The following is a 790,336-nucleotide window of genomic DNA, read 5'->3' as shown; positions in this document are numbered from 1 at the left end:
TCAAATTAATCAAAGTTAATAATTAAGTTTAAAAGAAAAAATAAGAGACGTATCGATGAGATTCACCGTTTCCAGAGAGACAATTTTAAAACCTTTACAGTTAGTAGCCGGTGTCGTTGAAAGGCGTCAGACACTACCTGTGTTGGCGAATGTACTTTTGGTGTTAGAGAAAAATCAGCTATCTCTTACTGGTACAGATTTGGAGGTAGAAATTGTTGGCCGAATAAATCTGGAAGGGGACAATATCAGCGAGGGAGAGATTACTGTCCCTGCGAAAAAATTCCTCGATATATGTAAAGCTCTACCCGAAGGCTCAACTATAGATTTTAACCTTGATGATCAGAAGGTTTTAGTCAAAAGTGGGCGTAGTCGTTTTAGCTTATCGACTTTACCTGCTAATGATTTTCCTGCGGTGGAAGAAGGTGCTCGAGATCTCGGATTTGCTTGTGCGCAGAAGGAACTTAAAGAGCTAATCGAAAAAACTAGCTTTGCGATGGCGCAGCAGGATGTTCGTTATTATCTCAACGGTATGTTGTGGGAACTAAGATCTGATGCTATGCGAGTTGTAGCGACGGATGGTCACCGTCTAGCGATGTGCACTAAGAAGGTATCTGTCGATGTGGGCGAAGTTAAACAAGCTATTTTACCTAGAAAAGGCGTAATAGAGCTGTCTCGCCTGTTAGATGAGCGAGATGATCAGGTGGAAATAGTTATGGGCTCTAACCACATCCGAGCAATTACAGAAGAGTTTACATTCACCTCTAAATTGGTAGATGGCAAGTTCCCTGATTACGAAAGGGTACTTCCAAAAGGTGGCGATAAGGTGGTTATAGGTAATCGCTCAGAGCTTAAAAACGCGTTTGCTCGGACTTCTATTTTATCTAATGAGAAATACAGAGGCGTCCGCTTATTGTTAGAGTCAGGCCAACTTAAAGTGATAGCCAATAACCCGGAGCAGGAAGAGGCCGAGGACGAAGTAGGTGTAGGCTATGAAGGGGATTCTTTAGAAGTAGGCTTTAATGTGAGTTATTTGCAAGATGTCACTAATGTACTGAATACTGAGGACATTGAGATCATTTTATCAGATTCCAATAGTAGTGCTCTTATTAAGGCACCTGATAATGATGATGCGGTTTACGTTGTCATGCCGATGAGATTGTAGATTCCCCGATGTTTCTTCATCACTCCCTTCGGAGTTTTAGTGTCGTGCTTTTTTAATGCCGTTTCTCTCTAAGCTTGTATTGCAAAACTTTAGGAATATCAGCTCGGCTTCGGTTGAGCTTGATCCGCACCTCAACTTAATCATAGGACCTAACGGGTCCGGTAAATCCAGCTTTCTAGAGAGTCTTAGTGTCCTTGCCCATGGTAGGTCTTATCGTACCCATAAATTTAGGAACATGATCAGAGACACACAAAAAGAGTTTGTGCTTTTTTCTCATGTTATCGATGAGCAGGGTGGAACAGTTCCTATAGGTATTCAGCGTAATCGTGGAGGCGAATTTAAGATAAAGTTAGGCGAAAGGAGTGTTAATAGCTCTGCTGCTCTAGCCGAAAAACTTCCTCTTATATTGATAGATGCTAATTCGTTTAAATTGTTGGAGGGAGGTCCAAAGGAAAGGCGTCGCTATTTTGATTGGCTAGTGTTTCACGTGAAACATGAGTTCTCGGATTTGTGGAAGCAAGTCTCACGCTGCATTAAGCAACGGAATAGTTTGCTCCGTCATGGTAAAATAAGCTATTCAGAGGTAGAACCCTGGGACATGGAAATATCTCGAATCAGCGAGAGTATAGAGGCTCTAAGGATAGAATGTTTTGAAGCTCTTACAGTGTCGTTCTCTCAAGTCTTGGCGAATCTTGGATCAGCTAGGGATGCTGCGGAAATCATTGAGAGTAAGAACATAAGTATGGAATATTTTAGTGGCTGGAAGGAAGAGGATTTAAACTATGAAGAGCAGCTTAGATTAAGTTATCAAAAAGATCTCCAATATGGTTACACCACTTTAGGACCTCATAAGGCTGATTTAAGAATTAAAAGCGGAAAGCAAGTCGCAACAGAAATATTGTCTAGAGGTCAGCAAAAGTTGCTGATTTCGGCGTTATTTATCGCGGAGGCTAAAGTATTTAAGAACGAGACTAATCGTAATCCGATATTTGCTATTGATGATTTACCCTCTGAGCTTGATGAGGATAATCAAAAAATCTTGGGTACTTGGTTAGAGGAGTTCGACTCCCAATTATTTATAACTGGGATCAATAATGATTTTGTCGAGAGAATTTGGGCAGATTCAAAAAGAGAAGAAAAACCAAAGATGTTTCACGTGAAACATGGAACACTGAGTTAAAAAATAGAATATAAAAGAGAAACTTTCGTATGTCAGATGATGAAAATAACAACTACGATGGATCTAGTATTAAGGTGTTAAAAGGCCTAGACGCTGTAAGAAAGCGTCCGGGTATGTACATCGGAGATACTGATGATGGATCAGGCCTTCACCATATGGTTTTCGAGATAGTAGATAACTCAATTGATGAAGCTCTGGCAGGCCACTGTAGTGAGATAAAAGTTGTTATCCATCCGGATGAATCTGTGAGTGTTATGGATAACGGCAGAGGTATTCCGACAGAAATGCATGATGAAGGTGTTTCCGCTGCTGAAGTAATCATGACAGTACTCCATGCAGGAGGAAAATTTGATGATAATACCTATAAAGTTTCTGGCGGGTTGCATGGCGTTGGTGTATCCGTTGTTAATGCCTTGTCATCTACATTAAAGCTTACTATTCGAAGAAAAGGGCAAGTTTTCGAGCAAGTTTATAATCACGGTGTTCCAGCTTCGCCGTTAAATGTCATTGGCGAGACCGAAGAGCAAGGAACAGAAATTCATTTCGTGCCTTCCCCAGATACATTTAGCAATATCGAATTCCACTTCGAAATGCTCTCCAAACGTTTGAGAGAACTTTCCTTCCTAAACTCTGGTGTGCGTATTGTTTTAAAAGATGAGCGCACTGGTAAAGAAGAGATATACGAATATGAAGGTGGCTTGAGAGCTTTTGTCGAATATCTGAATCAGAATAAGAATCCCATCAACAAAGTCATGCACTTCACTACCCAACGAGATGACGGCGTTGGTGTAGAAGTAGCTCTGCAATGGAATGATGGCTTTCAGGAAAATATTTACTGCTATACCAATAATATTCCTCAAAGGGATGGAGGAACTCACTTAGCGGGATTCCGCGGTGCACTGACACGTGGTCTGAATACTTATATCGACAAAGAAGGCCTGGCTAAGAAAGAAAAAGTAAATACCACTGGTGATGATGCCAGAGAAGGCTTAGTTGCTATTGTTTCCGTTAAGGTTCCAGATCCGAAATTTTCTTCACAAACAAAAGACAAGCTGGTTTCTTCTGAAGTTAAATCTGCGGTAGAACAAGAGATGGGAGCAGCTTTTTCTGAATTTCTACTTGAGAATCCTCAAGATGCTAAGTCTGTGGTCATGAAAATGATTGAAGCTGCAAAAGCCAGGGAAGCAGCTCGAAAAGCAAGAGAAATGACTCGACGCAAAGGTGCTCTAGATATTGCAGGCTTACCCGGAAAGCTTGCTGATTGTCAGGAAAAAGATCCAGCACTTTCTGAAATTTATCTAGTGGAGGGTGATTCTGCGGGAGGTTCCGCCAAGCAGGGCAGGGATCGTCGTACTCAGGCGATTCTTCCTTTGAAAGGTAAGATCTTGAATGTCGAGAAAGCTCGCTTTGATAAGATGCTTTCTAGTGCTGAAGTGGGTACGCTGATTACTGCTTTAGGTTGTGGCATTGGGACTTCAGAATTCGATCCAGACAAATTGCGTTATCACAGTATCGTTATCATGACCGATGCCGACGTAGATGGATCTCATATCCGTACACTATTACTTACTTTCTTCTTTCGCCAAATGAGAGAGCTAGTAGAAAGAGGGCATGTATTTATTGCTCAACCTCCTCTATATAAGATATCCAAAGGCAAGCAAGAGCAATATCTAAAAGATGATGACGAGTTAAATGAGTTTCTTACTAATGCTGCCATTGAGTCATCGCGGCTGCATATCTCTGAAGATGCACCTGCTCTGCCCGGCACTCAGCTCGAGACTTTGGTGAATAACTACAGAAATATCATGGCAACAATTAATAAGCTTTCCAGGCTTTATCCGCAGGAGCTTCTGGAACAGCTTATATATTTGCCCACGCTAACCGCAGAAGATTTCTCTGATAAAGAGAAAATGGAAGCATGGATAGTACCCCTTCAGGATGTTATTAATAGTCTGAATGAAGCATCGAAAACACATCAGTACACATCTACCTTGTTCGAAAACAAAGAGCGCCATCAGTTTGTGCCTCAGTTGAATGTTACTGCGCACGGTGTTGAAGACTATATACGTCTAAGCCCGGAATTATTCGAGTCAGAAGACTACAGGCGTATGCGTCAACTAGGAGAAGAGCTAGAAGGCTTCATAGAAGAGGGGGCTTATGTGGCAAAAGGAGAGCGACGTTACGAGGTAAGCAGCTTTAAAGAAGCATTCGAATGGATTGTTGCTGAATCGAAAAAAGGCTACAACATCCAGCGCTACAAAGGTCTAGGAGAGATGAACCCTGAGCAGCTATGGGAAACCACCATGGATGCCAATAACCGTCGTATGTTAAAAGTTACCGTTGAAGATGCTATTGCAGCCGATCAGATCTTCACATGTTTGATGGGTGATAATGTAGAGCCTCGTCGAGACTTTATTGAGACCAATGCTCTGTCTGTTGCCAATTTGGATGTGTAGATAAAATTGCTAAAAAGGGATAGCAGACATATAGCTATCCCTATTTCTTGCCTTACTAATTTAGTTTGCTTATTAACAACCTTCTTGTCCTTTTCTTTCTATCATCCAGTCGTAGGTATTCTTTAGAATTTTTTGTAAAGCTTCACTAGAGTACACCGAATGTAAGTGGCCTATAGAAGTATACAAAGCTCGACCTTTTTTAATACAGGTAGACCAAATCACTGGGTGATTAATAGCTCCTTCCCCCATACGTAAATCTGATACAGGACCCCAGACATAATTAAAAGGCTTATAAGTACTTTCGTCGATACCGGCAAGAGGAGTTAGACCATGATCCTGTGGCGTACTATCGAAACTATACCACTCATCTGTGATGAAAAACTCCGAAGGTATGTCTCTCATAACCGGATGATCTGTATTTAGTACTTCAACTCGAGCCTCCTGAAACTGCGGATCCTCGATGTGGCCGATGAATCGCGGGCCTATAATTTTATTACGAAACCAAGGCCAATTAGTTAGTGTAGATACGCTATCGCCGGATGAATGAACGCTAATTAGATTGCCGCCATTCTCAAACCAATTTTGAAAAGTATCCTGTTGTAGCTTTGATAACACATTGCCAGAAACATTATTAAATACTACCAGTTTAAAACGACGAAGATCTTTATCATTAAAAATAGCGGGATTTTGAGTAGTAAATACATTTAAACCCAGCGAATCCGCCAAGCTAACAAAAAAATAATCCGCCCCGGCAATACCTCGGTTATGCCGCCAAGAGGTAGTTTTAGAAAAAATTAAAATGGATGGTGACGGCATACGACCATCTATTATTGGCGGACCTCCATTTGAACCGTTAGAAACCTTGGTATTGCAGGCCAATAAAATGAGACAGGTAAATATTAAAAGTAATTTCATTAAAATTCCCGATGTGAAACTTTTAACTCTAGCCACAGTAATAAACACGCATTAATCTCTATTAGACATGTATCATATAACTGCGTCGAGTATTATCCCACCACCTAATAAATAAGAAGTGATTAAGTGCCTGTCTCATAAATGCGGAGAATGGCCAAGATCTTACACAGCCAAACCAATCTTTACACCTTGTTTAGCAATACCAAGGCCATACTTTTTAATTAACTGAAGACTATATTCGCCCATTGGTGTTGCATGTGAAGCATCATCGTTTAGATGATCTAATCCCGGTGTTCCCAGCATTGCACAGGCGGCATAAAAATTAGCATCACTATCTGGAATACCCTTCTTCTGTTTAATATGATTTGCTTCATGGCGTAAATCTTTTAAATGATTGAAACCCTGTATACGCGAATCCGCTTTAATCATTTTTTTTGCATGCCCACCTTTACGGTGAGAACTGTCTTTACCTGCATGATAATTAATAACAAAAGAGTCTTGAGCATGGTGAGTAAAGTTATTAACTAGTTTTAGCAGCTCCCCGGTTTTGTTTTTGTCCTGGCCATTCTGCGCCACGACAAGTAAATTCCTTCCTTGGGTCAAACCAGATGAGGCTATGCTGAAATCATTATTTAAACTACCACTACGTTGCATACTAACTTTGCTTTTAGGATGACCCTGTCCCACTGCTTGCAATGCTTTGTTTAAGAACTCTTCGTACATACGTGCCTCATCCATACCTGTAACACATTTACCGCCTCTAATAATATCTGTGGTCTGTTCCTTTGAGCTAAGTGGTCTATTCATTTCTCTATCATCTTCAACCAACATGTTCACTTTGTCTAAAGTCAGCAAATGTAATGACAAAGTAAATAACACAAAATTAGCTTGGTGATTTTGTGGTACCGATATGCCTCCACCAATTATGCCTGTTTGTGCCTGCAACTGACCAAACATAATGCCCAGCTGCCGTGCAATTACAGATTGTTCCCTCCAATTTTGTAGGGCCTGCATAGTGGCGGCGTTATTTCCCGTTGGATCTTTCTCCAAATGACTTTGCACATCACTTATAAGGCTGCTTTCGGCAGGTGCTAGTATCTGAGGGTTAATTTTTCCCGCTGAATACGGTTGGAGATGGTTGTAATTGCCGTGATGTTGATGGCCGTATGAGGGCATTGTTGTCGGTGGCTTCGTTGCAACTTGATATTCAGGAAATAGCTCTGCTGGCGGAGCAGAAGGTTGTGGAAACGTCGTATGATAGGAATGCTGTGCTGCAAATTGCGGTTGCGGTGGTGGAGGCGGCGTTATAGCAGGCCAAGGTGCTGCTGCCTGCTGAGCCTGATACGTTGGAAATTGAGATTGTGCTGGTAGAGCAGCCGCAGTGGGTGGGGTTAACGCTGTCTGATAAGTTTGATGTGCTGAGTATTGCCATTGTGACGATGGTTGTGGCGGCAAACCAGGCCGAGTCAATGCCGGCTGATAGCCTTGATGTGGAGACAATCGCTCTATAGGTGAAAGATTATGATGTGAAGGCTGCCATCCTGGGCGAGCAGAATAATGTACTGCTGGAGTAGGTTCAGGAGAAAAATATTGATTGTATTGCTGAGGTAAAGAGTTTTGCTGATGAGGTTGATAAACACCTTGTACTGAGCTTGTTAAAACAGCGGGCTGCGCCACAGATGAGTGACTAATACGAGAATGTAGTGGTGCGTAGTTATCTTCCGTTCTCTGTGACGGAGCAGAATATTGATATGTATTTTGATTATTAGAAACTCTAGGAAACATGCAGATTCTCAAATTAGGAACAGTTAATGGTAATAATCTGTATTGGTTCCATCCAAAATGTTCGCATTAATTAAACACCTTTTAAAAACTCTACCAAATATAGGGAAATAGCATTATCTGCCCTCAACTATCTTTACCTTTCCATCTTATTTAACAACTTCCCAACTCTATGCGCTATTAAATAGCAATATCAGAAATTACTAAAATATCAGAAATTACTGACACTAAAAAATATTCCGCCTAAGAACCTTTTCTCCTGTGGGTATTTCAGCACTAAATTTAACTGTCGAAGCGATGTTCGATTTGAAGATAAATTGGCCGCTACATCAGCATATAAACTCTTAAGAAAGCTGAAGGTGTGGCTGCTTATAACAAAAAAACGCTGGCATTTTTCTAGTATTCTGATAAATTGTTTTTACAAAATCATTTTTTAAAAATAAAAATACCGATGAAACATTCAATAATCATGGCTTTCATGGGCGGTCAGAAAGATCGCTTTTGCACATATTTTCCTCATGCAGAGCCAGAGGAAAAAATGGCAAACATTCACCAAGTTGAGGGAATCGATGGTGTCGAGATTGTCTATCCCTTTGAAATACAAAATCCAACAGAAACCGCCAAACAACTTAGCAAGTATGGTTTAGGTGTTGCTGCGGTAAATGCCAACATTAAAGCAGGTCCTGAACAACAAGCAGGATCATCCAGTGTGCCACAAAAACACATAAGAGATGATGCTATTCGTATTCTTAAAGAAGCGATGGATGTGGCAGCTGAATTAGGGGCAGACAAGGTAACCACCTGTCCGCTAACTGATGGCTACGATTATTTGATGACAACCAACTACCAAGAAGCTTGGCTAAATATGGTGGATACTTTCCGTCAAGCAGCGAGTCATCGGAGTGATGTGAAGCTATTTCTTGAGTATAAAAACCAAGAGACACGTGCACACTGTTATCTTGATAACTGTGCGAAAACCATCTGTATGATACGCGATATTGGTTTGAAAAATTTGGGCGTCACCTTGGATATAGGTCATTCATTAATGGCAGGTGAAACACCAGGGGAAGCTATCACCCTATGCCATAATAGTGGAATCGAGTATTACATTCATACCAATGATAATAATGGCCGTTGGGATTGGGATTTAATTCCAGCAACACGAAACTTATGGGATTACCTAGAAGCTTTTGTTTATCTTAAGCGCTATAACTATGATGGCTGGTTAACCTCAGATATGAGCCCAATTCGTCTAGATCGTGTCGACGCTTTTGATCAAAACTTAAAGGCGACTCAAAAGATCATCGAGATTGTAGATTCGATGAACTTAGATGAACTGTTTGGCATGATGCAACGCTGTGAAACTGTTGAAATTCTCCAGTTTTTGCGAGACCACACTCTAAAATAGACGGTAGCGATGAATCCATTTATTTCGATCAGTTCGGGTGCCTATAATGGACACCCTTTGCATGTTGCATTTGAGGAAGTGGCAAAAATAGGCGGCACACACCTAGAGCTTATCTTCATTCATGGCTTTTCCAATCCATTTGAAGAAAGCTATTTCTGCGAAGCCAACGCTGCAGAAGTACGCCAACTTTACAAAAGCAGCGGTTTGCAATGTGGAGCATTCGCGGCTCACATGGATTTGTCCACCGCGCAATCGGTATCACAATTTATCGCACGAATGGATTTTGCAAAATCCATTGGTGCACATTTTATGATTACCTACGCAGCGCCGATGGACAAAGAAGTGGAGTTTTATAAAAATATGGAAGTATTTGTTCGTCATGCAGAAGAAATTAACTTAATAATTGCGTTTGAAAATCCAGGAGATGGTAAGCGCAATATTATTGACGCTGCGCGATCCGGTGCAGAAGTAATAAAGCGCCTAGGCTCCGATTACGTAAAATTTAATTATGACTTTGGCAACCTAATGTCGCATTTTCGTGAAGATATCTTGCCCGAGGAAGATTTTTTACATGTAATTAATGATACTGTACACCTACATGTAAAAGATTCTAGAAAGATTAAAAGTGGTTGGGAGTTTCCGGCTATAGGCAAAGGTGATATAGACTTTAGATATATCTTTAGGGAGTTAAAAGATAGGGCGATAGATTTACCCTTATGCCTTGAAGTACCGGTAACAATGACACGAGATGTTTACGGTATTCCTAAAATGGCTGAAGTTCCCCCTACACTAGATGAGATCGCTAAAACATTAAAAGACTCTCTCGATTACACAAGAGATATTACAGGTAGAAGCTAACTAGTATGAGCTCCTCTTATGAGAATAAAAAACTGTATTCTTAGCAAAGCACTTAGTGCTAAAGCTTTATATATTTTATTATCTGTTTTCTTATTAAGCGCCTGTAAAGATAATAATGGAGCTAATAATAATGATTGGCCAAATCGCTCAACCAACATTGTAGTGTATTCATCGGCAGGAGGTTCTACAGATCTTGCCAACCGTGCCATCGCTAAATCAATGAAAGAGTCCTTAGGTGTGGATGTTATTGCATCCAACATGCCTGGTGCTCTTGGTGCTACAGCGATCAACTATGTTTGGAATCAGCGTCATGACGGATATCGCATGGTGGGTATTTCCGAAGGTGTATTAAGTCATAGTGTTTTGGGTTTACATACTTCCACCGCCAAAGATTGGGAATATTTCATGATTGGCGGTACACCAGGAATTATCTCCGTGAGTAATGATTCGCCATATAAAAACTTTGAGGATTTATATCAAGCGATAAAAAACAACCCGGGCCAAATAAAAATTGCTACATCTGTACCTGGCTGTATATGGAATGTGCAATGGCTACTTGCAAAAAATATAGCAGGTTTTGATACGCGCTTTGTTCCATACCCCGGTAGCTTCCCATCTCAAACCGCTGCTTTATCTGGAGAAGTTGATATTGTTTGGACTGGCCTTGGTGAGCAAAGTGAATTTATCAAAGGTAAAAAGTTGAGAGCTTTAGCTTCCTTTTCCCAGAAAGATATTAAATTTAATGGTGAGACAATACCTTCTATTACAAACTTTATTCCTGACCTAAAAACCTCAATGCCAGTTAATCAATTTGTTGGTTTCGCTCTACCCAGTGACACACCAAAAAACATTTTAGATACAGTAACAGAATCGTTTAAAGTGGCTATGCAAGGGGAGAGCGTTAAGCAATTTGGTGAAGCAAAGTACTCAGAGCTCTATGGTTTCTATGGTCATGAAGCGAAGCAGATTGCCCTAGATCAAGAAAAAGTATTTGCATGGACTTTGTGGGATGCAGGCTTAGGCAAGAAAAACCCAGAAGAATTAGGAATAGCAAGGCCTTGAATACCCAAACTGAAGATCGTCCAAAAGAAGAGCTCAGGAGGCACGATCTAATTGTTGCAGTCATTGTGTGGTGTTTAGCTCTTATAACCCTTATAGAAAGTTGGCGCCTGACATTTCACATAGATTTACCCAGTATTGATAGCAATAAAGCTTGGCTCGTTGCACCGGGAATATTCCCCCTAGTTTTGTCTGGATGTTTACTATTGATGTTCTCTGTCGTTATTTGGACATCTTTTAAAGAAGGTCGTCTCGATAATCTAGTCTCCAAGAGTAGTATTATTTCCCTATTCAATAAGAAAGAAAATAAAAATCAAATAATACAAGTATCTCTTCTGTGTCTATATGTCTTTGGCTTTATTGGAAATTTCCACTTTGGTATTTCTACAGCAATATATTTGTTTGCATCAATGTATGCAGCGAAGGCGGGACGTTGGTATATGATTCTTATTATTTCAGTAGTATTTTCTGTCGTCGTAACTTATGTATTCGGATCAGTAATGAAAATTCCTTTGCCCTAAATATAGGCTAATTTTAACTATCTAATAATAAAAATAATTATTTATGATTAATGTTTTCAACAATATTATTCAGCTATTAAATAACCCGTCGTTATTATTGTGGATGTTTGTAAGTGTTACCGTTGGTATTATTGTAGGAGCTCTACCGGGGTTAACAGCTACAATGTCTATTGCTATATTAGTTGGGCTTACCTACGGCCTGAGTTCAGAGTTAACCTTCGCAATAATATTATCTGTATATGTCGGTGCTATATATGGTGGCTCGATCACAGCGATCCTACTTAATATTCCTGGGACCGCATCAGCAGCGGCCACCGCATTAGATGGTCATCCACTAGCACAGCAAGGTAAAGCGAACTATGCTATCGGCATTACGCGAATGGCTTCTTTTCTAGGCACATTGTTTGGTCTTATTCTATTACTCAGCATTGCTCCCTTGCTCGCAGAGTTTGCAATAAAATTTACTTCCATAGAAATGGCATTGCTAGCTTTATTAGGCGTTCTTGTTTCGGGTTTTATTGCTTCGCCTGATTTAAAAATAAAGGGATGGATTTCGGCTTTTATTGGAATGCTAATTTCTGCTGTCGGCATAGATTTATTACATGGCCATCCTCGCTTCACTTTTGATCAACCCATGCTAACAACCGGCTTTGCCTTCGTGCCTATAATGATTGGCGTGTTTGGTATCTCGCAGGTATTAGATAATTTAAGTAAGCTGACAGCAAAGAGGATAGAGCAAACAGGAAGCATCTTCCCACCGATTAAAGATACGCTGAAGCATCTACCTTTAACCTTACGTTCCGGAATCATTGGTACTAGTGTAGGGATAATGCCAGGTGCTGGTGAAGATATGGGAGGCTGGCTTTCTTATTTTGCAGCCAAATTTACTAGCAAGAAAAAAGATTTGTTTGGTAAGGGATCTACGGAAGGTATTATTGCTGCAGAAACAGGAAATAATGCTTCTATTGGAGGTGCTTTGATTCCACTGCTTACATTATCAATTCCAGGTAGTGCTCCGGCAGCCGTTTTACTAGGTGCCTTATTATTGCATGGAATTCGCCCAGGTCCCATGCTAATGACGGAACAGCCAGATTTTCTGCCATTACTTGGAGCCATTCTTTTTATTGCCAGTTGTCTTCTGTTAATTGCGGGAATTATTGTAGCTAAATTTTTTATTAGAGCACTGGATATCCCTGCAAATATTCTTATGCCTATGGTTGCCGTTATGTCGGTGATTGGTGCTTACACAATCAATATTCGCATAGGTGACGTTTATGTAATGCTCGGCTTTGGTTTAATATTTTATATTTTTCATAAGCAAAAATATCCAATGGCACCCTTAGTATTGGGAGTAATTCTCGGGCCTATGATAGATGAAAACTTGCGGCGTGCCTTTTGGGTTCATGGTGATATTGGCACAGCTTTTAGTCGTCCCATAGCTATGGGTTTAATATTTCTTATTGTTATCTTGCTGCTTAGCCAAATAAGCTGGTTGAGAGAACGCATTATTCCTGTATTCAAAAAATAAACTGGGAAGAGGGCTGCAATGTCTGGTGTTAAAACTACTTTGGGAATTGATCTTGGTACACAATCGATTAAAGTTTTATTTTATGATTTTCAGAATCGTAAAACTCTTATTACAGCCTCATCGCATTTAGATTTAGAGCAAGACAGCAACGGCAAAGCGGAACAGCAAGCACACTGGTGGGTTTCAGCACTTTGTCAATCTTTGGAGAAAATCCCACCAGATATTAAACAATCTGTTGTTGCTATATCGGTATCTGGGCAACAACATGGTTTTGTAGCATTAGATAAAGAGGGTAAAGTGCTAGCACCGGTCAAGCTATGGTGCGACACTTCAACAGAAAAAGAATGTCGGCAAATAATGCAAGAGCTTGGTGGTGAAGAGGCCTGCATTGATATTAGTGGAAATAAAATCTTACCTGGTTTTACTGCATCTAAAATTCTTCATTTAAAAAATAATTATCCCGAAATTTACGCTCAACTAGCCTCTATATTGTTGCCCCATGACTATCTGAATTTTTGGCTAACGGGAGAAAGGTGCATGGAAATGGGGGATGCATCAGGAACGGGTTTTCTTAATATTAAACAAAGACAATGGTCATCAGAAGTTCTCAATAGTATCGATGGCGAGAGAAATCTACTTGAATGTTTGCCTCCTCTTAGAAAATCCAACGACATTATAGGAGGGCTTACATCTGAAGTATCTCAAACTACCGGATTACCAGTAGGAACGCCTGTTGCTATAGGCGGTGGTGATAATATGATGGGCGCAATCGGCACTGGTAACTTATCCCCAGGCAGGACATCGGTAAGTTTGGGGACATCAGGTACGGTTTATGCCTATTCTGATAAGCCTGTTATCGATCATAGTGGCAATATTTCCGCTTTTTGTTCATCCAATGGTGGTTGGCTACCATTACTGTGTACCATGAATTGCACTGTCAGCAGCGAAATCATGCGCTCCCTTATAAATGTTAAGCTGGAGGACTTTGATATGTCTATAGCCATTGCCCCCATTGGCTCTGCGGGAATTATCACGCTACCATTTTTTAACGGTGAACGAACGCCTAATCTTCCCAAAGCGAAAGGCTGCGTGTTTGGTATTGATAGTCAAAATGCGACACCCTCTAATTTACTCAGATCGGCTGTAGAAGGTGCGAGCTTCGCTCTACGCTTTGGTATAGAAGAGATGAATCGCTTAGGGGTTAAAACTGATGAAATTGTACTCACCGGTGGTGGAGCAAATAGTCATGTTTGGCGGCAGATGATCGCAGATATCATGGCTGTCAAAGTGGTGGTTATGGCAAATAATGAGGGAGCAGCATTTGGTGCCGCCTTACAAGCCTATGCCACATATATAAATGGTGAATGTGTACCTTCTTTGCTAGAAACTCACTATGAAATAGATCAAGAATTAAGCTGCCTACCCAATGAAGAAGCAGTATCTCAATACAATAGAGTTTACCAAGAATATCAGCAGATGGTGGCGAATGTGTCTGAGTTTTATTCATCTTCTTTTTAGTGGCGCCTGAGTCTTTAAATGGACAAAAAATAGAGAGTATTGGCCACCGCTGTCGTCAATTAATATAAAAGGTGATCTTTCAAGGAGGTAAGGAAGTATTTAGAATTGTCGGGTAGCGACAATAACCCTATAGGCGAACTATTAACACAGTTATCTAAATTATGCTCAATACTCCAATACAGCCTCAACAAGCCAGAGCGGAAAAGACCAGACAAAAACTAATAGATGCTGCAATAGAATGTTTGGCGAAATATGGTTATGCCGGTACTGAGTTAGGCCAAATATGCGATGTTGCAAAAGTAAGTCGTAGATCAAGGCAATATTACTTCCCGAGCAGGGTGGATTTAATGATGTCTGTTTGGCAAGAAATTCGCCGCCGTGATGATGTGATATTTAAAACTTTCCAAGAATCGAAAAAATTAGGCTTACACGCTACAGTAGAATTAATTTTAGAATCGGGTTTTAAGAAGTATAAAACAACACAGTACTTGGCTGATCTGGAGTTAAAACTAGCACTGCGTAGTGATAAAGAGCTAGAAAAAGTATTAAAGCCACAAATGGAACAACGGGAAGTAGATACAGATGAACTATGGATAACTCTGTTTGAAGATTTGGGTAAAACCAGGTCGGAAATTATTACTATCCGGCACCTACATGTGGGGTTATTGCGAGGAATAATTTACGAATATTTAACCCGTGTCGATCGCTCATTACTACCGGATCTTGAGCAACAAATAAAGACAATCATTCATTCCCTATTAATTTAACGAAAGCAATTAAAATATATACTTCCATTTTGTCGTATGAAATTATGACAACAAGACACAAAGGTGCGCTTATGTAGATTAAAGTAACACCTTAAGGTTTAACTCTTGAAAAGAATAAAAATTATTCCCCGTAATTTAAGTGAATGAGTAATAATTTTACGTTATTACCAATTGTTTTATTCCTCTATTTTCATTTTTTCTTTAGATCTATTAGCTTAATTAAAGTACCTTAAACTGCCCCTTTTTGGAGCTTATCTGATTTTGATTTGAATCATCAAACAATGATTTTTTTTGCTGACAGGATAGTCAGAATGTCTTCTTAATTATCATAAAACTTCCGATTTTCGACTTTTTTCATTTTTACGTTTAAGAAGAAATGTTCAATAGAATCATATAGATAGGTTTAAAAAATAAACAAATAAAAGCGCTGTTATGTACAATTAAATAATATAAATAGACAGATTTAAGTCCATCATTTATTTACCATTTGAATAACCTTACTATACTTCCCCAATGAAAAATTACATCGCAAAACATGAATATTCATCAAAGGTATTACCTCTGAAAGTCGAGAACAATAAGTAATAATTTCTCAAACTTTTAGAATGTAATGCTTTACAGCTTACAAATGGGGGAAGCGAGTTATTGACAGCGCAAGTCATTTACCACTACCCTTGTCACCACAATAATTAATTAAAGCTCAACGGAAGACTGTAAGAGGTTTCTGATCGAGTTGAAATGGGGGTAGATAATGATAAAAAGCCAACGCTTTCCACAAAATGCTAATTCCGGGGTTCGTCTCAGCAGAACTGCACTCTCAGTCGCTGTAGCTACCGTTTTGTCTGGCGCAGTACACGCTCAAAGCGGAGATCAACTTGAGGAAGAAGTCATCGTTACAGGTATTCGTGCTTCGCTGCAAAGCTCCATGAATACAAAAAGAGATGCTCAAGGTGTTGTAGACGCTATTAACGCTGAAGACATCGGTAAGTTTCCAACGTCAAACCTAGCAGAATCATTGCAACGTATTCCGGGTGTGTCTATTAACCGTGTTAACAACGAAGGTTCTCAGATCACTGTGCGTGGTTTTGGACCTGGGTTTAACCAAGTCACATTAAACGGGCGTACACTGCCAACAGCAGATGTCCCTCTCGTTGGTGGCGACGGTCGTAATACAGGCGGTGACAGCCGCGCATTTGACTTCTCCAACCTATCTTCTGATGGCGTTAAGACTTTGGAAGTATATAAGAGTGGTGCTGCTCATATTGCATCAGGTGGTATTGGTGCTACGGTCAATATCGTGACCCGCCGTCCTCTAGAAAATCCTGGCTTCCAGGCAACCATTAGCGGTAAAGGAATTATTGACACTTCTGTTGATAGAGGTGATTCCGTTACCCCTGATTTGTCTGGCGCCATAAGTTGGACCAATGAAGATGACAACTTTGGTGTAGCTTTGAACATCAGTCATACAGAACGTGATAGTGCTGCACCAAGTGCCAACTCAGCAAGTTGGAATGTGGTGACATACAGAGAATTCCTAGGCTTTACCAACGCGGATACACAGATTACAAATGCACCTACAGACCTTGATCAGTTGGTAACTTTGCCGCGCGATAGCCGCTATCAGTTTTCAGAGTTTACTAGTGAAAGAACCAATGGCCAGTTAGTACTTCAGTACGAGCCTACCGATAATGTGCGTTTAACCACGGATTACACTTTCTCTGTCAATGAAAACCAAGAAACTAATAGTCAGGTATCTAACTGGTTTAATCGGCCTTTCAGTGAAGTTGTATTTGATAACAGCCCAGTACCCACAACAGTTTTCTTGAGGGAAGTATCAACTAACCAAGACGCTGCTATGCAGCAATCGTTTATCTCAACGAAAGATGAGCTTCAATCTCTCGGCTTCAACGCTGAAATTGATCTTTCAGATAGCTTCGTATTGACCTTTGATGCGCATTCTTCTTCTGCGGAAGTATCACCAAACGGACCGTTAGGGTATTCAAGCATAAATGTTGGTATTGGTAGCCGATATGGTGGCGCAGTAGGAGAAGGATCGACAGTATCTCAGGCAGTAGACTACAGTGGCGATATACCGATTCAAATTATCGAGACAGTTAGCGGTACTGCCGACGTGAATCCAGCGTTAGCTGCAAGTCAGGTGTCGAACAATAACCGTATTATCACGCAGGAAAACGACGTAGACCAGTTTGATATTCGCGGTGATTGGCAAATCGACGATAGCTCAAAATTAAGTTTTGGTATGAACTATCGCTCTCAAACTAACCTCACTGATAGTGTCTCTCAGCAACAAATCCTTGGTAACTGGGGCGGAGAAAACAGAGGTGATATTGAACAGCTTATACCTGGAGCTTTAGAAACTTACTGCTTATCTTGCCGATTCAACGATCATAGTATTGGTGGTGCCACCTTACCGGGCGCTGGGCCAAGCGGCTTTGTTGAAGGTTTACGGGGTAATGCTGCTCAAATTTTTGAAGTTTTATCGCCTTTCTATGCTGCTGGTTTCACAGGTGTGCCAGGTACTGTATTTGAAAATGATCTGGCTGCAGGTGACCGTACGCTAAATACTACTAGCGACGACGTAAATGAGATTGAAGAAGACGTACTTGCGCTGTTTGCTCAATTTACGAGGGAGTTCCAAATTGCTGGAAATGATGCCAGTTTAACTTTTGGCCTTCGTTATGAAGATACAGAAGTGACGTCCACGACAAGCTCTTTGCCTACCGCAAGTGTTATTTGGCAAGGGAACAACGACTTCACCACGGTGGCTTCCACGACTGCTAACGGTATTACTACAGAAGCTTCATACGACCATCTGCTACCTAATGTGGACTTTGCTGTTGATTTAACTGATGAAATAAAATTCCGTTCTTCTTACAGTAAGACCATCGCTCGTCCCGCTTATAGCAACTTATTTGCGAGTGTTGATGTACAAACGCCTTCAGGTCCACTAGCGCTTAATGATAGTAATAGACCTATCGCCAATAGTGGTAACCCAGAGCTGGTGCCTCTGGAATCGGATAATGTGGATGTATCTTTAGAATGGTACTTCAACGATTCCAGCTACGTCTCTATCGGCGGATTTGATAAGCGCGTTAGAAACTTCGTAGGTCGTGAAACCATTAGGGAAACCGTTTTTGGTTTACGTGATGCATCATCTGGTGATGCAGGTACTCGTTCTGGTGATGCAGTAGCTATCCTAGAAAACCTAGGTGTTGAGCTCAACGAAGATAATCTTTTTGCTGCCACAGTATATGTTGATCAAGAAGGTTCTGTTGCTGCTGCCCAAGCACGCTTTGTAGCGAATCAGGGAGCAGACGGTAATATCGATGGCGATGAATACAACCGACTCGAAACCAACGAAGATGTTGCGCCTAACGCTGATGATCCAGAGTTTGAGTTCGCTGTTAACAGACCAGTTAACAACCGTGAAGCTAAGATCAACGGTATAGAAATTCAAGGCCAACACTTTTTCGGTGAAACTGGCTTTGGTGTAGCAGGTAGTTATACCTTTGTTGATGGCGATGTTGGTATTGATGTAACTGGTGCACCTGATGTTACTCAGTTTGCTCTAGAAGGCTTAAGTGATACTGCTAACTTAACCTTAATCTATGAGAAATTTGGTATATCAGCACGCTTGGCCTACAACTGGAGGGATGAATTCCTAGCTGCAGCTAACGATGGAAGTGGCTTTAACAACCCAGTATTTGTTGAAGAGTATGGTCAACTTGACTTAAGTCTTGGCTACGACATCACCGATAATCTATCGGTATCTCTTGATGCTATTAACTTAAATGAAGAGACCACAAGAACATTTACACGTGCTAAAGAGAACCTGCTTTTCCTTAGAGAAAATGCTGCACGTTACTTTGTAGGTGTACGTTATAAGTTCTAAGTATAGTTTTAATACTACAGAATGAGCACTAGGGCCTGTCAGTAGGCCCTAATTTTGGAGCCACATTTTATTGTGGCTCTTTTTTTAGCGTAAGAAAAATCTGGTTTATGTTCATTATTCTGGCGGCGATGGCTGAAAAAAAATGGGAAGTCTTTTTGCTGTGAAGGTTAAATGTGCCAGAATGCATCCTACTCGATGCCCATAACATTCAATATTTAGAAGGAGGAGGTGCGTTCTATGCCGACCTTTGCTGCACTTGATCATATTGATCACGCCAACTTAAAAGTTAAAGTTCAATATGGCCAAGAATATGGAGACAACATAAACCAAGCACTTGTATTTCCTACCGAATTTCAAGCATTACAGCGCGAATACCCCATCTTTTTCCGTCAGTCAGATGATAAAAAATTTTATGCTGTTGTGATCCTAGGGCTTGATAAAGACGAAAACCTGTTTTTACAAGACGATCAATGGAGCGCTCGCTATGTACCAGCTGTACAGATGCGTGGCCCATTTGCTCTGGAAATCAAAGATAGCCAAGAAGGCAACCTAGAACAAGCAGATCCATTGATTAGAATTAATATGGACGATGCTCGTGTTAGCAATGAGCAAGGGGAAAGTATATTCCTTCCTCATGGTGGCTACTCGCCTTATTTTGAAGATATGCTGCAGGCACTTAGACGAATCCATGTGGGTGCTAGCGTTGTGGACGATTTCTTTTCTCAATTAACATCATTTAATTTGATTGAGCCCGTAACAGTGCAGGCTAATATCAGCGAAACTGTGCAATATACGGTTCCTGATGTATTTACTATTAGCCGATCTCGGATGGAGTCGTTAAGTGGTGATGAATTGCATAAGCTCAATCAGTTGGGCTTGCTAGAGCATTGTTTTGCTGTTTTATCATCTTCTGGGAATGTGTCGCGAATAATCGATATGAAATTACGCAAAGCAAATGTGCTTGGCTAATCAAAATGATGTGATGATAAGTTTATGGGTGTAGAAAGAAAAACCAAGGCACTCCAAGGAAAGCAGTTTAACGACATTGATTTTAACGAGCTTATTCAATCAGGTGAACCCTGTATTTTAAAGGGTGCTCTTCATAAGGCACCTCTTGTGCAGGCGGCGCTACAATCTGATGAACAGGCCATGTCTTATCTTTTGTCCCATGTCAGTGAACGTCCATTACTCAATTACACAGCAGGTCCGGAAGCAAAAACGCGGTTCTTCTATAATGCCGAGATGAACGGGCTTAACTTCAGTACAGAGTACATATCATTAGCCGATTTTTTCCAAAGATTAAAACAAGAAAAAGTTGCTGGCACAGGTGCTTGTTTTTATGTTGGCTCCGCTGAAGTTGCCAATCATTTCCCTAGCTTGATTGAAAGTGATGATTTACTTCTGAAGGGGGATACATTTCAAAAATATCCACCGCGTGCCGGTATTTGGCTTGGCAATCGCACCACCGCAGCTATTCATTATGACGTCTCTAATAATGTTGCTGCTTGCTTGGCTGGTCGTCGTCGGTTCACCTTATTTCCTCCAGATCAAATTGCTAATCTCTACCCAGGTCCCCTAGAGCCCACGCCCGGTGGGCAAGTGGTCAGTATGTTTGACCTAAACGCCCCGGATTTTGAACGTTTTCCAAAAGCTAAAGCTGCACTTGAATGCGCTCAGGTAGCGGATCTAGAGGCGGGGGATGTGTTGGTCTATCCCGCTATGTGGTGGCATCAGGTGGAGGCGCTAGATGATTTTAATATTATGATCAACTACTGGTGGAATACCGTAGATAGTCATGTAGATGATCCAATGAGCACACTTTTACATGGGTTGCTAAGTTTGCGTGATCGACCAGACAATGAGAAACAGGCATGGCGCAGCCTGTTTGACTACTATGTTTTTGGTGAGCCGGAAACCCCGCGTGAGCATTTGCCCGAACATATTTGGGGAGAGCTCTCTCCTATGGATGCTATGACGGCTAGGCGTCTGCGAGCAAAATTGATTAAAAGGTTTAATAGATAAAAAGAGGTAGATGTCATGGTTCAATCTGTTTGCAAAGAATCCGTTCGCAAAGTAGTGATTGCAGGTGGAGGCACTGCCGGATGGATTGCTGCAGCAAGCTTGTCGAGCCAACTGGGAAGTCTTCTGGATATCACCCTTATTGAATCTGATGATATTGGTACGGTAGGGGTTGGTGAAGCTACTATTCCTACACATAAAACATTCCATCGTCTCATAGGTATCGACGAAAGAGAATTTATGCGCGCCACCAGAGCTAGCTTTAAGCTGGGTATTGCCTTTGAAAACTGGGGGCAAGTAGGTGATCGCTATATCCATTCCTTCGGTAAGGTGGGGCGCTCCACCTGGATGGGTGATTTCCAGCACATGTGGCACTACGCCAACTCCAAAGGGTGGTGCAGCGATATGGATGATTACTGCCTTGAGCTGCAAGCTGCTGAAGCGGGCAAGTTTGCGACTTCAGAACAAAATCAGCCCAACCATACCCAGCTTAATTATGCCTATCACCTTGATGCTGGCCTCTATGCGAAGTTTTTAAGAAACTTCAGTGAACAGCGCGGTGCAAAACGTATAGAGGGAAAGATAAAGGATGTACGCCTTCATCCTGATACTGGCTATATCGACAGATTGGATTTAGAAGATGGCCAATCAATATCAGGGGATCTATTTATTGATTGCACAGGATTTCGAGGTCTACTAATTAATGGCGCTCTCGGTGTTGGTTACGAAGATTGGAGCCACTGGCTTCCCATGAACAGAGCTCTTGCGGTACAGACCAGGGTGAGCGAAGAGATCCTACCTTATACGCGTTCGATCGCTCATAAAGCAGGCTGGCAGTGGCGAATTCCGCTGCAACATCGCGTGGGTAATGGCCTGGTTTATTGTAGTGACTATATGTCAGATGATGAAGCCCATGAAACCTTAATGGCCAATATTCAAGGGGAGCGAGTCTCGGATCCTAGGCCGATAAAATTCCTCACCGGTAAGCGTCACGAAGTATGGTCCAAAAACTGTGTGGCCTTGGGCTTATCCAGTGGTTTTTTGGAGCCTTTAGAATCTACCAGTATTCACCTGATTCAGATAGGTGCTACTCGACTGATTCAAATGTTCCCCTTCGACGGAGTTAATGATGCCTTGAGAAATCGTTACAACACCCTTAGCAATGCTGAGCTAGAAAGTATTCGCGATTTTCTTATTGCCCATTACAAACTCAACCAGCGTCAAGACGCTGAGTTTTGGCAACAGCGGGCGGCATTAGAAGTTCCAGATTCCCTACAACACAGAATTGACTTATATAAAAACTCAGCCATCGCTTATCAAGATGGCTCCGACCTTTTCCGTGTGGATTCGTGGAATCAAGTCATGCGTGGTCAGGGGCTTGAGAGTCGAGGTTATCATCATATGGGGCATTTGCTGGCGGACGGCCAATTAAAAACTGCCTTGGCAGATTTGAAAGCACAGATAGATAAGATGGTGGCTAGTATGCCGAAACATGCCGACTTTTTACGTCAATATCAGGTATTTTCAGAACAATAAATGGAGTTTTCTCTATGTCTAAGCCAGTAAACTCTATTCTTATTGTCGGTGGCGGTACCGCCGGTTGGCTGACAGCGGCAATTCTTGCTGCCAAGCACGCTGGGCACAATTTTGGCGAGAACAATTCTCAGAAGAATAACTCAGGTATGCACATTAGCCTGATCGAAGCACCCGATATTCCTATTATTGGCGTAGGTGAGGGTACATGGCCTACGATGCGTGGGACTCTACATAGTGTAGGGATAAAAGAGGAAGATTTTCTAAAAGCCTGCCATGCTTCCTTTAAGCAAGGTTCTAAGTTTGTGGGTTGGAAAGATGGAAGTGCTGATGATTACTACTACCATCCATTCGATCTACCCCAAGGTTTTTTGGAAGGCAATCTTGCTCAGTATTGGGTAAACACAGCAGGGCTGGATAATAAAGCAGCCACTTCTTTTTCCAAAATGGCCTGTCCACAGGAGCATCTTTGTGAGAAAGACCTCTCACCCAAACTGCGCAGCTCTGGCAATTACTCCGGCGTTGCCAATTATGGCTACCATCTGGATGCGGGCACTTTCTCGGAATTCTTAAAAGCGCACTGTGTTGAAAAATTAGGTGTTCATCTTATTAAAGATAAGGTGATTGGTGTTGTATCACAAGACAATGGCGATATCGCCCATGTACAAACCGAGCATAGCGGGGATATTGCCGCCGACTTATTTATTGATTGCAGCGGCTTTCGCTCATTATTGTTAGGCCAGCACTTTGGCATTCCATTTTTGGATAAAAGCGCAGAGTTGCCCATTAACTCGGCACTTGCGGTGCAAGTACCCTATGGCGAAGATCGCTCCATTAAATCTGCCACCATATCCACTGCACAGGAAGCCGGGTGGATTTGGGATATTGGTTTATCCACTCGACGCGGGGTAGGGCATGTCTACTGCGACCGTTATGTTTCCCAGCAACAAGCTGCTGTGCAATTGCGAAACTACCTGGGCATGAACGAGCAAGCCTTTGAGCAACTCACACCGAGAAGTATTGATATAAAACCCGGCTATAGGGAAACCTTCTGGCATAAAAACTGTGCTGCTATCGGTTTGGCCGCGGGCTTTTTAGAACCGTTGGAAGCTTCTGCTATGATGCTGATTGAAGCTTCTGCCAATATGATTGCCGATCAAATGCCTGTTACTCGCACCTCTATGGATGTGCTCTCGAAACGTTTTAATAAACGCTGCCACTATCGTTGGCAACGAATTATCGACTTCCTAAAACTCCACTACGCATTGTCACACCGACAAGAACCTTTTTGGCGTGAAGCCTCCGCTGAATCATCCCTATCCGAGCGACTAAAAGAAGATCTGCAGCTCTGGCAACAACAAGCACCATGGAAAACTGACTTTGATAGTATCGATGAAGCCTTTCCTGCTGCAAGCTACCAATACGTGCTCTATGGCATGGGGTTTAAAACCCAAAGTCACGCTAAATTCAACTCGCCCATACTGGAAAACTTCTCTCGCAAAGCCATCAATAATATGGCTCGTAACCTCAGTCTTATTACACCTAAAGTTGAGAGTAATCGAACACTTTTGGATATGATTAACGCTAATTCTTAGCATTTTGTATTCAAAAATTTGTAGTGGCCTAAAAAGTTCGTACGAAAAGTTACGTGTTAAAGTACCGTAAAAATGAGAATACGACTTATGAAAAAAAGACTAAGGCGCTCTTAATGTCCGACTCGATCAAGTCTTCCTCTTAACAAACGACTTAAGAGCATCATATAAGTTATACGATGTTAACTATTCATGTATAGCGAATGGCTTATGAAGCAAGAGGATGTCCGACAGACGTATTGTTTCACTCTTACTAAGGTTGCCAATACAGCAATCACACATTCGTTCAGCCATTACATGGCAGTCATGTGTTAAACATGTTAAGTAATTGACAAAGACCAACCTCAATATACTGTTAGTGTTGTGATCGTGAGCTTTATAAGTGGTCTATCACTTGTCTAGTCTCCGCAACGTTAGGATCTTCTAGATCATACCGTTATAAAATTTCTCAGTTGAACACAAAGAAATATAAGACAAGAAGATTCTTATTGGTACTAAGAATATATGCAAAGTTTAAACATGAATAAACTAAAGAGAGATATATGCAACTAGCACATTAAACACATCCCAGCGCCTACAGATTGAATGGATATATAAAACTTGGAAACTCAGCGCAAGATAGAAAAACGGCAACGGCTGTCGCAACAAGATGCTTAATATGTGGAACTACTAGTGTCGTACAATCGTTATATCATCCTAGTGGCATTAAAAAAACAAGTAAATATAGAAGAGAAGCATTGAATCAACCTACTGCTAGCATGGGTCTCCACATCAGAAATGTTCATAAGCAAAAAGCTAAAGTTAACGCAAACTATGAGCGATTTTTATTAGTTGATCAACCTAGGCTAAGGAAAGTTGGAAGATCATCACGATCTTAAATCATCGGGCTTGCAGTGAAGAATATGCGAGCCCTAGTTAGAATAACGAATAGGGTCAGACTCTATTTTAATAAATATGCTAAGTATCTTTAACAATTCTAAATGTTTTTCGTAGTAAATAATTTTTAGAAGAAATAGACTTTTTATCTGGCATGGCTTAGCCGCCTAGCTTGTCTTTCAATTCGAAGTCTCTCGTAGTGTGATCGTTGTTCTTGAGATAGCTCTATATTGAATGGCTCGGGTCTTAAACGTATATCTCGCCTAGCCGATTGTCTTGCTTGTCGGTTTGCTTGCAATGTATCCCAGTGCTTTCTTGGCATACTCCTTAGATCTACCGAGTCATAAGGACATCTGGGGTAATCTGATTTGAGTAATGATTTTTTGCAGGTTCTATGCAGAGCATGTGAGTTTTTACACTTTAATATGGTGACTTTGTCTGTGTTTTTAAAATCATTTAGGCAAATAGGGCAGTTGGGGTTTTGTATAGATGAATGAAGCTTACGGTACTTACCTGTATGGTTACAGAACATGGCTTTTATCCGATGAATTAGTTTGTACTTTGTAGAATAAGTTACGCATGCAGTTCGGTTAATAATAACAACTAGAATATGAAGTGCCACGTACTAAATATTACAAGTGCCACATCAACTGTTATTGTCTCCACCAAGGTAAACTTCCTTTAATACAGTAATAAAATTACATAAAGACTAGTTGGATCACATGTTTCTTGCTTCAAGATGTATATTGAGAGTTGATAATAAATTATCTTCGTTAGATGTTATCTCTAGGTCTCAGGTCTCTCGTTCATCATTTTTTTTGCTGCTTCATTTAGATCCTCTGCTTGAGTTGGCGGTATTGGAATACGCACATGGCCTGGTAAACTAACACCTAGACTGCCGCCATCGCTTGCACTAGGGAGTGTGCTAGGTGAGACCATTTCAGCGGCAGCAATAACTGTTGTTATAGCATTGACAATACCGCGAGCACCTTGCCATTCCTCTTTAGATATTTGACGTTGAAGGCTATTATCGCCAGGGGCTATGCCTTCTCCTTTTGCTTGTAGGTGAGCATCAATAATTTGTCTTTGTAGATCGTGTTTCGGCAGTGGGTGCAATCCTTGCGCTTGTCTATTAGCGATATCACCTTGCAATGTATCTCGTGTTAGGGAAGTAAGCATACTGTTTTGAGAGGAGTTGCTACCAATCATAACAGGCGTTTTAGATTGTGTGCGTCTAACCTCTCCGCTTGTAGGTGCTAGATTAGCCGTGTTGGTGTACGCTGTTGCACGTGTTCCAGAAACAGGTGGTTGGTTACTTGTTTTCAACATGATAAAAATCCATTCACTTTATTTGTACACATAGGTGTCAATGGCGTAAATAATGTTCATAACACAAAAAGAGGAGTGAGACGCAATTAGTGTTTTTAGTTTGCGTATAATATTTCTCTAGGGTATCGAGTCTTTTTATATTTGCTTATCTATGGATATTTAGAGAGGGTTCTTAAGTATGAATAAGGCGACGACAGTATTTTTAGAAAGTAACTTTAATAATAGAGTTTTGATTGTTTTAGGAATGTTTTAATATGTAACAAGGTTACGAATAAATATATTTTTTTGACATTTTTAATTCCATTTCCTATTTTTTTGTTTTTCTTGTACTGAGGTCTGAAATAATTGGTAAAAAAAAGAAAATTGGTGTGGTGCAAGTTTTTAATTATTATGGTAAAAATATTAGTGAGAATAATCGTAAGCTGTACATATCTTATGAGGCATATAAAGATTTGCACTTATTAGTTAAGCATATCTGTAAGTCTTTCGATAATGAGAGTTTAAAAAGTCATAAATTTAAATAAATAATTACACCGAAAGGATAGGTGCTGTAGTAAATTATTTTGTATAGCTTATTCTTTTATTCCAAGAAGCATACTGAGAAGCTATGAAAGCAAACTCATATTGCTTTTTATACCGTTCAAATTCTAATGTATCGTTTAAAAGTTTTTCTGATTTTTCTATATCCATCCTATAAATATCAATAACACGAAACTGAAATCCTGAATCCTTATATTTGCTATTTAATTTCTGCGTTTGCTGACGGGCGTAGGCCAACAAATGACGAGAGGAAATAAGAACAGAAGGAAAGTTATTTAACTGCATACACATATTTACCGTTTAGGGTTTGTCATAAATATAACGAATGATTTAAATATTTATGAGTAGAGTATCGATTTAAGGCAATAGGTTCATTTTTTTAACTCAAAATATTTATTGCGACTTCTACTTTCGTTGAATGGCGTTGTAATGGGATTTCTATATTGTAATACTCTTGTGCATATTGTTTAGGGAAATAGAGATACCTTTACATGGTGGCATAAAAATCATCAAAAAAGATCGTTTCGTTTCTGTCTATCAATCAACCATGATCGAATTAAATTTTAATATTGAGTTGTCACTGTTGATGATAAAAAGCAAATATTGCACATAATATTATAAGCCGGAGTTATAGAGCTAAATAAAGTCTTTTTAGAAATGATAGCTATGATAGCAGAGTGCTAAAAAAGCGAGCTTAAGATTAATAACTTTGATAAATAATGAATGACAACCTATAGGCCAAGCTTTTCCATAGAGCGCTAGATAAGGCGAAAACGTTTTCAAGTTTTTGATAAAGGTTAAGGAGATGTACTAGAACGACTTTTGGTATTACTATGCGTCAAATTTAATTGACATTACTTGCTTATGGTGACGTTGATCCATATAAATATGCGAAGATACTATTATCATCTGAGGTAATTCTCACGATGAACATATTAATAGGCTCCAGCTTCTTGATGTTTACTAATAACTAATAATAGTCCAAGCTTCATTAGAAGCTCTTGATGACAACAATCTAAACCAAAGCTTGGAAAATGAAATACGCTTTATTGCTCTTTGTTTCGCTCGGAACTTTTCTTAATAGTTATGCTTATGCTCGCGAATTTGCACTTATATCTAGTTACCATGCAGAGAATCACTGGACTCAGGACTGTATCGCAGGTCTGCGGTCTGGGCTTGAAGCCGATGATAAACTCACCATATTTTATTTAGATGCAAAGCGAACCTCTTCAACTGAACATGTTCTGGCAAGTGAGTATGCTTGGAGAAAGGTGAAAGAAATAAATCCGGCGCTTCTTTTTGTGGCAGATGATGTAGCACTAGAACGCCTTGGTCCTTATCTTGCTCAAGCTAAATTCCCAACAGTTTTTTATGGTATAGACAATAATCCTAGGAACTATTTTAGCGGCAACAAGATTCCTAATAATGTGTATGGCATACTCGAAAGGCGACTTTCAGTATCTTTGGTGCGAACCATTAGAAAGATTTTACCACCTGAAAAAAAAGATGTTTTAATTTTATTTGACGACAGTTCATCCGCTAAAGCAATCATAGCAATGAACTTTGAAGGTCAGGAAAAAGTGATTCTTGATCACGGTAAAATTGACCGAAAAAGCATAGGTTATTTTGATACCTGGAAAAAAGCTGTGACATCCGCACATGAAAATTACGATGCGATTTTGTTAAAAAACTGGTACACGATCAAAGATAGAAGTAATGATGCAGTAATTGATGCCAATGCCGTCATAGAGTGGACAAGTAGAAACTCAAAAATCCCGATCTTTACCATAATGAAGAATGTTGTGGGAGAGGGGCTGATAGAGGAAAATCAAATAGTAGGAGCAATCGTGCTTGAGGGGGCAAGCCACGGGTACAATGCTGCTATTATGGCAAAGAATATACTTGGCAAAAAAGATACTGTCAGGATTAAATCTTCCAGAGCTAAAAATTATTACTTTAACAAGAAAAGCCTTAGTAAATTCGGTTTGACATTACCGAAATCTATCGAAGACGGGGCAACCTTCAAATAAAGCTAATGAGTGGCCAAATAAAGCTAATGAGTGGCGGTTTTTGCTTTAATCGACCCTAAAAATAATGTGCCATATCAAGATAACGTTGGCGGATATGTTCTACCAACAGTCTTATTTTTTTCGGTGCTTGCTTCGTAAAGGGATAAACTGCGTATATACCGACTTTTTTGGCTACAAGCGTTGGGAACAAATCCACCAAACTATTATTTTGCAAGTCAGTATAAACTAAGCAACGTGGTACATAAGCAATGCCGTAGCCTGCCAAGGTGGTTTTACGCAGTGCTGCTGCGTTGTCGGTAAAAAACGATCCTGCAACTTTGACCATGTAGTTGCCCGTCTCAGATTTAAACTCCCATTCACTGGCGCCACTCGTATGATATGTGTATTGCAGACAATTGTGCTGCTGCAGATCGATAGGGTTTGTTGGCGAACCGTATTGTTTAAGGTATTTAGGTGAGGCACACACAATCCAGTTAGACTCAAGAAAGCGGCGTGCAATTAAGCTTGAGTCTTCTAAATAGCCTGTGCGGATTACTAGGTCATAGCCTCCTTCAATGAGATCTACAAAACGATTTTCCAGTGACATATCAACAGTTAAGCCGGGATGCTGTTGGCAGAATTCCGCTACTGCTTCGGCTATTAATAGATCACCTGAGATGGTGGGCACTGACATCTTGATATGGCCTGTCATTGTTTCGCCCAAACCTGAAATTGAGTCCATGGCTTCGGCTGCGGCAATTTCAATGTTTTTTGCCCGCTGTCTTAGCGTCATTCCAGCTTCGGTCAAAGTGAGTTTTCGGGTAGTACGATAAAAAAGCTGAACGCCAAGGTGGGCTTCTAGACGAGAAATACGTTTGCTCACGACTGAATTGGCGAGGTCACTTTTTTCTGCTGCACGAACGAAGCTACCGAGCTCAGCTACGTGAGAAAACAGGATTAAGTCGTCTAAATGCATTTTATTATGTCCTAAATAGAAATAGTCTGATCCATAATGCCTATTTTATGATTTATCGGGAAGCGCTAAGTTGATGTAAACAGACCCAAGATATGGATTAACTTCGATGATTATCTCTTCTCCCACAGACTTTCGTGTTGCGGCTAAAGATAAATTGCCACCATTTCTATTTCATTATATTGACGGTGGTTCCTATGCTGAGAAAACGCTTCACAACAACAGTCAAGATCTGGCCAACATCGCTCTAAAACAGCGAGTATTGCGTAATATGGCAGATCTTGATCTGAGTACTCAGATTTGGGATGAGTCTTTTGCTTTACCCATCGCATTATCGCCTGTAGGTCTTACAGGTATGTACGCTAAACGAGGTGAAGTACAGGCCGCGAAAGCGGCGCAAAACAAGGGTATTCCTTTTACCATGTCCACTGTATCGGTATGTGCTATCGAAGAAGTTGCCCCGGTAATTGAGCGTCCAATGTGGTTTCAATTGTATGTACTGAAAGATCGTGGCTTTATGAAAAATGTGCTCGATCGGGCTCAACACGCTGGTGTAAAAACACTTGTGTTTACTGTAGATATGCCAGTGCCCGGTGCGCGCTACCGTGATATGCATTCGGGGATGAGTGGCCAATATGCGAATATGCGTCGGATATTTCAAGCCATGTGCCATCCGAGTTGGGCCTTGAATGTCGGTTTACTAGGTAAGCCCCATGATTTGGGTAATATCTCCACTTATCGTGGTTCCCCCACTAAATTGGAAGATTACATCGGATGGTTGGGAGCCAATTTTGATCCATCAATATCATGGCAAGACTTAGAATGGATTCGTGATACCTGGGATGGCAAGATGATTGTTAAGGGAATTTTAGATGAGGGGGATGCAAAAGATGCTGTAGCATTTGGTGCCGATGGTATTGTTGTATCGAATCATGGTGGACGCCAACTTGACGGAGCTCTCTCTACTGCGCAAGCATTGCCAATGATCGCAAGTAAAGTAAAAGGGGATCTTAAAATCTTCGTTGATTCGGGCATTCGTAATGGTTTGGATGTGGTGCGCATGCTTGCGCTCGGCGCAGATTGCACTATGCTAGGACGATCTTATATTTACGCTTTAGCTGCCCAAGGGCAAGCTGGTGTGGAGCACCTACTTGATTTATATCGCAAAGAGATGGAGGTCGCCATGACACTCACAGGGGCGAAGACCATTGCCCAAATCACTGAAGATATATTGGTTCATTGTTGAGACTTAGCAGTTAAATCTGGATTAAATTAGCCATGACGAAAGAAAAAAAGCGTGATCCGCTAAGCCCCTTTGATGCCACCGATCGGGAGCTGATCGCCTTGCTTAAGCGCGATGCGAGAGCGCCCATATCTGTCTTGGCAGAAGTTTTGAAGCTGTCGCGTGGAACAGTGCAGAATCGTTTGGATAAGCTCTTTGCATCAGGTGCTCTTTTGGGCTTTTCTGTGCGGGTGCGCGATGACTTTGACCCAAACAGTGTGCGTGCGGTAATGATGATTGAGGTTGCAGGTAAGTCCACCTCTCAAGTTATTCTTCGTTTAAGGCGGATTCCCGAGCTTGAGAAAATACACACCACCAATGGTGGCTGGGATCTCGTGGCGGAAATTTGCGCAGCAAACTTGCAAGAGTTTGACCGTGTCTTGCGCGATGTTCGTGAAATCGAAGGGGTACTCAATAGCGAAACCAGTATTCTTCTCAGCACGGTTTAGCTGTAGAAGTCTAGCGTTTTTAATCGCAAGTAAATGGAATGCTAAGCACGCAATTTTTCAAAATTTATACTGAAAAGTAGCAAATTGCGAAAAAACGGGCTTGTTTCTAGCAAAGTTGCTTATAGCGATTGCAGATTTCTCAATTTAATATTTCTTCTCGATAAATTGTTTCATCTGTAGATCCGTCGTGAATAAAAAATCCCATAATGCACAAGCACCTTCATCGGTGGTGATGATTAGGCCGCATAATTTTAGGCCGAACCCGGAAACCGAAGCCGATAATACTTTCCAGTATCAAGCTGCATCGGTAGATGCGCAGGATACAGCTCGCAGTGCTTATATTGAATTTAATAATGCTGTGTCAGAGTTGAGAAAATGTGGTATCAATGTCCATGTTTTTGATGATACATCCACAGAAACACCGGATTCTGTTTTTCCAAACAACTGGTTCTCCACCCACCCAAATGGGCAGGTGGTTGTTTATCCCATGTATGCACCTAACCGACGTAAGGAACGTCGGCAAGATGTAATCGAGATGCTTGAACGTGAGTACTGTGTCAGTCAGGTGATTGACTATGCACAATTTGAACATGAGAACCTCTATCTTGAAGGTACCGGTGCGATGGTGATCGATCACTTAGAGAAGGTTGTTTACATGGTTCCTTCTAATCGTGCCAACCCCGCACTACTCAATGTTTTTTGCAAACAACTGGGGTACAACTCCTTTTCTTTCCATGCTCAAGACGCTAATGGTGTGCCGATTTATCACAGCAACGTATTTATGTCGATCACCAATGAATTTGCCGTGTTGGCGTTGGATATGATTCCGTCACTGGTTGAAAGAGATGAACTTGTCAAACGAATGACCGATTCCGGTCGCGAAATTATCCACGTATCTGGTGAACAAATAGCGCAATTTGCAGGAAACTGTATCGAATTGACAGGAAGTGAAGGTCGCATTCTTGCCCTTTCTCAAACGGCTTATAACACCCTGACTCCCGCTCAAAAATCTGAGATGGAAAAAAGTGTTCGTTTACTACCAATTAAGGTAAACACCATAGAAATGGCAGGTGGATCAGTACGTTGCATGATTGCGGGTATTCACTTACTACCCAAGTAAGCGTATGCAATTTAAGCCCGAAACATCACACTGGACCAATAATAAGAGTAATTCCTATGACTGATAAATCCTATTCTATATTGCACCCCGCCACCAATGCTGACGAACTTGCTAAAAATGGTCCCAGAATTATGTCTTCTGGCAAAGGCATATATTTGCAAGATAGCAAAGGGCAGGAGCTAATCGACGCAGTAGCGGGACTATGGTGCGTCAATGTGGGTTATGGCCGTAAAGAGTTGGCGGATGCCATGCAAGAATCGGCCTTGAATATGGGTTTCTATCATACGTTTTCAGGTATGTCGAACCACCCTCAAATGGCATTAGCGGAACGGTTAATGGAGAAGGTGCCAACCTCTTTGTCCAAGGTGTTTTTTGGTAGCGGCGGGTCCGATGGCAACGATAGCTTGATTAAGCTTATTTGGTATATCAACAATGTACGTGGTAAACCTAAAAAGAAGAAAATCATATCTCGCTGGCAGGCCTACCACGGAACCTCGGTAGCTACTGCTAGCCTTACTGGCTTGCCTTCCTTTCACCAAGCTTTCGACTTACCTATTAATCACATATTGCATACAGGGTCCCCCGATTACTTTCGCCATGCACAGGAAGGTGAGAGCGAACGGGGTTTTTCTAACAGGAGGGCTGCCGAGTTGGAAAGCCTAATTGAACAAGAGGGGCCTGAGTCGATCGCGGCCTTTATTGCTGAGCCAGTGCTAGGTGCAGGGGGAGTGGTAACACCACCTGAAGGTTACTTTGAAGCGATACAAAGTATTACCAAAAAATACGATATCTTATTTGTTGCCGATGAAGTGGTGAGTGGTTATGGACGTTTAGGTCGTTGGTTTGGTTCTGAGGTCTATGGTATCGAGCCGGATATGATGACAACGGCTAAAGGTTTAACCAGCGGTTATTTTCCCATGTCCGCAGCGTTTATGTCTGATGAAATCTGGCAATTAGTGCGTGAAGGTTCGAAGAAGTACGGTAACTTTGCTCATGGTTATACCTATTCTGGTCATCCTGTTGGTGCTGCGGTGGCGCTTGCGAATCTCGATATCATTGAGAACGAGAATCTGGTGGAGCAGGCTGGGCGAATAGGCAATTACTTTAAGCAACAACTTACTAGGCGCTTTGAAGGGGATGACTTTGTGGCTGAGGTGCGTGGTAAAGGACTTATTGCTGCGGTGCAACTGGTACAGGATAAAACGAGCAAAACTTTTTTTGATAAGTCTACCAAGATTGCCCAGGCGGTAGCTCAGGAATGCTACAAAAATGGTCTGATCGCAAGGCCGCTGCCTTCTGTTGATAGCATCGCATTTTCCCCGCCGTTGATTTGCATGGAAGAAGATATTGACAAAATAATCGATCGCTTCGAATTGTCACTACGCCCAGTGATGGCTAAGTATAAGCAAGCTTTGTAGGAGATAATGCCAATGATTGTCGTTCGACCTATACAAACTCATGATCTTGATAACCTAATGGATCTAGCGCACGCCGCCTCTCCTGGTATGACGACTCTGCCGCCGGACAGAGATACGCTGTCTCGCAAGATTGCTCGCTCAACACAAAGTATTGAATCGGCAATAAGCGAAGCAGGCAATGAGTCTTACTTATTTGTCATGGAAGATACTGCTACAGGGAAACTTGTCGGCACTGCTGGTGTTATTGCCAAGCTTGGCGAGGATGACCAGTTCTATTCCTACAAGTTAAACAGGCAAACCCAATATAACCGCCAGAGCAACAAAAAGGTGGCGATCGAAACTCTTCACCTGACCAATCACTTCGAGGGTTTTGCCGAAGTGGCGACTTTATTCCTGATGCCAGAATATCGTAAAAACAACAATGGCAAACTGTTGGCGCGCAGCCGTTATTTGTTTATGAGAGAATTCAGAGAACGCTTTCCCGACCAAGTGATGGCGGATTTACGTGGATACTTTGATGAAGATGGGCGCTCACCTTTTTGGGAGGCACTGGGCAAACACTTTTTTGATATGAGCTACGCCGAAGCTGACTTGTTCGGTGCTCTTAATGGCAATCAAATTATCGCTGATCTTATGCCCAAACATCCTATTTATATCAATCTACTGCCAAAAGAAGCGCAGGAAGTGATTGGCCGGCCCAATGACGATGGCAGGGCAGCATTGGCGATGTTGGAAAAAGAAGGCTTTAAGTGTAACGGCCAGTATGACATTTTTGATGGAGCGCCGAGTGTTGACGCTTATATCGACCAGCTAGTTACTGTAAACAACAGCAAGCAGGCCGTTGTGTCAGGCAACTTATCCCAGGCGACTTTTGATATGACTTCCGAAACAAGCTCCAACACATATTTAATTTGTGCTGGAGACATTAGTGCATTTCGTGTGTGTATATCGTCACTTGAGATTAATGAAGATGGCGAGGTTGTATTGCCTCCGGACACTGTGGAAGCCCTGCAAGTAAAGGCAGGGGCGAAGGTACGGTATTCATTACTATAGGCGCTTAATAATCAGTCCGGCATTGGGGTTCATACCAAAAGATAAGACGTAATTGGTTACTTACTTCTTGCTGCCCGCAGAGTCTTCAGCTATGTTTTGCAGGCCCCGTGGATTGACGAAACACCAGCTCCGCATTAACAACAATACGCAAGTCTTTTGGCTTTTCATCGCGCACCATGCGGATAAGTTGTTTGGTGGCGATCTCGGCCATTTCAATTAGTGGTTGTTTGACGGTGGTAAGATGGGGCCATACCTGAGAGGCCAAAGGTTCATCGTCGAATCCAGCAATAGAGATATCCCCAGGAATATCTAACTTACGTTCGTGGGCAACCTTCATAACCCCTGCTGCCATATGGTCGTTGGCGCAGAAAATTGCAGTAGGCATAGGCTGTAAGCGTAAAAGTTGAATGCCGCAATCGATACCTGACTCGAAAGTATTCTCACCTTGAACAATCAGCCTTTCATCAATATCTAAATTGGCTTCGGCCATGCCGTCGAGATAGCCAAGGTAACGATTGGCCATTGCTGTGTGATCAGGATGGCTACGCACAAAGGCAATACGCTGGTGACCAAGGCGGGATAAATGCCGCACCATTTGTTTACAAATTTCGCGATCGTTCGTACAGACAGTCCAGTCTGTATCGTCTACAGGCTCCCTTGAGATAGCGATATTGGCTATCCCTTGCTGACTGATAAATTCGTGGATACCAGCGACATCGGACAATGGTGGGACAAGTACCAGTCCGTCTACCCTTTTACTGGAAATAAACTCGCGAATGTCATTGAGCACCGAGGGGTTTGTGTAGCTACAGGGGTGGATGAGTAAGTCATAGTGCTCAGGCAAACAGGCACTTAGGACACCATTTTGGATGTTGGTAATATAATTCGAGTCGGTGTTGTTATATATCAGACCAATCAAGTATGTGCGATTACTCGCGAGCATGCGAGCCGGAGAGTTCGGGCGATAAGCGAGCACTTGCATCGCTTGTTCCACACGATCTCGGGTGGTCGATTTTACATTGGGAGCTCGATTTAAGACTCGTGAAACTGTCTTGGTCGAGACTCCGGCGTTCTTGGCGACATCATCAATTGTCGCAGGGCGGCCAAACTGGTTTTGATCTGCGGCAGTGGTCATGAAAATATATTCATCATTGCGTGTTGATATAAAATATGCAGCGAACAATGGATAAGATTGTCCTGCGCTGTCTTCTTTTACAATAACACAAGTCGAGCCTATCGCTAAGATGTATTAGCCTGTTTGATATACAAAAAAGTAGTGAATTTACATAACCGTAAAGATCAACTGTAATAGATATCACTTTTTAATGATTTTAATGCCAAAAGCTGATAAGAGGAATATCCTTTACATTATTTTTATCTGAGTGTGCACAGAATTAGCGATGAAACAGGCATGATGGGATTGCTCGTGGAGATTCGCGACTTTGTCTTTGCTGGGTTGTTGATCTTCAAATACAATTTTCGGCTTTAAAATTACTTCTGTCATAGCCAGCTTTCCATCGGCATTTTTTGCCAAAGTACCTGAAGCTTGGTCGATGTAAGTATTCACTGTTAAGCCTGCTCTTGCAGCATAGTCCAAAAAGAACAGCATATGACAGCTAGATAAGGAGGCAATAAAGGCTTCCTCTGGATCGACATTAGCTTCGCTGGACATGGGTACGGGGACAATGTGGGGGGAAGAAGACGCTGGTACCACAACGCCACCATCGAAATGCCATTCGTGAGCTCGGCTGTATTTCCGGTCTAGAAAACCTTGCTCACCCCGTTCCCATTTGACCGTAGCATAATATTCAGACATTAGATCGCTCCTCGCAGGTAGTCGTCGGTTGAATATAGACGAATTCCTAATTAAATAGAAAAACTAGTACTTATGCCACCGCTGGTTTTCCCGACACTATCAGTGTTTTTTGTTGTTGGGCTTGGCCCTGAAGCGAATTCAATTCCTCATCAGCAATTAATGCGTGGTACTTCTAGTTTGTTTTCTGGAAGGTGGTCTAAAGTGGTTTTCATTCAGTTAGGTGCATTGTTTCTTGTCGTCTCAGTTTTACGCGATTGCACATGTATTGCCACTAATCTCATCTTATTTTACTAAGTCTTAATGGCTAACTCAGGCTCTATGTTTTTAGTCGCGCTTACTCGCCTTGTTAAGGTATTCATTTAATAGTTTCTCTTGGTTTTGTGATTGTTGTGATTTCATATTAAATAAGCGACTTAGACATATAACGTCCTATACGCTTACCTCCAAATCTAAGTTGATAGCCTAATTCTGAGAGCAGAAGAATGTTGACGACAAGAATGTATATTAAAGTGCTTGGTGGCTCATACTGGGCAAAACGACTTCAGGTGTAAAATGCTTTTTGTGTCTGGCCCATATTTGCCAAACACAAAAAAGCCTGCATCTAAGCAGGCTTTTAACTTGTTGATCTACAATCAAGGATTGGTAGGGGCCTAGTGAGATAGAGCCGCTGACCTTTGCACTGCTAGTGTGGTTGTCCAGCAATAATATGCAGCACGCCGTTGCCTGTCAGCATTAGATCAACCAAGCCATCGCCATTAATATCGCCGCTACCTAAAGCATCGACACCTAAGAAAGCGCTAGCTACTGTGCCTGTCATGCTGCGAAGTAGTTCTTTATTAGCCCCTGAGTATAGATAGCCTTTACCTGCTGCACTGCCTCCGGTGAAGGTGTACGCGGCGATAAATAAGTCGTTAAAGCCATCATTATCCACATCACCCACTCCACGTGCTGGCCCTAAGCCATCTCCCAGATTTTCCGGCCGAAAGATATGCACGGTCTTGCCTGTAGCACCTGAATATAGATAGCCGCGGCCACTGCCATCCACTTCATCTTGGCGGGCATTGTAGTCGCCAACGTAGATATCGGGGATATTATCCCCTGTCACATCGCCTACGCCGAAGGCATGAAATTGTCCGAAGGTGCCGGCGGTAACTCCTGCTCCATCTGTGGTTAAGCCGGGTTCACCCACAGGCTTTAGCAGATGTATTAGGCGACCATTCTTACCGGACAATACGTAAGCCCGACCTTCATCATTTCTACCCGCACCTCTTGCGCCAACTACAAGGTCGGGGATGCCATCATAATTGATATCGCCAATACGGCCGGTGGCTGTGCCTAGTTCGTCGCCAGCTCTGCGGCCATTGCGCTTCCATAGAAGCTTGCCCGTTTTTCCTGAATACGCATACAACCTTCCTGCATTAGCTGCTCTTTGGCTGGCGTAGCTGGCGCCGACCACTACATCATCAAAGCCGTCTTTATTTAGATCTCCGACCCCTCCCACAGAAGCGCCAAAGAATTCACCAGGTCTAAACCACTGATGTAATACAGCATGATTTGCGCCAGAAAACACCATAGCACTTGAGAAAGAACCAACAATATAGTCGTTAACCCCGTCGGCATTAACATCACCCGCGTCCTTTGCGCTATAACCAAACACGGGAATTCCTGGGCTCGTGACACTGTTTAACAGTGCACCATCGCCACCGGAATAGACATAAAATTTACCAGCAGGGAAGGGAACATTGGTCGTGAAAAAGGGAGCTGTGACAATAAAGTCATTGGCACCATCACCGTTGATATCACCAAGATCCTCCGCTACCCAGCCAAAACCATCCCCCTGTTGCTCACCGTTAAGTGTAAGCAATACTTCTACATCTTCCTCCGCAAAAAAGTCGCTACTTGCTTTTGCGGTAAATAATGAGGGTTCAACACTGGGCGCTTTAGGGATTGCATTCAGGCGATATCTATCACTTTGTTCAATGGCACTACTTGCGGGGGTGGCATGGCTAGATTGAGCCGCTATTGAGGTAATTAGGATCATCGATAGGAGTACTTTTGTATTCATTTACGCTCTCACTATTATTGAAATAACCGTTATTGAAACAGTGGAGGGGCTTTGTCTTTTCTTATAGTAAGCCCCTGGTTGATCGGGTCTTTAGAGCTAACGTACTAAAGGCTCTTGCCAAAGCTTAAGTAGAGGGTTTAATTCAAACTATGAAAATCTTGCTCGTTTTGGCACTTGTGCATAGCTGTGTTTTCTAACGCACGAGCCCCTAGGGCATTTTGCAAAAAGCAGAGCTGCGACGATAAGCAGAGGGTGTTTGTCCAAAGTGTTTTTTAAAATAATGGGAAAAGTGGCTATGATCACAAAAGCCCAAATTTAAGCCTAGTGTTGATAAATCTTCCTTGGTTTCAGCAACTCTGTATAAAGATGATCGAAGACGCAGTTGACACAAATATTGATGGATGGTGAGCCCAATGATACTACTAAAAACTCGACTTAAATGATAAGGACTTGTGTTTAGCTCTTTAGCCAATGCATTAAGCGATAGGTTTTCTGTGTAGTGGCTGTTTAATATTTCTAAGCAGTTACTGGCCAGCCTTCTATGTTTATTGCCTGTCCGAATTTTTCCTGCTGAAGTTGCCTTACTATGCCTTCCATAAATCTCTGCCAAAGTTCTTCTACTAAAGTTTAGTGCCCACTCTTCTGATAGCAAAATATCTTCATCGGAGCTTGCTTGCAGTTTATTGATAAATATACAGAATTCACTATAGATTTTGGCTGAAATAATACTGTGAGATAATTGAAAAATTTGCTCGGGTTCCTCTTTTAAGTTGACTCCTAGATCTGCCAATATTTCGCAAATAATAGTTGGGTCAAGTGCAATCCAGTCACAGCGATCACCGTAGTCGGAAATAGGATAGCGTTCGTATTGCTGGCCCTTGTTGTAGACAGTAATAGTGTTGGGGTCGGCAATGAACGCCTCTTTCATATTCTCATGGCGTATTTTTACAGCTGTTCGAGGAAATACTAAAATATAAGCCTCAATTGCGCCTGTATTGGTAAAATCCGGTGCACTTACCGGGCAATCAAAGGTACCGATATTTAACAGTGCACTCTCGTGCAGTATATTGTCGTGTACGGTTGCCACTTCTGGTGAAGCCTCTTAAATTAGTTTGTATGTAAAAATATACTTCTAAGAATTATTATTAATTTATATTACTAGTTTCTAGGTTAATAAGATAAACGAGTAAAGACAAAAATCTATCATAAAAATTTCATTAAATTTGCTTGAAACTAAAGCTTATCTACTTTATAGTCCGCGACCACACATCGAGGTAGCGATTACCTCTTATATTTTCAGTCAATAGTTCGGTAGATGTTAAGGAGGCACAAATGATATTACGTAATTCTAAAATTGAAATGTTGGGCTTCGCTGCCGGAAATTTCTTTAGTTAAAATTTAAATTCTAAAAAATTTTCTGATATGTAGCTTTTATCTACATCGCTTGCGCTCGTCCAATATTTTCTTAACGAAATTTTATAGCTCCGCTTTAGTCAAAATTTTAAACTTTAATATTTGTTAATGAGATGTAGCTTTTAACAAGGTGTTTTTATGCCTTCAAGAAATAGAGCGGCAAATAAAAACGGATTTTGTAAATTATTATCTGAATAGATATACATTATAGAACTTGGAAAAAATAAAAATGGAAGAGAGAAAAAATAAAAAAGATATTGCATGGATACAGATTACTGCAGGGCAGGGGCCAAAAGAATGTGGCTGGGTTGTGGCTCAGACTGCGAAAGTTCTTTTAAGTGAATGTGAATCTAAATCTATAAAGTGTGAATGCGTTGAGTATATTGCCTTTGATAAAATGCTTAGAAAACAAGACTTAATTTATCCGGATACATTTCTATCTATGATATTTAGGCTAGAGGGATATAACCTTGATAAGTTTTTAAAAAACTGGCATGGATCTATTAAATGGCATGGCGAGAGTCCTTATCGACCAGGCCATAAAAGAATAAATTGGTTTGTGGGCGTAATGCCTATTGTTTTATCTCAGTCGAAAAAGATAGATATCAATAAGCTTTTGTCTCAATCACAAATTGAGTTTATTCGTTCAAAAGGCCCAGGTGGTCAGCACGTAAATAAAACTAATAGTGCTGTTCGCTTAACTCATCGTGAAACGGGAATACAGATACGGGTCGATACGGATAGATCTCAACATCGCAATAAGCAACTAGCGCTAGAGCGCTTACATATCTTGTTAAGTAGTGCCAAGGATGAGGATGATAAAAAAAGAGAGCAGCAACGTTGGCTCAATCACTACGGTGTGCAACGAGGTAAAGCAATAAGAACATTCAAAGGCCCAGGCTTTCAAGAGATATAAGATATCGGAGGTTATCCACAAAAGGGTCGTCATAAACATTTTGCTTAACATAATAAGGAAATATCACTGTAGGTGTTTTTGGCGACATATCTGTGAGCTAACAATAAATATTAACTAGTTATCCAATTATAATATTATTTTTTGATTTTCTTTTAAAAAGATAAAGAGTAGCATCAGGTAATACAAATCACTCTTATTTTTGAAATCAATAATAGCTACTATTATGAAGACACAAATTCTTGTCAGTATCAAAACTTTGATTTTTCTCACTTCTCCTATTCTCTTTAACGCTTATGCCTATGGCCAAGATCTAGCTCAAGCCGTTATCAAAAAAAGAGAAATGGTGGTAACCGCTAACCCTTTAGCAACTGCAGCTGGTGAACGCGTGCTGAGACAAGGAGGCACTGCAGCCGATGCTATGATAGCGGCACAAACAGTCCTTAGCCTAGTTGAACCTCAAGCCAGTGGTATCGGTGGAGGCGCCTTTGTGGTCTATTATGATGCGCGATCCGGTAAAACTATTACTGTTGATGCACGAGAAAAAGCACCTTCAGCCGCAACTCAAGATCGTTTTCAAGATTTAAGTTTTTTTCAAGCCTGGCAGAGCGGTTTGTCTGTTGGAGTACCGGGTGTACCAAGGATGATGGAGTTTATGCACAAAAAGTATGGACGCCTCCCGATGAGAAGGTTATTTCGTCCTGCTGTAAAATTGGCTGAAAATGGCTATCCCCTGACGCAGCGCACCAGTGATCAAGTGGCCCGTTTGTTATCTTTTAATCCTTCTTGTGAAGAGCGTTTATTTTTGCGGGATGAAAACGCATTTGAATATTTTGCAAACCCTGACTGTAGCGCAAAACCCGCAGGCACAGTAGTAACTAATCCTGCCTATGCTGACACTTTAAAACAACTCCAACGCTATGGCTCTTATGCGTTTTACAATGGCCCCATTGCAGCAGATATTGTTGCTGCGGTACAAGGTGACCCTTCCATCCCTGGGGATATGACTGAGCAAGACTTGGCGAATTATGATGTAGTTGTGCGCCGTCCGGTGTGCTCTACTTATCGAGGTCGTAAGGTTTGTGGTATGGGGCCTCCCTCTTCAGGTGGCTTAGCCGTTGGCCAGATTCTCGGTATTCTTGAAAACTTTGATTTTGCTGATAAAGATCCTCTTGATGTAGATGTTGTGCATTTATTTACACAAGCAGGTCGGCTTGCTTTTGCAGATCGCAATCGTTATGTGGGTGACCCTGATTTTGTTACCGTTCCGTCGGCAGGAATGCTCAATAAAGAGTATCTCAGTTCGCGTGCGGCTTTAATTGGTGAAAATGATATGGGCACCGCTGAAGCAGGAGTGCCCCCTGGTATTTTCGATACTTTTGCGCCAGATATGTCGACCATTGAATCCGGTACTAGCCATGTTTCAATTATCGATCGTTACGGCAACGCTCTATCCATGACTACTACTGTGGAAGCTTCTTTGGGTAATGGTGTTATGGTACGTGGGTTTATGCTCAATAATCAGTTGACAGATTTTTCTTTTGCGGCAACGGATGCAGAGGGTTTACCCGTCGCCAACCGTGTGGAGGGCGATAAACGACCCCGCAGTTCCATGTCGCCAACCATTATTTATGATAAGCGTGGTAGGGTCGAGTTCTTGACCGGTTCTCCTGGGGGTTCAAGAATTATCGGCTACACAGCGCAATCAATTGTCAACCTCATTGATTTTGAACTGGATCCACAAGAAACCATTAATGTTCCTCACTACATGAATCGCAATGGTCGAACTGACATAGAGCAGCCTATTACGGGTATTACTTGGGATTACGATGCGCAGAGCTTGGCCGACGAACTGAAATTGCGAGGCCATAGTGATCCGAACCTCCCCTTAGATGAACGCTCTGTAGGAATTATTTCTCAAACAAGTGGTTTGTCTATTATTCAGGTAGCGAAGAGAAAGCGCCCGCGTCATTTCTTCGATTTTTATTGGCGCCCGAAAAAAGTATTGATTGGTGGTGCAGATAAGCGTCGAGATGGGACTGTTGGCGGTCGCTAGCAACTATAGATGTCATCTTACTGGCTATAAACAGTGAATATGAATTTCACTGTTTATACTATCCATTCTATTCTTCTGTGAACCTCACTTTTCTTTATCATCATTTCGTCGACAATAATTTGCTAGATTGATAGCTCCTTTTTACCAAAATGTTCCCACGCTTAGAGAATCTTTGGGGGAAGAGTGGTAAATTTCGTTAGTATTACCACGCGTTGTGAACTATTAAAAATTTATATAAAAATAAAGGCGACTCAAATGAATTATGCATCCTCCCGGCTTGCTCCTGTTCAACCATCCGCATCGGCTGCGGTCAGCCAGAAAGCAAAGGCTTTGAAAGCTGCAGGCCATGATGTGATTGATTTGGGCTTAGGAGAACCTGATTTCGATACCCCGACCCATATTATCGAAGCTGCCTATGCTGCGGCAAAAGCTGGGCAAACTCGTTATCCGCCAACAGATGGAACCGCTGAACTTAAAGCTGCAATAAGTGAAAAGTTTAGAAGAGACAATCAGCTAGATTATTCTGCCAGTGAAATTATTGTTTCCAATGGTGCCAAACAAATTATTTTTGATGCATTGATGGCGACATTAGAAGAGAAGCAAGAAGTACTTCTCTGTGCGCCTTACTTTGGCCAATACAAAGATATGACTCTCATTTTAGGGGGAGTGCCTAAAGTGCTACCCAGCACCGCCGAAAATCAATTTCGCTTAACGCCAGAAATCTTAAAAAACGCCATTACAGCCAACACCCGATGGCTTATTTTAAACCTTCCTTCTAATCCCGCTGGTGCTGTATATACGCGGGAAGAACTAGCAGAATTGGGGCAGATACTAGAGCAGCATCCGCAGGTACTAATTATGTCGGATGAGATTTATGAGCACATCGTGTTTGACGGTCGAGAATTTGTGTCTTTTGCCACCGCATGTCCACATTTAAAAGAGCGAGTACTGACTGTCAATGGTGTATCAAAAGCCTATGCTATGACAGGCTGGAGGATTGGTTACGCCGGTGCAGCACAGGGCTTAATTGCTGCCATGACAAAAGTACAATCGCAGATATCTTCCGGTGCTTGCTCCGTTGCTCAAGCTGCGGCAGTAGCCGCTTTAAATGGTTCGCAGGATGAAGTTGCACGTTTTTGTAAGGCCTTCGAAAGTCGCCGCAATTTGGTGGTCGAGCGAATTACTAAAATACCTGAACTTACTCTCGATGCTCCCGGAGGTGCTTTTTACGCTTTTATTGGCTGTGAATCAATTATAGGGGCGACCACTCCAGATGGAACCGTGATTAATAGTGACATTGATTTTGCTCAATATTTGTTAGATCACGCAAAAGTGGCCGCAGTACCAGGAAGTGCCTATGGGCTCTCACCTTTCTTTCGGATTTCAACCGCCACTAGCGAAGAAATCTTATCGGCGGCTATGAATAGAATATGTGAATGTATTTCCAATTTAAAAATACCTATGGTTAATACCTGATATTAATATCCCTTATAAAGCTTAAAAACTTCTAAGGTAAAAATTTTAATGTTGTCTTCTAGAAGAAGATGCACTGTTGTATCCCCGGATAGCTGAATTTGTAACTTCATCTATTAGATCTTTGACGCTTTTACCAAACGCAGTACCAGCAGCTAGTTGCGTTGCGCCCATTATTATCTTTGCCAATTGACTGGGTTCAGATATTCGTCCTTGTGCTGCTGCGTACGTCGCCACTCCAGATAATATAGTGTACACGGTGCTCATGCTTAAATTTGAATCGAGTTGAGATAGTTGTTGTTTTAGATCTTTTGCGATAGCAGTAATTAATGCTCTGTTTGAGGGGCCTGCATGTGTTGATGAGGTTTGAGTTCTGCCCATTGCATTACGTACCGGCCTAGCTCTATGGGTTCTATGTGCAGTGGCACGGTGAGAACCCGTGGCATGTGTTGAACTATGATGCGTTTGCGTAACTCTCGGCATATTTTTCCCCGTGGTGGTAAATTATTTCTATCTAGTTTGTAAGTGGCTTAAAGTAGGCCTTTTGTTAGATTTTTATTTTTAATTAAATTTATTGCGGGGAGGGGTACTAGATATATTTCTGATTCTAAATTGTTCGGCAAAGAACAGTAATGGTTTTAGTTGCCAGCCAACAATAAAGTGGGCACATATATGAGGTAAATAATCTGAACAGAATACGATAGAAATCTACCCATAGGTAAAATTTATAGTAAATTGTTAACATTATGCATCAAAATTACAGACGACTACATAATGTAAGGCCCAGTACTCAAGTAAGCCCTACTGGCGAGAAGAAAATTAACGATAGTAAACGTCCGAACTTTGTCAAAAGTATAGCTTCCAGCCCATATTTTCCCGAAAGCACAAAAAGTTTGTATACACCGGTGACGTATCCTAAGTCGGGGTCAAAATGAGATCGTCAAGGCTTTTTAATCGATGAAGTGACAGCACAAGCTGCACATAGAAATGCACCTAATGGATCTTCTGCAAAAAGCCGAGGACGGCGTATGATGGATCAATCAAGGATACGAGGACGCAGAAATTATTCTCACGTCTCAGAGAAAAATTTATATCAACCACATAATATTATCGGCCAAACAAATACTAAGACAGGTTATCCAACGACCTATTATCACAATAGCTATACACGTGGCCGAGTAACGACACGCCATGAAAACCCGGACAATGTGGGAAGAGAAAGTCCAAGAACAGACAAAAATTACTATATGTTGCATCGCCCTCATAGAAAAGACGCGAGCCGTCCACAAATGATAGAGACTATACTAGATTCAGATGGTGTGGCGGAGCCAATACACCACTCGAGAACTGGGCTTGTACAAGCAAAATCTACTAAAGAACAAGACCTAATGCATAAGACCACGGAGTATTATCAATACCCTAAAAAAAATAGAGGCGAAGAATAAAGTTAAAGAAGTTAAGTAACATTCTTTAAAAAATGCCCGGTAATTAAAATAGTTTAAGCAGAGAGTAATTTAATTACCGGGACTTTGGGGGAAGCTGTGGGTTTTTAAATTTTTAAAATACGGCTTTTATTTATTAAATTTAGTTTAAGCCACTATTTTTAAATGTTCTTCTTTTCTCATTTTCGATAACATCAATTTTAAAAAGGTCGTTATCAAGTTTGGTTATCATACATTTATAACCTAAATTCATTGCTTTGGTTGCAATAACTTCTAAATCTAACCAATTAACCGACTCGTATTCACTAACAATATTTGAACTCATAGAGTAATGCCTATTCCACATAAATTTATAAAAACAATTTTTTATTTAGACTTACTTATTTATTGCTATAACTCTTGCGAGAATTGAGCAATAAGATTAGGAATGTCAATAAGGTGGCATTTCCCGTTTTTTTTAATTGTCGGTAAATTTCCTCTATCTACCCAAGCCTGAACAGTACTAGCATTAACACCTACATGGCATGCATATTCTTCTACTGTCATAGCCGGAACAACAATTGCGATTGTTTTTTCAGTCATTACTTTTTCTCCTTGTTAAATATTAGAGGTGAACCAAAATAAAAGTAAATAAACTGTTGCACGTTTTTACCGCTTAAACGGAAAGTAAACACTTAATACTTCATGCAATACAGTATTAAAAATTATAAAAAATGCCTATATTTTTAGAATATATATTCCTCTTCTCTAAATAAAAAAATAGCTACAGAGTAGTTTTAAGGCTGGATCAAACTGGCTTCTTAACATGAAGTTATTATACATCAAAAACTAAAAATTGTATATATATACAGTATTTTTTGTTAAATAAAATTGAATGAAAAACCGCTAATTACGACACTATAGTTATAATTATTTTTGTGAAAACCGAAGGGTATAGAATCTGCTTGAAGATTTTGACGCCATAAAATTTAATATCTTCTATGACGAAAAATACCCTGTTACACAGGGCTATTTGAAAGGCGAAGCCTAGCAAGCAGATAGGCTTCAAATATGTAGGAAACTGTTAAGAAAATAAAAAATTAAAGATTCCCCAACCACGAAATAATATGCTGAGCCAGTTTTTCTGGTACGGCTTTACCACCTTTATAATTGTAGGCATCTTCAGTAGAAGCGTATTGGTAGTTTGAATGTCCAATGCCCTTTTGCTCAATAAAACTGCCACTGCCTGGACGCCAACGGTTAACCATGTCAACGATAATACGGTGCCCATGTCTCTGCTCGTATTGATCGAACTCGTTGAATATAACAAGCACAGGAACAGGGCTATTCTTCCAAGCGAGTAAAAAATTATGTTGAGCAGCTTGCTGGTGCCATGAAAAAGGGCGTCCATAATGTTCGTATTTATTTAGGCCTAAGATATTCCCCCTAACCTTAGCCATGATTTTGGAGTCTTTAGCTATCTTATCGGGGTGACGGCCGTGTATAAGGTATTCGGTATAAAAGAGGCTCCTCTGTATAAATTCATCTTGTATATCAGCTGCGGAGACAAATAGATTTTCACTATTTAGTTTTCGCTCCAGATAGTTTCGCTCAAAATTTAGCATCCTTTCAAAGTAGCTGACAGCACCGCCACCCTGTACCGCGATGCCGGCTACCTTGTGGCCGTTTTTTAATAGTCTTTCTGCCAGAAGAGGTGCCACGGTTGACCCTAGACTTGAGCCATAGATGACGATTTTATTAGGGTCGACAAGAGGGTGGTTTTTGAGTTTAAGAAAGGCTTTATAGTAGTGTTCGATCTCAGTGTTGTAGTCCAGTTGATGGCACAAGGGCCCCTGGCTATCGCCACTGGTGGTGCGATCAACTCGGATAAATGTGCGTTTAGTTTGTTTGATAATATCTGACATCACACGTCCGTGATTACTGCGCGGATTAAACTCCAACGAACCACAGGACACCCACTGCACGAAGAATATGGCGGGTAAAGGTTTGTCGTTTCCACTTGGCGCGGAAACAATACTTCGTAGTCGTGTTGATTTCGATATGTCCACCACACCGTAGTAGCTATCGATTCCCGGTATTTGTTCGAGAGATTTTGCTTCAGGTGTAAAGCTAAGTTTGAGAGTTTTGTCCCCTCGCTTTATCTTAAGTGCTAACGTCTCACCTCCAAGTACTCGCCTAAGTTTGCCAGAAGCTTCTAAAATATCCTTAATCGGGTGTTGATTAATGCTTGTGATAATGTCATTTTCCCGCAGGTCTGCCGCAGCGGCTGGACTACCTTTAGTAAGTCTTGAGACGACGATGTGCCCGTCGCTAGAAAAACGGAAGCCCAGATCAGCTCGGCGCGGCAAATCCCCTTCAATTTTCGATAATGCATAGACTTTGAGCTGGGCGAAGGTCACTATCAGAACAATAAAGATGTGTAAGCGGTATTTTTGAGGTATTGAAAGCATGAGCATGACTCTCTCGTTGTTAGGTAGATGCTCAACATAGGAAAACGGCGCTAAAACGTACCGATGAAAAGCCGATTTTTAGCTGATGACGAAAGATATTGAGGTATAAAGTGGGACAAAAAGCCTTAAAAGCAGATACAGCCCCAAAGCAGGAAGACGATCGTCATATTATGATTGGGCCATGCGAGCTGCGTGCGGCTGAGAACACTATTATTTACAGGAAGCATCAAATACGACTTGAACCGAGGGTAATTCAAGTGCTGTATTTGCTATCTCAATACGCTAATGAGGTAGTTACTCGTGAACAGCTTATCGATACTGTTTGGCTGGGACGGCCTGTTACTGATGATGCCATTACCCGCTGCATATCGCGTTTACGAAAAGCCTTTGCCGATGAGTTGGTTGCGCCAATAAAGATCGAAACTGTAGCTAAAAGCGGCTATCGTCTTATAATTGACAGAGAAAATAAAGAATATACTGAAACTCGTTCTAAAATCTTTCAAAGCATATTGGTGGTGTTAGTTATCGGCTTGGGAGTATTCGCGTTCTCCTCAATATGGCCAACTGATGAGCCGTCCTACCGCCGAGAAGTATTGGTGGTAAGTGAGCAATGGCAGCGCTATCCAGAGTTTAGTCCTGATGGTTCCCTATTGGTGTATAGCGAAGGTAATGAAGACAAAGGAATGGCGGTTATGGTGAGGCAGGTTGATGGTGATGGCATACGACAGCTTAGCCAACAGCAATCCTATGATCATCAGCCAACCTTTTCCCCCGATGGCAAAAATATCGCCTTTGCCAGCCTCAATTCTGAAGGCTGTGAAATTCATTTAGTGCCTACCATTGGCGGCCTCGCTATCGGCGAAGGCCAAACAAGCGTTGGCCAATGCGGAAGAGCGGGTGTTTATGACTTGCAATGGCTACCCGATGGTAAAAACCTGCTCATGGTGACTAAAGATAAGCCGTCAGAAACTGCTCGATTGGTTTCATTATCCTTGGAGAGCGAAATGCGCAAAGATGTTACCCCAGAGGCCTTTGCGGGTATTGACGATCTAGCCGTATCGCCTGGTGGAAAAATCGCCATCAGCGTTCATTATGAACTGGGCGTCGAAGATGTTTTTGTCAGCGATGGGAAAGTGCCCTACCAATGGCGTCGAATTACTCAAGATAAAGTTAAGATTCATGGTCTAGCTTGGCGACAGGACGAGGACCATTTGTTGTTCACATCAAATAGGATGGGTGCTTTCCAGCTTTGGGAATTCGATCTTGATACAGAAAATTTGAAGCTCATCCCCGAGGGGTTAAATGGGGCAAGTGCCATAGCAAGTCGAGTTAATGATGATATTGCACTTGAACGTTGGCGCGAGGAGTCTGCAGTCAAACAAGTCGACTTGACTAGCAACGACGAAAAGGAGTTAGTTGCCGCAAAGGGAGTAAATTGGGATGCGAGTTTCAATCAATATAAGCAACTGATATACGTTTCTGATCGCACAGATAGTGCTGAACTCTGGCTGCGTAAAAACGGGCAGGACTATAAGTTAAGTGAATACAATGGCCCATGGGTTATGGCCCCACGCTGGTCGCCCAATGGTCGATATGTAGCCTATATGGTACCCCTCAGGGGAAGTTTTAGCGTGCAAGTATTCGACACTAAACGCAATAAAAATATTACAAACTTTCATGTCTCTGATGCTTTTGCACCCCGGTGGTCTGGCGACGGTGAAGGCTTATATTTTGGATCCAAACGTTCGGGAGAATGGCAAATTTGGTACAGAAAAATCGATGAGCCAGATGCTAAGCAGATAACAACTTTGGGAGGAAAAACCGCACAAATGTCGAAAGATGGCTCTTATTTACTGGTTAGTAAAGGAAACACCCCAGGGATTTGGAAAGTGGCGCTTTCAGCGCCAGAGCAAGAACAGCAAATTATTCATAACCTTGCGCCTGTCGATTGGAACAACTGGCAATTCTTAGGGGAAAATGTTTTCTATGTTCAGCGCCCATCGCACGGTGTCGCTGTGCTTAATAAGTTCAATTTAACAGATGAAAACGACACTAAAATTTACAATCTGACGAACTTTCTTTATTTTTCCGGGATACATGTGGATAGTAAATCTAATACCTTTACATATGCTAGAACAAGTTATGCGGATGCCGACATAGATATGCTGCGACGCTCACATTAGAAGCTACTTCTCAAGTGCTTTTATTTATAAGAAACTCAATAGTTAAATGTATAGATTAAATATCAAAAAAGGCTTCCATCCGGTAATCACTGAGCAGTATCTACGTAGATACCTTAAAAAGTATTTACGCTATGCCTTTGTCTCCTTGGTCATTTTACTTACAGCTTGTACTACTAATAAAAGCACACTCACTATTGCGACATTTTCAGACAACAATTTATCCGAGTGGCAAGAGCGTGTTTTTAATAATAAAACACACTACACACTAGTTGATGATAACGGTATCAGGGTTTTAAGGGCCGACAGTAAGCACAGTGCCTCCGCTTTATATCAACAAATAGACGTAGACTTAACAAAAACACCTTTCTTGAATTGGCGATGGAAAATTACCGACACCTTTGATGGTAATGATGAAAAAACAAAAACGGGAGATGATTATCCGGTAAGACTGTATGTAGTTTTCCCTGGCTCAGGGTTTTCCTTTACGCCTCGTTCGCTTACTTATGTTTGGTCTAATACCGCTGATTTCAACAGCCATTGGTACAACCCATATTCTGATGATGTGATTATGCTAGCACTGGAAAACGGATCACAGAAAGCCGGGCAGTGGGTAGTGGAAAAGCGTAATGTGATGGCTGATTTAGAGGAACGTTTTGGCGAGCTTATAAAAAGTATTATCGGTCTGGCCATTATGACCGATACCGATAATACTAAAGTAGAGACCACCAGCTATTACGGTGATATCTACTTCTCTGCAAAGTAATCAGTGATAATTTTAAAATGCGTATTGGTAACCGAGAGTCCACATAGATTGCATTTCCATCTGTACGCCATTTAAATCTTGTTGGATTGGTACTTCATATTCAAATCCGACGCGGTGCCCAGATTGAGCGGCTAGGTTAAAGCCAATGCCCAAGTCGATACGTTCACCACCATAATTATCGGGATTTGCTGTTTGCACAGGTGCGGCAATTGTAATGTCACGGCCATCGATACTATCTTGATCGCGATAAGTAAGTCTTAGCGAGCCACTTATCCATTCAGCAAAGCGATAACTACCCCAACCACTTAACTTGTGAATATCACCCAAGGTGTAATCTTCATCGTTCTCGCCGAGACGAATTGTGGCACGGTATTGTGCTCCCCAAGCTACTTTTCCAGAGTCATTGCCAGTATACGTGATGCCAGGTTCAAAATCGTAAGTGCCGGATCCTAATTGCATAGCATAGGGTGTACGCAATGTCGGACGTGTATTCATCGGCGTTAATACGTCGTCACTCTCGTCGATAGAGCCTGTGGGCAGACTCATGCCTATATTGAGATGCCACTTATAATCATGATGATTAACTAAGCTCCACAAGGCAGCGATTTTAGTGTCCCCTATGCCGGAGGTTTGGGTAGTGAATATGCCAAGCCGATCTGTGCCTGATGGCCCTCTAAAGGTTAGGTGATCCATTTCCTTGTCGATGTAATTTAACATCGCCATCAGTGTTAACTTGTCGCTTGGTGCATACATCATCCCCAACATATGCATCTGGGTTGTCATTTGCAGCGGCACAACGCGAAGGTTGGGCGGGCCGGCAAAAGGGTTGGCGGTTGTGCTGACAATTTCTTCTGGTGAAACAGAGTCATCTCCTCGCAGATTATCTTCCATATCCATCGACATGAAACGATAAGAAATCATCCACTCACCTTTACTATGTGTATGATCCCCCATAACGCCAATAGGTGCGTGGCTATCGGGTACAATAGCATTACCAGCAAGCTTTGCTCCGTCAGCACAGACCAGTGGTGATAAAGCAAAGAGCATATACATGCCAATATGTTTACGAACTAAGTTCACGGTATGATCCTAAATAAATATAATAATTAAAAAATAGGTTTTTATTTATGCCAGCCGGACTATACCTGATTCTTTGCCAATAAAAGTGTGACACAATGTCGCAGCTAAATAGATTAAAGGATGGTGGGGTAGACGAGCCGAAATGCTCAAAATATATTAACCAAATAATCTTGGTACAAGTATTTAATTAAATATATGAAGGTGAGAAATATTTAACATGAAATATCTGAATGTAATGTCGGTTGCAATTTTTTTATGTGTCAGTGCATTAGTGCATGGTCATAATTATTCTGCGGGTAAAATTGATATTGATCATCCATGGGCTTCACCAACAGCAATAGCATCGGTGCCAGCAGCAGTGTATTTAATTATTGACAACAAAGGAAAAAAAGATGACAAGCTTGTGTCCTTATCTGTTGAAAAAGACATTGCTAAAGTGGCAGAAATCCACGAAACGACTAATAAAAATGGCCTTCTTGGGATGCGCAAAATCTCAGAAGGGCTCGTTATACCCGCTGGAGGAAAAATCGTATTTGCTCCGGGGGAAAAGCATATTATGTTAAAAGGTTTACCAAAGCGTTTAGAAAACGGCGATAAATTCTCGATTGTTTTAAATTTCGAGAAGGCAGGACCTGTCGATGTTTCTGTTTATGTAGAAGATAATACCAAATAATATTTAGCAATTAATATTAATTACTAAATATTAATAGGGGCATTACTCACTGCCCCTAAACCTAACACCTCTGAGTTAGATGTGCAGTATTAGGCGTAACGCTATCAATCCAAAGTTGAATTAATTCATCTGCCTGATTTTTAATATCGATCTTTTCGCTGCTCATTTCTAAATGAGTATCCACCATACCTATAATGTAAGACCATAAGCTCGCTGCTAATAGATCGGTGCTGTGTTTAGTTGTAATAGCTTGATATTCTTGAAGCAAGGCTACTGCTTTTTTCATGGCATCATAAAGCTCGTTTTTCCTCTGCATCAAGAAAAGTTGTAGCTCTGATGCTTCCTCAGTAAATTCAATAGAACTGGTAACGATCTTCAATGCCTGAGTTAACTTTAAATCATCGGTGGCTTTTTTAAGCATATCTTTGACAAGAGTCTCGAAGTCTTTGAGAGCGCTATCAGGCTTTAAGTGAGTGAACGTCGCCGTAACTTCGTCGTGAACAGAACCCGCATCACGCTTCCACAAGGCCATGATAACGGCATCTTTATTCGGGAAATGCCAGTAAACCGCACCACGAGTCATACCTGCACTTTTTGCAATTTCATTAAGCGTTGTCTTTGCTACGCCTTGCCTGGCAAATAATGTAGTGGCTGCATCTAAAAGTGAATGATAAGTCTTTTCTGACTCTTCTTTAGTTTTTCGTGCCATAGGATGATTACCCAACACTTCGATGGTTATTTGTTAGTTTTTTAATATAATGCTTGTAATTATACATACACGAATGTATGTTATCAATATGGATATGAAGTATAGGGCCTATAATAAAGTCACATATAAGTCCCCAAATGAAGGCCAACAAGCTTTAAACTCCTCCTCAACAAATATTTAGAGAATTAATAGGTTTACAAGATATGAAAAAGGGAGCAATTACCCTCGTCTTGATGGCAATTATGCTGGTCAATGGCTGCTCAAAAGATACTTCGGAAGCTATAGCAGCTCGCGATATTATTCGACCGGCAAAAATATTGATGGCAGAAAGTTTCAATAAATCAGGCAAACGTGTTTACCCAGGTAGAGTCGAGGCTTCGAGTAAGTCCGACCTAGCTTTTCGTGTTGGTGGTCAGTTAAAAGAGCTACATGCTGTGGCAGGTAAGCGTTTTAAAAAAGGTGAAATCCTCGCGGCGTTGGACGAATCTGATTATCGCAATACACTTGATGACAGAGAAGCGAAATACAAGTTTGCGCGTTCTCAATTTGAAAAAATCTCCGAGTTAAGAAAGGAAAATTACACCAGCCCCACCAATGTGGATGAAGCTGAAGCAAATTTAAAAGAAGCCGAAGCTGCTTTGGCTATCGCACGAGATAACTTGGCATACACGCAGCTTGTTGCGCCTTTCAACGGAATCGTGGCGCAGGTGAATATTGAAAATTATCAAGTGGTCAATGCTAACCAAACTGTTCTACAGCTTAACGGTGACGATAGTTTAGATATCCGTTTTAGTGTGCCGGAGAGTCTATTTGGTCAGGTGAGAAAGATAGAGCCTAATGAGGGCGAAAGTATTTGTGCTGTGGTTCGCTTTAATGCCTATCCGGAAAAAAGCTATAAAGCCTGCTTCAAAGAGTTCGAATCTATTCCCGATCGGCTCACAAGCTCCTATAGCGTAGTACATAGCATGCCGCAGATCGAAGACTTTCGTGTACTACCTGGTATGGCTGTATCGGTCGAATTGGATCTCAGCTTTATATTGAAAAATGACGAGCGTGGAGGTGTATTAGTTCCTCTAGAAGCGGTATTTGAAGAAGGCGAGACAACTTGGATATGGACAATCGATAGTGATATGCGTGTGCATAAGACCAGGGTCGCAGTCAGCAAAATTGAAGGTGCCAAATTACTTGTTACCGAAGGTTTAACCGCTGGCGACAGTTTCGTGGCTGCAGGGGTTAGTTTCCTACAAGAAGATATGCAGGTGAAGCCACTTGCCAAAGAGCGTGGACTGTAGGAAGTAAATCATGAGCATCGCAGAATACGCAATTACCAAGAAGACGATCTCTTGGATGATAACCCTCTTGTTGTTGATCGGCGGAATTGTCTCGTTCAATGATTTGGGACGTTTGGAAGATCCCGCTTTTACCATCAAGCAAGCGGTGGTTATTACTCAGTACCCTGGCGCTTCTGCGCTAGAAATAGAGGAAGAAGTTACCCTTCCTATAGAGAATGCAATCCAGCAACTGCCCTACGTAGATAAAGTGATTTCCACTTCTACACCCGGCTTATCCCAAGTCGAAGTAGAAATGAAAAGTATTTATCGCAAGGACGACCTTGCGCAAATTTGGGATGAAATGCGCCGAAAAATCAACGATATGCAGGGTCAGCTGCCGCCCGGCGCCAGGATGCCCATTGTCAATGATGACTTTGGTGACGTTTATGGTGTTTTCTTTGCCATCACCGGAGAAGGCTATAGCTATCATGAGTTATCTGATTACACAGATTTTCTCAGTCGTGAACTAGTGTTGGTGGAAGGTGTTGGTAAAGTTAGTATTGGTGGTCGTTTGGATGAGCAGGTCTTTATTGAAATCGACCGCGCTAAATTGAGTGCATCTGGCTTTTCGGCAGACAGCATTCGTCAGCTGTTAACAGGCCAAAACCTAGTTAATGATGCTGGGCATATTGAAGTGGGTAGCGAGTATCTACGTATTAAAACTAAATCCCTCAGCGGTGATGGGCTTGCTGCTTTAAATAGCTTGTTACTTGGCAGTAGCAATGGTCGTTTAGTCTACTTATCGGACGTGGCCAATCTATCGCGAGGTTACAAAGATCCGGCACGTCATTTATACCGCTTCAATGGTAAGCAAGCACTTACACTGGGTGTCTCTTTCGCAAGTGGCGTCAACGTTGTTGAAGTGGGCAAAAACATTACCGAGCGTTTAAGTGAGTTGGAATATGCGCGCCCAATAGGTATGCAGTTGCAAGCGATCTATGATCAGCCTGCACAAGTGGAAAGCTCTGTTGATAACTTTATTATCGGCCTAGGCCAAGCGGTTGTAATTGTGATAGTCGTGCTCATGTTTACCATGGGTTGGCGGCCAGGGGTGATCATGAGCCTGGTTCTTTTATTAACCATAGCCGGCACATTCATTGTCATGGGGATGTTCGATATCAACCTGCATCGTATTTCCCTGGGGGCACTTATTATTGCCTTGGGTATGCTGGTGGATAACGCCATTGTCATCACCGAAGGGATACTCATAAGTGTTCAAAGAGGGGAGTCGCGATTACAGTCGGCTATCCGTATCGTATCCCACACTCGATTACCCTTGCTAGGTGCGACGATTATTGCGATCACCGCATTTGCACCCATTGGCCTTTCTCCTGATGCCAGTGGAGAATTTACAGGTAGTCTGTTTTGGGTGTTATTTATCTCACTGCTTTTTAGCTGGGTTCTAGCTGTCTCGCTAACGCCGTTCTTTTGTTATTTACTGTTTCAAGAAAACGCCCAGCAACAAGAAGAGCAAAATGATCCGTATGCCGCTGGTATTTACTTGTCTTACCGCAAGCTATTAGATCTGACGCTGAAATTTCGTAAAACCACCATGATGGTGATGTTCGGTTTACTTGTCAGCGCCCTTATTGCTTTTACTAACGTCAAACAGGCATTTTTTCCTGACAGTTCGCTACCTATGTTTTTAGTGGATTACTGGTTACCCGAAGGTTCGAGTATTCAGAGCACTGAAGCCGATATTAAAAGTCTAGAAAAAGCTTTACTCAACATTCCAGAAATTAAGCAAGTAACGGCCACTATTGGTCAGGGTGCTCAGCGCTTTATGCTGACTTATACCCCGGAAAAGACCTATCCCAGTTATGCTCAATTAATGATACAAACCCATAGCTATGACCAATTGGAAGGGGTTAGAGAGAAGGTTGATGAGATTTTATTTACTTCTTACCCGCAGGCCTTCACTCGTTTTAACCGGATCTCCATAGGTCCCGCTACAGCGGCTAAAATTGAAGCTCGTTTGATAGGGCCTGATCCTAAAGTATTACGCTCTTTAGGGCAGGAAATTATCGCTTTACTAAATAGCGAGCCTGATGCCATTAATATTCGTCAGGATTGGCGAGAGAGAACTAAAGTTGTTCAACCTGTTTTTGATGACGCCGCAGCACGTCGTTTGGGAATAAGTCAGGCGGATTTGGATGTAGCATTAAATACAAATGTTTCTGGTCAACAAGTAGGGACCTATCGCCACGGTTCTGAAATTCTGCCCATTATCATAAGGCCGCCGGAAAAAGAGCGCCGTGGTATTGATCAATTGGAGCAAGTACAGGTGTATAGCCCGGTCACTCAAAGCTATATCAACATTGGCCAGTTTGTCCGCGGAATAGACTTGAACTGGGAAGACCCGATCATCAAACGGCGTGATCGTAAACGCACGCTTGCTGTGCTAGCTGATCCTGGACCAAACAGTAATGCCTTCGCTTTGCACCAAAAAATACGAGGATCAATTGAAGCCATTGAATTACCTGTAGGTTATAGCTTGCAATGGGGAGGTGAGTTCGAGGCGCAAGAGCAAGCTAATGAAGCTGTGTTTGCATTTTTACCCTTGGGCTTGCTAGTGATGATCGTGATCACGGTATTTATGTTTAACTCAGTCAAGCAAACTCTAGTTATATGGATCACAATACCTCTGGCTATTATTGGTGTCGCTTACGGCCTATTGCTCACCAGCTCAGCTTTTAGTTTTACCGCCTTGCTTGCGGTATTGAGTTTAATTGGTATGCAGATCAAAAATGGAATTGTGCTTGTCGAGGAGATTAAACGCCTCAAAGAGGAAGAAAACTTCGATTGGTATCAAGCGATTTGTGATGCTGCCGTAAGCCGTTTACGCCCTGTATCCATGGCGGCGCTCACTACGATATTGGGTATGATACCCTTACTGACCGATGTTTTCTTTCAGCCAATGGCTGTGACCATCATGTTTGGTTTGGGGTTTGCGACGATACTGACACTCATTGTTGTACCAGTATTATTTGCATTGTTTTACAGTGTGAAAAACACACAGTAGTAATTTAACACCTTCTATAAAAGCCTGGAATTTATCAACTTCTCTGGTTGTTAGGTTTCAGGCTTTCTTTTTCATCATTTATAAATGTGATATCGATTTGATAAGTTTAAGTGAACTTATAATTAATTATAGATACTTAGTTTAGTAAATGTTATCAATATCTAGAATATTTTAAGCATGAAAGTAAATTCAAATTCGTTATCCAATTATGCTCAAGCCTTAAGTCGTAGCAAACACGCTTTTATTGAGCCGACAAATGATCTTAAAAAAGCACTTCGCAATACTAAGTCCAGTAAAAGTATTCTTGCACAAGTAAAGAATATATCTATTTTCCACGAAGCTAAGGCCGCAAAGAAATCAAGAAAAGAAGCAAAGGAGCTAGTTAAGACAGCCGAGAATGCTATGCTCGATAGGCATCTTAAATTGAATCAAATATCTAACAATTATGAACCTGAAAGCATAACGCTGAGTCGCGAATTTCATGGTCTCAATGCGGAGCAAATGGCGATTGAGCACCTTAACATGTCGACTAAAAGCCTAGTCTCAGCGTTGAAGCAAAAAGCAGAACAATTGCGAAATTCAGAATAATTCAGATCTGTTCACAATAATAAAAAAGATTCTAATAAAGTTGCGTTCATATTTAGCTCGAAATTTTGCCGTCTTCTCCTTTGCAAGCTGTTTTAATAATTTTGGCCATTTGGTTTTCTAATGCACGGTAAAAGCCGGAGATTTACTATCTTGGCTTTCTTGTTTTAAATGAATCTATATATAGGTAATTATTTATTTTCAACTTAACATGTAGGATATTGCATATATGCTAGTAAGCCCATCATTAACTAATTATGCTCAAGCTCTAAATCGTAGTGAGCAGGCTTTGATTAAACCAACAAATGATCTTAAAAATGTACTTCAATCTACTAGATCGAGTAAAAATATTTTTGTACAGGTAAAAAAATTACCTCTTTCAAGCGAAGCCAGAGCTGCAAATAGTGAAACTAAAGCACTAAGACAGGATGCGAAAAAGCTAATTGAAACAGCCCAAGAGCTTATGGAAAACAGTAAAAAAGAATTAGTCGATATCTACAGTGGCGGTGAGCCTTATGATAACGATGGGAAACTTAAAAGAACTAAAGTCGATAGAGAATATTTTTCAGCTCCTTATACTCACATGACCAATGAGCTTGATATAAAAACTCAAAACCTAATCTCGAACTTGAGGGACAAGGCGCAGCAATTAAAAAATTTAAAATGAATGAGTTCCTATTCGCACTATTAAAACAGGTTCTAGTAATGGTGCAAGAGCAGTCGATGTGTTCCTAAATTTCCATTTGTTCTACCTGCTCAGAAGAAAATAAATCCTGTTGTTGTTCGAGCAAGAGTAATCTTTTTTTAGCATCGAGGCCGCCAGCGTAGCCGGTAAGAGAACCATTGCTGCCGATAATGCGATGGCAGGGCACTATAATGGATATGGCATTGGCGCCGTTGGCACTGGCTACGGCGCGAATGGCTTTTTCATTATTAATACTTTGTGCCAATTCAAGGTAACTTGAAGTACTGCCAAAAGGTACTTTGATTAATGCTTGCCATACCTGTTTTTGAAAGTCTGTGCCTACCAGCGCCAGAGGAATATCGAACTTTTCTCTTGTTCTATTAAAGTATTCATCTAGTTGGCATCGTGTTTGTTTCAAAACCTCGCAGTCTTCTTCTTTGAAAGCGGCTTTAAGGCCTCTGGCCAACCGGCTGTCTACGGCGCTTCTCATCTTGCGGTACTGCCAGTCGCACATACAAAGCTGGTTTTCAAAAGCACCGAGTTTTAGTAAGCCGTAGGGGGTGTCGTGATATTGAATTTGGATGGTTTGCATATAAATAGTCCCTTTTTGTATGCCTCTTTAGAAGAGCACATTGTGCGATAGTTGCAGGCTTAGTGGAGCCTGCTAATGCTTAAAATACCCTTTGGCCATTTATGTGTTACATAAACGACCATAGTATTTTAGTGTTTAAACTGACAAATAACTATGTAAATTTGCGCCTATTCGATGATTTCGACACCGCGCCAAAAAGCCACATGATCTTTTATCTGGATAGCAGCTTTTTTAGGCGACAAATAGTACCAAGCGGCGTCTGCGTTAGTTTCTCCATCGACATTGATAGAGTAGTAACTCGCTTCACCTTTCCAAAAACATGTAGACTTTTTATCACTTTCTGCAAAGTAATCCATATTTAACGACGATACGGGAAAGTAGTGATTGTTCTCGACAACTACAGTATTGTTACTCTCGGCTAAAACTTGTCCATTCCAAACGGCCTTCATGTTTTCCTCCACGTCATAATAATATTTAATATGAAAGGGGCTATAGACTAGAAATCTAGAGTTACCCTGATGTTATTTTCTCAGACTTTTTCTACGTAATTAAGTTCTTTATAAGGTTCTACAAATAAGTGCATGAAAAATATTTTTTTGGGTGGCCGCCATGTTATGGTTACTGTGAAGTACTGTTTTCGAGACGATTATTTCGGGATGACTAATTCGAGGTGATTATGAAAAAACTTAAAAATGAAAAGGAATTGGTTAAAAAAGCGATTGCCTTAGGGGTGAAATATGGTGAAGAGCGGGGGGTTGTGGAATTTGAGCCAACAGATTCTGCCAATGAAAAAATAGAATATATCTATCGGCTCTTAGTTCATGATAAAGTGATACAGCCGATCCCCGAAGACCAAGTGTCACAAAAATCCCTCAGACACAAATTGGCGATTTGGGCGTCGAAACACAGTTAGGCCCTAGCTCAAGCATGCGCTTTAACAAGCTGCTCTACATGAGCTAAAGCGCTTTTACCTAGTGCGCTCAAGTTGTAGCCACCTTCTAAAGAAGATACTACTCTGCCCTGACAGTATTGCTGGGCAAGGTTCAACAGTATTTTCGTTACCCAAGCGTAATCATCTTCATGGAGTTTGCATTGTGCTAGAGGGTCATCTTCATGTGCATCGAAGCCAGCAGAAATAAATAGCATTTCAGGTTTGAATTGATGTAGCTGCGGCAACCAAAGCTCTTCGATGGACATACGAAACAATTCGCTGTCCATCCCAGCTGGCAAAGCTGCGTTGATAATATGGCCATCTATTGAATCACAGCCTGTATAGGGATAAAACGGCGATTGATAGGTCTGGCATAAAAGTACCTTATCATTATCTTCGAAAATATCTTCTGTGCCATTGCCGTGGTGGACATCAAAGTCTAATACTGCCACACGGCTTAAATTGTGGTGCTTTATTGCATGAGCTGCACCGACTGCGATGCTGTTAAAGATACAAAATCCCATAGCTCTATTGTGCTCTGCGTGATGGCCCGGAGGTCTAACATTGCAAAAAGCGTTATCTGCTTTGCCTTCCATCACCATGTCACAGGCTTGCACAACTGCTCCGGCTGCAAGTTGTGCAGCACGTAGAGAAAATGGGTTCATCGAAGTGTCTGGGTCCAGGGCAACACGGCCTTCTTTGGGTGAAGTAGCGAAGATCTTATCCACATAGCGTTGATCGTGCACTCTGCCTAGCTGTTCTTGCGTCACAAGGTTTGCTTGGTAACTGTCCAGTTTTTCTATGAGTCCGCTTGACGTTAAGGCTTCATGTACGGCCGTTACTCGTTGTGGCGATTCGGCATGGCCTTCACCCATGTCATGTTTAATACAGTCCGGATGGCTGATATATGCGGTAGTCATGATGCTAAACGCCTCTTATTTTTCTCTGGGCAACGTATTGTTTTTTGCCGCTTGATCGCAGGTGTTAATAACAAATGGCAAACGGATCAATGTAATATTTAAACAATATGATAATTTATATTAGATCAGCGCTAAAGCATGAGGCAGGTAAACGAATAAACGTTATTCTCCATAACCATAGAAGAAGATCAAAAGGGTGAGCGAATGAAACTGAACGGGGTGATAAAGAGCTGGGCATTGGTAGCTGTTACAGCTTCGATAATAGGCTGCGGTAAGGCAAATGTGCGCGAGGATGTTGCTGTACAAGATACCTCTCCTTCGCAACAGTTACAGCAGGTTATCGATGATCACTGGGCCGACAACCTTGCTCGCAATCCCGTATTTGCGACTACCCTTGGGGTGAGAGACTATGATCAAAGTCTTGGACGGCAGTCGGTTGCAGCCATGGATGATGAAGTAGCTGCTGCAAAAGAGTTTTTGGCTCGCCTAGAAAAGATCGATATTGCCAGCTTATCTGCAGATGAACGTCTCAATGCCGAGTTACTCACTTTATCTTTAAAGAACGTTATCGAAGCGGCAAACTTTAACGGTCGCTTGATGCTTATCACCAACCGTGGTGGCTGGCATACTTTCTTTGCACGCTTACCTGAGCAGTTATCGTTTTTCAGCAAATCTGATTACAGCAGTTACATCGACCGCCTCAATGACTTCCCGCGCTACAATGATGAAGGTATTGCTACGCTAAGCGCTGCGATTGAAACTGGCTATACTCAGTCCTGCGAAGCGATGGAAGGCTATGAAGAATCTATAGCTGCTCATATCGTTGCCAAGACTGCCGACAGTATCTTTATGAAGCCCTTTACGAAAATGCCAGCTTCTATCGGCGAAGATGAGCAAAGTGCATTAAAGGCTGCTGCTGAGGAAGCTATTGAAAACAAGGTAATCCCCGCTTACAAGCGTTTCTATGATTTCTACTTAACCCAATATAATCCCAAATGTCGTAAAGCTTCAGGCCTTTATGGGCTTGCCGGTGCAGACGATTATTATGCTCACCGTGCGAGAATGTTCACCACCACTGACATGACGCCGGAGCAAATTCATCAGTTAGGTTTGGCTGAAGTGAAGCGGATTATTAGTGAGATGGAAGAAGTGATTAAATCTGTGGATTTCAAAGGAGATCGCGCCGAATTCGTTGAATTTCTACGCAAAGACCCACAGTTTTACCCAAAAACAGGCGAAGAACTTTTACGCTATGCCGCTTACATTTCAAAGAAAGCTGACGGTGCTTTGCCAAAAATGTTCTCGGTTATTCCGCGTATGCCTTATAGCGTGCAGGCAATCCCTGCTGATATTGCCGAAAAAACCACCACTGCTTATTATGAGCCACCAGCGGGGGACGGCACCAGAGCTGGGGTTTATCGTGTAAATTTATCTAAGTTGGATACTCGCCCACTGTTTGAAATGGAAGCCTTGAGCCTGCATGAAGCTGTGCCAGGTCATCACTTCCAGATTGCCTTGGCACAGGAATTAGGTGAACTACCCGCTTTTCGTCGCTTTGGTGGAATGACAGCATTTATTGAGGGCTGGGGACTTTACTCTGAACGTTTAGGTTTAGAGATGGGTTTTTATAAAGATCCTTACTCTAATTTTGGCCGATTATCTTATGAAATGTGGCGAGCTTGCCGCCTCGTGGTGGATACCGGCCTACACGCTAAAGGTTGGAGTCGACAACAAGCGATAGATTTTATGGCTGAAAACACTGCCTTGTCTTTGCACAATATTGAATCTGAAGTTGACCGTTATATTACTTGGCCGGGACAAGCTCTGGCTTATAAAATTGGCGAACTAAAAATTCGCGAGCTGCGAGCGATGGCGGAAGAAAGTCTGGGTGATAAGTTTAATGTACGTTACTTTCACGATGCTGTTTTAAGAAATGGTGCTGTACCTTTAACTGTCTTAGAAAACTTGATTACTGACTGGGTTGCTGAAGAAAAGAAACGTGTTAACTAATCCCAGCGGGTATAGATCGATATTGATTGTAGAAAGGTAGTCTGTAGTTAATTAAGGAAAATTCGTATGTCTGATATTAAGCAGCTTGGTAGTAAAGTCGTCTATGAAAATAAATGGATGACCGTGCGTGAAGATCGTATTGTTAGGCAAAGTGGTGCTGAGGGAATTTTCGGTGTTGTCGACAAACCTGACTTTGTCGTAATCGCTCCCATTGAAGGTGATTATATTCACCTGGTAGAACAATATCGCTATCCTGTGGGGCAGCGTTTTATGGAATTGCCACAAGGCTCTTGGGAAGAAAACCCTGAAGTTGATCATCTACAAGTTGCCATGGGAGAACTGCGTGAAGAAACAGGTCTTATTGCACAAGATCTGATCTATGTTGGCCATCAATATCTTGCCTATGGGTACTCGAATCAAGGCTATCACATTTATTTAGCAAAAAATTTGCAACAGCATGAACGCCAATGTGATTTGGAAGAAGAGGATCTCATTACTAAAAAAGTTACGCTCGATAGCTTTGAAGAGATGATTCGCAGCGGAATAATCAAGGATGCTACAACAATTACTGCATACAGCTTTATTAAGCTAAAAGGCTTACTTTAAAAGTAAGCCTTTTAATTAAGAGACAATAAAAATGAGTATATGGAAAAAAGATATTTCGCTTGAGATACTAAATCAACAATCTGCTAATACACTTGTTGAACATGTTGGTATTGAGATTACTGAAGTGGGCGACGACTACATTAAGGGAACAATGCCTGTGGATCATAGAACCCATCAGCCTATGGGAATCTTACACGGTGGAGCGTCAGTAGTATTGGCGGAAACACTAGGTAGTATTGCAGGTAACTGTGCTGTGAGTGATAAGCGTGCTTGTGTTGGTTTGGATATCAATGCCAATCATATTTCAAAAGTACAAAGTGGCCATGTCACAGGTATTGCTAAAGCGCTGCATATCGGGCGAGCAACTCAAGTGTGGGAGATTAAGCTTTATTCTGACAGTGGCAAGCTTACATGTGTTTCACGACTAACACTGGCGGTGATTGATATTGCCTGATTGACTAAACCTTATTTGCTGGCCGCTCAACCAATTTGATTTTGTATTATTCAATATTTTTATTTTTACACTAGCAAGCTCCGATTAAGTTAGAGCTTGCTTTACATAAAACCTATAGCTTTGTATGGTGCGTCTTTTAATTTGCGTGTTGTATGATATGAGTACTGGTTTTGCCCGCCGCTTCATTAGCCTGATTGATCAATTCGCCCAGGGAAATAAAAAACAATTTGCCGAATTAACTGGCAAATCTCCTTCACATGTTTACCGTATTTGTCGCGGAACAAGTCGCCCCTCTATGGCGTACTTAGAGCATTTATATTCGTTGTTTTCACTAGATTTAAATTGGCTTTTAACCGGTGAAAAACCTATTGAGCAAGATAGCTTTAGTTCCACCCAAGATTTATTGTTAGTTCCCAAGCTTGATGTAGAAGTGAGTGCGGGCTTTGGTTCTGAGGTAGGCTACGAAGAAATTGATGAGCAATTTGCTTTGAATAAACGTTGGCTTAGTTCCCAACTCAGTGTTCATAGTGATCAACTAGCATTTGTATCTGTACGCGGCGATAGTATGTTACCTACTTTATATCACGGTGACATGGTACTGATGGATTTAAGCCAAAAGCAACCTAGTGGTGAAGGCATTTTTGTTTTACAAACGCAAGACGGATTAATGGCCAAACGTTTGCAACAGAAGTCAGATCATGTGGCGGTAATAAGCGATAATTCAGATTATCCCAGTTGGCGCATCGATGAAAAAAATGCCGAGCACAATAACATCATTGGAAAAATTGTTTGGTGTGGACGCAGCCTTTAATGATTGGTTTACTGATCAACATCGTCCACGTCAACTTGCCCCGACATACGCCTTCTTATATGTGACCAGGACATGCCCATTGCCAAAATAAATGACAGGGCCACAAGGATAATCCAGGTAAGTAACGAAATATTAGCAATATCCATAATTTCACGATCAACTAATAGCCAAATAATACAAGCAAACAAAGCCGAAGATAGGGATACGCCAATAATACCGAGGGAGCGCATAGTTGCGCGTAAATAAATCGCCCAACCAATAGCCAAGCCCACACCAGATAAAGCCATCACCGGACCGATGTTAGGAAACACCGAAAGTACCCAACTCACATAGGAATAGGGCGTTGGGTTGTATGTGGCCATTACTAATAAAATAGCAAAAATAAAGCGAATGCTAATGCCCATGGTATTTATATTTGTCATGATAAAACCTCTAATGTTTAGCGTATTTACTGGGCATCTATATTTTGCATTTCATTTTCAATCCATGTTTCCACTTCTTCCATAATCTGTTTGTTGGTTTTTTCCTTGGTTTCAATTTTGGGGCCTATGCTAACGGTCACCATACCAGGGTATTTCATAAAGCTGTTGGATGGCCAGCAACGTCCTGAGTTAACAGCTACCGGTAAAATATCCACATCTGCTGAGCTGGCAATATCAGCACCACTGCGGGCATAGGTGCCTTTTTCTCCAGGAGCTGTGCGGGTGCCTTCAGGAAATAATATGATATTAAAATTATTTTCGATACGGGCTATGCCTTTGCTCTTTACTTGTCGCAAGGCTTCCCGTGGGTTGCTGCGATTAATGGCAATGGGGTTCATTGCTATAAGGCCCCAACCAAAAAATGGTATGCGCAGCAGTTCTTTTTTTAACACTGTTGAGGCAGGCCAAAATAGGCTTTGTAAAAATAAGGTTTCCCAGGCACTTTGATGTTTTGCTAGCACGACGGCTGGTTGAATATCCTCGGTTAGGTGTTCTCGGCCAAGTACTTGGTAGCGAATATTGCAAGATATTTTCAGCCAAACAATGACGACAGTAGTCCAAGTTGAAATAATTTTATGACGCACAAGAGGTGGCGATAACCACAGAAACAACGACAGAGTTCCATAGGAAACTGTGAGAACAAAGTAGCCTATAGCAAAGATGGATGAGCGTATAAATAACAAAGGTTATGTTTCCTTATACAAAGTAAGTCAATGTCCAAGTAGCTCGTCAACATATGATGCGAGATCATCATAAATAGCTACGGATTGATAATCGGGATTTGCACTAAGTGTCTGAGCTGTTTTTATACCATTGCCTGTACGCACAAGAATGGGGGTGCAGCCTTTAGCATTAGCCGCGTCAATGTCTCGCTTGGAATCACCGACAAAGGGCACCTTATCAAGGCTAATGGCAAATTGCTGTTCTATTTCATCGAGCATCCCGATCTTGGGTTTGCGGCAGAGGCAATTATCTTCGGGTAGGTGAGGGCAATAAAAAATTCCTGCAATAATGCCCCCCTGTTGGTCCACTAGTTCACCGAGTCGATGATGAATTGCCTCCATATTTTCCAGCGTGTATAAACCGCGGCCAATACCCGATTGGTTAGTGGCGATAGCGACGTTAAAACCCGCTGCACACAGGCGCCCAATAGCTTCTATGCTGCCGGGTATGGGATGCCACTCTGCAAGACTTTTTATATAGTCTGGGGAGTCATAATTAATGACACCATCGCGATCCAAGATAACCCAAGCAGTCATAAACTAAGCCTTCATATCCTTAAGCCTTGACCACCAGGTAAGAGATATCGGCAACTTCTAGGAATACATTGCGCAATTGGTTGAGCAGCGCTAGGCGATTATCTCGCACAGCGCTATCGTCGGTCATGACCATGACGTTATCGAAAAAAGCATCAACTGGATCTTTTAAGGCGGCAAGAGCACTAAGGGCTTGGGTATATTGTGATTGCTTAACCAACGGTGCTGCTTGTTCGTAACTATCGGCCAGGGCCTGATTCAAGGCTTTCTCCGCATCTTCTTTAAGTAAGGCAATATCCACAGAAGCGGGGATAACACCATCTTGTTTGTTGAGGATATTCGATACACGCTTATTGGCGGCTGCTAAGGATTGAGCTTGTGGTAGCTGAGTAAATGCCGCCACAGCATGTACCCTGTGATTAATATCCAAAGGGGTACTCAACTGTTTTGCGTGCACAGCTTGGAATATCTCTGGAGCGATATTCTCTTCTTCATACCAGGCTTTAAAGCGCTCTAAGCAGTAGGAAAGTACATCGCTAACCACCGTTTCTTTAGCTGGCAGTTCGCTAAAATTAGATGCTGCAAAGCTCACCAGTTCTTTTAAATCTAGAGCGTAAGACTTCTCTACCAAGATACGCAAAATACCTAAGCTAGCCCGTCTTAAAGCAAAGGGGTCTTTAGAACCTGTTGGCTTTAAGCCTATGCCAAAAATTCCGGTGATGGTATCGATACGATCTGCTAGGGCGATAATGGCACCTACGTCTGATACTGGCACAGCATCGCCAGCAAACTTAGGCATATATTGCTCTTCGATTGCTTGCGCCACCGCTTCCGGTTCACCGTCGTTAAGGGCGTAGTGAAAGCCGGCGATACCTTGCATATCGGGAAATTCGTAAACCATTGACGAGACCAGATCCGATTTACACAGTTGGGCTGCTCGCTCGACCAAGTTCTTATCGACATTACTTATGGCTTCGCTGATAAAGCCGGCCAACTGTTTGATACGCTCCGTCTTATCGAAAATGCTACCAAGCTTGGCTTGGAAAAGTACGGTCTTCAATTTTTCCCGACGATCTTCAAGGGAGGTATTTTTATCCGTATTATAGAAAAATGCTGCATCTGCTAAACGAGGGCGAATGACTCGCTCATTCCCATCCACTACTTTCTCAGGGGCCTTACTCTCAATGTTAGATACAGTAATAAAATAAGGCATAAGCTTATTTTTCTTATCCACCACATGGAAATATTTTTGGTGTTCCTTCATGGAGGAGATCAATGCTTGTGCCGGAACGCTCAAAAAATCCTCATCAAAGCGACCTGCAAGGGCAACTGGCCATTCAACGAGCCCCGTTACCTCATCCAATAAATCTTCGCTAATTACCGCTGTACCATTGATCTTGTCAGCTGCTGATTCTACTTGGCGCTTGATTTCAGCCTTTCTTTTATCGAAATCAGCGATTATTTTGCCTTTGTTATAAAGTAACATATCGTATTGATCGACATTTGATATGCTCAGAAACTCATTAGCGTGAAAACGGTGACCTCGCGTAGCTTGTCCTGCCTCGGTTCCGAGTATGGATTCTTTGATAAGCTCTTCATCGAGCATCAATACTATCCACTGCACTGGACGGACAAACTCGGTGCGGCTAGCCCCCCAACGCATGCGCTTCTTGATGGGCAAATTGGTTAGCGCATTACGGACGATATCAGCCAATAGTTGCTTGCTTTCTTCGCCGCCACTTGTGCTAGTGCACACAAGCTTGTCTTGCTTGCCATCTGACTCTGTCATCAGGCTTTCAACAGCAATATTATTCTTTTTGGCGAAGGCTTGGGCCGCCTTTGTGGGATTACCATCACTATCAAAAGCGATTTTTGCAGGTGGGCCCCAAACTTTGTTTTCTTCTATTGGGGTTTTCTCTGCCAGGCCCTCAACAATAACGGCAAGTCTGCGAGGTGTTGCGAAAGCGCGGCTGTTGTCAAAGCCAATTTTCTGCGCGGATAAACCCTTTTCGATTCCAGAAGTGAAGGCGTCACTAAGCTCTTTTAGTGAGGTGGGTGGCAGTTCTTCGGTGCCGATTTCAACTAAGAATGTCTGTGTCATGATGTTTTCTCCTCGGCAGCTTGAACACGTTTTTTCACTTCTTCTTTTAAATCATCAGGAGCCAGAGGGAAGTCAAGTTTGAGGCGCGAGTCAAAGTAGGCCTGGGCTACAGCACGAGCCAGGTTGCGAACGCGCAAAATATAACGTTGTCTCTCGGTAACCGATATGGCCTGCCTAGCATCGAGTAAATTGAAAGCATGAGAAGCCTTCATAACCATTTCATAGGCAGGTAAGGGCAAGCCTTGCTCAATTAATAATTCCGATTCCTTCTCACAGACATCGAAGGTGTTAAAGAGAAAGTCGACATTAGCGTGGCTAAAGTTAAAGTGTGACATTTCCACTTCATTTTGATGGAAAACATCACCATAGGTCACTTCTTCTCCGCTTGGCCCTCGTGTCCAAACAAGATCAAAAATAGAGCTTTTGTCTTGTAGATACATAGCCAAACGTTCAAGACCATAGGTGATTTCACCAGTGACAGGAAAGCATTCGAGGCCACCTACCTGCTGAAAGTAGGTAAATTGTGTCACTTCCATACCATTGAGCCAGACTTCCCAGCCCAAGCCCCACGCTCCAAGGGTAGGGGATTCCCAGTTATCTTCTACAAAGCGAACGTCGTGAGTTTGGGTATCAAAGCCAAGATACTCCAAAGATCCAAGATACAACTCTTGGATATTGGAAGGTGATGGTTTTAGCACTACCTGAAATTGGTAATAATGCTGTAAACGATTAGGGTTTTCACCATAACGACCATCAGTAGGCCTGCGGCATGGTTGCACATAAGCACTGTTCCAGGTTTCTGGACCAATGGCACGCAGAAAGGTTGCTGGATGGAATGTTCCTGCACCGACTTCCATATCAAGCGGTTGCAAAATCACGCAGCCTTGATTTGCCCAGTAATGTTGTAGGGCATGAATGAGGCCTTGAAAAGTCGAAACATCAGGTTGTGACACGTAAGTATTCTCTTTTAATCGTACAAGTCATTGGGACGCCACATATACAATATTTGGGGAGGCGTTTTTTTGGAGGACGCAATTATAGCGAGCAGTCAATGATTCCACCATTGCTGGTGTGTGATAGAGCTAATTAAATACACATTGAAGTAATAAAAGGGGCTATTTTGCCGTCTGTTGTCGTTGCTTCACTTGCTCATAGCGCTACTATTATTGGCGGCAAGTGACTAAAAAGTCAGCAATATAAGACGCATTGGCTTATGAGAGCCCAAACTAGACAGCATAAAACCACTCTGGGTACGTGATTTTCTGTACGGGAGGAGTGGAATCATTGCGTCTTTCAATTTCATTTTGAGCTTGATCAACCAAGTATTGTTGTTGGTCAATGGACATGTTGTCGAAGCCTTTAGGCTCAGCAATAAGTTGTGGTAAGGCTAAGGTTGCATAATCAACGTGACTATCTAAAAACCAAACTGGCTGAAACGGAGGATGATCTTCGTTGCTACGCCGGGCGATTTCGTCAGAAATAAGCGTGATAATACGGTTCTTACTCTCTCCATCTAGCCGATCGAAGCCGTCGGGCTTGCTGGTTAAATCTTCGTTACTTATTTGCTGATACAGTGTTGTTGTATCCACGCTGGAGGTATCGATACTCGCCAGACGACTATCCAGCACCTCTATTTTGCGTGTGTAAGTGGCCAAAAGCTTGTTAGCATCTGTTTTTTGTTGATTCAGTGCATCGGCTCTAGACATGAGGTCATTATAGTGTGCCACATGCTGATCAAGTTGCCCTTTGATTTCTATATGCTCACTACGTTCGGCTAGATATTTTTGAGTGAGATCGCTTAGCTGTTGCTCTAAATGATTAAGGGTTTTTTCTTGTTCTTTACCAATATTATCTCTGTCTTGTAGCAGAGACCTTGTATGTCCCAGAGCCATAGCATAGCCGGATGTTGCTTCCCTAAAGCTGCTATATCCCGCCTCTAATTCTCGGCGAAAAGTATCATAGGCTAGTGCCTGTGAGTTAGCTTCTACTTGAAGGCGACTGATATCTGCTCTGTTTTTATCCAGGTCAGATTTTATATTGATGATTTCTTTATCTAATGAAGCAATCCCATGATCGAGCTGTGCCATATCGTTTTCCAATTCATCCTTTCTACGGCTAGCTTGAACATAACTTTGATTATGCTGTTGTGCTTGTTTTATGAGTTCCGATTCTTCTTTGCCAAGAGATTGGATTAGGGATTGTTGCTGACTTTTTAAATCTTGATAAATGTCTTTTTGTACAAGGTTTTGAGCGGCCCTTTGTTGTTCAACTGGAATATTATTAGAGTTTATTTCAGCTTCGCCAGATTCTTGGTTAGCAGGTATATATGTTAAATCCATATTCTCCGCAGAGGTTTGTGCAAGCGGGCGAGGGATTTCCTTTTCCCCGTGTAAAGTATCATTAAACTTGTATTTTGGCCCATAGTCTACAAGCAACTGTTCCCCGGCTTTAATATCGCGCTTGGCATAGTAAACCCAAATGGGAGGGGCTGGATTGTCGTCTTCATCTAAAGTAGCAATATTGATAACGCCCATATTGTGTTCTTTTTCATCGTGATTAATCATGGCTGCCATATTCCCGGCACCATAAGCGGATAGATTTAGTTTGCGAGAAACGCCCTGACTATCGGGAAACTGAACACTCTCCCAAGAGTAACTAACTAGGCGATTCTGCGCATCTTTCTGTGCTTCGTTCGCCGTAACATTCAAACTCGCTGTAAGTTCTTCGGCTATTTTGTTTTTCAACTTTCGCCATTGATGATGATTAACATATTGAGCACCATATATAATTGGTGTTCCGGCAGGAATATCTTCCTTAGCCACAACACCTCTTATACCTAGGGTTCCATGACCCTTTTGGGCTCCTGCCGAAAGTGTAGATAGGTGTTTTTCTTCTATAGTAGCTAACTCAAAGTACTTTAATTCATGAATACGGCGTGTTTCATCATTATCAAGAATTTTATTGAGATTTTCAGCAAGAGTATCTCTTAACTCTTCATTGGGTATTTTCTTTTTTAATACTGATATATTTATTTTTCTTGGTTGCGGTAAAGTCGGATGTTTTTCTTTGGGGTTGTACTGAGACTGCACAATTGGCCGCTGAGCCATAACCTCTGGGTCAGCATTGGGTACAACAGAGACTTTGAGCTTTATATTCTCGCTTGGTGTAATAGTGCCTTGTTCGATCTCTTTTCTAATTCTCGTTTCTAGTAACTTAAGATCTAAACTATAAGACGCAATCGATGTGGGACTAGCCGGAGGTGGTGCATTTCTTTTTTTTGTCGGCCTACCGTGATCATAGGTTCGATTCTCCGCACCGGCATTTTTCAAACGGGTGCTCCGCCTTTTCTTGGTGTTTCCTACCTCTCTTTCATTATGATCGGAATTGGAATTAACTCCCGGTGGATTATTTATAGGTGCTATTGGTCTGGGAGTAAAGTGTGTTTTCATAACCGTTTCTAGGCGCTTAAAGTGTCATATATGGTTTGTGAGTCAACGCCGAAAAGGTTCAAAGATACACGCAATTATTTTTATAACTCCATCTCCACACCTTACTTATGTATTTTTTACTTAAAGAAATACATAAGTAAGCCGAATATAAAAAGTAACTTACAAACAAATATTGGTAATAGCTCACTATCCTATGTACAAGCCAAATTTTTTATATCTTTTTAAAGTAAAAATTCGGTTCAAATATACTTTTAGTATGTTTTGCGGCACCTCTTGCATGTAATATTCTGTGAAATTCATGTGGACTTACCAGTTTTCATACGGCGCCATTTTGTTGGATAAGTTAGATTTTATAAACTATATATTACTGAGTGTTTCTCCTTACCTACGAGTAATGTGAGTGCTCTATAGCTATATGCGCAAACTAGATATAAATGATTAAGATGTAACGATATGACAGTAAAGACAAAAATTTTAACGTGTATGACGGCTTTATTTTCCATCATCGTCTTTACAACTTCACTTGTTGGATTCTTTAATTTCAGATCTGCTTCGACAGAAAATTACGTCACTCAATTAAATAGCAGTGCTTTTCTTATCTCAAAAGCTGTAGAACAAAATATGGGAAGCTATTTTACTACGCTAAACATGTTGGCATCACAGTTACCTATTGAACCTGATGGTTCGATTGTAATTGAGGAATCAGTAGCTGAATTACACAGAGTCCAAAAACAATTAAAAACCTTGAACGCATATGTCGGCTTGGAAAGTGGCGTCGCTTATTCAGCGGCGAAAAATGGCGTTATTCCAAATTTTAATGCTAGAGAATTAAACAGGGAATGGTATACACGTATTTTTAATGGAGAGACGGCCATTATCACAACGCCTTATACAAGCGCTGCCAATAATCTTATTATGGCGATAGGCGTACCGGTGATTCGCGATGGCAGGCCAATTGCTGCACTTTGTGTAAATATTGCTTTAGATACGTTAACAAACTTTATTGCCGGACTATCAGAAGATAATCAAGTGTATGCTACAAGGCAAGACGGTTATATATTAGCGTCGAAAGAACCCAATGACATAGGCAAAAACATTTTCGAATTAATTCCTTCTTATAGTAAGTATAAAAATTCTGTTAAAAGTGAACATAACTATGTTTTTAAAGGTGTAGATTATTTTAGTGTCTCGACTAAGATTGATTCTCTGTCATGGAAAATATGGGCTTGGGATACAGAAGAAAAAATAAATTCTTCTTCGAAAGAAAATTTAGTTGTCACATCTATTATTGCGATAAGTTTGATCGCCGCCTCTTTACTGGTTATTTATTTCATTGTTGTAAAACTGATGTATGTTCCTATTGGTGGAGAACCCGTAGAAATTGGAAAAATGGTAAAAACTATTGCTGAAGGAGATTTATCCACTCGAGAACAAACGGCGCAAGATAAGGGCATTTATTCCGAAGTACTTAAAATGACTACAAGTTTAAGATCCATTGTTTCATCTATTAATAGTTCTGCAGAAGATATTAATAATTCTAGCGGCGATATGATGAACTCTACATCAAGTGTCGCTGATGGTGCATCAGATCAGATGCATCAACTTGAGCAAACAGCCACAGCTATGGAAGAAATGACAATCACTGTTAATGAGGTGGCAAAAAATGCCAGTGAGGCCTCCCAAGTGGCTAACCAAACATCTGATCATGCTTCTAATGGTACAGAGGTTGTCCATAAAATGGATAAGAGTTTAGAAGTACTCATTGAAAGTATTAATAAATTTGCCGATGTCACCAAGCGTTTAGAAAGAGAAACAGAGGGTATAGGAAGTATTCTAGATGTTATAGATAGCATATCTGAACAGACCAACTTACTTGCGTTAAATGCTGCTATTGAAGCTGCGAGGGCAGGTGAACACGGTAGAGGCTTTGCTGTAGTTGCCGACGAGGTTCGAAATCTCGCAACCAAAACTAAAGAAAGTACCAGCGAAATTCAATCACTTATTTCTCAATTACAAGTTGAATCAAAAAATTCATCATCGTTAATGAATGTTATTGTTTCCGATGTCGCCAATACAAAAAAACAGTCGGCTATTGCCAATGAGGCTTTAACTTCAATCCAAGACTCTATTACTACGATTCAAGGCATGAATATGCAAATTGCTACTGCTGCTGAACAGCAGTCTCAAGTGGCGGCTGAAATTAATATGAGTATTGTTGCTATCAATGAATTAGCTAAATCTACTCACAAAGTTTCTTCAGAAACAAAAGATACCGCCGTACATTTAAGTGATGTCGCAAATCGCCTAAAAGAATCTGTTGTCATTTTCAAAATTTAATTTTTCCAGTATTAATTCGAAAAAGCCTCGATATTAATAGTAAAGAAAAAGTTAATTGTTTTTTGTATAACATTAAACATTATTGTTTATAAAATTTTGTAAAATTAAAGATTGTATCATGAAAACGCTATTAGAATTTTTTACTCTTTTTAAATTGTTATTCCTATTGGTCTTTTTTGTTTCCAACATCACAAGTGCACAGGAAACCCTCGATTTAGAAAAAAGGGTGGAGATGCTTGAGAAGAAACTTGAAGAACATACCGATAAAAAAAACGGTCTTCATATTCTTAACAACCTAAGGTTTGCCGGTTTAGTACAAATGGATGCTAATATTTATGACGGAGCATTTAATGCTTCTGCTGAAGGCAGAACCGGCTCAGATGTTTTTGTTCGACGTGTGCATATACGGATGTTTCATAAACTTAGCAACTACTGGGACTACGTACTTTTGTTACTTGCTGGTGACGATACAACAAGGTTTTTAGTTGGCTTCGGGCGTTACCAACCAGATAATAAAACAGAATTTAGATTAGGTAAAATAAAAGAAGATAGAAGTTTTTCGGTGCAATATATCGGTGAGGAGCTAACTGGCGAAAGACCGATGGTAGTCAATGCGTTCGCTACAGCTTTCCAATGGGGAGCGCAAGCTCACCGGCTTTTTGACCCTGGTTTTCGTATTTCAGCAGGCGTGTTTAAAGATCGCAAATTTGGTTCTGAAAGAGATGGCCAAGATGAAAATAATGCGCTTTTGTTGGGCTACAATACTCGTCTGACTTGGTCTCATATTAATGACGATATGCTTTTACATTTAGGTGGCTCCTATGGTTTAAGGGAAATATCGGGTGATAGATTTATTATTAGCACACCCGCCGATGTGTTTGTGGCGAGACCTAACTTAGATATATCTCCAGAGCTAGAATCTGCCGATAAAGCTGATATTTATATGACAGAAGTAGTTGCACAAAAAGGTGCATTGAGATTTGAAAGTGAATATGGTTTTATGAACGTCGACTCTCTTTCAGCAACTCAAGAAGACCTTTCCCTGAGTGGATATTATCTTGGGCTACACTACTTCCTCGATGGCAAAACCCAGCAAAGTTATAACCGTAAGTACGCTAAGTTTGGCAGACCAACAAATGAGAATAATGTATGGGAAGTGTACACAAGACTCAGTGTTTTGGATCTTGTAGATAATAATGAAGGTACAAAAGCTGAGGTTGCAATGATAGGAGCAACCTACTTCTTAAATCCACATATACATTTTCAACTTCAATTTTACGATGCTGAAGTATCCGGCCCCGGTGTTAACCTAGCTCCGTTTGCCCAGCCAGATGGTAGTATTTTATCTGATGGTCGCGCGATTACGGCAAGATTTTCTTATCGTTTTTAACTGACGATAGCTCTAAAAATAACAGTCCACCTCACCTATGAGTTCGCTAAAGACATTCAAAATGGCAGTTTTAGGTTCACCATAATCTGTAACATACATCCAGCTGTCTTCGATGTTTTGAAAAAACCAGCGTTGGCCCGAGTTGGTTGTTAAGTGCAGACAGTAAGGGCCTATGGATACAGGCTCACCACTATAATCTTTTATACTTACTTTCCCATCCCAGCTACTTTTGTAAATGGTGACATGGTAAGGTCTGGCACCGCCGTCAGAATACTCAATAACAAGTGAAGCTTCATAACCACCACCGACAGGATGATAAGTAATTATTACATCGTTTTCTAATTCGGCCCTATTACCAGGCAGTTTATCCAGTTTTAAGCTTTGGACGATCTGATCAAATGTGTTCATACGTTTAGTTTCCTGTTCCAGCTATATGATTACTTGCGATTGGCTAAATAATTGAACAGCGATTAATCTAAACTTTTTCAGCAGCTAAAACTCCGTTTTTAGTGCGCGATGATCGGAGGATTCTCGTATTTAACGTGGATAAAAGAGATTTGAGCTTGGCGTTAAAGTCTTCTATCAATCGACAGTTTTGTCCTGCTTGTAGACCCGTGGGCGGTTATTTGGCAGAATTCAGCAAAATTTACTCGGTTGCTCTATGTCTTCTACACCTGATAAAAAAACGCCTATCGGTATTAAGGGCTTTTTAACCCTCACCTTAATCAATATGGTGGGCAGCTTGCCTCTGGGTGTCGCCCGTGGTCTAGGTGCATTTATTGGCTGGGCGTGTTGGCAAGTGAAGGATAAGGGCAGTAAAGTCACATTGGAAAATATTCGTCTGTGTTATCCCGATAAAACAGATGAGGAGCGCTATCAGCTATCCCGTGCCAGCGTTATTGAAACGGGCAGGCTAGCAGCTGAAATTTGTGTGATTCAAAAGCACAGTTTTGAATGGCTAAAGCCTAAGCTTTTAAAGGTTGTGGGTGAAGATCTTATCAAGGAAGAAATTGCCAAGGGCAAGGGCCTTATACTATTGGCCCCCCATATTGGTAATTGGGAGGTACTCAGTTTAACGCTGCCTACCTATGGCGAGTTAACAGCTTTATACCAGCCACCCAAGCAAGCTTATTTAGAAGGTTTAATAAAACGCGCACGTGAAAAAACAGGGGCGACTCTAGTACCTACTAATCGACGTGGCATCGTCAAGTTACTTTCTTCCCTAAAAAATGGCGGCATCACTGCTGTATTGCCTGATCAAAACCCTGGCAAAGGACACGGTGAGTTTAGCCCTTTCTTTGGTCATCCTGCTTATACAATGACTACTGTGCATGGTTTTGCCCAACGTTCAAAGTGTTCCATTATCATGGGTTTAGTAAAACGTGTGCCTGGGGGATTTGAAACACATTTTTTCAAAGCCCCTGACGGTATTGATTCGCCAGAGTTGGACGTTAGTTTAGCGGCGCTTAATAAAGGTGTGGAAGAATGTATTGCTCATTGCCCGGAGCAATATCAGTGGGAGTATAAGCGCTTTAAGAATATTCCTCCTGGTGGCGAGCCTCGTTATCTTTTTTAATCTCTCATAAGGTTTATTTCTATTACCTCGGCGGCAGTATATGTTGGGTTAATAGCGTTGCATGGATGTTGCGCCGCGTGTCGCAGACACATGTAAGAACCTTAACATCAAGCCACTAGGTTAGTAGACAGGTGGCTAACGTCGCCAAAATACCGGTGTGAATAATATTAATAAAGTAAATACTTCCAGGCGCCCCAACAGCATGGCGAAGGATAAAATCCACTTAGCATTGGTGCTTATATCGCCATAATGAGCCGCAACAGCGCCCAGCCCTGGTCCAAGATTATTGAGGCAAGCCCCCACTGCCGTATAGGCGCTAAGAAAATCTAGCCCTGTTGCCATTAGCATAACTACCATCACCAGAAACGAGGCTAGGTATACAGCAAAAAATCCCCAGACTGCTTCAATCACACGATCGGAAACCATCTTATTGCCAATTTTTACCGGAATTACGGCATTGGGGTGAACTAAGCGGTGCAACTCGCGAATGCCTTGCTTAATCATCAACAACACACGGATGACTTTCATACCTCCGCCTGTGGAGCCAGCGCAGCCTCCCATAAAGGCCGTCATAAATATCAGCACAGGTAGAAAGGTTGGCCAAATAGAAAAATCGGCAACACCGAAGCCTGTGGTAGTTAAAATTGAGATAAGTTCAAAGCTACCTTTTAAAATACTGTCGCTGACATCATAGGTATTAGAGTACGCCAGATAGCTTGAGGTAATGATTGTAGACAAAATAATGATAGCGGCATAAAACTGAAATTCTGGATCTCTAATATAGTGTGAAACGCCTTTTTCTCGCCATGCGAAAAAGTGCAGGGCAAAATTAATTCCTGATAACACCATGAAAATCATACAGATAATCATGATCGGCGCACTATTGAAATGGCCGATGCTGGCATCGTAAGTAGAGAAGCCACCGATCGCTACCGTAGAAAAAGCATGGCTAACAGCATCAAAAATACCCATGCCGACGATCCAGTAAGCCAGGGCGCAACAAATAGTTAAACTGAGGTAAATAAAAAACAGGGCTTTTGCCGTTTCAGTAATCCGTGGTGTTAATTTACTGTCTTTTACAGGCCCTGGTGTTTCAGCTTTATACAGCTGCATGCCGCCAATGCCTAGCATTGGCAAGACGGCAACCGCGATAACGATAATGCCTATTCCTCCGAGCCATTGCAGTTGCTGGCGATAAAATAAAATAGATTTAGGCAGATGTTCTAAACCTGTGATGACGGTTGCGCCTGTGGTAGTAAGCCCTGACAGAGATTCAAAGACTGCATCGGCAAAGGATAAATGAGTAGCGTCGGCAATTAAAAATGGTAGCGACCCAAACAGAGCAAGTACGATCCAGAACAGTGATGTAATTAGAAATCCGTCTTTGGTTCTCATGTCCTGCTTGATTTTATGCACTGGAAACCAAGCGGTGAGGCCGGTAATAAAAGTAATCGCAAAAGCTAAGAAAAACGCTGCAGATGTGCCGTCGTGATAGATAAACGAGACAAAAATTGGTGGTGCCATTGTTAAGCTAAAGAGCATTAACAATAGGCCGAGCACTTTGAAAATAATGGAATAGTGCATACTTTGCGCTTAGAAAAAAGTGAATCCAACCTGGAATAATCTTTCCACGTCACTGGTGTAACGTTTATCTATCAAAAATAAAATCACATGATCGCCAGACTCAATAATTAAGTCATCGCTGGCAATAATCACTTCATGTTTGCTGTCCACAACGGCGCTATTAGCGAGAGCGAGGCCCATCGAAATTTCCGGTGAGCGGGTTAGGTCCTTTTCTTCTTCTTGACGTTCTCTCACGACTGCACCGATAGTTGCGCCTTCTGGCAGATCGATATCTTCAATGGCCTTACCCACAACTTTGGAGTTCTTTTCGTCTCCATGAGCAATGACTTCAATTGCTTCGGCTGCGCCTCTGCGAAGAGAGTGAACATTAACTATATCACCTCGCCTTACATGGGCTAACAAACTGCCAATAGTTGTCTGCTGTGGTGATATGGCGATATCGATTTCGCCACCCTGAACCAAATCTACATAAGCCGGGTTATTAATTAAGGTGAGAACTTTTTTTGCTCCCATACGCTTGGCTAACAAAGACGACATAATATTCGCTTCATCAGAGTTGGTAACCGCTAAAAAGACATCTGTGTCTTCAATATTTTCTTCTTGTAGGAGATCCTGATCGGAAGAGCTTCCCTGCAATACAATGGCGTGATTGAGGTGCTCTGATAAAAAGCTAGCGCGCTTAGTATTGTATTCGATAACTTTGACAGAATATTGTTTTTCCAGCTTAAGTGCCAAGCGCAGGCCGATGTTACCGCCGCCGGCGATAATAATACGCTTATAGGCTCTATCGAGGCGACGTAATTCACTCATTACCGCGCGGATATCTTCTCGGGCGGCGATAAAGAACACCTCGTCATCGGCTTCTATTACAGTAGAACCTGTGGGCATCAGTGGTCTATTGCGTCGATAAACAGCGGCAACACGAGTTTCCACATTGGGCATATGCTTGCGAATAAAGCGCAATTCTTGACCCACTAACGGCCCACCATAATAAGCTTTTACCGCTACTAATTGTGCCAGGCCATCAGCAAAATCCAGCACTTGTAGTGCGCCAGGTTGTTCTACCAGACGATAAATATAATCCGATACCACTTGCTCTGGACTGATGATGACATCGATGGGTATGGCTTCATTGCGAAAGAGACCATCGTGAGATGCATATTCCTGGGAGCGAATGCGAGCAATCTTGGTGGGAGTACGGAACAGACTGTAGGCAATTTGACAGGCCACCATGTTGATCTCATCAATACCTGTAACAGCGATGAGCATATCGGCATCTTCAATCCCGGCCTGGAGCAAAATCTCTGGATAAGAAGCATGGCCGGCTACCACGCCAATATCGAGACGGTCCTGTAACTCACGTAAATTATCCACATCTGAATCAACAACTGTGATGTCATTGGCTTCGCTGGACAAATTAGATGCGAGTGTGCCGCCGACTCGGCCAGCACCCAAAATAATTATTTTCATACCTTGGATTCGTGCAAGTGCACGCTGCTCTTAGTTCATGATCGCTCTTTTTTAATAAGAGCATAGTAGAAGCCATCATGACCGCCTACCTGTGGGAAAAGTTGTCTTCCCATTGGCCGCTCGATCCCCCAGCTAATGTCGTTATATACTTCCGTAAGCGGCAAGTGTATAGCGTCAGCCTGTTGCTCTACAAATGCCTTGATCAAATTTTCGTTCTCTTCAGGTAATACTGAACATGTTGCGTAAACAAGTAAACCACCCGGTGCCAGTGTCTGCCAAAGCTGTTTAAGCAAACGTGCTTGTAAATTAGCCAACTGCGCTATATCACTGTTTCGACGTAGTAACTTAATATCTGGATGGCGACGTATGACACCGGTAGCTGAGCAGGGAGCATCCAATAGTATGCGATCAAAAAGTGCACCGTCCCACCAACGAGATATATCTTGTGCATCGCAGGTAATTAATGTGGCATCCAGCTCTAAGCGTGCAAGGTTTTCTTTAACCCTTTGCATACGAGAAGCCTCTAGGTCTAATGCAACGACCTCTTTAAGCTCCGCTTCTTGCTCGGCAATATGGCAGGTTTTGCCGCCGGGAGCGCAACACGCATCGAGAACACGTTGGCCTGGCGCTAAATCTAATAGTGTGGCGGCAAGCTGGGCGGCTTCGTCTTGCACACTGCAACTTCCATTTTCAAAGCCAGGTAATTGGGTTACATCTACAGGCTTGGATAGGGTTAAACCAACCGGAGAAAATTGACAAAGTGAAAATTCGTAATCATTTTCTTTAAGTTGATCGACAAATTGCTGGCGAGAATTTCGGCGCAGGTTAGTGCGCAAAGTCAAAGGGGCCTGCACATTATTGGCGGCGATAATCTCTTGCCAGTTATTAGGCCACGCATTTTTTAGTCGTTCGATAAGCCATTGCGGGTGGTTGAATAATGCCGTAGCGTCAGTACTAGTGTTGTCATTGCCTGTTGTTAGTTCATCCTGTTGGCGGATGAAATTGCGCAGTAATCCATTCAGTAAACCCGCTGCCCATGATTTTTTGAGTTTTTTTGCTGCGTTGACCGTCTCATTAATAGCTGCATGATCCGGAGTACGCATATACCAAATTTGATAAAGGCCAATTAAAGCCAGTGCGTGAATATCTTTATCTTTTGCTTTAAGCGACTTACTCAATAGTTGAGCGAGTACTGACTCTAGCGAAAAAAAATGCCGCACTACCCCAAAGCAAAGCTCTTTTAGAAGAGGTAAGTCTTTACTTTTTAGTGATGGCTCACAATTTTGTATGGCACTATCAAGAGAGCTTTTTTGTGTGATAACCGGTACTAGTGCATGTGCTGCAACGGCGCGGACATTCATGTGTTTGCTTGCTGTCCTAACTGAATATTCCCGGATTCGGTAAGTGATTTGCCTACGCCATTAATAAATTCTATGGCGCTCATGGCCTTCTTCCCTGGCAACTGGAGCTGCTCCAGTTGCAGCTGACCTTCACCACACTGCACAACAATCTGGTTATTAGTAATACTCATACGTCCTGGTGTTGACGCAGAATTATCATCTGCTAGTACTGTAGCCTTGTGAATTCTCAGACGTTCGTTGTTGAGTAAAGTAAAACAAATGGGGAATGGATTAAAGGCGCGCACTTTGCGAGATATTTCCTCTGCACTCAAAGTCCAGTCAATTTCAGCTTCTGCTTTTTCAATTTTACGGGCGTAATTGCTTAAGGCGTCGTCTTGTTTTTCTGCTTTGACACTGCCCTGCGCAATTTGAGCCAAAGCCTCTACCAAAGCTGGAGCCCCAATCTCGCACAATCTATCGTGCAAGTCTGTTGTACTGTCATCTGGGAGAATTGGACATTCCGCTTTGAGCAACATATCGCCGGTATCTAGACCCACATCCATTTGCATAATGGTGACACCTGAAACCTTGTCGCCAGCTTCTACTGCACGCTGAATCGGAGCGGCGCCTCGCCAACGAGGAAGGATCGATCCGTGGACATTGATACACCCTAGCGGCGGGATATCCAGCACTGCTTTGGGCAATAGCAAACCATAAGCGACCACCACCATAATATCGCAGCCTAATTCAGCCAATTCTTTTTGACTATCTGGATCTTTTAGAGAAATTGGTTGCTTGACTTCGATACTATATTCTTGCGCCAGTTTTTTCACCGGGCTAGGGGTAAGCTTTTTACCTCGGCCAGAAGGACGATCCGGCTGTGTATAAACAGCGCATATTTGATGCTCTGTAGACAATAGCGCGCGCAAATGATGGGCGGCAAAGTCAGGCGTGCCTGCAAAAATGATTTTTAAAGGTGAATTGGACACTAAGCTTTTGCCTTGTGTTGTTTTTCAAGTTTTTTACGAATGCGTTGGCGTTTCATATTCGATATATAATCGACGAAGAGCTTGCCTTGCAAATGATCCATCTCGTGCTGGATACATACCGCAAGTAGGCCTTCAGGCTCAATGGTGAACTCAGTGCCATCGCGGTTTAGGGCAGTGACTCGAACATGTTCAGGCCGACTGACAGATTCGTAAAATCCCGGTATGGAGAGACAACCTTCCTCATAATCGAAAAGATTGGCGTCGAGAACTTCGATTTTAGGGTTGATAAACACTAAGGGCTCGTTGCGTTCCTCACTCACATCAATGACAATCACTTGCTTGTGGACATTGACTTGTGAGGCAGCAAGCCCGATACCAGGGGCTTCGTACATGGTTTCAAACATGTCATCGACGAGCTTTCGTATGTCGTCGTCGACGTTTGCGACGGGTTTGGCCACGGTTCTAAGCCGTGGATCAGGGAACTCAAGTATAGGTAATAAGGCCATTACGTGACAAACTTCTAGTAATTAGCTAACTATCGTTGCTAACATTATGATCAATAAGGGTTTATACTATTTCGAGCTGCTGGGCGAGATGACCAACAACACATAGATTGGGCTATTATAACTGCTAAATGCTCTCGCGCCGAATTCAACAGGATTATAGTAATGAAAAAAATTCTTCTGAGTATCTTCGCTATCGTACTAACTTCGCTTCCAACGATAGCATTTGTTAATGCTGAGGAACCGATATTGCAAGATAACGTACCCGATACTCACACTGTAGTAAAGGGCGATACCTTGTGGGATATTTCAGGTCGTTTCTTAAAAAACCCTTGGATGTGGCCTGAAATTTGGCATGTTAATGCGCAAATTGAAAACCCACATCTTATCTATCCTGGCGATGTGATTCGCTTGGTTTACCTCTCCGGTCAGCCTCGTTTGACGGTAGATCGTTCAGGTCGCGTTTTCAAGCTTTCTCCCAAGGCTCGTATTCTCACGGCTGAAGAAGCTATTGATACAATTCCTCTGGATAAAATTAATAGTTTCTTATCACGCAGCCGTATCGTTGGTGAGGAAGAACTGAAAACTGCTCCCTACGTAGTGGCAGGTAAAGATGAGAATTTGATTGCAGGTGCTGGAGACGAAATTTACATTCGCGGCGATCTAAAAGAGAAGTTTGCTGTTTATGGCATATACCGCCCCGGTGAAATGTTCATCGATCCAGAAACGAGAGAAAAGCTTGGTATGCAAGCCCTAGATATCGGTAGTGGTGAGGTAAGCGCGCTAAATGGTGAAATATCTACACTCGAAGTTTCACGTACCACTGAAGAAATTCGCATAGGTGATCGATTACTAGAGCAAGAAGAACGCTCTATTGACTCGACTTTCTTCCCGTCAGCACCAGTAGGGCCAGTTGAAGGCGTTATTTTAGCCGTTGAAGGTGGTGTGAGATTAGTAGGTAAAATGGATGTAGTTGTGATCAATCGCGGTGAAAGAGAAGGTATACAGGCTGGTAATGTGATGGCTGTTTACAAACGTGGTAACCGCATTCGCGACCGCATTTCTCAGCAAAATGTTACCCTGCCAGATGAGCGTGCGGGTTTGGTGATGGTCTTTAGAGTTTTCGAAAAACTCAGTTTTGCACTGGTATTGGAAGCTGAAAAAGGCATCAAAGTTAACGATAAGGTTAAAAACCCATAACTTCTGCATGATGGGCATTTATAGTTATTTTTCAGTGCTCACTATATAACCAGTTATTCTTCAGAAGTGGCGGGATGCCACTTCTATGATCTGCAAAAGGCAAAATTAGTTTGGGCAGTTTTTTATCTTTATCAAGCGTATTTTAAATTGAGTCAGTAACGTCTTCCCATTGTTGTTCATAACCTGTGCGCTCAAGATAACCGGAGAAAGACTGTAATAATTTCTCATTCCAAAATTCAGCGCCATCATCCCATTCTAGCTTTAGGCCATTGTTTTCATCTTTTATAGATGCTTTAACCATATCCCAGAAGAATTGGGCAAGGATAGTTGCTTCGGTGGCATTTGAAACGTTTAACTTAGTCAAAATCGTCTTTGCTTCATTATTTTCTAGTTTATCAGCATAGTATTTTGCATATTGAAGTTCTTCTTCAAACTGAAATGTGATCATGGCTGATATCCCGTTATTTTTGACATTTGGCGTGCCACGACTCTAAGCTTGTCTATGAGTGTTTCTAATAGCATTGGTTCGGTGACGGTTAAAAAGTAATGCCCTTTTGTTTTTTGGTCTGCAACAAACTTAAATCCTGACGGTAGATCAGGGCGTTCCAGTGTCCAATATACGTCTACTCTTGCTCCGTTACTATGCATTTCCTTCAGTTTATAGACGCTTTTTAAGTTCTTGTATGTAGAAGAAAACGATAGCCCCATTTGGTTGTGGGGCAATACCCATTCTTTATTCTCTGAAAAAAACCAGTCCTTTACTCTTACTCCCATAATAAGCTTTTCACTATTCGGAACGTCTCTGTTTCTGTATAGCGTTGGGTGGCTATATTTTCGAGTTGGGCGTAAGCGAAGCATCCCTTCATATTCTTTTATAACGGCACTTATATCGTTAATGGTTTTAAACTGCTCTATCATGCTTATCCCACCGTCCTTTTATCGATTGATATTTACTTGCAGTAAGCCCAAAGTGAGCTTTTTGGTCTTTTCGTATTTTGACTCGCTTGTTATGCCTCTAAGTTCGGTCTCCTATGAATATCTAGAACTTTATCAACTGTGGGAAATCTAAAATACAAAATTATTAGTGCTTTCCGCAGGTTGTCGCAGACTTTCTTGATTTGACTTTTCTTTCATTAGTTTAAGAATGGAATGCTTTTAAGTGATATAGCCTCATAGTTATTTTTCAGTGTTCACTATATAATCAGTGATTCTTCAGAAGTGGCGGGATGCCACTTCTATAATCTGCAAAAGGCTAGAATTTACCAAAGACTAGTCTCTAACAAACAAGGATGGTTTATGTCTTCTTCTCTTCATCGCATATTGCAATTGCTCAACATTCCCGGTGTGGGAGTCTCAACCTATTGGAAGCTTATTGACGCTTTCGGCGACATCGATGGTGTTTTTGCGGCACCTTATGAACAGTTGCGCAGGGGGTTGTCCGATCAGATCGCCAGACAAATCATTGATATCGCTGCTGGTAAAGCGAGTGACGCTAAAATTGATAACATTATTGAGCGTTGCCAAAAAAACTGCATCCACCTTATTGACCATTACCATCATCATTACCCTGATCAGTTAAGAGAAATACCTAAAGGGCCGCCGCTACTCTATGTAAGAGGTTCTCTTGCAGCGCTCAACACCACGCAGCTTGCTGTCATTGGTAGCCGTTCTTGTTCCCAGGCAGGTAGAAATAATGCTTTTAATATAGCCTCGTCATTAGTTCATGCAGGTTTGGCGATTACAAGTGGCTTGGCTCTTGGTATTGATACTCAAGCACACAAAGGTGCATTGGCCGCAAAGGGGGCAACTATTGCGGTAATGGGCAGTGGTATTGATCAAATATATCCCCACCGTAATTGGCAACTGGCAGAGGATATCATCGCCAACGGCGGCGCATTAGTCAGTGAGTTTCCCCTTAACACAGCCCCAATTCCTCAGAACTTTCCTCGCCGTAATCGTATCATCAGTGGTCTCAGTGTTGGCACCTTAGTTGTAGAAGCTGCAATCAAAAGCGGCTCTTTAACTACGGCAAAATATGCTCTTGAGCAAAACCGTGAAGTTTTTGCTATCCCTGGCTCAATTTCCAGCCCACAAAGTAAGGGCTGTCATGCTTTGATAAAGCAAGGTGCGGTGTTAGTTGAAACAGCAGACGATATTGTCCGTGAGCTAGAGGGTTTTGTAATCCCCTCTATTGATATCAGCCACCACAAAAAAGCTAAACCTGAACTTACCGAAATAGAAAATAAAGTACTAGACAACGTCGAATACGATACATGCAGTATTGATGAGCTAGCACAGCGTTCACAACTGAGCATCGGAGAATTACTAGCCACACTTATGTCCCTTGAGCTAAAAGGAATGGTTGGCCAAGAACCTTCAGGCTACACAAAGTTAGTATGAGTATACCTAGGGTCTAATTAAAGTTGTCCGAAAACTGGCCTTAGACAAAGCTTAGATAATTGTTCTTAAAGATAATCTGTGCTTTCAAACTTGTATGGAAAAGCTTTGAATTCGAATAAGATTAAAGAGGCTATCTTGCCTCTGGTATATAAATAGCGTAACGTCTTGCCGGTTTTTGATTGACGACTTTTTTATGTATTTATCCAACCCTCGAATTAATATTTGCGTAAATGCACTCAGATGTGGCGATGTGATAGCCTATCCCACAGAAGCTGTATGGGGACTTGGCTGCGATCCTTTTAACTCTCATGCTGTTGAAAAGGTGCTTGCGCTGAAAAATCGCCATTGGAGCAAAGGGCTTATTCTAGTTGCAGGTGATATATCCCAATTGGATTTTCTACTGGGTGAGCTCAGTGGTGAGCAAAAACAAAAGTTGAACGAAACTTGGCCGGGTCATGTCACTTGGTTGGTTCCTCACCACGGCAAAGTCTCGCCGTTAGTATGCGGTGAACACGACACTATAGCTTTGCGCGTCAGTGCGCACCCCTTAATTAAAAGCCTCTGCCATAAATTTGCCGGCCCCATCGTATCTACATCGGCAAATCCGCAAGGCTTGCCGCCTGCCAGAACATCTTTTGATGCAAATCGATATTTCAAAAAAAGGGGCGTGTTATTCTCACCGGGGGTAGTGGGCAAGTCACAAGCCCCATCAAAAATTATAGACCTGCGCTCAGGTAACATTATCCGATAAACGGGACAGCTATGAACGACAATGTAGATAAAGCTTCGGTTTTAAGCTATTTAAAAGATTTACAAGACAATATCTGTAACACCTTAAGTGAACTTGATCAAGAAAAAAACTTTGTCGAGGATTCCTGGGTAAGAGAAGAAGGTGGTGGTGGTCGTTCGCGCGTATTGACTGAGGGCAAAGTCATTGAAAAGGGTGGGGTGAATTTCTCTCATGTAAAAGGGGCCCAAATGCCTGCGTCCGCGACAGCTCATCGCCCAGAGTTAGCTGGTAGACGATTCGAAGCAATGGGGGTGTCGTTAGTGATACATCCTGATAATCCTTATGTTCCCACCAGTCATGCTAATGTACGATTTTTTATCGCTGAAAAAGATGGCGAGCCGCCAGTGTGGTGGTTTGGTGGCGGCTACGATTTAACTCCCTACTATGGTAATGATGACGATTGTGTTCATTGGCACACCACGGCAAGGGAAGCTTGTGAGCCTTTTGGTGACCAGGTTTATCCCAAGTATAAAAAATGGTGTGATGAGTATTTTCATTTAAAACATCGCAATGAACCACGCGGTGTTGGTGGTTTGTTTTTTGATGACCTCAATAGTTGGGGCTTCGAAAAATCCTTCGATTTCATGCGAGCGGTTGGCGATAGCTATACAAAAGCTTACGCTCCCATTGTTGAACGACGCATGGATACTCCCTTCTCTGAAAGGGAAAAACAATTTCAGTTATATCGACGTGGTCGTTACGTTGAATTTAATTTAGTTTACGATCGTGGGACATTATTTGGCTTGCAAACCGGCGGCCGTACAGAATCTATTTTAATGTCCTTACCACCACTAGTGCGCTGGGAATATGATTGGCACCCTGAAGCTAATAGCCCCGAAGAAGAACTTTATACACGCTATTTAAAAACGCGCGAATGGGTTTAATGGTCAGAAAATTTATAACTAACAATGGGGAGTAAGTTAATGTCTGTATCTGAAACTGATCGCTATGCAGTATTTGGCAATCCCATTGCACAGTCGAAGTCGCCACTGATACATAAAAGTTTCGCGCAGCAAACGAAACAATTATTAACTTACGATAAATATTGTGTGGATGTAGATGGTTTCAATAAAGCAGCAGATGAGTTTTTTGCTAACGATGGTAAGGGACTTAATATTACTGCTCCATTTAAGCTAGATGCATTTAATTATGCTCATAAACTGACTGAGCGAGCCGAAGTTGCTGGCGCAGTAAATACCTTAGCCCTACAAGCAGATGGTGAGATTATTGGTGATAACACTGATGGCGTGGGTTTGGTTTCTGATATCAGTCAGCGTCTAGGTTGGGCTATTGAGAATAAACGAGTGTTAATTCTCGGTGCAGGTGGTGCAGTAAGAGGAATCTTATTGCCCATGTTAAATAAAAAACCGCAAGCTTTAACTATTGCGAATAGAACAAAGTCTAAAGCTGAAGAATTAGCTAATGATTTTTCTTCATTTGGCGATTTAAATGCACATGGCTATGATGATATAGAGTTTTTAAATATTAGTTTTGATCTTATTATTAACTGTACTTCAGCCAGTATTAGTGGTGCAGTTCCCCCCTTGTCACAAAAAAACTTTGCTGATAAATGCAGTGTTTATGACATGGTCTACGGCAAAGAGGAAACGGCTTTTCTAGTTTTTTGTCGTGACTGCGGTATCGATCAGCGTGCAGATGGATTAGGCATGTTAGTTGGTCAAGCTGCAGAAAGTTTTTATATTTGGCGCAATGTTTATCCCGATGTGGATAGTGTATTAAAGCAATTACGTGAAGATATTTAAAATACACGAAATTAAATTATTCCTTGCTTTTCTATATTCTATACTACTGGCTGTTAGTAAATAGTTTTCCATTTCAATTAGATAGTTTATTACTAATTAGTTTTAGAAAATGGTAACAATAATTTAAGAATAAATTCTTTTCCAAACCAGATTATTCGAGGCTTACTTCAATTAAAAGTATTGTGGTATGTCTTTCAATTTCCTATCCACGGCAATCTCTCATCTATATAGAAGTTTCTTAGTGTTATAACAAAGCACGCATAAATCTTCCATTACCTGGCGCGCAACTGGTTCATTAATGATCATTTTGACGAAAAAGCCTTCCTTATGACGGAAATACAGGATTGATAGCTTTCTTATAATTATTTTATCGAATAAAGAACTTATTTTCATATAACCATACAAACGTGTGAATTCAAAATTAATTAAAGAAACTTAATTTAGTTGATGAGATAAATATGGATTATTTATATTTTTATACTAATGAATGGAATTTAAGTACCTTTTCATAAAATGTTTTTAAGATTAATTTGAATGAACTAAGAATTATTAACAATAAAAAAGAATTTAAAGATGAATATATATTGATAAAAAGCAATTATTTAAGAACTTGGGAGAAGAGTTAGGAGTGAGCCTTACGCTCGATGAGGGTGAAGCAATAATAAAGGAAAAATCGGGTCGTAAAATCCATATTGAATCACCGAAAGAAGCTGACTTTTTTTTGTTTTATACGACTTTATATAATAAACCATTAGAAGACATTTCGGATTTAGAAAGGAAAATATGGCTATCCACTAATGGAGAATTCTCTGGGCCTGGTTGGGTAGGGTACAACCAAGAAGATCAATCTTTACAATTTTTTTCACCTTGCGCTATTCACAACCAAGATCCTACTCCATTAGTAGACACCTTTAAATATGTAGTTCGTTCGGCAAACAGCTTGACTAGTGAAGTTGAAGGTTTCTTAAAAGAAGTAGATAAAAAAGGGGCGGATAAAAATGAAAAAATTAAATCTATTCCATCTTCTTATTCCAATATGCCTAATCAGCAATTAAGCCAACTTTTAAACCAATTTAAAAAAAGTGCTAACTAAATATTAATTATAGAGCAAAGAAAAGAATGATAACACCAGCATCAATCAATTTAAATACAATACAATCAGCACAACAAACCGCACCTACTAACACAACTGAATTGAAGAGTAGTGACAATGAAATTATCGGACAACATGCTAGATGTAGACGTTGTCGAGCATCAAATGTCGAGCTACATAATTGCGGTGAGTGTAACACGCGTAGATTGTGTAGTAGTTGCTTGCAGAGTCATGTAATACGTGCACACAGCAGCCCTGCACGATAAATATATTACCATTACAGTCAATTAGAAAAATTTTTTAACAAAAGTACTAACTCAGTATTAATTATAGAGCAAAGAAAAAAATGATAACACCAGCATCAATCAATTTAAATACAATACAATCAGCACAACAAACCGCACCTACTAATACAACTCAATTGAAGAGTAGTGATAATGAGATTATCGGACAACATGCTAGATGTAGACGTTGTCGAGCGTCAAATGTCGAGCTACATAATTGCGGTGAGTGTAACACGCGTAGGTTGTGTAGTAGTTGCTTGCAGAGTCATGTAAATACGTGCACACAGCAGCCCTGCACGATAAATATATTACCATTACAGTCAATTAGAAAAATTTTTTAACAAAAGTACTAACTCAGTATTAATTATAGAGCAAAGAAAAAAATGATAACACCAGCATCAATCAATTTAAATACAATACAATCAGCACAACAAACCGCACCTACTAATACAACTCAATTGAAGAGTAGTGATAATGAGATTATCGGACAACATGCTAGATGTAGACGTTGTCGAGCGTCAAATGTCGAGCTACATAATTGCGGTGAGTGTAACACGCGTAGGTTGTGTAGTAGTTGCTTGCAGAGTCATGTAATACGTGCACACAGCAGCCCTGCACGATAAATGTAATGCCCCTGAAAAACCGGGGGCGTTCATGTTATGTTTCTCTATTTCAAACATCACCGATAACTAAAGCGATAGAGATTTTTTGTCGCATGGATAAATTTTGAAAAAATGATTGCAGCACAAAGAAATAGTCTGAATATATCAAGCGCCTTACAATATACTAAATCAGTTTTAGATAAAAGCATCCATGATATAGATAGCGGTAAAAACGAAGTAATTTCACAGCGAAATAACTGTAGTAAGTGTAAAGTATCTAACTTAAAACTTTTTCATATTTACAAGCATTCTAGTTTAGGATGTTCAGTTAGTTTATATGATGAAGGCCATTGTGCTAAGCCAGCATCACCTCAACTAGCACATGGAAAATCTATAAAGGAAATAGAAAGCACTCAATACCAGATAGATTATCAAGGACTAGGTAATAGGTTTAAGTTAGCAGGCAGAACTAATAATACAGATAAAAATGATAGTTCTTATGATAAGAAACAGGTTCAAAACAACAGCCCTAATATTATGTTTCAAAGACATAATAACGTTTTCATGTATGGTGACCTTAATGATTCAGTTTTACAAATGGATTATCAGGTAGCTCAGAAGGAATTATTCCCCAAACTACCCATTGTAATTTCACATTCGCTTGAAGATCTTGTCTGGGTTGGTAGAGACGATAATACTCTCTCACCTAATGACTTTGCGCTGGATTTAAAGCAACGCTTTGAGCAAGCTGAGCTTCCTAAACATATGCCTGTAATGTCAGTGCTTTGTTATAGTGGAGAATCTTATGATGGCCGCCTTTCTATTTGCCAGGAAATATCTAATGAAACTGGAAAGCTTGTAGTAGGTGGGTCGGAAGGAGCTATTACAACAACAACGTCAGGTAAAATCCTATTAGAAAAAAATGCAGACTGGAAAGTATTTGCGCCTGATAAGAAAGACTATTTTATTGAGTACCCATCAAAGCGCTAGTATTTAATTACATATAGGTTGGATTTTGTAAAGGTAATTTTCAAATTACCTCCACTCAATATTAACATCCATGTTTAGTCTCTGCCTTATGTTCTATCGGCAGAGACAGTTTAATTCCATTTATTGATTACGTAACTATATTTTATCGGCAAATGCTACCACTCACTGCTGTAGAAGCGCCTGATCCGTTACCAGTAAAGCCAAACTCAACTGTTTGTCCTGGCTGTATAGTTCCATTCCAAGAAAGGTTCGTAGCGGTATAAGGACCGGTACCAGAGAAGTTGGCATTCCAAAGGCTCGATATAGTTGAGTTATCTGAGAAGTTCCATGTCACATCCCATCCGTTGATATCACTGTTACTTACATTGGTAATACTGATTTTACCTTGGAAACCTGTAGGCCATGAATTTACTAGTTCATAACTACACTGAGCCAAGTCCCCAGTTGGGTTAGGAGTAGGGGTAGGAGTCGGTGTAGGCGTTGGCGTTGGTACAGGTGTTGCGGTTGGTGTTGGCGTAGGAGTCGCAGTAGGCGTTGGAGTAGGGATTGGTGTTGGAGCAGGACCTGAATATACAGATGCTCTTACAGATGTAGATCGAATACCGTTAACACCATTAATTAAACGCTCTCCCCAAGAAGTTAAATTGGTAGGATCAAAGTTGATAATCATATCTAGGTTTGTACAGCAACTACCATTGCCGGACCAAGACCAACCTAAGTAACCAATATCAAAATCTTCTGCTACGGCAAGGATCGAATCTTCGTCGACTGGCTGACCATTGTGGTCTCCACCAAACTCACCAACAATTAATGGTAAGTTATGAGTACTTAAAAATGTAGAGACATAATTTTCGATTCTAGAACGATCTTGGTAAACCTCATACATGTGTACACTAAAAAAGGTATTACTTAAAGTGTCTGCCTGGGCAACAGTAGATGCATTTTGCAACATAATCTCTTGCCAATCTTGACCCCAGTTTGCAGCATCTACTAATAGTGTATGAGTAAGCCCTGCATTACGAAGAGTTTCGATCGCATCGACGTGGCCATCAACCCAAGCGCTTACAGGTTGGCCGTTACCAAAAGGCTCGTTAGCAATATTGATGATAACGTAATCTTCTTGACCTACAAGAGCTCCTGCAATATCAACCCAATATTGCACAGCGTTTGCTAATGTTCCGGCTGTTTGTTGCTCTCCTGATCCGGTAACGTCATGAACTTCTAATACACAAATTAGCTGGTTAGCTTTACATAAATTGATAACGTTAACTACATCGGCTTCGTCATTGCGTGTCCATTGTTGGCCATCACTTAATACAACTCTTACGGTATTTGCACCGGTTGCAGCGATATCAGCAAATGAAGCTGTTCTATCTCTATACCATGTATGAGGGTGGTTCACTCCTCTCATAATAAATGGTTGGCCATTAGCGTCTAGCAGCTGCGTGCCTGAAACACTAAAGCCTGCGAAAGCATTTAGTGAAAAAGTGCTTAACATAATACATAAAGAAAAAAAGATTGAAGAGATGCTACTCCTCTTATTCTCCTTAGAGAAACTTTTGTTTTTCTTCGTAATCATAGTTTTTACCTCTTAGTTAGTGTTTTTAGTGCTGTTATATTTCTAGTATTTCTAGCTTTTTTAGGGCGATAGAAGACCTTTAGGTGCTAAATGGAACCTATTAAAAATTAGAATATTCACTTAAAAAATTTATTTTTATTTGTTCTATAAAAATTTACATCGTATTGATTCTCATAAAATTGTTAGCAAAAAATTACGGGCGCAAAAAGCCTGCAGAAGCCAATGAAAGCCTCTACTTAGTATTCAAACCATATAAGTTAAAAAAATAATCAGGAACGTGATTAATATTTACATTATTTTGAACTCATAATCTTGTATTTATTTATCTTTAAATAAGAAACACAAATATTTTAAATAATTAATCTATTAATTATAAAAAAATCAAATTCTATTAATTATCATTAATTTTAGAGATCAATAAAAGTTTATTAAGCGACAATAACTAAATGTGTTAAACTTAATCAAAACTAGTTCTTATATTTTAAATTGAGATTACTTATTGGTAAGCATTTTTGTGATGGAGATCTATATACGAATAATTTGTAAGATATTTACTTGTTTGGAATCTTATACGTGGAGACAGTTATTATTTTTTGTAATTAGCTATTTCGTGTACGTATATGACTTACCAATATTAATGCCTCATATAACACACTAGCTTATGTCGATTTTATTGTTTTTAATATTGGCTTGACAATATGCTTTCTTAACGTTTTCTCAAATTAGGTACTGCAAGCTATTTCAAAAAATAATTTCTATTCTCTCTTGATATTAATATTCTCTTTATTAATGATTTTTAATAAATCATATTATTTATGATGTATGGACTAGTTGCATATACTGCTTTTGAATCGTTTATTCTAATAGCGTTATGTCTTAAATATGTAAAAATAACGCTTATGAAGTCACATAAATATTCACTTTTATTTTGTTAAGTTAAATCTTTATTAAAGTTCTAGCTTGCTAGATGCCATTATTAGTTGCGTTATATAAAAATTATTTAAACCAATTAACTTTCACCAAGGTTAACTATCCTTCTAGTTTTAGTCGTTAGAAAATATAACAAAGCGATTTTATTTCTTCGCTGGCATCTCACAATTGTGATTGCTACTTTTAATAAGTTTTAATTAATTTTAAAATTTTTTTGTGCCAACTAATTCTATTGGTTTATAAGTAACAATTTGTTGTCAATTAAGGCATTTTTTTGGCGTATATTAGTTTGGCTTTTTATATATAAAAGTTTGAGATAGTCATTCTTATGAAAGTAATTGTTAGTCGTTACAGATAACAATTATCTTGATAATTTAAATGATATTTAGTGAATTTCTATATAATATAATTTTGAAAGGATATTAATATTTGATTTTTTTTTAAATGCTATCTGTCATTGTATTTCTTATTAATGTGGATATTAATAAGAAATAATAAAGCTATAAATGTATTTATTGGTGATGTTTTTAAAAAATACTTGTATTGTTAATTTAAATTTTGTTGATACTGTTTGATTTACTGTGTCGCGATTTAGATGGCGGTGTCACATTAATTTATTTTCTATTTGTGGTTATAAAATTAAACATTTAGAGTGTTCGGTGCTATAATAAAATACAATAGATTTTCTAAAAAAAGAAAATAAATCTTTTGGCATTGTAAATTCCATTTAGTGCAATGAATCACTTTTTTTGTGATCACTAGTGTGCCAAATGCTTTTATCCTTACTTAAAACTGTTATTAAGAAAACGTTCAACTTTCTCTCCTGCTGTGTATTAGTTTCCGTTTATCAGAAAAGCTTACTTTTTTTCTTGTATAAGAACGAAGAGGTTATTTGCTTTTATTAAAGTGTCCGCGCGTTTTAGGGTTGCTCATAACTAAAGTTTTAATGATTGCATATAAGAGGCAAAAATTTAAAGCGAATTAAATAAGGCGACTTTAAAACTACCGACTTAATAAAAACTCTAGCGGTAGAATATGACTTCCGTCGTTCAAATAGTTTTTAGCTTAAGTATTAATATCACTTAAACTATAGATACCGAGGAAAACACATGCAAAAGTTGAAGACAGTTTTGCCTAAGTGGTTGATACCATTTAGTGCTGGCATTATTGGTTTTGGTTCAATGTCGAGCCACGCTGCCATCTGTGAATATTCAATAGACAACGAATGGCCCAACGGTTTTGTAGCTACAATTCGTATTACCAACGATACAAGCACCACCATTAATAATTGGAATGTCAACTGGAGCTATAGTGGTAGCGATCGAGTCGCAAGCGGTTGGAACGCTACTGTTTCTGGTAGTAATCCGTATAGTGCTGTCGGCGTAAGTTGGAATTCATCAATTCAACCTGGTCAATTTGCAGAATTTGGTGTGCAAGGTAGCAAAAGCGTTGGAGCTGCTGCCGAAGTTGTGACTGTTGGTGGTAATGTGTGTTCATCTAGTGGGCCGACTCCTACTCCTGTGCCAACAATAACTCCGGTACCCACCACTACGCCTGTACCAACAGTTACACCAACACCCACGCCTCCTTCTTCTGGTGTATTCAGAGTGGATAATAACGGTAAAGTGACTAAAGATGGCAACGTTGTACCACTTCAATGCGGAAGTTGGTTTGGTTTAGAAGGGCGACATGAACCTTCCGATGACCCGACCAATCCAAGCGGCGCGCCGATGGAGTTATACATTGGTAATACTTTCTGGGCTAATGGTAATCAAGGCACCGGAAGAACTATGCAGCAAACTTTTGACGAAATTACTTCTATGGGAATCAATGTTATTCGTTTCCCAATCGTACCTCAGACACTAGACCCTAACGATCCTCAGGGCAAAGATCCATTCTTGAAGAACCACCAATCTGTGCGTGGTGTTAATGCACGTCAATCGATGGAAGAGTTTATTAAACTTGCTGATGCAAACGATGTTGAAATTATTTTGGACATCCATTCATGCTCCAATTATCTTGGCTGGCGCGCTGGTCGACTGGATGCTGTACCACCATATGCTGACGCCAACCGTGAAGACTATGATTTCCCTCGCGAAGACTATGCATGTGCACCTGCAGGCCCCGGTGTGACCGTGCATGAATATAATGAACAGATGTGGTTAGATGATTTACGTGAACTCGCTGGTCTATCCGCTGCTCTGGGCGTTGATAATATTTTAGGTATCGATATCTTTAACGAGCCTCACGACTATACTTGGCAGCAATGGAAAACCATGGCTGAAAAAGCGTATAAAGCGATAGATGAAGTTAACCCTAACTTGTTAGTTGTTGTGGAAGGTACCTCTGCTTCAACCAAGGCTGAAGGCCCCCAACCTCATGGTGATCTTGCAAGTAATCCAAACTGGGGTGAAAATTTCTTCGAACAAGGCACCAACCCCTTAGATATTCCTAAGGAACGCTTGGTTCTCTCTCCTCATACTTATGGTCCATCAGTATTTGTACAGTCTCAGTTCCTAGATCCCGCGCAACCCCAATGTGCTGGTCTTGAAGGTGATGCAGCTGGTGACGCTGATTGTAATATTGTTATTGACCCACCTAAACTCGTCGCTGGTTGGGAAGAGCACTTCGGTTATTTAAGAGACCAAGGTTTCGCTATATTAGTGGGTGAATTTGGCGGCCACTTCAACTGGCCAGAAGGTTCTAGTACTCGTGATATAAATCGCTGGGGCCATATTACCACTAATGTTGATGAGCAATGGCAAAACGCTTTTGTTGATTACATGATTGATCAAAATATAGAAGGTTGTTACTGGTCAATCAACCCAGAATCTGGTGACACAGGGGGATTATTTGAACATGCCTATGATCCAATCTCAAATACTGCTGGTTGGGGCGAGTGGGTAGGCTTTGACACTAAAAAATGGAACTTACTTAACCGCCTTTGGAGCAATAACTAATCGCTTTGATCATGTAAAGGCGAATGGTTATTCGCCTTTATAATGATAAGAGTATTCTTAATTCTGATAGCCAAGCTTTATATCTACAATGAAGCTTGGTTTTGTATTCTATTAGGCTTCACCCATATATGAGCAAGATTTCTAGTATCTTTGTTTTATATAAAGTAGTTACAGCATTTGTATAGAAGAGAGATACGGCACTGTTATTAAATATTAAAAACTAAGATGCATATCACAGACGTAACTTGACATGCATATTTAATTATCAGTCATTTATTACATTGGTATCGTAATGCTGTCAAAATAAACAAAGCTATATGTCGACTTAATCAAATAGATTAAGCGCTAACAGCAAAAATAAAAATTAGTGTTAACAAGTTCTCATACTAATTAATAATTTTTAACCTAATTAAAACGTAATAATTTCTTAAGAAACTATTTTTAAATACAAAAGTAATGTGTGCTTTATTCACTTAGAGTTTTGTTTTACCTCTTCTATTAATAGATACATCTTATAGTCTATTTAAATGTACAGAGGATAGAGGCTTAAGCGACTTTGTATCGTTTATTAACTATAAGTTTTTTATCGATTCATCTATCAGCTAAATTAATTATTTTTTTCAGATGTATGTAGATGATAATTTGCACAGGAGTATCAGAAATGTTTTATTTCTAATTAGAATATATTTGGTACTTGTTAATTTTAATTTCTTGTGAGTTTCTAACCATAGAACCCTTGTAAAGGTAAAGATTAAAACAAAAAATTTCTATTTCATTGATAGTTTTATGTCAAGAATTTAGAATCAATAATGTGTACTAATTCCTATTGGAAAATTATCAGCTAATGAAATAAAAAAAGTGTGGTTTTCATATAAGAAACCGGCTAGATAAATGAAAATAGAAAAAAATATAAATAGCCAATTTATTTTTAAAAGCTAAAAATTGGGAAAATATAATATAAATAATATTTGACCTTTGGGTTTAACGTTATTAGTGCCAAATATCAAAAGAAAAAAATAAATAAGAACTTTTTCGAATGCTTTGTGCGCCAATTGTTTTTAGTTGTACTTTTAATTGCTAAAAAAAGAACGTTTAAACTTCTTACACCACATGTATCAACTTCTTCTTGTACTAAAAAAATACTTTTTTTTCCTCTAATCGAACGAAGTGTCATTGCATTTACCTTAAGGTACGCACTGCTCAAGGTAGCTTTCATTCTTAACCGAGCCGGTAACATGACTGGCCAATAGTGGAAGTAGCTATCGAATAACGGTGACTAGATTTTTTAAAAACGATTTTTTACTCCAAGTACCAATATTAAGTACCAACACAACTACTCTAAATGAGGAAACACAATGCGAAAATCTAAAATGGCTTTGCCGAAGTGGTTAGTACCACTTGGCGCGAGTTTTATGAGCTTAACGGCAATGTCCACTAATGCGGCAGTATGTGAGTATGTGATAGACAATCAATGGAACAGTGGTTTCGTTGCTAAGATTCGTATTACCAACGATACGAATGCTGCCATCAATGGATGGGATGTCAACTGGAGCTATAGCGGTGACAATCGCGTCTCAAATAGCTGGAATGCTACTGTATCTGGCAGCAACCCTTATACGGCAACTGCTTTAAGCTGGAATGGCACAATTCAGCCTGGTCAATCTGCTGAATTTGGCTTTCAAGGTTCAAAAGGTGCCGGCGCTGCTGAGGTAGCAACTGTTAGCGGTGCAGTATGTTCTTCTGGCGGATCGAATCCTACACCAACGCCTACCGCAACACCTACACCGACTGCGACCCCAACGCCTACTGCGACCCCAACACCAACGCCAACCATGACACCAACGCCAACCATGACACCAACGCCAACTCCAGTTCCTGGCGGCGGCGTATTTAGGGTTGATGATACTGGTAACGTTACTAAAGATGGCACCGTAATGCCTCTGCAATGTGGTAACTGGTTTGGTTTAGAAGGGCGTCATGAGCCTTCAGATGATCAAACTAACCCAAGTGGCGCACCTATGGAGCTATACATGGGTAATACCTTCTGGGTGAACAACAACCAAGGTAGCGGAAGAACGATACAGCAAACCTTTGAAGAAATTACAGCCATGGGAATCAATGTTATTCGTTTCCCAATCGTACCTCAGACTCTTGATCCTAATGATCCTCAAGGTAAAGCACCTTTCTTGAAAAACCATCCTGATGTTCGCGGCAATAATGCACGTGAGTCAATGGAAGAATTCATCAAGATAGCTGCTGCTAACAATGTTGGCGTTATTATCGATATCCACTCGTGTTCAAACTACCTAGGATGGCGTGCAGGCCGTCTTGATGCTGTACCTCCATATGCTGATGCAGATCGTGAAGATTACGATTTCCCACGTGAAGATTATGCTTGTGGCACTAATGTAGGGCCAGGAGTAACTGTTCAAGAGTATAACGAAGAAATGTGGTTAGATGACTTGCGCGAAATCGCTGGTTTACCTGCATTGTTAGGTGTAGACAACATTGTTGGTATCGACATCTTCAACGAGCCCTACGATTACACATGGGAGCAATGGAAAACCCTTTCTGAGAAAGCCTTTACTGCTATTGATGAAGTTAACTCTAATCTTCTAGTTTTTGTTGAAGGAACTTCTGGCTCAACGAACGCTGAAGGACCACAACCTCACGGTAACCCAGATATCAATCCTAACTGGGGTGAAAACATGTTCGAACAGGCTAGTAACCCGTTGAACATTCCTAAAGATCGTTTGGTTCTTTCTCCTCACACCTACGGTCCATCTGTATTTGTTCAGCCTCAATTCATGGATCCTGCACAGCCACAATGTGACGGTCTTGAAGGCGATGCAGCAGGTGATGCTGACTGTAACATCGTGATCAATCCAACAGTATTAAGAGAAGGTTGGGAAGAGCACTTCGGTTACCTAAGAGACCAAGGTTTCGCCATGATGTTAGGCGAATTCGGTGGTCACTTAAATTGGCCACAAGGTTCTAGTACCCGTGACATTAACCGTTGGAGCCACATCACAACTAATGTTGATGAGCAATGGCAAAACGCTTTGGTTGACTACTTAATCGACGAAAACATCCAAGGGTGCTACTGGTCAATCAACCCAGAGTCTGGTGATACTGGCGGTTTATATCAACACGCTTATGATCCAATCTCAAACACCGCTGGTTGGGGTGAGTGGCAAGGTTTCGATACTGCTAAGTGGAACCTCGTTCAACGTCTTTGGGCTGGTCAATAAGTAAGTTTCATGCTTGATTAGTAACTCTCCCCTGACAAGAGTGAGAGTTACTCCCATCTTTATTGCCAAGTTTTGGATTTTTCACCGAGACTTGGCATCTCCTGTTCTATTCTCTAAAGGTTTTATTTCTTGCCTTCAAATCAATGCATTCTTGAGCTTTAGCTACCATAGCGACCATCTAACCCATGTCTTCTTGATGAACTACTTGGGCGACCATCTAACCCATGTCTCCTTGATGAACTAGAACTACCATCTAACCCATGTCTTCTTGATGAACCTGCGCCATGATGGTTACTAGTTCTAGGCTGTGAAGTTCTGGGCTGTGAAGTTCTAGGCCGTGAAGTGCTTGCTCTAGGAGTGGTGCTAGTGCTGCTACCTAAAGCTGTTCTGTCCCAAGGGCATGTAGCGCTTCTGCTAACCCAGCTCTGAGCGCAGCTCCCGCATATTGGCCTTGCGCCATGACAGCTGGAGCATTTTAACTTTGCCTTGTTGGTCTTTGTTTCGTGACAGAGATTGCAAGTAAATGGTGCTGAGACAGATGTAGTGTAATACGTTGCCATAAATTCTTATACTCCTATTTTTTTATTTGTCATAATTGTCAACTCGCTATTTATGTGTAATAGAACTTAAAAAAGTTTTTTCATATTCTTTTGGGCAATATTTCGGCTGGGTGCGAATGAAATAGCCGCCATGGTAAAATTTTGAACGCTAATGAAAACAAGAGTTAGACACTTTAGGTGTAAATGAACGATATTGAATGAAAAAAAGCCTAATGATATAGGCACTCCATAAGAAAAATATCTGCAGGTATGACGAAAAGTTCTAACAGAAATGAGTGGTAGCTTAATTTTTCAGTGGTTTTTGACTAGTTACAAATGAAGCTCTCTACTCCGACGATGAAAAATTACGTACAAATACCACTTGCTAAATTATTAAATCACAAAAATTGAAACTCTAAAGTTACCTGTAAATGGACTCTTAGCTTCATCGAATAAACCGAGATATAATATTTTCTCTTTTGTAATGTCCATCATATTTGAACATTTGTTCTGTTTTTACTAACTTTTTGGAAAGATTATTTAAAGCTGCTGTCAGAGTGCTTACGTATATAAGAAAGAAAAATTATATGTGTGATAATAGACAGTGATCTATTGGACAAGTGTCTAATTTTTATTCGCTGTCAGATAAAATACTATTAGGAAACAAATATGATTTCACAACTTATTACGAAAATAAGCTCAATTGTGCTCCTATTTGCAGCTAGTGTAGCTCTCGCTTCGACGCCACAGCAAAACTCCAAATATAAAACGGTATTTGGTAAATCTAGTCAAAAAGTGAACAATGAATATCAAGCCTCTGTAAATTCTACTCCTCAGCACAGCCGAAAATATAAAGTCGTATTCGATAAATCAGGCCGAGAGTTGGACGGACAAGCTGGCAAACATGACAGCGAATATCACGCTGTAGTTAACGCCTTGCAGCCCTATATCCAGGGTGCTCGCAGCGGTAATGGTGAACATATGGATAAGGCGTTTTATGACCACGCTAAGATAACCGGCTCTATCGATGGAGAATTCTCAAGTCTCGATACTACGACTTTTAAGAATAGAATTAATGAGCAAGGCGAAGCGCCAGATGCTGACCACCGCATTGCCTGGATCGATATATCTGGACCTGCAGCGGCTGCTAAAATTGAATTTACTAACTGGAGAGGCCGAAAATCCACCGACTTTTTTGTTCTATATAAACATCAGGGTGAATGGAAAATTAGTGGCAAAGTATACGACGCTGAGTCGTAACGTTTAAATGGTTTATCCCGGTAAGCCATTAGAATAAGTTCACTCGAATTTTTAGCGTTTTGACTACGCGGCTAGAGTAAGAAGATTAACTAACATAGTATTGGATTAGCAAGTATATTTAGTATCTTCTTACTCGGTAATATAAAAGAATAAACCTTAAGTGACTCATCATGTAGTGTTTGGTACTGCAACTCAATTTATAGCCTCTTGTTAAATCATTTAATACAAATTTGACCAATCAACAAATACACTTATGTGTATCTGATACAAAAACAGGTATTGAAATAAATTATTTTTACTGGTTATTTTCAGTTCCTTTTATTTTAGAATTTTATTAGTGATCAGATTTGAATTTTATGTTGTCAAAATAATTACTTTGACAACAGTTGTAAATTATTGCTTTTATTATATATGTTCTTCCATCTTATCCTCATCCCCACTACTACGGGGTAGTGCTTAGTAGTGCTGCGTATTAATCTCTCCTCACTGTTTCAATTACTTAGTTAATTGGATTTTTTATTGGAATATAAAGTAGGAGCAAGCTAATGAAAAAATTATTAATCATAGAAAAATATATATTTGGAACTGATTCTTACGAGAAGTATTTAAATAGTTAACGATCCTTCGGTGGAATATCTTTTATTTTATCTACAAAATTTTGTATTTCTACACGTGTATATTTAGTAATAATTCTTTTTTGTGACGCTGGTTGATTTAATAAGCTAGTACCTTCTCTGTATGGTGATTTAGGACGGATAGGTCTTGGAACAAACCCACCGCCACAATTAGGGCAAACATTTTTCAATACTTGCTCAACGCAATCTGCACAAAATGTGCACTCATATGTGCAAATGCGTGCATTGACTGAATCAGGTGGTAGGTCTATATCACAGCATTCACAGTTGGGTCGAAGTTCGAGCATAATATATTCCATGCCTTATTAATTTGGACTTGGTGCTACTCAATATACACCAGACAAGTTTTATCAAAAAAGTAGAGCATATAATCAAAAAGGTTGGCGCATGTCCACTTTTGATTAAATCTTATACTTTAACGCCATATAATTATGTCGACCTGTGTCTTATATCGCTGTAATCAGAGCTATGAGATAATCCCACCCAATGAGTCTTATAATCTTGTAAAGCATACTCGCTTGAAAAGACGACGCCTTTAGTGGATGCAGATTAAGATACGATACGCGGAGTATTAGAATGTGAGGTTTTCTCATCCGTGCTTGATCCCTGCGACTCTTATGGAATAACGTAAGCTTTTTAAACAACAGGACGATGTTTCCTACTTTAGTTGCGTTACAGTCGGTACTAGGTGTGGGGCTCTTCCTTTTTAAAAAATCGTCTAGGAGATATCGATTTTATGAGGCATATAAAAATTTTAGGGACTGGAGTCGCATCGCCTCAGAAGCGTGTTGAGTCCATAGAAATTGACCGTTACCACGGCGTACCTGCTGGTCGTACAGAAGCTATATGTGGAGTCAAAAATAGAGCTTATGCTACTGATGAGTCCGCTAGCAGTTTAGCGATCGAAGCCATAAAAAATGCGATTTCTTGCGCCAATATAAGTATTGATGATATTGATTGTATTATTTGTGCTTCCGGAACTATGGAACAAGCAATACCTTATAATGCTGCGAAGGTACATGCACTTCTCAAGTTAAACAAACCTATTCCTTCTTTCGATATCAATATGACATGCCTAAGTGCTCTAATGGCAATGGATGTGGCATCTTCATTTATTGAAATAGGCCGCTACAAAAATATCCTAATTTGCTCCAGTGATTTAGCCTCTGTCGGGCTTGACTGGAATAATATTGAGGTGGGTGGTTTATTCGGTGATGGCGCAGCAGCCATGATTCTGTGTAACACACAAGAAAACATCGGCATAAAAGCTATCAACTTCGAAACTTACAGCGAGGGCGTCGATTATTGCCAGATTAAAGGTGGAGGCAGTTTGCATCATCCTTCAAAAATTCACGGAGATTATCGTTCCTATGGGCAATTTAATATGAAGGGAAAAGACCTTTATAGATTAACACTCAAAGTTATAGGGAAATTTTGTAAAGATTTATTAAAGATAGCAGATTACACTCTCGATGATATTGATTGGATCGTACCTCATCAAGCAAGTAAATTAGCGATAGAACATTTGCAAAAGAAACTATCTCTCAACCCTGATAAAGTCATTAATATTTTGTCTACACATGGCAATCAAATTGCTGCATCCTTACCGACGGCGCTTCATTATTTACTAACAAGTGATAGGTGCAAAAGAGGTGATAAAATTTTATTAATTGGTACCTCCGCAGGACTAAGCCTCGGCGGTATGATTTTGGAAATATAGCTATGGACTTTCAACTGCTGAAAGTAGGGCACTGTTTTCACCCCGAAGCGATGGTAATGAAAGGCCACTCGTGGAAAAAGATGGCGTTTCCTGCGATTGTAGCATTACTTAAGCATCCAAAATTTGGCAACATCCTATTTGATACGGGTTACGCTAAACGTTTTCTTGAAGAAACAAATAGCTTCCCTAACATTTTATATCGTATGTTAACACCGATGCATTTATGTGATAAAGAAGGGCTCATAACACAGCTAAACAATCAAAATATCGGGGCAGATGATGTTGATTATATTTTTATATCGCATTTTCATGCCGACCATATCGCTGGCTTATTGGATTATCCAAAAGCGACATTTATATGCTCTAGAATTGCACTTGAATCATTCGAAAAACGTTCGGGGTTTTCCGCTCTTATAAAAGGTTATCTAAAAGGACTTTTACCCAATAGCTTTCTTTCCAGGGCTTTATTCATTGAAGATACTAAAGCAATTAAGTTAAACAGTGTAATTTATCCATTTGATACGGGTCATGATATCTTCAGTGATGGTTCGATGTTTGCTATATCATTGCCCGGTCATGCTTGGGGGCACTATGGCTTATTATCTTTCAGTAACAACCAAGTCAATTTTTTAGTTGGCGATGCTTGTTGGACGCAAGAAGCATATAAATTTGGTGCGCGACCTAATAGACTAACGCGCCTGATTATGAGCAATGAAGAAGAATACCTGGAGACTTTAACAAAATTGACTAAGCTTTATGACAATAACAAGAGTATTAATATAATACCCTCTCATTGCCAAAAAACCTTTGAGGCATTTAACTCGTGTTGGCAAAAATAAAGAGAATTGCTGGCTTCGTTAAAGGCTATCTGATTGCAAAATATGGGCCCTATCGGTCACGTAACAGTATATTAAAAAGACAGAAAAAATTATTCAATCGACTTAAAGAGAGGACATTAAGAAAATCCTTGTTTTACAAGGTCTATCTTGAAAAAGGTATTGAGAACTTCCCCGTTATTAACAAAGAAATATTTGTTGATAATTTTAATACTATAAATACAGAACAACTAGATAGGGATGAGTGTTTAAATCTTGCATACCAATCTGAAAAAACTCGCAATTTTAATTTAAAAATTAAAAATTTCTCCGTAGGCCTTTCCTCGGGTACTAGTGGTAATAGAGGAATGTTTGTAACATCAGATTATGAACAAGCTTTATGGGCCGGCTATATTATAGGGAAATTACTTCCCTTTTCATTTAAAAAGCGAAAAGTTGCATTTTTATTACGCTCTAACAACAACTTATACGAGTCTTCTCAAGGCAAGCTAATTAGTTTCAAGTTTTTTGATTTATTTAAATCAATAGAAGAAATAGTATATGAGCTAGATAATTTTTCGCCAGATATTTTGATCGCCCCCGCCAAAATATTAAGAATTATTGCAGATAGTACTACGAATATTAAACCTTGGAAAATTATTTCCGTAGCAGAAGTATTAGAGCAAGATGATAAAACCTATATAGAAAATTTTTTCTCCAGAGAAGTAGATCAAGTATATCAATGCACAGAAGGTTTTTTGGCCACAACATGTAGCAAAGGCAATTTACATCTAAACGAAGATATTGTACTTATTGAAAAGGATTGGATTGATAAAGCATCTGGACGTTTCTCACCAATTATTACCGATTTACAAAGAAGCACACAGCCTGTTGTTAGGTACCGTTTAGATGATGTTTTAATCGAAAACAAAACGGCCTGTGCCTGTGGCTCGTCATTTTTACGCATCGATGCTATTGAGGGGCGTCATGATGATATTTTATGGTACCCAAGAAAAGAAGGTAAAGATTTAATAGCTATTTTCCCTGACTTAATCCGTCGATCAATGCTACTTGTACAAGAGTACTATGATGATTATAAAATTATTCAAGAAAAATATAGTATTAATATTTACATTAAGACACAGCATCCTCATGAGGCCAAGTCTTCTATCGAAAAAGAGCTAAGTAATTTGTTTAGTAGCGTCGGAGCCCAAATCCCGGAAACTATATTTAGAGCATGGTCTGATGAAAACCTTATGTTAAAAAGAAGGAGAATAAAATGCATAGAAAAGCCACAAATAAAAACTGGCTTATGATATTGCAAATATTGAAGAGGCAAGGTGAGTACAGGAGTTATACACTAGTTTCTAATCTCACTATCAAAGAATAGCGATAGTTCTATGTTGTCATCTTAAAAAGTGTTATGGAGTAACTATGAAGATATTAATTACAGGGGCGTCAGGTTTTGTCGGTGGCTCATTTATGCGTCAGTTCTGCGACCGGAGCGATCTTGATATATTTGGTGTAGCACGTTCTAAAAAAAATATTACTAACTATATGAGCGTGGATCTTGCAAAAGAATTTGATATCCCTTTTAAACCAGATGTCGTCATTCATGCAGCAGCCTTAGCATCACCTTGGGGGGCTAAAAAAGATTTCATAACACAGAATATTGATGTTACTAATAACGTTATAAAGTTCTGTGAGGGTAATGGTTATCCTAAGTTAATCTATATTTCTTCAAGTTCTGTCTTCTATCGTGAAGGTTCACAGTTTAATATTAAAGAAGACAGTCCCATTGGGCCAACGTTTGTTAATGAATATGCCGCGACTAAATATGCTGGGGAATTGTTAGTAAGAGAGTATCGAGGAAAATTCGCTATTTTACGTCCCAGAGCTATTTTTGGCCCCTACGATACAGTACTTTTTCCAAGAGTGCTTAGAGCTGCGAAAAAAGGCGCTTTACCGTTATTTAAAACGGAAGGAGAAGCTGCTATTGGTGATCTTATTTATATAGATGTATTGTGTGATTACATCCTAAAAGCGGCACTTAATGATGAAATCATCGGTACTTACAATTTGACTAATGCTCAGCCTGTTGAGATACAGAGCTTTTTATTAGACGTGCTAAAACGTTTAGATATCCCTAAACCAAAAAAAGTTATTAAAGCTTCTACTGCGATGAAAATGGCTACAATAGTAGAGGCAATATTTCGGTTGTTGCATTTAAAGAGCGAACCGCCGGTAACAAAATTTGGAGTAAGTGTACTCGCTAACTCTAAAACATTTGACGTTTCAAAAATGCTCCGAGACTTAGGGCCACCGATAGTGAGTGTGGATGAAGGCCTAGATAGATTTATAAGCTGGCAGAAGAATAGAGGGTAAAGTAACTATGTTTATATTAGTATTCATTTACCTGTCCCTACTTCTTTTTAAAGTGTTATCTGCAAAAAAGTACATTAGAAATTTTAATGTGCCTATAAAAAATGTTGATCAAAAAAAAATATCAATATTGCAACCAATATTAAGTGGTGATCCGCAATTAGCTAAAACATTAGAAGGCAACATTGTTAACTTTCCACAGTGTGAATTTATTTGGTTAGTGGATAAGAAAGACAAGGTAGCACAACAAATAGTATCAGAAATTAAAGCTCAATATCCTGAAGTACTAGTAGATCGACAGTTATATGATGAAGCGCCAGATGGTGTCAATCCTAAAATATTTAAATTAGAGCAAGCAAGAAAACTATGTCGTAGAGATATATGTGTGGTGCTAGATGATGATACTGTGTTATCAAAAAAAGGCTTAGCAGCGCTTGTTGAAGCTTTGGGTACCCATCAACTATCAACAGGTTTGCCTGTTTATCGAGAAGGTAATAATTTGCCATCGAAACTGCTAGCACAATTTGTTAATAATAATTCCGCACTTACATATTTATCTGTTCTACCTTATATGGAGCCTCTTTCTATTAACGGTATGTGTTACGCTATAAATCGTCAGGTACTTGATAGTTACGGCGGATTTGAACCTATCATGTATTATTTAACAGATGATTTAGCTTTCGCTAATCATGTCCAAAAAAATGGTGGGAAAATATGTCAGACTCCTTTTGTTCAAGAAGTGGAAACTAATATTTCTCGAATAAGTGTTTATATGCAGCAAATGCATCGATGGTATTTATTTGCAACATTGTTAATGCAGAGGCAGACTATAGTAACCAATCTTATTATTACTTTACTACATGGTAGCCCGTCATTATTAATGTGGTCAATCGCAATTGATTTTTTAACTTACCCCTCTGTTTTTGGAGTATTAATTTTTCTTTTTATGCTGACTGCGAGGTGGTATTTATTACTGAGTATACAAAAAAATATAAATCAAAGAAGCGGTAATTATTTCGTAATTTCGGTAATATCAGAGCTTTTACAACCATTACATCTTGTTCATGCATGTTTAGTAAGAAAAATTAAATGGAGAACAAGATATTACCGTGTATACGATAATAATAATTTTGTTAAAGTATAATGTTGAGCGATACGGAAATGAAATTTAAGCCATTGCTTCAAGTAGCTTTTATTACAGGAAAAAGTAATCCTAAAAGTTGGTGCTTAAGTCCACCACAGAAAAAATTTATTAATAGCTTGGGGTTAAAAAAAGAGGAAATAAGTCTATTAAATTTTCCTTACTGTAAGAGCTCTGAGACATTTAAACCTGTTAATATTGTTCAAGCTAGCTACGAAAATATAAAAATCTTTTGTTTTTCACAAACAAAGGTTTATAGGCAAAAGTACCTGTCTTCTGTCAGAGAGTTTTTGGATAACACATCATATACTCTATTAATATCGGGGAGTTGTGGCTTAGAATTACTTTCTAATTTAAGGTTGCCAAAAAGTTACCAGAATAAAATACACATATTTGCTTATGGGCCGGTATCTATAAAAATGCCGCCAGCTAACAGTATTTTGGTGCAAGGGGAAAAGGATTGGATTTCTCGTATATTTTTTAAGGAAGTTGATTTCCTAGTGCCCGGTGGTCATATGTCATATATGGATCAAGAAGAGGTTATCGATATTTGCAGACAATACATCCTTAAAACAAAAAGCGAATTAGGTATAACTTAGTGCGTAAGCGTATAGATTTATTAGCTCCACCATTTAGCGGCCACCTTCATCCGATACTTGCTATGGGTAGATTTTTGAATAAAGCTTATCAAGTTAGAGTTGTTAGCTCTAAGGGTGCACAAAAAGCTATCGAAGCCGCCGGCCTATGTGGTGTAGTTATAAATAATATTGATGATAGAGAACTAATTAATATTGTAAACCCTCCTTATGCAGTAGGTAGTAACCCAATCAAGCTTCATCAGCAATTCAAACATGTACTGTATATTTTAACTACGGTGTACAATGAACTCGAATCCCTTTATCAAAAAGATAGACCAGATTTACTTATTGTCGATTTTACTTTACCTGTAGGTGGAACAATTGCTTCTAGAATGAATATTAAATGGTGGACGAGCCTGCCATCTCCGTGTGTTTTAGAGTCAGCTGAAGGGCCCCCTGCCTATTTGGGTGGGCTAGGAAATGCAACAAATACCTATCAAAAAATAAGAAATGCCATCGGCCGAAAATTAATTCGATTATTTAAGATAATAGTTTTTAATTTATATCGCAAAGAAATAAATAATTTAGGTTTGAATAACCTTTATCGATCAGACGGTAGTGAGGCTATCTATTCTGAAGATAAAATACTATGCTTAGGTTTGAGTCAACTAGAATTTCATAAGAGATGGCCTCTGTCAGTAGAATTTATGGGCCCGATGTTGTATACGCCTCCCACTCAAAATCATGAAATCAAATTTTTAAAGAATAAAAAATATATTCTCGTTACTCTTGGAACACATTTACAGTGGCGTAAAGATGAAGTTTCTAAGAAAATTGCTTCCTTGGCAAAAAAATTCCCCGATATTATATTTCATTTTAGTAATGGTCATAGCCATAGTAAGCCTCATCGAAGTAAGGAGGCCGTTAACTTTGAACGCTTCGATTACATAGATTATGATAAATATCTATGTCGATATGACTATGTTATTCATCATGGTGGAGCGGGAATTATGTACCAATGTTTGCGTCATGGTATTGCTTCGGTTGTTTATCCAGTGGATTATGATCAGTTCGACCACGCCGCGCGTTTGAGCCACGCTGGTCTTGCAATCTGGGTTAAAAACCTATGTGATTTTGATAACGCATTACAAGAGCTAATCGAATCTGAGACGTTAGAATCTAACTGTTACCAGTATCAGATAAAGCTTACTGAAAAAGAATCACAGCGAGATCTAGTTCACCTAATAGATAACTATTTTAGCGCCTAATCGACGTGTTTTTTGATTAGCTCTGTGCTTATGAGATATCGTCGATGTACAGTCTCGTTTAACTTTTACTTAATCAGTTTTCTTCAGAAGTAGAATTTTCCTTCATAAAGTCTTTAAGTAGTGAGAGTAGCCTTTCTCCCTCAACTAGCACTAACTCCAAATCGTATTCGCTTTCTTTACGTGCTGCGTTTTCCAGATTTGCTACCACATGCATTAACGCATTTGCCCCCATATTGGCTGCCACACCTTTGATGCTGTGTGCAGTATCCGACAGCAGCTTATAGTCATGTCTTTGGTCTGCATCTTTTAGTTCAAGCAACTTTTCCGGTAGGGTGTCGAGTACTATCGATACTAGGCGTAAAAGTCGCGGCATTTTGTCTCGCACTCGCTTAAGAGCCGCCGCTCTATCCCAAATCTCCTGATTAGCACTTTCTTGTTGTTGCGAATATGTGTTGTTGATGTATTTTTCACTAGTCTCTGATGACTCTATTAGTATTGAGCCGAGCGTTGTTCGTAAGGTTTCAGGATCAATAGGCTTGCTAATAAAGTCATTCATGCCCGCTTGTCGACATTTTTCACGATCTTCCGGTTGAGTATTCGCAGTGAGAGCAATTATAGGAGTAGCACTATTTGTCGCTTTACACTCGCCTGCGCGAATATGCCGTGTTGTTTCAAAACCATCCATTACCGGCATTTGACAATCCATAAGAATTACATCAAAGGTGGTTTGTCTTTTATTTAAGGTATCCATTGCTTCAACGCCATTATTTGCCAAAGAACATTCAAGCCCAAGGTCTGATAATAGTCCTTGGATTACTTCTTGGTTGACTAGATTATCTTCGACTACCAATATACTTCCTTGTAGCTTCGGCATATTGCCTTCAGTTATTGAATCACTTTCTTGGTTATTTGTGTTCAGCGCATGCTTTAATGTTTGTGGGCTTACGGGCTTGAATAGATGTAGGTTCCTGCTAGCAGGAGGGGTAGCACTTACAGGCTTGCCTAACGTATCATCCATGGCAGAGCCGAGGGTAATAACTTTAAAGGGGGGTGCTTTAAAATATTTAATAAGTTGATCGCAATGATAGTCGCTCCATTCTGAACTTGTCACAATAAGAAGCCAAGGAAAAGCAAAAGTGATTTCGCGTATTTTAATCTCAGCTTCGTTTAAATCTCTAGTAGCAATACAGTGGTTATCGAGTTCCCAAATGTCTAATTGTTTTTTTATCAATAGTCCATGCAAATCATCGGGTTTACTCAACACTAGCACGGAAATGTCCTGGAAGTTATGAGTCTGTTCTACCGCAGATTCAACACGTAATTTTACTTTAAAACAACTTCCTGAACCGGGTTCGCTAGTAACGCTGATCTGTCCTCCCATTAATTCACATAAGCGCTTAGTTATTGTCAAACCAAGACCTGTGCCGCCAAAATGTCGTGTTGAAGAATCATCTACTTGAGTGAAAGCATCAAACAATGCCTTTTGATGTTCATTGGCTATCCCCATACCTGTATCTTCTACTTCAAGTATTAAGAAGCAAATATCACCTTGAGTTTCACTCCAGGCCCGAACTATCACGTGCCCTTTGTCTGTAAACTTAATAGCATTGCCTATGAGGTTTGTTAGTACCTGACGCACTCGTAAAGCGTCTCCTTCAACCTGACAGAGTTTGAGCCGCGCCATGTCCAGGTATAATTCTATGCCTTTTTCTTCCGCGGCTAGACTCATAGAATCGGCGATGTCTCCGATAAGGTTAATGGGGTTAAACGGTTCATGGATGATCGTAAATTTGTTTGCTTCAATCTTCGAAAAATCTAAAATATCATTAATTATCGCTACCAGAGAATCCCCGCTGGATTTCGCCAACTTAAGTTTTCTTTCCTGTTCCTCGGATAAAGGTGAATTTAAAACTGTCCGGAGTAAGCCCAGTATGCCGTTAAGTGGTGTCCGCATTTCATGGCTCATATTTGCTAAAAATGCATCTTTGGCGCCTAAAGCTTGTTTTAGCTCTTCATTACGCTCTTTTAGGCGTCGCTGTAATCTAGCGTAGGAATAGGCCAACGAAACCAGAATTAGTGCACTGAACACAAAGGTTACCCAAGCGAATATTGCGTCAGCGATGTTATGAGAGGGGGCGAAGAATATGTGCCCAAGTAGTTGTTGTATTCCGGCTGCGACTGTTGAAAATAATGCAAAGTAATAGTACTGACGAATAGGTAAGCGGAAAATCCCGAAGATCATGACGATAAAAATCAGGAAATAAAAGGGTACGCGAGGAGTTGATGTCAGGCTCATGGCAACAAGTGTAGTGATTGTGGCCCAGGTCATTTGTTGATAGGTCAGTGAGCCGTCAGCCCAATGTCTTGAGATTCCACTGGAAATTATTCCTACGAACACACCGCATCCACTCCAAAAGACAAGCAATATAAGAGTTAGTGCAGGCACTTTGACAAATGAACGATCCGTTATATGAGCATGGATAACAAGCGCTGTAAGGATAAGTGCACCCGTGAGCGCAAGTCCCGTATTTTGCAACCAAATTTTTTGTTTTCTATCCATATCACTTTCCATCACTATGGTGCATTAAGTATAGGGCCTTATGCAGAATAAATATGCAATGGCCTAAAGTTATATAGTCGGCCTTTAATATCTATGAACTGGGTATAAATACACAACAGGTCAATAATATTAAGGAATACAAGAGATAGGGGAGTACAAACAAACCTTTGTGACTAAGTTCATGTTTTAAATTGTTATTAAAATGGTGATGATTGGGGAGTAATAGTCCTGTTAAGCTTTGTGAATCGCATCATTTATTTGAGATTTTCTATGAAACTATTAACCCTTGCAAACCCTGGTCTATTGCGACGAATATGTTCTAAAGCTGTTATGCCAATTTTATTCATATGTATGAATGAAGCGCTTGCAAGCAACGAAAGTGAAAAATTTAAATCCTATTGGTACTCAGGTGAAGCAGAAATTACATCATACAAACTCAAGCAAGCACGTTATGGTGAACTTCGTGAAGGCTCAGCTGTATTGGTGTATGTAACCGAGCCCTTTCTAGCCGATAAACAAGTTAAAGCAGATTACGATAGACCTGATAATGTCTCGGTACTCAAGCTCAATACGACAAAAAAATTCCTTACTGGCCTTTATCCCTATTCCATCATGGCGAGTACTTTCCACCCAGTGGCCAATAAGCAGCATGCTATTAAAGTCTCGACTAGTACTCAGGAATGGTGTGGTAATTCATTCAGTCAATTGAATAATCGTGAGCTATTTGACATAGCATCCTACTCGTATTTTGAGCAAGACTACGACCGTCAAATTAAGCTTGAAAAAACACACCTTGAAAACGAGTTATGGACTAAGCTACGTATCGATCCAGGTAGCTTACCTGAAGGTGACTTTAAAATAATACCCTCATTAGAGTATCTTCGTTTGCGCCACAGAAAAATACAAGCTTACGATGCCACTGCATCTTTTAGTGAGAATAATGGTATTCGTACATATACTCTTCGTTATAGAGATATTGAAAGGCAGCTTGAAATATACTATGAACCGGCTTTCCCCTATCAAATTCTTGGCTGGGAAGAAACTTATATTAGTGGTTTTGGTAAAGAAGCCAAAACGATGACTTCAAGTGCAAAGAAAATAAATACTATCAAATCAGATTATTGGAAAAAGCATGGTAATAAAGACTTACCATTACGTAAGGAATTAGGGTTGCCAATAAACTAGGTTTTGTTATTAACCTGCCAGGTTAACAGTGGTAATTCATTTGCGTTATTGTAATCATGACCAGGCTCAAATAAATATGGATGGCACTGAATTTCATAAAGCATTGTATGCTTATGCAATGTCTGTTAAAGCCAGAAGTAAAATCCTGAGTTATGTAGCAGGTAGTGATCATACTACTTGCGTTATTTCAGGATTGGTGGAAGTTGATTAATTTCTAATATAATAAGTATAGTTTGCTAGCAGTGTTAAACTATTATATGAAATAACCTACGGAAGTAGGAGAAATAGCCAGACAAGTAATGTTTCTAGTATTGTCTGTAGAGGTTACATTCACCACTGAAGTATTAATATCTATGGCGCTGCACGATGATGAAAAAGCCTTTCTCGCACTGAAGGACTCCCTAGACTCATATTCGGTTATCAGTGATGAGACGTGGCGCGATTTTAAAAGGATATCGACATTTCGATCACTAGCAAAGAATTCTTATCTTTATAGAGCCGGTGAAGTTCCTAAGTCTTTCGCTTATATCTATCGAGGCTTGATCCGTGGTTTTGTTTGCGATGAAAAAGGTAATGAGTACAACAAAAATTTTTTCCAGGAGGGGCAGTTTCCTGGAGCTATGTCGGCGCTACTATCTTCTATGCCATCTGCCCTCGCTTTTGAGGCGATTGAAGATGCCCTCATTGTCGAAATAGATTTTTTAGCCTATAGGAAGTTGATGATTGAAAAAGAAGATCTAAAGCTATTTCAAATCTACTATTTGGAAAAAAATTGGTTATTGGAAAAGGATGCCCGTGAAATTCAAATCGTTCAGGAAGACGCAACTGCACGTTATTTACGCTTTATTGATCAGCATCCTAACCTTGTGGAACGCCTGGCCCAATATCATATTGCCTCTCATCTTGGTGTTACGCCAACCCAATTAAGTCGTATTAGAAAAAGCCTTTAATCAACCTATGTAAATGCCTTCGTCTCGGCATCTCCCTATTCTATTGCATGCCTTGCAATCAGGCAGCATTGCTAGCTAAACACATGAAGAATTGAGAGAAATGGTATGAATGTATTAGATGCACTAAATTGGCGTTATTCCGTAAAAAAATTTTCGGACGAGAAAATCTCCGCTGTAGAATTGAAAGGCCTACTCCATGCAGCGTGTCTAAGTGCCTCGTCCTATGGCCTGCAGCCTTATAATATTATTGTGGTGGAGGCTATGCCTATTCGAGAGCGTTTACTGCCATTTTCTTATGGACAGGACAAAGTCGCTCACAGCTCACATTTACTCGTATTTGCTGCACATACTCATATAGGTGATGCTACGGTAGATCGTTACATCGATAAGTATGCGAGAGTTTTAAATAAATCTCCTGACGAGCTTATAAAATTTTCGAACCATATGAAGTCAGCGTTGGCGGCGAAAACACCGGAGCAACGACAAGAGTGGGCACACCAACAAGCATATATTGCCCTCGGTAACTTGTTGACTTGCGCCGCTATTATGAAAATCGATAGCTGCCCTATGACAGGTATTGATAGTACCGGCTACGATGCCGTATTAGGCTTGAGTGAAAAAGGGCTCACTACCTCGGTGATATGTCCCATTGGCCGTCGCCACCATGAGGATGTTCAGGCATCTCACCCTAAAGTCCGATTTGATTATAATGAAATAGTAATGGAGATCTAAGGTGAGTTATTTATCCCTACTGGCGCTGGGAGCGGGTGCTGCTATTGCTATTCAAGCTGCTATAAATTCACAATTAGGCGTATTGCTGAAAAGCTCTATGCTTGGTACTAGTATCGCCTTTTTAGTCAGTTGCATATTTACAGTATTGGCTATGGTAATATCAATAAAACAGTACCCGCAAATGAGCGACATTAAATCTGTCCCACTATATTTATGGTTTTCTGGAGGGGCTTTAAGCGCTTTCGGAGTTGGCATGTTTTATTACTTGATTCCCAAAATGGGCGTAGGTTCGATGATGTCTTATGCTCTCTCGGGGCAAATTATGATTGCCGTTATTGTTAGTCACTTTGGTTGGCTTGGGTTACCGATGAAGCAGATAGATGGGCTGAAAGTGTTTGGTGTTATTTCTCTTATCACTGGCGTCATATTACTTAATTGGGAGCCTACTTATGGACATGGATAAAACTAATCTCGCAAATCTAACCGGCCTATGGAAAAAGTATGGTGCGCAGCCTATTAGTAATGACGCTGTGCCATTGCAATACACTAATTTAGCTTGGCCTCATCGCTGCTGGTTTGATGTGGGTATAGATAATCTGAACCATGCAAACTATAGTACATGGTTGGATAGAGTCCCCCAATCGGCAATTATACCCTTATGGCCGATGATAGATGCGAGCATACATTTACAGAACGAGTCATTAGAGAAGCAGTTGTTGGAACAAAAATGGAGATGTACCTTTGAACAAAAAGCTATGTACATGGAGCTGCAAGACGCCGACACCTATTCACCTCCAATACGCGTCGGATTTAGTGTAAGTCTTGTACGCACCTGTGAAGATCTTAAAAAATGGGTAAATATTGGCAGTGAAGCCTTTGCTTATTCTATTGACTATTCCGTGGTCGAAAATCTAATTGATGATGGAGATATAAAAATAGTATTGGGGTGGCAGGGTAAGCAGGCTGTCGCAGCTGCACTGTTATATAAAACATACGATATTATCGGCATACATCAAGTGGGTGTTAAAAAGGCTTTTCAAGGCCAGGGCATTGCTAGGTATCTGATGCGATATATTATGGAAATGTGTGTTCTGTGGCAGGGTAAATATGTGGTTTTGCAGGCATCTCAATCGGGTCAACCATTGTACGAAAGCTTAGGCTTTAACTCACAATTCACTATTAAAAATTATCAGAGAGTATGAGCATCTTCATCTGAAGGCCTGTCACCAGGCCTTTAAAAGATGTCGGTTACTCTCCTTGTTCAACAGTCGACGAACCTTCACCGCGAGTTTTGAATTCCATGCGCATCGGTAACAGTTCTATAAAATTCTTTAAATAGTATTGTGCTTCTTGTTTTTGTCCCATGTGCTTTAGCATTGCCCCTTTATGAAAACTAAGACCAGCTTTCACAAAGTTACGTGCGGCTGGGTCAAGCCGACTGAGATAAGGGTCAACGTCTGGAGGTGTAGCTGACTGCAATTGGTCGAGAAAGTCGATGAGTTGCCGGTCGATAAACCATTCAGTTTTGCCCGCGCGAGCATTACGGTGACTAATTGGTGCTTGATAATCAATAACAGGGTCGTTATCAGTATGGATCGGTCCTTTGGGAATGATTTCTAAGCTTTCACTGAGGTTGCCTGCATAGAACGGCAGTGTTACAGCTAGAAAGGTGGTTTGATTTAGATTGGGACGATTGCTCAAGTACCTGCCATTACGCATAATTACACCGGTGTTCATCGGGTCTGCATCCACCGAACCAACTAATGCTAAAATAGGTTTATCTACAAAGAAATCGCCACGCCATACACGAACCTGTGGAAAGACATCAACAAATGTACGAGTGATAGTCCAAAATTCTGCACTGGTCACTTGGTATAGAGGAATCCACTGTACATAAATACCCCCAGGCTGAAGACGATCCCGCGCTGTGGCGTAATGATCTCGGCTGTAGACATTGCCGACTCCAGCTCGCCAAGGGATAAATAAATCTGCAAGGATGGCATCATATCGCTTACTGCTGCCACGAAGCTCGTTGCGTCCGTCTCGGGCTATAACTTGTGCTCGTTCATTGGTAAACAAGCCTAATGCGTATTCATTAAAATACTGTGCTCCGGCAGTGATCACCTCAGGTATTAGTTCCGCCACAGTGATTTCTTGGCTAGGTAATCGCAATCCTGCTCCTGCTGTAATTCCCGTTCCCATACCCAAGTAAAACAAGCGTTTTGGCGAAGGGTGAGGCATTAATGGGATAAAAGTTTGATTCTGCTCGTGTTCAATCGCCGCTGAGCTGCCTAATGCATAGTAGTTGTTAACCTTAATACGCCGAGAGCCCTTAAGATCTATTACAGAAACAGAACCGTGAGACCCCTCCCAAGATGCTAAGAGTTTTTCTGAGCCTTTCAAGCGGACACCAGGGAAAGTAGAAGGATCGGCAATTGTTACGGCAAGAATAAAACTCAGTATTGGAACGGCTATGAGCCGACGAGAATTCCCCAGTGCCACCCAGGCCGCAAGCAGAAAGTAGCTAAGAGCAATCAACTGAATACTGCGCCATAAGCCAAATGCACTTAGCAACACAAAGCCGGTTAGTAGCGAACCGACTATAGCCCCAGCAGTATTAATGGCGGAAAGTCGTCCCAGAACTTTCCCTGGTTCGCCGCTACTTTGAGCAACACGCAGAAGATAAGGAAACACACTGCCGACTGCAACCCCGGGGAGAAATAGTACTAATGCAGCACCACTGAATACTGAGAATAAATAAAGCGACCATTGTTCGCCCGTGCCTAGATAGCGCATACCGTTGGTAAACTCGTTGAACAAGAACGGGGTCGCCAATGCACCGATACCTGCTAGGGTTGCCAAAAACGACAGCACGCTCCAAGACGAAATATTTGTACGTGTAAACAAGCGTGCGATAAATGCACCTACTGATAAAGCAGCCAAAAAGATGACTAGAATAATTGAAAAGGTGTAAACCGAATTTTGCAAAACTTGTTGAAACATCCGTGTCCACAGTACTTCAAGAGCTAGTGCCAACATACCAGAAACGGCTGCGGCAACGATCAGTTTTGGTGTAATTAGCGACACAGATTTAACTGAAGTAGGTGATGACTTGCCCTTCGTCATTTGTTCAGAGGAAGCAGGTGGATACTTTGTCGAGTAAGGAGTGCGTCTTGCCAGAATCCAAGCGATAGCGCCAATAAATAAAGAAGCTAATACCGCAACAATATAGGCGCCATTAAAGCCGAGCCAAGCTGGTAGCCAGAATCCGGCAGCTAGTGCGCCTGTGGCAGCGCCAAGTGTATTTATTCCATACATGACCGTGCCCACTCGGCCAAGAGATTCTCTGGTTCCGACAATATATTGCGACATCAAAGGCAGTGTGCCACCCATCAAAATTGCAGGAGGTAAAAGTACGCTAGCTGCCAGCAGCATTTTAGCCAGAAGCAATAAGTTTGGTATATCGCCGAGCGCTTCGTGAAGTGGTGTATAGATACCGGCGTACACAAACATTAGGCTGAAATACAAAATACCAGACAGACCAACCCCTAGTTCAAGGATTGCATATTCCTTTAGTGGTTGTGCAACACGCGGAGCACGGTAACTCCATACGGCACCACCAATGGCTAGACCGCCAAAAAATACTGCGAGAGTCCCAGCAGTTGCATAGGATGTAGCGCCAAAGAGTAAGGTAAGCTCACGCATCCACAATACTTGATATACCAAGCTGGAAAATCCAGAAACAAACAGCAACCCAAGTAAGATGAACAAGTCGCGGGAGCTTTGTTGTACTTTAATGCCCGTCTTCAATGTTAAACCTCAAGCAAATGAGCCGATTCTACGGCTTTTTTCATTGCAACACCATTAACCGGATGTAGAGGCTCGCGAATTTAGCTGAGTATAAAAGCTTGGGATCTATCAAATTAGAGTAGCTGGCGCTGACTTGGTAACGAAAGTTAGATACCAAGTTTCTACTATATTCTAGGTTAGCGCATCCCTTGAAATGTATGTGTATTATGAGACAGTAATGTTAACCTAAGAGTTGGTTAAGTAGAGCAGTGGTTTATAAAAATATCCGTAGTTTAGTTGGCGCACTATCTCATCACCAGGCAGTGAAAAAAATATCTGCAAATTATATATATTATTTTTAAACGTTTTCCATTGGCAGTTATTCGTTTGGCGTTTTTAACTTCTTTTCATAATCATAAAATAAAAAATCGTATTCTTGTAGACTAGTGATGCGGACTATCGGCCTAAGTAAATAAATGGTAATAAAGATAGCAATATTGTTAACATATTAATTTTTATTGAAAATAAATTTTTCTTTATAATAGTCGCTTCCTCTAAATTCAACATATAAAAGACTTTTGCTAAAGGAATAACTATGCCTTTATATTGCTGAGTCGAGAGTGTCACTTTAATTGTTGTTTTCTCCTGCCTATATTTTAGTGCCGTTAATATCCTACTCCCTTAGGAGTTTAGGTGGGAGTTAATAATCTCCAACATTTAATATTATTTATTAAGGGTCGCAAATGCTTCAAAATTTTATTAAAGTCATGCTCCTATTTTTCTCTGCTTTGTCATTAAACGTCACAGCACTAGAAAATTTTTCTTCTTCAGACTACAGTGTAGAGTCTGGTGATTCTGTTACATTAACTTTTTATGATTTTTCACCGAGTCGCTATTGGCCTCAAGCCTTTAATATATATGTAACCAAGCCTGGCAGCTCTAGTCGAGTCGCTGTTCAAACCGGAGTGACAGGTAACACTATAACAACTACCTTATTTGGTGCCGGTACACATTATTTTGAGGCAGAAGTTTGTGATACTGATACAGGTGACTGTGGGTCTGAATCATCGCTACAAATTAATGTTACTCCCTCATCATTGCCAAAGCCTGTTATTAATATCGACTATCCTTCGGGGATTTACGCCAGAGATACATTTACACTCGAAGTTACGACAATGTATGCTGTTGATTGCACGATTAAGTATGCTGCTAATGGCACACCACAACCATTCGGTAATTATCTGAAAGTTGAAAGGCTTACATACGGTAGTCCAGGTACTTATGTACAGACGGTTGCCTGTGATGGCCCTGGCGGCAGCAGTACTGAAAATCATACCGTCAGAGTCTTTTCACAAAACCCACCAGCCGGCCCACAGATCAGAAGTTTTCTTAATGGAGATGTTATCAACGGGCAATCCACATTGTTTTGGAGTTCAATCAATACTGATCGATGTACTTTAAACAACGGTCGCACGACAGCTACAGTTGGCACATCAGGTATTAATTATCCGGTTTCTATACCCTTTGGCGGCTTGACCTTTACGCTTTCGTGTTTCCAAGGTAGTGCAAGTGTCAGTAGGGAGCTATACGTCCCAAGACCGCCTATCAGACGGCTTTCATGTGATAAACACTGTGACTTATCTATAAATGTTACTAGCGCTGATGCAATCACTGAAAATAGCTTGATCGAACAAGATACAATTGCTGACAATAGAAAAATATTTGTAGGTGAGCATTATAATGAGCTAAATCGTTTAGGTATCGATTTGTCAGCGCCAGAAGTTACTTTTAACTCTCCAGACTTAAATGATGACGGTTATGTTGACTTAGTAGTTTATATGGCGACTCAGCAGCGAGCTTATGTATTAATTAGCAAAAATGGAATATTCGACAGCATTGATGCTACTGCCAAAGGAGTTAGCGACCGACTATTAATTAATAGTATACATGTGGATGGCCAAGGCAAAGTCATATTAGAGATTGCGCCGAATATAGTTATCGATCAATAATAAATGTCGAGTAATAAAAAAGCCCGGTGATAACCGGGTTTTTTATTATTAGTTTTAACTCGTCCTTCTATTAAATTAGGCCGCTATCTTATTATTTCTAATAACCTTCAACTTATCTCACAAAAAATAAATAAGAAAACAATTTTTCCAAGCCAGGTTGGCGCTTATAATGATTGAGGCTGCTATTAAGTCCAAGAAGAGGTTAGTGTTACCTTTTAACTCGCAGGCCACCAGTAAAGTTAAGATAGAGTTTCTATGTCACTAGTATGCTATAACAAAGCAATTAAAAGAGATTAAAATTTTGTGGAACTATTAAAATATCTAAATGAACATTTTTTTACAAAGAATGAATTGCTCAATGTATCTAAAGTTACGGAACAGGAATTAAGTGGTTATCAAACGCAAGGAGTGATGCCAAGATATTCTTACAAGCTAAATCTTAGTCTGCAAAGTGACTCTTTTTTTGGTGTACATAATGAAGTGGATGAAGTCGAGTACTACGCAAAGGGTTATTCATCTTGGTTAGCTCTGGTTCAATCTTTGACGAGTGAAAATGCGATTTACGCAATATTTGCTCAGCGCTATCAAACGGCTATTGATAATTTAAAAAAAGAAGGTCATAGCTCAAGTGATCCAAAGGTTAATGAAGGTATCGAGCTTCATATTCAGGAAGAGTGGCAGCATTTTTTAAATGGTACATATGGTTTGTGCACCAAATCCGGCTTACCAGAAGATATTGCGGCTAAAGAGCTGGCAATACTTGAAATAAATGAATTGACAGCAGCTGATAAGTTAACGGAAAAACAACTTAATAAACTAACCGCAGCGGTTAATCTTTTAGATTCAGCAAGTGCTTTATTTGCGCCACACGAAAGGCCTAAAAGCTCACGGCATCGTATGATCAATGAAGTAAGACGTATCTACCAATTACAAAGTTAACAAAGAATTTTACTAGCTTATCTGAATATTACGCCGTAAACGCAAAGAGATTTTTGAATGGGAGTAAAAACTACGATGTTTTGCTCGTATGTTTTTCTCGGTTTACGCGTGTAGCTTTAAAGCGAGGGCTTGAATTGTAGGCGACATACCCATGCCCTCTGCGCTTAACTACCCGATATACCGAGTGCGTAGATTATCATTTATCTTTGCGACTAAAACGCTTATTAAATTTGGCAATTCTACCATCGTTTTTAGCGACACTTTGTTTCCCTGTATAAAAAGGGTGTGATGCGCTGGACACATCTAAAGTCATGTAAGGGTATGTTTTTCCTTCGAAATCAGCCGTTTGTGTAGTTTTTAACGTCGAGCCAATGACAAAATAGGTATCTGATGCTGTGTCGTGGAACAACACGTCGCGATATTCAGGATGAATACCTTGTTTCATGAAACTTTCTCCAGGCAATATTTTGGGCGCTATAGTATAGCATATTGTATTTTTTAACAATGATTCTCATTTTCACTCTAACTACATAGCTAGCGGCTATTTGAGACATCATAAAAAGTAAATCAGAGTATACCACAAGAGCCTCTAAGACGGATTAATTAGTGTCAACAGACTCTAAGATCTGCCTCGCTCAAGCAAAAAAAAGCCAGTCACAAGGACTGGCTATAGTGGTCGTAATTTTTTATACGGTTTATGACAATCGTCTAAGCCTAATGAACACTAAACCTCCAAGGGCTAGCAGCATTAGCCAGTCGATACTGCCGCCACCGCCAGATGTACCAGGTAACAAACCTCCTCCTGTGGACTCAGAACCTGGAAGTGGTTGCACTGTAGGTTCTGGGATAGGCGCTGGTGTCGCAGTAGCGACAGGTGTTGCCGTTGGCTGAGGTGCCGCCCCGGGCGTTGGCGTAGGGATAGGCGTCGGAATAATATCAGGGCGTTCACCTAATACTACTTGTTCGCTATCTTCAGGGGCGCTGTTTTGGTCTATTTGCTTCAAGAATGAAACCAGATTGATGAAATCTGTTTGTGGTAGGTCGAGCACACGAGTGTGGGCTGAAGCATTGGCGATATGATCTGCGTTACTGATAGTAATATCGTCAACGATCATATCCGCTGCCCCTGAAGCTAGACGCACCACAACTGTATTGTTGCTTCCTGCGTTGAGGTTAATAGGAATAGCTTTGGTTTCAGCCATAGCTGACTGTTCTCCACCAACCATGTCGAGTGAAATCACATTAAGTGATTCTGATACTTCTTGGCCATTAACTTCCACAACCAGTGAAGCGATGCCACTAGCGTTAGATCCTCCAGCACGAACCCTAATGAGTGCTTCACCACCCGAGCCACCGTCGACATCATTGATGGTTACTCCTGTAGATGAGCCTTCATACAACATAGCTCCTGAGCTTTTCCTTAAGTTGGAGAATATAGGTTGGTTATGAGCCATAGGAGAATGGGCTTCTGCTTGATAGACGTTACCACCTACTGTTGAAAAGATATCTTCAATTGTTGCCGCGCTACCATCATGCAGATATGGGGCAGAGTCGAAAACAGCGAGTAATGAAGGTGTGCGGATTTCACTTAACGTGCCGTTTAGGCGCTGGCCGGAATATTCACGCAAAGTGCCTACGTCATGAGCGATACCATCTGTAAATGCCTTGTCAGCATGGCAGCGAGCACAGCCTTGCAAACGGAACACTTCAGCGCCTGCTTGCCCTGCTGAAGTTAGGCTACCATCAGCATTTCTAAATGGACTCTTAGGAAGTGAGGCTTTGCCCAGCGATGATACGTAAGCAGCAAGGTTGTCCAGATCTTGATTCATACCTGCTTTTTCTACACCTAGGGTATCACTTGCTTGATCGAACTGACTGTCAGATAAGAAGCCAAGACCGAGGAATGCACCGCGCATATCGTGCTCAAAATCTTGTACTTCATCGAAGTTTCCGGACCAATGCAAGCGGCCAAAACGTGTACCACTGCGGCCAATCAAGGAAGTGGTATTGCGCAATCCTTCTCCTCGACCAGTAAAGTCCCAAGTGCGGCCATCGTGACCTCCATCCATATGACAGGTGGCACAACTCATATAGCCCTCGGCACTCATACGCTCATCGCTACCATGGTAGAAGAACTGTTTTCCGGCGAGCACTTCAGGAGAAAGTATTTCATTACTCACAGTAGAAAATACCTGAGTGGGTGGATTTAAACTGCGGCCACCATCGGCAAGGAAATCACCTATATCAAACTGGCTGATACTTCTACTAAGGAAGTTTTTCGCATAAAGGTGCTCATTCTGGGTATCCATACACAAACCTTGTGGAGCAAAGCCCGCTTTAAAGAAGCCATTGAGCGAAGAAAGCGCGCCTTGAGCACCTATATTGAGAGAAACAACTTCGTTGTTGCCTTGCAAACTAATGAACAAGAAATCGGCATTAGGTGAGAAAGCCAAAGCAGAAGGAGACTCTCGATTATCAAGATCGAAGCGTCGATCGTAATCTTCTGTGGAGCTCGCCAAGTCAATCTTGCCTATGATGGGGCGCACGGTGTTGTCGTCGTCCAAATCTAGGAAGCGAATGCCGTTGTTGTTGATTAGTCCTTTATCAGTATTATCTTTTTTAGCCGTATAGTAGGCGTAGTCACCAGAAGGGGAGATGACAATTGAGCTGATGTAGTTAGGCACTCCTTTACCGCTGTCGATGGTGTCTAACTGGTTACTTTTATAAAGCTCGATAGTATTGCTCACACTCATTGTCGAGGTGTTGATACGCCATATTTCACCCCAGTTTTCAGGTGAAATAAAACGTGTTACCAGCAAGCTTGCATCATCATGGGTAATCGCCAACGCACTTGGAGTGGGGCCAACTTTGAGGCGAGCTATTACGCGCAGGCTATTTACATCGATGCGAATAACTTCACCACTGTTGTATAGCGATGCATAAATCGCATTGCCATCATGACTCGATACGATGCCATAGGGAGCGGTACCATAGCCAGTAGCGATCTGTTGAATCAAGCGGCCACCTGCGCTGTACACATCAATACTGTCTGTGTCTTTAGATGCGACCCAAATTTCACCGTTATTATTAACCAGCACGCTGCGAGGATCGCGACTTGAGGTCAGCTCGGTGACAACATCCCCGGAGCTGATTGAGGTAGCTGTTACCGTATTATTATCAGGGTTAACAGCCCAAACCACACTGTTATCTATATCGCAATGCAATTGGCTACTATGGTTGGCAAAGTCGACAATAGTGCCTCCTGGAGGAGGTGGTGGTGGAGCGACAGATGTCACTGTGATTTGGCGTGAAGCAACTGCTACACCCGAAATATTATCTGAAGCGGTCACGCGAGCTGTATAAGTGCCGGGCTGTGAATAGGTTGCCGAGTAGGTATTAGATGTTGTTTGAGTTGCGCCGCCAAACCCAGGGGCATAACTATAAAATATGCGATCACCGTCAGGATCACTAGCATCTACTGTAAAATCTACCGTAGTTCCCGCCACTACATTTGTTGCCGATACTGAAAGGTTGGCAATGCGTGGTGGTAAGTTAGGTGTAGGCGTAGGTGCTGCCGTAGGTGTTGGCGCCGGTGTTGCCGTAGGTGTTGGTGTTGGCGCTGCAGTTGCGGTGGGTGTTGGTGTAGGAGCTGGTGTTGCAGTAGGGGTTGGGGGTGGTACTGCATTTGATCCAGTGCTAAACCTGAAGGTATAGGTATCCATAACGTTGCCCATATAATCGCTAACGCCTACCAATGACACTTCATAATCTGTATCTGTTTTGAAGTCTTGATCTGGATCTATCGTGATCATACCGGACTGAGATAAACGGTAATCCAAACCTAGAGGTTGGCCGCCTACCTCTCGCAATATGATGTTTTGCCCTGGTACTAATGTTCTGCCGCGTAAGGTCTCAGGAATAGAGATTGAAATGGGGGCGATGGTTGGGTAGTTAGTTTGACCTGCCCTAGGAATATGATAAGCAACGTAGGGCGCGCGAGTATCTGGTTCGCTTTGATGTACCCACACTGAGATGCCTTGCTCATTAATGGTGGGGGTAGCTAGATTGTCGATGCCACCACCGATAATGATATTACCTAGAGGTAAGGAAAACTGGCTTAATTCAGCACCGTGTGCACCTTCGTCGAATTCAGTAGCAACTGAACAGTCCTCGATATTTACTTTGTAGCGGTCAACAAAGGCAAACTCGTCTTGAAAGTTGACATACATAGGGTCGTTATCAAGTTCGATATAGCAGCTGACTTCTAAGTTGGTAGGATCTTCAAAGTCGACAACTATAATGCCGCCGCGCATTACAGTTACATCGTTGGGGCGGCTGGCAATAACAATATAGTGACCGTGGATAGCTGAACCATAACCACCGATAGGACGAGAGCGAGTTAGGCTTGAGGCGTTTGCCGCAGTTTCAGCAACACCAATGTTAATTGCTCCTGTGGAATTATCTGGATTAATGACCCCAACATTATCTGTCAGCAAATCCAATAGAACAGGTTCCCGTGTAGGATCAGATATATCATAGATGGCCACACCGCGGTTGGCTTGGTCACTAGCATAAATCATTAAGTTACCGACAAAAGCGGGTGGCCCAATAACTCCTGTAGTGCCTAAGTGATCCCACTCAGTCATAAACTGGTTATTGAGATACAAACGAGCGCGGCTTGAGACAAATTCATAAAAACCCCATGAGCTTGCTCCCCATGGATAATTGAGACCGCCGAGGTTGAAAAATATGGAATCGTTTGGCCCTGACCAGCTGTCTAATTCTATTGATCCATTGGCTCTAAGTATGGCGGCTTCTTCGCTACCTAGATCAATGTTCACATCGCCATTAGCATAACGCTTCACTGTGCCGTGAGCTTGGTAGGGCATTTTTGTCCTGCCCAAATTAACACTTTCAAGTGTCGGGTTAGCCGGGTCAGAAAAATTCCAAACTTGGTTGAGGAAATTACTTCCTCCGGAACTTCCTGGGCCTTCCGGAATAGTGACGACATAGTCTCCCAAGCTCTCCATAATAGCCAATCTCCCCATTTGTGCGAGATCAGGATTTACTGAAGGGCCTGTGATAAATGTTCCTGGAGCTCCCCTTTGAACATTGGGAACCTGTTGCGCTTGAATATATGACGATGCAAGGATAACAACAGCAGCGCTTGCATTCTTCATGAATAACTTCACCAGCTTATTCATAACGGGTACCACGATTTAGTTGATAGTTAGGTTGATTAAAATAGTATTAGATTCGATTAATTCAGTAGTGTGTGAAAAAGCCGAATTAATACTTAAGTATTAGTGTGTCACTAATATTTTAGTTTGAGTCGGAAAAACATACAGGTTTATGTTTAGTAATTGTGAATCGGTTCTCCATGGGAGTAGAGTGATTGGCGCTATAAAGTTCGTAACTGGCACAAATTTATGCAAATGTGCATTTTTTTAGTTATTTTTATGACAAAAAAAAGTTTTAGATAAAAAATAAAACTAATGTTGGTGGAAAAACCATAGCGGTAAAGTGATTAAAAAACAGCTAAAAAATTAATTAATCTGCACAAAAAAGTACTAGTAAAGTACTAGTTTTTTTAATTCATTATGGCTTTGTATTTTTTAGATATATGCTTGTTTTTTGTTCTTTGTTGGTGTTTTCTGAATAATAAAAATGAAGTAACAGCAAACTGGGATTAACCAAGTTCGCAAATGATGCATAAATGGAATGTCGTATTCACGTAATATTCTTTGTGGGAAAAAGAATCCTGCAAGTAAAATTCCCGCTATTAAAATATTTTGTAAAGAAGCAGATTGCAGAGCTAAGAAGAGAATGAAGCTGCAAATCATAATAATTGCAGCATAATCTGTATCGTGACCGTAGATAAATGTCAGTGCGAAAACTAAGAATAAATTGACCGTAAGAATTGGATCTACACATTTACGATAGCGAAACAATATAAGTGTGGCCAATAAGCTTAATGGTTTTACAAATATTCCTGTTCCTTGTATACCCATAGCAACAAAAAAACTTTCGATTCCAACAACATGTACTGAACCCGGTTGATTCACCGAAACACTTGAATAGCCTGATAGTGATGTTAGCCAATTAGCAAAAGCTTCTATTGGTCCAAAAGCTACAAAAGCTGGGATAAGTAATAAGAGTGCAGTTGCTGCGCCTATAAATAAAACAGCAAAGTTCGCACTTAATAAAAGCCAGACGATATAAAGTAAAGACACTTGTGGTTTGATGGTTGCTATACCTAAAAAAATACCTGAAAAAAGTAGGTGTTTTTTTTCTGATCCACTGTTCAAAAAATACCAAGACAACATCGTGGCAGCGGCAGTCGGAAGAACAAGTTGTCCCTCGAAGACGCTGTGAGCCATAAAAGGATTGCCAATAATAACCGCAAAGCCTACGCCTTGGGCAAGGTTCATAGAGCGTAAATCAGTAATTTTTAGGTACCATTTATTGGCGAGAAAAGCCATCGCAGCAATAGATGAAATATTTATAGCCGTGTGTATTCCCAGTGCTATAGGTTTGGATAAGTAGCCATAAACAGCGAGCACAGACGCCGTGTGGGGCGGATAAGAAAATGGCTCGCCACTATTCATTAATTCTAACCAAGGGTTGCCACCGTTTAAAAACAGAACTGCGGCTTTATGAAAAACCCCAAAGTCGAGGCCGAATGGTGCTGATCTCAAAAAGCCATGGATACCAAAAAGGTAGAGAAAAATAACGGCAGCAGCAACACCAAGTAACGATAAATATGCATCGACTTTTTTAGAAAATAAAATCATAAGTTAACAGGCCCTAAGATTTTGCGTACTGTAAACCTTCTTTTATTTTCCCAGCGCTAACACCGGAGTGAAATTTATTTAAGACTTTCATACGTCCTTGTTGCGCTATTTCCAAAGCTTTATCGGGTGACTCAGATAATTTAATAATGGCTTCTACAAATTGTTCAGGTTGCCGTGGTTCTACAAGAATACCGTCTACGCCGCTATCGACCATCTCCGTAACTCCTGGGCTACGTGTGACGATTGCCGGTATTTCCATTGCCATGGCTTCCATGGTGGCTACCCCTAGCGGTTCCTTTAAGCTAGCCAAACAGAAAAAATGTGCAGATTCTAGTTCTTCTTTAACTCGACTCTCTGAGACCGAACCCAAAAAATTAACGCTGTCCACCACGTCTAATTCTTCGCGTAATGCTTTTAGCTCATCGTAATAGCTTCCTGTATCGGAAATAGAATCTGTAGCACCACAGATATTAAGAGTAGCATCTATATTTTGTTGTTTTAAAAGTGCCACTACTCTAATTAAATCGTCATGAGCCTTGACAAAATTCAGTCGACCACATGAAACAAGTTTTATCTCCTGACCAGATTTAACTGGGGAGTAGATCGTTGTTCTTTTAAAATCTTCAATATTAACACCCATCGGTGCTAAAAATATGGGAGGCAAAGTTATATCACTTAGTAGCGTTTTTACTTCTTCTAATAATTCTTTCGTAATAATGATGCAATAAGCCGCATTGGCCCATTTATGTGCTTGGTTGGTGCCATAATCTTGCATTGGCCCGTGTAAAGTTAAACTATAGCTAGGGCCATTGAGAAGACGCGAAAAGAGACCGACATTTGCCGAGTTAGCACAACTATGGATATGTATGTGTGAGATATTTTTTTTACGACAAAGGCGTTTTACAAAAGCACCAGCCACTATCATCGCGAGAAGCTTCGGGCGCTCTTTTGCTGACACATCTGACTTGCTAAAAATAACTTTGAAGCAGCGCAGCCAAGCAAGCGGCCCGGCCAAAATAATGGTCAGAGCACATTTTAATAGCTCCATTTTACTTAAAGGAAATAGATACGTTGTCTCCTTTGCTGCACTTTCCGCCCAAGTATGGTTAGCCGCACCTGCGCCTGCGATCGGTGCACGAGTGGATATAAGCTCTGTTTCTACACCTAGCTTTTTTAACTCCTGTCTCTCTCTAATAAAAAAAGCATGGGTTTGGCCTGGAAATTCCGGAATAAGAAATCCGATTTTGGTCATGTTATACCTTGTCTATGTTGGTTAATACGGCTAATAGAATAATTAAACAAAGGGCTTTTGGTAATCGGGCTTTTCCCCTTTACCAAGCAACCAAGAATAAATATTCATCATCTGCTCGGCTTTTTTATCCCAACTGTAATAAGTGTTAATTCTTTCTATTGCTGCTGAGCGTTTATTGATTAAGTCTTCGGGGTGCTTACAAATTTCTTCTAATTGTTTTCGAAAACCATTAATTAATTTGTCTCGTGATCCCATTGGAACAACATAACCTGATTCTTCTGTTACCAATTCGGCAGGGCCTGCATAATCTGCTATCACTGGTACAACACCTAAAGCCATCGACTCCAAAACTACGCCACCACCAAATTCGCGAATACTAGGAAAAACAAAAATATCCGCATTAACAAGTTTTGCTTGTAACTCGTTATTGGGTACAAAACCGTGCACAATGATTTTATTGTCGAGCCCTTTGGCTTTCACCAATTGCTTTAAGTGTTCTTCTTCTGGTCCATTACCATATATATCGAAAGTCATTTTTCCTTCGTGAGCCAGTTCTTCCATTGCTTCTATAGCCATATCTGCCCCTTTATATGGGACAAGGCGTCCAACGAATGCTGCTTTGATGGGTAGCTCATAATTTGAAGTGTTTTGCAGGGAAAAACGTTTACGGTCAATGGCATTTTCAGGAAGGTATAACGTTTTACTGGCAATATTTTCAGGTAATTGCTCTTTAGTCGCCATTGAGCCTGCAATAACACAAGCACTATCCTGTCTTAAGGATCGATAGCCCGGTAATAGCTTATATGCATTGCGAGCATGGCTTAGCCACTCTTTTTCCTTATGTTGTAAATCGCGAAACTCAGCAGGCCAAGCAACGCCTCCATTGAGAGGGCCTACCACTAAAGGCACCCCTATTTTTTTTAATTTTTTTGCCAAATAACTAGGGGCAGTTGGACTCACAGGTGTAATGCGATGCACGATATCGTATTTTCCTTCGAGCAATTCACTCTTGAAGTTTTTCCAACACAAATATTCAAAATAGGGATAAGTCAAACTGCCAACTGCGGTAGCTATTGTCCAGCCAAGATTATTGCCACCGCGAATTTTTAATGCAAGATTATTAAAAGGAGCTGCGAGTTTTTCTGAGTTAATAGCGGTAAATTGTTTACCATCCTGCCAGCCGAACCTCTCAATTGCTTCTTTATTACGAATTTGAGTGACTAGATGAACATTACATATCTTAGATAATGCATGGGTGTGGGACCAGCCCAATAGTGGAACACTTGTCCATTCAGGATTTGCTGCCTCGGCTACTACTAGGACATTTAATTTTTGTTGTTGACGCATTAAACTGCTTTCCCTATGTTTATGACATAAACGAACTATATTCTCGCATACTGCTGAATACTTGGCATTAGTGTAATGAAGTTTTTACCCAAGCCAATGTAAGTGAACAAGAATTAGCCGGTTTTAATGACAACTACCTGTTAATAAATGCACAACGTCTCCCCGTTCCGCCTCAAAGTTTAGAAGATAAATCTCTCCATCATTACCTTCTGCAAAGCTGACAGATTTTCGCCCCGTGGTTAACAAAGTATTTGGTTTCGTTACGCTTTTCGCGTCAGCTTTTACGGAATATAAAATTGTACCGAAAGTATCGGTAAAAATATAATGCCCTTTTAGGGCCGGAAATTTCTCACCACGGTATACATAACCACCAACAATAGATTGAGGGCCTTCATAATCATATTGAGTTACTGGCAGTGCAAGGTTTTCTTTTTTACAAGGTTTATTATCAAAACAAATATCTCCTTCCATCGATGGCCAGCCATAGTTTTTGCCCGCTTCAACGCGATTTATTTCTTCATAGGTATCTTCACCTACATCGGCTACCCAGAGCTCGCCAGTTTGTTTGTCGAAGCTAAAACGCCAGGGGTTGCGTAAGCCATAGGCAAATACTTCAGGGCATTTTTGCAATGATGTTCCTGCGTCACATTTATCTTGTCCTTTGTTAAAAGGATTATCTTTAGGGATTGCATAGGGGCTTGTGTTGACATCAATACGAAGGATACTGCCATATAAATTGTTGAGGCTTTGTGATGATGCCATATCATAACCACCGTCACCAAAGCCTACATAAAGCATATTGTCTGGCCCGAAGCTGAGATTGCCACCATTGTGATTCGGTTGCTGTTGTGGCAACGTCAACAAGACCTTTTCAGTTTTAATTTCAGCCTTCAATGTTTTTGGGTTAATCTCAATACTACTTAGCGTCGAGCGCCCTTTGTGGGTTTTATCGTTGTATACAAAAAATAGACGGTTATCTTGTGGATAGTTTGGGTGGAATGTGGCTCCGGTCAAACCCATTTCCAAACGTATATCCACTTTACTGCGAATATCTAATACCTTGCTGAAGCTTTTGCTACTTTCTTTATTCTCGAACGAGAGAATTTCGCCCTCCCGAGTGAGCATAAACCAAAAGCTAGAGTCTTTTTTCGGCTGTGTCATGGCAATAGGTGAAGCAACACTCGGCAGTGTAGGAAAAGCATTGCTTAGACTCACTTTCAGTGTTGATTTCGGCTCGTTACATTCTGTGGCGAAAAGGTTAGAACTAATAGCAATGCATAACAGGAGAAGGGTCTTTCTGGCAAAAAAGAGAAGCAAATTTAACATGTGTAAGTTTTCCTAACGGCAATGTTCTTTCGCTGCAATTTTATAAATACCATCGCCCTTTGAATTGCCCGAAAAGTTTAATAAGTATATTTCTCCGTCGTTACCCTGGGCCATACTCGCCACTAGAAAGTCACTATTAAAAATACGAGCAGCTGGAGTATTTGCTGGAGCGGCGGCATCGAGGGCAAAAAAGTCTTCCGATAGCATATCACCATAAATATAGTGGCCTTCGAGTTGCTTTACGTGTTTTCCCCGATACACGTAACCACCAGCGATAGACTGAGGAGTAGGCAAATCATAGCCATTGTAGGGATCGATTAACCCCCAACTAATACAGAAGAAAGAATCAAAACATTCACTACCTTCCATTGTCGGCCAGCCATAATTCTGGCCTGGAGTTACAATATTAATCTCCTCAAACTCTGCTTCGCCAACGTCGCTTAGCCACAGTCTATTTGTTCTATTATCGAAACTGAAACGCCAGGGGTTACGAAATCCATAAGCGTAGATTTCAGGGCATACCGTTTTATTAACACCTTCTTTGCAGCGAGACTGCCCTTCATTAAACGGATTATCGTCAGGTACTTTATAGGGTTGGTGGTTGATATCGATGCGTATCAGCGTCCCGTAGAGATTTTTTTTACTCTGCGCATGAGAAGGTTTGGCTCCGCCATCACCGAAGCCCACATAAAGCATGTTATCTGGGCCAAATACAACATTGCCACCATTGTGGAATAACTCATCTTGAGGCAACGTTAGAATAACCTCTTCACTCGTAGGGTCTAGTATCCCTGTTTGTGCATCAACTAAAAAAGATGCAAGGGTAGACTGATTTTTCTTAGATGAATCGTTATAGGTAATAAATAGGCGTTTGTCTTTTGGGTAGTCCGGGTGAAACGCCATACCCGTCAGCCCCATTTCAACGTGATTAATTACTTTATGACGAATATCTAATACTACGCTAAGTTGATCCGTCATCGGGTCATTTTCAAACCTAAAAATTTGTCCATCTCTTGATGCGACGAGCCAAAAACTACTGTCACTGGACGGTTGAATCATATCTAAGGGAGAGGGCAAAGGCGGCAAATGTGAATATGCCTGGACTAGTTCCACATTTTCAATAGGGTTAGCCGAACAGGCAGTGCTGTCCTTACTTTTAGAAAGAGCTACTGCTGAGTTACTTATTGCCAATACACTCATTGAAACAAGTAATAAATTAATAGCACGCAACATATAAATCCCTAAATGTTTTTTATAGTCTATTTTGCAGGATATCTAGAGAATTTCAACTGAAGTAAGAAAAAGGCAAGAGTTATAGCTTTACTCTGCAAAAGTAGAGTATCTTCCCAGCGCTTGCCGATAGTGTTTCAAACAAGCGCTGAGAGAGATCGTCAATTACAATCCGATGGCGATAGGGTCGCAATCCAGTTGCGAATTAATTGTGTTGCTTCGTTATCGACTACCAGACTAGCCAGCGGTGGCATACGTGTACCGTCAAGTGTTTCCATTCTCAAAAGTATGACGGATGCATCTGGATTACCCGGCATAATACGCTCTGCTCCGCTAACGCCTAAATCGTCAATAGAAGCCGCTATACCACAAGTGTTAGTGTTCGCCAGCGGTGTTGAAAAACGTAAGTCCATAAAGTCTGACGCCGCGCCAGGGCGATGACAGCCAGAGCAGTTGCTATGTAGATAACTGCGTGCTCGTTGCTCTAATGTCGCGGAATTATCATCTAGAGCAAAGAACTGAGGAGCAACTGTACTACTTACTTGTGATGCTGGTGTGATATAGCCTGCGGCGTTTAAGTAGTCAACAATGTTAGCGCCGAGGTCTGAGTCAACCCGGTTTAACTGGCCAAGTTCTAGACCTAAACTGTTATTCGCTGCATTTGTATGGCAGGTATTACATTGACCTTGGCTAGGGAACGTGTGGATAAATGGCCCTACGTTTTCTTCCTTACCTGTACTTAGTAATGTTGCGTCTGTTTGTGCGTTATTCCATTCATAGCTGTAACCTTGCCAGCCAGTACTATGATTGACTAAAAGCCGTGTCTCAATAAAGCTGTTGCCGTTGAGGAAGTGCTTAATCAGAATCGAGTCTGTCGGAAATATGAAATCGCCATCACTCTGAAGGTCAATATTCGTGCCGTCGGGAATGGCAAAGGAACGCCTTTTGGCTGCGCCATCAGACCATAAAATGGAATTGGCAGAATAATCAAAAACGCCACTTGGTGATTCTTTATTTAAAACGTCGAAACAGCCCGTATTGCTGAGGAGCGAAGGCATAGTAAAAGTTGTGGTGCCGGTATCTACAATACGATAGACGTTAGTTCCTGGGTTGTCTGGCTCAGCATTTAGTAGGTAAATTTCACCATCATTACCCTGCGCGAACCCAAATGGTCGTAGACCACTTGAGAACAAGCTCGTAAGGTTTGTGCCTGCAGAGGCATTAAAGGGCACACTCAATACACCGCTATCAAACACATCTGAGAATATATATTGACCCACTAAACTAGGTGAGCGAGTTCCCCGATAAACATACCCGCCTACAACAGAAATCCCCTGAGAGCGAGGATATTGTGTAATGGGCAGTGTTAAACCGGCAGTATTACATGGTGCACCGTTAAGGCATTGGTTTGCTTCCATAATGGGCCAGCCATAGTTTGCGCCACTAACTACGCGATCTACTTCTTCCCAGGCGTCTTCACCCACATCACCTACCCATATATCGCCGTTGCTCTGGTCGACGCTAAAACGCCAGGGGTTACGGAAACCATAGGCATATATCTCAGGACATGTTTGTCCTACAGATGCTGCCGAACTATTACAGATTGCACCACCAACAAAAGGATTGTCACTGGGAATAGAATATGGAGAACCACTAACATCTATACGAATCATGGTACCAAGAAGGTTGCTTAGGTCTTGTGAAAAAGCAGGGTTGCCACTAGCCCCATCTCCACCATCTCCAAAGGCGCTATAAAGCATACCATCGTTGCCAAAAGCAAGGTCGCCGCCGTTGTGGTTATTGCCGGGCTGATCCAGAGTTAAAAGTACATTCTCGTTGCTAATTTGCTTAGTTGTAGTATCGACCGTGAATGAAGATAGCGTGGAACGACCACCATTATTAATGTCGTTATACATAATGAATACACGATTATCTGACGGATAATCTGGGTGAAATGCAATGCCTGTAGCCCCCATTTCTAGGACGGTTGAGACTTGAGAACTTATATTCAGAACAACACTGCGTGTATTAGTCGTCTCATTATTTTCGAAGTGATATACAACTCCGCTACGGGCAAGCATAAACCAGAAACTACTATCATTAACCGGTTGCACCATCGCAACAGGTGCATTAACGGCTGGCAAATTAGGGAATGCCTGCTGAGTGCCAACACCACCTCCTGATGTAGAAGGAGTAGGCGCTATACATGAGGTATTCAATTCTCTAACTGGCGTCGGTGTAATTGTTGGTGTTGGCGTTACAGTCGCTGTAGGAGTTGCGGTTGGTGTTGGCGTTACAGTCGCCGTAGGAGTCGCGGTTGGTGTTGGCGTTACAGTCGCCGTAGGAGTTGCGGTTGGTGTTGGCGTCACAGTCGCTGTAGGAGTTGCGGTTGGTGTTGGCGTTACAGTCGCTGTGGGAGTCGCGGTTGGTGTCGGCGTTACAGTCGCTGTGGGAGTCGCGGTTGGTATTGGCGTTACAGTCGCTGTAGGAGTTGCGGTTGGTGTCGGTGTTACGGTCGCCGTTGGCGTTATTATTGGTGTCGGTGTTACAGTCACAATTGGCGTGACAAAGGGTGTTGGCGTTCCTGTAGGTGTGGCAGTAGGGGTTGGGGAACCGCTGGGCATTGGTGCAGTTGTTGGCGCTGGATTAGTAATTGCTGTGGGTGTCGTTGTAGGTGTTGGTATGTTGCCAGACTGAGGCGAAAATAAACCCTGCTCTCCTGCGCCTCCACCACATGCACTTAATACAATTATCGTGCTTAGCAATATGCTTTTTAATAAACGGTCAAATCTCATAAAGCGGTCCATCTGAAATATATTTATCGAAAATGTCGATATGACTGAATTGTGCAATTGTAAATGCGTCAACTTTTTTTGGTTTGAGCACCATCACAAAAGCTGCAGACTCTCTGTCCAAATTATCTGGCGCGAATTAAAACTAATTTAAATCAGACTCTCTTTACGTGTCTATTACAGGTGCCAGATGAATTATTAATAAAATATAGTAATCGTTAGATACGATAGATACAGCGGTTAGCAATAACCAAAAATTTGCAGCAGTGTAAAGCACGGACTTCAAAATTTTAAGAGGAACTTTGTAACATGTTGTCAAATTTACAAAAATATCTTTTGTGTCGGCTTGGGGAGGTTATACTCGCCCACATTCATTTTCTTGGGGAAAATAATGATTAAAGACAAGGTTATTGTAATAACAGGTGCTGGCAGTGGTTTGGGACGAGAACTTGCGAAAGCGTTTTGTCAGCAGGGTAGCCAAGTTATCGGCTTAGGGCGATCGCTAGAAAAACTTGAAGAAACCAAGCGCAATATTGAGCAAGAAAACTATGCATGCTATGCAATGGATGTTGCTGATTATGCACAAGTGAGCGATGTATTTGAGCAAATTATTAGTGCTTATGGACGTATAGATATTTTATTTAATAATGCTGCTGTCTATCCAAAAATAAATTTTCTCGAAGAATCAGCAGAGCAATGGGCCGCCGCTATTGCCATTAATCTAGGGGGTGTTGCCAACTGCGTTAAGGCTGTGCTGCCGTCTATGATTGACAAGAAATATGGCCGTATCTTTAACTTGGGAAGCTGGGCTGATTTGGGGCCTATTGAAAAAAGTGCTGCATACTCTTGCACAAAAGGTGGATTGCATGCACTGACAAAAGCAATTGCAGTAGACATCGCTCACTACAATTTGGATATAGAAGTTCACGAATGGATACCCGGACATTTAAATACGCAGATGAGTGAATACACCGGTATGGATCCTGCCGTTGCAGCTTCTTGGGCAGTGGACATTGCCAGCCAGCCTCACGCCTCGAAAAAGAATTGTATTTACGAGCAAAACCACGAATGGCAACCGCCAAAATCTCTAAAACAGAAAATTAAAGCAAAGTTAATGTTCTGGAAGTAAGTCTGTTAGTGCTAACAGGCTTGAGGCCATCTCTATTTATTATTTTGCAAAGCCTGATCAATGGCGTCGGCAACTCTCAATGCATTAGCTGCGATTGTCAGGCTTGGATTCGAGCCGCCGCTGGTGGGCATAAATGAGCTGTCGACAAAATAAAGATTTTCTAAATCATGGGCTTTGCAATTTTTATCCACAACACTAGTGGCGGGATCATTGCCCGCCTTGCAGGTACCGCAAGGGTGACCGTAGTTGAGGCTAACTCCTAAATTCATGGGAATAGAATAGAGTTTGGATAAGCGCTGGCGAATGCTATTTTTCATAGTACTCACGCGCTGTCTTAATTCGTCGTGTAATGTATATTGAAAACGCATTCCCGAGGGGTGAGTGTGATCGAGCAAGACCTGATTTGTCTGGTAGGGATAGTCTTCCACAATAGTTGTAAATACAGTGGCTTCACCGTAGAGCTTGGACGCTATGTAAGCCGGAATTCTTAGTAATTCGCGTAAAAAGCTAAGCTTTTTTAACCTGCTTTGATCAAACAATAAGCGCAATGCATAAATAACCACACCATAATCAGCTGCTATTCCTGTGGACTGAAACTCGCCTAATTTCTTTCCTTCACTTATGTAAAGATCTCGCACCGCGATAGTTTTATTGGGGCCTGTGCGGGAGCACTTTCGTTTTGGCCAAAAGGCAATGAAATCACTTGCATGAAACATGAGGTTTTTGCCTACCAAACCACTTGAGTTTGCGAGGCCTTGAGGCCATAGCTCGCTGGTTGATTTTTGCAAAAGAACGGGGGTGAAGTAAGCGCCCGCTGCTAATACAACTATCTTTGCTTCTATACGGAAGATTTCTCCTTGATGTTCGACATCAATTCCTGTAATTCTTTTACTATCTGCGTCCAGGTAGGTGACTTCCGCTTTTTCAATGATGCATAATTTGCCCGTTTGAATGGCAGGCATAATACAGGCATTCAGTGAATCCTGTTTACATTGACGTTTACATATGTGGCCACCACATTCGCCGCAGCCCTTTTGATACTCCATTGCTACGTGAAGTCGATAAGGGTGCAAACCTGCTTCCTGAAATAGCTGGAAATAATGCTGATCTCTTTCGCACATAGCGGGTGGCGGGCCTAGATCATAAGTAGCATTGGCTTCAAGAGGGTCGGCAGTGCCTAGAACCTTGAATATTTTTTCTGCCTTTTGATAATAGGGTTCAAGTTCCGGATAGCTGAAGGGCCAGCTAATAGTGCTCCCATCGGGGAGAACTTGTTCAGCAAAATCCTCTGCACGTAAACGCTGTAGGGCAGCAGCATAAAGTAACGATGAGCCACCCAAACCACAGCCCAAAGGTGCCCAAATATCAGCTACAGAACCGTCGACCTCTGCCTTCAGCTTATTTGGCCAGCGACCATTGTTTAAATACTCTTCTGGCTTCAGTTGCTCGGTTTCAACGCCTCCTCCTTCGCCACTAAAACGCGCTTGTCCCTTTTCAACAAGCAATACATTGTGACCTTGCTGGGTCAGAGCATAGGCGGCACTGCCTCCCCCCATGCCGCCGCCAACAATAATGACATCCCATTTTTGTTGACTAGCCTGTTCTGGGCTTAAGAGAACATCCGCATGTATATCAGGACTTATGTATTGAATCATAACTGACGGTTTTCCTCTGCTTCTAAAAACTCAACCACAGGAGAAAACATGGTTTTGATTTGCACCGCTCCTAGAGAGGAAACATGATTGTTATCAAAGTATGTAGGGGCATCGTTAATCATGAGAGAACATGTGCTCTCAGAACAAAAGTACTTATGCGTTCTTAGTATGGTCGCTAAACCTCTCTGCTCCACAGCGTCGAGGGCTGTTTGCATTTTTCCCTGCCGTGCAAGTACTGATGGGTAGTCTTGGGTAGCCAGCTCGGCTAAGTTTTTCTCGAAGTCAGCGCTGCCATTCATTAAGTTAATTGCCAGTGTTCGAGCGAGATAGCGGGTAAATTCAGGAGGCTGCTCGACTACAAAAACTTTGTGTTTATCTTTTGTCAGAACCTCTAATGTCTTGGTGAATGCATCGACAAAATAGGCTGCTTCATCATCCACTGAGCCGGGCTCGGCGCCATCTGGCCAGATAGTAATTTTGTTTTCAGCGTCTATACCTACACCACCACCATTAATGTAATAAGACCAACGACCGACCATGACAATAGCATTGATGCGAGAGTCTCTTTCAATTAAACGGCGGACTGCTTGGTTTCGTTTGCTACATTGCTCGTCAACTACCGTGGAGGAAACGGACTCATCTTTATTAAAATTGTATATAGGAGGGCAGCCACCATCCCAAGCCACTAAAACATTATGATCCTTTCCCTCAACTAAACTCTTATAGCCACGTTTGTATGCACCGCCATGAGAATCACCCCAGACCAGCGTATAAGAAGTGGATGTAAAAGGACTGCCAATAGCGCAAAAACCTATGTTAGGTAAGGTCTTGTTGGTATTTTCTTCGCAGTTTTCAAAGTCACCGAATAGATCACTGGCGGCTACAGCAAAAGCTGCGGTTTTGGAATCGAGTCTATTGGGCATCCCCAAGGTGGAGTGAATATAAAAGCCCACTGCCATAAAGAGCACAGACACAAGAGCAGTGCTAGTAAATACATTGACCTTATTATTGAATAAAACTACTTGCCCTTTGCGTATGGGGGTCTCTACAAACTTCCAGGAAAGTAGAGAGGCTATAAATGTACAGGCGGACATAATGCAAATATCAATTGTGTCGGCACCCTCTGGTTTGCCGTATGTATAAAGCACGTAGACTGGCCAGTGCCACAAATAGAGGGAATAAGATAGCTTGCCAATAAATACCGGTGGTGATGACGATAAAATGCGTTGTACCCAACCAGAATGAGAGACGCCTGTATAGAGCAATAGTACTGTCCCTAAACAGGGAGCCAGTGCTGATACACCGGGAAATAATGTGGAGCTATCGTAAAAAAAGTTAGGAATGATGATCAACAGTAAGCCACATACCGCAGCAATATCATTCGATAGTTTGGACTTTAGCTGAGGGATAAATTGAGTCGCGAGTAAAGTCCCTAGAAACATTTCCCAAGCCCTAAAAGGATAGAGGTAGAAAACTGCACTATTATCGCGATGAATATAATAGGCTGCTGCCGCGAAGGAGGCCAAAGTAAGTGTGGCAAATAAAATAAAGAGAGACTTGCGTGAAAATTTCGCTGTTACCCAAGCGACAAAAGGAAAAATGAGATAAAACTGCTCTTCAACAGACAGCGACCAAGTGTGTAAAAGTGGCTTGAGATGAGAAGAAGTATCGAAATAACCCGCCTGCAAGTAGAATAAGATATTAGACACATACACTGTTGAGGCTAATAGGCTTTGCCCAAACTCGCGAAATTCCTTGGGTAGCATTAATGCGTAAGCAACAGCAAATGTTGCTAACATCACCACAATATATACTGGAAATAGGCGTCTTATCCTTCGAAAATAAAAATTACCAAATTCAAATTTGCCTTTCTCAAGCTGAGAAAAAATAATTGAGCTTATTAAATATCCAGATAAAACAAAAAATACATCAACGCCAATAAAGCCTCCGCTAAAGCCTGGGACGCTGAAATGAAACAGAATGACGATGGAAACGGCAATCGCTCTGATACCATCAATATCCGCACGGTAATTCACAGATAAAATCCTACAATTAAATTCATAATGGAATACTTTGTCTAATTTCTATAGCACAAGCCGCTTGGTGAGCTAAGAGCATAAGTGCTGATCCTTGAAGTATACTATTGACCGGTGTTAGCTTGCTGTCACCAATTTTGAGGTAATTAGCTCAGTGGCTTTTTGACCCCAAGCATCCCAGTGCAGGTGTTCTTCGTAGTAGCGCCTGGTGCTAGTACGCAGATTTTTGTACTTATCTGCTGAGTCCATGTAGTCCATAATTTTTTCTACGAAGTCAGAGGGTTGAGCGCCATCGGCAAGTGCGTGGCCATTAACGCCATCGGTGACAGGCACGCCACCTACCTGCAGGCATAGTGCCGGCAAACCATAGGCGCCAGCCTCACAGAATGCGAAGCCATATGCTTCGTACGACGGCATTACAAAGAAGTGAGAGGTTTTATACAAGGATGTAAAGGTTTTGTATTGCTCTGGGTCATTTTTATCGAGTTGGGGGTGTATGGTCATTTTTTCATGGGTATGAAAGTCGGGAGGCACACATCCGACAACTGTAAGGTGAGCATTTACTCCTCGCTTGATCAGTTCTTTCAGTACTTCATAAACCACCGGGCCACCCTTAGGAAACCAGTCGCGGCCGACCAGTAACAGGCGAACCTCATCCCCGATAGGATTGTCGAGCATTAATTCTTCTGGCTTGGGAGGGTTAATATTGGCTCCCCAATGAACAAGCCGCGATTGCTCATCGTTGAGGCTGTACAATTTATCTGCACTATCTTTGATCCATTTAGATGGCCAGAGCATTAGGTCTGTTGCTCCGTAGACCTTTTTCTCCGCCTTTAAGATGATAGGGTCGAGTAATCGTGAGAGAGAAAAGTACGATCCGAAGGCCTGCCCGACCTTGGAGTTTTTATATGCTGTATAAGTTGCGTCCGATGTAAAAACAGTGAGTAGAGGATAGGGCAGCTTAAGGTTTGCTAGACAGAAAAAACTGTATGAGCAAAACAAAACATCGTATTTTTCCTTTTTCAGCTGCTTGCTGACATGGCGAGAAATAAAGCGTGACAAAAAAAGGTGCAAACGAAAACGCAGGCGCATTTTTATACTCAAAGGCAGACATTCGACGGCTTTACGAAGAAAGTCCAACCCGCCCCAACCACTATCTATGATGGTAACATCACCAGCGTGTTGTTTCAGTGTGTTGTATATCCTGGTATTTCCACCTGAGTGTGCCCAAGTGACAAGTGGGCTAGTCTCACATAAATACGCAATTTTTAATTGGCGTTCATTTGGCATACTTTAAATATCCTGTTGACCCTAGATTTGTACTATTGAGCATGCTTTTAATCAAATCCTTAAAATTGTCGAGAAGTATACGGATTTGCAATAGGTGAGCCAAGTCGTATGAAAAGATAGTTTTAAAATATTTTCTTTGTGTTGAATAGGACTTAATATAGTAATACCTGCACTCATATATACTGGTTGTCGTGTGCTAATGTGTGTTTAATATCTCTCAAACAGAGGAACTTATGGATAAAAAAATCTCAGTTGCCCTTGCAACCTACAACGGAGCCAAATATTTGGGAGAGCTACTAGATAGTATTGCTAAGCAAAGCTACTTACCTTACGAGTTAGTTGTCAGTGACGATAACTCTACTGACGAGACACTTAATATTATTGAAACATTTTCTCGTAATGCACCTTTTAAAGTAAGGATTATTCGTAATACCAATCAGTTAGGTATTATCGATAATTTTGCGAAGGCATTCGAAAATACCTCTGGTGAATTAATTGCTTATTGTGATCAAGATGATATCTGGGCGGCAGATAAACTAGAAAAGTGTGTTAAGCATTTCGACAGCTCAGATGTGAAATTGGTGATGCATCGCAGTGAAGTTGTCAATGGAAAACTAGAAGCACTCGGGTATCATATTCCAGAAGTACATGAAATTGAAATTGGTAAAACTATTTTTCCTTCAAGTGCTGAAATGACCTACGGCTTAGGTCATCAGATGTTATTTGATGCAAAAATATATCATGATTTTGCGTGGATTTTTCGTCAAGGCTTTTTGCCTCTACAGCATATTGCGGAAAATTATGATACACAATTTCGATTTTTGGCAGGTTTTAATGGCAGCATTGTTAGCTTAGACGATGCACTTGTTAAATTTAGACGCCACGAGTCGGCAACAAGTGACGCTGGTCTGGTTGACAGTAAAACAGCGACTACTTCAGGTTTTCTTGGCAAATCACCACGTATTTATATCGATCAGGCTAAAGAGCTATTCGATATTGCACAAACGTTTAAAAATAATATTGTCGGCAAAATGAGTGAGCATTCTGACCGTCTAAACCAATACATACAATTTACCGAGCAGCGTTCAGCCATGTATCGTCTGCGTGGCGATGTATATGATGATAATCCTATTTGGACGCGTTTGAGCCGTTATATCTCTCTAATTTTTAAAGGGGCTTACAGAAAAAAAAGTAATAAAGGCTTTGGTCATAAAGCTTTTTTAGTTGACCTCTTTGTTTCAGTTTGCGGTTTGCATTTGGCGCAAAAAGTTATTGCGCTTAAATCGAGATAATAAGGACAGTTTAAGACTTAGAGCTTGTTGAAGCTAAGGCGTGTTTTAACATATCTCGAATAAAGCGACTTGGCTCTGTATTCTCTTTTTTCTCTATCACACACCTTAAATTATAGAGTGTGCTTCCAATAGTTCGTAGGAATGTCGCTAGTGCAAATTGGAGGCTGCCATGATTTTTTTTGAAATAGTGGCGCCTGGAATCCAGCCAATAAGCGGGAATGCGATCCCATTTTTTCATGCCGGTTGACGCCGAACCTATATGTGCGACCTTACTTTCCAGAATATAACGTACCGGCCAACCTTTGCGTTGAGCACGCAAGCATAGATCTGTCTCTTCAAAGTAAAGAAAAAAAGTTTCATCAAAAACACCAACTTCTTCTAGTGTTTTGATCCGCATTAACATACTGGCTCCCGCAAGCCAGTCAACGTCACAGCTTGTACTGAGCAAGCCTAGAGGAACTTGGTATTTTTTTAATAACTTACTTATCGGCCCAAAACGAACAGCGCCTTCGAACTCACCTAAAGGGCTTGGAAAACGGAAGGCTGTTTCATGTGGTGTCCCGTCTGTGCCATAGATATAGCTACCTGCAAAACCATAGTGAGTGTTCTGATCTAGAAAGTCGATTAGCACTTTAATTGCATCTTGGTCAGGAAAGGCATCAGAGTTGAGTACATAGACATATTCTAATTGTGCAAATTTTTCCCTTGCGTATTGTATTGCATAATTATTCCCAGCACCGAAACCGCCATTGTGACCTGTTTGCAAAACTTCGATATTTTGCCATCCTGCTGTATTTTTATTTTCTTCGACAACCTTTTGTAATTGCTCTTCACTACCGTCTTGAGAGTCGTTGTCTACCACCAAAATTCGCCAGTCATTTTTTTCTCTGTATTCTAGTGCAGTAATAGTAGCTTTTATAGCATCTATTGTAAGCTCTGGTGTTCTGTAATTTAATATTGAAACTGCAATTTTCACGCGATCCTCCTTAAGGCATGCTCATATTAGTTTCTGTCTGTTCTTATCCACTTCGTTTGCTTGCGCACAATATAGCCAATATAAATAGCTATTTTGGAAAAAATATAAATAGGTATATGAAGCATTTCCTTAGCGCTCAAAATTGATCTGCCATATAGCAACCATGTTAAAAAGACAGTTACCAAGAGCGACATTAAATAAATATTTATTGTACTGAAGTAAATCCAGTTGTTAGACATTAGGCTAAATACAGAAATTAATAACCAAGCTGCAGCAATTATCATCACCAATAAAGATAAGGGAGGAATGATTAAATCCATCATCATGCCTAATGCTTCAATACTAGGCTTGGTAATAGCGCGCTTAAAGAGACGAGGGGCAAATTGTTTGAGTGTGCTTAAATGGCCATGCTCCCAGCGCTCTCGTTGAGTCTGTTCTGCTTTTTCACTGCTTGGAAAGTAGCTGTATACCAGTGCCTCATCACAATAGGTAGCACCCATACCATTTTCTGCTAGCTCTACACCAAGGCGCATATCTTCTACTATATCTCCAGTAGCAAGCTTTGCACTGGCTATTGCATCCCAGGGAAAGGCCATTCCTGTTCCAGTGAGTGGAACAGGCATACCCAAACGGGATAAACCTCGTAAGCGGATTTTGTTTTTCACCATAAAGGCAAATTCTGATACTTTAACCGCAATACGGTTAACACTGCCGCTTTTCATTAAATAGCATGCTTGCACGGGACGGCCACGCTGGTGAACGTTCTGTTTGAGTAAATGCAAAGCGTTTGCATCCAAAAGACAGTCAGCATCAACAATTGTCACGATATCTGGCTGTTGATCTTGTTGGTGCAAATAGTCCATGCCATAGGCGAGTGCATAGCCTTTTCCACGTTCTGTTTCATGATGACGTTCGAGAGCGATAAAACCATGTTGGCGTACGATATCGGCGGTATTATCCTGACAGTTGTCAGCAATGACGACTAATGTATCATTAATGCCAATGTGCTTTTTTAAATTCTCTAAAGTATGGGCGATAATTTCTGCCTCATTATGAGCAGGCATTAAGAGTGTGTTTTTTAAATTATCGGGTAACTGCACTTCTTTGGCTGCGGGTGTATTAAACAAACCTAGTAAACACTCGAGTACAAACATACTCACAGGCAATGCTAATATGATCAGTGCGATGGTAATAATAGTATCAAGCATAGAGCGAATAAGTCCGTTGATAAGCTTTGGTGCTATTGTAATTGATTAATATCTATTAGTGGTCGCTTTTGCCAAAGTAATTTTCTTGCGTTATGAAAAATTAATCCTAAGCCTGACAACTCAAGTATCCAGTTCATGTGAATACCCATAAACTGCATACCTAATATAATATCGACATGGTGAAAGGAAGTAGCTCTAGAAAGAATAAAAACTATCAATATGCATACACCAACAATAGCAAAAATATGCACACGAATGACTTTGATGTATAGAACAATGAGTGCCAACATCATAATAAAGCCGGTAATGGCAACAACTGATATAAACAGCTCCTGCATGGCTCGTCTATTCTCGTACCAACCTTGTTCAAAGGCCATATAACGCGCAGTTGCTGTAAAAAAAGACTGTAGGTCTAATTGCTTATTTATTCCCAACGCTACCATTACGCACGTAATAACCAACCATAAGCGTTGTTGACGTACCATCGGCGGATGAAATATGCGATCACTAAATTTAACAACAGAAAAACTTTTATAGGCGCAAACAAAATAAGCAAGTACTGTAAACCACCCCATGAAAGTGGGATCGCCTATACCTGGTGACCATTCTATTTTTTCGAAAAAGTCCTGCATATGTTAAGTGTAGCCTTGATATCGATATCCATATTTTCAGAAATGGGATAGTAGCGGGGGTGACAATGGTGGTCAATTGTATCTGCAATTTTGTATATAGCGATTTTGCATAGCCATGTAGGAGATTTATTTACATCTGGGCATTCAATCACATCGATATAATCTTGTGTCGGAATGCTTTACGTTAAAACTAAAATAATAAAAAGAGAGGTCTCGTTAGAACCTTTTTGGCGTCTATTTTTGCGGCTATCCACATGGATAATTTTGACGACACATCGTTTTAATCGATAATATTGATGAAATATGCACCATTTAAATAAATTAGCTGTAGAAAGAAGCTTATAATCAAATTATTGGAATGCATGTTGCTCTCTAACTTTTAGGTTTTATATAAAAATAAAATCATCTATAAAAGAACAGGTAGTGGGGAATGGGCAATATGGCTGCTAAATTGACGCTAGTAGGGACGGATCATAGATTTACTGATAAACAAGGTGTTGTAGCACAAGGTATCGCTATACCGGGTGCTGTGACTCGTTCAGATGGTGAGAATATTCGCTATGTCGAAGATAAACAAGTCGATATGAGCATAGTCGCATCTTTCCTTGAAGAAAGCCAAAAAGCAAATCATTGGACTAATTTCGGCCCACTCTCCAGACGTCTTGAAAATGAAATAGCTGAAAGGTTATTGCTCGATGACGACTTGCGAGTTGTCATGTGCGCCAGCGGTTCTGCTGCTATGCATGCACTTATTAATATGCACGAGACACTTGCTGGTAAGAAATTACGCTGGGTCACATCTTCATTTGGTTTTTACAGTTCGATCCAAGGCTCTTTGCAGGATGCAGAGATAATAGACTGTGATAAAAATGCACTGTTAGATTTGAAAAAACTCGATCCCAAAAATTTTGATGGTCTTGTTGTTACCAATACTTTTGGCCAAGAAGCGGATCTGACAGAGTACTACCGCTATGCAGCCACTCATGGAAAAATTGTTTGTGTCGATTCTGCATTGGCATTCGGTTCTCATCTTCATGGAGCGAATGAATGTATTAGCTTTCACCATACCAAACCTTGGGGGTTTGGCGAAGGTGGCTGTGCAATCGTTGCTGCTGAACACGAAGAGTTATTCCGCAGTCTTATTAATTTTGGTCACACTATGGGGCATGAGATAAACCGAAGAGCTATCAATGGTAAAATTTCAGATGTCGCTTGTGCTTTTAGTCTTGCTCGCATGCAGCAAATGCAAAAACTAGATCACGATTACTTAGAACAATACAATCGCATTGTAGATATTGGTGATAATGTTGGTTTAGATATTCTGGCTAACGCTGTTGAGCACCCTGGTGTACCAGCGAGTGTTCCATTTTTAGCTCCACTACCGTTGCAAGATTTTAAACACTCGGTTTTGCCAACGGGACGCTACTATCGACCCCTAGCTGATACTCCGATAGCTAAAGATATTTATAGTCGAATTATTAATGTCCCTTGTCATGGAGATATGGCTAAATTATCTGACAAAGATATAAGGAATGCTTTGGAATCTCTTATTAATCGCTGCTTCTATTAGAGCTGCGATTAAACTCAAGTAAGCTCTATTGCATACAGACCTTTGTTTGCAATAATATCTGCATACAATGGATGTACTCTTTAGCGCCTAGTAAGCACTTAGTGTTAACAGGCTCTAATCTCTTTGATAAGCTTTAGGTAATATTAGAGGCGCCCTCTATATATTGCTTATCTAATTTTTTATATAATCAACCCCCACTATTGGATGTAATTGAGTAAAGCATTATTCGAGAGAAATATTGCTCAATGAGAAGAATTATGGAAAATACACCTAAAGTATTATTTCTGGCGACAGATTGTAATCCTCAATGGCATTCTTTACCCGCTCTAGTTGCTGAATATTATACAGCTTTACGGGAACATGCCGACATTACCCTTGCGACTCACATCAGGAATAAACCCAATCTCCAATCCTACTTGCCAGACGGAGCTGATGTTGTTTATTTTGATACTGAAACTATTGCTAGGCCTTTATATAAGCTTACTCAATTTTTAACAGGTGACCCTAACAAAGCAATGACCTTACAGGTGGCTTTGAGTTATCCAGGTAATGTATATTTTGAATATTGTGTGTGGAAGTACTTCAAGAACGATCTAAAAGCCGGGCGTTTCGATTTGGTGCACCGAGCAAGTCCAATGTCGCCAACAATTCCTAGCCCAATGGCCAAGTGGAGTCCTGTTCCTTTTGTTATTGGGCCTGTGCTAGGCGGTTTACCATGGCCTGAACAATTTAAGGGGGAAATGAAGCGAGAAGGAGAGTGGATGAATTATCTCCGTAAACTTCATACGTTTTTACCTTATTATAAAGCGACCTACCGGTATGCATCAGCAATTCTTGCTGGATATACTCATACAGTTAGTGATATACCTGTTGAAAACAGCGAACGTATTATTGAATTCTCTGAAGGTGGGATTCATTTAAAAGATTTTCCCGATAGGCCCAAAAATACAGATAAAAAATCTACAGTATTGTTTGTTGGTCGCCTAGTGCCATTTAAGCAACCTGAAGTATTAATCCGCTGCTTCGAAAGAAGTGAAATATTAAGGCAGCATAAATTAACTATTGTTGGTGACGGGCCGGAATATGAGCGGCTTAAAGTATTAGTTAAAGAACTAGGGCTGGAAGATGTTGTAGAATTAACTGGTACTTTACCTGTCGATCAAGTAAGGGAGCATATGTACAATGCTGACATTTTTGCTTTTCCTTCCATCCGTGAGCAGGGTGGTGGCGTATTGACTATGGCCTCTATGTCTGCGACCCCTTGCGTTGTTGTTGACTACGGTGGCCCTTCTTTTCGAGTACCTGATGATTGTGGTATTAAAGTTCCGATGGGAGATTTTGATGAAATTGTTTCATCTTTTATTGCAGCACTTGAGTCTTTAGTTAATGATAAGGATAAGACTAGGCAATTAGGTTTTGCTGCAAAGAAATTTACATCGAAATACTACAATTGGGAATGGAAGGCTAGTAAAACCAAAGATATATATGAATGGGTACTTGGCCAAAGACAACAAAAGCCAGACTTCTGGCAAGACGATGTCTCTCTCTCTTAAACTTATTTAAACACTAGGACTCATGAAGAATGTCATCCATTGACGTCTCCCAAGATTTTTCTGGAATACCAGTATTCGTAGATATGGACGGTACACTAGTTAAGAGTGATATCGCACAAGAATTGCTGTTGCAGAGCTTTAAAAATATCAACCAACTAAAACATATTTTTACTTTATGTTTTTCTGGCCGCTCTCATATTAAGCGCTTTCTTGCAGAAAATAATGAATTTTCCGCAAGTCTTCTTCCCTATAATCAAGAAATTATTGACTACTTGCAGCAGCAAAAAGCCGCAGGTAGAAAAATTATCTTGGCGACTGCATCGGATGAAATTATTGCTCATAAAGTAGCTGAACATACCGGGTTATTTGATGATGTCATTGCATCAACTCCAGGTAGTAACCTTAAGGGTGAAAATAAACTTAAAGCAATAAAAGCTTATAGCTCCGATAAAGGGTTTGAGTATATAGGTGATTCAACAGCAGATTTTCCTATTTGGAAGGATGCTGATAAATCAGGTTTTGTAAATCCACCAAAGCCTGCAAATAAAATAGAAAAAAACACTGAAAACATTTCTATAGAGGTAAATAATAAAATTTCAACATCCAAAGCGTTGATAAAGGCAATGCGTCCTCATCAGTGGGCAAAAAACGCTTTGGTGTTTGTCCCTCTTATTTTTTCACATTCCTATACAGATGCTTCGCTCTTATTACTTGCTTTAATCACCTTTTTTGTTTTTTCTTTCTGTGCATCTGGCATATACATTATTAATGACCTACTCGACATTGAAGCAGATCGCATGCACACCAGTAAGAAAAAGCGTCCTTTTGCCGCAGGTGACTTATTGCCAGTGAAGGGTGTTTTTGTCAGTTTTTTTCTTATAGCAATACCTCTATTAATAAGTGCAATTTTCTTAGGTTTTTTTAGTACTTTAGTTTTTGTTACTTATATTATTCTAACTAATTTGTATTCTTTTTATCTAAAGCATAAATCAACAATTGACGTTGTTACCTTGACTTGTTTATATACCATTAGAATTATTGCTGGTGGCGTTGCTATTGGTGCAAGTCTATCTCCCTGGTTGCTGAATTTCTCATTATTCTTCTTTCTAAGCCTAGCTTATATGAAACGCTATATCGAATTGTCGGGCATCAAACGTAATGGGAAACTAAATGGGCGTAACTATGATGTTAGCGAGATGGACGTTATCCTCACAACAGGTATTGTGAATGGTGGTTTAGCAGTACTGACATTATCCATGTATCTAAATAGTGATTTTGTGACTTCCAGTTATGCTTCTCCACAAGTGCTTTGGTTAATATGTCCTCTTCTTATGTTTTGGGTATATCGTGCTTGGATGTGGGCAAAGAGAGAAAAGATCGATGATGACCCAGTTGTTTTTGCTCTTAAAGATAGGATAAGTTTGGTGACAGTCGCCCTTACAGGAGCCCTCGTTATTATTTCTAAATTTATTCACATAAATACATTTATCTGAAAAAATAGTATTATTATGACTTTAAATAGTTTTTTAATCGTATTTATTAGTGTAACGCTGTCAGCTTTTGCTCAGTTATCTTTTAAATATGGTGTCTCAAGTGTTGTTGTCCCTACAGAAAGCTCATTAATACTAAAAGCTTGGATTCTTTTTACCACTCCCTTTGTCTTTTTAGGGCTATTCTTATATGGTGTTGGTACGGTACTTTGGCTATTTGCTTTAAAACAAATTGACTTGTCTCTAGCCTATCCATTTGTTGGTATGAGTTTTATTATGGTTTTTTTAATGGGTGTGTTCTTTCTCAACGAACCCTTTAATATTAACCGGCTCATTGGGACGCTAGTTATTATTGTTGGTGTAGTGTTATTGGCGCGATCTTAGTAGTTATTAAGTAAGAGTTTTAGGTGTTGGCGATAGCATAAACAAATAGGAGGGAAGTATGCTAGATAAATATTATCAGTTAATTACAAATGTACGGGAAACTCGCCTATTACTCTGGCTATTTATCATAGCAATAGTTGTACGCGCCATTGGTATGCATTACGGATATTGGCATGGAGATGAGCGTATCAATGATGCAGCTAAAGTATTAACTGGACAGTTAGTTCCAGGACAACACTTTTATCCTCCACTACTAAATTATATAAACGCTGTTTTCTTCGGAATTCTATTTGTAATTGGTCGATTAATTCCCATATGGTACAGCGCTGCCGAATTTCGAGCACAATATTTTTCAGATCCCACAGTATTCTATTTAACTGCTCGCTTAGTAGTTGTGTTCATGAGTGCTGCAGTTGCCCCATTATTTTATCTGATAGCAAAGAGTTTAAAATTTTCTCGTAGCTCATGCATTATTGCGGGGGCTTTTGGTGTATTTATTCCCGTAATGCTTCTCTTATCTCACTTATCTAAAAGTGACATCCCATTGGCTACATCTGCAGTGCTGGTAGTCTACGTAATGCTTGAAAAGTATAAAAACTTAGAAAAGATAAAATATGATATTTTTCTGGGTTTAGCTATTGCTTTGACATTAAGTTTTAAACATTCCTATGTGTTTATTTTGGCACCTCTCATGCTTGGGCATGCGTATCTGCACTGGCGCTTAACTGATATAAATAGTACATTTAAGTCGCTATTTATTACCGGTATCGTCATGTTTATTGCGTGGTGTATTCTTAACATCGGTATTTTATTAGACTTTAAGAATTTTCTTGATTTTCAAAAAATCCAAGCGCAAATGTCGATTCGTGAAGGCGAGTCATTTGTTGATGCGTTATCTACTTGGTTCATGCTGGCTGTTCATACTTCTTATGGTGTGAACATCGTTGTAACACTATTATTTATAGTTTTCCCATTCTACATTAACTCCAAGTATTCCCGCTTTAGCGAAAAGGCTTTGTTAAATATTTGTTGGTTATCTGTAGCATTTGGTACTCTTATATTAGTTATTATGTCCGGTACGCGACAACATTCGGGCCTCTGGGTGCCATACTTCACTTTAATGCAACTATTTGCAGCTTTACTGTTACTTGACTGTTCTCGCGCAGGTTTAAGTTCAATTCGCTTGGCTTCTGTTAGCTTATCAGTGATAGCCTTAATTTTATCTTTTTATGGGTCTTCGATCATATGGAAACAAACTCTGGCCAAACCTATTGCAGATGAAGTTGCTCAGTTTGTAGAAGAAAAATACAGCGATAGGAAAATTATTGCTTCTTTTGAATTGCGACTACCTAAAAAGAAAGAAGCACAAGAAGCTGAGTTTGCTCGTCACGATCGTATAGCAGCAAAATATAACGTTACTCTTCCCGAGCGCTCACAAGAACGCTACATCAAAAAATCCGCTCCCGATGCTATTTATTATTTTGGCATGCCAGGTGTTATGTTTGGGTTAGAGAATACAGATGACGACTCTCTTGGTGATGCTATTAAACCGTATACATGGCCTTTGCAAAAAGAAGAATGGGTATTAGATTATTGGATCGACAAAGGTTTCGATGTATTTGTTTTAGCGGATCATCACTATTACCTTAACGAGACACCGGTTCAAGTATTTAGGAATTTCTATGGAGAAATTGAAAATAGATGTAATAAAACGTCTGTCTTTAATCCAGTGAAATCATTCTTCTTAGAAGCAACAGTAACTGTTTTTGATTGTAGAGTATCTTCCAGCTAGTTCTTATGCATTAAGGATTTTTTAAGAGGAAACAATGGCCTATTTGAGAGCAAAAAGAAGTGATCAAACTAGTGCTAACAGGCCCTAAATAGTTTCCTCCAAAGAAGAATCAAATCCTATAGTCTTATCCACTACATACAGTGGACGGTTCTTAACTTCCATATATATTCTTCCGATGTACTCACCCAATAAGCCAATACACATAAGCTGAACACCCCCGAGAAACAATACAATAACAGCTAGAGATGCATAACCAGGGGTATCGATACCTGTATAGAGAGTTTTGACAATAATAAAAATTCCGAAGATAAAAGAAAAACCTGCAATGATAGAACCTAAATACGTTCCAACTCTAATTGGGGCTGTACTAAATGATGTAATCCCACTAAGAGCAAAATTCCACAGTTTCCAATAGTTAAATTTTGATGTGCCACTTTCGCGGCTCTGGCGAATAAACTCTATAGTTGTTGTTTTAAAGCCAGGCCAAGAAAATAAACCCTTCATAAAGCGGTCTTTTTCGGGTAATGATTTTATAACATCAACAACACGCCTATCCATTAGGCGAAAATCACCAACGTTCTCAGGAATTGGAATGTCACTTACTTTATTAAATAATGAGTAAAACCAGTGTGCAGTATTACGCTTAATAACACTGTCAGTATCTCGCGAGGCTCTTTTAGCATAAACAACGTCGTATCCTTCATGCCACTTAGCGATCATTTCTCCTATAATCTCAGGCGGATCTTGTAAGTCCGCATCGATAGGTATAACGGCATCACCGCTCGCGTAATCGAGAGCAGCTGTCATCGCGGGTTCTTTACCGAAATTACGTGAAAATGATACAAGTTTAATGCGAGGTTCAGATGCACATACGCTTTCTAGCATGGGCAGAGTTAGATCTGAAGATCCATCGTTGACACAGATAATCTCCCAGTTAATGTCGAGCGTCTCAAGCACTTTTTGGATACTTTCAAAAAATACAGGGATAACCTCAGCCTCGTTGTACATCGGCACCAGAATAGACAGTGTTTTGTTATTCATACTTATATCTACTTATTAGTGTCTTTTGATAGCCACCCATAATGATTAAAATTTCAGCTATAGCTCTTATGGCTCTTGCGTTTTTATAGCTTCAGCAATATGAGTGTCCAAACAATTTATCTTCAACGCAATGGTAATGTAATTGGTGTATACATGCGACGGTTTACATGTGTTGTTCACTATAAGGTGTCACGCAGAGACTTATTTGTGATCTAGAGCTTATTTGCGCCATTAAAACCATAATCTTTACACGTCTTTAAGGCCTATTATTAGCTATCTCTAACAGTTTGCTATGCTTGTCGGTAAAGACTGAGTTATGGTTTAGGATAGAGCTAATTAAATACAAATTGGCATAATAAAGCGGTTATTTCGCCGTCTGTTGTCGTTGCTTGCCTTGCTCATAGGCCCATGCCTACATGGATTGTAGGGAAGGGGCGTGAGCCGGGAGCGGAAGCTTTGAGCGGTGGCAAACGCCTAAACAGACGGCAAAATTCCTCTCTTTTCTTTATGACAATCCATAGTTAATTAGCTCTATAAGAATGTTAAAATGTAAGTCGACAAAATTAATCGTTAAGCCGTATCGCATATCCTAAGTGTTGTTAGTGCTTGCTTACGTTTGCCTGGAGTCTATCTACATTAATTTTGTTATAGGATTGATCAAAGATTGGCCCTTTTTAGTAGTGAAAGGCTAATTCATCATGCCTAAACGAAATACTGGATTTAACTAATGGGAATGCAAATAAAGATATTTTTAGTGTGTGTGGCAGCACACTACGGATCGTACTTTTTACTTTCAAGATTAACGCCGTTTGATAAAGAACTTAAGAAGTACTTTATTGCTTCCGTGGTTATTACCGTTTCATCCTGCCTGCTTAAGATGCTGCTGCTCTCCTACATTGCCGCGTTCATTATGTGTCTCCGCTTTACCAGAGGAGAAGATGCTTCATACAAAATATGCCTGCTATTAGGTATTGCTTTTGTCATGCCTAACGATGCAGGTTTTTTTGTCAATCCAGGTATTAACCTTGGTGAGTTAAATTATTTTAAAGTTCTCGTGTTTGGTTTGATTATTCCCATATTATTTAAGGAGAAAAAAGATCCTTCTACACGAAAATTTAACTTGATCGATTATGCCGCTATATTTTTTATTATTTGGCAATTCTTTTTAAATTTTGGATTTGGTAATTTCACCGGAACCCTACGCGCAAACCTCTGGCTTGTGGTTGAATACCTACTGCCTTATCTCGTTATAAGGTTTTATTTACGCAACTATTTACTTGCTTTTGCCGCCATAAGCTTTGCTTTAATCGCTCAAATGTTTGTTTCAATTGCAGAAGGGCTTCTAAGTTGGAAGCTCTACGAATCGTTCAAACAGGTAGCAGGCTTTGAGAACTTTATTTATTCGATGTATAAATATCGCCATGGCTTCTTACGGGCGGAAGCGGTGTATGGTAACCCTTTAGTACTATCTTTATTTGGTAACTTTGCCTTTCTATGTGCATATCTAGTTTTCAAGAAAAGTGGATTCGAAGCTCCTAAGAGCTATAGCAAGCTTCTCGCCTGGGGGCTTCTATTTGTTGCTATAGGTGGAACATTCTTTACAGGATCGAGAGCCGGGATGGCAGGTATCGGTATGATGTGGTTTCTCTATTTTGCCTTCGGTAAGGGAATAGAAATGAAGCGAGATCCAAAAAATAAATTTCTTATTGCTGTTGTTGTGGGTTTGGGCATATTTCTCGCGACTGGGCAGGACTTCATTAAAAGCAATTTCGGTTATCGCTATAAACTTATCGAAGTATCGCAAGGGGTTATTGCAGATAATTTCATTGCCGGTAATTTTAATGCACTTGATGACCCTCGAATGGAAGTGTTAAGGCAAGGGGAGGGTATAATCGATGTGGTAAATTCCTATGTTTACTTCGCTCTCCACTACGGTATGTTCGCTATGATTGCACTTATGATAGCATTTATCGGCGGTATGATTAAAACCTATACTGCACTAAGATCTGCCTCAGGAGAAAAATATACATTGGGCATGTTTATGCTGTGCTCGTTGGCAGTATTGAGTTTTAATTTAGCCACTACCAGCCCACTTGGATGGAGCTATCAATGGATTTGGGTAATTTTATCTATTTGCTCTAACATTGTAGCTAAAGTGGATGCTGAAAAAAGAGAAGCTAATAAGGTTAGCCTTTTTTAAAAATTGCACCTTAATTTTTTTAAAAACGGCTCTTCGTAATATAAGTGCTACTCTGAGTACCTGCATACTGTAGAGCCAACGCAACTTCATTCACATGTAATGAAAAATCTGCACTTAATTGGTTTCGTTTTCCTGTATTTATTGCGGTTGCTAAGTCTTGCACGCCTAGCAAAAAATCCATTTTGGTGTTTCCGCGATCTACCTTATTGACTTTAACTTCATTTGGTAGCTTCACTTTCTTTTTAATAGGAGATAAAAATGTCTTACGACGAATTCTCACCATTTTTTTAAGATATACCTCATCGTCGTTATCCCAGCATTCGTCCATGTAAATAACACCATTGTCACAAAAAATTCGGATAGAATGGTCATGAGGAGCAACAATAGTCGTACTTAGACGAGCGACAACACCACTCTCAAATTTTAATAAACCAAAGGAAATGTCTGCGGTATCAAAAGGTTGCAGTGGCTCTTCATCACCTATTTTTTCAGGTACAACACAGTCAGAAAACGCAGTGACACTTCTTACCGGTCCGAACATTACCATTAGCCAAGCTAAATAGTAGCCCGCGTGCTCAAGTGTACAGCCTACTTCAAATTCATCTCTATAAGGCCAGGGCGCACCAGATTCGCTAAACCACTTTTTGTAGGCCATTTTGTGAACCATACCGTCGTCAAGCTCTGCATAGACAAGCTTGATGTCTCCACACATCTTGTTCCTCACTGCATGAGCCAGCGTTTTTGCTGATTTTCCAAGCACGCTACACGGAGCTGAGGATATATGTAAGTTTGTTTCTTTGGCTAATTTTACAAGATCTTCTGCGTCTTCAAAATTCATCGCCAGAGGCTTTTCGCTATAGACATGTTTGCCTGCTTGTAAACACTGTTTAGAAATAGTGTAGTGAGAACGAGGGTCAGTTAAATTAAGAACGATGGAGATTTTTTTATCTGACAGTAAATCTTCAATTGAAGAGTAGGTATTGAGTTTATAGTATTCACTAAACGCTTTGAGACGCTTTGGGTTTTTATCGTATACACCGCTAATTTCCAATTCTGGATAAGCATCGATAGTTGCCATGTAATAGTCGGCAACAAAGCCGCAGCCAATAAGTGCAATATATGTTGTTGTCATTGCAATGCCTTAATTTTTTTCAGTAGAAAATAATTGTGCCAATTTATCTACCTGATCTTCAATATTAAATTCAGTAGCAACCTTTTCTCTAGCATTTTTTGATATAGTTTTACACCATTCGGGTTGATCTATATATCGCGCTATTGCTTGCGCCAGACCTTCAGAGTCAGAGGCTGATACAACTTGGCCGGTATTTTGATCAATCACTAATTCTGTAACTCCACCAACATAGGTTGCTATCACTGGAATTCCGATAGCCATCGCCTCCATCAGTGCAACAGGAATACCTTCTGCAAAACTTGGTAAAACAAAAATATCACTTTCTCTCAAAGTAGTGGCGATAGTTTTTTGATCAACGAAGCCGCCAAAAATAACATGATCATTTATATTCATATCATGTGCAAGTTTCTCGAGAAAATCTCTATCTTCACCATCACCGAGCAATGTTAATTGCACATCGTAATTCTGCTCTTTTAACTTAGCGATACTATCAAATAAAATAGGAACGCCTTTTTCAGCGGATAGCCTACCGACATACACCATTTTTTTGGCTATGCCTTTAGGTTCTTGATAATCAAATCGATTTAAATCCACACCGCATCGAATAATTTTAAATTTGGACCAATACTCTTTATCTGAATACAGCATCATTTGACTTGTGCAAAAATGCCCGATACATGAAATAAACTTAGCATGTTCTGTTTTTTTATCTAAGGCCCAGTGTAGACCATCGAAAAAGATATGTGGTCCATGAATGCTGATACTGTATGGAATATCGGCTAACTTAGCTGCTAGCAGAGTGACTGTTCCACTGTTGTCTCCCAGATGATTGTGTAGATGTTCAACTCTATCCTCGATCAATAACTTCGATAATGACACAGCTTCAAGAAAATATACCAGCTGCAAGAAGTGGCCTTTGATCCCCGGGCGAACAGTTTTATATGCGAGAATAAATGTACGTAAATAATTTTTAGGGTCTGCAATTAACGTTTTAAAATTAAGAATCAAAAGAGCTAAAATATTGAATGGAAGAATATATTTTGTGTTTCTTTTTTCAGTAATAACTTCCTCATCTACATCGTGATCACTGCCCGTCTTTCGCACAGAATAGGTCACAACATCGAACCCGCGTTTGCGTAGGCCGATAACTTCTCTGCGGATAAATGTATCGGTTGCTCGTGGGTAGGTATTAGTGAAATAAGCGATACGCACGAATAATTTCCTTTTAATTAGTTAGCGATTTTTTAGGTTGCCAATTAAGTAATTGTTTCGCCTTATCATTGCTAAATTGAAATGGCTTTTGGCGAGCGGCAATACTGTTTAAACGAAAGCTATCAGGTATTTTATTGATGAGCTTAAGTGGCAAACGAATAAGTGCCATAAGGTTGGAAAATACTTTCCAAGGTAATGGTATTGTATTACTAACCACACCTTTTCTTTTTAATAAGTCAATATACTGTTTTTGATTTGGTAAATCATCATCAACCAGATGAATAACTTCATTGCTAACTTCATATTCTGCTGATGTAATTAGTGCTTTTGCTACTGTATTGACATGTACAATAGGCACGAAACCTTCATGTATAGCCGCAATACCCCGTTTGCTTTTTATAAACCCAACATGTGCGTTGGATAGCTGCTGATCATCATAAACAATGCCTGGCCTAACTATGACAGTTTTAGAGTCTTCCGCTTTCCACGCTTTATACAAATCTTCTTGATCACGCTTCATTAAAGCGTAAGGGCCAAGTTGCTCGTTAACTTGGTTAATCGATACGTCTTCGTCGATAATTGCCATCGCCTGTTGTTTGGTATAGTCGAGTATTGAAATACTACTTAAGCCTACAAGCTTTTTGACACCAGCTTGCTCCATGCAAGAAATCACATTGCGGGTAATTTTCAACGTTTGACTATGCTGGTCATTGCCATGCATTACAGCAGCAAGATCTATCAGGGCGTCACACCCACTTAAGGAACTGGCTAGGCTCGTTGCATCAAGTAAATCACAATGAAGGACTTGTAGTTTATCTATTTTGTGCCATTCACTGGGCGTGTTTTTACGGACGACAGCAAGTATATGGTGGCCAGCGGCAATTCCATTTTCTACCACTTTGCGTCCGATAAAACCATTTGCGCCGGTCACTGCAATTTTCATAATCGATAAACCGTAGAGGAAGTATTAGCTAGTTGGTGCTCGAATTGGTGTTTGGGTTATAGCTTCGATATTTTTATTTTGATATTCACAAACATCTAGAGTACATGTTTGTGAATCAAAATAAATCTATAAACATCAACCTTGTAGAAATAAGCGAGTTGGTTCGCGCACGCCCTTTTCTATGATAGTTTCACGGTCGTTGGTCGGTTGCCAATTAAGGTCTTGTTCTGCTCTAGAGGTATCAAAAGATGCCTGCTGCTCCCGGCATTTCCAGTCTTGAACTGACGGTATACGTGCCGCATCGGGATGACGAGCCAGTACTTTGATCAACCACTTGAACATATCACCAATATAGTGGCTCACCGCATTTGAAGATGACGTAATAATTTTACTACCTAGAACTTTCTCTACTTCAGCCACGTAATCGCGTGCGCTTATACATGATTTGGCAGATAGATTGTATGTTTTACCTTCGATGCCTTCCGCTTCAGTTGTGGCGATCAGGCCACTAACAATATCTTCAACTAACACAGCGGGAATGTAATTTGTACCATTACCCCAATAAGTGCAACGTCCCAAGCCAAACCAGTTGGCAACCCCAACATGGTTAACAGGCCCGCCAGCGCCAAGAACAATGGCAGGTCTTACAATCACCAATGGAAATTCCTCTTCCCTATGCATTCTATTGAGTTTGGATTCTGTTATCGCTTTGCTGTGTGCATAATTATTGCGACGATCAATTTGACTATCGACACCATCTATCTCTCTTATGTCGCCAGGCTGAGCGAGGTTTAACGAATCAATAGTACCGGTATATACAAAGCGCTTAATATTTTTTGATTGGCATAGACGCGCAAACTTTAGTGTTGGCTCGGAGTCCGCATTCAAATAGCCTTCAAGGCTATTTGAATGCGCAACAGCTAAGTGAAATACTACTTCAATGCCATGCAATGCTTTTTCAATAACGCTGTCATTGCGGAAGTCGCCCACCATCACTTCACTATTATCGCTGAGCTCGATCCCCACTAATGATGAGGCATTTCTTACTAGCGCGCGGACACTTTTGCCCTGATTTTGTAGCTCTAGCAGCAAACGTTTACCAATAAAGCCTGAGGCACCGACAATAAGTATTTTTGCATCGACTGTCGGTTCTTTAACTGTGTCTGGAATCTGTGGCAGTTGCTCAGGGCTTAAGGCTGGAGTCTGTGGCATCAAATCTTGAATTGCATGTGCCGTTTTAGCAACTGCAATTGCGTATTCGATGCTAGATTCTTTGCGTTTGGTATTATTGACGAGTTGATCGTAGCAGTTGGCTATACCATTTAGCATACTTGTTTCATAAGGGGCACCAGTGGCGCTACTTAGGAATTTAGAAGCTGCATAACTGCCATAGGTCCTAAAGGCCTGTTTTACACGTGAATATCCTGCTTTAAAGTTAACGCAAAAACGCTCCAAATCATAGGCGCGGCCAGTCGGCTGATCGATAGTGAATACATCATTCTCCATATCGGCCTTAGCAACACCAAACATGCCTTCAACTTCGACAAAATGCTGCTCGTAACCTTGATCAAAGGCGGTATCTATTTGTATAGATATTGGGCCGGAAGATGCTGTGATATTCCAACGGCGATAAAAAATTGAACCTGATGGCAAGGCTTTAGGTAATTGAGCATCGACACTTTTTATCTCGGCATTATCAACAACGGCTAATAGCTCAGATAACGAATGGGAGCCTGTCTCAAATAATATATTGCCAGGATCACGTAACATCCATAAATTCCACGGGCCAAAGTTCATTTGAGCCAACGCTTTTTTCCAGACAACACGAATGGATTTGATAGGACCAAGTTCGCCACTATCAAGAATGTTTTTCAGCTGATTAAATGGTCTAGAAAAGACAAAATTATGATTGATCGCGATAGATAGATCTTTTTCTCTTGCTAGTTCTGCTAACTTTTCTGCTTCTTCAGCATTTACTGTAACGGGTTTCTCTAAAATAGTGTGGCAGCCCGCCTCTAACACCATCTTTGCCAGAACAAAGTGACTGTCCGGTTGTGTGAGTATATGTACAACGTCCAGGTTTGCTTGATCGAGCATTTGCGATAAATCAGTATAGACTTTTGCACCAGGAGATTGCGCTGCAAGCTTATTTGCTGCTTGCTCGTTCATATCACATATGGCGACAAGTTCAGCATTCTTCTGTTTGCCAATCGCTTTTAGATGGAAATCTGAAATGTAACCTGCACCGAGAATTCCGGCTCTCAATATTGATTCACTCATAATATAGTATCGTGCTTAGTTTATTTATATTCGATTAACTGATGCTTGCGAGAGAGTAAGCGATTTTTCCAATACTCAAATACCCCCATAAGCTCGGGGATTTTGCCTGTAAATATAAGTACACCATAGGCGAGTGCTACTTTGAATGAATCGCCTAGTTTTAGTCTGCGCATAACAGTCTTTGTTATAAACATTGTGTAGAGAACGAGAATAGCGAGTGCAAGCTTTGGTTGAATAGGCAAAAATAGCAAAAATGCCAAGGGCACACAGCCTCCCCAAACCATCACGCTCATAAGTTCGCGGCGAAAATATTTATCAGGGCCATTGCCGTGAATATGGTTAATATTGGCGTAACCGTGTCCACCACGCTTTGAACGCCTATACCATTGGGACAAGTGCATAATATTTGCGTCATGGCGGCTCATTTCTACATCTAGTCGAAAAATTTTATAGCCATCCCGGCGGATTCTTAAACATACATCGTCATCTTCTGCGGCAATAATGTTTTCAGAAAAGCCTCCAACTTCTTTGAAAACTTTGGCTTTAACGCACATGTCTCCTAGTACTGCTAATGTTTCCCCTACAGGAGTATTCCATTCTATGTCCATTAAAGTGTTGTAAATAGAAGCGTCGGGAAATTTTTCAACACGTCTACCGCTAACAACAGCGATATCTTTATTTTCTGAAAGGGTTTGTGTTGCGTTTTTTATCCAGCCTGGAAGTAACTCGCAGTCGCCGTCCATAAATTGTACATATTGTACTTCCGGATTTATTGAATAAAGTCGGTTGAACCCAGCATTACGCGCGCGCGCAGCGGTAAATGGTATGCTTAGGTCTAGCTCTACTACCTCAATACCGATAGATCTTGCAAAAGCAACACTGTCGTCACTTGAGCCGGAATCAACATATACAATAGCGGATGACGCGCATAATTTTTGTATGGCATTTAATCCTGATTTTAAGCGCTCCCCTTCGTTGCGCCCAATAACGACAAAACCTGTGTTGTTCGATGATTCTGATTGTTGATCCATAACGACTCGTTTACCAATTCAAGATTTTTTACAATATACAACGCTTTAGTTCTTCCGGCGGACTTGAAAGCGAATTTCGTGCCGGAAGTTAATATATGTTGGCATGTTGTGACTGTATTCGCCAGTGAAATCTATCCTAAATAATTTTTACGATATTCTGTTGTCATTATTCAAACTCCCACTCTTTTTGATACACAAGAGATGTATTTCTGTTATATTTGCGCGCTAATCTTAAGCGATAGACTTTATTGCTTCCTTGCGATTGCAGGTAAAAGGGATTATCAAGCCGGTGAAATACGGATAATTTCACATTATCACATACGTATTTCATCCTGACTCTTAACAACTAAATTGCAGTAGTGTTAGTAATCGTCTTGTTAGCGTTGTAGATAATAAGACATTTTATTCAGGTGTAATTTTATTTAAGGTGACGACTTTGAGAAAAGGTATTATTTTAGCCGGTGGCAGTGGCACTAGACTCTATCCTCTTACAATGGTTGTTAGTAAGCAACTCATGCCCGTTTACGATAAACCTATGATTTACTACCCTCTTGCTACTCTGATGCAAGCGGGTATTAGTGAGATATTAATTATTAGTACGCCGGAAGAATTGCCCCGTTTTGAAAAGCTCTTGGGCGATGGCAGCCATTGGGGGATTAATCTGTCCTACGCGATACAGCCCAAACCAGAAGGTCTAGCCCAAGCTTTTATTATTGGTAAAGAGTTTATTGGCCAAGATTCCGTTGCCCTTGTACTGGGTGACAACTTATTTTATGGTCATGATTTAGTCAAGTCCTTGCGTCAAGCCAATGATCAGGAAATAGGTGGCACGGTATTTGGTTATCATGTTGCTAACCCTCGTGCTTACGGTGTTGTTGAGTTCGATGATTCAGGGAAAGCGGTTTCAATTGAAGAAAAGCCTGAGCAGCCAAAATCAAATTATGCTGTTCCGGGTCTCTATTTTTTCGACCAAGAAGTAGTAAAAATCGCAGAACAAGTGAAGCCATCGCCAAGGGGAGAACTTGAGATTACAGATGTGATCGATGCCTATTTGCAAAAAGGACAATTGCAAGTAGAAGTAATGGGGCGAGGCACAGCTTGGCTCGATACAGGCACACATGACAGTCTTCTCGATGCTGCGCAATTTATTTCTACTATAGAAAAGAGGCAGGGCTTGAAGGTAAATTGCCCAGAAGAAGTGGCTTACCGTGCAGGTTTTATCGACGGTACAAAGCTTAAAGATTTAGCTGAACCTCTGCGTAAGAGTGGTTATGGCGAGTATTTATTAAGGTTATTAGATAATAAGGTATTTTGATGCAGTATATCGATACAAACATTGCGGATGTAAAGATACTAGAGCCCCAGGTATTTGGGGATGAGCGGGGTTTCTTTATGGAAACTTTTCGTGTCAGCGAATTTAACAAGCACTGTGGCGAACGAGTCTTTGTGCAGGAAAATCATAGTAAATCTACGCAAGGTATTTTGCGTGGCTTACACTATCAGATACAAAATACCCAGGGTAAGTTAGTTCGGGTTGTGAGTGGAACAGTATTCGATGTAGCGGTAGATTTACGAAAATCATCCCCGAGTTTTGGTCAATGGGTTGGAGTAGAATTATCTGCTGAAAATAAACGTTCACTCTGGGTGCCAGAAGGCTTTGCTCATGGTTTCTATGTAATGAGTGAGGCTGCCGAATTTGTTTACAAGTGCACGGATTATTATGCGCCCGAGCATGAAAGGTGCTTACTGTGGAATGACCCTACACTGGCGATCGATTGGCCTTTGGTTAATAGTGAACCGCCACAATTGTCAGCTAAAGATCAGAATGGTGTCACTTGGGACAAAGTGGAGTTTTTTAAATAATGACTAAAGTTGTTGTTACTGGTGCTGGCCAACTGGCCTGGGAATTACAGCGCACAGTGCCGTCGGGTATTGAGTTTATTAGCTTGCCGCGGTGTGAGCTTGATATTACGCAAGGCGAGAAGGTAAAAAAGTGCATTGAAGAAATTCAACCAGCAGCAGTGATAAATGCGGCTGCATATACGGCAGTAGATAAAGCAGAGAGTGAAAAGGAACAAGCGTTTGCTGTTAATCGTTACGGCCCTGAAAATCTCGCTAAAGTATGCCAGGGCGTTGGTGCATACTTTTTGCATATTTCAACAGACTTCGTTTTTGATGGCCAGTCTAGCAAACCATATACTCCAGAAGAGAACAAAAAACCCCTTGGAATATATGGTGAAAGCAAAGCCGCTGGTGAAGATGCTTTAGCAAAGAGTATGGTGAGTAACTGGGCGATAATTCGAACTGCTTGGGTTTACTCCAGTCACGGCAACAACTTTGTAAAAACAATGTTGCGCTTAATGAATGATAAGCCTCAATTAGGTGTTGTTGGAGATCAAATTGGCACACCTACTTGGGCGAAAGGTTTAGCCAAAGTATGTTGGGCGGCAGTAGAAAACAAAATTGAAGGTGTGTATCACTGGACGGATGCCGGTGTTGCTAGCTGGTATGATTTTGCTGTTGCAATCCAGCGCTTAGGTCTTGAAAAGGGTAAGCTTACGTCACCAATTCCGGTAAGCAGTATTGCCACAGAGGATTATCCAACACCTGCTGCCCGACCTGCATACAGCGTATTGGATAAGAATAAAATATTGAAAGCTCTTCCTGAAATTAGCATTGAGCATTGGCAAGATCAGCTGGCGGATATGATAGGCGAATTGACTAGCGATTAGTTTTGTTTGGCCCTTTGCCTTAGGTATTAAATATGGCCGCAGATGCCAAGTATTAAATTATATATATGACGCTGTAAGCACCTTTGATTGCAGCCATTACTAGATAAGATAACAGAAGTAGTTAGGACAGATTATGAGCAAGATCTTACTTGTTACAGGGGGAGCCGGTTTTATTGGCGCCAATTTTATTCATTACTGGATGAAAAAGTATCCAAACGATCGAATTATTGCTCTCGATGCTCTAACCTATGCTGGTAATTACGCAAACCTAGAACCAGTTGCAAAAAACGATAATTTTAGCTTTGTTCATTGCAATATTTTGGAGCAGGAGAAAGTTGAGCAGATATTACGTGAAGAAAAAGTCGATACTCTTGTTCACTTTGCTGCAGAATCTCATGTAGATCGCTCAATTTTAGGCCCAGATGCTTTTCTCGAAACTAATATTATGGGCACGCATAGCTTACTTAAAGCTGCTAAAAAAGTTTGGCTGGATGAAGGCTTACTGCCTGAAAACCATCGTTTCCATCATGTTTCAACGGATGAGGTATATGGTACCCTTGAGCCTGAAGATCCACCCTTCAGAGAGGATACACCCTATGCTCCTAACTCTCCTTATTCTGCAAGTAAGGCGGCTTCTGATCATTTAGTACGCTCCTACCATCATACTTATGGATTACAAGTGAGCACTTCTAACTGTTCAAACAACTATGGTCCATATCACTTTCCTGAAAAGCTTATTCCACTTGTTATTACCAATATCTTGTTTGATAAGCCTTTGCCTATTTATGGCGACGGCCAACAAATTCGCGATTGGTTATATGTCGAAGATCATGCGCGAGGTATTGATCTTGTTATACATAAAGGTGAGGTAGGCGATACTTATAATATTGGTGGCATTAATGAATGGGCTAATATTGATATTGTAAAACTAATATGTGCACTTATGGACGAGCAGTTTAAGGATAATAGTGAATTAAAAGACAGATTTCCTGAGGCCAAATCTGCTCATGCGCAAGCATCCGAATCACTGATTACTTACGTTAAGGATCGACCAGGACACGATCGGCGTTATGCGATAGATCCAAATAAGGCCAATAGTGTATTAAACTATCAACCACAGGAATCGTTTGAAACGGGCATCCGTTTAACTATTGAATGGTATCTTGCAAATCAACAGTGGTGGGCTTCCGTTATGGATGGCTCGTATAAAGAGTGGGTTGATAAGCAGTACAATTGATTCGGCTATACTTTCGCTGGTAACAAAAATAAAAAGGGGATATGTATGACTAAATGTTTATTGGGACTAATAGCTATTTTTGTTTTGAGCGGGTGTAGTAGTTCTAGCTTAATTCTAGAAAGGCCTGACTTATCAACCGTTGATACTCTCGGTGAGTATCGAATTGGTGTTGGCGATGAGCTACGTATCAATGTCTGGAAAAATGCTGAACTTTCAATGAGCGTGCCTGTTCGTCCTGATGGTAAAATATCACTGCCTTTAATCGGTGATATAGAAGCTCGCGGTTTATCTGCTAACGAGCTATCAAGGAATATTACTAAAAGCTTGGAAACATACTTGCGTAGTCCACAAGTGGGTGTGATTGTTACTAATGCGGGCAGCGTTGACTATCTACTTAGAGTAAGAGTGACGGGTGCTGTGGATAGTCCGTTATCTTTGCCTCACAAAGATGGAATGACAGTATTGGATTTAGTGCTGGAGGCCGGCGGTCCAACGCAGTATGCATCGAGTAATAGAGCCAAGCTCTATCGCAAGGTTGATGGCCAGGTAAAAATTTACCCCATCAAATTGCACGATATTCTCAATAAGGGGAAACTGGATACCAATTATCTTCTTGCTCCCTCAGATATTGTTACCGTTCCGGAAAGACTTTTCTAGACTGAAAAGTGGGCACTGAAACATGGATAGCCAAAATACATTAAAGCAGTTTTTTCGAGCTGTCTTTCATGAGCTTTTTAGGTCAAAAAATAAATATAACTTATTGGCTTCGATTGTTCTTTTATCGCTGGTAGCAGTGGGATATTTTTGGAAGGAATCCTACACTTCCTACGCTACAATTACTGTTAGTGCGCGGTTGTTAAACAATATTAATAGTGGCTCAAAAACAGACTCTGAACACGTACAACATGTACTTGATATTGCTGATTCGCATATGTTTGCTGAGCGCATGGCGTCTCACTTTTTATCCTCTTCTGATACACAAAATTATCTATCAAAAGAAGAGCTTATCAATAGTTTTATTGATCGAAGTAATTTTTCCCATGAAGGCAGCAATATTGTTGTATTGTCATACAGCGCAGATAATCCTGATGAAGCTTTACGAACATTGCAACTTACTTTGCAAAAGCTTATTGATATATCTGTACCGCTGGATAAACTGAATGCGCTAAAACAAAAATACCAAGTTATCAAAGAAAGCCAAGCGAATGCTAAGCAGGAGCTTAAAAATAAGAAAGAGCAAATTCGCGGCTTAGCTCGTGCAGTTAATGGTTCTAGTAGTCGAAGCGTTGAACGAATACGATCTATTCGTGAGTCTTTACAAGACGTCGATGTTAATATTAGCGCTGTAAACGCTAAAATTGATCGAATTCGCGATAAGTTAAAACTAGAGGAAGAGCTACAACATTCAAAGCAACAGTTGAATGAGTTGCTTAAGCAACAACAAAAAATAATCTCTAACCTTGAAAGAAACGAAGAAATATATTCTCCAACATCCTCAGAAATAGTATCTCTGCAGCAAGAGTTGGACAGTGTTAATATTAAAATCGCAAGTCTTAAAGCAAACTCTAAGCTTTATATTGACGGTTCCAAAACTCTATACGAGCAGCTACGAGCCCAGGAAACTCTAGCTCAGGTAGAAATAGTATCTCTGCAGAGCCGCAAAGAATCTCTTACTCAACTAATCGCTAACGAGGAAGAGAAAGTGGCAGCTGAGCTGGCGCAAAATAGCGAAGTAGCGCAATACCAGCAAGAGTATGAATTGATTACCGCTGAGTATGACGGACTTAAAGCCGCACGTGCGAAAAATCTGGGTATGCAGCAGCAAATAGAGAAAAACCTCCCTAATATTGTTGTACTTGAAGAGCCTAGTTTGCCAGAAGAATATATAGGTTTAGGTTTTATCGAATTTCTAATAATGGGCCCTATTGTCGCTTTCCTTCTCCCTTTAAGTATCGCCGCTGCATTAGTATTAACCGATTCGAGAATACGTACCTGCAACCAACTAAAGAGTACACTCCCTTCAAGCGTTAAGCTTCTAGGGGTTATTCCTCACCACGATTCACCAGAAACTCTGCGTGTTTTCCGTGAAGCTGTAATTGGCTTATTTGCATGGGGTGTTTTTGTATTTAGTGTCTACGCCACCATCGGTGTTATTGGGTTGAAAGGTTAGCCATATGGATATAGTAAAGTTACTACGCCCTTTCAAACTAACATTACTGTCGTTATTGCCATTGCTCACAATAAATGAAGTGGTGTTTGCTCAAACGGCTGAGAGAACAAATAATCGTCTTAATGGAAGTTTATTTGTGCGTTCGATTCGAGTTGATAATGGCGCGGGAGCAGATGGAGCAAATGAACAAACCAGCGAAACTCAAACCCAATATGGTGGAACACTTGCCGGTGGTTGGGTTTCAGAGTTAAGCGCTCTGTCTTTAAATTATCAGCTTACCGAGACACACTTCGGTGAAGATACTCAACCCGACGACTCTTTACTTAGTGGCGCTTCTAATTTCTCTTTGGGCAATGAATCTACCTTTTATGGTTTTTCTGCCGAACACTCTATTCGGCGAGTGTTGAGGAATCCAGGGACCTCTCCAATTTTGGTTAGCAACACAGACGATAGGGAAATCTATGTTTTATCCCCTTTATTGAGAACGCATGTGTTCGATACCTTTAGTGCCGAGTTGATATTTAACCACTCTCAGGTGGATTTTAGCTCAAGTGATACTAATGACTCTGAAGTTAAAGGTGCCGATTTGCGTTTAATTCGCTATGTATCACCTATTCGTGAATTATCCTTTACCCTAGGGCAGAGAGAGATTGAATATAAAGTTATTGATGTGGCCAACTATGAAACCCAGACGCTTGCTGCACGCCTAGATACGGAACATCGACGTTTTGATTACTATATTGAGCTTGGTATAACGAAAATTGAACCAGCTGTAGGGGAGAGTGTTTCTAAGCCTGTTGTAGACTTTGCTTTAAATTCAAATCTTGTGGGTAATCGTTTGTCGATATTTTTCAATCGCACTGTTAGTGATTCTTCACAAGGAAACGGTAACGATAGTTTTTTCTCTACTGAGGTGTCTTTTGATAGCTCTTTGACTCAAAGTGATCAGATAGTGAGATCTTCAGGTGGTGTAGGCTGGGCCTATGAGTTACTTTGCGCTCGTTGTGGTGTTGGCCTCAGCTCTGGTTTTGAGAAGGCAGAGTATTTGAATTTTGATGAGAATGATACAAGGCAGGTGTTTGGCGATATAAATTTCGGTTACCAATTCTCGCCTGCTCTTTCAAGCCAGATGAGTGTGCGTGCGAGTAAAACGAAATTTACCAGTGTTTCATCATTGCGGGCTGATACTGACAGCCTAGTTGGACGTCTAACATTGTCTTATCGAGTAAATCGATCTCTCAACCTTGAATTTCAGTACGAGAGAGATAAGAGAGACTCGGATGATAATATCAATAGTACCGTCGTAAACTCTCTAAGTCTGCTTGCTACCTTGCGTATACAGTAAGTGATTATTTAATCCTGCTCTTTTGCCTCTTTTTTGTGCATAAAACGTCTAAGTGTGCAGCGCAGAATATTCATTGATTTGTTGATTAGTTTTACATGTTCTTAGAATGTGACGCATATCATATTAAATTCTAATTCGATTAAATCGCAAGCTAAAATATAACAGAAAAATATATATATGGTTATTTTTATTTTGAAACTGGCATAAGTTTAACTTTTTGTCACTTTTTAGTGCATTTTAATGAACATTAATATTCGAAATAAAAATTAAAAAATATCTATTTATTCGTTTTTTAATTCTGCAATGCAAAATAATGTGGCAGTTTATCTTTTTCCTGCTGTTTCTGACCGAGTGTGTCAGGTATTTATACAGTAGTAAAAATGAAGAAAAAGAGGTGGCGCAAAAAACATCAACGAAAAACACTTTTTATACTAAAAATAACTAAGGCCAAAAAAAAACCACTTGTAAGTCTTTGTTTTTTAAAGAAAAAATATTTTAGTCGCAATTCGGCTGGAGAATGTGATTATGTGGCACAGCCTATGCATATAAGAAGTCAACAAACGTTAGTGTACCGAGCAGTAATAAGGTACTTAATCTGACAAGGACTTAAATATCAGGTATTCACATGAAATCTAAAATTATATTTTTTATAAACTTTTTAATCGTCGCAAGTTTGTTTTCTCAAGCCGCTTCTGCAGATGGAGCAGAATGGTTTGTTCCTGCAATTGATGAACCTATCTACCTCACAATCTGTGGTCTAGCTCTGTTGTTTTTAGGAACATTCAAAGGGCGCCGTGCTAACTAATTTATGTGAATCAATTCAGGCTATCTCAGTTACTACAGTTAAATTTTAGTATAGCCTGAATGTGCTTCTATTGTAGAAATAGATATTTGCAACCTTACCCCAATTCATTGCGCTCCTTTTTTCATAATTTTCAGCTTTAATAGTTTTTGCTTTAAGAGTAGATTTGTATAGCAATATGCCTTTCCTAGAGCCATGCTACTAGGCTTATGGCTTTGCTATTTTTCTATTATCCTTATTAGCAAGCGAGAAAGTGAGAGTTATTGCGCTAGTAGATGAGTTTATTTAATGTCAAATACCGATTTTCATAAAACACATAATTTTCGACGCAAAAGACTACTTCAAAACCACGATACCTTAGTGCAATGGATACAACAAATCCTTAACATCATGGTCGTGGTGGTATCATTAGTTGGGCTGACTTATTGGCGAGATGGCTTCATCGGTGCCCATTACCGAGCGATGCTCGCCTTTGCTGTTCTAGTAATGATTATTACTTATCACATGTTTGGTGTACTGCGCCGCTTTGACAGTGTGTTGGGTGGTATTCAACATTTAGCCAGAGCTTGGGGCGTAGTTATTATTGTTCTCGCTTGGGTCGCTTTTCTTACCAAGACATCTGAAGAATATTCGCGCCAGGTAATTGTTTATTGGGCATTTTTGTCATTTGTACTGCAGTCTCTCGTATTTCTGCTGACATATGAAGGCTACAAAATATATCGAATAAAATATCGAGAACGCATTCCTGCTCTTATTATTGGAACTGGCACTGTTGCTAAGCATTTAGCATCCAGTATCTCTAATAATATTTGGCTCAACGATAAAATTGTTGGTGTTATCAACTATGGTGATGACCAGGATAATAAATGGCAATTAGATTATCCCCCTTTACTTGGAACAGAAGCTGATCTAGACGAAATTGTAGAAAAATATGGTATTCGACGTGTATATGTCGCATTACCTTTTCACTTGATTCGTCATATCAAGGATGTGCAAGATTTATTGATAGATTCTAATTTGGATTTGGTATGGGCGCCGGATATTTTTGAATTCCGTTTGCTCAATCACAGTGTACGCGAAGTGGCTGGCGTTCCTCTGCTCAATTTAAATGAGACGCCATTGATGGCTGGTGGCCCGGCATTCATGAAATCTGTAATGGATAAAACAGTTGCGCTATTGGCGATATTAACTCTGAGTCCTATTTTAATCGTGTTCTCACTTTTGGTTAAATGCACGTCATCTGGACCTATCATTTTTAAGCAGGTACGTGATGGCTGGGATGGCAAAAAATTCTACGTCTACAAATTCCGTAGTATGTTTGTGCATACTCCCGATACGGTAGTTAAGCAGGCGACAAAGGGAGATGCACGGATCACAAGAGTGGGTGCATTTATGCGTAAGACTAGTATTGATGAACTTCCACAATTATTTAATGTACTAGAAGGTAGTATGTCATTAGTGGGGCCGAGGCCTCATGCTGTATCTCATAATGAGTACTATTCTGACAAGGTTCGCGCTTATTTAGCTAGACACCGTATCAAGCCCGGTATGACAGGGTTAGCACAGATCAATGGCTTACGTGGAGAAACAGAAACCCTCGATCTGATGAGTCGACGTGTAGAGTTGGATTTAGAATATATCAGTAACTGGTCACCACTACTGGATCTTAAAATTCTATTCCTTACGCCCTTTGCTTTGTTTTCTAAAAAGGCCTACTAATCTTCCAGGCAATTATAGAATAGAGGCTATTGGCTATGCGCCCTTATACCGAGGAAGTGGATAAGCGCGCATAACCAATAGCCTCTTTCAAATATGCTGTTATGGTGTTTTTTCCCAAGGGTTTTTATAAAAGCCTAATTTTTGCTTTACAATAAGCCACAGAAACGGTAAATCATCGACCAAGTAACGTTTGGCCAGACGCCCTGGCTCTTGGAGTAATCGATACAGCCATTCCAAACCGGCCTTTACCATCCAACGGGGGGCGCGTTTGACTGCCCCAGCTTGAAAATCAATTGTTGCGCCGATAGCAAAGAAAAGTTTTATATTGCTAAGTTTATCTTTGTATTGATAAATCCATTTTTCTTGTTTTGGCGCACCGACTCCTACAGCAAGAACTGTAGCGCCAGATTGTTCAATCATGGCAACGATTTTGTCGCATTCTTGTTTGTCTTTTTCAAATCCAAATGGAGGTGAGTAACCGTTTATAACAATATTGGTACCCGCTTTTTTGTTGAGTGTTTCTTGCGCAATTTTTACAGACTCTTCTGTGCCACCGAGTAAGAAAATTTTTACCTTATCGGTGTTGTTTTTATTGTGTTCACAGTAGGCTGGAAATAAATCTGAGCCAGCTATTTGTTCTATAACTCCCTTGCCTGGGTATAAAAGCTTTGATAAAAGCTGAATAACACGGCTGTCACAAACAATGTGTTCAGAACGCACATAACACTCGTAAAAATCTCGATCTTTTTGTAGTTTAACAAAGTGGTCAATATTAGGAGTGACCACAATACCTTCTTCCAGCTGTTCCAAAAAGTCCTTGAACGTCCAGTTGTGAACATCTAGATTTAAAATTTTTAAGGTTTCCATTTAATCTCTATTTCCTGTGAGATAATAAGTTGTTTGTGATAGTTATTTATTAAATTTTAAACACTTACTCAGCCATATAATCATCTTTGAGTTTGACGTAGTTTTGTGCAGAATATGTGAAAAATGATTTCTCAGACTCTTTAAGTTCTCTAGCCTGCTTGCATGGGCTACCAACATAGAGATAGCCGCTTTCTAATTTTTTCCCTGGCGGTACTAGAGTGCCAGCAGCCACAACAACATCATCCTCGATTTCTGCTCCGTCTAATACTGTCGCACCGATACCGATTAATACACGGCTACCTACTGTACAGCCATGAAGGCAGGCATTATGACCAATCGTTACATCTTCACCAATGGTTAGTGGCCAGCCGCCTTTGTTGTAATCACTGGCATGAGTAATGTGCAATACTGCGCCATCTTGCACACTGGTTCGTGCGCCTATGCGAATACTGTGCATATCACCACGAATTACTGCGCAGGGCCAAACGGAAACGTCATCTCCTAAGTCGACATCGCCGATTACCACTGCTGAGTCATCGACAAAAACCCTATCGCCTAAGTTGGGTAAGGTATCTTTATAGGGTCTAATAGACTTGCAATTAGGCACATTGAGCTCCAAATAGATTAAAAATAAAAGCAAAGATGTGAAATATTTGCCTGGAGTTTATTTATCCGTAAAAAAACACTCGGGTATATTATCTACGTATACATATGAATCATATGAGTGTGAATAGGCTCTAAGATTATATTAAGTCTTGCTACAGCGCAAAAAGCAGATTTTCTTAACCATATATGAGGTGTTAAAGAATGACCAACCCACTTATCGAGACACATATATTGCCGCCATTTAATAGTATTCAAGCCGCGGATGTTGTGCCGGCAATTGAAGGCTTAATTAAAATGGCAGAAAGTGGGTTAGAACGCCAGCTAAAAGATAATAAGGAGCCTTCTTGGGAGAATTTGATGGCACCCATAGAGGCACGAGATGACCTTATTAGCCAGGCCTGGTCGCCTATTAGTCATTTAAATGCGGTAAAGAACTCTGAGGAGTTACGTACAGCCTATGAGCAGGCTGATCAGTTATTGACATCTTATTACACAGGCTTTGGTCAAAATGAGGATCTGTTTAAAGCCTACAGTGCATTGTTGGACTCAGAGAGCTTTGAACAGCTTGATCAACCCAAAAAGCAAGCATTGCTGCATGCAGTTAGAGATTTTAAACTATCAGGCGTGGCCTTAGCTGGAGAGGCAAAAGAAGAATTTAAATCCATTAAAGCTCAACTCTCGGCCTTAACAACAGCATTTTCAAATAATGTTCTAGATGCGAGTAATGGCTGGTTTTATCATTTGGAAGACGCCGATAGATTGGCCGGCTTACCTGAGTTTCTTGTCCAGGCTGCACAAAGTGCTGCTAAAGAAAAAGAATTGAGTGGTTATGTTTTTACTCTAGATCTGCCAGTGTATTTTACGTTAATTTCTCAAGCTGAAGATCAAGAATTGCGCAGAGTCATGTACGAGGCCTACTCTACGCGAGCATCACAAGAAGGTCCTACGGCTGGGCAGTGGGATAATACTGAAATCATCGACAAAATTATGAACCTGCGCCAGAAACTTGCGGAACTTCTTGGCTATAACAATTATGCTGAAGTTTCGCTGGCTTCTAAAATGGCGGAATCTCCCGCGCAAGTCATTGAGTTTCTTGAAGACCTAGCTAATAAAACACGTCCTTTTGCTCTGCAGGAATTAGATGAACTTCAGGCTTTTGCCAAGCAGCAAGGGTTAGAAGAGTTAAACGCGTGGGATATTCCCTACTACTCAGAGCAACTTAAATTAAAAAAATACAATGTCTCGCAAGAAGTGTTGCGTCCTTATTTTCCCCTCGATGTGGTTCAAGAAGGTTTATTTAAAGTCGTAAAATCTTTGTACGGTATAGATGTTAAGCCAGCTTCCGCACAGGTGTGGCACGATGATGTTAAATATTATGAGATAAGCAAAGATAATAAAAAAATTGCGGGTTTTTATTTTGATCTTTATGCGCGCGCAAAAAAACGTGGCGGTGCGTGGATGGCAGATTGTCGTGTGCGCAGAGTAAATGATGGCCAGCTGCAGTTACCTGTCGCCTTTCTTGTGTGTAATTTCAATGCGCCTGTAGATGATAAGCCTTGTTTACTTACCCATAGCGAAGTTACCACTTTGTTCCATGAATTTGGTCATGGCTTACATCATATGCTAACTAAAATGGAGGTATCTGCGGTTAGTGGCATTAATGGTGTGGAATGGGATGCGGTAGAATTACCGAGCCAATTTATGGAGAATTTTTGTTGGCAACCAGAGGTACTTGATTTCCTCTCAAAACACTACCAGACGGATCAAGCACTACCAAAGGAAATGCTAGCTAATATGCTAGCGGCAAAGAATTTTCAGTCCGCCTTACAAATGTTACGTCAGCTTGAATTTGCTATATTCGATTTGCGCCTACATATGGAGTATGGGGATAAGGCCTTTGTTGGTGTGCAGCAATTATTAGATGATGTGAGAGAAAAAGTGGCGGTTATAATCCCGCCAAGGTTTAATAAGTTCCAAAATGGTTTTTCCCATATTTTTGCTGGTGGATACGCAGCAGGATACTATAGCTATAAATGGGCGGAAGTATTATCTGCTGACATTTTTGCCGCGTTTGAAGAAGAAGGTGTTTTTAATCCTGAAACTGGGCAGCGGTTTTTGCAGGAAGTATTAGAAAAGGGCGGCTCGCAAAATGCTATCGAGCTATTTAAAAATTTCCGCGGGCGGGAGCCGAATGCAGAAGCTTTGCTCAAGCATTCGGGTTTAGTTTTATGAATAAAAAATTACAGAAGCGTTTCATAGCGGGTGCTGTTTGTCCACAATGTGCTGCAATGGACACATTAATCATGTTCAAAGAAAACGATGAAGAGTATCGAGAATGCGTTGATTGCGGATTTAAAGATAAACTGATCTTTAAATCCCAAATGGGCGAATTGACAACTCGTGTTAACAAAACAGAAGAAGATATTAAAAACGAAACGCAAGTTGTGAAGTTGGTTGATATTAACAGCAAGAAGTAAGGTGAGTATCCACTAAATAAATGAGAGCTTTGATGACAAGTTTTGTTAGTGTAATCCCAAGATAAATTTTTTTAACGAAATATTACGCTTTAATGTATTAGTGTACTACTTTGATATCATTAAGGCATTTTCTATCCAAAGAAAAGAAAGAATCTCCAGCTAGACATGGCCATTGCTGGAGATCTTGTTTCCAGCCTTCTAAACGCCTTTTATTAACGTAGTTAACAAATTTTTCATTTTTCTCGAAGCTTTCAGGCTTAAATAGTGTCTCGATACTATAATGCACCGCAAGATCTAATTCGTTAGCAAAACCCTCTCCTAGTATTTCGTGAATCAGCACATTGGACATGGTCATATCCATCGGTGCCAATGGAATACCGGCAACCATCATAAGCCTATCACTGAGCTCCTCTATTAAACGGTGAGCAAGATAGGCATCATCAATCAAGGCTTGTAATCCTTTATAATCTTCTTCAGTTTGTTCAGAAGAAACTAGAAAATAGTCCTCAGCAATATTAATAAATTGTTTAGTGAAATCATAAATACCCGCTTCATAAGTAAGCTCTTTTATAGCTTTTATAAAGTCAGGAACATGTTCTATATAACAGGTTACAAAGTTAATTAGAGCTTCGACGGTGTTGTTTTCGGGGAGAGAGATGCTTTTATGAAGTGAGGGAAGTTTTAATGTGATATGTTTTTGCAGTGAGCGCTCATTCTCTTCTTGCAACCTCGCTGCAGCAATGGATCGCCTAATCTGTAAAATTCTTTGCTCGTTCATAACTCGATTTCCAAAGCGCTAACAGGCCCAATTAAGATTCGCGCGGGAGACCTATTAAACACCTTATTTTACAGCATTAATTTGCTGTGTATTCCAAAAATCGATTAAATATCGACAAAAACTCGATTTATCGTAAAATTATGTAAATGGAGGCCGAAAACTTCATTTTTTATAGGGGTTATTAAGCCAGTAGTTTTTCTGAGTAAGTGATATGTAAGCGAGGGCTAAGCTCGCGCCTCTTGACAAGTTAAAAATTGTAAAAGCCAACCATAAACCATGATTTCCCATAAACTGGAAGAACCACCAAACCAGTAAGAAACCAAATAAAACGGAAAACAACATAGCGTTACGCATAATGCGTGTCTGACCTGCCCCTACGAATATCCCGTCAAATGCGTAAGCCCATATATTGCTTAGAGGAACAATAAACAACCACGCTACATGTTTTTTTGCGCTATCAGCGACGCTTTGGATATCTGTCAGTAGATCAATAATATTGGAGCCTAACAGTATAAAAAACAGGCTTAACAAAATAGAGATAAGAAATGCGGTAAGTGTTGAAACAATACTCGCCTGATGAAATGCATGGATATTCTTTGCTCCTATCGCTTGTGCCGTCAAAGTTTCTGCCGCTAGAGCGTATCCGTCGAGGAAAAATGCCACGAATAATACACATTGAAAAAGTATGGCATTAGCTGCCAGTACATCATTGCCAAAATGGGCGCTCTGAGAATTAAAAAAATTGATTACAAATAATAGTGAAAGTGTCCTGATCATTAGATCCAGGCCCAACTTAAGGTTTTCACTTAACCCCTTCCATGTTATCCATCTGCTTGGCTGCCACTGCTTGCTATTGAGGAAATGCCATATGTACAGTAGGGCAAACACACATGAAGCACATTCGGCAATTAATGTCGCCAGTGCTGCACCTTTTGCATCTAAACCTAAGTGAATGATAAAGATGTAATCTAACACTACATTAATGATGTTAGCCGAAATAGTAATAACAAGCGGGACTTTGGTATTTTTTAGACCAATTAGCCACCCCATAGCGACATAACTAATGAGTACTGCGGGAGCTGAATATATCCTTATGGAGCAATATTGTATTGCTGTGTCGATTAAATCTTGATCGGATGCAATTACCCACAAAGTGAATGGGACTAATAAGGATTGCAAAACAATCAGCCCGCACCCTATCAACAGAGCTAGGCTGGTGTTTTGAGTTAAACATAATATTGCTTTCTCTGGTGCTTTAGCGCCAATTGCTTGTGCGGTGATACTGGTTGTCCCCATACGTAAAAATGCGAACATCCAATAAAATAGTGCGATAACGTTACTACCAATAGCAACTGCGCCGAGAAAAAGTGGATCTTCCAGGTGTCCAAGCATCGCTGTATCTGCCAAGCCCATAAGCGGCACTGACATATTGCTCAAAATCATCGGCCAGGCTAGAGACCACGCTTGTTTGTGAGGGAGGGCTCGCAGCCCAGATAAGGAAAAATACTGTCTTGTCATCTAGTATATGAACATGTGAATAGAGTGTCTTTTTACAAAAAAGCACGTCTATGTGTCTAAAGGCCTTACTTTTCGGTCACTTGTGCCGTTATAATCCCGGCCTGCGACAAATTGCCACGGAAAGTATCCAGATAACAAGGCATACATTAAAAATAATAAGGGTGCAGTAACGAAAGCTGCTTTTTTGAGCAAAATTAATGTAAAGACAATAAGAGCTTAAATGAGAATGATTTTATTTTTTAATAAAAGCCTTCACATAGAAGTTCTTCAAAATCATCAACGACTAATTATAACGGAGAAGGGGTGGTGTTAAGTACTTCCAAGCGTTCGCTCGCTCTGCTATTTGCCACTATTCTTGCGCTACTTCCAGCGTTAAGTTTTGGCGGTGACCTGCAGTTTAATATGACCGAAGGCGTAACTGAGGTGAGCAGAGAGGTTTACGGCCTCCATATGCTGATTTTTTACGTCTGTTGTGCCATTGGTGTTGTAGTTTTTGGCGCAATGTTTATCAGCATGTATTTGCACCGTAAGTCTCGAGGTGCGAAAGCGTCAAATTTTCATGAAAGTGTGACTCTTGAATTGGTGTGGACGATTATTCCCGCACTTATCTTGATTGCAATGGCATATCCAGCAACACTTACATTGAAGAAAATTTATAACTCTGACAATGCTGAAGTGGATATCCTAGTAACAGCTTATCAGTGGAAATGGCGCTATGAGTATTTGGGTGATGAAGTTAGCTTCTTCTCAAACTTGTCGACACCGCGATCTCAGATTCGCAATGAAGAGGAAAAAGGCGAGAACTACCTCTTGGAAGTTGATGAACCGCTTATCGTTCCTGTTAACAAGAAAGTACGCTTCCTAGTCACGGCGGCAGATGTAATCCACAGCTGGTGGATTCCTGAACTAGCTGTTAAGCGTGATGCCATTCCAGGCTACACTAATGCTGCATGGACTTTCATCGAGGATGAAGGTGTCTACCGCGGGCAGTGTGCTGAGCTATGTGGTAAAGACCATGGCTTTATGCCAATTGAAGTGCATGCTGTGTCTGAAGAAAAGTACGCTGCATGGTTAGCTGATAAAAAGGCTAAAGTTGCCGAAATTAAAGCGGCTTCTGAGAAAACATTCACCTTCGAAGAGCTTTATGCCCAGGGTGAAAAAGCTTACGCCACCAGCTGTGCTGCTTGTCATGGTACCCAAGGTGAAGGTCTTGTTGGCCCGGCAATCAAAGGCAGTGCTATTGCCACAGGTCCTGTTGCTAATCATTTAGACATTGTCATCAACGGTAGTGCTAATAACCCAATGATGGCCGCCTATGGCCCTCAATTAGATCCAGTGACACTGGCTTCTATCATCACTTTTCAACGTAATGCGTTTGGTAACAATATGGGCGACTCCGTTCAGCCAGTCGATATTGTGACATTCAAGCAAGGCCAATAGGAGACTTAAAAGATGGCACATGGTCCTGCGAAAGGCTTATCTCGTTGGTTGTTCACAACCAACCATAAAGACATAGGTAGTATGTACCTATGGTTTAGTTTTATGATGTTTTTTCTCGGCGGTATTTTTGCTTTAGTGATCCGCGCCGAGTTGTTCCAGCCAGGTTTACAAATTGTTGAGCCTGACTTCTTTAACCAGATGACCACCATGCATGGTTTGGTGATGGTATTTGGTGCGGTGATGCCAGCTTTTACAGGCTTAGCTAACTGGATGATCCCGATGATGATCGGTGCACCTGATATGGCGCTGCCTCGTATGAACAACTGGAGTTTCTGGATTCTTCCTTTTGCTTTTGCCTTACTAGCATCTACGCTGTTTATGGAAGGCGGTGCTCCTAATTTTGGTTGGACATTCTACGCTCCACTATCCACAACTTATGCTAATGACACTGTAACATTCTTTATTTTCGGTGTTCATATCATGGGTGCAAGCTCGATCATGGGTGCGATCAATATTGTCGCTACCATTTTGAATATGCGTGCTCCTGGCATGACGCTAATGAAAATGCCTCTGTTTGTATGGACGTGGCTGATCACTGCTTACTTGCTGATTGCGGTAATGCCGGTTCTTGCAGGTGTAGTAACTATGATGCTTATGGATATCCATTTCGGTACCAGCTTCTTCGATGCTGCCGGTGGTGGTGACCCAGTATTGTTCCAGCATGTCTTCTGGTTCTTTGGGCATCCAGAAGTATATATTATGATCTTGCCTGCTTTCGGTATCGTCAGTGCGATTATCCCAACTTTTGCTCGCAAGCCTTTGTTTGGTTATTCCTCAATGGTATACGCAACGGCTTCTATTGCTTTCCTCAGCTTCATTGTTTGGGCTCACCACATGTTTACTGTTGGTCTGCCACTATTTGGCGAACTTGTCTTCATGTATGCCACCATGCTGATTGCGGTTCCCACCGGTGTGAAGGTATTTAACTGGGTAACTACTATGTGGAAAGGTTCAATGACCTTTGAGACCCCTATGTTGTTCTCTATCGCCTTCGTTATCTTATTCACTATCGGTGGTTTTTCCGGTTTGATGTTGTCTATCGCTCCGGTGGATTTCCAATACCACGATACCTACTTTGTGGTTGCTCACTTCCACTATGTATTAGTTCCAGGTGCGATCTTCTCCATTACGGCAGCTGTCTACTACTGGTTGCCTAAGTGGAGTGGTAATATGTATAACGAGACTTTGGGCAAGGCGCATTTTTGGTTGGCCTTTGTGGGTCTAAATGTGACTTTCTTCCCTATGCACTTTTCTGGTCTAGCAGGTATGCCTCGTCGTATTCCTGACTACAACCCACTATGGGCAGATTGGAACATGATTTCTTCCATCGGTGCATTCTTGTTTGGTGCGGCACAAGTATTATTCTTATACATTGTGATACGTACAATCGTTAGTGGTAAGAAAGCAACTCAAGAAGTGTGGGAAGGTTCCCACGGTTTGGAATGGTCCGTGCCATCTCCAGCGCCCTACCACACATTTAGTACTCCTCCAGAAGTGAAATAAGTAGAGGATTGATATGGCGGCAAAAGACGATAAGCAAAATGTTCAAATGACCATGGCAAAGCTGTTTGGCTTTTCCGTTGTAATGTTTGCATTTGCGATTTGGGTGATGCCGCCATTGTATGATTTGTTTTGTGAAGTGACGGGGCTTAACGGTAAAACCAAAGGTAAGTATGAGGCTGTTGCTGCTGAGGTTGACACTAGCCGCACGGTCACTGTTCAATTTGTTACCATTAACAATGACAGTATGCCTTGGGGATTTAAGCCGAAAGAATTCTCTGTAGATGTTCACCCGGGGGAGGCGGTAAATACATATTTTATCGCTCGTAATCCCACCAAAAATGTAATGATTGCGCAGGCTATTCCTAGTTTAGCGCCAAAGAATGCAACAGATTACTTTCATAAAACCGAATGTTTTTGTTTTAACAGCCAGACCTTAGAGCCTGGTGAAGAAGCAGAGCTGGGACTGCAATTCATTGTCGATCAAGATCTACCTCGCGGGGTAAAGACGATCACTTTATCGTACAGCCTGTTTGACATAACCGATATGATGCCTGCAGGTGAGAAAGCAAAAGCAGATACGTCACAGGCGGCAAATCACATAAACGAACCTTTAATAATAACCGCAAAAAATCTATAGAATTCAGCGGGGCAATAGACGACTATGGATCACAAACACGAAAATTATTACGTACCAGAACAGAGTAAATTACCTCTGTTCGCCTCAATCGGTCTGTTTTTGACCGTATTTGGTTTAGGTGGATGGCTCAATGACGTCAAGGCCGGTGTAGATGGCAGTGGCGTTACTGTTTTTGTTTTGGGGCTGGCATTCTTTTGCTATGTCTTATACCAGTGGTTTGCAGCTGTTATCGACGAAAATATTCGCGGACTCAACAGTATGCAATTAAAGCGCTCATATGTTTGGGGTATGGGCTGGTTTATTTTCTCTGAAGTGATGTTTTTCGCTGCCTTCTTTGGCGGTCTTTACTATTTACGTATGCATTCGTTGCCAAACCTATCTTCTGGTGCTACGTCAGAATTATTGTGGAATAACTTCCAGGCAGAATGGCCGCTGATGACTACACCAGATCAGGCTTTAAATGGTGATAAAGCTACTGTAACTGGCCCAGGTGAAAATATGAGTAACCCAGGTTTAACTAATTGGTTTGGTTGGTTACCCTTCTGGAACACTTTGGTTCTGATCACTTCAAGTTTCACTGTTCATTTTGCGCATACAGCACTTAAGAATGATAATAAAAAGGGCTTTAATCTTTGGTTAGGTATTACCGTTGCCCTCGGTATCATTTTCTTGTTCTTGCAGGCCGAAGAGTATATTCATGCTTATCATGTGGGTTTAACCATTGACTCTGGTGCTTACGGAACAACCTTTTTCCTACTGACGGGTTTCCATGGTTTGCACGTAACCTTAGGTACTTTTATGCTGCTGGTGCAGTGGCTGCGTTCTATGTTTAAAAACCATTTCAATCATCACGACTGCTTTGGCTTCGAAGCTTCTAGCTGGTACTGGCACTTTGTTGATGTTGTATGGGTTGGTTTATTTCTTTTTGTATATATTTTAGGCTAGTTAGTTTGCTCTGGGGCCGCCATTTTATGGCGGTCCCAGGGAGCCGTATTCTTCAGTTTACCCGTTTGAATTCCATAGCCAATCGTTAGCATAAGTAAAGCTGCTACTACTATCCTGGTACCCAGTATATAAAGCGTTCGTTTTGAATCGGGAACGCTGATATCCTTCATAAGAAATACGAAGCCGCCGCTGAGGCAAGCTAACAACAATATAAACTCTATAACAATTAAAACCTTTAAGCCCATGTGTATCTCTCGATTAACCGTGTTTAATAAACCTGTGTGAGTTGTGAACTATAAAAGTGCCAACTCATAGATAGCAAAGATATAAATATCAACAAGAAGCCATATGACCGCAAATCAGAAGCTAACTTTCGATTTTAACTGGAAGCTCACCTTAAGTGTGGTTTTTCTTTTCCCAATTCTACTGCGTTTGTGTTTTTGGCAAATTGAGCGAGCAGAAGAAAAGAAAGTACTGGCTCAGCAATGGAAGTCACAACAAACTGCGCAAGCGATTCCACTGAACGAGGATGTAAATTTTAAAAATCGGCGCTTCGTCAGGGTTTACGCTTCTGGTAAATTCTTAATAAAAAAGTATTGGTTAAAAGAAAACCAAATTTATAATGGCCAACTAGGTTATAACGTCATCATGCCTTTTGCCAGCGAAGATGGGGAAATAGTGAGTGTTGACCGTGGCTGGGTGTTAGGTTCCCCTAGGCGTGATTACGTTCCCACATTTGAAACTCCCGCTAATAATGTTAGGATCACCGGCGTTCTAGTGGTGCCGAGTGATTCTAAATTAATTCGTGAAGCTGAGACCCGCGCGAAGAGCTGGCCACACAAAATTCTCGAAGTTGATATACCCATACTTAGCCGCCAAAGTGAGTTAGAACTCTATCCTAAGTTATTGCGTATAGATCCTGATAGTCCAGGTGCTCTTGATGTTATTTGGCGGCCTATCAATGCTTCCTCGGCAAAGCATTATGGCTATGCCTTTCAATGGGGTTTAATGGCCGTGGTATTAATTATTATGTACTTATTTGCAAGTACGAACCTTATGCAATTATTGAAAGGAGGACGTGAGTCCTGATGACAGCCGCAATATCGGATGAGCAAGCCCAGAAAAAAGGTCGCCGCACATTATTATTGGTGCTGGCAGTATCAGTTATGCCTGTTGCTGCCGCTTATATTATGTTCTTCACAGGTATCGGAGTACCCAGTAACACAGTTAATAATGGCGTGCTAATGGAGAAACCCCTGTCAATAAAAGAGATTATGCCCGCAGAGCAATGGGAGTCGGTTACAAGCGATAAGAAATGGCGTCTTCTGCTACCTTTGGGTGAAACGTGTGACGCAGCTTGTGAAAAAAACCTATATACAACGCGGCAGGTACACATCCGCTTAGCTGATAAAAGTGGACGACTAGAACGGTATTTGGTGAGTTACGGCGGCACTAAGAGTGATGCTTACGCTGAAAAAATCAAGCCCGAGCACCCTTTGCTAAAGCATGTCAGTGTCTCGAAAAGAGACTGGCTGCACTGGATCGAGCAGTCTCCCATCATTCAGCAAACCTTGAGTCAGCCTTACTATCTTCTAGTGGATCAAGAGGGTGTGGCGATGATGATATACACGGAGAAACAACACGGTAATGAGCTGTTAAAAGATATCAAGCGTGCTCTCAAATACTCTATTGACTATCAGTAATTATTGAATTGACGATGAATAAAACCTTATCCCGGCTAAGCATTATTTCCGTATTGTTAGCATTAACTGTCGTTGTATTAGGTGCTTTTACTCGCCTTGCGGATGCAGGACTTGGTTGCCCCGATTGGCCTACTTGTTATGGTCATTTGTGGGTGCCAACCAGTGATAGTGATGTTGCCATTGCCAATGAAAAGTTTGTTGATACACCTGTTGAGCATCACAAAACGTGGCCTGAGCAGCTGCATAGAATTATTGCGTCAAGTTTAGGGTTATTAATACTAGCGATATTTTTCTATGCCTATCGTGGTGCCGAAGAGAAGCAGCCTAAAGGTAGCGTGCTGATATTACTGATTGTGCTTGTTGCTGGAACTATCGCAAGGATTGCGATTGGCGACGATATGGATTTTTATTTATGGCTGTTAGTAGGTGCATACTTTCTAAATTTGGCCCGATTAGCCGCCAGAGCTAAGATTGGCTCTGCATCTTTTAAATTACCCGCGTTAATTGCTGGTCTGGTGATTTTACAGGGCTTTTTCGGTATGTGGACTGTTACGTTAAACCTCTGGCCTCAGGTGGTAACACTGCATTTATTAGGAGGATTTAGCACCTTAAGCTTATTATGGCTGCTATTTCAGCGGGTTGCAGGTTTGCACTGGTATGCAGATGCGAATGCGGTTATCTCGTTTATGCGTTTACGGCCAATTGCATGGTTAGCGCTGGTGGCTGTTATAATCCAGATCGCACTGGGTGGTTGGGTATCATCCAATTATGCGGCACTTGCCTGTCCGGATTTTCCTTTGTGCCAAAATTCCTTGTGGCCAGAGGCATCATTTGCCGATGGCTTCAATTTCCTGCAAGATATCGGCCCTAACTATCTTGGGGGGCAGCTAGATAATATAGCGCGTGTTGCTATCCACCTCAGCCATCGCATTGGTGCTATTTTTGTGCTGTGTATTATTGGCTTATTCGCATATCGGCTGTGGTGTTCAGGCTATCCGCAAGCTAGAAACTTTACTGTTGTTCTGCTTGCTGTTCTCGCTCTTCAGATAACATTGGGAATTCTCAATGTCGTAATGAGCTTGCCCTTATTTATCGCGGTTGTGCATAATGCTGTCGGCGCAATTTTGCTAATGACGGTGATCACTATCAACCATCGTATTCACACGGTTAAGACAATATAAAATGACAGAATCGAGTACAAGAGTAGAGCAAGCCAATGTAAGTCAGTCCACTACTTGGCGGGATTATTTGGAGCTTTGTAAACCCAGTGTTGTTGCGCTTATGTTGCTGACTTCCTTCATTGGCATGCTGCTCTCTGTTCCGGGTATGGTTCCTCTGGATATTGTGATTCTTGGCAATCTTGGTATTGCTTTGTGTGCAGGCTCTGCTGCCGCTGTTAACCACCTTGTCGACCGCCATATCGACCTAAAAATGGCTCGAACTTTTAATCGACCTGTAGCGAAAGGCCGTGTTGCACCACGAGATGCCATAATCTTTGCGTTTGTAATGGGGGTGCTTGGTTTATTTGTGCTTTTGGTTTGGGTGAACGCCCTAACAGCTTGGCTGACGCTTGCATCTCTGGTTGGATATGCCTTGGTTTATACCATGTTTCTAAAGAGAACAACGCCCCAAAACATTGTTATTGGTGGACTAGCAGGAGCTGCGCCTCCTCTTTTAGGATGGACTGCCGTTACTGGTGAAGTTCACGGCCATGCTTTGCTACTTGTACTTATAATTTTTGCTTGGACACCACCACATTTTTGGGCATTAGCGGTGCATCGTAAAGCGGAATATGCAAACGCTGAAATACCAATGCTGCCAGTCACTCACGGCGAGAGCTATACCAAGTTTCATATTGTTCTTTACACTCTGATATTACTAGCTGTGTCTTTGTTGCCCTTCGTTACGGGTATGCTCAATGTTTTCTACCTAGTTGGCGCTGTTATTTTGGGGCTGGGCTTCTTGTATTATTCTATTGTGCTTATGGTTGGTAGCGCACCTAATGCAGGTATGGATGCATTCCGCTACTCCATTATTTACTTAATGGCCCTGTTTATCATTATGCTCATTGATCATTATGCATTTCCGGTGAACCTATGATGGACGTGACAAACATCGACAATAATTCCAGCGGAAATGTTGACGGCCCCTCAGATAATCCTATTTTGAAAAAGCAAAAGAGAGGCATATGGATCACTATTGTATCCATACTGGTTGTTGTTTCGATGTTTATGGGAATGTTTTTGCACAAGATAACATCACCTCGAGTGATGTCGGCAGAGGAATTGAGGATAAATGGTGCCATTGTCTTTGAATCCCCGCGAATAATTAAAGAATTCAGTTTAGTTGATCACAACAACCAAGAATTTAATTTGGCAAATATACAAGGACGCTGGTCATTGGTATTTTTTGGATTTACTCATTGTCCGGATATATGCCCCACAACTCTGGCTAAGCTTGCGCAGGTTGTAAAACAATTGGATACGGATATTGCAAAGCAAACCCAAATCCTGATGGTAAGTGTTGATCCCGCTCGTGACACACCCGAAAAGTTGGCAGAGTATGTCACCTACTTCAACCCCGATTTCACCGGTGTTACAGGGGAGTTTCTCGACATTATGAGCCTCACGCGCAATGTTAATGTTGCTTTTCAAAAAGTGGTGCTAGATGAAGACTACACCATCGATCATACGGGTAATCTGATTTTGATAAACCCTAAAGGCCATTATCATGGCTTTTTTAAACCTCCTTTTGAATTGGCTAAGCTCAAAACAACTTTTCAATCCATAGTGACTCAATTTTAGGTGTTCCAAAAGAGTGGCTGGTTGTTGCTGCTTCTTATTTGGATAATCTCACCTGGCATCTAAATTGCTGTAAGCGTAAGCTAGGTATGCTTACGACAGATAACCTGTACTTGAGATCGTTTTCTATCGCTAATATCGTATCTATATGTGAACTTAATATATCTATGAGTAAGCTTCGTTTAATACACAAGCGATAATACTTGTAAATTGGTATGATCAATGGCGGATATATTGCTGTAAGCATTTGAATTATCGAGAACTTTTACACTCAATGTGTGGTGTAAATGGCATTTTAAAAGTTTTATGCCAGCCGGCTTGTATTCTCTTTGTAGCATCTTTTATCTGTCGCGAGGATTATGCAATTAGTAACAACAGGCTCTAGGGGGGATAGCACGAGCGCGCTATAATGTTATTAAAGAAGTGGTAACCACAGTTTCAACAGGTGCTGGTACTGTAACACCACAAGCGGTAATTAAAGTAAGTAAAGAGTTACATCCGTATTGACAATGCACTTTGTTGATAAATGTTCTCTAAATTGAAACTATCCTGGATTTTCACAGGTTTTTCTGGAAATCATTGCTCTAATGTATGAATCTTTTTACGGTTTTAACAAAAAACCATTTTCTCTAACCTTTGACCCAGAGCTACTCTACATGGGGCAAACCCACTCGACAGCACTATCCATGCTGGAATATGGTGTGCTCAGCCAGTCAGGGTTTACAGTGATTACTGGCGAAGTGGGTAGTGGCAAAACAACAATTGTCCGTCATATGCTCGAACAACTGCATGACGGTGTTAGGATAGGCTTAATTACAAATACTCATGCCAATATGGGGCAATTACTACCTTGGGTAATGCATGCATTTGGGCAAGAATACCGCGATGAAAACCCTGTTGCACAATATGAAGGGTTTACTCAGTTTCTGCAGAAGCAGTTTGACAGTAAAGAGCGAACGGTTCTCATTGTCGATGAAGCACAAAACCTAGGCTTAGGTTTACTGGAAGAATTGCGCATGCTCTCTAATCTCAATACGATTACTGAGCAATGCCTACAAATAATCTTAGTAGGACAACCTCAGCTGCGTGATTTGTTGATGAAGCCAGAGCTTATGCAGTTTTCTCAGCGGGTAGTGGCGGATTATCATATTGCGGCACTGTCGCCCAAAGAAACGGTTGCTTATATTAAGCATCGCTTGGTGATGGCTGGTGCAACGGAAGATGTTTTTACTCCTCATGCTTACATGCTGATACATGCCGCTAGCAGAGGTGTCCCTCGTCTGATTAACGTGTTATGCGATACTGCATTATCATTTTCCTTTGCCGATGAGTTGCGTATAGTGAATGAGGATTATCTGCGAGGTGTATTGAAAGAGCGTGCAGAAGGAGGCTTACTAGCATTAGGCCAAACGCCCCTGCGCCAATTTGGAGAAAACGCATACGACGCACCGGATCTAGATAATTTACTAGGTTCGGTTCTCAATTCGGACGAATCACCAGACTCAAAGCAATAAGTATCATTTATTTAAAGAACTAAAAAGCAAGTTATTATGGAAGAAACTGGCCCATCGATAGAAGATTACATCGATATTCTACGACGTAGAAAAATGTTATTTATATTCACGGTACCTGTACTGCTATTCATTAGCGTAGCCGTGACCATGACGCTGCCACCAATCTTTAGATCCGAAGGTGTGATTCTTATCCAAGGTCAGGAAATTCCTGAAGACCTTGTGAAATCCACTGTAAAGGGCTTGGTTGAACAGCAGATAGAAACTACTCGTCAAAGGATTATGACCAGCGCCAAGATTATGGATCTTATAGAAGATCACAACCTTTACCTGGATATGCGCGATAAAGTTTCAATGTCTCAGCTGGCAGAAGATTTTCGCAACAGCATGGGAGTGCAAATGATCGAGGCAGAAGTGCCTGGGCAATGGGGACAATCCAGTCGTGCTAATGTTGCATTTATCGTATCTTTTATGGATCGCGACCCACAAATAGCGCAGCGCGTTACGAACGAGCTAACGACACTTTTTCTTGAAGAAAATATTAAAGCACGTACCAGTAAGGCAGACGATACAGCTCAGTTTCTAAAAGAAGAAGCGGATCGGATGCAAAGCCGTGTGCAGGAAATTGAAAATAAAATTGCGGAATTTAAAGTAGAGTATGGGGATAGTCTACCCGAGCTTTTACAGTTTAATCTCACGACTATTGAGCGTCTTGAAACCCAAATTATCACTACTCAAGATGAGGGGGTGCGTCTTACTGACCGTGTTCACTCGCTCAATATAGAGCTTTCTAATATATCACCCTACGTTCAGTATTCTTCTGATACATCGGGACGAACTATTACACCTCGTCAACGCCTAGTAGAGTTAAAGGATCAATATTCCAAGCTTATTATCGGCTATTCTGAGTCACACCCTGATATCGTGCGCTTGAAAAAGGAGATAGCGATCGCCGAAAAAGAGGTTGTTGCAACTAAGGCTAATGGTGATGTTAGCGACGATGATGCGATTAATCCGTTATATCGTCAAATTAGAACGCGTATTGTTGCTACGGAAAAAGAATTGGAGCGCAATTCTAATCGCAGAGTTAGGCTTGAGAAAGATTTGGCTGACTACAATCAGCGAGTGATGAGGACTCATCAGGTTAAGCGTAACTACGATGAGATGACGAGGGATTACAATAACAAACTGGAAAAATATCAAGAGTTACGTTCCAAACAACTGGAAGCTAATATTGCGCAAAACATGGAAGCAGAGAATAAGGCTGGGAGCTTTAAGCTGATAGAGCCGCCTTCCGTTCCAGATAAACCCGTAAAGCCAGATCGCAAGAAATTATTGGCGATGGGCTTTATTCTATCATTTGGTGTTGGCGCAGGTTTAATGTTGGCAGCAGAGTTTTTAGACTCGGGTGTAAGAGGTGTATCCAGTATTACAAATGTACTCGGTCAACAACCATTAGCAGTTGTTGGTCATATCTATACTACAGATGATATCCAATACCGCAATAGTAACCGCCGTAAATTACTCTGGATGTCGCTAGGCTTTTGTTTAACCGGTGTTATGGTTTTTCACTTCTTTATTATTAGTCTAGATGTGTTGTGGCTGAAAGTTATGGCCAAAATAAATGTGATTTAACTGTCAGGCGAAGATTGGGAAAATGTATAGAATTCAAAAAGCTGTTTTAAAAGCAAAAGAAGCAGAAGACAATAAGCCGACAACCCATAAACCCAAAAAGGCGGTAGGCTCACCACTGGAAGACCTTAAGTATTCCAGAACACGTGTGATGACTAGTCATCCTGATCATATGGAAGATAGCCGGATAATCGCGGGCTTTAATAATAATGCAAATAGTCAGACTTTCCGCACATTAAGAACTCAAGTTATTCAAAAGATGCGAGAAAATAATTGGCGTAGTCTTGCGGTAACATCTCCTTCTGCCGGAGAAGGAAAATCCATTATTACTGCCAATCTTGCAGTTGCCATTGCGATGGAAGTTAACCAAACAGTATTGCTGGTAGATTTGGATTTAAAAAAGCCATCACTTGGTGAAATGTTTGGTGTCGATCAAGAATATGGTTTGCTCGACTACCTCAAAGGTCGTACAGAATTAGAAAACATCATGGTAAACCCAGGAGTTGAACGTTTAGTACTAGTGCCTGGTAAAGGAAGTATTGAGCGTTCGTCCGAAGTTATATCTACTCCTAAAATGGTGTCGTTCTTTAATGAAACGAAGGCTCGTTATAAATCACGCATTGTTATCTACGATATGCCCCCTGTGCTACCAACAGATGATGTTTTGAGTTCTGTTAAAAACGTCGATTGTGCTTTGCTTGTATTAGAAGATGGTAAAAATCCGGAAAAAGATATTGTTAGGGCGGTTAGGCAGTTACAAAAAACTTCACTTATAGGCACCGTATTAAATAAGTACCATAGCGGTGGTTGGTTGTTGTAAATCAATTCACGCATAACTAAGAACAGGAGGTGGCTGTGGATAGTAACAAACGTCACTTCAGTACGCCTCATGTTAGTACACAGCACTGGACAACAATCTTCTTTCTCTTCTTTTTAGGTGCTCTTGGAGTCGTTCTATTTTGGAGTGGCTTAGCCACCATATTTTCCCGTTGGGCGGCTCAGCCAGAGTATAGTCATGGCTATCTTATCCCTATTGTATCCATCTACATTGTCTGGGAACGTAGAGAAGAAGTAATACCCTATCTAAACTCTGGCTCATGGTGGGGAATTCCGATTTGTGTATTATCAATAATTATATTGACTGTCGGAGAAATAAGCGCACTTTTTTTAATTATTCATTATGCATTTTTAATTTTCTTACTAGGTTTGTCAGTTGTTTTAATTGGCCGTGGCACTCACTTAACTTTGGTGCCAATTAGCATATTGATTTTTGCAATACCTTTACCTTATATCATAGAAGTACTCTTAACTTCGAAGATGCAGCTTTTATCATCTTCAGTTGGAGTAGCGATTATTCGTTTTTTTGACATCCCCGTATATCTTAGTGGCAATATTATTGATATGGGAGAATTTAAACTTCATGTGGTAGAAGCCTGCAGTGGTTTGCGTTATCTATTTCCGTTAACGTGTATTGGTTTTCTAGCCGCATATTTTTATTCTGCTCCTTGGTGGAAAAAGACCATTATTTTTGTTTCTACAATTCCTATTACTATCATCATGAATAGTGTGCGTATCGCACTAACGGGTGTCCTAGTGGAAAATTATGGCGCAGAAATAGCGCAAGGATTTTTACATGATTTTGAAGGCTGGGTAGTTTTTATAATATGCATGACGATTTTGTTAGTAGAGATCGTAGTGCTTGAACAACTCGGTAATAAGCGCAAGCTTGCTATGGTGTTTTCTCTACAACAAGAGGGGCAAGGAGAAAAAAACCAAACTCATATCACCATACTAAGTAAAAAAAATAGCTTAGTGCAAAAAAGCTTCTTCGCGATGCTACTTGTTTGTGCCACTATCATGCTTACATTTATTGATAAGAGGGAAGAGCATAAGATTAACAATACAAGCTTTGCCTCTTTTCCTTTACAGCTAGAACAGTGGCAAGGCCGTCGTCAGCCATTAAGCAAAGATATTGTTGACGAGTTACAGATAACGGACTATCTGATGGTGAATTATAAAGAGAGCCATGCTAATCATACTGATAAAGGAGAGCAGGTTAACTTTTATGTTGCTTACTATGATAGTCAACGTAAAGGTGTATCACCTCATTCGCCAAAAGTTTGCATTCCTGGTGGTGGGTGGGAAATTGCTGAATTTAATCGAACGGTAGTCAATAATATGCCGGTTAACCGCGCATTAATTCGTAAAGGTAATGAATCCCAACTGGTGTACTACTGGTTTGTTGAGCGAGGTGAGGTGGTTGCCAATGAGTATTTAAAAAAATGGATGCTGCTACGAGATGCCTTTAAGAAAAACCGAACGGATGGTTCATTAGTTCGTGTGGTAACACCGGTATTGAAGCATGAAAATATCGCTGAAAGCGAAGCTCGCGTGGCAGCTTTTATTGCCATCGCTCAGCCACAGTTAATACGCTATTTGCCGGGTAAAACTATTTAGGGTCAGCAATCGCTGACCCAAATTTACTCTAGTTGGATACCTCTATACTCACGTCTATATTATTTCTAGTAGCATTAGAATAAGGGCATATTTGATGTGCTTGCTTTACCAGCTCATTGGCATTCTCTAGCCCAGGTAGACTAACTTTTAGCAGCACTTGTAAACCGAAGCCACCGTTTGAAGGCCCAATGCCGACTTCAGCATCAACTGTGGTATCGGCAGGTAAAGTCACCTTTTGTATGCCGGCTGCAACACCCATAGCACCAATAAAACATGCCGAGTATCCTGCTGCGAAAAGTTGTTCAGGGTTAGTGCCTGCTTCTCCAGAACCACCTAATTCTTTAGGCATCGTTAGGCGTACATCTAGATTTCCATCCGATGATTTGGCTGTTCCTTCACGGCCACCTGTAGTTTTAGTGATAGCAGTATAAAGAATCTTTTCTGGCTTACTCATACTTTGGGTCTCCAATAGTAAATTTATTTTGTATGCAAAGTAATTTACCAGAGAAGTTAAATATTGCAAGAACTTTGTGTGCAAACTATCATATGAGTATGAAAAAACATGAATTAAATCTAAAAAGTCAGCTTTGCCACCGTCTTTATATTGCCTCCAATGCTATGACTCGTAGTTACAAGCCTCTGCTGGATGAAATAGGGCTGAGCTACCCTCAGTATCTCGTTATGATGGCATTATGGGAGGAAGATAAAATCTCTATGTCGGAACTTGCTACCGTTACCTACATTGATACTGGTTCGCTTACGCTGGTAGTGAAAAAGATGGCCGACAAAGGTTTGCTTAAAATTGTAAATGGTGAAGAGGATAAAAGAAAAAAGTTTATCCACTTGACGAGTCAGGGGGCTAATTTACAAAAGCGGGCAATAGACATACCTGAAAAAATGAAGTGCAAACTGGTGAGCTTGGATTCTGCTGAAATTGAGGGAGCTTTTAGTTTATTAGACAAGTTAAACCATGATCTTACGAATAGTTAATGGTAAAAGGTCTTAAAGTGATAACTTTTTATGGCGTTGGTCGTCGAGTAACTGTTATTTTATTTGTACTATTGAATTTGTATTTGTTGCAGGCATGCACGAGCAAAGAGGAAGCGGCTGAAAAATTTTATAATCGCGGCCAAGCTTTTTATGAGAAAGGGGAACTAGAAAAAGCGCGTATTGAATTTCTAAATGCTATCCAACGTCGTCCCCAATATGCACAAGCTTATTATGCACTTGGGCTTCTAGCCAAAGATAGCAACAATGTCCCTTTAATTTTCGAAAATATGTCTATCGCTATGAAGCTTGACGATAGTAACATCGAGGCTCGGATCGATGTGGCTCAACTGCTGGTGTATAGCCAGCGCTTCGAAGAAGCAATAGAAATTACAGAAGAAATATTGGTACTGGATAGTAATAATATCGATGGTATACGGATAAAAGCTGCAGCTCTTATTGGGCAAAAATCTTATCAACAAGCAGAAGCCCTCATTGATCGTGTATTAAAAGTGAACCCGCAAGATGATGCGGTTTTTGCGTTAAAGGCAGTTATTGCTAAGGACCAAGGTAAGACTACAGAGGCCCTATCTTATCTTAATAAAGCATTGAACATTGCTTCGAGCAATACGCAATACTTACTACTAAGGGCCGGCTTAAATCGGGAATTAAAAGATAAGCCGGCTCTAGAGAAAGATTATCGAACTCTGATTCAGTTGTCGCCAGAGCAAGCACAATACGATTATGATCTCGCCCAATTTCTGATCACCCAGAAACGTTATGATGAGGCTGAAGAGGTCTTACGAGAGTTGATCACTAGACAGCCTAAAAATATTGAGGCTAAACAACGTTTAGTTGAAACCATTTTTCTTTTTGATCTTGTGAGAGGCAAAGGTGTGCTCGATAATTTTATTGACCAAAACCCTGATGCTACCTCTCTAAACTTCTTAAAGGTACAGCTTTTCTTAAAAGACAAAGATTTTGATAAAGCTTTTGCCCTACTTAATACATTATCATCTGAGCAATATGATGTAGCGACAAGTTTAAAGGCACGAGCACTTGCGGCAAAAGTATATTTATTTAAAGGTGAGGCCAATAAAGCCCTAGAAATATTGAATAATAACTTAGCTATTGATAATCAGCACGAAGACTCCTTATTACTAATGGCAAATTACGCCTTAAATAAACAAGACTTCGATACAGCCGTGGCTCACCTCAGTACTTTGTTAAGAAACAATCCTACTTCCGAAGAAGGCCTAGTATTGTTGGGGCATGTTTATTTACAAAGTGGCTCTAATTTACTTGCCGATGACTCATTCCGGCAGGCTCTGGATGTTAATCCAGGAAATATGGATGCGGCTATGCCTGTGGTAAGAGAGTTAATAGCCAACCAGGATCTTGAGCGCTCGGATAAAATTATTACCACCACATTATCTCGTAACCCAGATGAAGTACGCCTAATAGCGTTACTTGCCCAAATAAAACTATTAAAAAAAGAATGGTCGAGTGTTTTATTATTAGCTGATCGTCTACAAAACGTTGCAACTGAGAATATTGTCAATAGCAAAGCCTATGTGCATTTTTTGCGTGGTCGCGTATATCAAGGACAAGAAAATTTCGCCCCGGCTATTACTGAGTTTCAGCAGGCTCTTGCACTACAGCCTGAGTTAACCCTAGCTCTTCAAGGAGTAGCATACTCTTATATAGCCTTAGATGATGAAAAATCCCTGATAGCATATCTTGAGGATTTTCAAAATCAGCATGTTGACTTGGTATCGGCTTATTTGATGGCGGCTCAAGTGCTTGAAAAGCAAGGGCACTTAACAAAAGCAGAAGAAACAATAACCCGAGCCCTGGCAAATAAGTCTGACTGGATAAAAGGTTATCCAATTCTTGTCAGTTACAAAAAGAGATTGAATAAAGGACAAGAGATAGCGGGTATTTATAAAAAGGGAATTGAAACAAACACTAATAGTATTTATTTGCAAGTTCGTCTGGCCAGTCATTATGAGTCTGTAGGTGATTATGATTTGGCCAGCGAAGTATTTGAAAGCATCCTGCAAGACTCGCCACAAAATTTATTAGCAATAAATAATTATGCCGCTTTATTGTTGGATAAAATTGCAACTAAGGAAAGTCTGCAACGTGCCTTGGCGTTGTCCAAGATATTTAAAAATTCTAGTCAACCTCTGTTCATAGATACGTATGGGTGGGCGCTTGCTAAAAACGGTAATTTTGTAGAGGCGGAAAAATATCTTCGTAGGGCGTCAGAGCAGTTAAACTCGGTACCTGATATTTATTATCATTTAGGATTTACTTTGAAGCATCTAGGGCGTACACAAGAAGCCAGGGGAATTTTCAAAAAAGCCCTTAAATATGTTGGAAGTCGACAAGACCTGGAAGCTCTGATTGAACGTGAGATGATTAAACAATAAATGTAATTTGAATGGATCCAGAGGCCATCTAAACCAGAAAATATGTCGATATTTTTTACCTTGATGAAAGAATAACCACTAAAATAAACAAATACAGACAATGATTTTCGGTTTAAAATAGCTTTGCACGCCATTGTCGGTTGAGCATGCGCAGGTAACATACTACGTGGCAAAATAGTTTGTCATATTATAGTGCGTTAGTAAGTGTTAAGTAATTCTAGGCACATAATTTGCCTTTTATGTTCGTCAGAAAAGATTCAGCCAACAATATTTAATAATGCAAAATGGAAAGTAAGCATGATCGTAGCCTTAGACCATATCGCGATTGCGGTGCCAGACCTGGAAAAAGCAATATCTCGTTTCGCTGAAGATTTCGGTTTGGAATATCATGGTCGTGAAGATGTTGAGTCAGCGAAAACATCCACTGCCTTTTTTCCTTTGCCAGCCACCAGTATTGAGTTAGTTCACCCCCTTAAAGGCGAGGGACCGATTGCTAAGTACTTGGAGAAAAAACCTGGTGGCTTGCACCATTTGTGTTTTCGCTCTGATAACCTTGAAGCTGATGTTGTACGCTTACAAAAAAAAGGTTATCAGTTTTTAAGTGATACCCCTCAACCAGGAGCCCATGGTTGTAAAGTTATATTTATTCACCCGAAATGCTGTGACGGAGTTTTAATTGAACTGAACCAGCCATCTGCTAACGCCCATTTATAGATAGCCAATGGCAGAAGCGATGAAGAAACATCAAAAGACCGCAGACACAACAGTCACCTAACGAGGTATAAATGAGCGATAATAGGACGAGCGCTGATGTATACACCCCCAACTCCTCTAGCATGGAAGATTGGATTGCCCTTGCCACTAAACAAACACGAGGTAAGGGGCCAGATTCATTAATTAAGAACACCCAAGAAGGAATAGATATAAAGCCACTGTATACCAAGGATGATATTGCGAGTCTGCCTTACATAAACACCTTTCCCGGATGTGCCCCCTATATCCGTGGTCCTCAGGCGACCATGTATGCTGGTCGCCCATGGACAATACGGCAATATGCAGGCTTTTCCACCGCTCAAGAATCTAATGCTTTTTACCGCAAAGCGCTCGCTGCCGGAGGGCAGGGTGTTTCTGTCGCATTCGATTTAGCCACCCATCGTGGTTATGATTCAGATCACCCTCGGGTCAGTGGCGATGTTGGTAAAGCCGGAGTAGCGGTGGATTCTGTGGAAGATATGAAAGTCTTATTCGATGGCATTCCACTGGATAAAGTTTCTGTTTCTATGACCATGAACGGTGCAGTGCTACCGGTGCTTGCGGGTTATATTGTTGCTGCGGAGGAACAAGGCGTGCCTCAAGATCAACTTTCAGGCACCATCCAAAATGATATTTTAAAAGAGTTCATGGTACGCAATACCTATATCTACCCTCCGGCACCTTCAATGAAAATTGTTGGCGATGTTATTTCCTATTGTTCCCGCCATATGCCTAAATTCAATACCATTTCTATTTCTGGCTATCATATGCAAGAAGCAGGAGCCGACGCGGCTTTGGAAATGGCTTATACCCTTGCAGATGGCAAAGAGTATATTAAAACAGCGATTGCTGCCGGTTTGGACATCGACCAATTTGCACCGCGTTTATCTTTTTTTTGGGGCATCGGTATGAACTTCTATATGGAGATTGCAAAGCTTCGTGCGGCCCGCCTTTTGTGGGCCAAAATTGTTGCCCAATTTAACCCCAAGAACCCTAAGTCCAGCATGCTGCGCACCCATTCGCAAACTTCTGGTTGGTCGCTGACAGAGCAAGATCCTTATAACAATATTGTACGCACGACGATTGAAGCAATGGCCGCTGTTTTTGGTGGTACCCAATCACTGCATACTAATTCTTTCGACGAAGCTATCGCTCTTCCTACCGAGTTTTCTTCCCGTATTGCCCGCAATACACAATTGATTATCCAAGAAGAAACAGGTATCACAAATGTAGTCGACCCTTGGGGCGGTTCTTATATGATGGAGAGTTTAACCCAACAATTGGCGGACAAAGCTTGGAATTTAATTGAGGAAATTGACCAGCAGGGAGGTATGGCCAAAGCCATAGAGTCAGGCTTACCAAAATTGCGTATTGAAGAAGCTGCTGCTCGTAAGCAAGCCGCAATAGATCGTGGCGAAGATGTTATCGTTGGTGTTAATAAATATAAGTTGGATAAAGAGCAAGAAGTCGATACCTTAGAAATAGATAACGACGCCGTTCGTCAGTCACAGCTAGACCTGCTTAAAAAGATACGTGGCAAGCGTGACGATAGTGTTGTGCAATCTGCTTTAGAAGCCATTACTAAATGCGCTCAATCAGGACAAGGAAATTTATTAGAATTATCTATTATAGCTGCGCGAGCACGAGCAACCGTTGGAGAAATTTCCGATGCTATGGAGAAAGTTTTTGGCCGTTTCAATGCCCAAGCGCAGACAGTAAGTGGTGTTTATGGCAGTGCTTATGAAGAAGATGAAAACTGGATGAATATTAGCAAAGATATTGATAACTTTGTTGACTTACATGGCCGCCGTCCACGTATGTTGGTGTGTAAAATGGGACAAGATGGGCACGATCGTGGCGCTAAGGTAATTGCTACCGCTTTTGCAGATGTTGGTTTTGATATCGATCTTTCGCCCATGTTTTCTACGCCTGAAGAGGTAGCACGCCAAGCTGTTGAAAATGACGTACATGTGGTCGGAGTTTCCTCGCAAGCTGCTGGCCATAAAACTTTAGTGCCTGAGCTTATCGCCCAACTAAAACGGCAGGAGGCAGAAGATATTATTGTCGTGGTGGGTGGCGTTATCCCAAAAACAGACTATGAGTTTTTAGAAAACTGCGGTGTAAAAGGGATTTTTGGTCCAGGCACACATATTCCTGACGCTGCCAAAGAAGTGTTGGCGCAAATTAATAACAGCCTTCAAGAGTAATGACTCAGCAACTTGTTGAAAAATTAAGGCAAGGTAACCGACGGGCTTTGGCAAAAGCTATTACTTTAGTGGAAAGTAAACTGGCACAGCATCGTATCGCTGCCCAGGAAATGTTGGAAATATTGTTGCCTGATGCCGGCAACAGTATTCGAATCGGTATATCTGGCACGCCAGGAGTTGGCAAATCGACTTTTATCGAAGCGTTTGGCAAGCATATTATTGGTTGCGGAAAAAAAGTGGCGGTGTTAGCCGTTGATCCTAGTTCGCCGATAGCTGGAGGTAGTATTTTAGGAGATAAAACACGCATGGAAGAATTATCGCGTGACACCAATGCTTATATTCGCCCTTCCCCTGCAGGAGGGCAACTCGGTGGTGTTGCACAAAAAACGCGTGAGTCCATGTTACTTTGCGAAGCAGCCGGCTTTGACGTGGTATTAGTAGAAACAGTCGGCGTTGGTCAATCTGAGTTTGAGGTCGCAGGCATGGTGGATTTTTTTGCCGTACTTATGCAACCCAATGCGGGCGATGATTTACAAGGGATAAAAAAAGGGATTATGGAATTAGCAGATGCTTTAATTATTAATAAGGCAGATGGCAAGGGTGAAATTTTTGCTAAGCAAGCAAAGCAGCACTATCAGAATGCTATGAATTTGTTAGCGCATACAGGCTTTTGGCGACCTAAAGTCATGACCTGTTCGGCTCGTGAAAATAAAAATATTGAGTGTGTCTGGCAGATGGTCAACGAGTACTGTGAGCAAGCGCAGGGTGAATTTGCGAACAAACGTGCGCGGCAAAATAAAGAGTGGATGAATAAATTATTTGTCGATCTTTTAGAGCTGAAAATGCAGGCTCATGCGAGTTATAAAAGTCTCAGAGAAGAATTAGAAAAACAGGTGATTGCGGGGCAGATAACACCGCTGAATGCCGCCAAAAAAATAGCCGATATATTTTAAAATTTAGTTAAATTTAACAACCTTTAAGGCACTTCTAAAAATTAGGATTTTTGTACAACATCAAGGAAGCACTGCGTTGCGCAGAACTTGCACAAAAAGACAGCTTTTAGATGAGCACTTTATATGGAACGAAACATCATACGGTATACAGGAGCTTCTTAGGAATGAGTATGAATGCGAATTTTAGCTGTTATTTAATAGGGGAAGATACGCTGCTAATAGAGTGCGGCGAGGTCTTGTTAGCTAAAAATCATGAAGTTTTAGGCATTATTACTGCCGCACCAAGGATCAGCCAATGGGCGCATAGCAAATCTATTCCTGTGATTCCCTATCAAGAGGGATATGCTCAATACCTACAAGATAAAGAATTTGACTACCTTTTCAGTATTACCCATCTCGCCATTATTAAAGATGAAGTGCTAGCGCTTGCTAAGAAAGGCGCGGTTAATTTTCATGATGGCCCTTTGCCTAGATACGCAGGCCTCAATACGCCTGCTTGGGCACTTATGAATGGCGAAGAGCGCTATGGCATTACCTGGCATCAAATTACACCGGGTGTTGATGAGGGAGATATTTTAAAGCAAACGCTTTTTGATATTGTTCCTGATGAAACGTCACTTTCTATTAATACTAAGTGTTTCGCAGCAGCCTTAGAGAGCTTCCCTGTTTTAGTTGATGAACTGGCTGCAGGCACAACATCGCCAATAGCACAGGATTTAAGTCAACGTAGCTATTTTGGCAAATTTGATCGTCCCATAGCTGATGGCATGGTGCAATGGGACAAAACCGCATCTCAAATAGAAGCGTTGGTACGAGCCTTAGACTTTGGTGATTATCCTAATTTATTAGCCATGCCGAAGGTTCGTATCAACGATAATATCTTTGCCATCGAGTCTGCTGTAGCAAGGGAAATGGATGTGGATGCTGCAATAGGCAGTATCGTAGCGATGGACGAGGGACAGATTGATGTCGCCACCGGCGAAGGCGTTATCTCCCTTAAAAAGTTCAAGGATTTGAATGGCAAATCCATCGCCCCTGGTGAATTGCAAAATCAGTGGCAGTTAAGTGTGTGCGATAGCTTCGATACTATTACTCAAGCAGAAATTGATGCCTTAACGCCTATCAGTAAGCAGTTGGCAAGAGCCGATCAATATTGGGCCAAGCGCTTAGCTTATCTCGATCCAGTCGAGCTGCCTTATAGCCAAAACGAGAGCTCTGCTCTCACAGATGCAAGTGAATACGCCAAGTTTGAGGTAGCTCTTGAGTCGAATGCGGCAGCTACTGGAGGGATTTCAGCTGAAATCATCATTGGTGCTTGCAGCCTATTATTGGGACGTTTGAGCCGCAAGCATGAATTTGATTTAGCCTTTGCCAGCGACGAAATCGCTCAGGCTGCAAAGGCTTGTCCCGGTGTATACAACCAATACGCTGTCCTCCATTTAGCCTTTGATCTCAAAGATAGTATTGCACAAGTTATTGATCAGACAGCAGCCGAGATTGCTCAACTTAATCGGCGGGGAGGTTGGGCAAAAGATCTTATCGGCCGTTCACCAGTGCTAAGCGCTATTCCAGAACTACTTGATTCAACAGCGTTACCGCTGGGTGTAAGTTTAGGTATCGATGCCCCCATTGTAGGTACCACTTTAACTTTAAGCACTACTTTTGGTGACTCTGGCGTTGATAGCTCAGGCATGGCCATCTACTTCGATAAAGCACGTATCAGTGAAGACCGCCTGCAGAAATTTGCTCAGCAATTACAAGCGATAATTCGTAATATCAGTGAAGATAATAGTCGCCCAGTCGCAGCGCTTGAATTACTAACACAGGATGAGAAAAAACAAATACTCGAACAATGGAATGCTACTGACGTCAGCTATGACGATAGTGAATGTATACATCATTTATTTGAAAAGCGCGTAAGCCAGCATCCAAATGCAACAGCATTGGTGTTTGAAGATGAGCCAATTACCTATTTAGCTCTCAATAATAAAGCCAATCAGCTAGCGAATTTACTTATTGAAAAAGGTGTGGGCCCTGATGCTTTAGTGGGTGTCAATGTCAATCGATCCATCGACTTGATGGTGGCAACTCTCGGTGTCCATAAAGCAGGTGCAGCCTATGTGCCTTTAGACCCTGCTTTTCCTGCAGAGCGTATTGCCTACATGGTCAATGACGCCAATATGAAGCTCGTTATTACCCAACAGGAAATAAAAGCCGATTTACCTCACTGTGAGGCCGAGGTTATATGTGTCGATGATCTTAGCGATGCGGCAGACGAAGTAGCTGATCCTAATGTCAGTATGAATTCTAGCAATCTGGCTTATGTTATATATACCTCTGGATCTACCGGCAATCCTAAAGGTGTTATGGTGGAGCATCGTAACGCCACTAACTTTTTTGTCGGTATGGATCAGCGTATTGAGCGTGATACTGTGGGCACTTGGTTGGCCGTCACTAGCTTGTCGTTCGATATTTCTGTATTGGAATTATTCTGGACCTTAACCCGTGGTTTTAAAGTGATCATCTATCGAGAGGATCGCAGTGGTAATACTGATGGTGTATCTAAGAAAGTACAACGTCGGCCAATGGAATTTGGCATGTTTATGTGGGGCAATGACGATGCTCCCGGCAGCCAAAAATATAAGCTTCTGATGGATGGTGCCAAGTACTTTGACGAAAATGGCTTCGATTCAGTATGGACTCCAGAGCGTCATTTCAGTGCTTTTGGCGGCCCATATCCCAACCCTTCGGTTACCAGTGCGGCATTGGCAGCCATTACCAAGAATATATCCATTCGCTCAGGCTCCATTGTGTCACCTCTGCATCATCCCGTGCGTATTGCTGAGGACTGGTCAGTTGTCGATAACTTAAGTGACGGTAGGGTGGGCTTATCTTTTGCTGCAGGCTGGCAGCCTAATGATTTTGTGATCATGCCGCAAAATCATAAAGATAATAAGAAGGTAATGCTCGAGCAGATCGAGACAGTTAAAAAACTGTGGCGTGGTGAGAAAGTTGCTTTTGAAAACCCTCTGGGCAATATGGTGGAAATAGAAACCTTGCCAAGACCTGTGCAAAAAGAGCTGCCAGTTTGGTTGACCACGGCGGGTAACCCTGAGTCATACCGGCAGGCGGGGGCTTTAGGTGTAAATGTCCTGACCCACCTGTTAGGCCAAAGTGTTGAAGAAGTAACAGAAAAAATTCGCATTTACCGTCAAGCTCGTGCCGACGCAGGGCTCGATCCAAAAGCCGGCAAAGTCACCTTAATGTTGCATACCTTTGTCGGTGAAAATAACGACGAAGTGCGCGAATTAGTGCGCGAACCGATGAAGGATTATCTTCGCAGTGCGATGAAATTAGTACTGGATTTCGCCTGGGCATTTCCTGCTTTTAAGCGCCCTGGAGGCGCAGATTCAAAGCCTGAAGATATTGATATTAAAAGTTTGACTGAAGAAGAAACTGATACCATCCTGGATTTCGCGTTTGAACGTTATTTTGAAACCAGCGGCCTTTTTGGTACCCCAGAAACCTGTTCTAAAATGATCGACCGTTGCAAAGCTGCGGACGTCGATGAAATCGCTTGTCTACTCGATTTTGGTGTTGAAACTGCCAAGGTGATGGAATCTTTGCCAATGCTAAAAGAGGTTCGCGATATGGCGAACCATTACGCCAATGCTGGACAGAATGAAGAACAGGAATTGGATCAAACCATCGCCGCACAATTGGAGCGTCATGAAGTAACGCATTTTCAATGTACGCCATCAATGGCACGCATGCTATGTTTCGACGACGATGCTAAGCAGCAAATGGGTAAACTCAAACATATGATGGTTGGCGGTGAAGCCCTGCCTACCACGTTAGCCCAAGACCTTAAAGCTATGCTCAATGGTCGTTTAACCAACATGTATGGGCCGACCGAAACAACCATTTGGTCCACCACTCATGATGTGGTGGATACTTCTAATATCCCCATTGGCTTGCCGATTGCTAACACGGATATTTATATTCTTGATGAAAGCCGCCAGCCAGTTCCCACTGGGGTTCCGGGGGATCTCTTTATCGGTGGCCGAGGCGTTGTGAGGGGTTACCTTAACCGTCCAGAACTAACCGATGAGCGCTTTATTGATAACCCATTTAAAGCGGATGAGCGCATTTATTGGACAGGTGATCTTGCCAAATACCGGGATGATGGTGTGATAGAGTTTTTAGGCCGAGCGGATCATCAAGTTAAAATCCGTGGTTATCGCATTGAACTTGGGGAAATAGAATCGAAACTAAGTCAGCATACACAGGTGAATGAATGTGTTTTGTTACTGCGCGAGGATAGTCCCGGCGACCAGCGCTTGGTGGCTTATGTAGTGCCTAAAGTTGGCGCTCTTCCTGACGCTAATGATATCCGCGAGCACTTGCGCAAAGATTTACCTGAATACATGGTGCCTAACGATGTCGTAATTTTGGATGCGATGCCGCTAACGCCCAACGGTAAAATCGATCGTAAACAATTGCCAGAACCCCATGCTGCAAGCAAGGCATCTTCTGCCATTTATGAAGCACCGCGCGACGAATTACAGCAAACAATCGTCAATGTTTGGCAAGATACCTTGAAGCTCGATAAGGTAGGGGTCAACGATAATTTCTTCGATTTAGGTGGCCATTCTTTGCTTATTGTGCGTGTGCACCAATTACTCAAAGGAAAGGTGGATAAGCCTATATCACTAACTGATTTGTATCGTTTCCCGACCATTTCATCCTTAACAGAATTTCTCAATTCGGATCAAAAAAATGAATCCCTGAAGAAAAGTAGCGACAGAGCATCCCGCAGACGAGAGCGCATGGGCTTGCGCAAAAGAGGCCGCAAGTAGCGCTTTTTTAGAGGTTTAATAATAGATTTACAGGTGGTCTTGAATAGTTATTAGGGCCACTGAATTTTTACTAACTTGAAAAAAATAGATAAAAAAATGGACAATTCAGAAGCTGAAGATTTTGGTGGTTATGGTATTGCAATTGTTGGAATGGCGAACCGAGTCCCCGGTGCAAAGACGCCTGATGAATTTTGGAATAATATTGAAAAGGGTATCGAGTCGGTAAAATTCTACAACGATGAAGAAATGGCGCAGGCAGGTGTCACACCTGACCTTTTGAAGAATCCGCACTACGTTAAAGCTGGAGCACACCTTGATAATTTCGATCACTTTGATCCTGATTTTTTCGGCTTTAGCCCAAAAGAGGCGGGTATCTTAGATCCTCAGCACCGACAATTTTACGAGTGTTGCTGGGAAGCTCTCGAAAGAGCAGGCCATCCGCCTTCCAAGTTTGATGGTGCAATAGGTGTATTTGGTGGTTCAGGTATGGCCGCTTACCTAGCGCAAAATATCATGACTAATCCAGAGCTGGTGGATTCTGTAGGTATGTTTCTCCTACGTCATACCGGCAACGATAAAGACTTTCTCACCACTCGTGTGTCATACAGCTTTAATCTAAAAGGTCCCGCTGTGAATGTGCAAACCGCATGTTCAACCTCTTCAGTGGCTACCCATTTAGCATGCCAATCCCTACTCAGTGAAGAGTGTGATATGGCCTTGGCTGGTGGTGTTACCATAGATCTGCCTCACAATCGCGGTTATTTGTATAAGGAAAATGAAATACTTTCACCGGACGGTCATTGTCGCGCCTTTGATCATCGCTCGAAAGGCACTATCTTCGGCAGTGGCACCGGTGTTATTGTACTGCGCCGTTTAGAAGATGCGATTGCCGATGGCGATCATATACATGCTGTCATTATTGGCTCGGCCGTGAATAATGATGGCTCCAGTAAAGTTGGCTACTTAGCTCCCTCCGTGGAAGGGCAGGCAGAAGCGATAACAGAAGCAATGGAGATTGCAGACATAGATTCTGATTCTATTGGTTATGTTGAATGCCATGGAACCGGCACGCCAGTAGGTGATCCTATTGAGGTGGCTGCTCTTACCGCAGCATTTAATGAAACCACTGAGAGAAAAGGTTTTTGTGGCTTAGGTTCAGTAAAAACTAACATTGGACATTTGGATACGGCAGCTGGTGTGGCTGGCATTATTAAAGCCACCTTATCTTTGGAAAATAAAAAAATCCCGCCGAGTCTTAATTACGAAGCACCTAATCCAACTATTGATTTCGCTCGCTCACCTTTTTATGTCAATCATAAACTTAAGGATTGGAAGCAAGGAGAGGAGCCTCGCAGAGCGGCAGTCAATTCCCTAGGTGTCGGTGGTACTAATGCCTTTGTAATTTTAGAAGAGGCTCCGGCACTTTCTGAATCTGATACCTATGATAAGAGCAATCACCTACTTACTTTTTCTGCCAAGAGTCGGAAGTCTTTAGATAGCTATGCTGAAAAGTTTGCTCAGTTTTTAAGGGACAATCCCCATGTCAATATGGCTGATGTTGCCTATACCTTATTTGAAGGTCGAGAAGACTTCGAAAACCGTCGTGTTCTAGCCGTGCGGGATCGCGAAGAGGCTATCGCATTACTTGAGAATAATGATCAGCGACGTCTTTTTACCCACTCTGCAGATGGCAGCGATAAATCACTTGTGTTTATGTTCCCGGGTGGGGGTGCTCAATATGCGGATATGAGTCTTGACCTCTACCGTACTGAAGCAGTGTTTAAACAACACATGGATGAAGGTTTCGCTATTCTCAAAGCAAAAACAGATCTCGACTATAAACGATTCCTGTTTGTGGACGACCAGGATCTGGATACAGTTAAATCAGAGTTACAAAAACCTTCCGTGCAATTGCCCCTTATTTTCATGGTTGAATATGCATTGGCGAAGTTGTGGATGTCCATGGGAATTGAGCCTAAAGCGTTAATCGGCCACAGCATGGGTGAAAATACCGCAGCTTGTTTGGCGGGAGTGTTTAGTTTTGCCGACGCTTTAGGCCTGGTGTTATTGCGTGGCCAACTTATGGATGATGTGCCCGAAGGTGGTATGTTAAGTGTGCAACTTCCAGCTGATGAATTGGAGAAGCATCTACACGATAAACTAGCTATGGCGGCAGTTAACAGCCCAATGCTGTCAGTTGCCTCAGGCACTAAGCAAGATTTAGCCGATTTATCTGAGAAGCTCACCGCCCTTGAGATAGACAATAAAGCCGTTCGTATTAATATTGCTGCTCACTCGTGGTTACTCGATGATATATTGCAGCCCTTCGGCGATTACCTGAGAAGCATCACCCTTAACCGACCAAAAATGGATTTTATTTCCAACTATACCGGCACATGGATTACTGCCGAGCAAGCTTGTGACCCTGAGTATTGGGTTAAGCACTTGCGTAATACAGTGCGCTTCGCAGATGGAATTAATACGTTGCTAGAAAGTGATGATTTAATTTTTCTTGAAGTAGGGCCGGGTAACACCCTAGGTTCTCTGACGAGACAAAATCAAGATGCTCCTGCTCAGCGAGTGTTTTCTACCTTACGTCATCCAAAGGAAGAAACTGCAGACGATAGTTATTTTTATACGGTACTTGGCCGTTTATGGGGCGTTGGCTTAAAAGTGACAGCATCGCAGCTGTGGGGAGATCAGAAGCGCCATCGTATTCCTTTGCCTACCTACGCCTTTAATCACAGCCAATACTTTATTGAGCCAGGTAAACCTAGTAAAGAAAATGGTCAGATTTTTTCAGCCATTCAAAAAATAGAAAAACTCGAAGATTGGTACCGCAAGCCTGTATGGCTGCAACAAGGAGTTTTGACAAAACCTGTTGCCAAGCAAAACTGGTTGGTTTTTATGGATGAAAGTGGGCTTGGTGAAAAACTTGTTCACACACTCCGTGCCGATGGTCATACCGTTGTTACAGTAGAAGAAGGTGATGCTTACTACCAAGTGAGTCAAGAAAGCTACAAGTTATCTCCAGAGCTGGGGTTAGATGCCTACACTCCATTGATCAAAGACTTGGTGGCCAGTGGTTGTTTCCCCGATCGTATTTTGCACCTGTGGTTACTGACTCAAGATGAAAGCTTCCGTCCTGGATCTAGCTTTTTACATCGCAATCAAGAACACGGTTTTTATAGTTTATTTTTCCTAGCTAGAGCCATTGCTGATGAAGGGCAGGTAGATCGCAAAGTAGAAATGTTGGTCTATGCCAATGGCATGATGCAGGTTGCCGATGAAGCTGTCCCTTATGCAGAAAAAGCCACGGCACTAGGCCCTTGTAAAATTATTCCTCGGGAGTTTCCACAAGTAAGTGTTGCTTGTTTTGATATCAATTTACCCATAAAGCCAGAGCGCGCTGGCTTGTTTGGCAATAAAACACAAACGCCTGAGATCCCTGGGGACCTGTTAGATTTAATGACCAACGAACTTTATGCGCCGCTTGCTAATGGTCTTTATGCCTATCGCGATAATGTCCGTTGGCAGCGACAGTATGATCGTATTGACGTTAATACTGACAAACCAAAAAATGAGGTCAACAAACGCATCCGCGAAGGGGGTGTATATCTTATTACCGGTGGTCTCGGTGGTATTGGTTATGTTATGGCTCAACAATTAGCCGAGAACTATAACGCCAAGCTTATCCTTGTCAATCGCACGCCTTTACCGAGTCGCTCCGAGTGGGCAAATTGGTTAATCAAACATGGTCACGATGACAAAATCAGTATTGGCATTGGCAAGGTGCGTAGACTGGAAGAACTGGGGGCGGATGTCTTGGTATTGTCTGGTGACGTGACAGACGCGGATCGCATGCAAGAAATTGTCAACCAAGGGAATGATCATTATGGTGAAATAAATGGTGTTATCCACGGTGCTGGTACTATTAACGACAACCTGATTCAAATGAAAAGCCAAGGTGAAGTGGAGGAAGTATTCGCCCCTAAAGTCTACGGCACATTGGTATTAGGGGATATCTTTGCTGGTAAACAGTTAGACTTTTTCGTGCTTTTCTCATCGACTTCAACGGTCATTGCTCCTGTGGGACAGATTGATTATGTCGCAGCCAATGCCTTTCTAAATGCCTATGCTCAGCAGCGTAATAATAAAGAAGCTGGCTATACTGTCGCGGTGAATTGGGGCGTGTGGAATGAAGTGGGTATGGCTGCAAACAGCGCGGCAAATATGGGTTATGACACTGCTAAACAAGCCAATAAAGATGTCTCCGATGCCCACTACCCATTGTTTGAAAAACATATTCAAACGTCGAAAAATGGACGCGATGTTCATTATTTAACTTCCCACTATAACACCAAGCAGCATTGGATTTTAGATGAACACCGAACCAAGAAAGGCCAAGCGTTATTGCCTGGTACGGGGTATATCGAGCTTATACGAGCGGCTTTGAATGAATGTGGCGAAAGTAGTGGCTTTGAGATCAAAGAGCTGATTTTCTTAAAAGCCCTATATGTACCTGAAAATATTACCTTAGCGGCGCGAGTGAAGCTTGAACAAACTATTGAAGGCTATAGTGTCGCAATTCAAAGCGAAGTCAACGATGGCGACGCAGGTAGTGGTTGGCAGACCCATGCCGAAGCGCGAATTATTATCGGGGTTGAAGAGCCACAAGACAGACAAGATGTTTATCAGGTGATGTCTCGTATTGGCTTGCAGCGTATATCCGATTCAGACACAGCGCCCGCGCAACGCACCTTGCAAGAAGAACATCTTAATTTTGGGCCTCGCTGGCGAGTGCTGCGTGATGCAAAATATGCCGAGAATGAATCGGCTGCGGTGCTTTCTTTAGATGATAAATTTGAAGGGGATTTAGAGCACTTCAAAATTCACCCCGCACTACTTGATATTGCTACCGGCTATGCAATGGAGCTGATTACTGGCTACTTGAATAATGGTACATCGGACAACCTCTGGGTTCCCGTGTCTTATGGCAGCTTTAAATATTACAAACCACTGACCCAACGCATTTACAGTTGGGTACGCAACAGTCGAGCTAACAAAGTCGATGATGATTTTGCTAGCTTTGACATAAGTATGTTTGATTGGAAAGGGAATTTGTTAGCGCAAGTTGAAAAGCTAACGATTCGCAAAATGGTAGGTGAGGTAGATTTCTCGATAGCAGATAATACTCCTGCCCGCCTGGAAAAGGATGAGTTAGATCGGGCTTCTGGTGATGCTGAGTTTCGCTCCCTTTCACCTTCAGAAATGGCTTTCCAGCATAATCTCTCACAAGGTATTTTGCCCGAGGAAGGAAGTGCTGCGCTCTTTAATGTACTTGATGTTTGTGATGAACCTGAAGTTATCATCTCTTCGTTGGAATTAGAGTCGTTAATAGAAGAAGTGGATGCTACGGCAGCATCGCTGCATAAAGAAGATGATGACACCAAATTTGCACGTCCAGAATTAGATAATGACTATGTTGAGCCTAAGGATGATATTGAGCGCAACTTGGTCAGTTTTTGGGAAGAGCTTCTTGGTGTGGACCAAGTTGGAGTGGAAGATAGCTTTTTTGACCTAGGTGGACACTCATTGGTTGCAGTGCGTTTGTTTGCCAAAATTCAACAAACCTATGATGTTGATTATCCCATCTCTGTACTGTTCGAGGCGCCGACTATTGCAGCCTGTGCCGATATGATCCGCGACGTCGTTGGTGATACCGGCCTGAGTGATTCCTCAAGCGAAACAAAAGATAAAACCCATCAAGCCCGTTATACCCATCTCGTGCCAATGCACAGTAGCAAGTCGACACAAGTGACGCCGTTTTTCTTGGTGGCTGGTATGTTTGGGAATGTACTGAACCTTCGTCATCTCGCCCAGCTGATCGGCAACGACCGTCCTTTCTATGGCTTACAGGCAAGAGGCTTATATGGTGATCATGAACCCCATGAAACTTTTGAAGAAATGGCCAGGGATTACATCAAAGAGATACAAACGGTGCAGCCTGAAGGCCCCTATATTCTTGGTGGCTTCTCTGGCGGCGGTATAACTGCTTATGAGATCGCGCGTCAGTTGAAACAAGCTGGACAAGAAGTGGCGGAGCTTATCTTGCTGGATACACCTCTACCTTACAATGAACCATTAAGTTCAGTAGATAGAATGTCTATTCACTGGCAAAGAATTCAAAATAAAGGTTTTGCCTATTTTTCCGAATGGGCTAAAAATCGCTATCACTGGGAGCTCAATAAATTCCGCAACCGTTTTGGCGAAGTGGAACAGGCCAGCCAAAGCCCTGCTCAGTTTAAATCTGGTGTAATGGAAGTTGCGTTTTATAGGGCTTTATCTCATTATGATATAAAGCCTATGAATATTGATGCAAAGCTCTTTCGCCCTAAATTGCCTATTAAATATCGGCTCAGTGGCGGACGGGTCGCGAATAAGGATCGGCAGGTTATTTATGAGGATAATGGCTGGCCAAGATATGTCGATAATTTGCAGGTCTTTGAAGTTCCCGGCAATCACGACTCCATGGTGCTAGAACCCAATGTAAGAGTTTTGGCGACTAAACTACGTGAATGTATAGAAAAGGCAGACCCCAAAACTAAGTGATCAAAAGGCAATAGCTACTCTAACTAGAATAGGCGCTGACTTTATCGTGCTATGCTAGGGTCAACAGGCCCTAGATTATAACTAGCGTTAGGCTGCGGGCCGGTGTCTAGTTGGGTTATGTTAGTTTGTTTATCTGTTTTTTTGCGTTTTTTGTTTAGTTTAATAGAAGCCTTGTGTTTTATTTTTAAGATTTGGAATCGATGAATGAGTAATGAACAAGAATTATCAGTTGCACTTAAACAAGGAATGCGGAATCTTGCCTCTGGTGTTTGTGTGATCAGTGCTCTGACAGAAGATGGAGAACGAGTTGCAATGACGGCCTCCTCTGTCACTTCTGTGTCTGACGCCCCTCCTTCGTTACTCGTATGTGTCAACAAAGCGGCAAAAATGGATTCAGCCTTAGCTAAGACATCGGACTTTACCGTCAATATTTTGAGTAAAGATCAACAAGAGGTGTCTAATACCTGTGCAAAACCCGCGGAAGGGGAGAGCCGCTTTAATGTGGGCAATTGGTCTGTGGATAAAACTACAGGTCTATCGTATTTAGAAGATGCTCTGTCTGTATTTATTTGTGAGAAAAGTCAGGTAGTACCTTACGGCACTCATAATATTTATATCGGTAATATTCGCAAAGTACATTTTGGCAGTGGCGAACCCGATATTTTAGTATATGCCAAAGGTGCTTATTATAATATCTAGCGGCTATTCGCACTAAGCGAAGCACTTTTCTGATAAGTAGATACACCTCTCTTGTCTATCATGCTCACAGGTGAGCAATTTGATATTTACTTTCTTTTTGCGGTTTCATTAAAAATTGTTCATGCTTATACATGCTGATCAATAAGAATTGGATTGCCATCTGAATCAATAACAAGACAACTGGCCGGGCCCTAGCTGTTTTTGAATCTCTCTAACATCTGTAAAGTCATCTAAGTGAATCGCCTTGCTGTTCCAACCAGGGTCAAAGTCAGTATGTTTTTCAAAAATACCCTGGAAAAGACCAATCACATGTTCTTCATTTTTGAATATCCTTAACTTTTAAGCTAACTGAAAATGCACCGAGTTTCATAAGTAACCTCTTTATAATTTTAGTCACATAGCTAAGGAAAAATCGTATAGATAATTATTATGATATGGTCTGTTAACTAAATTCTAATAATTTTCATTAATTAGTTAACGATATTATTATGTATGGGTAATCAGTTAAAGTGAAAGGTAAGTATTAAATTCCATTATTGTTTTGTATTAGATAGTAATACATAGTAAATAGAACAGTTATAAGAGTATTTTATTTGTGTCACTTGAGATATTATTTTAGCCCATAAGTAAGCGATAACTTTATAGTTGATATGGCTGACAATACTCAATTTTCATAAAAAAAATATCTTATATTTCTCATTCTTAAACTGTACTATTGTTCGGCTGCGGTATGGATATCAATTTACAGGTGTATAAAAACTGCAATTATTATAGCCGCCTATATTATTTTTATAAAAAGACTTAAGTATGTGCTAATTGAAATATGATTAGACGGGCTATATCTAGATATTTACAACATTATCAACGTTTATAAATACGAGTAGTGATGTGTGCTGGATCGTATTCGTTTTTTATTTAAGACGATAATATAACTTAATGATGCAAAGCATTGTTGCTTTTGCTGCCGTCATTCTTAAAAAGGTGATCCGCTATATTGTAAAGGTTCTGCTGTTATGCGGAATAAAGTAACTATAGAGATTAAAAGTCAGTTTTATAAAGTGCGGGTTAGAAGAAGTTTATTAGGTAAGGAGTTTTTATGAGTATTATCAATACAGCCCTTAAGATTAAGGATCATATTCCGTGCACAAAGCAACTTATAAATAGAATCGCTACCAATAGTGTTTGTAACTCAATAAAACCTAGGCCAAATGCATTTAGTTTATGGTCGCATGTTGCTAAACCAGAAGAAAAGGATGAGCAGGGCCCCGTAGGTGAGTATACCACTTGGCCTATGTTGACAGATAAGCGTTATTCCGCAAGACATTTACCTCCAGCTGATCAGGAATACATAGATCGTTTACCTAAAGATGTAGCCTATAACCCTGAAAATAATACTGTTGGCGATATTACCGCACTGTTTGCTCGAGAAGGAGAGATGAAAACAGGACGTTCGTCTATGCTGTTTATGTTTTTTGCACAGTGGTTTACAGATAGTGTTTTGAGAGTTGACTCCTCAGATAGAAGGAAAAACACTTCCAACCATAATGTTGATTTGTGCCAAATATATGGGCTTACTGAAGAGTCAGCCAACATTTTAAGAAGCAAAGAGAAGGGCAAATTAAAAAGCCAAAAAATTAATGGAGAAGAGTATCTGGATTATCTTGGCGAAGTTGGTGGCGATGGAAAATGGAAAGTTAAAGATTGCTATAAAGGCCTACCTTATACCTCCGAAAAAATTTTAAATGAAATCGTAAGAGGATGGGATGATTCAAGAAAGCATAAACTTTATGCCACAGGCTTGGAGCGAGGGAACTCTTCCATTGGTTATGTGGCAATTAGTACTATTTTTATGAGAGAACACAATCGACTGTGCGATGAATTATCAGGAGCTTATCCCTCTTGGGATGATGAACGCCTATTTCAGACCGCAAGAATGATTAACACGGTAATTTTATTAAAGTTGGTTATCCAAGATTATATTAATCATATTACTGGTGGGGAATTATTTTATCTTGATCATACTTTTGCTGAAGAGCAAAACTGGTATAGAACGCCTTGGATTAGTATTGAATTTGATTTGTTATATCGTTGGCACGGCTTGATACCTGATGTTATAAAATTTGGCGATCAAGAATATGGTCACACACAATATAGAATGAATAATGGAGCGCTTGAAGATATAGGCTTAGTCCAGCTAATCGATGCGGTATCTAAACAAAATGCAGGGACAATAAGTCTTAAAAACGTTCCTACTTTTATGCTTGGTGCTGAATATGCAACATTAAAGATGGGCAGAGATTTTAGACTTTGCTCCTATAATAAATACCGGGAGTTGTATGGACTCGATAAACTATCATCCTTTGATGAGCTAACTCATGACTCCAGTCTTGCCGCTAAGTTAAAAGAGTTATATAAAGATATTGATAATGTTGAGTTCGTCATAGGTATTTTTGCGCAAAGTGGTGAAGGTGATGCCCTATTCGGTGATTTACTGAATACTATGGTTGCTTACGATGCTTTTACACAAATATATACCAATCCATTACTTTCCAAGAACATTTACACTACAGATACTTTGTCTGAAGTTGGAATGGAAATTATAAAACAGACCAATAGCTTTCAAAGCGTGTTAGACAGGAATAATACAAGTAGCTTTAACGCTAAGGCTATTTTTAGTTTGTAACTAATATTATCTTATTTAAATAGAATAGAGTTTTATAAATCAGGCTTTGCTTAGATTTTAAAATAAATCAAATCGATATTTTTGGGCGCCGTTTAAATAACCCTTACTTCTCATAATGAATACTGAGCCTAATAATAGGCTCATTTCCATCTAAACTTGACTTTTATGTCAACAGTTTCACAAAAGCATTATTGGCGTTCTATTAAACTTTATTATCAAAAAATTAGCTAAGCATAAAAGCAATTTTTTTATATAGAGAATCAATTTAAAAAATATATTTTTGTAATTTTTTATTAGAGTGTTTATTTTCGTCGAATTAAATTATTTTTCATTTCTCTGACGACATTAATTTAAATATATAAATTACATCGGCTTCCTTCATAAAATTTTTTTTTAAACTAATCGTATTATGGCGCACATATTGGCTTTGGTTACCTTGTGAAATGTAAATCTTTGAATTAAGCTAGGTGCGACACTTTGACGCAGGTCAAATGATGTTAATTTGCTCCAACAAAAAATATTTTCATCATTTCTATTTTTAATATTTCATGCCAAATAACGGTTTTTCGAAGAGATTGTAATTATTTAAACAAGTGGTTTGACAGCTGAACGAACTATTTAAGTTGTTGGTATTAATGATGTTTCGCTTAAATCATCTTTTTTGCTAATAGTTGTTCGTATGGCGCATATGTTTGTTTTTATATGTTTTCCAGTTCTCAAATAATTGAGGTGCAATGAAAAGTATTTGAGTGCTTGTTAATAATACCCGTTAAGTTATTAGCTGCTTTGGTATGCAATATCTAGAAAGCAATAAGGTAAATAAAAATGAAGAACACGCAACTTAGATATATTGCATCGTTTTGTATGTTGTTGTCTTCTGTGGCTTTTGGCCATAGTGCCATGTTTCCGGATTCCTTTAAGTTTGATGACTCAAACGAAGGTACTCCCACAACATTACTAAAGTCTCTACAAGAAGGCAGTTCGGCTGTAGCAGCTTCTACATGTGTAGGTGGCTCTGCTAATGGTTTCCCCTGTGATAAGGTTGATTTTCAATCTTTTCTTGCAAAAGCAAATATGGGTGGCGGCTCCGGAAATTTGAATGATATTTGGGGATGGACAGACCCTCTTACTGGTAATGAAATAGCAATTGTAGGAAGAGTTGCTGGAACTTCTTTTGTTGATATTACCAATCCTGCAAGCCCTGTTTTTCTAGGATATCTGCCATCTCATAATGGTGGAAGGGATTCTTGGCGGGATATAAAAGTATATAACGACCATGCTTTCATCGTTGCTGATGGTGGTGGTAACCCTACTCATGGTTTGCAAGTATTTGACTTGAATACCCTGAGAAACCTTAGTAACCCCGGTGGGACTTTAAGTGAAACAGCACATCTAGGTGGTTTTGGTCCTGCACATAATATTGCGATTAATGAAGATACGGGTTATGCCTATATTGTTGGTAGCAACCAGTGTAGCGGTGGGTTATATATGGTTGATATTACCAACCCAACATCGCCTTCTTTCGCGGGATGTTTTTCTGCTGATGGTTATACCCATGATACTCAGTGTGTAGTCTATGCCGGCCCAGATACCACTTATCGTGGACGTGAAATATGTGCCGCTTATAACGAAGACACGATTACTTTTGTTGACGTTACTAATAAGTCTAACCCTGTTCAAATTTCACGTGAAGGTTACAGTGGCTCTCGCTATACGCACCAAGGCTGGTTTTTAAATGATAGTCATGAAATTCTCATTATGAATGATGAATTGGATGAGACGCGACGTGGGATTAATACAACATCTTATATTTGGGATGTGAGTGACCTCGATAATCCTCGTGAAATTGGTCGCTATGTAGGGCCAACTGCTGCAACTGATCATAACTTGTATACCAAAGATAACTTTATTTTTGAAGCCAACTACCGAGCAGGACTACGTATTTTATCGACAGACAATATTACTAATGGTCAATTAGAAGAAGTTGCTGTTTTTGATACCATTCCAGGGTCTAACAGTGCACAGATGTCTGGTGCATGGAGTAGTTATCCTTACTTCGAAAGTGGCAATGTAATCCTAAGTGATATCGGTACAGGTTTATTTGTGGTTGCGCCCGATTGGGATGCGATTAACGGCAACCCGCCAACCCCGACACCGACGCCAACACCATTGCCCAATGGGTGTTTCTATGCAGCAACATTTGAAAGCGCTTCCGAAGGATGGACCAATACCGGCAGTAGCTGCAGCACTGGCTCATTCGTTCGTGGAACACCAACAGAAACCACAACAGGCGGTGCGATTTTGCAAGTTGGCGGAGCTGCCGTAGGTTCGGGTGCTTGGTTTACTGCACCTAATACTGCGATCGGTACTGATGATGTGGACGGTGGAACTTGTCAGACCACGTCGCCTGCCATCGATGCCTCTAGTGCAAGTAGTGTTGATGTGTCGCTTGCTTATTTCCATGGGCAACGAGATCCTGGTGATGACGCTAGTGATGGCTTTGTTATCGAGATATTAAATAACGGTAACGTAGTTAACACATTGGTTAATATTGGTGATGTTGCTAGCGCTGCAGCATGGGCCAACGCGGCAGCAACAGTGGCTAATCCTGGGTCTATCCAAATCCGCGTGCGTGCAACAGATGGTGCATCTGGTGGTGATATTATCGAAGGCGGCATCGACCAAGTGTTAGTTTGTCCAACAGCACCAGGTGGTCCAACGCCTACACCAACTCCCACGCCAACGCCTACTCCAGCACCTACATGTACAGTTGAGCAAGGATTTGAATCCGGCAGCGGTGGTTGGACAAACTCAACAGCATCAAGCTGTAGCACAGGTGACTTTGTCACTGGCACTCCATCAGAGCAAAATAATGGTGGTGTGACAACTCAGGTTGGCGGTGCCAATACAGGTAGTAATGCTTATTTCACAGCTACTAACACAACTGCAGGCTCTAACGATGTGGATGGTGGTACCTGTATCGCTACATCGCCAAGCTATAGCGTTGGCTCGGCGTCCACATTATCTCTTGCTTACTTCCACGGTCAGCGTGATGGTGGTGATGATGCTGGAGATGGCTTTAGTATTGAGTTCTCTACCGATGGTGGTAATAGCTTTAATTCGCTAGTGTCTGTTGGCGATGTTATTTCCAATGCGTCGTGGACAAATGCTAGTGCGCAAATCCCTGCAGGCTCAAACGTTGTTCTTAGAGTGCAATGTTCTGATGCAGCCGCTGGGGGTGACTTAGTAGAGTGTGGTATCGACGACGTTAATATATGCTCTAACTAATTCGTGCTATGAGTTGCCGTCAAAGTGCTTTTATGTGCGCTTTGACGGCTTTCAGTGTTTCTTAATTTATTTCGAATACATGTATAAATCAAAAATATAGCTATTATGATTTTCAAAGTTAACTATAACGTTTTAGCTTTATGTCTTTCCTTAACGTTCTTTAGCACAGTTGTTTCTGCTGTTCCCTCAAAGCAGAGCAATAACTTATTTAATCATGCTAACAATCTTTTAGACAAGGCCAACCTCGCTGAGAAAAAATCCAGTGAAGAAATTGTTAGTGCAAATAAAATTCGCAAAGAGCTCAATAAGCTACGCTCAAAAGTAAGAAAAGCGAAAGATAGTAGTGAAAGAAATAATTTAACAAAGCAAGCCGATAACCTTGCATCACAGCTAAAAAATCTTCAGGACAGCGGTAGCAAGTTACGTGAAGAAAATAAGCATCTATTTAAGCAATCCTTAGAAGTATTTGAAGAAGCTATTGTTGAACGCTGGGGGAAAAAAATTCGTAACCGTAAGCCTGTATCTATGGATAGTGAGACCACTTCGTTTATTTCTCATAATACACGCTTTCGCAGTGTTCATCCCAATATGTTAAATAAAATGGGTACGCCAACGGATAATATTAACCCTGAGAATGTTAATAAAGAAATGTCACTGTTAGTTCCTGCATTAGCTGGGCAAAATGCACCACCAGACTTAGATATTAGCTCTTTTCAAATCTCACGAAAACAACAATACTTCGCCCATATTGAGGTGGTATCGACTACTCAACAAGGTGAAGTTTTAGCGCCATTAAATGAGATACATAAATGGCATTTGATATTGAGCAATTTGTCTGGAGAGCCTATCGAGAATGCCAATGTGGAAATTATAGGCCATATGCCAGGGCATGTTCATGGCCTTCCCACAGAACCAAGAGTGACCGAGGAAGTAGAACCGGGAGTTTATAAGGTTGAAGGTGTAAAATTTCAAATGAAAGGCTGGTGGGTAATGCAGTTCAACGTTACTGATGAAAAAGCAAGTAGTAAAGATGATTCTGTTGTTTTTAATTTAGTATTTTAAATCTCTCCTTCTATTTGTTATGTGTTATGGCGTTATGATATGACTGCAATTAAGTATCCTATTTTTTTGTTTTTATTTTTGTCGTCTTGTGTTTTTTCGCAGGATAGAGAAGACCAGCAAGATGTATATGCATTTACTTCTGCTGATATTAATTTCCTCAAGAATTTTTCGTTAAGTAATTTATCTCCTATACCGCAAGCTCCTAGTAATAATATCGCAGATAGTATCGAGGCGGCCCGCCTTGGGCGTGCGCTATTTTTTGATTCGCGTCTAAGTAAAAATGGAAAAGTTGCTTGCGCTAGTTGTCATGCTCCTAAAAAATATTTTACCGATGGCCTTGCTTTATCTGAAGGCCTTGGTAAAACACAGCGCAGTGCTCCGAGCTTGCTAGGTGTTGCTTGGAGTCCATGGCAGTATTGGGATGGGCGCAAAGATAGTCTTTGGTCACAAGCGTTAGGCCCGATAGAGCATCCTAACGAAATGGCGATGGATCGATCCGGTTTTGTACGTAAAGTCTTGAGTCTCTACAGGCAGGAGTATGAATACGTTTTTGGTAAGATTGAAGATTATCGCACTATTAAAAAGTTGCCTAAGAAGGCAAGCCCTATTGGTGATAAGCGATCGCAGAAACGTTGGCACAAACTATCTTCTTATCAGCAGGATCAAGTGAATCGCGCTTTTAGTAATATTGGCAAAGTGCTGATGTCCTATCAGCGTCAGCTTAAGCTGCCTGCCTCTCGTTTTGATGACTTTATCGATGCAATGCAAGAAAAAAATGATCAGGGCTATCGTTCCATACTAAGTGAGAGTGAAGTACATGGCTTACGCTTATTTATGGGCAAAGCTAATTGTTTTAGTTGCCACAATGGCCCACTATTTACCAATTTTGAATTTCATAATATTGGCGCGCCAGAAAGTGACGAAGCCAAAGTAGATCTGGGTCGTTACCAAGGTGTATTAGATTTAGTCAAAGATGAATTTACTTGCCTTTCTAAATGGAGTGATGCCAAAGAAAGCGAATGTGAAGAGATGACATATCTTAAAAAGAGTGGGCCTGAACTTGTTGGCGCTTTTAAAACACCGACTCTACGTAATATTGCAGCGACAGCGCCTTATATGCAAAGTGGTCAGTTTAAAGATTTAAAGGAAGTGCTGGCACATTACAATCTGCCGAAGCCACCTTTTTATGATCGAGAACAACACCCTAATCGTCCACACTTTGATATTTTACCTCTGAAATTAAACGATAAGGAATTAGAAAATATTATTGCTTTTCTATCGACGCTCACGTCACCATTTCCGCAGGACGATTATTGGTGGAATCCAGAAATTAGCGACTCGCAAATTCTAAGTGGTAATTGATGATCGCGCATCCTTGCGCTGCGATTGTTAACCCGTCGCTTTTTACTGCCGGGTTAACTACCATTTAAGTTTAGAATCGAACGTTGAATTCAACACCTACGATTCTAGGCTGGTTTACAAAGCCAGTGTTGTTATTAAAGTCGATGATACCTTTAACATTTTCTTCATCCGTAATATTACGTCCGAATAGTGCTATTTGGTAATTATCTTCGAAGTTTTCGTAGCCTAAACGTAAACCGCCTTCAAATTGGTCGTCGGTAATAAACTCTGCTGCTTCATATAATGCGATACTGGTTTCGCCTTGGAATGCCCAATCGGTGAAAGCGAAGAACTGACCGCTGTCGCCGGCAGGAATTTGGTAGCGAAGTGTGAAGTTAAATATTGTCTCTGGAGCAGATTGGAAAGGGTTGCCATCAATCAGGGCGAGATCTGTTCCACCTTGTGTCACAATAGGATCGAGCACGGTACATGCACCTGAACCACATGGCGCAGTCAACAAGTCAGAATCTTGAATTTCTGTATCGTTATAGCTGAAACCTGCGGTAATTCTCAAGTTGCTAGTTGGTACATACTCCATATCAACTTCAAAACCTTGGCCCACACCTTTGTCTGCGTTTAATAAGCTATTGCCATTGTTGGCACCACCGATAGCTGATAATTGGATATCGTCGATCTCATAGTAAAACAGTGCCGCATTTAAACGTAAGCTTTCTGAAAATAGGTCAGATTTAAAACCAAGTTCATAAGAGGTAATAGTTTCTGAATCTGCAACTGATGGATTGCCCTCAAAGGCAACGTCACGAGCTTGAATACTCTGTGCTCTAAAGCCACTAGAAACACGAGTGTAGAGACTTGTAGTATCACTCAGTCGATAGTTCACGCTAATATCACCGCTTAGTTGATCATCGGCGACGTTGACTGGCTCATAGGTTTGAATGCTTGCCTGGCCTATGGATAACGCAAAGCTGTCAACGTTCTGCTCAAGTACAACCAAGTCTTTTTCATCATCGGTGTAGCGTAAACCACCTGACAAAGTTAAGCTCTCAGAAAGGTCGTAAGAAACCTGTCCAAAGAAAGCCCAAGTAGTATTTTCGTGAGATACAGTGGTTCTACCAAAAAAACCGTCCGTTGTACTGACATCCAAAGTTGAGTCAAAAAAGAAAGCACCTGCTTGCCAATTAAAACGACCATCGTAGTTACTGGCGATACGTATTTCTTGGGTTAATTGTTCCACATCTGCATTATCTTGTGTAACTGCATCAAATGGAATAAATCCTGGGCCAGCATTAGGATTATTCTGAGCTGTACCACCATCAATATCACCGAGACTGAAGCCTTCAGATTCTTCATAGCCTGTGATCGATGTTAGGGTATGGGCATCGAACTCCCAATCTAATTTTAATGATCCGCCAGAAGCTTCATATTCCTGTGGATTATTATCTCCTTGGTTATGATTTACTACGTCGCGGTCAAAGTTTTCGTTAAGGTCGTTACTACCGGTAGTGAAAATATTTGCACGGAAGACCGAAGCCGTGCCATCGAGATCGCGTATATGGTAGTTAAATAGGGCTGAAAATGAATCTGTTGGTGTATACAAAAATTGTATGCGAGCAGCATTTTCTTTATGGCCGCCTAAAGCATCAGCTTGGCCGGTAAAACTGTTGTCGATCCAGTCTTCACGAGTCTGAGAAAGTACAGAAACACGAGTTGATAGAACATCATCAACCAAAGCACCACCAACTGCTGCTTCTATATTAACTGTATCAAAAGTTCCGTAGCTTGCGTTTAAATAACCTTCTGCTTCTTGTGTTGGTTTACGAGTATCAAATTTAATAATACCTGCTGTGGTGTTACGACCGAACAGTGTTCCCTGTGGTCCACGAATAACTTCTACTTGCTCAACATCGAATATTGGAAAGCTTTTAAGAACAACATTTTCTTGAACAACATTGTCGAAAACGATAGAAACTGGCTGCGATGCTGCTAAATCAAAGTCAATATTTCCTAAGCCGCGAATATAAAAACGAGGTGCTACCCGTCCATTAGATGATTCTGCGTATAAGCCGGGTACTCTTGATGATAGTGCCAAAATATCTTCACCACCGCTGAAGATAGTATCAAACTGCTCACCCGAAAGAGATGCGATAGAGATTGGAACTTCCTGCGCGCTCTCTTGCCGTTTTTGTGCCGATACTATTATTTCCTCAAGTGTCAGATCCGCATTTGCCTGCGTTGTTTGTGCGTTTACATTACTTACTAAAACTAGTGAGATCGCACTCGCTAATGCAGTTACGTGGTATTTAGATAATTTATTCATGTCTTCCCCAAAAACATATTTCAATGGTCGTATCTTTTGGCTTCTTAGTGAATACAACATTAAGATGCCGTCAGATTACTACTTTAGTACATGATCTTGACTGTATTTTACGCTTCGCACTCTGGCAGTGCGCTTCGCCCCAATACAATGCGCACAAAATGGCGCGCAATGTCATAAATCAGTAAAATTAGACTATAACAAAGATTTATTGCGATATTTATTCCAGATACATCATCGAGTAGAAATTAAAAACAGCTTAAATAGCTGAAATATTGACCGATAATCATCGGTTTTATCGACCAGCATCATGCCACATTTTTAAACAGTAGAGAACAAAATCTTTGCCTAAGCCCAGGATTAGCGTTTATTTACACTCGGTAATAAATATTTCAATGATATTCCCTACACTCACACAAAGTGTAAAGCAAACATGTTAAATGATATAAAAATAGGCATATGCAAGCTCTGAATTTAGCAAAAATATTCGTCAAAAAATAAGTTTTGACACTTATGGTAATTAAAGCTTATTTCTTTCGATGATTTAATTCAACAATTTGGCATGTATTTTTCTATTAATACGTTTCCTGTAAGATAATTAAAAGTCTGCCTATATTTTTTTATGGTTTTATGTGACTATCGAATACCTTTTCGTTTAATAAAAATGTTCAATATGTGAGGCACCCCTAATGTTTGCTCTGCTGCGAAGAGACTTTATTGTTATATGTTTTTTGTTTGGGCTATTGGCAGGGAATAAAGTGTTTGCTGAGCTATCGGCAACTGGTTATGCAAAATACGCAGAACTTTCGGACGACGTTTTTGTTACTGCATTGTTTACTGATTCAGGAAGTATGGAGAGTCCCATTGATGTTAAACGTTTGGACTTTAAAATTGTGTCGAAAAAGCTTGGTGCTAGGCGCTTAGTTCGCTTATTTTCCAATAGTGCTGCAATAAATAACTCCGCTGAGGTAATGACCAGAAATAGAGAAAGCTTTAAGGAGTTTACGAGTCTGATTCCAACTAATTTGCACAGAGGCGATCATCTGAGTTTTGCTATTAGTGGCGATAATCTCTCTATGATTCTCAATGATGTTGAGCTAGGCAGTGTGCAATCAAAAGAGTTGTTTTTCATTTTCCTCAACATATATATTGGTGATAAGCCGCCTTCGCGTGAGTTTAAAGACGGTCTAATCGGTAGCACTGATAGCTCGGACGCGAGGCAATTGTTTGATTCGCTTCAATATAGCCAAACGAGAAAAAGCGAAATAACCGCCTTTCTTGCTCAGAAAGCGGCTGCAGTCGCTAGCGAAACAGGAGCTGCTGTAGTGGCCGAAGCCGAGGAGACAGAAGCTGAGAAAAAAGCCAAAGAGGAAGAGGCAGCAAGAAAGAGGGCTGCGGCAATAAAAGCAGAAAAATTACGTCAACAGAGGCTAGCAGAGCAGAAAAAACAAGAAGAATTGGCGAGGCAAGAAGAGCTGGCAAGACTAGAGCTTCTCAAAGCCGAAGAAAACAAGCTGCGTGAAATTTACATGGCTGACTTAACAAGGCTTGCGCGTAAAAACATAGAATATCCTCGCCGCGCTCAAAAGTTTAAGCAGACCGGCAATGTCGTCGCTTTAGTGACTATCGCTCGGGATGGTGAAATGATTGGTTTTGAATTTGAAAATCAATCGAAATATAGTTTGTTAAATAATGCGGTCAAAAAAGGTGTTGAAGGTGCGTTGCCTTTTCCCAAAATGCCCGATGGAATTACAGGTGAATCATTAACGTTTCGAGTGCCTGTATCTTTTGCTCTTTAAGACTGAAACAAGAGCTTATACTCTGCTCTCTTCAAAAAGTATTTAAGCTAATTAAAGCTAGATACTCTTGAAGAGAGTGTACAAAACACCTCAAAATACATTAATACTTTTTCCACTGTCGATAAAAGTTAAGGTACTAAGATCTTTTAGATTACATTCGTATTTGCCTCTTTCCACCTCCATTGTGAAGTACTCTCTGCCATCTTTACTCTGCAAATCTATGGCACGCCCCGATATTGTTTCTCCATTTTTGAATTGAACTTCGACTAAGGCACGTCGCATACATGCAATCTCGAAATGATCATGCACCTCGCAGTTAATGATCTCAGTCATAGTATATCTCCAATTATTACAGCGTTATTTAATTAATAGTATCGAATCAAAACTATCTTGACAAGACATTGCCTTCTCTATAAAGTTAATATGGTTTCGACTAAAAACCATTTTGAGTCGAGAGCAAATGTAAGTAAGTGCAAATAAATCATGAGTAGAAATAAATAGGAGCAAAAATGAAGATAGATGTGTACGACACTTATGGAGAATCTAAGCAAGGAGAGCTTATCCATTTTGATGTGTTTATTGAAAGCGGCGTTGCAGCGGATAAAGCTTATCAGTATGCCATGAGGTATAAGGGCTTGTCTGCACTAATTTAACCTCTCCTGTTTGCACTCAAAGGCACTAATCAAGGCGCGAAGAGCGTAGTTTAGTATTCTAAATGAGTGATGAGTAACGCAGAGTAGCGCCTTTGAGTGCAAACCCGAAGGGCTGGATGTATTTTTCCGCCTAGCGTTGTTAACACTCTCTCATTTAGAATAACTAAATCTCGTTCGTGTTGCCTAGCTAGGCAAAAAAATGCTTCCAGCAGGTGTGATTAAATTAGTGCAGACAAGCCCTGGCATTGGTGAAGACGGCAGCCAATTAAAACAAGAAAGGTGTAATTTTTGTCATTCTCAGTCGGCAAACCCAAAGGTCATCGAATCAATTAAGAAGTATGGTTATTGTATTTTACCGATGGAAGGTTGCCCTCGTTAACAAGTTCTATGCCTTCTGAGGCAAGGCACCGCTGACAATAAATATTCCAAGGGCGGCTAGAACTACAGCAGGGCCTGCCGGAAGATCCCACTGGAAGGAACTGTACAAGCCAAAGGTGACCGATACCATGCCGATTAAAGAGGCGAGGCCAGCCATAACTTCAGGGGAACTGGAGAAACGTCGAGCGCTTGCGGCGGGAATAATTAACAGTGCTGTAATTAGCATTACCCCAACAATTTTCATTGCTAAAGCGATAATTGAGGCGATCATTAGCATGAGGACGAGCTTTAAGGCTGCGACGTTGCGCCCTTCAACATGGGCAAGATCTTCATCCACCGCGAGCAGTAATAAAGGCTTCCAGAGTATAACAAGTGGAATAGCAATCGCTGCAACCGCCATATAAATATACAACACTTCGTTACTTGTGACTGTTAAAAAGTCACCAAATAAATAGCCGTAAAGGTTGATCCTGGTCTGCGAATAAAAGCTTACACAAACTAAGCCGATAGCGAGCGAACCATGGGATAACACACCCAAAAGGGTATCTGTAGAGAGTGTATTTTTTCTTTCCAAAAACACTAATGCCAATGCGATCATGCCACAGGCAAGCACAATAGCAAGGGTAATATTGATATCTAAAAATAAGCCAAAGGCCACGCCAATAAGAGCTGAATGCGCCAGAGTGTCGCCGAAGTAAGACATACGTCGCCACACAGCAAAGGCACCCAGTGGGCCTGCAATAAGCGCAATTCCAGTACCTGCGGCAAAGGCGTAGAGTAAAAAGTCAGGCATGATTGCACCCTTCATCGCAGTCTACAGCGTCACCATGAAGATCGTGATGATGATCGTGATGGTGCTGGTATACAGCTATCCCATCAATCGCTCTTTGGCCAAACAGTTTAAGATATTCTGGATGTTGGCTAACGCTCTCCGGCTTACCATGGCAACAGATGTGATGGTTTAAGCATATGACGGAATCTGTTTGCGCCATTACCAAATGCAGGTCATGGGAGATCATTAGAATCGCACAATTTAAACTTTCACGAAGAGATGCGATAAGTTGATAGAGTTCAATCTGGCCCGTTACATCAACTCCTTGTAAAGGCTCGTCAAGCATTAAAATATCAGGCTGGCGTGATATAGCCCTGGCTAATAAAACTCTTTGCAGTTCGCCACCAGATAACTTATGCATTTGGCGGCTAGATAAATGGGTAATATTGAGGCGTTCAAGTGCTTCTTGACGAGCCTCCTTGGCAACCTGAGCCAAACTCAGAAAGCGGCTGACTTTCATTGGCATGGTGCTCTCTAAAGATAGTTTCTGAGGTACATAGCCGGTAATGATATTAGGTTCGCGCCATATTTCACCGGCAGAGATAGAAACTAAGCCCAAAATAACTTTCATTAAAGTGCTTTTGCCTGCTCCGTTTGGGCCAATTATCGTGAGAATTTCGCGACGGGATAAGTCAAAACTTACCTTATCAAGAATACTTCTGCCCTGACTATGAAAACTGATATCTTGCAATCTTAGGAGGATAGGGTTATCCATTTATATTCCATTTTGCTTACATGAGCTGCACTGCCCAGTAATCTCAATAACTTGTTTGCGTACGGAAAAGCGATGCTGTGAGGCGCTTAAATTGATGGCCTGTTGGATGGTGTTGTTTGGCACTTCCTGAGCGTTACCGCAATCTGAACAAATGAGAATAACCGAACTTTCTTCACGCCTAGGGTTGCTGTTACTGACATAAGCATTGAGCGAATGAATCTTATGTATAAGGCGATATTCTAAAAGAAAATCCAATGTTCGATAAATGGTTGGCGGGGCAACTCGTTCACGATCGGAAGTCTCTTCCAACATATCCATCAGAGAGTAAGCACCTAGGGGCTTACCGTGTCTTAAGATTAAAACTAAAACTTGCTCGCGCAACTGTGTCAATCGGACATCATTAATCTGACATATCTCCTTTGCACGTTTAATGGCACTGGCGATAGCTGCGTTGTCATATAATTGTGATTGAGTATTGTTAACAAATTCTGCAGAGGAAGACATTTTTTCAATACTTTCCTAATGATACGTTATGTTATCATATAACAACATTGAAATTATTTTAATTATTGTAGGTAAAAAGCTTGTTTACAAGATGTACATCGTGCGGAAGGGTTTCCCAACTGTTTTATATTTTTTTATCCATATGCTTGCTCTTAATAGGTAACACTGTTCGTGCTGAAAAACCTTTAGTCGTAGCAAGTATTCGTCCTCTTGCCTTGGTGATAAATGACTTGGCTGGAGATCTCGTCAGTACTGAGATTCTAGTTGAAAACTCCGCTTCTCCTCATGACTTCTCTATGACCATTTCTCAGGCAATGCGTTTAAGTGATGCTGATTTACTGGTATGGGTTGGGGCTGATTTTGAAACGTTTTTAGCTAATGGCTTTAAAGCCAAAAAAGCAGTAGCGATGCTCAAAACATCAGCTGTCAGTAACCATCATCATGATAAACATGAGCAAAGAGACTTTCACGCTTGGCTGAGTTACCAAAATATCATGGTATTTTCTGAAGAATTGGCGCTACAGCTAAAAGCGTTGTTGCCAGATAAAAAGTCGCTTATAGATGATCGTTTGCAGGTATTTAAGCAAGAGTTGAGTAGCCGAAATAGCGCGTTAAATGTATTGCTTGAACCTTATAGAGAAATACCATTTGCTGTTCATCACGATGGTTACAGTGCATTTGTTGAAGCTTACAAGCTTAATCAGTTGATTACTCTAACAAAAGTACCGCAAGAACGTATTAGCGCCAAGCGTTTGAATCAGATAGGAAATAGTATAGAGCCTGTGAGTTGTTTATTAACTGAAAAAGCTGACTTGCGCGAGGCGAAAAGGTATGCAGATTTGTTTGAGAAGCCGCTGGTGGGTATCGACTTACTGGCATCAGATCTTTCGATCTCTTCTTATAGCAGCTATTTAGCCTCTATTGCTCAGTCTTTTGTTGAATGTTTGAGCACTGAAAAATAACTGGGTGGCAATATATAAGAAATCCATATAAAAAAACCGGGTAACAACATGTGCTGTTACCCGGCAGAAACAAAATTAGATAACTTGAATATTAAAGACTGTTCATAGCCTAGGCCTCTAGAAGTCAAGCTCTGGCAGGCACGGTGCTATGAGTATGAACAGATCTTAGCAATTAGTCCTTAGCTAATAGTGAATCGAGCTTGTGTGAAATCATTTTATCTAGCTCCTGATTCAGCTTAACGTCGAACCCTTCGACGCGCATTTCAAATTCTTTCGCTTCAATTTTCTTAGACGTTTCAACCGTTGGTTGTGCTGCCCAGCTTTTGCTGGCGCCTGTCTCCGCAACTGCAGCTACCGCTAAACCTGAGTGGGCGGAAGTCGCTAATTGAGGATAAGGGGCACCAACTTCTTCACTTGCAACACCATTCAACGATACTGCGAGTAACAATAGCAGTACTTTATTCATGATGATGGTTCTCCAATTACAAATATATAAGTTTAAAGTTGATACCGAATGACCTGTGTCTAGGTCTTCAGTGCGAAGTAACACTTCACGTTACATAAGGTAACAAACAATTCCGGATTATGCAAATATTTTTTTCATTTTTTTATTAAAAATTATTGACAATTAAAAAGTAAAGACGCCGATTGCAACATTTTTCAATTTTTTTTGCTTTTTTTCCTATTTACTAATCAATTTATAATTTTGTAGGAGGAGGAATCACATCAATTAAATTCTTCTAAAGGCATTGTTCACCCACTTTTATTGTTTTACGTGATAAAAGGTAACAAAAATGCAATAACAGAGGCCTATCCATATTAAATATTCACCTATACGAGTATCCTTCTACACCTGAAACGATCATCATGGTGATCGCGACCTTTACCAATCCTTTATCACCAATAAATAACAACTAAGCAAAACCCAATGACAAGCACATCTGTACCTCTCGTATTCGTTGATGGATCTTCTTATCTTTATCGTGCATTCCATGCACTTCCACCTTTATCTAACTCAAAAGGGCAGCCGACAGGAGCTATAAAAGGCGTCATTAATATGCTTAAGCGCCTGACCAAAGATTATCCCCAAAGCCCCATCGTGGTGGTATTTGACGCAAAAGGTAAAACTTTTCGCGATGAAATATTTGATCAATACAAAGCTAATCGACCGCCTATGCCAGATGATTTGCGTTCACAAATAGAGCCCTTGCACAAGATCATCGAGGCCATGGGTCTGCCGATGTTGGTTATTAGTGGTGTTGAAGCGGATGATGTCATTGGAACTTTGTCCCAAGAGGCTGCGAGCAAAAATTTCGATGTCATTATCTCTACTGGCGATAAAGATATGGCGCAGCTTGTCAACGATAAGGTAACACTTGTTAATACCATGACAGAAACTGTGATGGATATTGCAGGCGTAGAGAGTAAGTTTGGTATTCCACCTTGCTACATTATCGATTATCTAGCTTTGATGGGTGATAAAGTCGATAACATACCTGGTGTGCCCGGCGTAGGTGAGAAAACCGCACTTGCTCTCATTCAAAATCTAGGCGGCATTAAAGATATTTACGATAATATCGATAAGGTCAGTGGTTTAAGTTTTCGCGGTGCCAAAACTATGGGGGCGAAGCTCGAAACAAATCGTGAAAAAGCCGAGTTATCCTATGAACTTGCCACTATCAAGACAGACGTTGAGTTGCCGCAAAAAGTGGAAGAGTTGAAGCATAGTGATCCTGATAATACAGCTCTTCGAGAGCTATTTTCCGAATTAGAATTCAAGTCGTGGCTTGTGGAACTCGATAACGAGAGCGACAGTGCCGGCGCTACAAGTGACAACCAAACCCCTAAGGTTGAAGTGGAATACGATTGCGTGCTCACCGAGAAAGCTCTCGATGGGTGGATTGACGTACTCAGCAATGCAGAGCTATTCGCTTTCGATACCGAAACTACTAGTTTGGATTATATGAATGCTCGCGTAGTTGGTGTTTCATTTTCTGCTGAGGTGGGTAAAGCGGCCTATGTCCCTTTTGGTCATGACTATATTGATGCTCCTGAACAACTGAGCGAAGCTACCGTACTGGCAAAATTAAAGCCCCTGCTAGAAAGTCAGGATCATAAAAAAGTCGGGCAGAACCTAAAGTATGACGCTAATGTACTGAAAAATCATGGGATCGATTTACAAGGTATTGCCTACGATACCATGCTTGAGTCTTATGTTTTTAACTCCGTCGGTTCACGTCACGATATGGATACTTTGGCTCTGAATCATTTAGGCCTTAAGACTATTCATTTTGAAGACATTGCGGGTAAAGGTGCAAAACAACTTACCTTCAACCAAATCCCTTTAGAGGAGGCGAGTAAGTACGCTGCTGAAGATGCGGATATAACGCTGCGGTTACATAAAAAACTCTGGCCTGAAGTCAGCGCAGAAGAGGGCCTACGCAAAGTATTTGAGGAAGTGGAGTTACCTCTAGTGCCAGTCTTATCGCGTATAGAGCGCAATGGGGCTTTGCTAGATACCAAGCTTTTGGCCCAACAGAGTGCTGAGCATAGTCAACGTATAAGCGAACTTGAGCGACAAGTATATGACATGGCTGGAGAAGAATTTAATCTCGCTTCGCCGAAACAGCTGGGCACCATATTGTTTGAAAAGCTCGGTTTACCTGTCATCAAAAAAACGAAATCTAAAACACCTTCAACGGCAGAAGAAGTGTTACAAGAGTTGGCACTTGACTATCCTCTACCAAAACTGATTCTTGAATACCGTGGTTTGGCAAAGCTTAAATCTACTTACACAGATAAGCTGCCAACGATGGTTAATTCGCAGAGTGGGCGTCTTCATACTTCTTATCACCAAGCCGTTGCCGCTACAGGTCGTCTTTCTTCAACTGATCCAAACTTACAAAATATTCCCATAAAAACAGAAGCGGGAAGACGTGTTAGGCAAGCCTTTGTTGCATCGCCTGGGCATAAAATCTTAGCGGCAGACTATTCGCAAATCGAACTGAGAATTATGGCGCATTTATCACATGATAAAAGTTTATGTGATGCGTTTTCCAAGGGCGTCGATATTCACCGTGCTACTGCGGCAGAAGTATTCGGTGAGGAACTAGATAGTGTTACCAGTGAACAGCGCCGCAGTGCTAAAGCCATTAATTTTGGTTTGATTTACGGCATGTCAGCCTTTGGTTTAGCCAAACAATTGCATATTGGCCGTAATGACGCTCAACGTTACATCGATACTTATTTTGAACGCTATCCAGGTGTTGCCCAGTACATGACTGACATCCGTGAAAAAGCGGCAGAGCAAGGCTATGTAGAGACAATACTAGGTAGACGTTTATATCTACCTGAAATTCGCTCTAATAATTTTATGAGACGTCAAGCAGCGGAGAGAACGGCAATTAATGCGCCAATGCAAGGAAGTGCAGCAGACATAATAAAACGCGCGATGATTGATGTAGATGAATGGTTAGACAAAGATAAAGAAGTAGAAGCCAAAATAATTATGCAGGTGCATGATGAGCTTGTATTAGAAGTTCCAGAAAAAATGATAGATAACGTTTCTAGCCATTTATCAACGCTCATGTCTGGCGCGATAAAGCTTTCAATTCCTTTAGTAGTCGATGTGGGTGTAGGGAATAACTGGGATGAGGCGCATTAAAGATAGACTTGGCGACAAGTTTGCATTTTTTTTCAAAAATGATTGAACCCTTTCAGCTTTTAGCCGTCATATAATGCATGAACAAATGATGTGGTAATAAATTTTTCACCGTATCTTTCTTCTTAGTTTTACATGTAGTTGATGTTGCTTTCCCCCAAAGTAGATAAATTTACCCTGGCAGTGTTTAGCTGACCAGGGTTTTTTTTGCATTGATATTTCATATTTATTTCGATGCAGAAGTTAATGATATTTAAATTCCGTTATTTATTTCGTAATCATTTTTCAAACTCCATAACTTCTTCATCAGCACCGGAACCAATCTCTCAATTGCGAGTCTCAATATATGCCCTTTGATGCTCATTGAAAGAATTTTATAGTAGAGCATCTAATTTCAAGCCCGTTAATTGTCCCCAAGGTTAACGGGCTTTTTTTATGGCTCTTCAGGTGTGAGCCAAGTGTTAAGTTTGTCACGTAAATTATCAACGCCATCCTTTTTTAAGGCTGAAAATAATTGTGCGGATACTAAGTCGTCTACCCGCGCTTTTTTCATATGCTGGTTAAATTGCAGTAGTGTAGATTTTGCTGCACCACGTTTCAATTTATCACTCTTGGTTAATAGTGCGTGAACCGGCATGTTGGCATCTACTGCCCAGTTAATCATCATGCTGTCGAACTCCTGCATTGGATGACGTATATCCATAACAAGCACCAAACCGCGTAAACTTTCCCTTTCATAAAGGTACTCTGATAGATTCGCTTGCCATTGTTTTTTTACTTCTTGTGGCACTTTGGCGTAACCATAACCTGGCAGGTCAACAAGGCGTAATTCTGATCCACCATTGAGGCCAAAAAAGTTTATTAGCTGGGTTCTACCCGGCGTTTTACTAGTACGTGCTAATTTGCCATTACCCGTAAGGGTATTGATTGAACTAGACTTACCGGCATTAGAACGACCTGCAAAAGCAACCTCGCTCCCAGATTCTTCTGGACATTGACGGATGGAGGGGGCGCTGGTTAAAAAACGAGCGCTTTGATATTTGATTTCTGACATGTTGGCCTGTCGCTGGTATAGATAGCTGATATAGGTAGTAATGCGGCGATACTAAATGTTACTTGCCTCGTATACAACAGATTTGAGGGTGAGCAAATTCAGAGCTTTGTGCTCGTTTTAGGTTTACTCTTAACTGTTTTGAGTGTTTTTTGAACATGGCACAATAGGCTTAAGCGAAAACACTATAACCGTCTACATTTAATATGAGACAGTGCCTCAGCTTGTGGTTATAATGCCGGCTATTTTGGGGGGTGGCATATCCTCGAATATAATAAAATCGTAAGCCAAAGCGAATTAACAAAAGTAAGCTGCTAGCCGGTAATCCTTAGTGATGACCGATATCCAGTAGAAAACAGTACGGAAAATTTAATGAAGAACCTAGTTTGTAAATCTTTCTTAGCCATGGGGTTACTCAGCACTTCATTTGGTGTATTTGCCGCTGGCGATGTAGATAACGGTGAAAAAATTGCTAACGCTGAGTGCGTTGCATGTCACGGACAAGGCGGAAACAGTAGTACGCCAGCATTTCCCAAGATAGCAGGGTTGGGAGATAAGTACTTACTCAAGCAATTGCTTGACATCAAGAACGCTTCTGCAAACGGTGATCCTAAGAAGCCTAAGCGCCAAGTTAATGAAATGGCCGGCTTGCTAGACAATAAGACGGATAAGGATCTTGAAGATATCGCGGCCTACTATGCAGCGCAAAGTATGCAGCTTTCAGGCGCTCAAGATGTGCAAGTGCAAGTAAATTCTGGTGCCAAGGTTGATGGTTTAAAACTCGGTGCGAGAGTATATCGTGCAGGAAATCTAGAGACCGGTGTTCCAGCATGTACAGGCTGTCACTCTCCAACAGGTATGGGAAATGCTCCAGCCGTTTTCCCTAGACTTAGTGGCCAACATGCAGACTACATTGAAAAACAGTTAAAGGCATTTCGCGCGGGTGATCGCACCAATGATGGTGAAACCCAAGTAATGCGTGAGGTTGCTGCTAAAATGAGCGATGCAGAAATTAAAGCTGTAGCTAACTTTATTTCTGGACTCAACTAAGCCTTAGGGCCTGTCTGCACTTATTTAGTCAAACTTGCTGGCGAGTATCTTCTCGATGAGCGAGGCAACACAGATAAACAGTATTGTTTATCTGTGTTGTTTGTTTCCTTTACTTTTTTCGCCTTTTTTCTCATTTCTAATTCTAATAACAGCTTTCATCGGATATAGAGAATAATATTATCCTCCTTTGGTCTAGTTGTAGCTCGATAATGGTGCATTTATAGTCTTTCGACCTATATCTATGTCGGAGGTTTGCTATGAAATGTTGTATTCAATCCCTTCTAGTATTCTTGGCTTTTACCTGTTCTGTCGCTCTGCGCGCAGCTTGTATCGATAACGTTGTGCTTGTCCACGGTAATACTGGAAACCCAGACGACTGGGAAAATACGGTGGAGCGTCTCCTGAATGAAGGCTACTCTCAAAATCAAATATTTCTGCCTGACTGGGGATCTAAATCCTGCCCATCCTGTAATGATCATAACGGATCGGAAGAAACGCCTGTGCGCAATGCCATCAGTAGTGCGCTCGCTCAGTCATGTACTGGCGAGATCGATATTATTGCCCACTCCATGGGGGTTACGCTTTCGGCTCAGCAGATAATTAAGCTAAATGCCGCCAACAAGGTTGATACTTTTGTCGGTATCGCTGGTGCATATCGGGGGTTGCTCAGTTGTGGTGTTTATCCTTTTAATGTTTCCAATGCTACCTGTGGCGCCGATGGTTTATCTGTATCCAGCCCGTTTTTAGATGATCTATACGATAAGAAAATCGCCGATCGAGTTTTTTCCATTAAAAGTTGGATTGATCAAATTGTGTGTGGTACCGGTGTCTGCTTAGTCTATGGCGTGCATTCCAGCCGAATCAAAAACGAAAATAGAAGTTACACCTACAGTTACGGACACTTTGGTTTGCAAAGATATACCTCATCAAGGCAAGTACAACTAATTCAATGATCGAGAATGATTAGTTTCCGCTCATAAGTGTGAATTGTATTGTGGGCCTTGTTTACAACACTCTTCTTTCAATGCAAATAGTGCCTGTTTATGGATAGGCACTATTTAAGAATTTTTCTTAAGATGTTTTGCGCGCCTCGTCGATCGTTTACACACCCTTCAATTGTAAGTTGGCAATCTATCCGTTCTATGTAACTGCAAAAAGAATTTATGTATACTTGCCTCAAACATAAGTAGATTTGCTATAAGTTCAATAATCTGCAACAAAACCTTTTCATTAAGCCGGGATTCATGAAACTCTTTTTATTCTGAGCCTTCTAACCAAGCACTTATAAATAATATTAGTGGGAGCCTTCAATGCGTATTTTGACAATGCTACTCGGGTGTGTTTTTTCTTTTGCCGTATGGGCTCAAGGACCTAGTGTAGAGAGATATACACAGGGAGTTCATTACGAACTCCTAGATAAGCCTGTAAAGACTATTACTCCAGGCAAAATCGAAGTTACAGAGGCGTTTGCCTATAGCTGCGGTCACTGTTACAACTTCGAACCACTTATTTTAAGCTGGGAAAAGAAATTAGCCGACGACGTAGAACTTGTTAAGTTACCTGTTATTTGGCGCAATTCCATGCAGCCGCTTGCTCGTATTATGTACACCGGTAAGGCACTTAATAAATATAAGGAAGTGAATGCTCGCGTTTTTACGGCCCTTCATAAGGAGCGTAAGAGACTAGGTACTGAAGATGAAATTGCTAAGATTTTTGAAGATGTAGGCGTTTCAAAGGAAGATTTCAAAAAAACCTACAACTCCTTTAGTGTCAATACTCAAGTCAAGCAAGCTCAAGCGCGTACGCATAGCATGAAAATTACTGGCACCCCACAAATGATCGTCGATGGTCGCTACTCTGTAGCTGCCACCCGTGAAATGGGACATGAAGGTATGCTAGAAGTTGTCGACTTCTTAGTTGAAAAAATCCGCGCTGAAAAAGCTTCTGGAAAATCCTAAGCGCTATTTCCCATATAAACATAGAAAGCGGCATTTGCCGCTTTTTTTGTGTCTGCTCATTGCTGATGGCGGCATTATCTGCCACCACAAATGAAGATGTTAGCGACTATACTTTGGTGAGTGTATAGGCAATAGATCTTTGCAAGGTGTGGGAGTTTATATGGTTGAAAGTGCTGGGGGAGGTTATCGGGAAAAGTATCGCCAAGCGATCGCTGAACAAGAGCGTATGGAGAAGCAATTCAAGTTTCAGCTTGACGCCTTGCGTAAAACCTTAAATCACGTAAGTGCCGCAGCTAAAGGCTTAGACAAACATTTAGACGCGTCCCTTATTCTGCTGAAGGAAAAAATGCGGGGGGCAACAGGTAGCCAAGTGCTTGAACAGATGGAGCGCGTGCAAGCTGCCGCCGCTGACTACGAACATTCCCGCCAAGCAAGTAATATAAAATCAGCAAAGCAAATAAGTAGCATCACAGACCAATTGTTAGAGTTGAAGCTCCCTTCGGAAGTTAAAGACAGTCTACAGTCTTATAGTGCTGGTTTAAAAAAGCGCCTGACCGCCTATCGCAATTATCCCGATGTACTTGAAGAACTAAGCAAAATGCAGAGTATTGCGATAGAAGCTGCAAGCAACCCTTCGATGAGCTTTTGGCAACGTCTAAAAGGTGGTAATACTCTTAAAACTGTTGATGATGGTGAAGCTAGTACCGCCAGCGATGTTGTTGAACAAGGTGCGAATTCGTTTGAAGAAGTGCTGGAGGATATGGAGGTTGACCTGGCACCAAAGGAAGGTGAATTAATTAAAGCTTATGAAGATGTGGGTGCGTTTGATGCGGGTGATGAAGATAGTTACCAAAAAGTTGCCCAGCGTATTGCTAGGACACTAGAGAACCTTGTATCTCGTATTGAACCAAATGATGTGGTAAGACACAAAATTGATATTGTTCGTCTACGTATACAACGTGGCATGGATTGGTATGTTCTGGCGATAACTCTAGAAGATATACGAGATATTTTGTTACTGCGTTATTTGCAAAATGACCAAGAATTCAGTAATTATTTAAAACGCGTAAACGAAGAGTTACGTACAATCAGCGAGTCTCTCGGCTTGGTTTCTGATCAGGATGAGCGCCAACGGCAAGCATCGGATAAGTTCTCCTCCACTGTCTCAGGACAGGTAAAAAAGATGCGCACAAATATGGAAAATTCTAACAATGTAGATGAGTTAAAATTGGCTGTTAGTGATCATTTAGGCGTTATCCAAGATGCTTTGGGAGATTACGATGCAAATAAAAAAAATTCTGATTCGATTACGGATCAACTCAAGTCGTTAATTAATCAAGTGCAAAGTATCGAAAGTGAATCTAAGAAAACAAAAGCACTTTTAGAAGAGGAACGCCATCGTGCAACTCATGATGCACTCACTGGTTTACCGAATAGGGAAGCTTATAATGAGCGTTCCTTTCAAGAACTACAGCGTTTTAATCGTTATAAAAGGTCGTTAACATTAGCGGTTTGCGATATTGATCATTTTAAAAAAATAAATGATACCTATGGGCATCAAGCAGGTGACAAAGTCTTAAAACTTATTGCACAATTAATTTCCACAAGGCTGAGAAAAGTAGACTTTGTTGCTCGTTATGGTGGCGAAGAATTTGTTACCTTAATGCCAGAAACTGAACCAGAACAAGCGGTAAGCGTACTTGATAAGATTCGAGCCGTTATTGGTAAAACACCTTTTAAATTTAAAGGTAATCCTGTCAAAATTACGATATCATTTGGATTAGCGAGCTTTAATGAAGATGACTCTGTCGAGTCCGTCTTTGAGCGTGCAGATAAAGCACTTTATCGCGCTAAAAATCAGGGCCGTAATCAGTGTGTTATTGCCGGAGATGCTGAAGAAAAAACTGAAAATTAATTCTTTATCGTCAGTTGCTACGCCTAAATACAATACTAAAAGTTATTTATAGTTTGTTTAGAGATTTTTATCATTTGTAAGTACCTTGCTTGTAAAAAAACAAGCTTATCCGAGTATAATATTATAGATGCCGTCGGAAATGCCCATCAGGCTATCTCTAACAATAGATATGCCCATTATTTTAAACGATAGTAATTTACTGGGGGAATTGTGTCGTCAGTCGTAGAGCTGTATTATTTGCCCATTGATTCCGATGGTTTCGACATTGATCTAGATGATGCTTTGCCTTTTTTGGATGAACAAGAAAGCGATCATTATTTTTCCTATAAAAGTGAACGCCCACAAGCGGTTTACTTGCAAACTAGACGCATATTAAAAACAGTCTTAGCAAGAAAAGTTGGATGTTGGCCTGGAGATATTAAATTTTCTTCTTCTAAGAACAACAAACTCTCCTTAAAGAATACGCCACATTATTCTTTTGATATCTCCCATAACAATTCATCTATTGTTATTGCTCTTGCCCGAACATCCGGTGAAATTCCGATTAGTATCGATGTGAAAGATATTGCCATGTGTAAAAAGAACTGGCCTAAAGCAGAAATTTTTTTAAGTGGTTATACAAAAAAATTTATCGATCGATGTAGCAGTGATCAACAACGCGCCGAGTTTTTTGCTGAACATTGGAGCTGTATTGAAAGTTATATTAAGTTGAAAAACAGCACCATGTATAGTGAAAAAAACCGAGTTAAGATCAAATTTTACTCTGATTTTTCTTTAGGTAAACGCTATCTTTTTGAAGATGTCTGCTTCACAGTGTTTCACTTTTCTGACCAAGTGTGCATAAGTTTGGCAAGTGCCAAAGTATTTCCGAATATAAATGTCATTCACTGGCGTAGCGGTGAGGAAAAAATATATTATTCACACGCTGAACCATCATCTGTGAATAGTATTATTTCATCAGCGTCGACATAGTAGCCAATAAATCTTCTTCTTCAACAGGTTTATTGAGTAGAGCATCTACACCGCTTGCCATGATGTTCTGTTTTTCTTCAGCCACTATATGTGCAGTTAGAGCGATAATTGGCGTGTCTCCATACGTTTGGTTTTGTCTAATAATACGTGTCGCTTCTTTGCCGTCTATTCCCGGCAAAGTAATGTCCATTAAAATAAGCGCATAGCGGTTGTCTTCTAACATCGCCAAGCCTTGCTCGGCGTTTTCTGCTTCGGCTACTTGAAAGTCAGCGTCTTCTAAAATCCATGTAACAAGTTGGCGATTATCGGCATTATCTTCGACAAGCAATATAGGGAGGGTACTGTTAGACATGACGGTAAAATATAGTTAAAGGTGTACTGCTAAGAATAAACCACACTTACCTATCTTGCCATAAAACGGCCACTATGGCGTTTGTAATGTACCAGCATCTTAGCCTTGAGTTATTCTATATATGCCATTTGTTCTTACGTAAAAAATAGTCTCTTCCGGGGAGGTTATTTGGTGGCTAAAGTTACCTCTTGAATCGAAGTAACTTCCAGTCAATAGGGTTTCAGGCTTACGGATTTCCGAATTATTGTAAAGAATTTGCCCCTTAACAACGACAACTCGAAATTCCTTTGCATCTACTAGCATTTTCCCTTTAAAGCCCGCAGGAAGTTTCACTAGTGAACCACCTAATTCGCCACGTTTTGTACTTCCCCACAAATTGGCTGTCTCAGGCTCCCTGCTATTTACAAACACAGGATCATTTTGGCTTTGCCAAACAATATTAGATTTGTGTATGTTAATTGGTGCTTCGCCATTATTAAACTCATCAGCAGAGGGCTTTACTAAATAAGGTCCGCTATCAATTTCTAAATAGATGAGGTTCTTTGCGGCTTTTGCGGCAGTAACGTGACTTTCCCCTGCTGGCTGAGTCCAAAAAGACCCCGCCGGCATCCACATTTTTTTTGCCTTTGGATCGTCGTTATGAATCATGCCTTCTATAACGACACCTCTATATGAAATATTGTGTATATGAGGAGGAGAAGAAAAGTCTGGTTTAAACCTAACTAACATGCCTGTTGCTGAATCTCTCGTTCGATCTCCCCAAATATTAGCTGCCCCTGGGCTTTTGTCGCCGCGCAGAGGGTTTAAATATCCCCATTGAAGTTCATCAGACTTAACAATATTCCACTGCGATGCTGTTGTTTTGGCTGTTGTATGATGAGCTAGTATGGCGCAAAAAATAGCTATGGATGCGAGGCTTTTAAATGTCATGATCTTTTTCTGGTGTCAATTATATATCTTTAATTAAAAGCACAAGCTACTTTATTTAAGTTCTATTGAAAACCTGGATATTAAAAGAAATACATTCAATAAAAAGTTGATAATAGTAACTATTTTTCATCTTTATCGTGTAAACGAGCCTCAGTTTTGTTCACATTCATTATCGAAGTCTAAGTCTAGTGCGTCTAATTTTGTCAGTACTTTAGTCAATAGTTCTTGTTCGCCGTCACTTAGTTGATCGAGAATCATTTTTTCATATTTCAGGGCAATAGGCGCTATTTTCTGATAAACAGCGATACCAGAGGAGGACAAGCTTAACTCTGATCGACGTTTATCTTGTTCAGAAAAGTTACGCTGCAATAACTCTGCTCCCAACAACTTACTTACAGCTCTTGATATCGCAACTTTATCCATTGCAGTTCGGTCGGCCACCTGGGCTGCAGACAAATGAGGGGTTTCTCCTAAAACTGCAATAACGCGCCATTCGGGCCTGGAAATATTGAATCGCTCTTCATAGTGTTTTGCCAAAGACTGGCTTATTCGACTTGCCAAAACGAATAAGCGATAAGGCAGGAATTCATGTAAATGTAAGGTGGTTCCGTCGTTTTGACTCATAATGTCTATTTCCGAGTAGAAGCTCTTGTAATTGGTTACACATGAAACTATTATTGGGCAAAAATTGAAAGCAATTTTGCCTTTATTTTCAAAAAAAATGGCGATAAAGACAATCAGGTCATCAAAATTAGCATGAAAATGTAGCTATCTGTCGATAATTTGGTTTATTTGCAGTGAGTTTTACATTTCCATATACAAACGAGTGAAGGTGTAACATGGCAGATCTATATGACAACCCAATGGGATTAGAAGGTTTTGAATTTGTAGAATTCTCAGCGCCTAAGAAAGGCATGCTTGAAGGGGTCTTTGCAAGTTTAGGGTTTACCCAAGTAGCGACACACCGTTCCAAAGATGTGAGCCTATGGCGCCAGGGTGATATCAATTTCATCACTAACTATGAACCCAAAACGCCTGCGTATTACTTTGCGGAAGAGCATGGCCCTTGTGCTAGTGGTATGGCATTCAGAGTTCGCGATTCCCAAAAAGCATATAAGCGTGCATTAGAACTGGGTGCTCAGCCTATAGAGATGCCTACTGGGCCCATGGAGCTAAATTTGCCCGCTATTAAAGGTATTGGTGGTGCACCACTCTACTTAATCGATCGCTACAAGGGCACGAATACTATTTACGACATTGATTTTGAATGGATAGAAGGTGTTGATCGTAACCCTATTGGTTGTGGCTTCAATGTTATCGACCATCTTACACACAATGTCTATCGTGGCCGAATGGATTACTGGGCGGGGTTTTACGAAAAATTATTTAACTTCCGTGAAATTCGTTACTTTGATATCAAGGGCGAATATACGGGACTAGTTTCTCGCGCAATGACCGCACCTGATGGTTTGATTCGTATTCCTCTAAACGAAGAGTCTGCAGGTGGCACTGGCCAGATAGAAGAGTATTTAATGCAGTATAACGGTGAAGGTATCCAGCATATTGCCTTCTCATGTGATGACCTCATCTCTTGCCTCGATAAACTCAAAGCCCTCGATGTACCTTTTATGACTGCTCCACCTGATACTTATTACGCAATGTTGGATGAGCGTTTGCCAGGTCACGGTGAACCAGTAGAAGAATTAAAAATGCGTGGTATCTTGCTCGACGGTTCTACAGAAAAAGGTGACCCACGTTTATTGCTGCAAATATTCTCGCAAACACTCGTTGGACCTATTTTCTTTGAGTTTATCCAGCGTAAGAAAGACGAGGGATTTGGCGAGGGTAATTTTAAGGCATTATTTGAATCTATCGAGCGAGATCAACTGGCACGTGGTGTGATTGGTGAGGAGAAATAAGTATGCAAGCAGCCACCCAAGGGTTACAGCTTCAGCGTATTCATCATGTGGCCTATCGCTGTAACGATGCTAAAGAAACCGTTGAGTTTTATCAGCAGCACCTCAACATGGAGTTCCTGCTGGCTATTGCCGAAGACCAAGTGCCTTCAACAAAAGCCCCCGACCCTTATATGCATGTTTTTCTCGATGCGGGTAACGGTAATGTTTTAGCTTTTTTTGAATTACCTAACTCGCCGCAAATGGGACGCGATGAAAATACACCGCAATGGGTACAGCATATTGCCTTTGAGGTAGATAGCGTGGAAACTCTAGTAGCAACTAAAGAAAAACTAGTGGCACGAGGTATCGATGTTCTCGGCCCGACAGAGCATACTATTTTCAAATCGATTTATTTTTTTGATCCTAATGGTCATCGTGTCGAGTTAGCAGCGAATACCGATCAGCCTGGTATGCTCACTGAACTTAAACGCGTTGCTCCTGCAATGTTAGAAGAATGGTCAAAAACAAAAAAAGCACCTAACCATGCAGATTGGTTACACAGTGGCAAACCGTTTAATTTAGAAGAGTTAAAAAATAGGGGGAACGATCTATGAAACTCGCTTCGTTAAAGCATGGGCGCGACGGACGCTTGGTTGTTGTTGCCCGGGATTTAAAACAGATGGTGGATGCTGCCAAGATTGCTCCCACTATGCAATATGCGCTAGATAATTGGGCAGATGTTAAAGATGATTTGCAGCAATTATCCGACGACCTGAATAATAATTCCGTAGATAATATGGAAGTATTTGATGAAGCTAAATGTAGCTCACCGCTACCGCGCGCTTATCAGTGGGCTGATGGTTCAGCCTATGTCAATCATGTAGAACTTGTACGCAAGGCTCGCGGAGCTGAAATCCCAGAATCATTTTGGACCGATCCGCTTATGTACCAGGGCGGTTCCGACAGTTTCCTAGGACCAAAAGACGATATCCTTATGCCTCAGGCTGACGGTTGGGGCATAGACTTTGAAGCGGAAATTGCAGTAATTACCGATGACGTTTCGATGGGGGTGAACTCACAGGATGCTGACTCCCATATTAAATTGCTAATGTTAGTCAATGATGTTTCTCTGCGTGGTTTAATTCCAGGAGAGTTAGCAAAAGGCTTTGGCTTTTTTCAGTCAAAACCCTCTAGCGCCTTTAGCCCAGTATGTGTCACACCAGATGAACTGGCCGATACTTGGCGCGATTCTAAACTTCATTTGCCTTTGCGTTCAACACTAAATAACGAAGCCTTTGGTGAACCTGATGCTGGCGTTGACATGACCTTTAATTTTTCGCAGCTTGTTTCCCATGCTGCTAAATCAAGGCCTTTGTGTGCAGGTACTATTATTGGATCAGGAACAGTGTCTAATAAACTTGATGGTGAACCGGGGAAACCGATAAAAGACGGTGGTGTTGGATATAGTTGTATTGCTGAAATTCGTATGATTGAAACAATTATGCAAGGTGCAGCGAAAACTCCTTTTATGCAGTTTGGAGATACGATAAAAATAGAAATGCTCGATACACAAGGTCATTCAATTTTTGGCTCTATTGAACAAAAATTGACTAAGTCTTAGAAGTCTTTATTGCGAGTGTCCATAATTAAAATAAATGTGCAGTAACTATTTTTAATAGTTTCAAAGGCTCTTAGCTTAAAGGAATAAGCGCAAGCCCTTAAAACTATAATACCTGATACGGGGATTTATATATCTATGCCAACTTTATACACATACTTTCGATCATCATCTTCCTACCGGATCAGAATAGCGCTTCATTTAAAAAATATTGCTTGTGATTACTGCTTTGTCAATATTCATCCTGACACCAATGAACAAAAAAATGATGATTATTTAGCCATTAACCCGCAAGGTAGAGTTCCATTTTTTATTGATGGTGATCTTAGAATTGCTCAATCAACCGCGATACTTGAGTATCTAGAGGAGGCTTATACAGATAAACCCCTGCTCCCGAAAGCAGCAGATGAAAGAGCATGGATTCGTCAACTGATTAATGTCATCGCTTGTGATATTCAGCCACTTAACAATATCGCAGTATTAGGAAAGCTTAAAAAACAATTTAGCGCCGAACAAGCCGATGTTCAAATTTGGTACGAACATTGGGTGACAGAAGGTTTTAGTTCGCTTGAGTCTATGTTACAAAAAAGTCCATATTTTAAAGGAGATTTTTGTCATGGAGTACAAGCAACGCTAGCGGATGTTTATCTTATCCCTCAAATATGGAACGCGAGGCGTTTTAATGTTCCCCTTGATAAATTCCCCACATTATTGCGCATAGAAGGCCACTGTAACTCATTGGATGCATTTTTTAATGCAGCGCCGGCGCAACAAGAAGATTGCAATGTTTAAGATAAAGGTATTCTAACCTCAAAATTTCATTGCTTATCATGTCCCAAATGTCGACAATAGCCGTCGGCTGAAACAACGTACTATTGAATGTCGAGTGGCCAAATATATTTGAACTACATTCAATAGAAAGATACATATACATTTAAAAAGTAACCATATTCTAGGGACTCTTTTAGCAGTGTTAAAAAGTTCTATATTGTGGAGGTTCTATGTCTTTATTAATAGCTGATAACTTTGTTGTCAGTATGCACTACAAACTTACTGATGATGAAGGTGAGTTAATCGATACATCGGAAGGTGATTCTCCTCTTTTATACCTGCATGGTGCTGGAAATATTGTTCCCGGCCTCGAAAAAGCCATGTCAGGTAAAGCTGCTGGAGATAAATTAGAAGTCCGTTTGGAGCCGGAAGAAGGTTACGGTGAAATTCTCCCTGAAATGATAACTACCATGGGAAAAGAAGTTTTTCATGGCGTCGAAAATATTGAAGTGGGTATGGCGTTTGAAGCCCAGGATGCAGATGGTTCTGTACAGAGTGTGGTAGTAAAAGATATTGATGGTGACGATATAACTATCGATGCAAATCACCCTCTGGCAGGTGTTCCATTAAATTTTCAAGTAGAAGTTGTGGCAGTAAGAGAAGCTACGGAAGAAGAAATTGCAAGTGGACATGCGCATTAAATAGTTTTTGAATCAGGCGGGAAACTCTATTTTCCCGCCTGATAAAAACTATTGCCTATCTATGTCATAGATTCTGATACTTCTTCTAGTGGTAACTGTTCATTCACAATCCGCAAAATTCGTTCATTTAAAGTGCCGATCGATGGTGCTGTGGTAAGTTCCATCATTGGAATTTTAATTCCTGTTTTTTGTCGAAACTCTTGTGTGGTTTCTGTCGCCATCAGTGAATCTAACCCTAAATCCCTCAAATTATGAGATGGCAAAATTTCGTTTGCTTCAATTCTCATGACTTTTGCTAAAGTTTCAGACAGCGCTGATGCGATAAGTTGTTGCCTATTTTGTCCGTCAAGATTTTGAAATGTTGCCTGTAAAACAGGATCTAAGGTAGAAGAAAGTGATGTTTTTGATTGCTCAATAAGTGATTCATAGCGTGGATTAGGAATGTCATCACCAGACATTTCTGAGAAAGATCGCCAATCTATATCCATAATACCTATTTGCGATTTTGTGCCTTTTAAAGCTTCAGCCAATGCTAGTTTAGCTTCCTGACTGGAAAAACCGCGTATACCTATCGCATTTAAATGACCTGCTAATTGACCATTTCGAGCAACGACACCAGTATCTTGGAAGACCCCCCAATTAATACTCAAGGCCGGTAGACCTTGGCTCTTCCTATAAATAGCCAGCTGATCAAGGAAGTAATTGGCTGCCACATAATTAGTTTGTCCAGCATTACCTACTAATGACGATATAGAAGAAAATAGTACAAAGAAATCCAGATTTAAATTTTTACTATATTCATGTAGCAACCAAGCTCCTTTTCCTTTAGGGTTAAACACTTTTCTCATAGATGTGCTATCTACTTCCTGTAGAGGGCGATCATCAAGTACCATAGCTGCATGAATAATACCCTTAACCGGTTTATCTAAAGTATTATACTTTTGTATAATTTCTTTTACTTGTTCCTCATCGGCTACGTCAATACAAGGTGCGTATACGCTAGCACCTGATTTTTCCATAAGAGAAATGGCATTTTTCGCTTCTGTAGTCCTAGCTCCACTCCTACTTAACAAAATTATGTTACCGGCGCTATTCTCTGCCATCCACTGTGCTACATCTAACCCAAAACCACTTGTGCCACCCGTAATAATATAGCTTGCCTTATCAGAAAAAAGAGCGCCATCTTCTGCAGCTTGTATTTTAAGGTCGCTATCATTTAAATCAATTGTAATTTTGCCTATATGTTGCGCCCTTGCCATATAGCTAAATGCATCAATTGTCTGTGATGCTTTAAAGACTTTGCACGGCGCTGGCGATATAAGGCCCTCAGAAAGCCACTGTAATATTAACTGCGCAATTTCTTTTACATAAAGCGGCTGGGTATTAATAACTCGATCAAAATCGACCGATGCAAATATCAAATTTTCGTTAAAAGGTTTAAGTTGTAGAGCCTCATTTCTATCGGCACTTATTTTCCCGAGCTCGATAAAACGCCCAAATGGAGCTAGACAATCAACACTTTTTTTCATTATCTCGCCGGGAGTGAAATTAATAACTACATCTACGCCGCGGCCTTGTGTCCAACTATGTACTTTATTAACAAACTCTAAGCTTCGCGAATCGCATACCTTCTCAATGCCAATTTCATTGAGGTAGCTACGTTTAGCTTCGCTACCAGCTGTAGCGATAATATTCATCCCTAGCTTTTTCGCCAGTGAAATCGCCGCTAGGCCAACGCCACCAGCGGCACTGTGAATAAGTAAAGTTTCTCCTGCTTTTACCCTGGCAATCGTAACGAGGCTATGGTAAACCGTCATGTAGGTAACCATGTGTGAGCCATCTATTAAACTTATGTTATCAGGAAGCTTCAATACTCGTGATGCATCGGTAATAATATGAGATCGCAAAAAAGAGCCTCTTGAATAAACCCTATCTCCAGGTTTTAGATCACGAACATTGCTACCGACAGATACAACGGTACCAGACCCTTCCATGCCCAATATGCCCTCGAAATAGGTGTTGGACTCAGCATCGTGCGAAAGTATTCCCATGGCCTTCATTAAATCCTTAAAATGCAGAGAACTATATGCTACAGCTATTTCCACTTCATTATTGTTAATTTTTGGCTTTTCACACTGTTGATATTCCAGAGTATCAATACGCGCATTTTGCCGCTGTATAATTTCGAAAGATTCTACTTTGCAAGATGCAATCTTAGGTATCTCTTCAGATACCTCTTCAAATTCACTTCTTTCTAGACGGCAAATAAATACATTATTTCCTCTAATAGCTAATTCATGCTCATTTTCAAACTGAGCTAGTGTATTCATTACATCTATTATTTTTTTGTCAGGGTCACAATCACATAGAGTAATATTTAGTTGAGGAAATTCAGACATCGCTGTCTTGGCAACACCTGTCAAGGCTGAAAACCTAAGTTCAAGTATATCTGATGCGAGTATTTTTTCCCCGCTTCGAGTCATAATACAATAACGTTTAACTCCCTGTCGAAGATGCTTTATAGTACCTAAAAGCTTATTTGCTAGCGCTAGGTTATCATCTGTAACTGGAATATCTTCTTTTTTTGAGTCTATAAATCGAGCATCAATAATATTTAAATCTTTCCTCTGGGAATGCTCGATATATTTATTTAAGTCATCTACCGACCAATTATCGGGTATTTGGAAAGTATTCTTAGGTATTTCGCCTTGAATATTTCCTAGTAACAGCCAAAAGTTATCTTGGCTAACAGGCACTGATTTAGGCTTGGTCTGCTTCCAATTCTTTTCATAAATCCAACTCTCCATTTTTGTAAGATGTTTTCGAGGGTCAGATGAAATAACTTGACAACGAATACCTGCAAGGTCTGCCACTAAATTGTCGTCGTTATTATATATTCTCAAATCACCGACAATTAAATTTCGTTGGCGGGAGTGAATGCGGCCATAAGCTACTAAATTATCTGATGCATTACCAAACCATTGCACTTTATCTATAGCTACTGGCAATAGTTCACTGGTATCGTCGCCTCGAACAAAGTCAATAGCAATTAAACTATGCATCGCTGCATCTAGCATAACGGGGTGTAGTAGATAACCATTGCTGCTTAGAGCTTCTGGTAAAGACAAATGAGCAAACACCTCATTTTCATTTATTCTAATTCGCTTAACTGCACGGAAATATTTACCATATTCTAAGCCGCGAGTTTTAAGTTTTGCGTAAAGAATTTCAGGTTCCCAGGATGTGTGGAAACGGTCGTCTCCATCAATAGAAGGTATGCTTTCTACTTCTGAAGCTTTACAGCTGCCAGAAAAAAATTGACCTTTTGCACTTGTGAATGCTTGTTGATCATCAGTTTGGCTACTAATAGAGAAAGTTTGATGGTCGCCATCAGCGACAATATAAAGTGATGAATATTGATCCTCTAGTAGTGAGGTCGGTGCGATAAATTTGACGTTTTCTAAGGTGACCCCTCGATCTATTTTATCAGTGTTAGACGACAATAACTGTCTGGCCATGGCAAGACCTAATTCGACATAGCCTGCTCCTGGAAAAAGAACACTCCCCGCAACTTTATGATCGATTAAATAAGGTAGTGCTGAAAGATTAAGTTCACAAGTCCAAGTGAGATTAGGTATTTCTGCTTCCAAGGAAACCAATGGGTGACCATTATGAGGTAGTCTGTGCTGTTGGGATATTGCTGTTTCAGACCAAAATATTTTCCGATTCCATGGGTAGCGAGGCAATTTACAATTTGCAGGTGTTGCAAAATAACTTTTCCATTTGGGAGTATAACCAGAAATGAAAAGTTGCCCCATAGTTTTACATAAGCTTAATTGTTCGGATTGATTTCTTACTAAAGTAGAAACTACGTTTACATTTTTACCATGGTGCTCAGCTGTTTCTAATATAGAATTTTTTAATACCGGATGAGGGCCTATTTCAACAAAGGTATTGAATCCTTGCTCTAGAGCAGTTTCTATTCCTTTAGTAAATAACACTGACTGCCTAACATTTTGCCACCAATAATTAGCGTCGTGCTTTGATTTTAGAATTTGCCCGGTAACTGTCGAAATTATTGGTAAATTAAAATGCGTTGTTGTTAGCTCAGCTAAATTATTGAAGAGTGTGCTCTTAATGCTTTCCATAACTGGGCTGTGGTAGGGCACTTCAACTTTTAAGAACTTGTTAAAAATAGAATTTTTCTCTAATTTTTCCGCGATAATTTTAAGTGTTACTTGATCTCCAGCAAGAGTTACACTATTTGGACTATTTTCTGCAGCGATAGATACTTTATCGTTGAGATCATCAATATAATCACTGCACTCCTTGGCTGAGATTCCAACGGCCAGCATGCCTCCTTTACCAGCAAGCTTGGCCTGTAGCTGACTTCGATGGAAGGCTACTTTTAAGGCTTCTTCTAAAGTTAAGCCGCCACCAGCCCATGCAGCACCCACTTCTCCAATACTGTGTCCGAGTACACCGTCCGCATTTACACCCCAAGAATCCAGTAGGCGCGTTAATGCAACTTGTATAACAACATTAGCAGGTTGGGCCACTTCGGTCCGTGTTATTTGGGATGTTTCTTCATCAGCTAATAATGCATCTAGGATAGACCAGCCGGAATGCTCTTTGAAGATAGAATCACATTCTCTGATTGTCTGACGAAAAACTTTTTCTGAATGAAAAAGTTCTCTTCCCATTTTCCACCATTGAGGGCCCATACCGGTGTATATAAAGAGTATTTTTGTTTCTTGTATATTCCCCTTTAATAATTCGCCACCGACTTCATTTAAATTACCTGCCATAATTTCATCGATCGCAACAGAATTTTCTCCGTAAATCCACGCCCGATAGGTAAGGGGGGAGCGCTTCATGGCGAATGCTGCGCCGATTCTCTTATAGTCCTGCTCGTCATTTGTATTATTGACTAACGTTAAACGCGCTTTGGCTATTAAGTCCTGCAAAGATTTTTCACTAGCTGCGGATAAGGGGATCGCGATCGGGCGTGATTCATGCAAGTTATGCTGGTCTGTTTTTCCTGGAACTTTGTATTGCTCGGCTTCTTCCGGTGGTGAAGATAATGTTACATGTGCATTTGTACCGCCGTAACCAAAGGAATTTACTCCAGCATAGAGAGTTCCGCTTTGATTTAGTGTTTGTACCTTAGTTGGAATATGGAGTTTTAGCTCTTTTAAATCGATATTAGGATTAAGCTTAGTTAGATGTAAATGTGGAACAAGTGTACGGTTTTTCAATACCAGTGCTGCTTTGATCATACCGGCGACACCGGCGGCGGCTTCCATGTGGCCCACATTGGTTTTTAATGAACCAATTGGGCAGGGTGTATCATCTCGTCGTCCTTCTCTCAGCACTGTACCTAACGCCTTGGCTTCTATTGGATCACCAACTGGAGTACCTGTGCCATGGGCTTCAATATAATTAATTTGCGATGGAGATATTCCTGCTTTGGCATAGGATTCACGCATAGCACGCATCTGGGAATCCCCGTTAGGAACAGTAATACCGTTAGTTTTTCCATCTTGATTTACAGCACTGCCACGGATGACTGAATATATCTGATCGCCATCTTGTAATGCTTTTTCTAGTGGCTTGAGCACCACTATCCCCGCGCCTTCACCGCGGACATAACCATCTGCACCTTCATCAAATGTATTACAACGACCTCTGCCAGAAAGAAATTGACCCTTAGACATGGTAATTTGTGTCTCTGGAGCCAGCATTATATTAACACCACCTACAACGGCTGCTTCGATTTCACCGCTCCAAAGGCTCCGACATGCTTGATGCGTTGCTACTAAAGATGAAGAACATGCCGTATCTAATGAAAAACTTGGCCCTCGAAAATCATAAAAGTAAGAAAGTCTATTTGAGAGCATTGTTAAGGTACTGGCTAATGCTGACTGAGCCGATAGTTTACGTCTATTTAAAGTGCCGGATTGAATGAGCATATTATCTGTCATAAAACCACCGATAAATACGCCTACTGATTTCCCCTGTAATTCCTTAACATTAATTCCAGCATCTTCAAATGCTTCCCAAGAAACTTCCAGCAATAATCGTTGCATTGGGTCGAGTACTTCGGCCTCGCGAGGGGTGATACCGAAAAATGCTGGATCAAATAAGCGAATATCTTGCTGAAGTATACCTCCACGATGCACGTGAGAACGACCAGGGGATTTGCCACTGGCATCAAAAAATTTGTTTGGATCCCAACGATCGCTGGGTATATCCACGATACAATCTTTACCTTGAAGCAATACCTGCCAAAAATCTTCCGGGGATTCTATTCCACCTGGAAAGCGACAACCTATGCCAACAATTGCTATCGCTTGATCTTTTTCCTTCCTCCGCACACTCTGTTCTTTTTCTTGTTTGGATTCCTTCGCATCGTGTGTATGAGCGCCATGTTGTAAATGATCCAATAAGCCAAATTTGCGAGCTTGTTCATGAGTGAGTTTGGGTTTGTTTAAGGGGGATTTAAGAAAATTCATAACCTCAGATGTAGATAACACACCATGAGGTGTTTGGATCAGTGCTTTGACATAGCCACTCGCTACGATTCCATGGGGAGCATGAGCGCGACGAAAATCCTGTTGAATATAGAACCACTTTTCATCCCAGTGAACAAGTTGAGTATCCACTCTATATTGTTCCAATGGTTTTAATGCAGTTAAATACTCAAGTTTGATATCTCCAACTGGCATTTTCCAACGATTCTTATATGCTAGTGAAAATAATCCTGCGCGAATTAAAAAATTGATACGAGCTAAATCCATAATCATTGGATAGCGTGCATTGTTCATGTGACCGAAGAGATCGGTATCTGTAGGAAGTACTCGCCAATGGCTTTGATATTTATCTAGGAGAGAATGCTTACTTTGAAAAAAGCTTTTTATAAGAGTAATTAATAGTCGAAAGTAAAGCTTCATAAATACGCCTTTTTTTCCTGCTTAATTAGTTGTGGAATTAAACTCATTACGTTCTTTTTCAATATAAGTGAGCATGCAAGTAAAGCTGATATGGTGGATGCACCAACCCCGCCTGTAATCACATCTTGCCCAACAAAGAATAATCCCTTAATTGGTGATGCTGGTCGTAGCCAACGTTTTTTAAAACGCTCAGGAGAATGCTCATAGCCATACATACCACCAAAAGGTTGTTGACAGAAATGCTTTGTAGAAAGAGGTGTTGAAAGCTCGTGAAAGCTTACTTTGCCTTTCAGCTGTGGGTAATAGCTATAGAGAGTATGTAAGATTCTTTGACTAAATTTATCTTTTAATTGAAGGTATTCCTGGCCTCGTTTTTTCCAAGGTTGGTGCTGCCATTGTTCAAACCATCGAAAATTGGCAGGAACGATAATAGAAAGTGTTGATATGTCAGGCTTTTCTCTTTGCCAGCGACTATTTTTTGCCGATGGGGAATCAACAAAAAAAAATGGAAAAGGAGAGTCCGGCTGTGAAAGATAGTTATCTAAGTTTTCATCCAAATCCCCCTCACATAAATGCCAGTGATTGGCAGTTTCTAATTGTAGCTCTTGGCAATTACCCTTGAGGCCGACATAAAGCGCCATGTGTGAGACGGAACTATTAAGTTCTTGTTTTTCTCGTTTGGCCGATTCTGGTAGTGACAACAATTTGTTATATGAGGTATGAAAATTAACGTTACTAATAATATAATTAGCTTTTATAATTGCTCCGTCTTCTAGTTCAACACCGGTAGCTTTGTTTGCTGTATGGATAATTTTTTTTACAGAAGCTTTGGTTCGTAGAGTGCATCCAAATTCTTCTGCAGTTTTAGCAATAAGACGAGGTATCTCGCCACCGCCACCTGCGGGATAATTTGCCCCATCCAAGTATGAGAAAACAGCGAGTGCATGCATCGCAAAACTGCTTTTTCCTGGTGGTAAACCATAATTTCCATAACGTGCACAAAGTACTCTAACTAGTTCTTTATTTGTTGTTAGAGTTTCTAACACCTCTTTCGTTGTTTTGTCAGAATATTTACGAAATCGCCCAACCAAAAATGGATAAAGTAGATACCCTAGCCAGTTGGGTAGTAATTTTTCTGCAAAGTAATAGTACGATAAATCGCTAACTCTTTTAATAAGCTTTAGGTATTGGTCAATCGCCGAGCTTTCTTCTGGAAACTCAATTTTCAGAGATTCAACGAAACCTTCTACTTTTGCCGCTAAGGAAATCTGACGGTTTGATATAAATATACGATCGTAAGCGCCATCTATTTTTGTCCATTGAAGTCTACCTAATGTAATGTAATCAAAAGTTTGACGTAGAATATGCGTCTTGTTGTGTGTATTGCCGATGTAATGAAATCCAGAATCCCATTCATAACGTTTTCTATTAAATGAATGAGTTAAACCACCAATAACATGATTTTTTTCTAGCACGATAACTTTTTTACCCTGTCTCGATAACAAAGCTGCCGTGACTAAACCTCCTATCCCGGAACCGATTACTATTGCATCATAATGTGTGTCATTTAGCTGGTTTTTTTTGTAGGCACTAACCAAGAGCTATCACCTTTTATTTGCATATTGGTTTTGACTAGCTTGATAAATAGCTTAGGAAAACCTATAAATGGAGTTAAAAAAAATACTTTTTTTTGTTCTGGTGTTAGGGTTTTTTTCAGGTAAAAATGCAAACGAATTTGCAAGTACCAAGGTAAACCTGGTGCCAAATGATGGCTCATATGGCACGGCTGACCCCACGGGCCGCCACCAAGTAGTAAGCCCCAGAAACCTAGGCCTAGTTGGCGTGTACCATTGTGTTTATCCATTGGCATCATGAAATGTTCAGTTGACTCTCTTAACCGATCAAAAATATAAGACATCCATGAGCCGGCCATAATTAATACAATAATGCTGTAAACAATTCCAAACTTTGGAATCATAATAACTGCATAAAAGCCAACGTAAACTTTACCCAAAATCGATGATAGTCTTCTACTTGGTGTCTTTTCTTGAGGTCGCCAAGGAAAAAAATCAGAAAAACTCATTAAAGGGGCCGCTGGAATAAGACTCAGTAACAATCTTCTTAAATCGACAAAATTTGAAAATGATCCATCTTTTTCTGTGGTAAAATATTGATGATGTTTGCGGTGTCCTTGAGAATAATAATGAGGATCAGCGAAAGAAAGCCGACATATATTTTTCCCAATATTGTTGAGCCATTTGACAAATGATGACTTTCCACGAAAAAACATATTGTGTGCAGAGACCTCATGTACAAAATATGTTGCTAATCCACACATTAACCAGCCATGCAAAATACCTATGACAATTGCCTGCCAAGGAATAGCACTCGATTTTGGGTCAAATGTAAATAACTCAGGAAACTTTACCAACACAATAAAATCAGAAAAAAATATTATTGTCGTGACAAATATGCAAATAATATTATGAATTTTTGTATGGCAATTAAACCATTCCTGGTAAGAAGCTGATTTTTTGTCAATGTCATGGCATTGATTATCAGTTAAAAATGGGAAGTCGTTACTTTGTTCTTCGCTAATTTTTCTTGCTATATCATAATCTTTCTGATGTATTTTCATAAAATAAAAAGATACGAAGCTAGTTTAAAGTTGTTAATTTTTTTGAGAGATGGTGTAAGGAATAATTTTTATTATGCTCTAATCGGTAGAAACTCTTTAAATATTTTAAGCTATTATCGTCTAAGTTTTAGATTATTTATTGTCTTTAAAAATTTTACCATGAGTAAAATATTTTTTGTTTGAACCGCTTGTTACATTAATGATATTGTCACTTTATTCTTTTGTATTTCGCCGAAAACAATAAAATATTTTTACTATTTATATTTAAATTTCGATATTTCTTTGACGTTCACTTTTAATCTATGTGGTTGCTAGATAATTAAATTTAATAAGCACAAAATTTTCAATACTAGTAGAAGAACACTTAACTAAGGTTTTATTTAAAATGTCAATTGCGAAAAATTAATTAAAATTGCCTAAATTATATTTTTGTTAGGTGTGTATGCACTCACCTTATCTTAGGTAAAGAGTATGGGTAAATATAAATATCCGAATTTGTATTGTGAGAGAAATTTCTACGTCTATATTCTTAATTATTGTTGACATAATTTAAAACAAAGAAATCTAGAATTTCATTAATGTGACATCTTTTTCTAGGTGGTGCTAATATTTGAAATTTTATACTTTTCGTTTTAGTATAGGCAGGCTATTTTTGCATGAAGGAAACCTTTTACTCGGTATAGATGAGGGTTCCTTAGTTATTCTTATTAATACCATATCTGATGTTTATACAGTAAACGAGTTGAATTGAAATTATGGAAATTGTCTTTTGCCTATTCCATTCCATTTTTTTCTTGCATATATCTAAAATAAAAACGTATTTAAATTACAAAGTAATAGTAAGAAATTTGACTCTATATTAGTTTAATTATTATTAACTTTTCTTTGGGAAAAATAAAATTTTAGCGTTAATGCCGATAATTATTTTAATTTTTTACCTTTCTTATACATTAAAATTTATGAGCAGTGACGGAATCGAGGCAAAAGAGCAAGATATAACACCACCCATTTTCCATTGGACGTTAATGGTCTGAATCAAATCAAAAATCAAATTCTTTCCAAAAAAATATACTAAGTAGTTCATCAACTCCATAGTATCTGACTTTATTGTTTTGAAAGTCGACTATTGCGCTGCATGCAATTTCCTTATTATTTAGTGCTCCAGCATTAATAACTGTAAGATGAGAAAAAGTGTGAACATTTGGTCGATGGGAGTGACCATTGAACACAAACTTTAACTCCGAGTTTCTATGAAGAGCCCAAAGTTCCAAATTATTAAAGATAGAATCCACAGAATCCCAATCCTTTACTGAGGCCATATTACTTTCACCTAAACCATGGCATAGCATGGCCTTCCCTCGTACAGTATCGACTATCTGAGTTTTAGGCAGTGAGGAAAGAAAGCTATGAGTTGATAATTCCAGGTGAGATTTTTTAGAAGCATTATCGACATGTCTATTAACTTCTTCTAAGCACCATTGATCATGATTACCTAAGACTGATATCACACTGTATATTTTTAATAATTCACAACAACGATCAACAGAACCATTTCCGTCAACGATATCACCTGTTGCATAGATACCGTCAAGTTCTTCTGAAGCAAGATAGTTTAGAATTATTTCCAAGCGTATGTCTTCAACGTGAATATCTCCGATAACGCCTACTTTACTTTTCATTAATATTAAATCTATTGTTGTTAATTAACTTAATAAGAGTGTAATATTCTAAAACTTTCTAGATAAATATTTATTAATATTTGTATTTCTCATTTAAAGACTGGAGGTTCGCCAATATACTATTAGTATAGTGATATTTAGGTGCAAGTTGAGCGAAGATTATAAATAAATAATAGCTTCTGATCTTTCCCAGGGCGCATATTTCTTCATAATAGAATTAAATAGTTCTGATTCGACAAGGTTGCTGAGCCATTTCTGTAATTGATAATAATTTGTTGAATAAAACCATTCTTTGTCTGTATTGGCAAACTGTCTAATAAATGGAAAAATTGCAACATCGGAAAATCCGATGTTTTCATTCGTTAAATACTGAGTACTGTGAAGCCTTAGTTCGAGTTTTTCTAAGAATGCCTCTCCCTTAGTTCGATAATACGCTTGAGGATATTCAGGATAACGATCATAGTATTTATACTTATCAAGCCATTTTTTAAAAACGTAATCATTTTCATGTATTAGAGCGCACGTAGCTTCAGCAACAGGGTTTCCAGCTAACCAGTTGTTTGGATCATTTTGCTCGAGAGCCCACAGCATAATATCTAAACTCTCATCAATAACTTTATTATCAGGCATTGTTAGTACTGGAACAGTGCCTTTGGGAGAAACTGCCAACATTTCGCTGGGCTTATTACGAAGTACTATTTCTCTTAATTGAACACGAATACCGCTTGATTTGATTGCTAGCCTTGCACGCATAGCATAAGGGCAACGCCTAAATGAGTAGAGAATGGGACTCATAAGTAAAAATACATGTTAAAAAGTCTATAGATTATAATCTGTATTAATAATTATTCAACACCTAGTTAAGTAGATAGAGTACTTTGCATCTATCCACTCTGATTTATGGTTTTTAATTTACTACTTTATTTTCTTCAATTCTCTATAAGAATTTATCTCATTCATTACACTTCATAAATTTTATCGAAAGAAATTTTATAAAATACAGAATTTTATTCTTATCGAATACTTCGTTTTTATTGTAAATTTTTAAGCGAGTACATGACAACAAGAATTTTAAAAAATAAGAAAATACATAGATCAATAACGAAATTAATTATTTTAAATGACGATTTTTAGTGCAAACTATTTGCATGTCTATGCTTTGTCGAATTTTTTAATAATTTGTTTTAGAAAAAATGATTTGTCTGCATGATGAATTCATTTGATGAAATGCCGAAATAAATAGTAATTTTTCGTAAAAAAAACTCACGAGTTTTACTAGGATGAAAAATATGGCGCCTAAATACTAACTGTGAGTATAAATTTTATAGCAAGCTGATATTTCCTTGTTCGCAATACAACACAGATTAAAAAAATCAAAGTATTAATTAATTAAATTAGCGAAAGTTTTTTGAAAATTATATTTTTCGTTAAAACAGTTATTCACAAAATTAATTCTAATAATACGTTATAACATATCTTTTAATACGTTATAACATATCTTTTTTAAGAAGTGTTAATGCCCAATTAAATAATACCCATTTCAACTAGAGAAATTATTATAAGAGGTAAGAAAATGAAGAAAAAATTATTATTCGCAACTGCCATAGCAAGTTATTTATTTTCAGCACAACCTGCCTTAGCACAGATAGAAAATTTAGATAAGGGTGCATTTAATAAAGCCGCTAAGTCCGCTCAATTATTTGAAATTGTTGAAAAAAATGCATTGCAAGCCTCAACTTTCGATGCATCTATGTCTGTGTTGAGTAGTGACGCAAGTACTTTATCTGCAGATCAGATTCGTTTAAATGCTGATATGCTTGATGGTTCGATAAATGAAATGTACTTACCATTCGGGCCGGGAATGGTGTTTCCTATAAAACTTTCTAAAAGCTATTGGCTAAACTCAGGCTATCAAGCGTGGGCTGGCGAAGTAAATATGAAAAACGCTAGAAAATTTAAAGGTAAAAATACCAATCGTGCCGTATTTGTCAGAAATAAGAATCGTGTTTTCGGGCAAATTAATGTTGATGGTCGTATTTTCGAAATTATGACTATGGAAAACGGTAAACATATGATGGTCGAACGTGATTTTAGTCAATTAGGTGTAGGTGATGATACACCAGATACTGAACTACCCGTTGAAACTTCATTTACGGCTTCTAACTCTTTAACAAGTGCTGCTCTAGCTCCGACAACAATACGTGTACTACAAGTTGCATCTACTACAGCTTTAAATCGCTTCGGTACTAATAACGTCGTAGATAGAATGAACTTTTTCATTGCACAAGCAAACGATGTATATGCAAACAATAACATTGATATCGTTTTACAAGATGCAGGAAAATTCAGTTCTGGCCGAAGTGAGCTATCAAGTGTCTCTGCCAATATTCGAGGTCTACAATCGCCCAACGATGGTTACTTAGATAATTTCGCCGGCAGTGTTAGAGATGATCGTTCGGCGGATATCGTTGCTTTGATTACAGATAATCAGGGGGATCGCACCTGTGGGCAAGTAAATGCGATTGGTGGGGGACAAAGTAATGGTTTCTTTGTTTCACGTTATACTTGTACAGGATTTACTTTTGTTCACGAGCTTGGACATTTATTTGGTGCTCGTCACGACAATGATCCAACCAGAACTCCTTTCGCTTTCGGTCATGGATTTGTGAATGCTGGAAGAAACTTCCGAACTGTTATGGCTGTCAACAGTAACCCTCAACCACGCATAGGTTTCTTCTCGACAGATGATCAAACATTTAATGGTGGTGCGCTAGGTAATTCCACTGTTGCGGATAACGAGCGTGTTCACGAAACTCGTAGAGCTACTATAGGAAGCTTCCGCTAATTAATTGATTTTTAAAAGTATGGAGTCTTTCACTTATCTCTATGTGAGTGGGCTCCAATACTAGCGATATATGAATATGATGGAAGTGTTCTTATCTTGAAGAGTGATTTTCTAAGGTTTCTTTTAGAAGTTCATATTGCTTTATAAATTCAGGTAATAGTTCTTTCATTTTATTCTCGTCGTTTTTTGCTAGCTCAATTTCTTGTGATATTTCCTGTAACTTTATAGCGCCTAAATTAGAGACGGAACCTTTGATAGAATGAGCAATAGCGCTTGCTTCTTCTGTGCTGCCTTGGGCAATATTTTCTTTAAGACTATCTATTTTATCTGGTATATTATCGAGAAACATGTTAACTAAGGTGTTTAGACGTTCTTCTTTTCCTCTTACTCGCTTCAACGCAGATTCTTTGTCCCATATGCTCTCTGTTAGAGATACAACATTTGATATTTTTTTATCTCCTAGGTCTTTGACCTCAGTAATTAATTCGCTGTTAAGCCACTTTTTCAGTTTTTTTGTAAGTTCGTCGGGGTCTATAGGTTTTGTGAGATAATCGTCCATACCAGATGCAAGGCATTTTTCTTTGTCGCCTTTCATAGCATTAGCAGTCATTGCAATTATTGGAATAGTTGGGTTAGGTATATTGTTTCCGCCTTTTCGGATTTGCTTTGTTGTTTGGTAACCATCCATCTCTGGCATTTGGCAATCCATAAGTATTAATTTGTGGCGTGTTTGTTCATTTGATTTTTCTAAAGCGTCTAATGCTTCTAGGCCATTATTAGCAATATCAGTATGAACATATAAATCTTCTAGTATTCCTAAAGCAACTTCTTGGTTAATTGGGTTATCCTCTACCAGTAGGAGCCTTATTCTATGGGGGTTTGTGGATATCGTACTTTGGTCGGGTGTTATAATTATGGAACTGTCAGAGGAAGTATTTTGTTTTAAATTGTGTCGATTAAGTAACGGCATAGCTTGACTTAGAGCTTCGCCGTTTTCCATGATGATAGCCAGAGCATCATGCAGCTCCGACTCAGTTGATGGCTTTGGGAAGTAGGCTGCAAAACCTAAGTCAGCAAAATAACGGGCGTCGCCTCTTTCTCCCATTGATGTCATCATTATCATTTTCATGCTATCGAAAGCTTGATTTTTACGGATTTTTTTTCCTAAAGATGCGCCATTCATACCAGGCATTTGCATATCTAGAATAGCCACAGAAAAGAATTCATCCGTATTATTTTTTACACGATCTTCCAATATTTCTAGCGCTGCTTGAGCATCTATTGCTTCTATGACTTTTGCTCCCCACTTCTCTAGTTGAGCCCGCAGAATTTCACGATTTGTCGTATTATCGTCTACCACAAGTATGTATTTGTCGTGAATGTTAAGTGCTGGTATCTTATGTACTTTTTGTTCACTTATCCCTAATGTCACATTGAATATGAATTCGCTGCCGATACCTTCTTCACTAATTACGGAAATAGAACCATCCATCAATTCACATAGTTGCTTGACTATTGCGAGCCCCAAGCCTGTACCACCATATTTACGTGTTGTGGAAGCATCCACTTGACTGAAGGATTTAAATAATTTATTTATTTTATTTTTGGGTATCCCAATACCTGAATCTTTTACTGAACATATAAATTTTGCTTTACCATTATCTTCTAATATAAGTTCAGTTCGGATAACTATTTCGCCTTTTTGAGTGAACTTTATTGCATTTCCTACTAGGTTTGTGAGTATCTGTCTAAGCCTACCTGGATCACCTTTTACCATTGAATGTGTTATCTTTCTGCTATCTAAAAGTAACTCATTTTTCTTCTCTTGAGCACGATAGCCCATCGCGTTAGCAAATTCTTCGAGATGAGTGCTTAAATTAAAGTCAATAATTTCTAAGTCTAACTTGCCTGCCTCTATTTTCGAGAAATCTAGTATGTCATTTATTAAGGTCAGCAATGATTCGGCACTTGTTTTAGCCAGCTTTGCATAGTGTCTTTGTTGATCCTTCAAGTCTCCTCTCATTAGTAGGCTGAGCATTCCCAATACGCCATTAAGTGGTGTACGAATTTCATGACTCATACTTGCAAGGAATTCGCCCTTAACACGAACTGATTCTTCTGCTGCTATCCTCGCTTGGTTTCGCTCCTCAGTTATTTCCTGTAATCGCTTATAGGGAGCAATAATGGTTATGTTGCCTGAAACTAGTATGACGAGGAAAGTTAATCCCATCGTTAAAGCAATACTACCCATAATTCTCCACAAAAACGCATCTTTTTGCGCGGCCATATTTTGCGTGTCGATTTTGTATTGCATTTCGATACTAAGCGAAGGTATGGTATGTGTTAAAGTCAAGGTTTGTTTTGGGGCTCCACTCGAAGCCGAATCTAGTGTTACTCCATTCTTACTAAGTGTTAAAGATCTTTCACCAGAAGAGAAGAATAAGGAAATCATAGCTAGTAGATCTATTTCAATCTCGCTCACTAAGATGCCTTCTACTGAATTCCTTAAGTCCACTGGAACTGCTAATTGGAAGTAGTTTATATTTTCTTGGTGTACAAGATTGACTTCAAAAGGACTTTCGCCCTCGATTAGTCTATTAAACCATGGGCTTTCCATATCATATTCAAATTGCATACTTACGGTGCGAGAATAGACGGACTCGGCGGCTATATTGAGTAGTGTCATATTCTCATGTTTTCCTAGAATGGTGATATCATCCAGAAAATCACTTAAGTCTGCTTGAGAAATACCAGAACCCATAACGGCATTTTTAACTATGGGATAACGCGAAATATCTTGTAATACAGAAACTCTATCCAAAACAAAACGCTCTAGATATTCGCTGGTCAATTTTTTTTCAGTTTGGCTTGCTGTTTCTTGTATTTCTAGTATAGATTTTTCAATATAAGGAACTGTTATAAAAAGACCGATTACTATGGCTAGCGAAAAAGACAAACATATCGTGATTAGAAAACCGCGAGAGTAGGATACAGTACTGAATAATGAATCTTTGTTTATGGAGAACATTTTTTTACTGAGTATCTAAAAAAATAAATCTGGTGCTATTTGCTTTAGATATTTTACGTATTAGTATTTATTTCATGACGATAATCTCATTCTCTTCTCCGTAGCGGGCCATACAAAAGTTTGATATATCTAAAGCTTCGTGGGCCGTATCATTCTCTTCAGTAAAAACGGAAAAGGGTTTTGAGTAATTTTTAACGAGACCTTGCACGGGTGATTCGAGATTTTCTAATGCTAGCTTTAATTTCTCTCGATTAATATCCATGTCCTCTACAAGAGAGAATTCTTGTAATGCTTGGATTAAAATTTTTCCCAAGTCGTATGCATGAATGAAACCAACAGGTGCCTGTAAGTCTTTTTCAACTCTAAGTTCGGGAAATAATTTCTGAGCTCTTTTGAAAACAGATTGTGAAAAGGGAGTTTCTTTAGAAGAAACGAAAGAAAAACATGTTTGTATAAAAGTCAGGTCGAGCTTTTCACGCATGCTAGCATCGACAACATTATGGAATTCCCCACCTGTGATACCCCAGTGACTCAATATTGGAAGTATCGTTTTATTTTCCATAGAAAGCATGGCATGCATAAGTGTTTTTCCATCATTGGCGTTGCCAACAAATAAAATACAATCTGTTTTATCTTCAATTATACTTCGAAGTTTTATCCTTAAGCTTGCTTCAGACACACTCCAGTTATACCAAGTTAATGAGGGCTCTTTGTTTAAGAGTTTTTTTACAGCATGAGTCATTGTTTTTCGGTTAGATTCGCCCCAAGGGGTCTGCTCGAGTAATAGGTGAGGTGTTTTACATGCACGTTCATTGATAGCATATTCGGCGATCTTTAATCCTGCTCTGGTATCGTCGATTGATAACCGAAATACCCAATTATTTTCAGATGGATAGCGTGTTATGGGGCCTCCCGCTGCCCATGGAACCAGAGTCAACATCTTTTGCTCATTGATCAGAGTGCGGTTTTTTATCAAAGGTGGCGAATGCATACCGGCCATCACTAGCAAGGTGTCTGGATCGGCAAATGCTTTTTTCATATTGAGCTTACTACGTGTGACATTGCCTCGGTGGTCCATAGGCACAAACTCAATACTATAGTTTTGTACTATATTGTCGATCTCATCAAATGCGGTTCTTATCCCCATCTCTATTGAATTTGCGGATGCTTGATGATGCTTCCAATCAGCGTCAAGCGCTATTTTTATCGTAAGGTTATTCACCGTTGAAGCAAACGCACAGGTCTTGATAGACAAGATAAAAATTAAGATAACTAATAAACTCAAGTTACAATGGTACGACCTTCTAGGCATTCTTATATCGCTTATTAAGTGGTAGTTTTCAATGTGCAATAACGAACTTGGCGGTCAGTTCTATGGCATTAGTTTCATTTTTTGTTATTACAAATATATGAGCTAATGCTTGAGAAGCGCTCAGCTATATGGCATCTTTCTTTGCTCTACTTCTTTCATTGTAGACTACATAAAGAGCATGCCCACGCATTCTGTGGTTTATATTTGAGCTATATGAAATGAACTTTTGGTAGTGCTTTTCATCTGCTTTGTCGCAAAAATCTACGCTTTCAGATCGTGTCTTCTCGCTTGTCACATAAATCGTTATTTTCTACTTTTGGTATAAATACATCGCTCTTTTATTTATAAAAATGGCACGACAAATATATGCGATTTTGGCATAGTGAATTTGGATAATGTTCGTATAAACAAAGTATTTCACGCTCCTACCGCACGCCTCACCTTTTTGGATGTACCGTAGTAGATTTATTTAAATATGATCTAATAATAAATAATAATGAGAATAGTTTGTTATGAAGAAGAAAATAATAATGTATTTAACAAGTATTATATGGTTAGTTTTGATGTCCTCACCGTCATTTGCAGAAACTGCTAGTAATAGGTCTGCCATAGATGGTTTGCAATCCTGGGGCCTCGTTCGTCGCGATAGCGCAGGTATTGCACATGTGTCTGCATTAAAAAGGCGTGATATGTTCTTTCTACAGGGATATGTGCATGCACAAGATCGTCTATTCCAGATGGATCTCGGTCGCCGGCAAGCTAGTGGAACACTTGCAGAACTACTTGGTGCCGAGCTGCTACCTTCAGATATTGAACTGCGTACCATCGGCGTTCGGCGGGCTGCGGAAAGATCTTTTGATGCACTCTCTGAGCAAACAAGGCGAGATCTTGTAGCTTACTGTGATGGCGTTAATGCTTACGTGCAGAAGCATGGCCTGCCCCTAGAATATGCTGCAATCGAAATCACAAACTTTGAACCATGGGTTCCGATTGACAGTATTGTTATCGCTAAAGCTTTGTCCTTAAGTCTATCTTTTGATACAGAAGATATTCTACGTACTGTGACTCTGTCTCAATTTCAAGCCAGTGGCGTAGCCAATAGTTTCGATGGCGCGGCTTTATTTTTCCAAGATTTATACCGTACGGCACCTTTTGACTCCGCTTCAACTATTCCTGATACATCTTCAGCTTCCAATGTTGCTTCAGTACCAAGGCTATCTACAATGGCATCTTTATCTACTACTGTTGAAGAAGAAAAAGTAACTGAACGAATTGATCTAAATGTAGCAAGGCTTGCTGGTAATTATTTAGAGCGCCTACAAAAAGTCAGTTTTTTTAGCGAATTAATGGCCGATGATGTGGCGCGAGGTTCCAACGAATGGGCGATAAGTGGCAGATTAACAAAGAAAGGACATCCTCTTTTAGCTAATGATCCACACCTTGGGCTTACTACCCCTTCAATTTTTTACCCTATGCAAATTCGCTCTCTTTTTGGTATTAATGCAGTGGGCAATACCATTCCTGGTACACCTTCTATTGTGCTTGGTCATAATCGCTATATTACATGGGGATCTACCACAAACCCTATGGATGTTACTGATGTTTATCAAGAAACTGTCGTGCCTGATCTTTCTTCACCCAGTGGCTTGAGCACTATTTTTCAAGGACAGCGTGAGCACATTCAGGCGATTTCGCAGCAATATAGAGTGAATCAGATTGGCAATGGTAAGAATGACGATGTGGTAGTTGTCTCTGGCGATAATATACCAGCGGTCACTTTGATTGTTCCTCGTCGCAATCAGGGTCCTATTGTTGAATTTGATCAGGCGACAGGCGTTGCTCTAAGCATTCAATATACAGGCTTTAGTGCAACCCGCGAATTAGATGCATTTATTGGGTTTAATGAGGCTCGCAATTTGGAAGATTTTAAGCATGCTGTAAGTTTCTTTGATGTCGGCTCGCAAAACTTTGTGTATTCTGATCGCCGTGGAAATATCGCTTATTTTACTAGTGCTGAAATGCCTCTACGTGAAGATTTAGAAGCGGGTTTTATCAATGGTTTACCTCCCTCATTTATTCGCAATGGCTCAGGTGGAAACGAATGGTTGCCTGCAACCGAACCCGAGAAAAATCAAACATTGCCCTATGCTATTTTGCCTGCTGCAGAAATGCCACAAGTCATCAATCCTAAAAATGGATGGTTCGTGAATGCCAACAATGATCCCGCTGGTACCACTCTGGATAACAATGCTTTTAATCAATTGCGTCCAACAGGGGGAATTTATTATTTAAATTCAGACTATGCGAAAGGCTTTCGAGCTGGCCGTATTACTCAACTTATTCGTCAATATTTAAACACAGGCGATAATAAAATATCATTTGAAGAAATGGAGGCGATACAAAATGATGTTGCATTGCTCGATGCACAATTTTTTGTTCCGCATATTTTAAATGCAATGGATAGAGCTTCTAAAAATGGTGTTGCTACTGAGTTGGCTGCCTTGGCGCAAGATAATGTACTACTATCTGCAGTCGAGCGATTACGACACTGGAATTTTAATACTCCCACAGGAATTGTAGAAGGTTATGATGCCACAGATTCAAATGGTGAACTTAGCGAACCTACACAAAGAGAGATAGATGAGAGTGTAGCTGCAACTATTTATAGTGTTTGGCGTGGTCAAGTTATCCAGCATATTTTTGGCCAAACACTTGAACCACTAGAGTTGGCGCGCCCTGATGCTTCCCTTGAAGTGGTGGCTTTGCGCAACCTTTTGGAGAATTTTTCAGTAAACAATGGTGTTGGTGCTTCTGGTCTGAATTTTTTTAGCGTGCCAAGTAACGCTTCAGCGCAAGATCGTAGAGATATTGCTTTACTGCAAAGTCTTACTAAAGCTCTCGAACTGTTGCGAGGCGATGAGTTTGCTACCGCGTTTAATTATTCCACAAACCTTGATGATTATCGCTGGGGGAAATTACACCGTATTGTTTTTAGTAGTGCGTTAGGTGAACCGTTTAGCGTTCCATCGAATGGAACAAATTTTCCTCCACCACTCGAGGGTTTAGCGGGTATTCCTACTGATGGAGGTTTCGGTGTTGTTGATGCATCATCTCATTCGGCAGCGGCACAATCAGAAAATGATTTTATGTATGTTAACGGGCCTGCCAATCGTTTCGTATCTGAACAAAACTATTGGCGAGGAATTCGTGCTAAATCCACATGGCCAGGTGGAACGAGTGGTGAATTTGGCAACCCAAATTATTTTAACTTATTACCAAACTACTTGACCAATGATCGTATACCTTTACTCTACCGTTACCGAGACGTACGCAAGGATACGCAGTCGATGACATTTTTTTATCCTAAATATAAATAAGTCTCGCTTTGTAGATGAGCTTATCGAATTTACTTTCGGTAAGCTCTCACTGCTATATGGAAAGTATATAAAGCGATATTTACGCTGTACGTTTAAAAGTGTTTATATCAGTGTATCGTAGTTTTCGGTGGCGCTAGTATATAGTGCTAGTCGGTGTTCAGTTCCCACTTTTTCATGGAAGAGTATATCTTATGTCCCACTAATTACACTTATGTCATATAAACTGGAAAATTATTTGATATAATGTGTACAGTCTTAAATGTAATGAGGTTTTTTTATTTTATTATCTATTTTTAAAATAGATAATAAGCGTGCCATTTTATCCACTCTTATTTTTATATTTGCTAACTGTGTCGCAGTGAATTAATTTCTTCTTATTTTTATTCTTTTTTAAGCTAAAAAATAAACTATGTGAAATTCTACTAAGTTTGTATTAACGCAAAAACTTAAATCTAAAAGTTTCGATAAAAGAAAGTGTTTGTGAACGCATCGTTATGAACGCTAATGTCTTCCATCTTGGATTTAATGTGTGGCCTCCAACCCCATAACATTAATTCAAGGTGTCACATAAAATGATACACAAATTTAAGAAAAAAGCGGGTAGTTTAATCGCTGCTACATTACTACTGCCTTTAAGTTCTGCATCTGTTTGGTCTGCAGTTGATACTCGTGATGTTCGTGTTAATCAGATTGGCTATTTGCCTTTAGCAAATAAAGTGGCGACGGTTATTACTTCAGCTTCACAATCGGTTTCTTGGGAGTTACGTCAAGGTTCTACCGTTGTTTTATCTGGCAATACGAGCGTTTATGGTTTAGACAGAGCTTCTCAGGATAATGTGCATAAAGTAGATTTTTCCTCTTATAGTGTTCCTGGTAGCTATCGTTTATGGGTGCAAGGTGAAGGGGAGAGTGTTGCATTTGATATTAGTGATAGTCTCTATCCTGATTTACCAGCAGAAGCTATGGAATACTTTTATTTGCATCGTATGGGTGAGCCTATTTTAGAACAGCATGTGAGCGAGCCTGCATGGGCGCGTGCGGCATTACATCCAGGTGATGATGCTTTACCTTGCTACCAAGATTGGTGTGCTGGAGAAGTATTTGATGTGAAGGATTCCTGGGCTGATGCGGGCGATTTTGGAATATATGCTGTTAACCATGCCATTTCTGCTTGGACTTTACTTAACTTGTATGAAGCGGATAAAAGCCGCTTTGCAGATAATAGCTTGAATATTCCTGAAAGTGGTAATGGTATACCAGATATTCTCGATGAAGTTGTATTTGGCTCTACTTTTATGCCAGGTATGTTACCAAAAAATACTAATCTTCTTGCTTCTCACAAGGCACATAACACCACTTGGAGTGGCTTCCCTTTAACAGAGGCGAGCATCCCATCAGAAAATACGACGCCGCGTCATGTGCGTCCGCCTTCTACCAACGCGACATATGCCGTGGCCAGAACAAGTGCTCATATTGCACGCCTTATTCAACCCTACAATGCTGCAAAAGCGAATGAACTTTGGCGTGCTGCAAAGGATGCTTTTGACCGAGCAAGTAATCTGCCTTTAACACTGTGGACCATTGTTGGTGAACAAGGTGGCGGGCCATATGCGGATAGAAGTTATCTAGATGATCGCTATGCAGCAGCAGTGGAAATGTATTTGACTGCTAGAGCTTTATCAGACAACGCTGAAGCTAGCTATAAATCTACAGTAACAAGCAGTGAGCATTTTGGTGAGATCGCCGATTTCGGTTGGATACAAGTTGATGGTTCTGCGACTTTATCGCTAATTGCAGCTGAAGATAGTGGTTTATCAGCGGCACAGGTAAACATGTTAAGAAGTAATATAATTACTGCGGCAGATAATTTCTTAGATATTTTAAATAATAATGGTTATCCAACGCCTTATGACCCTGTTAGTTATGATTGGGGATCGAATTCGACCGTATTAAACCGCATGATTGTTATGGCTTACGCTCATCAAATTAGCGGAGATAACAAATATCTAAATGGGCTGTTACAGTCGATGGATTATTTGATGGGTAATAACTCCATGAAACTCTCTTATATTACCGGTTACGGAGAATTCAACGAATCCGATACTCATGATCGTCTTGCCTGGGGATATTATATTAATAATGGTATCAGTTATCCGAAAGGTTGGGTAAGTGGTGGCCCCATGACTAATAGCAATAGTTGTGTCGGTGAGAGTTCTACCCCACTTAATGTCGCTACAGCCAAAGGTTATGCCGCACCTGATACAGCGCCTAGTGCATGGTGTTCTAAGGAAAATACGATTAACTGGAATGCACCTCTGGTATGGGTAGCCACTTATATTCAAGAAAATTCATCAAAACTGGGTTCTTGTTCAAATAGCTGTGCACCAACAGCCGCAGATGTATCCATACAAACCTTGGCGGGATCAAGTTCGCAAGTTACCTTAAGTGCTAGTGATGCAGATGGCTCTATCGCATCCTACACTATTGTCGACGCGCCTCAGCAAGGTAGTGCAACAGTGATGGGTAATACAGCCACTTATATTGCTGATGCAACGGCTAATGGTTTGGATAGTTTCACTTACACTGCTACTGATGATGATGGTTTAGTGTCTAATGTCGCTACCGTCTCAGTTAATATTTCTGCTGAAACAGTGAGCATTGGCCAACCACAAAATAATCAGCAATTCTTCAGTAATGAAGTGATAACGGTCAGTTTTTCTAGTAACACGCAGAAAGATATTTCTTTGTATGTAGATGGAGTAAGCCAAGGTGTTGTCAGCGGCAGTTCGGTTGAAGTAGGGCCACTTGCTGCGGGAGCTCACACTATAGAGCTACGCATCAACAACACAACAATTACTGATTCTATCAGCGTATCAGTAGTAGATCCCGCACCCGCAGGCGTGAGCTGCGAATTGGGTGGCACCAATATTTGGAATAGTGGTTTTGTGTTGAATAATATCGAAGTAACCAATACCGGTACTGACACAATAAATAACTGGTCGGTAAGAATTCCAGTAAATACCGCTATTTCCATTGTTAATGCATGGAATGCCACTGTGACTGTATCGGGCAATACTATTATTGCTAATAGCATCTATCCGTTAAGACCAGGCGCCTCCATAGCATTCGGTATGCAAGGTGCTCACAGTGGTAACTTTAATGCTCCTAGTAGTTGTGTAGAGAATTAATCTTCTTATTGCCTATTCACAGGGTGAAATAAGAATGCTCGACAAATGTTAGAGCGCTGATTTTTTCTTGAGCAATGTGTTTACTTGGTACAAAAGGGTCGACATTTTCGGCCCTTTTCTTCATACGATTCGTTATACATTTGTAATAATCTGATATTTAAAGTTGTCTAGAAAAAACGTAATATATCAAACATAGTATTTATCCTGAGCAGGCTTTCTGAAGGTAAAATTTGAATATTAGAAAGCAGCTGAAACTACTTTTCTACTCAAGGGTCTATTGCTGGGTATACTAGTGCTGATTATCTATAAAATACTGAATCCACATTGTAAGTGTGGCCATTAGTATTTTTTTAACATTTTATAGAGATGTGATTATTGTGTTGTTAAAAATTGTTAGGAAAGGTTTGGGGGCTGTCATTGTCGGAATTGATAAAATGACGCGGCCAAAACCTATTGAACGTAGCCCTGAGGAACAGGCTCATGCACAGGGGTTAATGGAAGGATTGTCTTTGTATCAACTTCACGGCTGCCCTTTCTGTATTAAAACCCGTCGTGCAATATTTAAACTCAATGTTAATATGGATATTCGTGATATTGGTGATAATGTAGAATATCGTAATGAGCTGGCAAGTAACGGTGGGCGGGTTATGGTACCTTGTTTACGAATTGAAGAAGGTAATCATGTTCGTTGGATGTACGAATCCAATGATATTATCGATTATCTTGAAACGCGCGTTGCTTAAACTAATACATACATTAGTTTAAAGGCTTATTTACTTTTTGTATTTAGCTTCACAAGTATTAACCCAGTGTAGTTATCTACTGGGTTAATAGAAATGAAGAAACAGTGTCCTATTTTATCTGTCTACTCTATAAGTTGCTTTGTATTTTTTATAAGATTAAAGCGATAGGATGGGTATCTCAAACTACCATCGTTATACTTACCACCGATATTCAATACGCCTAAATCAAAGCTAGACCTATGAATGTTAGCGGTTGCATCAATTACTGAAAAGCTGATGGCCGTTGCGTGAAATCCCGAAACATCTTTATTAATAAGTATATGATTGAGGTCTATTACTTTCATCATTTTCGCATCTAAAACAAAAGGTTGAATAATATCGAGTTCAGAGTTTACTATTTGTCCATTGGGTTTTTTTATGTCGACACTGACGCTCTCGATAGCGATGGATCTATTTCCCGAGTTAATAAAAGTAAGACGATGTTCTACTTTTTCACTTAGTGTAGTTGTAGAGTTAAAGTTTGATATTACATCTAATTCTATTTCAATATCATATTGTAAATAAATACTCACAGCAGACATAATAAAAGTAATAAGTATCCCTGTAATATTGATTTTATTGTCTCGTGTATATTCAGTTAATGCAGTACTTATAGTCATAGTTATATTATTAGTATTGTTGGAGTAAATGTTAAGATAAATGCTTGAGATGAAACTTTAAGGTAAATCTTTTAAAGTAAAGTGTTGAGATAACTGCTTGAGTTTTATTTCTTAAATCCCCAGAAAAGTTGTCGCCAGAATGATGTAGGGATATTGTCATCGCCGTTAAATCCGAGCACAACTCGGCCTGAAGATTCAGGAATATAAGCTGTTTTAAAAATGTAATCCCAAATACTTAAACTGATACCAAAGTTAATACCATGGTGGTGTTGTTGAGGAAGATGGTATGCATGGTGATAAAGGTGCATAACAGGATTGTTAAATATATATTTAAATGGCCCATAACTTAAGCGTAAATTCGCATGGTTTAAGTGGCCAATAACAATTGATGCAAAGTGTATAATATAAGCATGCTCTGGTTCAAAACCGCCCAATACCATAACACCTAATGTCTTCATTGGTTTGTATAAAATGTTTTCCATCCAGTGATAACGTAAATGAGCAGCAAAACCCATCTGTTTTGTGTCATGGTGCAGCTGATGAAAACGCCATAGTATTTGGAAGCGGTGTAAGCAAACATGTGTGCACCACTGTAGAAGATCTAGCAGAATAAAAAATACTAGCAGTTGTAAGATTAATGGTAGCGAAGATAAATCGATTATTGTTAGTGAATCTGTCTCTATGCCAAGCCTATTAAACATATGGCTCAATACTTGATAGATACCACTTATCATGATGCTAAAAATAAAAAAATTGAAATACATATACCAAGCATCTTGCCAAAAGTTATGACGCATAAGCTTTTGGTCGCTACGCCATGGAAATAATATTTCAGCACTCCATACAGCTAAAGAAATAATAGTTAGGCCCCAAAAATAGTTTTCAACAATAGGGACTTCAAAAATAATATTTCGCCATACCCATGCAGCTGTTCCAGTAAGAGTATCGACAAAAATCAATAGATAATCCATATCTGTATTTTTTATGCCTTAGCTTTACATGCGGCTGCGGTAAATATAACGTCAGTTGAGCTATTTAAGGCTGTTTCTGCTGAATCCTGTAAAACGCCGATAATAAATCCAACTGCCACTACTTGCATTGCCACATCATTGGAAATTCCAAACAGTCCGCAGGCTAAAGGGATCAGTAAAAGGGAACCGCCAGCAACGCCTGAGGCTCCACAAGCAGATACTGCCGCCACAAGGCTTAAAAGTAATGCCGTGGCAAAGTCAGTTTCTATCCCCAGAGTGTGCACTGCCGCCAGTGTTAAAACTGTAATGGTAATAGCCGCACCTGCCATGTTGACTGTTGCTCCCAGAGGTATGGAGACCGAATATGTGTCTTCATGCAATTCTAGTTTTTCTGCCAAAGCCATATTGACGGGTATATTGGCCGCAGAGCTGCGTGTAAAAAAGGCGGTGATGCCACTTTCACGCAGACAGCGCAATACTAAAGGGTAGGGGTTAATTCTAATCTTCCAAAACACAATGAGCGGATTAATAATTAAAGCAATAAAGAGCATACAGCCTAGTAATACAGTTAGTAACTGAGCATATCCCCATAACGCCTTAAAGCCCGTGCTTGCAACAACTGATGCTACTAAACCAAAAATCCCGATGGGGGCCAGACGGATAATAAATTTCACAATTGTTGTTACAGCATGAGATAAATCGCTTAGGTTTTGCTTGGTGGACTCATTGGCGTGTCGTAGCGTAATGCCTAGGCCTATAGCCCAAGCAAGAATACCAATATAATTACCACTGCTTAGGGCGTTGATTGGGTTATCGACAATTTTGAACAACAATGTATGCAGCACCTGGCCAACACCCTGAGGAGGGTTAGCATCGCTTTGTGATACAGCTAAAACCAGTTCTGTAGGAAATAAAAAACTTGCCACTACGGCGGTAAACGAAGCTAAAAACGTACCGATAAAATAGAGCAGTATGATGGGGCGCATGTGAGTATCGTTGCCCGGCTTGTGGTTGGTGATCGAAGCTGTTACCAGTATGAATACCAAGATGGGAGCCACAGCTTTGAGGCCACCGACAAAGAGCTGGCCTAACAATCCTACGGCTATTCCCGCAGACGGCGATACTGACGCGAGGCATAGGCCAGCAATGATACCAATGAGTATTAACTTTACTAAGCTTGTCGTTTTCGCGATTTTTATTATAGTTGTCAGAATGTTGTCCACTTTTCCGCCTTGCTGTTTATTTGTTCGAAGAGATTGCTCTATACCGAAATTAGGCTTTAAGGTTATTAACGGATAAGAGCGATCTTGCCTCTACTATTAATCTCTCTGTCATTACTTCGATGTATTTTTACATCATTTGTCGTTGTATGCATTTTATTAATTGATGATTTTCTTGCTGGAGCGATAACCCTGGGTTTGTCCTTAATTGTCTAGAAGCTTGTTTTTTACGAGACTCATGTCACGAAACTGTATTAAAGCTCTAAAAAATTGACTGTATAACATACTGAGCCAAGGAAATATGGTAAAAATATAAATAGGGTAGAGAGTTTTTGTCTTGATTTTGTAAAAGTTATATCTAGTACCATCTCTTATATTCTAATAACTGCTTTAGTCTAATCTAGGGTGTGAGATGGTGAGGGTTTCAAGGGGGCTACACATGGCTGTATCGGCGATACCTGAGGGTTTTGGTTCGGTGACACCTTATTTACTTATTCGCAATGCGTGGGCAGCAATTGCCTTTTACCGCGAAGCGTTTGGTGCTGAAGAACTGCAACATATGCCTACCCCTGATGGCAAAATTGGTCATGCTGCAATCAAGATAGAAAATACTCAAGTGATGTTGGCTGAAGAGTGTCCGGATATTGGTTTCTTTGGCCCTCAAGCGTTGGGTGGCTCTAGTGTGAGCCTAATTATATATACCGATGATGTTGATACCATGTTTGCTCGTGCACTGGCCGCTGGTGCTGAAGAGCTAAGGCCCGTTGAGAACCATTTTTATGGTGACCGAGCTGGCACATTGAGAGACCCCTTCGGCCATATCTGGACATTGGCAACTCATATTGAAGATGTCAGTAATGAAGAACTTGAGCATCGTTCAGAGGCTTTCTTTAAAGAGCAGCAAATAGCACAGCTGTAGGCTTTTAATCTGGCTTCATAGGGCTGCGTCCCTTTCTTATTGTAATCGATTGGCTAAAATATCTACTATTTTTTCAAGATATTGTTGGTCTTGCTGATCAAAAGAAGCCAGTTGATCTGAGTCGATATCCAGGATGTAGGCCACTTCTCCATTACTGTTACGCACTGGTACTACAATTTCTGAGCGACTCAGAGAAGAGCAGGCTATATGTCCGGGAAATGCATCTACATCTTCGACAATGACTGTAGTATTGTCTTGCCAGGACTTACCGCATACACCTTTGCCAAAAGCGATACGTGTACAGGCGACAGGCCCCTGGAATGGGCCGAGCACAAGTTCGTCACCATCCACGCGATAGAAACCAATCCAAAAGAAGCCAAAAGTTTGCCAAAGGGCAGCAGCGGTATTGGCAAGATTAGCGGTAATATCTTTCTCGTCGCTAATAAGTGCTTCGATTTGGGGAATGACATCGTCGTATTTTTGAGCTTTGCTGCCATCATTAATCGTTAAATCGTGTGCCACTACTTTCCTCACATATTGTCTTTGGTTTCGAATCTTTTGGTTTCGTAGTTTTTAAATACGTTGTCGACATCAAACCTACGGCCATTCATTGCGATATATACACCCGGTTCAGAGCTACTGAGTACGCCAAGTGCAGTGCCAATATTAAAAATACCATCTGTTTCTTTAAAGATTGCAGGTTGCATTGCCCCTGTAAAAACAATAACTTTCTGTGTTTGCTTCGGCAGATAATTAGCCGTATCGCTCATGGTATCGGTGCCGTGGGTAATAAGAATATGGCTGGCATTGCTATTGCTGATTTTTTCAGCAATCTGTGCTCGGTCGCTATCGTCTAGTTCTAGACTGTCTTTCTTACAAATAGCTTCGACCTCAAAATCGAATGATACGTTCATTGCCTTGAGTACAGAGGAGACAACTGGTTCACCTACTTCATACTGGCTTTTTGCATCAAAATATACTTTATCGATGGTGCCGCCTGTTGTCAGAATTAAAAGTTTCTTCATATTTTTTGCCCCATAATTTGGCGGAGTATAGCGGTATCAAGACGAAATTGTCTTTCATTATCGTATCTTTTTTGTGTTTTCGCCGAATTAGATTTCGCATAAGGCGGAGGTTGCTGGCAGCATATTCGTTTTAACTTCGATATACTTAAACGCTAGAAACCTATAACCAATAAGGCGCTATACATGCAAGATATTGTCAACTTTCTCAACGGGATTATATGGAGTCCTGCACTCATTTATTTGTGCCTTGGCGCAGGCCTGTTTTTCTCGGTACTGACACGCTTTGCTCAGGTTCGTCATTTTAAAGAGATGTGTCGTTTACTGTTCTCAGGAGAGAGTTCGAAAGAAGGGGTATCGCCCTTCCAGGCGCTTACCATGTCTCTGTCTGGGCGAGTAGGTACTGGCAATATTGCTGGTGTTGCAGCCGCCATTGGCTTTGGTGGGCCAGGAGCTATTTTTTGGATGTGGGTAGTGGCGTTTCTTGGTGCTGCAACTTCTTATGTTGAGTGTACGCTAGGGCAAATATACAAAGAAGAATATGAAGGACAATATCGCGGTGGCCCGGCATATTTTATGGAAAAGGCAATGGGCCAAAAATGGTACGCATGGATTTTCGCCATTGCGACGATTATCGCAACAGGACTATTGTTGCCGGGTATTCAATCAAACAGTATCGGCAATGGTATTGCGCAAGCTATAGGTGAAGGCGAGATAATCGAAACATCTATGGGGGCGATCAGCTTTACTAAATTGGTTGTAGGTAGCTTCGTTGTGATTGTGCTCGGCTTTATTATCTTCGGAGGTGTTAAGCGGATCGCGAAGTTTACCGAAATTGTTGTGCCGTTTATGGCCATGGCTTACATCATTATTGCATTAATCATCATTATGCTGAATTTTGACAAGTTGCCCGGTGTTATCATGATGATTCTTGGAGATGCTTTTTCCCCTATGGCGGGTGTTGGAGCCGCTATAGGTTGGGGCGTGAAGCGTGGTGTTTATTCCAATGAGGCAGGCCAAGGCACAGCACCTCACGCTAGTGCCGCTGCCGAAGTAGCGCATCCCTCTCAGCAAGGTTTAGTACAGGCTTTCTCTGTATATGTCGATACCCTATTTGTATGTTCTGCGACAGCCTTTATGATTTTGATTACCGGAGCATATAATGTACACGGTAGCGCGGAAGGTACTTTACTTGTGCAAAACGTTGCGGCGGAGGTTGCGGCGAATAGCCCTGCATATACTCAACTCGCTATTGAAAGTGTGTTTCCCGGAATTGGCAATATTTTTGTGGCCTTTGCCCTTACATTTTTTGCTTTTACGACAATCTTGGCTTACTACTATATTGCCGAAACAAACGTAGCGTATTTACGTCGATCTGCCAATATTCCAGGCTTAGCAGCGTTCTTAAAAGTAGGTTTAATGGCCTCAACTTTTTATGGTGCTGTAAAAACCGCTGATTTAGCTTGGGGCTTGGGTGATATTGGTGTCGGTCTTATGGCTTGGCTCAATATTATAGGTATTCTGATTATTTTCTTTGTTGGCCGTCCTGCGATAAAAGCCTTAAAAGATTATGAGCAGCAGAAAAAAGCAGGGGTATCCAATTTCACTTTTGACCCTCAAAAGTTAGAAATTAAGAATGCAAAATTTTGGGAAGATCGACTCAAAAAATAATCGTAATAACAGGCCCTAACCATGATAGCAGTAGAAGTTTTATTAGGTTTTATAACAGCATCTTTCTTACTTGCTTTGGTACCAGGGCCAGATAACATTTTTGTACTGACTCAAGCTGCTGTCAATGGGCGTGTTGCTGGTGTATTTATTACGCTTGGCCTGTGTTCTGGGCTTGTTTTACATACAGCAGCTGTTGCCTTGGGGGTTGTCGCTATATTTCAATCTTCACCACTTGCCTTCAGCATTTTAAAAGTCTTAGGTGCCGCCTATTTACTCTATCTTGCATGGTTATCATTTAAAGCAGGTAAAGAAGAAATCGACCTGAAGAATTCTGCTTCCCTAGGCTTAGCGAGACTTTATTTGCGTGGCTTTATCATGAATATTACAAACCCTAAAGTAGCAGTTTTTTTTCTCGCATTTCTGCCTCAGTTTACTAATGTGAATGCAGGCCCATTGATGCCTCAAATTATTTTCCTCGGTGTTATATTTATGGTGGTAGCACTGTTTACTTTCAGTTCTATTGCTGTAGTGGCGGGTTCTCTAGGAGGATGGCTGCGCCGTTCTGAAAGGGCGCAGCAAATTCTTAATCGTGTGGCAGGAGTGGTATTTGTAGGCTTAGCACTCAAACTTGTTACGGCAGAGCGCTGAGTATTCTTTTTAGTATCTTTTTTGTTAATCGCTTTCGTAAATAATAGTCGCTGTTTCTCTATCATCTTATAGGTATATATTTTGGCCTCTCCCGAATCTGATGCTCTCTCACCCAGAAAACATAGTGTTTATTGGCAAAGACCTGATATTATGCTTTTGGCGATGGTCTTCATTATGTCTTTTTGTTTCGCCACGTGGCAGGTTTTGCTAAACAATTTTGTTGTCGAGCGGGCAAGCTTTACTGGTGTCGAAATTGGCATTCTGCAAAGTGTTCGAGAAATTCCTGGCTTTCTAGCATTTACCGCAGTATTTGTATTGCTAATACTTAAAGAACAGGTGTTTGCAGTGTTGTCACTGGGAGTCATGTGCCTAGGCGTCGCTATGACAGGTTTCTTACCTTTTGAATATGGCCTGTATTTTACTACGGTTATTATGTCGATAGGCTTTCATTACTTTGAGACCATGAATAAGTCATTGACACTCCAATGGTTGAGTAAAGAGGAGGCTCCCTATTTTTTAGGTAAATCCTTATCGGTAAAAGCTGTCGCTTCATTAGCCGCTTATGCAAGCATATTTGTATGTATGGAGCTATTAGGTGTGGATTACGTTTGGGTGTACTTTGTCATCGGCACCATTGGTGTCATTGCTTCTTTGCTTATCTTTCAAAAATTCCCTCTTTTTCAAATAGGTGTTGGTCAAAAAAAACAGTTACTACTTAAACGACGCTATTGGTTGTATTACACCTTGGTTTTTTTGAGTGGTGCTCGTCGCCAAATATTTGTGGTTTTTGCCGGCTTTATGATGGTTGAGAAATTTGGCTACTCGGTTGCCGACATTAGCACACTCTTTATTGTGAACTATTTATTCAATTTTTTCTTTGCTAGCCGCATCGGTAAATTAATAGGTGTTATAGGTGAGAGGAGAGCACTTATTTTCGAATATACAGGTTTGATATGTGTATTTTTAGGTTATGCATTTGTTGAAAATGCAACCTTTGCTGCTTCACTTTATGTTATTGACCATATGTTTTTTGCGTTAGCTATTGCTGTTTCTACTTATTTTCAAAAGGTTGCTAATCAAGAAGACATCGCTTCAACCGCAAGTGTGAGTTTTACCATTAATCATATCGCGGCGGTTGTTATCCCCGCTCTATTAGGAATGGTATGGGTGGTGTCAACAAAAGCTGTTTTTTTAGTCGGTGTTGGTTTTGCTATCGCTTCACTAATCTGCTCATGTAACATTCCTCTTAAGCCTTCAAAATCTAATGCAGTTCTATGGGGCAAACGGTTTGCTGGTCTGTAATTTCTAATATCTCCATTCATAAAAAAGCCCTATAAGCAACAAGGCTTATAGGGCTGACTATAAAGTCTAGAGAGTATAAATATTACTGTGTATCGCAGCGAGATGTGCCACACATACACACGCTCCTGTCACTCCAACTGTTTTTGCAGTCAGTGGCTCGATTGCCGAATATGTTTTTACACTGCTGTGTTGTATTACATTGATCTAGACCGAGACCACTACCAGTACGTACCAGCTCTATCCAATTAAGATTGAAGTTGCCGGCTTGCATTTGCACACGTAGTGTATGATTTCCAGCACTTAGCTGACCTAAGGAGGTCGATAATGTTGTCCATGATTGCCATCCACCTGTGCTAGCAACGCTTAGGGCATTACCCTTGGCTACACCATCGATTTCAATAGTGAACATACCGTTACCAGGAGCTGAGGCAACACGTAGATCTGCTCGATAGACACCGGACTGCGAAACATTGATAGGAAATTCTAGCCACTCATTAGCAGCTGTCCAACCAACGTTGTAGCCACCGCCGTTATCTGTTGTTGTTTGGATATCGACGTTATCGTTACGATATTGTCCGCCTGCATTACCGTTAGTCGTATCATAGTAATTACTGTAATTCTCGGCTTGAATTTTTCCTGGGATAGACGTTCTTGTGCCGCCGTTGTTACCACCACCATTACTGCCGCCTGAACAGCTTTCCCCTGGTAAGTTATAGCAACGTCCTGCTGCGCCTTTCTTTGGATCCCAGTTAATCCCGGCTACCCAATTATTGCCACCATACTCATAGGCTCCAGCATCGGGTCTTGAACCGGAATGGCCATTTGTTATCCCTGAAATTGTACGTCCATAGTCAATGGGTCGTGAATTCGCCTTCAGACGAAAATTCCCTGCCGCTTTATTAACAAAAGGATTAGTACTGTATGTTAAATTATTTTGTTTGTTAGACTGAGGTTCCCATTTATTATTGTCAGACAAATTATTCCATACTTTTACATTAGTAAATGATGTTCCCGCTTTATGCCAAGCTCCCATTGCCTGTGAGCCATCTACCAAAGTATTGTTAAAGATATCAATGTCTTTGCCATCCCAGTTAATTTGGATATTACTCCATTCGGTATTCCAAACAACATTATGGTGTACCTTAAAGGCTTCGGCATCGTTATCGAGATAGATTCCGGCTGCTTTTGTTTTACTGCCACTTGAGTATGCATCATGGAACCAGTTGTGGTGGATCTCAATATTATGTGGGCCACCTACTGTATAAAATAATGCGCAATCATCAACAATTAAGTTACTAAAGGATACATCGTTGTATGAAAATTCACTGCCGTTGTTAAATGCTTGAATAGTATCTCGCCCTGCGCGGGAAATATTATTGCCTTTTACTAGTGTATTCTTTCCACCCCGAACCATGAGCGCAGCATCATAACTGCCGATAAAATTAAAGTCATGAATGTAAGAATTCAATATTTTATTTCCATTACCACTATCGAAAACGCCGCTGCCAGAGCCAAAGGCTATTTCGGATTTTTCAATAGTATTATTAGAGCCTTCCATTTTAACGCTTTGACTACCGGCCAAAAATCCAGAAACGACACCTAAAGAATAGCTACCATAAAAACTGGAGACGCCACTTAGTAAATTATTTGATGCTGATCCAGTAACATTTATTGCTCCGCCGAAAACCGCAAGGTTTTTGATTTGTATGTGATTGCGATTATGCAAGTCTATGGTTACATTGCGTCGTCGCATTTTTACCTGACCATTTTTAGGCGCGGCACCATTGGGTAATTGAACATAGAGAGTTTTTGTCGATCTATCAAAATACCATTCATTTTGATAGTCCAGAGCACCCTTGACACCTTGTAAGAAAAAATCACCTCTATCGGCAGGCGCATGGAATGTACGTATCCAATCGGGGTTTTTATTCAAATGAAAACTCAAACGGTTTCTATTGTTCCAATTAATAAACGAACGCCAAGCAATCCAGCCTGATCCTGGTTTATCACCATAAAAATGTATTGAGCCTCCCTTTGACCAATCAATGTTAGGGATACCTGGGCCGTAATCTAAATATGCATTGTTAGAAACAGACGAACCGCTACCACCAGTATTACGTACAGTATTTTGTGTAAAGGGATCGCCATCGGTATTGTTTGGCCAACGTGCGAGATCCATTGCAACATTGTTTTGCATCACAAAGTTATCTTGTCCCATGTCCCAATCTACTTGAGTCATGTAAATAGAGCCTGAGTCTATTGTCCAATTGCTAAGCGCCTGCATTGCACTGACAACGACTTTTTCATTTCTGTAGGACTGAAAAATAATTGGTCTACCACTTGCCCCTGAATTAGTAGGTTTAAGAATTTCCTCATATGTTCCTGCGCGAATATTTACCACATCGCCAGCTCTAGCTACTGCAGCAGCTTTCTTCAAAGTTAAATAGGGGCTGTTCAATGTACCAGAAGAATTATCGTTACCATTTTTAGCTACATAAATATCCCGAGCTAGGGATGTGTTAGATAGCATCACTAGCGTGCATAATGCAGCTAACTTTTTAATAGGCATTATTCATCTCCTACAATTGTGAGTATGTGTGAAGGTCTGTTTAAAGTATGTTTTGTGTGTTTTTATTTTTGCACTTCATGTGCAGAAAAAGACTGCTTGTGTTGATTACCCAAAGCAGGCTCATTTAATTCTAATTAATCAGTTGTTTCATTGATGAAATTCACATATGCAAGTTTAGAACTTACTAACTTAACCGAATATTGTTTATAACGATTAGCGCTTAATTTCTAAAAAGTATGAAAATATCGTTTCAATTGTTTTTAGTTTTAAATGTTTTTATACAAATATTTAAGCTCGTTAATTTAAATTACTATTTTTTTTGTTGTTCAAAAAGGTTTTTAAATGACATTCAAAAATAATCATGAGATGTTTCTAATATATTGTGAGATTATCATTAAAAATACTTTCCCTAACAAAAAATAATTTTATTTATATGATTTTTTTACCGAAGAGAAATTTATTTGTTAGTGGCTAGTAACAGCAAATTTAGTCGTTATTTACTTAATTTAAAAAATACCGTCATACGCTATATACAAAGCTAACGGTAATACCGATATCAAACTTGATTAGTCTGGCTAATAACCCATGGAAATTAAAGAATTATGTAAACCGGGCTTATTCCAGATCATTACTACTATAGTGGTTAGAAGTGGTAGTCACAGGCAAATACTCAATGGTGAGGTATAAGATGTGGTATTGAGGAAAATTCTATGCTCTGACAGTGCAATCCTGCCTAAATAGACAGGACGCTAGTAATTATTTATGAGAGGGGTTAATCCTTAGATAAAATCAGTTTTTTTCGAATATTTACTGGGTTCCATACATTCTATCACCAGCGTCTCCTAACCCTGGGATAATATATTTTCGTTCATTAAGGCACTCGTCTACTGCTGCTGTGTATATTGGTATATCTGGATGATGTTCATGAAAATAGTCGATACCCTCCGGCGCTGCTAGTAGGCAAACGAACTTTAATGATTTTGGGTTAATGGATTTTATACGATCCATAGCAGCAACTGCACTGTGGCCTGTAGCGAGCATAGGATCTACTACAATCGTATCGCATTCCTCTATTTGTGGAGGCATTTTAAAGTAGTATTCCACAGCTTCGTGTGTTGTGGGGTCTCGGTATAAGCCGACATGGCCAACCCTGGCTTCTGGAATTAATTCAAGCATTCCAGACAGTAGGCCATTACCCGCGCGTAATATAGATACTAAACAAATTTCTTGGCATTCAAGATACGGTGCTGAAGTGCTGGTAAGAGGGGTTTCTATTTCCTTATGAGTAAGTGGCATATTATGAGTGACTTCATAGGCGAGCAACTTACTTACGTCATTTAATAATGACCTAAACAATGGTGATTTGGTTTGTTTTTCTCTCATGATGGAGAGCTTATGTTGTACTAAAGGGTGTTTAACCACATTTACGAGCTTTGTCATTTTTACTCCAGCTTTTCAAGGGCTGTAAACAGACCCTAAAATATAGTTCCGTCACTTTGAATCGATAGTGGAGGGCCACCATCAGCGCGTTTTAGCTTTGCAAGGTTACGGCCAGCTAACCAAGTGCCACTTTGTAAAATTTTAGCTAATGGTAGTTGTTCTGCTCTTATATTTAAACTTTTTCGCGTCATCATCACATAATACCATTGTATGAGCTTTCTATTCGGCTAAAAAATAATCAAGTGGGCGCTATGTGTTCAATTAATCGCTGGTTTTTGTCTTTATTCTCATATCGATAAGTAAGCCATCGTTGCGATACTCTGGTAGCCTGCAATGGTAAACCATCTAAACTCAAACACTTCAAGCAAAGAGTAGGTGCAACAGGAGCAATTAAATAAGTGTTAACAGGTCGTAGTCCCTCGGTTTTGAAGACATCCATCATGATTTCATGTGTCGCCTAAATTAGTGTGAACAGGCCCTAGATTACTCCTTAGTTGATTGGCAATTGTCAGAGAATGTTTTTCGAAAGAATACAATTGTTGTGTACATTACTTGACCTAGAAATTATAAGAGCGTTACTCACAATTTATGTCAACTAATGGGCTTCTTGTGACTTGGAAAGCCTTCTTGGTCTTTGTTCTGTAATCTGTTGCAGGTATTGTGCAGAAATTTTTTCGAGGACATATTAAAAGTAGGATAAACCTTCTCTTGGCTTCTGAAAATATCTCACCGTCAGAACTAATACGGTCATTTTTAATTCCTATGGTAATTTCCGCAACATCAATATCAACATGAGCATTTGTTACAGCTATAGTTGGGCGAGTGTCATGGCCTTTAATTATAAGGTCTTAGTAGCCGCTACTAACTTGATATCTAAAAGAGTCGAAAGATAGAGTTTTAGTTTTCTATATATTGGTTTTTTTAAATATAACAATGTTTTTCTATTTACATATATATAAAACAATAGGTAATAGCAAAGTATTACTCACTCGAAAACCATTTTAGTATGCTGCCTATAACTTTCTGAAAAGTACTTAATGGTGCGATAATAAAATTGTCCAATATTATTTTTTTGGGTTTATTAGCTTCTTGTAAAGCAGTATTTAGTACAGTTAAGCTATAAGGGGGCAATGCTAGTGGAGCCTCGTCAGGCTGAAAAGTAGTGCCTATTGGATAATATTCGCCAGCTTTTGTCTTCATTTCTATGTGGGATCCTAAGATATAACTCACTTCGTGTGTTTTTGAAAACTCAGATAAACGATTAATACTTGCGCGATAATCTTTCCAGTTTTTTATATAGATATAGCCTGGATATAAAGTATCACCAGTAAGCAGCCATTTGGTATGTTCATCGTAAAGGCTAATAGCTTCTTCTTGGTGCCCTGGTGTCGGAATAACAGTTATCTTTCGGTTGCCTAAATCAATATAAGATTGACCTTGAGGCCATTTCTCGAAACCGAAATAATTAACCACAGCTTGGTTATTAGCCGCAACTAAAGTAACATGCTCTCGCTTTGAAAATTGAACATCACCAGCCTTATGATCATTGTGGCTGTGAGAGTGAATGACCAATATTTCATTACTTGTTAATTTACCATTGTTAACTAATTCCTCGACCAGGGATGTAACTAATGAGAACAAAGGAGCTTTTGTTTCATCTTTAATTGCCCCAGTATCAAGTAGGAGCGTTTTATCAGCCCCGAATAAAAGGTATATGAATGGAGCTTCGAAGGTGAGACACTTATTTTGTCGTAATATATAACTGATATCATCATAGCGGAAAATTTCAAAGGCAGGATTAGTATCATTAGAACAATCGGCCGCGCCATGATTCCACTTCTTAGTATTTAAGACAGTATTTAGCGTTGCACTAGGGAGGCTAGATTTGACAACGTTATTAGATTCCGCGTGGTAGCAACCTCCGAAGGTAAGTACTAATATAAATAAGTAGTATTTATTCATATAATCCTTTTTTATGTATGTAAGCTTCTTTCATGGAATTCATAAAGGTTTCTTTTTATGTGAGTTCCGAGTGTTATTCTAGTTCTATTAAGACAGTGGAGAGTAGCATCTAATAAATAGAGGTAACTTTAGGCTTTATGATATGGCCTTACTTTTTTATTTTTCTATAAAAAGTTCAATATACTCCTGATTTGATTACCGCGAAAACAGATTTTATAAACTAACAGTTGATCGGTGTTTTTATGTTGTTTTTTGCGACATTTGCGTTTATTAGTGTTCCGTTTTCTCTACCATTTTAGTAAGAGATGCTGAATATAGATTCTTCACGGCATTTTAACCTATAGCTTGCTAAAATAAATCATATTTAGTAGTGGATATATAAAGGTAATGAACAAGATAAGTTTCCTTCAATTTGGGATGTTAACACTATCAACGCTATTTTTAGTGGCCTGCCATAACTATCCCGTGGTAGATGATAGTCAGGAAAGCTCAGTAAATACTAGTACAGGGGTGCCGGCTCGTAAAGCTAAACCTAACCAACCTCTAGTTGAGCAAAAGGACTTAGATAAAAAACCTGTGGTGAAGGGTTTGCCAGGTATAGAAAAAGCCGAAGAAAATAAAAATTTACAAGTGCCTTTAGTGGATAAAAAGCAAGGCGGAGCAGGCCAAGCTAATCTTGCAATAACAAAAAAATCAGTTACTAAGACTGACACAGTTATTCAAGAACGTGAGAGAGAAAAAGGAAAAGTTACAAAGAAGACTATCAAAGTTAATCCTGCTGCATCTTCTGCTAAACAAACGCTCATTGATAAGAAAAGAGAAACTTTAGACTTTTCAAAAGATGATGTACAACCTGCTAAGCCTAAAGTTTCTTACGAAAACCAAAAGCCCAAATTGTACTTACGTGGTGGTTTTAATGGTTGGGGTGTAGATAATCCATTTGTTCATAAAAATGGCGATATATACCAAGTCACAGCCCTTATTGCGCCAGGAAATCATGAATTTAAGCTAGCTTCTAATGATTGGAAAAAACAGTGGTTGGTGTCGAATAGTAATGGCTCATCTATTGTACTCAATCGCCAATACTCACTCCTTAATAGCAATGGAGATGGAAGCTTCTTATTTGTACGTGAAGGTGGTCGTTACTTATTTACTGTTGATTTTTCTTCAGCCGATAAAGCAGGTCTATTAATATCTAAAATAGCAGACCTTGAAAAAGAAGTTGTTCAGCCGCACAAAGATAAGACTTTTGTTGAAACTAAAGAAATTACTACTTGGGATAATAAAGTACAACAGGTTATTTTTTCCGTTGATAATATCAATGAGAAATTTCGACACTACAGCCATAGTACGTCACAAATTTTACGAGACCCTATTGTTCAACATACTAATTATAGTGAGTTAAAAGGCTATCCTCGTGTACGTTCTGGTAGCCTTCAGTTTGATGCGCTCTTTGCTCTTGCTATGAATGAGATGCGCTTAAATAGCGTATCTGATATTCGCGATAGTAATTACAATAGTGGTAAAGATATACCATGTGAGTGTTTTGAAACAGGAGAAAAATGGAATTACGTTTGGACGAGAGATGTATCTTATGCGTCTCATTTAAGTTTAGCTATGCTTGACCCTGGGCGTGCACGTAATTCGCTAGAATTTAAATTGTCAAAGTATCGCGATGGTGTAAAAAAAGCGAATCATATACCTGGTTCAAAAGAGGGCTTGCAAATTGTGCAAGATACGGGTTCTGGAGGGAGCTGGCCGATAAGCACGGATCGTGTTAGCTGGGCTTTTGGTGCTAATGCATTATTGAAGTATCTACCGCCAGAGGAACGAGACTATTTCAGTCATAAGGCTTATCAAGCGCTTCTCAATACCATAGAGATTGATCGTATTGCTGCATTTGACGGGCGCGATGGATTATATAAAGGTGAACAGTCATTTTTAGATTGGCGTGAACAGAGCTACCCTATGTGGATTACTGATGATATTGCGAGCATTGGTTCCTCGAAATCATTATCGACCAACGTAGGTCATTATTCGGCGTTGATGCTAGCGTCAAGACTAGCCTCTGAACAGAATGATCATGTTAGTAGTATAAAATATAATGATTGGGCTCTGGACTTAAAGAGTAATATCAATAAGTATTTTTGGCTTGCAGAGCAGGGTATTTACAGTAGTATGATAACGGGTCATTTTGATGGTACGGCGCTATATAAATATGATTGGTTGAGTATCTCTCTTGCGATTATTTCTGGTATTGCGAATAATGATCGTGCCCGTAAATCCTTAGAAAATTATCCTCATGGCCCTATGGGGGCTCCAGTTATTTTTCCACAGCAACCAGACATACCAATTTATCACAATCGAGCTATATGGCCTTTTGTTACTGCTTATGGTTTGCAAGCTGCTACCTTAGTAAAAAACAGTCGTGTTGCTGACCAAGCATATAATACGCTTATTCGAAGTGCAGCATTAAACCTTTCGAATATGGAAAATTTTGAATGGTTATCAGGCTTGCCACTATTATTAGATGAAGTTAATCCAGGATTATCAGGCCCAGTTATTAATTCAAAACGCCAGCTATGGTCTGTAGCAGGTTATTTAAATATGGTGATAAACTCATTATTTGGCGTTAGAACAACAAATATGGGTATTAGTTTTCAACCATTTATTACTACGTTTATGCGAAAAGAATATTTTTCTGAAAGCGATACTATTAAATTACATGATTTAATCTTAAATAATAAGAATATTAATATAGAAATAAAACTTCCAGCTATTTCAAATAACCAAGGCTATTATCCCATTGAACACATATTGTTAAATGGCAAGACAATTAATGGTGAGGTATTGTGGCAGGAATTGCGAAAATCTAATAAAGTAATTGTACAATTAGGTGCATGGATTGACGATGGGCAAAAAATAACTCATGTGACTGGAAGCCCTTACGAGACCGAAAATTCCAGATTGTTTGCACCAAGGGAAGTAACTATAAATGCAGAAACTATAAATAAACAAATTACAAATAAAAAAACATCGGCTGATCATCGTGTAAATTTTTCCATCATAGATAACAAAAATAAAGAACTTGTCAATTATCATATGTATCGTAATGGTGAGAAAATCGGTGTCGTTGAACAAAATAATCGGTTAGAAGCTGATGATCTATTGCATTATGATGGTTCTGCTTGTTATAGCGTTAGTACACGTTTTCTCGCGTCTGGAACAAGCTCACATCACAGTATTCCGGTTTGTTTGGGTTATTCAGAGCAGATAGCTATTAATGACCCACGGGTTAGCTTAACACAAGATAAGTCATCCAAGATCAATATTGATAGTTCTGAGAAAAGCATAATAAATGACTGGGGAGGTGCAAATGATACTATGGAAGTTAGCGAAATAAATATTAACTCTGGCGGTGAATATGGCTTTCAAATTAAATATCGCAATCATTCCAACGCAATAAACCTAGGCATTACTAATGGTGTTAAGTCAATCAGATTGTTGGATCAGAGCAATACAGTAATTGCTTCAGGGGTTGTGCAAATGCCACATAGTAAAGTATCCGATCATGCACAGTTTTGGGCATATTCAACACCTTTTATCGTGACTATTCCTGAAGGTAAATACCAATTACAATTAGCCGATTTCATAAATATGAGTTATCTAGAATCTAATATTGCGTATACTGACAACGGTGGTAAGAACGGGCCTATTAATCGCTTTGATCTAGGCGCTGTGAAAGTGACAAAAATATCCGATAGACATTGAGGAATAGGGCTATGCCAAAACGACATAAATTAACTTTTGAAGGGCAGCTGGGCGATGAGTTGGCCGGTTTGTTGGAAATACCCGACAATGAGGCAAATGCCTTTGTGTTAATGGCTCACTGTTTTACTTGTGGCAAGGATATTCCCGCAGCTTCACGGATTGCACGTTCCTTGGTGGCTAGTGATTATGCAGTTCTACGTTTTGATTTCACAGGTTTAGGAGGCAGTGATGGTGATTTCTCCAATACTAATTTTTCTTCAAATGTGGGTGACCTCATTGCTGCCGCAAACTTTTTGCGTGCTAATTATAAAGCGCCTAGTCTGTTAGTTGGTCACAGTTTAGGGGGCACAGCAGTGCTAGCTGCAGCCCATCATATAGCTGAAACAAAAGGTGTAGTAACAATAGGTTCTCCGGCAGATCCTGAGCATGTTGCGGCACAATTTATGTGCGATATTAATTTAATAGAAGAGCAGGGTGAAGCTGATGTCACCTTAGCTGGCAGAACTTTTACTATAAAAAAACAGTTTCTCGATGATATTCGAACTTCTGTTGATGCTGAACATATCGCTAGTTTGAAACGCGCATTATTAGTTTTTCACTCGCCTTCTGATAAAACTGTATCCATAAAAGAGGCGGAGAAAATCTATACAGCTGCAAGGCACCCTAAGAGCTTTGTTAGTCTCAGCGGTGCGGACCATCTATTAACGAGCAAGCAGGATGCGGCTTATGTTGCTAATGTTATTGCTGCTTGGGCAACACGTTACTTAGGAGATATTTCTTGATAGTCATATACGGAATCAAAGAAAAGCTCGATCCAATTAAAGCTGCTCTTTCAGATACGATACATGCTTGTATGATGTCTGTACTCGGTATGCCAGAAAGTAAGCGGGCCCATCGTTTCATTGGTGTTGAGAAGGATAATTTTTATTATCCCAGCGACCGCAGCGATGCTTATACCGTAATCGAGATTAATATGATGATGGGACGGGAAAAGGATACGCAGAAAAAATTAATTAAAACCCTTTTTACTCGTATTGAAAGTGATGTCGGCATTTCTCCTGTAGATATCGAAATTACTATTAAGGAGCAGCCTGCACACTGTTGGGGTTTTCGTGGTATTACCGGAGATGAAGCTAAACTTAACTACGAGGTAAAAGTGTAAGGGCTACTTTATCTAACAATAAGTGCTTCCAGTTTCGGAGCGGCTGCTTGAATTGCTTTATCCCCAAGTTCTAAAATGTGACGGATTTTATGAAAGTTAAATACATCTATCTCACTTGTATTGGGCTGGAAAATAAAATCAGGTGGGGCGATTGAAAACTTATTCCCTGTCGCAGCTCGTAACATAATTGCCATTGCGCCAGACATAACCTGTGTTGAGCTGGGGTTTTGGTTTTGAGATAAACTTATGACATCGCTGGCTATAACTTGTCTGCCTTCCTGTGTAACTCTATCACATGGCACATTATTGATGACGCCTCCATCTACTAGTAGTTTGCCGTTGATTTCTACTGGCGCGAAGACACCAGGCACGGCCATACTTGCTCTAACACAATTTAGTACAGAGCCAGAAGAAAGTACTACTTCTTGACCACTGTGAAAATCACATGCAATGGCAGAAAACGGAATTTTTAAGTCAGAGAAATCAAGGTCTAGAATTTCAGTGAACAGATGTTCAAACAAACCCTCTGCCGTAAATAAACCGCCTCGCGATTTTTCCAATGCAAATACCTTCACCCATTTCACAAGTTGCTTGCGCTTGGCATACGCCTTTTTAAAACCATCTTTAGACGATATGATATGAGAGCGCACTCGCTCCTCAATTTCTAAGCCAGATAATCCTGCTGCATACAGTGCACCTAATATAGCTCCCATACTTGTACCAGCAATATGCACAGGTTTTATATTGAGGTCATCCAGTTTTTTGAGTAGGGCTATATGAGCTAGGCCTTTTACTCCGCCCCCTCCTAGTGCTAAACCAATGGGTTTGTGAACTGTTTTTGTCAATAGTATTTACCTCGGTACTTAAACGCTCTCTCATTTTAATTCATATACAAACACTTTTCTTGACATCTCGATGAAATGGGTCGTTTTTTCGATAGTTTTTGAAATTTAGTTGATTTTCTCGTAAAAGAGCTCGCGTATGTTTATCATTTTACGACACTTATTTACGGATTGATTATATGACATTAAATGTAGTAATTACTGGAGCTAATCGAGGCATAGGCTTGGCTTTGACAGAACTCTATTGTGCTCGAGGCTATCATGTATTCGCCATATGCAGAAAAACATCATATGCATTAAATCAGACGCCAGCTGAAGTGATTGAAAATATTGATGTACAAGAAGAAGCCTGCCTCACATTGTTGACTGAAAAGCTACAAGATATACAGGTTGACCTATTGATCAATAATGCGGGCATTTTCACTTATGACAGTTTAGACAGCTTAAGCTTTGATGATGTGGAGCAGCAACTAAGTGTGAATACGATTGGGCCTTTGAGGGTAACTCTGGCTTTGTTAAAGAATCTTCGTGATGGAGCTAAAGTTGGGTTAATTACCAGCCGTATGGGATCGATTAGCGATAACAACTCTGGAGGTTATTATGGTTATCGGATGTCGAAAGCAGCGTTAAACGCAATGGGCAAGTCATTAGCCGTTGATCTAAAAATACGTAAAATTGCTGTGGCCATTTTACACCCGGGGTTTGTGCAAACAGAAATGGTGAGTCATCAAGGTGATATATCTGCCAACACTGCGGCGCAGAGACTGAGTCGACGTATTGATGAATTAACTTTGCACAATAGTGGCAGCTTTTGGCATTCAAATGGTGATCTTTTAACATGGTAAACAATTATCTATGCAAAAGTTCGTTTCTTCATTAATGTCATTGAAGCTAATAACAATTTAAAATAATATGATGTAATATGTGCCGAATTTTATTCTTTTCGGCCTATCTTTATATTCCTATACTTATGTTTTTTTCTTAAATCATCGTTTTTTTAAGTCTAAATTACTCGAGAAAAAAATTAAGTACTGTTTTATTCAGCTAATTCGGTATTTGTTAAGAATATTATTCTCTACGATCACCTGTTATAAATAGACGGTAAGCTGATTGCTTTTGTGTGATTTTTAATCTGATTTGTGTTTTATTAAGTTTTTATAAAGTGCCAAATAAACATAATTTTACAATTTTTTTATATATAAATAATTTTCTTCTCCTATCGTTTAAGTAATTTTTTCTTCGATTTATTTGTGGATTATGACGCAACTAAAAGTTGAGGAGTGAGATATCTATTTCGTCATAATAAAACCTCGAAAGAATAACTTCCTCTTTCTTTCTCCATCACTTTTATTAACTAATAGTTCAATTTAATAGAGAGTAGAAGCATGAATCAAATAAGAAAATTACTTCTGTTCGTCACCTTTTTTTCGCTATGTTTTTCAAGTAATGTTTTTGCACAAGAACTTGCGAAACTCCAAGATGTAAGGGATGAAATTGTTTTTCCTGAACTTACTGATGACGAAAAACGTATCATGGTCGAGCAGGCGCAAATATTTTTAAGGGATCTCTATGTACACCGTTTCGATAAACTCGACTTTTATCCAGGCTTAGAAGATCCGGTAGGCTTAGTTGCTGATGTTGTTGATAATATAGATTCACTCAGCTCAGCTGAAATGGAAGAAGCACTTTATGATATTTTTGTATCACAAAGAGATTTGCATCTGAATTATATTTTCCCTTCACCTCATGCAGACTATCGTAGCTTTTTACCTTTGACATTAACACGCACCGCTAGTCGCCGTAACTTTTTTGAAGTGCGAGTGAACTCTGTTAATCAAGAGCAGTTTGAACGTTTTGCGCCGGGCCAAAGAGTTCCAGCAATAGGTGACCGTGTTGTACGTTATGATAATCTACCTATTCGTCGCGCTGTTAACAGACAACTCGCTACGGCACAGGGCGCCAACCGTTTCGGTGGTTTTACTCGTGCTCTTGGACAAATGACTTTTGTTTCTCATCTACTTCATCTTGTTCCAGAAAATGATGACGTAACTATAACGTTTGAAACAGAAACCGGTAGAGGTTACTGGAAAAAGCGTGAGCGTTACACCATCACACTTCCATGGATTACTCAGTTACCAGCGCGAGCCGCAGCTGCTAATTTCTCTACTTCGCGAGCGCTTCCTGCTGCACCGGCAAAGCGTAAATTCAATCCCGAAGATTGGAATAACGGCGTAGATATGTGGCAAGAAGAATTCAATAACTTCATTAGTGAGAATGGACTTGCTCCTATAAGTGATTACCCTAGCAACCCAAGTAATGAACCTAATCTTACGTGGGGTATTATTGACAACCAATTCGGTAGCTTTGGTTACTTCAATCTGACGACCTTTTCTCCAACTAATGGTGGTGATTTCACTATTGCCGAAATTAGACGAATTATTTTCGAAGAATTCGGCGATACAGACGGTTTGATTTTCGACGTGAGAAATAATGGCGGTGGCTCTATTATTCTTGCAGATACTCTGTCACAGTTATTCTCTCGCAATGAAGTCAGAGCAATTAATGCCCGCCTATTAAATACAGACTTAAACCGCACTATATTTAACGAGTCAATTTTTGGAGCTTTCTCTAACCCAGAGTGGACAGAGGTGATTAATGCCGCTGAAGGTACTGGAGCGATATATTCTGATTTAGCACCATTTACTCGTGACCCAGATGCTAACTTACTCGGCCAGGCATACTACAAACCAGTAGCTGTGCTTGCTAATGCCCGCAGTTACTCTGCAACGGATCTCTTCACTTGTACTATGCGCGATAATGTTGCTGCCTTGGTTTACGGGGAAGACCCAAGAACAGGTGCTGGTGGTGCAAACGTCATTACACATGCTCTCTTTAATCAAGTACTTCCTTCTGTGTTTGAGCCTCTCCCTGGTGACCATAGAATGCGTGTTTCTTGGAGGCAGTCAGTACGTTTTGGTCGCAGTGAAGGCCGTATCATCGAAGACTTTGGCTGTGAAGCTGACATCGATGCTAGCCAGACTAAAAACGATTTACTGACCGGCGGCGACACACAGATTAAGAGAATTACACGAAGCTTGGCTTGGCGAGCAAATTCAGGGCGCTATGATGCTACTGTAAGACCTTTGCAGAATGCCACCACTGTATTTTTAGGCGCATCGGATACAACTTATGATGTTTTCGTTAGTAATACTAAAAAGATTAACGTCTTGTTAAACGGTGAGCGTATTAATCAAGTAGCGGTATATGCAGGTATGCAAGAAGAGCTTGTGTCCCTTCCTTTACCCGAAAACCTAACAGTTGGTGAACCAGCTTTCGTAACCTTTGAAGGTGTTGATTATTATGGTCAGCGTCTTTGGAACTTGAAGCGTAACTTCGTTGTTTTAGGTGAGAAACTTGTGGTCGATGAAGAAGGTGTAGAAGTTGATTTTGCACAAGCTACTTCAGCTGCGCCTTTTGTTGTTATTAACCGCAATCCTCCAGAAGATGGCTGGAATCTTGTTTCTCCTAACTTAGAGATAGGTTTCAACCCTGAGTATGCAGATAACTTGAATACTGATGCAGTATTATTGATGGATATGAGCGGTTTAACTAGTGCGCAGCTAGTTTTTGATATTGAATACGATACTGAACCAGGTTTTGACTTCCTTGAAGTGTTTATGGAAGATGGAAGTGGCAATACCACCAGCCTTTTACGAGTAAGTGGCAGCCAACCAATGACAACTTTTGACTTCGATGTATCTCAATTTGCTGGACAAGATACCGTCTTGCTACATTATCGCTTCACATCTGACACCAATACAGTTGCTCCTGGTGTGAGATTAGGACGCGTATCCATTAGATAAAGGTCTATGGAAACCTCTTCACCTTAGTCAAGTGAAGAGGTTTTTTTGAATTCTATTTAATAAAACTGCCGACAGAATATAATTGGCGCAAATAGAGCGGCTTATAACGCTTGAAAAGGTTGGTCGACTTTCTCTTCTTTCCCTTAGTCCTTATTTTTTTTCAGAAAGTGTTGCAATTTCAGAGTGATTATCTGCGTTACTATTTTCTGTGCTAGTCTTTTGCCCTTTCGATATAAATGTAACAAGGGCTAATAAAGCCAAGAAAAAAAATGTTGATCGAAAAGATTTCATCGTTTACTCCATAGTTTGATGAGAAATAATACAAAAAGTTTGTGGCACACTCTGCCTGATAAATATTTCTACGTTTTTACACGTGCCATTATTTGTTGTATCAATTGTATTAATTTTAAGAGAGCTCAATCCCTTGAATACGTATAGCAGCGATTAAAAAAGTAATAATTGCGAGGGTATATAAATGTGCGCACACTACTTTTGACTTTAGTCAAAAGCCCATTGAGTTAAGAGTATTATAACAAAATACTGTATTTAAATACAGTATTTTGTTGGCGTAAATTACTTCTAGTAAGATCTTAATTCTTTATCTGCTAAAAGATTGAGCTGAAGCGTACTATGGCTTTTTTCCTTCTCTTCGTGCTGCGATTAGTGATGCGATGACTTCATCAATTTCTATTTCGCTTAGGCTATAATCATCCTTATCACTTTGCTTAGATATATAGCCAGGAGCGAAGTCTCTACGAACTAGGTACGGTGTCTTCGTTCCCTAGATGAGCTTGTAATCTGCACCCTGCACCGTCTGGAAATTTAAGTTGCACACGGCTGCCTTTGTGACCACGAGAAGGGCATTGGTCGCGGTCGAATATTGTTGAAAATTCATACTTATGGCTAGGTTATGCCCCTTCTTCCATATATTGGCCTAAATCGCCGTGGTATTTACTGGCGCCACCTGAGTTAAAGGTTAACGTTTCAGCGAGCCCCTTATCGTGAGATAAAGCGCCACTATCGACAAGTTTTCCCAACGTCGCATATAACCTTGGCCGCTATAACGCATAAATGCCTAAACTTGCACAAAATATCTACATCCCTATATGTTAATCCTTTAATTAATCTTATAGGGCTCTTGTCTCGGTAATATGGGCTACGATAGGTTTAAGTTAAGATCATATTGTTAGTGGCGAGACTCTGTGGTTATCTCAATAACATCGCGAAACGCTAAGTTGTTTTTATGTTGATTTTTGCGCCGTTTTCACTATTAGATCATTGCCGCTAAGGTCTTACCAGCTGTAATCTGCTCAATTTGCACAACTTCAATTTATGCATAACTGCATACTTTTTTCATGGACTGAATAATTGCATATAGAAGCTTTAAGAGAAATAAAGTTTGTCTCTCGCTCCCTATATGAGAAGTCTAATCTGTGACCAGCTTAAGATTATCTCTATATCCTTATGCCATACTCAAAATGGCAGTAACAGATGGAGTATGTAGCCCCTTTTCTGATTCACTATAAGATATTTATTCTTTAAACTTTGCTAGGGCCTGCTAACAGGTTCCAAGCACAGAGCTGTCGTTCATTGTCTGAGGGCTCGATTTGTTCAACTACTAGTTAAGGTGATTGGGTGGGAATAGTAACAGGTGAAGAATCGTTCGAGCAGGTAGATGCAGTGTTACCTGGGCCAATGCCATTTAAATGGACACGTATATATCGCAGTTCTAGTAAGAATGATGACGGCTTGGGAGTTGCGTGGTTTCACAGTTGCAGTGAAATCTTAGAGGTTGATGTGGCCCAAGTTATCTATAAGGATAACCGAGGTCGCGTGATTCCATTTGAGCTGCCAAGTGTTGGTGAACGCAGTACAAATTTGTCGGAAGGCCTGACTATCGATCGTCTCTCGAAGAATAGCTTTTTGCTCAAGCAGGATGGTCAGTGGGATAAGGTGTTTACGCGTTCCACGGATATTGCTCACTACTGTCCACTTATCCAATTGCGTCATAGCGCTTATACTCCTGAGTCTGCTATCAAGGATGGCTCTGGAGAGAGAGGCTTTTGCATAAGTGTTCACTATAATGAGCAGCAAAAAATTAGTCGCATACAGGGTAATTGGGGTAAGTCCCTACGTTTTAAGCACAATGCTCAGGGCCGAGTGCAAACTGTACTACTCCATAATGAAGCTCTCAATCAAGAAAAAATCGTCGCTGAGTATGATTACAATAATAAAGGTGATCTGATTGCCCACCGCAATGCTAAAAGTATTGGTGAAAAGTATGCTTATTCAAATCACTTGTTGGTTCAGCGTACTTTAAAAACAGGTTTTAATCTTTATTTTGATTGGGATGGCGAAGATCATACCGCCACTTGCACTCACAGCTGGGGAGAGCGAGGCATCTATGAACATTACTTTGACTGGGATAAAACAAAAAAATGCGGTAAAACGACAGATAGCCGAGGCTTTCAATGTGAGTACTATTACAACGGTGAAGGACAAATTGTTGAAAAAATAGATAATGAAGGAAATATTCATAAATTTCATTATCAGGATGGGCGAAAGTCATCTGATGAAGACCCGGAAGGCAACGTTACTCAGTATTTTTACGACCAACATCATTACGCAGGATCGAGGGATGCATTAGGTAATCGCTTTACCATCGATTACTTTAAAGATAAGCCAACAGCAATTATTGATAAAGATAAAACTGTCCAGAGATTTGAGTACAACACTCATGGTCAACTGGTTGCACTAATAGACCCTTATCAACAGCGCATTATGTATGGCCATAACAAGCATGGTCTAATCACTTCTATAACTGATCCTATGAAGCGGGTTTCCCGCTTTCGATGGAATGCTCAAGGGGAGCTGGTTCAGCATGTAGACACTTTAGGTCATATAAAACAATTTAGCTACGATGCTTGGGGGCAAGTTGTTAATGTCTCCTACATGGATAAAGAAAAAACTCCAATAAATACTGTCGAGTATCGCTATGGTGTTACAGGTCTTGTGGAAAAAATTATCGCAGACAAGGGGGATACCACTCACTACTCTTATGATGATAAAGACCAGCTTATCCGCTATAGTGATCCTCAAGGTCGAACTACCGAATATTACTACGATGACCTAGGGCAGGTTATTGAGCGTATCGATGCTGAAGGTTATAAATTAAAATACGAATACGATACAGAATGTAATTTGATTGCCTTAATTAATCAAAATGAAGAGCGTTACCAGTTTTTTTATGATGGCAATCAACGCTTAATTAAAGAAATTGGCTTTGATGGACGTATTCAGCACTATAAATATAATAAAGCCGGTCACCTAATAAAACACATGGATGCGGGTGAAGTGATGACAGAGTATAAGCGCGATGCTCTGGGGCAAGTTTTAAGTAAAACATATAAGTCTATTAAACATCCTGATCAACAAGAAGAATTCATTCGCTATCAATATGACCCTAAAGGTCGTTTGCGAGAAACTTATAATGCTAATCAATATCTTGCATTTGAATACACCCTCTATGGCCAATTGAAAAAAGAACACCATAGTGATCTAGATTCTAGCGGCAAAAACCGCCTCAAAAACACAATGGTTGATATTGGCTTTTCTCATATATGGCCAGGTATTTGTAGTGGTATTCAATTACCTGACGGGAAAAATATCCAATATCAATTCGATGACAATAATCAATTGAGTGATGTAATCTTTAACAGTAACACTATTACTCAAATTTTGCGTGACGATTTTGGTCGTGAAACACATCGTCACCAGGGGGTGTTAGAAGTTCAGAGTAGTTATGATGATTTAGGACGATTACTTAAACAAAGCAGTATTAATCATCGAAATAAAGCCCCTGGCGTCGTTCAGCGTGAATACAGTTACGATAAGTTTGGCAATATTAGTAGTATTAATGATGCTGGGAATGAAACGCGATTTTCCTATGATTTACTTAATCGTATTGAAAAAGTTGAAGGCAGTCATGCTGAAAATTTTAGTTTTGATCCTGCAAGTAATATCACCAGCGTCAATGGCTACGCAATCAATTACAGTGAAGGCAGTCGTATCATTACTTATGGTAGTACTACATTTACATATGATGAACGAGGTAATCTAGTTAAAGAAAAACGTGGTAAAGGTAGCCAATCTGAAACTGAGTTTGTTTATAATTTACAAAACCAACTAGTTTGCACAAAAAAAGATGGAGAGGCTACTTATTATAAATATGATCCTTTGGGACGTCGAATAAGAAAACAAAGTTCCTCAATTAATATAAAATATTTATGGCTTGGTGATCAACTGGTTCAAGAAAAAGGTGGTCAAGTTAATAAGACTTATATCTATGAGCCTGAAAGCTTTAGACCCATAGCTATGATCGAAGATAATACCATTTATCACTTTTATCTTGACCATCTTGGTACACCTAAAGAAATAAGTGATCAAGGAGGAAATCTTGTTTGGCAAGCCTACTATAAAAACTATGGTAATGTTGCCTTAAAAGAAATTAATAAGGTTGAAAATAATCTGAGATTTCAAGGACAGTATTTTGATGAAGAGAGTGGGTTGCTTTACAACCGCATTCGTTACTTTAATCCCAGTATCGGGCAGTTTACTCAGCCTAATACAATAGGCCTCTTAGGTGGGGTAAATCAATATCAATATGCTACTAACTCAGTTAATGCTTTTAATCTTATGGGGGTTTACGAGATTGGCAACAGCTTAGATGAGCGTAACCCTATTGATACTGACCCACTTACTGAAATTGATTTCATTGTGCCATGTATGTTCCATGAAAATATAAACTATCTTGAGCAAATAAATAATAGGAGCCAAAGACTTTTTTCGATGGAATTTAGTTCTAATGATGTTTTATTTCCGCTTGCCAAGGCTTATGAGATTAAATGGTCTTATGTAGATATGACTTATTTTTACCAGAGAAATACAATCTCAATTGATAGGTATGTTAGAAAAAATTTGAATCTAAGCGGTCTGTCTAATTTTTCTTAAAATTTTGTAGAGAACTTTTTTTATCAAATTGCACTAAATACAGCGAGGCCACTATACTTAAGTTGACACCGATGAAATACGACAGATTTACTAGTAGCACTTTTCTAAATAATTTTATAAGGGATGTTGATACTAAAGCTAAACTGATGCAGCCTTCAGAGGCTAGTCAACTCAGGGAGCATGCCGCGCAGACCGCTGATAATATAAATCAGAAATACTTTCGTAAAATGGATTCTCATTTAGAGAAAAGAGAAAAAGTTTATTTTTCAAAGCGACGTATGGAAAAAGCAGAGCGGGCAAAACAACAGTTCTTTTCTTCTGTCGATCAAATAGTCACTCAAAGCACAATTAGTAATTTACGAGAAAAGCTACAGGGAGCGGAGAAAGTCGAGTGGATGAAACCACAGATTTTTCCGCGTATGAATGGTGATGGTTTCAACGTAATTGTTAGCCCTGAAAAGTTGCAAAACTTAGCGTTTAGCGGTGGTGGTATGATGCTGCTAGCCTATACCTCAGCACTATCTGAGTTAGATAAGTTAGGTGAGTTTGATCATGTCAAAAAGGTAGCCGGTTCTTCAGCTGGTGGGTTGGTCTCAGCTGCAATTTCAGTTTCATTGCCATTTGAAGATTTAGATAAGCTTATCACTAGTATGATGAAAGAAGGCGCGCTGAAAACAGATGAGGAAGTTGGAAAATTGTACCCGCAGGTTTCATTCTCTAAATCCCCAGTCCAATTTGTTGGTAAAATGAAAGGTTATGGTGGCAATGGCGAGCCTCTAATTAAACAAGCTGATACTGTCATTGCGACACGTGTTGCCAATTATATTAACCAAGCGAAAGCTGATAATGATGAAGACTTTAACCAAGCTATTGTGCGGTATGCAGCGAAAAGCAATCGATCTGTGAATGATATTAACGAACGCTTAGAGATACTTCGTTCTCCCAACTTCCGTGTCGATAGATCAAATAAAATGGTCACATTTTCTGATATGGATATGATGCATGGGCTCGCCCCCAAGCAATTTAAGCAAATCGAGCTGACAGCTTATAATGCTGAAACTGCAAATGGTATGTTACTTAATAGTCGAAGCACTCCAGATTTGCCTATTGCCTTTGCTGCCAGAGCTTCCATGGCTCATCCGGCTCTGACCTCAGGTGTTACTTTCGATTCAAGTTTAAATATTGGTAACAGTAAATTTACTGATGGTGGTATTTATTCCAATTTACCTGTAGAAGCTGCATTTGATGATATTAAACAAGCAATCTCTGAACCTAAGGGTGGCACAGGCGAAGATATAGAACTAGGGAAAAGAAGGGCACAAACCATGTTGTTTGCTTTTGATGAGAAAGGGAAATCATATGCTAATTCATTTTTGCCGCCATCTGCCAAGGCAAATAATGTCAAGGTGTCCAGGCTGTATCAAGCATTTGGTGTAACCCCGGAAAATAGGCGGCATGACGTTCTAAAGAGCCATTACAGTAATAAAACCACAGTTTTCCATGGTGGCCTTTCGGTTCTTGGGGGTGGCTCGGATAAAAAAATAGTAGATCACGCAAAAAAAGATGCCACATTTAATACATTAATACAGGCTAACAATCGCACTAATGAACCTGCTTTATACCAGGTCGATAGTATCGAGCAAGCTTACGGACTGCTATCTGGTGAAGAGAAAGAGTTATTACTGAAAGATGGCCCTCCCAAGCGAGAGGACTACTCTTCATTACCTTGGGAAGGGGAAGGCAAGAACGCTTCCTATGATGCTATGACCAATCTTTATAATATTGCTCTAGCCCGGCGAACTGAAAAGGAAGATCAATAACCTGTTTGCAACTGAAATTCGAATTTCGTACCTTTGTTGATTTGGCTGGTCACACTAATTGATGATTGGTGCAAATCTAATAGCCGTTTAGTAATGGCTAAACCAAGGCCGCCGTGGGCAGTATTGCCTCTGACACTATTACCTGCTTTGTAGTGCGCATCGAATATATGAGGAATATCTTCATCGGGTATGCCAATACCAGTGTCTATTACTTCAATGGCAACAAGCTGTCCGGTGTTGTTTAGTCTAACTGTGATTGACCCACCCTCACTTGTATGGCGAAGAGCATTTTCCACCAGGTTTGTAAAAACTCGCTCAAGTTTTTCAATATCGCCTATGACTGTGATGCTGCTGTCTTGTGGCGTAACTGCTAGAGAAATATTTTTTTGTTGCGCCAAAATTTGGAATTTTTGCAGGACATCTTGAACCAGTTCTGCAATTGAAAAGGGCTCTCTATTAACTTGCACGTTGCCGCTATCAAGATGAGCTAATTCAAATAATTGTTCGACCAAGGAAGAAATTCGTTGCGCGCTTTTTTTAGCGGTAGCGATATATTGACGACTTTCTTCGGCAGACATTTTGTCTTGGCTAAGCTCCCAGGTTTCTAAATACCCTAACAGAGACGCTAGAGGTGTGCGAAGATCATGTGACACATGGGAAAGTAATTCTTTACGTAATTCATCTATGGTGACAATATTTTGATATTGCTCACGAATCTTTTCCAAGGCTTCTTTAAATGCGCCACCTAAAGTGTGTATCTCATCGGTATTTTCGCTGGCCCATTTCTGTAACTGACCGATAAGTTCGCCATCTTTTAATGGGTCTTTACTAAAGCCAGTGGATTGGATCATACAAACATGATCAGTCAGTTTGGTAAGTGGTCGTATAATTAAGCCAGTTAACCAAAGTGTGGCAAACAAGCTAAAAGCAAGGCCGATTAAAAATACCCAAAGACCCCATTGAATAATTTTACTTTCTAGGACTAAGTCTGAAACCCGGTCATAGATCTCACTACCGAGAATAACGTATAGATAACCTTGTAGTTCTCCGTCGCGCACAATTGGCGCAACGCTAAATATCTTCTCTCGGTCGATACCACGCGGGTCGTCACCGAAGATAGGTTCTTGTATAACTGGGCTTTGAAGATAGGAGCCAATAGGCTTGGTATCAACAAAATCCAAATGCAGGCTACTTGGGTCGGCAGAGCAAGCAACAATTTTCCCCGCTTTATCTAGCAAGTAAAATTCAAAGTTTGGCCCCAATATCATCAAGTCATGGAAGGTTTTTTCAGCCTCTTCTAAATTCGGCTCATCATTTTCAAATAATAAGTAGTGATCAACTACATGTGCTGCAAGGTCTCGGTGCATAACCTGGGTTATTTCTTGCTGATAAGCACGCGATGAATGCACCATCAAAATTGCAGCGAATACACCTACCACTATAAAGCTAAGAAGCAGAGCGGCAGTGAGACGACCATACAAGGTCGAGGTGAGCTTATTGATCATTGAACTTGTATCCTATTCCCCAAACGGTGAGCACATATTCAGGGTTACTGGGGTCTTCTTCCAATTTTGCCCGCAGGCGATTGATATGTGAATTTACTGTATGCTCATAACCACTATGATGATAGCCCCAAACAGCATTAAGTAATTGTTCCCGGCTGAACACTTGACCTGGAAAATTAGCCATATAGAGGAGAAGGTCAAATTCTTTGGCTGTCAAACTTATTGACTTACCGTTCATGACAATATCGCGTTTTTGTTTGCGAATAACCAGTTTGCCATATTGCAATTCGTCGTGATCACTCTCTTCTTCTTGAGTTTCTTGCTTGTGAAAAGCAACTCTGCGCAGCAATGCTTTGACTCTTGCCTGTAGTTCTAAAACACTAAAAGGTTTAGTTAGATAATCGTCAGCGCCAACTTCGAGCCCAATGACACGATCAGCTTCAGTTTTTTTAGCTGTCAGCATTAGGATGGGGGTGTAGTTACCTTTCGATCGCAGGCTTTGGCATATTTGCAAACCGTCTAGCCCCGGTAACATGATATCTAAAACAATAAGGTCGAAAGCTTCTTCAGTGGCCGTTTTCAATCCATCATTGCCATTGTCACAGCGTGTCACGCTATAGTTGAGGGTTTCCAAATTCAATGCGATTAATGCATTAATATCTTCTTGATCTTCAACAACCAATATTCGTTTATGCATGTCTATTTTTGGCTCATTTGGTGTATCTGTTGTAAAAGCTGCGTCGATAGCGCTGATTCTATTCGCATTATATATATGATCGTAATACATACGTCTTTATCTCTGGATAATACCATTGAATTGTCAAAAGAGGTCCAGTTTCAGGCCACTGTTTTGCAAAACAATTGCAGGTTTAAAGGTACGCATGAATAATCTCCGAGCTAATATGCTCTGTAATAGCCATCAATGCATTACTGTTAGCAATGCGCATTGGACATATATTTAAGTTTGTATGGCTATTTGTTTTTATACTTTTGATCATAATTCATGCCTGAACATTGGTAAGCGACCCAAATAGTGCAAAAAAGAGTTGTAGGCATAGAAAACAACTTTTTTCGCCACTCTCAATTGGGAGACTTTTATTTCATTAACTTAGAGTGAAGGATACGGAGACCGTTTCAAATCTGGGTCACACACAGGTAAATTGTTTATCACAAATTAGGGGGGTGATGTGATATTTAGTAGTTACCCAAGGCCTAGGGAGCGGTTTTTGACGGGGTGTTGTAAGCAGCTTGCTTACAACACTTAAAGCTGAATAAGTAGGTAAAAGTACGCTAAGTTGCTGTTATAAGTGATTAAATTACCATGATTCCGTCAGCTTCAACGAGTGAGCCCTTCGGTAATTCGCTGACGCCTATTGCCGCTCTAGCTGGGTAGGGCTCTTTAATAAATTCCCCCATCACTTCATTTACTATGGCAAAGTTATTGAGATCTGTCAGGTAAATATTGAGCTTTACTAGGTCATTTAGGGTTCCGTTTGCTGCTTTACATACGGCTTCTAGATTTTTGAAAACCTGCACCGCCTGCGCGCGGAAATCCCCTTCTACTAATGTCATGGTGGAAGGGTCTAAAGGAATTTGTCCAGACAAATAAACTGTATCACTAGCTTTCACAGCTTGAGAATATGTGCCAATGGCTTGTGGCGCATCTTCTGTATGTATAACCGCTTTATTTGGCATAAGGATTCTGCTCGTTTTTAGTTGTTAATTGTAGTTAGTTCTTAGCTCTAACAACGCGCTCTACAGAGCGTATTGTCCGCACTTTGCGCATAACGTTGGCAAGATGAATACGATTGGTAACGGCTATGATCAAATTAATAACGCTGTGCTCAGCATCTCTTTCGTCAACCTGAATACCTTCAATACTGGTGCCTGTAGCTGCAATACGCGTTGCCATTGAAGCGATGATGCCTCGTTCGGTAAGAACCTCGACTCTTATTTCTGTTAAGTATTCGCCAGAGATGTTTGCCGACCAGTTGGTGGCAATAATATTCTCTTTTCTGTTGCGTAAGTCTCTCAGATTTTTGCACGTATCACGGTGCACAACAATACCTTTACCTGTGCTTGTGTGGCCTACAATAGGATCGCCAGGGATCGGGCGACAACAGCGCGCAAAACTGATGAGTAGTCCGTCAGGAGAATCAATGGTGATCGGAGTTGGAGATAGTTGATCTTTGGTGTCGGCATTTGGCTGCAGAGTTTTTGCGACCGAGAGAGCAGGTTGTTCGCCTAGCCCGATACTCTCATATAGCTCATCTGTGGTTTCAGCGTTACCACTGTTGCGCAATAACGTTAGCTGTTCCTCGTTCAATTGATCGAGATCGATATCGAGCTGTATCAGCGCTCGAGCTAGCATACGTTTACCTAGTTCCACCGATTCCATATGCCGTTGATGTTTGAGGTAGTGTCTAATGGCACTGCGGGCCTTAGCTGTTACGGCAAAATTTAACCAGTTGGGATTCGGCTGAGTACTTTCCGAGGTAATAATTTTTATCTTTTGGCCACTTTCAACGACCTGTGATAATGGTGCAGGTCGATCATTAATACGACATGCTACGGTGGTATTGCCTACCTGAGTGTGCACTGCATAAGCAAAATCTACTGGGGTTGCGCCTGCTGGTAACTCTACGATCTCGCCCTGAGGAGTAAAAACGTAGACCTCATCCCTGAATAGATCAATCTTGACGTTTTCCACGAATTCCACAGAGCTATTAGCAAATTGCTGTATTTCTAAAAGGCGTTTTGTCCAGCGATTAGCTCTGTCGAAATTACCTTGAGAAGGGTTATCCTCTTCCGTTTTATATAGCCAATGTGCCGCAATACCTGTGCTCGATAGTTCGTCCATTTCTTTAGTTCGGATCTGCACTTCAATTGGGACGCCCTGTGTACCAATAACGATGGTATGCAGTGACTGGTAACCATTTTCCTTAGGGATTGCGATGTAATCTTTGAACTCGTTTGGTTTGGGCTTGTAGAGGTTATGAATCATTCCAAGCGCGCGATAGCAGGTATCAATTTCGTCCACAATAATGCGGAATGCATAGACATCCATGATCTCTTTAAATGATTTATGCTTACTGCGCATCTTGTTGTAAATACTGTAAAGATGCTTCTCTCGGCCAATCACCAAGGCATTGATTTGTTCCCGTTGCAGGCGAGATTCAATAGACTCTTTAATCTTCTCCACTAGAGTCTTACGGTTGCCACGCACTGTTTGCAGGGAAGCCTGCAAACGTGTTGCCCGCAGAGGGTACATAGCAGCAAAACAGCGATCTTCAAATTCAATACGCCAATCGTTGATGCCCAAGCGATGGGCAATAGGGGCATAGATTTCCAGTGTTTCCTTGGCGATACGGCGTTTTTTTTCTGGAGGCAGGGCACCTAAAGTGCGCATATTATGAAGTCTGTCTGACAGCTTAACAATAATGACGCGCAAATCTTGCGCCATCGCTAAAGCCATTTTCTGGAAGTTCTTGGCTTGTTTTTCTGCTTGGGTTTCGTATTCGATTTTAGCGAGCTTACTTACCCCATCAACAATGTCGGCAACTGTTTCGCCGAATTGTTCAACAATAGCTTCTTTACTAATACCTGTGTCTTCGATGACATCGTGGAGCATGGCTACCATTAGGCTTTGGTAGTCCATACGTATGGACGCAAGAATATTCGCAACCGCTAAAGGGTGCGTAATATAGGGTTCTCCACTACGGCGAAATTGGCCGGTATGTGCTTGCTCGGCATAGTAGTAAGCACGTTTTACCTGGTTGACCTGAGGTGGATCTAGGTAAGAGGAAAGTCTGTGACTTAGTGTATCTATCGTAAGCAAAACATTCCTCTTCTATTAGATATTAAATAATACTAGGTGGGGTAATATCGCTTGCGCCTGCAGATTCAGGTGACATCATCATGTCATCCATCATCTCATCATCTTCTTCGTTGAGAATGCTAGCGTCGACCAAACCTTCTTCGATTTCACGCAGTGCAATCACTGTTGGTTTGTCGTTTTCTGTCGCGACCATAGGATCTTTACCTTGAACAGCTATTTGGCGAGCGCGCTTGCTGCCAACCATTACTAGCTCAAAGCGGTTATCAACGTGATCAAGACAATCTTCAACTGTAATACGTGCCATGTGTTGTTCCGTAATGTGAATAATTCAATGTTCGCCCAAAAGGGCAGAGCAGTGTACGCAAATCGCCCAATCACGACAATAGGTTTGCAAGCAAACTGTGATGATTTTTCTGCTGTTTTGCTTGCTTCAGACGCTCTGCAATGATTATCGCCCGCAATTGGGTGAATGCCAAATCAAAATGGTCATTAATCACCAAGTAGTCTGCTTCGCCGTAGTGAGACATCTCACTCTTTGCTTCTGCCATCCTTGCACTAATGACAGCTTCGTCATCTTGCCCTCTATTTGTCAATCGCTCTCTTAGACTTTCCTTGGACGGAGGCAGAATAAAGATGCTTATGGCATCCGACATTTGTTGACGAACCTGGTTGGCCCCTTGCCAGTCAATCTCCAAAATAACATCTACTCCCTGGGCTAAAATGTTTTGTACCCACTCACGGGACGTGCCATAGGAGTTGGTGAATACCTGGGCATGTTCTAAAAAAGCCCCTTTATTGATCATCTCTTCAAAACGCGCGTTATCAATAAAATGGTAGTCAATATTATCAGTTTCGCCTGGGCGCTTGGCGCGAGTGGTATGTGATACTGAAACCTTAACATCCGTTGTCGATTCAACTAAGGCCTTAACTAAGCTCGTTTTTCCCGCACCTGACGGTGCTGAAACTGTGTATAAAGTGCCCTGTTTTCTCATGTTGTGTACCACGTGTATTTGTTCGATGTTTTAGATTTCCTGGCGGCGCATGGGTAGGTATCTTGTGCACGCCATTGATTGATATGATTTTATCAACTCTGTGCAAAAAAGTATTGAATTCAATGAATCACTGATATGGCTGTGCTGCTAACAAACACAGTGTTTATGCAACAGTGTAGGTTATAGCTGTTGGTTTCACTTTTCTTAACTCATATTATTGCTTGGAGCACTTGGGCCTACGCCTTTAAACCTCGCAGTTGGTTGTGAAAATGTAGCCCATTCTCAGTGCACTTCTTATTTAGATTTTGCGAAAAAATATGTTGGAATAAAAGGGATAATTCGAGCCAAAAATGCCCAGGGCCAGATGGGAATATAACTACGTTTTACTTTATTCTCTATGTTGTCTGTTAGAATCTTTCCCGCTTTTTCAGCGCTGATCACAAAGGGTCTTTTATCCATATCTTCTCCAATGGGGGTGTTAATATACCCGGGACATAGGGTTGTTACATGAATATTTTCTCTGTAAGTTTCTGCTCTTAGGGCTTCTGCAAAAGTGCTAATGCCAGCTTTGGAAGCACTATAGGCAGCCATTCCTGGCATCCCTCTTAGGCCAGCAAGCGACGAAATAAAAACTATATGGCCTTCACCTTGACGACGAAATTGTTTGAGTCCATGGTGAGCCGTCAGCATTGCGGCAGACAAATTCAAGTCGATCATTGCTCGCATGTCAGAAAATGATTGCTCGCTTATAGAGCCAGATTTAGCCATACCGGCATTGACCACAACGGTATCGATACGGCCGAAGTGTGCAATAGCTTGTTGATACATCTGCTTTACATCTACTTCATCTGTCACATCGACCTGCTGACATTGAATATCTACATCGAGGTGGTTGAGCTGTTGTTTCAGGTCGGTAAGCAATTCGATTCTGCGTGCAGCAAGTGCCAAGTTATAACCGCGCTTTGCAAATTCTTTCGCCATTTGTAATCCGATCCCTGAGGAAGCGCCAGTAATAAGTACTGTTTTATGCGTCATTGGATGCAACTCCGCTAATAATATTAGCCGAAGCTTTGAACTTTTTATCGTTAAGCTTTAAGGAGATACCTTGTATTTTTAGAATCCAATCTGTGCCTAGCTGGCTAGGGGCGAGAAAACCAGAAAGACTCTTGGATGCGACAAGTGAACTTAACAGCTCAGTAATCGATGCAACAGTAAACAAATAAGCATCTGGCCCTATTAATTCAGCGATAGATTTTTCACCTTTTGAGTTGGTGGCAATTGCTTTTGCGTATATTTTGCCTTGCTGCTGTTGTTTCTCCGATGGGCCCTCTGGAAGAATTGGAATAAGATAGCGTTCCATAAGCGTTTTAAGCCAGCGCAGTTTGCCTTTCATCATTTTAATCATAAAGGCAGGAAAGCTTGAGTAGGTTTCAATGTTTTGTACGCCGGTAGATATTTTTGCCAGCAGCAGATCTGCCCGCCAAGGGTGTGTGGCCATTGGAATCGTGTTATTGAAAATGTCCATCTCGCATTCTGTTTGTGCTGGCTGAGCTTCTTCATATTTCCCGTTTACTAATTGCAGCCCTGGTGTTTGAATTTTTGATATTGCCGTGTTCATAGATCCGCGTGATAGTTTGCCTTCAGATGCAAAGCCAATTTTTAAGCTCGTCGCGTTATCAATTTCACTGGCAGCAAGATGTGAAACGATGTCCATGGGAGCCGAGAAAATCCCTACAGCAGGAATTAGTGCGATACCTTGCTTTTGCGCTTGTGAATGATATTCATAGGCTCGATACGCATCCTTATATTCCCCTGCTACGTCCATATAGTGCGTATGAGTGTCTAAACAAGCTTCTATAAGCGGCTTTTGGGTGAGAGCAAAAGGGCCGGCAAGATTAATAAGCACATCAATATCATCAAGATACTTTGCTGAGTCTTCAGCTTTAAATATTCGAACATCACAAGCTAGAGATTTACCCAGCTCGCGAATTTTCTTGCTGCGTCCTAGGGCCTGTTGACACTAATTTAACCGCTCCTGTTTGTACTCAAAGTCGCTAATCAAGGCGAGAAGAGCGTAGTTTAGTTGCTCTAAATGAGCGATGAGTAACGCAGAGTAGCGACTTTGAGTGCAAACCCGAAGGGCTGGTAGCATTTTTTCGCCCAGCGTCGTTAACACGCACTTATTTAGAATAACTAAACGGCGTTTGTGTTGCCTAGCTAGTCGAAAAAATGCTTACCAGCAGGTGCGATTCCATTTGTATCAACAGGCCCGAACACAGGTCGTATACCTCGGTTAATCAAATAGCTGGCCAATTGTCTGCCGGTATAGCCGTTGGCACCGTAAATTAGAATGGATTGCTTAAACATTAGGAACACCTTATTTTTGGTCTTTCTAAGAGACTAAAATATTTGGTTGCCTAATGCAACCTTTTTGGTTATATTATTTCTTATGACACGAGTTAGTTTTTCCCATCACCAATGTTCCGTTGCCCAATGCCTCTCTTCTGTGGGAGATATTTGGTCTTTTTTAATCATTAGAGATGCCATGGCGGGTATTAGTCGCTATTCCGACTTCGAGAAAAGCCTCGGTATCGCAAAAAATATTCTTAAGAACCGCCTCAACCAATTAGTGGAAAATGAACTGATGAATAAGGTTGAGGTAGGACAAACAGGTAGCCGTTTTGAATATCACCTCACACAAAAAGGTCAGGATCTATTTCCTGTATTAGTGGCTATCTATCAGTGGTCAGAAAAGTGGGTTGATGAAGATAAACGAAGCCCCTTCTCTTTGTGTGATAGTGAAGGTGTACCCATCGGCAAGATGCTTGTCGCTGACGCCAGCGGCAAGGAACTGAAGCAGGAAGATATCTTGCGGCTTCAGTCAAAGGGTTAGTTCTAGTAATTACTCTATATTCTGCACCTGCTCGCGCATCTGCTCGATAAAGACTTTGATATCCACAGAGGATTGAGTGGTGTCAGTGGCGATAGATTTAGACGAGAGGGTATTGGCTTCGCGATTGAGTTCTTGCATTAAAAAGTCGAGGCGACGTCCAATGGGGCCATTTTGCTTTAGGGTATGGCGGACTTCACTTAGGTGAGCTTCCAAGCGATCCACTTCTTCGGCGATGTCTACTTTTTGGGCGATGTAAACGGCTTCCTGGCTGAATCTTTCTTCATCCACATCGACTTTTAAGGTTTCCAGTTTAGCGCGCAATTTTTGTTGATGCGCCTCTAGCAGCTGAGGCATTTTTTCTCGTACAAATTCGACCTGTTCACCTATGTTGACTAGGCGTTTTTCAATCATTTGTGCCAATTCACTGCCTTCGCGAACACGGTTGGCGATAAGTTCTTCCAGAGTTTTCTCAAATAAATCGGTGCCCGCTTGGGTTAATACATCGGCTTCAATTTCGGCAGTCTTAATAACCGCAGGCCAGCGCAGTATATCAATGGGATTAAGTTTGGCAGGATCTGTCAATTTATCTTGTACTAATTGCGCCAGCTCGACAATCTGATCTGCCAGCTTTTCGTTTAAACCTAGGCGAGCATCTTCGGCTAAATCTGTTTTTAACGAGAAAGCCACCTCGACCTTACCGCGGCTTAAATTCTTGCGTAAAAGATCTCGTAATATTGGCTCTAGGCTGCGCAGAGTTTCTGGTAAGCGAAAAGATGGTTCTAAATAGCGATGATTGACACTTCGAATTTCGCAAGAGAGCACTCCCCATGGATGCTGAAATTCTTGGCGGGCAAACCCCGTCATACTGCGTGGCATAGGAAACCCCTCTAGGCAGATTAAAAGTAGACATACTAACACACAAGCGCAAAAGACGTTGTGGCGTTATAATGGCGGCAAGTTAAAACCAATGATTAGAGGCAAATATGCAAAGACCGAGTGGGCGCAGTGTTGATCAATTACGCGAAGTTAGTATAACACGACAATTTACCTGTCATGCCGAGGGATCGGTCTTAGTGGTATTTGGCAATACCAAAGTTATTTGTAATGCAACGGTAGAGGCTGGCGTTCCTCGTTTTATGAAAGGTGAGGGGAGAGGTTGGATTACTGCTGAATATGGCATGTTACCTCGTTCTACTGGAACGCGCATGAACCGTGAAGCTGCGCGAGGAAAACAAACCGGACGTACGGTGGAAATCCAGCGTTTAATCGGTCGTTCATTACGAGCAGCATTAGATCTTGAAGCTTTAGGAGAAAATACCATAACCCTCGACTGCGATGTTATCCAAGCAGATGGTGGCACCAGAACAGCTTCTATAACCGGTTGCTGTGTCGCTTTAATGGATGCTTTAAATGCCATGGTTGAAAAATCGATGATTAAAACTAATCCTATGAATAATTTGGTAGCGGCTGTTTCGGTAGGTATTTATGAGGGAGAAGCGGTACTAGATCTCGATTATCCTGAAGACTCAAGTGCTCACACCGACATGAATATTGTAATGACAGAAAATGGTGGCATGATTGAAATTCAAGGTACAGCTGAAAAAGAGCCATTTACTCAAGAGGAATTTGAGCAAATGTTTGGCTTAGCTAAGAAGGGGATTAGCGACCTTGTAGCTATTCAGAAAGCTGCTTTAGCAAATTAAGCCTTTAAACGGCGAGCCAAGGATGGCTCATGTGTTATTTTTGGCAGTGGGTGCAATAAACTGTCGAGCGCTGTCCTAAACGTTTTTCTGTGAGAGGCTTTTTACACGTGACACAAGGCTCTCCCCCTCGCCCATATACATTTAGTTCCTGAGCGAAATATCCAGGCTTGCCATCTCCGCCAACGAAGTCTCTTAAGGTGGTTCCTCCTCGTTGAATGGCATAATGCAGAATGCTTTTGATCTCTTCTGTAAGACGTTTATATTTTGGGCGAGAAATTTTACTGGCAGATTTCAGTGGGTGTATTCCCGCCTTGAATAGTGCTTCATTGGCGTAGATATTACCTACTCCCACCACCACTTTGCTGTCCATAATCCATGTTTTGACGGCCTGTTGTATTTTTCGCGATCTTTCATATAGGTAATCATCGTGAAAATTATCACTTAGCGGTTCAGGCCCTAGGTGATGAAGTAATTTGTGTTCCTCAAGAGACTCTTCGGTCCAGATTACTGAACCAAAACGTCGCGGATCATGAAAGCGCAGGATATTACCATTGTTAAATTGCACATCGACATGGTCGTGAAGTTTTGGTTTTTCGTTCTCTTTTATAATACGTAAGCTTCCCGACATACCTAAGTGCCAGAGTACAGCACCGTGGTCGAAATGTAGTAGTAGATATTTACCCCTACGGCTAATATGATTTAAGGTTTTATTGCGGAGAATCTTGGGTAACTTTTCATCTACCGGCCAACGCAGGCTAGCATTGCGAATGGTAACTTTCTTGACACTTTGCTGTTCAATATGTGGCGCAATTCCACGGCAGGTTGTTTCTACTTCGGGTAACTCTGGCATAAAAAAGTGTAGATAGTTAGTTATATTAGGGCTGGATGATGGTCTAATGGCCGCTAACAAGGCCTTAGAATATGTACATTGAAAAGGAGTTTACTCCAATAGTAGAGGCTTGTTAACAGGCTGAAATAAGTCTTGGTGGGTGTCATAATGAAAATTATTGCGACACCTTATAATTGCTCCCATTTAAAACGACACCAAGAGAAAGGCGTATACATTCAATAATATCGCACTCACTGCCCACGTGAACAAAACTTTCCTCCATACTACGGAGTACTTGTTCGGTCAGCTCTGTAAAAAAATCTTCTTGTTTTTCCGTTAACTCTAATACATGAAAGCTAGAGTTTATTTCAGAGATAACATGATTCATCGCACTGCTGATATATTTTTCATGATCTTTCATAACCTTTGTCAAACGCTGGCTTGATAAAGCAAGTTCACTTGAGGTTTGACGCAATAAACTGAGGCGTTGTAAATCGAGGAGTTTTGCGTCTATTCCATCGATTAGTGTGGCAAGAATATCCCGCAGGCGTCCATTCTCTGTTTCATTATCAATAGGCATATTTTTGACAATAATAGAGGCAAAGCCGCCATTTACCATCATCCTGTTAGAAAACGAAATCAAGCGATCACCTTTACTAAAGTTTTCGAAGATTTGTGCTTCTATAGGACTGCATTCATCATCATCATGGTTAAATGTATAAATATCAACGGTACGAAACTGTATAGCACAGCGTAAGCCAAAATTACCCATGAGCCCAAAAAAAGCGGTTTTGATTTTGTCGATGTCGTCTGCTTGATACATGCTGTTGTAAAAACGCAGCACTTCACCATATTGGGATGCCTCGGCCATTGCATGCATGGCCGTTTTAGAGGCGAATTCACTGGTTTCAGCCAGTTCAATACTGCGCTTGTAAAACTGTTCTAAAGCTTCTACTTTCACCCTTAATTCAGGGAGCTTAAATGGTTTGGGTAAAAAGTCTTTACATCCGTACTTATAAGATTCAAGTTTTTGTTCTAATGAATCATTTTGTGACATTGTCAGAATAAAAGGGGCTGGATCGCCTATTTTACTCAGCTGCTTACACAATTCGAGTCCATCGCATTGAGACAAGTTGGTATCAAGCAATATTATTGGCGAATTCTTCTCTTCCTGAGTTGCTAGCGCTTCTGCAGCAGTGCTTCGTATATGGATATCATAGGTGTCTGATAAACTTTTCTGTATTTGCGCGCATAAAGCAGTGTCTTCATCAATTAAGAGTATTTGAGTTTTCGCCATAAATCATTACCCAAAAGCTAGTCTGTTTTTTCTCTTACCTTGAGATTTTTATTAATCATGTCGATTAGTTCTGAACGGGTAAATGGCTTTGCTAACACATCAGCTTTACCTTCTATTTGACCTAAATCAAGGTTATAGCCTGACATAATAATACAGCGTATTTTTTTGCTGCTGTGGATAGCAGTTTTCACCAAGGTGTGGCCTTTTACTACACCAGGCATAACTTCATCGGTAAGTAAAAGATCTATATCTTTATCTTCCAAAAGTACCCGTTGTGCTTCCACTGGGTTGGAGGTTGTCACTACTTCACAGCCCAGTGGACTTAAATATTCACTAACAATTTCTAATATGTCTGCTTCATCGTCCACCACAAAAATTTTATGGGGCCTATCAATTTTAGTGTCTACTTGTAGTTTTGATGTTGAGTTTTGCGTCTTTTCAATATTTGAGCGCGGTAGCCAAATACAAATCTCTGTTCCAAATGTGTCGCCACTATCAACAAGTATGTAGCCGTTAGCTCGTTGCACAAAACCATAAACCATACTGAGACCCAAACCACTTCCTTGTTCTTTGGTAGTAAAAAAAGGCTCAAAAACTCTATTTTGCACCTCTTCTGGAATACCTGGCCCCGTATCTTTCACCATCAATTTCACGTAATCTCCAGGTGTTACAGCAACACTGTGAGATTTAAAACGTAATTTTTCTCCCAAGCTGACATTTTCAGTATAGATGGTAACTTTGCCATTTCCTTCCATTGCATCCCTTGCGTTGATAACAAGGTTTAATAAAGAGTCTTCAAGATCGCCACTGCTACCCCACACCGGATAAATATCCGACTGCAAATGTAGTTCTAATTTGACGTTTTGAGTAAGCGACTTAGTTAATAAATCTGCCAAATTATTAATGATGGTATTGGGATTAATCTGTTTTGATTCAGTAACTTTAAAACGTGAGAATTGAAGTAGTTTTTTAGTTAAGCTGGTAGCTCGATTAGATGCGTGGAAGGCTTTAGCGAGATATTTATTGTCTGGCTGTTTAAGCTTCAGTTCTAGTAGTTCTAAGTTACCACGCAAAATGCCCAGAATATTGTTAAAATCATGTGCGACCCCCCCTACTAACTGACCTATCGCCTCCATGCGTTGTGCTTGGGCAAGATATGAATCTGCTTTTTTTCTATCGCTTATATTGGTTTGAATGCCAATGAAGCCTTCTTGTTCACCGTGTTGCACAATGGGTGTTACAACTAGGTTAACCCAGTAATTGTCACCGTTTCTGTGGTAATTAATGACATCGCAGTTAATTGGCTGCAAGGCATTAGCATTAGAAATAATATGTTTGACGGTTGTTTTATCTGTTAGTGGGCCGGCGAGAATTTTATCAGGTCTTTTACCTAATACCTCTATTAATGAATATCCCGTTAAATCTTCAAAGCCTTTATTTACCCATTCTATTCTGCCTTTTTTATCGCAAATTATGACTGCATTTGTGGTTCTACTTGCAACTAGGGATAGGCGCTCTAACTGTTCTTTATTTTTAAACTCCTCAGTTAAGTCTTGAGTGATACCAAAAATTGAAATGACTTTACCGTTACCATCGATCTCGACATTTGCTCGACTCCTCAGCCAGCGAATATTATTATCACGACGTCTTATGCGAAAAGTAAATTGAAAGCCCTTACTTGTTTTTACTGCATCCTCGAAATACTGTTTTACTTTGTCCTTATTGTTGTCGATATAATAATTGAAAAATGCTTCCATGTTAGGTGTATAGCTTGTTAGGTTTTCACCATAGATAGCATAAACTTCATCTGACCAAAAGAGCTTATTGGTGTCAGTGCTAACATGCCAAAAGCCTGTTTTAGTAAGTTTTTCAGTCATTTTAAGTAAACTTGCCTGTCTACCGTAGCCTGCGGATGGCGCAGGAATAGAGGTTGGCTTAAGAGTTTTTTCAGCATCTAACTCACATAAGAGCAATATTTTTTTATCATTATTATTCGCCAAATTAATAACATGGAATCGGCTATTTTGAAAAATGAGTTCAGCTTCTATTTTAGTGTTAGCTAGTGCACTGCTATTTTGATTCTGACTTAGGCGAAGCAGTTTGGGTAATTGTGAGAGGGAATTTCCAAAGCGAGTTATGGCTTGTGTATTTTGATTTTCGATTTCATCGTTATGATTCAGAATTACAACTGGAACATTGTAGTTTTCAATATTTAACACGCAAGATTATCCTATTTTTAATTTAGCTCAATATATAGATTGATATCATATGGCCGATAGTTATTGTTAGTTAGGTCGGACTCAATGTTTATTGTTAAATGTCTTAAAATCAGATTATCATTCAAGTCTAAATAACATGCGAGTTGGCTAACTGTTGAACTTTTTTAAATATAATTGGCGTTATAGTTCAAATAATAATGATTTTAATATTTGCTTATATGTTAATAAGTTTATGATGTCTTAAACATGGTATCCTTTCATGTGTAAACGGTTTCATCAATATATTTATTAGAGCCTGTTAGCACTTAGGTTTGGCCAATATCTCGATTGTGCACTCTAATGTTGCTTGATCGCAGTAATGGCAATAGAGTTTAAGCACTATGTTTTACCACGTGAATTGAGTTGTCTATGGAATTAGAGCAGAGCGAAAAGAGTCACGAAGCGTTAATCGAGGAATTAAGGAGAGAGAATCTGTCCTTAAAACAACTACTTATTTCTTTTTTGAATAATAATAATGAAGAGGAATTAGGTAGGGTATTCCACGATTTTAATAATATATTGTCGTCTTCCATGGGGTACTCTTCGCTTGCTTTGGATAGAGCCAAATCTTCTGAGGATGAAAAACTTTCGCGTTATTTGGAAAATATTGAACGTGCGGGGCTCCGCGCCAGGGACTTGGTTAGAGACCAGCTTCAATATAGGCAAGGAAAGCGTCTTGCACATACACTAGAACTCAATAATGTGTTGTTAATGTTGTGCCCAAAAATAAATATTCAAAATGATGACAAGATAAACGTATTCAGTACCGAAAGTGTGTTCTTATACGCCTTGTCTAATCTTTTTGAATTATATGGAATTGAAAAGACGTGTACGCAAATTGATGTGTTGCAAAGTGATAGTGAAATATGTGAGGCATGTGGATCAGAGCTTCGAGGTTCACAAGTGCGTGTGTGCTTCATATTGGATCACGGTAAATTAGTACCTAGTGCCCACCAGCAACTCGGCTTTAATTTAGCAAAAGGTTTAATTAATAGCTACGGTGGTCACTTATGTGATTCGTTATTACAAGATGGGCAGTATGCTGTATATTTAAGGCGCCTATAACACAATATCAATTTTAGTATAAAAAACTAACACAACTGATAAAAAAATAATGAGCAGAGAACTAAAAGATTATCTTACACCAAAAGAAACGGCCGATGTGCTTCGTGTCTCTCCTATCACTGTGAGAGTTTGGGCACAAAAAGGTTTACTAAAAGCCAGTACAACTGCAGGTGGGCATCGCCGTTTTGAGCGAGAAGAGGTTGAACGGTTTGCGCGTGAAAAAGGTATCGAGCTGTCTGAAGATACCGAAATGAGAGCACTAATCGTTGATGACGACCTGGATCATCTTGAATTGCTAGCCGATGTATTTAAAGAACATTTGCCTGATGTGGTTATTGAAACTGCTCGAGATGGTTTTGAGGCTGGACAAAAAGTAGCCTCTTTTAAGCCTAAGGTTGTATTGCTAGATTTGCTCATGCCAGGAGTTGACGGTTTTAAAGCCTGCCGAAGCATTAAGGAAAATGCGAGCTCCAAAGATGTAAGAGTGATTGCGATGACGGGATATATGAGTGATGAAAATGTACGTAAAATTAAGCATTCTGGCGCAGAGGTGTGTTTAGAAAAGCCTCTAGATATTCCAAGATTAATTGCGTTGCTGCAGGAAGCTTAGCATTTCAGTTAAGCTAGCTTCTATGATCAGCTATAACGAAAAAGCCGGCTTTACGCCGGCTTTTTTAGTTTTTACTCTTTAATAAGTAAATTACTTAATTTTGCCTTCTTTATAAAGTACGTGTTTACGAACAACAGGGTCGTACTTCATGATTTCCATTTTGCCAGGCATATTGCGCTTATTCTTAGTTGTGGTATAGAAATGCCCAGTGCCAGCAGAGGAATTTAAACGAATCTTTTCACGCATGATTGAATCTCCAAATATGTAGGGGCGAAACTAAACTTTTTCGCCACGCGCACGGATATCAGCCAGTACTGCCTCGATACCGTTTTTATCGATAATACGCAGACCTTTTGTTGAAACGCGAAGTTTAACAAAACGTTTCTCAGCCTCTACCCAGAAACGGTGCGTATGTAAATTAGGCAAAAAACGACGCTTAGTGTGGTTCTTTGCATGTGAAACATTATTACCAGTCATCGGACGTTTGCCGGTAACCTGACATACCTTAGCCATGGTTGTGCCTCTTCAATTTTGTGCATTCAGCTAACGCAAAACCTAAAGCCAGCGAGTGTCTGCAAATTAAACAATAGAATTTTGTAGTTCGTAGCCAAAACAAAAATACAACGATTTTTATTTGTGTAACCCAGGCTTTCGTATTGTTTAGCGACTGGGACGGCCCAAAAAAGAGGCGCGATTTATACCAAAAAGAGCGAACAATGGCAATCTAAATTTTACTAATTTTCCGTCTTAGTGAAAAGTTACAGTAAAATACGCGAAATTAGCGTCAATAATGGCGGAATTAATAACGCTATTACCATAAGTACACCCTTTCTAAAATAGAGTAACCTCGAACGCTATCTACAGTTTTCCATGTTCTGCGAATGAATACACATGACCTTCACCAATCACCATGTGATCTAAGGTGTTTATGTCGATGGCTTTTAGCACCTTCATGAGCTGCTCAGTAAGTTCAAAGTCACTTTGACTCGGTAAAGTACTCCCTGATGGGTGGTTATGAGCAAATATGACGGATGCGGCATTGTGGTTCAGCGCGTGAATTATGATCTCGCGAGGATATACCGCAGCAGTATTTATCGTGCCTGAGAATAGCTCTTCAAATGCGATAAGCCTATGCTTTGTATCGAGAAATAAGGCTGCAAAAATTTCTTGGCGTCGATGACGGAGCTTGGCGATAAGGTAGCGTTTTACATTAGCGCTGCTATTGAGTGTAACATCTCGGTTAAGGGATTCAGCTAAATGGCGGCGGGCTATTTCTAACACTGCTTGTAGCTGTGCGTACTTAGCAGGGCCTAAGCCCGGGGTGGAAGAGAACTCATTGAGGTTTGCCTCTAACAAGGGGCGTAGACTGCCGAATTTAGCGATTAGCTCTCGAGCGATGTCGACTGCTGACTTTCCAGCGCACCCTGTTCTTAAGAAAATTGCTAGTAATTCAGTGTCAGAGAGTGTTTGTGCCCCTTTAGAGAGCAGTTTTTCACGGGGCCTATCTTCCTCAGGCCAATTCTTGATGGTCATAAATAACGTCCTGTATTTGTATTGTATCCTTGTACGCATCCGCGATAATGGTATCTTAACTGCCATTTTCCTAAACACCAACAGCATAAGCAGTTTTATCATGCATTTAATCAATAAAAGAGTTTTATTAGGCGTTACCGGTGGTATCGCTGCCTACAAGAGTGCCGAGATTGTCAGACGTTTACAGGACGCTGGCGCAGACGTCCGAGTTGTTATGACCAAGGGTGCCCAAGAGTTTATCACTGCGCTAACTATGCAAGCCTTATCTGGCAATCCTGTGCACACCGATTTACTGGATCCTCAGGCGGAAGCGGCCATGGGGCATATTGAATTATCTCGCTGGGCCGATGTCGTTCTCGTTGCGCCTGCATCTGCTAACTTTATGTCGAAATTGGCGACGGGTGATGGCTCAGACTTGTTGTCAACGGTGTGTTTAGCGACCCAATCTAAGATAGTGCTGGCGCCGGCTATGAACCAAGGTATGTGGCGCAATGCTTCGACTCAAGAAAACTTGAAAACATTATTAGAGCGGGATATTAAAATACTTGGGCCTGCCTCAGGTGGACAGGCATGTGGTGATGTCGGCCCAGGTCGAATGCTCGAACCCGATGATATCGCTACACAAGTAGCTTCCCTCTTTGAGCAAGATGCTTTTGCTGGTTTAAAAGTGGTGATTACTGCAGGCCCCACACGAGAAGCTATTGATCCTGTGCGCTATATCAGTAATCACAGCTCGGGTAAAATGGGTTACGCGATTGCTGAAGCGGCAGCTGAGGCTGGTGCAAAAACAGTTTTAGTAAGTGGGCCTGTACAGCTAAGTTGTCCCGCGAGAGTGGATCGTCAAGATGTTGTAAGTGCCTTACAAATGTATGAAGCTGTCAGTAAAGAAATCTCTGACGCCGACATTTTTATTGGTGCGGCAGCTGTTGCTGATTTTCGTCCAGTCGAAGAGGCTAGTGAAAAAATAAAGAAAGGGGCTAGCGATACAATGACGCTTAATATGACGAAAAACCCAGATATTATTGCTATGGTCGCGCAGCGAGAAGATAAGCCTTTTACTGTGGGTTTTGCTGCTGAGACTCAAAATGTCCTTGAGTATGGCCGCAAAAAACTGGAAGCAAAAAAACTGGACATGGTTATCGCAAATGATGTCTCTGACCAAAGTATTGGATTTAATAGCGACGACAATGCCGTTACCTTAATTGATAAAGAGGCCAATGAGAATTTGTCTGTGCGCAGTAAATCCCAGCTTGCTCGTGACATTATTCAAGTGATTGCTAAAAAATATAAGTCTAAATATCACGCCTAAGGGGCGGAACGTGAAAAATAGTTTAGAAAAAACGTTTGCAAAATTTGAAAAGAAAAAACAGGCTAAGCCGGAAAAAACTCCCTTTAACGTTATTCGTTTGTGCGCTATTTTGGGCGTCGGACTTGGTCTCATTGCGAGTTTAAATCTCGGTGTTTATATACATAAAACCCAAATAACAGAAAAGCGTCTCGAACGTCTCGATACTCTGTCTCAGCAGAGGGCAGGTATTGTTGCCGAGATAGTGCAAAAATATATCACCTCGATTCAAGAAAGCATCACTGCGATGGTAAGTAAGCCGGCAATGATCAGTGCCGTTGAGACTAACAATCAAGCAGCGCTAAAATCCATACAGGATGCATTTATCGCACAGAGAAATGACGTTATTGCAACAAGAATTTTCTCTAAAGGCGAATCAAGATTAGACGCTGATGATGGTTTGCCTATCCGCTTTACCGAATTAGAAATGATTCGTCAGGCGGAAAAAGCCAAGAATGTCTTGCCTGAAGCTGTAAAAATTGAAAATGATTGGCGTGTCAATCTTGTGGCTCCTATATACAGCGAAGGCCAAAATGTAAGCGCTGTCATGCTGATCTCTTTGAGTTTAGATGAGTTAAAAAAACGTGTGCTGCAGGATAAGGCCAGCCTGGGCAAAGTATCATTATTTCAAAAATTTAAATCATCAAATCCTCTGCAAATTTTTTCTGTCGGCCAGGGGAACGCGGGTAAAACAGCTTCAGAACCTATTAAAAACACCTATTGGAAAGTTAATTTTCAGCCGTCATATGCTCTTCTGGAAAACACCAAGGCCAGTGCATTAACTATCTACGTTATTATTGCTTTAACCTCAATATTTTTAGTTGCTATCTTTATGTATGCTGGGTTGCGTGTAGGGCGTTATGTTTCCCATCGCTTAAATATTGAGAAAAATACTGGTAGTGGTGTAAAAGCCGCTACCAAGGTGGCAGTAGAGAAAAAATCTACAAATGTGCCGTTGGATACCGATATACTTGATGTTGATATTGCAGATGGCGATGAAGAGTTGCTGGGGCTGGATGAAGTTGTTGCTGAAAAAGCAGGCAAAGTGGACGAACAGGAAGATATTCTTGAACTTGAAGATCTTAAGTCTGTTCCCGATGTTGTTTTCAGGGCTTACGATATTCGCGGTATTGCAAAAGAGCAGATTACTACTCATCTAGCTCAGCTAATAGGGCAAGCTTTAGGCAGTGAAGCTATTGATATTGGTCAGGATACACTCATTGTTGCGCGTGATGCTCGGTTAAGTTCTCCAGAGCTTACAGAGTTTTTAATTCGCGGTATTTTGTCCTCAGGTTGTAATGTGCTCAATATAGGTACTGTGCCCACTCCTCTTATGTATTTTGCCACAGCGACATTAAAAGAAAGCCAAAGTGGTGTCATGGTAACTGCCAGCCATAACGCAGGAGAGTACAACGGCTTTAAAATTGTTATGAACGGCAAGACTCGTTCTGATGAAGATATCAAGTCAATACGTAAGAGAATTATTAAAAAGGATTTATACGAAGGCAATGGTGAAGAAAGTCGCCATGAAATAATTCCTGATTATATTGATACCATTTTCTCTGATGTAGCTTTAGCGGGAGATATTTCAATTGTCATCGATGCCGGTAATGGTGTCACCGGTGTTGTTGCTCCTAAATTATTTGAAGAGTTAGGCTGCGAAGTAACACCGCTATTTTGCGATCTTGATGGCAGTTTCCCCAATCATTCACCAGACCCCTCTATTGAGTCGAATCTACAGCCCTTGATTGACAAGGTCAAAGAAACTCAGTCTGACCTGGGGGTGGCATTTGATGGCGATGGTGATCGTGTGATCATCGTAACTTCCTCAGGTAGAATCATCTGGCCCGATCAGTTGCTTATGCTGTTTGCTAAAGATATTGTTTCCCGCAACCCAGGTGCTGGCGTTGTGTTTGACGTGAAAAGCACACGCCATTTAGTTAGCTGTATTACGAGTTATGGCGGTCGCCCAATTATGTGGAAAACCGGCCATGCTCCGATGAAGAATAAGATGTTGGAAACTGGTGCACTATTGGGAGGTGAATACTCCGGTCATATTTTTATTAAAGATCGTTGGTTTGGTTTTGACGATGGCATGTATGCAGCAGCACGGCTTATTGAAGTACTCAGTTTACAGGGTGAGAGCCTTGATATGATGTTTGATGAGTTTCCCACATCACCTTCTACTCCTGAAATCCGATTGCCCATCGCAGATGAGAAAAAATTTGACGTTATAGAAAAATTAGCATCTTCTGGTAATTTTGGTGATGGCCGTGTGACTAAAATAGACGGTGTGCGTGTTGATTTTTCATATGGCTGGGGACTGGTTCGAGCTTCTAACACTTCTGCTAACCTGACGTTAAGGTTTGAAGCCGATGATGACGCAGGGCTGCACAAAGTAAAATCTATTATTGCTAAAGAGCTTAAAAACGTAGATAGCAACATACAGATAGACTGGAATACATAATTTATGCAATCTAAAGAAAAAGCGCTGAATGTCGCACAAGTATTAACCGAAGCTTTACCTTATATTCGGCATTTCCAAGAAAAGACTGTAGTTGTCAAATTTGGTGGTAATGCTATGACCGATGAAGCATTACAAAATGACTTTGCTCGCGATATTGTTCTTATGAAACTCGTTGGTATGAACCCTATAGTTGTTCATGGTGGCGGCCCTCAAATCGGAGGCCTATTAAGCAAGTTAAATATTGAGTCTCATTTTGTTGACGGCATGCGTGTCACCGATAGCGCCACTATGGACGTTGTTGAGATGGTACTTGGAGCAACAGTCAACAAGCAAATCGTTGGCTTGATTAATAGCAATGGCGGGCAAGCTATTGGCATTACGGGCAAGGACGGCAACCTTATCCAAGCGAAGAAATTAGAGGTGTCGCGTAAATCCCCAGAAATGACAGCTACGGAAATTATTGACATCGGCCACGTGGGGGAAGTCGAGCGTATTAATCGTTCTGTTATCGATGTTTTAGTGGCGAGTGATTTTATTCCAGTGATAGCTCCTATAGGCGTGGGAGAGGATGGATCATCCTATAATATAAATGCGGACCTTGTAGCGGGAAAAGTGGCTGAAGTTTTGCAGGCAGAAAAACTCATCCTATTAACTAACGTCAACGGCTTACAAAATAAACAGGGTGAAGTGTTGACTGGCCTAAGTACCGAGTTAGTGGATGAGTTAATTGCAAATGGAACAATTTACGGCGGAATGTTACCCAAGATTACCTGTGCATTAGATGCAGTAAAGGCAGGAGTTAGCACTGCGCATATTATTGATGGCCGTGTTCCACATGCAGTATTACTGGAAATATTTACTGATCAAGGTGTGGGAACCTTAATTACGAATACGCCCAGTAAAAACTAAACAGCGCGCGCACTTGCCTAATTTTGTCACTTTGAAAGTAGGTATCGTGTAGACTGCCATTAGGGTAACGACCGAACACAACAATAAAATAGGCCGAACTTAAGGGTTAAGTGAACAATTATGGCAATGCAGAATAAAAAATCACGTCGCCAACAAATTCTTGAATCTCTAGCATCAATGTTAGAGGCAAGTCCTGGCGCGCGTATAACAACTGCTGCTTTGGCAAAGCAGGTCGGTGTGTCTGAAGCTGCTCTTTATCGACATTTTCCAAGTAAATCGAAAATGTTTGAAGGTTTGATAGAGTTTATTGAGGAAACAATTTTTTCCCGCATTACAATAATTTTGTCTGAAGAAGATGATGTATTTGGTCGCTGTGAAAAGATTCTTTACTTGATGTTAGCCTTCTCAGAGAAGAATCCGGGGATGACAAGAATTTTAACTGGTGACGCATTAGCGGGTGAAACTGACCGATTACGTCAGCGTGTAGCCCAATTGTTTGATCGTGTGGAAACACAATTGAAGCAGATCTTACGCGAAGCTGAGCTGCGAGAGAACTTGCATTTTGGTTTATCCATTGCGGCAACCGTCAATATGATGATGGCAATGGTGGATGGTAAGGTCGCGCAGTTTGTAAGAAGTGAGTTCCGAATTCAGCCTACAACGGCTTGGAAAGAACAGTGGCCGTATTTCATCAAAGGCTTTTTAGTTGAGACCGCCTAAAAGAAGCCCAATATCGCTGTATGGATGCTAGATATACAACGCTATATATGGGCACTTTTTAATGAGCATTCCTTATTAAGTATTAAGTTATTTGGCTACTAGTATGCTTTTTCGCAAGCCTATGGACTGCAGTTATCGAGTATGATGAACGTCGATAGAAAACAATCTGTATTAGTTTAATTGAGTATTGGACTGCAACAACTTACTGCCCTTAGTAAAAGTGACAGCATCCTGTTCGTAGCGACTTGATACTTCTTCGTGCTCTCGCAATCGCGTATCTAATCTTCCCTGAGCAACAGAGAGCTCAGCTCTAATATCTGATAACTGTACTAAAAGCTGAGCCGGAACTTCGCGCCCTGAGCGCTCGATTTTAGCGGCTTTTGTCATCAGCTCATCAATACGAAGATTGATACTGGTGATATTACCTCTGAGAATTAAGATATTCGTGCTGATATCTTCTAATCGACGCATCTTAGCTCTTTCTATGTCGCCAATCGTACTGTAGCGTCTTAGCAAGATCGCATATCTTTCTAATAAGGCTTTTTCAGACTTCTCTTTATCTAGCTCACTACCGGTTGGAGCTGCAGGGACTTTTTTGATCAGCTGACCACTTGCACTCAAAACCTCATACCCTTTTTGTGCATACTCAGGTGGGATGCTGTGATCGAGAACTTTGACCCCATCCTTATTTACATAACGATATAAATAATTTTCCTGAGCCAAAAGTTTAGGAGACACCAAACACAGTGTTAAGGTGCTATAACTAAACATCTTGGTTAGTGCTTTTTGCACAAGCCCTCCTAAGTGCTGCCGTATTTCTGACGATATTCAGCCACGCGTTGCAAAGTGGCTTCGTCGCCTTTATTCTCTAGGAATTTCATAATATGCGACAATTCGATAATGCTAATAACTGGCACTCCCGTTTCATCTTGCAGCTCATCGATTGCAGATTTGTTGCTTTTGCCACGTTCTTGGCGGTTTAGACCAATTATAATAGCTGCAGGTTCAGCATTATTTTGTGCAATAGTTGTCAACACTTCTCTAACTGCTGTGCCGGCTGTAATAACATCATCAACAATAACAACTTTACCTGCAAGCGATGCGCCCACAAGTTGACCGCCTTCACCGTGATCCTTTATTTCTTTGCGATTATAGCAATAGGGAAGATCCAAACCATGTCTATCAGCCAAGGCAGCGACTGTCAGTGCTGCTAGGGGAATGCCCTTGTAAGCCGGGCCAAATAGCATATCAAATTTTACTCCGGATTCCACGAGTGCTTGTGCATAAAATTGCCCTAGTTTTGATACGCATGCCCCAGTTTGGAATTTCCCTGCGTTGAAAAAGTATGGACTGACGCGGCCGGACTTGAGAGTAAATTCGCCAAACGATAAAGCTTTAGCCTCAATCGCCATTTGAATAAACTCTGACTGATAAGAATGCATATAAAAACCTTGAAATTGGAATGAATACAAAAAGATGAGTGCACTTGGGTTGTAAAAAACGTCTATTATAAAAAAATCTCCATTATTCGTCACATACAAAGAATAATAGCTCCATATACTTTCTCGCGGCACGGAGTGTGCTAACAATATGGCGCAATAATGGGTATCATAGCTAAATGCTATAACAAGGGGTTAATATGAGAATAATAAGTCTGTGCGTCGATGGTATTCATCAAGCTGCGCAGCGGGGGTTGTATGATTGGTTGGCAGAACAAGATGCTGACATCATATGCTTGCAAGATCTGCGGGCGCTTGAATATGAATTAGACCATGAGATATTTCATCCAAAAGATTACTTTGCGTATTTTTTTGATTCTGGGGTGAAGCACTATAATGGTGTAGCGATATACACACGTCATCAACCTAAAGCGCTTATATATGGTCTCGGCTTTTCCAGTGGTGTCGATATGGAAGGTCGCTATCTGCAAATTGATTTTGAGCGCTATTCTATAGGCTCTTTTTTGGCCCCGAGCGCATTTGCACCGAATGAATCGCAGGAAGTCAAAATTAAGTTTTTTGATGACTTTCAAGCGCTGCTACACAAAATTACACGTAAGCGCCGCAGTTTTATTTTCTGCGGGAACTGGGCAATGGCTCACACCAAACGAGATGTTGAAAACTGGCAAGACAATCATAATCAGTCTGGATTTCTTGGCCATGAGCAACAGTGGATGAATCAATTGTTCAACCAACTTGGCTATTCAGACGCTTTTCGTCTAGCCGTTTCTGATGCCGGCGAATATTCGTGGTGGCCCTCTGGAACCGTTGGCGAAGGTGATGGTATTCGTATCGATTATCAGATTGTCTCTGAGTCCTTAAAGCGCAGAGTTGAAAACGCAGCCATGTACAAAACTAAGACTTTTTCCAGCCACCTTCCCGTTATCGTTGATTACGATATTGATGACCTCTAACCCATATTGTATAGATATTCGATCCATTTGACCGGGAGTGCAATTGCTCCCGGTTTATATAACAAGTTAACGAATCTGCTTAGGCCTCAAGTGCTTCTCTTGCTCTAGCCACTGCTGCTTTTACTTGTACCGGCGCTGTTCCACCAAGATGATTTCTAGCGCTTACAGACCCTTCCAGAGTGAGCACATCAAATACGTCTTGTTCGATACTATCGCTAAATTGTTTTAGCTCATCGAGGCTCATTTCCGATAAATCTTTATTGTTATCGATTCCATAAGCGACAGATAGACCGACAATTTCATGAGAATCACGAAAAGGAATGCCTTTGCGAACTAGATAATCTGCAAGATCCGTTGCGGTAGAAAAACCTCTTTTGGCCGCTTCGTACATTTGTTCTTTATTCGCTTTAATCGCTGGCACCATATCAGCGAAAGCGCGCAAACAGTCTTTTACCGTATCGATGGAATCGAATAACGGCTCTTTATCTTCCTGATTATCTTTGTTGTAAGCGAGGGGTTGAGATTTCATCAGTGTTAGTAGAGAAATCAAATGGCCGTTAACGCGTCCGGTTTTTCCCCTAACTAACTCTGGAACATCGGGGTTTTTCTTTTGCGGCATAATCGAAGAGCCTGTGCAAAAACGATCTGGCAATTGCACAAAGTTAAATTGGGCAGAAGTCCACAGTACTAGCTCCTCACTGGCTCGAGACAAGTGAGTCATTAATAAAGAGGCAAAAGCGCTAAACTCAATAGCAAAATCGCGATCGCTAACTGAGTCAAGGGAATTCTGTGTCGGTGCATCGAAACCGAGTAATTCTGCAGTTTGCTCACGATTGATAGGGTAGGTGGTTCCCGCCAAGGCTGCAGCGCCAAGTGGGCACAGATTTAAGCGCTTTCGGCAATCTTGTAAGCGGCCATAGTCGCGATTTAGCATTTCAAACCAAGCCAGTAAATGATGACCAAAAGTAATCGGTTGCGCTGTTTGTAGATGAGTGAAACCAGGCATAATAGTATCGGCATTGGTTTCGGCCAGGGTCAATAACCCCTCTTGTAGGCGTTTCAGTTCGGCACTTATAAGGTCTATTTCATCGCGCAAATAGAGCCGGATATCGGTCGCTACTTGGTCATTGCGAGATCGTCCTGTATGAAGTTTTTTACCTGTGATACCAATGCGCTCAGTCAGTTTAGCCTCGATGTTCATATGTACATCTTCAAGTGTTACTGACCAATTAAAATTGCCGCTTTCAATATCTCTTTGGATGCTTTGCAAGCCGTCTATAATGCTGTCTCGCTCTTTGGCATTTAGCACGCCAACATCGGCAAGCATGGTGGCATGGGCAATAGAACCGGTGATATCTTGGCGATACATGCGCTGATCGAAAGATATAGATGCGGTGAAACGTTCGACAAATGCATCTGTGGCTTCGCTAAAACGGCCACCCCAAGGTTTAGAAGGAATTTCTTTCTGACTCATAGTATCTGCTACTTTGTATGTTAAATGGGCGTATTGCTAATTAAGAGATTGAATTATCCTAAAAACTGTAGGTTTGTGAAGACTTAGGGGAAAGATTATTTTAAAGCTAGTCAAAAATACATCTGCTGAAGGTGATTTTCTGCCGGATCTATGTACTGTTCAAGCGGTCTTTGCTTTGATTTTAGTCGGTGAACTGCTGTCTTTTGCCTTTGTCGTGATTAAACATGGCATCTTTAGTTTTAACTGGGTGTATTTTGGCTCGGTCTCGTTTCTCGTGCAGTGGATTATTCTTTCTAGTGCCGCCTGCTTATGTCCTCTAAGATCATGGCTGGGCAAGCAAAATGGTATAGTCGCAGGTAGCATCAGCTACGGTCTTGTACTGTTGATGACACTGATTTTTACAAGTGCCGGGTTGTGGTTAATGCACGGCCAGCAAATACGAGACAACAGCGCTATTGCTGAGAACCTAATCATCGCTGCAATTTTTGCCGGTGTTGTTCTACGCTATTTTTATCTGCAACAGCAGTTACAGAATAGAGAGCAAGTTGAACTGCGTTCTCGTATTCAAGCATTACAATCGCGTATAAGGCCGCATTTCTTATTCAACAGCATGAATAGTATTGCCAGCCTCATCGACATTGATCCGAAAGCGGCAGAGAAAATGGTTATTGACCTTTCTCAGTTATTCCGAGCTAGTCTAAATGAACCCACCATTGTCCCGTTAGAAGAAGAAATAAAGCTATGCCAACAATTTGTTTCGATAGAGCAAACTCGTTTAGGTAAGCGCCTAGTGGTTGATTGGGAAATAGATATACAAGAGATTCAAGCATCTATTCCCAGTTTGCTACTACAGCCACTGATTGAAAATGCGATCTATCACGGTATTCAACCACTACCGAATGGAGGGGTTGTCAGTGTAAAAATTGTCGCGACAGCAAGCGAAGTAAGAGTCGGTATTCTCAACCCCTCTCCTGTAGCAAACCACACAACGGGAAAAAATAGTAATGGTATGGCTTTGGAAAATATTCGTCACCGTTTGGACGCGCACTTTGGTGATCAGGCGACACTAGAATTGAACCAAGAGAATGAAAAATTTTCTGTGCAGCTTGCTTACCCTGTAAAAGATTTAACTTAGATAAAAGAACGTATAACTTATGCATATATTAATTGTTGATGATGAGGTTCTTGCAAGGCAACGTTTGATAAAATTACTAGCAAAACTAGGATACGATGTTGTCAGTGAAGCTGAAAATGGTGAGCAAGCCTTGTCCGCGGTGGAAAGTCTTGATCCCGATATTGTTTTTATGGACGTGAAAATGCCTGGAGTTGATGGGGTCGAAGCAGCACGATCCATTGCTGAGCTCGACGAACCTCCTGCTATTATTTTTTGTACAGCATATGACGAATATGCATTGCAAGCCATTGATGCTCAGGCGGTAGGCTACATTGTTAAACCTGTCCATGAAGAGCAATTAAGTGAAATTTTACAAAAAGCACAGCGTGTAAATAAATTACAGCGAGCCGTATTAAGTGGCTCAATTGATACAACAATTAAGCGTAAGCATATTTCAGCAAAGACTCGCAAAGGTATTGAGTTAATTGCTATTGAAGATATTTACTGTTTTATTGCCGATCAGAAATATGTCACAGTGATGCATTGCAATGGAGAGACATTAATTGATGATACGTTAAAAGAGCTAGAGAATGAGTTGGCCTCGGGTTTCTTACGTGTTCATCGTAATGCTTTAATTTCCATTGATTGTATTGTAGGACTTGAGCGCACTAATGCAGGGCACTTTGAAGTTGTTCTGAAGAATACAGATTTTCGTCCTATGGTGAGTCGTCGCCATTTAAGTACAGTTAAGTCAGTGGTGAGCTCTTTGTAAAGAACGTCTTAAGGAGTTTTGTTATGGATAAAGAAACGGTAAATCAAAGAGATTTAACATTAGCTGAACGCTGCAAAAAATATTTGCAAGATGGCCCGCCTCCACATATGGAAGATTACGTTCCAGAATCTCTGACAGAGATTATCATTGCTCATGGCGCACAATCTGAGCCTCTCAATGATGAGTTAAAAGAAATCGGAAGTATTATTCAAATGGAAGCAGATGACACTAATGACATCGAAGATGAAGAGATTAGAGGCTACATGCGTGAGGGCTTTGATCTATTGGCAGAGGTTTTAAATAATGCCGACGCATCTTAGGTCAAAGTAAGTTCGATAATGAATACTGAGCCGCTAAAAGCAGAGCATCTAAAAAAAATAGAATCGGATTTTTCCAGACCTGACTGCGATACCGCTATTAGCTTACTATCAACTATTAAGCTTGATCACGTTATGGCGTATTCTCAACATAACTTAGATAATACCAGGTCTGCCATCTTACAGCTAAGCGGGGGTGACTTAGCACAGCTTGAAAGTCTTGTTACCGCCGCTAAAAAAGACTTCAGGGATGTCATATATTGGGCTTCATTGGAACGAAATACCTAACATCTAGCTAAAGAATCTCCGTGGCTGGCAACGCCTGTTTGAAATGAGCTTTGTTATACATAATTCTTATTGACCACGGATAAAATTCGAGAAAATCTTGCCCAATCCATTCGGCAGTCGAGCACAAATGTAGACAAACATCAGTGGCATGGCTAATTTACAACCATTGATTTAAGTGTATTACATCATGCTCTGCTGAAAAATTGGTCTTTATGGCATCTACTGAACAAGTCTTAACGATTTCAATTTCTCATTAGTAGATGTCTGGTATCATCACCATATGACGTTGGGGGAAAAATGAATAAACTTCGAATAGCAACAAGAAAAAGCGCACTTGCTTTGTGGCAGGCCGAATTCGTTAAAGCTGAGCTTGAGAAGGCTCATGAAGGGCTGGTTGTTGAGCTAGTCCCAATGACTTCACGCGGAGACAAGATTCTTGATGTGCCGCTAGCGAAAGTAGGTGGTAAAGGTTTGTTTGTGAAAGAACTTGAGCATGCCCTGCTAAACGATGATGCTGATATCGCAGTACATTCAATGAAAGACGTGCCTATGGAATTTCCAGAGGGGTTAGGGTTGGTAACTATTTGCCAACGTGAAGACCCAAGAGACGCCTGGGTTTCAAGTCAATATTTGACGCTCGATAGCTTGCCCAAGGGAGGGGTTGTTGGCACATCAAGTCTGCGCCGCCAAAGTCAGCTGTTCGCATTGAGGCCCGACATTGAAGTGACTTTCCTAAGAGGCAATGTCAATACACGCTTGGCCAAGCTTGATGCTGGGGAATATGACGCCATTGTCTTGGCTTCCGCTGGCTTAAAACGTTTGGAAATGCGCGATCGTATCAGTAGTTTTTTTAGTCCAGAACAAATACTGCCAGCCGGTGGCCAAGGTGCAGTTGGTATCGAGTGCCGTGTCGATGATACACGCACCCGTGAGCTGCTAGCGCCCCTGCATCATCAGACTACCGCAGAATGTGTTTTGGCTGAGCGAGCTATGAACCGAGCACTAGAAGGGGGATGTCAGGTGCCTATCGGTAGCTACGCTATCCATAAAGACGATAAACTATGGCTGCGCGGCTTAGTTGCAGACCCTGAAGGAGATAAGATCATTTTTAATGAGCTTACTGATGATCCTAGTAATGGCGAAGAAATGGGCGCTTCACTAGCTAAGCTGTTACTCGACGCCGGAGCTGGAGAAATATTGGCGAAAGTTTATGGTAATGCATCCTGATACACGCATTGTCGTAACCCGTCCACAACAACAATCTCAAAGTTGGATAAATAAAATACAGGCTGCAGGAATGCAGCATTTGTACATACCCATGCTTACTATTAGCCCAGTAGGCAATGATAAGACGCAAGCGATAAAAGATATTGTCATGGCTCTGGATGAGTATTCATTTGCCATATTTGTTAGCCAAAATGCGGTTGCTTATGGCTTTGATTGGATAGAGGAATATTGGCCTCAGTTTCCTCAAGATGTTATCTGTTTGTCCGTCGGTAAGAAAACTCATGATGCAGTTAATGCGCGTTTAGATGCTTATTCTTGCGCTGCGGTAGATTATGGTGACACAAGGATGAACAGTGAAGAACTATTAGAGATGGATGCTCTGCAGAATGTTCGAGATAAAAAAATAGTCATTTTTCGCGGCTGTGGTGGCCGCACTAAATTGTTCGATATGTTACAGGCGCGAGGTGCCGAAGTTCAGCACTGTGAACTTTACGAACGCCGTTTGCCAAAAAATGCGCTTGCAGAACTTAGCCGTAATAAATTAAATGCAGAACGAGATATCCTGACAATTTTCAGCGGCGAAACTCTTATTAATATTCAAAAATTACTGCTTACGGCAAAAGTCCCTAATTGGCAGTTAATAACTATTGTAGTGCCCAGTGAACGCGTCAAAATACTTGCTGGTGAATTAGGTTTTAAACGAGTCGAAACCGCCATTAATGCAACAGAAGATTCAATGTGGCAAGCTTTAGATAAATGCTTGTCAGTAACCAAGTGAGACTTTCATGACAGATGACAATGATGACAGCAAAATAGAGCAAGGCAATATGGATGCTCAGGAACAAAGTCTACCTAAGATTGCGGATAAACCTGACGATGAGATAGTCGATAAGAGTTCAGGAACTGCCGCTATTAAAGACAGCATAGAGCCCAATCAAGAAAAAAATACCGCACACAAACCTAAAACCCGTTCTTGGGGTTTAATCAGCTTATTTATCCTTTGCTTGTTTATTACCGGTGTTATGCTGGCCGGAGGATATTATGGTTGGCAGCTTATCGAACAACAACAGAGAGAACTGTCCGCTCTTGAAAATGGATTGGCGAGTGAGTCTGAAGCTGCCAGTAAAAAACTTGAACGACTAAGCCGTGCTCATCAAGGTGAAAGCAAAGCTTTACAAGACTTGTTAGCACAAGGTCAGCAACGTATTAAAGAATTAGAACAACGGGTGAATGCTCAGGCAAAGCGCCTCAGTGCTATGTCTGATACCTCGCGTGATGATTGGTTACTCGCAGAGGCTCAGTATTTGTTAAAACTCGCTAATCAGCGTGTTCGTATTGAACGCAGCGCAGATGGTGCAGACGCACTATTAAGCGAAGCCGATGCAATTTTAAGAGATATGGATAATCCAGATCTATTTAGTTTACGCCGCGCAATAGCAAAAGACCTTGCTAGTTTACGTTTACATAAAAAAATTGACACAGAAGGTATTTACCTATCTTTAGTTGCTCTTTCTGAGCAAATAGAAAAGTTATCTATTCGTGCGCAGTGGCAAGAAAATAAAGAGCAAATAACGCAGGCATTGCCAACAGAAAGTGATGAAAAACTTTCTATTGGACAGAAACTTAAAAGAAGTTGGAATAATCTTGTTAAGCAGTTTAATCGCTACTATCGAATAACTAATCATGATGAGAGCAGTAAACCAAAGCCCATGCTAGCTCCTAGTGATGTTCATTACCTAAAGCAAAATTTACGATTAATGCTTGAGCGAGCACAGTTGGCATTATTGCGTGAGCAACAGGACATCTATCGCCAAAGTTTGCAGCAAGCTGATAATCTAATACAACAGTATTTTAATTTGACGCCTCAGGTTTTAAGTTTCCGAGAGGAAATCAACAAGCTCGAAGATAAAGAGGTTGTGGCTGAGCTACCCAATATCCAAGGCTCCTTAGAACTTCTTCATGAATATATTGAAAACCTACATAACCTTAAAGGTCTTGATGTTTCTGATAAACAGCCATCATCATCCCCCGTGAATACGGAGGATAGCTAATGTTACTCTTATTTGTTAGCTTGTTGGTTATTTTTATTGGCTCTACGCTAATGTATGTCTTTAGCGAATACCCGAGCTATGTGTTAATTAGCTTAGGGAATTGGACGCTGGAGTTTAGATTATGGTTTGGCTTAACAGCATTAGTTATTTTTCTTTTTATATTTACTTTAATCTATAAAAGAGTACGAAAAATTATAGGTTCTCTTGCTGGAAGCGTATCGTGGATAAAAGAGAGCCGTGGTAAGCGAGCAGAGCGCCGTACTTATGCAGGGCTAATACATTTTGTCGAAGGTAATTGGCAAGCGGCTAAAAAAGAACTAGTCAGTGCCGCCAAAGATACAGACAAACCTCTAGTGCACTATCTCGCAGCGGCAAAAAGTGCCTACCAACTTGGTTTAAGTGAAGAAACCAATTTTTTATTGCAGGAGGCAAAAAAAAATGCTCCTGACAATGAATTCGCGGTAGCGCTAAGCCAGGCAAATATATATTTTTCGGATAAAGAATATGAAAAATCCTTGGCAACAATAAATAGTGTGCGCGAGCAGGCACTGCGCCATCCAGTTGCTTTAGACCTGTTACGCGATCTTTACATTCAGCTTAAAGACTGGCCTGCATTAATAACTATATTGCCGGAGATAAAAAAACATTCTTCTCTGAAGCTGGAAGAGTTTGATATTTTAGAAGAAAATGTCTACATGTCTTTATTAGATGCAAGTGCCCATAAAGAAAGTAACCAGTCTGATAGCGATAAAGATGGTAATAAAGAAAGTAATAAGAATAGCGAAGCGCTTGATACTACTTGGCAAGAGTTGCCAAAGCCTATCAAAAAGAAAATAAAGCTAATTGGTCTATACGCTAACTTATTACATCGTTGTAAAAAAGATGATGAAGCAGGCCAACTCATCAGTAAGACATTAAAAAGTCAGTGGCATAGTGGTTTGGTTGAGCTCTATGGCAAATTAAATATGACGGATAGGAAAGCGCAATTAACTAGTGCTGAGGGGTGGTTAAAAAAACATGGAGAAGATGCAAGTCTTTATTTTTCGTTGGGAAAGCTTTGTATAAAAAATTCTTTATGGGGAAAAGCCAAGAGTTACTTTGAACAAAGTTTGAAAATTAAAGAGCGCCCAACGGTATACGCAGAGCTGGGAGCATTGTTTGGCCAGTTGGGCGAACATCAGAAAAGTGCGTCGATGTATCAGAAAGGTTTGCTGCTTAAGACGTTATCATAGCATTTATATTTATGGCTTGGTTTGTTTATATTGTCGAGTGTGTCGATACCAGTTTTTATGCTGGTATTACTACAGATATCGATCGCCGTTTACATGAGCACAATGAAAAAAAAAGTGGTGCTCGTTATACTCGAGCCAAGCGGCCTGTCAAACTTGTTTACTCTGAGGCTATGGAAAATAGATCAGAGGCATCTAAACGGGAATATGCAATCAAACAAATGACCCGCAAACAAAAAGAGCAAATAATTGCTCAGTATAGTCGATTAAAAACTAGGTAGTGGTTTTGGCTGGAAAAGAAAGCGAGAAAGCCGGAGAGATCTTTGAGGCGATAGTGAAAGATTTGGCCAGCGACGGACGCGGTATTGTTAAGCATCCGCATGGGAGAACATATTTTGTTCCCGGTGTATGGCTAAATGAAAAAGTCGTTGTAAAAATTAAAGGGATTAAAGGTAAAACAGGTTTCGCTGAGTGTACTGAAATATTGTTAGCCAGCCCTTCGAGAATAAATGCAAAATGCCAGCATCATGGCGTTAGCCTTGGTAAATGTGGTGCTTGTCCGTGGCAGTTTATAGATTATACAGCGCAACTAGATGCAAAACAAAAACGCGTTGAGAAAGTTTTCTCACGTTTAAATCTGCAGGATAAAGTAAAAACTATTGCCGGCTCTTCAAATATTTTTTCCTATCGTAACCGTGCTCAATTTAAAACAGATGGCATACACATTGGTTATGTGTCTTCACAGAGTAATACCTTGGTACCTATTCAACATTGTGAAGTGCTGAGCGACTATAATAAGCATACCCTTCAAGAGCTGATAGAACAATTACCCAATAAAAATTGGCAGCCTCGTGGAAAGCAACCCTGGATAACTTTGGATATCGATCATGATGTCAGCGCACAAAATATAAGTGTTAATAAGCGCCTGCCTTTTAAACAGGCAAACGATGGACAAAATCAATATATGCGTAACTGGTTGGCCAATAAACTATCGGTTCTGGATAAAGGTTGTCATGTTTTGGAATTATTTTGTGGCTCGGGCAATTTTACTGAAGTTATTTCTGAACAAAACTTTGAATGCATTTATGCTGCAGACGCTGCTGGTCAAGCTATAGAATCTTTGTTTTTAAGAGAACTCAGAGGGGTACGCACTATGACCGCTGATTTATTTAAAGAGTCTGAATTTGCAAAGATACTTAATAAAGCTAAACAATCAGAAGTATTAGTATTAGATCCACCTCGTGATGGCTTGAAAGTCAAAGGTGATATCTTTGCAAAAAAATCAAAGCTCAAGCATATCTTTTATATCTCTTGCGACCTTGCAACTCTGAGTCGTGATATTGAGGCTTTCGTCTCCCATCGTTACAAGGTCTTAGAAATTCAGCCTTTAGATCAATTCCCTCATACTCCACATATTGAATGTTTAGTGCATTTAAGGAAAAAAGATAACCACTAAGTTATCTTCAACTAGTGCCAACAGGCACTAATTTATAAATTGGCAATAAATGTATCGATGACACTGCGCAAAATTGCATCACTGGTTAGGCTTTTTGCCCTTAGCGCCATGTTGGTCGCTGTTTTAATATCATTATTTAATTTACTCATCTTAGCGATTTCGAACCATAATAGAGGATTCTTGGGTTCTAGCCTCAGAGCCCTTTCAAGCGATGCTGTTGCATTCACATATTGTTGACGGTCGCGATAATCATTTGCTTCTTGTATTAGATTCACCACAGCTTGGTTGTTAGAAGCTGGGCTTTCGTCTACCACTGGCATAACAACCGAACATGCGGCTAACAAGAGGATACTTGAGCTTAAAAAAATACGAGAAAATATAGTCATTGTTTTTTATCTTTTACCAAAAATGCGCTTAAACCAGGATTTAATTTTACCTGATGTTTTCGCGCTACAATAATTGCCATCGCTCGGAAGCGAAGATTCGTTAAATGGTAGTTCAAAAGTATTGGAGCAATTTCGAACGGCCAAAAATCCAGTGTCGTTATCTACCGCCGCGTATTTTACACTGTTAGGCTGAGGAATGCTTAGCGCTTGAGATGATAAATTTTGAATTATTTTCCCCCAAATTGTCATCGCGCCACTGGCACCTGTTAGCTGTATGCTTTTATTATCATCATTACCTAACCATACCACAGCGACTTTATCTCCGGTAAATCCAGCAAACCAACTATCTCTTAAATTGTCTGTTGTTCCTGTCTTGCCAGCAGCGTTTAAAGAATCACCAATATAATTTTTAACACTACTGCCTGTACCCCTATTTACTACCTCCTGCAATGCCCGAATAAGAAGATAATTTGCCTCGTTTGATACCGCAGGCTCGGTCTGAATTTGGTAACGGCTTAGAGGTTCACCTTCGATTGTTGTTACTTCTCTTATTGCGCGCAAGGGTGTACGGAAGCCGCCGTTGGCAATGGTATGATAGAGCTGAGTTACTTCATATGGAGTAAGTTCCATAGTACCCAATAAGCTTGATGCATAAGGGGACAACTCTTTATGAACACCGAGCCGGTGTGCCATTTTGATGATTTTTTTGACGCCGAGTTGGGTACCAAGGCGAGCTGCAGCAACATTATAAGATTTTGCTAATGCCAGCCAAAGAGGTACTTCTCCGTGGAATTTTTTATCATAATTTTGTGGCTGCCAATCTTCGATACCATTTTCGCTCCAAGTGAATGGGCTATCATCTATTGGCGTGGCAAGATTATATTCGTCCTCTTGATTCAGAGCAGTAAGGTATATAACAGGCTTAATCAGCGAACCAATTTGACGAGAAGCATCTAAAGCGCGATTGAAGCCCTGAAAATTTGTATCTCTTCCACCTACTACTGCTTTGATTTCGCCGTCTAAAATATTGGCAACAATGGTTGCCGCTTGTAAATGTCCACTTGGCAAGTTGCGATCTTTTTCTAGCTGATTCAAACGTAAAACTATGGCTTCTTCACTGATCTTTTGTTGGTAAGGATCGAGCGTTGTAAAAATACGTAAACCTTCAGAACGTAAATCTGACTCCCGGTAATCTCTTTTTAATTGCTTAATAACAAGTTCTAAAAATGCAGGGTAAAGTGATTGTCCTGTGTCTGGCAATTTACTCACAGCGATATTTTGCTTTTTCTCATAAATCGCTTGTTGTTTAGAAATATAGTCTTGGTCTGCCAGAGCATTAATTACGAGGTTACGACGTTTTTTCGCTCGCTCAGGGTGACGCCTTGGATTATAGTAGGCTGGGCCTTTAAGTAGACCAATCAAGAGTGCCGATTGATGTATTTCAAGGTGTTCAATAGGGCGGGAAAAGTAGAATTGACTGGCCAGGCCAAAACCATGAATTGCCCGATTCTTGTCTTGCCCGAAATATACTTCGTTCAAATAGGTTTCTAAAATATCATTCTTTTCATAGTGTAGCTCAAGCAATAATGCCATAACCATTTCTTTAAGCTTACGGCTTATGGTTCTTTCCTGAGTCAAAAAGAAATTCTTAACCAACTGTTGAGTAATGGTACTACCCCCTTGAATTCGCTTGCCTGAAAAAAGGGTAGTAATTGCACGTAAAACCGCTTTTGGATCTACGCCATGGTGTTGATAGAAACGTTTGTCTTCTACGGCTATAAGAGCATTAATTAAATGATCGGGCACTTGGTCGAGCCTGACGAGTTCTCTATCTTCTCCTTTATTTGGATAAATTCCTCCAATCTTAATTGGATCGAGACGTACCAGCGATAGCTCCGCGTTTGTGTTTTCGTCTCTTAACTGCGTAATTTTATTATTACTAATTCGAAAAGTGATATTTTTAGTGGCTTGTTCACCATCCCAGAAAATAAATGGTCGTGTGTACAGTGAAAACTGATTCCCAGATTGAGAATAGGAGCCTTCATTATTTGCTTGTGCTAATTTATCGTAATTAAGTAGATTTAGTTCGAACTTTAACTGGTTTGTAGTTAGGTACTTTCCTTCGTACAACTCAAGAGGACGGGCATAAACACGAGCAGGCAAAGAAAAACGCTTACCTTCGAATTGCTCTACTACATGACGATCAACGTAGAAGATATAAAGTGTAAAAGGTAGACAAAAGCCGATAATTAAGAGAATAAGTTCTCTGTAACTAAACCGTGAAAAGCGTCGTTTAGCCTTCTTTTTATTTCTCGGCTTTTTCGCTTTAGCTTTAGATGTTCTAGGCAAAAGAAAGTCCTTGTCAACAAAATAAGTAAACTTGGAGCGAACTTATGCAAACGCTCCCAATAACTGCTTTGTTACCCATTAAGATTTATCGGGTACGGAATCGCTATTATCGCAAATAATAAAGCTCAGCGTATACTGTAACTGCCAATCTGCTTCTATGCCTGTGTAATTAATGTGATCAAGCCGAGGTTATTCAAGCTTATAACAGAGTTTATGTTTTCTGATTATGAGGATGATGCATAGCAGCTTCAGCTCTTGCTGGAATATCATCCTGCTGATGAGGTTCCCATCCCTGCAGGTGTTTTTGAGCAAGGGCTTGAAGGGCGTTGATATGGTGCTTACTATCGTTTAGTGCGGGAATATAAGCGAATTGCTCGCCGCCAGCTTCCATGAAAATATCGCGATTTTCCATCCCAATCTCTTCGATCGTCTCTAAGCAATCAGCCGAAAAGCCTGGGCATACGACCTGAATAGATTTGATGCCTTTGCCTGGTAAGGACTCTAGTGTGTGATCGGTATAAGGCTGTAACCATGGCTCGCGACCAAAGCGTGATTGAAAAGTCGTTAAATACTCATCTTTCGTGATTTCTAGGGCATCAGCGAGTAGCCGGGATGTCTTGTGGCATTGACAATGATATGGATCACCATTGTGCAGATAGCGCAGTGGCACCCCATGGTAAGAAAAAATAATTTTTTGGGGACGCCCATGCTCGTTCCAGTATTCCTTGATACTATTAGCAAGAGCATCAATATAGGGAGGGAAATCATGATAATGGGTAATAAAGCGCAACTCAGGTATCCAGCGGCGCGTGGTGAAATCAGATGCCAAAGCATCGAAAGTCGAACCAACGGTACTTCCTGAGTATTGAGGGTATAGAGGCATCACCAACAATTTGCGCACACCACGCTCCATCATTTTTTGTATACATTGCTCGACAGAAGGTTCGCCATAGCGCATAGCCCAGTCAACGACTAGCGTGTCACCCCATTCTTTCTTTAAAGCCTGTTCTAAAGCCTTTGCTTGCTTTTCTGTATAGATAGCAAGAGGTGAACCCTGTTCTGTCCAAACACTTTGATAAGCCTTCGCAGAGCGGCTGGGGCGAATACGAAGAATAATAAGATTGAGTATAAGCCACCATAATAGACGGGGAAACTCAACTACTCTCGGATCTGATAAAAACTGGCGTAAATAAGTTCTTAATTCGGTTGTCTTAGGCGCTTTAGGCGTGCCTAAGTTGGTGATGATTAGACCAACCTTGTCGGCTTGATCATGACTAAAATGTGATGAGTTTTTATATCCCACTATTGTTACGCCTGTCTAAATGATTGCCATGCTGGATACGAATATTGCTTCAAAGCGGATGAAAGTCTAGTGGAATCGAGGTTTATATACCAGCATATCGATAATATGTATTAATTGCCTTTATTTTTGATAGCGTAAACTATAGTGTGGATTGACGGTTTTTTGTTCGTTTTTCTGAAGTGGAAATTTACCTATCAACGGACGACATACTAGTGCGAGTATACTTAGTTAAAAAATAAAAGCATTTAATTTGCTTTGAAAAAATATTGACTGCTATTTTTTATTTCTATTAATTATGATATTGAAATATGTTAAATGATTTTTTAAAACGCTTTTATTTTTAATTTAAAGCTCAACTTAATTTCGAAAATAAAAATCACTAAATACTAAATAAGAAAAATAAGTAACAATAATAAAGTAAAATATTTTTACAAAATTTTATCTAGATTAAAAAAATATTTTATAACAACGAGAGTGACAGTCTATTTAATATGAGTGAAGGCTCACAGTTTTAAGTTTTCTTAAATGTCAGTATTTTGCCGCACTATCACTTCTATTTTCGCTTCACTTCATATTCTAGGAAAAAAAATGTTTAATGTATTGAACACTCGTAATTTTTCATTATCGTCAATTCTTAGTTTCTGTTCGCTAGCAGCTCTATCGCTTAGTGCATCTGCACAAACCGATTTAGCAGCAGGTGTTCCGGCAAATGATTTATCCGGTGCTAGAAATTCTAGTCAAATTTTCAAAATTGATATTCCTTCAGGAGCAACAAATTTTGTTGTGAAAACTTCTGGGGGTGTCGGTGATGCCGACCTTTATGTTCGTTTTAATCGCGAACCGACTCGACGCAGATTTGATTGTCGTCCTTTTATTGGTGGCAATGAAGAGACCTGCTCTTTTGGCTCTCCTCAGGCTGGTACATATTTTATTAATATTATTGGGTACAGTGCGTTTTCTGGTATGAGTTTAGAGGCAAGTTATGATAATGGTGGCAATCCAACTCCGACTCCAATTCCTACTCCAACTACAACCCCTGTTCCCACCACGACACCAACTCCTGGCCCTGGAGGCTGTCAGCCCACAGCTGAAGAGGCAGAGCTAGTTGCTGCTCATAATGCTGCGCGTGCCCAAGGTCGTAATTGTGGAAGCACTTTCTACCCAGCTGCGCCACCAGTGCAATGGAGTTGTAAACTTGGAGAAGCGGCACGAAATCATAATCAAGACATGGTGACGAATAACTTCTTTAGCCACACAGGTTCGGATGGCCTGTCCCCCTTCGATCGAATTACCAATCTCGGTTATAACTTTTCTAATGCTGGAGAAAATATTGCTGCAGGACAAACTAGTGTTGATTCCGTTATGTCTACATGGCTGAACAGCCCTGGGCACTGTGGCAACATTATGGGCGCTTCATTCACTGAGATTGGTGCCTCAGGACTCGATGGCGCTGGCGCCCAATATTCTAAATATTGGACTACCGTAATGGCCAGGCCACAATAAGCATGGCGGCAAATGATTAATCCGCTGAGTACTTATTCGAAATTAATCGTGTACTAAAAGCACTCAATATATCCCGATAACATGAGCCTCACCCTATAGTGAGGTTCATTCCTGCCATACTCTTTAATCCACTTACACCTATATATGTTAATAGATGACGAGCCATAGCGCTTAATTTTGTCATCTAGAACACCTATCATGTTTGAGATTAGCCTTGTTTGTTTGTATTAACTACTCTATAGAGCCTTCAGAAATAAGGCTGCGCAATGTTACATGTAATGTAAATTTTAATTACATGTAATAGTGTTTGACATGTTACATGTAAGTGAGTAAAGTAAGCGCCATGAAAGAGAAATCATCAGCACATTACCAGAGAGAATACCGGCGCCGGCTCAGAGAGCTGGGGCTGGTGAAGAAAGAAGTTTGGATATTGCCTACGAACTCGAAGTGGTTGAGCAAGTTTGAAAAGCTTTTGCGCAGTCATTTCGATGAATCTAAGTTAGATGAAGGAGTTTTAAATATGACGCAAATGAAACGATGGACAACCTCCAGTTTGTTCGATGTTATGGCAGTAGAACCTTTGTTTGATGGTGAATGTGCAACAATAGAATTAATCGATGGTGCTGAACCTACGATTCACATTGTTATGCATGACTACGGTGATTTGGCTATTTTTCTTACGGTCGCTGGAGAGCAGATCATAGTTGAAGCGGTGTTGTGGTCTGTTGATGAAGTAAAAGATTTAGCTGCATTTAATGATGCAGTTTTGCGAACCCACAAATACTTCCCTCTGTCGACAATTAGTTTGGATACATTGGCTAACGGTAAAGAATATTATCAAATGTTTGGTGCGTTAAGTGCGTCTTCAATTTTACCTAGCGTAATTTTTGAAATAGAAGCCTTGGCATCGAATGTTATTCAAGCGACGGAAGCCTACGGCGATTATTTATTAACTTCACACGAAGCAGAGGTGAGATAAAGGACATGAATATTTGGGCAAAATTGGCAACAGCATTGCGCGGAGGCCTGAATGAAGCAGGTGAAGTTCTGGTGGATTCACAAGCATTGCGTATTCTTGATCAAGAAGTGCGAGAAGCCACAGAAGAACTTAAGCAATCTAAGGATGGCCTGGCTGCAATTATGGCCCGTCAAAAATTAGCCGAAGAAAAGAGTTTACAGCTACAAGCGAGTATCGAGCAGTATGAAGGATATGCCGCCCAAGCTTTAGAAAAAGGAGACGAAGCTCTTGCTTTAGAAGTGGCACAGAAAGTTGCTGAGTTGGAGAATCAACATGCAACAGAAAAAGATGCAGCAAAGGGATTTGCCAAAAATGCTGAAAGCTTGAGAAGTTCAGTTAAAACGGCGGAACAAAATATACTGAGATTAAAACAGCAGATAGACACAGTTAAAGCGACAGAAAATGTTTTACGCGCTCAATCAGCCGTTGCGGAGCGTCATAGTGGAACAAATTCAAAACTTCGCACAGCAATGGATTCGTTGGAGCGAATAAAAGAAAAACAAGCATTAAAACAAGCCCAAATGGAAGCGGCCGAGGAGATATCGAAAGATAATGTGAGTGACTCATTGGATGAAAAACTCAAAGCTGCAGGGATAGCACCAGGGCCTTCAAGCGCAGAAAAGGTACTTGAACGTTTGAAAAAGAAGTAGTGGGTGTTAAGGAACAAGGAATCTTTGCATAAGGACATGAGCATGTTTGCTAGGAGGCATCATGAGAGCCGAAAGTAAAAGGATAAACTTGCGGTTAATAAGTGATAGGGATTTTTAAGGAAAGTCCTTTTAATGGAGAAATGTAGTAAGGAGAGCTAATGCAGGATGCTGCCAGGTTCAAGGATGAATCATTTCAGGCTGCCAAGCTAGGGTGAGAATACCTACCTCAGCGTGTGGTCTTAAGCGTAGAGGAGAATTTTATGGATAGATATGAAAAAATTGGGTACTCTTTTCTTGCTGTTATCGCGCTTATCTATTTGATAGTTATGTTGACAGCTTCCATTATTGCGTTTCCCCACGGATTAATTGGCTTCTTTCTCATCATCGGAATTGGTACATTATTTATCAAAGTAGTTAAGGAACGGCTAGAAAATAAGGAAGATGATTTTTATTCAAAAGGAGTAAAAAAATAATGTTAATAACAACGCAAGATAATTTTACTGAATACGATATCGTTGAAACCCTAGGTATGGTAAAAGGTAATACTATTCGCGCACGGCATGTAGGTAAAGATATTTTAGCTAGTCTACGCACGTTAGTGGGTGGAGAAGTTTTAGAATATACTAAGATGATTGCCGAGTCACGAGAGCAGGCTACCGATAGAATGATTGCTGATGCGCGCAGTATAGGAGCCGACGCAATTGTTTGTGCTCGCTTTACTACATCGCCCATGATGCAAAACGCAGCAGAGCTTCTAGCCTATGGAACTGCTGTAAAAATTAAACGTAGGGTATCAACTAGTTTTTAAGAGTCGGGTGAATATAATAAAGGGAAGAGCTAAGTAATAGGACTTAACTTAATACGCTATGCTTATCATTGTTGTTCTATTCTTCTTCACTGTAAACTCTTCTCTAAGAATAAGTGGATGGTATCTGTCTTAGGTGAACTTATTTATTATTACTGTATTTTAGTAAAATGATTATAGCTTAGGTAATGAAAAGCATTTTACTTTAAGAAATTATGGAGGAAAGCAATGTTTGCAATACTTTACAGCAAAAATATGGACCCTTTTTATAATATATTCCTCTCATTTCCCACTGTTATATTCTCTTTACTAATTGTTCTTTGTATTTTGTTTTGTTTGGTAGCAGTTTTGGGAGTAGTCGATTTTGATATACTAAATTTCGATCTTCCCGAGGCCGATAATCTTAATGTGGACAATTTAACCAATGCAAATGTGCTAGCAAGCCTTATGATGAGGCTTGGTCTAGTAGGTATTCCTGCTCCTATTATCCTTTTTTCGATGTCACTAATTGGATGGCTGACCAGTTTTATTCTTTGTTATTATACATTCAAAATTTTCCCAGAAGGGATTTTAAGATTTGTTTGTGGAGTAGTTATATTATTTTCTGTTTCGTTTTTCTCTGCTTATATTACAGGTCTTATATTAAGGCCTTTCAAAAAGTTTTTCGAAACTGCGAATCAAGAAGTTCAAAAAGAAATTATTGGTCATTTAGGAGTTGTTAGAACCTCCAAGGTAAACGATAAGTTTGGTGAAGCCACAGTAGAGGATGGCGGTGCAGGACTAATCGTTAAGGTGCGTTCTTATAAACACGAAGAGTTTTCACGTGGTGATAGAATTATTTTGCTAGACTATTTGCCACAAGAGAATGTTTATCGTGTCATATCAGAAAAAGATTTTAATAAGTAATTTAGATTTTTACAAAGGAGAGGAAAATGTTTACTTCGGAACATTCATTGGCAGTTTCTATTTTTATAGCTTTAGTAGTTGTTATATTCTTAGGTCTTCTAGCCGTAGCTGCACTCTATAAAGCTTTCTATGTGAAAGTAGAACAAGGCGTTGCTTTAATCAAAAACGATACTACACCAAAGCCGAAAGTATTCTTTACAGGTGCTTGGATATTGCCTGTTGTTCATAAACGAGAGTTGATGCGTATATCTCTCATTACCATGGAAGTTGATCGGCGAGGTAAAGATGGATTAATTTGTCGGGATAATATGCGTGCAGATATAACGGTAGCATTTTATCTACGAGTAAATGAAACGCCGGAAGATGTATTGAAAGTTGCTAAATCTCTTGGCGCTGCAAGAGCTTCAGATAAAAAAGCAGTTAATGACTTATTTAATGCTAAATTCTCAGAAGCTCTAAAAACTGTTGGTAAGCAAATTGACTTTGTAAATCTATTTGAAGATAGACAAAACTTTCGAGATAAAATCATCGAAGTTATAGGAGATGATCTTAATGGCTATGTTTTGGAAGATGTCGCTATCGACTATCTCGAACAAACTCCAAAAGCTCATTTAGATGCTTCCAATATACTTGATGCCGAAGGTATAAGGAAAATAACTGAACTTACGGCTCAACAGAATGTGAAGACAAACATCTTTGAACGTGATGAAGAGCTTGCAATAAAAAAGAAAAATGTTGAGACGGTTGAAGCTATGCTAGAGCTTGAGCGACAACAAGCAGATGCCGAAGCAAAACAGGCCAGAGAAGTAGCTACTATAAAAGCTAGAGAAGAAGCTGAAACAATACGTGTTCAAGAAGAGGAAAGGCTTAAGGCTGAAGGAGCAAAAATTCAATCAGACCAAGAGCTTGCTATACAAACTGAGAATCAGCAACGTGAAGTTGAAGTAGCTGAGCAAAATCGCCAACGCGCTGTTGTTATCGAGGTAGAAAAAGTAACTCGTGCCAAAGACCTTGAGATCGTTGCAAGGGAGAGGGAAGTTGAATTGCAGCGCATAGATGCGGAAAAAGCGGTAGAAATCGAGAAGAAAGAAATCGCCAATGTGATTCGTGAACGAGTTTCTGTAGATAAAACAGTTGCTGTTGAAGAAGAGAAGATTAAAGAAGTTCGCGAAGTTTCTGAAGCCGATAGGTTAAAGCAAACACTTGTATTAGATGCAGAAGCAAAAGCGGAAGAAGAAAAAGTTAAAGAAGTGAAACGAGCAGAAGCACAAGAAATCTCCGCGAAACATAAGGCTGCGGAAATTACAGTTCTGGCTCAAGCAAATTTAGAAGCCAGTGCAAAAGAAGCAGATGCGAAGAAGAAACTAGCTGAAGGTGTGCAAGCAGAGGAGGCTGCTAGAGGCTTAGCTGAAGCCAAAGTGCAAGAAGCAAAAGCCGATGCGCTAGAGAAGGAAGGTTTGGCTGAAGCTCATGTGATTTCTGCCAAAGGGCAGTCAGAAGCTACTGTTGTGGCAGCTAAAGGGGAGTCCGAAGCCAAAGCGACTCGTGAAACAGGTTTGGCAGAAGCCGAAGTAACACGTGAGAAATTTAAAGCTGAAGCAGAAGGCCTTGTTGATAAATTTGAAGCAATGAATAGCATGAGCTCCGACGCTCGTGAGCACGAAGAGTTTAGAATGGGATTAGAAACAGCGCTTAAAGAAGCGATTGCTTCAATAGAAGCAGGTAAAGATATCGCTCGAGAGAATGCAGAAGTCTTAGCTGTTGCTCTTGAAAAGGCGAAGATCGATATTGTTGGTGGTGAAGACCATTTCTTTAATAACTTCGCTAAATCGCTATCTATAGGAAAGGCTATTGACGGACTAGCAGAGAAAAGTGGCACGATTCAAACTATGCTAGCGAAAGTGTTAGAAGCTAATAAAGAAAAAGATGTACATTAAAATCAGTTTTTTAAATTTCATTTTTAATGAACATATTTAATAAAATCAGTGGGTGACCATCTATGAACAATATTAATGACATTTTGCTGCAAATATCAAAAGATGAGATTAAAAAAAATGTAAGTATTGGGGCGGGTGTTGGTGCTGCGCTAGGCCTTGCTAAAGGCAATGTTGTAACTAATACTCTAGTGGGGGCAGGAATCGGTGCTGGGCTCGGATGGTTATTGAGTGAATTTACAGAAAATAACTCAGAAGAGAAAACCTCCATCGAATCTGAAAAATAAGTTGTAATAGAGTGATTAGGGAAAGCTAAAATGTCTAATACTGTAGAAAACGTGGTTGATACGGCTGTTGCTGAAGGTGGTGCGTACGAAGTTATTAAAAAGCGCCTTGTCGAACAAGGGCGCTTATTGGAGCAACACGTTAAATCTCTAAACGATAGCCGAATCCAAGAGTTCGGTAGTAAAGACATGGCAGTGGATGCACGTGTACGTGTACGTACAGCTAACAACTGCATTGCGCGAGATATTGTGCAGGTTGGTCGATACATGCTATTTGGCTACAACGTATTCATAGGCTTAAAAAAAGAAACTCGTGTTGAGGATGTTTTTGCACTTTTTGAACTTACTAAAAGTGAGCAATCTACCGATATTCAAGAAGTAGAAATCGAAAATACATTTCTTACTGACCCTAAATTTATTAAAGAGTTTAAAGAGCTCTATCGGTACTATAAAAATGCTAAACTCTTACAACTCATTGTAAAAGATAGTAAATTACTAATGGGTTTTCAGATTGGTGAGCGAATTGAAGATATCCGTGTCTTTCGCTGGTCTCTATCTGCAGATGGAGAAGAAGTCGAGTATATTGATAATCGTGGTGAAAGGGATATTCAATTGCCACCAAAATATGACTTCGAATGGTCGCAATGTAGTCGAGATGATATTGTTCATGGGCGCCATCCTCATCTCAATATTTTAGATACTGTTTTTGTTGAATGTATTAACGGTAATTTGACAATTAAAGTTGAAAATAATACTCAAGATGGTTTAGGTATTTATCGAGAAGACATAGATAATTCAACGCAATCTATTGATGATGGTCAATACTTCTATGCCAAACTTGGCGATTTAGTTTTACTTAAGATTCTTCCTTACCAGGAAGAAAGATGGCGCTATTTTATCTACAATACACTCACACAATCTGTTGCACGTATTGATGCTATTGGATCATCTTGTGTTCAGCTGCCGGAAGATCATGGTGTGGTTTTTCCTGGGGGCTATTATCTGCAATCTGGAGAATATAAAACTTATGATACAGATTATCCCAATTTAAGCTTTAAGCGCTCGATTCGCTCACCAAATGGCGAAGATGTGATTTTTATTTTTTATGAGCAGGTAGATGGTGTTGTTGCATTATTTGCCTACAACATGATTAATAAAACATTACAAAATCCTATTTATGGTCATGGCTATGCCTTATCTGAAGACGGTACTTTAGTCATTTTTTCTGCGGATAATGAGGCGACGAGAGTTCACCCTATGCAAATATGGCATACGCCTTATGTTAGTGATGAGTTTGCCAGTCAACAGCCAGACAGCCAAACCTTTTATGGCCGTATCGGCAACCCTGGCCTCGTGCGTGGCATCTCTGATCTTTATAGCGTTTGTCGTTTAATTGAAAAGCAGTCGGTTTCTGTACGTTTATATGAAGATTTATCTAAAGCAGCACTAAAAACTTTTGATGATCATTATTGGTTAACAGATGAATCCTTGATTGAAACTAACGAAGTACTTAAAGAAATTGCTGCAACATCTGAGCTCGCAATTGATGAGTTTGAAAAAGTTCAAAGTATTCAGCAACAGTCGCGTAAAGCTTTACAAGATGCGCAGGTGCAACAAGCCACATTGATTAGCGAATCACGTACGGCAACCTGGGAATCTGTTGAAGAGTATGTCGACTGTTTAAATAAAATGCGACATCAGCGCGGATTACTGGCAACAATAAAAGATTATCGTTATATCGATACTAATGAAATAGAAAAAATGGATGAGGCGCTACTAGAAGCGCAACAAATTATTAGTGAGAAGACCACTAACTTTCTAGCAAATGAAAATTCGCTAACGCCTTATCATGATAAAATTAAAACGATTAATGAAGATCTCGAAAAAGCAGATACAGTTGCCGAATTAAAACCGATTGTTGATATTGTTGATGAAACAGCAACAGGATTAGATTTATTATCAGAACTTCTCTCGACTCTTAAAGTTAACGATGCCACCATTAGAACACGTATCGTTGACTCAATCTCAGAAATATACTCTAAATTAAATCAAACTAAAGCTAACGCTAAACATAAACAAAAAAATGTTGGCAGCGAGGAAGCGACGGCTGAATTTTCGGCACAATTTAAGTTATTTTCTCAGAGCATAACTAATGCTCTAAGTATGTCAGATACACCTGATAACTGTGATGAACAGATGTCCCGTCTGTTAGTACAGCTTGAAGAACTGGAAAGTCAGTTCAGTGAGTTTGAAGAGTTTCTCACGTTTATTATAAATAAACGTGAAGAAATTTATGAAGCTTTTGAGTCTCATAAACAACGTTTACTTGATGAGCAACAGAGAAAAGCTCAGTCAGTAGTTGGAGCTGCTGATAGAGCGATTAAGAGTATTGAAAGGCGTTCTTCTAAGTTTAGTGAGATTGATCAGCTTAACACTTACTTCGCATCTGATCCTTTAGTATTAAAGATTCAAGAGTTTGTCATTAGCTTAAATAACTTGAATGCGTCGGTTCAAGCAGATGATATTGATGCACGTTTCAAAGCAGTAAAAGAGCAGGCCGTTAGGATGCTCAGAGATAAGTCTGATATTTATGAAGAGGGTGGAAATGTAATTAAATTGGGTCCGCGACATAAATTTAGTGTTAATCAGCAGGATCTTGACCTCACTATAATTCCAAGAGAAGAGTCTTTATATTTACACCTCAGTGGAACAGATTATTTTGAGCTTATTGACGACCAACAATTACTTTCACTAAAACCATATTGGAATATTAGTCTTACCTCGGAAAGCCCTGAAGTATATCGAGGCGAATATTTAGCATATAGCATACTAAAATCAGCTGAGCATGAAAAAAACAATGTTACGCTCGATGCCTTATATCGTGCGATTAATGATGAGCAGGCAATAACAAAAATTGTTAGAGACTTTGCCGCTCCCAGGTATAAAGAAGGCTATGAAAAAGGTATCCATGATCACGATGCTATTATAATTCTCAAAAAACTTCTTCCTGTGATTCAAAACGCAGATCTCTTGCGTTTTGACCCTATAAGTCGCGGTTTTGCACAAGTTTTTTGGGCTAATATAAAGCGTATCAACGATCAGCTTGAAAATAAACGTTTGACCTACGAAACATGGACTAAGCGCGCTCAGTCTGCCACACACATGCTGCAAGTATTCTCAAGTAGTGAAGCTCAGCGTCTTTTAGCTGAAGAAGTTCGCAGTGCTATGAAAGAGTTTATAGTTACCCATCCCATGGATATTTCCGCGATGGATATTGCTCGCGCTGCAGATTATTTGGTACTAGAACTAGGCCGCGACCGTACAGAGTTTATTGGGAGTAAATACGCACACCAATTAGCAGATGAGCTCAAACGCTCAATGGATGATGATTCCTGGCGACGCTTTCAAATGGCTTTGGAAAAAATGATGGGATGGCCTGCTGAAAGATGGAATTTGTCTTGTGCATGGCTATCGGCATTAGTGAGCGAAAAAAATATACTGCATTTGCAACGTTATATCCCAGAAGCTGCGGGATTGATCAATGCTGATGAACGCATAAGCCGACGCACAACACAAACGGATTTAGAAATAACTGTAGACGGTTTAATGGGTGAGCATCCTAATATAGAGAAGCGAACATTGCACTTCTCTTTAGATGAATTCTTAATGCGTTTAAATAATCACGTTGTCCAACACATCCCTAATTATGAAAACTACTTGCTTACGCGTCAGCATATTATTTCCCAGCAAAGAGAAGAGCTTAGGTTAGAGGAGTTTAAACCTCGCCCGCTTAGTTCTTTTGTTCGCAACCGCCTCATTAACGAGGCGTACCTTCCTATTATAGGAGATAACCTGGCCAAACAAATGGGAACAGTGGGGGATAATAAACGTACCGATTTGATGGGTTTGTTAATGATGATTTCTCCACCGGGATATGGCAAAACTACGCTTATGGAGTATGTTGCTAGTCGACTCGGTTTGATTTTTATGAAAATTAACTGTCCATCAGTAGGGCATGATGTTATCTCTTTAGATCCCAAGCAAGCTCCTAATGCGACGGCGGAGCAAGAACTAAAAAAGTTAAATTTAGCATTAGAAATGGGGAATAACGTTATGCTGTATCTCGACGATATTCAGCATACTAATCCTGAGTTTTTGCAAAAGTTTATTTCTTTATGTGATGGCACTCGTCGTATCGAAGGTGTCTGGCAAGGTAAGACCAAAACCTACGACATGCGTGGCAAGAAGTTTTGTGTTGTTATGGCTGGTAACCCCTATACCGAGTCAGGTGAAGTCTTTAAGATACCCGATATGCTGGCAAACCGAGCAGATATCTATAATCTTGGCGATGTACTTGGTGGTATGGATGATCAATTTGCCTTAAGCTATATTGAAAATAGCCTTACATCGAACAGTGTATTAGCGCCGCTCGCAACACGGGATCTAAATGATGTCTATTTATTTGTTGATATGGCGCGAGGAAAAGATATTGCAACAACTGATTTGAGCCATCAGTACAGTGGTGCGGAGATCAATGAAATTGTTGACGTTTTGAAAAAATTGTTTGTTATTCGTGATGTTGTGCTAAAAGTTAACCAGCAATATATAGCTTCTGCGGCGCAAGCAGATAAATATCGAGTTGAGCCTCAATTTAAATTGCAAGGAAGTTATCGGAATATGAATAAAATGGCGGAAAAAATATCTTCTGTCATGAATTATGACGAACTTATGCAGCTTATTGAAGACCATTATATGGGAGAGGCACAACTTTTAACCGCTGGAGCAGAAGAGAACTTGCTTAAACTTGCTGCACTGCGAGGTAATATGAAAGTAGAGCAAGAGCAGCGCTGGCAGGTGATTAAGGAAGATTTTCTTCGCAACAAAGCTCTGGGTGGAGATGATGCAGACAGTGGTCAAAAGATAGTAAGCCAAATGCTCGATTTAACAAGCGAAATGAAAAATATCGCCCATGCTGCAGCTTCTATTTCTGATCAGGCTAAAACACAAGATAGATTAAAAGAGAAAATTGTTAAGCTTGAACGTAACAATGAAGATATAAACAGTAATAAAAAACTAGAAAATCAAGCTGTATTAATCAATACTTTAAATGAAATTAAGCAGGCAATAGTAGCTAATGAGACGAGTGTTGAGGTAGTTAATCAGCCTGTTCCCGGTATGGATCAGCTATTAAGAGTTTTAGCAACCACAATTGAAAGTAGTATTTATCCTCTAGTAAGGAGTATGGATAAAAAACTAGACATTGATTTGCGAACACATGAGAAAATGAATGAAGTTTCTCAAAGTCTACGTGACTTAGAACAACAACTAAAATTACAAAAAACAAAAAAGATAGATAAGAACTTATCAGGCAGTTAGCTTATGGCTGGTGTTAAAGACCAATTTAAATTAATTCTAAATATATGCCTAGTAATGGTCGCGATACACTCAGCTAATATTTTCTTGAATGGCAATCTTAACCAGTTTGGTATTCTTCCTGGAAATGTAAATTCATTACCGTATATTCTTACTGCCCCATGGCTTCATGGAAGCTGGGGCCACTTAATTAATAATTTAATTGGTATGGCCGTATTTAGTTCACTCTGCTTAATCAGAGGCATCCCCTTCTTTGTAAGAAGCAGCACAATAATTGTTGTACTTACTGGTTTGTTGGTGTGGTTTTTCGGTCGCTCTAACGCTGTTCATATTGGTGCTAGTGGTTGGATATTTGGTTTATGGAGTCTATCCATTGCCATCGCTTGGTTTCAAAGGAGCTTTCTCAATATTGTTATAGCGATATTTGTTGCTTTCTTCTATGGCGGTATGATTTGGGGAGTAATGCCAACTGACCCTTATATTTCTTTTGAGTCTCATTTTTTTGGCGCCTTCTCTGGAATTGTAGCTGCCTATATGATGACTCGTGGCAATAAGAGTTTAAGTAAACGAAGTAACTAGTTGGATTTGGATGTGCTTTATAAGGAGTCCCTATGAAATGCCCTAATTGTAAACAAAATGATCTGGCCCCTAAAGAATTAGAAAAAGGCCTCGTTGGTGCGGGTTGCACAACCTGCGGTGGTGTGCTTTTACCATTGATGAATTACCGCTATTGGCAAGATATTCACAGCTCATCTATAGAGCCTTGGGATGAAACAGTTGAAGTAAAAACTGAAGATAGTTCAGGCGATGGTGCTAAGTTTTGTCCAAAATGTAATCGCTTCATGAGCAAATATCGTATCGGCCTTGAGAGAGATAATCGCGTTGAATTATGTGCAAATTGTGATGAAGCATGGCTTGATACTGGTGAATGGCAGTTGTTAAAGTGCCTAGACCTACATAATCATTTACCTGATATATTTACCGATGCATACCAACGGGAATTACGTAAAAAACAACAACGCGAAAAATGGGATATGCACTTTGAAAAAGAGATCGGCGCTGAAGACTTTGAACGGGTCAGACAGTTTAAAATATGGTTGGACGACCATGACTCATTTACTGAAATCAAACACTATCTCAATATTAATTTTGATTAGGGTTTGTTAACGGAGCTTGATTAGTAGCTCCCCAATCGCTCAATAGTATAAGTCACATAGATTACGGTACCGACAATCGGTGATAGGTATCACCGATTGTCCACCATATATTGTAGGTGCTCGTTATTAGTGCCACAGCAGCCCCCCATAATTTTAATACCTGATTGCTGATTTAATTCTAACATTAGCTCTCCCCACTCACTGAGGCTGTCAGCATGCAATTCGCTTGCTCCGTCCAGATCACAATGATCCAAAGAGGAAGCATTAGCTTGCAAACCTATCAATCTTTTTAATTCGGCGCTTCCTATATTTTCAGGGTTGAGAAAAGAGGGGTAAGAGCAATTAACAAAATAACCTAAAGGTGGGACTTCAGTCTTGGTATCAATTAACTCAATGGCTTTTTCCAAACTTGATCCATCGAGTACCTTCCCATCTCTCCCAATCACGAAACTTATAATATAGGGTAACTCACTTGATTGCATCGCTTTAGCTATGCCTAAGGCTTCGTCAACATTAGGTAGAGTGGCAGCGAAAAGAAAATCTGGGGAGGTTGTAGAAAGTTGTTCTATTTGCCAACTGTGAAACTCTTCAGCCTCTGCTGTAGATAGGCCTTCTTCAGGTAAATAGCAATCATTCTTACAACCAATTAAGCCGCCAATTTTAATTAAATGTTTGGCGTTATGAAATTCATTGCGAACCTCTTGCATGAATCTAATCGCATCAATATTGACAGAGCTATTAATTGTTGAGTTTTGTACTCGATCCCGATTTGCTCGCCATGTAGGAGTGCATATGAGAATGGGAATATTAGATGCTTTAGCTATACTAATATAGTCTTTATAAACTTGTTTTAAGCTAGTACTTGCTAACGCATCATAAATCAGAGGTGCATGTACAAGGCTATCATGAAGCTTAATCTTACTATCCCGCCGTAAGCGTTCGACAATAGCTGCTTCTGCCAATATAAAGTCACTATCTTCTAGTAATTGCTTCATCTTTTTTCTCAGCATTTTTTTCATTTCACGAAAACCTACTTCATCATATGAAGTAGCGACAGAGCTTGCTTGTATTACTTCAACGAGTTCCGTTTCAATTACGGCTAAGAGTTCCCAAACAATACCGTGTAGATATTACGCGTAGCCTCATAATTAGAATAATGCCTGCCATAAGCAAGCCGATAACCAAGCCAAACCAAAACCCCTGTGCATACATTGGTTCTACAATAAGACTTGTTAAACCTAAGATATATCCAAGAGGCAGACCAAAAAACCAAAAAGTAACAAACATAATATACATGGTAATTTTAGTATCTTTATAGCCGCGCAGTGCTCCAGCAGCAGTGACTTGAAATGCGTCGCCTAATTGGAATGCTGCAGCATACAACAGTAATGTACTTGATAGTGCGATAACCTCTGGTTGACTGTTATAAAGCTCAGCAATTTGAAAACGAAAGTTATATAACATGATGCCACTGAATACGGCATAGGCAAGTGCTAAAAATATACCATAGTAAGCTGTGAAGCGAGCATCGAATACTTGATCGGAACCTATAAAAAAACCAATGCGAATAGTCAAGGCCATACTTAGGCTCAAAGGGATCATAAATAACAGAGCGGAGCAATTGAGCGCAATTTGATGTGCAGCGACAACAGTTGGATTCAAAGGTGCCAAGAATAATGCGATAACAGCAAACATACTGGACTCAATAAAATGAGATGAGCCAATAGGTATACCTAGGCGCAATAGAGAACGTAGACTAGGCCAATCCCATATTTTATCCACTTTAGATAATTTAAATGGCAGATAGGCTTTTTTCGTTAATACTACAACTGCCATGTAAAAGAACATAATATAAAATGAAATGGCACTAGCCCAGCCACACCCTATACCACCCATTTCAGGTAGGCCAAATTTGCCATAAATGAGGCCATAATTTAAAAACGCATTGCATACCAAGCCAATAACACTGGCCATAACGGCAGGCTTGGTCAAAGAAACTCCATCACTGTAAAAGCGTAAAACATTATATAAAAGGACAGGGAGTAGACCCCAAATCATCGCATTCAAATAGCCGTTGGCAATCGGACGTATAGCGTCATCTGCTCCAATTAACACTAGCACCGGCGATAAGGACATAAGCAGCAACATCGTAAAAGGTGTCACAAAAAGTACTATCCAAGCAGACTGAAAAACCTGTTTGGGTATTTCCTCATAACGTTTTGCTCCGTGTAATTGTGCGACGGTTGGAGTAAGTGCCGATAGCAAACCGGTGAGGAAAAGAAATATCGGAAACCACATGCTGCCACCAATGGCAACGCCAGAGAGGTCGCGAGCATCATAACGACCCGCCATAACAGTATCCATGGTGACAACAGCCACCTGAAGTAACTGCACCATAAGTATTGGTCCACCTAGTGAAAACAAGGAGCGGCTTTCATTTCTAACTCGTGTTTTTAAAGAGGTAGGTTGTGTTTTTAATGTACCTGTCACCACAATGTCAGATCCCTGAGTAATAATAATGGGCAAAAATGCCTTGAGTGCCATTTGGCGGGCATGATAATACCAGTTTGAAACTATCAGTAGTTCAAAATATTGTTCAGTCTTTGTATCATTTACCCCTGAGAGAAACCTTACATATTCTTTGCCGTATGTATGTTTCGTGTCATTTTTATACTGGTACTCGAATGATCGAGAAAATGTCCAGACGCACACTAAAGCGGCGTCTAGGTAACCACTTTTAGTCGAAAAGTAGGACAACACTATGAAATTATTTCGTCAGCTATTTGGTAAAACACCAGCTCCAGCCCCCGTACCTGAAACATTAGAAAGCAAATTAAAAAAGCTTGAGGCGTACAGTGTCGAACAACTAGAAGCTTTGGCAAAAGACAACGATGTTAGCTCAGACGAAATCAGCTTAAGAGTTACTGCAGTTGAACGCTTGGCCGTAAGTCACACCTTATATGAATTGGCATCCAAAGGGGATGTGTCATCAGTGGTTGAAAAAGCAGCACGCCAAAGATTAGCTTATTTTATCGATAATAACGAAATTTCACTCGAGTCACTTCTAAAATATGTGAGTGATACTGAAAAGCTGTTGGCTATTGCCTCATTTTGCCGACAAGTGGATCTAGAGGCACAAGTGCTTGCTCAGGTAGATGATCAGGAAATGCTAGCAAAATTATGTCAGTCCGCTACTTCTGCCTCGGTTAGACAGTCATTGGCTGAAAGAATCGAATCGCCCGAACTTTTGAAAGAGCTGTCTAAGTCTCTTAAAAGCAAAGACAAAAAAGCCTACAAAATAATCAAGTCCAAATTAGATGTTATTCGTGAGCAAGAACACAAAGCTGCTGAATTAAAAAGCAAGTTAGAAAGTGTGTGTGAAGAGGCCGAGCAGCAAGCTAAACGCAATGTAGATAAAGACTATATATCGCGCCACAACCGTATAAAAAGACATTGGCAGGATGTGAGCAGTGAAGCAGATGAGGCGGTACAACAGCGCTTTAATTCGGCTATGGAAAGCTGTGAAAAATCCATTACGCAGTACCATAAAGATTTGGATGCTGCGCGAGAACTGGAAGCTAAAGTATCAAGTCTAGATCAAGATCGTCATGAGCTATTAGGTAAGCTTTGGACAACTGTAAATAGTTTATACGATCTCGAATCTGCTGATGATGAAGCGCTGGGAGCTATCCAGAAGCTATTCGAAGAACATAAAAATCGATGGAATGAACTAAAGAGTTATGGCAAACCTAATACAACATGGGTGAAAACATACACCCAGATGTGTGACGCTATTGACACCATTTCCCATGCATACAAAGACAAAGGCTCTTTGATTCAGCACAGCGCCTTGATTATAAGTGATGATCAAACTGAGGAAGACAAACAAGCAAGTATTAAATATTTACGAAATCTCTTGCGACCCATTCGCTCTTTTGAACGCATGGAAAATAATTATCCAAGTAATGAAAATGTCAATAAGACAACTGCACTTCTTAAACGTCTAGAGGCTGATTCGGCGGCACAAGAAGAAAGTTATCAAAAGCAAATTCGATTACTTGGTGGTTTAATTCGTAAGGCCAATCAAGCCACAGAGCAAGGGCGTTTAAAGCAAGCGATCGGTATGCGCCATTCTATCGATGAAAAAACAGAAGCTATTGGTGAGTTACCTAGTAATATACAGCGTAATTTAGAGAGCCTAGATGAAGCTATCCAAAAGTTGGTGGATTGGCAAGCATACGCGGTTGTGCCCAAGAAAAATGACCTAATTGAAGCTATGGAGAAACTAGTAGGGGCTGACCTTGCTCCTGAAGCTCTGGCGACAAAGATCAAAAAATTGCAAAGTGAATGGAAAGAACTAAATCAAAGCGGTAAAGACAGAAATGAAGAGCTATGGCAGCGCTTTAGTGAATTAGCTGATAAAGCGTACGAGCCTTGTAAAGTATACTATCAAGAACTCGCTGATACGCGCTCTGCTAACCTTGAGAAACGCCAAAAATTAGTCTCACAATTAGAAACATTCTACCAAGAATATAATTGGGATAAAGCGGATTGGAAACATGTAGAAAAAATTATACGCACGGCGAGATCAGAGTTACATAGTTACTCCCCTGTTGAACGGGCGGCGAATAAAAGTGTATCGCAATCTTTTGATGCAGCAATGACAAATATACAAACAAAGTTAAATGATGAATTTGCTAAAAATAAGGCATCTAAAGAGCAGCTAATTACCCAAGCTGAAAATATCACTAAAATGGATGACCTACAGCAAGCTACCGATGCAGTAAAACGTTTGCAAGCACAATGGAAAACTATCGGTCGTTGCCATTATCGCGATAGTGATCAGCTTTGGAAAGATTTCCGCGCACATTGTGATGCGATATTTGATAAAAAGAATGCTCAGTACGAACAGCGTAAAGCCGAAATAGACAAACATATCGAACAAACTAGGAGTATTGTCGATAAAGTTGTTGCACTTAGCACTTTAGAGGGAGACGAGTTATTAGCTGCTAGATCCCAGCGCGATCAGTTACAACAAGAATTTTCAGAAGTTGAAAACTTGCCGGAGAAAGTAATGCATGCATTACAACGGGATCTTGGTAAAGCGGTAGAAAAGTTTGAAAATAAAATAGAACAATTACAAAAAGGTAGTGAAACACAAGCTTGGAAAGTATTCTTTGACGCTTGTAAAAAGGTTAATAATTACTGCTATACATATAACGAAAACCAAGGTATTGACGATACAACTCGTGATGAATTAACAAGCTTTATCGCATCTATTGAACAATGGCCGGAAGGTGGCCAGTCTGTAATTAGTGAAAAAATCGCAAGTGTTGAGAAATCACAGGAAAATCTCAATACAGATAACCTTAAAGCACTGAAGATGTTATGTATTAGAGCTGAGATTCTTGCAGATAGATCATCACCGGAAGATGACAAAGATTTGAGAATGGAATATCAAGTTAATTTATTGCAAAAAGGCATGGGTAGAATCAATGAAGAAAAAAGCGGAGCTAAAATCGCTAAAGAATGGGTGAAAGTTGGGCCAGTAGAAGACGATGTTTATCAAACTCTATTTGATCGTTTCTATAATAGCTGGTCAGTGCTGCCTGTCTGATCGTGCCATTAATCTAAGGTCTGTTAACAGACCTTAGATTATTGATATGCTGGTAATAAAAGTAGCCAATAGATCTACGACCTCGCCTTGTTGTTCTCGGTGGGGTACATGCCCACAATTTGCAACCATCTTAATTGTCGATGGCCCCCCAGATAAACGACTGATAGCCTGCGGTTGTTTTAGAGAACCGTACTCATCATCTTCTCCATAAATAATCAATACCGGACATTTAACTGAGGCCAACTCGGTATCTTGATTCCAATTCGTAAATTCATCAGATAACCATGTATTCAGCCACGAATTTAATACCCAACGAGCTTTGCTACTATGGTACTTTTCCAGTTTGGCGATTTGATTGGGATTCTTAAAATGTAATTTAGCCGCCTTTAAACCAGTGATAGTCTTTTTCTCAACAAATGCCACTGACGATTCTATAATAAGTGCAAGACAGCGTGTCGGATATGTAGCAGCTACTACCACACCCATACTACCTCCTACACTATGTCCGAAACAAATAAAATGGTTGACTTCGAGATGTTGGCAAACATCCTTAAATATACTGCCAGCTTCTTTATTGATAAAATTAAGCTCGATATCGCCAGCATGAGAGTCCGATCGGCCAAACCCAATACGATCATAGGCGATGACTTCGTGCCCAGTAGCTAATGCTAATAATTGTGGAAATTTATGCCACAAATCTACACAGCCAAGGGAATCGTGTAGTAAAAAGATAGGTATATTTAGTTTTGCCTCACACCCTTTTGGTAACCATCTTTTTATAAAAATCCGACCATACGATGTTTGTAAGTACTGCTCGATAACCGTTATTTGGCTCATATATATGTTTTAAATTTTTGAAAAATCAATAGATATTATTGTGTTTAATAACGGCTTGATAAACAATTACCGATTGGGTTAATTTATAGTCCGATCAGGCCATTAATGTTTTAATCATTGTTATGGGTGTTGGCAGTCTATGGGGGGAGTGGAATGAGAGGGGATAAAAATAGAGCGAGAACGAAAAGCTATGACAAAAATGCTGTAAAGAAAATTGCGATTATTGCTTATGACAATTGCTGGGCAATGAGTGTATTTTCCGTAAAAGACTTTTTTAGGATTGTAGCCCTGTTAGAGAAGCAGCTTGGTTTAAATAATGCATTTGATGTTAATATCATTACATTCGATGGACAAGAAGTGATAGCAGCCGGAGGCAATTGTATTACCCCCTGCGCGGCACTTAGCAAGCGTGCTGTTTACGATTTTATTATTGTTCCACCAATGGAAGGCCCTGCACTTATTGCAAATCAATGGCGCTCATCCAATATGACTCATTGCTTAATAAACAATACTCATGAGAATAGTTTAATTCTGGGATTAACAACAGGTGTAGGTCTTCTTGCGGATGCAGGTATTGTCGATGGAAAACTATTAGCGACTCACTGGGCATTCCTCGGCTATTTCAGAAAAGAATTCCCCAAATGCCAATTTATTGCACATAATTCTTATTTGCAAAGTAATAATTATTTCACAACAGGCTCAATGAATGGTTGTTTCGATGCTTTGCTGGCCTTTGTCTGTAAGGTAAGGGGGGATGCCTTTATGCAATTGTGTGCAACTCACCTTTTAATTGATGACCCCCATCGCGTAAATCCATTATTACCCGGTCATAGAAATCATCATGATAATATTGTATTAAGAACCCAAGACTGGCTTGAGAATAATTTTGCCAGCGAATTCACCATTAGCGATTTGGCAATAAAGTTTGGTGCTAGTGAGCGCAATTTGAAGCGTCGTTTTCAAAAAGCAACCGATATTTCAATTATCCATTATTTACAAAAAGTCAGAGTTGACAAAGCAAAGAAGCTGCTTATTTCGACTCGCTCAAGTATCAAAGAAATTGCCTATGAAGTAGGCTATGAAAATGTTAGTTTTTTTATAAGGTTGTTTAAACGCAGTACTGGACTCACCCCATCTCAGTGGCGTGATGACGATGCTTGGAGGCCTTAAGTATTCAATAGGCTTTGACCATCTTTTGTCATAGATTTTATGTATAAAATCTATGAATCTAGTGTTAAAAGCGTTTAGTTGAGTTACACTTTATCGTATTTAGCATACGCCTTACCGCATTTTTTCTTTGCTATTCAACGTCATATTTATAATAAACTATTTGCTATTTCCCTAGTCAATATGACCGACTTTCCCAAAGGGAAAACTTGCATATAACTTAAGTACTTTGGAATCTCTATGAAACGATTACTCCTACCACTAACCGCACTTGTCTTGCTAGAAGCCTGCGCGCCGCAACAGCATAGCCAAAACAATGCTGTTAAAGCTAAGCCTCTATCATCAGGTGTTACTTTAAATAATTTCGATACAACCGTTAAACCGCAAGACGATTTATTTCGCTATGTGAATGGTACTTGGCTTAAAAATACAGAGATCCCAGCAGATAAATCTAACTACGGCTCATTTACAGTTTTGGCTGATAATGCGCGCGAAGATATGCGTACAATTATCGAGAGTTCTGCTAAACAAAAAGATGCCACAGAAGGTAGTGATGCCCAGAAAGTTGGTGATTTATATAACAGCTATATGAATGTTGCCTTACTAGAGAGTTTGGGTATGAAGCCCTTAGCTGAGCCACTCGCCGTGATCGATAGCATTAATGATAAGGCTTCTTTAGCATCCTATTTTGCAAAGGCGCAAATGATAGGCTCTGATTCGCCTTTTGGTTTTTTTGTAAATAATGATTCAAAGCAACCTGATCGTTATATTACCTTTTTTGTTCACAGTGGTTTAGGGCTTCCAGACCGTGATTTTTACTTCAAAGAAGATGATAACTCGGTAAAAATTCGAAAAGATTATGTACAACATATTGAAAAAATGTTCACTCTTGCAGGCTTCGCTTCGCCAGCTAAATCGGCTAAAACGGTTATGGCTTTGGAAACTCGCATTGCTGAAGCCCACTGGAAACGGGTAGACAGAAGGAACCGCGATCTAACTTATAATAAATATAAAGTTGAAGAATTAAATAAACTTATGCCCGATTTTAATTGGGATGGTTATTTAACAACTTCCGGAATTGCTAGCGAAAAAGAAACTATTATTCGTACACCGAGCTTCTATGAGAAATTTAATACTATTTTCAAAGAAACTTCCTTAGAAGACTGGAAGACCTATCAGCGTTGGCATTTGCTGACTTCCTATTCCTCATTGTTGACCAAAGCTCTCGATCAAGAAAACTTTGCTTTTTATGGCACTAAACTGCAAGGTACGGAGCAACAAGAAGTGCGCTGGAAACGCGCCGTTTCTGCTGTGAACAGCCTATTGGGTGAAATGGTGGGTAAGGTTTACGTTGAAAAGCACTTTAAGCCAGAAGCAAAAAAACGTATGACAGCCATGGTAGAGAACTTACGTGAGGCCTATCGTTTAAGTATTCTTGATTTAGAGTGGATGGGTGAAGAAACTAAACAGGAAGCGCTTGTAAAATTAGAAAAGTTTAATCCTAAAATTGGCTACCCGAACAAGTGGCGTGACTATTCGAAGTTAACAATTGATAGCCAAGATTTGGTGGGCAACTTTATGCGTGCTCGTCTTTTCAACAATCAATTACAAATTGATAAGCTAGGTAAGCCTATTGATAAAGATGAGTGGTTCATGACACCGCAGACAGTTAATGCTTATTACAATCCTAGCTTGAATGAGATCGTTTTCCCTGCCGCTATTTTGCAACCTCCTTTCTTTAATATGGAAGCAGAAGACGCCGTTAACTACGGTGGTATCGGAGCTGTAATTGGCCATGAAATGGGACACGGCTTTGATGACCAAGGTGCAAAATCTGACGGCGATGGTGCTCTACGAAACTGGTGGACTGAAACAGATCTTAAAGAATTCCAAGAGCGTACAAGCAAACTGGCTACCCAATTCGATGGCTTTGAAGCTCTACCTGGTGAATTCGTTAACGGTAAATTTACCTTAGGCGAGAATATCGGTGATCTTGGTGGTTTAACCATTGCTTATAAGGCTTATCAACTTTCTTTAAAAGGCAAAGAAGCCCCTGTTATGGATGGTTTTACCGGTGACCAACGCTTCTTTATTGGCTGGGCACAGGTATGGGCGAGAAAATACCGCGAGGAAAACCTTCGTCAGCGTATTACCACTGATCCTCACTCCCCAAGTGAATTCCGCACCAATGGTGTAGTAAGAAATATGCCAGAATTTATTGAAGCGTTTGATGTAAGCGAAAAAGATAAACTCTTTTTACCTGAAGATGAAAGGGTAAAAATTTGGTAAATTATTGCTAAAATTTTGTTGAGGTAGAGCAATATAACAATTCTCTACCTCAATAATTCCCTCTTTCAGTTCTTCGTTACATTCTCTTCTTTCGATTACTATCCATAATTTAAACGTCAATAAAGAATGCCTTTATTAGGTAGCGTTGCTATATCGCATTATTATATCTATGCAAAGATAAATATAGAACTTTTGCTTTATGCTAAGGGAGTTGAAATATAAAGTGGAGGAAACAAAAGGGTGAAGGAAAAATAAAAAAGCCAGCACAGTATGACGCCGTGCTGGCAATAGATGGGGGAAAACCTAAAAATAATTAGAATATAACGTTAACACCAGCAAATGCGCGACGACCGATCAAGTCATACAAAGCATTTGTTGTATAACCTGGAGGCGTTTTATCAAACAGGTTACGTACACCAATATTAAATGTTACGTTGTCGTTAAACTCATATCTTGCAGATAAATCATGAGTGATAATAGATGGAACAAATGCTGGTGATAAATCTTCAGGGCTGTCTGCGCCTGGAGATACATCAAATAATGCTGATCTGTCGATATAACGAAGTGTCCAGTTAACACCTACACTATTAACTAGGTAATCAGCAGAGAAGCTTGCTTGCCATTCGGGATCACCAACTTCGCCTTCCTCAACGTTAGTTTCTTCAGGACGATCTTGGAATTCAAAACGCTCAAGCTCTAGCAAGTGATTTACATATAAACCCATCGCTAAGCTACCCGGCAAGTTTACAGTTTCCATTGGAAGTGTATATCTTGCTTGTAATTCAATACCTTGGGTTGTTAACGCTGCAGTGTTTAAGAATATTGAAGTAACAGTATCCACATTGCCTGTAGCATCTCGTTCTACAAGTGAACAGAAAGCATCATCAGGTGAGCCTGCCGCATCCACACAGTTGTCGATAATATTTTGAGCTGTTACAGCGTCAATGGCGTCTTCTATTTCAATATCATAGAAGTCTACAGTTAAAGAAAGGTCATGTGAAAAATTAGGTGTCCAAACAAAACCTACTGTAGATGATGTTGACTCTTCCGGGGTTAATTCTGTATTGCCACCGCTTAGAACATTAACAGACACCGCATCGCTAGCGTCGAAGCCTGGTGCAATTCCTATAGCCGCACAGTTAGCAGCACGATCTGGATCATCATTAATATTGTCTGCATCACAAGGGTCTGCAATATTAGCAAAGCCAGGAGATAGCGGGCTGAAAGCTTCATTAATATTTGGCGCTCTTACTGCCTCACCATAGGTACCGCGTATTCTGAAGGTTTCAAAAGGTGCGTAAATAACACCAACTTTAGAAGCATCTACACTACCAAAAGGCTCGTAATCTGCATTACGGTATGCCAAGTCAACAGTAAACTCGTTAACAAATGGTAAATCCGCTAAGATTGGCAAGCTTAATTCTATAAAGCCTTCCGAAACATCAAATTCACCTACTACATCTGGAGTTGCTGCAGTAGTAAGGAATCCTCTTTGAGCAAATTCGTCAGTGGTTGATTCTGATCTTTCTTCACGGTATTCGAAACCTAGTGCAACGCCAATTGGGCCACCGGGTAAATTCAAAAATTGCTCAGTATCAAACACTAAGCTACCACCAATAACTTCTTGATCAATCTGATCTGATCGCACCACATTGGCTGATACAAAGTCTCTAGCAGCAGCTGATACTTGACCATTACCAAAGGCATTATATGGAACACATTGGTCACCATTAACTAGTGCAGGGTCTTGATAATTTGCACCTTGCAGACTTGCCACTTGGCTACGGCAAGCTGCTTGTCCAGTAGCAGGGTCTATAACTGCATCAAGTGCTGCTACAAAATTACTTGGAATCAAATCATTAAGAGTTGTGCGAGAGTTATTTGTACGACCATTGACATAAAATAACTCGTAGTTAAAGTCCGTAGCGCTAATAGTGAAGTCACCGTCGAAGCCACCAACGAATCTGAATGTTTCACGTCGGTTATCCGCCGCACGAGGCCCTAGTTCATCAAAGAGCTTTGAAAAGCTTACTTCGGTAAGACCTGCATTAGTGTAGGTCTGTCTTAAGTCTGCAGGTAAAAAGGCATTATCTGCAACATTGATATTGACATTGCCAAAACGGAAAGAGGGGAGGAATGTTTGCTCAATATCGGAGCGAACGTATTTAATGTCACCAAACACATTAATGCTATCTGTTAGCTCATAATTAAATGTTGAGCCAACATTAATTTTTTTAATACCTGGTAAGATATCTTCGTAATCTTCCGAGCCAAAACAGAAGTCGCAGCCATCGGGGAAGTTACCAAACGCAGCGTTGTTAGACTGGTCTCTAAGCGTTTGCAGTACTGGATTACCAGCATTGTCAAAAGTGTATAGTGGTACGCCAGAAGCGGCAGGGGCGTTTAGCACACCGTTAGCATTAAGGAATTCTGATAATACTCTGGGAACAAAAAGTCTATCAGGAATACCATCATTTTCCCCTGTGTCGTTAGGGTTAACAATCGAGCCAAAATTATCCAACTGATTTAAGTCATTTGAAACCGTTTGCTGAATGCGCTCGCGGCTAGCATAGAATGTAACATTACCACGATCATCCGGAAGGTTAGCACCGGCAACTAAACTAAATGAAAAATTCTGAGCGCCAACATCTTCAGTGGATTCAGAACCTGAAGCATTAAATTCAAAGCCTTCAAAATTCTTCTTTAATAAAACGTTAACAACACCAGATACAGCGTCAGAACCATAAACCGCCGATGCGCCACCCGTGATAATTTCTACACGTTCTACAAGCGCTGAAGGGATAGATCCCAAATCTACTTGAGCCGACCCTGCAGCCGCAGCTACATGGCGTTTACCGTCAACTAGTACAAGTGTACGTTCAGTACCTAAGCGCCTTAAGTCAGCAGAACTAATACCTGCAAAAGCATTATTGTCATTATTACCAACAATAGTATTTGTTGCACCAATTGCAGCGTTTTCTGCAAGTATAGATGCAAGATCTGGTGTTGCAGCTCTGGAAATAGATGTGGAGTCTATCGAAATAATTGGTGCTGGTTGCGACACTTCTGGTCGTGCGATACGAGAGCCTGTCACCACAACAATTTCTTCTACTAACTCGTCGCTAGTGTTTTTTTCTTGAGCGAACGCTGCTTGAGTAAGCAATGTTGGAACCGCTATCAAAGCGATACAAGTTTGTATCGCATTCGATAATTTCTTCTTCTTCATTAGTTTATTGCCCCTACTTTTTAAAAGTATATTAATTAAAATTTAATGTCTAATAAGTATTCGTTTATAAGTTGGCGCAAGAGATTAAAAATTAATCCCGCATGTGCAAACATAATTTGAATTTTTTAAATAAAGATTGTTGTAATACTTACTATAAGCCCCAGCTTTAATTAAAAAATTATAAAAACGCAATAAATGATTTAATCGACATGACTAAATGCATTGATCGGATCAATATTTTTCGGTAACTAATTTAAGATTTTGACAGGTCGACTATAAATTTTGGCACATTAAATTTTAAATCACTTTATTCTATTATATTTTCTATAATGAATAAAAAATAAACTTCACAAATCTGCTATTTAACTAAAACAAACATGCACTAAGATTTTAACGCGATTATTTAAAAGCGCATTAACCGATATCAAAAAATATAGCTGATAATGTTTATTGAAAAATTAAATTCCTTCCATGACAAACAATTAAAACACTTAACCTAAGTTAACAATTATTTAAAATAATTAACATTGATATTAGATGTGAAAAATATAATAGCGGCACTCATAGTTACATAAAACACTTTCTTTAAATGCTATAAACACAATTCGATGTTGTTTTATACAATTTAAATAAAAAGCTTTAATAGAAAGACAGGGTCAATTTCTACTTTTAACTTAAAATATAAGTATTTAAATAAGTGAATTTTTAATTACCTAACAAAAGAATTAACTCGTTACGCATTGATGGTAATTTAAACAAACTTATATTAACGGGAATTTGCTTTTTCAAAAAATGCAGCAGCTTAATTAATATGCGGAATACAACTTAATTGATAATACTCATATGTTAACTAATTCTTAGCCAAATCGCTTGGTTAAGCGGTTTGGGCTTACTCAATTGCGCGGCAGTTTATATATATTTATTGCATTAATCTAGTGCTGATTAAGATTAATTGCTTCTTATTGGTTCAAACTACTAAAAAATAAATTATTAAAAAGATAAAACGATTAAAATGATCTTAAAAAAATTAAAAGCTTGGTTAAGCTAATAGAAACAATAAAAAATAATTGGATGAGAAAAATACGTTAATATTTTTCAATGGGCTTTAAATTTGGTGGGTTTGTAATCGAGCTAATAAAAAAGGCCGATAATATCGGCCTTTTGGTCAAGCAGATTGCTAGCAGGTAAATTACTATTCGCTAGCTTCTGAAGCTTCACTCGCTTCTTCTGCTGGAGCCTCAGCTTTTGGCTCTGGTGTTTTAAGTAACTCTTCTTTTTGTAAAATAGAGACTTTCTCATCACCATTGATCCAGGTACGCGAAGCGCTACGAACAGCGTAACGCTTATCATTACGTAGAAAAATAGTGTACTCAGCAGTTTTTTTAACAAGTTTCATATGCCTTTCCTATATTTTATTTCATTAATATATTGTTTAGCGGCTTATATTTAGCCTAATTACTCAGTCTATAAGCTGAGCGGGCGGCAGTCTATATACATTTTCATCGTTAAGCCAGCACCAATATATAAAAATTGGTAGTTTTGTTAAATTGATGAACGTGTTGGTTGTATGTTGTTCTGGCGTTTTTTCACACTAAGGCTAGAGTCACATGAATAACAATTAAATAGCGATAAAGAGTTAAGTAGTAATAACACTAAAGAAGAAATGAGTAGAAGGAGGGGGTTGTGACGCTATCAAACTAAAAAAGCCGCATAGTGCGGCTTTTTTAGAAACTCGATAGGAAAGCGCCCCTAATGTGACTTACTTGGAGTTATCTACCATATAGTCAACAGAGCCTTTGATCTCGTCATCAGAACAATCAAAGCAGAGCCCTTTAGCTGGCATGCCATTAAAACCGCTGATAGCACTGGTGTATAACACATCAATACCTTTACCTACACGAGGTGCCCAAGCGGCAGCATCACCTAGTTTAGGTGCACCGGCAGCACCAGTAGCATGACAGGTGGCGCACTTTGAATCATAAACATCCTTTCCCGAGCGAGGCCCGCTGTTTGCCGCAACCTGAACAGGTGCCGCAGCACAAGACTCACCAGACATGCAGACAGATCCGGCGGGCTTGATACGATCTTCTAATGACTCAGCTGCAACCTGCAAAGACACAGCAGCCAAGACACCCCACGCGATACGTGTCATTATCTTCATTCATTTCACCTTTTGTCTTAAATAACTAACGCTCTCAAATTTTGTACATGGATTATAGCGGCAAATAGGGGCTACGTGCAGTAGTAATGTCTTTGCGTAATATCAACAAATCCATGTATTTAGCTTCTTTTTACGTCTAATCCCACCAAATAGCTCTCTTTGCTTAAAAAATAAACATGTTCCATTCACCTGCAAAATCCTCAGCCATTGCAAGTAGACTATTTATCGGTTCATGGTATGATGTGCGGCCTGTTGGGAGACACAGCTTAAACCCTCCCAACCTCCCGCATCCGTAGCTCAGCTGGATAGAGTAGGTGGCTTCGAACCACTTGGTCGGGGGTTCGAATCCCTCCGGATGCGCCATATAAAAAAAGGCCCTGCTCGCAAGAGCAGGGCCTTTTTTTATATGTTGTATTTGGATGATTTGATAAGAACCCCTGTTCGACTAAATCGCCTGGAGCGATTTAGCATGCGCAACGCGCACCCGAAGGGCGAGGCGCAGGACGCGCCGAGTGCATCCCGGGATATAGACACCATGAACATTATCAATATATTCGCAGCTCGCAAGAGCAGGGCTTTTTTTGTATGTAGTATCTGGATGATTTGATAAGAACCCCTGTTCGATTAAATCGCCTGGAGCGATTTAACATGCGCAGCGCGCACCCGAAGGGCGAGGCGCAGGACGCGCCGAGTGCATCCCGAGATATAGACACCATGAACATTATCAATATATTCGCAGCTCGCAAGAGCAGGGCTTTTTTTGTATGTAGTATCTGGATGATTTGATAAGAACCCCTGTTCGATTAAATCGCCTGGAGCGATTTAACATGCGCAGCGCGCACCCGAAGGGCGAGGCGCAGGACGCGCCGAGTGCATCCCGAGATATAGACACCATGAACATTATCAATATATTCGCAGCTCGCAAGAGCAGGGCTTTTTTTGTATGTAGTATCTGGATGATTTGATAAGAACCCCTGTTCGACTAAATCGCCTGGAGTGATTTAACATGCGCAACGTGCACCCGAAGGGCGAGGCGCAGGACGCGCCGAGTGCATCCCGAGATATAGGCTCCATGAACATTATTAGTATATCCACGGCTCGCAAGAGCAGGGTGTTTTTACTGCTTGTTAGGGGGGTGATAAAAAGCTTTGTTTAGCTCTTATCTTTGTTATCACCATCGTGGACTTTAAAGGCTTTACGGCGTTCTTCAGGAGTGTATTCTTCTAGTTCATCGGGAAAGAGTTCTGCGTCAGATTTGCCAAGGTCTTTGATGTCTCCAAAGATAGGCCCTCGCTCGTCAAAGTCTGCAGCTTCACCTGCAAACAAGTCTTTTGAATGCTTGGCCGCGCGTTTATTAAGCCATTCCTCAAATTCTGGTGTGCCTTCAGGGGGACGCTCGTTATCTTGATCTCTCATGTTTTATAGGTCCTTAAAACAAAAGTCTTCGTTACGATTATGGGAAAAACCTGATTTGCTTAAATAGTAATCGCGAACTTGATCATTTACTGGCTTAGTAATTCTAAGTTGAGTTGCACCAATAGCTTCAGCATATAGCGTTGCTGCTAATATTGCTATATCAGTAGCTCTGCCATCAAGGGGTGATCCTGCCGGGTTTGCTTCAATATAGTCTAGCCTTAGCTTTCCTCCACTCCATGTAGGTTTTCCCAAGCTAGCGCTACAAAGCACATTATTCCTATACCAAATTGCTAGCTCAAACCTTCGAGGATCTGCGCGATAAATACTCTCAATTTCTCTCCAATCCCAATTTAGACGTCTATTCTTCTCTTTTTCCCATTTTTTTAAAGCCCGGCGGCAGTCCATATCAAATTCATTTAAGCTGATGTCTGTCTTTTGAACGGCTTCTTTTCTTTTATTAAGTATGGTTTCTGGGAAGCTATTGTAAACAGATCCTAATGATTGTTGCCGTAACTCTTGGTATCTGCTCTTGACTTGCGGATAAGAAAGTTTCACTTTTTTATTCATATATTCTCCATAATATCTATGTGTGGCCAAAGTATGTGAAGATTCTAACAATGTGATGCTAGAAGCAGGCGAAGAAAAGATTATTGGCATCTAACACTCCTCAAAATTGATAGTTAGTTCACACACAGATAAATATAGCCCGCCAAGTTAGCGTATAAGCTATAAACATCCCCCTATACAACGCTAGCGAAACTGCTACTATTCTCTCTATGAAAACATCTGAAAACGACAATTATTTTATGTGTAAAGATACTTTTTTACATTTACTTTATCTTGCGTTACTTGAAATTAGAGCAGCCTCAGATATAAAAACTGCTAATTATTTTGCTGATATTTTTCATAATATCCCCAAGCACTTATCCAATGACTGGGACTCTGGGAAAGCAAAGGAGACCTTAGAGGTTATTATGAAAAAAGCTGGAAAATATGGGATGGAAAATGAAATTATTGATTTAATTGAGCACTGTAAATCTCACATTAAAAAAAGCTAAAAAATGTTTGATAGTTAGAGTTTATTGATATCTCTTAATAAACTCTAACTGTTCTTTTGTATCAGGTATAGAGCATCCTCTAGAGTTGCTTACAAGCGATATAGCATTACAGTCTGAGAGGCCACTTTGTTTAAGAATACAGCATGCAACTAACCCAGCCCTGCCAATTCCTCCTCTGCAGTGAACTGCTATATTTTCACCTTCTACTATTTGACTAAGCGAGTTTATAATAAATGTTTTAAAGCTTTTATAATTTGGTACTGATCTATCCTTTATCGGATATTTCTCAAATAATAGATTTTCTTGTTTACAAATACCTTCTTCGTCTCCTAAGCCTAATTCATTAATCTCTGTTTTCTCTAGTAAAGATATAACTTTCGTAACACTTATGTTTTTTAAAAAACGGATGTCGTCTTTTAGCCAATCAGATGAAGGTTTAGGCATAATATACAAAGTGCCTTTCCCTATATTGGTTATTTTATAAAGTGACGGTATCATATTAGTGTTTATCTACTGAATATTTGGCTATTATATTAGCATTAACGGGCTATAGATTTGAATTCAAATCATTTATTTGAAAATAACAAAGATATAACAAAAAGAAGGCATTAAAAATAATATAAGAAAAATGAAAGAAAAAAATATAATTAATCAATTAAATTTATCATTAGAACAAAAGAAACCTCTATCAATTTTTACTGATCCAGATAATGAATCATTGTTTACTCCTGGTTTTGTAGATAAATATGATAAGAATTGGCTGAGAATAAAAATACTTGGTAATTACGGATATTTTGATGGCTATGGTATACGTCCGTTGTGCTCGATAGTCGAAATCAAGTCTGGCACTCATTATGAAAATTCATTAGAAAAACTTTATAATCGTAATCCATCACCATTTTTTGATGAGTTTGTAATTGATGATGAGTTAAATAATTCATCTATACTTCTTTCCACAATTAAATGTGCACTTAAGAAGAATATTCCAATTACTTTTTGGGATAAGAAAAATTATGACGAACATGTTGGTTTTTTAGTAGATGTAGATGATTCAAGTATGCTTTTTCATAAACTCCTACCTTACGGACTAAGTGCCGGTGAGTTTAAGTTTTATATTAGTGACATTTATATGCTAGATATAGGTGGAACTATGGAAAGGTCATATATGTTTTTATATCAAAAATGAAATACATGTCATTATATTTATTTGCATTGACAGGACATAGCTAAATAATTTGCTTAGCAATATTCTCACATCTGTTTGTCAGTAGGAGATATGTGTGAGTTTGTTATCTATCGCTAGGTATTATTATGCGATGGGAGTAACGAGTGACTGTCTAATATTTTGATATCGTTGAATTTGTATTGTTCGCTCTTACTTCGAGCTATTTGCTGTAAGGACGACTAAATCGCACTAACAGAGGTTCTTAATTTTCCGGTAAGCTTATTAGGTCGCAACATAATTAGTTATCGCGTTAGTTAAATAAGAATTCAGGGATGCTCACATAGTAATTCCTAGCAATACCACCAACTAATTTCACTCGTCTTCAACCAAATTTTTCAACCGGGCAACAGCGTTGTCCCATTGAGCGGAGGCGCGTTCAAGGTGTTGTTTGGCTTTCTCAATAGCCGATGGTTGATAGACAAACCGGCTTTCGCGTCCGATGCTTTCACGTGCTACTAGTCCTGCGCTTTCTAATACACTTAAATGTTTTCTTATGCCTTGACTGGTCAATCCCGTGCCTTCAGCCAATTGAATGACGGAGCGGGAATCACCGTCTTTTAAGCGTGATAAGAGTGTTAACCTCATTTTGTTGTCTCTGAGTGCGGCAAATAATGGGTGCTGGCATACAAATCATTATAAAGTGCGTTGCTTGCACTGTAGATTTATTACTCAGAGAAAACCTAAAGAGTATGTAAAAACTTCTACTCTACACCTAAAACTTACTTACCTTGAACTAAATGAGAATGTTACTATCTTAGGATAATCGATCTAAATTCCAACTATTTTAACTATAGCGATTAAACCTATGCCTCTTTCCTCACGTCATTTTAAAACCTTGATTATAAGTTGCTGCTTACTAATGGGGGGTATATCCCATGCCGGGCCAAGTGATAGCTCAAAGGATGAACAATTACTGCAACAATTAATTGACAGTAAAGACCGGCCTGAGCGACATACTCAGCGCGATCAGTATCGTCATCCTAGTGAAACTCTAGACTTTATGGATTTAAAGGGAGGCTCTACCGTGGTTGAGATTTTCCCCGGAGGTCAAGGAGGTTGGTATCGACGTATTATCGAGCCTTTTATCACTCAAACCAATGGTCGTTACTTTCCGGTGAGTGAGCGCAGTGATTGGCCTGCAACACCTGCTAAAGGTGTGCCTTACGGTGAAGCAGATTTGGTTTTGGTGTTCCGGGCGCATGGTTTTTTAATATACGACGAGCCAGCGCAGAAACATGTGAACGATCTATTCAAAATGCTTAAGCCGGGCGGTTTTTTCGGTATTGTTGATCACGCTGAGCGTGAAGGTATTGAGCAAGACCCAGTATCAAAAAATGGCTATGTACAAGAAAGCTATTTTAAAGCATTGGCGTTAAAAGCAGGCTTTAAATTGATTAAAACTAGCGATATTAACCGTAATGAAAAAGATACCAAGCAACACCCTCATGGTGTTTATTCATTGCCGCCAACACTTAAAGGCCTTCTAGGTAAGGACAAATATCGTGCAATTGGCGAGAGCGATCGTTTTACGCACCTTTACCAGAAGCCACTGAAATAGTCATTCATTTACCGGACTATTACCGTTGAAGGGTAAATAAATTGTGCGTAGACCAGAAAAGATATTTTCGCTGAAAAGTCTTTTCTGGTTTTCTTCAGTCTTATTTAGTAAACGCAGGTAAAATATTTTTTGCAATATGAGGGACTATCGTATCTTCCCTGTCATGGCCTGTGATCACAATAATTAAGTCCAGCTCTGCAATTGCTATTATGTGCTGTCCGCCACCGCCCCAGGCTAATTTAGCATCGTAGCTCTTATTGCCAACCATGAAATTTGTTTGATACCAAAAATAACCGTAGCGATAAGTTTTAGGTTGCCAATCTTCGGTAGGTTGAGTAATTTTGCTGGTAGCTTTGGCTAGGTATTCTGCAGAAATAAGTTGCTTACCTTGCCACTTCCCTTTATTAATCACTAAGCTGCCCCACTTAAGCATATCGCGTGATATCATGCCTGCGCCTGCGCCAGCTTCTGGCAGGCCACTAACACCATTGGGCCAGCGATAATTTGTAATGCCTATTTTGTCGAGCAGTTCTTTCTTTATAAAATCCTGGGCGCTGCCTGGTACCACGGCCTCGATAACTTGCATCACCAAGTCTGGATCAGTGCCTTTATAGGAAAAGATTTGAGATTTGAGAGTGACGGGAGTGCTATTTTCAAAATAAACTTGAGCCTGATTCTGACCTTTTAATAACTCTGGATTTTCCCTGAATTTGTTAAGCTGTTCTTCCGTAATGCCGACTCCCGAACTCATAGTCAACGCGTCGTGAAGGGAGATTTTTTCTACACCTTTAACAAACTTTTTGGGGTTTAGGTCTTTTAGAAAACTTACTAACGGTTTATCCAAGTCCGCCATAGTCAGATAACCTAGCTGTATTGCACGTCCTAACGCCAAACTGGTATACGCCTTTGTTGCTGACGCTTGAAAATGGGGCAAATTGACACGGCCACGTAAATAGTAGGATTCAAATAAAAGTTTACCTTTCTGGGAAATAAGCATGCTGTCGTACTTACCGTACTTGCCTTCGCCGATTTGCTTAGCCATCTTAACAACCATTGCTTTATCACCACCATCAACGCCTAGTTTTGCTACGGGAATGGCGTCTTTTCTTTTCGCTGGCGCTGTATCGATGAAAGGTTTTGCGAGAAGAGGAATATCTCTAAACGAAAGTTCAGTCTGGGCAGCTGTAGCCTCTGGAGCGTTATCATTATGATTTTGCTCACCTGCGATGGCTAAGTTGCCAAAGCTGCATAGTAAAGTTATTGCAACCAAGTGTTTAAATGTTGAATTGACGGCCATACTTATTTCCTGATCGTTATTATGTTATAGCCTTTTATAGGCTATATTTTTGTCTGTGTTGTGAATGTTCGTTTGCGAAAGCTTATGATTTTGGTCTGAGCTGCTCAATAATTTTCGCATCCACCCAGTATAAGTCTGAATGAGGCTTTGCTTCTTTGGTTGCTGGTGTCACAATTCTATTGAAGAAAAGATATTTACCGTCAGGTGTGACCTGCGGGCCTCCTTCCTCAGCTTCTGTGTTTACGGTATCCCCAAGGTTAATTGCCTTCCCCCATGAACCATCTCGCTGGCGAAAACTGATATAAAGGTCAGAGCTGCCGTATCCACTTTCTCTCTCTCCATCCCACATAATGTAGGATTCGTCTGCTGCAATAAAAGGGTGGGCATTCCACTTACCGGTATTGATGGCTTTATCAAGTGGCTTGGGTTTTTCACGTTTGCCGTTTATTAAACGTGAATAGCGAAGAACACCATTACCATCTCGTGTGAATTCGTCAAAAACTAAAGTGCTTTTGCGGGAGGCGGTAAGGCCCATAATAGGTATTTCTTTAAACGAGGAACCAAGATCTTTCATTTCTGACCATCCCGTATCGGTAAGCTCCTGGTAGCGTTTACCGAAGTGCTTGGTCTTACCATCGGGTGAGGAGAAGGGTAGGCGAGATCTATCAGGCACATCTATCTCATGCCATTTGTTATTCTTTATTTTATACGTAACGGATGAGGTTTCTCTTTGCTTATCACGCATACGCCATCTAATCACATAAAACTCATTCATATCTAGGGAAAAACTACCAGCGTCTCCCCATGCTTCAGTGGAAACAATACCTGGTGCGAAAAGCTCAGGTGTTAATCCAGGAGGCTTTTGGCCAAGGTAAGGCCCTTCCATAACGGGAAGCTTATTCTCGGCATGAGTAAAACTATTTACAGTGAAAAAGGTGATTAAGAGAGCAATAGATGCAGAAAAACATTTCATAGTATCCCCCCAATGACTTAGTTAAGTCTCGAAGTATTGAATACCTAGATAGATGAATATACAACGACCCTGCGACGAACCGTTCTAAATGTGGGATAAAGTGTGAGTATATAAATAAGATGAAGATATGTACTTTCAGTCCTGGCTTCTTAGGTAATAACTTAATAATACCGGTATTTGTATGAGGGCAGAGTATTCTTTTTTATGTGTCACAAGGATAGGGGAACGTATTAAATGATTTTCTCCAAACACTTTTCATATTCTTATGGAGTAAATATTTATGCAAAAGATATGCATGAGATTTAGGTTTAACTGGTAGCCCAATCTGCAATGATGTTCGATTTAAATAGCTTAATTTGGAAGAGTTAATGAGATTCTTTTGTAAAAATGAATATGGTATTACCACATACTAAACCTGTATCACTCACTGTTGTTTATTATTAAATGGCTTTCCTTGTGAAACTTCCTCATATCTTCTTGTTTGCTTTTTATATAATGTGATTGGGATGTTTTCTTCCAAGGAGATGAGTAGCCGTCTTCTACCATCTTATCCATTTGCGTTTGAGCGTTTCTTGTTAGCTCGCTAATTAATTGTGCTTCGGGTAAGTTTTTCCAGTATTTCTTAGGCATTTCAGACTGCATGGCCTTTAGCTTTAAGCGCGCTGGATTAAAAATGTTTTTATAGTATTCAAGCCAGAGGCTTTCTAGTTCGTCTTCAATTTTAGGAGGACTAACTACTCCTTCGGTAAAAATAAGTTCTTCTTTATCCCAATGTGCACAGATATCAGGACTTAGAATTGACCAATGCATATTATTAAAGCGCTTAATGAAGAAAGGCATTTTAGCTGGAATAATAAGGTGCTCGGGCTCAAACCAAGCAATGTAGTAATCTTCTTGTTGTTTTACCTGCTTAAACCGAACAAAAGCCTCCATTTTATGTTTGTCTCGCCTAATAATTCTTTGCATTTTAAGTAGCTCTGCCACTTGTGGATCTGTTAGCATGAGTAACAAATCTTTTCTTTCGAAGAGTAGGCGCCAAGCGACACTATAAAGTAGTGCCCACTTTTTATTATCCCTATAACAAGCAACTTGTTCTGCAAGTTGGAAAAAATGCTTAGGAATATTAAGTTGTTCTTGGATAATAGGTAAAGCTAAAAAAGAATCTTCTTCTGTTCCCCAGAAGAGCGAGCCTTGCTCGGTTAACTCCCAGCTAACATCGTCGGGTTTTATATCACGCTTAAGTAATTCTCGAGCTTGCTTCCGCCAACTATCTAGTGAATCGACTTCGACTGAAAACATAGCAGAACCTCGAAGGTAATTAAAATAAACTTAGCTGTGTCGATGTTTGATTAATAAAATACTGTTTTAAATTGGCTGTTTCTAGTACTTTCGCACAAGGGTTGTAATCAGAAGTTTGAATAAATGGCCCTGCTTTTTTAGTCGACAGGCCACATTTACTAAGGTCGCAGAAACGTAAGCGTTTAAACTTTCTTGTTTGAATAATTTTATTAGCACCAATAGCGCCTATACCTGGGATCCTGAGCAACATTTCTCGACTTGCTTTGTTTATGTCTACTGGGAATACGTCTCTATGCCGCAGTGCCCATGATAGTTTTGGGTCAATATCAAGATCGAGCATGCCTGCTTGAGCTTGACTATGAGTGCCTTGTTGAGTAATTTCAGAAACATTAAAACCATAGAATCGCAAGAGCCAATCCGCCTGATAAAGGCGGTGTTCTCTAATTAAAGGTGGTGATTGTGAAGGTAACAATTGAGCGGCACTTGGAATAGGACTAAAAGCAGAATAGTAGACCCGCCTCATGTTATAGCGACCGTAGAGTGAGTCTGCCAGAGTTAAAATTTTTGCGTCGGATGAAGTATCAGCACCAACGATCATTTGGGTGCTTTGCCCTGCCGGGGAATATACAAATTTTGTGCGTGAAGGTTTGCTGTAAGATCGCGCCGTCGTTGTTTTCTTTTTCCGACGACTCTCTTTTGACTCATCTATATATTCGCGCAGTTGTCCCATGGACTGGTTAATTGTGGCAGGGTTCTTTTCTGGGGCGTAGAGTTCTAATGATTTTTTTGAGGGAAGTTCGATATTAATACTTAAACGATCGGCGTATAACCCTGCAGATTTGAGTAGCTCTGGGCTGGCATCAGGAATAGTTTTTAAATGAATATAGCCACGAAAATCATGTTCCTTCCTTAGTGTTTTTGCTACCTGTACTAACTGCTCCATTGTATAGTCAGACGATTGAATAATTCCCGAACTTAGAAATAAGCCCTCTATATAATTACGTTTGTAAAAATCAAGGGTGAGCTGCACAACTTCTTCAACTGTGAAGCGAGCTCGTTTAACAGGACTTGATGCTCGATTAATACAATAGCTACATTCATAGATGCAAAAATTGGTAAGTAGTATTTTAAGCAGGGAAATACAGCGCCCATCAGGTGCGTAGCTGTGGCAAATTCCCATACCTGAAGATGTGGAGCCAATACCTTTACCCTTACGAGAATCGCGATTAATTGTACCGCTACTTGCGCATGATGCATCATATTTTGCTGCATCCGCCAGTATGGATAATTTTTGATGAACTTTCATGTTCTCTATACTCTTCAGCAGTATCCGCAGCTCAGCAGTGCCCGCAGCGCTCAAAGTTGATGATACTGATATTATATACAGTAATGGGCAGAGGGCAAGTCACATGCTAAAGATTTTCTATGTTTTCTAAGCACCACTGTGCGCGAGTTAATACTTTGTTTCGCTGCTCTTGTGGTTGTTTATCCCAGTTGCGATAAACCATACTTATGCGAGGGTTTTTTTCCAGAATCTGCCTATGCTTAGACATAAAATGCCAATATAAGCTATTGAACGGGCAGGCATTTTCCTCTGCTTTATGCTTAACCGAATAGTGACAACTTTTGCAGTAGTCGCTCATTTTATTGATGTAATTCCCGCCAGCAATATAGGGCTTGGTGGCCACTAGGCCGCCGTCAGCAAACTGGCTCATACCACGAGTGTTGGGCATTTCCACCCATTCGATTGCGTCAATATAAATTCCTAAATACCATTCATCCACCTGTTCTGGTTTAATACCCGTAAGTAGGCAAAAATTTCCTGTCACCATAAGTCGCTGTATATGATGCGCATAGGCATAGTTTAATGATTGGCCTATAGCATGTTTCATGCAGTTCATCTTGGTATTCGCAGTCCAAAAGAAGTGAGGTAAGTCTTGTTTTGCTTGTAGGTGATTCGAGACTGAGTACCCCGGCATATTCGCCCAGTAGACTCCACGGATATATTCTCTCCACCCCAATATCTGTCGAACAAAACCTTCTATCTGTGCGATATCGATAGTTTTTTCGGATTTTTTATAATACGCAATTGTTTCATCCAAGATAGTTTTGGGGTGAAGCATTTTACTATTAAGAGCAAATGATAAACGTGAATGATAAAGGCTCCAAGAATGCTCACTGTTGGCGGTCATTGCATCTTGAAATTTGCCAAATTTAGGCAGGTTATACTTACAAAAATAGCGTAGCACTTGAAGTGCTTGTTTGCGGTTTTTGGGCCATAACAATTGGTTTTCAACTTTTCCGAAGTAACTAACTTTATGTTTATCTAAGCGTTTAATAATATCCGTTACATCATTTTTAAAAGTTAGTGGTGATGGAATTTCTTGAATATCAGCAGCTTTAAAATTTTTACGATTATCACTATCAAAATTCCACTTTCCTCCTTGTGGCTGTTCTTTTTCCATTAATACATCAAAACGTCGACGCATTTTTCGATAAAAAAACTCCATTTTATGATGCTTTCCTTGTGTGAAATATGAAGGTATTTCTTCATATGGCAATAAGAAATGTTCTGTATCGTATTCCTTAATCACAATATGGTTTGGCAAGCGTAGTTCTCGCAATTGTTTTAATAGTCTATATTCGTCTGGGCGCTGATAGCTAAAAGATTGGGCGCTATACTTTTTAATAGTATATATGAGCAACTCATCTAGCTCGGCAAATTCTTCGCAATCGTCAAGTGTCATATGTATAACATGATGGCCGGCATGGGACAGCGCTTGAGCAAATTCCATCATTGATAGGAAAAATGCACATATTTTTTGAACATGATGTTTTACATAATATGTTTCTTGTTTTAGTTCGGCGATAACATAAAGTATAGAGGCATCTTTTTTCTTAAACCAACTATGGTTGGCATTGAGCTGATCTCCTAAGATGAACCGAATTTCTTGATATTTTTTTTTCAAAGTTTGTGTGCTAATGATGTGTTACCTGTTTAAATTTATTTTTGCGACAGCGTTGTGAGCAGTATTTCACTTCGTTCCAGTTTTTAGCCCAGCGCTTACGCCATGAAAAAGGCAGGCCACAGGTTTGACAAATTTTCTTGGGAAGATAAGGTTTTTTATGTGGCATTATTTAACGTCACTCAAATAAAAGAGATCTGATAAAGTAGGGCTGCTAATAATAGTCATGTTGTTCTATCGGCCAGTCTGCAGCATCAGTATGGTCTACCGGTGCGGGTGAACCACGTTGCCAGCGTTTGACAAATGTACCTTCAGGGTCGTAACGTCTTTGCTGCTTTGTAAGATCGAAATGTCTTCCTCCTCGTGGGTCAGCGCCAACACCTGCAATATATTGCCAATTTCCCCAGTTTGTACCTACGTCATAGTCAATCAATTGTTGTTCGAAGTAGGCGGCACCACAGCGCCAATCCAATTGCAGCTCGTTAACAAGGCAACTGGCTACCACTTGTCTTCCCCGATTTGACATAAACCCAGTGGTGTTGAGTTCTGTCATGCAGGCATTGACAATAGGCCAAGGTGTTTGGCCGAGGCACCATTTTTGGAAGCGTTGTGGATAAAATGTAGTGAGAGGTCTTTTATTGCCAATACCGCTAAACCGAAATAAGTTTTTTCCATGATGTTGTGCATACCAGTAAAAATATTCGCGCCATAAAAGCTCAAAGTAAATCCAGTATGTAGACTCATTGGCTTCATTGTTTTCCTCGAACTCTTTAAGCTTCTGGAAAAGCAATCTAACAGATATATTGCCATTGGCTAGCCAAGGTGAGAATTTACATGAGTATGACCAGCCTTCAAATGCATTACGAGTTAGTTTGTATGTACTAGGCGAATTAGACGAAAAATAACTAAGGATGTGCTTTAGAGCGGAGCGCTCGCCGCCTTTAAACAGTTCACATTTAGTCTGCGGGTGATGAGGGATCTTGTCTATTGAATGTTCCACTGTTAGTGGTGGTGGCAGCTCTGCCGGTGCATCCACTGCAGGTACAGGAGAGACATCAAACATCAGCTTTTTGAACTTTGAGAATGTGTCCGCAAAGGCGGATACACGGTCGAGCTGCTGTGAATCAAATAGGGTTGCGGTATGTAGATTGTAGAATTTTACCTCAGTACATATTTTTTGCAGGTTAAGCCATTGGCGGTTCTCATAGAATCCAGGATGATGGCTTTTGATCACAGTATTAATGTCGTATTTTGCCACTAGCGATGGAATGACTTCGAGTGCAGAACCGTATAAAACGTTAAGCTTCTGTCCTTTTGACATCAGTGAGTGATGTAGTGAAGTGAGCGATTCTTTTAGAAAATTGTAGCGGTGAGCGCCCATACGTTTTAAGCCGAAAGCGTTTCGTCTGAACCAAGTATTGTCCATGCAAAACAGGCAAATCAATGGTTGCTCCATTGCCACTGCCTTGAGCAATGCCGGATTATCATGCAAGCGTAAATCGTTCTCAAATACTAGTAATGTAGAAGCCATTGCAATTGTACTTTTAGGTTGAGCTTGACGCTGCCACTCAGGCATATTAATGGTATCGATAATACGTAAGATTATTTGATTTGGATGTGTTCGTGGACTCCAGTGTCATCTCTGAATTGAGCTTAAAAATTGAGCAGTGGTCGATTTGAGGAGCTTAGATCCAACTTTTTAATAGTTATGCCAAGTTAATAGTGCCGTATGTTATTATTAGAGTTACAGCGCTCGTATTAGCGCTACTATTTTTAGAGAAATTTTTAGCTGTAATCAGTGTTAATTGAAATAATCAATGAGAATAAAACTCGTTATGAAAGTAGCTCAAATTTTTTTAGTTTCGCTGCTTGTCTTACAAGCATGCTCCAAACAAGAAGTGGACAGTGGCTCAAAGCAAAAGTCACTTAATGGTGTCAGTAAGGAAGCTACCCCCACAATGGCTGATCATTTTTGCAAAGCTCAAGAAGATGTGGTGTTTAAATGCGCTATAAAAGATAAATTATTATCTGTTTGTGGTATTGACAATGACCGTATTAGCTATCGTTATGGCGCAAACGCTAAGATTGAATTAACTATAGATTCTGAGGTAGTACAAGCCTCCACATCTTTTTCCGGTGGAGCAGAGAGCCATTTGATATTTTCAAAAGGCAACTATAAGTATGTTGTGTTTGACTTTATCGGTAATGGTGAGTGGATTGATGCAGAAAAAGGCATAAGAGAAAAATTACAACAAGGCGGTGTTTTAGTAGTAAAGGATGAAAAGCAAATAGCCAGACTTGAGTGTACAAACTTTTCTCCTGCAAATAGTTTCGCCACACGATCATTTAACAATTCCCAAAAAGTAAAGTTTAGTTATTTTAACTAATTTTTATTTCAGTTATCACTTATGATGAGATTTGCTCATGAAGCCTGTTAAAAAAAATGATCAAAACATACTCTCTTATGCCCAAGAGAGACTTTGGTTTCTGAGCCAACTTGAGAATAACAGTAGTGAATACAGCCTTCCTATAAGGTTTAGTCTTTACGGGCCGTTAAATTTTCAAGCCTACTGCAAAGCGTTACAGTCAATTGTAGAAAGACATGAAATTTTTCGTACAGTGATTGTAGATCGTGATGGTAGGCGCTACCAAAAAACTCTTGAAGACAAAGAATATACTAAAGTACCAGTCGCCTTGAATAATTTGGTTGAGTTAAAGCCACAAGAACAAGTACTTGAGGTGGGACAGCTAATACAAAAAAGTATTAGACAACCCTTTGATTTAAGAAAAGATATATTACTACGTTCGCAAGTTTTCGAGTTATCCAGTGAAAAATATGTAATTTTTATTAATACTCACTATATCGCTGTGGATGGATGGTCATTAGACATCTTTTTACAGGAACTTAGTCAGTTCTACAATTTATATAATGAAAGCAAAGGGAATTCTGAAAGTAAAACCGAGCTGAAGAAAATAAAATATCACTATCGTGATTATGCACAGTGGCAAAGGGATTCATTTGGCTCACAAAAGCTTCGAGAAGAGTTGTCATATTGGAAAAAACAACTGTCAGATTTACCTAGTGTTCATAGTTTGCCACTGGATAAAGCACGACCCGCACGTTTTAACCAACGTGGTAAAGTGATTGAACATATTATCCATAAAACGACCTATAGTAATATTCTCCAGTTTTGTGAGCAGCATAAGTGTTCGACTTTTGTATTTTTACATACTATTCTAAGTGTATTGATAAGCCGCTACAGTAGAGAAAATGATGTTGTTATAGGAACTCCGGTTTCAGGTCGTAATGAAGAAAGTTTTGAATCAATCGTTGGCGTGTTTATCAATACCTTGGTTTTACGTTCTTCGGTAGAAGCAGAAGAGAATTTTTTAGATTTACTAACTCAAACTAGCAAAGTTGTTACTACTGCATTTAAAAATCAACATGTACCTTTTGAGCATCTGGTAGAAGAACTAAACCCTGCGAGAAGTTTGAGCCATAACCCGTTGTTTCAAATAATGTTAACTCTGAAGAATAAGGATAAGCTTCCGAATTTAACAATGCAGGGTCTAAAGGTTATTGGCAATGTTGAAACCCTTAGCTCAATCAAATACGACTTAGAGTTAGTTGCGCAAGAACACAATAATCAATTGCGGATTCATTGGCTGTATAATTTAGACCTTTTTGAAGCGGTAAGTATTGAAAGATTCATCGACAGCTTCGATCTTTTAGTGGCTAGTGTGCTTAAAAATTCTAGTCAAACAATTGCCAATTTGCCGCTCATTAGCGACAGGCAGAGGGCTTTGATTTTAAATCATTACAATGAAAATGCTTCAGTTAACTATTTGCCTACGAGATTAGAGCATTTATTCAGACAGCATGTCGATAGTATGCCAGAAAAAATTGCTATAAAAAGTTCGGATGCTTCTTATAGTTTTGAAACGCTCGATAAAGAGTCGGAGGCTTTCGCTCGAATTCTTTCTTCTCATGGGCTTAAACCTGGAGATTCTGTAGGTATATTTTTATCGCGCTCTGTCGAGTCAATAGTTGCTATTTTAGCTGTACTTAAAGCAGGTGCAGTTTATGTACCTATTGACCCCAGTTTTCCTAAAGTAAGACGTGATTTTATTATTGATGATGCAAATATTCGTATCATTGTAAGCGCTAAGCAATTTTCTGAATTGTTACCTAATAGTGTCACTCATATATTTTTAGATAGTGTAGCAAGTGAAACTGCTAATACTTATGCTGATACTCATATGCGAAGTGCACAAGACCCTGCTTGTATTCTCTATACCTCGGGATCAACAGGGAATCCTAAGGGTGTGGTACTCTCCCATGTGGGCTTTGTTAACCGTATGCAGTGGATGAAATCTACTTTTCCCAGTGTAGAAAACGAATGTTGGTGTCAGAAAACATCTCTTAACTTTGTAGATCATATTGCAGAGATCTTTCAAGCGCTGTTCGAAGGTGTAACTAGTCTTGTTATCGATGAAGAGGATGTCAAAGATACTAGTAGATTTATTGAGCTACTGGTTATCAATAGGGTTACCCGGATAACGGTCGTTCCTTCTTTTCTTAATGCTTTAGTTAGTAATCCACGGTTTAATCAATTAAAGTCGTTGAGATTTATTATTAGCAGCGGAGAAAGTTTGACTCAGTCTCTGTCAGACTTAGTGAGAACATTATTACCGCAGGTGAAACTGTTAAATATCTATGGTTCCACAGAGATAAGCGCAGACGTTACTTATCATTTAACAAGTAGTCTGGAATGTGATGAGGTAATGCAATATTTTCCTCATGAAAGTGAATTTACTTATCATGCATCTAAGGACAGCGTTTTTAATATTCCATTAAGAATGGGAGAATTCTATACCGAACCGGATGTTCCTTACAGTGTGATTCGCCAAAAGTTTGCCGACTTTAAAATGCCTTCTACTTCAAAAAAGTTAGAAGACTATCTTGCTCGCCTAAACGAAGACGTTATTCCATTTACAATAAATGTATCAGATAACCAGTATATCGGGCATATGACTTCTTTGTTACCTAATTTTATGTCCGAGTTTTCTCGTTTGATCACTATTTTGAATCAAAACTTGGTTAAGATGGAAACATCCAAAAGTTTAACTTTTTTAGAGCGTCAAGCAATTGCGATGGTTCATCGGGAGTTCTTTAATTCGGCAGATGAGATCTATGAAGAACATACTCAAGCGACTAACGCCAACTTTGGACTTATCGTCAGTGGAGGAACTTCTGCCAATATTACAGCGATGCTAAGTGCTCGAAACCGAGCATTGTTTAACTTAGGCTATTCGGATAGAGAATTACGTGAACAGGGTGCGTTTAAACTGATCGCAAAAGCTGGTATGGAGGACGGTGTTATTATTTGCTCTAAGCTTGCACATTATTCTATAAAGAAAACGGCGAATATTTTAGGTGTTGGCGAAAATAATATTTTAGTTCTAGAGCAAGATGAAGAGCAAAAAGTACTTATCGATGATCTAAGAAAAAAAATTGAATATTGTCAAAGTAATAATGTTTTCGTGATAGCTATTATTGGTATTGCTGGTGCGACAGAAACAGGAACTATTGATCCCTTGTTTGACATGGCGAACCTTGCAGAACAACATAGTATTCATTTTCATGTGGATGCAGCATGGGGCGGCAGCTTTCGCTTCTCACCTGTGTATAAAAAGATGCTAAAAGGTATTGAACGTGCAGACAGTGTAACTTTCTGCGCACATAAACAATTGTATTTACCACAAGGTATTAGTATTTGTTTATTCCGTGAACCGGTTGATAATGGCCTGCTATCCACTCACTCGCGCTATCAGGCTCAAGCAGGGACTTATGATAGTGGGCAGTATACGATTGAGGGTTCAAGGCCTGCCACAGCTCTATTTTTACATGCAGCACTACATTTGCTTTCTCGTCAAGGCTATAGCTGGTTGCTTGAGCAAAGTATGGAAAATACCGACTACTTTAAAAAGCTTATTGAACATTCAGACGCGTTTGAGCTTGTAGGTAAGCCTGATATGAATATCATAAATTATCGCTATATTCCCATTTCTTTGCGCAGCAATAAATATAGAGTATTTGATGCCCAAGAAAATGATAGTATCAATAAAGCGACTGATGATATTCAGTGGACACAATTTCTCAAAGGTAAAACATTTGTTTCCAAAACGACTTTAAATATCAAACGTGTATCGGAGGATGCCATACGCGTGTTTAGAGTTGTGTTATCAAACCCTACCGTGAGTAAAGCAGACTTAAAAGCAGTACTAGTTGATCAGATTAAAATTGCTAGCGAAATTGTTGAAGACGGAGAAATTATTGAGCATGATATAGCCTCGGTTGAGTCGTTTTCTAGCAGTAATGAAACGCAAACAGTCCCCATCGGCAAACCCATTGATAATGTTAAAATATTGTTACTTGATGATGCCATGCAACTTGTACCTATTGGTGTTACAGGTGATGTTTATGTTTCTGGTCCCGGTTTAGCTCTGGGGTATCAGAATGCGGATAATATTCAAAAGCAACGCTTTATCGAAAATCCCTGGGTCATATCTCAGGGAGATACTTGTCAAGAAAAATTGTTTAAAACAGGAGACAGGGCTCGATGGCTGGACAATAAAGAATTGCAATATATTGGCCGTTCAGATAGTTGTGTCAAGATCCGTGGTGCAATGGTGGATCTTGCAGAAATTGAATTACTTATTCATCAATTAAATGAATGTGATGAAGTAGCCGTGGTTGCTCGAAAAGTTATCAATGATGATTTGCAAATTGTAGCGTACATAAGTTCACATACATTCAAAGACTATAACTTATTGAGTCGTTTTGTGACTAACCATTTAAAGACCCGTGTTCCAAGCTATATGATTCCTGACTTTTTTGTTTTATTGGGTACTTTACCCAAAACTGTTAGCGGTAAAATTAATCGTAAAAATCTTCCACTTCCTGATTCGAAAAATAACCGTAAGGATAGTTATATTGCTGCTCGTACACAGATTGAAAAAGATATGTGTACTATTTGGCAAAGGGTATTAAAATTGGATCGTGTTGGACTTGGGAGTAACTTTTTTTCTTTGGGTGGACACTCGTTACTAGCGATGGCTATGTTAAACCAAGTGATCGATAAGTTCGGTGTAAAAATATCATTAAAAGATATTTTTGAGCACCCTGTTGTGGAAGATCTTGCACATGAAGTGTCTCTGAAAATAGGGCTAGGGCCTGCACACATTAATTAATCGTCCCTGTAGTTCCTAAAACATTCTAATTTAGGGGCGACCCAAAAGGCTGAGCGCATGTTTCCCGTATTCTGTGCTGTTGCTCGTTCATTCAGAACAAGCAAACAGTATGCGCAGGTTTTAAAGCCGCTTTTTTAGGTCTTAGTTCTCGAACATCGACACTCGCAATATCACGTGTTGCTATGGCTTCAACAGAGAAGCGTTTTGATATGCTTATTGAAACATGCTCATCATCAACTTTTATTATTCTTCATGTCTTTACAATAGATTGAATTTTAAACGTTTTGTTCTTCGATTTTTAAAACCATCAACGCTGCTGAAATACCATAAAGCATTTGTTTCAGAGAAAATATCAAAATCGATATTCAGCTGCCTGAAAACTCAAACCAAACTTAAAGAACTATCGCTTGAGTGTTATCGAATCAATGAGTTCGTTGACAACCGCAACTTTATATTAAGTGAGCCGTATGTTTAAGGGACTTAATACTATATCAAGCTAAACATAAAAAAACATAAAGACAGTTTAAGTATGGTTTCAATTAACAAGAGAAGAGAATCTTAGGGGAAGAGCATGCCAAGTACATTTTTAGAACATGATGCTAACGCTGCTAATGGTTACAGAGTAAGTGTGGGGCAGCCAGGAGCAAATTTAATTCCTTTATTTATCACCCGTAGGGATGGGCAAGTAATATACGGCGTTGCGGGAAATAATAATCAGCATGCGCCAAGAGGAAGCTATTCTTACACAGACAATATATATAAAAAAAGACGTACCTTGTGTGATTCTGCCTTAGGCATATTGATGTTAGACAACCATAAATTTATGCAAAAAGCCGCTACCAAAATGAATGCTGGTATCCGATCGTATTTCAAACCCACAGTCGGGAAACTGCTTGAAGGTGCAAAAACTATGGTTTTGCGTGATGCTAGACATATCGCAAATCCGACGAGTTATGGTCGCTTTTCTGCAAGTGATACAACAAAAGATAATAATAAAACGAGCGTTTTCTATGAAAATTATATCCGACGATGGATAAATGAACTCGATGGTGAAGATATTGCTCAAATGATGTCGCTATATGATATTTTTGTCAGCTGTTATTGCCGAGCTGAAAAAGCTAAGCGTAACCGAGACTATCCTACTTTACCGGATAACCACCTCAGAAGTTCTAAGGCATACTCTTTGCACCTTGGTTTTCGGGAAGCTTGGTATGATGACCCCGCTCAACGTGGTCGCGTAAGCAAGCCCTACGGAGGGGAAAGCTCAGCACCTGGACTCCTTCCAGATCAACTTGGCCTTATGCCTGGCCGCTTGAAGTCCTTGAAACGAGCGGGAGTCAGCAATGACGGAAAGGGCAAGCCACGAGTTTACCAGAAGCGCTCCCGTGGTATCGATAGGAATCAAAAAGACACGAACGTTTTACAAGCTAACTATCAATTAGAATTAACACAAATGAATTTGAATTTTTCAGCGTCTGCTTCTGGTACAACGAGTACACTTTTGGCCAGCGCTTATGCCTTTTCACGTAATATGTTCGAGAATTCCCGACAGGGGCGCGATATAGAAGGATTAAAACAATATATGATGGGCTGTGTTGCTTATCTTGTCGGTAGTGGCATGCATACATGCCACGAAGTTTTTTATACCGGAAATAAAGTAGATGGTTTGAACTACGTCACGGGTAAGTACGATAGTATGTTGCCAATATCGTTTAGCGGTTCGCCAGAGTATAGAAAATGGAAAGATGAATTTTGGGATGTTCATAGGCGATAATGTCTAATACTGTTCTCGGCGTAGTTTATTATTGCCAGTTAATCCAAGCCATAAGATATGACATATGTACTAATTAAGTTTGGACTACTACAGATAAAATGATCTTAACACCGAGCGCTGAAATGGGAGCATAAGACGTACTTTTACAAGGTGATTTTGCTAAACTCCTATATGATTAAGTGAGTTCCCCTTTTATCTGATAACTCTTTGGACTATCGGCCTGACCCTGGTGAATAAAAACAGCAGAGAGCGGATAGTTCATTAGTGTGAACAGATTCTAGCTTTGTATTTTAATAATGTGATTATCAAAGGCGGCTAAACCTTCGTCTATTGCCAGGCGACCAAAACCTATACGAAAGCGATCTTTAGGTGTGTCACACAAATCTGATGCGTAAATGCTGCTTGGTAAAAGTAAGATGCCGCTTTCTTCGACTAATCTCCGTGTAAACTCTTCTACACCCTCCTTGCCTTTATAACGGGGAAAGGCGATACAAGAGGCGTCTGATACTTGCCAATCAAATAAATTTTGATACTTTGAAAAAAACGTATTAAGTTTGATCAGATTTTTATCGATAATCTCGCAATTTCTCTGTAGTAACTTCTTACCATTGCGTAATGCAATTCTGGCGAGCATCTCACTGGGTGCTGAATTACAAATGGAAAGGTAGTGTTTCATACGTTCCATTCTGGATAATAGAATTTTATCCTGACAACCAATCCAGCCTAATCTTAACCCGGGTAGCCCATAAGACTTTGACATTACGTTAAGTGATAATCCTTTTTCATAAACATCGGCAATCAACGGTAAAAATTTTGTGCCGCTGCGACCTAGACCATTAAATATCTCATCGCTTAAAATATAAATTCCGTGTTTTCTACATAATGTGATTAATGCTTCAAATCTATCTGAGGATAAGATGGCTCCCGTGGGGTTGTGGGGAAAATTTATTGTTATAAGTTTAGTATTGGGACGAATTGAGGCAGCGATACGATCAATATCTAAAGACCAGTTATCATCTGGATCAAGAGGAATTCCTGTTACATCACACAAGTTTAAAGGTAGGGTTTCGTGTGATTGATAGTTAGGGGTTACCACAATAGCGTGACTTGATTTATCTAGCAACACCATATTCGCGGCAAATATACCTTCACTTGCTCCTGCAAAACAGAGGATGTTATCACCAGATAAAGATGTAAATGTGCCAGCAATTGTCTCTCGAAGCTTAGGTGATCCAAAAGTTTCAGTATAGCCGAGCCATAAATTTTCATATTCTTCTCGCTCATCAGCTGTTGCCATATTTAGTAGTTCACGTATTGAAATACTTTGTGCATCAGAAGCTGTCATATGATAGCGTGCTTTAAATTCCCATTTTGAAAAATGGGTCTCCAGACGGAAATCGGGTAATGCAGTCATTTGGATTTTACCTCTTAAGATTCTCGGGCGGCGGCGATATAGTTGTAGGCAGTGGCACGAGAGACACCTAATAGTTGTGCAAAATGTTCAGGTGCTTTGCGTGTTGAAAATAAATCCTTACTATCTAAAAACCTGGCCAGGACAATTTTGTCTTGTTTACTCATTGCTTGTTTAGATAAATTTTTGCTTTTTAACCACTCATGCATTAGATAGTTAATTTGTTCACGCCAATCGTTACTAAAGAGTTCTTTGGGTTGAGTCTTATCAAAAGATAAAAAACTCTGAATACTACCCATTGTGTTTTCTAAAAATGAAACATCCAGATTTATACACAAAAGTCCGATAGCTTGCTGCTGTTCTGGTGAACGCAGTATGGTGGTTACTGATTTTAGTAGCCTGCCATCAGCTTCTCTTTTGGCGTAAGGACCAATAAAAGATGTAGATTCGTCATATTCATTGGTATCTTCATCTAACAAAGAGTTACTGCCTATATCTCGATCTGAAAACTTGTTCCATATCTTTGCTATTTTGCCTGTGTGTAAATCGTGTAAAACTACCTCAGCATTGGGCCTTAACAAGGCGGCAATGGCTTCTGCTATTGAGGAAGCCATCTGTAATTCAGCTTTACGCTTAGATTTATTGCTCATTTGGTTTTCATTTTTACTTGCGTTGTTTTGATTTAAACTTTTAGTCTAAATTAGAATTTTAGTCTACATTGAATTATATAACTTTGCAAACCCTAAAAGTCTCCCCCCTAAATGGGGGGTGTCATGAGAATCTTGCTAGATTCATAATGCCGTTTGTCTCCTACTCATATTCTTAAATAATCATCAATTGGCTTTCAAGCTGCAGGGAGGGGCACATATGGAAATTCACATCAGTCAAAAATCTATTTTGGTTTCATCAGTTCTTGTTAAATTTTTATTTTTTGAGCAATGCGTTTGTATTTTAACTCAGCAGTGTAGGTAGGAATTTAGTGAGTAATTCGGAAAGACATCTAGGTGTAGTTTAACTTTAAAGGAAATATGCATGCAAATTATAAATATTCTCGTTATTTTTTCACTATTAATTTTTAATACTAAAGCTTATGCTGATATCGCCGTGGCAGGTGGCTTTGATCCAAGTTATTTTGTGCGTGGCACTAGTAGCGATATTTCTGGAGCTCAGGGAATTGCTTCTACACAGCATACTCGCCATTTTAAATTAGAAGAGGATAGTGTTATCGGACGTGTCCAATGGGTCGGCTCACAAATACCTGAACATCAGTTTCTAGCGCCTATTTTTCAAATTAACTTTTATCACTCCACCGATGATCCAAACTTTAACCTAGTGGGGAAGCGCCCTCAGGTGCCTGCATTTGCTTCTTTTCTTGTCGAGCCAGAACATTCTTTTCTTGAGCGAGGACAATCAAATTTTATGGGTATTTTAGGTGAATCGCTAGCCTTACCAAAAGGAGACTATTGGCTTTCGATTTCTCTCTATGCTCCTAATATAAATGACGCCAACTATATTTGGCTATGGTCGAAAGGTGAAGGTTATGGCGCTTCTGCAAGATTTAATATTTCTAATCAGCAAATTATAATATCATCTTCAAGCAATTCTATTTTTACTCTTTGGGGGGAGCAACCTAACAATCCTTCTTTGGACTCAGATAATGATGGTGTAAACAATCATCTTGATCTTTGTCCGAATACTGTTGATCTTAATGAAATTGATGAAGATGGATGTAGTGATACCCAAAAGGATAGTGATAATGATGGTGTTAGTAATGATATTGATGAGTGTCCCGATAGCCTTGTTTCCACAATCTCGAGTTTGAGAGGTGTAAATAGTGTTGGTTGTACAATGTTGCAATTAGTTAGTCGCGATGGTTTGAAGGTTATATCTACCAGTGGTGATAGTCCTGTTAGTCGGGGTGGAGAAATCAGTGATGTTTCAGGTGAGGCACCAAGCAAAGCTTTTGAGGATCTCTTTGTCGGTCATAATAATATTGCGCAAATAAGCAAAGTTGCGTGGCGCGGTATGAGTATGCCTGAAGAGTACAAGGATGCCTATCCAATATTTGAAATTAGCTTTCACCGAGCCAAGCGTGATAGAAATTTTCCCTATGGCCACAAACCCGTTATTGAACCCTTTGCTTCATACACAATTGAAGGTGAAATCTTTACAAAAGGTGTTGGTTTTGATGGTAACCAAAGTATTTATTTTGCTAATCTGCCAGAGACTGTGGAATTAGATAGCAGTAACGATTATTGGCTTTCTATATCTTTGGCTGCACCCAATTTAAATAATAGTGGACTGCAATGGTACTGGGGTAGGGCAAGTGGCTTACTTTATTCGACTCGTTTAGATGTTACTACCGGTGAACTTAGTATTGTTAGTCAGACTTCAGTTTATAGACTTTATGGAAATTATATAAACGAATAGAGCGTATATAATATACTCTGCATTAACATACTATGGTGAGGCCTTCCCGCGGTCTCACTTTCTATTTTCTACAACAGACTAAAATCGTAAAACTGATAATTATTTGATAATTTTTTTTCTTTATTATTTTTTAAAAAGCCTCGGCAACTGTATTTAAAATTTATTGGCGTATTTCTTGTGTTGTTGTCATCTCTGTAATTTCCTGTTTTCTCTTTTAAATATTTCTTACATAAAAAATTGGATAAAATACATATTCGGTTTGGAACTGATATTCAGACGTTTGTTTTAATTTTAAGGAATACATATGAAAATTATAAATTTTATAATGCTTTTTTCGTTGTTTATATTTAATGCCGCAGCCAATGCTGATGTTGCTGTGGCCGGGAATTTTGATCGAAGCTATTTTGTTTTAGGTTCCAGTAGTGATATTTCTGGTGCTCAAGGTGCAGCTTCTACACAGCATATACGTCACTTTAATCTCGCTTTCGATAGTGTGATTGGCAGAGTTCAGTGGGTAGGTTCGCAAATACCAAACCCGCAATCTACCTTTCCGATTTTCCAGGTTAATTTTCACCATTCTGTGGATGATCCAGATTTTAATAATGCGGGTAAGCGCCCCCAAACTCCAGCTTTTGCCTCATATTTAGTGGAGCCTGATCATTCCTTTGTAGAGCGGGGGCAATCTAACTTTATCGCTGTTTTAAATGAACCATTAAGTTTGGCGAGAGGAGATTACTGGATTTCTATCTCGTTATATGCACCGAATATAAATGATGCGAATTATGTTTGGTACTGGTCGAAAAATAGAGGCTCTAGTGCTTCTGCTAGGTTTAATGTTGCTAGCCAGCAATTAACACCATCATCGAGTAGTTCTATTTTTATTCTTTGGGGGGATCAACCTAATAGCCCCTTCCTCGACTCGGATAATGATGGTGTTAATAATCACCTCGATCTCTGCCCAAATACTGTAGATGTAAATGAAGTGGATGAAAATGGTTGCAGCGATTCGCAGAAAGATACAGATGAAGACGGGGTTAGCGACGATATTGATGAGTGTCCCGATAGTGCTGTTGTGTCGGTTGCCACATTTAAAGGTGTTAATACTGCAGGATGTACAATGCGGCAGGTGACCAGTAGCGACTTGAAAATTGTATCGTCGAGTGTTGATAGCCCTTATAGTAGAAATGGTGTTATTAGTGATATTTCAGGTGCTGCACCAGTGAAAGCGTTTGAGTATCTCTGGCGGCGCAGTCAGAAAGTGCAGGTGAATAGAGTTGTTTGGCGGGGCATGAGTATGCCTCCTGAATATCCCAACGCCTTCCCGGTCTTTGCCGTTAGCTTTCATGAAGCAGAAGACGATAGAGCTTTCCCCTATAATCATAAACCTATTATAGAGCCGCTTGCTTCTTACATCATTGAAGGCGAAATTTTTACTGTGAATCAAGGTTCTGACGGTAAGCAAAGTATCTTTTATGCTGATCTACCTCAAGTAGTGGAGTTGGATGCTAACACCGATTATTGGCTTTCCATTTCTCTCGTTGCTCCCAACTTAAATAACAGTGGCCTTCAATGGTACTGGGGAAGATCCAATGGTTTACTCTATTCTGCCCGATTAGACTTGACTACGGGGGTACTTTCTCCGGTTAGTCAAAATGTTGTTTTTCGTCTCTATGGTAAAGATTTAGACCAGTAAATCTTTGCACTATTTGGTTAACACTTGGTGAGGTCTCTAGCGAGCTTCGCCAGGTTATACCAGCTCACTTTCATGGCGTTTCCATCTCACTTCCATCTCATAAGTGCCTCTCCTGTGCAGTCTTAAGAGACTTAGCCCGCAACTACCAACTTTCATCCAATCTGGGACTCTATACATAAGCTGGGCGTTAATTTTTTGCTTTCCAGGGGGAACATTTATTCTAAATTTTCGACTTAAAGGTATAAATTAGACTAAAATTTGCTTTAAATCGAATTTCAAAGCATAAATTTTGCGTGTAAACATAGATATAATTTTAACAATAATAAATAGTAGCGATTACGTGGTAATCCCCCTGGTGTCATCCCAGTAAATCCTACAAGCATTTGAGGATATTCTATGAGTAAGACCGCGCCACTCAGTCTCAATGTTCCTGAACCTGGTTGTCGACCTGGTGATGAACCTGATTTCTCTGATTTTGTTGTCCCAGAAGCTGGGGGTGTAACCAGACCCCCAATTGATGCTGATCCGAACGATATTCGCGATATGGCTTTTTCTATTATTCGAGTGCTAGATAATGAGGATCATGCCGTCGGCCCTTGGGCAGGTACGTTATCAAACGATGAGCTAGTCGAGGGGCTGCGTCATATGATGACATTGCGCATCTTCGATGCTCGTATGATGAATGCTCAGCGCCAAGGTAAAACTAGTTTCTACATTCAGCACCTAGGCGAAGAAGCAGTGAGCTGCGCATTCCGCAAAGCTCTGCAAGATGGTGATATGAACTTTCCTACGTATAGGCAAGCGGGTCTCCTTATCGCAGGGGGCTATCCTATGACGACGATGATGAATCAAATCTATTCTAATTCCCAAGATCCTTTGCATGGGCGTCAGCTGCCGATCATGTATTCCTCCAAAGAACATGGTTTCTTCAGTATTTCAGGTAATTTGGGGACACAGTTTATGCAATCTGTGGGCTGGGCGATGGCTTCAGCAATCTCTGGTGATACTCGTATTGCCGCAGGCTGGATTGGTGATGGCTCTACGGCGGAAAGTGATTTTCACGCGGCCCTCGTGTTCGCTTCTACTTATAAAGCACCTGTTGTTCTTAATATTGTGAATAACCAGTGGGCCATTTCTACCTTCCAGGGAATTGCACGTGGCGGTGTCGGTACTTTTGCGGCCCGTGGGCACGGTTTTGGGATTCCATCTGTACGTGTTGATGGCAACGACTATTTAGCGGTGCATGCGGTGGCACAATGGGCCAACGAGCGTGCGCGTTCTGGCTTAGGGCCGACCTTAATTGAGCATGTTACCTATCGTGCAGGAGGCCACTCGTCTTCGGATGACCCATCGGCCTATCGTGCTAAAGAAGAGGTGGCTGCCTGGCCCTTAGGCGACCCTATTGATCGCTTGAAAAAGCACCTTATTAAAATCGGTGCCTGGAGTGATGAGCAACATGCAAAAGCTGAAGAAGAGATTCTTGAGCAAGTCATTGCTGCTCAAAAAGAAGCAGAGTCTTGCGGTACTCTTGGCCATGGCAAAGTGCCGTCACCTAGAGATATGTTTGAAGGCGTCTACGAGACAATGCCGCCGCATCTGGTGAAGCAACGTCAGGAAGCGGGGTACTGATATGACACAGATGACGATGATTGAAGCCATCCGCGATGCTCACGATGTAGCGATGGGACGCGATGAAAAGGTGGTTGTGTTCGGCGAGGATGTGGGGTATTTCGGTGGTGTTTTTAGGTGTACTGCAGGTTTACAAGCAAAGTATGGTAAAACCCGCTGCTTTGATGCACCGATCAGCGAGCTCGGTATTGTCGGTGCTGCAGTAGGCATGGCGGCCTACGGTTTACGGCCTGTTATTGAGATCCAATTTGCTGATTATGTTTATCCCGGTATTGACCAAATCGTGTCGGAAGCGGCGCGCTTACGTTATCGCTCGGCAGGAGACTTCACCTGTCCTCTCGTGATTCGCATGCCCACCGGTGGTGGTATTTTTGGTGGCCAAACCCATAGTCAGTCTCCCGAAGCCTATTTTACTCACGTGGCGGGTTTAAAAACGGTCATGCCTTCTAATCCGCAAGATGCGAAAGGTCTATTTTTAGCGGCCATTGAAGATCCTGATCCGGTGATTATTCTAGAGCCTAAGCGACTTTATAACGGTCCTTTCGATGGTCATCACGATAAGCCAATTGTACCTTGGAAAAAACATGAGCAAGGTGATGTGGCCGAGGGTTATTACACCACGCCGCTGGGCAAGGCCGCAATTCGTCGAAGTGGTAACGAGGTTACTATTCTTGCTTATGGCACCATGGTTTATGTGGCTGAAGCCGCAGCCGAAGAGGCGGGTATAGATGCAGAGATAATCGATCTGCGCACCTTGTTGCCTCTGGATCTTGACGCTATCGAAACCTCCGTTAAGAAAACTGGACGTTGCTTAATTGTGCATGAAGCAACTAAAACCAGCGGCTTTGGCGCGGAATTAATGGCTCAGGTACAGGAGACATGCTTCTATCACCTTGAGTCGCAAATCATTCGTGTAACAGGTTGGGATACGCCTTATCCCCACGCGCAGGAATGGGATTACTTCCCATGTCCTAACCGGGTCGTTGCCGCCTTACACCAACTTATGGAGGAATAACTCATGGGTATCCATACTATTCGTCTACCCGATGTCGGTGAAGGTATTGCCGAAGCTGAATTAGTGGAATGGCCGGTTAAAATTGGCGATATCGTTAATGAAGATGATGTTGTTGCAGTAGTGATGACCGATAAAGCTGCCGTTGAAGTTCCTAGCACTGTTGCCGGCAAGGTGATGTGGTTGGGAGGTGAGGTTGGTGATCCAATTCCTGTCGGTGAAAAGCTGATCCAACTGGAAGTAGAAGGGGAAGGTAACGACACTGAAGTGGGGCTTGGAGAGGCAGGTAAAGTCGGATCCTCCTCGGCCACAGCCATTGCGAGTGCATCACCTAGTGAGCCAGATGTAGCTGCCTTCGCAGCTACTGAACAAACACCTACTCAAGCTCAGAATACTGAACGCAAATCCGCACCTGCAAAAGAAAGCCACACGCATATTCATCGAAGCAAACCCTTGGCAGCACCTTCTGTTCGTGCAAGAGCAAAAGCTGAAGGCATCGACTTGCGCAACGTGGTAGGTTCAGGTCCCGCTGGACGTATCAATCACCAGGATCTAACGGACTTTATCGAAAGCGGTGAAGCAGCTGGGCACAACGGTCATACTCATGGCCGTAAAAACAGTGTAAAAGAAATTAAAATGATCGGCATGCGGCGTAAAATCGCTGACAAAATGTCTATGTCGAAATCGCGCATACCTCATATTACTATTGTTGAAGAAGTGGATATGACGGAACTTGAAGAGTTGCGCAGTGCTTTAAATAAAAAGTACGTGGGCGAGCGTCCCAAGTTAACCTTATTGCCTTTTATGATGCGAGCAACTGTAGAAGCTGTGCGTGAGCAACCTGAAATAAATGCACGCTATGACGATGACTCCGGCATAATCCGTCAGCACGGAGCGGTTAATATTGGTATCGCTACGCAAACGGAAAACGGTTTAAACGTTACTGTCGTGCATCACGCTGAAGCTGCTAATCTTTGGGATAATGCCGGTAAGGTATCAAAACTCGCTGAAGAAGCTCGCAACGGTACCATCAAGTTGGAGAACCTTAGCGGTGGTACTATCACCATCACCTCATTAGGGCCTTTGGGCGCAATTGTCACCACGCCTATTATTAATCATCCAGAAGTTGCCATTGTTGGTATCAATAAAATGCAAACACGCCCCATGTGGGACGGTCAGCAATTTCAGCCTCGTAAAATGATGAATATTTCATGCTCGTTTGATCACCGTGTTATCGATGGTTGGGACGCTGCAGTTTTTGTTCAGAAATTGAAAACACTGCTGGAGACTCCAGCAATGTTATTTGTGGAGGGTTAGATGTCTGATCTTAAGTGTAAACTTCTTGTTATTGGTGCAGGTCCTGGTGGTTATAGCTGTGCTATTCGAGCTGGGCAACTGGGTGTAGAAACTATTGTTGTTGACCGTCGCCCTCCAGGTGGTACTTGCTTAAATATTGGCTGTATTCCATCGAAAGCCCTTATTCACGCGGCTGAAGAATTTCATAAAATTAGCCATGCTAATAGCAGCCCCTTAGGAATAAGTGTAGAAAAGCCTAGCATTGATTTAGCCACTACGGTTAAGTGGAAAGACGGTATTGTGAGACGCTTGAATGATGGTGTGAGTGGCTTATTCAGAAAATCAAAAGTTAAACTTATTGCAGGCGATGCGCGTTTTGTTGATGGTAAAACAGTTAGCGTAACTAGCGACGACGGCGAACATAGTATTCATGCTGAAAACATCGTTATCGCCACTGGCTCAGCTCCGGTTGAGATTCCTTCACTGCCATTTGGTGGCAATATTATGTCGTCCACCGAGGCTTTATCCCTAGACGAAGTACCGAAAACGCTTGCTGTGGTTGGCGGTGGCTATATTGGTTTAGAAATCGGTACTGCCTATGCCAAGATGGGAGCGCAGGTATCTATTATCGAAGCTACTGATAGAATTCTTCCTCAATACGATGCCGCTTTGATCAAGCCAGTTGCTAAACGCTTAGGTCAATTAGGTATCGAGCTGTGTTTAAATACTCAGGCTTTTGCCTATAAAGATGGCATGCTCGTGACCAGCAACGGTGATATTCCCGCTGATAAAGTTTTAGTGACTGTCGGACGTCGTCCGCTCACCAGTAGCGTGGGCGTGGAAGAGCTGATGTTATCCATGAACGGCCCCTTCATTGAAATCAACGATGCCTGTCAGACATCCATGCGAGGTATCTACGCTATCGGTGATGTAACGGGCGAGCCTATGTTGGCTCACCGAGCTATAGCTCAAGGTGAACTCGTTGCTGAACATGTAGCGGGCCATAAAGTGAGTTGGGATAAACAATGTATTCCCGCTGTATGTTTTACCGACCCGGAAGTGGTCACGTGTGGCTTGCTACCCAACGAAGCGGAAAACGCCACAGTATCTGAATTTCCTTTTGCTGCTAATGGTCGCGCATTAACAACAGAGCGAGATGATGGTTTTGTGCGTATTGTTGCACGTGAAGAAGATGGTGTTGTATTGGGTATTCAGGCTGTTGGGGCTGGTGTATCAGAACTTTCAGCAGCGTTTTCACTTGCCATAGAAATGGGTGCAACGTTAGAAGATATCGGCTCAACTATTCATGCCCATCCAACCCAATCCGAGGGTTTCCAAGAAGCTGCATTGCGAGCTTTGGGACAGGCTATTCACATTTAAGACTGACTATTAATAATATTCTCGGTACTTTTATCAAGTATCAAGTATCAAGTATCAAGTATCGAGGATACTACTTTCGCCGGGGATATTATTATAGGCCGACTTTATAAGAAATTAACCAAATAAATCTTGCTGCTTTGCCTGCCAATCAAAACGTTTCATATCTACTTGGTATTCATCTATAAACTCAACACCTTCTTGCAGTAATAAATCTTTTTGTCGATCTCGCAATTCCGATCGCACTACCATGGCAATTTCACCAGAGGCAGAAACGACTCGATGCCAGGGGATGTCAATCTTACTGGAGCCGCTCAAGGCATGTCCCACATTACGTGCGTCACCTGGACGACCTGCCATTTCTGCCACTTGCCCATAGGTTCCAACCTTACCTTCGGGAATGCGTTTTACAATGGCATAGAATTTTTGAAAAATTTCATCTTCGCTTAAGCTATCGTAATCAGGTGATGAATAATCCATCTTGTTTGAACTCTTAATAAAAGGGAAAATAAGTAATAATTTTAGCTGCCTATTATAATTCAGTGTGTAAAATATTTAACGTGTTATCGACTTGATGTTATAAAATATTGCTCAAACACTAGCTCCATCTACTAAGCTTTGTTTACTTAATAATACCTCGCTTAAGTACTGCATTAATATTTTAATTCTGGGGGTGTTTCTTAGGTCTGGGTGAGTAAGAATCCACAGTAAATGCGCGGGTCGTGGTGTGGCGCCAGGCAGCCGTATTAATTTGGGTTCTTGGTCGGCCATATAGCAAGCGCCGCGAGTTAGGCCTAAACCTGCAGCTGCGGCATCGTGGCGCATGATGATATCGTCTATTCTTATGCCTACAGGCACTTCTGGGAAGGGGGAGTCTTTTGTCCACTCGGGATATGCTGGATCGTTCTCCTTTCCTATCCAGAGATAATTGTCTTCAGAAGTATTCTTTAAATAGTCCTTGGCTGCGTAATAACATAATGAGTAGGTAAACAACTGACGGCCTACTAAATGTTCGGGTGGCGATTGGCTGCCCCTTATAACTACGTCGGCCTCTGATCGGTCAAGATTCACTTGTCTGTTAGTAACTTGCAGTGTTAGCTCAATTTTGGGATGTAGGCGAGAAAAGGCTAGCAGCTCATCAAAGATTAAGTAGCGTGCGATAGTTGGCGGAATAGAAAGCTTGATTGGGCCAGATAAATCCGGCCTATTTGCTCTCCGATGTCGCTCAGTGGCAAAGGCGATCTCTTCCATTTTGAGAGCAGAAGCGATGAGTTCCTTGCCTAATTCCGTTTCTCGGTACCCGCCTGGTATCCGCTCAAATAGTGGACTACCATAGAACTTGTTGATCTGTACTAAACGCCTGGAAATGGTGGCATGGTTGACACCTAATTCATCTGCTGCACCACGCAGAGTTTTTGCCCGATGTAGCGCCAGTACAATTCTATAATTATCCCATTCTTTCATTGGTGCAATATCGCACCAATTGCTATGAAAGTAAATCCACGACGACTTATATTTTTGTTGCTAAGGTATTAATGAAACAGTGATTTACTCTTAAAAATCGGATATGAAGTGGAAGGCGTGCTGATTTAAATCATTCGCGTTGGTATCTATTTTCAGCTCTGTTGGTGCATTTTAGTTGTGATGCCAACCTGTTAATACTATTTGTTATGGGGGAATACGCTTCTTGGGGAATGGGTGTCAGCGAGTAATGTGTCTCTAATCGGCTCTCACCCATAATATTAAAATAATAATCTTTGCTACATTACTTGTTTTAGGCTTTATCAATTTCTTCATGCCATTGATCTTGATAGCCTATCTTTTCTAAATACCCACCGAAAGAATTGTACAATTTTTCCGTCCAGTATTGAGAGCTTCCTTCGCAAGGTATTACGATATTTCCCTCGGCGGATGCGTTTACCATTGTCCAAAAGAATTGACTCAAATGAATAGCTTCACTTTCATTGAAGACTTCACCTCTTTTAATAATCTCTTGAGCAATGGAATCCCCTAGTTTATCTGCAAACAATAGGGCGACTACTTTTTCTTCATGGTAGAGGTAATTAATCATAACCTTCTAATTTATATGAGTGTTGCGTTTTTTAGCGTCAGCTTTTTTCATTAGCTATTGCGTAGATGAGCGATTTGATTTTTATTGGCACTAACAGGGTATGCAATCCCTAGCTTTTACATACGTTTCGCTTTATTAATATTACTCTCTTTGGATGCTGATGCTACCACTGTGAGAATAGGTGGACAAAATATGTAAACACGTATAGAACACTAAATTTTTTACTGAAAAACTAATATTTATCCTATAAAGGCTTTGCTTACTGGCCTTCAGTGCTGTTAGGATCGCGCCTTTATTTACCTATGTCGATCGGTTTTGAAACAGTGGTAACTCCCAAGCCTATTACATTAATCAAAAACGCTAATCTTTATGCGCCACAGGCGCAGGGTATCCAGCATCTACTTATCGCTGGAGGTAAGCTGGTTTATATTGGCAGTGAGGAGCCTAAGCTCTCCGCTCCTCTTGATGTGGAAGTCCTAGATGTTCAAGGCTTAAGCGTTTTGCCCGGCTTTATCGATGCTCACACCCATGTCACAGGCGGTGGGGGTGAGGCTGGTTTTGCTACACGGGTGCCTCCAGTTCCCTTGAGCCAATTTACTCAGGCCGGAGTAACCACAGTGGTAGGACTGCTTGGTACCGATGATCTTACTCGCAATACGGCCTCGGTTCTTGCTCAAGTTTATGCTTTGCGCGAGGAGGGGTTGTCTGCTTACTGTTATACCGGTGGTTATCACTTACCGCCTACTACCCTAACGGGCTCGGTAAAATCTGATATCGTTTTTATAGACCCTGTAGTGGGTGTGGGTGAACTGGCTATTAGCGATCACCGCTCAAGTCAGCCTACTTTGAATGAACTATTGAAAGTGGCTTCAGAAGCTCACGTAGCTCGTTTAATGACGGCTAAAGCAGGTATTGTCCACCTACATTTAGGTGACGGTGAACGAGGACTGTCTCTTGTTCGCGAGGCAATTGCCACTGCTGAAATTCCGGCCAAAACCTATAATCCCACTCATGTTAATCGGCGCAAAGCGCTTTTTCATGAAGCTTGCGAGCTGACCTCTTTGGGGTGTTGGATTGACGTCACCGCGTTCGAAACTGGTGATGTAGGCTATGAGCCAAAGGATGCTCTGCTGCGCTATATAAACAGCGAATATCCTCAGGATAAATTGACGATTAGCTCAGATGGCGGTGGCTGTTTGCCTTGCTTTGATCACAGTGGTCATATGACAAAGATGGATTTTGCCAATTCAATGGCGATGACTGAAGTTTTTTATCAGTTGCTCGACGAAGGGATCGCGATCGAAAAATGCCTGCCTTTTTTCACAGAAAACGTAGCGACACTAATGAATTTTAGGCACAAAGGTAAACTTGAAGTAGGTAGAGATGCTGATTTAATCGTATTAAATCAGCAGCAGCGAATATGTCATGTTATGGCGAACGGTAATTGGCATATCTATAATAATTCACTTATAAAAAAAGGCACATTCGAGGATTAAATATGCCGTCTCCTGATATTGATGGACAGCAACGAGGTTATGTTATCCCTATCGGCGGTGCCGAAGAGAAAGATAACAATCCTGTTATTCTTAAAAAAATTGTAGAGTTAGCGGGTGGTGATAACGCTGTTATCTGTGTTATTCCTACTGCATCTCAACTAGATGATACAGGTGAGCGCTATCAAAAGTTATTTACTGAGTTAGGAGCGGGTACTACTCATTCGCTACCTATTGCGGAGCGTTCAGACGCACAAAAACAAGAGTATTTAGATCTGTTAGAAAGCTGCACTGCAGTATTTATTACTGGCGGTAATCAATTGCGCTTATCGACGATTCTAGGTGGAACTCCAATCGCCAAAGCTATTCGTAAATTAAATGCACGAGGTGTGCATATTGCGGGCACTTCTGCGGGAGCTGCGATTGTTTCTCAGCATATGATTACCGGCGGGAGCACTGGAATTGTGCCTACCGAAGATGGTGTTAATCTCGCTCCGGGAATGGGACTGATTAATACCGTTGTGGTTGATCAACATTTTAATCAGCGCAATCGTTTATCTCGTTTATTGAGCGCCGTTTCTTATAATCCATTTTTGATTGGTATTGGTTTAGATGAAGATACGGCTGCCTTTATTGATGGCAATAATGAATTTACTGTGGTCGGAAGTGGTGCAATTACAGTGGTAGACCCTTCTGATATTGAGTATTCATCAATGGCGGAGGCTTATACCGGCGATGCACTAACATTGCTCAATTTAAAAGTTCATATACTGGCATCTGGTGGCCGTTACAACATCAGTGACAGACAAGCTTTTATCAAGTAAAAAATCTATTTAGCAAATGTCTAATTCCTCTTTACGTTAACGTAAACTGCACATTACTAATTCTTATCTTCATGTCGAAAAACAGTAGCGTCCGTCACTGTTTTTCGATATTTTACTTTAAAACACGTAAGCAATAATAATAACTTTGGGTTAATCCACCTATGAAAATACTTAGTAAGAATGTGTATGTTGGTCCAAATGTTTACGCAAACTTTCCCGTTATACGCTATCAAATAGACTTGGGAGAGTTGGAGAATTGGCCCTCTGTAAAATTGGGAAGTGACTTCATTGAGGGATTAATTTCAGCGTTACCATCGTTACAAACCCACGGTTGTTCTTATCGTGAAGAAGGTGGTTTTATCCGGCGTTTGAAAGAAGATGATGGAACCTGGATGGGGCATATTTGGGAGCACGTGGCTTTAGAGTTACAAAATCTAGCCGGCTCTCCTGTGAGTTTTGGCAAGACACGAAGTTTGGGTGAAGAAGGTTGTTACAACGTTGTCTATCAGTATCAGCAACGGGATGTGGGTTTAGAAGCGGGTTCCTTAGGTATGCGCTTACTGACACATTTATTGCCCGCAGATGTGCAAAAAGCCATTGATGCCGATGTTGAAGAGGATTTTGATTTTAATGAGGAGCTGCGCAGTTTTGTGCGCATGGCTCAGCACAAAGAATTTGGCCCCAGTACAGGCTCTCTGGTCAAAGCAGCGGAACAACGAGATATTCCCTGGCTACGCTTAAACAACTATAGCCTTGTACAATTTGGTCACGGTAAGTATCAAAAACGCATTCAAGCTACAGTAACCAGTGAAACAAAACATATTGCAGTAGAAATTTCCTGCGATAAAGAAGACACCCATAATTTGCTCAATGATCTAGGCCTGCCAGTACCTAAGCAAATTATGATTTACAGTGAAACCAAAGCTGTTAGAGCTGCCCGGCGGATTGGTTATCCTGTTGTTGTAAAACCGCTTAATGCCAATCATGGGCGTGGCGTGAGTATTAATTTAAATACCGACGAAGAAGTCGAAACAGCATTTGTAGAAGCGCAAAAATATGGCTCTAGTAAAGCTGTTTTAGTGGAAAGTTATTTGACGGGCTTTGATCATCGAATGCTAGTGGTTAACGATGAGTTAGTGGCGGTTGCCAAGCGTGTTCCAGGTCATGTTGTTGGTGATGGTGTACACAATATCGAACAACTGATCGATATTGTTAACCAGGATCCTCGTCGCGGCATTGGTCATGAAAAAGTGCTGACACGTTTAGAGCTTGATAGTCAGGCAAAACGCTTACTTGGTGAAGCGGGATACGATAAAGATACAGTGCTGGAAGAAGGGCAATTGTTTTATCTACGCTCTACTGCAAACTTGTCAACCGGCGGCACTGCAATTGATGTCACTGATATCGTACATCCCGATAATCGCGATATGGCTGTGCGCGCAATTAAAGCTATTGGCTTAGATATTGGTGGAGTAGATTTTCTTACCGACGATATTAGTAAATCCTACAAGGAAATTGGCGGGGGAATATGCGAATGTAATGCTGCGCCAGGGTTTCGTATGCATGTTGCGCCCAGTGAAGGTCAACCGCGAGATGTGGCGGGAAAAGTCATGGATATGCTCTTCCCAGCAGGCAGCCAAGCGCGTATTCCTATTGCAGGTATTACCGGTACCAATGGTAAAACTACTACCTCAAGGATGCTTGCCAGCATTATGAAGTGTGCCGGCTTCACTACCGGAATGACTTCCACCGATGGTGTTTATATCGATGGTCATTTAACAGTTAAAGGCGATATGACAGGCCCTACATCAGCGCAAATTGTGTTGCGTGACCCCAGTGTAGATTTCGCCATAATGGAAACTGCCCGAGGCGGTATTTTAAAACGTGGACTGGGTTACTCATCTTGTGATGTGGGAGCTTGCTTAAATATTAGTGCAGATCACTTAGGCCAGCGTGGCATTGATACAGTAGAGCAGCTGGCGCAAATTAAGCGTGTTGTAGTGGAAGTTGCTAAAGATGTGGTGGTGTTAAATGCCGATGATCACTTATGCTTAGCCATGGCTGATTATTGCCAAGCGAATCGTATTTGCTATGTGACACTGGATCCTGGTCATGGTTTAGTAAGAGAGCACATTCGCAGTGGTGGTATGGCGGTAGTGCTAGAAAAAGGCATTAACGGCGACATGATTACTATTTATGATAGAGGCGCTCACATTCCTTTGTTGTGGACACATCTTATTCCAGCAACGATAGAAGGTAAGGCTATTCACAATGTGCAAAATGCGATGTTCGCTACAGCAATTGCCTATAGTTTCAACTCTTCGTTAGAGGATATTCGTCAAGGCTTAAGGATCTTTAATACCTCTTTCTATCAAGCTCCTGGTCGCTTAAATATCTATGATGAACTGCCATTTAAAGTGATTCTGGATTACGCTCATAACCCGGCGGCAATTAAAACCATTACTGATTTGGCAACACGTCTGGAGGTATCAGGTAAACGTCGTATTGTTATGGCAATGCCTGGTGATCGTCGCGATGAAGATATCATTGAAGCTGCACAAATTACTGCACCAGGCTTTGATGCTTTTATTTGTAAAGCCGATGATGAACGCCGTAACCGGGGTTTTGATGAAGTACCGCAAATGCTCAAGCAATCATTGGTTGATGCCGGTATCAATGACGCCGATATTCAAGTAATTCCTTCTGAAGAAGAAGCTGTAGAAAAAGGCCTACAAGATTGCCAGAAAGGGGATCTATTGATCATCCTTGGCGATAATATCACCCGTTGTTGGAAGCAGATAGTACATTTTAACAGCGAGCTTGAGGGGGACAGTCAACAAGAAACACCCTCGCGAGACTTCCCGGAAAAATTATTTGCGCCTGTTGAACACAAATTTGAATTAAATGAGGGAGAATCTTTAGTCCAGGATGAGCGTGGTGTTCGTTTGGTTATAGAACGAGATGAAGACTCAGATTAAAGATGTCCTAAAAGGTTAAGTAAATTTATGGAGTTGCAACTCGATGAGGTTCGGCGTCTAACTGGCCCTAATTTATTATGGGATGAGCCCGGTGCAATTATTGACGTTTTTATTCATGGAATTGATAAAACTAAGGTAGTTCGATGCTGGCAACTGTGGCTTGAAAAGTTACAAGAGAGGTTTGGTTGGCAGCAAGCATCTACGTATCGTATTCATAGTGAAGGAGCGAACATGGCGTTAAGTGCGCCAATGGACGCTCTTTATACTGCCTGCGATTTAGCTGAGCTAGCATGGGATTGCTGTGTCGCAGAGCTAATGCAACAGCCTTTACCTAACTGGCAGCTGCGATTAGATGAGCTGTGTAAGGAATTAGCAGACGAAATTAATCCACCATTATTGGCGTTAATGAAGGAAGCTAAGACCCAGGGTGTAACCTGCATTAGTGATGACGATGAAGTTAGCTTAGGGATGGGGCGTTCGGTAGAGGTCTGGCCAGTACGAGCTCTACCTGATCTTGCAAGTATCGATTGGCCAAAGTATCGCGATGTTCCGCGAGCATTTATTACCGGTACTAATGGTAAATCCACAAGTGTACGTTTGGCATCACATATTGCTCAAGCGGCGGGTATTTGTGCGGGAGTAACCTCTACGGACTTCATTCGCGTCGGAGACGTTATTATCGATACCGGCGACTATTCTGGCCCTGGAGGTGCCAGAATGTTATTGCGAGATACGCGCACTGACTTGGCTTTTTTGGAAGTGGCACGCGGTGGTATTTTGAGGCGTGGTATTCCTGTTGAGTCTGTCGATGCTGCACTTATCACGAATGTCGCCAGTGATCATTTAGGGCAGTATGGTATTAATACTGTAGAAGAACTCGCTGAAGCTAAGTTTGTAGTGGCTAAAGGCCTGGGGGATAGAGGCATTTTAGTGCTCAATGCTGATAACGATTTAGTTATTGCGCAGGCAAGTAAAATAAAAAATAAATTATGTTGGTTTAGCTGTGATGAATCCAATGTGCTCATTCAACAGCAAATCCAAATGGGAGGGCGTGCCGTATTTATTAGAGCTAAGCATATTGTATATCACGCTAATGGTTTGTTTGAAACTATAATCGCTGTGGATGATATTGCTATGGCTCTCGGTGGTATGGCCGCACATAATGTAGAAAACGCTTTGGGTGTCGTGGGCTTATGCAAATCACTAAAGTTACCTTCAAATGCAATTGCTCAAGGTCTAAAAACATTTGGTAGTAATGCTAAAGATAATCCAGGCCGAGGTAATATATATGAAGTAGACAGCTACCGTGTTGTGGTTGATTTTGCTCATAATGAACATAGCATGCGAGCAGTGGTGAATATGGTAAGACAACTATCAAGCCAGCGCTTAATTGTCATGTTCAGTCATGCGGGTGACCGCAGCGACGAAGAAATTAAAAGTCTGACTGACGCCGTATATCAGCTTAATGCCGATAGCTATATTATTGCTGAAATAGAAAATTATTTGCGTGGTCGTCAATTGGGTGAGGTACCTCAATTAGCTACTAGATTTCTACAGCAACAAGGTGTTAACTTAGAGAATATTAATACAGTAAGCAGCCCTTTTGAGGGTGCCAAGTTGGCAACAAATATGGCAAAAAATGGAGATATTGTTTTACTATTTACTTTGGATGATCGGCAGCAGGTACACGAATACTTAAGTGCCTTAGGCTCCTCTCACACCCAATAAGTAATAGATGTGTACTGCCATAGTTAATCGATAGCTAAGCAGCTAAATATATAAATAGATGAAAAGCCCGGCCCTGCTGGGCTATCAAAGCTGTTGCTCAAAATATACTTTTCTGCATTGCCCTGCTACTAAATCGCGCCATCCTCGTAGTTTGAACTCAGTAAGCTTGGTTCTTAGACACTGCAAATCACTAACCTATCATTGCTTAAACTCGTCGTCCTTCCAGTCAGTTATTTTTATCAATGATGTAATTGCCGACATTGAGGAAGGGGATATGCTTTATTCTAAAGTTCTATTAATGATTTTAGCCGATGAAAAAATGTGATAATAGAACAAGTAACTTGACGATATTAAAGATCATCTATTAAGGATTTGTCAAAAAATTTAGGTAACTTAAAAAGCCTTAATAATATTTACTTAAGTTCTTTCCAATAAAAATTATTCTAAATTTTAGTTTTAAGTTAATAAGCTTGCGAAAATTAATTTTGGATTAAATTACAGAGTTTTATGCAGATAGTTAGCAGCACTTGTTGAGTTTTTCGCGTATGTGACTAAATAAATTTACTAGATATTTTTCCATATACAAAATAATGTAAATGAGTAAAAATCTATGAACTCTATGAATAAGTTCGTTTTACAAAATAGAGGTCGGATGCCATCTTTATATCAAGAAGATTCTTAACAGTCCTTAGAAAAGCTGAAATTTTACGTGTAAGACACTAGACAAGTAAACAATAACAATTAAACTGCCTTTGCTAAAAAGTACTACTGAGAGTTAATTTGGAGGCTTTTCTGGCGTCCAGAAATATATCATTGAAATCGTTGTCAATGGTGTATATGGGGGGGATTGTGAATAAAAATAATTGTAATAGCTTAGTTGCAAATCTTAATAATCATCACGAACCGTTAAGGTTCCATATATTATTTTCTGATATTTATTGTCTACGTGAACAGGATTTGAAGCGCGCCTTACACAGGCATCCATTAGTAAGTAGTGACGCTCGGGTTAGCATAGAAGAAAATGGATCTGTCCATGGCACAACTCAGGGGTTAATCGGATGGGGTAAACATGTGGTTCAATTCGTCGGTATTGATCAGCCCATGTCTGAAGAAATCCTATCTTATAGTCTGCAATTAGCGCATTGTGACCAGGGTATTAAACAAAAAGCCCGTAAACATAGTAGCTATGTTTTATTAAGCTATGTTGGTTATGATGTGAATCCCTATGTTCAATATGATGCTTTAGCGATTGCTGCTGGTGTTATGGCTGAGCAAGATGCATTTATGGTTGTTAATCTTAGGGCAACAAGTTGCTTACCTACAGCTATGCTTTCACCCAAAAGAAATACCGTCGATAAGCTAGAACAAGTAATATATACGCTTCTCCCTTCAATACTATATTGTGGTTTTGTAAAATACTTTATCGAAGATGAAAATTCTTTGTGGATAAGAACTGTTGGTGCTGATGCTCTATATTTACCTGATTTTGCCGCCTTTTTAACCGATATTGAAGCTGCGGAAGAGTATTTTATGGTTTTTACAGAAATACATAAATACCTTCAGAGCCATAATATTCAGCTAGGTATGACTGATACTATGGAAATTGGCGAAGGTAAGTATATTAAATTTCGTGCGCCGAAAACCAACGAAACCTTTTTAGAAAGTGAAGGCTCTATGCTTGTATTAGAGCCATGTTCTGAAATTGAATATAAAAAATTACTGAAGAAAAATAAGAAATTTTAACAATGTTGATAGCTAGTGAGTCTGAACCGATAGACTTTCTAGTCTCGATATATTTTTTCTTGCCTTTTCGTTCTCTTCCACGAAAGCAGGTAGGTTTCTCTTTTTATTCGAGTAAGTGGCAATCTGAGTCATGACGGAACGATAAAGTGATATAGCCTCCCTTGTTCTACCCGATAAGGCTAATATTTCTGCATGTTCATTTTTCCAATGAGGCGTGCCAATAAGCTGTACTGGCAAATGCTTAATCCAAGATAAAGCAGCAGAATAGTTTTTAGCGCTTTTATTAATACGAATTAAAAAGCTTATAAAACTAACGATTTCACCGTGCTTATCGATACCTTCTTTTATACCGGATTCAATACGTTCTAGCGACAAAGGGCGAACAGCCAATTGGGCATTACCTCTATCCAAATACCATTGAGGTGGAGGATTATCATTGTATTGAATAGCTGAGCTGAAGTGTTTTTCTGCTTTAACCGCCAACCCTAACTTAACATAAGCTTTAGCGAGCAAATAATGACCTTCAGGAGATTTAGGTTTAATTGTTAAATATTTTGTTACGCTAGCCAGGGTTTTATCATAGTCTTTTTGCAAAAAGTATGTGTCAGCCTGCCAGTATAATGCTTCAGAAGATTTTGGGGAAAGTTTTAGTGCTGTGTCGTAATCTTCTAATGCTTGCGTAAACTGTTGTGCATCGCGATAGATACGGCCACGTTTTACATATAAAGATGCATCTTTAGGCGTTTGTTCTATATGATGATCCAGAGCGTGTAACCTTTCACTTGCTTGCCCGTGTGCCAATGCATTATTGGCAATGACAGATGCAATTAATATGAAAAAGAAATAGAGTCGATTATTTTGCATTAGGTAATACTATCAAAACGAGATTTACTATATTTAAAAGTCTATGTTTAAAGGCCCTAGTTTAGAGAGTAAGGGCCTAACTATGCAATGATACAGCTTGTATCTATATAAATTTATATTATAGGTGCTATTTAAAGGCCTTACTTGTTACAGGTTCTACTTGTAACTTAAAACAAACCACATATAGTCTTTATGGAAAAGGGCTTCCAGCCCTTTTCGGCCGTTGTCGTTAAAATATGTACAAACGCAATTGTATTTTAACGACTGCCATGAATGGGTATCCGACGGTGGTTTTAGCCTAGTGCTATTGGTATACGATAGTCAGCATTGGTCGATAATTTTGTGTCGCATATTCTTTCGCACGAATATCGATACCGTTACTTGTGCCACCACTTCGGATCATAAAGCCATTATTGGCAGAACGATTTATCCAGCCTTGGACTAGTGCTAGGCCCGAAGAGTTCAAATCAATTGTGTAAGTTCCTGTAGCGCTTGGAGTAAAACTGGCTATATTATCGCCTCTATTCGAGTTTGGAGCAGAGTTATTCCAATTTACACTACTCTCACTCCAAGCCCTTGTCATCTCCCATAGATTATAAGATGAGCTTGAGCGGTCAAAAACTCTAAGTGTAATACTAGCACTTACTACTTTAGCATCTTTAGGAATTGAGGACAGATCCCACTTTAACAATGATACTAATTCTCCGCGGCTACCATCGCTGCCATCCGCTAAAATTGCCGCGTTACCGCCATAGTTATCATTGCCTCTGCCTGAAGCAACATAGCTATCTTCAGAACCTCGATAGCCATTTAAGCCTTGTTGTAGACGGAGGGTTGTCCTAGGTGTATCGCTTGATACCGATATACTTTTGCTGGTTGATGCGGTTGCGCCAGCAGAATCAGTAACAGTTAGGGTAACCGTATAATTACCATCAGAACTGTAGTTATACTGCGGTGATTGCAGACTGGACACTACACCGTTGCCAAAGTCCCAAGACCATGCGCTGATACTGCCATCGCTGTCAGAAGATACATCTGAAAAACTCACATTACGCCCACTTTTAGTGAAAGTAAAATCTGCCTTCGGTGGTATGTTGCCGCTGCTATTGCCGGCGCGATATGTCACCAAAAGTTCCGGGCGCAGATTGCTGTTTCTGTATTCGCTAGAGCGAATATCAATACCATCGCCAGTACCTGAACTCATGATAATGATGCCATTATTTTTATTATCGACCCAGTCCTGAACCATGGCGACACCGGCGCTATTTAAGTCGATGGTATGGGGCCTGGCCGATACCGGGGAGAAACTAGCGACTAACGCCTGTCTATTTCTACGTGGGTCAAGCTTGCTCCAAGTGGCCGAACTCTCACTCCAATCGATGGCATTGTCATATATGTTGTAGCTGCCACTGCTCGGATTAAAAATATCTAATATTACCTGAGCTTTAGTGATTGTGGCTCCACTTGGAATACTACTTATATCCCATTGTAACAATGTGGCCAATTCGCCATTACTACCGTCGTTGCCGTCTGCAAGAATTTCTAGGGCATTACCAAAATTACGATTAGCTGCACCGCTGGCTATATATGTATCTATTGTGCCGTTATACGAGCTAGTAGGTGCCACATTATTTTGAAAGCGCAGCGTTTGAATATTTTGATAATCAAAATCTATACGGCTATTTGATGCTATTTTATTGCCGTTTTGATCTTCGACATTATTGACTGTGAGGGTGTAATTAATATTTTGTTCTAGCCTTGATGTGTTGAGAGTTGCAGTACTTCCTGAGGCTTGTGCTGAGGAAATACTAACACCATTGTCAATAGAATAGTTGCTGGCTTTTCCAGCAGAAGTGCTGTCTATTTTTTCACTAAAATTTATCGCCACTTGGTTTTGTTTAGAGGCTGTTGCTTCGGTTATAGTCGGTGGAGTGTCGTCAGGGCCTTTGAGTAGGGTGTACGAGTCTGTGATTGCCCCATCTGCACGTAAATGCACTGCGTCTAAGCGATTATTGCTAACATCGAGAACTACAGATCCTAGCTCGTTAAGAGATGCATACATTGCTGGATGATTTAGGCGGCCGCCAGATGTTTTTCCTGATGCCCCAGCTACCGTATAAATCGCTCCAGCGTGTGCTGCTTGTCCCTGTTTTTGGTAAGCCCCGTCTCCATTTTCTCGTCCATTACCTCCGTCAATTAAATGAGAGCTCCTGTCAAAGCTACTAGATGAACCATAGTGACCATCAATCAAATAAGAGCGTTCATAGGAGTGACTATGTCCGGAAAAAACTAAATCCACACCGTAGCTTTCTATAATGGGCAGAGCGTTTTGCCTCATTTCTATTAGAGCTCTTTCTGTATCTGAGTTATGAGAGCCCTTTGTATAAGGAGGGTGGTGCCAAAAAGCAATAGTCCATTTTTGATTATTTACCGCGAGGTCGTTCTTTAGCCAAGTCATCATGGCGCCATTTCTTGAGCGATCAGTTTCATAAGAGTCCAAGCAGATAAAATGAATATCACCATAATCAAAGGAGTAATAAGCTTCTGTTCCTGAAGCCAGTCCTCCTGCCTCACCATTACGTGGCAAGGTGAAAATATTATAATAAACGCCAGACTCACTAGAGGAATCGGCTGACCGACCATCGTGATTACCGAGTGTTGGCCATACAGGTGTTCTTCGTAATAATTCAGGATAGCTATCAAAAACTGCAGCTTGGTACTCTCTATCTGTACCATCGTTATATGCATTGTCTCCTAACATGACCCATAAATCAGTATCGCTCGATCCTCGATAGTTTAAATATGCGTTATATACAGCAGCGGAATTACGATTGGCCGTGCCTGAGTCACCAATAAGCCATATACGTGTTGATGTTGCATTTCCTGGTATAGGTGATGTGGTAAAGCGGTAGCTGGTATTACCACCGGCAATAGTTTCAGTGGTACTCCCCACAGAGTAATAATATTTTGTCAACGGTGATAAGTTAGTTATTCTCACCTCGTGTTCGGTACGCCTTCCGGAAACAGTTTTACTAAGGTTTAAATTTGCAGGATTATTTCCATAGCGTACGACAGAGTCTGTACTTGTATTTGTGCGCCAGCGAATAGTAATAGCTTTATCGTTTGCTAATTGTAAATACGGGCCTCGTGTTATTTCTGCCGCATTAGTCAACGAATGGTAAAAACTAAAAAATAAAAATGAAAAAATAATATGAAGCCGAGAGGTTGAAAACATAGCCGTGCCCCAGGGTAATTGTTTTTTATGATTTGGAAAAGAAACAATATTATATTTTTATTGTTAATTTATGATTACGACTTGAGATACCACATTATCTTTAAATGATATGTAGGCATTATATTATTTTTAATAATAATTTTTTGTGAATGGTTAATCATATAACCCCTCATTTAAAAAATGTACGTGAGTTATATGATTTTTTTGCAAAGTTATATGATTTTTCTGCAATGCTAATGGCGAGTACTAATTAAATACTTTTACCTGTATAAAATTTTAGACTAGCTAGTTGTAAAAGAGCGATGATATCATCTGCTGATGCTTTTGTCGGGATGTGAAGATTTTCCGGTTTATCGCCACTATAATAATTTATTGCTTCTGCCCTAGGAGTAAATTGTCCCGCATTAAATTGGTAAGGTAAATCTGCGGTAGCTAAGCTTTGTTGATGTGAAATCTCTGCTAGATCTTTATAGTGATATGCTTCACCAGCAGTCCTTAACATTTCATGTCCAATTTCATAAGCAGCAACTTCAGAAAATTCACGATCTGCATCGGCGGCATCTTCGTAGAACCATTCATTATTGTATTTTACCCAACCTGTATTGTATGCAATTTTATGGTTAAGAAATTGATTTAGAATCGGTAAGGCATTCTTTATGGGATTTGAACTGCCATAGTTTAACCATTCACGGTTAGTGTTATAAACGATGGAAATATCGTTCATGGCATCTTTTTTTGCATTGACTGACTCTATATTAAGTGAGTATGTGTTGCCATCAGTGGCAACTATATTTTGCTGCCAATAATTCTTGATTCCTGAGAAAACGATATCTTTCAATGATGAGAAACTTTTATACCTAAGATGTGGTTGCTTTTTAGGATCGCCTGAAGGTAAAGCTTTGTATAGAGGGTTGTTTTCTAGTTGTCTACTAACTGCTTTTCCTAACCCTTTGGCGCCTGCATCCTTTATGTTGAGTCTAAGGGTAACATCGACAGACTTTTTGTTTCTGTCAACTCTAATGTCAAGCCATTTTCTCTTAGCTGATCTAGCGATAAGGGTCTTCGTTATTATTTTTTGCTTAACACCACTTTTTACTTGAAATATTACAGAGATTGGTCTCTGTTTTAATAATGACGAGTCATAAATACCATTGTTATTAAAACCGTCCCATTCCCAGTAGGTTTTCCCTTTTTCTATACATGAAATTGGTAAATGTTGCTGTAATAAAAGGTTTTGGGCGGTCTTTATTGTGACAAAAATGTCATCGATCTGACTTTCTCGATTCTCAAGTTCAAAAACAAGCTGTTGTTCTTCACCTTTGTCAACATCGTTTTTAGCAATAAATGGTGATATATTTTGGCCGTTTTTTTGGTATAGAGATATATTGATATCTAGGTCTTCCATCACATGCTCTCAGTATTGGCTGATATGGTTGTCTTTAAACATGCTTTAGTAAAATATTGGCATGACATTAACACAAAAATTCGCATATTCTGTGATCTCTCATGCCTATTTACGTGTCGTATTAAAAGTGGTTCTCTAAGGATAGGGTATTTCGTATATTTTTTTTAAAAAATCTTAGAATTCTTTTGAATGTTTCCAATGTAATATCGCTTGTCAAGCGTAATAAATAAAAAAAATAAGAATGGAAGAATATAAAATTCTAAGATAAATCAGTGATTTGCAATATGAATTCTATGTATACTCTCAAGTTGAGTAACATTAATTTTGATATCGATTAAAAAATTATTCGTATACAAAGCCTTTGTGGTTAAGTATAAATGTAATAAATGATGCAATATTATATTGTTTCATTACATTTTTATTTACAATATTTTTCTATAGGTTTTTTCTGTATACCTTGTCTTTTAAGGTGCAAGGTTTTGGTGCAAAGAAACTTCTGGAAGTCAAGAGTGATATTGTGGTTCCTTGTTTTTAAGCTTCACACTTGGTATTAGCATAGGGTAGTTGTAAATAAACTAGTAGTTTGTATAAAAAGCCATAGGCACCTTAAATACCGTGGCTTTTTGTATGGAATTGTAAAACCTATAAGCTATAAAATTTAATTTAGAGTTATTTTACCAGGCTATATGGTTAGCCCATTCTTGAGTTGTTTCTAGTAATGTGGACGCAATAAAATCTTCGCTAGAGTAAGATTCAAAGTCATCTCTATGTTTATCTATAGCTTTATATAAATTGGCAATTTCTTTGGCTATATCGTTGCCTAGAGTTTTTTTTAGGTTTTCTTCAAATTGATCTGCTTGTAGTGCGATATAATTTATACTTTTCTTTGATGCATAAGAAATAATATTTGCCAGATCGTCTCCAGTAATTTTATCTTTGTTTGTAATCAATATTTTTTGGCCAATTAAATCATCATTTTTTAATGCTGCTAAACAGTACCTTCCAAGGTTTTCTTGGGAAATCCAAGCGAGTTTAAAATTATTATCAACAGGGTAGGGAATAATATTGTCTTTTTGTATAATTGGTAGGAGAAAAGGTGTAGTTAAATTATCCAAATATAAAGTAGGCATTAATGTTATGATGTCTAAATCTGATGCATTTAGTAACGATAGCGCTTTATGTTTGACATCGATTGCTGCACAACCCGTTTTTTTAGATCCAAGGGCAATACTTGTATTAAATATTATCTTTTTTATCCCTTGCATTTTACTTGCGGCTATAACACTTTGTGTTATTTTTTCTACTTCTTTGTAGTCAAAAATAAGTGGTAACGTAAAGATGACGGCCTCAGATCCAGACATTGCGTGAGCTAAGTGTGTTAAATCTGTAATATCACCTTTTTCTATGTTTAGTAAGGCATTGCTGTGCGATGTTCCTCTAGAAATTGATGAGACCGCTATGTTTTTCCGATTTAATACCTGAGTAATTGCGTGTCCTTGCGCTCCGGTGGCACCAGTGACAAAAACCCTATTCATATTTATCTCCGCTAGCTAAGTTAGTGTGTATTTGTTATTTTAAAGAGCTACAATATTTTATGTAAGTATGCACCTTAATGTACTGTACTTACCAAAAGGTAACTATTGGCTTATAACCATTTAAAAGGAGAAGGTTGATAAGCAATGTAGGTAGATATATAACGGGAAAATTAATAATTAGAGTGTGTAGATATGTCTCAAGAAGCATGTCCTTTGCAGAAAACTTTGGAATGTATTGGTGGAAAATGGAAACTATTGGTAATTTTTAATCTTCAAAAAGCTGGAACAATCAGGTTTGGTCAGTTGCACCGTAGTATACCTGGCGTTTCACAAAAAGTTTTGACTTCACAATTGAGAGATCTAGAGCGCGATGGTTTTATTAATAGAAAAGTTTATCCGGAAGTGCCGCCTAGAGTGGAATACAGTTTAACTGCAAAAGGTTTATCTCTTTATCCAGTGCTAGATACTTTAGCAGCATGGGCTGGTGATAATTTATAGTTATTGTATGCGGCAAAGCTATCGCGATCAGCTTTAGCTGATAAGTACTTTTAGTTGAATAACCCTTTTAATGAACTAAGAGTTTCTTCTCCTTTTTTTTCTATTTGTTCTTTTGTCGCAGTACCAAAACCTTCTCTTTCTATATCTTCTTCGGGTAATTCATCAATAAAACGCGAGGGTTCAGTACTTTGCTTTTCACCAAACTGTTTTCGTGTTGCAGCTAAGCTAACGGTTAGCGTTTTTTGTGCCCTGGTAATACCTACATAAGCGAGTCGGCGTTCTTCTTCAATATTATCATCTTCAATGCTATTGCGGTGGGGTAATATTTCTTCTTCCATTCCAATCAAAAAAACGTGAGGAAACTCAAGCCCTTTGGATGCATGTAAAGTCATGAGTTGAACTCTGTCAGTTTCATCTTCTTCTTGTTGTCTATCTAGTAAATCCTGTAACACCAACTTTGCTACTGCGTCATTAATTTTTTGCTCGCCATCTTTTTCTTCCTCATCTCTATCAAGAGTTGACTTAATAGAATCAATTAATGTCCATACATTTTGCATACGCCTTTCTGCAACTTTTGGCGCGCTGGCATTTTGGTGTAGCCACCCTTCATAATCGATGTCATCGATCATTTCGCGTATTGCTACGATGGGATTGTTATTGTGACAGTTATTCCTAACGCGAGTTAACCAAGTGGAAAATTCACGTATTCTATCCAAGCCTTTTTTAGGAATAACACTTTGCAAGCCAATTTCATCGCAGGCTGCAAGTAAATTAATATCGCGCTCAGTTGCATAGCGACCGAGGGCTTCAAGTGTGCCGGTACCTATCTGCCGTCTAGGCGTATTTACAACTCTCAAAAAAGCATTGTCATCATCAGGGTTTACCACAAGTCGTAAGTAAGCCATGATGTCTTTAATTTCTGTGCGCGCAAAAAAACTAGTGCCGCCACTCATGTTATAGGGAATTTGGTGATGTTGTAGTTTTAATTCGATTAGTTTTGCTTGGTGATTACCTCGGTACAGTACGGCATAATCTCGAAAATGATTCTGACGCTTTATTTTTTGGGTAAGAATTTCTGTCGCTACTCGCTCGGCTTCGGCATCTTCAGTTTTGCAGTTAATGAGACGTATAGGCTCACCCATGCCAAAATCACTCCATAATGTTTTATCAAAATCATGAGGGTTGTGGGCGATTAAATGATTAGCAACTTTTAAAATTCTCGCAGTGGAACGATAGTTCTGCTCAAGCTTGACCACATGCAACGCAGGGAAGTCCTGTTTCAATAGAGCTAGGTTTTCTGGACGTGCACCGCGCCATGCGTAAATAGATTGATCGTCATCGCCAACAACTGTGAGCGCACCGCGATCTCCCATTAGTTGCTTGACTAGTTGATACTGACTTGAATTAGTATCTTGATATTCATCCACCAGGAGATAACGCATTCGCTGTTGCCAGCGGGCCAGAACTTCTGGTTGTTCTGAAAATAGGCGTGAAGGAAGCCTGATTAAATCATCGAAATCAACGGCATTATAGGCTCTTAAAGCCTTATCATAACGCTGGTAAATCAGTGCCCACGTTTGTTCCCCCTGGCTTTGAGCCATTTCCAATGCCTTTTGAGGGTCGGTTAAATCGTTTTTCCAATTGGAGATTTGGCTCTGTACAGCGGTGAGGAGGTCTGCGTTAGTATCACCATCTTTGAGCATGATCTCCTTTATAATGGCCCCGGCATCCTCTGCGTCAAAAATAGTAAAACCTGATTTGTAGTTTAAGTGGCGATGTTCTTTGCGGATGATATTGAGACCAAGATTATGGAATGTTGATACTGTAAGGCCATAGGATTGGCGTCCTTTCACTAATTTACTAACTCTCTCCTTCATTTCTCGGGACGCTTTGTTCGTGAAGGTAACCGCCGCAATGTGGCGTGCAGGCATGCCACATTCTTGAATTAAATATGCAATCTTACGTGTAATAACACTTGTTTTACCACTGCCAGCGCCAGCTAAAACTAAGCATGGCCCGTCGATATAATGTACCGCTTCACTTTGACGAGGATTTAATTTAGACACAGTAACAACTTCACTAGAACCTTAAGTGCCTATAATAGCAGAAACTGCTCGATGACTATAAATGATTCTATTGGCAGGTCAAAGTAGTTATCAAAATCTGTAAATAGATGGTTCTAAGCCATCATTCCCATTCAAGCAAGCTTTTATGTACTTGGTAAAGGTTACCGAGTCCATTTTCAATGCGAGTGAAAAACAAGTATTCACCGTCTGGCGACATAATAGGAGTGAATTCATGATTTGGGGTATTTACTAGCTCTCCTAAACTCTTTGCTATTGTCCAGCTACCATTTTTCCAATGGGAAATATATAAGTCACCCCGGCCTTTACTATCGGTACGGTTAGATATACTAAATATGATAAATTTACCATCACGGCTTATTACAGAATCGCCGATTTTCGCCTCTTTACCGTAAACACTCGCTGGTATTGCTACAGGTTCTGCGAAGCCGTTACGGGTTGACTTAGCTACATATAGTAGACGTTTATTATTGCGAAAAGACGGGAAATAGAAGTCCCCGGCTGAGTTAAATGATGGATATAGGTCATCAGCATCGGAACTTAAATCCGCCAGATATTGAGGTTTCCCCCAGCCTTTTTCCTGTACTCTCACTTTCCAAAAATTAAGAGACTTTGTCGCCTTAGTGCTAGCTTTTATCGGTCTTTTGGAGATGAAATATAATGCTGAGTAGTCTTCGTTATAGTAAGGGTCGGCATCTAAATAACTACCGGAGAAAGGTAGAACCTCGCTTGCCTGCCACTGCTTGTTGATATATCTAGACTGCCGCATTGTACATTTTGTGAACTCTTTGTTGCAGCGGGCAAAAATCACTTTGTCGCCTTTCTTATTGAATACGGCGTTGATTTCAAAATTATTCTTTGTCGATATTATTCCAGGGGCAAACTCAACGACACCTTTATGTGCATCCTTAGACGAATACGGGTAGTCAATTGCCCATGAGTTTAAGCTGATCGTAATAAGTAATAAAGCCTGAAATTTAATCAAATAAGGTGCCATAAGAATCTCCATAATATGCTGTAAGCATAATACGTGAAGAGATAGATTCCGGTAAAGCGCACCTTCTGAGCTAAGTAAAATTAATTGTATTGATAAATTAAGTCAGGGCAATAGGCCCTAGCTCACCTAATTCCACTGTTTGCGCAAATTCCACAGTAATGTATGAAAGGCTTGATCTATTGATGATGATGACTGGTTAAACTAGGGGCTATTCATAGGAATTAATAAGAATAAGCTTTAAGTGTTTATTAATCGTATTTTATTCTCTTGGTTAATTTTTTATTTGACCTTGTATTTAAGTTTTTTTAGCAGGTCTTAGATAATCTCTGTTGAGAAAATATTTTCTTGTGTTTGTATATTTTTGCTTTTTGGATGTTGTATATCGTTTGAGTTGATTTTTTCTTTTTTAAAAAATATGTCGTTTCAATTGAACCGATCAAATAAGTCTGATTTTAAAAATAATTTTAGCGTTTCTGAAATTGTCGAAATAATAATTTTAAATGTTAAAAATTATTACTTTACCAATAGTTATATTTTTTTATTGATTTTTACTTTGTAAAAGTAAAATTAATAAATTTGTGAAGTGATTTGACTTATTTATTTTTTTAAAGGTAAGGGGGTTGTATATGACTATAATTTTTTAAATTTAATTTGTGCTGGTTAACTAATGGCGTAAATTAATGAGAATTTTGTTTTGTATAATGTTATAAAATATTTATCATTCCTTTACGGAGTGTTTTTTAGCTTTGATATTTTCTAAAACATTTGGTTTTTATTTTTAATAATAATTCTTCAGCCATTTTGTTTTTGATGAAAATTATTGTGAAAGAAAAGATTTTTTTGAACAGTGTCTAAAAACATGGGTGCTCCAGTTCATGTTTTGTATCTTTAACCTAACTACTTGCTAAAATTAAGGTAAATAACCTCATGAAAAATCTAATGTCTACGGCATGCTTATCTTTAGCCGCCATGTTTCTCCCTGCATCCTTGTATGCTCAGACCTGTAACGAATATACCGAAAGAAATGGTCTAGTTGTTATGGAAGCGGAAAACACTCCTTCGGCGCTTGGAATGTGGCAAAAGAAAACCAGCATATCTGGATTTAGCGGTTCTGGTTATTTAGAGTTTAATGGCAATACACCATTAAATGGCCCAGCCAGATCACCTTTAAGTTATCGTTTTAAAGTCAATCGCGATGGTCTTTACTTTTTGCATTTACATGCAGCTAGAGAAAATCGTCAAATTAATGGTGAGTTACGTACAGACGTAGCGAATGATGGTTATGTTCGACTCGAAGGAAATTTTGGTGCTGGTCCAAACCCTGGTAACTCGCACGGAAATGATGGGCCTCTTGCCATGCTTAAAAGAAACACTAAATTCTTTGGTGGCGCCCATAATCAATTTCAATGGGCGTCTGGTAATCGTCTAGATCCAGGTGGTCATAACAACAAGCGTGTTGCTGTTTATCGTTTGAATGCAGGTGAGAACTATACTTTTGTTATGAGTGGCCGTTCGCAATTCTTTAAAGTTAATAGAATTATGTTCCGTCACCAGTCAGTGGGCGCAGGTCAAGCTCAGAATATACAAAATGTAGCGGAAACTTGCGCAACTGGTGGTGGTAATCCTGCTCCTACGCCAACACCAGCTCCTGGTAACCGTGTATCTGTTCCAGGTGTTGTACAAGCTGAAAACTACGTTAAGTTCTTTGATACTACGCGAGGTAATGCCGGTGGCCAACATCGCAATGATGATGTTGATATTCAAGCGACAACTGATACTAACGGCGGTTTCAATGTTGGCTGGATCGATGGTAATGAGTGGTTAGAATTCCCTATCACTGTTAGACAAGCAGGTGAGTACCGAGGCGAAGTGCGTGTAGCTTCTGCTCCTGGTAACGGTATGTTCACCCTTGAAGTAGACGGTGTTGCGAAAGGTAATGCATTTAGTGTTGGTTCTACTGGTGGATGGCAAAATTGGGAAACAATGTCTACCTCTCTTGGTCAACTTAGCGCTGGTAACCATACCTTGCGAGTGCAAGTCCAGTCAGGCGGTTTTAATCTTAATTGGATTGAGTTAAAGAGAACAGGTGGTAGCTTAGGTTTGGATCAGTGTAATACGACACAGCAATGTAGAAATATCTTTGGCAATGGTGCGACTGATTGTGCTAATAGCCAGAGTAACGCAAGTATTTGTATGTGCGGTACTACTCGCTGTGACGCGCAGTAATTTTATAAATATACGGCGTTAGCTTCACTTATAGAGGTAAATTTTACCTCAGTTCAAAACCCATTGGCTTCGCGGCCAATGGGTCAACTCTTCTTAATTTGGCATCATCTACCACAATTGTATTTATATTTCTTTTCAAATACTCCATTATTCCATTTTATAGAGACATATCGTTGAGCTGTTATATTTAGCTGATGCTCATCGTAGCTTGGTCGTGAATGAGTTATGAGCAAGCCATAGATAGATTGCAGCGACTGGGATTGGAGAACAACGTTGAAAGTGGAAATTGCAAATAATATAAAAGACATACTGCGCGCCTGTGTCGCTGGAGCTTTAAAACGAACGGAGAATCGTATCGTCACGGAAAAAGCAAATAAGCCCTTTCATAAGGCATTGTTAACACCTGAAATTGTCAAGGTATCATCCTTTGAGCGTTCGTTTTCTACGTCTTTTGGTCAAGGCCCTATAGAAAAAATATCGGAGCTTGTTGCAATCGAAAATGGTTTTCAAGCTCAGCGCCAAAAAGAAACTATGATTAATGTTTATAAGGGCGCCGTAGATGAAGTAGAGAGAATCTGTGCAGATCTACGCAGTGGCCAAAAAAGACCTCAATGGCATAAAGAAGTCCAAACTCTTTCTTCCTTTACCAAAGGGGATACGGTTGTTCGACGGATTATTTCTGATTTATGGCTTAAAAAAGATGCAACGGAATACTTTATTTCTATCAAAACCGTAACACCAAATCTGGATCAGTCAGAGATAGCGAAGAAAGATATGTTGCTACTAAAGTCTGAAGATAGCAATTTTCAAACATATCTCGGTCTTTACTATAATCCTCATGGCCAAGAGAGAAAGGATTATAATCATTCCTTTCCTTTGAAAATGTTTGATATGCATACAGACGAGTGTGTTTTAATTGGCAAGGATTATTGGGATTTTTTAGGCGGCATCGGTGCCTATGAAAGGCTACTAGATATTTTTGCACAAGTAGGTGTAGAGACGAGAGAGACTTTGCTTGGATATCAGTAATTTGCTTAGCGGTAACTAGAAGCTATATCATAACTGCCGCACTTGCTAATACGGTATTGGCGAGTTACCAGCTTCTAGTATCAGGCACTGTGTGCTGCTGTTTTCTTTTCTTTGAGAGACTTAACTCTTTCTTTAAACTCCTTTTTCCACTCTTGGTCGCTGGTATTTTTATAGCGAGAATATTTAAAACCAGGATAAGCTTTCGTTGTTTTATTATTCAATAATTCTGTTATTAGTTTACCGACGGCAAAGCCCATATTGACAGGCACCGCGTTACCTATTTGTTTGTACTGCTGAATAATTGGCCCAGCAAGATCCCAGTTGTCGGGAAATTCTTGTATTCTTTTGTACTCTTGAACTGATAAGGGCCTATCTTCTTCCGGGTGTGCTAAGTCGGTTGCAGGCATTGCTGGGTGGGTGACGAGGGTTGGTGATGGTTTATTCCAGGCCAGACGGCGCAAAAAACCGGTTTTCCCTCCACCAGAATAGAATGATTTGCCCATTGCTTCTTTTTGTAGCTCCACAGGTAGGTTTTTCCAATTTTCCCCAGGCCCTAGCATCCTGTAATACTTTAGTCGTTTTTCAGGAAACGAAAGATGATTGTGCTGCTTTATTTTGCTAATGCATGTTTTGAGGGTATTCCATTTGCTAAGTCCATACTCTCCTGTTTCCGAATGTGTCGGTGTAAGAAAAGGTGGGCGCTGACCGTCTCTCGAACAAATAATAATCACCCGCTCTCTCACCTGAGGTGTGCCAAAGTTAGCAGAGTTATATAGGTTAAACGAATAGCTATATTTAGATTTTTGCAGCCGATTGATCACAAAGTTAAGTGCGCCGCCTTTAAGCTCATCTTCTCTTAAGTCTGGAAAATCCGGGCCTCTTTGTTCATGTGGCCGATGTTCCATGGGACAAGATAACAAGCCGCGGACATTCTCAATCACAAAGTATTTAGGTTTTAATTGAAAACAAAGTTCTAAGTATTTTAAAAATACATTGCCGCGATCATCGTTAAAGCCTTTTCTTTTGCCTGCCGTGCTGAATGCTTGGCAGGGAGGGCCTCCGACAATCAGGTCTATGTCGTTATTTTTCTCAAGGCCGGCAGCTTCTCTAATATCACCCGCCGAATAATGGTTAATATCCGTTAGTAGGGCGGTATTGGGCTTATTTAATGCAATAGTTTGTCGGCAAAATTTGTCTATTTCACAGGCGAGGCGTATGTCGAACCCCGCTTTTTCGATTCCAAGGTCAAGACCCATGGCACCTGAAAAAAAACTCAAAGCGATGGGCTTCTTGTTATTAACTTTATATGCTGGGTGATCTTCGGCTACTTTATGAGCAGTTCGCAACCCATATTTTTCCAGTGTTGCTTGATTGACTAACCAAGTGTTGCCAATTTTTCTTGCCTTTAGTTCACCGTTTCGACAGAGAGTTCTAACTCGTTGTGCGCTAATATTAAGTTGTTTTGCGGCTTCTTTAATGCTTATCTCGGTACTCATATTGAGTTTCTCTTACGAAACTTAAATAAAGTACCAATATAGCTGTACAGATTTACATGTCAAGTATTTATATAACTATAATTTACTGTATTTTTACTATAATTTATGCAGCGACTTGTTATTTGCAATAAGTTTGAGAGCAAGCTTCCATTAGGTTAAAAATTTTTGAGACTTTAGTTTCTGTTAGCGCTATTTTTGTAGATATATTAGCGGACGATGGTGGTTGTATTATCTGCTATCCGTTCACTGTATACCCTGACATGAAAGCATCCAAAGTGTATTAACTCTATGCACTTTGAAAAATTATTTATCCACAAGAACTGGGGATAAAATTGTGAATGGAAAGTTAGTTTTTGTGTATTGCGATTTTTGTTTGTTAGTAGTTGTATTTATAACGACGGCTTTTAAGTCTCGCTTGCGTTTAAATTGCGTTTCACTTGGTGAAGTGTATTGATAATATCTTCAAATTCACCGTTCCCAATAATACCCATCATTTTCTCTCTTAATCTCAATGATACTTTTTGAAGTTTCTTGACGGTGTTATTACCATTGGCTGTTAATACAATAGCTGAGCCTTTACCACTACCTTCTCTTGCAATAAGTTTTTTGCTTACAAGGGCATCAATAAATCGTGTAATAGTAGAAGCATCCAATTCCATCATTTCGCGCATTTCTTTTTGTGAAGCACCAGGGTTTTCGGCGATTGCCATCAGCAAGTAACCATGTGAGGGTGAAAGTCCTACTAAGGCGAACTCATCTTGCCAGATTTTAGTAATTTGCCGATTAACTGTGGCGATGTTGAAATAAATACATCCATCAAACACTTAGTTTCTCCTGATATAAATGTAATAATTAAATTGTGTGTACATACACTAATATTAGCATATGATCATTAGGGACGGAATTTTATCCATTATTATTTGCTTGCAAAAGTAGGGAGGTGTGAGGCGAGTTATGAAATTGTTCGGTTTACCATTTCAAGAAAGCTTCTTAGGGCTTTTGTACGCCGGCGCCCAGGAGGGCTTAGGGTATAAATTCCTCCAGTTCTTAGTGACCACTTGGGTAATAATCTGATTAGCTTTCCTTCGTGTAATTCTTTTTTTACCAGGAAATCAGGAAGAATAGCGAAAGAATTACCATTTATCACTGCCTCTTTGATGGCCATTGTGATATTTATCGACAAAGCCGCCTTTATTTCTAATTTTTGTATTTCATCCATGCGTTGGAATATCCAAAGATTTGGGCTTTTTAAGTTATGGTTCGCAATAAATGATAGCTTATGAAGGTCTTCTGGCCGTCTGATAGACGCCTGTTTTACTGCCGTAGGACTGCAGACGACTATTTCCTGAAATTCCTGGAGCTTACGGGCCAAGTTGCTGGAGTCATTGAGCCACCCTACGCGAAAAGCTAGATCATAACCTTGATCTATGATGTCGACTTGCTCATCCCTTAAGTCTAAATGGATACTGACTGTTGGGTATTCATTTCTAAATTGCGCAACCAAGGGAGCAACATATGCTAAGCCATAATCAACCGGTGCTGTCACTCTAATTTTCCCTTTCGGCAAACTGTCATGTTCAAGGATATTCTCGAAAGCTTCATTTGCGCAAACCAAGGCAGCTTTACCTTCAGTATAAAAAGATTGCCCTGCTTGGGTTGGACGGATGCGACGTGTATTGCGCATAAAAAGATTAACTCCTACTTCCTCTTCAAGTAACTGCAACTGTTTACTTACAACTGCCTTACTTATGCCCAATGAGTTTGCAGCAGCAGTAATGCTGCCTTCTTCTATAGTGGCAATAAAATAAGTGAGTCTATTGAGGTTGTATCGAGTCGTCATGATAAGAATGTTAGCTTTTAGCTTACAATAAATCAATCTTATGTGTGTTTAAGTGACTATTGGTATTTGTTACCTTCTCTCCTGCGCTAACTCAATCAGTTTTTATTGAATGAGTGTTGAATACAATCAGTTGGTAGAGATTTATATGAACAAACCGAAACTTATTATTATCTACGATACTTATTGCGGTTGGTGCTACGGTGCTGCTCCGATTTTTGATGCTTTAGTTGACGCTGATGTGGAATTGGAAGTTTTACACCGTCATCTATTTCAGGGAATGCATTCCTACAAGTTGGCTGATGGCAAGGGAGAGTTAATTCTAAAAGCAGATGCAACAATTGCTTCTTTAACAGGCCAAGTGTTTTCCCAAAAGTATATAGATAATGTTGTCCTATCAAAGCATGAAGTTCTCTTCTCATCATATAGTGCTCAAGCAGCTGCGTTGATGCATGGAAGGGGAGTTGAAGCAGAGTTTGCAATTCGTAGAAGGCTTGAGTCAGCACGCTATATCGATGGTGTTTCAGCCATGGATCGTGGTGCGGTGGTAGAAGCGCTGAAAAAAGAAGGTGTGACTTCTTTACAAGCAGAAAGAATTGGAACTCCTGAGCTAGTTAAAAGAGCAGATGAGATAGCAAGCAGGGCATTGTATTTAATGAGGCTCGTTGGCTCAAAAGGCGTGCCAACGCTTATTAAAGTTAAAGGTAATAGTCTAGAGCTGCTTGATCATACTTCTTGCTATGGAAATCTAGGAAATATTGCCGCATTGATAAATCAATAGCATGCACTTCCCAAAAACAAACTTGATTTAAATTATACTGGAGAAAATATGAAAATTTTACTTATTGGTGCTACCGGCATGGTTGGCAGTCGTATTTTAAACGAAGCCATTTCCCGTGGACATGAAGTTATTGCAGCTACACGAGGTAATAAAAAATTAGAATTTTTGGATAATGTAGTAGAGATCGTTCTAGATGTTAACGACTCAGAAGCCGTAGCTGAACAAGCTTCTAATGTCGATGTTATTGTCTCAGCCGTTAGTCCACGTAACACCGAAGATGCATTTGCAGATGCAGTAACTTTTACGCAATCTCTAATCGCTGTATATCATAAAATAGGTAAGCGTATTCTAATGGTTGGTGGTGGCAGCTCCCTTAATATGCCAGATGGAACAAATGCTCTTGACTTAACCCCTGAAGGTATTTTACCTGAAGCGAGTGGCATGCGCCGGGCTTATGGCATGATGGTTCATGAAGATATTAACTTTACTGTTCTTGCTCCGGCTGGGATTATTGAGCCTGGTGAACGTACGGGTAAATTTCGCCTTGGCGGTAGAACTATGCTGACAAATTCAGCAGGAGGAAAAGGTAATATTAGTGCTGAAGATTTTGCTGTAGCTATGCTTGATGAAATAGAAGAGCCTAAGCATTTCCGTACAATTTTCAATGTTGGATATTAATATGTGAATATTAGGGCCTCTATTAAAGGGCCCTATCTTTAACGACTACTTTTAGCCGTTACTTTTAAGTACTATTGAAAAACCTAAGCCATAATATCTGCAGCGCTTGGCATTTTTTCAAAACCTTCTAGCATTTCTATACGTTTAAGCCAAGCCGAAATATGTGGATAGTTATCTAATGAAATCTCACCTTCGTGGGCAGTTGCAATATAAGCGTAGTTAGCGATATCTGCGATTGTCGGTTTCTCGCCAACTAGCCAATTATTTTTTTCTAAATGAGGTTCGAATAAGGTATCAAATAATTGGTAGGCTTTTTCCACTGCTTTGCCATGATCGATTGGCGCCTTAAAAAGTTTACTTATGCGTGCAGCACATGGCCCTTCATAAACTTCTTTAGAACTGACAGATAACCATGCTTGTACCTCTGCTGCTGCTGCTGGGTCGCTTGGTAGCCAAGTGCGTTTATCATCATATTTTAATGCAAGATAGACGAGTATTGCTGTAGATTCACGTAATACTACACTATCGTCGATAAACGCCGGCACTTGCCCAAGTGGATTAATTTTTAAAAACTCAGGACTTTTATGTTCACCCGACATCATATCCACGGCAATGGTTTGATATTCGATATTTAGTAATTTAAGTAGTGCTCTGGGTCTATGGGCATGTCCCGAAAGTGGAACATCGTAGAGTTTAATAGTGCTCATAATTTTTCCTTCTTGATTTAACAAAATAAATTTTTGGTCGTTACATTTTTAATATTACTTTTTCTGAATCTTTTGCTGGGCGAGCACAACAGATCAATACTTCGCCTTCTTCGGTTTGATATGTGGGTTTTGTTCGATAAGAAACGTCACCCTCTTGCAGGGTGACGGCGCAACTGCCACAAGAACCGTTACGACAGCCAAAGCTAGGTGTCAGGCCATGGTTTTCAGCGAACTCTAGTAATGTACCTTCTTCTTTATGCCAGGCTTGCTCTACTTTAGATTCAGAGAATGTAACAATGGCATCATCAGCTTCTTCCTTTGAGATATCTTCTGTCTTGTTGGCAGATGCGTCGAGCTTTCGCTTTAAGCTCGATGGCCCAAAACTCTCGGCAAAAATACGATTATCATTTACGCCTAAGCTTCGCACTATGTCGTAAACGGCTTGCATGAATCCATTGGGCCCACATATGTAAAAATCATAATCTGCAAGTGGCAGTATACTTTGTAATAAGTCAGCGGAAATTCGCCCACTCGCATGGAAATTATGTCCAGCCAATTCATTGGCTTGAGGTTGACTGAGTACAGAAATGTATTTCAGTTTATTGCTGCAGCGATCCGCAAGTGAGTTAAATTCTTTTAGAAAAGCACGTGCTTTACTTGTTTTGGCTGCATGAATTACTGTCAATGGTCGAATATATCGTAACCTTGTACCATCGTTGGCTATGGCTCGTGCCATTGACATCATTGGTGTAATGCCTACACCGCCGCCGATAAGTACAGCAGGTCTCTTTTCAGTGGTATCGAATACGAAGTTACCACTGGGTGCTTTTGCTTCGATAATATCGCCTACTCTCAATTTATCGTGAAGGTGGTTTGAAACAATACCATCACGCTTTACTGAGATACGATAAAGTCGGTCTGTGGGAGCTGAAGAAAGAGTATAATTACGAATAATCGGCTGGGAGGATTGTTCTGGTGTTATACGAATAGTTAAGTGTTGCCCTGGTTTAAAATCAAACCTCACATTATCTTGCGCTGGTGTAAGATAAAATGAACGTATTTCGTCACTTTCGTCAACGATTCTTGATATATGGTAGGGTAGCCAAGCGCTGCGTTTTTCTTTTGCTGCAAGTGTTGCTGCCGCGTCAGTCCAATTACCTGTAAATTGAGTGTTGGGAGAATATTCGCCAAACGTCCAACGTAATGGACTTGCATTTTTAAGAAGTATGCCGTGATCAAGTGTGAACCTCCATGCTCTTTCGGCACCACGAAACGCTTCAATCTCATCATTTTTGTCCCATAGGATTTCTGTTGTGCCTGTTAAATAGAGTAAATCTCCACTTTCGAAATCGATAAAAAGTAATCCAGCTTTAGGATTTATTAAAAAATTACCTAATGTGTTAAATGCATAGTTGCCAATAAAATCGGGAATAGTAAGTGTATTACCGTCGATTTTTATAAAACCTGGTTGGCCACCACGGTGACTTGCATCAACACCTCCTGTATCGCGTATATCATCTTCAGGGTTGTGGCTGGCAACAAAGAATGTATCTGCATTTTTGATTAGTGATATGGTTTCACTATCTAGGTTAGTTAATTTTCGCTTTTCAATTTCAACTTTTTCTTGAGGATCTCTAATAAATTCAGTTGAACGTGTTTGTATATACTGAGGGCAGTTGCCAAAGGACTGAACTACATCAATCTCAATAGCACTTTCAGTTGTTGTTGCCACCACACCATTCATACGATTGCGTCTACGGGTCGCCAGTTCAATACCAACAAATCCAAGTGGCGAATTGGTGGTTACATTTTTTGTGAGAGGATCATCGGCAAATGGTTTTGCATTGATATTAAGTTTTTTATCAGTTGGACTTGTTATAAAACCTGGTTTGCCAAAAACTATTGAAGCCCAAGGCCATCCATTGTCATCGACACTGCCGATAATCATGAATGGAAGTTGATTGAAAAACTCCCTGTGCTGGTCAGGCATAAATGGACGAAGTATTTGGCGGCCTATGTCCTCTTGTCTTTCTTTGAGGCCTAAGCGGTTTTGTAGTTCTTGTTCGCCTGAATGAAATGGAGATGTTGCTCGGTTCCAGCCTGAGAGGTTCATGACAATACCCGTTTTTATTACTATATTTGTTTGTACATACAAACAAATATAGTAATAAAAACAGCCTTTGTCAACGACTATAGTTGCTTTATCGATTACTTGGCGAAATAGAGAATAAAGTATATGGTTAAGTGCTTACTAGAAAAGGGATTTGAACGTTTGATTTAACTGTTCAAATCCCTTGGGGATTCTTCTAGAGGTTGCTAGAAACAAGCACTATTGAATCGCTCGCTACCACTCCATTGGCAATCTCCTTCGGCAATACATTGGTAGAGGTTATTGTTCCAACTATTGCTCGCATGGTCGTACACCATAAACCATCCGCCGTCGTCCCAAACCATTGTGGGTTGTTGGCGTGGAGAAGCATATTCTTTGTCAAATTTTTCATACCAGAGGCGAATATTATTACAATCCATAGTTGGCAGCTGACTATTCCATCCAGTACCCCATTCACCGATGTAAATTGGCATACCGTTGCCCACGGTATTTGACCAGCTAATCATTTGATCCATTGGATCAGAAATATGACTGTCATTCCAGTTGTCTGCATAATCTCCTTGATTATCACCGTGGAAACTCCATGGGTTGTAATGATGGAAAGTCGCCATGAGGTACTTGTCGTTACCACCACCAACATCGTCTAAGTTTGGCCAAGTCTCTGCCATTTCATGACTGCCGAACCAACGGTTGCCACCAATAGCAATAATGCGTTTTGGATTAACGGCACGAATTTTATCGTATGCTTTACCGGTCATTAATCTCAGAGATGCAGGTGGCATTGCATCATAGGGAGGTGCAGATTTATGTGGTTCGTTGATAATTTCAAAAATTAATCGTGCATCACGGTCACCAAAAATATCACTAATATCTGTCCATAGTCGTTCCAGAATTCGCCAATCTTCGCTATCTTTAATGATGCCTTCATGATGAGTATTGATAACGACATACATGTCAGATAGAGATAGTGCGTAATCTATCACTTGTGTAATTACTGCTAAGCGCGGGTGATTGCGGTTAACATCACCAATATTAGGGTTATTAACTAATGTCGAACCGCCTACATCGCGTGTCCAGGTAATAGGGATACGTACATTACGGAATCCTTGTGCATAATAAGCATCGATTTTTGCACGTGCTGCAGCAAATGTTCGGGGATGTTGCGTATTGTCGAACATCTGCCCTAGATTAAATCCTTGGCCCATTTCGGCAATCGCTTTGGCTGCAGTTATGTCGCCAGGTGTTGGAATCGGTGTCGCTGTGGGGCTCGGAGTAGGTGTTGGCGTTACTGTCGGTGTAGCCGTGGGTGTCGGCGTCGAGGTGGGTGTTGGTACAACATCACCATTACAAGGGTTGCCATTTAATGTAAATGCCATAACCGGATCGGCTGGTGCGGCACTATTTGCAATCATAAAACCAAAGGCAACAGAGCCCCCATTGGCGGCAATATTGCCGTTCCAGTGGCTAGCCGGATTTGATGCCGACATGCTACCACCTGCGCTGTTAGTGTATGTGGCATTCCAACCAGAGGCAAAGCTTTCGCCAGCCGGAGCTTGCCAAAGCAACTGATAACCGTTGATCGGGGATGAGTCGGTATTGGTGATGCGAATGCTAATTTGTGCTCCGCCTCCCCAATCATTTTCAATTGTGTAGTCGACTTCACAAGCGGAGTGTACATGAGTTGTTAAAGCTAAACTCATTGCCGCTACTAAAGCGCCTAGTTTATTTTTAAAACGTATGCTATTCCTCATTTTTTATTTCTCGTGGTTTGTTCGAAATGGATGCAGTCTAGTGTGATGAATTTTTATTTGTTTATTAATGCTTCGGTATTGAATATCACTGGCAATAGCTGCGAGAGAGCATTGAGACAAATACAGGCGTTAAGCTACAAAAAATTAATAAGCGATTCGTTCTGATTTAGGTATAAATGAATGGAAAAAAAGTACAGTGCGGATATGCGAACGTCCCACTTCTCACATACGAAAAAGTAGGCCCTTGGTTGGCATATAGTTCGACTAAGAAGAATGTTATTTTTAAAGTATTGCCGTGAACCTGTTATCTTTTAGAAAACTATGATAAAAATAAATAATAAAACTTAACCGTTAGAGTTTTTTAGTAAAACGATTGTTTTTGTCATAATTATGAAAAATACTTAAATGATTTAAAGCTGCTGCCTATCAAAATTTCGATAAGTAAGTGCTTCGCTGATATGCGTACATTGTATATTTTCGCTTTTTTCCATATCTGCAATTGTTCGAGCCACTTTTAAAATTCGATCATAAGATCTTGCAGAAAGATTTAACTTTCGCATTGCGTGTGCCAATAAACTTTTTTCACTATTTGTTAATTGGCAATAATAAGATATTTCTTTTCCGTCAAGTTGGGCATTACATACTTTTTGTCGTGTTATTTGTTGCATTCTAATTTCGCTAACACGCTGGCGAACTATTTCGCTAGCTTCCCCTGGTGATTTACTTTGTATCTCTTCTACCGTTAGTGAATCCACTTTAACGTGTAAATCAATGCGATCTAATAAAGGCCCTGAAATTTTATCTCGATAACGTTTAACTTGTGCAGATGAACAGTTACATCGATCCGAATCCTCTCCATAAAAACCACATGGGCAGGGGTTCATTGCTGCAACAAGCTGGAAGTTCGCTGGGTAATTAACTTGAGCGCTGGCGCGGCTGATACAAATATGACCTGACTCCATGGGTTCTCGCAACACCTCCAATACATGACGGGAAAACTCTGGTAACTCGTCAAGAAATAAAACGCCGTTATGGGCCAATGAAATTTCACCTGGCTTTGGCGGCGAGCTGCCACCCACTAAGGCTACTGCTGATGCAGTATGATGGGGCGAGCGAAAAGGGCGAGATAACCATGAATCTGAGAGCGTCTCGGAGGTAATCGATTTTATTGCTGCAGATTCAAGGGCTTCATTTTCCTCAAGCTCAGGTAAAATAGAAGGTAAACGGCTGGCCAACATGGACTTTCCTGTACCGGGTGGCCCATAAAAAAGAATATTATGTCCGCCACATGCTGCTATTTCTAAGGCTCGTCTGGCTTGTAATTGCCCTTTGATCTCATTTAAATCTTTTTTGTGAATAACAGTAGGGGCAACTTTTTGTTTGGGTGATGGCAGGGTACACCGACCGTGCAGATGGGCGCATACTTCAAGGAGTGTCGAAGCGAGATATATATCGGTACTTTTACATAAAGATGCTTCGGTTTCATTAGCTGCTGGTAATATTAGTGCCCGCTTATTTTTTCCTGTGGCCATTGCCGCGCAGAGACAGCCTTTAATTTCGCGCAGTTCGCCGCATAATGCTAACTCACCAACAAACTCTAGGTTTTTTAGAGAATCTTTAGGAATCTGTTCTGATGCAGCGAGAATACCCAAAGCAATGGGTAAATCAAAACGTCCCCCTTCTTTAGGCAGGTCAGCGGGCGAAAGATTAACGGTAATGCGTCGCTGTGGAAATTCAAAATAACTATTCAATAATGCGCTGCGAACTCTATCTTTGCTTTCTTTAACCGCTGTTTCAGGTAGGCCAACAATATTGAATGCAGGTAAACCATTTGAAAGGTGAATTTCGACTCTGACAAGAGGTGAGCTAATTCCGAATTGCGCGCGTGTGTATACAATAGCTAGTGACATATCCATTCCTTGGGTAAGTAATCTTTGACTCCAATATCCTGTTATTGGAGTCCAATGCATAAAAAGCTAATAAATCATACGAAATACTTCGAGCTTTGTCAGCTAAATTAGTATTAGCTGTTATCTGACTTGGATGCTTCTTGAATAGCCTGTTCCATCGATTGCATCTGTTTTTCAAGTTGTTCTAGTTTTTCTCTTGTTCTTACGAGTACTGATTGTTGAGCGTCAAACTCATCTCGGGTCACCAAATTGAGTTTGCGAAGATTAGCTTCTATCAGGGCTTTGATCTTAGAGGCTGATGCTGATGCGTTTTTCTCTGTATTGCCGTTAGCAAGTGTCTGTTGAATATCGTTAAAGATTTGCTTTGCCAGTTGTTCAATCATTGTAAGAGGCCCTAAGGATGTGATTTTTTGCCCTATTTTAAACCACTCAAGCCTATTCAGGTAAGCACTTGAAAATGCTCTCAAACAGCTTTTCTCTAGTTTAGTGAATAGAGTTTGTTAGATGGATTGCTCATTTTAAATGTAATGTCTGCATTTGGTGCGTTTTGTTTGCGCCATATTTGGAGGTGAGCGTTATTTTGGTGCGACGCCTTCCACACCTATCAGTCCAGTTTGTAAGAATTCTCTCTAAGTTTTTGAAATATATCATAAAAAATACAAAATATTCTATTGGCATGAGAACTGCTTTTGTTTCTGCAGCTTCGTTTTGGGGGCAGTAATGGAATGGCGAAGCCACTATAAAAAAATTATTAGAGGGTATAGCAATGAAAAAGTTAACACTGTTGATGACGTCCGCTACTCTGGCTTTAATGGCTTCCCTGCCTTCGCATGCTGAGCTGGCTGCAAATATAACCGCAACAAATGACTACGTATGGCGTGGCATTAGTCAAACTCAAAATGGGTCGGCAGTGCAAGGTGGATTGGACTACACACAAGGTGGCTTTTTTGCTGGAACTTGGATATCAAACACCTCTTTCGGTTCTAGTGAAACGGACTTGTACACTGGTTTTGGCGGTGAGGTGGGCGATTTTGGCTATAGCGCAATGTTTATTTACTACTGGTATCCAGGAGTGAAAGCAGATTCAGACTTTGGCGAAATTGCCCTGGATTTTAGCTACAGCCTACTTTCTTTTGGTGCAGCCGTTACTGTTGTCAGCGAAATTCAAGAAGATACTGCAGCCTTTGCAGAGGGGGATGTTCACTACTATATCGGTATCGGTGGGGAAATTGAGGAGACTTGGAATCTCAGTGCCACCTACGGTTTTTATGACTTTGATGCCGATGGTGTCACCGGTGTTGGTGATTTGAGCTACGGTTACTTTGAAGTTGCCGCTACTAAAGATCTTGGGGACTTTGGTGAGGTATCGATCGCATTGAGTGTCGCCGATGACGAAGCTCGCAATGTTGGTAGTGCCAACTCCGATGAGCCCATAAGCCGTATTAGTTGGTCGAAATCTTTTTAGAAATTTTTGTGGGGGTAGTAGCCTTGTTCTACTGCTTTTTACTAAAGCCTTTTGGCGCCATGAAATAAAATCACGATATGAAAATTATAGGAGCAGCCCAGTGAAATTAATTACTGCTGTAATCAAACCTTTTAAGCTCGATGCAGTGAGAGAGTCTCTTTCTGAAATTGGTGTACAAGGGATTACTGTAACTGAAGTTAAAGGCTTCGGACGCCAAAAAGGCCATACCGAACTTTATCGAGGTGCGGAGTATGTAGTGGACTTTTTACCCAAAACCAAACTAGAAGTCGCTATTGCTGACGATCAAGTGGATTCTGTTATGGAAGCCATTAGCAAAGCGGCACACAGTGGAAAAATTGGCGACGGAAAAATATTTGTTTCTTCACTAGAACAAGTTATTCGTATCCGCACCGGTGAATCTGGTGAAGACGCCTTATAAAAATTGACAATGAGAATATATAAGTAACATTTGGGGAACACTATGGAGACTCAGGTACAAGAATTACAATTTGCCTTAGATACGTTTTACTTCCTGGTAAGTGGCGCCTTGGTTATGTGGATGGCCGCGGGCTTTGCAATGCTAGAAGCCGGACTTGTAAGAGCTAAAAACACCACTGAAATTTTAACTAAGAATATCTCGCTATTTGCTATCGCATGCACCATGTTCATGATCTGTGGCTATCAACTTATGTATAGCGGCAATGGCTTCGGTTTCTTTCTTTCCAACTTAGCTGATGCTGATGCTGGTTTAGGCTATTCAAACGCAGCAGACTTTTTCTTCCAAGTAGTGTTTGTGGCAACGGCAATGTCCATCGTTTCAGGAGCGGTTGCTGAGCGCATGAAACTATGGGCGTTTTTATTATTTGCTGTTGTTATGTGTGGCTTTATTTATCCTATGGAAGGCTCTTGGACTTGGGGAGGCGAAGCTATCATTGGCTCTTTCCAAATTAAAGGTAAGCCTGAAGGTGCCGGGGTTGATTTTCAAGATTTTGCAGGCTCAGGCATTGTTCATATGGCCGGTGCTGCAGCGGCGTTAGCTGGTGTGTTAATTCTGGGGCCTCGTAAAGGCAAGTACAATAGTAATGGTAGTGTTAACGCCATACCGGGCGCTAATTTACCATTAGCAACATTGGGAACTTTCATTCTTTGGATGGGTTGGTTTGGCTTTAATGGTGGCTCACAACTTGTTATTTCTACCAAGGGTGACGCCGGTGCTGTAGCGATGATTTTCCTCAATACCAATGCAGCGGCAGCAGGTGGATTGATTGGCGCCTTAATGGTTGCTCGTATCATGTTTGGCAAAGCGGATTTAACTATGGCGCTCAATGGTGCTTTAGCGGGCCTTGTGGCGATCACTGCCGGCCCTGATACACCTTCTGCTTTAGTAGCAACAATTATCGGCCTTGTAGGAGGCGTGATAGTGGTTTTCTCCATTGTTGGCTTGGATAAGTTAAAGATAGATGATCCTGTTGGTGCTATTTCTGTTCACGGTGTCGTTGGTTTATTTGGCTTGTTGGTTGTGCCTCTTACTAATGACAGTGCTAGCTTTGGTATGCAGATTCTAGGTGCTCTGGTTATCTTTGTATGGGTGTTTGCTACTTCTTTGATTGCTTGGTTTGTAATCAAAGCTGTGATTGGCGTGCGTGTGTCTGAGGAAGAAGAATTTAATGGCGTCGATATTTCAGAGTGTGGTATGGAAGCATATCCAGAGTTTTCATCAGGCGCGAAATAAGTAACTATTTACTTCTGTTGGCCGGGCAATGCCCGGCTTTTTTTTGCTTGCTTGAATGTCTGTAAAGGAGTTGTTAGGTATTTCACTTTCTTACATACACATTTCTATAACATTAAATGTTGTATTTTATAGCTTTGAGTTTGTTATATTTAGGGTGTAAATTACAACGAAATGTAAGCCTCGAGCCATTCGGATTCAGAGACAAAATAAAACATTAAGGTAATCAGTAATGAAGTTAGTTACAGCAATAGTAAAGCCCTTTAAGCTTGATGATGTGCGCAGTGCGTTGTCAGAAATTGGTGTGCAAGGGATGACCGTGACAGAAGTTAAAGGGTTTGGTCGCCAAAAAGGTCATACCGAGCTTTATCGTGGTGCTGAGTATGTGGTGGATTTTTTGCCTAAGGTAAAATTAGAAATGATTTTAAAGGACGAGATTGTTGATGCCGCAGTGGAGACAATTTCTCAAGCTGCGCAAACGGGCAAGATTGGTGACGGTAAAATCTTTATTACAGCCTGTGATGACGTTATCAGAATTCGCACTGGTGAAACCGGGCCTGACGCAATTTAATTGCTCTGCATTAATTTTTTTGTAAACAAAATCATATATTAGTCATAGTATAGAGCATGATGTCCTTGTAACCTTGATGTGTTTGTTTTTCAGATGGTTGCTAACTTTATTGTGATATATCACATAGAACAATTTTGCCCTTTTAGTTGTCTATAATTGCCAAGGTGTATGTAAGCTATACACCTTATGTCATAAGCTAAAATTAGTGTGAACAAGTCTGGATATTACGTCATTTACTTTTTGACAAATCAAATGTCCTGGGAGTATATTTTTTCCCTGTTCCATACCGCTATAAGCAATCAAATTAAGGTGTTTTTTTATAGCAAAATAAACTAAAAATAATTCTGTAAAGTTGTTGTAGGAAAAAAAATGAGCTATAACTTTATCGGAATTTTCATCAAATTCTTGCTGCGATTTATGAGGTTGTAACATGAGTACAGATGATCAAGATTTATCAACTGATCAATTGGACGATGTCGGTGAAGAGAATGCTACTGTCGAAGCTAGTACTGAAAGTGATGCATCAGTTTCGGTAAAAGACGCTGAACGACAACGCATTCAAGCACAGATCGAAGAGTTCTTAAATAAAGGTGGGCAGATAACACAGGTGGGCTCAAGCACTATGTCTGATCCTCCTAAGCGTCCTGAATCTAATTACGGCGGTCAACCAATATAGGTTGATGCCCCGGCAGCCTTCGCATTTTATCAGCAGATGATAAGGTGAACGGAGGCTGTCAATCTTACCTATGCGAGCCAGTGGCGTATAAACACCTAAGTAATTCTTGGATAATTCCTAGAATATTATTGTTAGGAGGTTAAAGCTACTAAATCTACAGGTACTTAGGTAATATGCGGTTGAGTATCTCACCGATATAGCCTAAAAATAGGGTTCCCATACTTGAACGGTAATAAGTTGGGTCTTGATTACCGATAGCCAATACACCAAAGATATTGCCGTGTTCTAGTACTGTCATGGCTGCAGAGCCCACATTTTGAGCATCTGAGTCGAATAAGAATTCCATCTCTTTTACGTCAATTCCTCCAGTAACTGCTTTAACAGATTTAAGGCGTTTGCCTATAGCGATCTTGGCTGTATTAATGGATTCAATTCTAGCTTCGCCAGCATTAACGCCATTACTGCCAAATAAAATCACCCTGGTATAGTGAATACCGAAGTCTTTATTAAAGCTGTGATATAGCGCGTCAATCAGCTCGGGAAGTGTTTTAGCCTCCAGCAGCGCCAGCACTAGACGTTTGGTCTTATCGAATAGCTGGTCGTTTTCACGGGCATTTTCTAGCAAATTATTAAGCCGTTGGCGCATCTCGATATTGCGTTCACGCAGTATCGATACTTGTTTTTCCACAAGAGATATTGCTTGACCACTGTTATGAGGCAGCTCTAGTTGGGCAAGCAAGTTTGGGTATTGTGAGAAAAAATTTTGGTTTTCAGCTAAAAATTTTGCCACTTGTTCGTGACTAAGCTTTTCAGGGTTTGCAGAAAATCTTTCGCTCATAGTTTAATTTGACCTTGGAAAACAGATACTGCTGGCCCTGTCATCATAACAGGCTTACCTTGCCCCTCCCAAGTTAAGGTTAAGGTGCCTCCAGGTAAATGAATATCAGTTGTGTGATCGAGTAATTGGCGCAAACGGCCAGCCACCATGGCAGCACAAGCGCCTGTGCCGCAGGCGAGCGTCTCACCAACGCCTCTTTCGAATACTCGCAATTTGGCTTCTCGGCGGGATAAAATCTGTAAAAATCCTGCATTCACTCGTTTCGGGAAGTGCTTATGCTTTTCGATCAGTGGGCCAAAGCGTTCAACGGGAAAGCTTTCTACATCATCTACCAGTGTCACAGAGTGGGGATTACCCATAGAGACGGCAGAAATTTCAAATGAACGACCACCAGCTTCTAACGGATATATCGACGCATAGTTCGCTGCTTTAAATGGGATTTTTTCTGGCTCCAGAACAGGCACCCCCATATCAACGGTAATACGATTATCTTCGTGTACATGCAACACAAGGTTGCCGTTGGTGGTTTCTACCTCTATTTTATTTTTTACCGTTAAACCACGTTGCCGCACGAATGCCGCAAAACAACGGGCACCGTTGCCGCAGTTTTCTACTTCGCCCCCATCTTGATTATAAATACGGTAGCGAAAGTCGGCGTTAGGTGTCTGCGGCGGTTCTACTAGCAAAACCTGATCGCAGCCGACGCCGAAGTTGCGGTCAGCGAGCTTACGCACTCTCTCAGGCGTCAGGTTAATTTTTTGGGAAATGCCATCGATCATCACAAAGTCGTTGCCGAGACCGTGCATTTTGGTAAAGCGCAAACGCATGTTAGATATTTTCCAGAAGATGTTCGCCGCGTATGAGATCGGCGAAGCTCTCGCGCTCGCGAATCAGGTAACTTTTGTCGCCATCCACCAAAATTTCTGGTGCGCGGTTGCGTGTGTTGTAATTAGAGGCCATAACAAAACCGTAGGCTCCACTAGAGAGCAGGGCTAAGCGATCTCCCTGTTTCAAGGCGAGCTCTCTCTCTTTGGCGAGAAAGTCACTGGTTTCACAGATGGGGCCGACAATGTCCCAAGTTAAAGTTTGCTCTTCTGAGTCGACTACAACAGGCTTGAGATCTTGCCATGCCTGATACAACGCTGGGCGAATATTGTCGTTCATAGCAGCATCAACTACAGCAAAATTCTTGTGCTCACCTGGTTTTAAGTACATGACTTCAGTTAACAATAAGCCGGCATTCCCCACGATAGAACGCCCTGGCTCAAGCACTAATTCTAGTCCTCTTGGGGCGATTTTCTCTTTGACTTTAGCCAAGTAAGTATCAATTGCAGGCGGCGTTTCATCGCGATAGACGACACCAATGCCGCCACCAAGGTCGATGTGTTGAATCGTAATCTCGGCTTCTTGTAATTGGTCGATGAGTATCAGCAGTCGATCTAGAGCGTCAAGAAAAGGCGTAATATCTGTGAGCTGAGAGCCAATATGGCAGTCCACACCTACAATATTAATATTCGGTAATGTGTTTGCCCAAGAGTAGATCCTCACAGCATCATCAATGGCAATTCCAAATTTATTCTCTTTTAATCCAGTTGAAATATAAGGATGAGTGTTAGCGTCTACATCTGGGTTTACACGCAGAGAAATGTTGGCTTGCTTATTCATTTTTTCCGCAACAGCGGATAAGGTCACCAGTTCAGCTTCTGATTCCACATTAAAACATGCGATGCCAAGCTCTAAAGCTCTTTCCATCTCCGCTTTAGACTTACCTACGCCAGAGAAAATAATCTGATTTGCGGCACCGCCGGCGCGCAATACTCGCTCTAGTTCGCCACCAGAGACAATATCAAAATGCGCTCCAAGAGCAGCCAATATTTGTAATATTGCTAGGTTGGAATTGGCTTTAACGGCGTAGCAAATCTTTCCTGGGTAATCACCCAATGCTTTAGTATAAGCGTGGTATGAATCGGTAATGGCCGCCTTACTGTAGACATATGAAGGGGTTCCATACTGATTTGCTATCCCATTTAGGGACGTGTTTTCCAGGTAAAGCTCATTGCCTTGTTGCGTGATTTCTTGCATTTCAACTTCTCGTTTCTATATGTTGTCTGATCTATATCTTGTCTGATCTATCTTTTCCGATCTTTTCTGTGGCCAGGCTAGATATGGGCCAGACTGCATATAGGTCAAACTATGTACGGGATGACCATACCTTTATTCTTGTTGCTCTTTCTGCTCTGGTTTAGGGTCATCTGGCAAGGTTAGCTCGCCCGTTTGACCGCATGCGCAGAGATACAGGATGACAGCAGCATAGAGTAAGGTTGATGTCACTTTAGAGTGCCAAGCTGAAGACTTAGGTAAAAATAGCATCTTATGGCGTACCTACTCTGTTATGAAAAAACGGAGTATACCCATTAGGGCCTATTAACACTAATAGAACGCTGTTTAAAGATATAAAAATACAGTAATTTAAGAGCCTAGAGAGGAAAATAAGTTGTTTTAGCAAAAAGCTCGGTAAAAGTGTTTGGGTGTTTTTTGATCATTGATGCGGCTATTTATAGATATTAGGCATTAATTAAAACATTAATGGACTTGTTCAGCTGGGCTTCTAGACGGTGTTTTATCCTTAAATAGTGGACTATTTGCAGGCGGTCATCCCGTGCTATTTTATCCATTACCATGCTCAAATCTAAATCTGTGATATATATGGGGTAGGATGCATTGCTGTCGCGACGAGACAGAATGAACTGGCCTATTACAAGCTCGAGCTGATCGCCAAAGATATCTACTGCAAATTCTTGGTCTTCACAATAAAAGTTGTAGCGCACTTCATTGTCACCGTCTGCAAAGGCGACAACTTTGAAATCAAACTTAGTCACTTGTAAAGGTTCTTGTACGATTTTTCTGGGCTTGGCCTGATATATTCCGTCTTCTGTTTTGACAAGCTCCATAACGTTGATAGGGTATATCCCGAATTTGCCATGGAATTCTGGGTAGATATTCGCTTGTCGATAGAGTACAGAACGTAAAAAGCGGTATAGGGGTCTTAAGGGGTTGTGATTTTGACGACCTCTAAATACACTTTTCAAAACAGAACCGCGCTCGTCTACGATATATATCTCTATGCCGATATCAAAGCGCCTAAAGAACACGTCAATAGAGTTTTCGCGACTGTTTTTACAAATAGTATTGATTGGGTGCTTGGGTAATGCCCGGCTGTCCATGATGATTTGGCTGTAATGGAGTTGCTCTTGCTCCAAGTGGCTAATGAGGTGCGACTCTGACATAAATCCCTGAATTTTTGGCTTCATGCTTTTAAACTGCAAGCAATAGTAGGCATTTGCCAATTGAAATATGAAGCGATTATATTGGGATTCTTTGTTCGCGAAAAAGCAGCGAGTAATTTCGTTAATCCAGTTTTCTACACGTTGGCTAATAGTGGTCGCGTGAGCATTGCCAATACATACTATTTTAATTGTAGGCGGGCGCTGATGGGTTCCTGGTATGGTAAATTGTAAGTATTCGGTGATGGCATCGAGGAGGGCGTTTTTCCCCTTGAAATGCCTAACGTTAATTTCATTCCAGCTATTGCGCACAACAGTATCTATAGAGGCTACTAAGTTTTCCTCAAAGCCACCATAACTAAGTGCGTCATTGCGAGCACTCATGCGTTGATAGCCAATACTGTCTAATTGAGGGGTGGGAGATACACCTGCATTAATTAAAAATAATGCTGTTTCGGACTTTGCTGTCTGTTGAAATGAACTGTGGCTCAAAGGCGCCATAGGTAAAGGCAGCCAGGTGCGAAATGTACTCAGTAGACGCTTTAGTTCAATAGGGGTGATATCGATACTCTGATCACACTCGACCCTGGTATTTTGCTCAATGACACCATTAAAGTAGCACCAAAAAATTAGCTCGATAAGGTTGGTTGATGATTTAATTGGTGTACTGTTTTGCTTCTTTATATCTAGGGATTGGCAGCTAAATGCAGTCCATATCGGGCCTTTGAGCTTATCGTTATCTACTTCAGACAACATTAAGATATCTTCGGCAATATCGTTTGAAATACTCGGGTTTATCCACTCTATTTTGCCTGGTCGTCGTTCAAAAGCCGCTTGTAGTTTGCGTCCTAAAACTAATTGCTCGTCACTGGATAGTGTTCTACCTGCGCCTACTGTACCAGCAAACTCCATTAAAAAATGATAACTATGATTGAGCTCGGCGACCAATAAACTTCTTTCGTTGTTAACTTCAACAGCTTTCCATTTTGGACGACTGTCTAAGAACTGTATGTGCTTCATCGACCACCCCCAGGACTCAGTAAATTGCTCCAGGAGTTTGCGCTGCCAGGACTTTGCATTTTGGGGGGGCGCCGATAGCTTCTTACCTACTTTGAAGTAAAAACAGCGACGTACCAGTTCTAGGCGTTTGAATTGTTCTTTTTCTAGGAGGTATTGCTCGATGCGGTGGTAAATCATCACGTAGCTATCCAGTGCATCGATGTTTAACTCGCCTTGATATATGAGATGTTTGAAAGTGTGACTTAAGGGGGTGATATTGGGATACTCAGCTACATATACTTCAAGTAGTAACAGTTTTAGCACTGATTTATAAGGAGATTCTATCGCTTTATACAGTTGCCATATGCCCGCTCCAAGAAATTCTCCTGGCGGGATCTTGTCAATGCCGCCGAAATCTAGCACGCTATTTCCGGCGACAAAACGCTTATATAACAGTGTGTTAGTGTACTCCCGATACTGACTTTCGGCATCCACTGGCACATGCCACCATAATGGCATTTGGCCGCAAATATAAATAGCTGAGCGATAAAATTCATCAAGCAGCAAAAGTTGCTGGGCACTGCCGCTGGATTCCTTGTTTAACGCAGTAAACTTTCTCGCTTTGAAGGCCTCGTTATCCATCAGGAAAAAGTGTACCTCAAGGCGCATCTTCGATGCCCAGGTAGTAATGTACTCGCATTTTAGTTCGAGTTCCCTGAGAGCTTTTTTAGGCAGCCCTGGTCGATGACAAAGCCATATATCAAGGTCGCTGCGGCCACTCTGGGCAATGGTGCCAACACTTCCCATTATGAAAATGGCGTAGATATCGTCTCTCGCTTCAGGCTGAAGTGTAAAGGTGAAGCTTTTAGCAATCGACTTGCCGACTAATAAATCATGACGGCTAGGCTTAAAATTAGCGACACGTGCTGGCGTCTGACGTGATACAAAACCCGGTAGCATGGGATGGTTGACATGAAACAACAAGGCAAGGGAATCCATAAACACTTGCTGACGATCGGATAATGCCCCGCGCATTCGCTCTAGCCGATCTTCATTGATCGCCATAAAACGCTGTCTTAAGGCGATAGCGTTTTGTAGGTCTAAGCCATTTTCAATAACGAGATTATGCGAGGAAAAGTGATTCACTGCTGTATTTATTTAATGGCTAGAATAGACGATTAGTTGGTACCCTAAACCTTTATACTAGCAGTGCTGTGAGGGGGTGTCTGAGGGGCTATTAGAATATTTTAACTTATATCTAGAAAAGCTTATAAATGGAACCTACTTCAAAAGATTGAGCTTTAGGCATTATTTATTTGAGTATTGTGAAGTTTGACATAAGCACCATTTTTGGCCATAAGCTCTTGATGGTTTCCTTGCTCAATAATTTCTCCTTGTTGCATAACGATTATTTTATCGGCATTCTCTATGGTGGATAATCTATGAGCAATAACTAGGGTTGTGCGTCCTTCTTTTAATCGTTCTAGATCTACTTGAATATGTTTTTCAGACTCATTATCTAGGGCCGATGTGGCTTCATCTAAAATTAAAATGGGTGCATTTTTAAGGAGTGCACGTGCGATGGCGATACGTTGACGTTGCCCCCCAGAGAGTAAACCTCCGTCTTCTCCAATGTTTGTCTCGAAGCCGTCGTCTAGGTTGTCAATAAAGTGCTTGGCATAGGCGCCTTGTGCAGCCAACTTAATGTCCTCATCGCTTGCATTTTGTAGGTCACTACCATAGGCAATATTAGAACGAACACTGTCGTTGAAAAGGGTCGTCTGTTGGTTAACCAGTGCGATATTGTGACGTAAATTCTGCATTTGGATATCGTTAATTTCTATACCATCGATAGTAATACTACCTGATGATGATTCGTAGAACCTCAGTAGTAAGCTGGCTATTGTCGATTTACCACTGCCTGATGAACCCACTAGGGCGACTGTTTCACCCGGTTCAATCACAAAATCAATATTGCGTATTGCTTGTTCATTTTCGTTGTAGTTAAAGCTGACATTTCTAAATACAATCTTACCTTTAACCTGCTCTAGGGTTTTCTGTCCATTATCTTTCTCTCTTTCACTATCGATAGTGGCAAAGATGGTTTCTGCTGCGGCCATACCTCGCTGAATAATGGAATTAACTGTAGAGAGTTGGCGAAAGGGTTTGGCTATTAGGCCGGCGTAGCCTACATACTCAACTGCATCGGCAGCGCTACCATTCCATATCTTCATGATTAAGTAAAAAATACAGGCCAGTGATATAGCTATAACAATATGTAGTATCGGTGTTTGTAATGCCTTAACCCGTTCATATTTAGTTGAAAGTTCAAGGTTATTATTGGCTGCACTCTGAAAGCGCGCGTTTTCGTACTTCTCTCCAAGGTAACTTTTAACCAGCTTAATGCCTTGGAACGATTCGGTAGATATATGGGTAATTTGGCCAACAGCACTCTGAATACTTCTGCTTTTACGTCTAAAATACCGTGAAGCTAGAAAAATGATACTACCAAGGATGGGGGCGATGACAAAAAATATAAGAGTAAGCTTCCAGTTAATTGTGATCATTGATATTAAGCAGAAAATAACGACGCTGCCATCGCGAAGCATAATCTTGATTGCATTGGTAACTGAGTCTGTTACCTGCTCTATATTATATATAATTAGAGATACCAACTCTCCACTGTTACGCTGATCGTAATAGCTTTGAGGCATATAAAGCATGTGAGTGAATACAGTTTTTCGAAGGTTATTTACAACGTTAAGACCAACTCGGCTCATGAAGAAATTACCAAGAAAGGAACCCAGCCCTCTTAGTACACTCAAGACTATTACTCCCAAAGGCACGAAATAAATAGTATTTACCACTTCAGCAGGTAAAAAATATAATGCTTCGGAAGGTTCGTTATTTAGGTAGTCAACAAAATATTTGAGCATCGCCACGAGCGATGTTTCCATGGCGCCGTATAGGACAAAGCCAAAGACACTGAGAGCAAGAAAAAATTTATATTGGAAAGCGTAACTTAAAAGGCGTTTGTAGAGGCCGGAATTTTGCAAATCTGTTCTCTCTTCTTACAGCATCTAGAAAACAGCTTCTAGAACTTAGGGGTTTATTAATAGGGTTCTAAGTGAGGGCCGGAGCTGGGCGAATTGGCGCCGACAACACTCCGTTGCTCTAATTTAACATTAAGAGCTTTCCCTTGAAGTGCAACATGTTATATCAACAATTCGAAGTGTAAAGGGATCAGGCCTCGAAATACAGCGGGCGCCATTGGCAAGACTGGATAGACCCTGGCCCAGCGCACTTAAGTACGTTGGGCTACAGGGTAAAACTTAGGCTTTCACTGGCGCTAGCCAGTCGAAGTATTCTTCCCTTTGTCCTTTGATCGTCTCAAAGTACATGGATTGAAGGATTTGCGTAATTGGGCCGCGTTTTCCATTGCCTATTGCACGACCATCCAGTTCTTTGATGGGCAGAACTTCAGCCGCTGTGCCGGTGAAGAAGGCTTCGTCAGCAACGTAGACTTCGTCGCGGGTTATGCGTTTTTCGTGGATTTTCAAGCCTTGATCGGCAGCAAATTGAAAAATGGTGCTGCGGGTAATACCATCTAGGCAGGAAGTAAGCTCGGGTGTATATAATTCACCCTCGCGGACGATAAAAATATTCTCCCCACTACCTTCTGCTACATAACCTTCATTGTCTAGAAGTAGTGCCTCCTCACAACCGGAGTCCAGGGCTTCTTTCAGGGCCAGCATGGAGTTTATGTAGTGGCCGTTGGCTTTAGCCTTGCACATAGAAATATTAACATGGTGGCGAGTGTAGCTTGATGTCCTTACCTTGATACCATTCTCGGTGGCTTCTTGTGACATATAAGTAGGCCATTCCCAAGCGGCAACAATCACGTGTGTTTTTAGATTGTCTGCTCGTAGCCCCATACCCTCTGAGCCATAAAACACCATGGGGCGTAAATAAGCCTCAGCAAGGTTGTTTTCCCTAACCACAGATTTTTGTGCTTCATTAATCGCTTCTTTATCCCAGGGCATCTTCATATTCATAATATGTGCCGAGCGAAATAGGCGATCGGTATGTTCTTTTAATCGAAAAATGCAGGTGCCTTTATCACTGCTTCCTGCATCTGTATTTTGACTTGCGGTATTATAAGCTCGTACGCCTTCAAAAACGCCCATTCCATAATGCAGGGTATGGGTTAAAACATGTACTTTGGCGTCGCGCCAGGGTACCAATTCTCCGTCAAACCATATAACACCATCGCGGTCTGCGAATGACATAAAGTTCTCCAATAATGCAAATTAATTAATCTATTTTGCTCTCGTTTGTTGTTCGTTTTGGCTGTAATTTCGATATCTCGATCTTGTATTACGTTTCTTTATATATCGGCAGATGAAGTCATCAGGTGCCGCCATATATTTGAGACACTTTGTCGTTCACAAACGAACTGGTCAGCATCGACAATGCTTGGCTGCTGTTGCAAGGTCAAGTGATGTCCCGCTGAACGAAATGCTTTATAGGCTTTTATGAGCTGGTCGACCTCATGAGTGTCCAGCAAATTGGTTTCTGCAAAAGATTCCAATATTCGGATGTTGTCCGTATATGTTACTAACGCTGGGTGAGAGTGAGACCAGGCGAGTACCCCATATTGAACCATAAATTCTATGTCGACGATACCGCCTTGATCCTGCTTAAGGTGAAAAACATCTTCATTTTTGTCATCGCTACCTAGGTGGGTACGCATTTTGTTGCGCATCTCAACCACCTCTCGATTTAACACATCAAGCTTTCTTTTACGGCGTAATACATCGGCTCTGATATTTTCAAATTCTTTACGCAGCGTGTTGCTACCTGCAATAACACGAGCACGCACCAGCGCTTGATGTTCCCATGTCCAGGCGGACTCTTGTTGGTATTTGGCAAAGCTGTTGGCACTGGTGACAAGCATGCCCGAGTTACCCGAGGGGCGCAGACGCATATCCACCTCATATAAATCACCAGAGGGCATATTAGTGGTGAGGAAATGAATAATTTTTTGGCCTAGGCGCATAAAGAATGTTTGGTTGTCTAAACTGCGTTTACCATCTGTGTAACCATTGGTGCTGCCATTGTGGATAAACACAAGATCTAAGTCGGAACCGTGGCCTAATTCGATACCACCAAGTTTGCCATAGGCAACGATAATAAATTCGGGGATATCCTTTTCTACACCATCGGGGTAGCCGTGTTTTCTGGTCATCTCCCGCCAACACAGCCACAATGTATAGTCGAGTATTACTTCTGCTATCCATGTTAAGTAATCACTTACTTTCATGAGCGGTAAGGCTTCTGTTATTTCTGAAGCTGCTACTCGTAATGTGTGTGCTGAACGAAAATATCGCAGCGCCTCCATCTGAGCTTCTAAGTCATCTTCAGCAATACGTAATGTTAAGCGTGTAAGTTCCGATTGTAATTCGTGGCGCAGAGGAGGGTGATAAAGGGTTTCAGGAGAGAGTAATTCATCTAGTAAGGCCGGGTGCTCGGCTAAGCGATCGCCAAACCATGGGCTGGCTTGGGTGAGCTTCAGTAGCTGCTTCAATGCTTCCGGGTTTTCGATTAAAAGTAGTAGATAAGCACTACGACGCACAACGGATTTAATAAGTTTTATCAGTCTTTGTAAGGTCTCGCTTGGCGCTAGAGTATTTTCTAAGTTCAGTAGTAGAACCGGCATGAAAGTATCTAGGCGTTCATGACTAATTTTGTGCATGTTTGCTTGTGCCTTCCAAGCTCTTAATTCATCAATAATTCGATAACTAAGTTCGGGGTTTTCGTGACCGGAGTCAGCAAGCTGTTGCTGCGCGTGTTGTTTTTCGTCGTTACTTTGCCAAAATGATATCCAGTTTTGCAGGTGCTCGCTTTGTTGGCCTTGATTCTCGGGCGCGGCAATAAGATCAGCGAATACCTCTTGCACAAACATTCTATGATGATCGAGCTGCTCACTAAATTGTTGCCAACTGTCGAATGCCATCACGCGACATAGTGCTGCTTGAGCGTCTTTATTGGTGGGGAGTTTCTGGCTTTGCTCGTCATTGTAGCCCTGGATAGCGTGTTCGGTATTTCTCAAAAAAATATAGGCTTTTTGTAAACTATCGACGGTTTTATTGGGCAAACAATTTAATTCGGCCAGCAGCGGTAAGATTGTCAATAGACCATTGTGCTGTAGCGCATGTTCGCGACCACCGCGAATAAGCTGAAAGACTTGTGCTATAAATTCTATTTCTCTAATACCACCAGCCCCTAATTTAATATCCTCTTGTAGACCTCGTCGTTTTACTTCCTGAACGATCATTGTCTTTAAATTTCGCAATGCATCGATAACAGAGAAGTCGATATATTTGCGATAAGTAAAGCTGCGTAACATCGACATCAATTTATCTTTTTGTTCATCGCTAGCATTACTGGCAACTACATCTGCCTTGACCATGGCATAACGTTCCCATTCGCGTCCTTGGCTTTGATAATACTCTTCAAGGGCGTTGAAGCTATGTACCAAGGGGCCGCTTTGCCCGTAGGGACGTAAACGCATGTCAACACGAAATACCATACCCTCAGAGGTCATGGCATCGATACTGTGAATAATTTTTTTACCTAGACGAGAGAAAAATTCATTATTATCCAAGGCGCGCTTAGGTGAGTCGGTTTGTCCCTTTTCGCAGAACGTAAATATAAGATCAATGTCAGAAGAAAGATTGAGCTCATTAGCTCCTAGCTTGCCCATGCCGATGATGAGAAAAGGCTGTTTTTCTCCTTCTTTATTTCTGGGTTCACCGTATTTTTCGGTTAGTTGTTGGTGGTGAAATAATAGGGCAGAGTTAAGGCAAGCACGGGCCAACAAAGACAGATCCAAAGCCGTTTCTTGAAAACATGCAATTGAATTAAAATCCCGCCAAATAATGCGCATCATGGCTTTGGCGCGAAATAGTCTTAGGAAGCGATCGAATTCTTCTGGGCTTTGTGTGCCGTGGTTTTGTAAGGTGTCATGGTAGGTGAGATGAAAATCCCCATTAGCTATGGTGTTATCGCTGAGTAAATCTATTAGATGATTAGGGTGACAAATAATTTGTTCTTGTACATAGCGGCTGGTGTCTAACATCAGTTCTAGCTGCTGTTGCCATTGCTTATTGCTGGCTAATAAGTCGTTTATTTGTTGTTGCTGTTCGCTTGAGGAACTGTTGCTTAATCGCTCATAAAAATTTTCATGCTTATCGCGTGACTGCGACGAAGCCCAGGGGAATTTGGCAGACATATCAGGCCCTATATCAACTTCTAGACGGCATATGTAATTGCTCAGTCTTTTGTTGGATTGATTTTTATACAGGGATACATTGGCGCTGGTCAATAGACCAGCGCAGGCATCTTAAAATTCAGCACTATGATAAACGTTTTGTACGTCTTCAAGTTCGTTTAGCATGTCCAAGAGCTTGTTAAATGTCTCAACATCATCGCCAGAAATAGGTGATGTGTTCTGCGGTACAAACTGAATTTCATCGACCTCGAATTCCACTTCGCCGAGGGTCTCGTTTAAAGCAACTTTGGCTTTGTTATATTCATTGTGGGGGGCAAACACCGTAATTTTACCAGCGTCACTTTCGATATCCGTCACGTCTACATCGGCCATCATCAGGGCTTCTAGTATTGCTTCTTCATCGTCGCCAGGGAACACAAATATGGCGAGATGATCAAACATATGCATAACGGTGCCTTGGCTACCAATTTTGCATTTTGTTTTGTTAAAGCAGGTTCGTACATCACCAAAAGTGCGGTTTGGGTTATCGGTTAAACAGTCGACTATCACCATACAGTTGGCGGGGCCAAAGCCTTCATAGCGGGCGACCGCGTAGTCTTCTCCATCTGCCCCTTCCGATTTTGCCAAGGCCTTTTGGATCACATGGCTAGGCACTTGATCTTTTTTTGCACGATCCAGCAAGCTGCGAAGGGATAAATTTCCATTCGGATCTGCCCCTCCGGATTTGGCTACAGTGTATATTTCCCGACTGTATTTGCTATACAACTTGGAGTTCTGATCCGACGTCTTTGCCATCGACTCTTTACGGTTCTGATATGCTCTACCCATCTCATGACCTTCAATTCAAACAAAAAAGAGATCTTAATCCTTTTCATAAAAAATTAAAGCCGCTTGGGCGATTTTTTTATTTATTGAGCCAGAGTCATCAGGGCGATTTTTATACAAACAGTAAGTCGACTTATGGTTATGAAAGTAAAGCGGAGGCAAGTTGCTGCGTAATGGCATCTCCTGTTTTTAACTCCACATCTAAGTATATGGGACTTGAGTTGACTTCAAGAAAGTAATAACCGTTGTCATCTGTGAGTTTGATATCAATGCCGCAGAATCTATAGCCCATGTTCTTTGCAATTTTAATGCATATTTTTTGGATATCATCAGGGAGGGTATGGTGTTGATAGGTAGCAGATCCTTCTTCATAGTCCTTATCTCCTCTGAAGTCTAGTGTGCCTTCCGGTACGCATACACAGACGCAAGAGATAACACGATTATCTAATACCATGACTCTAAGATCTTTGCCGTAAATACGCTGTTGAAAAATGGCCGGTGAGCGGCGTATATGTACTAGCTCTTCTTCTTGCAATTGTTTGGGGTTAATTGTCAAAGCGCCCCCTGCAGCAGGTTTAGCAATAACATGTTCGAGATGTTCCATAAATTGCTTTGCTTGCACTGGATTATTGGTAATTAATGTTTCAGGTAAGGTACAACCTGCTTCACGCATTATTTGTAGCTGCAGAGGCTTATTCTCGCTAATGACCATAGCTTTTTGTGGGTTATAAATCGGTTTACCTCTGGATTCAAAGGTGTATATCCATCCCATAATGGTATCGTGCCTGTCTCTTTGAGCGAGACTTTCGTGATACCAGTGTTGCCAGTCCATCTTATGTTTAGCACTTGAGGTTCTGCTAAAAAAAGACTCCCCTGGTGCAAGTAACGGTCTTTTGTAACATAGAACTGAATGAATCTCGTCAAAACTTATGGTTTGCTCTCCCCATATGATTTTGCCGCTGTCGTGCCAGCTCCACTCAGGAAAACCGTGATTGAGCTGAGGAAAATAACAGACCACTTCGGCACCTGCATTCTGCAATGTTTCGACTTGATGTTGACACTGTCTTGAATCCGTTTGACCAAATACAACAATTTTTCGAGTTTTATTCATAGTATCTAATTAAAAGCTAATACAACTTTGAATCCAGTTTTATATTTATAGTTTTATATCTATACCAAGAATCTTTAGTAGCTTATTTATATTATCTACTAAATTGTTAGAGCCACTTTTATCGCTATTTATTTCCTTATTTAAAATGTCGAATATACTTGTATCAGGCTCCGCGAGCTTTATTTTTGGATCAGATCCAAAGTAAATGTTGCCACCTTCTTCGCCACCGGCTTTCGTAGATATTTCTGAGTCGCTAACGCCACCGCCTTCTTCCATACCACCGCCGGCTTTAGTGGATATTCCCGAATCGCTAACGCCACCACCTTCCTCCATACCTCCGCCGGCTTTGGTAGATATTCCCGAATCGCTAACACCACCACCTTCCTCCATACCGCCGGCAGCTAAAGTGGTCATGCTCGATTCTTGAATTCCACCACCTTCTTCACCACCAGCTTTTGTCGAAATATTATTACCAATTAAGCTCATTTTTCTATCCCAATGTTATGTTTGTAAATTGAATTAGGCACAAGGTATTTATTGATAACTGAGCCTTATCCTAGGTAGCACTAAATCTATTTTTGTTAAAAATTAATTTTTAAATATTATCTACTGACAAAAAGAAACTAATTTTTGTTAATTTAGTTAGCTGCTCTCATGATAAGTTCGGAATAGTTTGTTTTTAGATCTGAAAAATTACCTTTTAATATGAGTTATTCTTATTGTTTTGAAATGACGAAATTATCGTATTTTTATTTATCAGCAGCTTAGATGTTTTTACCGGTAAGTTCAGTTATGATGAGTCTCTCTGGCTGACAATAACTGTGATAGGCAATGATATTCTTGTGTGTTTTTGGTTTTCTAAATATTGCTTAATTTGTTGCTATTGAGAAATACTTGAGATTGTTTATGTATGAGTAGAACCTTACATGTCTAAAATTGTACCCAAAGAATTGTCAAACTCTGATGTGAATTCAAAAAAAGTAGGCTGGACAGAGAGGTTGAAGCGCTTTGTCAAAGAATTTACATTCTTTGCCTTAGTTTTTACCGGTATTACTATATGGCAAACCTGGGATATGTTATCTACTGATGGCAGTGTTCAAATTGATAATATATCTTTGCCTTCTCTTGCCGGAGAAGTAGCAACACTTACTGAAAATGATAAGCCCACTCTTGTCTATTTTTTTGCGCCTTGGTGTGGGGTTTGTAAAATGAGTATTGATAACTTGCAAGGTTTGAATACAGATAAAATTCATGTGGTTACTGTTGCTCTTGATTATGATAATACACAAGAGGTAGCGGAATTTATCGGTGAGCAAGAGCTACAAGTACCCGTTTTACTGGGAAATAAAGAGGTGAAGCGTCAATTTCAAGTAAAAGGCTATCCTAGTTACTATGTTTTAGATAAAAACAGAAATGTAGTGTCAAAATCTTATGGGTACAGCACAGCTATAGGCATGAAGCTAAGAGCCTGGGTAAATGGTTAATGGTGATGATATAAGAAGAAATATGTGCCATTTGCTGTTAATCGAAGATGCCAATTTAGAGTTATGTTATGCTGACGATATCGAAATCTTAAGCACCTTATTTATATGAAAATAACCAGTAATTTTGACAGCGGTAACATTAATGTGTTGGCTGCTGATGCACCTACCGATATCAAACTATCAATTCGTAAGGATCATCAATCAGATTTTTACCAATGGTTTCACTTTAAGCTTGAATCAGTTGCGATGGTTGAACATAAAATGTCCATTGTTGACTTAAGAGCATCTGCTTATCCCGATGGTTGGAAAGATTATCATGCTGTGGCTTCTTATGACCGTAAAGTGTGGTTTCGAGTTGATTGCGAGTTTGATGGTGATACCTTAACAATTAACCATACGCCTGAATATAGTAATACTTACTATGCTTATTTTGCTCCTTATGGTTATGAGCGTCATTTAGATTTACTTGCTTGGGCGCAGACATTTAACGAATGCCTGCAAACAAATCTGGGAGAAACACTCGATGGTCGAGACCTGTCCTTGCTTAAAATAAGTGAGGCAAGTGACGATTCAGAAGCTCAACAACGGGAGAAGAAAGTCGTCTGGATCACCGCTAGGCAACACCCTGGTGAAACCATGGCCGAGTGGTTAATTGAAGGTTTGTTAGAACGCTTGCTGGATGATGAAGATGGAGTTGCGCGCTCCCTACTCGCTAAGTGTGTTTTCTATATTGTGCCTAATATGAATCCTGATGGTTCATACCGAGGTCATCTTCGCACCAATGCTGCGGGAATTAATTTAAATCGAGAGTGGGCAACGCCCAGTATGGAAAAAAGCCCTGAAGTTTATTTGGTTTTAAATAAGATGCGTGAAACGGGTGTAGATCTATATTTAGATATTCATGGTGATGAAGCTTTACCCTATAACTTTATCGCCGGTGGAGAGGGTAATCCTAATTACAGCTCGGAGATTGCTGATTTAGAAGACGCTTTTAAGCGTGTTTTGATGCAAATTACACCAGAGTTTCAAGATACTTATGGTTACCCTAAAGATGCACCAGGGCAAGCTAACTTAACTATTGCTTCTAATGCCGTGGGCAATGAATTTAAGTGCTTTGCTTGTACTTTGGAAATGCCATTTAAAGATAATGCCAACCTTCCTGATCATACTTTTGGGTGGTCTCCTAGTCGTTGTAAGCAACTAGGCGAAGATTTACTGATAGCAATGAATACTATTACACCAGTGTGAGGTCTGTTAGCAGACCTTAATATCCAAGGTGTGAGACATAAATTAGTTAGCTACCCCATCAATAATTAAATAAATATTATGGTAGTTTAATTACTGAAAAGGTAGCCTACATCGTCCCTTACTTTTTATAAGATCTAGTGTCTGTACTAAATATTACCTAAGCCCATTGAACAGGAGCCGACGTTTGTGGGTTATTCTGCTCCCGCTCTGCCGACGTATTATTTACGTTCCAAATAAGTTTTGTCGATTTATTTAAGACTAGGTTTTGGGTGGTATGACTTTTATTTGCACCAGGCACATATCTGTCTTTGAGTTCGCCTGCTTTTCCTTGGTTGGCCTGTTTTTTGGCCAAGGCCTTGTCATCTATTACTCTTATTCGCTCCCTAGCGCCAGAGGTAAAACCTTTACCTGCTTTTTGCGAAGCCATTCCAGCTTTTCCTGCCTTACCAAGGTTGCTCAAACCTTTTACACCTTTAATTGCGCCGCCAGCACCGGTGACGGATGTGGCAACATCAAACCCTCCTGTTACAATATCTGATACATTATCTTCAATGCTGCCGCGTCCATTGGCGATATTAGCTGTTCCTCCGGTGACTTTTGCCATTCCATCAACTGCGCCTGTGACGAAGCCAGCTCCGAAGTTACCGGTTTTTTTCACTACATTCCCAACCGAATCGCCCGCTTCTTTACCTGCTACAAGGGATACAGGGGATGAGACAATGGATGCGGTTCCATCGACCATTTGACCTAGTCCGGTTTTGAAACCATTAGACATTGTTGACCACTGATTTTTCATGCCATCCAATACGGAATTGAATGCACCACCAATGTCGCCTTTGAAAAGCTTACCCATCGCTTGGGCGCCACCTTTTGCGAAATCAACTACTCCTTTACCAATACCTTTAACGATATTCCACGCACCTTTACCTAAATTCACGACACCATCTTTAACGCGAATAGCCGTATCTTTAACGGTATTCCATATCTTCTTACCACCTTCTTTTAGAACGTTACCTGCGCCTTTGAGATCCCCTTTGAACAATTTACCGAGGAAAGCCCCCCCAGTTTTTATTGCTCCTACAATGGTTTTTCCGACACCTTTAACAACGTTGACAACAGCTTTACCAACACTTTTAATGCCGTTCCATATTCCTTTTCCTATACCTTTAATGCCGTTCCAAATACCTTTACCAATTTTGGCGATACCCTTTCCAATACCTTTGAAAAAGCTACCTATTCTCGCAAAGAAACCTCTTTTCTTTTGCTTTACATCTTTCCATTTTTTCTTTCCTGAAGAGATATCATTAAGATCTTGTGGTTTCATCCAGCGAGTTTGTAGACCATCAGTACGTTTACCCTTTAACTTAACATCCTTAAGTTCAGAAAGATCTGAAATACCTGCTTTTTTCATTTTCTGTTCTAACGCAGCTTCCATACTTCCGTATTTCTTGACGTCTTTTTCGCTAACTCTAATTTTTACTTTTTTACCATCAGCTGTTTTACCATTTACAGCGAAATTTTTAAAATCTTTCAGCATTCCTCTAAGGTTAACACTCTCGTCTAAGCCTTCTACGCCCATGTTCTTAGGAGGGGGAGGGGCAAATGCACCAGAAGATTGAGCGCTTTGATGGAGTGCTGCTAACATCATAAGCTTGAGTAAAGCATCTAGGTTTTGCATAAGTCGCTTTGACTCTAAGTCTTTTAATGCATGAAAAAGCATGCTGTTTAAAGCATTTTTCACTTCTTTTTGAACAGGAGAAGACTGGGCCATAAATTGATTAGGATTATTTTTATTAGCCGACTGTCTGTCCAAAAACTGCTGTATAACACCATGTGTGCGCTGTAATGTTTTTTGTAATGAGGCGTTATCAACACTTGAATTTACACCTTTTGATAGATAATTATCTATGGCGTTGTGGGTATTTGACAATTCCTGGCGCAATGTTTCCGTTGTGGGAATCATCTTCGCCTTATTGTCCGTGAACGGCTGGTTTGAACCTGCAATGGATAGCAAATTCTGTGTAATAGCACCAGCGACCATGGCCTTATTAGATATAGTCATAATCATTGTCTTCTTGTAAGTGAGTGATTTTTAAATACTACTGGCCACGTTGCTACTGACAGCATTTAGCAAATCTACGATGTGAAATGTATATTCATCGTATTTACTTCTGCATAAGCTAAGCTCGGTCGCCTCCCTAATGTGGGTATGAAAATATTATTGATGAGTTCGCTTAAATTAATTTTTATGTAATTTATTTAGGCTAAGTGTGTGAAGGGTTTTAAAAAAGAAAAATTATTAGTGAGTATATGACTATAATGCTTTGTCAAAAATAAAATTGGTTTGGCCAAATTTTATAACAAAGCTTCCTTGCTTTATTGCGTAAGATACTAAGTTTTCTTTCTAAATTTATTTTTTAAATTTAATGGATAAATTTATTTGCTTATTTATTAGTTGCCCATAAACTCACTATTAGCCTTCTTTCCTGCAGCAATAATATTAGTGTTGTATATGTAAAAAATATCTCTAAGATCATTAACTGCTGCGAGGTAGTTAGGGTTTTTCTTAACCTCATTGTTTTTAACATTGTCTTCCATTAACCCCTTACTATGTTGGCGTAGAGATGCTATAGCATTTTTAATTTTTCGTAAGTCTTCTGGTTTATATAATTCTTCATTTTCGTTTATTAAATCTTGTAAATATTTGCTAGGTTCACTGTTAGGGTTCTGTAGTTTCCTAAAATGACTCGCTAATAGTGTTTCACTATACTTATCTGCCGACTTACTAAACTCATCGTATGTTTTCCCTGATGGGTCGATAGTCTTAGCCGATAAATGATTGTTAAAATGCAGGTGAAGGTGGTGGAAAGAGTTTTTCCCCATCTTATTAATTAACGTATTGCGTTGGGTAGTGCGGGCTTTAGCAGCTGCGCCTCCAGCTAGACTTAAGTCCGCACCTATTTCAAGAGTTTGTTCGCTAAATACATTTAGGTGGCTTACTTTACCCTTCCAGAGCATTACCTCAACACCTAATTTTCCTATAGCTCCGCCGTCGATTGCCTGTAATAATGATTTCTCCATCTCTTGTGCGGCCTCTTCTGAAACAGGCTCGCTCATTCCTTCAGCGGGTTTCGAGCGTATCTCTTCTATTATGCTCTTGATCGAGCTATGTGTAAGCGCACCGTTTGCCATTAGTACTAAGGTTGTGGAGTGTCCTGATTTTACAGGATCAGAATGCTTTGCTTTTCCATGGCTTACCTGTAGCGTAATACCTTGTCCAAAGGCGGAAAGATCAAGTGTTCCAATACCTTCTACTTCTGTATTGATAACTCGAGTTGAGGTATGAAGGGCATCGAGGGTTTTCTTGCTCATTGTTATATTAGGAGATCGAAATAGCTCATTAATATTATTCAGTGCTTTTTTAAATTGCCTCTCGCTGATATCGTGTTTAGAGTTTTCTACAGGCTTGGTTAGCTCGTTACTCATACTTTCTTCATATAATTGAACTAAAGCTGCATGACGCACTGTAAGCCTTTCTATAGTCTCAGTTCTACCTTTGGTATTTAATTGACCTTCTATTGCTTTTTTCTTTACGATATCAACATTGTTAGGAAGTCTACCAAGAGATTTTCTCATCATTGCTTCTGCCGTTGATAAACTATTGTTATGTGTAGAGTCTTTGGCGCGAGTATGGCTTGTATATTGTTGTAATACGTCGAGGTTCGCGAGTATTTCTTTTTTTACGGCCTCTCTGTGATTACGAGCATTGAGTGCTCTTTCATTAATTGGTTTGTTTTTTTCTGCTCTAAGTTGGTTAAGACTATCTGAAGTATGCTGCTGTATTTTTTTCTCAAGAAACTCAGGTCTTTTTTGAAGACTTGTAAATATAGGTTCTCGATCATATTCATTAGATGTCTTTTTTAGAATCCTTGCTTCTCCAGTAATACCTAGTTTACTTTTAATTACTGAAGCGTTAGCGCCGCCAAAAAATTCTTTTGTGTTTACGCGCCGTCTTTGAGGTAATTTCTTTCTATGTCCTAGAGGAATTTTTAGTTGTTCATCTTCGGAGAGAATACCTAGTTCCTGCAACTCCTTTGATAAGATATCACTCCGGTTTTGAATGTTATTTTGTTGTTTTATTATATTACTTAGTTTTGCTAAGCGGTGACCATTCACACCCATTTTTGCTGGGGATTTTGCCAATAAAGAAAGGATTTGATCTGCTCTTTCATCAACTAGTTGCTCAAGGTTGCGATGAGCTCTCACATTTGCCGTAGTTACTTTGCCGCCAATGCTAAGTCCTATTTTTCTCGGCAAACCAAAATTCCCACTTACCTGTACACCTGTTTTTTTTGATTCAAGAATAGTCAGATAATTTTGCGTTTCAAATGCATGCATATTATCTACACCAATACTAACGGAAATAGCTGGAGCGGCGGTGGGAATATCTATGACGAATTCTGCAGCGGTAAGATTCGCCGCCCCGGGCTGCTCCAAATGCTTAAGTTGTTTTATGAGGGCTTGTTTGATATCCTCTTTGGTTGCCTTTAACATATTGGCTGTCATATGGTCTTGAAGAGCAACTAGGCTATTTCTCATAGCCCTTAACTCCGGGGGTGCGTTTTTTGATTTTGACTCATCAATAATACCGCTTAAAGCTTCAATAACTTCTCTGTTTGCTTGTTTATCGTCTAGTGATTCACTCTGCATATGAGATATGACGTTATCTAATTTTTCAGCATGTTTACTTCCTGCGTTTCTGAGTGTATCTGCTAGCTTTATCATCCTAGGGCTGAGTTGCTCTTTCTTCATTAAATTTATATCGGGTTTTAAAGGTTTCCCTTGAATAAATTTCTCATTAAGCTCATCTACCAGAATACGAATATCTGTTTTTTTACTATCGCTGATTGAACTGCCTGCTATAATATAATCATTGGATTTAAATGCTTGGAATAAAGCTTCGGATTTTAGAAAAGATGAGCTGTATTCTTTAGGGTCAATCCCAGCATCTTTTAAAACCTTTGTATTGAGCATTTTAGTTTTTTCCGGATCATTATTTTTTGGGCGCGCCGAATCTAATAATACACCTGTAGCCATGTATCTAGCAGGATCACGTAACACTTGATCTCCGTATAATGAATTTATATTTGGAGGTGGTCGTGTTGAGTCTCGAAAATTATCTGGTGACATATCTCGGGCAGCATCTCGCAGTACTTGATCACCATATAGCGATTCTATGTTTTTTTGATTAAGTAGTATTGGGTTGGTATCACGTGATGCGGTGAATTGCAGGTGATTTATAGATGTCTTCTCGGATGAAGATTCTCTAGTGTTTGATGGAACCCAATTTTTTAAGTGTGCGATATTAAATTTCATAAGACACAATTTCCATTTAAATTATTTACAAATAGAAGGCACAACCTATTGGAATGATTCAAAGGTCTTTTTGGAAAATTAATTAAATTACTAAGAGCTTTCTCGTAGGGACGAATTTAATGTGTAAGTCGAACTAATTTAAAGTAAGTTCATCCTACAAAAAAATGAAAAAAGATAAGAAAAAAACACAAACTATTGCTTTTTTAAAAATTTGTTTTTTAGAATTGGAATGTCGTAATACATACCCATTCATTGGCGCCAATTGGTTAGATATGGACGATAATTAAATCGAAAAATAACCTTTGTAATTTCCCAGAAATATAAAATTAATATAAGGTTAATAAAAAGTTAACAAAAAATTAACAGGAAAAAGAGCAAAAATTAATTTTTACTAGATTGTTTAATGTTAGATTTCGTGTTTTAAATTAGTTGTAAGTGCGAAATTTTTTGAATGAATAATAAAAGAGAAGCACTTTTGTAAAGTGCTTCTAGTTTCCGGTTAGTTATTGTAATTTAAAAAATAAGCATGATGTTATTTTTTAGTCTGTGCTAGTGTTTTCTACTCAGGCTTATAAGTTAACGAATCAGTAGTGTGTATTAATCGGTAATGTCATTTGCACAATATCCGCAGGTAGGCTAATTAGTAGCAAATATTGTTCAACACTAAGTCAAAAAGCTATCCTAATTAGTATCGAATATATCTTTTTCGACATAATGAAAGTATATTGCTTTAAATAATATGGAGTCTAAACGCATGCATAACGGCTTCTGTTCGGTTAGCTGCTTCTAGTTTTTTTAAAATTGATGAGACTATTTCTTTGATTCTATCCACTGAAACACAAAGAACGGATGCTATTTCTGGATTACTTAGTCCATTAGATAGGTATTTTAAGCAATCACTCTCCTTAATCGTCAATTTAGGCTTGCAGATAAGCTCTGAGGGGAAATCTCTAGATATTCTCGAAATCACCGTTTGGCAGTATCCTATTAAGGAAAAGATACTTTCGTGACAATACTTATCGAGATCCTCCTTGCTTCCATCGAAATGAAGGCTCACTAAGCCTCGACCCAAATATCCCGTTACAGGTATTGCTATCCCAGTGGTTATATTAAAGTCAGCGGAAGTATTGATAACATCCCTGGCATGTTGACTCAGGTTTTTTTTATGTACAGGATCTTGCCAGTTGATAGGAGTGTCATTAAATCTGCAATGTGCCAATACATGATCATATCGATGAAATTCCTTCTTTTGGTATACCTCCATGTACTCTGGCGTGAAATTTGTTAAAACCTTAAACTCACCTGTATGGTGGTTTTCTTGAGCAACAGATATTCCTTTAAATCCTATATCGGATGTCATCTTAAATAACTCGTCGCGAAATGAATCGATATCATTGTTGCTATGCAAGGCTCTTAAACGCTCATATTCATTAATACACATTAAATTATCCTTCAGTTTATCCATCTACCTTTAATGCAAATATTTTTGACTTAGTCCAATGACTGTCTGTTAATTCTACAGACGTAATAAAGTACACATTAATTTGATATTAGGGCCTGTTAAAAACCTAAGCTTAGCAAGCACGGCAGGTTCAAAAGTCTTTTTAAGTATATAAATGTGTATATATTCGTTTAGATAGACAGTACATATCAGCAAATTGTTGTTTGCCAAGCACCAGCTAAAACTCCATTAGAGCTGCCGTTGTTCCTGACTTATAAAATACTTAGTCTGTACGCCAATTAAACTGAGTGGATAACACGCCACTTTGCACCTGAACTGCCCGACTTCGTTGTGGAAATTGACCAACCTGTATTCTGGCGATTTCCTCTGCTGTTTCAAAATTGATAACTGAAATAGAGTTACCTTCACTATTTGATATATAGCAGCGTTTCCCTCTGTGACCCAAACTCGCCCAATAGGGAAGTTCTGTTCCATTAATGATATTTTCGGTTTGCCGAGTCTCTAAATTTACGATGGCGATATAATGATCGATAGTCCCTGCTAGACATAGTTTCGTTTCGTCCCCTGAAAGTGCCAAACCATGATGAGCTGAGTTATTTGGGTAATCGTCAAATCGCCTATAATTTTGTAGGCCATATTCGCTAGCTGGCAGATGATAGGTTGATAGTATTTCTCCTGATACAAGGTCCACTTCAGCAAAACCTCTTTGATAAGATAACTGGGCATACATTTTCGAGTTGTCATAAGTAAAAGCTGAGGGTCTTAGCCCCCAGTCGAAAGATATAACTTTTTCGATTTCGAATGTGTGTGCATTAGCAATAGTGAGCTGTCTATCGCCTTTGAATATGTTGAAGAAATAACTGAGAAGTATGCTGCCAATACTGCCGTTATAAATGTATTTACCATCGTGAGAGAAATCGTTCCCATGAGCGTAGCTTCCTGTATTGAAATGACCTATTTTTTCGCCAGTAAAAGGATTCAATATATGTGCTCGATCCCTCAAAGTATCAGATACGACAATCTGGCTACCGTCGGGTGATATATCCATATGATCTGCACGTAACCCTGGTAGATCATAGCGCCAAATCATCGGAGTGTGCGGATCGCTCAGGTCAAACGCGACGACATCACCCATCCAGCCTCTGGATGCGATCAAAGTTCGACCGTCTTTAGTAACGACCACATCATCGAGAACTCGTTGTCCACCTTCTCGTAATAAGTTAAATCCCCAGCCTAAGCCATTTATTGGCATGGTTAAAATTCTCCACCATAAGTCAGGTGTCACGTTAATTGTGCCTCTTACGGTAAGAGACTCCACATCGATAAAATCTACCGTTCCGTCAACGGCATTGCCAACGACCAGTACATCGATTAGGTTTTCTCCTCTGTTGATTTGTTGAGCATGGATGTTGTTAGATAACGCAAGTAGCAGAATATAAATAATGAAAATTAACTTGTGATAACTACTTTTCATCGATATGGCCTCTTAAGTTAAGGGTAGTGGCTCATTAATGGCTTAAAAATATCCTTTTGAAAATTATTGATTTAATGTTGCTTCTTGAGATTGTAGAAATTAAACATTTTGAACCTCTAAATGGAGCTATTAAGCTGGCGAGTTAATAGTTCGAGGTGTCATTCATAGTGTTATAATGGTCTTTTGATCAAATTGAGTTTGAATAAATAGGGTAAGATTAAATGTATATCCATAAAGTTATCGCCATTATCATGATTGTATATTGGCCATACGTAAATGCAGAAAAGCCTGTCTCTAAGAATCACACACATGCGATCGGCGTTCATGGTATGGCACTGTTAGTCGATGAAGAAAACTTTTATGCATCTCATATGCCTTTAGCGAACTCTATGCACTCTCATCAAGTTGTCTTTACTTTTAATGTTGAGAATAAACATTCTAAAAAAATTATTGAACTATCCAAGTCCAATAAACTGCTTTCAATAATGCCGGAAAAATTCGATCTTATTGATTTGATGGATGGCTCCTTAACGTCTTTTAAAGCGGAAATATTTGCGGGCCACTTTGAGCGAGGTGGTAAAGTCGCTCTATCTAATATTGTAATTTCCGTGGAGAAGATCCTACTCTCTCAGCCGCTTAGTAATGTCAAAAACGGTAGTTTTTATATTTTGCCAACGACAAGTGATAAAGGGCTTTTGATACATAAAATCGGTAAGCTTCCCAGTTTTGATCAAGTACTCTCTATTCGCTTTAAGCAAGAAAATATGGGCTTGTCACTATCCGAAAATATTTCGCTTATTGATCTAACCAATAACATTCCTTTTAATAGCAAAGACAAACAAAAAGTAACTCATTCTAAGTTTTCGATTTCTCGGCAGTTATATTTAGAATTACAAGATTTTCGTTGAATTATTTCAGGCTCAGCTGACTAATTTTAGCTTAATATAATGAAAGTGGTCGTTAAAAAATATTAGCGACCACTTTCATTAATATAATATTTTAATTAAGGATCTAACTTGATTCTGTAGTAAGCTTCATTTCCCCAAACAGGATTGAAATTACAGCTTCTAGGGCGAATTCCCCAAGAAAGAATATTTTTTGCTATGTAAGTTCTCCCATCTACTGGAGTCGAGTGTAAGCGTGTTTCAGCCTGGTCTGTAATGGTATAATACCAGTTGGGTTGTGCGCCGAAAGCTTCATCATGAACGTGTACTGCTGATATGTTAGCTAAAGTCCAGCGGTTAGGATTACTTGGTAAATTGTAAACACAAAATGCCATCCACTCGAAACTTCCAGGGCCTGAAGCGGGTGTTCCACCAAAGCCAAAACGCTGGCGAACCTCTATTGAACACGTGCTCTCCCTACGTTGTGGGTGATAACCGCATGAGTCAATAGCTTCATAAAATACGCTTCCTGTATTGTTTATGAAAATCTTAGCCTGCTTTGAGAGTGCCAGTTGAGCTTGTAATATTTTCTCCTTTTCTTCTTTTCCTGTGTCCTCTGTTACGTTACATGCATTTAAAATACTCTGCTCAGCCTCTTTTAATTCTGCAGCTCCATTTTTTTTTGCTTTATCCAGAATGAAAGCAGCTTCTGCGTGACTAAAGCAATCTATGTCGACTTGAGAAAAAACGTTGTGAGATAGAGAGAAAATAGTTATTAGTGATAAAAATTTAATTAAAAATAATTTCATAACAAAATACTCCTTTTGTACCGCAAACATTTGTTTGAATGCAAAATTATTTTTGCTTAGGTAATATAGCTGATATTTAAAAATATTGGGTGCCATCTAAATACTGATGAGAAATAACAAGAGTTTAGAACATAACTTTTTAAACTCTTGTTGTTGCCGTGTCGCTAATAATATTAATAGTGGTTAATTAAATTTTTAGATTTTATAATTTTGACTTTTAGTATCTCTGAGAAATACTGAATGGGCAGATGAATAGGTAAAAATATAGTTACTTGTCTAGCGGCTAAGTTATTACATTTCCATCAAAAAGTAACTGACCATTTGTCAGAGAGGAAAGGTCTCTGAAATTTCCATTTTTATCTACAAAGTTTAGGTTTGTAAATATTGGATTGTGTTGATTCTTAAAATTCCTAATAAGGAAGTTGGAGCTTATACCTTCTCCAGATAAGGTTCCTATTTTGGCACTTAGTTTGATATGAAATTCATCGTTTGAAAACTCGATAAAGTTATTTTCTTGGCCATCCATAGAGGCATCAATAAACCTGTCGCTTCCAACCTTATTGGTCTTTAAATTGAATTTACAATTGATGAAACTGCCACTTGGACGTTGCAGTGTTCGGTATAGAATTGTGCCGTTACAGGTGACCTCGAAAGTGCTTTTCTCGCTAGTGACATTTTCCACACCACTAGAAATAAGTGTTTCGATATCACTATCGATAATGACATTCGAAACATGTATATTATAGTGAGCACCATTAAAGAAATATTCAACGGTATTGTCGTCAAAATATTTTTGTGTATTAAATATATAAAAATTATTGATTATAATATTGCAGCTTCTTTGGCAAAAAATAATGCCATTAGAGTCAAGGTTAGCAATTCCTTTAGCTCCCACATTCCTTGCAGTTATATTATTGACTATGAGTGATGATGTTTCACCATTATGTGGGTAACCTTCTGCGTTACCATTACCATAGAGTGCTAACACAGTATTGCAATTATTGCATGTTAAATTATTTATAATCGTTAATGCATTGTCGAGGTCTTTAGGCCCACCCGCGCCACTATACCTGATAGCAATTCTCTACAATAAGATTACTGATAATATTTTGCTTGGGATCACTTCCTGTGACACCATCCTCAAGTAGCAGTGCACTGCCGCCGCCAATTCTTGCACCCTCTGAGTTATTATTAGGATTATGTCGAGCATTAATGATAATTCCGCCATTAACAATACAATGTCGGTTATTCCTTCTAAAGGCGACGCCACATAAACCTTTTGACAGACCACAATCTAGTTTTATATTTGATAGGGTTATATTACTTGCTCCTGCCTGTGGCACAAACATAGCGTCAAATGCACTACCTACAGCATCTCCTCAATTAGTGTGAACAGGCCCTAATACAAAACGCCTTTTCTGTAGCTGGAATATATAAGGTGCCACCACCTTGAATTTTGAGTTCGGCAAGTGCATTTTTGAATGCTAGTGTATCATTCTCCATTCCATCTCCAATAGCACCGAAATCTTTAATATTTAGGCACTGCCCTGAGGCATTCAAACTAGAGACGCTTGTCGCTGATGAAGCTAAAGCAATGCCGCCTAATCCTATCATTGCTTTACTCAATACTTGTCTTCTATCCATATTTACTCCATATGTTGGTTTCGAAAGAAATTTTCCGCAGTCTGTTTATTTCTTAATATATTGACAACGGAAAACTACTTGCGATTGCTATCATTAGTAAGCTTTTAATCATTCAGAAGACTGAGTTAAGCAATGATAATGTTTATTGATATTTACAATTAGTCACGCAAGGATTGATACGCTTGAGAGGTAATAGAGTTACCCGCAGCTTGCACCCAGTAACCTCGCCCTTTTTGTATTGTCTGGACGATTACTAAACCATTTGCTGTTGTTAGACGTGAGTGCCTTGAACTACCAGATCTTTGTGTTGCCCACATTCTGCCTTCTCCCAATCTATCATCATCGAGCCATCGACGTACTGTGCGTCTTTGAGGTGATCCGAAGTGGCCACGACTGATACCTGCAACGGCGTTGCGTGAGCGGCCGTCATTAGGGGCAACTGCATCCACAAAAGTGTCGTTGGAGCTGGTATTACGAGCATGGTGGTGGAGGTGAGTGACATCGACACCTAGTGGCCCCCAAAATGTAGGTCCTGCTACGTTAACCAGATGAGTTTCCACATCAGGATCGCCCCTTCTTCCGCTACCTGTTAAATCTCCCCCAAAATGATAATGAAATCCTCCAAATGTAATGAGGCCCACTAGGCTTCGAGCATTTTCATAGCCATTATCATCAACACCAAATGATTGCCCTTTAATGGCTCTACCGCCATTGGAGACATGATTAGATGAGGCGATCAATGTAATCTTTGCGCCTTCGCCGAGTTCGATTTTACTTGGTAGTCCAGCATTATTATCATTTGGATTTTCAAGGTCACCAATAAATAGTCCGTCACAACGTGTCGCTGGATATATTTGCCTTGCAGAATCTACATCACAAGGTGCTTGTAAGTCCGAAGTACATGCAGGGTAATTAAGGGAAGCATGACGGCCGCGAAGAGAATTACAAACAGCAAGAAAATTACTTTCTGTAATACCACTACCTAAATCGGTAAAACCTCTGTGCACAACACCTTTGGTTACATTTAAATTTTCACTTTGTCTAGAGCTATTCATAAGACGACTATATGCGCCTGAATGATCGGCGTGAAAATGAGTAATTATAATCCAGTCAACTTCTAGTTCTCCTCTTTGTCGAGAGTAACCTCGAGCTGGAGTTAGTTCATTGGTGTTAAGGTCTCGTACAAAATCTCTCACAATATCATCATGTGTAAAATTACCTAAGTCTAGAAGTGCAATGGTGCCGTCTGGCCCGACAATAACGCCGGCTTCTCCCAACGCAAAACCCGTGAGAGGTAATTGAAAAAAACTCAGTTCTCCAGGTATTGGGCGAATTGCTTCTCGCGGTTCTGGGCCAGGATCAAATGGGGCTAATGTCGTAATAGTTGTGTCGTTATGCGAGTGATAATGTCCGTCTTTTGTTTCACCTCCATAAGCGTTTAATGCTGTTATTAAACTCAATAAATTTAGAAGGTATCTCATTTATATTCTCCACATTAGGGTAAGAATGACTGGATAAAAAAGAGATGGGATTATGCGTTGGAATTATTAATATTAAATGTAGTTTTTCTGAAAAAAAGAAAATTAAATTGTTGTTGGCATTTAAATTGTTCTGTTTCTTTTATTTTTTTTAGAAATAAAAAAAGGCTAGAACTTTTGTCAAAGTTCTAGCCTTTAAAATTATTAACTTACTAGTTAATAAAAATTACTTTATGGTCAACAAATTATAAATTTGCTAAACCACCCAAGCCATGGCCGGTATAACCAAAACTGTTAATATTTACATCCATCATGTTAGCAATAGAAACCAGTAACTTGGAGTGAGCGTCACCATTATAATCCAGTGCGCGGCCAGTAACTAAGTTACCTCCAGCGTTACCCGCTAATATGAAAGGCATATCTTTGTGGTCATGTCTATTGCCATCACCTAGCTCGGAGTAAAAAACAATTAATGTATTACGCAACATCGTATTGCCATCAGTGTCCGTTTCATTTAACAGAGCTTCGATAAGATATTTAAGTTGACGGACGTAGAAACGTTTATATTGGCTAAATACATTCGCCGCATTACTGGTACTAGTTCCATAATGGGATGAGTCATGGTTACTTGAGCTTAAGCCTTCTACTCGTAGCGGACTTACCGCATGAGAAAATGACAAGCTAGCAACACGAGTCATACCACACGATAGCGCTCGTACAATAATATCCATTTGCAATTTAGCGACGGTTTCAAAGTTAGAGTCTAGGTGAATCTGTTTTGGATAACCGTAGTCTGGATTTGGTACTGAGAAACCACCAGTGTTAAATCCTCCAGTGTTACATGCTCCTCCGCTGGCTGCTGCTAAACGAGCTTCAACTTCGGAAATAGCTTGAGCATGTTCGTCTAGTTTTGCTTTCTCAGCTGCACCGAGTAAATTGCGTAGGCGTTGCAGATCATCTTTATTAGTATCTAAGATACTTTGCGTTCTTCTCTGCGCAGTTGTTTGACCACCACCGCCAGTATTGCCTGCAAAAATAGTTTCAAAGGCATTAATTGGATTATCGTTAGGGCTTATAGCAATGTTTCCTGTTCGGTAGCTTGTTAGTTTATCGCTTCCCGACTGAAAATTTGTAGCGACACCAAGGTTAATACCTCTAAATGGTGTTGCCCCGCCAAGCTCCTGCGAAAGGAAGTAATCAATAGACTGATTATTATTACCTGTCAATACCTTTGCTGCGCCGCCTTCATGGGTAGAACCACCTTCATACATTGTTAATCCACGAGGGAAAACACAATGTTGTCTGACAGATTCAAGCTCGGAAGTCTGGTCTGGCAAAGTAAAAGACGTTCCCGTTTGGCTTGGATGAAACCTAGTAGGAATACAGCCGTCAGGCATGTACATAAACACTACTTTTTTGGCTGCATCAGCAGCAAATACTGATTTCGCCCAAGACAGGTTTAACATTGGTGCTGCTATTGCTGCGCCAGAGAGCTTTTTAATAAACTGGCGTCTACTTTGGTTTTTCATTTTTAGCTCCTTATGGCTGACGTCGTAGGGTGAATGTAGATAATTGAGTAACACCAATCATCATTTCCTGCATGTCGTATTCGCCAGCAGCAAATATGTCATTCAGGTTATTAAGCGTGTTTGTATCAAGGTCAGTATCTGCATAACCGCGAGTAAAGCGGTAGAACTGACGTGCTAAACATGCTTTAACGCCATCACTATTTACTAGGATATCTTGTTGTGCTCTCGCACCTGTGTAAGGAGTGCTATCGGTATCGAGTAAGCTTTCCAGGCCGATAAGATTGGCTGTAACGTTAACCTGTTTGCCATTATCGGTTGTGCGGAATGCACCTGCGCCATCAAATGCTTCAAAGCCAAAGCCTGAACCGTTGAGGAACTTATGACAGTTTTGACATTCTGCATCAGCAGTTCGCAGTTCGAAACGTTCACGTGTTGTGAGGTTTGGATCTGGATCTGGGAAGCTGGTATCAATTTCAATGGGTGGATCAGGTAAGTCTTGACACATGACTCGGCGACGTAAGAATTTACCTCGAGGTACTGGAGCTGTTTCGTTGGAATGTCCATGAGCAGCCATAACTGCACCAAGTGTCAGTATGCCACCACGATTGCCCGTAGTATCTGTTGTCTTTTGCATAGTGTTTGATGAAACACCATTTAAGCCGTAGTAATTCGCAAGTGCCGTATTTACGAAAACGTAGTCTGCGTTAAATAGCTCTTGGATTTTCTTAGAAGAATCAAACAATACGTGATTGAAGAAGGCATTGAGTTCTTCCGTCATTGCAGAGCGAATTTCATTGGTAAAGTTTGGATAAACCGCTGGGTCTTTAACGCCAATATCACTTGGTGCTGCACCTAACCATTGTTCTGCAAAGTGGGCCATATGTCTACGTGCACGGTTGTTAGCAAGTAAACGTTGTGCCTGAGTTTTCAATTGAGCAGATGTTTGTAACGCATCGTTATCAGCGGCAGCCAAAAGAGTTGCATCAGGCGTTGTTCCCCAGAACATGTAAGACAATAGTGTTGCAGTCTCATGAGGGGTTAAACGGAAGTTACTGCCTTCGGCCACACCCATCTCAGATTTATATAAGAAGCGAGGTGAGCTAAGCATTGCGCGGATGACAAGGCGTAAACCATCATCGAATACAGTTTCAGAGGTAAACAATGCTTGATAAGAGCTTTGTTCAGCGCTTGTTAGCGGGCGTCTAAATGCTTTCTTACCAAAGCTTTCGATAAACTCATTTGCGCAGGCATCTGTTTCATCGGTGCAGAGAAGTAAACCTGATTTATTTTCTGCAATAGCACGATCAGCCAAAATTTCGGCTGCAGCAATATATTCATCCACGTGTCTATCCGATACTACGTTAAATTGCGCATTGTTATCGAATCCATTGATAGATGATTCAACAGGGAAATTTTCCGTAATTGCATTTGCTGAAATACCTAGTAAGTCTTCAATAGTATTGCTGAACTCATAACGTGTTAACAGGTTGAGTTGTCTTGGCCCTGGAGTCTCTGTAGTTGGGTTTGGATTTGGATCAGTTACCCAGAAAGTAGAGGCAATATATTGAGCAACAGTTGATGCACACGTGGCATCACATGCGGCGGCATTTCCAGCAGGCATATTTTGCTCGATATAAGTGGTCATCTGAGCAACATTACCATTTTGAATAAAGCGCATGTTATCTGGATCATTCAATGGCACTGAAATTGGGAAACCATTACCACCAGGTCCATGACATTGTGTACATTGCGCGGCATAAATTTGAGCGCCAGTCTGAGGTGCAGGAGTAGGTGTTGGGGTTGCCGTAGGTGCTGGGGTCGCTGTAGGCGTTGGAGTTGCCGTAGGCGTAGCTGTTGGAGTCGGGGTTGCCGTTGGAGTTGGAGTAGGCGTAGGTGTTGCAGTTGGAGTTGCCGTAGGAGTCGGGGTTGGTGCTGGATTACCACTGCCACTACATACATCTCCCGTTACTTCTGGGATAACTAAAGGTGCATTGTTTACGCCCTTGGTTCCTTGCATGCCGAATTTAACTGACTCACCTGGTTTAACGACTCTGTTCCAAGGTAAGTTATTGGCACTATAAGGGTTGTTACCAGAAACTTCTGCATTCCAAGTATTGGTGTTTGCTGAACCATCACTGTACGCCCAGTTTACTTGCCAACCATCCACATCGCGTGTGCCATTATTGGTAATTTCGATAGAAGCAACGAAACCATTGTTCCATTGGTTTTCAACGATGAATTCACAACTAACATCGCTACCAGGTGTTGGCGTAGGCGTGGGTGTTGGTGTTGGAGCATTAATTGTAATTTGGACTGTATCCGTATCACTAAGCTCGCCATCGTTAACTGTTAGTGTCGCTGTATAGTTACCCGCTGCAGTGTATATGTGATTTGCCGTAACTCCGGTGCCTGTGGTGTTGTCACCAAAATCCCAAGAGTATGTAAGAGTATCATTCTCAGGATCAGTTGAGGCTGAGCCATCGAAGTTGATTGTCAGTGGCGCTTCGCCAGAAGTTTGATCTGCACTAGCAGATGCTGTTGGTGCCGTGTTAGGTGGTGTGACTGTTGATGCAACAAATTCATATATGCCACCGTTACGAATATCAACAGCGTATAACTCATTACTGTTTGATTGACCAAAAGCGGCGATAGTGCGACCAGAGTCTATTAATAGATCGCGGTCGTATGCACCTTGAGTATTTTCGCTCAGCGTCCATACCTGGCCTCTTAGGAGGTCTGCGAAAACATATTTACCTCGCAAACTTTGAATTGCGCCACGGTAAACGTAGCCACCAGTGATGGAATCACCTTCGGTATGGTCGTAACCGCCAATGGAGTCAATGAAATTGGCATTTGGATCGGCACAACTATTTGTGGTCGTTGCTGTTCCTTCCATACAGCGCCAGCCATAGTTGCCGCCGTTTACGATGATGTTGACCTCTTCATAAGCGTCTTGTCCAACATCGGCCGCCCATAATGATCCGTTTTCCGCATCAAAGCTCCAGCGCCAGGGGTTGCGCAGGCCGTAGGCGTAGATTTCTGGTTTTCCTCCGCCATTAGCAAAAGGGTTGTCAGAAGGGATGCTGTAAGGTGAGCCACTGTTAACATCTATACGCAGCATCGAGCCTAAGAGAGTATTTTTATCTTGGCCATTGCGCTCTGGATCGTTAGCTGAACCACCATCACCTATAGCAATATATAGATAACCATCAGGGCCAAAGCCAATGTGGCCGCCATTGTGGTTTTGGAAAGGTTGATCTACGTTTAGCAGTTGTTCTTCAGATGAAGGAACGAGTGCGTCACCGCTGTTATTTTCAACGAAACGTGAAATAACAGATTTCATGTCTATTCCAGCAGGGCTAGTGGCACTGGGTGCTGTGTAGGAAACAAAAACTTCGCGGTTATTTTGATAGTTGGGGTGGAAGGCAAGACCCAAGACACCACCTTCAACTGCATCATTAATTTGTGAGCGATAATCAAGGTAGGTGTTAGCGACAGATGTATTGTTATCGTTCGCATCTATCCAAAGTATTCTTCCTGCTTTTTCAAGAACGTACCAACGAGAGTTATCCCCTGGTGCTTGATAAAAGCCCAGCGGTTGAACGAAAGTGAGGTTAGGGAAAACTCGCTTAAGTTCTACTGCTACTGCTTGAGATGGGTTTGAACTTTGTCCTGAAACACTGATTGCCACAGTTTGAGTGGATGTTTCTTGTCCATCACTAACGGTCAATCTAGCAGTATAAGAGCCTGCTTGGTTATATGTGTGTTTTAAAGTAGCGCCGCTTCCTGTATTGCCGTCGCCGAAGTCCCAGCTATACGTTAGTGGGTCGTTGTCTGCATCGTCAGACTTACTGGCATCAAAACTTACCTCAAGAGGGACAACACCGCTTGTTGTTGGAGCATTAACCGCTATTCTTGGGGCGCTATTTGTTGAAGGAGCTGATGAGCAAACCTCGCCGTTAACGGAAGGGACAGCAGCGTTTACACCAGTTGTGCCTTTTTGGCCCTGCATGCCAAATTCAACGGATTCCCCAGCTGCAATCACTCTATTCCAGGAGAGTGGTGTTGCTGTGAAGGGGTTACTTCCCGTTATGTTGGCGTTCCATGTTCCCGTGTTGACTGTGCCGTCGCTGTATTCCCAGCTGACAGACCAGTCTTCAATGGGGGAACTACCATCATTTGTTATACGTACTGAGGCTGTGAACCCTGAGCCCCATTCTCTCTCAATAATGTATTCACAGTTTGCAGCTAAAGTGCTGAGCGGCGTAACGCAAATGCCGGCAGCTAGTAGCAGACTATGGGCGACATATTTTTTCACCATTGTACTCCTCTGATTACATGTGAACTTTTCTTATGAAAAGTGAATAGTCGATAGTGTTGTGGGTGGTGTTGAAATAGGGCAAAAACTGTACGCAATGTTTGCTGAGGGAAAATTGCCCTGTTTGCTAAAAAACTCTTCATTACCTATTTGTAAGCGAATAATGGCTTACTAGTTTTTATTTACAGGTAAGAAACATTAAATATAGCTACTTCAATAAGTAGTAATTTAGTTTAGGAATTTCTCTTGATAGCATCGACAAAAGAGCAGCAGAGAAAGTGCAATTTGGTGTTGATGCGGATAACCATACGTTCAACTTATCGTTACTGGAGGTTTTAATTAACGCAAATGTCACTTGTAATAAAGTATTGAGTCACATTAATCATTAATTTAGAGAAGTGGTTACTAGATAAGGCGTTTTAATTGCCACGCTAGTATTTTTTGATGTTTTTGTGCTGTAAATAATATTTTTAGAAAAAATAATATTGAGGAATATTTTTTTTTAATAAATAGATATTTCTTACAACTAAAAGCCTAGCAGTTTTTAATTGTCGTTGCAAATATAAGAACTAAGTCACATTAGAATTAAACATATTAGCCAGCAATGAAATTTTCTATTTGATTTTTTAATTTGTGACTTCCATCAGCTAATTTTTTAGAATTTTTATCAACTAAAGTACCATTTTCTGATACCTTTTCTAATAACGAATACAAAGTTATTATTGCATCGCCTATTTTATTGGCTATATTGCATTGCTCTGCTGAAAGTTTTTCAATTTTATTACTATCCTCACGAATTTTTGAAATATTCATATGAGCGTTTTCTAGTTTTTTTTCTATTTGTATACTGATATCACTTGTTTCTTTTGCTGAGTTAATACTTATTGTCATTGTATCGGCTGCTTCGTCAGCAGCGGTGATTAATTGCGTAATTATTGTTTCTATTTCCGTAGTAGAGTTTTGAGTTTTTGTTGCTAGGTTTCTTACTTCATCAGCCACCACAGCAAAACCACGGCCTTGCTCCCCAGCACGAGCTGCTTCAATTGCAGCATTCAAAGCTAATAAATTAGTTTGGTCTGCAATTTTTCTAACTACTTCGAGTACAGAACCAATATTTTCGCTATTATTTTTTAATGTTTGGATTTTTTCTGCAGTTGTTTCGATATTATTGTTTAATCGTTTTATTATAACCGTGGATGTATTTGCAACATTGATACTTTCTTTTAGTAAGCTATCTATGCAGGTTGTTTTCGCGGTAGTTTCGTTGGATGAGGCTACAACATCATCGTTTAGCTGTGTAAAACTAAGGATGGTATTTTCGATATCCTTAATTTGACTCTGTTGTAGGCAGTTTGAATTGATAGCTGTATTGGCAAAATTTGATATTGCCGAAGCATCTTTAAAAATATTTTCCGCCTCATGTATAGCTTTTGCGAGAAAAGTGTTTGTCTTTTCAAATACTTGCTTGTAACTAAGCGCTAATTTTGTTATTTCATCCTTTCCTTTATTTTCCAAATTGTAATCAAGGTTATTGTTATTTTTACCTTTCCCTTCGAAAATTTGACATATCTTCTTTAAAGGTCGGCTAACTATGATTTGGATCGAAAGGAACACAGTAAGCAGGCAAGAAACGATTATGAAAAAAGCTAATAAAGCACTAAGAAGTGAATAGTTATTAACAAACTCATCGATTGTTTTTTGTGAAAAAACAACAGTATATGTACCGATAACTTTACTATCCTTAAAGACTTCTATTTTTTTTGTAAGTGTATTATCTGATTGTTGATCGTCATATTTCTCTGAAGCTTCTGCCAAAGATTTGCCTCGATGATCAGTGATCTCAATAGATATAACTAACGAATTATCGACGATAGCATTTGCGACCCGCTGTATCTGTTGAAAATCATAGGTAAATATTGGATCAGAGAGAAATGCGTTGATCAATAAAATATGCGCTTGTACATCTTTTTCAAATTTGTCGTTTTGTTGAGATACGATCATTGCATAGCTTAGGCTTAAAACAACTCCAGCAACAATTAAAGCAGTGATAGCTGAAAGAATAATTATTTTGGAGCACACAGATTGATTCATTACCGCCTTACCGTTGTCGATAACATATAGTTCTTTTGGAGTCTGTTATATAAAAGAAGTGTAGTTGATTTGTGGTGAGACAGTATCTGTCAATAATAATGAAAATGATTGTTATTATTATTCTTGTGGCGAAGGTTAAGATTCTCGATAAACAACAGAATTATTCCGGCCATTATTTTTGGCCTGATAAAGGCCTTTGTCGGCACAATCTATCCAGTTAGTTTTGTTGTTAATATCAGATCCTATTTCAGAAATTCCAATACTAATTGTGTAGTCAATAACGAAGTCTTCGTAGTGAACCGTATGGTTACCAATAGCATTACGAAGCCTTTCAGCGACAACCAGCGCACCTTCGGAATTTGTATCCGTTAATATTACGGCAAACTCTTCGCCGCCATAGCGACCTGCAATATCGATAGCTCGCAAATTATCAAGCAGTACTTTCGCGGTTTGCCTTATGACTTCATCCCCAGCTGGATGGCCATAGTTATCATTAATTTTTTTGAAATGGTCAATATCAAACATAATCAATGATGCTGTGTGTTGATTGCGCTTGAAACGTTCGAATTCTGTATCTAGCTCACTCTCCCATGTCTTGCGATTAAGAAGGCCGGTTAAGCCGTCAGTGCGGCTAAGGTAGCGCAACTTCTCGTTAGCTTTCTGAATTTGAATACGATTGACCGCTACTTCAGTTACGTCATAGACAATTAAACAAATATGATCCACTTCTCCACGAGTGTCTTTTAGTGGAATAATTGTGCTGTTTTGGTACATGAACTCCGCAAGACTGGTGATGGGACGGTAGTTCTTAAAGCGAAATAGGTAAGGACGCTGTTCCCAAGTGGTAAAAGCTTGGTTCTGGAGCTCAAATACCGTTTGTGCTTTGCGTCTAAACCAAGGCTCTGGTAGCTCGGGGAAAGCTTCAAATATATTCTTACCCAGGATGTCGCTGGCAGCCTGTGAACTGTGATTTTGCATGAAAGCGTTCCAGAGCTGGATATCAAACTTACTATCTAAAATCACCAAACCCACGTCTATGTGCTGGAGCACGTCCATTAACCAGTGAAAGTCGCTTAAAAAATCGTTGCCCTTAGTCATTTAGATATGGTGTCCACCGAGCCTATGCAATTAAGTAATCAAGCTTTTTAAATAGTAGATCTAAAGAGTCCGCTGTCATGATAATAAGAAGATCACAATTTACATTGTAGCCCTCTAACTCGTAGGATATTTCAGTAACCAAAGCACTCTCCCATTTGGTATTAGCCATATCGAATATATCCGAGACTTTTTGGTGCTGTCCTAAGACAGTAGGTGATCCAAAACTAAAGTCCATATCGATTTGTTCCGAAATACCCTGTAAGCAAGCGCCAAACAATACGTTGGTGGTATCCATCAGAAGTTCGCGTTCGGCTTGTTCATCAAGATGTTCTTTGTAATCTAATAACTTTGCTAAGTCGGCAAAGCTCGTATCGTTAAATAAAAGCATTGCCTCGCCTGCTATACCACCGCCGATAAAGCCTTGGCAAACACCTGATACCGACTGATTAGAATCGATCGCGTGTAAAGCCATAGCAATATCAGATGGCTTCATTACTTCGATGTGAGGTATTGATAAGACTACAAAAGTATCCAACAGGCGTGCGAGCTTGTCCCCCGCCTGTCCCATCGCGACATTGGTTATCTCTTGCAGAGCGTCTCTGTGATCTTCGTTAATTTGCAGTAATGGCATTTGCGTAATTTTTATCAAGGTGTATTAACTATTCTAGCTAGCTGAGGATAAAATGCTGGGAAATTTACAATCTGTTTTTGTTTGACCTACTTTCTATGTGTTTATGGACGATATTCGCGACAGTCAATGTAAATCTTTAGTATCGTGAAACTTATGAGGTTAAGAAATGAAATATAGAACGATTCCTGTAACATCGTTCCAGCAAAACTGTTCATTGGTGTGGTGTGAGGCTACAAATGAAGCTGCTTTTATCGATCCAGGTGGAGATATTGCGCAGCTTTTGGCCGTTGTTGAAGAAGAAAATGTTAAGTTGACAAAAATTGTGCTTACCCACGGCCATATGGATCATGTAGGAGGGGTAGGTGAGCTGATTACTCAGCTTTCACTGCCTATCGAGGGGCCTCATAAAGAAGATTTGTTCTGGATTGCCGCTTTGGATGAGCAAGCAAAGATGATGGGTTTTCAACCGGTTCCTGGTTTTGAGCCCACCCGCTGGCTAGATGATGGCGATACAGTCAAGGTTGGCAACATCAATTTACATGTATTGCATTGCCCTGGACATACACCCGGCCATGTAGTTTTCTATGAGAGCCAAACATCAACGGCCTTTGTTGGTGATGTTCTATTCAATGGCGCGATAGGGCGCACAGACTTCCCTCGGGGTAATCATCAGCAGCTACTTGATTCAATTCGCCAAAAGTTGTGGCCTTTAGGGGATAATGTCACCTTCATCCCAGGCCATGGCCCAAACTCTACTTTTGGCGCCGAGCGCCTTAGCAACCCATTTGTTGCCGATAAGAACTTCGGCTAAAGGACACCATGTTCAGATGACAGAAATTTTAAATGAAGACGATTTTGACGCAATTTATGAAGGCTTTATTGATGATGCTATTCATACTGGATGTGTGTGGGGACTAAGCAGCGAAGAAGGTTGGGCCTTGTGTCCTTCCTCCTATAGCGATAGTGTCGATGTTATGCCTCTTTGGTCGCAGCCTGAGCTTGCTAAGGTTCACTGCCAAGATGAATGGGCTAACTATGAAGTAGTTCCTATATCATTAGAGGAGCTGCTGGATGAATGGCTACCGGGCATGCATCAAGACATTCTCCTAGTTGGTATTGACTGGAATGCTGACTTAGATGGCGAAGAAATCGAACCACTGGATTTATTAGAAGACTTTGATAAAGCTGCAGCAGAGCATTAATGCTCATTCTCAATTGAAACATCACTGTGTTATTGATGCGTTTGATCGCATTTGATATAACAGCGATCGTTCTTATTAAAGAAAAATATTTATGAGTACTCCAATCTATTCCCAAGAAGCTGACGAGCAAATACCACTTAAACAATTCGCCGAGAAAGCGTATTTGGATTATTCCATGTACGTTATTCTCGACCGTGCCTTACCCCATGTTGGAGACGGGCTAAAGCCTGTGCAACGACGCATCATCTATGCGATGAGTGAGCTGGGGCTGAAAGCTTCGGCAAAGTATAAAAAGTCGGCCCGTACTGTTGGTGATGTGATTGGTAAGTTCCACCCTCATGGTGATAGCGCTGCATATGAAGCCATGGTACTTATGGCGCAGCCTTTTTCCTATCGCTATCCATTGGTTGATGGTCAGGGTAACTGGGGTTCCCAGGACGACCCGAAGTCATTTGCTGCGATGCGTTACACAGAAGCGCGTCTAAGTGCATTTACTGAAGTTTTACTCAGTGAACTGGGCCAGGGAACAGTGGAGTGGCAGCCCAACTTTGACGGTACACTCGATGAGCCCAAAGTCCTGCCTGCTCGCGTACCCACCATATTGTTAAATGGTACTACCGGCATTGCTGTGGGAATGGCAACGGATATTCCTCCTCATAACCTCAGAGAAATCGTTGAAGCTACGGTTCATCTGTTAGAGAACCCTAATGCCTCAGTGGATGAACTCTGTGAGTATGTCCAGGGGCCTGACATGCCTACCGATGCGGAAATTATTACCCCTCGGGAAGACTTGATCAAGATATACAAGCAGGGGCGAGGCTCCATGAAAATGCGTGCTATCTGGTCGAAAGAGGACGGTGATATCGTTATCACTGCGCTACCTCACCAGGTCAGTGGAGCGAAAGTGCTTGAGCAAATTGCTAGCCAGTTGCACGCTAAAAAGTTACCTATGGTTGCGGATTTGAGGGATGAATCAGACCATGAAAACCCAACACGTTTGGTTATCATACCTCGTTCTAATCGAGTCGATGCTGATTCCTTAATGGGGCATTTATTTGCTACTACAGATCTAGAAAAAAATTATCGAATTAATCTAAATGTGATTGGTATCGATGGTAAGCCAGAAGTCAAAGCCTTAGATAAAATCTTAACGGAATGGTTAAGCTTTAGAATGGTGACGGTACGTCGTCGTCTACAGCACCGTTTAGACTGGGTACTTGATCGACTGCATTTATTAGACGGCTTACTAATTGCGTTTCTCAACTTAGATGAAGTTATCCATATTATTCGTACCGAAGATCAACCCAAACAAGCGTTGATTGCACGCTTCGAATTAAGTGAACGGCAAGCCAACTATATTCTGGATACTCGCTTGCGTCAGTTAGCTCGTCTTGAAGAAATGAAAATTAAAGACGAGCAAAATCAATTGGGCAAAGAACGTGATGAATTAGAAAAAATTCTCGGTTCAGCTCGTCGTTTAAAGACTTTGATTAAAAAAGAATTACTCGAAGTTGCTAAAAAATTTGGTGACGATAGACGTTCCCCTCTCAATATTCGTGAGGAATCTCAAGCGTTTAGCGAAAAAGAATTGCTCAGTGTTGATCCGATTACCGTTGTGCTCTCGGATAAAGGCTGGATAAGGTCCGCAAAAGGCCACGAAATAGATCCGGCTGCCTTGAATTATAAATCCGGTGATAGCTTTCGTTTTGCGGCAAAAGGTAAAAGTAATCAGAATGCTATCTTATTGGATTCCACTGGCCGTAGCTATGCTATCCCAGCACACACTCTACCATCAGCTCGCGGTCAAGGAGAACCTGTTACTGGGCGTCTAAATCCTCCTAGTGGCGCCGTTTTCGAAGGCTTGATAATGGGAGAGGATGAGCAAAAAATATTACTGGCATCTGACGCAGGCTACGGTTTTATCACTAAAATATCTGATCTCTTTACTAAAAATAAGGCGGGAAAAGCTGCACTTAACTTACCAAATGGTAGTCGCGTTTTAAGTCCTATGTTTATTAGCAGCGATGAACCAACATGGCTTGTATGTGTTACAAATGAGGGACGCATGTTAGCGTTTCCAATTGATGAGTTGCCAGAATTAGCACGCGGTAAAGGCAATAAAATTATAAATATCCCGGCTGCCAGAGTGCAATCCCGAGAAGAATTTGTAATTTCGATATGTGTAATTACTAAAGGAGAAACATTAAAAGTCTTATCTGGTAAACGACACTTGTCTTTGAAGTTTAAGGATCTCGAACATTATATCGGTGAGCGTGGCCGCAGAGGAAATAAATTGCCTCGGGGTTTCCAAAAAGTTGATGGAGTTGAAGTAATTTAAATTTTATTAATTTTTTGTAAATAATTTATCCCAAGGATGAATAAAATTAGCCAAATGCCTGCTTATATTTGTGACGATTGCATGAGTATTAGCAGGCCCTCAAAAAAGTTTAGATAGATAAATCATCAAAGGTAATAAACAGCGCCTTTTTATAACTGAGACACTTGAATCCATTATTTTTAAGTGCAAGAATCTCTACACAAATATTTATTTAGTGATTCGATGCTTAGATGTATTTCGTATGTGAGCAGTTATTATGACCTATAGAAAACACGGTAGAACCTTAGTGACGTATGCTGTCAAACTTGCGAATGATAGCTTGGGTGAAGTTGTTGCCGAAACCCGTGATGTTTCTGAAACGGGTATTTTTGTTAAGTGTAAAGATTTAGTTAAAAAAATTTCCATCGGCGATGGGTTTAAAGCCGAAGCGCTTTTAGGTTCAGGTAAAGCCATGCCAAAACATTTAACAGTTGTGCGACTTACCGATGAAGGCATCGGTCTAGCATTCGACTAGCAGCCATTTCGTAACCACTATACCTATCGATACTGCGTTAAAAATAATCCAGCTTGTATTCTTGATCTATGAAATAGTGTGCAGTCAAAAACTATTGGCTCATATCGAAATTATCTTTTAGATCGTTTGTCTTTATCATGGTTTTAATTTCGTTAATATAGTGCTCTTTTCTTTCAGAATAATTGCTTAATCCATCAGCTAATAAAATGCCACTAGGATAAACATTGTTCTTTACTGCTTCAGCCCGAATTTTTCTTAGCTTCTCATAGGCTCTATGAGTGTTGATGTTTTTTACGTAAGCTGCGACAGATTCAAATGCTGAAGAAAAATACTTAACCTCATGGTTAGCACCCTCTTTTCTATTTTTGGGGGTTAAGCCACAACCTTTTATAAAACACCACTGGCCAAAGTAATTATTACCTTTGGTGGCAAAGCGTGATGTTCCCCAAGCAGATTCGCTTGCAGCTTGTGCAAGTGCCAATGATGGCGGGATGGTGTTGACTCTAAGAAGTAATTGTTCGATTTTTTGTTGCCAATGTAGTTGCTTATCAACATTATAAAAGTCTGCATAGGCGTTGAGAGTGGATGCATTTTTTTTATTGAGCCGAAAGCCTCTATTAAGTTTGTTTTCTATTTTTATTAGCTCGTTGCGCTGATGTAATATCTGTCCATTTATATCATTGATGATAAGCGAGAAATAATTAAAAAAAGTTTGCTTCTTTTCAGATGTGTTTTCTATCTCAGAAAATTTTGGTAGTGCAATAGGTTTAGAACGTAAAGTGTACTCTAATTTTGGAGAGCGACTAAAACTGGATGAGTGTTGGCTTAAAAAAAAAGTAGCAACAAAAATTGCACATAAATAAAAATTAATTGCGACTGCAATAATTAACTTCATAACAATACCGCTGTAAAACTTTTACTAAAAACCTAGTCGATCCTTAAGTGACTTTAAGTTTTTTAAATTAGCTTTTTTATCTAAAATTGTTTCTGTTTTTTCTGGTAGCTCAGGTAACTGTGGTGGTAATAAAGTTTCGCCTTGTAATATGCGTTGGCATATTTGTTGGTATTCCTTTTTAAAAATAGGATAGGCTACATCCTCACTATTACTTTGTAGAAAATACCAGTCACATTGTTTTCCCGCGTAATACACTGCCAGATGAGTCCAAGCATAACTTGCTTTTGGTGAAGGTGCTCTGCACGCCTCAATATATGCATTGTGAGCATCGGGTAATCCAAAATCACTTTGTTCTTCACAGTGACGAATCATCGTTCGCAATGTAGGCATAAATTCACTGGCTTCAATAACCGATTTTGCTGCCATTAATATGGTTTCAGGCGGAAACCGTTTAAGTGATTCAAGCCAAATTCGTTTAACGATGGAAAGCTCATTTTCATCGGGTAGAGCTTTGTAATACTGATTGTGGTAATTGCGCCGAAAAATCGCAAACACCTGATTAATCGCATTAATATAAGCTTCTTGTGTTTTGCCGTCAGTCTGCCCAGCTGGTGTCGTTAAGTTCTTCTTCAAGACTTATTTCCCGTGTTGAACGCAATGTGTTTTGGTTATTCTGAGGGTCTACAAACTGATGTTGCTTGGCCCATGTTCTTTTTGCATGGTGCAAAAAGCGCGTGTTCCAAGAGCGATGAATTTCATTTCGATCTTTCCAATATAAAATAAACTCAGGAACTAGGCTTTTGGCAAATGCTTGATCAATATTTGCAAGTTTTAATATGTCGAAAACATCTTGTGATGGCAGCCAGTTATCACTGATTGGCTGAGGGTCTACACTATTATCCAGTGCATGTTGGTAACGGTGCCACTGCAAGCGAATATGTTTAATAAAGAGGCTGTTCCATGTATTCGATTCAGTGCCTTTCTCCTGCCAATAAATAATAAATTCGGCGATACTATCTTCGATGAACGAGAGAGGGATTTCCGATTTGACTGTCATCACTTCCATGGCATCTTCGGATGGTCGCCAAGAGTTGAAGATTGGAAACCCTTGATTGGAAACATTTCTTCTCGCTTCTTGGCTTGCCCACTCAGATTGTACGCGTTGGATAAATTTACTCTCCCAAGCGATATGTCTCTCCCCAGTCGCTTGCCAAAAGCTGATAAATTCTTGTATCTGGTCGAATATGAACTGCCTTGCTATTCCACGTTGAAGCATACTATCTACACAGGATTGACTTGGCTGCCAATTAGAGAACATAGCGGTTGCTTTATTTTTGCGGTTCTCCTGTTCCTCAAAGTTGCGCCATCGTTGTATGGTGTGGCTAATGAATTTTTGCCCCCAAGAGCGGTGTGCTTCGTTGCGCTCACGCCAATAAGCAATAAACTCAGGGACTTGTCGGAAGGCAAAATCTGATGGAATATTTAACTGTCCAAGTTGTTCAAGTGTGACTTGATCTGGTTTCCAATTAGCTGAGATAAAATTTTTACCGCTAAATGTAGAGTTTGTCTGCCTTGCTATATGAGCTTGCTCTTGTGGTGTTATCTCGGTATGAGAGGGCATGTGCCGTGTCGTTGATGTTTGTTTTTCATTAAAAGCAAATTTAAAACTGGCCTCTTGTAGCAGTGGCCCTGAGGCAATAAAAATAACGCCTTTTTCTCGTAGGCTAGTGCTGACTCTTTGTAAATCTCTAAGATCCCAAAAAGGCAATGCTTTATGCAGTTGATCAACGCGGACGCTATGCCAATAAAAGCCATTGGCAAATTTGCTTGGGGTATTAGTAACCATATCCGATAGGCACGACAGCATCACGGCCTCGTCGAGGCCAACTGTTGCCGCGAGTGAAGGATATACAAGAATCGGTTTTTCTGGAATAAGAGAGCTTTTCATTACGGCGAGACTGTATCACGAATTAGAGACAGGCCCTAGAACCAGTTAACGACGCTAGGTGGAAAAATGCTTCCAGGCCCTCGAGCTTAGCTGCAAAAACTTGTGGCTGCTCTAGAGTATAATGCATCATAAGTGTCAATAAGCCTTAGGGCTAACAGGTTTGATAGAAAACTAACTTAATTGAAGAGGTAACAGTGGCCAAAACTAAGCATGCATTTGTTTGTAACGATTGTGGCGCAGATTATACCAAGTGGCAGGGGCAGTGCAGCGCTTGTGGTGCTTGGAATACGATGCAAGAAGTTCGCTTAGCTAAGCCTAGACCTGGTGCTGGTGCTGGTGCTGGTGCTGGTGCTGGTGATTTTAAAGGCTACGCAGGAGGAGATGCGACTAAAATTACTGCGCTTTCTGAGATTAACCTTGAGGAGTTACCGCGTTTTTCTTCCGGTATGGATGAGTTTGATCGTGTGCTTGGAGGTGGTTTTGTTCCTGGGTCGGTAGTCCTCATCGGTGGTAATCCCGGTGCAGGAAAGTCAACTCTCTTATTGCAAACCTTGTGTGAGTTGGCGGAACAGCACGAGGCTTTGTACGTTACTGGTGAGGAGTCTTTGCAACAAGTGGCCATGCGTGCAAAACGCCTTAATCTGCCAACTAAAAAGTTGAAAATGCTATCAGCCACTGATGTGGAAACAGTAGTGGCGAGTGCATCCAGCGTAAATCCGAAGTTAATGGTGGTGGATTCTATACAAGTCATGCATCACAACGATATTCAGTCAGCACCAGGAAGTGTCTCTCAAGTAAGAGAGTCGGCGGCAGTACTTACTCGTTTTGCTAAGCAGACAGGGGTGGTTCTTATTCTCGTAGGACATGTGACTAAAGATGGTAGTTTGGCAGGCCCAAAAGTGCTGGAGCATATGATCGACTGCTCGATTATGCTCGAGGGTGTACACGATTCACGATTTAGAACCTTACGGGGAAATAAAAATCGCTTTGGTGCAGTCAATGAGCTTGGTGTTTTTGCTATGACTGAACTTGGTCTTAAAGAAGTTACTAATCCCTCAGCAATTTTTTTACAGCGTTCAGACGAAATTGCCAGCGGCTCTGTGGTTATGGTGGTATGGGAGGGAACACGTCCTTTATTAGTTGAGATTCAAGCCCTCGTGGACTCCTCTAGCTTAGGCAATCCTCGTCGTGTTGCTGTGGGCTTGGAGCAGAATCGTTTGGCTATGTTGCTGGCTGTTTTACATCGGCATGGAGGCATTATGGTGGGAGACCAAGATGTTTTTGTAAACGTGGTTGGCGGCGTTAAAATTGTCGAAACCAGCGCTGATCTGTCTTTGCTAATGGCTTTGGTCTCTAGCTTTCGAGACCAAGAGCTTCCTCGGGATTTGATCGTGTTTGGCGAGGTCGGCTTAGCGGGAGAAATTCGCCCCGTACCCAGTGGTCAAGAGCGCTTAAGGGAGGCGGCAAAACATGGTTTTAAACGTGCTATCGTTCCCCACGGCAATATTCCAAGGGAAAGTATTGCAGGAATTGAAATTGTCGGCGTGAAAAAACTGAGCGAAGCACTAGAGGCTCTCTGAGTTAGCCCCTAAGCATTTGCTATCAATTCGTCAAGTACACGCTCCGGTGCGCTTGGGTCTTCAATATTGAGTTCCATCAGGCGCCTCAAATGGCTCATGCTTTCCATATCGATACTGACACACTGTAGCCCCAGGAGTTGGTTGCTGTTGTGAGCCAAGCGGGCTCGCATCTCTATGTTGACATCATCGGTTAACTCAACCCTGATGAGGACGACCTGTTCTGTTTTGAGGGTGTAGTTTTCGGGGGGCTCGATCAATATGCCATTCAATGATATATCGATCACTTTGACATCATAATCCCTATCATCTTGGAGTATTTGCGCCTTACTAGCAAAGTTAACACGAGTGTAATGTCTTCTTTCTTCGTGGTTGCTCATAGCATGCCCTATACAAAGAATATATTGTCTGATACTTAAGTCTAGACCGGCTGCTGAGCGCTCTCCACGGCTGGAGTAAAAAAATTATGGTGTATGAGAAAAACCTTAGTGTTAAGTCTTTCCTAAAGAGCGATATTTTTCGATGAGTGCCTCCTCAACCAAAGGAGGTACAAACTGTGACACATCCCCGCTCAAAGAAGCTATTTCACGTACTAAAGTAGATGAAATGTACGATAAGTGTTCAGCTGGAGTCAAAAACAGGCTCTCCATTGACGGCGCTAAAATACGATTCATATTGGCGAGCTGAAATTCATATTCGAAATCAGATACGGCACGCAGGCCGCGCACAACACCGTATGCGCCTTTTGCTTCGACAAGATCTTTCAGTAAACAGTCAAATCCGCATACTTCAATGTTGTCATAATCTTCGAGCAATTGTTTCGCTAAACTAACTCGCTCTTCAAGAGTGAATAAGGGCGTCTTCTTTTTACTAGCAGCAACAGCTACGACAACATTGTCAAATAGATTAGCCGCGCGGTGCACTAAATCAAGATGACCATTAGTAATGGGATCAAATGTGCCTGGATAAACCACCTTTTTTTCTGTCACCTAATTGCTCTCCCCAAATCGATAGCGGACGATTCTAGCTCGGAATGCCCTGATTTGTCTTGTAAAGTGTGGCATTGACTTGCTTTGTTGACTTATTTTTATGCATTTCCCATGAACTAGGTATAGTAAATGATTCACTATTTTGGCTTTCAATGTAGATGAGTGCGTCATCAGACAATGGGATATTATCTATTAGATGCGTAATAGCGCTCTGCCACAATTTCTGCTCAAATGGAGGATCTAAAAACACGATATCGAACGTATGCTTATCTTTGGGTATCCATTGTGCAAAGTTTAAGCGGTTTATGTTGTGAGTGGTGCTATTAAGGCGTTTTAGATTCTCATCCAGATTTTTTGCCGTATTATGGTTGAGTTCTACAAATTCTGTAAATGCCGCACCGCGAGAAAGTGCTTCTATACCCAAGGCTCCAGTGCCTGCATATGCATCTAAACATCGCGCTGATGTAATATAGGGAGCTAGCCAGTTAAAAAGAGTCTCTCTTATTCTATCGCCTGTCGGCCGCAATCCGTCAGCACTTGGAACCGGTAACTTCCTACCGCGCCACTGCCCTCCAATGATGCGAATCGTAGAAGGCTTGTGAGGTGGTATAATTTTCTTTTTCGATGGCAATTTTTTGAGCTCGTATTTGATAGAATTAAGCGTTTAGTTTTAACGTAGGTCAGGATCAAACATTATTATGTTTTTTAGGCGTAAAAAAAATAAGCAAGAAGATGCAAAACCGCAAGATGATGCACCGCAAACTGATAAAAGTGTAACAGAAGAGGCGGGTGAGGCTGAATCGAAAGAGCCTTCACTGGGGGTCTTCGCACGTATTAAACGTGGCTTATCGAGAACCAGCCAGCAACTTAGCAGTGGGCTAGGGCGTTTGTTACTAGGGAAAAAAGAGATTGACGATGAGCTTCTTGAAGAGATTGAAACTCAGTTACTTATAGCCGATGTCGGTATGGAGGCGACCACTGAAATTATTGATAGCTTGACACAAAGTGTTGCGCGCAAAGAGCTGGCTGACTCAGAAGCGCTGTTTGAAAAACTCAAATTACTTATGAGTGATATGTTACAGCAGGTTGAAGCGCCTCTTGAAATAGATACCAGCTGTAAGCCTTTTGTAATTTTGGTTGTCGGTGTCAATGGTGTTGGCAAGACTACCACTATAGGTAAATTGGCTAAACGTTTTCAAAATGAAGGCCGTTCAGTTATGTTGGCTGCTGGCGATACTTTTCGTGCTGCAGCTGTTGAGCAACTTCAGGTATGGGGAGAGCGTAATAATGTACCCGTAGTCGCTCAACATACAGGTGCAGATAGCGCATCTGTCATATTTGATGCATTGCAATCTGCACAGTCTAAAGGTATAGACATTGTGATAGCTGATACAGCTGGTCGCTTACATAACAAAAGTAATTTAATGGATGAGCTGTCCAAGGTTAAGCGTGTTATGTCTAAGCTCGATGGTGCAGCTCCCCATGAGGTGTTGTTAGTGCTTGATGCTGGCACTGGTCAGAATGCGGTAAGCCAGGCCGATCATTTTAAAGAGACGGCAGGAGTTACTGGAATTGCTCTCACCAAACTTGATGGTACAGCTAAGGGCGGTATTATCTTTGCTCTAAGCAATAAGCATGGGATACCCGTCAGGTTCATTGGTGTTGGTGAAGGAATCGACGATCTTCAGCCTTTTGGCGCAGAAAAATTTACTCAGGCGCTTTTTAACGCTTAAATATAGCTCACTCAAAATAAGCGATAACGAATACGCCTTAATGATTAATTTTAGCCATGTCAGTAAACGCTATGAAAGCGGCCATGAAGCCCTTCTTGCTGTGAACTTTGATGTCAGCGAAGGGGAAATGGTTTTTCTAACCGGCCATTCTGGTGCGGGCAAAAGTACCTTGATGAAGCTCATTATGCTTATGGAAAGACCAACTGCAGGAGAAGTTGTAGTTGGTGGCCGCAACTTGAACAGACTATCAAAGGGGCAAATTCCTTATCATCGTCGTCAAGTTGGAGTGGTTTTCCAAAATCACCAGTTACTTTTTGACCGCAATGTATTTGAAAATGTGGCCCTGCCTCTACAGATTGCCGGTTATCAGTCACGTGAGGTTGGGCGTCGGGTTCGTGCTGCTCTTGATAAAGTGGGTTTGCTCAATAAAGAAAAGCAAAATCCGATTAGCTTATCTGGAGGTGAGCAGCAGCGTGTAGGTATTGCGCGTGCTGTAGTGAACAAGCCGCCGGTATTACTAGCTGATGAACCCACTGGCAACTTAGACCCTGAACTCTCTGAAGAAATCATGAATTTATTTTTGCAGTTCAACGCGGTAGGAGTGACCACCTTAATTGCCAGTCATGATTTAGCATTGGTGAGAAAATTGGAGCGCCGAGTACTGACACTGGATCATGGCCAGCTGGTGCACAATGGTGTTTTATATGGAGCTGAAAGCTAATGCGCGGTGCCGTAAAAAAAAGTAACCCTCCGCCTGAAAAAGTTACTCTAAAGGGAGCGGTGCAAAGCAAAACTGGGTTGGGAGATCGCTCGCGCAGTTATTGGTCTCATCATCGAACCTCTTTTTGGGGAAGCTGTATGCGTTTACTAGCAACGCCAGCGCAGACGCTTATGACTTCCTTGGTGGTAGCAATTGCTCTAGCTTTGCCCATGACATTATTAATGACCTTAGATAATGTGAATGAGCTTGGTGCCTCTTGGGATGCAAACCCCAAAGTTTCTGTTTATCTAAATATCAGAGCAAAGCCCACAGCTGTTGAACAGTTCATCAGTAAACTTGAGGCTTTTACTGAAGTAGAGAAAGTGGAATACCTGTCACCGGATGATGCTTTAGCTGATTTTCAGGAGTTTTCAGGTTTTGAAGGCGTGCTGAATGCATTAGAGCAAAACCCTCTGCCTCCAACAGTGATCATTTCTCCTAAGCAAGGGTACATGGGGGTGGATGATCTGCGGAATCTAAGTGAGCGTATAGAAGGTGACGCAATTGTTGATGCAGTGCAGATGGATATGGACTGGGTAAGACGGTTGCAGGAAATTATGGTGCTTGGTAAGAAAATTGTCACTGCTCTAGCTATTCTGCTGAGTGCTGGTGTGCTTTTGGTTATTGGTAATACCATTCGTCTTGCAATAGAAAACAGACGCGACGAGATACTAATTGCTAAGCTGGTAGGGGGAACTGACGGTTTTGTTCGCCGGCCTTTTCTATACTCTGGCGGCTGGTATGGTTTTTTTGGTGGCGTGTTAGCTTGTCTGATTGTTGCGGTAGGCTACATGATGATCGAACCTTCAGTGGAGCGTCTCGCTTCGTTATACCAAGGTAATTTTAGGTTGAGAGGTTTGGACTTTGCATCGGCGATGCAAATGCTGGCAACCAGTACCTTGTTGGGCTGGATTGGCGCTTGGATTGCTGTTGGCCGTCACTTGTCTCATATTGAGCCAAGGTAATCCTGTGCTGTTGCAGGGAACTTTTGAAGGTTATAAAAATCTTAGTTTATATTGCATTTTTTATTTTTAAAGCGAACTTGAAAACTAAAAGTTGCACCTATATATAACAATACTGGGAACCTTTAGATTCTGAAAGATATCAAGTGATGACTCAAGTTGTTCAACATAGTCGCACTTATGCTAACAGGCCCTAGTAATCGTATAATTGCAAGTGCTAGAATCCGCTACCTGAAAAAACGGAGGAAACTATGGGAACAAGTCTACAGCCTGTGAATACTTTGGTGCCAGGTCAGAACCTGGGGGCCTATGTTCAGGCAGTAAATACCTTCCCGGTACTATCTGCTGAAGAAGAGCAAAAACTTGCCGAAGAATTGTACTACGGTGAGAACCTCGAAGCTGCTCGTCAGTTAGTAATGGCTCATTTGCGTTTTGTGGTTCATATTGCAAAATCATATTCTGGCTATGGCCTTGCCGAAAGCGATCTTATCCAAGAAGGTAATGTCGGTTTAATGAAGGCTGTCAAACGTTTTAATCCTGAAAAAGGCGTGCGCTTAGTATCCTTTGCTGTGCATTGGATTAAAGCTGAAATGCACGAATTTATTTTACGCAACTGGCGTATCGTTAAAGTTGCTACAACTAAAGCTCAGCGCAAGTTGTTCTTTAACTTGCGTGGTCGTAAAAAGCGTCTTGCTTGGTTAACTAATGACGAAGCCAGTGCTGTTGCCAAAGACCTTAATGTTGATGTTAAACATGTGCGTCAAATGGAAGGTCGTCTTGCAGCGATGGATGCATCGTTTGATGCTGGCGCTGATGAAGATGATGATGTCGCTTACTTGGCCCCAGCAAATTATCTTGAAGATAAGCGTTATGACCCGTCTGTGATGCTTGAGAATGCGGATTGGGCTGCTAATAATGTCAGTGGTCTAGAGTCGGCTTTAGAAAAGTTAGATGATCGTAGCCGTGATATTTTACATCAGCGCTGGCTGAGTGAAGATAAAGCGACGTTGCATGATCTGGCCGCTGTTTATGGTGTTTCTGCTGAAAGAATTCGCCAGTTGGAAAAGAACGCGATGAAGAAAGTTCGCGTTTACATGGAAGCATAACTCTCTTTTAGGGGGAGCCTAATTTTATTTGGCTCTCCTCATCTATTGCGCATCTAAATCCATATGACTCCTATCTTTGCCAAAGCAAATGGCGTATTACAAGCAGCTGCGCTCAGTGCCTGTCTTGCTGTAGTGTTTGGAGCTTTTGGTGCACATGGCTTAAAACCCCATTTGGATGTCCAGATGATGCAAACTTATCACACTGCTGTGCAGTATCATTTCTATCACTCCCTGGCGTTACTTGCTAATGCTATTTTATTGAAACTCTACGTTGATTCGACATTACTACTAAAAAGTGCTTTTTTGTTTGTAATTGGTATTGTTTTATTCAGCGGCAGTCTCTATCTAATGGCGCTTAGCGGTATTCGATGGCTGGGGATCATTACACCATTAGGTGGGCTAAGCTTTATTATGGCTTGGCTTTGCCTTTGGTTTGCTGCTGTAAAAGAATTTAGATAAAAAGTGAAACCTGAATACAAAAAGAAAGATATTCGCAGTTTTGTCATTCGTGCTGGCCGTATGACAGAAGGGCAGAAGAATGCCTTTGATAAGTGGTGGCCCACTTATGGCTTAAGCTTATTTGACGGTGAAGTTAATCTACAGGAAACTTTCGGCCGACAAGCTCCATTAGTTGTTGAAGTAGGGTTTGGCATGGGCGATTCGCTTTTAGAAATGGCGAAATCAGAGCCGGAAAAAAACTTTATTGGAATTGAGGTTCACCCCCCTGGAGTTGGTCGACTGATTCATCGCGCCGGTGATGAGCAAGTTACAAATCTTCGTGTTTATATGGCTGATGCTAAAGATGTGTTAGAAGATTGTATCCCCGATATGTCCGTTTCCCGTTTTCAACTCTTTTTTCCAGATCCATGGCATAAGAAAAAACACCATAAACGCCGCATTGTTCAAACTGACTTTGTTGCCTTGGTTGCCCGAAAAATGCGAGCAGAGGGTTGTTTTCATTTGGCAACAGACTGGGAGAACTACGCTGATCATATGATGGAGATCATGTCTCAATCGTCTGAATTTGAGAATATGTCACCAGACTACCTTTTTTCCGTTAAACCGGATTATCGCCCAGATACTAAATTTGAAAAACGTGGTGAGCGTTTAGGTCATGGAGTTTGGGACATTCTATTTAAAAAAATAACAGGTTAACTATTGATCTGTCGCCATATTCTTCTGATTGTCACGATAAAATATTTGATATCGATTCTTTCGAGTTTTTTGTTGCAAAACACGATAGATGGTATTGAAAGTTTTCTCGATGATAATAAACTCCAATGATTGAATAAATTGCCATTGTGGAGGGTGCAGGAAAATAAAGCTTTTAGGTAAAAAAGTGGGGGTCACTGTGGAGAATTCTAGTGCACAAAGTCTTGGTAACCGAATTGGGAATCCCCTTTGGGACTTCTCAATGCATGTGTATTCCCAGCCAGAAATTGCCAAAAAAAGCCTGGCTTTGCAAAATGAGTATAATGCCAATGTTAATATTATACTGTGGTGCTGCTGGTTAGATTCTGAAGGCCTTTATTTGCCAGTTGCTTGGATGGATGAAGTCCTTATTAGTATCGATACGGTGAGTATGCAAACTGTAGCGAAACTAAGAGAGGTAAGGCGAGCCCTATTACAAACAGGAAGTTTTACTAAAGTTCAGGCACAACATATCAAAAAACATATCCTAAAAGCGGAGTTGCTGGTTGAAAAGCTCTTGCTACAGCGCTTAGAAGATCTCACTTGGAAGTTTTTGCTTTCGCAAGATAATCCACAAGGCGGTGACAAAACGGCCCAAAATATTGATTTATTTTATTACCTAGATTTTATCGGCGTGCCAAATGCGCGAGCTAATTCCGCATTAATGTTGGGTGCCTGCCGTAGAGAGATGCCAGTGCCCGTTGCTACTAATTTAAACGCTCCTGTTTGAGCTCAATAGTGCCATTAAATTAGTGTCAGCAGACCCTACTAGACGCAGTTAATTGATTGTTCTATAGATACCAATTTTAAAGTATAAAAAAACCCGCTAAATGCGGGTTTTTTGTGTACTAATCATTTAGCACAAAAGACTGTCATTATAGGCTATCGAAGAGGCTGCCTGATGTTGGAGCTTCAGGTTCTTGCTTCTCTTTTTCTTCAGTATCCTCTTCTTTTGCTTCGGCTGAAGATTCTTCTTGAGTTGAAGGCTTTTCGGAGCTAGCAGATTCTTCTGAGTTACTAGTGTTCTCAGAATCTGTTTCTGATGAAGATGATACTTCAGCTTTAGGCGTTTCCTCTACTTCCATAGGAGTAGCGGCAGTCTCTACTGCTGGAGTTGAAGGTTCTTTAGCTTCGGTTTCAACTACTTCCGCTGCAGCTACTGTAGTTTGCTTCTCTGCTTCTTTGCTTTCTTCCTTTGCCTTCTTAGGCTTTGTCACTCTCTTAGGCTTAGTAGTTTTGTTTGCAGAAGCGGTGGTTTTCTTTTCCTTATCAGCATCTGAGCTTACATTAGTGGTTTTGGCTTCAGCTTTCTTTGCCACAGCTTTTTTTGCTGCTGCTTTTTTGGGAGCAGCTTTTGGTTTACTCGCTACGGCTTTTTTTGCTGCTACCTTCTTAACGGCAGCTTTCTTGGTGGCGGCCTTTTTAGCTGTGGTTTTAGGTGTAGCGGCCTCAGCAGCCACTTTCTTTTTAGCAACAGCTTTCTTCTTGGCTACGGCTTTCTTTTTAGCTGGGGCCTTTTTAGGTGCAGCACCTTTGGTTTTCTCTTGAGTGATCTTGTTAGCGAGAGCAGCCATCTCTTTAGCTAGCTTGATTTGATCTTTGATTTGGTCTAAATCGGCTTTGCTAGCCTGCATTGCTGTGCTTAGCTCAGAGACAAGCTCCTTTTGCGTCGCAGCGGCAGCTTTGGCTTTTTCAAGTCGTGTTTTTGCAGCGGCGGACTTAGTCTTTTTCGACGCATCCATAGCGGCTTTTGTTTTTGTATTCAAAGTTGCTAGCTTTTGTTTGGCTTTTGCTGCTGTTGTCTGTGCCTTTGTGAAAGCCTTCTGAGCAGTTGCTAGCTTCTTATTGCGAGCTGTCTCAAGCTTTGCTTCTAGTTGGGCAATTTCTTTCTCTATCCCCTCTACCGAGACAGTTGCTTTCTTTTTTGCGGCCATGTCGAAACCCTGTTGTGAATTGGTCAATGAGCTAAATGAAAATGTTTGAAAACAATAATCTTGTCTTTGGGGAAAGACTAGAAGTCATTTAATAACGGCTGCACTCTGCGTTCGCGAGTTATGAAACAACTTCTACATACAATTTTTCCCACACCAATTATAGCCATATAACAATAAGAAAAAAATACATAGATTAAGTGTTTATCTTGTATACCTAAATTGGTGCGCCTTCTTTTGTCACAATGAGACTCATTGCGCGTTTTTACTGTATCACGGAGCATGGCTTGGATATACTTTAATTTTGCATCTTTTCCAACGGTGGATTTTGCTATGAAAAAACAATTAACGATTGCTTATTGCGTCCTATTGTTTACTTCTGCATGCGAACGAAAAGCTGCTGAAAATAAGGTTGAACCACACGTTGCGCTGGATACCATCGAACAAAAAGTAAGTTATGTCATAGGCTTTAACACAGCACAGCAACTTCACAAAGAAGGCTATTCATTAGATGCCGAAGTAACTAGTATCGCTATTGCAGACTTCAATAATGGGGTAGAGCCACGCATGAGTAAGGAAGAAATGCGCGCAGCTATGACGACATTTCAAACAGAGCTTCAAGAGCGTAGGCAAGAATTGCTAGCTCGTGATACAGAACGAAATTCTGCTCAAGGGCAGTTGTTTTTGTCGGAAAATGGAAAACGTGAAAATGTTGTAACGACTAAGAGCGGATTACAGTATGAAATTGTTACCCCTGGTAGCGGTGCAACTTCTGAGGTTACGGATCGTGTCTACGTCAATTATCAAGGGAGTTTTGTCGACGGAGAAGTTTTTGATAGTGGTGAGAATGTTGATTTTATTGTTAATCAAGTTATCCCTGGATGGGTTGAAGGTTTGCAACTAATGAATACTGGCGCTAAATGGAAATTATTTATCCCTCCAGCCTTAGCTTATGGGGAATCTGGCAGCGGGAAGGTTGGCCCTAATGCAACCCTAATATTCGAGATAGAACTGTTAAGAATTGAAAAGAGTAGTGAATAGCATTGTGTATCCACCTTTACTCACTTAAGTTTATGAATAAAACCATTAGAGGCTATAGCGAAGTAAGTATTCTCTTGCCCAAAACCCACATCTATAACTGCTGCGCTTGTGGGTTTCCATGCGCTTCTTTTCGGTAATTTCCAGCGAGCTAACTTAGACATACTGGTGATGTCCCAGAGCTCTACTGTGCGATCAGACCGTCCTGTCAGGAGCCGGGTATTATCTTCGTTAAAACGGGCACTAATAAACGTCAGGCCTCGTTTTAATTTCTCGGCATTGAGCGCAATATCACCCACTACTTCCGTTGTGGCCGTTTCCCATATTAATGCCTGATCATATTTACTCACTGATAGAGCCAGAGAGCCATCTGGGGATAATTTTACAAGCTGTACATCGTCTCGGTGTTTGATCGTCGTCAGTTTTTTACCAGATTTAACATCCCATAGATTAGCTGTGAAATCTTCTGATCCGGTTAAAGCCAGCCTACCGTCACGGCTTAAATCTACTGTGCGCACACGGTTGGTATGTACAAAGGTATGCTGTATTCCACCTCTACGAATATCAAATATAACAGCGCTATGGTCGCTTAAGCCAAGCAATGCGAATACTGCATTTGGGCCTAGTTCCGCATCTAATATCTCTCCAGGCGCAGACCAAAAACGCTCACCTTCGCCCGACTTGGTATTCCACAGAACAAGATTAAACGGGTTGGCTGTTAGCGCCCAATTACCTCTATGAGAAATGTCCGCTACAATAATCGTAGTGGTTTCATTTTGTTTATGATTCCAATTAAAAAGTCTTTCTTCTGGTGGAATATGCCAATAGCTTCCGCCATGATGAATAGAACCTACAACAGCAAATTGGCTATCATCACTTAAGGCTGCACCATGAATTCCCTTTGCTGCGACTTCTAGAGATGCCGTTGGCTTACCTGCTTTATCGCAGGAGGTCAGAAAAAAGATAATGAAGATAAAGATTAGCGCGTTCCACATTATAAGTACTTAACTTGGGATAACTATAAACCAAGCATAGCACTTTATATCGAGGATCATGAGATATAGAGAATTTGCCTTAGAGGCAAAATAGAGAAGAATGCCCTAAGATTGATTTAGCGACTCTATAGAGAATCGCTCGGGATCAATCTATGACTCGACCTTATCTTTGTGAGCTACATGCAGAACTTCGATCATACTATCTTCTGCTTCAATACGTGCGGCAAGAACTTCCCCTAGATGTGACAAATCTGTGAGGATGTTATCCAAATCATCAGTTTCTTGGTACTTGTCATTAAAATCTAGGATTTTCTCAGTGCTCATATCAACAATTTTAAAAGAATTGCTGGCTGATCTTAAGCCTTCTTTGTCTCCAAATTCTTGGCCTTCTTTAACGAGCTGATCGTAAACTTCAAAATGTCCTGCGGATATATAATCCACCATGATTTGGCAAAGGCGTTGCACCAATGGTGCACAATAAGCGTCATCCGCTTGTTCTGCAACATCGGATAACTTGCAGTATTGTATAAGAAGCTCTTTGCGTTCTATTAGCCAACGATCGATTATCTCGCTAACACCGCCCCATCTTTCTTGTGCGGTTTTACAGTCTTCTAACATGTATGCTTTGCCTTTTTAATAACGTAAATTACGTGGTTGAAAACTAATCGCTGATCGTTTTTTTTACAGCGATATCCTTGCTTTCCCTGAACCCCAAGATAGGGTATCTCAGCGCACAGAGCAAGCGTTTCAATACTAATTTTTATATAAATATCATGATGTAAAAGTCGGAGTACTTAGGTGTTATCAGTACCATTTTGTAAGCGTTTAAACATGTACCAAACATTATTGTGATTCTCTGGCGCTGCACTCACTTTTATACGTATCTACATATCTATCAGGAATAGTTTGATTCGCTGTTATCGCTAGTAGCTCCTACGTAAGTATAGTAAAAAAAACATTATTTAATCTGTGATAGTCCGTGCTAAAAATGATAACGAGGTTGAAGCTTTTTAAAATTGTCATCAAAACGAAATACTTCATGCCGCCTCTTATTTACGTTAACAAAAACAATTACGCCTGAAGAAAAGGCGCAATATAATGCTTTTTCGTGCCAACTTGCCGGCATGATACTGATTTATCTGCGAGGTGTTTGAAGCTTTGGTGGTAAGCTTTAACCGTGAACTTTTACTCTTGATGTGCTCGGTATTAAGTGAGACATAGGCATAAGACGAGCTTATAGGTATTAAGAAATAATCTAAAATATCTCACTCCCTACTTGGTAGCGACTATACTCAATACATATCGATTTGCCACTTACCTGAGAGGTATATGAAAGATAATGCTTAAATCTATTTTGTGGCCTCTTTGGTGTCGCTTATGTATCGCTTTATTTCTATGTTTTCAATCTGTTTATCTCTACGCTGAAGAGGAAGCGGCAGAAGGCGAAGAAAACGCACCTCCCCCTGCAATTTATTTACCTCTGAAACCTCCTTTTGTGGTGAATTATGGCGGTGCAGGTCGTTTGCGTTATATCAAAACAGAAGTATCTGTGAGAGTTGCTAATATCGACACTGGCAATGCAGTGAGATTCCATATGCCCTTTATACGCAATAATATGGTGATGTTATTTTCTTCCCAAACCAGCGAAACTGTCAGCTCTCAAGAGGGGCGAGAGAAAATAAGAATGGATGCATTGGAGCAGATTCGAGATGTTTTAGAAGCTGAAAATAAAACACCTCGAGAAGATGTGATCGAGGTGTTTTTTAATTCATTTATTGTGCAAAAATAGCCTGGGCCTATTAGGCCTTAACTACCCGAGCAAAGGCTGTATTGCTTATAATAGTCCGCTAGGAACTGATCAAAGTCCTGCTTGCTAGTATCATCAACACTTTTTTGCTCATTCGTGGATTCTTCGGCCATGTGGTGCATTCGCTTAGTGATCGATTCCGGTAGGCCGTGAGTGCTTAAAAATTGATTGTAGTGACTAGATAAGTCCAATGCATATTTAGCGAAACTCAAATTATTTTCACTTAGCTTGTTAATAATCTTAGCTGATGGGGTTTTAGAGCTATCGACAAGCTTACTTTTTTGCATTTCAAGGGAGGCCTGATGGCCTTCAGTATGATTGCTAGCATCAAGCAGCTCAGCTACGGGTCTCATAGCTTCTATGAGTTCAATACCCCAAACAGATAAATCTGTTTCACCATGAATATTATGTTCCAGCTTTAAATTGGGCTGGCGGCCAAAATTCACAACGCGTTTTTGGTTGCGAAGAATTTTAGCCGCTTCATCTTTGTCTGTAGGAGGGCTTTGTTGTAACGCGCAATACACCAAAAACGTATCGAGGAAATATATCTGCTCTCTCGTAATCCCCAAAGGACTGTAGGGGTTAACGTCCAAACAGCGTACCTCAATATACTCTACGCCTCTATTTTGCAAGGCCGACAGTGCTGTTTCACCTGATCTAGCAGTGCGCTTTGGGCGAATGGAACTGTAGAACTCATTTTCTATCTGCAATATGTTGTTGTTGAGTTGCTTGTATTTGCCGCTGTCATCTTTTGTGCCGATAGCTTCATAAGTTGGATGCGGCTGAGTGATAGCGCAGCACAGGGTTTTGATGTAACTGAGCATATCGTTGTAGCAAACATAAAGAGATTCTTGAACCGTACTTTGGTAGCCAAGGTCTCCCATACGCAATGATGTGGCATAGGGCAGATGCAATGTATGACCATCATCAAGCATTTGGAGATGATGGTCTTTGCCCGCAACAAAACTTTTACAAATAGCAGGTGAGGAGCCGAAAAGGTAAATTAACAACCAGTAGTGACGACGAAAGTTACGAATAAGATTGAAGTAACCTTTGTCTTTAAAATCTTGTAACTCATCTAAACTATTTTGCTCTTGATGCAAAAAGGCCCAGAAAGCATTAGGTAATGAAAAATTGTAATGTATTCCGGCTACGGTCTGCATTGAGCGCCCATAGCGATGTCCTAATCCGATACGATAAATAGTTTTCATCAAACCATTATTCGAAGAGCCATATTGGGCAACGGGAATTTCACTGTCTTTGCCTAAAGAGCAGGGCATACTGGTCGCCCATAAAATTTCGTCTTCCAGTTGTGATACAACGAACTTTTGAATAGCTTCCAAGTTGTATAACAAATCATCCACTTGGTGTGTGGGCGGGGTAATAAATTCTAGCAAGGACTCGCTGAAGTCTGTCGTTATTTGAGGATGCATCAGCGCTGAACCCAATCCTTTAGGATGTGGCTTGAGAGATAGCTGTCCGTCTAGATTCGTACGTAATGCTTCTCTCTCTACACCTCTCAATATGCCGGATAATAGGGGGGTGTTTTTTTTATCAAAAAGACCTTTGGGCAATGATTCGATTTCAAACATTAAGGTATTGCCTGTTCAAGAGGAGAGTTATCATCTGAAGCATCCTTTTCAAATAAGCTTTCACTGTTTAACCCAGATTCACTATTATCAGATGCGCTAATGGTCGTCTTGCTGGAGTTTTCTACGAGGGTATCGTCTTTTAACATTGTATCGCCAGGCAATTGTGGAATGATATCCCCTTCTGGAGCGATAGAATCAAGATTAGTTCCCTTTTGCTCTGTCAAAATTAACCCTTGTTCTGCCTCTGCCTCATGGTTAACAGGGATGTCTGCTATGATTTCTGTTTTCTCAGTTGCGTTATCGAGACATGTTGCGTTATCAACTGCAGTTTGCTCCTCACTAGTTTCTACCTCTTGCTCGTTTTCGCTTACATCCAGAGTGTCAGAGTTATCTCGAATATCGGCTTCAAGGCTGTCTATAACATTAGCTCCAAGGCTGTCTCCAATATCGCTAGGCATGCCCTGTGCTGAATTTTCATGTTCGTAGTTTGTATTGCCGAAAAGATCCAACTCAGCGGTTTGAAGATCGGTATCTTCACCTAGGCTGATGTTGACATGAGTGTCATTGTTACTTTCACCATCACACTCTTCATCATTGACAGCAAGTTCGACATTAGTGTTTTCACTTATCTCTGCGAGTATGTTTGCTTGCTGTTCATGTTCCGCTAGGATAACTCTGCCTTTTTCGTCAATTTCTGCTTCGGTAATAGTGATCCTAAGCTCAAAATTTTTGACGCTGAACTCGGCTTTTTGATTGAGGGCTTCATCCTTATACACGGAACGAAAGAGGGATTTTTGATTATCTCCCACAACCCATTCGCCAGATTTGTCCAGATACTCATTGTGTTGGTTTTTTAGAAGGTAAACTGTGTTCATTAACCGCTGCTTTTCCTCAGAGAATGACAAGGGGGTGTAGAATACATACCCTAAACTATCACCACAAGCTAAGGCTATTAACTCGCGGCTATAATTAGTCTTACCAGAAAATGCTTTGCTACCTTTTCAGGTATTACTATTAAGATGCCTAGTACAAAAGTGTGATTTTGCGGGCATTTTGATCTTTATATTGATCTTTTAGTGGTTTTTGTGTGCTTTCATTAAATTGTAGAGCAAACATAGATTTTTGATATTTTTTTGCTCTATTTTTGAGCGCTAATTCATCATAACGCTATAAAAATTAGCTTAAAAAAGATAAAAGCGAGCAAAAATGTGAAACAACTATGGAGTCGCAAATGAGGCCATATCAATCCTTAGGTAGTCTGTATACACTAGCCGTCCTTGTAAAAGTGCTTGTAGTCGCGGTGAAAACAACAGATTACGTAACAGTTTAATGGAGAGTCGGTTTGTCGCAGCAGTTATCACAAAATGCCATGTTGGCCTCAATGGGAGAGAAGTCCCAATCGCTGGTGGAATACGCCCGTCGATTGCCTCTGTCTTTTTGGCGGACGCTTGTGCTGGTGATTGCAATTATTTGGCTGGTACGAAGTAGTGCAACGTTATTTTGGTTGGTTTTTCCAACTCCCCAAGCGCCTCTCCCAACGAAATTAGCAGCACCCATCGAAAGCGCTCAGCAAGCGCCTAAACAGACTGTTAAATATTCAGCTGTTGCCCCCCTAAAAGATGTCTTTGGTAGTTCAGTAGCGGTTGTGGCTGTGGAGCCAGAAGCTCCAGTAGAACAAGAAATAGATACTCAAAAGACCACCAAGTTACGCTTGAAGCTGCATGGTGTTTTTGCCAGCAATAGTAATGAAAAGGGCAGTGCAATTATCGCCGATGGCAATAAACAGCGGCTCTATGCTATAGGCGATGAGATTGAGGCAAATCGAGGTGTAAAGCTTGCCAGAGTATTGGAGAAACGAGTTATCCTCGATAATAAAGGAAGCCTTGAGTCTCTCTGGTTATTTTCTGAAGAAGATTTTAAATCACAAGTGTCCGCTAGTCGCAGGCCCCAGAGACGAACGCCAACGAGAAGAGCCGTTAGCCAGCAACCACAAAAACTAGACGCTATTCGCACGTCTGCTCGGCCAGACCAAATACCCAAAAATATCGGCGATGTGGTGCGCTTTAGCGTGCATCGAGAGGGCGGTAAGATGGTGGGCTATCGCATTCGTCCCGGTCGCGACCGAGCTTTATTTAATCAAGTCGGCCTCAAGGCCAACGATATCGTAACTTCAGTCAATGGTATTGAAGTGAACGACCCGCAGCAAATTCGCAGTGTTTATAAATCAATGAAAACAGCGACGGAAGCGCAACTTACCGTTTTACGTGATGGTAATACACAATCAATAACGATCAGCTTGGATTCAGGTGCATAACAACGTGTTAAAGAAAATAGTAGCCATGTCTTTGATGACGGGATTAATCATTTCTGGACCGGTGACATGGGCTCAGGATGAACAAGTAGATTCTGAACCGACGTATACGGTTCAGTTCAATGACTCGGATATCCTTGAGGTAATTAAATTCGTTGCCGAAGTGACCGGCAAAACCATGGTGATTGACCCCAGGGTTAAAGGCCGCATTCGCATAATGTCTAATGATGCACTAACACAAGAAGAGCTCTATGCACTATTTCGCTCGGTATTGGAGATTAGTGATTTTACCGTTGTGGAAGTGGGAGACATTGTCCGTATCGTACCGATTAAAGATGCTAGGACATCGCCGACTTCTGTAAATAAAGCCGATCGTGGTGATGATAGTGAATTCGTTACTCAGGTCATTCAACTGAAGAATATCGCCGCCGCTAAGGTTATTCCTGTACTGCGTCCATTGGTGCCTCAAAATTCTCATTTGGCAGCTTATGATCCCAGTAATGCTATTGTGATTACCGATACTACTGCCAATATCTCACGTATGCGCGAAGTGATTGAAAAAATCGATCGCGCAGCACTGCCCACAACAGAGGTGGTAAAGCTTAAATATGCTGACTCTGAAGCCTTAGTGACAATGCTGGGTAAAATACAGGGCCAAGAGCAGAAACAAGGACCAACTTCTAACCGCCTAACCATGGTGGCCGATACCCGTAACAACGCTATTTTGCTTACCGGCGAAGATGTGAAACGGGCGAAAATAAAGCGCCTTATTCGGCAATTAGATCAGCCACAAAAACAATCTGGTAATGTTCGCGTAGTTTATCTTGAATATGCCGACGCGAAAGAAGTGGCAGAAGTACTTACTAAAGTTGTACAAAATGTTTCTAAAGTTTCCTCCAGCGGTAAGAGCGGTGCCTCTGCTAATTCTTCCGCTGCTAAAGCCACAGTGGAAGCTGATGAAGCAACCAATGCGCTGCTAATAACTGCATCAAAGGATATCCTAGATTCTTTGTTGGCGGTTGTTGGACGGCTTGATATACGTCGTGCTCAAGTACTTATTGAAGCGATTATTGTTGATATTAATGTTAATGATAATGCTGAACTAGGCCTGGAGTGGTTGTTTGCCAATCAAGAAGACGGTGTCTTTGGCGGTTCATCGCAAGGCTCTGAAACCAGTTTAGGTATTGCTGCTGGCTTACTCAATGGCAATAACAACAACAATAACAATAACAATAATAACAACAACAATAACAACAATAATGTGTTGTCCAGTTTGGCAACAGGTATTGCCGGTCGCACAGGGCAAACTTTAGGGGTTGCCGGTGATGGTCGTGATGCTTTTGCTGCTATTCTTACTGCATTGCGTAGTAACAACAAAGCCAATATTTTATCGACACCATCAATACTGACGATGGATAATCAGGAAGCGACAATATCGGTCGGTCAGAATGTTCCATTCCGAACTGGCTCATTTACTTCCACTGGAGGTAACGCCTCTAACCCGACTAACCCATTTACCACTATTCAGCGTGAAAATGTGGGTATCTCTCTGACAGTGACCCCTCAAGTGAATGAGGGTAATAAGGTTTTGCTTGATATTACCCAAGAGGTTTCTAGTTTATCCGATGGCGTAGCTGGATCAGCAGACTTGATTACCAACCAGAGTGAAATTACAACTCAAGTACTCGCTTCTGATGGTCAGACAGTTATTCTCGGTGGCCTTATCCGTGAAGATATTCAAGATGGTGAAGCCCGTGTGCCTGTGTTAGGTCGTATCCCTATCCTTGGACATTTATTTAAAGTGCAGTCGACAACACACCGTAAAGCTAACCTTATGGTTTTCTTAAGAGCGAGAATTGTTCGTGATGATGAAACCCTGCACGGCGCCACCGCTGAAAAATATCGCCTAATTCAAGACTTGCAATCGGGTATGCGTGATGAAGGTCTGCACCTATTGAGAGACGATCGAATTCAAGTGATTCCAGACCTTGAAGAAATTCCCGTCGAAGATCTACCTGACAGCGCTTTTCAAGACGATAAAAAGAAGAAAAAGTGAGGTAATGCTTTGTGATTGAAGAAAGCGAAGTTGCAATGGATATGGACATGGAAATGGAAGCTGTTGATCATGACGAAGTCGAGGCCGTCAGCCATAGCCGTCTGCCCTTTGCCTTTGCTTCAAATTACTGTGTAATGATAGACAATGGTATGATTTTGCATACCGAAGAAGTGTCGGCGCAAACTCTGCTTGAAGTGCGCCGGCATATGGGTAAACCGCTGCAATTGCTTAAACTTGAAGATAAAGAATTTAAAGCTAAGTTGACGCAGGTATACCAGAGTAATGACGGCGAAGCCCAACAAGCGGTTGAAGAGATGGGGGCCGAATTTGACCTCACCCAGCTTGCTGATGATATCGATGATGGTGAACTGCTCGCAGGTGAGGACGATGCACCTGTTATTCGCTTGATTAACGCTATCATCTCCCAATCTATCCAAGAAAAAGCCTCTGATATTCACGTCGAACCATACGAAGATCGTGTTTCTATTCGTTTCCGCACAGATGGTATTTTAACTGAGGTGTTATCGCCAAAACCGGTGCTTGCCCCTGTTTTGGTTTCTCGGTTAAAGGTTATGGCTCGTATGGATATTGCTGAAAAACGTATCCCACAAGATGGCCGTATTTCGGTAAAGATTGCCGGGCATGCGGTAGATATTCGTGTATCTACCTTACCTTCCGCTCATGGTGAAAGGGTGGTATTGCGGATTTTGGATCAGGCCGCTGGTCAGTTAACGCTAGGTCAGTTAAACATGCCAAAGGCTGTGCAAGAGAATTTCGAATCAGGCTTGCACAAGCCGCACGGTATCATTTTGGTCACCGGGCCAACGGGTTCAGGTAAAACCACTAGCTTGTATTCTGGGTTGAGCTTCCTTAATACCCGCGCTCGTAACATTATGACGGTGGAAGACCCGATCGAATATCTGCTACCTGGTATTGGTCAAACTCAGGTAAATAGCAAAGTCGACATGACTTTTGCCCGTGGTTTGAGGGCAATTCTCCGGCAAGACCCTGATGTAGTTATGATCGGTGAGATCCGTGACCAGGAAACTGCAAGTATTGCGGTTCAGGCAAGTTTGACAGGTCACTTGGTGCTTTCAACTCTGCATACCAATACCGCTATTGGTGCGGTGACACGTTTGCACGATATGGGTATTGAGCCTTTCCTATTGTCTTCCAGTTTGGAAGCCCTGATGGCTCAGCGTCTTGTTCGAGTTCTGTGTAAGTCGTGTAAGAAGTCTGCGCCAGCGACAGCTTCGGAAGCTTCTCGTTTAAAAATCCCAGAAGGAGTGGAGGTATTTGCTCCTGTTGGTTGTGAAAAATGTAATAACACTGGCTACCGTGGACGAACAGGGATTTATGAGTTAATCCCCGTCGACGATGAATTGAGGTTGCTTATTCATGAAGGGGCTGGCGAGCAGAAGATGATTGAGCATGCTCGCAAGGTGAGCAAATCTATTGACCAAGACGGTCGTGAAAAGGTGTTACAAGGGATAACCAGTGTGGAGGAGGTGTTGCGGGTAACTGCAACAACTTAAGACGATGGGTGCGTATACATATCTGGCGCTTGATGCTAAAGGAAAAAAAGTCAAAGGCATTCTTGAAGGGGATTCTGAGAGACATATTCGCAGCCAATTGCGTGGGCGTCAGCTTAAGCCTTTAGAAGTTAAATCTTCCCGTAAAAATCAGAAAGAAAAGTCGGGTGACTCGAAGGGCTTCAGCTTTTCTTTCGGTGGCCCAACCATGGGCTATCGCGATGTTTCATTGGTAACGCGACAGTTGGCTTCTCTGGTTCAATCAGGTCTTCCTCTAGATGAAGTGTTACAAGCAGCGGCAAAGCAAAGCCGCAAGCCTGCGATAAAAACCATCGTTTTACAGATACGTTCGCGAGTTTTGGAAGGGCTCAGCTTAACTCAAGCTCTCGCTGAATTACCCCGAGTGTTTGATAACCTTTACCGAGCAATGGTGAAAGCAGGGGAGTCATCTGGTTTTCTTGGCCCAGTATTAGAAAGACTCGCCGACTACACCGAACGCAGTCAAGAAATAAAGCAAAAACTTAAGTCCGCCATGATCTACCCGGTGGTGATGTTATTTGTTTGTATCACTGTGGTCACGATAATGATGGTGAAGGTTGTACCTAACCTCGTTACCATGTTTGAACGTAATGATATGGAATTGCCCATATTGACCAAGGTATTGATCGCCTCGAGTAATTTTCTAGTTAATTACGGCGTATTTCTGCTGCTCTTCATTGTCGCTCTATTTGTCTTATTTAAATGGCTCGTTAACCATCCCAAACGCGGCCGTCATTGGGATAAAATAAAACTTCGTATGCCTCTGGTCGGTGGTGTTATCTTGCAATCTGAAGCCTCGCGTTATGCCAGTACATTAGGCTTGTTGGCTAACAGTGGCGTGCCTTTATTAGAAGCTTTAAAAATTGGCTCACAGGTATTGAGCAATTCTGAATTGCGCAGTGCATCGGCAGAAGTTGCTATCTCTGTACAGGAAGGCACAAGTTTTCACCGTGCCCTTGACCAGGTAGATGTATTTCCTCCATTGCTGGTGCAGATGGTGGCATCAGGTGAGGCCAATGGTAAGTTGGCCGAGCAGTTACTGCATGCCGCTCGCAACCAAGAGCGAGAGTTAGAATTCACATTAAATACAGTTATGGGGCTCCTTGAACCTGCCATGGTGCTGTTTATGGGGGGCACAGTCACGACCATCGTAATGGCTATTTTGTTACCAATTTTCAACATGAATCAGCTTGTAGGTGGCTAATGCCCAGTGGGTACTTTGGCGATATTGAAAACACGAAATTTGCCATAAGTTTCCATAGTTTGATCAAATTTCTGTGTGAGGATTTGTTCATTAAAGGGATCTATAGATCTCAAGCTATTAATTAAAATTATTGAGAGAGTGAGTTATGACGTTAAGAAATCAACAGGGTATGACCTTAATCGAGATCATGGTGGTGGTGGTCATCATTGGTCTACTTGCTGCTGCCATCGGCCCCCAGGTGATTGGGGCATTAGGACAGGCGCAAACAACTACTGCAAAGTCTGATTTTAATGCCATTGAGACGGCATTAAAAATGTACAAGCTCGATAACTTTGTTTACCCAACATCTGAACAAGGCTTAGAAGCATTGGTATCTCCTCCTGAAACAGATCCAGTCCCTAAAAACTGGCGCAAAGATGGTTACCTCTCTAAGTTGCCTACTGATCCATGGGGTAATGAATATCTATATTTGAGTCCTGCTGAAGGTAAGCCTTATGACATCTATACACTTGGCGCTGATGGTGTTCGCGGTGGTGTCGATGAATATGCAGATCTTAGTGTGTGGGATAAAGCAGAAAAGTAAGTAAATTAATTTAGAAGCCAATGTGTGTAAGACGCATAGGTTTTGAGTTAGAGGTGTTTAAGGTACAGGTTTTAAGGTAAAAGTTTTGAGGCAAATAGTGTGAGTGCGCCAATAAATAATGTGAGGCAGCAAAAAGGCTTTACATTAATTGAAATTCTGACCGTGGTCTTTCTTGTTACGGTAGTACTTGGCGGTGTCACAGTATTTTTTACTCAAGATAGCCCAGAAACCAAAATGACAAAAGCAGTAGAACGTTTTGTTGTTATCAGTGATCACGTTTCTGAACTAGCTATTTTAGGTGGTGAGCCTGTTGGTTTGATGTTAGAACCTCCCGCATGGCGAGAAAACCCTCTTGATCAAGGGTGGCGTTATCACTGGCAAAAAATGACGGCTCAAGGATGGGCGGAAATGGAAGGCATTCCGCCTGTAGATTTTGACAATAATATAGAGTTGTCAGTCTTTATCGATGAACAAGAGTGGGAATATGAGAATGCACCAGAAGAGCGTGTGCCTCTGGTAGCCTTTTATCCCAGCGGTGAAGTCACTCCGTTCGAGATTGAATTTACCCACGAGCAGCTTCCTGGCGAGATTGAAACAGTTCATGTCAACGTTTGGGGAAGTGTTGTATGGAAAGAAAGAGAAGAAGAGTTAGAAGAGGAAGATCGCGATAAATTTTAGAGTTTGTTAATAGCTCGAATCAAAATAGTTCAGGGCGAACTCTTTGATTACTAGGTTATAAGTTATTTATAGGTTAATAGATCCGCCAGTAAATATGCAGGTTGTTATGTGGTATGAAGAAAAATAATGGATTCACTTTAATAGAGGTGTTAGTTGCGTTAGTGGTTGTTGGGCTTGCACTTCCCGCCATGCTATTACGTACTCAAGGAGTTATCGATCATACCGCCTATATTAATACCAAAACTTACGCTTACTGGTTTGCAGAAAATAAAATGCAGGAACTGACCATTACCCAAAAATTACAGGGTAATGTCATAAAAACGAGAAAGAACCAGGACCGGGAGGAATTTGCCGGTCAAGAGTGGTTTTGGAAAGTAGAAATAGAACAGACAGCAGTACCTGAAATGTATCGTATGGAAGTGTCTGTGGGCTTAGATGAAGATGAACCCCTTGCTAATTTATCGGGTTTCTTACGTGAATAGCCTTTCTGAAGCTAACAAAAGTCAGGGCTTAACATTAATAGAAGTTCTGATTGCAGTATTTATTTTATCGTTAGTAGCGGTTATTTCTTTCCAATCCCTTGATGCTTCTGTGCGTTCTAAAGAGGCGGTGGAAGATAACTTAGCAAAGCTTGCCCGAGTTGATCGTGTATGGTTATTGCTGGAAGCAGATTTAAAGAATGCGTTATCCCATACGCGACGCCAGACACTAGGTCCGGGAAGTGGCAGTGATATTCCTGCCATGGTGGTTGAGGATAATAGCGAGGACTATTGGTTGACGTTATTGCGCGGTGGGCATGCTAACCCATTGAACTTTGTGCGCACTGAAGTTATCCGCGTTGGCTATCGTGTGGAAGATGATGTTCTGTGGCGAGATGTTTGGTACAACTTGGCTTCGGTGGATTCGGAATTGGCTCAACAGCGAAAAGTGGTTGACGGTATTGAGAATATTCAGGTGCGTTTGTTGTCCCCTGATGCTTCGTCGTTTAGTGCAGGGCCATGGCTTGAGCGTTGGCCGCAGCAGCAAGCCAGTGAAGGTGAAGGAGCTGGTGGTTTGCCCCTCGCTATTGAAATAACCATGGAGATAGAGGGCTACAATGAAGTTAAACGCCTCTTCTCTTTAGTAAAAGGAGAATAAGAGTGCAGCAAAAGCAAGAGGGTATTGCTTTAGTGATGGCGATGATGATTGTTGCCCTGATTGCTGTTGTTGCCGTAGAAATCTCTTGGCGCTTCGAACTCAATATTTCTCGCAGTGGCAATCGTTGGCACGGTATGCAGGCAAAGGCATATTTAGAGGGTGCTGAGCAATTAGCTATGGTGGTCTTAAGCGAAGATGCTAAAGGGGAAGAAACTAGCGCTGTTGATCATTTAGGCGAAGCGTGGGCCCAAGAAGCGGAACCATTTCCTACCGATCATGGCTGGGTTAAAGGCACAATAGAAGATGCGCACGGGCGTTTGAATATCAATTCATTGTTGCCCAGAGAAGATAACAATTGCCCCGATGGCTCGCAACCTCCGGCAAGCGGTGTTTGTCCAGAGACAAATGAATGCTCCAAGTTCACCCCCGCACAGCAGTTATTTGTGCGTTTGTTACAGACATTTAATTTAGGTGAAGAAGAAGAGCCTGTTTTCTTAGAAAAAGAAACGGCGAGGTTAATTGCAGAAGCTTTAATTGATTGGCTGGATAGTGACTCAGAAATTACCGGCTTTGGTGGCGCAGAATCTGATTACTATGACCAGCTGGAACCGCCGGTATCCATTGCCAATGGGCCAATGATAAGTGTCAGTGAACTACAAGTGATTAAAGGTATGACGCCGGAGTTGTACCGTAAACTAATTCCTTATGTAGTGGCACTGCCGGCAACAGAGTCGAATAGATTGAATATCAACACGATTAGTATACCGATTATTCAAACTTTGACCGCAGCACAACCTAAAGAAAGTTGCGATTTATTTCCAATGTCTGCCGAGGTGGCAACGGAGATTGCACAAGTTATCAAGGCCGGAGAGTTCACCAGCCTGGATGAATTAAAAGATGATCCTGCTCTACCCTCAGTGTGGTTGAGTAGCGACCAAAATTTAAATTTTGATACCAGCCTAGTGGCGATGGCGCAGAGTACTTATTTCTTGTTCTTTGCTGAAGCTGCGGTAGGCGAAGAACATATTCGCAGAAGCCAAAGTCTCATTAAACGTGGCGGTGGTGGCAGCAGTGACGAGCGTAACGATCCGGCAGGTGATAATGGTAGCAGCAGTGGTAATCCTAGTGGTCAGCCAAACCAAACACAGGGCCAAAATAGGAACGGTGCTCAGGGTGATGCAATAGAAATTGAAGTGGTAAGGCGCACAGACGCCAATTTTTAAAAGCCAATTTTATTAAAAGAGAAGCATTGTGGCAGAACGAATATTTGTCCGACAATTAGAAGAAAATCTATGGCAATGGCGCGCCATGGTTGGTGATGGTGTGTGGGAAGAAAGTTATTATAGCGGCGACACAGACCAGCTAAAGGATGCGGTGCAAGAACAAAACGCACCGGTCTGCTTGCTTCTTCCTGGTGAACAAGCTGTTGTGCGCACTATGCCAGTGGAGAATGTTGATAAAAAGCATTTGGCTAAATTGCTACCCTATGAAATGGAAGATCAGCTAATCGACTCAGTTGATGATCTGCACTTCTCTTATGGGACGGTAGAAGGTGAGCATGTTAATTTAGTTTATCTCGACTCGGAAAGGTTGTCAGCCGCGCTTGAAGAACTGGTAAGTGGCAACTTCGATATACAACAGATATATCCCGATTATTTGCTATTGGCGCAACAAGAAAGCGCCGGCACTATACTTTTGGATGGCGAAAAAGTTATTGCTAAATTTGGAGCAGGTAAAGGTTTTGCCATTGAAGTTAACATTGCTTCTATGGTGCTCGAACGGCTCGAAGAAGAGCTAGCTTTTGAGGAAGTTAGTTTAAACTTAATAGCGGATAACGAAGAAAGCCTTAAAATTTTACACTCCTGTTTACCTGATGCTTGGATAGCTGATGAAAGCATTACAATCAACTTGCAGGAGGGTGGATATTGGGACATTGTAGATGCCGGTCTTTTCGGTTCCTCTATTAATATTCGAAGTGGAAATTTCGCACGACAACTGCCCTTTGGTAAATGGTGGCAGGCTTGGAAGACCTCGGCCTATGTTGCAGGTGCCGCTTTTGCTTTTGCCTTTGTGGTCTCTTTAGGTGATTATTTTGTCAAAAAGAGTGAAGGCAAAGAAATCAGATCCCAAATCCAACAAGTATATTTACAAGCTGTACCCAATGGACGCAAAGGCGATGAAGAGAATCGTCTGAAGTCATTGCTCAATGGTAAAGGTGCAAAAACTTCAGAGCCGACTAACTTGATGTTGTTGTTAGGTGGTTTGGCAAGCTCTATGGATCAGCAAAAAGATATTAAATTATCCAATTTTCGCTACAACGGCGATCAGCGTGAATTGCAAGTTAATATGGAAGTAAAAGGCTTAGGTGAGCTCGCTAAGTTTAGAGAGCTGTTAGCAAGCAATGGCCTTGAATCAGATTCGCCGCGAACTACTCGTCGAGGAGAGTTCTATCAGGCGAATATGAAAATCCTGGAGAAAAGATAATGGATAATTTAAAAGAATGGTGGGCTCAAGCACCTGCTAGAGACCAACTAGCACTGGTAATTTGTTCGGGCTTCTTGATCGTTTACTTTTTATTTATGGTGGTATTGAAACCTGTTAACGATCTCAGACAAAAGCAAATTGTCACTAACAATGCATTGCGTAATTCTTTAGAGAATGTTCGTGAGCTAGCATCACAAGTGGTCGCCAATAAGAGCAGTGGCCAAAGCAATCGAAGAGGTAACGCTCTTGAGAACATTGTTCAGCAAACGGTAAGCGCGAATAACTTGCAAGTTGCTTCTATGAATGCCAGTGGAAAAAATGGTGTGCGTTTGCGCTTTGAAGAAGCACGCTTTGAAAATGTACTCAAATGGATGTATGAAATGGAAGTATCGCAAAATGTTAAGATAAAAGACCTATCCGTATCTAATTCGTCAAACCCCGGGATGGTCACTGTTAATTTGCGGATGCACCAAGATTAGTTTTACACCTTTATGGGATAGGCTCCTGTCTATTGAGTGGACAGGTATTAACTATTTACTTAAGAATTAAACGAGATCAATTATGTCCGAGGTCGAAACAGCAGATTCGTCGGAAGCAATGCCAGATATGTTTCAATCGAGAGTGTTTAAACCGCTCTTTATTGTTTCATTAGTTATATATTTCTTTTATCTGGTAATTTCTAAGGCTCCGGCATCTATCGCTGCGTGGGCCATACATCAGGCGGCGCCTAATGTATGGCTAATGAGTACACAGGGTACTTTATGGCATGGCCGTGCAGGCAGTGCCCAAGTAGATTTAGGACATAAAACAATGCCCTTAGGCCAAGTTAATTGGTCTTTAAACCCGTTGAGTTTGCTGATTCTACGTCCTTGCCTCTCTTTTGAGACTCAGGTTCCCGGACAATTAATTTCCGGTAGTTTATGTCAAAGTCCTTTTGGTTCTATTAGTTTAAGTGACGTCAATTTAGATATGCCAGCCTCGACTATTAGCAACCTTTTGCCTGTAGAAAAAACTCTTGGCCAAATCTCCTTACAAATCATTGATGCCGATTTAAGTGGCGTCACTAAAGGTGTAGATCAGATGTCCATTAATCAACTAGATGCGCGCTTTAGCTGGCAGAACGCGGGTGTATTTGTTGAACAAAATTGGTTTACATTGGGTTCGTTCGGCGGACAGGTACAGGCCGACGGTGAAGGTGGTATAAACGCGAAGGTGACAGACATAGAAGGCCCTTATGGTGTTGACTTAAACGTTGGCTGGACGCCTGGTGCGCAAAATAGTCGAATAGACGGAAAGATTACGCCGCGTGAAGGAGCCTCTGGACAAGTAGTACAAGCGATTCAACTAATTGGCGAAGAAGTAGAAAAAGGTACCTATCAAGTAAGCTGGCAATAGATAAAATAAAAGGACTGCTTTGTGTTGAGATCTCTCACTCTTCTCTTGCTGATTGCATTATCATCTTTCTCCCATAGCGCTTGGTATTATGAAAAGCGATCGATTATGGGGACTCAAATTAGCCTGAGTTTCTGGCATGAAGACAAAGCTATTGCCGATCAAGCCATAGCCCAAGTTATGGCAGAAATGCACCGTATTGATTACGCCTTGTCTCCTTATAAAGAAGACAGTGAATTATCTTCTGTTAATCGTAACGCGGCTAAAGCACCTCAGAAAATCTCCCCTGAACTTAGCTTACTGATTGATAAATCCCTATTCTTTGGAGACCTAAGCAAAGGCGCTTTTGATATTACCTTTGCTTCTGTCGGTCGCTATTACGACTATCGTAATAGTAAACAACCGGATGTTAAGCAACGTGATCAACTACTTGAAGCTATCAACTATAAACATGTGCATTTAGATAAAAAGAAGAGCCTGTTATCGTACAGTCACCCCCATGTATATATTGATTTGGGAGGAGTTGCCAAAGGTTATGCGGTAGATCGTGCAGCTTATATCTTGCACAATTTGGGGGTGAAACATGCCACTATAAGCGCAGGTGGTGACAGCCGGGTAATAGGTGATAAGCGTGGCAAGCCATGGATGATCGGTATTAAAAATCCTCGTCAAAATCCTGGCGATTCAGAGACTCTTATCCGCATGCCGTTGCAAGATGTGGCAATATCGACATCGGGTGATTATGAAAGGTTTTTCATTGACGAAAGCACTGGCGAGAGGGTTCACCATATTTTAAACCCTAAGACTGGGACATCTGTAAAAGGTGTTGTCAGTGTCACCATTTTAGGCAATCACGGTGTGGATACTGACCCACTATCGACTACAGTATTTGTATTAGGTGTAGAAAAAGGTTTAGCCCTCGTTAATCGACTAGAAGAATTTGATTGTGTCATTATCGATAGTTCTGGTAAGGCACACTACAGCAACGGCCTTATTGACCCCACTGTGAAGTAAGTCTCAAAATGATAAAATTAATATCTTTTTTGGCATAATACATGATGGTTTAATAACTCGTGCGGTTTACGGCCTTTTTTTTCTATCCTTATCTTGAACGAAGTAGCGTAAGATGACGGCCCGAAAAATGCTGCAAACGTGATGAACGTATAAAATATTCGTGCGATTGCGCGCCCAATTAAAAAAAATCGAAAGCTTCTTTTGTTAGAATTCTATCAAAGGGTCTTTCGTGACTCATGATCAACGTGACGCCGAGTGCCAATATGTGCCAAATTTTGACAAGTAGACTGACAAAACATGTAAGTTTTTATGCTTTTGCAAGCCTTCTTTTTACACTGTCCCACACAGCTTTATCGCAAGAGGATGCAGTTGGGGTGGCAGATGAGCCTGTTATCAGGGCAGAGGGAGAGCCTAATCTTGAAAACGTATTAGAAGATGATGCTAAGGATCAGCAGCCTGCTGTTGATCGCAATGCTAATAAGCTTGAGAAAATTGATGAAGCAAGTGTTACTTATGTGGATGAAGGCAAAGATGAGCCTGAAGAAAAAAAGGCAGTCACAGCTACGCCTCTGAGTGAAGAGGTAGAAGATCTAAAAAAAGCAGCACTTGAACTTAACCGTGATCTACTAATTCTCGAAGAAGAATTGCTCTTCCCTGCAAATTCACAGATTGTTGTATTTTTATCCTTAGATGTTGGGCAATATTTCTCCTTGGACTCCGTAAAGGTATTGATAGACGATAAGCTAGTTGCGAGTCATCTTTACACCAAACGCCAAAACACAGCGCTTTCCTTAGGCGGTATCCAGCGTTTATATCTTGGTAACTTAAAATCCGGTGAACATGAAGTGACTGCATTCTTTGTGGGTGTTGGACCGGATAATCGCGAATACAAGCGCGGTGCAACAATTGTTATTGAAAAAGATAGCGATCCCAAACTGCTCGAATTAAAGGTGCGCGATTCTAGCGCAAATATGCAACCGGAATTTGAATTTGAAGAATGGCTGCTGTGACGCTCAGGATTTTTGCACTACTTCTCTTAGTTACTGTCTGCGCAACTGACGCAGTTGCTAAAAAGAAGAAAAAACTTACCGCTGTCGAAGACATGCGCTATGGCGTTGCTCTGTATCACTATTATCTTGGTGATTACATGCAAGCGCTAACCGAGCTACTGATTGCAAAAGAGCGCGGTGGTATAAAAGGCCATGGCGATAACCCCGAAATCATGGAGGGAGGTTTTTCTCTTGGTTTTGGGATGGAGCGGCATGCCAGTGATATCTTCGAGCGTCTGCTATCTCAGAACCGCTCTAGGAAGTCTCAAGATGCTGCGTGGTTTTTCCTTTCTAAATTGCGCTATTTACGTGGTGATTTTGAAGATGCCGAAGTAGCACTGTCTAAGGTCAGAAAAAAACCATCCATTGATATCCGCAGTGAGTTCTATGCTCATCGTATTAATTTGGCTATTCAGCAAAACGATCTAGATAAAGCCGAACGCTTATTGAAAAAACGTCCGCCGGACATCGACTGGCTTCCCTACCTGTACTTTAATATGGGGGCTGCCTACTCGCGTCAGCAAAATTTTAAAGGCGCTATCAAATATTTTGAAAAATTAGGGTTTGACGAATATCCAACCGATGAGCTTCGCGCCCTATACGACAAAGCCATGACTTCAGCCGGTTATGTTTACATGATGACCGAGGACTATGAAAAAGCCATCGGTAAATTTTCACAAGTACGTCTCACTAGCGCTCACTCTAACCGTGCTCTTTTAGGCTATGGTTGGGCGGCGGCAAGGCTCGAGCGCTTTAACGAAGCCCTCAAACCATGGCAATACTTAGCCAACAGCTCGCTGGTTGATGAAAACAGTCAAGAAGCTCTAATTGCCGTACCCTATGCCTATGAAAAATTAGGCTCAGAAGGCTTAGCTCTTGAGCATTTTCAGCTTGCAGAAAAAGTGTTCCTCGATGAGCGGGTACGCTTGAATAGTGTTATCGAGAGTATGAATGGCAATCAACTGCTAGACGCTTTGAGAATTGAGCGCAGCGATGGCCTCGACTGGTTAAAGCACGTGCGTGAAAATCAAGTAACACCGCAGCTCGGTTATCTTGCCGAATTATTCTCTCGTGAAGAATTCCAGGGAGTTGTTCACGAACTAAGAGACCTTGTAGGTATTAAAGAGGACTTGATTGCCTGGCAAGAGAAAATGGATTTCTATACCGATTTAATTGACGAGCGTGAAGTTGGCAGGGCCAAGCAATTAGAGAAACTAGCTGCCAAAGAGTTGGCAGAAAATATTCGTAAAATGAAAGCCAAGCGTCTAGAGCTTGCGCAAAAAATTGAATCTATCGCTGCTAATAAGAATGTGCTGGGTTTAGCCAATTCAGAAGAGAATGAATTGATATCCCGTATTGTGCGCGGACAGAGAAATATTGAATTATTGCGCGAAACCGATCCTTTCATCGACGAAAAAGAAGAATCTATAAGACGTTACGATGGCATCATGCTATGGGATCTAAGCGAGAAGTTTTCCGACCGGCTTTGGCGAGTCATAAAAACCCTTAACTTACTGGATAAAACACTTGCCACAGTAAAGTCTAACCACGAGAAGGTGGAATACTTGGTCAATAACTCAGAAGACCTTGAACCATTTAAAGTGCGTACCGCAGAAGCCAAAGACAATATTGAAATTATGCTGGCACAAGTGGATCTTGTTATCGATAAGACGCAAGATGATTTGCGTGCTCAAACAGCAGAAGTTCTCAGCAATCAACTTTTCAGGCTCAATCACTACATTGCACAAAGTCGTCTATCAATTGCACGACTTTACGACAAGGCTTTGCAGGCAACTTTACAGCCTGGTGCTGAAGAAGATGCAGAAGGCGAGGCTTCTAATAATGGTGAAGATGAAGGCTTTAATGACGCTGAAGGCTCTAATGAAAGCGCTGCTCCTAGTGAGGAAGAAGGTGAAGAGGAAAGTAGCGAAACGACTCCTGCAGCAGAACCTACTACTGAAAATACTGCACCAGATAATTTAGAAGCTGAAGACCCCGTTCAAGAGGCGGGTAGTGATGAGTCTAATGCTCCACAAGAAACTCAAAACAATGATCAGCAAGGTGTACCACAAGAAAATGGAGAAGACGAAACAGCGGAACAAGAAACCTCTGCTGATACGTCATCACAGGAGGTAAATCCATAATGCCTTACCGCCTGATTCAACTGTTAATTGCTAGTTTAATGCTTGCCAGTTGTTCTGTTTTTGTGCCCGAAGATAGTGGCCCAAATTATGGAAAAACTCTGGCTGATCTAGAAGAAGTCGAAATTCCAGAAGAACAGTTCCCTGTGCCTCTGGCTTCTATTGATACCATTGAGGATAGTTATCGTTCAGCGTTAAGTGTGGCCAGAGACCCTAGTGTTCGTCATCGTATTCTTACGCGCCTTGCTGATCTGCAAATGACACGAAGTGAGCAGCGGCAGTTGTCGGCCACGGAAGAACAAGATTACTTTGCCGATGCTATCGATATGTACCAAGAACTTTTGGTTCTGAATTCCGAACGACAAGGTGAAGAGGGTACTCCCACCAACGAGCGTTTGCTGTATCAATTATCTAAAGCTTACGCGCTTGATGGTCGAATACAGGAATCCGATGAAATTCTTGCATCACTCGTGACTGATTTTCCTGAATCAGCATTTGCTGCAGAAGCGGATTTCCGACGTGCGGAAAAAGCCTTTAGCGATGGCGATTATAAAACAGCAGAAGACCTTTACGCTAAAGTAATGGCTGCTGGAGACGATACACCTTTTTACCTCAATGCTGTCTATATGCATGGTTGGTCTTTGTTCAAGCGTAATCGCTATCGCGCATCTATTCGCTCATTTACCGAAGTACTTGATCGTAATTTGGCAAAAGATATTCGCTTTGAAGAGCTGAGTAATAGCCAGCGTAATGTATCCGTCGATACCATGCGTGTGTTGAGTATTGCTTTTTCATATTTAGATGGTGCGCAAACTATCACTGATGTGTATTCCAAACTTGGTCAGCGTCATTACCAGCACATGTTGTATATGGGCTTAGGTGATCTTTACCTTGAAAAAAGACGCTTTCGCGATAGTGCGGATACCTATCGCCACTACGTTCAAAACTTTCCCAATACTGACCCTGCACCATCATTTAGTATTAAAGCCATTGAAGTTTATGACTTGGGCGGTTTCCCTAGTTTGATTTTGCCTGCGAAGGAAGAGTACATCACCAATTATGGTATTTACAGCCAATACTGGAAGGACAGAGATGATGAAAAACGTGCAGATATTAAACCTAAACTTGCGGTGTATCTCGATGAATTGTCCAGTTATTACCATGCGCGTGCAATTGAGTTAGAGAAATTCAATAAAAAATATGAAGCAGATAAAGCAGCGGGCAGAAAAGTTAAAGAAAAACCTGAGCCTGCGAGAAAAGACTTCTTAAAAGCCGCAGCTCTTTACGAAGAGTTTGTTTTAACTTTCCCCAAAACCACTAAAACTCCCGAGATGGCCTACTTAATGGGGGAGGCGTTTTATTCAGCAGGTGAATTACCTCGCGCTATTACTGCCTATGAAACAGTTGCTTATAACTACTTAGATAAACAACGTGGGGCGGAAGCAGGTTACTCTGCTATTGTGGCCTTACAAGAAATGATCGATCGCACGGCTCAAGACCCAAATAAGGAAACAGAAAATCTAACTTGGCGAACTCATAAGATCGAGAGCTCTATTAGTTTTGCTGACTATTATCCCGGCGACTCTCGAGCAGCACCTGTACTAACAAAAGCTGCGCAAGAGATTTTTGAGAAAAACGAATATCAACGTGCGGCAGATTTAGCTGAACGTTTGACTAAGTGGCAGCCTCGCCAAGATGAAAAGCTAGTAAAAAGTGCTTGGCTAATATTGGCTCACAGCCGCTTTGACTTACAACAATATGCAGAAGCTGAATTTGCATACAAACAACTATTGAGCATAATGCCTGATAAAGATGAAGATCGCCCGCAAGTTGTTGAGCGTATCGCGGCCAGTATTTATCGTCAGGCCGAACTGCAAGTAAACACGGGTGAATTGGCTCCAGCCGTTGACCGCTTGCTAAGCTTGCACGATGTTGCACCGGGATCTGAAATTGCTATTAAAGGTCAGTACGATGCCGCCAATCATTTAATCGAATTAAAAGATTGGGCTAAAGCAGAGCAAGTATTACTGAGTTTTCAGTCTCGCTACCCCAAACATGAACTTATCTCAACACTACCTCCTAAATTTGCTTTGGTGTACCAAGAGTCGGAGCAATGGGATAAAGCAGCCCAAGCATTGGAGACAATGGCAACCACTGATAAAACAGGTGAAGGTCGCAGGCAAGCGCTTTATTTATCAGGCGAGCTTTATGAAAAGTCTGGAAGAATTCCCAAGGCTATAGAAAAATACAGCGAGTATGCTAATCGCTATCCACAACCTTTTGATATTGCCACAGAAGCTCGTTTTCATCTGGTTGAGCTATATGGCAAAACTAAAGATGAAGGTAAGCGCAATTTTTGGTTGAAAAAACTTATTGAAAGCGATGCCAAAGCGGGAGCTTCTCGCACGGATCGTTCTAAATACTTAGCTGCTTTTGCCACTAGCAAATTTGCTAACGATGAATACGCACGTTACGAGAAAATAAAATTAACCTTACCGTTAAAGAAAAGTTTGAAGAAAAAACGTGCTGCTCTCGATGTGACCTTGGCGGAGTACCGCAAAGTCTTACAATTTGGTGTAGCAGAATTTGCCACCGAAGCTAATCATCGAATTGGCAATATATATAGCCAGTTATCACGCGATCTTATGGATTCTCAACGTCCTGCGGGTATGGACGCTTTGGCTCTTGAGCAATACGAGATTCTATTAGAAGAGCAGGCTTTGCCGTTTGAGGAAAAAGCTATCGATATCTTAGCTTCCAATGCTGAGAGGGCATGGACTGGAATTTACGATGATTGGGTGAAAGAAAGTTTTAAATCTTTAGCGGAAATATTACCTGCTCGCTATGGCAAACAAGAACGTTCAGTGGAGTTCAGCGATGCAATATTTTAAGGGAATGCTCAAGAGTGGGATATTGCTGTGTTTATTAATACTAGCAGCCTGTTCTAGTGTTGATAAAAAAGATCCCGTTGAAGACACACCTGCTGAAGGTCAAGTGGAGGGAGCTGAGGCACCCTTTGTTTTAATTCCAAATCCTTATCAACCAGGCAGTGTGCCTGGGCCGGCTAAGCAAGAATATTCCAGAATTAAGCAGCTTATGCTGGCAAAAAAATGGCAGCAAGCTCAAGGAATGTTAGCGCTAATGGTGGAAACTTACCCAAAATTATCCGGCCCTTATATTAATTTAGGTATAACTCACCACATGTTAGGTGAGTTTGAAAAAGCGGAGCAAGCATTAACATTTGCTATAGAAACCAATCCCCAAAACCTCGACGCCTATACGCGTCTTGGATTACTCCTGCGCGAATTGGGACGCTTTGAAGAAGCGGAAGCTACTTATTTGAAAGCACTGAAAATATGGCCTCATCATTTGCCATCGACGACTAACCTGGGCATTTTGTATGATTTGTATATGGGTCGTTTTGATGATGCTCTAGTTTATTATGAATTAAGCCAACAAATTGCTGGCGGTGAAGATCGCCAATTAAAAGGCTGGATTATTGATCTCAAGCGACGTATAGGCTCACAATGAAAAAGATTCTGACAAGCTTAATATTTTGTTTTAGCATGTTACTGCTAAATGCTAATGTATGGTCGCAAGAGCCAAAAGAAAGCGAAGTTATTGATTTAAGCGCGACTATCGTTGGTAACCAAGAACAGCCTACCGTACTCTACATCGTTCCGTGGAAACCCGCAGACGACACCACTATATTGTATTTACCCTTAAGCTCTAAAGCGATGGAGCAGCTTTTTGGTCATGTTGAGCGTGTCGAACACCAGCGCCAAGTGCAATATATTGATGAGCTAGGTAGAAATTAAAGGTACTGAATTTTTTATTACACGATGACATCTCGTCCGATCGTGAATATACTCTCAAAAGCCATTTGAATTAGATCACAAAGAGCAAATACTCGGAGACTATTGCTTTATGAATAGTGTTATTACTTTTTTCCAGAACGGTGGGTCGTTCATGTATCCAATCGCATTAGTGTTAGTGGTTGGCCTTGCACTTGCTATAGAGCGCTGGGTTTTCCTAACAGTAGCAAAAGGATCAAATCGACGCACATTCGATCGTATATTACCTATGCTACGCAAAAAGGACTATGCAGGAGTTATCGATCTTGCCCGTAGTTCAAAAGCACCAATCGGACGTATTGTTGCTTCTGGTGTTGCTCGTATGCAACAAACTCCTCGTCGTGATGAAATTGAATATGCGATGGAAGAAGGCGTTATGGAAGCGGTTCCTCGTCTAGAAAAGCGCACACCTTATTTGGCAACTCTTGCAAACATCGCCACTCTGTTAGGACTGCTAGGTACTATTATGGGTCTGATTGCGGCATTTACAGCGGTTGCTAATGCTGACCCTTCAGAAAAAGCGAGCTTGCTTTCGCAAAGTATTTCGGTTGCGATGAACACCACTGCATTTGGTTTGATGTCTGCGATTCCTTTGTTATTAATTCATGCGATGCTACAAAACAAAACCACAGAAATTGTTGATAGCCTTGAAATGGCAGGTGTGAAATGTCTTAACATCATGTCATCAACAAATTCATTTGCCGCTCGCACCCGTCAAGCCGATGGCGCGAAGTGATATTGATAACGACAAACTAGCGCGATAACTATCATGCATAGACGACGTTTAAAAAAGCCAGAAGCAGATCTGGATATCACTTCCTTTATGAATTTGATGATCATCTTGGTTCCTGTGCTGTTAATGAGTATGGTGTTTTCACACATTACTGTACTGGATTTAAAGTTGCCTGATTTGGCAGCGGATTCCGAGCCAAACGACGATCAAAAAAACGAAACATTGGAATTGATCATTCTAAAAGATGAGCTTCTCGTTAATTACCCTGCTGGTGTGCCGGTAAAGCGTTTGCCCAAAATCGAAGATGAGGCGAGCGGTGAGTTAGTGTACGACTTCAAATTGCTATCTGATACTTTGCAAGAAGTGAAGCGTATTTTGAAGAATAAAGATATCGACAAAAAAGATATTCTTGTTCTTTCACAACCTGATACCGACTATCAAACCATTGTTAAAACAATGGATACTGTGCGCAGCTTCAAAGCTGTTGTAGCCGCCTCAGTAGTAGAAGCTGAATTATTTCCTGTGATTTCCTTAGGTGATGCACCGGCAAATAATTTATCTCCGGCGAACAAGGAGCAAACTTCTCCATGAAGCAATCAATACATGCGAAACGTATGGAAAGACATCACCGGAGATTAAACCAACAGCCCAAGCTTAACCTTGTATCACTGATGGACATTTTTACCATCTTGGTATTCTTCTTGTTGGTTAACTCCTCCGATGTTGAAGTGTTACAAAATAATAAAGAGATTGTTTTGCCAACTTCTGTTGCTGAGAAAAAGCCTGAAAATAATCTCGTGGTAATGGTAAGTGAGCAGAATATTTTAGTAGGTGGCCGTAAAGTTGCCGATGTTCAACCAGCACTTGCCAGTGAAGACAGTGAAATACCTGAGCTTAAAAAAGAGTTAGAATATCTGGCTTCTCGCAAACCTTACCGTTCGTTAGCAGAAGAAGAAAAAGGCCGTGATATTACAATTATGGGTGATGAGAAAATTCCATACGCCTTGCTGAAAAAAATCATGACCACATGTGCTAAGTCAGAGTACCGAAATATATCATTAGCTGTGAGCCAAGTTCCGGACGATTCTGCTATCCCGGAAGCTCAAGGAGTGGGGGGCTAAAATGGCGAGAATTATTGCAGCGCCGAACCTGCAGCTTCCATGGACTTCCACGGCAGATGACGATCGCCGTTATTGGAAAATATTCGGTGTTTTACTTATACCATTTGTAATTTTCAGTATCATTATTCCTCTAGTGGACGTGCCTGAACCTGCTCGAGAAGAGTTAGAGCGTTTGCCACCGCAGTTAGCAAAGGTGGTTTTGGAAAAGAAAGAACTGCCAACACCAGTTCCGACGCCAAAGCCAACACCTAAGCCGGAAGAGAAAAAAGAACCTGAAAAGGAAAAACCAAAAAAAGAAGAGCCTAAAAAGGAAGAGCCAAAACCTACACCTGAGCCTAAGAAACAACCTGATCAAGTCAAGTTGGTTGAAAAAGCGCGGGAAGAAGCTCAAGCTGAGATTAGTCAGTTCGCTGACCAGTTGTCAGAGTTGCGCGACTCCTTTGATCTTTCAGAGGTAAATGCTGAAGTGACCCAAAGCACGGGCGAGGCTGCTAAACTTAGCCGCGATATTATTTCCAGCGGTGCTAAGCGTGGTAGTGGTGGTATTAATACCTCCAATCTTAGTCGTGATACTGGTGGTGTTGCGGTATCTGCTAAGAAAACCACTGCAGCTGTGCAAAGTAAGTTGAAAGCTGGTGAAGGTGATAAGCCTAAGGTTGCTCAGACAGCGGCGGATCGCTCTACTCGTAGCCGAGAAGAAATTCGCAAAGTGATGGATCAAAATAAAGCTGCGATTTACGCTATTTACAATAGGGCATTACGTAAAAACCCAGCCTTAGAAGGGAAGGTTGTATTTAAGCTCGAAATTAATAGCCAAGGTCAAGTTGTTGCTGCTTCTATTGTTTCTAGTGACCTACAAGACCCTGCTCTAGAACGTAAATTGTTAGCGAGAATTAGGCTTATTAACTTTGGTGCTAAAGATGTGCTGAAAACAACGCTTAATTACAATATGGATTTCTTACCATATTAAGTAATTTTACTATCGAAGAGGCCGCTACTGTAGCGGCCTTTTTTTTGGCCGGGCAATTTTTATAGCTTTAAGTGTTTTCATTTGAATGCTATAAGTGTGAGTTTTGTCACATTTTTTCTGGGTTTTTGGATTACCTTTTGCTGTGGATTACTAATGTTATTTTGTGAAGAAATAAACGGAAGTTGCGGCTAGACTTTCTCGTCATTGACTGCAAAATCCAGTAATTCTGTTATCGGAAATAAAAATAACGTCAAAGTATCCGTAAAATATAATTTTGCATCTTGTCGTAAAAATTATCATCAAAACGCCTTATTTTGCTATTCCACGCCTATTTATTGCGTTACTCTACTAATTTACCTCCTCGGTGAGTCACTGCCAGTAGGCCTAGTAAGCTCAATTAAAAATGCATACATAATTGCATAAAAGCCTGAGGGAGCCGGTTGCATAATAAAGATAACAATTATTCTTAGATCCGTTCTAGCTAAGACCTCAATATGAAATGGAGAAAATTCTAATGTCTGATGATTATTCCTTAAGTCCTAAAGAAGCTGCTTTTATTGCTGCCAACGCTTACTTTACTCTAGCGGGGTGGGAAAAACGTTACCAGTTCAATATGAGTGGCGCTAAGGGTAAAGCACCGAAGGTGAGTAGAGGGCAAGCCAGCAACTCCGTTGTTAGTCGCAATGTTGTTGGTAAAGGCCCTCTTTCTGTAGCTAAAACTGGAATTTCAGGTGGCTCTGTAACTAAAACCATTGGTGGTTCCACAGGGAGTAATCTGCTTGGAAGAGTTAAGACAGGCTTTGGTTATATGCTGCAATTTGAGCGTGGCGGCAAGCAACATCTGGTGATTGCTACGCGGGGAACACGGCCTGAAATTGGCTATCCTGATTTATTAACGGATGTAAATATCAGTATAGGCAGACACTTCCCTGGCATTGGGCCTGTGCATAGTGGCTTTTATGATACATACAAATCGTTAATGCCAACATTGTCATCTGCTGGTGATGTGATTAATGCGGCTGATGTTGTTCACTGTGTTGGCCATAGTCTAGGGGGAGCCGTTGCAAATCTTGTTGCGATATTTGCTGCTAAAAAAGGGGCCAATGTTAAACTTTATACCTTTGGGGCTCCTCGTGTAGGTCTTAAAGATGCTGCTTATGACAAAAAGATGAATGCTTTACTTGGAGAGGAAAATATTTATCGTGTTAGTCATAACCTTGATCCGATTCCGATGATCCCAATTGCACCTTATATTCATGTTCATCCACATATTAAAGACCGGAATAACTTTTTCTTAAAATCGCCTATCAGCTCGATCAGCATGGATAACCATGATACTAATTACTATATATCGAGTGTCGGTGCCAAGAGCTGGGATTCTGTGCGCTCTGCGTCACTGGCTGAAATAGATATGGATAAACACTATTTCCAGTCATGGTCAAATGATGAAAACTGGCTAAAACGCAGCCTTGGTGTCGCTGGCAACAAAGGAATGGCCATCCTATTACGAATTTTGCGCGGTATGTTGGCAACTACTGGTGAAATTGTCACTGGAATAGCTACGGTTTTTGATCTAATTGCCTTAGCCTTAAAATCAGGTATCACATTTGTCTCCAATATTTGGTCTGCTGCTGTCAGGTTTATTGGCGAGTGTGCAAGAGTTGTTGGCCTCGGTGTAGAAATATCCCAGAGTGCCTTAAAGAAATTGCTTGATAAAATGATGGCTGAGTTGAAAATCACGGCAAAATTGGCCATGGCTACCGCTTCACGTGTTGCCAAGTCAAAAGAGTTTGAAGCAATCTTAGCGATTAGTCTCGCTGGAGGGTCACTAGGATTACTCATGATTTAATCGGAGTTTTTAATTTTGTTATTGGCTATAGCGACATTTTTATTAGTGGCTTTTGTCCTATTTGGACTTGTTAATTTTCCTATAATACCGTCTTTCTTCGGTGTTTACGGCAGTGAGAGAAACTCTTCCAGTGGAAAGTTTCTCGTTAAGCTGTTGTGGATGTTTCCTGTTATTTCCCTGCTATCGCTCATACTTGCATGGATCGCAAGCAGCGTTTTTATATTGATGCCCGTTTTATATATTGCTGCTATTTGGATGATGCGTTTAAACAAACAAGACAGTTCAGCTCCCGAAAAACGCTTTTCGTCAAAACAAGACAATCTAGAAGAGCAAAAAAGAGAAATGGAATATAAGTGGGATTCGTGGGTAGAGTGCCAAAACCAAGCATTCATGCAAATTGAAATATGGGCGCCAGATAAGAGTTCGGCTGCGCAATGTAGAGATCAAATTCAGCAGACAGAAAAGCTTGTGGGGGATGTTAAAATCGACCAGGAAGGTAATAACAGTTGGAATCTACAATTGAATATTGAAATTGCTGCGGTAGAAAGAGACTCAGTGCGACAGAAAATGGAGTCTTTATTAGATACGGCTTGGCAATATCAGTGTGAACTAAATTCCATAGAAATTGAAAATACTATCCGATCATAAAATTTATACGAGCAAAATATGAATCAAAATGAGTTTGCTATTTTAACCACCAATACGATGGGAATTAGCGATCAATTATTGGCGAAACAGTGTGGCTCATTCCTAGATGAGCTTGTGGACAGTGATGATCCAGCATTAGCAGAACAGCTCTCTGGGCTCGAAGGTGCGGCTCAGAACCCAGATTATCAAACCATGATCGATCAGGGTTATGCTGCGTTAGAGAGCTTGAGTGAAGATGTTGTTAAGGCTTGGCAGAAAGTCGATCAAGAAAAATTACAAGATCTTATTGGAGAAATACCAAGCCAAATGCCTGATCTGACAAAAAAAATATCAGGTGACGATGTAGAAAAGTGGGTGAGCTACCTAGTTGGAATGCCCGAAGGGAACAGCTTCTCAGACCTTCACCAATATTGTTATGGACTATTTAACAATGGTACTGAAGGCAAGGATGCAATTCGCCTTGCAATCGCCGATGACGATGTTGCCATACTTGAAGATGCCAAAGATGCGATTACCAGTGAGGATATTACATTTGAAGATATCAATACGGCATTGATGATTGAGTCTGTCAAATCATTTGAGTGGTTGGCAAAAAAGATGAATTTTACAGATGAACAGGTTCAGCTAATGTTGGAGTATGTCTCTAGTGATAGTCAATACTTCGAAACAGTATACAAAATTCTTGCACCGACTAGTGCACAATACTCTGCCATACTAGCCAGTGTTACTGAAATGGATGAACAAGAAACACTTGCTTTCCTGCAACAACAAGGTAGCTAGGCTCAATGGAGTTGTCTTAGATAATCAATAATAGGAAAAGATAAAAAATGTTAACAAAAGAAATGAAAAGCTTGTTGATGGTTTTTGCCACTGCTTTTGTTATTGGCTGTGACTCAGGCAGCAATGAAGATTTGGACGAAACATCTTATACATCGGCTGAAGATTCAGATGCGCAATATACATCTGCCGACTACGATGATAGTGATGAGTCAGCAGAAGAAACTACGACGGGTGTCACTAGTGTTAGCAGCTATCAATTTACTTATAATGATAAACCAGGAGTCAGTATCTCTTTTTCAACCGATACTTTGGAAGAGTGCACCGTTACTTTTGCTAAAGACTCCCTCACTGAAGATAAAAAGCTTGAGACCTCAAAAGCAGAAGTGGGTGATCTAGACCTTTCGTGTTTGTCTACGGGCGACCTATACATGCTGGATGACAGTGACAAAACATTTGCTTCTATGAATATTGTGACATTAAATAAAAACAAAGCTAAAATTGTAGTTAGTGGTTCCTTGTACGCTGTGAGATCGAAAAAGACTGCTAAGATGGAAGATGTAGAATTATCTGTAATAGATGAAAACTTAGAATATCTATTAGCTAAATAGCTGTTATGCTAGGGCGTGTTCACATTGACTCTAACATATTACCAAGGAACTTGAAAAGAATACACACCATCACCAGACGCGCTGTGAATACATCCTTGTACGCTCTGCGTCGGCTTCCTGCCTCCGAAGGTCTGGTACTGATGTGTACTATTCGTTTCTGCCCCGTTAGTAATAGGCCCTAGCCCCTAAGAATTCGTTACTTTTTATGCAAAAGCATACTATTTTAATTGTTGATGATGAACCCACAATAGCTCAGACACTTGAGTATGCCTTGCAGTGTGAGGGCTTTTTTGTTGAGACGTGTCAATTGGGGAAGGATGCGATTGACTTAGTCTATTCAAATCATAATACCTCGGATAATTATGCGCTGATAGTACTGGATATAGGCTTGCCCGATATTAGTGGTATTGAAGTGTGCAAGCAGATACGTAAATTTAGTGATATTCCAGTATTATTTTTGACCGCTCGAGATAGTGAAATAGATCGGATTATTGGCCTCGAAATTGGTGGCGATGATTATGTCACTAAGCCTTTCAGTCCAAGGGAAGTCGCCACACGAGTTAAAGTTATTTTAAAACGTTATGGCTTTCAGCGTGACTCTCAACAAGAACTAAGTAAGCTAAATAAAGAGCAAACTCTACAGATTGACTTAGAAAAAGCTTCTGTCGTATTTTTTGGTGAGTCTCTTAACCTAACTCGTTATGAGTTTCTACTACTTAAAACCTTAGCCGAGCATCCAGAGCGAGTTTTTTCTCGCAGTAGATTAATGGATATTATCTGGCCCGAATCTGTTGCGAGTATGGAGCGCTCAATTGATACTCATATCAAGACTTTGCGTTCTAAATTGCGAGAAGTAAATGATCAATGTGATGTGATTAAGACCCATCGAGGGCTGGGGTATAGCCTCAACCGTCTATGAAACTGACATTCGCAAGTCGTATTTTTGCAGGCTACTTCATCGTTGTGGGAATTGCCGCTTGGTTTTTGGTCAACACCCTAGTGGAAGAAATTAAACCTGTTGTTCGTCAAAGTGTTGAGTACACTCTTGCTGATACGTCTAATATTCTTGCTGAAATTCTAAAAGAGCAAGTTGCTCGAGGCGCAATTAGCCCAAATATCCAAAGTGCGCTTGACAATGTAAAAGCCCGTGAATTAGACGCTAAAATTTGGGGTTTTCCGAAGAAAAATATCACGTTAAATTTTTATGTCACAAATAAGTATGGCACAGTGATATACGATTCAGCAGGACGGCATCAGGGAAAAGACTTTTCTAAATGGCGCGATGTTTATTTAACGTTACGTGGTAAGTACGGTGCTAGATCAACCCAAGAAGATCCTAATGATCCTTTTAGTACGGTAATGCATGTCGCTGCGCCGATTCTTAAAAATAGTGAAATTATTGGTGTGGTGACAACTTACACACCAAATATATCTCTGCAACCCTTTCTTGATACTAGTCGCCAAAGTGCTCTGCGAAAAGGGATGCTTCTTTTATTTATCTCTCTAATAGTTGGTGGTTTTATTTCATATTGGCTCAGTCAGGCCATTAGCCAGCTTGTTAAATATGCAGAAAAAGTAAAACTCGGCGAACGAGTAAAATTGCCCAAGCTTGGGCGTGGGGAATTAAACCAATTAGTATTAGCTTTAGAAAGCATGCGACGTGAGTTAGAAGGTAAGCATTATGTCGAGCAGTATGTGCAGCAACTCACCCATGAATTAAAAAGTCCTGTGGCGGCAATAAAAGGAGCTGCCGAGTTGATCTCCGTAGAAACTCCAGTAGAGATACAGCAGCGATTCTTAAGTAATATTCAACAACAGTCTGATCGCATAGAGTCAATAATTAATAAAATGCTATACCTTAGCGCTTTGGAAAATACTAATAGCCTTGAACATTCTAGTGATGTGAATATAGTAAAAATCTGTCAAACGGCGATTAATCAAAAGAAAGCTAAAGCTGACACTAAAAGTATAAAATTAGAAGCAATTTATCCGGAACTTAATGCTGAAACCTATGGAGATCAAGCGCTCTTGCAACTAGCGGTGGATAATTTGCTCGATAATGCAATTGACTTCGGTTTTAATAGCACCACTATTATTATTGAAGTTGTTATCGATCAAAAGTTTATTTCTGTGCATATTCAAAACCAAGGCGAACATATACCTGACTACGCATTAAATCGTGTCTATGAACGCTTTTACTCTTTACCTCGCCCCGAAGGAGCACCAAAAAGTACAGGCTTGGGACTCAGCTTCGTTTTAGAAGTTGTCAATCTTCATCATGGTCGTATTGTTTTAAATAATGTAGAAGGCGGTGTAATGGCTGCACTTGATTTGCCAAAAGAAATATAAATTAAATGCTCAACCATCCTTGGTTGATAATTATATAAAGGACTAATAATTGCTATTATGTTCTAGTGCTTTTATAAAATGGCGATTAATATAGAGTTCTATGAAAACCCTTTATACTGCAACTTTTTCCTCGCCCATTTGCAGTTCAATAACAGATACAAAAAACTTGCTTTCAGTCTTCGTCAATACACATGAATAATCTTTGCTGAGCATATAATCAATAAAAAAATTTGCTTCCTTTTCTGTTTGAAAACTTTCTAAATGTAAAGCGCTCAAGGGAAAATTAACTTTAGCTATAGTCTTATTGCTTAACATATGTTGCTCCTTAAAGGTTGTTTTTCATCTGTCTTTTTAAATTCTAGATTGCTGATAATTACATCAATAGTTATTTGGTTAGTGTTCTAGTTGTAAGGCTAAATTCCTAACTAACAATATAAATGCTTTTAATATTCTCGATAAAGCTATCGGAAATTTCTAGTAATGTTTTTTAACGATAGACGAACTACTAGCAACTAAAATGTTTATCATTAGTTACTATTAAAGTCATCTGTTAAATAGATATAGCGAATGCGATTTTATTAAAAAAATAAACAAGTATATTTATTCAGGGTAGTAGAAATACAGCGAGATACATACGTACACACGATTTGATAGGTCAATGGAAAGCTCCTTATGCACTGTATGAATGAGGTGTTATTATACTGTAATTAAAAACAGTAGTCTATTAATAGGTAATATTATAGGTGTCATTTTAGGATATTTTGTAAATATAAAAGGCGCCTAATTATCTATTTAAAACTAAGCTTGTTTTAGGTCTTTTTTGTATGAATTATCTACAGTTTCTCTTTGCTAGAGAATTAGATACGACAAGTACTAGTAAGAGGCGTTTTAGTGAAAACGCTAATCCACTGCATTGAGTATATCTAGTGTTTTGTATAAAAAATAAGCTGGGTGTGTCCTGTGTCATTTTACCCCTAGGGGGTAACAAATCCATTGTTATTAAAACAAGCTTTTACTAGGGTATTATTTTTACCAAGAGGACTTCAATATTGCCCTTCAAAGCTCTGACTGAGCCTCACATCATCCCTTAGAATCTCTACTATACTCTAGAGTAGGTATATCCCTAATTTCATAAATTATGACAATATTTTGATATGGCAAACTTTCTAATACATTGGTTCAAGTCTGACGCGGATTCTTCGAGTACTAATGAAATCAGCCAGCTAAAATCCAGGATATAGAGCTTAGAGGAAGAGCTTAGACATGCTCAGGATTTGAGACAAGTTAGCGAAGATAAGTATGCAAGTTTACAAGAATCCATAGAACATCAGCAGCGTTTTCAGAACATTTGGTTTTCTAATAGCGATACCATTAGTGTACTGAGGGAAACTACCGCTGATAATGCAGAAAATATGCGCACGCAAAAGGAAGGCTTATCTGAATCATCGATCAATTATATGGAAATGAAGGACATTCTCAGCACTGTAAGCAGTTCTTTGCAAAGTATGAACAATGAAACCCAAACAGCGTCTGAACGGGTTGAGGAGCTGACTAGTGTGGGTGAAAAGATTGAGACATTTGTTTCACAGATAAAATCTATTTCTGACCAAACTAATTTACTAGCGTTAAATGCTGCCATCGAAGCCGCTCGAGCAGGAGAACAAGGGCGGGGGTTTGCAGTAGTAGCCGATGAAGTCCGCTCTCTTGCACAAAAATCGGCTGTTGCGTCACAGGAAATTACCACCTTGGTTCACACCATATCTGAGAAAACACAAAATGTTTCTCTTGGTATTAGTCAATCTAATGAAACTAGTTCTGAACTTTCAAAACTTACAGGGTCGGTACTACAAATATTTGACGATTTTATTGGCCTTGCTAAAAATATGGCGCTATCCATATCCATTTCTTCTGAGAATAGCTTTATACAAACGGTAAAATTAGACCACCTTGTGTGGAAAAGTGAGGTATATCGTGTTTTCTGGAAACAGTCTAATAAAGATATTTCTGCTTTTGCCGATCATACTGAATGCCGTCTAGGCAAATGGTACTATCAAGGGAATGGGAAAAAATATTACAGTCATCTTCAATCCTTTAAAAAGATGGAAACAGTACATCACCAAGTACATGAATATGGCATTGCTGCGTTAAGAAATGTTGAAAAAAATAATATAAATAGCGCTTTCATAGAAATAGAAAAAATGGAAGATGCAAGTAATAAAGTATTAGAATTACTTTCAGATTTAGAGTCAGATATATTTACCTATTATCATAAACGCCATGATGAAAATAAAGATAGCGTTAATTTATTTTAGGAATCATCGCTAATTTTATTTAGCGGTATCGTACTTAATATTAAAAAAAAGTTCCAATATATTTATCTGAATTTCATTAAGTTATTCTTCTACCGACTAATTTAAGCTTTTAGGCTAGTATTGATCTATTCACACTCTTAACCTTTTCCAAGCACATTATCCAATCTTTCAATTAAATTTATTCATAAAGCTTTGACGCTATCTCTTGAAAGCGAATGAAATCATTCCCTGGTCTTAAATGGCGCTGTTTATCATTTACAATTGGCTGAATTGCTGATTGAGTTAAAACTTAAAATATAATGCCTGTTGATGACAGAATAATACTAAATATTGGCGAAACAAAATGGTGTATAAACATTGACCGAAGCTCAAGCAAACAAAAATAATGTAAGACGTAAAAGAATTGATTCTATTGATATCATGCGTGGATTGGTCATTTTGATCATGATGGTAGATCATGTTAGAGATATGTTTTATCTCCAGCACAAGGTGTCAGACCCTCTGAATATTGATGTTATTCCAACGGCCTTATTTTTTACTCGTTCATTGGCGCATTTATGTGCTCCTAGCTTTATCTTACTAGCGGGGCTGTCTGCTTGGCTATATGCTCACCCCACTTCCGGGGAAATTAGGAGTCCAAGTCGTTTTCTTTTTACCCGAGGTCTATTCTTAGTTGTGCTAGAGATAACAGTAATTGCCATCGCGTGGAATGTTTCACCTATCCCTAAAAATATATGGTTGCAAGTTATCTGGGCAACAGGTCTAAGTATGATGGCTTTAGCCGTACTTGTTCATATCCCCAGATGGCCGTTGTTTGCCCTAGGCTTAATAATTGTTTTTGGGCACAATTTGCTCACCCCAATTTCATTTGATACAAGCGAATCAGGATATATTTTATGGACAATTCTGCATGACAGAGGTTATCTGCTTTCAGATAGCTTTGTTAATATTTATGTCAGTTATCCCGTATTGCCATGGATAGGTGTTATTGTCCTAGGTTACTCCTTGGGGCCTATTTATTCACAGCTGTTTAGCCCGGACTCCCGCAGAAAAATATTATTCTTCTTAGGCCTTGGCTGTTTACTTTTAATGTTACTCTTGAGAAGTTTTAATATTTATGGTGAAACCTTATCTTGGGAATACAGCGACAGTATCGTTAAGTCTGTTATGTCGTTTATAAATTACACAAAATATCCACCATCCTTGTTATTTCTATTATTAACATTGGGTATATGCTTCCTAATTTTGCCGAGACTGGAAAACGTAGAGAATATGTTAACTCGTGTATTAAAAGTTTTCGGTTCTGCTCCAATGTTTGTATATATATTACATTTGTATCTATTAGTGCTTGCAAAAGTTCTTACTACATTAGTTTTAAATCCTGGAAGTGGGGAGCAGATAGGTTTTTACAGTGTACTAGGGATATGGAGTGGAGGAATTCTACTAATGATTTCTTCATATTACCCTACGAAGAAATTCGCAACATATAAACGTAATTCTAAAAAATGGTGGCTACGTTATCTTTAGAGTCACCTTTTAGATAAAAAAGTAAAATGAATATCTTATTTCATCATACTTAACTTTAAGATTTTTATTGTGATATTTGATACAATCGTTTACATTTGTATTGTTAAAGGTATTATATTTAGTTCCGGTGATAAAGCCTAGCGGTATTTTTGCAAAATTTTCAGCGTCACATTTCGGTTTGTTATCGTTTTGATTTCATATTGAATATCTCTTCATATAAGTATTAAATCCTTTTTATGGAGTGTGCCAAATTAAATGTTCAGCATAATAAAGAAGAATTTTTATGTCATCCCCAAAAGAAAGTAATTACTCTTATGCATTTCCAGTAGTAACAGCATTATTCTTTGCATGGGGATTTATTACTGCGCTAAATGATGTTCTCATTCCCCACTTAAGAAACGTTTTTGAATTAAGTGTTTTTCAATCTACACTTGTCCAGTTTGCCTTTTTTGGTGCCTATTTTATAGGCTCTCTTATCTATTTTGCGATTAGTGCGACTCGTGGTGATCCAATAGCTCGTATTGGTTATAAAAAAGGGTTGATATTGGGGTTGATCATTGCTGCATGTGGCTGTCTTCTTTTCATTCCTGCGGCATCATTTAAAATCTATATATTTTTTCTATTTGCATTATTTACTTTAGGCCTGGGGTTAACCTTATTGCAAATAGCAGCTAATCCTTATGTTGCGTTATTGGGAAAACCTGAAACTGCTTCCGCTCGATTGAATTTATCCCAAGCATTTAATTCTTTTGGCACTACTATTTCTCCAGTAATTGGCGGTTATCTAATTTTCGAATTTTTTAATACAAGTACTAACGCCGCAGATTCGGTGAAAATTCCTTATGCAGCTCTTGCTTCGGCATTTTTGTTACTTGCCATCGGAATTGCTTTCGTTGAGCTTCCAAGCTTAGGCAAAAAAGACCAAGAAAATTCTGGCAGCGCCCTTCGATATAAAAATTTAGTTTGGGGTATTGGCGCGATATTCTGTTATGTTGGTGCTGAAGTGGCGATAGGGAGCCTTCTAATTAATTTCACCACATTGCCTGAAATTTTAAATGTAGAAGAAGTTGAAGCAAGCAAATTACTTGCACTTTATTGGGGCGGTGCTATGGTCGGCCGGTTCGTCGGCTCGATAGCAATGAGTAATTGGTCTTCGAAGTTCTATCGTTTACTATCAATGTTTGTAGTTTCGATAGTCTTATTCTTGCTAATTACGACCATCGCTGGACTGTCATTAATTGATAGTCTCCCTTTTCTCATTTTTATTGCTTTAAATATCGTTATCGTATTGCTGTGTCGTGGTGCACCTTCGGCTACCTTGTCTGCCTTTGCCTTCATTGCCTCAGTTTTGTTACTTATCGGGGTATTAAGTTCTGGCACCACCGCATTCTGGGCAATTACGGCGATAGGTTTATTTAACTCAATTATGTGGCCGAATATATTTACATTGTCTATTGCTGGTCTTGGCGACGATACTAGCCAAGGGTCTTCGCTATTGGTAATGGCTATTCTTGGTGGTGCTCTAGTGCCGCCTATGCAAGGTTTAGTTGCGGACATTTTCGGTTTGCAGGCTTCATTTTTATTTCCAATCATTTGTTATGCCTACATTATGTTTTTTGGTTTGGTCGGTTATAAGCCAATTAAAAGATAAGAAAAATAGCCTCTCACACGAGAGGCCCTAGTTAGATGTTTTTCCAATTAATTACTGGCATCTCGGATGCTTGTTACTCTTTCAACGCTGGGGCGGTTGGAGTAGGTATCTCGTCTACCTTTTACTACAATAGTTTTTCCTATAACGCTAGGGTTTAATCGTGGGCTCCACGTGTTTCGTTGGTTTCTTTCCAATTTAATGATGATCTCCTTACTGGAATTATTAATATCACGTAGTTTTAACGCGTATATATTGTTGAACTCCTCAACAATAATGCCCGCAACTGTTAGTGAACTACCAAAACTTTGACTTAAAGCATCGCTTACACTCATCGCGGAAGGGATTGGTGCAGGTGTAGGTGTTGGATTAGCCGTTGATGAATCAAATAAAGATACTTCTAAAGTAGTTTTAACAGGGCTGTGATCGGATACTGTTGTTTCTAAATATCTATTGCGAACACTAGAGGATACCGCGTTCCAAGCAGCCTTTAGTTCATCAGAAATAAGGATATGGTCGATATCACTATCAGGGTTATTACGATCATATGGGCGGTCTGCCACAGAACCTGCAGCATGACTATAGTCCGCACGGCCATCATTATCTCGATCACCGTAAATACCCCAATTAGCTATTTCGCCATTAGCGCCACCTTGGCTAGCGACATTTAAATCACCCAACACAATCATATTATCTGTTCTATAGCTATTGTGTAGTCTATTAACAACTTTAGCCATCGCGCCGGCACGGCGATTCGAATTATTAGAACCGGAACAGCACTTTAGATGTAAATTTATCAAGTTTAATTGTTTATTAGTGTTACCTACACTTATGCTTGCTGTCATTAGATAAGGGTAACGGCCCGCAAAGTTATGACTACTTTCATTGGTCAATATAGTTTGAAAGCTCGCGCTGTTAACAACAGATCTTTTATAAACAAAAGCAAGACTCTGGCTTGCCGAAGGCTGACTAACAGCACCCAACCAACTGTTTTGGCTATCGATTGTATTAAGCCTTGATAATAAATCGTTAAGTGCGCTACTGCCTCCGATCTCTTGAAGGGCATAAATTTCTCCACCACCGTTTATTATATCATTAGCTGCGGCATTAATTTGTTGTGTACGGCTACCGTTGAAGTCAGAATTGCTTGGGTTTCCCAACCATTCGATATTATATGTCACAATATCAATTGTGGCGGCTGAAACAAGATTTGTAATAATTAATAGAAAAAAAGATGAAATTAAATTTTTAAATGATATCACTAATCATATCCTCGTAAGTTAATATTGGAGTGAATACCTATTGCTAATCGTTAGGGTCGAATACCCGAATATAATTATTATGTTAAGTTATCTATAATAGGAATCAGGCAGGTCAAAATTCCGCAGGGATTATCGTTGAGCAATGTGTCATTCCCATGTCGGTAATTTTTCAAATACATGAAGCTTATATAGTGTTAACAAGCGCTAGAAGAAACACATGCACTCTAAAGTAATTCTTATCACAAAAAGCTTTTAATAAACTATAGTTATCTATGATTGTCTAGATAGAGTATCTTTTTTAAACTGTAAATAAGCTTTATCTATAATTATTAAAACTTGTCTTATTGGTCAGCTAATTGCTTTGCCCATATCTTAACGCTTAGCTAATCTCGTCATTAAAGCTAATAGCTAATTAGAGCTCCTTAAGAGCAGTTTCTATTAGTCTCTAGCGATCTACTATTATTTCTAATTCTGGGAATAAGATGCTCAGGAATCGAATATTCAGGTCGGGATGTGATTGGTGGTTTTTTTTAGCATTAGTTATAGTAAAGGCAGTGCATCTGAAAATATCTACTGTGATTTTTCAGGTTTATCTCTAGGAAAAAATCTTTCTAATAGCTTTTATAAAACCAAACTTATCATGATCTTTTGTCTTGATTTAAAGTGTTACTTGATGGAAGTGACTAAGATTAGCCGAAGTGTTGTATAATACGTTTCTCGGTGAGCCATCGCGACTAACTTTAGAAAGTATGCTTATACAAATAAAGCAATAATAGTCGCCAAGTTAATAGTTATAAAAACTTTCTAAACATATACAACTTGAACCCAATTAGTGCACAATTCAATGTTTTATCCAACTAATATTGCAACACTTTTAGCTAATGACAATTTATTCTTTGTTGGGATTGATGGTGGTGCAACTAACTGTCGGGCGAGTATATTTAATGCAGAAGGCACTCTTCTAGCTTCTGGACGATCCGGATCTGCTAATCCTGTTAATGGCGTGGAGAAAACTTTAGATTCAATTTTACAGGCCGTCAACAGTGCTATTGAGCATTTACAACGTGCTGATATTGGCTTAGCTAATCTGGTTGTAGGTGCAGGCCTCGCGGGCCTCGCCTTACCAGCTATGCAACAGGCCTTGGCTAAATGGCAACACCCATTCTACGCTCTCTATATAACTACCGACACCTATGTCGCGACGTTAGGGGCTCATGAGGGGGAAGACGGAGCTATCATTATTCTTGGTACCGGATTTAGCGCTCTAGCTATTGTTAAAGGAAAAGAGCACCCTGTTGGTGGTCATGGCTTTCCTATTGGTGCTACCTGTAGTGGATCATGGTTTGGGCTTGAAGCTGTGAAAGCGGTGTTATTAGATATTGATAAGCTCGGGCCTGCTACATCGTTAACAAAAGAACTATTATGTGATAGTAGTCTTATGGAACTGGTAGAAAGGATGAACAATGCACTTGCTCCAGAGTTTGCTCGCTATGCCCCTGCAGTGTTTAAACATGCGCAAGATGGTGATAATGTCGCCCAAAGTTTAATTGCGGAAGGCGCCAAATTTATCGATCAAGTAATAACGCGTTTACTTTCTTTCGGTGTCTCTCGTATTGCCTTTGTTGGCAGTATCGCCCCTCATATCGTTCCACACCTCAAACAAAGCTATCAACCTCATATTGTCAGGGTAAAAGCTTCACCTGAGCAAGGTGCAATGATGTTTGCTCGTAGCCGCTTTATCGCAACGAAAAAATAGTCACAACCGCATCTATCGAGCTCGTGAGTTAACCAGAGCGTTTTCAAGGGGGATGTTCTCTTCATCGAGCCCTATTTGCCCTATTCAGCCTTACAAAAACTAGGGAGTTGAAGCGACGCCAGATATGCTTTAAATTCTCAGCTAGCTTTGATAAAAAATAATAAATTTCCTGTGCAAATACCCTCAAGGGTGGGCTCTAAATGAATTTAAGCTGGATCGATATTCTTGTTATTGCGCTGTATATAGGAGGAACTCTGCTGTTAGGCTTGTATGTTTCTCGCCTTGCCAGCAAAGATATTAAATCGTATTTTTTGGCTGGTAAAACAATTCCTTGGTGGGCATTGGGTGTTTCTAATGCATCTGGTATGTTTGATATCACCGGCACTATGTGGTTGGTGTCGATGTGTTTTGTCTACGGATTAAAGAGCGCGTGGTTACCTTGGTTATGGCCCATTTTTAATCAAGTATTCCTGATGGTCTATTTATCTAGTTGGTTACGCCGTTCAAATGTCATGACTGGAGCTCAATGGCTACAAACGCGTTTCGGCTCTGGTAAAGGCTCGGAGCTTTGTCAGTTAATCGTGGTAATTTTCGCCATTGTCAGTGCTGTTGGTTTTATTGCTTATGCATTTAAGGGAATAGGAAAGTTTGCAGCAATTTTCTTTCCCTGGGGCTTATCACCTGATACTTATGCGATCATTATTTTTGCTATTACGACTCTCTATGTTGTGAAAGGCGGAATGTACAGTGTTGTTTTTACTGAAATTGTGCAATTTATAGTGATGACCATCGCAGCGATTAGTGTCGGGGTTATTGCGATGAAAGCTGTGAGTGTTGAGCAATTAGCGCAAGCTACTCCAGATGGTTGGGATGAGTTATTTTTTGGTTGGACACTAAATCTTAATTGGCAAGGTGTTATTGATAGTGTCAATGTAAAAATGAATGAAGATGGCTTTGAGCTATTTGGCCTACTGGTAATGATGATGGTTTTTAAAGGTGTAATATCAAGTATGGCAGGTCCTGTACCAAACTATGATATGCAGAGAATCCTGGCTACGAAGAATGCAAAAGAAGCGGCTAAAATGAGTGGTTTTGTATCTTTAGTGATGTTTTTCCCCCGCTATATGATGGTTGCGGGTTTAACAATACTCGCTCTGGTTTATATGGGACCTGATATCCAATCGCAAGGCAGTCACTTTGATTTTGAACAAATATTACCTTACGCCATTAATAATTTTGTTCCGGTTGGTTTAACTGGGCTGCTAATTGCGGGCTTATTGGCAGCATTTATGTCGACCTTTGCGGCAACAGTCAATGCGGCTCCGGTCTATTTTGTGAATGATATATATAAGCGCTACTTTTGTCCTAATGGTGAAAATCGCACTTATATACGAGTGGGCTACTTGGTTTCGATACTTTTGGTTGTAGTTGGGGTGGGTTTAGGTCTTTTATTGAATACCATTAACGATATTATGCAATGGATTTTTGGAGCGTTATTTGGCGGTTATGCAGCATCGAACTTACTTAAATGGCATTGGTGGAGGTTCAATTCTTATGGTTACTTCTGGGGCATGATGGCAGGCCTAGTAGGCTCACTAATTTTACCTTTAGTTATGCCGGATGTGCAGCCATTAATGGCTTTTCCTCTACTATTGTTATTTGGCTTAATAGGATCGATAGCCGGTACACTTCTAACACCTGCTGAATCTGAAGAAGTACTGTGTGAATTTTATAAGCGTGTGAGACCGTGGGGGGTTTGGCAACCGATACATGATAAAGTCTGTGCTAATGATACTGAATTTAAAGGGAATCAAGATTTTCGCCGAGATATGACAAATGTTGCCATTGGTGTTGTTTGGCAAATGACACTAGTAGTAATGCCTATTTATCTTGTTATCCGTCAATGGTGGCCGATGTTGTGGGCTTTAGTCGTGTTACTTATAAGCTCCTGGCTTCTGAAAAAGAATTGGCTTGATAAACTTGAAGATTAAAGAGTATTAGGGGTACTTCTAATAATCCTTGTGCCCCTAAATTTCCTTTAATTATCAATTGGCAAGTAGTACATTAACAGTTTTTAGTAGCTCGGCATCATCTAATCTGCCGTAATGCATAATAATATCCTGTTTACCATCTCCGTTGATATCCTCATCTAAAATATTTTCGCTGTCAGTTGGAACCTGTGTAGCAAATTTAATTACCGATGATGAATAGGGTTTCTCGCTATTCTTTTGAGCAAGTACAACATTAATCTTTTTACTATCACTTGAAAAAATAAGATCCTTAAAATTGTCACCATTGACATCGATAACCTTGGTTAATGGAAAACCACTTTGTCCTTGACTGATACTAAACTTTAGTTTGACTTTTCTTTGGGCTAATGGCTTTTCTTGAAATCTCTCATTTTCGTCCATCGTGAATACTAAAAATTTTTGCGCAATACCTCCTGATAATAAAGCTCCAATAATTTTGCTTAGGCTTATATTAAAAGAAGATGTCATTACCTCCAGGGTACCGTCGTTATCAATATCTACAAATACAAGGTCTGATAGTGTTTTCTCTGGTGCGATCATAGTTGTCGCTACCTTTTTAAATCGAGTAAGGCCTGATTCTTTATCTCCAAAATAGAATTCATAATCATTTGTACGTTTAAAAACACCAGAACTTTTTGTTAAACGGACAACCAAATCTGGAGCACCATCACCATTCAAATCTTTAACGTTTTCCAAATAACGATAAGAAAGTTTACTCTGGTCTAAACCCTGCCCATCATCTTCATCAACCTCCCACCACTCTTGGTTATGAATATCATCTGATATTTTAATAGCTACCGGTGTCGAAGAAAATTTTCCTGTATCATCTTGCAAATATACATTAATGCCTTCCTGGTGAGACTCAACAATATCACTCTTGTTGTCAAAGTTCATATCAATAAAAAATAAGGGTGGCTGAGAGAAACTAACACCACTAGAATTTGATTTTACCGACGGCGGTATAGCTATAGGTTGATATGTCCATCCGCCACTATTCTTATCTGATAGCCATAAATTTAGACGTTCAAAATGTGGTAGAACTATATCGTCTTTTTTGTCATCATTAATATCTTTAACAAAGTTTCTTTGTTTTAAAGAGGGTACTTCATCTAATAAAAAAATTGATTTTATTGCAAGAGCTTCCTCGATCTTTGGGTTATTCTCTTGTTGTTTTTTCGGTGGTATGTACTTTAACAGTTTGTCCTTAGTTAGAAAGTAAAGTGACTGTTTTTCTCCCACGCCTATGTCGTAAGCAATTACAGAGTCCGGAAGGCTAACTTTATCTAACTGGCTAAATTGTTTATTTCCCTGATCGTATGTGAATATACTTAGCCATCTTTTTTCATTGTTATCTGTACCAATGAAAATCAACTCTTTACCTTTGTGTTCGGTTAGGTTAGCTGCTAAGGCTGGTTGCTTAATAGCAAAAGGTAGCGTTACTTTATGAGTAGTAAATAGGGGATTTTGGGTTTGCGCGCTAGTCTTGGTCGCGCTTGATAGTAGACCTATTAATAATATTGCTGCATACATGTACGGATATAGCATTGAATATTCTCTAACATCTAGACTGTTTTGTTGTATTTACATCACTTATGTAGTGATGATTACTATATACTTGGCCTCCTTGATGATTTCCGATCCATGTTTGATGTACTTAAGCTCTCCTACGTCCATATAGTAATTGCTGTAAGCTGTATAGAGAGCTAATTAAATACAAATAGTTCATAATAGAAACGGTTATTTTGCCGTCTATTGTTGTTACTTCCGTTACCCATAGCCTCACTATGTCTACATGGGTTGTAGGTAAGGGGCGTGAGCTGGGAGCGGAAGCTCTGAGCTGTAGTAAGCGTTTAACCAGACAACAAAATTCCTCACATTTATGACAACCTATTATAGTTAATCAGCTCTAAACTAATCTCTGACAGAGGAGGCATCAAATGAGAACTGGAATTTTACTATGTCTACTGGCTTTTATGCTGGTTATTAGCGGTTGTTCGTCGCAAAAAAAGGTGAATTCAAAGGATTTAGATGGCATAGCTGAAAGTTATGTACGCTTAGTGTTAGCTTTGGGCCAACATGATGCTGGATATGTTGATGCATACTATGGACCTAAAAAATGGCAAACGGATATTCAACAGCAGACACTTGATGATATTTTATCCAGTGCAACTGCGCTTATTGAACAACTAAACCAGGTTGAAGTGTCTAGCGAAGAGTTAGTCGTTCTTAGGCACCGCTACCTTCTGAGGCAGCTGGGTGCATTGTCTGCATATGTCAAAATGCTTAAGGGGGAACGTTGGAGCTTTGATAAAGAATCTCAAGCACTATATGATGCTGTCGCCCCTACCCATACAAGGGAGCACTTTCAAAAGATTGTAGATCAGATAGACGAGCTGTTGGTAAAGGATGGGGCCGAAGGGGATTCATTTATTGAACGTATTGAGAATTTCCGCAAAGAGTTCATTATTCCACCAAAAAAATTGGACGCAGTATTTAAAAGAGCTATTGAGGCATGCCGTGAGCGCACGCAGAAATACATTGATCTACCCGAAGGGGAGAGCTTTGTCGTTGAATATGTTACTGATAAGCCTTGGAGTGGCTACAACTGGTATCAGGGGAACTATCACAGTTTAATTCAGGTAAACACTGATTTGCCTATCTTTATTAGCCGCGCTATTGATTTGGCTTGTCACGAAGGCTATCCAGGTCATCATTTATATAACACTCTGCTTGAAAAGCATTTAGTGAGGGACAAGAGTTGGGTAGAGTATTCTGTTTACCCTCTGTACAGTCCGCAATCTTTAATTGCTGAAGGGAGCGCCAATTTTGGTATTCAGATGGCCTTTCCTGGTGACTCTCGCTGGCAGTTTGAGAGGGATTACTTATTTCCTATTGCGGGCTTAAACCCAAAACGCGCCGAGCTCTACTACAAAATAGAAGAAGCCATGTCGGGTTTAAGTTATGCCGGCAATGAAGCCGCGCGTCGTTATCTCGATGGTGATATTAATGCCGATGCAGCAGCTCGTTGGTTAACGAGTTATTCAGCTATGGCTCCTGCTAGAGCACGACAAAGAGTAAAATTCATAGATACTTATAGAAGCTATGTTATTAACTATAACTTGGGCAAGGACTTAGTCCGCCAGCATATTGAAAAAGAAGCCGGCAGCGTAGACGATCAGCGCTGGAAAGTGTTTGCTGAGTTACTATCATCTCCTAGATTGCCATCAGACCTTAAGTAAAATATCTACTTATAAAATAAGCAAAACTCTTTGCTTATTTTATAAGTCTCCATGTTTATATCGAATTGTCGATAGACGTGCCAGCCTGTGTGATTCAATTAGTGTTAATCAACCGTCGTTAAGCCTATGACAATGATTGTATGAGATAATAGCGTTAATCAATTACAACTAGCCAACCACTACTACGATTGACTTTTTGCGCTGATACAAAATATGGAATCTAATATTTTAAATTTTCATGATCTTGTATTATTTATGAGTACTTTGGCCGCTGTTTACCTAGCATTAATGGTGGCTCTGGAAAGTAAAGGTAGCAGTCGCCTCTATCTTCCTGTCTTTTTGGTTTGCACTGCGATAGAAACATTATACATCATGTCGTTCTATTCGTTATTTGGTGCGACTTATATTGCTTCACAGATGCCTTTTTTCTACTTTTTTTTAATTGCAGCTTTCTATATTAAAGGCCAAACCTTATTTTTTTACGTAAGTTTCCGCGTAATAAAAAATTATCATATCACCAACAAATCCATTTTCCATATTACTCCACTATTTGTTTACATTTTCACTATTATTGTCTCGTATGACAGTAATAGTACCTTGTATCGTAATTTTTATACTTGGCAAGGAAATTTTGTGAACCCCTCCACATATCATCTAACTTTGATTATCTATGGCTTTGCTAGCTTGTATATTTTCATAAAGCATGGCTTGAAAGTATCAGAAAAAAAACAATATGTTTTTAAAGAAACCACTACCAATCAGCTATTGATGATTGTGGGAGGCTATTTATTTATTTGGTTCGTTGGTTTCAGTGCACATACTGCCTATCATCTAACAGAAAATATGAATATTGCGAGCAGTATAGGTAAAACGGCAATTTATTTAAATTTTATAATGTTAATTGCTTTATTTACTTTTTTCTGGAGAGCTAGGCTTGATTCTAATATGTATGAGCATAGTCATATTGAAGATGAACCTCAATTTAGACAAGACATGGACTTCAATGTAAGAAAAATTAGCCAGCTAATAGAAAATAAAAAACCATATTTGCAGCCTAATATGACTCTGGATCGTATGGCCCATGAATTAAATACTACTCCTAGAGCACTTTCTGTCGTGTTAAATGAATTTTATGGTATAAGTTTTTATCAGTATCTTAATCAAAACCGTATTGAGGAAGCCAAAAAGCTGTTAGCAAGCCAGGGGAAAAGAACGCAGATATCCAGTATTTATAGCTTGGCAGGCTTTACCAGTCGTACGACTTTTAATGTTAAATTCAAAGAGTTTGTTGGGCAAACTCCCAGTGAATATAGACGTGCTGTTATCAATAATATTCGATAATATCTCATTTCTTTAATATGACTTTTTAGTGTCATAATCCATTGTAACTGACCTTATAAGTATAAGTTTATGCTATCTGCATTTATCCGAGCTAATAGTTGCGTATATTTGACCTCGTAAAATAATTTATTTTCTTAATTTTTTTCAAAAAATTTAAAATATTTTCTTTTACTATCAATGGCTTATAACTGTTCGTCTAATTTCTTTCATTCGAACATTTTTTCTCTGGACAGCATTTTTAACCTGAATTCAAATGGGCTGCTCCTAGGTAGTCTGTTAGCTACACATTTAAAAGGTTAAAAACGATGAATATGAAAAAACTTAAGAACTTTGGCTTCTTATGCATATTATGGAGCCAGCTTTTTGTCTTGCACGATGGGGTTGCTGCGCCAGCATTTGAAACTGGAGTACACAGAAATTTATTTGTTGAAATGGGAATTGCCGCTTCTGAGCAGGAAGTAGATAACAAAGTTTTAGGTGCGTATCAACAGTTGTTCCACGGCGACGCGAGCAGTGAAAAAGTGTACTTCGAGGTTGATAACAATATGGCTTACATTCTTGCTGTTGACTCCGATGATATACGTTCTGAAGGCATGTCATATGGGATGACGGTAGCCGTGATGATGAATGATCAAGTAGTCTTCGATAAGTTATGGAACTTCTCGAAGACTAAAATGCAGCATCAGACAGGTGATCGGAAGGGATATTTCTCTTGGCAATTGCAAGCCAGTGCACCCTTTACCGCGATTGATAAGAATGCGGCTCCTGATGGTGAGGAATATTTTGTTATGGCATTAATGTTTGCTTCAAATCGTTGGGGTGATGGCGAGGGAATTTATAACTATAGCCGCGAAGCAAATTTTATTTTGGATGAAATGGTAAATAAAGCAACTAATGCGACACAGGTGCCAATTATAAACCCTAATTACAATCAGGTTATTTTTACACCTGATAAACGTTCCGAAGCATTCACCGATCCATCTTATCACTTGCCCGCGTTTTATGAGCTTTGGTCTCGTTGGGCTATCAAGGACAACAGTTACTGGCGATTAGTGGCGGAGACCAGCCGCGATTTTTTTGAAAATGCTGCTCACCCTGTAACCGGATTATATACCGATTATGCCAATTTTGATGGTAGCCCAAAGGTCACGAGCTTTAATCCAAATAGCCATCTCTCAGCCTTTGATGCCATGCGAACAATTCAAAATGTAGCTGTAGACTACGCGTGGTTTGAAGACGACCCGCGTTCGGTAGAGTTAGCAAATCGTATTCTGACTTTTTATAACGATCAAGGTAACTATGTCACTGTGTATACTCACGACGGAGTGCCTCAGGTGGAATATCGCAGTGAGGGGCACGTGGCAATGAACGCTGTGGCAGCTTTGGCTTCAGATTTACCAATAGCTAAAAGGTTTGTGGAAGACTTATGGCAGTTGCCGATTCCCACAGGAAAATACCGCTACTATAACGGCCTATTATACATGCTGGGGTTATTACACACTTCCGGTAAATTTAAGATTATAAAGCCTAGCAGCAATAGTGGAATACCAAGTGCCGGCGATGTAATAGTAACTACTAATAAAAACGAAAGTGTTGACATTAACTTATTAGGGTCTGATCCAGGTGGTCAAATTGCTTCTTACTCGATTTTATCTAGCCCCACGCACGGAAGTGCTGTATTGAATGAGAATATTGCAACTTATACACCTGTTTCTGATTTCGTCGGAAATGATAGTTTCTCATACATTGTTATCGATAATGATGGTAATCAATCGCAAGCTGCTAAGGTAACTATTTCGGTGAATGAACTAATGGCCGTTAGCTGTAACATTGGTAATGCTGATATTTGGAATTCAGGGTTTGTATTAAATAATATTGTTGTTACCAACACAGGTACGGAAACGTTAAATGGTTGGAAGATTAGTATTCCTGTACAAGTTCCGGTGCAAATTAGTGGCTTTTGGAATGCTAATGTTGTGGTTGAAGACCATATAATTTTTGCTTCTAGTGATAATGTCTTAGCTCCAGGTCAGTCTAATAATTTTGGTTTTCAAGGGAGTCATAATGGTGGCTTTGTTGTTCCCGAATGTTTAGGTAGTGGTGTCGACACATCACCAACTCCCGGAGACAATATCCCTGGTACAGGTAGTACTGTCTGCGAATATAATATTCAAAATGAGTGGGACTCTGGTTTCGTTGCATCTATTCGTATTACTAATAATTCCACCACTGTATTAACAGATTGGCAGCTTAACTGGGAATACAACGATGGCTCGACCATAGTAAATTATTGGAATGCTGTGCTCAGCGGGAATAATCCTTATCTCGTTGCTTCAAATGTATCGATCTCACCTGGACAAAGCATTGAGTTTGGTATTCAGGGAGAAAAGAGCTCTGCTAATCCTGCGCAAATTCCTAGCTTGATGGGTAGTGCTTGTCAGTAAGCGCTTCAATATCTTGATCTGGTCATCTGGTAATAGTATGTGTGGCCAGATCTTAATAAGCTCTAAATAAAAACTTGCATCTATAGAGAAAATGGTATCAACTTGGTATTAGTAAATACCACGGTTACCAAAATATGTTACTGCGAATATTCTTGCTAATTTTTATTGTATCTCTTACGCCCTCTACTTTTGCTAGTTCAAAATCAGAATGGATATCTTTACTTGATGATAATTTAAGTCAATGGGATAACTATCTAAGCTACTCATTTAAGCCCGGTTATGATGGTTCTCAGCCTATTGATTCAAATGGCAAACCTATCTCTCCTATTGGAGAAAATAGTGCTCTTGCTGACAGAATATTTTCTGTAGTTAAGACGAATAACGAACCTATATTGAAAATATCTGGTGAAATCTATGGTGCCCTAATCACTAAACAGAGTTTCCGTAACTACCATTTGCATATGAAGGTACGTTGGGGGGAAATGAAGTGGAACCCGAGAAAGGCATTGTTAAAAGATAGTGGTATTCTCTATCACTCGGTTGGCCCTCACGGGGCCGAGTATTGGCGCTCATGGATGCAAGGTCAAGAATTCCAAATTATGGAAGGTCACATGGGGGATTATTGGAGTCAAGCTACGTCTGCTATGGATGTCAGAGCTTATACACCAGAGTATATTATGAATCCTATTGCCAGTACCACACAGCCTTTTTTATCTGTTGGCCATAAAGAAAAAATTAAAGGGTTGGTAATTCGCAGTGACAATCATGAAAGTCCTGAAGGGGAGTGGACGAGCCTCGACCTGATTTGCCACGAAGGAAAGAGTTTGCATATTGTTAACAGCAAGGTCGTTATGGTACTAAAAAACTCACGCTATGAAAAAGATGAAAAGTTTATTCCTTTAGATGAAGGGAAAATACAGTTACAAAGCGAAGCCGCTGAAATTTTTTATAAAGATATAAAAATTAAAGAAATAGATAAGCTTCCCAAAAAATATACACCATTATTTAACTAGATTCTATTAAGGTAAGTTAATAGTCTCTAGTTACTATCTCATATACTAAGCGTGCTGCTAGTTTTGCTGTTTGGTCGTCGCGGTCGTATTTTGGGTTGGTTTCCGCTATATCACTAAGCAGTAAATGAACTTCATGCTTCGCGCAAAGTGATTTTATTTTGCGAATCAGTTTTATAGCAATTTGAGGTTCTATTCCCAATGCTGCAGGAGCACTAACGCCAGGTGCATATCCACTATTGAATACATCCATACATATGCTGAGATATAGATAATCTAAATCCTTTATATAATCGTCAAGTTGCTGATATATCTTTGTATTATTCCCTTCGTAGACTTCAGTATCCTCAAGCCATTTAACATTATTTTTTCTTGCATAGTCAAATAAAGCATGAGTATTACTACTGGGGTTTATCCCGACAACAAAATAATGAAAAGGCAAGTTTTGCTGTTGACAATATTCATTGCATTGACGAAAAGGAGTGCCCGAGGAAGAGGTGGAGTTGGGAGTACGTAAGTCAAAATGTGCATCGAAATTGATAATTCCCATATTTGGGCTTTTATTTTTTTTGGCTAGGTATTTCTGTATGCCAGAAAATGATGCCCATGCCACCTCATGGCCACCACCCAAAATTATAGGTCTTCCATTTCTTTCAAGTATATTATTTATATGGTATGCGAGAATTTCTTGGCTATCTTCCAATTTATTGTTTACACAAACCACATTGCCGTATTCAAAAAAATTAAATTGCTTTGTGCACGTTAAACTAGCGAGTGATCTACGTATGTGATCAGGGCCTTGAGAGGCACCTATACGGCCTTGATTTCGATGTACACCTTCATCACAGGCAAAACCTAGTATGACTATAGCCTTATCATAATCGATAGGGTTTTTTGTTCTACTAAGTCTCTGATGCCAGCGCAGTCCATTATCGCCATCTTCATGATCAACTCTACCTTGCCAGATATTGGTATCTATTTCTTGTAACATATTAATAGAAACATTCTAAACTTAAATTTCTTGTTGATGTCCTGCTATCCAAGTCTTATTGGGTAACACAGCAGGGGTTTCATATACTAGTTCACAGGGATTCGTTATAGGCCATAAAATAAAATCGGCATCGGAATTTTTTTGAATTACCCCTTTACTATTTAGTCTAAGCGCCTTCGCGCCATTTATCGTAATTCCCTTTAAGGCTTCTTCAGGAGTTAAGCCAAATAATACACATGCCATATTAGCCGCTGTAAGAATAGAAAATATGGGTGAGCTACCGGGGTTTAAATCAGTAGCAATAGCTACCGGTAAATTGTACTTTCTTATATACTGTATGGGTGGTTTTTGTTTCTCATTCAGGTAGTAGTATGCTCCTGGTAGTAGTACGGGAATAACTCCAGATACCTTCATTTTCTTTACTTGATGTTCATCAGCATATTCTAAATGATCTGCAGATAAACCATTGTACTGGCAAACAATATCTGTGCCTTGTGACTGGCTTAGTTGCTCTACATGGCCTTTAATTGGCAATCCTAAGCTCGTCGCAGCTGAGAATAATTGTTGTGCATGTTGTTGGCTAAAGGCAATGGATTCGCAAAAAATATCGACGGCATCTGCCAATCCGAGCTGCTTAATCTCGGGTAGTAATTCCTCGCATACCCATTGAATATAATCATCTTTAGTTCCGCTAAAATCTTTTGGTACAGCATGAGCGGCTAAACATGTTGCAATAATATTTAATGGACTATCTTGTTTTATTCTTTGAATAACACGAAGTAATTTGACCTCACTCTCAAAATTTAAGCCATAGCCTGATTTTATTTCTAAACTGGTGACACCACTTTGCTGTAAACGTTTTATTCGAGATATGGCAATGTTATATAAATTATCTTCACTAGTACTTCTCGATGCGTTTACCGTGCTCATAATACCGCCACCTTCATTGGCAATAGCCTGGTAAGACTTTCCTTGTAATCTGAATTCGAATTCTTTGGCTCTATCGCCGCCGTAGACTAAGTGAGTATGGCAATCCACAAAGCCTGGTGTGATCAATTTTCCGTGAGCATCAAGCTCGTATTTGGCATTAAAAGCTTGCATGTCAATATTATCGCCTACTGCAACGATTTTCTTATCTCGCCAAGCTAAAAACGCATTTTCAATCATTCCATAAGGTGCGCTTACTTGCTCATCAAAGGTGGCGATAGTCGCGTTATATATAATGCCATCTACAGTCATCAATGTCGTACTCGATATAGAACCAGTTAACGTGCTTTATTGATTTACAGGTATGAAAATATTAGTTGTATATACAACTTGTTTCAACTATTATTTTTCTTATTATTGCTTATTTAATGTCTGCTAATAGGCCTTGAAGGGCGTATCTAAATAGATTTAATGATATATAAAACATGCCAAAGCCACGGTTTGAAGTTATTAAACAACACATTATCGATAAAATTGAGAAAGGTTCTTGGGTTTCCGGTGATACAGTGCCATCGGAAAATCAATTATCTGAACAATTTTTGGTAAGCCGCATGACTGCTAGGCGGGCGTTAAGTGAATTGACTCAAAGCGGTGTGCTGGAACGCATACAAGGTGCGGGTACCTTTGTAGCTGAGCAATTACCGACAGGCTCGTTATTAGAGATACGTAATATCGCCGATGAAATTGCCGAACGAGGTCATTCTCATAAAGCTGAAGTCTTGTGTTTGGAAGAGCGTATAAGTGACGAGAAAATGAGACACCTGCTGGCACTTAATGCGGGACAGAAGTATTGGTTTAGCCGGGTTTTGCATTTTGAAAATAATTTGCCAATTCAATTAGAAGAACGCTTTGTCAACGCTAAGCTAGTGCCTGATTATTTGCAGCAAGATTTCTCTCAGATCACTCCAGGCGCCTACCTTACACAAGTAACTCCTTTAAGTGAAGCTGACCATTGGATAGAGGCGATCAATGGCAGTAGTAAAGTATGCAAGCTTTTAGCAATGAAAAAAAATACCCATTGTTTGAAAGTTTCACGGCGAACATATAGTCGTAAAAAAAATGCTAAGACCAAGCAACTAGATATCGTTAACTTTGCATATTTGTATCATCCTGGTGATCGTTATCGTCTGGGTGGTCATTTAAATTTTTAAGGTGATATATGAATAATCTACGCATGGACAAAAACCGTGTTATCAAAGCCGCAACGGGGACAAACCTATCGGCTAAGAGTTGGTTAACTGAAGCTGCTCTACGTATGTTGATGAATAATTTAGACCCTGAGGTAGCAGAACATCCTGAGGCATTGGTTGTTTACGGCGGGATTGGACGTGCAGCACGTAACTGGCCATGTTTCGATGCAATTGTCGATATATTAAAGCGTTTAAATGATAACGAAACACTTTTGATACAGAGCGGCAAACCAGTGGGTGTTTTTACCACTCATGAAGATGCGCCTAGAGTATTAATCGCTAATTCAAACCTAGTGCCTCATTGGGCTAATTGGGATCACTTTAATGAGCTGGATAAGCAAGGGCTTATGATGTATGGCCAGATGACAGCTGGTTCTTGGATTTATATTGGTTCTCAAGGTATTGTGCAAGGAACCTATGAAACTTTTGGTGCTGTTGCTACACAACATTTCTCTGGTGATGCCAGTGGTAAATGGATTTTAACGGGAGGACTTGGAGGAATGGGGGGAGCACAGCCTTTGGCGGCCAGCATGGCAGGGTTTTCCATGTTAGCTGTTGAGGTTGATGAAAGTCGTATTGATTTTCGGATTAAAACAAAATATCTCGATGCCAAAGCTACTAGCCTTGATGAAGCATTGCGACTGATTGAACAAGCGAAACATGATAACACTACAATTACGGTTGGCTTACTGGCTAACGCCGCAGATATCTATATTGAACTTGTTAAGCGTGGCATTACGCCTGATGTTGTAACAGACCAAACCAGCGCTCATGATCCTCTCAATGGTTATTTGCCACAACAATGGACTTTGGAACATGCTAAAAAAATGCGTGAGCAAAATCCACAAGATGTAATTAATAGTGCTAAAGAGTCAATGGCTTGTCAGGTACAAGCTATGTTGGCTATGCAAGATAAGGGGGCTGCAGTACTTGATTATGGAAATAATATTAGGCAAATGGCCTTAGAAAAGGGTGTTAAAAACGCTTTTCACTTTCCTGGTTTTGTACCTGCATATATTCGTCCTTTATTTTGTCAAGGCATTGGGCCATTTCGCTGGGCCGCTTTATCTGGTGATCCGCAAGATATCTATAAAACTGATGCCAAAGTAAAAGAATTAATTCCTCATAATAAACATTTACATAACTGGCTTGACATGGCTCGCGAGAGAATTCAATTTCAAGGCTTGCCAGCGCGTATATGCTGGATAGGATTGGAAGACCGTGCTCGTATTGGTCAGTCATTTAATGACATGGTGGCCAGTGGTGAATTAAAAGCACCTGTGGTTATCGGTCGAGACCATTTAGATTCTGGTTCTGTGGCTTCACCAAATCGTGAAACCGAGGCGATGAAAGATGGATCTGATGCAGTATCGGATTGGCCGTTATTGAATGCTTTATTAAATACTTCCAGTGGTGCTACTTGGGTAAGTCTGCACCATGGTGGCGGCGTTGGCATGGGGTTTAGTCAACACTCTGGTGTAGTTATAGTATGTGATGGAACTGCAAAAGCAGGCGAGCGAGTAAGTCGAGTACTATGGAATGATCCCGCCACTGGTGTTATGCGACATGCGGATGCCGGCTATGACATCGCTATCGCTAGTGCGCAAAAAAACGGTCTTGATCTACCTATGTTGAGTCGTTCAACAGAAAAATAAAGCGAGGAGATAGGGCGAAAAATTATGAAACCACTTGTTATAAAGCCTGGTAAATTGAGTTTAAAAGAGCTCGCTTTAGCTAATCAGCAAGCATTATCTGTGTGTCTTGATGATAGTGCTATTGAAGCGATTGAATCTTCTGCTGATACTGTAAAAAACATTGTTACAGAAGGTCGCACAGTTTACGGTATTAATACCGGTTTTGGTTTATTGGCTAACACTAAAATTGCCGCCGAAGAGCTAGAAACATTGCAGCGTAGTATTGTACTTTCTCACGCTGCTGGCATGGGTGACTACATGGATGATGCCACGGTGCGTTTATTAATGCTGTTGAAAATTAATTCTTTAGCTAGAGGATTTTCTGGAATAAGGCTATCGGTAATTCAAGCTCTCATTACCTTACTTAATCATGAAATTTATCCTTGTATTCCTATTAAAGGTTCAGTTGGAGCTTCAGGCGACCTCGCACCTCTTGCTCATATGAGTATCGTGCTTTTAGGCGAAGGGCAGGCGAGCCATAGAGGTGAAATTATCTCTGCAAAAATAGCCCTTGAAATTGCTGGCTTAGAAGCTGTGACTCTAGCACCGAAGGAGGGATTGGCTTTACTTAACGGAACTCAAGCATCAACAGCACTTGCTTTACAAGGATTGTTAGAAACAGAAAACTTACTCGCTGCTGCTACAGTGATTGGTGCTTTGACGGTAGAGGCAGCTAAAGGATCTCGCAGCCCATTTGATGCTCGCATTCATGAAGCTAGAGGGCATCAGTCGCAAATTGATATGGCGGCTGCATACCGTGATTTATTAGATCATTCAGAGATCGAAGACTCTCATCGTAATTGTGATAAAGTGCAAGATCCTTATTCACTCCGATGTCAACCACAAGTAATGGGAGCATGCTTACAGCAAATACGCAATGCAGCAGACATTATTGTTACTGAAGCTAATGCAGTTTCAGACAACCCTTTAGTTTTTTCTGGTGATAATGATATTTTATCCGGCGGCAATTTTCACGCCGAGCCTATTGCAATGGCAGCAGATAATTTAGCTTTAGCAATAGCTGAAATTGGCGCTATATCGGAACGTCGAATGGCTTTATTAATTGATAGTGAGTTAAGTAACTTACCTCCCTTTTTAGTGGACAACGGAGGCGTAAACTCCGGTTTTATGATTGCACAAGTTACCTCCGCTGCTCTAGCAAGTGAGAACAAGACCCTCGCTCACCCTGCATCTGTCGACAGTATGCCAACCTCTGCAAATCAGGAAGATCATGTATCGATGGCAACTTTTGCGGCTCGAAGATTGCGAGATATGGTAGAGAATACTAATGGTATTTTAGCGATTGAATGGCTTGCTGCTAGCCAAGGTCTAGATTTTTTAGCACCACTAAAATCATCGAAAACATTAGAAAAGTCAAAGGCTCTATTGCGAAGTGCTGTAGCTTTTTATGATAAAGACAGATACTTTGCTCCCGATATTAAAAAAGCATCGGCACTAATTCAAGAGCATCATTTTCTATCTTATGTAATCAATGATATTCGTATCAGTGAATAATAATTGCAAACAGGTGTAATTTAATTAGGGTGACCGATTCATACACGTACAGTCTTTTGCCCCTTGATTTAGCAGGATATCATTATTATTCATCGTGCTTTCACCTTTGTGTTGCGGGTCAGAATAGTTGGCACCTTATCAGACGGTTCATACCATTCCTGGAAAGGCGTTTCATGGAGTAATATGACGCGGCATGAACGTATCATGCTCGCGTCATAAGAAATTAATATATTGCTTAAAAATGGCGTTTTATACTCATTATTGGCGCGAATGGCTAACCATTGAAATGTAGGACGGCTGGTAAAATATCGAATTAATCTTCATTCTTACCCCACATACAAGGATCGCTGAATGTTTCCCGATATTAAACCACCTAAAACGCATATTGAACGCTTGCTTGTTCAATTCGCAAATATTAAAAAACCAGCATTAGCGGATTTTATGGCCTTTCGAGCACGGGCGCAGGTGGGTGATTTTCTGGACAAATACCGCGTCCAAGCATCTAATATGACTCAAGAACAGCTACAGGCTGAAACGCACTCATCTAAGCGCATGGCGGGTTATATGCGCCGTGCTGGTGATCCGCGTCCTTCTTCTCGATGCGATGCCCATGCTATTATATCGGGTCATCATGCTGATGCTGCGGTTATTATTGGCGTGGGCGGGAATACGCATTGATGATCCGTTTAATGGATGCTGGTTGCCTAAAGACTGGGATGACCGTAAATATATGCCTAACTATCTTCGCCACGCTGTACCACATTGCCGTATTCATCATACTGAATATTATTTTTGGCTTAATAACAAAATTAACCCCCAGAATATTAAGACACCAGAGGCACTTATTAATACATTGCGTTTAATTCGTATTGCCTTGCAAAGTGGGAGTGTTCCACCTAATGTCATGCCTCAAACGGGGCGTTAGGAATTACTGATTTATGAACCTCTATACAATTGTTTTTGACCGCCGCCATTATGTTTCGATGATTTGGGATAGTGCGCAAATTATTAAACTGTCAAACAATGAACTTGACCATCGCATTGATATGAACGGTGCGCCTATTCGCCATGCTTCTATCTTTAAAGAACCTTTGCGTGTGACATTTACATCTAACAGCAAGGAAGATAAGGGACTATTACGACCCGAAATAACGGTACAACAAGGACGTTTTTATTTTAGTCAAAGAGCATATAACGTACTTAAGCCTCTTATTGAAAATGATGGTGAGTTTTTGCCTCTTATTGATGAACATGGGGATATGGCTTATGTTTTTACGCCTCTTCGGGTTGCTGAGGATGTCGCAGGGCTTAATACAAAACTAAGCCGTAAGAATCAATGGGGTGATTTAGAAAGCCTAGCTTTTCATGAAAATAAAGTAAAAGGCTGGACTGTTTTTCGTGCAGATTTTAATGCGCATATGACACCACAATGTAATCAAGCTGTCAAAGATGCAATTGAGGAAGCCGACTTGAAAGGTGTGTTTTTCACAACGGATTTGGGCAATGGTTATTCAAATCAATTTGATGAAGGTGTGCAGATAAAAAATTAATACAAAAAGCCAAGCCACGATGTGGCTTGGGTGGTTGTTTAGGTTTGTTATTTTACAAGCTTGGCGGTTGCTGTGTGTGGGCTTATTGTGGCAGCGTGCCCGTATCGTAATGCTGAAATTTATTCACGGCATTGTTGTAGCGGTCTTCACTGACATTGTCTAGTAGCCAGTCCGGGATGGTAAAGCCCCGTCCCGAAGCATTACCCCGCATAATCAGGTGCATATTGTTATCGGACACACTCAAATACGCCCAAAGGCTCTCTTTATTAGCCCGGCCCTTACCTACCGCCCCGCCTGTAAACAGGTTGCAAGTGGTAATATTTTGTGGAAAGCCATAGAAGGGAAATATTAAACCTAAAGTTTAAAAAAACATTTCTAAGTTTATAGTCATAATATTTTTATCAGGGCTATTTTCTATTGTGCTCTAATAGTGGCATTCAAATACATACACGACACGAAAATGTTCATTTACACTAGTAGTGAATGGGAGTTTGTCGCCCAGAACGATCATTGATGTAATAACGTGTAATAGATTTTCTGGTTTGTAAGGCGGAGTATGAGCTGATGACGGCTCTTCGCCCTTTGCGGTCATTGAGTAAAGATTTCGGTGAGATAAATTAAAAGTTACTTGCACTAACTTTTAGGAGGTTGATATTCGCTTAGCAGCCATTGATGATATGGAATTAATCCAAGATCAGTAGACCTGTTCTCTTGATCAGTTCATAGTAATCCAAGTTATTGAAATATAAAGGATCAGTAATATTGATAAAGGAAAAAAATTGTGCAGTACATCTTTTCTGACTTCTTAAAGACAAAAGATATCTGTCAGCTGTTAGCATATAAACATTTGTTTTTATTGATAAAAGTGCTTAAATCTAGTTAAGCTTTACTTTTGATCAAGAGAATGGTGATAAGTGGAGCAAGTCTATTGATTAAGCTGTTAGGCATCCATGAAACAGAGGTGTAGATGACGGACATATCAGTTAACCTTACAGATATAGATTTCTTACAGGAACGGTTAGACTTTTCCGAAATTAGTCCCATAGACTTAGAGAATCTAATATTTCATTTATTGGATGAGATGGGCTTTTCTAATTTAACGTGGAGGAAAGGAGGAGAAGGTAACTCTGCTACTGATGGTGGGCGTGATTTAGAGGCAACATTTTGGACTATTCTGCCTTCAGCTTCTAAAGAAGAAAAGTACTGGTTTGAAGTAAAATACCGGAAAAAACAATTAGAAAAATCACAAGTTCAAGGTACGATATTAAACGCCTCTGGAAATAACACTAAAGATAACGTTCTTATTATCACCAATGCTACAATATCCAACCCCACATTAGATTGGATCAAAGATTTTCAAAGTACACATAAAACTCCGAGTATTTCAGTTTGGCAAGGGCACGATCTAGAGCTTCTCCTAAGAAAAAACCCACGGACATTAGCCAAGTTCCTTCCATCATCGCTTGCATTTAGTGGACGTTGTAAAGTTATCGAATCCAAATTTTCAAACTTAATGCTCCTTCCTGCTGGGGGCGAGCTAGATGAATTATGGGATAAAAGGGATGAGTATTATGAAAACTCATATCTCACTTTAATAGCAGTTTTGGCAGAGGTGGCTTATGGAGATTTAGTTAACCACCAGTGGGGGCTAGATCTAGATGAAGTTAGGCTGTTCTCTGTTGCTGCAACTGGGATGCTAAATGTATATCCATTTATATTTAAATGTAGTGCTTTAAATAGAGAACAAACTCCATTAATTCAGGGCTTGTCCTATTTAATGCAATGTCTTCTTTTTAGGTCTGGTGAGGAGATAACTGCTAAATTGCTGTTCAACCCTGAAGAATTCGATGAAACAAGTACAGAGCTACCTGATGAATTTAAATTTAATCGCTATGAACCTATTTTTAACACTCTCTTTAATGAACTTAGTGTTCAATGTAGTGAGAATTATTGTTCTAAAGTTAGCCATATGACTAAGAATGAGGAAATTAACTACTTTAATAGATTCCTAAAATCACCTGTTAAAGAAGATGAAGATAAAATGCTTATCCTTAATTCGATACATGGAAACTGCGAAATTGGTATTGTTTCTGACGGTAGCTATTGCCCACTTGGTGATTCAGATGAGGCTCCCAAGACGCAAGCAGGTTTGATTGATAAACTTAAATTTGCTCGTGGGGTAATCATAAATCGGTCTGGGCTTCTAAGTGAAAAAGTCTAACAAAAAATTGCACGCGGACACATATTGCTACGCTCGTTTTTGTGTGAGTCGCTTCATTCCATTTTTACACAAAAATGCTCTCTGCAATATGGCCGGTGAGCTTGGCGTTATTTTCCTCAATTTATTCAAGCAATGGAGATGTAAAAATGAAATATATTTATCTGAGCATACTCTTAGCCCTGATTTCAGGATGCACAGCATTCACTTCACCTCGTGAAAGACCACTTTTAACGGAGAAATTTGAAGCCAAAGACGATGTATTGAAGAGTTTCGGAGTAGCAGCTACAGATGCAAATCGACGAGTTGCAATAATTGACATCCTCAGTGGTCAAATATGTGTTGAACCGCCGCCAGAAGCTGCTAATACGATCTCGGAGGCATTTTCAGCCTTGTTGGAGGCGGATGTAAAAGATCAAGGAAATCTAGGAGCGAGTTTATCTCAGTCCATCTCTCAGAATATCAGTCAGTTATATCGAAGAACTCAAACGGTACAACTCTATAGGGATGCAGTATTTGCACTTTGTCAAAGCGCCATTAATGGAACCGTTCTTATTGATTCGTCAACAAAAGCTATGGTGCAGCCTGATTTAAAAGAGCAAATCGCTGCTGAAATAAAAGCGCTAGGACAAGACGATTTTTATAGACTTGAATTAAATGATCTTGAAGCAAAGGGTTTTTATAGCACCAAAACTCTAGACGCGTTAAGCATTAGGAAAGGACAGCTAGTAAGTCAAAATAATACTGAGCAGGCGGAAAAAGTCGAAGCGCTAGTTATATCTCTTGGGGATAACTTAAAAAGAGCAGAATTTAGGCGTCGTTTAGAGGACGGTCTACGTGAAGCTTTCGATGTGCTCAAGGAGGAGCTACCACAATTCTATGAAACAGAGAAGCTTAGATTTATAGTAGAGCTTGGGAAGCCTGTTAAAGTGTGTAATACAAATAGATCTTACTATGAAAATAAAGAAGCGCAAGATGGCGATGAAACAGAGGAAAAGCCTCTCAGATTAAAATCGGAGAAAGTAACTTGCGAAACCAAGCTTCCCCAAGGTATAGAAAAAGTCATTGGCGAGTATGCCAAAACATTACAGGCAACAGAAACTAACAAAGCCAGCCAGTAGGACGCAGCAAAGCTGCGCCTCTACTGGCGGCGTTAATATCTCTTTTGTGGAATTTTTTAACATTAACATATTAAAAATAATCGACGTCGAATAGAGCTTTAGCAGACATACAAAATGATAGTATTAAAGGTAAAAAATCGCCCTTTGCGGTCATCGATGATATCCGGTTAATTCAATATCAGTAGACCGATTCTCTTGATTAAACTGTTAAGTTCAAATGAAAGCAAATCTACCATATGGCAAATCCAGCCAGAATGATTATGCAGGATGAAGACGATCCAAAGGTTTTTGAACTTGCCGGTGAATATGAATCAGACTTGAAAAAGGGATTCTATATTTGCATTGCGCTACTTTCTCTAATGGTTGGCATATTAGAAACTTATTAAATAATGCTGTCCCCAAATACCTCAAATTCACTTTCAAAAATAAACCGTTACGCTAATCACGAATTGCTCATACATAAAATTGTGCTTTGACTGGGGGCAACAGGTGCTGAGGTCAGTTGGGCTTCAAACTCTGTTTTTGTGTTCTTGGAGGCGCTTGTCGCGTTATCTCACCTCCAAATTCTATAGGTATACTCGTTAGGGAATGTTAATAGGCCCTAGTGATTTAACAAAATAGGGTAGAGCGTTCTAGCTTTTGGGATATATTTATCAGCAGGAAAGTTACGTGTTTGTTGCTCTCCCTCAGAATAGTGAAATATGGGACCAATATGTACGTTATTGTGGCCAGACATACGGCGGGTATCATTATGATTTTCTTCTAGAATTTCATTGCCATAAAGAAAGTTATTCTTTTTCGATCGCATGAATCCTCTTACCGATGGGCCCATTATCGCTCTATAATCTGGTGTTGTATTTGGCATATCTACAGGAAGTGTAATGCGATTATTTTCCACTAAATTATTACCGTCATCATTTTGGTAGAAACTGATTTCCTGCCTCAAGTCATTATCGTAAATAACATTATATTCAACACCGTCCCCTTGAATGGCAATATGCCTAAGGTGTGTTATTTTAGATTGTGTGAGTAAATTATATGCGCCTAAGATGAAGAAACTACCATGATCGGCATCATGTTTATTGTGTACTCCATCCACATTTAAATTGCGCATAGTAATGTATTTGGCGTTACAAATAAGAGGTGCACCTGCACTATTTATAATATCGACACCATCAATCCATGAATCTTCAGCTTCCTTAAACATGACAGATACATTGTTATTGCCCGGGAGCTCATAATTTTTTGCACTATCTTGATTAAGCCACTTATATTGAGGTTGTCCCCAAACGCCTTCTATTCTTATATTATGAATACCACTATTTTTGACACCTTTACCAAAGAAAAAAGCGTTACCGTCTACCATTGATATTATCGCAACTGTTCTGTCTCTGGATTCTCCACTTAAAATAACATGTGATCGCATGGTGACTTGCTTATCAATTTGGTAAACACCATTTTGCAACAATACCACACCTCCACCTCGCTGTGCCGCTTTATCTATAGCATTATTAATGCTATCTGAGTTGCCACCATCAAGGCTTATCTGCACGGTATAAGAGTCTATTGGTGGTATTCCTCCGCGGACTCCTGCTGTTATCCATTGCTTAATTTGAGGAAAGTTATTGTCAAATTTATTTGCATCAAATGTAACATCTTTGTCACCAGGCCGAAGCTGAAGACTTGGGTTGCCCGGCATTCCACTATCGATCGGAGTGGGTGGTAGAGTAATACTACTATTTGGCGGTGGGGTGACGTTAATTGGTGGTATGGGTGCACTACCATCTGACGGTGGAGGGTCTTCTCCACTTGATGGAATGGGTGAAGGTGTGGGGGTTACTCTCGGTTGTGAGTTGTCTTCTGTGGGAGGTAGCGGTGTTGGCATTGTCTCAGACATTTCCATTTCTGGTGATGGGTATGTCGCTTGAGGTAATTCATTTTGGCTACCCTCCATGATATTTATTCCCACTCGGCTCTCGCTTCCTCCTCCGCAGGAAAGTATACCCATTGAAGTAAATGCATTGATAAATAACTTAATCGGTAACTTAAGTTTAAGCATATATACGAGAGCATCTTAATGGTTAAAAATACAATAATTATCTTTTCATATTTGCATATCGCAAGATACTGATTATATTGATCTTATCGAAATAAATTTCTGTCAAGTGAAAAAATGAGAAATTACCTATATTTTTCCCGCAGCAATGTAATTAAATTAGGTTAATTTATGCAAAGTTTTCTAAACAGCTAATTTTCCCTAACATTTCAGTACAGTATGTTTATTTAATAAATCAGCTACTATAAATGATTATTTTAAACGTTTGATTAATTAATCGTACTTGCAAACCTTTATTATAAAGTTATTTTTATTTGTCTTACATTATGTAAGTTGCCATTTTTACTATAAAAGCTGACATAAAATAGAAATTTTGAAGCCCACTAAATAATTTTTTATTCTTGTCGTCAAAAACACTTGTTGTTTTTGGTGTCTAATTTGCCCAAAATTTAAAAAATAACTAAAAGAGTAAATTAAAATAGTAATCAGTATATATAGTATTTTAGTTTTAATTTGAAATTAATTTTATGGGTGAATATTTGCTTGCGTCATAAGATAGCTTTCTAGAGCAATATCGAGAACAAAGTTGGGTTCGAGATTAGATATATAGTTATTTTTAGCTATAAGACTAGGTATAAAAAGTGTCGGTAGCAGAAATTGTGGATATTCTGATGTACTCATCAAGTAGTCTATATCCCATTTTTGATAAATGTCACCCCAATGTTTAGAATAGCCTTCAATCAATTGCTTGTAGTCTTGTGCCGTTTTCTCTTTACCTAAGTAAGCTTTTTCAATATTACAAGAGTGTTGATCCTCCGATGAATTCATTATATCTGTCTGCGAAGTCATAGTTGCGGATGTACTTAGTAGTGCTGCTAGTTTACGCATCCTCTTATAATCTAGTCTTCTTTCTTTTTTTAAATCATACCAATGCCTTTGAAATTCTAGAGGTAGAATAATTCCCTTACTCATAAGGTAGAGCAAGGCATCTAAGATATAGCCGTGATGTAGGGTTTCATTGATGAACCAATTAAATCTAGTTTTATCTGTGTGCTTTTTAAATATACCTAGAGACTTTAAATATTTATCAACCGGGAATTGTGAGCATTCGAACCCTATCTTTATTCTTGAGATAAACTCTGATAAAGAATTTTCCTTTTCTATATGTTGCTCTAGTTTATTTTTAATGCTTTGAGCGCGCTTAGTTTCTCTTTCCCCCATATTACTACTATGGTTGCCAAGACCAAAACATTGGCTCATGATTTTCTTTGCGACAGATATTTTGATTATACTTTTATTGTTTAATCCAGCCGTTTTAAAAAGGGCTTCGAGTGTAGCCTGATAGCGCTTTTTTTCATGGTTAGTGCTGGGTGTGGGCTTGTTATTTTCTTGTAAATTTGATGCTATCGCTTTTTTATTAGCCGATGTCTTATATAAAGAGGAATATTCACAATGATTGAGTGTGGTTAGTAGGGTACGGGATGATCGGCTATTTATCGATATTGTTTGTGAATCTGTATTTTTTACTTGCGAGTTTTTTAACGAAAAAATAGTTCGATGTATTGTCGCCATATTGCCGACCATTATGTTTATTTCCTAAAAATATTGTTTAATGAATAAGATGAAATAGCTTTCAAAGCCATTAGAAGTTATTCAATCATTTACCAACAAGCCCAAGAACTATATAACATATTCGTGAATATAGTGTGGTTCTTTTAAATGTGGTTCTTTTAAATATTAATCACTATCGCTTATATAGTTTACGTGCTCGTACAAAAGTTCATTTTAATATATAGAGTTAGAGCTTGAAGTGTAATAGTAGAATGTTATCGAGCCATATATCTTAAAGATATTGTTTTGAGGGAGTGTGAATATTAACTAACTCCAAGAGAAGACCAGGGGCATTTGCTCCTGGCCTTTGATGAAAGTAATAAGCGTCTAAAAGACGTTTTAGCTTTTATAGATCTTCTTGCTTATTGCTCAGTATAGGTTGCATATATAGAGTATCTAAAGTTTGCTTGGGTGCTATTACCAAACAAATCAGGCATGTTGTTAGCGCTGTTGCTCCAGGTTCGATTGATATTTGCTCTGCCTGGGCTGCCGTTACTATAAAAAATACCTGGGTTATTTTGATAAATCCATGCCAACCAGATTCTTGTATTTGCAGGAACAAACACATCATTTTCTAAATTGATAGTCTGCCAATCCGTCGCACCACTGACAGTGGTAATTGGTGTGTTGGCAAGTAAGTTGCCTGGAGAGTTGTTGTCGTCAGCGTAGACTGCCAAGATCATATTACCGCTCCCACCTGTATGATACATGCTAATACTATTGAGGGTGCCGTCGGCGGGCATGATAAACGGCATTGCTCTGCGATTTTGTGTCGTAGTGCGTCTCGATTGTACTGTTGTTATTCCCACATTTGCGGTTGTAGGTATTGCATCAGTCACTTCAATATTTAATGTTGCACTATCATTAAATTCTCCGTCGCTAACGGACACAGTGAAACTATTTAAACCTAAATCTGTATCACTAGGGGTTCCAGTTAGTGCTCCGCTAGTCGCAACATTTAGCCAGGCAGGGCCAGAGGTTTTGCTAAATGACAAAGGATTGCCGTCAGGATCTGTAGCATCTGCTGTAATACTGGAACTGTAGTTGGAACCGCTTGCAGCATCGGCTTTATTAATAGGATCACTATTAAAGCTCGGCGCCTGATTTGGTCCTCCTATCTGCACACTAAAGCGCTCTGACATAGCGAAGAAAATATTATTACTACAACTCACCTTTATACGCGCATTGGTGGTTTCAGTATTGGGTATTGTCGCGCTGCCACTACCGTTATTGGAGACGTTACTGGCGATGGTGGTAAACGTACCGGCATTATTGCTTGAGTATTCGATATCTACTTGTGAGCAATTAACAGGTGAAGCACTTGTACCTGCAACGTCCCAACTGATTGTGGTGGCCTGTCCGCCGATAACTGAAGCTCCCGCCGATGGGCTGGTAATTGCAAATGCACGTCCTGTATTGGCAACTCTTATCACCATATCATCAATGGCTACTCCTCCTTTGGTATCTCGAACAGTAAATCTAAAATTAAGGTCTCGATTTGTTGTGGGTAAGGAATTACCTAGGGTTGAAGTATTATTTAAAATATCATCTAAATTAGGGAAAGTGCGTGATGGATTATTAGTCGGTGTTGTAGCTCTAAAAATTGGGCGATTACCATTGTCTACCATGGTCGCTGGGCTGCTAGATGCTGATCCTAGGTCATATTGCTCCCATATGTATGTTAGCCTCGCGTTATCGCCAGTATCGGCGTCTGTTGCAGTTCCATTAAGTGTGAACGATGTTCGTGCAGGAATAGTATAGTCAGCTCCAGCGTTAGCCGAAGGTGGAGTATTATTTGGGTTATTAACCGTTCCGCAGCGGCTGCCTCCACCATTAGTAATGAAGGCATTAATTTCAGTTATTGAATGTGTGTGAAAGTAAGGGTCTGAATTGCGTTGTAGGTTCTCGTCATCACAGATTCCTGCATAGCCCATTACCGTGGCGCCGCTGCCAGGCTCATAGGCCGCACTTGCTGACCTATTTCGTCCCGCGCAACTACCGCTGGAAGCATTAAATGTGTGTAAACCATCAAATTGATGACCTATCTCATGTGCTACGTAGTCTACATAGAAGGGATCGCCTACTGGCTGACGCAAGCCAGTTAAGCCTGCTCCTTTTCGGTTACTACAAACAGAACCCAGAGAAGCGACACCACCTCCACTAGTTTGAAATATATGGCCTATATCATAACTAGATGACCCAATAACGCTATTTATATTGCCGGTGTTACTGTTTAAGTCACTATTGCCATTTGTATATGGGTCGGTATTGGGGTTTGTATAAATGAGTTGATCATTGTTGCCAACTAAATTTAGCCGTACAGAAAGGTCAACCTCATAAAGCTCGTTGACTCTGTTAATAGCAGTAACCACAGCGGCAAGCCCACTGCTGACAGTGCCACCATGAAAGCGTGTATATTCACCTGTAGTGGCAACTGCTAAACGATAAGTACGGCGCAACCCATCTGGCTGAGTCGGTGCGAGTAGGGCAGCTTTTTCAATACTGAATTGTTGTTGATATCCGATTTCGTTAATAACCTTATCGGAAAATATAGGTCGCGACTGAGCATCTTGTTTTCGGTAGTTGATATATGTGTTATTTCCTGCTTTCTGCATTGGATCGATAAAAATTTGTTCGCCATTGTAAGAAAACATTCCGTGAAAGCCTTTTTCAGTTATATCAAAGCGTCCCCTGTTGTTAGGGTTACTTTCATCGTAGCCCCAATATGTCTGGATCGACGGAAATTTTTTGGCCAGCTCAGGCTCCATTATTGAGTCGCTGAATATTCTAAAACGTACAAACTTATTATTAGGTAAAGGAAGATCAACCAAAACCCCTTCATCATTCAATGTTCTCTCGGGTGCTAAGCTTAACGTGTTTTCTAATTGAAAAGGCTTGCTCTGCAATACGCGATAGCTTTTTAATTTAGATATTTCGGTGTTCGCAAGTTGTGCTGATGAAATTTTATTTTTGGAATCTGTCCATAGACTACTTACCTTATGTTCAGCGGCTATTACTGTACCTGTGAATATTGAAGTTAAAAATATCGGTATAACACTTCTCATCATAGTGTTCATATCTGCCTCGTAGTTTAAAAAAATTCTTCAGCTATGTGTGAGCTTTGCATGTATCTAGATTTGTAGTGCCAAGACGAATTTATTTGATAGTCCCTCACTTAATTAAATATGCCAATTATCTTTTTGTTTTAAGAGACGCCAATTTTCATCGTGTAAAAAATTATATTCTTTGTTTTTTTTAAATTTATAATTTTTTGTGGCACATTAATTTGTATGAAACTAGAAAATATATCGTTATTGAAAATACTCTTCGTATACCATTGCTCTATTTTTTGTAAGGGGAGTTTTAAATGTAAGAATATATATGTTGTTTTAAGCGGCGAATCTTTGTCAATGTGTGAGTTTTTCGACAAAAACAAATAAAATTGAATATATGAATTATATGTTTTTTTGTTCTGTTTCTATGGAGCTGATTGTTATTGAATAATTGATAATGCCAGTTAAACGAATTTAATTCGTTTTTTAATATAAGGTAAGTTTTAGAAAAGAAATTGGTATCTACTCCACCTCCACTTAGCCTGTCCATACAAGAATGACTGTTACTGTAGTCGCATCATCTACTCGCTAAATTGTTATATTAGCTGCCAAATATCTTGTATACTATGCATTATGTTAAGAGATTCAGCGCAGCTTATCGAATGGCTATAAGATTCTGTTGTGGAGTTATTAGTTCGATATAAGCATTTGCTGATCTACCTGTGGGGTTAATAGATAAAGGGTAAGTAATGATAGAAGTTGGTGAAACACATAGTTTAAGAGTGATAAAAGCTGTAGATTTCGGCTTTTTTTTGGACGCAAAGGAATTATCTGAGGTTTTACTGCCTCGTAGGCTTGCGCCAAAGGAATTATCCGTGGGTGATACAATCGAGGTTTTCTTGTATTTGGACTCAGAGGATAGGCCCATAGCTACAACTAAACGCCCAAAGGTTGAAGTTGGTGAGTTTGCTTATTTAAAAGTTATTGACACAACAAAGATTGGCGCTTTTTTAGATTGGGGTTTAGATAAAGATTTGCTAGTTCCTTTTTCCGAACAACATCGACCAATGAAAATAGGGCACTCGTATTTAGTGTATGTTTATCTTGATAAAGTTGACAGGCGTATAACAGCATCTTCAAAAATTGATAAATTCCTAGATGATGATGCTCCACATAACTTCTCTTCTGGACAGGCAGTAAATTTAATCGTCGCTAATACTACCGATTTAGGTTGCAAGGCAATTATTAACCACAGTTATTGGGGCATGCTGCATAAAAGTGACATTGAGGGCCGTATTAGCTTTGGTCAAAGTCTTGCAGGCTATATTAAACATGTTCGGCCAGATAAAAAAATAGACCTCAGTCTTAAAAGCGCTAACGATATTCGTGACAAAAATAGTGAAACAGTACTCAGCTATTTGAAAAACCACAATGGATTTTCCTCAATTCATGATAAATCTCATCCACAAGAAATTCAAAATGCCTTTGGCATGAGCAAAAGTGCCTTTAAGAAAGCCGTTGGCAATTTATATAAGAAGCGTCTAATTCGAATTGAGGTTAATGGCATTTTTTTAGTCGACTAAACACGCTTTGTACTATTTTTATTTTTGGTAATGCCTGTTCTAAATACTGCACATATAGTTTTATTTTTTAGCATTGTTAACAATAGCGCTTTATAAAGCATTCATATTCCTTTAGTTTTTTAAGCGCTATGAGTTTTATTTTGGTTTTAAAATGAATTTTCTGATTTAAAAACATCCCTTTTGTAACATATTTCAATTTAAAAAATTCCTTTTCTGTTTTCTAAAGTATCATGTGAATTAATTGTCGCTCGGGTTTTTATTTTTTATTATGTTTATTTAAAAAATAATAAAAGTATAACTTTTCTTTGGTTCTCATTTTTATAATTGTCATTTGTATTTATATTATTATTTTTTTTCTGTGATAAATTAAATTACACACTCTAATGACCGCAAGATAAAAAACTCTTTGTTGTTTTTTTGCAAGTTGGTCTTCTAGAGCCTCAACCCTGTAATCCTCGACACTATAATAAAAATTTATTATGGCGCCCCTACTCATAAAAGGTTAGGAGTCTTATGAAAACTTTTAAATATAAATCTCGTCTTGCTGCAGCAATTATTGCTACTCTAAGTTTTAATGCTTTTGCAGAAAATATAGGGCCGATGTCATTTTCTCATACATCTGAAATCTCTAAAGCTAAAGAGCTTTTGTTAAAACCGTTGGATAATAAAGAATTACTTGTAAGGGACGCACAAAGTTTTAATTCTGATGGCCTAGTTAGGTTTGCTGAGCCTCGTCAAGTTTCTATCAAACCGTCTAAAAATGCCTGGGATTATATTGCAAGCCCTAATGCTTCAGCGACTAATGCAGCAAATGTTGAAGGGGTATATATTTGGAGAAAAGTTATTAAGTCTCCTGGTGCACGTTCAATTAACTTAGGTTTTGGCCGTTTCGTTATGCCAGAAGGTGGTTCATTGCATATGTACACACCCGATGGTGAAAACTTGGTACGAGCTTTTACTTCAGAAGATAATGAGGAACACGGTCAACTTTGGACACCGATGTTGCCAGGCGATACTGTTGTTATTGAAGTAAATATTCCCGTTGACCAATTGGATGCTTTAGAGCTTGAATTAACTTCTGTTAACCATGGTTATGTTGGTTCGTCAGCACAAGAAGTTATGGAAAGTTTTCTGAAATCTGGATCATGTAATGTCGACGTGGTGTGTTCAGAAGGTGATGACTGGCGTGATCAGATTCGTTCAGTCGCTGCATATAGTACGGGCGGTAGTGCTTTTTGTTCTGGTAGTGCGATAAACAATACTGCTAATGATGGTCGTGGTTTTTTCCTTACCGCTGATCATTGCGGAATTAATGCTCAAAATGCACCTTCAATGGTTGTATATTGGAACTATGAGAATAGTACATGCCGCACACCTGGCAGTTCTTCTAGTGGTTCAAGAGGAGATGGCACATTAAATGAATTTAATACAGGGGCTATTTTCCGTGCCGGCTATGGTCCGACGGATATGACGTTAGTTGAACTTGATGACCCTATTGATCCAGCCCATGAAGTTTACTTATCAGGTTGGAATGCTAGTTCTTCAATTCCAACATCTGCGGTAGGCATTCACCATCCTAATGTTGAAGAGAAGAGAATCAGCTTCGATAACGACCCTTTATCTCTTTCAGGATCAACACATTTACAAGTCAATGACTGGGATGTAGGTACAACAGAACCCGGTTCTTCAGGTTCGCCTTTATACGACCAAGATAAGCGTATAGTTGGACAGTTGACTGGCGGTCGCGCGGCATGTGGCAACGATGAATTTGATATCTATGGATGGGTCAATGTTTCTTGGAACGGTGGTGGTACAGATTCTACTCGACTAAGCACATGGCTTGACGCTGCCGGCACAGGTGAATTGTTTATCGATGGACGCGAAGCTACGGGCGGTGGCGCTCCTACCCCGACCCCTACACCAATACCAACTCCTACACCAGGTGATGTATTAGCAGATGGTGTACCCGTTACTGGTATATCTGGTGCTACAAACAGCGAGAGGTTTTTTACTGTGAATGTTCCTGCAGGCACCCAAAGTTTGCGAGTGTTAATGCGGGGTGGTAGTGGCGATGCGGATCTGTATGTCAAGGCCGGTAGCAAACCAACACTCAATGATTTTGACTGTCGACCATTTAGATCAGGAAATGATGAAACTTGCCGAATCGATTCACCACAGGCAGGTACTTACCATGTGCTAATTCATGGCTTCTCATCCTTCTCTGATACCAGTGTGGAAGCGCGTTACTAGAAATTATATCACTCTAAATAGATGATTCTGGCAGGAGCTATAGCTCCTGCCATTCTATATGAAATTAAAGCGCGGCAGATTTTATTAAGTGAGGAGGAATCTTATCTTTAATCTTTTCGTGTAGCTCTGGTAAGCGAGACCAGTGAACACCTTGCTTGTAGTGATGTGCTGTGTGGTAACCAAGATTACCTGTAGTGATATTGTAGAATCGATTCAAATTGTTTCTCGATGCTTCAAAGGGGTTGTCTGTATCTAAGTCTGAATGATGTTCGTAGGTTGCCCAAGAAGTAAGCACCAGGCCGCAAATCATCGGTAACACAAACAAAAATAGTGCAGGCAGAGGTTTAAGCCAAACCAAAAAAGCCACAATGGCAAATGTGAGTGCGCTGTAGAATAGGAAATGTTTTTGCAGTTTCGGATAGCGCCGACCAACCTCGAATCCTCGGGGGTAGGCTGTTGCTGCAACATTGAGTGTATATTCTATTTCACCCATGGTTTCGCCCGATTCACGACGCCAGCGGCTCTCATCTTTACTCTGATCCAAGTAGTTTTGATGATGTCCAAGGACATGATGCAAGAGCCACAAATTTGTTGTCACACCAGTGTGTAAGGCATAGAAAAACTCTAGGATGCGATTAAGTACCTTTGGCTTAAAGGTCGGTGTATGTTGATGATGATGATTCCATGCACATATTTTACCCTTTGGGATAATCATCACCAGCCAGAAAACGGCTAGAATCCATACTGTGTCGACCATGAAATATAGACAGAAATCAACAATGCTAAAAGTCAGAATAATCGCTACAGGAAGTCGATCGGCGGGGTACCTAAACACTGAGTAGTCCTTATTTTTAATGGGGCGAAGATAATAACGAAATCTGGCGGGAATGAAAGCACCAATTCCATTAACTTAAGAATCAGTTCATCTTCTGAATACCAATAAATAGTAAAAACGCTATATTGATTTTTTGGTTCACCTTGTTTCTCCTAAAACCAATAGCTTTTCGCAAAAGCGCAGTTTAATTTTTGTTCACCTAAATGCTTGCAAAACTAGTGTGCTTGATTCTAATGCAGAGCTTGCTTTGTATCATTAGCATCATTATATGAGCAATAGCTGATGGAATTATAGTCGAATGTACTTTTTATGTACGCTACTAGAGCAAATTAGATGCACCTTGGCTCTTGCATGAACTTTATGAACAAAATAGCCGAAATGACGTTTATGCTCGATAGTTACACATTATATACGCCATTCTGATTTACCGTTAGTGTTAAAAATATAAGGGAGAAGATCATCTTCTCGGCGTCCCTGCATTCATAGCATTCTATGGTTTACTTGCTGATTCCTTATCACAAAGCCATCGCTAATGACATTTTATAAAAATAATTATATGTCGGAGATAAATATGAAAGGCACTCCTCCACATCACAATGATGTGACAAAGCACACCAATACATTGTTTCTATCAACTGCCATAGCGTTGCTATGCCTATCTCACAATACATTGGCGCAAAGTAATAGCGATGTAGAAGAAGTGATCGTTACAGGCTCTTTAATAAGCAAGCCTTCTGTATTTGATGGCCGCGCCCCGGTTCAGTCCCTCGATGCAGAAGCATTGAGATCATCTGGTGTTACACAAACATCTGACTCATTGAAAAATTTAACTGTGAATTCTGGCTCTACTCTAGCAATAGAGCAAAGTGAGGCTCAGGGAACATCTCAATTTAGCCTTCGAGGATTGGGTTTAGGTTCATCTCTGACGCTTATTAATGGTCGACGAGCGGGTGTTGCGCCGATTACAAATGGCGCCGGTAATTTCTTTTTTGATATTAATTCTCTACCTGTCACCATGATCCAAAGGATTGATGTACTGACCGACGGTGCATCGGCTACTTATGGTTCCGAGGCAGTGGCCGGAGTCGCGAATATTATCACCCGCAGTGGCTTTGAAGGTTTTGAGATTACCGCTGGTGCATCTGATGCCAGCAATACCAGCTATGACTTTGGCTTTGCTCTCGGGTCGGCTGGAGAAAGAGGTCATTTCAATGTTTTCGGCGCCTATTATAAGCAAGATCATAACTTCAGAACTGACTTTGATTGGGTAGTTGAGCGAGTTACTGATCCTAATGGTGATGGCAGCCCTCTCGATGGTCGCCACATAAGTGGTACAGGCTCTCCAGGAAGTTATCGCCGCGCCGTCGAAGTTTCTCCGGGGTCGGGTATTTTTGAGCGCCTTGATGGAGCGACGCAAGTTGCCGACGCTGATTGTGAGGCCGCCGGTGGTTTTCTCGACGGTAATACCTGTCGTATGTTATTCGCCGATCAGCGCACAATAATCCCTGATGAGGAGCGCTTTCAAATTTTTGCAGAAGCAAACTATCAGTTTACTGATCAGGTTGAGTTCTTTTCAGAAATAAGTTTCTCCGTGAACGAAGTGACAGATCGTATTGGCGCTTTTGTTTTTGACAATGGAAATTTGGCTGAAGGCGAAGGCTTTTTAATTCCCGCCGATCACCCATTCAATTTTTGGACAGACGATGATAACGACGGTGTGCTCACTTATATTGATCCTAGTGAATGGGATCCAAATATTCATACTGCTGTAGCGCTTGCTGCCACAGCGCGACCATTGGGCAATGAAGTGAACGGCGCTGGCGCTGCAGATTTAGAGAGAGAATTTCGCAATACTCGCATTTTAACTGGACTGAATTTGGAGTTACCTGGCTCTTGGTCCGCTACCACCTCCTGGATGTACGCCAACAACCAGTTTACTGAAGTAGAACCTCATAATTATATTGTGGATCAGTTTACAGCTCTGGTTGCAAGTGGTCGCTGGAATCCTTTCGGCACGAGGCTGAGTAACCCTGGTTTGGTTACACCCAAATTTCTTGATGCCTCCAACCCTAATTTCGGTGCTACAGCTGCTAACTCCGCTGATGTGCAATCACTTTTTGACGGCTTTGGTGTTCAGTCTCGTGAAACTGAAACTAGCGTGGTGGAATTTATTGCGTCAGGTGATGCCTTTGATTTTGCATCGCAGGCGGTACCTGTTGCTGTTGGCGTGCAATACCGCAATCTAGAATATACGCGTACCCCTGACTCGCTTGAAGCTGCGCAAGAGGGTAATCGTGGTGCACGTGAGTTTAGAGTCTCAGGCCGACAAGATGTATACGCAATCTTCGCAGAAGCCTTGTTAACTTTTGGCGATGTGGCAGAAGTGCAATTGGCGGCGCGTTATGAGGATTATGGTTCTAATATCGATACTTTTGATCCGAAAATATCGGCGAAGTTAAGAATCAATGATCAACTAAGCTTTCGAGGCTCCTGGGGTACATCCTTCCAGGCGCCAAGCTTAACTCAAGTTGCGGGGGAACAAACTTTTGGTACTCTCTCGGATGCACGAGATGACAATGGTTTGTGTGATCAAAATGCCAATGAAAACAATAATACAATACAGCGGCGCGTAGGTTCTGATGGCTTAGCACCGCAAAATGCTACTAATTATAATTTAGGCATTCTGTTCACTCCCACAGACGAACTACAATTCGGTTTGGATTATTGGAATTATGTCTATGAAGATTTAATTGGTTTGGATTCTAATGCGCAAACAATAGTGGATCTTAGCTGTAGAAATGAAGATGGTACTTTTCGGCAGGGATTACCACCAAGACAAATTTCCAGCTTAGTACGCAACAGTGCGGGACAGCCAGTATCTACCACCTCTAACTTTATTAATATAGGAGAAGTGGAAGCAGCCGGCATTGACTTAAACGCTTCTTACTTTCTAAACACAGATAATGCCGGTCAACTTATATTTGATCTAAAAGCAACATACATTACTAAATTTGACGCTGATGTGGATGGGGATGGTATATTTGAAGATCGTAAAGGCTTTCGCAATTCCGACTTAGATGCTTTTGCTCCACAGCCTGAGCTACGCTGGGTTGCATCAACAACATGGAATTTTGGAAATAGTTCGGCCAATATTGCCTTGCGTTTTATCGATGAATTTGTACAAGACCAAGGTACAGATCTCGATCCTTCATTTGATCCTCTCGTGGATTCATGGACGACTTTAGATGCATCTTATACTTATACTTTCTCTCAACTAGTTGGTGATGGTGATACCACTTTATCAATTGGAGCCAATAATATAACGGATGAAGACCCGCCTGAACTTTCGGTAGACCCTGGTAGTAATGAAATTATTCGACCAGGCTATGAAGGTACCATTCATGATATTCGTGGACGACAGGTATTTATTAAAGTTAAACATAGCTTCTAAGTATTTTTAAAAGGTTTCAACACTGTAATGATAATTAATCGCTGCTACTCCTTGAGCGTTTTCCTCGAACAACTTAGGTTGTCGAGGAGCTTTTTAGTTTTCATTTGTCTTGTACTTTACTGTTTGCCGATTCAAGCTCAAGGTAATAATGGTAAATGGTTTTACGGTTTTTTGGATAAGTGCCATGCTATCGAAAACTCAAACCTAAGATTAGAATGCTATGACGCTCTAGCCGAAATTACGCGGAAAAGGGAAAGTAAGGACAGTAATTTTTCTTCCCCGCCGAATCAAGCACTCACAAAAAATTCTACTAATGAGAAATTTGGCTTTGCTTCTAAACTAAATGAAGAGAATAAAAAGGCAGTAAAGATTTCTATAAAAGCTAAAGTTGTTAAGGTATCTGAGCTAAAGCGTAACTTGAAAATATTTTACTTCGATAATGGACAGATATGGAAGCAGAGCAAAGCAGATTATATATCTATACCAAAAAATAAAGAATTTGACGTTATTATTTCCAAGGGTGCTATTGGCGATTATCGTTTACGCGTCAATGGTAAAGGGAAAATGACTCGCGTAAAACGTATAAATTAAAGTGACGATATGCTAAGTAAAATCTCAATTGTTTTTTTTGTTATCCTATATTTGAGTTCGCCTGTCCGTGCAATTGAACGCGTACACTTTTTAATTCCAGGAGGAGCGGGAGGTGGTTGGGATAGCACTGCTCGTGGTACAGGAGAAGCTTTAACAAGGGCAGGCTTGGTGTCTAAGGCATCTTATGAGAATAAATCTGGAGGCGATGGTAGTAAGGCGATAGCGCATTTAATCGAAACCGCAGATCGTCAGAGTGATACATTATTAATAACCTCGACTCCTATTATTCTACGTTCTCTTAAGAAAATATTTCCGCAGTCTTATAAAGACTTAACTCCTGTTGCAACTATTATTGCTGATTACGGAGCTTTTGTTGTAAAAGAAAACTCCGCTTATCAAAACTGGCAACAGATGATTGACGATTATAAAAAAGATCCTCGTAATGTGAAAATTGCTGGAGGGTCAGTGCGCGGGGGAATGGATCATGTTGTCGCGGCGTTAGCATTTAAAAAGTCCGGCGTCGATGCCAAGCAATTACGTTACATTCCTTATAATGCAGGTGCTAAAGCTATGGTAGGGTTATTGTCTGAAGAGACGCAAATGCTCTCTACTGGCTTAAGTGAAGCTTTGGCATTAGCCGAGCAGGGTGAAGTGAGAATCCTAGCTATGACAGCCGCTGAGCGTTTGGACTATGCACCTGCTATTCCTACTGTTGCAGAGCAGGGGGCTGATATGACATTTACCAATTGGCGAGGTTTTTTTGCGGCACCGAATATCCCTAGAAAAAAAGTTAAAGAATTTCAGAGTTTATTAGGGAAAATGTATAACACTCCCCAATGGGAGGCTATCCGTCAAAAGCGCGGCTGGTCTAACCTTTATATCTCTGACGATAAATTTACCAATTTTCTTAAGCAACAAGAGCAGGAAATGGCCATCTTAATGAGTGAGCTTGGAATTATTTCTCAACAATAATCAATTAAAATAATATAACTATGAATTTTATAAACAATAAAGATAAGGTTGGAAGTGGTCTATTTCTATTGTTCTCTCTTGCATATTTAAATGCGAGCTTCGATATTCCGCTCAATAAAATATTTGGAGATGAGGTATTTACAGCTCGAACTCTACCTGTAGGATTATCAATAATTTCAATAGTTTGTTGCTTAATACATTTACTTTCCCCGGCTCATAACGAAACGGAAGAATCAATCAAAGAAGCGGTTAAGGGTTTCCACTGGAAACCTTGCATATCATTAATCGGATTAATGTTTGTATATGGCTTAACATTTCAATTTTTTGGCTTTGTGCTAGCAACTTTCTTATTTTTGTTAGCAGGCTTTAGCATTATGAGAGAGAAACGTTATGTTTTATCTTCTGTAATTGCTGCTGGGATCGTTTTTTTAATGTGGTTCTTTCTAACACAAATATTTGATATTTATCTTGATGCAGGAAGCCTTTATCGTATCATTGTGGGGGGCGACTAATGTTTGATGGTATTTACCAGGGGCTGTCTACAGCTTTCTTACCCATTAATTTACTATTAGTTTTTATCGGCTGTTTTGCTGGCACATTCATTGGTATGTTACCCGGGCTTGGGCCTGTATCAGCTATCGCTTTAATGATTCCTATTACTTATAGCTTCGATCCTGCGTCGGGAATGATCTTGATGGCAGGTGTGTATTATGGTGCAGTATTCGGTGGTTCAACGTCCGCAATTTTGATAAATGCTCCGGGTGTCTCTGGTGCTGTTGCCACAGCTTTTGATGGTTATCCTCTCGCACAAAATGGTCAGGCGGGTAAGGCTTTGGCTCTAGCTGCATATGCCTCATTCAGTGGCGGTACCATTGGTGCAATCTTTTTATTTTTATTGGTGCCTATACTCGCTAAAATAAGCCTAGCCTTCCAGTCAGCTGACTACTTTGCGCTTATGCTATTTGGCTTGACGGCGGTATCTGCTTTTGCTGGCAAAGGGCAAGTGCTTAAAGCAATCTTAATGACGCTCCTTGGTTTGATGCTGGCAACAGTAGGGGAAGATCCTTCAGGTATCCAACGTTTTACTTTCGGCATTCCTGATTTATATGACGGTATTAGTTTTTTATTATTGTCAATGGCGACCTTTGCTATAGCTGAAGCCTTAATTGTTGTATTAAAAAATGATGATTCGGATCTGAACTCAGATGCAGCTACGAAAAACACCATCGGTAGTTTAAAACTCAGTAAACAAGAAGTAAAAAATATTGCACCCGCAGTAGGTCGTTCCTCTATCCTTGGGTTTTTTATTGGCGTTTTACCTGGCGCTGGGGCAACTATAGCATCCTTTTTAGCTTACGGTATGGAGCGAAACTTTGCTTCAATTAAAGAAAAGCTACTTTTTGGTAAAGGTAGTCTCAGAGGTTTGGCTGCACCAGAGACAGCAAACAACGCCGCTTCTACAGGCTCCTTTGTACCTTTACTGACCCTGGGTATACCGGGTTCTGCAACAACTGCGGTAATGTTAGCGGCACTTCTTTCTTATGGTGTACAGCCTGGCCCTAGGCTATATGTGGATTACCCAGAAGTTTTTTGGTCTGTTATCATTTCTATGTACCTAGGCAATATTATTCTATTAGTAATGAATTTGCCGTTAATTCCTTATATCTCAAAATTACTGGATATTCCTAGACAATTCTTAACTCCCATTATTTTATTTTTATCACTTATTGGCGTTTATTTGGTTTCTTTTAATACTGTCGACCTCATTATGATGGTAGCTTTTGGTGTTATTGCAGTAGTTATCCGTATCTTAAATTACCCTTTGGCACCTCTATTGTTAGGCTTTATTCTTGGTGGAATGTTAGAAGATAATTTGCGCCGCGCTTTACTTATTTCAGACGGTTCCATAGACTTTCTTTGGCAAAGACCGATTACCATCACCATTCTTACTATTACACTCATTACACTTGTTTCTCCATATATTTTATCAATCTTAAAGAAAAAACATGTAGCTGATGATAATTAATATCGACAAATAGTGCATAATCGGTCAGGATAGTGCCATATAATAATAAAACGGGGCACTATGAAACCGCTGCGCCATATGACTCTACAATTAAAAATGGTCATTTTTATTGTGGCCTTAGTGCTTTTTCAGCTAGGTATTACAGCACTTCTGTCCTCCCGTCTGGTTTCTAGTATCTTAGAAGAACAGCTTGGCAAAAGGGCGTTGGATGTCGCTCAAACTGTTGCTTCTATGCCCGAGATTGGGGCGCTAATTGAAGAACAAGACCCTAAAGGTCAGTTACAAACCATAGCTGAAACTATAAGACTACGTACTAATGCGCAATTTGTTGTAATCGGCGATAGCCAAGCGCGGCGCTACTCTCATCCCAACCCTAAAGAAATTGGTAGAACTATGGTTGGGGGTGATAACAATCAAGCTTTACAGAATGGTTTAGCCTATACCTCTAAGGCTGTTGGTACCCTTGGTCCTTCTTTGCGTGGCAAAGTGCCAGTTTTTTCTAGTGATGGTTCTATTGTAGGTATTGTTTCTGTTGGCTATTTGGAAGAAAACCTTCGCGAAAGGATTGGAGATCACAGAGATATTATCATAATTGCCAATATTGTATTAGTCGTCATTGGTATTTTCTTTGCGATATTATTAGCACAAAACTTTAAGCGTGCAATCTTTGGTTTAGAACCCGATGAGATTGGTCGCATGTTTAAAGAACGAAGCACTATTCTAAGTTCTGTAAGAGAAGGTATTGTCGCCATTAACCAAAAAGGTTATATCACTATGATTAATCATGCCGCGACAAAAACCTTAAGTTTAAGTGCTAACCAACATTATTTAGATAGCCATATTGGTGATATATTACCTGAAAATGGCATGATAGAAGTTTTACATACTGGCAAAAGCCAATTAGACCTTGAACATAGAGTTAATAATAAAGACATCATTGTTAATCGTATTCCTATTTGGGATGAGCACCAGGTAGTTGGTGTAGTATCGAGTTTCAGGGAAAAAGATGAGCTAGATAAGCTTGCGGGGGAGTTATCGCAAGTACAAGAATATGCTGAAATGTTGCGTCATCAGACTCACGAATACTCTAATAAGCTTTATACTATCTCTGGGCTCATTCAACTAGAAGCCTATGATAAAGCTATTGAGTTAATTGGTAGCGAGACTTCGGGCTATCAAGAATTATTACAATTCCTTGTTTCTGCTATTCCCGATCCTCTTCTCGCGGGGTGTATTTTAGGGAAATATAATCGTGCAAAAGAGTTAGGTGTAACACTCAATGTAGATCGCGATAGTAATTTCAGTGATATTCCAGTTTGGATAAGCAAAGAAAAACTAGTTTCTATTTTAGGTAACCTTTTAGATAATGCCTATGCTGCAGTAACAAAAATTACTCACACTGAACGTGTTGTCAATTTATCTTTAACAGACTTGGGAAATGATCTAATTTTCGAAGTAGAAGATTCAGGTGTGGGTATTGATAATAGCATGGTTGATCGTATTTATCAGAAAGGTATTTCAAGTAGTAAGCTAAAAGGTAAAGGGATGGGACTGTTTATTGTCAAGGAAGCGTTAACGCATATGAACGGTCATATCACACTCAACAAATCAGAGTTAGGTGGAGCTTTATTTACAATTTATATTCCAAAGAAATGAGTCGCTTATGGATAGTTTTAATGTAGTTATTGCTGAAGATGACCCCAAAATTGCAGAAATACAGAGTCGTTTTATCGACAAAATTGATGGCTTTAATGTAGTTGCTATTGCTAATACAATTGAAGAATCAGAGGATGTTATTGATGTTTTTCGGCCAGATATCGTGTTGCTCGACGTCTATTTTCCTGATGGCAGTGGAATAGACCTACTATGGACTATCCGTAGATTGTACAAAAATACTGATATTATTCTCATTACAGCTGCAAAAGAAGCTTCGACTTTACAAGAAGCCTTGCGCGGTGGAGCTTTCGACTATATTTTAAAACCGATGACTTTTAAGCGATTTCAGTCAACTCTCATAAACTTTATTGAACATCGTAACAAACTAAATGATATTATCAATCTTGAGCAAACAGATGTAGATCAAATTCTTTATCCTGGTAAGACTAAATCTCATACATCATCGCGAATACCTAAAAGTATTGACCCATTAACATTAAAAAATATCGAAGGCGAGATAGATAAGCTTGGAGAAAATGGTATTAATGCTGAAACTATGGGGGAGCGCGTTGGGATTAGCCGTACTACAGCGAGACGTTACCTTGAATTTTTAGTATCGAAAGATATTGTTAAACCCAAGTTAATTTATGGCTCAGTAGGCCGGCCGGAGCGGCTTTACTTCAAGCTTTATCATTGTTAAAGGTGGGTATATAAAAATATGATAATTCCATGGCCTAGCATCCTTGCGTTGCCTTTTACTTTTATAAATAACTTCAAAAAATTAATTTTTCATTTAGAAGTGGTAACTGACACCAACTGATCCAAATAAAAATATACCGCTTTCCTCATCGATAATATCATTCCTCTCCCTTTCGAGTTCAACACTGTCTAAAACTGTAGTAGAAACATTTGAAGTTAAAGTAACTTTGGGATCATCCATATATATAAAGCCCAACTCGGTAACGAAAGAAAATCCTCTTTCCTTTCTAGATTTATTCCCCCAACCAATACCAAAGTAAGGAGTTACTTGAGATTCATGTTCTACCTTTAAATTTAATGCAGATGTCCTTGTATTTATAAATGATGTATTACCAATTGACACAACATCATTTAATCTCGCTGATGAACTGCCCTCAAACTCAGTATCGAAATACATTAGACCACCAGATATAAAAATGTTTCTTTGCCAACCTTTTGATACCGGATACCAATCCAGCATTATTCCAGCAGCTTGGCTATCGTCGTTACCATCATAATCTGTATCCGAGTATTCCACGTCGTCAAGACTCGCAGACAAGCCGTGAGCGGTTGCTCTTATGTGCAAGTTATCGTTAAATTTATAAGTATAGAATAGCCCTAGACCAAAGTTATTTAGGCTAGTACCAATCGCATGCTTAGATACTTTTGTTGTTGAAGGATATTCAGACGCGTCGGCTGTCAATTCATCAGCATTTGAATACATAGATAAACCGAGTAACGTTGCTAACAGAACTGGTGTTGCGGTAGATTTTTTGTTTCTCATTTCCATGACCTTAAAATATTATCTATTGTGTTACATTTTGAATATGGTGCTAATGTACACTCATAATGTAAACTGAAGCTGAATCTAAACTTAACCTCAGCTTAATGAGGTTAAACCGGGGTTATTCTGGGCGGAGTCATTCTAGAGTGGTGAACATAAACATAGGCAAACCTATCTAAAATAATGAATATGGCACAATTAATATATGCGCAGCTTGTGTTATTCAGCTAAGGTTAAGCTAAGCGTGTTCTACTTAATTGCTATAACTGACTAGAATTGCTCATAATCTTTGTGAAAAAAACCATCAAATATATTGCGATTGCTTGTTACACGCTATTATTGCCTGTGTTTGGTTTTACCGCAGACCTAGAGCAGAGGGAGCAAAATAAAACCGTTGATTCTGAAGCTAGTGACGCCGATCGCGATATTAGTGGCGAGGATCTGAACAACCCTGTAAAAAGAGAAAGAAAGTCTAAAGAATTAGAGGAAACAGACCAACCAAAAGAGGTTGTTATCAAGGAAAAAGAGGTTGATGATAATAGCGGTACAGGTCAAGCTTCTAGCGTTGAAAGAATTGTCATGCCCTTTACTCAATGGGTTGAGAAGCGTATTCAGAACACATCAATTGTTAAACCCTCAGTATTTCCAAATAAAAATAAACGTCAACAACACAAAGGTATCAGCCTAAGGCAAGCTATAGAGCTTGCTCGTAGGGAATATAAAGGTACTGTCCTCGGTGCCGAGCGCATCGAGGAGAAGGATAACCTTACTTATCGTATAAAAATTATATCTAAAGACGGCGTAATTAAAGTAATTGAAGTTAATGGCTTTGCACAAAATAAGATTGGTGAGCAGTAATAATGAAATTGTTATTAATTGAAGATGATGAAGTGCTAGCAGATCAACTCTTAGGCAATTTAAAGAAGGAGGGATATCAAGCTGATGTGAGTTATGACGGTGAAGATGGCTTATATCGGAGTGTAGAATTTACATATGATCTAGTGATTATCGATTTAGGCTTACCTAAGCTATCGGGCATTGAGATTATTAAAAAATTACGTGCTGATAACCATAAGTTTCCTATTTTAATTTTAACTGCTCGTAGTAGTTGGCAAGATAAGGTAAAAGGCTTGAGTGCAGGAGCTGATGATTATTTAGTAAAACCTTTTCAATTTGAAGAGTTAGTGGCTCGTATTCAAGCGATGTTAAGACGCGCAGGTGGCTATGCATCTAGCGAGTTGCATCAAGGCCCAATCAAACTAAATATGGAAACGCAGGAAGTGCTTGTGAATGGTGAAGTTGTAAATTTGACTGCATTTGAACATAAACTTATGGAATATTTTATGTTGCACCCACAAAAAGTTACTTCCAAAGTCACGTTGGCAGACTATCTATATGAAGACGACACAGATCCTGATAGTAATGTGATTGAAGTATTAGTTGCACGCTTAAGGCAGAAAATTGATCCAGATAATACCATTAAACCCATAGAAACTCTGCGTGGGCGTGGCTATCGTTTTTGTATCAAAGATTAAATATGAAAACTGTATCTTTACGTAAACGCTTTTTCACTAATACGACAATCATTGGTGTTGTTGTAATGCTGATTAGCGCTTTAATCGTAGATATCAGTTATCGTGAAGAATTAGAAAAGTCATCTAGGGAAAAGCTCCATTTGCATATTTTTACTCTATTATCTGTTGCTCATACCGAACAAGGAGAATTGTTAATACCAGATATACTTTATAATCCTAGGTTTAATACGATTGATTCAGGATTGTGGGCAGTTGTTTTAAACGATCAAAAACAGGCTGTCTGGAATTCTCTTTCTATTGAAAAAGCTCCTGATAATATCTCGTTGAGCTTGAAAACGGGAGACATAATTTTTGGGAATATGCAAATTGATGAGCAAGAGTATATTACTGCGGCTTACAAAATTGCTTGGGAAGAGGGTGGCGAACGTTATAGCTTTCATTTTGTTACAGCTGAAGACGCCAGTATATTGAATAATACCATAAGTCATTTTCGGTTTTGGTTATTTAGTGGTTTCTTTGTCATAACATTGACTTTATTGTTGTGTCAACTTTTTGTACTAAAGTTAGCTTTTCGACCGATATCACACCTTGAAAATGAAATTATATTACTCGAAAAAGGTAAGCAGAATACTTTATCAATGGACTATCCAAGAGAGCTGAGCGGTGTGGCAGAAAGCCTCAATGCGTTAATTGCCAATGAGCATCGCCAACGGGAACGTTATCGTTCAAGTATGGCAGACTTAGCTCATAGCTTAAAAACGCCGATGACAATTATTGCAAGTGAGATGAAAAACTACCCTGAGAATAAAATATTAAAAGATGCAACCAAACGTATTGATAAAAATATCGAGTATCAGCTTCGGCGAGCCGTTATCTCGGGGCATACCTTACTTAATTACGGTACTAATATTGTAGAAGTACTCGATCTTGTACAAGAGGCTCTCTCCAAAATATATCGAGATAAAAAAATATCTTTATCTACCAAAGTAGAAGGTAATTTATATTTCTTTGGTGACGAAAATGACCTGATGGAGGTGTTTGGTAATCTACTAGATAATGCCTATAAATATGCAATAGAGAAAATAAAAGTTTCGGTTGCACAGTGTGATAACTATCTGTCAATTTCTATCGAAGATGATGGTAAAGGGTTTATTGGCGATCAAGCTTCAAAAATATTTACACGTGGCGAAAGACTTGATAGCCGAGGTAAAGGCCAAGGAATTGGTTTGGCAGTGGTTTTTGATATTGTTCAAAGTTACCAAGGAACCATTGAAGCTGTTACTTCTAGCTTAGGTGGAGCCGAATTTAGAATAATTTTTCCATTAAAACAGAAAAAATGATGAAAAAAATACTTATAAGCATTTTTATATTTAATATCTATGCATGTTCTTCGGTGAACGTGCGCACAGATGGAAAGCTAGAAGATAGTAGTTCGCCATCATTTCAAAAACGTTATACATATTGGTGGTGGGGACTAAAAGGCGGTCATTCAATAAACGTAAGGGAAGTTTGTGAGGGCAAGAGAGTTATTCAAATGCAAGCGGTCACCACGTTCTCTGACTCTTTGTTAACATTAATTACCCTAGGTGTATATTCACCTAGAACTGCGAGAGTTTGGTGCGCGGAGGAGGACAAATGAAAAAGACGATTATATTATTTATAAGTTTGTGCTTATGTGCATGTAGTACAATGGAGTTTGTTAATGGACCCAGAATGGAAGATACAATTGTTCGTGAAAAGTGGCATCACCTAGGTTTTAATGGCCTAATAGAGTTTAGTAAGCCTATGAATTTAACGTATAGTTGTGGTAGTCAAGAATGGGATAGCTTCGTAGTAGAGCAAAGCTTATTCAATTTACTTGCAGGATCAGCTTCTGCAAGTATCTCATTGACTCCGACTATTTTTAGACCGTATTCGCCTTGGACTATTGTTTACGAGTGTCGCGACCCTATTGACTAGCCTTTAACTTCTTTATGTTTTCTTCGAAAGGTGGATATAGAATCCCTTTTTCTGTAATTATAGCTGTTATATAACGGGCTGGTGTAACGTCAAAGGCTGGGTTATACACTTCGATACCGTTCGGAGAAATAGCTCCTCCATTGATGAGAGTCACTTCTTGTGTATCTCTTTGCTCAATTTCAATATCTTCACCCTTTAAAGTCTTTGTATCAATTGTTGAGAGTGGGGCGGCGACGTAAAAAGGAACATTATATGCGTTAGCAATAATAGCCAAATTATGCGTGCCAATTTTATTAGCTACATCTCCATTAGCGGCGACACGATCACAGCCAACAACACACATATCGATGTCGAAATTACTCATAATATGTGCCGAGGCACCATCGACAACCAATTGATGGGAAATACCTAGCTGTTTTAGTTCCCAAGAGGTGAGTTTGGCTCCTTGTAGGCGTGGTCGTGTTTCATCGACAAACACATGTGTGTTTAAGCCTGTTTCATAAGCCATTCTAATAATACCTAAGGCAGTACCGTAGTCGACTGTTGCAAGTGCGCCGGTATTGCAATGATGAATAAAGTTCACACTCTCTTCAGGCATGAGTGACATGGCATGTTTGGCTATGCCTTTATTTATTTCCACATCTGATGCCGCTAATCCATGAGCTGCTTGTAATAGTAGTTGTCGATAATCGTCAGCATTATTATAAGTTGATCCCTCTATACTTTTGGCCATTTCATCAAGTGCCCAAAATAGGTTCACTGCTGTTGGTCTGGATAGTCGCAGTAACTTATCCGCTGCGAGTACCGATTGCTCAACATGTGTAATGTCATCTGAATTCGTATGGAAAGCTGCTACCACCAGGCCGTAAGCTGCGGCAACCCCAATTGCTGGAGCACCTCTTACCACCATATCCTTAATCGCTCCGGCAACTCCTTCTGGGCTTGAATAATATTGATATTCAATTTTATGGGGTAAGATTGATTGATCAAGTAAACAGAGGACTTTTTTATCGTCAATCCATTTAATACTGTGGTAATTGCTCATGTAAAACCTTAAGTCGTCTCAGTTGATAAGCCAACCTTAACGAAACTTTGTTGCAATCTCAATAGAGCGGCTTAACACTTACATATATTTTCAAAGGCCTAGCCTATAAAAGTTATAGCATCGGTATATATGTAAATAGTATTATGCGGCTATAAATGTTGAATAAGCTGACAGAGTTGGGCGATAACAGCTAACCACAATAAACATGGGACTCACATATATTCTGTTTCCACAAACTTAACTTTTCCAAAGTCTTATATGAAAATGTTAGGGTGACATTAGTGATGAATAGTATCTAACGCAAGCTCTCCCCAACCTATTAATTTTTCATTTTTAAAGACTAGTGGTGTTGTTTCATCTTTAGTTGTGTCACCATCAGAAATACGATGCTGCGTGCGATAGTAAAGTACTTTATATTCTTCCCCATTAATCACAAAAGCCTCGGATATCTCCGGTGTTCCCATCCTTCGTAAAACGCTTAAACGATCAGAATTTAAGGTGAGTTGACTTATAAGGTGTTTATTCTGGTTCTGTTCCTTTTGCCAACTAGTATCGTCAGATTTATTTCCAATATAGATGCAACCTGATAAAGAAGTTAGTAAAAAGGCGCCTATAAAAAGGCTTGATAAGGCTTTCATGCTAGTTTCCCTTGGTGAGTTTTTAAGGATTCTAATATAACTTAGACAAATGCCAAGATCTGCTATCTCCATCGTGTAGAAAACGCGCTTAATCGCATAGAGTAATCTTGTCGTTATCATGTTTGGGTTAATAGGTCTAGTTCCATGTATATTCAGTTAATGGATAAACTTGTGGCCCATATTGGTATAGTGTATAAAGTCCAGGTCATATGGGTAGGTTCAATTAATCATATTAGCTAGACATAGCTGAATATAAGATTAATAAATTGGCAGCTTGAATTATTGAGTGTAGTTTGGAAATTAAATTGCCTAGAAAAATAATAGGAGAGTGATGAATAATCTAAATACGTTGCGCTGGGGAATTCTCGGTGCTGGGATTATTGCCCACAAACTAGCTAAAGCTTTGTCGTTCGTGGACGGTGTTCAACTTGTGGCTGCTGCCTCTAAAACACCAGGTAAAGCACATGTCTTTTCTGAAAAGTATAAGGTGGATGCACATACAGATTATGAAAGTCTGGTGAACCGTAGTGATATTGATGTTATTTATATTGCGACTACTCATAACTTTCACTATGAAAATGCTGTACTCGCTTTAGAAGCTGGTAAGCATATACTCATCGAAAAGCCTTTTACGGTTAATGCTAAGGAAGCCAAAAATTTAGTTGCGCTGGCACGTGAGAAAAATGTTTTTTTAATGGAAGCTGTTTGGACGCGTTTTTTGCCTAGTATTCAATTACTAAAAACCACAATTGAAGGTGGCATTATCGGCGATGTTAAGTATGTAAATATCTCATTTTGCAACATCGCACCAGAAAAATACATTAAACGTATATTAGATCCTGCGCTAGCTGGTGGTGCTACCTTAGATGTGGGTGTTTATCCATTATCATTTAGTAATTTTTTGTTAGGTCAACTCCCTAGTAAAGTTCAATCTTTAAGTTTACCCGCGCCTACAGGAGTAGATGAACTAGCCACATACCAATTGCAATATCCTTTACCCTGTTTAACAGCGATAACAGTTGGTTTTAATTTATACGCACGGCCAACAGCTATGATTTATGGCTCAAAAGGATATATTGAATTTACTAATTTTCAACAAGGTGAACAATTTACCGCTTATATCCATAACGGTAATACCGAAGCCCAGAGTGAAGAAGTTTTTAAAGAAGAAAATCATAGTAACGGATTTATATATCAAGTGTTAGAAGTGCTACATTGTATTCGCGATGGTAAAAATGAGAGTGATATAATGCCTCTTGCAGAAACAATCGCAACTATGGAAGTTATGGATAATATGCGTAACGACTGGGGACTACGCTATCCTTTTGAGTAAAATAAAGCATTATTTTCTTTATGATTAATAGATCCTAATTTATATCCGAAAACGTTAAGTTATATTTGGATAGGATTTGTTTGACTCGGTGAGAATCATTAGCAGAAGATTTTGACTGCCTACTTTTATTAAAAAGTGTGCGCCCGGCTTCAGCCATAGAGTTAGCTACTTTACATGTATTTAAGACAATAGCGAGTTTTTCTTGCTCGTAATAATCCATATTACTTAATACTTTAGGAGGCAATATTTCTACTAAAATATTACTTTTGCTTTCTATCTCAGTAGTTTTCATGTGGCTCCATTTTTTTTCTAGGCGCGATATTTCTTCGTTGACAATGGCAGTAGTAATTCTGCCACCGTCAGACAAGGCGGCCATTCGAGTAATGCTGGCATTTAGGTCTCTAAAGTTACTACTCCATAAACCTTTTTCGCTGCGTCCATAGGTGAGGTATTTCGTTTTTGCTGTTTTGTTAAAACTGATAAGGCTATTAGTCTTGCGTGCGTGAACTTCCAGTTCGTAATCTATATTAGGTTCTAGGTCTTCCAAGCGTTCTCGTAGCGAAGGTAAGGTATAAGACCATAAGTCAATACGTGCTAACAGATCCTCCCTAAATCTACCTTCATTTACCTTTTTATATAAATTCTTATTTGTGCCTGCAATAAGTTGAAAGTCGCTGCTACTTTCTTTATCAGCTCCCAATGGCATAAATTTCTTATCTTCAATCGCACGCAGTAACATCGCTTGTTCATCTAGACCTAGCTCACCTACTTCGTCCAAAAATAACAAGCCGTTGTTTGCTTGTTTCAGTAAACCTGGGCGATCGCTAGTGGCACCGGTAAAGGCTCCTTTTTTATGCCCGAATAAGGATGACATCGCATTTTCACCGCGTAAAGTCGCGCAGTTAACAATAACTAGGTCACCAGAAATCTTACCTCGTTGTTTTCGTAACTGATAAACTCGTTGTGCCAGTTGAGATTTTCCTGCTCCTGTTGGGCCCATCAATAGAATAGGATCATTAGAGCGCACAGAAACATACTCCAATTGTTCAATCATTTTATTAAAAGCAGCGTTGTTCGTTTCAATGCCTCCCTTAAGGTAAACCGTGCCTTCCTCATGCTCTTTCTTAAAGCGCGAAGTAATTTCATCATACCGTGAAAGGTCTAGGTCAATGATTTGATAACTGCCTTGAGTGTTTTTTTCTGTCCCGGGTGATGTCTGTAGCAATCTGCCTGGAATATAGTGAGCTTCGGTTAGCAAATATAGACAGATTTGAGCAACGTGAGTACCTGTGGTGATATGTACTAGGTAATCTTCTGTATTTGGTTTGAAGCTATAAGCGCGAGAAAAGTCTAACAATGCTGCATAAACACTTTCAAAATCCCAGGGATCGGCGAAGTCAATGTGATGGTGTTTGACTTGCGTTTCAGGGGAGGTCTGTGAGATATCTTCAGTTACCGTATCGGCTAGGGACTGATAACGTGGATCAAAAATTAACTCCAAGCGATCGATAATCATATCGTCTTGTTGGCACATGGAGATGGTCGGACGCCACTTGTTCCAACGGTTCTTTTTAACTCCCCTTTTATCAAGGGTGGTTCCTAAAATACTGATTGCGATAGTTTTCATGTGTATCAATTATATTATTTAGTTATCGAAAAAGATAGGTAAAAATCTAATGAGCTTTATTTGAAAAAAAGCCTAAAATAAAAAGTGTAGCAAAAACAAATGCTTACATATTAATTTTTGGTAAATGATAATGTTGGCATCAATGTCGCAAATAACACGAGTATAAAAAATAGCTGGCTATAAAAAGTAAGCCAACAGTTAAAATGGATAGTAAGGAAAGTAACAAAATGACCATACAAGCCTATGAGGTGATACAAGGTAATGGTGTGCCAGTTAAGTCTTGGACAAAAGGTGTGCCATTTGAAGCTGAAGCAAAACAGCAATTGATCAACATATCTAGCATGCCTTTTATTCATAAATGGGTTGCCGCGATGCCTGATGTCCATCTGGGTAAAGGGGCGACTATAGGCAGTGTTGTTCCTACTTTAGGGGCTGTTATTCCCGCAGCCGTTGGGGTGGATATTGGTTGTGGAATGATGGCTGTGCGCACTAATATGCATGCACATCAATTACCAGATAACCTTGCTGCTATTCGTAATAGCATTGAGCGAGCTGTTCCTCATGGACGCTCGTCTCGTACTAGAGGTGGCCGAGATAAAGGCGCTTGGAATAATATCCCTAATGATGTAATGAGTGCATGGTCACCCTTGTCGCAGCAATTTGATATGTTAAAGGATAAGCATCGCGTTCTTAAAAGTACCAATAATATCAATCATCTTGGCACACTTGGAACAGGTAACCATTTCATTGAAATGTGTTTGGATGAAAAAGATGTGGTTTGGTTTATGTTGCACAGTGGTTCCCGTGGTGTTGGTAATCGTATTGGCACTTACTTTATTGAGACCGCGAAAAAAGAAATGGAACGCTGGATGATTCAGTTACCTGATAGCGACTTAGCATACTTGCCTGAAGGGTCAGAACATTTTAATGACTATATTGAAGCGGTGGAATGGGCACAAAACTTCGCGAGAATTAACCGCCAAGTGATGATGCAGAGAACTATTCAAACAGTAAAACATTTACTCGACTTTGAGTTAGACACCAATGTGGCTGCGGTAAATTGCCATCATAACTATGTTTCACGTGAGCACCACTATGGTCAGGATGTATTGGTCACTCGTAAGGGGGCTGTGCGTGCCCGTAAAGATGAATTGGGTATTATTCCCGGTAGTATGGGAGCCAAGTCTTTTATTGTGCGAGGTTTAGGAAATGAAGAAAGCTTTTGTAGCTGTAGCCACGGAGCTGGGCGGGTTATGTCGCGTACCAAAGCCAAGAAGCTTGTCAGCTTAGAGGAGCATCGCCGAGCAACTATGGGGGTTGAGTGTCGTAAGGATGAGGGTGTGATTGATGAGACCCCTTCGGCTTACAAACCTATAGAAAAAGTTATGGATGCACAAAAAGATTTAGTGGAAGTTGTGCACACTCTCAAGCAAGTAGTTTGTGTCAAAGGATAAAGGTTTTGTTGTTGGAAGTTGTGCCGGGAAGCATAAAACAAGGATGTTAACCCATTTTTACGTGTAACTAAGGTCTTTTATAAAGAAATTTAAATTTTAAGTGAATAAAAATGATAGTAATTGATGGATCTCGAGGTGAGGGCGGTGGTCAAATATTCCGTAGCTCTTTAACTTTGGCAATGTGCTTAAGGAAAAATATAAAGATAATTAATATCCGTGCTGGAAGAAAAAAGCCCGGTCTACTAAGACAACATCTGGCATGTCTTAAGGCTGCGGAAAAAATTTGCTCTGCGAAAGTTGTTGGCGACCAACTTGGTTGCCAAGAAGTTGTTTTTTCCCCAGGTAATATACGAGCAGGAGAATATGTTTTTGCTGTGGGTTCCGCTGGTAGTACGACCTTAATTTTTCAAACGATATTATCCGCTTTAGCTATGGCTGATCACGAAAGTCATATAACTTTTAAAGGTGGCACACACAATGGTATGGCGCCCAGTTATGATTTTATTGCACAATGCTTTATTCCTACGGTAAGAGCAATTGGTTATCAAATTGAATCCAATATTGAAAGGTATGGCTTTTACCCATCAGGTGGTGGCCGCTGGAATGCTATTATAAAGCCCCATAGGACATCTAAGGCGTTATATCTATTAGAGCGAAGCAAAATTTGTGATATGGAAGCCGTAGTAACTCAGGCTAAAATTCCTGAGCATATAGCTGAGCGTGAGTTAAAGCATATTGAAAGTAAATTAAATATTAACAAGTTAAAATATAACATTGTCGACTCACATGGCTCTGGTAATATTCTTTCGCTAAGATTATCAATGAATGATATTACAGAGGTTTTCGAGCAGGTAGGCGAAATAAGAGTGAGCGCCGAGCGGGTGGCTAGTAAAGTTGTTGATAAAGTCAGGGAATATCTCTCTTCAAGCGCTCCTGTAGGTGAGTATTTGGCGGATCAATTAATTATTCCTATGTTATTAAATAAAGGTGGTTCTTTCCGTACATTTAATAAGAGTCTACACCTTAGCACCAATATTGATATTGTGAATCAAATAGCAGGAGAGTTGGTTAAGCTTACACACACTTGTGAAACACAATGGCAGGTTTCTATTCACTCAATATAATGGTATGCAGCAACCGCGAGTAGAACTATGAGCAGTAAAACGCAGTATTTAATTAAGCGAGGTTTATTGACTTCGCCACCAAAGTTCTTAGAGTTCGGTGTGCAATATGAAGTGATTATGGGATCCACTGCTTATGGTGTTGCGCAAGACGATTCTGATATAGATCTTTATGGCTTCGCTATCCCACCTAAAGATTGGATATTTCCTCATCTACGTGGAGATATCCCGGGGTTTGACGATTTTTCACCGAAGTTTGAGCAAATTCAACAACATCATATGTTTGACTGCTCTGCTCGCGGCGGTAAGGGAAGAGAATATGATTTAACCCTATATTCTGTAGTAAAGTACTTTAGGTTACTAACAGATAATAACCCAAATATCATAGATACTTTGTTCGTTCCTCGCCACTGTATTGTATATAGTACTAAAGTGGGTGAGCGTGTAAGAGAAATGCGTAAGATATTTTTACATAAAGGATGTTGGCCAAAGTTTAAAGGCTATGCTTATGCACAAATACATAAAATGCGAACCAAAATTCCCGAGGGAAAACGTAAGGAAGTCATTCATAAATATGGCTACGATGTGAAGTTTGCTTATCATGTTGTACGTTTACTTAATGAAGTGGAACAGATCTTAATCGAAGGTGATTTAGATCTTAGCAGGAATAAAGAACAGCTCAAATCTATTCGTCGTGGTGAATGGTCGCAAGAACAGGTAGAGCATTACTTTGAGCGTAAAGAGAAAAAATTAGAAGAAATATATATAGCGAGCAAATTGCCACTAATGCCGGATGAAGTGGCGATTAAAAACTTGCTCTTACAGTGCTTAGAGCAACACTATGGTTCTATAGACGATTGTGTTGTTAATCAAGATCAGGCTTTAATTGCCTTGACAGAAATTGAAAAGATAATCGAGAGTGTAAAAGGAAGCCGTAAAAGATGATACAAGATAAAAAAAGAGAGGACATTAACCGGCTCTTAAAAAATATCGAAAATGATAAAAATATCAATGTTATCCTGGCTGTAGAAAGTGGTAGCCGTGCTTGGGGTTTCCCTTCATTAGATAGTGATTACGACATACGTATCATCTATTGTCACACTCTTGATTGGTATCTATCTGCTTTCAAGAAAAAGGATGTGATTGAAAATGTGTTTATAGACGATTTAGATGTAAGTGGTTGGGATATTGCGAAATCTATTAACTTGATGCATAAAGGTAACGCTGCACTTTGTGAGTGGTTATATTCACCAATCGTCTATAAAAAAGATGATGAAAAACTGAGTTTATTAAAGGAATTAGTTATCCAAACTTTTAACCCAAAATTAGTTTTTCATCATTATATCTCTTTAGCGAAGAAGAAACTGTTTGATGAAAAAAATCAATATAACGCCAAAGGCTTTCTTTATGGCTTGAGGGCACTTTTGTGTGCTAAGTGGATAAAGGAAGATTACACCATACCTCCTGTTGAGTTTTCTGCCTTGCAAAAAAAATATCTTTTTGACGAAAGTTTGAGAAATAGCGTTGCTAAACTACTCGTCGATAAAGAATTAATAAAAGAGCATGATAGCTATACAATACCGATAAATCTTTATAATTTTTCCCTTAGTGAGTACGATAAGTTAAAAGATGCTGATGTTCAAACTCAAAGAGTACTGGATATATCACCATATGATAATGTATTGAAAAAAATTGTGGGCGCTAATAGTTTTTAAATATATAATTTTAAACACCAGCGATGTGGCATAGTTTAGATGATGACTAGGCCCTTACTCTTTAATAATGGGTGTATATAACGCTTATTTAGTTTCATGATGATATTGTATTTAGCTCATGCATGCTTTAGTCTGACGGTTGTGTTATAGCTTTCTAAAAATACCAATAATAATGTGCTAATTATATAATTAAAGTACGGTAACCAGCATGGGACATAGTCAAATTATAGGTGGCGATCTTCTCGATATTGCATTACAGCGTCAACAAAAGTACTTTGCGCAAAACCGTTACCTTGAAGCTAGTGCTCGCAAGCAAAATTTGCGACAGCTATTAAAGCTAGTTGTAGATAATCGCGACTCTATTTGTGCTGCTTTGACGAAGGATTTCGGCTGTCGAGATAAACAAGAGAGCCTTTTGATAGAAGTATTCCCGTGTCAAGAGTTAATTAAACATAGTATTCGTCATCTAAGCGCTTGGATGAAACCTAAACGAAAATCGGTAAGCCTATGGTTCCAGCCTGGCCGTGCTAAAGTCATGTCCCAGCCCCTCGGTACTATTGGTGTGATCACGCCATGGAACTATCCTCTTTTTTTAGCTATTGGGCCTGTTGCCGGTGCTTTATCTGCCGGCAATACGACGATGGTTAAAATGCCAGAACATACCCCTGTATTTAGCCAATTATTTGCAGATCTGGTTAAAGAGTACTTTGACCCTGAGCTACTCACTGTTGTAAACGGTGATGTTGAAGTAGGCAAAGCTTTTACAGCTCTGCCTTTTGATCATTTGCTATTTACTGGTGCTACACAGATCGGCAAACATGTTATGCGAACTGCCAGTGAAAACCTGACTCCTGTTACCCTTGAGCTTGGCGGTAAGTCTCCTGTAATTATTGGCGAGAGCTTTCCATCCGATGCTGCAATAAAAAGTATTATCAATGGTAAGCTTATTAATAGTGGCCAAACCTGTATAGCTCCAGATTATATTCTTCTTCCTCAAAACGAGATAAATACCTTTACTGAACAGGCACGAAAAACAGCACAGCAGTTCTACCCCGATTGGCAGAGCCGAGGTTATACCAGTATTATTAGCGAAAACCATTATCAGCGCTTAAATAATATGCTAGAGGATGCAAAAAGTAAGGGCGCAAAATTAGTTCCTTTATTCGAGGGGGGATCTATCTCCGAAATGAAGAAGATCGTTCCCACTATTATTATTGACGCCACTGATGATATGGCTGTTTTGAAAGAAGAGATATTCGGCCCACTACTGCCTCTTGTTGGGTATGAGAGTTTTGAGAGCGGTATAGAATATATAAATCAACGCCCAAAGCCTCTAGCACTTTATCTGTTTAGCCATAATAAAAAAGAAAAAGATAAAATACTTAAAAATACTTTATCTGGCGGTGTTACTATTAATGACACTATCTTGCACATAGCTCAGGATAATCTTCCTTTTGGTGGCGTTGGAACAAGCGGTATGGGGCACTATCATGGAGAAGCTGGGTTTCGTACCTTTTCGAAAGAAAAATCAATTTTCATACAATCCCGTTTTAATGGAATTCCATTTCTGTACCCACCATATAATAAGGGTATTGCTTCATGGTTATTAAAGTTTATGTTAGGGCCAGGTAAATAAGGCGGTCAGAAAAGTTGAAAACTAACATCAATCGGCGAGACCTTCTTAAATGGATTACCGGTATCGGTGTGACTAGCCTTTTGGGAGTATCGACTTTTCAAATACTGCAAGACAACTCTATATCTGATTTAGAATGGAATCATGAAGATTTTAAGTTTTTGAATGATGAAGATCAAATAACATTACTCGTACTTATTCCCGCTTTTATTTATGGTGAAACATTAAATACGACAAGAATTAAAGAAAAGCAACTAATCAATGTGCTCTTTAATATCGATTTTGCTATTCTGATTCTGCCAGAGCGTACCCAAGATGAACTGCGTCAACTACTTAATATACTCAATAATGGCGTAGGACGTTGGCTATTGGCTGGCGTCTGGAAAAGTTGGAGTGCTGCGTCAGTACAAGACTTAATAGAGTTTCTACAGCTATGGCGCAACAGTCTCATTGAAATTTTGCAGAGCGCTTATCAAGGCCTACATCAAATTATTATTGGTTCGTTTTACGCTGAGCCAGATAGTTGGAAAACAATACACTATCCTGGCCCGCCAGACCTGTCATTATAATGAATATACAGTACCCCAATCACATAAATGTAGCGCAGCTCGATAGCTCAAGGGCTTTTGATTGTGATGTTGTTATCTGTGGTACCGGAGCTGGTGGTGGTGTTGCCGCAGAAATACTCACTCAGGCTGGTTATAAAGTTATAATGCTCGAAGAAGGGCCTTTAAAGCGATCCTCGGATTTTGATATGCAGGAAAAAACGGCGTATGCAACGCTGTACCAAGAAGCTGCAGGTCGTAAAACAAAAGACAAGGCGATTAATATTTTACAGGGAAGAGCTGTAGGAGGTTCTACAACGGTAAACTGGACAAGTAGCTTTAGAACACCTCAAAAAACACTGGAGTATTGGAGTGATAATTTTCATATAAAAGACATTCTTTATGAAAATATGGAGCCTTGGTTTATTCGCATGGAGCAAAGACTAAATATTTCACCTTGGGCATCACCTGCTAATGAAAATAATACAATTTTAGCACGTGGCGCGAAGGCTCTTTCTCTAACACCTAAAGTGATTCCACGAAATGTAAATGGGTGTATAAATTTGGGTTATTGTGGTACTGGTTGTCCAATAAATGCAAAGCAATCTATGTTAGTTTCGACTATTCCTACGGCTTTGGAAAGTGGTGCAACTTTATTGAGCTGCTGTCGTGCCCAAAAAATATTAACTGAAAAAGATAAAGCGATAGGTGTAAAAGCATTTGCTATTAATAAGTATGGTAAATTAAAAAAGGATATTGTAATCACGGTTCATGCAGCCAAAGTTATTGTTGCCGGCGGTGCTATTAATTCACCTGCATTATTGTTACGCTCCAAGCTTCCCGATCCATATAGAACTTTAGGTAAACGCACGTTTCTTCACCCGGTGAGTCTCGTTACCGGGATTATGCCAAAGCCTGTCAATGCATTTTCAGGTGCACCACAGAGTGTTTATGTCGATGATTTATTATGGCGTGACGGTGTTACGGGGAAAGTCGGTTATAAATTAGAAACTGCCCCTATGCACCCTTTACTTGCCTCTACCGTTTTCTTAAATCACGGCAGCCATCACTATGATATCATGCAAAAATTTCCATATATGCAGGCAAGCCTCGCATTACTGAGGGATGGTTTCAACGATGACAGTGTTGGAGGTGAGGTAACCCTAGATAAATATGATTATCCTGTCTTAGATTATCCTATCACTGACTATATATGGGAGGGTATACAGCACTCTTGGTTAACCATGACAGAGTTATTATTTGCAGCAGGTGCGAAACACGTTATACCCTTACATTTAGACTCTAGTATCTATAGTTCTTGGGATAAAGCGCGCCAAGCAATTAAAAAATTGCCCCTTAAAAAGCTTCGCGCTCAAGTTGCCAGTGCTCATGTAATGGGTGGCTGCACAATGGGAGGAGATATCAATAACAGTGTTGTGGACAGTCATGGCCGTTATCACCATGTTAAAAATTTGTTTGTTTTTGACGGTTCCTTATTTCCCACAAGTATTGGTGCTAACCCCCAATTGTCTATCTATGCTCTCATTGCAAAATTAACAAATAACCTTATACAATCGGACTCTCTTAAATAAGACAATAAGATAAGGCAATGTTATTAATCTAATGTGACGATGTATAAAACCACCGTCACAACTTATGTCACTAAATTCTTGTAATAAGATAATCCAATCCACCAACTATGGCGGCTACTTGCGCTAATATACAGTCTTCATCATTAACTTTGGGGCTATCGGGGTACATTTCAGTTGTAGTACAGTATTGACTGTTACTAAAACCGGTACATAAGCCCAGTTTTCTAGTTTGATAGTTAATAACACCTTCTTGGGTAATTGATTCTCCAATAATCTTTCCATTTCTATCGTTAGGCGCAATATGGGTCACTTTTTTAACAGAATCTATTATTGCTTTTTGAAATTCATCAACGGGATTTTCACTATCGCCAACTAAATAGAAACCGTCGGGAATATCCCATATATCTTGTTCGATACCATCTCGTGCAGATAAAGCAGGTCTGAAAACTGTATTATCAGTGTCAGTTGTTTCATGTAAATCAAAATGTGCGAGCAAATCGAATTTGCAATTATGGTTGCTGTTTGTTCCTATTCCCAGTGATGCTGCCATCTTCATTAATTGAGCAGCTTCTTGGGATGGGCTTTCTTTATAAAATGAGCGATTGGGGTCTATTGTGTCGGGATTCCAGCGGTTGATTGTTTCATACCCCCAAGGACTCACACAGGGGGCGCAGACAATATTAAAGTATTGAGAATAGTTAATTGCCTGCGTTTCCATGAAACGTAAAGCTCCATGAACACCACTGGTTTCATAGCCGTGAACACCACCTGTAATGAGTATAGTTGGCTTGCTCTCATGCCAGGAGAGTGTCTTAATAACAAATAGTGGATATTTTTCAACGTCATAAGGCAGAGCGCCGTATGTATTAACGCTTAATATTTCTTTAAGTGACTGTATTCTTGTAATCACTTCGTCATTATAGGAGCGTTGGATAAGTTGTTGAGCCTTCCACTCATTCTTTTCTTTCTGTCCCCACTTTGACGAAGAAGAAGATTTATCTTGTTTGCTGGGCATTTCTTGACCTTGCTATAACATTAGTAACAGTGTCTATTTTGCAAGATTAATCAAAGATTATCAAAGTTTTAGCGTTGTTTTGTGCCCTAGCAGTTAGCATTTATGGGAGGGTTTTATCGGGGAACACCTTGTTTTCTTATCTCTTTAGCAGTAAAGCCGAACTCCTTTTTAAATGATCTGCTAAAGTGTGAGCTATCTTTAAAACCATAATCTAAAGCTATAGCTGTAATACTCATATGATTATTCTTACTGTTTATTAATGCTTCTTTAGTTTTTTGTAAACGGCGTGACATGATAAAACGGTTCACCGTGAGTTCTTCTTCTTCAAATATCTTGTATAAGTAGCGTAAACTTATTCTATGTGCATCAGCAATCACCTGTGGTGTTAGGTTGCAATCATATAAGTTTGTTTCGATATAGCGCTTCAGTTGTAAGAATAGCGAATGCCTAATTGCAGGTGAGAAATTATGAGCATTATCAACAGTGTTATTTAATGCAAGTGAAAACAGCTGTAACATATGGTCGCCGATAGAGGAGGTGAGATTTGTATCCATGTCTCCTATTTGCGATGCAATACTTCTAACATAGTTAGATGCTAAAAAACCAGCCGGTGTTCTAGTGGAAATCAAGCTACCAGAGAATCTTTCGGGGTTAGGAAGATATTTCATGAAGGTGCTCTTGGGAATAATCATAATTAATGCATCGATCTTGTCTTGCACGAATAACAACTGCTCGCGAGATCCATCAAAAAACGAAATGTCTCCTTTATCTGAAGGAAGAGGTCTATGGCCTATGGATTTATTAACACTAAAAGTAAGAGGAATACTGACAATGAATGAATCATAATTCATTCTAGATAATTGTCCTTTGGTGCGAGAAAAAGTTTGCGGTACAGAATGCATTTCCGCAAACGTCATGTCATTTAAAATATTAGTGCGTAAAATTCCTTCAAAGTCGCCCTTGGTATTTCTTTCACAGTTGACAAATATCAACTGTTCACAAACTGTTTCAACCCAATAGTCAAATTTCTCTTTGTTTGCAATCTTCTCAGTTGAAAAAATTAGCGTATTTTTATTATCTAAAACAAAGTCCATATTTTTCTTCTTATTTCTGTGATAGGCAAAATACGCTTCTATAGTGACGGCTAGCGTTAATATCGAAAAGGGTTTTGCGCGACAAAAATGTTAAATTTCGGTATTGAAATTATTTTTGACTACAAAGGTGTCAAAAATAGCTTATTTATCGATTTTTTTGTTAAGAAGTGTAGTGATTTTTGCTAGGGTAATTTAATTGCAAATAGAATTTATAGGAATGTAACTTAGGTTAATACTAAGGTAGGGTTAGAGGAATACAATCGTTGAATCTTAGGGCCTATTTTCGGCCCTAAGTAAAAACCTTATTTAACTTAAGGAATAGCTTGACGGTTAGGGTTATAAGCTCGTTCCCACATTTTTATAAAGTTTTCAGCCGAGTTTTCAATATTAGTAGTGTCTGCACCTAAGTTTTTCATATCATGTAAAAGGCCGGGTAAAAGCCCTATATGAGCTAAGCCTTTATAATTAAATTCTTGTACATAACTCGGTGCGTTATGGTTGGGTTGTCCTTGTGCCTGTATTTGCACATTTCGGTCGTTTGTGGGAGCTGAAGCACAAGCTTGGTCGCCAAAGCGTGGCGGCATTTGTGTGATAAAGCCATTAAAGTCTGAGCCAAAAGCGAGCTTGACTCCAGCATCATCGGCATATTGATAAAATTGCGTGAACGAGCGGCTCGAGCCGTCACAATTATTTTCCACTGGGCTGCCTTTTTGGGGATGTGTATAATCCAACATAGCCTCCTCGCCCGTTCTTAAACCTAACATTCCTCCACTTTGACGAATATAGTGCAGTACTTCGTCAGTTGTCTGATGCTCTTTTAATACCGATCTATCCTCTTCTTTAAGCAAGGAGCCGAGACGAGTGTGTGAGTTAAATAACGGGTAGTAACTATTCTTTTGCGAAGTAATTGAGTGTATTTGTCGTTGTGTTTTTAGAGGTAGGTGGGCAATATCAATTAGCATGTTTAAACGAATCATTTCCTGCAGCAATTTCTCTCCTTCGCTGGTGAGACCAATTGGGTTGTTGACGCCATTACCACCTGATGCGTAATTAATGTCGCGATCAAACCAAGCTTTGATTCTACTATTATACTTAAATGCATCACGATGGTAGGCCGCGCCGGAAAAAATAGAATTTGATTCATGTGCTAATTGAATGTTGCGCACGCCCATATCGTATAAATCGTGCAGTTGTTGTAGCCAGGGGCCATCACTGCGGGGCATAAGGTCGCTCACTTCTACGGCCAGTACGACGGCAAGCTTACCTGCTTCGATTGCTCGTCGAGCTTCCCAGGGGTCACGAACAATCTCGTACCATTGGGTCTTTTCTGCCATTTTTTTTAGTGAGACGATTTGGCGTTTAGCCGCTTCCATATCTGCGGGTGAAAAGCTATTGTTGTGTTTGCCCGAAGCCACCGCTGCTGCCGACAACCATTGATTATTTACCACTGATGCGACAATTAAATTAAGGCCATTATTATGTGCTTGCTTGAGCCACGTCTGGCTCACTTGTTGATGTTTTATGTCATCCCAGCGCGGCCAGTCTCGAAAACTTGGGTAACCATAGATTTCACCATTGTGAGATCCTAAAAAGCTCTCTATATGATGTAGACCGAGTGATGATAAATTAGCGTGATTATGACCATCACAGGCCGGCACACCAATAGATAAAAATGGTGAATCGTGACTGCCCCAATACCATCCTCCAGAGTATGCAAGCGATGCTGCTTGGTGCACATGTAGGTCTGCGAAACCGTCTACAGGCCTGCTATGTACACTACGAATTGGTTGCCAAATTTTGCCTTCACCATTGGGACGTATAAGATTAATTCTGAAACGTGCACTGCCAGTTGGGCTTTTGCCTACCAGTCTCACGGCGAGCTTTTTATCTTTTAGACCCACCAAATGCCGTTGCCAGTGATCATTGATGTTACGTTTTCCGCCTCTAACACTAAATTCCCATAACTTTTCTACATACTTATTTTCATCTATGGTGCATATTACTAAAGTAGTCTTGCCTCCAATGCGTGAGCCCGATACTTTTTGAATGTCTAGCGTTAAGCTGTCGATATCCATCAAAGTAGTCTGTATCAAGCGTTTACTGCTCAAGCTAACAATATTACTGGTTTGATCTGTTACTAAACGCCTTGGGCCTGGAGTTCCTTCACCGTTGTGAAATATCTCCTCATTAGTGATATCAAAAAGATTATATTTTACGTCCAAGTCGCCGCATGAATTAGCGTAAAGGTAGGGTGTATGCATCAAAAAAAAAGATGCTAAAGCTGAAGCAACAAAAGTTTTCATGGCTACTAATCTCGATCGTTCCCTGTTATTGCTTGTCAAGGGGTATTAATATAAGTAAGCAGAGTATATCTCGTATATATGCAACTACTTGACTGTGTATGCATAAGGTATTGTTTGTCTCTGCATAATGTAAAACCGCGCTAGACCTTATTTGTGTCGAAGATTTTAGAATAAAACTTAGTATCAGTATGGTTAAACTCTCCTCTCTTGAGTTTATTGGTAATCCCCGGCCCTAGCTGAGGAATGGTATTTTTTGTGTGTACCTCATTGCCGCACTCAGAACAGCACAACTTAGGCCGGCTCAATTTCCCGCAATCCTTATGCAGATATTCTATTGGAGCACCATCTTCATCTGCTTCCCATTTATCTCCCCACTGTATGATAGTGATAATAACAGGATAAAGATCGAGGCCTTTATCAGTGAGTTTATATTCAAAACGCTGGTGTGATTTGTCGTATAACTCCTTATATATTACCCCAGATTCTACAAGGCGAGTTAAACGATCGGATAAGCGATGTTTAGTGACACCTAAGGACTGTTGTATATCGGAAAAGCGCCTTACTCGCATGAATATCTGGCGTAGAATCAGTAAAGTCCAGCGGTCACCAAAAATTGACATGGATCTAGCGAGAGAGCATGTCTGATTGTTTATATCGTCCCAACGCATAAATAACTACCTAAATATATTCCAGTAACATCTCGAAAAAACTACTCAATTGGAGGGATATGATCTTGACAGGTTCCATTATGGAACGATAAGATATTTTTTCAAGTTTCATAATGAAACCTATGTGGGTTTTGTTTATATCCAGTGCCAACAAGTAAAAAACGTAAGACTATAACAAAGAACTGCCTCTACTAAAGGAGAGCTTATGTCTTGTTCTAATAGTGATATCAAAAAATCAGCATGTATTCTTTGCAGCATTAACTGTGGTCTTGAAATTCAGACCGGAGGTAGAGATGGTCGCGAACTGCTAAAAATAAAAGGTGATTCAGATAACGAATCATCGCAAGGATATTTATGTAACAAAGCTGCACGGTTAAATTACTACCAAATGAGCGATGATCGTATTAATACGCCACTTAGAAGAACAAGTGATGGTAACTATGAAGCTGTTGATTGGGATACGGCTATACGAGAAGTAGCGGCAGGCTTGCAAAAAATAAAACAAAAATATGGTGGCGAGAAAATTTTATTTGTTGGTGGTGGTGGTCAAGGCAACCATTTGGGTGGTTTGTATAGTGATGGACTGCAAAAAGCCTTAGGTATTAAATACCGCACCAATGCTTTAGCACAAGAAAAAACCGGTGAATTTTGGGTTGCGGGAAAAATGTTTGGTGGTGGCCCCCATGGTGATTTTGAAAATGCCGAAGTTTCTGTTTTTATAGGTAAAAATCCTTGGCAGTCACACGGTTTCCCACAAGCTAGGAAAATATTAAAAGAGATATCAAAAGATCCTAGACGCTCAATGGTGGTGTTAGACCCATGCGCTACCGATACGGCTAAACTCGCAGATTTTCACTTGCAGTTGAAGCCTGGCACTGACGCTTGGTGTATTTCTGCATTAATCGCTACCATCATACAAGAAGGCTTAGAAGATAAAGAGTTCATTACCAAACATACTGCTGGTTATGAAAAAATAGAGTCTCACTTTGCTCAAATACCTATTGCCGAATATGCAGCGATTTGTGAACTAGATGAAGATTTAATTCGCCAAACTGCACGCCGCATAGCGACTGCTGAATCAACATCTGTATTTGAAGATTTAGGTGTACAACAAAATATTAATTCTACTTTAAATAGCTATCTACAACGTATTATGTGGGTAATTACTGGCAACTTTGCTAAAAAGGGCGGCAACAATATAGCTATATCGCTAATGTCTGTTTCCGACGCGAGCAAAGGTGATTTAGCCAGCGCTGGTAAGAAGAAAAGCAAAGCCAGCAAAGTTAGTCCTGTACTTGGCTCTAAAGTAATTATCGGTTTACTTCCTTGTAATGAAATAGCTGATGAAATTCTAACAGATCATCCTGATCGCTTTCGCGCTGCCATTATAGAAAGCTCAAATCCTGTACATTCTTATACTAACAGCAAGAAAATGAAACAGGCCATGGAGGCTCTTGAGTTTTCTGTAGTAATCGATGTAGCTATGACTGAAACCGCAAGAGAAGCGAGTTATGTTCTTCCCGCTGCCAGTGCTTATGAAAAACATGAATGTGTTTTTTTTCAATTGGAGTTTCCGAGAAACTTTTTCCAGCTTCGCCAGCCCATTGTTGAACCTCTTGCCGGGACATTGCCAGAGCCGGAAATCCATACTCGGCTGATTGAAGAGCTTGGATTTTTAAATAGTTTTCATGTTAAATTACTCGCAGCAGCAGCTAAACTCCATCGAAAATTGTTTGCAGCTCTATTCTTTATTTTATTAGCAATAAAACCTGATATCATGAAGGTGATATCCTCTCTGTTATATCGTTCATTGGGGCCAAGCTTGAAAAAAGGAGAGAGTGCAGCAGCAGCGCCCTTTTGGGGGCTGTGTCATCAGTTTGTTCGCAAGAACTACCAGTATGCGAAAAATGCAGGATTTACAGGCTCTCAGTGGCAATCTGGTGAAAAAATGTTTGAGACTTTAATTAGTAGCCCGTCAGGTTTTGTCTTTACTCAATCGAATGACTACGAAGATAGTTGGCGACGTATGCGTCAGCCTAATAAGCGTATACAGCTCTATATTGATGAGTTGTTTCCCAAAGCTTGCGCTCTCGATACGGATTTATTAAAGCCTTCTGAGGATTTCCCTTTTGTTCTTACAGCAGGACAGCGTCGAGCAGAAACAAGTAATACTATTATTCGAGATGCGTCCTGGGATAAAAAGAGTAAAATTGCGAGCCTCTATATTCATTCTAATGATGCCAGAAGTTTATTGTTGGAAGATGGTGATAACGTAAAAATTACTACTAAAACTGGTGTGGCTAAAACTTATATTGAAATTAATGATACTCAGCGACCAGGTTTTATCAGCTTGCCTAATGGTGTGGGTATCGATTTTGTACCACAAGGTGGGAATACAATGCGTATCGGGGTGGCTGTTAATGAGTTGACTGCAACAGAAGATAAAGATTTTTTTGCAGGCACACCTTGGCACAAATATGTACCTGCTAAGCTAGAAAAAATCGCCTAGAGTATGTTTGTAAAAACTAGGCCTAATGATAAGCTTTTGTAGGCATATTTTTCCTTTCAGGGTAAGTGTTTTATAATCACATTTCACAAGAGATGATAAAATATGAATTACTTACCCTGCGAAATAATAGAAACAGATAATGATGTTGATGCATCTGTCATTTGGTTACACGGTTTAGGTGCTAATGGGCATGATTTTGTGCCTATCGTTCCGGAGTTACAGCTACCTGATGATTTAAAAATACGCTTTATATTTCCTCATGCACCTTCGATACCGGTAACAATTAATGGTGGTATGACGATGCCCGCTTGGTACGATATTCTAGCGATGACTACCGAGCGAGAATTCAACCACGATCAACTGCTTGATTCGAGCAAGGCGGTAATTACACTTATTGAAAGAGAAATAGAGCAAGGCATTGAAAGTAGTAGAATTGTTTTGGCGGGCTTTTCCCAAGGTGGGGCTGTAGCCTACCAAACTGCTCTTGCTTATGATAAGCCTATCGCGGGCTTAATGGCAATGTCGACATATTTTGCGACACACCAAACTATTAAAGTACACCCTAATAATAGCAAATTACCAATACATGTTTTCCATGGCCAACATGACCCTGTGGTTCCTGAAATGATGGGACAACAAGCGTTAAAGTATCTGCAGGATTTTGGTTTTCAGCCCGTTTATAAAAATTATCCTATGGAACATGCTGTACATCCAGCTGAGATTAAGGATATTTCTATTTTCTTACAAAAAGTTTTATCTTAGTGGCCTAACTTTTATTTTTATAAACACTTCCAAAAGCCTCAATGATTTATTGAGGCACATTTCCTTAAGTATTATTTCATTTCACAAACACCCTGATATTTTCTTTGTTTGCAAAGCCTTTTAGGTTTGAACCGTGTGGTCTTGTTTGCCATTATTTATATTTAGGCAAGAGGTAGACGCCATATGTTTTTATGAATTATAATGATAATCATTATTATTATCATTTATTTTTTTGGGGAAAAAATGAAAACGTTTGGGCGTTTGTGCACATTTGTCACTTTAGCAATGCTGACACAATCCATATTAGCTGAAGATAATCTTATAGAAATCGAAGAAGTTAGGGTGATAGGGCAGTTATCCCGTTATTCAGCTTTAAAATCTGATGTGCCAATTATGAGCTTGGCTCGTTCGGTATCTATTATTGATGAAGATCGCATTAAACAGCGAGGGCTTTTCAGGTTAGATCAAACATACACATATTCAGCCGGTGTATTCGGCGAAACATTTGGCTTTGCTACGCGTGGTGACTGGGTGCGCGTTAGAGGCTTCGACGTACCTCAATATCAAGATTCTCTGCAGTCATTATTTGGTAACTACAACAATGCCAGAGCTGATGTTTATACCCTTGAGCAAGTTGAAATATTAAAAGGCCCCGCGTCGGTATTATATGGACAGGGTTCTCCTGGTGGCCTTGTTAACCTTGTAAGTAAACGCCCTAAAGAGAATTCACGTCACGAAATTGTAGCGGAATTGGGAAATTTTCAGCGTAAACAGCTTGCTGCAGATAGTACTGGTAAAATAGGCACAAGTGATCAATGGTTGTACCGAGTAGTAGGTGTTTACCGCGATACCGATACGCAAGTTGATTTTGTTGAAGATAACACTATTGTTTTTGCTCCATCTATTACTTGGCGCCCTAGTGAAGAAACAAATCTTACTTTACTCGTTAACTATACCGATACTGAAGGTGATACCGGGGCACAATTCTTACCTATTCAAGGTACGCTTTTGCCAGCACCTAATGGACAATTTGTCGATCAAAATTTCTATGCAGGAGATCCCGACTTTAATAAATACGACACCACTACCGCAGCTGTAACTTTACTTGCAGATCATCAGATTAATGATGTCTGGAGCGTAGAAATTACTTCTCGCTATACAGACGCTGAGGCAGACTATCAGCAAGCATGGCCATCTTTTCAAGTGGGTACCAATCGTTACATTTTTAATGCAGACGGCAGCCTTTATGAAAATGGTACTGTACCTAGATCTTTTTTCCGCAGTGATGCAACCTCTGAACAAGTTGCCATTGATGGGCGCCTTCGTGCTGATTTTGACACTGGTGACGTCAGCCATAATATATTAGTAGGTTTTCAACATCAGGATGTTACAACAGATGATGCCGGATATTATGCCTTTGCGCTAGGTTATGATTTCACAACTCAAGGGCCAGATAGTACTTTTGGAGATAGTTTTTGGATTAATTTATTTAATCCTCAGTATGGAAATGTACCTCCAGCTAACCTGCTTGATACGCTTTATAGAGATAATCCAGAAACTGACTTAATTGATACTGGAATTTATTTTAGCGATCATATCTCATATGGCAATCTCAATGCTACATTTGGTTTGCGTTATGATGATACTAGTTCTGAAACAGCGAATATTAAGCAGGATGACGATGCGACAAGTTTAAGCGTTGGCTTATTATATAAAATGTCTATTGGGCTTGCGCCTTATATAAATTATGCGCAATCATTCCAGCCTGTTATTGGTTCTAATGGTGATACAAATAATCCGCAGCCTTTAAGACCTCAAGAGGGTGAACAAATTGAAGTGGGAGTTAAATATCAAGTTAATAACTTCCCAGCAACTTTTACTCTGGCCGCGTTTGAAATAGAACAAACTAATTTAAATGACCCTTCTTCATTGCCGGGAAGTTTTGAGCAACAAAGGGGTAAAGCTGAAGTAAATGGTATCGAGTTCGAAGGACGAGTTAGCTTTGGTGATATTGGGGTCGACTTAAACATTAGTAAGTTGGATACAGAAAACGCCGAAGGCTTTCATATTGCTAGCGTTCCCGAAAACCAAGCATCAGCATGGTTTAGTTACGAACCTGAATCTGGTTTTAGAGCAGGCACTGGAGTCAGATATGTTGGTTCAAGCTGGGGTGGTCGTGATCTTATAAAAACACCATCTTACACCCTTGTTGATTTTATGCTCGGATATCATTTCGACCATTGGGACTTTTCTATAAATGCTAGAAATGCAACAGATAAAGAATATCAAGCAAGCTGTATATCTAGAGGCGATTGTTTTACAGGTCGTGCTCGAACTGTTATTGGAAGAGTGGCGTATATATTTTAATGGATATTTTAATGACTTCAGTAGCCTCAATCCTCATGGCATTGGGGCTACTATTTGTATATGTCAATTGGAAGAAAAAATCACCAAATTTTAAGCTAGCAGCTCTACTTGGTTGGCTTATGGTTGTAATTAGCAGTAGTCTTTTTATATACCTTCACGGTAAAGAGTTTGGAATAGTTGTCGCGTTAGGTACACTTAGCTTAATGGCATGGTGTTTTGTTGTTTTTAACATAAAACGTTCAGGTAATGCCAAAAAGTTACGCATCCATAACAGCAATGATTCTGTCAGTAGTAAATTACAGTTAATTGGAATGTTTATCGTAGCGGGTCCCATCAATATCGTAGCATGCAGTTTGTTTAGCATGGCGTGGGTTTTAGTTTTACCAATCGATCGAGTAGATCAAATGTCATTAGCTGCTCTTTCTTTTCCTACTCTATTTGGTTTGGTATGTTGCCTTGTCTATATGTACCAAAAGCCGCTCCGTGACATGATTGTTCTTTGTTCAATATCTATTATTTCCGCTTTATGGATATTTTTATAAAATGAAGTTCCCTTTTTCAAAAAACACTATTTTAAAGTCAACTTATTCACATTCTGTTCTTGGTCTTGCTATTGGTACTTTTATGTATCTGTTATGTCTGACTGGAACTTTATTGGTTTTTACAGAATATTGGGAAAGATGGGAGCAGCCGCATATTCCAGAGTTCAGTGAATATCCGCCGTCGATACTCAATGTAGCATTAGAAAATTTTTTACAGAAAGTTGACGAAGCTCCAGAAACTATTTATCTAGTTTTACCTACAGCCGACCTTCCTCGTATTCATGTAGCTGGCGATATTAATGAATGGTGGGTTGATCAAAAGGGAAATATTATTGAACAAGTTGAGGCCCCCTGGACGGAATTAGTCAAAAATATTCATGTTTACTTACATTTGCCTAAGACTATAGGTATTTTAATCGTAAGCATTATAGGTGCAATATTTATTGGCTTAATTATCTCTGGATTGATTGCACACCCGAGTATTGTTAAAGATGCCTTTAAAGTGCGAATAGGCGGCAATCGACGTATTGAGATGCTCGACATTCATAATCGATTGTCTGTTTGGGCTTTACCTTTTCATTTAATGATTGGTATCACTGGAGCTTTTTTTGGTATGGTGGGCTTGCTTGTCGTTATAGCTGCCAGTGCTTTCTATAATGGTGACCGGCAAGCCCTTTTTGATGATATATATGGCTCTGATCCGGTTATTCAAGAAGCGCCACAAGAATTGCGATTTGATATTGCACATAAATATATTGAATCTCAATATCCTGAAGCCTCTCCAATTTATATCGCGATACAAAATTACGGAACAGAGGAACAATACTTTGAATTTGCTGCAACATTTCCTCAAACACTAGCATATTCAGAAATATTTAGATTTCGCTCTTCAGGTGAATTTATTAATCGACAAGATTTGATTGGAGGATCTATTGGTAGGCAAGCTCTCTACTCAGTATATCGCTTACACTTTGGCCATTTCGGTAACCTAGCAGTAAGGACTCTTTATATTATTCTTGGCCTTGCTTTAACAATAATCTCGGTTACTGGTATAAATTTATGGCTTTGCAAAAAGCAAGAGAATTGGCTACATAGACAATGGTGTGCTCTTGTTTGGGGTATTCCTATAAGCTTAGGATTAGCAGCTTTTGCTAGTTTACTAGCTCTACCAGTTATATATCTATTTATTTTTAGTCAAGTAATTTGTTCTATTTACTGCAGTTTTAGTCCACATAGTTTAGCAGTAAAGAAGAATTTTTTAATGTTAATCTTGACAGGTATACTATTGATGGTATCTCTCATCCATCTTATATTACTTTTTAGTTTCGAATTTTATCTGTCTGGTATTACGATTAACATATTATTAATGTTTATTGCACTGGCTTTATTTCTTGCTCTAACTTACATCAAATCTAGTAAAGGTGCATTATTCAAACCTTAAATTCCATATAAAAAAAGCCCAACATGAGTTGGGCTTTAGAGTAAGTGTTAATTAGCTGTACCGAACTTAGTTGGTGATACCTTGTGCTTCAAATGAGTAAGCACCATTTAATAAACCGGGCAAGCTACGTACGCTTGCTGAGGGACTGCTAAATGTACCAGGTATTTCACTGTTCTCGATAAGCTCAACAAATACTTGGTTGTTGTCTCCTCCAGTATTGACTGTTACATCTGCTTCGCTGAAGCCATTTAAAGTAACATTAGAAATAAATAGACCATTATCTTTATCTGTCACTGTTAAATAACCAATGCCCGTTGCCGAAATAGTATCTGCAGGAATTGCTTGTGAAGCATCTAATTCTGCTCTTAATACCGCGCTATTTGCTGTCACAATTTGTCCACGTACTTCCCCAGGAGCGTTTTGGTTTGTATGCACGTTAAAGTAGTAGCCTCCACTTAAGAAATTTTGCATGTTAACGACACTTGAATTTGCTGGAGATTGAAAGAAAGTGCCTGTTTGACCTTCTGCACTTACATCTTCAAGACCAATGATAACTGCACCATTAGTACCGGCAAAGCCACTGTGAATATGAGCTGCTGTCGCTATAAATCCACGAGTGCGTACGTTAGCAAAAATACTTCCTGCATCGGTGAAGGTAATATAGCCTAGAGCACTTGCATCATCGATAACTGGATTTGTTACAGGAGGATTTTCCTGAGTTCCTGTTAGTACTACTCGAGTCGCTTGCACGCCACGTGGTAAAACTTGGCCACGTACTTCGCCGGCAGGATTTTCGAGTGAGTGAACATTGAGGTAATAGTTACCTGAGTTTAAACCATTTAAGTTTACGATTGCTGCATCAGGAGCACTTTGGAATACAGTGCCATTAGAACCATCCACTTCATTAAGAACAATAATAACATTACCTGCTGTACCAGCTCTACCAGCGTGAACATGGGCAGCAGTACCTTCAAAACCATTTAGTGTAATAGTCGTATTAACAAATAGATTGTTTTCATTAAAAGTGAAATAACCTATGCCGCCGACGTCATCACTTGCTGGTGAAGCAACTTCTGGAACTTCTTGTTCAGTTTGTAATTTAACTCTAACAGCCTGTACGCCCTTGGGGGTGATTTGACCGCGAACTTCTCCAGGAGCATTCTGTGAAGTATGTACATTAAGATAATATCCACCATTCATTAAGTTTTGCATGTTAGCAACCCTAGAGTTTGCTGGTGACTGGAAGAATGTTCCTGGTGAATCAGCTTCGCTTGCGTCTTCAAGGCCAATAATTACATTGCCATTATTACCAGCAAAACCACCGTGAATATGTGCGGCTGTCGCTTCGAAACCTCGTGTACGTACATTAGCAAATACATAACCAGAATCAGTGTAAGTGAAGTAACCGATCGCACTTGCGTTATCAATCACAGCATCACTAACCGGTGGTACTTCTTGCTCACCTGACAACTCTACTCGAACGCTCTGAACTCCGTGTGGTAGAATTTGGCCACGCATTTCCCCTGCAGGGTTTACCTCAGAATGCACATTAAAGTAGTAGTTGCCGGAGTTTAAGCCTGCTAAATTTACCACTGCGGCATCGGCTCTACTTTGGAACATAGAACCATTAGAGCCGTCTACTTCGTCTAGAACGAGAATAACATTGCCTGTCTTCCCAGCTCGGCCTGCGTGAATATGTGCAGCAGTACCTTCGAAGCCAGCAACGTTCAAGTTTGCATTCACAAATGAATTTTCAGCGTTAAATGTGAAGTAAGCTAGACCACTAATATCATCAGCTGCAGGTGTTTCGACTTCTGGTACTTCTTGTTCTGTCTGCAATTTTACGCGAACTGCTTGTACATTCTTTGGCGTAATTTGACCACGTACTTCACCGCTGGGATTAGCAGACGTGTGAACATTCAAGTAGTAGCCGCCATTAAGCAAGTTAGTTAAATTCGCTGCTTGTGAATTGGCTGGCGACTGGAACACAGTGCCTGATGAGCCGTCTGGGCTAACGTCTTCTAGTGGGATAATGACATCACCATTTTTACCTGCAAAACCTGAATGAATATGTACAGCAGTTGCTTCAAAGCCACGAGTACGGACGTTAGCATAAATATCCTGTGTCTCGGTATTCACTGTAAGGTAACCCAAGGCGCTAGCATTAGGAATAATGCTATTGTCGATAGGTGGATTTTCCTGTGCGCCGTTTAGCTCAACACGAACTGCTTGAGAGGTAGAGGTTAATACTTGACCACGAACTTCACCTGCAGGGTTCTCTGCCGAATGAACATTCAAGTAATAATGTCCTGAATCTAGGCCCAGTAGATTGATAATGGCTGAGTTATTTGGGCTTGAGAACATGGTACCGTTAGAGTCAGCGACCTCGTCTAAAACCAAAATAACATCGCCTTGAGTACCGGCAAAACCAGAGTGGATATGAGCTGCTGTGCCAGTAAAGCCTTCAACTGAAACATTGGCTTGAACAAATTCATTAACGCGATTAAAGGTAACGTAGCCAAGACCCTTAACTGCATCAGAGGCTGGTGTGTCAACTTCTGGAATTTCTTGTTCAGTCTGCAAGGTTACGCGCACGGCTTCAACATTTTCAGGTAGTATTTGACCACGCACTTCACCACCAGGGTTAGCGGCAGAATGTACGTTGAAGTAGTAGCCTCCATTTAACGCGCCGGTGCGATTTACAAATTCTGAATTACTAGGTGTTGTCCAAAATGAGCCCGCAGGTGCGTTTTGTACTACATTACTGATATCGTTTAAGCCGATAACAACATTACCATTTGCGCCCGCGAAACCTCCGTGAATATGAGCGGCAGTTGCTTCGAAACCAATAGCTTGTACATTAGCAACAACTTCATCGTTGCCTTGATAATAAGTGAAGTAACCAACGGCTTTTGCTTCAGTGTCAACAGTAGGGTTTTCTTGATCACCCGACAGTTCCACTCTCACTACTGAAGCATCGTCAGTCACGATTTGTCCGCGTAGTTGCCCTGCTGGGTTGGATTGTGTATGTAAATTGAAATACCAGCCACCGGCAAGGAACGTCTGAATATCATTACCCGCTACATTCGCAAAATCACTAATATTAGCGCCATTGGCAATTCTGTAGACATTGTTATCTGAGCTATCAGCCTCAAGCCCTATTAATACCGAGCCATTAAGACCTGCGAAACCAGAATGAATATGTACAGCCGTGATGAGATCATCCTCATCAATATTAGATGCCGTCACACTACCGCTAATAGCGCCTGTTACCGTGTTAACTGTTAGTAAGCCTTCTGCGCTTGCATTAACATTAGCTTCAACTTGAGTGAATGAGCCGTTTACGTTAACTTCCTGATCTCTTTCTAATGTAAGACGAATACTTCTCTCATTATTGCTACTGGAGGTTTCTTCACTAGAGTCTAACACTCTTGATACCAATACTTCTGACGGCAGTGCAGCTGAAGGTAAAACTTCTGAAGGAATTACCGTTGATGGTAAGGCGTATGAAGGTATTTGTGTTGAAGGCAACATCTCGTCGATAACGCCACGAATGGTTCCAACTGTTGGAGTTGGTGTTGGGGTCACGACAGGTGTTGGGCTTATCGTTGGTGATGGCGTTACAGTTGGCGTTGCTGGTGTAGGTGTTGGTGTCGGGTTAGAAGAATTACCACCGCTACCACCACAAGCTGTGATAGCAGCAGCAATACTCATTGCTGACAATAAATGTGAAAGTTTCATTTTAAAGCTTCTCTATTGTGATTATCTTGGAGGTTGTATTCAATGAATGACATATGAGTAACTTTACGAAACGAAAAATAAATGGTTGCACTAAATCTTTTTAAATAATGATATTTTTTTTGCTATTAACGTTATTGATTTTCTTAATAATAAAATAGTGATAAATAATAAGTTGGAGAGAGTAACTTCGGTGGATTTAAAATTGATATTGGTGTGATAGATAATCTTTATTTGTGATATTTTTGGGATATTTTAAGTTTTTATTCTAATGGGTATGTTTCTCAGAATTCATAGCAAATACACAGATATTGTTAACGAAACCTAGCCGTTATGATTTTTAGAATGTATGAATTCTTGCCTTGGAAAAACTATATTTTTTTCTTTGCCAGAAGAAATATATAGTCGTGCATCATTAAAAATTAATTTTCGAATTTAAAAATATATATAGTTTCTGAATATCCAACGCGATGATGTTAAGGCTAAGAATTTATCTCTTTATCCAAAAAGTAATGTGCTGCTGCTCATTCTTATTTGACTTCAGATCTAATATTTCTAACAAAAAAATACTTGTTGTATAAATGTATAAATATTAGCGTAATTTGGTGATGAGCTTCGAATATTTAACGATGCTATATTTTAAATAAAAACAACCTGACTACCGATTCAAGTATTTAACAAGATGATCGATATTATTACTTTTTGATTAGTATATAAAATCTTACTAAGAATTTTATTAATTGTTTTAAGTAAGAAAAATTTAATGCCAATGTAGAATGCTAGAGGGTGGTCGATTTTATCGAATTTTTGTGTAAATAAAAATATTTGACCAAAAATCTTGGTTTACGTTTTATATTGATTTCTTAGAGCGATATTTTTTATTTTAATGAATAAATCAATATGTAAATATTATTTATGTATTAACTAATATATGAAAAAAGGTTGTGTGTTTAAGTAACCTGCCATTTGATTTGTATTTATTGTGTCGTTTATTTGATTTTACTAAAAAAAATTACACTAAATAAATTTATTTTTCGTGAAAAATAATCTTTGTTATCTTGATTTTTTCAACTTGTGATTTGGTCTACATCAGAAAAATTAATTTATGATTTAATTTAATTAATTCCATTTCTTACTCCCCTAAAATAAATAAAAGGCCATAGCGATGATTTTTTCCAGAAAAATGAAAACGTTATCTTTTTGTACAGCGTTTGCTTTATCTGCAATAGCAAACGCCAAAACGTCGGTAACTCTTGATCTTGATACTCAAAGATATATTGGTGGAGTTTCAAAATTAGATAGAAGTAAATACTTTAATATCCACGGTGGTTTACCAAGTGTTTTAAGTAAAAATGAATTAAATTATCTGATCAATGAGCTTAATGTAGGATCAGGTCGAGGGTTTTATAGTCCATTTACTTCATTTGATGCGCCTTATCCAAGTGCTGGTTCGGCTAAATATGAAGGTAAAAATAATATTAGAAAGACTAAAAAGAACCCACTTTATAAAGATTTTGCGTCTAATAATTTCATCGTTACAGATCATCCTAAAAAAGTGTATCAGGCTGGAGAAAATCCGGTTAATGCAGCTAAATGGGCAGCTAATTATTTTAAACACTACTTTGATGATGAGACGCGTCCTCTCTATTACGAACCAATGAATGAGCCTTTTGTACATTCTCATGAGTTTGGTATTGATGGCAAACTGGCTCGTAAGCAGATGACTGACCTATTTAAGGAAATTGGTAAAAGGTTTGATCAAGAAGGTATTAGTACAAAGGTTATTGGTTATTCTAGCGCTTGGCCTTCAATGGAGCTTAAAGACTTTTCTCATTTTAACGACAGAATGAAGTATTTCATGGATGTAGCAGGGCCTTATATGGATTCTTTTTCTGTTCATCCTTATGATGGCGTAAATGTTACAGGTGCTAATAGCCAACGCTCTGGGAGTAATCTAGATGCAATACTTGATTTGATGGAAACCTACAGCCATTTTAAATGGAACAAAGTAAAGCCTATTACTATTAGTGAATACGGCGGCATTGAAGATGGTTACGGCGATCTCTATAGTGATATTAAAAGTATTCAGTCCGTTCGCTCTATTAACAATATGCTCTTTCAATTGCTAAATAGGCAGGATCGTTTACTCACTACTATTCCATTTATCACCCCCAAAAGCCCCTGGTACTATAGTAGTAAAAATAATTGGCAGCCCTATGGAGCCGATTTACTTCGCCCAGATCCAAGGAGTATTAAAAATGGTAAGCCAACTAAGTTTTTTTGGACACCTCGTATTAATTTTTATAAACTTTGGAGCAATGTAGGTGGTGTACGTGTAAAATCTGATTCTAGCAATCCCGATATTCAAGTACACACTTTTGTAAATGGTAAAAAGGCTTATGTTGCATTAAATAGTCTAGCTGATGTTAGAGAAACAGTAGATCTGACTTTTATAAATGACATGGCTGAAGTTGTATCAATTAGAAAAAAATCATTAGAAATTTATCCTAATAACAAGCCGGTCTATAAAGATCAAAAAGTATCAACGCTCTCATCCTTATCATTAGTGCCAGGAGAGACTGTCGTATTAGAATATACATTTGTTAATACTATATCCCCTGCAAAAAGAGAAGATATTAAGACATATTATTCCGATCAGCATTTACAAAAAATTTCTGCAAATAAAGCGATAAAGTTCAATTTTAATAATGTATCATCTGGTAGTGGACAATCACTTTTAAAGTTTAGTATTGGTCGTAAGCACAATAGGTCTAAAAAACCAAAAATTTCTATAAATGGTCACTCTATTAATGTGCCTAATAATTGGGCCGGCGGTGACCAACGAACGCGCAATGATTTTTTTGGGGCAATTAAGGTACCATTTAACTCTTCAATTCTAAGAGCTAAGAATAGCGTTGAGATTACATTTCCTGATAGCGGTGGTCGTGTGAGTTCAGTTGTGCTTGAAGTGCGTGATGGTGAAGATATTGCTGAAGATATTATTTCTTTTACAAATAGTATTACTACGCTTCCCATAGCTACTAACTATCCTTTTAATATCAGTTATAGCGCTAATCAAAAACGCGATATCGTACTTGAAATGTGGAAGGGGAATAAATATTTAACTAGTGCTAAAGTTACCGTTGATGCTGGCTCTGGAACTGAGACTATTAACCTTAAGCCAGATACAGCACCACAAGCGGGTGAACACGAATATTTGTTAAAGTTGAGTATCCGCCCTGTAGGTACTGATTGGGAAAAAAATATAGATATAGTGCATGTAAATAATATCAGTGTTGAAGATACCAGTACAGACGATGCAGTTATTGAAGACGGTACATATGCGATTATTTCTCGCTTTAGTGGGAAAGCTGTAGATGTTAAACAATATTCTAAAAATGACGGTGGTATTGTACATCAGTGGGATTATTTTAATGGGCCTAACCAAAAATGGAAGTTTACCCGCTTATCTGACGACACTTATAAAATCATTAACCAAAATAGTGGCAAAGCTCTGGATATACGTGGTGCAAGAGGAACCAATGGCGCTCAAGTTCATCAATGGGAATATTATGCTTCTGCTAATCAGCAATGGGTGGTAAAGAGCTTAGACAATGGATATTTTTCTCTAACAGCTGTGCATAGCGGTAAAGCTTTAGACGCTAGTAGTACTTCCACAAAAAATGGTGCGAGCGTACAACAGTGGCAATACCACGGCGGTGCCAATCAGCAATGGAAGCTTGAACTACAGTAAGCGATATCAGGCCTATTCGAAAGCTCGTTGGCGGCATTTGAATAGGCCTATATCATGCCATCCAACAACTCTTCCTAAATCAGGAATCGATATAAACCAATTAATAGAAATGGCTTGTAGTTACTAATATCGAATTACTTAGATTTTGTTTCCTTCTCACTATGTTACTATTATTACTCAAAAAGAATTGGGTATTTGAAAGTGGGACTGATTACAACACTGGATAAAAGCCGCAGTATTTATCTGAAATCTAATCACACTTTGGGTCGTGATATGGGTGCTGCAGATACTTTGCTGACAAATCCTCTATGCTCACGTATACATTGTATTTTGAGCTACAACAAAGACTCTTGGGTTATTGAAGATAAGAGTAAAAATGGCACTTGGCTTAACAAAAAAAGCTTACCAAAAGGAAAAACAAAGCTTTCTGTTGGCGATAAAATAACCTTTCCTGGTGAATCCAAGGAAGCTTGGCTATTTTCTGATGATCGTGCTCCTAAGCCTGTACTGGTCGATAAGGATAGTGAACGCTATGTGGAGCTCGACGATCATTGCAATATCTTGCCCAGCGAAGGCAAAGTAGAGTTGTTAATTACTAAACAAGATAATAGCTGGATGGTTGAGGAGGGCGAAAGGGTGTATAACATTCGCCACGGCTCTACCCTGATGTTTGCCGATCAATTATGGCATTTCTACCCAAATGATGTGATTTTTAATACGGTGACACAAATCATAAAACGAGCGGATGTGTCTCTGCCGACCTTGACCTTCAATGTTAGTCTCAATGAAGAAAACGTTGGTATTAACGCAAGCTCTGATACTGGACAAAAGGATTTTGGCTACAAAGCCCATCATTCATTATTACTAGAGTTAGCGCGACGTTGTATTGATGATGAAAAATCCGGCATTGCTGTGAGCGAACATGGTTGGTTATCGACAGACTTATTAATCAGTGCTTTGGGTATTGAGCCAACACATTTAAATTTATTGATTTATCGCTCAAGAAAAGCATTTGAGTCCAGTGGCTTAGACTTTATTCCTATTGAGAGGCGCCAAGGAGAGATAAGATTAAGTCCGTGCAAGCTCAGCATAAAAAAAGGGGATGCAATACTCAATTATGATAGAGCATCTTAGGGCCTTTAACAGGCCCTGGTTCAATTGAGATTACTGATTAGGTGGTTTGCTCTCTCCTGAAGTAGGATCACCTATGGTGTAGGATACACTTCCATCTCGCTCTTCTTTTTCCAGTAAGAATCCGAAAGCCGCACTAAAATTTCTTTGGCCTCGTACTGTACTCATGGTACGAATTGTTTGGCCTTTGTAATCGATAAAAGTATCCACTTGTTCAAGGATATTGGTGTCATCAATATCTGGCTTCAGCCAAATTATGCCATCGGTATAACCTTCTGCTGGTTCACCCAAAACATGTGAACGATAGGCTTTACCCAAGTGTTTACGAGCAATATCAAGAATAAGGTTTTGCTCATTACTGGTGAACTCCTCCATAACGGGGAGCTGCATAATTTGATCTTTTAGCTCTATCCACTCGGGCGTCTGAGCATCTACCTCAGGGTCGCTACCAATATGTGAGGCAAAGCGGAAGGTGGAGCCATCAGTACTTTTTTCTATGGTGGTTTTATACCGGCGCACAGACCAACTATCAGCACCTCCATGTTTGGTTAAAGGAATGATCATCCCCATGGATGTGAGGCCATTCTGCTGGCGCAATAGACTATTAGCAACTTTAACATCGTCGAGCATCAACTGAGTTGGGATAAAACGCTCATCAATATTAAGCACCACTGATACATTAGATAAATTATCATAGTGTAAAACTGAAAGAGACTGCTCTATTTCATTGGGCTTATCCACAGAAGAGCGGTTGATTCTTAATGCATTCTTACTATGAGCTTCGACTTTTTTATTGGCTATAGCATATTGTCCCCGCGCGCTTAGCGCTTCTGCTCGCCACAAGATATTGTTGGAATAACGACCATTTTCAATACCGTTTGCCACTAGCTCGACAGTCGTATTATCGTCGGCCACAGCAAGGAAACGCTCTTGATCATCGCCAACATTACGAATAGTAAAATAAGGTGTATTATAATCAGGGTAGTCTAGGTACCAGCCTGCTGTATTTGCTTGTTGGTCAAAGTCATCCCAGAAACTGTAAGATCTAAATCCTACTTTATCATCCCCCAACGTTAGATGAACCGACTTATCACCAAAATAATTAAATGAAATGGTGTAGCTATCCTTCCAGCGTTTCTCTGCTTGAGCCATCACCACGGACGAAACGTTAGGATTATCTATTGCTTTGGAAACTGCTGTACCATCGCTTGCAACTGCGATTGCTCGATTGGGATGACTCATAGAAATGAGAGCGCCGTTTGATTCTCTATAAGTAGCATCTTCACTAAATTCACGGTTATTTTCCCGAGACACCAAATAGAGCGTCCCATCATCGTAAGATTTGAGGTAATGACCGGGAAGTACTTTAGACTCAAACGAGTAGAACGATGAATTTGCTAATCCGGGTCGAATGTAGAAACTGGCTAAGTTACGCTCTTTCCAAGAGGAGTCTTCTGAAATATAAGCTCCTGAATCGACCAAGCTCTTTTGCATCTCGTCGATTATTAACATGTGATCCGTATCGCTATTGATAAAATGTATGAGTGTAGACATTTTCACACCTGCTTAACTTGTTTGTATTTAGTTGTTAATTATCCGTTTATTGTGCGTTGGCTAAAAAACGACACAATACTGCATATTGAAAGTACAAGAAAGACGTTTTTGCTATATTAATTACTAAGTTCTCAGTAATGATACAAACGTTAAATAATATATTTTACGTGTTAATTACTAAGACTATATTAACTAGTAAAGCTCTTCAAAAACGGGAATGTCGAATACTTCTTTAAGCTTTTCTCGTGCTCTGAATATTTTGACTTTAATATTGCTTACGCTAGTGTTGAGTTTCCCTGCAATATCTTTATATGGTAGATTTTCTTGTACGGTAAGTTTAAATATATCTTTGACTTCGCAAGGCATTGCATCAACTTTCTCAAGGGTTTTTCCTAGGATGTCATTGGCAATTAAGTTGTGCTCCATATTTGAAACTTTATTGGAATAACTGGATGCGTTACTCGAGTCAAATTCAATGGCCGAATCGTCAACGAAGCCATAGCGGCATTCTGGGGCGCGGTTATAGTAATTGCGAATAATATTCATAGCAATGCCGATCAGCCAAGTACTAAATTTTGAGTCTTGTCGGAATGTATGAAAGCTTTTGTGAGCTTCAAGAAAAGTATCCTGCAAGAGGTCTTCTGCTGTATCCCTGTTATATACTTTCTTTTTTATCATGTTAAATACTTGATTGCGATGGTCTTTCAATAACTTATTCAAATCTTGTGAATAATCTTTCTCGATAGCTGCTCTCATTGTGCGTCTCCTGATAACAATACGTTGATTCCCGTTTGGAGCAGAAATCCTTATCTCCAAACCACGAATGATATTTTCCTCGAGCAGCTTGCGATCCACAATTTCACACGATTTCTCGGTATTTCAAAATATTTCAAACATCGCTTTACATCACTTAATATGCTTGGTAAGAAAGGCTGTTTTTTATTATTTAGTACAAAGCCAAAAACAATGTTGATCTAGTCAATGCTATCATTGTTGTTTATTGCGCCATTCGAGTGTTTTTTGTTCTCTTTGGTTGTTGTTTGGCGCTTTTATTGTTTTTTTGTTGTATTTGGTGTCAAAAAGCTGTTTGCATATTGAAATTGTCCTTACATATCCAGGGTAAATAATGAACAAGGTGCCAGAAGTTGAGCTTGAGAAACTTATTCCCGAACGCTATCGGCTCGAAAATTTTCTCGGGAGTGGGGGCTTTGGTCAGGTCTATAATGCGTTTGACTCAACTTTATTACGATATGTCGCAATTAAGGTTATCAAGTATGAACACTCCGAAGCTCTATTAGAGGCTCAGGCGTTAGCGCGTTGCAATAGTCCAAATATCGTAGAAGTTCACGATGTTATTCATAATGAAAATTATTTAGCCATTGTTATGGAAAAAGTTGAGTCCAAATTGGATCTCGATGTTAATGCCATCGCTGATATGGAAAAAAATGAGTTTTTATCGTTTTTTCTGCAAGTATCCAAAGCTGTTAGTGATATTCATGCCGCCGGCTTACTTCACTTAGATCTGAAACCTTCGAATATACTCTTTACTGATCAAAAAGCTGTGAAAGTGTCAGATTTTGGTCTATCAACGCACCAAGCTTCTCAGGAGGGCAACGCTAACTACTCCTACAGTGGTTCTTGGGAATGCCTTAGCCCAGAGCACTTACAGCAGAAGCCTGTTAGCACTGCTACCGATGTCTTTGCTCTTGGTATATTACTTTATAACTATTTATTTAAAGCTCATCCCTTCGTGGTAGAAGGAGACATCTCGGCGACAGAAGAGAATATTCTAGGAGCTAGGATTAATTATCAACAACAATTCCGTTGCGCTATACCCGAATTAGAAGTGATGGTTCGTGCGATGTTAGATAAAACGCCTCGTAACCGACCATCGATGCAACAAGTTTTCACGGCTATTGAGAACCTACATCACAATGACAATGTGCCGATGGAAACAGTCGAACTTGATTTGCCAAAAGCTAAGGCCAGTAAACTCGATTCTAAGTTATTATATGCCGCAACCGCTGTTGTAGTTGTAATATCTGGTGTTGTATTTTTTCTACCCAGTTTAACTCCCGTCGCAACCACACTTGTTATCCCCCCGTTATATGTGGATTCCGCTAAGGCCTATGAAGGGGATGCAGAAAGTAGGAGAGATAGATTATTACTTGCAGCTATTGTTGAGGATGAAATTGTGTCCAGTGTTATCAACGATCCTCAGCGAAGCTTAGTGAGTAAAAAAGAATGGCGTGGTACTAAAGACTGGGCAGAAGAGGCGAGGTTGGTCGATGTTGATCAAATTATTATTAGTAATTTAAATTGTTCCATAGACTTTTGCGATGTAAATCTAAGTGTTTATAGTCGAAAAAAAGATGGAATTTCAAAACTTACGTCAAAGAAAATTCCAACATCTGATTTACTAGTTTTTGCACAAGTAATTGAACAAACATTGGTTTCTGATCTAGATTTTACTGCTCACAACACCCCAGTTCTCGGCAGTATTTCCGACTCTGACTTGAGGCTTTACTATAATATTAAGAAAAAACTTGAAGACGAAGAGTTTACAGAAGCGGATATTGCTGGACTAAAACAGCTCTCTCAAGACAACCCAGGATTTTTAGGTGCACAATTACTATTAGCTGGTGCATATAGGAATCTATATATGAACTTTAATGTTGATCGTTGGTTACAGCAGAGCCAAGAATTAATGTTACAGTTAAACGATAGGTTTCCGGCAAACCCCTCAGTTATGTATCAGGACTTTCATAACAAACTATTAGCACATGACCTGACAGGAGCAGAAAAAACCTTATCACAGTTAAAACGTGTTATCGGTGTAGAAACAACTCGTCTAGCAATTTCTGAAGCAATGCTCATTTTTTCCAAACAGCCAAAAGAAGGCTATCAAAAGCTACTTCAACATGAAAACCCCCGTCTTACTCATTCTTACTTCCATCACCGTGCCTATATGGAAGAAACACTCAAAGAATTTGATACTCTTGAGCAGACGTGTATTGCATGGGCCAAGCGTTTTCCCGATACCTATTTACCCAAATTTTTTCTTGCTAACTCTTACTTAGTTACTGGCAGGCTTCAGGAAGCTGAAACACTATACATAGAAATTCTGAAAAAGAAGTCTGATCACGATATTGTACTTAATTTAGGCATTACACAAATGCTCTTAGGACGCTATAACGAAAGTATCGAAAACTTTAAAAAAGCATTAGAGTATTCGCCTGGTTCACGAGAAATTTATTTAAACTTAGCGGAATCATATAAAGCATTAGAAAGTAAAGAGAGTAAGCAATACTTTTTACAAGCACTGACTCTTTATAGCGATAAAAATGCCGATCAAGACTATGCACACAAGGCATTAATCTTAGCGCATCTCAATAGAAATGAAGATGCTATCATCGAACTCCAAAAAGCGGCACAGCTGAATAATAAGGCAGGTGAGTTTTTCTTTATTGCTGCACAGGTATATCAACTTCTTGGGCAAGACCGCGCTGCTAGATACAATGCTGAAGAAGCCGTAGCAATTGGTTTTGGTAAACATTGGTTTCGTGTGCCATGGACACAACCTTTGTATGATTACTTGAGCAATAATGCAAACTAGAAGTAATTTTATAATTTCCACGCTTACTCATGTGATGTTCACAAGTTATGAATCATTACCTAAGCAAAAAAATGTAACCTAATAAGGTATTTCTGTTACTGAGGCTGTATCACCAATATGTAACAGTAAGGAATACCTTATGGACGCAATAGTCTCCATCATACCGAATATTAAATCATGGTTTCCACTTGTTGCATTAATTGTTGCATGCCTGGCATTTATCATTAGACGAGCAATCAAAAAAGAAAGCTCTTTAATTGAATTGGCGTCGGAAAAAGAGCGTGCTGATCTAGTTGAACAGCATCTAAAAGCTCGTTCAGTCAACCTAGAAAATTTAACCGCCGAACAGCAATATGAGTACGCCATACGTGATTTGGGCGGCCGACAGCGTAATTTAACGTATATTTTTACAGTTGCTCTAACTATTATTATACTCTCTTCCTTTATTGTGTATTGGCAAAGTAATTCGGATGTAAGTTTTGATCCTACAAATCAAGGATTGAATGAGTTTAACAATACTTCTCCAAGCTCGCGAAATTCCTCATTGATGAAGAATTCGCCGAAACCAAAAGGGCACTCTTCTAGTAGTAACTCGAAATCTATAGAACCCCATACTGTAGTTGAGACCCGCCCTCCAAGGCCAGAAGATTTTGCTCCTGGAGAAAGACCTCCAAGGCCAGAAGACTTTGCTCCTGGAGAACGACCACCCCGGCCAGAAGATTTCGCTCCTGGAGAAAGGCCTCCAAGGTCAGAAGACTTCAATGAGGAGAAGAATCACTACAAAAAAAAAGAGAGAAATAATAATCAAAAACCTCATTCCAAAAACAATGACGTTAAAAATACTTAATAAGTATAGATGCTACAAAGGAAGATATTATGTGCTTTAAAAATATGAGGTGGTTGTTTTCTTTACTTTTTACTACTGTTGTAATATTACTTTCTCATAAAAGTGGCGCTCTTAATTTGAGCGAAGCCTATAAAATGGCTTTAACGAAAGATCCAAGTTTAAAAGTTGCGCAGGAAGAATACTTAGCAGGTTTAGAAGAAAGACAGATTTCATACAGCGCGTTACTCCCTCAAATCAGTTTGCAGGGAGCATATCAAAAACAAAAAACTGATAGTCGAGAAGTTTCATTACTTACAGACGAAACTCTAGAAAGAGACAATGATCAGGTTATTGATGGATGGAGACTTTCTGTCCAACAAGCAATCTATGATACTTCCCAATGGTACAATTATAAACGCGGCAAATTTCAGGCTTTTGAAGCTCGTCATCAATGGCAGTTACAAAAACAGTTATTACTGCTGCGTCTGATCACGAACTATATCGGCGTTATTCAGGCGCAGGATAATCTAGAGCTTGCAAAAAAATTAGAAGAGTCAGATAAGAAGCAGCTATCGAATGTAATAATGCTGACTAAGAAAAAGAATAATAAAAACTCGACAAAGAGGAGGCTTACAGAAGTCGATATTTATCAAGCTCAGGCATCATATGACGCGTCAACAGCAATGCGATTAAACAACGAAGATATCGTTGGCCAGAGTAAGGATGCACTAATGTTCATAATCGGTAATTATCAAACACCTTTGTGGCGTCTAGCGGATAACTTTTCAACAACTCAGATTATGCCTAGCGAACCATATCAATGGGTACAAATTGCATTAGCAAACAACCCAATCATTAAAGCTGCACAAGCGCGTAAAGATGCAGCTCGTGCAGAATATAAAAGTGCTAAGCTAGCGCGTAGGCCCAGTGTATATTTGGAGTTACAACACCAAGAGCGCAATACTGAAGCAACATTGATTGAAAACCTATCCTTGTCCGATCTTCGATCAAGAGAAATTGGTTCAAGTATAAGCATGAACCTAAGCGTTCCCATCTATAATGGTGGTCTTATAAGCTCAAGACGACGTCAAGCAGAGCATCAGTTTAAAGCATCAGAAAAATTTTATAGTGAAATAGTTGCTAATATTACAAGGCAAATAGTCAGTACATATCGTAGTGCCGTTATTACGATTAATAGGATTAATATCATAGCCGAAGCGGTTACCTCTAGTAAAAAGGCTCTAGATGTACAAGAACAGGCGTATCAAAAAAATATTGGTGATATTAATGATGTATTAAGATCCAGGCAAACATATTATGATACCTTAAGATTGTGGCAGAATTCCCGATATGATTATATTATCAAATTTATCACACTTAAAAGCTTAGCCGGTACACTGAGTTCTAAAGATTTAGATGAACTCAACAATGAGCTTGTTAAAAAAAGCTAGTGTGAATAAGCCCTGGTTTAGTTTATACATTTTAATTAAACAATATATTAAATTGGTTTATTGTGGACACATAAAAACATCTATAGTAAAAAATATATAATAAATAAGCGCAGCTACCTGTTGTTTTGACCAGGTAGCATATAAGTAACAGAGCTAAATATCACACATATAAAAGTAAATATTAAAAAACCGAATTGTACATTATAACTGGATACAAATGGTTGAAATGCGATAGGTGAAAAAAATTGTCCCGAAAAACCAGCAATTGCTAACTTCGCTTGACCTGCTCCACGATTATTCTCATTAGTAATGGTATTTACCCAACTAATTAGAGACGGAACCGTTAGTCCAAAAGCGAAGCCGCATATAATCACTGACGTACTCATTAATACTAATGAATCAAATAAAAATAATCCCATAAATCCTAGTGCGCTAATTAAAAAAGCTATAGCCAATATATATTGTTGATGGAAATAATTCATTATCCTTGGGAAAAAATAGCTTGCTAAAGCTGCAGATACTGAGGCACCTGCAAGAGCTAGACCTGAAGAAAAACTTGAAGCGTTCTGTTTTTCGAATAGAAACGGTAACTGAGTTACATATATATTTAACCCAAATAAAGAGATGAATGACGCTGTAGTAATAATTATATAATCTATGTGTTTATCTTTTTCATCTGTATCGTTTTGATTTTCTGATTTTTTTAGTTGTGATCTCTTTGGTAAAAAAAATAGTATAAAAATAGGTAATAAATAAATTAGAAATACAAAACGCCAATGAATAAGTGCTAAGGCCCCTGACAAAGAAAAATAGAGTAAGCCAGAAGACTCCATTGCGACACCCAAAAAACCTGTAATCCGGTGTTGATCCACACCACTATGTTGATCTCCTATCCAAGCCGTGGTCGATATGGCGACAGCGGCCACGCCAAACCCAAGAATAACACGAGTTACTAAGAGTTGATTCAGATTATTAATTATCAAACCTGCAGCACCACTAAATATTATAAACAAAAGTCCAATTTTTAATGTTGTAATGTAACCAATTTTATCACTTAACCTGCCAATGAAATTACTACACAGCATCGTTGATGCGGCAGATACACCTATTGTCATCCTAATTTTCAAATCGGAAAGCGTACTATCTCCAAAGTCATGCAATATACTAGGCAGCGCAGGCGCAATAGCTGATCCTGCCATAACTGTGAATGTGCTAGCAAATAAGATAATAAAAGTTAACTGTTGAGTACTTCTATGAATTTCCATAATAGGCGATGTTCACTTATCAATTAAGTATAGACATTAGGACTTTAGCGAAATTTTCTTCTGGTGAAATAGTAGCTAGTTCGGCACTTATTTCTTCAGCTCTTTCTTTGTATTTAATTTTTTGTATTTCTTTTAAGACTTTTGTATGTTTAGTTGTGCCCACTTCCCTGGGCCGCAGTATTTTCCCCGCATTATTTCTTTCAATGAATTTCATTGACATTAATTGATCAAGATTAGTTGGAATACCTATTACTGGAGTACCAGCTAGCAATGATTGATAAGATGTAGGGCTGCCTCCATTACTTATTACCAAGTCAGACCTAGCCGCAGCTAAAGACCCGGGTATAAGTTCACTAGAAAACACCGACGCATCGTCAAAAATAAAACTTCTTTCAGATTCATTTACACCACTAATGATTACCTGAAAGTTTTCAGACAGTAACTTCTCGACAATGAGTGGTATAAGAGATTTATCACCTGATGAGCCGAGTGCAACATAAGCTGTTTTTTTTGTGTCGGATAGTTCCTGCCACCAAATTGGCAAAGGAACATCTGGTTCCCAGTTTATTGATCCAAGAAAGTGGTGATTGCTGGGTGAACGTGAGGTATCAAACAAGATTTTGGGATCACTATACACCAGATGATCACCGAAGTTCCAACCATCCAGACAATGCTCAAATATTGGCAGCTTATAATACCGACGCAGTTCATTTAGCACTTTGCCCTGATTTTTAAAAAAGAAGTAAAAATAAATTGGCATTATTGCTGATATAAATGGTATCTCATTCATATTTATTTGTCGTAATTCGGGAATAATAAACTGTTTGTTATTAATATATTTGCTCCAATAAGCATTGGTCATGGCAATGTAGGTTGTCTTTGTTGTACGTGTACTAACACAAAGAGACTGTCGCATATCTCCTATAATCAAATCTGGCTGGACTTTCCTTATGGTTTTTTCATCTTCTTTAACGTAATTAATAAGCTCATCAATTTTGTACATTGGCTCTGCGTGTTGCGCTCGACGAATAAACTCCATCGATTCTACAGAATTAATGGAGTGAAAAGAGATAGTATGATGACTGCTAAAGACATAGCTATAACGATCAGCTACTGCAAAATGAACATCATATATTTCTGCGTCTAAAGAGCAAGCAAGTTTATATAAACGTATTACATGAGCAACGGTTACTGCTTCAGAAAAGAAAAGTATTGTTTTTTTCATAATTTTATAAAACATCTAAATTTTAAAAGATAAGCATAATAAAATCGCTATTATCTGAAATGCTTAATAAGCTAAGCCGGATCATATAGAAGAAGAAAATAATTATTAGAGTTATATCTATAGCATTTTTATGATTTTACTTTAATAGAATAAAACCCTCTAAAAAATAGAGATTCACACTTGCGTTTAGGTGTAGTGTTAGGTGAAAATTTTAAGTTGGGATATTTTTTTACTAGCGCTTGAAATGCCATAGACATCTCAACTCTAGCTAAATTCATACCTATACACTGGTGGGGGCCATAGGCAAAGCCTAAATGTCGGCTCTTTTTCCGATGGATATCAAAAATATCAGGTGATGGAAACACTTCTGGATCTCTGTTGGCCGCACCCATACCGAGAAACAAAGTGTCATTAGCTTTAAGTTGCTTACCTCTAAATAGCATACTGTCTTTTACCGTTCGAGCCATAAACAAGACAGCACCATCAAAGCGTATACTTTCTTCAATAGCTGAAGATATAAGTGATGGGTCATTAACAAGTGTTTGCCATTCATTATAAGTTAGAAAGGCATATATACTATTACAAAGTTGATCTATAACTGTATAGTGTCCTGCCATTAAGATTAATACACACTGGGCGATGACTTCTTCTTCTGACAATAATCCTGCACTATTAGCTTCGATAAGTAAACTTAACAAATCGTTTCCTAATTTTCTTTTTCTCTCTTTTAAAAAATCAATGAAATAATTTTCAAGTGCTATAATGCCATCATTAGCGATAATAGCGGATTCTCTAGTGTCGCTCACGGAATTACCAAAAAATCGAGAAACATCATCAGAGCAACGTTGAAAGTGCTCTCTATCAGAATAGGGGACATTGAATAAATCAGCAATAACTCTAGTTGATAGAGGTTCAGAAAACTGAGTTGCAAAATCCCATTCTCCATCATTTGGCAATAGATTAACTGACTCGTCAACAGCTTTTTTAATAATAGGAGACATTGTATCTAGGCCTTTTTTACCAAAGCTAATATTACATGTTCGCCTGAGCCTTTTGTGAACGTTAGCATCTGTATGAGCCATCATTTTTGTTCGCACTCGTACAAAATCCTTGGCTATTGATATATTCAGACCCTGCAATTGATTTCTTACTTGGGTTTCAAAATTTCCAGATATAAAATTAGGCTCCTTGAATGCATCCGCGACATCACTATGGCGAGTGATAACCCAGCCATTTAAATCATTTGCATAGTATATAGGTTCATTTTCCCTTAGTGAGCCTAGAAAATCATATGGATCTACAAGTGTTTCTTCATTAAACCTATGGACTGCATCAATGTTAACTGACATAGGATTATTCCTTTCTCTATTTAATTTTTGGTGCAATATTTTTTAATATGGCTATGTATAGTCAATATACTTTTAGATTTTTTATCTACTTAAAATATATTAAAGCACTCATGTAATTGTTATTGATAACTAATTTTTTGTTGCATGGTCTTGCTTTAATAATTTTGTGCAATAGGCATCACGAGCGCTATAGCTCATTTGAGCACAAACACGATTGATCATAACCCATCCTGTGATTAAAGAGGTTAGCAGCTTTTCATAGTTGACATTTGACATATTTGATAAAGCATCGACTCCCATTAATACATGATCTTCATCTTCTTCAGCGTGAAAACGAAAGTGTTCTTCGACTTCTGAGCCTTCTACATATGCATGTATTTCATTATGAGCAAATTCTGCACTACCTTCTAAAACAAAATGTACCAATATTATTTTCTCTGCATCAGATAACTCCTTCATGGCCTTTCGGAACCAGTTGGTAACCTCATTTGCAATAGGGTGTAAATCACCAATATCTGGATTGCCACGCAAAGCAGCCATTTTTGTATCGTGATCTTTTTCCTCTTCTAGGTGCATCAAAGCGAGTTTTTTCTCGGTATTTGATTGTGCATACTTGACTCTATCCGAAATAATTAACTGAAAACACTGTGACCAATGTTGAATGGCATCAAGCAGGGGTTCGCGGTAAGCTGTTTGGAAGTTATCCTCCTTTATAATTGAAAATAGAGGATTTCTCTTATAGTCCTCTAAAAAAAACTCCTGAGCCTCAGATATATGTCGCATTGAGGGTTTAACCATTTCAAAGTCTTCAAACTTTACTCTAGCTTGCTCGGTGTTTTCATATAAACCAAGCCCTTCAAATTGAATAGACAGCGCCCAAAAACCATTTTTCCCTGCACCACAAAAACCGTGGAGAAAATTAGGTGCTACCATAACTATAGAACCGCCAGAAATTTTTCCAGTATAATCACCAGTGCAGTAACCTTCTCCTTCACACACAATAATGAAGGTTTTTGTTGGGTGAGCATGGACAGCTAAAGTTTCACCCGGTAGTAAGCGCACCCAACTAAATGAAACTCTTTCTGGTGAGTCGGGAATAAAATTAGCTAATAATTCGTGTTTACGAAAATCTTTTAATAGCCCTAAATTATGCTCTTTATTATCAACAAAAACTGTGGATATCTGAGGTATATCTTCTCGATTGACTACATGCATACCGGTAAATGGAGTGTTTTTTCCACCATCGATTGATCTTAATTCTACTGATGGTTTTTCATTCATAACAAGTTTCTCCTGAAATATTATTTATTGTTTCAAAGTTGATATGTCTATAGTTAATAGCCAGTGATTACCGGTACTCTCGGTATTGTGATAATCTAAGTCCTCAGTTTGTACAATTAAATCTCCAGGAGTTAATAAACTTTTATCAAACTTATAGTTACCTTGGGGTGAACCATGCAAAATCAAACGCAAAGTTTCACTAGGTGGTCTCTCAAGACTAAATTTATTGTCTAGAGAGTGCCAATTAAAATTAACATAGCTTGGAATATGCCTACTTACACCTTCTGACTTAAATAGGTTTCTGTCCTTATTGCGCGAAAATAAAATAAGTTGCCTTTCTTCTATAGAAGGTATATTGGTTAAATCATAAGATGTAAGTGGATCGACTTCATCTTCAAAAATCGCGACATCATTAAATTGTATAGATAGAGCCCAAAGTCCAGAAGGTTTTGCCCCCGTAAAACCATGTTCATTCCAACTAGGAATGAACACAATATCTCCCGCCGAAAAATTTATTTCACTATCGCCTTGTGAGCTGCCGCCACCTTCTATTGCGATAATCATACTCGGTACATTGTGATTATGGACTTCTAATACCTCATCTGGATCCAAATGTACCCAGGCGATAGAAAAATCTTGTCGGATTAATGACCCAAGTAAACTATGATTTTTAAAATGCTTGACGATACCTAAGTTACGAACTTCTCCTTCCACCTGCATTTCTGATATACCAGGAATTTCTCCTCTTGTTACAATAGTATTGCCGGTGATGCCATGCTTAGAATAGTTTGTTAAATCCATCATCTTGCTCCTGTAGTTAAGTAGCATGTATTTCTTATACTGCTTTTGTCACCGTGTGATTGAATGTGTTATGTTTATCGACAAACCTATAGAGGAAGTCAATATGCCTTTCTTGGTGTTTCCATTCACCATAGAGGTCCTCTACTAAGTGAAGGGTGTCGATTAGTTTGGAATCTCTATAGAATCTTATTACTGGGTGTAAGAAAAAGGATTCGTCGGCTTTTTCTGGATTTGGATCGCGGTCTATATTAAAGACATCTTTCTGTTTAGTACCAAACTCTAGTGAGAGGGTAAATGTATTTTGTTGAGATATTTGTTCTCTATAATCCTTGGGTAATTCATAAAAATATGTTGCACTTTCATTTCCTACATCGATAATATCCGTTAGATAACCGAATTGTTGCCACAAAGCAGATGAACGATTGATCCGCTCTACTAAGTGATCCGTGATATTTTGTGTTGTAGCATTAAATATAGATGATGGTAGATTCTTATTTTGATTTTTATATAATAATATATGAAATAGAGATTTTACATTATATCTAAACCCATGGATAAAACCCGATGTTGTCTTTTTATAGAAATGTCCTTGCATTAAAGTGCCTGCAAAATACAAGTTTGAGATATTACTAGACTCCCAGTCCGCATTAAGTTTTGGGAAGCGGTCATCCACGCATCGCTCTGGTTGACAACTATCTCCAAAAATTGAAGAGTCAAGCTGAAATCCGGTACATACGATAACTCTATCGTATTCGAGAACCTCTACTTCACCATTAGCATGTTGATATCTTACGCTGACTCTATATATTCCATCTTTGACTTCTATTTTGTCTATATCTGCATCTAGGATCGCATTTTGAGACTTCAGTTGATAGGTGTCGAGAAAATTATTATTTACCGCCCTCAAATTTCCAACGTAATGAGTTTGCCAAGCAAGTTTTACATTATTAGGGCTACATACATGAATAAGTGATGCACTATCTATTAGATGGTCGGCTGTTTCGAAAGCGGAATTGCCTTTACCTAATACTAAGACTCGCTTATTAATAAATTCTTCTTTATTAACTGATACTTGCGTATAATTATCCGTAAGTTCAATGCCTGGAATATTTGGTATATATGGTTTAGCAACTCCTGAAGCAATAATGAGGTTTTTACATTTATATTCTTCATCTGAGTTATCAATATGAAGTGTAAAAATTTCTGATTCTTTAGTAATGTTCTTAACTGCTTGGTTATAATTAATATTTAAACCAAATGAGCTTGCATATTCATTAAGATACGTTACTAAATCCTTTGCATCTGGGAAATAAGATGAACTAAACTTCGAAAAACGAAATGATTCATCATTACACAGAATTGAATTCCAATCCCATCTCAGGTTAATTTCCTGGTCGTCATAACCAGTATGAACTTTATTGATTGAGATTAGTTTTCCATGCCTTGGATAAGATTTAAATGAAGTACCAGCGGTTTCACCTTTCTCTATTACTAAGTAGTTAACGTTTTCCTGTTGCATATGGTAAGCCAACTGAAGCCCTGCTGGGCCTGCGCCTACAATAATATAATCAAATGTACCTGCCATAACAAAACTTTGCCTCTTATAAAATTGTTAATGTGAAAAAGAAAAAATTATTAGTACGTCCCTGGTTTCATTTTCAAATTTTTAGAATGAGACCACCGTAATAATTAAAAAATATCAAAAAATAATAAAATTTTTATTTTTATATTGGCAAAGCTGCCTATACTGATTTTATTTTTAATTGGTCAGGACAATGTTGGGTTCGCATAATTTAAGAAAGCGTGTGCAAAGTAAACATCAATGTTGATTGTTTTTCTATTGAAGAGAATCACATATTTAGGAAATTAGGAGATGACTTAACAACCTGTACTTGGTTTGTGATGTTTCTGTGAGGGTTGTTAATTGTTAAATTAAGAAAAAATTCAATGGCTATCAGTAGTATTATTTCTTACTATTTAAATTTAATAAAATTAGTTATTATTTTTCTTAAAGTTATAGGATCTGAGTTAGCTAAACCTAAATCAATATAAATGTTTGTATTGTTAAGGAATAATTTGGTGTTGAAAAAATTTTTTGATACTAAATATAGTCTTTCAAACGATTGATTGAATTTTTATTTGATGTAATTGTTTCATTGTAAATTTTTTGCCTTACTTTAATTTAGTTTCTTAACACCGTAATGTGGTCGGTCAGCAGTTAGATTAAAGGTATAAAATCCATAATATAATAAAAGTATAAAGTCTAGACAAATTTTTGACGTGTTTTTCATAGTTTGCTCGCGCCAAACACATAGAGCTATTTGCTTGTAGCTATTACTATTTTTAATCTACTTCTCTCTTGTTACATATTTGGCTTAGTATAAAAATCATTTTCTTGGGCGGTTTGTGTTAACACCGGCTCTGATTTTTTATTAACATTAAAAAGAGCCTATCTAGGTACATAAATTCAATAATGAAAGAGCAAGTGTTTACGAAAGTTTCTAGGCTCTAAGAATAAAAATGAGGATTTTTAGCGGTGTGATTTTTAATGCTCTATTTGATTGTGTGTTTAATGATCTATCTATGATGGTATGTTCAAAAAGCGTATAATTAATTATTTAGTCAAGCTCGCCTTCGTTATCCAACGATACCATGCGATTCCGAAGGCAAACCCGTACAACCATATAAGGTTTAGCTGATTAAGTTCTGGGAAGGCTATCTAATATCTATATAGTTTATATTTAGCAGATAATTTCCTTGACCTCCGGAACCTACATAAACCAGTCTTAATTTTTGTTTTCCTTGGGATAAAGTCAAAGTTTTACTTACGTCTCGCCAATTTTGCCAGCCACCAGTATTATTAACATTTACTGAGCCAAGTTTGGAACCATTTGAATAAACATCAATTTTTCCTCCAGAAGTATTGGATGCCACTCTAAATGTAACATAGTAATCACCTGCGGTATCAACGTCTATTTCATATTCAGAGTAATCTCCGTTTTCAATATAACCGATATTTTGGCCGCCCCCTACATCAGATGTTCCCTCATTTTGTACCCCCGATTGACTCGTGTAGTTTTCTGCTTCTATTTTGCCTGGTACTGTTACAGCATTTGTCGCACCATAGGTTTTAAAAATAGCGTCTTCTAGGGCAGGATATTTCCAGGTTCTACTATTTCTATCATATGAGTAAATCCAGCTAATAGGTGCTACTTTATATTGCTTACTCGCTTCCGCGAATACTTCATAATATTTAACTCTATCTGCTAAATTACTTTTATCTGCTGCACCCCACTCGCCAATAACAACGGCTCTGCCTTTGCTTGTGAAATTATCATAATAGGATTTAATATCATTTTGTAGATTTCTGATCTCTTGCTGTGTACCCCATCTATTCGTCCCCGGCTGTTGAAGAGTGAAAGAAAAGGGGCCGTAATTGTGGATAGAAACTATAACTTTGTTATCATTGTTGGGAATCTCAAGATCATAAATTGCAGCGTGCCCTGTGGCACCTACTTGTGGTGTCATTATGAACCTCGATGCATTGTTACCACCAGTAGCCCTTATTGCATTAACTGCAGCGAGATTTAACTTGTTAACAACATCGCGGTGTTCTGCGTTACCACCGGTCCACTCTTGTGGAGTTCCTACCGCTCGGGGCTCATTCATAGTTTCAAATATTAAGTAATCACCGTAGTTCTTAAAACGATTGGCAATTTGAGTCCAAACTTTTCTTAACTGATCAATACTTGCGTTTTGTCTATTATAGGTTGGACTGAGCCAAGAGCGATATTTTCCTTCGTCGTAATCATCATGATGAATATTAATGATAACGTACATGTCATTGTCAAAAGCATAGTTGGCTACTTCTTCGACTCTATCCATCCATGCTCTATCAATAGTGTAGTTGGGAGCCGAGCCCATATGGTTGTACCAGGTGACAGGTATACGAAGGGTTTTGAAGCCTCTGTTTTTCATATCAGTAATCATAGCTTTTGTGGTGCGAGGATTTCCCCAGCATGTTTCACTTCCCAAGTCAGCTGGTGCGCCACAAACTGCATCCAACGTATTCCATAGGTTTACCCCTGGTGCCATGTCTGCTGTGAATTCAAGTGGTGTTATATTATCTCGAATACCTGTAAAAGCGGTGTCCCCCCAGGCGATAGAGCTAACAAGAGAAGTTACTGCACTTAAAAGTAATAGCTTTTTCATAGTATTTATTCTTTGTATGTAGGTTGGCAGAAATTAAGTGTTAAGATTTATCGGTATTAGTGGTTTTTGTTCCCAAAGTTCAATCGCTATGATTCGAACTTTGAAATTCAAAACATTAACCTAGTGCTATATGAATTATTATGAACTAAATAGCAAATTAACTAAATTTAATTAACTTAATTATGTGTTGGTATATTTCGGTGTCGTTTAAATATTGAAATAATACCTTAGGCGTTATTCCAACCCTTCTTATATATGCTGAAAAAAGGTTGTCTATATTTATTGAGATGTCATGGAAATGATTATATTGTTATCAGATCAACGTTATGGTCTAAGAAACTTGATTATAATAGTTATCTTCTCATTCACATTAACATTAAGTCTTTCATGGATATTTCCAATAGCCCTAGATATTCTTGGCATTAACTTATCGTATTGCTGTAATATATCGTATTTTTTAGATTTTACTTGAAAAACTTGTTCTAAAGTATTTTAAGTAATGGAGTGTAAGTATGATTGAAACTGTAGAATCCAGAAATTTAAACGAAGTCTTACCTCTCATTAGAGAGTATCAAGAATTTTACCAAGTAGCCGACATTTCAGATTCTAGGAATAAGGAATTCTTTTCTCAATTCAGTGAATCGTCAGATCTAGGTTGCTTATTTCTATACCGTCAACATAATAAAGCGGTGGCATTTGCAACCGTTGCAACCGTATATTTTTCTTACGCTAGTACCATTGCTACAAAGGTAGCAGTTCTCAATGATTTATACACAAAGCCCAATGAAAGGCGAAACAATATTGGAAAAAAACTGATTGAACACTGCCGGTTGTTTGCAGCAAAAAAAGGTGCTGCTCGTTTGCAATGGGTTACAGCTCTAGATAATAAGCCTGCGCAAAAACTCTACGAATCTTTGCCAACAAAAAAGAGTACATGGCACTTCTATACGTACAACATATAACGAATCAATTTACAATAATTAAGTTCAGGTAGCTATAGGTACGATCCCAATCATTTTCAATAAAGCACAGGATATGATAATGATTGATCATGTTACTAGTTCGGTTAGCCATCATGAAAGAATTACTATATAAATAGTATAACATTATGTAGCAGTAGCTAGGTTACTTATTCTATATTTTCTTAGTATTAATAGTTTTTGCAAAATTAGATTTATTATAAGCGTCAAATATTAATGCACTAATACATTATCTGGAAAGACTACAGAAATTGATAATTTCCTTTTAATTTGTATTTTCCACATACTTTTAACCTTAAGTTAATACCGGGTGAATGTATAGTACATCTCATTATAGCAATACTTTGGAAGTCGATAACGCTATAACATAAAAGCTAAGCTCATAGCTGGAATATATGGATACTAACCGCTCCTGTGTGGTAATCACCTTCTCACATAACGGCGCAATGAGCTATCTTAGCAGTCGATCCTTTTTGCGATATAAAAGGAACAACACTAACTATTATGGTGTTATCCAGATTTTTAAGTGAGGGGCTTTGTGAGATAAGCACTAGAGGCTAATGGTTATATGTCAAACACAGTTGAGTTGCTCACTGCTATTCGTACATTATGCCAGCGAGTTTCTTACTTCCATTATACTGTGTCTGCTATAGTCGAAGAGTTATAATTTAGGCTTTAAGCTCTCAATAATTTTTGTGCTAACCCAATAAAAGTTAGATAACCCACCTTCTTCGTTGTATCGACTAAAAAATAGGTATTTGCCATCTGGCGTGAGACTAGGAACCGTCTCATTAAATTTAGAGTTTACGGAATTTCCGAGGTTAATGGGATGTGTCCATGTGCCGTCTTTTTTCTTGAAATAAACATATATATCATGATCCTTTCTGCCTTCATTTTTGTTTCGAGCATTGACTAATAAATAGTCTTGAGAAGGTGAAATAAAACCGTGAATACCAAATTTAATATCAAGCTCTTGAACTTCTGGAAATTTACCATTCTTATTGGGCGAATAATACATTTTTCGTTTTGATATATTGGTATAAAAAAGATCTCCGTTTTTTGCTAGATTGGAATAAAAAACGTCATTCTTATTTATGGGAGATTCAAGTTTTGCCGCTTTGCTCCAAGCGTTGCCTAAACGCTTCGCATACCAAATTTTAGTATCAGTATTATCAGAATTGAGCGCTGTGAAGTATATTTTTTCACCATCCAAGCTGACAAATGGATGCATTTCTTCATCTTTCCTACCTTGGGTAAATTTTGCTTTTTTTACCGGTTTCCATTTTCCATTTTCGAGTTTTGAGAAATATATATCTGTAAGGCCTCCTTTTTTGTTGGCTGAAAAATATACTTCATCTAGCTCAGGAGAAAAAGAAATACCGTGTTCATACCTTCCATTGATAGAAATGATACCAGGAGCAAAGATTTCAGGAATCAGGCTTGGTGGCTTTTGGCCAAGATAGTGTGTCTCCCGGGTTGGAAGTTTATCTCGACTATAGCTCATGCTACTAATAACTAATATATTGAGCAGCAGAACAATCGAAATACAAGTATTCTTCATGGTTTATCCTTGTTTAAATGTGACTTAACAAATAAATAATCTAATCAAACAGGCACTAAAATACCTGACGTTTCCATGATTTTTGAATGATTTTTCTCTGATAGTACTAACCAACTGATTAGCTGCACATAACTTTTCAATCGGTGGATGCCTTAGTTGTTTAAGCTTTAGTTGTTTAAGCTTTTGATGATGTCAAAATTGCTATCCACATAGTAGAAGTAAGTAGGCTTCCGTCATCCAGCGGTATCGGGTATTGTGAATTCTACTTTTCTTTGACTGACTTATCATGGATGTTTCCAATTAGCACTAAATCTTCACCTTTAGTTTGCATTTAGAACTTGTGAACTATCCATATTTCGGCAATTTCGTCGGGTATATGTTCTTTGGTGACTATCCTATTGCCAGATACTTTCCAGGTGATATTACTTTCTCGACAAATTTTGCATTCTTTATCTAGAACAACAACTGAGCCGATACCACCTTCCTCGAAAGTGATTGCTCTAACTGTATTTCCAGATGGGCTTTTCCATTTGCCCGCTATATTCGATTGATTTGTCGATACGCAGGCAGATATTAACAACACCAAGATGACTATTAAGATAAAATTTTTCATTTATATACGCTTTTGAAACCCTAACCTATCGAATTCTAAACGGCTTATTGGAGCGCTTTATCAAATAATAACGTTTGAATCTTTTAAAGTGGCGTAGGCTCCACAGCAGTTCTCGAATCCATATTCAATTATAAGGGTGGTTCATTTGTTTCCGCCTTACACATTCTATTTTAGTGTTAAATCTATAATAGTTTTGGAAACTTCGTATTTTTTCAGAAGGGAGAAGTTAAAGATAAAGTAATATGTTAATTAATTGCTAGACCAATTGCTTGCTTTTTTTGTCACTGTTTTTTGTGGCCGGAGTGGCTAAGGCTATGAAATATTATGATTTTTGGGTAAATAATCTTTACTAAAAAATTAGGGTAGATTTTTAAAAAACATATGCACAATATATTTTAAAAATAATTTAGAATATAGCCGTCAATGAATTATTTTTTTTGGCGTCGCTTCAAACATTTTAAGCCTTTTATACATTTATACTAGTTTGTTTTTTTGGCACGTAAATGTTTCACATATTAACGGCCTTAAAATAAAAATAATATTCGGAGGCTATTAATGTTCAATAAAAAATTCATGTTTTGTTGGTTAGTTGCTGGGGCAAGTTTGTTCGGCACTGTCAATATTAACGCGGCTAATATTTTAGAAAATGGTACATTCGATAATGGATTAGCGTCTTGGGAACCACCAGGGTGGTGGACCGGTGGCGACGGTAATTTCGCTGTAGATGAAAGAGGCCGCTTTTGCACCACAGTGACTGCGCTTGGTACCAACGATTGGGGGGCTCAGCTACGCCAATCTAACCTTACTTTTATCGCCGGTGAAAATTACGACGTCAGCTTGCGCGTTTGGTCTAGTGTACCGGTTTCGCTTCCGATGAGCGCAACTGATGAGAGTGATGGTTTTGTGTGGCTTTTTGGCAACAATATCAATATTGATTCACCTCTTGAAGGTGAAGGTCAAGTCATTAATATGAGTTTCAGCTCAGCGGCTGATACCGAAAGCGGCACCTTTCGTTTTTTGATGGGTGGCGGCACTGTACCTATAGACGAAACCGTTTGCTTCGATGATATTGTTGTGGATGCACCTGCACCCAATTTAATTGAAAACAGTACGTTCGACAACGGTTACGAACCTTGGATCGTTGCTGAGTTCGGCAGCACTGCTCAGGCAAACGCCGATGATGGCCGCTTATGTGTATTAGCAGAAGATCCAGGCCCAGATCCCTGGAGCCTTCAGGTTCGTGCGGACGGCTTGCAGTTTATCGAGTCGGCGTCTTACGTTTTTAGTGCTGACATGTGGTCGAGTGCACCGGTGAATCTGCAAGTGAGCGGCGTGGATGAATCTAATGGTTTCGTTTGGCACTTTGGCCAGGACGTAGCGATAGATGCACCGGTAGGCGGCGACCCTCAGCAAGTTGAGGTTACCTTTGTTAATGGTGCTGGCACTACTGAAAATGGTCGGTTCCGCTTTTTGATGGGTGACGGCCATGTAACGCCGGGCACGACGGTGTGCATGGATAACGTTAAACTGGTCGATCCTTCCGGTTCTGAAGCTCCAGAAGAACCGGCCCCTGCTGCAGTTTACGTTAACTCCTATGGTTACATGAGTAGTCTTAGCAAAATCGCCACCTTTACACCGGCAGAAGATAGTGAAGACAAAACCACTGCTAGAACTTGGACTTTGTACAACGGCGAATCACCTGTGGCTTCAGGCATGTCTAGCTATCACGGTTTAGATGAGGGCTCTGGTGATCACGTCCATCGCATCGATTTCAGTGGCGTACGAACGGAAATGGATAACTACACACTGGTCGTTAGTGAGGGGGAGCTTAGCCATAGTAGCGAGCCTTTTGCTATAGGCTCAGACCTGTACGAGCCTCTAAAGTATGACGCTCTCGCTTATTTCTACCACAACCGTTCAGCCACTCCAATATTGGCCGAGCTGGTAGGCCAAACGTGGGCGCGCCCAGCGGGACACTTAGATGACGATGCGGTGCAAACCTTTTTCTGTACCATAGATCCCGCCGACCCGGCCTGTCGCACAATGAATTCTATAGGTGGTTGGTACGATGCCGGTGACCATGGCAAATATGTCGTTAATGGTGGAATTAGCGTATGGACTTTATTGAACCAGTACGAGCGCGCTCAAGCTCTAGGTAGTGATATGAGTGAGTTTGCCGACGGCGCTATGGCTCTGCCGCTGACGGAGACCACCAATGGTGTGCCCGACCTACTAGACGAAGTGCGCTATGAGCTGGAATGGTTTTTGACCATGCAAGTTCCAGCGCCTTACCCCATGGCCGGAATGGTTCACCATAAAATGCATAACGAGTACTGGACTGGCTTGCCTCTGGCTCCGCATGAGGACACTGTTACACGCTATGTGCAACCCCCGTCAACTGCTGCCACGCTAAACTTTGCCGCGGTTATGGCGCAGTGTCACCGCATTTACAAAGCGTTTGACTCTGCCTTTGCAAGCACGTGTTTGAATGCATCTAAAGTTGCTTATGCAGCGGCCAAGGCGAATGATTTTATTCCCGCTACTAACAATGGCAACGGCGGCGGTACTTATGGTGACGATTTCGTTGAGGATGAGTTTTATTGGGCGGCCAGTGAGTTGTATCTGAGTACAGGTGAAGCAGCCTTCGCGCAGGATATGCAAGCTTCAGATCGTCACCTTACTTTGGAAGCCGTGCGATACGGGCAAAGCATTATGAGCTGGGGCTCGACTCAAGCACTTGGCTTGATTTCCCTTGCAACGGTTGGCCCTCTCTACAATGCAGAGGAATCTTGGGTGCAGCAGGCGCGAAAAGTTTTGGTGAGCGTGGCCGATTTTTATGAGTCTAACACCGCGACACAAGGTTATGCTCTGCCCATGCAAACCGACAACATGTACTGGGGATCAAATTCCAATGTCACTAACGACATGATAGTGCTTGGCCTCGCCCATGACTTTACGTGTGACGAACGCTATCTTGAAACCATGCACACCAATATGCACTATCTGATGGGGCACAATCCGCTTGGGATTTCTTACATTAGTGGTTATGGCGAGAAGGATATGAAAAACCCTCATCACCGTTTCTGGGCTAATGTACCAGCCAGCGGTTACCCAGCACCACCTCCAGGTGTGATTGCGGGTGGGCCAAACTCACAGCTGCAAGATCCTATTGCTCAGGCTGAGCTGCAAGGTTGCGATCCGCTGAAATGTTATATTGATGATCGAGAATCCTATTCCACTAACGAAGTCACGATCAACTGGAACGCGCCTTTAGCGTGGGCTGCGGCTTACCTCGACCAATGGGGCGACGCTGAGTTACAAGCGGCGGCTGCCGCCCGTTGTGAATTGCGTAACAAGCATTTCTCAAGCTTTGAAGATGGCGAGCGCAGCTGGAGTAAACGTGGACCGGCAGAAATCGCGACGGTTGAAGGCGGCACCCGTGGCAGTTATGCGTTAGAAGTTAACGGCTGTGGTTATACCTTTATGGATTCTCCAGCATTTAGCACCAACGAGTTTGAAATACTGGGTGATCGCATTGCTATCGATATGCTTCTGCCAAACCTTCAAGATGATATTCACTGGTTCGGTCAACTGACTTTCCACCTCACTTTACCAAGTGCGAATATGCATAATGAATGGATAGGCAGCGTAGAACTGACGGGCCAACCTTTGGGTAGCTGGTTTACTACAGGTGTTGAATTACCTGCAGCTACGAAAGCGGCACTTGCAGGAGAGCATGATGGTTTTATTACCGTTGCGTTGAATACCAACAATTGCTCTGCGCCGCTGATGTTTGATAACTTGCGTTTTGTTGGCAATACACGCGGGCGTTAATTGAATTAGATGTAAGTGATGACCCTGGCTTATGGCCGGGGTTATCTGGCTCATGTAAACACTAATATCCATTTACTAATACAACTCATTACTTACTGATCTAATTTAACCACTAATCTTTCCCGCATATTGCTAGGGCCTGTTCACACTAATGGAATCGCACCTGCTTGTAAGCATTTTTTCGACTAGCTAGGCAACACAAACGTCGTTTAGTTATTCTCGGCAATTGCTCCTGCATTGCTCTAATTACCTGTATCCATACAGGCATAAATAAGTGTGTGTTAACGACGCTAGGCGGAAAAATGCTACCAGCCCCTAGGCGTTTTTCTGCCGTATCACTGCAGATAGCAGCCCATTGCATACTCAATAAGACCTCTTATTACCATCAGAATAAAATCATCTAAAAATCATGGAAACTTCAGGTATTTTGAATGCTGTTTGACTAAATTAGCCACTCGTTCAGCCACATTTGAAAACTGCAGACACAAACAATAACCCTACAACGGCAGATAAAAATACGTCACTAAGCATTTTTATTTTATCTGTTGCAGCGTTTATTCATGATATGAAGGTTAAATAAGAAGGTTAATATGATTATCAGTTCACCATTCAAACATTTGATTGCAATTACTTTGTTAAGTAGTTTTGGCAACCTTGCAATAGCAGGTGCGCAAAAAAATAATCACCATGCACCAGAGGCCACAGCTGCAGAGGCTGAGCTTCGATTTAGGGATATTCCTCTACTAGAAAAGCCTTTTATCGATACAACACCTGCGAAAAGAAAAGACGCTATTACTGTGGGTAAACTGGGCACAGATGGTGGTAATAAAGCCATGGTTGTCAAGCTGGCTAAGGAGATTGCTGAGGGTAAACATGGTAAATACGACAGTCTACTTATTGCTCACAAGGGAAAGCTCTTGTTTGAATCTTATTACCGACGTGGTCGCATCAACTTACCTCATTTTCAGGCGTCAGCGACAAAAGCTTATACCGGCTTAGCACTAGGGCGTGCTATGCAGTTGGGTTATCTTACTATGGCGGACCTGGACAAACCTCTAGTCACCTTTTTAAAAGATCTGAATCCTAAAAAATTTGTTGAGGGTGTAGAAAAGATCACCCTGCACCAGGCAATGATGATGAGTTCGGGGCTTAGCCTTACCCGGGAACAGCTTGACGAGCTCAGAAAAAATCCCGATCAGATAAAAGGTCAGAAGCTCGCTCAGGCTTATCTTGAACATAGCGCGCCGGTTACCAAAAGGTCTCAGGTCTTTTCTTATAAAGGCAGTGATCCAGACTTGGTCATGCAGGTTATCGAGGCTGTCGTGCCAGGCAGCGCCGAAGACTTCATAAAAAAAGAGCTGCTAAATAAAATAGGTATTACAAATTATCGCTGGCCGCAGCATCTGAATGGCTTGCCAGAAGCGGGGGCTATGGCAAGCATGACATCCCGCGATATGGTCAAATTTGGCATTCTCGCTGTGAATAAAGGCAAATGGAATGGTGAGCAGCTAATTCCCGAAGCCTTTATCGCCAAGGCAACAGACAGACTTATCATTCCAACTGATGAAGAGCTCCACTACGGTGGTAAAGATGTTTCTAAACAAGGTTATGGCTATTTCTGGTGGAGTGCCGATTTGAAATATGGCAATAAAAGTTATTTTAGTAGATCCGCCCAGGGTGGTTGGGGTCAATTTATCGTTCTTATCGAAGAGCTGGATCTAATGGTGGTATTTACTGCCCATGATAACGAAGCAGGTTATCTGCAAACGCTTGCCGAGAAAATTCTGCCCGCCTTTATTTAATGAGTGATATATAACGGTTATTTTATAGGAAAGGATTCCGAAGTATCTGCAAAGATCATGATAAGCGTTTTTAAAAGTTAGATATTGTTATATCTATAAGCCAATGGGAGGAGTAAATTCCTCCTTTATTTAATATTGCAATGTGCCTTTATTTAACCGACAGTGTCCATTATTCTAACTTGCTCAGAAGCTGTTTAGTTAGCTAGGTGATTATTAAGGTACAGCTAAGGTATGGAAATTCTTCAATCCTCACTATACGCCGTTGCTATTGGTCTTAGCTTATTTTGCGTTTTACTTGCTCAGCATGGCAAAGCTGATGTGAAGGTGAGGTTTTTTACCGCCTTTCTGGTGATACAAACAATGAGATTTGTTTGTGAGTGGCTGATGATTCATCCCGAGATGCCCTTCACCATGTTCTGGCTATTTGGTGTGATGGCGCTCTCGCTGCTGGTTTCACCTTTAGCATGGGCATTCGCAAAAGATTTAAGTCATAACACTTATCCCTTTGCAATACGCAAGCTTCTGCCACATGCAGTGGTGATCTTAGTTGGTGTTTTGCTGCTAGTCCCTTTATTTGCAACATTATTTAACAGTAGTCCTTTTACTCAATTAACCTGGCCTGGAGCACCGCAATATGCGCTAGTGCATGTCACTATGCTGCTCATGGTGGGCGTTTTTCTGCTCCAATCTGCCTATTATATTCGTGAATGCATAATATTGTTCTATCAACGTATTGAGCAGAATAAAGGCTTATTCGCTCAAGTATCTGATTTGGGTAGTAACACCTTACGTATTCTAGTGGTAGCCGTAATTGCAAATTGCATCGTTAGTGTGCTGCGCGTTCTGTATTGCTGGGCCTTAGATGAGGAAGCGTTGCTAAATACCCTGTTCGCCGGTTTACAGGTAACGTGTTTAGCTTATGTAGCTTATGCCGTTTTACGGCAGGCATTTGCAAAAAATGCCCTCGACTATGAGCGCAAAGTATTATTTGAGAATGCGTCGACTGACACTAAGGAAAAGATTAAAGAAAAGACGAAAGAGAAGAAAAAGTATCAAAAATCAGGCCTAGGTGATAAACGTCGGCAGAATATTCTCACTCAATTAGAGCAACTTCTGGGCGTTGAAAAAATCCACCATGACAGTGGTCTAAACCTTAGTATTCTATGTGAGCGCTTGAATGCCTCCCCTCAAGATGTGTCACAAGTGATCAATGAAAGTGACTATGAAAACTTTTACCAAATGATCAATCGACACCGAATCTCAGATGCACAAAGGCTGTTGATTGATAGGGAAGATCTCAATGTGTTGCAAGTGGCTTTTGAGGTTGGTTACAGCTCCAAATCTACTTTTAATAACGCATTTAAAAAGTTTGCTGGCTGCAGTCCCAGCGATTATCGCGCAAGGCATCTTAATCCGCTTGTATCCAAGCAGGTGACTGCTTAATTCACCTTAACCCGTCCTAATTCATACTAATTCGTCCCTTCCGATCGGGTAGGACGCGCTCTTTTGGTTATTCGCGCAAGCTACTCATGGTTTATTCAATAGGAGCTGACCATGAATTCTAAGATACATCCTTTTATTACAACCCTATTACTTTGCTTATCTCTATTTAGCTATGGACAACAACCCAAATACAACACAAGCGATTGGACCATAGAGCGCTTCAAATTTGAATCTGCAATTTTGGCAGAAAATAAGGTGAACTTAAAAACCGAACGTGAGGTAATGGTGTGGCTTCCCCCTAGTTATTCTAAAAGCAATAAGTCGTACCCCGTTATTCATTATCTACACAACGCAAATTGGAGCAATCGTCAGCTAGCCGAACACGATCGTATTCAAGACACATTTTCCCGCGCTTTAAAGAGAGGGCTCATTCAAGAATTTATTTTCGTTGCCGGTGATTTTACAACCACATATGGTAGTGGAACCTTCTTCGGTAACAACGCCGTAGGTGGACGCTGGGAAGACCATATAGTTGAAGAACTGGTGCCAGAAATTGACCGGCGTTATAGAACCCTTGCTAAAAGTGAATCGCGAGTAATCAGTGGTGACTTTTTCGGAGGTTACGGCGCATTGCGAATCGCCATGCACCACCCTAATATATTTTCTAGCGTTTACGCCTCCCATCCAGTAGGCACAGGTTATGGCAAAAGGATCATCAGTCCCTTCCCAAACTGGGAATTACTCAACACTGCCAAATCATATGATGATTTAGAAAATGCCAGCGGCTACGACCATGCATTTCTAATGATGGCACAAGCCTTTATGCCAAATTTAAGCAAACCACCCTTTTACGTTGATTGGATAATCGATATAAAAAACGGTAAGCGAGTTGCAAACCCAAAGCAGATTACCCGACTTAGAAACAACTTCGCCTTCATCCGCTATATGATGAGCAATATTGATAAGCTCCGCCAGCTAAAAGCAATAGGCTTCGACTGGGGACGTCACGACCCCAACTTTGCCCATGTGGAAGGTAACAGAGACTTCGCCCAAGCACTCCACGATCTCGGCATTGCCCACCAAGCCGAAGAATTCAACGGCGATATGTGGGCTGGAAAGTGGATACCTTATGGCAGAGTAGAAAATGACATGCTGCCGTTTTTTCAGCGGTATCTTGCTTTTGAGTAGTTATTCTTTCTACTAACCAGTTTTTCCAATAACTGTGCTTTCCAATAACTATGGCTTCAGCTGGTAGGGTGACGCATTGAAGCCATTGTGTTTATGTTTTTTATCTAATTATTCAGAAGTCTTCTTATCTGAGGACATTGCGATAATACTTATCCCTTTTATCTTTTTAATAAGGCCAATGACAGTAGAGGCTTCAAACGACATTTCGACAGTGTTTTTTTGGTTTGGACTTCTGAAAGTAAAAAAGCTACACCAATCCAAAGAATATAGTTTTCCTTAAACTCAAGCAATGAAAGACGTTTGAGGAAACTGTCGTCAGAGAACAGTAATATCACAGGTATAAAGCTCCCTAGGAAATACGCCTTTTTATGAAGTTTCAATACATTTGTAATTGTTGATATATCCATGATTTCTCTTAAAAATATAACGCAAAGCTAACGGGCAATAATACCGCGTTAAAGTGCGAAGCACTGTGGTGTTATTGTCCTAGTGACTGAAGGGAACGAGTTAAGCGCCTGTTAGGTGCGTTTAAAAACACCCTATGTTGTCTCTTTTTTAGTATTTGACCAAGCAAAAGCAGAACTTGAAAGTAAGCTGATGACAACGAGAAATATAGCAATATTCTCGTTGCTCGGGGACAAATTGAAACTTCCACCCATCGTTGCGGCAAGCATAAGCAAAAGGAAAGACAAAAACGACAATATGAAAAAGCCGATACCGAGAATGCGTGCTGCAGAATTGAGGTTTTGAAAGAATATAGATAGCACCATCGCAAATGCCAAAATGCACACAGCGACCAAGGCTTTATTGGGGCCGAAAACTGAGGCTGAATAAAACGCGCCAGAAATGATAGCTATAGTAGTTAAGACTTTAAAAAAAGAAGAAATCATTTATTCGACCATAAGCACCTAACAGTTTAATCAAGAGACCTGTTCCACTTATCACTATTCTCCTGATCAATATTATCTACCCTTTGCATTTCAAAGGCTTAAGTCATCATAAACTGATCAAGAGAATAGGTCTACTGATCTTAGTGTTGTCAGATGATAGCTTTTGATGGAAAATGTTGTCTTTACATACAGCTATTTTAATAAATTATTATAGATGATATTCGTGCGACTATGCCTGCCGGTTCGCCACGGCTACTTGATCAACTTCGGCTACATACACAAAAAAATGGTTTGGCTTATCGATCAGAGTAAACCTAGATTCATTGGTTGAAATGGGTTATATATTTTCACAATAAACAGCATCCCAAAGTGTTGGAAGCAAAACAGATTGAGGACTTTCTAGAGGATTTATCCAATACACGCTATTGCTCAGTCAACATACAACATATCACTTTGAACGTACTCGTGTATTTGTATAAGCGCTTCCTCTTTCTTGTCTTTGTCATAGGCAGCGTCACCATAAGGTGGCTGCCTTATCTGAATCAATTCATCTGAACGAGTAAGGATTACCCCTTTTGCTCTCTCTGCCAAAGCCGGATAATTTCCTGCTCACGTTCACTTGACATTGTTTTAGTGTCTGGATGACCAAAGACAAAATCTCCCTTAGGGTTGCGCTCATGGTATCCACGTAATTGATCTTCTAAGAGGGCTTCAAATGGGCGATTCTTCAGTCCAGCTTCAAGTGCTTTTGATACATCAAATCTATATCTTCCTGGTGGTTTGTTGTGGTCGTAAATTAATTTCACATTATTTGCCCGCAAAAATGACTGGGGAATGTAATGCAGCCGTACTTTGCTATTGGTGGCTTCTACTATAGATTGAATATAGTCTCGGAATAAAAAGGGTGGGTAACATACGTTATAAGCCCCTAGTTTACTCGTGTTACTGCAATGGGTCATAAATCTAGACAGGCTGACCATATCGGTGATTTGATAATACGTTGTATCTGCGGGTAATACGAGATCGCCACCACGCTGTATTTTCACTTGCCAGTAGGGTTCATGGATTGGATTGGTGGTGCGTGCTCCCCGCATGCCATGAGAGCGGAAAAATGTGCTTCTCTCTGGCAAGATTTCCATGAGAGCTTTTTCGGCAAAGGTCTTTCTTATAGCGTAGCGGTTGTCGGTGATGATTGCTTCTTTTTCGCTAGGCAGTGGATTAAGCGGTTCGCTTTCTGCTATGCCAATGTTATCCCATTTGTCATAAACTGAAATGGTTGAAACGTATTGATACTGATCTACTTTATCTGATAGGAGCTGAGCAGTATCCGCAACAGCTTTTGACGAGCCTTGCCATGTATCTACAACCCAATCCCAATGTCGATTATCATGCTTCAGTGCAGCAAGTCCGCTGCCATCGGCGGTTTCTCTATCGCCGCGTAGCTTTTCAAGCTTAGGGAATAAATGTGGATTGGTTTTTCCACGATTAAATAGGGTAACGGAATAGCCTTGTTTAAGGAGTTCTTCAACGAGTATTGGGCCAAAAAAACCAGTTCCCCCTAAGACAAGTATTTTCTTGGTTTTGGGCAAAGCCAAGAGCGAAGAACTTGCTAATAAACTCAGTGCACAACTTGCTTTGATAAAATCTCTTCTATCCATAATGTCCGCCATGTTTTTTAGTTTATGGCGACTATAGGGTTTTTAAAGGGGGCCAAAAAAGTGCAATTTGACGAAGTATGTCAAATTTGGTGTGAATGCTGTTATAGATTGAGGCGAGTTTTTATATCCCGCCAGTAGGTTGGGCCAATGGTTACGGTATGATCGTTAGCAAGAGTGAGTTCAACCTTGCTACGGTTGACTCTATGGCTAGACTGGATTTTGTTTACATTAACAATGTTTGATCGACTTACTCGTATAAAATTGGTTTGATCAAGCATTTTTTCAATGTGCTTAAGGGAGTCGCGAGAAATCAACTGCCCTTCCACTGTATGGAAGCATATATAGTTGCCTGCCGCTTCAACGCAAAAAATATCTTCTTGCTCTATCCACTGATTGCTTTTCCCATCACTTACCTGGATCTTTTGCACTCTTTCATTGGTGGGTCTTTGAGTATTCTCATCGCTGGTGCTTTCACTAGTGCCCTTTTCACAGTTGACCGTGGTTTCACTTGGACTGGTTAAAGAGCGATTGAGCATCAGCAACCAAAAAATAGTGAACACAAACAGGTGCTGTAGCCATCGTTTACTATAAAAGCGCCAGAAATCATCCCAAAATGGTCGACTAGGGGTTCCGATAACATAATCGATACTGACCACTATAAAAGTTTGCAAAAACCCACAAGCAATAGCGATAACAGCGATTATCAATACATTTCTTATTGATAACTGTGTAAATCGGGCTTGATTTGCGAATACAGAAAACAGACATCCAAACATTACAAACCATACGAACCAGTCGCGAAAGCTCCAGCGGACAGAATTCCATAAGGTTTGTTTAAAATACCAATAAAAATGAATTGTCTGAATAATACTGAGACACAACCATCCAATTACCAGTAACAAAATCATTTTGTATGTTACTGGTTGCCCCAAAGAGCCTAGATTTCTTTCTCTATTTAGAAACGTCATGTTTGTATTTTGTACGATAAACCCAGAGCGTGATAAGTTAGCGCGCCATTATTTGACAAATGTTTGCGTATAATAGCATTCTGTGCGCAAAATCTCCCCATGAGAGTGGTTCGTCAAAATTGCCCTCACACGCTATCACATGGTTATAACGTTTTATCGCAACACTATTGTAAACAACGAATTAATTTGGTTATTTTCGGCTGAATAAATATTTTCATAGCATATCTAAAATATTGCTAATGGATATTTTAGACGTTTTTAGACGCTGTCTTATAACTTGCGAACGCAGACGAGACAAGGCAAAAGTACTCGAAAAAGCGCAGCAGTTATGAAACAGCTTCTAATAATTTTCAAGCTAAATATATCAATAAGGTGTAGTCATGTGCGATGAATTCACAGAAAAAGATAATGAACAATTCCCCTTAAATAATGGCAATTTAAGCAGGCGCGATTTTAATAAAATAAGTATGACAGCTTTTATGCTAGCCTTGCTTCCTAAGACGGCATTTGCAGCTGAAGTGACAGAGACGCGTGTTGAAGTGTCAACACCAGATGGTCGTGCTGATTGTTATTTTGTTCATCCTTCTCGCGGTAAGCACCCTGGTGTTCTTTTATGGCCAGATATTAAAGGGCTGCGCCCGGCTTATAAAGCCATAGGCAAGCGCTTGGCTGAGGCTGGCTATTCAGTTTTGGTAGTAAATCCATATTACCGAGATGCTGAAGCACCGGTGGTGTCTCCAGATGCAAGTTTTGGTGATCCTAAAACTATGAGCCTTTTGAGGAGTATGGCGTCGCAGCTTACTCAAGGGGCTGTTAGCTCCGATGCTAAAGCATATATCGATTTTCTTGATAATCAACGCAGTGTCGACCCGGGTCGTAAAATAGGCACAATGGGCTATTGTATGGCTGGTGAGCTTGTTGTGCTGACGGCGGCTGCCGTTCCGAATCGTGTTGGCGCAGTGGCTTCATTTCATGGCAGCAGAAGCATAGTTACAGATGGGCCTGATAGTCCACATCTTCTTATTTCCAAATCATCAGCACGTGCGCTTCATGCCGTTGCTGAAAATGATGATCAAAGATCCCCTGAAACTAAAGACATCATAAAAGCAGCTTATAAATCGGCAGGTATATCTGCAGAAATTGAAGTTTATGAAGGTACCTTGCATGGCTGGTGCACACCGGATTTCCATGGTTATCATAAAAAACAGGCAGAAAGGGCATGGAGTCGTCTTTTGCATTTGTTTAAAGCAACTTTAGCTTAACTTTAGGTGACGGTAATTCATGGGATGACATACCACCTTGTCAAACACTATTAGCGTAATAATATGATAGATAATCATTCTTAAGTTACATGAGGATATCGCCAAAGTTTAAGGAGCTGGGCTTTTATCATTCCTCTCAATTATTGTGATCAATACTGTGAGATGGAATGGTTGGGATCCAAAAGACTTGTGAAGTGACTGGTTAAATTATCCAATCTCATACGTTTTTTTAGCGCTACTAAATATTAATTCATGGCTGTGGATATTGGCATTCTTGGGTTATGGTAAGAAATATCTAAACGCAGGAAGTAATACGCTTAAGTACTGCAATAGTGCGGTCTTCCCGTTTTACATTTTACATCAAACGATGATAGTGATTTTGGGGTACTATGTGGTTCAAACGGCAGATAACGATGCCTTTAAGTACGCCTTTTTACTCGTCGTGTGTTTTCTTATTAGCGTAGGAATTTACCATTTATATATACGCCCATATAAATGTGTGAGGCTTCTATTTGGTTCTAAGTAGTAATCTTCTAACACCTAGGTGTATTGAATATTTTAAGTATCACCGATAAGTGAGAGTATGTAACAATCATCAACTAACAGACTATCGGACAAAAATTTAACATCTCTAATTCTGATATTGGATTAAAACGACAAATACACGACCTGAATTAAGAAAATAAGAATTTTCTCGGGCTTTGAGTAAGTGGCGTATATAATATTTTTTTGTCATTTTTTTGAATAAAAACTAAATATAAATAATGTTAGTATTGAGGCTGTCTAAGCTGATTGTTGTAGGGTAAGGAGTGTCGATGAGCGTCAAGGAATTTTCAGAGTCAGCTATAGGCTTCACTAAAAGTCCTTTAGGAATAATCGCTCTATTTATCGTGCTCATCTATGGATTTGCCTCTCTAGTTGTTGGCTTTGGGCAAAACTTATCAAACCATATTGCACCTTTGATTTACTTTATGGTCTTCTTTCCTGTTATGGTGTTTCTTGGGTTTTTATGGCTTGTCGCAAAGCATCATAAAAAACTCTATGGGCCATCGGACTTCAAAGATGAAGAAAACTTTCTTAAAAGCCAGCTCTCATCTGCTATTTCACTTGCTGCTGCTGTTTCAAAACAATCTGGAGGCGAAAGGGAGTTAAATCAAGATCAACTAGAAGAGGTTGTTGATATTATTTCAAATACCAAGCAACAGCCATCGTCGGAGAAATGGAAAAATTGCATTCTATGGGTCGATGACCACCCCGAGAATAATTTTTATGAGCGTCAAACCTTTGAAAATCAAGGTTTACATTTTAAGCTCGCACTTTCAACTGAAGAAGCTCTCAACACTCTAAAATACGAAAAGTTCGCAGTCATAATCTCAGATATGGGACGCAAAGAGGGGCCCCAAGAGGGATACGCTTTACTGAATGAGCTAATAAAATCAGGTAATCAAACGCCATTTATTATATATGCCAGCTCTAGCTTGCCAGAGCATAAGAAAATAGCCCGTGAAAAAGGAGCTTTGAGTAGTACCAATAGACCACAAGAGCTGTTTCAGCTAGTAATGAGAGCAATACAAAATGGCTTATAAAAATAACATTAAATTTACTCTCGTTAGTCATAGGATGCTCATTACCAATGTTTTTTATATGAGCGTTATCTTTTATAGGAGAATTCATTGCAAGCCGCAACAATAAAGTTATTTTTAGTTCACGGAAGTCCGAGCGGACTGAGGACAGCTGAGCTTTCGAATTGGTCGGGGAAAGCTGTTGCCGCACCGAGAACAGAAATCTCGTCGTTGTTAAAGAGAGAGGAGTTAACGAGCCCTGGTTTTTACTTTCTGACGGGTGTTGATCCGGATAGCGGAGATAGAGCAATTTATATTGGGGAGGCAGAGAATGTTGCGAATCGCCTAAAAGCTCACTCGTCAAAAGATTTCTGGAATTCAGTGACGGTCTTTGTATCTAAAGACGAAAACCTCACAAAGGCACATATTCGATACCTAGAAGGTATTCTTATTGAAAAAGCAAATAATAACGGTTCTGCCGTTGTCGTAAATTCGGTAAATAGTGGAGCCAAGTTGCCTGAATCTGATGCGGCCGATATGGATATTTTTCTTGAAAAATGTCTTCAACTTCTGCCTGTGTTAGGCGTCTCATATTTTAATGAAAAAATCGATCCAGTTAGTGATTCAAAAGAGCTTCTATATTGTAAAATTAAAGGATTAATTGCAACAGGAAAAAGAACCGCGAATGGGTTCCTTGTTTTTGAAGGCTCTCAGGCAGTACTTGAGCATAGACCATCTGCCGTCCATTCAATCAAGAAGAGAGAGCTTCTTATTGATAAAGGCTTTTTAAAGAAGGATGGTGATTATTTCGTGTTTTTGAAAGATATAGAGTTTGGCAGTCCAAGCACTGCAGCTAGAGTAGTTAGAGGTGGTGCATCAAACGGATTAACTGCATGGAAGAATAGTAAAGGTGTGTCTCTAAAAGAGCTAGAAGAAAATGAAACTTAATAAATAACTCTATAAGAAAAAAGTTTACTACAGCATGCTTTACTTATGCTGCGGATATTAGGATATAGAAAATTACCTTTATAGTTTAGGTTGGAAAAATGAGAAAATCTCTAACTTATATTCTGGAACATCCTAAATGGGCAGGCATTGGTGGTTTTGTAGGTATCGCGGGTCTTCTCGCAGCGTTCTTACCAATGTCAAAAAATGAAGTAATACAAGTGCAAGGTCTATACTCTGGTCATATTGAGGGTGGCACGTTTGAGTTGTGTTTGGTTCAAAATGGTACTGATGTTAGAGGCGTTATGTCATTTCCTGGGTCTCCTAAAGAATATTCGGTTGATTACAAAGGTCTGGCTACAGAAACGGAAGTTCGTTTTACTTGGGATAGATTTGCTAATCATCCTAACGGCCCCGATAGTGGTTTAGCAGTTATGGCTCCTGCTGACTCAAAAAATACTTTTTCAGGTTATTGGGAAAGTAAAGAAATTAATTTCAATAGACAAGAATGGAATCCCATAAAAATAAAACAAGACTGTGAGCTTTTTATGTTTAGTGGTTGACTGTTAGTTTAAACTTAATTTTTATTTTAAAGTAACTCGGCTTATAAATGAGTTCAGAGTATCAATCAGGCATTAGTTAAAAAGGAATATCATGAATAGGAAATAGGTGTCATCTAATAGCAGTTAATAACTGGCTATCAAAAAATTAAAACTATGAGTGGAAGAGATAAGGACAAGTTCATTGGTGATGGCCAGTGTTTTGTATTATTTATATGACTGAAAATAAATATAAAAATAAAGTGTTTCCCGGATATGAAAAGAAATTCATACGAAATTTTACCTCTGTATTTGTATTATTTATAATTTTATTTCTTGTAGGTTATTTTGGTAGTGAAGCAATAGGAATATTATTAGGGGTAAAATCGGGAAATATATTAGGGGTAATTATAGGAATAGCTTTCTTATCAATATCTTGGATATTTATTTGGTTTTTATGGTCGATTAAAACCTCAAAATGTCCAAGATGCTCGGGTAATCTGAAAGAGGCTAAAGATACAGGTGAGTGGGTTCTCGTATGTCATCAATGTGAAGTAAATTGGCTAACAAAAATTAGTAAAGATAATTGATGAAAAGTTTTTATAAAGGTATCGTTGTCGCTGTTTTATTTATGCACTAAAAGTGTTTAGTCTGGAGCAAAAAATAGTTACAAATCTACTTCTAAGTAGAGCGTTAAATATCCACTCAAGGAATTAATAATGAATCAAAGTAAAACGATAATTTTACTTACAATTACCAATTTGGTATCCATCCCTATTATCGCTATACTAGGGTTGTATCTAGAGTCTACTTTACCTTCTCCGCTTGTAAGTTTCCTAGGGCCTGTTCACACAAATTGAATCGCGCCTGCTGGAGCGTATTTTTTTCGTATTCTAGGCGCTGTGAGTGCTGTTTGGTCATTCCAAATGAACGAACAGCAACGCAGAATACGGGAAAAATACGCCCAGCCCTTCGGGTCGACCCTAAAACACGCCATTTGTCGTTGCTCGTCACTTATTTGGCCCACCAAACTGCGCTTCTCGCGCCTAAACTGGCGTGTTTTAGGGTCGACAGGAGCGATTCCATTAGTGTGAACAGGCCCTAGAACATGAAATGGAGAGGGAAAATACTAAAGTGGAATGGTTTTTTATCTTTATTTTAATCTCTGCGTTCCTCGTTCATATCGTTGCTTTATTTGGAGTTTTACTATACAGAGTGTGGTCGCGTACGGCTCTATTATATACAAGTCTACTGCTCTATTTGCTTACACCATTTTGGGGCCCTTATGTAGCACACGGATTGTCCGCGACTCTAGATAACTTCTCATCTTTTATCCTCGGAGCACTATTGGCGCTATTGTTTTTTGGACAATCACCATTTAATAAGCCAAATTCTCAAGAGACTGTCAGCAACTCTTCTTAGGGTATTATTCAACCCACGCCGAGATGATTGTGTTCAATCATTATGACTAAATGAGCCATTTTTGATGCATAATATTCAGAGTATACCTATAGCACTCTATCCTCTGGTCTTAATAATAGCGTTTGGAATGAAGCCTTGCTTAACAACACTCCAGCTTGGTAACTTTTCTGCTGTTCGTTTTTGTGCTTGAATAGAACAACACTCACAGCTACAAAGTTGCATCTATAGTGGCGTTATAAAGAAAACCGAGGTCGTAATTAGAAGATGGATATATTTATAGTTGATGCGTTTACTGATCAACCTTTTAAAGGTAATTCGGCGGCAGTTGTTCCTGTTGAAGAATGGTTGTCTGATGAACTAATGCAAGATATAGCAACAGAAAATAATCTATCAGATACAGCCTATATAAAAAAAGTGGGTTCCAAAAAATACGAAATTCGCTGGTTTTCACCGCTAACGGAGATCGATTTTTGTGGCCATGCGACTTTAGCCTCTGCTTATGTATTGTTTAATGAATTCGGTGTTGAAGGCCAAGTTAAGTTTATAACCCGAGCAGTAGGGAACTTAGATGTTATTCTTAATGCTAGGAATGAAATCGAAATGACCTTCCCAAATCAAAAACCAGAGATTATTCCTTCTATCCCAACACAATTGCTACAAGGGCTATCAAAAAAACCTATTGAGGTTCTTAAAAATAGGCAAGCGTACTTTGCTATCTATGATAGCGAATATGATGTTGTGGAAGTTACTTATGAATCACAACAATTAAAACAACTAGCACCTCTGGATGTAGTTGTGACAGCTAAGTCCAAAAAATATGACTTCGTATCTCGTTACTTTTGGCCCGCAAATGGTGGTGAAGAAGATCCAGTTACGGGTTCTATCCACTCTGGCTTAGCACCATATTGGGCGGATAAGCTAGGTAAGTTAGACTTGCTTGCTTACCAAGCTTCCAAAAGAGGTGGTGTTTTAAAATGCAGTGTTTCAGGAAAAACTGTTGTTGTTTCAGGTAAGGGCGTTTTGTATTTAAAAGGAAAGATTAACGTTTAGTGAAAACTTACTTTATCACAAAGGCTTTTGATATTACTCAAAAATATCACTGGTTCACTTACACTTTAAGTGAGGGGTAAATGGTATCTACACTTATACAGAACATTATTGTTTCTGATGTTTTTGGAAGGACAGAAGCATTAGAGGAATTAGCCTCTAATTTCTCTGGGATAACAGTAATCCATGATCCTTATTCCGCAAAATATATGTCGTTTTCAAACGAGCAAGAGGTATATACATATTTTACAGAGCAAATCACTTTAGATAGATATTCAGACAGCTTGCTCAAACGGATTCATTCCAGTAGTACATGGCTAAACCTTATTGGTTTTAGTGTTGGTGCATCAGCAATTTGGAGAGTTTCTAAAACTCCCAGTATTAATAATGTTGTGAGCGCTTATTGCTATTATGGTTCTCAAATCAGACGTTTCTCAGATATTGAGCCACTATTTCCTACAACCCTTACTTTCCCCGTATCAGAAAATCACTTCTCTGTAACAGAGCTTATGGATAAATTGAGTAACAAACCTAACATTACTATCAGACAAGTTCCTTACTTACACGGTTTTATGAATACTCATTCTGTAAATTATGATCGACAAGGTTATAAACGAGAAGTTTTTTTATTGCGTGAAATGTTGTCTTAATAAATGTATTACTTTCATGTGTATGTGTTTTATGTCTTAAAAGGTAAATTTTGATGATTCGAGAAATGAATTTCCAAGACTTCACTGTGTTTTGGGCGACGCTATTAGAGATAGTAAAAGCTCAGGAAACTTATGCATTCGAGCCTAATATAAGTTTTGAACAAGCATATGAATTGTGGTGTGAGATACCAGAAAAAACTTTTGTTCTTGAAGAAAACAATCAAATCTTAGGCTCTTATTACATCAAGCCTAATGGGATGGGGCCAAGCAAACATATTTGTAATTGTGGTTATATGGTAGTGCCACAGTTTAGAGGCAAAGGTGTAGCGCGCAGATTGTGTGAACATTCACAACTTATAGCGATAGAGTTAGGCTTTAAAGCTATGCAATTTAACTCAGTCGTTTCAACTAACCAAATTGCGATCCTGTTATGGCAAAAGTTAGGATTTAGTATTATTGGTACGATTCCTAAAGCTTATTTACACAAGAAAATAGGTTATGTTGATAGTTATATCATGTATAAGCAACTACAAAACCACGATATTTAATAAATCTAAGAATTTAAGAGGAAGATATGAGCAATAAAGCCTTAATAGTTATTGATGTCCAAAAGGGATTTGATGATACGTATTGGGGACAAAGAAACAATCTGGAGGCGGAGTCAAAAATTTCTAAGTTGATATCCGTATGGCGATCCCATGATTACCCACTTGTTCATGTTCAACACTGTTCAACAAATTCAGATTCACCCCTCCATCCAAGCAAATCAGGCAACGATTTCAAGGATATAGCTATACCAGCACCTGGAGAGAAGCATATCAAGAAGTCAGTTAATAGTGCCTTCATTGGTACCGATCTTGAGAGTTATTTGAAAAGCAAGTCAATAACAGACCTTGTTGTAGTTGGTTTGACCACAGACCATTGTGTATCAACTACTGTTCGTATGGCCGGCAACCTGGGGTTTGGTGTAACTTTAATCTCTGATGCAACAGCCACATTTGACCGTGTTGGTTATAATAATAAAAGCTATACTGCAGATGAAATACATGAAGTACATTTGGCTAGTCTAAATGATGAATTTTGTATTGTAAAAACTACAGAGGCTTTGTTGAAGATAGTTACATAACGGCAAAAGTTTAACACCTTTACTGTCGCTAGGTTTTGTGTTTCGATAGCTTAAAACAAATAGAGCCCAAGTTTACAGGTTATTGTTAAGTTATATGTAATGAGTATGGATTATAAGTTAATAGGCGCATTCAAATACTTAGGTTAAATAAGATTAGCTATGCTTAAATTATTTCAGAAAATTAATAAGGCAAATATTTCACGTACAGAAACACAAGCATGCCCGTCAGATGAACACATAAAATCAATAGAATCTCTGAATCTAGATTCTTATATTATCGTCGATTGGGGTGTTAAAGCCATATCAGTGTTTGATGATTTGCATTACGATCGGTCAGACCTTGATGTGATGGCTCCTGGCATGCGCCGGTATGTTAAAAACAAGCTAGAGTCGATAGGTTTTGCACAGATATCAGGCTGTCGCTTTAAAAATGAGGTGTACGATATCGTTTGTGAAATGCCTAAATTAAACGTGAAAGGTGCGTCGCCATTTGATGCCACTAATTATATAAAGAAACGTGAGTATGACTTATTTATTATGACACCCACTCAATTAGCTGCGCACTATATCGATTCTTTGGAGCATGCAGAAGCAGTCGAAAAAATTATGAATTTAGTGCATAAACATCCTGTTAATCTTTTTAAGATTATGGATTTTGTTGAAGACAAAGTAGCACATCAAAATTTTTTAAGTGTCATTCATCATATTATAAATGAACAAAAAAAAGCAATTAAGACTGAACCTTTGTGTAGGTTGAAAAGTTTGAAATAAAGGAATTTATCTATTTAATTTTACATAAGCTCGGTGTATATAACAAAGGACTTTGCTATTATCAATAATCTACTTAGAATTGAAAAACTGTGATTTTTCGCTAATGAATATAGTGTTAGAAGGGAAAATATGGATATAAGTTTAGTTGTGATGGCTGCGATTGTCGTGGTTTGTATTATATTTTTACTAAAAAAATCAAATAGGCCACGAGACTATACAGATGTACCAAAGATATTGGCTGAAGTGGACATTTATATAAAATATGGTAAAAAAGATCAGGCCAGGCAGCTACTGATCAAGTGCTTAGAGCATTCTCCAAATAATAGAGAACTCAAAAAGGCATTGCAGTCTATATAAAAGTAAGTATGCTAAACGGAGCTGTACCGCTTTACTTATATTTCTATAGTTATTATGCATAGTACAATTACATCGATGATGCTTAAATTTTATAATAGTGTGCCTTCGTAGGTGGCATCATGTATACAATAGGTTTTTATTATATGGCTCGTTGGAAGAAACTATTAATATGGATAACTAGATAAATATAGAAGCATCAGAAAGCTGCACCAATGTAACTCCAGGTAGTAATTTTTTTTCAGTACTAATATAATCTGCTCTCATAGATATTACATGATAAATATTTTTTGAGTGAATATATAGATTATTGATAAGTTCCAAACTAAATAATTAAACATGCAAAAAAAATATTAAGAATGACGTCATAAAATATTATAATGCATAAGGCGACTTCCTTGTATTTTTTGTAAAAGTTTTCATACAATATCCTGCCTTCCAATATTAAAGCTCGTTGTATTTAGACGACAGTATTTTAAAACAGACGGAACAATAATAGCGAATTCTTCACTTACATGGAAAGTTAGTATAAAACCACTAACCAACATACTTGTCATTACATACAATAATCAACTATCAATATAGAAAGGTAAAAATATGAGTGGAGTTGGCAGATCGAGAAAAATACCTCCAGGATGGTTAAGCGGGAGTGGTAGCAGTAAACGTTCTTCAAAAAAAAGTATGAGTACAGCGCCAACGGGCCCATTATTTTTCGGCGGAGGAGGGCTTGGAAATTTAATTGCTCCTAAAGGAATTTCCTCTAGGTTATTTAAGCCAAAACGGCCAAAAAGAACAGAAGAACAAGAACGTGCTAGAGTACACGAACGTTTTAAACAGTTAGATGAGCTTGCCGGGCACAAAGGAGGGCGTCCACCAATTCCTGTGTCGAAGCGTATGGGTGACCCAAGATATGATTTGTCCTCGGCAAGCGAAAGTTCCCATTCCAGCTCTAGACGCAGTAGTAAGAAACGGACACTAAGCACCGCTGCCAGCCATCCACACACTAGCTCTTCAAAAAGTAGGGGAAAGTATAGTCATGGTCGGCGGACGCAAAGCACTGCCCCCAGTCGTCCCAATACTCCGACGCCAAGGTGGATATAATTTTAGGGTGTGCTGAACATAAACATAACGACACTTTTATATGCTAGAAGTTAAATATTCCTTAAGAGTAATTTATAACTTTACTTCATTAGCCAATGTTTAAGTAGGTTTATTTGAGATTGGATTTAATAAATAGTAGTCTAAGTCAGATTTGATCCGGGCTACTAAATATAAACGTATCTGAATTTCCCACTATTATAGCTATCTCTAACCACATAACAGAGCGTTAGCTGCCGAAGGAGGAAGTGCAACTAAAAGAAATGGGAACTAAGGAGCTTTTGCAACTGCAAGCTTCAATAACTAAAGAGCTTAAAACTCGAGGAGTAGTAAGAACCCATAATAATCCTTTGGGTGACTATACCGAATGGCTTGTAGCAAATGCGTTGGACTTAAAACTTGAGGCTAATTCTAAGGTCGGGTTTGACGGCATCAGCAAAACTGGCATTCGCGTTCAAATCAAAGGGCGTAGGGTTACTTCTACAAATAACTCTCGCCAACTCAGTGCTATCCGAAAATATAATGACAAAGACTTTGATGAGCTGGTGGCAGTGATATACAACGAAGAGTTCGACATAATAGAGGCATTGCAAATGCCTCACTCAGTTATTGGTGAATATGCCAAATATAGAGAGCACCTAAATGCTCATATTTTAATTCTTAAAGGGCCTATTTTGTCAGACCCTAGGGTTAAGTGTATTAAACATCTAATTTGTAGTTAATAAGAATCTTGGGTCTCTATTCAAAAGTGGGCGTATTCGCTAAAAATTTAAAAACTACCTACTATGAAGATCGCAATGCTGAGGAAGAGTTAATTGAATCCCAATGGAGATGATTGTTTAATACTCCTCACATTATTATATTGAAAATTCCCTGTATGAGATCCAGGGCCATATTGCTCATTTATAAAGTGCTCAACGGCTTCTCGATTATTCATCCCAGGGTTACTTACCTGATAAAATCCAAAATTTGGTTCAAAATAGGCTACATCATCATTACTTCCGGTGATAATAATAAATTCATGGTTGGGATCGCCAATAACATTTGTGATAAGGCCAAACCACAAGCCACCTCGATAAATTCGGTTATTTTCTAAAGCTCCTACAACTACAGGGTATACAGGAATCTGCGGTGCTTTTCTGGTTAGTTGAGCTTTCGCATAATTAATCATTTTAGTTGCTGATGAAAAATTTTGTGCAGAAGAAATAGCATTGTCAAAAGAATCAGGTTTATTCCAAATCTCATCAGCACTTTCAACGAAGTTACACATGTAATAGCATAATCCAATTCTTGCTTCAGGACCTTTTCCATTACCTAACCAAGTATTCTGGCTAATACTTTTTAGTTTTGTTAACGGCATAGTTTCTTTCCTTTTTTAATTTTCATTTAATTATTGTTATAGGCTTTATCTATTGTCTATAACATGGTGTTAAAAAGTGATGGTTTTTCATTCCACTAGTGTTGTTTAAGAGTCTGTGCTTTCCTATTAAAACAAAAAGTTTCATAGGTTTGAGGCAAGCTTAACGAAGTTGGTTGCCCAATACACAGGCGTATCTACGAGCAGTTCGAAGTAATTAGCCATTTAACAAAGTCATCTGACCGGCTCCGCAACGCCACATTTTTTTCTAAAAACACAGCAAGAACGAGCCACATTGCTATGCGGCTAATTGTGGTTTTATGCCTTAAATATTTTTGATTGTTGATAAGGTTTAAGTTTATGCTGAAGCGCAGTTAGTATAACTAAAAATTAATCCTTTTCTATAGGGCTGCCGGTACTTGCGCCAAGAAAAAATTTTTCAAGAACTGGACAGTGATGTTCCCTCAGGTTGGAAACTCTAATTCATGAGGCTCCAGCTATGATTAAATTGCTATTTGAAATGCTATTCATTAATAGAACGATCGCAAAAGCTAAAACGTCTATTTTTCATTTCTTGATTAGAGTATATTAGTCATATGATATGAGGTTTTTGAAGATGATTTGGAGTTTGATGTGCTTTTAGATACTCCGAGGGATAATAAATTAATTCAAGAAGCAAGGCTGTAAACAAGTATAAATAATTACAGATTATTGTATTCCTTTTGTAAAAAAATTTAAACCTGTAAAGTCCTAATTTTAATTAATCATTTAGGCTTTGGAATGAAAAAATATTGAGTTTTTATTAATCTACTGCATGCTCTCTTCTTTGATGTAGATAAGTTTTCTACTAGTAGTGATAACACGGATTTACGAAGTTTTTGCAGAGATCTTGCTTTAAATAACCCGCCTAATTTTTTCACACAGTTAATTGGTTTTTTGTGTTTTAATAGTTTAATATAAACTTAATTTTTGCAACTAAGTTTATAGATTGTTTCATCTTTTTTTCAGCGAAAGGTGTTCATTTAAAATAAATTATTCTATTATCTAATTCGAGTTTTGATAAAATATAAGGAAGGTATTTTCATAGGGTTAATTCACTTACACTGACTACAATGCATTGCTTTTTAAGCAGAGCTTTAAATATATACTGTATGCAAATAAGCATGACAAGGAAAGTATGAAAAAAATATTGATTCCTAGCTTTTTACTTATCGGCCTAATTGGTGCGATATCATTTCAAATAAGCAATAAGAGGACTACTAACAGTGCTCTATTTCACTCTGAAAGTGAACCTATTAGTGAAATAGCTACTGATAATAGATCTAACGATGATTATCGTAATACTCTGACTTTATCGGAAATGGCTGTTCCTAGTGAATTTAAAACACTGGTTGAAGATAAGGCAAGCGAAAATAAATTTACCCGGCTTACACTTGCAGAGCGATATGAGTTAGCTGAATGGAAGGCATCTCGTGGAAGCTCGCTCGAGCAAGCTGAAATATACCGTAGTTATGATCAAGAAGCCTTACTTGCGTTAGCGGACCAAGGAGATATCTACGCTTTGCAGGAGGTGTCTGGTGAACTCATGGTTAATTCGCAAACATCAAAAGCTCTAGAAGCTTTGAGAAATGCGGCGGCGCTCGGCTCGGTAGAAGCACTATATATGCTTGGGGCGATTTATAGCTCAACTCTGGATAATCTCAAAAAAGGCCACGAAACGGAGGAGCGCATAAGGAAAGACTTTGGTATAAAACAGTCTAAAAACTTTACATTAGAAAAAAGCTTAGAAATTATCGCCGCCGCACATTATATGGCATCGGCATTGCGAGGTGATATCTTTAGTGCTGCCACAGATATTGATGTCTTTCAAAAACATCAATTAAAACGAACAATCAGTAAAGAAGATTGGCCCGTTATTATCAAAAATGCCAATGCTGTTTATGCAAGCATTGATGAACGACGTGAACAATTAAATGCAGATGAGTTTGATAATTCATATCCTGAACCTTATGCTCGACTACATGAGTTACCTAAAGAAAACAACATGGCAGAAAAATTTTGTGAGCTGCTTGACGGAGTATGTTGAACTTTTAGGATAAACGAGAGCTAGCGCTGAAAAATAAGAAAGTACCGGTTTCTTATAAATGGCAACCAGGAAAGGAACAATCGCAACAGCTTCAGGGCTGCTTGCCTCTGTGGGCATTACTGTCGCTTGTTTAAAATGATGGCGCATTTTATCGAATCAACGCGGTGGTTCTCATCTGCTAGCGGACATAAAAAAAGCCCCGCGTTCGCGGAGCTTTTATTTATGGTGCCCAGAGGCGGAATCGAACCACCGACACGAGGATTTTCAATCCTCTGCTCTACCGACTGAGCTATCTGGGCTTGCGTTTATGGGGTGTCCCTTAAACGAGAGGCGCGTATTAAACCTGCTAATGGGGCTGTAGTCAAGCAGGTTTTTTACTTCTTTTTGCCGTGGTTAAATTTTAGCTTTTTTCTTCGGGGATATAGCCGTCAGCTTGATCATATTCTGCACCGGAGAGGAATTTTTCCATTTGCTCGGATAGATATTTACGGGCTTCGGGGTCCATCATATTTAAGTGTTTTTCATTTATCAGGCGTGTCTGGTGCTGTAGCCAGTCCTGCCAGGCTTTTGCGGATATTGTTTCAAATAGCTCTGCTCCTCTAGCTCCCGGCAGAGGAGGGGCGCTGAGGGCTGGTAGTTCTTGCTTGTATTTGCGGCACATTACGGTGCGTGTCATGTAAACTCCCGTTTTCTGGGGGTGAAAAATTAAATTAAAAATTCAGACAGTTTCTGTACATTTTGGATTAGGCGTTTTACTGGGGCTGCAAGGCCTAAGTTTAGCGACTCTTCTAGTGTAACCCATTGCTTGCCATCTTCTTTTACAGATAATGCGCTATTTAATGTAACAAGCAAAGGTGTAATTTTTAGTTTGTAGTGGCTAAATACATGAATAATTTCTGACCAGGATTCATGTTCTCCAACTTTCCCTAGTTGTTGACAATAGGTTAGTGCATTTTCTGTACTGTCAAATTCCATAAAGCTCCAAAGGCCTCCCCATATCCCCTGTGTTGGGCGTTGTTCAAGTAATATTCTGTCCTTTTGGTCGCGTACTATGAGCATAGTGGTGGATTTTTCTGGTGTAGCTTTTCGCGGTTTTTTCTCTGGGTACTTTGTTACGTCCTCATCCCCTAAATAAGCTTCGCAGTTGTCTTGCATGGGGCAAGCTGGGCAGTTGGGGGAGCTGCGGGTGCAGAGTGTGGCCCCTAAATCCATGATAGCTTGTGTGTAATCTGCACAGCGCTCTTGCGGCATATGAGAGTCTGCATATTGCCATAGCATTTTTTCAACCTTAGGTTTTCCTGGCCAGCCTTCAACTGCATGGAAACGAGTAAGTACCCGCTTGACGTTGCCATCTAAAATAGCCGTTGCCTGACCAAATGCTATGCTGGATATTGCACAGGCTGTGGACTTGCCTATACCCGGCAGCTCAACGAGCTGCTCTACATCACTGGGAAACTTACCCTTGTATTCACTTACCACTAGCTGGGCGCATTTATGTAGGTTACGTGCCCGTGCGTAATAACCTAAGCCTGTCCATAAATGCAGTACATCATCCAAAGGCGCCTTTGCTAGAGCTTTTACTGAGGGAAATTTTTTAAGGAAGCGTTCAAAGTAAGGAATGACCGTTTCTACTTGAGTTTGTTGTAGCATAACCTCTGATAGCCATACTCGATAGGGGGCGATTGGGTGCTGCCAAGGGAGGTTTTTACGTCCGTGTTCGTCAAACCATTTCAAGAGCGCGTTAGAGAAGCTAAATGAAGGGTTTTTTCCCATACTGTGTTTACCTTGTTAACAAACTCAAAATTATGTACAGCGATACTTGGCGCGCCGCAAGACTAAGTGATGATAGGGCTGTTGTAAAATACTTTGGTTGCGATATCTGACAAAGGGTAGGTTGTCTTTTGTTGGTGAAAATACAAACATACGATCTAAAGCTGTCTTGATCATTCATCTGGAGCCGTATTTATCCTACAATGCGCGACAATAATGTAGAGGACTTAAAGCTAATGTTAAAAGAAACATCCTTGGTCGATTATCATAAAAAGCAAGGTGCGAAGTTAGTTGATTTTAGTGGCTGGAATATGCCCCTAAACTATGGTTCGCAAATCGAAGAGCACAATGCTGTACGCACTGATGCTGGTATGTTTGATGTATCACATATGACAGTAGTGGATATTAAAGGTGGTGATGCAAAAGTATTTTTGCAAAAATTATTGGCTAACGATGTAGACAAGCTAAAAATTGTCGGCAAGGCGCTTTATACCGGTATGTTAAATGAGCAGGGCGGTGTTATTGACGACCTAATCGTTTACCTTATGGAAGATGGCTATCGTATGGTAGTTAACTGTGCAACGAGAGAAAAAGATTTGGCGTGGATGCAGCAGCAAGCACAAGCTTTTTCTGTTCAAGTTGAGGAGCGTCCAGAGATGGCCATTATTGCTATTCAAGGGCCCAACGCTCGTCGTAAAGTGGATGCAATTTTAAATATAGATGCCCTTGCCGAATTAAAGCCCTTTCAAGGTAAGGAACTCAGTGCTTTTGGTAGGAATGAGTGGCTGGTGGCGCGCACGGGCTATACCGGAGAAGATGGTTATGAAATCATTTTACCGCAAACACATGCACCAGATTTTTGGCAGAGTCTTGCTGATGCTGGCGTTAAACCTTGCGGTTTAGGTGCAAGAGATACTCTTCGCCTAGAAGCCGGTATGAATCTCTATGGTCACGAAATGGATGATGGTATTTCACCTCTAGTGGCGAATATGGCATGGACAATTGCTTGGGAACCAGAAGGCCGAGCTTTTGTCGGAAGGGAAGTGCTGGAACAACAACGTCAGCAGGGTGTTAGTGAAAAGTTGGTAGGCCTGGTTTTAAAAGATAAAGGCGTGTTGCGTGAAGGCTATGAAGTAATTGTGGAAGGAAGTGATATTCGCGGTGTCATTACCAGCGGCTCATTTTCTCCTACGCTCGGACATTCTATTGCTATTGCACGAGTGCCCGTCGCAATTGGTGAGACATGCGAAGTGAAGGTTCGCAACAAGGTATTAAGTTGTGATGTTGTGGCACCCAATTTCGTTCGTAATGGCAAAAAAGTTTTTTAGGCTATATTTCTATATGGCAATAATTGGTGTATTTAATTTTTGGTAAAGTTTTCATTTATTAAAATATTGGGGATAGAAAGATGAGCGAGTTTAGGTCTGAACTTAAATATATGTCGAGCCACGAATGGGCTCGCGTAGAGGATGACGGTAGTGTCACTGTCGGTATTTCTGACCACGCACAAGAAGCTCTTGGCGACGTTGTTTATGTTGAGTTGCCTGAAGTGGGATCAAAGGTTGCTGCGGGAGAGGAAGCCGGTGTTGTTGAATCAGTAAAAGCCGCTTCGGATATTTTTTCACCAATTTCTGGTGATGTGATTGCTATTAACGATGCGCTAGAAGAAGCCCCTGAAACAGTAAATAGCTCTCCATATGATGATGGCTGGTTTTTTAAAGTTCAACCGAGTGATCTTGCTGAACTCGACGACGCTATGGATGCAGATGGCTATGAAGCCAATATTGAAGATGCGTAACTAAAGCTTTATCAACAAGCATTGCCAAAGGCACTTTTAACTAATATGAAGTGCTTTTGGGGTGCTAATCTCTCTAGTGCCAACTCCATACCTGTGAAGAACTTAGCTTTGAGGAATTAAATCCACTGATTGCTTTACCTTCGCAAACACTTCTTGCCAATACTCTTTTGGATTGTTACTAAACTCTGGCTTGGTACTCACTTCTATAGCATTTGTTAAATTTAGGCTTATCTGGTTTGCAATGCCATCAGGTAGAAACTTTATTGCATTCAACATCGACTCCAAACTGTAAGTAATAAAGTTTCGTTGTGCATTGAGCTTATCGGTAGTACTTACACCTCCCAAAATATGGGGAGAAATAACTGTCTCCTGGTCTTCATGCTGGTTAAGAGAGCCAATTTCCAGCAGTACTTGAGTCAGCGCACTTTCCAAGGCTGATGCGGCAATCGTATGTTTATCCGAGGCGGATAAATCATTCCATCTTTTGTAGGTTGTTTCTTGAGCAGGGCTTTGCCAGAGCGACAATAGGAGCTTTGCATCATCAATTAATATTTCTGCTTGTAATGATAAAAGCTGTCTGCGTCGGTTGTTTGGGATTTCTTGTAACTGTTCGAAACCTCTTTCTTTATGCTCTTTATCGAGGGTGTCTACTTGCAGAAAATCTTCATAGTTACGTTCTCTGCCAGAATCAAACAGCATAAATTCCAGAGCATACAAACCAAGTACCACTTCGCTTAAGTCTGTCAAACCATGCTGATTTGATAGGCTCTGTTTACTTAGAGGAAAGCTGATATCGTGCACTAACCCAGAGTAAGGGTAGTCACCAAAAGTATCTAAAAAGCCGGGTTGGATAGGGAAGCTGGCCAACTGATAATCAAGTTGATTGAGCTGCGGCAGTTTATCCGGTGCCACTAAACCTATATGGCGAAAATAAAAAAAATGTCGATAAGAGAGCACGGCCTTTAGCCATATTTGCTGGGCCGCGATTAATTTGTCTTGATTGGGAGCTGCGATAAATTTTTCAATTGCTGACTTTAGCGCAATAAAATTTCTTACAGATTCATCCAATGCGTCGGCGCCAGCTTTAAACATAGCATTGGATATTTGTTGGGTTTGGGCATTGTGGTGAGTGGCAGTCTCTGCTCGCTCTTGCGGTGCCTCTATTGACGGCGAAGATTCCTGTTCACATGCGATAGAACCAAGCGAGCATAAGAGAATGATGCTGTAGCGATATAGTTTTGTATCCATTATCTTAAACTTATGACTGGCCAGTTATTGTTTTCAGCGTGCTCTTTCAAGGTTTCATCAGGGTCTACTGCGTACGGGTAGGATACTTGTTCCAGCAGAGGCAGGTCGTTAAACGAGTCACTGTAAAAGAAACTTTCTTCCATATCCTCTGGTCTGTCTTGTAGCCACTGTCGTAGACGCACAACCTTTCCTTCTTGAAAGCAAGGTGTTCCGGCGAGTCGACCAGTAAATTTCCCATCGACAACTTCCGGGTCAGTAGCAAGTAAGTTCTCTATCCCCAGGCGCCTGGCGATGGGAGCTGTAATAAAATGATTAGTAGCGGTAATAATGAGTAAGGTATGGCCTTGATTTCTATGTTTTTCGATTAGGGCTTGAGCTTTGGGGAGAATCAATGGAGTAATTTTACTCGCCATAAACTCTTCATGCAGTTTCTCTCGTTCAGCTATACTCATGGTTCTAAGTGGAGACAAGGTGAATGAGACATACGCACTAATATCTAGGGTGCCGGCTTTATAATCTTGATAGAACTGATCGTTGGCTGTTTTGTGAGATTCGCCATCAACAAGGCCTTTCTCAATCATAAATTCTCCCCAGCTGTGATCACTATCGCCACCGAGTAGGGTATTATCGAGGTCAAAAATCGCTAAACTCAATATAAATCCTTAGCCTAAAAATTAGGGCTGCTTTTTGAAAAAAAGACGAATTAGTTGTTAGCCAGAGATGTGCATCCTGTCCTCATACTGGCAACTGCAAATAAAAATATCATTTTATTTGCTTGCAAAATCAACGGCTTATTGCGGTCGATTTTGAGCATCACATTCTTGTGATGCATCTAGTGCCTCTTTAAAGCTATGTTATAGATAGGCGCTAATTGACTGATTTGCATGCAAAAAAACTATTTAAGGCGTGCAAATCTGCGTGGTTTGATGGATATTACTAAACTGTGAAACAATAGATGCCTTATTATAACAAATATAGAGAGAGGTGCTCGCTTGATAGACCCTGATGGATTTCGTCCGAATGTCGGTATTATCCTGGCGAACAATCATGGACGCATACTATGGGCACGAAGGGTTGGTGGTCAGGATGCTTGGCAATTTCCCCAAGGTGGGATCAAGCAAGGAGAAGACCCCGAAGTAGCACTTTTCCGCGAATTAGAAGAAGAGATTGGCTTACAAGAGAAAGATGTTCAAATTATGGCCGTCACTAAAGGGTGGTTGCGTTATCGATTACCGAAAAAGCTTGTTCGCTCTCATAAGTCGCCAGTTTGCATTGGCCAGAAACAAAAATGGTATTTGCTCAAGCTGTTATCTAGTGAAGCTTCTATTCGTATAGACAGCGGTGGCTCCCCAGAATTTGATCAATGGGCATGGGCCAATTACTGGTATCCTCTTTCAAAAGTGGTTTCTTTTAAACGAGAGGTTTATCGCAAAGCCTTAAAGGAGCTGCTACCTATATATAACCGCGATATTGTCGCATGTGGCCCGGATTCACATGGGGACTCTGCATGCTAAATTCTCTCCGTCAGATTGTTCAAGAAGTTAATGCTGCTTCAGAGCTTGACGAAGTTTTAGTTATCATTGTTCAGCGTGTTAAAGCTGCGATGAACGCAGATGTATGTTCGATCTACCTGCGCGACGAGAATGATCAGTACCTCTTAAAGAAAACAGAGGGCTTAAACAGCGATTCGATAGGCAAAGTAGGGCTTTCCAAGGGGCAGGGCTTGGTGGGACATGTCGCTTCCCGCGAAGAGCCAATAAATATCGATAATGCTGTTAATCACCCCAAATATCAGTATTTTCCAGAAACAGGTGAGGAAAAGTTTAATTCCTTCCTTGGTGCACCGATAATTCATCATCGTCAGGTTCTGGGAGTGCTTGTTGTGCAGCAGCAGGATAATCGCCGCTTTGATGAAGGCGATGAAGCATTCTTGGTGACTATGTCGGCGCAGTTGGCCGGTGTCATTGCCCATGCTGAAGCCACAGGTGTTTTACATTCAGCTAAATCATCAAAAAGTGAAACACGCTTTACTGGTATCGCTGGTTCATCGGGAGTGGTGATTGGTCGCTGCGTGGTGTCATCACCTTTATCAGATCTGAAATCAGTTCCCTATCAAGGTTATAGCGACCTTGATAAAGAAATCGCATTCTTTCACCGTTGTTTGGCTGCGGTGAGAGAAGACGTTAACAACCTGGGTAAAGAGTTAGAAAATCGCATCAACAAAGAAGAGCGAATCTTGTTCGATGCATACTTGGCTATGTTGGATGACGAGTCTCTTGGCCGAGAGGTGATAGAAAAAATTCGAGAGGGTTGCTCAGCTCAATATGCTTGGAGTCAAGTAATACTGGAGCACGTAGCGACTTTCAATAGCATGAGCGATCCTTATTTGCGAGAACGTGCTTCTGATGTTAGGGATCTAGGCAGTCGGGTACTGGCGTATTTGCAGCAATTATCAACGCAAAAGCGGGTATACCCAGAGGCAAGTATTCTTGTCGGTGAAGATTTAACGGCTTCGGTATTAGCGGAAATACCTCAGGAGAAACTGGTCGGCCTTGTTTCTTTGCGTGGTTCTAGCAATTCACATATTGCTATTTTAGCGCGCTCCATGGGAATTCCGACAATTATGGGTGCGGTGGATTTTCCTTTCACCAAGCTCGAAGGGCACGAGCTTATTATCGACGGTTACCGAGGTACCATTTACGTCGATCCCAGTGATGCCTTGCGTGAGCAGTACCAAGCCATTGTCGATGAAGATAAGGATCTGGTTGCAGGCCTTGAAACATTAAAAGATTTACCTTGCGAAACCACTGATCATCACCGTGTTGCTCTTTTTGTTAATACTGGCCTTAAAGCCGATGCCATGATTTCAATTGAGCGCGGGGCTGAGGGAGTCGGTTTGTATCGTACCGAAGTCCCTTTTATGTTACGCGACCGTTTTCCCAGTGAGGAAGAACAACGTATTGCCTATCGCGATCAGCTGGAAGCATTTGCACCACATACTGTCACCATGAGAACGCTTGATATTGGTGGTGATAAGGCTTTGCCTTACTTTCCTATTTCTGAGGATAATCCTTTTCTGGGATGGCGCGGTATACGTGTCACCCTTGATCATCCAGAGATTTTCCTGACACAGGTAAGAGCTATGCTCAAAGCCAGTGAGGGCTTAGATAATTTGCGTATTATGCTGCCAATGGTGTCGAATGTTGCTGAGTTAGAAATTGCACAGATGCTGATTTATCGAGCCTATGACGAGTTGCTGGATGAAAATTATGAAGTCCAGATGCCGCCTATTGGCGTGATGGTTGAAGTCCCTGCGGCGGTTTACCAGGCAAGAGAGTTTGCCGCTCGAGTAGATTTTTTATCTGTGGGTAGTAATGACCTGACACAATATTTACTCGCTGTTGATCGCAACAATGCCAGAGTTGCAGATTTATATCATTCTCTTCACCCGGCGGTGCTTCGAGCATTGAAGTTTGTGGTAGAAGAGTCTCACCTTGAAGGTATTCCCGTTAGTATTTGCGGCGAGCTGGCTGGCGAGCCTTCGGCTGCAATATTGCTCGTGGCAATGGGCTTTGATGTCTTATCTATGAGTGCATCGAACCTGCTGAAAGTAAAATCTGTTGTTAGGGCTATGAGCTTGGAGCAAGCAGAAGCCTTATTGGGTGAAGTGATGAACCTACCGGATGCCGATTCTATCAACCGTTGCCTTGAAAGCAGCTTAAAGCAGTTTGGCCTAACTCGTTTGCTGCGCCCAAATGTGGAAGAAGAACTGTCTTAGCTGGCAGATAAAATCATGTGATATCAACAGAAAAATGCTTCTGGTATGATGCGCCTGTTATTTTATCTGCTCGTGACTAAAGTGCTGGTTGAGCATTGTCCTCTTATTTGGAATATTTTATGTTGAAATACCCAGAAATTGATCCCGTGGCATTGAGTTTGGGGTCTTTTGAGTTGTTTGGCAAAGTATTTGGCCCTATCAATATCCATTGGTATGGTCTTATGTATTTATTCGGCTTTGCCGCTGCGTGGTTACTGGGAACTATGCGCACTAAAAAGCCTTATTCTCCCGTCACCAAAGCTCAAGTGGAGGATTTGATATTTTTCGGTGCAATGGGTGTTGTAATAGGAGCTAGGATTGGCTACATCTTCTTTTATAACTTTTCAGCTTTCCTAGACAACCCCGGCATACTATTTCGTGTTTGGGAAGGGGGGATGTCTTTCCATGGCGGTCTAATAGGTGTCATTATTGCCATGATAATGTTTTCAAGAAAGATAAAGCGTCCGTTTATTGATGTTATGGATTTTACCGCGCCTCTCGTACCTATTGGTTTGGGGCTTGGGCGCTTAGGTAACTTTATCGGGGGTGAGCTCTGGGGTCGTGAAACAGATGTATCTTGGGGGATGGTATTTCCCAAAGATGTGGATCAGCTTGTGCGCCATCCATCGCAGCTTTATCAAGCCTTTTTCGAAGGCTTAGTGCTATTCATTATTTTATTTTGGTTTTCCCGCAAACCGCGCCCGCGTTACGCTGTAGCTTCTTTATTTTTGATTTGTTATGGCTGTTTCCGTTTTGGTGTTGAATTTGTTCGTCAACCAGATGCTCACATTGGCTACCAATTTGGCTGGATGACAAGAGGCCAGATACTTAGCCTTCCAATGATTATTATTGGGCTCATTATATTTTTTGCCGCGTATCGTTTTGCTAGTGGCAACGCCAAGACTGAGACCGTTGAGGCGACTAAATAAATCTATATGTAAGCCAAGGATGGCTTGCTCATGAGCTTTAGCCCATGCGAGAAGCGAAAACCCCAACAAATCGACGTATTTGCGCCAGGGTTTTTGTTTCGACCCCATGAAAAATTTCAGGATGAATTTTTCATGGGTATTATAGATAGAAAACTAAAGTAGGTTGGAAGTGAAACAATATTTAGATTTAATGCGCCATATCCGTGATAACGGAACGAAGAAGCAAGATCGCACTGGAACAGGGACGGTGAGTATTTTTGGTCACCAAATGCGCTTTGACTTAGAGCAGGGCTTTCCATTGGTAACCACCAAAAAGTGTCACCTAAAGTCCATTATTCATGAGTTGCTATGGTTCTTAAATGGTGAGACTAACATTGAATACCTGTCCCAAAATGGCGTTAAGATATGGGACGCCTGGGCAACTTCTAATGGCGATTTAGGGCCTATTTACGGAGCTCAATGGCGCAGCTGGCCCGTACCAAACGGGCAAAGTATTGATCAAGTTACCGAGCTTGTTCGCCAAATCAAGAGTAAGCCCGATTCACGCAGGCTAATAATTTCAGCTTGGAACCCCAGCTTGCTACCTGATGAGGGTATCTCACCACAAGATAATGTTGAAAACGGTAAAATGGCTTTACCGCCTTGTCATACCCTTTTCCAGTTTTATGTTAGCGATGGTCGTTTGTCGTGCCAGCTCTATCAACGCAGTGCTGACGTATTTTTAGGCGTACCATTTAATATCGCCTCATACGCCCTACTGACTATGATGATGGCACAAGTGTGCGATTTAAAGCCTGGTGACTTTGTCCATACCTTTGGTGATGCGCACTTATATTTAAACCATATGGAGCAAGTTGATACTCAGTTAAGCCGGGAGCCTCGAGATCTTCCAAAGATGGAAATAAACCCTGATGTAAAGAATATATTCGAGTTCAAATATAGCGACTTTACACTTACAGGCTATGATGCACACCCTCACATAGCAGCACCTATTTCGGTTTAATTTGAATATGTCTACTCCAGTTAAGCTTTCCATTGTGGTAGCAATGGCGCAAAATCGTACAATCGGTAAGGAAAACGGCCTTCCGTGGCGTCTGTCGGAAGATCTTAAATACTTTAAGAAAATTACTATGGGGCACCCCATTATTATGGGGCGCAAGACCTTTGAGTCCATTGGGCGGCCTCTTCCAGGAAGAACCAATATTGTTGTTACAAGGCAAGATAATTGGTCTTACGATGGTGTCAAAGTTGTACATGATATAGATGCTGCTATATCTATAGCCAATCAAATCGCTTTGTTAGATAACAAAGAGGAAATCATGTTGATAGGCGGCGCGGAACTCTACAAGCAGTCGATCAATATCTGTACAAGGTTGTACCTCACAGAAGTGCATGCTGAAGTGGAAGGTGACGCGTTTTTTCCACTATTTGACCCTGAGCATTGGCAAGAAATTTCTCGTGATAAGTATGAAGCACAAGGGGGTAATCCTTACGACTATTCCTTCGTAGTTTTTGACCGAAAAAAATAGAAAAAAATATTCGATTTTTTTCATTTGATTTTGCTTTTTCGTGCAATAACGAGTTGTAGCTTTGTCGCCTTAATGATCTTTTTGTATTGGGCGTTTAATTTTCTAGCGCAATACTGTTCCTCAGGTCAATTTCTTTTTAATTCAATCTCTATTCTCTAATTGAACCTTATAGTGGGCTTGATCACTGAAAATTCTATGCTAGAGAGAAAGTGAACACTTGCTAGACAAAATCTATATAACCTTGGCGTGAAAATAGGGTATTCTGGTAACGCAGGCAATTTAATCTGCGTTCAGAGGTAGTTTGCCCGTTTGAAATTTTGCAAAAATACCCTCTTCACAAAAGAAACTTCGGGGGATTATGTCGTCCAAAGCAAAACTTGGTTGAGAGTAAAATATGAGCGGGTGTTACTTTTCTGTTACTTTTTTGATGAGTTAATGATCATTAGTGTTACTTATAGTGATGTTTGTTGTGCGTGCCAACGCGTCAAACTATAAGTAATTGAATGTTCGTTAAGGGTGTTATTACAATGCTGCTTTTTACGAATACAAAAAAGTTTAGATTATTACATGATAACCATCCGAATAAGTTGCATGGATTTGTTCGGTCGCAAAATTTCCAATGTCAGCACCCGAGTTGGGGGAACTATGAAGAAGCAGCGTATGACAGCTGTGGTTTTGTCCACGGCAATTTCTGCTGGGGCGTTTTTTGCTAACGCCGCTTATGCAGACAAAGATATAGATGCGATCTTGAAGGTCAGTCAAACTAAGACTGCCGCAGGACAAGCATCACAAAAGCGAATCGACAAACTCCAGGAAGAAACATCCAGTCTTTTACAAAAATTCAAAAGGGTAAACAAGGAAATCGAAGGGTTGCGTGTTTATAACGCTCGCCTTGAGAAGCAATTGGAAAACCAGCTGAACTTGATCAAAGATCTTGATGAATCCATCGCTAACGTCACCGTTATTGAGCGTCAGATTCAACCTCTTATCCTTCGTATGATGGATGGTCTTGAGCAATTTGTTGCACTCGACGTTCCACTGTACCCAGAAGAGCGTAAGAAGCGCATGAAGCTTTTGCGTGAGAATCAGGATCGTGCAGATATCTCAGTAGCTGAGAAGTTCCGTCAGATCCTAGAGGCGTACAATATTGAAGCTGAGTACGGTCGTACTATCCACAATTACACAGACTCTTTCGAAGTCGGTGGACAAGAACGCGAAGTTAATATTTTCGCACTTGGACGTATTGCTGTTATCTATCAAACAAAGGATGGCAAATACGCTGGTGCTTGGGATCAAAAACAACGCGCTTGGGTAGCGCTTGATGCTGGCGAGTATCGCTCTGCAATTCTGAAAGGTATTAAAATCGCTAAGAAGCAAGCGTCAATTGACGTGATGTCTTTACCAATCTTAGCTCCGGAGGCTGCGCAATGAAAATGAGTATTAAAAAACAACTTCTAGGGCTAGCTGCTGCAAGTGCTATTGGCTTCTCTGGTATTGTTTCTGCGCAAGATGAGAAAGCTGCCAGCCTTGATCAACTGTTACAGTTGATGAAAGACAGCAAGATCTCTGAGAGCCGCGAGCACAGAAAACGCGAAGCTGAGTTCCGTCGTAACAAAGCCAACCAAGCTAACTTGTTAAAGCAAGCTGAAGCTACAAAAGCTGCGGAAGAAAGACGCTCTGAGCGCCTTGAGACGAAATTCAAAGAGCAAGATTTGCTCGTACAACAAAAGCGCGCACAGTACGAAGAGCGTTTAGGTTCCTTGAAAGAGTTGTTTGGTCACCTGACGTCTACTGCCGGCGACCTTCGTGCTAACCTTGATGCATCTATCGTAAGTGCTCAAATCGCCAACCGTGGTGAGTTCTTAGATGGTCTAATCGAAAAAATGAACAGCGAAACTAAGCTGCCTACTATCGAAGAGATCGAGCGTCTATGGTATGAATTGCAACGTGAGACTGTTGAGTCAGGTCGTGTTGTTAAATTTAATGCAGATGTTTCTGACCCAACAGGTCAAATGACTCAACGTGAAGTTGTTCGTGTTGGTAACTACAACTTAATTTCAGATGGTAAGTATCTTGCCTATGAGCCAAGTACTGGTTCTATTAGTGAGTTGGCTCGCCAACCAGATAGCCATTTAGCTGGTGCTAAGGCACTGCAATCAGCAACTTCTGGTTTTGTTAAAGTCGGTGCTGATCCAACTGGTCCTCAAGGTGGTACTCTTTTACGCGCTCTTATCGCTAGTCCCTCATATGAAGAACGCTGGCATCAAGGTCGTGAAGTTGGTTATGTTATCACTGCAGTGTTTGCTGTCGCGATATTGGTGTCTATCTGGCGCTTCATGGTCTTGTCTGTAATGGCTGGCAAGGTTCGTTCTCAGTTGAAGTCTAAAACTGCCAATACTAACAACCCTCTTGGTCGTGTATTGAAAGTTGCTGAAGATAATCCAGGAATCGACGGTGAGTCACTTGAGCTTAAGCTTGAAGAGGCGGTTCTTAAAGAACGTCCACCCATTGAATCCTATCTTGGCTTGATTAAGATTATTTCTATGGTTGCACCGTTACTTGGTCTACTAGGTACGGTAACCGGTATGATCCAAACCTTCCAGGCTATTACCATCTATGGTGCCGGTGACCCAACAGCGATGGCTGGCGGTATTTCTGGTGCATTGGTAACTACTGTACTTGGTTTGATCGTGGCAATCCCAACTGTCCTTATTCATACTTTCTTGAATGGTAAAGCGAAATCTATTATCCACGTACTTGAAGAGCAAAGTGCCGGCTTAATCGCTGAAAAAGTAGAAAGTAAATAGGAGAACAGCCATGCTGACTTTGATTGAAGCGCTTGAAGATATTAGGAGCTTCATCGACTCCGGCGGTCCGATTTTGATCGTGATCGCTGCCTTGACTTTCATGATGTGGACTTTGCTGTTTGAGCGCTTTTGGTTTTACAAAGGCTCTCTTAGTAAGTTAGTTAACTCGACGTTGGAACATTGGGAGGCTCGCCCAGAGCGAACTTCTTGGAATGCTCATAAGATCCGAGATGCTATGATTTCTCGCGTTAGCGAAAAAATTAATGCAAATTTGGATATGCTTGGCACTATGGTAGCTCTTTGCCCTCTAATGGGGTTATTAGGTACTGTTACGGGCATGATTGAAGTGTTCAACGTTCTTGCTATTACCGGTGGTGGTGATGCCAAATCTATGGCTGCTGGTGTATCGCGTGCAACAATACCAACTATGGCTGGTATGGTGGCCGCTCTATCCGGTGTATTTGGCACCACATACATCAATAAAATAGCGAAGCGTGAAAATCAATTACTCGAAGACCATTTGACGATGGACCACTAATGTGGCCCATCGCGTTTTATAGAGAATAGACATGAGTAGACGAGCAGAAGCTGAAGAAGATGCAGGGGCAATTGACTTAACGCCCATGCTTGATGTGGTATTTATCATGTTGATCTTCTTTATTGTTACAGCATCCTTTATTAAAGAACCCGGTACTGAAATTAACAGGCCTGATGCGACAACCGCTACGTTGGTTAAAACACCGATATTGGTGGCAGTCACTGAAGGTAACAAAGTTTGGATTAATCGAAACGAAGTGGATATTCGCCAAGTGAAGACTCAACTTCAAGTTCTTTTGGCTGAAACACCAAGAGGTAAAGTGGTTATTCAAGCTGACCGTGAAGCAAATATTAAAACATTGACAGAAGTTGCTCAGGCCGCGAGAGAACTTGGCGTTAACGCTATTTCGCTGTCTACTGAGCAATAGGGTAGGTTGCATATGAACCCAGCAAGAGTTATTACGTCCTTAGTGCCTGCAGGTATTGTTACCGCTGGACTGCTACTGACGATGCATATTTTAATATTGCAGAACCTCGAAGAGCCTTCCGAAGGCGAAGAGTTTAAACTTCCTGATATTACCATGCCTGATCAACAGATCACCACGGAATACGATACATCAAAACCCGACAAGCCAGAGCAACCAGACGAGCCACCACCAGAGCTTCCTGAGCCTGAGTTTGAGAACTTAGAGGCAGACACTAGTCTTTCTGTTTCTCCGAACTTGGGAGCTAAACTTGATATTGGCGGAATTGGTGGTTTCTCTTCTGACGGTGACTATCTGCCTATTGTGAAGCCTGCACCTAAATATCCTAGTCGTGCTGCTGCAAGAGGTATCGAAGGGTATTGTACTGTGGAATATACTGTGACTAAGACAGGTGAAACGCGAGATATCGTTGTTGTGGATTGTCCCAATAAAATATTTTCAAGTTCTTCTGTTAAGGCTGCAGCTAAGTTTAAATACAAGCCTAAGGTTATCGACGGTGAAGCTATCGAAGTTCCCGGTGTTAGAAACCGCTTCACTTTCCAAATGGGTCAGCAATAGAGAGGTGGCTACTTATGAAAATTGCTAACACGCTTAAGTTGTTCAGTATGGGTGCAGTGGTGTCGGCTGCGGCATATATTGCTCCTGTAGTAGTAGACAAGACTGCGCAGACCTTCGGAGTGAACACCGGCTTGGTTACGCAAGCCTATGCTCAAGCAAAGAAGAAAAAAACCCGTAAATTGCCTGGTATCAGTGAAGCAACAATGAAAAAGTTGGGGGTGGTTACTGAGTTTGTAACCCCTGACACTGAAAAGAATCCTGATGCTAAACCAGACTTTCAGAAAGCGTTGAAAGAGCTTCAAAAGATGGAGCGCTCTTGTAAGGATAAATGTAATAAATATGAGTTATCTCAGATTTATCGTTTTTATGCCTTCGCTTACTATTCGCTTGATGATTATCCTAGAGCGATTGGTGCTTATAAGAAAGTTGTGGCTCAGTCACCAGAAATTCCAATTGCGGTTGAACTTGACGCATTATATGCCTTAGCACAGTTAAACTTTGCTCAAGATAACTTTGATGATTCTCTTAAGTATCTAGATCGATGGATAGCTCTATCGACTGTAGTAGGTTCGGATATTTTCTTCCTTAAAGGAACTATCCTTTATACGAAAGGGGATAAGAAGGGCGCAGCGACTAATGTTAATAAAGCAATTAGCATGGTTGAGGCCAATGGTAAAGTTGCTAAAGAGCAGTGGTATAGCTTACAGCTAGCACTTAACTTGGAGAAAGAGTCTTATAAGCCTTCAAAAGCAATTTTGGAGAAGTTGATTCGCAATTATCCCAATGTTAAGTACTGGACCCAGTTTGCTAATGTAAATGGCTTATTGGAGCGTGAATCTGATCAGCTTCACTCTTTAGATGCTGTCTATATTCAGAACAAGCTGAAGAAGCGTCAAGACATTGTTAACTTAGCCTATCTTTACCTGGGTGAAGATGTACCTTACAAAGCCGCTAAAGTACTAGAAAAAGGCATGGCTGAGAAAAATGTTGAGCGCAATGTTAAGTACCTTAAGGTTTTAGCTAGTGCATGGCGAGCAGCGCGTGAGCCGAAAAAAGCTATTGCAGCATTGAACGAAGCTGCCAAAGCTGCAGTGAAAGAAGACGCAGCTAAAAGAGGAGAGAAGAACTACAAGCCTGAGGCAGGAAACATTCAGTCTGAGCTAGTAGGTTTGCATCTCGATCTTGATGATAGTAAAGCTGCAGTTGAAGCTGGTAAGAGAGCCTTACGCGCTGGTAACTTGAAGCGAGCTTGTGAGGTGCATACTAATATGGGTATTGCCTATGTTGATATGAAGCAGTTCAAGTCAGCGATAAACTCTTTTGACAAAGCAGCCGATGATAAACAATGTCGGGCTGTAGTGGGCAACTGGAAAAAGTATGCTCAAAATGAACAACGTCAGAAAGAAGAGTTAGAGCGATCTTTGTAAACTGATGCAGCAATAACTTTTATAAAGGGGGCCTAATAAGCCCCTTTTTTATTGCTGATATTTATTGCTTTTCCAAAGTTCTCTATAGAAAAGCCCTGTGTGGTTAAATGGAGACCTATTGAAATGGTCTCCGTATTTGCAAACTCTAGCGTTCTTCCAATTTTTCCAGATCCCTGATAGCACCCTTGTCTGCGCTAGTGGCGAGCATTGCATAGGCTTTAAGTGCCGGTGAAACTTTTCTGCTACGAGTTTTGGCAGGTTTCCACCCCAAGCTATTTTGTTTCTCCCGGCGCTGTTGTAATTGTGTATCGTCCAGTAAAACGTTAATCGTGCGTTTCGGGATATCTATTCTTATTAAATCGCCACTTTCTACTAAGCCAATTTCTCCGCCACTAGCTGCTTCTGGAGATACATGCCCGATAGATAAGCCTGAAGTTCCGCCAGAAAAACGACCATCTGTAAGTAGTGCACATGCTTTGCCTAAACCTTTTGATTTTAGGTAAGAGGTTGGATAAAGCATTTCTTGCATACCAGGCCCACCTTTTGGGCCTTCATAACGAATAACGACAACGGAGCCAGCTTTTACTCTATCTTCAAGAATGTCCTGGACTGCTTGATCTTGGGATTCTGTTACGTGGGCAGGGCCTTCGAAGACTAAAATAGAGTCATCTACACCAGCAGTTTTAACGACGCAGCCATCGCGGGCAATATTGCCGTACAACACTGCGAGCCCTCCTTCGAGGCTAAATGCATGTTCAAGTGAACGGATACAACCAGACTGTCTATCACCATCTAAACTCGGCCAGCGAGTGGCCTGACTAAAGGCTGTTTGTGTCGGGATACCTGCGGGGCCTGCCTTGTAAAACTCTGCAACTGTACTTTCATCATTGCGCATAATATCCCACTTATCGAGGGCTTCTTTCATGGATGCACTATGAACTGTAGGTGTTTGAGTATCTAATTTGCCAGCACGATCAAGCTCGCCTAGTATCCCCATAATTCCACCGGCACGGTGGACATCTTCAATATGATATTTTTGTGTATTGGGGGCGACCTTACATAGCTGAGGAACTTCGCGACTCAAGCTGTCAATATCTTTCATCGTAAAGTCGATTTCTGCTTCAGCGGCAATGGCTAACAAATGTAATATAGTGTTAGTTGAGCCTCCCATTGCGATATCGAGGGTCATCGCGTTAGTAAACGCCGCTTTGCTTGCGATACTTCTAGGTAGAGCTGTGACGTCGTCTTGTTCATAGTAGCGCTTTGTTAGTGAAACGATGAGTTCCCCTGCGCGTTCAAACAACTGACGCCGATCTGCGTGGGTAGCAAGTGTGGTTCCATTACCGGGTAAACTTAAACCCAGAGCTTCGGTTAGGCAGTTCATCGAATTGGCAGTGAACATACCGGAGCATGAGCCACAAGTTGGGCATGCACTGCGTTCGTACTCTGCTACTGTTTCATCGGAAGCCGAGTCATCTGCTGCAATCACCATAGCATCTACAAGGTCAAGACCGTGATCTGCTAACTTGGTCTTTCCTGCTTCCATCGGCCCGCCGGAAACAAAAATAACCGGTATATTGATGCGCATCGCAGCTATCAGCATTCCCGGTGTAATCTTGTCGCAATTGGATATGCAGACCATAGCATCGGCACAGTGAGCATTGACCATGTATTCCACAGAATCGGCAATTAAGTCTCGACTTGGTAAGCTGTAGAGCATACCGTCATGTCCCATCGCGATTCCATCATCTACCGCAATGGTATTGAATTCTTTGGCTACTCCTCCTGCTTTTTCAATTTCACGTGCAACTAATTGACCCATATCTTTTAGATGAACATGTCCAGGCACAAACTGAGTAAATGAATTGACGACGGCAATAATTGGTTTTTGGAAATCATCATCTTTCATTCCAGTGGCTCGCCATAGTGCACGAGCTCCGGCCATATTGCGTCCAGCAGTTGTTGTACGGGAGCGATATTGGGGCATGTTCCTCTCCTAAAAAGCAAATAACATAGAAAAAACGGCCGCTAAGCATAGCAGATATTACGCTGAGTGGTTTAGGAGGTACGAGGGATTCTAAGAATCGGACTCATAAATACTATAAATTGTTTAAATACATGCTCACTCTCGACTTTTTATAGAGCGATATATTTTGTCGATAAAGGTCTAGCCGAGCTTCTTTGCGAATATGCTCAGCAGGCTGTGAGTGGGGCTGAATGCTTTAGCTTAGCATCTAAGCTTTATTTACAACTATGTATGTTAATGGGAGAAGAAAGTACCATTTGTACGATAAGCTCAACGTTAGCCATCATATTTTCAGGCTCTAAGCCAGCGCGAGCACGAAAAACATAGCCTTGCCTAAAATCGAGCATAAGTCTTGCCCGTTCCATTGATGGCAGATTATTTGGCAGTGTGCCCCTAACTTTTTCAAGTTCAAAACGTCGGGATAAACGGGCGTCTATATCTAGGATGGCATGCTGCAACAGCTCTCGTGCACCTTCTACTTCCCCTACGCTTGCAGCTACACATGAGCTGAGAAAGCAGCCTTTTGTTCCGCTGCTACTCTCAGTGCTGCAGCTTATAACCGTTTCCATAAAGGAGCGAACAGCCTGCGTAATATCTGGTTCTGTTTCAAAAGCTACCAAAGGAGCACAAGCATCATTTGACACATAACAATGGATAGCTTCAATGTAAAGCGCGTGTTTATCTCCGAAAGCAGCATAAAGACTTGGGCTGTTGATTCCCATAGCTTCGGTAAGGTCTTTCATCGAAGCACCATGGTAGCCCTTTGCCCAAAAAACGTGCATGGCAGCTAAAAGCGCTTGTCCTCGATCAAAAGAGAGTGGCCTGCCTATTTTCTTTTTTATCATTCGATACAAATTCCTCTCTTATTATTTACTGATTAATTTAATACTGTTCGTCATAAAAAAGAAAGGTCAATATCTATAAATATCAATTTTTTAGCACTTTTAACCACATTTTTAAGTTAGTTAGAGTAGTATAATGAATCTTATTTTTGTAATGTTTGTAAAAATATCTTGACCTTTTAAATTCGGTATAATTTAATAGCAATCATTACAAAATAAGAGATTGAATTATGGCCTCTACAAAGCTTGCAGCAGGGCAAACTGTTCCTGATATCACTGTTCAAAAATTAGGTGGAGGGGAAATTCACCTTCCAACGCCAGCTGAAAACTATGACTGGAGAATGGTGGTTGTCTATCGGGGTAAACATTGTCCTCTCTGCACAAACTACCTATCAAAATTGAATGAACTTGTCCCCGAATTTAATGCAATTGGAATTGATGTTGTTGCCTTATCTGCAGACCCAGAAGAAAAGGCGCAAGCTCAGATGAGTGATGTAAAGCCGGATATTGAAGTGGGCTATGGTTTGACAATTGAGCAGATGCAGAAACTGGGCTTGTATATCTCTAACCCATTTTCCGCAGCAGAGACAGACCGTCCGTTTTCTGAACCCGCAGTTTTGGTTATCAACGAAAAAGCTGAATTACAGATTGTGGATATGTCTAACGCACCATTTGCCCGGCCCGAACTTAACTCAATGTTAATGGGGCTTAAATTTATCCGTAACCCCGCCAATAACTATCCAGTTCGCGGTACATATTAAATGCTGATTTAAAAAATAATTTATAGATTACTTGGCTGATGGTGATTTGAGTAAACACTTTAATCGCCGTTGGCCTGCAACTATTGCCCCCTGACAAAGCTAATGTAGTTGTTGGGGAAATTAATAATAAACCGAAAAATCGGTTTAAAGCTTGTAAACCTAGAGAGGTAGGTTCATGCATTCACACGATGACAAGAAAGAATGGGCAGCGCGTTATGCTGACTGGGTCATTCGATGGCGCTGGCTAGTGCTGTTGGCGGCTGTAGTAACTGTGATAATGGCGGCTTCAGGTGGTCGGTTTATCGAGTTTAACAACGACTATAGAGTTTTCTTCAGTAAAGATAATCCGCAGTTGCAAGCCTTCGAGCGATTGCAGCGTACTTATACGAAAAGTGACAACATTCTTTTTGCAGTAGTTCCACCCGAAGGGGATGCTTTCTCAGCAGACATGTTGGCAGCAGTAGAAGAGCTAACTGAAAAAGCGTGGCATTTACCATTTGCTTTGCGTGTTGACTCTGTAACAAATTTTCAATATACCTCAGCTGAAGGTGATGACCTTCTGGTGAGAGACCTGGCTGAAGGTGCTACGGCATATAGTCGAGAACAATTATCGAAGGTTAAACAGGTCGCGCTCAGCGAGCCATTTCTCGCAGGACAGCTGGTTAATTCTGATGGTTCTATCACCGGGGTTAACGTAACTTTCCAATTGCCAGAAAAATCCATGGATGAGGGTCCCAAAGCGGTAGCTGGAGCCAGAGCGTTGGTTGCCGAACTTGAAGAAAAATATGGAGTTAAAATACATACGACGGGCACCGTCATGTTATTTAATGCTTTCTTTGAATCTTCAATGAAAGACATGGGGTCGCTGGTGCCGATGATGTACGGCATCATTATTTTAATTACTTATTTGTTGGTGCGCTCATTTACTGCGACTATCGCAACAACATTAGTGATAATTTTTTCTGTGCTGACGGCAATGGGGCTGGCCGGACATATTGGTATTAAGCTAACACCTCCTTCTTCTGCCGCCCCAACAATTATAATGACTCTGGCTGTGGCTGACTCGATACATGTTCTGGTTACACTCTTTAGTGGTATGCGCGGTCAGATGAATAAAATTGATGCTTTGAAAGAAAGTTTACGTGTTAATTTTGGACCAATTTTTCTTACCTCTGTGACTACAGCAGTTGGCTTTTTATCGATGAACTTTAGTGATGCGCCACCAATGCGTGATCTAGGTAATATCACCGCTATGGGTGTTATGGCTGCATTAGTGTATTCGGTAACTTTATTGCCTGCTCTAATGGCGATTTTACCTGCACGTGCCCATAAGAAGAAAAGTAACGGCATTATCGATAGTGTTACTAGTTCCTTAGCTGACTTTGTTATACGTCGTTACAAACCTGTTCTAGCAGCAGCGACCGTAATATCAATAACACTATTAAGTTTAATTCCACTTAATCAATTAGATGATAATTTCGTTAGCTACTTTGATGAATCTACCTCATTCCGTCAGGACACTGATTTCATAAATCAGAACCTTTCTGGTGTTTATCAATTACAGTACTCGCTAGATTCCGGCAATACTAATGGTGTCAGCGATCCAGAGTTTCTTAATAAAGTACACAGTTTTGTTGATTGGTTACGTCAGCAGCCAGAAGTTACTCATGTTAATACTATTAGTGATACCTTCCACCGTTTAAATAAAAATTTACATGGTGATGATCCGGATTTCTATCGTTTACCGGAAGCTTCTGAACTGGCTGCGCAGTATTTATTGCTGTACGAGCTTTCATTGCCTTATGGTTTGGACCTTAACAATCAGCTCAATGTGAGTAAGTCATCTACTCAAGTTATCGTAACCCTTGAAGATATGGGTTCTATGCAGTTACGTGATGTCGCTGAAAGAGGGACTCATTGGTTACGAGAAAATACTGGTATCGAGTCTTACGGCGTGGGCCCTGCAATTATGTTTGCTTATATCGCCGAACGTAATATAAAAAGTATGTTAGTTGGTACATTAATCGCCATATTGGTAATTTCTTTGTTAATTACTTTTGCATTGCGCAGTCTTCGCTTAGGCGCTTTAAGTTTAATTCCGAACTTATTGCCAGCGGGTCTCGCTTTTGGTTTATGGGGAATATTAGTAGCCGAAGTCAACGTTGCAGTATCTATGGTGGTTGGTATGGCACTGGGAATTGTCGTTGATGATACTGTCCATTTTCTTAGTAAATACTTACGCGCAAGGCGCGAGCAAGGTCTAGATGCCGAAGCTGCAATTCGTTATGCATTTTCTTCGGTAGGGGTCGCGATACTTGTTACTTCCGTTATCTTAATTGCTGGCTTTTCCGTATTGGCTCAATCCAGTTTTGGTATGAATTCTAATATGGCCATCCTGACAGCAATTTCTATTCTTATGGCGCTGATTGCAGACTTTACTCTGCTGCCGGCCCTTTTGCTGTGGCTCGATCGTAATCCTCCGAGTGAGGAGCTTGCTAGTGCCCCAATTACATCATCCACCAATAGCGAGGAAAAAGATTATGTGCGCAACCCTGTTTAAAAGTAAGCGAGCGAGTATGCTGACGTCGATTGCCATGATAGCCGCGCTAGGGGCGGCGGCAATTACTAATGCTGCCACTCAATCCACACAAGAAAAAGGCTTGGATGTTGCTCGCGAAGCTGATCGTCGTGATACTGGCTTTACTGATACCAGCAATAACTTAGTAATGATTTTGCGTAATAAATATGGTGAAGAAACTATACGTCGTATGCGAAATAAAACACTTGAGCAAGAAAGTGATGGTGATAAAAGTATAATTGTGTTTGATAACCCTAGTGATGTTAAAGGGACTGCATTTTTATCTTTTACTCATAAAGTAGAGCAAGATGATCAGTGGTTGTACTTGCCTGCACTTAAGCGTGTTAAGCGTATTTCATCTAGCAATAAGTCTGGCCCTTTTATGGGTAGTGAATTTGCTTATGAAGACATGTCTTCTCAGGAAGTTGAGAAATATACTTATAATTACTTACGAGATGAAACTATTGATGGTCGCGACCACTTTGTTGTTGAACGTGACCCTGTTGATCCTAAGTCGGGCTATTCTCGACAGGAGGTTTGGTACGATAAAACTGAGTATCGAGTATGGAAGGTAAATTTCTATGATCGCAAAGGAGAGCTTCTAAAAACTCTCTCGGTTTCCAACTATGAGAAATTTCTCGATAAATATTGGCGAGCAAATATATGGAAGATGGTCAATCACCAAACTGGGAAAAGTACAGAGCTTAAATTTGCAGATTGGACATTTCGCAATGGCTTTTCCGATAGAGATTTTTCAAAGAATAGTTTAGCGCGAGCTAAATAAATAGCTTCAAAGAAAAGAAATATAAATATCAAAGGTGCACTTTAGTGTGCACCTTCTTAAAAAGAAAAAATACTTTTTTATAAAGTATAATTTGCTCTTTAACAAATAGCCTATTTCATAAAAAATATTATCTGCTTACGTAGATGTTGTATTTGTATTAACGTATGTTGTAATTGGCGAGAATATTATTAGTCGATTCGGCTAAGTGAAGACTAGCTCTGGTAAGAAGATGTGTATTCTTCTAGAGTTTTTAATTTTTTAAGAGGTTGCGTATAGTTTTAGATATAATTCGATACCAAACTAAAAAGCCAGCTAGGGGTACTATTTCCTAGCTGGTTTTATTACTTCACTACTTCTACTTGTTATTAATGAGAATTATTTTTCAGGCTTGCCTAGCATATGCTGAAGTACAAAATCGAATGCGTATTGTGCAACTTCACGGCCAATATCTTGTCCAGCAGGAATAGCAGCAGGGAACTGAACGCCAGCCCAAATTCGACTTTGGCCACAGTCTGTTTCCCAATCAGTCCATGTGTCGAAAGTGCTAAACATATCCATGGCTGGAGTAATTCCTGGTTCGATATTAGAACTTCCCTTGGGGTGAGGTACAGTCCAAGTTAATGTGTCTGAATCAAAAAATGTACGAGAAATTTCGGCGTGAGCACTGCATAGAGCAGCAGTAGCTGAGGGATAACTAGGGTGATCTGGAACGTCAATGTAGCTTTTCCACTGGTTAGCCGGAAGATCGTTCACAGTGCCTTCGCCAGCACCACCCCATGCTGTTACATGTCTGTTGCCAAAAATATAGTTAATAGCACTAAAGGGGCGGACGCTGTCATAGCGACGTTTTTCCTGCCAGATAGCGATAGCGGTATCAAAGCTTGCGACATTTAGCATAAAGTCATAATGAATCCAATCAAGGAGTGTTTGGTTTTGTTGTCTTGTTATGTGAATTGCAGAAAAACCTAAGCTTCTAAATCTGTCATTAAATAATTCTGCTTTCATTTTACGTTCGTCATTTAAAGAAGCTGAATTCTCAAGTACAACTTTTGCTTGGTTCTTATATGCTGGGTAGTTCCAAACCTGGCTTTCTATAGGGTATGGGGCACGAAAGATCTTTGGACTTTCAAAAGATAGGGGTGTTACTTTTTGTAGTTGAGGTGTAACAAATTGTTGAATTGCAAAAGAACCTGTAGAGCTTTGTTTCAGTTGTGGTTGCCAGCGAGAAGGATCACGCAGGCGATAAGCAGTATTTCTTGGGCGATAGCCTGTGTAATCACTGTAAGGTACTTGATTATATTTTTGGCCTTTAGCGTTACCCAATTGATTCATACCATCGTTTAAACGGGCAAGAATAATCGATTTTCCTGCGACGTTACCAATGCCTTCAGGAGTGGTTGTGTCTTCCGATTCATTATCAGGGTCGAGGCCCACGTCTTGCAACATTTTTCTCCAGCGTGGTTCTTGATCAGGAATTAAAGCCATTAACACATGGTAGGAAGCATGTATCATTGCAATATTCATATTGCGGTGGGTTTCTGCTTCATCAGCTGGACGGCGGCCAAGCGATGAATATATACCAACAGCAGTATCGTGGTAAGGAGCGGTTGCATCAAACCAAGCGTTGGTAACAAAAGTTGTAATACGTGGAACCACTGTAGAATTTGCTGTGGAAACTGAAACAGATTCATACACAGCAGGCCCTACATTGGGCACAACGACATCTGTTGATGCATCGCCATTGTCAAAATCAAACTCCACCGCATTTACATAAAGACTTGTTGTAGATAGTGCGAACAATATAGCAAACATATTGTTGGTTAATTTTTTAAAGCGTTTTTTCATCGGTTACATTCTCCTGCATAGTTTTTATAGCTCAACGCCATGCAGGCACTCTTTATAAAAAGTGTCTGCATGTGCCTTGAAGATTAAAGGTGTGTATTTCTTTGTTAGCTGCTTGCTGGGCAAAGCCAGTCGCTTAGGTAGTCCAGTAGTAGTGAGGCATCGGTTAGTAAGCAGTGACAGAATACATAACCGTCTGGGCGGATTAGATAAATATGTGGCTGGTCATAAGTGCCGTAACGTGAAGCAAACTCTTCGCTTTCTTCAGTCACAGAAACTTGAATTGATTCGCCAAAGCGCGCTGATACAACGGCAGCTATCTCTTCCATCGCTCTATTATCTGCATCTTTTTGTGCTGCAATTAATAAAGTCATACGCGGGTGACGTAATATATCTAGAAGTCGAGTTTCACCTTGTAAGGAGACGTTCGGAGCACGATTGCCAGGAAGGATTCCGTTATCAAGTTTTAGCTCAGGAGCTAAAGAAATTGCATCGCGATAGTTATAGCTAAGACCAGAGATCAAAGAAACGGTGTTGTTATGCCATCCATCTGTTTGTGTTAGCTGCATGCGATCTTCCATTCCGCGACCATGAGCCATAATTATATCGTGCATAGCATCGGTACCAGCAAGTACTTGCTTACCAATTGGCATTCGCTCAAGGCTGTAAGTGTCGAGTAATTTACGTTGAGCTTTACCGCTGGCTACCAATGCTAATTTCCAGCCGAGGTTGAATGCATCCTGCATACCTACATTCATACCCTGGCCACCAGATGGAGAATGTACATGAGCAGCATCGCCGGCGAGGAAAATATTACCATTGCGATAATCGCTTGCGATGCGTCTTCTTACTTCCCATTTTCTTTCTAGCACAGGCTCGGCTAGTGTGGTGCCCTCGACGTGTTGATCAATCAGATTCTGGAATAATTCTCGTCTTGTTTGATTTGGATCTTCGGCTTCTCCCATACCACTAACTCCAAGTCGATGATAACCGCTTGGCATTTTTGTTACTAACAAAAACTTTTCTCTCGAAATATAGTAGTGAACCCAATCGTCGCTGCCTTCGAAACCCTCGGCTGAGGTATCCATCATTTGCATGATCATTCCCTCGTATTTACTGCCAGTGAAATCCAAGTCAGCAGCTGTTCTAACGAAACTGTTTACACCATCGCAACCTACTACCCACGTAGGTTCGATAATTTCCTCTTCTGAAGAATCTGCTCGGCGTAAAACTGCTCGACATCGTTCACCATCTTGTTTGAGTTCTATTAATTCTGTCGACCATTCCGGTCTAACATCATAGGTCATATCGAGATGTTCGCGCAGATGTTTGTCTGTTTCACTTTGATCGTATACCAACACGTAAGGGTAATCAGTATCAAGTTTTGTAAAGTCGAGCGTTGGATGGGCATCTTTGCCTTGAAAACTGAAGTAAAACCCGCGGCTTTTTATTCCTACATTGAGAAAGTGATGTGCTATACCCATGTGTTCTAGCATTTCCATTGTTTTAGCATGTAATGTAAATGCGCGAGACATTGTTGTTGGCTCTTTGCGTTTTTCGATCATACGAAAATTGATACCGCGACGAGCTAACTCTATTGCTAATATCATTCCAGTCGGACCAGCGCCGACGATAAGAATATCGCTTTTGCTTGTTGAGGTCATTTACCTGTCTCCTAATTAGTAATAAATTATCGGTATTTTCTACCGGTATTTTCTCTACCGAAATTTTGTTGAAAACTGGATGGGGAAGAGTATTAAGATTTATAAGGGTTAAAGACTATACCCTATACTGCCTTTGTGTGTTTTTAATATCAATCTCATGCTATCTAACGTATTGGCATTTATAAAGTCGTATTTTTTATGGTTAGGTTTTGTAGACATTAAATTGTATTATATTTTGGTATTGCATTTGATTTAATTTTTGAATTTATTTTTTATACGTATTCATTTTTATCTTAATTGTTTTATTTTTTAATGTTTTTAATGGTTAAAATATTTTGAGTAGGCGCAATTATCTTTTGTTTGTCACTTTAATTTAATTGTTTAAATACCTTTAGGTTTAAATGATGCTGGTCTTTTATTTTCTTGATTTTTTATTTTTATATGGGTTTTTTTATCTAATGGTTTTCGTTTGATTATTAATTTTTGGTATTGAATATAAATAATTTCATGCACTTTTTTGTTTCCCTCTGCTGCTTTATAAAGCTTATGTCGCTTAATTTTGACTTTTTATATTGTTTTTTCCTTCTCTTTGGTTTTATTCGGCGTTTTAATTATTAGTTAGACGCTTTAACTTTTTTTTGTTGATTTATTTGTGAATTGTTAATCGTTAAGTATAAATTTTAATGCACTTTTTTTGTTCGCCTTTTTTATTTGTTTTTTTTCATGTTTTCTAGATGCTGTTCGTTTTAAAATTCCAAATGTTTTTAAATTTTTTTGTAACTTTTTTGTAGTTATATTTTGCAATATTTAATAATGCTTTCTCCTCTTCTTTGGTTTTATGTTTTTTGGCGTCATAAATTTAGTCTGTAAGTATTTGTTTATAATTTTTTAAGTTTGCGTCTATTTTTTTGTTGCTTTATTTTTTTGTTTTTTATAGTTTTAAATTATTGTCGTTTTTATTTTTTACACATTGTTTGTATTTTGTTGAATTTGTATTACTAATTGGTTAGTGTTGAACAATCAGCACTTTTCTTCTTTCACCAGCAGATAAATTTTTAACCACATATGTCTACTATTATTAATCGTATAACTCGCTATCCGATTATCTCGGCAGCTTTGCTTGTTTGGGGTTTTTGGTTAATTATGATGTCAGTTGGAGACCATTGGCATTTTTTCTCAACTAACTGGTTTATGTCTGTAGTAATGATGTTTGGATCTTTTGTTGCAGGATCAACCAGTGTCGGTGGTGGTGCAGTTGCATTTCCGGTAATGACTTTAGGGTTTTCCATCGAACCTAATGTAGCAAGGGATTTTGCTTTAATGATCCAAGCCTTTGGCATGAGCGCAGCAGCATTTACAATTTTTTGTTCAAGAACTCCGGTTGAATGGCGTGCAGTATTGTTCTCTTCTATTGGTGGTGTCGCCGGGATTATTGTTGGTATAGAGGTGTTGTCACCTTTATTGCCATCGGCATATATAAAAATATTCTTCACTTCTTTCTGGCTGAGTTTCGCCATTATTCTGTACATTGCTAATCGTAGTCGTGAGCCTATCCAGCATGCCCCAATTTTCACCGCAAAAACAAAAATATTATTTTTAGTTGTAGGATTTATTGGAGGTGTGGTGAGTGGTCTAACCGGTAGCGGCTTGGATATAGTTGTTTTTGTCTTACTTGTTCTTGGTTTAAATATATGCGAAAAGGTAGCTACACCTACATCAGTAATACTGATGGCAACCAACGCAGTTGTTGGCTTTGTCTGGAAAGGTATGTTTGGTTCTCCTCTAGCGACTGAGGCTTGGGGTTATTGGTATGTCTGCGTACCTATTGTCGTTATCGGTGCTCCTCTTGGAGCTCTATTTATCAGAGGGCGATCTCGCTTTTTTATTGCCAATTTCTTGTACTGTGCCATTATTACACAGTACTTTCTTGCCTTAATGATTATTCCCCAAACTGTCAATTTATTTGTTTTTCACCTAACAAGCATAGTTCTTGGAATCCTGTTATTCGGTTATATTGCTTTTTCAGGCCGAAGTGGTACGCCAGTAAAAAGTGTCTTATATAACCACTTTTCAAAATTCTCCAATGATTTGAAAAGAAAGTAACTCTTAACATTTTTACTTACTTAACAAATGAAAAAATACTATGAATACAGCTCACTTTACTAAATATTCAAATCCGCAGAGCGAGTCCAGTGATTTACAATTTACACAGGACTCTACCGTTAACGACTCATTTGGCATAAAAGCAGCTGGTATGGATGCTTTGAAGGAAAAACCATTATTTATGGTTTTGTCGGCAAAAATACTAAACTGGCTTTTGATGTTTGCAGGCTTGTTACCTTTTGCTTTGATAGTGCTATTACCAGTTCTAGCTATAAGTGATAGCACCAGCTCAATACTTAATTATGCTACTGTTATCTTTCTTGTCTGGGTAGTTGCTTTTGTTGCAAACCAGCTACGTTTAGTCAATAAAAAGCCTAACCTAATGCAACCTATGGAAACTCAAAAAGATAAGAGAGAGAGCGTGGTTGTTATTGGTGCAGGCCCAGTCGGCTTAGCTGTAGTAAAAGAATGTATGGAATCAGGACTTGACGTGAAGTGCTATGAAAGCAAGTCCGGTTTGGGAGGCGTTTACCGATTCGAAAAGGATAAACCAAGTGGTGTTTGGAAAAGCGCACGTTTAACATCATCTCCTTGGGTAACTGCTTTCTCGGACTTTCCCCCGTCAAGCCCATCTTCAATCCAGCATACGCATAAAGAATATGTGGACTATCTAGAGTCTTATACTGATCATTTTAATCTTAGGTCAAATATACACTTTAATACCATGGTAGAAAAGGTAGAAAAATCTGACGAAGGTTGGAGTGTCACCATTCGAGATATGGAGACAGAAAGTGTAGAAACTATCGAATGTGATCGTGTCGCTATTTGTTCTGGTGTTCATCAAACACCTAAACCTATTTCAATACCTGGAAGTGATAATTTTACGGGAAAGATAGATCATGTTGCTAATTATAAGGGGCCTGAAGACTTTGCTGGTAAGAAAGTGGTGGTAGCAGGTCTTGGCGAGTCCGGTGCAGATATAACTCATGAGTTAAGTAAGGTCGCGCAAAAGGTGGTGGTAAGTATTTCCCGCGGTAAATTTGTTATACCTCGTATTAATCCGTTAACAGGTAAAGCAAATGACTATGATACTAACCGTATACGTAATGCTGCTCCCGTATTTTTGAAAAATGGCTTTATGTCTTTAAAGCGTCGTTTGTGTGCTTATATAGGGCATCATACCCCAGAGTCTGCCGTTCGAGCTAAGCTGCTACAAGTATCAGAGCGTGGACCTAATACGCAGACAGCCACAAAGAGTGATGAGTTTATTAAATGTATACTCGATGGTAGTTTGAATATTGCACGTGAGATCGTATGCTTTGATAATAATGAAGTCGTATTCGCTGACGGAAAAAGAGAAGCAGCCGATGTAGTATTATTTGCTCATGGTTATATGCCAGAGTTTCCTTTCTTAGAATTGCCTACTGGGCTTGAGGTAAAACATCCTAGTGAAATGTACCTCAGTATGTTTGATCCAGAAGTGGGTAATAGCCTCGCGTTTTTTGGTTTTGCTCGTCCTGCCTTAGGTTCTATTCCTCCAGTAGGAGAACTACAAGCGCGTCTATTTGCACGTGTTGCTGCTGGCCAGTTAATTCTCCCAGCCAAAGAAGAAATGCAGTACAACATTAAGATAGATCAACGTGAAAACCGTGAACGCTTTCCTGGTCTGCCAAAACATAATGTGGTTGTTAGTTGGATTCCTTATATGGATAAACTAGCGACACTAATCGGCTGTCGTCCCAACCCATGGAAGTTGATTTCATCTCCAGTACTTTTATGGCGTGTTGTAACAGGTGCAGTGAATGGTGCCCACTACCGTTTACATGGCGTCGGAGCCAAACCCATTGCTAAACAGACTGTATACTTTTTGAAAGGTGAGCATGACCTAACTGAAGTATTGACTATGCTAGGTTTACATTTTTGGGTTTGGCCATTAGGGCTGATTCAGAAAAATAAGCGTTTTCAGTCTGACATTTCAAGTATTTAATATTCAGGAGTTGCAATTGTTATGAGTATACCGTCAGACGCAAGTATTATTATTGGTGAACCCCTTACATTACAGAAAATTAGAGCTGTAGCAATTGATAAACAGCCGGTTCGCTTAACTGATAATGTCGCTACGCTAAAGAAAATTACTGATTCTCACAACTTTATTCAAGAAGCTGCTGAGCGAGGAGACGCTATATATGGTGTTACTTCTAGTGTCGGGGGAATGTCCGATCTAGAAATACCAAAAGATCAGTTGTCGTTATTTCAAAATAAAATATTTTTGGATAAGAAAGTAGGAACAGGAGAGAAGCTTTCTGATGCTGACGTGCGAGCGGGGTTATTATTGCGAGCCGCATCTTTAGCATTTGGAATTTCTGGTGTGCGCCGTGAGTTAATAGAACGTATCATTCTGTTTTTGAATGAGGATGTGATTCCTACTATGTATAGTTTGGGGTCTATTGGTGCTAGTGGTGATCTAGTGCCACTATCTTATCTCGCAGGAATGCTCCGCGGCCTACCTTCTTATGAAGTCTCTTTTAAGGGTGAAATTATCAATGCCCAAGAGGCTATGCAACGTTTAAATGTTGAACCAATTGAATTTAAACCAAAGGAAACATTAGCAATAGTTAATGGTACATCTGTATTGACGGGTGTTGCTGCGAACTGTATGAATCAAGCAAAGAACCTCTTGACTCTTACGGTAGGGAATAACGCTTTATTTTTTCAGGGTTTACACGCAAGCCGAGAGGCAATGAATCCATTTATTCATGACTACAAGCCTCATAAAGGTCAGAAGTTTGCCGCTAGGCATATGGCATTGTTACTAGACGGTTCTAAACTTTGTCGTACAGAATCTGATGGTGAACATGTTCACGAAAAAGGTAAATTGATTCAGGATCGCTATTCTTTGCGTTGTTATCCACAATACTTTGGTCCTATTGTCGATGAGCTAGTAGTCAGCGAAGATCAAGTCGCGATAGAAGCAAATTCAGTTACTGATAATCCCTTAATTGATGTTGAAGCGGAAACGACTTATCACTGTGGAAACTTTCTAGGGCAATACCCCAGCGTTGCGATGGATCGTGTGCGCTACAACTTAGGTATGGTAGCGAAGTATATGGATGCGCAAATTGCATTTCTAGTTGCGCCAGAATTTAATAATGGTTTACCTCCTGCTTTAAAAGGCAATATGTCTATTACCAACATGGGACTAAATGGGCTTCAGATTTGCGGCAACTCAATTATGCCTTTGATGCTGTTTTATGGTCAGTCTTTAGGTGATAAATATGCTGTCCATGCTGAAATGTTTAATCAAAATATTAATAGTTTAGGACTGGGCGCAGCCACTTTAACAAAAGAAAGCGTGTATTTAATGGAACGTTACGCAGCTATCTGTCTTATTTTCGGTTTGCAGGCTGTTGACTTAAGAAGTTATAACAAGTTTTCTACCTATGATCCTCGACCATATCTTTCTGGTCATACACTTGCGCTATATGAAAGTGCGATGAATATACTGAACCTTCCCTTTTCTGCAGATAAACCCTTTATCTGGAATGATGCAGATCAAAACTTGGATGAGTACATAACTGCAATCGTTGAAGATTTGCAGGGGAAAAACCGTTTAACTGAAGTATTACCATCTTTCTCGATGAAAGATGCAAACATATTATAAAGAGGAAGTTCTTATGAAACGAAAAGTGGCTGTTATAGGTGCAGGCTTATCGGGGATCGCTGCCGTAAAAGAGCTGAAAGAAGAGGGGCACGACGTCACCTGTTTCGAAAAAAACCAAAGCTTTGGTGGTGTATTCTCAAATGACGGTTTTGCATATGATTCGTTGAACTTAACTGTTACAAACTACTTTATGGCCTTTTCCGACTTTGTACCAACTGAAGAGCGCATGAAGTTTTGGACTGCTAGAAATTATACCGATTACCTACGTAAGTACATGGATAAAAATGGCTTATTCCCACACATAAATTTTGGTACTGAGGTGAGTGCTTTAGAAAGAGATGGGACAAGCTGGTTAGTTTCCACAAAAACTCATGATGGAGTAGAGAAGCAAGAAATTTTTGACTCTGTTGCTATATGCTCTGGTATGTTTCAGGAACCTAAGATTCCTGATATTGAAGGTTTGGATACTTTCCAAGGTGAGGTCTATCACTCAAAAGATTATGTTAACAAAGAACCTTATGAAGGTAAGCGTGTGCTGTGTTTAGGGCTTGGAGAAAGCTCGTCAGATATTACAGCTGAAATCTCAACAGTAACAGATAAATGTTTTCTTTCTCTACGTCGTTACCCGGCTGTTGCTCCGCGAGTTATTCCATTTCAGAAGGATCCTTTTTTTACTATCGATACCTCTGTGTTTACTTCAAGGATTATTCACTATTTTCCTTATAAGGTGCACAAGCAGATAGTTGAAAGAATTCTTAGGAAGTCTCTTGGAAGTAAAAATCCAGCTATGGTAAAACGCATAGAGTGGACACGAAAATCTGGATCACCTGTGCATCAGGTAATTACTAAGAATGAGAGATTGTTTACTCATATTGTAGATAACGAAGTAGATACTAATTTCAGTGGTATAGAGCGACTGACAAAAGATTCCGTGATATTCAAGGACGGTCGTGAAGAGAAAATTGACACAATAATGTTTTGTACTGGGTTTAAAACAACATTCCCTTTCCTTGACTTGAAGATCGATAATATAAGAAATTTATACAAACAAATGTTCCATCACGACTATGATAAGTCACTGGCATTTATCGGTTTTGCAAGGCCTCACCAAGGTGGAATTCCCTCTCTTTCAGAAATGCAAAGCCGTTATTTCGCTCAGTTGTGTAGTGATAAGATGGAGCTTCCGAATCTAGCTGATCGCATTCAGCAGACCCAAAAAGATCGTTTATATTGGGAGAATGAATATCATATTACACCCCATATATCTTCTTTGGTAAATTATAATACCTATATTGATTCTCTTGCTGAATTAGTGGGCTGCAAACCAAAAATTCCTTCGTTTTTTAAAGATCGAAATTGGTATCTGAAAATGTGGTTTGGCACACAATTTTCTGCTCAATACAGATTAGAAGGCCCACATGCTAAGCCTGAAGAAGCGCGTAAATTTTTGGAATCTTTCCCAATACCTTATGCGAAGAAAAGGATGTATGCTTTGTTAATCAAAAAAGCGATGTACGAATTTATATGGCGTATTCTCGGCACGCCTTCGCATACACAACAAACCTAATAGTCCTTTAGTTGTTTGGCGGCATGGCTTTAATATGGCATACATATTGAAGCCGTGCGGCGCTTTAAGAAGCGGCTCTACAATTATATGGTAACGTTTTTCTAAGTGAACAATAGAGATGAGTGGAATTAGCGAAGTCCCTAGTCCCTAAGACAGCAGAGCATCTGGGTAATGCTTAGCTAGCTGCTTGGTAAGAAAACTATAACGTTTATATTGCTTGTGAGATTCACCAATATTACCTACCGCCCGTAAGCAGCGTTTTATAATAGCTTCATGTTTTTCGTTGAAGCCAGCATTTTGCGCTTGTGAGATAATGGCTTGTACTAGGTTGAGATTTAGGCCCACATGTTTGGGGTAGGTAACGAGTGCTTCACTAAATACGTTAATTGCAGCGTCAAAGTCTTTACTTTCGTAAGAGCCGATACCTTTCTTGGTAAGGCCTGAAGCGACTTTCTTACCCGCTTCGGTAATTGGTTCTCCAGTGATGCCGTCAATTACTCTCATAATATCTTCTTTGCCTTCATGACGAGCAGCAAGTTTGGTTAGCAATTCGCGAGCTTCTTCCTCTTCGTCCATAGCATGTAGTGAGCGTGCAAACTCAAGGCTTGCTTCTATCGGTGGCGAGGCTAAATCTTGGAACATCTTTTTGGCTTTATCGTGGGACTTCTGTGCTGCCGCTTCATTACCTTGTGAACTGTGTAACTGGGTTTCCACCATCTGTGCCTGCGCCATAACCTCGGGTTTTGAGGAATAACGTTTGCGTGCTCGTTCGAGAAAAGTACTAGCATTTTTAGCAAGATTCTTGGAGTCGCTAGAATCGTCTCCTTTAACTACGTCTGACACTTTGCGGGCATAATTGAAATAATCCTGCTCTGATTCATGGCACGAATTTAAGCCCCACTTAATCGATTGTTGATGGGACTTAAGCGCTACTTCATCATCGTGGTTTTGTTCTGCAAGGTCAGCAAGTTTTCTATGCCTGAGGATAGATTTTGGTGAAATTTTAGTTGCGCTGGCAGTACAATTTTGGGCCGCCAGCAAATCTCCTTTTGAGCTATGAACTTCCGCTAGCATGTCGTGCGCTTCTACGTAGCGCTCATCTTCTGCAATAATTTCATTGAGAACTTTTTCGGCTGTGTCAAAATGACCCATAGCAATTTGGGTTTTCGCCATACCAAGTTTCGCCCATATAACAGGTTTTTTACCAAGAACACTTTCGTACACTTTGCTAGCTTCTTTCATTTGTTTAAGTAGAAAGTGAAGCTGCCCTTTCATTTTTAAGCAGTCAGGAGCGTAGCGGTGTCCTTCTGCGATCATTCTATTGCATTCATCTAAAGCGTCTCTGTAATCTCCTTTTGAAATTGCGCTCTTTATATGTAAAAGAGATTCATGGCGAATAATAGCTTTGTTTAAACGTAATTTTAAAGAAGCTTCTGTATAGGGTTTGGTTATATAGTCATCAGGTTGACACTCTAGTGCGCCTAATACCATATGGCGGGAAGACTCTCCTGTTATCATAACGAACAAGCTTGTCATCATTAGCACGCGTAAAAATCGTACTTCCTCTAAAACCTGCTGCCCATCTTTACCATTACCCAGGTTATAATCACATATAACAATATCGTAACCTTTGCTGCTGCAAAGTTTTATTGCGTCTTCGCCATCGGCTGCGGTATCCACAGAGGCTGCGCCAAAGGTTTTTAATGTCCGGCTTAGTGACCCTCGAATCTCTGGAAAATCGTCAATAACTAAACATTTCTTATTGCTATAGATTTTTACGATATCGATTTGTTTGAGATCTTTAGGATCTTGATTTAGCAATGGATTCATAGAGCAGATTCATAAATAGTGCCTAATTAGATATAAGTTTAGGCAATAAATCCTTAATCTGCTGATTTAGATACTCAATGGCGCTTTAAGATAAATACACGAACAGGCTTTTATATATCTAAAAATATAAAAGCCTGCTTTGCTTATAGTTCTTCAAGAAAGTTTTATTCTTGTATTTGTTTAATAAAAACTTTTGATTTTCGTTGATAATTGTATAGTGAGCGTCGCTCCACGGGTAACATATCAACATGAGTTTCAGTGAAGCCTTGTTCAATAAACCAGTGAGATGTCTGCGTGGTGAGAGCGTATAGCTGCTTGATGGAAAGTCTAGAGGCTTGGCGCTCAATATGAGTTAGTAGTTTGGCGGCTCGCCCATTTTTACGATAATTCGGATGTATGGCGACACATGCAAGCTCAGCAGCGGCATCTGACTCCATTGGGTAGAGGCCTGCACACCCCACCAGAAGATTGTCTTTCTCCATCACAGTAAAGTAGCTGATTTCAGTTTCAAGCCTTTCTCTTGAGCGTTTAACTAAAATACCTTCTTTCTCAAGCGGAGCAATGAGATTGAGGATTCCACCCACGTCCTGGATACGTGCACGTCGTATAGTTTCATAGTTATCTCGATAGACCATAGTGCCAGATCCATCGCGAGTAAATAATTCTTTGAGCAGTGCTCCATCTTCTTCTGAGGATATAACATGTGCACGTGATACACCTCCATCACAGGCTTTATGACATGCACGTAAGGAAAAATAAGTATTACTCTGGTTTCGGTGTTGTTTATCAACCAGGAATTTTTCGCATTTAAGTAGAGTCATTTCGCGATAAACTTTCTGTTCGCTATCGACAATTTGACCATCGTCGTTGTAGGCAATGAGTTTGTCTGCCCCAATTTCAACGGCCACTTGTACTGCGATATCGGCAAAAGAAAGATTAAACGACTCGCCGGTAAGGGAGTACCCAAGGGGAGAGATTAGGACTAAATCTTTTTGGTTTAGGGCATCTAATAAAGCCGCGGTGTCTACTGCACGCACCGTTCCTGTATATTGATAATCGACACCATCAATAATACCGCGTGGCATGGCAGTGATGAAGTTGCCAGAATGCACACGCACTTTGGCGCCGTGCATTGGGGAGTTTGGCATACCTGAAGAAAAACTGGCCTCTAACGAAAAGCGAGCTGCGCCTATCGCTTTAAGAACTTCTGGTATGTCATCTTTCGTTGTTATTCTAAGTCCATTGTAAAAAGAGGAAGTGATATTTTTGAGTGCCAGCTGCTCATCAATTTGGCGTCTAGCGCCATGCACAATGATCAACTTAACTCCTAGGCTTTGCAGTAATACCAAATCACTGACGATATTCGCTGTAGTATTTTGTGCCAGGCAATCTCCTGGTAGCATGACCACAAAAGTTTTTCCGCGATGGTTGTGTATGTAAGGCGAAGATTGTCGAAACCATTCAACGTATTGATGTTGTTCTGCCATAATGCGAATGCTCAGCCATTATTTATTAAAAATTAGTCACTAACTAGTGCGTATCTTAACGTGAGTCTCCTGCATTTTTTGATAGCATCAACAGGAATACTGTGTCATAAGTGTAAAATAAAATTACCTTAGATTACTATCCTAATAAAGGGCGCCTCTAAATAATTGGTTTAGACCTCTGAACGGGTCTGTCGGGCTTTAGTGCAAGACGGATTGCGCTGCGTAAGGCTGGTGGCCTTTTCAAGCAATCCAACGTCGCAATAAAGCCCGCCGGGCCACGCCCTTTGGGGCATATCGAACGATCCATGCACGGTGTTAAAATTTTTCAACAGGCCACCAGCATGCCTCAAAATTTTGCATTGTGCATGAACCGCTCGCTAAGCCAGAGGACGAAATCCAATTATTAGAGGCGCCCTAAAGTTAGGAGTACGATTACCTCTCTTATTTAAGATAAAGCGAGCCGATTAAAGCAGTTTTTGCAGCGCCTGCAATATGCACACGGTCACCGGCAAAGGTAACATTGACATCCCCACCTCTTTTAGACATTTGACGAGCTAGAAACTTCTGCTTTTTAAAGTAATCAAAATAGTAAGGCGCAAGTTCTGTATAGGCTGAGCCAGTCACTGGGTCTTCATTTACACCAACAGCCGGAGCGAAGAAACGGCAGACAAAATCATAACCGTTACCATTGCCTGGAGCCGTGGCAATGACGCCTCGGTAGGGTAGTTTGGCTACTTTGCTAATATCCGGTGATAAAATTTCTATTTCTGTGGCATCACTGTAAACTACGATCAAATCGTCGTCCGCTAGCGCTGAAATTGGATTGCCGCCTAATGCATCGATCATTTCCTGCGTTAAATCCAGTGGTTTTGGGGGGTTAGCAGGAAAATCTAAGGATATGTAATTTGCGGATTCTGGACTGGCAATTAGTACTCCACTTTGCGAATAAAATCGAATTGGCTCTTTCTTGTGATTCAAGTGCTCGTACAATACATGGGCTGAAGCGAGTGTTGCATGACCGCACAGTTTTACTTCGGTGGTGGGAGTGAACCAGCGTATTCTGTAGCCATCATTTTTTTTTACCAGGAAAGCTGTCTCTGCTAAGTTCATTTCTCCAGCAATTGCTTGCATCAAGACATCAGGCAGCCAGGTGTCTAGTACACAAACAGCGGCTGGATTGCCTTCAAAAATAGCATGTGCAAAAGCATCTATCTGGTAAATCTCAAGTTTCATATAGCTTGCACCTTAGTACATGTATTGTAGATTTGAAATATTGTGCCCTAAATACGGTATCTTTGTTTGTATATTTTTTTAGCAGAGCCAAAAAGGTGCTACGGGGTTAGGAACTAGGTTTCCGGATCAAGACTCTTGTGAGAATGTGGTAAAGTTATTTCATGTATAAAAATGGCAGCATTTAGGAGCTGGTATGGCAACAATATCATCATCATCCACGATCAATGTGGAACGTTCATTGAATCTCCGTACTGTATTGATGGAACTTGCGGATGAAGGGATCATTGGACGGCGTGATGCCAACTTTTTAATGGGTGAACCGCGTTCAAAAGAGCATGCGGCCATGCACATACTTACTTACATTGCTGCACAAAAGCTAGATAATAAGCAGTTGGATGGGAAAATCGTTGATGAAATGTTCCTGACAGACTGGATATCGCAGAAGTCAGGCTTACCTATCTACCATATCGATCCGATGAAAGTTCCTGTGGCTAAAGCCTGCAGCATTATGTCTTATGCTTTTGCAAAACGCCATGGCTTGCTATGTGTGGACTATACCGCTGATGAAGTCGTTATTGCAGTGACTGAGCCTTATCTTATGCAATGGCAGGAGCAGATCAGCCAAACTGTTCAACAACAAATTCGACGTGTTATTGCCTCGCCTTCAGAAATAGAACGCCTGCGTGTAGAATTTTACTCGCTTTCTAAGTCAGTATCTGGTGCTGAGGAGGGTGGCCCAACCAGCCGCTCCAGTGGTATTGTAAATTTTGAACAGTTACTTGAGCTAGGAGCGTTAAAAGACCCAGAGGCGAACGATCAGCACATTGTTAATATTGTTGATTGGTTGCTTAACTACGCCTTTGATCAGCGTGCTAGCGACATTCACATTGAGCCTCGCAGGGAAAAAACACGCTTAAGGTTCCGTATCGATGGCATTCTCCATGATATCTATGAATTCCCTGCAATGGTTGCTATCGCCATTATAAGCCGCTTGAAAATTCTCGGTAGAATGAATGTTGCTGAAAAAAGAAAGCCGCAGGATGGTCGTATTAAGACCAAACGCCCAAATGGTTCAGAAGCAGAATTACGCTTGTCGACGCTGCCCACCGCCTTTGGTGAAAAAATGGTGATGCGTATTTTTGATCCGGAAGTGTTGTTGCGTTCTTTTGAGGAACTCGGGCTAAACGGTGATGATTATAAACGCTGGAATGAAATGGCTCATCGTCCGCACGGCATACTGCTTGTGACCGGGCCTACGGGGTCGGGAAAAACTACCACTTTATATTCCACTTTACGCAGCCTTTCCACAGATGAAGTTAATGTCTCGACGATTGAAGATCCTATCGAAATGGTCGAGGAAAGCTTCAATCAGACTCAAGTTCAACACAATATCGATTTGGATTTTGCAGCTGGAATTCGCACGTTACTGAGACAAGATCCGGACATTATTATGGTGGGCGAAATCCGTGATGTTGAAACGGCAAGAATGGCAGTGCAAGCGGCGTTAACTGGGCATTTAGTAATATCGACTCTGCATACTAATGATGCACCGACAGCGATTTCGCGGATTTTGGATCTGGGTGTTCCCAGTTATCTGATTAAATCTACTTTACTGGGTATTATGGCCCAACGTTTAGTACGTGCACTTTGCCCTCATTGTAAGAAAACCTCAGAAGTAAAGAGCAAAGATTGGGATGACTTGGTTAAACCTTGGAAAGTAAATCGCCCTAAAAGTGTGTGTGAGCCTGTTGGTTGCTTAGAGTGCAGAAACACTGGTTTTCTAGGCCGACAAGGGATATACGAAATCTTAATGTTGAGCGAGAATCTAAAGCAGCTCATAAGTGATGATTGTGATTTAATTAAGCTGCGACAACAGGCCATGCGAGAAGGCATGAGGACATTACGATTATCCGGTGCACATAAGGTTGCTATGGGCCTAACCAGTTTATCTGAAGTATTGCGAGTAGCTCCGCCACCTGAGGATTATTAGCTGTTAGTGCTAACAGGCTCTAGTCTAAATCAAACACGTATCGTTATCGATTTTAGATCTGATATCTATTTGATGCAGTTAGCGTCTTATGGACTGCCACTCATTACTAATTGTGTTGGGCCCTGCGCGTTCACTGCGATAGAAATAAACATACCTGCGAGCAGGATAACTACCGCTGCCAAAATCCAGCCGAAGCCAAAATTTTTGTCTGAATGATAGTCATCTTTAATAATCAAATGCTTAGGGGGTTTGCGTCGATCAAAGCACATAATATTTTCCTGTTGTAGAGTTTTTGGGCTTATGGAAAATATTAAATCACTCAATCAAGGCACATCTGAGTATAAATATGGCAAAATTATTCTAATTTATGTCTAATTATGGCATTAGATCATCAGGCGTTAGAACGATATATAGGTAGAGGAAAGTTTGAGCAGCAAAGTAATACATGTGGATTGTGTCATTCTTGGAGGAGGAGCCGCTGGGCTTATGTGTGCAGCAACTGCTGGCTACAGGGGGCGTAATGTGCTTGTTCTTGATCACGCTAATAAAGTTGGTAAGAAAATATTAATGTCCGGAGGGGGGCGTTGTAATTTCACTAACCTCAATATCGATGCAAGTAACTATTTATCAGATAATCTGCACTTTTGTAAATCAGCCCTAAGCCGCTATACATCTTCTGACTTTATCGAACTTATTGATCGTTATGGCTTAGCTTATCATGAGAAAACAAAGGGCCAATTATTTTGTGATAATTCTTCACGAGATATACTAAATATACTTCTTGAAGAATGTCGCAATGCCAATGTGGAAATTAAAACTAAGTGTGCAGTTAAGGCCATTACACAAACGGATAATGGCTTTTTACTTATATCCGATATGGGAAAAATACGCTGCCAGTCACTGGTTGTGGCAACCGGAGGCTTGTCTATTCCTACTATGGGAGCTAGTGGCAAAGGTTACGAAATTGCCAAACAATTTAATATCACATGTACTGCTACCCAGGCTTCACTAGTTCCATTCACTTTACACGATGAGTGGTTGAAAATTGCGAGTAACTTATCTGGCTTATCTGTTGATGTAGAGGTCTCTTGTGGTAAACAAAGTTTTCGCGAGGCTTTATTGTTTACGCATCGTGGTTTGAGTGGGCCTGCTATTTTACAGATTTCCAACTATTGGCATGCTGGAGAAAGTGTCACCATTGATTTTTTACCAGGAGATAATATTAGCGAATTATTAGCGCAGTGGCGTGCTTGTGGAAATAAGTCAGAACTTAAAAATCTATTAGCAAAATATTTTCCTAAACGTTTTGCTCACACATGGCTTGAACGCCATCTCGTTAATAAACCAGTCAATCAATATTACGATGATGAAATCGAAAGGCTCGCACAATGTTTTCATCGCTGGCAGATCATCCCTCCTGGAACAGAAGGATATCGAACAGCCGAAGTCACACGAGGCGGTGTTGATACCAATGAAGTTTCATCTAAAACATTTGAAGCTAAACAAGTTTCGGGTTTGTATTTTATTGGTGAAGTATTAGATGTAACAGGTTGGCTGGGAGGCTTTAATTTTCAGTGGGCTTGGGCTAGTGGTTACTGTGCGGGTCAGTATGTGTAAATTGTAAAAAACTGACCCGTACATTCTCTAAGCTTAATTATCATGCAAGAAGGTAGGTTCTATAATACTTTGGAAAAAGCCTAGCTGTTTGCGGGCCTCCTAGGCTTTTTATCTTCTGGATCAGAATCGCTATCTGTGTCAAAAGAATAAGGTGTCACTAGTTCTTTATGATGAGAAGATAGATTCCCGCTCTTTCCTAATGCAAATTGATGGGCTATATCCTTAGCTCTTGATATAGCTTCGTGTGAATCTGAACTTAGAGTATTATGAGCGATATATTGTCTCTCTCCTGGAAATGCACGGCCAACTCGAGATGTTGCCCGATGCAATACAGCTTGGTTGGATTCAGGGTTAAAGAAACCTCTCTCGGAAGACTTTGCCACATGTTCAACTTCATTACATGTTGCACATGCGACGAATCTTCCTGCCATTGGAACGATGACATTAGATGTGTCTTCTATGCCATGATTTTTTCTTACAGATTGGAGTGCCTGTTGGCCTTGCGTTGCAATATACTCTTGTATATTTTGTTCCGCGTGTGTGGTTTCCCTTGTTTTTTCATCAGCGCTAGACTTTAAAGGGGCATGTATCATTATGCTGCTAGAATCGCCATCTTTCAGCTTCACGAGTGCAGCTCTAATATCTTTTAACATATTAACTGCTTGACTAGCGATTTCTTCGTTATTGAGATTGGTATTGTGAGGAACACCTACATCTTGCCGTATTTCTCTTCGCATATTCCTGACGATGCTTTTCATGCGGCTATCGGAGTCTACAAAATCATTAAGTTTTGTTGCGTGCCTATGTTCTCGGCTATCATATACATCTTCCCAATCGTTGAAGTCTGCGGGCCTATAGCTTTTTTCTTCGGCACGATAGTCTTTGTTAAGAGACTCCTGAAGTGATTGAATTATCTTGTCACTGTGAAAGTTTGATGAGATATGTAAAGTACCATCTAATACTGAACATTGAACTTCTACCATATTTAAGCCCGATGATTTAGCTGCGGTAAAAACAGCTGAAGCAATATGCCGAAGTTCTTTATTTACTCTGTCAACCCCTTGGTATTTTTTTGCATTTGGGGTGCTTATCGGTGATCTCATCTCTGCAATTTCATTCGCTGTTTCTTTGTCAATAAAATATGATGCTCTTTCGTTTTTTTGTGTAAGAGATGAGGATGCATTTTGTATGAAAAGTGGTTGAGTTTCAGAAGCTGAATTTGTTTGTTGGGCTTTTCGTATTTGAGCTGGAGAGGTAGTTCCCGATAACCTCGAATGGCCACTTTGAGATGGCCCAATATTTTGGCGGTAGTTATACATTTTTCGCTGAACCTATTTTTGTTGATATTATTAAATGTCGTCTTATTAACTAATTTAAATATATTTATTTGATTGGTTGGTGACACTATCTATTTGTTAGTTCACTTATGTTTGTGCATAAATAGGTAAATGTTATATTTTTGAATAAATTTTATTGTGTATGTTTTTTTGTTAACAATATATTGTGGGTAAAAATGTATGCTATAGAAGTTAAATAGGATACTTTAACTTCCCGGCTTGTATTCATAGTTGAGCGCTTTAAATGTGCTTTCGTTTTATGGGCTACAGAAATTTAGTACAAAGTCTAGGAAATGACCATAGCCGTGAGCGGCTATGGTTTGGTATTGATCGCGAGAACTAAAGAGCGTTCTGTATGAGGTGTATGCAAATACTTAATTAAAAGATAAGTACTATTATATTATCTAATTTAGCAGTAAAATCACTTACTGAATTTCACGATTGACTTGACGGCTTGTATCCAGCCAGTTATCCAGTTCTACAATATCTTTTTCAGTTAAAATACCGGCCACTTCTTTTAAGCGCAGTGTATCTTGAATATAAGTGTAGAGTGAGTCAGAGTAGTCCCTTTGCGCGGTATACAATGTGCGCTGGGCGATTAATACGTCTACTAAATCGCGGGTTCCAACTTCATAACCGGCTTGGGTTGCTTCCAAAGCACTCTGGCTTGATGTAATAGCCTGTCTTCTTGCTTTGACAGTAGCTACGTCGGTGACAACGGTCAAATGAGATGAGCGTGCATTCTGAATGGTATCTCGTCTAGCTTGCAGATAATTTTCCTTGGCTTCGTAGTAGCGCTGTGCTGCTTGTCTACGTGTTGCAGATACGCCGCCACTAGAGAAAATGGGAAGTCTTAAATCTATAGATACACCACTACTTGTTCTATCAACATTAGAAAAGTTATTGACGTCATTTGAATCAGAGTAACTTAAGTTTGCTTCAACAGTAGGTAGGTGGCCGGCTCTAGCTATTTTCGCTGATTGTTGTGAAGACTTAGAACGCAGCGAAGCTGCAGCTAGAGTAAAATTATTATCCATCGAAAATTGAACCCATTCTTCACGATCGATAGGGCTTGGCGGATTGATCGGGAAGTCTTCTTTTAACGGAGCTAAGTAGCGATAGCTATGCCCGGTAATCACTTCTAATGCTTCAAAAGCAATCCCTACATTACCTTCTTGTAATAACCTGCGCGCCAGTGAATTATCATAAGAGGCCTGAGCTTCGTGAACATCAGTAATAGCCGTTAGACCTACCTCAAAACGTTTACGCGTTTGCTCAAGTTGGTGGGAGTTGGCGTTTTCTTCTGCTCGTGCAGTCTCGAAGTTATCGACTGCTAAAAGCACATTAAGATAAGCCTCCGCTACACGTCTAATAAGTAATTGGCGAGCAGCTTCATATTCAGCGTGTGCTACTTTGCTATCTAACTTGCCTCGTTGGTATGTATGCCATGCAGCCATATCAAATAGTGGCTGAGTAAGAACAACTTGGTATAGCGTTGATTCTGAATCGGCGGGATCTGTATTAACTGGTTGGTTAAATCTAGTACCACTTTCTTCGAGCTCACCTTCGGTTTTATTTGCCGTACCCACTACTTGTGGCAAAAGTCCTGCTCGGCCTCTGTTCTTTTCTTCCTTGCCCGCAAGATAGGCAGCTTTTGCGGCTCTAAACTGGTGATCATTCTGGAGTGCTTGTTGATATATCTCGTTAAGTGTTTCCCCATGTGAAAAGGATGACACAGCAATGGTCAAAAAAGCGGCGGTAAACGCTTTATCGATAATATTACGCATTAGGATTTCCCTAAAAGGTCTGAGTGATATTTATGCAAAAGGCCGCTCATTGGTGAGATGACCGGCTCCATATAAGACAAAATGTTCTAAATGGGGTTCATCATACCTAATTAAAAGTGAATGTAGGATTAATTTACGCTAAACGTATATGTCGATGAGACGAAAGTCGGAATTTTGAGTCGCTACGCTGGCAAAGGCGCGTGTAGCTGGATTTTGGGATTGATTAATGACGAGGGGCTTGAGCTCGGTTACGTCATTTTCATTTTCGCGGATAATTTCGGCACGGGCGGGTTCTTGCAATACTCTATTGGCGTTTGAACGAGCATTTTGATTGACTACTTCAACCCTGCTGTTTCGCACATTACCTTCGATAACTGTACTCGCTCGTTGCTCTCCTTTTGAGTGATCCAGTTCACTATTGGTATTGATTTGTGTTGGGGCGCTTTTTTGCCTGCTAGCGTCATCAGTCAGATCGCGATTACTCGCGTTTTGCAAATTTGTGCGATAAGCAATAGATGAATGTAATGACGCGTTTAATTCCATTGTGTTTGTACTAGCCTACGATAGACGAACAGTTTTGAAGGTGAGCCTAGAATCTAATATTTTTATAGTACTAAGGTAAAGCCCTTGCCAGAAAATATGTTGATTTTTGCGACAAAACGCAAATCAGTCCACAATTATCTCTACTTCTATTACTACTCCGAAACTCTCTGTCTTTTCCCGTTAAGACTCTTTACTTCAGACCTAGTGGCACATTTCTTGTTGATATCTTCCCATATTAAGGATTTCAGCCCTGTTTTGGCATAAAAAGCCCCTGGGTGGTGCCTTTTTAATTTTTAGTGCTCCGTATCGATGCTTTTTTCAGCGTACCAAACATCCAATAACTCTGGCTTAGAGGATTAACTGAAAGAAAGAGCACCAAAATAACTCATATAAAAATATCCAGGGGTGTTGCGTGTTATTTGGTCGAAAAAATCGTAAGCCGATAAAAATCGTCGATAAACAAGTGCAAGAGTGGAAATATGCTGTGTGTGGATACTGTTCCACTGGTTGTACTATTGAAGTAGGTCTTAACTCTGAAGGTAAACCTGTTACCAGTCGTGGTAAAGGAAGTGCTGATGTCAACAGAGGGAAATTGTGTATTAAAGGCTTATTCGAACACGAACTGTCTGATTCTAGTGGCCGTGGCACTGTGCCGTTATTGCGAGATAAGGTGTATGAGCCCTATCAACAAGCAAGTTGGGATGAAGCTCTAGATAAGGTTGCCTGTGAATTTCAGAGGATTGCACAAACCTATGGCCCCGATAGTATCGCTGTCGTTTCTACCGGACAGCTGTTGACCGAAGAGTTCTATACCCTTGGCAAACTAGTGCGTGGTGTTATCGGCACCAATAACTATGATGGCAATACCACGTTGTGTATGGCTTCTGCTGTGTCTGGCTATAAGCGCTCGTTTGGCTCTGATGGCCCTCCCGGTTGTTATGCTGATTTCGAGGAAACCCACTGCTTAATGGCTTTTGGTTCAAACCTCCCTGAGCAACATCCTATTATTTATTGGCGTTTAAAAGAGGCGCTAGAAAAACGTAAATTCCCTTTAATTGTGGTCGATCCACGTGTAACTATGTTGGCGCAATTTGCCGATATTCATCTCCCTATTACACCGGGTACTGATCTTGTATTACTCAATAGTTTGGCTCACGTAATCTTGCATGAAGGTCTGCAAAAGCAAGATTACATAGATGCTCACTGCAATGACTTTGCTAGCTTCAAAGCTGTGGTAGATAAGTATGATCCTGTTACCGCCGCCAAAATATGTGGCATCGATGAAGATATGATTCGTCATGTGGCTCGTATCTACGCCAACGCACCTTCTGCTATGTCTATCTGGACAATGGGAATCAACCAAAGTACTCATGGCAGTGATGGTGTATGTGGTATCAATAACCTGAACCTTATTACGGGTAATATCGGTGTTCCAGGTGGTACCAGTCTATCTATAACCGGGCAGTGCAATGCCATGGGATCTAGAGAATGGTCTTCCTGTTCAGGATTGCCAGGCTATCGTTTACTTGAAAAGCCTGAGCATAGAGATGAAATCGCTAAATTCTGGGGAGTCGACCCTGAATTTTTCCCGAAAAAGCGCGGATTGCAACAGACCGATATATTTCCTGCCATAGAGTCTGGGCAAATTAAAGCTCTATGGGTAGTGGCGACCAATCCTCTAACTTCCATGGCTAATCAAGGACGAATTAAAAAAGCGATGGAAAAATTAGAGTTTACTGTGGTGCAAGACGGCTATGCTGACTGTGAAACCGCACACTATGCCAATGCCTTTTTGCCTGCTGCAGTGTGGGGAGAAAAAGAGGGAGTGCAAACGAATACTGAGCGTCGAGTTAACATCGTGCGTAAGTTTGTTGAGCCTCCTGGTGAGGCAAAGCCTGATCACTGGATTTTTAACCAAATTGCCAAACGTTACAAGAACGCTGAAGGGATTCATTTTCCTGAGACGACAGAAGAAATTTTTGATGAGATGAAAGTGCTATCCAAAGGCGAAAAGCGCAATCTCGATATCTCTGGTATGAGTCACGATTTAATCCAAAAGCAAAATGGCATTCAATGGCCAATGCGTGAAGGGGAAGAGCAGGGAAATCCCCGTTTATATGGCGACGGTGTATTTCCCACGGCGAATAGCAAAGCCAATCTTATGGCAATGGATTACATTGAAAATAATGAAGTACCCGATGAGCATTTTCCTTTTTGGCTAAACAGCGGTCGTGTGGTAGAACACTTCCACACACGTACTAAAACAGGCAAGTTAGGTAACTTAAATAAATTTAGCCCCACCGCTTATATGGAAATTAACCCTGATGCCGCTAAAGAACTCGGCATCAGTAATATGCAATATATTCGCTTGGTGTCAAGAAGAGGCGATGCAGTAGTTATCGCGCAGCTTACCCAACGCGTGGCGAGAAACTCAGTATTTATTCCCATGCACTATCATGACTGTGTCAACCGTTTATCTCTTGGTTTGTTAGATCCTCATTCACGTCAGCCCGCTTTTAAACAATGTGCTATTCGCATTGAGCATATTGATCAACAAGAAGCTGCCAGGATCAATGTTGCACGCAGAGAATTTTAATTAGCCGTAAGGGAAGACTAAACAGGTAGAAACTTATGTGGAAAGTTCGTGACGATGAACCTCAATACGCGTTCTTAAGTGATAAAGAAACCAAACAAGTTAATTATTACGAAGCGCCAATTGATCTTATCGCCCGCTCTGGGGGAGAGAGTCCTAGAGAGCGTGAAATGCGGATTAATGATAAGCCGGGTGTGGGGAGCAATCCAAATCGTAATAAACAACACGCCTTTCACTTTACTGCAGACAACTGTATTGGTTGTCATGCCTGTGAAGCGGCATGTAGTGAAAAGAATGATAACCCTCCACATATTAGTTTTCGCTCGGTAGGATATGTTGAAGGTGGTACATTTCCTGATTTTACACGCATGAATATATCCATGGCCTGTAATCACTGTGATGATCCTGTGTGTTTAAAAGGCTGCCCTACCAGAGCCTATACCAAGCACGCTGAATATGGTGCTGTATTACAAGACCCCGAAACCTGTTTTGGCTGTGGCTATTGTACATGGGTGTGTCCGTACAATGCGCCGCAACTAGATCCAATTAAAGGCCAAGTATCGAAGTGTAATATGTGTGTGGATCGTTTGGAGGTCGGTTTAAAGCCCGCCTGTGTATCGGCTTGTTTGGGCAATGCGTTAAACTTTGGCGTTGTCGATAACACACCGGAAAATCGCGAGCAAGCGAAAGTACATATCCCTGGTTTTCCCGATCCAGAAATTACCCACCCTAATATTCGCTTTCAACAAAAGAAAAAAATTCCAGACGTTGTTTCTCGCACTGACGGTATGCCGGTCAAATATCACAAACAGAATGATGGTAATTATCGTCCTGTGGTTGATCAAAAAAAGGGTAAAGCGAGAGCATGGAACCTCGCAAAGCTGAGTTCGCGAGAAAATCCTCTAGTTGCTTTTACGCTATTTGCGCAAATTTCTCTGGGTGCGTTTTTCTTGGTTTTTATAGGCTCAATGCTTGGTGTTAAAAGTCTCACTGCTTTAACACACTCTGTTATCTATGTGCCTTTAGTTGCGGCATGCACTGGTTTGTGTGCCCTGGCTTTGCTGATGTCGACTGTCCATTTGGGCAAACCATTTCGGGCATATAGAGGGTTTAATAATCTAAGACATTCACCTGTATGTAGAGAAGGATTAGGTTTATTTCTATATTTAATTTTTAGTGGCTTATATATGTTAAGCCTACTACCTGAAAATGCTGTATTTCAGCGCTTTTTTGCCAGTGAAATATCTCTTGGGGCTATACCTTCTATTTTGGGTGGTATAGCTGTGCCTGCTGGAATAGGTGGCCTCTATTTTATGTATCGCTGTTATCGTATACCTGCAAGGCCTTTTTGGAATCATTGGCAAAGCGGAACGCATTTTGTGGGAAATGCTTTAACACTAGGTGCTTTGCTTGTGTTATGTGTTGCAGCTATAGGCACTTTGTTTGAGCCGTTACCCATATCTTCCCTTATCTCTGTTTGCGCCACTGTAATGGTAATAGGAATGATATTAGAAGCTATTGGTTTATGGTTCCATGCAAAGGATATGAATGTAGCGCCAAATGAAGGGGCAGCCTCTTTTTATATTCAGTGCACGACTTTTGGTAAGTCCTATATCGCTAGGAATACATTGCTAGTTTTAAATATTGTATTAGTGGCTGGGCTTACCTTCTGCGATTTTAATGGGATATTGGCCATTAGCTTATGGGGATTAACAGCTCTTTCTATACTAAGTGTTGCTATAGTAGGACGAGCGCTTTTTTATGTATTAGTTATCCCGACCACCATGCCAGGCGCTTTCTTTTGGAAAAATAAAGATTTTGAACAACACGCTCGCGATATAGGCTTGGCTCATTTACCGCAAGTTGGTGTAGTTATGAATTCTCACTAAGTAAGTAATTTAGATTCGGGCAATCTTGTTTAATAAACAGGATGACCCGAATATTGTAGTTATGTTAAAAAGTTAAACAATCAACTAATTTGGAAATTGAGGTGAGCAACAGACAAAAGAATTTGTCGAGTTACAAGAAGAATACTTGCTTCTATTTGATTCAAAATAGGTTTCAGTAACGTAGGAAGTATAACCTCCTCCGTAAAGCGTATTATCAAGTGTCGAGCAATTCTGTGTGAAATAATTACTTTTCGCTATTCCCCCAGCATGCCAACCACTATTAATAGAAATATGGCATACCGAATCTAAATCCGATGTATTACTTGGTAGTGGAACCATAATCAGGGAATGGTTGTTGTTGCCAACAAGCGCACTGTAACAAACAGGCCTAGCAGCATTAATTGCTTCTTGGTTAGGTGTGTCTGCAAGTGCCTGCATTTTTTTTAATTCAACTGCAGTATTGAATTCAACTTCAGATGATGGAGATGCCAATACTCTTTCAATATTATCTTGCCCCTGAAAATTCTCAGCCTGCGCACCCTGAACGGCGAAATAGAGTGCTAGACCTAATAAATATTTTGACCTTCTCATAGCTATTATCCTTGTATCAATTAAAGAAAGTAAAATAATTGACTTGCTGCGATATACAGCCGCGCACAATAGATATGATTCAAGGCCTTAGCTCAACATGAGTTAGAGTGCCATGGTATAGATCGGAAAGTTATGACAAACCTAAGACCTGTTACAATTAAGACTGATCTGTAGTTCCCACTGTTGGCGGAGTTGTTCTTGCTACCCATTCCCACCACTCATGGTCTCCTTGTTTTTCGTCCTGTGTTTGATAGACATCCCAGGTCGCGAAGTAGTCGGGGTTTGTAATTAACGTGTTACCATCTGTGTCTCTATAAACACCTTTTGGTGCTTCAAACCATGCGCTAAGTGAAGGTGGAATTACAAAGACCTTAGCGCTATTGGTGCTTTCTGAGTCACTATTGGTTTTTGCAAAAAGTTCAATAGAGATACCGTTCTTATTGTCAACATTGACTACTGTGCCTGCATGTTGCTGTTGTTTTATTAACTGGTTAGCAGTATCGAAATAACTTATACCTAATAAACAGCTTTTTTGGATGAGATCTTCTAGTTTCATTTATGGTGATGACTTTGTGGGATAGAATGTCCTGGTTAACAGGCCCTGAAGCGTTATATTAAACAATCTGTACAAGAAATTTCATTTAAAAAGGCGTATGTATGCCCAATAGTAAGCCTAAATTTGGTAGAGATGATGTCAAAGTTGACTCAGACCAAGTTGTTTTTGACGGCTTCTTCAAAGTTAATGAAGTCAAGCTCAAACATCGATTATTTGATGGTGGTTGGAGTGATGATGTAGTCCGTGAAGTCTTTCATCGCGGCGAAGCTTCTGCTGCGATACTTTATGACCCAAAGAATGATATTGTCGGGTTAATCGAGCAGTTTCGGGTAGGTGCTCTGGATTCACAATATGGCCCGTGGTGTTTAGAAGTTGTGGCTGGCATGCTTGAAGAGGGGGAGACCCCAGAGATGCTTATACGCAGAGAGTTGAAAGAAGAAGCAGGAATAATAGATACTGAACTTATTCACATCAGTAGTTACTATTCAACCCCTGGAGGGTGTGGTGAGAAAATACATCTTTATTGTGCATTATGTGATTTGAGTAATGCAGGGGGGATTCATGGCCTTCCAAGTGAGAATGAAGATATCTTATTACATCTTTTTTCTGCTGAAGAAGTATTTGCTGTTATGCTTAACAGTAGAATGAATAATGCAGCTACCTTACTTGGTCTGCAATGGTTGCAAATTAATCGGAAATCGCTAAAAAACGATTAGGTGTGAAGGTATATTGAGTGTGATTGCAGTAAAACCCGTCAAACGTAAGCCGCTATCTGTCGATATAGGCGGGCATCATGCTTTGTGTGAAATGAACTTTCACCAACTCATCAGTCTCTTGCCCGGTATTAGGAAGGGGGTCGAACACTGGTCATTTGCAGCAGGGCGTGATGATTTAGCTTTTGATGTTAAGATGTCCGTAGTTGAAACTGCTCGTTATACAAGTACTATAAAAATTGAGCAAAATCACCAAAATTTAGAAACGCCATGCATAGTTGTGCGCTTGTACCACGACGTGAATATGGCAGAAATTATATCCTGGGATAATCATCGTTATTGGTTACCAGAGTATTCTTACCCTAACAAGAAGATGTATCATCCGGATGAGAAGCTCGCACTAAATAAGTTTTTGAATGAGTGGTTAAGTTTTTGTAGAAAGCTGGGGCTGCAGAAAAGCAAAACTGTGATGCAGTTCTCGCAAAATGCAAATAATAATGCACTCTTTGAGACATTGAAGTCCAAACTATAGAAGATACAATTAATAAAATTAGCAGCTATAAAGAGATATTGAAGTAGGGAAGCATGCGCCCATTTCATTTATTACAAATTACTGATTGCCATCTTGGTAGTCAGCCCGGAGAACAGCTACTGGGTCTCGATACAGACGAGAGCTTTCGCGACGTTTTGCAATTGTTAAAAACACGCGAAACTCCTGACATTATCGTGGCATCTGGTGATATCTCTAACGATAGCCTCGTGCCATCATATGAGCGATTCATCGCCTTTGTTCGCGAATACTTCCCGACAACCCCCTTGGCATGGCTCCCAGGTAATCATGATGATCCTACCAATATGGATTTGGTGGAAGAATTACCTATCGAAGCCCATTACCAGGCAGCAGGTTGGAACCTTATCTTCCTAGATTCACGAATTCCCATGGAAGAAGGAGGGGATTTAAATCCAGATGAACTTCTTCGTCTTGAAGCAGAATTATCCAAGCATGCCGATGTACCAACATTGATATTTTTACACCACCAGATTGTTAATGTCGGAAGTGCCTGGGTTGATCAATATGCAGTCAGAAATAATGACCTATTTTTTGACATTATTGATCGTTTTGACAATGTTAAAGCTGTTTCTTGGGGGCATGTGCACCAGGAGTTTAGTGGACGTAGAAAGGATGTTGCACTCTATGCGACCCCTTCAACTTGTGTGCAATTTGTACCAAATCAAGATGAATTTCAGGTGCATAGAGTTATGCCTGGTTACCGTAGTTTCCGACTTTATCCCGACGGTAGCTTCACCACAGAAGTACATCGTATCAAGGACAAAGCCTACTCGATTGATTTCGAGGCGAAGGGTTATTAATTATTATCATCGATCCGGCAGAGATTTATGCCGGATTAACACTATCCGAATGAATAAGATCCCCTTTAATACTATAGTAGCTATGGATTTTTGGCTGTTGCTTAATCCATACAGATACCATATTCAGTGCTAGTTTTATTTCCAGCTTTAAATCCAAATACTGACGCAAACGAATAGGTGTAGTAATGACATCTGTAATTTATATTCATGGCTTTTTAAGCTCCCCGCAATCACGTAAAGCGCAAATATCCCAAAAGTGGTTTATGCAGAATTACCCAAATATAAACTTCTTATGTCCTCAGCTATCCTCTTATCCTGGTTTAGCACGTGAAACCTTAAAAGATGTATTAGAGCCATTAGCAAATGAAAAGGTATACGCAATTGGTAGCTCCTTAGGTGGCTTTTGGTCTACTTATCTAGTAGAAAACGGATGGGTAGAAAAAGCCGTTTTGGTTAACCCTGGTGTTTTGCCTCATACACGTTTTCAAGAGTTTTTAGGTAGAAAACTTAAGAGTTATTACACTGAAGATGAGTATATGCTCACACAAAAGGATATCGACGATCTTTGCCGAGCTGATATTCCTACCATTACTAAACATGATAAGTTTTGGCTAATGGTACAAAAAGGTGACGAGACACTTGATTATCGACTTGCGGTCGAAAAATATCAAAACTGTAAGCAATTGGTTGAAGAGGGAGGGAATCACAGCTTCGAAGGCTACCAACGTTGGCTGCCAGAAATTGCACAGTTTTTTTTCAACGATGATAGCCGTATCTGAATGAGCACTCGTGATTATGGTTTTGTTTGCTCATAGATCCGCTTGCTAAAAGTAAGTGCGTAAGCGTTTCGCCTTGCTTGTAGCAAAGGGTCTGCTGATGGCGCGAAACCTTCGGATAGCACCATCGGGTCATAGTTAATTCTGTCGCAACTTCCTTTCTGTTCTGATTGAATACGCTTAACCTTGAGTTTTGCCGCAATAATTTTCTTGTGTTCCCCTTTCCAAGGAAGAGCAGCGTTCTCAACAATATCATTGGGGTTGGCTAGAGTGACTACCATATCCCATGTAACACCCTGGGTGTTAAGATTTTCTTGCATATTTTCAAAGAAAAAATTGTGCTTAGGTGTTTTAACTATTTTTTGTTTTTTAGAGGGGATAAAAGACCATCTAACAGCCGTTTTTTTACCTTGTGCATCTAATAGATAAAAGCTGTTGATACTATTGAATGTATTGCCTTCGTAAGGTGTTAACGTTTTAAGTTTTGTTGATTGATGCTTCTTAAAACGTCGCAAATCTGGGCTCTTATTTTTAAATGCTTTGACTGCATCGCCACCTTTAGTCTTAGCAATCATTAATTGCGCAAATGCTTCTGGTGTTGCTACCGGGAAAAAGTCCAGGGTGTTCATCGACATGAGATGATGATTTTCTCCGCCTGTTGCAATAGCTAAACTCATTCCATAGTCTGCTGGTACATCATCAGCGGCATCACTGTTGCCTCCCTTGTGTGATAATCGACCTATAACCTCAAGATTTTTAGAGAATAAGACGCTACTACTATACTGCTGAATGGCTTTGTCATGAGGTATTAAAGTTGCGTCAAAGCAGAAACCTTTTGTGTGATTACGGCGCTTACCCTTAGTAACACCAAATAGCGACTCAAAAGAACTGACAATACTGCCTGTTGTATTGCCATTATGCATGGCATAGGCCGGGGTTAGCATTGTGCTAGTGACTATTAATCCTAAGCCCAATTTTTTAAGACTACGGGGCCAGCTCATCTGTTCGGTTTTCTCACCAGTTATGCTTCTTATTCTATTATTGATATTCATACCAGCCTCTTTTAGTTCGTGCACTAATATTTAATATGCTTACATAATATTAGTGTGCGAACTATTTTTCAACTAAATGTTGGAAATTTAACTCTTCATAAGCAATAATTAGCGTTTGTAACATCTCGGAGGCGTGTTTTGTCAGTACCTACACTAGATAGCCAGTTATGCTTTGCTCTGTATTCCGCATCGAGCCACCTAACGAGTATTTATCGCCCCTTACTTGACCCTCTGGGTCTCACCTATACCCAATTTATTGTACTTATGGCGTTGTGGGAAGAGGACAATATTTCCATTAGCCAGCTAGCCAAGAAAGCCAGCTTGAGTAAGGCTACGATGACACCTCTACTCAAGCGGCTGGAACAAAAGCAATTGATCCGGCGGCAAGTGCTCACTGAGAACGAGCGTCAAAAGAATATTGTGCTCACGGATGCGGGGCGAGATTTGTCGAAAAAAAGTGCTGAGATAACCGATAAGGTCTTCTGTTCAACAGGTTTGACTGTTGAACAGGCCAAAGAAATTATGTCACTGTGCCGACTTATGCTGAAGCACGGAGATATTCAAAAGGCTTCGTAAACGATGTCTTATAGTTTCTCTAATACTACGGGGTTAAGCGTATGGGAGAAGTTAACCGCGTGGATTTTCCAGCCCTTTGTTGTATTAATCAGTAGCCAGCTTTCTTGTCCCCAGTTTCGCTTTGTGTCGTTCTGGTAGAACACATAGTCGAATACAACGGATGCAACATCGTTGTCTCGGACAATTTCCACATTGTCGAAGGTTTCTCTGAGTGAAGCTGGATTCTTAACGATATCGTCTATGAAGTTTTCTGGAGTGCTGTGAATCACCTTTGGTTGTTGTTCAAATTTTTTGTTTTTCTCGATAAGTTGTTGTCGAGTTTGGTCAGATATTACACCTATCCAGGAAACTTCCTCTTCAACAAAAAGGGACAGAAACTTTTCCTTATCTTTTCCAGCTATCGCCTGCTTAAAGCTAGCGATGATATTCCAGATATCTGCGTTGCGTTCGTGCTTGGTACTGGCATAGCTATAAAGTGAAGTGGTAGTTAAACCAATGATTAAAAAAATTGTGTAGAAAGTTTTCATATGCTTGCTCTCGTCATTGCGTACAGTAAAAATAAGAGAAAGACAAACATGACTAAAATGATAATGTGAAGCTAAGGAAACTTTCTGAAATTTTCTGAAATACGTAGCTAAAGCGCTTTTAACCTATTGAATTTTATGAATATTTCTTCTTTTTCTTTCAGTGCTCTTCGGTTGACCTATGCGCTCTTATTTTTGCCAGCCAAGCGTCTATTCTTGGTTCGAGGGTGGAGAGTTCTCGTTGTTTGATTATGTGCAGCGAGCGCTCTGCGGTATTTTTCGCCATTGCTAAATCATGTTCAGCCAAGGCTAGCTGGGACATTCTGATTAAAATATTGCTTTGCCCATAAGGACATTGCAATACCTTATGATGATCCATCGCGAGGCTGTATTGCTGGCGAGCCTGTGAGTATTCCTTTTTATGAAAGTGCATTTGGCCCTTAATTTCTGCAATCTGGGCGAGTAGCAGCCAGTCCTTTAATTTTGACGCTTCACTTTTCGCTTGCGCTAATATGTCGTTTGTATAATCCACTTTACCCTGTTGGGCATAGTTGATAGCTTGCCATAAGCGCAAGCGGGGAAGTTCATTATCTAATGTTGATAATGTTGCCTTCGCGATAGCTTGGTTTAATAGCTCTTGTGCCTCACTGTACTTTTTTTGCTCGACGAGTAGTCCTGCTAGCAATCGATTAGCGGTTAGATTATCAGCCTCTGTGGCTATTGCTGCCTGCAGCAGAGAAGTAGCTTCTGCCGTTTTATCTTCTTGTATTAGCTCCAAGGCATTTGCCAACATCTCATTGGCAAAAGAAGAGTGATAAGAACTTTGATCTATCTTAGGTGAATGGCTTAATTTATCCGCGATAATTTGGGCTACTTGGTCAACAGCTGCTGAGACATTGTTATCTAGCACGGCACCTCTTTCTACACCATCTTGTCGGTAGAAATTGTAGATAAGCCGATAATCCCTGGTTGATCCCGTCAGTTTCATCTGCACAATAAAGCTTGCCCCCGAAACCTGAAAAATTTGTCCAATTTGTTCTTGGGTATAGTGTTGCATCGGCATGCCTGCGCGTTTCATTACTTCTATCACATAATCCGCTTGTAGCACTCCAAGTGTATCCGAGGAGGATAGGCGCTGTATCAACTGATCCATTGCGCCATAGCGAACCCATTTATGATCTGTATCGCTAAGCTCATTTTGAGCAGGCAGTATGACAAGAGAGCCTGATATAACAGCCTCTGAATTTTCTTGATAAGTCTGATTAAATATAAAGATTGCCGCTACTATAGTCACTAAAAGGCTCGCTAAAAGTGACATATATATAGCGACATTTTTTAACTTCAAAATTGAGTGAAAGCGCTGGTATAGGCTTGGCTGAGGCTCCATAACCTCTGCTAAAGAATGATTATCTTGAATCGCCTCAGTATTACCAGATGGGTGTGGCGAAGATACTTCTTCTATATCTGCAATCCAGGCGTAACCCTTTCTAGGGTAGGTCTTAATTACATCATAGCCGCGGAAAAGCTTTCGTATCTCCTTGATTGACTGAAAAATTACCTGCTCATCTACAAGGACATCATCCCAAATACTGTCTAATATGTGTTCTTTACTAACAACTTCTCCTCTGGCGCGCACTAATAATAGAAGCAACTGAAAGGTTTTCAAACGAATCTTAAGCTCGTTTCCTGCGGGGGATGCCACAGTGTGTGACTGGGGGTGTAGCTTGTGTTGAGCAGTAACGTAATAGATATTCACGTAATATAGAACATTCCAAATAAACAGTAGCAAAGACTAATGTGATAGTAGCGTAAATGGGAAGGGATGTATTGCTGTGGTTGAATGTTTTAATTACTAGTAATAGTTCTTCATTAGCGACTTTAATGGCAATAGATGTCTGTATGCTCGAGCATGATAGTATAGCGATGAGTTTAAAGTGGTTATAATAATTTTAGTGGTTAAACAGCTTTTGGCTATCGAGCCTTTAATCATATTAAAACTGGTATCGAAGTTAACTTGGTAGGCTAAATAACAGGTTAAATTATATGACATACGATGAATACAATAACTTCTGCCAATCTCTGCCTTCGACTACCCATGTTGTTCAGTGGGGAGGTGCCCATGTCTGGAAAGTGGGGGGGAAGGTATTTGCCATTGGGGGGTGGGAAGAAGAGGGTAAGCCCGCCGTTACTTTTAAAGTTTCTGATCTGAATTTTGATGTTTTAAAAGATGAAGAAGGTTTTAGACCTGCGCCTTATCTGGCATCGCGTGGGATGAAGTGGATACAACAACAGGACACCTCTGCGGATAAAGATGAAAATCTAAAATATTATATTAAAGAATCTCATCGCATCGTTGCATCAGGCTTAAGTAAAAAAAAGCAAAGAGAACTCGGTTTAATGTAATACTATTTGAAAAATGTGAAAATGTTAGAAAACGGATTCGAACTTATAGAAAACTTTATTTCCAGTATGGAAATTGAAGAGTTGTTAGAAGAGATAACACCTTTAGTATCGATGGGGGTGTCTGGTAGTATTAGGAATATCGAGAAGAAATCAAAAAAGATTTATGAATACTCTCGATCCAACAAAGTAATAGATAGTATATCTCAATATCTACCTGGTCATCCGAGACTTACTCGGGCAATATTTTTTAATAAAACAGCAGATAAGAATTGGTTGGTGACTTGGCACCAAGACAAAACGGTTGCTGTTTCAGAAAAATTCAATGTCCCAGGCTGGGGCCCTTGGAGTACTAAGGATGGTGTATTGCATGTTCAGCCCCCTGTAGATGTATTGAATCAAATGGTAACGCTACGTTTGCATTTAGATGACACAAATCTAGAAAATGGTTGCTTAAAAGTACTTCCCAATAGTCATCAACAGGGTATTCTCTCGCAAAGCGCATTGAGCGAGTATGTTTCCAAAAACAAAACATTTAGCTGTATTGCTAATAAAGGCGCTGCACTTATTATGCGGCCTCATTTGATACATTCCTCAGCTAAAGGCAGTAGACCCTCTCAGCGGCGTATCCTGCACTTAGAGTATGGTAGTTATCATTTACCACCGGGAAGTTAACACTAATGCGCTGATGCACTAATGTATAGGAGCCACAATGGATTATATCAAAGTGAATAAAGACGCATGGGATAAAAGAACAGAAATTCATGTTAAATCGCGTTTCTACGATGTTGATGGCTTTTTAGCTGGAAAAAGCTCGCTCCAAGAAATTGAATTAAATGAAGTAGGTTGTGTAAAGGATAAAACACTACTTCACTTGCAGTGCCACTTCGGTCTCGATAGTTTGTCTTGGGCACGCATGGGAGCAGAAGTTACTGGTGTAGACCTTTCGCCTATGGCGATAGAACAGGCAGTTAATATTGCCAAACAAGCAAAGCTAAAAGCACGTTTTATTTGCACCGATCTCTACAGTTTTGGTAGAACGCCAAAAGCATCGAAAGATGTATACGATATAGTTTTTACCTCATATGGTGTTGTTTGTTGGCTACCAGATCTCATCGAATGGGCGGATATCGTGGTTCGTCATTTAAAACCGGGCGGTATGTTTTATATGGCAGAATTTCACCCATTTTATGACCTTGTCTCTGGTTACTCCTACTTTCATAAACCAGAGCCTGATATTGAGGATGCAGGCACATATACAGAAAATGATATAGGTGAAACTTCAACCTTAGCCATGTGGTCTCATCCCATAAGTGATGTGCTTAACGCTTTGACCTCAGCAGGACTGCGGATTACCCAGTTTAACGAATATCCCTATAGTCCGTACAATTGTTTTGACGGGTTAGTTGAGAGAAAAAAAGGCAAATTTTACCTTACCCACAAAAACCAAGACGTTCCTTTAATTTATAGCCTTAAAGGAATTAAACCATAGTAGCCAAATCATAGTAATTAAGCCGAAGTAATTAAGTGCTATAGTCTTCTACCAACCCAAATTAACTAGGAAAGTAGGTTTTTTATGAGTTATGAGCGAATTATGGGAATCAATGTTACGGATGATAATAATTATCAAAATTATAGAAATGCTATGACACCACTGCTACATGCTGTAGGTGGTGATTTTGGCTTTGATTTTAAAGTGTCTGAAGTTTTGAGATCAAAATCAGAAGACAATATTAATAGAGTATTTACTATTGAGTTTCCAAGTGAAAAAGTTATGAATGACTTTTTTTCATCTGAAGAGTATTTAAAAGTGAAAAATTTATACTTTGATGTATCTGTGAAGAGCACAACGGTTATTTCTATGCACCAAAAATAAATAATAATCCCTAGGGCCTATTATCAGGCCTTACTCACTCTAACAAAATACGTACGAAGATAGTATGGCGAGTATTCTATGAAATCGAGATACCATGAAAATGGGTATTTTGTTATCCGTAATTTATTTACCGTAGAAGAAATTAGTATCGTTTCTGAGGTGCTAATTGAATTTCATGAATTATGGATGAAGAGGAATCTGGAGTATTATACAAAAGGTGTCATTAATTCTGCATATATCACTGGTACTGAATACCTCGATCAAGCAAAGAGAAATCTCCTTTTTCAGTTTATTGGCTCATCAAAGCTAATGACTGTGGTTTCAAATATATTGCCTCAAAGGCATGCTGCGTTTATGAATACGCAGTTATTCTTTGACCCTATGGATAAAGAGCAGAAGAATTATTGGCATCGAGACCCTCAATATAACCTTTCCCTTGATCAACAGAAAGAGGCGCTAAATGGTCCTGAAGTTATCCACTTTCGTATCCCTTTGGTCGATGAACCAGGAATTGAACTAGTACCAAAGAGTCATAAAAATTGGGATTCTGAAGAAGAACTTGATGTTCGCTTACAAAGAAATAATCGGAAAAACTGTGAAGATCTATCTACTGGATACATAGTCGAGCTTAATGCAGGAGACCTGCTTGTGTTTTCAGCTAATATTATTCATCGAGGTTTATATGGCATGGATCGTTTATCATTGGATATACTGTTTTGTGAACCAGAGCGAAGTTTGAGTCAGTTTATTAATGAAGACTGTTTACCCAGTAGAGATTTTCTAGAAAATATTGAAAATCCTTCAGCATTTATGAATACTTTAAAATTAAAAGCTGAGCGTTAGTAAACCTTGGATAAAAGAGATTAATCTAATTATAAACACCCACACACAAGTAGAGAGCACTAGAATGACTGGTATTGATATTGGAATAGAAGCGGAAGATCGAGAAAAAATCGCCGAGGGCTTAAAAAGGTTATTGGCTGATTCTTACACCCTATACCTACAGACACATAACTTCCATTGGAATGTGAGCGGCCCGCAGTTTAGAGAGTTACACCTGATGTTCGAAGAGCACTATACCGAGTTAGCGGTTGCTGTAGATGATATTGCTGAGCGTATTCGAACGTTAGATTTCGCCGCCCCAGGAACATATAAAGAGTTTTCTAAACTGAGCTCTATTGAAGAGGTAGAGGGCGTGCCTAGCTCGGAAGAAATGGTTGATTTGCTAACAAAAGGACACGAGCAAGTTGTAAGAACTTCTCGACAGGTATTGAAACTTGCGCAATCTGCAGATGATGAGTCTACCGCTGCTTTAGTTTCAGATCGTATGCGTATTCATGAAAAGACATCATGGATGCTTCGCGCAACAAGAAAATAATATCTGTATCCTCTTAAATGTTGTGAATAAACATTAAGAGGATAAATCAAAGATCGAATTTTTTATCATTATTCACCCAGTTAAAATCGAGTTGTTCAATTTCCTATATGATAATGATGGTAAAAGTTGCACAATAGCAAATATACTGAAAGAAAATGAAAAATAAGGGGCAATATGTTTCAAGGGAAATGCCATTGTGGCAACATTAAATTAATTATACCAACCCTAACAGAGACTGGTACGTGTTGTAATTGCTCTATTTGTGCAAGGTATGCAACAATCTGGGGGTATTTTAAAGCTTCACAGGTAAAAATAGTGACTAGTGAAGACTTTATATCATCTTATTCCTATGGGGAAAAAAATATTAATTTTAATCGTTGTAGTCAATGTGGCTGTGTCACCCATTACACACTAGCAGATGCTAGCCCCGATTCAAAGCTGGCCATTAACTATCGTATGTTTGATAGTTCTATCCTTAAAAAAATTACCTTAAGAACCTTTGACGGTGCTAACACATGGAAATATTTGGATTAAATTTTTAACTACATATGGCGATAATTAAACTTAAACAACCACAAGAATTATCCCGCTTACGCCGTTTGGCCCTAGCCTCCCAAGGTTTGTTGCAAGCTCAAGCATATGGACGTGGCTTAATCGGCGCAAAAAAAGCCATTAATCATATAGGCTATGTTCAAATCGATACTATTTCTGTTGTCGAGCGGGCACATCATCATGTGTTTTATTCAAGAGTTCCTAACTTCAAGCCAGCAATGGTTGATCAAATGTTGGCAGATAAAAGCATTTTTGAATACTGGTCTCATGCTGCCGCTTTTTTACCAATTGGGGACTTTCGCTTTTCGCTACCATATAAGCATGCAATTAAAAGTGGACAAACTCACTGGTATAAAAATCATGATAAAAAATTGATGGGGGAACTGCTAACACGCATACGCATAGATGGCCCATTACGCTCGCGTGATATAGAATCCAACACAGATAAACTTGCAGGGTGGTGGGACTGGAAACCTGCAAAAAAAGCGCTTGAGCAAATGTACATGGAAGGTGATCTCATGGTCAGCAAGCGCGAAGGATTTCAGAAAACCTATGATTTAACCGAGAGAGTATTGCCTGTTCACATCGATACCACAATGCCTAGCACCGAAGAGTTTGCAGCGCATCTTATTGAACAACAATTACGTTGTCACGGTTTTGCTTCACTTAAAGGCTTAACGTATTTACGCAAAAATACTGAACTACGTAAAGCAATGAAAACTTTAGTCATGTTACGTTTAGGCGAAGGTACTTTAGATCAAATAGAACTGAGCAATGGTGAAAGGTTTGTATTAGAACCTGGTGCTTTTGAACTACCGCTACCACGTCTAAATAAGCGTTTACTAATTTTATCTCCCTTTGACAATAGTGTAATTCAACGTGATCGCTTGAAGGCGATATTTAAGTATGATTATCAAATAGAGTGCTATGTTCCAGAAGCCAAGCGGCAATTTGGCTACTTCTGCCTACCACTACTTTATGGTGATCAGTTTATTGGTCGAATGGATTGTAAAGCACATAGAAAGACTAGACATTTAGAAATTAAGGCTCTGCATTTAGACGGCCATAATTGCGATGAAGATTTGATCATTGAGGCATTTATTAAAGCGATAAAAAAATTTTGTCAATTTCAAGGCTGCGATAGTGTATCCCTAATAAATTCTTACCCGAGAAAACAAACTCTGGGTTTACGCCGCGCACTTCAATCTTTAGGATAACCTTAACTAGTGTAGACAGGCTTTAGTATTAATAAGCCCCAACATAAAAGTGAATACAATAAGTATGAAAAAGTGGATAATATCTTTATCGATCTCTTTCGTCATAACCACCGCCGGTCTTATCTATTTTGTTTCTTTTGTCGTTCAAGACCAATGTTTGGCCGCCGGTGGCCGCTGGCTAGGAACATTTGAGGGTTGCCAAGGTGGCAACGGCTATTCTACTGACTATTTAAGCTCACCCTTGGCTATCGGCATTTATCTTGCCATTGTTGTGGCAATCGCGAGTGCATTTGTTCAATTTTATTCAATCGCCGCAAAGCTATTTAAACTTTCTTAAAGAGGTGACAATGACACCTGCAATTAATGTCGTAAAAAAGAACAATATTCACTATACACTACATGAATATACTCATGAGGCCTCAAATACGTCCTACGGTAGTGAAGCGGCAGAAAAGTTAGATGTACCTGAAGAGCGAGTATTCAAGACTCTTGTTGTTTATTTGGAAAATAAAGATCTAGCCGTAGCAATTATTCCTGTTTCATACCTACTAAGTATGAAAGCTATTGCCAAGGCTTTGGGTGCCAAAAAAGCGGTGATGGCTACTCCGGCCGATGTGGAACGGGCAACTGGTTATGTTCTTGGTGGCGTCAGCCCTCTTGGACAGAAAAAACGGCTAAAAACAATAATTGATATTTCTGCTCAAAGTCATACCACAATATATGTTAGCGCTGGCCGTAGAGGCTTAGAGATTGAACTTAAACCTGAAGATCTAAAGACGCTGGTCAATGGAAAATTTGCTGAACTATGTCAGTAAATGCATTGCCTAGAAAGCTGTTTCTCAACTTGAGAATGTTGATAAGACAAGGCAAAAATAACCGAAAAAGCGCAATTTACATAAAGTAATTGAACATTTTGAAGTAATTTTTAATGTTTTATTAGCAAGAGCAGTAGTTGTAAAACGGCTTCTAAGATCTTGCTCGGATTTAACCAATAATGATCTTTTCCTGCCTCAATACTTGCATTCCTGCTAAAGTGCATAAAAAAGCACAGGCGATAGACACTAAACTAGTGATACTGATATGCAGTAGGGATGCCCCATCTCCGCCAATAATATCAACGAATAATGCTGTGGGTCCGAGTAGCGGTACAAACATTTGCCAGGTTTCAGCACTGCCAGCATTAAATGTTAAATAGAGCCCTGGAGCCATTGGTAGCATAATAATTAAGCTATTATAAGACTGCGCATCTTTAAATGAACGTGCAAAAAATGATACTAGTAACTGTAGTGACACAGCAAAGAAAATAACCGGAATCAAAATTAGTAGAATGATAAAAAATTTGTCCGCTCCCATAGTTAAACGCAAACCTAGTTCAGCCATAGGAGAAAGCTGAATGCTAATAAATTGTAGAGCGATACCGATGGCAGTAACTGCAAAAGTCACAATTGCAGCGGCAATCCATTTACCCAAGAAAACATTAATATGAGATACCGGGTTAATTAATAGTGGCTCTAATGATCGCCGTTCTCTTTCGCCGCTAGCCATATCTGAAATCATTCCAATGCCAGATGCAAAGGCAATCATCAAAATAAACATAGGCAAGCCTGCGAGTATTTTCGACGCTAAACGTTGATCGCTGGTGACATTAATATCGTGAATAGTGACTGGATGAGCGATGCCAGGGCTGACATTACGAGTAAGCAACCTCAGAGCACCTGTATGTTGTGACCAACGGTTAACTAAATATCGAATACGTGCGACTTTAGCTTGAGTATTTGTACGAGAATGATCTGACAACAAGTTGATTTTAGCCGAGCGCTGCTGGCGAAAGTCGTCGACAAAGCTATCTGAAACTACGAGCACCATGTCGAACTTTTGTTGCCTAATTGCTTGCTCAGGATCTTGTGGTGCTTCGACAATCTTGACCCCCGCTTCTTTGAATACATCGATAAGGGGCAAAATATGTTCCTTACCGTGAACAGGGAGAGTAATTTCGCTTCTGTCACTTTGCATGGAAACCAGGAAATGTGTCGAGCCAAAGGAGACAACGGCTAAGATTAATGGCAGTAGAAATGCAGTCGCCATGGATTTACTATCTCTTAGAGCATCGAGAATTTCTTTTTTAACAATGATAAAACTTTGATTCATTCGCTTAACTCTTGTGTGTTTACATTTTTTGCCATGTCTTTATATTCGTAAGCAAAATGCACAAAAGCATCTTCAAGATTAGTAGTCGATGCATTATGGATAATCGTATTAATATCTCCTTCAGCAACGACTCTACCTTGAGCAATAATGCCTACGCGATCACATAAATGAGACACTTCATGCATTAAATGACTGGAAAAAATAACACATTTATTTTTTTCTTTAAGCGTAAGCAGTAACTTACGCACGGCTCTGGTTGTTAATACATCTAAGCCATTAGTTGGCTCGTCGAGTAGTATATAGTCTGGGTCATGAATAATTGCTCGAGCAAGGTTCACCTTCATCCGTTCCCCTTGAGAAAAGCCGGCAGTTTTGCGATCAATGATATTTTCCATGCTGAGCAACTCTGTCAGTTCAGCGATAGCGCTTGTAATTGCTGGTGATGGCATACCATGGAGTTCTCCAAAGTAGCGAATATTTTCGCGGGCGGTCAGGCGCTTATACAGACTTCCTCCATCAGGTAAAACACCGATTTTTTTTTGTACAGCAAGAGTATGATGCCTTACATCTAAATTATCGATGGATATTGAACCTGCCGTCGGTGTGAAAATACCATAAAGCATACGCAGGGTTGTAGTTTTACCCGCACCATTGGGGCCCAGTAAGCCGAAAATTTCTCCACGCTCAGCATTCATATTTACCTTATCAACGGCGACAACTTCACCAAAGGTTTTTCTTAAATCCTTAACAACTATCATAATGCTGGCTCAAGATTGTGTGAAATTAAACTGGGTCCTGCCCCATCAATAAAAAATCGCGGTGAGGTAATATTGTTGGCGCATTTGCTATCAATATCTTTGACCGCCATTGGATTTTTAACAAAATTGGAAATAACGTCGGGCATACAACCAAGGCTAGAAATAATGTGATGTCCACCAGGTGCGACAATGTGTTTGTAATGGCTTAAAAATGGCTCAAGGGTTTGGGCCCAGCGTGGCGGCGTTGCCGGATCGTAATTACCCGAGAGCATTAATGTTGGTACATCGAGTTTTTCCTGTTCGAAATAACTGCTAGCAACATTGCCTTTGGGAAAATAGGCACAGCTTTTTGCGATATCATCTGGTGGTGGCATAAAAAGCGTTCGATCGTACGTTTCTTGTGTACTCTGCTGGCGTAGACTTAATTGATAATCTTCTGTACATAGCACGGCCAGCTGCATGCCTTCACTAACACCATTTGAAATGTTTTCGAACGCTAAAGCATAGATACTGTAGAGCGTAGAAAAGTCTCCTTGCGTTGCCTTGTAAAGCGCCAGAGGTAAGACAGCGATAACTTCACGACTATATAAAGTCATTCTTGCCCAACCAGAAACAACTTCGTGATCGATAAACACTTGGTGTATCTTTTCTGTTCTCGGATGCTTTAAAAGTACAGTTTGTGATTCTTTAGTTAACCTGTTCAATAGCTTTAACCACGAGCTGCGTAAATTTGGGAAAGATTTTTCACACTCCCTATCGGCACTACAGGAATCGAAAACTTTTGCTAGTGAAGCACTGGAGTCCTGCTGAGCGTGAAAAGGAAGCATGATATGAACCGGAGCCACGCCATCTAAAATAATACCGGCACTGGTTTCTGGAAACTCTCGAGCATAAGAAAGAGCGACACGGGAACCATAAGACCCGCCCCAAAGAATAATCTTTGTATAACCTAAAACTTGCCTAATATTATCAAGATCGAAAATGGCTTGAGGTGTGGAATACTGAGCTAAATCCGCTTTATAACCTGCAATACAAGTTTGAAGAGCTTCGAGCGATTTCGCTTCCACTTCACTGGGAGGTAACGCAGCATACGCGAATGTATCAAAGTCACAGTTGAGAGGGTTGGATTTTCCCGTACCTCTTTGATCTACAAAGATAAAGTCGTGCTCAATCAATAAATTGGCGAACTGCTGTCGAAACGAAGTTGCCAAGTCGGTGGAAGCTTGGCCTGGCCCTCCTGCAATGAAAAATATGGGGGGCTTGTCTGTTTCTCTAATGGCCGGGATGCGCATAAGATACACATCTATCTTATCTGAACGTATATCTTGAGGGTCTTCTGCTAGGGCTATTGAACCGCACTCGGCGCCATAAACACTTTTCTTACCGGAGGTTTCCGTGCACCCCGATGGGGTCAATGTGGCAGCAAAGCTAAAACTGCTGAAGCAGAAAAAAAGAGAAATGCAAAGTTGCCAAAAACTTAATCGGGTCACGTTTTGTGCTTCCTCATCATGAGTATATCTAGGTCGTGGCGTACATTAGCTTAGGCATGTTTTTGCCGTCAACATATCAACGTTAGGAATCATTTGTTCTGTGTCTTGTTTGCCAAAGCTAATTATCTATACATATATACACTATTTACATGGATGTTTTTATATTTATAGATACATATTGCATTTGTCTGCTAAAAACACAGCTACTAAATGCCTATATAATGGTAGTGTTGTTTTATACCTAGCTAGAATGGTGCATGAGAAGATTGTCAATCTGAAGATTTTGTAAAAAAGGCAATTTTTTAAGGGTGTCCTGGCGCTAGCCTAGTGTAATGTCTGCTATAGTTCGAGGTTAAAAAGTTCGCAGCTGTAAATGAAGTTCAGAAATAAGTTTAATTGAATAATATATGAGCAATTATAATTCGGAAGATATTGAAGTCTTAACAGGGCTTGATCCGGTTAAAAAACGTCCGGGGATGTACACGGAAACCACTCGTCCCAACCACTTGGCCCAGGAAGTTATCGATAACAGTGTGGATGAAGCACTCGCGGGCTTTGCCAAGAAGATCGAAGTTATCTTGCATAAAGATCAGTCTATTACTGTAGCTGATGATGGTCGCGGTATGCCGGTAGATGTTCATCCTGAGCAAGGTAAGTCTGGCGTTGAAGTGATACTTTCAACCCTTCATGCCGGAGGTAAGTTCTCCAATAAGAACTACCAGTTCTCTGGCGGTTTGCACGGTGTTGGTATCTCGGTTGTCAATGCATTGTCTAAAATGTTGGAAGTGACAATCAAGCGTGATGGCAAGGTATACCGTATTGGCTTTAAAGATGGCGAAAAATTTTCTGAACTGGAAGTGGTCGATACTTGTGGTAAACGTAACACGGGTACCGCTGTTCGTTTTCTACCGGATCCAAAATATTTCGACTCATCAAAATTCTCCGTTCCCCGCATGCGCCATGTATTGCGCGCCAAGGCTGTACTATGCCCAGGCTTGGAAGTTGTGTTCACCGATGCCCAAACAGGCGATGTTGATAAGTGGTATTACGAAGATGGTTTAAAAGACTATCTTGTTGCCGCCACCCAAGGTTGGGAAACTCTCCCTAGTGAGCCCTTCATTGGTACGTTTACCGGCTCAACCGAAGCTGCCGACTGGGCGGTGCAATGGCTACCTGAAGGTGGTGAAGTAGTACAAGAAAGCTATGTTAACCTTATTCCTACAGCCCAAGGTGGTACACATGTCAATGGTTTGCGTACGGGGCTATTAGATGCCATGCGTGAATACTGTGAAATTCGTAATTTGGTGCCGAGGGGAGTGAAGCTCGCCCCTGACGATATCTGGGCTAATTGCTGTTTCGTATTATCATCCAAACTGGAAGACCCTCAGTTTTCCGGCCAAACCAAAGAACGTTTATCGTCGCGAGAAGCAGCAGCCTTTGTTTCCGGTGTTGCCAAAGACGCCTTCAGCTTATGGCTAAACCAACATACAGAAGAAGGAGACAAGCTCGCAGACTTCTGTATTAGCAACGCACAAAAGCGTGTACGTTCATCGAAGAAAATTGCTCGTAAAAAAGTTACCCAAGGTCCTGCATTACCGGGCAAACTTGCCGACTGTTCCTCCGGTGATCCAGCCATGGGGGAATTATTCCTGGTGGAAGGTGACTCGGCGGGTGGTTCTGCCAAGCAAGCACGTGATAGAGAATACCAAGCCATCATGCCTTTGCGAGGAAAAATCCTTAACACCTGGGAAGTGGATAGCGCCGAGGTATTAGGCTCCCAAGAAGTGCACGATATTTCCGTCGCCCTCGGTATTGACCCAGGCTCAGACGACTTAGAAAAACTGCGCTACCATAAAATTTGTATCCTAGCCGATGCGGATTCCGACGGTGCACACATCGCAACATTATTATGCGCACTGTTTGTACGTCACTTTCCAGCATTGGTAAAAGCCGGCCATGTCTTCGTCGCCATGCCCCCCCTATACCGTATCGACGTTGGCCAAGAAGTTTACTACGCCCTCGATGACAGCGAAAAACAAGGGGTTCTCGACCGCATCGAAGCCGAAAAGAAAAAAGGTAAAGTCAACGTCCAACGCTTTAAAGGCCTTGGCGAAATGAACCCCCTACAGCTGCGCGAAACTACCATGGCTTCAGATACAAGAAGGTTGGTACAACTCACCGTTGAGTCCGGCGATGACACTTTCACTTTGTTAGACATGCTACTTGCTAAAAAACGCTCCAGCGATCGTAAGGGGTGGTTGGAAGATAAGGGCGATTTGGCGAATGTGGATTGATGTGTAAATAGCAGTAAAAGTTTTTAAATTTTTACTGCTTTAATTTATAAGTGGTGAGCTACTACTGAAGGAAAACTGACAAATTTTATTAAAGAAGAGTTGTAGGGCTTACAGTAACAAAATGTACTTGGTTATCATCTAACGCACGGTGTCATTACGATTATCTACTGCGATATCACGCTTTTAATTAGGTTTTACTACAGGGCTCTCATTTTATATCTAGGTATAAATAGGAGTTTAAATTGGGAAGTATATTGATAGAAGAACTTTATGAATTGGTTCTTGAATATATTGAAAAATTTGGCCGATTTGAATCAGAAGATGTCAGACAAGTGTTCGAAAGCTTCTTTGAGTCTTACAAAATTGAAGGGCAGTTAAAACGCATGATGATTACTCCCGAGGAAGCTGCTCGAGCTCTATTTACTGAAATTCATATAAAACTTATTAACAAGAAAATAGAGAAAGATGTTGTTGAGAATAAAATCAAAATAATAGAAGGTTATAAAAAGCGAGCTTCGGATATTTTTGGCGGTGGAAACTGATATGGAATTATGCAATATCTATAATGGTTCCTGGAGCTACTTGAAAGTACGAATCTAAAACTATGAGAGGATAGAGAAATTCAAAAGTAGTTCCTCTCTCTATTGTTTAAATCTTTAAGTGATAAATTACTATTTATGGTAAGGCTAGCCTCTATCCTATAGTGGAATGATAAAATCCCAGACGAAATTTTAGAATTGGGAGGGAGAATCGGCTCTATACTTTTTTCTATACCTGAGAATTTAATATCAGCTCTTAGTTACTTTTCTTTGGAGAAAAATAGTGTTTGATAAACTTAGTTACAGTGGAATAAAGTATCGAATAGAGCCGGCATTAGGTCGGACATTAACAATTGAAGAAAGAGGATGTAACTCAAAAGCTATTCGGCTCAATGAAAATGCATTAAAGGAAGCTCGTTTGTTGGGTACGAAGTCACCTATGCATGCTTACAATTATATATCGTATGTTATTCATCCTGAATTGAGAGCATATTCTCAGGAAATCGCGATGGATGTTGTCTATGGTGGAAAAGATACTATCGGAAACAATATCTATGAAATGGCGGGCATTAAAATTGAATAAAGCGATGGTGTTATAAATGTATGGCGGTAGTATTGGGAAATAGTTTTTAAAGTGCTTTTTTAACTTTAATAAAAATGAAAAAGACTAAAATAAAATCTACCAAGCAATTGATCGAAGTCTTAACAGTATTAAACCAACATACCTATACAATTTCAGTTTGGTCTGAACTCTTTAAGCAGAAAATCGAGGTCAATTTGTATGCTAAGACCGGGGATATGTCACTTGACATTACGGATTACTCCCTTGATTGCTTTAATATGATCTTTGATCTTGATAAAGATGAGAATTTGCTAGACGATATAAAAAGTGCTATTTGGAGCCAATTTAACGCCGTGGTTGCTGCGACGAGTTATAACCAAGTTCCGGAAAAACTACGTAGGGAATGTGATGGAGATGAAGAGCAAGCAAATCGCAAATATTTCGGCGTTCAATCACTTGATGATGCATTTGCTTCTTCCACACTAGACTACATATATATAGAAGCTGAAAACTACTTCTTACCTAAAATATACTTAGCTATCGTTTTTCAAATCCCTTGGGAAGATGAGCATGGCATAAGTTTCCATATAGAGAATGGAAAAATAGCGAATATTGAGTAGCTGTGGAAAATGTAACCAAGGACTTTGATTGGAGATCAAGACTGTGTCTTTAGGAACTGCAAAGGATTTAGTTTCTAGGAGAACACTTATGAGTAGGTTTAGTAGATTGTCGCATGATGTGTTGTACTGTAAGCGCTATATCTACAATTGAATATGTTGAAAATTTTCGTTATAGCAAGGGCTTAGTGGATTAGTTAATATAACAATGTTGTAGCGTATGTATAGACACCCGGAAGATTCTAAACTTAAAACGTGTAGTGCAACTTTCGGGTTGGCGCGTAAGACTTAAGGTTTGCGAGGATTGAAACGTCTGTTTGAAGTTTTTATAAGCTTATGCTGAAATCGACAGGTGTGTGTCATTAAAAGCATAAGTTTATAAAAACGTAGTATGGTCAGTAGTATTCAATAATGGCGAGTATTCGAGGTGGTTTTGTTCCATCGGACTGAGGATAATGGAACCATCCCCTCTAAAATTATCATAGAACGCTCATGCTTCTTCGGTTTTAGGCAGTAATAGGTCCTCCAGAAAAAAGGCTGCAAGTTCTGCTCGTCCTTCAAGTTTGGCTTTATTGTATATTTGGCTAGCTTGGTGGCGAACGGTTTTTTCTGTCGTAGAACGCATTTTGGATATTTCTCGCGTACTAACGCCTTTAATTAATAATATTGCGACCTCTTTTTCGGCATTCGACAAGCCCCATTCATTGAATTGTTCGTCGATTTTGACGCCAAGCCCCTCAAGAAGCTTCGCTGCTTTATTTTTCCAGCGAATCAAATCGGTATTGGATTTGCGCACAACATCCTCTAAAAACTTATTGCGCGCACGAGTCGCCCTTGGACGATGGAAAAGAATATAGGCCAAAATTACAAAGAGAAAGATATTGATCGCACTGTCTAACATAAGATCGTACCACGTGGCTCCCTCCATGAAATCGAAGTAGTAATCAGCAATGGCGCTGATAAATACAATCGTAATTGAAAGCTGAATACAAAACTTTTCGATATCATTTATTTTCATTAACACACTCCAATATCAATTTGAAATCCCTCTATTATTTTATCCTTTTCTACCTGACGAGCATCGGACATCCGTCCTATTGGCTACTTAAAGACCAAAAATAGGCATATGCCTGATGCAGTACCAACAAAAATCATATGTTCTAGTGAGAATTCACTAATCTAAATCGAGAACACTATATATACAAAATTTTGTTGTTTAATATTATTCGCCATTTTTTTTTGTGTCTCATCACGTGTCGACACTTCCGACCCTCTCGAGTTGAACCCTGAAAGCCCTTGGTACTTAGCTGAATTTGACGCTGGCTAGTATTCCGATATCGGTATCGGGCTAGAGTACGAGCCGACTTATGCTGGATCTGACGAATATAGCACTGAAGCAGATGCATTCGCGCGCACCTTCTACAGAAACACCAAGGGTCAGAGATTCTACTTATCACTTGGTGAAATTGGTATCTTACAGCCCTTGCCTAATGATATGCAGTTTCAAGCGTTCATAGAGTATGAAGAAGGGAGAGAAGTGTCAGAAGATGACACATTGCAAGGCTTAAACGAGGTAGATTCTACATTTGAAGGGCAATTCATTCTTGCCAAACGTTTTCACAACGTAAGTGTTTTTGGTGTATTGCAGCCAGATTTAACCGGTGATGCGAATAAAGGCCTTGTATGGTTTATAGGCGCTACTTTCGATCATTTATTGGCGCCGAATTGGCGCATGAACTCTCGAGTCGATGTGAGTGGTGGGAATCGTGAATATATGCAAACAGAATTCGGCATCACAAAAGAGGAAACGATGCGAACCAACTTTGACGCATACACCCCTGACGCGGGCCTAAAATCGACTACAGTCAGTATCACCTCAGAATTTTACTTCACAAAACAACTAAGTTTACTTGGCACAATTGAACTAGAACATTACTTTTCAGAAGCTGCCGATAGCCCCCTCATCCGTGATGAAGGCAGTAAGTCAACGGTCGAAGCGGGTGTATTACTCCGATACCAATTTTAGATTTGCTCGCTGACTCCTTTTAAGATCGCGCTATTTAAAATAACGACAATTATTAAACCGCGAGGCCTGTAAACTGTAACGCTTTATTTCAGGCCTTATTAATTTCAAATGTGTTTATTTCCAATAAGCAAATCAATAGATCAGCAAAGGGACTTGTACATTGAAATCATCCAACGGAGTGAAAGGCTTGCTTGGTTAAGTTAATCCAACGCACTAGGACAGGTATATCCATCAATAGTTTAGTCTTCGTCAAAAAAAATCATGCTACATATGTACTAAGCAGGTATGTTTAAACATTTGCCCAATTCATCAACGTTTTAGTTCTTTTTACATTTCACATTCCTTAATGTAGATGAGTAACTAAACATGTTCAAAAAAATTAAATTCCTTTGTTTCTGTATAGCCTGTAACCTTTTGACGGGCTGTGGTGGAAGCAATGACAATAATAATGACGACCCTGACAACTCCGCTTTTCCAATTATAGAAAAACTAGAACTCGACTTCACACTATCACTGTCTGATCTCGGTGTAACACCTCAAACCTTAAGTGGTGTCACTTTTAACACTGAACGTGGTGTATTCACGATTTTAGATAACGAAGCCACAATATTTTATTTACAACCGGATGGCTCACTAGATTCGTCGACTAAGATTCAGGGACTCGAAGGAAGCACATTAACCGGCATCGAACACATTGAAAATGATGTGTACTTGCTGAGTGATCTTGCGGGCGTTGTTTACCGTTACGACGCCTCCGATAGTAGTTTGAAGATCGAAGCCGATCTATCTGGCGATATTAGTAGTTTGAAGGCCGTGGCGTACGACAGCCAAAATCTCGAAGTGGTTCTGATAAGTGACGCTCCAACAAAAAAATTATTTCGAGTGAGTCAAAATCAGACTGTTACCCAAATACCTTTAGAATCAAGATTCGAAAATTACTCGATTGACGGTTTACAAGTTGGTGAAAATGGTATTTATATTGCCTCTAAAGGTTTCTCTGGTCCATCGGCTGAAGAAGAAAATGCGGTCATTATTTTAACAGATGAATCGGGGCGTTTTGAGAGTGCGTTGAGCCTCGATAATTCGGATATTTCAGGGCTGGCTATTTTGGATGAAGAGGGACATGGCTTCATTAGTGTTAATGGCGACACACAGGCCAGTATTACACTGTATGAGCCAACACCAGAGGCCAGCACGCCAGAGTTTACGCCCCTATCCGGTGTTGATTCACTAGAACTAGACTTTGATCAGCCTTCAGGTATCGATTTTAATCTAGATAATCAAGCATTTTATTATATAACGGATTTCGGCGAAGTAAGAACTGGTGACGAACTAGGCAACAACGAATTATTATTCGAATTAGAAAACCAACAAGGCAGTTACGAGTCAATAAAAGCCCATGTTAAAAACCAAGAATTAACAATATTCTTATTAAACTCAGATGAAAGTGATGATAACAGTCGTATTCTGACCTTTAATTCAACAGGCGAACTTCAAAATACGCAACTAATTGACAAAGTTGATGAAAGTCATGTTTTCGAATCTCTAGAGTATAACGCTGGCACACAAACTTTATATTCACTTAATTTTAACGAGGGTTCTCCTAAGTTTTTATATGAATTCACAGAAACAGGAATAACCACAAATCCACTTGGAGAAATGTATGATGATTATGCTATCACAGGGATGGCGATGTCTGAAGATGCTAACACTTTGTATTTTGTTACCAAAGAGTATGTCGAAGGTGATACGATGTTTGCTGGAGTATTAGTTGTTTTCGATCTGACACAGTCACTAGAGATAGCTCGCTTCTCCATTACAGATCCTTCTGACCCGATGGTCGGTCTGACTGCCCCTTCAGGTATTGCACTCGATCAAAACAACAACTTGATCTTTATTACGACTGATATGGACGACGCTACACTTAATATCTATCAGACTCCCTAAGGTAAGAATGGGTACATCGCTACGACGAACGCTCGTAGCGATGTAGTTAATTTGTTCGATGACAACTTGCTCTCTTGTAAACGGAAGTTTTTATCTAAAATCGACCTTGAGATTAAGGAAACCGAAATTTATAGGAAAAGCGGATTTATATCTTGCTAGTGCAGAAAACTTTCGTCATAGCCAGGGCTTAGTGGATTAGTTAATATAACAATGTTGTAGCGTATGTATAAATACTCGGAAAGCTCTAAACTTAAAAAGTGTATGGGTAGAATGTGATTTTTCCGGGGCCAAAACCCAGTCTTTATGTCCGTCGGTGAATAGCAATGCTAATATTTTTAATCATATTAATGCCAATAGTTTTACTCATTATTTCTATAATACTAGCACTTAAACTAAGTTATGTCGGTGTGTTTATTGCAACATTTTTCGATACTATATATTTATGTTTTATTTTAGCTGTACTGTCGAGCATGGGGCATCCTAACGCGAAAATAATAAAAATAAATTGGAGTAATCATCTTACTACAATTATTGGGTTTTCTGCAGCATGTATCATGGTTTTATCTTTAATCGCTTTTTTAAAAAATAAAGGCATTACGTAAAGTGCACCAGATTTTTGATAAAAAATATCTCGTGACTTTAAACCTCATAACTTTAATTAGGTGACTGAAAAATCGAAAAGGAAAAAGCTATATCCTGCGGTGAAACAGCAACACAAATGGCAAAAGAGTTTATGTTTTTCCTATGAAGGATATTGTGATTCTAGATATAGAGGCCTGTGGCCTGTATTTTTATTCCTATCCAATCGAAATAGCAGTATAAAAATCAGGTGAACTGTGTTCTTGGCTTATAAAACCAGAACAAAAATGGACTTATTTATGTGCGACAACTGAAAGCCTCCGTGGCATTACTCGAAATTAGTTGGTACACGAAGGGCTACTGGTGAATAAAGTGGTGTCTCAGCTTAATGGGTTTATGGAAGACTTTGAAGGTAGCTTATATAGCGATGAAGATTGATGGGATACCGATTGGATAGATACCTTGTATTTCGTGGTCAAACAATCCTGCCATTTCCATATCGCCTCTATTTATGATTTGTTAGGTAGTATTTTATGTTTTGCTATATAGTACCCTAAATAGTAGTGCTTTCATCACTCTATTTTACAATTACAAAGCCGAACTAGCCACACTAGGCCGATTCAGGCATCATCGTACACAGAGTGATGTTAAAATGATCGCAGAGGCGTTTAAACTGGCTATCACAGCTTGAAACTCATATAAATGCAAAGTCTAGCTAAATATTTCATAACTTTATGCTTAATTCTACATAAAGTTAAAAATTATTGCGTTAAGTTTAAACAAAATGTGCTTGCTTGAATAAAACCTGTTAAGGCTAGATTACTTTGGCTTTTTAATAGTTAGGGATTCACGTTTTTCTATGTCACTTTTTTGTAAATCAGGCTTCATAATTTTTTTCAATAGGCGTATCCTGCATAAATATAATTATCTGTTTGTAAATTAATGTATGCAAATTAAGATTACTCCCAATGAGATTCAAAAAAATAATTAATTAATTAAACGCCTTAAAAGAATAAATACCAGATATCTATGGATGCCAGTATGTTTAACTTAGTTTACGGTCGTGAAGGCCGCCCCATTAGAGTTATTAAAGACGATAACTATGAACAGTGGTTAGCGGAGCAGTCAGTATTTATTCGCAATTGGCTGGTACATTCTGGTTTTGAAGGTAAGGGCTATTGCCTTATTCCCAAGCAGGACGGACATTTGGATCAGGTCGTCGTAGTTGTCACCGATGATCACTCTGTATGGCAGTTGTCGGATTTGGCAAAGGCGTTACCTGAAGCATCCTATTATCTCGAAGGAAGTTCTGAGCAGCTAGCGGCAGCGGCGCTAGGTTGGATACTGGGTCAGTATCAGTTTACAGAATATAAGGATGGGGTAAAGCACGCCACTTTGTGTGTTAATGACGAAACTGTGGTTAACAATGTAACTGCCCTCGCTAAGGGGGTTGTGTTAACGCGAGATCTGGTAAATACACCCGCTGGCGATATGATGCCAGAGCATTTATCCCTGACTATGCAAACACTAGGGCGTGAATATGGGGCGCAATTTTCAGAAATTGTAGGTGATGAATTACTTAAGGAAAACTTTCCAACCATCCATATGGTTGGGCGTGCTTCGGAGCACGCTCCGCGTTTATTGGAGCTTAATTGGGGTGAGGAGTCAGCACCCAAACTATGCTTGGTCGGTAAAGGGGTGTGTTTTGATAGCGGTGGATTGGACTTAAAGCCCCCCGCAGGCATGCGTCTGATGAAAAAAGATATGGGAGGGGCTGCCCATGTGCTAGGGTTGGCCGCTATGATTATGGCGAAGTCACTGCCAGTTCGTTTACGCGTTCTTATACCTGCGGTTGAAAATGCCGTTTCTGGTAACGCTTTCCGACCAGGCGATATTGTTACCACACGTAAAGGTTTAACCGTTGAAATTGATAACACGGATGCCGAAGGACGGTTAGTCTTGTGTGATGCACTGGCTCTAGCAGATGACGGTCAACCGGATTTAATTGTTGACTTTGCTACCTTAACCGGCGCTGCACGGGTGGCTCTCGGTTTAGAATTACCCGGTTTCTACAGTACCGATGATGCCTTCGCGGCAGAATTGATGACCGCTGGAGAGAGCGAAGAAGACAACGTTTGGCGATTACCCTTGCACCAGCCCTATGCCTCATATATGAAGGGCTCTATTTCAGATTTAGTGAACTCGTCACCCACGCCAATGGGGGGGTCAATTACTGCTGCGTTATATTTGCAAAAGTTTGTTGAACACAGTCCATGGGTACACTTTGACGTGGGTGCGTGGAATGATCGCGTCAGGCCTGGTCGACCAAAAGGTGGAGAAGCCATGGGCTTGCGAGCAGTCTTTAAAGCGTTAGAAAAACGCTATGCATCCTAGGTCATGTTAAGCTGAGATTTTGTATGTATCGGGTTTGAAATAAAAACTATTATTTTTATTGTTAGTGTCGTTATAACTGTCTTTATCGATTGAATGGCCTCTTGTGTATGAGGCCGCAGTTATTCCGCAAAAGTTCCTAGGTGGGAGTCAAAAATGATACCGCTTAAGTCAAAAGACTCAACAACAGTTTTTAAGCGTTCTTGGCAAAATAAGTCTAAACAATTATCAAATTTAGTTTTGAAAATTAACTTATTTCCTACGCTATCAAGATTAAATACTTTCTCTGTATCACTAGATTTTTCTTCAATCACATCAGCGAGAGTTAAGCAATTAAATATTTGATACTCATCCCAGCTATCACCGTTTTCAATTAAGATAGGTAAAAATTCACCAAAAGGTGACAAGGCTTCACCTAGTAAACGAAAGGCTTTAGGTGAGAACAGCAATGTTGCATTCAGCCAAGTGGTTATATCGGGAATTAGATTCTTTTCACCTTCTAACGCTAAAAAGCCTGTTCTCATCGGTGGCCAAAAATCCGCCATAGCAATGTTTTCAGCACTAAAATTTATTCTCTGTACATAGTTAAACTCATCAGGGAAGCTATCTATAAAATCATGAACTCTCAAGTCTAACGCTTTATATTTGAAGTCATTTTGCTTAACAGTATATAGAGTCATGGCTTATTTCCTTCTCGCTTCGTCTGGTAACGCATTTCGTGTTAGTAAGTCAGCAACCATGCGAAGCTGCATTCTAATTAAATGCTCACTTGTTCGTATCATTATCATTCTTGCCAGCCATTGCTCATAGCCTTTAGTATGATACTCCAAGTGTCCTTTTGCTTCAGGCATTGACCAGTGAGGCGTGAATTTTTTATACATAGGCAACCATACTCCATTGTCAGGATCATTTATACGTATACCGTGAAAGTGCAAATGGACTCTCAATGTATAGGAGTTTGGGGTCTTTCCTATTCCTGGTGCTAGATGGTGTGGAGCATGTTGTGAACTTGGCTTAGGTCTCCCGTCTGCGATAAGCATTTTAGCTAAAACACTAGTCGGGTGATGTGCTTCTTTAATTAAAGCTTGTTGTTTTTTGCGAACCTCGGAGTAAGGCCCCTGTGTAGCGTTCTTGCCTTCTTCTCTGTACTTGTCTAAGCCTGCTTGTATCTGTGCATAGCTTTCAGCATTCATTCTTTGATGCTCCAAAAATCGTTTAGCGCTATCTAGTTCTTTTTGTCGCTTATTTCGTATGTCCGGCGGCAGTTTGTCTATTTCCAGTTGTTTTTTAAAGTACTCATCAGCTTTGCGTTGATATTCGTTAATCGCCTTATCAAGGGGCGTCATTTCATGATATTTAAGCTCTGTACGCTGTCCTTGGATAAATTCCATACTTGGCACCTGACATTATTAATTGGTATTAAAGCATCGATTAAATGCCATGGATGATAGCAGTATTGCTGAGGAGTAAAGATTAAAAAAATGACAAAACAGCGTTAAGTTGGAAAGGGGTTAACCATCACATATGAAAAGCTAGGCAATAACTCAAAGCCCAAAAAACTAGATAAACGTAAGTAAATAGTCAAATAAACGTTAGTCGTGACTACCTAACTACTTAGGTGGCCAACGCAATGTCCTTAAGAGGAGCAACTATAGTGCGATACGCCACCAGCATAAAAATACTCTTTAGGTTTTAAGCGGTAGTATTTGTTTTCTATTTCTAGGGATTGCTCATCGTAAGGATGGCTAAGTACTTCTTGCAGCTCTCTGACCAGTGTGTAATCACCTCGCATGGCTTGCTGGTAGGCGGGCACCACTAGCCACTCACGCCATGTATATTTAGGGTTTGTTCGTTTCATTTTTGTAGCGACTTCAGCTAAATCGCCATCGATGAGGTCGCGCCAACTTTTTAGCCACGCTTGCCATTGCTCGTCGAGTTGTTGTGAAGTGTTAACGTAGAAGCTCTTTTTTAGCTTTGAGATATCGTCGGGTATATGGGATAGCTCGCGGAAGAACATGGTGTAATCCACTTCAGCACGGCTCATTAGCTCTAGTAATTTCGTCGTTAGTTTTTCGTTATATTTATCCAAGCCAAGTTTGGCTGCCCACATATTTTGAATCTGGTTTTTCATTTCTTCTGCGAAGCCGCGGCGTACTTCATCAAATTGCTCTAAAGCTTCAGCATTCTCGGCAAGAAGCGGTCGTAGCGCTGTCCAAAACATATGAAAATTTGCTTCTGCTGCGGCCGGTTGGTTGAAAAATGAAAAGTGTTTACCTCCGCCAGTCCACGGTTGAAACTCAACATCAAAGATTTCACAAAAACCGAATGGGCCGTAGTCAAGTGTGAAGCCCCCAGCGGCACAGTTGTCACTGTTGAAATTGCCTTGGCAGTAGCCGACACGAAGCCAACTGGCTACCAATGCAGTAAGGCGCTGACAAAATAATTTTGCTAATTCAATTAATTGATCTGTGAAAGAAAGTTTTTGATTAATGTCATTAAGGTATTCTCTTTCAATTAAATGCGCCGCTATCATGCGTAACTCTTCCTTGGCTTTTGCATGAGCATTACTGCGAGTGCGACGAGCAAATAATTCTAGCTGGCCAACGCGTAAAAAAGAGGGAGCTACGCGGGTAGAAATTGCCACTGGATTATCCACCAATATATCCGGGTCAGTAGAGCTGGAATCATGAGAATACCAAGGTCGAGTAACGGTCTCAGATTTTGAAACATACAATATTAAAGAGCGCGATGTGGGAACGCCTAAGGCATGCATATACTCTTGAGCTAGAAACTCCCGCACACTCGAGCGCAGCACTGCGCGCCCATCGGCACCGCGACAATAAGGAGTGGGGCCGCCACCTTTCAACTGCATTTCCCAGCGCTGACCATTAATTACGGCTTCAAATATAGATATTGCCCGGCCATCGCCGTAGCCATTGCCTGTGCCAAAAGGACATTGTTGTGTGTATTCTGTACCGTAGATTGATAGCGCATAGCCGGTTGCCCAGCCAACCTGGCGCATAGGAGCGCGTGCAGCTGAAATATCGCCAGAAAATATCCGGCGAAATTCATCATTTAGCGCTAGTTCATCGCTAAAACCAAGTTCATTAAAAAAGCTACTGCTATGAGTTAAATATTCTGGTTTTGTAAGTGGCGTTGGTGTTACTGGTACGAAATGACCGGAAAACACTTGGCGTGCGCGGTGTTCATCGCCATCGTTCTTAGCATCAGGGTCGGGGTTTAGGCTATCCATCAGAGAGTAATCCGCCAGCTGCACAAAATCATCGAAAGTAGTGACATAAGATTTGGCGGAAGATTTAGATGGAAGTGTCATTATTGTAAAAACCTATAATTGATATTGATATTGGCTAGTAAACACCCACATCGGAGTTGTCTTATCGACACCACTGTAGCTTGGATGAAGTCTATATTTTGGGTACGCGTATAGATACGTTTATATAAACAATCTGGCTTTATTATTGATCGTTGTCAGCAAGAATAATGTCAACTTTCTCCATAAAGCTCAGGCCGATATTCTGATCGTAGTAAGCGGCTTCATTAATAAAAGCCCCGTAAACCGTTGTGTCACCTTCATAAGGGATGGTTTCTCCTGACAAGGTGATAAATAACGGGTCTCCAGGCTTGATTGCATGGTAATCCTTATTTTGTAAATTAGGATGAACCATGGCAGTGATATCGCCCTCTGTATTTTCCGGTAAGGGGATTTTTTCAATAAATTGATAACCAGCCATCTGCTTTGGTAAAGCTATTGTCTGTCCTGAATTCGTTTTTTCTATATAGTCCAATGCATGCATTACCGCGGTATGTGTTTCAGAATATATCTCGTGGTTCAGCAAACCTTGGGCGATTGGTCCCACTTCAATTAGCAGGCCACTTAGACGTCCCATCGATGTTAAAAAATTATCTTGTAAACGATCACTGGGTTCATAAAACAAGTTGGCATGAGGCATCTTTTGCTTTATGTAAAATGCCATTCCTATGATAAGCGGGTCGTTTGCATTGAAGATAATTGACATACCCATATTGGCAGTGGTGGTATGCATATCGATAATGAAATCTACTCGAGGGTCTTCTTTGGGGCCTAGAATTTCGTTGAGTGACTTTGCGCGTTGCTGTTCACAACCCTTTAGCTCTGGGTTTTTAAGATCCTGAAGATTGAATTGTCGATTTAAATCTTGGTCGATATAGCGTCTTACTTCTTTATTAGCCGCCGGGTTTGCGAAGTGCAACTCCGTCGAAAAGCTATCACGCTTAACTTCATTCGGGCTCGAGAGCCAGTGTTTAATAAGATATACGCCGGTTAATTCGTTGCCGTGTGTCCCGCCTGTAATTGCAACATGTTTTATCGAATCAATCATATAAAACCTATGTACTGGAAGAGCAAATAGTAAGTGCCACAGTACGTAGCACTTCAGAATCACATTTATTGGGGCGTAGTATTACACATTTTTTTGTGCCTGCATAAACCAAGCGAGTACTTGCTGAAGATACTGTCTGCCATAAAGCTTCACAAATTGTTGGGTGTAGTAGTCGCGGTCGTCTTGCAGGGCTGATATCCGCTCTGAGATATACTTGGGTGTCAGCTCTAGGCCACATTCGACAATAATACAATGCCGCCACTGTTCGTAGGTTTCAGGGATAATGGAAGAGTTATTCATTTTTGCTCACTGCTATTGGTATGCTTTGTTTTTAAAGCCTGTATTAACGCTTCAATCGATTGCTTCTGATCAATAACATCAGGCGGTTTGCAGGCTTGCCTTAAATAATCTACTGCGCTTTCAATATCGTCAAAACTCATCTGTTTTCCATCAAGTAAACGTAAATTCACCCGATTAGTTTCAACTTCATTGGCACCAACAATTACCATAAATGGTGTTTTTTGTAGGGTTTGCTGGCGGATTTTATAACCAATTTTTTCTTTGCTATTGTCGGATTCTACTCTTATTCCGCTAGCTTCAAAGACATTTACCAAACCGGTGGCATAATCATTGAATGTTTCTGAAATGGTTAACACGCTAACCTGCACCGGACTTAGCCATGCAGGTAACTTGCCAGTGAAATGCTCAATTAATATGCCAGTGAAGCGCTCGAGTGAACCGAATAAAGCTCGGTGTAGCATGACGGGTGTTTGGCGCTCACCTTTCTCGTCTACATATTCAAGTTCGAATCTAGAGGGCAAATTCATATCAACTTGCAAGGTGCCGCACTGCCAGTCGCGGCCAATCGCATCTCTTAAGACAAATTCCAGTTTTGGTCCGTAGAACGCGCCTTCTCCTTGGTTTAATTTATAGTCCAATTTTAGCGCTTGTAGCGAGTCAACCAGAGCTGCTTCTAATATATCCCAGGTTTTATCGTCACCCATACGATTTTCGGGGCGAGTGGATAGTTTAATACTCACATCGCCGAAACCAAGTTGCTTGTATATGTCCAGAACCAAACGAATGATCTTCGTACATTCATCCAACATTTGATCTCTTGTACAATAAATATGAGCATCATCTTGAGTAAAGTGGCGCACTCGGAGTAATCCATGGAGTGATCCAGAAAGTTCATAGCGATGGACTTTCCCAAACTCCGCCATACGAATGGGCAAATCGCGGTAGCTTTTTAAACCGTGGTTGTACATCAATACACTACCAGGACAATTCATTGGTTTAAGTGCCAATGTTTTTTCGTCGGGGGTATCCGTTGTGTACATATGATCGTGATAATTTTGCCAGTGACCAGATTTTTCCCATAAATTTCTATCCATCATATCAGGCGTATTAACTTCGGTATAACCTGCTTGCCGTTGGCGGCGGCGCATGTATTCGATTAGTTGTTGAAACAGTGTCCAGCCTTTTGGGTGCCAAAAAACAGCACCTGTTGCCTCCTCATTAAAGTGGAAAAGGTTTAACTCTTTGCCTAACCGCCGGTGGTCACGTTTTTCTGCTTCTTCGAGCATGTTTAAGTGTGAGCGTAAATCTTTTTTGTTCGCCCATGCGGTTCCATAAATTCGTTGCAGCTGTTCGTTCTTAGAATCCCCACGCCAATAGGCGCCGGAAATTTTAGTAAGCTTCATGTGTTCTAAGAAGCGTGTATTCGGCACGTGAGGGCCGCGGCACATATCTATATATTCTTCGTGAAAGTATAAGGCCATTTGCTCTTCATCAGGCATATCATTGACAAGTTGCAGCTTGTAATTTTCTTGTCGTGACTCGAATGTTTCGATTACTTTAGTGCGCGGTGTAACTTGTTTGATAACGTCATAATGCTTAGCAATCAGTTGTTTCATTCGCTCTTCGATTGCTGTTAAATCCTCGGCGGTAAATGGCCTTTCATAAGCGATATCATAGTAGAAGCCATTTTCTATTACAGGTCCTATCACCATCTTCGCAGTAGGATAAAGCTGCTTCACTGCGTGCCCAACAAGATGGGCACAGGAGTGCCGAATGATTTCTACTCCTTCTGTATCACGCGAAGTGATGATGCGTATATTGGCATTCTCATAGATTAGGTCACAAGCATCGACGAGTTTGTTGTTTACTTCTCCTGCGATAGTGCTTTTAGCCAGGCCAGGGCCAATACTCAAAGCAATGTCCATGACTGAAACGCCAGCGGGGAATTCTCGTTGTGAGCCGTCAGGTAATGTGATTGTTATTTCTTGTGTGTTTTGCAACATAATTTTTTAACTTTTATTTCTTTTGTTTTTATACATCACTGCAGTTTACTGTGTGCACTTACACTAATCTTAGATATAAATACATTTTTACAATTGATAAGACTAACCGTTGTAGTGATTCTCTTTTATTTCTTTTAGTGTTTTTACTTCTGCACAGTATTCGGCAGTAGGCCTTGCTAATAAGCGCGGAATGCCTATCGGTTCTCCAGATTCCAGGCAGTATCCATATTCACCTAAACGAATACGCTCGAGGGATTGCTGAATTTTGGGCAAAAGTTTTTGTTCTCGCTCGACAATACGAAGTGCGATATTGGATTGTTCCTCACAGGACGCACGATCGCTTGGATCGCTAAAATCCATTGGGCTAACCATTTGATCTTTTGCTTCCTGAATCCGTACACATGTTGACTTGTGTAAATCCAACAATTTTTGCCGAAAGAATCCAAGCTGTTCTTTATTCATGTACTCGGATTCAGGGGCATTAATTATTTCTTCTTCAGTTAGTGAACAAGGCTTTGATGTATTCATAGTTAATAACTGCCGGAATGTTTTTGATCAATTACTACCGCGTTGTGTGCATGTAAGCTTTCTTGGTGTTCCACTTTAAACCAATAGTTGTCTACAGATTTCATTTTTTCAAGTGCTAGTTTAATTCGCCTAGCTGCATCCTCACAAAACATTAAATTTTCTGCGTTTAGACGGGCAAACTCTTGTTCATCCACACGCTTTACAGCCGTTTGTACCGGAGTGCCGATAACTTCCTCCAATTGGAAAATAAGTGAAGAGAAACTTGGCCAATCGTTGTTTGCCAATGAAAGGCGAATATAGGCATAAGAGCGTTGACTATGGGGGGTCGCAACCGAGCCTGCAGAGGATTGTATCCAGTCAATCAAATCGGCTTTCTGAATTGATGCATCCACAAATTTCGAATTAACTGCATCTGCATATAACTGACGAGCGAGAGATGCAGAACAGGGGCAGGTGCTGGAATATGGTATTGATAACTCAAATTCACAAGAAAAATCTTTGTCTCTCTTTTCTGCTTTTATTGTAACAGGGTAAGATTGAAACCCGCTTTCTTTACTCAATAAAGCAGGCTTTTTCAGCAGTGCATCAAATGAAAGTTCTATTTTTGCTGCTTGTCCAATATTACTTTGCGAATTAATCATTTCACTGAGCAACTTCTCAATTATATGCTTGTTACATTCACGTTCTGCAAGTTGATTGATTGCGTTGTGTAGCCGTGACATATGTATGCCTTTTACTTCTGGCTGCTCCAGGCTGACATATACCTTGGCTTTAGCTGCAATAGTTTGTAGATTTCCATTTTGCAAACTTATGGTGATAGGTACTGCGATATCTTCCATGCCCACCCATTGTAGCATCGAGGGTGTCTCCGCATTTGAATCTGAAGTCACATCTGGTAAAGCGCGCATTAACAAAGGGATTTCTCCTTTTTTTGGTAGAAGATATTTATCGGTTAAATTCAAGTCGCATCGATGATGCCGGTTTACTACTTATATTTTGGCCATCAAAAACTTGCTGACCATTAACCCATGTATATTGTATGTTCGAAGAAAATTTATAATCATTAAATGGCGTCCAAGCACAGTGGTAATGAACATTATCGTCGCTGACTACAGTAGACCTTTCTGTATTGACTAATACTAAATCAGCGTAATATCCCTCACGAATAAATCCTCGCTCTTTTACTCCATACCGTAAAGCTGGATTGTGAGCAGTTTTTTCAACCACCTGTTCCAAACTTAACCGCTTATGTTTAACGTGCTCAAATAAACTTAATATTGCGTGCTCTACTAAAGGCAAACCTGCGGGGGCATGGTTATAGTCCGTTTGTTTTTCTGCTAATGTATGAGGAGCATGATCCGTAGCAATAATATCAATCTGATTATTCTGTACAGCTTTAATTAAAGCATCCCGATCCGTTGATGATTTGATCGCTGGGTTGCACTTAATCAAATTACCTAAGCGAGGGTAGTCTTGATCAGAGAACCAAAGGTGATGAACACAGGCTTCGGCGGTGATATGTTTATTTCCTATTGCACCACTTGTAAATAAACTTAATTCCTTTTCGGTCGTAATATGCAGTACATGTAACTGACTTTGGTATTTTTTAGCGAGACTCACGGCATAAGAAGAGGAGGCATAACATGCTGCCGTATCTCGGATAATTGGATGATCCAATATTGTAGGGGTAAGCCCTTGGTTTTTGATTCGCTCAAGATTATCATTAATAACAGGTGTACTTTCGCAATGAGTAACAATGAGGGTAGGGCTTTCACGAAAGATAGCATCCAATGCTTCAGGATGTTCAACCAGCAAATCGCCAGTGGATGCTCCCATAAACACCTTTACACCACAATGTAATTTAGGGTCGAGCTGTTTAATTTGCTCGATATTATCTTCCGTTGCTCCTAAGTAAAAAGAGTAATTTGCCATCGATTTTTTTGAAGCAATTTTAAACTTTGCTTCCAAGGCTTCAATCGAAGTGGTCGCAGGGCTAACATTGGGCATTTCCATATAGCTTGTTATGCCACCTGCAACAGCAGCGCGGGACTCACTTTCGATCGTCCCTTTATGTGTTAAACCAGGCTCACGGAAATGTACTTGGTCGTCGATCATGCCAGGTAGTAAATGTAGACCGTTAGCATCTATAACATGATCTTTATCAGTGGCTAAAATTTCCTTATTAATATAATCTATACGTTGACCTTTGATCCGCAGATCACTTTCGATGATTTTTCCGTCGTTAACAATTTGCGCATTTTTTATAAGTGTAGACTGTCTCATTAAAGCGTTTTCCTAAAAACAAATGCCTGCTGATATTCTTTGTTCACGAGCTTTAAATAAATGTAATTAAAGCTATCTGCTGGGCAATCAGCATCAACAGTCTCTAAGTTAACTAATTTTTTTAATTGCTCAAGGTAGATATATTTCATTTGAACTCTTTACTCAGGACTTTTTCATGCATTCTTCACATATGCAGTTCATCTCAAGTTGTGAACTTACTAGATGGAAGCCCGTATCGTTAACATTTTCCTTAATCGATTCCATAAGTGATCTGTTTATACTTATTTCCTTAACTTTTTGACACTGACCGCAAATTAAAAATTGTGATTCGGCATGGGTATGTTCGCTACAGATATTTTCACAAGCGACATATTTATTAGTCGATGATAGTTTATGAACTAAATCTTCTGCTATTAAGAATTCTAGAATTCGGTACATCGACATAGCAGGTAAGGTTTCACCTAACTCAGTTTTGAAAGCCTCTACTAGTTCATATGCTGAAAGAGCTTTACTCGACTTAACTAGCAGCGACAGTGCCAGCCTCCTTTTTTCGGTTAAACGCGAGCCTTTTTCTTTACAGCGTCGTTCTGCGTGATCTATAACTCGTTTAACAGCGTCCATTCTTCTATATCAACGAGATTGTAATTTTATTAGAAGACAATGTTACTGCACCTTGCTTGATTTCTGTTACCCACATTGCATCAATTTTCTCAATGCTATGAAATTTTTTAAATAATGCAACTGAAACAGAGGTTAATTTGGTAATATCGTTACAAGCAAATCGGTAGTGAGCAGATATTTCACTGTGACTGCTCTCCTCGTGATGTTCTGTCGCGTGATCATGATGTTCGTGAGAGTGGTGATGATCTTCGTGTTCGCTGTGTTCAGCCTCTTCTTTATGTTCGCCAGCAATAATACTGGATATATCAACTTCTATTTTTTCTGGTTGGCAGGCGGTTCCAACGAATGAAAATAATTGTGTTGGCGCACTTAAAATTGTTTCTGCCTGTATTACTAACTTTTTTTCCTTTTCTGATTTCGCTGCATATTCAAAGCCTACTAAATTTGCCGCGGGTGTTTCGAAATGAACTTCTAGTATGTTGTTTTCTAGAGCTAAAGTAAGCGTAGCTAATCCATGTGTATGGGGTTCTTGAGTATTCGATCGAGCGATTTCTGATACCATTAGCAGGCATGAAAAGAGTAAAATAATTAAATAAAACGATTGGGGTTTCATGCTTGTCTTACTCCTATTGAGCCCATGCTGGAAATGGGTCTTTCAATGTCGTCCAATATTCTTTACCACGCAATACTTCTTCTTCGCTTAAGAGGCATTCATCAAGTTTTTGTATAATGCTGACTTTATCTAGTCCCTGACCAATAAATACTAACTCCTGGCGCATATCACCAAAGGGTTCTACCCACTGCTTTTCGATAGAAGCAAGATATTCTTTATCTTGTGGCCAGTTTTCTTTGGGTACGGCTTTCCAAAACATTCCTGCAAAACCGTAGCGAGCGATGCCGCCAGCTTGGCTCCACTGACCAGCAAACTGAGGTCGAGAAGCTAACCAGAAGTAACCTTTGGAACGTATTAACTTTCCATATTGTTGAGTATTATGTAAGAAGTTGTGAAATTTTTCTGGATGGAAAGGACGCCGTGCTAGATAGCTGAAGCTGGCAATTCCATATTCTTCCGTTTCAGGAACATGCTCGCCGCGCATTTCTTTAAGCCAGCCAGGAGCTTGCTGGGCATTTTCAAAATTAAATAAACCTGTGTTAAGCACTTCGTCAATATTGACTTCTCCTTGAGAAATCGGAAGTATTTTCGCATGTGTATTCAACGTTTTTAGAATAGCGGTTAAGCGCTCCACATCAGAACGTGAAGCCAAGTCGGTTTTACTTATAAGAATAACGTCGGCAAATTCAACCTGATCCACAAGTAAATCTGCAACACTACGTTCATCTTCCTCACCCAAGGACTCATCCGTATCCTGTAAATATTTTGCCCTTTCATAATCTTCTAGGAAGTTGACAGCATCTACTACTGTCACCATAGTGTCTAAATTGGCGACTTCAGACAGTGAGACGCCGTTTTCATCGGCAAAGGTAAAAGTTTCTGCGACGGGTAAAGGTTCTGAGATGCCTGTTGATTCAATAACCAGGTAATCGAAGCGATCAGCTTCAGCAAGCTTAGTGACTTCCTCTAATAGGTCTTCTCGAAGTGTGCAGCATATACAGCCATTACTCATTTCTACAAGCTTTTCTTCGCTGCGGTTTAGCGATACCTCATTCTGTACTATCGCTGAATCAATATTGATTTCACTCATATCATTTACAATCACAGCGACTTTTTTGCCTTCTCGGTTGTTTAAGATATGGCTTAGTACAGTAGTCTTACCGGCTCCAAGAAAGCCAGAAAGTACAGTGACTGGGAGTCTGTTTATGTGTGTCATTCGCTTCTATACCCTGGTTGCTCTCCATCCTTGGTAAGTTTAATAGTAGAAACCCAAAATTATGATATGTTACAACGTATCATTAACTTTTGGAAGCTATATACATAACTTAAAAAACGACGAGTTTTTTGCTGATACCTATACAACTATCTGAATTTATTGAGTTTTTTCGCCAGAAGGGGCTAAGGCTAATAGGCAGATAAATTGAGGTAAACGATCTTTATTAGACATGACTTAGTGAGAATGCTGTCTTTACGGTATGGCCTCGCCAATGACATTACGTCAGTTGCTTTTCATCTTCTCTTACTAAGTCGCTATAAGAACTAGTACTATCTTATGTATGCTCTTAAACCTTTTTAGATTTAATTTACAAGCACGAAAAGTGATATTGAAAACTCTCGCTTAAATCCCTGATAACAGTAAGAGTTTCATAAGGTTTTTTTATCAAAGAGGTCTCTTGTGCTTTTCTTCTTTGTTCTACATGTAAAACAAACTTACAAGCACAAAAATTACATTACTTTTGCATTATTTTTTAATAGACCTTAAAAATCTATCGACTTAGCAGATATAAAAAAATAACTTTAGACTAATGATTAATCCTATAAATAGCATTTTTATACAGGCGGCAACCAATACCAGTCTTAAAGGCATTGCGGCGGTAGAGATGACAATTACTGAGGCTTCAGAGATTTGTAAAGGTGCAGACTAAAGCATTAATTCTTTCCTCCAAATTCGATAGTGAAGTCTACTCTTAGAATACATAAAATATTAAGAGAATAAATATTATTTGAATGGAATGAAAAAAAAGATAGGGGTATTATAGTTTCAAATGAGCGATTATTAGCCTGAGGTTACTTGTTGCTGGCTCAGGGCTGTATTAATGGCTCAGGGCTGTATTACTAGCTCAAAGCCGTTGGTTATTCTATCAAAGCTGTATTTAGTAATTCTATCGATAGTAAGGAGTAACAGTGTTATATCCAATGTTTGCTATGATGCTGCTAACAATCTTTGTTGGTGTAGTTACGTTGTTTATTCGCGTAAAAAGTGTTAAATCCCGTCAAGTCAAACCCCAAGCATACAGTTTAATGGATGCCGAAAGCTACCCTGAAGCTGTGATAAAAAGTACACGTAATTTTAATAATCAATTTGAAGTACCTGTACTGCTCTATGTTGGCTGTTTGGCGTATATGGTGTTAGATATTTCTAGTGCTCTCGGTTTGTTTTTCGCTTGGTCTTTTGTAGCTTTGCGTATAGTGCACTCATTTATCCATATTACCTATAATCATTTGCTCCATCGGGTTGTGGCTTTTTGGACATCGGTTTTTATGGTGTTAGGGTTGTGGTTAACACTAATACTAAATGCAGTATAAAAAAACGTAAATTTTATTGTAGAATAATTTAGTTGTTGCATGATCGATGTCTCGGCAGTCTTTACTCTCTTATTGGCGCAAATGAAACAGTTAAAGCTATGAAAACCACAAATATAATACCTCCATTATTAAGTAGGGCAAATCGTGTGCTATTTGCTGTATTTGTTACTTTATTAATCTCTGTTTGGGGTGTTCTCTCACTGTCATTTTCTATTGATGAATATCGTCAACTGTTGTACCAAGCAACTCGCGAGAGTGGTTTCTATGAATGGTTAACAGTGCTCGCCGGCTTGTGCATTACTGCCGTAGCTTTTATGCATATTAGGAACACCAGAAAAGGCGTTAAGCATATACTTCCCATACCTTTGCTGTGGTTGTTTGCGGCGACAGGTATTTTGGGAAGCCTTGAGGAAATCAGTTGGGGGCAGCATATTTTTGGTTTCGAGAGCACAGGCGTTTTTAAAGAACATAATATGCAAGAAGAGACTAATTTGCATAATTTTGTATCTCAGGAATATGTTAATTTATTGATGCAAGGGAGTGTTTATATTGTTTTTATATTTTTGCCTATTCTCGTGTATCTAAATACAAGACCATTTATAAATTTATTGCCTAATTATCTCTTACGACTAACACCATCACTAAAAACGATAGGTGTTTTTATTATTTCCTGTAGTTTTCAAGATTATTTCCGAAAAGAAACTTTAGTTGATACTAGCTTAGTATGGACTGTCTCATTTCTTTATCTCATTTCTTTAGCCATTAATAGTGGTAAGATAAAACTAGAGGAATGGTTCGTGTGTGTGCTGCTAGTTATCACATTATTGCTAACTGTCATATGTGATCCGATATTTGAATACAATAATATGCAGTACGAAATCCGTGAGCTTTTTATATTGATCGGGTTTTTATTTTGGTTTTTAGAAGTAGGTACACAAGAAAAATATAATGCTATTGATAAACATCAATAGCGACGGCGATGGGTAATTTTTAGTATAAAAAAATGGCTGGATACTGCCCAGCCATTATCAATAGCGCCTTACTGATATCATTTATTTCTGGTAAGCTACTTCACCACCTACTATGGTATAAAGCACTTCTGTATCGAGTATTTTTTCTTCCGGGATTGTCATTAAATCTTGTGAGAAGACTGTAAAGTCAGCTAATTTTCCTATCTCAATTGAACCTTTAATTCCTTCTTCAAAAGAGCCATAAGCGCCGTCGAGAGTATAAGCTTTTAATGCTTGTGCCCTTGTCATTTTTTGTTCGGGTTCATAGCCTCCCTCCGGCGTACCTTGCAGCGTTTTTCTTGATACAGACGAATAAAAAGAGGCAATGGCACTTACAGGTTCAACGGGTGCGTCAGTTCCATTAATAACTTTAGCTCCACTTTGTAGTAGTTTTTGCCAAACATAAGCGCCATCCACTATACGCTTTTTTCCTAATCTGTCTATCGCCCATGGCCTGTCAGAAGACATATGAATCGCCTGCATTGAGGCAATAACGCCGAGTTCGGCAAAACGTGGGATATCGTCAAGATTAATATGTTGAGCGTGTTCTATGCGAAATCTGTGATCAATTTTTTCTCCCTGAGTTATTTCTTCAAAAATATCCAACACTTCGCGGTTTGCTCTGTCTCCAATGGCATGCACACACAATTGGAAACCATTTTTATAGCCATCTTTAGTCACTTGCTCAATTGCTTTCATTGGCATGACATTATGGCCAAACTTACCGGCGGCATCGCTATATTCTTCTAGCAGCCACGCTCCACGTGAGCCCAGTGCGCCATCAGCATAAAGTTTGATAGACCTTATTGTTAAATGATCGTCGTACAAACCTATCTGGGGGCCTGAAGCATAGTAGCTGTTTAGCAGTTGATTATCATTACCATGGAGCATGGTATAAATTCTCACTTTTAATTTTCCTTGCTCTCCAAAGGATTTAAATAAATCAATATCGCGTTGGCTGGCGCCAGCATTGTGCATACTGGTGATGCCACTTTCTAATAGTTCTTGCAGGGCAAGCTCAAGTGCCTTAGCTTCGCGCTCTGGTGTGGATTTAGGGATTATTCCTGCAATTTTTCTTTGCGCGGTTTCATTGAATATGCCGGTGGGTTTACCGTCTGGGCCCATAAAAATCTCCCCTCCGGTAGGTTGCTCACTATTGCTATTTATCCCAGCGACTTTCATAGCCGCTGCATTAGCCAATCCCATATGTCCACTTGCGTGGGTTAGCCATACAGGATGGTCTGGAACTCTTACACTTAATTCATCATGAATGGGAAAACCTTTAAACCTTTTTTCGCTTTGCTGTTGCCATTTATCTTGGTGCCATCCACGCCCTATAATCCATTGCCCTTTAGGCGTAGTGGCCGCTACTTCTTCTACCTTTTGAATTAGCTCTTGATAACTTTTCACTTGCAACAAGTCAATGTTGAGTCGGTTATGACCAATACCCATGATATGAGCATGACTCTCGATAAAACCTGGAGTCATGGTTTTGCCCTGCAAATCGAGTAACTGTGTTTTACTTCCCTGATACTTCATTGCCTTTTCCTTGCTGCCGACAAATAAAACTCTTCCATCTTTGGCAACCACGGCCTCAGTTTTTTCTACTTTAGCCGCCGTATAAATGTTGCCACCGTAAACAATCAGATCGCCTGTGATTGCAGGTTGCTGTTGGCAGGAGGCCATAATCCCAAAAGCCAAAAAAGCGATTAACATTTTAATTATCTTATTCATAGTCGGGCCTGTTCGTACTAATTGAACTAAATAGATATGCTCATATAAACAGAGACAGAGGTGATTAGCAATACGAGTTGGTAGCTCTTGCTTGAATATAATGAAGAGCTAAGTGTCTTGGTAGATATTTCAGATGAGATCGTTATTTATTTCGCTGGAAATAAAGGTTTACCATAGCTTCTACAGGCAAACCTTTTCGATACGCTATTTCTTCTTTTGAAGGGGTAAGGTAATGGAGAATTCTGTGAACTGCCCAAGTATGCTACGAATGCTTATACTTCCGCCGTGATGTTCTACATGTTTTTTGATAATGTTTAAGCCAATGCCTCGTCCTGCATGATGATTAACTTTTGCTGCGGTTGAAAAACCCGGGGTGAAAAGTGCATTGAGAATCTGTGGTTTACTCCAGTTATTAACTTTTGAGTTATCAAACAAACCACAGTTTAAAGCAGCCTCTTTAATTTTTATCGCGTTAAGACCACGGCCGTCGTCTCTGACATTGAGAATAAATGATTGAGCTGTAGTAGTGACACTTAGGTGTAAGCAGCCGTAAGGCGTTTTGGAGCAATTAATACGAGTGGTACTGTCTTCAATACCATGGACAATAGCATTACGAGCCAACTGGGTGACAACCGTGTTGATGGTATTTTGATAGTGCTTTGGAATTGCGCTATCAAGGTAGCCATCATTTACTAAAATGACTCGCTTATTATTTGCTTCTGCTAATTTTTCGATGAGGACTTCAAGTTTTTGCGCTAATACCTTATGTGAACCTTTATTTTCTTTTGTCTGCCAACCGCCTTCTACCAACTTTTTGTATAAATATTGTGTTCTATTGACTGATTTCACGAGTGATGGCACTGCCTTCGGCAACTGTTTGAAATATACTTCGCAATTTTGGGGATCGTTGTTTACATTTGCCAGTATGCTTTCAAAAGCGTGAGCTTGTACGGCAATGTTTTGGAAGTTTAATACTGAAGCATCACCTTTTATTTGATGAATTAGACAAAGAATGTCATTGGCATTGTCAATTGATGGGGTCGATAGGGAGAGATGTCGCACTAACTCTTTTATAGATGCGATAGTATCTTTTAGAAACACGCTTACAACAGAGCGGTTGTGCTGAATCAAATTGAAAATTTCTCGTTCTGTGGAACGAGCCTTTGGTTTTTGGGGTTTCTTCAGGCTTTCCTGCTTTTTCTTAAAATCTCTAACCGCCTTAGAAATATCCTGCACAACAATGATCCAACTGCCATCTCTATAAAAGGATGCGCTTTTTTTCATTACAATGCGGATATAGCGCAAACTGGGTTTATCGCCATCTTTATACAGTTGAATACGGATACAATTGAGCGGGCTTTTCTTTTCTGCATCATGGTAGCGCACATTTTCGTGGGCGGTGTCTAGCAGCTTCTTGCCTATACGCAGGTAATCAGCAGGAGATACGCGAGTCTTCAATAATTGTAAGAAGTTTTTACCTGCAGGGGAGTTTTCACTGAGAATTAAGCTGAAAGTCCTATCTAATGTGCGTTTGATCGTAAACTGAGGGTCAATTTCAACACGTCCATAGTGCATCGCACGCACATGCTTTTGTGTGCGCTGAGTGGATATTTTTTTTTCAGGACTTCCTACGACACTCATGACGATAACCCTTCGCTCAAATATATGGTAATTGATGAACGTAACGTTTCTACTCAGAGAAAAGATGCGTTTGAATGTCTGACCGAGATGTAAACAGCATTCCGTTACGGAGGTGAAAATTTGCCTATAAAACGCCTTGGGAGATACCGACTTCGTCACACAATAAGTGTGATAGGTGTCACATTGGCGAAGGAGTCTAGTATCAGGCAAAGTATTATAGACTTGAGCTATAAAAAAAACGATATTTTGGTTATTTTTTTGTTCTTTTCTCTCTACTTGGACTCAATGAGTGTTGCTATTACTTGAGTAATCTTTGCCGCAGAGTGTTAATTGCTTGAAAAGTGATCTAATCCTATGTGTGACTATTTCTACCGCTGATAGGGGTTGTTGTATTCCGAGCGTTTAGGTTAGAGTAACGAAGAGCTTCCTGTCAGTCTTTAAATGTTAAGAAATTGTCAGAGTTTTGAGAAAAGGTGTATTCGCTCACCTTCAACTCCCCACACATGCAGCTCTGCTTTATACAAGCTCAGAGCTAATGGGGCGGGAGAGTAAAAGATTTAATATGTGCTTGGGTATCGAAACAACCGCCCAACGAGAGGAATACTAGTGAAAGACGTTGGGTTTGTATACAAAAGTAGCATAGTACTCGCTTGTCTTATATTAATGATTGCAAGTGTTGCCTGCACCGGTTGGTTTTTCTACTCCTGGCTTGGGGGTATTCCCGGTATTGTGGGAGCCTTTGTAGGCTGTGCTGTGCAAATAATGGCTTATGGCTTCTCTGGTGTTGTGGTCAAACATGTGGGCGGGTTCTTGCGTCTGGTGTTAATCTTTCTCATTACTTCAGCCTTAAGTCTCTCTATTCTCTCCAGCTATGCAACTCTGAACGGTTATTTAAGCGCATTGCAAGAAGACAAGCTTGCGCGCGATACAATCGCTGAGCAAAAAGATCGCGTGCGTCAAGCTGCACTAAATCAGCGTATTCAGCTGCTCGAATCAATGTCTCGTGATGTTGAGCTTGGTAGCCAGGCTGCTGATCAGGGACTGACAGATAAATATCGTACCCAAGCTAATAAGTTTTTGAAAAGCAATGCCCAAACACGCACAGAAATTGACGCTCAACTGGAAAAAGTTGAGTCGATGATAGATTCCAACCTGCTGGAAGCGGATGCGCCACAGCAGCGTTCACCCATCGATGGCTTGTCTGCAGTCCTCGGTGGCCAAAGTGCCACTATCATGATTATATGTATCTGGCTGGCCATTATGTTCGATGCTTTACCTATCGCCGGAATCGCTTTATTAGAAGGTAATTATAAAAAGCTGAAGCCTGCTGATAGCGATGAAGAAGAGACGGAAGCTAGTATAACTCCAGAAAGTGATGCTATTAATGATCCAGAACATCTTCTCAGTGCGGCTTTTGGTGAAGAGCCTAAGGCACCAGTGCTACTGGAAATGGAAGCAAGTAAAGAAGATACTCAAGCTCCTGAAGATGAATCATCGACCGCTGAAGATAGTGTGCGTGTTATCACTAATATTTGCACATCTGATTTGGCTGCAAGCAAATCTTTTTATGTAGAGTTGCTGGATATTGATGTCAAATATGATAGTGACTGGTATGTTCAACTGTGTTCTCCCCATGATCAAAAAATGGAGTTCGGTTTAATTCAGCGCGACCATGAACTTATTCCCAATGACTATAGGCAAGCCCCAAATGGTATGTACTTGACCTTTGTTGTACCGGATGTCAACGCTACCTTTGAACGTGCTATAGAGCTTGGCGCCGAAGTTATTCAGGAACCTCGTAACGAATTTTATGGCCAACGCCGATTCTTGGTTAGAGAACCCAGCGGATGTTTAGTCGATGTTTCTTCACCTTGGGATCAAGAAGAAGAGGAGTCGGAATCGCAAGCGCAGGAATATGATGAGCCGGAAGTGAGGGAGCCATTAGAGGCCTAAAAATACAGTTGTCTACTGTTGCAGTTAATAGTCCTCAATGTAATAACTGGTACTTACATAGCGGCTGCTTGTAAACAATTTGCCTCTTAATGATTGTCTTCCCCTTATGTAAAGTATCAATAAGCTATAAACACTAACCCGCCTTACCTTGCTGAATGGGATAAGCTATAAACTCTTGCCTTCATAATACGTGTACAACTTTCCTTGTAAAATGCTGATTTCGCTTTAGTCCCTCATCCGTTTCCTATAACTTTAAGTATAAATAGCTAAATAAGCTACTTACACTTTGCCCAATGTCATTATTCCAAACTGCTAATACATTGATTCTCTCTCCACGTATTTTTAAATTCGTGAATTTTGCATTTTTTTATTTAGTGTGGGTTTTATGTGTTTTAGGGCAGGGCCAGTTTTTAGCTGTCATCGCAATTCTTATAACAATGCACTTTGTTTTGAGCCCATCAAAAAATACTGACGCTAAAGTAGTGTTTATGTTGGCAGGTATTGGTATAACAGTTGATATTTTACTTACTCTATTTGGGGTTTTTGTCTTTAATGAGAGCTTTTTTCCTCTATGGCTGGTAATTTTATGGGTAGCGTTCTGCCTCACACTTAATCATTGTTTTTCTTGGCTGCCTCGCGTACCAGTATTTTGGCAAGCCATTCTAGGCGCTATTGGCGGAGCCTCTAGCTATCTTGCAGGCTACTTTTTAGAAGCAGTAGATTTTACTTATTCTATTTTATTTACAGGAATTATTGTTGCCGCGGTCTGGAGTACTCTCGTACCATTTTTTTGCTATCTGATTAAAAAGCATGTGCGTTAAAATTTCACTATTTATCTATTTACTTATACTAAGTTCAACAACCAGTGCTAATGTTGAAGAAAAACCATGGCATAGTATGAAAGTGCTTGGTGAAGGTAAATTGTCGTTTGCTGCTTGGGATATTTATCATGCAACACTCTACTCACCAGACACGATCTTTAACGCAAATAAGCCCTTCGCTTTAAAGCTTACATATCTGCGCTCATTTAAGAAAAAACATTTAATTAAAGAAACCGAAAAGCAGATGCGCAAGTTAAGTTGCTTAGATGGGAAGCAAAGTTATAAACCATGGGCTGAACAATTGAACCGAATCTGGCCTGATGTAGAAAAACAAGATTCCCTTACTTTATTTGTTAGCGATCAAGGTGAGTCATGGTTCTATTTCAACCATCACTTACTAGGGAAAATCTCAGACATAAAATTCTCACAGTGTTTTTCTGGTATCTGGTTATCAGATAAAACCAGCCGCCCGAAGCTACGCAAAAAACTTTTAGGAAATATTTAAAGGTGCTCTAAATGAAGTGCAAATATCTTTTGCTAAGCTTGGTGTTATTTATCAGTGCATGCAGCAAGGTTAATATACATAATTATGCGAACACATCACCCTCGCTGGATTTGAGAGAGTTTTTTGATGGTGATTTAAAAGCTTATGGAATACTTCAGAATCGCAGTGGCAAAGTTACACGAAAATTTAGTGCTGATATCAAAGCCTATTGGCAGGGATCGCAAGGTTTTCTCGATGAAACTTTTTACTTTGATGACGGTGAGGTAAGCAAACGGTTTTGGACTTTAAAAGACAAAGGTAACGGGCAGATTACGGGTTCTGCCGATGATGTCATTGGCGAAGCTGAAGGAAGTATCGAAGGCTTCGCGTTTCACTGGGTGTACACCCTTGAGATTCCCTATAAGGAAGACACCATAGAGGTAAAGCTCGACGATTGGCTATATTTAGTTACGGAAGATCGTCTTCTTAATCGCAGCTCCTTGCGTAAGTTTGGCTTTGAAGTAGGGCAGTTAACACTAGTTATTGAGAAGCTTGATTCATCCGGGAGTTAAAAACGCACCTTAACCTTGAATTGAAACTGTTTAGTATCTATTCGTAGATATTCACATAAACGGTTTCATGTAGGGAAGGGGTGTCTTTGTTATTCAAGTTTCGAGCGGTAACTTTTAAGCGATATGTTCCACTGGCTTGGGGTTTTAGGACAAAAGTATGTTCACCATTTTTTCCGGCTAAATTAATTTTGTTGCTCTCTACCTCTATCCCTGGGCTAATATCTAACGTCAATTGGACTTCTGGATCCTCCCATTCAGACGTATAACTCACTGTAAGCGTTTCTTCTTCACTGACTTTTGCTCTTATCATTGAAGGTAGCGAAAGCTTTATTTTGGGTTGTTCACTAACTTGTCGGGCGGAAGCGTAATACTGTGGCATATGCCTCATGCCTGAGCCAAAGTTAGACCAAGGGGAGCTACCAAAGCCATCGTGATACTGACAGGCAAGTGCTGAAGGTGCTTGGAGTGTAGCGATAAAAGCGATACAAAAGGCTGTTGTTAATAAGCGATTGGTTAACATGTCTCGCTCCCTTGGCGGATATTTATTTGGAGTAGTCACTATACTACAACTACCAAACTGTCACCAAATATGAGACTTGTTTGTTTATCTGACTATTGGCTTATGTTCTTGGAGTAACGCAGAAAGGGAGCACCTGTACAGGTGTATTTTTAATTTGACGCTATGGGGATTTAAAGTAGATAGTGCTTTGGAGAGCATGATTTCTATTTGCCACGGCCAAAATAGAAATCATGCTCTCCCATAAGTCATCTGAATGATGAGCTATCTTATTCAGGCATTTGAGATGAGTGGTGTTCAATAATCATCCAGCGCTGTCCGTTCCAGCGGTATACGAAAGTGAAACGTGCCTGTACAACAGCTCCATCTTTAAATGTAAAAGTATATACACCTGAGTTGATGGCTATATCGCCAAAGATGCGCACATTTGCTTCATCGATTTTACCTTGCGGCCCTTTGGCTAGAAAATGAACAAGGTAGTCTTCAACTTCTTCGTGATTGTGACGAACTTTATTGGAAACCGTTGGAAGCAGAATCCCATTACCTTCATAAAGAGCGGCAACGTTTTTAGGTTCTCCTGTTTGTAATGCGCTATTCCACTCATCAAATAAGGATATAATTTCATCTTTGCTCATATTCAAATTCCTGATTAGGTGTAAATGTGCTGACCGCCTTATTATCTCATAGCTTTGGCACAATGGTTAGCTGTTTTCAAATTAAGAGTTTTTAACTTCTGGCTTTTGGCCGCGTAGAACAGAGTTGCCTTCATATAGCTCGCTTTGGTCAAATTGGGAACTTTGCCAGTGTTCCTCTTTTATTTGACCGCTTTGTTCATAGGCGGCTAGAGCATTTGCGTAACAAATTAAGTGAACCTCTTCCTTACTAATACCCGAGTCGAGCATAAGCTTCGCCGTTTTAGGCACTGACATAGGGTCTGATACACCCCAATCTGCGCTGGAGTCTATAAAAATTCTTTCTGATCCATATTTTTTTGCAATATTCACCATTCGCTCACTGCCCATTTTGGTTTGTGGATAGAGTGTGAATGCTGTCCAATAGCCCCGCTCCAACACCGTCTCTACGGTATTTTCGTTATTGTGATCCATAATGACTTGTGACGGCTCTAGACCATGCTCCTCGCAAATGTCCATCGTCAAGATAGTGCCTTTGAGTTTATCGCGATGTGGTGTATGCACCATTACAGGCAAATCAAACTCTTTTGCTAACTCTAATTGCGCTCGTAAATATTTTTCTTCTAATTTTGTCTGCTCGTCAAAGCCGATCTCACCAACCGCTACGACACCGTCTTTGGCGAGGAATAGAGGTAGTATATCCATAACTGCCTCAGCCAAACTTTCATTGTTAGCTTCTTTAGAGTTCAAGCCTATGGTGCAGTAGTGCTTGATTCCAAATTGAGATGCGCGGAATCTCTCCCAGCCAACTAATGACGCTAGGTAATCGCGATAGGTTTCCGCTGACGTGCGTGGTTGTCCCAACCAAAATGCAGGTTCAATCACAGCCACCACACCTGCAGCAGCCATTGCTTGATAATCGTCGGTGGTGCGGGCGCTCATATGAATATGGGGGTCGATGTACATAGTGGTTACCTATAAGTTGTTACCGTTTACATTTTTATTGTTCGAATTCTAACACTCGTAATTCGCAATTATTTCCCAAGTTATTGGGGAGGGTAGTTGTTGCAGCTCATCGACTTGTAAAAGCTGACGGCCAAGTATCGCGGTATCTTCATCTTTATTTTCCGCCAAGCCCAAAGCGATGGCGGCTTTGGTTCTTATATCACTTCTAACAAACTGCGTCTTTAAGTCTTCACGACCGTCGTTGCTTAAAGTGATCCAGGCCACGCAGCACCACAAGTCCCAGGGTACTGAACGTGAAGCCGCTTGGCGTTCTTTTGCATAATCCCTAAGCATTGTGACCAATGATTCATTGTTACGTGATTTAAGCCCATGAATACTAATAATGGGAACATTTAAAAATGCTGCTTTGAGAATTAGTTGGTTCCAGCCTAGTTCGTCAAAGTACTTATTGGGGTAATCGGTATCGTGCGCAATGGCGCTAAACAAACTTGTTATATTTGAGCGTGCGGCTTCCCGCGCTTTTTCAACGAAAGCCTCTGGGTAAGGCACGAAAGCTAAGCTCTGAATGAGGACGATACTTTCCTGCACGTCGGCAGAGTTAAAGAGTGTTTCGTATAATTCGATGTAGTGTTGTTTTGTGCCTTGATCAGCAACTAATAAAAGCAGGTAGAGCCGAGCCAAGCTTGGCCATTGCCATTTGGTGATAACGCCGAAAGAGTCTTTTTCTTGCCAGTGTAGAGAGTCACTAATATTAACGTTGCTATTATCAAACCATCTTGTGCATATGGCGAACAAATAAAAGAATAGCTTTTGATCTATATGGGCTGCCCCTTCTATTTTAGACTGAATTTTATCGAATCCTATAGATTGCTGGGCAGCTAGCAGGTTGCCTAATTCTGTAATAGCTTTTTGTGTCATTTAACTACGCTTCTCACATTGCTTTTGGCATTTGCGCACTAAATTTTTACGGTATCGTGCAGCTGTTATAGTTTATAGCATTTATTAAAATGCTCCTGAATAATCTATCACAACTGCATTGTGAGAATGTAGGTTTTATTAATGTCTATATCAAACAGCGTCTCCGCAAATATGTACTTGCTGCTGTTCGGGGTCTACTTTTAAATAAAAACAATTTTGGCGTCCAGTATGGCAGGCTGCGCCTTCTTGAGTAACCTGGCACAATATGGTGTCGCCATCGCAGTCAAACGACATTGAGACAAGTGCTTGAGTATGTCCACTTGTTTCACCTTTTATCCATAGTTGTTGCCGGCTACGAGACCAATATGTCATGCGCTTTGTAGATAAAGTGAGCTCTAATGCTTGCTTGTTCATCCAGGCAAACATAAGTACATCTTTACTCGTAAAGTCTTGAGTAATAACCGGTATTAGGCCTTGATCATTATACGCAAGTTGATCGATTACGTCGGTTAAACTGATGGATGTGTTATGGCTTTTACGCTCAAGTTTTTGGAAATATACATGTTTCACTTTTAGGACTCATTAGCAGTTTTAGGGCATGCACAACTTGTTTTGGTTTGACAAAGCTGGAAATTTTTAAAATGACTATAAGCTATAATTGCCGTCCCTATAACTGTTAGTATTTTCTCCCATGTTTCCCCCAACAGTGATTCACCTAAAACAACAGCTATTACGAGTAATGTTAAACCGGTGCTGCCTGCTGCAATAAATTGATATTTCTTGTGTCGTTTACAGCCTAGTGTCAATGCATAAACACTAGTGGGAATAACGACCAATACCATCCAAAGATGGAAATCTTCATTGTTTAAACTTAAGGCCGCAGCACTTGGCAGTGATGCAAGTAATAGCGGTAGGGCAAGGCAGTGGAGTGTGCAAAGTACAGACAAACCAATAGCCGCTTTATCGGTAAATGTTTGAATATTTATCATTTTATAAAATTCTTCAATTTCCTCATAAATAATGTGTTTATATTGATATCTTTGAGCTTCTGATAGCGCTTGCAAATTAACACTCAAGAAACAGAATGTCAGCATTTGAGGGCGCTATGTAAATATATGATGAGCTTACTGATTAAATATGCTTTGCCTCTTGCATTTAAGCTCTCAAAGCAATTGTGTTGTTAGGGCCTGTTAACAGGCCCTTGAGTTAGGCGAGGTTTTTAGCAGAACTTAACCAGCACTTAGCCAGCACTTAAAAAGTACCGCGAATTCCTAATCTGAAATTACGGCCAGGTCTAGGTGCTATGTCTTTTAGGAAAGAAGAATGAACACGGGCTTCTTCGTCACCAATGTTTTCCACTTTAAGAAACACTATTGTTGTCATCGAACCGAACGGAATACTATAGTTAATATTCGCATTGACCCAATTGTAGCCATCCGTTTCCGTTTCCAAAGTAGCCACATCATCTTGATCGCTGTAGTGAGTCCAGCTTAGATTGGCCGATAACTGCTGGTAAACATAATCGAGGCTAAGACCAAATCGCATAGGTGGAATACGGGGTAAATTACCACCATCGTCTAATTTTGCGCGAACATAGTCCGCATGTGCAGTGGTTTTAAAGTATTCATTTATTTGCCAAACGCCTTGTGCCTCTACACCGCTAAGGGATGCATCTGCACTTTGAAAAAGAAATACTGGTAGTTCTTCACCTTCTTCCTCTTCTTCTTCTGAAGCTTCAGATCCTGGTTCTTCTTCATGGCCATGCCCTACTTCTGCAAATAACTCTGTGTCAAATTGGGCGTAGTAGTTATCGATCTGGTTGTAGAAAGCATTGACAATAATTCCTACATCCCCTTCAAATTTACGGAAAGTGATATCGATATTGTTGGATTCTTCCATCTCTGGAGTGTTTTCTACTGGCTCAAAAGCAGTCTCACCACCTTCTTCATGAGCTTCAAATAAAGCGCCTATTTCGAAAGTGTTGGTGGCGATATGTGGGCCAAAAGATAGTAGTTCTGCAGCGGAGGGTGCACGTTCGGCATGACTTAGTGACACGCCAATATTATAACCTGGGGTAAAATCCCATACGGCGCCTATGGATAAACTAAAGGGCGTGTAATCTTCATCAAAAGAGAAAACTTCTCCTTCATGTTCTTCTTCGCCGTGTCCTTCACCTTCACCTTCTCCTTCATCTCCATGACCATGAAATTCTACATCAGAAATTGCCACTTCATCACTGCTAATATTAACGTGTTCAATACGTGCACCTAGCTGTAAGAGCACTTCGCCGAAATGCTTTTCTTCCAATAGAGCGATAGCAAAGGTGTCGGTATCTGATGGTGGAGCAAAGGCTTCTTCCCCGATAGCGGAGAACTCGCTGGTTTTGTAGTCCAGTACAATTCCGCCATGCCAATCTGCTAGAGGCTGAAATAGCAATTCGAGCTTTACTTCTCCGGTTTCGTTCGTAAAGGTTGTTCCAGGAGCGTTATCTTCAAACTCAGTGTGGGTATAGTCGGTATAACCTAGACGTGTATTTAAGCCACTTATAATGCTGTGATCAAAGACCAGTTCACTAATAACTTGGTAACGATCTTGTTCGAGCTCTAGGGCTACTTCCTCTTCTTCACCTTCTTCTTCTTCGCCATGGCCATGACCTTCTTCCTCTTCTCCATGCCCGTGACCGGGGATGCCGTAGTCACGATCTAGTCTACCGTAAGAGAAACCAAGGTAACCGTTGTCGAGAATATAGCTGCTGCCAATGGTAAACCCGTTGGATTCTTCTGCAGTATTTTCGACAGTACGTTCGTCGCTATCAGGCTCATCGATATCTGGAGATACTGGAACTTCATAATCGTCGGAATCGCGCCAAAAGCCATCTAGATGAAATGCGAAACTATCAGCACCGGTATTTAAATTAAAGGACGCTAAATTTTGATCGTTGACCGAGTCACGAGACAGCAGCCATTCGCCTCTAGTATCGGTATCTGTGGGTACACGTTTATCGACAACATTTACCACACCGCCAATCGCACCACTGCCAAAAAATAACGTAGCGGGCCCTCTAAGTATTTCCACTTGTTCTGCGGTAGAAACTTCGGCCGATACAGAATGATCCGGGCCAACACGTGAGACATCACTGACATCTAAGCTATTTTGCGTAATCAAGACACGAGGCCCACTCAAGCCTCTAATAATGGGGGTACTGGCAACATTGCCATGAAAGTTTGTGTGCACGCCGACTTCGCCAGCAAGAGAATCTCCCAAAGTGGCCGCTTGTTTTCTGCGAAGTTCTTCTCCTGAAAGAACATCAATAGGCATTGCTGATTCTATATTCGATGCATGTAAGGGGATTCCGATAACATCTACTTGTTCAATAACACTTTGAGTCAACACAATACGTTGTGTATTTTCGAGTTCGTTTGTCTCAAGACGAATGGTTTGATGCACGAAGCCCGGTGCCGATACATGCAGTTCAGCGGCAGTATCAATGTCTAATTTGAAATATCCCTGTTCATCAGTGCTGGTTGATATACGTTTACCGACAACCCTGACTTGCGCGTCACTGACCGCTCCACCGTAGGCGTCTAATATCTGGCCGTCTAAGGCATAAGCGGATGCCGACACCCAAGCGATAGCTAACGACAATAATAGTTTGAATCTCATTACATACTCCAAATGGTAAAAATTTTGTATCCCTTCTTACAGCAATCAATGCGTAGGTTCTTTTTCGAATACCAAGCTTCGAACACTATATTCTGGTGGGGGCTATTTACAGAACTTACCTATAAGAACATACGACTGAAAAACATCACGCATTGTTTGTTTATTGATCAGGATATCGTCACATAGTCAATGGCGGCGATATGATACAACATATCATTTTTGAGTGCAAAAAATACACCGTATTTCTAGAAAAGGTTACCTACTCAAGAAGTGCAAATAATTAAACCATTGCACAAATAGGGTTATGGATGTAATAGCAAATTATTCAGGTAGTCGGATCCAATACAGGTGCCAGGACGTTTTTTAGATTAAATTAAACTTTCAATCATACAATAATCGTTTATGAATTAGATTTTCCTTGTCTAATTTTAGGCCTCATTGGTTTGAGTAAGAGATGACTGTCCTTAATTACTATAAAATCAAATCGCGCCAGAATGTCAAAAGAGTATAAGCATAAACGCCAGTGAACTTGAGCCTAGTATACTTTTTTTATATTTCGAAAGTTTTTTTTACATTATTTTGGTGCGCCTTTGGCACTTAATGCATCTTTTCAGTCTTGATGGCTGCAATAAACTATGATTAAATTTTTCCATGATAAGAGTTCTATACCATAGATATTTTCACTTAGCATTGTGGTCATGGAAAATTTAGCTATCTTTCTCTCTAGTCTCTACTCTTATAATACAGTGTTAATAGAATGTAATGTATTCTTGTTGATGTGTTAAAAAGGTTGATAAGAAATACTCTTAAACATTTAATTTTTTGCTAGTCCATCTTTCTATAATTAAAACCTATCTTTTTATAGTACCTAGAATATTTATCGTGAATAATTAAGGTTAGTTAGTCCTAAAAGTCTCCAGGGACTTTTAAGCCGATTTAACTGTTCCTATTTTCTCGCACAGCGCTAGTAACTGACAAATAGCACTTCGAATAATGTACGCGAAGAACTTAGTATAGTTATTGTCATTAATATAGACATAGTAGATAGATTTGAATTACGGACTTAGGTGGATAGTACTATAAAATAAAAAGGAGAAAAAAATGGTTGTTATCTTGACCTTTAAGGCTGCTAGTTTGTTCAAGCTGCTTTAAGTGGGTTGCTGAGAATAAATAGATCAGCGACAAGTGCCAGTAACATATTAGGCAGTAATTTCATGGCGTTTTCTCATTGCATTCTTATTATTAATGACGTACTGAAAAGGGTGATAGATACATGATGAGTGTAATTTTTAATTTGCGAATAGGAATGTCACCTACACATTGTATTAAAAAGTACAAAATGTAAGTTTACTTCTCTCTTTCAAATAAAAAATCTAAGGTACATGCATGTACTTAAAAACTCATGCAAAGGTATTCAATTTGTTGCCGATGATATTTATGATGAACGCCTGTCGCTCAGCGATTTTCGAGGCAAGTGAGCGATATTGTAATTTTTCAGAGATACTGCTTGTCCTTTTCGTCATTTTAGGATGTATGAGTTAACGCTTCATGAACATCAAAATCTATTGGCGATATGGGAGGGGATGAAGTCGGGTTTGTGAAGTAGCTGAGCATGCTTGTGTTCCGTAGGTTGTCATGAGATCGCTAATTTGGGTGAACTCTATTACGGTAATATCCACTCATAATCAAGCTGTATAAATCTTCACATTATTTTTATTAAACCTCTTTGCAAAAATAGCGGATATTCTCATGGGCCCAATTAAAGGTGGTACATCTAGCCAACCTCTCGTACCCCGGCGTACTGGTAGAAGCCGACACCCAACGAGATTGGAAAGGCTTACTGCCAAACTTGTGATAAACGCACCTCAATTAGTGTCAGCCGCTGCCGTTAATCCTATCTTCGGTAAAGTGAGCAGAGGCCTTAGGGGTGCTCCTGAGGGATTAATTTCTATGGCAAAAGCCATGTCTCCTGCGGCGCAGTACTACGGAGATTTACCGGTATGTACGTCTGATCATGTAAGAAAACATAGAAAACGCTCTGGTAGAGATACACCCGTATTACACGTTGATGAGAACTACCATGCGTACTTGACGACTAGAACGAGACATCTTAACCCCGCAGGTGGTAACTACAAAACAGCCTCTCGTATGCTTCATACGAATGCAACTAATGACCGACCTGTGCCAAAGGCGTCCGAAATAAAAATGGAGCTACCCTTCGTAGATGAAAAGCGACTAGCTAGATTTATTCGTGAAAACACAGGAAGAAATAAGCCTGAATACCATACTTTATTAAATAATTGTGCCACCATGTCAGCAAGGGCGATAATGGACGCCGTCCAATGTCGGCCAAGCTTCGATGTTAGATTGGATGCGGTTCCTGGACTTAAGTTTACAAGAAACATGAGATCCTGGACGCCTAGGCAGGTCGCGAGATTTGTTGATGAGCTATCTACACTCGCGGGGAAACCGAGTAATGTTTGGAAAACATTACCTGAGGAAACTAGGCATGTTCAAGCGGTTAAAGACCTTATTAGGCAAAAAGCGCCACGAGTTGCGGCGATGTTTAAATGAGGATACCAATACATAGCCTGAACCTTGATTGATTTCCAGTCAGACGGCTTGGTTTGCAGGCAGTGATCTTACTGTAATATAGCTGGCCTTTTGTGCCTGAGCTGGAAAACCACTTGTGACTATTGTTGTTCTTTCATCCATTCATCCCTTGCAAAATCGATGACTTCCGAGCATAAAAAACATGTTGTCTTGGAAGCCATATCCAGTAATAAAACCATTACGGACATTGCTAGACATTTGCTAATAGTCACCATGCCAGCCGGAAGTTTATTCGGCAACAAGGGCATAAAGCTCAAGCAGCCATCGTATTGAAAAACATTTCAGGCATCCCCTTGTTCCATTGTTTCTGGTATTTGATGCTGTGCTTACTTTATTGGGTATTACTTCTGAAGTATCTTTAGGAGGATATGGCGCCCTAGAAGCGAACGAAGAGTTCCCGTTATCAACTATAGTGAAGTCTTTTCCCGATCATAAAAATAAAGAATTATTCTATCGTTTGGAACAAATACGTCTTCTAGGATTTATTATTTTTGATAGACCAGAAACGGAAGCCGCAGAGACGGAAGCTGAAGAGACGGATGACTGTTTTTATTGTTTAAGCAATTTCTATCTAGAAGAAACTAAAAATCAGGTTTCAGCGGTCGATGTGTGCAATAAATAAACAGTGTTAAAGTTTAATATTCCTTGTCTATAAAATCTACATACCTAAAAATTTTGTTAATACCAAATCCCTTAAAGACTGTAATTCTTTCACTAAAAACCACGTTTTTCTATAAGTGTGAGCAGCCCCGAGTATAGTTGCAAAATAATAGAAATGTAGTGTAACTCGTATGGAGAAGATGTTACCCAGTAGTAAACCAGTTAAATTCAGATATGAAAAGGGTTTAACTATTAGCTGAATAGAGGAACTACGCTGTGTCTTTACATCATTACATTCCTTGTCTTCGATTTTTTATCTCGATTAGCTGATGGCAATCCTTTTATAGTAAATCTTGATTGTATTTAATATTAAAAGAATCTTATATAAAAAATTAAAGGATTTAGATATGAGTAATAAAGCATCTGCTACCGCTGCTGATTTAAAAAAACTTAGTTCTTTTTTGCGTAAAAATAGTAATGTTGATTTTCGTAAAGTAGATCTGGTCACTAAAAAAAGTATTGACTCATTTAAATGGCCGGGATCGCAAGATGAAAAAGAAAAGCTTCTGAGAATGGTAAAAGCTTATCAGCGTATATTGAGAGTATTGCCAGAAAATTACGAGCATTTAGCTAGGTCTTTATTGAAGAAAGGAATTGACTCATCCATGCAGATAGCATCGATGCCGAAAAAGAAATTTATTCAAGATAATATTAAAATATTCGAAAATGATACCGCTTTAGCTGAGCAGGTTTATAAGCGAGCTATTGCACTACGCAAAGCAATCGCTCTTAAATATGTCAATCGATCACAGAGTCTTGAGCCTCATGCAAGAGCAGTAGGAATAAGATAAAACCAACATTGCTGTCGGCCAAGAAAAAATACACGTCATAAAGTTTCAAAATCCCAAATAACATTAATAGAGGTGCCTTTAAGCGAAAGCTCGGTCGTTTGTACTTGAGTGGCACCTATACAGAAATTTTCTTCAACACTCTTGATAAACTAAATTAGTTATAAAAAAGGAAGTGAGTTAGCATGAGCATACTAAATAATCTACCCTCATATGCAGGTCTATTCGGTAATATTGATTTTAAAGAAGGAGATGAATCTCGATCGGTATATTCTCCAGCTGCCTATCTAACCGATCTTTTGCAAATGCTAGATGATGAATTTAACGCGAGCGCTCTGGATGAATCCCGTTCCGATGAAGAGCTTGATTACTACAAGTTAGATTTAGATGTTCGTCGCGGTGATATTAAAAATATAGATTTGGATGAAGAGAATACCACAACTCTAATCCCTTATTTAGATATTGTTAACGAAGTTTTAGAAGGACGTGTTAACTCAGATCAAGAAACTGTATACGAAACATTAAAGGCGGCACAATACCCCTTCAATATGCCATTTTCATTAAATAATGAAAAAATAAAAAACTCTATTAAGCACTTAGGTATCTCAGCCCAAGAATTAAGACGTTTGTTTGCTACCGATACAGATTATCATACTGTCGCAAGAGAGTATCTTGGTTTATCTGTAGAAGAACTTGATGCATTTGTTGAAATAGATAGTGCTATAGATGAAGATAAGAAAACAACGAGTATCGTCAATGCCTATGGCTACACCTACGATTCAACATCGGCAACGGCTGTAGCTGCGCTTGCTAGCTTTATCGATGATATGTCTTCAGTATCTTCCTATATGGAAACTACCGACTTAGACGCACAAAAAATGCGTGAACTACTATAT

The 790,336-nt window shown here is 40.3% G+C and carries 639 protein-coding genes, 2 tRNA genes and 2 pseudogenes (1 of these 643 running past the window's edge); 374 read left to right on the top strand and 269 right to left on the bottom strand.

Features of this window, described 5'->3' with window-relative positions; all coding sequences use genetic code 11:
• The first annotated feature begins 55 nt into the window (after positions 1 to 55).
• Genes dnaN through gyrB form a run of 3 tightly spaced genes read left to right on the top strand, consistent with a single transcriptional unit; the run spans position 56 to position 4,798 of the window.
• Positions 56 to 1,162: a DNA polymerase III subunit beta gene (gene dnaN, locus BVC89_RS28330; RefSeq protein WP_086934444.1), complete on the top strand. Its 1,107-nt coding sequence runs from the start codon at positions 56 to 58 to the stop codon at positions 1,160 to 1,162.
• A 55-nt stretch (positions 1,163 to 1,217) separates the two neighbouring features.
• The gene (gene recF, locus BVC89_RS28325) at positions 1,218 to 2,342 is read left to right on the top strand and encodes a DNA replication/repair protein RecF (protein WP_086934443.1); all 1,125 of its coding nucleotides are present in this window, start codon (positions 1,218 to 1,220) and stop codon (positions 2,340 to 2,342) included.
• A 29-nt stretch (positions 2,343 to 2,371) separates the two neighbouring features.
• Positions 2,372 to 4,798, top strand: a complete 2,427-nt coding sequence (gyrB, locus tag BVC89_RS28320) for a DNA topoisomerase (ATP-hydrolyzing) subunit B (protein WP_086934442.1) — start codon at positions 2,372 to 2,374, stop codon at positions 4,796 to 4,798.
• Positions 4,799 to 4,870: 72 nt separating this feature from the next.
• On the opposite strand, the gene BVC89_RS28315 is transcribed toward gyrB, so the two are convergent.
• Entirely contained in the window at positions 4,871 to 5,713 is an 843-nt protein-coding gene (locus BVC89_RS28315) for a ThuA domain-containing protein (protein ID WP_158658177.1), read from the bottom strand.
• Positions 5,714 to 5,875: 162 nt separating this feature from the next.
• The gene (locus BVC89_RS28310; protein ID WP_086934440.1) at positions 5,876 to 7,498 is read right to left on the bottom strand and encodes a hypothetical protein; all 1,623 of its coding nucleotides are present in this window, start codon (positions 7,496 to 7,498) and stop codon (positions 5,876 to 5,878) included.
• A gap of 448 nt (positions 7,499 to 7,946) precedes the next feature.
• Here BVC89_RS28310 and BVC89_RS28305 point away from each other — a divergent pair, with 448 nt between their 5' ends.
• The 12 genes from BVC89_RS28305 to BVC89_RS28250 all read left to right on the top strand — a co-directional run bounded on the left by BVC89_RS28305 (position 7,947) and on the right by BVC89_RS28250 (position 24,214).
• On the top strand, positions 7,947 to 8,903 hold the full coding sequence (locus BVC89_RS28305; protein ID WP_158658176.1) for a sugar phosphate isomerase/epimerase family protein: 957 nt from the start codon (positions 7,947 to 7,949) through the stop codon (positions 8,901 to 8,903).
• A gap of 9 nt (positions 8,904 to 8,912) precedes the next feature.
• The gene (locus tag BVC89_RS28300) at positions 8,913 to 9,761 is read left to right on the top strand and encodes a sugar phosphate isomerase/epimerase family protein (protein ID WP_086934438.1); all 849 of its coding nucleotides are present in this window, start codon (positions 8,913 to 8,915) and stop codon (positions 9,759 to 9,761) included.
• 18 nt (positions 9,762 to 9,779) lie between these two features.
• Positions 9,780 to 10,823, top strand: a complete 1,044-nt coding sequence (locus tag BVC89_RS28295) for a tripartite tricarboxylate transporter substrate binding protein (protein ID WP_086934437.1) — start codon at positions 9,780 to 9,782, stop codon at positions 10,821 to 10,823.
• Positions 10,820 to 11,341 (top strand): tripartite tricarboxylate transporter TctB family protein, encoded by a 522-nt coding sequence (locus BVC89_RS28290; RefSeq protein ID WP_158658175.1) that lies wholly within the window; start codon positions 10,820 to 10,822, stop codon positions 11,339 to 11,341. The genes BVC89_RS28295 and BVC89_RS28290 overlap by 4 nt, the downstream gene beginning before the upstream one ends.
• Before the next feature lie 43 nt (positions 11,342 to 11,384).
• Positions 11,385 to 12,869, top strand: coding sequence for a tripartite tricarboxylate transporter permease (locus BVC89_RS28285; RefSeq protein ID WP_086934435.1), 1,485 nt, complete (start codon positions 11,385 to 11,387; stop codon positions 12,867 to 12,869).
• An 18-nt stretch (positions 12,870 to 12,887) separates the two neighbouring features.
• Complete coding sequence (gene xylB, locus BVC89_RS28280) at positions 12,888 to 14,387, top strand: xylulokinase (RefSeq protein WP_086934434.1); 1,500 nt, start codon at positions 12,888 to 12,890, stop codon at positions 14,385 to 14,387.
• A gap of 161 nt (positions 14,388 to 14,548) precedes the next feature.
• Positions 14,549 to 15,154, top strand: a complete 606-nt coding sequence (locus BVC89_RS28275; RefSeq protein WP_086934433.1) for a TetR/AcrR family transcriptional regulator — start codon at positions 14,549 to 14,551, stop codon at positions 15,152 to 15,154.
• Positions 15,155 to 15,905: 751 nt separating this feature from the next.
• Entirely contained in the window at positions 15,906 to 19,067 is a 3,162-nt protein-coding gene (locus BVC89_RS28270; RefSeq protein WP_086934432.1) for a TonB-dependent receptor, read from the top strand.
• 237 nt (positions 19,068 to 19,304) lie between these two features.
• Positions 19,305 to 20,036 (top strand): SapC family protein, encoded by a 732-nt coding sequence (locus BVC89_RS28265; protein WP_086934431.1) that lies wholly within the window; start codon positions 19,305 to 19,307, stop codon positions 20,034 to 20,036.
• A 24-nt stretch (positions 20,037 to 20,060) separates the two neighbouring features.
• On the top strand, positions 20,061 to 21,089 hold the full coding sequence (locus BVC89_RS28260; protein WP_086934430.1) for a cupin-like domain-containing protein: 1,029 nt from the start codon (positions 20,061 to 20,063) through the stop codon (positions 21,087 to 21,089).
• Between the two features lie 15 nt (positions 21,090 to 21,104).
• Positions 21,105 to 22,622, top strand: coding sequence for a tryptophan halogenase family protein (locus BVC89_RS28255; RefSeq protein WP_086934429.1), 1,518 nt, complete (start codon positions 21,105 to 21,107; stop codon positions 22,620 to 22,622).
• 14 nt (positions 22,623 to 22,636) lie between these two features.
• Entirely contained in the window at positions 22,637 to 24,214 is a 1,578-nt protein-coding gene (locus BVC89_RS28250) for a tryptophan halogenase family protein (RefSeq protein WP_086934428.1), read from the top strand.
• Positions 24,215 to 25,232: 1,018 nt separating this feature from the next.
• On the opposite strand, the gene BVC89_RS30440 is transcribed toward BVC89_RS28250, so the two are convergent.
• The 4 genes and pseudogenes from BVC89_RS30440 to BVC89_RS28235 all read right to left on the bottom strand — a co-directional run bounded on the left by BVC89_RS30440 (position 25,233) and on the right by BVC89_RS28235 (position 27,241).
• Entirely contained in the window at positions 25,233 to 25,409 is a 177-nt protein-coding gene (locus tag BVC89_RS30440; protein WP_245929263.1) for a hypothetical protein, read from the bottom strand.
• Between the two features lie 33 nt (positions 25,410 to 25,442).
• Positions 25,443 to 25,619 (bottom strand): annotated as a pseudogene (locus tag BVC89_RS30830) (RING finger domain-containing protein); the annotation flags it as partial.
• 254 nt (positions 25,620 to 25,873) lie between these two features.
• Entirely contained in the window at positions 25,874 to 26,416 is a 543-nt protein-coding gene (locus tag BVC89_RS28240) for a hypothetical protein (protein WP_086934426.1), read from the bottom strand.
• A gap of 558 nt (positions 26,417 to 26,974) precedes the next feature.
• Positions 26,975 to 27,241, bottom strand: coding sequence for a hypothetical protein (locus tag BVC89_RS28235; RefSeq protein ID WP_086934425.1), 267 nt, complete (start codon positions 27,239 to 27,241; stop codon positions 26,975 to 26,977).
• A 749-nt stretch (positions 27,242 to 27,990) separates the two neighbouring features.
• Between BVC89_RS28235 and BVC89_RS28230 the strand changes: the two genes are divergently transcribed.
• Positions 27,991 to 28,986, top strand: a complete 996-nt coding sequence (locus BVC89_RS28230) for an ABC transporter substrate-binding protein (protein ID WP_086934424.1) — start codon at positions 27,991 to 27,993, stop codon at positions 28,984 to 28,986.
• Positions 28,987 to 29,041: 55 nt separating this feature from the next.
• On the opposite strand, the gene BVC89_RS28225 is transcribed toward BVC89_RS28230, so the two are convergent.
• Positions 29,042 to 29,941, bottom strand: coding sequence for a LysR family transcriptional regulator (locus BVC89_RS28225; protein WP_086934423.1), 900 nt, complete (start codon positions 29,939 to 29,941; stop codon positions 29,042 to 29,044).
• 106 nt (positions 29,942 to 30,047) lie between these two features.
• Between BVC89_RS28225 and lldD the strand changes: the two genes are divergently transcribed.
• The 5 genes from lldD (at position 30,048) to BVC89_RS28200 (ending at position 35,260) form a co-directional block, all read left to right on the top strand.
• Complete coding sequence (lldD, locus tag BVC89_RS28220; protein ID WP_086934422.1) at positions 30,048 to 31,184, top strand: FMN-dependent L-lactate dehydrogenase LldD; 1,137 nt, start codon at positions 30,048 to 30,050, stop codon at positions 31,182 to 31,184.
• Positions 31,185 to 31,216: 32 nt separating this feature from the next.
• Positions 31,217 to 31,669: an Lrp/AsnC family transcriptional regulator gene (locus BVC89_RS28215; RefSeq protein WP_086934421.1), complete on the top strand. Its 453-nt coding sequence runs from the start codon at positions 31,217 to 31,219 to the stop codon at positions 31,667 to 31,669.
• A gap of 232 nt (positions 31,670 to 31,901) precedes the next feature.
• Complete coding sequence (gene ctlX, locus BVC89_RS28210; RefSeq protein WP_086934785.1) at positions 31,902 to 32,789, top strand: citrulline utilization hydrolase CtlX; 888 nt, start codon at positions 31,902 to 31,904, stop codon at positions 32,787 to 32,789.
• Between the two features lie 56 nt (positions 32,790 to 32,845).
• The gene (locus BVC89_RS28205; RefSeq protein WP_086934420.1) at positions 32,846 to 34,207 is read left to right on the top strand and encodes an aminotransferase; all 1,362 of its coding nucleotides are present in this window, start codon (positions 32,846 to 32,848) and stop codon (positions 34,205 to 34,207) included.
• Positions 34,208 to 34,219: 12 nt separating this feature from the next.
• Complete coding sequence (locus BVC89_RS28200) at positions 34,220 to 35,260, top strand: arginine N-succinyltransferase (RefSeq protein ID WP_158658174.1); 1,041 nt, start codon at positions 34,220 to 34,222, stop codon at positions 35,258 to 35,260.
• A gap of 85 nt (positions 35,261 to 35,345) precedes the next feature.
• Here the strand turns inward: BVC89_RS28200 and BVC89_RS28195 are convergent, their stop codons facing one another.
• Together BVC89_RS28195 and BVC89_RS28190 are read right to left on the bottom strand one after the other, a co-directional pair.
• Positions 35,346 to 36,395: a LacI family DNA-binding transcriptional regulator gene (locus BVC89_RS28195; protein WP_158658173.1), complete on the bottom strand. Its 1,050-nt coding sequence runs from the start codon at positions 36,393 to 36,395 to the stop codon at positions 35,346 to 35,348.
• Positions 36,396 to 36,623: 228 nt separating this feature from the next.
• Positions 36,624 to 37,076: an OsmC family protein gene (locus tag BVC89_RS28190; protein ID WP_086934417.1), complete on the bottom strand. Its 453-nt coding sequence runs from the start codon at positions 37,074 to 37,076 to the stop codon at positions 36,624 to 36,626.
• A gap of 72 nt (positions 37,077 to 37,148) precedes the next feature.
• Here BVC89_RS28190 and BVC89_RS30020 point away from each other — a divergent pair, with 72 nt between their 5' ends.
• Positions 37,149 to 37,370 (top strand): hypothetical protein, encoded by a 222-nt coding sequence (locus BVC89_RS30020; RefSeq protein WP_158658172.1) that lies wholly within the window; start codon positions 37,149 to 37,151, stop codon positions 37,368 to 37,370.
• 388 nt (positions 37,371 to 37,758) lie between these two features.
• Here the strand turns inward: BVC89_RS30020 and BVC89_RS28185 are convergent, their stop codons facing one another.
• Both BVC89_RS28185 and BVC89_RS28180 read right to left on the bottom strand, forming a co-directional pair.
• Complete coding sequence (locus tag BVC89_RS28185; RefSeq protein ID WP_086934416.1) at positions 37,759 to 39,141, bottom strand: FG-GAP-like repeat-containing protein; 1,383 nt, start codon at positions 39,139 to 39,141, stop codon at positions 37,759 to 37,761.
• A 208-nt stretch (positions 39,142 to 39,349) separates the two neighbouring features.
• Positions 39,350 to 40,228: a helix-turn-helix domain-containing protein gene (locus BVC89_RS28180; protein ID WP_086934415.1), complete on the bottom strand. Its 879-nt coding sequence runs from the start codon at positions 40,226 to 40,228 to the stop codon at positions 39,350 to 39,352.
• Positions 40,229 to 40,783: 555 nt separating this feature from the next.
• Here BVC89_RS28180 and prfH point away from each other — a divergent pair.
• The 3 genes from prfH to BVC89_RS28165 all read left to right on the top strand — a co-directional run bounded on the left by prfH (position 40,784) and on the right by BVC89_RS28165 (position 44,999).
• The gene (gene prfH, locus BVC89_RS28175) at positions 40,784 to 41,470 is read left to right on the top strand and encodes a peptide chain release factor H (RefSeq protein WP_086934414.1); all 687 of its coding nucleotides are present in this window, start codon (positions 40,784 to 40,786) and stop codon (positions 41,468 to 41,470) included.
• A 223-nt stretch (positions 41,471 to 41,693) separates the two neighbouring features.
• On the top strand, positions 41,694 to 43,523 hold the full coding sequence (gene ggt, locus BVC89_RS28170) for a gamma-glutamyltransferase (protein WP_086934413.1): 1,830 nt from the start codon (positions 41,694 to 41,696) through the stop codon (positions 43,521 to 43,523).
• A gap of 255 nt (positions 43,524 to 43,778) precedes the next feature.
• Entirely contained in the window at positions 43,779 to 44,999 is a 1,221-nt protein-coding gene (locus BVC89_RS28165) for a pyridoxal phosphate-dependent aminotransferase (protein ID WP_086934412.1), read from the top strand.
• Between the two features lie 45 nt (positions 45,000 to 45,044).
• Here BVC89_RS28165 and BVC89_RS28160 read toward each other — a convergent pair whose 3' ends face one another.
• Positions 45,045 to 45,479 (bottom strand): hypothetical protein, encoded by a 435-nt coding sequence (locus BVC89_RS28160; RefSeq protein ID WP_086934411.1) that lies wholly within the window; start codon positions 45,477 to 45,479, stop codon positions 45,045 to 45,047.
• A gap of 479 nt (positions 45,480 to 45,958) precedes the next feature.
• Here BVC89_RS28160 and BVC89_RS28155 point away from each other — a divergent pair, with 479 nt between their 5' ends.
• Positions 45,959 to 46,441: a hypothetical protein gene (locus BVC89_RS28155; protein ID WP_086934410.1), complete on the top strand. Its 483-nt coding sequence runs from the start codon at positions 45,959 to 45,961 to the stop codon at positions 46,439 to 46,441.
• A 139-nt stretch (positions 46,442 to 46,580) separates the two neighbouring features.
• On the opposite strand, the gene BVC89_RS28150 is transcribed toward BVC89_RS28155, so the two are convergent.
• The 3 genes from BVC89_RS28150 to BVC89_RS28140 form a co-directional block, all read right to left on the bottom strand.
• Positions 46,581 to 46,763: a hypothetical protein gene (locus BVC89_RS28150; protein ID WP_086934409.1), complete on the bottom strand. Its 183-nt coding sequence runs from the start codon at positions 46,761 to 46,763 to the stop codon at positions 46,581 to 46,583.
• A 65-nt stretch (positions 46,764 to 46,828) separates the two neighbouring features.
• Positions 46,829 to 47,020, bottom strand: coding sequence for a MerR family transcriptional regulator (locus BVC89_RS28145; RefSeq protein ID WP_086934408.1), 192 nt, complete (start codon positions 47,018 to 47,020; stop codon positions 46,829 to 46,831).
• A 497-nt stretch (positions 47,021 to 47,517) separates the two neighbouring features.
• Positions 47,518 to 48,888, bottom strand: a complete 1,371-nt coding sequence (locus BVC89_RS28140; protein ID WP_158658171.1) for a PDZ domain-containing protein — start codon at positions 48,886 to 48,888, stop codon at positions 47,518 to 47,520.
• A gap of 110 nt (positions 48,889 to 48,998) precedes the next feature.
• On the opposite strand from BVC89_RS28140, the gene BVC89_RS28135 reads away from it, so the two are divergent.
• Positions 48,999 to 51,071 (top strand): winged helix-turn-helix domain-containing protein, encoded by a 2,073-nt coding sequence (locus tag BVC89_RS28135; RefSeq protein ID WP_086934406.1) that lies wholly within the window; start codon positions 48,999 to 49,001, stop codon positions 51,069 to 51,071.
• A 46-nt stretch (positions 51,072 to 51,117) separates the two neighbouring features.
• A complete protein-coding gene (locus tag BVC89_RS28130) occupies positions 51,118 to 51,834 on the top strand; it encodes a DUF3047 domain-containing protein (protein WP_086934405.1) in 717 nt (238 codons plus the stop codon).
• Positions 51,835 to 51,846: 12 nt separating this feature from the next.
• On the opposite strand, the gene BVC89_RS28125 is transcribed toward BVC89_RS28130, so the two are convergent.
• Positions 51,847 to 52,914 (bottom strand): transporter, encoded by a 1,068-nt coding sequence (locus tag BVC89_RS28125; protein ID WP_086934404.1) that lies wholly within the window; start codon positions 52,912 to 52,914, stop codon positions 51,847 to 51,849.
• Between the two features lie 217 nt (positions 52,915 to 53,131).
• On the opposite strand from BVC89_RS28125, the gene BVC89_RS28120 reads away from it, so the two are divergent.
• Complete coding sequence (locus BVC89_RS28120) at positions 53,132 to 53,587, top strand: copper chaperone PCu(A)C (protein WP_086934403.1); 456 nt, start codon at positions 53,132 to 53,134, stop codon at positions 53,585 to 53,587.
• Between the two features lie 61 nt (positions 53,588 to 53,648).
• Here BVC89_RS28120 and BVC89_RS30645 read toward each other — a convergent pair whose 3' ends face one another.
• Positions 53,649 to 54,296 carry a TetR family transcriptional regulator gene (locus BVC89_RS30645; protein WP_086934402.1) on the bottom strand — a complete coding sequence of 216 codons (648 nt, stop codon included), beginning with the start codon at positions 54,294 to 54,296 and terminating at the stop codon, positions 53,649 to 53,651.
• Between the two features lie 203 nt (positions 54,297 to 54,499).
• Here BVC89_RS30645 and BVC89_RS28110 point away from each other — a divergent pair, with 203 nt between their 5' ends.
• The 4 genes from BVC89_RS28110 to BVC89_RS28095 all read left to right on the top strand — a co-directional run bounded on the left by BVC89_RS28110 (position 54,500) and on the right by BVC89_RS28095 (position 59,901).
• Positions 54,500 to 55,588 (top strand): efflux RND transporter periplasmic adaptor subunit, encoded by a 1,089-nt coding sequence (locus tag BVC89_RS28110; protein ID WP_086934401.1) that lies wholly within the window; start codon positions 54,500 to 54,502, stop codon positions 55,586 to 55,588.
• 10 nt (positions 55,589 to 55,598) lie between these two features.
• Positions 55,599 to 58,649: an efflux RND transporter permease subunit gene (locus BVC89_RS28105; protein ID WP_086934400.1), complete on the top strand. Its 3,051-nt coding sequence runs from the start codon at positions 55,599 to 55,601 to the stop codon at positions 58,647 to 58,649.
• A 177-nt stretch (positions 58,650 to 58,826) separates the two neighbouring features.
• Positions 58,827 to 59,237 (top strand): hypothetical protein, encoded by a 411-nt coding sequence (locus BVC89_RS28100; protein WP_086934399.1) that lies wholly within the window; start codon positions 58,827 to 58,829, stop codon positions 59,235 to 59,237.
• A 226-nt stretch (positions 59,238 to 59,463) separates the two neighbouring features.
• Positions 59,464 to 59,901: a glutathione S-transferase family protein gene (locus tag BVC89_RS28095; protein WP_086934398.1), complete on the top strand. Its 438-nt coding sequence runs from the start codon at positions 59,464 to 59,466 to the stop codon at positions 59,899 to 59,901.
• Between the two features lie 64 nt (positions 59,902 to 59,965).
• Here the strand turns inward: BVC89_RS28095 and BVC89_RS28090 are convergent, their stop codons facing one another.
• Positions 59,966 to 60,511, bottom strand: coding sequence for a methylated-DNA--[protein]-cysteine S-methyltransferase (locus BVC89_RS28090; RefSeq protein WP_086934397.1), 546 nt, complete (start codon positions 60,509 to 60,511; stop codon positions 59,966 to 59,968).
• 167 nt (positions 60,512 to 60,678) lie between these two features.
• Positions 60,679 to 60,960, bottom strand: a complete 282-nt coding sequence (locus BVC89_RS28085) for a DUF427 domain-containing protein (RefSeq protein ID WP_086934396.1) — start codon at positions 60,958 to 60,960, stop codon at positions 60,679 to 60,681.
• 227 nt (positions 60,961 to 61,187) lie between these two features.
• Here BVC89_RS28085 and BVC89_RS28080 point away from each other — a divergent pair, with 227 nt between their 5' ends.
• Entirely contained in the window at positions 61,188 to 61,424 is a 237-nt protein-coding gene (locus BVC89_RS28080) for a DUF5062 family protein (RefSeq protein WP_086934395.1), read from the top strand.
• Positions 61,425 to 61,432: 8 nt separating this feature from the next.
• Here BVC89_RS28080 and BVC89_RS28075 read toward each other — a convergent pair whose 3' ends face one another.
• Complete coding sequence (locus BVC89_RS28075; protein ID WP_086934394.1) at positions 61,433 to 62,362, bottom strand: histone deacetylase family protein; 930 nt, start codon at positions 62,360 to 62,362, stop codon at positions 61,433 to 61,435.
• Between the two features lie 204 nt (positions 62,363 to 62,566).
• On the opposite strand from BVC89_RS28075, the gene BVC89_RS28070 reads away from it, so the two are divergent.
• From BVC89_RS28070 to BVC89_RS28055, 4 genes are all read left to right on the top strand, one after another.
• A complete protein-coding gene (locus BVC89_RS28070) occupies positions 62,567 to 64,372 on the top strand; it encodes a DUF885 domain-containing protein (protein WP_086934393.1) in 1,806 nt (601 codons plus the stop codon).
• Between the two features lie 66 nt (positions 64,373 to 64,438).
• A complete protein-coding gene (locus BVC89_RS28065; protein ID WP_086934392.1) occupies positions 64,439 to 64,978 on the top strand; it encodes an NUDIX hydrolase in 540 nt (179 codons plus the stop codon).
• A gap of 31 nt (positions 64,979 to 65,009) precedes the next feature.
• Positions 65,010 to 65,432, top strand: coding sequence for a hotdog fold thioesterase (locus BVC89_RS28060; protein ID WP_086934391.1), 423 nt, complete (start codon positions 65,010 to 65,012; stop codon positions 65,430 to 65,432).
• 157 nt (positions 65,433 to 65,589) lie between these two features.
• Positions 65,590 to 66,243 carry an XRE family transcriptional regulator gene (locus BVC89_RS28055; RefSeq protein ID WP_086934390.1) on the top strand — a complete coding sequence of 218 codons (654 nt, stop codon included), beginning with the start codon at positions 65,590 to 65,592 and terminating at the stop codon, positions 66,241 to 66,243.
• An 8-nt stretch (positions 66,244 to 66,251) separates the two neighbouring features.
• On the opposite strand, the gene BVC89_RS28050 is transcribed toward BVC89_RS28055, so the two are convergent.
• The 6 genes from BVC89_RS28050 to BVC89_RS28025 all read right to left on the bottom strand — a co-directional run bounded on the left by BVC89_RS28050 (position 66,252) and on the right by BVC89_RS28025 (position 73,531).
• The gene (locus BVC89_RS28050) at positions 66,252 to 66,665 is read right to left on the bottom strand and encodes a DUF6524 family protein (RefSeq protein WP_086934389.1); all 414 of its coding nucleotides are present in this window, start codon (positions 66,663 to 66,665) and stop codon (positions 66,252 to 66,254) included.
• 26 nt (positions 66,666 to 66,691) lie between these two features.
• The gene (locus tag BVC89_RS28045; RefSeq protein WP_086934388.1) at positions 66,692 to 67,408 is read right to left on the bottom strand and encodes a lysophospholipid acyltransferase family protein; all 717 of its coding nucleotides are present in this window, start codon (positions 67,406 to 67,408) and stop codon (positions 66,692 to 66,694) included.
• Positions 67,409 to 67,435: 27 nt separating this feature from the next.
• Entirely contained in the window at positions 67,436 to 67,984 is a 549-nt protein-coding gene (gene gmhB, locus BVC89_RS28040; RefSeq protein WP_086934387.1) for a D-glycero-beta-D-manno-heptose 1,7-bisphosphate 7-phosphatase, read from the bottom strand.
• A 19-nt stretch (positions 67,985 to 68,003) separates the two neighbouring features.
• Positions 68,004 to 70,082 carry a glycine--tRNA ligase subunit beta gene (gene glyS, locus BVC89_RS28035; protein WP_086934386.1) on the bottom strand — a complete coding sequence of 693 codons (2,079 nt, stop codon included), beginning with the start codon at positions 70,080 to 70,082 and terminating at the stop codon, positions 68,004 to 68,006.
• Positions 70,079 to 71,035, bottom strand: a complete 957-nt coding sequence (gene glyQ / locus BVC89_RS28030; RefSeq protein ID WP_086934385.1) for a glycine--tRNA ligase subunit alpha — start codon at positions 71,033 to 71,035, stop codon at positions 70,079 to 70,081. Before glyQ ends, glyS begins: the two co-directional genes overlap by 4 nt.
• Positions 71,036 to 71,308: 273 nt before the next feature.
• Positions 71,309 to 73,531 carry an SET domain-containing protein gene (locus BVC89_RS28025; RefSeq protein ID WP_086934384.1) on the bottom strand — a complete coding sequence of 741 codons (2,223 nt, stop codon included), beginning with the start codon at positions 73,529 to 73,531 and terminating at the stop codon, positions 71,309 to 71,311.
• A 453-nt stretch (positions 73,532 to 73,984) separates the two neighbouring features.
• Between BVC89_RS28025 and BVC89_RS28020 the strand changes: the two genes are divergently transcribed.
• Both BVC89_RS28020 and BVC89_RS28015 read left to right on the top strand, forming a co-directional pair.
• Positions 73,985 to 75,868, top strand: coding sequence for a methyl-accepting chemotaxis protein (locus tag BVC89_RS28020; protein WP_086934383.1), 1,884 nt, complete (start codon positions 73,985 to 73,987; stop codon positions 75,866 to 75,868).
• 118 nt (positions 75,869 to 75,986) lie between these two features.
• Positions 75,987 to 77,258 carry an OprO/OprP family phosphate-selective porin gene (locus BVC89_RS28015; protein WP_086934382.1) on the top strand — a complete coding sequence of 424 codons (1,272 nt, stop codon included), beginning with the start codon at positions 75,987 to 75,989 and terminating at the stop codon, positions 77,256 to 77,258.
• A 12-nt stretch (positions 77,259 to 77,270) separates the two neighbouring features.
• Here the strand turns inward: BVC89_RS28015 and BVC89_RS28010 are convergent, their stop codons facing one another.
• On the bottom strand, positions 77,271 to 77,666 hold the full coding sequence (locus tag BVC89_RS28010; RefSeq protein ID WP_086934381.1) for a hypothetical protein: 396 nt from the start codon (positions 77,664 to 77,666) through the stop codon (positions 77,271 to 77,273).
• Positions 77,667 to 77,919: 253 nt separating this feature from the next.
• Between BVC89_RS28010 and BVC89_RS28005 the strand changes: the two genes are divergently transcribed.
• Positions 77,920 to 78,834, top strand: coding sequence for a lysophospholipid acyltransferase family protein (locus BVC89_RS28005; protein WP_086934380.1), 915 nt, complete (start codon positions 77,920 to 77,922; stop codon positions 78,832 to 78,834).
• 135 nt (positions 78,835 to 78,969) lie between these two features.
• On the opposite strand, the gene BVC89_RS28000 is transcribed toward BVC89_RS28005, so the two are convergent.
• The 5 genes from BVC89_RS28000 to def are packed head-to-tail and all read right to left on the bottom strand — an operon-like array spanning position 78,970 to position 84,723.
• The gene (locus BVC89_RS28000; RefSeq protein WP_086934379.1) at positions 78,970 to 80,418 is read right to left on the bottom strand and encodes a TrkH family potassium uptake protein; all 1,449 of its coding nucleotides are present in this window, start codon (positions 80,416 to 80,418) and stop codon (positions 78,970 to 78,972) included.
• A 9-nt stretch (positions 80,419 to 80,427) separates the two neighbouring features.
• A complete protein-coding gene (trkA, locus tag BVC89_RS27995) occupies positions 80,428 to 81,888 on the bottom strand; it encodes a Trk system potassium transporter TrkA (protein WP_086934378.1) in 1,461 nt (486 codons plus the stop codon).
• A gap of 35 nt (positions 81,889 to 81,923) precedes the next feature.
• Positions 81,924 to 83,249 (bottom strand): 16S rRNA (cytosine(967)-C(5))-methyltransferase RsmB, encoded by a 1,326-nt coding sequence (gene rsmB, locus BVC89_RS27990; protein WP_086934377.1) that lies wholly within the window; start codon positions 83,247 to 83,249, stop codon positions 81,924 to 81,926.
• Entirely contained in the window at positions 83,246 to 84,217 is a 972-nt protein-coding gene (fmt, locus tag BVC89_RS27985; protein WP_086934376.1) for a methionyl-tRNA formyltransferase, read from the bottom strand. The genes rsmB and fmt overlap by 4 nt, the downstream gene beginning before the upstream one ends.
• Complete coding sequence (gene def / locus BVC89_RS27980) at positions 84,217 to 84,723, bottom strand: peptide deformylase (protein WP_086934375.1); 507 nt, start codon at positions 84,721 to 84,723, stop codon at positions 84,217 to 84,219. Before def ends, fmt begins: the two co-directional genes overlap by 1 nt.
• A gap of 162 nt (positions 84,724 to 84,885) precedes the next feature.
• Here def and BVC89_RS27975 point away from each other — a divergent pair, with 162 nt between their 5' ends.
• Positions 84,886 to 85,920, top strand: coding sequence for a LysM peptidoglycan-binding domain-containing protein (locus tag BVC89_RS27975; RefSeq protein ID WP_086934374.1), 1,035 nt, complete (start codon positions 84,886 to 84,888; stop codon positions 85,918 to 85,920).
• Between the two features lie 142 nt (positions 85,921 to 86,062).
• Here BVC89_RS27975 and BVC89_RS27970 read toward each other — a convergent pair whose 3' ends face one another.
• Positions 86,063 to 86,368, bottom strand: a complete 306-nt coding sequence (locus tag BVC89_RS27970) for a hypothetical protein (protein ID WP_086934373.1) — start codon at positions 86,366 to 86,368, stop codon at positions 86,063 to 86,065.
• Positions 86,365 to 86,838, bottom strand: coding sequence for a hypothetical protein (locus BVC89_RS27965; RefSeq protein WP_086934372.1), 474 nt, complete (start codon positions 86,836 to 86,838; stop codon positions 86,365 to 86,367). Before BVC89_RS27965 ends, BVC89_RS27970 begins: the two co-directional genes overlap by 4 nt.
• A 378-nt stretch (positions 86,839 to 87,216) precedes the next feature.
• On the opposite strand from BVC89_RS27965, the gene dprA reads away from it, so the two are divergent.
• The 6 genes from dprA (at position 87,217) to BVC89_RS27935 (ending at position 93,842) form a co-directional block, all read left to right on the top strand.
• Positions 87,217 to 88,320, top strand: coding sequence for a DNA-processing protein DprA (gene dprA / locus BVC89_RS27960; protein ID WP_086934371.1), 1,104 nt, complete (start codon positions 87,217 to 87,219; stop codon positions 88,318 to 88,320).
• A 193-nt stretch (positions 88,321 to 88,513) separates the two neighbouring features.
• Complete coding sequence (tsaC, locus tag BVC89_RS27955) at positions 88,514 to 89,071, top strand: L-threonylcarbamoyladenylate synthase type 1 TsaC (RefSeq protein WP_086934370.1); 558 nt, start codon at positions 88,514 to 88,516, stop codon at positions 89,069 to 89,071.
• A gap of 11 nt (positions 89,072 to 89,082) precedes the next feature.
• On the top strand, positions 89,083 to 89,994 hold the full coding sequence (gene hemF / locus BVC89_RS27950) for an oxygen-dependent coproporphyrinogen oxidase (protein ID WP_086934369.1): 912 nt from the start codon (positions 89,083 to 89,085) through the stop codon (positions 89,992 to 89,994).
• Positions 89,995 to 90,033: 39 nt separating this feature from the next.
• Positions 90,034 to 90,873 carry a shikimate dehydrogenase gene (aroE, locus tag BVC89_RS27945; protein WP_086934368.1) on the top strand — a complete coding sequence of 280 codons (840 nt, stop codon included), beginning with the start codon at positions 90,034 to 90,036 and terminating at the stop codon, positions 90,871 to 90,873.
• A 577-nt stretch (positions 90,874 to 91,450) separates the two neighbouring features.
• Positions 91,451 to 91,966, top strand: a complete 516-nt coding sequence (locus tag BVC89_RS27940; RefSeq protein WP_086934367.1) for a CesT family type III secretion system chaperone — start codon at positions 91,451 to 91,453, stop codon at positions 91,964 to 91,966.
• A gap of 1,018 nt (positions 91,967 to 92,984) precedes the next feature.
• On the top strand, positions 92,985 to 93,842 hold the full coding sequence (locus BVC89_RS27935) for a hypothetical protein (RefSeq protein WP_086934366.1): 858 nt from the start codon (positions 92,985 to 92,987) through the stop codon (positions 93,840 to 93,842).
• 142 nt (positions 93,843 to 93,984) lie between these two features.
• Here BVC89_RS27935 and BVC89_RS27930 read toward each other — a convergent pair whose 3' ends face one another.
• Entirely contained in the window at positions 93,985 to 95,421 is a 1,437-nt protein-coding gene (locus tag BVC89_RS27930; protein WP_173780746.1) for a cellulase family glycosylhydrolase, read from the bottom strand.
• A gap of 2,039 nt (positions 95,422 to 97,460) precedes the next feature.
• Here BVC89_RS27930 and BVC89_RS27925 point away from each other — a divergent pair.
• The 3 genes from BVC89_RS27925 to BVC89_RS27915 all read left to right on the top strand — a co-directional run bounded on the left by BVC89_RS27925 (position 97,461) and on the right by BVC89_RS27915 (position 104,361).
• Positions 97,461 to 99,311 (top strand): cellulase family glycosylhydrolase, encoded by a 1,851-nt coding sequence (locus BVC89_RS27925; protein WP_086934364.1) that lies wholly within the window; start codon positions 97,461 to 97,463, stop codon positions 99,309 to 99,311.
• Positions 99,312 to 100,666: 1,355 nt separating this feature from the next.
• Positions 100,667 to 102,562, top strand: coding sequence for a cellulase family glycosylhydrolase (locus BVC89_RS27920; RefSeq protein ID WP_086934362.1), 1,896 nt, complete (start codon positions 100,667 to 100,669; stop codon positions 102,560 to 102,562).
• 1,208 nt (positions 102,563 to 103,770) lie between these two features.
• Complete coding sequence (locus BVC89_RS27915) at positions 103,771 to 104,361, top strand: nuclear transport factor 2 family protein (RefSeq protein ID WP_086934361.1); 591 nt, start codon at positions 103,771 to 103,773, stop codon at positions 104,359 to 104,361.
• A gap of 613 nt (positions 104,362 to 104,974) precedes the next feature.
• Here the strand turns inward: BVC89_RS27915 and BVC89_RS27910 are convergent.
• Complete coding sequence (locus BVC89_RS27910; protein ID WP_086934360.1) at positions 104,975 to 105,283, bottom strand: DUF1272 domain-containing protein; 309 nt, start codon at positions 105,281 to 105,283, stop codon at positions 104,975 to 104,977.
• A gap of 449 nt (positions 105,284 to 105,732) precedes the next feature.
• On the opposite strand from BVC89_RS27910, the gene BVC89_RS27905 reads away from it, so the two are divergent.
• The 7 genes from BVC89_RS27905 (at position 105,733) to BVC89_RS27875 (ending at position 112,900) form a co-directional block, all read left to right on the top strand.
• Entirely contained in the window at positions 105,733 to 106,716 is a 984-nt protein-coding gene (locus BVC89_RS27905; protein ID WP_086934359.1) for a 3-oxoacyl-[acyl-carrier-protein] synthase III C-terminal domain-containing protein, read from the top strand.
• Between the two features lie 2 nt (positions 106,717 to 106,718).
• Positions 106,719 to 107,555, top strand: coding sequence for an MBL fold metallo-hydrolase (locus BVC89_RS27900; protein ID WP_086934358.1), 837 nt, complete (start codon positions 106,719 to 106,721; stop codon positions 107,553 to 107,555).
• The gene (locus BVC89_RS27895) at positions 107,540 to 108,847 is read left to right on the top strand and encodes a F390 synthetase-related protein (protein ID WP_086934357.1); all 1,308 of its coding nucleotides are present in this window, start codon (positions 107,540 to 107,542) and stop codon (positions 108,845 to 108,847) included. The genes BVC89_RS27900 and BVC89_RS27895 overlap by 16 nt, the downstream gene beginning before the upstream one ends.
• A 118-nt stretch (positions 108,848 to 108,965) precedes the next feature.
• Positions 108,966 to 109,916, top strand: coding sequence for an NAD-dependent epimerase/dehydratase family protein (locus BVC89_RS27890; RefSeq protein WP_086934356.1), 951 nt, complete (start codon positions 108,966 to 108,968; stop codon positions 109,914 to 109,916).
• Between the two features lie 7 nt (positions 109,917 to 109,923).
• On the top strand, positions 109,924 to 111,057 hold the full coding sequence (locus BVC89_RS27885; RefSeq protein ID WP_086934355.1) for a glycosyltransferase: 1,134 nt from the start codon (positions 109,924 to 109,926) through the stop codon (positions 111,055 to 111,057).
• A gap of 17 nt (positions 111,058 to 111,074) precedes the next feature.
• The gene (locus BVC89_RS27880; protein WP_158658169.1) at positions 111,075 to 111,653 is read left to right on the top strand and encodes a hypothetical protein; all 579 of its coding nucleotides are present in this window, start codon (positions 111,075 to 111,077) and stop codon (positions 111,651 to 111,653) included.
• Positions 111,653 to 112,900, top strand: coding sequence for a glycosyltransferase (locus BVC89_RS27875; protein WP_216825061.1), 1,248 nt, complete (start codon positions 111,653 to 111,655; stop codon positions 112,898 to 112,900). The genes BVC89_RS27880 and BVC89_RS27875 overlap by 1 nt, the downstream gene beginning before the upstream one ends.
• Before the next feature lie 73 nt (positions 112,901 to 112,973).
• On the opposite strand, the gene BVC89_RS27870 is transcribed toward BVC89_RS27875, so the two are convergent.
• On the bottom strand, positions 112,974 to 115,460 hold the full coding sequence (locus BVC89_RS27870) for an ATP-binding protein (protein WP_158658168.1): 2,487 nt from the start codon (positions 115,458 to 115,460) through the stop codon (positions 112,974 to 112,976).
• A 270-nt stretch (positions 115,461 to 115,730) separates the two neighbouring features.
• Here BVC89_RS27870 and BVC89_RS27865 point away from each other — a divergent pair, with 270 nt between their 5' ends.
• The 5 genes from BVC89_RS27865 (at position 115,731) to BVC89_RS27845 (ending at position 119,529) form a co-directional block, all read left to right on the top strand.
• Complete coding sequence (locus BVC89_RS27865) at positions 115,731 to 116,645, top strand: septum formation inhibitor Maf (protein WP_086934352.1); 915 nt, start codon at positions 115,731 to 115,733, stop codon at positions 116,643 to 116,645.
• A 299-nt stretch (positions 116,646 to 116,944) separates the two neighbouring features.
• On the top strand, positions 116,945 to 117,595 hold the full coding sequence (locus BVC89_RS27860; RefSeq protein ID WP_245929261.1) for a Crp/Fnr family transcriptional regulator: 651 nt from the start codon (positions 116,945 to 116,947) through the stop codon (positions 117,593 to 117,595).
• A gap of 105 nt (positions 117,596 to 117,700) precedes the next feature.
• On the top strand, positions 117,701 to 118,327 hold the full coding sequence (locus BVC89_RS27855; protein WP_086934351.1) for an NAD(P)H-dependent oxidoreductase: 627 nt from the start codon (positions 117,701 to 117,703) through the stop codon (positions 118,325 to 118,327).
• A gap of 1 nt (position 118,328) precedes the next feature.
• Positions 118,329 to 118,790, top strand: a complete 462-nt coding sequence (locus tag BVC89_RS27850) for a DMT family transporter (protein WP_086934350.1) — start codon at positions 118,329 to 118,331, stop codon at positions 118,788 to 118,790.
• Positions 118,777 to 119,529 carry a GNAT family N-acetyltransferase gene (locus tag BVC89_RS27845; RefSeq protein ID WP_086934349.1) on the top strand — a complete coding sequence of 251 codons (753 nt, stop codon included), beginning with the start codon at positions 118,777 to 118,779 and terminating at the stop codon, positions 119,527 to 119,529. Before BVC89_RS27850 ends, BVC89_RS27845 begins: the two co-directional genes overlap by 14 nt.
• Before the next feature lie 46 nt (positions 119,530 to 119,575).
• On the opposite strand, the gene BVC89_RS27840 is transcribed toward BVC89_RS27845, so the two are convergent.
• The gene (locus tag BVC89_RS27840; RefSeq protein WP_158658167.1) at positions 119,576 to 122,137 is read right to left on the bottom strand and encodes a fused MFS/spermidine synthase; all 2,562 of its coding nucleotides are present in this window, start codon (positions 122,135 to 122,137) and stop codon (positions 119,576 to 119,578) included.
• 722 nt (positions 122,138 to 122,859) lie between these two features.
• On the opposite strand from BVC89_RS27840, the gene BVC89_RS27835 reads away from it, so the two are divergent.
• Both BVC89_RS27835 and BVC89_RS27830 read left to right on the top strand, forming a co-directional pair.
• Positions 122,860 to 124,125 carry a hypothetical protein gene (locus tag BVC89_RS27835; RefSeq protein WP_086934347.1) on the top strand — a complete coding sequence of 422 codons (1,266 nt, stop codon included), beginning with the start codon at positions 122,860 to 122,862 and terminating at the stop codon, positions 124,123 to 124,125.
• Between the two features lie 303 nt (positions 124,126 to 124,428).
• Positions 124,429 to 125,064, top strand: coding sequence for a DUF6058 family natural product biosynthesis protein (locus BVC89_RS27830; RefSeq protein WP_086934346.1), 636 nt, complete (start codon positions 124,429 to 124,431; stop codon positions 125,062 to 125,064).
• A gap of 196 nt (positions 125,065 to 125,260) precedes the next feature.
• Here the strand turns inward: BVC89_RS27830 and BVC89_RS27825 are convergent, their stop codons facing one another.
• From BVC89_RS27825 to BVC89_RS27790, 8 genes are all read right to left on the bottom strand, one after another.
• The gene (locus BVC89_RS27825) at positions 125,261 to 125,509 is read right to left on the bottom strand and encodes a type B 50S ribosomal protein L31 (RefSeq protein WP_086934345.1); all 249 of its coding nucleotides are present in this window, start codon (positions 125,507 to 125,509) and stop codon (positions 125,261 to 125,263) included.
• A gap of 250 nt (positions 125,510 to 125,759) precedes the next feature.
• Positions 125,760 to 130,244 carry a PKD domain-containing protein gene (locus tag BVC89_RS30015; protein ID WP_173780745.1) on the bottom strand — a complete coding sequence of 1,495 codons (4,485 nt, stop codon included), beginning with the start codon at positions 130,242 to 130,244 and terminating at the stop codon, positions 125,760 to 125,762.
• A 435-nt stretch (positions 130,245 to 130,679) separates the two neighbouring features.
• Complete coding sequence (locus BVC89_RS27815; protein ID WP_086934344.1) at positions 130,680 to 131,858, bottom strand: glycosyltransferase family 87 protein; 1,179 nt, start codon at positions 131,856 to 131,858, stop codon at positions 130,680 to 130,682.
• Between the two features lie 13 nt (positions 131,859 to 131,871).
• Entirely contained in the window at positions 131,872 to 133,110 is a 1,239-nt protein-coding gene (gene epsE / locus BVC89_RS27810) for an exopolysaccharide biosynthesis GT4 family glycosyltransferase EpsE (protein WP_086934343.1), read from the bottom strand.
• 42 nt (positions 133,111 to 133,152) lie between these two features.
• Entirely contained in the window at positions 133,153 to 134,457 is a 1,305-nt protein-coding gene (locus BVC89_RS27805) for a glycosyltransferase family 4 protein (protein WP_086934342.1), read from the bottom strand.
• A gap of 123 nt (positions 134,458 to 134,580) precedes the next feature.
• Entirely contained in the window at positions 134,581 to 135,783 is a 1,203-nt protein-coding gene (locus BVC89_RS27800) for a PQQ-dependent sugar dehydrogenase (protein ID WP_086934341.1), read from the bottom strand.
• A gap of 12 nt (positions 135,784 to 135,795) precedes the next feature.
• Positions 135,796 to 137,016: a PQQ-dependent sugar dehydrogenase gene (locus tag BVC89_RS27795; protein ID WP_086934340.1), complete on the bottom strand. Its 1,221-nt coding sequence runs from the start codon at positions 137,014 to 137,016 to the stop codon at positions 135,796 to 135,798.
• Between the two features lie 158 nt (positions 137,017 to 137,174).
• Positions 137,175 to 139,157, bottom strand: coding sequence for a PQQ-dependent sugar dehydrogenase (locus tag BVC89_RS27790; protein ID WP_086934339.1), 1,983 nt, complete (start codon positions 139,155 to 139,157; stop codon positions 137,175 to 137,177).
• Positions 139,158 to 139,176: 19 nt separating this feature from the next.
• On the opposite strand from BVC89_RS27790, the gene BVC89_RS27785 reads away from it, so the two are divergent.
• Entirely contained in the window at positions 139,177 to 139,710 is a 534-nt protein-coding gene (locus BVC89_RS27785) for a hypothetical protein (protein ID WP_173780744.1), read from the top strand.
• 486 nt (positions 139,711 to 140,196) lie between these two features.
• Positions 140,197 to 140,934 (top strand): SDR family oxidoreductase, encoded by a 738-nt coding sequence (locus BVC89_RS27780; RefSeq protein ID WP_086934338.1) that lies wholly within the window; start codon positions 140,197 to 140,199, stop codon positions 140,932 to 140,934.
• A gap of 32 nt (positions 140,935 to 140,966) precedes the next feature.
• Here BVC89_RS27780 and BVC89_RS27775 read toward each other — a convergent pair whose 3' ends face one another.
• From BVC89_RS27775 to BVC89_RS27765, 3 genes are all read right to left on the bottom strand, one after another.
• Complete coding sequence (locus BVC89_RS27775; protein WP_086934337.1) at positions 140,967 to 142,589, bottom strand: FAD-dependent oxidoreductase; 1,623 nt, start codon at positions 142,587 to 142,589, stop codon at positions 140,967 to 140,969.
• Positions 142,586 to 144,625 carry an acyltransferase family protein gene (locus tag BVC89_RS27770; RefSeq protein WP_158658166.1) on the bottom strand — a complete coding sequence of 680 codons (2,040 nt, stop codon included), beginning with the start codon at positions 144,623 to 144,625 and terminating at the stop codon, positions 142,586 to 142,588. The genes BVC89_RS27775 and BVC89_RS27770 overlap by 4 nt, the downstream gene beginning before the upstream one ends.
• Before the next feature lie 117 nt (positions 144,626 to 144,742).
• The gene (locus BVC89_RS27765) at positions 144,743 to 145,915 is read right to left on the bottom strand and encodes a glycosyltransferase family 4 protein (RefSeq protein WP_086934335.1); all 1,173 of its coding nucleotides are present in this window, start codon (positions 145,913 to 145,915) and stop codon (positions 144,743 to 144,745) included.
• Positions 145,916 to 146,148: 233 nt separating this feature from the next.
• Here BVC89_RS27765 and BVC89_RS27760 point away from each other — a divergent pair, with 233 nt between their 5' ends.
• Positions 146,149 to 147,207, top strand: a complete 1,059-nt coding sequence (locus BVC89_RS27760; RefSeq protein WP_086934334.1) for a glycosyltransferase — start codon at positions 146,149 to 146,151, stop codon at positions 147,205 to 147,207.
• Between the two features lie 10 nt (positions 147,208 to 147,217).
• Here BVC89_RS27760 and BVC89_RS27755 read toward each other — a convergent pair whose 3' ends face one another.
• From BVC89_RS27755 to BVC89_RS27745, 3 genes are read right to left on the bottom strand one after another with little or no spacing between them, the layout of a single operon-like run.
• The gene (locus BVC89_RS27755) at positions 147,218 to 148,183 is read right to left on the bottom strand and encodes a glycosyltransferase family 2 protein (protein WP_086934333.1); all 966 of its coding nucleotides are present in this window, start codon (positions 148,181 to 148,183) and stop codon (positions 147,218 to 147,220) included.
• Positions 148,184 to 148,209: 26 nt separating this feature from the next.
• Positions 148,210 to 149,391, bottom strand: coding sequence for a glycosyltransferase family 2 protein (locus tag BVC89_RS27750; protein WP_086934332.1), 1,182 nt, complete (start codon positions 149,389 to 149,391; stop codon positions 148,210 to 148,212).
• A gap of 32 nt (positions 149,392 to 149,423) precedes the next feature.
• A complete protein-coding gene (locus BVC89_RS27745; protein ID WP_086934331.1) occupies positions 149,424 to 150,023 on the bottom strand; it encodes a hypothetical protein in 600 nt (199 codons plus the stop codon).
• Between the two features lie 439 nt (positions 150,024 to 150,462).
• Between BVC89_RS27745 and BVC89_RS27740 the strand changes: the two genes are divergently transcribed.
• The 5 genes from BVC89_RS27740 (at position 150,463) to BVC89_RS27720 (ending at position 156,812) form a co-directional block, all read left to right on the top strand.
• Positions 150,463 to 151,593: a DegT/DnrJ/EryC1/StrS family aminotransferase gene (locus BVC89_RS27740; protein WP_158658165.1), complete on the top strand. Its 1,131-nt coding sequence runs from the start codon at positions 150,463 to 150,465 to the stop codon at positions 151,591 to 151,593.
• A gap of 257 nt (positions 151,594 to 151,850) precedes the next feature.
• Positions 151,851 to 153,146, top strand: a complete 1,296-nt coding sequence (locus BVC89_RS27735) for a glycosyltransferase family 4 protein (protein ID WP_158658164.1) — start codon at positions 151,851 to 151,853, stop codon at positions 153,144 to 153,146.
• Positions 153,147 to 153,175: 29 nt separating this feature from the next.
• The gene (locus BVC89_RS27730) at positions 153,176 to 154,639 is read left to right on the top strand and encodes a UbiA family prenyltransferase (protein WP_086934328.1); all 1,464 of its coding nucleotides are present in this window, start codon (positions 153,176 to 153,178) and stop codon (positions 154,637 to 154,639) included.
• Positions 154,640 to 154,654: 15 nt separating this feature from the next.
• Positions 154,655 to 155,020 carry an EamA family transporter gene (locus BVC89_RS27725; protein WP_086934327.1) on the top strand — a complete coding sequence of 122 codons (366 nt, stop codon included), beginning with the start codon at positions 154,655 to 154,657 and terminating at the stop codon, positions 155,018 to 155,020.
• Between the two features lie 58 nt (positions 155,021 to 155,078).
• Positions 155,079 to 156,812 (top strand): ArnT family glycosyltransferase, encoded by a 1,734-nt coding sequence (locus BVC89_RS27720; protein ID WP_086934326.1) that lies wholly within the window; start codon positions 155,079 to 155,081, stop codon positions 156,810 to 156,812.
• A gap of 84 nt (positions 156,813 to 156,896) precedes the next feature.
• Here the strand turns inward: BVC89_RS27720 and BVC89_RS27715 are convergent, their stop codons facing one another.
• The gene (locus BVC89_RS27715; RefSeq protein ID WP_086934325.1) at positions 156,897 to 157,853 is read right to left on the bottom strand and encodes a glycosyltransferase family 2 protein; all 957 of its coding nucleotides are present in this window, start codon (positions 157,851 to 157,853) and stop codon (positions 156,897 to 156,899) included.
• A gap of 727 nt (positions 157,854 to 158,580) precedes the next feature.
• Here BVC89_RS27715 and BVC89_RS27710 point away from each other — a divergent pair.
• Positions 158,581 to 160,053, top strand: a complete 1,473-nt coding sequence (locus BVC89_RS27710; RefSeq protein WP_086934324.1) for a hypothetical protein — start codon at positions 158,581 to 158,583, stop codon at positions 160,051 to 160,053.
• A gap of 19 nt (positions 160,054 to 160,072) precedes the next feature.
• Here BVC89_RS27710 and BVC89_RS27705 read toward each other — a convergent pair whose 3' ends face one another.
• From BVC89_RS27705 to BVC89_RS27685, 5 genes are all read right to left on the bottom strand, one after another.
• On the bottom strand, positions 160,073 to 161,185 hold the full coding sequence (locus BVC89_RS27705) for a Gfo/Idh/MocA family protein (protein WP_086934323.1): 1,113 nt from the start codon (positions 161,183 to 161,185) through the stop codon (positions 160,073 to 160,075).
• Positions 161,186 to 161,194: 9 nt separating this feature from the next.
• Positions 161,195 to 162,397 (bottom strand): glycosyltransferase, encoded by a 1,203-nt coding sequence (locus tag BVC89_RS27700; protein WP_086934322.1) that lies wholly within the window; start codon positions 162,395 to 162,397, stop codon positions 161,195 to 161,197.
• Between the two features lie 13 nt (positions 162,398 to 162,410).
• Positions 162,411 to 163,340 (bottom strand): NAD-dependent epimerase/dehydratase family protein, encoded by a 930-nt coding sequence (locus tag BVC89_RS27695; protein ID WP_086934321.1) that lies wholly within the window; start codon positions 163,338 to 163,340, stop codon positions 162,411 to 162,413.
• A 135-nt stretch (positions 163,341 to 163,475) separates the two neighbouring features.
• The gene (locus BVC89_RS27690) at positions 163,476 to 165,620 is read right to left on the bottom strand and encodes a Gfo/Idh/MocA family oxidoreductase (protein ID WP_086934320.1); all 2,145 of its coding nucleotides are present in this window, start codon (positions 165,618 to 165,620) and stop codon (positions 163,476 to 163,478) included.
• Between the two features lie 20 nt (positions 165,621 to 165,640).
• Complete coding sequence (locus BVC89_RS27685) at positions 165,641 to 166,651, bottom strand: glycosyltransferase family 2 protein (RefSeq protein WP_086934319.1); 1,011 nt, start codon at positions 166,649 to 166,651, stop codon at positions 165,641 to 165,643.
• A gap of 427 nt (positions 166,652 to 167,078) precedes the next feature.
• Here BVC89_RS27685 and rfbA point away from each other — a divergent pair, with 427 nt between their 5' ends.
• The 9 genes from rfbA (at position 167,079) to BVC89_RS27640 (ending at position 176,656) form a co-directional block, all read left to right on the top strand.
• Positions 167,079 to 167,966 carry a glucose-1-phosphate thymidylyltransferase RfbA gene (gene rfbA, locus BVC89_RS27680; protein ID WP_216825060.1) on the top strand — a complete coding sequence of 296 codons (888 nt, stop codon included), beginning with the start codon at positions 167,079 to 167,081 and terminating at the stop codon, positions 167,964 to 167,966.
• Positions 167,966 to 168,514, top strand: coding sequence for a dTDP-4-dehydrorhamnose 3,5-epimerase (gene rfbC, locus BVC89_RS27675; RefSeq protein WP_086934317.1), 549 nt, complete (start codon positions 167,966 to 167,968; stop codon positions 168,512 to 168,514). The genes rfbA and rfbC overlap by 1 nt, the downstream gene beginning before the upstream one ends.
• Positions 168,514 to 169,383 (top strand): dTDP-4-dehydrorhamnose reductase, encoded by an 870-nt coding sequence (gene rfbD / locus BVC89_RS27670; protein WP_086934316.1) that lies wholly within the window; start codon positions 168,514 to 168,516, stop codon positions 169,381 to 169,383. Before rfbC ends, rfbD begins: the two co-directional genes overlap by 1 nt.
• Positions 169,384 to 169,516: 133 nt before the next feature.
• Positions 169,517 to 170,620 (top strand): dTDP-glucose 4,6-dehydratase, encoded by a 1,104-nt coding sequence (gene rfbB, locus BVC89_RS27665; RefSeq protein WP_086934315.1) that lies wholly within the window; start codon positions 169,517 to 169,519, stop codon positions 170,618 to 170,620.
• A gap of 45 nt (positions 170,621 to 170,665) precedes the next feature.
• The gene (locus BVC89_RS27660; RefSeq protein WP_086934314.1) at positions 170,666 to 171,277 is read left to right on the top strand and encodes an XrtA/PEP-CTERM system exopolysaccharide export protein; all 612 of its coding nucleotides are present in this window, start codon (positions 170,666 to 170,668) and stop codon (positions 171,275 to 171,277) included.
• A 22-nt stretch (positions 171,278 to 171,299) separates the two neighbouring features.
• Positions 171,300 to 172,790 carry a GumC family protein gene (locus tag BVC89_RS27655; RefSeq protein WP_086934313.1) on the top strand — a complete coding sequence of 497 codons (1,491 nt, stop codon included), beginning with the start codon at positions 171,300 to 171,302 and terminating at the stop codon, positions 172,788 to 172,790.
• Between the two features lie 4 nt (positions 172,791 to 172,794).
• Positions 172,795 to 174,135, top strand: a complete 1,341-nt coding sequence (locus BVC89_RS27650; protein WP_086934312.1) for a porin family protein — start codon at positions 172,795 to 172,797, stop codon at positions 174,133 to 174,135.
• A gap of 625 nt (positions 174,136 to 174,760) precedes the next feature.
• On the top strand, positions 174,761 to 174,940 hold the full coding sequence (locus tag BVC89_RS27645) for a hypothetical protein (RefSeq protein ID WP_086934311.1): 180 nt from the start codon (positions 174,761 to 174,763) through the stop codon (positions 174,938 to 174,940).
• Positions 174,941 to 175,225: 285 nt separating this feature from the next.
• Positions 175,226 to 176,656 carry an undecaprenyl-phosphate glucose phosphotransferase gene (locus BVC89_RS27640; RefSeq protein ID WP_086934310.1) on the top strand — a complete coding sequence of 477 codons (1,431 nt, stop codon included), beginning with the start codon at positions 175,226 to 175,228 and terminating at the stop codon, positions 176,654 to 176,656.
• A gap of 99 nt (positions 176,657 to 176,755) precedes the next feature.
• Here the strand turns inward: BVC89_RS27640 and BVC89_RS27635 are convergent, their stop codons facing one another.
• A complete protein-coding gene (locus tag BVC89_RS27635; protein ID WP_086934309.1) occupies positions 176,756 to 177,523 on the bottom strand; it encodes a WecB/TagA/CpsF family glycosyltransferase in 768 nt (255 codons plus the stop codon).
• A gap of 64 nt (positions 177,524 to 177,587) precedes the next feature.
• The gene (locus BVC89_RS27630; protein ID WP_216825059.1) at positions 177,588 to 178,130 is read right to left on the bottom strand and encodes a gamma carbonic anhydrase family protein; all 543 of its coding nucleotides are present in this window, start codon (positions 178,128 to 178,130) and stop codon (positions 177,588 to 177,590) included.
• 200 nt (positions 178,131 to 178,330) lie between these two features.
• Here BVC89_RS27630 and BVC89_RS27625 point away from each other — a divergent pair, with 200 nt between their 5' ends.
• Both BVC89_RS27625 and BVC89_RS27620 read left to right on the top strand, forming a co-directional pair.
• Positions 178,331 to 180,361, top strand: coding sequence for a M3 family metallopeptidase (locus tag BVC89_RS27625; RefSeq protein ID WP_086934308.1), 2,031 nt, complete (start codon positions 178,331 to 178,333; stop codon positions 180,359 to 180,361).
• On the top strand, positions 180,358 to 180,606 hold the full coding sequence (locus BVC89_RS27620; RefSeq protein ID WP_086934307.1) for a YheV family putative zinc ribbon protein: 249 nt from the start codon (positions 180,358 to 180,360) through the stop codon (positions 180,604 to 180,606). The genes BVC89_RS27625 and BVC89_RS27620 overlap by 4 nt, the downstream gene beginning before the upstream one ends.
• Positions 180,607 to 180,703: 97 nt before the next feature.
• Here BVC89_RS27620 and BVC89_RS27615 read toward each other — a convergent pair whose 3' ends face one another.
• Positions 180,704 to 181,384 carry a hypothetical protein gene (locus BVC89_RS27615; RefSeq protein WP_086934306.1) on the bottom strand — a complete coding sequence of 227 codons (681 nt, stop codon included), beginning with the start codon at positions 181,382 to 181,384 and terminating at the stop codon, positions 180,704 to 180,706.
• 162 nt (positions 181,385 to 181,546) lie between these two features.
• Entirely contained in the window at positions 181,547 to 182,821 is a 1,275-nt protein-coding gene (locus BVC89_RS27610) for an MATE family efflux transporter (RefSeq protein ID WP_158658163.1), read from the bottom strand.
• Positions 182,822 to 183,208: 387 nt separating this feature from the next.
• On the opposite strand from BVC89_RS27610, the gene coxB reads away from it, so the two are divergent.
• From coxB to BVC89_RS27590, 4 genes are read left to right on the top strand one after another with little or no spacing between them, the layout of a single operon-like run.
• Positions 183,209 to 184,342: a cytochrome c oxidase subunit II gene (gene coxB / locus BVC89_RS27605; protein ID WP_425428344.1), complete on the top strand. Its 1,134-nt coding sequence runs from the start codon at positions 183,209 to 183,211 to the stop codon at positions 184,340 to 184,342.
• A gap of 12 nt (positions 184,343 to 184,354) precedes the next feature.
• Positions 184,355 to 185,905 carry a cytochrome c oxidase subunit I gene (gene ctaD / locus BVC89_RS27600; protein ID WP_086934304.1) on the top strand — a complete coding sequence of 517 codons (1,551 nt, stop codon included), beginning with the start codon at positions 184,355 to 184,357 and terminating at the stop codon, positions 185,903 to 185,905.
• A gap of 13 nt (positions 185,906 to 185,918) precedes the next feature.
• Complete coding sequence (locus BVC89_RS27595) at positions 185,919 to 186,542, top strand: cytochrome c oxidase assembly protein (RefSeq protein ID WP_086934303.1); 624 nt, start codon at positions 185,919 to 185,921, stop codon at positions 186,540 to 186,542.
• Between the two features lie 24 nt (positions 186,543 to 186,566).
• The gene (locus tag BVC89_RS27590) at positions 186,567 to 187,487 is read left to right on the top strand and encodes a cytochrome c oxidase subunit 3 (RefSeq protein WP_086934302.1); all 921 of its coding nucleotides are present in this window, start codon (positions 186,567 to 186,569) and stop codon (positions 187,485 to 187,487) included.
• On the opposite strand, the gene BVC89_RS27585 is transcribed toward BVC89_RS27590, so the two are convergent.
• Complete coding sequence (locus BVC89_RS27585; RefSeq protein WP_086934301.1) at positions 187,484 to 187,732, bottom strand: DUF2909 domain-containing protein; 249 nt, start codon at positions 187,730 to 187,732, stop codon at positions 187,484 to 187,486. The two genes, BVC89_RS27590 and BVC89_RS27585, sit on opposite strands and share 4 nt — an antisense overlap.
• A 103-nt stretch (positions 187,733 to 187,835) precedes the next feature.
• Here BVC89_RS27585 and BVC89_RS27580 point away from each other — a divergent pair, with 103 nt between their 5' ends.
• The 9 genes from BVC89_RS27580 (at position 187,836) to xrtD (ending at position 197,591) form a co-directional block, all read left to right on the top strand.
• Complete coding sequence (locus tag BVC89_RS27580; protein WP_086934300.1) at positions 187,836 to 188,576, top strand: SURF1 family protein; 741 nt, start codon at positions 187,836 to 187,838, stop codon at positions 188,574 to 188,576.
• Positions 188,576 to 189,190, top strand: a complete 615-nt coding sequence (locus BVC89_RS27575) for a hypothetical protein (RefSeq protein WP_086934299.1) — start codon at positions 188,576 to 188,578, stop codon at positions 189,188 to 189,190. Before BVC89_RS27580 ends, BVC89_RS27575 begins: the two co-directional genes overlap by 1 nt.
• Positions 189,191 to 189,204: 14 nt before the next feature.
• Positions 189,205 to 190,371, top strand: a complete 1,167-nt coding sequence (locus BVC89_RS27570) for a COX15/CtaA family protein (protein ID WP_086934298.1) — start codon at positions 189,205 to 189,207, stop codon at positions 190,369 to 190,371.
• Between the two features lies 1 nt (position 190,372).
• The gene (cyoE, locus tag BVC89_RS27565) at positions 190,373 to 191,290 is read left to right on the top strand and encodes a heme o synthase (RefSeq protein ID WP_086934297.1); all 918 of its coding nucleotides are present in this window, start codon (positions 190,373 to 190,375) and stop codon (positions 191,288 to 191,290) included.
• Positions 191,287 to 191,994, top strand: a complete 708-nt coding sequence (locus BVC89_RS27560) for an SCO family protein (RefSeq protein WP_245929258.1) — start codon at positions 191,287 to 191,289, stop codon at positions 191,992 to 191,994. Before cyoE ends, BVC89_RS27560 begins: the two co-directional genes overlap by 4 nt.
• 584 nt (positions 191,995 to 192,578) lie before the next feature.
• Entirely contained in the window at positions 192,579 to 193,505 is a 927-nt protein-coding gene (locus tag BVC89_RS27555) for an ExeA family protein (protein WP_086934295.1), read from the top strand.
• 36 nt (positions 193,506 to 193,541) lie between these two features.
• Entirely contained in the window at positions 193,542 to 195,137 is a 1,596-nt protein-coding gene (locus BVC89_RS27550; RefSeq protein WP_086934294.1) for a GumC family protein, read from the top strand.
• A gap of 22 nt (positions 195,138 to 195,159) precedes the next feature.
• Complete coding sequence (locus BVC89_RS27545) at positions 195,160 to 195,954, top strand: CpsD/CapB family tyrosine-protein kinase (RefSeq protein ID WP_086934293.1); 795 nt, start codon at positions 195,160 to 195,162, stop codon at positions 195,952 to 195,954.
• A 35-nt stretch (positions 195,955 to 195,989) separates the two neighbouring features.
• Positions 195,990 to 197,591 carry a VPLPA-CTERM-specific exosortase XrtD gene (gene xrtD, locus BVC89_RS27540; protein WP_216825058.1) on the top strand — a complete coding sequence of 534 codons (1,602 nt, stop codon included), beginning with the start codon at positions 195,990 to 195,992 and terminating at the stop codon, positions 197,589 to 197,591.
• 28 nt (positions 197,592 to 197,619) lie between these two features.
• Here xrtD and BVC89_RS27535 read toward each other — a convergent pair whose 3' ends face one another.
• On the bottom strand, positions 197,620 to 198,045 hold the full coding sequence (locus BVC89_RS27535; RefSeq protein WP_086934292.1) for an organic hydroperoxide resistance protein: 426 nt from the start codon (positions 198,043 to 198,045) through the stop codon (positions 197,620 to 197,622).
• 32 nt (positions 198,046 to 198,077) lie between these two features.
• Between BVC89_RS27535 and BVC89_RS27530 the strand changes: the two genes are divergently transcribed.
• The 12 genes from BVC89_RS27530 to BVC89_RS27470 all read left to right on the top strand — a co-directional run bounded on the left by BVC89_RS27530 (position 198,078) and on the right by BVC89_RS27470 (position 225,491).
• Positions 198,078 to 198,581, top strand: coding sequence for a MarR family winged helix-turn-helix transcriptional regulator (locus BVC89_RS27530; RefSeq protein WP_216825057.1), 504 nt, complete (start codon positions 198,078 to 198,080; stop codon positions 198,579 to 198,581).
• 17 nt (positions 198,582 to 198,598) lie between these two features.
• On the top strand, positions 198,599 to 201,013 hold the full coding sequence (locus BVC89_RS27525) for a tetratricopeptide repeat protein (RefSeq protein ID WP_158658162.1): 2,415 nt from the start codon (positions 198,599 to 198,601) through the stop codon (positions 201,011 to 201,013).
• A gap of 297 nt (positions 201,014 to 201,310) precedes the next feature.
• Positions 201,311 to 201,727: a methylmalonyl-CoA epimerase gene (mce, locus tag BVC89_RS27520; protein ID WP_086934290.1), complete on the top strand. Its 417-nt coding sequence runs from the start codon at positions 201,311 to 201,313 to the stop codon at positions 201,725 to 201,727.
• A gap of 71 nt (positions 201,728 to 201,798) precedes the next feature.
• A complete protein-coding gene (gene scpA / locus BVC89_RS27515) occupies positions 201,799 to 203,973 on the top strand; it encodes a methylmalonyl-CoA mutase (RefSeq protein ID WP_086934289.1) in 2,175 nt (724 codons plus the stop codon).
• On the top strand, positions 203,973 to 204,926 hold the full coding sequence (gene meaB / locus BVC89_RS27510) for a methylmalonyl Co-A mutase-associated GTPase MeaB (protein ID WP_086934288.1): 954 nt from the start codon (positions 203,973 to 203,975) through the stop codon (positions 204,924 to 204,926). The genes scpA and meaB overlap by 1 nt, the downstream gene beginning before the upstream one ends.
• 170 nt (positions 204,927 to 205,096) lie before the next feature.
• On the top strand, positions 205,097 to 209,785 hold the full coding sequence (locus tag BVC89_RS27505) for a MupA/Atu3671 family FMN-dependent luciferase-like monooxygenase (RefSeq protein WP_158658161.1): 4,689 nt from the start codon (positions 205,097 to 205,099) through the stop codon (positions 209,783 to 209,785).
• A gap of 96 nt (positions 209,786 to 209,881) precedes the next feature.
• A complete protein-coding gene (locus BVC89_RS27500) occupies positions 209,882 to 216,397 on the top strand; it encodes a type I polyketide synthase (RefSeq protein ID WP_086934286.1) in 6,516 nt (2,171 codons plus the stop codon).
• 204 nt (positions 216,398 to 216,601) lie between these two features.
• Positions 216,602 to 217,096, top strand: coding sequence for a flavin reductase family protein (locus tag BVC89_RS27495; RefSeq protein ID WP_086934285.1), 495 nt, complete (start codon positions 216,602 to 216,604; stop codon positions 217,094 to 217,096).
• A 1,096-nt stretch (positions 217,097 to 218,192) separates the two neighbouring features.
• On the top strand, positions 218,193 to 219,779 hold the full coding sequence (locus BVC89_RS27485) for a peroxidase family protein (RefSeq protein WP_086934284.1): 1,587 nt from the start codon (positions 218,193 to 218,195) through the stop codon (positions 219,777 to 219,779).
• Between the two features lie 825 nt (positions 219,780 to 220,604).
• Entirely contained in the window at positions 220,605 to 223,067 is a 2,463-nt protein-coding gene (locus BVC89_RS27480; RefSeq protein WP_086934283.1) for a choice-of-anchor B family protein, read from the top strand.
• Between the two features lie 105 nt (positions 223,068 to 223,172).
• The gene (locus BVC89_RS27475) at positions 223,173 to 224,129 is read left to right on the top strand and encodes a FixH family protein (RefSeq protein WP_086934282.1); all 957 of its coding nucleotides are present in this window, start codon (positions 223,173 to 223,175) and stop codon (positions 224,127 to 224,129) included.
• Between the two features lie 39 nt (positions 224,130 to 224,168).
• Positions 224,169 to 225,491: a cytochrome-c peroxidase gene (locus BVC89_RS27470; RefSeq protein WP_086934281.1), complete on the top strand. Its 1,323-nt coding sequence runs from the start codon at positions 224,169 to 224,171 to the stop codon at positions 225,489 to 225,491.
• A gap of 70 nt (positions 225,492 to 225,561) precedes the next feature.
• On the opposite strand, the gene BVC89_RS27465 is transcribed toward BVC89_RS27470, so the two are convergent.
• A complete protein-coding gene (locus BVC89_RS27465; protein WP_086934280.1) occupies positions 225,562 to 227,808 on the bottom strand; it encodes a TonB-dependent receptor in 2,247 nt (748 codons plus the stop codon).
• Between the two features lie 686 nt (positions 227,809 to 228,494).
• On the opposite strand from BVC89_RS27465, the gene BVC89_RS27460 reads away from it, so the two are divergent.
• Positions 228,495 to 229,604: a TonB family protein gene (locus tag BVC89_RS27460; protein WP_086934279.1), complete on the top strand. Its 1,110-nt coding sequence runs from the start codon at positions 228,495 to 228,497 to the stop codon at positions 229,602 to 229,604.
• Positions 229,605 to 229,694: 90 nt separating this feature from the next.
• Here BVC89_RS27460 and BVC89_RS27455 read toward each other — a convergent pair whose 3' ends face one another.
• The gene (locus BVC89_RS27455) at positions 229,695 to 229,937 is read right to left on the bottom strand and encodes a Rho-binding antiterminator (protein ID WP_086934278.1); all 243 of its coding nucleotides are present in this window, start codon (positions 229,935 to 229,937) and stop codon (positions 229,695 to 229,697) included.
• A 176-nt stretch (positions 229,938 to 230,113) separates the two neighbouring features.
• Here BVC89_RS27455 and BVC89_RS27450 point away from each other — a divergent pair, with 176 nt between their 5' ends.
• Both BVC89_RS27450 and BVC89_RS27445 read left to right on the top strand, forming a co-directional pair.
• Positions 230,114 to 230,257 (top strand): DUF2024 family protein, encoded by a 144-nt coding sequence (locus BVC89_RS27450; protein ID WP_086934277.1) that lies wholly within the window; start codon positions 230,114 to 230,116, stop codon positions 230,255 to 230,257.
• Between the two features lie 199 nt (positions 230,258 to 230,456).
• Positions 230,457 to 230,636 (top strand): DUF2024 family protein, encoded by a 180-nt coding sequence (locus BVC89_RS27445; protein ID WP_086934276.1) that lies wholly within the window; start codon positions 230,457 to 230,459, stop codon positions 230,634 to 230,636.
• Positions 230,637 to 230,642: 6 nt separating this feature from the next.
• On the opposite strand, the gene BVC89_RS27440 is transcribed toward BVC89_RS27445, so the two are convergent.
• Genes BVC89_RS27440 through BVC89_RS27430 form a run of 3 tightly spaced genes read right to left on the bottom strand, consistent with a single transcriptional unit; the run spans position 230,643 to position 232,686 of the window.
• Positions 230,643 to 231,428 carry an iron chelate uptake ABC transporter family permease subunit gene (locus BVC89_RS27440; RefSeq protein ID WP_086934275.1) on the bottom strand — a complete coding sequence of 262 codons (786 nt, stop codon included), beginning with the start codon at positions 231,426 to 231,428 and terminating at the stop codon, positions 230,643 to 230,645.
• Complete coding sequence (znuC, locus tag BVC89_RS27435; RefSeq protein WP_086934274.1) at positions 231,421 to 232,182, bottom strand: zinc ABC transporter ATP-binding protein ZnuC; 762 nt, start codon at positions 232,180 to 232,182, stop codon at positions 231,421 to 231,423. Before znuC ends, BVC89_RS27440 begins: the two co-directional genes overlap by 8 nt.
• Positions 232,183 to 232,686, bottom strand: a complete 504-nt coding sequence (locus tag BVC89_RS27430) for a Fur family transcriptional regulator (RefSeq protein ID WP_086934273.1) — start codon at positions 232,684 to 232,686, stop codon at positions 232,183 to 232,185. It lies immediately after the preceding gene.
• Between the two features lie 80 nt (positions 232,687 to 232,766).
• Between BVC89_RS27430 and BVC89_RS27425 the strand changes: the two genes are divergently transcribed.
• A complete protein-coding gene (locus BVC89_RS27425; protein ID WP_086934272.1) occupies positions 232,767 to 233,648 on the top strand; it encodes a metal ABC transporter solute-binding protein, Zn/Mn family in 882 nt (293 codons plus the stop codon).
• 172 nt (positions 233,649 to 233,820) lie between these two features.
• Here the strand turns inward: BVC89_RS27425 and BVC89_RS27420 are convergent, their stop codons facing one another.
• Complete coding sequence (locus BVC89_RS27420; RefSeq protein ID WP_158658160.1) at positions 233,821 to 234,198, bottom strand: hypothetical protein; 378 nt, start codon at positions 234,196 to 234,198, stop codon at positions 233,821 to 233,823.
• A 378-nt stretch (positions 234,199 to 234,576) separates the two neighbouring features.
• Here BVC89_RS27420 and polA point away from each other — a divergent pair, with 378 nt between their 5' ends.
• The gene (gene polA / locus BVC89_RS27415; protein ID WP_086934270.1) at positions 234,577 to 237,312 is read left to right on the top strand and encodes a DNA polymerase I; all 2,736 of its coding nucleotides are present in this window, start codon (positions 234,577 to 234,579) and stop codon (positions 237,310 to 237,312) included.
• A gap of 430 nt (positions 237,313 to 237,742) precedes the next feature.
• On the opposite strand, the gene yihA is transcribed toward polA, so the two are convergent.
• Entirely contained in the window at positions 237,743 to 238,363 is a 621-nt protein-coding gene (gene yihA, locus BVC89_RS27410) for a ribosome biogenesis GTP-binding protein YihA/YsxC (protein WP_086934269.1), read from the bottom strand.
• Between the two features lie 369 nt (positions 238,364 to 238,732).
• On the opposite strand from yihA, the gene BVC89_RS27405 reads away from it, so the two are divergent.
• From BVC89_RS27405 to BVC89_RS27385, 5 genes are all read left to right on the top strand, one after another.
• Positions 238,733 to 239,410 carry a c-type cytochrome gene (locus BVC89_RS27405; RefSeq protein ID WP_086934268.1) on the top strand — a complete coding sequence of 226 codons (678 nt, stop codon included), beginning with the start codon at positions 238,733 to 238,735 and terminating at the stop codon, positions 239,408 to 239,410.
• A gap of 257 nt (positions 239,411 to 239,667) precedes the next feature.
• Positions 239,668 to 240,363 carry an alpha/beta fold hydrolase gene (locus BVC89_RS27400; RefSeq protein ID WP_086934267.1) on the top strand — a complete coding sequence of 232 codons (696 nt, stop codon included), beginning with the start codon at positions 239,668 to 239,670 and terminating at the stop codon, positions 240,361 to 240,363.
• A gap of 357 nt (positions 240,364 to 240,720) precedes the next feature.
• Positions 240,721 to 241,368, top strand: coding sequence for a thiol:disulfide interchange protein DsbA/DsbL (locus BVC89_RS27395; RefSeq protein WP_086934266.1), 648 nt, complete (start codon positions 240,721 to 240,723; stop codon positions 241,366 to 241,368).
• 160 nt (positions 241,369 to 241,528) lie between these two features.
• The gene (locus BVC89_RS27390) at positions 241,529 to 243,283 is read left to right on the top strand and encodes a GGDEF domain-containing protein (protein ID WP_086934776.1); all 1,755 of its coding nucleotides are present in this window, start codon (positions 241,529 to 241,531) and stop codon (positions 243,281 to 243,283) included.
• 210 nt (positions 243,284 to 243,493) lie between these two features.
• Positions 243,494 to 244,255 (top strand): 4'-phosphopantetheinyl transferase family protein, encoded by a 762-nt coding sequence (locus tag BVC89_RS27385; protein WP_103654318.1) that lies wholly within the window; start codon positions 243,494 to 243,496, stop codon positions 244,253 to 244,255.
• On the opposite strand, the gene BVC89_RS27380 is transcribed toward BVC89_RS27385, so the two are convergent.
• The 3 genes from BVC89_RS27380 to BVC89_RS27370 form a co-directional block, all read right to left on the bottom strand.
• Positions 244,233 to 244,607 carry a response regulator gene (locus tag BVC89_RS27380; protein WP_086934264.1) on the bottom strand — a complete coding sequence of 125 codons (375 nt, stop codon included), beginning with the start codon at positions 244,605 to 244,607 and terminating at the stop codon, positions 244,233 to 244,235. The two genes, BVC89_RS27385 and BVC89_RS27380, sit on opposite strands and share 23 nt — an antisense overlap.
• Before the next feature lie 99 nt (positions 244,608 to 244,706).
• Positions 244,707 to 245,537, bottom strand: a complete 831-nt coding sequence (locus BVC89_RS27375; RefSeq protein ID WP_086934263.1) for a DUF4437 domain-containing protein — start codon at positions 245,535 to 245,537, stop codon at positions 244,707 to 244,709.
• A 150-nt stretch (positions 245,538 to 245,687) separates the two neighbouring features.
• Entirely contained in the window at positions 245,688 to 246,161 is a 474-nt protein-coding gene (locus BVC89_RS27370) for a MarR family winged helix-turn-helix transcriptional regulator (RefSeq protein WP_086934262.1), read from the bottom strand.
• A gap of 215 nt (positions 246,162 to 246,376) precedes the next feature.
• On the opposite strand from BVC89_RS27370, the gene hppD reads away from it, so the two are divergent.
• The 5 genes from hppD (at position 246,377) to BVC89_RS27345 (ending at position 250,525) form a co-directional block, all read left to right on the top strand.
• Entirely contained in the window at positions 246,377 to 247,456 is a 1,080-nt protein-coding gene (hppD, locus tag BVC89_RS27365) for a 4-hydroxyphenylpyruvate dioxygenase (RefSeq protein ID WP_086934261.1), read from the top strand.
• 2 nt (positions 247,457 to 247,458) lie between these two features.
• Positions 247,459 to 248,049, top strand: a complete 591-nt coding sequence (locus tag BVC89_RS27360) for a VOC family protein (RefSeq protein ID WP_086934260.1) — start codon at positions 247,459 to 247,461, stop codon at positions 248,047 to 248,049.
• Entirely contained in the window at positions 248,046 to 249,056 is a 1,011-nt protein-coding gene (locus BVC89_RS27355; protein WP_086934259.1) for a fumarylacetoacetate hydrolase family protein, read from the top strand. The genes BVC89_RS27360 and BVC89_RS27355 overlap by 4 nt, the downstream gene beginning before the upstream one ends.
• Positions 249,057 to 249,191: 135 nt before the next feature.
• On the top strand, positions 249,192 to 249,845 hold the full coding sequence (maiA, locus tag BVC89_RS27350; RefSeq protein WP_086934258.1) for a maleylacetoacetate isomerase: 654 nt from the start codon (positions 249,192 to 249,194) through the stop codon (positions 249,843 to 249,845).
• 209 nt (positions 249,846 to 250,054) lie between these two features.
• Positions 250,055 to 250,525 (top strand): FKBP-type peptidyl-prolyl cis-trans isomerase, encoded by a 471-nt coding sequence (locus tag BVC89_RS27345; protein ID WP_086934257.1) that lies wholly within the window; start codon positions 250,055 to 250,057, stop codon positions 250,523 to 250,525.
• Positions 250,526 to 250,584: 59 nt separating this feature from the next.
• On the opposite strand, the gene BVC89_RS27340 is transcribed toward BVC89_RS27345, so the two are convergent.
• The 5 genes from BVC89_RS27340 to BVC89_RS27320 all read right to left on the bottom strand — a co-directional run bounded on the left by BVC89_RS27340 (position 250,585) and on the right by BVC89_RS27320 (position 262,590).
• Positions 250,585 to 257,478, bottom strand: coding sequence for a type I polyketide synthase (locus BVC89_RS27340; RefSeq protein WP_086934256.1), 6,894 nt, complete (start codon positions 257,476 to 257,478; stop codon positions 250,585 to 250,587).
• Positions 257,475 to 259,076, bottom strand: a complete 1,602-nt coding sequence (locus tag BVC89_RS27335; RefSeq protein ID WP_086934255.1) for a phytoene desaturase family protein — start codon at positions 259,074 to 259,076, stop codon at positions 257,475 to 257,477. Before BVC89_RS27335 ends, BVC89_RS27340 begins: the two co-directional genes overlap by 4 nt.
• Entirely contained in the window at positions 259,046 to 260,116 is a 1,071-nt protein-coding gene (locus BVC89_RS27330) for a fatty acid desaturase (protein ID WP_086934254.1), read from the bottom strand. Before BVC89_RS27330 ends, BVC89_RS27335 begins: the two co-directional genes overlap by 31 nt.
• Positions 260,117 to 261,156: 1,040 nt before the next feature.
• Positions 261,157 to 261,795 (bottom strand): metallophosphoesterase family protein, encoded by a 639-nt coding sequence (locus BVC89_RS27325; RefSeq protein WP_086934253.1) that lies wholly within the window; start codon positions 261,793 to 261,795, stop codon positions 261,157 to 261,159.
• A gap of 159 nt (positions 261,796 to 261,954) precedes the next feature.
• Positions 261,955 to 262,590 carry a glutathione S-transferase gene (locus BVC89_RS27320; protein ID WP_086934252.1) on the bottom strand — a complete coding sequence of 212 codons (636 nt, stop codon included), beginning with the start codon at positions 262,588 to 262,590 and terminating at the stop codon, positions 261,955 to 261,957.
• A gap of 778 nt (positions 262,591 to 263,368) precedes the next feature.
• On the opposite strand from BVC89_RS27320, the gene BVC89_RS27315 reads away from it, so the two are divergent.
• On the top strand, positions 263,369 to 264,640 hold the full coding sequence (locus BVC89_RS27315; RefSeq protein ID WP_086934251.1) for a M12 family metallo-peptidase: 1,272 nt from the start codon (positions 263,369 to 263,371) through the stop codon (positions 264,638 to 264,640).
• A 91-nt stretch (positions 264,641 to 264,731) separates the two neighbouring features.
• Here the strand turns inward: BVC89_RS27315 and BVC89_RS27310 are convergent, their stop codons facing one another.
• On the bottom strand, positions 264,732 to 267,596 hold the full coding sequence (locus BVC89_RS27310; protein WP_158658159.1) for a response regulator: 2,865 nt from the start codon (positions 267,594 to 267,596) through the stop codon (positions 264,732 to 264,734).
• 139 nt (positions 267,597 to 267,735) lie between these two features.
• The gene (locus tag BVC89_RS27305; RefSeq protein WP_245929254.1) at positions 267,736 to 268,890 is read right to left on the bottom strand and encodes an ABC transporter substrate-binding protein; all 1,155 of its coding nucleotides are present in this window, start codon (positions 268,888 to 268,890) and stop codon (positions 267,736 to 267,738) included.
• Between the two features lie 653 nt (positions 268,891 to 269,543).
• Between BVC89_RS27305 and BVC89_RS27300 the strand changes: the two genes are divergently transcribed.
• From BVC89_RS27300 to BVC89_RS27290, 3 genes are all read left to right on the top strand, one after another.
• Entirely contained in the window at positions 269,544 to 272,357 is a 2,814-nt protein-coding gene (locus BVC89_RS27300) for a penicillin acylase family protein (protein WP_158658158.1), read from the top strand.
• A 572-nt stretch (positions 272,358 to 272,929) separates the two neighbouring features.
• Positions 272,930 to 275,545, top strand: coding sequence for a glycoside hydrolase family 9 protein (locus BVC89_RS27295; protein ID WP_086934247.1), 2,616 nt, complete (start codon positions 272,930 to 272,932; stop codon positions 275,543 to 275,545).
• A 377-nt stretch (positions 275,546 to 275,922) separates the two neighbouring features.
• Positions 275,923 to 276,288, top strand: coding sequence for a glutaredoxin family protein (locus BVC89_RS27290; protein ID WP_086934775.1), 366 nt, complete (start codon positions 275,923 to 275,925; stop codon positions 276,286 to 276,288).
• A 122-nt stretch (positions 276,289 to 276,410) separates the two neighbouring features.
• Here the strand turns inward: BVC89_RS27290 and BVC89_RS27285 are convergent, their stop codons facing one another.
• The 3 genes from BVC89_RS27285 to sstT all read right to left on the bottom strand — a co-directional run bounded on the left by BVC89_RS27285 (position 276,411) and on the right by sstT (position 279,141).
• Complete coding sequence (locus BVC89_RS27285; protein ID WP_158658157.1) at positions 276,411 to 276,947, bottom strand: hypothetical protein; 537 nt, start codon at positions 276,945 to 276,947, stop codon at positions 276,411 to 276,413.
• A gap of 104 nt (positions 276,948 to 277,051) precedes the next feature.
• Positions 277,052 to 277,918, bottom strand: coding sequence for a sterol desaturase family protein (locus BVC89_RS27280; protein WP_086934245.1), 867 nt, complete (start codon positions 277,916 to 277,918; stop codon positions 277,052 to 277,054).
• Between the two features lie 11 nt (positions 277,919 to 277,929).
• Entirely contained in the window at positions 277,930 to 279,141 is a 1,212-nt protein-coding gene (gene sstT / locus BVC89_RS27275) for a serine/threonine transporter SstT (protein WP_086934244.1), read from the bottom strand.
• Positions 279,142 to 279,577: 436 nt separating this feature from the next.
• Here sstT and BVC89_RS27270 point away from each other — a divergent pair, with 436 nt between their 5' ends.
• Positions 279,578 to 280,057 carry a VOC family protein gene (locus tag BVC89_RS27270; RefSeq protein ID WP_086934243.1) on the top strand — a complete coding sequence of 160 codons (480 nt, stop codon included), beginning with the start codon at positions 279,578 to 279,580 and terminating at the stop codon, positions 280,055 to 280,057.
• A 36-nt stretch (positions 280,058 to 280,093) separates the two neighbouring features.
• Here the strand turns inward: BVC89_RS27270 and BVC89_RS27265 are convergent, their stop codons facing one another.
• A complete protein-coding gene (locus BVC89_RS27265; protein WP_086934242.1) occupies positions 280,094 to 280,579 on the bottom strand; it encodes a GAF domain-containing protein in 486 nt (161 codons plus the stop codon).
• 8 nt (positions 280,580 to 280,587) lie between these two features.
• Positions 280,588 to 281,082: an asparaginase domain-containing protein gene (locus BVC89_RS27260; protein WP_086934241.1), complete on the bottom strand. Its 495-nt coding sequence runs from the start codon at positions 281,080 to 281,082 to the stop codon at positions 280,588 to 280,590.
• Positions 281,083 to 281,265: 183 nt separating this feature from the next.
• On the opposite strand from BVC89_RS27260, the gene BVC89_RS27255 reads away from it, so the two are divergent.
• The 3 genes from BVC89_RS27255 (at position 281,266) to BVC89_RS27245 (ending at position 284,700) form a co-directional block, all read left to right on the top strand.
• On the top strand, positions 281,266 to 282,750 hold the full coding sequence (locus BVC89_RS27255; protein WP_086934240.1) for an alanine/glycine:cation symporter family protein: 1,485 nt from the start codon (positions 281,266 to 281,268) through the stop codon (positions 282,748 to 282,750).
• Positions 282,751 to 282,771: 21 nt separating this feature from the next.
• The gene (locus BVC89_RS27250) at positions 282,772 to 283,398 is read left to right on the top strand and encodes a LysE family translocator (protein ID WP_086934239.1); all 627 of its coding nucleotides are present in this window, start codon (positions 282,772 to 282,774) and stop codon (positions 283,396 to 283,398) included.
• A gap of 150 nt (positions 283,399 to 283,548) precedes the next feature.
• The gene (locus BVC89_RS27245; RefSeq protein WP_086934774.1) at positions 283,549 to 284,700 is read left to right on the top strand and encodes an MFS transporter; all 1,152 of its coding nucleotides are present in this window, start codon (positions 283,549 to 283,551) and stop codon (positions 284,698 to 284,700) included.
• A gap of 82 nt (positions 284,701 to 284,782) precedes the next feature.
• On the opposite strand, the gene BVC89_RS27240 is transcribed toward BVC89_RS27245, so the two are convergent.
• The 5 genes from BVC89_RS27240 to BVC89_RS27220 form a co-directional block, all read right to left on the bottom strand.
• Positions 284,783 to 287,269, bottom strand: coding sequence for a carbohydrate-binding protein (locus tag BVC89_RS27240; RefSeq protein WP_216825056.1), 2,487 nt, complete (start codon positions 287,267 to 287,269; stop codon positions 284,783 to 284,785).
• A gap of 807 nt (positions 287,270 to 288,076) precedes the next feature.
• Positions 288,077 to 288,709 carry a uracil phosphoribosyltransferase gene (upp, locus tag BVC89_RS27235; protein WP_086934238.1) on the bottom strand — a complete coding sequence of 211 codons (633 nt, stop codon included), beginning with the start codon at positions 288,707 to 288,709 and terminating at the stop codon, positions 288,077 to 288,079.
• 35 nt (positions 288,710 to 288,744) lie between these two features.
• Entirely contained in the window at positions 288,745 to 288,903 is a 159-nt protein-coding gene (locus tag BVC89_RS27230) for a DUF1688 family protein (protein WP_086934237.1), read from the bottom strand.
• 381 nt (positions 288,904 to 289,284) lie between these two features.
• Positions 289,285 to 289,548 (bottom strand): hypothetical protein, encoded by a 264-nt coding sequence (locus BVC89_RS30825; RefSeq protein WP_425428403.1) that lies wholly within the window; start codon positions 289,546 to 289,548, stop codon positions 289,285 to 289,287.
• 142 nt (positions 289,549 to 289,690) lie between these two features.
• Entirely contained in the window at positions 289,691 to 290,671 is a 981-nt protein-coding gene (locus BVC89_RS27220) for an MBL fold metallo-hydrolase (protein ID WP_086934235.1), read from the bottom strand.
• A gap of 387 nt (positions 290,672 to 291,058) precedes the next feature.
• On the opposite strand from BVC89_RS27220, the gene BVC89_RS27215 reads away from it, so the two are divergent.
• The 3 genes from BVC89_RS27215 to BVC89_RS27205 are packed head-to-tail and all read left to right on the top strand — an operon-like array spanning position 291,059 to position 295,604.
• Positions 291,059 to 294,442 carry an esterase gene (locus tag BVC89_RS27215; protein WP_158658156.1) on the top strand — a complete coding sequence of 1,128 codons (3,384 nt, stop codon included), beginning with the start codon at positions 291,059 to 291,061 and terminating at the stop codon, positions 294,440 to 294,442.
• Positions 294,443 to 294,453: 11 nt separating this feature from the next.
• The gene (locus tag BVC89_RS27210) at positions 294,454 to 295,224 is read left to right on the top strand and encodes an alpha/beta hydrolase family protein (RefSeq protein WP_086934233.1); all 771 of its coding nucleotides are present in this window, start codon (positions 294,454 to 294,456) and stop codon (positions 295,222 to 295,224) included.
• Positions 295,221 to 295,604 (top strand): tautomerase family protein, encoded by a 384-nt coding sequence (locus BVC89_RS27205; RefSeq protein ID WP_086934232.1) that lies wholly within the window; start codon positions 295,221 to 295,223, stop codon positions 295,602 to 295,604. Before BVC89_RS27210 ends, BVC89_RS27205 begins: the two co-directional genes overlap by 4 nt.
• An 8-nt stretch (positions 295,605 to 295,612) precedes the next feature.
• Here the strand turns inward: BVC89_RS27205 and BVC89_RS27200 are convergent, their stop codons facing one another.
• A complete protein-coding gene (locus BVC89_RS27200) occupies positions 295,613 to 296,449 on the bottom strand; it encodes a patatin-like phospholipase family protein (protein WP_158658155.1) in 837 nt (278 codons plus the stop codon).
• A gap of 167 nt (positions 296,450 to 296,616) precedes the next feature.
• On the opposite strand from BVC89_RS27200, the gene BVC89_RS27195 reads away from it, so the two are divergent.
• A complete protein-coding gene (locus BVC89_RS27195; protein WP_216825198.1) occupies positions 296,617 to 297,291 on the top strand; it encodes an SDR family oxidoreductase in 675 nt (224 codons plus the stop codon).
• A 540-nt stretch (positions 297,292 to 297,831) separates the two neighbouring features.
• Positions 297,832 to 300,309, top strand: coding sequence for a S41 family peptidase (locus BVC89_RS27190; protein ID WP_086934229.1), 2,478 nt, complete (start codon positions 297,832 to 297,834; stop codon positions 300,307 to 300,309).
• A 150-nt stretch (positions 300,310 to 300,459) separates the two neighbouring features.
• Here the strand turns inward: BVC89_RS27190 and BVC89_RS30005 are convergent, their stop codons facing one another.
• Positions 300,460 to 300,600: a hypothetical protein gene (locus tag BVC89_RS30005; protein WP_158658154.1), complete on the bottom strand. Its 141-nt coding sequence runs from the start codon at positions 300,598 to 300,600 to the stop codon at positions 300,460 to 300,462.
• A 617-nt stretch (positions 300,601 to 301,217) separates the two neighbouring features.
• Entirely contained in the window at positions 301,218 to 301,346 is a 129-nt protein-coding gene (locus tag BVC89_RS30640; protein WP_281260976.1) for a hypothetical protein, read from the bottom strand.
• 598 nt (positions 301,347 to 301,944) lie between these two features.
• Here BVC89_RS30640 and BVC89_RS27185 point away from each other — a divergent pair.
• Both BVC89_RS27185 and BVC89_RS27180 read left to right on the top strand, forming a co-directional pair.
• On the top strand, positions 301,945 to 305,319 hold the full coding sequence (locus BVC89_RS27185; RefSeq protein ID WP_086934228.1) for an RHS repeat-associated core domain-containing protein: 3,375 nt from the start codon (positions 301,945 to 301,947) through the stop codon (positions 305,317 to 305,319).
• Positions 305,320 to 305,390: 71 nt separating this feature from the next.
• Positions 305,391 to 307,139, top strand: a complete 1,749-nt coding sequence (locus tag BVC89_RS27180; protein ID WP_086934227.1) for a patatin-like phospholipase family protein — start codon at positions 305,391 to 305,393, stop codon at positions 307,137 to 307,139.
• Here BVC89_RS27180 and BVC89_RS27175 read toward each other — a convergent pair.
• From BVC89_RS27175 to BVC89_RS30000, 9 genes are all read right to left on the bottom strand, one after another.
• On the bottom strand, positions 307,133 to 308,644 hold the full coding sequence (locus BVC89_RS27175; protein WP_086934226.1) for a sensor histidine kinase: 1,512 nt from the start codon (positions 308,642 to 308,644) through the stop codon (positions 307,133 to 307,135). The genes BVC89_RS27180 and BVC89_RS27175 overlap by 7 nt on opposite strands.
• A complete protein-coding gene (locus tag BVC89_RS27170; RefSeq protein WP_245929253.1) occupies positions 308,634 to 309,431 on the bottom strand; it encodes a response regulator transcription factor in 798 nt (265 codons plus the stop codon). Before BVC89_RS27170 ends, BVC89_RS27175 begins: the two co-directional genes overlap by 11 nt.
• Before the next feature lie 524 nt (positions 309,432 to 309,955).
• Positions 309,956 to 310,339: a RidA family protein gene (locus BVC89_RS27165; RefSeq protein WP_086934225.1), complete on the bottom strand. Its 384-nt coding sequence runs from the start codon at positions 310,337 to 310,339 to the stop codon at positions 309,956 to 309,958.
• Positions 310,340 to 310,373: 34 nt separating this feature from the next.
• Entirely contained in the window at positions 310,374 to 312,482 is a 2,109-nt protein-coding gene (locus tag BVC89_RS27160) for a RelA/SpoT family protein (RefSeq protein ID WP_086934224.1), read from the bottom strand.
• Positions 312,483 to 312,504: 22 nt separating this feature from the next.
• Positions 312,505 to 312,786, bottom strand: coding sequence for a DNA-directed RNA polymerase subunit omega (gene rpoZ / locus BVC89_RS27155; protein WP_086934223.1), 282 nt, complete (start codon positions 312,784 to 312,786; stop codon positions 312,505 to 312,507).
• Positions 312,787 to 312,856: 70 nt separating this feature from the next.
• The gene (gene gmk, locus BVC89_RS27150; protein ID WP_086934222.1) at positions 312,857 to 313,474 is read right to left on the bottom strand and encodes a guanylate kinase; all 618 of its coding nucleotides are present in this window, start codon (positions 313,472 to 313,474) and stop codon (positions 312,857 to 312,859) included.
• A gap of 294 nt (positions 313,475 to 313,768) precedes the next feature.
• Positions 313,769 to 314,509: an SDR family NAD(P)-dependent oxidoreductase gene (locus BVC89_RS27145; RefSeq protein ID WP_086934221.1), complete on the bottom strand. Its 741-nt coding sequence runs from the start codon at positions 314,507 to 314,509 to the stop codon at positions 313,769 to 313,771.
• Positions 314,499 to 315,425 carry a saccharopine dehydrogenase NADP-binding domain-containing protein gene (locus BVC89_RS27140; protein ID WP_281261006.1) on the bottom strand — a complete coding sequence of 309 codons (927 nt, stop codon included), beginning with the start codon at positions 315,423 to 315,425 and terminating at the stop codon, positions 314,499 to 314,501. The genes BVC89_RS27145 and BVC89_RS27140 overlap by 11 nt, the downstream gene beginning before the upstream one ends.
• Before the next feature lie 266 nt (positions 315,426 to 315,691).
• Complete coding sequence (locus BVC89_RS30000; RefSeq protein ID WP_158658152.1) at positions 315,692 to 315,841, bottom strand: hypothetical protein; 150 nt, start codon at positions 315,839 to 315,841, stop codon at positions 315,692 to 315,694.
• An 82-nt stretch (positions 315,842 to 315,923) separates the two neighbouring features.
• On the opposite strand from BVC89_RS30000, the gene BVC89_RS27135 reads away from it, so the two are divergent.
• Positions 315,924 to 316,367, top strand: a complete 444-nt coding sequence (locus BVC89_RS27135) for a winged helix-turn-helix transcriptional regulator (protein WP_086934772.1) — start codon at positions 315,924 to 315,926, stop codon at positions 316,365 to 316,367.
• A 9-nt stretch (positions 316,368 to 316,376) separates the two neighbouring features.
• Here the strand turns inward: BVC89_RS27135 and BVC89_RS27130 are convergent, their stop codons facing one another.
• Positions 316,377 to 317,243, bottom strand: a complete 867-nt coding sequence (locus tag BVC89_RS27130) for a YicC/YloC family endoribonuclease (RefSeq protein ID WP_086934219.1) — start codon at positions 317,241 to 317,243, stop codon at positions 316,377 to 316,379.
• A 107-nt stretch (positions 317,244 to 317,350) separates the two neighbouring features.
• Between BVC89_RS27130 and rph the strand changes: the two genes are divergently transcribed.
• Positions 317,351 to 318,070, top strand: coding sequence for a ribonuclease PH (gene rph, locus BVC89_RS27125; protein WP_086934218.1), 720 nt, complete (start codon positions 317,351 to 317,353; stop codon positions 318,068 to 318,070).
• Between the two features lie 34 nt (positions 318,071 to 318,104).
• Here rph and mutM read toward each other — a convergent pair whose 3' ends face one another.
• The 3 genes from mutM to BVC89_RS27110 all read right to left on the bottom strand — a co-directional run bounded on the left by mutM (position 318,105) and on the right by BVC89_RS27110 (position 322,415).
• On the bottom strand, positions 318,105 to 318,920 hold the full coding sequence (gene mutM / locus BVC89_RS27120) for a bifunctional DNA-formamidopyrimidine glycosylase/DNA-(apurinic or apyrimidinic site) lyase (RefSeq protein ID WP_086934771.1): 816 nt from the start codon (positions 318,918 to 318,920) through the stop codon (positions 318,105 to 318,107).
• A gap of 154 nt (positions 318,921 to 319,074) precedes the next feature.
• The gene (locus BVC89_RS27115) at positions 319,075 to 320,196 is read right to left on the bottom strand and encodes a response regulator (RefSeq protein WP_086934217.1); all 1,122 of its coding nucleotides are present in this window, start codon (positions 320,194 to 320,196) and stop codon (positions 319,075 to 319,077) included.
• A gap of 17 nt (positions 320,197 to 320,213) precedes the next feature.
• A complete protein-coding gene (locus BVC89_RS27110; RefSeq protein WP_086934216.1) occupies positions 320,214 to 322,415 on the bottom strand; it encodes a hybrid sensor histidine kinase/response regulator in 2,202 nt (733 codons plus the stop codon).
• A 408-nt stretch (positions 322,416 to 322,823) separates the two neighbouring features.
• Between BVC89_RS27110 and BVC89_RS27105 the strand changes: the two genes are divergently transcribed.
• Both BVC89_RS27105 and BVC89_RS27100 read left to right on the top strand, forming a co-directional pair.
• A complete protein-coding gene (locus tag BVC89_RS27105; RefSeq protein WP_086934215.1) occupies positions 322,824 to 323,519 on the top strand; it encodes a histidine kinase dimerization/phospho-acceptor domain-containing protein in 696 nt (231 codons plus the stop codon).
• A 49-nt stretch (positions 323,520 to 323,568) separates the two neighbouring features.
• Positions 323,569 to 324,129 (top strand): response regulator, encoded by a 561-nt coding sequence (locus BVC89_RS27100; RefSeq protein WP_086934214.1) that lies wholly within the window; start codon positions 323,569 to 323,571, stop codon positions 324,127 to 324,129.
• A gap of 90 nt (positions 324,130 to 324,219) precedes the next feature.
• Here the strand turns inward: BVC89_RS27100 and rpmG are convergent, their stop codons facing one another.
• The 3 genes from rpmG to radC form a co-directional block, all read right to left on the bottom strand.
• On the bottom strand, positions 324,220 to 324,375 hold the full coding sequence (gene rpmG / locus BVC89_RS27095) for a 50S ribosomal protein L33 (protein ID WP_086934213.1): 156 nt from the start codon (positions 324,373 to 324,375) through the stop codon (positions 324,220 to 324,222).
• Between the two features lie 30 nt (positions 324,376 to 324,405).
• Positions 324,406 to 324,642: a 50S ribosomal protein L28 gene (gene rpmB / locus BVC89_RS27090; RefSeq protein ID WP_086934212.1), complete on the bottom strand. Its 237-nt coding sequence runs from the start codon at positions 324,640 to 324,642 to the stop codon at positions 324,406 to 324,408.
• Positions 324,643 to 324,987: 345 nt separating this feature from the next.
• A complete protein-coding gene (gene radC / locus BVC89_RS27085; protein WP_086934211.1) occupies positions 324,988 to 325,662 on the bottom strand; it encodes a RadC family protein in 675 nt (224 codons plus the stop codon).
• 97 nt (positions 325,663 to 325,759) lie between these two features.
• Here radC and coaBC point away from each other — a divergent pair, with 97 nt between their 5' ends.
• The 4 genes from coaBC (at position 325,760) to slmA (ending at position 331,103) form a co-directional block, all read left to right on the top strand.
• The gene (coaBC, locus tag BVC89_RS27080) at positions 325,760 to 326,971 is read left to right on the top strand and encodes a bifunctional phosphopantothenoylcysteine decarboxylase/phosphopantothenate--cysteine ligase CoaBC (protein ID WP_086934770.1); all 1,212 of its coding nucleotides are present in this window, start codon (positions 325,760 to 325,762) and stop codon (positions 326,969 to 326,971) included.
• Positions 326,972 to 326,981: 10 nt separating this feature from the next.
• Positions 326,982 to 329,474: a phosphomannomutase/phosphoglucomutase gene (locus BVC89_RS27075; protein ID WP_086934210.1), complete on the top strand. Its 2,493-nt coding sequence runs from the start codon at positions 326,982 to 326,984 to the stop codon at positions 329,472 to 329,474.
• A 3-nt stretch (positions 329,475 to 329,477) separates the two neighbouring features.
• The gene (argB, locus tag BVC89_RS27070) at positions 329,478 to 330,383 is read left to right on the top strand and encodes an acetylglutamate kinase (RefSeq protein ID WP_086934209.1); all 906 of its coding nucleotides are present in this window, start codon (positions 329,478 to 329,480) and stop codon (positions 330,381 to 330,383) included.
• A gap of 120 nt (positions 330,384 to 330,503) precedes the next feature.
• A complete protein-coding gene (slmA, locus tag BVC89_RS27065) occupies positions 330,504 to 331,103 on the top strand; it encodes a nucleoid occlusion factor SlmA (RefSeq protein WP_086934208.1) in 600 nt (199 codons plus the stop codon).
• Between the two features lie 171 nt (positions 331,104 to 331,274).
• Here slmA and BVC89_RS27060 read toward each other — a convergent pair whose 3' ends face one another.
• Entirely contained in the window at positions 331,275 to 331,895 is a 621-nt protein-coding gene (locus tag BVC89_RS27060; RefSeq protein ID WP_086934207.1) for a hypothetical protein, read from the bottom strand.
• A gap of 8 nt (positions 331,896 to 331,903) precedes the next feature.
• Positions 331,904 to 332,545 carry an orotate phosphoribosyltransferase gene (gene pyrE, locus BVC89_RS27055; RefSeq protein WP_086934206.1) on the bottom strand — a complete coding sequence of 214 codons (642 nt, stop codon included), beginning with the start codon at positions 332,543 to 332,545 and terminating at the stop codon, positions 331,904 to 331,906.
• A 197-nt stretch (positions 332,546 to 332,742) separates the two neighbouring features.
• Between pyrE and BVC89_RS27050 the strand changes: the two genes are divergently transcribed.
• Positions 332,743 to 333,516: an exodeoxyribonuclease III gene (locus BVC89_RS27050; RefSeq protein ID WP_086934205.1), complete on the top strand. Its 774-nt coding sequence runs from the start codon at positions 332,743 to 332,745 to the stop codon at positions 333,514 to 333,516.
• A 79-nt stretch (positions 333,517 to 333,595) separates the two neighbouring features.
• Here BVC89_RS27050 and argH read toward each other — a convergent pair whose 3' ends face one another.
• Entirely contained in the window at positions 333,596 to 334,990 is a 1,395-nt protein-coding gene (argH, locus tag BVC89_RS27045; RefSeq protein ID WP_086934204.1) for an argininosuccinate lyase, read from the bottom strand.
• Positions 334,991 to 335,165: 175 nt separating this feature from the next.
• On the opposite strand from argH, the gene BVC89_RS27040 reads away from it, so the two are divergent.
• From BVC89_RS27040 to BVC89_RS26995, 10 genes are all read left to right on the top strand, one after another.
• Positions 335,166 to 336,125, top strand: a complete 960-nt coding sequence (locus BVC89_RS27040) for a sensor histidine kinase (protein WP_245929250.1) — start codon at positions 335,166 to 335,168, stop codon at positions 336,123 to 336,125.
• A gap of 19 nt (positions 336,126 to 336,144) precedes the next feature.
• A complete protein-coding gene (locus tag BVC89_RS27035) occupies positions 336,145 to 336,876 on the top strand; it encodes a LytR/AlgR family response regulator transcription factor (RefSeq protein ID WP_086934202.1) in 732 nt (243 codons plus the stop codon).
• A gap of 23 nt (positions 336,877 to 336,899) precedes the next feature.
• Complete coding sequence (locus BVC89_RS27030; protein ID WP_086934201.1) at positions 336,900 to 337,196, top strand: hypothetical protein; 297 nt, start codon at positions 336,900 to 336,902, stop codon at positions 337,194 to 337,196.
• A gap of 18 nt (positions 337,197 to 337,214) precedes the next feature.
• A complete protein-coding gene (locus BVC89_RS27025; protein ID WP_086934200.1) occupies positions 337,215 to 337,481 on the top strand; it encodes a hypothetical protein in 267 nt (88 codons plus the stop codon).
• 297 nt (positions 337,482 to 337,778) lie between these two features.
• The gene (hemC, locus tag BVC89_RS27020; RefSeq protein WP_086934199.1) at positions 337,779 to 338,708 is read left to right on the top strand and encodes a hydroxymethylbilane synthase; all 930 of its coding nucleotides are present in this window, start codon (positions 337,779 to 337,781) and stop codon (positions 338,706 to 338,708) included.
• Positions 338,692 to 339,486: a uroporphyrinogen-III synthase gene (locus BVC89_RS27015; RefSeq protein ID WP_086934198.1), complete on the top strand. Its 795-nt coding sequence runs from the start codon at positions 338,692 to 338,694 to the stop codon at positions 339,484 to 339,486. The genes hemC and BVC89_RS27015 overlap by 17 nt, the downstream gene beginning before the upstream one ends.
• A 7-nt stretch (positions 339,487 to 339,493) precedes the next feature.
• Positions 339,494 to 340,759, top strand: a complete 1,266-nt coding sequence (locus BVC89_RS27010; RefSeq protein WP_086934197.1) for a uroporphyrinogen-III C-methyltransferase — start codon at positions 339,494 to 339,496, stop codon at positions 340,757 to 340,759.
• Positions 340,759 to 341,991: a heme biosynthesis HemY N-terminal domain-containing protein gene (locus BVC89_RS27005; protein ID WP_086934196.1), complete on the top strand. Its 1,233-nt coding sequence runs from the start codon at positions 340,759 to 340,761 to the stop codon at positions 341,989 to 341,991. The genes BVC89_RS27010 and BVC89_RS27005 overlap by 1 nt, the downstream gene beginning before the upstream one ends.
• Positions 341,992 to 342,002: 11 nt before the next feature.
• Positions 342,003 to 342,269: a GIY-YIG nuclease family protein gene (locus BVC89_RS27000; RefSeq protein ID WP_086934195.1), complete on the top strand. Its 267-nt coding sequence runs from the start codon at positions 342,003 to 342,005 to the stop codon at positions 342,267 to 342,269.
• A gap of 5 nt (positions 342,270 to 342,274) precedes the next feature.
• Positions 342,275 to 343,444: a class I SAM-dependent RNA methyltransferase gene (locus BVC89_RS26995; RefSeq protein WP_103654317.1), complete on the top strand. Its 1,170-nt coding sequence runs from the start codon at positions 342,275 to 342,277 to the stop codon at positions 343,442 to 343,444.
• A 32-nt stretch (positions 343,445 to 343,476) separates the two neighbouring features.
• Here BVC89_RS26995 and BVC89_RS26990 read toward each other — a convergent pair whose 3' ends face one another.
• From BVC89_RS26990 to hemH, 3 genes are all read right to left on the bottom strand, one after another.
• Entirely contained in the window at positions 343,477 to 343,830 is a 354-nt protein-coding gene (locus tag BVC89_RS26990; protein WP_086934193.1) for a hypothetical protein, read from the bottom strand.
• A 6-nt stretch (positions 343,831 to 343,836) separates the two neighbouring features.
• A complete protein-coding gene (gene mrcB, locus BVC89_RS26985; protein ID WP_086934192.1) occupies positions 343,837 to 346,179 on the bottom strand; it encodes a penicillin-binding protein 1B in 2,343 nt (780 codons plus the stop codon).
• Positions 346,180 to 346,390: 211 nt separating this feature from the next.
• Entirely contained in the window at positions 346,391 to 347,482 is a 1,092-nt protein-coding gene (gene hemH / locus BVC89_RS26980) for a ferrochelatase (protein WP_086934191.1), read from the bottom strand.
• Positions 347,483 to 348,070: 588 nt separating this feature from the next.
• Between hemH and BVC89_RS26975 the strand changes: the two genes are divergently transcribed.
• From BVC89_RS26975 to BVC89_RS26925, 11 genes are all read left to right on the top strand, one after another.
• Positions 348,071 to 348,985, top strand: coding sequence for a CAP domain-containing protein (locus BVC89_RS26975; protein ID WP_158658151.1), 915 nt, complete (start codon positions 348,071 to 348,073; stop codon positions 348,983 to 348,985).
• 343 nt (positions 348,986 to 349,328) lie between these two features.
• Positions 349,329 to 349,964: a YjfI family protein gene (locus BVC89_RS26970; RefSeq protein ID WP_086934189.1), complete on the top strand. Its 636-nt coding sequence runs from the start codon at positions 349,329 to 349,331 to the stop codon at positions 349,962 to 349,964.
• Between the two features lie 5 nt (positions 349,965 to 349,969).
• Positions 349,970 to 350,653, top strand: a complete 684-nt coding sequence (locus BVC89_RS26965; protein ID WP_086934188.1) for a PspA/IM30 family protein — start codon at positions 349,970 to 349,972, stop codon at positions 350,651 to 350,653.
• 260 nt (positions 350,654 to 350,913) lie between these two features.
• Positions 350,914 to 351,126, top strand: a complete 213-nt coding sequence (locus BVC89_RS26960; RefSeq protein WP_086934187.1) for a hypothetical protein — start codon at positions 350,914 to 350,916, stop codon at positions 351,124 to 351,126.
• Positions 351,126 to 351,461: a YbjQ family protein gene (locus BVC89_RS26955; protein WP_086934186.1), complete on the top strand. Its 336-nt coding sequence runs from the start codon at positions 351,126 to 351,128 to the stop codon at positions 351,459 to 351,461. Before BVC89_RS26960 ends, BVC89_RS26955 begins: the two co-directional genes overlap by 1 nt.
• Before the next feature lie 225 nt (positions 351,462 to 351,686).
• Positions 351,687 to 352,364, top strand: a complete 678-nt coding sequence (locus tag BVC89_RS26950; protein WP_086934185.1) for a DUF1449 domain-containing protein — start codon at positions 351,687 to 351,689, stop codon at positions 352,362 to 352,364.
• A gap of 26 nt (positions 352,365 to 352,390) precedes the next feature.
• Positions 352,391 to 354,301 carry a hypothetical protein gene (locus BVC89_RS26945; RefSeq protein WP_086934184.1) on the top strand — a complete coding sequence of 637 codons (1,911 nt, stop codon included), beginning with the start codon at positions 352,391 to 352,393 and terminating at the stop codon, positions 354,299 to 354,301.
• 62 nt (positions 354,302 to 354,363) lie between these two features.
• On the top strand, positions 354,364 to 354,585 hold the full coding sequence (locus BVC89_RS26940; RefSeq protein WP_086934183.1) for a glycine zipper domain-containing protein: 222 nt from the start codon (positions 354,364 to 354,366) through the stop codon (positions 354,583 to 354,585).
• 30 nt (positions 354,586 to 354,615) lie between these two features.
• Positions 354,616 to 359,958, top strand: a complete 5,343-nt coding sequence (locus BVC89_RS26935; RefSeq protein ID WP_086934182.1) for a DNA repair ATPase — start codon at positions 354,616 to 354,618, stop codon at positions 359,956 to 359,958.
• A gap of 3 nt (positions 359,959 to 359,961) precedes the next feature.
• Entirely contained in the window at positions 359,962 to 360,534 is a 573-nt protein-coding gene (locus tag BVC89_RS26930) for a rhomboid family intramembrane serine protease (protein ID WP_086934181.1), read from the top strand.
• A gap of 32 nt (positions 360,535 to 360,566) precedes the next feature.
• Positions 360,567 to 361,112, top strand: coding sequence for a TFIIB-type zinc ribbon-containing protein (locus BVC89_RS26925; protein ID WP_086934180.1), 546 nt, complete (start codon positions 360,567 to 360,569; stop codon positions 361,110 to 361,112).
• 89 nt (positions 361,113 to 361,201) lie between these two features.
• Here BVC89_RS26925 and BVC89_RS26920 read toward each other — a convergent pair whose 3' ends face one another.
• Together BVC89_RS26920 and BVC89_RS26915 are read right to left on the bottom strand one after the other, a co-directional pair.
• Positions 361,202 to 362,107: a homocysteine S-methyltransferase family protein gene (locus BVC89_RS26920; protein ID WP_158658150.1), complete on the bottom strand. Its 906-nt coding sequence runs from the start codon at positions 362,105 to 362,107 to the stop codon at positions 361,202 to 361,204.
• 94 nt (positions 362,108 to 362,201) lie between these two features.
• Entirely contained in the window at positions 362,202 to 363,656 is a 1,455-nt protein-coding gene (locus BVC89_RS26915; RefSeq protein ID WP_158658149.1) for an MATE family efflux transporter, read from the bottom strand.
• A gap of 217 nt (positions 363,657 to 363,873) precedes the next feature.
• On the opposite strand from BVC89_RS26915, the gene BVC89_RS26910 reads away from it, so the two are divergent.
• Positions 363,874 to 366,729: a DUF349 domain-containing protein gene (locus tag BVC89_RS26910; RefSeq protein ID WP_086934177.1), complete on the top strand. Its 2,856-nt coding sequence runs from the start codon at positions 363,874 to 363,876 to the stop codon at positions 366,727 to 366,729.
• A gap of 33 nt (positions 366,730 to 366,762) precedes the next feature.
• Here BVC89_RS26910 and BVC89_RS26905 read toward each other — a convergent pair whose 3' ends face one another.
• Positions 366,763 to 367,566, bottom strand: coding sequence for an alpha/beta fold hydrolase (locus BVC89_RS26905; RefSeq protein ID WP_086934176.1), 804 nt, complete (start codon positions 367,564 to 367,566; stop codon positions 366,763 to 366,765).
• Positions 367,567 to 367,719: 153 nt separating this feature from the next.
• Here BVC89_RS26905 and BVC89_RS26900 point away from each other — a divergent pair, with 153 nt between their 5' ends.
• Positions 367,720 to 368,736, top strand: coding sequence for a GlxA family transcriptional regulator (locus BVC89_RS26900; RefSeq protein ID WP_086934175.1), 1,017 nt, complete (start codon positions 367,720 to 367,722; stop codon positions 368,734 to 368,736).
• Between the two features lie 237 nt (positions 368,737 to 368,973).
• Positions 368,974 to 371,022: a M13 family metallopeptidase gene (locus tag BVC89_RS26895; protein WP_086934174.1), complete on the top strand. Its 2,049-nt coding sequence runs from the start codon at positions 368,974 to 368,976 to the stop codon at positions 371,020 to 371,022.
• Positions 371,023 to 371,335: 313 nt separating this feature from the next.
• Here BVC89_RS26895 and BVC89_RS26890 read toward each other — a convergent pair whose 3' ends face one another.
• The 3 genes from BVC89_RS26890 to BVC89_RS26880 form a co-directional block, all read right to left on the bottom strand.
• Complete coding sequence (locus BVC89_RS26890) at positions 371,336 to 374,248, bottom strand: TonB-dependent receptor domain-containing protein (protein ID WP_086934173.1); 2,913 nt, start codon at positions 374,246 to 374,248, stop codon at positions 371,336 to 371,338.
• A gap of 1,192 nt (positions 374,249 to 375,440) precedes the next feature.
• The gene (locus BVC89_RS26885; protein ID WP_086934172.1) at positions 375,441 to 375,644 is read right to left on the bottom strand and encodes a hypothetical protein; all 204 of its coding nucleotides are present in this window, start codon (positions 375,642 to 375,644) and stop codon (positions 375,441 to 375,443) included.
• A 363-nt stretch (positions 375,645 to 376,007) separates the two neighbouring features.
• Positions 376,008 to 376,409, bottom strand: coding sequence for a c-type cytochrome (locus BVC89_RS26880; RefSeq protein ID WP_086934171.1), 402 nt, complete (start codon positions 376,407 to 376,409; stop codon positions 376,008 to 376,010).
• Between the two features lie 286 nt (positions 376,410 to 376,695).
• Between BVC89_RS26880 and BVC89_RS26875 the strand changes: the two genes are divergently transcribed.
• A tRNA-Arg gene (locus BVC89_RS26875) sits at positions 376,696 to 376,772 on the top strand.
• A gap of 789 nt (positions 376,773 to 377,561) precedes the next feature.
• Here BVC89_RS26875 and BVC89_RS26870 read toward each other — a convergent pair.
• Both BVC89_RS26870 and BVC89_RS26865 read right to left on the bottom strand, forming a co-directional pair.
• Positions 377,562 to 377,825 carry a hypothetical protein gene (locus BVC89_RS26870; RefSeq protein ID WP_086934170.1) on the bottom strand — a complete coding sequence of 88 codons (264 nt, stop codon included), beginning with the start codon at positions 377,823 to 377,825 and terminating at the stop codon, positions 377,562 to 377,564.
• A 3-nt stretch (positions 377,826 to 377,828) separates the two neighbouring features.
• Entirely contained in the window at positions 377,829 to 378,482 is a 654-nt protein-coding gene (locus BVC89_RS26865) for a hypothetical protein (protein ID WP_086934169.1), read from the bottom strand.
• A 119-nt stretch (positions 378,483 to 378,601) separates the two neighbouring features.
• On the opposite strand from BVC89_RS26865, the gene BVC89_RS26860 reads away from it, so the two are divergent.
• Entirely contained in the window at positions 378,602 to 378,883 is a 282-nt protein-coding gene (locus tag BVC89_RS26860; RefSeq protein WP_086934168.1) for a hypothetical protein, read from the top strand.
• Between the two features lie 21 nt (positions 378,884 to 378,904).
• On the opposite strand, the gene BVC89_RS26855 is transcribed toward BVC89_RS26860, so the two are convergent.
• Positions 378,905 to 379,381: a protein-tyrosine phosphatase family protein gene (locus tag BVC89_RS26855; protein ID WP_086934167.1), complete on the bottom strand. Its 477-nt coding sequence runs from the start codon at positions 379,379 to 379,381 to the stop codon at positions 378,905 to 378,907.
• A 130-nt stretch (positions 379,382 to 379,511) separates the two neighbouring features.
• Here BVC89_RS26855 and BVC89_RS26850 point away from each other — a divergent pair, with 130 nt between their 5' ends.
• The gene (locus BVC89_RS26850) at positions 379,512 to 380,069 is read left to right on the top strand and encodes a hypothetical protein (RefSeq protein WP_086934166.1); all 558 of its coding nucleotides are present in this window, start codon (positions 379,512 to 379,514) and stop codon (positions 380,067 to 380,069) included.
• A 351-nt stretch (positions 380,070 to 380,420) separates the two neighbouring features.
• Here BVC89_RS26850 and BVC89_RS26845 read toward each other — a convergent pair whose 3' ends face one another.
• Positions 380,421 to 380,693 (bottom strand): helix-turn-helix domain-containing protein, encoded by a 273-nt coding sequence (locus BVC89_RS26845; RefSeq protein ID WP_086934165.1) that lies wholly within the window; start codon positions 380,691 to 380,693, stop codon positions 380,421 to 380,423.
• Positions 380,694 to 380,913: 220 nt separating this feature from the next.
• On the opposite strand from BVC89_RS26845, the gene BVC89_RS26840 reads away from it, so the two are divergent.
• The gene (locus tag BVC89_RS26840; RefSeq protein ID WP_103654316.1) at positions 380,914 to 381,666 is read left to right on the top strand and encodes a class I SAM-dependent methyltransferase; all 753 of its coding nucleotides are present in this window, start codon (positions 380,914 to 380,916) and stop codon (positions 381,664 to 381,666) included.
• A 100-nt stretch (positions 381,667 to 381,766) separates the two neighbouring features.
• Here BVC89_RS26840 and BVC89_RS26835 read toward each other — a convergent pair whose 3' ends face one another.
• The 7 genes from BVC89_RS26835 to BVC89_RS26805 form a co-directional block, all read right to left on the bottom strand.
• The gene (locus BVC89_RS26835; RefSeq protein WP_086934163.1) at positions 381,767 to 382,963 is read right to left on the bottom strand and encodes a serine hydrolase domain-containing protein; all 1,197 of its coding nucleotides are present in this window, start codon (positions 382,961 to 382,963) and stop codon (positions 381,767 to 381,769) included.
• An 82-nt stretch (positions 382,964 to 383,045) separates the two neighbouring features.
• A complete protein-coding gene (locus BVC89_RS26830) occupies positions 383,046 to 383,936 on the bottom strand; it encodes a TolB-like translocation protein (RefSeq protein WP_086934162.1) in 891 nt (296 codons plus the stop codon).
• A 420-nt stretch (positions 383,937 to 384,356) separates the two neighbouring features.
• The gene (locus tag BVC89_RS26825; protein WP_086934161.1) at positions 384,357 to 385,235 is read right to left on the bottom strand and encodes a TIGR03915 family putative DNA repair protein; all 879 of its coding nucleotides are present in this window, start codon (positions 385,233 to 385,235) and stop codon (positions 384,357 to 384,359) included.
• A gap of 19 nt (positions 385,236 to 385,254) precedes the next feature.
• On the bottom strand, positions 385,255 to 386,541 hold the full coding sequence (locus BVC89_RS26820) for a putative DNA modification/repair radical SAM protein (protein WP_086934160.1): 1,287 nt from the start codon (positions 386,539 to 386,541) through the stop codon (positions 385,255 to 385,257).
• 106 nt (positions 386,542 to 386,647) lie between these two features.
• Positions 386,648 to 388,204 carry a cryptochrome/photolyase family protein gene (locus BVC89_RS26815; RefSeq protein WP_086934159.1) on the bottom strand — a complete coding sequence of 519 codons (1,557 nt, stop codon included), beginning with the start codon at positions 388,202 to 388,204 and terminating at the stop codon, positions 386,648 to 386,650.
• A gap of 10 nt (positions 388,205 to 388,214) precedes the next feature.
• Positions 388,215 to 388,370, bottom strand: a complete 156-nt coding sequence (locus BVC89_RS26810) for a DUF2256 domain-containing protein (protein WP_086934158.1) — start codon at positions 388,368 to 388,370, stop codon at positions 388,215 to 388,217.
• 45 nt (positions 388,371 to 388,415) lie between these two features.
• Complete coding sequence (locus tag BVC89_RS26805; protein WP_245929248.1) at positions 388,416 to 389,777, bottom strand: DASH family cryptochrome; 1,362 nt, start codon at positions 389,775 to 389,777, stop codon at positions 388,416 to 388,418.
• Positions 389,778 to 390,036: 259 nt separating this feature from the next.
• Between BVC89_RS26805 and BVC89_RS26800 the strand changes: the two genes are divergently transcribed.
• The 3 genes from BVC89_RS26800 to BVC89_RS26790 all read left to right on the top strand — a co-directional run bounded on the left by BVC89_RS26800 (position 390,037) and on the right by BVC89_RS26790 (position 397,229).
• Positions 390,037 to 390,588 carry a hypothetical protein gene (locus tag BVC89_RS26800; RefSeq protein ID WP_086934157.1) on the top strand — a complete coding sequence of 184 codons (552 nt, stop codon included), beginning with the start codon at positions 390,037 to 390,039 and terminating at the stop codon, positions 390,586 to 390,588.
• 37 nt (positions 390,589 to 390,625) lie between these two features.
• The gene (locus BVC89_RS26795; protein ID WP_086934156.1) at positions 390,626 to 395,455 is read left to right on the top strand and encodes an aminotransferase class V-fold PLP-dependent enzyme; all 4,830 of its coding nucleotides are present in this window, start codon (positions 390,626 to 390,628) and stop codon (positions 395,453 to 395,455) included.
• Positions 395,456 to 396,026: 571 nt separating this feature from the next.
• A complete protein-coding gene (locus BVC89_RS26790) occupies positions 396,027 to 397,229 on the top strand; it encodes a hypothetical protein (protein ID WP_086934155.1) in 1,203 nt (400 codons plus the stop codon).
• A gap of 277 nt (positions 397,230 to 397,506) precedes the next feature.
• Here the strand turns inward: BVC89_RS26790 and BVC89_RS26785 are convergent, their stop codons facing one another.
• Positions 397,507 to 398,643, bottom strand: coding sequence for an aminotransferase class I/II-fold pyridoxal phosphate-dependent enzyme (locus tag BVC89_RS26785; RefSeq protein ID WP_086934154.1), 1,137 nt, complete (start codon positions 398,641 to 398,643; stop codon positions 397,507 to 397,509).
• Positions 398,644 to 398,657: 14 nt separating this feature from the next.
• Positions 398,658 to 399,290: a helix-turn-helix transcriptional regulator gene (locus BVC89_RS26780; RefSeq protein ID WP_086934153.1), complete on the bottom strand. Its 633-nt coding sequence runs from the start codon at positions 399,288 to 399,290 to the stop codon at positions 398,658 to 398,660.
• A 382-nt stretch (positions 399,291 to 399,672) separates the two neighbouring features.
• Here BVC89_RS26780 and BVC89_RS26775 point away from each other — a divergent pair, with 382 nt between their 5' ends.
• From BVC89_RS26775 to lpdA, 6 genes are all read left to right on the top strand, one after another.
• Positions 399,673 to 401,070: a thrombospondin type 3 repeat-containing protein gene (locus tag BVC89_RS26775; RefSeq protein WP_086934152.1), complete on the top strand. Its 1,398-nt coding sequence runs from the start codon at positions 399,673 to 399,675 to the stop codon at positions 401,068 to 401,070.
• Between the two features lie 304 nt (positions 401,071 to 401,374).
• Positions 401,375 to 402,763, top strand: coding sequence for a thrombospondin type 3 repeat-containing protein (locus BVC89_RS26770; protein WP_086934151.1), 1,389 nt, complete (start codon positions 401,375 to 401,377; stop codon positions 402,761 to 402,763).
• A 396-nt stretch (positions 402,764 to 403,159) separates the two neighbouring features.
• The gene (locus BVC89_RS26765) at positions 403,160 to 404,392 is read left to right on the top strand and encodes a 3-methyl-2-oxobutanoate dehydrogenase (2-methylpropanoyl-transferring) subunit alpha (RefSeq protein ID WP_086934150.1); all 1,233 of its coding nucleotides are present in this window, start codon (positions 403,160 to 403,162) and stop codon (positions 404,390 to 404,392) included.
• Position 404,393: 1 nt separating this feature from the next.
• Positions 404,394 to 405,407, top strand: a complete 1,014-nt coding sequence (locus BVC89_RS26760) for an alpha-ketoacid dehydrogenase subunit beta (RefSeq protein WP_086934149.1) — start codon at positions 404,394 to 404,396, stop codon at positions 405,405 to 405,407.
• Positions 405,408 to 405,410: 3 nt separating this feature from the next.
• The gene (locus BVC89_RS26755; RefSeq protein WP_086934148.1) at positions 405,411 to 406,721 is read left to right on the top strand and encodes a dihydrolipoamide acetyltransferase family protein; all 1,311 of its coding nucleotides are present in this window, start codon (positions 405,411 to 405,413) and stop codon (positions 406,719 to 406,721) included.
• Complete coding sequence (lpdA, locus tag BVC89_RS26750) at positions 406,722 to 408,080, top strand: dihydrolipoyl dehydrogenase (protein WP_086934147.1); 1,359 nt, start codon at positions 406,722 to 406,724, stop codon at positions 408,078 to 408,080.
• Positions 408,081 to 408,194: 114 nt separating this feature from the next.
• On the opposite strand, the gene BVC89_RS26745 is transcribed toward lpdA, so the two are convergent.
• The 3 genes from BVC89_RS26745 to BVC89_RS26735 all read right to left on the bottom strand — a co-directional run bounded on the left by BVC89_RS26745 (position 408,195) and on the right by BVC89_RS26735 (position 410,148).
• Positions 408,195 to 408,557 carry an MGMT family protein gene (locus BVC89_RS26745; RefSeq protein ID WP_086934146.1) on the bottom strand — a complete coding sequence of 121 codons (363 nt, stop codon included), beginning with the start codon at positions 408,555 to 408,557 and terminating at the stop codon, positions 408,195 to 408,197.
• A gap of 111 nt (positions 408,558 to 408,668) precedes the next feature.
• Complete coding sequence (locus tag BVC89_RS26740) at positions 408,669 to 409,541, bottom strand: LysR family transcriptional regulator (RefSeq protein ID WP_086934145.1); 873 nt, start codon at positions 409,539 to 409,541, stop codon at positions 408,669 to 408,671.
• Positions 409,542 to 409,851: 310 nt separating this feature from the next.
• The gene (locus tag BVC89_RS26735) at positions 409,852 to 410,148 is read right to left on the bottom strand and encodes a hypothetical protein (RefSeq protein ID WP_086934144.1); all 297 of its coding nucleotides are present in this window, start codon (positions 410,146 to 410,148) and stop codon (positions 409,852 to 409,854) included.
• A gap of 302 nt (positions 410,149 to 410,450) precedes the next feature.
• Here BVC89_RS26735 and iadA point away from each other — a divergent pair, with 302 nt between their 5' ends.
• From iadA to BVC89_RS26710, 5 genes are all read left to right on the top strand, one after another.
• Positions 410,451 to 411,644, top strand: coding sequence for a beta-aspartyl-peptidase (iadA, locus tag BVC89_RS26730; RefSeq protein WP_086934143.1), 1,194 nt, complete (start codon positions 410,451 to 410,453; stop codon positions 411,642 to 411,644).
• A 2-nt stretch (positions 411,645 to 411,646) separates the two neighbouring features.
• Positions 411,647 to 412,465, top strand: coding sequence for a cyanophycinase (locus BVC89_RS26725; RefSeq protein ID WP_086934142.1), 819 nt, complete (start codon positions 411,647 to 411,649; stop codon positions 412,463 to 412,465).
• Positions 412,466 to 412,626: 161 nt separating this feature from the next.
• On the top strand, positions 412,627 to 415,443 hold the full coding sequence (gene cphA, locus BVC89_RS26720) for a cyanophycin synthetase (RefSeq protein WP_086934141.1): 2,817 nt from the start codon (positions 412,627 to 412,629) through the stop codon (positions 415,441 to 415,443).
• A 27-nt stretch (positions 415,444 to 415,470) separates the two neighbouring features.
• Positions 415,471 to 417,171: a Mur ligase family protein gene (locus BVC89_RS26715; RefSeq protein ID WP_086934140.1), complete on the top strand. Its 1,701-nt coding sequence runs from the start codon at positions 415,471 to 415,473 to the stop codon at positions 417,169 to 417,171.
• Positions 417,172 to 418,020: 849 nt separating this feature from the next.
• The gene (locus tag BVC89_RS26710; protein ID WP_158658147.1) at positions 418,021 to 418,914 is read left to right on the top strand and encodes a hypothetical protein; all 894 of its coding nucleotides are present in this window, start codon (positions 418,021 to 418,023) and stop codon (positions 418,912 to 418,914) included.
• Between the two features lie 12 nt (positions 418,915 to 418,926).
• On the opposite strand, the gene BVC89_RS26705 is transcribed toward BVC89_RS26710, so the two are convergent.
• The 4 genes from BVC89_RS26705 to BVC89_RS26690 form a co-directional block, all read right to left on the bottom strand.
• Positions 418,927 to 419,778 (bottom strand): tetratricopeptide repeat protein, encoded by an 852-nt coding sequence (locus tag BVC89_RS26705; protein WP_086934138.1) that lies wholly within the window; start codon positions 419,776 to 419,778, stop codon positions 418,927 to 418,929.
• Between the two features lie 304 nt (positions 419,779 to 420,082).
• The gene (locus BVC89_RS26700; protein WP_086934137.1) at positions 420,083 to 423,013 is read right to left on the bottom strand and encodes a DNRLRE domain-containing protein; all 2,931 of its coding nucleotides are present in this window, start codon (positions 423,011 to 423,013) and stop codon (positions 420,083 to 420,085) included.
• Positions 423,014 to 423,263: 250 nt separating this feature from the next.
• Positions 423,264 to 424,418, bottom strand: coding sequence for a hypothetical protein (locus BVC89_RS26695; protein WP_086934136.1), 1,155 nt, complete (start codon positions 424,416 to 424,418; stop codon positions 423,264 to 423,266).
• Positions 424,419 to 425,092: 674 nt separating this feature from the next.
• Positions 425,093 to 425,953: an SDR family oxidoreductase gene (locus BVC89_RS26690; protein ID WP_086934135.1), complete on the bottom strand. Its 861-nt coding sequence runs from the start codon at positions 425,951 to 425,953 to the stop codon at positions 425,093 to 425,095.
• A 192-nt stretch (positions 425,954 to 426,145) separates the two neighbouring features.
• On the opposite strand from BVC89_RS26690, the gene BVC89_RS26685 reads away from it, so the two are divergent.
• Positions 426,146 to 426,451: a winged helix-turn-helix transcriptional regulator gene (locus tag BVC89_RS26685; RefSeq protein WP_086934134.1), complete on the top strand. Its 306-nt coding sequence runs from the start codon at positions 426,146 to 426,148 to the stop codon at positions 426,449 to 426,451.
• Between the two features lie 50 nt (positions 426,452 to 426,501).
• On the opposite strand, the gene rep is transcribed toward BVC89_RS26685, so the two are convergent.
• Together rep and BVC89_RS26675 are read right to left on the bottom strand one after the other, a co-directional pair.
• Entirely contained in the window at positions 426,502 to 428,517 is a 2,016-nt protein-coding gene (gene rep / locus BVC89_RS26680; RefSeq protein ID WP_086934133.1) for a DNA helicase Rep, read from the bottom strand.
• A 121-nt stretch (positions 428,518 to 428,638) separates the two neighbouring features.
• On the bottom strand, positions 428,639 to 429,532 hold the full coding sequence (locus BVC89_RS26675) for a TolB family protein (protein ID WP_158658146.1): 894 nt from the start codon (positions 429,530 to 429,532) through the stop codon (positions 428,639 to 428,641).
• 927 nt (positions 429,533 to 430,459) lie between these two features.
• Here BVC89_RS26675 and BVC89_RS26670 point away from each other — a divergent pair.
• Positions 430,460 to 431,758 carry a carbohydrate-binding protein gene (locus tag BVC89_RS26670; RefSeq protein ID WP_086934131.1) on the top strand — a complete coding sequence of 433 codons (1,299 nt, stop codon included), beginning with the start codon at positions 430,460 to 430,462 and terminating at the stop codon, positions 431,756 to 431,758.
• A gap of 279 nt (positions 431,759 to 432,037) precedes the next feature.
• Complete coding sequence (locus tag BVC89_RS26665) at positions 432,038 to 432,787, top strand: TdeIII family type II restriction endonuclease (protein ID WP_245929443.1); 750 nt, start codon at positions 432,038 to 432,040, stop codon at positions 432,785 to 432,787.
• A gap of 80 nt (positions 432,788 to 432,867) precedes the next feature.
• Here the strand turns inward: BVC89_RS26665 and BVC89_RS26660 are convergent, their stop codons facing one another.
• From BVC89_RS26660 to BVC89_RS26650, 3 genes are all read right to left on the bottom strand, one after another.
• Positions 432,868 to 434,283 (bottom strand): DNA cytosine methyltransferase, encoded by a 1,416-nt coding sequence (locus BVC89_RS26660; RefSeq protein ID WP_086934129.1) that lies wholly within the window; start codon positions 434,281 to 434,283, stop codon positions 432,868 to 432,870.
• Between the two features lie 404 nt (positions 434,284 to 434,687).
• Entirely contained in the window at positions 434,688 to 435,107 is a 420-nt protein-coding gene (locus BVC89_RS26655; protein ID WP_086934128.1) for a MarR family winged helix-turn-helix transcriptional regulator, read from the bottom strand.
• Between the two features lie 128 nt (positions 435,108 to 435,235).
• Positions 435,236 to 436,123 (bottom strand): LysR family transcriptional regulator, encoded by an 888-nt coding sequence (locus tag BVC89_RS26650; protein ID WP_086934127.1) that lies wholly within the window; start codon positions 436,121 to 436,123, stop codon positions 435,236 to 435,238.
• Between the two features lie 145 nt (positions 436,124 to 436,268).
• Here BVC89_RS26650 and BVC89_RS26645 point away from each other — a divergent pair, with 145 nt between their 5' ends.
• Positions 436,269 to 436,901: a DsbA family protein gene (locus BVC89_RS26645; RefSeq protein WP_086934126.1), complete on the top strand. Its 633-nt coding sequence runs from the start codon at positions 436,269 to 436,271 to the stop codon at positions 436,899 to 436,901.
• Between the two features lie 48 nt (positions 436,902 to 436,949).
• On the top strand, positions 436,950 to 437,579 hold the full coding sequence (locus BVC89_RS26640) for an NAD(P)-dependent oxidoreductase (RefSeq protein WP_086934125.1): 630 nt from the start codon (positions 436,950 to 436,952) through the stop codon (positions 437,577 to 437,579).
• Positions 437,580 to 437,662: 83 nt separating this feature from the next.
• Here the strand turns inward: BVC89_RS26640 and BVC89_RS26635 are convergent, their stop codons facing one another.
• From BVC89_RS26635 to BVC89_RS26615, 5 genes are all read right to left on the bottom strand, one after another.
• Complete coding sequence (locus tag BVC89_RS26635) at positions 437,663 to 438,286, bottom strand: glutathione S-transferase family protein (protein WP_086934124.1); 624 nt, start codon at positions 438,284 to 438,286, stop codon at positions 437,663 to 437,665.
• Between the two features lie 40 nt (positions 438,287 to 438,326).
• A complete protein-coding gene (locus tag BVC89_RS26630) occupies positions 438,327 to 440,399 on the bottom strand; it encodes a pyridoxamine 5'-phosphate oxidase family protein (protein ID WP_086934123.1) in 2,073 nt (690 codons plus the stop codon).
• A gap of 203 nt (positions 440,400 to 440,602) precedes the next feature.
• Positions 440,603 to 442,147 carry a cellulase family glycosylhydrolase gene (locus BVC89_RS26625; protein ID WP_086934122.1) on the bottom strand — a complete coding sequence of 515 codons (1,545 nt, stop codon included), beginning with the start codon at positions 442,145 to 442,147 and terminating at the stop codon, positions 440,603 to 440,605.
• A 410-nt stretch (positions 442,148 to 442,557) separates the two neighbouring features.
• Positions 442,558 to 444,057 (bottom strand): YifB family Mg chelatase-like AAA ATPase, encoded by a 1,500-nt coding sequence (locus BVC89_RS26620; RefSeq protein WP_086934121.1) that lies wholly within the window; start codon positions 444,055 to 444,057, stop codon positions 442,558 to 442,560.
• A gap of 113 nt (positions 444,058 to 444,170) precedes the next feature.
• Complete coding sequence (locus BVC89_RS26615) at positions 444,171 to 444,440, bottom strand: accessory factor UbiK family protein (RefSeq protein WP_086934768.1); 270 nt, start codon at positions 444,438 to 444,440, stop codon at positions 444,171 to 444,173.
• 383 nt (positions 444,441 to 444,823) lie between these two features.
• Here BVC89_RS26615 and BVC89_RS26610 point away from each other — a divergent pair, with 383 nt between their 5' ends.
• The 5 genes from BVC89_RS26610 (at position 444,824) to BVC89_RS26585 (ending at position 448,498) form a co-directional block, all read left to right on the top strand.
• On the top strand, positions 444,824 to 445,522 hold the full coding sequence (locus BVC89_RS26610) for a TorF family putative porin (RefSeq protein WP_086934120.1): 699 nt from the start codon (positions 444,824 to 444,826) through the stop codon (positions 445,520 to 445,522).
• 100 nt (positions 445,523 to 445,622) lie between these two features.
• Positions 445,623 to 445,961, top strand: a complete 339-nt coding sequence (glnK, locus tag BVC89_RS26605) for a P-II family nitrogen regulator (RefSeq protein WP_086934119.1) — start codon at positions 445,623 to 445,625, stop codon at positions 445,959 to 445,961.
• A gap of 42 nt (positions 445,962 to 446,003) precedes the next feature.
• Positions 446,004 to 447,254, top strand: coding sequence for an ammonium transporter (locus BVC89_RS26600; RefSeq protein ID WP_086934118.1), 1,251 nt, complete (start codon positions 446,004 to 446,006; stop codon positions 447,252 to 447,254).
• Between the two features lie 229 nt (positions 447,255 to 447,483).
• Positions 447,484 to 447,822, top strand: a complete 339-nt coding sequence (locus tag BVC89_RS26595) for a P-II family nitrogen regulator (RefSeq protein WP_086934117.1) — start codon at positions 447,484 to 447,486, stop codon at positions 447,820 to 447,822.
• A gap of 430 nt (positions 447,823 to 448,252) precedes the next feature.
• Positions 448,253 to 448,498: a hypothetical protein gene (locus BVC89_RS26585; protein ID WP_086934115.1), complete on the top strand. Its 246-nt coding sequence runs from the start codon at positions 448,253 to 448,255 to the stop codon at positions 448,496 to 448,498.
• 154 nt (positions 448,499 to 448,652) lie between these two features.
• Here BVC89_RS26585 and BVC89_RS26580 read toward each other — a convergent pair whose 3' ends face one another.
• The 11 genes from BVC89_RS26580 to BVC89_RS29995 form a co-directional block, all read right to left on the bottom strand.
• A complete protein-coding gene (locus BVC89_RS26580) occupies positions 448,653 to 449,336 on the bottom strand; it encodes a DUF484 family protein (RefSeq protein ID WP_086934114.1) in 684 nt (227 codons plus the stop codon).
• Positions 449,333 to 450,163, bottom strand: a complete 831-nt coding sequence (gene dapF / locus BVC89_RS26575; RefSeq protein WP_086934113.1) for a diaminopimelate epimerase — start codon at positions 450,161 to 450,163, stop codon at positions 449,333 to 449,335. The genes BVC89_RS26580 and dapF overlap by 4 nt, the downstream gene beginning before the upstream one ends.
• Position 450,164: 1 nt before the next feature.
• Complete coding sequence (gene lysA / locus BVC89_RS26570; protein ID WP_086934112.1) at positions 450,165 to 451,418, bottom strand: diaminopimelate decarboxylase; 1,254 nt, start codon at positions 451,416 to 451,418, stop codon at positions 450,165 to 450,167.
• A 132-nt stretch (positions 451,419 to 451,550) separates the two neighbouring features.
• On the bottom strand, positions 451,551 to 451,706 hold the full coding sequence (locus BVC89_RS26565; protein WP_103654314.1) for a lipoprotein: 156 nt from the start codon (positions 451,704 to 451,706) through the stop codon (positions 451,551 to 451,553).
• A gap of 194 nt (positions 451,707 to 451,900) precedes the next feature.
• Positions 451,901 to 454,765 carry a class I adenylate cyclase gene (locus BVC89_RS26560; RefSeq protein ID WP_245929246.1) on the bottom strand — a complete coding sequence of 955 codons (2,865 nt, stop codon included), beginning with the start codon at positions 454,763 to 454,765 and terminating at the stop codon, positions 451,901 to 451,903.
• A 155-nt stretch (positions 454,766 to 454,920) separates the two neighbouring features.
• On the bottom strand, positions 454,921 to 456,675 hold the full coding sequence (gene msbA, locus BVC89_RS26555; protein WP_086934111.1) for a lipid A export permease/ATP-binding protein MsbA: 1,755 nt from the start codon (positions 456,673 to 456,675) through the stop codon (positions 454,921 to 454,923).
• Between the two features lie 276 nt (positions 456,676 to 456,951).
• On the bottom strand, positions 456,952 to 457,908 hold the full coding sequence (locus BVC89_RS26550) for a branched-chain amino acid transaminase (RefSeq protein ID WP_086934110.1): 957 nt from the start codon (positions 457,906 to 457,908) through the stop codon (positions 456,952 to 456,954).
• 98 nt (positions 457,909 to 458,006) lie between these two features.
• Positions 458,007 to 460,913: a bifunctional [glutamate--ammonia ligase]-adenylyl-L-tyrosine phosphorylase/[glutamate--ammonia-ligase] adenylyltransferase gene (gene glnE / locus BVC89_RS26545; RefSeq protein WP_086934109.1), complete on the bottom strand. Its 2,907-nt coding sequence runs from the start codon at positions 460,911 to 460,913 to the stop codon at positions 458,007 to 458,009.
• 111 nt (positions 460,914 to 461,024) lie between these two features.
• The gene (locus BVC89_RS26540; RefSeq protein WP_086934108.1) at positions 461,025 to 461,741 is read right to left on the bottom strand and encodes a YebC/PmpR family DNA-binding transcriptional regulator; all 717 of its coding nucleotides are present in this window, start codon (positions 461,739 to 461,741) and stop codon (positions 461,025 to 461,027) included.
• A 136-nt stretch (positions 461,742 to 461,877) separates the two neighbouring features.
• Positions 461,878 to 462,849: an ATP-grasp domain-containing protein gene (locus BVC89_RS26535; protein ID WP_086934107.1), complete on the bottom strand. Its 972-nt coding sequence runs from the start codon at positions 462,847 to 462,849 to the stop codon at positions 461,878 to 461,880.
• A 45-nt stretch (positions 462,850 to 462,894) separates the two neighbouring features.
• A complete protein-coding gene (locus tag BVC89_RS29995) occupies positions 462,895 to 463,335 on the bottom strand; it encodes a hypothetical protein (RefSeq protein ID WP_086934106.1) in 441 nt (146 codons plus the stop codon).
• Between the two features lie 440 nt (positions 463,336 to 463,775).
• On the opposite strand from BVC89_RS29995, the gene BVC89_RS26525 reads away from it, so the two are divergent.
• Together BVC89_RS26525 and BVC89_RS26520 are read left to right on the top strand one after the other, a co-directional pair.
• Positions 463,776 to 464,333, top strand: coding sequence for a TlpA family protein disulfide reductase (locus BVC89_RS26525; protein ID WP_086934105.1), 558 nt, complete (start codon positions 463,776 to 463,778; stop codon positions 464,331 to 464,333).
• Between the two features lie 105 nt (positions 464,334 to 464,438).
• Entirely contained in the window at positions 464,439 to 465,581 is a 1,143-nt protein-coding gene (locus BVC89_RS26520) for a M14 family metallopeptidase (RefSeq protein ID WP_086934104.1), read from the top strand.
• 157 nt (positions 465,582 to 465,738) lie between these two features.
• Here the strand turns inward: BVC89_RS26520 and BVC89_RS26515 are convergent, their stop codons facing one another.
• From BVC89_RS26515 to BVC89_RS26500, 4 genes are all read right to left on the bottom strand, one after another.
• Entirely contained in the window at positions 465,739 to 467,643 is a 1,905-nt protein-coding gene (locus BVC89_RS26515) for a phage tail family protein (protein ID WP_103654312.1), read from the bottom strand.
• 389 nt (positions 467,644 to 468,032) lie between these two features.
• A complete protein-coding gene (locus BVC89_RS26510; protein WP_086934102.1) occupies positions 468,033 to 470,957 on the bottom strand; it encodes a hypothetical protein in 2,925 nt (974 codons plus the stop codon).
• Between the two features lie 730 nt (positions 470,958 to 471,687).
• Positions 471,688 to 472,398 carry a helix-turn-helix transcriptional regulator gene (locus BVC89_RS26505; protein ID WP_158658144.1) on the bottom strand — a complete coding sequence of 237 codons (711 nt, stop codon included), beginning with the start codon at positions 472,396 to 472,398 and terminating at the stop codon, positions 471,688 to 471,690.
• Between the two features lie 283 nt (positions 472,399 to 472,681).
• Positions 472,682 to 473,893, bottom strand: coding sequence for a YncE family protein (locus BVC89_RS26500; RefSeq protein ID WP_086934100.1), 1,212 nt, complete (start codon positions 473,891 to 473,893; stop codon positions 472,682 to 472,684).
• A gap of 221 nt (positions 473,894 to 474,114) precedes the next feature.
• Between BVC89_RS26500 and BVC89_RS26495 the strand changes: the two genes are divergently transcribed.
• The gene (locus tag BVC89_RS26495) at positions 474,115 to 474,801 is read left to right on the top strand and encodes a hypothetical protein (protein WP_086934099.1); all 687 of its coding nucleotides are present in this window, start codon (positions 474,115 to 474,117) and stop codon (positions 474,799 to 474,801) included.
• 95 nt (positions 474,802 to 474,896) lie between these two features.
• Here the strand turns inward: BVC89_RS26495 and BVC89_RS26490 are convergent, their stop codons facing one another.
• The 10 genes from BVC89_RS26490 to BVC89_RS26445 all read right to left on the bottom strand — a co-directional run bounded on the left by BVC89_RS26490 (position 474,897) and on the right by BVC89_RS26445 (position 488,375).
• Positions 474,897 to 475,586, bottom strand: a complete 690-nt coding sequence (locus BVC89_RS26490) for a hypothetical protein (RefSeq protein ID WP_158658143.1) — start codon at positions 475,584 to 475,586, stop codon at positions 474,897 to 474,899.
• A gap of 283 nt (positions 475,587 to 475,869) precedes the next feature.
• Positions 475,870 to 476,574 carry a hypothetical protein gene (locus BVC89_RS26485; RefSeq protein ID WP_086934097.1) on the bottom strand — a complete coding sequence of 235 codons (705 nt, stop codon included), beginning with the start codon at positions 476,572 to 476,574 and terminating at the stop codon, positions 475,870 to 475,872.
• A 76-nt stretch (positions 476,575 to 476,650) separates the two neighbouring features.
• Positions 476,651 to 476,935 carry a hypothetical protein gene (locus tag BVC89_RS26480; protein ID WP_086934096.1) on the bottom strand — a complete coding sequence of 95 codons (285 nt, stop codon included), beginning with the start codon at positions 476,933 to 476,935 and terminating at the stop codon, positions 476,651 to 476,653.
• 34 nt (positions 476,936 to 476,969) lie between these two features.
• The gene (locus tag BVC89_RS26475) at positions 476,970 to 477,230 is read right to left on the bottom strand and encodes a hypothetical protein (RefSeq protein WP_086934095.1); all 261 of its coding nucleotides are present in this window, start codon (positions 477,228 to 477,230) and stop codon (positions 476,970 to 476,972) included.
• A 158-nt stretch (positions 477,231 to 477,388) separates the two neighbouring features.
• Positions 477,389 to 478,711: an MBL fold metallo-hydrolase gene (locus BVC89_RS26470; protein WP_086934094.1), complete on the bottom strand. Its 1,323-nt coding sequence runs from the start codon at positions 478,709 to 478,711 to the stop codon at positions 477,389 to 477,391.
• 242 nt (positions 478,712 to 478,953) lie between these two features.
• Positions 478,954 to 480,237 (bottom strand): DUF1552 domain-containing protein, encoded by a 1,284-nt coding sequence (locus tag BVC89_RS26465; RefSeq protein ID WP_086934093.1) that lies wholly within the window; start codon positions 480,235 to 480,237, stop codon positions 478,954 to 478,956.
• A gap of 10 nt (positions 480,238 to 480,247) precedes the next feature.
• The gene (locus tag BVC89_RS26460) at positions 480,248 to 484,558 is read right to left on the bottom strand and encodes a cellulose binding domain-containing protein (RefSeq protein WP_086934092.1); all 4,311 of its coding nucleotides are present in this window, start codon (positions 484,556 to 484,558) and stop codon (positions 480,248 to 480,250) included.
• Between the two features lie 591 nt (positions 484,559 to 485,149).
• Positions 485,150 to 486,646 (bottom strand): methyl-accepting chemotaxis protein, encoded by a 1,497-nt coding sequence (locus BVC89_RS26455; protein ID WP_103654311.1) that lies wholly within the window; start codon positions 486,644 to 486,646, stop codon positions 485,150 to 485,152.
• Between the two features lie 135 nt (positions 486,647 to 486,781).
• Entirely contained in the window at positions 486,782 to 487,744 is a 963-nt protein-coding gene (locus BVC89_RS26450) for a sensor domain-containing diguanylate cyclase (protein ID WP_086934091.1), read from the bottom strand.
• Positions 487,745 to 487,766: 22 nt separating this feature from the next.
• Positions 487,767 to 488,375 (bottom strand): histidine kinase, encoded by a 609-nt coding sequence (locus BVC89_RS26445; RefSeq protein WP_086934090.1) that lies wholly within the window; start codon positions 488,373 to 488,375, stop codon positions 487,767 to 487,769.
• 166 nt (positions 488,376 to 488,541) lie between these two features.
• Here BVC89_RS26445 and BVC89_RS26440 point away from each other — a divergent pair, with 166 nt between their 5' ends.
• From BVC89_RS26440 to BVC89_RS26425, 4 genes are all read left to right on the top strand, one after another.
• Positions 488,542 to 489,186: an MBL fold metallo-hydrolase gene (locus BVC89_RS26440; RefSeq protein WP_086934089.1), complete on the top strand. Its 645-nt coding sequence runs from the start codon at positions 488,542 to 488,544 to the stop codon at positions 489,184 to 489,186.
• Between the two features lie 16 nt (positions 489,187 to 489,202).
• Positions 489,203 to 489,577: a DUF2750 domain-containing protein gene (locus BVC89_RS26435; protein ID WP_086934088.1), complete on the top strand. Its 375-nt coding sequence runs from the start codon at positions 489,203 to 489,205 to the stop codon at positions 489,575 to 489,577.
• 91 nt (positions 489,578 to 489,668) lie between these two features.
• A complete protein-coding gene (parC, locus tag BVC89_RS26430) occupies positions 489,669 to 491,915 on the top strand; it encodes a DNA topoisomerase IV subunit A (protein ID WP_086934087.1) in 2,247 nt (748 codons plus the stop codon).
• Between the two features lie 256 nt (positions 491,916 to 492,171).
• The gene (locus BVC89_RS26425; RefSeq protein ID WP_245929244.1) at positions 492,172 to 492,429 is read left to right on the top strand and encodes a PilZ domain-containing protein; all 258 of its coding nucleotides are present in this window, start codon (positions 492,172 to 492,174) and stop codon (positions 492,427 to 492,429) included.
• 91 nt (positions 492,430 to 492,520) lie between these two features.
• Here BVC89_RS26425 and BVC89_RS26420 read toward each other — a convergent pair whose 3' ends face one another.
• The 3 genes from BVC89_RS26420 to BVC89_RS26410 are packed head-to-tail and all read right to left on the bottom strand — an operon-like array spanning position 492,521 to position 495,272.
• The gene (locus BVC89_RS26420) at positions 492,521 to 493,324 is read right to left on the bottom strand and encodes a glucosaminidase domain-containing protein (RefSeq protein WP_086934085.1); all 804 of its coding nucleotides are present in this window, start codon (positions 493,322 to 493,324) and stop codon (positions 492,521 to 492,523) included.
• Positions 493,325 to 493,348: 24 nt separating this feature from the next.
• Positions 493,349 to 493,957, bottom strand: coding sequence for a replication protein P (locus BVC89_RS26415; protein ID WP_086934084.1), 609 nt, complete (start codon positions 493,955 to 493,957; stop codon positions 493,349 to 493,351).
• On the bottom strand, positions 493,920 to 495,272 hold the full coding sequence (locus tag BVC89_RS26410; protein ID WP_086934083.1) for a DnaT-like ssDNA-binding domain-containing protein: 1,353 nt from the start codon (positions 495,270 to 495,272) through the stop codon (positions 493,920 to 493,922). The genes BVC89_RS26415 and BVC89_RS26410 overlap by 38 nt, the downstream gene beginning before the upstream one ends.
• Positions 495,273 to 495,466: 194 nt before the next feature.
• Between BVC89_RS26410 and radA the strand changes: the two genes are divergently transcribed.
• A complete protein-coding gene (gene radA / locus BVC89_RS26405; protein WP_086934082.1) occupies positions 495,467 to 496,852 on the top strand; it encodes a DNA repair protein RadA in 1,386 nt (461 codons plus the stop codon).
• An 8-nt stretch (positions 496,853 to 496,860) separates the two neighbouring features.
• Here the strand turns inward: radA and BVC89_RS26400 are convergent, their stop codons facing one another.
• From BVC89_RS26400 to rsmD, 3 genes are all read right to left on the bottom strand, one after another.
• Positions 496,861 to 497,229, bottom strand: a complete 369-nt coding sequence (locus BVC89_RS26400; protein WP_086934081.1) for a PilZ domain-containing protein — start codon at positions 497,227 to 497,229, stop codon at positions 496,861 to 496,863.
• A gap of 111 nt (positions 497,230 to 497,340) precedes the next feature.
• Positions 497,341 to 497,838, bottom strand: a complete 498-nt coding sequence (gene coaD, locus BVC89_RS26395; protein WP_086934080.1) for a pantetheine-phosphate adenylyltransferase — start codon at positions 497,836 to 497,838, stop codon at positions 497,341 to 497,343.
• 34 nt (positions 497,839 to 497,872) lie between these two features.
• On the bottom strand, positions 497,873 to 498,469 hold the full coding sequence (gene rsmD, locus BVC89_RS26390) for a 16S rRNA (guanine(966)-N(2))-methyltransferase RsmD (RefSeq protein WP_216825055.1): 597 nt from the start codon (positions 498,467 to 498,469) through the stop codon (positions 497,873 to 497,875).
• Between the two features lie 67 nt (positions 498,470 to 498,536).
• On the opposite strand from rsmD, the gene ftsY reads away from it, so the two are divergent.
• From ftsY to BVC89_RS26350, 7 genes are all read left to right on the top strand, one after another.
• Positions 498,537 to 499,571 carry a signal recognition particle-docking protein FtsY gene (ftsY, locus tag BVC89_RS26385; protein ID WP_086934079.1) on the top strand — a complete coding sequence of 345 codons (1,035 nt, stop codon included), beginning with the start codon at positions 498,537 to 498,539 and terminating at the stop codon, positions 499,569 to 499,571.
• Between the two features lie 40 nt (positions 499,572 to 499,611).
• Positions 499,612 to 500,292 carry a cell division ATP-binding protein FtsE gene (gene ftsE, locus BVC89_RS26380; RefSeq protein WP_086934078.1) on the top strand — a complete coding sequence of 227 codons (681 nt, stop codon included), beginning with the start codon at positions 499,612 to 499,614 and terminating at the stop codon, positions 500,290 to 500,292.
• Positions 500,292 to 501,296 carry a permease-like cell division protein FtsX gene (ftsX, locus tag BVC89_RS26375; RefSeq protein ID WP_086934077.1) on the top strand — a complete coding sequence of 335 codons (1,005 nt, stop codon included), beginning with the start codon at positions 500,292 to 500,294 and terminating at the stop codon, positions 501,294 to 501,296. The genes ftsE and ftsX overlap by 1 nt, the downstream gene beginning before the upstream one ends.
• A 248-nt stretch (positions 501,297 to 501,544) precedes the next feature.
• Entirely contained in the window at positions 501,545 to 502,399 is an 855-nt protein-coding gene (gene rpoH, locus BVC89_RS26370; protein ID WP_086934076.1) for an RNA polymerase sigma factor RpoH, read from the top strand.
• Positions 502,400 to 502,462: 63 nt separating this feature from the next.
• Positions 502,463 to 502,858, top strand: coding sequence for a DUF423 domain-containing protein (locus tag BVC89_RS26365; protein ID WP_086934075.1), 396 nt, complete (start codon positions 502,463 to 502,465; stop codon positions 502,856 to 502,858).
• A 3-nt stretch (positions 502,859 to 502,861) separates the two neighbouring features.
• The gene (trmB, locus tag BVC89_RS26360; RefSeq protein ID WP_086934074.1) at positions 502,862 to 503,554 is read left to right on the top strand and encodes a tRNA (guanosine(46)-N7)-methyltransferase TrmB; all 693 of its coding nucleotides are present in this window, start codon (positions 502,862 to 502,864) and stop codon (positions 503,552 to 503,554) included.
• A 196-nt stretch (positions 503,555 to 503,750) separates the two neighbouring features.
• Positions 503,751 to 504,320 (top strand): TIGR02444 family protein, encoded by a 570-nt coding sequence (locus BVC89_RS26350; protein ID WP_086934072.1) that lies wholly within the window; start codon positions 503,751 to 503,753, stop codon positions 504,318 to 504,320.
• A gap of 145 nt (positions 504,321 to 504,465) precedes the next feature.
• Here BVC89_RS26350 and BVC89_RS30235 read toward each other — a convergent pair whose 3' ends face one another.
• A complete protein-coding gene (locus BVC89_RS30235) occupies positions 504,466 to 505,524 on the bottom strand; it encodes a hypothetical protein (protein ID WP_216825054.1) in 1,059 nt (352 codons plus the stop codon).
• A gap of 330 nt (positions 505,525 to 505,854) precedes the next feature.
• On the opposite strand from BVC89_RS30235, the gene BVC89_RS26340 reads away from it, so the two are divergent.
• Positions 505,855 to 506,562, top strand: coding sequence for an FKBP-type peptidyl-prolyl cis-trans isomerase (locus BVC89_RS26340; protein ID WP_086934764.1), 708 nt, complete (start codon positions 505,855 to 505,857; stop codon positions 506,560 to 506,562).
• 20 nt (positions 506,563 to 506,582) lie between these two features.
• Here the strand turns inward: BVC89_RS26340 and BVC89_RS26335 are convergent, their stop codons facing one another.
• Both BVC89_RS26335 and rsd read right to left on the bottom strand, forming a co-directional pair.
• On the bottom strand, positions 506,583 to 507,554 hold the full coding sequence (locus tag BVC89_RS26335) for a WD40 repeat domain-containing protein (RefSeq protein ID WP_086934071.1): 972 nt from the start codon (positions 507,552 to 507,554) through the stop codon (positions 506,583 to 506,585).
• 150 nt (positions 507,555 to 507,704) lie between these two features.
• Positions 507,705 to 508,172, bottom strand: a complete 468-nt coding sequence (gene rsd / locus BVC89_RS26330; RefSeq protein WP_086934070.1) for a sigma D regulator — start codon at positions 508,170 to 508,172, stop codon at positions 507,705 to 507,707.
• A 721-nt stretch (positions 508,173 to 508,893) separates the two neighbouring features.
• Here rsd and BVC89_RS26325 point away from each other — a divergent pair.
• Complete coding sequence (locus BVC89_RS26325) at positions 508,894 to 509,343, top strand: flagellar basal body-associated FliL family protein (RefSeq protein ID WP_086934069.1); 450 nt, start codon at positions 508,894 to 508,896, stop codon at positions 509,341 to 509,343.
• Positions 509,344 to 509,360: 17 nt separating this feature from the next.
• Here BVC89_RS26325 and gshA read toward each other — a convergent pair whose 3' ends face one another.
• Both gshA and BVC89_RS26315 read right to left on the bottom strand, forming a co-directional pair.
• Entirely contained in the window at positions 509,361 to 510,953 is a 1,593-nt protein-coding gene (gshA, locus tag BVC89_RS26320; RefSeq protein WP_086934068.1) for a glutamate--cysteine ligase, read from the bottom strand.
• A complete protein-coding gene (locus tag BVC89_RS26315; protein WP_086934067.1) occupies positions 510,953 to 511,828 on the bottom strand; it encodes a hypothetical protein in 876 nt (291 codons plus the stop codon). The genes gshA and BVC89_RS26315 overlap by 1 nt, the downstream gene beginning before the upstream one ends.
• A gap of 467 nt (positions 511,829 to 512,295) precedes the next feature.
• Between BVC89_RS26315 and gspC the strand changes: the two genes are divergently transcribed.
• The 28 genes from gspC (at position 512,296) to creC (ending at position 541,485) form a co-directional block, all read left to right on the top strand.
• Complete coding sequence (gene gspC / locus BVC89_RS26310; protein WP_086934066.1) at positions 512,296 to 513,267, top strand: type II secretion system protein GspC; 972 nt, start codon at positions 512,296 to 512,298, stop codon at positions 513,265 to 513,267.
• Positions 513,268 to 513,271: 4 nt separating this feature from the next.
• Entirely contained in the window at positions 513,272 to 515,320 is a 2,049-nt protein-coding gene (gene gspD, locus BVC89_RS26305) for a type II secretion system secretin GspD (protein WP_245929242.1), read from the top strand.
• A gap of 41 nt (positions 515,321 to 515,361) precedes the next feature.
• Positions 515,362 to 516,855 carry a type II secretion system ATPase GspE gene (gspE, locus tag BVC89_RS26300; protein WP_281261005.1) on the top strand — a complete coding sequence of 498 codons (1,494 nt, stop codon included), beginning with the start codon at positions 515,362 to 515,364 and terminating at the stop codon, positions 516,853 to 516,855.
• 4 nt (positions 516,856 to 516,859) lie between these two features.
• Positions 516,860 to 518,095: a type II secretion system inner membrane protein GspF gene (gene gspF, locus BVC89_RS26295; RefSeq protein ID WP_086934064.1), complete on the top strand. Its 1,236-nt coding sequence runs from the start codon at positions 516,860 to 516,862 to the stop codon at positions 518,093 to 518,095.
• A gap of 145 nt (positions 518,096 to 518,240) precedes the next feature.
• Positions 518,241 to 518,678 carry a type II secretion system major pseudopilin GspG gene (gene gspG, locus BVC89_RS26290; protein WP_086934063.1) on the top strand — a complete coding sequence of 146 codons (438 nt, stop codon included), beginning with the start codon at positions 518,241 to 518,243 and terminating at the stop codon, positions 518,676 to 518,678.
• 99 nt (positions 518,679 to 518,777) lie between these two features.
• Positions 518,778 to 519,356 carry a type II secretion system minor pseudopilin GspH gene (gene gspH / locus BVC89_RS26285; RefSeq protein ID WP_086934062.1) on the top strand — a complete coding sequence of 193 codons (579 nt, stop codon included), beginning with the start codon at positions 518,778 to 518,780 and terminating at the stop codon, positions 519,354 to 519,356.
• Between the two features lie 113 nt (positions 519,357 to 519,469).
• Complete coding sequence (gene gspI, locus BVC89_RS26280; RefSeq protein WP_086934061.1) at positions 519,470 to 519,838, top strand: type II secretion system minor pseudopilin GspI; 369 nt, start codon at positions 519,470 to 519,472, stop codon at positions 519,836 to 519,838.
• Complete coding sequence (gspJ, locus tag BVC89_RS26275; RefSeq protein WP_158658142.1) at positions 519,831 to 520,493, top strand: type II secretion system minor pseudopilin GspJ; 663 nt, start codon at positions 519,831 to 519,833, stop codon at positions 520,491 to 520,493. The genes gspI and gspJ overlap by 8 nt, the downstream gene beginning before the upstream one ends.
• A gap of 2 nt (positions 520,494 to 520,495) precedes the next feature.
• Complete coding sequence (gspK, locus tag BVC89_RS26270) at positions 520,496 to 521,716, top strand: type II secretion system minor pseudopilin GspK (protein WP_086934059.1); 1,221 nt, start codon at positions 520,496 to 520,498, stop codon at positions 521,714 to 521,716.
• Positions 521,717 to 521,744: 28 nt separating this feature from the next.
• A complete protein-coding gene (gspL, locus tag BVC89_RS26265) occupies positions 521,745 to 522,977 on the top strand; it encodes a type II secretion system protein GspL (protein ID WP_086934058.1) in 1,233 nt (410 codons plus the stop codon).
• Positions 522,977 to 523,456, top strand: a complete 480-nt coding sequence (gene gspM / locus BVC89_RS26260; protein ID WP_086934057.1) for a type II secretion system protein GspM — start codon at positions 522,977 to 522,979, stop codon at positions 523,454 to 523,456. Before gspL ends, gspM begins: the two co-directional genes overlap by 1 nt.
• Before the next feature lie 82 nt (positions 523,457 to 523,538).
• The gene (locus BVC89_RS26255; RefSeq protein WP_086934056.1) at positions 523,539 to 524,372 is read left to right on the top strand and encodes a type II secretion system protein N; all 834 of its coding nucleotides are present in this window, start codon (positions 523,539 to 523,541) and stop codon (positions 524,370 to 524,372) included.
• A 24-nt stretch (positions 524,373 to 524,396) separates the two neighbouring features.
• The gene (locus tag BVC89_RS26250; RefSeq protein ID WP_245929442.1) at positions 524,397 to 525,383 is read left to right on the top strand and encodes an FAD:protein FMN transferase; all 987 of its coding nucleotides are present in this window, start codon (positions 524,397 to 524,399) and stop codon (positions 525,381 to 525,383) included.
• Positions 525,384 to 525,898: 515 nt separating this feature from the next.
• A complete protein-coding gene (locus tag BVC89_RS30820) occupies positions 525,899 to 526,393 on the top strand; it encodes an AraC family transcriptional regulator (protein ID WP_086934762.1) in 495 nt (164 codons plus the stop codon).
• Entirely contained in the window at positions 526,390 to 528,576 is a 2,187-nt protein-coding gene (locus tag BVC89_RS26240) for a tetratricopeptide repeat protein (protein ID WP_158658141.1), read from the top strand. The genes BVC89_RS30820 and BVC89_RS26240 overlap by 4 nt, the downstream gene beginning before the upstream one ends.
• Positions 528,576 to 531,464, top strand: coding sequence for a tetratricopeptide repeat protein (locus tag BVC89_RS26235; protein WP_245929238.1), 2,889 nt, complete (start codon positions 528,576 to 528,578; stop codon positions 531,462 to 531,464). Before BVC89_RS26240 ends, BVC89_RS26235 begins: the two co-directional genes overlap by 1 nt.
• Positions 531,451 to 532,104: a tetratricopeptide repeat protein gene (locus BVC89_RS26230; RefSeq protein WP_158658140.1), complete on the top strand. Its 654-nt coding sequence runs from the start codon at positions 531,451 to 531,453 to the stop codon at positions 532,102 to 532,104. The genes BVC89_RS26235 and BVC89_RS26230 overlap by 14 nt, the downstream gene beginning before the upstream one ends.
• Positions 532,101 to 532,391, top strand: coding sequence for a hypothetical protein (locus BVC89_RS26225; protein WP_086934051.1), 291 nt, complete (start codon positions 532,101 to 532,103; stop codon positions 532,389 to 532,391). Before BVC89_RS26230 ends, BVC89_RS26225 begins: the two co-directional genes overlap by 4 nt.
• Before the next feature lie 109 nt (positions 532,392 to 532,500).
• Positions 532,501 to 533,163: a MotA/TolQ/ExbB proton channel family protein gene (locus BVC89_RS26220; protein ID WP_086934050.1), complete on the top strand. Its 663-nt coding sequence runs from the start codon at positions 532,501 to 532,503 to the stop codon at positions 533,161 to 533,163.
• Between the two features lie 33 nt (positions 533,164 to 533,196).
• Positions 533,197 to 533,751, top strand: a complete 555-nt coding sequence (locus BVC89_RS26215) for an ExbD/TolR family protein (protein ID WP_086934049.1) — start codon at positions 533,197 to 533,199, stop codon at positions 533,749 to 533,751.
• On the top strand, positions 533,748 to 534,281 hold the full coding sequence (locus BVC89_RS26210; protein ID WP_173780743.1) for an ExbD/TolR family protein: 534 nt from the start codon (positions 533,748 to 533,750) through the stop codon (positions 534,279 to 534,281). Before BVC89_RS26215 ends, BVC89_RS26210 begins: the two co-directional genes overlap by 4 nt.
• 1 nt (position 534,282) lies before the next feature.
• A complete protein-coding gene (locus tag BVC89_RS26205; RefSeq protein ID WP_086934048.1) occupies positions 534,283 to 535,251 on the top strand; it encodes an AgmX/PglI C-terminal domain-containing protein in 969 nt (322 codons plus the stop codon).
• 514 nt (positions 535,252 to 535,765) lie between these two features.
• Positions 535,766 to 537,100 carry a lipase family protein gene (locus BVC89_RS26200; protein WP_158658139.1) on the top strand — a complete coding sequence of 445 codons (1,335 nt, stop codon included), beginning with the start codon at positions 535,766 to 535,768 and terminating at the stop codon, positions 537,098 to 537,100.
• 15 nt (positions 537,101 to 537,115) lie between these two features.
• Positions 537,116 to 537,748 (top strand): hypothetical protein, encoded by a 633-nt coding sequence (locus tag BVC89_RS26195; protein WP_086934046.1) that lies wholly within the window; start codon positions 537,116 to 537,118, stop codon positions 537,746 to 537,748.
• An 18-nt stretch (positions 537,749 to 537,766) separates the two neighbouring features.
• Positions 537,767 to 538,528 (top strand): hypothetical protein, encoded by a 762-nt coding sequence (locus BVC89_RS26190; protein ID WP_086934045.1) that lies wholly within the window; start codon positions 537,767 to 537,769, stop codon positions 538,526 to 538,528.
• Positions 538,529 to 538,575: 47 nt separating this feature from the next.
• The gene (locus BVC89_RS26185; protein ID WP_086934044.1) at positions 538,576 to 539,136 is read left to right on the top strand and encodes a hypothetical protein; all 561 of its coding nucleotides are present in this window, start codon (positions 538,576 to 538,578) and stop codon (positions 539,134 to 539,136) included.
• A gap of 205 nt (positions 539,137 to 539,341) precedes the next feature.
• Positions 539,342 to 540,055 (top strand): two-component system response regulator CreB, encoded by a 714-nt coding sequence (creB, locus tag BVC89_RS26180; protein ID WP_086934043.1) that lies wholly within the window; start codon positions 539,342 to 539,344, stop codon positions 540,053 to 540,055.
• Positions 540,052 to 541,485: a two-component system sensor histidine kinase CreC gene (creC, locus tag BVC89_RS26175; RefSeq protein WP_086934042.1), complete on the top strand. Its 1,434-nt coding sequence runs from the start codon at positions 540,052 to 540,054 to the stop codon at positions 541,483 to 541,485. Before creB ends, creC begins: the two co-directional genes overlap by 4 nt.
• A gap of 111 nt (positions 541,486 to 541,596) precedes the next feature.
• Here the strand turns inward: creC and BVC89_RS26170 are convergent, their stop codons facing one another.
• On the bottom strand, positions 541,597 to 541,800 hold the full coding sequence (locus BVC89_RS26170) for a hypothetical protein (RefSeq protein ID WP_086934041.1): 204 nt from the start codon (positions 541,798 to 541,800) through the stop codon (positions 541,597 to 541,599).
• A 1,097-nt stretch (positions 541,801 to 542,897) separates the two neighbouring features.
• On the opposite strand from BVC89_RS26170, the pseudogene BVC89_RS30815 reads away from it, so the two are divergent.
• The 4 genes and pseudogenes from BVC89_RS30815 to BVC89_RS26155 form a co-directional block, all read left to right on the top strand.
• Positions 542,898 to 543,281, top strand: a pseudogene (locus BVC89_RS30815) (methyl-accepting chemotaxis protein); the annotation flags it as partial.
• Between the two features lie 87 nt (positions 543,282 to 543,368).
• Positions 543,369 to 543,797, top strand: a complete 429-nt coding sequence (locus BVC89_RS30810) for a CZB domain-containing protein (protein WP_245929441.1) — start codon at positions 543,369 to 543,371, stop codon at positions 543,795 to 543,797.
• Between the two features lie 357 nt (positions 543,798 to 544,154).
• The gene (locus BVC89_RS26160; RefSeq protein ID WP_245929237.1) at positions 544,155 to 545,324 is read left to right on the top strand and encodes an acetyltransferase domain-containing protein; all 1,170 of its coding nucleotides are present in this window, start codon (positions 544,155 to 544,157) and stop codon (positions 545,322 to 545,324) included.
• A gap of 283 nt (positions 545,325 to 545,607) precedes the next feature.
• The gene (locus tag BVC89_RS26155; RefSeq protein ID WP_086934039.1) at positions 545,608 to 546,975 is read left to right on the top strand and encodes a sugar MFS transporter; all 1,368 of its coding nucleotides are present in this window, start codon (positions 545,608 to 545,610) and stop codon (positions 546,973 to 546,975) included.
• 47 nt (positions 546,976 to 547,022) lie between these two features.
• On the opposite strand, the gene BVC89_RS26150 is transcribed toward BVC89_RS26155, so the two are convergent.
• Complete coding sequence (locus BVC89_RS26150) at positions 547,023 to 548,234, bottom strand: hypothetical protein (RefSeq protein ID WP_086934038.1); 1,212 nt, start codon at positions 548,232 to 548,234, stop codon at positions 547,023 to 547,025.
• Between the two features lie 844 nt (positions 548,235 to 549,078).
• Here BVC89_RS26150 and BVC89_RS26145 point away from each other — a divergent pair.
• Together BVC89_RS26145 and BVC89_RS26140 are read left to right on the top strand one after the other, a co-directional pair.
• The gene (locus BVC89_RS26145) at positions 549,079 to 549,990 is read left to right on the top strand and encodes a glucosamine kinase nucleotide-binding domain-containing protein (protein WP_086934037.1); all 912 of its coding nucleotides are present in this window, start codon (positions 549,079 to 549,081) and stop codon (positions 549,988 to 549,990) included.
• A gap of 200 nt (positions 549,991 to 550,190) precedes the next feature.
• The gene (locus BVC89_RS26140; RefSeq protein WP_086934036.1) at positions 550,191 to 551,981 is read left to right on the top strand and encodes a sodium:solute symporter family protein; all 1,791 of its coding nucleotides are present in this window, start codon (positions 550,191 to 550,193) and stop codon (positions 551,979 to 551,981) included.
• A gap of 54 nt (positions 551,982 to 552,035) precedes the next feature.
• Here the strand turns inward: BVC89_RS26140 and BVC89_RS26135 are convergent, their stop codons facing one another.
• On the bottom strand, positions 552,036 to 553,565 hold the full coding sequence (locus BVC89_RS26135) for an FG-GAP repeat domain-containing protein (protein ID WP_086934035.1): 1,530 nt from the start codon (positions 553,563 to 553,565) through the stop codon (positions 552,036 to 552,038).
• A gap of 392 nt (positions 553,566 to 553,957) precedes the next feature.
• Here BVC89_RS26135 and BVC89_RS26130 point away from each other — a divergent pair, with 392 nt between their 5' ends.
• The 4 genes from BVC89_RS26130 (at position 553,958) to BVC89_RS26115 (ending at position 560,057) form a co-directional block, all read left to right on the top strand.
• Positions 553,958 to 555,259, top strand: a complete 1,302-nt coding sequence (locus BVC89_RS26130) for a hypothetical protein (protein WP_216825053.1) — start codon at positions 553,958 to 553,960, stop codon at positions 555,257 to 555,259.
• Positions 555,260 to 555,967: 708 nt separating this feature from the next.
• Complete coding sequence (locus tag BVC89_RS29990) at positions 555,968 to 556,600, top strand: helix-turn-helix domain-containing protein (protein ID WP_158658138.1); 633 nt, start codon at positions 555,968 to 555,970, stop codon at positions 556,598 to 556,600.
• A 305-nt stretch (positions 556,601 to 556,905) separates the two neighbouring features.
• Positions 556,906 to 559,044 carry a glycosyl hydrolase family 8 gene (locus BVC89_RS26120; RefSeq protein ID WP_086934033.1) on the top strand — a complete coding sequence of 713 codons (2,139 nt, stop codon included), beginning with the start codon at positions 556,906 to 556,908 and terminating at the stop codon, positions 559,042 to 559,044.
• Between the two features lie 134 nt (positions 559,045 to 559,178).
• The gene (locus BVC89_RS26115; RefSeq protein WP_086934032.1) at positions 559,179 to 560,057 is read left to right on the top strand and encodes a 3-keto-disaccharide hydrolase; all 879 of its coding nucleotides are present in this window, start codon (positions 559,179 to 559,181) and stop codon (positions 560,055 to 560,057) included.
• A 16-nt stretch (positions 560,058 to 560,073) separates the two neighbouring features.
• Here BVC89_RS26115 and hutG read toward each other — a convergent pair whose 3' ends face one another.
• Both hutG and hutI read right to left on the bottom strand, forming a co-directional pair.
• A complete protein-coding gene (hutG, locus tag BVC89_RS26110; RefSeq protein WP_086934031.1) occupies positions 560,074 to 561,045 on the bottom strand; it encodes a formimidoylglutamase in 972 nt (323 codons plus the stop codon).
• Positions 561,046 to 561,066: 21 nt separating this feature from the next.
• On the bottom strand, positions 561,067 to 562,284 hold the full coding sequence (gene hutI / locus BVC89_RS26105) for an imidazolonepropionase (protein WP_086934030.1): 1,218 nt from the start codon (positions 562,282 to 562,284) through the stop codon (positions 561,067 to 561,069).
• A 173-nt stretch (positions 562,285 to 562,457) separates the two neighbouring features.
• Here hutI and hutC point away from each other — a divergent pair, with 173 nt between their 5' ends.
• The 6 genes from hutC (at position 562,458) to BVC89_RS26075 (ending at position 567,981) form a co-directional block, all read left to right on the top strand.
• Positions 562,458 to 563,183: a histidine utilization transcriptional repressor HutC gene (gene hutC / locus BVC89_RS26100; RefSeq protein ID WP_086934029.1), complete on the top strand. Its 726-nt coding sequence runs from the start codon at positions 562,458 to 562,460 to the stop codon at positions 563,181 to 563,183.
• Between the two features lie 8 nt (positions 563,184 to 563,191).
• Complete coding sequence (gene hutU / locus BVC89_RS26095) at positions 563,192 to 564,877, top strand: urocanate hydratase (protein WP_086934028.1); 1,686 nt, start codon at positions 563,192 to 563,194, stop codon at positions 564,875 to 564,877.
• 24 nt (positions 564,878 to 564,901) lie between these two features.
• Positions 564,902 to 566,431: a histidine ammonia-lyase gene (hutH, locus tag BVC89_RS26090; protein ID WP_086934027.1), complete on the top strand. Its 1,530-nt coding sequence runs from the start codon at positions 564,902 to 564,904 to the stop codon at positions 566,429 to 566,431.
• Between the two features lie 441 nt (positions 566,432 to 566,872).
• Positions 566,873 to 567,109 (top strand): hypothetical protein, encoded by a 237-nt coding sequence (locus tag BVC89_RS26085; RefSeq protein ID WP_158658137.1) that lies wholly within the window; start codon positions 566,873 to 566,875, stop codon positions 567,107 to 567,109.
• On the top strand, positions 567,069 to 567,356 hold the full coding sequence (locus BVC89_RS26080; protein ID WP_158658136.1) for an AHH domain-containing protein: 288 nt from the start codon (positions 567,069 to 567,071) through the stop codon (positions 567,354 to 567,356). Before BVC89_RS26085 ends, BVC89_RS26080 begins: the two co-directional genes overlap by 41 nt.
• Positions 567,357 to 567,369: 13 nt before the next feature.
• A complete protein-coding gene (locus BVC89_RS26075) occupies positions 567,370 to 567,981 on the top strand; it encodes a hypothetical protein (RefSeq protein ID WP_086934024.1) in 612 nt (203 codons plus the stop codon).
• 82 nt (positions 567,982 to 568,063) lie between these two features.
• Here BVC89_RS26075 and BVC89_RS29985 read toward each other — a convergent pair whose 3' ends face one another.
• Positions 568,064 to 568,225 (bottom strand): hypothetical protein, encoded by a 162-nt coding sequence (locus tag BVC89_RS29985; protein WP_158658135.1) that lies wholly within the window; start codon positions 568,223 to 568,225, stop codon positions 568,064 to 568,066.
• A 723-nt stretch (positions 568,226 to 568,948) separates the two neighbouring features.
• On the opposite strand from BVC89_RS29985, the gene BVC89_RS26070 reads away from it, so the two are divergent.
• The 3 genes from BVC89_RS26070 to BVC89_RS29980 all read left to right on the top strand — a co-directional run bounded on the left by BVC89_RS26070 (position 568,949) and on the right by BVC89_RS29980 (position 571,706).
• Positions 568,949 to 570,202, top strand: coding sequence for a restriction endonuclease (locus tag BVC89_RS26070; protein ID WP_086934023.1), 1,254 nt, complete (start codon positions 568,949 to 568,951; stop codon positions 570,200 to 570,202).
• 146 nt (positions 570,203 to 570,348) lie between these two features.
• Positions 570,349 to 571,320 carry a hypothetical protein gene (locus BVC89_RS26065; protein ID WP_086934022.1) on the top strand — a complete coding sequence of 324 codons (972 nt, stop codon included), beginning with the start codon at positions 570,349 to 570,351 and terminating at the stop codon, positions 571,318 to 571,320.
• Between the two features lie 236 nt (positions 571,321 to 571,556).
• The gene (locus BVC89_RS29980) at positions 571,557 to 571,706 is read left to right on the top strand and encodes a hypothetical protein (RefSeq protein ID WP_158658134.1); all 150 of its coding nucleotides are present in this window, start codon (positions 571,557 to 571,559) and stop codon (positions 571,704 to 571,706) included.
• A gap of 215 nt (positions 571,707 to 571,921) precedes the next feature.
• On the opposite strand, the gene BVC89_RS26060 is transcribed toward BVC89_RS29980, so the two are convergent.
• The 3 genes from BVC89_RS26060 to BVC89_RS26050 all read right to left on the bottom strand — a co-directional run bounded on the left by BVC89_RS26060 (position 571,922) and on the right by BVC89_RS26050 (position 578,055).
• Complete coding sequence (locus BVC89_RS26060; protein ID WP_158658133.1) at positions 571,922 to 573,379, bottom strand: glycoside hydrolase family protein; 1,458 nt, start codon at positions 573,377 to 573,379, stop codon at positions 571,922 to 571,924.
• Between the two features lie 522 nt (positions 573,380 to 573,901).
• Complete coding sequence (locus BVC89_RS26055) at positions 573,902 to 574,948, bottom strand: hypothetical protein (RefSeq protein ID WP_158658132.1); 1,047 nt, start codon at positions 574,946 to 574,948, stop codon at positions 573,902 to 573,904.
• A 401-nt stretch (positions 574,949 to 575,349) separates the two neighbouring features.
• The gene (locus tag BVC89_RS26050; RefSeq protein WP_158658131.1) at positions 575,350 to 578,055 is read right to left on the bottom strand and encodes a reprolysin-like metallopeptidase; all 2,706 of its coding nucleotides are present in this window, start codon (positions 578,053 to 578,055) and stop codon (positions 575,350 to 575,352) included.
• Between the two features lie 734 nt (positions 578,056 to 578,789).
• Here BVC89_RS26050 and BVC89_RS26045 point away from each other — a divergent pair.
• A complete protein-coding gene (locus BVC89_RS26045) occupies positions 578,790 to 579,623 on the top strand; it encodes a CvfB family protein (protein ID WP_086934018.1) in 834 nt (277 codons plus the stop codon).
• Between the two features lie 513 nt (positions 579,624 to 580,136).
• A complete protein-coding gene (locus tag BVC89_RS26040; protein WP_086934017.1) occupies positions 580,137 to 581,873 on the top strand; it encodes a pre-peptidase C-terminal domain-containing protein in 1,737 nt (578 codons plus the stop codon).
• A gap of 64 nt (positions 581,874 to 581,937) precedes the next feature.
• Here the strand turns inward: BVC89_RS26040 and BVC89_RS26035 are convergent, their stop codons facing one another.
• On the bottom strand, positions 581,938 to 582,708 hold the full coding sequence (locus BVC89_RS26035; RefSeq protein WP_216825052.1) for a fatty acid desaturase family protein: 771 nt from the start codon (positions 582,706 to 582,708) through the stop codon (positions 581,938 to 581,940).
• A 571-nt stretch (positions 582,709 to 583,279) separates the two neighbouring features.
• On the opposite strand from BVC89_RS26035, the gene BVC89_RS26030 reads away from it, so the two are divergent.
• The 7 genes from BVC89_RS26030 (at position 583,280) to BVC89_RS26000 (ending at position 592,104) form a co-directional block, all read left to right on the top strand.
• Complete coding sequence (locus BVC89_RS26030; protein ID WP_158658130.1) at positions 583,280 to 586,159, top strand: TonB-dependent receptor plug domain-containing protein; 2,880 nt, start codon at positions 583,280 to 583,282, stop codon at positions 586,157 to 586,159.
• 123 nt (positions 586,160 to 586,282) lie between these two features.
• The gene (locus tag BVC89_RS26025) at positions 586,283 to 586,750 is read left to right on the top strand and encodes a hypothetical protein (protein WP_086934015.1); all 468 of its coding nucleotides are present in this window, start codon (positions 586,283 to 586,285) and stop codon (positions 586,748 to 586,750) included.
• Positions 586,751 to 586,759: 9 nt separating this feature from the next.
• Complete coding sequence (locus BVC89_RS26020) at positions 586,760 to 587,722, top strand: tripartite tricarboxylate transporter substrate binding protein (protein WP_086934014.1); 963 nt, start codon at positions 586,760 to 586,762, stop codon at positions 587,720 to 587,722.
• 20 nt (positions 587,723 to 587,742) lie between these two features.
• Positions 587,743 to 588,234 (top strand): tripartite tricarboxylate transporter TctB family protein, encoded by a 492-nt coding sequence (locus BVC89_RS26015; protein WP_086934013.1) that lies wholly within the window; start codon positions 587,743 to 587,745, stop codon positions 588,232 to 588,234.
• Positions 588,234 to 589,748, top strand: a complete 1,515-nt coding sequence (locus BVC89_RS26010; RefSeq protein WP_086934012.1) for a tripartite tricarboxylate transporter permease — start codon at positions 588,234 to 588,236, stop codon at positions 589,746 to 589,748. Before BVC89_RS26015 ends, BVC89_RS26010 begins: the two co-directional genes overlap by 1 nt.
• Before the next feature lie 60 nt (positions 589,749 to 589,808).
• Complete coding sequence (locus BVC89_RS26005; protein ID WP_086934011.1) at positions 589,809 to 591,404, top strand: ATP-binding protein; 1,596 nt, start codon at positions 589,809 to 589,811, stop codon at positions 591,402 to 591,404.
• Between the two features lie 7 nt (positions 591,405 to 591,411).
• A complete protein-coding gene (locus tag BVC89_RS26000; RefSeq protein WP_086934010.1) occupies positions 591,412 to 592,104 on the top strand; it encodes a response regulator in 693 nt (230 codons plus the stop codon).
• Between the two features lie 93 nt (positions 592,105 to 592,197).
• Here the strand turns inward: BVC89_RS26000 and BVC89_RS25995 are convergent, their stop codons facing one another.
• The gene (locus BVC89_RS25995; RefSeq protein WP_086934009.1) at positions 592,198 to 592,926 is read right to left on the bottom strand and encodes a hypothetical protein; all 729 of its coding nucleotides are present in this window, start codon (positions 592,924 to 592,926) and stop codon (positions 592,198 to 592,200) included.
• Positions 592,927 to 593,217: 291 nt separating this feature from the next.
• Between BVC89_RS25995 and BVC89_RS25990 the strand changes: the two genes are divergently transcribed.
• From BVC89_RS25990 to BVC89_RS25970, 5 genes are read left to right on the top strand one after another with little or no spacing between them, the layout of a single operon-like run.
• Complete coding sequence (locus tag BVC89_RS25990; RefSeq protein WP_103654310.1) at positions 593,218 to 593,784, top strand: PepSY domain-containing protein; 567 nt, start codon at positions 593,218 to 593,220, stop codon at positions 593,782 to 593,784.
• 2 nt (positions 593,785 to 593,786) lie between these two features.
• Positions 593,787 to 594,461, top strand: coding sequence for a response regulator transcription factor (locus BVC89_RS25985; protein WP_086934007.1), 675 nt, complete (start codon positions 593,787 to 593,789; stop codon positions 594,459 to 594,461).
• A 2-nt stretch (positions 594,462 to 594,463) separates the two neighbouring features.
• On the top strand, positions 594,464 to 595,801 hold the full coding sequence (locus tag BVC89_RS25980; RefSeq protein WP_086934006.1) for an ATP-binding protein: 1,338 nt from the start codon (positions 594,464 to 594,466) through the stop codon (positions 595,799 to 595,801).
• Entirely contained in the window at positions 595,798 to 596,100 is a 303-nt protein-coding gene (locus BVC89_RS25975) for a Bor family protein (RefSeq protein ID WP_086934005.1), read from the top strand. The genes BVC89_RS25980 and BVC89_RS25975 overlap by 4 nt, the downstream gene beginning before the upstream one ends.
• Positions 596,097 to 596,420: a hypothetical protein gene (locus BVC89_RS25970; protein WP_086934004.1), complete on the top strand. Its 324-nt coding sequence runs from the start codon at positions 596,097 to 596,099 to the stop codon at positions 596,418 to 596,420. The genes BVC89_RS25975 and BVC89_RS25970 overlap by 4 nt, the downstream gene beginning before the upstream one ends.
• On the opposite strand, the gene mtnA is transcribed toward BVC89_RS25970, so the two are convergent.
• Positions 596,410 to 597,465 (bottom strand): S-methyl-5-thioribose-1-phosphate isomerase, encoded by a 1,056-nt coding sequence (gene mtnA, locus BVC89_RS25965; protein ID WP_086934003.1) that lies wholly within the window; start codon positions 597,463 to 597,465, stop codon positions 596,410 to 596,412. The two genes, BVC89_RS25970 and mtnA, sit on opposite strands and share 11 nt — an antisense overlap.
• A gap of 278 nt (positions 597,466 to 597,743) precedes the next feature.
• Complete coding sequence (locus BVC89_RS25960; protein ID WP_086934002.1) at positions 597,744 to 598,103, bottom strand: DUF3192 domain-containing protein; 360 nt, start codon at positions 598,101 to 598,103, stop codon at positions 597,744 to 597,746.
• A gap of 331 nt (positions 598,104 to 598,434) precedes the next feature.
• Here BVC89_RS25960 and BVC89_RS25955 point away from each other — a divergent pair, with 331 nt between their 5' ends.
• Positions 598,435 to 599,436, top strand: a complete 1,002-nt coding sequence (locus BVC89_RS25955) for a Gfo/Idh/MocA family protein (protein ID WP_086934001.1) — start codon at positions 598,435 to 598,437, stop codon at positions 599,434 to 599,436.
• 34 nt (positions 599,437 to 599,470) lie between these two features.
• Here BVC89_RS25955 and rtcR read toward each other — a convergent pair whose 3' ends face one another.
• Positions 599,471 to 601,063 (bottom strand): RNA repair transcriptional activator RtcR, encoded by a 1,593-nt coding sequence (gene rtcR, locus BVC89_RS25950; protein WP_086934000.1) that lies wholly within the window; start codon positions 601,061 to 601,063, stop codon positions 599,471 to 599,473.
• Between the two features lie 227 nt (positions 601,064 to 601,290).
• On the opposite strand from rtcR, the gene BVC89_RS25945 reads away from it, so the two are divergent.
• From BVC89_RS25945 to BVC89_RS25915, 7 genes are all read left to right on the top strand, one after another.
• Positions 601,291 to 602,517: an RtcB family protein gene (locus BVC89_RS25945; RefSeq protein ID WP_086933999.1), complete on the top strand. Its 1,227-nt coding sequence runs from the start codon at positions 601,291 to 601,293 to the stop codon at positions 602,515 to 602,517.
• A 110-nt stretch (positions 602,518 to 602,627) separates the two neighbouring features.
• Positions 602,628 to 603,641, top strand: coding sequence for an RNA 3'-terminal phosphate cyclase (gene rtcA / locus BVC89_RS25940; protein ID WP_086933998.1), 1,014 nt, complete (start codon positions 602,628 to 602,630; stop codon positions 603,639 to 603,641).
• A 27-nt stretch (positions 603,642 to 603,668) separates the two neighbouring features.
• Positions 603,669 to 604,583, top strand: a complete 915-nt coding sequence (locus BVC89_RS25935) for a nucleotidyltransferase domain-containing protein (RefSeq protein WP_086933997.1) — start codon at positions 603,669 to 603,671, stop codon at positions 604,581 to 604,583.
• Positions 604,580 to 605,353, top strand: a complete 774-nt coding sequence (locus BVC89_RS25930; protein ID WP_086933996.1) for a nucleotidyltransferase domain-containing protein — start codon at positions 604,580 to 604,582, stop codon at positions 605,351 to 605,353. The genes BVC89_RS25935 and BVC89_RS25930 overlap by 4 nt, the downstream gene beginning before the upstream one ends.
• 208 nt (positions 605,354 to 605,561) lie before the next feature.
• The gene (locus tag BVC89_RS25925) at positions 605,562 to 606,989 is read left to right on the top strand and encodes a coniferyl aldehyde dehydrogenase (protein WP_086933995.1); all 1,428 of its coding nucleotides are present in this window, start codon (positions 605,562 to 605,564) and stop codon (positions 606,987 to 606,989) included.
• 14 nt (positions 606,990 to 607,003) lie between these two features.
• Positions 607,004 to 607,555 carry a hypothetical protein gene (locus BVC89_RS25920; RefSeq protein WP_086933994.1) on the top strand — a complete coding sequence of 184 codons (552 nt, stop codon included), beginning with the start codon at positions 607,004 to 607,006 and terminating at the stop codon, positions 607,553 to 607,555.
• Positions 607,555 to 609,123: a GMC family oxidoreductase gene (locus tag BVC89_RS25915; protein WP_086933993.1), complete on the top strand. Its 1,569-nt coding sequence runs from the start codon at positions 607,555 to 607,557 to the stop codon at positions 609,121 to 609,123. The genes BVC89_RS25920 and BVC89_RS25915 overlap by 1 nt, the downstream gene beginning before the upstream one ends.
• A 70-nt stretch (positions 609,124 to 609,193) precedes the next feature.
• Here BVC89_RS25915 and BVC89_RS25910 read toward each other — a convergent pair whose 3' ends face one another.
• The 4 genes from BVC89_RS25910 to BVC89_RS25895 form a co-directional block, all read right to left on the bottom strand.
• On the bottom strand, positions 609,194 to 610,138 hold the full coding sequence (locus tag BVC89_RS25910; RefSeq protein ID WP_086933992.1) for a M14 family metallopeptidase: 945 nt from the start codon (positions 610,136 to 610,138) through the stop codon (positions 609,194 to 609,196).
• Positions 610,139 to 610,251: 113 nt separating this feature from the next.
• On the bottom strand, positions 610,252 to 611,232 hold the full coding sequence (locus tag BVC89_RS25905; protein ID WP_086933991.1) for a helix-turn-helix domain-containing protein: 981 nt from the start codon (positions 611,230 to 611,232) through the stop codon (positions 610,252 to 610,254).
• A gap of 311 nt (positions 611,233 to 611,543) precedes the next feature.
• Entirely contained in the window at positions 611,544 to 613,535 is a 1,992-nt protein-coding gene (locus tag BVC89_RS25900) for a membrane dipeptidase (protein WP_086933990.1), read from the bottom strand.
• Between the two features lie 140 nt (positions 613,536 to 613,675).
• Positions 613,676 to 614,203, bottom strand: a complete 528-nt coding sequence (locus BVC89_RS25895) for a winged helix-turn-helix transcriptional regulator (RefSeq protein WP_086933989.1) — start codon at positions 614,201 to 614,203, stop codon at positions 613,676 to 613,678.
• A gap of 205 nt (positions 614,204 to 614,408) precedes the next feature.
• Here BVC89_RS25895 and BVC89_RS25890 point away from each other — a divergent pair, with 205 nt between their 5' ends.
• The 5 genes from BVC89_RS25890 to BVC89_RS25870 all read left to right on the top strand — a co-directional run bounded on the left by BVC89_RS25890 (position 614,409) and on the right by BVC89_RS25870 (position 621,824).
• Entirely contained in the window at positions 614,409 to 616,712 is a 2,304-nt protein-coding gene (locus tag BVC89_RS25890; protein WP_086933988.1) for a molybdopterin-dependent oxidoreductase, read from the top strand.
• Between the two features lie 102 nt (positions 616,713 to 616,814).
• Positions 616,815 to 617,474 carry an alpha/beta hydrolase gene (locus BVC89_RS25885; protein WP_086933987.1) on the top strand — a complete coding sequence of 220 codons (660 nt, stop codon included), beginning with the start codon at positions 616,815 to 616,817 and terminating at the stop codon, positions 617,472 to 617,474.
• Positions 617,475 to 617,717: 243 nt separating this feature from the next.
• Positions 617,718 to 619,841: a TonB-dependent siderophore receptor gene (locus BVC89_RS25880; RefSeq protein WP_158658129.1), complete on the top strand. Its 2,124-nt coding sequence runs from the start codon at positions 617,718 to 617,720 to the stop codon at positions 619,839 to 619,841.
• Complete coding sequence (locus tag BVC89_RS25875; RefSeq protein ID WP_086933985.1) at positions 619,841 to 620,383, top strand: hypothetical protein; 543 nt, start codon at positions 619,841 to 619,843, stop codon at positions 620,381 to 620,383. The genes BVC89_RS25880 and BVC89_RS25875 overlap by 1 nt, the downstream gene beginning before the upstream one ends.
• A 1-nt stretch (position 620,384) precedes the next feature.
• Positions 620,385 to 621,824: a PepSY-associated TM helix domain-containing protein gene (locus BVC89_RS25870; protein ID WP_086933984.1), complete on the top strand. Its 1,440-nt coding sequence runs from the start codon at positions 620,385 to 620,387 to the stop codon at positions 621,822 to 621,824.
• Between the two features lie 66 nt (positions 621,825 to 621,890).
• Here BVC89_RS25870 and BVC89_RS25865 read toward each other — a convergent pair whose 3' ends face one another.
• Positions 621,891 to 625,565 carry a CHRD domain-containing protein gene (locus tag BVC89_RS25865; RefSeq protein ID WP_086933983.1) on the bottom strand — a complete coding sequence of 1,225 codons (3,675 nt, stop codon included), beginning with the start codon at positions 625,563 to 625,565 and terminating at the stop codon, positions 621,891 to 621,893.
• A gap of 1,162 nt (positions 625,566 to 626,727) precedes the next feature.
• Here BVC89_RS25865 and BVC89_RS25855 point away from each other — a divergent pair.
• On the top strand, positions 626,728 to 629,316 hold the full coding sequence (locus BVC89_RS25855) for an RICIN domain-containing protein (protein WP_086933982.1): 2,589 nt from the start codon (positions 626,728 to 626,730) through the stop codon (positions 629,314 to 629,316).
• 201 nt (positions 629,317 to 629,517) lie between these two features.
• Positions 629,518 to 630,450 (top strand): FHA domain-containing protein, encoded by a 933-nt coding sequence (locus BVC89_RS25850; RefSeq protein WP_158658128.1) that lies wholly within the window; start codon positions 629,518 to 629,520, stop codon positions 630,448 to 630,450.
• 30 nt (positions 630,451 to 630,480) lie between these two features.
• On the opposite strand, the gene BVC89_RS25845 is transcribed toward BVC89_RS25850, so the two are convergent.
• Positions 630,481 to 632,001 (bottom strand): AbfB domain-containing protein, encoded by a 1,521-nt coding sequence (locus BVC89_RS25845; protein ID WP_086933980.1) that lies wholly within the window; start codon positions 631,999 to 632,001, stop codon positions 630,481 to 630,483.
• Positions 632,002 to 632,193: 192 nt separating this feature from the next.
• Positions 632,194 to 632,757, bottom strand: a complete 564-nt coding sequence (locus BVC89_RS25840) for an RNA polymerase sigma factor (protein WP_086933979.1) — start codon at positions 632,755 to 632,757, stop codon at positions 632,194 to 632,196.
• Positions 632,758 to 633,127: 370 nt separating this feature from the next.
• On the opposite strand from BVC89_RS25840, the gene BVC89_RS25835 reads away from it, so the two are divergent.
• From BVC89_RS25835 to BVC89_RS25825, 3 genes are all read left to right on the top strand, one after another.
• On the top strand, positions 633,128 to 635,617 hold the full coding sequence (locus BVC89_RS25835; protein ID WP_086933978.1) for a serine/threonine-protein kinase: 2,490 nt from the start codon (positions 633,128 to 633,130) through the stop codon (positions 635,615 to 635,617).
• Between the two features lie 139 nt (positions 635,618 to 635,756).
• Positions 635,757 to 636,464, top strand: a complete 708-nt coding sequence (locus tag BVC89_RS25830) for a hypothetical protein (protein WP_086933977.1) — start codon at positions 635,757 to 635,759, stop codon at positions 636,462 to 636,464.
• Between the two features lie 29 nt (positions 636,465 to 636,493).
• Positions 636,494 to 637,894 (top strand): TolC family outer membrane protein, encoded by a 1,401-nt coding sequence (locus BVC89_RS25825; RefSeq protein WP_086933976.1) that lies wholly within the window; start codon positions 636,494 to 636,496, stop codon positions 637,892 to 637,894.
• A gap of 113 nt (positions 637,895 to 638,007) precedes the next feature.
• Here the strand turns inward: BVC89_RS25825 and BVC89_RS25820 are convergent, their stop codons facing one another.
• The 7 genes from BVC89_RS25820 to BVC89_RS25790 form a co-directional block, all read right to left on the bottom strand.
• Positions 638,008 to 639,159 carry an MFS transporter gene (locus BVC89_RS25820; protein ID WP_086933975.1) on the bottom strand — a complete coding sequence of 384 codons (1,152 nt, stop codon included), beginning with the start codon at positions 639,157 to 639,159 and terminating at the stop codon, positions 638,008 to 638,010.
• Positions 639,160 to 639,178: 19 nt separating this feature from the next.
• Positions 639,179 to 640,384: a glycosyltransferase gene (locus BVC89_RS25815; RefSeq protein ID WP_158658127.1), complete on the bottom strand. Its 1,206-nt coding sequence runs from the start codon at positions 640,382 to 640,384 to the stop codon at positions 639,179 to 639,181.
• A gap of 128 nt (positions 640,385 to 640,512) precedes the next feature.
• Positions 640,513 to 641,733, bottom strand: coding sequence for a cytochrome P450 (locus BVC89_RS25810; protein WP_086933973.1), 1,221 nt, complete (start codon positions 641,731 to 641,733; stop codon positions 640,513 to 640,515).
• 129 nt (positions 641,734 to 641,862) lie between these two features.
• Positions 641,863 to 643,014 (bottom strand): cupin domain-containing protein, encoded by a 1,152-nt coding sequence (locus BVC89_RS25805; RefSeq protein ID WP_086933972.1) that lies wholly within the window; start codon positions 643,012 to 643,014, stop codon positions 641,863 to 641,865.
• A 24-nt stretch (positions 643,015 to 643,038) separates the two neighbouring features.
• Positions 643,039 to 643,818, bottom strand: coding sequence for a cupin domain-containing protein (locus BVC89_RS25800; RefSeq protein ID WP_158658126.1), 780 nt, complete (start codon positions 643,816 to 643,818; stop codon positions 643,039 to 643,041).
• A 31-nt stretch (positions 643,819 to 643,849) separates the two neighbouring features.
• Positions 643,850 to 645,400: an NAD(P)-binding domain-containing protein gene (locus BVC89_RS25795; RefSeq protein ID WP_086933970.1), complete on the bottom strand. Its 1,551-nt coding sequence runs from the start codon at positions 645,398 to 645,400 to the stop codon at positions 643,850 to 643,852.
• Between the two features lie 1,130 nt (positions 645,401 to 646,530).
• Positions 646,531 to 648,027, bottom strand: coding sequence for a cellulase family glycosylhydrolase (locus BVC89_RS25790; RefSeq protein WP_086933969.1), 1,497 nt, complete (start codon positions 648,025 to 648,027; stop codon positions 646,531 to 646,533).
• Positions 648,028 to 648,539: 512 nt separating this feature from the next.
• Between BVC89_RS25790 and BVC89_RS25785 the strand changes: the two genes are divergently transcribed.
• Entirely contained in the window at positions 648,540 to 648,989 is a 450-nt protein-coding gene (locus tag BVC89_RS25785; protein WP_086933968.1) for a GNAT family N-acetyltransferase, read from the top strand.
• 679 nt (positions 648,990 to 649,668) lie between these two features.
• Here BVC89_RS25785 and BVC89_RS25780 read toward each other — a convergent pair.
• A complete protein-coding gene (locus tag BVC89_RS25780) occupies positions 649,669 to 650,568 on the bottom strand; it encodes a TolB family protein (protein ID WP_086933967.1) in 900 nt (299 codons plus the stop codon).
• Between the two features lie 331 nt (positions 650,569 to 650,899).
• A complete protein-coding gene (locus tag BVC89_RS25775; protein ID WP_086933966.1) occupies positions 650,900 to 651,181 on the bottom strand; it encodes a hypothetical protein in 282 nt (93 codons plus the stop codon).
• A gap of 555 nt (positions 651,182 to 651,736) precedes the next feature.
• Here BVC89_RS25775 and BVC89_RS25770 point away from each other — a divergent pair.
• From BVC89_RS25770 to BVC89_RS25750, 4 genes are all read left to right on the top strand, one after another.
• On the top strand, positions 651,737 to 655,015 hold the full coding sequence (locus tag BVC89_RS25770; RefSeq protein WP_086933965.1) for a glycoside hydrolase family 9 protein: 3,279 nt from the start codon (positions 651,737 to 651,739) through the stop codon (positions 655,013 to 655,015).
• 590 nt (positions 655,016 to 655,605) lie between these two features.
• Complete coding sequence (locus BVC89_RS25760; RefSeq protein WP_086933963.1) at positions 655,606 to 656,817, top strand: serine hydrolase domain-containing protein; 1,212 nt, start codon at positions 655,606 to 655,608, stop codon at positions 656,815 to 656,817.
• 231 nt (positions 656,818 to 657,048) lie between these two features.
• Positions 657,049 to 658,260, top strand: a complete 1,212-nt coding sequence (locus tag BVC89_RS25755; RefSeq protein ID WP_086933962.1) for a helix-turn-helix domain-containing protein — start codon at positions 657,049 to 657,051, stop codon at positions 658,258 to 658,260.
• A gap of 111 nt (positions 658,261 to 658,371) precedes the next feature.
• Entirely contained in the window at positions 658,372 to 659,448 is a 1,077-nt protein-coding gene (locus BVC89_RS25750; RefSeq protein WP_086933961.1) for an alpha/beta hydrolase, read from the top strand.
• Between the two features lie 539 nt (positions 659,449 to 659,987).
• Here BVC89_RS25750 and BVC89_RS25740 read toward each other — a convergent pair.
• Positions 659,988 to 660,338, bottom strand: coding sequence for a hypothetical protein (locus BVC89_RS25740; protein WP_086933959.1), 351 nt, complete (start codon positions 660,336 to 660,338; stop codon positions 659,988 to 659,990).
• Between the two features lie 327 nt (positions 660,339 to 660,665).
• Here BVC89_RS25740 and BVC89_RS30805 point away from each other — a divergent pair, with 327 nt between their 5' ends.
• Positions 660,666 to 660,893, top strand: coding sequence for a phage integrase N-terminal SAM-like domain-containing protein (locus tag BVC89_RS30805; RefSeq protein ID WP_158658125.1), 228 nt, complete (start codon positions 660,666 to 660,668; stop codon positions 660,891 to 660,893).
• A gap of 11 nt (positions 660,894 to 660,904) precedes the next feature.
• Here the strand turns inward: BVC89_RS30805 and BVC89_RS25730 are convergent, their stop codons facing one another.
• Together BVC89_RS25730 and BVC89_RS25725 are read right to left on the bottom strand one after the other, a co-directional pair.
• The gene (locus tag BVC89_RS25730) at positions 660,905 to 661,996 is read right to left on the bottom strand and encodes an NAD-dependent epimerase/dehydratase family protein (RefSeq protein ID WP_086933957.1); all 1,092 of its coding nucleotides are present in this window, start codon (positions 661,994 to 661,996) and stop codon (positions 660,905 to 660,907) included.
• 101 nt (positions 661,997 to 662,097) lie between these two features.
• A complete protein-coding gene (locus BVC89_RS25725; RefSeq protein WP_086933956.1) occupies positions 662,098 to 662,964 on the bottom strand; it encodes a LytR/AlgR family response regulator transcription factor in 867 nt (288 codons plus the stop codon).
• A gap of 380 nt (positions 662,965 to 663,344) precedes the next feature.
• Here BVC89_RS25725 and BVC89_RS25720 point away from each other — a divergent pair, with 380 nt between their 5' ends.
• The 13 genes from BVC89_RS25720 to BVC89_RS25660 all read left to right on the top strand — a co-directional run bounded on the left by BVC89_RS25720 (position 663,345) and on the right by BVC89_RS25660 (position 674,462).
• Positions 663,345 to 664,226 (top strand): dienelactone hydrolase family protein, encoded by an 882-nt coding sequence (locus tag BVC89_RS25720; protein ID WP_086933955.1) that lies wholly within the window; start codon positions 663,345 to 663,347, stop codon positions 664,224 to 664,226.
• 815 nt (positions 664,227 to 665,041) lie between these two features.
• Complete coding sequence (locus tag BVC89_RS25715) at positions 665,042 to 665,812, top strand: response regulator (RefSeq protein ID WP_086933954.1); 771 nt, start codon at positions 665,042 to 665,044, stop codon at positions 665,810 to 665,812.
• An 87-nt stretch (positions 665,813 to 665,899) separates the two neighbouring features.
• Positions 665,900 to 666,736: a GIY-YIG nuclease family protein gene (locus tag BVC89_RS25710; RefSeq protein WP_086933953.1), complete on the top strand. Its 837-nt coding sequence runs from the start codon at positions 665,900 to 665,902 to the stop codon at positions 666,734 to 666,736.
• A gap of 98 nt (positions 666,737 to 666,834) precedes the next feature.
• Positions 666,835 to 667,296, top strand: a complete 462-nt coding sequence (locus BVC89_RS25705) for a hypothetical protein (protein ID WP_086933952.1) — start codon at positions 666,835 to 666,837, stop codon at positions 667,294 to 667,296.
• Between the two features lie 212 nt (positions 667,297 to 667,508).
• Positions 667,509 to 667,862 (top strand): cation diffusion facilitator family transporter, encoded by a 354-nt coding sequence (locus BVC89_RS25700; RefSeq protein WP_086933951.1) that lies wholly within the window; start codon positions 667,509 to 667,511, stop codon positions 667,860 to 667,862.
• 1,096 nt (positions 667,863 to 668,958) lie between these two features.
• Positions 668,959 to 669,744, top strand: coding sequence for a PhzF family phenazine biosynthesis protein (locus BVC89_RS25695; RefSeq protein ID WP_086933950.1), 786 nt, complete (start codon positions 668,959 to 668,961; stop codon positions 669,742 to 669,744).
• 80 nt (positions 669,745 to 669,824) lie between these two features.
• The gene (locus BVC89_RS25690) at positions 669,825 to 670,391 is read left to right on the top strand and encodes a hypothetical protein (protein ID WP_086933949.1); all 567 of its coding nucleotides are present in this window, start codon (positions 669,825 to 669,827) and stop codon (positions 670,389 to 670,391) included.
• Between the two features lie 53 nt (positions 670,392 to 670,444).
• On the top strand, positions 670,445 to 670,939 hold the full coding sequence (locus tag BVC89_RS25685) for a GNAT family N-acetyltransferase (protein ID WP_086933948.1): 495 nt from the start codon (positions 670,445 to 670,447) through the stop codon (positions 670,937 to 670,939).
• Positions 670,940 to 670,965: 26 nt separating this feature from the next.
• Positions 670,966 to 671,517 carry a cysteine hydrolase family protein gene (locus BVC89_RS25680; protein WP_086933947.1) on the top strand — a complete coding sequence of 184 codons (552 nt, stop codon included), beginning with the start codon at positions 670,966 to 670,968 and terminating at the stop codon, positions 671,515 to 671,517.
• A 159-nt stretch (positions 671,518 to 671,676) separates the two neighbouring features.
• Positions 671,677 to 672,288, top strand: coding sequence for a hypothetical protein (locus BVC89_RS25675; RefSeq protein ID WP_086933946.1), 612 nt, complete (start codon positions 671,677 to 671,679; stop codon positions 672,286 to 672,288).
• Between the two features lie 129 nt (positions 672,289 to 672,417).
• Positions 672,418 to 672,645 (top strand): type IV pilus assembly protein FimV, encoded by a 228-nt coding sequence (locus tag BVC89_RS25670; protein WP_086933945.1) that lies wholly within the window; start codon positions 672,418 to 672,420, stop codon positions 672,643 to 672,645.
• A 594-nt stretch (positions 672,646 to 673,239) separates the two neighbouring features.
• The gene (locus tag BVC89_RS29975; RefSeq protein WP_158658124.1) at positions 673,240 to 673,743 is read left to right on the top strand and encodes a hypothetical protein; all 504 of its coding nucleotides are present in this window, start codon (positions 673,240 to 673,242) and stop codon (positions 673,741 to 673,743) included.
• A gap of 245 nt (positions 673,744 to 673,988) precedes the next feature.
• Entirely contained in the window at positions 673,989 to 674,462 is a 474-nt protein-coding gene (locus BVC89_RS25660) for a DUF6998 domain-containing protein (protein WP_086933943.1), read from the top strand.
• 89 nt (positions 674,463 to 674,551) lie between these two features.
• On the opposite strand, the gene BVC89_RS25655 is transcribed toward BVC89_RS25660, so the two are convergent.
• Positions 674,552 to 675,100 (bottom strand): hypothetical protein, encoded by a 549-nt coding sequence (locus BVC89_RS25655; RefSeq protein ID WP_086933942.1) that lies wholly within the window; start codon positions 675,098 to 675,100, stop codon positions 674,552 to 674,554.
• 1,174 nt (positions 675,101 to 676,274) lie between these two features.
• Between BVC89_RS25655 and BVC89_RS25650 the strand changes: the two genes are divergently transcribed.
• Positions 676,275 to 677,183, top strand: a complete 909-nt coding sequence (locus BVC89_RS25650) for a hypothetical protein (RefSeq protein WP_086933941.1) — start codon at positions 676,275 to 676,277, stop codon at positions 677,181 to 677,183.
• Between the two features lie 223 nt (positions 677,184 to 677,406).
• On the opposite strand, the gene BVC89_RS25645 is transcribed toward BVC89_RS25650, so the two are convergent.
• The 3 genes from BVC89_RS25645 to mutY all read right to left on the bottom strand — a co-directional run bounded on the left by BVC89_RS25645 (position 677,407) and on the right by mutY (position 678,956).
• Positions 677,407 to 677,482 (bottom strand) — tRNA-Phe (locus BVC89_RS25645).
• Positions 677,483 to 677,583: 101 nt separating this feature from the next.
• The gene (locus BVC89_RS25640; RefSeq protein WP_086933940.1) at positions 677,584 to 677,859 is read right to left on the bottom strand and encodes an oxidative damage protection protein; all 276 of its coding nucleotides are present in this window, start codon (positions 677,857 to 677,859) and stop codon (positions 677,584 to 677,586) included.
• A 29-nt stretch (positions 677,860 to 677,888) separates the two neighbouring features.
• The gene (gene mutY / locus BVC89_RS25635) at positions 677,889 to 678,956 is read right to left on the bottom strand and encodes an A/G-specific adenine glycosylase (RefSeq protein WP_086933939.1); all 1,068 of its coding nucleotides are present in this window, start codon (positions 678,954 to 678,956) and stop codon (positions 677,889 to 677,891) included.
• Between the two features lie 233 nt (positions 678,957 to 679,189).
• On the opposite strand from mutY, the gene gcvT reads away from it, so the two are divergent.
• Together gcvT and gcvH are read left to right on the top strand one after the other, a co-directional pair.
• Positions 679,190 to 680,281, top strand: coding sequence for a glycine cleavage system aminomethyltransferase GcvT (gene gcvT / locus BVC89_RS25630; protein ID WP_086934757.1), 1,092 nt, complete (start codon positions 679,190 to 679,192; stop codon positions 680,279 to 680,281).
• A gap of 80 nt (positions 680,282 to 680,361) precedes the next feature.
• Complete coding sequence (gene gcvH, locus BVC89_RS25625; protein WP_086933938.1) at positions 680,362 to 680,751, top strand: glycine cleavage system protein GcvH; 390 nt, start codon at positions 680,362 to 680,364, stop codon at positions 680,749 to 680,751.
• Positions 680,752 to 680,853: 102 nt separating this feature from the next.
• Here gcvH and BVC89_RS25620 read toward each other — a convergent pair whose 3' ends face one another.
• Together BVC89_RS25620 and BVC89_RS25615 are read right to left on the bottom strand one after the other, a co-directional pair.
• Positions 680,854 to 681,999: an imelysin family protein gene (locus BVC89_RS25620; RefSeq protein WP_086933937.1), complete on the bottom strand. Its 1,146-nt coding sequence runs from the start codon at positions 681,997 to 681,999 to the stop codon at positions 680,854 to 680,856.
• The gene (locus BVC89_RS25615) at positions 681,999 to 682,652 is read right to left on the bottom strand and encodes a histidinol-phosphatase (RefSeq protein WP_086933936.1); all 654 of its coding nucleotides are present in this window, start codon (positions 682,650 to 682,652) and stop codon (positions 681,999 to 682,001) included. Before BVC89_RS25615 ends, BVC89_RS25620 begins: the two co-directional genes overlap by 1 nt.
• A gap of 339 nt (positions 682,653 to 682,991) precedes the next feature.
• Between BVC89_RS25615 and BVC89_RS25610 the strand changes: the two genes are divergently transcribed.
• The 11 genes from BVC89_RS25610 (at position 682,992) to BVC89_RS25560 (ending at position 694,088) form a co-directional block, all read left to right on the top strand.
• Positions 682,992 to 683,513 (top strand): RNA pyrophosphohydrolase, encoded by a 522-nt coding sequence (locus BVC89_RS25610; RefSeq protein ID WP_086933935.1) that lies wholly within the window; start codon positions 682,992 to 682,994, stop codon positions 683,511 to 683,513.
• Positions 683,507 to 685,777 (top strand): phosphoenolpyruvate--protein phosphotransferase, encoded by a 2,271-nt coding sequence (gene ptsP / locus BVC89_RS25605; protein ID WP_086933934.1) that lies wholly within the window; start codon positions 683,507 to 683,509, stop codon positions 685,775 to 685,777. Before BVC89_RS25610 ends, ptsP begins: the two co-directional genes overlap by 7 nt.
• Before the next feature lie 119 nt (positions 685,778 to 685,896).
• Complete coding sequence (lgt, locus tag BVC89_RS25600) at positions 685,897 to 686,745, top strand: prolipoprotein diacylglyceryl transferase (protein WP_086933933.1); 849 nt, start codon at positions 685,897 to 685,899, stop codon at positions 686,743 to 686,745.
• Positions 686,746 to 686,914: 169 nt separating this feature from the next.
• The gene (locus tag BVC89_RS25595; RefSeq protein WP_086934756.1) at positions 686,915 to 687,748 is read left to right on the top strand and encodes a thymidylate synthase; all 834 of its coding nucleotides are present in this window, start codon (positions 686,915 to 686,917) and stop codon (positions 687,746 to 687,748) included.
• 7 nt (positions 687,749 to 687,755) lie between these two features.
• Complete coding sequence (locus BVC89_RS25590; RefSeq protein ID WP_086933932.1) at positions 687,756 to 688,274, top strand: dihydrofolate reductase; 519 nt, start codon at positions 687,756 to 687,758, stop codon at positions 688,272 to 688,274.
• 645 nt (positions 688,275 to 688,919) lie between these two features.
• On the top strand, positions 688,920 to 689,705 hold the full coding sequence (locus BVC89_RS25585; protein ID WP_086933931.1) for a DUF3450 domain-containing protein: 786 nt from the start codon (positions 688,920 to 688,922) through the stop codon (positions 689,703 to 689,705).
• Positions 689,702 to 691,081, top strand: a complete 1,380-nt coding sequence (locus BVC89_RS25580) for a MotA/TolQ/ExbB proton channel family protein (RefSeq protein WP_086933930.1) — start codon at positions 689,702 to 689,704, stop codon at positions 691,079 to 691,081. The genes BVC89_RS25585 and BVC89_RS25580 overlap by 4 nt, the downstream gene beginning before the upstream one ends.
• A gap of 10 nt (positions 691,082 to 691,091) precedes the next feature.
• Positions 691,092 to 691,619 (top strand): MotA/TolQ/ExbB proton channel family protein, encoded by a 528-nt coding sequence (locus BVC89_RS25575; protein ID WP_086933929.1) that lies wholly within the window; start codon positions 691,092 to 691,094, stop codon positions 691,617 to 691,619.
• Between the two features lie 31 nt (positions 691,620 to 691,650).
• Positions 691,651 to 692,046 (top strand): ExbD/TolR family protein, encoded by a 396-nt coding sequence (locus BVC89_RS25570; RefSeq protein ID WP_086933928.1) that lies wholly within the window; start codon positions 691,651 to 691,653, stop codon positions 692,044 to 692,046.
• Positions 692,047 to 692,058: 12 nt separating this feature from the next.
• Positions 692,059 to 692,661, top strand: coding sequence for an energy transducer TonB (locus BVC89_RS25565; protein ID WP_086933927.1), 603 nt, complete (start codon positions 692,059 to 692,061; stop codon positions 692,659 to 692,661).
• A gap of 14 nt (positions 692,662 to 692,675) precedes the next feature.
• On the top strand, positions 692,676 to 694,088 hold the full coding sequence (locus BVC89_RS25560) for a tetratricopeptide repeat protein (RefSeq protein ID WP_086933926.1): 1,413 nt from the start codon (positions 692,676 to 692,678) through the stop codon (positions 694,086 to 694,088).
• A gap of 145 nt (positions 694,089 to 694,233) precedes the next feature.
• On the opposite strand, the gene ilvD is transcribed toward BVC89_RS25560, so the two are convergent.
• Positions 694,234 to 696,075, bottom strand: a complete 1,842-nt coding sequence (ilvD, locus tag BVC89_RS25555) for a dihydroxy-acid dehydratase (RefSeq protein WP_086933925.1) — start codon at positions 696,073 to 696,075, stop codon at positions 694,234 to 694,236.
• Between the two features lie 254 nt (positions 696,076 to 696,329).
• Positions 696,330 to 696,959 carry a TetR/AcrR family transcriptional regulator gene (locus tag BVC89_RS25550; RefSeq protein WP_086933924.1) on the bottom strand — a complete coding sequence of 210 codons (630 nt, stop codon included), beginning with the start codon at positions 696,957 to 696,959 and terminating at the stop codon, positions 696,330 to 696,332.
• Positions 696,960 to 697,186: 227 nt separating this feature from the next.
• Here BVC89_RS25550 and BVC89_RS25545 point away from each other — a divergent pair, with 227 nt between their 5' ends.
• The 3 genes from BVC89_RS25545 (at position 697,187) to BVC89_RS25535 (ending at position 701,079) form a co-directional block, all read left to right on the top strand.
• Positions 697,187 to 697,717, top strand: coding sequence for a redoxin domain-containing protein (locus BVC89_RS25545; RefSeq protein WP_086933923.1), 531 nt, complete (start codon positions 697,187 to 697,189; stop codon positions 697,715 to 697,717).
• Positions 697,718 to 697,892: 175 nt separating this feature from the next.
• On the top strand, positions 697,893 to 700,277 hold the full coding sequence (locus BVC89_RS25540; protein WP_086933922.1) for an efflux RND transporter permease subunit: 2,385 nt from the start codon (positions 697,893 to 697,895) through the stop codon (positions 700,275 to 700,277).
• Entirely contained in the window at positions 700,258 to 701,079 is an 822-nt protein-coding gene (locus BVC89_RS25535; protein ID WP_245929234.1) for an outer membrane lipoprotein-sorting protein, read from the top strand. Before BVC89_RS25540 ends, BVC89_RS25535 begins: the two co-directional genes overlap by 20 nt.
• Positions 701,080 to 701,454: 375 nt before the next feature.
• On the opposite strand, the gene BVC89_RS25530 is transcribed toward BVC89_RS25535, so the two are convergent.
• Positions 701,455 to 702,924: a vanadium-dependent haloperoxidase gene (locus BVC89_RS25530; protein ID WP_086933921.1), complete on the bottom strand. Its 1,470-nt coding sequence runs from the start codon at positions 702,922 to 702,924 to the stop codon at positions 701,455 to 701,457.
• 104 nt (positions 702,925 to 703,028) lie between these two features.
• Positions 703,029 to 704,585, bottom strand: coding sequence for an FAD-dependent monooxygenase (locus BVC89_RS25525; RefSeq protein WP_086933920.1), 1,557 nt, complete (start codon positions 704,583 to 704,585; stop codon positions 703,029 to 703,031).
• 1,065 nt (positions 704,586 to 705,650) lie between these two features.
• Between BVC89_RS25525 and BVC89_RS25520 the strand changes: the two genes are divergently transcribed.
• From BVC89_RS25520 to BVC89_RS25505, 4 genes are read left to right on the top strand one after another with little or no spacing between them, the layout of a single operon-like run.
• Positions 705,651 to 706,688, top strand: coding sequence for a sulfite exporter TauE/SafE family protein (locus BVC89_RS25520; RefSeq protein ID WP_216825051.1), 1,038 nt, complete (start codon positions 705,651 to 705,653; stop codon positions 706,686 to 706,688).
• A gap of 40 nt (positions 706,689 to 706,728) precedes the next feature.
• The gene (locus BVC89_RS25515; RefSeq protein WP_086933919.1) at positions 706,729 to 708,675 is read left to right on the top strand and encodes an NAD(P)/FAD-dependent oxidoreductase; all 1,947 of its coding nucleotides are present in this window, start codon (positions 706,729 to 706,731) and stop codon (positions 708,673 to 708,675) included.
• A 21-nt stretch (positions 708,676 to 708,696) separates the two neighbouring features.
• The gene (locus BVC89_RS25510) at positions 708,697 to 710,349 is read left to right on the top strand and encodes an aromatic amino acid ammonia-lyase (protein ID WP_086933918.1); all 1,653 of its coding nucleotides are present in this window, start codon (positions 708,697 to 708,699) and stop codon (positions 710,347 to 710,349) included.
• Between the two features lie 13 nt (positions 710,350 to 710,362).
• Positions 710,363 to 711,916, top strand: a complete 1,554-nt coding sequence (locus BVC89_RS25505; RefSeq protein ID WP_158658123.1) for a flavin-containing monooxygenase — start codon at positions 710,363 to 710,365, stop codon at positions 711,914 to 711,916.
• A 147-nt stretch (positions 711,917 to 712,063) separates the two neighbouring features.
• Here BVC89_RS25505 and BVC89_RS25500 read toward each other — a convergent pair whose 3' ends face one another.
• The 3 genes from BVC89_RS25500 to BVC89_RS25490 form a co-directional block, all read right to left on the bottom strand.
• Complete coding sequence (locus BVC89_RS25500) at positions 712,064 to 713,746, bottom strand: response regulator (RefSeq protein ID WP_086933916.1); 1,683 nt, start codon at positions 713,744 to 713,746, stop codon at positions 712,064 to 712,066.
• A 164-nt stretch (positions 713,747 to 713,910) separates the two neighbouring features.
• Positions 713,911 to 715,233 (bottom strand): amino-acid N-acetyltransferase, encoded by a 1,323-nt coding sequence (gene argA / locus BVC89_RS25495; RefSeq protein ID WP_425428338.1) that lies wholly within the window; start codon positions 715,231 to 715,233, stop codon positions 713,911 to 713,913.
• A 441-nt stretch (positions 715,234 to 715,674) separates the two neighbouring features.
• Positions 715,675 to 716,466: a PhzF family phenazine biosynthesis protein gene (locus BVC89_RS25490; protein ID WP_086933914.1), complete on the bottom strand. Its 792-nt coding sequence runs from the start codon at positions 716,464 to 716,466 to the stop codon at positions 715,675 to 715,677.
• Positions 716,467 to 716,659: 193 nt separating this feature from the next.
• On the opposite strand from BVC89_RS25490, the gene tfpB reads away from it, so the two are divergent.
• Complete coding sequence (gene tfpB / locus BVC89_RS25485; protein WP_086933913.1) at positions 716,660 to 718,456, top strand: type IV pilus assembly ATPase TfpB; 1,797 nt, start codon at positions 716,660 to 716,662, stop codon at positions 718,454 to 718,456.
• A gap of 86 nt (positions 718,457 to 718,542) precedes the next feature.
• On the opposite strand, the gene BVC89_RS25480 is transcribed toward tfpB, so the two are convergent.
• Positions 718,543 to 718,725 carry a hypothetical protein gene (locus tag BVC89_RS25480; RefSeq protein ID WP_086933912.1) on the bottom strand — a complete coding sequence of 61 codons (183 nt, stop codon included), beginning with the start codon at positions 718,723 to 718,725 and terminating at the stop codon, positions 718,543 to 718,545.
• Positions 718,726 to 718,882: 157 nt separating this feature from the next.
• Here BVC89_RS25480 and BVC89_RS25475 point away from each other — a divergent pair, with 157 nt between their 5' ends.
• Positions 718,883 to 720,073, top strand: a complete 1,191-nt coding sequence (locus BVC89_RS25475; protein WP_425428337.1) for a BaiN/RdsA family NAD(P)/FAD-dependent oxidoreductase — start codon at positions 718,883 to 718,885, stop codon at positions 720,071 to 720,073.
• Between the two features lie 80 nt (positions 720,074 to 720,153).
• Here BVC89_RS25475 and BVC89_RS25470 read toward each other — a convergent pair whose 3' ends face one another.
• From BVC89_RS25470 to BVC89_RS25460, 3 genes are all read right to left on the bottom strand, one after another.
• Positions 720,154 to 721,392: a hypothetical protein gene (locus BVC89_RS25470; RefSeq protein WP_086933911.1), complete on the bottom strand. Its 1,239-nt coding sequence runs from the start codon at positions 721,390 to 721,392 to the stop codon at positions 720,154 to 720,156.
• Positions 721,393 to 721,835: 443 nt separating this feature from the next.
• The gene (locus BVC89_RS25465; RefSeq protein ID WP_086933910.1) at positions 721,836 to 723,197 is read right to left on the bottom strand and encodes a TolC family outer membrane protein; all 1,362 of its coding nucleotides are present in this window, start codon (positions 723,195 to 723,197) and stop codon (positions 721,836 to 721,838) included.
• 138 nt (positions 723,198 to 723,335) lie between these two features.
• Entirely contained in the window at positions 723,336 to 723,740 is a 405-nt protein-coding gene (locus BVC89_RS25460) for a hypothetical protein (RefSeq protein WP_086933909.1), read from the bottom strand.
• Positions 723,741 to 724,152: 412 nt separating this feature from the next.
• Here BVC89_RS25460 and BVC89_RS25455 point away from each other — a divergent pair, with 412 nt between their 5' ends.
• Both BVC89_RS25455 and BVC89_RS25450 read left to right on the top strand, forming a co-directional pair.
• A complete protein-coding gene (locus tag BVC89_RS25455) occupies positions 724,153 to 726,336 on the top strand; it encodes a molybdopterin oxidoreductase family protein (protein WP_086933908.1) in 2,184 nt (727 codons plus the stop codon).
• 35 nt (positions 726,337 to 726,371) lie between these two features.
• Positions 726,372 to 728,222 (top strand): DmsC/YnfH family molybdoenzyme membrane anchor subunit, encoded by a 1,851-nt coding sequence (locus BVC89_RS25450; RefSeq protein ID WP_086933907.1) that lies wholly within the window; start codon positions 726,372 to 726,374, stop codon positions 728,220 to 728,222.
• 84 nt (positions 728,223 to 728,306) lie between these two features.
• Here BVC89_RS25450 and BVC89_RS25445 read toward each other — a convergent pair whose 3' ends face one another.
• Positions 728,307 to 728,813 carry a hypothetical protein gene (locus tag BVC89_RS25445; RefSeq protein ID WP_086933906.1) on the bottom strand — a complete coding sequence of 169 codons (507 nt, stop codon included), beginning with the start codon at positions 728,811 to 728,813 and terminating at the stop codon, positions 728,307 to 728,309.
• A 157-nt stretch (positions 728,814 to 728,970) separates the two neighbouring features.
• Positions 728,971 to 729,369 carry a hypothetical protein gene (locus tag BVC89_RS25440; RefSeq protein WP_086933905.1) on the bottom strand — a complete coding sequence of 133 codons (399 nt, stop codon included), beginning with the start codon at positions 729,367 to 729,369 and terminating at the stop codon, positions 728,971 to 728,973.
• A 101-nt stretch (positions 729,370 to 729,470) separates the two neighbouring features.
• Between BVC89_RS25440 and BVC89_RS25435 the strand changes: the two genes are divergently transcribed.
• The 4 genes from BVC89_RS25435 to BVC89_RS25420 all read left to right on the top strand — a co-directional run bounded on the left by BVC89_RS25435 (position 729,471) and on the right by BVC89_RS25420 (position 732,232).
• Entirely contained in the window at positions 729,471 to 730,085 is a 615-nt protein-coding gene (locus BVC89_RS25435) for an NUDIX domain-containing protein (protein ID WP_086933904.1), read from the top strand.
• A gap of 19 nt (positions 730,086 to 730,104) precedes the next feature.
• Positions 730,105 to 730,614 carry a DUF1249 domain-containing protein gene (locus BVC89_RS25430; RefSeq protein WP_245929233.1) on the top strand — a complete coding sequence of 170 codons (510 nt, stop codon included), beginning with the start codon at positions 730,105 to 730,107 and terminating at the stop codon, positions 730,612 to 730,614.
• Between the two features lie 53 nt (positions 730,615 to 730,667).
• Positions 730,668 to 731,453, top strand: a complete 786-nt coding sequence (gene cpdA, locus BVC89_RS25425; protein WP_086933903.1) for a 3',5'-cyclic-AMP phosphodiesterase — start codon at positions 730,668 to 730,670, stop codon at positions 731,451 to 731,453.
• 185 nt (positions 731,454 to 731,638) lie between these two features.
• Positions 731,639 to 732,232 carry a YqiA/YcfP family alpha/beta fold hydrolase gene (locus BVC89_RS25420; protein ID WP_086933902.1) on the top strand — a complete coding sequence of 198 codons (594 nt, stop codon included), beginning with the start codon at positions 731,639 to 731,641 and terminating at the stop codon, positions 732,230 to 732,232.
• 14 nt (positions 732,233 to 732,246) lie between these two features.
• On the opposite strand, the gene BVC89_RS25415 is transcribed toward BVC89_RS25420, so the two are convergent.
• Positions 732,247 to 733,281 carry a catalase gene (locus BVC89_RS25415; RefSeq protein ID WP_216825050.1) on the bottom strand — a complete coding sequence of 345 codons (1,035 nt, stop codon included), beginning with the start codon at positions 733,279 to 733,281 and terminating at the stop codon, positions 732,247 to 732,249.
• A gap of 138 nt (positions 733,282 to 733,419) precedes the next feature.
• On the opposite strand from BVC89_RS25415, the gene BVC89_RS25410 reads away from it, so the two are divergent.
• A complete protein-coding gene (locus BVC89_RS25410; protein WP_086933901.1) occupies positions 733,420 to 733,857 on the top strand; it encodes a MarR family winged helix-turn-helix transcriptional regulator in 438 nt (145 codons plus the stop codon).
• 8 nt (positions 733,858 to 733,865) lie between these two features.
• Here the strand turns inward: BVC89_RS25410 and BVC89_RS25405 are convergent, their stop codons facing one another.
• Positions 733,866 to 734,384, bottom strand: a complete 519-nt coding sequence (locus BVC89_RS25405) for a hypothetical protein (RefSeq protein ID WP_086933900.1) — start codon at positions 734,382 to 734,384, stop codon at positions 733,866 to 733,868.
• A gap of 157 nt (positions 734,385 to 734,541) precedes the next feature.
• Entirely contained in the window at positions 734,542 to 736,137 is a 1,596-nt protein-coding gene (locus BVC89_RS25400) for a winged helix-turn-helix domain-containing protein (protein ID WP_158658122.1), read from the bottom strand.
• Between the two features lie 287 nt (positions 736,138 to 736,424).
• Here BVC89_RS25400 and BVC89_RS25395 point away from each other — a divergent pair, with 287 nt between their 5' ends.
• The 10 genes from BVC89_RS25395 to ybaK all read left to right on the top strand — a co-directional run bounded on the left by BVC89_RS25395 (position 736,425) and on the right by ybaK (position 742,619).
• On the top strand, positions 736,425 to 736,784 hold the full coding sequence (locus BVC89_RS25395; protein WP_086933898.1) for an MmcQ/YjbR family DNA-binding protein: 360 nt from the start codon (positions 736,425 to 736,427) through the stop codon (positions 736,782 to 736,784).
• Between the two features lie 21 nt (positions 736,785 to 736,805).
• On the top strand, positions 736,806 to 737,456 hold the full coding sequence (locus BVC89_RS25390) for a phytanoyl-CoA dioxygenase family protein (RefSeq protein WP_086934750.1): 651 nt from the start codon (positions 736,806 to 736,808) through the stop codon (positions 737,454 to 737,456).
• 37 nt (positions 737,457 to 737,493) lie between these two features.
• Entirely contained in the window at positions 737,494 to 738,273 is a 780-nt protein-coding gene (locus tag BVC89_RS25385) for a class I SAM-dependent methyltransferase (protein ID WP_086933897.1), read from the top strand.
• Between the two features lie 84 nt (positions 738,274 to 738,357).
• Complete coding sequence (locus BVC89_RS25380; RefSeq protein ID WP_086933896.1) at positions 738,358 to 738,657, top strand: DUF1330 domain-containing protein; 300 nt, start codon at positions 738,358 to 738,360, stop codon at positions 738,655 to 738,657.
• Positions 738,658 to 738,735: 78 nt separating this feature from the next.
• Complete coding sequence (locus tag BVC89_RS25375) at positions 738,736 to 739,500, top strand: phytanoyl-CoA dioxygenase family protein (RefSeq protein WP_086933895.1); 765 nt, start codon at positions 738,736 to 738,738, stop codon at positions 739,498 to 739,500.
• A 64-nt stretch (positions 739,501 to 739,564) separates the two neighbouring features.
• The gene (locus BVC89_RS25370; RefSeq protein WP_086933894.1) at positions 739,565 to 740,035 is read left to right on the top strand and encodes a Dps family protein; all 471 of its coding nucleotides are present in this window, start codon (positions 739,565 to 739,567) and stop codon (positions 740,033 to 740,035) included.
• A gap of 174 nt (positions 740,036 to 740,209) precedes the next feature.
• Positions 740,210 to 740,569, top strand: a complete 360-nt coding sequence (locus BVC89_RS30865; RefSeq protein ID WP_086933893.1) for a GFA family protein — start codon at positions 740,210 to 740,212, stop codon at positions 740,567 to 740,569.
• Positions 740,570 to 740,583: 14 nt separating this feature from the next.
• Entirely contained in the window at positions 740,584 to 741,804 is a 1,221-nt protein-coding gene (locus BVC89_RS25360; protein WP_216825048.1) for a winged helix-turn-helix domain-containing protein, read from the top strand.
• 64 nt (positions 741,805 to 741,868) lie between these two features.
• Positions 741,869 to 742,141 carry a hypothetical protein gene (locus tag BVC89_RS25355; protein ID WP_086933892.1) on the top strand — a complete coding sequence of 91 codons (273 nt, stop codon included), beginning with the start codon at positions 741,869 to 741,871 and terminating at the stop codon, positions 742,139 to 742,141.
• A 10-nt stretch (positions 742,142 to 742,151) separates the two neighbouring features.
• Positions 742,152 to 742,619 (top strand): Cys-tRNA(Pro) deacylase, encoded by a 468-nt coding sequence (ybaK, locus tag BVC89_RS25350; RefSeq protein WP_086933891.1) that lies wholly within the window; start codon positions 742,152 to 742,154, stop codon positions 742,617 to 742,619.
• Between the two features lie 169 nt (positions 742,620 to 742,788).
• On the opposite strand, the gene BVC89_RS25345 is transcribed toward ybaK, so the two are convergent.
• From BVC89_RS25345 to BVC89_RS25335, 3 genes are read right to left on the bottom strand one after another with little or no spacing between them, the layout of a single operon-like run.
• Positions 742,789 to 743,952, bottom strand: a complete 1,164-nt coding sequence (locus BVC89_RS25345; protein ID WP_086933890.1) for an ABC transporter permease — start codon at positions 743,950 to 743,952, stop codon at positions 742,789 to 742,791.
• The gene (locus BVC89_RS25340) at positions 743,949 to 744,710 is read right to left on the bottom strand and encodes an ABC transporter ATP-binding protein (protein WP_086933889.1); all 762 of its coding nucleotides are present in this window, start codon (positions 744,708 to 744,710) and stop codon (positions 743,949 to 743,951) included. Before BVC89_RS25340 ends, BVC89_RS25345 begins: the two co-directional genes overlap by 4 nt.
• A complete protein-coding gene (locus tag BVC89_RS25335) occupies positions 744,707 to 746,200 on the bottom strand; it encodes an alpha/beta hydrolase (RefSeq protein WP_086933888.1) in 1,494 nt (497 codons plus the stop codon). Before BVC89_RS25335 ends, BVC89_RS25340 begins: the two co-directional genes overlap by 4 nt.
• Positions 746,201 to 746,607: 407 nt before the next feature.
• Between BVC89_RS25335 and parE the strand changes: the two genes are divergently transcribed.
• From parE to BVC89_RS25315, 4 genes are all read left to right on the top strand, one after another.
• Complete coding sequence (gene parE / locus BVC89_RS25330; protein ID WP_086933887.1) at positions 746,608 to 748,494, top strand: DNA topoisomerase IV subunit B; 1,887 nt, start codon at positions 746,608 to 746,610, stop codon at positions 748,492 to 748,494.
• Positions 748,495 to 748,736: 242 nt separating this feature from the next.
• Entirely contained in the window at positions 748,737 to 749,036 is a 300-nt protein-coding gene (locus BVC89_RS25325) for a hypothetical protein (RefSeq protein WP_086933886.1), read from the top strand.
• A gap of 280 nt (positions 749,037 to 749,316) precedes the next feature.
• Entirely contained in the window at positions 749,317 to 749,616 is a 300-nt protein-coding gene (locus BVC89_RS25320; protein ID WP_086933885.1) for a hypothetical protein, read from the top strand.
• Between the two features lie 74 nt (positions 749,617 to 749,690).
• The gene (locus BVC89_RS25315; RefSeq protein ID WP_086933884.1) at positions 749,691 to 750,215 is read left to right on the top strand and encodes a DUF6985 domain-containing protein; all 525 of its coding nucleotides are present in this window, start codon (positions 749,691 to 749,693) and stop codon (positions 750,213 to 750,215) included.
• Between the two features lie 487 nt (positions 750,216 to 750,702).
• Here the strand turns inward: BVC89_RS25315 and BVC89_RS25310 are convergent, their stop codons facing one another.
• Positions 750,703 to 751,230 carry a helix-turn-helix transcriptional regulator gene (locus BVC89_RS25310; protein ID WP_216825047.1) on the bottom strand — a complete coding sequence of 176 codons (528 nt, stop codon included), beginning with the start codon at positions 751,228 to 751,230 and terminating at the stop codon, positions 750,703 to 750,705.
• A gap of 318 nt (positions 751,231 to 751,548) precedes the next feature.
• Here BVC89_RS25310 and BVC89_RS25305 point away from each other — a divergent pair, with 318 nt between their 5' ends.
• From BVC89_RS25305 to BVC89_RS25290, 4 genes are all read left to right on the top strand, one after another.
• Positions 751,549 to 752,238 (top strand): MipA/OmpV family protein, encoded by a 690-nt coding sequence (locus BVC89_RS25305; RefSeq protein WP_086933883.1) that lies wholly within the window; start codon positions 751,549 to 751,551, stop codon positions 752,236 to 752,238.
• 366 nt (positions 752,239 to 752,604) lie between these two features.
• On the top strand, positions 752,605 to 754,185 hold the full coding sequence (locus BVC89_RS25300) for an SdiA-regulated/phytase-like domain-containing protein (protein ID WP_086933882.1): 1,581 nt from the start codon (positions 752,605 to 752,607) through the stop codon (positions 754,183 to 754,185).
• Positions 754,186 to 754,508: 323 nt separating this feature from the next.
• Entirely contained in the window at positions 754,509 to 754,787 is a 279-nt protein-coding gene (locus tag BVC89_RS25295; RefSeq protein ID WP_086933881.1) for a hypothetical protein, read from the top strand.
• 1,018 nt (positions 754,788 to 755,805) lie between these two features.
• Positions 755,806 to 757,158, top strand: a complete 1,353-nt coding sequence (locus BVC89_RS25290; RefSeq protein WP_086934747.1) for a leucyl aminopeptidase family protein — start codon at positions 755,806 to 755,808, stop codon at positions 757,156 to 757,158.
• Between the two features lie 119 nt (positions 757,159 to 757,277).
• Here BVC89_RS25290 and BVC89_RS25285 read toward each other — a convergent pair whose 3' ends face one another.
• The 13 genes from BVC89_RS25285 to zigA all read right to left on the bottom strand — a co-directional run bounded on the left by BVC89_RS25285 (position 757,278) and on the right by zigA (position 769,098).
• Entirely contained in the window at positions 757,278 to 757,835 is a 558-nt protein-coding gene (locus BVC89_RS25285) for a hypothetical protein (RefSeq protein WP_086933880.1), read from the bottom strand.
• Between the two features lie 3 nt (positions 757,836 to 757,838).
• Positions 757,839 to 758,546, bottom strand: a complete 708-nt coding sequence (locus BVC89_RS25280) for an AHH domain-containing protein (protein WP_086933879.1) — start codon at positions 758,544 to 758,546, stop codon at positions 757,839 to 757,841.
• A gap of 245 nt (positions 758,547 to 758,791) precedes the next feature.
• Positions 758,792 to 760,489 (bottom strand): protein adenylyltransferase SelO, encoded by a 1,698-nt coding sequence (locus BVC89_RS25275; RefSeq protein ID WP_086933878.1) that lies wholly within the window; start codon positions 760,487 to 760,489, stop codon positions 758,792 to 758,794.
• A 142-nt stretch (positions 760,490 to 760,631) separates the two neighbouring features.
• Complete coding sequence (locus BVC89_RS25270; RefSeq protein ID WP_086933877.1) at positions 760,632 to 761,534, bottom strand: aspartoacylase; 903 nt, start codon at positions 761,532 to 761,534, stop codon at positions 760,632 to 760,634.
• A gap of 81 nt (positions 761,535 to 761,615) precedes the next feature.
• Positions 761,616 to 761,834 carry a hypothetical protein gene (locus tag BVC89_RS25265; protein ID WP_086933876.1) on the bottom strand — a complete coding sequence of 73 codons (219 nt, stop codon included), beginning with the start codon at positions 761,832 to 761,834 and terminating at the stop codon, positions 761,616 to 761,618.
• Complete coding sequence (gene thrS, locus BVC89_RS25260; RefSeq protein ID WP_086933875.1) at positions 761,831 to 763,837, bottom strand: threonine--tRNA ligase; 2,007 nt, start codon at positions 763,835 to 763,837, stop codon at positions 761,831 to 761,833. The genes BVC89_RS25265 and thrS overlap by 4 nt, the downstream gene beginning before the upstream one ends.
• Before the next feature lie 102 nt (positions 763,838 to 763,939).
• Positions 763,940 to 764,365 carry a TraR/DksA C4-type zinc finger protein gene (locus BVC89_RS25255; protein WP_086933874.1) on the bottom strand — a complete coding sequence of 142 codons (426 nt, stop codon included), beginning with the start codon at positions 764,363 to 764,365 and terminating at the stop codon, positions 763,940 to 763,942.
• Positions 764,366 to 764,367: 2 nt separating this feature from the next.
• Complete coding sequence (folE2, locus tag BVC89_RS25250) at positions 764,368 to 765,273, bottom strand: GTP cyclohydrolase FolE2 (RefSeq protein ID WP_173780742.1); 906 nt, start codon at positions 765,271 to 765,273, stop codon at positions 764,368 to 764,370.
• A gap of 37 nt (positions 765,274 to 765,310) precedes the next feature.
• Complete coding sequence (locus BVC89_RS25245; protein ID WP_086933872.1) at positions 765,311 to 766,648, bottom strand: dihydroorotase; 1,338 nt, start codon at positions 766,646 to 766,648, stop codon at positions 765,311 to 765,313.
• Positions 766,648 to 766,797: a hypothetical protein gene (locus BVC89_RS29970; protein WP_158658120.1), complete on the bottom strand. Its 150-nt coding sequence runs from the start codon at positions 766,795 to 766,797 to the stop codon at positions 766,648 to 766,650. Before BVC89_RS29970 ends, BVC89_RS25245 begins: the two co-directional genes overlap by 1 nt.
• 13 nt (positions 766,798 to 766,810) lie before the next feature.
• The gene (locus BVC89_RS25240) at positions 766,811 to 767,269 is read right to left on the bottom strand and encodes a Fur family transcriptional regulator (protein WP_086933871.1); all 459 of its coding nucleotides are present in this window, start codon (positions 767,267 to 767,269) and stop codon (positions 766,811 to 766,813) included.
• A 4-nt stretch (positions 767,270 to 767,273) separates the two neighbouring features.
• On the bottom strand, positions 767,274 to 767,882 hold the full coding sequence (locus BVC89_RS25235; RefSeq protein ID WP_086933870.1) for a ZrgA family zinc uptake protein: 609 nt from the start codon (positions 767,880 to 767,882) through the stop codon (positions 767,274 to 767,276).
• Between the two features lie 13 nt (positions 767,883 to 767,895).
• A complete protein-coding gene (gene zigA / locus BVC89_RS25230; protein ID WP_086933869.1) occupies positions 767,896 to 769,098 on the bottom strand; it encodes a zinc metallochaperone GTPase ZigA in 1,203 nt (400 codons plus the stop codon).
• 968 nt (positions 769,099 to 770,066) lie between these two features.
• On the opposite strand from zigA, the gene BVC89_RS25225 reads away from it, so the two are divergent.
• Positions 770,067 to 770,468: an MAPEG family protein gene (locus BVC89_RS25225; RefSeq protein WP_086933868.1), complete on the top strand. Its 402-nt coding sequence runs from the start codon at positions 770,067 to 770,069 to the stop codon at positions 770,466 to 770,468.
• Positions 770,469 to 770,566: 98 nt separating this feature from the next.
• Positions 770,567 to 771,439, top strand: coding sequence for a hypothetical protein (locus BVC89_RS25220; RefSeq protein ID WP_158658119.1), 873 nt, complete (start codon positions 770,567 to 770,569; stop codon positions 771,437 to 771,439).
• A gap of 81 nt (positions 771,440 to 771,520) precedes the next feature.
• Here BVC89_RS25220 and BVC89_RS25215 read toward each other — a convergent pair whose 3' ends face one another.
• Positions 771,521 to 773,212, bottom strand: coding sequence for an amidohydrolase (locus BVC89_RS25215; protein ID WP_216825046.1), 1,692 nt, complete (start codon positions 773,210 to 773,212; stop codon positions 771,521 to 771,523).
• Positions 773,213 to 773,416: 204 nt separating this feature from the next.
• Positions 773,417 to 774,853, bottom strand: coding sequence for an ATP-binding protein (locus BVC89_RS25210; RefSeq protein WP_086933865.1), 1,437 nt, complete (start codon positions 774,851 to 774,853; stop codon positions 773,417 to 773,419).
• Positions 774,854 to 775,459: 606 nt separating this feature from the next.
• Between BVC89_RS25210 and BVC89_RS30225 the strand changes: the two genes are divergently transcribed.
• From BVC89_RS30225 to BVC89_RS25190, 4 genes are all read left to right on the top strand, one after another.
• On the top strand, positions 775,460 to 776,806 hold the full coding sequence (locus BVC89_RS30225; RefSeq protein ID WP_216825045.1) for a VOC family protein: 1,347 nt from the start codon (positions 775,460 to 775,462) through the stop codon (positions 776,804 to 776,806).
• Positions 776,807 to 777,099: 293 nt separating this feature from the next.
• Positions 777,100 to 777,627 carry a DUF2878 domain-containing protein gene (locus BVC89_RS25200; protein ID WP_086933864.1) on the top strand — a complete coding sequence of 176 codons (528 nt, stop codon included), beginning with the start codon at positions 777,100 to 777,102 and terminating at the stop codon, positions 777,625 to 777,627.
• A gap of 76 nt (positions 777,628 to 777,703) precedes the next feature.
• On the top strand, positions 777,704 to 778,132 hold the full coding sequence (locus tag BVC89_RS25195; protein WP_158658117.1) for a chalcone isomerase family protein: 429 nt from the start codon (positions 777,704 to 777,706) through the stop codon (positions 778,130 to 778,132).
• A gap of 11 nt (positions 778,133 to 778,143) precedes the next feature.
• The gene (locus tag BVC89_RS25190; RefSeq protein WP_086933862.1) at positions 778,144 to 778,683 is read left to right on the top strand and encodes a DUF3833 domain-containing protein; all 540 of its coding nucleotides are present in this window, start codon (positions 778,144 to 778,146) and stop codon (positions 778,681 to 778,683) included.
• A gap of 37 nt (positions 778,684 to 778,720) precedes the next feature.
• Here BVC89_RS25190 and BVC89_RS25185 read toward each other — a convergent pair whose 3' ends face one another.
• The 7 genes from BVC89_RS25185 to BVC89_RS25155 all read right to left on the bottom strand — a co-directional run bounded on the left by BVC89_RS25185 (position 778,721) and on the right by BVC89_RS25155 (position 785,379).
• Complete coding sequence (locus BVC89_RS25185) at positions 778,721 to 779,203, bottom strand: COG1361 family protein (RefSeq protein WP_086933861.1); 483 nt, start codon at positions 779,201 to 779,203, stop codon at positions 778,721 to 778,723.
• A gap of 266 nt (positions 779,204 to 779,469) precedes the next feature.
• Positions 779,470 to 779,835, bottom strand: coding sequence for an SgcJ/EcaC family oxidoreductase (locus BVC89_RS25180; RefSeq protein WP_086933860.1), 366 nt, complete (start codon positions 779,833 to 779,835; stop codon positions 779,470 to 779,472).
• A gap of 81 nt (positions 779,836 to 779,916) precedes the next feature.
• The gene (locus BVC89_RS25175) at positions 779,917 to 780,798 is read right to left on the bottom strand and encodes a TatD family hydrolase (protein WP_086933859.1); all 882 of its coding nucleotides are present in this window, start codon (positions 780,796 to 780,798) and stop codon (positions 779,917 to 779,919) included.
• Between the two features lie 48 nt (positions 780,799 to 780,846).
• The gene (locus tag BVC89_RS25170; RefSeq protein WP_086933858.1) at positions 780,847 to 781,716 is read right to left on the bottom strand and encodes an EboA domain-containing protein; all 870 of its coding nucleotides are present in this window, start codon (positions 781,714 to 781,716) and stop codon (positions 780,847 to 780,849) included.
• 150 nt (positions 781,717 to 781,866) lie between these two features.
• Entirely contained in the window at positions 781,867 to 782,286 is a 420-nt protein-coding gene (gene hisI / locus BVC89_RS25165) for a phosphoribosyl-AMP cyclohydrolase (RefSeq protein WP_086933857.1), read from the bottom strand.
• A 2-nt stretch (positions 782,287 to 782,288) separates the two neighbouring features.
• The gene (locus tag BVC89_RS25160; protein WP_245929231.1) at positions 782,289 to 782,780 is read right to left on the bottom strand and encodes a MerC domain-containing protein; all 492 of its coding nucleotides are present in this window, start codon (positions 782,778 to 782,780) and stop codon (positions 782,289 to 782,291) included.
• 187 nt (positions 782,781 to 782,967) lie between these two features.
• Positions 782,968 to 785,379: a TonB-dependent receptor gene (locus tag BVC89_RS25155; RefSeq protein WP_086933856.1), complete on the bottom strand. Its 2,412-nt coding sequence runs from the start codon at positions 785,377 to 785,379 to the stop codon at positions 782,968 to 782,970.
• Between the two features lie 1,749 nt (positions 785,380 to 787,128).
• Here BVC89_RS25155 and BVC89_RS25150 point away from each other — a divergent pair.
• From BVC89_RS25150 to BVC89_RS25135, 4 genes are all read left to right on the top strand, one after another.
• The gene (locus tag BVC89_RS25150; protein ID WP_086933855.1) at positions 787,129 to 787,953 is read left to right on the top strand and encodes a hypothetical protein; all 825 of its coding nucleotides are present in this window, start codon (positions 787,129 to 787,131) and stop codon (positions 787,951 to 787,953) included.
• A gap of 361 nt (positions 787,954 to 788,314) precedes the next feature.
• A complete protein-coding gene (locus tag BVC89_RS25145; RefSeq protein WP_158658116.1) occupies positions 788,315 to 788,614 on the top strand; it encodes a hypothetical protein in 300 nt (99 codons plus the stop codon).
• A 385-nt stretch (positions 788,615 to 788,999) separates the two neighbouring features.
• Positions 789,000 to 789,443: a hypothetical protein gene (locus BVC89_RS25140; protein WP_086933853.1), complete on the top strand. Its 444-nt coding sequence runs from the start codon at positions 789,000 to 789,002 to the stop codon at positions 789,441 to 789,443.
• A gap of 182 nt (positions 789,444 to 789,625) precedes the next feature.
• A protein-coding gene (locus tag BVC89_RS25135; protein ID WP_086933852.1) for a Tc toxin subunit A-related protein crosses the window boundary here: on the top strand, positions 789,626 to 790,336 show its 5' portion. 14,061 nt of this gene lie beyond the right edge of the window; 711 of the gene's 14,772 nt are visible here — the first part of the coding sequence; the start codon lies at positions 789,626 to 789,628; its stop codon lies beyond the right edge, outside the window.

The sequence above is a fragment of the Agarilytica rhodophyticola genome (assembly GCF_002157225.2).
GTDB classification, from domain to species: domain Bacteria; phylum Pseudomonadota; class Gammaproteobacteria; order Pseudomonadales; family Cellvibrionaceae; genus Agarilytica; species Agarilytica rhodophyticola.
This window is presented reverse-complemented; position numbering and strand designations above follow the sequence as displayed.

Bases quoted from the DNA above. Each gene is read 5' to 3' on its own strand.
- BVC89_RS25515 (WP_086933919.1), top strand. From the start codon at position 706,729: ATGAATACAGCTCACTTTACTAAATATTCAAATCCGCAGAGCGAGTCC.
- BVC89_RS26040 (WP_086934017.1), top strand. From the start codon at position 580,137: ATGAAAACTTTTAAATATAAATCTCGTCTTGCTGCAGCAATTATTGCT.
- BVC89_RS27190 (WP_086934229.1), top strand. From the start codon at position 297,832: ATGAATCAAATAAGAAAATTACTTCTGTTCGTCACCTTTTTTTCGCTA.
- BVC89_RS25590 (WP_086933932.1), top strand. From the start codon at position 687,756: ATGTCTACTCCAGTTAAGCTTTCCATTGTGGTAGCAATGGCGCAAAAT.
- BVC89_RS26365 (WP_086934075.1), top strand. From the start codon at position 502,463: ATGACTCCTATCTTTGCCAAAGCAAATGGCGTATTACAAGCAGCTGCG.
- BVC89_RS26850 (WP_086934166.1), top strand. From the start codon at position 379,512: ATGAAAGAAAAAAATATAATTAATCAATTAAATTTATCATTAGAACAA.
- cpdA (WP_086933903.1), top strand. From the start codon at position 730,668: ATGCGCCCATTTCATTTATTACAAATTACTGATTGCCATCTTGGTAGT.
- BVC89_RS25140 (WP_086933853.1), top strand. From the start codon at position 789,000: ATGAGTAATAAAGCATCTGCTACCGCTGCTGATTTAAAAAAACTTAGT.
- BVC89_RS28295 (WP_086934437.1), top strand. From the start codon at position 9,780: ATGAGAATAAAAAACTGTATTCTTAGCAAAGCACTTAGTGCTAAAGCT.
- rpoZ (WP_086934223.1), bottom strand. From the start codon at position 312,786: ATGGCACGTATTACAGTTGAAGATTGTCTTGATCACGTTGATAACCGC.
- BVC89_RS25750 (WP_086933961.1), top strand. From the start codon at position 658,372: ATGAATTCTAAGATACATCCTTTTATTACAACCCTATTACTTTGCTTA.
- BVC89_RS27440 (WP_086934275.1), bottom strand. From the start codon at position 231,428: ATGCCTGACTTTTTACTCTACGCCTTTGCCGCAGGTACTGGAATTGCG.
- mce (WP_086934290.1), top strand. From the start codon at position 201,311: ATGATCGTAGCCTTAGACCATATCGCGATTGCGGTGCCAGACCTGGAA.
- BVC89_RS25280 (WP_086933879.1), bottom strand. From the start codon at position 758,546: ATGGAATTTATCCAAGGACAGCGTACAGAGCTTAAATATCATGAAATG.
- BVC89_RS28120 (WP_086934403.1), top strand. From the start codon at position 53,132: ATGAAATATCTGAATGTAATGTCGGTTGCAATTTTTTTATGTGTCAGT.
- BVC89_RS27100 (WP_086934214.1), top strand. From the start codon at position 323,569: ATGAGCAGAGAACTAAAAGATTATCTTACACCAAAAGAAACGGCCGAT.
- iadA (WP_086934143.1), top strand. From the start codon at position 410,451: ATGTCGATCGGTTTTGAAACAGTGGTAACTCCCAAGCCTATTACATTA.
- BVC89_RS27450 (WP_086934277.1), top strand. From the start codon at position 230,114: ATGAAGATAGATGTGTACGACACTTATGGAGAATCTAAGCAAGGAGAG.
- BVC89_RS27135 (WP_086934772.1), top strand. From the start codon at position 315,924: ATGACACGAGTTAGTTTTTCCCATCACCAATGTTCCGTTGCCCAATGC.
- ggt (WP_086934413.1), top strand. From the start codon at position 41,694: ATGAAGACACAAATTCTTGTCAGTATCAAAACTTTGATTTTTCTCACT.
- BVC89_RS25760 (WP_086933963.1), top strand. From the start codon at position 655,606: ATGATTATCAGTTCACCATTCAAACATTTGATTGCAATTACTTTGTTA.
- BVC89_RS25885 (WP_086933987.1), top strand. From the start codon at position 616,815: ATGAATTACTTACCCTGCGAAATAATAGAAACAGATAATGATGTTGAT.
- BVC89_RS26510 (WP_086934102.1), bottom strand. From the start codon at position 470,957: ATGAAATTTAATATCGCACACTTAAAAAATTGGGTTCCATCAAACACT.
- BVC89_RS26335 (WP_086934071.1), bottom strand. From the start codon at position 507,554: ATGTGGAACGCGCTAATCTTTATCTTCATTATCTTTTTTCTGACCTCC.
- BVC89_RS28200 (WP_158658174.1), top strand. From the start codon at position 34,220: ATGATTGTCGTTCGACCTATACAAACTCATGATCTTGATAACCTAATG.
- BVC89_RS26200 (WP_158658139.1), top strand. From the start codon at position 535,766: ATGTCTGATGATTATTCCTTAAGTCCTAAAGAAGCTGCTTTTATTGCT.
- BVC89_RS25910 (WP_086933992.1), bottom strand. From the start codon at position 610,138: ATGCCCAGCAAACAAGATAAATCTTCTTCTTCGTCAAAGTGGGGACAG.
- BVC89_RS26085 (WP_158658137.1), top strand. From the start codon at position 566,873: ATGGCCTTTCGAGCACGGGCGCAGGTGGGTGATTTTCTGGACAAATAC.
- BVC89_RS27000 (WP_086934195.1), top strand. From the start codon at position 342,003: ATGGCTTGGTTTGTTTATATTGTCGAGTGTGTCGATACCAGTTTTTAT.
- BVC89_RS26400 (WP_086934081.1), bottom strand. From the start codon at position 497,229: ATGAGCAACCACGAAGAAAGAAGACATTACACTCGTGTTAACTTTGCT.
- dprA (WP_086934371.1), top strand. From the start codon at position 87,217: ATGTCTTCTTCTCTTCATCGCATATTGCAATTGCTCAACATTCCCGGT.
- BVC89_RS25925 (WP_086933995.1), top strand. From the start codon at position 605,562: ATGGGACATAGTCAAATTATAGGTGGCGATCTTCTCGATATTGCATTA.
- BVC89_RS26885 (WP_086934172.1), bottom strand. From the start codon at position 375,644: ATGAAACTTGTTAAAAAAACTGCTGAGTACACTATTTTTCTACGTAAT.
- BVC89_RS27460 (WP_086934279.1), top strand. From the start codon at position 228,495: ATGTTTGCTCTGCTGCGAAGAGACTTTATTGTTATATGTTTTTTGTTT.
- BVC89_RS27145 (WP_086934221.1), bottom strand. From the start codon at position 314,509: ATGACGCATAAAACAGTACTTATTACTGGCGCTTCCTCAGGGATCGGA.
- rtcA (WP_086933998.1), top strand. From the start codon at position 602,628: ATGATAGTAATTGATGGATCTCGAGGTGAGGGCGGTGGTCAAATATTC.
- BVC89_RS25220 (WP_158658119.1), top strand. From the start codon at position 770,567: ATGAAAACCACAAATATAATACCTCCATTATTAAGTAGGGCAAATCGT.
- prfH (WP_086934414.1), top strand. From the start codon at position 40,784: ATGGAAGAGAGAAAAAATAAAAAAGATATTGCATGGATACAGATTACT.
- BVC89_RS27370 (WP_086934262.1), bottom strand. From the start codon at position 246,161: ATGAGTCAAAACGACGGAACCACCTTACATTTACATGAATTCCTGCCT.
- BVC89_RS26960 (WP_086934187.1), top strand. From the start codon at position 350,914: ATGGATAGATATGAAAAAATTGGGTACTCTTTTCTTGCTGTTATCGCG.
- BVC89_RS27560 (WP_245929258.1), top strand. From the start codon at position 191,287: ATGATGGACGTGACAAACATCGACAATAATTCCAGCGGAAATGTTGAC.
- BVC89_RS27360 (WP_086934260.1), top strand. From the start codon at position 247,459: ATGCAAGCAGCCACCCAAGGGTTACAGCTTCAGCGTATTCATCATGTG.
- BVC89_RS27690 (WP_086934320.1), bottom strand. From the start codon at position 165,620: ATGAGTGAATCAATATTGAGAGCCGGAATTCTCGGTGCAGGTTACATT.
- BVC89_RS25930 (WP_086933996.1), top strand. From the start codon at position 604,580: ATGATACAAGATAAAAAAAGAGAGGACATTAACCGGCTCTTAAAAAAT.
- BVC89_RS25620 (WP_086933937.1), bottom strand. From the start codon at position 681,999: ATGGATACAAAACTATATCGCTACAGCATCATTCTCTTATGCTCGCTT.
- BVC89_RS28085 (WP_086934396.1), bottom strand. From the start codon at position 60,960: ATGAAGGCCGTTTGGAATGGACAAGTTTTAGCCGAGAGTAACAATACT.
- ftsY (WP_086934079.1), top strand. From the start codon at position 498,537: ATGTTTTTTAGGCGTAAAAAAAATAAGCAAGAAGATGCAAAACCGCAA.
- BVC89_RS26580 (WP_086934114.1), bottom strand. From the start codon at position 449,336: ATGAGCGAAAGATTTTCTGCAAACCCTGAAAAGCTTAGTCACGAACAA.
- BVC89_RS26225 (WP_086934051.1), top strand. From the start codon at position 532,101: ATGAAAAAGATTCTGACAAGCTTAATATTTTGTTTTAGCATGTTACTG.
- BVC89_RS26810 (WP_086934158.1), bottom strand. From the start codon at position 388,370: ATGCCACATAAAAAACCTTATCTTCCCAAGAAAATTTGTCAAACCTGT.
- BVC89_RS28005 (WP_086934380.1), top strand. From the start codon at position 77,920: ATGTCTTCTACACCTGATAAAAAAACGCCTATCGGTATTAAGGGCTTT.
- BVC89_RS25580 (WP_086933930.1), top strand. From the start codon at position 689,702: ATGAAAATGAGTATTAAAAAACAACTTCTAGGGCTAGCTGCTGCAAGT.
- ftsX (WP_086934077.1), top strand. From the start codon at position 500,292: ATGCGCGGTGCCGTAAAAAAAAGTAACCCTCCGCCTGAAAAAGTTACT.
- argB (WP_086934209.1), top strand. From the start codon at position 329,478: ATGCAATCTAAAGAAAAAGCGCTGAATGTCGCACAAGTATTAACCGAA.
- BVC89_RS28305 (WP_158658176.1), top strand. From the start codon at position 7,947: ATGAAACATTCAATAATCATGGCTTTCATGGGCGGTCAGAAAGATCGC.
- BVC89_RS25935 (WP_086933997.1), top strand. From the start codon at position 603,669: ATGAGCAGTAAAACGCAGTATTTAATTAAGCGAGGTTTATTGACTTCG.
- BVC89_RS26745 (WP_086934146.1), bottom strand. From the start codon at position 408,557: ATGGATTATTCATCACCTGATTACGATAGCTTAAGCGAAGATGAAATT.
- BVC89_RS25315 (WP_086933884.1), top strand. From the start codon at position 749,691: ATGAAAAAGACTAAAATAAAATCTACCAAGCAATTGATCGAAGTCTTA.
- BVC89_RS25560 (WP_086933926.1), top strand. From the start codon at position 692,676: ATGAAAATTGCTAACACGCTTAAGTTGTTCAGTATGGGTGCAGTGGTG.
- BVC89_RS25815 (WP_158658127.1), bottom strand. From the start codon at position 640,384: ATGAAAAAAACAATACTTTTCTTTTCTGAAGCAGTAACCGTTGCTCAT.
- ctaD (WP_086934304.1), top strand. From the start codon at position 184,355: ATGGCACATGGTCCTGCGAAAGGCTTATCTCGTTGGTTGTTCACAACC.
- BVC89_RS26055 (WP_158658132.1), bottom strand. From the start codon at position 574,948: ATGGCGACAATACATCGAACTATTTTTTCGTTAAAAAACTCGCAAGTA.
- BVC89_RS25195 (WP_158658117.1), top strand. From the start codon at position 777,704: ATGAAAGTGCTTGGTGAAGGTAAATTGTCGTTTGCTGCTTGGGATATT.
- BVC89_RS27430 (WP_086934273.1), bottom strand. From the start codon at position 232,686: ATGTCTTCCTCTGCAGAATTTGTTAACAATACTCAATCACAATTATAT.
- BVC89_RS26000 (WP_086934010.1), top strand. From the start codon at position 591,412: ATGGATAGTTTTAATGTAGTTATTGCTGAAGATGACCCCAAAATTGCA.
- BVC89_RS28185 (WP_086934416.1), bottom strand. From the start codon at position 39,141: ATGAATACAAAAGTACTCCTATCGATGATCCTAATTACCTCAATAGCG.
- BVC89_RS25775 (WP_086933966.1), bottom strand. From the start codon at position 651,181: ATGAAAAATTTTATCTTAATAGTCATCTTGGTGTTGTTAATATCTGCC.
- BVC89_RS25490 (WP_086933914.1), bottom strand. From the start codon at position 716,466: ATGAAACTTGAGATTTACCAGATAGATGCTTTTGCACATGCTATTTTT.
- BVC89_RS27575 (WP_086934299.1), top strand. From the start codon at position 188,576: ATGACAGCCGCAATATCGGATGAGCAAGCCCAGAAAAAAGGTCGCCGC.
- BVC89_RS27340 (WP_086934256.1), bottom strand. From the start codon at position 257,478: ATGAAGCTTTACTTTCGACTATTAATTACTCTTATAAAAAGCTTTTTT.
- BVC89_RS27030 (WP_086934201.1), top strand. From the start codon at position 336,900: ATGGATAAAGAAACGGTAAATCAAAGAGATTTAACATTAGCTGAACGC.
- folE2 (WP_173780742.1), bottom strand. From the start codon at position 765,273: ATGCGCGCTTTACCAGATGTGACTTCAGATTCAAATGCGGAGACACCC.
- thrS (WP_086933875.1), bottom strand. From the start codon at position 763,837: ATGTTGCAAAACACACAAGAAATAACAATCACATTACCTGACGGCTCA.
- BVC89_RS25820 (WP_086933975.1), bottom strand. From the start codon at position 639,159: ATGGAAATTCATAGAAGTACTCAACAGTTAACTTTTATTATCTTATTT.
- BVC89_RS28235 (WP_086934425.1), bottom strand. From the start codon at position 27,241: ATGCAGTTAAATAACTTTCCTTCTGTTCTTATTTCCTCTCGTCATTTG.
- BVC89_RS27465 (WP_086934280.1), bottom strand. From the start codon at position 227,808: ATGAATAAATTATCTAAATACCACGTAACTGCATTAGCGAGTGCGATC.
- BVC89_RS28265 (WP_086934431.1), top strand. From the start codon at position 19,305: ATGCCGACCTTTGCTGCACTTGATCATATTGATCACGCCAACTTAAAA.
- BVC89_RS27890 (WP_086934356.1), top strand. From the start codon at position 108,966: ATGAAGATATTAATTACAGGGGCGTCAGGTTTTGTCGGTGGCTCATTT.
- BVC89_RS26635 (WP_086934124.1), bottom strand. From the start codon at position 438,286: ATGAGCACTATTAAACTCTACGATGTTCCACTTTCGGGACATGCCCAT.
- gshA (WP_086934068.1), bottom strand. From the start codon at position 510,953: ATGTTTGAAATCGAATCATTGCCCAAAGGTCTTTTTGATAAAAAAAAC.
- BVC89_RS26760 (WP_086934149.1), top strand. From the start codon at position 404,394: ATGACACAGATGACGATGATTGAAGCCATCCGCGATGCTCACGATGTA.
- BVC89_RS26670 (WP_086934131.1), top strand. From the start codon at position 430,460: ATGAAAAATCTAATGTCTACGGCATGCTTATCTTTAGCCGCCATGTTT.
- BVC89_RS26135 (WP_086934035.1), bottom strand. From the start codon at position 553,565: ATGCTATATCCGTACATGTATGCAGCAATATTATTAATAGGTCTACTA.
- BVC89_RS27865 (WP_086934352.1), top strand. From the start codon at position 115,731: ATGAAACTATTAACCCTTGCAAACCCTGGTCTATTGCGACGAATATGT.
- BVC89_RS27760 (WP_086934334.1), top strand. From the start codon at position 146,149: ATGGATAAAAAAATCTCAGTTGCCCTTGCAACCTACAACGGAGCCAAA.
- BVC89_RS26715 (WP_086934140.1), top strand. From the start codon at position 415,471: ATGGAGTTGCAACTCGATGAGGTTCGGCGTCTAACTGGCCCTAATTTA.
- scpA (WP_086934289.1), top strand. From the start codon at position 201,799: ATGAGCGATAATAGGACGAGCGCTGATGTATACACCCCCAACTCCTCT.
- rfbC (WP_086934317.1), top strand. From the start codon at position 167,966: ATGCAGTATATCGATACAAACATTGCGGATGTAAAGATACTAGAGCCC.
- BVC89_RS26585 (WP_086934115.1), top strand. From the start codon at position 448,253: ATGAGTACAGATGATCAAGATTTATCAACTGATCAATTGGACGATGTC.
- BVC89_RS27965 (WP_086934372.1), bottom strand. From the start codon at position 86,838: ATGATAGAGCAGTTTAAAACCATTAACGATATAAGTGCCGTTATAAAA.
- yihA (WP_086934269.1), bottom strand. From the start codon at position 238,363: ATGTCAGAAATCAAATATCAAAGCGCTCGTTTTTTAACCAGCGCCCCC.
- creC (WP_086934042.1), top strand. From the start codon at position 540,052: ATGAAACTGACATTCGCAAGTCGTATTTTTGCAGGCTACTTCATCGTT.
- BVC89_RS26340 (WP_086934764.1), top strand. From the start codon at position 505,855: ATGAAAAAACAATTAACGATTGCTTATTGCGTCCTATTGTTTACTTCT.
- BVC89_RS26155 (WP_086934039.1), top strand. From the start codon at position 545,608: ATGTCATCCCCAAAAGAAAGTAATTACTCTTATGCATTTCCAGTAGTA.
- BVC89_RS27815 (WP_086934344.1), bottom strand. From the start codon at position 131,858: ATGATTTTATTTTCTAAAAAAGTCGATGCATATTTATCGTTACTTGGT.
- BVC89_RS30005 (WP_158658154.1), bottom strand. From the start codon at position 300,600: ATGAAATCTTTTCGATCAACATTTTTTTTCTTGGCTTTATTAGCCCTT.
- BVC89_RS26835 (WP_086934163.1), bottom strand. From the start codon at position 382,963: ATGGCCGTCAATTCAACATTTAAACACTTGGTTGCAATAACTTTACTA.
- BVC89_RS27845 (WP_086934349.1), top strand. From the start codon at position 118,777: ATGGACATGGATAAAACTAATCTCGCAAATCTAACCGGCCTATGGAAA.
- BVC89_RS25705 (WP_086933952.1), top strand. From the start codon at position 666,835: ATGAGAAAATCTCTAACTTATATTCTGGAACATCCTAAATGGGCAGGC.
- BVC89_RS26890 (WP_086934173.1), bottom strand. From the start codon at position 374,248: ATGAAGAAGAAGAAATTATCGAATGCGATACAAACTTGTATCGCTTTG.
- BVC89_RS27585 (WP_086934301.1), bottom strand. From the start codon at position 187,732: ATGGGCTTAAAGGTTTTAATTGTTATAGAGTTTATATTGTTGTTAGCT.
- BVC89_RS25780 (WP_086933967.1), bottom strand. From the start codon at position 650,568: ATGAAGAATACTTGTATTTCGATTGTTCTGCTGCTCAATATATTAGTT.
- BVC89_RS25340 (WP_086933889.1), bottom strand. From the start codon at position 744,710: ATGATAGTTGTTAAGGATTTAAGAAAAACCTTTGGTGAAGTTGTCGCC.
- BVC89_RS25725 (WP_086933956.1), bottom strand. From the start codon at position 662,964: ATGACGTTTCTAAATAGAGAAAGAAATCTAGGCTCTTTGGGGCAACCA.
- BVC89_RS27710 (WP_086934324.1), top strand. From the start codon at position 158,581: ATGGGAATGCAAATAAAGATATTTTTAGTGTGTGTGGCAGCACACTAC.
- BVC89_RS26840 (WP_103654316.1), top strand. From the start codon at position 380,914: ATGCCTCTTTCCTCACGTCATTTTAAAACCTTGATTATAAGTTGCTGC.
- BVC89_RS26185 (WP_086934044.1), top strand. From the start codon at position 538,576: ATGTTAACAAAAGAAATGAAAAGCTTGTTGATGGTTTTTGCCACTGCT.
- BVC89_RS25785 (WP_086933968.1), top strand. From the start codon at position 648,540: ATGATTGAAACTGTAGAATCCAGAAATTTAAACGAAGTCTTACCTCTC.
- BVC89_RS28140 (WP_158658171.1), bottom strand. From the start codon at position 48,888: ATGCTTTCAATACCTCAAAAATACCGCTTACACATCTTTATTGTTCTG.
- BVC89_RS26950 (WP_086934185.1), top strand. From the start codon at position 351,687: ATGTTTGCAATACTTTACAGCAAAAATATGGACCCTTTTTATAATATA.
- BVC89_RS27805 (WP_086934342.1), bottom strand. From the start codon at position 134,457: ATGCGTCAACAACAAAAATTAAATGTCCTAGTAGTAGCCGAGGCAGCA.
- BVC89_RS28055 (WP_086934390.1), top strand. From the start codon at position 65,590: ATGAGTACTGGTTTTGCCCGCCGCTTCATTAGCCTGATTGATCAATTC.
- BVC89_RS26460 (WP_086934092.1), bottom strand. From the start codon at position 484,558: ATGGTGAAAAAATATGTCGCCCATAGTCTGCTACTAGCTGCCGGCATT.
- BVC89_RS27445 (WP_086934276.1), top strand. From the start codon at position 230,457: ATGCTTCCAGCAGGTGTGATTAAATTAGTGCAGACAAGCCCTGGCATT.
- BVC89_RS27550 (WP_086934294.1), top strand. From the start codon at position 193,542: ATGGAAGAAACTGGCCCATCGATAGAAGATTACATCGATATTCTACGA.
- BVC89_RS26830 (WP_086934162.1), bottom strand. From the start codon at position 383,936: ATGAAATGTTTTTCTGCATCTATTGCTCTCTTAATCACCTTTTTCACT.
- BVC89_RS27505 (WP_158658161.1), top strand. From the start codon at position 205,097: ATGAATGCGAATTTTAGCTGTTATTTAATAGGGGAAGATACGCTGCTA.
- BVC89_RS30645 (WP_086934402.1), bottom strand. From the start codon at position 54,296: ATGGCACGAAAAACTAAAGAAGAGTCAGAAAAGACTTATCATTCACTT.
- BVC89_RS25690 (WP_086933949.1), top strand. From the start codon at position 669,825: ATGGTATCTACACTTATACAGAACATTATTGTTTCTGATGTTTTTGGA.
- BVC89_RS25915 (WP_086933993.1), top strand. From the start codon at position 607,555: ATGAATATACAGTACCCCAATCACATAAATGTAGCGCAGCTCGATAGC.
- BVC89_RS25500 (WP_086933916.1), bottom strand. From the start codon at position 713,746: ATGAATCCATTGCTAAATCAAGATCCTAAAGATCTCAAACAAATCGAT.
- BVC89_RS27270 (WP_086934243.1), top strand. From the start codon at position 279,578: ATGGCTGTATCGGCGATACCTGAGGGTTTTGGTTCGGTGACACCTTAT.
- BVC89_RS28110 (WP_086934401.1), top strand. From the start codon at position 54,500: ATGAAAAAGGGAGCAATTACCCTCGTCTTGATGGCAATTATGCTGGTC.
- BVC89_RS28205 (WP_086934420.1), top strand. From the start codon at position 32,846: ATGACTGATAAATCCTATTCTATATTGCACCCCGCCACCAATGCTGAC.
- BVC89_RS26640 (WP_086934125.1), top strand. From the start codon at position 436,950: ATGAAAATTTTACTTATTGGTGCTACCGGCATGGTTGGCAGTCGTATT.
- BVC89_RS25995 (WP_086934009.1), bottom strand. From the start codon at position 592,926: ATGAGAAACAAAAAATCTACCGCAACACCAGTTCTGTTAGCAACGTTA.
- BVC89_RS25450 (WP_086933907.1), top strand. From the start codon at position 726,372: ATGTGGAAAGTTCGTGACGATGAACCTCAATACGCGTTCTTAAGTGAT.
- BVC89_RS27740 (WP_158658165.1), top strand. From the start codon at position 150,463: ATGGCTGCTAAATTGACGCTAGTAGGGACGGATCATAGATTTACTGAT.
- BVC89_RS26465 (WP_086934093.1), bottom strand. From the start codon at position 480,237: ATGAAAAACCAAAGTAGACGCCAGTTTATTAAAAAGCTCTCTGGCGCA.
- BVC89_RS26495 (WP_086934099.1), top strand. From the start codon at position 474,115: ATGTATATCCATAAAGTTATCGCCATTATCATGATTGTATATTGGCCA.
- BVC89_RS25805 (WP_086933972.1), bottom strand. From the start codon at position 643,014: ATGAATGAAAAACCATCAGTAGAATTAAGATCAATCGATGGTGGAAAA.
- BVC89_RS26015 (WP_086934013.1), top strand. From the start codon at position 587,743: ATGAATTTTATAAACAATAAAGATAAGGTTGGAAGTGGTCTATTTCTA.
- slmA (WP_086934208.1), top strand. From the start codon at position 330,504: ATGGCAATGCAGAATAAAAAATCACGTCGCCAACAAATTCTTGAATCT.
- BVC89_RS27615 (WP_086934306.1), bottom strand. From the start codon at position 181,384: ATGAACGAGCAAAGAATTTTACAGATTAGGCGATCCATTGCTGCAGCG.
- BVC89_RS27325 (WP_086934253.1), bottom strand. From the start codon at position 261,795: ATGAAAAGTAAAGTAGGCGTTATCGGAGATATTCACGTTGAAGACATA.
- BVC89_RS28095 (WP_086934398.1), top strand. From the start codon at position 59,464: ATGCTAGTAAGCCCATCATTAACTAATTATGCTCAAGCTCTAAATCGT.
- BVC89_RS26235 (WP_245929238.1), top strand. From the start codon at position 528,576: ATGCCTTACCGCCTGATTCAACTGTTAATTGCTAGTTTAATGCTTGCC.
- BVC89_RS25680 (WP_086933947.1), top strand. From the start codon at position 670,966: ATGAGCAATAAAGCCTTAATAGTTATTGATGTCCAAAAGGGATTTGAT.
- BVC89_RS28260 (WP_086934430.1), top strand. From the start codon at position 20,061: ATGGGTGTAGAAAGAAAAACCAAGGCACTCCAAGGAAAGCAGTTTAAC.
- BVC89_RS27935 (WP_086934366.1), top strand. From the start codon at position 92,985: ATGATTGCAGCACAAAGAAATAGTCTGAATATATCAAGCGCCTTACAA.
- BVC89_RS25255 (WP_086933874.1), bottom strand. From the start codon at position 764,365: ATGAATACATCAAAGCCTTGTTCACTAACTGAAGAAGAAATAATTAAT.
- glnE (WP_086934109.1), bottom strand. From the start codon at position 460,913: ATGTCTGCCAAATTCCCCTGGGCTTCGTCGCAGTCACGCGATAAGCAT.
- BVC89_RS25200 (WP_086933864.1), top strand. From the start codon at position 777,100: ATGTCATTATTCCAAACTGCTAATACATTGATTCTCTCTCCACGTATT.
- rph (WP_086934218.1), top strand. From the start codon at position 317,351: ATGCAAAGACCGAGTGGGCGCAGTGTTGATCAATTACGCGAAGTTAGT.
- BVC89_RS27355 (WP_086934259.1), top strand. From the start codon at position 248,046: ATGAAACTCGCTTCGTTAAAGCATGGGCGCGACGGACGCTTGGTTGTT.
- BVC89_RS27500 (WP_086934286.1), top strand. From the start codon at position 209,882: ATGGACAATTCAGAAGCTGAAGATTTTGGTGGTTATGGTATTGCAATT.
- BVC89_RS27620 (WP_086934307.1), top strand. From the start codon at position 180,358: ATGAATAAAAAATTACAGAAGCGTTTCATAGCGGGTGCTGTTTGTCCA.
- BVC89_RS26660 (WP_086934129.1), bottom strand. From the start codon at position 434,283: ATGAGTACCGAGATAAGCATTAAAGAAGCCGCAAAACAACTTAATATT.
- BVC89_RS28275 (WP_086934433.1), top strand. From the start codon at position 14,549: ATGCTCAATACTCCAATACAGCCTCAACAAGCCAGAGCGGAAAAGACC.
- BVC89_RS26770 (WP_086934151.1), top strand. From the start codon at position 401,375: ATGAAAATTATAAATTTTATAATGCTTTTTTCGTTGTTTATATTTAAT.
- lysA (WP_086934112.1), bottom strand. From the start codon at position 451,418: ATGCAAGAAATCACGCAACAAGGCAATGAGCTTTACCTGGAAAACACG.
- BVC89_RS26740 (WP_086934145.1), bottom strand. From the start codon at position 409,541: ATGAAAGAATGGGATAATTATAGAATTGTACTGGCGCTACATCGGGCA.
- BVC89_RS27640 (WP_086934310.1), top strand. From the start codon at position 175,226: ATGTCAAATACCGATTTTCATAAAACACATAATTTTCGACGCAAAAGA.
- BVC89_RS29970 (WP_158658120.1), bottom strand. From the start codon at position 766,797: ATGAAATATATCTACCTTGAGCAATTAAAAAAATTAGTTAACTTAGAG.
- BVC89_RS27105 (WP_086934215.1), top strand. From the start codon at position 322,824: ATGGAATTAGAGCAGAGCGAAAAGAGTCACGAAGCGTTAATCGAGGAA.
- BVC89_RS26475 (WP_086934095.1), bottom strand. From the start codon at position 477,230: ATGGATAGAAGACAAGTATTGAGTAAAGCAATGATAGGATTAGGCGGC.
- ilvD (WP_086933925.1), bottom strand. From the start codon at position 696,075: ATGCCCCAATATCGCTCCCGTACAACAACTGCTGGACGCAATATGGCC.
- BVC89_RS27245 (WP_086934774.1), top strand. From the start codon at position 283,549: ATGCTTTTGGCGATGGTCTTCATTATGTCTTTTTGTTTCGCCACGTGG.
- BVC89_RS27280 (WP_086934245.1), bottom strand. From the start codon at position 277,918: ATGGATTATCTATTGATTTTTGTCGATACTCTTACTGGAACAGCTGCA.
- BVC89_RS28250 (WP_086934428.1), top strand. From the start codon at position 22,637: ATGTCTAAGCCAGTAAACTCTATTCTTATTGTCGGTGGCGGTACCGCC.
- BVC89_RS26130 (WP_216825053.1), top strand. From the start codon at position 553,958: ATGAGAACTGGAATTTTACTATGTCTACTGGCTTTTATGCTGGTTATT.
- rsd (WP_086934070.1), bottom strand. From the start codon at position 508,172: ATGTTAGAAGACTGTAAAACCGCACAAGAAAGATGGGGCGGTGTTAGC.
- BVC89_RS26630 (WP_086934123.1), bottom strand. From the start codon at position 440,399: ATGAACCTCTCAGGCTGGAACCGAGCAACATCTCCATTTCATTCAGGC.
- BVC89_RS26050 (WP_158658131.1), bottom strand. From the start codon at position 578,055: ATGATGAGAAGTGTTATACCGATATTTTTAACTTCAATATTCACAGGT.
- BVC89_RS27320 (WP_086934252.1), bottom strand. From the start codon at position 262,590: ATGAGTCCCATTCTCTACTCATTTAGGCGTTGCCCTTATGCTATGCGT.
- BVC89_RS28190 (WP_086934417.1), bottom strand. From the start codon at position 37,076: ATGTCTGAATATTATGCTACGGTCAAATGGGAACGGGGTGAGCAAGGT.
- BVC89_RS28240 (WP_086934426.1), bottom strand. From the start codon at position 26,416: ATGTTGAAAACAAGTAACCAACCACCTGTTTCTGGAACACGTGCAACA.
- dapF (WP_086934113.1), bottom strand. From the start codon at position 450,163: ATGCGTTTGCGCTTTACCAAAATGCACGGTCTCGGCAACGACTTTGTG.
- BVC89_RS26470 (WP_086934094.1), bottom strand. From the start codon at position 478,711: ATGAGATACCTTCTAAATTTATTGAGTTTAATAACAGCATTAAACGCT.
- BVC89_RS25345 (WP_086933890.1), bottom strand. From the start codon at position 743,952: ATGAATCAAAGTTTTATCATTGTTAAAAAAGAAATTCTCGATGCTCTA.
- BVC89_RS26070 (WP_086934023.1), top strand. From the start codon at position 568,949: ATGACGGACATATCAGTTAACCTTACAGATATAGATTTCTTACAGGAA.
- BVC89_RS27750 (WP_086934332.1), bottom strand. From the start codon at position 149,391: ATGCTTGATACTATTATTACCATCGCACTGATCATATTAGCATTGCCT.
- BVC89_RS26765 (WP_086934150.1), top strand. From the start codon at position 403,160: ATGAGTAAGACCGCGCCACTCAGTCTCAATGTTCCTGAACCTGGTTGT.
- BVC89_RS25460 (WP_086933909.1), bottom strand. From the start codon at position 723,740: ATGGAATTAAACGCGTCATTACATTCATCTATTGCTTATCGCACAAAT.
- BVC89_RS25845 (WP_086933980.1), bottom strand. From the start codon at position 632,001: ATGTCTACACTCATACATTTTATCAATAGCGATACGGATCACATGTTA.
- BVC89_RS26935 (WP_086934182.1), top strand. From the start codon at position 354,616: ATGTCTAATACTGTAGAAAACGTGGTTGATACGGCTGTTGCTGAAGGT.
- BVC89_RS25955 (WP_086934001.1), top strand. From the start codon at position 598,435: ATGAATAATCTAAATACGTTGCGCTGGGGAATTCTCGGTGCTGGGATT.
- BVC89_RS28145 (WP_086934408.1), bottom strand. From the start codon at position 47,020: ATGACTGAAAAAACAATCGCAATTGTTGTTCCGGCTATGACAGTAGAA.
- BVC89_RS27735 (WP_158658164.1), top strand. From the start codon at position 151,851: ATGGAAAATACACCTAAAGTATTATTTCTGGCGACAGATTGTAATCCT.
- maiA (WP_086934258.1), top strand. From the start codon at position 249,192: ATGCCAACTTTATACACATACTTTCGATCATCATCTTCCTACCGGATC.
- BVC89_RS25420 (WP_086933902.1), top strand. From the start codon at position 731,639: ATGACATCTGTAATTTATATTCATGGCTTTTTAAGCTCCCCGCAATCA.
- BVC89_RS25270 (WP_086933877.1), bottom strand. From the start codon at position 761,534: ATGATTGATTCGATAAAACATGTTGCAATTACAGGCGGGACACACGGC.
- gyrB (WP_086934442.1), top strand. From the start codon at position 2,372: ATGTCAGATGATGAAAATAACAACTACGATGGATCTAGTATTAAGGTG.
- hutG (WP_086934031.1), bottom strand. From the start codon at position 561,045: ATGTTACAAGAAATAGATACCAATATCTGGCAAGGTAGAGTTGATCAT.
- BVC89_RS26925 (WP_086934180.1), top strand. From the start codon at position 360,567: ATGAAATGCCCTAATTGTAAACAAAATGATCTGGCCCCTAAAGAATTA.
- BVC89_RS26425 (WP_245929244.1), top strand. From the start codon at position 492,172: ATGACCTATAGAAAACACGGTAGAACCTTAGTGACGTATGCTGTCAAA.
- rpoH (WP_086934076.1), top strand. From the start codon at position 501,545: ATGGGAACAAGTCTACAGCCTGTGAATACTTTGGTGCCAGGTCAGAAC.
- gmk (WP_086934222.1), bottom strand. From the start codon at position 313,474: ATGAGAAAACAGGGCACTTTATACACAGTTTCAGCACCGTCAGGTGCG.
- BVC89_RS25210 (WP_086933865.1), bottom strand. From the start codon at position 774,853: ATGAGTGTCGTAGGAAGTCCTGAAAAAAAAATATCCACTCAGCGCACA.
- BVC89_RS28255 (WP_086934429.1), top strand. From the start codon at position 21,105: ATGGTTCAATCTGTTTGCAAAGAATCCGTTCGCAAAGTAGTGATTGCA.
- BVC89_RS27130 (WP_086934219.1), bottom strand. From the start codon at position 317,243: ATGCCACGCAGTATGACGGGGTTTGCCCGCCAAGAATTTCAGCATCCA.
- BVC89_RS25240 (WP_086933871.1), bottom strand. From the start codon at position 767,269: ATGGACGCTGTTAAACGAGTTATAGATCACGCAGAACGACGCTGTAAA.
- BVC89_RS25565 (WP_086933927.1), top strand. From the start codon at position 692,059: ATGAACCCAGCAAGAGTTATTACGTCCTTAGTGCCTGCAGGTATTGTT.
- argH (WP_086934204.1), bottom strand. From the start codon at position 334,990: ATGAGTCAGAAAGAAATTCCTTCTAAACCTTGGGGTGGCCGTTTTAGC.
- BVC89_RS28010 (WP_086934381.1), bottom strand. From the start codon at position 77,666: ATGAACACATTTGATCAGATCGTCCAAAGCTTAAAACTGGATAAACTG.
- def (WP_086934375.1), bottom strand. From the start codon at position 84,723: ATGGCCTTATTACCTATACTTGAGTTCCCTGATCCACGGCTTAGAACC.
- BVC89_RS25740 (WP_086933959.1), bottom strand. From the start codon at position 660,338: ATGATTTCTTCTTTTTTTAAAGTCTTAACTACTATAGCTATCATTTCT.
- BVC89_RS25275 (WP_086933878.1), bottom strand. From the start codon at position 760,489: ATGACACTTCCATCTAAATCTTCCGCCAAATCTTATGTCACTACTTTC.
- BVC89_RS27555 (WP_086934295.1), top strand. From the start codon at position 192,579: ATGTATGAATCTTTTTACGGTTTTAACAAAAAACCATTTTCTCTAACC.
- BVC89_RS27635 (WP_086934309.1), bottom strand. From the start codon at position 177,523: ATGGAAACCTTAAAAATTTTAAATCTAGATGTTCACAACTGGACGTTC.
- BVC89_RS25370 (WP_086933894.1), top strand. From the start codon at position 739,565: ATGACTGGTATTGATATTGGAATAGAAGCGGAAGATCGAGAAAAAATC.
- BVC89_RS25245 (WP_086933872.1), bottom strand. From the start codon at position 766,648: ATGAGACAGTCTACACTTATAAAAAATGCGCAAATTGTTAACGACGGA.
- BVC89_RS27925 (WP_086934364.1), top strand. From the start codon at position 97,461: ATGCAAAAGTTGAAGACAGTTTTGCCTAAGTGGTTGATACCATTTAGT.
- BVC89_RS27580 (WP_086934300.1), top strand. From the start codon at position 187,836: ATGACCGCAAATCAGAAGCTAACTTTCGATTTTAACTGGAAGCTCACC.
- BVC89_RS30020 (WP_158658172.1), top strand. From the start codon at position 37,149: ATGCCACCGCTGGTTTTCCCGACACTATCAGTGTTTTTTGTTGTTGGG.
- BVC89_RS28075 (WP_086934394.1), bottom strand. From the start codon at position 62,362: ATGACTACCGCATATATCAGCCATCCGGACTGTATTAAACATGACATG.
- BVC89_RS27295 (WP_086934247.1), top strand. From the start codon at position 272,930: ATGATACACAAATTTAAGAAAAAAGCGGGTAGTTTAATCGCTGCTACA.
- tfpB (WP_086933913.1), top strand. From the start codon at position 716,660: ATGGCAACAATATCATCATCATCCACGATCAATGTGGAACGTTCATTG.
- BVC89_RS27655 (WP_086934313.1), top strand. From the start codon at position 171,300: ATGGATAGCCAAAATACATTAAAGCAGTTTTTTCGAGCTGTCTTTCAT.
- BVC89_RS26515 (WP_103654312.1), bottom strand. From the start codon at position 467,643: ATGACTATATCTAATAAGGCCATGGTCGCTGGTGCTATTACACAGAAT.
- BVC89_RS25175 (WP_086933859.1), bottom strand. From the start codon at position 780,798: ATGTACATCGACCCCCATATTCATATGAGCGCCCGCACCACCGACGAT.
- BVC89_RS25905 (WP_086933991.1), bottom strand. From the start codon at position 611,232: ATGGACTTTGTTTTAGATAATAAAAATACGCTAATTTTTTCAACTGAG.
- BVC89_RS26845 (WP_086934165.1), bottom strand. From the start codon at position 380,693: ATGAGGTTAACACTCTTATCACGCTTAAAAGACGGTGATTCCCGCTCC.
- BVC89_RS25355 (WP_086933892.1), top strand. From the start codon at position 741,869: ATGAAAAAGTGGATAATATCTTTATCGATCTCTTTCGTCATAACCACC.
- BVC89_RS26820 (WP_086934160.1), bottom strand. From the start codon at position 386,541: ATGAAAGTTCATCAAAAATTATCCATACTGGCGGATGCAGCAAAATAT.
- BVC89_RS27645 (WP_086934311.1), top strand. From the start codon at position 174,761: ATGAAATCTAAAATTATATTTTTTATAAACTTTTTAATCGTCGCAAGT.
- BVC89_RS27405 (WP_086934268.1), top strand. From the start codon at position 238,733: ATGAAGAACCTAGTTTGTAAATCTTTCTTAGCCATGGGGTTACTCAGC.
- BVC89_RS26450 (WP_086934091.1), bottom strand. From the start codon at position 487,744: ATGACTAAGGGCAACGATTTTTTAAGCGACTTTCACTGGTTAATGGAC.
- BVC89_RS26725 (WP_086934142.1), top strand. From the start codon at position 411,647: ATGCCGTCTCCTGATATTGATGGACAGCAACGAGGTTATGTTATCCCT.
- BVC89_RS25770 (WP_086933965.1), top strand. From the start codon at position 651,737: ATGTTCAATAAAAAATTCATGTTTTGTTGGTTAGTTGCTGGGGCAAGT.
- BVC89_RS25520 (WP_216825051.1), top strand. From the start codon at position 705,651: ATGTCTACTATTATTAATCGTATAACTCGCTATCCGATTATCTCGGCA.
- BVC89_RS27260 (WP_086934241.1), bottom strand. From the start codon at position 281,082: ATGAAGAAACTTTTAATTCTGACAACAGGCGGCACCATCGATAAAGTA.
- BVC89_RS25395 (WP_086933898.1), top strand. From the start codon at position 736,425: ATGACATACGATGAATACAATAACTTCTGCCAATCTCTGCCTTCGACT.
- BVC89_RS27170 (WP_245929253.1), bottom strand. From the start codon at position 309,431: ATGTATTACGATCATATATATAATGCGAATAGAATCAGCGCTATCGAC.
- BVC89_RS26190 (WP_086934045.1), top strand. From the start codon at position 537,767: ATGAATCAAAATGAGTTTGCTATTTTAACCACCAATACGATGGGAATT.
- znuC (WP_086934274.1), bottom strand. From the start codon at position 232,182: ATGGATAACCCTATCCTCCTAAGATTGCAAGATATCAGTTTTCATAGT.
- BVC89_RS26145 (WP_086934037.1), top strand. From the start codon at position 549,079: ATGTTTTATCCAACTAATATTGCAACACTTTTAGCTAATGACAATTTA.
- BVC89_RS26080 (WP_158658136.1), top strand. From the start codon at position 567,069: ATGCTGCGGTTATTATTGGCGTGGGCGGGAATACGCATTGATGATCCG.
- BVC89_RS27495 (WP_086934285.1), top strand. From the start codon at position 216,602: ATGAGTAATGAACAAGAATTATCAGTTGCACTTAAACAAGGAATGCGG.
- BVC89_RS28015 (WP_086934382.1), top strand. From the start codon at position 75,987: ATGAAAACGCTATTAGAATTTTTTACTCTTTTTAAATTGTTATTCCTA.
- BVC89_RS26540 (WP_086934108.1), bottom strand. From the start codon at position 461,741: ATGGGTAGAGCATATCAGAACCGTAAAGAGTCGATGGCAAAGACGTCG.
- BVC89_RS28160 (WP_086934411.1), bottom strand. From the start codon at position 45,479: ATGCCGAGAGTTACGCAAACGCATCATAGTTCAACACATGCCACGGGT.
- BVC89_RS26610 (WP_086934120.1), top strand. From the start codon at position 444,824: ATGAAAAAGTTAACACTGTTGATGACGTCCGCTACTCTGGCTTTAATG.
- BVC89_RS26565 (WP_103654314.1), bottom strand. From the start codon at position 451,706: ATGCTATTTTTACCTAAGTCTTCAGCTTGGCACTCTAAAGTGACATCA.
- BVC89_RS26525 (WP_086934105.1), top strand. From the start codon at position 463,776: ATGTCTAAAATTGTACCCAAAGAATTGTCAAACTCTGATGTGAATTCA.
- gspM (WP_086934057.1), top strand. From the start codon at position 522,977: ATGGATAATTTAAAAGAATGGTGGGCTCAAGCACCTGCTAGAGACCAA.
- BVC89_RS27230 (WP_086934237.1), bottom strand. From the start codon at position 288,903: ATGATGACGCGAAAAAGTTTAAATATAAGAGCAGAACAACTACCATTA.
- BVC89_RS25385 (WP_086933897.1), top strand. From the start codon at position 737,494: ATGGATTATATCAAAGTGAATAAAGACGCATGGGATAAAAGAACAGAA.
- BVC89_RS26645 (WP_086934126.1), top strand. From the start codon at position 436,269: ATGAACAAACCGAAACTTATTATTATCTACGATACTTATTGCGGTTGG.
- BVC89_RS27485 (WP_086934284.1), top strand. From the start codon at position 218,193: ATGAGTATTATCAATACAGCCCTTAAGATTAAGGATCATATTCCGTGC.
- BVC89_RS25585 (WP_086933931.1), top strand. From the start codon at position 688,920: ATGAAGAAGCAGCGTATGACAGCTGTGGTTTTGTCCACGGCAATTTCT.
- BVC89_RS27545 (WP_086934293.1), top strand. From the start codon at position 195,160: ATGTATAGAATTCAAAAAGCTGTTTTAAAAGCAAAAGAAGCAGAAGAC.
- BVC89_RS26325 (WP_086934069.1), top strand. From the start codon at position 508,894: ATGCTTAAATCTATTTTGTGGCCTCTTTGGTGTCGCTTATGTATCGCT.
- creB (WP_086934043.1), top strand. From the start codon at position 539,342: ATGCAAAAGCATACTATTTTAATTGTTGATGATGAACCCACAATAGCT.
- BVC89_RS27870 (WP_158658168.1), bottom strand. From the start codon at position 115,460: ATGGATAGAAAACAAAAAATTTGGTTGCAAAATACGGGACTTGCGCTC.
- BVC89_RS26255 (WP_086934056.1), top strand. From the start codon at position 523,539: ATGTCCGAGGTCGAAACAGCAGATTCGTCGGAAGCAATGCCAGATATG.
- hutI (WP_086934030.1), bottom strand. From the start codon at position 562,284: ATGACTGTAGATGGCATTATATATAACGCGACTATCGCCACCTTTGAT.
- BVC89_RS27215 (WP_158658156.1), top strand. From the start codon at position 291,059: ATGAACAAGATAAGTTTCCTTCAATTTGGGATGTTAACACTATCAACG.
- BVC89_RS25190 (WP_086933862.1), top strand. From the start codon at position 778,144: ATGAAGTGCAAATATCTTTTGCTAAGCTTGGTGTTATTTATCAGTGCA.
- pyrE (WP_086934206.1), bottom strand. From the start codon at position 332,545: ATGCATTCTTATCAGTCAGAGTTTATTCAAATGGCGATTGAGGCTAAA.
- BVC89_RS27725 (WP_086934327.1), top strand. From the start codon at position 154,655: ATGACTTTAAATAGTTTTTTAATCGTATTTATTAGTGTAACGCTGTCA.
- BVC89_RS27470 (WP_086934281.1), top strand. From the start codon at position 224,169: ATGACTGCAATTAAGTATCCTATTTTTTTGTTTTTATTTTTGTCGTCT.
- BVC89_RS27005 (WP_086934196.1), top strand. From the start codon at position 340,759: ATGTTACTCTTATTTGTTAGCTTGTTGGTTATTTTTATTGGCTCTACG.
- BVC89_RS27860 (WP_245929261.1), top strand. From the start codon at position 116,945: ATGTTTCTAGTATTGTCTGTAGAGGTTACATTCACCACTGAAGTATTA.
- BVC89_RS26990 (WP_086934193.1), bottom strand. From the start codon at position 343,830: ATGACTATATTTTCTCGTATTTTTTTAAGCTCAAGTATCCTCTTGTTA.
- BVC89_RS27625 (WP_086934308.1), top strand. From the start codon at position 178,331: ATGACCAACCCACTTATCGAGACACATATATTGCCGCCATTTAATAGT.
- BVC89_RS26075 (WP_086934024.1), top strand. From the start codon at position 567,370: ATGAACCTCTATACAATTGTTTTTGACCGCCGCCATTATGTTTCGATG.
- gspE (WP_281261005.1), top strand. From the start codon at position 515,362: ATGGACATGGAAATGGAAGCTGTTGATCATGACGAAGTCGAGGCCGTC.
- BVC89_RS26215 (WP_086934049.1), top strand. From the start codon at position 533,197: ATGCATAGACGACGTTTAAAAAAGCCAGAAGCAGATCTGGATATCACT.
- BVC89_RS26900 (WP_086934175.1), top strand. From the start codon at position 367,720: ATGAGAGGGGATAAAAATAGAGCGAGAACGAAAAGCTATGACAAAAAT.
- BVC89_RS27255 (WP_086934240.1), top strand. From the start codon at position 281,266: ATGCAAGATATTGTCAACTTTCTCAACGGGATTATATGGAGTCCTGCA.
- BVC89_RS28020 (WP_086934383.1), top strand. From the start codon at position 73,985: ATGACAGTAAAGACAAAAATTTTAACGTGTATGACGGCTTTATTTTCC.
- BVC89_RS26210 (WP_173780743.1), top strand. From the start codon at position 533,748: ATGAAGCAATCAATACATGCGAAACGTATGGAAAGACATCACCGGAGA.
- gcvH (WP_086933938.1), top strand. From the start codon at position 680,362: ATGAGCGAGTTTAGGTCTGAACTTAAATATATGTCGAGCCACGAATGG.
- BVC89_RS26685 (WP_086934134.1), top strand. From the start codon at position 426,146: ATGTCTCAAGAAGCATGTCCTTTGCAGAAAACTTTGGAATGTATTGGT.
- cyoE (WP_086934297.1), top strand. From the start codon at position 190,373: ATGACAGAATCGAGTACAAGAGTAGAGCAAGCCAATGTAAGTCAGTCC.
- zigA (WP_086933869.1), bottom strand. From the start codon at position 769,098: ATGACACACATAAACAGACTCCCAGTCACTGTACTTTCTGGCTTTCTT.
- BVC89_RS27570 (WP_086934298.1), top strand. From the start codon at position 189,205: ATGAATAAAACCTTATCCCGGCTAAGCATTATTTCCGTATTGTTAGCA.
- BVC89_RS27315 (WP_086934251.1), top strand. From the start codon at position 263,369: ATGAAGAAAAAATTATTATTCGCAACTGCCATAGCAAGTTATTTATTT.
- BVC89_RS27395 (WP_086934266.1), top strand. From the start codon at position 240,721: ATGCGTATTTTGACAATGCTACTCGGGTGTGTTTTTTCTTTTGCCGTA.
- BVC89_RS26800 (WP_086934157.1), top strand. From the start codon at position 390,037: ATGAAAGTAGCTCAAATTTTTTTAGTTTCGCTGCTTGTCTTACAAGCA.
- BVC89_RS28270 (WP_086934432.1), top strand. From the start codon at position 15,906: ATGATAAAAAGCCAACGCTTTCCACAAAATGCTAATTCCGGGGTTCGT.
- BVC89_RS27210 (WP_086934233.1), top strand. From the start codon at position 294,454: ATGCCAAAACGACATAAATTAACTTTTGAAGGGCAGCTGGGCGATGAG.
- BVC89_RS30000 (WP_158658152.1), bottom strand. From the start codon at position 315,841: ATGTTTAAGCAATCCATTCTAATTTACGGTGCCAACGGCTATACCGGC.
- ftsE (WP_086934078.1), top strand. From the start codon at position 499,612: ATGATTAATTTTAGCCATGTCAGTAAACGCTATGAAAGCGGCCATGAA.
- BVC89_RS25440 (WP_086933905.1), bottom strand. From the start codon at position 729,369: ATGAAACTAGAAGATCTCATCCAAAAAAGCTGTTTATTAGGTATAAGT.
- BVC89_RS28025 (WP_086934384.1), bottom strand. From the start codon at position 73,531: ATGAAAACACACTTTACTCCCAGACCAATAGCACCTATAAATAATCCA.
- BVC89_RS30235 (WP_216825054.1), bottom strand. From the start codon at position 505,524: ATGGCCGCAAAAAAGAAAGCAACTGTCTCGGTAGAGGGGATAGAGAAA.
- BVC89_RS27480 (WP_086934283.1), top strand. From the start codon at position 220,605: ATGAAGAACACGCAACTTAGATATATTGCATCGTTTTGTATGTTGTTG.
- BVC89_RS25655 (WP_086933942.1), bottom strand. From the start codon at position 675,100: ATGCCGTTAACAAAACTAAAAAGTATTAGCCAGAATACTTGGTTAGGT.
- BVC89_RS26600 (WP_086934118.1), top strand. From the start codon at position 446,004: ATGGAGACTCAGGTACAAGAATTACAATTTGCCTTAGATACGTTTTAC.
- gcvT (WP_086934757.1), top strand. From the start codon at position 679,190: ATGTTAAAAGAAACATCCTTGGTCGATTATCATAAAAAGCAAGGTGCG.
- BVC89_RS26170 (WP_086934041.1), bottom strand. From the start codon at position 541,800: ATGTTAAGCAATAAGACTATAGCTAAAGTTAATTTTCCCTTGAGCGCT.
- BVC89_RS26870 (WP_086934170.1), bottom strand. From the start codon at position 377,825: ATGAGAGATCAAGATAACGAGCGTCCCCCTGAAGGCACACCAGAATTT.
- BVC89_RS25575 (WP_086933929.1), top strand. From the start codon at position 691,092: ATGCTGACTTTGATTGAAGCGCTTGAAGATATTAGGAGCTTCATCGAC.
- BVC89_RS27400 (WP_086934267.1), top strand. From the start codon at position 239,668: ATGAAATGTTGTATTCAATCCCTTCTAGTATTCTTGGCTTTTACCTGT.
- BVC89_RS25375 (WP_086933895.1), top strand. From the start codon at position 738,736: ATGAAATCGAGATACCATGAAAATGGGTATTTTGTTATCCGTAATTTA.
- hemC (WP_086934199.1), top strand. From the start codon at position 337,779: ATGAATAAACTTCGAATAGCAACAAGAAAAAGCGCACTTGCTTTGTGG.
- BVC89_RS26020 (WP_086934014.1), top strand. From the start codon at position 586,760: ATGCTAAGTAAAATCTCAATTGTTTTTTTTGTTATCCTATATTTGAGT.
- BVC89_RS26975 (WP_158658151.1), top strand. From the start codon at position 348,071: ATGTTTAATGTATTGAACACTCGTAATTTTTCATTATCGTCAATTCTT.
- BVC89_RS26060 (WP_158658133.1), bottom strand. From the start codon at position 573,379: ATGCTTAAACTTAAGTTACCGATTAAGTTATTTATCAATGCATTTACT.
- BVC89_RS27165 (WP_086934225.1), bottom strand. From the start codon at position 310,339: ATGCCAAATAAAGCGGTTATACATACAGAAGATGCGCCACAAGCCATT.
- BVC89_RS26690 (WP_086934135.1), bottom strand. From the start codon at position 425,953: ATGAATAGGGTTTTTGTCACTGGTGCCACCGGAGCGCAAGGACACGCA.
- ctlX (WP_086934785.1), top strand. From the start codon at position 31,902: ATGATTAGGCCGCATAATTTTAGGCCGAACCCGGAAACCGAAGCCGAT.
- BVC89_RS26445 (WP_086934090.1), bottom strand. From the start codon at position 488,375: ATGCCATTACTGCAAATTAACGAAGATCACAGAGACGCTCTGCAAGAG.
- recF (WP_086934443.1), top strand. From the start codon at position 1,218: ATGCCGTTTCTCTCTAAGCTTGTATTGCAAAACTTTAGGAATATCAGC.
- BVC89_RS25830 (WP_086933977.1), top strand. From the start codon at position 635,757: ATGGACGCAATAGTCTCCATCATACCGAATATTAAATCATGGTTTCCA.
- BVC89_RS27720 (WP_086934326.1), top strand. From the start codon at position 155,079: ATGCTAGATAAATATTATCAGTTAATTACAAATGTACGGGAAACTCGC.
- BVC89_RS26620 (WP_086934121.1), bottom strand. From the start codon at position 444,057: ATGTCACTAGCTATTGTATACACACGCGCGCAATTCGGAATTAGCTCA.
- BVC89_RS25465 (WP_086933910.1), bottom strand. From the start codon at position 723,197: ATGCGTAATATTATCGATAAAGCGTTTACCGCCGCTTTTTTGACCATT.
- gspF (WP_086934064.1), top strand. From the start codon at position 516,860: ATGGGTGCGTATACATATCTGGCGCTTGATGCTAAAGGAAAAAAAGTC.
- BVC89_RS27650 (WP_086934312.1), top strand. From the start codon at position 172,795: ATGGATATAGTAAAGTTACTACGCCCTTTCAAACTAACATTACTGTCG.
- BVC89_RS25970 (WP_086934004.1), top strand. From the start codon at position 596,097: ATGAAAAAGACGATTATATTATTTATAAGTTTGTGCTTATGTGCATGT.
- gspG (WP_086934063.1), top strand. From the start codon at position 518,241: ATGACGTTAAGAAATCAACAGGGTATGACCTTAATCGAGATCATGGTG.
- BVC89_RS27975 (WP_086934374.1), top strand. From the start codon at position 84,886: ATGAAAAAAATTCTTCTGAGTATCTTCGCTATCGTACTAACTTCGCTT.
- BVC89_RS29975 (WP_158658124.1), top strand. From the start codon at position 673,240: ATGAGTGGAGTTGGCAGATCGAGAAAAATACCTCCAGGATGGTTAAGC.
- BVC89_RS25550 (WP_086933924.1), bottom strand. From the start codon at position 696,959: ATGATAAAAAAGAAAATAGGCAGGCCACTCTCTTTTGATCGAGGACAA.
- BVC89_RS26010 (WP_086934012.1), top strand. From the start codon at position 588,234: ATGTTTGATGGTATTTACCAGGGGCTGTCTACAGCTTTCTTACCCATT.
- BVC89_RS27220 (WP_086934235.1), bottom strand. From the start codon at position 290,671: ATGAATAAATACTACTTATTTATATTAGTACTTACCTTCGGAGGTTGC.
- BVC89_RS27530 (WP_216825057.1), top strand. From the start codon at position 198,078: ATGCAAAGTAATTTACCAGAGAAGTTAAATATTGCAAGAACTTTGTGT.
- BVC89_RS30865 (WP_086933893.1), top strand. From the start codon at position 740,210: ATGTTTCAAGGGAAATGCCATTGTGGCAACATTAAATTAATTATACCA.
- rpmB (WP_086934212.1), bottom strand. From the start codon at position 324,642: ATGGCTAAGGTATGTCAGGTTACCGGCAAACGTCCGATGACTGGTAAT.
- BVC89_RS26905 (WP_086934176.1), bottom strand. From the start codon at position 367,566: ATGAGCCAAATAACGGTTATCGAGCAGTACTTACAAACATCGTATGGT.
- BVC89_RS27855 (WP_086934351.1), top strand. From the start codon at position 117,701: ATGAATGTATTAGATGCACTAAATTGGCGTTATTCCGTAAAAAAATTT.
- tsaC (WP_086934370.1), top strand. From the start codon at position 88,514: ATGTATTTATCCAACCCTCGAATTAATATTTGCGTAAATGCACTCAGA.
- BVC89_RS26855 (WP_086934167.1), bottom strand. From the start codon at position 379,381: ATGATACCGTCACTTTATAAAATAACCAATATAGGGAAAGGCACTTTG.
- BVC89_RS25480 (WP_086933912.1), bottom strand. From the start codon at position 718,725: ATGTGCTTTGATCGACGCAAACCCCCTAAGCATTTGATTATTAAAGAT.
- BVC89_RS26220 (WP_086934050.1), top strand. From the start codon at position 532,501: ATGAATAGTGTTATTACTTTTTTCCAGAACGGTGGGTCGTTCATGTAT.
- BVC89_RS28100 (WP_086934399.1), top strand. From the start codon at position 58,827: ATGAAAGTAAATTCAAATTCGTTATCCAATTATGCTCAAGCCTTAAGT.
- BVC89_RS26650 (WP_086934127.1), bottom strand. From the start codon at position 436,123: ATGACGACTCGATACAACCTCAATAGACTCACTTATTTTATTGCCACT.
- BVC89_RS27175 (WP_086934226.1), bottom strand. From the start codon at position 308,644: ATGATCAATAAGCTCACCTCGACCTTGTATGGTCGTCTCACTGCCGCT.
- BVC89_RS26895 (WP_086934174.1), top strand. From the start codon at position 368,974: ATGAAACGATTACTCCTACCACTAACCGCACTTGTCTTGCTAGAAGCC.
- BVC89_RS27685 (WP_086934319.1), bottom strand. From the start codon at position 166,651: ATGGATCAACAATCAGAATCATCGAACAACACAGGTTTTGTCGTTATT.
- BVC89_RS25525 (WP_086933920.1), bottom strand. From the start codon at position 704,585: ATGACCTCAACAAGCAAAAGCGATATTCTTATCGTCGGCGCTGGTCCG.
- BVC89_RS26615 (WP_086934768.1), bottom strand. From the start codon at position 444,440: ATGATTGAACAACTGGCAAAGCAAATCTTTAACGATATTCAACAGACA.
- BVC89_RS25360 (WP_216825048.1), top strand. From the start codon at position 740,584: ATGGCGATAATTAAACTTAAACAACCACAAGAATTATCCCGCTTACGC.
- mutM (WP_086934771.1), bottom strand. From the start codon at position 318,920: ATGCCAGAGTTACCCGAAGTAGAAACAACCTGCCGTGGAATTGCGCCA.
- BVC89_RS27455 (WP_086934278.1), bottom strand. From the start codon at position 229,937: ATGACTGAGATCATTAACTGCGAGGTGCATGATCATTTCGAGATTGCA.
- BVC89_RS25510 (WP_086933918.1), top strand. From the start codon at position 708,697: ATGAGTATACCGTCAGACGCAAGTATTATTATTGGTGAACCCCTTACA.
- BVC89_RS30015 (WP_173780745.1), bottom strand. From the start codon at position 130,244: ATGAAGAATGCAAGCGCTGCTGTTGTTATCCTTGCATCGTCATATATT.
- BVC89_RS26435 (WP_086934088.1), top strand. From the start codon at position 489,203: ATGACAGAAATTTTAAATGAAGACGATTTTGACGCAATTTATGAAGGC.
- BVC89_RS25825 (WP_086933976.1), top strand. From the start codon at position 636,494: ATGTGCTTTAAAAATATGAGGTGGTTGTTTTCTTTACTTTTTACTACT.
- BVC89_RS27375 (WP_086934263.1), bottom strand. From the start codon at position 245,537: ATGACATTTAAAAGCCTCGCATCCATAGCTATTTTTTGCGCCATACTA.
- BVC89_RS27930 (WP_173780746.1), bottom strand. From the start codon at position 95,421: ATGATTACGAAGAAAAACAAAAGTTTCTCTAAGGAGAATAAGAGGAGT.
- BVC89_RS26705 (WP_086934138.1), bottom strand. From the start codon at position 419,778: ATGCAAAATAATCGACTCTATTTCTTTTTCATATTAATTGCATCTGTC.
- radC (WP_086934211.1), bottom strand. From the start codon at position 325,662: ATGACCATCAAGAATTGGCCTGAGGAAGATAGGCCCCGTGAAAAACTG.
- BVC89_RS26205 (WP_086934048.1), top strand. From the start codon at position 534,283: ATGGCGAGAATTATTGCAGCGCCGAACCTGCAGCTTCCATGGACTTCC.
- BVC89_RS25980 (WP_086934006.1), top strand. From the start codon at position 594,464: ATGAAAACTGTATCTTTACGTAAACGCTTTTTCACTAATACGACAATC.
- BVC89_RS26970 (WP_086934189.1), top strand. From the start codon at position 349,329: ATGAAAGAGAAATCATCAGCACATTACCAGAGAGAATACCGGCGCCGG.
- BVC89_RS26410 (WP_086934083.1), bottom strand. From the start codon at position 495,272: ATGAAAAGCTCTCTTATTCCAGAAAAACCGATTCTTGTATATCCTTCA.
- BVC89_RS26910 (WP_086934177.1), top strand. From the start codon at position 363,874: ATGAAATTATTTCGTCAGCTATTTGGTAAAACACCAGCTCCAGCCCCC.
- hutU (WP_086934028.1), top strand. From the start codon at position 563,192: ATGAATAATCTACGCATGGACAAAAACCGTGTTATCAAAGCCGCAACG.
- BVC89_RS27595 (WP_086934303.1), top strand. From the start codon at position 185,919: ATGGCGGCAAAAGACGATAAGCAAAATGTTCAAATGACCATGGCAAAG.
- BVC89_RS25865 (WP_086933983.1), bottom strand. From the start codon at position 625,565: ATGAAACTTTCACATTTATTGTCAGCAATGAGTATTGCTGCTGCTATC.
- BVC89_RS27730 (WP_086934328.1), top strand. From the start codon at position 153,176: ATGTCATCCATTGACGTCTCCCAAGATTTTTCTGGAATACCAGTATTC.
- BVC89_RS28300 (WP_086934438.1), top strand. From the start codon at position 8,913: ATGAATCCATTTATTTCGATCAGTTCGGGTGCCTATAATGGACACCCT.
- BVC89_RS27920 (WP_086934362.1), top strand. From the start codon at position 100,667: ATGCGAAAATCTAAAATGGCTTTGCCGAAGTGGTTAGTACCACTTGGC.
- BVC89_RS28310 (WP_086934440.1), bottom strand. From the start codon at position 7,498: ATGTTTCCTAGAGTTTCTAATAATCAAAATACATATCAATATTCTGCT.
- BVC89_RS25880 (WP_158658129.1), top strand. From the start codon at position 617,718: ATGAAAACGTTTGGGCGTTTGTGCACATTTGTCACTTTAGCAATGCTG.
- BVC89_RS27800 (WP_086934341.1), bottom strand. From the start codon at position 135,783: ATGTTAAATTTGCTTCTCTTTTTTGCCAGAAAGACCCTTCTCCTGTTA.
- BVC89_RS27475 (WP_086934282.1), top strand. From the start codon at position 223,173: ATGATTTTCAAAGTTAACTATAACGTTTTAGCTTTATGTCTTTCCTTA.
- BVC89_RS26005 (WP_086934011.1), top strand. From the start codon at position 589,809: ATGAAACCGCTGCGCCATATGACTCTACAATTAAAAATGGTCATTTTT.
- BVC89_RS27025 (WP_086934200.1), top strand. From the start codon at position 337,215: ATGAATACTGAGCCGCTAAAAGCAGAGCATCTAAAAAAAATAGAATCG.
- rfbB (WP_086934315.1), top strand. From the start codon at position 169,517: ATGAGCAAGATCTTACTTGTTACAGGGGGAGCCGGTTTTATTGGCGCC.
- BVC89_RS27880 (WP_158658169.1), top strand. From the start codon at position 111,075: ATGAAATTTAAGCCATTGCTTCAAGTAGCTTTTATTACAGGAAAAAGT.
- BVC89_RS26595 (WP_086934117.1), top strand. From the start codon at position 447,484: ATGAAGTTAGTTACAGCAATAGTAAAGCCCTTTAAGCTTGATGATGTG.
- gmhB (WP_086934387.1), bottom strand. From the start codon at position 67,984: ATGACTGCTTGGGTTATCTTGGATCGCGATGGTGTCATTAATTATGAC.
- BVC89_RS25685 (WP_086933948.1), top strand. From the start codon at position 670,445: ATGATTCGAGAAATGAATTTCCAAGACTTCACTGTGTTTTGGGCGACG.
- BVC89_RS27035 (WP_086934202.1), top strand. From the start codon at position 336,145: ATGCATATATTAATTGTTGATGATGAGGTTCTTGCAAGGCAACGTTTG.
- BVC89_RS27705 (WP_086934323.1), bottom strand. From the start codon at position 161,185: ATGACAACAACATATATTGCACTTATTGGCTGCGGCTTTGTTGCCGAC.
- BVC89_RS26955 (WP_086934186.1), top strand. From the start codon at position 351,126: ATGTTAATAACAACGCAAGATAATTTTACTGAATACGATATCGTTGAA.
- BVC89_RS27905 (WP_086934359.1), top strand. From the start codon at position 105,733: ATGAGGCATATAAAAATTTTAGGGACTGGAGTCGCATCGCCTCAGAAG.
- BVC89_RS27250 (WP_086934239.1), top strand. From the start codon at position 282,772: ATGATAGCAGTAGAAGTTTTATTAGGTTTTATAACAGCATCTTTCTTA.
- BVC89_RS26945 (WP_086934184.1), top strand. From the start codon at position 352,391: ATGTTTACTTCGGAACATTCATTGGCAGTTTCTATTTTTATAGCTTTA.
- BVC89_RS26455 (WP_103654311.1), bottom strand. From the start codon at position 486,646: ATGAATCAATCTGTGTGCTCCAAAATAATTATTCTTTCAGCTATCACT.
- BVC89_RS28080 (WP_086934395.1), top strand. From the start codon at position 61,188: ATGAAAAAACTTAAAAATGAAAAGGAATTGGTTAAAAAAGCGATTGCC.
- BVC89_RS27285 (WP_158658157.1), bottom strand. From the start codon at position 276,947: ATGACTATAAGTACTGCATTAACTGAATATACACGAGACAATAAAATC.
- BVC89_RS27775 (WP_086934337.1), bottom strand. From the start codon at position 142,589: ATGATTCAATACATAAGTCCTGATATACATGCGGATGTTCTCTTAAGC.
- BVC89_RS27970 (WP_086934373.1), bottom strand. From the start codon at position 86,368: ATGATCACATTTCAGTTTGAAGAAGAACTTCAATATGCAAAATACTAT.
- BVC89_RS25155 (WP_086933856.1), bottom strand. From the start codon at position 785,379: ATGAGATTCAAACTATTATTGTCGTTAGCTATCGCTTGGGTGTCGGCA.
- BVC89_RS27390 (WP_086934776.1), top strand. From the start codon at position 241,529: ATGGTTGAAAGTGCTGGGGGAGGTTATCGGGAAAAGTATCGCCAAGCG.
- ybaK (WP_086933891.1), top strand. From the start codon at position 742,152: ATGACACCTGCAATTAATGTCGTAAAAAAGAACAATATTCACTATACA.
- BVC89_RS25185 (WP_086933861.1), bottom strand. From the start codon at position 779,203: ATGTTAACCAATCGCTTATTAACAACAGCCTTTTGTATCGCTTTTATC.
- BVC89_RS27915 (WP_086934361.1), top strand. From the start codon at position 103,771: ATGATTTCACAACTTATTACGAAAATAAGCTCAATTGTGCTCCTATTT.
- BVC89_RS27885 (WP_086934355.1), top strand. From the start codon at position 109,924: ATGTTTATATTAGTATTCATTTACCTGTCCCTACTTCTTTTTAAAGTG.
- BVC89_RS25800 (WP_158658126.1), bottom strand. From the start codon at position 643,818: ATGATGGATTTAACAAACTATTCTAAGCATGGCATCACCGGCAATACT.
- BVC89_RS25415 (WP_216825050.1), bottom strand. From the start codon at position 733,281: ATGAATATCAATAATAGAATAAGAAGCATAACTGGTGAGAAAACCGAA.
- polA (WP_086934270.1), top strand. From the start codon at position 234,577: ATGACAAGCACATCTGTACCTCTCGTATTCGTTGATGGATCTTCTTAT.
- BVC89_RS27715 (WP_086934325.1), bottom strand. From the start codon at position 157,853: ATGAATAACAAAACACTGTCTATTCTGGTGCCGATGTACAACGAGGCT.
- BVC89_RS26695 (WP_086934136.1), bottom strand. From the start codon at position 424,418: ATGGAAGACCTAGATATCAATATATCTCTATACCAAAAAAACGGCCAA.
- BVC89_RS25285 (WP_086933880.1), bottom strand. From the start codon at position 757,835: ATGACTCTATATACTGTTAAGCAAAATGACTTCAAATATAAAGCGTTA.
- lgt (WP_086933933.1), top strand. From the start codon at position 685,897: ATGTTGAAATACCCAGAAATTGATCCCGTGGCATTGAGTTTGGGGTCT.
- BVC89_RS28225 (WP_086934423.1), bottom strand. From the start codon at position 29,941: ATGCATTTAGACGACTTAATCCTGTTTTCTCACGTAGCTGAGCTCGGT.
- BVC89_RS28165 (WP_086934412.1), top strand. From the start codon at position 43,779: ATGAATTATGCATCCTCCCGGCTTGCTCCTGTTCAACCATCCGCATCG.
- BVC89_RS25215 (WP_216825046.1), bottom strand. From the start codon at position 773,212: ATGAATAAGATAATTAAAATGTTAATCGCTTTTTTGGCTTTTGGGATT.
- BVC89_RS25650 (WP_086933941.1), top strand. From the start codon at position 676,275: ATGAAAAAAATATTGATTCCTAGCTTTTTACTTATCGGCCTAATTGGT.
- BVC89_RS25390 (WP_086934750.1), top strand. From the start codon at position 736,806: ATGTTAGAAAACGGATTCGAACTTATAGAAAACTTTATTTCCAGTATG.
- BVC89_RS29995 (WP_086934106.1), bottom strand. From the start codon at position 463,335: ATGAGCTTAATTGGTAATAATATTTCGACAAAAGCTGGTGGTGAAGAA.
- BVC89_RS25755 (WP_086933962.1), top strand. From the start codon at position 657,049: ATGGAAATTCTTCAATCCTCACTATACGCCGTTGCTATTGGTCTTAGC.
- glyS (WP_086934386.1), bottom strand. From the start codon at position 70,082: ATGACACAGACATTCTTAGTTGAAATCGGCACCGAAGAACTGCCACCC.
- BVC89_RS26920 (WP_158658150.1), bottom strand. From the start codon at position 362,107: ATGAAGCAATTACTAGAAGATAGTGACTTTATATTGGCAGAAGCAGCT.
- BVC89_RS26420 (WP_086934085.1), bottom strand. From the start codon at position 493,324: ATGAAGTTAATTATTGCAGTCGCAATTAATTTTTATTTATGTGCAATT.
- BVC89_RS25790 (WP_086933969.1), bottom strand. From the start codon at position 648,027: ATGAAAAAGCTATTACTTTTAAGTGCAGTAACTTCTCTTGTTAGCTCT.
- BVC89_RS25875 (WP_086933985.1), top strand. From the start codon at position 619,841: ATGGATATTTTAATGACTTCAGTAGCCTCAATCCTCATGGCATTGGGG.
- BVC89_RS27590 (WP_086934302.1), top strand. From the start codon at position 186,567: ATGGATCACAAACACGAAAATTATTACGTACCAGAACAGAGTAAATTA.
- BVC89_RS25855 (WP_086933982.1), top strand. From the start codon at position 626,728: ATGATTTTTTCCAGAAAAATGAAAACGTTATCTTTTTGTACAGCGTTT.
- BVC89_RS28285 (WP_086934435.1), top strand. From the start codon at position 11,385: ATGATTAATGTTTTCAACAATATTATTCAGCTATTAAATAACCCGTCG.
- lpdA (WP_086934147.1), top strand. From the start codon at position 406,722: ATGTCTGATCTTAAGTGTAAACTTCTTGTTATTGGTGCAGGTCCTGGT.
- BVC89_RS26790 (WP_086934155.1), top strand. From the start codon at position 396,027: ATGCCAAGTACATTTTTAGAACATGATGCTAACGCTGCTAATGGTTAC.
- BVC89_RS28000 (WP_086934379.1), bottom strand. From the start codon at position 80,418: ATGCACTATTCCATTATTTTCAAAGTGCTCGGCCTATTGTTAATGCTC.
- BVC89_RS26915 (WP_158658149.1), bottom strand. From the start codon at position 363,656: ATGGCACTCAAGGCATTTTTGCCCATTATTATTACTCAGGGATCTGAC.
- BVC89_RS26825 (WP_086934161.1), bottom strand. From the start codon at position 385,235: ATGTTTTCAGTCGAAGTCGATTCACTAGATAGTTGGCGGAAGCAAGCT.
- BVC89_RS25795 (WP_086933970.1), bottom strand. From the start codon at position 645,400: ATGGCAGGTACATTTGATTATATTATTGTAGGCGCAGGCCCAGCAGGG.
- BVC89_RS25870 (WP_086933984.1), top strand. From the start codon at position 620,385: ATGAAGTTCCCTTTTTCAAAAAACACTATTTTAAAGTCAACTTATTCA.
- BVC89_RS26780 (WP_086934153.1), bottom strand. From the start codon at position 399,290: ATGAGCAATAAATCTAAGCGTAAAGCTGAATTACAGATGGCTTCCTCA.
- dnaN (WP_086934444.1), top strand. From the start codon at position 56: ATGAGATTCACCGTTTCCAGAGAGACAATTTTAAAACCTTTACAGTTA.
- BVC89_RS28065 (WP_086934392.1), top strand. From the start codon at position 64,439: ATGTCTGATATTAAGCAGCTTGGTAGTAAAGTCGTCTATGAAAATAAA.
- BVC89_RS26480 (WP_086934096.1), bottom strand. From the start codon at position 476,935: ATGTTTGTGCCACAGGCAGGAGCAAGTAATATAACCCTATCAAATATA.
- BVC89_RS26120 (WP_086934033.1), top strand. From the start codon at position 556,906: ATGAATATGAAAAAACTTAAGAACTTTGGCTTCTTATGCATATTATGG.
- BVC89_RS25265 (WP_086933876.1), bottom strand. From the start codon at position 761,834: ATGAATAACTCTTCCATTATCCCTGAAACCTACGAACAGTGGCGGCAT.
- BVC89_RS26785 (WP_086934154.1), bottom strand. From the start codon at position 398,643: ATGACTGCATTACCCGATTTCCGTCTGGAGACCCATTTTTCAAAATGG.
- BVC89_RS30440 (WP_245929263.1), bottom strand. From the start codon at position 25,409: ATGCCAAGAAAGCACTGGGATACATTGCAAGCAAACCGACAAGCAAGA.
- aroE (WP_086934368.1), top strand. From the start codon at position 90,034: ATGTCTGTATCTGAAACTGATCGCTATGCAGTATTTGGCAATCCCATT.
- xylB (WP_086934434.1), top strand. From the start codon at position 12,888: ATGTCTGGTGTTAAAACTACTTTGGGAATTGATCTTGGTACACAATCG.
- BVC89_RS27330 (WP_086934254.1), bottom strand. From the start codon at position 260,116: ATGAAAATACATCAGAAAGATTATGATATAGCAAGAAAAATTAGCGAA.
- BVC89_RS26550 (WP_086934110.1), bottom strand. From the start codon at position 457,908: ATGTCATTCGCAGACCGCGATGGTGTTATATGGTTTGACGGAGAATTG.
- trkA (WP_086934378.1), bottom strand. From the start codon at position 81,888: ATGAAAATAATTATTTTGGGTGCTGGCCGAGTCGGCGGCACACTCGCA.
- BVC89_RS25960 (WP_086934002.1), bottom strand. From the start codon at position 598,103: ATGAAAGCCTTATCAAGCCTTTTTATAGGCGCCTTTTTACTAACTTCT.
- BVC89_RS25435 (WP_086933904.1), top strand. From the start codon at position 729,471: ATGCCCAATAGTAAGCCTAAATTTGGTAGAGATGATGTCAAAGTTGAC.
- parC (WP_086934087.1), top strand. From the start codon at position 489,669: ATGAGTACTCCAATCTATTCCCAAGAAGCTGACGAGCAAATACCACTT.
- BVC89_RS26315 (WP_086934067.1), bottom strand. From the start codon at position 511,828: ATGAACACAGTTTACCTTCTAAAAAACCAACACAATGAGTATCTGGAC.
- BVC89_RS27695 (WP_086934321.1), bottom strand. From the start codon at position 163,340: ATGAAAATTGCAGTGACCGGCGCAAATGGTTTTATCGGACGCAAAGTG.
- BVC89_RS25985 (WP_086934007.1), top strand. From the start codon at position 593,787: ATGAAATTGTTATTAATTGAAGATGATGAAGTGCTAGCAGATCAACTC.
- BVC89_RS25300 (WP_086933882.1), top strand. From the start codon at position 752,605: ATGTTCAAAAAAATTAAATTCCTTTGTTTCTGTATAGCCTGTAACCTT.
- BVC89_RS27835 (WP_086934347.1), top strand. From the start codon at position 122,860: ATGCTTCAAAATTTTATTAAAGTCATGCTCCTATTTTTCTCTGCTTTG.
- BVC89_RS27825 (WP_086934345.1), bottom strand. From the start codon at position 125,509: ATGAAACAAGGTATTCATCCTGAATATCGCGACGTGTTGTTCCACGAC.
- mutY (WP_086933939.1), bottom strand. From the start codon at position 678,956: ATGGGAAAAAACCCTTCATTTAGCTTCTCTAACGCGCTCTTGAAATGG.
- gspI (WP_086934061.1), top strand. From the start codon at position 519,470: ATGAAGAAAAATAATGGATTCACTTTAATAGAGGTGTTAGTTGCGTTA.
- BVC89_RS26500 (WP_086934100.1), bottom strand. From the start codon at position 473,893: ATGAAAAGTAGTTATCACAAGTTAATTTTCATTATTTATATTCTGCTA.
- BVC89_RS25975 (WP_086934005.1), top strand. From the start codon at position 595,798: ATGATGAAAAAAATACTTATAAGCATTTTTATATTTAATATCTATGCA.
- BVC89_RS27180 (WP_086934227.1), top strand. From the start codon at position 305,391: ATGAAATACGACAGATTTACTAGTAGCACTTTTCTAAATAATTTTATA.
- BVC89_RS28130 (WP_086934405.1), top strand. From the start codon at position 51,118: ATGTATAGATTAAATATCAAAAAAGGCTTCCATCCGGTAATCACTGAG.
- BVC89_RS26440 (WP_086934089.1), top strand. From the start codon at position 488,542: ATGAAATATAGAACGATTCCTGTAACATCGTTCCAGCAAAACTGTTCA.
- mtnA (WP_086934003.1), bottom strand. From the start codon at position 597,465: ATGAGCAATTACCACAGTATTAAATGGATTGACGATAAAAAAGTCCTC.
- upp (WP_086934238.1), bottom strand. From the start codon at position 288,709: ATGACAAAGCTCGTAAATGTGGTTAAACACCCTTTAGTACAACATAAG.
- BVC89_RS27010 (WP_086934197.1), top strand. From the start codon at position 339,494: ATGACAGATGACAATGATGACAGCAAAATAGAGCAAGGCAATATGGAT.
- BVC89_RS25835 (WP_086933978.1), top strand. From the start codon at position 633,128: ATGAACAAGGTGCCAGAAGTTGAGCTTGAGAAACTTATTCCCGAACGC.
- BVC89_RS25695 (WP_086933950.1), top strand. From the start codon at position 668,959: ATGGATATATTTATAGTTGATGCGTTTACTGATCAACCTTTTAAAGGT.
- BVC89_RS28070 (WP_086934393.1), top strand. From the start codon at position 62,567: ATGAAACTGAACGGGGTGATAAAGAGCTGGGCATTGGTAGCTGTTACA.
- BVC89_RS28150 (WP_086934409.1), bottom strand. From the start codon at position 46,763: ATGAGTTCAAATATTGTTAGTGAATACGAGTCGGTTAATTGGTTAGAT.
- BVC89_RS26775 (WP_086934152.1), top strand. From the start codon at position 399,673: ATGCAAATTATAAATATTCTCGTTATTTTTTCACTATTAATTTTTAAT.
- BVC89_RS26930 (WP_086934181.1), top strand. From the start codon at position 359,962: ATGGCTGGTGTTAAAGACCAATTTAAATTAATTCTAAATATATGCCTA.
- BVC89_RS27910 (WP_086934360.1), bottom strand. From the start codon at position 105,283: ATGCTCGAACTTCGACCCAACTGTGAATGCTGTGATATAGACCTACCA.
- hutH (WP_086934027.1), top strand. From the start codon at position 564,902: ATGAAACCACTTGTTATAAAGCCTGGTAAATTGAGTTTAAAAGAGCTC.
- BVC89_RS25945 (WP_086933999.1), top strand. From the start codon at position 601,291: ATGACCATACAAGCCTATGAGGTGATACAAGGTAATGGTGTGCCAGTT.
- BVC89_RS26735 (WP_086934144.1), bottom strand. From the start codon at position 410,148: ATGATTAATTACCTCTACCATGAAGAAAAAGTAGTCGCCCTATTGTTT.
- hppD (WP_086934261.1), top strand. From the start codon at position 246,377: ATGGCAGATCTATATGACAACCCAATGGGATTAGAAGGTTTTGAATTT.
- BVC89_RS25670 (WP_086933945.1), top strand. From the start codon at position 672,418: ATGGATATAAGTTTAGTTGTGATGGCTGCGATTGTCGTGGTTTGTATT.
- BVC89_RS25295 (WP_086933881.1), top strand. From the start codon at position 754,509: ATGCTAATATTTTTAATCATATTAATGCCAATAGTTTTACTCATTATT.
- BVC89_RS25840 (WP_086933979.1), bottom strand. From the start codon at position 632,757: ATGAGAGCAGCTATCGAGAAAGATTATTCACAAGATTTGAATAAGTTA.
- BVC89_RS27780 (WP_086934338.1), top strand. From the start codon at position 140,197: ATGATTAAAGACAAGGTTATTGTAATAACAGGTGCTGGCAGTGGTTTG.
- BVC89_RS26865 (WP_086934169.1), bottom strand. From the start codon at position 378,482: ATGCCAATAATCTTTTCTTCGCCTGCTTCTAGCATCACATTGTTAGAA.
- BVC89_RS27380 (WP_086934264.1), bottom strand. From the start codon at position 244,607: ATGTCTAACAGTACCCTCCCTATATTGCTTGTCGAAGATAATGCCGAT.
- BVC89_RS25150 (WP_086933855.1), top strand. From the start codon at position 787,129: ATGGGCCCAATTAAAGGTGGTACATCTAGCCAACCTCTCGTACCCCGG.
- rfbD (WP_086934316.1), top strand. From the start codon at position 168,514: ATGACTAAAGTTGTTGTTACTGGTGCTGGCCAACTGGCCTGGGAATTA.
- rpmG (WP_086934213.1), bottom strand. From the start codon at position 324,375: ATGCGTGAAAAGATTCGTTTAAATTCCTCTGCTGGCACTGGGCATTTC.
- BVC89_RS26755 (WP_086934148.1), top strand. From the start codon at position 405,411: ATGGGTATCCATACTATTCGTCTACCCGATGTCGGTGAAGGTATTGCC.
- BVC89_RS26045 (WP_086934018.1), top strand. From the start codon at position 578,790: ATGATAGAAGTTGGTGAAACACATAGTTTAAGAGTGATAAAAGCTGTA.
- BVC89_RS27745 (WP_086934331.1), bottom strand. From the start codon at position 150,023: ATGCAGGACTTTTTCGAAAAAATAGAATGGTCACCAGGTATAGGCGAT.
- BVC89_RS25380 (WP_086933896.1), top strand. From the start codon at position 738,358: ATGAGTTATGAGCGAATTATGGGAATCAATGTTACGGATGATAATAAT.
- BVC89_RS26965 (WP_086934188.1), top strand. From the start codon at position 349,970: ATGAATATTTGGGCAAAATTGGCAACAGCATTGCGCGGAGGCCTGAAT.
- BVC89_RS25505 (WP_158658123.1), top strand. From the start codon at position 710,363: ATGAAACGAAAAGTGGCTGTTATAGGTGCAGGCTTATCGGGGATCGCT.
- BVC89_RS28230 (WP_086934424.1), top strand. From the start codon at position 27,991: ATGAAATACGCTTTATTGCTCTTTGTTTCGCTCGGAACTTTTCTTAAT.
- BVC89_RS27050 (WP_086934205.1), top strand. From the start codon at position 332,743: ATGAGAATAATAAGTCTGTGCGTCGATGGTATTCATCAAGCTGCGCAG.
- BVC89_RS25470 (WP_086933911.1), bottom strand. From the start codon at position 721,392: ATGTATAACTACCGCCAAAATATTGGGCCATCTCAAAGTGGCCATTCG.
- BVC89_RS26230 (WP_158658140.1), top strand. From the start codon at position 531,451: ATGCAATATTTTAAGGGAATGCTCAAGAGTGGGATATTGCTGTGTTTA.
- BVC89_RS25715 (WP_086933954.1), top strand. From the start codon at position 665,042: ATGAGCGTCAAGGAATTTTCAGAGTCAGCTATAGGCTTCACTAAAAGT.
- BVC89_RS26505 (WP_158658144.1), bottom strand. From the start codon at position 472,398: ATGTGTATTAATGAATATGAGCGTTTAAGAGCCTTGCATAGCAACAAT.
- BVC89_RS26115 (WP_086934032.1), top strand. From the start codon at position 559,179: ATGTTACTGCGAATATTCTTGCTAATTTTTATTGTATCTCTTACGCCC.
- BVC89_RS27660 (WP_086934314.1), top strand. From the start codon at position 170,666: ATGACTAAATGTTTATTGGGACTAATAGCTATTTTTGTTTTGAGCGGG.
- BVC89_RS28105 (WP_086934400.1), top strand. From the start codon at position 55,599: ATGAGCATCGCAGAATACGCAATTACCAAGAAGACGATCTCTTGGATG.
- BVC89_RS27795 (WP_086934340.1), bottom strand. From the start codon at position 137,016: ATGTTGCGTGCTATTAATTTATTACTTGTTTCAATGAGTGTATTGGCA.
- BVC89_RS25310 (WP_216825047.1), bottom strand. From the start codon at position 751,230: ATGAAAATAAATGATATCGAAAAGTTTTGTATTCAGCTTTCAATTACG.
- BVC89_RS26065 (WP_086934022.1), top strand. From the start codon at position 570,349: ATGAAATATATTTATCTGAGCATACTCTTAGCCCTGATTTCAGGATGC.
- BVC89_RS25530 (WP_086933921.1), bottom strand. From the start codon at position 702,924: ATGAAAAAACGCTTTAAAAAATTAACCAACAATATGTTTGCTATATTG.
- BVC89_RS29980 (WP_158658134.1), top strand. From the start codon at position 571,557: ATGGCAAATCCAGCCAGAATGATTATGCAGGATGAAGACGATCCAAAG.
- BVC89_RS26860 (WP_086934168.1), top strand. From the start codon at position 378,602: ATGAAAACATCTGAAAACGACAATTATTTTATGTGTAAAGATACTTTT.
- BVC89_RS25895 (WP_086933989.1), bottom strand. From the start codon at position 614,203: ATGCGTTGGGACGATATAAACAATCAGACATGCTCTCTCGCTAGATCC.
- BVC89_RS27535 (WP_086934292.1), bottom strand. From the start codon at position 198,045: ATGAGTAAGCCAGAAAAGATTCTTTATACTGCTATCACTAAAACTACA.
- BVC89_RS25445 (WP_086933906.1), bottom strand. From the start codon at position 728,813: ATGAGAAGGTCAAAATATTTATTAGGTCTAGCACTCTATTTCGCCGTT.
- BVC89_RS26675 (WP_158658146.1), bottom strand. From the start codon at position 429,532: ATGGCACCTTATTTGATTAAATTTCAGGCTTTATTACTTATTACGATC.
- BVC89_RS26520 (WP_086934104.1), top strand. From the start codon at position 464,439: ATGAAAATAACCAGTAATTTTGACAGCGGTAACATTAATGTGTTGGCT.
- BVC89_RS25730 (WP_086933957.1), bottom strand. From the start codon at position 661,996: ATGGATAGAAGAGATTTTATCAAAGCAAGTTGTGCACTGAGTTTATTA.
- BVC89_RS28060 (WP_086934391.1), top strand. From the start codon at position 65,010: ATGAGTATATGGAAAAAAGATATTTCGCTTGAGATACTAAATCAACAA.
- BVC89_RS26140 (WP_086934036.1), top strand. From the start codon at position 550,191: ATGAATTTAAGCTGGATCGATATTCTTGTTATTGCGCTGTATATAGGA.
- BVC89_RS27240 (WP_216825056.1), bottom strand. From the start codon at position 287,269: ATGCCTATTAAAAAGTTAGCTGCATTATGCACGCTAGTGATGCTATCT.
- BVC89_RS25720 (WP_086933955.1), top strand. From the start codon at position 663,345: ATGTGCGATGAATTCACAGAAAAAGATAATGAACAATTCCCCTTAAAT.
- BVC89_RS25170 (WP_086933858.1), bottom strand. From the start codon at position 781,716: ATGACACAAAAAGCTATTACAGAATTAGGCAACCTGCTAGCTGCCCAG.
- ptsP (WP_086933934.1), top strand. From the start codon at position 683,507: ATGCTAAATTCTCTCCGTCAGATTGTTCAAGAAGTTAATGCTGCTTCA.
- meaB (WP_086934288.1), top strand. From the start codon at position 203,973: ATGACTCAGCAACTTGTTGAAAAATTAAGGCAAGGTAACCGACGGGCT.
- BVC89_RS30810 (WP_245929441.1), top strand. From the start codon at position 543,369: ATGGCGCTATCCATATCCATTTCTTCTGAGAATAGCTTTATACAAACG.
- BVC89_RS25675 (WP_086933946.1), top strand. From the start codon at position 671,677: ATGCTTAAATTATTTCAGAAAATTAATAAGGCAAATATTTCACGTACA.
- rsmB (WP_086934377.1), bottom strand. From the start codon at position 83,249: ATGAATGTCCGCGCCGTTGCAGCACATGCACTAGTACCGGTTATCACA.
- cphA (WP_086934141.1), top strand. From the start codon at position 412,627: ATGAAAATACTTAGTAAGAATGTGTATGTTGGTCCAAATGTTTACGCA.
- BVC89_RS26700 (WP_086934137.1), bottom strand. From the start codon at position 423,013: ATGTTTTCAACCTCTCGGCTTCATATTATTTTTTCATTTTTATTTTTT.
- BVC89_RS28050 (WP_086934389.1), bottom strand. From the start codon at position 66,665: ATGACAAATATAAATACCATGGGCATTAGCATTCGCTTTATTTTTGCT.
- BVC89_RS25810 (WP_086933973.1), bottom strand. From the start codon at position 641,733: ATGTCAGTTAACATTGATGCAGTCCATAGGTTTAATGAAGAAACACTT.
- BVC89_RS25640 (WP_086933940.1), bottom strand. From the start codon at position 677,859: ATGACACGCACCGTAATGTGCCGCAAATACAAGCAAGAACTACCAGCC.
- BVC89_RS25700 (WP_086933951.1), top strand. From the start codon at position 667,509: ATGACTGAAAATAAATATAAAAATAAAGTGTTTCCCGGATATGAAAAG.
- BVC89_RS27765 (WP_086934335.1), bottom strand. From the start codon at position 145,915: ATGCCAAATGAACGCCAATTAAAAATTGCGTATTTATGTGAGACTAGC.
- BVC89_RS26030 (WP_158658130.1), top strand. From the start codon at position 583,280: ATGAAAGGCACTCCTCCACATCACAATGATGTGACAAAGCACACCAAT.
- BVC89_RS27345 (WP_086934257.1), top strand. From the start codon at position 250,055: ATGTCTTTATTAATAGCTGATAACTTTGTTGTCAGTATGCACTACAAA.
- BVC89_RS28315 (WP_158658177.1), bottom strand. From the start codon at position 5,713: ATGAAATTACTTTTAATATTTACCTGTCTCATTTTATTGGCCTGCAAT.
- hutC (WP_086934029.1), top strand. From the start codon at position 562,458: ATGCCAAAGCCACGGTTTGAAGTTATTAAACAACACATTATCGATAAA.
- BVC89_RS26535 (WP_086934107.1), bottom strand. From the start codon at position 462,849: ATGAATAAAACTCGAAAAATTGTTGTATTTGGTCAAACGGATTCAAGA.
- BVC89_RS26880 (WP_086934171.1), bottom strand. From the start codon at position 376,409: ATGAAGATAATGACACGTATCGCGTGGGGTGTCTTGGCTGCTGTGTCT.
- BVC89_RS27115 (WP_086934217.1), bottom strand. From the start codon at position 320,196: ATGGCGAAAACTCAAATACTCTTAATTGATGAAGACACTGCTTTATGC.
- BVC89_RS28090 (WP_086934397.1), bottom strand. From the start codon at position 60,511: ATGCAAACCATCCAAATTCAATATCACGACACCCCCTACGGCTTACTA.
- BVC89_RS25290 (WP_086934747.1), top strand. From the start codon at position 755,806: ATGTTTAACTTAGTTTACGGTCGTGAAGGCCGCCCCATTAGAGTTATT.
- epsE (WP_086934343.1), bottom strand. From the start codon at position 133,110: ATGACCAAAATCGGATTTCTTATTCCGGAATTTCCAGGCCAAACCCAT.
- BVC89_RS28195 (WP_158658173.1), bottom strand. From the start codon at position 36,395: ATGACCACTGCCGCAGATCAAAACCAGTTTGGCCGCCCTGCGACAATT.
- BVC89_RS25535 (WP_245929234.1), top strand. From the start codon at position 700,258: ATGTGCGCAACCCTGTTTAAAAGTAAGCGAGCGAGTATGCTGACGTCG.
- BVC89_RS25405 (WP_086933900.1), bottom strand. From the start codon at position 734,384: ATGAAAACTTTCTACACAATTTTTTTAATCATTGGTTTAACTACCACT.
- BVC89_RS25540 (WP_086933922.1), top strand. From the start codon at position 697,893: ATGCATTCACACGATGACAAGAAAGAATGGGCAGCGCGTTATGCTGAC.
- rtcR (WP_086934000.1), bottom strand. From the start codon at position 601,063: ATGAAAACTATCGCAATCAGTATTTTAGGAACCACCCTTGATAAAAGG.
- BVC89_RS25890 (WP_086933988.1), top strand. From the start codon at position 614,409: ATGTCTTGTTCTAATAGTGATATCAAAAAATCAGCATGTATTCTTTGC.
- lldD (WP_086934422.1), top strand. From the start codon at position 30,048: ATGATTATCTCTTCTCCCACAGACTTTCGTGTTGCGGCTAAAGATAAA.
- BVC89_RS27300 (WP_158658158.1), top strand. From the start codon at position 269,544: ATGTCCTCACCGTCATTTGCAGAAACTGCTAGTAATAGGTCTGCCATA.
- BVC89_RS26805 (WP_245929248.1), bottom strand. From the start codon at position 389,777: ATGCCTGAGTGGCAGCGTCAAGCTCAACCTAAAAGTACAATTGCAATG.
- hemF (WP_086934369.1), top strand. From the start codon at position 89,083: ATGAACGACAATGTAGATAAAGCTTCGGTTTTAAGCTATTTAAAAGAT.
- BVC89_RS26940 (WP_086934183.1), top strand. From the start codon at position 354,364: ATGAACAATATTAATGACATTTTGCTGCAAATATCAAAAGATGAGATT.
- BVC89_RS26625 (WP_086934122.1), bottom strand. From the start codon at position 442,147: ATGAGGAATAGCATACGTTTTAAAAATAAACTAGGCGCTTTAGTAGCG.
- BVC89_RS27015 (WP_086934198.1), top strand. From the start codon at position 338,692: ATGGTAATGCATCCTGATACACGCATTGTCGTAACCCGTCCACAACAA.
- BVC89_RS26795 (WP_086934156.1), top strand. From the start codon at position 390,626: ATGAAGCCTGTTAAAAAAAATGATCAAAACATACTCTCTTATGCCCAA.
- BVC89_RS25570 (WP_086933928.1), top strand. From the start codon at position 691,651: ATGAGTAGACGAGCAGAAGCTGAAGAAGATGCAGGGGCAATTGACTTA.
- BVC89_RS26490 (WP_158658143.1), bottom strand. From the start codon at position 475,586: ATGAAATTATTTTTAATTAAATTTTTATCACTAATAACTATTTTCTCT.
- argA (WP_425428338.1), bottom strand. From the start codon at position 715,233: ATGGCAGAACAACATCAATACGTTGAATGGTTTCGACAATCTTCGCCT.
- BVC89_RS27900 (WP_086934358.1), top strand. From the start codon at position 106,719: ATGGACTTTCAACTGCTGAAAGTAGGGCACTGTTTTCACCCCGAAGCG.
- BVC89_RS25235 (WP_086933870.1), bottom strand. From the start codon at position 767,882: ATGAAACCCCAATCGTTTTATTTAATTATTTTACTCTTTTCATGCCTG.
- BVC89_RS25180 (WP_086933860.1), bottom strand. From the start codon at position 779,835: ATGAGCAAAGATGAAATTATATCCTTATTTGATGAGTGGAATAGCGCA.
- BVC89_RS28215 (WP_086934421.1), top strand. From the start codon at position 31,217: ATGACGAAAGAAAAAAAGCGTGATCCGCTAAGCCCCTTTGATGCCACC.
- BVC89_RS25900 (WP_086933990.1), bottom strand. From the start codon at position 613,535: ATGAAAACTTTTGTTGCTTCAGCTTTAGCATCTTTTTTTTTGATGCAT.
- BVC89_RS25545 (WP_086933923.1), top strand. From the start codon at position 697,187: ATGGCCTCTACAAAGCTTGCAGCAGGGCAAACTGTTCCTGATATCACT.
- parE (WP_086933887.1), top strand. From the start codon at position 746,608: ATGAGCAATTATAATTCGGAAGATATTGAAGTCTTAACAGGGCTTGAT.